This is a genomic window from Natronosporangium hydrolyticum, assembly GCF_016925615.1.
Classification (GTDB): Bacteria; Actinomycetota; Actinomycetes; order Mycobacteriales; family Micromonosporaceae; genus Natronosporangium; species Natronosporangium hydrolyticum.
Genome location: NZ_CP070499.1, coordinates 3,222,131 through 4,132,308, shown reverse-complemented (window position 1 = coordinate 4,132,308; position 910,178 = coordinate 3,222,131). Strand labels below are relative to the sequence as shown.

Genomic DNA, 910,178 nt, shown 5'->3' with positions numbered 1-910,178 from the left:
CGGCGGTGACCCGCCGGTTCAAGATCAACCTACCCCGATAGCCGGTGCCGGGCGTGGCCGGGTAGCCTGGTTGTTCGGCCTTTGACTGGTCGGAGTCTTACGATGCGTGATCATTCCAATGCTCAACCTAACCCTCGCTCGCCGCTGGTCCTCGACGCGAGGCAGCTTCCCCGTTCCCCTGGGGCGATGCGCCGGGAGGAGCGGGTGGTCGCCGCGCCGGAAGACCTCGGCATCGCGCTGATCGGCGTGCCGGCCGGCAGCGACCTGCAGCTGGATCTCCGGCTGGAGTCGGTGACCGAGGGCGTGCTCGTCTCGGGGACCGTGAGCGGTTCCGTCGAGGGGGAGTGCGCCCGCTGCCTGCGCCCGATCCGTGACCAGGTGGGGGTGGAGGTCCAGGAGTTGTTCGCCTACCCGGACAGCACCACGGACGCCACCACCGAGGAGGATGAGGTGGGCCGGCTACAGGACGAGTTGATCGACCTGGAGCCGGCCGTGCGGGACGCGGTGGTGCTGGCGCTGCCCACCAGCCCGCTCTGCCGGGGCGACTGTCCCGGGCTGTGCTCGCGGTGTGGGGCACACTGGGACGACCTGCCGGCGGATCATCGCCACGAGGACGAGATCGACCCTCGCTGGGCAGCACTGAAGAAGTTGACCTCGACGGAGGAGTAGGAGACCGTGGCCGTACCGAAGCGCAAGATGTCGCGCAGCAACACCCGTTCTCGCCGGGCGCAGTGGAAGGCCCGCCGGGTGCCGACCGCGCCGTGCCCGCAGTGCCGGGAGCCGAAGCTGCCGCACGCGGCATGCCAGGTCTGCGGCACCTACCATGGCCGGCAGGTCATCGAGCTGAGCTAGGCCGGCTGTCTGTGAGCCGGCCTCCTGAGGCGGTGCTGACGGCGGCGTTCGGGGTCTCCATCGACTCGTCGCTGCTGCAGCGTGCCCTCACTCACCGTTCGTACGCGTACGAGCACGGCGGACTGCCCACGAACGAGCGACTTGAGTTCCTGGGCGACGCCGTGCTCGGGCTAGTGATCACTACGGCGCTGTATCAGAACCATCCCGAGCTGGCCGAGGGGCAGCTCGCGAAGTTGCGCGCCAGTGTGGTCAACATGCGGGCGTTGGCCGAGGTGGCCCGGGGACTCGGCCCGGCCGGGCTGGGCCCGTACCTGCTGCTCGGTAAGGGTGAGGAGGCGACCGGCGGCCGGGACAAAGCCAGCATCCTGGCCGACACGATGGAGGCGCTGCTCGGCGCGATCTATCTGGAGCACGGGATGGACAGCGCCGCCCAGGTGATCCACAAACTCTTCGATCCGCTGTTGGCGGCGTCGGCCGCCCGCGGCGCCGGGCTGGACTGGAAGACCAGCCTGCAGGAGCTGACCGCAGAGCGGTCGCTCGGCGTCCCGGAGTACCGGGTAGAGGAGCACGGGCCCGACCATGCCAAGACCTTCACCTCCTGGGTGATCGTGGCCGGCACCCGGTATGGCGGCGCCACCGGCGCCAGCAAGAAGGAGGCCGAGCAGCGGGCCGCCGAGGCGGCCTGGCGGAAGTTGTCGGCCCACGCCGAGCAGGCTTCCGAGCTGTCGGCTCGCCATGCCTGAGCTGCCGGAGGTGGAGACCGTCCGGATCGGCCTGGCCGACCGGGTGGTCGGCCAGCGGATCAACGCCGTCGAGGTCCGCCACCCCCGGGCGGTGCGGCGGCACCTCGCTGGCGCCGACGACTTCGTGGCCGCGTTGACCGGCCAGACGCTCTGTGACGTCCACCGGCGCGGCAAGTATCTATGGCTGCCGCTGGACGGCGGCGATGCGCTCGTCGGGCATCTGGGCATGTCGGGGCAGCTGCTGCTGCCCGCTCCCGAACTGCCGGAGAGTCCCCACCTGCGGGTCCGGTTCAGCTTCGCCGGTGGTGGGCGCCCGCTGTGCTTCGTGGACCAGCGTACTTTCGGCGGGCTCTCGGTCTCGCCGTTCGGTCGGGCCGAGGTCCCGGACCAGATCGCCCACATCGCGCCGGACCCGCTGGATAAGGCCTTCAGCGACGATGGGTTCGTGGCGGCGCTGCGGCGCCGGCGGGTGGCGGTGAAGGCGGCCCTGCTCGACCAGAGCCTGATCTCCGGGGTGGGCAACATCTACGCCGACGAGGCGCTGTGGCGCAGCCGGCTCCACGGGCAACGCCGGTGCGACACCCTCACCGGTCCGGTGGTCCGGCGACTGCTGGGGCACGTCCGGGATGTGCTCGACGCGGCGGTGCGGGCCGGCGGCACCTCGTTCGACGCGCTCTACGTCAACGTCAACGGCGAGAGCGGCTGGTTCAGCCGGTCGCTCGACGCCTACGGCCGGGAGGGTCTGCCCTGCCACCGGTGCGGCGCCGCGATCCGCCGGGAGCCGTTCACCAACCGGTCGTCGTTCTCGTGTCCCCGTTGTCAACCACGGCCGCGGTCACCGCGGCTGTAGCCGCCGGGTCGCTGCCCCGACAACCATCCTGGCAGCCGCGTGTACGGGGCCGGGGGCGGCTGGTCGGTGAGCAGCCCGAAGCCGGCGCGCCGGCGCCGCAGCAGTGCCTGGGCCTGCGGCAGCGCGTCAGTGGGGACCGAGTGGACCAGGTGCCCGTCGCCCGGCTGGGAGCCGGCCGCGGACCAGCGCCGGTACTCCAACCAGGGGCCCTCGAAGGTGCAGATCGCGGCGCCGAGCTCCCGGTAGCACGGGTCGGTGGGCACCCCCGGGTTGAGCACCACCGTCGTCAGCCCGCAGCGGCGGGCGAGCCGTGCCGCCACCGCCACCGGCCCGAGGGCGAACGTGCTGGTGGGCGCGTGGTCCAGGAAGACCCCCGTGACCGGGCCGCCGGCCCAGCCGGTGACCTCGTCGAGCAGGTCCGCCAGCGGGCGGGCGGAGTATCCGGTGTCTACCCGCCCCAACACTCGTACCCCCGCGGCGGTCAGCTCCGCCAGCTGCTGCGGCGGCTCGGGCGTCGCCGCGACCACGGTGAGCGACCGGCCGAGCGCCGCCAGCGCGCGCCAGGTCGCCGGCTGTGCCGGAGGGTCGGGGTAGAACGGCAGCAGCACCTCGGTCACCGCCGTCTCCTCCCTGGCCGGAGGGTCCGGGCGGCGAGCGCCAGCCCGCCGGCGTACGCCGTGCCGAGCGCGAGCAGGGTGGTCGCCAGCGGTGGCTCGACGGTGCTCAACCACCCGTTGGTCAACGGCGACCCGGTGGTCAGCGGCGGCGACGCGCCGGTGAGCACGGCGGCGGCGAGCACCGGCGCCGCGGTTACGGCGGCGGCGCTGCCCGGGTAGCCGCGTTCGGCCAGCAGCCAGCCGAGCACTACCACGCCAGCGAGTAGCAGACCACCGGCGATGCTGAGCAGCACCACCGGTGGGTCCGGGTGGGCGGCGAGCGGGTGCGGAAGCTGGTGCGCGAGGCTGGCGAAGCCGGCGGCGGCGAGCAGCGGTATCAGCAGGCCGAGCAGGCTGCGCCAGGTCGGCCGGCGCAGGTGCCAGCCGAGCCACACCTGACCGGCGGGCAGCGCGATCAGCAGCGGCAGCAGGCTGGGCGGGAGGCCGCCGTTGCCGGGGGAGCCGGTGCGCCAGAGGAGGACCACCGCGGCCGCCTGCCCGAGGCCGAGCGCCGCGCCTGCGGCGGCGCGCCGGAGCGTGGGTAGGCCGAGCCGGCGCAGGTCGCGCCGACCACCGGCGAGGGTGGGGAGCAGCGGGAGGCCGCGCCGCGGTCCGGCCAGCCCCCAGCAGGCGATGCCGGCGGTCCGCGCCAGCGGCAGGGCGAGCGTCACCAGCAGCAATGCTGCGACGCTCGTCGGCGGGTCGGGCAGGGTGAGGGTGGCCGGCGGCGTCAGCAGGGCGACCACCGCGGGCCCAGCCAGCGCCCCGGTCGTGAGCAGCAGCAGCGGCGAACTCCAGCGCAGCAGGGTGAGTTCGGCGCCGGTGGCGGCACCGGTGGTGAGCACCGCGACATAGCCGAAGATCGCCGCGCCGACCAGCCACCCGAGCGGGCGGTCGGCGGCCGAAACCCCGGGGGCGAGGGCTACGCTGCCGGCCCAGCCGGCGAAGAGTAACAGCGTGGTCGCGAGGATGAGCCGGGTCGCCGCAGCTGCGCCGGCGCTGGCTGCGACTGCGCGTCCTGGCGGGGTCAGCCCCGACACCGCGGCCCAGCCGAGCGCGGCGGCGGTGACCGGAATCGGCCAGGGCAGCTGGGTGAGCGGTTCGGCGGCGGTGATCGCCGCTGCTGCCGCGGCCGCCAGCAGCGCCGCCCGCGACAGCGCCGGGGTCCACGACCGGCTGGTCGGGGCGGTCGAAACCCACCCGAGCTGGGTGATCGCGGCGGCCGGTAGCGCGGTCGGTGAACTCATGGCGGCGTCAGCGCTGGCCGGCGGCGACCAGCGCCCGGGCTGGTTGGCGGGGTCGACTGGTCGGCGGCGCTGGTGACGCCGGGCCGTTGGCGGCGACGTCGGCGTAGAGCAGCTCGTAGGCGCGGAGCATCCGGTCGGCGCGGTACTCGCGGTGGGCCCGTGCCCGGCCGGCGGCGGCGAGCGTGTGGCGGCGTGGTGCCTCCGTGAGTAGTGCGCCGAGAGCATGGGCGAGGGCGGCCGGGTCGCCCGGCGGCACCAGCAGGCCGGCGTCGCCGACCAGTTCGGCGGCGCCGCCGACGTCGACCGTGACCGTGGCCCGGCCGCTCAGCATGGCCTCCAGGACCGGGTACGGCTGCCCTTCGCAGCTGCTGCTCCGGACCACTACCTGGGCGTTGGCGTAGGCGTCGGCCGGGTCTGCCACCGGCCCGACGAAGGTGATCGCCTCCGCCAGCCCGAGCCGGCGGACGAGGGCACGGCAGCCGGCCTCGTACGTTGGATCGGTGGTGGGCCCGACCAGCCGCAGCCGGGCCGTGGGTAGGTCGCGGCGCAGCCGCCAGCAGGCGTGGATCAGGGTGTGGAGGTCGGCGCTGGGCGTGATCCGCCCGACTGAGACCAGGGTGGGGTGCTCGGGCTCCGGCCGCGGCGGGTACGCCGCCGGGTCGAGGCCGCCGGGGATCACCACTGAGCTGGCCGGGTGGGCGCCGTGACGCAGCTGCCAGCGTTGGTTGAACCGGCTCGCCGCCACCACCATCGCGGCTTCGGCGTAGCCGACGCGGGCGAGGCCGGCGAAGAACCGCAACATCACCGCGGTCACCGACTCGGGTAGCTGCCCGCCATAGTCGAGGTATCGCTCCCGCAGGTAGATGCCTTGTTCGGTGAGCAGGTACGGGATCCCGGCGCGCCACTTGGCGGCGAGCGCCACCAGCAGCGGCAGGCCGCTGGTGGTGGGGTGGCATACCTGGACTGGCGGCGCGGGCATCGCCAGTGGCCGCAGCGCGTGCTCCAGCAGCAGTGCGGCGGCGTGGGCGTTGCCCAGCGACAGCCGCGGGGTGGCGCCAGCGGCTCGCCAGGTGTCGGCGAGGATTTCGGCGGTCGGGACGCCGCCGAGCGGGTCGACGCCGTCGGTGGCGAGCGTGGCCAGTCGTCGCAGCGCGGCCCGGAAGGCGAGGGTTGGCTGGTCGTCGCCGCCCGCGAGGCCGCGGCAGAGCAGGATCGCCGCTTCGGTGGCGGCGCGTCGGTGCCGGCGGCGGGCCAACCAGCTATCGGGCGCGACCGGTGGCGACCAGACGGGTAGCTGGGTGAGCGTGGTGACGTTGGCGGGGAGCGGGTAGGCCAGGTCGGGCGGGTCGGTGGCGGGTCCGGTGAGGGCCACCAGGTGGTAACTGCAGCGGGGCAGCCCAGGTACGAGCGTGTGGCACCAGCTGCTGGTGCTGCTCGTGTGATACGGGTATCCACCCTCGGTGATCAGTGCCGCCCGCACCGCTCCTCCCGCCGTCGCCCTGGGGTGTGTCACCCGGGGTAACGACGCGCCGCGTTGATCCGGACGGGCGAATCAGCAATGGGCGCAGGAGTGTCCGAACGGTCGATTCGTCACCGGCCGAACACCTGGGTCCAGTAGGGGCGTCCGTTGCCGTCGAAGGCGAGCCCGACCCCGATCGTCTGGTGCGCGCAGTTCAGCAGGTTGCGCCGGTGCCCGTCGCTGTTCATCCAGCCGTCCATCACGTCGGCGGGGGAGCGGTACCCGTAGGCGATGTTCTCGCCGGCCGGGTTGGGGTACCCGGCGGCCCGCATCCGGTCGGAGGGCGAGCTGCCGTCGCGTCCGGTGTGGCTGAAGTAGTCGTGGGTGGCCATGTCCTGGCTGTGGTTGCGGGCGGCGGTGCGGAGTCGTTCGTCGGTGCCGACATCGCCACAGCCGGCGTTGCGCCGTTGCTCGTTCGTCAGCCGAGTTACTTCGTCTTCCAACGAGGTGACCTCGTCGGTCGCCTGGTTGTCGCCGCCGCTGTCGGTTCCGGCCGAGCCGTTGCCGTCGCCGGCCGGGGGCTCGCCGCCGTCGGCGGCGGCGTCGCTCGGCGGTTCGGGTTCGGGCGTCGGGGTGGGGGATGGGGCGGGTGGGGTCGCCGAGGGCGGTGCCGAGCCGGTGCCGGCGTGGAGCGTGTCGGCGGTGGGCGCCGCGCCCACCGCCGACACCTGCTCGGGGCCGTCGGCGCTCGGCGACGCACCGCCGCCAGCGGTCAGGCTGACTGCGGTGCCGGTACCCAATAGGAGAGTGAGGATCGCGAGCAGGCTGAGCAGCACCGGGCGGGCAGCCGAGATCGGCCGGCGATGCCGGCCGGCGGCGCCGGGAGACAGGGCGGTCGCGGCGTTCGGCGGGGCCATGGGGCTCCGCCGCGCCGCGCCGGCCGCCGCGTTGGGCCGCCTTGTGGTGCTCCTGCCCGACGGTCGGGTAGGTGAAACCTGCAGCTCTCTGCGTGTTCTCCGTGGCTTGGGCACGGCCGAAGGCTATGCCGTGGGCGGAGCAGAGCAAATTATGGCGGCCTTAAATGTTCCTTAGTCCTCGGCTGGGGCGTTGACTTGACTCCACAGCCTCGGCAGCGGACAATCAGGAGTGGCGCCAGTCGCGCCTGTTCCTGCCCGCCGGGGTTGTTCGGGCAGGGTTTTGTCGCGAATTCCACTAGGCGCGCGTGAGCCGGTGGTCCGGCAGCGCACTTACGAGGAGACGATATGGCGAAGGCCCTCTATGGCCACGTCGCGGCCGCGCCCGACCGGCGCATGCTCGACGAGGTCACCCGTTTGCGTGCCACGGTGCAGGCATTGGAGTTCGAGATCGCCCGGTTGCGGGCAGAGAACGACCGGCTGGCGGCCGCGGTCGCTGAGGCCGACGACGTGCTTCGGCTGGCCGAGCCGGCGCTGACGTAGCGCCGGGGCGGATTCCACCCGCTCGTCCCACCTGCATCCCGTACGCACCAAGTGCGCGCCGGCACGTCGTGGCGGCGCGCACGCTTTTTTGGGCCGAGCCGCCCGCGTTGAACGCTGCCGCTACGGTGACCCGGGGTGGCCTGCGCGCCTGAGCGCGTCACCCACTCAGCGGGGGTACGCTCCGGCTGAGCGCCCATGACCGCGCGCCCGTCCACGCTGGGCGCCGATTGACCACAGCCGGAGACTCGTGCATCTCAAGAGTTTGACGGTGAAGGGCTTCAAGTCCTTCGCCTCGCCCACCACGCTGGTGTTGGAGCCGGGGATCACCTGTGTGGTGGGCCCGAACGGCTCCGGTAAGTCCAACGTCGTCGACGCCATCGCCTGGGTCCTGGGTGAGCACAGCGCCAAGAGCCTGCGCGGCGGCAAGATGGAGGACGTCATCTTCGCCGGGACCACCGGGCGGGCGCCGCTGGGCCGGGCAGAGGTGACGCTCACCATCGACAATGGTGACGGGGCGCTGCCGATCGACTACACAGAGGTCTCGATCACTCGCCGGATGTTCCGGTCTGGCGAGAGCGAGTACGAGATCAACGGCTCCCAGTGCCGGCTGCTGGACATCCAGGAGCTGCTCTCCGACTCCGGGATCGGGCGGGAGATGCACGTGATCGTCGGGCAGGGCCGGCTCGACGCGGTGCTGCACGCCAAACCGGAGGAGCGCCGCGCCTTCATCGAGGAGGCGGCCGGGGTGCTCAAGCACCGCAAGCGTAAAGAGAAGGCGCTGCGCAAGCTGGACGCCATGGCCACCAACCTGAACCGGCTCACCGACCTCACCGCGGAGCTGCGGCGGCAGCTCAAACCGCTCGGCCGGCAGGCCGAGGTGGCCCGTCGCGCCGCCAGCATCCAGGCCGACCTGCGCGACGCCCGACTCCGGCTGCTCGCCGACGACCTGACCACGCTACGGAGCAACCTGGACCGGGAACTCGCCGACGAGGCCGCCGCCAAGCAGCGGCGTGAGCAGGTCGAACGTGAGCACACCGAGCTGAACGCGGCGCTGGCCGACGTGGAGGCAGCGTTGGCGGCCGACGCACCGGCCTACGCCGCCGCCCAGGACACCTGGTTCCAGCTCTCCACGTTGCAGGAACGGTTCCGGGGTACGGGTCAGCTCGCGGCCGAGCGGTTGCGGCACTTGACCGCCGATGACGAACCGGAGCAGGCCGGACGGGACCCGGAGGAGCTGATCGCCGAGGCGGAGCAGGTCCGGGTCGAAGAGGGCGAGTTGCGTGAGGTGCTGGAGGGCGAGACCGGCCGGCTTGAGGAGGCGGTCGCTGCCCGGGAGGAGCTGGAGCGGGCGCTCTCGGCCGCGGAGCGGCAGCTGGTCGCGGCCCAGAAGGCGATCGCGGACCGCAGGGAAGGGCTGGCCAAGCTGAGCGGCCAGGTCGAGGCGGCCCGCAGCCGGAGCACCGCCGCCGCCGACGAGTTGGAGCGGCTCGCCACCGCCGTCACCGAAGCGCAGCAGCGGGCGGAGGTCGCCCAGACCGCGTACGACGAGGCGGCCGCCGGCGCCACCGTGCAGGACCGCGACACCGCGGATCTCGACATCGCCCACGAAGCGGCGCAGGCCGAGGTCGAGGCGGCCCAGCAGACCGTGACCACCCTCAACGACGCCGAACGCCGCGCCGAGCGCGAGGTTACTCAGTGGCAGGCCCGCGAGGAGGCGCTGGCGTTGGGGCTTCGCCGCAAAGACGGAGCGGGGGCGCTGCTCGCCGCCGCCGACCGGGTCCCCGGGCTGGTCGGCAGCGTCGCGTCACTGCTCTCGGTCGAACCCGGCCACGAGGTGGCGCTCGCGGTCGCGCTGGGCGGGCTCGCCGACGCGGTCGCGGTGCAGGGGGTCGAGGACGCGGCCGAGGCGATCCGGGTGCTCAAGATCGAGGATGCCGGGCGGGTTTCGCTGCTGGTCGGAGGGGACCGGCTCGAGCCACCTCGGCCCGAGGCAGAGCTGCCCGAGGGCGGCCGGTGGGCGCGCGATGTCGTGACCTGCCCGGCGGAGCTGCGGCCGGCGGTCGCCTGGGCGCTGCACGACATCGCGCTGGTGCCTGACCTGGCCGGCGCGGCCGACCTGGTGAGTCGGGCGCCGCAGGTTCGCGCGGTCACCCGCGAGGGCGACTTGGTGGGTGCGCACGCCGCCGCTGGCGGCTCGGCCAAACAACCGTCGTACCTGGAGGTTCAGGCGGCGGTAGAGGAGGCGGCCGGCAACCGGGAACGGGCGCAGGCGCAGGTCTCCCAGTTGCAGGAGCAGCTAACCGAGGCCCGGGAGGCGCTCGCCGCGGCGAAAGAGCAGGTCCGGGTGTCGGCGGCGGCGAAGAAGGAGGCCGAGGGGCAGGCCAACGCCGCTGCCCGCCGGCTGGCCGAGTTGGGCGCCGCCGCCAGCTCCGCCCAGGCGGAGGTGCAGCGGCTCACGACCGCGCAGCAACGCGCCGCCGATGCCCGGGAACAGGGCGTGCAGCAGCTGGCCGAGCTGGCGGAGCGGCTGGAGCGGGCCGAGGAGACACCGGTGGACGAGGAGCCGGCCACTGAGGAGCGGGACCAGCTGGCGGCGGCGGTGCCGGCGGCGCGGCAGAACGAGTTGGAGATCCGGCTCGCGGTGCGTACCGCCGAGGAGCGGGTGAACTCGCTGGCAGGGCGCGCCGATCAGCTGTTGCGGCAGGCCGAGGCGCAGCGGGCCGCCCGGGAACGCGCGGCCGAGCGGCGGGCTGCCAAGCAGCGGGGTGCGGTGATCGCCCAAGCGGTGGTGACCGGTGCCGAAGCGGCGCTGCGGATGGTCAGTGACGCCTTGACGGTGGCGGCGCGGCAACGCGACGAGATCGCGGCGGCGCGGTCGGCCCGCGAGGCTGAGCTGACTCAACTGCGGGGCCAGGTCAGACAGCTGGAGCAGGAGCTGGGGCGGCTCACCGACGAGGTGCATCGGGACCAGGTGGCGCGGGCGGAGCAACGGCTGCGGATCGAGCAGCTGGAGGCCAAGGCGGCGGAGGACTTCGGGCTCGGGGTGGAGACGCTGGTCGCCGAGTACGCGCCGGATGTGCTGGTGCCCCCCACCGATGCGGCGGTGGCGTTGGCGGAGGCCGACGGCAAGCCGGTGCCCGAGCCCGCGCCGTATGACCGGGCGAGTCAGGAGAAGCGCGCCGCCAAGGCTGAGCGGGAACTGACTCTGCTGGGGAAGGTCAACCCGTTGGCCCTGGAGGAGTTCGCGGCCCTGGAGGAGCGGTACAAATTCCTCTCCGATCAGCTGGAGGACCTGAAGGCGACCCGGAAGGACCTGCTCACCGTCGTCGCCGACGTGGACGAGCGGATCCTGGACATCTTTACCTCGGCCTACCATGACACCGCGCGCGAGTTCGAGCAGGTGTTCGATGTGTTGTTCCCGGGCGGCGAAGGCCGGCTGGTCCTCACCGACCCCGACGACATGCTGACCACCGGAGTCGAGGTGGAGGCCCGGCCACCGGGCAAGAAGATCAAACGGTTGTCGTTGCTCTCCGGCGGCGAGCGGTCGTTGACCGCCGTGGCGATGCTGGTCGCGATCTTCCGGGCCCGGCCGAGCCCTTTCTACATCATGGACGAGGTCGAGGCCGCCCTCGACGACGTCAACCTGGGGCGGTTGATCGATCTGATGGAGCTGTTGAAGGGGCGTAGTCAGCTGATCATCATCACCCACCAGAAGCGGACCATGGAGGTCGCCGACGCGCTCTACGGCACCAGCATGCGCAACGGTGTCACGCAGGTGATCAGCCAGCGGATCCGGTCGGCGGAGCCGGCTGGATCCGCTGGCTGAGCGGCCCGCGGAGGGTTCGTCGAGCCGGCTACGGGTACGGAACCCCGGCCACTGCGTGGTCGGCGACGGTGCCGTAGCTGTGCCAGTAGGACTGGCCTGCGATCACCCCGACGGTGAGACCGCGGATGTGTACCGGGTACTGATTGCCCACTGAGAGGGTGTACCAGGGGGAGCCCGAGTCGCCGGGTTGTACCCGGGTGCCGTCGCTGACCACCAGGTCTTCGGTGCAGCCGAGCGGATCACAGAGCACACCGGTGGTGCTGACCGCGGTGTGGCCGCAGACCTCCCCGGATGTCTGGCCGCTGAAGCAGTAGTTGCTGAAGCCGATCACCGGATCACCGAAGCTGCTCACCGCCGCCCCCGCGGTGCTGTCCACTGCGCCGATGTAGATCGCGCCCTGGTAGCTGCTGCCGGCGATCACGGCCAGGTCCGGGTCCGGCAGGTTCGCGTGTGGGTGGAAGGTTCCCCACGTGTGCCCGCTGACGGTGGAGGTGACCGGCCGGCCGGAGCCGAAACAGTGTCCGGCGGTGAGCATGTAGCGGACGCCGCCGGTCTGGACCGTGAAACCACTGGAGCAGATGGCCCCACCACTGGTGATCGAGGCGCCGCCCCAGAACGGCGGGAAGTCACTGCCGCGGCCCCGGCCCGGGTCGTCGCCGAAGCGGAGCTCCAGCGGAGCGGGGTAGCGGGTGGCCAGCGGCCGCACCACCGCCGGTGGTGCGTTGGTGCCCAGCACCAGCACGTCCCGGGCCAGATCGAGATAGGCCCCGTACGCGTACCGGCCGGCGTCGGGGTGGAAGTCCCGGGCGGCCACATCCTCGGTGAACTGGGCGAGGGTGGGGGCCGTCAGGGAGCTATTCGCCACCTCGACCGGGAAGCCCGCCGCGGTCGCCGGTACCGGGCCAGCCGGTTGGTCTGCCGGAAGCAGGAGTACGAGGGCCGGTCGCGCCGGATCGTAGAAGGCACCGAGCGCGCCGGAGTCGGCGGCCAGGTCGGTCAGCCGGTCGGCGGCCTCGGCGAGCGATCGGTCAAGGGCTCGCGCAGCCACGAGATCGGCGCCCGCTGGCATTGGTGCTGTCTCCGCCGACGTCGACGGCAGCGCTGGCGCAGGGTGGTTCGGTGCGGCGTGGGCCGGCGTCGCTGCGGCGATCGCGAGCGTGAGCGCGGCGACCGCTCCGAGGGCGGTCCAGCTCCGGGTAGCGGTCACGGTCCCTCCCTCGTGGCTGGTGGGCAGCCGGGGCGGCTTGCCCGGTAGGACGGTAGACCTGGACCGGTCGGCGGGGAGCAGATCCGAGACAGCGTCGAACACGGTCGACCAGGGGTCACCCCACCGGGTTCGGTCGCCAGGCCAGACTCCGACGTGGTTCTTGATAGATAGTCGACAATGTGACGGTATCCGGCGGTTGTGGAACGTCGGTGTCTCCCGCTACAGTGCGGACGTAGTCTGCTGCACTGGGTAAGGGCGAAGATGAGCGATCCCACGGCAGAATCAGCCCTCGAACTCTCCGCCGCCGCCGAGGGCGTGCGAAGCATGGCGGAGCTGGCGGCGCTGCTGCGCCGATTGCGGCGCCGGGAGGCGCGGCGTCGCGGCGGCGCCGAACTCACCTATCGGCAGCTTGCGGCCCACGCAGGCTGGTCTCACGCGGTGGTGGCTGTCTATCTGACCGGCAAGACCCTGCCGCCCACCGACCGGTTCGACACCCTCGTCCAGTTACTCGGGGCGAGCCCGGCGGAGCAGAGTGCGCTGGCGACCGCGCGGGACCGGGTAGAGGAGGGCCGCCGGGCCGCGAGCGGCCCTGCCCGGGCTACTGCCTGGCAGCGGCCGCACCAGCTACCCGCCGATGTGCCGGGGTTCATCGGACGGGCGGCCGAGCTGGCCGAGCTGGACCGGGCGGCGGCGATCTCGACGCCGCGCGGGCGGGCCGGGGCCCGGACGCTCGCGATCGTCGGCTCGCCGGGCGCCGGTAAGACCGCGCTCGCGCTGCACTGGGCCCACCGGGTCAGGCACCGGTTTCCGCACGGCCAGCTCTACACCGACCTGCGCGGGTACGGGGCCGACCCGGCCGCCGACCCGGCCCGGATCCTCGACGGGTACCTCGCCGCGCTCGGCGTGCCGGCGGTCGATCGCCCGGCCGATCTGGACGCCAAAATCGGGCTGTACCGGTCCCTGCTCGACCGGCGTCGAGTCCTGGTGGTGTTGGATAACGCGGCGAACGCCCGGCAGGTGCGACCGCTGTTGCCGACCGCGCCGGGCAGCGCCGCGGTGGTTACGAGCCGTAGCGTGCTCACCGGGTTGGTCGCCAGCGACCGAGCACACCGGATAGTTGTGGACGTCTTGCCGCTCTCCGAAGCGGTGGCCCTGCTGGCCGGGTTTCTAGGCGAGGCCCGGGTCCGGGCCGAGCTGGCGGCGGTGCGCCAGCTCGCCCGGCTGTGCGGGTGCCTGCCGGTCGCCCTCTGCGCGTTGGGTGAACGGGCGGTAACCGGACCGTCGAGTTCGCTCACTGCGCTCGCAGATGAGCTAGCCACGGCGCGTAACCGGCTCGATCTGTTCGAGGCTGGCGACGATGGCCAGACCACGCTACGGACCATGTTCGGCTGGTCGTATCAACAGCTGCCAGCCGATGCCGCCCGGCTTTTCCGGGCGCTGGGCGCCCATCCTCGTCCCTGGGCCGATCGAGGCCTGCTCGCCGAGTTGTGCGGCGGCGACCCCCGCGAAGCGAGGCGGCTGGTGGAGGTGCTGGCCGCGGCGAATCTGCTGCACCGGGGACGGTGGGACCGCTACCGGCTCAGCGGGCTCCTGCGCTGGTACGCGGCTGAGTTGGCGATCGAGCACGGCGAGGCCGCCCCGGCCCGGCAACTACGAAGCCCGCAGCTGGGGGTCGAATCCCTTACCCGCCAATAGTGGGTCCACAGTAGCGGGTAACCGAAGATCCCGCCCCGGAGAAGCCCCCCGGCCCTGACTATCGGGTCGATCGACGGCTACCCTCATGATCCGAATCTCCGATTCCGGGACGTTTCTCCGGGCCGGCCGGCGCCCGGTGCCACTGTCGTAGCGATCCGCCGGCGACAGTGTCGGGCCACGCGATCGCGGGGTTCCTGACAGTGAGGGGGTGTCTCTGCCATGGCTGAGGAGCCAGTGGGGCCAGCGACCGATTCGTCGGCGGTCACCGCGCCGCGGCCCTGGCGGCCGAACTCGATCCTCTACCCGGCCTTCTTCGGCGGTCCGCTGGCCGCCACCGTACTCGGGGTCTGGAACGCCTGGCGGCTCTCGCTGCCGGGCCGGGCGCTGGCGCTGGTCCTCGCCGCCGGCGCCGGTGCGATCCTGGTCCGGTTCGGGCTGGCCAGCTTGTTGACCGAGCAGCAAGGAACGATGCTGCTGGTGGGCGGGGTCACCGGGGTGGCGGTCTGGGTGGTGATCGTGACCGGGCAGCGCGGGCCGTTCCGGGCGCAACACCCGGCCAACGAAGAGCCGGCCAGTCTGATCCGACCCGGAATCCTGGTAGCCGTGGGCTGCGGCCTGCTGGAGGCGGGGCTGCTCGGCCTGCTGGTGGGCTGAGCAGCCCCGGCTGCTCACTCGCCGGTGACCCCGTCGATGCGTTCCCGGAGCAGGTCCGCGTGCCCGTTGTGGCGGGCGTACTCCTCGATCATGTGGATGTAGACCCAGCGCAGACTGATCATGCCCCCCTTGCGGTACTCGAAGACCTCGTCGAGCGACCGGGTCGCTACGGCACGCCGCGACTGCTCGATCTCTTTGGTGAAGATCGCGAAGTCAGCCGCCGGATCGGCCGACGCGACCGCCTCGAAGTCGTAGTCCGGCTGGTCTTCGCGCCAGTAGAGCGGTTCGACCGGCTGGTCGCCGAAGCGGTGGCTGAACCAGTTTCGCTCCACCTCCGCCATGTGCCGCACCAGCCCGAGCAGGGTGAGGTTCGAGGGCGGACAGGCGGCCTGAATGAGTTGCTCGTCGGTGAGGCCGGCGCACTTGTGCAGCAGCGTGGCGCGGTGAAACTCCAGCCAACCCACAAGCATCTCGCGCTCGTCGGCGACGTACGGCGGATCATGGCGGGGAATCGTCGGAATTGTCATCCGGTTAGTAGATGCCCGAGAGTTATGGGGTCGCAAGCCCATTCCGGCGGGTGACAACCGTCGCGCCGCCCTGCCGCGCTGCTGCCGAGTGGCCCGCGTCTGACAGGATCGTTGCATGGAACCGGTTGTCGTCGTGCTGCTCGTGGTGGGACTGCTGCTGCTGTTGCTCGGCGCGGCTCTGCTCGCGCCGAGGTTGCGGCGCCGGCAGGCGCCGCCGCCCGAGGCGCCGCCACCGGCTACGCCGCCACAGCCGCCGCCGCAGGCGCCACCAGCGGCGGGGCCCACAGCTGAGCCGACCACAGCTGAGCCGCCGGTCGCGCCACCGGTCGAGCAGCCGGAACCGACCGCCGGGCGCCTGGTCCGGCTCCGGGCCAGGCTGGCGCGGTCCGAGAACGCCTTGGGTCGAGGGCTGCTGGGGCTGCTGTCGCGGGACCGGCTCGACGAGGACGCCTGGGAAGAGGTCGAGGAGACGCTGCTCGGCGCCGACGTCGGGGTCGCCGCGACCACCGACCTGGTGGCGCGACTGCGGGAGCGGACCCGGGTGCTCGGCACCCGCAGCGCCGACGAGCTGCGGGCCATGCTCAGCGAGGAGCTGGTCGCCGTGCTGGCGCCGGAGCTGGACCGGACCCTCGCCGCCCACCGGGTCGACGGCGCCCCCGGGGTGCTGTTGATGGTCGGCGTCAACGGTTCGGGCAAGACCACCACCTGTGGCAAGGTCGCCCGAGTGTTGGTGGCGGACGGTCACAGCGTGGTGCTGGGGGCTGCCGACACGTTCCGGGCCGCCGCCGCTGACCAGCTCGCCACCTGGGCCGGCCGGGTGGGCGCCGAGGTCGTTCGCGGTGCCGAGGGCGCCGACCCGGCCAGCGTCGCCTTCGACGCGGTCCGGCGCGGGGCCGAGGCCGGAGTCGAGACGGTAGTGATCGACACCGCTGGCCGACTACAGAACAAAGTCGGACTCATGGATGAGCTGGGCAAAGTCAAGCGGGTGATCGAGAAGCGGACCCGGGTGACCGAGACACTGTTGGTGATCGACGCCACCACCGGGCAGAATGCACTCACCCAGGCAAAGGTCTTCACCGAAGCGGTGGATGTCACCGGGGTCGTGTTGACCAAGCTCGACGGCAGCGCCAAAGGGGGCATCGTGATCGGTGTGCAGCGGCAGCTCGGCATTCCGGTCAAGCTGGTTGGCCTCGGCGAAGGGCCGGACGATCTCGCGCCGTTCGATCCGAAACAGTTCGTCGCCGCCCTGCTCGGCGGCGCCCCGTGACCCAGACCAACTCCGCCGCCGAGATTCCGCTTCGCGGCGGCAACGTCAGCACCGTCGTCAAGGTCGCGGGCACGGTCCGTCGCAATACCGGCCCCTGGACCCCATCTGTGCACGCGCTGCTACGGCACCTGGAGAAGGTCGGGTTCACCGGAGCACCGCGCGTGCACGGCATCGACGAGTACGGCCGCGAGGTGCTCACCTACCTGGAGGGCGAGTGTGGCGAGTACCCACTCGCCGAGCACTGGGCCACCGACGAGGCGCTGGTGACGGTCGCCACCATGCTGCGGATGTTCCACGACGCGCAGCAAGGCTTCCAACCGCCGCCCGGGGGGGTCTGGCGCTCGTTCGGACCGCCCCCACCGGACGCCGAGGTGGTCTGCCATCACGACGCCGCGCCACACAATGTGATCTGGCGGCCCGACGGCACCCTGGCGCTGATCGATTTCGACCTCGCCTCGCCCGGGTCGCGCCTCTACGACGTGGCGTACGCGGCCTGGACCTGGGTGCCGCTCTTCAGCGACCGGGATTCGGTCACGCTCGGCTGGCAACGGCCGGACCGGCCCCGCCGGCTGCGGCTGTTCGCCGACGCGTACGGCCTGATCCCGCGGGACCGGCACCGGTTCGTCCGGACCATCCGCCGCCGGATCGTCGACCACGTCGAGGGCATCCGGCGGATGGCGGCGGCCGGAGACCCGGCCTTCGTCCGCATCGTCCGAAAGGGTCATCTCCGTCGACCCGCGCGTGACCTGCGACTACTCGATTATGAGCGGCACACGCTCGAATACGCGATGCGCTGACGGCCGAACGGTCAGCCCCGATCGGCCAGCGGGCCGACGTGCACCTTTCTGGTGACGATTGTCACAGGGGTGAAACAACCCGTCACTGCCTCGAAACTTAGCGACGCCGAGTCTCGAAACAGGGTCCCTGAATAGTTCCGCGCAGCCGACGCGGCAGCGCAGCCAATCGTCGGAACCAAGCGTGCAACTGACCCTGGTGCGGTGCGGTGGGTCGCACCGCGCCCAATGAGAGGAGGCAGCGTGCCGGAGATCGATTCCGGGCACACCGCCTGGATCCTGACCTCGAGTGCCTTGGTGCTGTTGATGACTCCCGGGCTGGCGTTGTTCTACGGCGGCATGACCCGTTCCAAGGGCGTCCTCAACATGCTGATGATGTGCTTCGGCGCGATCGGCGTCGTCAGCCTGCTGTGGATCTTCTACGGCTTCAGCCTGGCGTTCAGCGAAGAGGTCGGCGGTAGCTCCATCGGTGGGCTCTTCAGCGACCTGTCCGCCGCCGGTATGCGGGGACTGTTCGAGACCGGTGAGGAGGGGGGCCTGCCGATCCTCGCGTTCGCGGGCTTCCAGATGATGTTCGCCGTCATCACTACCGCCCTGATCGCCGGCGCCATCGCCGATCGGGCCAAGTTCGGCTCCTGGCTGATCTTCGCCGTGATCTGGGCGACGCTGGTCTACTTCCCGGTGGCCCACTGGGTGTGGGGCGCCGGCGGCTGGCTCGGCGAAGGCATGGGCGTACTCGACTTCGCGGGCGGGACCGCGGTCCACATCAACGCCGGTGCCGCGGCCTTGGCGCTGGCGCTGGTGCTCGGAAAGCGGGTGGGCTGGCCTAAAGAGAAGATGAAGCCGCACAACCTGCCGCTAGTGTTGCTCGGCGCCGGTCTGCTGTGGTTCGGCTGGTTCGGGTTCAACGCCGGCTCCGAGCTGGCCGCCAACGGCATCTCCGCGGTGGCGCTGGTCAACACCCAGGTCGCGACCGCGGCGGCGGTGCTCGGCTGGATCTTCGTCGAGTGGATCCGGTTTGGTAAGCCGACCACCCTCGGGGCCGCCTCCGGCGCGATCGCCGGCCTGGTGGCGATCACCCCGGCCTGCGCCTTCGTGGAGCCGCTCGGGGCGATCGCGATCGGTGCCATCGCCGGTGTGGTCTGCTCGCTCTGCGTCAGCCTGAAGTACAAGCTCGGCTACGACGACTCGCTCGACGTGGTCGCCGTGCACTTCGTCGGCGGCGTCATCGGTTCGGTCCTGATCGGTCTGCTCGCGGTCGAGGTGCTCGCCGACGAGAACGGCCTGCTCTACGGCGGCGGTGTCGGCCTGCTCGGGATCCAGACGCTCGGCGTCGTGGTGGTCGCCGTGTACTCGTTCGTGATGGCCTGGCTGATCGCGTTCGCGATCGAGAAGACCATCGGCTTCCGGGTCAAGCCGGAGGATGAGGTCGAAGGTATCGACCTGACCGAGCACGCCGAGGCCGGGTACGACTTCACCAGCACCGGTCCGTCGCTGGTCGGCTCCGCCCCCGCGCGGCCAGCCGCCGCGCCGGCCGCGCCGGAGTCGGCGTCCTCCGAGAAGGTCGCTGGCTGAGCCAGCCGACACCCACGACACAGATGGAGGGATTGGCTATGAAGCTGGTGACCGGGGTCATCAAGCCCCACCAGCTAGACGCGGTGAAGGACGCGCTGCACGCGCTCGGCGTCGCAGGGCTCACCGTCAGTGAGGTCCAGGGGTACGGCCGGCAGAAGGGCCACACCGAGGTCTACCGGGGCGCCGAGTACACGGTCGAGTTCCTGCCGAAGGTAAAGGTGGAGGTGGTCACCGACGAGCTCGACGTCGAGAAGGTCGTCGACGCGGTCGCCACCGCCGCCCGTACCGGCAAGATCGGCGACGGCAAGGTCTGGGTGACCCCGGTCGAGGAGGTGGTTCGGGTACGCACCGGCGAGCGCGGCGTGGAAGCGCTCTGAGGTGAAACTCGATACCGACCAGGTTGGCGCCGCCGCCCGCGATGCGCGGGCGGCGGCGCTCGACCGCTTCCTCGCCGAGCTGATGCCCACCCCCGTGCCCCGTGGGGTGGCGCTGGTCGCGGTCGGTGGCCTCGGCCGCCGGGAGTGCGCCCCGCACAGCGACCTGGACCTGCTCCTGCTGCATCAGGCAGCACCGGGGATCGGAGACCTCGCCACCCAGCTGTGGTATCCGATCTGGGACCGCAGGTACGCCCTGGACCATTCGACGCGAACCCTGGCAGAGGCGCTCGCGGTCGCGCAGGAGGACCTCGCGGTGGCGCTGGGGCTGCTCGACGCCCGGCACGTCGCAGGTGATCCGGCGCTCACCGCGGAGCTGGTGGCGGCGGCCCGGGACCAGTGGCGGCGTACCGCGGCCAGCGGCCTGCCGCGGTTGCGGGCGGCGGTCGAGCAGCGGCACGACCGCCACGGCGAGCTTGCGTTCCTGCTCGAAGGCGACGTGAAGGAGAGCCGCGGCGGCCTGCGGGATGTCGGGATCCTCCGGAGCATCGGGTACGCCGGGGTGGCGGACACGATGCTGCCGCCGGTGCGCGCCGCGTGCACCCGGCTGCTGGACGTGCGGGACGCGTTGCACCTCTCGATGGGTCGGCGGGTCGACCGGCTGCTCGCTCAGGAAGCCGCGGCGGTGGCGGCGAGCGTCGGGCTTCCCGACCGGGACGCGTTGCTGCGCCGGGTGGCAACGGACGCTCGTACCGTCGCGCACGCGCTCGATGACGGGTGGCGTTCGGTCACCCGGTGGCGGGAGAGCCGGCGCCGCGGCGCCCCGGCGAGCCGGCCGCAGCGCCGGCCCCTCGCCCGTGACGTGGTGGAGTACGACGGTGAGGCGGTGCTGGCGCGTACCGCCATCGCCGCCCGCCCCGACCCGACGTTGTCGCTGCGGGTGGCGGCGGCCGCCGCCACGGCTGGGCTGCCGATCGCCCGAGCGACCTGCGAGTGGCTGGCGAGCTACTGCCCTCCGCTGCCCCGGCCCTGGCCAGCGCCGGCCAGGGATGCCCTGCTGACGTTGCTGGGCGCCGGCCCAGCGCTGGTCGCCACCTGGGAGACCTGCGACCGATACGGCCTAGTGGCCGGGTGGTTGCCGGAGTGGCATCGGCTCCGCAGCGCGCCGCAGCACCACCCAGTCCACCTATACACGTTGGATAGGCATCTGGTGCAGGCGGCGGCGGAGGCCGCCCGGTTCGCCCGGGAGGTCGAGCGTCCCGACCTGCTGCTGCTCGGGGCGCTGCTGCACGACGTCGGCAAGGGCCTACCCGGTGACCATTCGGAGGCCGGGGCGCCGGTCGCGGAGGCGATCGCTACCCGGATCGGCCTGCCCGCCGCCGACGTCGCGGTCTTGAGGCAGCTGGTGCGGCTGCACCTGCTGCTGCCTGAGACCGCCACCCGACGGGACCTGTCCGACCCGGTCACCATCCGCACCGTCGCCGACGCCGTGGCCGACCTGAGCACCCTGGAGTTGTTGCACGCGCTCGCCCGGGCCGACGCGGCCGCCACCGGTCCGGCGGCGTGGTCGCAGTGGAAGGAGCGGCTCATCGGCGACCTAGTCGCCAGCGTGGCGGCGGCGCTGCGCGACGGCGGTCTACCCACCCCGCCGGAGCCTGACCCGGCGCTGGTGGCCGGGCCGCTGCCGGCGGTACACCTCGACGGTGACCGGGTGGCGGTCGCCGCGGCCGACCGGAGCGGGCTGCTCGGCAGCGTCGCCGGCTGTCTGGCGATGCATCGGCTGGGGGTGCTCTCCGCCGACACCGCCACCGTCGACGGCCGGGCGCTGGTCGAGTTCGTGGTGGAGCCCCGGTTCGGCCAGTGGCCGGACCCGTCCCGGCTCGCGGTGGACCTGCGCCGGGTGGCCGAGGGCGACATCTCAGTGACCCAGCGCCTCCGGCGCGGCGGGCACCGTCGAGGCGGCGGTGCGCCACCCCGGGTGGTGTGGCACCGGGGCGCCGCCTCGGATGCGGTGATTCTGGAGCTACGCGCGGCCGACTCGCCAGGGCTGCTGTTCCGGGTGGCGAGCGCGCTCGACGAGGTTGGCGCCGAGGTACGAGCCGCCCGGATCTCCACCCTCGGGGCCGATGCTGTGGACGCGTTCTACCTCACCGGATCCTGGGCGGACGAGGGCGACCGGAAGCGGGTCGAGACTGCGGTGCTCGCGGTGGCTTAGCCACCTACTCAGCGCCCACCTGACCAAACGACCGGTGTTTTGGCTCGCTGGACGACCAAACGACCGGTGTTTTGGCTCGCTGGACGACCAAACGACCGGTGTTTTGGCTCGATTGCTCGACTTCAACCGGGTAGCCTGCAGGGTGTGCGGGATGATGTGCTGAGAGAGCTCATACGAGAACAGAACCCGTGGTGGCGAGCGGCGGCCGTCGGCGAGGATCCACTCGGCTGGACGGTTACTGACCGCACGCTTCGCGCTCGGCAGAGTTATGACCTGGGCTACCGCTCGGATGTGTTGGACGACGTCGGCCGCGCGCCGCTCGGCAGCAGCCTTCACCTGCTCCGGGGCCCGCGCAGGGTCGGGAAGTCTGTGGTGCTCAAGGATTTCATCGCCCGGCTCTGCAGTCGGCCGGACGTTGACCCATGGCAGATCATCTACCTTCCGGCCGATACTCTCTCTGCCCAGGATCTCCGGCGGGCGGTTGTGCTGGCGACTGAGATTACGCGCGTCGCTGGCGACGCCGTACGGGTGTGGGTCATTGACGAGATCACCGCGGTCGAGGGGTGGACAGCCGAGCTCAAGAGCCTTCGGGACAACACCAGGTTCGGTGATGACACGGTGATCCTCACCGGCTCCTCGGCGGCAGGTGCTGCACAAGCCGTCCGCGACCTCGGCGCAGGGCGTACGGGCGAAGCGCGGCACCCCTTCCGGTTGGTGCTGCCGATGACGTTTCGGCAGTACCTATCAGCCGTGGAGCCCGAGCTTCCCACTCCGGGTCCGTTCCCGCCGTGGGCGGTCCAGACCCCGGAGGCGGCAGACGCTGCCGGCCTTCTTGAAACGTTCACGAATGAACTCGACCTGGCGTGGCAGCGGTACTTGGAAGCGGGCGGTTTTCCTCGCGCCGTGTTTGAACACCACCGCCACGGATCGGTGTCAACGGTCTTCCTGCGGGAGCTTGAGTCGTGGCTCACCGCGGATGTTGACCCTTCCGCACCGCAAGAGTCGGTGGCGCTCTTGCTGGGCGAAGTGCAGCAGCGAAGCTCCTCGCCGTTGAATGTGCGGAGCCTAGCCGAGACGCTCGGGCTTTCCCGTAGCTACCTGGCGACCCGGCTCAACCGAATCGTGTCGACCTTCGCCGGTCTGTGGTGTCACCAGGTTGATGAGCAGGGGCGCCGGGTCGGCGGGGCCCAGTCCAAGCTCTACCTGGTCGACCCGCTGCTCGCGTGGCTGGGACATTACCTCCGCGCCGGCCTGCCGGTGCCTGACTTCACTCACCTGACCGAGGCGTCGCTCGCCGTGACCGTCGCGCGGGTGGTGGAGGCGCACAGCCCAGGCCGGTGGCTCGCCGGGGACACTGTTGGGTACGCCCGTACCGCCAGCGGAGCCGAGGTCGACGTTGCGGCGGTCCCGATCAACGGTCCGGCCGGTGGCGAACAGACCCCTCCGCTGGAGGTGAAGTGGGTCCCCTCCGGGTGGCGACCGGCAGCCGCGGGACTGGCCCGCAAATGCGGCCGTGGGATCGTCGCGACGAAGACCGCGACCGACTACTCAGGCCCAGTCTGGGCGCTCCCGGCCCCAGTGGTGAGCCTCTTACTCAGCTAGCCGCTGGCGGTGAAGGCTCAGGTGCGTCGTCCTCCGCGGCAGGGTCGACGTCGGGCTGCAGTTGGGTGGCGAGGAAGAGCCCGGTCTGCATGATCGGCAGGACGGCGAGCGCGCCGGCCCCCTCGCCAAGCTCTAGCCGTAGGTCGAAGAGTGGCTTCAGGCCGAGGGTGTCCTGGACCCGGGTGACCAGCGGGTGCGCGCCTGCGTCGGGCAGCAGCCACCAGTGCCGGGCGGCCGCAGCCAGATTCCGCGCGACCAGCCCCGCCGCCGCCCCCACCGGGCCGTCCAACAGCACCGGTGTCCGCCGGGCGGCGGCGCCCAACAACAGCCCGGTGGCGATCGCCAGGTCCGCTCCGCCGAGCTGGGCCAGCAACGGACGGCCGACAGTACGTCCGCCGCCGCGGGTCCGGTGCACCGCGTCGCGTACCGTGGCGCAGCGCAACATCCACGCCTCGTCGTCGATCAGGCCCTGCTCGCTGCGGACCCGGGCCAACAACGCCGCAGGCTCGGTGCTGGGCGCCAGGATCGCGGTGACCGCGGCGGCGGCGCTCTCGGCGCCATCCCCGATCGATGCCAGCACCAGCACATCCACGCCGTCGTCGGCGGCCCGTTCGGCCAGCTCCCAACCGCGCGCGAGCGCCTGCTCCACCTGCGGCTCGGGCATCGCCGGCCCGTCCTCAATCGGCTCGGCGGCGGCCGCGTCGACGAGTTGGACGCTGGCGGCGACCGGGGCCGCCAGCCGCGCCAACGGGTCGGTGCCCGCCCGAAGCGCAGCGGCTCGCTGGGCTGCCCAGGTCGGGCCGGCGCTGGCGCCGCCTTGATGCGCTCCGTTCAATACCAGCACCCGGGCACGCTGCCACGGGGTCGGGTCGGCCGTGCCCTGGGCGCCAGCCGCGAACTGGACCACCCGGACGAGTTCGCCGAGTGCGATCGGGCCGAGGGCGGCGAGCCGGTCCCCGGCCGCCGCCTTGGCCTCGGCGTCCGGTGCGGGCAGCGCGGCCAGCTGGGACAACCCGGCAGCGGAGGCGGCGGTGGCCGTCGCAGTCGCGGGCGGGGCGGCGGTCGCGGTCGGCGCGCCAGCGGTCACACTGGTCGCGCCAGCCGTGCGCCAGCCGGCTTCGGGCACTGTGCCGCCCTTCAACCAGCTGGGCTGCCCGGCCACCACCAGCACTACCGCATCGGCGGCGGCGGCGAGCGCCTGGTTCACCTCGCCTAACAGCTGCGCCAGCCGGCGGTTCGCGGCGGTGGTGGGCGGCGTCGACAACCCCACCTCGGCGCTGACCAGCACCAGTTGTCCCGGGCCCGGGCCGATCGCCGCCACCAACTCGGTCAGCTCAGCCGAGTCGAGCTTGGCGGACCCGCCCGGGAGCCAGCTGGTCAGGTCGCTGACCAGCAGGTTCTCACCCGGCTCGGCCTGGGCGATCTGGGCCGCTAACGCGGCCAGACCGTCGCCGCTGGTCGGCGTCGGACGCCGAACCGGAGCAGCCTGGTCGAGCTGGGACTCGGCGAAAGCTTCGCGGCCGGAGCCGGCACCACCGAGGACGAGGAGCGTGCGCCAAGACATGCCGATACCCTATGGCCCGATCGTTAATGCTCGCGACGGGACCGGACGAGGAGCGTGACTCATGGCGTGGAGCTGGCGGTACGAGGCGGCGGACGGGACAACGGTCACAGGGCCGGCTGAGACGTTCGGCAGCCAGGCCGACGCCGAGTCGTGGCTCGGCCAGACTTGGCGGCAGCTCGCCGAGCAGGGGGTGAACACGGTGGTGCTGCTCGAAGGCGAGCGGGTGGAGTATCGGATGAGCCTACTCAACGAGTAGTGACCAGGGCGGGTCGGTTGGTCGTCGCGGGCAGGCCTCCACGGCGACCAACCGACCCGCCAGCGGTGGTTACCGGGTCGGCGGACGTTCCGGCGACTGGGTCCGGGCCGGGTCGGTCACCACGACCGCCCCCAGGGCTTCGTCGATCGCCTTCAGCAGGCTCGCGTCGAGCTTCACCCCGACCGCTTTGATCGTCTCGGTGAGCTGCGCAGGCCGGGTGGCGCCGACGATCGCCGAGGCGACGTTGGGGTTCTGCAGCACCCAGGCGATCGCCAGCTGCGCCATGGTCAACCCGGCCTGCTCCGCGAGCGGCTTCAGCCGCTGCACCGCGGTGAGGATCTCCTCGGTGAGTAGGTGGCCGATGAACCGGGAGCCGGAAGCGTCGGTGGCGCGGGAGTCGGCCGGCGGCGCGTCGCCGGGGGAGTACTTACCGGTCAGCACGCCCTGGGCAAGCGGGGAGAAGACGACCTGGCTCAGTCCGAGCTCCTCGCAGGTCGGCACGACCTCGGGCTCGATCACCCGCCACAGCATCGAATACTGGGGCTGGTTCGAGACCAGCGGAATGCGCAGGTCGCGCGCGATCGGGTACGCCTCACGAATCTGTTCGGCCCGCCACTCGGAGACCCCGATGTAGTGGGCTTTGCCGGCCCGGACGATGTCGGCGAAGGCCGTCAGCGTCTCCTCCAGGGGAGTGCTGTAGTCGAAGCGGTGCGCCTGGTAGAGGTCGACGTAGTCGGTCTGGAGGCGGCGGAGGGAGCCGTTGATGGACTCCATGATGTGTTTGCGGGACAGGCCGCTGTCGTTGGGGCCCTCACCGGTCGGCCAGTAGACCTTGGTGAAGATCTCCAGGCTTTCGCGGCGTTGACCCTGCAGCGCCCGTCCGAGCACCGCTTCGGCCTTGGTGCCCGCGTAGACGTCCGCAGTGTCGAATGTGGTCACTCCCAGGTCGAGCGCGGTACGGACACACGCCGTCGCCGCCTCCTCCTCAACCTGCGAACCGTGCGTGATCCAGTTGCCGTACGAGATCTCGCTGACCAGCAGTCCGGACTTGCCAAGGTGTCGAAATTCCATGTCCGCAAACCTACCTGCCCAGGTAAGCGGCGACATCCTATGACCGCGGGCGGCTCAGAGCACAGGTTTGGTGTCGGCGAGTAGTCGGTCGATCTCCTCCATTACCGCTAGCCGGCTCGGATGGTTGGGCTCGATCAACGGGCGTCCCCGGCGGTCCAGCGCTCCCCAGGCACCGGTCGGGCTGCTCACCAGGAACGCCACCGGGTGGATCACCAGGTTGGGGTGGCTCGGTGGCACGATGACCCGCCCGGCCCGATCCACCACGCCCTTCCGGCCACCGCCAGCATCTACAATAGCCAGACCTTCGTCGGTAAACCCGTCGATGTAACGACCGTCGGTCATCGCCGTGGCGTACCCGGCGTACTGACATGGCACCAGGAGCCGGCCGCCGCTGTCGACCGCGCCCCACCCGCCGCGCCGTACCGGCGCCACCCCCCGGCGGAACGGGCGGACATCTTCGTACCCGGTCGAGATGACGACCCGGTTCTGCTTGTCGATCGCTACCCAGGCGCCATATCCGTCACGCGACACCCACGCCAGACCCTCGGAGAACGACCCCACGCCGAGCCAACCGGCGCTGGCGTCGATCAGCTGCTGGCCGGATTCGTCGATCAGCTCCCAAGTCTCCGAACCGGGCCGGCGCACCCACGCTACCGAGTCCCGGAACGGCTGGACATCAGCGTAGCCAACGCCGATCACCACGGCACCGTGCTGATCCGCGTACCCCCAGGCGTCGGCCTGCTCGTCGAAGACCGGGGTCGGCGGGGTATGCAGCTGGAGGATCTCCTCCTTGCTCCGTGGGTACGGTCCGATCCCATTCTCGGCGATCTTGCGGGCGACCGCGTCCAACGCCTGGTCGGTACGGGCGATCAGCTCCGGGTCGTCGACCTTGCGAAGCTCCAGCGCCTGGTCGAAGTGGTTGCAGGCCTCGATGTAGCGGCCCTGGTCGTAGCAGGAGCGGCCGGCATGCTCGTGCATGGTGGCCCGCAACCGGTCGGGCAGTTCCGGCGAGTTCGCCAGCGCGAACAACCGGTCCGCCTCGGCGAAGTCGCCGCGCCACTGGTGGACGTGGGCCAGTCGAGCCTGGGCGATCGCGATCCGGCGCAACTGGCTGGTCGCCTCCGCGTGGGCGAGCGCGAGCTTACCGTCGGCCAGCGCCTTGTTGAGGTCGCCCAGGATCCGCGAGACCACTGCCCGCAGGCTCAGCAGGCGGGCTCGGGTGGGATTGTCGCTGGCCGGCTCGAGCTTCACCGTGAGCTGGTCGCGCAGCCGGCGCAGCTCCTCCGGGTCGGCCACGATCTCGCGCAGCGTCTCGTGGTGGAAACGCCAGTCATAGGTGGCGAGCACCTGCTCCGGGTCATGGGTGTCGGACTCCGGGGCGGGCTCGGCGGAGATCGGTTCCTCCGGCTGGGACTCGCTGGCGTCGGGCGCCTCGGTGGCGTCGTCGGGCTCCGTGGCTTCGCCGGGTGTGGCACCGGGACGTTGGCCGGGCACCACCACCGGGGCGAGCATCGTCGGCGCGCTCAACGCGGTGGCGGCGCCGGCGGCCGGCCCAGAGGCCGGCCGGACCGTGTCGACGCTCGACGCGTGCGATGGTCCGTCCTCGAAGGATGGTGGCGACCCAGCTGCGGCGGCCGGCTGGGCCGGCGAACTTACCGGCCGACCACTGGTCGGCTGACTGCTCACGGGGTAGCTACTCACGGGCTGGCTGCTCACGGGCTGGCTGCTCACTGGTTGGCTACTCACGGGTTGGGGGTTGTTGCTGACGGCCGAGCTCGGGTACTGATACTCGATCTGGTCGCCGCGAAACGGGCGGGGGGTGGGGTCACTGCTGACCGGCGCTGCCGGAGCAGGGCTGGTCAGGTGCTCCTCGAAACCGGCGGCGGCGGCCTGCGGTGGCCGTGGGCGATTGGCGTTGGCGAGCCACCCTACCGTGGACGGTTCGGTCGTGACTGGGGCACTGACCGGGTCGTCGCCGGTTGCCGGAGCTTCGCTGGTCGGGGCGGTCGGACCGTTGCCGGTGACGGGTGCCGCGCTGACGGGTGGGGCGGCGACGGGTTCCGCGTCGTGCGGGGACACCGTCGGTGATGGCTCCGTCCACGGTGCCGGTGCCGGTGCCGGTGCCGGTGCCGGTGCCGGTGCCGGTGGCGGGGCAGCGGGCAGCGCCGGCCGGGCCGGCTGCTGCCGTGGCGGCTGCTGCGGCGGGTACGGCTGTGACTGGTACGGCTGGGGCTGGGGGGACCGCGGCCGCACAACCGGCTGTGCCGAGGTCGGATGGTCGTAACTCGGCTGGGTCGAGACCGGGTACTCCGACGTCGGGTGGTCGTAGGTAGGGCGAGCCGGTCCCGGCCGGGGTGGGGCCATCGGATAGCCCGAGGCAGGGTGTGCCGAGGTAGGCCGGGCCGGCTGCCCCGGCGCTGGCCGGTAGGGCTGGGGCGGCGGCCCGCGGTATACCGCGCCCGGTGGTGCGGGCACCCCCGACCTAGCCGGTGGTGCGGGCGCTGCTGACCGTGGGGGTCCCGGCGGCGGCCCGCCGGGCGGTGCTGGGGGCCGCTCCGCCGGATGCGGCCGAGCAGGCGGGTGGTATGGCGGCTCCCCCGGGTACGGCGGTGCGGAACGGGCGCCGGGTGGTGGCCCCGAGTGGGCGGGTGGTGGCCCCGGGCGGGCGCCGGGTGGTGGGCCGGGCTGGGCGCCCGGCCGTGGCGTCGGGCGGCCACCCGGCGGTGGGCCGGGCTGGGCGCCCGGAGGGCCGGAGCGGGTCGGCCCTGGTGGGTCACCGGCCCGGTACGGGGCTCGTGGTCGGCCGTCCGGCGGTGGACCTGCCGCCGGCCGGGGCGGTCCGCCGCCCGGCGGGGCGGCAGCCGGCGCCGGCCCCGGAGGCCGGCCAGCCGCTGGCGGTCGCGGCGCACCCGGACCGGGCGGGCGGGGCGTCGGCCCGGGGCCGTGGTGCGGCGGCCCACCACCGGCCGGACCCGGGCCCGGTGGTGGGCCAGGGGCACGGCGACCGCCCTGCGGTGGGTTCCGGGGTGGCGGGGCGCGTCGCGGCTCCGGTGCCGCCCCCGGGGGGTAGGGCCCGGGGGGATAAGGCCCGGGCGGAGGCGGCCCCGGATCGCGCGGGTACGCGGCCGCCCCACCTGGTGGTCGCCCTGGGTGGGGCGGTGGGCCGGGGCGTTCGGGGTATTCGGGGTAACGGTCGGGGTGTCGCGGTGGCGGGCCCGCTGCGGATTGGCCGGGGGCCGCTGAACCGGGTCGGTACTGACCAGGTGGGGGTGAGCCGGGCTGGGGTGAGCCTGGAGGGGGTGAGCCGGGCGGCGGGCCGGCGGCCGGGTGACCGGGCAGGTACGGTGGGCGCGGTCCAGCCGGCGGCGGCGCCGATTGGCGGGGCGGGCCGCTCTGGTGGGGCGGCGGAGCGCCCCGGCCGGGTGGCGGCTCCGGCGATTGCGGGGCCGGCGCAGGTTGACCGGACACCGGCGAGCCGGGTGGCGGGGGGCCGTCCGGCGGCGGTGTCGGGGGCGTCAGCCGGACCCGGCCCGCTGATCTCGTTGGTGTGGCATCGGGGGGTGCGGTCTTGCGCCGGCGTCGGCCACCGTCGTGGTCGTTAGCCACGCAGAGCCACCTCCCCTCCGAGAACCAGCCGCACGTACCGCCGGGCCGGCGGTCGATCGCCCGGCAGGCTCGGAAAATTGTGCGCGACGCAACCAGGCTACCGCCGTCACCGGGGTGACCAACACCTCCCCGCGGCAGCTCGATCATGGACATCCCTCGGTACGGCCGGGCCGCGGCTGGTTGCCAGCGACGCCGAACGCCCGGTTAGCCGGGGTGCTCCATCATCAGCACCGCCCAGGTGCCTGGCGCGAGCGCCTGGTAGTGGTGCGGTGTGTCGCCGGGGAAGGTGGCGTAGTCACCGGGGCCGAGGTCGACCGGGGCGTCCACCGGGCCCGCCCGGAGCTTGCCGGCGGCGACCACGAGGTGTTCGACGCTGCCGGGGATGTGGGCGTCGGCTGCCCGACCGTTGCCCTCGGCTAGTTCGATGATGTAGAGGTCCCGCCGGCTCCGGGATCCGGCGGAGAGTAGAGCGCCCGCGAAGTCGGCCTGTTCAGAGCGGTGCCAGGCACCGGCACCGGCGCGGACCACCTGAACCCTGGGCGGTGGCGGGGGTGACACCAGTTGGCTAAACGGCACATCGAGCGCGACCGCCAGCGCCCACAGCGTCTCTACGCTGGGGTTGCCGGCGCCTGACTCGAGTTGCGAGAGGGTGGACTTGGCGACGTTGGCCCGGCGGGCCAACTCGCTGAGGGTCAAGCCTGCGCGTTCCCGCTCCTGGCGGACCGCAGCGGCGATGACGGCGTGAGGCGGGGCACTCGTCATGGCGTTCATCATATCGGTCGAAGAATTCGGTTTGACGAACGAGCTGGCTCTGTTCAGAATATCGAACTATGAGATCGGTATGGCGAACTGCCGGCCGTGGGCTGCTGCGCGACATCGCCGCGCTGGCGGTGGCCGCGCTAGCCATTGGAGTGTCATTCGGCGCGATCGCGGTCGCCGCCGGGGTGCCAGGCTGGCTGGCGGTGACCATGTCGTTGCTGGTCTTCGCCGGCGGTTCGCAGTTTCTCGCGGTCGGACTACTCGCCGCGGGGAGCCCCGCGGGCGCGCTCCTCGGTGGGCTGTTGCTGAACGCGCGGCACCTGCCATTCGGACTCGCCCTGGCCGAGCGCGGAGGCGACGATGAGCCGAACCGCCCAGTACCCCGGCAGTCCGACGGCACCAGCCAGGCGGCGACGCCCGCCGTAATCGGCACCGGATGGTTGAGCCGGCTTGTCGGCAGTCACCTGCTCATCGACGAGTCGGTGGCGTTCGCGTTGGCGCAGGCCGATCCGCGTCAGCGCCGCGCCGCGTTCTGGCTCACTGGTCTCGCGTTGTTCACGGTATGGAACCTCGGCACCCTCGCCGGGGTGGTGCTCGGTGGCGCCGTCGCCGACCCGGCAGCGCTCGGGCTCGACGCGGCGTTCCCGGCCGGCCTGCTCGCGCTGTTGTGGCCGAGCCTGCGCGACCCGGCGGCCCGGCGAGTCGCCACAGTCGGGGTAGCGGTCGCGCTGCTCACCACCCCGGTGCTGCCGGCCGGGATGCCGGTACTACTGGCGCTCACCGGCCTGGTGGCGGTGAAACTTCCGCTGCCGAGGCGGCGAACCCAGCCGGAGGTGCGGCGGTGAGCACCGCGGCGATGCTGGCGGTAGTGCTGGCGCTCGCGCTGGGGACGTACGCTTTCCGGCTGGCCGGAGTGCTGCTCGCGGACCGGTTGACCTTGCCGGAGTCGGTCCGTCGGCTGCTGCCGCTGGCGGCGGTGGCGCTGCTGACCGCGTTGGCGGTGACTGCGGCGCTCACCGAGGCCGGCAGCCCGGCCGGAGTGGCCCGACCCGGCGGAGTCCTGGTCGGGCTGATCCTGGCGTGGCGCCGGTTGCCCTTCGCGGTGGTGGTAGTCGCCGCGGCCGCGACCGCGGCCGGGCTGCGCCTGCTCGGCCTGCCCTGACCCGGGCGGAGTGCTCAGATCTTTTCGCCGATCCGCCGACCGGGATGCGGAATCCGGAGCTTCCGGAAGGTCAGCGCCCTCATGATCACGTAGAAGTAGAGCGCGCCCATCCGCTCGGTCGAGTCCGGGTGCCGCTGCCGCACCAACCGCTTGGTCTTGCGGCACAACAGCCACGAGTCGGTGATCACGGCGATCGCCAGCACCGCCCAGGCCAGGTTCGCGATCAGGCGTACCTCGTCCGGCATGGCGGCACCAGAGAAGAGCAGTACGAACAACGCACCGGCGAAGAACCAGGTGCCGACCGTGCGCCGGGAGTCGACCACATCCCGAGCGATCTTGCGCTCCGGACCTTTGTCCCGCGCGGTCAGGTACCGCTCGTCACCGCGCTTCATGCCCTCGGTGACCTCTTGCCGCCGGCGCCGCCGCTCCTCCTTGAGCTCCTGCCGCTCCTCCTTGGTCAGCTTTTTGCCAGACGCGGAGGTCGGAACCGTGCCCGGGCGCCGCAGGTGCGCATGCGGACGCTTCGGGGTGGAGATCCCCCGTTCTTTCTTACTGGGGGTGTAGCCCCTACGGGCGGACGGGTCCTCGTCGGCCTCCTCGACCTCTTCGGTCACCTCTTCGGTCACCTCGTCGGTGACCTCGGTGGCCGGCTCGGTCTCTTCGACGAGTTGGCTGGATCTACGGCGAAACAACGACGGCACGCGGTAAGGGTAACCGACGCCGCGGTTGCGGTCTCGCCGCTCACCCCACCTCGATCCGCCACGCCCGCCGGGGCGGGTCAGAGTTCGACGTGCGCACCCAAGGCGGTCAGCTTGGCCAGGAAATCCTCGTAGCCGCGATGGATCAGCTTGACGCCGTGGACCCGGGAGATGCCTTCCGCGGCGAGGGCGGCGATCAGGTGGCTGAAGCCGGCGCGCAGATCGGGGATCCGCAGGTCGGCGCCGTTGAGCTTCGACGGTCCGGCGATCACCGCAGAGTGGATGAAGTTGCGGCGACCGAACCGGCAGGGGGTACCACCGAGGCAGTTGCGGTAGACCTGGATGGTGGCGCCCATCTGGTTGAGCGCCGAGGTGTAACCGAGCCGCTGCTCATACACCGTTTCGTGGACGATCGACAAGCCGCTGGCCTGGGTCAACGCCACCACCAGCGGCTGCTGCCAGTCGGTCATGAACCCGGGGTGCACTCCGGTCTCCAGCGCCGTCGCTTTCAGGTCGCCGCCGGGGTGCCAGAACCGGATGCCGCCGCCGGGGGTGTCATCGACGGTGTACGCCCCACCGACCGACCGGAAGATGTTCAGGAAGGTCATCATGTCGACCTGGCGGGCCCCGTGCACGGTGACGTCGCCGCCGGTCGAAAGCGCGGCCGCGGCCCAGCTGGCGACCTCGATCCGGTCGGGGATCGGCCGGTGGGCATAGCCGCTGAGCCGGTCTACCCCCTCGATCTCGATCACCCGGTCGGTGTGCACGCTGATGATCGCGCCCATCTTCTGCAGGAGACAGATCAGATCGATGATCTCGGGCTCGACGGCGGCGTTCCGAAGCTCGGTGACCCCATCGGCCATCACCGCGGTCAGCAGCACCTGTTCGGTGGCGCCGACGCTGGGGAAGGGCAGCTCAAGCTTGGTGCCGCGCAGCCCGTGTGGCGCGGTCAGCAGCAGGCCCTCGTCGGTCTTCTCCACCATCGCGCCGAACTCGCGCAGCGCCTGCAGGTGGAAGTCGATCGGCCGGGGACCGATGTGGCAGCCGCCCAGGTCGGGGATGATCGCCTGGCCGAGGCGGTGCAGCAGCGGCCCGCAGAACAGGATCGGGATCCGGCTCGAACCGGCATGCACGTTGATCTCTTCGACCCCGGCCCGTTCCACGTTGGCCGGGTCGAGCAGCAGCGCGTCGCCGTCGTCGTAGACCCGCACACCGTGCAGCTCCAGCAGGTCGCGCACGACCTCGACGTCCCGGATCCGGGGGACGTCGAACAGCCGGCTGGGCGCGTCGCCCAGCAGGGCCGCCACCATCGCTTTGGAGACCAGATTCTTCGCGCCACGCACCCGGATCTCCCCCTGGAGCGGGGTGCCGCCGTGGACCGTGAGCAGGTCGTCGGTCAGTGGCGCATTCATCGAGCAACCTCCAGATATGCACCGCGAGCGGGGCGCCGTCGCCAGTTCCGCTCGGTGAGCATAGTCCCTGGGCAGCGGGGACAGTGTGCACAGCCGGCGTGGCGTGGCACGTTGGGGTGAAGTACTACCAACTGCACGCAGAAGACCACGAGTTGTGCTACTAGTGCTGCCGCGGGATTGCGGGCCGAGTCGTCGCTGGCGAGGGCGTACCTCTCAGGGACAGGGACAAACTAATCGCGCAATAGGGTAGAACGGTCGCAACCGGGCAACGCACGCGGGGCACGGCCGGTGCGTCATGGGATTCTCAGGGCAGGGCGAGCATCTGGTCAAGAGCACTGCGGGCATAGCGCGCGGTGTCGGCCTCGACGGTGATCCGGTTGGGGACCCGCCCGGCCACCAGCTCCTCCAGCGCCCACACCAGATGCGGCAGGTCGATGCGGTTCATGGTGGAGCAGTAACAGACGGTCTTGTCGAGGAACATGACCTGTTTGTCGGGGTGTTGGTGCGCTAGTCGCCGGACCAGATTCAGCTCCGTGCCGACCGCCCAGGCCGAGCCGGCGGGCGCCTCCGAGAGCACCTTGATGATCTTTTCGGTGGAGCCGACCTCGTCGGCGGCGGTCACCACCTCGTGCCGGCACTCCGGGTGGACCAGCACGTTGACGCCCGGCACCCGGTCGCGCACCTCCTGGACGGAGTCGAGTGTGAACCGCCCGTGCACCGAGCAGTGACCCCGCCAGAGAATGATCCTTGCCTGCCGCAGCTGTGCCTCGGTAAGCCCGCCCTGCGGCTTGTGGGGGTCCCACAGGACACACTCGTCGAGGGTGAAGCCCAGCTCCAACACCGCGGTGTTGCGTCCCAGGTGCTGATCGGGGAGGAACAGCACCTTCTCGCCGCGCTCGTACGCCCAGTCGAGAGCTCGCCGGGCATTGGAGGAAGTGCAGACCACGCCACCGTTGCGGCCGACGAACCCCTTGATGTCGGCCGAGGAGTTCATGTAGGTGACGGGCACGGTCTGGCCGGCGACGCCCGCCTCCGTGAGCTGCTGCCACGCCGTCTCCACCTGCGGCAACGCCGCCATATCCGCCATCGAACAGCCGGCGGCGAGGTCCGGGAGCACCACCTGCTGATGGTCCGCGGTGAGGATGTCGGCCGACTCGGCCATGAAGTGCACGCCACAGAAGACGATCCACTCCGCGTCGGGGCGGGCCGCGGCCCGCTGCGCGAGCTTGAACGAGTCACCGGTGACGTCAGCGAACTGGATCACCTCGTCGCGTTGGTAGTGATGGCCGAGCACGAAGACCCGGTCACCCAGCGTTGCCTTGGCCGCTCGAGCGCGGGCGACCAGGTCGGGATCGCTCGGAGCCGGCAGCTCGCCGGGGCAGTCCACCCCCCGCTCGGAGTCGGCATCACTGCCGCGGCCGAGCAGGAGCAGTGCGGTGGCGGTGCCGGATGGTTCGACCCACGTAGCGCTCACGCCACGATTGTCCCACGCCGGCTTTGCCGGGTCACTGTGAGCTGAGAGACTGTTCGGTCATGCGGGTGCTCATCTGTCCGGACAAGTTCGCCGGTACCCTCACCGCCGTCGCGGCGGCGTCGGCGTTGGCCGAGGGGTGGCGGGAAGCGTCCCCCGCCGACCAGATCGACCAGCGGCCGTTGGCTGATGGTGGCCCGGGCTTCCTCGACGTGCTCGCCGCCGCGGCCGGCCCCGCCGCCGAGTGGGTGCCGGTGCGCACCGTCGACCCGTTGGGGCGGCCGGTCCCGGGGTGGCTGCTGGTCCTCGGCGACACCGGCTATGTGGAGAGCGCCCAGGCCTGTGGCCTGCATCTGCTGGCGGAGTCCGAACGCGACCCGACGGTGACCACCTCGTACGGGCTGGGGTTGCTGATCGGCTCCGCCGTAGCTGGTGGGGTGCGGCGGGTGGTGGTCGGACTCGGCGGCTCGGCGGTCAACGATGGCGGCGCGGGCATGCTCGCCGCGCTGGGGGCGGGGCCGGTGGACCGTGCCGGCTACGCCCTGCCGCCGGGTGGGGCGGCGGTGGCGGCGGCGTCGGGCCTGGCGGGCCAGCCACAGCTGTACGGGGCGGAGCTGGTGGCCGCGACCGATGTGGATAACCCGCTGCTGGGCCCGGCCGGGGCCAGCGCCGTCTTCGGTCCGCAGAAGGGTGCGGGCGAGGCGGAGGTGGCGCTGCTCGACGCGGCGTTGGCGCAGTGGGCGACGGTGTTGGAGCAGCAGTTGCCGGGCTGCCCGGCCGGGCTGGCGACGCTGCCCGGTGGCGGCGCGGCGGGCGGGTTGGGTGCGGCGCTGCTCGCCCTGGGGGGCCGGGTCGAGGCCGGGATGGCGCTGGTGAGGCGCCTGACCGGGCTGGATCACGCGATCGCCGAGGCGGATCTGGTGATCACCGGTGAGGGGTCGTTCGACAGCCAGTCGCTGCGAGGCAAGGTGGCGGCGGCGGTGGCCGGGGCGGCGCGGGCGCGAGGGGTCCCCTGCCTGGTGGTGGCGGGCCGGGCGACCGTGCCGGTGACGGAGGCCACAGCCGCCGGGGTGACCGGGGTGTTCTCGCTGGTGGAGCACTTCGGTGGAGATGCGGCGCGAGCGATGGCCGAACCCGCCGCCGGCCTCAAGGAGCTAGCCGCCCAGATCGCGACAGACCCCCCCAGCCGCCGATCATGAGCTTTTTTACCCGACACGCCGGGCGTGTCTGCTGCATAGCTCATGATCGGCGCGGCTCGTTGGGGTTCCGGTTCAGGAATATCGCCATCGTCAGCTAGCGTTGGTGCTGGACGAATACTGACTGGCGTTCCAGGGAGCAGCAACGTGACCACACCGACCGAGACCCAGGCCGAGCCGCAGGAGTCCCGCAACGTCGTCCTGACCGACATTGCGGCCTCCAAGGTCAAGACGCTGCTGGAGCAGGAAGGCCGCGACGACCTGCGGCTGCGCATCGCGGTGCAGCCGGGAGGCTGCTCCGGCCTGCGTTACCAGCTCTTCTTCGACGAGCGGTCGCTCGACGGCGACATCGTCAACGACTTCGACGGGGTCGAGGTGGTGGTCGACCGGATGAGCGCTCCGTATCTGACCGGCGCCACCATCGACTTCGCCGACAAGATCGACGCGCAGGGCTTCACCATCGACAACCCCAACGCGCAGGGCTCCTGCGCCTGCGGGGACTCGTTCCACTGAGCCGTCGGCGACTCCCGGTGAGCCGTCAACGAGTCAGCTGAGCTTTCGACGACGCGGCGCCCCACCGAACTCGGTGGGGCGCCGCGTTGCGTCGGTGGCGGCGAACCGCCTCCCCCGTCAGGGCAGGTAGGGCCGCACCTCGGTGGCGGCCACGTCGCCGTACGACTCGGCGAAGCGCTTGATGAAGCCGTCGCTCTCCACCGCGTACTCCTGGGTGCCGGTGGTCTCCAGCACATGCGCTGCGACCAGCGACCCCACCTGAGCCGACCGCTCCAGGCTCAACCCCCAGGAGATGCCGGCGAAGAAGCCGGCCCGGAAGCCGTCGCCGACCCCGGTCGGGTCCGCTGGGTCGACGCCCCGGACCACCGGTACGTGGATGGTCTCCTCACCCTTGGCGGTGATCTGGACCCCGTCCTTGCCGAGTGTGGTGACGTGGATCTGGACCTGGTCGCGGATCTCGGCCTCGCTCAGGCCGGTTTTGGACTCCAGTAGGGACTTCTCGTAGTCGTTGGTGAGCAGATACTGCGCGCCGGAGATCAGCCGCAGCGCATCCTCACCGGACATCCGCGCCAACTGCTGCGACGGGTCGGCGGCGAAGGCGAAGCCCCGCTGCCGGCACTCCTCCGAGTGCCGCAGCATCGCGTCCGGGTCGTTGGCGCTGACCAGGACGAGGTCCAGGCCGCCCAACCGGTCGGCGACCGGGGCCAGCTCGATGTTGCGCGCCTCGCTCATCGCTCCGGCGTAGAAGGTCGCGATCTGGTTCAGGTCGTCATCGGTGGTGCAGACGAACCGGGCGGTGTGGGCGGTCGTAGAGATGTGCACCGAGGCGCAGTCGACCCCGTGCCGCTCCAACCACGCCTGGTAGTCGGCGAAGTCGGCGCCGACCGCGCCGAGCAGGATCGGGCGCAGCCCGAGCTGGCCCATGCCGTACGCGATGTTCGGCGCGATCCCACCCCGGCGCATCACCAGGTCGTCGACGAGGAACGACAAGGAAACCTTGTGTAGTTGGTCGGCTACGAGCTGGTCGGCGAAGCGCCCGGGAAAGTGCATCAGATGGTCGGTGGCGATGGAACCAGTAACGGCGATCTTCATGTCTGCCTTAGGGGGTAGGGGTCATCGGCCGCACCTCAGCTTACCGAAGTGACCGGCGCGACCTGCTGGCGTCTTCGTCGAGGCCGCTCTGACCTGCGGTGATTCCGAGAAGTAGGGCCCCAGCCGGCCGGCGGGAGGTTACCGTGACCGGATGGGCCGCCGGACCGTACCGGGCGCCGTTGACGTCCGGGTGGAAGCGTGGGCGCCGACGCGCGAGGAGTGCGTCGCCGAGGCGGTGGCGGCCGTCGTGGAGAGCTTCGCCGACCGGGGCGACCTAACCGATATGTCCGCGAAATCCAGGGCCACGGAGGTCGTATTCCAGGCGGACCCGGGTAGCGACGAGGATCTGTTGGTGGATGTGCTCGAAGAAGTCATCTATCTGGTGGAGGTGGCCGGTCAGGTGCCGCTAGCCACCGAGGTGGTCGCCGCCGGAAACGGGCTGCAGGTGCGGTTCCAGGTCACTGACGCTGGACTCGCTGACCCGTTGGGCCAGGTGCCGAAGGTGGTCTCGTTCCACGGGCTGCGGATCGGCCCGGGCGAGTCGGGTTGGTCCTGTGCGGTAACTCTGAACCGGTGAACCAGCGCCCGCTCACCCGCCTGTCCACCACGGTGCCCGCACGCCGTCTGGCGCCACTGCACGCAGTGGCGCCAGACGACCCGGCTCGGCGACAGGATCAGCCGGTGGTGCAGGTCGTGCCGTTGAGGGCGAACCCGCCCGGGGCGGGGTTGTTGCCGGCGCTGGCGGCGGCGGCGTTGTACCCGAAGGAGGTGGACTGGCCGGGGGCCAGGGTGCCGTTCCAGCCGGCGTTGGCAGCGGTGACGCTGCTGCCGGACTGGCTGACGGTGGCGTTCCAGCCGGGTGGTTCGACGGTCTGGCCGGCGGAGTAGTCGTAGGTCAGGCTCCAGCCGTTGATGGTGCTGCTGCTGTTGTTGGTGATGGTGACGTTGGCGGTGTAGCCAGGGCTGCCACCCCAGTTGTTGGCCTCGTAGGCCACCGCGCAGTCACCGGAGCCCGGCGGCGGGGTCGTCGGCGGGGTTGTGGGCGGCGTGGTCGGCGGCGTGGTGGGCGGCGTGGTCGGCGGGGTCGAGCCACCGAGCTGCTGCAGCACCGCGTCGTACGCCGGCTTCGTGTTGAAGTTGTCGTCCCACATCAACGGGGCGCCCTCACCGGGGAAGTGGTCCGGAACCCAGGACTGGGCGTCGTGCAAGCCCCAGACCGTGACCCCGGCGCAGGCCGAGACGTTCTGGCAGATCTGGAAGACCTCGGCGTAGTCGCTCGCCTGCTGCTGCAGGCTCTGCTGGGTCGGCGGCATGCTCATCCGGATGTCCAGCTCGGTGATCCAGATCTCCAGCCCCAGGTCGGCGAAGCGCTGCAGGTTCTGCTGCATGTTGCCGGGGACCTGACCCACGATCAGGTGGGCCTGGAAGCCCATGCAGTCGATCGGGGTGCCCCGCGACTGCATGCCCTGCACCAGGTCGTAGTACGCGGTGCTCTTGGTGTTGATGCCGTCGATGCTGTAGTCGTTCAAACACAGCGTGGTGCTGGGACTCGCCTGCCGCGCGTACTGGAACGCCTGGTCGATGTAGCCCTCGCCCATGCCCTGCAGCCAGAACGAGTTCCGGAGCTGGCCGCCATTGTCGTCGATCACCTCGTTGGCGACGTCCCACCGGGGCACCGAGCTGCCGAAGTGGTTCATGACCGTGTCGATGTGGGTCTGCATCGCCTGGTCAAGGGCGCTGCCGCTGAGGTTCTGCAGCCAGCTCGGCGCCTGCGAGTGCCAGACCAGAGTGTGCCCATACACCTGCTGGTTGTTCTGCTGCGCGAAGTTGACGATCTGGTCGGCCGGGCCGAAGTTGAAGTTGCCCTGGGACGGCTGGATGGTCTCCCACTTCATGTGGTTCTCGGCCGTAAGGGAGCTGAACTCGGAGGCGGCGAGGTTGCCGTAGGTGGAGTTGTTGAGCAGGTCGGGGGTGACCGCCACGCCGACGAGCATGTCGCCGGCGGCGTTGCGCAGGCCACCCTGGGCCTGGGCAGGGGGACTGACGACAACCGCGCCGACCGCGGCTATGAGAGGTACGACGAGCCATCCGGCGGCCCGGCGTAGGAAAGCGTTTTCCATTGGCCGGTCTCTCCTTCGGGGGAATAATCGGAACCGATGCATCGATGGAAGCGCTTCCACATTCTCGGCTGGTCACGCCCGCAGTGTCAACCGTTGTTGCCGGTAAATTTCCGAAAGTTTCGATATCGGTACCGGTAATCTCACGGACTGATCAGCCGCTCCGCCGCACCTCGTACGCGTGCGTGGCTGGCGAGCCGAGGTACTCCTGCTCGCGCAGCCGGCACCAGGCCGGGATGTCGTTGGCCGCCGCCGGATCGTCGGCGAGCACCCGCACCACCGCGCCGACCGGCAGCTCGGGCAACCGTCGCGCCAAGTGGATGACGGGTAGCGGACACCGCTGCCCCCGGCAGTCGAGCACCTCGACCGGACCGGTCATACCCCGATCTCCGCCCGCAGCCGCGCGACCACCTCGGGCAGCTCCGCCAAGAACCGGTCCACCTCCGCAGCGGTGGTCTCCCGGTGGAGTGAGAGCCGGATGTTGCCGTGCGACAGCACCCCCATCGCCGCCAGCACATGGCTCGGCCGCAGCGTCTCGGCGGTGCACGACGAGCCGGACGAGACCGCGAAGCCGCGCCGATCCAACTCGTGGAGCAACGCCTCGCCGTCCACATAGAGGCAGGAGAAGGTGACCACATTCGGCAACCGCGCCACCGGGTCGCCGACGATCTCGACCTCGGGCACGGTCGCCGCCACCCGCTCCCGGATCCGGTCCACCAGCGGGGCCAACCGCGCCGCCTCGGCCGAAGCCTCCGCCGCCGCCGCCCGCAGCGCCGCAGCGGCGGCGACCACGGTGGGTAGCGCGGCGCCGACCGCGCCGCTGGGCGGCGCCGTCCACCGGGTGCCCTTCCGGACCACCAGCAGACCGACGCCGGGCGGCCCGCCCCATTTGCGGGCTGAGCCGGTCAGCAGCGACCAGCCCGCGGGCACCGGGATCCGGCCTAGCGACTGCGCCGCGTCGACCAGCACCGGCACCCCGCTCGCGTCGGCCGCGGCGAGCGCCGCCGGGAGCGGCTGCACCGTCCCCACCTCGTGACTGGCGCTGATCAGTACCCCGAGCCGGACCCCCGGGGTAGCGATCGCTCGCCGCCAACGGTCGAGGTCGAGCCGCCCGAGCAGGTCCACCGGTACCGGCTCGGCGGCGGCGTCGCCGGCGGCCGCGAACACCGACGAGTGCTCGATCGCCGAGTGCACCACCGACCCGGGCGGCGCCGGCCGACCGTCGACGGCGAAGACGCCGTGGATCGCGGCCGCCACCGCTGCGGTCCCGCTGCCGGTGAAGATCACCTCATCCGGGCGTACCTGGAGGGTTGCGGCGACCGCTTCGGTCGCCGCGTCGAGCAGCTGGCGGGCGCGGCGAGCGGCGCTGTAGAGCTTGCCCGGGTCGGCCCAGCCGTCGTCGAGTGCGGCCAGCAACGCCTGCCGGGCCACCGGGTGCGGCGGGGCGGCGGTAGCGGCGTCGAAGTACACCGGGGCCGGGTGGTTCGCGGCGGCTGGGCGCTCGGATGTGCTCACCTCTCGACTGTAGGACCGCCCGCCCCACGCCCGGCACGCCTGCCGGGGTCCGGTACTCTGCCTGCGTCGGGCAGCCGTAAGGAGGCATGAGCTGGTGGGCACGAAAGCGTCGCGGGGCAGGGTCGCCGTACGCGCGAGCGGGCTCGCGGTCGGCGGTGCGGCGTTGATCACGCTGCTGAGCGGCTGCCTTCAGGAGGTCGGCGAGGTCTTCGACGGCTTCGGCTGGCCGCAGGGCGGGATCACCGACCAGTCCCAGCGGATGTACGACATGTGGATCGGCTCCGTGCTCGCGGCGCTGCTCGTGGGCTTCCTGGTCTGGGGTCTGATCTTCTGGTGCCTGATCCGGTACCGCAAGCGCAGCGATGAGCTGCCCACCCAGACCCGGTTCAACCTCCCGATGGAGGTGCTCTACACGATCACGCCGTTCCTGGTGATCGCGGTGCTCTTCTACCACACCGTGGTGATCCAGGACGAGGTCGAGGCGACCACCCCGGATCCGGATGTGACCGTCGAGGTCGTCGCGTTCAAGTGGAACTGGCAGTTCAACTACCGCGACGAGCCCGGCGAGGAGGCGAACACCATCGCCTCGACGGTCGGGACCAGCGACCAGATCCCGATCCTGGTGGTGCCGACCGGTCAGACGATCCGGTTCGAGCTCACCGCCGAGGATGTCATCCACTCGTTCTGGGTGCCAGAGCTGCTGTTCAAGCGCGATGTCTTCCCGGGCCTGGTGCGCAACGAGTTCGAGGTGACTATCCAGGTCGACCGGGAGGGCCACTACGTTGGCCGGTGCGCCGAGTTCTGCGGCACCTACCACTCGATGATGAACTTCGAGCTGCGGGCGGTGTCGCCGGAGGTCTACCAGGACTACCTCGGGGCGCTGCAGGCCGGGCTGTCGCAGCCAGAGGCGCTGCAGTCGGTGGGCGAGGCGCCGCTGGCGACCACCACTGAGCCGTTCGACACCCGGCGTACGTTTGACGGTGAGGATCCGCAGGGCGCATCCGAGCTGTCGGGCGTCCCGGAGCTGCCGGCCGACGCCGAGTCTGAGGGAGTGCGTTGACGTGAAGACCGAGTGGCGGATCTTCGGCGGGATCGCCGCCTTCCTGCTGGCCACCTCCGGGGTCTACGGCTGGTGGACCTGGTACAGCCTCGGCTACATCGAGTGGATCGGCACCATCGCGCTACTCCTGTCGTTCTTCCTGAGCATCATGGTCGGCACCTACTTCCTGGTGATCGCCCGTCGGATCGACCTGCGGCCGGAGGACCGGCCGGAGGCGGAGATCTCCGAGGGCGCTGGCGAGGTCGGCTTCTTCAGCCCCGGTAGCTACTACCCGATGGGGATCGCGCTCGCCGCTTCGGTCACCGGGATCGGCGTCGCGTTCTGGATGTGGTGGCTGATGGTCGCCGGCGGGATCGCGGTGATCGTCGCCACCAGCGGAATGCTCTTCGAATACCAGACTGGTTCGCGCCGCACCGCCGTCGAGTAACTCACGCGGCCGCTACGCTTGCGGGCGGGGCGCCAACCCAAACTCGACCACGGGAAGTGTGCAGTGTTTGCCACCTTGAGTGACCGGCTGACCGGGATCCTCACCAAGCTCCGCAGCAAGGGGCGACTCACCGACGCCGACATCGACGCCGCCGCCCGGGAGATCCGGCTCGCGCTGCTGGAGGCCGATGTCGCGCTACCGGTGGTCCGGGTGTTCATCAATGCGGTCAAGGAACGGGCGCGCGGCGCGGAGGTCTCGCAGGCGCTCAACCCGGGCCAACAGGTCATCAAGATCGTCCACGAAGAGCTGATCGGCATCCTCGGCGGGGAGGCGCGGCGGCTCCAGTTCGCCAAGCAGCCCCCCACCGTGATCATGCTGGCCGGCCTGCAGGGCTCCGGTAAGACGACCCTCGCCGGCAAGCTCGGCCGCTGGCTGCGGGAGCAGGGGCACCAGCCGTTGCTGGTCGCCGCGGACCTGCAACGGCCGAACGCCGTGAACCAGCTGCAGGTGCTGGGAGAGCGAGCAAACCTTGAGGTGTATGCGCCACAGCCCGGCAATGGCGTCGGCGACCCGGTGCAGGTCGCCCGGGATGCCCTCGACCACGCCCGGCGGCAGGCCCGCGACATTGTGATCGTCGACACGGCCGGCCGGCTCGGTGTCGACGCGGAGATGATGGCGCAGGCCGCCGCGATCCGGGACGCCACCTCGCCCGACGAAACCCTCTTCGTCATCGACGCGATGGTCGGGCAGGACGCGGTGACCACCGCCGAGGCGTTCCGGGATGGGGTCGGGATCACCGGTGTGGTGCTCGCGAAGCTCGACGGTGACGCCCGCGGCGGCGCGGCGCTCTCGGTTCGGCACGTCACCGGGCAGCCGATCTTGTTCGCCTCCACCGGCGAGAAGCTTGACGATTTCGACGTGTTCCACCCCGACCGGCTGGCGGGTCGGATTCTCGGCATGGGTGACCAGCTGACCCTGATCGAGAAGGCTGAGCAGGCGTTCGAGGAGGACCAAAAAGAGCGGATGAGCGCCAAGCTGTTCGGCGGCGAACAGCTGACGCTCGACGACTTCCTTGAGCAACTGCAGGCGGTCCGCAAGATGGGGCCGATCGCCAACGTGCTCGGCATGGTGCCGGGCATGGCCCAGATGAAGGACCAGCTGGCGGAGGTCGACGACTCCCAGCTGGACCGGGTCACCGCTATGATCCGCTCGATGACCCCGGCGGAGCGCGCCAACCCTAAGATCATCAATGGTTCGCGGCGGGCTCGGATCGCTGCCGGCTCCGGGCGGACGGTCACCGAGCTCAACCAGCTGCTGAGTCGATTCGCCGACGCCCAGAAGATGATGAAGCAGATGGGCGGCATGTTCGGCATGCCCGGCATGGGCGGCCGGAAGGCGACCAAGTCCCCGAAGAACAAACGCAAGCAGAAGCAGCAGAAGGGCGGCGGCCGGAGCAAGGTCGGCGGCGCCCGCGGCGGTGGCGCCCCCCGGGGCGCCGGCGGCACACCCCAGCTGCCCCCGGGGATGCCCCCGGGCGGGGCGTCCGGCGGCGACGACTTCACTCCGCCGAAGCTGGACTTCAACAAGCTCGGCAAGGGCAAGCCCGAACAGCGCGGCGGCTGACCGCCCGCTCGGGCTTCGCCGTCGACGATACTCAGGCCGACGATAGTATCGTCAGCCTGAGTATCGTCAGCCTGAGTATCGTCAGCCGGAGCCGCCATGCCGACCGCCGACTATCGCAGCCACGTCGCCGGGTTCTTCGATTCCGAGGTGCCGAAGCACTCGTTGGGGCTGGTCTACGGTCGCCGCCGGATCGGGAAGTCCACCCTGCTGGAGGGGCTCGCACACGATCGTGGTGGCTTCGTCTGGGAGGCCACCCGGACCGAGTCGGCGATCCAGCTCACCCGGCTCGGTGAGCAGCTCGGTTCCCATCTCGGAGTGGGCCGGCTGGCGCTGGAGAACTGGGAGGAGGCGTTCCGGCAATTGCTGGCCCTCGGGCGGGACCGTTCGGTGCCGGTGGTGCTGGATGAGTTCGGGCATGTACTGGAGGCCGACCCTTCGGTGGACTCGATCGTCGCTGCCGCCCTCGGCCCCGCTGGCCAGCGCAGCAATGCTGGCCGCTCCCGGTTGGTCCTGTGCGGCTCCGCGATCGCGATGATGTCTGCGTTGACGGCGGGTGAGGCGCCGCTGCGGGGTCGGGCGGGGATGGAGCTCGTGATGCAGCCGCACGATTTCCGGGCCGCCGCCGAGTGGCTGGGGTCGGCATCCGCCCCGGATCTCGCCGCCGGGGTCTACGCCGTCATCGGGGGTGTGATCGGTTACGCCACTGACATGGTCGACTTCGATCTGCCTGATTCGCGAGCCGACTTTACGCGGTGGGTGGCGGCTCGGGTGCTCTCTCCCGCAGCGACTCTGCATCATGAAGCGACCACTCTGTTGGCTGAGGACCCGACGCTCGCCGGCGCCAGTCCGGTTCTCCATCACGGCATCCTGGGGGCGATCGCGAATGGGGCAGTCAGCGCTGGCAAGATCGCAAAGAAGCTGGGGCGGTCGGTCTCCAATCTCGACCCGGCGCTGCGTCGGCTGATCGCCGCCGGTTTCGTGATTCGGCACACTGACCCGATCCGGGCGCAACGGCCCACGTACACCTTGGCCGACCCGTTCTTGCAGTTCCACTACGCGGTGCTGGAGCCCCACGGTCCCTTGCTGCGGGAGCGGGATCCCCACGAGGCGTGGGAGGAGCGACTCAGCGCGGTCTTCGGCTCGCGGGTCCGCGGCCCGGTCTTCGAGGAACAGGCGAGGTCCTGGGTGCGTCGTTACGCCGACCCGGCCGTGCTGGGCGGGTTCGCCGACCACGTCGGGCCGTCGACTGCGGTGGTCGACGGCGTGGAGCGGCAGTTGGACGTGGTCGTCGCCGCGGATGGGGCCGGCGCGCTACCCAGCGAACGGAGCGTGCTCGCCCTCGGTGAAGCGAAGGCGGGCGAGACGGTCGGGACCGGTCGGTTGACCGAGTTGGAGCGGGCCCGCGCGGCGCTCGGCGGCCGCGCCGCCCATGCCCGGCTCCTGCTCTTCGCGCCCGCCTTCACCGATGAGCTGCGGGCGGCCGCGGGCCGGCGCGCCGACGTCGAACTGGTCGACCTGGCCCGGCTCTATCAGGGCGACTGACCGGGGCAGAGGTTCACCCTCGGCTTCTCGTAGGGTCGTGGGCATGGCGCTGCACGTACGCGGGGTGCTGCTCCCCGAGGACGAGGTGACCGACCTGTGGCTGGTCGGTGACCGGGTCAGCCGGGAGCCGGTGCCCGGGGCCGAGACTGTGTTGGACGGCGGGTTCATCCTGCCGGGGCTGGTCGACGCCCACTGCCACATCGGCATCGCCCGCGGCGCCCGGCCGATCACCAGCCTGGCCGAGGCGCGGGAGTTGGCGTTGCAGGACCGGGATGCCGGAGTGCTCGCGTTGCGCGACGCCGGCTCCCCGCTGCCGTATCCGGAGCTGGATGACGATCCGGAGTTGCCGCGGCTGGCCCGGGCCGGCCGCCACGTCGCTCCGATCAAGCGGTACCTGCGCGACGTGGGGGTCGAGGTGCCGGCCGAACAGGTGGCGGCGGCCGTGACCGAGCAGGCGGCGGCCGGCAACGGCTGGGTGAAGCTGGTCGGCGACTGGATCGACCGGGACCGCGGCGATCTGGCGCCGGGGTGGGACGAGGAGACGCTGGCCGGGGCGGTCGCCGCCGCCCACGCCGCCGGGGTGCGGATCACCGCGCACACCTTCTCGGAGGAGGCGGTGGCGACGCTGGTCCGGGCCGGGATCGACTGCATCGAGCACGGAACCGGCCTCTCCGAGGACCTGATCGATGAGATGGCCCGGCGGGGGACCGCACTGGTTCCAACGATGATCAACATCGAGACCTTCGAGTCGATCGCCGCCACGGCGGAGTCGAAGTTCCCCGGGTACGCGGCGCACATGCGGGCGTTGCAGCAACGGTTCCCGGCGGTGGTGCGCGCCGCCGTCGCGGCCGGGGTGCCGGTCTACGCCGGCACCGACGCTGGCGGCGGCATCTCCCACGGGCTGATCGCCGAGGAGCTGCTGCGGTTGCACCAGCGGGCGGGGATGCCGGCGGAGCAGGTGCTGCGGGCGGCCTCATGGGGGGCCCGCGAGTGGCTCGGGTTCCCGGGTCTGCGCCACGGCGGCCTGGCGGATCTGGTCGGCTACGAGGCGGATCCGCGTACCGATCTGGCGGTGGTGCGGCAGCCACGCCGGATCATCCTGCGCGGTCGCGTGGTTCGCTGAGGGTTGCACTACGATGTGCCGCTATGGCACGTGTGCTCACTCCCCGCACCGAGGATTACCCGCGCTGGTATCAGGACGTGATCGCCAAGGCGCAGCTGGCCGAGAACGGCCCGGTACGCGGCACGATGGTGATCCGACCGACCGGCTATGCGCTCTGGGAACGGATGCAGGCAGAGCTCGACTCCCGGATCAAGGCGGCCGGCGCCGAGAACGCCTACTTCCCACTCTTCATCCCGGAGGCGTACCTGACCCGGGAGGCGGAGCACGTCGAGGGTTTCTCGCCGGAGTTGGCGGTGGTCACCCACGCCGGCGGCAAGCAGCTCGCCGAGCCGGTGGTGGTCCGCCCCACCAGCGAGACCGTGATCGGCGAGTCGATGGCGAAGTGGGTCAGCTCCTATCGGGACCTGCCGCTGCTGCTCAACCAGTGGGCCAATGTGGTGCGCTGGGAGCTGCGACCGCGGGTGTTCCTGCGGACCAGCGAGTTCCTGTGGCAGGAGGGGCACACCGCCCACGCTACCGAGGCCGACGCCCGCGCGTACGCCCGGAAGATCCTGCACGAGACGTACGAGGACTTTATGGTCAACGTGCTGGCGATCCCGGTGGTGGTCGGGCGCAAGACCGCCGCGGAGCGCTTCGCCGGGGGCACCAACACGCTCACGCTGGAGGCGATGACCGGCGACGGCAAGGCCTTGCAGATGGGCACCTCGCATGAGCTGGGGCAGAACTTCGCCCGCGCGTTCGACATCAGCTACTCGTCGGCGGCCGGCACGGTGGAGCACGCGTGGACCACCTCGTGGGGGGTCTCCACCCGGATGCTCGGTGGGTTGATCATGTGCCACGGCGACGACCAGGGGTTGCGGGTGCCGCCGCGGTTGGCCCCCATCCAGGCGTACGTGATGGTGGTCAAGGACGGCGACGGCGTGCGGGAGGCGGCGACCAAGCTGCGCGACGCGCTCCGCGACGCCGGGGTGCGGGTGGCGCTCGATGATCGGGTGGAGACCCCGTTCGGCCGGCGGGCGGTCGACGCCGAGCTGAAGGGTTACCCGGTGCGGGTCGAGGTCGGTCCGCGGGATCTGGCCGACGGTAACGCGGTGGTGGTGCGGCGGCGTGATGGCGGCAAGACCCCGACCCCGGTAGCGGACGTGGTGGGCGCGGTCCGGGCCGCGCTCGACGCTGATCAGCAGGCGCTCTACGACGAGGCGACTGCGTTCCGGGAGTCGCGCACCACCGAGGTCGCCACCCTGGCCGAGGCGATCGAGGCGGCGGCCGAGGGCTGGGTGCGGGTGCCGTGGTCGGCCGTGGGCGAGGCCGGCGAGGCGAAGGCCAACCAGTCCGCGGTGAGCGTCCGGTGTCTGCTGCGCGCGGATGGTTCGGTGCCCGACGCCGAGGACGAGCCCGACCTCTACGCCATCCTCGCCCGCTCCTACTAAACCGCGAGTTGATCATGAACCTAGGTACATGACCGGGGCCAGAATCGGTCCCAAACTCCATGGTCAACGCGGGAGGGTGGCGTGTTGAAGCCCGGCGAACCGGTGATCCGGCGGTACCACAAGCGCGGCGAGCAGCTCTCGGTGGTGAAGTTCTGCCGGGTGGTGAGCGACGACGAGCGAGGGCTGCTGCTCTGGCTGGCGGAGGGCAGCCCGCTGCGCTGGCTACGGGCCGCCGACGGGCGCGGCCTGCGGGATATGCCGTTCGCTGAGTGGCTCACCGTGCCGAAGCAGCTGGTGGCCCGCCGGTGGACCGACACCGGGGTGCTCATCCTGCTGCCGCCGGACGCCGCGCACTCGGTCTGGTGGTTCTACCGCGGCCCCGGCGGCGGCTTCTCACAGTGGTACATCAACCTGGAGCAGCCAGCGGTACGGTGGTCCGACGGCGAGCTGGTCGGGGTGGACACGGTCGACTATGACCTGGACATCGTGGTGATGTCGGACCGGAGCTGGTGCTGGAAAGATGAGCACGAGCTGGCGGAGCGGATCGCCTTTCCGGAGCACTACTGGGTCTCCGATCCGGTGGCGGTGCGGGCGGAGGGGGAGCGGCTCGCCGCCCTAGCGGAGGCTGGTGGCTTCCCCTTCGACGGGACCTTCTGCGACTTTCGTCCCGACCCGGGCTGGTCGGTGCCGGCCGAGCTGCCCGCCGGGTGGGACCGGCCAAGGGCCTGGTCGTAGCGGCGCGCGGGTGCGCTACGGGCTGCTGCGGGGCGACTGGTGTGGTCTGGCACAATAGGGGGCTGGTAACCGGCGCGTGACCGGCGCCCTCTACCCGGTCACGCGGCCAGTCCGCGAGGCCTCCGGCGCCCATGCCCCACGTGGGTCCGGCCGGTGTCCCACCCGCGCATCACCGATCAGCCCCGGTGGTGCCGAACTCATACAGGAGCGAACACACGTGGCCGTACGAATCCGGCTTCTGCGGATGGGTAAGATCCGCAACCCGCAGTACCGCATCGTCGTGGCGGACTCGCGCGTCAAGCGCGACGGCAAGGCGATCGAGAACATCGGCATCTATCACCCGAAGGAGCACCCGTCGCGGATCGAGGTCAACTCGGAGCGGGTGCAGTACTGGCTCTCGGTGGGTGCTCAGCCCAGCGAGCCGGTCCAGGCGATCCTGCGCAAGACCGGCGACTGGCAGAAGTTCAAGGGCGAGCCGCCGCCGGAGCAGCCGCTGCTGGTAGCCGCCCCGAAGGTGGACCGCCAGGCGATCTACGAGGCCGAGGCGAAGGCTGCGGCCGGCCTGGCCGAGCAGCCGGGCAAGGGCGAGGCCACCACGGCGGCGAAGAAGTCCGCTAAGAAGGGCGCCAAGAAGGCCGAACCGAAGGCCGAGGGCGGCGAGTCCGCCAGCGCCGAAGCGTCGACCGAGACCGCTGGTGCGGAGCCGGCGGAGAAGGCGGAAGCGAGTGCGAAGGCAGCCGAGGCAGACTCCGGTGAGCAGGGCTGAGGTGGCGCTGAAGCCTGCGTTGGAGCATTTGGTCAAAGGCATCGTGGAGAATCCAGACGATGTCCGGGTTCGGATGGTGGACAACCGGCGCGGCAAGCGCCTGGAGGTCCGGGTCCACCCGTCCGACCTGGGTACGGTGATCGGGCGTAACGGCCGTACCGCCAAGGCCCTCCGCCAGGTGATCTCGTCGGTCGGCGGCAAGGCGGTACGGGTCGAGATCATCGACTCCTACTGATGCTGTTGACGATCGGTCGGATCGTCCGGCCGCATGGGGTGCGGGGCGAGGTGGTGGTCGAGGTGGCCACCGACGAGCCCACCCAGCGGTACGCAGTCGGGGCGGTGCTGGGCGCCAAGCCCCCTACTGACACTGTCGTTGCCCCGGCCACCCTCCGGGTGGCTGGGGCGCGCCCGCATCAGGGTCGGCTGATCGTGGCCTTCGAGGGGGTCGCCGACCGCGATGCGGCCGAGCGGCTGCGGGGCGTGTTGCTGCGGGTGGAGAGCGGCGAGCTGCCCGCTCCGGTGGACCCGGAGGAGTTCCTCGATCATCAGCTGGAAGGTCTGGCGGTGGTGACGGTGGCGGGCGAGTCGGTAGGCACGGTGCTTCGGGTGGACCATGCTCCCGCCGCCGACCTGCTGGTGGTATCCCGCCCTGCCGGCGGCACGGCGTTGGTGCCGTTCGTGACCGCAATCGTGCCCGAGGTGGATCTGGACGGCGGGCGGCTGGTGGTGGACCCACCGGCTGGCCTGCTGGAGCTGTGACCGGGCCACACTATGCGGATCGACATTGTCAGCATATTTCCTGACTACCTGGCTCCGTTGGGGCTGTCGTTGGTTGGTCGGGCGCAGCAGAGCGGTGCGGTCACCGTCGCCGTTCATGATCTTCGGCAGTGGACTCATGATGTCCATCGCACGGTGGACGACTCCCCGTACGGCGGCGGACCGGGCATGGTGATGCGACCGGAGCCGTGGGGTGAGGCGCTGGACGCGCTCGCGGAGCCGGGCAGCCGCCTGTTGGTGCCCACTCCGGCCGGGGAGCGGTTCAGCCAGCGCATGGCGCAGCGGTTGGCGGGTGAGGAGCGGCTGATCGTTGCCTGCGGCCGCTACGAAGGGATCGATCAGCGGGTGATCGACCATGCGGCCGGCCGGATGTCGGTGACCGAAGTCTCGCTGGGCGACTATGTGCTCTTCGGCGGCGAGGTGGCGGCGTTGGTGATCCTGGAGGCGGTGGTCCGACTGCTGCCCGGGGTGCTCGGCAACGCCGACTCGCTGGTTGAGGAGTCTCACAGCAGCGGTCTGCTTGAGGCGCCGCTGTACACTAAACCGGCGAGCTGGCGGGGCTTGGCCGTGCCAGAGGTGCTGCGCAGCGGGGATCATGCCCGGATTGCCCGGTGGCGGCGTGAGCAGGCGCTGTTGCGGACGGCTACTCACCGGCCGGATCTGCTTGCGGAGCTACCGGCGGATGCGCTCGATCCGCGGGACCGGGAAGTGCTCGCGGGGGCCGGCGTGACGCCGCCCCACAGCGGTATGGCAGAGTAGAAGGGTTGCCGGGTTTTCGACCTGGGTGACCGGACCAACATCCACCCGCGCACCGGGTCGTGGTGCGCGCCGAGGCTTGAGGATTTGAGCGATGAACACGTTGGACGCGCTGGACGCCCAGTCGCAGCGAGCTGACATCCCGGAATTCCGCGCCGGTGACACGCTCAAGGTGCACGCGCGGGTGGTCGAGGGGAACCGGTCCCGGATCCAGGTCTTCCAGGGCGTGGTGATCCGCCGGCAGGGCTCGGGCATTCGGGAGACCTTCACCATCCGGAAGATCAGCTTCGGGGTCGGTGTGGAGCGGACCTACCCGGTGCACAGCCCGGTGCTGGACCGGATCGAGATGGTTACCCGGGGTGATGTCCGCCGGGCGAAGCTCTACTACCTGCGGGAGCTGCGCGGCAAGAAGGCGAAGATCAAGGAGCTGCGCGAGAAGCAGCCGGCCTGAGCATGATCGACCGGCGGCGAGGTGATGGCCCGATGTGGGGCTGCACATTGCCGCCGGCCGGCGCCGGACAAACCTTTCGCTTGCGGCTAAGCTTGCGCCGGTGACGGCCGGTGAGCGCAATGGTCGCGGCTATCCTCGCGACCACGATGGATACTCTCCGTATGGTGCGGAGGTCGGGGGCTACCCCGACTGGCGGGATGATGAGCTGCCTGCGACGCGGAACGAGTTCTCCGACCAGCGCGGCTATCCGGACCCGCCGAGTGCCGCCTATGGCCCTGGTTACGCCGCCGCCGCCGACTACCCGCCGGAGACCGGCTACCACCCGGCGAGGTATGGCTACCCCGAGTCCCGCGAGCAGCCGTACCCTCCTCACGGGTACGACGACGGCGGCGGTTACCTGCCGGCCGGCTACCCGCCGCCGGAGCCACCGCCGGTCCGGGGCGGCTACCCGCCGCCGGGTTACCAGGCCAGCCACTATCCTGAGCAGCACTATCCTGAGCAGCACTATCCCGCCGACTACGCCGACCCGGGCTATCGGTCCCCGGCATACCCCGACCCTGGCCCGCCGGGTTATTCGCCGGCCGGCTACCCGCCGGGTGGTCCGGAGGGTTATCCGGCGCCCGGGTACGCCGACGACGGCTACCGGGCCGGTTACACCGACCCGCACCCGGCCGATGCCGCCACCGCATACCAGCCTGGGGTGAGGGGTGGTGCGGCCCGTCCCGACGCCTGGGCGCAGCAGTGGCCTGACGACGCCAGGCCGCTGCGGGGCCCCGGCGATGAGCCGGAGGACCCCGGCTGGACCCGGGTGGTGCCGGAGCAGGCCGGACCCGAGCCGGCGCGGACGCGGGAGGCGCGCCGGGGGAGCGATCCGAGGTCGCCCCGGCGGCGTCCGGGCGACGGGCGGGGTGCCGGCAGCGGTGCTGCGCCCCGGCCACGTAAGCGCCGCGGCCTGCCGCTCTGGCAGGAGCTGCCGCTGTTACTGGTGATCGCCCTGTGCCTGGCCGTCCTGGTCCGCACCTTCCTCTTGCAGGCGTTCTACATCCCCTCCGGCTCGATGGAGGAGACCCTGGTCGCGGGCGACCGGGTGCTGGTCAACAAGGTCGTCTACCACTTCCGGGAGCCGGCGCGGGGGGAGGTGGTGGTGTTCCAGGGCACCGACGCCTGGGAGCCGATCGGCGGTCAGGACGACGACATCGGGCTTTTCGCTCGGGGGAGCCGTGCGATCGGTGACCTGGTGGGGGTAACTCGCCCCGGGGCCAGCGACTACATCAAGCGCGTCATCGGCCTGCCCGGTGACACGGTGTCCTGCTGCGACGTGGACGGGCGGGTCTTTGTCAACGGGCAACCCCTCAATGAGGAGTACGTGATCCGGGACTCGCCGCTCGACGACGTACCGCTGGGTGACTGTCGGGGGCGACGCTTCGATGAGGTGGTGGTGCAGCCCGGTCACATGTTCGTGATGGGTGACCATCGGCAGGTTTCGCAGGACTCCCGCTGTCAGGGCCAGATTCCACTGGACAATGTGATCGGTAGGGCGTTCATCATCGTGTGGCCGAGCGACCGGTGGACCGGGCTGTCGCAGCCGGACACCTTCGGGGCCGCGCCGGCCGCTCTGGGCACGACGACCGAGCCGTCGCCGGCCGCGGCCGATGCCGGCGCCGGAGCCCAGCCGGCGGCGCAGGCGCTCGGCGTGGCCGGGTTGCTCGGCGCGTCGATGCCGGTGTTCCGTCGCTCTTTTCGGGGGGACTCGCCGAGTTTGCGGCGCCGTGTCCGGCCGATTCGACGTAGGCTCGCGGCGTGATAGACGAACAGCCGACTGAGGAGCAGCCGCAGCAGCGGCGAGGTTCGTTCTGGCGGGAGCTGCCGATCCTGCTCGGTGTGGCGATCGTGGTGGCGATCCTGGTCCGAGCGTTCGTGCTGCAGACCTTCTACATTCCCTCCGGGTCGATGCAGAACACGCTGGATCTCTACGACCGGGTGCTCGTCAATAAGCTCGTCTACCACGTGCGTGACCCTGCCCGCGGGGAGATCGTGGTCTTCCGTGCGCCGACGCAGTGGAGCCCGAGCGGTGACGACTTCATCAAGCGCGTGATCGCGGTCGGCGGCGACGAGGTTGTCTGCTGCGACGACCAGCAACGCCTGATCATCAACGGTCACTCGCTCGACGAACCGTACCTGTACTCTCGCGATGGCGTCACCGACGCCGCGGCGATCCCGGAGTTCTCGGTGGTCGTCCCGGAGGGCAGACTGTGGTTGCTGGGTGACCATCGCAGCTCCTCCGGCGACTCGATGGACCACTATCAGCGCTCCGGGGGCGATGCGATGGTGGCGACGGTCAGTGAGGATGCCGTGGTCGGGCGGGCATTTGTGCTCTTCTGGCCGTTCGATCGAGCCGAGTGGCTGTCGGTGCCGGATACCTTTGAACCGGTCCCCGGCAGCGGCTGAGCCGGCCGTCACCGCGACGGCCGGGATCACCTGGGGAGGTGTGATGCTGCCGCCACCACGGACCGTCGTGCGTACCGAGGGCGGGATCTACGCCCTTGAGCGGGCGCTGCGGCGGCGCGGCTTCGCGCGGGTCGCTGGGGCGGATGAGGCCGGCCGGGGGGCCTGCGCCGGCCCGCTGGTGGCCGCGGCCGCGGTGCTACCGCCGGGGCGGCGCGGCGAGATCGCCGAACTCGCCGATTCCAAGCAGTTGACCGCGGCCGCGCGGGAGCGGGTCTACGCCCAGGTGGTTGACCGGGCGCTGGCGTATTCGACGGTGGTGGTTCCCCCGGCGGAGGTGGACGCGCGAGGGTTGCAGGTGTGCAATCTCGCGGCGCTGCGGCGGGCGCTGGCCGCGCTCGCGGTCCGCCCGGACTACGTCTTGACCGACGGATTTCCGGTGGACGGGTTGGACGTGCCAGGCTTGGCGGTGTGGAAGGGCGACCAGGTTGCGGCCTGTGTGGCGGCGGCGGGGGTGCTGGCGAAGGTCACCCGGGACCGGCTCATGGTCGAGCTGGCCCAGCAGTTCCCCGATTACGGCTTCGCCGAGCACAAGGGGTACGCGACGGCAGAGCACACGGCGGCGTTGTCCAGGTATGGTCCCAGCGCTGTGCACCGGTTCTCGTACGCGAACGTGGCGCTGCGGCAGCCTGCTCTGGTGGTGAGCGGTGGTGGAGATGAAGCTGCCGGTGTCGACGTCCGGGGTGAGGAGTAACCTCGGCGTGGCATCTGGTGAGCGGATGTGGGTGGGCGAAGATGGAGATGGGCAGCCGGAGGGGGAGTGAGATGAGCGCGGAAGATCTCGAAAAGTACGAGACCGACATGGAGCTCCAGCTCTACCGGGAGTATCGCGACATCGTCCGCCAGTTCTCGTATGTGGTCGAGACCGAGCGCCGGTTTTATCTGGCGAACCAGGTCGACCTGCACGTGCGTAACTCGGATGGTGAGGTCTACTTCGAGGTCGAGATGCAGGACGCCTGGGTGTGGGACATGTACCGCCCAGCGCGGTTTGTCAAGAACGTCCGGGTTATGACGTTCAAGGACGTGAACGTGGAGGAGTTGGAGAAGCCGGACATTTCGCTACCTTCGGACTCCGGCTTCGGCGGCTGATACCCGCACGTCCGTCCGGGGCGTCGTCCCCGTCAGGGCATCGTGTCGCGGGAGCCGGGCAGGCGCCCCTCGCCTGCCCGGCCCGCGCTTGTTGCTCGTGGACCCGGTGCCTGTCGGCCTGGGCCGTCGTGGGTCTCAGCGCGGCAACTGCCGGCGATCGCCGCCGCTGCCCACCGAACGCCGGACCGCCCCGATCACTAGCAGCGACACCCCGGCTATCGCCGCGATGATCAACGTGGCGACCAGAATGTTCCACAGCGCGCCGATGATCCAGCCCAGGATCTGGCCAGCCACGATGATGCCGACGACGCCGATCACCACCCAGAGCACGATCTTGCCGAACCCACCGCTCCGCTCCGTCATGACCTCTCCTCGCCAGGTGGCTCGTCAGCTCCGGCCGGCGGGCGCCGCCCGGGCCTAACCTGTCGCTCCTATGCTGCCACCCGGTCGCACTGGGTGCGAGTCGCCGACCCGGTTCTCCGGGAGAGCTCCGGGTGATCCCCGATGTCTGGACCGAGCAGCCGCGCGAGCCGCCGCCCCGCTGGGTGCGCCAGCCACGTTTTCCACAGCCAGCCGCTACGGTGCGGTTGTCCACAGCTTTGCCCGTCGGCGACTTGCCACCGCCGAGGCGGTACGCGCAGGCTGCCGGCATGGGGTGGTCGGGATCGACGCGGCGGGACCGCAGGCGGCTGGTTGTCTCAGCCTTTCTCCTCTTGGCAATAACCGGGCTGCTGGCAGCCGGCGGAGTTACCGCGGCGGCGAGTCGGGCCGCGGGAGCATCGCCTCCTGCGCCAGCGGCTTCGTCCGCCGACGCCGCCACCGCCGCCCGCGGCGAGTATCGATGGCCGCTGCCCGGCCCACCGCCGGTGACCCGACAGTTCATCCCGCCAGCCGCCCCGTGGCTCGCTGGGCACCGGGGCGTCGACCTCGCGGCGCCGCCCGGGGCAGTGGTTTTCGCGGCCGGCGCCGGCGTGGTCTTCTTCGCCGGGCCGGTAGCGGGCCGACCAGTGGTGAGCGTGGCGCACCCCGATGGGCTACGCACCACCTACGAGCCGGTCGTCGCCACTGTCGCGGTAGGCGAGCCGGTCGCGGCCGGTGCCCCGATCGGGGTGCTCGAGGCCGGCCATCCGGGCTGCTCCACCAGCGCCTGCCTGCACTGGGGAGTGCGCCAGGGCGAGGTCTACCTCGACCCGCTCAGCCTGTTGGGTTGGGGGCGGGTGCGGCTGCTGCCGCGGCCGGCGGTGACGTAGCGTCGGTGACCATGACCTCGACCCGCTGGACCAGGTTGTTGGTGAATCCGCCGCGGTTCCAGGATTGGTCCACCGGCTGGGTGCGTCCCGCCGCGTCGGTGGCGCGCGCCTGCAGCCGGTAGTGACCAGGCGTCGCCTGCCAGTCGTACCACCAACGGCGCCAGACCCACGCCGGCGCGTCACTGGGCTCCAGCGCAGCTGGTGTCCAGTGCTCTCCACCGTCGATGGAGACCTCCACCCCGGTCACCTCCGCGTCACCGGCCCACGCCCGCCCGGTCAGTCGGCACGGCCCGGCGGCAAGGCCGCGTACCCGGGACATGAAGTCGGGGTAACCCGGTGGTTGCAGCAACGCCCGCGGCAGCATCCGGGTGACCGGCTCACCCGGCTCGTCGGGGTGCTGCCGGAGCCGGTAGGCGCTGGTGTTCTGGTAGCCGTCGAACGGGGTATCCCGAACCGTGATCTGCCGCAGCCACTTGACGTGCGCCATGCCGTACCACCCGGGGACCACCAGCCGCAGCGGCGCACCGTGCTGCGGTGGCAGCGGCACCCCATTCATCTCGTAGGCGAGCAGCACCTCGTCGCGCAGCGCCTCGGCGACCGGCAGACTGCGCTGGTAGTCCTGGGTGACTCCGCGCTCCACACCGTGGTCAGCGCCGGCGAAGACCACCTCGACCGCGTCGTCGGCGAGCCCCGCCTCGCGTAGCACCGGCGCCAGTGGGGTGCCGGTCCACTCCGCGGTGCCGACCGCGCCGGTGAGCCACGGCTGGCTCACCGGTCGGGGATTGAGGAGCGCCCGCCCGTTTCCGGCGCACTCCATGGTGACCCGGGTCGTCACCCGCGGCCGCGCTCGCAGCGCCGGCAGGTCGAGTCGCACCGGCCGGGTCACCCGGCCAGCGATGGTCACAGTGAACTCAGCCGGGTCGAGCTCCGGGATGTCGTAGTGGGTCAACAGGTAGTGCAGCCCGATCGGGGTGACGTCATAGCGCAACGCCTCCAGCGGCAGCGCGTGGTTACGCGCCGCCAACGCCAGCTCTTCGAAGGAGATCTGTTCGTCGGGTTCGGCCACCCGCGCGGGGCTGCTCCACGGCTGCGCCATCACCCCAGCATAGGCCGGGAGCCATAACAGATCCATTCACTGCGTTGCGGGTTGTCCACAAGACGCTGGTTATCCACAGTCTGCGAGCCAGACCGTAGCGGCAGCCGCGCGGGCGCTGCCATCGTCTCGCCCATGACAAAAGCGAGGCAGGCGGTGGGTGCGTACGGCGAGCGGCTGGCGGCCCAGCATCTGGTGGCGGCGGGGCTGGTGGTGCTGGACCGGAATTGGCGCTCCGGCACCGGCGAGATCGACATCATCGCCCGTGACGGGGACGTGCTGGTCCTCTGCGAGGTGAAGACCCGCCGGGGTCCGGAGTTCGGGACCCCGGCGGAGGCGGTCGGTCGCCGCAAGGTGGCGCGGATGCGGCGGCTCGCCGGGGAGTGGCTGGCCCTGGCTGGGGTCCGCCCCCGGGAGGTGCGCTTCGACGTGGTGGAGGTGGTGTCGCCGCCGCGGGGGGCCGCCCAGGTCCGTCACCTCAAGGGAGCGTTCTGATGAGCTACGCCATGGTGCGGTCGGTGGGTCTGGTGGGGGTGGCGGGGCATCTGGTCGAGGTGGAGGCCGACCTGGCGAACGGGCTGCCGGCGGTGGCGCTCTCGGGTTTGCCGGACACCGCCCTACACGAGGCCCGGGACCGGGTGCGGGCGGCGATCGTCAACTCCGGGCAGGTCTGGCCCAACCGTCGCATCACCGTCAACCTGCTCCCTGCCTCGCTGCCCAAGTTCGGGTCCAGCTTCGACGCCGCGATCGCCTGCGCTGTGCTGGCGGCCGCCGGGGAGCTGCCACTGGCCGGGCTGGCCGGCGCGGCCGTCATCGGTGAGCTGGGGCTCGACGGCAGCCTGCGGCCGGTGCGTGGGGTGCTGCCGATGGTGCTCGCTGCGGCCCGCGCCGAGGTGGGCTCGGTGATTGTGCCGGTGGCGAATGCGACCGAGGCGGCGCTGGTGCCCGGGGTGATGGTCTGGGGCGCAGATACGTTGGGGATGCTGGTGCGCGCGATTCGCGGTGAGGGCCCGCTGTCGCCGCCGCCAGCGCCGAGCCCGCTGCCTACCGCCTCGGCCGCTCCCGACCTCGCGGAGGTGGTGGGTCAGGCGACCGGCCGGTGGGCGATGGAGGTCGCTGCGGCCGGCGGCCACCATCTGGCGATGGTCGGACCGCCGGGGGCGGGCAAGACACTGCTGGCTCAGCGGCTTCCGACGATCCTGCCGGAGCTCGATGATGAGGCGGCGTTGGAGGTGACCGCGCTGCACTCGGTCGCCGGGGCGCTGCCGACCGGCGCCGGGCTGGTGCGGCGCCCGCCGTTCCAGGCCCCACACCACTCCGCCAGCATGCCGGCGCTGGTCGGAGGTGGGGCGGGTCTGGCCCGGCCGGGGGCGATCAGTCTGGCTCACCGCGGGGTGCTCTTTCTGGACGAGGCCCCCGAGTATTCGCGGCGGGCGCTGGACGCCCTGCGGCAGCCGCTGGAGGAGGGCATGGTGCGGCTGCGTCGATCGGCGGGGGAGACCACTTATCCGGCCCGGGTCCAGCTGGTGCTGGCGGCCAATCCGTGCCCGTGTGCCCGGCCGTCCGGCGACGCTGATTGCGAGTGCACCGCCCTGGTGCGTCGCCGCTATCTCGGCCGGCTCTCCGGGCCGCTGCTGGATCGCATCGACGTCCAGCTCGGCCTGGAACCGGTGTCGGGGGCAGCGTTGTTCGATGCCGAGGCGGTCGCGGAGTCGTCGGCAACCGTCGGTGCGCGGGTGGCCGTTGCCCGGGCCGCCGCAGTGGCCCGCTGGAGCGCTCACGGGTGGCGCAGCAACGCGGAGGTCCCCGGCTCGGTGCTGCACGCTCGGCGGTGGCGGCCGCCGCCGGCGGTGATGGCACCGGCTCGACGGCTACTTGACCTGGGCGAGTTGTCTGCGCGGGGCTTTCACCGAGTGTTGCGAATGGCGTGGACGCTCTGCGACTTGGCGGGGAGATCAAGGCCAGACCGGGGCGACCTGGCCGCAGCGACCGAACTTCGGCGGGGGGAGCGTTGGTGAGCGAGTTGGAGCAGGTGCGCACGGCCCGGGTGGCGCTGAGCGGGGTTGCCGAACCCGGCAACCTCGCGCTGTGGCGGCGGGTGTCGAGCTATGGCCCGGTGGCGGTGTTGGAGGGCCTGGTCGCACAGGGCGCGGCGGGGGCGCCGTCGCTCTTCGCTACTGGCGATGCGGCGGAGTCGATTGATCCGGGGCGGCGCGCGGCGGAGAGCTTAGCGCTGACGCAGCGGCTCGGGGCCAGGGTGGTGATCCCGGAAGATGACGAGTGGCCGGCGCAGCTGGATGACCTGCTCAAGATCTGCGGTAAGGGTGGGGGCGATCCGGTCGACCGGGACGCCGCACCGCCGCTGTGCCTATGGGTTCGCGGGCAGCAGCGGCTGGACGAAGCCCTGGCTCGGTCCGTCGCGGTGGTGGGGGCCCGGGCCGCCAGCGGGTATGGCGGGCACGTGGCGCGTGAGATCGGCTACGGCTTGGCCGACGCCGGCTGGTTTGTGGTTTCGGGCGGAGCCTTCGGGATCGACGCGCACGCACATCGGGGAGCGCTCGCGGCTGGCGGGGGGACGGCGGCGGTGTTGGCGTGCGGCGTCGAGCGGGCCTACCCGTTGGCGCACGCCAATCTCTTCGACCAGATCACCGAGCAGGGCTTGCTGGTGAGCGAATGGGCGCCGGGCGCCGACCCGTTCCGGCATCGGTTCCTGATCCGCAACCGGGTGATCGCGGCGGCGACGGTCGGGACCGTCTTGGTGGAGGCTGGCGCGCGCAGTGGGGCGAGACAGACGCTACGTCGCGCGCGGGAGCTAGGCAGGCGACAGCTGGTGGTGCCGGGACCGGTGACCTCAGCGATGTCGGTGGGGAACCATGAGGAGCTACGCCAGCCCTACGATCCGCCGGCCCGGTTGGTGACCGGGGTGGCGCAGATCCTGGAAGAGGTCGGCCGCATCGGCAGTGACCTGGCACCACCGGTGCGAGGCCCGGACCAGCCGCGGGACCGGTTGGGTACCACCGAGCGGCGGCTCGTCGAGGCGCTGCGCCGGCGCGCCCCGCTAACCGCGGAGCAGGCCGCGGCTCGCGCGGGGGTGCCGCTGGCCGACGCGGTGCGGATCCTGCCGGTGCTGGTCCTCTCCGGCCACGCGGAGCGCCACGGCGATGGCTTCGTCGCGGCTCGGCGACCAGGCGGGGCAGGCTCGCCGGCGGGTGCTTGACAGCCGGTCCGAGGGCTCGGAAGGTCGGACCATGAGAAGCGAGCAGACCCGCGAGGAGTTACCGCCGGAGCTGGCGGCGGTCGTCGACGCCTTCGCGAGGCATCTCGGCAACGTCGCCGGCCGCTCGCCCCACACGGTGCGGGCTTACGTGGCCGACGTGGTGTCGCTGTGCGAGCACGCGGTCCGGATGGGGGCCCGGGAGCTTTCCGAGCTCGATCTCACCGCCGTGCGAAGTTGGCTTGCCCGGCAACGTACGCTCGGCTCGGCCCGGGCCACGCTGGCCCGCCGGGCCGCCGCCGCCCGCACCTTCAGCGCCTGGGCGCACCAGCATGGCCACCTAGCCACCGACGTGGCGGCGCCACTGGCGAGCCCCAAGCCGCACCGCGAGCTGCCGGTGGTGCTCCGCCCGGAGCAGGCCGCAGCGGTACTGGACGGCGCGGCCTCCGCAGCCCTGGAGCCTTCGGCTCACCCAGCGCCGGCCGCCATCCCCGGCCCTGATCCGGCTGCTCGGGCGCGGGCGCTGGCGCTTCGCGACCATGCGGCGTTGGAGCTGCTTTACGCCACTGGGGTGCGAGTCAGCGAGCTGTGCGGAGTCGACCTGCCGGACCTCGACCTGACCCGTGGCGTGGTCCGGGTGCTTGGCAAGGGCGGCAGGGAGCGGGCGGTCCCGTTCGGCCGGCCGGCGGCGGCGGCGGTGAGGCGGTGGCTGGCCGACGGTCGACCGCTGCTCAGCCACTCGGACAGCGTCGCGGCGTTGCTGCTTGGGGCCCGTGGTGGCCGGGTGCACCCGACCGTGGTCCGCCGGCTGGTTCGTCGCAGCTGTCAGCAGGCGGCCACGCCGACCATCTCACCCCATGGCCTACGTCACAGTGCCGCCACTCATCTGCTGGAGGGCGGGGCGGACCTGCGCAGTGTGCAGGAGCTGTTGGGCCACTCTTCCCTGGCCAGTACGCAGATTTACACGCATGTCTCGGTGGCGCGGCTGCGGTCGGCGTATCGGCAGGCTCATCCTCGCGCGTGAGCGGGGGCGCTGGCGTCGAGGTGGTCTTCTGGCTTAGCGTGACAGCTCGTGGAGGGATATCGCAGCTACCCGGAGGGCCGGCAGCCCTATTCGGAGAAACCATACCCGGATACCCCATATGCGGATAAGACATACGCGGGGGGGACGTACGGTGAGAGCGCGTCGCCTGAGGGCGACTATCCGGCGAGCCCAAGTTGGTACGGGGAGCGGCCACCGCGCGAATCGGAGCGCTACGAGCCGGACCGATACGACGACCGGGCCCGTGACCTCGACCGGGGCCGCGACGCTGACCGGTACGACGAGCCCCGGCGGGAGTACGACGAGCCCCGCCGCGAACTGCCTCGGCCGGCCTCGGCCGAACCGGCCCGGGCCAGCGCCCCGCCGCCTCGCTCGGCACCCCCGCCGCCCGAGGAACCACCAGCACCCGCGGTCGCTCGCCGGCCACCACCAGCGGCTCCCGGCTCCCCGGGGCCGGTGGGGGACGGGGTCTACCGGAGCAAGCGTCCGGGCACCGCGGTGCTGATCGGAGCACCGGCGGTGGCGTTGGAACTACCGGCGTTGCTGCTGCTGATCGACTCCGCCTTCGGCGATCCGGTATCTCCCTCCGGGGTGGTGTCGGCGGTCTGCCTGATCCTGGCGTTGCCCCTGCTGGCGTTGGGTCTGTACGCGGTCGCCACGGGCGCGGTGCGGGCTGCCGGTCCGAACAGTCTGCAGGCGTGGCTGCGGCCGCCGGTCGGGTACCTGACCGTGGCGTTGGTGCTCTTCGTCGCGGCGGGGCTCGCCGGCTGACCGTGGGGTTTCGCCCGCGCTGGGGGTGGCTCACGTCCGCGCGGGGGTCGGGGCCCCGCCCCGATGGTGGAGCAGCGGGTGGTCCGGGTAGGGTCCCGCGACTCGGCGCCGCCCGGGGCGTAGACTCGACACAGCAGCCGTGTACGCGGCTGACTTCGCGCGTCCTCCGTGGGGCGGATTCCGCCCGCGGCGACGGCCGCCCTGGTCCCGGTTATGCAGCCGGGCCCAATCGGCCGGCGTCCGGACGCCAGGCTGACAACCAGGGATGAGGAGCAACCACATGGCCGTAGTGACCATGCGTCAACTGCTGGAGAGCGGCGTCCACTTCGGGCACCAGACCCGGCGGTGGAACCCGAAGATGAAGCGCTACATCTTCACCGAGCGCAACGGCATCTACATCATCGACCTTCGGCAGACGCTCGACTACATCGCCAAGGCGTACGACTACATCAAGCACACCGTTGCCGAGGGCGGTTCGATCCTGTTCGTCGGGACGAAGAAGCAGGCCCAGGAGGCGGTGGCGGAGCAGGCCGCCCGGGTGGGTATGCCCTACGTCAACCACCGCTGGCTGGGCGGCATGCTCACTAACTTCCAGACGGTGCACAAGCGGCTGCTGCGGATGAAGGAGCTGGAGGCGCTCGACCTCACCGGCACCGCCGAGGGTTACACCAAGAAGGAGACGCTTCACCTGTCGCGGGAGAAGACGAAGCTGACCCGTACCCTTGGTGGGCTGCGGGATATGCAGAAGCTGCCTGCGGCGATCTGGGTGGTGGACACCAAGAAGGAGCACATCGCCGTCGACGAGGCCCGGAAGCTGGGCATCCCGGTGATCGCGATCCTGGACACCAACTGTGACCCCGATGAGGTCGACTTCCCGATCCCGGGTAACGACGACGCGATCCGCTCCGCCGAGCTGCTGACCAAGGTCGTCGCCGCGGCGGTGGCGGATGGCCTGATCGCCCGGTCCGGCAAGCACCGCGGCGAGGACAAGCCCGAGCCGGGTGTGGTCGGCGCCGATGAGCCGCTCGCCGAGTGGGAGCGCGAGCTGCTGGGCGCGAGTGACCAGCCGGCTGGTTCCGGGCACCCGGCGCCCAGCGCTGACCCGGCCGCCGCGCAGCCGGTGGAGCAGCCGCTCGCCGGGCAGGCCGCCGCGCATGAGACCGAGGCGGGCGAGACCCGGTTGGAGCAGCCCGCGTCCACCCCTGCCGCCGAGTGATCGCACCGGCATAGACCACATCCGTACGTACGAGCGAAGAGAGAACAATGGCAGAGTTCACGGCCGCGGACGTCAAGAAGCTCCGCGATCTCACCGGCGCCGGCATGCTGGACTGCAAGAACGCGCTCACCGAGGTGGGGGGCGATGTCGAGCAGGCGGTCGAGGTTTTGCGGATCAAGGGCGCCAAGGACATCGGTAAGCGGGCTGGCCGGACCGCCGCCAACGGGCTAGTCGCCCACGCCGGCAACTCCCTGCTCGAGCTCAACTGCGAGACCGACTTCGTCGCCAAGAACGAGGAGTTTGTCGCGCTCGGGCAGCAGCTGGTGGAGCAGGTCGAGGCGGCTGCGCCGGCCGATGTGCCGGCGTTGCTGGACTCGACTCTGCCGTCCGGGCGCAGCGTGGGCGAGACGGTCAGTGAGGCCGCCGCCAAGATTGGCGAGAAGCTGGTGGTAAACCGGTTCCAGACGCTGACCGGCGACACCGTCGTCTACCTGCACCGTAAGAGCCCGGATCTGCCGCCGCAGGTCGGCGTGCTGGTGTCGTACACCGGCGCGGGGGAGGCTGCCGAGTCGGACGCCCGGGCGGTGGCGATGCAGGTCGCCGCGATGCGCCCTCGCTACCTGACCCGGGACGAGGTGCCGGCCGACGTGGTCGAGTCCGAGCGGCGGATCGCCGAGCAGACCGCTCGGGAGGAAGGTAAGCCGGAGGCCGCCCTGCCCAAGATCATCGAGGGTCGGGTGAACGCTTTCTTCAAGGACTCGGTCCTGCTTGAGCAGGCTTCGGTGGTGGAGCAGAAGAAGACCGTTACGCAGGTGATCGGTGAGGCCGGACTCACTGTCACCGGGTTCGTACGCTTCGAGGTCGGCCAGTCCTGACCTGAAGCTAGCCGGACAGACGACGAATAGAGCGGTGAGGGTGGCCCCATGACGCAGGTGGTAGCCGAGAAACAAGGCGGAGCCGAGTCGGCGGGGCCACCCGCTGCTTTTCGGCGAGTGGTGTTGAAGCTCTCCGGCGAGGTCTTCGGCGGTGGTGAGATCGGCGTCGACCCGGATGTGGTCCAGTCGCTGGCTCGGCAGATCGCCACCGTCGTTCAGCAGGGCGTGCAGGTAGCCGTCGTGGTCGGCGGCGGTAACTTCTTCCGGGGTTCGGAGCTGCAGCAGCGGGGGATGGACCGGCCCCGGGCGGATTACATGGGCATGCTCGGCACGGTGATGAACTGCCTGGCGTTGCAGGATTTCCTGGAGCGCCAGGGGATCGACACCAGGGTGCAGACTGCGATCACCATGGCGCAGGTCGCCGAGCCGTACATTCCGCGTCGGGCGATCCGGCATCTGGAGAAGGGCCGGGTGGTGATCTTCGGTGCCGGCGCCGGCATGCCGTACTTCTCCACCGATACGGTCTCGGCGCAGCGGGCGTTGGAGATTCACGCCGACGCGGTGCTGATGAGCAAGAACGGTGTCGACGGTGTGTATACCGCCGATCCTCGTACCGATCCGACCGCCCGGAAGCTGGACACGGTCACCTTCGCCGAGGCGCTCCGGCAAGGGCTGCGGGTGGTCGACGCCGCCGCGTTCAGCCTGTGCATGGAGAACAGCCTGCCGATGCTGGTCTTCGGCGCGGAAGGCACCGACACGATCATCAAGGCGGTCAGCGGTGATCGACGTACCGGCACGCTCCTGACCGCGGGCTAGGCGGTCGGCTCGGTCGCGGCGGCGGCCGGTGTCTGGCCAGGCCGGCGAGCCGTTGACCGGCGTCGCAACGGGGGAACCCAGGGTGACGCGCCCACGAGTATCGTAAGGCGCAGGCGGCAGCATGGAGGAGAGAACGTGATCGACGAGGCACTCTTCGAGGCTGAGGAGAAGATGGAGCGCGCGATCGCGCACGCCAAGGAGGAGTTCGGTGCGATCCGGACCGGCCGGGCGAGCGCGGCGATCTTCGCAAAGATCATGATCGACTACTACGGATCGCCGACCCCGCTGCCGCAGCTGGCGTCGATCGGCACTCCCGAACCGCGAATGGCGATCATCAAGCCCTACGACACCTCCCAGATCGCGGCGGTGGAGAAGGCCATCCGGGATTCCGACCTCGGTGTCAATCCCAGCAACGAGGGCGCCCAGTTGCGGGTGGTGCTGCCGCAGATGACTGAGGAACGCCGGCGCGAGATGATCAAGAAAGCGCGCGGCAAGGCAGAGGACGCCAAGATCTCTATCCGCAACATTCGCCGGAAGGCCAAGGAGGAGATCGACCGCCTGGTCAAGGAGGGTGAGGTCGGCGAGGACGAGGGCCGGCGCGCGGAGCGGGAGCTGGAGGAGATCACCCATCGGCAGGTGGGGCACGTCGACGAGATCCTCAAGCACAAGGAAGCCGAGCTGCTCGAGGTCTGATGGGCGACCTCTCTGGGGCGTCCGCGGGCGGAGCGCCGCTGCCACCGCAGTCTGGATCCGACCCGCTGCCGAAAGCTCCCCCCTCCGCACCCCACGCTGCTGATGCTCCGCCGAGCGGCGGTGGCTCGGACCAACCATCGCCGGCCCAGCCGCGCGCCGGACGTAACCTCCCCGCGGCGTTCGCGGTCGGCGGCGCACTCGCGGTAGCGGTCCTCGCGTCGCTGCTGGTGTGGCGGCCCGCGTTCCTGGTCGTGGTCGTGGCCGCGGTAGCGGTCGGCACCTGGGAGACGACGCGGGCGGTGCAGACTACGGGGGCGAGGCCGCCGCTGGTGCCGCTGCTCGTCGGCGGCGCGGTGATGTCGGCCGTGGGTTGGTTCATCGGCCCCGCCGGTTTGACGCTCGGACTACTCCTGACCGCTGCGGGCATCTTCGCCTGGCGGCTGGCCGCCGGCCCCGACAACTACCTACGGGATGTCGGCTCGGCCTTCATGATCGCGGTCTATGTCCCCTTCCTCGCCGGCTTCGCCGCCCTGCTGGGGGCGGCAGACGACGGCCACTGGCGGGTGCTGGTGACGCTGGCGGTGGTGGTGCTGTGCGACACCGGTGGCTACGTCGCCGGGGTGTTCTTCGGACGGCACCCGCTCGCCCCCCGGGTCAGCCCGAAGAAGTCTTGGGAAGGGTTGGTCGGGTCACTTTTGGCGGCGGCGACTGGGGGAGCGGTCGGTCTGTGGCTAGCCTTCGGAGTCGGCTGGTGGTGGGGCGCTCTGTTCGGCTTGCTCGTCGCGGGCGCCGCGGTGCTCGGCGACCTGACCGAGTCGGTGCTGAAGCGTGACTTGAAGGTGAAAGACATGAGTGGCCTGCTGCCCGGACATGGTGGCCTGATGGACCGGCTCGATTCGATCCTCTTCGCCGCGCCCGCTGCATACCTGCTACTGAGTGTTGTGGCCCACTAAGCTGCCCGAGCATTGCCATGCGAGACTGGATAACGCCATGAACTCCCTCCCTGTCGTCGCGCTACCCACCGAGCCGGTCGAGGTCACCGGCTCGGGGTCGCCGGTTGCCCGGTCGAGCCCTGCTCCGAGACAGGTCCCCCGGCACCTGGCAGATCTTGCGATGCCGGAGCGTCGGGCCGCCGCAGCGGCGCTGGGGGAGCCCGGCTTCCGGGCCGGTCAGGTGTCGCACCATTACTTCGGGCGGTTGGTGCGGGATCCGGCCGAGATGACCGACCTGCCTGCCTCGGCCCGCGACCGGCTCGTCGAGCACCTGTTGCCCTCGCTGCTCACCCCGGCCCGGGAGCTGGCCTGCGACGGCGGCACCACCCGCAAGACGCTGTGGCGGCTGGTCGACGGCGCGATGGTGGAGAGCGTGTTGATGGCGTACCCGGACCGGGTGACCGCCTGCGTCTCCAGCCAGGCCGGCTGTGGCATGGCCTGCCCCTTCTGCGCGACCGGTCAGGCTGGCCTTACCCGTAATCTGACCACCGCCGAGATCGTGGACCAGGTGGTCTCGTTGGCGGGGAGCGCCGCCAGGGAGCTGTCCCAGCGCCTCTCGCACGTGGTCTTCATGGGGATGGGTGAGCCGCTGGCGAACTACTCCCGGCTGGTGGCGGCGCTGCGTCGGCTCGCAGCGCCCCCGCCGGAGGGGCTCGGCCTGTCACATCGGCATCTGACCGTCTCGACCGTGGGGTTGGTGCCGGCGATGCGCAGACTCGCCGCCGAAGACCTGCCGGTGACGCTTGCGATCTCACTGCATGCCCCCGATGATGAGCTACGTGATGAGCTGGTGCCGGTCAACCGGCGGTGGCGGGTCGCCGAGGTGCTGGATGCCGGCTTCGACTATGCGGCTCGCAGCGGGCGACGCCTCTCCATCGAGTACGCAATGATCCGGGACGTCAACGATCAACCCTGGCGAGCCACCCGGCTCGGTGAGCTGCTCGCCGGCCGGCTGGCGCACGTCAATCTGATTCCGCTCAACCCCACTCCGGGTAGCCGGTGGGACGCCAGTTCGAAGCCGGTGGAGCGGGAGTTCGTACGCCGGCTGCGGTCGGCCGGGGTGGCGACGACGGTGCGCGACACCCGCGGTCGCGAGATCGACGGCGCTTGCGGCCAATTGGCGGCGACGTCCGGAGACCAAGCAGGTGTGGAGACACGGGGGGACTCGGCGGGGGTGGCGACGCATGGAGAGGTTTGATCAGTGACCAGTCACGGACAACGGTTCCGGCGGCGGGCGCTGCGCCGCGGATACAAGGTCGATGAGGTCGATGCCTTCCTCGATCGGGTGGAGGACACCCTCGAGGGTGAGCCGGTCGAGGCGCCGGTCAGCGCGCAGGAAGTCCACGATGTCGTCTTCCGGGTTCGGTTCGGCGGCTATGACGAGTGGCAGGTGGATCTGCACCTGGACCGCGTCGAGCGGCAACTAGCGGAGTTCGAGGAAGGGGCCGAGCCAGAGCCGGACGGTCCGTACGGCCCGGATCCGCGCATGGTCGGCGGCCCGGACCGGATGGGTCCACCCGACTCGGGTCCGCCTGACCGCATGGGCTCGCCTGACCGCTTGGGCCCGCCGGATCGGATGGGGCGGCCAGAACACGCGGGCCACCCTGCCGAGCACATGGGCGGTCCGCCGGATCGGGTCGGTCCGCCGGAGCAGCGGATGCCGATGCCCGGTGGCCCGCCGCACTCGCCGGCCCCGAGACCTGGCCCACATGGGCCCGGCGGACCCGGCGGACCTCCCAGTCATGCGGGCGGACCGCCGAGCCACGGCGGCCAGGGCGGCTTCGGCGGACCTGGCGGGCGCGGGCCGCAGGGGCAGGGCCCTCAGGGCCATGGCGGCCCGCCGGGGCATGGTGGCCCACACGGCCAGGGCCCACAGGGTCAGGGCGGCCCGCCGGGGCATGGTGGCCCGCCGGGACATGGCCCACAGGGGCATGGTGGGCCCCCACCCGGCCGCGGCGGTTACCCCGAGCCCGAGCCGTACGGCCAGTACGACGAGCCGACCACCTTCGGGGGTGGGTTCGAACCGCGTACCCCCGGCCGGCACGCTCCGCCGCCCGGGCAGATGGACGACATGACCAGCGAGATGCGCTTTGACGAGCCGCCGGGCGGGCCGGCCGGGCGGTCGGGAATCCCGGGGCACAGCTCCGGCCCGCCTGCCGGTCGGCCATCCGGTGGCCGTCCCCCCGCGCACGGCTCGGGTGGGCCGCCCAGCTCCGCGCCACCACCGATGACTCCTCGCAGCCCGGGGCCGATGGGAGCCGCTCCGATGGGCGGCGGCGGCCACGATGGGCCGCCGGTCTCCGGGCCGGCCTCCGCTGATCTGCGACGCCTCGACGAGCTGCGGCGGGGGTTCCAACCTCGGCGGTTCGGCAGCGGCTATGACCGGGGCCAGGTGGACAGCATCTTCGAGCAGGCGATGGCTGGTGTCTCCGGGCAGGCGCCGATGCCGCCAGTTGACCAGTTGCCCGACTCCCGCCAGCTGGACCTGGTGCCCGGTGGGTATTTCGAGGGTGAGGTCGAGACCGCGCTGGAGGAGTTGCGGGAGATCCTGCGCCGGCACTGAGCGCTGACGAGGTAGGGGCGGCGCTGGCGGATGTCCGCCAGCGCCGGCTGTCGCTAGGGGCGGAGTCCGACCCGTCGCAACACGACATCCCCGATCAGCATCGCGGCGATGATCGCCGCGGTGAGCAGCAGCCAGAAGTCGTCGGCGACGCTGACGTGGTTGTTGAACGGCTGGGCCATCGACAGCAGCGCGATGATCGAAGCGATGCCCCCGATCCGGGCCAGCTTCAGGTTCGTCGGCTTGTGCTGATCGGGTGCGGTGACCTCCTGCTCGGCCACGGTCCATCCCCTCCGTCGGGTCTTGTGATTCTGCCTGGTTCAGTCTGGCATGGCCGTGGACACCTGATAGCGTCGGGCGGTCAGCGTTGAAGAAGGAGGCTCACGACAGTGCGGCTGACCGGGACTGGCCACGCCAGCATGCGGATCGACACCGATGCCGGCAGCATCCTCTGCGACCCCTGGGTCAATCCGGCATTCTTTGCCTCGTGGTTCCCATTCCCCGACAACTCCCAGCTGGATTGGGAGACGCTCGGGGATGTCGACTATCTCTACGTCTCGCATCTCCACCGGGACCACTTCGACGCCGACCACCTGCGCCGGTTCATCTCCAAGCGCGCCACCGTGCTGCTGCCGGAGTACCCGACCAGCGAACTCGAGGACGAGCTGCGAGAGCTTGGGTTCACCCAGTTCATCCGCACCCGCTCCAACGAGCCGGTCGAGCTTGACGGCGGGCTCACCGTGATGATTCAGGCGTTGACCTCCCCGACCGACGGCCCGATCGGCGACTCGTCGCTCTGGGTGGAGCACAACGGCGTACGCTTCCTGAACCAGAACGACGCCCGCCCGACCGATCTGAGCGAGTTCGCGAAGCTGGGCCACGTGCACGCCCACCTGCTGCAGTTCTCCGGCGCGATCTGGTACCCGATGGTCTACGAGCTGCCGGTCACCGCGCGGACCGCGTTCGGCAAGCAGAAGCGGGAGCGGCAGCTTGACCGCACGATCCGCTACATTGACGATCTGAAGGCTTCGTGGGTCTTTCCGATCGCGGGCCCGCCCTGCTTCCTCGACGACGAGCTGTGGCAGTTCAACGACCTCGGCCAGGACGAGGGCAACATCTTCCCCGACCAGCAGCACTTCGTCGACCACTACGCCGGCCTCGGGTATGACAACGGCGTGATTCTGCTGCCGGGCACGGTCGCCGAGGTGACCGCCGACGACTGCCAGGTCACCCACCCGGTCTCCGATGTGCGGCAGTTCTTCGCTGACAAGGAGCAGCACCTCCGCGCGTACCAGGAGCGCCAGCGGCCGGTGATCGAGGCGGCCAAGGCCTCCTGGGCGCATCCGGAGGTGGATGTGCTGGCGGAGCTGAAGCGCCGGGTCGAGCCGCTGCTGGAAGAGTCGATCTACATGGCGAAGGGGGTCGGCGGCCCGGTCCGGTTCGACCTGACCGACATGGCCGGCGCCGAGGTGGTGGAGTCTATTGTGGTGGACTTCCCGGCGAAGCAGGTCCGGCCGTACGCCGACGAGAAGGTGCGGTACCGGTTCAAGACCCGCCGGGCCCTGGTCGAGAACCTGCTACATAGCGGTGAGGTCGACTGGGTGAACTCGCTGTTCCTGTCGTGCCGCTTCTCGGCGGCGCGGATCGGGCAGTACAACGAGTTCGTCTACTCGTTCTTCAAGTGCCTCTCGGAGGAGCGGCTGCAGTACGCCGAGGGTTGGTACGACGAGCACGAAAAGGCGGTCGACGCGGAGGATATCCAGCTCGGCGACTGGCTGGTGCAGCGCCGCTGCCCCCATCTGAAGGCGGACCTTTCCCGGTTCGGGATCATCGAGGGCGAGACCCTCACCTGCCAGCTGCACGGCTGGAAGTTCGACCTGAAGTCGGGCCGCTGCCTGACCAGCGTTGGCCACCAGATCCGGTCGCAACCCGCCGACTCCTAACCGGCCAGAGACGTTCAGGTGGGCGCCGCCCATCTCCATGGGGCGGAGCGATGACACTGGTGGTGAGGGCGCAGCGGGCGTTGATCGGTCTGGTGCTGGTGGCGTTGTTGGCGGGCGGTTGCTGGGGCGGCGACGAGGGGCAGTCGATCGAGTTCGCCTCGGTTGACGGGGAGAAGTGGCCGTTGCGTGGCAGTCTCGCGGAGGATGCAGAGCTGCGCGCGGAGGTCGCGGAGGTGGTCGCCGGGTGGCGGACTCCGGAGGGCTCGGGGGCGGATGAGCGGAGCACTGTGGTGTTCTGGCTGGGTGAGGTTGATGGTGTGGTGTTGGGGATGGTCAACTTCCAGGCCGCCGAGGACGGCGGCAGATGGTCGTTGGAGGTGACCGGGCAGCCAGGCGAATTGACGGTCAGCGACGCCCGCTCTCATCCCTTCGGCGTATACACCACGGACGTGCTATCGGTGCGTTCTCCTGCCGTGGGCCCGCGGTACCTGACTTCTGCCAAGATCGCGACGCTCACCGTGCGAGGTGAGGTCGCTCCGGTCGATAGTGAGGGCCTGACCGCGGTGATGGCGGTACCAGAGTGTCGGCTGAGTTCTCTGGCCAGCTCGGGCGAGACCTTCGAGCACTATCAGCTTGATCTCGGACTCGGTATCAGCGAGCCGTTCTATCCGTTGATTCGAGGCCGGGAGCAGAGTGCGGAACTCTTGGCGGATGTGGATATGTGCGCGGAGCTGACGGCGGATGGTTGGCTGGCGAGCGGGGAGTCGGAGTCGTCGCCGGCTGGTCTGCGAGGGGAACACCCGGATGTGTCGGAGTTGGCCGCATCGGCGGCGGTCGTCTCTGGTCCGGAGGGGTTGCCTGGCTCACTGGCTGAGGTCCAGGCGCACTACGCCGACACGCTGGGGCAGGTTCGGATGGCGTCCTGGCTGGTCTGGACCTATCCGGATGAGGTTACTGAAGTGATGGCGCCGATCGGGGCCGAAGTGATCACGGATGAGCCGGGGCTGTTCGTGATGCGCAAGCCAAGACCGCAGGAGGAGCCGATTGATTTCAGCTTCCGGGAGGGCGACCAGGAACACGACGTCAGTGTCATCCCACCGGGTGGCTGAGACCGCTCAGCCGGTGGTGGGGAGCCCGAGGTCGCGGAGGATGCGTTGGGCCGCGTTGTGGCCGGCCGCGCCGATGACGCTGCCGGCCGGGTGGCAGCCGGCCGAGCCCGCGTAGAGACCCGGCGCCCCGGTCGCGTACGGCATCCGGTCGGTGAACGAGACCGTGTTGTCGATGTGGTGGATGTGCCCGCCGGTGATCCCGAAGTGGGCTTCGATCCCCGGCGGCGGCAGCGGCATCGTGTCGGCCACCAGCGCCGAGGTGCCGGGGGCGTACCGGTCGCAGATCTCCAGTAACCGGTCCACGTAGCCGGGCAGCTCCGCCTCCCAGCTGGACCCGGTGATCTGGTACGGCACCGACTGCACGAACAGCGCTGAGGAGTGGTGGCCAGCCTCGTCCTGCAGGGATGGGTCCACCGTGGTGTGCAGGTACCACTCGATGGTCGGGTCGGCCGGGAGCTGCCCAGCCTGGACCTCCCGCCACATCTGCCGGAGGCCGGCCATCGGAGTGAGGTCACCGGCGGCGCCGGGGAGCAGGTGGATCGTGGCGCCGAACGGGCTGGGCGAGGTGGCGGGTAGGCACCGGAACTCGGGCAGGTCGCGGAGGGCGAGGTTGAGCTTCAAGGTTGTTCCGGTGCGTCGAACCGCCGCCATCCGGGCGGGCAGTTCGGGCGGCACCAGCCCGGCGGGGGTCAACGACAGGAGCTGGTACGGGTCGCAGGCGCCGAGCACCACCCGGGCGGCCAGCTCCGTGCCGTCCGCGAGCGCGACCCCGCTGACCGCCCCTTGCTCGGTCTGGACCGCCGTCACCTGCGCGCCGGTGACCACGATCGCGCCCGCGGCGCGGGCGGTGTCGGCGAGCATGCGGGTGACGGTGCCCATGCCGCCTTCCACGATCAGCCAGGTGCCGTCGGCCTCCGGCAGCCGGCACATGTTGTGGACCAGGAAGTTGTGGCCGGTGCCAGGGTCGTCCGGTCCGGCGTTCACCCCGGAGAGACCATCGGTCACCGCGTACATGGCGGTGAGGAGTTCACTGCGGAATTCGAACCGGGCGAGATAGTCGGCGACCGAGCCGCGTACCAGGTCGATGAAGCTCTGCTGGAGCGCCGGCCGCACGTACCGGTCGGCGGTCTGCTCGACCGGTAGGGGTTCGGCCAACCAGGCGGGGGCGAGGTCTTCGCGGAGCGCGGCTAGCTCGGCGGCGAGCGCGTCGTCGGCGGCGAGGTCGGCCGGCGAGAACATCTCTCGCAGCTGCGCCCGGGAGGCTTCCCGGTCGGCGCCGGCCAGCAGGTATGGCGACCCGACCGGGCCGGCGGTGGGCAGGAAGTAGTGGGGGTCCCGCCGTCGAGTGGGAAACCGGAGGTCGAGGGTGGCGGCGAGCTCCGGCGGCAGCAGACCGAGCAGGTACGCGCCGGTGGAGTGGCCCAGACCCGGCACTGCGGCGAAGGGGTGTTCGGTGCGGGCCGCGCCGCCGATCGTGCCGGTGGCTTCAAGCACGGTGACGGTGAGGCCGGCGCGGGCCAGCAGCGTAGCCGCGACCAGGCCGTTGTGGCCGGCTCCGATGATCAGCACATCACTGCGGCGGGGGAGATCACTGGTGGCGGACATGTCGCCGAGCCTACGCGGCGGCCTCCCGCAACCGCTCGGCTCGACGGCTCGGCTCGCGGGCTCGGTCGGTGGTGGATCGCCCGGGCCTGGCGCCGGATTTCCAGGTGGTGAAGCGAACCTTAGGTTTCTCTCAAGTGTCGCATTCGGTCGATCGTCCCGCGCGGCTGTCCCGTACTGCCAGGTGACGCCGATCGATGATCCGCGTCGGTGACCGAGGGTCAGCCATTGAGCTGCCAGATGACCGGTCGGGCCGGTGCCCGGCCAGGAGGCGAGGAGACAGCGATGTATTCCGGGCTACGGAGGCGGTACGCCGACCGGCGGGTCGTGGTGGGTTTGGTGGTGGCGCTGACGGTGCTCGCGACCGTGGTCGCCGGTGTGATCACGAGCAGCCGCAGTGGTCAGGCGCTGGCCGAGACCACCGGCCCAGCGCCCGAGTCTGCCCCGGTGGTGGCGTGTCCGACGGTGGCCGACCAGCTGCCGGATGTCCCGGATGCGGCGCTGGACGAGGTGCTGCGGGATCTGGACGCGTTGCAGGCGCAGATCGGGGAGGCGAACCGGCGGTTGGCGACGTCGCAGGGTGAGGGTGGTCCGAACTTTGCCGAGAACGCGGTGTTGGGTCCGTTGGAGGCGCGTCGGGTGGCGACGTTGGAGCGGATCGAGATCGCGATCGGTCGGCATGCGGATCGGCCGGATCTGCAGGCGCTGGCCGGGTGTGACCTCGCTGACGGTGCCGCCGACGATGCGGACGCGGGCGATGACGCGGACGCGGGCGGCGAGCATGGCGCTGGCGATGACGCGGGCGCTGGCGATGACGCGGGTGCCGGCGACGGCGCCGCCGACCAGCCCGGGGACAACGCCGGCGGTGGCGTCGGCGATGACCAGGGTGGCGGGGCCGACGAGGGCGCCGGGACGGCGCCGGTGGTCAGTTGCCCGAGCGTGGTGGACCAGTTGCCGGCGGTGCCGCAGGCCGCGTCGGAGGAGGTCGCCCGCGACCTGAGCGCGCTGGAGTCGCAGATCGGGGCGGCGAACGAGCGGTTGGCGACCTCGCAGGGTGAGGGTGGTCCGAACTTTGTCGACAATGCGGTGTTGGGTCCGTTGGAGGCGCGTCGGGTGGCGACGTTGGAGCGGATCGAGATCGCGATCGGTCGGCATGCGGATCGGCCGGATCTGCAGCCGCTCGCCGAGTGCACCGTGCAGAATCCCTGAGCACGAACGATCCTGAGCACGAACGCTGACTTTCCACCTTCCCCCACGCCCGGGGGCCGGTTGATCATGAGCTTAAGCTCATGATCAACCGGCCCCCGGGCCACTCTTCGTACCCGTGGCTGGCGAGCCGTCTACCCTTTCGGCTGGAGGCGGTACGTCACGGATGAGGCGAGGTGTCCATGTTCGGGTGGTGGGGACGCGTCGTGGTTCGGGCGCGTTGGACGGTACTGGCCGCCGCGTTAGCGCTACTGGTGGTCGGCGCGACCTGGGGCACGGGCGTGTTCTCCCAGCTCACCGGCGGCGGCTTCGCCGACCCGGAGAGCGAATCCGCGCAGGCGCTGGAGCGGATCGGCGACGAGGTAGGTGATCAGGACACCGACCTGGTGGTGCTCTACACCAGCGAGTCCTTGCCGATCGACGACCCCGCCGTCGCGGAGCCGATCATCCAGACGCTGGACCGGCTGCGGGCACACCCGCTCGTCTCCAGTGTGGCGAGCTACTACGATTCCGGCGCACCACAGCTGCTCTCCCAGGATCGGCAGTCCACCTACGCCGCGGTCATCCTGACCCCACGGGACGAGGATGCGCTGCTCGACGCGTACCGCGAGCTCCAGCCATTGGTCGCCGCGCCGGGGGTGGTGACTGAGACCGGCGGTCTGGTCGCCTTCTTCGAGCAGTCGAGCGAGCAGACCGAGCACGACATCGTACGGGCAGAGTTGATCTCGTTCCCGATCCTGCTGATTCTGCTGGTGTTGATCTTCCGGGGCGTGGTGGCGGCGGTCGCGCCACTGGTGATCGGTGCCCTGGCGATTCTGGGTGCGTTCGTCGCTACCCGGCTGTTGACCCTCGGTTACGAGGTGTCGATCTTCGCGATCAACATCATCACGGTCATCGGCCTGGGGATGGCGATCGATTACGGGTTGTTGGTGGTGAACCGGTTCCGGGAGGAGTTGGCCGCCGGTCGGGGGCCAGCCGACGCGGTGGGGCGGACGCTGCGGACCGCGGGCCGGGCTGTGATGATCTCCGGACTGACGACCATGTTGGCGCTGGCGAGCATGTTCATCTTTCCGCATGTCTTCCTGCGGTCGCTGGCGGCGGGTGGCATCGCGGCGATCGCGGTAGCGATGCTGGCGGCGTTGACGGTGCTGCCGGCGCTGCTGGTGGTACTCGGTCCCAAGATCAATGCCGGTCGGGTACGCCTACCGTGGCGGCGGCGACCCGCGGCTGGCCTAACCGACCGCGCCGACGTGCCCGGCGCCAACCAGGGCGGTTGGGCGCGGCTGAGCCGCAGCGTCATGCGCCGCCCGGTCATCTACCTGGTCGGAGTTCTGGCGGTGTTGGCGCTGCTGGCAAGCCCCGCGCTGCGGCTGGAGTTCGGCGGCTTCGACGAGCGGGTGTTGCCGGAGGGAGCCGAGGCGAGAGTGGTCGCCGAGCGGATCGCCCAAGAGTTCCCACCGGGTAACGGTGAGCCGATCCAGGTCCTGCTCTCGGGGGCGTCGCCGGCGCAGGCCGAGGGGTTCGCCGCCGAGGTGGCGGCGCTGCCGGAGGTGACCGAGGTTGCGCCCGCCGCCCAGGAAGGTGGGTCCACCCTGTTGGCCGCGGGCTACGCCGGGGCGCCCACCGGCGAGCAGGCGTGGCAGGCGGTCCGGGCGATCCGGGAGCTGCCCGCCCCGGCCGGCGCTGAGGTGTTGGTCGGTGGGCGGACCGCGGCGGACCTGGACCTGGTGGACGAGCTGTTGGCGGGCCTGCCGTGGATGTTGCTGTTGATGGCCGGCGCGATCATGGTGGTGCTCTTCCTCGCCTTCGGTTCACTGGTGCTGCCGCTGGCGACGGTGGGGCTGAACCTGCTCTCGATCGGGGCGGCGATCGGGGTGGTGGTCTGGGGATTCCAGGATGGCCGGCTCGCCGGGCTGCTGAACTTCACCGATGTGGGTTTCGTCCAGCCGGCGATGCTGTTGTTGATGTTGGCTGTCCTGTTCGGCATCTCCACCGACTACCAGGTGTTTCTACTTTCGCGGGTGCGGGAGGAGTGGGATGCGACCGGCGACAATCAGGCGTCGGTGGCGTACGGACTGCAGCGTACCGGGCGGATCATCACCGCCGCGGCGCTGTTGTTGATCGTGGTGGTGGGCGGCTTCGCCACCGGCGAGATGGCCTTCGTCAAGCTGCTCGGGATCGGGATGATCGTCGCGATCGCGGTCGACGCCACGCTGGTGCGGGCGCTGCTGATGCCGGCGCTGATGCGGCTCTTCGGCCGGGCCAATTGGTGGCTCCCCGGCCCGCTGGACCGGGTCTACCGCCGCTACGGCATCAACCCCGAGTAGAACCCGCGCCCCACCCCGTACCCCGCGCCGACCCTGAGCTTGTTTGCTACCGGGAGGTGAAACTCAGGCCTACCAGGTAGTTGCCGGCTCCCTCGCTCGCGACCACGCCGACCCGGTAGAAGCCGGCATCGCCGTCGAACGTGAGCTGTTCCTCGGCGTCGGGTCCGGCCGACGAAGCCACCGTCTGCCAACGTTGGCCGTCCCAGTGTTGCAGTGCCAGGTCGAAGTTTGCGTCGGCCGGGCCGGCTAGGCAGACGGTGTGGGTGCCGGCGGTCAGCGCCCGGTAGAACCGTCCGTTCGGCTGTACCTGGACGGTGCGCTGTTCGCCGAGTTGGCCACGGAGCACATGGTCGGACTCGTCGCACCCGGCGGTCGCGGGCGGCTGGTCGGCGCCGGCATCACCCGAGTCGGCACCACCGGCATCGTCGGGCCGGTGGTACGCCGATGTCGTCACCATCGGTGGTGACCAGGGTGAGGTCGTTGATCTCCAGTACCTCGTTGAGCGGCTGGAAGAAGGTGACCCCGCCGGTGGTGCAGTCGCCCGACCCACCGGAGGTGATGCCCTGGGCCTGGTCGCCGGAGAGCCACGCACCGCCGGAGTCGCCCGGCTCGGCGCAGGCGTCGGTCCGGGTCATCCCGGTGACCGTACCTTCTGGATAGTTTACAGTGGCGTCTTTGGCCTGGATGATGCCGCAGGAAACGCCGGTGGTGGAGCCGTATTTGCATACCGAGGCTCCTACCGGGGCCTCATCCGAGCCGGCGACCGGCAGGGTGCCGTCGGCGAAGTCGTTCACCACCGGCTGCGGGACCCAGTCCTGATTCACCGCTACGACGCCCCAGTCGTCCGGGCCGCCGACTCCGACGCCGGGGAAGGACGCGGCGACGAACTCGCCCTGCGGTACGCCGTTGAATCCGGTGGTGGCCGCGCCGCCCAGGGCACAGTGGCCGGCAGTGACGAAGCCGCCGGCCACCGAGAAGCCGACCGAGCACCGGGCGGCGTCGTTGATGAAGTAGGCGTCGCCGCCGCGGATGTCGTTGAGCAGCCGTGGTTCCTCGTCGGTGTGTTCGACCCGGACCCCGCCGCGGGCTACCCCGCTGTCGTCCACGAAGGCCCAGGCTGCCGGCTCCGCCCAGTCCGGCGTAAGCACCACCAGGGCGTTGTCCGAGGCGCTGACGTACCAGCCGGCGATCGGCGCGGCGGCCTGATCCGAGTGCTGGTCCAGGGTCGCCTTTGCGCTGGCCAGCTGCTGCTCGGTGCGGTCGACCAGCTTTGGTTCGGCGCCCGCGGCCCGGACCTGGTCGGCCGCGGCAGCGTCAGTCACCCCGATCATGAGATCTTCGGCGCCCTCGTTGAGCCAGGCTCCGGCGTAACGCTCGCCCAGCTGCTCACGCAGCGCCGCCGAGGTCTGGCTGGCCCACGCCTCGGTACGCAGTCGTTCCAGCGCCTGCGCTTCGCTGAGGCCGAGATCACGTCGCAGCCCGTCCAGTAGCTCCGGCGCGATCTCGTCCCCGATGCCCGGCGGGGCGGCCTCCGCTCCGGGCCCGGCGTCCAGCTCCGGCCCCGACCGGTCGGGATCGGTGCTGGCCAGGGCCGGGAGGGTGACCGCGACTAACGCGCCAGCGGTGGCGGTGACCGCGATCGAGGTGACGAGGTGTCTGCGCCGCATGGCGACTCCTGAGATTTGGGGGACAGGGGTCAGCGATCAATACGAATCGCGGTCGCAGAAGGTTGAATCCACCGGGTGGCCGATCATGATTGCCACCGGGTGGCCGATCATGAGCGGGTAAGCAGACACGCCCGGCGTGTCCGTCAACACGCTCATGATCGGCCAGAAGGCCGGGAGCGGCCAGAAGAGCGGGCGGTCAGATCATGATGATCCGGCGCCCCACCACCCGGTAGCCGACCCGGTCGAACGCCGCCGCCATCGGCGCGTTGCCCACGTCGGTGGCGTCGTTCACCACCGGCTCCCCGGCCGCAGCGAAGATGTGCAGCGCCTCGGCGACCAAATCGTCGCTGTAGCCGCGACCCCGCTGTTCGGGGACCACCCCGAGGTAGCCGATCGTCGCCGAGCTGGGGTTGCGGGTCGGCAGCACCAGCCCGACCAGCGCCCCCTCGGTGTCGTAGGCGAGTCGCCACCAGCCCCGGCCGCCGGGCATCTCGGCGAGATCGGCGATCGTGTACTCGGCCGCGACGACCGGGTCGCCGAGCCGGGCCAGATCCTGTCGGGCGTACGCGTCGAGGGCGCCGTCGCTGACCCGGGCCAGCGCGTCGACGAGCGGCCCGTCATCCGGGATGGGGACGAACCGCAGCCGGGTGGATCTCGGCGGTAGCCCATCGGTGGGCTCCCAGCGCAGGTTCAGCCGCTCCACGAAGTGGGTCAGCCCGGCCTGCTCCGCCGCGGCGATCCGGTCGGTCGCCTCGGCGTACGCGGCCGGGTGGTCGCGCCAGTCCGCCGGTAGGAACAGGTGGTAGTCCGGGCGGCCACCGTCCGGCTGCGGCGGGGTGCGGTAATCGGCCGGGACCAGCTGCTGGTACGCGGCGCGAAGCAACGCCGCCCCGACCTCGACCCGATCCGGACCGTTGCCGGGATCGAAAAGATCGACCGACCACGGCAGCGGTGCGTCCGGCGGTGCCCAGAAGGCGACCCGGGCGACCAGCTCGTCACCGCGTAGCGCCACCCAGCACCACTCCGGACGGTAGCCGCCGGCGGCGACCTCCTCGTCGAAGGTACGGCTGCGCCGGCCCACCCCGGAGGTGGGCGGGTTGCGATAGTCATGGAAACGAAGGGGGAATTCGTCCGCCCGCAACGGGCGGAACGTGATCTGCTGCAAGAGAGCTCCTTGGTTCGGCGCTCCCTGGCCGGGCTTAACGAAGCCGGGGCCCAGGTGCGGAGCGCGCGACGAATGTGCCGAACATCGACTCCTCACCTCCCTTCGTAGGCCGTGCCCGGACACCGTACCAGCCGCGGTGGGCGACGGTGGAGAATTACCGGGTGACCACACCCCGCGAGATCATCCTGCTCGGCTCCACCGGCTCGATCGGCACCCAGGCGGTGGACCTGGTGCAGCGCAACCCGGACCGGTTCCGGGTGGTCGGGATCGGGGCCGGCGGCGGCAACGTCGAGCTGCTCGCGGCCCAGGCCCTGCAGTTGGGGGTGGCGGTGGTGGCGGTGGCCCACTCCTCGACCGTGCAGGACCTGCAGCTGGCCTTCTACGCCGAGGCCAGCCGTCGCGGGTACGCCACCGGCGACTTTCCGATCCCGAAGATCCTGGCCGGCCCGGAGGCGATCAGCGAGCTCGCTACCTACCCGGCCGACGTGGTACTCAACGGGGTGGACGGGTCCCGCGGTCTGGCGCCGACGCTCGCCGCGCTGCGGGCTGGCCGGACCGTCGCGCTGGCCAACAAAGAGTCGCTGGTCGCCGGCGGCCCGCTGGTGCGGGCGGCGGCGGCGCCCGGCCAGCTGCTGCCGGTCGACTCCGAGCACACCGCACTGGCCCAGTGCCTGCGGGCCGGCGCCACCGATGAGGTACGCCGGCTGGTGGTGACCGCCAGCGGTGGCCCGTTCCGGGGCCGGTCCCGGGCTGAGCTCGCCGACGTTACCCCGGAGCAGGCGCTGGCCCACCCCACCTGGCAGATGGGGCCGGTGATCACCATCAATTCGGCGACCCTGGTCAACAAGGGGCTGGAGGTGATCGAAGCCCACGAGCTGTATCAGCTGCCGTACGACCGGATCGAGGTGGTGGTGCACCCGCAGTCGGTGCTGCATTCGATGGTGGAGTTCGTGGACGGCTCGACCATCGCCCAGGCCAGTCCGCCGGATATGCGGTTGCCGATCGCGCTGGCGCTGGGTTGGCCGCAGCGGGTGGCGGACGCCACCCCGGCGGTCGACTGGCGAACGGCCCACCGGTGGGAGCTGGCGCCGCTGGATGAGGAGGCGTTCCCGGCGGTCGCGCTCGCGAAGGCGGCCGGGGTCGCCGGGCGGTGCCGGCCGGCCATCTACAATGCCGCCAACGAAGAATGCGTCGCCGCGTTCATCGCGCGCCGCCTGCCGTACCTGGGCATCGTCGACACGATCGCCCGGGTGCTCGACGAAGCTCCGCAGTTGTCAGAGCCGGGTACGGTCGAGGACGTGCACGCGGCCGAAGGGTGGGCACGGCGACGCGCGCAGGAGATCATCGCCGCGGGCGCCGGCCCGGCACCGGCAACGGACGAGGAGTAAGCGGGTAGATGGGTTACGCAATCGGGGTGATCGTCTTCGCCCTCGGCATCGTGATCTCCATCGCACTCCACGAGTACGGTCACGCCGGCACCGCGCGCGCCTTCGGCATGAAGGTCACCCGGTTCTTCATCGGGTTCGGGCCGACCATTTTCTCGTTTCGGCGGGGTGAGACCGAGTATGGGCTCAAGAGCATCCCGGCCGGTGCGTTCGTCAAGATCGTCGGGATGACGCCGCAGGACGACGACGTCAAGCCGGAGGACGAACACCGGGCGATGTGGCGGTTCCCGTTGTGGAAGCGCACGGTGGTGATGGGCGCCGGCTCGGCGGTGCACTTCATTCTGGGGTTCGCGCTGCTCTGGGGGGTCTTCGCGGTCGTCCCGGTGCCGGACATGGAGCGGCTCGACGCCGCCGCGCCCAGGGTCGCCGCCGTCGCCGAGTGCACCGCCCTGGAGTGGGAAATCGATCCGCAGACCGGCGGGGTCCGCCAGTGCGTGCCGGGAGAAGATCCGCCGAGCGTCGCCGCCGAGATCGGGCTCCAGCAGGGTGACGTGGTCACCGCGCTGAACGGGCGGCCGGTCACCGAATGGGCGGACCTGACCGAACGGATCCGCGCCGCCGGTGGCAGCACCGTTGACGTGACCTTCGAACGAGACGGGCAGAGCCAGACCGTCGCCGCGGAGCTGCCGCTCGCCGAACGGGTCCGGCAGGACATCCCGCCGGAGACGCCGGTGGACGAGGTAACCGAGCAGGATCTGGAGCGGGTCGGGGTGCTCGGCATCGAGCCGGTGATCCCGGAAGTCAGGCTGGGCCCGATCGGCGCGGTCGGCGAGGCGGCCGACCGGACGGTCTTCATGTTCCGGGGCACGGTGGAGGCGCTGAGCCGGCTGCCGGAGCGGGTGCCACAGCTGTGGACCGCGGTCTTCGGTGGCGAGCGGGATCCGGAGACCCCGATGAGCGTGGTGGGCGCGAGCCGGATCGGGGGCGAGCTGTGGGACCGCGGTGAGGTGCCCACGTTCATCCTGTTGCTGGCCGCGCTGAACTTCTTCGTCGGCATCTTCAATCTGCTGCCGCTGTTGCCGCTCGACGGCGGGCATATCGCGATCGCCTGGTTCGAACGCGCCCGGTCGTGGCTGTACGCGAAGTTCGGCAAGCCCGATCCGGGCCGGGTCGACTACTACAAAATGATGCCGGTCACGTACATCGTGATTTTTATCATGGCAGGATTCTTCTTGTTGACGATCGCCGCCGACATCGTGAATCCGATCCGGCTACCGTTCTAACCGAGTCCGCGTTCCGTAGGAGAGGTCTGTCGTGAGCACAGTCGCGCTGGGTATGCCGACCGCCCCGCCGCCGCCGTTGGCGAAGCGGCGGCACAGCCGCCAGCTGATGGTGGGGCCGGTGCCGGTCGGCGGTGACGCGCCGGTGTCGGTGCAGTCGATGACCACCACCCCCACCACCGACATCGACCGGACCCTGCAGCAGATCGCGGAGCTGACCGCCGCTGGGTGCCAGATCGTGCGGGTGGCGGTGCCGTCGGCCGACGACGCGGCGGCGCTGCCGGCGATCGCGGCCAAGTCGCAGATCCCGGTGATCGCCGACATCCACTTCCAGCCGAAGTATGTCTTCGCGGCGATCGACGCCGGCTGCGCCGCGGTACGGGTCAACCCGGGCAACATCAAGAAGTTCGACGACAAGGTTGGCGAGATCGCCAGGGCGGCGCAGGCCGCCGGCACCCCGATCCGGATCGGGGTCAACGCCGGCTCGCTCGACCCGCGGCTGCTGGAAAAGTACGGCAAGGCCACCGCCGAGGCGCTGGTCGAGTCGGCGCTGTGGGAGTGCTCGCTCTTCGAGGAGCACGGCTTCGGCGACATCAAGATTTCGGTGAAGCACCACGACCCGGTGGTGATGATCGCCGCGTACCGGCAGTTGGCGGAGCAGTGCGACTACCCGCTGCACCTGGGGGTGACCGAGGCCGGCCCCGCCTTCCAGGGCACGGTGAAGTCGGCGGTCGCGTTCGGCGCGCTGCTCGCCGAGGGGATCGGCGACACCATCCGGGTGTCGCTCTCCGCTCCGCCGGTCGAGGAGGTCAAGGTCGGCACCGCCATCCTGGAGTCGCTGGGGCTGCGGGAGCGCGGCCTGGAGATCGTCTCCTGCCCGTCGTGTGGTCGGGCGCAGGTCGACGTCTACCAGTTGGCCGAGGAGGTCACCGCGGGCCTGGCGGATCTGCCGGTGCCGCTGCGGGTGGCGGTGATGGGGTGCGTCGTCAACGGGCCGGGTGAGGCCCGGGAGGCCGACCTCGGCGTCGCCTCCGGCAACGGCAAGGGCCAGATCTTCGTCCGCGGCGAGGTGATCAAGACGGTGCCCGAGTCGCAGATCGTGGAGACCTTGATCGAGGAGGCGCTCAAGCTCGCCGACGAGCTGGGGGCGGAGCTGCCGGAGGAGCTGCGGGAGCTGGTCGCCGAGGCCAGGCCCACGGTCACCGTCCACTGACGTTCGGGCGCTCTCCTGAGTGTGCCGGGGACGTCATGGTTACCCTGGGCGTATGAGCGTCAGTCTGCGTGCCCCGATCAAGCCCGGTGAGATCTCCCCGACGCGGAAGGTCCCGTCGCAGATTCCCCGCCCGGAGTATGTCGGCAGACCGGGGCCCAAGCCGTTCACCGGTCCGCATGTGCAGACCCCGGAGACGATCGAGAAGATGCGGGTAGTCGGGCGGCTCGCGGCGCAGGCGCTGCAGCTCGCCGGTGAGCAGTGCAAGGTGGGGGTGACCACTGACGAGATCGACGCGGTGGTGCATGAGTTCCTCTGCGACCACGGCGCCTACCCGTCGCCGCTGGGCTACAAGGGCTTTCCGAAGTCGGTCTGCACCTCACTCAACGAGGTGATCTGTCACGGCATCCCGGACTCTACGGTGCTGCAGGACGGCGACATCATCAACGTCGATGTGACCGCCTTCCTCGACGGGGTGCACGGTGACACCGACGCCACCTTCCTGGTCGGCGACGTCGATGAGGAGGCGCGGCTGCTGGTGGAGCGCACCCGGACGGCGATGCTGCGGGGGATCAAGGCGATCGCCCCGGGCCGGCAGCTCAACGTGATCGGCCGGGTCATCCAGGCGTACGCGCGGCGGTTCGGCTACGGCGTGGTGCGGGACTTCACCGGCCACGGCATCGGGGAGGCGTTCCACAGCGGGCTCTATGTGCCTCACTACGACCACCCGGAGTTGGCGGTGGTGATCGAGCCGGGGATGACCTTCACCGTGGAGCCGATGATCACGTTGGGGACCCATGAGCACGACATGTGGCCCGACGGCTGGACCGCGGTGACCAAGGACCGGCGCTGGACCGCCCAGTTCGAGCACACCGTGCTGGTGACCGACGACGGCTACGAGATCCTCACGCTGCCGTAGGAGTACGCTTCTTAGAAGTATAGTTATAATAAGCTTACTTCTCAGTAGTCCGGTCTCCAGGAGGTACGGTGGCGCTGATCAAGCCTGCCCACATCTTCGACCGTGACGCGGAGTGGGCCTCGCTCGCTGCGTTCGCCGCGCACCAGAGCCCGGATGTGCGGCTGGGGGTGGTCAGCGGCCGTCGACGGCAGGGGAAGACGTACCTCCTGACTTCGCTGGCCGACAGCGTGGAGGCTCTCTACTTCGCCGCGAGCGAGGCCACCGAGGCAGATTCGTTGCGGCAGTTCGGGGAGGCGCTGGGCAGGTATGCCGGGGCCGCGGCGGCGTACCAGCTTCCTACCTGGGAGGACGCGCTCTCCGCGCTACTCGCCACCGCAGGCGACCGACTGGTGATCATAGACGAGTTCCCGTATCTGATCCGAGCGAGCCCGAGCCTTCCGTCGCTGCTTCAGCGGTTGCTCGACCCTGGCGGGTCGGTACGTCGGCAGGGTATGACCCGACTGATCCTCTGCGGCTCCGCGATGGCGGTGATGGGCGACCTGCTCTCGGGCACTGCGCCGTTGCGCGGTCGGGCCAGCATGGAGCTGATCGTGCCGCCGCTCGGTTACCGCGATGCGGCCGCCTTCTGGGGGATCGTCGATCCGCGGCTGGCGGTGCTGGTCAATGCCGTGGTCGGTGGAACCCCAGCGTATCGGCGGGAATTTACCGCCGGCGATGCGCCGGCTGGGATCGACGATTTTGACGAATGGGTACTGCGGACGGTGCTCAGCCCGGAAAGCCCGCTGTTTCGGGAGGCGAGGTACCTGCTGGCGGAAGAGAGCGAGATCCGAGACACCGCGCTCTACCATGCGGTGCTCGGTGCGATCGCAGTCGGCAACAGCAGTCGAGGTGGAATCGCGAACTATATCGGGCGTCGCTCCACCGACATTGCGCATCCGCTCACAGTGCTGGAAGATTGTCAGCTCATCACTCGAGAACCAGACGCCTTCCGCAGCGGACGGGGTCGGTACCGAATCGTCGAACCATTGATTACTTTCTATGAAGCGGTGATGCGGCCGGCCTGGACCCGGTTGGAGCGCCGGCAGGCACGCCGCGCCTGGGCCGAGGCGAAACCACGATTCCAGGCACAGGTGGTCGGTCCGCATTTCGAGGCGCTCTGTCGCGAGCACGCGCTCGATGCCCCGGACGACCTGTTCGGCGGGCTCTCCGGGGAGGTGATGTCGGGGACCGTGGCTGATCCTGCGCACCGGACCCAGATCGAACTCGATGTGGTGGTCTTTGGACTCCCCGACCAGGCAGGTGCACGCCGGATCCTCGCCATCGGCGAGGCGAAGTGGGGCGAGCGGGTGACCACCCGGCATGTCGAGCGGCTGCGGCGGGCTCGGGCGCTGCTCGTCGCTAAAGGCTATGACGCGGTAGGGGCGCGGCTAGTGTGCTACGGGGCAGGCGGGTTCGACGACGATGTGGTTCGGGCAGCCGGGGGCGGGGGAGGCGAGATCGTGCTGCGCGGGCTCGCCGACCTTTTCTGACCGGCCCGCGGGATTCAGGTTCGGCGGCGCTCCAGCGGCAGGCCGGAGCGGGTGAGCAGGCCGGCGCCGAGCATCGCCACCAGCGGCACCGCCAGCAGCAGCGCCAGCTCCGCCCAGGGCACCGTCAGCGGGTACGGGTGGACCACCGGCCAGATCGTGTGGTCGCGCTGGTTGAGCGCGGTGATGACGGCGACTGCGGCGCCGAGGCCGGCGAGCGCTCCGATCACCGTGCCGAGTCCGGCTATGACCCCGGCGTGGGTGAGCGAGAGCAGCCGCCGTACGCCGGGGCTGGCCCCGAGCGCCGCGAGCGTCAGCAGATCGTTCCGGCGGTCCGCGGCGGCGAGTCCGGTGGCGATCGCCGCCGCGCCGAGCGCCACCACCGCGGCGGTCGCCGCCAGGACCAGCACCTCCGGGCTGGCGCCGGTGCGGGTCAGGTCCCGCTCGACATAGAGCGACAGGTCGCGGTGGATCTGCCGGAGGGCGGCCCGCGCTGCCTCCTCCTCGGCGTTGGTCGGCGCGGTCTGGGTGTGGGCCACTACCCCGACTACGGCAGGGTCGAGCTCAGTGGCGCGCAGCGCAGCGGGGGAGAGGAAGGTCGTCCCTTGCCCGATCGCGGTGGTGATCGCGTAACCGGGCAGCGTGACTGTGGTGGGTAGGTCGGTTTCGTCGGTGATCGGGTTTGAACCGTAGCGATCCAGCCGCACCGCGGTGACGTCGACCGTGACCTCGCCGTCGACCACCAGCCGGGGGTCGGTGACGACCACTCCGCCCGCGCGCAGCGTCGCCCGGGCGGGGGCGATCTCGGCGGGGTCGGCCTGGGTGAGCACCGGCAGCAGCGTCCCGTCGTCGACCACGGTGTCGGCGATGGACATTCGCATGAAACCGTCGCCGCCGCGGCATCGTGGGTCTGCTACCGCTTCCTGCTGCTGCGACCGGGTCAGCTCGCGGGGGTGATCCCAGTACGGGCACTCCTGGCCGGGCGGGACCGGGATCTGCACCTGGCAGCGGTCGGCCTCGACGCCGCTGGGGCAGTCGGGCGCGGTGAGCTGGTAGAGGTCGGCCGAGGGGAGTTCGGCGGCGAGTACGGCCGCTACCTCCGGATGTTGCTCGCGGGGGAGCAGCTGCCGGGCCGGCGGGTCGTAGGGGGAGTACGTCCACAGCTCGTACGAGACGACTGCGCTGCCGTCCGGGACCGCTGGGAGGTAGCCGACGGCGTCCCGCTCCTGCTGGCTTATCGCGAAGCTGCCCAGCGCCACGCAGGCTGCGACGGCGGCCATCACCGCGCTGATCGCAGGGGCGGCCGCGGCCCGGTTGCGCGCCGTGTCGCGCAGCGTCATCCGAAGCGTGACCGGCGCCCACCGGCCCAGCCGGGCGATCAGCCCGACCACCGCCGGGGTGCAGAGCACCAGGCCCAGCTCCGCGATCAGCACCCCGGTGAGGAGCAGCACGGTGGTGGCCAGCCAGGCTCCGACGCTGGTGACCGCGACGCCCAGGGTCACCAGCAGCAGCCCCAGCATCAGCCAGCGCCGGCGGATCTGACCGGCGCCCCGGTGGCCCGCCAGCGACCGCACCACCGACTGCCGGCCGGCGATGACCGCCGGGGTCGCCGCGGCGGCGACCCCGACCACCACCGCCAGGCCGGCCGCGGCCAACAGCACGGGTGGGAAGAAGCGGACCCCGCCGGGGTGGCTGTGCCAGAGGTACTGCGCCAGCAGCGGTCGAGCGGCCAGGGCCAGCCCGGTGCCGAGGACGAGGCCGGCGACGGCGCCGAGCGTGCCCAGGACCAGGCCATCGGCGAGCACGATCCGGCGCTGGTGGGCGGGGGCGCCACCGGCGACCGCGACCAGCGCCAGCTCGCGTTGCCGGCGTCGGGCGCCGACCGCGAACGCTGGCCCGGCGAGCAGCATCACCTGCAGCACCGCCAGCGCAACGACGAGCGACCCGGTGGCGATCGGTTGCTGTGCGGCGTTCGCCTGGCGCTCCGCCACCGCCGGTGGCAGGTCTGCGGCCGCGGGCGGGTCCAGCAGCACCGCCCGGGAGGTGACTACCACCCCATGGCGGTTCAGCGCCCTCACCTGTGCCCAGTCGATCGGCGCCGGAGTATCGACGAGCCAGCTCAGGTCCGCGTGCCAGGACAACCCGGGGTGCACCTCGGGCGGGATGACCACGACCGGGCGCAGATAACGCGGATACTCGACCTCCCCGACCACGGTGAAGGTGTACCTCCGGTCGACGGCGGTGACCTCGTCGCCGATCTCCGCTTCGAGCAGCCGCATCGCGGCGGCGTTCAACGCCACCTCGTGGTCGGTGGCCGGGGCCCGGCCCGCCCGCAGCTCGGCGAGCCCGGCCAGCATCGGGTCGGTCAGGTCGACCTGGCGGGTACCGATCGTCTTGACCCCGTCCGGGGCTAGCCACTCAAGGTAGCCCGAGGTCATCGGCGTGGCCCGGCTCCCGGCCGGTAGCAGCGCCTCGACCTGCGCCACGGTGGGCGGAGCCGTGCGCGGCTGGTCGCCGGAGAGGTATCCGCCCCCCAGATCCTGAGTGACCGGCCCGGTGAACTGCCATCGCAGCGAGGCGTCGGCGGCGCCGAGCTGGCTCTCGACCGTCTGCTCGGGGGTGAGTTGGAAGCTGTCGTAGCTGACCGCGGCGAAGGCGATCGCCGCCACCGGCAGGCCGATGAGCGCCACCACCAACGCGGAGCGACCCTTGGCCCGGCGGATCTCCCGGCGGGCGATCCGGATCGCGGTGAGCCAGCTCGACCAGCTCGCCAGCTTCACCGGGTCGGCTCCAGCAGGTCCTCCGGCTCCAGCAGCGGGGCCGAAGCGTCGACGATCCGGCCGTCGCGAAGGAAGATCACCCGGTCGGCCCAGGCGGCGTGGCGCGCTTCGTGGGTGACCAGAATCCCCGCCGCGCCGGCGTCGACCCGGTTCCGCAGGAGCCGTAGCACCGTCTCACCGGTCACGCTGTCCAGGGCGCCGGTCGGTTCGTCGGCGAGCACCAGCCGCCGCTGGCCGATCAGCGCCCGGGCGATCGCCACCCGCTGTTGCTGACCGCCGGAGAGCTCGTCCGGAAAGCGGAGCGCGACGTCGGCCAGCTCCACGTCGGCGAGCGCCGCCTGGGCTGCCCGCCGGGCCCGCCGTACCCCGTGCCCATCCAGCTCCAGCGGCAGCCCGACGTTCTCTACCGCGGTCAGGCTCGGCAGCAGGTTCAGCTCCTGGAAGACGTAGCCGACCCAGCGGCGGCGGAGCTTCGCCAACGCGGTCCGGTTGAGCTGGTTCAGGACGGTGCCGGCGATCGAGACCGTGCCGGTGGTGGGGGTGTCCAGGCCACCGGCGATGTTGAGCAGTGTGGACTTACCGGAGCCGGATGGGCCCATCACCGCGACCAGTTCGCCAGGCTCCACCGTGAGCGAGACGTCGCGCAGGGCCGGCACCGAGGTCTCGCCGCCGCCGTGGATGCGGGTGACCTCACGCAGCGCCAGCAGTGGGCCGGTCATTGGGGAGTCGCCCGTGGCGGCTGGCCGGCCGGGGCGCCGGCTGGGGTTGCCTGCGTGGCGGTGGGGGTTGCGGGCGTGGGGGTTGCGGGTGGAGGCTCGGCGGGGGCGCCGGTCGGCGGCCGGTGCCGGACCAAGCTGGCCTCGCAGTGGTCGAGCCACCGGACCTCGGCCTCTGCTTGGAAGATCATCGAGTCGAGCACGAGTCGCCAGGACAGGTCGAGCGGCTCGGGGGACCGGGTCTTCAGGCGGGTGTACTCCTGGAGGGTCCGGACGGTGGCGGTGCGCTGGCTCTGGACCACAGCGCGAACGTCGACGCCGGGGGTCGTTAGCGCCAGCGCCAGCTTGATCGCCAGCTCATCGCGCGGCCGGTCGGTGCGGGCGACCGGGGTGTTGAACCAGCGACTCACCTCGGCCCGGCCGGCGTCGGTCAGCTCGTACGGCCGTTGCCCGCCCTCCTCTTCCGGCAGGGGCTGCACCAGGCCGTCGCGCTCCAGCCGGGCCAGCGTGGTGTAGACCTGGCCGATATTCAGTGGCCAGGTGGCGCCGGTGGAGTGCTCGAAGGCGGCTCGGAGCTGGTAGCCGTACCGGGGGCCGGGTTCGAGCAATGCCAGCAGGCCGTGTCTGATCGACATAACTACTCAGTATGTATCTCGCCGAGGCGGCTCGACAAGGGGCCTAGCTGCTATGGGGCGCCGGGGAACGGGACCACCGCCGGGGTCACCCCGGCGCTCTGGCGCCACCCGGTCGCCCGCACCGCCGCATCGATCAGCGCGGTGACCGCGAGTTCCCGATCGGCGGGGGCGAGCTGCGGCAGCGCCGCCCGCCACACACCCGCGACCCGCTCCTCGACCAGCAACGCCAGCTCTCGGGCGGAATCTTCATCGGTGACCGGGAACGGCAGTTCGTAACCGGGCTCGGGGGTCGGCGCCGGCACGTCACGTTCAGCCAACGTGAGCAGCAGCAGGTCGCGACGGGCCCGGTGGGCCTCCTCCGCGTCCCGGGCAGTCTCGGCGTCATCCTCGGCCAACCAGGCGCCGACCGGCCCGTACGCGAAGACTGCCGCGTGCTCAGCGACGAGCGCGTCGGCCAGCCCGCCGCCGTCGCTCTCCCCCTCCCGGAAAACCTGCCCGGCCCAGGGAACCAGCCCGGTCATGCCAGCACCGCCGCGTGGGTAGCCCGGGCCGCCGCGATTGAGCCCAGCAGCGCGGCTCGCTCCGGGGTCCCGGTCAGACAGGCTGCGACCGCTTCGGCCTGGCCGTCGACCTCGGCGTCGCGCAGCAACTCCCGGGTCGTGTCCGGGTCCGCCGGCGCCGGGTCCGCGGCCGGCGACTCGCTGCCAGGCGACGCACTTTCTGCGGCGCCGGGGTGCTCCGGGGTAGCGCCCGGCGGCGGGGTGGCCAGCTCCGGCCGGCCGATCAGGGTCAGCAGCGCCCCCTCGTGCTCCCGGTGGGCCTGCTGGATCGGGCTCAGCAGCTCGGCGAGTTCGGGATGGACGGCGATGGCGTCGTCGTACCGGGCGGCGAGTGATCGGGTCTGGGCGAGAAATGGCTCCAATGGATCCGGTGGCGGTGGCTCCGGCTCATCCCACCAGGAGCATCCGGTCACCGCCCCGGTGGCGCCGAGCGCCGCCGCACCCATGACGCCGAGCATGGCTCGTCGCGACCACCCACCTTGCACGGCAATAGTGAACACCATCCGGAGCGGTGGCGGTCGGCAGGGCGGGGGTGAGTCGTCGCATCCGCCCGGTCCGGAGCGTGCGAGCGGGGCTCGACCGAAACCGGTGCGGCGGGGCCACGGCCCTGGCGGGTCCGCGCTACGCTCAGCGCAGCCGCCCGAATGGCCCGGGCCGGGCGGCAATGGCGCATGCCGGTGATTTCGGGCTACGGCGCGGGCGAGCGTGCGCTGTCATGTCGAGGGCTAGGGGGTGGAGTCGATGCCGCGTGGACGCGGTGACGAGCAGACCGGGCGGGCGGCCGCGCCGCCTCCTCGTACCGGCCCCAGGGCGCTGCCGGCTCGGGTGACCGCGCTGATCGCGCCGGTGGTCGAGGCGGCGGGTTTCGACCTGGAACGGGTCGGGGTCTCCCGGATCGGGCGGCGGCACAGCGTGCAGGTCGTGGTGGACCGGGACGGCGGCGTGGGGCTGGACGCGATCGCCGAGGTTTCGCGGAGCGTCTCCAGCGCCCTGGACGCCGCGGAGGAGGCCGGCGAGTCGGTGATCCCCGGCGAGTATGTGCTGGAGGTCACGTCGCCCGGCGTGGACCGGCCGTTGACCGAGCCCCGGCACTGGCGGCGCAACGTGGGCCGGCTGGTGAGCGTGCCCGGGCCGGGGGGAGCACGGTTGACCGGCCGGGTGCTGGAGACGAACCCGGAGACAGTGGTGTTGGAGTTGGCTACCGGCCCGCGTGAGCTGCGCTATGACGAGCTGGGCCCGGGGCGGGTGCAGGTGGAATTGCGTTCGATCGAGGAGCAGACTGACGAGCTGGCCGATCCGGACGGCGACGAAGACGGGGAGAGTGAAAGCAGGTGAACATCGATCTCGCGGCGCTGCGGGCGCTGGAGCGGGAGCGCGAGATCCCCTACGAGACGATCCTGGCCGCGATCGAATCAGCACTGCTGACCGCATATCGGCACACGGGCGGTTCGCAGCAGTTCGCGCGGGTGGAGATCGACCGGACCACCGGGGAGGCCTCGGTCTGGGCGCAGGAGCGTGACGAGGCCGGCGAGGTGGTGCGGGAGTGGGACGACACCCCCCATGACTTCGGTCGGATCGCGGCGATGACCGCGAAGCAGGTGATCCTGCAGCGGCTCCGGGAGGCCACCGACGAGGTCCACTTCGGTGAATACTCCGGACGCGACGGTGACCTGGTCACCGGTGTCGTCCAGGCCCACGGAGCCCGCTCGGAGCGGGGGATCGTCTCGGTCGACCTGGGCAAGTTGGAGGCTATGCTGCCCGCCGCCGAGCAGGTGCCGGGTGAACTCTACCAGCACGGGTCGCGGATCAAGTGCGTGGTGGTGCACGTGGTGAAGAGCGTGCGGGGCCCGCAGATCACGGTGTCCCGGTCGCATCCGAGCCTGGTGAAGAAGCTCTTCGCACTGGAGGTGCCGGAGATCGCCGACGGCACCGTGGAGATCGCGGCGGTGGCGCGGGAGGCCGGACACCGGACGAAGATCGCGGTTCGCTCGCAGGTGCCGACTGTCAATCCGAAGGGCGCGTGCATCGGCCCGATGGGGCAGCGGGTACGCGCGGTCATGAGCGAACTCCACGGGGAGAAGATCGACATCATCGACTGGTCGGAGGACCCGGCCGAGTTCGTCGGCAATGCGCTGTCGCCCGCGAAGGCGTTGCGGGTCGAGGTGGTCGACGCGGCGGCCCGCGCGGCTCGCGTGACCGTGCCGGACTACCAGCTCTCGCTGGCGATCGGTCGGGAGGGGCAGAATGCCCGCCTCGCGGCCCGGCTGACCGGGTGGCGGATCGACATCCGGTCAGATGCCGAGCCGGAACGCTCCGCCGCTGGTGGCGATCCAGCGGGTGAGGACCCCGCGCGACGGGCGGCGGGCGGCGGGGCCGCTACCCCTACCGGTTCGGACAACGCGGGGGCCGCGGCCGCCAGCTGAGCTGGTCGTCGCGCATCCTTCTGGGGGAGGGGTGCTCACCGCCGCCCGTTCGGGCTAAACTGGCGCGTGACAGATCGCGCGATGCCGGCTGCGCGGGCGCAGAAAGCACCTTGGGTGCGGACCTGTGTCGGCTGCCGGAAACGTGCACCAGCGTCGGAGCTTCTCCGGGTGGTGGCAGAGATGGACCCGGCCGGTGGCCGGTTCTGGCTTGTGCCGGACCCTACTCGGAGCAGACCGGGGCGGGGTGCCCATCTACACCCTGACCCGGCTTGTCTGGCGCTGGCGCAGCGGCGCCGCGCCTTCGGGCGGGCGTTGCGTCTCTCCAGCGTCCCCGACGCCGGAGCGGTGGTCGAGTGGCTCGAGTCAGCTCGGGCGCCTCGACCAGACAGTGGAGAGAAGGACAGGACGATCGACATGAGCACGCGATGAAGTCGCTGAAATGACCAGGCTTCAAGTGGACGAGTGAGGTCGGCGCGGGTACTGCCCGTGCGGCCTCGGATTGAGGAGTGCAGTGGCAGGAAAGGCCCGCGTACACGAGCTTGCGAAGGAACTCGGCGTACAAAGCAAGACCGTGCTCGCCAAGCTGAAAGAGATGGGCGAGTTCGTCAAGTCGGCGTCGAGCACCGTCGAAGCACCTGTCGCCCGGCGGCTGCGGGACGAGATGGCGCGCGCAGCGTCGTCGGCGTCGTCCCCCGCCAAGCCGGCCGCGAAGGAGCCGGCGACCCGGGCGGTCCCGACTCCACCCAGGAAGGCAACCCCGGCGCCGCCGCCGCCGAAGCCGGCACCGGCGCGGAAGGGTCCGGTGCCGGGCCCACCGCCGAGCATGGCGAAGCCCGCGAGCGCGCACGACATTGAGGTGGCCGCCGCCGAGGCGCGCGCCGCCGCGCTCAAGGCTGAGCAGGAGGCCGCAGTGCAGGCTGCCCGGCAGGCGCAGCAGCAACAGCGGCAGCAACAGCAGCAGCAACAACAACAGCGGCGGCAGACGCCGCCGGAGGGCGGCAGCGGCACCAGCCCCACCGCCTCCGGCCCCGGCACCGAGCAGCCCACCCGGCAGCCCGGTCGCAGTGGCGGCAACAACCCGTACGGCATCACACCGGCCGGTCCACGGCCGTCGCCGGCGTCGATGCCGCCACGGCCGTCGCCGGCGTCGATGCCGCCACGGCCCTCACCCGCATCCATGCCCAGCCAGCGGCCCCGTCCCGGCGGTGGTCCGGGCTCCGGCGGCCCCGGCGGTCGTGGTGGCGGTGGCGGGCCGCGTCCAGGCGGTGGCGCTGGCGGCGGTGGCCGGGGTGGCCCGGGCGCCGGTCGTGGCGGCCCGGGCGGTCCGGGCGGCGCTGGCGGTGGCCGGGGCGGTCCCGGCGGCGGCGGTGGCGGCGGCACCGGCACCGCACCGGCGTACCGTGGCGGCCCACCCGGCGGTGGCCGCACCGGCGGTGGCGGCCGTGGTCGCGGCGGCGCGGCCGGCGCGTTCGGTCGGCCTGGCGGTCGGCCGCAGCGGGGTCGTAAGTCGCGCAAGCAGCGGCGGCAAGAGTTCGACAACCTCACCGCCCCGACCATGGGTTCGGGCGCGCCGCGCGGGAACGGGCAGGCGGTCCGGCTGCCGCGGGGGGCGTCGCTCTCCGACTTCGCGGACCGGATCAACGCCAACCCGGGTTCGCTGGTGCAGGAGCTGTTCGGCCTCGGCGAGATGGTGACCGCGACCCAGTCGTGTACCGACGAGACGCTACTGCTGCTCGGCGAGCACCTCGGGTTCGATGTCCAGATCGTCAGCCCGGAAGACGAGGATCGCGAACTGCTGGCGCAGTTCAACATCGACCTCGACGCCGAGGTGAGCGCGGACCGGTTGGTCAGCCGGCCACCGGTGGTGACCGTGATGGGCCACGTCGACCACGGTAAGACCAAACTGTTGGACGCGATCCGGCGTTCCAACGTGGTCGCCGGGGAGGCCGGTGGGATTACCCAGCACATCGGTGCCTACCAGGCGCATGTCGCGCATGATGGCCAGGACCGGGCGATCACCTTCATCGACACGCCAGGTCATGAGGCGTTCACCGCGATGCGAGCCCGGGGTGCCCAGGTCACCGACATCGTGATCCTGGTGGTCGCGGCCGACGATGGGGTGATGCCGCAGACCGTCGAGGCGCTCAACCACGCCAAGGCGGCCGAGGTGCCGATCGTGGTCGCGGTCAACAAGACCGACAAGCCGGAGGCGAACCCGGAGCGGGTGCGCCAACAGCTCACCGAGTACGGCCTGCTCGCGGAGGACTACGGCGGCGACACCATGTTCGTCAACGTGGCCGCCAAGCCCGGGATCGGCATCGACCAGCTGCTTGAGGCGGTGCTGCTGACCGCCGATGCCGCGCTGGAGATGACCGCGCCGACCGATGGGCCGGCCCAGGGTGTGGCGATCGAGGCGCACCTGGACCGGGGCCGGGGGGCGGTCGCGACCGTGCTGGTGCAGAAGGGCACCCTGCGGGCTGGCGATTCGATCGTGGCCGGTGGTGCGCATGGTCGGGTCCGGGCGATGCTCGACGAGCACGGCCGACAGGTCGCCGAGGCGGGGCCGTCGCGTCCGGTGCTGGTGCTGGGGTTGACCGCGGTGCCGGGCGCCGGCGACACGATTCTCGCCGGCAACGACGACCGGACCGTGCGGCAGATCGCCGAGCAGCGGCAGGCCCGTCGGCGGGCCGCGCAGATGGCCACCTCGCGGGGTCGGGCGACGCTTGAGACGCTCATGGAGCAGATCAAGGAGGGCGAGAAGAGCACCCTCAACCTCATCCTCAAGGGCGACGTCTCCGGTTCGGTGGAGGCGCTGGAGGATGCGCTGTTCAAGCTGGATATTCCGGACGAGATCCAGCTGAAGGTGATCGACCGCGGGGTCGGTGCGATCACCGAGAGCAATGTCATGCTCGCCAGCGCCTCGGAGGCGATCATCATCGGCTTCAACGTGCGGACCTCTACCGCGACGGTGAAGCAGTTGGCCGACCGGGAAGGCGTGGAGATCCGGTATTACACCGTGATCTACCAGGCGATCGAAGAGGTCGAGGCGGCCCTCAAGGGCATGCTGCGGCCGGAGTACGAAGAGGTCAGCCTGGGCTCGGCGGAGATCCGCGCGATCTTCAGGTCGAGCCGCGCCGGCAACATCGCCGGGTGTATGGTCCGCTCCGGTATCATCCGCCGCAACGCGAAGGCGCGGCTGGTCCGCGACGGTTCGGTGGTGGCCGAGAATCTCTCGATCGCTTCGCTGCGGCGGGAGAAGGACGACGCCACCGAAGTCCGGGAAGGCTTCGAGTGCGGGTTGACCCTCAGCCGGTACAACGACATCCGGGTGGATGACGTGATCGAAACCTACGAGCTGCGGGAGAAACCCCGCGCGTAGCGGCCAGTTCGTGCCAGCGCAGAGCCCAGCCCGACCGCGGTCGGGCTGGGCTCTGCGCTCGCGCTCACCGATCCAGGAGAGTTCATCGTGCGGTATCTGCTATTGATCGCGCCGTCGAGTAACCGGGTCTACGCCGGGGAGGCGCTGCGGTTAGCCGAACGGGAGCTGGCCGCGTTCGGTGAGACCGTCCTGCGCGACGCTGGTCTGCGGGACGTGTCCCGGGAGGAGGTGGCCGGCGTGGAGTATCTCGGCTTCACCGCCGAGCCGCCGCTCACCGACGACCAGCTGGGTTTCGTCTCCAATCTGTCCGGTGCCTACGTGCTCTTCGGGTGGGAGGGGCCGGAGTCGCTGCGGCCGGTGCGGCTCACCCCGACCGCCTACTACGACGACGATCTGCTCACGATTCTGAAGTACCCCGGCAAGACCAACGAGCAGTTCACCCGGCTGCTGCTGAACCTGACCGTGGCCGCTTCCCAGCGCTCGGCCGAGTTGCGCGGTGGCGAGCGGCCGGAACCGTCCTCCCGGCTGGTGGTGTGCGATCCGTTGTGTGGCCGGGGCACCACCCTCAACCAGGCGCTCCGATACGGGTACGACGCGGTGGGGATCGAGGCCGACAACGCGCATGTGGACGCCTACGCCGCCTTCCTGCGTACCTGGTTGCGCCGTAAGCGGCTCAAGCACCGGGTGGAGATCCATCCGGTACGGCACGAACGGCAGCGGGTGGCACGGCGGTTGACCGCTAGCGTGGCCCCGAGCAAGGCCGCTCATGATGCCGGCGCGGATCAGCGGGTGACGGTGGTGCACGCCGACACGCTACGGGCCCGGGAGTTTCTGAAGGGGCGCTCCTGCGACGTGATCGTCACCGACGCACCGTACGGCGTGGTGCACGGCAGCCGGGCCGCTGGCCGCTCGGCGCGGGACCGCCGTCCGCAGGAGTTGCTGGACGCGGCGCTGCCGGGGTGGGTGGCGCTGCTGCGGCCCGGTGGGGCGCTCGGGCTGTCCTTCAATACCCATCTGGCCAGCCGGGAGGAGATCGCCGAGCTACTCACCCGGCACGACCTGTCGGTGGTCGACAGCCCGGGTTACCAGGGGTTCGACCACTGGGTGGACCAGGGCATCACCCGGGATCTGCTGGTCGCCACCATGCCTTCGGCTCCCCGCCCGGCCGGGCACGAGTGACCGCCCGGGCCCGACCGGTATCGGTGGGGCCGTGCCGAGGTCGTACTCTGTGGGGTCGTGTATACCGGTACGGCAGTCTTCGACGTGCTTCTGCCCAGCGACTCCCGTTCGTTGAAGGTCAAGCGTTCCTATGTCCGCCCGGTGGTGGCGGCTCTGCGTCGGTTCGAGGTCGCCGCCGCCGAGGTCGGTGCGCTGGACCGCTACGGACGGGCGGAGCTGGGGGTGGCGGTGGTGGCCGCGGACCCCGGGCACGTCAACAGTGTGTTGGACAGCTGCGAGCAGTTGGTAGCGGGGCGTCCCGAACTCGAGCTGTTGGCGGTTCGGCGCCGGCTGCACGGCGAGGACGACTGAACGGATGGGCGGAACCGCGGATGACCCAGACGCCACAACGGTCCCGGCCCGGTAGGGTCGGAAGCGTCAGGTGATCGGAGCCCGACCAGCGGAGGTGAGGACATGACGGACCCGGCCCGGGTGCGCCGGCATGCGGAACGCGTGCGGGAGCTGGTGGCTCAGGTGGTGCGTACCCAGATCAAGGACCCTCGCCTCGGGATGATCACCATCACCGATGCTCGGATCACGCCGGATCTGCGAGAGGCGACGGTCTTCTACACCGTGCTCGGGGACACCGCCGACCGGGCCGCCACCGCCGCGGCGTTGGATAGCGCCAACGGCCTGCTCCGCAGCACCGTCGGTAAGGCGTTGGGGCTGCGGCATTCGCCGACGTTGGCGTTTATCTTGGACGAGGTGCCGGAGCAGGCCAAGCACATCAACGAGCTACTTGACGCGGCCCGGGTGGCCGACGCGGAGGTGCAGCGGCGCGCCGCCGGCGCCCGTTACGCCGGTGACTCGCAGCCCTACCGGCTCGACGACGAGGACGAGGACAGCGCTGACGCCACCGAGTTGGGTGACGACGCGACCGCGTCGGTGCCGGAGTCGGGGGAGCTGCGATGACCCCCGAGTCGCCGGGGGGCGTCGCCGCCGAGCTTGATCTGTTTACGACGGCGGCGGTGGCCCCGGCGGATTGGGAGGCGGCGGTCTCGGCGGTGCAGAAGCTGGCGCCGGACGCTTCCATCCTGCTCGCCTGTCACATGAACCCAGACGGCGACGCCCTGGGCAGCATGCTCGCCCTGGGGCTGGGGCTCCGAGCGCTCGGGTTCAGCCGGGTGCAGGCGACCTTCCCGGGGCCGCTGGAGGTGCCGGAGCCGTTCGTCACGATGCCGGGGCTGGAGCTGCTGGTGCCGGCGGCGCAGGCCGAGCCGGCGCCGGAGTTGATGATGTGCTTCGACGCCGCCAGCATCTCCCGGCTGGGGGAGGTGGCCGGGCAGGTCGATACCGCCGGCGTGACCGTGGTGCTGGATCATCACGCCTCTTACACGGGTTTCGGCACGGTGCACCTGGTCGACGTGACCGCTGCCGCCACCGGGGTGGTCGCCGACGAGCTGTTGGGTCGGCTCGGGGTGGAGCTCGACCGGGCGATCGCCGAGTGCCTCTATGTCGCGGTGGCGACCGACACGGTGTCGTTCAAGTCGAGCATGACGACCCCGGCGGTGCATGAGTTGGCGGCCCGGTTGTTGGCGACCGGCATCGACCCGGCCGACATCGCGCGGCGGGTCTTCGACACCCGACCGTACGGCGCGGTGCGTCTCTACGGCGACGTGCTGTCGCGTGCTCAGTTGGAGCCGGCGGCGGCCGGCGGTCGGGGTCTGGTCTGGACCTACGCGACGCTGGCGGACCTTGCCCAGCACGGGCAGAAACCGTATGTCCTGGAGCCGCTGATCGACGCGGTCCGCTGCACCGCCGAGGCGGATGTTTCCTGTGTGGTTAAACAGCTTGCGGAGCGGGAGTGGGCGGTTTCGATGCGCAGCAAGGGCGGCAGCGACATCAGCGCGGTCGCGGTTGCGCTCGGCGGCGGCGGTCACCGGCTGGCCGCGGGCTTCACGGGGCGTGGTGAGCTGCGAGAGGTCGTCGACTCGATCGTGGCGGCGCTGGGCGACTGACCGCCGGCGCCCAACCAGGCTGGGTTACCCGTGCTGGGTCACACGTTTGGGGGTGACCCAGCTCACCGATCTCTCATGATTCGGGAAAGCCGTGCGTCGCGCCGAGCTTAACGATAGCTTGGACGTCAATGCGCACCGTACTCTTCCTTCGTCGCCGCGGCGGGTTTCGCTTCTAGAGGCCAACACCCCGCCGCGGAGTTCGGCGTTGGCCCACCCGGCAGGAGCGCAGACGGTGCCCCATCAACCACGGTCCCACGTCAGGGTCTACCGACCCGGGCTCCTCGCCGACGTCGAGCACCACTCCGGTGATCCCGGAGGGCCGCCCCGGCGAAGACTCAGACCCACCACATCCGTCGGCATCGCCGGCCGTGATTTCTGGTAGCCCTGGGAGGACACGCCATGAAGAAGACCCGGTCAGAATCGGCCGAGGAGGCGCGTGAGCAAGCCCGCCGCGCGCTGCAGACCTCGCTCGACACTCGCCAGTAGCAACAGCCGATCACCCGATCCTTCGCGGACGGCCGGGCCCCCACGGTGTGGGGCCCGGCCGTCTGACGTCTGTGTCCCGACGCGGCCCCGCTGTGCATTCGGCGAAGTGTCGGCGCGGGATGGGAGAATGGGGCTAGGCGCGTGGGTATTGGTGGGAGGTTCACGTGCGGCTGCCTGGTGGAGGAACGCGAGCCGGACCCGGAAGTTTACGAAGCGTCCTCGCGTTGTCCGCGGTCCTGTTGATTACCGCCGGGACGCAAGTGGTCCCCTCGCTCGACCTGCCAACGGTGACTCCGGTCTCGCCGGCCGCCGTCCTGCCCGGTGCGCCGTTCGATGCTCGCATCGAGGCGAACCTCGACCGGGTGCGGAGCGCGTTGTCGGACGCCGCGGCCGAGCCGGCCCGCACCTACCAACGGATCCTCGACCAGGGTCGGCAACTGCTCCACTTCGACCCTGACGCCAACCTCGGCCGTGGCTCCTGGGCGGAGCTGGTCGGGGAGTTCGGCGAGCACACCGAGACCGTAGGCATCCTGGTGCCGGGCAGCACCGCGTACATCCTGGACCACAATTTCGACAAGTATTACCAACGGGCCAGCCACCTGGTGGAGGAGAGCAACGGTCGGCTCGCGCTGGTGGTTTGGGCCGACGGGACCTACCCCAAGGGCTGGTTGCGCGGTGCGATGTCGCGCTATCACGAGCCGTTGGGCGAAGCGCTGGCACGGTTCTCACACGACCTGCGTCGGGAGATCTCCGACCAGCTCGGGCCCGGCCACGGCGTGAGCCTGCTGGTGGCCGGGCACTCGTTCGGTGGCGCGGTGGTGGGCGCCGCCGAACGGTACGGTCTGGAGGCCGACGCGGTGCTGCATATCGCCTCCGCCGGGGTGGGCCACGTCCGTGACCCGTACGACTACCCGGATCCGACCCGCCCCCGCTACTCCATGACCGCGCCCGGGGATCTGATCAGCTTCGTGCAGGGGTTACCGACCCCGCCGGGGCTAGGGCATGGCCCCAGCCCGGACAGCTTCCGCTGTGTGGTCACGCTGCCCACCGGGCGGCTGCCGAGCAATCCCGACTACCTCGACGAGAGCGGTGACGCGCTGGGCGACCGGGCTGGTGAGCGGATCGGCGGGGTCTCTTCCCACAGCGAGGTCTTCATCCACCGGTCGGACGCGTGGCGGCAGATCTACCGCTTCTTCATCGGCTCTGCGCCGCCCCCGCCGAGGTGCCCCGAACCGGGCGAGTCGGCACCGGTGAAGGCGCGGGTGTTGCCGTTGGCGGTGCCCCGGGTGGTCACCGCCTACCAGTGTCGTGCCGGGGGTGGGCTCCGACCCGCCGGTCGGCACCGGTGGGTCGGAGCCTGACTGCCGGATGCTGGCTCAGCAGGTGTCGGCGAACTCGAGCGAGCCCTCTGGGTCGTAGATCTCGTCGTCTCCGGGGCCACCGACGCCGAAGTGTTGTTCGGTCTGCGGGCCGATCAGACTCTGGTCGAAGGCGTCACAGTCGATGCCCCAGGCGTACGCCTCGCCGGACCACAGCCACAGACCCGCGGATGAGTCGCGGACGTCGTCGTCGTGCGGCACCTGCCAGACCACCTCGTCGCGGATCACCACGATGCCGTCCAGCTCCGGGTCGTCGTTCGGGATCTCGAACGCATAAGCCCAGACGAACGCGGTGACTACCTCGATTACCCGGATGCCGTCGTCGTCGGTGGTGGCATCGAAGGTGACCTCGCCCTCGACCCGGGGGTCCGGCTCCGCCAACACCGCACCGTCGGCGATCTGGGTGGCGAAGTAGCCGAAGTTGCCGCCGGCGAAGTCGTCCTCTAGCAGGTCGCGGTTGTCCTCGGACATCAGCTGGATGAGGCCGCCCGGGTCGCGCTGCTCCACCATCCGCGGGTCGATCCGGGCGGCGATCAGTGCCTCCTGAACCAGGTCGAGGGTCTGTTCGACCGCTTCTTCGCTGAAGTCGCCGACCGAGCGGGGCGCGGGTAGCTCGATCCCGGCGTCGCCGACTGCGAAGTTGGCCGCGGGGGAGTTCGCGAACGGGTCGGCGTCCGGGTCGGTCGGCTCCTCGGTCGGCCCGGTCGGGTCCTGCGGCTCCGGGGACTGCGCGGTCACCGTTTCCGAGTCGTCATCGAGCACGGCGGCGACCACCAGCAGGCCCAGGCCACCGAGGCAGAGCAGCGCGGTGAGCCCGCCCGCGACCAGGCCGATGATCAGGCCGGTGCGCCGACGGGGTGGGGTCGGGGCCGCCGGTGGCGGCCAACTGCCGGGTGTGCCCTGCCCGAACCCGCTCGGCGGCGGCCCGAAAGCTCCACCGGACGCCGGCCCGGCCGGGGGGAACGGGCCGGGTGGGCCGCTTTCGGGCGGCTGACCGTAGGGGGTGCCGCTCGGTGGCGCGCTGCCGGGCGGTGGCCCGCCCTGGGGATACTGCACCGGGACCGTCGGCGGCTCGGGCGGCTGCTGCCCGCCTGGCGGGCCGGACGAGGGGAACTGCGGCGGCTGCTGCCACGGGTCAGGCTGTTGGCGGTACGGGTCGTGCGTCATCTGAGGGCCTTAAGGTTAGGTGAGGGTCATCCGCGTCGAGTCATTCTGCCAACCCGGCGCAACCACCGACCGCTCGCCCACTCGAACGACCCGAAGACCGCCACCAGGATGACCAGCACGATCGCGGGGGCGAGGACCCAGAGTGGGCGTTCGAGCCACCACTGCAGGGTCGGTTCGGTCCGCAGCGGCACCCCGAGCCCGCGCAGCGTCGCCAACCCCGCCAGCAACGCGGTCATGTGCCACAAGAAGACCGTCAGGATCACCGCGTTGGCTGCGACGACGACCTTCCACACCCGGGGCCGCCGCAGCCACCGGCTGACCGGTGCCCGGATCAGCAGCATCACCCCGACCTGCAATACCGCCACCACCGCGATCGGCAGGGTGGTAGGCAGGATGTTGCTGTACTCCTGGCCGACCGTGGCCACCATGGATCGGGGGTAGCCGGCGAGCTCGGTCAGTCCGACCAGCGCCGCGACCGCCGCCACCACCAGCCCGGCGGCCCCCAGCCGGCCGAGCCGGTCCAAGGTGCCGTCCCGGAAGAAATACCCCAGCTGATGGGCGAAGACCCAGACCAGGGCGCTGTTCACCCAGCCGAGTTCGGACCAGCCGGCGGCGAATCGGCCAAGGTCGGCGGCGGCGATCACGGCCGCGAGCCCGAACAGCGTGAGCCACTTGTGGCGTTCGTGGAGCGTGGCGGTGACCGGGACCAGCAGCACCACCCACAGATACGCGCCGATGAACCAGAGCGGGGTGAACAGGATCTGGCCGTAGTTCAGCACGCCGGTGTAGCCGGGCACCAGCAGGAGCAGCGCGAGGTCGAAGACCGCCCAGACCGCCAGGAACACCGCCACCGGGACCAGCAGCCGCTGGAACCGGGCCCGGTAGAAGCTGGCGACCCCAGCGCCGCCCTGCTGTGCTGCCCACCAGGCGGCGCCGTTGGCGTAGCCGCCGACCACGAAGAAGACGGTGACGATCTGCAGCAGCCAGGTCGCTGCCCACCCGCCGGGCACCTCGTGGATCGGGTTGGGCATCACCCACCGGTGTTGCGCCTCCGACCAGTAGTGGATGGAGAGCGCCCAGTGCCACAGCACCACCACCCCGATCGCGAAGACTCGCAGGAAGTCGACGTAGCGTTCGCGGCGGGCGGGGGTGTTGGTCACGAGCTCGTCGAGAGTGCGGTTGGCCGCGCGCAAGGCATCCGCCGGGTTCACCGTCAACGCTCCCTCCGACCCCACCAACGACCCGCTATGCCAACCTAATTGGTGCACCGGGGGACGGCGACCGTGCCCCGGGCGGTAGCCCATACGGCGGACAGGAGGCGGGTACGGCGGTGACGCAGCGCGAGCAGGTCCCAGACGGGCTGGTGGTGGTGGCCAAGCCAGCGGGGATGACCTCGCATGACGTGGTCGCGCGGGTGCGCCGGCTAGGTCGGGTGAAGCGGGTCGGCCACGCGGGGACGCTGGATCCGATGGCCACCGGCGTGCTGGTCCTCGGGGTCGGCCGGGCGACCCGGCTGCTCGGCTACCTGACCGGCGCCGGCAAGGAGTATTCGGCGACGATCCGGCTCGGGCAACGGACGGTCACCGATGACGCCGAGGGAGAGCTGGTTGCGACGGTGCCGGCCGGCGCGGTGACCGAGCCGGCGGTCCGCGCCGAGCTGGTCGGGTTCACCGGTGAGATCGCCCAGGTCCCCAGCGCGGTAAGCGCGGTGAAGGTCCAGGGCCGGCGGGCCTATCAGCGGGTACGCGACGGGGAGCAGGTCGAGCTGGCCGCCCGTACCGTGGTGGTGTCGAAGCTGGCGCTGTTGGCGGTGCGGCGGCCCACGCCGGAGTTGCTCGATCTCGATGTGGAGTTGGCGTGTTCTTCCGGCACGTATGTCCGGGCGATCGCCCGCGACCTGGGCGCCGCGCTGGGGGTGGGTGGGCACTTGACCGCACTGCGGCGGACCGCCGTCGGCGACTTCTCACTCGCCGAAGCGGTCTCGCTGGAGCAGCTGGAGCAGCGGGCCCCGGCGGTGGTGACGTTGCCGCTGGCAGCCGCGGCGCGACGGGCCTTCCCGGTGCGGGAGTTGACCGCCGAGCAGGCGCGGGTGCTGGCCCACGGCGGTTTCCTGGACCCGATCGGGCAAGCTGGGCCGTACGCCGCCTTCGACCCGGCGGGCCGGGTGGTGGCGTTGGTGGCCGAGCGGCAGGGGCAGGCCCGGCCGGAAGCGGTGTTGGCGCCGGCGGGCTGAGCGCTGCGGCGCAACGTCGGCCTACGATGATCACTGCGATTGGATGGAGGCAGCACGGATGCAGCGGTGGCGGGGGTACGACGCGGTGCCGGGTGGCTGGGGACGGTCGGTGGTGACGATCGGGGTCTTCGATGGGGTCCACCGCGGCCACCAGGAGATCATCGGGCACGCGGTGAAGCAGGCACGGGAGCAGGGGCTGCAGTCGGTGGTGACGACCTTCGACCCGCACCCCGCGGAGGTGGTGCGGCCCGGGTCGCACCCGCCGGTGCTGACCGAGCCGCCGCGACAGGCCGAGTTGATCGAGGCGCTGGGGGTCGACGGGCTCTGCGTGGTGCCGTTCACCCCGGAGTTTTCGCGGCTCACCCCGGAGGTGTTCGTCCACGATGTCCTGGTGGCGAACCTGCACGCGGCGCTGATCGTGGTCGGGGAGAACTTCCGGTTCGGACACCGGGCCGCCGGCGATGTGGCGTTGCTGACCGAACTCGGCCACCGGTTCGGGTTCGGCGTCACCAGCGCGCCGCTGGTCAGCGCCGAAGGCACCGTCTTTTCGTCCACGTACATCCGGGCGTGTGTGGCTGGTGGGGATGTGGCGGCCGCGGCGGCCGCCCTGGGCCGGCCGCACCGGCTGGGCGGGGTGGTGGTCCGCGGCGACGGTCGCGGTCGGGAGCTGGGCTTCCCCACCGCCAACCTGCTCCACGGGCGGTACGCGGCGGTGCCGGCCGACGGCATCTATGCCGGCTGGTGCCGGCACCGGGGGGCCGACTATCCGGCGGCGATCTCGATCGGCACCAACTCGACCTTCGCCGGTCGGGACCGGCGGGTGGAGGCGTACCTGCTCGATTTCGACGGCGACCTGTACGGCGAGCAGGTGGCGCTGGACTTCGTGGCGCACCTGCGGGAGCAGCGGACCTACCCGTCGGCGGAGGCGCTGGTGACCCAGATCGACCGGGACGTCGTGCACACCCGGGAGGCGCTCGGTGCCGGCCGGTGAGCTGCCGTGACCGGCTGGACTGGTAGGGTAGGTGGTCGTCGGTAGTTGCCGACCAGTGCGCACCTGCCCGACGCCGCGGGTGCGACACGCAGGTCCGGACGGCTCATGCCCCGGACCCCACCACCCGACAGGACAGGGAGATCATGGCGCTCGAGCAAGCCAGGAAGACGCAGATCATGCAGGAGTACGCGACCCACGAGGGGGACACTGGTTCCCCGGAGGTGCAGGTCGCGGTCCTCACTGAACGGATCAAGGACCTCACCGAGCATCTGAAGGTCCACAAGCACGACCACCACAGCCGCCGCGGCCTGTTGCTGCTGGTCGGCCGCCGCCGCCGGCTGATGGGATACTTGCAGAAGGTCGACGTCGGCCGGTACCGCACCCTGCGCGACCGGCTCGGACTTCGGCGATGACCAGACGGGGAGCGGCCTGGGGCTGCTCCCCGACTCATATCTGAACGGGTGGGGCGACCACGAGGAGCCGATCGGCGCACCGGTCCTCGGTAGTGGCTCCCGGGCCGGCGGCGTCGCCGCCGACTCCCGGGCGCTTCAATCGAAGACCGGACGCCCGGCTCCGCGGTCGTCGACCCGACGAGCAAGGAGCTTCGAACCAAATGAATGAAAAACTAAGCCCGCATCACGCCACGGCGGTGATCGACAACGGCGCCTTCGGCACCCGGGAGATCGTCTTCTCGACCGGGCGGCTCGCCCGGCAGGCCGGCGGCTCGGCCACGGTGACCCTGGGCGACACGGTGGTGCTCTCCGCCACCACGCTAAGCAAGTCGCCGCGAGAGCATCTTGACTTCTTCCCGCTCACTGTCGACGTCGAAGAGCGGATGTACGCCGCGGGCCGGATCCCCGGCTCGTTCTTCCGACGGGAGGGCCGACCCAGCGAGGACGCGATCCTCACCTGCCGGCTCACCGACCGGCCGCTGCGCCCGAGCTTCGCCCACGGGCTGCGTAACGAGGTGCAGGTCGTCGCCACCATCCTGGCGCTCGACCCCGCCCACCCGTACGACGTGGTCGCGATCAACGGCGCCTCGATGTCGACCAAGCTCTCAGGGGCGCCGTTCTCCGGGCCGATCGGCGCTACCCGGATGGGCCACATCGATGGGCAGTGGGTGGCGTTCCCGACCCGCGAGGAGCTGGAGCGCGCCACCTTCGACATCGTGGTGGCCGGGCGGACGCTGCCCGACGGCGACGTGGCGATCATGATGGTGGAGGCCGAGGCGACCGAGCACTCGGTCGGGCTGATCGCCGCCGGGGCGCCGAAGCCGACCGAGGAGGTCGTCGCCGGTGGCCTGGAGGCGGCCAAGCCCGCGATCCGCGAACTGTGCCGGGCCCAGAGCGAGCTGGCGGAGGTCGCCGCCAAGCCGGTCGGCGACTTCCCGATCTTCCTCGACTACAGCGACGAGGTCTATGAGGCGGTCGCCTCGGCGGCCCGTGGTCGGCTCGCGGAGGCGCTGCGGATCGCCGGCAAGAGCGAGCGCGAGGAGGCGCTCGACCGACTCAAGGAAGAGACCCTCGCCGCTCTCGCCGAGCAGTTCGAGGGGCGCGAAAAGGAGGTCAGCGCGGCGTTCCGGTCGCTGACCAAGTCCGAGGTCCGGGCCCGGGTGCTGCGCGACGAGGTGCGCATCGACGGCCGTGGGCCGCGGGACATCCGGCCGCTCACCGCCGAGGTCGGGGTGCTGCCGCAGCGGGTGCACGGCTCGGCCCTCTTCGAGCGGGGCGAGACCCAGATCCTCGGCGTTAGCACCCTCAACATGCTCCGGCTGGAGCAGACCATCGACACCCTCGCGCCCAACAACACCAAGCGCTACATGCACCACTACAACTTCCCGCCGTACTCGACCGGGGAGACGGGCCGGGTCGGCTCGCCGAAGCGGCGGGAGATCGGCCACGGTGCGCTGGCAGAGCGGGCGGTGATCCCGGTGCTGCCCAGCCGGGAGGAGTTCCCGTACGCGATCCGGCAGGTCTCCGAGGCGATGGGCTCCAACGGCTCCACCTCGATGGGCTCGGTCTGCGCCTCGTCGATGGCGCTGATGCATGCTGGGGTGCCGCTGAAGGCGCCGGTCGCCGGCATCGCGATGGGGCTGATCTCGGATGAGGTCGACGGGAAGACCGCCTACGTCACCCTCACCGACATCCTCGGCGCCGAGGATGCCTTCGGTGACATGGACTTCAAGGTCGCCGGCACCCGCGAGTTCGTGACCGCGTTGCAGCTCGACACCAAGCTCGACGGGATCCCGTCGGATGTGCTCGCCAGCGCGCTGGCGCAGGCGTACGACGCCCGGCTGACCATCCTGGACGTCATGGCCGGCGCGATCGCCGAGCCGGCGCCGATGTCGGACTACGCGCCGCGGGTCACCACGGTCCGGATTCCCGTCGACAAGATCGGTATGGTGATCGGGCCCAAGGGCCAGACCATCAACGCCATCCAGGACGAGACCGGCGCCGACATCTCCATCGAGGACGACGGCACCATCTACGTCGGGGCTACCGACGGGCCCTCCGCGGACGCCGCGGTCGAGCAGATCAACGCCATCGCCAACCCGACCTTGCCGAAGGTGGGCGACCGGTTCCTGGGCACGGTCGTGAAGACCGCCGCCTTCGGCGCCTTCATCTCGCTGCTGCCCGGCCGGGACGGCCTGCTGCACATCTCCAAGGTCGGCGAAGGTAAGCGGGTAGAGCGGGTCGAGGACTTCCTCAACGTCGGCGACAAGGTCGAGGTCCAGATCGCCGACATCGACGGCCGCGGCAAGATCTACCTGGACAAAGTCGGCGCCGAGACGACCGAGGCGCCGGCGAGCAACGGGCAGCCCGCCCCCGCCGGCAACGGTTCGGGCGGCGAGCGGCCCGCCGGGCGCGACGATTCGGACCGTGGCCCCCGTGGCCGTGGCGAGAAAGACAGCGGCGACCGCGGCCCGCGGCGGGACGCCGCCGAAACCGGCGACAGCGGCGGCGACAGCGGCAGCGACGGCGACGAGGACGGCGAGCGCCGTCGGCGGCGTCGCCGGCGCTGACCCGCGCCGATGACTGACACATCTGCGCGCCGACCGCCCCGGCGGGCGGCGCGCACCGAAACCCTCACCGACGACCCGCTCGGGGGCACGATCTGCCGGACCGTGTTGCCCAGCGGGTTGCGGATCCTGACCGAGGCGGTCCCCGCCACCCGCAGCGTCGCCTTCGGGGTGTGGGTGGCGGTGGGTTCCCGGGACGAAACGCCCCGCCTGTCCGGGGTCTCCCACTTCCTCGAACACCTGCTCTTCAAGGGCACCCGCCGCCGCAGCGCGCTGCAGATCTCGGCGGCGATCGAGGCGGTGGGCGGCGAAACCAACGCCTTCACCACCAAGGAGTACACCTGCTTCCACGCGCGGGTGCTCGACAAGCACCTGCCGTTGGCGATCGACGTCATCTGTGACCTGATCACCGACTCGGTGCTGGCCGCGCCGGACGTGGAGACCGAGCGTGGGGTGATCCTCGAAGAGATCGCCATGCACGACGACGAACCCAGCGAAGAGGTGCACGAACTTTTCACCGAGCAGCTCTACGGTGAAACTCCGCTCGGGCGCCGGATCGCCGGCACCACCGAGACCATCGGGGCGATGAGCCGCCGGCAGATCCAAGGGTTCTACCGGCGCCGCTACCTCGCCCCGTCGATCGTCGTCGCGGCCGCCGGCAACCTCTCCCACCAGCAGGTGGTGCGGCTGGTCCGCAAGGCGGTGGCCGGCACCGTGTTGGACGGCGCCGCGAGTAACCCGGCGCCGGTCCGGGCCAGCCACCCGAGCCCGCCAGTCGGGCAACCCGGCACCGTTGCCCGGCACAAGGACACCGAACAGGCGCACCTGCTACTCGGCCGACCCACCATGCACCGCAGCGACGAGCGCAGGTTCGCCCTCGGCGTGCTGAACAATGTGCTCGGCGGCGGCATGTCCAGCCGGCTCTTCCAACGCATCCGGGAGGAGCGCGGCCTGGCGTACGCGATCTACTCCTTCACCGGGCTACTCGCCGACAGCGGCACCTTCGGTGTCTACGCCGGATGCGCGCCGGGCAAGGTCGACGAGGTGCTCGACCTGGTGCGGGCGGAGCTCGCGCAGACCGCCCGGCACGGCATCACCGCCGAGGAGTTGGCCCGAGGTAAAGGCATGCTCGCCGGCAGCGTGGTCCTCGACCTGGAAGACACCGGCAGCCGGATGAGCCGGCTCGGCAAGGGGGAGCTGCTTTACGAGCGGCCGCTGCCGGTTGACGAGCTCCTCGCCAGAGTGGACGGTGTCACCCGGGCCGAGGTGAACGAGCTTGCCGAGCAGCTGCTCGCCGGCGACTTCTCGGTCGCCACCATCGGCCCGCACTGAGTTCTGGCCGCGCCACCCTCCCGGGACTTGCCGCCATCGTCTACCATCGAAGTCCAGTACGGATAGAGGGGGCTGGCTGGGGATGCCTGCCGGCTGGGTGTGGGGGCAGCGATGGCTTCTCGCGAGCAGATTGGACCGATCGAGCGCCATCCTGCGAGTTCGACTGCGCTGGAAGCTCGCGCGCAGGCGTTTGAACGGCTCGCAGGACAGGCGACCGATCATGAGCAGATGACCGATCGAGCCTTCGGCCCGGCCAACCGCCATTGGGAGGGCATGGGCGCCGCCGAGCTGGTCTCCGCGCCATTGCCACTCAAACGGCGAATCCAGGAAGCGAGCGAGGCGCTCATGTGGGCGGCGTTGGCGGTCCGCTACTGGGCAGGCAGGGTCGAGGAGTTCAACAGGAGAGTCGCCGACCTGGAAGGTCGGTGGCCGGGGACTGAACCGGGCTCGTGGATGGTCCGGACCGGTCCCTCATGGGTGCCGTTCGACCCCAACAATGCCACGCACGCCATGGAATTGAAACGGGAACGGGAACGGCTGCAGCTCGAGTGGCGCTCGGATTATCAACTCTACATCGACCAGGGTGAAGATGAGGCGGTCGCGATGCTGCGCCGTGGCCCGACCGCCGAGAACCTGCAGCTGGCGCGCGAGGCGGGGCTGATTCCAGCGACCGGGGTGTGGGGGTTCTTCGCCGCCAGATGGGACGCGATCGTCGCACCCGAGATCGCGGCGGAGCTGGCCGCGGCGCTTGCCGACCCCACCCAGGTGCCCACCATAGAGCAGGTGGAGGAGTTTGCGGAGCTGCTCGAGCATCACGCGGACGATCCAGCGTTCGCAGCGTTTCTCAGCACTCTCACCCCGGCTGAGTTTCTGCAGATCCGTGCAAACCTGTCGGTCATGACCCGGGACGGTCGGCAACTCCCGGCTGAGCAGGAGCGGTGGGAGACTGCGCTGGCCAAGATTCAGGAGGGCCTCGGAGTTGCGCTCGCCACCGCTACCACTCACCGAGGCAGCTACGACCAGGCCGGTTCTTACACTCCCGGCCCGCACGAACTAGTGTCTCGTGATCCTGTTAGCGTTATCTTGATGTGTCGTTGACTCGGTTGTGATGTCGGTGGTCGATGCTGGTGGGGTGGAGTTGACGCAGGAACAGACCGCCGAGCTTCGGGCTGTGATCAACAGCCGGGACGTGTCCGGAGCGGTCGCGACCCGGGCTCGGATCGTGTTGTGGATGGCCGAGGGAAGAAGGCGCAAGGACGTGGCGGCGTTGGCTGGCGTGTCGCTGCCTACTGTGGATCGCTGGGTGGGTCGGTACGAGGCCGAAGGGCTGGCGGGTCTGGAGGAGCAAAAGCGGGGCGGGCCCAGGCAACAGGTGCCCGCCCGGGTGCGTGCCCGGATCCTGGCGCTGAGCCGGACCAGTCCACCGGCCGAAACCGGGCTGTCGCACTGGTCGAGTCGTCAGATGGCCGGCTACATCAGGCGGACTGAGGGTGTGCCGGTGTCCTGGCACTACGTGGCCCGGCTGTGGCGTGAGCATGACCTCAAGCCGCACCTGCAGGGCACGTTCAAGCTGTCGAAGGATCCACGGTTCGCCGAGAAGGTCGCCGACGTGGTCGGGCTGTATCTGGACCCGCCGGCCGGAGCGGTCGTCCTGTCGATCGACGAGAAGACGCAGGTCCAGGCGCTCGACCGTACCCAGCCGATGCTGCCGATCGACTTCGGGCTGACCGAGAAACGCACCCACGACTACGTCCGGCACGGCACCACGAACCTGTTCGCCGCACTCGATGTCGGCACGGGGCAGGTGACCGCCGGCTGCTACCCGCGCCGCACCGGCGAGGCGTTCCTGGCGTTCCTGCGCAAGGCGGTCAAGCCGCACGCTGGCAAGCAGATCCACGTCGTGCTGGACAACCTGTCCACCCACACCACCCCCGAGGTGAAGGCATGGCTGGAGCGCAACCCGAACGTCACCCTGCACTTCACCCCGGTCGGATCGAGTTGGATCAACCAGATCGAGACCTGGTTCGGGCTCATCACCAGGCAGGCCATCCGGCGGGGCACGTTCACCTCGGTCAACGCCCTGATCGCCCGTATCCGCGCCTACGTCGAACACTGGAACACCGACGCCAAGCCGTTTGTATGGACCGCCACCGCCGGCCAGATCCTCGCCAAGGTCCGCTGGACCGAGACCAACGTCAAGCAACTCGTAGCGGACAACTCAAAGTAACGCAAACAGGATCACGGAACACTAGGATTCCGAGACAGGGTCAACTTATGAATGGCTGTATATTCTGCGAGATTGCGATGGGTGAACGTCAGGCGAAGATGATTTGGCGTTCCGCGAATTACGTGGCCTTTCTCTCCATCTATCCCAACACTCCAGGAGCAACTGTCGTCATTCCAATCGAACACTACACCAGCTACGTGGCAACAGCGCCCGCCGAAGTGTCCGCTGGGCTCCAACTCGCCGCCGTTGAGGTAGCCCAGCTACTCGACACGGCGTTCCCCGATGTAGCACGGACAGCAATAGTCTACGAGGGATACGGAGTCGACCATTTGCACGCAAAGCTATTTCCACTACACGGAACAGCGGAGCTTAAGGATCGTTGGAGGCCGATTCATTCGAATGTCAAAACGACCTTCGACACCTACCAAGGCTACGTATCTTCTCATGACGGCCCTCCTGCGAGTGATGACGAGCTAAGTGAGATTGCTGAGCAGATTCGCGCGACAAACCAATAGGAATCCACTTCAGTGCACACAGAACAGAATGATAGAGTTGGCCGAGAGGCATCGGCCTCGCTTCTTAGAAATAGGCCATTCGGCATATACTTTCTAGCTTGGGCGGTTAGCAAGGCCGGCACTCAGGTCGGTTACATTGCAATACCTCTTGTGGCTGTTCTCACATTGCAGGCATCGCCCATAGAAGCTGGATTGGTGGGGGTAGCTGCGACAGTTTCCACGTTGATAATGAGCCTTCCGGCCGGGGTGATGGCTGATCGCTTACACAGGCGCCGTCTTATGATCGGCGCCGAGTTTACTCGTGGCGCTGCATTGCTCTATATAGCAGTGGCTGGGTGGTACGGGTGGCTTTCCATAAGCTGGATGCTGGTAGTTGTCTTTGTGTTCGGTGTTGCAACGGTACTCTTCGACGTCTCGGCCCAGAGTTTCCTTCCTGAGCTGGTTGACCGACGTTTCTTAGTGTCTGCGAACTCGAAACTGGCTAGCTGGGAAGCGGGGGCAAGCGTTACTGGCCCGGCAGCGGGTGGTGCTTTGGTTCAGCTAGTAACTGCACCGGCGACAGTTCTCCTAACAGCCTTTAGCCACGTGGCGTCTGGCTTACTGTTGCTCAGAGTTAGGGGAGATGGACGCGGGCCATCAGCGGCGAAGAAGGAAAGCATTTTCCAGCAGGTGAGAGACGGGGTCACCTTCGTAATAGCCAATAGCTATCTGCGTGTCATGGTGGCTATGGGCACTCTGTTGAACTTTGCGACATATATGCTTATTATCATAATGCCAGTCGTCTTTCGCGAGTATGGCTTAAGTAGCGTTGAACTAGGGTTTCTGTTGGCAGCCGGAGGTGCGGGAGGGCTGGCCGGAGCTGCGACCGCTCGGCGATTGGTTGATGTCGTTGGGTTTGGCCGAGCGCTATGGATGGTCGGCGGAATTGCCGGACCGGCCGCCTTTCTTGTCCCCTTCGTGTCTCCGGGCCTCATGCACCTGGTTGCCTCTTCGGCGTGGTTTATTCTGGGATATCGCGTAGGATTGACTAATGTCCTTATGGTCACGCTGCGTCAGACCGTAACACCAAATCGTCTACTGGGTCGTGTCACTGCCAGTACAAGGATGCTGATCGTTGGGTCGCTTTCCGGAGGGGCCGCGCTGGCGGGATTCATTGGAGAGTACGCTGGCCTCGGAGCTGCTCTGTGGCTGGGAGCAACCGGAGTAGCCATAGCAGCATTTCCGATCTACTTTTCAAAGCTTCGCACGTTAAGAGAACCTCCTGCTGCTCAGATGGATTGAGTTGGGGGAGATCGTGGACGCGTGCGTACGGATGCTGGTGAGCAGCGTACCTACTAGTGTCTCGTGATCCTGTTAGCGTTATCTTGATGTGTCGTTGACTCGGTTGTGATGTCGGTGGTCGATGCTGGTGGGGTGGAGTTGACGCAGGAACAGACCGCCGAGCTTCGGGCTGTGATCAACAGCCGGGACGTGTCCGGAGCGGTCGCGACCCGGGCTCGGATCGTGTTGTGGATGGCCGAGGGAAGAAGGCGCAAGGACGTGGCGGCGTTGGCTGGCGTGTCGCTGCCTACTGTGGATCGCTGGGTGGGTCGGTACGAGGCCGAAGGGCTGGCGGGTCTGGAGGAGCAAAAGCGGGGCGGGCCCAGGCAACAGGTGCCCGCCCGGGTGCGTGCCCGGATCCTGGCGCTGAGCCGGACCAGTCCACCGGCCGAAACCGGGCTGTCGCACTGGTCGAGTCGTCAGATGGCCGGCTACATCAGGCGGACTGAGGGTGTGCCGGTGTCCTGGCACTACGTGGCCCGGCTGTGGCGTGAGCATGACCTCAAGCCGCACCTGCAGGGCACGTTCAAGCTGTCGAAGGATCCACGGTTCGCCGAGAAGGTCGCCGACGTGGTCGGGCTGTATCTGGACCCGCCGGCCGGAGCGGTCGTCCTGTCGATCGACGAGAAGACGCAGGTCCAGGCGCTCGACCGTACCCAGCCGATGCTGCCGATCGACTTCGGGCTGACCGAGAAACGCACCCACGACTACGTCCGGCACGGCACCACGAACCTGTTCGCCGCACTCGATGTCGGCACGGGGCAGGTGACCGCCGGCTGCTACCCGCGCCGCACCGGCGAGGCGTTCCTGGCGTTCCTGCGCAAGGCGGTCAAGCCGCACGCTGGCAAGCAGATCCACGTCGTGCTGGACAACCTGTCCACCCACACCACCCCCGAGGTGAAGGCATGGCTGGAGCGCAACCCGAACGTCACCCTGCACTTCACCCCGGTCGGATCGAGTTGGATCAACCAGATCGAGACCTGGTTCGGGCTCATCACCAGGCAGGCCATCCGGCGGGGCACGTTCACCTCGGTCAACGCCCTGATCGCCCGTATCCGCGCCTACGTCGAACACTGGAACACCGACGCCAAGCCGTTTGTATGGACCGCCACCGCCGGCCAGATCCTCGCCAAGGTCCGCTGGACCGAGACCAACGTCAAGCAACTCGTAGCGGACAACTCAAAGTAACGCAAACAGGATCACGGAACACTAGGCCCTGACTGGATCGATGGGCTGCAGGAAGCAGGCAAAGCTACCTTCGAATTGGGCGGTGAGTGGGCGAACGGCGTGCCGGAGGTCTACGGCTACCAATTGCTGGGTCCATTGCTGCACCACGGCGACTACGATCAGCACTTCCTAGACCGGATCGGCAGTGACATGATCGAGTTCGAGATGGCGCATGGCGGCAGCGGGGTCTGGACCAGCATCCACGACCTCGCCGGGCTCGATCCGTTCCTGGGCACCGACACCAATCACTGGGTCCGGCTGGACTGGAGCGGTGAGTGGGACGATCCGCAAGCGATCGCCGGCTTCGACCCGATGCACGGGCTCATGAGTGCGTTAGAACGCAATCCCGAGGCTGCCAAGACTGTCCTGACCGGAACCTATGAAGGCGGAGACGCGTTCGCCTTGCTCACCGACGACGAGGGGAACCCAATCCTCGATCGGGACGGTAACGAAATCTACGAGCAGCGCCTACCGCGGCTGCAACACCTGCTCACGGAGCGCGAGTGGTTCGCCGACTTCGGCGACCCCTTCGCGTTGCGTGACCCGAGTGGGTGGGCCAACGACTGGAGTGAGCACAACCCGGGCCACGCCGCCCTGGGTCGGATGTTGGAGGCCTCCGTTGTCGGGGACCCATCCGATGAACGCGCCGTCCTGATTGCTGAGCAGATCGTCTATGGGCTAAACGCCGTCGACCCGAGGCCGGGCGGTGACCTGATGCCCTCGGCAATCAGAGAGCCGGTCGCGGCCATCATCGCCACCTACATCGAAGACGTAAATGAGAATGTCTTTGTGGACGAGCCGGGAACTGCCGGAGCTTGGGGCATTGATGCCACCTATCCGGTCGAGGCCCGGCAGGAGATCATCACGCGCCATAAGACCGACCTTGAACTCCTCCTGAAGGATCTTGGCCGAGATGAGGTGGCGCAACACACAGTGAGAGCCGCACAGTACGAATACACGTTCGACATGTATGAGTATTACCTTGCTGGTGAGGATGACGCGACATCCACCCTCGAATCTCGCCTCAGCCGGGTGGACGAACTCGCGCATAGATCCGGTGAGGTGATCGGCGCGCTTGACAATGGTCTCCTGGATAATGAGCGTCTCGAACTGGAGGAGCGACTGGCGTTAGTGGAGGCGAGGTTGATGAGCGAACGCGCGATGAGCGAAGTCCTCCTCCTTGCCCCACACCCAGGACTTCGGGCTGCGGGGTTGGCTGCTGCGCTCGTACTGAACCCCGAGGGGTCATTCGAGAGTGAGCGGGAGATGTCTGAGGCGGAGCTGGAGCGGCGGTTCGTGGAAGTGCGGCGTGGGAGCCAAGTAACCGCTGAGGTGCTGGCGGCTGAGGCGATCAGGCGAAACGCGCCATTGGACCTTCCCCAAGAGCTGCTCGTGCCAGAGACCGGCGAGCCTATCCCCAGTAATGAGTGGGGGTCGGCCGAGCGGGAAGCCTGGCAGGAGTATCTCAAGACCGAGGAAGGGCGTGCGGTCAGTGCTGCCGTTACTGCGGCGGGCAAAGAATACGTAGCGGCATTCTCGAGTATGAGGAGCTAGTGTTCCGTGATCCTGTTTGCGTTACTTTGAGTTGTCCGCTACGAGTTGCTTGACGTTGGTCTCGGTCCAGCGGACCTTGGCGAGGATCTGGCCGGCGGTGGCGGTCCATACGAACGGCTTGGCGTCGGTGTTCCAGTGTTCGACGTAGGCGCGGATACGGGCGATCAGGGCGTTGACCGAGGTGAACGTGCCCCGCCGGATGGCCTGCCTGGTGATGAGCCCGAACCAGGTCTCGATCTGGTTGATCCAACTCGATCCGACCGGGGTGAAGTGCAGGGTGACGTTCGGGTTGCGCTCCAGCCATGCCTTCACCTCGGGGGTGGTGTGGGTGGACAGGTTGTCCAGCACGACGTGGATCTGCTTGCCAGCGTGCGGCTTGACCGCCTTGCGCAGGAACGCCAGGAACGCCTCGCCGGTGCGGCGCGGGTAGCAGCCGGCGGTCACCTGCCCCGTGCCGACATCGAGTGCGGCGAACAGGTTCGTGGTGCCGTGCCGGACGTAGTCGTGGGTGCGTTTCTCGGTCAGCCCGAAGTCGATCGGCAGCATCGGCTGGGTACGGTCGAGCGCCTGGACCTGCGTCTTCTCGTCGATCGACAGGACGACCGCTCCGGCCGGCGGGTCCAGATACAGCCCGACCACGTCGGCGACCTTCTCGGCGAACCGTGGATCCTTCGACAGCTTGAACGTGCCCTGCAGGTGCGGCTTGAGGTCATGCTCACGCCACAGCCGGGCCACGTAGTGCCAGGACACCGGCACACCCTCAGTCCGCCTGATGTAGCCGGCCATCTGACGACTCGACCAGTGCGACAGCCCGGTTTCGGCCGGTGGACTGGTACGGCTCAGCGCCAGGATCCGGGCACGTACCCGGGCGGGCACCTGTTGCCTGGGCCCGCCCCGCTTTTGCTCCTCCAGACCCGCCAGCCCTTCGGCCTCGTACCGACCCACCCAGCGATCCACAGTAGGCAGCGACACGCCAGCCAACGCCGCCACGTCCTTGCGCCTTCTTCCCTCGGCCATCCACAACACGATCCGAGCCCGGGTCGCGACCGCTCCGGACACGTCCCGGCTGTTGATCACAGCCCGAAGCTCGGCTGTCTGTTCCTGCGTCAACTCCACCCCACCAGCATCGACCACCGACATCACAACCGAGTCAACGACACATCAAGATAACGCTAACAGGATCACGAGACACTAGCAAATGAGTGTGATCGCGGGTCAGTGGAGCAGAAGGCGGTAGTTTTGTGGACGTCGATTCAGAGCACGTCATCCGTCAGGCGGCTAAGCGGAAGTCGACGAGACGTCGCTTCCGAGCATGGGTGGTAGTAACCGCGCTCACTGTCGGGCTCGCGGTGGGGTACGGGAGCGCGGTAGTTTCTGCCAATGCTGGCCAGGAGGACAGCTTGTCGGGATGCGACCGTGAGCAGCAGGAGTTGGTACGCGAGATCCGATATACCGGGCGAGGGATCAGTGCACAACTGGCACGGGACCTCCTGATCGATCATGCGGATTTGGACCTGCCACCGGAGCTTCTCGACGCGGAGACCGGTGACCCTCTTGATCCAGCGGGCTGGTCCGGGGAACAACTTGAGGCGTGGTTGGGTTACCTCGAAACGGGGGAGGGTGCCGTGATCCGGGGCATTATCTACCGATCCGGCACGGAGTTTTTCCGCCGATTCGACCCAGGGCTATTGCGTTCTCGTTCTGCTGGTCACGGCGTCGATGAGGTCGTGGGGACGTCGGCTGGCTCGTCTGGTGGCGCGGGCGATGTTGGGCTCGCCGTTGCTGCGGTGGAAGCCGATGGCGGTGTTGCGTAGCACCGCAGCCACGGCGGGGCCGTTGCCGGTACGTGCCTGGTGAGCATCCTCGCCGAAGGTCACGTCCCTCACCCAATGAAGACGGTTTTCGATGTGCCAGGCGCGGCGGGACCAGTCGGCAAGGTCAGCTGGCTGGGCGTCTGCGGCGGGCAGGCTGACCACCAGGTAGGCCGTCTGGCGAGTCGTCTTGCCGCCGAGGGTGCGTGTGCGGGTGATCCGCACCGCCTGGGCCGCATGCGGGAACTGCAACCCATCCGGCGTGGCCACGGTGACCGCCTTGACGGTGCGGGTCTCGCGGCGGCCGTGAGCGCGGCTGCGGGTGCGGTGCCCGACCGGCACCTGCGCCCACGGCAGCGTACGTAGTTGCTCCAGCAGTGTGGGCCGGTTGGCCTTCACCGTGACCATCAGATACCCACCGTGGGCGGCCACCGTGTGGGCGTGGCCCACCTGGGCGTGCAGCGCGTCGGCAACGATGATCGTGCCGGCAAGCGAGCCCAGCCGTGCCTGGCCCTGATCCAGCAACGGAGCGAACGCCGGATTCTCGTTCGACTTCGCCTCGACGGCGACCTGGGCCAGCACGATGCCGGTGGCGACCTCGTAGGCCGCCAGCAGGTGCACCTGCCGACCGGCGGGTAGCCGGGCACCGCGTAGCAGTTTGCCGTCGACCGCGATCACCGCCCGAGCTCTGCGACCTGGTTCGGCAGGCCGAGTCGGCATGCGGCGGCGTAGCCAGCCGGTCAGTACCGCCTGCAACACTGTCGCATCCACCCGGACCAGGAAGCGCCACACCGTACTACCGGCCGGTATCCGCCCCAGCAACCCCAACCGGCGCCTGGCCGGTGGATCCAGATCAGCAGCCCAGTCCGCGATCGCGGCGAACGTGGACGCTCCGGCCAGCACCGCACAGACTGCCACCGCCAGCAGGCTGGCCAGCCGGTAGCGAACCCCGCGGCGCTGCCGTGGGTCGGGAACCTCGGCCAGGGCGTACAGCAGGTCCCGCTGCACGTCGGCGTCGAGACAATCGGGAGTGTCCAGGTCAGTGGGCAGGTGGGGGCGGACAGCGTCGATCAGCGAAGATGACATCAGCAGGTGCGGTCCTTCTGGGAGTCGTGAGGGCTTCAGCAACTCCATGATCACCGCGCGGACCGCACCTGCCCCAAGCGCACCAGCCGTCCACATCAGCCCAGGTCAGCCCGCCCAATCAACGACTACGCAACGGCCCTGCGATTCGACCAGTGTGGAAATCCGGTTCGCGCGGAGTCAGTCGAGGTCGATTAGCAGGAGGCCGGACATGGAAGCTGCGCAAGAGTTCATCACAGTCGATCCGGATGCGGTCGGGCAGGCAGGTCGCAGCACAGCGGCGACCACCGGAGCTTGGCGTTCCTGGGGCAATCGCACCCGCAGCCAGTTCGACGTTACCACCGAGCAGGTCGTGAACAGCCGGCTGGCGCGGGCGTTCGGGGACTACGCGGCGCAGTGGCAACCGAAGATTCAGGTTATCGCTGAAGAGGTGGTGGCGCTTGGGGTGGGGACCACCTCGGCGGCGAACACGGTCGATAATGGGGACGTCGACTCCGCGGCACAACTCGGAACTCAGACCGCCCTCGCCAGCGAGCAGGGGTCTCTGCTGAGTCGACCAATCAACGGCTCTTCGGCCGCGGTGTAGGGAAGCACTCGGTCAGCGCAGGCCACGCTCTGTAGCTCGGCGTCCGCGAGGTTGCATTGGGAAGGGCCGGGCGGCCGGCTTCCGGTGGGCCCGCCAACCGGGCCGAGGGGTCCGACCCGCCCCAGCGGGATGGGATAGGTTGAACCCGTGACGGAACTCCGCGAATCGTCGGACCAGGACGAGACGGCCGAGCCGGTCCGGGTCGGTGTGCTCGGTGCCCGGGGGCGGATGGGCACCGAGGTGTGCCGTGCCGTGGACGCCGCCGCCGACCTCGACCTGGTTGCGATGATCGACCAAGGTGACTGGCTCTTCAACGCCTCCGACGCCGGTGCGCAGGTGGTGGTCGACTTCACCACGCCCGACGTGGTGATGGACAACCTGCACTGGTGCATCGACCAGGGGATCAGCGTGGTGGTGGGGACCAGCGGCTTCACCGAGCAGCGGCTGAGCCGGGTGCGCTCCTGGCTGGAGCACAAGCCCGAGGTGGGGGTGGTGATCGCCCCCAACTTCGCGATCGGCGCGGTGTTGATGATGGAGTTCGCCGCTCGGGCCAGTCGACTCTTCGACTCGGTCGAGATCATCGAGCAACACCATCCTGACAAAGTGGACGCTCCGAGCGGCACCGCACTGCGCACCGCCGAAGTGGTCGCGCAGGCGCGGGCTGCGGCAGGGGTGGGGCCGATGCCCGACGCCACCACCAGCGAGCAGGCCGGTGCCCGGGGCGCCGAGGTGGCGGGGGTGCGGGTCCACTCGGTCCGCGCCCGGGGGCTCGTCGCCCATCAGGAGGTGCTCTTCGGCACCCACGGTGAGACGTTGACGATCCGGCACGACTCGTACGATCGCGGTTCCTTCATGCCGGGTGTGCTGCTGGCGGTGCGGTCGGTGGTGCAGCGGCCGGGCCTGACCATCGGGCTGGGTCCGCTGCTCGACTCCTGACCTCAACCCGGCCCGTCGGGCTCGGGTTGTTCCGGCGCCAGGCTGGTGTGCAGGCGCAGCTGCGGGACGAGCAGGTCATCGACGTCGAGGGTGCGGCGGAGGCCGTCGGGCTCCCAGCCCGCCGAGATGAGAAAGCGGCGGGTCGCCGGATCCTCTTCGAACGCCCACGCCACCGCGGTCTGGAAGCCGTCGTCGCGCCAGTGGGTCACCCCGGCCGAGAGTAGCCGGCTGCCGTGGCCGCGCCGACCCCACCGTGGACTGACCAGCAGGTCGGTGATCGCAACAGTCGTGGTCGGGTCGGGCGGGGTCGGCTCGTCTGGGGCGGCCGCCTCCTCGTCGGCCGGGCCGGCGGCGAGGAACCCGACCGTCTGAGTCTGGCCGCCCTGCTCCACCGCGAGCAACACCCGGTGCCGCGAGGTCGGCGGCGACTCGATCGCACTGCGCCACCGCTCGGTCAGGAACTCCCGATCCAACTCGTCGAGGATGCTGGCGGGCAGGAGCCGCCGGTACGCGACGCGCCACGTTGTCAGCTGGATCTCGACGATCTCGCCGGCCTCCGCCGGTACGGCGGGCCGGACATACCCCAGGGCCACAGCCCCCAGGCTACGGCAGTGGGGTGTCGGTGGCGTCAGCTAGCCTGCCGGCGATGACCGTACCGGAGAGTCTCTCGCTGTCGGCGGCCCGGCGGGTGGCGTTGGCCGCCCAGGGGTTCGCCGATCCGCCGCCCCGGACCACCCCCGGCCGTCGGCACCTGCGCCGGCTCTTCGACCGGGTCGGCCTGCTACAGCTCGATTCGATCAACGTGCTGCAGCGTGCCCACTACTTGCCGGCCTTCAGCCGGCTCGGGGCGTATTCGACAGAGCTGCTGGACCGCGCCTCCTACCGGGCCCCGCGGATGCTCTTCGAGTATTGGGGGCACGAGGCGTCGCTGCTGCCGGTGGAGCTGCACCCGGCGCTGCGGTGGCGGATGGCGCAGGCCCACCAGACCGCTTGGGGTGGGATGCGCCGGGTCGCCGTCGAGCAGCCGGAGCTGGTCCGGTGGGTCCGCAGCGAGGTCGCTGACCGGGGCCCGGTGACCGCCGCCGAGATCGAAGCGGACCTGCCCCGCCAGCGGACCGACCACTGGGGGTGGAACTGGTCGGAGACGAAGACCGCGCTGGAGTGGCTGTTCTGGTCGGGGGAGGTGACCGCAGCCCGTCGCAACGGCTCCTGGGCACGGGTCTATGACCTGCCCGAGCGGGTGTTGCCGGCGGCGGTGTCGGCCGCTCCCACCTTGGCGCCGGCGGACGCGAAGCGGCGGCTGGTCAGCCTGGCGGCGGCGGCCCTGGGGGTAGCCGCGGCGCCGGAGCTGCGCGACTACTTCCGGCTGCCGGTGGCGGGGTTCCAGCAGGCGATCGACGAGCTGGTCGAGGCGGGTGAGCTGATTCCGGTCTCGGTGGCCGGGTGGCGCCGGCACGCCTGGCGGCACCGGGACGCCCGGTTGCCTCGCCAGGTGGGTGGGGCGAGCCTGGTGGGCCCGTTCGACCCGCTGCTGTGGCAGCGGGAGCGGGTCGAACGGCTGTTCGGCTTCCACTTCCGGCTGGAGATCTACGTGCCGGCCCCGAAGCGGGTGTACGGCTACTACGTGCTGCCGTTTCGGCTCGGCGAGGAGCTGGTCGCCCGGGTGGACCTGAAGGCGGACCGGCGCGCCGGGGTGTTGCGGGTGCCGGCGGCGTGGCGGGAGCCGGCTGCCCCGCCGGAGACGGCCGCCGCGCTCGCCACCGAGCTGCGGCGGCTCGCCGACTGGCTGGGACTGCCACAGGTCGCGGCGCCCGAGCGGGGAGACTTGAGCGGGCCGCTCGCCGCCGCCCTACGAGCGGACGTTCGGTACGGTGAGAGGTGACGTTCCCGTACAGCATGGTCGTGAAGGTGGTCCGGTGACCCACCCGCCAGATTCTCAGCTGCACCAGGTGCCGCATGCGCATGATGCGCACCCTCCGCCCGAGCCGCAGTGGGGGGCGCGGCAGATGACCTATGCGCAGCCGCCGCCGGGCCGCTTCGCCCGGCTGTTGCTGCGGATGTGGGACAAATCCCCGACCTGGCTGGCGCCGGCCGCGATTCTGGTCTGCTTCGCTGGTGCGGTCGGCTATGTGCTGGCGCGGGAGCCGATCGACGGGGCCGGCGACGAGACCACCTGCCTGGTGAAGATGACCACGGGTTTCGCCTGCCCGGGCTGCGGCGGCACCCGGGCCTTCTTCTATCTGGTGCAGGCCGATCTGCCGGCGGCGGCCCGCCACCATCTGATCTTCGTGTTTGCGGTCCCGTTCCTCTTCTACGCCTACCTCGCCTGGGCCGGCAACAAGGTCTTCCGCTGGCGGTTGCCGCAGCTGCGCCCATCGCCGTGGATGATCGGAGCGTTCCTGGGCGCGGCGGGCGTCTTCACGGTGCTGCGCAATCTGCCGATCTCCCCGTTCACCTGGTTCTACGTTTAGCCGTCGGCGCTCGTCGGTCGGAGCGGTCGTCAGGGCACCGCCGGGGTGACCCGGTGGACCATGATGTCGCCGCTGACCGCGCGGGCCTGGATGGTGAGTTCGTGGCCGGTCGGCTCGCTCTGCTCGCCGTTCATACTGAGGTCGCTGCGGGTGTTACCGGAGAGGCTGTTGAGGTCGAGCCACACCCCGGTGCCCGACACCACGCCGATGGAGACATCACCCGAGACCGCGGTGGTACGCAACGTGCCCTGCCGAGCGGCGGCGACCCGGGTGTCGCCAGAGGCGCTCTTGACGACCACATCGGACTCTGCGGTTTCGATATAGACATCGCCGCTGGCGGTCTTCACCTCGACCGGCCCGCCGGTGGTCCGGGCGGAGACATCGCCGGAGGCGCTGTGCACGGTCAGCTGCCCGCCGACGTGGCCGACGCGTAGGTCGCCGCTGGCGGTGTTGATGGTCAGGCCGTTCGTCACCTGCTCGATGTCGGCGTTGCCGGTTGCGGTGCCGACGTAGAGTTCCCGCCACTCGCCCCGGCAGGTCAGGTCGGTGGCGGCGAGCTTGAATCGGCCCTCGCTGCCGGTGGGGGCTTTGATCGTGACGCGGAGTTTCGGGCTGCGCCAACGGATGGCGAAACCCCGGGAGTCCGGCGCGACGATGGTGAGCGTGTCGCCGTGGAACTCGACCTGGGTTTCGTCGGCGGCCTGGCGGGAGGCGTCGCTGTCGTCGTACGGTTCAACCGCCACGACGGTGGTCTCGCGCTCTTCCGCGGTGACGGTCAACGCGCCGCTCGCTAGGCGGGCATCGACGGTGATCGGGTGTGGGCTGGGGTATTCGGGCATGGCTCCTCCTCGTCAGGCTTGGGCGTAGCCGGTGACCCGGCGGCCGAAGCTGGCTCGTCCGGGGGGAAACGGCGGGTTGGGTGGCGTCGGCGGAGTGGGAGGACCGGGGAATCCGGGCGGGCTTGCGACCGCCGCGGTGATCGCCCGGACCAGCCAGGCGTTGACCGAGATGCCGTCGCGGCTGGCGACGCGCTCGACCGATTCCTTGAGGTTCTCCGGCAGGCGTAGCGTGATCCGTGCCACCTCGCCCGAGGGCTCGGCGGTCGCGGCAGGTTCTTCGGGGGTGGGTGGCGCGGTCGGCGGCGCCGGCTCCGGTGCTTCCGGCGGTAGCTCCGTGACCACCAGATCGGCATCGCGGCCGTGGAGCCGGACCTCGACGGTGGCGGTGCTGAGCTTGCTCGTGACCTCGTCGGCGGCGTCCGCGAGCGCCTCCATGAGGCATAGTCGAGCCGCTGGTGTCAGGGAGCCGCCGAGCAGCTCGGCTGCCCGTTGCACCTCCTCGCTGCCGGTCGCGGCGGCGGCCGAGAGGTCGCGGCGGAGACCTTCCAGATACGGCGACAAATCCATGACGTCATCATGACACTATCGATGGCGTCATGCAAGCCCCAGCTTGATGCCTTCGCGGCGTCCAGCTGATGCGGCCACGGTCGAGTCTGCCCCCGGCATCCTCGGTGATGAGAAGGGCGTGTGGGCCGGGTATCGTCCCCGCGGCCCGGGATATTGTCGCTGCGAGGAGAGGAGCAATCTGTGCCGCAGACCGTGTCGCCGCAGGTGAAGCTGATCGCCTGGACCCACTTCGATCCGCCCGAGGAGGTCGAGTGGCAGACCGACGCCGACGGCGGCCAGGCGCTGGCGGAGTTCGCTGGTCGGGCCTGCTACCAATCCTGGAGCAAGCCGAACCCGGCCACCGCCAGCAACGCCGGATACCTGCGGCACATTCTGGAGGTGGGCCACCTCTCGGTGCTGGAGCACGGCTCGGTCACGTTCTACCTCACCGGTGTGTCCCGGTCGCTCACTCACGAGCTGATCCGACACCGGCACTTCTCCTACTCGCAGCTGTCGCAGCGCTACGTCCCGGAGCATGACGCGGCGATGGTGGCGCCGCCGGCGATCGCCGACGACCCGGAGCTGCAGAAGCGGTTCAACGAGGCGACCGAGGCGAGCCAGCGCGCATACCAGGAACTACTCAGCGCGCTGGAGCAGAAGTTCGCCGACGCGCCCAGCGCCACGCTGCGACGCAAACAGGCGCGGCAGGCAGCTCGGGCGGTGCTGCCCAACGCCACCGAAACCCGGATCGTGGTCACCGGCAATTACCGGGCCTGGCGGCACTTCATCACCATCCGGGCCACCGAGCACGCCGACCTGGAGATCCGCGCCGTCGCCGTGGCCTGCCTGCGGGAGTTGCAGCGGGTTGCGCCGAACGTGTTCGGGGACTTCACCATCTCCACGTTGGCCGACGGATCTGAGATCGCCGCCAGCCCGCTTACTTGGGAGAGTTAGGGTTTAGGTTTATGACGCAGGACACATCGCGGCCGTTTGGTCGCCTGCTCACCGCGATGGTGACCCCGTTCACGTCGGAGGGCGCGCTCGATCTCGACGGCGCCGCCCGGCTCGCCACCTACCTGGTGGATGAGCAGGCCAACGACGCGCTCGTGATCAACGGGACCACCGGCGAATCGCCCACCACCACCGACGCCGAGAAGGAAAATCTGCTGCGGGCGGTGGTCGAAGCGGTCGGGGACCGGGCGCGGGTGGTCGCTGGGGTGGGCACCAACGACACCCGCCACACCATCGAACTCGCGCACCAGGCGGAGAAGGCCGGCGCGCACGGGCTGCTGGTGGTGACCCCCTACTACAACAAGCCGCCGCAGCCGGGGCTGGTGCGCCACTTCACCGCCGTCGCCGACGCCGCCGGCCTGCCGATCCTGCTCTACGACATCCCTCACCGCTCCGGCGTACCGATCAGCACCGAAACGCTGTGCCGGGTGGCCGAACACGAGCGGGTGGTCGGGGTGAAGGACGCCAAGGGGGACCTGGCCGCGACCGCCTGGGTGCTCCGGCGGACCGAGCTGGCGTACTACTCCGGCGAGGACGCGCTCACGCTGCCGATGCTCTCGATCGGTGGGGTCGGGGTGGTGGGCACCTCTAGCCACCTCACCGGGGTCGGCACCAAGCAGCTGATCGAAGCGTACGAGCGGGGGGAGGTGGCCGAGGCTCGCCGGCTACATCACCAACTGTTGCCGCTGTTCACCGGGATCTTCCGGACCCAGGGCACGATCCTGGTCAAGGCCGCGATGTCCGCGCTCGGGCTGCCGGCCGGCCCGGTCCGGCCACCGTTGGTCGACGCCACCGAGGCGGAGCTGGCGCAGCTGCGCGCCGACTGCGTCGACGCCGGGTTGCCGCTGCCCGCGGGAGCGGCATGACCGCGCCGCTGGAGGCGGTCGCCGCCGCGCCGATCCGGGCCTCGCGCGCCGACCTGGGCCCGCCACCACCGTTGGCGCAGCAGGCCCTCCGGGTGATTCCGCTGGGTGGCCTCGGGGCCATCGGGCGCAACATGACCGTCTTCGAGTACGACGGCCGACTGCTGATCGTCGATTGTGGAGTTTTGTTCCCCGATACGGAACAGCCCGGGGTGGATCTGATCCTGCCCGACTTCGCCCCGATCCTGGACCGGCTCGACGATGTCGAGGCGATCGTGCTCACCCACGGGCACGAGGACCACATCGGCGCCGTGCCGTACCTGTTGGCCCACAAGCCCGACATCCCGCTGGTCGGCTCCCAGTTCACGTTGGCGCTGGTCGAGGCGAAGCTCGCCGAGCGCCGGCTCGAGCCGTACACGTTGACCGTCACGGCGGGCCAGCGGGAGCGGATGGGGCCGTTCGAGTGCGAGTTCTTCGCGGTGAACCACTCCATCCCGGACGCGCTGGCGGTGGCGATCCGCACCGAGGCCGGGCTGGTCCTGCACACCGGCGATTTCAAGATGGATCAGCTGCCGCTGGATGGCCGGATCACCGACCTGGCCGGGTTCGCCCGGCTCGGCAGCGAGGGGGTCGACCTGCTGCTGTCGGACTCCACCAACGCCGAGTTCCCGGGGTTTGTGACCTCCGAGCGGGAGATCGGCCCGGTGCTCGACGCGATCTTCGCCAAGGCGCAGGGTCGGATCATCGTGGCGAGCTTCGCCTCCCACGTCCACCGGGTCCAGCAGGTGTTGGATTCGGCACAGGAGCACGGCCGCAAGGTCGCCCTGGTGGGCCGGTCGATGGTGCGCAACATGGGGATCGCCCGCGACCTCGGGCTGCTGCGGATCCCCGGTGATCTGGTCATCAGCATGGACACCGCTACTGAGCTGCCGGCGAACGAAGTGGTGCTGATGAGCACCGGTTCGCAGGGCGAGCCGATGAGCGCGCTGGGTCGGATGGCCACCGGCGACCACCGGCACATCACGATCGAAGCCGGCGACACCGTGGTGCTCGCGAGTTCGTTGGTGCCCGGCAACGAGACCGCGGTCTACCGGGTGATCAACGGACTGGCCCGTTCCGGCGCCACCGTGATCCACAAGGATGTGGCGAAGGTGCACGTCAGCGGCCACGCCCCCGCGGGTGAGCTGCTGTACCTGCTGAACGTGGTCCGGCCGCGGAACCTGCTACCGGTGCATGGAGAGTGGCGTCACCTGCGGGCCCATGCCCAGCTCGGGGTGGAGTCGGGGCTGGACCCCCGACGGATCATCCTGGCCGAGGACGGCGACGTGGTGGACCTGCATCAGGGTGAGGCCGCTCTGGTCGGTCACGTCAAGAGCCGGTACGTCTACGTGGACGGGCTGGCCGTCGGCGATGTCGGCGAGAGCCTGCTCACCGAGCGGCGGATCCTGGGCGACGGTGGATTCATCTCGGCCACGGTGGTGGTCGACTCGGTGACCGGCAAGGTGGTGGGCGGCCCCACGGTCTCGGGCAAGGGGTTCTCCGAGGATCCGGCGATCTCCGACGCGGTGTTGCCGCTGATCACCGAGGCGTTGAACCGGGCGGCCGAGGACGGTGTGACCGATCCGCACCAGCTGCAGCAGATCGTCCGTCGTACGGTGGGACGGTGGGTGAACGAGACCTACCGCCGCCGACCGATGATCATCCCGATCGTGGTGGAGGTCTGACCGAGGGCTCACCACGATTGTCGACTGTCGGGCACGGCGCCCGGCCCATCGCCGGCTGATCGCCGACGCCGCGACGCTGCGCGGGGCGACCGTGACCCACCTGCTGGAGGTAGGCCGCCGGCAGCCGCACCGGCTCTCCAGCACCGTACGCCGGGGCGCCGACGGCTGGCCGGTCTACGACGTCGCCGACACACTTCCGGCCTCGGGTTAGGTGCCAGGCGTCCGTTTCGGCAGGGTTGGCGGCCCGGGGCTGGCGACACGGGGTGGATGGGCGTGGAAACGTCGCGGCCAGGGGTTAACGTGTCATTATGGCGCCCCGTACCTCCAAGTCGACCACTCGGCGTCGTACCACCCCGGCGCGTCCCAAAAAGTCAGCTCCGGCCCCAAAGTCTGCGCCAAAGTCTGCGCCGAAGCCGCGTCGTGGCGGGGTTGCGGCGCCGTGGTTCGGGCTGGCCGGCGGGGTTGGCTGGGTGGTGCGGGCGATCGGCCGGCAGGCCGCCACCGCCAAAGAGATCGAGCCGGAGCACCGGCGCGACGGGGCGGGCTTGTTGGTGCTCAGTGTGGCGATCCTGCTGGCGATGGCGGTCTGGTTCGACCTTGCGGGCCCGGCGGGCGACTTCGTGGCGACGGTGGTGCGGCGGGCGGTGGGTGCGGTCGCCACGCTGCTGCCGCTGGTGCTGCTGGGGACCAGCGTCAAGCTGATGCGGGCACCCGCCACTGGTCGACACAAGGGTCGCGCGTTGGTCGGCTGGACCGCCCTGGCGGTGTCGGTGACCGGGCTGCTCGACCTGATGTGGCGGCCGGAGACGCTGACCGAACGAGAGTGGGCCGGCGGGCTCCTCGGCGGGCTCGGCGGGTTGTTGTCGCAGGCGGTGACGGCCTGGGTCGCCACTCCGATGCTGTTGTTGTTGGCCTTCTTCGGGCTGCTGGTGGTGACCGCCACCCCGATCGCCCGGGTGCCCGCCCGGCTCGCCGGCATCCGTGACTTCCTGCTTGGCCGCCCAGCTGGTGAGGCGGAGTCGGAGGAGGACGAGTCCGCGGCCGAGAGCGAGTCGCCGGCCGGGCGGCGCGGCGCGTCCCGGCGCCGGCAGGGCGTCTACGCCAAAGACCTCACTCCGGCGATCGATGGCGATGAGGGCGCCGGCGACGGTGAGGCGGCGGCCGACGAGGCGACGGAGGCGCCGGCCGCGGGTGGCAAGGCAGCGGCCGGGTCGGGTCGCCGGGGCGCCGCCGGCCGGCGGGGCGCTGAGCCCGCGGCGGAGGCGCCGGCTCGGCCGGCGCCGGTGCACACTCCGGCGCCGAGCCGGGCCGAACAGCCGGCGCTGACCGGGTTGGGCGGTGACTACACGCTGCCGCCATCGAATCTGCTGCGCCCAGGGGCGGCGGGCAAGAGCCGCAGCAAGGTCAATGACCAGGTGATCGAGGCGCTGCAGAACGTCTTCGAGCAGTTCAACATCGACGCCGCGGTCACCGGTTTCACCCGCGGCCCCACGGTCACCCGGTACGAAGTGGAGCTCGGCTCAGGGATCAAGGTAGAGCGGATCACCCAGCTGTCCCGCAACATCGCCTACGCCGTCAAGTCACCTGATATCCGGATTCTCAGCCCGATCCCGGGCAAGAGCGCGGTGGGGGTGGAGATCCCCAACGCCGACCCGGAGACGGTGTCGCTCGGCGACGTGCTGCGTTCCCGGGTGGCGACCGCCGACCATCATCCGATGGTGGTCGGGCTCGGTAAGGACATCGAGGGCGGCTATGTGGTGGCGAACCTCGCGAAGATGCCGCACATTCTGATCGCGGGCGCCACCGGCGCCGGCAAATCGAGCTGCCTGAACTCGTTGCTCTCGTCGATCCTGATGCGCGCCACCCCGGACATGGTGCGGCTGCTGCTGATCGACCCGAAGCGGGTGGAGCTCACCAGCTATGAGGGGGTCCCTCACCTAGTCCACCCGATCGTCACCAACCCTAAGAAGGCGGCGGACGCGCTGGACTGGGTGGTGCGCGAGATGGATATGCGCTACGACGACCTCGCCGCCGCCGGGGTGCGGCATGTGGACGAGTTCAACCGGAAGGTCCGGGCCGGCGAGGTGAAGGCCCCACCGGGCAGCGAACGCGAGATCCGACCCCACCCGTACCTGCTGGTGATCGTCGATGAGTTGGCCGACCTGATGATGGTGGCGCCGCGGGACGTGGAGGACTCGGTGGTGCGGATCACGCAGCTGGCCCGGGCCGCCGGCATCCATCTGGTGCTGGCGACCCAACGGCCGTCGGTGGACGTGGTCACCGGTCTGATCAAGGCCAACGTGCCGTCCCGGTTGGCGTTCGCCACCTCCTCGCTCGCCGACTCTCGGGTGATCCTCGATCAGCCGGGGGCGGAGAAGCTACTCGGCCGGGGCGACGGGCTGTTCCTGCCGATGGGGGCGTCGAAACCGCAGCGGCTGCAGGGTGCCTGGGTGACCGAGGCGGAGATCGCCGACGTCGTGGCGCACTGCAAGCAGCAGCGGGAGCCGGAGTTCCGGGAGGAGGTGACGGCGCCGCCACCGGAGAAGCAGAAGCAGATCGACGACGACATCGGGGACGATCTGCAGCTGCTACGCCAGGCGGTGGAGCTAGTCGTGACCTCGCAGTTCGGCTCCACCTCGATGCTGCAGCGCAAGCTGCGGGTCGGGTTCGCCAAAGCCGGGCGGTTGATGGACCTGATGGAGACCCGTGGGGTGGTGGGTCCGTCGGAGGGTTCGAAGGCTCGGGAGGTGCTGATCAAGCCGGATGAGCTACCCGAGGTGCTGGAGTCGCTGGGCGGCGACTGAGCGCGGGCCGCGCCGGCGCGGCGGCTATTGTTAGCCTAGCTAAATGCCTTCCCCGATCTTTCAACTGTGCGATCAGCACGTGCAGCGATCCTGCGCGCTGGACCCGGTCGCCGCCACTTTCCGTGGCGTCGCCGGCGAGATCGCGGCCGAGACCGACTACCGCCCGGAGGGCTACGCTGCCCGGGCCGACCAGGCCCGGGACACGCTGCGCCAGCTCGGGCAGCTGAGCCCGGCCGACTCCGCCGACCGGGTCGCCGCCGACCATCTGCGGGAGCGGCTCGAGGCCGAGGTCGCCTGGCACGACAGCGGGGAGCCGTTGCGGCTGCTGCGGGCCCCGTTCGGGATGTTGCAGACGCTTCGAACCAGCATCGACCTGATGCCCCGGGACAGCGAGGAGCAGTGGCGGGCGGTCGCTGCCCGGCTGGACGCGATGCCGCGGATGCTCGCCGGCTGGCGGGAGTCGCTCGCGGCCGGGGCCAGCCAGGGGCTGCTCGCGGCGCGCCGGCAGGCGGTCGCTGCCGCCGCCCAGGCCGAGCGGTACGCCGACACCAAGACCTTCGACTCGGTGGTGGCCGGGTACGGCGACGGGCCGTGCCACGCCGAGCTGGCGGCCGGGGCGCGGGCGGCGCACGCCGGGTTCGCGGAGACGGCTGCCTGGCTGCGGCAGGAGTACGCGCCGCGGGCCGGTGCGACGGACGCGGTGGGCCCGGAACGGTACGCCATCAACAGCCGGCTCTCCCTCGGCGCCGACATCGATCTCCGCGAGGCGTACGAGTGGGCCTGGCAGGAGCTGCACCGGTTGGAGGCTGAGCTGGCGGCTGAGGCGCAGCGGGTCCGGCCGGGCGCCACCATCGCCGAGGCGATCGCCCACCTGGACGCCACCGAGTTCGTGGTGGGGCTCGACGCGTACCGGGGTTGGCTGCAGGAGCGTCACGATCAGGCGATCGCCGCGCTCGACGGCGTCCACTTCGACATCGCCGCGCCGCTGCGCCGGGTCGAGGTGGTGACCCAGGAGAATTCCGCCGCGGGTTCGGCGTCGTACACCCCGCCGAGCGAGGATCTGAGTCGGCCGGGGCGGACCTGGTGGCCGGTGGCGGGTCGGGAACGGTTCGGGGTCTGGGCGGAGCTGACCACGGTCTTCCATGAGGGCGTACCCGGGCACCATCTGCAGCTCGGGCACGTGCTGGTGGCCGCGGCCGGGTTGTCGCGGTTCGCCCGGGTGTCCCGGGTGAGCGCGCACAGCGAGGGCTGGGCGCTCTACGCCGAGCGGTTGGCCGACGAACTCGGCTGGTACGCCACGCCCGGGCAGCGTCTGGGGATGCTGAAGGCCTCGGCGCTGCGGGCGGCCCGAGTGGTGATCGATATCGGCCTGCACCTGGACTTGCCGCTGCCGCCGGCGGAGGCGAAGCGGCACGGTGACCGGTGGAGCTTCGAGACCGCAACCGAGGTGCTGCGGGACCGGGGTCGGATCGCACCGCACCGGCTGCATCCGGAGGTGGTCCGGTACTGCGGCTGGCCGGGGCAGGCGAGCTCGTACAAGCTGGGCGAGCGGGCGTGGCTGGCGGCCCGGGCGGAGGCCCGCTCCCGGCTGGGTGGGGCGTTCGACCTGAAACGGTGGCATACCCAGGCGTTGGCGCTGGGGCCGGTGGGGCTGGCCACGCTCACGGATGCGCTGCGGGCGGCGAGCGACTGACCGCCGACCCGCTGGACGCGCCTTCCCGGTACCCTCGGTGGGTGTCTGAAGCTACCTCGTCACCCGGCCACGATCGGCGAGTCGCGCTGGTGACGCTCGGCTGTGCCCGCAACGAGGTGGACTCCGAGGAGTTGGCCGGCCGGCTCGCCAGCGAAGGCTGGCGGGTCACCACCGACAGCGACGACGCGGATGTGGTCCTCGTCAACACCTGCGGCTTCGTCGCCCAGGCCAAGCAGGATTCGGTCGATACGCTGCTGGCCGCCGCCGACGGCGGGGCCGCGGTGGTGGCGGCCGGGTGCCTGGCCGAGCGGTACGGTGAGCAGCTCGCCGGCGCTCTGCCGGAGGCGGCGGCGGTGCTCAGCTTCGACGACTATCCGGACATCTCCGACCGACTCTCGGCGGTGCTGGCGGGTGAGCAGCTGCCTGCCCACGCTCCCCGGGACCGCCGTAAGTTGTTGCCGCTGACCCCCGCCGACCGGGCGGAGGCCCGGACCGGGGTGCGACTGCCCGGCCATGCCCAACCCGGTTCGTCCGAGCCGGATCAGGCCACCCCGGCGCATCTGCGGCCGGTGTTGCGGCGCCGGCTGGACCGTAGCCCGGTGGCGCCGCTGAAACTGGCCAGTGGCTGCGACCGGCGGTGCACCTTCTGTGCGATTCCGCAGTTCCGGGGGGCGTTCGTCTCCCGGCCGCCGGAGGAGCTGCTCGCCGAGGCGGAGTGGCTCGCCGACTCCGGCGTCCGGGAGTTGCTGTTGGTCAGCGAGAACTCCACCTCCTACGGCAAGGATCTGGGCGACCCGCGGCTGCTGGAGCAGCTGTTGCCGCAGTTGGCGGCGGTGACCGGCATCGCCCGGGTGCGGGTCAGCTACCTGCAGCCGGCCGAGATGCGCCCGAGCCTGGTCGAGGCGATCGCGACCACCCCGGGGGTGGCTCCTTACTTCGATCTGTCGTTCCAGCACGCCAGCGAGCCGGTGCTGCGCCGGATGCGCCGGTTCGGCTCCACCGAACGCTTCCTCAGCCTGTTGCAGGAGGTCCGGAGGTTGGCTCCGGAGGCCGGTGCCCGCAGCAACGTGATCGTGGGCTTCCCCGGCGAGACCCGACCGGACGTAGCGGAGTTGGCGCGGTTCCTGGAGGCGGCGAGCCTGGACGCGATCGGGGTCTTCCGGTATAGCGACGAGGATGGCACCGAGGCGGCGGAGTTGCCCGGGAAGGTGAGCGACGCCGCCATCGCCCGTCGCTATGACCGGTTGCTGGCGCTCGCCGAGGAGTTGTGCGCGCAGCGGGCCGCCGAGCGGGTGGGCAGCACCGTGGAGGTGCTGGTCGACAGCGTCGAGGAGGGCGTCGTGGAGGGCCGGGCGGCGCACCAGGCGCCGGAGGTCGATGGCTGCACCACCCTGGTCGGCCAGGTGGCCGGGCTGGTCCCGGGCGACCTGGTCACGGCGAAGGTGTGCGACAGCGATGGGGTGGACCTGGTGGCGGAGCCGTTGCAGTCGGCGCCGGTCGCGGCCGAGGACCGGCAGACCGCGGGTCGGTGACGGTGGTGAGTCAGGCGGCGCCGCGACCTGTTCCGGTGCTGAACGCGGCGAACGTGATCACCGCGGTGCGGCTGGCGCTGATTCCGGTCTTCGTGGCGCTGGTAGTGGTCTCGGGGATGACCCACTCGGGCTGGCTCGCCGCAGCCTGTCTGGTCTTCTTGGCCGCCTCGCTGACTGACTTCCTGGATGGCTGGATCGCCCGTCGGTACGGCCTGGTGACCTCCTTCGGCAAGGTCGCCGACCCGATCGCCGACAAGGCACTCACCGGCACCGCGCTGCTGCTGCTCTCCTGGTACGGGGAGTTGTGGTGGCTGGTGACGTTGGTGATTCTGGGGCGTGAGTTCGCGGTGACCGGGCTGCGGTTCTGGGTGATCCGGCGGGGGGTGATTCCGGCGAGCCGTGGCGGCAAGCTGAAGACGGCCCTGCAGATCGCCGCGATCGCCTGGTATCTGTGGCCGTTCCCGGCCGGGTTGGCGGCGGTGGGGCCGTGGTTGATGGGCGCCGCAGTGGTGGTGACGGTGGCGACCGGGGTCGACTACGCTTTCCGGGCGTGGCGACTGCGGCGATCCGGCTGAGTCGACGATGCCTGCGACCGCGGCGGAGGTGTTGCGCCGGCTCGGCGGGCGGGGGGAGACCCTGGCGGTGGTGGAGTCGCTCACCGGCGGGCTATTGGCGGCCGAGTTCGTCGCGGTGCCGGGGGCGAGCACGGTGTTCCGGGGCGGCCTGGTCGTCTACGCCACGGATCTGAAGCGGTCGCTGGCGGGGGTGCCGGCCGAGCTGTTGGCGGCGCGGGGGCCGGTCGATCCGGCCGTGGCGGCGGCGTTGGCCCGGGGCGGGCGGCGTCGGTGCGGCGCGGATTGGGCGTTGGCGACTACCGGGGTGGCCGGCCCCGGCGCGCAGGACGGCGTCGCCGCCGGGACGGCGTACGTGGCCGTGGCCGGCCCGCCGGTGGCGCTGGCTGGCCCGGTGGCCGCCGGCGAGCGGGCCGATCTGCGCGGCGACGGGCAGGTATGGACCCGAGAGCTGCGGATCTCCGGGGACCGGGCAACGGTACGGGCGGCTGCCGTGACCGCGGCGGTGGCGTTGCTGGCGGCACACTGTTGAGGTCTGTGCGGGGTAGAGGTGCCGCCGGGCCAGGTACCGGGTACCGTTGCGGGCAAGGGTCCCACGCGCTAGGAGGTGCCCCGGTGCTGCTTCGTCGGGTGATCGGTGATGCCCTGCGCGCCCGGCGCCAGGGTCAGCACCGGACGCTGCGCGAGATCTCCACGGCGGCGAATGTGTCGCTCGGGTACCTCTCGGAGATTGAGCGCGGCCAGAAGGAAGCCTCCAGCGAGCTGCTGGCGTCGATCTGTGAGGCGCTGGGCTCCCAACTCTCCGAGGTGCTGCGGGAGGCGAGTGATTCGCTGGCCCGAGCCGAGCACCCGGGCGCCCTCGTCGGCGCGGAGCCGGCCGGCCTGCCGGAGATTCCGGCCGCCCGGGGCGAGAGCGCCGCGGACGAAGCGCCCAAGGCGCCGGCGACCCGCGCGATCGAGGCGCCGTTGCCGCCGCCGATGGCGGATCGGGGTGTGCCGATTCCCGCGGGCGAGGTGTCGGTGTCGGTGCGGCGGGACGGACCGCTGCGGACTACGCTGCACGCTGTGCGGACCCGCCCCGGTCGCCGGGTCGCTCAGCACCGCTGATCCTCCTGCCGCGGGGTATGGTCGGATAGACGGCCTCGGTCGACGTCAGAACTGGCCAGGTGGTGGCTGACGGGGCTATCGCACGCCTGAGACCATAGGAGCCTGACAACTCGGCCGCTACCCCGCAGAGAGGACCGCGAAGAGATGGCGAACCCGTTCGTCAAGGGCTGGAGATACCTGATGGCGCTGTTTGGCGCCAAGATCGACGAGTACGCCGATCCGAAGGTACAGATCCAGCAGGCGATCGACGAGGCTAAGGTCCAACACCAGGCGCTGGTGAAGCAGGCCGCCGCGGTGATCGGTAATCAGCGTCAGTTGGAGATGCGCCTGTCCCGCCACATGAGCGAGGTGGAGAAGTGGCAGGGGATGGCTCGGCAAGGGTTGGTGCTCGCCGACCGGGCCCGTGGCGAGGGCGAAGAGGAGAAAGCCCAGGAGTATGAGCGGGCGGCCCAGTCCGCGGCCAACCAGCTGGTCAGCGCCGAGCAGGCGGTCGAGGATCTGAAGACCTTGCATGATCAGGCGCTGAGCGCCGCCGCGCAGGCCCGCAAGGCGGTGGAGAACAACAAGATGGTGCTGGAGGAGAAGCTCGCCGAGCGCACCAAGCTGCTCAGCCAATTGGAGCAGGCCAAGATGCAGGAGACCGTCGCCAGCTCGCTCGAGTCCATGTCGGCGCTCGCCGCGCCCGGTAACACCCCGTCGTTGGACGAGGTTCGGGACAAGATCGAGAGTCGGTACGCGTCGGCGATGGGGCGGGCGGAGTTGGCGTCCAACTCGGTCGAGGGCCGGATGCTGGAGATGCAGCGTTCCACTCTCGATATCGCGGGTCAGTCCCGGTTGGACCAGATCCGGGCGAGCATGTCCGGTAACCAGCTCGCGGGCGGTGCCGAGCAGCCGGCAGTGGAGGGTGCTCAGCAGAGCGAGACACCGCAGCAGTCCGGCGACAACACCGCAACTCGGCTCGACGAGATCCGGGCCAGCTTGGAACAGGAAAACCAGAAGGGGGACGCGGCGCCCGCGTCCTGACCCGGTCCGCAGGAGGGGGTCGAGATGGTGGTCGACGAACGCGCCCGCTACTTCCGTCGGCTGCGCCGGTTGCGCAACTCGGCGCGGCGGTGGACGGTGGCCGCGGGCGGTTTCGGCGGCGTTACCGCCGTGCTCGTCCCGTACCAGGGGCTAGGCCCGATGGATGCGGTCTGGGCCGGGTTGACCGGTGCCTCGGCGGTGTTGGCGCTGTGGCGGTGGCGGGATACCCGCGAGTTGGCCGCCCAACCGGTGCCGGATCCGCCCGACCCGGCGTTGGCGGGCGACCGGTGGTTGGCGGCGCTCTCCCAGGTGCCGGGCGGGCATTCGCTCGCCGAGGGGATTCGGCGGCAACGGACCCGGGGCGCGCTGCGGGGTTCGGGCGCGGCCGGCTCGTGGGAGCGGCTGGACCGCGCTGCCCGCACCATGCATGAACTGAAGGACCGGCTGCGGGGGGCCGATCCGGAGGCGTGGCAGGAAGCGGTGACGGTCGAGGGCCAGCTGCGGGAGCTGACCAACCGGGTAGCGAGCCTGGAGCAGGCGCTGCGGCTGGCCCCGACCGAGGCGCACCCGCCGTTGCAGGAGCTGCGGGCCGAGCACATTGCCCACCTGGAGCAGGGAGTCGCGGCGTACGAGCAGTTTGTGGTGGCCGCGGCCGGGTTCGTCTCCGAGTCGGCCCGTACCGGCGGCTCGGCCAGCCCGGCGTTGGCTGGGTTGACCGACGCGACCGAGCGGCTGCGTGGGGTGACCGATGGGCTCTCCGAGTTGCGTGACCTCCACGGGGATCTGCACGGCGAGTTGCGGGCTCCCGGCTAGCTGGGCTCCCGGTCAGGGTTCGGGCTGGCAGTGGGGGCACCAGTAGGTGACCCGTTCGCCCTGGTCGTCGCGCCGGATCAGGGTGCCGCAGCGGCGGCATGGCGCGCCCGCCCGGCCATAGACGTAGCTGTCCTGGCCACGGCGCATGACTCCGGTGGTGGTGCGCATCGGCCGGGTCCGGTTCGCTTCCAGTAACCGTTTCGCGAGTGTCACAAGCGCGGACAGGTCGGTGACCTGTGGCACCGGAGTCCACGGCCACAGGCCGCGCAGGAAGAGCAGCTCGGCGCAGTAGACGTTGCCGATGCCGGCGAGGTTGCGCTGGTCCCGGAGCGCGTCGGCGATGGTGCCGGTGCGGCGCGAGAGCCGGCGTACCGCCTCGGCTGGGTCCCAGTCGGCGCCGAGTAGATCGGGGCCCAGGTGGGCGGTGAGATGCTTCTCGTCCTCGGTGGCCACCAGCATGACCTGTTGCAGCTCGTACCCGACTGCGACTGCGTCGGCGGTGCGCAGGACCACCCGGATCAAATGCCGGGACCGGGCCCGCCACCGTTCGCCGACCGCGTACACCCGCCAGGATCCGTCCATGCCGAGGTGGGAGTGCAGGCTCATCGCCCGGCCGTCCGCGGGCAGCTGTAGCCGCAGGAGCAGGTGTTTGCCGCGGCTGACCGATTCGACCACCATCGCCCCGGTGAGGTCCGTGGTGGCCAGCTGCGGCAGCCGCAGGTCGCTGGCGGTGAGCTGGCGACCGGCGAACGCCCGGTGCAGGTTCCGGGCGGTTCGGAAGACCGTGTCTCCCTCGGGCATACCTCCTATCGTGCCCCGGGGAGCGGGGGGTCCGGCGTAACGAGCGCCTGAATATGCGGCGACCGTCGGTTGAATCTCGGGTGCGGCGCGGGACGCCGGTCGGCGACATAGGGTCGAAGGCATGCCAGGGTTCGGATGGATCAGTTTCACCACCGATTACGGTCTCGCCGATGGGTTCGTCGGCGCGTGCCACGGGGTGATCGCCAGGTTGGCGCCGCATGTCCGGGTGATCGATGTGACGCACCAGGTGCCGGCGGGGGACGTGCGGCACGGGGCGCTGGTGCTGGCGCAGACGTTGCCGTATCTGCCTGCGGCGGTGCATGTCGCGGTGGTCGACCCGGGGGTGGGTACGGCGCGCCGCCCGGTGGCGTTGGTGACGCCGGGTGGGGTGCTGGTGGGCCCGGATAATGGGCTGCTGCCGTGGGCCGGGGACGCGTTGGGTGGGGTCACGACCGCGGTGGTGTTGACCAATCCGCGCTGGTTCGCCGACTCGGTCTCGCACACCTTCCACGGCCGGGACATCTTCGCCCCGGTCGCGGCGGAGCTCGCGACCGCTACTGCGCTGGCTGGGGTGGGCCCGGTCGCGGGCGGTGCCACGGTGCCGGTCACCGAGGTCGCGGCGGTGCTCAGCGAGGCGGGGGCGCCGGTTGACCCGGCGGAGCTGGTGCGGCTACCGGAGCCGGTGGTGCGGGACGGGGAGGGCTGGCTGGAGGCCGAGGTGCTCGGCGTCGACCATTTCGGCAACGTGCAGTTGGCGGCGCCCGGGGCGCGGCTGGCGGCGTTGCCGCAGCGGCTGCGGGTGGGTGAGCACCCGGCGGTTCGCGGGGAGACGTTCGGTGACGTCCCGGAGGGGGAGCTGGTGGTGTTGGTCGACTCGGCCGGGCAGGTGGCGGTCGCGGCCCACCGGGGACGGGCGGCGGAGCTGCTCTCGGTGACCGCCGGAGCCCTGCTGCGAATCGACTCGCACCGCTAGTTCTGGCCTCGCGCCTTCCTGGTGGGTGCTGAGAAACGCTCGGTAGCCGCTGGCAGAAAGGGTGCGAGCAGATGTCGGTAGTGATCGATCATGTGGGGATTCCGGCGTACGACAAGCAGCGGACCATGGAGTGGACCGCGCACATTCTCGGGTTGCCGCCCGGCCCGGTGGCGGAGCCGTTCGCGGTGCTCGACCTCGATGGGGCGAACCTCGACTACTTCGACCATGGCGAGGGCGAGCTGCCTGAGTACCACGTCGCGCTGCGGGTTACCGAGGCCGAGCTGGATGAGATCTACGGCAGGGTGGTGGCGGCCGGCGTGACCACCTACGGTCTGCCGACCATGACCGACCAGGAGCGGGACACGATCTACTACTCCGACGGCGGGCGTGGGTTCTACTTCCTGGACCCGAACCGGCATGTGTTGGAGGTGAAGACGGTGCGGGACCGGTTCGACGCCGACGCGCTCGCGGACATGCGGGTGGCGCCGTTCACTCCGGCGACGCGGTAGTGGGCCGGGCGGCGGAGCTGGTCGGTGGTGGCGCGGGGAGGGCCCCGGCTGGCAGGGTTACGGGCATGCGTTTGTCGGTATTCCTCGAACCTCAGCAGGGCGCCAGCTACGACGATCAGCTTCGCGTCGCCCGGTGCGCAGAGCAAGCCGGATTTGACGGCTTCTTCCGATCCGACCACTATCTGGTGATGGGCGACCGGGACGGGCTGCCGGGCCCGACCGATGCCTGGACCACGCTGGCCGGCCTTGCCCGGGAGACCACGAAGATCCGGCTGGGGACGATGGTGACCGCCGGCACCTTCCGGCTGCCCGGCCCGCTGGCGATCACCGTCGCGCAGGTGGACGCGATGAGCGGTGGCCGGGTCGAGCTCGGCCTCGGCGCCGGCTGGTATGAGGCCGAGCATCGCGCGTACGGGGTGCCGTTCCCGGAGCTCGGGGAGCGGTTCGGCCGGCTGGCCGAGCAGTTGGAGATCATCACCGGACTGTGGTCGACCCCGCTCGGGGAGACCTTCGCGTTCGCTGGCGAGCACTACCAGGTGGCTGACTCGCCGGCGCTGCCGAAGCCGGTGCAGCAGCCGCATCCGCCGGTGATCGTGGGTGGCCACGGCCCCCGGCGGACGCCGCGGCTAGCGGCCCGGTTCGCCACCGAGTTCAATGTCGGCTTCGCCGGCCCGGACGTGGTGAAGGCCAAGGCGCTCGCGGTGGCCACGGCGTGTGAGGAGTTGGGGCGGCAGGAGCCACCGATCACCTCGGTCGCGGTGCCGATCTGTTGCGGCCGCGACGACGCCGAGGTCGCACGGCGGGCGGACGCGATCGGGCGCAGCCTGGATTCGCTGCGCGAGGCGGGTGGGCTGGTCGGCACTCCGGAGCAGGTGGTGGAGCAGCTGCGGCAGTATCAGGCGGTCGGCGTCTCCCGGGCCCATCTGCAGGTGCTCGACCTGACCGACCTGGCCCAGCTGGAGTTGGTGGCCGAGCAGGTGGCCCCGGCGCTGTAGCGCGCTACGCCGGGGCCGGGCCGGCCCCGGCTAGGCCGGCGGGGGCTGATCGGCGGTGGTGTGCGGCGTCCGCTCGGCCGGGATGCTGCCCAGCCGGCCCGCCTGATGGTCCTCGAAGGCCTGGATCAGCTCGGCCTTGGTGTTCATGACGAACGGTCCGTAGTGGGCCACCGGCTCCCGGATCGGCTCCCCACCCATGAAGTAGAGCTCGAGCGCCGGGGTACGGGACTCCTGCGCGGCGTCGGCGGTGACCCGCAACGCGTCGCCGGGGCCGTGGACGGCGAGCTGGCCCAGCCGGATCGGTTGCTGGTGGGTGCCGACGGTGCCGGCGCCGGCGAGCACGTAGACCAGCGCGTTGTAGTCCGGCCGCCACGGCAGGTCGAGCTGCGCCCCGGGCTGCAGAGTCACGTGAGCAATCGTAATCGGGGTGTGGGTCGAGCCCGGCCCGTGATGGCCCGCGATCTCACCGGCGATGAGCCGGATCAGCGCGCCGCCGTCCGGGGTGGTCAGCAGGGTCGCCGCCCGGCCCCGGATGTCCTGGTAGCGCGGCGGCGAGAGTTTCTTGCTGCGGGGCAGGTTGACCCACAACTGCAGGCCGTGGAAGAGGCCACCGCTCATCACCAGCTGCTCCGGTGGCTTCTCGATATGCAGGATGCCGGCGCCCGCGGTCATCCACTGGGTGTCACCGTTGGTGATCGACCCGCCGCCACCGTTGGAGTCCTGGTGGTCGAAGATGCCGTCGATCATGTACGTCACGGTCTCGAAGCCGCGGTGAGGGTGCCAGGGGGTGCCCTTGGGCTCACCGGGGGCGTACTCCACCTCACCCATCTGGTCGAGGTGGATGAACGGATCGAGTTCGGTGAGCGGCACTCCGGCGAATGCCCGGCGTACCGGGAACCCCTCACCCTCGTACCCGCCGGGCGCGGTGGTCAGCCGGCGGACGTCACGGTAGGTGGTGGTGGGGTCGAGTATCGGGAGTCGGGGTAGGACCAGCACATCATCGACGGTGATCGCGGGCATCGGGGTCGCCTCCTCGGAACGCAAGTATTTGTCACAGCAACAACTGCCCGTGGCGGGTTATTCCCTTCGAGTGGCGGAGCTCCGTCCCTGATCACGCCGCTAGGTAGTCGCCCGGTTGTCGCCGGTAAAGGGGTGATTCGGTGTGCCTACGGCCGATGTCCGCGCTGGGGCTGTGAAGTATGGTGTGACGATCATTGGCGTGTGCGGCCATGATGGTGACACCGATGAGGGGAGCGGCCGGTGCGGATCAGAGGTTACGCCCCTGCTACACCGTGTTGGGCAGAGCTTACCAGTAGCGACCCGGCGGCGTCGATCGCGTTCTACAGTGGGCTTTTCGGCTGGCGGACCACCGAGACCGAGGTCGGTTCCACAGTATTCACTCTGCGTGATCTGGCCGCCGCCGGAATCGTGCCGACGCTGACTGACGGCCAGCCCTCGGCCTGGCTGAGCTACATCTCCACAGAGGAGATAGACGCCACCGTCGAACAGGTCGGCAACGCCGGCGGTACGATCCTGCAACCGGCTACGGAGATCGGCGGCCGCGGCACGATGGCGATGCTCGCCGACCCGGCGGGCGCCACCTTCGGGCTATGGCAGCGCGGGACCTTCGGCGGCGCCCAGGTGGCGACCGAGGCCAACGCGGTCTGCTGGACCGACCTCGCGGTGCGCGACGTGCCCGGGGCGGCGGCCTTCTACGGGAAGGTCTTCGGCTGGCGTGACGAGGAGGGCTCACTGCCCACCGGGTACGACTATCGAGAGTGGTGGGTCAACAACCGGGTGGTAGCCGGCGTCACGATCATCGGCGACGAATGGCCGGCGGAGGTCCCCGCCCACTGGCGCACCACCATCGAGGTCGACGACTGCGCCGCGACCGCCGCCCGCTGCCGCGATCTCGGCGGCCAGGTGGTGCTCGGCCCGATCGACGTGAACGTCGGGACCTACGCGCAGCTGATCGACCCGCTGGGCGCCTCGTTCGGGATCATCTCGCTGATCCCGGACCTCCGCCTCACCCCGTAGCGGCGAGCCGGCGCCGCAGGCCCGCCAGGCACCGCCGAATCCCCCCGGCGGGGGAGGCGAACCCCCCGCGTACGGGAGGTGGGCGGCAGGACATCCGGCGACCGTAGGGGTATGCGTACTTCTGCCCTCCAAACGCCCCAGCCCGCTTCGAACACGCCACCCCCGCCCGAACCGCCGCCGGTAGGCCACCGCCGACTGCGACTGGCGCTCGGCTGGGGCGCGGTCGCGCTACTCGCCGGCCACGCCAGCTACCAAGGCGGCCTCGCTTTCGACCTGATGACCGCCGTGATGTGGGCGGTCAGCGTGGTCACCGACGCCGCCGGGGTCCCGTTCCACCTCGACTGGTTCGGGATGAGCCACCGCCTCGCCGCGGTGGCGCTCGGCGCCGGCATCGCCGTCGCGACCCTGCGGTATCAGCGCCGCAGCCGTGGTGCCTGCCCCCGGTGCGGGCGGCACGGCCACGCCGCCCGTCGTGACCTGACCTGGTTGATCCGGCCGGCGAGCATCGTCGCGGCGGTACCGGCGATCGGCTATCTCGCGCTGAAGCTGCACTGGGGATTCGGCGGCACGCTCGGCCTGAGGGACCCGGCGGTGTTCGCTGGCGTGAAGCCATGGAGCCCCGGCATGGGCGACACCGCGGTGATGGCGTTGATCGGAGTGCTGGTGACCTTCGCGATGGCCTACCAGCGGCCCCGGCTGCCCCGCTGGCTGCTGCTCGCCCCGGCGCTGATCGGCTGCCTGCTGTTGCTGCCCGTCGGCGGCATCAGTACCGGTTACCTGTTGCTGGTGTGGCTCTCCGGGGACCATTCGGCGTTCCACGGCGACCTGGCGGCCTGGGTGGTCATCGCGGTCTACCCGAGCTTCCTGATCTGGGGGGTAGGCCTGGCGGTAGTGACCGTGGGTTTCTATTTCCAGACCCGCCGCTCCTGCCGCCGCTGCGGGCGGGGCTGAGCGATGTGTCACGATCACCGCATGCGGGTGCCGGCAGCACTTCGGCCGCTGATCAGCCGGGCCACCTATCAAGGGTGGGGCTGGCTGATCCTGGGCGGCGCGGTGGTCATGCCGTACATCATGGCCGGCGAGGTGGTGGCGGTCGCGAGTGGGCGCGGCGGCGTCGACGCCGCGGTCACTGTCTTCGCCCCGCAGACCTTCCTGTGGGTGCTGCCGTTCGTGCTGCTGACCGGATTGGTCCTGCCGATCCGCCCGGTGTTGCTGCTGACCGCCCGTAACCTGCTCCGGGCGGAGATCGAGCCGGCCGGGAGAACCGGGCAGGATTGGCGTACCCGGTGGCGTACCGCCGGGTGGTACACGATCCAGCTGGCGGTCGGCGGCCTGCTCAGCGGCGTTACCCTCGCCCTGCTCCCGATGCTGGCGATCCTCATGGTGATGCCGGTGCTGCCAGAGCGGGCGCTGGGTCCCGCCGGCGCGATCGCACCGGAGTGGAGTGCCTGGTGGGGGCCGGCCGTGGCGGTGGTCGCGCTGATTGCGCTGATCTATCTGGTGGCCGGGATGACCGCCGGGCTTCGCCGGCTGGCGCCGGTGCTCCTCGGCCCCAGCGCCACCGAACGGCTCCTCGTGCTGCGGCAGCAGGCCGCCCAGCTCGCCGCCCGCAACCAGCTTGCCCGGGAGTTGCACGACTCGGTCGGACACGCCCTGTCGGTCGTGATGTGGCAGTCGGCGGCGGCGAACCGGCTGCTGGCGCAGGACCCGGCGGCGGTACGCCGGGCGCTCGCGGCGGTGGAGGAGACCGCCCGCCGGGCGCTCGCCGATCTCGACCACGCGTTGGGCGTCCTGCGCGACGATCCGGCCCCGGACCCGGCGGTGTCGCAGCCGTGGGAGCAGCCCTCACCACCCGGGTTGGCGCAGCTACCCGCGCTCTTCGCCGACTGCGGCCTACCGGTCGAGGCCGACCTCCTCGTCGAGGCGGCCGAGTTGCCCGCCGAGCCGTCCCGGGAGGCGTACCGGATCATCCAGGAGTCGCTGACCAACGCGCTCCGCCACGGCGAGCGCTCGACGGTGACGGTTCGGGTCGCCCGTGAGGACGACGAGCTGGTGGTGGCGGTGACCAACCCGGTGGCGGCAGGACAACCGGAGCTGGCCGGTGGCGGGCGGGGCATCACCGGCATGCGCGAACGGGTACTCACGCTCGGCGGTAGCCTGCAGGCTGGACCGGACGGGCCGTGGTGGCGGGTGACGGCCCGGCTGCCGGTTAGGCAGGAGGGAGCGGCGTGACCGAGGCGCAACTGTCGATTGTGATCGCCGACGATGAGGACCTGGTGCGCGCCGGGCTCGCCACCATCATCGACAGCGAGCCGGACCTCACCGTGGTCGGCGAAGCGGCCGACGGCGTCGACGCGGTCGCCCAGGTCCGCCGGGCGCAGCCCGATGTGGCGTTGCTCGACGTCCGGATGCCACGCACCGACGGCATCGAGGCGACCCGGGAGATTCTGCGTTCGATGCCGCGTCCGCCCAAGATTCTCGTAGTCACCACATTCGACAATGACGAGTATGTCTACCGGGCGCTCCGCGCCGGCGCCGACGGCTTCCTGCTCAAGCGCACCAGGCCGGCGGAGCTGGTGGCGGCGGTGCGGCTGGTCGCCCGTACCGAGGCGTTGCTGTTCCCGACCGCGCTGCGGGACCTGGCGAGGCGCCACCGGGCCGGCAACGACGACCGGGTGAGCGGGGCCGGACTGACCGAACGCGAGCTGGAGGTGCTGCGGTTGGTGGCGCGCGGCCTCACCAACGCCGAGATCGCTGCCGAGCTCGTGATCGGGGTGGAGACGGTGAAGACGCATGTGGCGAGCGTGCTGGCGAAGCTGCGGGTGCGGGACCGCACGCAGGCGGTGATCGCCGCCTACGAATCCGGCACGGTATGAGCTGACCGGTTGCCAGCTCAGGAGGGGCGCAGCCGCAGCCCGCGCGGCGTGACCCGGAATCCGGCGGCGGTGAGCGCATCCGCCAGCGGCGAATTGCGGACCGCGCCACCATCGGCGCGCTCCACCGACATGGCACCCAGCGCACCGCCGTGCACCGCGTCAGCGAGCGCCTTCGCCGCCACCGCGAGCGGCTCCGGCTCGGCGGTGTAGGAGAGCAGGGTGCGCCCACCGCGCTCGACGTAGAGGACCAGGTCGGCGCCGACGAGCACCACCAGCGCACCGGCTTTGCGGCCAGCGCGGTGGCCTCGGCCCGAGCTGTCACCACCGGTGGCGTCGTCGGCGGGCCGCTCCGGCCAGGTCAGCGCGGCGCCGTACGGGTTCGCCGGGTCGGTGGCGGCGAGCACCAACGGCTCGGGGCGGCCCCGAGAGCGGGTGCCCACGCCACCGGGGTCGGTGGTGGTCGGGTCGGTGAGCGAGCGCAGCCGGTCGACCGCGCCCGGCACCGCGAACTGCGCCGCCCCCAGACCATCCACAAAGTAGCCACGGCGGGCCGCGCCGCGCTCCTCCATGCCGGCCAACACCGGGTAGACGCCGGCGAAACCGCCCGGCGGCCCCTCCGCGGCGACCGCGCCGCGGGTCACCACGCCGTGCCGCTCCAGCAGCGTCTCGGCGATCGCGGCGGCCCGCCGGGTCGGGTCGGTCTCCCGCGGCGGAGGGCGGTACCACCGGCCGGCGGCGGCCGGCGGCCCAGAACGGCTGCGGGCCGCCCCGCTGACCGCCCGCCGCCAGCTGCCGCGGCCAGCCCCCCGACCGCCGGTGTGGTAGCGGGAGCTGGCGGGGGTGGGGCGTTGCCGGTGCGCACCGGACCCGCCGCTGAGCAGTGCCCGGACCGGCGCCAGCGTGTCGTTGGCCAGCTGGCCCGCCCACACCAGCTCCCACACGACCGCCAGCAGCGCGGCGTCCTCGACCGGCGCCCCGGTGTCGCCCTCCGCCCCGCTCAGCCGGTCGGCCAGCTGCCGGAAGAAGAGCGCCTGCCCGTCCGCCAGCGCCGCCAGCACCGCATCGTGCAGCGGGGTCATGGTCAGCTCCGCGGCCGGCGGTGGCAGCAGCAGCGGGGCGGCGTCGGCGAAGGCGAAGGCGAGCCAGCCGTCGCCGGCGCCGATCGAGCCGGCGCCGGTCCACAGCACCTCGCCGCTGGCGCACAGCTCATCTAGGTAGGACGGACGGTAGTCGGCGACCCGGGCGGGCAGCACCAGCCGTTCCAGCGCCGAGGCCGGGATCGGGGCACCCTGCAGCTGCTCGATCGCCGCCGCCACCGCCGCCACCCCGGTGGCGGAGCCGTCGACCTGCTGCCACCGGGGCAGAAACAGCGCGAGCGTGCGCGGCGGCACCGGCTCGATCTCCCGGCGCAGCGCCGCCAGCGACCGGCGCCGCAGCATCCGCAGCACCCCGGCGTCACACCACTGGGGACCGGCGGCCTCCGGGCTGAACTCGCCCGCCAGCACGGTGCCGGCGGCCGCCAGCCGCCGCAGCGGCGGGTCGACCACCGCCACCCCCAGCCCGAACCGGGCGGCGACATCGACGGTCTGGAACGGGCCACGGGTACGGGCGTACCGGGCGAGCAGATCGGTAAGCGGGTCGTCCAGCGCCGCCAGGTACGCCGAGGGGACCCCCACCGGCAGCGCGACCCCGAGCGCCTGCGCGTACCGGCCGGCGTCCTCGACCACGATCCAGCGGCGCTCGCCAGCGATCCGGACCTCGAGCACCCGCCGGGCGGCGGCCAGCTCCGGCAGCCATTGTGGCGCGACCCCCCGGTCCGCGCACTCGGCCTCGGTAAGGTCACCGAGCACCCGCAGCAGCTCCACAGTGTCTTCCGGGTCGCGGACCCGGGTGTTGCCGGCGGCGGTCGGCGCCAACCACTGCAGCTGTCGCTGGGTCTCGGCGACCACCTGAGGGTCCAGCAGCTCTCGTAGGTCGACCCGCCCCAACAACTCGCCGAGCAGCGTACTGTCCAGCGCCAGCGCGGCGGCCCGCCGCTCGGCCAGTGGCGCGTCGCCCTCATACAGGAAGGCGCCGACATAGCCGAACAGCAGCGAGCGGGCGAACGGCGACGGCTGTGGCGTCGCAACCTCCACCAGCCGGAGCTTCCGGCCGGCGAGCTGGCGCATCAGCTCGACCAGGCCGGCCAGGTCGAAGACATCCCGCAGGCACTCCCGCGCCGCCTCCAGGGTGATCGGGAAGTCGGCGTACTCCCGCGCCACGTCCAGCAGTTGGGCCGCCCGCTGCCGTTGCTGCCACAGCGGTTGCCGGCGGCGCGGGTCCCGCCGGGGCAGCAGTAGCGCCCGGGCGGCGCACTCCCGGAACCGGGACGCGAACAGCGCCGAACCGCCGACCGCCTGCTCGACCAGCTCGCCGATCTCGTCCGGGTCGAACGCGACGAGCTCGGCGCCGGGTGGCTCATCGGCGGTGTCCGGCAACCGGACCACGATGCCGTCATCGGAGGGGAGCACCTGCGCGTCGGTGCCGTACCGCTGCTGCAACCGGTGCCCGATCGCCAGCGCCCACGGCGCGTTCACCTTCGCGCCTAGCACACTATGGACGGTCAATCGCCAGTCGCCCAGCTCGTCCCGGAACCGCTCCACCACCACCGTCCGGTCGTCCGGCAGCGCCCGGGTCGCCTCCCGCTGCTCGGTGAGGTAACGCAGCAGGTTGGTGGCGGCCCACTCGTCCAGCCCAGCGTCGCGTAGCTGCTCGGCGGCGCGCGCCGGCTCCAACCGGGCCAGCTGCCGCAGCTGCGCCCCGATCGCCCGGCCCAGCTCCAGCGGCCGGCCCGGCGCGTCGCCCTTCCAGAACGGCATCCGGGCCGCCTCGCCCGGCGCCGGGGTGACCAGCACCCGGTCCGGAGTGATCTCCTCGATCCGCCACGAGCTGGAGCCCAGCAGGAAGACATCGCCCACCCGGGACTCGTAGACCATCTCCTCGTCCAGCTCACCGACGCGTACCGGCTTCTCGGCACCGGCCAGGAAGACCCCGAACAGGCCGCGGTCGGGGATGGTGCCGGCGCTGGTGACCGCCAGATGCTGGGCGCCGCGCCGGCCACTGAGCTGGTCGGTGTCGCGGTCCCAGGCCAGCCGCGGCCGTAGCTCCGCGAAGGCGGTGGACGGGTAGCGCCCGGAGAGCATGTCCAGCACCGCGTGCAGCGCGGAGTCGGGCAGTTCGGCGTAGGGGGCGGCCCGGCGGACCAGCGCGGCCAGGTCGGTGAGCTGCCAGGTGTCCAGCGCCACCATCGCCACCACCTGCTGCGCGAGCACGTCCAGCGGGTTGCGGGGGTAGTGCAGCTCCTCGATCTGCCCGGCGACCATCCGCTGTGCCACCACCGCACATGAGAGCAGGTCGCCCCGGTGCTTCGGGAAGACCACCCCGGCCGAGACCGCCCCGACCTGGTGACCGGCCCGGCCGATCCGCTGCAGCCCGGCCGCGACCGACGGCGGCGACTCGACCTGCACCACCAGGTCGACCGCGCCCATGTCGATGCCGAGCTCCAGCGAGCTGGTGGCGACCACCGCCGGCAGTTCGCCCGCCTTGAGCGCCTCCTCGATCTGTTTGCGCTCCTCTTTGGAGACACTGCCGTGGTGGGCCCGGGCGGCGACCGCCACGGCGCCGCTGGCGGCACCGGACTGCGCCATCACCTCGGCCGGCACCGACTCCGGTGGCCCGGCGTCGGTCGCCAGCTCGTTGAGGCGGGCGCAGAGCCGCTCCGCGCCGCGGCGGGCGTTGGTGAAGACGATCGTCGACCGGTGCGCCTGGATCAGCTCGAAGACCCGCTGCTCCACCGCCGGCCAGATGGAGCGTTGCCGGGGCCCTTCGTCCGGATCGTCGGTCGCCTCCGCCGCGAGCTCGGTCATGTCCTCGACCGGCACCTGCACGCTGACCTGGAGCGTCTTCGACGATGGCGGTTGCACCACGGTGACCGGTGCGGCGCCGCCGAGGAACCGGGCGATCTCGTCGACCGGCCGGACCGTCGCCGAGAGGCCGATCCGTTGCGCCGGCCGGGGGAGGAGCGCATCCAGCCGCTCCAGCGACAGCGCCAGATGCGCGCCGCGCTTGCCGCCGGCGACGGCGTGCACCTCGTCGATGATCACTGTCTCGACTCCCCGGAGGGACTCCCGGGCGGCGGAAGTGAGCAGCAGAAAGAGCGACTCCGGGGTGGTGATCAGGATGTCCGGCGGCCGGCGGGCGAAGCCTCGCCGCTGGTCGGCGGGCGTGTCCCCGGTGCGCATGCCGACGCTGACCGCTGGTTCGGGCTCGCCGAGCCGGGCGGCGGCGTGCCGGATCCCGGTCAGCGGGGCCTGCAGGTTGCGCTCGACGTCGACCGCGAGCGCCTTCAGCGGGCTGACGTAGAGCACCCGGCATCGGTGTTGCGGATCGGCCGGCGGCGGTGCGCTGGCGAGCCGGTCGAGCGACCACAGGAACGCCGCCAGGGTCTTGCCGGAGCCGGTGGGCGCGACCACCAACGCGTGCCGGCCGGCGCTGATCGCCTCCCAGGCGCCGGCCTGAGCCGCGGTCGGCTCGGCGAACGCGGCGGTGAACCACTCGCGCGTCGCTGGACTGAACTTCCCGAGCACCACCCCACCATGGTGCCTCGGCCCCCCGACCGAATCGGGTTGACCATGGGGTACGGGGCTGGGAAACCCGCCGATCCGGTACCTAGGTCCATGATCGGCCGAGGTTTACGCCGGTCCGCTGAGCAGCGGCGGCGGCAGCACTACCCCGGGCGCCGGTTCGGGTCGGCCGAGGGTGGTGGACACCGGCACGACTCCGGCCCAGTGCGGCAGGTCCAGGTCAGCCTCGTCGTCGACGACCCCACCGGTGCGGGCGCGCAGCGACGCCTCGGCCAGCGGCAACCCGAGTACGGCGGTGGCGGCGAGTTCGGCGTCGGTCGGTGGCCGGCTGTCCTGGCTGCGGCCGGTGGCGATCCGTTCCAGCAGCGCGTCGAGGACTCGCCGCTTGGTGGCCGGGTCGGCCACGAGCCGGGCGGTGCCGTGCGCGACCACCGAACGGTAGTTGGCGCTGTGGTGAACCTGGCTGCGGGCGAGAATCAGCGCGTCCAGGTGGGTAATAGCGACGCTGACCGGCAGCCCGTCGCCGCGGGCGGCGAGCATCAGATAGCTGCCGGTCGAACCGTGCAGATACAGCGTCTCGCCGACCCGGATGTGCAGGGTGGGAAGCAGCCGCGGCTCGCCGTCGACGACGAAGGCGAGGTGGCAGTGGTACGCCTCGTCAATCACCGCGTGAATGGCGGCTCGGTCGTAGCTCATCCGGTCGCGGGCCCGGGTGGCGGTGGAACGGTCGGTGCGGGGGTAGGCGGTGGCTGGCATCCGGGGTCCCTCCTCGGTTGAATTTTTGTAGTAGTACAATCCTTAAACTGTGGCAGAACAATATCACCCCACTGGTCGCACCGCCGCCGAGATTGCGGCCAGCATCGAGGCCGGAGTACGCGACGGCGCGCTCGCCAGCGGCGCGAGCCTGCCGCCGGTCCGCGGACTCGCGGCCGACCTCGGCGTGAGCCCGGCGACCGTCGCCGCCGCCTACCGGAGCCTGCGGCAGCGCGGCGTGGTCGAGACCGCCGGCCGGCACGGCACCCGGGTCCGCCCGCGCCCCCCGGTGGTCGGCGACCGGGCGGCCCGCCGGCTCCCGGTGCCGCCCGGCGCCTGGGACCTCTCCTCGGGCGGACCGGACGGGCGGCTGCTGCCCGACCTGTCCGGCCCATTGAGCCGGCTGGCCGCCCGGCCCGGCCCGGCCGGCTCGTACCCGGAGGCGGGCACCGTGCCGGAGCTGGCCGACCTGGCCCGGCAGCGACTCGCCGCGGACGGGGTGCCGTTGACCGGCGCCGACCTGATCATCACGGGTGGGGCGCTGGACGGCATCGAACGGCTGCTCACCGCCCATCTCAACGCCGGCGACCGGGTGGCGGTCGAAGACCCCGGCTGGGCCAACCTGCTCGACCTGGTCGCCGCCCTCGGGCTGGTAGCGGTGCCGCTGCCGATGGACAACCACGGCCCGACCGGGCCGGGACTGCAGCGGGCACTGGCCGCCGGCGCGCGGGCGGTAATCGTCACCACCCGCGCACACAACCCGACCGGGGTCGCGGTGACCCAGGATCGGGCGGCCGAACTTCGCCCGCTGCTCGCGAACCACCCGGAGGTGTTGCTGGTCGAGGATGACCACGCCGCGGAGCTCGCGGGAGTGCCGCTGCACCCGTTGGCCGGGGCGGCGCCCCGGTGGGCGTTCGTCCGGTCAACCTCCAAACCGTACGGTCCGGACCTGCGGCTGGCGGTGGTCGCCGGCGATGCGGCGACGGTCGGCCGGGTCGCCGGCCGGATCCGGGCCGGGGCTGGCTGGGTCTCCACTGTGCTGCAACGATTGGTGGTGGAGCTGTGGCGAGACCCGGATGTGGCGCAGCTGATCGCCGGCGCGGAGCAGACCTACCGTCGCCGCCGCGAAGCCCTGTGCCGGGCGCTGACCGAACACGGGCTGGCCGGGCACGGCGACACCGGCATCAACGTCTGGGCGCCGGTGACCGACGAGACCCGGACCGTGACCGCGCTCCGGGAGGCCGGGTACGCGGTGGCGCCGGGGGCGCTGTTTCGGCAGGCCGCCGGCCCAGGCATCCGGATCACCGTCAGCTCGCTGCCGGAGGCGCAGATCCCGGCGCTGGCCCGCGCGGTCGCGGCGGCCGAGGAGCGCACCGTGGGGAGGGGCCACAGTGTCTGAACCGGCCGGCAGGGGTAAAAAGACACGGTGAACGCTGACCAGAACGACACGGGTGACATGGCCGGGGCGCAGCAGTTCGTACCGGCGGCGGCGGACATCGCCGGACTACGGGCAGCCGCCGCCGACTGCCGCGGCTGCGACCTGTTCCGGGACACCACTCAGACCGTCTTCGGGCGCGGCGACGAGTCGGCTCGGATCGTGCTGGTCGGGGAGCAGCCGGGGGATGTGGAGGACCGCAAGGGGTTGCCGTTCGTCGGTCCGGCCGGGCATCTGTTGCGCCGGGCGGTCGACGACGCCGGGCTGCACCCCGGTGAGCTCTACATCACCAACGCGGTGAAGCATTTCAAACATCGGGCCACCGGTCCGGGCAAGCGTCGCATCCACCAGACCCCGACCCGGGTCGAGGTCCAGGCCTGCCGGCCGTGGCTGGTCGCCGAGTTCTCCCGGCTGCGCCCGGCCGCGGTGGTGGCGCTCGGCGCGACCGCGGCGCAGGCGCTGCTCGGCCCCGACTTCCGGATCACCCGGTCCCGCGGGAAGGTGTTCGACTGGCCGGCCAGCGCCGAGGTCCCGGCGGAGTTCCCGGCGCACGACCATGCCTTTGTGGTGGCGACGGCGCACCCGTCGGCGGTGCTGCGGGCCGACAACCGGGAGATCGCCTACGCCGCGCTCGTCGACGATCTGCGGGTGGTGAAGCGGGAACTCGACCTGGCGTAAGTCGCGTGCACACCTTTGGCATGAGTGATCTGGTCGTAGATCGGAACTTGAGCCGGCAGCGTCCCTGCGTGAGACTCGGCGGGTGGACATCACAACGGCAGAGCGTCGCCTGCACGACCGCGGTCGGTTGGCCTTCGCCGCTGCCGCGTCGGCGGGACTGCCAGGGTACTTTCGTGCCTTCGAGGTCAATGGCCTGCTCGGGTTGCTAACCACCTCACCGGGTCTGGAGTTTCTCAACTCGGTGTCGGGGGTCACCGAAGATTCTCTCGACGCGGTGCCCGACGTCCTGGCGGCCTTCGCATCAGCCGGCGCACCGTCACCGGTGCTGACCGTCGTTGAGCCGACGGCGGCGCTGGGCGAACAGCTTCGTCGGTTGGGTTTCGTGCCCTCGGGTCCACGGCCGGCCGCGGTTGCCGACCTGTCCGCACGCCACGGTGGGACCATGCGCGGCGGCGGTGAGCTTCGGGTCAGTGAAGCAAAGGGCAACGACGAACTGCAGCTCTTCCTCGATATCCTCACGGCCGGCTACGCCGCCCCTGCCTCACTCACCAAATACCTGGTGATCGAGCACTCCGCCGCTGAACTGCGACGATTCCTTGCGTGGCAGGGGGACGAGCCGGTGGCTGCCGCGGCCATGTCGCTGCACGGCGATGTGGCGGTGCTCGGCGGGGCCGCGACGCTACCCGCCGCGCGCGGTACGGGCGCGCAGCTCGCACTGCTGCACCATCGACTCCACCGTGCGGCCCATGCCGGATACACCGCCGCCACGGCGAGCGCTGCCCCAGACTCGCCAAGTTTTCGCAACCTCATCCGGGCAGGTTTTGCCAGCTGGTCCCGAGTTGGCTGGCGCAGCCTACCGGCCGAGCGGGTACGGGCCAACTGATCTCGTCCTCGCAGCTCCCGGAATCGATCTGTCCAGGATCTAGGATGGTCTCGATGACCGTTCCCGAAACGCGACCCGATGACATCCCCACCGACGCAGCTCGGGTCAACGAGGCCCTGCGGCTACTCTCCGGCGAGCCGATCGGCCTCGATGTCACCGCCAAACGGCTCAGCCGCGGCAGCGGTGTCTACGCCTTCTGGGCTGATCCGTCGATCCTTCCCGACCTCCCCGGGCCGCCGAATAAGTCCGTCCCGTCGCTACGGCTGCTGTACCTCGGAAAGGCGACCAGCCTGCGGGGCCGGATCCTGCGCAACCATCTGCGGCGTTCGGGCAGCTCGACGCTGCGCCGTACATTGGCCGGACTGCTTGTCTCCGAGGGTTACCGGACGACCTGGACCGACCGGGTTGTCCTGGTCGCCGAGGATGAGGCGCGCCTGACCGCCTGGATGTCCGCGCACCTGCGCCTGACCTGGGCGGAGGACGCGGAGCCGGCGACTATCGAGGCCGAACTTGTCCGGCGTGTGCACCCGCCGTTGAACGTGCACGGCGTAGATCCCGAGCACATCCAGGCGGCCGTGGTCGCCGCCAAGAACTCGTACAACGCCAGCAGCCACCCCGTCGAGCCTTCGCGGACGCCGTAACCGGTTGCCTGCCCCGCCGGGCGCAGCCGCTACTACATGGCGCACCACCCGGCCGGAGGCGCTTGACCTCAACTCGGGTTGAAGTTGCAGGGTTCAGCGGTGATCGCCACCCCTCTGCTCACCACTGAATCCCGAACGCCGGCATGAGCGCGCTCGGTCGCCGCTACTGGCTGGTATGGAGCGCCGCCATACAATCCAATCTGGCCGACGGGATCTTCCTGATTGCGTTGCCACTACTCGCGGCCCGCTATACCGACTCGCCAGCGCTGATCGCCGGGGTAGCCCTCGCCGGCCGCCTGCCGTGGTTGCTGTTCGCGTTACACGCGGGTGCCTTGGTGGATCGCATCGACCGCCGGTCGACCATGCGGAACGTCAACCTAGTGCGGAGCGTGACGCTCGGGGTGCTCGGCGTCGCCGTGTTTACCGGCGCCGTGACGCTTCCGCTGCTGTTCGCGGTCGCCTTCGTCCTCGGCGTGGCGGAGACCTTGTTCGACACCTCGGCGCAGTCGCTCGTTCCTCGCCTGGTCGCCCCGGACCAGTTGCAGCGGGCCAACGGCCGCCTCTACGCCGGGGAGGTCACGGCCAACGGGTTCGCCGGGCCGTCCCTGGGCGGTCTCCTCGCTGGCCTGTCGGTCGCGGTCGCGTTCGCGGTCAGCGGCCTCGCCTACGCGGGTGCCGCGGCGGCGCTGTCGCTGGTGAAAGGCCGGTTCCGGCCGTACCGTGAGCGACGGACCGGGCTGCACCGAGACATCCGCGAGGGTTTGTCCTATCTGGCTGGTCACCGGGTGCTCCGGACCCTGGCGGTCGTCGGTGGCCTGACCAACATGGCCTGGTTCGCCTGGCAATCGGTGCTGGTGCTGTACGCCGTCGACCCCGGCCCGATGGGCCTGAGCGAGTTCGGCTACGGCCTACTGCTGACGGCCGGTGCCGCCGGCAGCGTCCTTGGATCCTTCTTCGTTGACCGGATGACGAGGCTCTTCGGGCGTGCCCGGCTGCTGCAGCTGTGCCTGGTCGGGTGGGCGGTGTGGCTGGGCGGGCCGGCGCTGTCGACCAACCCCTGGTTGGTCGGAGCGCTGGTGGTCGTGGGATCGGCGGCCGGGATGTGGTGGAACATCATCTCGGTCTCCTACCGGCAGCGGGTGGTGCCGGACGCGATGCTGGGCCGGGTGAACGCGGCGTACCGGTTATTTGCCTGGGGGGCGATGCCGGTGGGTGCGGCGCTCGGCGGTCTGCTCGGTGAGCTGTTCGGGCTCCGGGCCTTGTTCTCCGTCACCGCGCTGGGGACACTGGTGCTGGTGGTGCCGCTGCGTCTGATCGTCACCGAACGGTCGCTCCAGAACTGAGCGACCGTCGCGACGCCAGGCCGAGCCCGCGCCGGCGGCAAAACGCTAGCAGCGGGGGTAGAATGCTTGCATGGGGTCGATTCACGTACGCGACGTCTCGGACGAGACCCTGCTGACGCTCAAGTTGAGAGCCACCCGGTCCGGCCAGTCCCTGCAGGCGTTCATCCGGCAATTGCTTGATCAGGAAGCGGTGACGCTGACCACGGAGGAAGCGGCTCACCAAGCGCGGGCCATCGCTGCCCGGTCGTCGGTGACCGCCGACGATGTGGCGGCGGTGATCGCGGAGATGCGTGAGCGGCCGGTGTGATCGTCCTTGACACGTCGGCGCTGGTCGAGTTCCTGGTAGGGGCAGATCAACTCGCCGAGGTGGTCCGATCCGTCGCCGCCGGTGAGGTGCTTGCCGCGCCCCACGCGGCCGACCTTGAGATCGCTTCGGCCCTTCGCGGGTTGGTCCACGAAAACAAGCTTCCTGCGAATGAGGCTCAGCGAGCCCTGGAGCTTTTTGCGGCCATGGGCGTACGGCGATATGAGCATCTCTCGCTGTTCCCGCGGATCTGGGAACTGCGACACAACATGTGGCCATACGACGCCGCCTACGTGGCGCTCGCCGAGTCGCTCAAGGTCACACTGGTCACGGTAGACGTGAAATTCGTCGGCGCTCCCGGGATGAGGTGCCCACTGCGGAACCTGAGAGAGGCATAGCGCAGTGCTGACCGAGTCACCTGGGCCCTGGACAACCGATGCCCCTCCGTGCCCGCCGCAAGCAGCTCGGCTTGAGGAAGATCGCCGAAACCGCCGGGGCGCGTCGGTGGCTGGGAACTAGTGGCTGAGACTGGAGTAGCGAGCATTGCCATCGGTCCAGCGGCACTGATAAATTCGCAACCATTGTCCCGTTCAATCATCGGGAGGTTGCCGTGTCCGCTACCAGCCAATTGTCCAGTCCGGTGCGCAGCTACCCGTTCAACCCGCCCGACCGGTTGCGGCTGGACCCGCTCTACGCCGAGCTGCGCCGCAGCGAACCGCTGGCCCGGGTGCGGTTGCCGTTCGGGGAGCAGGCATGGCTGGCGACCCGGCATCAGGACGTGAAGGTTGTCCTCGGCGACGCCCGGTTCAGTCGGGCAGCGGTGCTGGGGCGCGACGAGCCGCGGGTCACCCCGCAACCATCCGCGCCGGGGTTGCTGGCGATGGATCCGCCAGAGCACAGCCGGCTGCGCGGGCTGGTCGCCCGGGCGTTCACCGCCCGCCGGGTGGCGGAGCTGCGCCCGCGTACCCGGGAGATCGCCGACACCCTGCTGGACCGGATGGTCGAGACCGGGCCACCCGCGGATCTGGTGGCGGCGTTCGCCGACCCGCTGCCGACCACCGTGATCTCTGAGCTGCTGGGTGTCCCGGAGCCGGACCGGGCCCAGTTCGGCCGCTGGACCGAGGCGATCGTCTCCACCACCTCGCTGACGCCGGAGCAGATCCAGGAATATATCGGCAACATGCACGCCTACATCGCCGAGCTGGTCGCGCAGAAGCGGCAGCAGCCGACCGATGACCTGCTCAGCGCGATGATCCAGGCCCGGGACGAACGCAGCGACCGGCTCACCGAGCAGGAGATGGTGGAGCTCGCCGCCGGCCTGCTCGCCGCTGGGCAGGAGACCACGATCACCCAGATCCCTAACTTCGTCTATGTCCTGCTGACCCACCCCGAGCGGTGGCGGCAGCTGTGTGCCGACCCCACCCTGGTGCCGGCCGCCGTCGAGGAGCTGTTGCGGTTCGTCCCGCTCGGTGTCACCGCGGCCTTCCCCCGGTACGCCACCGAGGATGTCGAGCTCGGCGGGGTGCTGGTGCGCGCGGGGGAGCCGGTGTTGGCGGCGCTCCACTCCGCCAACCGGGACCAGGAGGTCTATGACCGTCCAGATGAGATCGACTTTTCCCGGGAGGGGCCGTCGCACTTCGGGTTCGGCCACGGCGCACATCACTGCCTGGGCGCGCAGTTGGCGAGGCTAGAGCTCCAGGCGGCCCTGGAGGCGCTGGTCCGCCGGGTGCCCGAGCTGCGGTTCGCGGTCCCGGAGGGGGAGCTGTCGTGGAAGTCGGGGATGCTGGTGCGCGGCCTGCGGTCGTTGCCGGTGGCGTGGTGAGGGGGCGGTCGTGACCGACTGGCGGATCAGCGTCGACCCGCAGCGCTGCCTCGGCTCGGGGTCGTGCGCCGCCGCTGCCCCGGGCCACTTCAGCCTGGTCGGCGACCGGGCGACCGCCACCGGGACCCTGGTCGCACCGGACGACGCGGTGATCGAGGCGGCGGAGCTGTGCCCGGTGGAGGCGATCCAGGTCCACGACGCGGGCACCGGTGACCAGCTCGCACCGCCCCCCGACAACAACGGGTAGTTGCCAGCCACCTGGTGGGCGCTTCCAGCTATGTAGCCACGCCAGCTAGATAGCGGTATCATCTAGTGATGGCAGCTGCGGAGGAGCGGCGCGCCCAGTGGTTGCGCGGCGCGCTGGATCTCTGTGTGCTCGCCGCGCTGGTGGACCGGGAGCGTTATGGCTACGAGCTGAGTCAGCGGCTGGCGGCGGCCGGGCTCGGCCAGGTCAAGGGCGGCACCCTCTACCCACTGCTGGCGCGGCTGGAAACGGCCGGGCTGGTGACCTCCCGATGGCAGCCAGGTGAGCAAGGGCCCGGCCGGAAGTACTACCGATTGACCGCGGCGGGGCAGGAGCAGTTGGCGACCCAGGCTGCCGCCTGGAGTGACTTCGCCGGCAGCGTCGGCGCGCTGTTGGGCTCGACGGGAGAGTTCGATGGACCATGACGAGTACCTTCGCGAGCTGCGGCACCGGTTACGGTTTCGGGGCGCGTCCCGGAAGCGGGTCGACGACATCGTCGGCGAGGTGGACAGTCATCTCCGGGACTCCGGTGAGGACCCGGTGGCGGCATTCGGCCTACCCGACAAGTACGCCGCCAGTCTGTTGCACAGCTGGTGGCACTCGGTGCGGTTCATGCTGGCGGTCATAGCGCTGACGCTTGCTGGCGCGATCGTGGCTAACGCCGCCCCGGCCGTTGCGGACGGGTTCGGCCCGGCGCTCGCCGGTGACCGTCCGCCGATCGAGCTGTCCGGGCGGCAGCTCCTGCACCTGCTGCCGTTCCTGCTGATCGCTGGCGTGACGCAGCTGCCGGTGGCACATTCGCGGCTGTCCCAGAGGGGTCGGCTGGGCGCCGGGATCGTCACCGGGGTCGGCGGTGGTGTCGTCGTAGTCCTGTTGGGGGATCGGGGGCTCGCCCCCGCGCTGGTGCTGACCATCTCCCCGACGGTCGCACTGGCGGCGGTCGTAGGCTTGGTGAGCGCGGGAGCGCTGCTGATGCTCGAACCCCAGTTGCGGCGGTGGTTGCCGCGCGCCGGCGGCTCGGAGCGCCGCCGCGAGCCAGCCGGATGAGCGAGAGAGACACGGGGCCTGGACGTGGGTGCTGATTTACCGGAGGCCGATCGCGAACAGGTCGAGCGGGCAGCCGAGGTGCTGCGCGCCGGCGGGCTGGTCGGGTTCCCCACCGAGACCGTCTATGGGCTAGGCGCCGATGCCGAGAACCCTGCCGCGGTCGCGCGGATCTTCGAGGCGAAGGGGCGGCCGACCAACCACCCGTTGATCGTGCACCTCGGCCACCCGGAGCAGCTGGCGGATTGGGCGCAGCAACCGTCACCGGCCGCCGTACGGCTGGCGGAGCAGTTCTGGCCGGGGCCGCTGACCCTGGTCCTGCGGCGCCACCCCCGCGTGCCGCTGGCGGTCACCGGCGGGCTGGCGACGGTCGGGGTACGGGTGCCGGCCCATCCGGTGGCGCGTTCGCTGCTGGCGGTCTTCGGTGGAGGGATCGCGGCGCCGTCAGCGAACCGGTTCGGCTCGGTCAGCCCCACCACGGCCGGCCACGTCCGCGACGAGTTGGGCGACGCCGTCGACTTCGTACTCGACGGGGGCCCGTGCCGGGTGGGCGTGGAGTCGACCATCGTCGATGTTAGCGGGGGCGCGCCGGCCATCCTGCGGCCCGGTGGCGTGTCCCACGAGGACCTCGAACGGGTGCTGGGGCACTCGGTGCCGGCGCCGACCGCGAGCACCGTCCGGGTGCCGGGGCAGCACCCGTCCCACTACTCTCCGCGGGCGAGCGTGGTCCTGGTCGCGCCCGACCAGGTCGTCGCCGAGGCCCGGCGCCTGCGGGCACAGGGCCGCCGGGTGGGGGTGCTCCTGCCGGGCACCGCCGCGGCGGACCCGGCGGACATGGCGGAGGTGGTGATCACCGTCCCGGAGTCGTCGGCCGAGTACGCCCACCACCTCTACGAGTTCCTGCGCAGCTTCGACCGGCGCGGCTGCGAGGTGGTGGTGGCCTCGCTGCCGGAGCCGGGCGGCATCGGTCAGGCGCTGCGGGACCGGCTCCGCCGCGCCGCCGGCTCACCGGACGCTCCCGGATCCGGCTGACGGACCGGTTACGCCGGTGGCGAAACCTCCACCCGGCCCGGCCAGGGAGCCGTTATGGTGACCCGTATCCACGAAAGGAGCCGCGATGCCGGGACGGGTAACCACTGGGAGCCTGCCCGCGCGCCCGCGGGAGCGGACACCAGCTCCCAGACCGCTGCTGCGCAGCGTCCTCGGTTGGCAGCTGCGCCGGACCCGGCAGGAGCAGGAGCGGACTTTGGCCGAGGTGGCGGCGGCGGCGCGGGTCTCGATGGCGTATCTCTCCGAGGTGGAGCGCGGACGCAAGGAGGCCTCCTCTGAGGTGCTGGCGGCGGTCTGCGATGCGCTGGATGTCGATCTCGCAGATCTGCTGACTGAGGTCGGCCGTGGTCTCGCCACCGCCCGCAACACCCACGTCGCGGGCGAGTCCCAGGCTCGCCTCGGTGCGACCCCGCAGGCCCGGCTGGGCGCGGGCCGCTCCGGCACCGTGGTGCGGCTGGACGACTTCCGCGGCCGGCGCGCCCGGCAGGTCCCGCTGCCCCGGGGCCGGCGGTTGCGCGGCCCGGGCGAAGTGGAACTGCTGCGGGCCGCCTAGCCGAAGCCCGTGGCAGCGGCCGCGACCAACTGGGGTTCGCCGCGGTCTGCCAGCTTGCGGCTGGGAATGATGTGATCTGCTAATCCATAGTCGACCGCCTGCCGGGCGCCGAGAGTCATACTCCGGTCGGTGTCGCTTCTGATCTTGTCCACCGGGTGGCCGGTGTGGCGGCTGAGGATCTCATCCATCTCTGAGCGCACCCGCTTCACCTCCTCGGCCTCCACGGCGAGGTCGGGCAGCGTGCCCCGAGCCTGGCTGAACGGCTGGTGTAGGACCACTTTGGCGTGCGGGAGCACCGACCGTTTACCCGGGGTGCCGGCGGCGAGTAGCACCGCCCCGGCGGACGCCGCCCGTCCCATGCAGATGGTGGCGATGTCCGGCCGGACGAACTGCATGGTGTCGTAGATCGCGTTCAGGGCGCTGAAGGTGCCGCCGGGGGAGTTGATGTAGAGCCCGATCTCCCGGTCCGGGCTGGTGAACTCCAGGTGGAGCAGCTGCGCCATCACCACGTTGGCGACGCCGTCGTCGATCTCGGTGCCGATGAAGATAATCCGCTCGGAGAGCAGGTGAGAGTAGACGTCGTACGCGCGTTCGCCGGCGGGGGTCTTCTCGATGACCGTGGGGATCGGGTACTGGCCCATGGCTACAGCCCCATCGCCGGTCGGGTGTTCACCGGGCGCACGTCATCGACCCGGTCGACGACTTGGTCGATGAGTCCGTAGCCGAGCGCTTCCTCGGCGCTGAACCAGCGGTCGCGCTGACTGTCGTGCTCGATCCGCTCCACCGGCTGCCCGGTGTGGTGCGCGATCAGCCGGGTCATCACGGTGCTGGTCCGCTCCAGCTGGGCGGCGTAGATCTCGATGTCCGCCGCGGAGCCGCCGAAGCCGGCCGAGCCCTGGTGCATCAGCACCTGTGCGTGCGGCAGGCTGAACCGCTTCCCAGCCGTCCCCGCGCAGAGCAGAAACTGCCCCATGCTGGCGGCGAACCCCATCGCCAACGTGCTGACATCGTTGGGGATCAACCGCATGGTGTCGTAGATGGCCAGGCCGGCGCTGACCGAGCCGCCCGGCGAGTTGATGTAGAGGCTGATGTCGGTGCGGCGGTCCTCCGCGGAGAGCAGGAGCAGCTGGGCGCAGAGCCGGTTGGCGACCTGGTCGTCGACCTCGCTGCCCAGCACGATGATCCGCTGCTGGAGCAGCCGGGTGGCCAGCAGCGCATCCAGGTTGCCCGAGCCCACCGAGGGCTCCACGAGTGTGGTCGGCAATGGTCCTCCCAGGTTGGTTCCGGTGTCCCGACCGATAGTGGTCGCCGGTCCGGCGCTGGGAAAGTGGACTCTGCCGGTGGCAGAACTCCTTCGCCGTCAGCAGATTTCAGGGCGCCGGCGGTGGGTAGCGGTACGAACGCTCAACCTGGGCAATGTGGACGCTGAACATGTCGTACCAGCGCCGGCGGCCGGTCTCCTGTATCGGCAGATGGGCGGCGTGTGTCCGCCAGGCCTCGATCGATGCTCGGTCGCGCCAGTAGGAGACGGTGATACCCAGCCCGTCGGCGCCCCGCGCCGAGTCGACGCCGAGGAATCCGGGCTGCTCGGTGGCGAGCGCCAGCATCCGTTTCGCCGCGGCTGCGTAGGCCTCGTGGTCGTCGTCGTGCCGAACCGAGGTGAAGATGACCGCGTAGTACGGCGGCTCATAGGGCGGGACCGGTGTGGCCACGGACACGTGGGGTCTCCTTCCGGCGTGGCGGTGGTAGCGCCAGGATAGAGGGCCTGTCCGTCACTTCAGGGAGCGCTCGTGGAGAACCCGACCGTCGCCTCGGCCACACCGTCACCGGCCCGGGTCGCCACCGTTCAGCGACGCACGCTCGGGCTGCTCTTCACCACCCAGACTCTCGGCGGGGTCGGGGTGGCGATCGGCCTTTCGGTGGGGGCGCTGCTGGCGGTGGAGCTGGCCGGGGTGGGCGTCTCGGGGCTCGCCACCAGCGCGGCGGTGGTGGGGGCGGCGCTGCTGGCGGTGCCGGTCACCTGGGTGATGCGACAGTACGGTCGACGCCCGGGTCTGGCGGCGGCGTACCTGGTGGCCGCGGTGGGCGGGGCGGCGGTCGTCGTCGCCGCGGTGATCGGGGCGCCGTTGTTGTTGTTCGTCGGGTTGTTCCTGTTCGGGGGCGGCACCACCGCCGGGAACCTGGCCCGTTACACCGCCGTCGATCTGGCGCCGCCGGCCCACCGGGGCCGGCACCTGTCGTTGGTGGTGTGGGCGACCACGGTGGGGGCGGTGGCTGGGCCGAATCTGGCGCCCGCCGCGGGGCGGCTCCTCGACGGGTACGGCATCCCCACCCTCGCCGCGCCGTTTCTCTTCTCGGCGGTGCTCTTCGGGTTGGCGGCGCTGGTCCTGCTGGCGCTGTTGCGGCCGGATCCGTTGCAGCTGGCCCGGCGAATGCACGGCGAACCGCCGAGCCCAGCCGGCAAGGTGGGCGTGCGGCCGGCGTGGGCGGCGGTGGTGGCGCAGCCGGCGGCGCGGTTGGGGGTCGCCGCGATGGCGGTGGGCCATCTGGTGATGGTCGCGGTGATGGCGATGACGCCGGTGCACATCCTCGACGCTGGCCACGACGACGCGCACACCTTGCGGATCGTGGGGGTGGTGCTGAGCGTGCACATCGCCGGGATGTTCGCCTTCGCGCCGGTGACCGGTTGGCTCACCGACCGGTACGGGCGGCGGCGGGTGATTCTGGGCGGGATCGGGGTGTTGCTGGCAGCCTGTGCGGTGGCCGGCACCGCCGGGCATCATTCGGCGCAGTTGACGGTCGGGTTGTTCCTGCTGGGGCTGGGCTGGTCCGGCACGATGGTGGCGGGCTCGACGCTGCTCAGCGAGTCGGTGGGCGACGATCTCCGCCCGTCTGCGCAGGGCCTCTCCGACCTGGTGATGGGCCTGGCCGGCGCCGCGGGTGGGGCGCTCTCCGGGCTGGTAGTGGCCTGGGCGGGCTACCCCACGCTGGCGCTGTTGGCGGCGATCGCCGCGGTGCCGTCGCTGGCGCTGGCGCTGCGCCCGGTGCGTGAGAGGCTGTACGGGTGAGGGTGAGCGATTTCTGGCACCGTTTGGAGCAGGTCTTCGGCCCCGGTTACGCGGCGAGCGTGGCCAGTGATCAGGTGTTGTCGCAGCTCGGCGGCCGGACCATCACCGAGGCGCTGGGCGCCGGGGTGGCGGCCGGCGAGGTGTGGCGGGCGGTGGTGGCGGCCTATCCCGATCGGGTGCCCTCGAAGCTTCGCTGAGTGACCCGACTCCTGCTCGCTGGTCGGCGCGTCGCCGCGCTATCGTACGCACGTTCGGCTATTGTCCACAGGTCGGCCCATCCACGGTCGGCCCATCCACAGGCTGCGGCCGGTTGCCTGTCGTTTGTCGGACCAACCGCTTACGGTGTCCGGGTGGCGAAGAAACCGAAGAGTGATCAGAGTGGGGCAGGAGCGGGGACGATGGCAGCAGTGCCCGACAAGGAAAAGGCGTTAGAGCTCGCGCTCGCGCAGATCGACAAGCAGTATGGCAAGGGCTCGGTCATGCGACTGGGTGAGCGACCGGTGGTCGAGATGGCGGTGATCCCGACCGGGTCGATCGCGCTCGACGTGGCGCTCGGCGTCGGTGGCCTGCCCCGTGGCCGGGTGGTCGAGATCTACGGTCCGGAGGCCGGCGGTAAGACCACGCTGGCGCTCCACGCGGTGGCGAGCGCCCAGCGTTCCGGGGGTAACGCCGCGTTCATCGACGCGGAGCACGCTCTCGACCCTGATTATGCGAAGGCGATCGGGGTGGACACCGACTCGTTGCTGGTTTCCCAGCCCGACACCGGTGAGCAGGCGCTGGAGATCGCCGACATGCTGATCCGTTCCGGGGCGTTGGACGTGATCGTGATCGACTCGGTCGCGGCGCTGGTGCCGCGGGCCGAGATCGAGGGCGAGATGGGAGACAGCCACGTCGGGTTGCAGGCCCGGTTGATGAGCCAGGCGCTGCGCAAGCTCACCGGGGCGTTGAACAACTCCGGCACCACCGCGATCTTCATCAACCAGCTCCGGGAGAAGGTCGGCGTCATGTTCGGGTCGCCGGAGACCACCTCTGGTGGCCGGGCGTTGAAGTTCTACGCTTCGGTACGGCTGGATGTGCGGCGGATCGAGAGCCTGAAGGACGGCACCGACGTCGTCGGCAACCGGACCCGGGTCAAGGTTGTGAAAAATAAGGTCTCCGCGCCGTTCAAGCAGGCGGAGATGGATATTCTCTACGGTCGCGGGATCTCTCGCGAAGGCTCGCTGATCGATGTCGGGGTGGAGCAGTCGATCATCCGGAAGTCCGGCGCCTGGTATACCTACGACGGCGACCAGCTCGGGCAGGGCAAGGAAAATGCCCGGAAGTTCCTGGCGGAGAATCCAGACGTCGCCGCGGAGATCGAGAAGCGGATCCTGGAGAAGCTCGGCGTCGGCAAGGTCGCGGACGAGACGGGTGGCCAGCCGTTGCCGCCGGTCGACTTCTGATCCGGTGACCGGGAAGCGTCGCGGGCGCACGGGGCGTGGCTGGGATGCGGCGCCGCCCCGTGCCCGGCGTCCTCGCGCGGCTGCGGAGCAGCAGCCGTCGTCGACTGATCCGCCGGAGGTCCGTGATCCGCCGGAGGTCCGTGATCCGGCGGAGCGGGCCCGGGAGATCTGCCTCCGCCAGCTGGCGGTGCGACCCCGCACCCGGGCCGAGCTGGCTCAGACGCTGCAGCGCCAGGGCATCCCGGACGAGGTCGCGTCGGAGGTGCTGGCGCGGTATAGCGAGGTCGGCATGATCGACGACGCCGCCTTCGCTCGAGCCTGGGTGAGTAGCCGCCATCACAGCCGTGGCCTAGCCAGTCGGGCGCTCGGGCAGGAGCTACGGCGGCGCGGGGTCGACTCCGAGACGGCTGGTGAGGCGTTGGCGGAGCTGGACTCCGAAACCGAGCTGGCGACGGCGCGGGAGTTGGTGGCGCGCAAGCTTCGCACCGCCCGCGGCGAGCCGCAGGCGTTGCTGCGGCGGCTGGTCGGGATGCTTGCCCGCAAGGGCTACCCTCCCGGTTTGGCGTTCCGGGTGGTGAAAGAGGCGCTCGCCGCCGACGAGCGGACCGCGGAGGTGGCCGACCACCTCGACCCCGACGCGTGGGCAGCCGACGTCGGTGACCCGCATGAGAGCGTCGATCGGGAGCCGGAGACCCCGGCGTAGTAGGTGCCCGTCACCGGGGTCCACATACACACCCGTGGCCACCCTCTCCGAAGGGCAACACTTTCGACACTCACCGTAAAAATACTCGGCAGTTTGCCCTGGTTTGCGAGTCGAGCGATGTAGGTCGATCCCTTCGGCCCCTTGACCAAATCGTTATCTGGGCCTAGCCTCGCCAGTACAGGAATGTGGCAGACCATAGCGGAGCTAACCGCGCAAGATTGACCGGATAACAGTCGAGCAACACTTCTGAGAGGTGCCGCGCAACACATCGACAACTGTCGGATGATGCGTCGGCCTCGTCCCGCCCGCGACTCGGCGGTCGGGAGGGGCGCCGTCGATATCGTTAGACATCAGTGTACCGAAGCGCCGTCGCCGGCCGAGCCGAGCCGACGACGGCGTTGTGTACCCATGATCCGGGTGAGCGCGATCGACGGGCGCCTCGGCGCCCCGCCGATCGTGTAGTTCGCGCTGGTCAGGGGCCCGGTCCACTGCCGGTCAGCTTCGCGGCGACGCAGGTCTCGTCACCTTCCACGGCGGCGGCGGCGCCTAACGGTGCCGCCACGGGCGAAGGGAGACCGCCATGACCGCGGTCGAGTTGACGTTGGTGACGATGGTGATAGCGCTCAGCGCCACCGTCGTAACGGCACTTGGCTGGGGGGTCCGGTACGTCCGGCGCCTCGACACCCGGCTGGCGAGCCCGCGGGGGCGCAGCGACGCCGTGGCGACCGCACCTTCGGCGACCCGCTCGGCGACCGCCAGCGCCGACGCCGCCGCCCAGGCCCAGGCCCAGGCCCAGGCCGAGGCCGAGGAGCTACTGGCCCGCGCCCACCGCCAGGCTGAACGCGAAGCGGAGCAGCTGCGGGAGGCGGCCCGGCGCAGCGCCGAACGCGAGGTCGCCGCCCTCACCACCGAGGCGCAGGAACGCCTCACCGGGCTCAAGGAGCGGGCCGCCGAGCTGGAACGCCGGTCGACCCGGCTGGACGAGCGGGAACGCCGCCACGCCGACGAGGCGACCCGGCTGGCCGAGCGGGAGAAGCGGCTCGCCACCGCCGAAGCGGAGCTGGCCCGGCACACCAGCGCGCTCGCCGACGAACAAGCCGTGCTCGCCGCCGCCCACCAGACCGTCCACGCCGAACTGGAACGGATCGCGGGCCTGACCGCGGACGCCGCCCGTGCTGAGCTCGTCGCCGGCATCGAAGAGCAGGCCAAGCGGGAAGCGGCGGTGCTTGTCCGCGATCTGGAGGCCGAGGCGCGGCGGACTGGCGAGGCGCGGGCCCGTCACCTGGTCGCCGAGGCGATTCAACGGGTCGCCAGCGACCAGACCACGGAGAGCACCGTCAGCGTCCTGCACCTGCCCAGTGACGACATGAAGGGGCGGATCATCGGCCGGGAAGGCCGCAACATCCGGGCCTTCGAATCAGTCACCGGCGTCAACCTGATCGTCGACGACACTCCCGAGGCGGTGCTGCTCTCCTGCTTCGACCCGGTGCGGCGCGAAGTGGCCCGAGTGACGATGGAACGGCTGGTCGCCGACGGCCGGATCCATCCACACCGGATCGAGGAGGTCGCCGCCGCCGCCCAGCAGGACGTCGCGGAGCTGTGTCAACGGGCGGCAGAGGAGGCGCTGCTGGAGGTGGGCATCACCGATCTGCATCCCGAGCTGGTGACCCTGCTCGGCCGGCTACGTTACCGCACCAGCTACGGGCAGAACGTGCTCCGGCACCTGGTCGAGACCGCGCACATCGCCGGTCTGCTCGCCAGCGAGCTGCGGTTGGAGCCGGCCCAGGCGCGGGCGGCGAAGCGGGCGGCCTTCCTGCACGACATCGGCAAGGCGCTCACCCACGAAGTGGAGGGGTCGCACGCCAAGGTCGGCGCTGACGTCGCCCGGCGCTACGGGGAGTCCGACGAGGTGGTGCACGCCATCGAAGCCCATCACAACGAGATCACACCGCAGACCGTCGAGGCGGTCCTGACCCAGGCCGCCGACGCCTGCTCCGGTGCCCGTCCGGGGGCCCGGCGGGAAGGACTGTCCGCGTACATCAGCCGGTTGGAGCGGATCGAGGAGATCGCCGTCGGCAAGCCCGGGGTCGAGAAGGTCTACGCCATGCAGGCCGGCCGCGAGGTCCGGGTGATGGTCCACCCCGAGCAGGTCGACGATATCGGTGCGGCGGTGCTGGCTCGCGACGTGGCAAAGCAGATCGAGGAGGAGCTCACCTACCCGGGGCAGGTGCGGGTGACCGTGGTCCGGGAGTTGCGCGCCACCGAGACCGCCCGCTGACCCCTCACGGTATCCTCGGCGCACGGTATCGTACGGCGAGGCCGGATCGGGGAGGGTGTGAGTGGAGGACGGGCCACTGCGGGTCGCGCTGCTCACCTACCGGGGCAACCCTTTCTGCGGCGGTCAGGGTGTCTACGTTCGGCAGCTGAGTCGGGCCCTGAGCGACCTGGGCCACCACGTCGAGGTCTTCGCCGGCCAGCCCTATCCGGAGCTGGTTGACGCGGTGACTCTCACCCCGGTGCCGAGCCTCGACCTCTACCGGGAACCCGACCCGTTCCGGTGGCCCGCGCTGCGGGAGTACCGCGACCTGGTGGATGTGCTGGAGACCGCCACCATGGTGACCGGGGGTTTCCCGGAGCCATTGACCTTCTCGCTGCGAGCGCGCCGGCTGCTGGCGGCGCACCGGCATCGGTTCGATGTGGTCCACGACAACCAGACGCTCGGCTACGGCCTGCTCGGCCTCGGCCGGCTCGGGTTGCCGCTGGTGACCACCATTCACCATCCGATCCAGATCGACCGGCAGCTGGAGCTGGCGGCCGCCACCGGTCTGCGGCGTTGGTCGAAACGCCGCTGGTACGCCTTCACCCGGATGCAGCGGCGGGTGGCCCGCCGGCTGCCTCGGGTGGTGACCGTGTCCGAAGCGTCGCGACAACAGATCACCACCCACCTGAGCGTGCCCCCGGACCGGATCGACGTGGTTCCGATCGGGGTCGACACCGACCGGTTCCGGGCTGACCCCGCGACGCCCCGGGTGCCCGGCCGGCTGGTCACCACCGCCAGCGCGGACGTCCCGCTCAAAGGGTTGGTGCCGCTGCTGGAGGCGGTGGCGAAGCTGCGCACCGAGCGGCAGGTCGAGCTGGTGGTGGTCGGCTCCACCCGGCCCGGCGGTGCGGTCGCCGCGGCGATGCGCCGCTACGACCTCGGCGGGGCGGTCCGGTTCACCGGCCGGCTCAGCGAGACCGCGCTGATCGGCGAGCTGGCCAGCGCCGAGGTGGCGGTGGTGCCGTCGCTCTTCGAAGGATTCTCGTTGCCGGTGGTGGAGGCCATGGCCTGCGCCACCCCGGTGGTGGCGACCACCGCTGGGGCGCTGCCGGAGGTCGCCGGCCCGGACGGGGAGGCGGCGCTGCTGGTGCCCCCCGGTGACGGGTCGGCGCTCGCCGCCGCCATCGGTCGCCTGCTCGACGACCCGCCGTTGCGGCAACGGCTGGGCGCTGCCGGCCGCGCCCGGGTCACCGCCTCGTTCAGCTGGCGCGCCGCCGCCGCCCGGACGGTGAGCAGCTACCGGCGGGTGCGCGCCGGCCGGGAGGTGGCCGGGTGCTGACGATCGACCCGGCCCGGCTGGCCGGCACCCCGGGCGGTCGGGCCCTCGACATCGGCTGCGGCCAGGGCCGTCACGCGTTCGCGCTGGTCCGGCAGGGGCTGCCGGTGGTCGCCCTGGACTGGGACACCGACGCGCTGGCCGAGGTCAGCGACATGGTGGCGGCGATGCGCCAGGCCGGCGAGGTGCCGGCCGGCGCCGGGGCGCTGGCGGTCCGCGGCGATGTCCGGCGGCTGCCGTTCCCGGACGAGTCGTTCGACGTGGTGGTCGCCGCCGAGGTGCTGGAGCACGTACCCGACGACGAGATGGCGATGGCGGAGCTGGCCCGGGTGCTTCGGCCGGGCGGTGTGGCGGCGGTGACCGTGCCCCGGTGGTGGCCGGAGCGGATCTGCTGGGCGCTCTCCACCGAGTACCACCAGGTCCCCGGCGGCCACGTCCGGATCTACCGGGGGCGGCAGCTGCGGGCCCGGCTGCGGCGGGTCGGGCTCGTCCCGGAACACACCCACCACGCCCACGCGCTCCACTCGCCGTACTGGTGGCTGCGTTGCCTGTTCGGTGACCGGGCCGACCGGGCGTGGCCGGTGCGGGCATACCATCGACTGCTCGTCCACGACATCCTGCGTGGTCCATGGTGGACGAGGCGGACGGAGCGGCTGCTCAACCCGGTGCTCGGCAAGAGTCTGGTGGTGTACGCGCACAAGGAGCCCGGGTGAGCACCGGCGGCGTGCTCGACCAGAGCATGATCATCCAGACCGCGGCGTACATCGCGGGCCTGCAGCGGCCGGACGGGCAGATCCCGTGGGAGGCGGGCGGAGAGACCGACCCGTGGGACCACGTCGAGGCGGCGATGGCGCTGGATGTGGCGGGCCGGCCAGCGGCGGCCGCCGCCGCGTACGAATGGTTGGTGGCCACCCAGAACCCGGACGGCTCGTGGTGCCGCGGCTACCGCGACGATCGGGTGACCGACCCGGTCCGGGATGCCAACTTCACCGCGTACCTCGGGGTGGGGATGTGGCACCACTACCTGTCCACCGGCGACCGGCGGTGGCTGGCGCGGCTTTGGCCGACGTTGGGTGCCGCCGTCGAGTTTGTCCTGGGGCTGCAGGCCAGCGGCGGCGAGGTGGACTGGGCCCGGGGTGTCGACGGCGACCCGGCCGGTGAGGCGCTGCTCTCCGGATCGGCGAGCATCCACCACAGTCTCCGGTGCGCCGCGGCGATCGGGCGGCTGCTGAACCAGCCCCGACCCGAGTGGGAGCTGGCCGCGGCCACGCTGCGGCACGCCATCCTCGCCCACCCGGAGCGGTTCTCGCCGCGTACCCGGTACTCGATGGACTGGTATTACCCGGTGCTCGGCGGTGCGCTGCGGGGTGAGCCGGCGCGGACCCGGCTCGCCGCCGGCTGGGAGGGTTTCGTGGTGGCGGAGTGGGGTGCCCGCTGCGTCGCCGACCGGCCCTGGGTGACCGTCGCCGAGACCTGCGAGTTGGCGCTGTCGCTGTGGGCGGTGGGGCGCTCCGGTCCGGCTCGCCGGCTGCTCCGGCAGGTGCAGCGGCTGCGCTGCGGTGACGGCTCGTACTGGACCGGCTATGTGGTGCCGGACCGGGCGGTGTGGCCGGAGGAACGAACCTCCTGGACCGCCGGTGCGGTGCTGCTCGCCGACGCGGCGCTGGCCGGTGAGCCGGCGACCCGGGCGGTCTTCGACGGTGGCGAGCTGCCGGCCGGGCCGACCGCCGCCGAGTTGGCGGGGGTGCCCGACTGCACGGTCTCGCCGCGCTGCAGCACCCGCAGTGAGCCGGTAGCCGCGACCTGATGGAAACCGTCGCGGTCCAGGGCGGTGCGGAAGATCCGGTACGGCGCCTGGCCGCCGTCGGCCGGGTCCTCGAACACGTCGTGGATGACGAGCAGGCCGCCGGGGCGCAGGTGTGGCGCCCAGCCGTGGTAGTCGGCCTGGGCGGCGGCGTCGGTGTGGCCGCCGTCGATGAATAGTAGCGCCAGCGGGGTGGCCCAGATCGCGGCTACGGTGGCGGAGTCCCCGACGATGACGGTGACGGTGTCTTCGACGCCGGCGGTGGCGAGCACCCGGCGCAGCACCGGCAGGGTGTCGATCCGGCCGGTGACCGGGTCGACCAGGTCGGGATCGTGATACTCCCAACCGGGCTGGTGCTCCTCCGAGCCCCGGTGGTGGTCAAGGGTGATCACCGGGGCGGCGGTGTCTCGGGTACTGGCGGCTCGGGTACTGGCGGCTCGGGTACTGGCGGCTCGGGCCGCCGCGGCGAGGTAGATCGTCGACTTGCCGCAGTAGCTGCCGATCTCCAGCAGCGGGCCGCTGGTTGCGGCGGCTTGCACCGCGGCCTGGTAGAGGGCGAGCCCTTCGTGCGGCGGCATGAAACCGGGCGCCGTCTCGGCGGCGGACCGCAACGCTGCCTCCACGCCCGCTCTCCTCTCGTGAGTTGACCATGGGGTTGGGGACGGAAACTGGCCCGAATCATGTACCTAGGTCCATGATCAGCCCGAGTGGGGGCGGGGGTGGGGGCGGGGGCCGTGGTCGGGTCAGGATAGCCGGTAGCCTGGACACCCGAGATGAGTTGGACAACCGAGATGAGCACCGTCACCACCGCCGAACCCCGCTCGTACGAGGTCCGCACGTACGGCTGCCAGATGAACGTGCACGACTCCGAGCGGATCTCCGGCATGCTCGAGTCCGCCGGATATGTCCGGCATGTCGGGGATGAGCCGGCGGATATCGTCGTCTTCAACACCTGCGCGGTCCGGGAAAATGCCGACAACCGGCTCTACGGCAACCTCGGCCACCTGCGGCCGGTCAAGCAACGCCACCCTGGCATGCAGATCGCGGTCGGCGGCTGCCTGGCGCAGAAGGACCGGGGCGAGATCGTCAAGCGGGCGCCCTGGGTCGACGTGGTCTTCGGCACCCACAACCTGGGCGCGCTGCCGGTGCTGCTGGAGCGGGCCCGGCACAACCAGGCCGCCGAGGTGGAGATCCTGGAGGCGCTGGAGACCTTCCCGTCGACCCTGCCGACCCGGCGCGAATCCACCTACGCCGGCTGGGTGTCGATCTCTGTCGGGTGCAACAACACCTGCAGCTTCTGCATCGTGCCCAGCCTGCGCGGCAAGGAGCGCGACCGCCGGCCGGGGGAGATCCTCGCCGAGGTCGAGGCGCTGGTCGCCGAAGGGGTGCTGGAGGTGACCCTGCTCGGCCAGAACGTCAACTCCTACGGCGTCGAGTTCGGTGATCGGCTCGCGTTCGGCAAGCTGCTGCGCGCCTGCGGCGGCATCGACGGGCTGGAGCGGGTCCGGTTCACCAGCCCGCACCCGAAAGACTTCACCGACGACGTGATCGCGGCCATGGCCGAGACCCCGAACGTCTGCCACCAGCTGCACATGCCGCTGCAGTCCGGCTCCGACCGGGTGTTGAAGGCGATGCGGCGCTCCTACCGCTCCCAGCGCTACCTGTCGATCCTGGAGAAGGTCCGGGCGGCGATGCCGGACGCGGCGATCACCACCGACATCATTGTCGGGTTCCCGGGCGAGACCGAGGAGGATTTCCAGGCGACGCTGGATGTGGTGCGGGAGTCGCGGTTCGCCGGCGCGTTCACGTTCCAGTATTCGAAGCGGCCGGGTACGCCCGCCGCCGAGCTGCCCGACCAGCTGCCCAAGGCGGTCGTCCAGGAGCGGTACGAGCGGCTGGTGGCGCTGGTGGAGGAGATCACCTTCGCCGACCACCAACGGCAGATCGGCCGGGAGGTGGAGGTGTTGGTCGCGGTCGGGGAGGGACGTAAGGACGAGGCCACCGGCCGGCTCTCCGGCCGGGCCCGCGACGGCCGCCTGGTCCACTTCGCCGCCGACTCCGACTCCGACTCCGGTATCCGGCCCGGGGATGTCGTCTACACCACGGTCACCTCGGCGGCGCCGCACTACCTGATCGCCGACGCGCCGGTGAGCGCCCACCGCCGGACTCGCGCCGGTGACGCGTACGAGGCGGGTCACGCTCCCCGGACCGCCGGCGCCCCCGGCGTCATGCTCGGCATGCCCCGCCTCGCCAGCCGATCATGAACCTAGGTACCTGGTCGGCGGGTATTGCCGCCCCGAACCCCATGGTCAACTACGGCAGGGTTGCCTGACCGGTAGGGACGGGGCCGCCCGAGCTAAGGGCGTAGTGATCTTCGTACATGCGTGCTAATATGGCGTTGTGGATGAACGGTGTGACGGCGGGAGCCCTGGTGGGCTCCCCGATGGGCTCCCCGATGGGCTCCCTGGTGGGCTCCCCGATGAGCTCGAGGCGATGCCGGCCGGGGTCGGGCTCGCTGAGGCGCTGGCGTCGGTTGACCGTTCTACTCTGGACACGGACGGCCTGCTGCGGCTAGCGGCGGCGCGGAGCCGGCTGTTGGCGCAGGTGCAGGCGCAGCTGTTGGCCGACCTGCATGCGGTGGCGCACGCCGACCCCTCCGCCGGGGCAGGCCCGCCCGGTAGCACCGGCTGGGCAGACACAGAGACGGCGTTCGCACTGACGTGGACCAGCTCACGGGCTGCCGGCGAGATCGGTTTCGCGGAGGCGTTGATCGACCGGCTGCCGATGGTCTTCGCCGCGCTCGCAGCCGGGGTGATCGATCGACCCAAGGCGTACGTGTTCGCGCAGGTCCTCGCGGCGGCGGAGGAGCCGGTTGCCCGGGCGGTGGCCAGCCAGGTGATCGAGGCCGCGCCCGAGCTGACCACCGCCGAGATCGGGGCGCGGCTGCGCCGGCTGCTGCTCGCCGCCGACCCGCAGGCCTCGGCGAAACGCGCCCGCGAAGACAGCCGTTCCCGGCGGGTGGGGGTCTACCTCAACGACAACAATCTGGCCGGCTTGGCCGGGTACGAGTTGGCTCCGCATCGGGTGGCGGCGGCGTGGGAGCGGTTGTCGGCGATCGCCCGGGCGGCGAAGGCAGCCGGTGACCAGCGGCGGGTCGACCAGTTGCGGGCGGATGCGTTGCTGGATCTTCTGGTCGGTGACGGGGTCGCGGCCGGTGGGCCGATCACCGACGGTGGTCTCGGCGGCGGGGGTGTGCGCACCGGTGACAGGGGTGTGCGCGCCGGCGACGGGGCGGGGGAGGCGGTGGCGCCGGGGAGGGGGACCCCGTGGCCCACAGCTCCGGCCGATCCCACGCTGCTCGACCCGGCCAGTGACCCCACCATCACCGTGCCGTCGGACGCGCCGCCTTCGGCGGCGATCCCGCCGGACGCAGTGCTTGAGCCGCCCGCTCTCGCGGCGGGCGGTGACGAGCCGGAGGAGATCGAGCACGAGGTGCTGCGGCCGTTGTGGGCGGCGGGCTTCGCCGGTCTGCCCTCGACCCGACCTGGCGCGGCCGCGGGTCCGGCCGCGGGTCCGGCCGCGGGTCCGATGCCGGGGCCGCGCAAGGGTGTGGTGGAGATCCAGGTTCCGTTCGCCACGCTCACCGGGCAGGCGGAGCTACCGGGCGAGATCGCCGGGTTCGGGCCGGTGCTGGCGGACATCGCCCGGCAGGTGGCGTCCCAGCAGGCCAAGGATACCTGGCGGTTTTCTGTCTATGATGGAGCTGAACGGCTGCTCTACCACGGCATCACCCGGCACCGTCCGCGGCCGGTCGCCACCAGACGACCTGACGCGGAGACGCTCGCATTGGTCCGAGCGCGGGACCGCACGTGCGTGGCTCCTGGATGTCGTCACCCGGCCTGGTCGGCCGATATCGACCATATCCACGAGTGGGCCCGCGGCGGAGACCACCATCCGGCCAACCTGGCCGTCCTGTGCCGGCGGCATCACATGTTCAAGCATGCCACCGGCACCGAGCTGGTCCAGCCCGCACCGGGAGCGTTCATCTGGACCACGCCCGCCGGCCGGCGGTACACCACCCGTCCGAGCCCGTCGTTCGCCGTACCTGAGCTCGCCGTACCTGAGCTCGCCGTACCTGAGCTCGTCTCACCTGGGTGAGCCACCGAGCATCAGCCGGTGGCGTCCTCGGTCGGGGCCGGGCTCTCCGGTGCCTCCGGGGGCCCGGGCGGGGCGTCGATCGGGAGCTCGTCGCTGAAGAAGTCGGCGATCGCCTCCAGGTTGGTCAGCAGCAGGAACGCCAGCGCGGCCCCGATCGCGAAGATCAGGACCTGCTTCACTCCGCCCTTGGCCAGGACCAGGATGCCGGTGAGGACCGCGACCACGATGAAGATCATCGGTAGGTTGTCGGAGAGCCAGGCCAGCCAGTTGCTCAGCCAGTTCTGGAACGGTGTCTCCTGCGCCAGCACGGTCTCCGGTGCGACGGTAGGGGGAATCCCGAGCACTGGATCGTCTCCTTAGGGTCGCGAAAGGAGCAAGCGGCTCAGGCGTGTGCCGACCCGCCCTTGTGGTCACTAATGGTACGTCAGCGCGTAGCCGGGACGGCGGGTCAGCGTAGCCCAGCCGGCGGTAGGTCAGCCGGCGGTGGCTCAGGTGGCGCGTTCGGCGAGCGCCAGCAGTTGCCGTTTGCTCGCCAGCGCATCCTCGGCCTCGGCGATCCGCTTCTGGTCCCCCGCGGTCCGGGCACGTTCCAGCCGCTCCTCCGCCTCAGTGACCTGCGACCGCATCTGATCCAGCAGCGGGTTCGCCGCCGGGTCGGGGCGCCGCCACGCGGTGTCCATCGCCTTGCGGACCTTGTCCTCGACCGCCCGCAGCCGGCGCTCCAGCGGGGCGGCCGCCTCCCGGCGTACCCGGCCGGTCTGGCCCCACTCGGTGAGGATCTCGCGCATCGCGCTCTGCGCGCCACGCGGGTCCGCCTCAAGGTCCAGCGCCTCCGCCCGGGCGACGAGCTCCTGCCGCCGGGCCAGGTTGTCCTTCTGCTCGGCGTCGCGGGCGGAGAAGACCTCGGAGCGGCGGCTGAAGAAGGTGTCCTGGGCGGCCCGGAACTGGGCCCAGAGCCGCTGCTCAGCGTCCTTGCTGGCGCGCGGCGCCGCCTTCCACTGGTTCATCAGCTCCTTGAGCTGGTTGGCGGTCTCGGTCCAGTCGGTCGAGTCGGCGAGCGCCTCGGCCTGTGCGACCAGCTCTTCCTTGGCGCCCTGGGCCTGTTTGCGGGAGGCGTCCAACGAGGCGAAGTGGGCGCCGCGGCGGCGGGCGAACCCGTCGCGGGCGGCAGCGTACCGCTTCCACAGTTCGCCGTCGGTCTTCTTGTCGACGCCGCGGATGGCGCGCCACTCGTCGAGGATTTCCCGCAGCCGGTCGCCCGAGACCTTCCAGGCGGTCGACTCGGTGGCGATCTGCTCCGCCTCCTCGACCAGCGTAGTCTTGCGGGCCACCGCCTCGGCCCGGGCGGCGTCGCGTTCCGCCCGCTGCTGCACCGCTTTCTCGTCGGCGAGGCTGGCGAGCTTGTCGAGCCGGGCCGCGAGGCCGTCGACGTCGCCGACGACGTGCGCCTCGGCCAGACTCTCCCGGAGCCGGCGGATGCTGGTGGCCGAGCGGGCGGGGTCGGCGGCCCCGGTGGAGAGCCGGGCCTCGATCAGATCCACCTCGGTGACCAGGTCGGCGAAGCGCCGGGCGAAGTGGGCCAGCCCCTCTTCGGGGGTGCCAGCCTGCCACGAGCCGACCGCCCGTTCCCCCTCGGCTGTCTTCACGTACACCGTGCCGTCCGCGTCGATCCGGCCGAAGCTGGTCCACTCGCTCATCTACTCGTCCCGTCTACCCCGGGCGTCACCGCCGGCCCGTTACGGACCGGTCGGCCGCTGCCGCACGCCGCCGCCCGGTTGGGCGACGACCCCTACGTAGGCATTCTCACAGGTGCCCCCCGGGGCCCGTCGAGGCCCCGTGGCAGACCGTGACCATTTGGTGTCCTTTCAGACCGTATCCGGTTGCATGCGGGGGGACCACGCCACCACTGACATCCGGGCGCATTAGGGTCGTGCGGGTGGACCAGCTGGTGGTGGCGGTGGTGGGACCTACCGCGACGGGCAAGTCGGAGCTTGGGATCGAGCTCGCCCGAGCGCTCGGTGGGGAGGTGGTCAACGCCGACTCGATGCAGCTCTACCGGGGGATGGACATCGGCACCGCGAAGGTGCCGCCGGCGGAGCGGGGCGGCGTGCCGCACCACCTGCTGGACATCTGGGAGGTGACCGAAACCGCCAGCGTCGCCGAATATCAACGGCTGGCGCGGGCGGCGGTGGCGGAGATCCTCGGCCGCGGCCGGGTGCCGGTGTTGGTGGGCGGCTCCGGGTTGTACGTGCGGGCGGTCCTGGACGAACTGGAGTTCCCTGGCACCGACCCGCTGATCCGGGGAAAGCTTGAGTCAGAGCTGGCCGAGTACGGTCCGGAGGCGCTGCATCAGCGGCTGCGGGAAGTCGACCCGGTGGCGGCGGGGGCGATCTTGCCCAGCAACGGTCGCCGGATCGTCCGCGCGCTGGAGGTGATCAGTTTGACCGGTCGCCCGTTCGTCGCCCGGCTGCCCGAGCAGCCCCGGCCCGCGTACCGGTCGGTGCAGGTGGCGCTGGATCGTGACGGCCCGGAGTTGGACGAGCGGGTGGCGACCCGGGTGGGGCAGATGTGGCGAGCTGGGCTGGTGGCGGAGGTGCGCGGGTTGGCGGAGCGAGGGCTGCGGCAGGGGCGGACCGCCCGTGCCGCGCTGGGCTACCAGCAGGTGCTGTCGTTCCTGGCCGGGGAGGTGAGCGAGGACGCCGCGTACGCCGAGACGATCCGCGCCACCCGGCGTTACGTGCGGCGGCAACGGTCGTGGTTCCGGCGCGACCCGCGACCGGTGTGGCTCGGTGCGGACCGCGCGGATCTGACCGAGGCGGCGCTCGCCGCAGTCGCGCAGGCGGAGCTGGCGCAGCCGGGAGGGGAGCGGTGATGGAGCCGATCGAGTTCACCAAGGGGCAGGGCACCGGCAACGATTTCGTGATCATCCCGGATCCGGAGGGGGCGTTGATCCTGACTCCGGAGCTGGTGACGGGCCTGTGCGACCGGCGGTTCGGCATCGGCGCGGACGGGGTGTTGCGGGTGGTGCGTACCGCCGCCGATCCAGAGTTGGCGGCGGATCCGCAGCGGTACGGCGGAGCGGAGTGGTTCATGGATTACCGCAACGCCGACGGCTCGATCGCGGAGATGTGCGGCAACGGGGTGCGGGTGTTCGCCCGGTATCTGGTCGCCCGTGAACTCGTCGCTACCAGCGAGTTCCTGGTGGGGACCCGCAGCGGGCAGGTGGCGGTGGTGGTGTCGGAGGAGGCGGTCAGCGCCACCATGGGGCATCCGCGGCTGCTCGGCGAGACCACCGCGCGGCTCGGCGGGCAGGTCTTCACCGGTACCGCGGTCGACTGCGGCAACCCGCACCTAGTGTGTCCGTTGCCGCGGTCGGTGCGGTTGACGGAGCTGGAACTGACCGCTGCCCCGGTGGTCGATCCGGGGCTGTTTCCCGACGGCGTGAACGTGGAGTTCACCGAGCCGGTGACCGGCGAGCCGGCGGGGCCGGACCATGTCCGGATGCGGGTGTACGAGCGGGGGGTGGGCGAGACCCTTTCGTGCGGTTCCGGGGCCTGCGCCGCTGCCGCGGTGACGCTCCACCGCAGTGGGCAGGCCGCCGGCTTGGCGACCGTGGATGTGCCGGGTGGCCGGTTGACGGTGGCGATCACCGCGGAGGAGTGTGCGCTGACCGGGGCGGCGGTGCTGGTGGCGCAGGGCACGGTGTTCCGCGACGCGTTGGCGGCACCGACGGTGTGATCGGGCGCGGCACCGGTCAGCTGGTGCCGCCGTTGGGGCTGCGCTGGGCCGGGGCCTCGTCCACCATGCCTTCGCTGATCAGGTGTTGCGAGACCTCCTCGGTGAGTTCCTCGGTGTAGCGGCGCCGGTCGGCGCGGCGGCGGGCGAGCAACTCGGCGCGGAGCTGTTTCCAGATCGCGACACACATCAGAATCATGATCACGCTGACCGGCAGCGCCGCCATGATCGCGGCGATCTGGAGCGCCTCCAGGCCCTCCTCGCCCGCGGCTAGCACCAGCAGCGCGATCGCGATCGCCCCCTCCAGCGCTGCCCAGAACACCCGGCTCCAGACCGGCGGGTCCGGCTCCCCGCCGGAGGCGAGCATGTCCACCACCAGCGACCCGGAGTCCGAGGAGGTGATGAAGAACAGCGCGATCAGCACCAGCACCCCGACCGTGACCAGGGTTCCCGCCGGCAACCCGGAGAGCAGGCCGAAGAGCGGGAACTCCTCGCCCTCGGCGAGCGAGTCGGCGAGCCCGCCAGCGTCGAAGATCTCCTGATGGATCGCGGCGCCACCGAGCACCGAGAACCACAAGAACGACACCAACGTGGGTACCAGCAGCACACCGGCGACGAACTCGCGGACGGTGCGGCCGCGGGAGATCCGGGCGATGAAGATCCCGACGAACGGCGCCCAGGACATCCACCAGCCCCAGTAGAAAGTCGTCCAGCCGGCGGCCCAGGTCTCGCCCGCCTCGCCCTGTTCGGCGCCGACGTCGAAGCTGAGCCGGAACAGGTTCTGGATGTACAACCCGGTGGACTGGATGAACTCCCGGAACAGGAACAGCGTCGGCCCGGTGACCAGGATGAACACCAGCAGGACCGCCATCAGCGAGACGTTGAGCTGGGAGAGCCATTTGATGCCGCGGTGCAGCCCGGTGGCGACCGAGGAGATCGCCACCAGCGTGATCGCGATGATCAGCAGCACCTGGACCAGCGTCCCGGGCGTCACGTCGGAGACGACGCCGATGCCGCCGGCGATCTGCAGCGCCCCCAGCCCGAGCGAGGTGGCGACGCCGAACAGGGTGCCGACGATCGCCACGATGTCGATCACGTCGCCGAGCCAGCCGCGGACATACTTACCGAGCACCGGCTCCAGCGCCCACCGGATCGAGATCGGCCGGCCCCGCCGGTGCACCGCGTACGCGATGGCCAGGCCGACGATGGCGTAGACCGCCCACGGGTGGAGGCCCCAGTGCAGGAAGGTCTGGATCAGTGACTCCTGCCCGGCAGCGGCCGCCGGGCCCTGCAACGCGTCCGGTTGGTACCAGGGGTCGGCGCCGCTCTCCGCGGCAGGTCCGGCACCGACCGTACCCGGCCGGGGATCGACCAGATGGGAGATGGGTTCGGCGACCCCCCAGAAGATCAGCCCGATCCCCATGCCGGCGGCGAACAGCATCGCCAGCCAAGACTGAAGCTTGAACTCTGGGTCGTCGGTGTCGCGGCCGAGTTTGATGTCACCGAGCCGGCTGGCGCCCACCACCACGATGAAGATCACGAAGGCCGCGACGATCAGGACGTAGTACCAGCCGAACGTGGTGACCACGTTTTCGTGGAGGGTGTTGACGACGCTGATGGCGCTGTCGGTGAAGAGCCAGGCGTAGAGCACGAACCCCACCACCACCGCCGCCGCGGGCAGGAAGACCCGCAGCATCGCGGCGCGTCGGCTCGGTGGGCGGGTCCGCCGCTCCGGTGCCCCGTTTACCTCGGAACGCCCTGGCTCGGAACGCCCTGGCCTGGGCCCCGAAGCCGCTGGTGTCGCCATGCGGTGCCCCCTCCCCGTACCCCTTCGGGTGGTTACCCCGGGTCGGCCGTCGGGCAAACCACCACCGCGCGGGGGAACCAATCGCGACCGGTGAAGCGACAGACAAAACCGGGCGGCGCCGCAGCGCCGCCCGGTTCTTGGTACGGAGGTGAAGAACCGCCCGATCAGGCCCGGGTAGGTCCGGTCTCCGCCTTGTCGGTGGCGGCCTCGCCGCCGTTGCCGTTCGGCTCGATCAACCCGTCGTCGATCATCGACTGGGTGACGTGGGCGGTGAGTTCCTTAGTTCGGCGCTCTCGCTCCAGCCGCTGCCACTCCCGGCGTTCTTCGCCGAACTGCTTCCAGATCGACACGCACATCGCCAGCATCACCAGGCTGAACGGCAGCGCCGCGATGATCGCCGCGGTCTGCAACGCCTCCAGCCCGCCCTGCTCGCCGGTGATCAGGACCAGCAGCGCGATCGCTACCAGCCCTTCCAGGACCGCCCAGAACACCCGGCTCCAGGTGGGCGGGTCGGGGTCGCCACCGGAGGCGAGCATGTCCACCACGAACGAGCCCGAGTCCGACGAGGTGACGAAGAAGGTCGCGATCAAGATGATCACCATGATGCTGATCAGCGTGATCAGGATACCGGCGACCGGCAGGCCATCGAGCATCTGGAAGAGCGCCCCGACGGTGCTCGGCCCGTCCGCCGGGTCGACCAGCCCGCCGTCACCGAAGACTTCGGAGTAGATCGCGGTGCCGCCGAGCGCGGAGAACCAGAGGAAGGAGACCACGGTCGGCACCAGCAGCACCCCGGTGATGAACTCCCGCACCGTCCGCCCGCGGGAGATCCGGGCGATGAAGATCCCGACGAACGGTGCCCAGGAGATCCACCAGCCCCAGTAGAACGTCGTCCACGCCGACTGCCAGGCCTCGCCGGACTCGCCGTGCTCGGCGCCAACATCGAAGCTGAGCTGGAAGAACTGCTGCAGGTACTGGCCGCTGGACTGGATGTACTCCCGGAAGATGAAGACCGTCGGTCCGGCGATCAACACGAAGATCAGTAGCACCCCGGCCATCGAGACGTTGATCTGCGACAGCCACTTGATGCCACGCTTGAGCCCGGTCATCACCGAGAGCGTCGCCACCAGGGTGATGCTGCCGATCAGCAGCACGGTGACCAGGTCACCAGGCTCGTCGACCCAGCCGAGGAACTCCATGCCGGCGCCGATCTGCAGCGCCCCGAGCCCGAGCGAGGTCGCGACCCCGAAGATGGTGCCGACGATGGCGAGGATGTCCACCAGGTCGCCGAGCCAGCCGCGGACGTACTTGCCGAGGACCGGCTCCAGCGCCCACCGGATCGAGACTGGTCGACCCTTCCGGAACACCGCGTACGCGATCGCCAGCCCGACGATCACGTAGATCGCCCAGGCGTGCACCCCCCAGTGGATGAAGGTCTGCGGCAGCGCCTGCGAGGCGGCTTCGGCGGCGGCGCCCTCGGCGCCCTCGGCCTGGTACCAGTTGGGGTCGTAGTCGGGGGCCTGGGAGCCGGTGGCGCCCGGACGCGGGTCTGCCAGGTGCCACAGCGGTTCGGCGACGCCCCAGAAGACCAGCCCGATCCCCATCCCGGCGGAGAAGAGCATCGCCAGCCAGGTGCCGAGCTTGAACTCGGCGGGCTCGTCGTCGCGGCCGAGCTTGATGTTGCCGAACCGGCTGACCGCCAGAACAATCGAGAAGACGACGAAGCCGGCCACGAGCAGGATGTAGTACCAGCCGACCGAGTCGATGATCCCTGCTTGCAGCCAGTTGATCGCCTCTTCGGTCCGGCTCGGGAGGAGCACGGTCAACAGCACGAAGCCGATGACGAAGGCGGCGGCGGGGATGAAGACCCGCGGCGCCATCAGGAACCGTTTTCGGGGCGACCGCTCCGGCGGTGGCTCGGGTGGAGCCTCAGTCGGGGGTGCGGTTGACATGATCCGATCTCCTTGCCTCGGTAGTCGATCATGGGCTGTGAACATCCTTGTCCCTCTGTATCGATCTCGCAACTCGCCCCTTAGCCCTTCTCGCCGGTCTTACCAGCTGGATCTTGCAGCGTCGCGGCGGCCGACCACGCGTACCGGGGGCCCGCCGCCCCCGGTGCGCGGCGAAACTGTGCTGCGGTGCCGGGGCTCGACGTGTCACGATTGAGCGGTAAGCGCCGCGACCCGCAGACGAGGTGACAGATTTGCCCGAGCCGAACGAGCTAGCCGAGTCGACCCTGGTGGTTGACGACCCATCAACCGGGGAGCTTGAGCTGGCTGACCGGCAGGCGCTGCGGCGGGTCGCCGGGCTCTCCACGGAGCTCGCCGACGTCACCGAGGTGGAGTACCGGCAGCTCCGGTTGGAACGAGTGGTGCTGGTCGGAGTCTGGGCCGACGGGACCGTCGACGACGCCGAGAACTCCCTCACCGAACTCGCGGCGCTGGCGAGCACCGCCGGCTCCACCATCCTGGAAGGGCTCATCCAACGGCGAAACCGGCCCGACCCGGCCACCTACGTCGGCCGTGGCAAGGTCGGTGAGCTGCGGGACATGGTGGCGGCGGTCGGCGCCGACACCGTCATCTGCGACGGCGAACTCTCCCCCAGCCAGCTGCGTAACCTGGAGCAGGAGACCAAGGTCAAGGTCATCGACCGGACCGCGTTGATTCTGGACATCTTCGCCCAGCACGCGCGCAGCCGGGAGGGCAAGGCCCAGGTCGAGCTGGCGCAGCTGCAATATCTCGTGCCCCGGCTGCGCGGCTGGGGTGAGGCGCTCTCCCGGCAGGCCGGCGGCCGCGCCGGCGGTGCCAGTGGCGGGGTCGGGCTGCGCGGCCCCGGTGAGACCAAACTGGAGACCGACCGCCGCCGGATCCGCACCCGGATCGCGAAGCTCAAGCGGGAGATCACCGGCATGCGCACCACCCGCGACGTGCAGCGCGCCAGCCGACACCGGCGGCAGGTGCCGAGCGTGGCGATCGCCGGCTACACCAACGCCGGCAAGTCCAGCCTGCTCAACCAGCTCACCGGCGCGGGAGTCATGGTGGAGGATGCGCTCTTCGCCACCCTCGATCCCACCACCCGCAAGGCGCAGACCTCCGAAGGCCGCACCTACACGCTCTCGGACACGGTCGGATTCGTCCGGCACCTGCCACACGAGCTGGTCGAGGCGTTCCGCTCCACTCTGGAAGAGATCGCCGACGCAGACCTGATCGTGCACGTGGTCGACGGCGCCCACCCCGACCCGCAGGCGCAGGTCAGCGCGGTCCGCGAGGTGCTCGCCGAGGTCGGCGCCGACCAGGTCCCGGAGCTGCTGGCGATCAACAAGATCGACGCGGCCGGCGAGGCGGAGCTGCTACTGCTCAAGCGGGAGTGGCCGCAGGCCAACTTCGTGTCGGCGCACACCGGCACCGGCGTCGCGGAGCTGCGGGCCGCGGTCGAGGCCGCGCTGCCCCGACCGGCGATCGACCTGGAAGCGGTCGTCCCGTACGACCGCGGCGACCTCATCGCCCAGGTGCACGAACGCGGCCAGGTCAAGCATGTCGCGCACGAACCGGACGGCACCCGGGTCTCCGCCCGGGTCGACCCGGACCTCGCCGCAGCCCTCGACCCGTACCGGAGCGAGCCGCCGCACCCCGACGCTGCGCCAGACTGATCTCCGGCCCTGCGGCGCGCCGGGCCGGCATGGGAAACTAGCGCGATGCGTCGACTGACAGCGGTGGCGGTGGCTTGCCTGCTCCCGGTCAGCGCGGGTCTGGCCCCGGCCGGGCCCGCGCTTGCGCAACCCAGCCCCACCGCCCCGCCCACCGAGGAAGAGCCGGACGAGCCGGAGATCTTCGTGCCCGAACCAGTGCCGGGCGAGGAACAATGCTCGATCGCCGATCCTCGGCTCAACCAGCTCTCGGGTCTGGTCGCGGTCGACGACGGCTACTACGTGATCAACGACGGCAGCGGTGAGCAGGGCGTCTTCGTGCTCGACCAGGCGTGCCAGGTGACCGAGCAGCTCTTCTACGCCGATCCGGGCTCACGGGACCCGGAAGACCTGGAACTCGACCGGGCCGACAACATCCTGTGGGTCGGCGACATCGGCGACAACCAGGCCGCCGGCACCGCCGCCGGGGACCCCCGCGATACGGTCGCGCTGTGGCGCACTGACCTCAACGGTGACCGCATCCCGACGCTGCACCGGTTCGTGTACGAAGACGGCCAACCGCGCGATGCCGAGGCTTTGATCCTCGACGGCGACGGGGTGCCGGTCATCGTCACCAAAGAGATCGGCGGCACCGCAGAGATCTTCAAACCGGTCGATCTGGTGCCGAACAACCCGGCCGAGCAGGCGGTCACCCTGGAGCGGGTGGGGGAGTTCAGGCCTCCGGACACCGGTAGCGAGCATGACGTGTTCCCCTCGGCGGTGGCCCGGCGCACCGTCACCGGCGGCGCCACCGCCCCCGACTTCGAGACCGTCGTGCTGCGGACCTACACCGACGCGTTCGAGTTCGATGTGACCGACGGCGATGTGGTGGGCGCGATCAACGACGCGCAGCCTCGGGTGACGCCGCTGCCGGGCGAACCGCAAGGCGAAGCGATCACCTATACCCCCGACGGCGCGCACTTCCTCACCGTGTCGGAGATCCCGGAAGAACAGGCCAACTTCGTCCCGGCGATTCTGCAGTACGAGCCGGGGCCGCCACCCCCGGAGCCGGAGCCCGACGAGACTGAGGAGGCGGCGGCAGCGCCGGAGGGCCGAGGGTTCTCGTTAATCAACGACGTGCGGGACATCCTCAACGTGATCGCGGTGGTCGGTGTGATCGGGCTGCTGCTAGTCGTCGCCGGCATCGTCGGCATCGTGCGTGGCCGGCGCCGCGCCGCTCAGGAAGATGCGGATGCCTCCGAAGCGGACGATGACGATCCGGAGGCCGACGCGCCGGCGACCGCCCGGGCTCGTCCCCGCGGCCCCCGGGGTGCTACAGCCGTGGGCGGTGCTACAGCCGTGGGCGGTGCCGCAGCCGTGGGCGGTGCGGCGGCCGCCGCGGGCGGCGTCTACGGGTCAAGCGCCCGCCCCGACGCGTCGCCGGAACCGGAGGAGTACGGCGGTGCCCAGTACGGCGGGACCCAGTACGGCGGGACTCAGTATGGCGGGACTCAGTACGGGGGTGCCCAGTACGGCGAGGGTCAGTACGGCGAGGGCCAGTATGACAGGGCTGAGTATGACGAAGGTCAGTATGGCGGTGCTCAGTACGGCGGGACTCAGTATGGCGGGACTCAGTACGGGGGTGCTCAGTACGGCGAGGGTCAGTACGGCGAGGGTCAGTACGGCGGGGGCGCGTATGACCAGGGGTATGAGCCGGGCTACGGGGGCCAGTATGGCGGGGCGGAGTACGGGGGCCAGTACGGTGGGGGCCAGTATGGGAACGATCCTGGCGGCCACTATGCGGAGCCGGGATACCCGGCCGGGTACGGCGATGCCGGGCATGCCCACTATGACCAGGGTTACCAGGATTGGCCTGGGGAGCAGGTCGACGGCTACGGCTACGGTGAGTCGGACGGCGGGGCAAACCGGGGTGGTGGTCAGCAGCCCCATCCGCCCGACTATTACTCAGACGACCCCGACTACCCGTACGAGTTTCGGGACCCGAATCGTTGGTAGCTGCGCTGGCGGGTCAGACCCGACGTAGGACGGTCACCACTCGCCCCATGATGGTCGCCTGCTCACCCGGGATCGGCTCGTAGGCAGGGTTTCGCGGCATCAGCCACACCCGTCCTTCGCGCCGCTGGTAGGTCTTGACCGTCGCCTCGCCGTCGATCAGCGCCGCCACGATCTGCCCGTTCTCTGCCTCCGGCTGTTGCCGGACCGCCACGAGGTCACCGTCGCAGATCGCGGCGTCCACCATGGAGTCACCCTTGACCTGGAGCAGGAAGAGCGTGCCCTCACCGACCAGCTCCCGGGGGAGCGGGAAGACGTCCTCGATCAGCTCCTCGGCGAGGATCGGCCCACCTGCGGCGATCCGGCCGAGCATGGGCACGTAGGCGGGGGCGGGTCGGAGGGGTTCGGCACCGTTCTCCTCGGCCACCTCGTGGGCGGGGCGCACGTCGACCGCGCGCGGCCGGTTCGGGTCGCGGCGCAGATAGCCTTTGCGCTCGAGCGCCTTGAGTTGATAGGCGACGCTGCTGGGCGAGACCAGGCCCACCGCCTCACCGATCTCCCGGACGCTCGGCGGGTAGCCGTGCTCCTGACCCCAGTTGCGGAGGAACTCCATGATCCGTCGCTGGCGGGGGGTGAGGTCCGCGGCGAAGACTTCCGGCATGGCGCTTACCACCTCCGAGACGGCGCGCAGCTCGGCGCCGTCGCCGTGCTGTCGGACCCGGGCGCGGGCCTGGGCCACCTCCTGCTTTTTGGGCTGCCCGCTCATGTCGTCCCGTCCCTCCTGATGTGACTGCTCCGCCGACGTTATCGCACAGGTGGGTCATTTTCCCATACATCCGTTCGACTCGCTGGCGTGTCGGGGGCGTGGAGCTCTCGACAGGATCAGCCCGCTCTGCTAGAAGTGTAGAACATACGTACATCGAACGGCTGTACGGGGAGGGGGCGCGTGATGGACGGTTCTGTCCGTTCTGGGCGGCGGGCCAGGGTCCGGTTGACCCGGCGAGGGCGCATCGTGATGGTCGCGGCGGCGTTCTTCTTGGCGGGGGTGCTGGTGCTGCTGGCGGCGCCCGCGGTCACCGCCGCCGCGATTCCCGACCCGGCCGGAGCTGCGCCCGCGCCCGCGGAGTCGTCGGGGGTGGTGGCGGTGGTGCTGCCGGGAGACACGTTATGGTCGGTGGCTGCGCGACATCTGCCGAGCCATGATGCTCCCGGGGTTGTCGCTGAGATCCGTCGCCTGAACGACCTGTCCGGGACGACGATCCATCCGGGGCAACGGCTGCGGCTGCCGGCGCGGTGACGGGCCGCAGGCCCTGTCGAAAAGGTCACACCGGCGGGTGGTGCGGGGTGGCGAGCTTGCGCGCGGCTAGGCGGCGGACTAATCTCGACCCCTAGATCTAGTAGTGACATGGGTGTAAGTCGGCTACAACTTGGGGTTCGGAGGTGCGAGAGTGCGTTGCCCGTACTGTCGCCATTCGGATTCCCGCGTGGTCGACACCCGCGACGCCGACGACGGAGCCTTGATCCGTCGGCGCCGTCACTGCTCCGAGTGCGGCAAGCGCTTTACGACAGTCGAGGAGGCGGTGCTGGCGGTGGTCAAGCGCAGCGGCGTCACCGAGCCGTTCAGCCGACCGAAGATCGTCAGCGGGGTCCGTAAGGCCTGCCAGGGTCGGCCGGTTGACGAGGACGACATCGCGCTGCTCGCCCAGCGGGTGGAGGAGACCATCCGGGCGCGAGGCGCCGCCGAGATCCCCAGCAATGAGGTCGGGCTCGCGATCCTGGGCCCGCTGCGGGAGCTGGACGAGGTCGCCTACCTGCGTTTCGCCAGCGTCTACCGGTCGTTCGAGTCGCTGGGCGACTTCGAAGCCGAGATCGCCGCCCTCCGGGCGGAGCGGCCCACCACTGGGCAGGCCGAGTCGGGAGCTCCTCCCGACCAGCGGGTGCAGCCCGCCGCGTCGGCTTACCGCGGCTGACCAGCACCACTGCTGACCAGCACCACCTGAGACAGCTAACTGCGACATTGATCACCGTGCGGCGTGACGCCGCAGCGACCCGAGGGGGCGATGAGATGGCGGGGGAGCGCAAGCCGGGCAAGACGGAGCTGGCTGGCCGCAACGGCAGCAAATCCAGCGGCAGGGCCACCGGTGGCGAGCCGGGTAACGAAGGCCCGGCGGGCAGCCCCGGCGGGCTCGGGATCGAACGGGTGTGGACCTCACCGGGGGTGCATCCGTATGACGAGGTGAGCTGGGAACGCCGCGACGTGGTGATGACCAACTGGCGGGATGGCTCGGTCAACTTCGAGCAGCGGGGCGTCGAGTTCCCCGACTTCTGGAGCATGAACGCCACCAGCATCGTGACGAGCAAGTATTTCCGCGGCGCGGTCGGCACGCCTGCCCGGGAGTGGTCGCTCAAGCAGTTGATCGACCGGGTGGTGGAGCAGTACCGGCAGGCCGGGTTGGCACACGGCTACTTCCGCTCCGACTCCGACGCCGAGATCTTCGGCCATGAGCTGACCTACCTGCTGCTGCACCAGTACTTCAGCTTCAACTCCCCGGTGTGGTTCAACGTCGGCACACCGTCGCCCCAGCAGGTCTCCGCCTGCCTGCCCTACGACGCGCTGGTGAGCACCCCGGCCGGGCTGGTGCCCATCGGTGAGCTGGTCGAGCGGGACGCGGTCGGGGGCAAGGTCTTCGACGCCGCCGGCGTCACCCAGATCGTCGCCACCAAGGCCAACGGCGTCCGGGACGTCATCAAGCTTCACACCACCGCCGGCTACACCCTCTCGGTCACCCCGGACCACCAGGTCTGGCGCGCCACCGCCACCGGCGGCGAGTTCGTCGAGGCAGGTGAGCTGCGCCCCGGGGATCACCTCGAGTGGCACCGCCGCGACGCGTACGGCGAACGGGAGCTGGACCTGCGGGAGGTGGCCGAGGCCGGGCTCGCCGGCTGGGTGCAGTTGGCCGGCTCGGTCGACGAGCAGGACGACACCCTCCGGCTGGCCGCGACCACCCGCAACGAGCACGAGCGCGACTGGGTGGTCGACGCGATGGACACGGTGCTGCCCGACGCCCACCGGGGCGAGCGGCGTACCGTCACCGCCGACGAAGCGGTCGATCACCGGCACATCTCCCTCTACGACCCGGCCCTCGCCGAGCTGGTGCATGGCTGGGGCCTACTGGAGCCAGGCGACCGGGCAACCGTGCCGGCGGGGCTGTTCACCGCCCCGCTGCCGGTGGTCGTGGCCTACCTGCGCAGCCTGTTCCAGACCGGTGGGTCCGAGGCGGCGGGATCGGTCTCGCTGACCACCGACTCCGGGCCGTTGGCCCATGGGGTGCAGAGCCTGCTGCTGCGGTTCGGGATCTTCGCGGAGGTGGTCGCCGCCGAGTCGGGGCAGGGGTGGCGGCTGCACCTGCCCGACCCCGCCGACCAGGTGATCTTTGCGGAGGAGGTCGGCTACGTCGACCCGGCCCGGACGTTCGCGCTGCGCGAGCGGCTCGCCGGGGCAGACCGGGCCGACCAGCGGACCCGCCGGTTGGAGATCACCCGGGTCGAGTCGGTCGGCCAGCAGCCGGTCTACGACATCCAGACCGAGTCCGGTGAGTTCCTCGCCGGCAACCTGCGGGTGCACAACTGCTTCATCCTCTCCGTCGACGACTCGATGGACTCCATCCTGGATTGGTACAAAGAAGAGGGCCTGATCTTCAAGGGCGGCTCCGGGGCCGGGGTCAATCTTTCCCGGATCCGTTCCTCCAAGGAGCTACTCTCCTCGGGCGGCACCGCCTCGGGGCCGGTGAGCTTCATGCGCGGCGCCGACGCCTCGGCCGGCACCATCAAGTCCGGTGGCGCCACCCGGCGGGCGGCGAAGATGGTGATCCTCGACGTCGACCACCCGGACATCGAAGAGTTCGTCGAGACCAAGGCGCGCGAGGAAGACAAGATCCGGGCGCTGCGCGACGCCGGCTTCGACATGGACCTCGGCGGCTCCGACATCGTCAGCGTCCAATACCAGAACGCCAACAACTCGGTCCGGGTCTCCGACGAGTTCATGCGCGCGGTCGAGCAGGGCGGGTCGTTCGACCTGCGGGGGCGGATGGACGGCTCGGTGGTCGACACGGTCGACGCCAAGGGGCTGTTCCGCAAGATCGCCCAGGCGGCGTGGGAGTGTGCCGACCCCGGCATGCAGTACGACGACACCATCAACGACTGGCACACCAACCCGGAGACCGGCCGGATCACCGCCAGTAATCCATGCAGTGAGTACATGTCTCTCGACAACTCGTCGTGCAACCTCGCCTCGCTGAACCTGATGAAGTTCCTGCGGGACGAGGACGGCTCGTTCGAGGTGGAGCAGTTCGTCAAGACGGTCGAGTTCGTGATTACCGCGATGGATATCTCGATCAGCTTCGCGGACTTCCCGACCGACAAGATCGGCGAGACCACCCGCGCGTACCGGCAACTCGGGATCGGGTACGCCAACCTCGGTGCGCTGCTGATGGCGTGCGGCCTGCCGTACGACTCGGACGCCGGCCGGGCGCTGACCGGCGCGATCACCTCGCTGATGACCGGGGTCTCCTACCGGCGGTCGGCGGAGCTGGCCGGGGTGGTCGGCCCGTACCAGGGGTATGCCCGCAACGCCGAGGCGCACCAGCGGGTGATGCGCAAGCACGCGGCGGCCAACGACGAGATCAAGCCGAAGAGCCCGAACGCAGTGGCGGTGAGCCGGGCCGCGGCCGAACAGTGGCGGATCGGCAACGAGCTGGGTGCGGTGAACGGGTGGCGCAACGCCCAGGCGAGCGTTATCGCGCCGACCGGCACGATCAGCTTCATGCTCGACTGCGACACTACCGGGATCGAGCCGGATCTCGCGCTGGTCAAGTTCAAGAAGCTGGTCGGCGGCGGGTCGATGCAGATCGTCAACCAGACCGTGCCGCGGGCGCTGTCCAACCTCGGTTACCAGCCCGAGCAGGTGGAGGCGATCGTCGAGTACATCGCCGAGCACGGGCATGTGGTCGACGCGCCGGGGCTGCGGCCGGACCACTACCCGGTCTTCGACTGCGCGCTGGGGGAGCGGGCGATCTCGCCGATGGGCCATGTCCGGATGATGGCGGCGGCACAGCCGTTCCTGAGCGGTTCGGTGAGCAAGACCGTCAACATGCCGGAGAACGCCACCATCGCCGACATCGAGCAGATCTACTTCGAGGGCTGGCGGCTCGGCCTGAAGGCGATCGCCATCTATCGGGACAACTGCAAGGTGGGCCAGCCGCTCTCCAGCGGAAAGGGCGCCAAGCAGGTTGCCGAGCCGGAGAAGGTCATCGAGTACCGCCCGGTGCGCCGGCGGCTGCCGAAGAAGCGGCCGTCGCAGACCGTGTCGTTCGCGGTCGGCGACGCCGAGGGCTACCTGACCGCCTCCTCCTACCCGGACGACGGGCTGGGCGAGATCTTCCTGAAGTTCGGCAAACAGGGCTCGACCCTCGCCGGGGTGATGGACGCCTTCTCCATCGCCGTCTCGGTGGCGCTGCAGTACGGCGTGCCGCTGGAGCGGTATCTGGAGAAGTTCATGAACATGCGGTTCGAACCGGCCGGGATGACCGACGACCCGGACATCCGGATGGCGACCTCGGTGATGGACTACGTGGCCCGGCGGCTGGCGCTGGACTACCTGCCCTACGAGAAGCGCTCCGAGCTGGGCATCTTCACCGCCGAGGAGCGGGCCGCCGCGGTCCGTGCCGAGGCGGGCGACGACGACGGCGAGGTCGACCTTGCCGGGCTCGCTACCGCGCCGGTCTCGGCGAAGCCGGCGGCCCGTCCTGTGCTGGCGGCGGGTGACGAGTCGGCGACCTCGACCGAGTCGGTCGGCTCCTCCACCGAGCTGCTGGAGTCGGTGATCGGTAAGGCTGCCGATGCGCCGCTGTGCCTGACCTGCGGCACAAAGATGCGGCCGGCCGGCAGTTGTTACGTCTGCGAAGGTTGCGGCTCCACCTCCGGCTGCAGCTAGCAACCGAGCTTCGTTCCGGCGGCCCAGCCCGACCCCGTCCAAGGGTCATTGGTGCTGGGCCGCCGGAACGAACCGAGGCGCAAGTACGCTAGATCAGCTGCGGGACTGGCTGGTCGGATCCGGCCAATGAGACGGACCCAGCATCTGGAGCCACATCCTTCGAGATCAGCTTCAGAGTTCTGAGCAGGAGTTCTGGCGTTGCGTTCGGGACGGGGTCAAACCTGATCGAGGGATGCCCGAGCCGCTTTCTGACCCGCAGCCTGCCGATCTTGTCCACATGCTGATCAATCGGGTGGGCTTACGCGAATCGGAGGTGGCGGCGATGAGCAAGGTCGAAGCAGTCGAGCGGCTCAACCGCTACGGGATCGACGGCACGTGATTGAGCGGAATAGCCGACCATGCCGGTGGGTAGGTCTAGCGTCGGAGGGTCACACGGTTGCTTAGCCTAAGGAGCCGACGATGACGTCACAACTCAACCCGTACCTCACCTTCGACGGCAACGCCCGCGAGGCGATGGAGTTCTATCAGGCGGTCTTCGGCGGCGAGCTGCGGATCAGCACCTTCGGCGAGTTCGGCGGCACCGATCCCGCCATCATCGACAAGGTGATGCACGCGTCGCTCACCACCGATCAGGGCTACACGCTGATGGCCTCGGACAATGCACCCGGAATGCCATTCACCCCGGGCAACACCATCACCTGCAGCCTCAGCGGCGATCCGGGCGACGGCCTGGAGCAGATGTGGGAGCAGCTGGCCGACGGCGGCACGGTCACCATGCCGTTCGAGAAGCAGATCTGGGGCGATCTCTACGGTCTGTGCGTCGACCGGTTCGGCGTCCCCTGGATGGTCGACGTCTCCCAGCCGGAGTGAGCGCCCGCCCGGCTCAGCGGCAATGGGTCATCGCCTCCTCGGGGACGGTCACCACCTCGCCCGAGCCGAAGCTCACGTCGTAGCCGGCCGGCCCCGCGACGGCGGCCTCGATCGTCGCCGGCTCGCCCGGGTCGGCGACCGGGTAGGTGGTGCCGCACAGGGTCAGCGGCCGGGTGTCGATCACCACTGAGCGGCCGGCGAAGAGGGTGTAGCGCTCCCGGAGCCCGAAGAACGACCATCGGCGATGGAGCACCACCTCAGCCGGGCCCGCCCCCTCGACCGGGGCCGGCTGCGGCGTCACCTGCGTCTGGGCGACCACCTCGGTGCGTGGCCAGGCGGAGAACCCGGCCACGAGGGCCACCCCGCCCAGCGCACCGGCGGAGAGCAGCGCTGCCCCGACTTTCACCCACCCACGCGGTATCTTCACCGGCTCATGCTAGGCACCGCCCGCAAGCGCGTCGGCGATCATGCGGTGGCCCTGGGCCTCAAAGCGCTCATCGCCGACCTGGTAGGCCCAGGCCGCGGTGCCGATCGCCTCACGGACCAGCGTGCGGCGCCACGCGTCGGGCTGGCGTGGGTCGGCCCGGCGCGGGTCGGCGCCGTATCCCGCCAGGAACGCCTGCTCCAGCGCTGGGTCGCGGCGGAAATCCTGGACCGCCAGCCGCGCGAAATCCGTATCTGGCAGCCGCAGCGCCGCCCGGCCGAAGTCGATGACGCTCACGACGCCGTCGTGGATGAGCCAGTTTCTGGGCTGCCAGTCCCCGTGCGTGGGCACCAGCGCCGCCGGCGGAGTCGGCCAGGTCGCGATCTCGGCCCGCAGCCGCCGCACCACGGCCGCCTCGATCCGGTGCGGCCCGTCGAGCCATCGCAGCGACCGGTCGTTCATCCGCTGCTCGTACTCGTCGTCGATGATGGCCAGCTGCGTGTGCAGCAGCGCGAGCAGCTCGCCGGCCTGCCGGTAGATGGCGGGGTCGTCGGCGTGCTCGCCGCCGAGCACCAACTCGCCTGGCAGGTATTGGGTGACGATGAGCTTGGCCTCGGCATCGCCGTGCGCCAGGGCCGGCGCGCGGCCCACGCCTGTCCACGGGCGCAACCAGTGTCGGTGGGCGTGCAGCTCACGCTCGATGTGGTGGTCGTCGTCGCCGCCGGCCTTGACGATGAATCGAGCCCCGGCGTGCGTCACCTCCAGCACGGTGGTCGCCACCAGCCCCCAGCTGTGGTCCCGCGCTACGGTCGCGCCCGGAAGCCACTGCGCCAACCGCTCCTGCTGCTGCCGACTGAGGCTCGTGAGGGCAGAAGACACGACGTGATTCTAGGGGCCGGCGAGCACCGTCAGCCCGCTACCGGCGCGGTTGAGCCTACCGATGCTAGTATTACGTAGTACACGTGACCCGAGATACCAGGAGACCTGATGAGGTTGAACAGCAAGGGTCAGGTGACCATTCCAGCGCCGCTGCGAGCCAAGCACGGCCTTCACGCGGGCGACGAGGTCGAGGTGGTCGAGGAGGGAGCTACCCTGCGGATTGTGCGGGTGGCGGGCTCCCCCACCAGAGGTCAGCGGCTCGTTGAGCACCTACGCGGCCGGGGGACCGCGCGGGAGACCGACGGCATGTCCACCGACCAGCTCATGGATCTGCTTCGGGGTGAGTGACTTCCTCCGGCCGGTTCCCGATCGCCGTCCGGACGAGCTGGCCACGCTCGTGGATTCGAATATCCTGCTCGACGTGCTGACGGAAGACCCGACCTGGTCGATGTGGTCGAGCGCCCAACTCGCCGCTGCCCGGGACCTGGGAGTCCTCGTTGTCAACCCGATCGTCTATGCGGAGGTCTCGGTGCGTTTCGCGCGCATCGAGGACCTTGACGAGGCCCTACCAGCGGGGGACTTTCTACGTGAAGAACTGCCCTATAGCGCGGGCTTCCTCGCCGGCAAAGCTTACTTGCGGTATCGCCGGCAGGGTGGCGTAAAGCAATCGCCGATCGCGGACTTCTACATCGGCGCCCACGCAGCGGTATGTGGATATCGGTTGCTGACCCGTGACGCCGCCCGCTTTCGTACCTACTTCCCCAAGCTGACGCTGGTCGCGCCCGACGACGAAGCCGCGGGAGCAGAATCAGGTTGAGCGTCCCGCTTCCAGCGAATAACCTCGCCACGATGACGTCGACCGCGGGAGCTTCCGAGTGGCGCGCCGCCAACCGTGCCAACTGGGACGAGCGGGTCCCGATCCACGCCGCCGGGTCCTACTACGACCTGCCCGGCTTCGTGGCGGGCAACGAAACCCTACGCAGCTTCGAACGCGCCGAGGTCGGCGACGTCAAAGGCAAGACGCTGCTGCATCTGCAGTGCCACATTGGGCTCGACACGCTGTCGTGGGCCCGGCACGGCGCCACCGTCACCGGTCTCGACTTCTCCGCGCCGGCCATGGCGGTCGCCGCCGAGCTCGCGCAGCAGATCGGTGTCACCGCCCGGTTCGTCCCGGCGGACCTGTACGACGCACCTGGAGCCCTCGACGGGCAGACCTTCGACATCGTCTACACCGGAATCGGCGCGCTGTGCTGGCTTCCGGACGTCGCGGAGTGGGCGCGGACGGTGGCCGCCCTGCTCGCCCCGGGCGGGTTTCTCTATCTGGTGGAGTTCCATCCGGTCGCCGATGTGCTGGCCGACGACGGCCGCACGGTCGAGGAGGACTACTTCTCCCGGGAGCCCATGGTGGTCGACGACCCCCTCACCTACGCCGATCCCGATGCGCGGCTCACCGCGTCGTTGACGGTCGAGTGGCGGCACGGCCTCGGCGAGGTGGTGAGCGCCCTCGCCGACGCAGGGCTCCACCTGCAGTTTCTGCACGAGCACGACCACGGTCACTTTCGCTTCCCGCCGGGGCAGCCGGTTCCGCAGCTCTACTCGCTGCGGGCGGTGAAGCCGGCGGCTCCTGTTGGCCGACACCTGGAGGGTCCATGATCACACAGCTGAACCCGGACGTGCTGCCCGAGGCGACCGGGACCTACACCCACGGCACCCTGGTCACGGGCGCCACCCGGACGGTCTTCGTCAGCGGCCAGGTGCCGTGGGACGAGCCGGTCCCGGCGGACTTCGACACCCAGTGCCGCATCGTCTGGCGCAACGTCCTCGCGGTGCTGGGTGAAGCGGGGATGGGAGTCCAGCACCTTGCCAAAGTGACGGTCTATCTTTCGGATCGCCGGTACCGCGCCGCGAACGGTCGCATCCGGCAGGAATTTCTCGGCGACCACCGGCCCGCGTTGACGGTCATCATCGCCGACATCTACGCCCCGGAGTGGCTGCTGGAGATCGAAGCGATCGCCATGGCCTGAACCCTGGAGCTACGGCGTCTCCACCGCGTACGCCTCGATCTCCACCCGGGCCCCACCGAGCAGGCCGGTGACCTCGACCAACGTGGCCGCCGGCCGGATGTCGCCGAAGATCTCGCGATGCGCGCGGGCGACGAGTTCGGCGTCGTCGATCTCCGTGACGTAGGTGACCGTACGGACCACCGCGGCAAGCGTTGACCCGACGTCCTGCAGGGCGTTCTCAATGATCGCGAGCGCCGCCCGGGCCTGGCGGTAGGCATCGCCATCCAGATCCGGCGGGCGCGCCGTGGTGCCCGAGACATGGATCTGGTCGCCCACCCGCACCACGCGGCTGTACCCGTACATGTCTTCGTACGGCCCTCCTGAGGAGACCTGCTGGCGCATCGCGCTCCCTCCGGTTACGTGGCGGTACGGCCAAGGTAGAGCAGGTGACCGGCGGTGCCGAGAATGCTGGGCTCGGTGGCCGTACGGGTGAGTAGATCCAGTGCTGCATCGTAGGTGGCGGGATCGTTGGCGCGCAGTTCGTCAAGGGGCCGCTCGAGACCGGTGGCGAAACCGTGGGTAGATGCCAGCAGAATCTGCCGTAGCCCCGCGCTGGCGAACGTTTCCGCCACCTGACCGGGGTCGACGCCGTAACCGGATGGGAAACGGCCATTATGCGGGTTGGTGTACTCCCCTCGCGACAGCAGCGCGGCAACAAACGCGGGATCGGCCAGGCGGGCCCGCTCATCGGGGACGGACAGCGTGCGCTGCAAAAATGCCCATCGCGGCATCAGCGCGATGGCGACCAGCCCGTCGGGGGCGGTGACCCGGACAATTTCGGCCAACGCTCGGTGCCGGTCCTGGGCGTCCGGCAGATGGTAGAACGGTCCCAACGCCAATGTAATGGCGAAGGTGCCGTCGGGCCAGCGGCGGAGGTCTCGCACATCAGCCTCGACGATCTCCTCTACACCTGTGGTGCCAGACTCGGCGATCAACTCGCGGGCCAAATCCAACAAGCTGGGTGACAGGTCAGCCAGAGTCACTGTAAGCCCCTGGCCGGCAAGCCAGCACGCGTACCGACCGGGACCCCCACCGATGTCCAGAACCCGCCCGGCTGCCGGCAGATGTGGCCGAATAAGACGCTTGGTGAGCGCGAACTCCACGCGGCCTTCCGGGGTGAGCAGCCGGTCCGATTCGCGGCGGTGAAACGAGGCGTAGTAGCCGCGTACAGCGTCGATACCCTGCTCCGTCAAAGTCCGGCTCCCCGCTACGATCGGCGCGCTCGCCGCCGGTAGCCTACCCTCCGTCGACGGTCAGGCGAATGGTTACGTCGTCCCCGACCTCGATGCCCTCCGCCTTTCGAACGGTGGCTTTGATCGGCACGATGTAGCCGCCATATTTTGGGAAGAGCGTGGTCGTCCAGGTGGTGTCACCGATCCGCGCACCTACGGGGACCATGCCCCAGCCGTAACTCACCTCACCGGCAACCTCCGCCAGGTCGTCGCAGTGGGGCTCGGGCACGGTCACGAAGTGGAACGGCGGCGGGCCGCGCCAGAACCACACCTCACCGGTGAACTCCATGTCCATCGGGGCACCGTACCCTCCGGCGAGGGTTCTCGCCTCAGCAAGCTATCGGTGCCGGCCACCGTCATCCTCGACGGAGGCCACCCCGCGGTGTCGTAGGGGAGTGGCACGATCGGCACCATGACGACAAAGATCGGCACGCTGAAGACTGTCGCGTTCGACGCGCCGGATCATCAGGCGCTGGCCCGATTCTATGTGGCGCTGACCGGCGGCGAGGTGCACGACCGCGAGGATGACTGGGTGACCGCGTTCACCGGTGACGGCTGGCGGTTGGGGTTCCAGGCTGCGCCGGGCCACATCGCGCCCCGGTGGCCCGATCCGGAGCACCCGCAGCAGATGCATCTGGATTTCCAGGTGGCGGAGCTGGCCACGGCCACTGCGGCGGCCGAGCGGCTCGGTGCCCGCAAGCTCGGCGGCGGCGAGGGACGGAACGTCATGGCTGACCCGGCCGGACACCCCTTCTGCCTGTGCATCAACGAGCAGTCCGAACCCATCAGGACGTTCGCGGTCAACGTCGACTGCCCGGATGGGGAGCCGCTGTCGGCCTTTTACGCCGCCATCTTCGGCTACCAGCTCAAGTATTTGCGGCACCGGATGGCGTGGATCGGTGCCGAGGAGTCGACCCCCATGGGTGAAGTCCTGTTCCAACCGGTGGCCGACTACAGACCGCCACGGTGGCCGGAACCGGCGTATCCGCAACAGGTGCACCTTGACATTCACGTCGAAGACATCGAGCTGGCCGAGCGGCAGGTGCTTGCGCTCGGCGCCCGCCGGCTGCCGGGCGAAGGGGTGGACTGGCGGGTGTACGCGGACCCCGACGGTCACCCCTTCTGCCTGCTCTGGAAGGTCTGATCGGGCAGCCCCAGCGATGCTGGCGGGCTTGCGGCCCAACCCCAGTGATGCCGGTGCGCGTCGACCGACCACGCGGAGACGGCGGCCCAGTCGGGCTGGGCGGGCAACGGCGTACGGCCGTCGGCCAGCCGGGTTTCGATCTCCCGCTGTACAGCGTCGATCTCCTCCAACACGTCGGTCATGACCGGCACGTCGCCGCGTTTGACCCGCAGCACCCGCTCCCGCTCCCGCTCGGGCATCGGCAGGGTCAGCCGGCCGTCCCGGACGATCTCCAAGCCCTGATACGCCAGCCGCAGCGCGTGCGAGGCGTACTTGACGTCGTAGCCATACCTCGCCACCAGCTCTGGTCGATTCGGTACCCGGCCCTGCTTGCCCTGCCCCAGCAGCCGCTGGCGCTGTGAACCCAGGTAGCCGACGAACCGGTGGACCGCCCTGCGTGACAGCAGGGCCGGCGCCAACTCCCGCAACTGTCGGCCGAGCGGCTGGCAGACCAGTACCGATTCGGGCGGCGCGTACAGCAGCAGCAGAACCGTCGGATTGCCCTTGGCCGCCAGACGCAGATACTTGCGCAGCTAGTACATCACCAGGTCGACATCGCCCGGCCCGGACCGGGCTCCCTCCGGCTGCGTCCGGTAAACGTAATGATCCACGGGTGGGCGCACGCCGATGACCGCCTCCGGTGGCTCCACGAAGACCCCCATCTCGTCGTGGTCGTCGGTGCCGGCGATCGCGATGCCGTGCACGCCGGAACCCACCACCGTGCGGAGGATCTCTCCACCCAGTGCGATTTCCCGATCGCCGTGTTCGGTGTACTGCCGTCGTTCGATCACCGGGCGATCATGGCATGACCCTCGCGTTTGATCAGCCCCATTACTGCCCTCGGTCGAGCGCCGGCCCGCTTCCACCGCCGCCATCCGCCGGCGAAGTTCCCGGCCGTTGGCGCCACGGGACAGGTACTCGGTCTCCCGCCATGCGTCGTCCTCGCTCTTGAACATCATGGTCGCCTCCGACTGGTCGTACGTGGTACGTACACCTGCGGCCCGTGGTCGGCCATAAGGTGGTGCAGTCTGTGAGCTCACCGCCGGCCGCCCCGGCTGCGTCGGTGGTCCCTTCGGTCGCCCCGTGGCTTGGACGCAACATCCGCCGTCTTGTACGTGACCAGGGGGACCGTCGTCGCGACGGGGGTGGCCAGGTCGTGGCTGACCAGGTCGGCGATCACCTGCTCGATGCGTTTGTACGCCCCAGGCGCCTCTTCGAAGAGCAGCTGCCGGTCGCCGCAGACCACCAGCGAGCCCACCGGTGTGCGCCGCAGCTCGGCGACGGTGTGCTTGGCCCGGCCTCGGCGCAGGGCGTCGGCGCGGGACATCTTGCGGCCCGCGCCGTGTGCCACCGAAAAGTTGGCCTCCGGGCCGGCGTGACCGGCGACGAGGTAGGAAGGGGTGCCGCGGGTGCCGGCGATGAGCACGTCCTGGCCATTACCCGGCGCCGCCCCCTTGCGGTGCAGGTAGACCCCATCGCGGACCTCGACCAGGTTGTGGCACTGGTCGACGATCGGTTCGGTGGGTTCGGCGCCCAGGGCGTGGGCGACCCGGGCGGCCATCAGCCGCCGGTTGAGCGACCCCCAGCGTACGGCGTGATCATGCATGGTGAGGTAGGCGGCGGGATCCGGCGCCGGCCCGGCACTGTGGACCTCGGTGTGCGCCCGCAGGATCCGCTCGCCCAACCCGCGGGATCCGCTGTGGACGATGAGTACGAGGTCGCCGGCGGCGATGCCAAGCCGGTCCGCGTGGTCCGGTTCGAAGGCCGTGTCGATCCGCGCCAGCTCAACGAAGTGGTTGCCCCGGCCGACTGTCCCAAGGCCCTCGACATGCCCGGTGGGGATGTCGCTGTCCACCACCTCCCAGGCCGGGTCGTCGGCGTCCCGCTCGGGGTCGAGCGCCCGGTCGAGGTCGGGGAACCGGGCGGCCAGCCTCTCCGGCACGGCGCGCTTGAGTTGGATGGGGAACACCGCGATGCCGCAACCGATGTCGGAGCCCACCAGGGAGGGGTACAGCACGGTCGAGGTCATGGCGGCGCCGATGGGGGCGCCCTTGCCGGGGTGCAGATCCGGCATGGCGGCAACATGGATCATGCCGTCGAAGCCGGCCACCTGGTGGCATTGGGCGACGGCATCGGACTCGATCCAGCTGGTGGAGGCGGCGAACACGGTGACGGTTGCCGAATCGGTGGCCGGGGTGGAGTGCGGCAGCGACTGCTGCTGCCGGGAGTGCAACTGAGACACGACGCTCTCTTATGGTGAAAGAAGGATAACGGGCAGCCGCAGCACTGCGCAGGTCGGCGCGGTGGCGGATTCGAAGCGAGTGGGCACTGCCGTCAGAACGTCATGGAGACCAGGGTCTCGCAATACCCGGTGCGCGACAAGCAATTTTTGGCGGGACGGCCCAGCCTCGCGCGGGCCCTTCAATGGCCTACTTTTCTTGCCGGCGCGGGGACCCGAGGGCGTAGCCGACCGTCTCCCAGACGGCCCGTTTGAGCTGCTTCCGCTGGTCACGTTCGGGATCACGATGGAAGCCGGCTCGTTCGGCGACCCGCCGGGAGGCTACGTTGTCGGCATGTGTCCACAGCCGGAGCTGGTCGAGACCGAGCTGGTCGAAAGACAGCTGGCATACCAGCCGAAGGGCTCGAAGGGCGAGCCCTCGCCCACGGGCCGCGGCGGCCAGCCAGCTTGGCTATCGCGCCGGACATCCTCGGGGAGCACCTGGTCATCGAGGGACATCGAGACTCCTTGGGTTCGCGGAGCGTTGTCGGCAGAATGGCCGGATGACCGAGGCTATCGGCACCGCGCCGGATGACTACGACGCCACCCACACCGCGCTCCACGATGGCGCACTGATGCGGCTTCTGTACGCCGAAGGGATGGGCGACCAGTACCCCGCGGAGGTTGAGCCATTCAGCTCATGTACCTGGTGGCTGCTGGGCCAGCTCGTCTCGACGCTACGGCTGCAGCCAGATGACCTGCTGGTCGACCTGGGTTGCGGCCGCGGCGGACCGGGTCTGTGGTTGGCCCGGGCGCTGTCGCTGCGGCTGATCGGGGTCGACTTCAGCCCGGCCGCAGTGGAGCTTGCGAAGCGGCGGGTGGCGGCCTTCGTCCCACCGGGTCGGGCTGAGTTCCGGGTGGCCACGTTCGACCAGACCGGCCTGCCAGACGGCAGCGCCGCCGGGGTGGTCAGCATCGATGCGCTGCCGATCGCCGAGGACCGGCCGGCCGCGCTGCGTGAGGTGCACCGGATCCTGGCGGCGGGCGGACGGTGCGCGCTGACGGTACGCAGCCGGCCGGGTGTCGTCGGCAAGGACTGGCAAGCCATGGCGCTGGCCGCGGGCCTCGTGGTGGAGGACGCGCTGCCGAACCCGTATCACGACCAGCACTGGCAGCGGCTCTACGCGATCTGGTTGGCGAACGCCGACGAGCTGCGCAGCGAGTTGGGCGACCGTGCCGCCGACAACCTGCTGGCCGAGGCGCGCGCCGGTCAAAGGCGGCGGTGGGACGGTCTTCCGCCGCCGTTGTTGCTGGTCCTGCGCCGCCCGGAGTAGGGCTGCGAAGGTCAAGGGAGGAGACCACGTGACCGCCGCGCGGTTGGGCAGAGTGCTGGACCCGGCCACACGTGCCTGGTGGCGACTGGTCGGCCGCCGGGTGAGTCTCGCCGGCGACCATCGATGGCTAGCCGCGCCGGTGTGCGGACCTGGCCCGGTGGGGGCCTCGTGGCTCGCTGCTGAGGCTGCGCGGACCGGTGGTGCCGTGCGTGAGGACGTCCCCACCGGTGGGCTGTTGTCGTCGATGTCGGTGCTGGACGGCGCGACGTTTCGTGCCAACGATCTGGACCCGGGGGTTCGGGACTTCTACGAGCAGACCGCATGCTGGCGGATGGAGGTCTGGGCGCAGTGGTCGACCCTGTTCCAGCCGGGCGGGGAGCTGGTAGGTCGGTGCTTCGGGCGTCGTGTCCAGCAGCTCGCGCTGCCCACCCGTCCCCTCGACGTCGCGCACGGCATGGACTCGCGCGTCGTGCATGTGGTCGACGCGAACGGCGATCAGCTCTCCGCCGGCTGGCTGCGAACCTTGTCCGCCACCGGCGAGTTCGTCTACAGCGGCTGCTACTCAGCGCGGCTGTTGCCGGGTTCCGACCAGCCCTCGGTGCACGTCACGTTCCCGTTGCAATCCGGCAACGTGCAGGTCTTCCTCCGGCCCAGTGTCCAGGCCGACGGCTCGTTGGTGCTGTCGTCGCCGGCCGGGGCCTTCGGCAGCGAGGGAGCCTATGTCGTGGTTCAGGGCTCCCGGTTGGCCTACGCCGCCCGGGTCCCCATCCATGAGCGCTTCCACGTCTACCGAGATGGCCATGGCGTGCTGCGCACCGACCACGAGCTGCGGCTCTATCGGGCGCTCGTGCTGCGCCTGCATTATCGGCTGGAGCCGGCACCGGCGATGTCGGCGCCCTCCCGAGTCGATCGTCCGACTCCAATGGCCGGGCCAGCGAAGATCAGTGGCGATCAAGTTGCTCGCGGGTGCCGGCCTTGCGAAGCTCCCAGCATGTCTTCCCTGCCAGCCGTCTCCGCCGAAGACGTCATCGGCCAGTCGCCACGAGCCCAGTTCGAAGCCTTCCTCGACCAGCATCGGCGGGCGCTTCATGACTGTGTGGCCGGGCTGACCGAGGAACAGGCTCGTCGCTCCCTGGTCTCCTCCCGGACGCTGCTCGGTCTGGTCAAGCACGCCACGTTTGTTGAGAAGGTCTGGTTCGACGAGGCAATCACGTGCCGGCCGCGGGCCGAGAACGGCATCCCCGAGACACCCGAAGAGTCCTTCATCCTGGGGGACGACGACACCATCGCCACCGTCCAGCAAGCGTACCGGGAAGCGTGCGAGGCTTCCCGGATCCTGACCGCATCGCTCGAACTGGACGACATGGTCCACGGCAACCGGCGTGGCCCGCTCCCGCTGCACTGGGTGTATCTGCACGTGTTGCGGGAGCTCGCTCAGCACTGCGGGCACGCGGACATCCTGCGGGAACAGCTGCTGGATCCGTAGGGCCAACGTTGCTGCCGGTATACGCATTGTGGAGCGCACCACGAGCACGCTCGACGGTTTTCTTCCGCTCGATGCTCGAGCGCGGTGACCTGACCGCCCTCCATGAACCGTTCAGCAACCTGGCGGACTACGGCGAAACAGATCTCGACGGCCGGACCTTCGAGTCGCCCGCGTCGCTGCTCACCTGGCTGGCCGGACAGCCGCCTGAGGTTGGCCTGTTTCTGCCGTTCATCCCGCAGGCGCTCAGTTGGGAACCTGGTGAGCGCCCTGAGTGGCGACGGTCAGCACGCTGGCACACCGACGTCAACGCCAGCTCCGGATTCCAGCACCGCGACCGCAGGTACCCGCACACCACAGAGAACTCCGACCAGCTGGCGCGGTTCGCCGCCCGTCACCGGCCCTTCTACGAACAACTCCATTCCCAGCGGCTCATCGTGGCCCCCCGGGAACCCATGACCGGCCCCTGACGAGGGCAACCGACCACGGCGCTGCCGCGAAGCGGGCTATCGGTGGGCGTCGGCCGCCGCGAGCCCGGCGCGGATTGCCTCCTGTACGCCGGGCTCCCACGGCCCGGAGGAGGCCAGCGGGATCTCGGTCAGAAACCGGCTCATCCGCGGGTGCCTCCGTCGGTAGTGACTCGGCGAGCATGACAGCCGGCGCGCGGCGGCGGTAAGGGTTTTCTCATGTGGCCCTCATCGGGGCGGCATGCCGGTCGGTGATGCTCTCCGGATGAGTGCGCAGAAGGTGGCCACCGCCGTCGCACTGGCCGCGCTCGCCGCGCTGTTTCTGAGCGTGGGGATCCCTACGCTGGTGCCGCCGGCGCCGGTGGGGGAGATCTCGCTGTCGACGGGAGAGGACGATGAGTCGACCGGAACCCCCGACCCGGTGCCCCGGGGACGACCCGAGCCCGGCACCGTCGGCACCCCCGGCGACCCGGATGACAGCCCCGACAGCCCCGACAGCAGCGACAGTGAGGGGGATCACGACAGCCCCGATACCAGCGCAGACGTGAGTCCGGACGACGATGGGGTGGATGACGACGACTGACCGCCACCAGCGGTGGCGCCCGGTGGTGAGCCTGCGGCTGCGGCTGCTCGGCTGGGCGCTGCTGCTGCTCGCGGTCGCCAGCCTGGGGTCCGTGGTCGTCGTCCGGCAGGTGCTGCTCAACCAGCTGGAGAACCGGACCACCGCCGACCTGCAACAGGAGGTGTCCGAGTTTCGGCTGCTCGCCGGTGGGCGGGATCCGACCACCGGTGAGCCGTTCGGGACCGATCTCGGCCGGATCGCCGACACCTACCTGGAACGGAACGAGCCACAGGAGGGTGAGGCGGTCTTCATCTTCGTCAACGGTGCCTTCTACGGCGCCAGCCCGGACCCCCCGTTCGACCTGACCACCGACCCGGCGCTGACCAACTCTTGGACGTCGCTGCGCAGCAGCCAGTACGGCGAGATTGAGCAGAGCCCGGCGGGCGGGGCCCGCTGGCTGGCGGTGCCGGTGACGATCGAGGACGAGTTGCAGGGACACGTGGTGGTGGTCCAGTTCACCGCCGAGCGCCGGGCCGAGATCGACCGGGCGGTGCAGCTGATGGCCTTCGCCTGCCTGCTGGTGATCGTGGTGGTTGCGGCCGGCGGCTATCTCGCGATGGGGCGGGCGTTGCGGCCGCTGCGGACGGTGACCGAGGCGGCCCGGGAGATCGAGGAGAGCGACCTTTCCCGGCGGATCGAGGTCAGCGGCTCGGATGAGGTGGCGCATCTGGGCCGGACCTTCAACGGGATGTTGGGGCGGCTGGAGCGTGCGTTCGCCGCCCAGCAGGACTTCCTGAGCGATGTCGGGCACGAGCTGCGCACCCCGATCACCATCGTCCGGGGGCATCTGGAGGTGATGGGCGACGACCCGCAGGAGCGCCGGGAGACGGTGGCACTGGTCACCGACGAGCTGGACCGGATGAACCGGATGGTCGACGATCTGCTGATGCTCGCCCGGGCGGAGCGGCCCGACTTCCTCCAGCTTGCCCAGGTTGATGTGGCCGCCGTGCTCTCCGAGGTCTACACCAAGGCGACCGCGTTGGGCGACCGCGACTGGCAGCTCGGCCGGGTCGACGCGGTGGTGACGCTCGCCGACCGGCATCGGCTGACCCAGGCGCTGATGCAGCTGGTGCAGAATGCGGTCCAGTTCACCGAGGCCGGGGACCGGATTACGCTCGCCGCCGAGGCGTATTACGGCGAGTTGGCGCTGTCGGTCTCGGACACCGGCATCGGCATCTCCCCGGCGGACCGGGAGATGATCTTCGAGCGGTTCGGTCGGGCGGACTCGTCCGGTATCCGCGGTGGTCGGGGCGCCGACGGGGTCGGGCTGGGGCTGGCGATCGTGACCGCGATCGCGACCGCCCACCGGGGTAGCGTCACGGTGGCGAGCGAGCTGGGAGTGGGCTCCACCTTCACCTTGCTGTTACCGCTGACCCGGCCACCTGGGCCGGATGAGATGGGGGCGTGACGTGAACCGGGTGCTGATCGCCGAGGACGAACCGCGGATCGCGGCGTTCCTCGAAAAGGGGCTCCGCGCCGCCGGGTACGTCACCACGGTGGTGACCAGCGGGGTGGACGCCGCCGGTTACGCCCGCAGCGACGACTTCGACCTGATGATTCTGGACCTGGGCCTGCCCGGGCAGGACGGGTTGGCGGTGCTGACCCAGGTCCGGGCGCGCGGTGAAAGGTTGCCGGTGATCGTGCTCACCGCCCGGGACGGGGTCCGGGATCGGGTGGCCGGGCTCGACCAGGGCGCCGACGACTACCTGACCAAGCCGTTCAGCTTCGAGGAGCTGCTCGCCCGGGTCCGTGCCCGGCTACGCGACCAGGGCCAGGCCGCCACCACCACGCTGGCGGTGGGCCCGATCCAGCTCGACCTGGTCCGCCGTACGGTGAGCGTCGACGGTACGGAGGTGGAGCTGACCGCCCGGGAGTTCCTGCTCGCCGAGACCCTCGCCCGGCACCCGGGGCAGGTGCTCAGCCGGGAGCAGCTGCTCGACCGGGTCTGGGGCTTGGGCCACGACCCAGGCTCCAACGTGGTCGATGTATACATCGGCTATCTGCGGCGCAAGCTCGGCGCCGACGTGATCCAGACGGTCCGCGGGATGGGTTACCGCTTCGCCGCCTAAGCTCGATCCGCGTACGCAGGCCAGATGAGAAGATTCTCAGGTACGGCTTACCGTGCGCTCATCTGCCTCCGACAGACTCGGCCGCATGCCCGTGACCGCAGCACCGCAAGCCCCCGGGCAGCCCTGGCGTGAGCTGCTGACCGGCCCCGACGCGGGGGACATTCTGCAGACCGCGTTGGTCGGGGTCGGTGGGCACCTGCTCTCCTGGCGCGCCCACCAGGTGGAGCACCGCCGCAACGGCAGCACCGCCGCGTACCGGGTCCAGGTCCGGTGGCCGACCGGCGAGGAGACCGAGGAGCGCTTCGGCGCCTGGGCCGGCGCCGGTCCGCCCCCACCCGACACGTTGGTGATCGGCGACGGGACCGACCGGGTGGCGGTGTGGCGGTTCCCGCACGACCCGTACCTGCCGGGGTTGGCCACCGCCTACGACCCGGCGGCGGTGGCCGGCCTACTGCGCTCGTTCGACCTGGCGAGGGCCGGGGATGAGCCACCCCGGCTGCGGGTGCGCGCCTACCGGCCGCACCGGCGCGCGGTGATCGAGGCGATCGGCGCCACCGGCCACCGGCTGTTCCTCAAGGTCGTCCCGCCGGCGCAGGCAGCGACGCTGCACCGGCAGCACACCAGGTTCACCGACGCCGGCGTGCCGGTGCCGCCGAGCCTCGGCCACAGCGCCGACGGGGTGGTGGCGCTCGCCGCGCTGCCCGGCCACTCGCTGCGGCAGGAGCTGCGGGCGGAGGCAGCGGAGCTGCCGACCGGCGCCGCCATCCTGGCGCTGTTGGACCGGCTGCCGGCCGGGTTGGCCGACGCGCCGGTACGCCGTTCGTGGCGGGATCGGGCCGGCCACTACGCCACGGCCGTGGCCTCGGTGCTGCCCCGGGAGGCAGAGCGGGTGCGGGAGCTGGCCGCGGCGATCTACGCCGAGGGCGGCACCGGTCCGATTGTGCCGGTGCACGGCGACTTCTACGAGAATCAGGTGTGGGTGGCGGGTGGTCGGATCACCGGGCTCCTCGATCTGGACACCGCCGGGGCCGGGGACCGGCTCGACGACCTGGCCTGCCTGCTGGGCCACCTGTCGGTGTTGACGCAGCTCAATCCGGCGCAGGCGGCGACGGTGAGCCGGGCGGGGGCGCGCTACCTGGCCGCCTTCGAGCAGCGGGTGGACCCGGCGGATCTGCGCTACCGGGTGGCGGCGGTGGTGTTGTCGCTGGCCACCGGGCCCTATCGGGTGCAGGAGTCGGGCTGGCAGCGCAGCACCAGGTACCGGGTCGAGTTGGCGGAGCGCTGGCTGACCAGTGCCCGGGCAGTAAGGCGGGGATGAGGCCACTCTCATGCCGACCTCAGCCGCTCCTCATGGCGGTTGGCGAAGCTGGATCCCACGCACCGCGAACGGTCGCGGAGCGATTGAGGAGGGAACAACGATGGCTATGCGTAGATCCTGGCGGGTGATCGCGGGCGCCGGCACTGCGGCGGCGATCGTCGGGTTGGGGGCGACCGCTGCCCTCGCTGACGGGATCCCCCTGCAGGACCGGTCGGAGCCGGGTCAGGTCGAGAACGTCAACCTGACCGGCGTGGACGACTCGGCCAACTCGGTCGACTCACCAGATTCGCCGGATTCCCCGGACTCGCCGGATTCCCCGGACTCGCCGAATAGTCCGGATTCGCCATTCGACTCGCCCGATTCTCCGGACTCGCCTGACTCGCCGGACAGTCCGGATTCCCCGGATTCGCCCGACAGCCCAGACTCGGTCGACTGACCCAGCCCTACGGTCGATCATGAGCGGATGAACCCGACACACCCGGCGTGTCGGTTCACAGGCTCATGATCGGCCGGTGGGTCGGCCGGTGGGTCGGCCGGGGGAAGCGGGGACCGGTAGCAGCACCGAGGGCAGGTCGCACTCCGGATGCAGCCGCAGCAGCTGGTAGGCGACACCACCCTCGCCGGCTAGCAGCCCGGGCGCGAAAGCGTCCCGAGCCATGCCGCTCATCGGGCCGTGTTCCTCCAGAGTGGTCAACAGTCGGGCGGCCACCAGCTCCGCGGTGACGCCGGGTGGGCCGAGCCCTCGCGCCGACGCGCGGGCCAGCAACTCCCACGCCCCGAGGTCGCCGTGGCAGAGCGTGTGGGTCCAGCCGAAGCCGTCGGCCCAGGCGTGCGCGGCGGCGTGCCGGAGCACCCCTTCCCACCGGCCGGAGCCCCGCCGACCCAGCAGGTCATCGGCGGCGATGCCGATCCCCACCGAACCGTGGCACCACGCCGCGCCGTGCCGTTTGCCCTCCCGGGCGTCCCGCCACGCACCCTCGTCGGGGTCGAAGTAGGACGCTTCCCGGGTGAACGCCGCTTCGGCGAGCTCGGCGAACTCGGCCCGCCCGGTCGCGTCGGCGAGCCGGCGCAGCGCCCAACCGATGCCGGTGGCACCGTGCGACAGACCACCGATGCCGTCCGGGTACGCGTCGGTGGGCCAGCCGGCACCGGCGCCGGCCCGGCTGGCCGAAGCCTGCAGCCGGTCGCCCAGTTGGCCGGCGAGCGCCCGCAGCCGCGGACCGGAGTCGCTATCGGTGCCGGCTCCGGCGTCGGCGGGAGCCGCGTCAACCTGGTCGGCCAGCGCCAGCAGCGGCACGATCGCCCCGGCCGAACCGGTCACCAGGTCATGTTCCCGATCGGCGGCGGCCGCCGCCGGCAGCAGCTCCGCCAACCCGCTGGCCCGCCGCCGCGCCTCGTCGCCCGGCACCACGCCGAGCTGGTGCAGCAGTAGCCAGCCCCAGATGCGGGAGCCGATGCCGAGGTACCCGCCGGGCGGGTCGGGGCGGATCCGGATGTCGAGCGCCGCCGCGTCGGCCTGCTGTCGCCGCTGCTGGTCTTCGGCGAGGCGGATGGTGTGGACCACGGCGGCGAGCAGTTCGGTGAGCCCGGGCACCGGGTCGGCCCGGCTCTGGGAAACTTCCCGTAGATAGCCGGCGAGCACCACCGCCACCCCGAACCCGCCCCCGTACAGGTCGGTGGGCAGTGGTTGGACCGCCCAGCCGGCGCTGGAGCGTACCGGGGCCACCCAGGTGACCGAGCCGTCGCGACCCCAGATCGCCTCCGTGGCGATCCTCGCCACGATCGTGGCCGCCTGCTCCCGTCGTCGCCGGTCCAACCCGTCGGCGCGGGGCGTGACCGACGGGAGCCGGTCCTGGCCGGGGCGCCAGCCGTCGTTCAGGTAGGCCCCGACCATCGCGGCCCGGATCACCCGGCGTTCCGCCTCGGGTCGCATCTGCCGCCATCGGTGCAGCGTCTCGGCGACCAGATCGCGGGGTTCCCCGAAGGTGGTGCCCCGGGGGCCGGTGAGTACCCCGGTGCCCGGTGTGGTGGTGAAGACCGGCACATCACCGTCGAGCAGCTCGTCGATCTCCGCTTCGACCACCGCCGCCGCGTCGGGGGCGCCCGGCCGGTTCTCCGCGTGTTGGACCAGTAGTTCGGCCGCCCGGCGGCGGGCCGGCGGCGGGTCGTGCAGCGAGGCCGGGTGCCACAGCATCCGACCCAGTTCGGTGTACGCGGTGGTGTCCCGCACCACCACCCGGACCGGACAGTCGGCGAACTCGGCCAGCAGTGGTGCCAGCTCCCCGTGTGCGTCGCGGGCGTGCAGCACCTCCGTGAGTTCGCTGAATCCACCCACTACCGCCTGCCAGTACCCGCCCAGGTCCGGTTCCGGGCTGGGCAGGTTGGCGCTCGCCGGCAGTTCCCCAGTGGTGAGCGTGAGCCGGGCCCGGTCAGTGCCCGGGTCGGCGATGGTGGGGACCTGCACCGTGGGTTGTTCGCTGGGGAGGAACCCGGCCGCCGAGGGGTCCACGCCCCGCCAACCCAGCAACGCCTGCCGTCCCGGCAGCAGCCCGGTGCGCAGCAGCGACTGTCGGGTCTGGGCGGCGGCCAGGTCAAGGGCCTCGCCGAACCCGGAGGGGCGGGAGGTGTCCGGCGGGGTGAAGAGCGTCTCGCAGTCCACCACGACCGGCACCGGGCCGCACGCTACGACGTTCTCGTTGTGCAGGTCGCTGCCGGCCAACGCCCGCATCACCGCCAACCAGTGGCCAAGGTTGCGGTAGAAGGTGCCCAGCTGCTCCTGGTCGGCACAGTAGACGTGGGGGACGTACTCGGCCCAGCCGTACCGATCCTCGGGGCTGGGCAGCACCGCCGGCACTCGGATCCGGCTCGGTTCGGGCTCGTCGGGGAGGACCTGCCGGAGGAACCGGTCGAGCGCCGCGTCCACCCGGACCGAACGTGGCTTGTAGACAACACTGCCGCCGGTGCAGCGGAGGATGGTGACCGACTCGCCACCGCGGTGGCTGTCGCCGGCGTCGGTGGAGATCGCCTGCAGCTCGCCGAGGGCGCCGCCGACCAGCTGCCCGAGCCGTCCGCGGTCGCGCCCGAACCGGTCGGCCATCCGCAGCGCGGCGGCGCACCGGTTGCCGATCAGCGTCCACAGCTGCGGCAGCAGCGGCGGGTACGGCGCGGCGACGCGTTCCCACCCGTCGGGTTCAGCGAGCCGGGCCACCCACTCCCGCCAGCGGCCGTCGGCGTCGTCGGCGGTGAGCTGGCCGGTCACCCGGGCGGCGTTGAGCTCCAGCAGCACCACCCGGCTGACTCGGCGCCAGGCCACCTGGGTCAGGCCATCCCGGACCCCGGCGATGAGCACCTGCTGCTCGGGTTCGCTCAGGGTGCCCAACGACCGGAGCTGGGCCGCCAGGGTCGCCAGCGGCGGCTCCACCAGGCGGCTCAGCATCCGGTCGACATCGCCCCGCAGGGCCACCTCGACCGCGTCGGTCGTCATCGTCAGCAGCAGGCGGTGCAGATGCCCCCGGTGCAGAGACTGCCCATGGTGGCGGGGTCGTTGGTCTGACCACCGGTGAGGGTGATCTCCGATTCGGTGTAGTCACCGAGGAACCGGGGCCCGGCCGGGTTCTCCCAGCTGTCGTCGAGGCCGCGCCGCCAGGCGTCGACCGTCTCTGCCGCGGTGCGTTCCGGAGCCAGCGTGCTCATCTCTACCACTCCCTTCAGGTCCTGAGGGGTTCCCTCACTGTGGCCGGGGGTGTCCGGCCGCCCTCTGACTATCACCCGGTGCTGGACGGCGACTGGACGACCTGGCCAGGCGGGTCAGGGGCCGAGCAGCGTCAGGGGCCGAGCACCCGGGCCAGGTACGGGTTGCCGAAGACCCGACCGGGGTCGAGCCGATCCCTTACCGCCAGGAAGTCGGCGAAGCGCGGGTAGGCGGTGGCGAGCGATTCCGCGTCGCGCCAGTGCAGCTTGCCCCAGTGGGGCCGGCCGTCGAGCCCGGCACAGGCGCGCTCCACCGCCTGAAAATAGCCCTGGTACGGGGCGCCGACATACTGGTGGATCGCCAGGTACGCGCAGTTGCGCTGGTAGGCCGGCGACAGCCAGCTGTCGTCGCCCGCCCCGACCCGCACCTCCACCGGCAACAGCACCCGCTGCGGCGACCGGGCCACGATCCGCCGCAGCTCGGCGAAGGCCGCTGGCAGCGCTGCCCGCGGCAGGGCGTACTCAAGTTCGACGAAGCGGACCCGGCGGGGCGTGGTGAAGATCCGGTCCGAGCGGTTGGTGTAGCTGACCGGGGTGAAGGCCCGCGCCATCAGCCGGGCCAGCGCCGGGGCGGCCGCTGGCACCGCCCGCCCCGCTTTGCACACTCCGCCCAGCGCGACGTTCTGCAGGACGTCGTTCTCCCACCACGCCCGGAGCCGGGTCATCGGCCGGCTGTCGGTGGCGGCGCGGTTGTTCCGCTTGACCAGCGTCGCCTCTGTGTAGGGCAGCCAGTAGAACTCGACGTGCTCGTTGTCGGCGCAGTACTCGTCGAACTCGGCCAGCGTCTGCGCCAGCGGCACCGGCCGTTCGTCGGCGTGCAGCACGAACGCGGCCACGCAGCGCAGCGTCACCTCGGTCACCACGCCCAGGGCGCCGAGCCCGACCGTGGCGGCGGCGAACAGGTCCGGCTGCTCGGTGGCCGAGCAGCGCCGCACCTCACCATCGGCACCGACCAGGGTCAGCTCGACCACTTGGCTGGCGAGCCCGCCGAACCGGGCGCCGGTGCCGTGGGTGCCGGTGGCGATCGCGCCGCCGACCGTCTGGGCGTCGATGTCGCCGAGGTTCGGCAGCGCGAGCTGGTGGGCGGCGAGCCAGCGGTTGAGCTGGCGCAGGGTGGTGCCGGCGGGCACCCGCACCGTCCGGGGGGTCGGCCCGCGGGTGATGGCACCGGCCATCCCCGACAGTGCTATTTGGATGTCGGCGCCGCGAGCGATGCTAGTGAACGAGTGGCCGCTGCCGACCACCGTCACCTGCCGGCCCGCCGCACCCGCGTACCGGAGCAGTGCGGCCAGCTCCGCCACTGTCCGGGGCCGGGCCAGCTCGCCGGCGGTGCGCTGGTTGCCGGCCCAGTTGCGCCAGCGGCGCCGGGTCAGCGGCGGGAGGCTCATCCGAACGCAGCCCCCTCACCGCGGTAGGTCTCGACCGTCTCGACGATCTCGTCGCCGTCGATCAGGTGCAGCGCGGTGACGTGCTCGCAGAGCTCCCCGGCCTTGGCGTGCCGGAACCAGACCCGGTCGCCGGGGGCGAGCCCGGCAGCCGCCGCGCCGGTCACCGGCGTCTGCACCTCCCCGGCGCCTTCGGTGCCGAGCAGCCGGAGCCCGGCCGGCAGCCACGGCAACGGTTGCCGGCTGCGGCCGGTTGCCCCGGAACCGATCCAGCCGCCACCGGCGACGGTCGCGATCCGCGGCGAAGGCCGGCGCACCACCGGCAGCGCGAACAGCGCCGCCGGCGTCGGCCGCCAGGCCCGGTAGCCGTCGAAGAGCGCCGGCCCGTAGAGCCCGGAGCCGGCGGTGACCTCGGTGACCGCCGGATCGGCGACGGTCCGGGCCAGGCTGCCGGTGCCGCCGCCGTTGACGAACCGGAGCTGGGCGTGCCGGCGTACCTCAGCGACCACCGCGCCCCGACGGGCCCGCAGTTCCCGGTCGGAGCGGCGCTGCATCAGCCGGACCGCGGCCGCCCGCGGACTGGCCCCGGCGTCCGGCACCCCGGCGATCTGTGCTTCATAGGCCATGACGCCGGTGAGTACGTAGCCGGGGCGGGCAGCGATGGCCGCGGCGAGCGCGCCCGCCTGCGCCGGGGTGTGGAGCGGGGAGCGGCGCACCCCGACGTGCAGCCGGCGCAGTGGCCGCCAGGAGGCGTCCAGGTCGAGGCAGAGCCGGACCGGCGCGGCCCGGGTGGCGGGCGGGGCCAGCGCATCGATCAGGTCGAGCTGGGCCTGGTCGTCGATCATGAGCGTGACCGTCGCCAGTGCAGCTGGGTCGCCGACCAGGTCGACCAGCGAGCCGTGGTCTGCGCTCGGGTAGCCGACCAGCACGTCGTCGCTGACCCCGGTGCGGCTCAGCCACAGCGCTTCGGCGAGCGTGTACGCGAGCACGCCCCGCCAGCCGGGGCGGGACAGCACCCGGCGCAGCAGCGCCCGGCACCGGACCGACTTGCTCGCCACCCGGATCGGAGTACCGGCGGCGGCGCTGGTGAGCGCGTCGGCGTTGGCATCGAAGGCGGCCAGGTCGACCACCGCGAACGGGGGGTCGAGGGCAGCGGTGGCACGGTCCAGCCGCCGCCGCAGCGCCTGGTCCGTCGACCGGGACATGCCCGTACTGTACTGCCGGCGTACCCGCCGCGCACCCCACGAACTCGGCGGGGCGGGAGTGGCGGAGCCCCGGCGCGCCGGTGGTGCTAGCTTCGGCCGCCGCGGGTCAGCTGGTGCTCATTCGCGACCCCCTCGGTCTCGGTGAGGCAGGCGAAGTCGGGGTGCGGCTCGACCGTTGGTGGGGTGGGGTCCGGTCCGGCGGTGAGATCCAGCAGGATCCAGCCGGGTTCGTTGCTCAACCCGTCCTCGCCCAGGGTCCACGCGTCCACGATTCGCCCGCGCTGGGCGAGCTGCGCCGCCACTCGTACCGTGTGGTCGGCCGGCTCGGAGCCGGGCGGGGCGCCGTGCAGATACCAGGCCCGAGATGCGCCCGCCAGCAGGGCGTCAACCGAGTCAGGGCGGCACAACTGCGGATCCTCGGCCGGCGCCATCCGCACCAGACCCGCGACCTCCAGCCCGTACCAGCGCCCCAGCTGTTCGGCGAACCAGTTGGCGATCACCACATCGCCCGGGCGCACCCGGCCGGCGAGGTCGGCTAGCACCTCGCGGCCGCGGTCCCGGTCGGGTGGCGCCAGCATCTGCTGTACCCCGTCGCCGACCGGCGGCCCGGGCATCACCACAGCAACGGCCGCCACCACCGCCGCCGCGGTGCCGGCGGCGGTGGCGGGCACCAGCTGGATCTGCCTGGCGACCCAGCGGACCCCTCGAGCGACGCCGTCGACGCCGGCCACGACCAGCAAGATCACCGGTGTCACCAGGTAGAGGGCGACCCGGTCGGCGAGGGGGTAGCCACGCAGCACCGCCGCCACCATCGCCATCGCCAGCACTCCGGCCGCCATCGCCGCCCAGTGTCCCCGACCCCGTCGCAGCAGCGCGACCAGCCCGATCGCCACCAGCCCGAGAGTCCACCAGCCACTTCGCCAGCCCAGCGGCGACGCGACGAAACCGGTCCAGGTCTGCGGCAGCCAGGCTACGACGTCGCCCACGCCGGCTCCCGGCACTGGCATGCCGTGCGCAAACCAGGTGTCCTGATTGGGGGCCAGCGGGTATAGCCGTCGGTACCACGCCAGCCCAACGCCGAGCGCCGCGGCCGGCGCCGCGGCCAGGAACAGCACTGCCATGGCCGGCCACTGCCGCCGCGCCGCAAAGATCGCAGCCAGCCCTGCGGTGACCCCGGCCAGCACAATCAGTGCGCTGTAGCTCAATGTCACCGCCACCGCAACCAGCCCAGCACCGGCGGCCAAGACCGGCCACCGCCAGCCGTTCTCCTGCTCCGCGCCCTGCCGGCGCTGCGGGTCCCGCCGAAGCAACTCGTCGCCGAGGAGTAGGAGACCGAGCGCGACCGCCGTCTCCACGGCATACTGCTTGAGCTCACCTGAGTAGTACAGCAGCGTAGGTGAGAAACCCACCAAACCCACCGCCACGGCCGACGCCCACTCACCTACCGCCCGCCGTGCGATCACCATGGTAAGGACGAGCAGCGCTACCCCTGCCACCAGCGACGGCAGTCGTAGCACGACCTCTGCCTCGCCCACCCACTCTCGCAACGCCTTGGTGACCGCCAACCAACCCACCGGGGCAACCTGGTAGTACTCCAGCCCGCCGGGTAGCTCCGACCACGCCCGCTCGCGCAGGTTGATGGCGACCGACAACTCGTCGAGCCAGAAGCCCCGATCGGAGGACCAGACCCGAACCTGGCCAACGGCGGCCGCCAGCAAGAGCGTCCAAGCGACCAGGCGTGCCGGGCGTGGCCAGCTCATCAGCTTATCTGCGCCAACACCAGGTGACGTTATACCCGCTCAAGAAGCAGCAGACGGTACTCCAGCCAACGCCGCGACAACCCCTGCTGCAACGCCGAGCCGCCGATCATGTTGGCCCAAAATGGAATGTCGACCACGCGATCGCGAACCCTCGGCAGGGCCCGAACGGCGCCCAGTGCCACATTGACTAGGCGGTCGCGTGGCCGCCCCAGGCGCAGGTACGAGGTGAGGTCCAAGTCCTCACGCAGGCGTAGGCCGGCGCGCTCGGCCAGACCGGCGAACTCCGCCACCGTGTGCAGGCTACCGATGCGCCAACCGGCCCGGAACTGTGCCAAGCAACGTTCCCGAGCCGCCACGCCACGGTCCTTGTCGGTCGCCCAGTCGTCGCACAGGATAAGGCGGCCGCCCGGGTGAAGACGCGAGGCCAGGGTCATAACTAGATCGGCCACCGACGGTGAGTGCACGATTGATTCAATGCCCACCATGGCGTGGTAGCGAGGCTCGGTGGGCAGCTCGGCAAAGTCCAGGCAGATGATCTCGCAGCGATCAGCCACCCCAGCAGTCGCCAACCGCTTCTCGCCGACCTCGGCCTGAACGCGGCTGATCGTCACCCCCGTCACCTGCGCCTGCGTCGCCTGCGCCAAGCGGACCATGGTCGCGCCCACGCCGCAGCCGAGGTCGAGCAACCGCCCTCCGTCCGGCGGCAGGTGACCCTGCAAGCGTTCTAGCACCAGGCGATTGACGGTGTCCGCAGCTTCGTCGGGGGTTGGCCGCATCCGGGGTCCACACGCAGCGGTGAATAGCGCCGGCATCCGACTCATTGACAAGTAGGAACCTTCGAGTATTGGCGTCGTAATAGTCGGCTACCCGATCGACATGCCCGGCCCTTGCGTCCTCCGGGGAGGGAGAATTCATTGACGCATGCTACATCATGGAGCGACGGTCGGTTGAAGATCCTGGTGTAAGGCTCGAGGATCGTGAATGGCCTGGGAGGGTAGCGGCCGGCACTCACATCACGGTGTCCGGCTACCGGGTCCGGGCTCGGCTCACCAGCGCTGGCGACACCGGCCATGTTCTTGACGACTACTGCTGGGTGGGCATGACAGACTAGACCATAGAAAGCTCCGGGGTGAGGCGATTCTGTGGGAGGACCCTTGCTATATCGGAGCTTCGTGTCACTCCCATACGCAAGGATTGATCAAACCGTAACCTGCCACCAGTAGCACATCGTGATCTCGAACAGTCGTGCGGACCACCGTGACCGGGAGTGTGACCATGAGTAGCGACATCACCGTGAGTGACCTGACCGGCTGGCTGACCGAGTTCGGCCGGTTGATCAAGGCGCATAAGGAGGAGCTGACCGCGCTCGACGCCGCTATCGGCGACGCCGACCACGGCACGAACATGGACCGCGGCATGACCGCGGTGGCGGAGGCGCTCGCCGCCGACCCGCCGCAGACCCCGGCGGGGCTGGGTAAGCAGGTGGGGATGACGCTGGTCAGCAAGGTCGGCGGCGCCTCCGGCCCGCTCTTCGGCACCTTCTTCCTGCGGCTCGGGGCGGCGCTGGGCGAGGCGACCGAGGTGACGCCGGACCAGTTCGCCGCGGGCCTCTCCGCCGGGTTGGCAGGGGTGGTGGCCCGGGGCAAGGCCGAACCCGGCGACAAGACCATGGTCGACGCGCTCACGCCCGCGGTGGCGGCGCTGGAGTCGGCGGTGGGGCAGGACCAGCCGCTCGCTGACGGGTTGGCGGCAGCGGCGCAGGCCGCCGCCGACGGCCGGGACGCGACCGTGCCGATGTTGGCGCGCAAGGGTCGGGCGAGCTACCTGGGTGAACGGAGCATCGGACACCAGGATCCGGGGGCCACCACCGTGGCCCTGCTGCTGGCCGCCGCGGCGACGGCCATGAGCTGACGCGGCAGCCACGAACGGGGGGAGTGGGGCATGGTCGGCATCGTGGTGGTCGCCCACAGCTATCCGCTGGCGCAGGCGGCGGTGGGGTTGGCCCGGGAGATGGCACCGGGCGACGAGGTGGCGATCGCGGTCGCGGCCGGATTGGACGAGACTACGCTCGGCACCGACGCCACGCAGATCCAGGCTGCGATCGAATCGGTTGCCGGGCCAGCCGGGGTGCTGGTGCTGATGGACCTGGGCAGCGCGGTGCTCAGCGCCGAGCTGGCCCTGGAGCTGCTCGACCCAGAGGTACGCGAGCAGGTGCTGCTCTGCCCGGCGCCGCTGGTCGAGGGGCTGGTGGTGGCGGTGGTGGCGGCCGCGGGCGGGGCGGCGCTGGCGGAGGTGGCCGCGGAGGCGACCGGGGCGCTGGCTGGCAAGCAGGAGCATCTGGCCGGGCCGGCGCCGGCAGCTGGGGAGCAGAGGGCTGAGGAGCCGGCGGTGGTCGAGACGTTCACCGTGACCAACCCGCATGGTCTGCATGCCCGGCCGGCGGCTCGGCTGGTGGCGGAGCTGCGGGACGTGGCGGCGCAGGTGACCCTGCGCAACCTCACCACCGGCGCCGGGCCGGTGCCGGCGAACAGCCTGAGCCGGGTCTCGACGCTGGGGGCGCTGCCCGACCATGAGGTGGAGGTGGCGGCGAGCGGTCCGGAGGCGCCCACGGCGGTCGAGCGGGTGTTGGCCCTGGCCGCTCGAGGCTTCGACGATCCGGCCCCGCCGGCGCCACCAGCGGGGGCGACCGAACCCGTTGCCGAGCCTGCTGCGGCCGGGCCGTCGGCGGCCGAGCCAGCTGCCGCCGAACCGCTGACGGCGGGCAGCGGTGGGCCGCTGCCCGCCTCGCCAGGGATCGGCATCGGTCCGATCTGGACGCCCGAGCCGCCGCCGCTGACGCTGCCCGACCGGCCGGCCGGCGACCCGGCATCCGAGGCCGACCGGCTGCGGGAAGCGGTCGGGCAGGTCCGCCGGGAAACCCAGGAGGTACGCGACCGTACCGCCCGCGAGCTGGGGGAGCAGGACGCGGCGATCTTCGATGCGCACGTGGCCCTGCTCGACGACGCGGAGCTGCTCGACCAGGTCCGCGAGCAGATCGAGGCCGGGGCGCCCGTCGAACGGGCGTGGGCCGAGGTGCTCGGCGGGTTGGCGGAGCAGTTCGCCGCCCTGCCCGACCCGTACCAGCGGGCCCGCGCCGCCGACGTGCAGGCGGTCACCGAGCAGGTGCTGCGCGCCCTGCTCGGGGTGGCGAGCGGGTTCGTGTCGCACGACGGGGTGTTGGTCGCCGCCGACCTCACCCCGGGCGAGGTGAGCCAGCTCGACGCCGATCTGGTCGCCGGGATTGTGCTCGCCCACGGCAGCCCGACCGCCCACAGCGCCATCCTCGCCCGCAGCCGGAGGATTCCGATGCTGGTCGCGGTCGGCGCGGGCGTGCTCGACCTGCCGGTCCGGACGGTGGTAGCGCTGGACGGGCAGCGCGGGGAGCTGGTGGTCGACCCGGACCCGGCCACCCGGGAACGGTTCGCCGGCCGGGCACGGGAGTGGGCGGAGCGGGAGGCCACGGCTCGGGCCGCCGCCGGGGCCCCGGCCAACACCCGCGACGGTGTGACCATTGAGGTCGCCGCCAACCTCGGTACGGTGACTGACGCGGCCGAGGCCGCTGCGGCGGGTGCCGACGCTGCTGGGCTGGTGCGCACCGAGTTCCTCTTCGTCAACCGGGCCGAGCCGCCGAGCGTGTCCGAACAGGAGCGGGCATACCGGGAGCTCGCCGAAGGCTTGGGCCACCGTCCACTGACCCTGCGCACCCTGGACGTGGGCGGGGACAAACCGGTGCCCTTCCTGCCCACCGGGCAAGAGGCCAACCCGTTCCTCGGGCTACGGGGTATCCGGCTCTCGCTGGCCCGGCCGGAGATTCTGCGCGACCAGCTGGTCGCGGCCTGTCGGGTGGCGCACGACTCGCCGGTGCGGCTGATGTTCCCGATGGTCGCCACCCGGGATGAGGTGACCGCCGCACTGGCGCTCCTCGACGAGGCGATCACCGTAGTCGGTGCCGGTCGGCCGGCCGGGCTCGAGGTCGGGATCATGGTGGAGGTGCCGGCCGCGGCGCTGCGGGTGGCGGCCTTCGCGCCGCTGGTCGACTTCGTCAGCATCGGTACCAATGACCTGACCCAGTACACGCTCGCGGCCGAACGGGGCAACCCTTCGGTGGCCGCGCTCGCCGATCCGTTGGACCCGGCGGTGTTGCGGCTCATCGACGAGGTGTGCCGAGCGGCCCCGTCGTCGGTCCGGGTGGCGGTCTGCGGCGAACTCGCCGCCGACGAGGTCGCGGTGCCGGTGCTGGTCGGGCTGGGGGTGCGAGAGTTGAGCGTGGTCCCGGCCGCGGTGCCGATGGTGAAGCAGGCGGTACGGCAGGTCGACCTGGCCGCGGCCGTCCCGCTCGCCGCCCGGGCGGTAACCCTGCCCAGCGCTGCCGAGGTCCGGACACTGCTCGCCGGAGACTAGACGGGGCTCGGTGCGGAGAGCCCTCCTTACCCGGCTTGGTGGGCTGAGTGGCGCCCGACTTGCCAGGTATGACCCGTTACAGCGTCCTAGTGGATCACCACTCAACCCACCAAGGGCCGGCGGGCGCGCCGTGGCGCTACCGAGACTGCTCCGTTTGTGCTAGCAGTTCTCGTAGGCCACGTAGCGGACCTCGGTTGACCTGCCCGGGAGGGAGCAAGCCCTCCCGGGCACTCAGCGAGTTCAGGCGCTCAGGCGGATGGTGTTCCAGGAGAGCGGGGGGAGGGTGGCGCGGAGTGTGCCGCCCTCGATCACTGCGCCGGAGAGCTGCCGGGGGGTCACCCGGTCCGGCTCTGCGCTGGTGTTGCGGGCGTGCCGGTCCGGGTCGGCCAGCGCCGAGTGGTGCGCCGGGCCGTCAGGGGGCGCCAGCTCCCGCAGGTCCACCACCAGCTTCAGCGGCCGGTCGGTGTCCCGGTTGACCGCGAACAGCGTGGTCACCCCGTCCTCGCCGGTGACCGCGGTGGCGTGCAGCACCGGCACCGTACCGTGCTTGGCGGTGTCATACGTCGGGCTGTCGATCGCCAGCCGCAGCACCTGGCCGCGTCCATACCGGGCCGCCTGCGCGAACGGGTAGAAGGTGGTCTGCCGCCACGCCGGCCCGCCCGGCTCGGTCATGATCGGCGCGATCACGTTCACCAGCTGCGCCAGGCAGGCGGCGGTGACCCGGTCGCAGTGGCGCAGCATCGCAATCAGCAGGCTGCCGAAGACCACCGCGTCGGTGACCGAGTAGACATCCTCCAGCAGCCGCGGCGCCTCCGTCCACGGCTCCGGTGTTGGGTGCGGCGAGTCATGCATATACCAGACGTTCCATTCATCAAAGGAGATCTGGATGCTCTTTGACGACTTGCGCTTCGCCTTGACGTAGTCGCAGGTGGCGACCGTACCTTCGATGAACGACTCCATGTCCGCCGCGGAGGCGAGGAAGCTGTCGACGTCGCCGTCGAACTCCTGGTAGTAGGAGTGGCAGGAGATGAAGTCGACCGCGTCGTAGGTGTGCTCCAGGACGGTCGCCTCCCACTCGCCGAAGGTGGGCATGCTCCGCCCCGAGCTGCCACAGGCGACCAGCTGCAGGTCGGGGTCGATCATCCGCATCGCTCGGGCGGTCTGGCCGGCGAGCCGGCCGTACTCCTGGGCGGTCTTGTCACCGATCTGCCAGGGGCCGTCCATCTCGTTGCCCAGACACCATAGCCGGATCCCGTACGGGTCGGGGTCGCCGTGGGCGCGGCGGAGGTCGGACAGCGCGGTGCCGCCCGGATGGTTGCTGTACTCCAGTAGGTCGCAGGCGGCCTCGATGCCGCGCGTACCGAGGTTGACCGCCATCATCGGCTCCAGCCCGGCCACCTGGGTGAACCGCATGAACTCGCCGAGGCCGAAGGTGTTCGGCTCCACCGACCGCCACGCCAGGTCCAGCCGGCGGGGACGGTCCTCGCGCGGCCCGACCCCGTCCTCCCACCGGTAGCCGGAGACGAAGTTGCCGCCCGGGTAGCGCACCATCGTCGTGCCGAGCTCTCGCACCAGCGCCAACACATCGGTGCGCAGCCCGTCCGCGTCGGCGGCGGGGTGGCCGGGTTCAAACACTCCGGTGTAGACCGCCCGCCCCAGGTGCTCCAGGAACGAGCCGTACAACCGCGGATCAACCTCGCCCACGGGCAGGTGGTTGCTGAGGGTGACCCGCGCCTGCCGGGTCTTTCCGGAATCCGCCATGCTGCTAGACCTCCAAACCGATCCGCTCGGCGGCGGCACGCCACCGGGCTTGGTCTCCCGTTGGTTCGTAGCGGCGCAGCGGCTCACTGCGCCGGACCAGCGCCCGCAGCGCGGCCAGGTCCCCGTCGATCACCCCGACCGCGCGGGCCTGGACCAGCGCGTTGCCGAGGGCGGTCGCCTCCACCGGCCCGGCTACCACCGGCAGCCCGCAGGCGTCAGCGGTGAGCTGGCACAGCAGCTCGTTCCGGGAACCACCACCGACCATGTGTACCACCTCGACCGATCGGCCGGAGAGCCGCTGCGCCTGCCGCACCGTCCGCCAGTGGGCGAGCGCCAAGCTGTCCAGAATGCATCGCACCAGCTCCGCCGGTCGCTGGGGCACCCGCTGCCCGGTCTCGGCGCAGGCTCGGGCGAGCCGGGCCGGCATGTCCCCGGGCGGCAGGTAGCCCGGGTCGGCGGCGTCCACCACCGAGACCAGGCCGGGGACGGCCGCCGCGGCCGGCAGCACCTCGGCCAGCTCCACCGGGGTGCCCGCCGCCGCCCAGCTGCGTAGCGACTCCTGCAACAGCCACAGCCCCATCACATTGCGCAGGTAGCGGACGGTGCCGTCGACCCCGGCCTCGTTGGTGAAGTTCGCCAGCCGGCTCGCCTCGGTGAGCACCGGCCTGGGCAGCTCCACCCCGACCAGCGACCAGGTGCCGCAGGAGATGAACGCCGCGTGTTCGGTCTCGGCCGGCACCGCCACCACCGCCGACGCGGTGTCGTGGGAGCCGACCACGGTCACCGGGACCGGGCCGGCGCCGACCTGCTCGCGGAGCCGGCCGGCGTTCGCGCCGGGGGCGCGTAGCGGCCCGAACAGCTCACGCCGGATCCCGGCCCGGGCCAGCAGCTCGTCGGACCACTCGCCGGTCTCCACATTGAGCAGTTGGGTGGTGGAGGCGTTGGTGACTTCCCAACCGGGTTCGCCGGTGAGCCAGTAGCAGAGCAGGTCCGGCAGGAGCAGTAGCCGGTGCGCCGCCGCCAGCTGGGCGTCGTCGGCCGCGCCGGCCAGCTGGAACAGCGTGTTGAACGGGAGCAGCTGCAGCCCGGTGGTTTGGTACAGCCACGGCGCGCCCAGCTGCTCGACCACCCGGTCCATGACCCCGTCGGTACGGGTATCCCGGTAGTGCACCGGATTGCCGAGCAGCGCGCCGTCGCGGTCCAGCAGTCCATAATCGACTGCCCAGGAGTCGACGCCGACACTGTGCAGCGCCGGCACCGCCGCCGCGGCGGCCCGCAGGCCCACCGTGGTCTCGTGGTAGAGCCGCAGGATGTCCCAGTGCAGCCGGCCGCCGGCCGAGACCGGCTGGTTGCCGAACCGGTGCACCTCGGTCAGCTCGATCCGCTCCGGGCTCACCGCCGCCAGGATCACCCGACCGCTGTCGGCGCCGAGGTCGACCGCGGCCAGCGCGGCCGAGGCTGGTGCCGGCCGGCTCATCGGCCGAATGCGGCGGCCACGCCAGCGTCGACCGGGATCAGCAGCCCGGTGGTGTGGGTCAGCTCCGGCCCCACCAGGACGAAGACCGCGTTCGCCACATGCTCCGGCAGCACCTCCCGCTTCAGCAGGGTACGCCCGGCGTAGAACTCGCCCAGCCGCTCCACCGGCACCCCGTACGAGTCGGCGCGCTGCTGCGCCCACTCGCCGGTGAAGATCCCCGAACCACGGACCACGCCGTCGGGGTTCACCCCGTTGACCCGGATCTGGTGTGCGCCGAGCTCGGTGGCGAGTAACCGGACCTGGTGCGCCTGGTCGGCCTTGGCCGCCCCGTACGCGACGTTGTTGGTGCCGGCGACCACCGCGTTCTTGCTGACGATGTAGACGATGTCGCCGCCGATCCCCTGCTCGACCAGCAGCCGGGCGGCGGCCCGGGAGACCAGGAACGACCCCTTCGCGAGGACGCTGTGCAGCCGGTCCCAGTCCGCCTCGGTGGTCTCGGTCAACGGCGCCGAGAGCGCCATCCCGGCGTTGTTGACGACCAGATCGAGGCCGCCGAAGGCCAGCGCGGTGGCGTCGACCGCGGCGTCGACCGCGGCAGCGTCGGTGACATCGACGGTGACCGGGACCGCCACATCGGTGCTGCCCAACTCCTTGGCGACCGCGGCGGCGGCGTTGGCGTCCCGGTCGGCGACCACCACACAGGCGCCTTCGGCGGCGAGCCGGCGGGCGATCGCCGCCCCGATCCCGGAGCCGGCGCCGGTGACCAGCGCGACCCTTGAGGCCAGCGGCTTCGGCGCCGGCCGGCGGCGCAGCTTCGCCTCCTCCAGCGCCCAATACTCGATCCGGTACTTCTCGGACTCGTCGATCGGCTGGTACCGGGAGACCGACTCGGCGCCGCGCATCGCGTTGATGGCGTTGACAAAATACTCGCCGGCGACCCGGGCGGTCTGGGCGTCGCCGCCGTAGGAGAACATCCCCACCCCGGGGATGAGCACGATCGCCGGGTCGGCGCCGCGCATCGCCGGGTCGCCCGGCCGCGCGTACCGCTGGTAGTAGGCGGTGTAGTCGGCGCGGTACGCCGCGTGCAGCTCCCGCAACCGCGCCAGCTGGGTCGTCAGCGGCGCGTCGGCCGGGGTGTCCAGCACCAGTGGGCGCACCTTGGTCCGCAGGAAGTGGTCGGGGCAGGAGGTGCCGAGCGCGGCGAGCCGTGGATGCTCGCTGCCGGCGAGGAATTCCAGCACTTCGGCGCGGTCGGTGAAGCAGCCGACCTGGCGCGCGTCGGTGGCGACCAGCCCGCGCAGCACCGGCGCCAGCGCCGCCGCCCGGGCCCGGCGGTCGGCCACTGGCAACGGTCGCCACTGGGGCGCGGCCGGCCCGAACGGCTCAGGGCGGCCGTGTTGGTCCAGGTACGCCTGGGCGGTCTGGATGATCTCCAGCGAGTTGGCCTCGCACTCCTCGGAGGTGGCGCCCCAGGCGGTGATGCCGTGCCCGCCGAGGATCACCCCGATCGCGGCCGGGTGCTCCCGCCGGACCGCGGCGATGTCGAGCCCCAGCTGGAAACCGGGCCGCCGCCACGGCACCCACACCACCCGGTCACCGAAGCACTGCTCGGTCAGGTGGGGGCCGTCGGCGGCGGTGGCGAACGCGATCCCGGCGTCCGGGTGCAGGTGGTCCACGTGGGCGGCGTCGACCAGGCCGTGCATGGCGGTGTCGATCGACGGGGCGGCGCCGCCGGGCCCGTGCCGGCAGTGGTCGAACATCGCGACCATCTCGTCTTCCCGCTCCGGCCCCGGGTAGACCTCGGTCAGTGCCCGCAACCGGTCCAGCCGCAGCGCCGACAGCCCGGCTTCGGTGAGCGTGCCGAGGTCACCGCCGGAGCCCTTGACCCACAACAGGTCGACCGCGGACCCGGTGACCGGGTCCTGCTCGACGCCCTTGGCGGAGGTGTTGCCGCCCGCATAGTTGGTGTTGCGCGGGTCGGCCCCGAGCCGGTTGCTCCGGCTGAGCAGCTCGTCGACGACGCTCATGTCAGGCCCCCCAGCCGGCGGCCTGGCCGTCGGCGCGGTCGGCGCGGATCTGGTCGGCGTACCCGCTGCGGTGGTAGGCGGCGACCGGATCCGGGTCCAAGCCGTCCTCGCTGCGCAGCTCGGCCAGCAGCGGCCGGACATCGGTGTTGTAGGCGTCCATCAGGGCGGCGTTGGCCCCGAGTACGTCACCGGCCTGCTGCGCCTGGCGCAGCGCCGCCCGGTCGACCAGCAGCGCCTTGGCCGTGGCCTCCTGCACATTCATCACCGAGCGGATCATCGCCGGGATCTTCGGCTCGATGTTGTGGCACTGGTCGAGCATGAAGGCGATGCCACCGGCCGGCCCGACCACGCCGGCCTGGACGATCTCGTGCATGATCCGGAACAGCCCGAACGGGTCGGCCGCCCCGACCATCAGGTCGTCGTCGGCGTAGAAGCGCGAGTTGAAGTCGAACCCACCCAGCTTGCCGGCGCGCAGCAGCACCGCCACGATGAACTCGATGTTTGTGCCGGGCGCGTGGTGGCCGGTGTCGATGACCACCTGGGCGCGTTCGCCGAGCCGCAGGCAGTGGCTGAAGGCGGTGCCCCAGTCTGGGACATCGGTCAGGTAGAACGCCGGCTCGAAGAATTTGTACTCCAGCAGCATCCGTTGCTCGCTGCCCAGCCGGTCGTACACTTCGGACAGGGCGGCAGCGAGGCGGTCCTGCCGGGCGGTGATGTCGTCCTGCCCGGGGTAGTTGGTGCCGTCAGAGAACCACAGCTTGAGGTCCCGGGAGCCGGTGGCGTCCATGATGTCGACGCACGCCAGCAGATGGTCGGTGGCCTTGCGGCGGACCCGCGGGTCGGGGTGGGTGACGCTGCCCAGCATGTAGTCGGGGTCCTGGAAGACGTTGGAGTTGATGGTCCCGAGCCCGACGCCGACCTCTCGGGCGTAGCTCGCGAGCTTCTGGTAGTCATCCACTGTGTCCCACGGGATATGCAGCGCCACGGTCGGGGCCACGCCGGTGAAGCGGTGCACCGTGGCCGCGTCGGCGACCTTCTCGTACGGGTCCCGCGGCACCCCCTGCTGGGGAAAGACCTTGAACCGGGTGCCGGAGTTGGCGTACCCCCAGGATGGCGTCTCGATCCGTTGCGTCCGCAGGACCTGTTTGACGTCGGTCACGGTTGGTGCCTCTCTGGCTCGTTGGTGAGCTGGTCTGCCAGGTTGAAAATCTCTTCGAGCACCTCGAAACCCTGGTCGGGCCGGCGGCCGTCGAGAGACTCGAAGAACGGCGCCATCTCGGCCTGCCAACGCTGGTTGACCTCGGTCTGCTCCATCGCGGCCAGGGCCGCGGTCAGGTCGGGGGTGCGGAAGTAACCCACCAGCAACCCGTCGTCGTGGAGAAAGAGCGAGTAGTCGTGCCAGCCGGCGTCGCGCAGCGCGGCCAGCATCTCCGGCCAGACGGCGGCGTGGCGGCGTTTGTACTCGGCGAGGCGCTCCGGCTTGACCCGGAGTCGGAAACAGACGCGTTGCATTGCCTGGCGACACCCCGTTGCGGAAGGAGATGAACCGTTTCAACTGCCGCTTAGCCTACGGGCGGCGGCGAGCGACTGTCAACCGGTCGGAGTTTCCGGAAACTCCTGCCCGGAGCGGGAATCAGCCGCCCGGGTACTCCACCGGATCGGGCTGGCTGGACTCGCGGACCACCAGCTCCGGCTCGAACACCACCTGTCGGTGCTGGTGGGTGTCGGGCTGATTCGCCTCGTCCATCAACAGCTCCGCCGCGACCCGGCCGAGCCGTTGGCGCGGCTGGCGTACCGACGAGATCGGCACCGCCGCAGCCGCCGCGAAGTCGATGTCGTCGTAGCCCACGATCGCGATGTCGGACGGCACCCGGACCCGTTGCCGGGTCAGGCCCTGCAACACCCCGAGCGCGAGCAGATCGTTGGCGCAGAAGACCGCGGTCGCGCGCTGCTCGCGGGGCAGGCCCAACAGCCGGCCCGCGGCGTCCCGGCCGGCCGGCACGGTGGTCGCCGGAGTCTCCAACACCCGCAGCTCTTCGTCAGCCATCCCGGCGGCCCGGATCGCCCGCAACGCCCCTTCATAACGGTCGCGTACCTGCTGCAGCCGCAGCGGACCACCGATGAACGCGATCCGGCGGTGCCCCACCTCCAGCAGGTGGCGCATCGCCAGCTCGCCACCGTGCTCGTCGTCGACCGACACGCTGCACAGGTCGGGTCGGCGGGCCATCCGGTCCAGCAACACCACCAGGATGCCGCGGTCGCGCAGCTCCAGGAACCGCTCGTTGGCGTCGTCGATCGGGGTGATCAGCACCCCCTGCACCCGCTGCTCCTCCAGCAGGTCCAGATAGGCCGCCTCCCGGGTGGCGCTGCCGTTGCTGTTGCAGAAGATGACCGCCATGCCGGCGTCGCTGGTCGCTTCATCGACACCGCGGGCGACGTCGGTGAAGAACGGGTTCGCGACGTCGAGCACCACCAGGCCCAGCGCCCGCCCGCGGCCCCGGCGCAGCTGCCGCGCCGACGCGTTCGGGACGAACCCGAGCTCGGTGATGGCCTGCCGAACCCGGGCCCGGGTGGAGGGCGCCACGATCTCCGGTCGGTTGAGCACGTTCGAGACCGTCCCGACCGATACTCCGGCCTGGCTCGCCACCTCCCGAATACTCACCATCGGGGTCGCCACCGTGTGCCTCCGCTCTCCACCCGCCGTTAAAACGTCCCAAGCGTAGGCGGTGCCCTCAGGCCTTCAGGCCGGTGGTGGCGATCCCTTCGGTGAGCCGGCGCTGTAGCAGCAGGAAGATCACGAAGATCGGTACCAGCGCCAGCGTGGACATCGCCAGCAGCTCCGGCCAGTTCGAGCGCCCGGTGGAGTCCAGGAAGGCCTGCAACGCCAACGGTACGGTGTAGTTGCGGGGCGAATTGAGGAAGATCAGCTGGGCGAAAAAGTTGTCCCAGCTCCAGATGAACGTGAAGATCGCCGTGGTGACCAGCGCGGGCTTCATCAGCGGCAGGATGATCCGGAGGAAGATCTGCACGTGCCCGCACCCGTCGATGCGCGCCGCGTCGTCCAGCTCGACCGGGATGCCCCGGATGAACTGGACCATCAGGAAGATGAAGAAGGCGTCGACCGCCAGCAGATGTGGCACCGTCAGCGGCAGGATGCTGTCGATCCAGCCCAGCCGGTGGAAGATCACGTACTGCGGCACGATCAGGACGTGAATCGGCAGCATCAGCGTTATTAGCATGATCGCGAACCACATCCCCCGGAGCCGGAACCGGATCCGGGCGAACGCGTACGCCGCCATCGAGCAGGCCGCCAGGTTCCCGAACACCGCCAGCGTCGAGATCAGCAGCGAGTTGATGTAGAAGCGGCTGAAGTCGAAGGTGAGCGCCGTCCACCCGTTGAGATAATTCTCGAACCGGGGATTCCACGGGATCAGCCCGGTCTCCCGGAAGACCTCCTCCGGGCCCCGCAGCGAACTGGCCACCAGCCACAACAGCGGGTAGATCATCACCAGCGCGCCGGCGATCAACAGCGTGTGGACCACCAGCCGGGGGAGCACCTTGCCGCGCGGCCGGCGCGGCGTCGACGCCACCGTCGCGGTCGTCACCGGAGGTACGCTCATCGGACTTTCACCTGATCCCCGTAGTAGACCCAGTACCGGGCGGTGAAGAACATCCCGGCGGTGAACAGCGCGATCGCCGCCAGCAGCACCCAGGCCATGGCCGAGGCCCGGCTCATGTCGAAGTATTCGAAGCCCACCCGGTAGAGATACAGCGTGTAGAAGAGCGTGCCGTCGGAGGGCCCGCCGGTCCCGCCGCTGATGATGTACGCCGGGGTGAACGCCTTGAACGCGTTGATCGTCCCCAGCACCAGGTTGAAGAAGATCAGCGGCGAGAGCAGCGGCACCGTGACCCGCCAGAATCGGGCGACCCGGCCGGCGCCGTCCACCTCCGCGGCCTCCAACAGATCCTGCGGGATCTGCTTGATGCCGGCGAGGAAGATCACCATGGGGGCGCCGAACTGCCAGATGTTCAACACGATCAGGGTGTAGATGGCGTAGTCCGGATTGGAGATCCAGACCGTGCCGGCCGGGATGCCGAACCACTCCAGCACCTGATCCAGCCGGGAGGCGGCCAGCAGCTGATTGACCAGCCCGTCCGACCCGAAGATCTGCCGCCACAACACGGCCACCGCGACGCTGCCGCCCAGCAGCGAGGGCAGATAGTAGGTCGACCGGTAGAGGCCGATGCCGCGCCGCTTACCGCTCAGCATCACCGCCACCAGCAGGGCGGCCAGGGTCGCCAGCGGCACCGAGACCAGCACATAGATCAGCGTGACTCGGACCGCGTTGCGGTAGTGACGATCGTCGGCGAGGTTCTGGTAGTGCTCCAGCCCCACCCACTCGGCCTCCCCGATCCCGCGCAGCAACTGGAAATCGGTGAACGACAGGTAGAGCGACGCGACGATCGGACCGAGCGTCAGTCCAAATAGGCCAATGAACCAGGGCGCCAGGAACAGCAGCACCGCACGGTTGCTGCGGCGCCGGGCGCTGGCCGCACGCCGGCTTCGGGCCGCCGCGTCGGCGGCCTCGCCACCGGTGCCGGAGTCGGCACCGGTGGCGGAGGTCGTCGGCGGCGGCGTGGCGGTCACCATGTGTCTGCCTCCACGCGTTCAGGAACTGCCGGGCGCGTCGCTCAGCCGAGGATGTTTGTGGCTTCCTGGAAGTAGGCGTCGACCGCGTCCGGGATCGACATCCGCCCGAAGCCGGCCTCCTCCGCGAAGAAGATCAGCTGGTCGTCGAGGCGACCGGCCGCCTCCGGTGGTGGTGGCGGCACCTCGCCGACCTTGTCCTCGACGAACTCGACATACTCCAGCGAAGCCAGCTCCTCGTCGCTGGCGTCCGGCCGAAGCACCTCGCGGACCTCCTCCGAGGAGGGGACGCCCCGTTCGAAGCCCAGCTCCGCGGCGATCTCGGCGTCCAGCACCAGCGCCTGCAACAGCTCGGCGGCGGCGTCCGGGTCGTCGGCCGCGCTGGGGATCGACAGCAGCATCGACGCCTTGTAATACTGCCCCGGCTGCGCTCCGGCGCCGTCGCCCTGCGGGTACATCCCGATCCCGATCTCGTCGGCGCTCACGTCGACAAAGGCCGGGTAGATGTTGGACCAGTGGAAGTTGAACGCGCCCCGGCCCGACGGCACCTCCCAGTCCGAGAGGTCCGGCAGCGCCTCGGAGGTGGTCTCCATATCCACCGCGCCCCCGGTCTCCGCCAGCTCCTGCCAGAACTCGAACCACTCCTCCAGGTCCGCCGGGTCGTAGCCCAGCTGGCCGTCGGCGGTGAACAACGCCTTGCCGCGCTGGTGCAGCCAGCACTCCAGGGTCTCCTTCGACCCCATGGCGTTCTGGGTGCCGAACACGCCGCTGGGGGTGTTATTGCCGATCTCCCGGCACAGCTCCGCGAACTCGCTCCAGGTGAGGGTGTGATCCGGCTCGTCGACCCCGGCGTCCCGGATCACCTGCAGGTTCTTCATCATCGCGAAGGTGTTGTAGCCCATGGTGATGCCGTAGAGGGTGCCGCCGATCCGGCCATTCTCGACCGCCTCCTCCGGCACCGCGGAGAGGTCGAGCGGGTCGGGCACGTAGTCGTCGAGCTCCAACAGGGCGCCCCGGCCGGCGTACTCGGCGATGTACTGGTAATCCATCTGCATCAGGTCGGGCGGGTTGCCGCCGGAGATCTGGGTGGCCAGCCGGCTCCAGTAGTCGTCCCAGTTGCTCGGCTCGGTGTCGACACCACGGTCGGCGCGGGCGACGAACTGGTCGACCGCGGCCTGGGTACGCCGGTCCCGGTCCGGGTTACCCCACCAGGCGAAGCGAAGGTTGCTGCCGGAACCGGAGCCGGAGCCGCCGCCGTTGCCGCAGGCGGTGAGGCTGGTGAGGCCGGTGGCGCCGGCCCCGAGGAGTACTGCACCGCCGAGAAGCCGGCGTCGGCTGATTCTGCGCATTGTGGGGGGTCTCCTTTGATGAGTGTCGTGGGGGTTCACGGGCGAACCGCGGTTGCTGGGGTTGCTAATGCAGTCGCCCGGGTTGGGGCGGTTTCCGGCCTGCGTGTGCCGGCCGGGAACCGGTTGAGCGCGCCTCGGTAGAGGCGGTGGAGCAGCGCAGCGGTAACGCTGGGGACGATCACCAGGCTCAGTGGTATCAGCCAGACCACCCCGATGGCGGCGGCGAGCGTCCCCAGCCCGAGTATCGCCCGACCCGGAGCGAGTAGGACAGTGAGGGTTGTGAGTCGGACCAGCCGCAGCGGTGTGGTATCGAAGGTGATGGCGGCCGCCGGCAGGGCGGCAGTGATCAGGGCATAGCCGAGCAGCAGCGCGAGCAGCGCCACGAGCAGGATGTCGCCGGTCGGTGGGCCGATCTGGACGGCGATGAACACGTCGAGCACCAGTAGGCAGCCGAGCGCCGCCCAGCCGATGCCGAGGGCCAGGCTGCCGACGAAGTGTCGGCGGAACGCGGCGAGGAAGGCGCCGCCGGTGCCCGGGTCGGCGCCGGCCGCGCGTTGCGCCGCCACCTGGCTGAGCGCCAGGGTGCCGGCGGGTGCGGTAATGATGCCGAGGCAGCTGACCAGCCACAGCAGACTCAGTGCGAGATGGTCGACGATCAAGGCGAGAGTGAATCGATTCAATCCATTGGACCGCACTACGCCTCCCTCCGCTGACCTTGGCTGGCCGGTTAGTTTACCGACGTGTAACGCCCCTGGCTAGACCCAGATTCTGGGCCCCGCCTGGCAGGCCCACCCGGCCCGCCAGCCTCGCCGCCGGCTTGGTCGCCACACCCGCCACCCCCGCCCCGTCGCCCACCATCACGTCATCGAGCTGGGTAGAGTGGCCGGATGAGCGGCGGGGACGTGCTTCTGCTGCTCGGCGTCTTCCTCGGCGGCGCAGCCCCGTGGCTCGAGGCGATCGTGGTGATCCCGATCGGCATCGTCGCCGGACTGAACCCGATCCTCGTGGTGCTAGTCGGCGTCGCCGGCAACCTGCTCACCGTCTGGGTCGCCGCCTTCTACGGCGAGCGGATCCGCACCTGGTGGCAGGCGCGGCGGGCCCGGCGGCGGGCGGAGCGGGGAGAGACTGTGCCGCACCATCGGCAGCGGCGCCGGGAACGGATCGAGCGCCTACTCCGGCGGTGGGGGATGCCCGCCCTGGCGGCGCTCGGCCCGATCGGCCTCGGCACCCAGGTGTCGGCGCTGGTGGCGGTGGGCCTCGGAGTCAGCGCCCGAGCCTCGTTCGTCTGGATCGGCGCCGGCACCGTTGTCTGGAGCATCGTAGCGGCGGTCGCCGCCGTCACCGGCCTCTCGATCGCCGGCGTCGGTGCCTGACCCAGCAACCCCGCCCCACCGGCGCCCCACCCCACCCGCCCACCCCGCCGCACCCCACCCCGCCGCGCTCGCCATGATCAAGGTGACTGAGTGGCTGCCCCGCCAACCAGCCAATCACCTTGATCTCGGAAGGGGAGGTCATGGCGGAGGTGAGAACCCGACCTGACGACGCCTGACTCCGATTTGCCAGCACTTCGCCGGAGCACCTGTCGACCCCTGACTCATAGGAGGGCTCAGCCAACTCGGCACCGGCGGGAGGTGACTTCCGCGGTCTCCCGCAAGATCGACTCAAGCGGGTTCGCCGCTCGCCGATCGGAACGGGGTCACCTCCCGCCTCCGCCGTACCCCGGCCACCGGGCACATTCTTCCGCCACCGCAAGCGGCTCCTCGCGAGTGCGCTGACTCCCACCCGGAAGGTATTGGCACGCGCCACATCCATCACCGTCCGCGCAGAGCGTCGTCCCTGGAGTCCCTCGGTACGCCGTCCGGTGTCCCTCCGGCACGGTCGCATAATGCACCACTATGCCCGGGTCGTTCCGCCGGCCAGTGCCCCGGCGAGCGCTTGTCACCTGCGCCTCCGTCGGCGGACGGCCCAAGAGCGGGATCCAGGCAATTGGGCGGCCGTCTCATGGCTGGCTATCGACCCAGCCACGCTCAGCACCGCGGCACGGAGTTCGTTCAGCTCCGCCGGGTCGGCCGGAGTGGATCACCACCCAGAGCACCACGTGCGTGGCGGCGCGGGGCGGCGCGCCCCGCGGGGCTAGTCCTCGCCGGTGGCCTGCGCCAGCGCGGTACGGACCGCCTCGGTGAACACGTCGACGCTCTGGGCGCCCGCGACCGCGTACTCACCGCCGAGCACGGTGAAGGGAACCCCGCTGATGCCCAGCTCGCGGCCAGCGGCCAGCTCCTTTCGCACGGAGTCCGCGTACGCGTCACCGGTAAGCATCGAGCCGGTGGCGGCGGCGGGCACGTCGGCGTGCGCTGCCGCGCCGACCAGCACGTCGTGGTCGAACGGGTTCAGCTCGCCGGCGAAGTAGCCACCTTGGAGCGTCCAGAACACCTCGTTGGCCACGCCGTAGTCGCGCGCCAAGTGGAGCAGTCGATGCACGTCGAAGGAGTTGGCGAGCTGCCGGTCCGACGTGTACGGCAGACCCTCGGCGCGAGCCAGGGCGGCGACCTGGCCGTCGATCTGCTCGGCGCGCTCGACGGTGCCGGCGAACTTGGCCGCAAGATACTCCGTGACCGCGACCGGCTCGGTCGACATGCCCGGGTTCAGCTCGAACGAACGCAGCACGATCTCCACCCCGCCGCCGGGGCTGGCGGCGTCGACCGCCGTCGCCAGCCGGTGCCGCCCTAGATAGCACCATGGACAGCTGATGTCGAGCCACAGCTCCACCGTCAGGGACGATTCACCGCTCGCCCGAGGGAACGTTTCTGTCATCGGCGAGTTTCACCCGCTTTCATCACATTTTCCCGGCTCGGTCCGATCGGCCTAGGCGCCCAGGTGTCGGCGCTGGTGGCGGTGGGCCTCGGAGTCAGCGCCCGGGCCTCGTTCGGCTGGATCGGCGCGGGCACCGTGGTGTGGAGCATCGTAGCGGCGGTCGCCGCCGTCACTGGCCTCTCGATCGCCGGCGTCGGCGCCTAACCCAGCCCCCCACCGCGTCCCATGGTGATGGTGACTGCGTGGCTGCCCCGCGAGGGCTACAGCAAATCCAGGACCATCGCTGGTCCGCACCTGCCCCCAAGCGCACCGCCCGTCCACACCAGCCAGGTTAGCCCGCCCATCAACGACGACCTAACCGGCCCCGCTCAATTGATTGACCACGATCACGGGGCGGTGTTAGCGTCACCCCATCGACGATGTCGTGCCCGATAGCGACAGACCAACATGGACCCGTCCTGTATTGGCAGGCGAAAGTGGACGCTAACTTTTACTTAGGATTCGATGCCTCGTGCGCTCGTTGCAGTGGCTTAGCGGAAAGTGTCAGTCATGAGGTGGGGCATCTCGTGACCGTGATGCCCTTAAGCTCGCCAGACATGAGACGTTGGCGCCAACAGGCACTCGGTCGGGATGCGCCGTGGGGTCCCACTCTAGTCAGGAGCCGTGGCGGCAAGGCGGAAGCCTGGGTCGGGTGGCGTATCGCCCCCGTGTTGGCGCAGCGGATTGGGCCGCGTGCGACTTGGCGGTTGCTTGGCGTACTTGGCAACGAAGCGCTGGACGGCAAGCAAGCTGGACCACTGACTTCCCGCAGAGCATTCTTCAGGGTCGGCTTCGGGGCTGTGGCTGGACTCGGCCTCCTCGCCAGCACACCCCAGCCGGCTGCGGCCGCGAGTGCCCGACCAGAAAACGCCGCTTCACCACAAGACGTACGTGATATTTCAGACGAGCGGCTCATCGAAGTCGCGATGAGTCATTTACACGGTGATGATACTCGCAACGTCGTCGACCTAGATTCGCTAGGTTCGACAACTAATGGTGCAACGAGTGGGACAATCTCCCGCGAAGCATTAAAGATTGCAGATGGGAACACCGGCGAAGGTGCAGCTGCTGGTCTGCTCGAGGTTGCAGGCAAAGAAGTGAAGCATGCCGACGGTACCAGCGAGACGATTATCTTCTTCCATCAGTACGAGCAGCGTACTGTACTTATCTCGACCAGAACAAGCGTACTCGTCGACCGAGCCCGAAAGATCAGTGAGATTGGGACCGAAGTTCACCGGCTACACGTAGATCACGAAGCTTCGAACGGTCCCGTTCTGAGGACTGTTTCGAGAAGTGTAAATGGTGCTGTTCCTACGCCCGTACCCAACACTGACTTGGGATTGCTGTCTGAGAATCCATGTGGCGGCTGCTGCACCTGCTGCGGTCCCCGGCCTGGTCGGCTTAGTAGTGACTGCAATTGGGAGTGGAGTGTAGACTGCGTTCTTAGTTCTGTGGGTTGCGCAGTGTGCCTTCCTTGTTCATTTTGGTGGCAGTGCCTTTTGTGCGTCGCCGCCAGCTGCGGAGGTGCACTGGTTTCTTGCTGTAGCTCGTTCAGCGACGTATGTCGCCGCTGTCAGCGCTGTTCCACATGATGGGAGAAGATGTGCGAGCCGACAAGCGCAGACTCTATATGATTCTTCCTGGCATTGTCGTAGTCGTGGCTGGGGCTACGATCGCTCTTCGACACCTGCTATGGGGATCGACCATGCTGGCCATCGGCGTCTTACTCATAAGCAGTGGAGTCGTACACGCGGCGCTTCTTGCGCGCGATCGTAGGCGGACACGCGACTAGTATGTTTATTGCGAGTTAGTTTCTAATGTTAGAGTTCGACGAACTGCCGTTGCATCGGGATTCTCCCGACATTTTCGTTGGCGCGCGGGCTACTGAGAAACTTCGTAATATTCCGGCTTGCCGCTCGGGCGACGTTCTCGTTGTCACCGACGAGCACATCGCGATCATAGGTAGTAGTCTTCGTCGAGTGCAAGAGGTGCTCAGTCAGGCCGGAATGGTAACGACCGTACACCGGATTCCCATAGGCCATCTTGGAACCTTGATGTCGGCCTCAAGGATCGCTGATGGTATCCGAGCTAGTCGGCCCACATTGTGTGTTGCTCTAGGCGGCGGAGCTGTGATTGATGCTACAAAGCTGGCCCGGGCAGCTCAGCGCGAACCTTGGCTCCTGGACCAGAGCATCTGGAGCAGTGCACGCGGGCTTCTCAACCCGCCCATCTCACGTACTCTAGAGGGCGAATCGGCTTTAGTTGCAGTTTCCACGAGACCTGGTAGTGCGGCTCACGTATCGGACAGAGTTTGTCTTTCAGCTCGTTCCGGTCATACGCGGCGGCTGGTCGCCGGCCGGACGCTACTGCCAACGGCCGTGATTGCGGATCCCGAGCATGGATTGACGTTGGGGTGTCGGATACTAGCGGAGACGATCTGTGAGGTCCTCTCTCGAGGAATCGAACCATACTTGGTAACTGAGCGGAGCTCAAGAAAAGCGGACCGGGTGGGAGGTTGGATAGTAGTCCGTACTCTTAAGCTCGGTGAGAGCCTGATGTTAGGTAACGACCTTTCGTCTACGGATCGCGTTTCGCTCGAGTGGCTCACGATTGCGACGATGGCTGGGGCACATATCGACGAATGGGAGCCATCTGCCCACCCATGGTGGTGTATCCAGAATACGATTGCTGCCAGTGTTCCACGCTCAAAGGGATCGTTGACTGCCCAGGCGTTACCTTCGATTCTCGAGAGAGTTTGGAATGGTGATGAACGATTCGGTCGTATGAGTAGATGGAAGCTGCTGGAGCGGCACACAGGGTTAAAATCAAGTCTGGGCGGACGAGTTTTACGGTTTCTTGCCGATGTCCGCCAACAAGGCAGCGGCGATGGCACACCTCATCGGGATCAATTGATTGATCAGTGGTCGCATGAGGCAGTGTCGCTATGGGCGGGCCTGGTTCCATGGATCGGTAGAACCTTGAAGGCGAAGGATATTAGCTACTTTCTGCGGGACGCGGGTTTCTAATACGGCAGCGCATCGGGTCCGCACACACCGACATTGACCTGGAGCTGTGGCGCGGCAGCGGCTAGCCGCGGGGCGAGACGAGCTGGATCTTCGTCTGCCCAGGTGTTCGACCGATTTGTTGCCTGGGTGCTGCCGCCGCGGTAGCAGCCGGCTGCGCCTTCGTCCCCTCGTCGTTACCCGCGCCGGGTGGCTCGCCAGGTCGGTATGTCCCACGGACGCGTGAGCAAGGTGGAGAGTGGGGAGCAAGGTCGCCCAATCACCCCGGCCGGTCCGCGTACGAGAAGGTGACCGGGGTGTCGCTGGCCGACGTCGCCGCTGCCGTGGCCGAACATCGTGAGGGCGTGGTCGCCCGAAAGGGCCGCACCTGGCAACAGGGCCCAGTTGACCGACATGCGCCGGTTGGCGTTCAACGCGGCGGTCGGCGCGGTCGCGATCGGTGGCCAGATTGGGGAGCTGTTCGACGCTACCGGCCGGCCGCTGCCGCCGATCCCCCGGATGGGGGTGATGTAACCCAGTTTCGATCGATGGGTGAGCTGCTGACCAGACTGGATCTGCGGTTCGCTGGGGCGTCGATGACGAGGCTCATCGACGGTCGGCGTCCCGATGCCCGAGGATCGCCTCCGGGGAGAGTTGGCTGCCGGTGCGCTGCTTGCGTTCACGGATCCGCGCCACAAACGCCTCCGCGTCCGGGCGGCGGGCCAGTTCGATCAACTGAGCGCGGAGGTACTCCTGGAGCGAGCGGCCACTCAGTGCGGCCCGCGAGGCAAGCTCGTCACGAGCCTCGTCGGGCACATCCCGGATGGTGATCGCAGCCATCGCTTCATTATGCAGCCGAGCCAACCCGCCAGGAGTCTGCCTACGGTGGATGACTTTTGGCACCGCTTGGTGTGGTGGGTAGGGAATGCGGTTTGGTCAGGCGGCGACGACGAAGACCCGCGAGGCCACCTCGCGGGGGAGTCGCACATGCTCGCCGCCGCGGTCGATGGTCACCGAGTCCCGCTCCTGCGCCACCGTCACCTTGACGCCCGGATCCACCCCGGCCGAGTGCAGCTGGTGGATCACCTCCGGGTCGGAGTGCACGCTCTCGCAGATCCGGCGAACCACCACCGGGCCGGCCAGCCCGGGGAAGGCCAGGTTGCGTTCGCTGCCGTCGTCCGGCGGAGCGGTGGCTACCGGCGCCTTCGCCGACTGGCCGAACTCCTCCAGCCCCGGGATCGGGTTGCCGTACGGCGACCGGGTCGGTCGGCCGAGCAGCTGGAAGACGCGGCGTTCCACGTCGTCGCTCATCACATGCTCCCAGCGGCACGCCTCCTCGTGGGCGTGCTCATACGGCATGCCGATGACGTTGACCAGCAGCAGCTCGGCGAGTCGGTGTTTGCGCATCACCGACACCGCATACCCGCGGCCCTCGTCGGTCAGGTGCAACTGCCGGTCGCCCTCGACGGTGAGCAGGCCGTCGCGCTCCATCCGGGCGACGGTCTGGCTGACCGTGGGCCCGCTCTGGTGCAGCCGTTCGGCGATTCGGGCACGCAGCGGTGTGACGCCCTCTTCTTCAAGTTCGAGGATCGTCTTGAGATACATCTCGGTGGTGTCGACCAGGTCATTCACGTAAAGCCCCTCCGCACGTGATGGTACCCCGCCCGGGGCAGCTACTGGCGCCGGCGAGCGGCGACCATACTTGGGGGCGTGGCCGATCCATTGCTCGATCCCGCCCGTCTCGCCGCACTGGTCACTGGCGCCTCGCCGCCCACCCTGCTGGATGTGCGGTGGCGGTTGGCCAGCCCGGCCGCTGGCGCCGAGGAGTATGCCGCGGGCCACCTGCCCGGGGCAGTGTTCCTCGATCTTGACACGCAGCTGTGCGGTCCGCCGGGTCGCGGGGGTCGACACCCGTTGCCCGACCCGCACCGGCTGGAGGCGGTGCTGCGGGCGGCCGGGGTCCGCGACGGCGCATCCGTGGTGGTCTACGACGCGGGCGGTGACGAGCCGGGGCGGCAGTCGGCTGCCCGGGCGTGGTGGACCCTGCGGTGGGCCGGGCTGACCGAGGTCTCCGTGCTCGACGGCGGGTACGCCGGCTGGGTCGCGGCCGGTCACCCGACCAGCACCGGCACGCCCGTCCCGGAGGTCGGTGACGTGCGGGTCCGGCCCGGCGGGTTGCCGACGCTCGACGCCGACCAGGCCGCCGCGCTCGCCGCTCGGGGGCGGCTGCTCGATGTCCGGGCCGCCGCCCGTTACCGGGGCGAGTCCGAGCCGGTCGACCCGGTCGCCGGGCACATTCCGGGGGCGGTGAACCTGCCCGCGTCGCCGCAGCTGCTCGGCGGGGCGTCGGCGCCGGCGGAGATTCGGGCCGCGGTCGGGGAGGTGCTGGCTGATCCGGATCCGGCCCAGCCGCTGGGGGTGTATTGCGGCTCCGGGGTCAGCGCCGCGCACACGCTGCTGGCGTTGCACCGGGCCGGGTTCTCGCAGGCCGCCTTGTACGTCGGCTCCTGGAGTCACTGGATCACCGACCCGGATCGTCCGGTCGCGAAGGGAGAGGAGGCAGCCGCGTGAGCGCTGATCTCGGCACGCTGATCGCCTGGGACGATGCCCTGCTCGGGTACGACCTGGGGGATCATCCGCTCGATCCGGTACGGGTCGAGCTGACCATCGCCCTGGCCCGCGGCCTGGGCCTGCTGGAACGGCCGGGGGTACGGGTGGTGGCGCCGCCGCCGGCCAACGACGATCTGCTGCAGTTGGTGCACCAGCCGGAGTATCTGTCGGCCGTGAAGAGCGCCCCGGATGATCCGTTCTTCAGCGGGTGGGGGCTCGGCACCGCCGACAATCCGATCTTCGAGGGGATGCACGCGGTGAGCGCGTTGGTCGCCGGCGCCACCGTGACCGCCGCGGAGGCGGTGTGGCGGGGGGAGGCGACCCGGGCGGTGAGCATCGCCGGCGGGCTGCATCACGCGATGCCCGCCCGTGCCGCCGGGTTCTGCGTCTACAACGATCCGGCGGTGGCGATCGCCCGGCTGCGGCAGCTCGGCGCGGCCCGGGTCGCCTACGTCGACATCGATGTGCACCACGGCGACGGGGTGCAGGAGATGTTCTGGGACGATCCGGGTGTGCTCACCGTCAGCTTGCACGAGTCTCCGTTGAGTCTCTTTCCCGGCACCGGCTTCCCCGCCGAGACCGGGGGCGAGGCGGCGCCGGGTTCGGCGGTGAACGTGGCGCTGCCGGCCGGGACCAACGATGCCGGCTGGCTGCGCGCGTTCCATGCGGTGGTGCCGCCGGTGCTGCGGGCCTTCCAGCCGGAGGTGCTGGTCACCCAGTGCGGCGCCGACACCCATCTGCTGGATCCGTTAGCGAACCTGCGGTTGACCGTCGATGGCCAGCGGGCGGCCTACCTCGCGCTGCGGGAACTCGCCGACGAGCTGTGCGGCGGCCGGTGGGTGGCGACCGGGGGCGGCGGTTACGCCCTGGTCGCCGCGGTGCCCCGGGCGTGGACGCACCTGCTGGCGGTGGCGACCGGGGAGCCGCTGGACCCGGTCACGCCGACGCCGGCGGCGTGGCGGGCGTTGGCGGCGGCGCGCCGGCCCGGGGCGGATGTGCCGGTGCGGCTTACCGACGAGGCGGATACCGGCTATCAGCCGTGGCAGCCGGCCGGGGGCGGGGAGGATCAGGACCCGCTGGACCGGGCGATCGCCGCCGCCCGCCGGGAGGTGTTCCCGCTGCACGGCCTGGATCCGCACGACCCGCGGGACTGACGTGACCCGCCAGGCGGACGTGCTGCTTGCGGACGGCACCACCGTCCAGCTTCGATCGGTGGGGCCGGCGGACGAGTCGGCGCTGGCGCAGCTGCACGCGCAGCTGTCGGATCGTTCCCGCTATCTGCGCTACTTTTCGCCGTACCCGAGGATTCCCCGGGCCGATCTGCGCCGGTTGGTCACTGTGGACCATTATGACCGGGAGGCGCTGGCGGTGTGGGCCGGCGATCAGCTGATCGCGGTCGGCCGGTACGACCGGTGGGGCGCCGGCGCCGAGTTGGCCGAGGTGGCGTTTACGGTGGCCGACGCGTACCAGAGCCGGGGGATCGGCTCGGTGCTGCTGGAGCATCTGGCGGCCGCCGCGGCGGAGGCCGGGATCACCCGGTTCGTCGCCGAGGTGTTGCCGGAGAACGGCGCCATGCAGCGGGTCTTCGCCGACGCCGGGTACGAGGTGGCGCGCCGGTTCGAGGAGGGGGTGGTGCACCTGACTTTCCCGATCGCGCCCACCGAACGGTCGCGGGAGGTGCAGTGGGCGCGGGAGCAGCGGGCCGAGGCGGCGTCGATCCGGCCGCTGCTCGCCCCGCGCGGGGTGCTGGTCTACGGGGTGCGGCGGGATCAGACCGGGCTGGGGGCGGTGCTGCTGGGCAATCTGCGCGACGCCGGCTTCCCGGGCCCGGTCGCGGTGGTGCATCCGGCGCCGCCGGACGGTCGTCGCGACTGGTACCCGGCGGCGGCGGAGGCGGTCGCCACCGGTGATCCGTTCGATCTGGCGGTGGTGGCGGTGCCGGCGGCGGCGGTGCCGGCGGCGGTGGCCGACGCGGCGGCGGCCGGGGTGCGGGCGATGGTGGTGGTGTCGGCGGGCTTCAGCGAGACCGGTCCGGCCGGCGGCCGGGCCGAGGCGCAGCTGCTGCGGGCGGCCCGCGGCCACGGGATCCGGCTGGTGGGCCCGAACTGCTTCGGCGTGGCGAACACCGACCCGGCGGCCCGGCTCAACGCCACGTTGGCGCCGCATCTGCCGGAGCCGGGGCGGGTCGCGTTGTTCAGTCAGTCCGGCGGGTTCGCGGTGGCGTTGCTGGCCGAGGCGGACCGGCGGCGGGTCGGCTTGTCGAGCTTCGTCGCCGCCGGCAACCGTGCCGATGTCTCCGGTAATGATCTGTTGCAGTATTGGCGGGACGACCCCGGTACCGATGTGATCCTGCTCTATCTGGAGACCTTCGGCAATCCGCGGAAGTTCGCCCGGCTGGCGCGGGCGGTCGGCCGGCACAAGCCGCTGGTGGCGGTGGCCCCGATGGTGCAGGGGGTGGCCGGCCAGTCGGCCCCGGGCGAGGCGGCGAAGGCGGCGCTGTTCGCGCATTCCGGGGTGATCCGGGTGCACACAGTCTCCGAACTCTTCGATGTTGCGGCGCTGCTGGCGCACCAGCCGTTGCCGGCGGGTAACCGGACCGCGGTGATCTGCAATTCGTCGGCGTTGGGGAGCCTGGCCGCAGCGGCCTGCCCGCCCGCCGGGCTGCGGCTCGCCCCGGGGTATCCGCGGGATCTCGGACCGGGCGCCGACCGGCAGCGGCTGGCGGCGGCGCTGGACCGGGCGGTGGCCGACGACATGGTCGACGCCGTCGTCGTACTGGTGACCCCGCCGGCCCCGCCGGCGACGGGGGAGCCGCTCGCGGCGGCGGTGGAGCGGGCCGCGGCGGCCGGGGAGAAGCCGGTGGTAGCTACGTTCCTGGCGGGTGAGTTGCCGCCGCAGGTGCCGGCGTACCGGTCGGTGGAGGAGGCGGTGCAGGCGTTGGCGCGGGTCGCCGGGTACGCCGGCTGGCGGCGGGAACCGGCGGGGGTGGTGCCGGCGGTGACCGGGGTCGACTCGGCCGCGGCGGCCGCGGCGGCGGCGGCGTTGGCGGCCGGGGAGCCAGCGGCGGCGCTCGGTCACTACGGGGTGGATGTGGTGCCGCGGCGGCGGGTGCGCTCGGCGCCGGAGGCGGTGGCGGCCGCCGCGGAGCTGGGGTACCCGGTGGCGTTGACGGCGGCGGGGGATCCGCAGTGGCGGCACCGTTCCGATCTGGGCGCGGTCTGGCTCGACCTCGCCGACCGGGCTGCGGTGCGCCGCGCCTACCGGCAGTTGGCCGGGCGGTTCGGCGCCGAGGTGGCGGTGCAGCCGATGGTGGCGCCCGGGGTGGCGTGTGTGGTGGAGGTGGCGCAGGATCCGGCGTTCGGGCCGGTGGTCGGGTTCGGCCTCGGGGGCGTAGCGACCGAGCTGCTAGGCGACCGGGCGTGGCGGCTGGCGCCGTTGACCGACCGGGACGCAGCGGCGTTGGTCGCGGCGCCCCGGGCCGCTCCGCTGCTTGGGGGTTGGCGGGGCGCCGCCGAGGTCGACCGAGCGGCGTTGGCGGAGTTGCTGGTGCGGGTGGGGCGGCTCGCCGACGAGCAGCCGCACCTGCGATCGATGGTGTTGAATCCGGTGCTGGCTCGCCCCGACGGGTGGTCGGTGCTGCACGCGGAAGTGACGGTCGGCGAGCCGACGGCGAGGCCCGATAGCGGGCCCCGCCGTCTCAATCCAGCCAACGGGAGGGGTCAGCCGGCGTAGGGAGCGAGCTGCTGCGACCGCTCAGGGTGCCGGAGCTTGAGTAGGCTGCCCTTCTCGATCTGCCGGATCCGCTCGCGGGAGAGCCCGCACTCCTGCCCGACCTCGTCGAGGGTTCGCACCCGCCCGTCGTCGAGCCCGAACCGGAGCCGGATGACGGCCTGCTCCCGCTGCGACAGGGTGGCCAGCACGATCTCGACCTCGTCGCGCAGCTGCCCCTGGGAGGCGGGGGCGGCGTGCTCTCGCTGGGGGGCGGCGATGAAGTCGCCGAGCTCCGACTCGCCGTCGTCGCCGACGGTCTGGTCCAGACTGACCGGCTCCCGGTCGTAGGAGAGCAGCTCGATCACCTCGAACTCGGTGACCTGAAGCTCAGTGGCGATCTCGTTGATGTTCGGCTCTCGGCTGAGCGTGGCGGCGAGATCCCGGCGCACCCGCAGCATCCGGTTCACCCGCTCGACCATATGCACCGGCAGCCGGATGGTGCGGGCCTGGTCGGCGAGGGCGCGGCTGATCGCCTGCCGGATCCACCAGGTGGCGTAGGTGGAGAATTTGTAGCCCTTGGTGTAGTCGAACTTCTCGACCGCCCGGATCAGGCCCAGGTTGCCCTCCTGGATCAGGTCGAGGAAGGCCATCCCCCGGCCGAGATAACGCTTGGCGATGCTTACCACCAGCCGGAGGTTAGCCTCCAGCAGGTGGTCGCGGGCGCTGCGCCCATCGGCGGCGACCGCGGCAAGCTCCCCCCGGAGGTCCGCGCCGCACGTGTCGCGCTCCAGTCGGTACTCGGCGTACAGGCCGGCCTCGATCCGCTTGGCGAGGTCCACCTCCTGCTCGGCGGTGAGCAGCTGGCGACGCCCGATCCCGTTGAGGTAGGCCCGCACCAGGTCGCCTGACCGTTCCTCGATCGCCTCGAGCTCTGCCGTGGCTGTCACGTCTCCCCCTCTGTCGTCCGCTCTGTGCCGGCGGTTGTTGCCGACGTATGCCAGAGTGGCGGAGGAGGCGTGAAACGGCGGTGAGCCGGATGTGTGATCGGTGTGAAGTTTGACCGGTGGTGGGGCGGGCTACAACTCCAGCTGCACCGTGCGTGGTCCGACGTTGACGCTCTCGACCAGCATGTGGGCGCCGAAGACGCCGGTGGCCACGGTCGCGCCGCGGGCGCGGAGTTCGGCCACGAACGCGTCCACCAGCGGCTCGGCGACCGGCCCCGGGGCGGCGGCGGACCAGCTCGGCCGGCGGCCCTTGCGGGCGTCACCGTAGAGCGTGAACTGGCTCACCACCAGCACCGGCGCCGCCAGGTCCGAGGCCGACCGCTGATCGTCCAGAATGCGCAGTTCGTAGACCTTCCGCGCCATCGCCGCCGCGATGTCGCTGTCGTCGGAGTGGGTCACTCCCAGCAGCACCAGCAGCCCGTCCCCGATCGCGCCGACCACCTCGTCGTCGACGGTGACGCTCGCCCGGCTCACCGTCTGGACCACTGCCCGCATCGCTACCCGCCCATCATGTCTGCCAGCACCGCCCGCGCCACCAGAAAGTAGATGACCAGCCCGGTAGCGTCCACTGTGGTGGTGATGAACGGGGCGCTGACCACCGCCGGATCGATCCCGATCCGCTTGGCCAGCATCGGCATCAACGCCCCGGCGCTCGCCGCCAGGGTGCAGATGCCGATCAGACTCAGCGCCAGCACCGAGGCGACCCGGGCGGCATCGGCCCACTCCTCGCCGCGCAGCGCCAGGAACGCGGTGCCGGCGGCGAACGCGACCACCGCCAGCATCGCGCCGAGCAGCACCCCGACCCGGGCCTCCCGGGCGAGCACCTGCCCCAGATCCCGGAATCTGACCTCGCCGACCGCGATCGCCCGGGTGACGGTGGTGGCGGCCTGGGCCCCGGCGTTGCCGCCGGTGCCGATCAGCAGCGGCACGAACAGCGCGAGCACCACCACCGCCTCCAGCTCCGCCTCGAAGGTGTTGAGCACCAACACCGTCAGCGCGGCGGCGCCCATCAACACCAGCAGCCACATCGCCCGGGTACGCGCAATCTGGAGCACGCCGGCGACCAGGTACGGGCGCCGCAGTGGCTCCGCGCCACCGGCGCGCGCCGCGTCCTCGGTGTCGGCGCCCTCCAACACCTCCATCGCGTCGTCGACGGTGAAGACGCCGACCAGCCGGTCCTCGGCGTCGACCACCGGCAACGCCAGCAGGTCGGCCTCTTGCAGCAGCCGGGCCGCGGTCTCCCGGTCAGTGAGCGCGCTGGCGGAGATGGGTTCACTCATCAGCTGCGAGACCGGGGTCTGCGGGTCGGCCAGCACCACCTGCCGCAGGCTGGTCATGCCGAGCAGGGTGCGGTCCGGGCCGATCACCGGTAGCGAGTACACCGTCTCGGCGGCGCCGCCGACCGCCCGTACCCGGTCCAGCGCTTCGCCGGCGGTCATGGACTGCCGGAGGGCGACGTACTCCGGGCTCATCATCCGACCGACCGCCTCGGCCGGGTAGCCGAGCAGCCCGGTGGTCAGCCGGCGCTCGTGCGGGCTCAGGTCGGCGAGCAGCTTGTTGACCACCTTCGCCGGCAACTCGTCAAGCAGCTCCACCCGGTCGTCCGGGTCGAGGTTGGCCAGCAGCTCCCGGACCGCCTCGTCCCGCAACCCGTTCAGCAGGTCCTTCTGCACCGGTGGGTCGAGCGCCTCGAAGACCGCCAGCGCCAGGTCCTTCGGCAGTAGCCGGAAGGCGACCGCCCGCTGCTGGTCGTCGAGGCGGGTCAGCTCGGCGGCGAGGTCGAATGGCCGGGTCTGGGTGAGGTCGCGGCGGATCGCGTCCCACGCCCCCTCCCGCAGCAGCCGCTCCAGATCTTCCATGCCGCCAATCTGCCAGATCGCGACTGCGGCGCTCCGGCGCCGGTCCGGCCGGCCGGTCTGGCAGGCTGGCGGGTATGGCTACCGTGTATCTGGCTACCGAGCCGGACGCCGACGAGTTGCTGGCGCAGGACCCGTTGGCGTTGTTGTTGGGCATGCTGCTGGACCAGCAGGTGCCGATGGAGTGGGCCTTCGTGGCGCCCTACCGGCTGGCGCAGCGGCTCGGGGTGACCCGGCTCGACGCTGCGGCGATCGCCGAGCACGACCCCGAGGGGTTGATTGAGATTTTTGCCACACCTCCCTCGCTGCACCGGTTCCCGAAGGCGATGGCCGAGCGTACCCAGCGGTTGTGTCAGACATTGGTGGCAGACTATGCCGGTGACCCGGCGGCGGTGTGGCAGGGCGCCGAGAGCGGCGCGGCGCTGATCAAACGACTGACTGGATTGCCGGGTTTCGGGCCCCAGAAGGCGAAAATCTTCGCGGCGCTGCTCGGTAAACAGTTCGCGGTACGGCCGCCGGGGTGGCGCGAGGCCGCGGGCCCGTACGGTGAGGATGGGGTCTTCCGGTCGGCGGCGGACATCACCGACGCCGAGAGTCTGGCTCAGGTCCGGGACTACAAGAAGCAACAAAAGGCCGCCGCGAAGGCGGGGTAGTCAGCCCGCGGTGGCAGGATAGGAGCCGTGAAGCGCCGAGACGACCGGCCGACCCTGATCACCAACGCGGCGCGCAGTCAAGAAGACCAACTGCGCACCCGTGAGTTCCGCTATGTCGTGCTCATGACCTTCCGGGTGCTCTGCCTGGTCGCGGCCGCGGTGGTGGCCGCCGCGCAGCCGCCACTGTGGTGGCTGTGGCTGGCGTTGTGCGCCGCCGGGATGGCCTTCCTGCCATGGATCGCGGTGGTGTTGGCCAATGGCCCGCTGCCGAAGGAGAAGCATCGGCTGCGCGGGTTCCGGCTGGGATCGCGGCGGTCACTGCCGCCGGCTCCGGCGGACACCCGCCCGGTCCGTACCGTCGATCATGAGTAGCGGAGCGGTAATCGGACAGTTGATCAAAACTGTGTCCTAATCGTATTGAAGTTGCGTCTCTTCTCTTTTCTGGGCATTCTTGAGCCGTGACTGATGTCGGAGAGGTTTCGACGACTAGATCCAGATTGCGGGTGGCGCGCCGAGTCGTCGGAGTGGTGTTCCTCGCGGCGGGGATCGTCGCGGCGGTGTTGTTCGGGCTCGGCGCCTGGAACCCATGGCGGTCGGTGCTGTTGGAGTATCAGTTCGGCAATCCGATGCTCGGCCTGTTGGTGGTGCCGACGCTGCTGCTGGTCGGGTCGTGGCTGGGCCTGCCGATCCGCAACGAGACCCGGCAGCGTGGCCGGATCGCCCTGCGCTGGGTCTCCGGCGCGGTGGCGTTCGTGGGGCTCTTCGGCTGGGGGGTGTTCGGCGACCACTTCACCTTCGAGGCCGAGGAGCTGGCCCGCTCCGCCGACGGCGAGTTCGCCGCTGCCCTGGTCCGGGACCGCGACACCACCCCCACCCTGACCGTGCACATCTGGCAGGGGTCAGGCCTGGCGGCGCGCGAGGTCGGGGAGGTCGGGCGGGTGTGCGGCGCGGTCTCCGCCGAGTTCCTGGCGGCCGACCGGTTGCTGCTGAGCACCAGTTACGGCGACTGGGAGATCACACTCGACCCGGCGGACGGCTCACCCCAGCAGGTGCTGGGCGACGGCTGCGGTGACGGTCCGGAGCCGGTCGGATGACCACCGCTAACCGGGTAGTCTCGTTGTCCGTTCTGCTCCCGACCTGCCACACTAGGGGCATGACGACGCCAACGATGCCCGACACCGATATCACTCGCGAAGAGAGCGTCGACTATCGGTTCGACGCCGGCGATCAAGAGCGCTTCTCGCATTATGTGCCAAAGGGGAAGCTGATGGCCGCGATGATCGAGGGCACCCCGGTGCGGGCGTTGTGTGGCAAGCTGTGGGTTCCCTCCCGGGACCCGCAGCGGTTCCCGGTCTGCCCGCAGTGCAAGGAGATCCACGAGTCGCTGCCGGATGAGTAGGGTCGACCGCCTGGCGGTCGACCCGGAGTCCTGTGGCCCGCTGCGGGCGTGGCAGCGGCGCGCGCTGGTGGAGTATTTGCGCCGCCGCAAGACCGACTTCCTCGCGGTGGCGACACCGGGCGCCGGTAAGACCACCTTCGCGCTACGGATCGCGGCGGAGCTGCTCGCTGACCGGACGGTCTCGGCCGTGACCGTGGTGGCCCCCACCGAGCACCTGAAACACCAGTGGGCGGCGGCCGCGGCCCGGGTCGGCATCCAGCTCGACGCCTCGTTCCGGAACTCCGACGTCCACTCGACCGCCGACTTCCACGGTGCGGTGCTCACCTACGCACAGGTGGGGGCAGCGCCGCAGGTGCACCGGCGGCGGACCCTCGCCCGCCCCACCCTGGTCATCCTGGACGAGATCCACCACGCCGGCGACTCCCGCAGCTGGGGCGACGGGGTCGCCAACGCCTTCGAGCCCGCGACCCGCCGGCTGCTGCTGACCGGCACCCCGTTCCGTTCCGACGCCAACCCGATCCCGTTCGTGAGCTACGAGCCGGAAGGGGAGTCGCTGCTGCGCTCCCGCGCCGACTCCTCCTACGGGTACGCCGAGGCGCTCACCGACGGCGTGGTCCGGCCGGTGATCTTCCTGGCCTACTCCGGCGAGACCCGGTGGCGCACCAGCGCGGGCGACGAGCTCGCGGCGCGGCTCGGGGAGCCGATGACCAAAGACGTGGTGGCAGCCGCCTGGCGGACCGCGCTCGACCCGGCCGGTCAGTGGATGCCGCAGGTGCTGCGGGCCGCGGACGCCCGGCTGCGGGTGCTGCGGGAGGGCGGGATGCCCGACGCCGCCGGCCTGGTCATCGCCTCCGACCAGACCGCCGCCCGGGCATACGGCCGGCTGCTCACCCAGATGACCGGCGAGCCGGCGACGGTGGTGGTCTCCGACGACGACGACGCCTCGGAGAAGATCGCCGCCTTCACCCACTCGCAGCAGCGGTGGCTGGTCGCGGTCCGGATGGTCTCCGAGGGGGTGGACATCCCCCGGCTGGCGGTCGGGGTCTACGCCACCAGCGCGGCCACACCGCTCTACTTCGCGCAGGCGGTGGGCCGGTTCGTCCGGGCCCGGCGCCCGGGGGAGACCAGCACCATCTTCCTGCCCAGCGTGCCGGTGCTGCTGAGCCTCGCCGCTGAGCTGGAGGCGCAGCGTGACCACGTGCTGGGCAAGGCGAAGGACGACCCGGACGGGCTCGACGACGCGGCCCTGGAACGCGCTCAACAGAGCGAGCGGGCCACCGACGAGCTGGCCCGCCAATTCGAGGCGGTCTCGGCCACCGCCGAACTCCACCAGGTGATCTACGACGGCGCGTCGTTCGGTGCGCCGGTGGTCGCCGGCACCCCGGAGGAGCAGGAGTACCTCGGCCTACCCGGGCTACTCACCCCGGAGCAGGTGTCGCAGCTGCTGCAGCGGCGGCAGGCGGAGCAGCGGGCGGCCCAACCGCCGGCCAGCACCACCACGACCACGGTCGAGCGGCCGGCGGAGCCGGATCTAACCTCCGGCCAGCGGCGGATCGCGCTGCGGCGGCAGCTCAACGGGCTGGTCGCGGCCCACCATCACCGGACCGGCCTACCCCACGGGAAGATCCACGCGGAGCTGCGGCGGCGCTGTGGCGGCCCGCCGAGCGCGCAAGCGACGATCGCCCAGCTCGAAGAGCGGATTGCCGCGATCCGGAGCCTCTAGGCCGGCCGATCCGCCTAGCCTGGCCGGCCGCCTAGCTTGGCCGATCATGAGCCTGTTGACAGACTCGCCGGGCGTGTCGGCTAACAGGCTCATGATCGACCCGGCAGGGCCCGGGGCCGGCCCGGGCCGGGCACTGCCGGGCCGGGTGGACGGGTATGAAAAACGGCGGTACGGCGACCCCGTGGGGCTGCCGTACCGCCGTCATGTCCATGACGACCGGCGGAGGTCAGGAGAGTAGCTCTTCCCCCCGCCAGGTGAAGTCTGGGTCGGTCGCATACCGAACGGTGATCTTTACTAGGTCATCCGCGTAGCGGTTGGCATGGTGCCCGCAGAACACCAGCTCCCGGTCGCCGGTGATGGTGATCCGGAGCTTGCCGGCCGCATTACACCGGTCGCACCGGTCATCCGCTCCCAGCGGAGCCAGTGTCTCCGGAGGCGGTGTGAGGGTCGTGGTCATCGCGATCCTCCTCTGATCGTCACCGGCTTCGCACTGTCCATACATCGTCCAACATACCCGGCAGCCATTGCCTTCCCGGCCCGCCGGCGGGGGACCAAGGTCACACCAGTCTGCCCGACATCGCGCATCTCCCGTCAACGCTGCCCAGCGGAGGCCCGCTGAACCGGACTGATCGGGTGACGAATACTACCCGAAACCAGCCGGTGCGGGTGACCGTTCGGTCCCCCGGAGCTGGGCCGGCCCATCGGATCAGTCCAGGTAGTCGCGGAGCACCTGGGATCGGGACGGGTGGCGCAGCTTCGACATGGTCTTGGATTCGATCTGCCGGATCCGTTCCCGGGTCACACCGTAGACCTGGCCGATCTCGTCCAGGGTGCGGGGCTGGCCGTCGGTGAGGCCGAACCGTAGCCGAACCACCCCCGCCTCCCGCTCCGAGAGCGTCTGTAGCACCTGCTGCAGCTGGTCCTGGAGGAGGGAGAAGGAGACCGCGTCGACCGCGACCACCGCCTCGGAATCCTCGATGAAGTCGCCGAGTTGGCTGTCGCCCTCGTCGCCGATGGTCTGGTCCAACGAGATCGGTTCCCGAGCGTACTGCTGGATCTCCAGCACCTTCTCGGGGCTGATGTCCATCTCCTTGGCGAGCTCCTCAGGGGTGGGCTCGCGGCCCAGGTCCTGCAGCAGCTCCCGCTGGATCCGGCCCAGCTTGTTGATCACCTCGACCATGTGCACCGGGATCCGGATGGTGCGGGCCTGGTCGGCCATGGCGCGGGTGATCGCCTGCCGGATCCACCAGGTGGCGTAGGTGGAGAATTTGTAGCCCTTGGTGTAGTCGAACTTCTCGACCGCCCGGATCAGGCCCAGGTTGCCCTCCTGGATCAGGTCGAGGAAGGCCATGCCGCGGCCGGTATACCGTTTCGCCAGCGACACCACCAGTCGAAGGTTGGCTTCGAGGAGGTGGTTCTTGGCCCGGTCGCCGTCGCGGGTGATCCAGAGCAGGTCCCGGCGCATCGGGGTGGCGAGCTCCTCGCCCTCTTCTTCGACCAGCCGTAGCCGCTCGGTGGCGTAGAGCCCGGCCTCGATCCGTTTGGCGAGCTCCACCTCCTGCTCGGCGTTGAGCAGCGGCACCTTTCCGATCTGCTTGAGGTACGCGCGGACCGAGTCGGCGCTGGCGGTGAGCTCGGCGTCCCGGCGGGCCTGCTTGAGCGCCTCCGACTCCTCGTCGTCCCAGTCGAAGTCGTCGTCGGCCTCGGCGTCGGCCTTCGCCTTGGCCGCCATCCCGACGGGCTCTTCGAGCACCACATCGTCGACCGCGGCGGCGAGGGCGGCGGCCTCCTCCTCGTTCAGGGAGATCCCGGCACCGGGGGGAGACTGGCCATCGACGGGTGGGTCGCCGGGGGTGGCCTGCGCCGGCGCTGTGGCCGGGGCGGCGTCCGCCGTGGTCGCCTTGGTCGACTTGCGGGTGGTCTTCACCGGCTTGGGGGCTGGCTCGCTGGCGGCCGGCCGCACCGGCGGGCTGGGGGGCTGCTGGTTCGCCGCCGCACCCGCGGCCGGGGTGGCCGCTTTGGCGGTGCGGGCGGTGGTCGCTTTCGACGCGGACGTAGCGGACCGGGCGGCGACCGCGCGTCGCCGAGTGCTCACAGAACCGTCCACCACGACCGTTACCCCGGCGTCAGAGAGTGCCCGGAGCACCTTCTTGGCCTGCATCGGAGTCACCGCTGCCGACTCGACCGCGTGGGCGACCTCGGCGGAGGCGATCCGACCGCCGGCTTGCTGCGCCTGTGCGATCAGAGTGTGGGTGAGCGAGCGTACGTCGGCGCCGGTCTGGCGGGCTTCTGACACGGACGACCTTCCGGAGGCAACGATTCGGTTACGTACGATCATGGCACACCAGCCATCGCACAATGGTCGACAACCTGGGCCGGTGCGCGATAGCGGCGTAAACGTTGAAATTGTAGCGCTGTCCTCGCCGGCCATCGTAGCTCGCGCGCCGGCAGGAGCGAGTGAGTCGGCGGCGACGATGGGTGGATGACGATGAACGAGGACCGGGCGACCCCGGCGCAGCTGCTGGCCATCGCCGAAGCGGTGGTCGCCCCGGCGGCCGCACAGGTCGCGGAGTTGCGGGCGGGGGCGGCCCGCGAGGTATCGACGAAGAGTACTGAGACAGACGTCGTGACCGCCGCCGACCGGGCGGTCGAGCGGCAGCTCGTGGCGGAGCTGCGCCGCCGCCGGCCCACCGACGCGGTCTTCGGCGAGGAGTACGGCGCCGGCGGCGACCCGGCCGGCGCCGGTGGATCGGGGGTGCGGTGGCTGCTCGATCCGATCGACGGAACCGTCAACTACCTCTATGGGATCCCCTGGTACGCGGTCTCGATCGCCGCCGAGGTCGACGGCGAGGTGGTGGCTGGAGTGGTCCGGAACGCCGCGACCGGTGACCAGTGGTCGGCGTCGGCCGGCCACGGCGCCTGGCGGGAGGGGCGGCGGCTGCGGGGGTCTACCGAGACCCGGCTCGGCCACGCGCTGGTGGCGACCGGGTTCGGCTATCAGCCGGCCCGTCGGGCGTACCAGGCGGAGGTGTTGGCGCGGCTGCTGCCGCAGGTGCGCGACGTACGCCGGCTGGGGGCGGCGGCGCTGGACCTGTGCCTGGCGGCCGAGGGGACGGTGGACGTCTTCTACGAGCGCGGGCTGCAGCCCTGGGACCACGCGGCGGGCGGACTGATCGCGGCCGAGGCGGGGCTGACCGTCGCCGGCCTGGACGGGGCGCCGGGAGACGGGGAGATGTTCATCGCGGCCCCGCCAGCGCTCTTCGGCCCGTTGCACGACCGGCTCCGCGAGTTGGCGGCGGCGGCCGGGCCCTGAGCGCGGGCCCGGACCCGGCGGTGGCTAGGTGGCGACGCAGGTGCCCGGCGGCGGCACCGGGCTGCCGAGGGCGGCGATCGAGAGCCGTACCTCGGTCGGGGTGGCGAGCTGCCGGTAGCCGTTGCCGAGGACCACGTCGACGACGTCGTCCTCCCGTTCCAGGTCGAACTCGAAGGTGGCGGTGTTGAGGAAGTACGCCTGCAGCACGTGCGCCGCGCCCACCGCTTGTGGGCCGTAGCGCAGCACCGCCACCCCGGCGCCGTCGGTGTCGCGTGGGTCCTCGCCCTGCTCGACCACCTCGAAGTCTCGGTTGGCGAACGCTTCACCGACCTGCGAGGCGAGCCCGGACTGGTCGGTGGCGTTGTAGACGTTGATCCGGATCTCGCGGGGGTCGGCGAGCTCCAGGTTCGCCACCACCCCGTCGTCCGGGCAGCTGGTGTGGTCGGCGGTCACCAACCCGTCGTCCCGGGTCAGCGCCACGAGCACCGCGATCAGCGCCCCCAGGACCAGGACCGCGATGATCGCCAGCGCTCGTACCCGCGCAAAAGTCAACATGGTGGGCAGCTCCCCGGGACGGTAGTCTTCGTGCAGAACAGCGGCGACGACCAGCATGAGCGGTTCGTGGTCGGTGCGGGCTGTCAGTCAATTATGCCGGTGCGGTCGCGGGTGTTGGTGGCGAACCGGTCGCTGGCTGCCGGTTGACCGGGTGCGGGCTGCGCTGGCGGGACCAGTGACAACCTCCGGCGCGCCGCGCCGTGCCGTTTGCGCGTGTGCCCGCTACTCTCGTCGCGAGTCCAGCGAGGCACTCAAAGTGATGCAATTCACAAGATTGCGCATCGTGCTGGGCGGATGCACCGGTATTGTGCGAGCCCGGTAACGTACCCGGCTCGACAGGGCCGTTTCGGGGAACGAGCCGCCGCGATCAGGTGTTATCACAGGGACGTCGCGCAGCCGACCGGCTGCCGCGGCAGGACGGGACAACGTACGGGAGTGTGACGAGTCCGATGGCCACCGACTACGACGCGCCGCGTCGCGACGACGCGGAAATCGGGGAGGACAGCCTCGAAGAATTGAAAGCGCGGCGGGTCGATACGCAGTCCGCGACTGTCGACGTGGACGAGGCGGACGCCGCCGAGAGTTTCGAGCTGCCCGGCGCCGACCTGGCAGAGCTCGCCGATGAGGACGCGCCGGTTCGCGTGCTGCCCATGCAGGGCGACGAGTTCCGGTGTTCCCGCTGCTTCCTGGTGCATCACCGGAGCCAGCTGGCCCGGGAGCAGCAGGGGGAGCTGATCTGCCGGGAGTGCGCATAAACGCCGCCCGCGGCGGTGTGTGGACCTGCCCGAGCCGGACGGCAGCGCCGCCCCCGGCTGGGCACGGTCAGCGTGACAAGGCGGCGGCCAGCGCGGCTGGTCGCCGGGAACTGATCAACCAGTAGGGCGTCGGATCCGCCGGGTCGTCCAGCACCACCTGGACCGCCCCCGGCAGCCACGGTCGCTGCACCACGAAGGCGAGCGGGTCCGCGCCCGGGCCGAGCAGCTCCTGCCGGCCGGTGGCGTCCAGCGGGATCGCCTGCGAGACATAGCGCACCGGCAACCGGGCATCGTCGACCAGCAGTTCGTCGTCGACCACCGCCACCCGCACCCGGCCCAACCACCACAGGCCGGCGATGGTGCCACCGATCAGCATTACCGGGGCCGCGTAGCCGATCGGGCCGGCGACCGGGCCCCAGACGAATGGGCTGGCGAGCACCGCCGCGATCGCAATCGCGGGCAGCCACCAACGCCACGGCACGCGGAGCCGCTCCTGATACCCGATAGTGCCGGTCGGCTGGGCCATGCTGGTGAGGGTACGGTAACGACTCGGAGGTGGATACGTTGGCCGAGCCGGTCCGGGTGGCGCTGCGTGCGCTCGCCCCTGATCTTCCGCTGCCCAGGTACGCCCATCCGGGCGACGCGGGCGCGGATCTGGTCGCCGCCTGCGACGTGGAGCTGGCGCCAGGGCAGCGGGCCACCGTGCCGACCGGGGTGGCGCTGGCGCTGCCGCCAGGATATGTCGGGCTGGTCCATCCGCGGAGCGGGCTGGCGGCCCGGCTCGGGGTGACGGTGCTGAACGCGCCGGGGACGGTCGACGCCGGCTACCGCGGCGAGATCATGGTGATTCTGATCAACCATGATCGTGAGCAGCCGGTCAAGATCTCCCGGGGCGACCGAATCGCCCAGCTTGTGGTGCAGCGGGTGGAGCAGGCAGACTTTCAGCTCGTCGCGGAGCTTCCGGACTCGCGCCGCGGCAGCGACGGCCACGGCTCGACCGGTGGCCACGCCAGCCTGGGCGAGTAGCGCTCCGCGGTGAGCGACATGGTGATGGGCGAGGAGATGTCTGATGTTTTCGCGAGGTAGCCGCAGCCAGGGCCGGCATGCCCGGGACGGTAAGGCCGGGCGGGGGCGGGCCGAGCCGCCAGCCGCCGAGTCGACAACTGAGCCGAGCGGTGAGCCGGGTAGCGAGCTGGGCGGCGCCACCGCGCCGCCGGCCGCTGGTCCCTACGACAGCGCGGAGGCGCCCGAGGACGGTCGGCTGCTGGATCTCGGCAGCCTCAGGATTCCCTCGGTGTCGGGGGTCGAGGTGCGGGTGCAGGCCAACAAGGAGGGCGTCGTCCAGCAGGTCTTCCTGGTGCACGGCGAATCCATGCTGCAGTTGGGCGTCTTCGCCGCACCGCGTACCGAGCAGATCTGGGACGAGGTCCGGGCGGAGATCAAACAGACGCTCGCCAAAGACGGGGTCGCCGCGGAGGAGTTCGCTGGCGACTACGGCACCGAGTTGACCGCCCGGGTCCGCACCCAGCAGGGGCCCAAGGATCTCCGGTTCGTCGGGGTGAGCGGCCCCCGCTGGCTGGTGCGGGCGGTCTATCAGGGGCCTGCCGCGGTCGATCCGGCCGCGGCCGCACCGCTGGTGCAGTGCCTGCGGGGGCTGGTGGTCGATCGGGGCAGCGACGCCCGGCCGGCGAAGGAGCCGCTGCCGCTGCGGTTGACCGAGGAGATGGCCGCGCAGGTGCAGAGCCGGGCGGCCGCGAACGCGGGGGCCGCCCCCGGCACCACCGGCGGCGGGGCCGGGGCGGCCCCGAACGGCGCCGCCGCGAGCCGCCGGTCGGCGGCGGGCCCGCCCCCCGGCTGACGGGCCGATCATGGCAGGCCAGGTACGCACGGGTTCCCGCTGGCGGCGACTGCTCGGCCGGTGGGCCGCCAGCGACGAGCAGCGCGACGCGGAACAGCTCCGCTCCGACTCGGTGCGTTCCGGATGCGCATTCGCCGGTGAGGTGAACCGCGGCGACCTGGTCGTGGTGACCGGTCGGCTGCGGACGGTGGTCTACACCCCGCGCACCAACCTGCCCACGCTGGAGGCCGAACTCTACGACGGCAGCGGCACCGTGACCCTGGTCTGGCTGGGGCGACGCCGGATCGTCGGAGTGGAGCCGGGGCGGACGGTGACCGTGCGGGGACGGGTCGCGCAGCGAGCAGGCCGATGCGTGATTTACAACCCGTACTATGAACTCGTGCCCGGCTGTTGACGTGCGGCCCAGGGCTCCCCGGACGGAAGGCGATGGCGTGACGGTTGACGAGCGGAAGTCCCGGCCGGCCGGAGACGACCCGGCACAGTTGCCGAGCTTCCCCGAGCAGCTCTCCACGCAGCTGGGCGGCTGGCGGGGGATGGTCGAGTCGGCGATCCCGATCACCATCTTCGTCGTCGCGAACCTGATCTGGGGCCTGCAGCCCGCCCTGATCGGCTCGATCGGGGTGGCGGTGGTGATCGCGGTGGTGCGGCTGGCGCAGCGCCGGCCGATAAGATACGCGGTCAACGGCCTGTTCGGTATCGCGCTCGGCGCGGTCATCGCGTGGCGCAGCGGCGAGGCCCGTGACTTCTACCTGCCCGGGATTCTGGTCAGCTACGGGTACGCCGCCGGCATGCTGCTGTCGGTCGCGATCCGGCACCCGCTGGTCGGGTGGCTGTGGTCGGTGCTTTTCACCCAGGGGCGCTCCGACTGGCGCAAGGACCGGGTGCTCATGCGAACCTTCATCTGGCTGACTCTGCTCTGGGCCGCAGTCTGGATCGTGAAGGTCAGCATCCAGGCGGCGCTCTACCTCGCCAATGAAGAGCACCTGCTGGGGATCGCCCGGCTGCTCCTCGGCGCACCGCCGTACGCCCTGCTCTTGGTCTTCACGATCTGGGTGGTCCGGCGGGTGCAGCGCCGGCAAGCCGAGTCAGCGTCCGAGTCCGAGCCCGAGTCCGGCTCGCCGGGCCTGGCCGCCGCTGGCTAGTCCGCCGCTGGCTAATCCTCCGGGATCCGTTCGAAGTCCGGGACGTCCCTGGTGCGCGGGGCGCGGACCATCCGGTCGGTCGGCCCCTTGCGGGAGCTGGAGGCGAGCTGCCACGGCACGCTGGTGACCATCACCCCCGACTCGAAGTGCAGCCGCCCCTTGAGCCGCAGCGCGCTCTGGTTGTGCAGCAGGTTCTCCCACCAGCGCCCCACCACGTACTCCGGGATGAAGACGGTGACCACGTCCCGGGGTGATTCCCGGCGGATCGACTTCACGTACTCGATGATCGGGCGGGTGATCTCGCGGTACGGCGAGTCGATGACGGTCAGCGGCACCTCCAGGCCGCGCCCTTCCCACTCGGCCATCAGCATCCGGGTGTCGTCCGGATCGACCCGGACGGTTACCGCGGTCAACGTGTCGGGCCGGGTCGCCCGGGCGTAGGCGAGCGCCCGCATCGTCGGCATGTGTACCTTGCTGACCAGCACCACCGCGTGGTTGCGGGCGGGCAGCACCGGCTTGATGTCGGTAGGGGTCAGCTCCCGTGCCACCGTGTCGTAGTGGCTTCGGATCGCCCGCATCAGCAGGTACAGGATCGCCATCACCGCAATCGAGATCCAGGCCCCGCGGTTGAACTTCGCCACCAGCACCACCACCAGCACCGCCCCGGTCAACGAGGCGCCGAACGCCTGCAACGCCCGGGCCCGCTGGTAGTGGCGGCGGGTCGCCGGGTCGCGCTCGTCGCGCAGCAGCCGGGTCCAGTGCCGCACCATCCCGGCCTGGGAGAGGGTGAACGCGGTGAAGACCCCGACGATGTAGAGGTGGATCAACGAGACCACGTCAGCTCGGAAAGCCAGCACCAGCAGGCCAGCGCCCGCCCCGAGCAGCAGGATGCCGTTGGAGAAGGCCAGCCGGTCGCCGCGGGTGTGCAGCTGCCGAGGCAGGTAGCGGTCGGAGGCGAGGCGGGCCCCCAGCAACGGGAATCCGTCGAAGGTTGTGTTCGCGGCGAAGAAGAGCACCAGCGCGGTGGCGGCCACCACCAGCATCGCGACCACCGGGGCGTGGCCGAAGATGGTCTCCGCGAGCTGCGCGGTCACCGGCGGCTGGACGTAGTCGTCGCTGGCGCCGGTGATCTGGCCGCTGGGGTCCTCGACGTACTGCAGCCCGGTGAGCCGGGCCAGCGTGACGATGGCCGCCAGCAACAGGATCGAGATGATCCCGACCGTGAGCATAGCCAGCGCGGCGTTGCGGGGCTTCGGGGCTTTGAAGGCGGGGACCTGATTGGCCAGTGTCTGCATCCCGGTGAGCGTCACCGAGCCGGAGGCGAACGCCCGCAGTAGGAGGAAGATCAGCGCGACGCCGGCCACCCCGCCGCCGGTGGCCAGCCCGGCTACCTCCAGGTCGGCGCTGGGGGCCGCGAGGTCGTCGCCGCGGCCGAGGATGCGCCACAACCCCCACCCCACCAGGGCGACCATCCCAGCGAGGAAAGCGTAGGTGGGGATGGCGAAGAGCACCTGGTGCTGGCGTACTCCCCGCAGGTTGATCGCGACCAGTAGCGCCACCGCGGCCAGCGCGAAGGCGGTCCGGTGGGAGGTGACCACCGGGACGATCGCCCCGAGGTGGTCGATGGCGGCCGCGACCGATACGGCGACGGTCAGCATGTAGTCGACGAACAGGGCGCTGGCGACGGTGAGGCCCCCCACCGGGCCGAGGTTGGTGGCGGCGACCTCGTAGTCGCCGCCGCCGGACGGGTATGCCCGCACCGTCTGCCGGTAGCTCGCCACCACCACGACCAACACCAGCGCCACCCCGGCCGCCACCCACGGGGCGTAGACGAACGCGGCGGCGCCACCGGCCGAGAGCGCCATCAGCATCTGCGCCGGCGCGTACGCCGCGCTGGAGAGCGGGTCGGCGGCGAAGACCGGCAGCGCCACCCGTTTCGGTAGCGAGGTCGGCTCGGTGGGGGACTGGTCGGAGCGGAAGGGGCGACCGACGACGAGCCGCTTCAGGAGGGAGGTGGAGCTGGCCACAACGGGTAAGCGTAACGACGACCGCAAACCGGCCTGCGGTACGGTGCACCTCGTGCACTACGTCATCATGGGGTGTGGTCGCGTGGGGTCCACCCTGGCGATGCACCTGGCGGAGCGGGGCCATAGCGTGGCGGTGATCGATCACAACCCGGACGCCTTCCGGCGGCTCTCGCCCGACTTCGACGGCCGGACCATCGCCGGCATGGGCTTCGACCATGGCGTGCTGATCGAGGCCGGGGCGGAGCGGGCGGACGGGTTCGCGGCGGTCTCCAGCGGCGACAACTCCAACATCATCTCGGCCCGGCTGGCCCGGGAGACCTTCGGCGTCAACAAGGTCGTGGCGCGGATCTACGACGCCAAGCGGGCCGAGGTCTATGAGCGGCTCGGCATCCCCACGGTGGCGACGGTCAGGTGGACCTCGGACCGGATCATGCGGCACCTGGCGCCGGAGGGGCCGGCGGAGCTGTGGCGGGATCCGACCGGCCTGGTGGCGATCCTCGACGTGGTGGTGCACCAAGCGTGGGTCGGCCGGTCGCTGGCCGAGTTGGAGCAGGCCACCGGCGCGCGAGTGGCGTACCTGATGCGGTTCGGGATCGGCACCCTGACCACCCCGACCACCGTCATCCAAGACGGGGATCAGATCTTCTTCCTGGTCACCGACGAGATCGTGGAGCAGGTGGCGGCGGTGGCCGGCGACGCTCCGAAGGGTCAGTGAGATGCGGGTCGCGATCGCGGGCGCCGGCAACGTGGGTCGGTCCATCGCCCAGGAGCTGGTGGACAACGGCCATCAGGTGATGCTGATCGAGCGGTACCCGCGGATGCTGCGCCCGGAGCGGGTGCCCGGGGCGGAGTGGGTGCTGGCAGACGCCTGCGAGCTGTCCAGCCTGCACGAGGCGCGGCTACAGCACTGCGACGTGGTGGTGGCGGCGACCGGCGACGACAAGGTCAACCTGGTGGTGTCGCTGCTAGCGAAGACCGAGTTCGCGGTGCCGCGGGTGGTGGCCCGGGTCAACCGAGCCGAAAATGAGTGGCTCTTCACCGAGCAGTGGGGCGTGGACGTGCCGGTCAGCAAGCCGCGGATGATGGCGGCGCTGGTCGAGGAGGCGGTCACCGTCGGTGACCTGGTGCGGCTGATGACCTTCCGGCAGGGCGAGGCGAACCTGGTGGAGATCACCCTGCCGGAGAATGTCGAGTTCGTGGGGCAACCGTTGCGGCAGGTGCCGCTACCGCGCGACGTTGCGCTGGTGGCGATCGTGCGGGGCAAGCGGGTGCTGGTGCCGAGCCCGGACGACACCCTGGAGGCCGGCGACGAGCTGGTCTTCGTCTGCACCGCGGAGATGGAGCCGCAGGTCCGCGAGGTGCTGCTCGGTTGAGGACGGGCTCGGTCGGGTGGCTGTGCCACATGCGGCGCGGGTGATGGATGGGCGGGGTTAGACTCGGCGGTCATGAGTGAAGCCGAGGGCGCCGGGCAAGCCGGCGGAGCGGGCGGTCTGCTGCCCACCATCGCCGGGCCATCGGATCTGCGCGCGCTGACCGCCGAGCAGCTGGCGGCGCTCGCCGCCGAGATCCGCGAGTTCATGGTGGCCAAGGTCTCGCGCACCGGCGGCCACCTGGGGCCGAATCTGGGGGTGGTGGAGCTCACCCTGGCGCTGCACCGGGTCTTCGATTCGCCGCACGACAGTGTGCTCTTCGACACCGGCCACCAGTCGTACGTCCACAAGTTGGTGACCGGCCGGCAGGACGGCTTCGACCGGCTCCGGCAACGGGGCGGGTTGACCGGCTACCCGAGCCAGGCCGAGAGCGAGCACGACCTGGTGGAGAATTCCCACGCCTCCACCGCCCTGTCGTACGCCGATGGCCTGGCCAAGGCGTACGCGCTGCGGGGGCAGCGGCGGCACGTGGTGGCGGTGGTCGGCGACGGCGCCCTGACCGGTGGCATGTGCTGGGAGGCGCTGAACAACATCGCCGCCGCCCGCAACCCGTTGGTGATCGTGGTCAACGACAACGGTCGCTCCTACGCCCCCACCATCGGCGGGCTCGCCGACCACCTCGCGACGCTGCGGCTCAACCCCGGCTACGAGAAGGTGCTCGACCTGGCTAGGGAGGCGCTGGAGCACACCCCACTGGTGGGTCGGCCGCTCTACGAGGCGCTGCACGCGGTCAAGAAGGGGGTCAAGGACGCGGTCGCCCCGCAGGCGATGTTCGAGGATCTCGGCATCAAATATGTGGGCCCGGTCGACGGCCATGACCTGGCCGCGGTCGAGTCGGCGTTGGAGCGGGCAAAGGGCTTCGGCGGGCCGGTGATCGTGCACGCGGTGACCCGCAAGGGCTACGGCTACCAGCCGGCCGAGGACGACCTCGAGGACTGTTTCCACTCGCCGAGCGCGTTCGATGTCGAGACCGGCCGGCCGGTCGGCGGGCCGGGCCAGAAGTGGACCCAGGTCTTCGCCGAGGAGCTGATCGCGGTCGCCGATGAGCGGCCGGACGTGGTCGGGATCACCGCCGCGATGCCCGGGCCGACCGGCATGGCGAAGCTCGCCGCGAAACACCCGGATCGGGTCTACGACGTCGGCATCGCCGAACAACACGCGGTCACCTCCGCGGCCGGGCTGGCGATGGGGGGCCTGCACCCGGTGGTGGCGATCTACGCCACCTTCCTCAACCGCGCCTTCGACCAGCTGCTGCTCGATGTCGCCATGCACCGGCTGCCGGTGACGTTCGTGCTGGACCGGGCCGGGATCACCGGGCCGGACGGGCCTAGCCACTACGGCATCTGGGACCTGTCGATCCTGGGCGTGGTGCCGGGGCTGCGGCTCGCCGCGCCCCGCGACGCCGAGACGCTGCGCCAGCAGCTGCGGGAAGCGGTGGCGGTGACCGACGGGCCGACCGTGGTCCGATTCCCGACCGGGACGGTCCCGGCCGAGCTGCCGGCGCTGCGCCGGGTCGGTCCCGTCGACATTCTGGCGGAGGGCGAGTCCCGCGACGTCCTGCTGGTCGCGGTCGGCGCCTTCGGGCACCTGGGGGTCACGGTCGCCGAGCAGTTGGCGGCCCGCGGGATCGGGGTGACCGTGGTGGATCCGCGGTGGGTGCGCCCGATCCCTGCTGAGCTGACCGCGCTCGCAGCCGAGCACCGCCTGGTGGTGACCGTGGAGGACGGAGTCCGCGCGGGCGGGATCGGGGACGCGTTCGCGGCGGCGCTGCGGGACGCCGACGTCACCACCCCGCTGCGGGACCTGGGGGTGGAGCGAGGGTGGCATCCGCACGGCAGCCGCACCGAGCTGCTCGCCGACCTGGGCCTGACCGCCCCCGAGGTCGCCGACCGGGTTGCCGGCTGGCTGCCCGCCAGCTGAGCTGACTGCCCCGACCTCGGCCGGCGGCGGCAACCGGTGCGGTGCTCGCTGCATACCGTGGCGTCGCTGCGGGTAGGGGACTGCGGGTAAGCACATGCGCAGAATTTGGGGGTAGCGCTATGGCTGACCGGCTGGCACAACTTCCGGTGGCGTTTCTGGCCGCGGGTGAGGGCACCGAGCGGGTGGAGCTCACCGAACCGTGGGAGGCGGTGCGCGCCGAGGGGGGTCGTCCGGTACTCATCTCGACCAAACCCGGTGAGGTGACGCTCTTCAACCATCTCGACGCCGACGGCAGCTGGCCGGTCGACACCACCGTTGACCAGGCCCGGGTGACCGAGTACGCCGGCCTGGTGCTGCCCGGCGGGGTGGCCAACCCCGACCAGCTCCGGATGGATGCCCGGGCGGTCGGATTCGTCCGCAGCGTGGTCGACAGCGGTCGGCCGGTGGCGGTGATCTGCCACGGGCCGTGGACCCTGGTCGAGGCGGACGTGTTGCGGGGGCGGACCCTCACCTCGTACCCGAGCCTGCGTACCGACATCATCAACGCCGGCGGCACCTGGGTGGACGAAGAGGTCATGGTCGACGACCACGGACCGAACGTGATCATCAGCAGCCGTAACCCGGACGATCTGCCCGCCTTCTGCTCGACGTTGGTCGAGCAGTTCAGCCGGCAGGCCGCCGGTACCCGGTAGCGGCGGCCTGCCGGCCGCCCTTCCCGTACGGAGTCGGTTATGGACAGACCACGCATCGTGGTAGTCGGCGGTGGCTTCGGTGGGTTCCACGCCGCCCGGCGATTGCGCCAGCGGCTGGGCCGGGTCGCGGAGATCACCATCATCAGCACCACCAACTACTTTCTCTACCTGCCGCTGCTGCCGCAGATCGCGGGCGGGGTGCTGGACCCGCGTCGGGTCGCGGTGTCGCTGACCAGCCGACTGCCCGGGGTCCGGCTGGTGCCGGGGGAGGTGCAGAGCGTCGACTTCGAGCGTCGGCGGCTGCGGTATGTAGACATCGAGGAACGGCACCGGGAGCTCGGCTACGACCAGTTGGTGCTCGCGACCGGCAGCATCCACAAGCTGTTGCCGGTCCCGGGGGCGGCCGAGCATGCGCACGGTTTCCGAGGGGTGCCGGAGGCGCTGTACCTGCGGGACGAGCTGATCCGGCAGATGGAGCTGGCCGGGGCCAGCGCCGACCCGGCCGAGCGGGCCGCGCGTACCACCTTCGTGGTGGTGGGGGCGGGCTACACCGGTACCGAGGTGGCCGCACATGGTCAGCTGCTGACCCGGGCGGTCGCCAAGCGGCATCCGGGTCTGCGGGAGCTGACGCCGCGCTGGTTGCTGGTCGACATCGCCGACCGGATCCTGCCGGAGCTGGACGAACGGTTGGCCCGGACCGCGACCCGGGTGCTGGCCCGCCGGGGGGTCGAGATCCGGACCGAAACCTCGGTCACCGAGGCGACCGAGGCCGGGCTGGTGCTCTCCGACGGCGAGCAGGTCCCGACCCGTACCCTCGCCTGGTGCGTCGGGGTCCGGCCGGACCCGCTGGTGGAGGCGCTGGGGCTCGCCACCGAGCAGGGGCGGGTGGTGGTCGACGAGTACCTCACCGTCCCCGGCCGGCCGGAGGTCTCGGCGGTCGGCGACACGGCCGCGGTGCCCGACCTCACCCGACCCGGGAAGATCACCCCGATGACCGCCCAGCATGCGGTGCGCCAGGGCAGGCAGGTGGCGAACAACATCGCCGCCGACTATGGGCGGGGGGTCCGTAAGCCGTACCGGCACCACGACCGTGGCTTCGTAGTGGATCTGGGCGGGATCCAGGCGGCGGCCAACCCGTTCGGGGCGGCGTTGGGCGGCCCGCTGGCGGCGCTGGTGACGCACGGCTACCACCTCTACTCGATCCCGGCGAACCGGCTGCGGATCGCGTTGGATTGGCTGTTGGCGGGCCTGATGCGGCGGCAGACCGTCCAGCTGGGGCTGGTCCACGGCCATGACGTTCCACTAGAGACAGCCTCGCCGGAGCTGGCCACCCACCGGCACCGGTAACTGCCGTGGTGAACCCGGTGGAGACCGCCGACGCGGTGGTCGTCGGCGCCGGCCCGAACGGGCTGGTCGCGGCCAACCTGCTCGCCGACGCCGGCTGGGAGGTCCTGGTCCTGGAGGCGGCCGCGACGCCGGGGGGTGCCGCCCGCTCCGCCGAACTCGCCGCCCCAGGGTTCCTGACCGAGCTGGGCAGCGCCTTCCACCCGCTGGGGGTGGCCTCACCGGTGTTGCGGCGGCTGGACCTGGCGGCGGAGGGGCTGCGCTGGCGCCACGCCCCGGCGGTGCTCGGGCACGGCTTCGCCGACGGTCGGGCGGTGGTGCAGTACCGGGACCCGGCGACCACCGCCGAGTCGGTTGGCCGGTTCGCCGCCGCCGACGCCGACCGGTGGCTGGCCGCCTATCAGCGGTGGCGCTCGATCAGCCCACGGCTGCTCGACGCGCTCTTCACCCCCTTCCCGCCGGTACGGGCGGGTGGCTCGCTGCTTCGGCAGGTGGGTGCCGGCGACGCGCTGCGGTTGACCCGGCAACTGCTGCTGTCGGCGCGCCGGCTCGGTGAGGAGTTGTTCGACGGCGAGGGGGCCCGGGCGCTGCTCGCCGGCTGCGCGCTGCACACCGATCTGACGCTTTCGGAGCCGGGCGGCGGCGGGTACGGCTGGCTGCTCGCGATGCTCGGCCAGGAGTACGGGTTTCCGGTGCCCGCTGGCGGCGCGCAGCGCCTCACCGCCGCGCTGACCGGCCGGCTGCGGTCGCGGGGCGGCCGGTTGCTGTGCGGGGTTTCGGTGGACCGGATCGCCGTCGCCGGTGGTCGGGCGCTCGGCGTCCGGTCGGCCACCGGCGAGTGGTGGCGGGCCCGGCGCGCGGTGGTGGCCGATGTACCGGCGCCGGTGCTCTACGCCGACCTGGTGGGCTGGGAGAAGCTGCCAGCGCGGTTGCGGGCGGATCTGGCCGGGTTCCAGTGGGACCAGCCCACACTCAAGATCGACTGGGCGTTGACCGCGCCGGTGCCGTGGCGGGCCCCGGAGCTGTCCGCCGCGGGGGTGGTCCACCTGGGTGGCGGCCTCGATGACCTGAGTCGGTACGCGGCGAGCCTCGCCCGCGGCGAACCGCCGGCGACCCCCTTCTTGGTGGCGGGGCAGCTGACCACCGCCGACCCGGCGCGGTCACCGGCCGGTACCGAGTCGTTCTGGTGCTACACGCATCTGCCGCGGGCGGCCGCCCGCGGTTCGTCGGCAGGGGGTTCGTCGGCCGCGGGTTCGTCGGCCGCGGGTGAGCTGGTGCGCGAGCAGTTGGCGCGGGTGGAGGCGCTGCTTGAGCAGCAGGCGCCGGGCTTCGGCCGGCTGGTGGCGGGCCGCCAGGTGTCGGGCCCGGCGGAGCTGGCCCGACAGAATCCGAGCCTGGTCGGCGGCGCGCTCGGCGGCGGTACCGCGGCGCTCTACCAGCAGCTGGTGCTGCGGCCGGTGCCGGGTCTGGGCCGGTCGGACACCCCGATCGACCGGTTGTACCTGGCGAGCAGCTCCGCCCATCCGGGGCCCGGGGTGCATGGCGGGCCGGGAGCGAACGCCGCGCGGGCGGCGTTGGCGCGCAGCCGGCCCGGTGTGGGTGCCCTGTACGGCGCTGGAGTGCGCGCCGCCCACCGCACCCTCTACCCCCGCTAACCCCGGCACCCCCGGAAGCCGGCCGATCATGGACCTAGGTACCTGTTGAATCGTTTTCCCAGCCCCTTAAGTACATGATCGGCCGGCTTCTGGTGGGTGGGGGGTCAGTGGGGTGGGGCGTCGGGGCCGACCACGGCCACCGGGCATTCGGAGTGGTGGACCAGCGCCTGGCTCACCGAACCCAGCAGCAGCCCGCGGAAGCCGCCGATACCGCGGGCGCCGACCACCACCAGCCGGGCGTTCCGAGACGCGGCCACGAGCGTCTCGTGGGTGGCCTGGCCACGGCGTACCACCGGGGTGACCGACAGCTCCGGGTGGCGCTCGGTCAACTCGACGACCAGCTCGGTGACGCTTTCGGGGACCGCTGGTGGCGGCTCCCCGGCCTGCGCCTGCGCGGGCGCCCAACCGGGGTCGTGCGGCCAGGCGTAGAGCACCGTCAGCGACGCCCCGTACCAGACCGCGGTCTCCGCGGCGAACTCGGCCGCCCGGTGGGAACCATCGGAGCCGTCCACCCCGACGACTACCGGTCCGGCCGCCGTGGCCGAACCCCGGACCACGATCACCGGGCAGGTGGCATGGTTGACCACCTGGATGCTGACCGACCCGACCAGGAGTTCGGTGAAGCCGCCTAGTCCGCGGTGCCCCAGCACCAGCAGGCTTGCGTGATGCGAGGCGTCGGTGAGCACCTCCGCCGGGGCGCCATCGTGGCGTCGACTGATCATGGCAAGGGCAGGGTGCCGGCGCCGGACTCGCTCGGCCGCCTCGTGCAGCAACTCTTCGGCGCGTTCCCGCAGCGCCGGTTCGGTGAGATCCGCCGACGGCCCCACCGGCGGCAGGTCTGGTGGCGCACCGCCGACGCTCGCCAGCACCGGCGGGTTGAAGGCGTGCACCACTTCCAACGGCGCCCGGCGCAGCGCCGCCTCGTCCGCGGCGAGGTCGACCGCGGCGAGGCTAGGGTCAGAACCGTCGACACCGACGATCACGGGCCGGCGCGCGGGGGTCTTCGAGGTTTCCGCTACATCGTCCACGCCGGTCCCGTACCCCGTAGTCTGTCCGGTTATGCAGGCGGCTGCGGGTCGGGTAGTGGGCGGTGAGTGAGGCGCGAGGGGTCCTGCCGCAGAATCTCGGCGAGTTGCGCGGCGGCCGCCGGCTGCGCGTCGGCCGAGGGGTAGCCGCCCGCCGATGGGTAGCCGGCCGGCGGCGGTGCGCCGGCGCCTGGCGGATGGCCGTAGATCGGGTGCGGCGGTGGCCCCGGCGCCGACCCGCTCGCTGAGCTGCCACCAGCGGCAGGGTGGGTGCCCCCGGGGTGCTCGGGGTGGCCCCCGCTCGCCGCGGCCCCGCTCGCCGCTGCCTCGCTCACCGGGGTGGGGACGGTGATCGACGCTTGGCCGTCGGCCCAACTGACCACCGCCGAGAGCGCGCCCGCCGGCGTCTGCACGGTGAGGCTCACCGTTGCCTCAGGACGTTGCTCGACCAGTCGGCGGGCCGCTTCGGCCAGCTCAGCCAGGATCGGCACCGGGCTGCTCGGCGGCGGGCGATCCACGGTGCTGTGATCCGCCAGGCGTTGCCGTAGCGCATTCCATCGGGCCATGCGGGCCAGTGGATCTTCGGGTCCGGGTGTCATCAGCTAAGACGGTAGCGCGCCGGTCGCGCGGCTCAACGCCAGTTCCAACAGGACCAGTAACATGTCCCGCACCGAGTGGCGATGCCGGGCGTCGAAGGCCACGACCGGGATGTGCTCGGAGAGGGCGAGCGCCCAGCGCACCGTCTCCAGATCATGGGCCAACCGGCCATCGAAGGCGTTGACCGCCACGATGAACGGCAACTGGGCCCGCTCGAAGTAGTCGACCGCCGGATGACAGTCGTCCAGGCGGCTGCTGTCGACCACCACCACGCCGCCCAGCGCTCCCCGGATCAGGTCGTCCCACATGAAGACGAAACGGTCCTGCCCCGGGGTGCCGAACAGGTAGAGCTTGAGGCTCTCGTCGATGGTGACGCTGCCGAAGTCGAGGGCCACCGTGGTGGTGGTCTTGTGCGGCAGGGCGCCGGGGTCGTCGATGCCGAGGGATGCCTCGGTCATCTCCGCCTCGGTGGTCAGCGGCATGATCTCAGAGATCGCGCCGACCGTGGTGGTCTTGCCGGCGGCGAATCCGCCGGCGACGACGATCTTGACGGGTACGGGTGGCTGGGGCCGGAGAGTAGCGGCCGGACGGTTAGGCGATCGCTCGTAGTCCACGGATGACTCGCAGAATGAGGTCGGGGTCGTGAGGGTCGGCGACATCCTGGGCATGGATGTCGAGGTGGCCGGTGGCGCGGAGATCGCTCACCAGCACTTTTGTCACCCCCAGGTGCAGGGGTACCTGGGCGGAGATCTCGGCTACCGACAGCGGTTCGGTACACAGGCTGAGGATGGCCTGTAGTTCGGGCGCGAGGGTAGCTACGGGCGCGGCCCACGGTGGCAGGGTACGCACCGCGGTGACCTGGGTTTCGATACCGAGCTCGGGGTCGATGGTGGGGACCCGGCCGCCGGTGAGGACGAACGGACGGAGCCGTGGCAACTGTGCGTCGGGCACCTGCGTCGGGGCCGCTGGCTCGTCCCGCGGCGCTGGCGGCGCCTCCTCCGCGTCGCCGCCCGGGTCGAGGTAGGGCCGAATCCGCGCCCGCTCTGGCGGGTCGTATCGGGTCACGACTGCACGGCGCGCTTGAGCTCGGCGATCAGCGCCGGGGTGAGCGCGCTGCCGGCGCGGCTACCGAACAGGGTCATCTCGTACGCCACCGTGCCGAGGTTGGCGGTACGGTCGGCGATCGCACCGAGCACCGAGCCGCTGCTGATCGAGGTGACGAGCAGGTACCCGTCGGTCATGTCGACGATCACCCGATTAAGGTCGCCGAGCGAATACCAGGTGGAGACGCCGCTGGAGAGGCTGGTCAGCCCCGAGACCATCGCGGCCAGTCGTTCGGCGTTGGCCTGGTCATTGATCGCCGAGACCGCCATCAGTAACCCGTCGGAGGAGACCGCGATCGCCTCCCGGACCCCGGCGGTGTTGGTGGTGAATGAGTCCAACAGCCAGTTGAAGGTCTTCGCCTCTTGGCTGAGCTGGGCCGAACTAGCGGTCATGCTGCGTCTCCTCCGTACCGCTGTGAGAGCGGATCTCGCTATGGGCTCGGGCAACGCCGTCCTGGAGCTGCTCGATCAACGCTCGGGCCTCCTCCGGGGCCGCGCCCTGCACCGGGCCCGCCCGGTGCGGGGTACGCCGCGGGATCGGCCCGGTGTCGGTGAGCGTCGCGCCGGGAACTCGCCGGCGCAGCGTGGTCGGTCGGCCGTTGGCATCGGTGGGTTCGGCGGGGGCCTCGGGCGAGCCGGGGGCCTCGGGCTCGCCGGGGGTGGCGGGCGGGGCGCTCGCCGGGCGGGGAGCCGCACCGTTCGGGTGGGCCCCGCCGGGGGTTGCGGCCGGCGGCGGTACCGCCGCGGTCCCGGTCGCCGTCCTGGCCGAGGGCTGGGGGGCGGACTCGTCCGAGTCGGTCGGAGCGGTCGGAGCGGTCGTGGCGACCGCGAAAGCGTTCCAGCGCTGTGCCGCCGCCAGCGCCTGGTTGGCCTTGCTCAGCGCCGCTACGTCCACCAGCGTCGGCGCCGGCTGCGAGCGCGGGTCGGCCTCGGCGGACTCTGGCGCCGCTGGCAGCGGCGCGGCGGGCGACGTTTCTGCGCCAGCGGAGACCGGGGCGGCGGGGTGAGCCGGGGCGGCGGGCGAGGTCGGGGAGGCGGTGCCCACCGAACGCGGTGGTGAGGTTGCTTCGGCGAGCAGCGTTCGGGCGATTTCGACCACCGCGGTTACCCCACCGCCGGCAGTCTCCAGCAGCCGCACCCGTAGCCCGTGGCGTCGGCTGAGCCGTCCCACCACGAACAGGCCGAGCACCTCGGTCGGCGCGAGGTCGAGCCGTTCCCGCCGGGAGAGCCGGGAGTTCTCCTCGGCCAGCCGGTCCGGCTCCATGCCGATCCCGTGGTCGATGATGGTGACCGTGGCGCCGGCCTCGCCGCTGACCGCCGTAACCGTCACGCGGGTGTGGGGCGGGGAGAAGGTGGTGGCGTTCTCCATCAGCTCCGCCAACAGCAGCACCAGGTCGCCCCCGAGCGCGGGCACCACCTGCAGGTTCGCCGGCACCTGGACATCGACCCGGCGGTAGTCCTCGATCTCGCCGAGGGCGAGCCGGACCGCGTTGGCCAGCGGCAGCGGCGCCACGTATTCGTCGGCGCCGACGGTGCCCGACAGCGCGGCCAGGCTGCCGGCGTTGCGGCGCAGCCGGCTGGAGATGTGGTCCAGCCGGTAGAGGTCGGCTAGCCGGGCCGGATCGGTTTCGTTGTTCTCCAGTTGGTCGATGAGGGAGATCTGCCGGCTGACCAGGTTTTCGGTCCGGCGACCGAGATAGCCGAACATCAGCCCGACGTTGCGGCGGCTGGCGACCTGCCGTTCGACTAGTTGCACGGCGGTGGTCTGGACCCGGTCGAACGCTCGGGCCAGATCGCCGATCTCGTCGGAGCCGGTGGTCGGGATCGGCTCCATCCGGATCGGTTCATCGGATTCGTGCTCATCGTCGGCGACCCGCGCCAGCTCCGCCTCGGCGACCTGGGCGACCCGGTGGGCGGAGCCGGTGAGGTTCAGCAGCGGCCGGACCACCGCCCGCGCCAGCAGGACCGTGACCGCGATCACCAGCAGCACCAACAGGGTTGCGCCGAACCCGACCAGGTACGCGGTCCGCAGCGCCGCCTGCTGTTGTGCGTCCACATCGGCCAATGCGTCGGCGACCACCTGTGCCTCGACGTACTGACCGAGGTGGCTCAGTGACTCCAGCGGGCGGAACATGCTGTTGGCGGTCCGGTCGCCGACCGCCTCCCACGGGTCCTCGGTAAAGGCTACGCCCTCGCCGGTCTCCGGCTGCGCGACGAACGCCTCCGACATGATCTCGAGCTGTTCGAGCTGCGCCGGGGTCGCGTACCGGTTGAACCGTTCGGTGTACTCGGCGAGGATCCGCAGGTTGCTGAGGTACTGGATGGCCGCGGCCTCGCTGCCGGTGCCGGCGATGATCAGCAGTGCGTCGGTGCCCTGGCCGGCGGCTTCACTGAGCCGGAGCGCGGCGTCGAGCGCCGCCAGCTGCCGGGCGCCCGGCGCGGTCAGGTCGAGCCGGTCCATCAAATCCAACGAGTCGACCAACGCGGTGTTGATCTCCGAATATGCGGCCACGACCTGCTCTGCGGGCAGCGCCCGCTCCACCACCGCCTCCCGCAGGCCGGCCAGGTCGGCGGTGTCGGGCACCGCCGCCGCGACCGCCGCCGGCACCCCACCGTCGGTGGATCCGGCCTGCTCCGTCAGCGCGGCGACCTGCTCGTCGACCCGGGCACGTTGGGATATCAACCGGGACAGCGCCGAGGCCTCCACCACGAAGCCTACGGACAGGAGTCGTTCCTGGCGGATCTCTCCGGCCAGCCCGGCGACCTGGTTGGCCAGGGCAGCGTCTGCCCGCAGCTCCTCGGCGCGCTGCGCCCGCTCCAGGGCGCCGGTGACGATTGGCACGGTCAGCGCCGCGACCGCCAGCAACGGTAGCGCTACCACCAGTCCGAGTTTGGCGCGGATGCGCAGCCGGTCGAAGCCCGGAATCCCGGCCGGGAAACGGTTGCGGAGGCTAGCGAACACCGGCGGGCTCCGACTCGGCCAGCGCCGGGGTAGGCCCAGCGTGGGCGCTGGTGGGTAGCACCGTCAGGGACCCGGGCTGCGAGTCCTCGCGGAGTCCACACCAGCCATTGTGCTGTGCGGGCGCGGTCATGACTGTCCTCTCCAGCGGGAGCCGGCCTTGATCCTATAGCCTGCCGGGCGCGGGACGGGCGGCCACAAGCTATGCGCAAGCGAACCTAACGCCCACGGCGGGAGGCCGGTGGCGGTCAGACGTACAAGATATTCCTGTCCGAACGGTTACCTGGTCATTACGACATTGCTCCTGGCTGCCGGATCTGTTGCTCGGCGCCGGAAATGTCGCCGGGGCGGTGACTTTCCGTCATCGAAGGACTCCGGATTCGGTGCCTGGTAGGTCAATCGGAGGCCGGGAACTCCGCCGCCGAGGTGGCCGGTGGCTCCCAGTTCGGCCGCAGTGGCGCATGCGAACGGCCTCGCCGGTCAGGCTTCGCGCAGAGCACCTGATGCAGTTGGATCTGGTTGCGTTCGAACCCGAGCCGCGACCCGGCTAGATAGAGCCGCCAGGTGCGCGCCCGGCCCGGACCCACCTCGGCGCACGCCGCCGACCAGTTCGCCTCCAGGTTCGCCGACCATTCGCCCAGCGTCCGGGCATAGTGTTCACGCAGGTTTTCTTCGTGGCGGATCTCAAACCCGGTGTCGTGCATGACCGAGGCCAGATGGCCGACTCCGGTCAGCTCACCATCTGGGAAGATGTACCGGTTGATGAAGTGCCGGCGCCGCATCGCAGGGTCCAGGTTATTCGGCCGGGTGATGCAGTGGTTCAGGAACCGGCCGCCCGGCGCCAACCGGCGGTAGAGAAACCCAAAGTAGTCGGGCAGCTGCGCCTTGCCGATGTGTTCGGTGAGGCCGATCGAGCTGATCGCGTCGAACTCCGACTCCGGCACATCGCGGTAGTCCAGGTGGCGGACTTCGGCGCGGCCGGTGAGACCGGCCTCGGCGATCCGCTTCTGTGCCCACTCCGCCTGCTGCCGCGACAGCGTCACGCCGAGCGCTTGTACTCCGTAGTGGGCGGCTGCGTGCAGCACCATGCCGCCCCAGCCGCAGCCAACGTCGAGCAGCCGCTGCCCGGGCTGGAGCCCCAGCTTGCGGGCGACCAGGTCGTGTTTGGCGAACTGCGCCGCCTCCAGGGTGGTCGACTCGGCGGGGAAGACGGCACAGGTGTAGGTCATGGAGGGGCCGAGGAGCCACTGGTAGAAGCGGTTAGAGACGTCGTAGTGGTGGGAGATCGCGGCGGCGTCCCGGCGACGGGAGTGCCGCCTGCCGCGAAGCCGAATCTCCTGCGCCGGTCGGGGCGGGCGGCGCAGCAGCCTCACCCCGCCGAGGTCCCGGAACGCCTGCCACCGGGCCGGCCAGCTGATGTCCAGCTCTAACCTGGCCAGCTGGGACATGGCGGTGTAGAGGTCACCTTGCACCTCTAGATCCCCCATGATGTAAGCGCGGGCGAGCCCGACATCGCCCGGCGCGGTCGCCAGGTACGACAGGGCTCGCTGCGAACGGATCTCCACCGCCACCTCGGCCTCTGCCGGGCCGCTGCGGCTGCCGTCGTAGGCTTGGAACCGCACCGGGGCCTTGCCTCCGGTGACCAACTGGAAAACTTCCGCGAGCTGCATGGCGCCCCCTGGTCGCGCTCTGCTAGGTGAGCCGGACGCACTTGTCGTAGAGGTCGGGCAGCCGGGCGTCCGGATCATACGACTGCTTGACCACCGCGTAAGCGTCGCCGTTATAGCGCCGCCAGAACTCTTCCGCCGGGTAGTGCACTGTGGAGTAGAGGGACTTGTGTCCGCCCAGCCGCGCCACCGCCCGTTCGATGCGGCGGTTATGAAACCCCTCGATGCGCCCCGGCGGCAACGGGACCGTCGACCAGAACCCCGCGTTGACGTAGAGCCGGCCGGGCTCCAATGGATACAGTGGCCATCGCCGGTCGCCGCGTAGCCGCAACGGGCACAGCCAGATCGGCGCGATCCCCACCTCCCGATGAAAGAAGTCCAGGAACGCCGGGGTCTGGTCGACCGGCACCTCCACGTCCTGGACCACCGCCTCGCGCGCCGGCCGGCCCCGCAGCCGTTCCCACCGGGCCGACACCCGGTGGCGCCGGTCGGCGGCGACCAACGACCGGTAGACATCGGAGCGGCGCCACCGCCGCGGCCACATCCGGCGTACCCACGGATGCTGTACGCCGAACGCCCGGGAACACCAGAACCAGTCGGTGTCCCAGCGCCACAGATAGTCGGCGACCCGGAGGTGGTCGACGCTTCGATGCTGGATCGACCGGTAGTAGATCTGCTGGCCGGTGTAGTCGCTGACCGTCGGCGCCGCCGGCACGAACTGCGCCAGGGTGAGATAGAGCTCGTCGCGGCCGAAGACGGTGCCGTCGACGAAGTCGACCGGCTCGCCGTCGTGCTCGGCCCGGTCGCAGATTTGGGTCAGCGTCCGGGTGAGACTCTCGGCGTCGTCGAAGCGCAGGTGCCGCAGCCGGACGTAGGGCGAAACCGGGGTCAGCTCGATCCGTAGCCGCAGCGCATAGCCCAGCGTGCCGTACGAGTTGGGCAACGAGGCGAACAGGTCGGCGTGCTCGTTGTCGGGCTCCGCACGCACCACCCGGCCGTCGCCGGTGAGGATCTCCGCGGCGAGCACCGACTCGTGCGGCAACCCGTGTCGGAACGACGACGACTCGATCCCCAGCCCGACCACCGCGCCGCCGATCGTGATCGTCTTCAGCTGCGGCACCACCAACGGCATCAGGCCGTGTCGCAGCGTGGCCGCCACCAGCCGCTCGTAGCTGACCATGCCCTGCACGTCGGCGGTACGGGCGACCGGGTCGACCGAGAGCACCTGGTCGAACGGGGCGGCGTCGAGCACCGGCCCGGCGGTGGCCGGTCGAAACCGGAACAGATTAGAGGTCGGCTTCGCCAGCCGGACCGGCGCACCGGCCGGCAGCGCTGCGAACTGTTCGCGCAGCGCCGCCACCGCCGCCGCGTGCTGGGCCTCGGCCATATTCGTACGGTACCGCCCCTAACGGGGTCTCCGATGCGGTACGCGAGAGTGCTCCGTCCCAAGAACGGTAGCGGCCGGTGCCGGCGGCTTCACGAAGGGTTCACCCGACCGTCGCCCACCACCGATGGATGCCCGCCGGGTCGAGCTCTACAGTAGGAGTGGCTCGCGGGGGCGACTCAACCATGAGAGGTGCGGTGTCCATGCGTAGGGCTCGGTCCCGGAGCCTGGTGGCGGCGGCTAGCGCCGCCACCCTGCTCGTCACTCTCGCCGCGTCCGCGGCCTCCGCCCAGGAACCAGCGCCTTCGGCGGAGGTGGCCTGCCCCACCTCCCCGGTGCCCGGCTTCGATCTCAGCACCACCGAGAGCTATCCGGCGCAGCGCGAGGTCACTGCCACCAGCCCGGAGTCGGCCGTCACCGACCTGCAGCTGACCGTTTCACCGCCCCCGGAGTCGGGCGAGATCACGCTCACCGAGGTGATTCCCGCGGAGGGCCCCGGCGGCACCGCCGCCGCGACGCTGTCGGTCACCGGCGAGGTGAGCGCCGGCACCTACACCGCTACCATCACCGCGGTCACCGACGACGACCCCGCGGCGGGTGACTGCGTCGCCGCGATCGAGGTGATGCCGCTGGTGCCGATCGGGGCGGTGCAGGGCAGCATCGCCGACGACCAGACCAACTTCACCTCGCCGCTGCTGGGGGAGCGGGTCGCGGTGCGCGGCGTGGTCACCCAGGTGACCATGGAGGGCAACGGCGCCCACGGCTTCTTCCTGCAGGAGCGGGCCGGCGAGACCGATGGTGACCCGCAATCCAGCGATGGCGTCTTCATCTACAACGGAGACTTCACCACCCTGCGTACGGAGGTCGAAGGCCCGGCGCGTGACCAGGTCGGCGCGGACTGGCAGGTGGCGATCGGCGACGAGATCGTGCTCCGGGGCGAGGTCGGCCAGTACTTCGGCATGACCCAGTTCGGCGGGGGTGGCAGCTTCGTCTGGGAGGTCACCGACACCGGGCTGGACGTGCCTTCGACGGTCGCGATCGCGGAGGTCGACCCGCCCGACGACGCGGCGGACGCGCTGCGCTACTTCCGGCGCCACCTCGGGATGCAGCTGACCGTGCCGGCCGGCGCCCAGGTGGTCAACGGCCGGGACGTCTTCTCCGGCACCGACGCCGAAGTGTGGGCGATCCGCGGCGACCACCCGGTCGCGCAGCGCGAAGAGCCCTATTCCCAGCGGGTCTTCCGGGACGCCCACCCGCTGGACAACCAGCCGGAGACGGCCTTCGACGACGGCAACGGCTACCGCTTCGTGCTGGGCAGCTTCGGCGTCAAGGGCAGCACCGGCGACCCGGACGCAGTGCTGGCGCCGGCCCGAACCTTCGACACCATCACCGAAGCCAACCGCGGCGGAGTGTACCTCTCCTTCGGCAAGTACACCGTGAACGTGGTCGACCAGTTGGCGCTCGACACCAGCGGTCCGGACCCGGCCGCGAACCATCCGGTCGAGCCGGCCGACCGGGAGCGGGAGTTCGACATCGCCGCGTACAACGTGGAGAACCTCTACGACTACCGGGACAACCCGAACTCGGGCTGCGACTTCCCGGGGAACCCCGGCTGCTTCGACGAGCACGGCGGCTCGGTCACCGGCCCGTTCGACTACGTGCCCGACAGCGACGCGGAGTATCAAGCCCGGCTGCAGCGGATGGCCGAGCAGATTCGACTCGACCTGCACAGCCCGGACATCGTCATGATCCAGGAGACCGAGGCGCAGGACGTCTGCACCGTCGCGGCGGCGTGGACCCCGGAGACCGGCGCGGAGCTCGGCGCGGACCGGTTGGAGTGCGACCTGACCAACCCGGGCGAGGCGAACACCCGCAGCGATGGCCGCCCCGACAGCCTGCTGGAGCTGGCGCTGGTCATCGCCGAGCAGGGCGGTCCGGAGTACCAGGCCACCTTCAACCTCGACAGCGGGGACCTGCGCGGCATCACCACCGCGTATCTTTACCGCACCGACCGGGTGGAGCTGCTGCCGGCGGCCGCCGCCGACCCGGTGCTCGGCGCCGACCCGCAGGTGGCGTACGACGCCGAGCCACTGCCGTACAACACCGACGTGACCAACCCGAAGGCGCTCAACACCCGGCTGCCGGACCACGTCGCCGATGCCTGCACCGGCTCCGGCCCGACCCAGTGCGACGGTGTGAATGTGTTCAGCCGGGCACCGCAGGTGGCGCTGTTCCGGGTGTGGCGTGGCGAACCCGGGCTCGCCAGCTGGACCGACCTCTACCTGGTCAACAACCACCAGAGCGCCGGGCCGGACCGGCGGGTGTTGCAGCGCACCGAACAGGCCACCTACAACGCCCGGATCGCCGAAGCGGTGCTCGCCGCCGACCCGGCGGCGCGGGTGGTGGTCGGCGGGGACCTCAACGTCTTCCCGCGACCGGACGACCCGTTTGCTCCCGGCACCGCCATCCCCGGGGTGGGGGAGGGGCCGAGCGACCAGCTTGCCGCGCTCTACGACTCACCCCTGACCAACCTGTACGACACCATGGTGGCCGAGTACCCGGCCATCGCCTACACCTTCGGGTTCCAGGGGCAGGCGCAGACCCTGGACCACCTATGGGTGAGCCCGACCCTGCTGGCGGAGCTCCTCGACGCCCGGTCCGCGAAGATCAACGTGGACTGGCCGGCGGACGCCCGAGGGGAGGATCCGGCGTACGGCCGATTCGGAGTCAGCGACCACGATCCGGAGTCGGCCCGGTTCACCGCCGAGCCCACCTTCACCTCGGTACGGGCGCTGCTGTCCCTGCTGGTCACCGAGGAGTCGGTGCCGCCCTCGGTGTCGTCGCCGGTCTCCACCCTGCTGACCAACGCTGAGCGGCTGTCTCAGCGGGGGCAGAGCGCGGCCGCCGGCACCCTGCTGGAGACCGCGGCGGAGCTGGTAGACCGGCACGGTCGGCTGGGCACCATCGACCCGGAGGTGGCGGCGGCCCTGCGCGAGGAGCTGGCCCTGCTGTCGCCGTGACCTGGTTCGCCGCCACGGGCGTCGATAGCGCGGCGGTTATGCTGGCGCGATGACGGAGAACCCGTTCCTGCGCGCCAGCGAACTGCCTTACCAGCTGCCCCCGTTCGACCAGATCACCGAGGAGCACTACCTGCCGGCGATCGAGCAGGGGTTGGTTGAACACCGCCGCGAGATCGACGCGATCGCCGCCGACCCGGCGCCGCCGACGGTCGGCAATACGCTGGTGGCGCTGGAGCGCTCCGGCGAGCTGCTCCGGCGGGTCCGGCCGGTCTTCCACAACGCCACCGCCGCGACCTCGACTCCGGCGCTCGCCGCGCTCGAGCAGCAGATCGCGCCGAAGCTCGCAGCCCACCACGACGCGATCTTCCTCGATGCTCAGCTGTACGAACGGGTTCGGGCGCTCTACGACGCGCGCGACCAGCTGGAGCGAGACGACGAGACCGAGTGGCTGCTGGAGCGGTACCACACCGACTTCGTCCGGGCCGGCGCGCTGCTGCCGGCGGCGGAGCAGGCTCGGCTGCGGGAGATCAACCAGGAGACCGCCGGGCTGATGGCGGAGTTCACCGACCGGGTGCGCTCGGACGGCAACGACCTGGCGGTCGAGGTGACCGACCCGGCTGAGCTGGTGGGGCTCTCCGAGGGGGCGCTCGCGACCGCCGCCGAGGCCGGCCGCGAGCGGGGGGTGGACGCGCACCTGCTCACCCTGCTGCTGCCCACCTCCCAGCCGGCGCTCGCCTCGCTGCAGGACCGGTCATTGCGGGCGCGCCTGCACGCCGCCTCGGTCAGCCGGGGCGGCCGGGGCAACCAGCACGACACCCGGGAGCTGGTGCGGCGGCTGGTGACGCTGCGCGCCGAACGCGCCGCCCTGCTCGGCTACCCGCACCACGCCGCGTACCAGATCGCCGACCGTACCGCCGGGTCGGTGGCGGCGGTGACCGAGATGCTGGCCCGGCTCACTCCGGCGGCGGTGGCCAACGCGGAGGCCGAGGCGCAGCAGCTGCAGAAGCTGGCCGACGAGTCCGGTGACGGTACCCCGATCGGGCCGGGGGACTGGCCGTTCTACGCCGAGCGGGTCCGGGAGCGGGACTTCGAGGTCGACTACGCGGCGCTGCGGGAGTACTTCCCGCTGGAGCAGGTGTTGCGGGACGGCGTCTTCTACGCCGCCAGCCAGCTCTACGGCATCAGCTTCGCCGAACGCGACGACCTGCCCACCTACCACCCGCAGGTGCGGGTCTTCGAGGTCTTCGATGTGGACGGCTCGCCGTTGGGACTGTTCCTGGCGGACCTGTTCACCCGGGACGCAAAGCGGGGCGGCGCGTGGCAGAGCACCTTCGTCGGGCAGTCGAGGCTGCGGGACACCAAGCCGGTCTGTCTGGTCAACATGAACATCAGCCGGCCGCCGGCGGGCGAGCCGGCGCTGCTCACGGTGGATGAGGTCAAGACCCTCTTCCACGAGTTCGGGCACGCCCTGCACAGCCTCTTCTCCGACGTCACCTACCCGCGATTCGCGGGCACCTCGGTGCCGCGCGACTTCGTGGAGTACCCGTCGCAGGTCAACGAGGTGTGGATGCTGTGGCCGGAGGTGGTGGCGAACTACGCCCGGCATCACCGCACCGGCGAGCAGCTGCCCACCGACGCGGTGGAGCGGCTGCGCACCGCGCGCCGGTTCAACATGGGCTTCGAGACCACCGAGTATCTCGCCGCCTCGCTGCTGGACCTGGCCTGGCACCAGCTCTCGACCGAGCAGGCGGCGGCGGTCACCGATGTGGTTGAGTTCGAGGCCGCGGCGCTGGCGGCGGCCGGGGTGGCGCTGCCGCTGGTCCCGCCGCGGTACCGCAGCACCTACTTCGCGCACATCTTCGCCACCGAGGGGTACAGCGCCGGGTACTACTCCTACATCTGGAGCGAGGTGCTCGACGCGGACACCGTCGAGTGGTTCGTGGAGAATGGTGGTCTGCGCCGGGAAAACGGCGACTGGTTCCGGCAGCGGTTGCTGGCGCGGGCCGGGGGAATCGACTCGATGCGGGCGTTCCGCGACTTCCGTGGCCGGGACCCGCGGATCGAGCCGCTGCTGGAGCGGCGCGGTCTGAGGTAGCTCGCAACATCAGATGCCCTGGAGCTGTACGACCCGCCGCGGGTCACACAGCTCCAGGGCATCTGATCACTCGTCGGGTGATCGACGCGTGGGGGTGGTTCAGGCGCTAGTCGGGTTCGATGACCCATTCACCGTCGGCCACGATCTCCAGCGCCACCGCCTCCCGGACCAGCGACTCCTGGGACTCACCGCTGAAGACGCCGATCTCGTTGAAGAGCAGGTTGTAACCCTGGTCGTTGGCCTGGTGGCCCACCACGATGAAGTTCGAGCTGCCGTCGTGTTCGCCGGCCATGCCGACGCCCTCGTCGAGCGCGTCCCAGTCGATCCGGAGCACCGAGTCGCCTTCGCCGGTTGTCTCCGAGGGCCAGGCGGGCACGTCGTCCAGGTTGTGGAGCTCCAGCTCCCACTCGCCTTCCGAGTCCTCGATGTCGACGGCGGTCGGGCTGCCCCCGAAGTGGCCGAGCTCGACCAGGTAGGTGCCGGAGTGGGCGCCGAAGCTGATCGCGAGCGCGCCGCCGACCTGTTCGCCGGAGTCGTCGATGAGTTTGGCGGTGAACATGCCGTCGCCCGGGTAGGTGACGGTGATGGCGTGGAGCGAGTCTGGATCCAGGTTCAACGAGACGATAGTCGGCCCTTCCCCGGTACGGGTCTCGCCGGCGCTCAACCCGGAGCCGCCGGGGTCCGATGGTGGTTCGGGTTCGCCGGTGGGGTCGCCCGGGCCGTCAGTCGGTGCGCTGGTCGGTGGACCCGGATTGGTGGTGGTCTCGCCATCCTCCGAGTGGGTGATCATCGCGATGCCGCTGCCGGCGACGCAGCCGGCGAGCAGCAGTGCTGACGCGGCGGCACCAAAGACCCACCAGCGATGATGCCAGGGCTTGTCGGCGGCGGGTGCGGAGCCCGCGCCTGAATACGGAGATCCGGGCGGGCCGGTCTGATACGGAGCGGCGCCCTGATATGGCACGCCCTGCTGCGGGGCGCCCTGCTGCGGGGCGGTCTGGTACGGGGGACCCTGCTGCTGCGGCACCTGCTGCTGGGGCGGGCTGCTCTGCTGCTGGTACGGCGAACCGGGCGGGCCCGACTGCTGCGGGACCGATGCCTGGAACGGTTGCTGCGCCGGTGTCGTCCCGCCCGCCGGCGTCGCCGCGCCCGGGACGGTGGCCGCCGGCTGGTCGCCCGCGTCAGCGCTGGCCGGCACCCAGAACTGCCAGCCCGCTGGCGCCGCTGGCCAGCTCGGGTCCGGCGTCCAACCCGGTGGCGGTTGCCAGCCCTCGGGTTGCTGCGGCCATCCCGGCGGCGGGTTGAACTTCCAGCTCATCTTCTTGCCTTTCCGGGTCTCAGCAGTGTGCGTCGTTGAAGGCGAAGTAGGCGTCCACCGCCTTCTCGAAGGAGGCGTCGATCTCGTCGATGTCGCGCCGGTTGTCGTCCAACTGTTGGGCGGCGTCGTCGAGCTCGTCGGCGAGCGTGTCCAGCCCGTCCCGCTCGTCGGAGTCGTCAGTCGCCACGTCCCGCAGCTCCGCGGCGGCGTCGCGGCGGGCTTCGACCACCCCGTCGAGGTACTCGTCGAGGTCGTCGACCTCTTCCATGCCGGCGGCGGTCACGCCGAGGAAGATGACCGCCACCTCACCGCAGACCTCGCTCATGCCGCCGGTATCGCTGGGCGGCTCGATCGGGGGCTCGCTCGGCACGAACGGTAGGTCGGTCGGCGACGGCTCGGGTGCGGCGGTCGGGGTCTGCTCGCTGCCGCTGGCGGTCGGCTCGGTGGTCGACTCTTCCGCGGCTAGATCCAGCGCGACCCGGGTGCCGCCGAAACCGGCGGCCAGGCCGAGCACCAGCAGCACCGCCAGCACCAGGATCGCCCACCAGTGGGCGAACCAGGCCTTGCCCTGGTCGCCGGCCGGCTGGTGGGGCGTGGCGCCGGCGAAGGCCGGCTGGCCGCTGCTGAACGCGGGACCGCCGCCCCCGAACCCCGACTGCGAGGTATATGCGGGGGTCCCGGTGGCGGAAGGCTGGACCGGAACGGAGCCGGGAAAACCGGTCGGCTGCCCCGCCCCGCTGCTGGGTTGGGCGGGGGTCGGCGGCGCCCCCGGAGTGTCCGCACCCTGCCCCGCACCGCTGCTCGGTGGGGAGCCGGCACCGGGAGCAGCGGCCGGCGGGGTGCTGGCCGGCGCGTTGCCGGCCGGCGGCGCACTGGTCGGCCCGGCGCTGGCTGGCACCCAGAACTGCCAGCCGGCCGGTGGTGCGGGCCAGCTCGGGTCCGGCGTCCAACCCGGCGGGGGCACCCAGCCCTCCGGCTGCTGAGGCCACCCTGGGGGCGGGTTGAACTTCCAGCTCATCGAAGGTCTCCTAGCGCAAGGGGGACGGCGGGGCCGGGGGTATCGGGTGCAAGCGGCACCCACCGCAAGGTACCTGATCCTCGCAACCGGTGCGCAGGCGGCGAGACCCGCCGCAGGGTTACGACGAGGGCCGGTGCTGCCCGCAGGCAACACCGGCCCCGTTGGCTTCAGCCCTGGTCAGTAGCCCTGGTCAGTAGCCCTGGTCACGGGCGGCCGGTCATCGTGAGTTGCCGGAGATCGTCCGGCAGCGAAACTCCGTACCTTGTTACGCCGCCGCTTCCGGGTCGTCGGCGAGCTTGAGCAGCCGGGTGGTCACGTCGGCGGGGGAGGGCGCCCCGGTGAGTTCGGTCCGGACCTCGGCGGCCGCGGCGGCGAGGGAATCCTCACCGACCAGCCGGCGCAGCAGTGTGGGGGTGATGTTGCGGCGGGCGCCGACCAGCCCGACCCCCCGCGTGTAGACCAGCCCGGCGTTGTGCCGGCGCTCGCCGGCGTCGGGGACGACCAGCTGCGGAACGCCGTGGACCAGCGCGGTGAGCACCATGGACGCGCCCCCGTGGTGTACCACTCCCCGAGCGGTCGGCAGCAGCCGGCTCAGCGGGGTCCACTCCACCACCCGGACGTTCTCCGGCAGCGGTGGCCCCATCCCCAGGTCGGGTCGGACCAGCACGAACTCGGCGTCCACATGCGGGGCGGCCCGGAGCACCGCGCGCATCAACGCCGGGTCGGTATCGGCCGGATGGCTCGCCACCACCACGATGCGAGGTCGGCGAGGGGGCTCGTCCAACCAGCCAGCCGTGACCAGGCCACCGTCGTAGGGGACATACCGCATCCGCCACCCTGGCCGGTCGCCGACCATGCTCGGCGGCGCCAGCCGGATCACCGCGCTCGGCGGCGCCGGCGCTGGGACGCTGTGCCGGCCGCAGGCGTAGCTCAGGTGCCCGGTGGCGGCGAAGCTGAGGTGGTGGCCGTCGTAGAAGGTGGGGTCGCAGAGCACCGCGGGCACGCCGCGGCGGGCCGCCACCAGCGCGCCGACCGGCGCCAGCGCATCGTGGATGACCAGCTCCGGCCGCCACTCGTCGCCTACCGCCACGGCGCCATCGGCGAGTTCGTCGTTGATCTCCCCGAAGAGGGTGATGACGCCCCGGGGCCCGGCCCGGCCAGTCTGCACTGCCCGGGCGAGTAACGGATTGCGCAGCGTCATTCGACGCCGGGCCCGGGCAAGGTCGAAGCTGCGGGCGATGTTGGCCACCGGCAGGCCCGAATCGGCGACCCGGACCGCCTCCCCTGCCGTCGCCAGTAGCACCTCGTGACCGGCCGTCCGTAGCTCCCAGGCCAACGGTACGAGCGGGTACGCGTGCCCCAGCAGCGGCGCGGTGACCACCAGAACCCGCATCGGCACACCCTCCTTCCGAGTATCGATGTGTCATCGCTGTCGCAACGTCCTCGCCAGTAACATTACGGCGCCCTCCGGCAGTTGTGACATCGCGCTAAGCTCCGACGCAGAAGTGGCGTGCCCCGTTGTGCAGGTGGTGTCGCCTGGGGGAGGACCCGCGGCGTGAGTAACGACGAGTGGCCGGTCGGCGTAATGATCGACCAACCTGGCTCGACAGACCGCGATGATGCGGTGTGGGTGGTCCGGGCCGGTGACCGGTGGCGGGTGTCGGTCTTCGTCGCCGATGTCGCCAAGGTGGTCCGGCTCGGCAGCCCCGCCGATGTGGCGGCGCTGCGGCGGATTCGCACCGTCTACACCGGGGACCGGACCATCCCGATGCTACCCCCAGAGGAGTTGGCGCAGGCCACGCTGCGGACCGGCCGGCCGGCGCCGGTGTGCCGGTTCGAGATCACCGTGACCTCGACCGGCGAGCCAGTCGAGACGGTGATCAGTCGTGGGGTGTTGACCGAGCCGGTGGCCACCACCTATCAGGAGGCGGCCGCGGCGCTCGCCGACCCCGCGCACCGGCTGCATTCCATGCTGGTCGACGCCTATGAGCTGGCCCAGGTGCTGTTGGCGCGCCGCCGGGCGGCTGGTGCGCTCGCCGTCTACGATCTGCACCGCGGGTGGGCCACTGACGAGGATGGTCGGCTCGTCAGCCTGGCGGCGGCGCAGCGCAACGCGGGTTACCTGATCGTCCAGGAGTTGATGATCGCGGCGAACGAGGCGGCGGCGCGGTGGGCGGTCGCCCGTGAGGTGCCATTGTTGTTCCGCAATCACCGGCCCGGCGCCGCCAGTCGGGAGGAGGTTTCGGAACAGCTGTCCGAGGTGACCACCGCGACGCCCGGGGCGCAGCTGCTCCCGGCCGCGCAGCAGCTGGCCTCGATGCTCCGGCCAGCCGTCTACGAGCCGTGGGCCGGTGGCCACTTTGGGCTGAACCTGCCGGCCTACACGCATGCGACCAGCCCCCTGCGCCGCTATCCGGATCTGGTTACACAACGGATGCTCTTCGCCGCGGTGGCCGGTGCCCCGGCGCCGTACCAACTGGACACCGTGGCGGAGATGGCCGCCACGCTGAATCTGAGGTTCGAGGCCCAGCGGGTACGGCGCTCGGCGTACCACCGGGCGGCGGCGCAGGCGACCACCCGGGCGCAGCTGGTCACGGATGACTACCGGCAGCTCGACGACGGCACCTTCGGCAAAGTGGTAAAGCTCGCGGTGACCGAGGGGCGGTTCAATCCGGAGTTGGGGGCGGAGCTGCAGCGGCGGGCCGACGCCGGCCAGTTGCTGCCGCGGGACGCCGCCATGATGCTGTTCGCCGGGCACGAGCCGAGGTGGCGGCCGGTGCGGGACGGGCTGCTGCGGTGGCTGGCCCGGGAGCCCGCCCACGCGGTCACCGTCCTCTCCCTCTACGGCCAGCGTGAGTTCGGCGAGGAGGTCCGGTGGCAGGAGGAGTCCGTGGGGAGTCCGAGCTGGCCACGCTTCCAGGTTCGGGCGCAGTTGGGGGAGCATCGCTCCCCGGCGCGGTCGGCGTCGTCGAAGCGGGCGGCGCGACAGCAGGCGGCCCTGGCGCTCGTCGCCGGGTTGGCCGAGCTGCCGGATGTTTCGGCCGATGTGGCGGCGCCGGCGGCGCCTGGCCCGCCAGCGCGGATCATCCCTCCGGAGCATCCGCCAGCGATGGCGATCAACGAGTTGGCACAGTTGGGTGAGCTCACGGCGGTGTGTTGGTCGTTCACGGCGGCCGGGGCGGCCCATGAACCGGTGCACCGGTGTCAGGTCACCGCGGAGCGCCCAATAACCGGTGAGCAGTTGGTCGGTGCTGGTGAGGGGGCCACCAAGGCGGCGGCGAAGGCCGCGGCAGCCGCCGACCTCTGGGCGAGACTGGGCTCCGGCGAGCTTAGCTGAAGATCGATATGCGGCGATTGTCCGGGTCTCGAACCCAAGCATGGCGGCGGCCCCACGGCTGATCAGCGGGTGCGGTGTCCGCCGGCACCCCGGCGGCGATCAGGGCCTGATAGGTGTCGTCGACATCGGCGACCTGGACCGCGATCTCCAGTGCGTTCGGCGGTCCCGGGTCGCCCTGTTCGATGCCGAGGTGGAAGCCGTCACGGCCGCCCACCCGGAGATATCCGGCGGCCTCCTCGTGCAGGACCAGTAACCCGAGCTGGTCGACCCAGAAGGTGCGGGCGGCCGGCAGGTCCGCCACTCGCATGAACAAGTGGCTCAGCGATGCGGTCATGCGAGTGATTGTCGCAGTCGGGTTGTTGACAGCGACTCTCTGTCGCCGCAACGGTGCGTGGGATGATATGACCATGGTGGCGGTGGTGCGCGAGTCCGGTCCCGCACCGGGCGACTTCCGTCACCGGCATCGATTCGTGGGGTGAGCGGCGGCGTGAGCAGCGTACGACAGGCGTTAGTGGTTCGGGGCGGTTGGGACGGTCACGCCCCGGTCGAGTGCACTGAGCGGTTCCTGCCCTTTCTGCGGGAACACAACTTCGAGGTGTCGATCTGTGAGGATCTCTCGGTCTACGCCGACCCGGGTCGGCTCGCGGCGACCGATCTCGTGGTGCAGTGCTGGTCGATGGGCGAGATCACCGAGAAGCAGGCCCAGGGGCTGGCGGCGGCGGTCCGGGCTGGTACCGGCTTCGCCGGGTGGCACGGCGGGATCGTCGCGTCCTTCGATTCGGAGCCTTATCAACAGCTGACCGGCGGGCGGTTCGTTTATCACCCGCCCGGGTTCGTCGAGCACGACCTGACCGTGGTGCCGGGCCGGCAGCATCACCCGATCGTGACCGGGATCGAGACGGTGCCGTTGCACACGGAAAAGTACTGGGTGCTCACCGATGCGTTGTGTGACGTGCTGGCGACGGTCACGTTTCCGCCGGACCAGCCGGGCGATGATCCGGACGGGGAGACCCCGTGGCGTCGGGAGGTCGTGATGCCGGCGGTCTGGACCCGTCAGTGGGGAGCGGGCCGAGTCTTCGTCTCCACGGTGGGTCATCGACCGGCGGATCTGGCGGTGCCGGCGGTGCGGCAGTTGACCGAGCGAGGTCTGTTGTGGGCGGCCAGAGAGTGATGTTCGTCACCACCATTGCCCGAACGGAGGGTTCTCGGTCAGCCGTTCAGCCGGCTAGCATGGCCGGTGCCGGAGGGCGAGGGTTCGATAACTGAGGTTCACGCGACAGTTCGCGTAACCACTTGGCAGAAGTCTGCGACAGGGCATACGCTCAGTTGCGGCCCTAATACCGGTAAGTCCGAACGGGCGGGCGGAGGTGCTGGCGTGAGTCTGTCGATCGGGACGACCAAGTCGTTCACTGGAGAAGTGGAGATCAGCCCACGCGGAGAGATCGACGTTGACACAGCGCACGAGGTGCGAGAAGCAGTGGCTGCGGTGATGAAGGACAACCCGCCCACGCAGATCAACTTGAACCTCCGGCATGTCAGCTTCATCGACTCGGTCGGGATCAGCGCGTTGGTGGCGGGCTTCCAGGCAGCCAAGGTCGGCGGGGTGAAGCTCATCGTGACCGAGCCCAGCCGGTTCGTGCATCGGCAGCTCTGGGTGACCGGGCTACTCGGTCTCTTCGGGGCGCCGGAGCCGGCGGATGGGCCCGGCCCAGCCGAGCCGGCGATGATCCGGGAGCCGGCGCCGGTCCGGGAGCCGGCCGGCTTCGGCGAACCGGTGGTGCTCCGAGAGCCCGCCGGGGTCGCTGACGGCCTGGGCTGACCTAACGCCCGCTGACCAGACGCTGATTGATCCGGTCACCACTCCGGCTGACAGTCGGAGTCCTGTGCCGGTTCGACCTGCAGGGTGGCGTGCTCGATTCCGTATTTTTCGCGTAGCGCGGTCCGGGCGTCGGCGAGGACCTGGCCGAGTTGGTCGGCGTCGGCGATGGTGAGGTGGGCGGAGGCGACATCCATCCCCGAGGTCAGCGTCCAGACGTGCAGGTCGTGGACGTCCCGCACGCCGGGCACCTGCCCGAGGGCGGCGGACACCTCGGCCACCGGCAGGTGTCGGGGTGCGGCTTGTACCAGCACCCGGATGGCGGCCCGGGCCAGCAGCGCGGTGCGGGGGATGATAAACAACGCCACCGCGACGGCGAGTAACGGGTCTGCATACCACCAGTCCGTCAGCAGGATGATCACCGCGGCGATCAGCACCCCGACCGAGCTGAGCAGGTCGCCGAGGACCTCAAGGTAGGCCCCCCGGACGTTCAGGCTTTCGCTGGCGCCAGCCCGGAGCAGGCTGAGCGCGATCAGGTTGGCGACCAGCGCCCCGGCGGCGACGAGCAACATCGGCCCGGCCAGGATCTCGGGCGGATCGCCGAGTCGGCGCGCCGCCTCGAAGAGCACGAAGCCGGCTACTCCGAAGAGCAGCACGGCGTTGCCGAGCGCGGCGAGCACCTCCAGTCGGTAAAGGCCGAAGGTGCGGTGCGGGGCGGTGCTGGTGCCGGCTCGAGCGGCCCGGGCGGCGGCGTGGATCGCGGCGAGCGCCATGCCGATCCCGAGCACGTCGGTGGCGAGATGGCCGGCGTCGGAGAGCAGGGCCAGCGACCCGGTCCACCAGGCGGCCAGCCCCTCCACCACCATGAAGCTGGCGAGCAGGGCAAACGCTATCCAGAGCCGGTTGCGGTGGCGCAGTCCGCTGTGCCCGGCCGCTAACCCGCCGCCGTGGTGATGATGCCCACCTTGTTGCTGGCCACCATGCTGGTGCCCCACGCCGGCCTCCTCCAGCTCACCCAGGTACGGCGGCCAGCGTAGCCGACTCATGCTGACATTGCAATATGTTCACTATTGGTGGGCGGGCTCACTCCCGCCACGGTTCGGTGGCCACCACCGTCAGCCGCTGGGTGGCCCGCGACAGCGCCACATACAGCGTGCGGACACCGCTCTGGGCGCTGATCGTGTGCGGCTCCACCAGGACCACCGCGTCGTACTCCATACCCTTGGCCTCCAGGCTCGTCACCACCTGGACCCGGCCGTCGCTGGCCGGGCGCTCGGCGAGCCCGTCCGCGACCCGTTCTCGCGACCCGAGCGGGGTGATCACGCCGACCGTGCCCTCGACCTGCTCGAGCAGGGCGTCGACCGCCGTGGCGATGGTCGCGTCGAGCGAGGCGGGTGAGGTCAGCAGCTCCTCCGGCGGCACCCCGGTGCTGCGGACCGGCGTGGGCAGCGGCGCGGTCGGCGCCACCGTCCGGATGACCCCGGCCGCCAGTTCGAAGATCTCCTTCGAGTTGCGGTAGTTGGTGGTAAGCGTGTGCTCGTCTCGGCGGCCCCGCAGCGCACCGTCGCGGGCGCGGGCCAACTCGGCCTCGTCGCCGTTCCAGGCGGTCTGCGCCGGGTCGCCCACCACCGTCCAGGACGCCGAGCGGCCACGCCGCCCCAGCATCCGCCACTGCATCGGCGAGACATCCTGGGCTTCGTCCACCACCACGTGGGCGTAGTCGCGATAATCCGCCGGACGTTCCCGCTCTGCGGTTCTGGCCGCCGCGCGCCGGTCGGCGTAGGTGGTCACCTCCGAGACGCCCGGCGCCACCTGATACGGGTCGCGTCGGCGCCGCTTCGGCCGGGGCGGTTGGCCGAGCAGTTGGTCCAGCTCGTCGAGGAGCGCCACGTCGGCCACGGTGGGGCCCCGCTCCGCCAGCTCGCCGAACGACTCGGCCAGCGCCGTCACCTCCGCCGAGCTGAGCACGCCGGAGCCGAGGCGGGCCAGCCGCCGCCGGTCCGCGAGCGAGCCCAACACCTGTGCCGGGCGCAGCAGCGGCCACCAGGCGCGCAGAAAGTCCCGGAAGTCAGAACGGTCGCTGAGCTCCTCCTCGAACTCGGGCCGGGGCCGATCCGGTGCGGGCTGCTGGTCGAGCAGGTCCTGCCAGAGCGCGTCGAAGACGCCGTCGAACGCGGCCCGGCGGACCTCGTTCCGGCGGCGCCCCCGGGGCAGCGCCCGGCGGCGGATCCGCTCCAGCATCGCCGCGTCGACTCGCAGCAACCTGCCCCGCCAAGTCAGCCGCAGCTCGGTCGGCGCGTCCGGGAGCTGCTCCCGGGCCGCCCGGCGGAGCACCGTCAACATCCGCAGCGAGCCCTTTACCGTCGCCACTGGTGCCGGGTCCAGCCGGCCGGCGCTCACCCCCGGCACCAGGTCGCCGAGCGACTTGAGGGTGGCGCTGTGCTCACCCAGCGACGGCAGCACCGTGGCGATGTAGCCGATGAAGACCGGCGACGGCCCGACCACCAGGATCCCGCCGCCAGCGAACCGGGACCGGTCGCGATAGAGCAGGTACGCGGCGCGGTGCAGCGCGACCGCCGTCTTGCCGGTACCGGGGCCGCCCTCTACCAGGGTGACGCCGGAGGCGGGGGAGCGGATCGCGGCATCCTGCTCTCGTTGGATGGTGGCGACGATGTCGCGCATGCCGGTGGCGGTGGCCCGGTTGAGGCTGGCGAGCAGGGCACCGTCGCCGACCACCGGCACATCGGCGGAGGGGTCGAGCAGGTCGTCGTCGACGCCGGTGACGGTCTCGCCGCGGGAACGGATCATCCGGCGCCGGACCACGTCGCGGGGGTCGGCGGCGGTGGCCTGATAGAAGTCGGCCGCGGCCGGGGCGCGCCAGTCGATCACCAGCGGGGTGGTGTCGTGGTCCCGGATGCCGAGCCGGCCGACGTACTGCACGCTGCCGTCGCGACGGTCGAGCCGACCGAAGACCAACCCTTCGTGTTCGGCGTCGAGCGCCGCCCGGCGCTTGGCGGCGTGGAAGACCATCGCGTCTCGTTCTACCAACGCGCCGTAGTTGCCGACCCCAGCCAACCGGTAACCATCCCGCTCGGCGCCTTCGGCGGCGGCCCGCAGCTGGGCGAGTCGTGCGTACACCCGGTCCAGATAGCGCTGTTCGGTAGCGATCTCTCTGCTCAGGGTGGTCTGGCTGGTCACGGTGGGGGCCTCCCGGTCGAACCCTCGGGGACAGCGGTGGTGGCGCGCGTGGCGGCGGCGAACCTCAGCGAGCGTACGCCGGGCGGACCCGGCGGAGATCGATAGCGGGGCGGAGGTGCGATCGCTGGCTCTCGGCTATTCTCTCGTTATGGGCATCGGCGTGACCGCATCGGCGTGGCTGGGCCTCCCCGCATCTCACTAGCGACTCCGGCCCCCGGCCCGCGATGTTGCATTTTCAGTAGGTTGGGTGCATATTCTTCCAAGCTTGCGGTGAGTGGCCGTCGGCTCTCCCCCCTATCACCGGTCGTAAGCGGGGTGGTACAGGGGGGCCGGCGGCGGTGCTCGGCGATGACCTCCGGCGCTTCTTCCAGTAGCGTGCTGCGGGGACAGCTCCCGCCGCACCGCGCCTCCACTATAGATTGATTCCGCCGAGCGGCTGGGCCAGACAGGACGGTGACGCCGCATGAAGGGGATACTCCTCGCCGGGGGCACCGGCACCCGGATGTACCCGCTGACGATCGCGACCTCCAAGCAGCTGCTGTCGGTATACAACAAGCCGATGGTCTATTACCCGCTCTCCATCCTAATGTTGGCCGGGCTGCGGGAGATACTGGTGATCTCCACCCCGGCGAGCCTCCCGTCGCTGCGAGCGCTGCTGGCCGACGGCTCACAGCTGGGCATCAGCATCTCCTACGCGCCACAGCCTGAGCCGCGGGGGATCGCCGAGGCCCTGCTGATCGGCGCCGACCATATCGGTGGTGACGCGACTGCGCTCATTCTCGGCGACAACATCTTCCACGGCGCGGGTTTCCCGCAGCTGCTGCGCGACTCCGTGGCCCAGTTGGCCGGCTGCACGCTCTTCGGCTACCCGGTGTCGGACCCGGAACGCTACGGCATCGGCGAACTGAACCACCAGGGCGAGCTCGTGTCGATCGAGGAGAAGCCGCATCGGCCGCGTTCCCACAACGCGATCACCGGGCTCTACCTCTACGACTCCGAGGCCGTCGAGATCGCCCGCGGGCTGACCCCTTCCGCGCGTGGCGAGCTGGAGATCACCGATGTCAACCGGTCCTACCTGCACCAGGGCCGGGCTCAGCTCACCCAGCTCGGGCGCGGCTTCACCTGGTTCGACACCGGCACCCCCGACTCGCTCCACGCCGCCAGCCAGTATGTGCAGGTGATCGAGGCCCGGCAAGGCATCCGGGTGGCCTGTCTGGAGGAGATCGCGCTCCGGATGGGGTACATAGACCAGGACGCTTGCTATCAACTCGGCGCCGAGATGCGGAACTCGGAGTACGGTCGCTACCTCATGGAGATCGCCCACTCACTGGGTTAGCGAGCGTAGTGGCTCCCACCAGCGGCGATGGTCGTGGTACCAGCGGACGGTCGCGGCGAGCCCGTCCGGGAAGGCGGTCCGCGGCCGGTATCCGAGCTCGGAGCAGGCTTTCGTGGTGTCCAACGAGTAACGGCGGTCATGACCCTTGCGGTCGTCGACGTGTCGCACCATGTCCCACCCGGCGCCGCAGGCGTCGAGCAGGTGGCCGGTGAGTTCCTTGTTGGTCAGCTCCACCCCGCCGCCGATGTGGTAAAGCTCCCCGGGTTGTCCCCGCTGGGCCGCCAGTGCGATGCCGGTGCAGTGGTCGTCCACATGCAACCAGTCGCGGACGTTGCCGCCGTCGCCGTAGAGCGGCACCGGCCGGCCATCGAGGAGGTTGGTGATGAATAGCGGAATGACCTTCTCCGGGTACTGGTACGGCCCGTAGTTGTTGGAACACCGGGTGACTAGCGCCGGCAGGCCGTGGGTGTGGTGATAGGACAGGGCCAGTAGATCGGAGCCAGCCTTGCTCGCCGAGTAGGGTGAACGCGGCGCGACTGGTTGGTCTTCCCGCCATGAGCCGATGTCGATCGAGCCGTAGACCTCGTCGGTGGAGACATGGACGAACCTGCTTACCCGGTGCCGCAGCGCCGCATCCAGCAACACCTGGGTCCCCACCAGGTTGGCGCGGACAAACGGTTCAGCGCTGGCGATCGAGCGGTCGACATGCGACTCAGCCGCGAAGTGGACCACCAGCTCGCGGCCGGCCGTCGCCTCGTCGGCCGCCGCCGGGTCGCAGATGTCGCCGGTCAGGAACCGTAGCCGCCGGCTGCCCGCGACCGGGTCGAGGTTGGCGCGGTTTCCCGAGTATGTGAGCCGGTCCAGCACGGTCACCTCGGCACCTTCGAACGCCGGGTAGGCGTCGGTGAGGAGTTGGCGCACGAAGTGTGACCCGATGAAGCCGGCGCCGCCGGTGACCAGGATCTTCACGTCGGTACGTCTCCTTCTCCGCGGGCTCGTGGGGCAGCGGACATAGCGGAGGCTAGCGCCCGGTGGCCGCCCGGCGTGGTGCCGAGAGCGGGGTGAGGGGACGGCTAAGGGAGGTTAGGGGTCGGTGTCGCCCCCGGGTTGACAGCGAGGGGCGGGGGTGTCATTCTGAGGGCCAAGCTGTCAACCCAGGGGTGACACAATGGCAATGATCGAGGTTCACCACCTCCGTAAGACCTTCGGCTCCACCGTGGCCGTCGCCGATGTGAGCTTCTCCGTCGAGGAGGGCGAGATTCTCGGCGTGCTCGGCCCCAACGGCGCCGGAAAGACCACCACCGTCGAGTGCATAACCGCTGCGGAGCCATACAACGCCGGGCAGATCCGGATCCTCGGCCGGGCCCCCCGCGAGCACGGCCGGCGACTCTTCGGGCTGGTCGGCTACCAGTTGCAGACGCTGGCGCTGCCGCGGACCTTGCGGGTACACGAGGCGGTGACGATGTTCGCCTCCTTCTACCCGGAGCCGCGGGACGGTGGCGAGTTGCTCGAGGTGGTCGGTCTCACCCGGCAACGGAAGACCGCGTTCGGGAAGCTCTCCGGGGGCCAGAAGCAACGCCTCTCCATCGCGCTGGCGCTGGTGGGGAACCCGCGGGTCGCCGTGCTCGACGAGCTCACCACCGGCCTGGACCCGGAAGGGCGGCGGGACACCTGGGGCCTCATCCGGGAGATCCGCGACTCGGGGGTGACCATCGTGCTGGTTACCCACTTTCTCGACGAGGCCCACAAGCTCGCCGACCGGGTCACCATCATCGACCACGGTCACACCGTCGCCACCGCCGCCCCGGCGGAGCTGATCGCCGCCACCGGTGCGGACAACCTCGAAGAGGCATACCTGCACACGCTCGATCGCCATCGGGCCGCCGTGAAGGGAGAGGAACCATCAGCGCGCTAGGCACGATGACCCGGATCGAGGTCACACTATTCGCCCGCAACCCGACGAGCATCTTCATGGCGCTGATCTTCCCGACCGCGCTGCTGATGCTGCAAGGGTTCGTCATTCCAGGCACCGACTCGATGATCGAGGACGCCGGTCCTGACTTCGCCGGTCTGCGGGTCATCGACCTGTTCGTACCCATAGCGCTGACGGTCGCGATGGCCAGCGTCAGCCTGACCAACTTCCCATCAGCGATCTGCGGCTACCGCGAGACCGGGGTGCTCCGGCGCCTCGGCGCCACGCCGGTCGGTGCCCACCGGGTCCTGCTCGCGCAGTTGACGGTCAGTGCGGTCACCCTGACCGCTGGGGCCGCGGTCGCGATCGCCACGGCCGTACTCCTGCTGGGAGCGACCACCCCCAGCAATCTGTTCCTGGTCTGCCTGGCCTTCCTGCTGGGCACCGTCCAGTTGCTGGCGTTCGGCGCGGTCATCGCCGCCCGGATCCGCAGTGGCCAGGCCGCCAACGGGCTCGGCGTGCTGCTGTTCACCGGCTCGATGTTCACCGCTGGCGTGTGGACGCCGGGCCCGATGATGCCCGAGATGCTCCGGCTGATCTCTGGCTACACCCCGCTGGGCGCCGCGTCGCAGGCGTTGACCGCCGCCTGGTACGGCCAGCCGATGCCGTGGCTCCAGGTGGCGGTGCTGGTCGGGTACGCAGGGCTGTTCGCGCTGGTGGCCGCGCGCATCTTCCGGTGGAAGTGAGCCGGTGTGAGTTCGTGGAGGCAGCGGTTTGTCTCGTCGCCGGCGGTACAGCGGCGCGGCGCGGTGACGGCTAGCCTCTATCGGCTGGGCGGCTGCGCTGGCGAACACCGCGCTGACCCGCACCGACCGCCGCGGCGGTGCCGGCCATCGCGGCCGCCCCCCACAGCAGCAACGTGACATCGGCGTCACCGTCGAACCACATCGAGTACGCCAGGATCGTCGCACCGGCCACCACCGCGGCACCGGGCAGCCGGGCAGCGGCCTGGCGCCGGCGGGCCGGCCGGAGCAGGCCGCCCACTGCCTGCGCGACCACCAGCAGCGCGACCACCACACACATCCCGAAGGTGAAGGCGCGGACATCGGCGGGTACGTCGTCGCGCCCGAGCCGGAACACGACAAGCACCAGGGCCGCCCCCAGCAGCAGAGCGAGAATGCTGGCGGATGCGATCTCCCACAGCGGGGGCAGCGGGCGGTCGCGGTCCTGGCGGCGACGCGGGATGTAATCCCAGGCGCGGCTGGTGAGCCAGCGGCTGGCTAGGGCACCAACGCCGACCAGGACGACGAAGACGATGACCGGGACCGCGATGGTGCGGCCGGTGTACCCGACGATCGCGGCGAGCAGCGCGGCCACCGGCACGCTGGTCACCGCACCGACCAGCCATCCGGTACGGAACAGTGGTCGCGCCTCGGGCAGGTCGAGCGGGTGGACCAGTGGCGTGGTGTCGGGGTCGGGCAGGGCTACGGTCTCTTCCATGTCGGTCACGGCATCCTCCAGGGCACGCGGTCGATGAAGTCTTTGGTGGTGTCGGCACGGGCGATGTCGTAGACCTTCTGTCGGGAGACACCGAGCCGGCCGGCCACGGCCACCGCGCTGAAGTCGTCGAGAAGATTCTCGACGGCCAGGGCACGGACCTGCGAACTACGCGACGTCAGGTGAGCGGTGAGCGCGCCCACCTCGGCGGCGAGCAGGGCCACGGCCAACAGCCCGCCGTACGGCGTGGCCCAGTCGGCGGTGCCGCTGCTGGACGCCTGGTGGAGCCGGTCTCCGCCGTCCTCGAGCACCTCTTGGACCTGTGCCGGGGTGACGCCGACGGACTCGAACCGCTCGCGGACCGGCCCCCGGGTTTCGGGTGGCCGGTGCGCGAGCACGTCGTCCCAGCTGGGGCCGCTGGCCATGGAACTACTCTTCACCTGACCCAGGATCTGTCAACCCGGGGGTGACTGTCAACGCCCGGCGCTCAACCCAGGGGGAGAATGCCAGCGGGGCGAAGGCGCGACGAAAGGACCGAGCCGCTCTGGCGCCGGTGTGCTGCCGCCGCGCGCTCCGTGCCCGCGAGGATCAGACCACCGTCGTGACGGCGGTCTGTGTCGATCACTGAGCCTCGAAGGCCCCGGCCTCGACCAGCCGCTTCTCGGTGGTGTCCCAACCGTGCGCCGGGTGCGACTCGGCGAGTGCGGTGATTTCGGCGCGGATCTTGGCGGCGTGCCCGGCCTGGCTCAGCGCCCGGATCTCGGTGACGAACGCCTCCGAGTCGGTGGCCAGGTGGGTGGTCTTGCCGTTGGTGAGGTTGCGCACATAGGCGTGCTTGCCCCGGTTGAGCGGGATCAGGTACTTGAATTCGCCGAGCACGCTCAGGGCACCGTTCTGGCCGGCCTGCCCGGCCCGGACCGATGCGCGCGCGGTCTTCGAAGTGTTGCTCGCCACGGAAACTCCTGAGTAAACGCGAGGTCTGGGGACTCGGCGTGGAGGACGCCGTCGCCATCGTACCCGACCCGACAAGCGTCGTCCCGGCGCCGCCGTAGGGCAGATCCTCCGATCGGGGGTCACCTCGCGGGACCCGTTCGGTCGGAATTTTCAGTCGGCTCGGCGCGGTTGGCTAGCGCTGCCCGCCCGGCTACGTCATCATGGTCCTCCGGGCACTGGACCGACCAACCAGTGAGACGCGCAGGCCGTAGGGGAAGGCGCACCTGTCGTCTCCGGGAGGTCATCCGTGCCCACACATGGCATCGTGTTCGTGCACTCGACCCCGCTCGCCGTCTGTCCGCACGTCGAGTGGGCAATCGCCCGTGCGCTGGCGGCCCCAGTGAGCCTGCAATGGAATCCGCAGCCACTTGATCCCAGCGCCCGACGGGCCGAGTGCAGCTGGACCGGGCGCCCCGGCACCGGGGCGCGGCTCGCCGCTGAGCTGAAACAGTGGAAGATGATCCGCTTCGAGATCACCGAGGAACCGAGCCCGGGGTCGGACGGGGAGCGGTTCATGCATGTCCCCGGTCGTGGGCTGTTTCGGGCCGCAACCGGCGCCGCCGGCGGCATCCAGGTGGGCGAGGATCAGCTGCGCGCGCTGATGGCGGCGGCCCGCGGGCCGGAGGCGCTGGCGCACGCGCTGGATACTGCGCTCGGCACCGACTGGGACGACGACCTGGAGCCCTACCGGCACGCCGCCGACGGCGCCCCGGTCCCACTGACCCGGGTCGGCTGACCATCGACTCGGCGGCCCGGCCGTGACCCGGGCGGTGGTCGCGACCGGTGGTCGCCGCCGTCAGAGCGGAATGTTGCCGTGGGCGCCGCGGGCGGCCGGGGCCGCCGCGATCGCGTCCGCGAGCCGGCGGCGGGTCTTGCCCGGCTCGATCACCTCGTCCACCACGCCGATCTCCAGCGCGCGGTTCACTCCGCCAGCGACCCGGGTCTGCTCCTCGATCAGCTCGGTGCGGAGCGACTCCCGCTCCTCCGGGGCGGCCGCCGCCAGCTTCTTACGGTGTAGCACGTTCACGGCGGCGCTAGCACCCATCACCGCCACCTCGGCGCCCGGCCAGGCGAAGACGGCGGTCGCGCCGAGCGCCCGCGAGTTCATGGCGATGTACGCCCCGCCGTACGCCTTGCGGGTGACCAGCGTGACCCGCGGCACCACCGCCTCGGCGAAGGCGTGCAGCAGCTTCGCGCCGCGGCGCACCACCCCGTCCCACTCCTGCCCCAGGCCGGGGAGGTAGCCGGGGACATCGACCAGCACCACCAGCGGCACCCCGAGCGAGTCGCACATCCGTACGAACCGGGCCGCCTTCTCGGCGCTGGCCGAGTCCAGGCAGCCGCCGAGCCGCATCGGATTGTTGGCGATCACCCCGACGGTCCGGCCGGCCAGCCGGCCCAGGGTGGTGACGACGTTCGGCGCCCACTTGGCGTGCAGCTCCACACCAGGTGCGTCGAGCAGGTTCTTCACCACGGGCTTGACGTCGTACGCCCGGTTGGCGACCGGTGGCAGCAACGACCCCAGGTCGGTGTCGTCGGTGACATCGGCGGGCGAGAGCCGGCCCTGCTGGCCGAGCAGCGCCGCCAGCTGCCGCGCGGTGCTGATCGCTGATTCGTCGTCCTTCGTGGTGACGTGGGCGACTCCGGAGCGGCGGCCGTGCGCCTCCGGGCCGCCGAGCCGTTCCATGTCGACCTGTTCGCCGGTGACCGAGCGGACCACTTCCGGGCCGGTGACGAAGATCCGGCCGGTCCCGCTCATGATCACGATGTCGGTCAGCGCCGGGCCGTACGCCCCGCCCCCGGCGGCCGGGCCGAGCACCACCGATAGCTGCGGCACCCGGCCGGAGGCGCGCACCATCGCCGCGAACACCTGACCCACCCCGTCCAGCGCGACCACCCCTTCGGGCATCCGCGCCCCGCCGGAGTGCCACAGCCCGAGCACCGGAATCCGCTCCCGGACCGCGGTGTCGATGGCGTCGACGATGTGCCGGCACCCCTCGTACCCCATGGCACCGCCCATTTTGGTGGCATCGGTGGCGTACGCGATCGCCGGCACCCCGTCGATCTCCCCCCGGGCGTACAGGACGCCCGAAGTGTCCCGGGGGATCAGCAGCCGGAGGGTGCCGGGGTCGAAGAGCGTCCGGAGCCGGAGCTCAGGGTCGCGGTGATCAACCGACGGGGTGGTGTCGGACGGAGCGGAGACGGTGGTCATGGCGTCCTCACAGGGCAAGGGTCAGGCGCGGGTGAATAGCAGGGCCACGTTGTGACCGCCGAAGCCGAACGAGTTATCCAGCACGGCCGGGATGTCCATGTGTCGTGGCTTGTGCGCGGCCACGTCGATGTTCAGGGACTCGTCCGGGTGGTCGAGGTTGATGGTCGGGGGCACGATGCTGTCCCGGATGGCGAGCACGCTGGCGATCGCCTCCAACGCCCCGGCGGCGCCGAGCAGGTGCCCGGTCATGGACTTGGTGGCGGTCAGCACCGGATGGTCCCCGAGCGCCGCGTGCAGCGCGGCGACCTCCGCGAGGTCGCCGACCGGAGTAGAGGTGGCGTGCGCGTTGACGTGCCGGACGTCGGTGGCGGCGATGTCGGCGTCGCGCAGTGCGGTGGCGATGGCGCGGGCGGCGCCGGTACCAGCCGGATCGGGCTGCACGATGTCGTAACCGTCGGAGGTGAGGCCGGCGCCGGCGAACCGGGCGTAGACCCGGGCTCCCCGGGCGGCGGCGTGGTCGGCCCGCTCCAGCACCATGATCGCCGCGCCCTCGCCGAGCACGAAGCCGTCCCGGTCCTTGTCCCACGGGCGAGAAGCCCGCTCCGGGTCGTCGTTACGGGTGGACATGGCGCGCATCGCGGCGAACCCGGCCAGCGGCAACTGGTGCACCACGGCTTCGGTGCCGCCGGCCACCACCACATCCGCCCGACCGGCGCGGATGATGTCCAGCCCCAGCGCGAGCGCCTCCGCCCCGGTAGCGCAGGCGCTGGCGACCGAGTGCACACCGGCCTTGGCGCCGAGCTCCAGCCCTACCCAGGCGGCCGGCCCGTTCGGCATGAGCATCGGCACCGTGTGGGGTGAGACCCGGCGAGGGCCGGAAGCCTCCAGGATGTCGTCCTGCGCGAGCAGGGTGAGGGCGCCGCCGATGCCGGAGCCGACGCTGACCGCCAGCCGCTCCGGATCCACCCCGGCCGAGTCGGTGCGGGCCTCACCGAAGCCGGCGTCGGCCCACGCCTCACCGGCGGCGATCAGTGCGATCGCCTCGGATCGGTCCAGCCGCCGCATTTTGACCCGGTCGATCTTCTCCTTCGGGTCGACGGCGAGCTGCGCGGCGATCCGCACCGGCAGCTGCGCCGCCCACTCTTCAGTGAGCTGGCCGGCCCCGGAGTGGCCGGCCAGCATGGCCTCCCACGTACCGGGCGCGTCCCCGGCCAGCGGGGTGGTGGCGCCGATCCCGGTAACCACGACGTCGGTACGACTCATCTGGCACTCCCGACCAGTCGGTGCGGTCCTCGCAAGCTGCGGTCACTCGTTGCCGCGTGATGGGGCGTTCGCCCGTGGGCCTCGCTCACGCTTCCGAATTGGTCTCGATGTAGCCGATGGCGTCGCCGACGGTGCGCAGGTTCTGCACCTCGTTGTCGGGGATCTTCACGCCGAACTTCTCCTCGGCCGCCACCACGACCTCCACCATGGAGAGCGAGTCCACGTCCAGGTCGTCGGTGAACGACTTCTCCGGGGCCACGTCGTCGGGGCTAACCCCGGCGACCTCTTCTAGGATTTCGGCGAGGCCGGCGGTGATTTCGTCACGGGTCATGGGTGGTTCCTTCCTCTATCGGGGTGACTGCGGCAGTGAGCCACAGGACAGTTGTGAAGTCGTGCTCAGGGGCACCGGACGACTTGGCCGGCGTAGGTGAGGCCACCGCCGAACCCGAACAGCAGCACCGGTGCGCCGGTCGGGATCTCACGGCGCTCCACCAGCTTCGACCACGCCAGCGGGACGCTGGCGGCGGAGGTGTTGCCGGACTCGACGATGTCCTTGGCGACGACCGCCTGGTCACCGCCGAGCCGGCGGGCGAGCGGTTCGATGATCCGCAGGTTGGCCTGGTGCGGGACGAAAGCGGCGAGCTCCGACGGGGAGATCCCGGCCTTCTCGCAGGCCTGCCGGGCCAGGTCCGGCAGCACCGTGGTCGCCCAGCGGAACACGGTCTGGCCCTCCTGGGAGACGTACGGCCGCCAACCTTCGATCACCACAACCTCGCCGCGCTCGGGAACCGACCCCCACAGCACCGGACCGATCCCCGGCTCCTCGCCGTCGCGGGTGGCGGTGACCACCGCCGCCCCGGCGGCGTCAGCGAACAGGATGCAGGTCTTGCGGTCGGTCCAGTCGGTGAAGTCGGTGAGCTTCTCCGCCCCGATCACGATCGCGGTGGTGGCGGCCCCGGCGCGGATCGCGTGGTCGGCGGTGGCGAGCGCGTAGGAGAAACCGGAGCAGGCCGTGTTGACGTCGTAGGCGGCGGGGGAGGCGACCCCGAGCTTCGCCGCGACGCGGGTGGCGACGTTGGGACAGCGGTCGACCGAGGTGCAGGTGGCGACCACCACGAGGTCCACGTCGGCGGCGGTGAACCCGGAGCTGGCGAGCGCCTTCTCGGCTGCGGCGGCGGCCATGTCGGCGACCGTCTCGTCGCCGGCGACCCGGCGCTCGGCGATCCCTACCCGGCTGCGGATCCACTCGTCGTTGGTGTCGACGATCTGGGCGAGTTGGTCGTTGGTGATGACCTGGCTGGGTTGGTAATGGCCGAGCGAGACAATGCGACTACCGGTGATCGTCACTGGTGTCCTCCGATCCGGGCGAGCGGCTGGCCCGGAGCCACCGGGTCGTCGTGGTGGGCAAGCCACTCGACCAGGACACCGGCGTCGTGGGCGGTGACATCGACCGGGCCTTGTCGGGTGGCGACGTGCCCGATCACCTGGCCGGCGCGGAGCTCGTCGCCCTCGGCCAGCCCGGCGGCGGGCTCGAAGGTGCCGGCGGCGGCGGCGACCGATACCCGAAACTGCGGGCTCGGCTCATGGCTGGGGGCGCCGCCGTGGCGGGCGATCAGGTCCCGGGCGGCGGGCAGGTCGTCCGGCGTCTTGATCGCGACGATCTCCGGGCAGCCGTGCTCCTTCAGCTCCCGTTTGAGCAGCCCGGCCAGGGTGCCGGCGGGCGGCAGCTCGATCACCCCGGTAACGCCGAGCTCGACCAACGTCCGCATGCAGGTGTCCCAGCGGACCGGGGCGGTGACCTGGGTGACCAGGCGGCGCAGGAACTCTTGGCCATCGTCGACCGAGGCGCCGTCGAGGTTCGACAGCAGAATCCGGCTGGGGTCGGCCGGGGTGATGCCGCCGGCGGCGCTGGCGAGCGCCTGCTCGGCCGGGGCCATGTACGGGGTGTGGAACGCGCCGGCTACCGGGAGCGGCCGGACCCGGGCTCCTTCCGGCGGCGAGGCGGCGAGCTTCTCCAGGCCTTCGACGGTGCCGGCGGCGACCATCTGCCCGGCCCCGTTGCGGTTCGCCGGGTGGACTCCGGCCGCCTCGATGCCGGCGAGCACGTCGGACTCTTCGCCGCCGAGGACCGCCACCATCCCGGTAGGTTCGAGGGCGCAGGCGGCGGCCATCTCCCGGCCGCGCAACCCGGCCAGGGCGATCGCCGTCTCGGCGGGGAGCACCCCAGCGAGGGCTGCGGCGGCGAGCTCGCCGACGCTGTGCCCGCCGACCACGGAGACCTCGTCGATCCGTTCGGCGGTGGGGGCGCCCACCCCCGGCAGGCACTCGGCGGTGAGCAGCGCGGCGGCGACCAATAGCGGCTGGGTCTTGGCGGTGTCCTTGATCTCATCCGCGTCGGCGGTAGTGCCGAGCGTGACCAGGTCTACTCCGGCCAGCACCGACCACCAGCGCAGTCGCGCCTCGGCGGTGGGGATGGCCTGCAGCCACGGGTCCAGGAAGCCCGGCTTCTGAGCGCCCTGGCCGGGTGAGAGGAGAGCAAGCACGGTTACGACTGTCCTCGGTCAGGGCGGGTAGAACCGCTGCCGACAGCCACCAATCTCCACCAAGAATCTTGTAGAGATCCTCCAAGCGGCGGCCGGGTGGAGTCGGACAGTGCGCCGGCGTCACACAGAGTGTTCCACTGCGTTCTGTATGCGGAGTCGGATCGCGCTGACCACGACCCCTCCGAACGCGGTCCCGAACACGACGCCGAGCGCGAATGCGCGGGTCGGTCGGGCGATCGTCAGTAGTCCGCCAACGAGAAACAGCGAAGGCGTCGCCACGGCGGCCAGTATCAGGTATGAGAGAGCCGCCTGCCAGCCTCGCTCCGGCGAGACCGTCAGCCCTTCGGCCGCGGCGCCGTGCAGGCTTCCGAGCAGGATTCCCACGTACGCCGCGACCGCGGCGCTGGCGCCAGCCAAACCCCACGCCAGCGCTCTGCGGGCCCGGGGCCGGGTCCCGTCGGACCCGACGCGACCCGACGCGACCCGACTCCGCCCGTGCTGGCGGTAACTGTGGCATGGTCGAAACTCTACCGTCCGTAGTCGAGCTTCCCGTCGCTCCATCGCCGATGGCGGCTCCTTTGGCAATCTTGGATCGACCATGGGTGGGTCGACTCAGGTCCAGCTGCCTGGCCTACGAGAGCTGCGAGCGTAGACGGAGCAGTTCGGCCGCCTATCCGGTGGACGGGCCGTGGCATCTTGGTGGGTTGAATGGTGGTCTACTAAGGTCCCGAACCTGGGTCGACCTGGCAGGTCGGGTGCCCCTAACCCGCCAATCGGTCACCCCGGCCGCGAGGGAGCCGGTCGCGGCCGAGGGCGAGCTCCCTCCGCTCTGCACCGTCTGTGCTCGCAGCTCTCGTAGGCCGCGTAGCGGGTGCCAGCCGGCCCGCTCATACTCCCACTCCAAGATCGACAATCGCATGGGAAGAGCTGCTCCGAGCTGCATTGTCGCTTAGCTGTGGTCCGCGAACTCCTCCAGGCCGACCACCTTGAGCAACTGCAACGCCTGGGCGGACGGGCTGTCAGGCGCGGCGGTGAACAGCATCAGCCGCTGCTCCTCGCCCGGAACTTGCAGCGTCTGCACGTCCAGGGTCAGCTCGCCGACCAGCGGATGGCGCAGCCGCTTGCTGGTGTCGCGCCGGACCGCCACCTCGTGCGTGGCCCACAGTTGGCGGAAGGCGGGGCTGCGGGCGGACAAGTCGGCCACCAGCTGCGCCAGTGCCGGGTCGGTCGGGTGGCGGGCGGTCGCCGCCCGCAGGTCGGCGACCACGTCTCGGGCGTGCTCGGCCGGGCAGCCGGCACCGTCTTCGCTGAAGAATCCGTGCAGCGCGCTACGCTGCTCCGCCGGCAGGGTAGCCGGGTCGGTGCCGGTCAGTGCGGCCCACATCGGGTTCCAGGCGAGCAGAACGTAGCCGGGGTCCACCACGATCGCAGGGGTGTCATCGAGCCGTTCCAGTAGTTGCCGGATCCCGACCGGCACCTCGCGGTGTGCCCCGGCGGTCGGCAGCGGCGCGGTGCCGACCAGATGGAACAGGTGGGCGCGCTCGTCGCCGGAGAGTCGCAACGCCCGGGCGAGCGCCTCCAGCACCTGTGTCGACGGGTGGGGTCCGCGGGCCTGCTCCAACCGGATGTAGTAGTCCACAGAGATCCCGGCGAGCTGCGCCACCTCCTGCCGACGCAGACCCGGCGTGCGCCGACCCGGCCCGGCCGCCAACCCCACCTGCTGGGGGAGCACCCGCTCGCGCCGCGTGCGCAGGAAGCTCGCTAGCTCGGTCCGTTCCATCCGCCAATTATGCCGTTGGGCTTGTGCCGATGGCCGCCGTTGTGACTGGTACCGGCGGTACCAGTCTCAGCCGTCCGCTCCCCGCCCGGCTCCGGACGGGGCAGTCTCGCAGTTGGCCCGCCGACCGGCGGGCCGAGACCTTACCGAGGAGCAACTATGGACCTGGGACTAGCTGGCCGGACCGTCATCGTCACCGGCGCGACCGGTGGCATCGGACGACACATCGCCAGCGGGTTCGCCGCCGAGGGGGCGAACGTGGTGCTGACCTACCATCAACGCGGTGGCGAGGCGAAGGAGCTGGCGGCGGAGTTTGATGGTCGGGCCCTGGCGACCCAGTACGTGCTGGGCGACTCCGACTCGGCCGCCGACCTGGTGGCCGCGGCCCGCGACTGGACCGGCCGGATCGATGTGCTCATCAATAATGCGGTCCACTGGGGCGGTGACGCGCCCGATCCTGGCCGACCCTTCGAGGCGGTGCCCGAGCCGACCTGGTCGATGGGGCTACGAACCAACGTCGAAGGAGCGGTGCAGCTCAGCCGGGCGGTGGCACCGCTGATGCGCGAACGCGGTTGGGGCCGGCTGGTGCACTTGTCATCCAGTATCGCGGTGGCCGGTATGGCGGGTGCCGAGTATTACGCCGCCGCCAAGGCGGCGCTGCACGGGTTCAGCCGGGCGGTGGCGTTCAGTCTCGGCCGCAGCGGCGACATTCTCTCCAACGTGGTCATGCCGGGCCTCACCCGCACCGAGACCAACGCACACATCATCACCGAGCCGATCGAGCAGCAGTTCAGCGCCCTAGCGCCGATCGGCCGGCTGCTCACCGCGGCCGAGGTCGCCGGCCCGGTGGTGTACCTGGGGTCGGCCGCCAACACCGGGATCACCGGACAGGTGATCCCGGTGACCGGCGGAGCCTGACCCGAACGGTATGGAGCACGGCCACCCGAGGGCATCCCGTCACAAGGCGGCCGAGTTCACCCCGTCCGGCGGGTCCAGCCGGCCGACGCTGAGCGCCAACCGCAGTGCGTACGCGTCGCGGGCGTTGGTGGGGGCTAGCCCGGTCACGTCGGTGATCCGCCGCAGTCGATACCGAACCGTGTTCGGGTGGACGTAGAGCGAGCGGGCGGCGCTCTCCAACACCCCGCCAGCGGCGAAGAAGGCGTCCAACGTGTCCAGCAGTTCACCGCCGGCGCGGGTCAGCCCGCCGTACACCTGTTGCCGCAGGGCCCGGCGGGCCTCGGAGTCGCCGGTGAGTAGCCGCTCCGGCAGCAGCTCCGCCGCGGCCACCGGGCGGGGGGCCTGCGGCCAGGCGGCGGCCGCGCGGAAGCCCGACAGCGCCGCCCGCGCGGATTCGGTGGCCTCGTCCAGGCTGGGCATCGATGGGCCGACCACCACCGGGCCGTCGCCGAAGCCGGGCAGCAGCTTACCGGCGGCCGAGAGCGGTTCGGTGGCGCCGCCGATCACCACCACCAACCGGTCACCGTGGACGCCGCCGATCGCCTCCACGCTGATCCGCCGGGCCGCCCGGTACAGCTCATGCAGCACCGCCGCGCTCTCGCCGCCCGGGCTGCGCCCCACCGCCACCGCCACCGGCGGCGCGTCCACCCAACCGAGCGCGGCGGCCCGGCTGGCCAACACATCGGACGAATCGCCCCGGAGCAGCGCGTCGACCAGCAGCGCCTGCAGCCGCGCGTCCCACGCGCCGCGGGACTCGGCGGCGCGGGCATAGACCAGCGCGGCCGCGAACGCCACCTCCCGGGAGAACCGGAGCACCGCGTTACGCAGGGCCTCCTCCTCCCCGGGGGCGGCGAGGCTCGGCACATGCTCCTCGGCGACGTCGATCGTCGCCTGGATCAGCGCGACCGTCTGCTGCAGGGTGATCGAGCGGGCGAGCGCCCGCGGGGCGGCGTTGAAGATGCCGTCGGAGACCCGGTTGCCTTCCCGCCCGCCGTGGCGCAGCCACTCGACCATCGACTGCACGCCGGCCTGCGCCACCAGCATCACCCAGGAGCGCTGGTCGGCGGGGAGGCTGCGGAACCAGGGCAGGGTCTCGTCCATCCGGGCGACGCTGGCGGTGGCGAGGGTGCCAGCGGCCCGCTCGATCCGGGGCAGGGTGGCGGTCAGCCCGTTGGGCGGTGGCCCGGCCGCCGGGTCACCGGCCCCATCGGGTGCGGCGCCGCTCATCACCCCAGCCTGCCAGCAGTACGCCGAGGGTGCGCCCCCGGGTGGCGGCCGGTCCGGAGCGTGCCACACTGCCCGGTATGGCCGACACCAGGACCGCGCTGTTGCTGCCGGGCGGTGGCTACCCCAGCCACGGCCCGTTGCTCTACTTTCTGCAAGCGGCGCTGCGCCGGCGGGGGATCACGGTCCGCTCGCTGGACTGGTCTCCGCCGGAGCAGATCCGCCGGGACGACTGGCCGGCCGCGGCCGAGTGGGTCGCCGAACAGGTGGGCCCGCAGCTAGCGGCGGCGGGCCGGATCGACCTGGTGGTGGGTAAGTCGCTGGGAAGCTTCGCCGCGCCGCTGGTGGCGGGGGCCGGTCTGCCGGCGGTCTGGTTCACCCCGGTGCTGGTCGCCGAGGCGGTGACCGATGGGCTGGCCGCGGCCACCGCGCCGGCGTTGCTGATCGGGGGGACCGCCGACCCGTACTGGGACGGCGACCGGGCCCGGTCGTTGAGCCGGCACGTCCATGAGGTGCCCGGAGCTGATCATTCGTTGATGCTGCCCGGGTTGGCGGACTCGGCTCGGCTGCTGGGCGAGGTGACGATCGTCGCGGACGAGTTCGTGGCCCGCATGCTGTGACCCGATCCGGGTCAGCGATCCCGGCGCAGCAGCAGCGAGACGCTGGCCAGCCCGGCCAGCACCGCGACGGCCAGCGCCATGGTGAGCAGCATGCCCTCGCGCCACTCGTCGAGGAAGCCGAGCGGTCCGGTCGCCTCCTCGGTGGCCACCGGTTCCTCCCCGGCGACGCCGCCGTTGGTGGGCGCGTCGGTCAGCGGTATGCCGAGTTCCGTGAGGGTCTCCGGCAGGCTGAGCCGGGCCAGGAACCACGCCTCATCGAGGTCACTATCGCCGGGTTGGTCGGCGGGCCGGAACACCCTGGGGCCGCCGCCAGCGAGCGGATACAGTTCGAACCGGTGTTGCTCCTCGCCCGCGATGAACAACTGCAGCGCGTACTGCGGCCCCAGCTCGTCGGGGTCCGGCTCGGAGCCGTCGCCTTCGCGGTTGAACAGCCAGATGACCTCCCGGCGCAGGGTGGCGTAGTGGTCGGGGTGGTCGTCGGCGGTCACGGTGAGTGGGTTGGCGAGGTTGTCGCCGCTGACCGTGGCGTAGTCGTGTCCGTCGGCGAGCGCCGGTGTCGCCACCACCCCGGTGGCAACCACTGTGGCCGTTGCGATCACGGCCACCGCGAACCGGGCCCTGATGCCCGCCAGCGGCCGCCGGGGGGTCCCGCGACTCATCCGCTATCTCCCTCCCGGGAACTACTCCCGGCCGCTACCCGACCACCTATCCGGACAGGTGTCGTGATCGGCATCCTAACGTTGAGAACCCGTTCGTGGGGAGGACAGCCACGTGAGTAAGGGCAGAAACCTACTTTTGGTGTTGGCGGTGTCGCTGTGGGTGATTGTGGGGGGTGCGGCCCCCGCGATGGCCCACAACGTGCTCACCGACAGCGACCCCGCCGACGGCGCCACCATGGCGCAGGGTCCGGACGAGGTGACCCTGAGCTTCCTGTCCAGCCTCGACCCCGACAATGCCGATCTCCAGGTCACCGGTCCGGACGGGGCGTCGGTCGTCGCCGGTGACCCGGACTTCGACGGCGGCCAGGTGCAGGTCCCGATCGACGCCGCGCTAGCCGGCGAGTACGAGATCAGCTACGACGTGCTCTCCAACGACGGCCACTGGGTCGACGGCACGATCGAGTTCACCGTCACCGAAGGTACCCAGCCATCGCCCACCCCGGCGCCGCCCGCGACCACCGCCCCGCCCGCGCAGACCGAGCAACCCGCCACCGCGGAGCCGGCGGCGCAGGCCACCGACTCTGCTGGCGTACCCGGCTGGACCTGGCTGTTGCTCGCGCTAGCGGTCGCCGCCGCCGGTGCCGCCGCCGTGGTGCTGGTGCGGCGTCGCCGGACTGGCTGACCGACCGAGGGCGGGAGCTGCGGCACTCAGCTCAGCCGGGACCGGGCGGCGCGCAACCGCGCCAGGGTCCGTTCCCGGCCGAGCACCGCCATCGACTCGAAGAGCGGCAGCCCGACCGTCCGGCCGGTCACCGCGACCCGAATCGGCGCCTGCGCCTTACCGAGCTTCAGCCCACGCGCGGCCCCGACCTGCTCGGTGGTGGCCTTCAGCTCCTCCGCCCGCCACGGCGACAGCTCCTGGTACGCCTCGATCGCGTCGTCGAGCAGCTCCGCCGAGCCCGCCTTCATCGCCTTCGACCAGGAACCCTCGTCGGTGACCGGCTCGGCCAGGAAGAGGAAGTCCACGTTCGGCACGATCTCGGCGAGCACCGCCACCCGGCTCTGCGCCAACGGCGCCACCTCCGCGAACGCCGCCGGGTCGAAGTCTGCCGGCTGCCACGGCGGCGCCGGGATGGTCTCGGTGCCGACCAGCCACGGCTGGCAGGCGGCGACGAACTGCTCCACTGGCAGCGCCCGCAGATATTCGCCGTTGAAAGCTCGCAGCTTCTGCAGGTCGAAGAAGGCGGGGGAGGGGTTGACGTCCTCGATCCGGAACTCCTCCTCGATCACCGACCACGGCACGATCTCCCGGTCACCGGAGGGCGCCCACCCCAGCAGCATCAGATAGTTGCGCATGGTCTCGGGGAGGTACCCCTCATCCCGGTAGCTCTCCAGCGCCACCTTGTCGCGGCGCTTGGACAGCTTGCGCCGCTGCTCGTTCACGATCAGCGGCAGGTGCGCCCAGACCGGCGGCTCGTACCCGAGCGCCTGCCACAGCAGCTGCTGCTTCGGGGTGTTGGAGAGGTGGTCCTCGCCCCGGATCACATGGGTGATCCCCATGCTGGCGTCATCGACCACATTGGCGAGCAGGAAGACCGCCGAGCCGTCGGCGCGGGCGATGACGAAGTCTTCCATCAGCGCGTTGTCGAACGCCGGCTCACCGCGGATCAGGTCCACGATTCGGGTCTCGCCGCTGTCCGGGGTGCGGAACCGCAGCGCCCGGCCGGGGCCGGCGGTCAATCCCCGCTGCCGGCAGAACCCGTCGTACCCCTGATGCTGGCTGCCGGTGCGGGCCTGCACCATATCCCGGGTGCAGTCGCAGAAGTAGGTCTGCCCGGAGGCGGCGAGCTTCTCGGTGGCGGCGTGGTGCTCGGCGGCGTACGACGACTGCAGGTACGGCCCCTCGTACTGGTCGGGGGTGATCCCGAGCCAGGACATCGCCGAGTAGATGGCGTCGACCCACTCGGGCTGGTTGCGGCTGGCGTCGGTGTCCTCCACCCGCAGCACCAGCACCCCGCCGTGCTGCTTCGCGAAGATCCAGTTTTGTAGCGCGATCCGGGCGGTGCCGACATGGAACAGGCCAGTGGGAGATGGGGCAACTCGTACGCGTACCGTCACACCCTCCAGGGTACGAGGCGGCCCCGGTCACTCCACCGGCGGTGGCGCCAGCTCGGGCGACTCCGGCATCACCCGGTTGCGGCCGGCGCGCTTGGCCCGGTAGAGCTCCACGTCGGCCAACTCCGAGAGCTGCCCCACCCGGCCCTGCTGGCCGGGGATCATCGCGGCCACTCCCACGCTGACCGTCACCACCCGCTCGCTGACCAGTGGGTTCGGCTCGGCCAGCGCCACCATCGCCGCCCGTAGCCGCTCCGCGGCATGCAGCGCCGGTTCCAGGTCGGTGCCGGGCATCACCACCGCGAACTCCTCGCCCCCGTACCGGGCCACCAGGTCGGCCCCGCGGAGCTGGCGGCGCAGCAGGGTGGCGACCCGCTGCAGGCACCGGTCGCCGGCGGCGTGCCCGAAGTGGTCGTTGTAAAGTTTGAAGTGGTCGATGTCTACCATCGCCAGCGCCAGCGGCCGCTCCGCCCGGCGGGCCCGGTCCCACTCCCCGGCGAGCACCTCCTCCAGGCGCCGCCGGTTGGCCAGCCCGGTCAACGCGTCGGTCACGCTCAGCCGCTCCAGCCGGGTGTTCGCCAACGCCAGCTCCTCGGTGCGTTCGGCGACCTTACGCTCCAGCGAGGAGTACACCAGGGCGTTGCGTAGGGATACCGCCAGCTGGCCGGCGATCAGCAACACCCCGTCGAGCCGGTCGGCAGTGAACGCGCCGCGGAGCAGCCGGTTCTCCAACAGAAGCAGCGCCTGCAGCTCGCCCCGGCTGCGGATCGGCACCGCCAGCAGCGAGCAGGCGTCCAGCTGCGCCAGGTAGGGGTCCCGGGCGAACCGGTCGTCGCGGGTGGCGTCGGCGACCACCAGCGGCTCGCCGGTGCGTTCGGCGTACCGGACCACCGAGACCGGCACCAGCTCCTCCCGGCCCGCCTCAGCCAGCGGCAGCGGCCGGCCGCCCGGGCTGCCGGGCTCGGTCAGCAGCCAGCCCTGCTCCTCCTCGCCCCAGATCAGCAGCCGGACCGCGGTGGCGCCGGTCATCGCGCTGAGCACCTCGGCGACTCGCTCCCGGAGGCCGTCGACGTTGGTCTCCGAGCTGAGCGCCTGCGAGGCGGCGAGAATCCCCAGCAGATCGATGGTGCCCGGCATGATGCTGGAACGGTGGGAGCTCAGATCCGGCAACCCCCCCGGCGGCGGCAGCCACTCGGTGTTCGGCATGGTCAGGGTGTGCTGCAGCGCCGGGTACGCCCAGTCCAGCTGCTGCACCTTGGCCTCGGCGCCCCAGTCGACGTAAGACTGGCGGGCCTGGGCCAGCAACGACTGCCCGGCGTGCTCCAGGCCGTAGGAGAGCTGGAACCGGGCCGCCTGCTCGCGGATCAGCGCTTGATGCCACGGTCGCTGCCGGGAGGCGGCCTCCCGGGTCGCGAGGTCGAACGCGTAACTGGCGGTCCGGAAATCATCGGTCGCCCAGGCCCGCTCGCCCTCCAACAGTCGCAGCAGGTGCAGGAAGTTCTCCGGCGCGTCGGCGGCGCGCGCCGCCACCCACTCGATCAGCTGGTCCAGGTCGGCGAGCAGCGCCGGCCGCTCCGCCGCCGGCGCGGTCCGGGCCTGCTCGGCCAGCGCCAGCGCCCGCAGGATCACCGCAATCGCCGCCGAGTAGGTGTTGGTCACTCTCGGAATCAGCTCCAGCAGCGGCGCGGTGTGCCGATCCAGCTCCTCCGCCTCTCCGAACAGCGCCGCCAGGATCGCCCGCACCAGGTGGTGGGGGACCAAAAGGCTCTGGTTGTTGGTGTACGGCTCGGTGAGGCTGGGGCTCATAGTCTCGGCCGGCTCCGGCTCGCCCCGCAGCGTCGCGACCAGCCGCCGGTAGATCGAGAAAGTCTCGGTCGACAGATCGTTACCGGTCCGGCGGGTGAAGGCCATCGCCGCCTCGACTTCGCCCAGATAACTGGTGAGCGTGGGTGCGCTGTCGAGCAGGTTGCAGACGGTGACGACGTAGCTGAAGCCGGCGTTCTGCAGGTCGCCACCGCGTAGCAGCCCTTCGCGGGCCTGCGCGGCCTGCCGGGCGCACTCTTCGATCGGCTCCCGGCTCCACGCCCCGAGTGCGTGGAGAAACTTGGCGTGTGAGGTCGCCGGCTCCCAGCCCCGCCCATCGGAGCCGGTCAGGATGTGCTGCGACAGCTGGTAGGCGAACCGGTAGTCGTCGCGGCGCAGCACCAGCACGTACGGCAGGTGACTGATCGGCCCTACCAGGTTAGCGCTGGGGCCGCGCTCGCTCCAGAGCCGGCCGGCGAGCAGCGCCAGCCACGAGAAGACCGCCTGGTCGCTGAAGTACGCCGGGGGCATCATCCGGTTGAGCACCCCGCCGACCGCGAGCAGGGTCGGGTCGGTGATCTCCGGTGCGGTGTCTGCCGCCGGGTCGGGTTCGGCGAACCATTGATAGAGCAGGTCCAGGCCCTGCTCGATCTCGCTCTCCAGCTGTTCCGGCGCTGGCAGCGGATGGTCGAGCCGGGCGAGCAGTTCCTGCCCGAGGGCGAGCGCGCGGTGCGGCCGGTTCCGGTTGGTGAGGCTGCTGATCTGGTTCATCGTCACCGGGGCGACCGCCACCGGGTCGGGCGTGAGTTCGACCACCGCCCGGTACGCCTGATCGGCCTCGTCCAGCCGGCCCAGGCTGTACAGGGCCGTATGCCGACCGGTGTGGATCTCCACCAGGGCGTCGGTGTCGGCCGGGTCGACCAGCCGGGCCGCCGCCGCCAGGCAGCGCTCGACGAGCAGGTAGTTCGAGAGCAGCATGGCCTGGTCGGCGGCGCGGCGCAGCAGGTCGACCACCTGATGCCGCTCCGGTTCCTCTTCGACCGCGTCGGTGACGGTCAGGTACTGCTCGGCGGCGACCGCGAACAGACCGGGCCGGGAGGCGAGCCGGCGGGCCAGCCGCAGCCGCAGTGCGCGTTCCCGCCGGGGCCGCAGCCGGCGCAGGATGTCCTGCTGGACCCGGTCGTGGCGGAACCGGACGGTGTCCTGGTGGCCCGGCTCCATCACCAGTAACCCGTCGTCGATCGCGGGCTCCAGTTGCCGCTCGACCGCCTGCACAGTCAGCCCGGTGGCGACCCGCAGCACCCCCAGCTCGGCTCGCCCGCCCAGACACGCCATCGCCTGTAGCAGTGCCCGGGTCGCTGGCGGCATCGTCTCGACCCGATCGCCCACCAGGTCGGAGACGGCCGCGCCGGCCAACCGGTGCCGCATCGCCGGGGTGTCCCAGCGCCATCCTTGATCGCCCGGGACGAGCAGCCCTTCCCGGCGCAGCGAGTTGAGCAGCTCCACCGTGTCGAACGGGTTGCCGCCGGTGTACGGGCGCAGCAGCGCACTCAGCTCCCGGGCCTGGGCCGGGCTGGCGCGGAGGACGTCGGCGAGTAGTTCGGCGACCTCGCCGGTGGGTAGGTTCCGCAGGTGCAGCTCCGCCGGCGGCGCAGGCTGCCGGCGCCACCGGTCGAGTAGGCCGGTGAGCGGGTGGGCGACATCGACCCCGTCGGAGCGGTAGGCGGCGACGACCAGCAGCCCCGGGACTGACTCCTGGGTCAGCAGCGTGTCCAGGAAGGACAGCGTGATCCGGGTAGACCACTGCAGGTCGTCCACCACATACACCACCGGCCGCGCCGGCGAGGCGATTTCGCGTAGCAACTCCACCCCCATCCGCTGCAGCCGGGCGGAGGTGGCGAGCGGATCCTCTACGTTCGGGTCCGGGGAGACGTTGAGCAGTGTGGCGAACTCCGGATGCAGCGCCGCCAACAGCCCAGCGTTCGGCCCCATCGCGGTCAGCAGCCGCGGCCGCAGGTCGGCGAGGGTCTCCTCGGACTCCGCCAACAGCAACCGGCCGAGCTGCCGGAACGCCTGCCAGGACGCCTCGAACTCCTGGTCGCGACGGTACGGGTCGAACTTGCCGGCGACGAACCAGCCGTTGTGGGCGGTGACCACCGGGCGCAGTTCGTCGATGAGCGAACTCTTGCCGACGCCGGGAACACCGTCGATGAGCACGCTACGTGGGGAGCCGGCGATGGTCTCCCGCAGCGCCTTGGCCAGGCTGTCGAGTTCTGCTTCCCGCCCGACCAGTCGGGACGGTGGCCGGATCCGCAGTGGATAGTCGCGCTCTCCGATGCGCAGCGGCCCGGGGTGGCCGTCGGTGAGCTGAACCAGGTCATGCACCAACCCATCGGCGGTTTGGTACCGATTGTCTGGCTCCTTCTCCAGCAAGTGCATGATCACGCCGGAGAGGTCCGCCGAGACCGCCGGATTGACCTCCCGCGGCGGCGTCGGCACCTTAGCCAGGTGGTCGTGGCTGAGCCGGAGCGGATCGCCGGAGCCGAAGGGGGGCGAGCCGGTCGCCAACTCGTAGAGGGTGGCGCCCAGTGCGTAGAGGTCGGCTCGCTGATCGACCGGGCGACCGGCCCGACCGGTCTGCTCCGGCGCCAGGTAGGGCAGGGTGCCGATGATCTCGTTGAGGTGGGTGAACGCGGGCCGCACCTCCGAGGCGGTGGTGGCCAGCGTGAAGTCGATCAGACTCGGGGCGGGGTCGCCGCCGGTGGCGGCGGACTCCCCGAGCACGATGTTGGCCGGATTGATGTCCCGGTGCACCACCCCGGCCCGGTGCAGGGCGGCGACCGCCCGCGCGAGCGCGAGCGCGAGCCGGCCCAGCCCCACCGGCTCCATCGGGGTGGCGACCGCGGCGAGCACTTGGGCGCCGGCGTCGGTGAGCAGCAGCGACCCCGGGTACGGCTGGCTGGGGGCGAGGTGGGCGACCCCGGCCACGTCGTCGAGCCGACTCAGGATCGCCTGTTCGTGGCGGAGGCGATCGCCGGCCCCTGGCCCGCGGGGCTCCTTCCGGATCAGCCGCCGCGGCGCCGTGCCGTCCGGTGGCAGGTGCAGCCGGGTGACCCGGGTGCGCTCGCTCTCGTGGAGCACCTCCACCCGGACCGGTCGGATGGGCGGAGCCTGGGTCGCCGGCCCGCCGTCAGTAGTCATCCTCTACGCTCCGCCGCCTCCCCGATACTTTCCGCTATACCTGTCTACACCAGTTGCCGGATGAATGCGAGCGAACTTCGGCCGGCGACCCGCGATCGGCGAGAGGGCGGGATGGCTGTGGTTGCCAGCGCCACCACGCCCATCCCCAAACCGTTCGGATCAGTCGGCGAGGTAGTCAGCCGGGGAGATACCGGTCGAGGAAGTCGTTCCGGAACTTGCCCGCCGGGTCGAACTCACGGGCGAGCGCCGCGAACTCCGGCAGTCGCGGATAGCGCCCCCGCAGCGTCGCGGGGGGCATGCCGAAGACCTTCCCCCAGTGCGGGCGGGCCGCGAACGGCGCCAGCTGCTCCTCGACCGCGGCCACCACCGGTGTCACTGCCTCGGTGTCGGCGATCCAGGTGAAGTGGCAGGCGACGCTGTCGCGCCGATAACACGGGCTGAGCCACAGCTCATCGGCGGCGATCGTGCGAACCTCGCTGATCTGCAGCACCGGTGCGATCCGGTCGGAGATCCGCTCGAGCGCCGCCAGCGCCTCGGGTGCCCGCTGGCGGGCGACGAAATACTCCGACTGCAGCTCCTGGCCGCTGCTGGGGGTGAAATCCAGCCGGAAATGTGGCAGCCGCAGGTGCCACGGGCCGGGCTCGCCCAGTTGGTCGGTGCAGTGCACCGGCGACGCCCCGGGCACCGGGTGCCGGGGACCGTCGGCGAGCCGGGCACCGAGCCACTCCGGGGCCGCAGCGGCCGCCGGCGCATCGTCGGGGTCGGGCAGCCGGTGCTTGTGCCACACCTGCCGGGCGTGCGGCCCGTCCCAGCCGGTGAAGACGCTGACGCTGTACGCGGCCCGGAACACTTCGTCGAACCGGTCGGCGAGCGTCTGGTGGGGCAGCTGTTCGTAGACGTACTGCCGGATCTGGAAGGTCGGGACCAGGTCCAGCGTGAGGCTGGTGACCACCCCGAGCGCACCCAGCCCGACCACGGCGGCCGAGAACCGGTCCCCGTCGACGTCGCGGCGCAACTCGACCAGTTCGCCGTCGGCGGTGACCAGCTCCAGCGCGGAGACCAGGGTGGCCAGGTTGCCGATACCGTCGCCGGAACCGTGGGTGCCGGTGGCGCAGGCCCCCGCGACCGAGATGTGCGGCAGCGAGGCGAGGCTCGGCAGCGCGAACCCGGCCTGGTGCAGCTCCGCCACCAGCTCGCCGTAGCGGACCCCGGCCGCGACCGTGACTGCTGCCCGCTCCCGGTCGATCTCGATCGTGGCCGGCAACCCGGCGACCGAGACCAGGTCGCCGGTGGTGTCGGCGATCCGGTTGAACGAGTGTCCGGTGCCGAGGGCGCGGACCCGGTCGGCACCGGCGACCAGCCGCCGCAGCTCACCGACGGTCGCCGGCCGGTGGACCCGGCCGGCGCCGAAGGTGACGTTGCCCGCCCAGTTGCTGACGCTCACTCGGACGAGCCGGCGGTCTCCCCGACCGGGGCGGCGGTGACATCGCCGATGGCGTACTTCGCCGCCGCTTCGGCCGCCACCGTCGCCGGCACCTCACCCGCGAGGGCCAGCTGGCGCAGGGTCGCCACCACCACCGACTCGGCGTCGACGTGGAAGTGGCGGCGCAGCGCCCCGCGGGTGTCGGAGAGCCCGAAGCCGTCGGTGCCCAGCGAGGTGTAGGAACCCGGCACCCAGCGGGCGATCAGGTCCGGCACCGCCTGCATGAAGTCCGAGACCGCCACCTTCGGGCCCGGCGCGTCGGACAGCGCCCGGGTCACATACGGGGTGCGGGCCTCGGCGTCCGGGTGCAGCAGGTTGTGCTCCTCGCAGTCGACCGCCTCCCGGCGCAGCTCGGTCCACGAGGTGGCCGACCAGACGTCGGCGGCGACTCCCCAGTCCTGCGCTAGCAGCTCCTGCGCCCGCAGTGCCCACTGCATGCCGGTGCCCGAGGCGAGCAGCTGCGCCCGCGGTCCGGAGACCTCGGCGGGGCGGCACTTGTAGAGGCCCTGCAGCAGCCCGGCGACGTCGAGGTCGTCCGGCTGCGGGGGCTGCGGCACCGGCTCGTTGTAGACGGTGAGGTAGTAGAAGATGTTCTCCTGCTCCTCGCCGTACATCCGGCGCAGGCCGTCCTCGACGATGTGAGCGATCTCGTAGGAGAAGGCGGGGTCGTAGGTGACCACCGCCGGGTTGGTCGCCGCCAGCAGCAGCGAATGCCCGTCCTCGTGCTGCAGCCCCTCACCGTTGAGCGTGGTGCGTCCCGCGGTGGCGCCGAGCATGAACCCGCGGACGAGCTGGTCGGCGGCGGCCCACAGGGCGTCGGCGGTGCGCTGGAACCCGAACATCGAGTAGAAGATGTACATCGGGATCATCGGCTCGCCGTGGGTGGCGTACGCGGAACCGGCGGCGGTGAACGACGCCACCGACCCGGCTTCGGTGATCCCCTCGTGGAGAATCTGCCCGGCGGTCGCCTCCTTGTAGGACAGGAACAGCTCCCGGTCGACCGGGGTGTAGTTCTGCCCGTGCGGGGAGTAGATCTTGGCGGTCGGGAAGAGCGAGTCCATCCCGAAGGTCCGGGCCTCGTCGGGGATGATCGGCACCCAGCGGGCGCCGATGTTCTTGTCCTTCATCAGCTCCTTGAGCAGCCGGACGAAGGCCATCGTGGTGGCGACCGACTGCTTACCGGAGCCGCCCTTGATCGAGTCGTACGGCTTCGGGCCGGGCAGCGACAGCGGGATCGTGGTGGTGTTGCGGGTGGGCACCGAGCCGCCCAGCGCGTCCCGCCGCTCTTTGAGGTAGGCGAGCTCGTCGGAGCCCTCCTCCGGCCGGTAGTACGGCGGGAGGTACGGGTTGTCTTCCAGCGCCGAGTCGGGGATGTCCAGGTAGAGCCGGTCCCGGAAGGTCTTCAGATCATCCAGGGTCAGCTTCTTCATCTGGTGGGTGGCGTTGCGCCCCTCGAACTGCGAGCCGAGCGTCCACCCCTTGATGGTCTTGGCGAGGATCACCGTCGGCTGCCCGGTGTGGTTGACCGCCGCCTGGTACGCCGCGTACAGCTTGCGGTAGTCGTGACCACCCCGCTTGAGGCCCCAGATCTCGTCGTCGGTCATGTCCTCGACCATCTTGCGGGTGCGCTGGTCGCGACCGAAGAAGTGCTCCCGTACATAGGCGCCGGACTCGGCCTTGTAGGTCTGGTAGTCGCCGTCGGGGGTTTTGTTCATCAGGTTGACCAGGGCGCCGTCGACATCGGCGGCGAGCAGCGGGTCCCACTCCCGACCCCAGATCACCTTGATCACGTTCCAGCCGGCGCCGCGGAAGAACGACTCCAGCTCCTGGATGACCTTGCCGTTGCCGCGCACTGGGCCGTCGAGGCGCTGCAGGTTGCAGTTGATGACGAAGGTCAGGTTGTCGAGCTCCTCGCGGGCGGCCATGGCGACCGCGCCGAGCGACTCCGGCTCGTCCATCTCGCCGTCGCCGAGGAAGGCCCATACCTGCTGGTCAGAGGTGTCCTTGACGCCCCGGTGGTGCAGGTAGCGGTTGAACCGGGCCTGGTAGACCGCGTTGATCGCGCCCAGCCCCATCGAGACCGTGGGGAACTCCCAGAAGTCGGGCATCAGCCGCGGGTGCGGGTAGCTGGACAGGCCACCGCCCGGGTGGGACAGCTCCTGCCGGAACCCGTCGAGCTTCTGCTCCGAGAGCCGCCCCTCCAGGAACGCCCGGGCGTAGATGCCGGGGGAGGCGTGGCCCTGGAAGAAGATCTGGTCACCGCCGCCGGCGTGCTGCTTGCCGCGGAAGAAGTGGTTGAACCCGACCTCGTAGAGGGCGGCGGCCGACGCATAGGTGGAGATGTGACCTCCGACACCCACGTCCGGCCGCTGCGCCCGGTGCACCATCATCGCGGCGTTCCACCGGATGTACGCCCGGATGCGGCGTTCGGTGTGCTCATCGCCGGGGAACCATGGCTCCCGCTCGGGCGGGATCGAGTTGAGGTAGTCGGTGGTGGTCAGCGGCGGCACTCCGACCTGACGCTCCCGCGCCCGCTCCAACAGCCGCAACATCACGTAACGGGCGCGCTTGGGGCCGCCAGCGTCGATCACGCCGTCGAGCGATTCGACCCATTCACCGGTCTCTTCCGGGTCGATATCCGGCAGCTGGCTGGGTAGGCCATCGCTGATGACCGGCCGGCGCGGGGTGGCACGGGTGGGTTCAGTGGCCACGGGAACTCCTCAGTCGTCATGGGTCGCACTTCTATCCTGCCAAGCCCGACCACCGCGCGTCACCTCACCCTGCTGTGAACCGTTGAACTGCGCCGGGGCACACTCGGGGTATGCGCACTGAGGTGATCACCGTGCAGACCGGGTCGGCCGAGACGGTGCGCGACATCACCGCCGAGGCGCAGCAGTTCGTGGCCGGCGAGGGGGATGGGCTGCTGCACGTCTTCGTGCCGCACGCCACCGCCGGCCTGGCGGTGATCGAGACCGGGTCGGGCACCGAGCCGGACCTACTGGCGGCGTTGCAGGAGGTGCTGCCCAGCGACGACCGCTGGCGGCACCGGCACGGATCGACCGGCCACGGCCGCGATCATGTGCTGCCGGCGCTGGTCCCGCCGTACGCCAGTTTCCCGGTCCGGGACGGGCAGCTCCTGCTCGGCACTTGGCAGTCGATCTGCCTGGTCGACACCAACCGGGACAACGCCACCCGGCAGGTGCGCTTCTCGTTCCTCGCCGGCTAAGTCATCGTCCGCCGGGCCGCGGCGGGCGCGAGGCCCAGCCCGGCGAGGAGCCGGTCGATCCGGCTGGTCGGGTCCGTGGGTTCGGCGAGCGCCAGCTGATGCAAGATCAACCCGTCGAGATACTCCAGCAGCAGCCGAGCGGTCTGTGCCGGTTCGGCGATGTCCAGCTGCGCTAACCACCCGGTGGCCCAATTGTGGACCTCGGTCCATCCGGCAATCAGCGGCTCGCGTAACCGCAGATCGTGGGCGGCCTCGACGAACAGCGCATGCCGGGCCAGGGTCAGCTGCCGCTGGGCGCCGGTGGCGGCGGCGACCACCTGGCTGAGCTGGGCGGCGAGCTGGTCCGGCTGCGGCGGGCCGGCGTCGGTGAGCTGGCGCCACTGGGCCTGTTCCAGCTCGCCGATCCGGGCCACGATCGCCCGGATCATCGCCTCCCGGGTACGCAGATAGTTGGAGGTCGACCCGGCCGGCAGTCCGGCCTCGGCGTCGACCGCGCGGTGGGTGAGCTGGCGTAGGCCGCGGCCGCCGAGCACCCGGATCGCCGCGTCCACGACCTGCTCCCGGCGTTCGCTCATGGTCCGGAGCCTATCGGTCTCACTACACCTGTAGTAGGCTCGTGGGTATGAACCTACGAGTGGGGATCATCGGCGGCGGTATCGGCGGGCTCGCCGCCGCGGTGGGGGCCGCTCGCGGCGGCGCCGAGGTGACCGTCCTGGAGCGGGAACCCGGCCCGGCCGGAGCCGGCACCGCCCTCGGGCTGTGGCCCGCCGCGCTGGCCGCGCTCGACGAACTCGACCTGGGCCGGGCGGTGCGTGCCCAGGCAGCACGGCAGCGCAGCGGCGCCTTCCTGCGCGCCGACGGAGCCCGGATCGCCGCCATCGACACCGTGGCGCTCGAGCGGCGTACCGGTGACCCGGTCTACCTGCTGTCCCGCCCGGCCCTGCTGGACCTGCTCCTGGCCGCGTTACCTGAAGGCACGGTGCGGTTCGGCCACCGGGCCGAGCTGGCCGCCCTCACCGACGCGTACGACGTGGTCATCGCCGCCGACGGGATCTTTAGCGCGACCCGCCGAGCCCTGTTCGGGCCCGCCTACCGGGCCCGCCACCTCGGCACCACCGCATGGCGTGGCGTGCTCGACACGCCGACCGACACCTTCACCGAGACCTGGGGTGAAGGGATGCGGTTCGGGATCACCCCGCAGGAGGGCGGGCGTACCAACTGGTTCGCCGCCGCCCCCGCACCCGCCGGCCAGGTGTTCCCGGAGGGCGACCTGGCGGCGCTGCGTGCCCGGTTCGGCGACTGGCACGCTGCCGTCGGGCAGGTGCTGGCCCAGCTCGACGACGCCAGCCTGCTCCGCCACGACCTGTACGAGCTGGCTCCGCGCCTGCCGTCGTACGTGCGAGGGCGGGTGGCGCTGATCGGCGATGCCGCCCACGCGATGAGCCCGGACCTGGGTCGCGGCGCCTGCGAGGCGCTGATCGACGCGGTCACCCTCACCCGCCAGCTCGGCGCCGGCGGCGACCCGGCGGCCGCCCTCGCCGAGTACGACCGGCTGCGCCGCCGCCCCACCCAACGGCTGGCGGCGATGTCCCGCCGGGTGGGTCGACTCGCCCACGCCCGCCAGCTGACCCGGTTGCGGGACACGGCGGTCCGGGTGGCGCTGCGGGTCGGTGGTCCACCAAACTGACCGGGTATCTACGCTCGGCCGGATAGGTGAGTGGGGTGGCTCCGCTGGTCGTGGTCCACGTGAGAAGCTAGCCTCAACAGTCCCAGCGAAGGAGGCAGCACACCGTGAGCGCGACCGCAGGTCAGGCCGCCGAGGGCCAGCGCCACCCGGCGGACCGGTTCGGCTTGACGTCCGGGATGGTCGTGATGGAGATGGGCTTCGACGAAGATGTCGAGCACGACCTGCGTGAACTCCTGATCGAAAAGTGCGGCGAGCTAGTCGACGAGGACACCGACGAGGTGGTCGACGCGGTCCTGGTGTGGTACCGCGACGGCGACGGTGACCTGGTTGATCTGCTCGTGGACGCCCTCGGCCCGCTCGCCGACAGCGGCGTGGTGTGGCTACTGACCCCCAAGGCGGGGCGAGAGGGCCACGTCGAGCCGGGAGAGATCACCGAGGCGGCACCCACCGCCGGTCTCCAGCAGACCTCCACTATCAGCGCCGGCAAAGACTGGAGCGGTGCCCGCCTGGTCGCCCCCAAGTCCCGCGGTAAGCGCTGACCCAGTGATCGCCGGCCGGGGCGACCTGCGCGCACCCGGCCCGGCGAGCTCGTGGGGTAAGCTGGCGGCGCGCTGCGGGCTTCCTGGGGCGCGTGTGATTGCGGGCGCGTAGCTCAGCGGGAGAGCACCCGCCTTACAAGCGGGGGGTCGCAGGTTCGAAACCTGCCGCGCCCACCAGGAGAGCGTGCTGATGTCCCCATGCGAACGGGACCTAACTAAGACTGAGCTGTCGCCGGGGCGGGGCGACGTGGCGGGCGGCGCTGCGTTCACGCCAGGGTGGCGGAGTGCTTCACGCCGCCCGAGTATGGACATTGAGCGTCCAGCCGGCGTCGGAGCCGGGCGGCGTCGGCGCCGACCGCGGTGGTGACGACGGCCGGGCCGGCGAGCGGCATGGTGACCGCCTCCGGACCGTGGTGCTCCGGCGGGGGCGCACCGGTCAGCCAGGCCGGGTCGACCCGTAGCAGCGATCCGGTGGCGCGGGCGCCGGCCAGCACCGCCGGGCCGGCCCAGCCCGGTGCGTCCGGGCCGACCGCCAGCTCCTGGTCGTAGAGCGGCAGGTCGTCGTAGCTGACGGTCAGCCTGGTGCTGGCGTCGCCGGGCTGCTCGCCGTGGCGGCCGCAGATGAGCTCCTCCCGCCAGCACAGCGAAGCCCCGGCGGCCAGGCGTACCCGGGCGGTGGCGCGGTGGCGGCAGCCGCGACCGGCGATCAGCGGTTCCGGCAGCCAGTCCAGGTGGCCGCCGGCGGCGACCGTGACCTCGACCGCCATCCCGGAGGCGGCGCCGGAGGCTCCGGGCAGTGCGAGCGCCGCCGCCGCCGTCCGCAGGCACAACCGGGCGCCGGGTCCGACCTCGACACTGAGCCGCAGGTCGTCCCCGCCGAGTGGGCCGGCCGCCCCGCCGACCAGGTGCACCTCGGCAGCGCGGCCGTCGCCGCCGGGCGGCCCGGTCCGGCGCAGCAGCAGCGGCGACTCGCTGCGCAGCACCGACAGGCGGGTGGCGCCGCCGGGGCCGCGCTCGGCCACCACCCGGGCCCGGGCCCGCATCAGTCGACCAGGCAGCCGCGTACCCAGTCGACCACCTTGGCGGCGGCGGGGTCGTCGGTGAGCGAGAGGAAGATTGTGGCGGCGTCGCCCCGGCGAGCGGCGGCGTCGCGGGCCATCACTTCCAGGTCGGCGCCGACCTGCGGGGCCAGGTCAGTTTTGTTGATCACCAGCAGGTCGGCGGAGGTGACGCCGGGGCCGCCCTTGCGGGGGACCTTGTCGCCGCCGGCCACGTCCACCACGAAGATCTGCCGGTCCACCAGGCCGCGGCTGAAGGTAGCGGTCAGGTTGTCCCCGCCGCTCTCCACAAGCACCAGCGCCAGCGGGCCGAGCCGGTGCTCGAGCTCCTCGATGGCGTCGAGGTTGGCGGAGATGTCGTCCCGGATCGCGGTGTGCGGGCAGCAGCCGGTCTCCACCGCGACGATCCGCTCGTCCGGCAGGACCGCGTTGCGGCGCAGGAAGTCGGCGTCCTCGGTGGTGTAGATGTCGTTGGTCACGACCGCCAGCGGCAACTCGGCCCGCAGCTGCCGGCACAGCGCCGCCACCAGGGCGGTCTTGCCGGAGCCGACCGGCCCGCCGATGCCGATCCGGACCGCCCGGCGGGCGGCCGGAAGCGGCTCGTGCGGGTCGCTGTGCGGGTGCGGATGCGTGTGGTCGTCGGGGTCAAGAGTGTCAGGAAGCAAAGAGACGAACCTCCCAGTCGGCGTGGAGCTCGGCGGACAGGTCGAGCAGCGGGGCGCTGCCGGCCGGTAGATCGGCCACCGGGGCGTCGGCGTCGGCGGCTGCCTCGGCGGCGACCGCATCGCACTCCGGCGCCAGGGCGGCGAGCAGGCCGTGGACCCCGTACGGATCGAGGCCCAGCAGCCGCACCGCGGCGCTGGCCGGGCCGGAGACCGCGCCGTACGCGGCGATCGCGGCGGCCTGCCCCGGCGGTAGCCCGGCCGCGGCGGCGACCAGTCCGACCGCCACCGGATGGTGATGGGGAGGCGGCGTGGTCAGGCCCGGATACAGCGCCCGGCCGGCCCGGAGCAGGGCCCGGCCCTGGGCGTAGGAGGCCCGGCGCTGCGCCGGCGAGGGGGTACGGGCGTCGAGTCCCCGATTGAGCGCGGTGGCCCGGCCGGGGTGGGCGCAGCCGGCGGCGGCGAATGCGGCCTGGATCCGGCCGGCGGTCGCTAGCCGGCCCCGGAGAAACCCGGCCAGGCTCGGCAGGTCAGTCACCCGGCCGGCCGCCACCGCCGGCTCCAGACCGCCGGAGTGGGCGTGGCCGCCCGCCGGTAGCCGGGAGTCCGCGAGCACTAGCAGCGTGGTGAGCGGGTCGGTCGGTGGCACGGGCATGACGCTAGAACAAGAAGTAGCGCTGGGCCATCGGCAGCGTGTCGACCGGGGCCGGTTCAATGGTCTCGCCGTTGACGGTGACTGTGAAGGTGTCGGGCGCCACCTCGATCCGTGGCAGGGCGTCATTGCCCGGCAGGTCGGCCTTGCCGCGCCGGCGGACGTCGGCGACCGGGACCAGCGGCCGGTTGACGGCCAGCCGGTCGGCCAGCCCGTCCTCGACCGCGGCCGGGGCGACGAAGGCGACGCTCGTCGCCGCCGGGGCCGCCCCGTAGGCGCCGAACATCGGCCGCGGCAGCACCGGCTGTGGGGTCGGGATGGAGGCGTTGGCGTCGCCCATCGCCGCCCAGGCGATCATGCCGCCCTTGAGTACCGCGTGCGGCCGGACGCCGAAGAAGGCCGGCTCCCAGAGCACCAGGTCGGCGAGTTTGCCCGGTTCGACCGAACCGATCTCTCGCTCCAGCCCGTGCGCGACCGCCGGGCAGATGGTGTACTTCGCGATGTACCGCCGGGCCCGGTGGTTGTCGGCGGCGCCGTCACCCGGCAGCGACCCGCGCCGGGCCTTCATCACGTGCGCGGTCTGCCAGGTCCGCAGCACCACCTCGCCGATCCGGCCCATCGCCTGGGAGTCGGAGCCGATGATGGAGATCGCGCCCAGGTCCTGCAGCACGTCCTCGGCGGCCATGGTGGAGGGCCGGATGCGGCTCTCGGCGAAGGCCAGGTCCTCCGGCACGCTCGGGTTGAGGTGGTGGCACACCATCAACATGTCGAGGTGCTCCTCGAGCGTGTTGCGGGTGTGTGGGCGGGTGGGGTTGGTGGAGGAGGGCAGCACGTGCGGCAGGCCGGCGACGGTGATGATGTCCGGCGCGTGCCCACCGCCGGCACCCTCGGTGTGGTACGTGTGGATGGTGCGCCCGGCGATCGCGGCGAGTGTGCTCTCCACATAGCCGGCCTCGTTGAGGGTGTCGGTGTGGATCGCCACCTGGACCCCGGATGCGTCGGCGACCCTCAGGCAGGCGTCGATCGCGGCCGGGGTGGTGCCCCAGTCCTCGTGCAGCTTGAAACCGGCGGCCCCGCCCCGCAACTGTTCCCAGAGCGCCTCGGTGGAGACGGTGTTGCCCTTGCCGAGCAGGAGCACGTTTACCGGCCACGGGTCGAGCGCCTCGAGCATCCGGGCAAGGTGCCAGGCGCCGGGAGTGACGGTGGTGGCCTTGCTGCCCTCGGCCGGTCCGGTGCCGCCGCCGGCGATGGTGGTGATGCCGGAGGCGAGCGCCTCCTCCAGTAGCTGCGGGCAGATCAGGTGGACGTGGGTGTCGACCGCCCCGGCGGTGAGAATCCGGCCGTTACCGGCGATGATCTCGGTGCTCGGACCGATCACCAGGTCGGGGTGGACACCGTCCATAGTGTCCGGGTTACCGGCCTTGCCGAGCGCGGTGATCCGGCCGTCCCGGATCCCGACGTCGGCCTTCACGACGCCCCAGTGGTCCAGCACGACCGCGCCGGTGATGACGGTGTCGGCGGCGCCCTGCTCCCGGGTGGCGCGGGACTGCCCCATCGACTCCCGGATCACCTTGCCGCCGCCGAAGACCGCCTCGTCGCCGTAGCCGCAGTGGTCGGCCTCGACCTCGATGAACAGGTTGGTGTCGGCGAGCCGGATCCGGTCACCGGTGGTGGGACCGAACAGCGCCGCGTACCTCCGGCGCTCCAGCCGACCCTCGGCGTCGCTCACGCCGGACGGTCCAGCGGCCCGGCGCACTCCCCGCGGAGCCCGGCGACCACCCGGGCGCCGCCCAACGGCACCAGGGTCACGTCTCGGACGATGCCCGGCTCGAACCGCACCGCGGTGCCCGCCGGAACCGCCAGCCGGTGCCCCCAGGCGAGCCGGCGGTCGAACTCCAGGGCGGGGTTCGCCTCGGCGAAGTGGTAGTGCGAGCCGACCTGGACCGGCCGGTCGCCGGTGTTGGTGACGGTGACCGTCGCGGTGGGCAGGCCGGGGTGTAACGGCACCGGGTCGGCGGCCGGCAGCAGCTCGCCGGGGATCATCGGGGCTCCTTGCGGTGGTGGGAGAGGCGGGCGTGGCGGAGCCGGGTCATGGGATCGGGTCGTGCACGGTCACCAGCTTCGTCCCGTCCGGAAACGTCGCCTCGACCTGCACCTGCGGCAGCATCTCCGGGACGCCCTCCAGCACATCGTCGCGGGCCAGCACCCGACGCCCGGTCTCCATCAGCTCGGCGACCGAGTTGCCGTCCCGGGCGCCCTCGAGCAGGAACGCGGTGATCACCGCGACGGCCTCCGGGTAGTTGAGCTTGAGCCCCCGCTCGTGCCGTCGCCAGGCGACGTCGGCGGCGACGTGGACCATCAGCCGTTCCTGTTCGTGCTGCGTGAGAAGCACCCCGACCTCCCTGTCGTCAACGGGTGGCTGGCCGGAGTATGGCAGCGGCAGGTTTCTGTTCCGTTACGCAGGCGGGGTGTAGACAGCGGGCGACGCCGGTCGGCCCGGCATGTTCACCCCCGGCGGCGAATCGGCACCCTGGCGAGATCCTCTGATCTCTGGCGCAGCAGCGTCAGGCGTGACCGGCGGCCGACCGGTCAGTTCTGCGCGAGCAGTCTGCGGAGATAAGGGGCGGTGGGGCCGGTGCCGGCGGCCGCCTGCGCAGGGGTGCCGGCGTTAATGATCCGGCCCCCGGCGGCTCCGGCGCCGGGCCCGAGATCGAGGATCCAGTCCGAGCTGGCGGCGGCGTGGAGGTCGTGTTCGGCGATGACGATCGTGTGCCCGCGCGCGAGCAGCAGGTCGAGGGTGGAGAGTAGTCGCTGGGCGTCGTCAGGGTGCAGGCCGGTGATCGGCTCATCGAGGATGAGCAGCCCGGCCGGGCGGCCCCGGCGGCCCCGCAGCGTCGCCCTGGCGAGCTTGATCCGCTGGGCTTCGCCGCCGGAGAGTGCGGTGCCGCTCTCGCCGAGCGTCAGGTAGCCCAGCCCGATAGCCTCCAGTGCGGTCAACAGGGCGGCCAGCGGGTCGGGTTCCTCGAAGAGGCGGGCGGCCTCGCTCACGGTGAGTGCCAGCACTTCGTCGATGGCCAGCCCTCGGTAGGTCACCGCCAACACGTCGGGCTGGTAGCGGCGGCCATCGCAGGACCCGCAGGTCAGGTAGGTGTCGCCCAGGAAGTGCAGGTCGAGCTTGACCTGGCCGAGGCCCTGGCAGTTCTCGCAGCGGCCGCCGGAGGAGTTGAAGGAGAAGACCGAGGCGCTCAGCCCACGGGCGCGAGCGGCGCCGGTGGCGGCGAAGAGCTTGCGAATCTGGTCGAAGGCTTTGGTGTATGTGGCGGGATTGGAGCGTGGCGACCGGCCGATGGGGCTCTGGTCGACAACGCTGACCCAGCCGAGTCCGTCCACTCCGGTCAGCTCTTCTACCGCGGGGTGAGGTCGTTTCGCCAGCGCGGCTGATACCGAGTCGGCGAGAATCTGGTTGAGCAGGGTGCTCTTGCCGCTGCCGCTGACGCCGGTCAGACAGGTGAGCCGATGCAACGGAATGCGCACCTCGCGCGCGGTGACGTTGTGCGCGGCGGCGTGCCGCAGGGTCAGCCATCCGGTGCGGTCGTCCGGCGGCCGCTGCGCGCGCTTGAACAGGTAGTGCTGCTGGTTCAGATAGCGGCCGGTGACTGATTCAGGATGTGCGGCGATCGCGCCGGGAGCGCCGGCGGCGAGGATCCGGCCGCCAGCACTGCCGCCGCCCGGTCCCAGGTCGATGACCCACTCGGCGTGCGCGATCAGGTCTGGATCGTGCTCGACGATCAGCACGCTGTTGCCCGCGTCCCGCAGCTCACGCAGGATGTCGAGCACGTGGTGCTTGTCGGCCGGGTGCAGGCCGGCGCCCGGCTCGTCGAAGACGTAGGTCAGCCCGGTCAGTGCGGTGCCGATCTGGGCCGATAGTCGTGCTCGCTGCAGCTCACCACCGGAGAGTGTCGGCGCGGTCCGGCACAGTTCGATGTGTCCGAGGCCGAGCCGGATCAGTAGGTCGAGGCGGCCGCGGAGCTCGGGGACGAGGACGGCGCCGACGCTTCGCTGCGCTTGGTTCAGGTCGGCTTCGATCATGTCGAGCCAGGCTCGGACCCGCCTGACCTGGGCTTCGGTGACGTCACGAAAGGTCTCTTCGCCGAGCGTGACGGTTCGCGCGATCTCTCCGAGGCCGGTGCCGTCGCAGGCGGGGCACTGCTGTCGAGTGAGGAAGGGATGGTAGCGCGCCTTGGCCTGCTCGGTCTCGGCCGCAGCGTATGCACGCTCGATCTCGGCGACGGCGCCGACGAGGGCCCGCGTGGTCTTGTAGGTGACCTCGGTTCCTCGCTTGTGGTCGCTGCTGGTGAGGACGATCTCGATCGCCTCGTCGCCGGTGCCGTGCAGTGCGGCCAGCCGGAAGGCTTCGGGCTGCGCCTGCCAGGGACGGGTCAGGTCGGTGCCGTGGTGCTCGGCGAGCGAGGGGAGGAAGGTCGCCTCACCGGAGAGTTGCGGGTCGAACCAGGCCGAGGCGCCAGAGGTCAGCGGCAGTTCCGGGCGGGTCACGATCAGGTCTGGTTCGGCGTGGGCGAGCTCGCGGGCGCCGAGGCAGGTGTGGCAGATGCCGTCGCGGGTCCAGGGGTCGAAGTGCGCCGGATGCAGCGAGGCGGGCCAAGTGCTCCCGGTCGTCAGCGGCGCCAGGCGGGCGAAGACCAGTCCCAGGTATGCGTCGACGCCGGTGAGCGTGCCCAGGGTGGAGTTCGGGTTCCGGTTGGCGTTGCGCTGGTCGACGGCGAGCGTCGGGGTGAGGCCACGGACTCGGTCTACCTGGGGCGGGTCCCGCGGGGTGAGAAATGAACGAACATAGGGGTCGAACCCCTCGACGAATCGCAGCTGGGCCTCGGCGTGCAGGGTGTCCATTACCAGGGAGCTCTTGCCGCTCCCGCTCACCCCGGTGAACGCGACGATCCGGCCGTGCGGGATCCGGAGATCGATGTCGCGCAGGTTGTGGGTGCGCACGCCGGAGAGCTCGATCCAGGATGCGGTCTCAGACATGGCTGGCTCCAGTGTTCGTATACGACTAGTCGTATACGAATGTAGCATGGGGCCATGCCACTCCGCGCCACTGACAACCCGCTCGTGCTGCCCCTGCTCGGGCTGCTGCTGGAGCAGCCCCGGCACCAGTACGCCCTGCTCACCGACTTACGCGCCCGATATGGTCGGCGGGTGCGGACCGGCTCGGTCTACACGCTGGTCGGCTCGCTCCGGGAGGCCGGCTGGATCCAACCGGTCGAGGAGGAGTCGACCGGAGAGCAGCCCGGGCCCACTGCCTTCCAGGTCACCCCCGCCGGAAGGGCGGAGTTCCAGCGCCGGGTCGTCGCCGATCTGACCGACCCCGACCCGACCAACGCCACCAGGTTCATCACCGCCCTCGCCTACGTGGGCATCCTGGACCGGGCCACCGCCATCGCGACGCTGCGGGCCCGCATCGACGCGCTCACCCGCCGCGCGGAGGAGTGGGAGCGCTCGGTCGAGACCTCAGGGCTCGCGCCGATCTTCATGGTCGAGGCCGAGTTCGTCGCGTCCCAGACCCGCCACGACATCTCCTGGCTGGAACGGTTCATCGGGCAGGTCACCGACCCCGGCTACCCCTGGCCGACCGACGACGGCTGAACGCCCGGTCGGTAGATCTGGAGTGCTGGCGGCGGTGAGCCGGCCGGTGAGGAGGATCCACAGGGCGATGGCGGCCATCGGTGCCAAGGTGAGCAGGTCCGAGATCGAGGAGTCGAGGCCGCCGTCCTCGACGAAGAGGGCGTACGCGCCCACCCCGAGGATCATGTTGTTGCCGGCGTGGGCGAGGCAGGCTACCCAGACACTGCCTGACCGCAGGAACAGCCATGCCAGGATGATCGCCACCGGGAACACCAGGAGTGTCCAGGTAACGATCCCTAGGAGTGGGTCGGCGTAGTCGACGTAGTCGGTGAACACGAGCGGGTAGTGCCAGACCATCCACACCACCGCGGTGATGAGCGTGGCGGTGACCGGGCGACGGCTGATGCGTTGTTGAAGGTAGCTACGCCAGCCGAACTCCTCCCCCCAGAAGACCGGCACCAGTAGCAGCGGCAGCCCGAGGAATAGGAGCAGGGCGGCGGGTACGGGGAACTCGGTGCCGAGCGACCCGCGCAGTGCCGCGAGGTCCGGCCGGTACAGCCCGGTGACTACGCCGAGCGCGACCGCCGCGCCGAGCACCAGCACGGGACCCAGCCACGCCAGCAGGTAGTACCGCCGGGCGGGCCCTAGGCGGGGAGCGAGCCCCGCGTCGCGGAAACCCTCCCGAGTGATGAAGGCGCGGACGATGACCGCGGCGATCGCTGGCGTGAACGCTATCGGGAGTTGCACGAGCGGATTAGCCAGGGACAGGCCCAGCGCCTGCGCACCGAAGATGCCGCCCCACGCCAACCCGAAGGCGAGGAGCAGGAAGACCGGTACACCGGCGGTCCGTGGTCGCATGATCAATCCTCCCGAGGATTCGGTCGCAGGAGCTAAGCGGACCACGCGAGCGGGCGTCGGGTCGCTGGGTCCAGGCCCCGTATCCGAGGTAGGGATAAGCCCACCGCCGTCTCCTGTGGCCGGCCTCCACCAAAGGTCGTAAGCGAACTTCCGACCCGCGGCAGGCGCGGGCGCTCCCGGTGCCAGCGGAGCATTGCCGTAGCCGATCGGGCATCGACCTGGTCGCGTATCCGTCGAACCGGAGCACAAGGAGTAGACATGACCCACGTCAACGTCGTCGCGCCGCGGCGACGACCGCGCCGGGCCGCGGCGAAGCTGGCCGCCACCGCCGCGGCAACGGCCTTTGCGCTGGCCGGCGCTGGCTGCGCCGGAGCCGCCGGAGCAGCCGGCGAGGCGGCCACCGTGCCGCCGGTCGCCGCGCCGCAGCCCGGCGTGTTGACCGCGGCCGACGTGGAAAGCTGGCTGGACGGGCTGCTACCGGCCGCGCTAAACCGGGCGGGAATCGCCGGCGCGACCGTGGCGGTGGTCCACGACGGCGACGTTCTCACCACCCGTGGGTACGGGTACGCCGACACCGGCCACGGGGGAGCCGAACCGGTCGAGGTGGACGGTGAGCAGACGCTGTTCCGGATCGGCTCAGTATCCAAAGTGGTGACCGCGGCGGCGGCGATGCAGCTGGTCGAGGCGGGCCAGCTCGACCTCGACGCCGACATCGACCATAACCTCGACTTCGACCTGCCGCGTCGCTACGACGCCGACATCACCATGCGGCATTTGCTGGCGCACACCGCGGGGTTCGAGGAGCAGCTGGCCGGCATCATCGGCACCGGCGACGAGCCGGTCGACCTGCGCGCCGCGGTGGTGAACGACCCGCCGGAGCAGATCTACGAACCGGGTACCACCCCGGCGTACTCGAACTACGGCTATGCGTTGGCCGGCTACCTCGTGGAGCGGGTCAGCGGCATGCCGTTCGACGACTACCTGGACCGGCACGTCTTCGAGCCGCTGGAGATGACATCGTCGACCTTCCGGCAACCGCTGCCCGACCCGCTGCGGCAGCGCATGTCCCACGGCTACCGGACCGCCTCGGATCCGCCGGAGGAGTTCGAACGGGTAGGGGTACCACCGGCAGGGTCGCTCACCACGTCAGCGGCGGACATGGCCCGGTACATGCTCGCTCAGCTGGGGGAGGAACCCTTCGGCCCAGCGTTGCTCGATGACGGTACCCGCGACCTGATGTTCACTCCGGCGTTCGGCGAAGACACCCTCGGGGCGCTGGCGGACGCGCCGCGGATGTCCCTCGGGCTGTTCGACGAGAGCCGTAACGGGCAACGGATCCTGGGCCACGGTGGCGACACCCGCCACTTCCACTCGCACATGCAGCTCTACCCGGATGAAGGAGCCGGCGTCTTCGTCTCGCTGAACAGCACCGGCGAGGTGCCGTACGACACGTTGGCCCTTCGGGAAACGTTGCTCGAGGGATTCACCGACCGCTATTTCCCGGCGACCACACCGCCGGCCGGTACGGTGGCTGAGGCGACGATGCGGGAGAACGCCGACCTGATCGCCGGCAGCTACGTGAGTTCGCGCAATTTCCACAGCACCTTCCTGTCGGTGTACGCGCTCGCCGACCAGACCCGGGTGACCGCATTGGACGATGGTCGGCTGCTGTTCGAACCCGGCCCGCAGAGCTACCAGCCGGCGGTGTACGAGCAGGTGTCGGAGTCGGTGTGGCGGGAGGTGCACGGCGATCAGACGATCGCGGTACGGACCGCCGACGGGGAGGTGACCGCGATCGGGCACGACTCTGCGCTCGCCCTGCTGCCGGCCGGTCCGGCCCACCGGCTGGGGCTGCCGGTGCTGATCGGCTCGGTGGTGGTGCTGGTGGTCGGACTCGTCGCCTGGCCGGTCGGGGCGGTGTTGCGCCGCCGCCGCGGCCGTCCCCTCCCGGCTGCGCCGGCCCGGATCCTGCGGCGGCTGGCCCTGGTCGGTGCGGCCTGCGCGGTGGTCGCGCTGGGCGGCTGGGCGACGGTCCTCGCCGCCGTGATCGACTTCCAGGCGGTGCCGCCGGCTGGGCTGCGGTTCTTGCAGGCTCTGCAGCTGCTCGGGGTGGCCGGGTTGGTGCCGGCGGCGATGTGGCTGGCAGGCGCGGTCCGCCACCGCGCGGGTTGGCGGCCGATCGCCGCCGGCGGGTTGCTCCTGCTCGCGCTGTCGGGCGTGGCCTGGTTCGCGCTGGCCTTCCAACTGTTGGCACCGAGCATCTCCTACTGACCCGACTGCCGCATGCTGGTGACGGTGGCCCAGCCACCGTCACCAGCGCACCGAGACCGGTAAGGATTGGCCCATGATCGACCATGACCCCGGCCGGGTGGCGCTGGCGCCGCAGCGGCTCCAGCGCTGGCTCGACCGGCGGCTCACCCAGTGCGGTGTAGCCGGCAGGTTCGGCCGGGACGTGGTGCTGGCGGCGGCGGTGACCGTGGCCAGCCTCGCCGTACTCGGTGTGTTCCTGCCGTTGCTCTCGCACGAGCTGCGGGTGCCGTTGGCGAGCGCCCAGGTCTGGTGGCTGATCGCCGCCGCGACCGGCCAGTCGCTGGCGCTGTGTCTGCGGCGGGTGCGGCCGCTGCTGTGCCTGGCCGTTGTGGTGGCCTGCCAAGTCGGCATCATCGTCGCGGTCCCGGGCGACAGCGTCCGGCTGCTCGCCCCGCTGGTCGCGGCGTACACGATCGCCACGCTGACGACGGTACGGCGGACCACGGCGGTGATCGGTGCGGCGGTGCTGGTGGAGACCCTGGCCGCGGCGGTGGTGGCGATGCCGCCGTCGACCGGGACGCTGGCCGGGGCCGCCGGCCAGGTCGCCTCCAGCGCCCTGAGCTACCTGGTCGCCGCGTTCATCGGGGTGTTCGTGGCCACCCGGCGTCGCTACCGGCAGCTGGTGCGGGCGCAGGCGGCCGAAGCCGAGCGGGCCCAGCGGGCGCGGCTGTCGGCCGCGGTCACCGCGGAACGGTCCCAGATCGCCCGGGAGCTGCACGACGTCGCCGCCCACCACCTGTCCGGCATGGTGGTCCAGGCGGCTGCGGTAGAACGGCTGGTAGAGCGCGACCCGGCGGCGGCCCGTGCCGGTGCGGCCTGGCTGCGGCGGCAGGGCAAGGAGACGCTCGACAATCTCCGGCAGGTGGTGGGGCTATTACGGGACCGGGCGGGCACCCCTGGACCCACCGCAGGGGCGGACGCCGCCGACCATGCCCCGGTGCCGGGCCTGGCCGCGCTCGGGCAGCTGGTCGAGACCGCCCGGGCGCTCGGCGCCGAGGTCGATCTCCGGCAGCAGGGCAGCGCGACGCCGCTGCCGCCGCTGGCGGACATCTCGTGCTACCGGATCGCGCAGCAGTCGCTGACCAACGCCCGGCAGCATGCCCCGGGTGCACCGGTGCGGATCGAGCTGACCTACGGCGTCCGCCGGGTCACCCTCGAGGTCGAGAACGGGCCCGCGGCTGCGAGGCCCGGGCCGGCCGAGACATCTCCCGGCGGCACCGGGCTCGCCGGCATGCGGGAACGAGCAGACCTGGTCGGGGCCGAGCTGGTCGCCGGCCCCACCGACGCTGGTGGCTGGCGGGTTACCCTCGAGCTGCCGGTCAGCAACGTCGGCCGGGATGACGACCGGCCGGGCGCCGCGGCCACGACCGGAGGTGGCAACCGGTGATCACAGTGCTGCTCGTGGACGACCAGGCGGTGGTCCGCGCCGGATTTCAGGTCCTGCTAGCGGAGGCGGGAGACATCGAGGTCGTGGGGGAGGCGTCCACCGGCCCCGCGGCGGTGGCGGCGGCGCGCCGGCTCCGGCCGGATGTGGTCTGCATGGATGTCCGGATGCCGGGCGGCGACGGGATCGCCGCAACCCGGGAGATCGTCGCCGACCCGGCCGGGCACCCCCCAGCCATCCTGGTGGTGACCACCTTCAACCTCGACGACTACGTGTTCGGCGCGCTGGAGGCGGGCGCGAGCGGGTTCATCCTGAAAGACTGCGACCCGGAGGAGCTGATCGGGGCGATCCGGAAGCTCGCCGCCGGTCACGGCTTGGTCGACCAATCGGTGACCAGGCGGGTCATCGCCGAATTTGCCCGGCGGCGGCGGGCCCCGGACCCGGCGGCCGGGGCGGCGCAGCTACTCACCGCCCGGGAGAGCGAGATCGTGCGGCTGCTGGCCCAGGGCATGTCCAACGCCGAGATCGCCCGGGAGCTCTTCGTGGAGACCAGCACCGTGAAATCACACCTCGGCCGGGTGATGTCCAAATTGGGAACGCGGGACCGGGTGCAGACCGTCATCTGGGCCTACCAACACGGACTCGCTTTCCCCGGCCGATCATGAGCGTGTTAGCCGACACGCCCGGCGTGTCTGTAAACACGCTCATGATCGGCGGCGAATTCGTGGAAGTCCTCGAAGGCTGGCTCGGTGAGGGCGTCGGGTAGCCGGAAGGCCCGACAGCGCGGGACCGGCTCGGCCTGTGGGTCACCGCCGATCGGCGTCGTGCTGCCGGTGGCGAAGGCGTCGGGGAGCGCCGTCCACCCCAGATTGAGTTCGAAGTAGCGGACCGCGGTGCGTACCGACGGTGTCCAATGGTCATCGAGGACGACCAGGCCACCGGGTCGGACGGTCTTACGGAGGAAGTAGAGGTCCACGAAGACTTCGTGGAACCGGTGGCTGCCGTCGACGAAGGCCGCGTCGGCGACCAGCCCGTCGGTGACCAGTTGCGGCAGCGCGATCGATGACCAGGCCGGCATCAGCGTGGTGATCGGGTCCAGTCCGGCATCGCAGATCAGGCCCCAGCCGACATTGCCGAAGGCGCGTTCCTGGTACGGGTCGATGATGACGTGCCGCGGCCGGGGTGGGTCGGTGGTAACAAGTGCTTCGCCGATGGCGAGCGCGGAGCTGGCGTAGGCGAGGCCGATCTCCACTACGGTCTCGGCGCGTTCGGCGATCAACAGGTCGCGGAGCAGGTCGCAGTCGTGCTCAGGCATGGCGACCGTCTCGAAGTCCCGCTCGTAGTCTCGGGTCCACGGTGGCCCTTCGGCGGCCAGTCGCCTGCGCACTGACCGGACTGTCGTCTCTCGTTCTGCTGAGTTCACTACGTCAGTGTCGAGGAGCGTGCAGCGTCGAACAAGTCTTGTATTTCGCTACCGGGCCGTGTTTTTCTGGAGCAGGAAGAGTTAGGCGCTGTGGCGGCCGAAGGCTGGGAGTATCGACTCACCGGCTAGCCCGCCTGCTCAGTCGGCGACCGCGCCGCTGGTGAGGTTCACCGCGGTCGCGGTGATCGACCGGGCATGATCGGAGGCGAGGAAGGCCGCGGTGGCTCCCGCCTCCGCCAGCGAGGGGAGCCGTTTGAGCATGGTCTCCTGCTCGATGCCGGCCAGGTCAGCTTCGGCGGTGTCGCCGCTGAGCCGGGAGAGCGGCACCAGGTCGCCGTCGCTGAACATGAACAACGAGTCGTACGCCGCGGCGCCCAGCACCGATTCCCGGAACCCGCCCGTGCGTAGCCAGCAGACTCGCACCCCGTGGGGGCCGAGTTCGGCGGCCCACTGCCGGTAGAGACCTTCGACCGCGTGCCAGGTGATGGCGGTGCTACCGAGTTCGGGGAAGGGCGGCCCGTATCCGGTCACCGTCATCACCGCGCCCGAGCCCTGCTGGACGATGTGGCGGGCGCAGGCCCGAACGGTGTAGAGGTGGGTCCGGAGGGCGTAGTCGACCGGGCCGAGCACATGCTCAGGCGGCAGTTCAGACAGCGGCGCGCCCTGGACATCGCCGTAGGAGATGGCGTTGAAGGTGATGTCGAGGCCACCGGCGTCGGCGGCGAGCGCCGCCACCTGTTGGTCCACCGCCGATTCATCCGTCGCGTCGACGGCGACCGCCGTGGCGTCGCCGCCGGCGTCGGTGATGTCGTCGGCTACCCGTTGGAGCTTCTCGATGGTACGGCCACCGAGGTAGACCTTCGCGCCTTCCTGTGCGAACGACCGGGCGACCGCGCTCCCGACGAAGCCGCCGGCGCCGAAGACCACCGCGACCTTGCCCTTGAGGATCATGCCTGGGCCGCCTTCTCGCCGAGGCTCGCCCGTCGGACGCCGAGCCGCTGGCCGAAAGACCGAACCAGCAGCCGCAGGATGCTCCGGATCCCCATACCACTCGCGATGACGAAGTCATCGTGGACATACACGCCCGGCTTGGCCTCGGCCGCGCGGGCCGCGTCTCGAACCGTGCGTAGCTGCGCCATCGTCATCTGCAGCGGCGGCTCGTCGGGTTGGTACTTTGTGCCGAGCGGATAGTCCCGACCGGGCATGCGCGACATTTCGATGTGGCAGCCCATGACATGGGTGACCGGGCGTGCCTCGGCGAATTCGACCAGCCGGTCCAGGCTCGCCACGAATGCTGGCATGTCGAACCCGTACAGCCGGCCCGGATAGACCGAATCGCCAGTGAGCAGAAAACCCGTCCACGGGTCGAAGAACGCCAGCGAGGTCGGGTGATGGCCGGGAGCGCCGACGAGGTCGAGGACGCGTCCGCCAAGATCGAAGCTGACCACCTGCTCCGGCCAGTCAGCTATGCCGAAGAACGACTGCACTGAGTCCAGGTCCGAGGGCACCACTGTGGTGAGCGGGCGGTCCGCGAACTGCTCATCACCGGCGATGTGGTCGCCGTGTGCGTGCGTGTGGGCCACCACCAGCGCGTAGTCGGCTCGGGGGTGGCTGGCCAGCCAAGCCGAGACCAGCTCGTCGACGGTCGCGCGTAAGGGGAAGGTCGCCGGGTCTTTCGTCGCACCGGTATCGAGCAGGAGCACGCGGTCGTTACCGAAGAGCAGATACAGGAACGGTGCCTCATGGCTGACGGTCATGCTCTGCCGCAGGATGTATGTGTGCTCGTCGTACCGGTGGACCTGAAGCAACGGATCGGCACTGTCTGCCTTCGACCGCGACCCGTGGATCCACCGTACGTCGAGATCTCCGGCGACCGGGCCACCACTGAAGTCCACCATCGCGCTACGTTACCGCGATTCTCCGGGCCTGGCTACGGCACGGGCCTGATTACGGCACCGGGCCTGCTACGGCAACGGTGCGAGGATGAGGCGGAGCCGGTGCGGGCCGGGGCCGAGCCGGTATCGTTCGCCCACCGAGGGTCCACAAGACCCGCTGCCGAGCCCGGTGTGCCCGACATCGAGGTTCAGATAGACGACGTCGTCTGCCACCAGGTCGGTGGTGTGCTGGGCGGCGGTGAGCAGCTCACTGGTCCAGCGCCGGGCAGTCAGCTGGTAGGTGTCCGGGCTGGACACGCGAAACCCGCCGCCGTGCTCGTCGCGGAGCTCGGCCCACCGTACGCTCATCCGGCCGCCGTTCTCCTGCGGGAAGATATAGGGGGTCTGCCACTCGTCGACCGTCCGGGTGAAGCGTCCGACCCGGGCGGCCTGCCGCGAGTCGGCGTACGCCTCGCCCGGACCGAGTCCGAACCACTCTACGGTGGATAGTGTGCCCGGCACCGCCAGCCGGACCCCGACGCGGGGCAGCGGAAAGGGAAACTCGCCGTCGGGAGTTACCGACAGCTCCAGGGCGACCGCCTGCTGGTCGGCGGTCCAGCGGTAGGTCGCCCAGAACCCGTTCCGCTGCTGGGCCGCGGCGACCCGGGTGGTGACCACGATGGCGTCGTCGTCGCGGCGCAGGTCGACGAGCCGGTGCTGCAGCCGGTCCAACCCGGCGTCGCGCCAGGCCTGGGCCAGCTTGCGGTCGCCGTAGTAGCCCTCGTCGTTGTCGGTGGGTGCCCGCCACACGTCCAGCCGCGGACCGTCGACGGCCATCCCGGCTAGGGCGCGAAGCGTCCCCCGCGCCGGGTCGAACTCGGCCGGCCCCAGGGTGTCACCGCGGCGTTTCGTGCCGGTGGGCAGCCGTCGCGGGGTGGCCGGCCGCACCATGACCTGGCCCTGACCGAGTTCGTGCCCGGCCGCCGCCCACGGCTGGTCGACGGTGAGCCGCGCGGAGATGGTCAGCCAGCTCTCCGCGCTAGTGGCGGGGAGCCTCGGCAGCGCCACCTCGACCTCCTCATCCGGCGCCAGCGGCGGGACTGGCAGCGTGCCTTCGGCTGCCGGGAGCCCTTCTTCCTCGATCACCCAGTGGTAGGTGACCTGGTCGAGGGCGGCGAAGTCGTACCGGTTGCGGATCCGGACCGAGTCGGCGTCGGTCGCCGCGATCGTCACCGGCGCGTAGACGGCGGCGAGCTCCCGCAGGCCGGGCGACGGGGTCCGGTCGGGCGAGACCAGGCCGTCGATGACGAAGTGACCGTCGTGCAACGGTTCGCCGAAGTCGCCGCCGTAGCCGAAATACTCCTGCCCGTCGGCGCTGCGGCGCCGGAGGCCGTGGTCGATCCACTCCCAGACGAAGCCGCCCTGGCAGCGGGGGTAGCGCTCGAACAGGTCCTGGTAGTCCCGCAGGCCCCCCGGGCCGTTGCCCATGGCGTGCGCGTACTCGCAGAGGATGAACGGCTTGTCGCGCCGCAGCTCGTCGGCGGCCTGCTCGTACCGGCCGACCGCGTCGACGGTCGCCAGCGGTGGGTACATCGCGCTGTACACGTCGACGTAGCGGCACTCGTGGTCGCCCTCGTAGTGCAGCGGCCGGCCGGGGTCGCGCTCCCGTGTCCACTGTGCCATCACCCGGTGGTTGTCGCCGATGCCGGCTTCGTTGCCTAGCGACCACATGATGACGCTGGGATGGTTCTTGTCCCGTTCGACCATCCGGCGCATCCGGTCCAGGTACGCCCCCTGCCACTGTGGGTCGTCGCTGGGGTTGCCGGGCCACCCTTGCCAGTCTTCCAGCCCGAACCCGTGGGTCTCGATGTCACATTCGTCGATTACCCAGAACCCGAGTTCGTCGCAGAGCTCCAGCATCGCCGGGTGGGGTGGGTAGTGGCTGGTCCGGATGGCGTTGATGTGATGGCGTTTCATCAGTAGCAACTCGTCGCGGACCACGTCCATCGGCACCGCGCGGCCGTGGTCGGGGTGGAACTCGTGCCGGTTGACACCCCGGAACAGGATCCGCCGGCCGTTGACGGTCAACAGCCCGTCGGTGATCCGGACGGTCCGGAACCCGATCCACAGCGGCACCGTCTCGGCGTCGGTGGCGAGCGTCGCCTGATACCGGTACGGCGTCTCGGCGTTCCACGGTCGTACCTGGCCGACGGCGTGGTCGGTGTTGGTGGCGGCGTCGAGCAGCCCGAGTTCGGGCACGCTGATCCGCGCCGGTGCCGCGGTCTCCACCCGCAGCGTGCCTCGCCCGGTGAGGTGGTCGTAGTCGGCGTGAACGAAGTAGTCGTCGATCCCGCCGGCCGGTCGAGCCAGCAGGGTGACGTCCCGGAAAATCCCGGAGAGCCACCACATGTCCTGGTCTTCCACGTAGCTGCCGGCCGACCATTGGTGTACCCGGACGGCGAGCAGGTTGCGCCCGCCGGGGATCAGCGCGGCGGTAGCGTCGAACTCGCTCGGCAGCCGGCTGCCGGAGGTCACCCCCAGTTCGTGGCCGTTGAGCCAGACCCGCGCGCACGAGTCGATCCCCTCGAAGCGGAGCACCGCCGGGGTGCCGGCCCAGGCGGCCGGCGCGTCGAAGTCGGTGCGGTAGTCGCCGGTCGGATTCTCGGTGGGTACGTGCGGCGGGTCGATCGGGAACGGGTAGACCACGTTGGTGTACGCGGGCTCGCCGTGGCCGTGCAGCTGCCAGTGCGCCGGCACCGGCAGGTCGTGCCAGCCGGTGTCGTCGAAGTCGACCTGCCAGAAGTCGGCCGGGGCCTCGGCGACCGTCGGCGAGAGGTGGAACCGCCAGGTGCCGTTGAGGTCGATGGCCGCTGCGTCGGATCGGAAGGCGGCGCGGGCCGGCAGGCGACCGGCGCCGGGGTCGGGCTGCGCGAGGTACGGCGTGGTCATGATCAGCAGGCTACCCATTACGAGCTGATCATGGACCTAGGTACCTGATCGGAGCCGTTCTCGGTGCCTAACCCCATGATCGCGGCGGCGGGGGAGGGCTCTGTGGTCGGCGCCGCTATGGTGGCGGGCATGGCGGAGCAGCTGGTCGACATCTTCACCGATGGCGCGTGCAGCGGCAATCCCGGCCCGGGCGGCTGGGGGGCGTTGCTGCGGTACGGCGACCACGAGCGGGAGATCTTCGGTGGCGAGTCCGGGGCGACCACCAACAACCGGATGGAGCTGTTGGCGCCGATCATGGCCTTGGAGAGCCTGACCCGGCCGGCCCAGGTCCGGGTCCACACCGACAGCACGTACGTGCGTAACGGCATCACCTCGTGGCTGCCCCGTTGGCAGCGCAACGGCTGGCAGACGGCTGGCCGGCAGCCGGTCAAGAACGCTGACCTCTGGCGTCGGCTGGCGGCCGCGGCGAGCCAGCACGAGGTGACCTGGCACTGGGTGAAGGGCCACGCCGGGCACGTCGAGAACGAACGCGCCGACCAGCTCGCCGCGAAAGGCTTGCACGAGGCACGGGGCTAGCGCGAACTGATCACGTTCGCCGCCATCGCGGTGCTCGACCTGCCCCGACCCCGGCCGCGGGGCGGCCCCGTGCGCCCTCTACCTGCCATGACAGTGATTCGACAGCGATCGGAGAGTCGGCTGCGGCATCGTCTGAACGGATCGGACTTCACCTGGGAGGGTAGCGATGCGGGTGCCGGGCGGGACCATGGCGGAGGCGCTGGCGGCCAACGGGGGACACTCGGCGGGTGGGCCCAGGGTGGTGGAGTTGGCGCTGGATTCGCTGGTGTCGACCGGCTCGCCGCGATCGGCGGGGGAGGATGCGGCGCATGTGGCGCTGCTGGCGGAGCAGCCGGGGGTCTCGCTGCCGCCGATCCTGGTGCATCGTCCGACGAACCGGGTGATCGATGGTGCGCACCGGGTCCGGGCGGCGCAGTGGCGAGGGGATCGGACGATTCGGGCGGTCTACTTTGAGGGCAGCGACGACGACGCGTTCGTGGTGGCGGTGCGCGCCAACAATGCCCACGGGCTGCCGTTGCCGGATCGGCGGGCGGCCGCGCGGCGGATCCTCATGAACTTTCCCGCTTGGTCGGACCGGGCGGTGGCGGCGGTGACCGGGTTGGCGCCGGGGACGGTGCAGTCGGTGCGGGCGCAGGGCGGTCACCAGCCGCCGGTGGCCGCCCGGGTGGGGCGGGATGGCCGGGTCCGGCCGTTGGATCCGGCGCAGGGGCGGCGACTCGCCGCGTCGGTGATCACTTCGCGGCCGGATGCCTCGCTTCGGGAGGTCGCCCGGCTCGCGGGGGTTTCGGTGGGGACAGCCCGTGATGTCCGGCGGCGGCTCCGCGACGGCGAAGAGGTGGTGCCGCGCGGCGCCCGTTCAGCCGCGGCGCCATCGGTCGCCGAGGTCCGTACGGTGTCCCTGGGCCGCGGCGGATCCGAGGCCCGGGCCGGGCGTTCGGTGACGCATCACGCCGCGGCGGCGGCCAAGGGGCGGCATGATGGCGCGCCAGCGGCGGGTCGGCACGGCGCCCCGTCGGTGGGGAACGATGAGCGCGGAGTGTTCTCGGTAATGCAGGTGCTGCAGCAGGACCCGGCGCTGCGCTACTCGGAACGCGGCCGGCAGGTGCTGCGGTGGCTCGGTGCGCACTTTGTCGATCCGGCCGATTGCCGCCAGGTGGCGGCAGAGGTGCCGCTGCACAGCAGTTACTCGATCATCGAGGTGGCGCAGGCGTACGCGGCGGCGTGGCAGTCGCTCGCCGATGAGCTGACCGGGCGGGTACGGGCGGGGTCAGGGGAACGAGAAGCCGCGTTCGAATGAGGTGATCACCTGGTCGACGAGCGCGGGCAATGGCTGCCGGAAGTCGATTGTGTACCAGTAGCGCATCACCCCGATGATCGCCCCTACGAAGCCGTGGGCGAAGACGTGGAGTTCCAGGTCGTTCGGATCGCGGCCGAGCTGTTCGGCGAACCGGCCGATGATCATTGTGGCCACTTCGTGGGCCTGGACGGCGGTGGCGGCGGCGATCGCCGGTTCCTGCATCATGTGGTGGATCCGGCGCCGCACGCGTTGCTCGTCGACCCGCATCATCTCGCCGATGGTCTCGTCCATTACTCGCCGGACGGCTTCGATCGGGGGTTGGCTGAGCAGTTCGCTGGCGATGCGTTCGATCGCGATCGGGTCGTACTCGTCCCAAAGCACGATCTGCTCCTTGGTGCCGAAGTAGCGGTAGACCGAGCTGGGGGAGACCTCGGCGGCGTCGGCGATGCGCTCGATCGGGACCTGCTGGTAGCCGTACAGGTCGAACAGCTCCAGCGCCACCTCCTGGATGCGGCGCATCGCGGCGAGGCGTTTGCGCTCTCGTAGGCCCATCTCACGATCCACGCCGCCAGCATAGCGCCCTGAAAGCCACTGTCGCTTGACAGTTACTTTCAAAAGGTGTCTACTGGATCTGGGAGTTACTTTCAGTTTGTGCGGGCGCTGCGTCCGCCGTCACCAGTACGGGAGCGTTGTCGTGAGTCAGGCGATCATGATCGACGGCCTGCGTAAGCGGTTCGGAGCCACCCAGGCCCTCGACGGGGTGGACCTGCGCGTCACCACCGGCGAAGTCCACGGCTTCCTCGGCCCGAACGGGGCTGGCAAGTCCACCACTATCCGGATCCTGCTCGGGTTGCTCCGCGGCGACGCCGGCCGGGTTACGGTGCTGGGAGGCGACCCGTGGCGGGACGCGGTGGCGCTGCATCGTCGGCTCGCCTATGTCCCCGGAGATGTGCGGCTCTGGCCGAACCTGTCGGGAGGGGAGGCGATCGACCTGTTCGGCGACTTGCGCGGGGGGATCGGCCGCCGCCGCCGCGACGAGCTGATCGAGCGGTACCAGCTCGATCCGACCAAGCGGTGTGCCAGCTACTCCAAGGGCAACCGGCAGAAGGTGGCGCTGGTCGCCGCGCTCGCGTCCGGTGTGGAGCTACTCGTCCTCGACGAGCCCACCTCGGGCCTCGACCCGTTGATGGAGACGGTCTTTCAGGAGACGGTCCGGGAGCAGGTCGCGGCCGGTGGCACCGTGCTGCTCTCCAGCCATGTGCTCGCCGAGGCAGAGAGCCTGTGTGACCGGCTCAGCATCATCCGCTCCGGGCGGATCGTCGAGTCGGGCAGCCTCGCCGAACTGCGCCACCTGACCCGTACCACCATCCGGGTGGTGACCGCGCGCCCGGTGACCGGCCTATCCGACCTGCCCGGGGTCCACGACCCGCAGGTACGCGGGAGCGAGCTGGTCTGCGAGGTGGCGAGCGACGCGATGGACCCGGTGCTGCGGCACCTGCTGCCGTTCGAGGTGCAAAGCTTGACGGCGACTCCGCCGACCCTCGCCGAGTTGTTTCTGCGGCACTATGGGGACGAGTTGGCGCAGCTCGGCACCGCCGACCTCACCACCACCGGCGGTGCGGCATGACTCACCTCACCGGCACGGGCCGACTGTTCCGGCTGGCGGTCCGGCGCGATCGGGTGTTGTTGCCGGTTTGGCTGGTCGCCATCAGCGGGCTCGCGGTCGCGGTCGTCTCCAGCGTGTCCGCCCTCTACACCAGCGCCGAGGAGCGCAGCCAGGCGGCGGCGTTCAGCGCCGCGAACGTCGCGGCGCGGATCTTCGACGGCCCGGCGTCGGGCAGCTCGCTCGGCGCCATGACCATGGTCGAGTCGTACTGGCTGCTCGCTGTGCTAGCGGCGATCATGAGCGCCCAGGCGGTGGTCCGCCACACTCGGCAGGACGAAGAGACCGGTCGGGCTGAGCTGCTCGGCGCCGCCGCGATCGGCCGGTACGCCCGGCTGGCCGCCGCGCTGCTGCTCGCGCTGGTGGCCAATCTGCTGCTGACCGGGGCGGTCGCGGGCGCGCTGATCGCCAACGACCTGCCGGTCGCGGGGTCGTTCGCGGGCGGGGCCGCGGTCGCGGCGACCGGGCTCACCTTCGCCGGGGTAGCCGCGGTCACCGCCCAGCTCTCGACCACTCAGCGGGGCGCGAACGGGTTGGCGATGGCGGTGCTCGGGGCGGCTTTCCTGCTGCGGGCGGTGGGTGACGCCGCCGGCGAGGTCGCGGCGAACCAGGTCGAGCTGGTCAGCGCCTGGCCCTCCTGGTTGTCGCCGATCGGCTGGGGCCAGCAGCTGCGCCCGTTCTACCAGGACAACTGGGAGGTGCTGGGGCTCTTCGGCGGGCTGTTTGCGATCCTGGTCGCGGTGGCTTTCGCGCTGACCAGCCGGCGCGACCTCGGCTCCGGGCTGCTGGCGGATCGCCGCGGCCCGGCCACAGCGCCGGCCGCACTGCTCAGCCCGCTCGGGTTGGCGTGGCGGCTACAGCGGGGCATCCTGCTGGCGTGGCTGGTCGGGTTGGTCATCGTCGGGGCCGCCTTCGGCGCGGTCGGCGACAGCGTCGACGACTTCGTCGGGATCAGCGACCAGTTCGAGCAGTTGATCGTCGCGCAGGCGGCCGGGGCGGACCTGGTCGATCTCTTCTTCGGCTTCCTCACCGGCTTCCTGGGGATCGCGGCGGCCGGCTACACGGTGCAGGCGTTGCTGCGGATGCGGGCTGAGGAGGCGGCCGGGCACCTGGAGTCGGTGCTTGCCACCGCGGTCAGCCGGGCGACCTGGCTCGGCAGCCACGCGCTGATCGCCGGCGCCGGGACGCTGCTGCTGCTGGTTGCGACCGGCGTCAGCGGCGCGGTCGGGTACGCGTTCGCCGCCGGTGATCTGGCGACCGGCCTGGGCATGCTGCAGGCCAGTCTGGGGCAGCTGCCGGCCGTGTTGGCGGTCGGCGGGTTCGTTGTCGCGGTCTTCGGCCTGGTGCCGCGGTTCGCGGTGGCGTTGTCCTGGGCGGCGTTGGCGGTCAGCCTGGTGATGGGCCAGTTGGGGGAGCTGCTGGAGCTGCCGCGGCCGGTGTTGAACGTCTCCCCGTTCACCCATCTGCCGCCGGTTCCGGCCGAGTCGTACGCCTGGCTGCCAGCGATGATCATGGTGGCGGTGGCGGCGGTGCTGGCGGTCGGCGGGTTGGTCTCATTCCGGCGACGTGACCTGGCGCTGGGTGCATGATCATGAGCAGGTGCCCCGGCCGGCGGGCTGCTGACGCGTGGTAGCGTCCGTTAGCCTGGATCGGTCCGTTCCGGGGTGCTTGCCCTGATCCTCCGCTTTTTCGGGAGCATGGCTGATGACGACGCTCGAGGCGATCGTGCTCGGCATCATTCAAGGGCTATTCATGTTCGTGCCGGTCAGCTCGACCAGCCACCTGGCGCTCAGCCAGCACTGGTTCGCCGCGGCCGGTTCGGAGATGCCGCCACCGGACTCCCCGGAGATGATCCTCTTCGATATCGTGGTGCACGTCGGCACCCTGGTGTCGATCGTGGTGGTGATGCGGGCCGGGCTGGCCAAGCTCCTCACCGGCGTCGGCGCGGACCTGCGGCAGGTTGCCGGCCGGCAAGGCGGCCGGCACCGGCGCCGCCGGTTCGGGGTCGCCGAGGCCACGCCGGTCGCCGCCGCGGTGCTCTCCCCGCCCCGGCCGGACTACCTCTACCTGCGGTTGGCGGCGTTGGGCATGGTCACCGTCGCGACCACCGGGGTGCTCGGACTGGTGATCCGGGCGGTCGGGACGGGTATCTTCGCGCTGCCGGCGCTGATCGCGGTCGCGTTGATCATCACCGGCGGCATTCTGTGGTGGACCGACTCGGCCGGCCCACAGTGGCGGGGCGCCCGCCAGCTGACCGTCTGGGTGGCGATCGGCATCGGCGTCGCCCAGGCCGCGGCGCTCGTTCCCGGGTTCAGTCGCAGCGGGTTGACGATCGCGGCGGCGCTGCTCTTCGGCCTATACCGGCCGCTCGCCGCCCAGTTCAGCTTCTTCGTGGCGATTCCGACGATTCTGGCCGCGATGGTGGTACAGACGGCCGATGTGCTCCGCAGCCCCGAGGAGCTCACCATCGGCCTGCCCGCGTACGCGGCCGGGTTCGTGGTGGCCGCGGTGGTGGGCGCCTTCGCGCTCGCGCTCGTGCTCAAGCTGCTCTACAAGGCGAAGTTCCGGTACTTCGCGGTCTACGTCTGGCTGCTGGCGCTCGCGGTCCTGTTCATCCAGCCACCCCACCTGGGGTGAGAACGGCGCCGCTGCGCCGGCTGCCGCAGCAGGTCCGACAGGATGTCCTGGACCGGTGCGCTGGCCGGCAGTCGCCAGCCGACCTCGGTCGGGGAGACCAGCCAGCGGACCGGCCCTTCGACCAGCCGGGTGGGCGGCGCCGGCACCCAGGAACCGCGGCCATGCCGGACCACACTGAGCTCGCCGGCGAGCTGGTCGCAGAGCGGCTCGCCGGGCGTGACCAGGAACATCCAGCGTCCAGTCGGGATGGTCGCGACCGGCCCCCGCCGCGGACCGGACCAGCGGCGGGACTCCCGCAGCAACGCCCCGAGCGGAGCGGCGATCTCCAGCACGTCGAAGGCGACGCCGGTGGGCAGCAGGACGCTATGCGGGGCGTACCGCCACCATTCGATTAATCGGGCCCGATCGACGCTGGCCGCCGGCTCCCAGTGCTCCAGCACCGGGTGGCAGGCGGTGGTGGGGCAGCCGGGCCGGCCACAGTCGAAGCGCCGGGCGCGCAGGCTGGCGCCGGGCGTGATCGGCCAGCCATTACTGGCCATCCGCAGCGCCGCGCGCCGCAGCCGTTGTCGCGTGAGAACCATGTCTTTCCCCCCAAATCAGACGCTAGCGTCCTAGCAGAGTGGCTTCTGCGTTACCGAGAGAACACGCGGTCGTTTCTCCGGAAGAGGGACACAGTTGCAACCCACACTGAGAAGTACGAGGATCGGACGAGTACCCGACGCACACCGTGTGCGACCGGCAAAGCACAGATGAAGGACAGGCCAACGACCCGAGGCGCGCCTGCCACCGAAGGAAGGTGAGTAGACGTGGAAGAGCTGCCGATCGGGCGCCGGGTAGCCTACTGGCGCAACCGGCGCCGGATGTCGCAGCAGGTCTTCGCGGACCGGTTGGGCAAGAGTAAGAGCTGGGTGGACAAGGTCGAGCGGGGTGTGCGCCGGCTGGACAAATTCTCCCTTATCCACGACATCGCCGATGTCCTGCAGGTCGAGACGAAGCTGTTGCTCGGCAGCGAACCGGACCGTCGGGACGACCGCCGGGAGGAGACCCACCTGATCGCCCGCTCCGAAGTGGTCGAAATCCGGGCCGCTCTCGAACGCTACGACCAGGTCAATCTCTTCTACCCGCCGCCCACGCCACCGCCGGCGCTCAGCGAACTGGGCAAGTCCGTCCGGCACGCCTGGCTGACCTATCAGCACGCCAAGGGCCAGACGTTGGCGAGGCTGTTACCGGACCTGCTCCGCCAAGCGCAGACCGCCGACCTGTTCTACCAGCGCACTGACCAGGCCGCCCGGGCGGCACACCTGCTCGGGCAGGTCTACCAGATCGCCTCCTCGTCACTGCGTAACCTCGGCGAGTTCGAGCTGGCCTGGCTCGCGGCCGATCGGGCGGTCGCGGTCGCCCAGCGCGCCAAGGATGAGCTGCTGGCCGGGGTGGCGACCTTCCGGGTCGGGATGGCGCTGTTGGCGATGGGGCGGGCCAGACCCGCGCTGGAGATCAACATCAGCGTGGCGAACCGGCTCGCGCCGCCGTACGGGCGGGACTCCACACCCCAGCAGCTCTCGGTCTACGGGATGCTGCTGCTGCAGGGAGCGATGGCGGCGGCCAAGATCCGGGACGGCTCGACCGCTTCCGACCTGCTCCGCGCCGCCGACGAGGCCGCCCAGTGGCTCGGCGCCGACCACAACCACTACTGGAGCTGTTTCGGCCCGACCAACGTGCTGCTGCACCGGGCGGCCGCCGCGGTGGAGATGGGGGAGGGGAAGTACGCGGTCGCCACCCACGAGCAGATCGGGGCGGACGGGTTCGCGGCGCTGGTGCCGGAGCGTCGGGTGCACTTCCTGCTCGACCTGGCCCGCGGCTGGGCGCAGGTCGGCGACGTGCAGCGGGCCGGCGAGATGCTGGTAGCCGGCGACCGGCTGGCCCCGGCCGAGCTGCGGTCCCGGCCGATCGTGCGGGAGATCCTCGGTGACGTGATGCGGCGAAGTCAGGGCACACCACCTCCGGCGGTCTGCGAACTCGCCGCACAGACGGGGGTGGGCGGGTGAACCGTCCCCGCAACGACAGCTCGGTCAGCACGCCACCGGTGCTGTACGCGGTCGCGTGTGGCTCGCCCCCCGCCGGTCACCTCGGCCACCTGGTGGCGATGGCGCAGCACGCCGGCTGGCAGGTCTGCGTGATCGCCACCCCGGACGGTCGCAAGTTCATCGACGCCGAGGCGCTGGCGGCGCAGACCGGCTACCCGGTCCGGTGCCACTACAAGCACCCGGGCGACCGCGACCTGTTGCCGCGTCCAGACGCGATAGTGGTGGCCCCGGCGACCGTCAACACCGTCAATAAATGGTCCTGCGGGATCGCCGACACGCTGGCCTTGGGCGTGCTCGTGGAGGGGTACGGCCTCGGCCTGCCGATCGTCGTGATGCCCTACACCAACACCGCGATGGCCGCACATCCGGCCTTTCATGAGAGCCTCCGCCGACTGCGGGCATGGGGGGTACGGGTCCTGTTCGGAGACGACGTGCTGCCGATGCCCGCCCCCGGCACTGGTTCCCGGCAGGCGGCGCACTTTCCGTGGCGACTGGTGCTGGCCGCGGTTGGCCCGCCGCAGCGTCGCCCCGCCAACACCGCCCGAGGGGTCGCCACCCCGACCTCCGGCCCCGCCGCGCTGCGGAACCGCAGCCACCGCGCCGGCCCGGACGGGCGGACGCTGCTGGCGCCGCCGGCGGCTCCGCGTCCGGCGCCGGCGCTGCGCCGGGGCGAACCGCTGGCTGAGCGGGCCGGCTGACCAATCGAGTGGCCGGGTCAGCCACCGGTCTGGCAGGTCAAGAATCTCGCCAGGTCGATCAGCCGGTGGGCGTATCCCCACTCGTTGTCGTACCAGCCGACCACGCGTACCAGATCGTCGAGCACTGTCGTGAGTTCGGCATCGACCACACAGGACGCGGTGGAGCCGAGTAGGTCGGTGGAGACCAACGGTGCGTGACTCACCGCCAGGTAGTCCTTCAGAATGCTCAACGACGCCTGCGTCAGCGTATGGTTTATGTCATCTGCGTTCGCTGGAGCCTGCAACCGCAGGGTGAGGGTCGCGGCGGAGACGGCGGTGACCGGAACCCGGATCGCGGTCGCCGCGACCTGGCCGGCCAGCTCTGGCAGCACCCGGTCGAGCGCGTGCCGGACGCCGGGGACGTTGGCCGGCACCAGATTGGTCGCGTTGGCTCGGGCCATCCGGAGATTGTGGTGGACACCGTCGAGCAACGGGCCGGGTCGGCTGCCGTGCGAGTAGGCGATCGAAGCGCTGGCCTTCCCCACCCCGTACGCCTGATGGAGGGGACTGAGCATTGTGGCCATGCAATAAGTGGTGCAGCAGGAGTTCGACACCACCCGGTGTTGACCGGGGTCGAAGTCGTGCTCGTTGAGCCCCATCATCAGTGAGACATCGGCGTCGGGTGAGGCGGTGGAGATGACCACCAGCGGCGCCCCGGCGATCAGGTGGCCCCGGGCGCTGTCGCCGCGGGTAAATTGTCCGGTCGCCTCGATCGCCAGGTCCACATCGTAGCTTCGCCAGTCGAGCTGGTCGGGGCGAGGCAGGTGGGTGAGCGCTACGGTCGTGTCGTCGACCCGGATCGCGCCGCGGCCGGCGCGAACCTCGCCCGGGAACGGCCCCCGGATCGAGTCGTACCGCAGCAGGTGCGCCACGGTGTCGAGGTCGGCGGTGTCGTTGGCGACGACGACGTCGACGTCGGGGACGCTGGTGTGGATGATCCGCCACAGGTTGCGGCCGATGCGCCCGACGCCGTTCAGGCCGATCCGGATAGTCATCTGTCCTCCCCGTATGGTGCGCCCACCACTTCGAACGCTGGCGATAGTACGCGCGGTAAGCAGTGGTCGCACCCTGAGTTTATGAGACGTGAGCTTTGCTATACAACCGATAAATCATTGCAAAACTCACGAATATGGACATGTTTTCCTGACTCCGGTGGGTGGGGTGGTGCCGGTAGGACCAGCCGCGGTATTCGGCCACACCCGAGCCGAACCGACCCGACATCGTGGTCGGCCGATCCGGTCGATGCCCTGCCGGCCCGGCGGTGGTGTGCCCGGCAGTGATCCGCAGCTAGGCTACATGCCGTCCGGTCACCGCCAGTGGGACCACCCGCGCTGCGCACCGGGCCACCGCCACCCCGCTCCCGCCCCCGGAGGCCCCTGCGACATGACCCGTTACCGGGCCGTACTCTTCGACTTTTTCGGCACCCTCAGCCACGCGGTCACCCGCGGCCCCTGGCACGACCTCGCCGCGCGGCACCTCGGTTGTGACCCGACCGCCCTACTCGACATGCTCGACCGCACCTTCAGCGTCCGGGCAACCGGCGCGTTCGGCGACGCCGAATCCACTCTCCGATGGGTGTGTGACCTGCTCGACCTGCACCCGCCGGCCGCGCGGATCCAGGCGGCGGTGCGAGCCAAGGAAGCCGCCGTGCACGCGGACACCCGCCTGAGACCCGACGCGGTCGACACCCTCGCCGCGCTCCGGGCCCGAGGGCTACGCACCGCCGTGGTCAGCGACTGCGGCTACGAGCTGCCGCGGTTCCTGCCGGCGTTGCCGATCGCGCCGCTCCTCGACACCTGCGTCTACTCGGTCGAGGTGGGGCGCCGCAAACCCCACCCGCGGCTCTACCAAACCGCCTGCCGCCGGCTCGGCGTCGCCCCCGACCAGTGCCTCTACGTCGGAGACGGCGGCAGCCAGGAGCTGACCGGGGCCCGGGCCGCCGGCATGACCGCCCTCCAGCTCGCCGCCCCCGATCTGCACGAACACCTGGTCTTCGACCAGGAAGCCAGCTTCGACGGGCCGCGGATCGGGACGCTCGCGGAGCTGCTCGACTGGTTCGACATCCCGACGGCTCGCCCCAGATGTCCGGTGGTGTCCACCGGTGACCGGCCGGCTGCGGTAACCTCGCCGCCGTGACCCAACCAACCCCGACCGTGGCCGACGTCGCGGCCACCCTGGCCCGCCACTACCCACCCGACTGGGCCGCCGACTGGGACCAGGTCGGGCTGGTGCTCGGCGAGCCCGAAGCCCCGGTGCGCCGCGTCCTGTGCGTCGTCGACTGCGTCCCCGAAACCGTCGCCGAGGCGGTCGACGCCGGCGTGGACCTGATCGTCGCCCACCATCCGCTGCTGCTGCGGCCGGTCTCCACGGTGGCGCCCACGACCTACAAAGGCCGGATCATCCACGACCTGATCCGCGCCGGCATCGCCCTCTACGTCGCCCACACCAACGCCGACGTCGCCGACCCCGGCGTCTCCGACGCCCTCGCCGCCCGGCTCGGGTTGCGCGACCTCCGCCCGCTGCGGCCGCTCGCCGCCGACCTGGCCGCGATCGGCCCCGGCAGCCAGCTCGGCGCCGGCCGGATCGGGGTGCTGCCGACGCCTGCGACCCTCGCCGAGTTGGTCCAGCAGGCGGCCGAGGCGCTGCCGCGTACCGCCTGGGGGGTCCGGGCCGCCGGCGACCCGCAGCGGCGCATCTACACCATGGCGGTCTGCGGTGGCGCCGGCGATAGCTACCTCGCCGACGCCACCGCCGCCGGCGTCGACGCCTACCTCACCGCCGACCTGCGGCACCACCCAGTCAGCGAACACCTCGCCGCCGGCGGGCCGGCGCTGCTCGACGCCGCCCACTGGGCGACCGAACGGCCCTGGCTGGATGAACTGGCCCGGTTGCTGCGTGACACGCTGAGAGTGGAGCCGGTGGTCTCAGACCTCGACACCGACCCGTGGACCGCGCACGCGAAGGAGCCGCTGTGAAGGCCGACCCGAACGCCCAGAAACTGCTGCTCGACCTGCAGGGCATCGACACCACCCGGCAACAGCTGGCGCACCGCCGTACCCACCTGCCCGAGCTGGCCCAGCTCACCGAACTCACCCGGGAGCTGTCCACTCTCGATGGCGACCGGGTGAGGGCGCAGGTGGAGGTCGACGACCTCGACCGGGACATAACCCGGCTGGAGCGCGACACCGAGCAGGTGCGGGCCCGCAAGGACCGCGACGCCGCCCGGCTCGCCGCCGGTGTCGGGCCGGCCCGGGAACTCGAAGCCCTGCAACACGAGATCGAGTCGCTCGACCGGCGGCAGCGGGAGCTGGAAGACGCGGAACTCGAACTGATGGAACGGCGCGAAACCGCCCAGAGCACCCTGACCGAGGCGCAACGGCGGCTCGCCGATTGCGAACGGCGCCGCGCCGAAGCCGAGGCCAGCCGCGACGCCGCCCTCGCCGAGATCAGCGAACAGGAGGCGGCGCAGACCGAGGCGCGCAAACCGCTGGTCACCCAGCTGCCGGCCGACCTGGTCACGCTCTACGAACGGATCCGCGACGACGCTGGCGGGCTCGGCGCGGCCCCGGTCCGGGGCGGCCGGTGCGGCGGCTGCCGGCTCGAACTCTCCGGCAGCGAACGTGCCCGGGTCAAAGCCGCCCCACCGGACGAGGTCGTACGCTGCGACGAGTGCCGCCGGATCATGGTGCGGACCGCCGAGTCCGGGCTATGAGCCGACGCGTCATCGTCGAAGCAGACGGCGGCGCCCGCGGCAACCCCGGCCCCGCCGGGTGGGGCACGGTCGTGCGCGACGCCGAGACCGGTGACGTGCTCGCCGAGCGCTCCGAAGCGATCGGCATCGCCACCAACAACGTCGCCGAGTACCGCGGCGTCATCGCGGGACTCGCCGCCGCCGCCGAGCTGGGCGCCGAAACGGTCGAGGCCCGGATGGACTCCAAACTGGTGGTCGAACAGATGACCGGCCGCTGGCGGATCAAGAACCCGGGGCTGCGGCCACTGGCGGCGGAGGCGGCCGCGCTGGTCCGCCGGTTCGACAACGTCGACTGGCGATGGGTGCCCCGGGAACGCAACCGGGACGCCGACCGGCTGGCAAACCAGGCGATGGACGCGGCGGCCCGCGGCGACACCGGCCCACCGGCCGCGGCGGCCGCCTCCGGCCCACCGGAGGCGGCGGCCCCCCGGCTCCGCGGCGCCTGGGAGGCCCCGGACACCGCGCCGCTGCGACTGCTGCTCACCCGGCACGGCGAGACCGAGCTCAACCTCCAACACCGCTACTCCGGCCGCCACGACGTCGCCCTCACCGACCGCGGTCAGGCCCAGGCCCAGGCGCTCGCCGCCCGGATCGCCCAGTCGCTGCCGCAGCTCGACGCGGTGGTCAGCTCGCCGCTGCAGCGCTGCACCGGCACCGCCGAGGCGATCGCCGCCGCCACCGGCGACCCGCCGGTCACCGTCGACCCGGACCTGATCGAGTGCGACTTCGGCGACTGGGAAGGACGCACCTTCCAAGAGGTACGCGACGAGTGGCCGGACCAGCTCGACGCCTGGCACCGCAGCCCGGCGGTCGCCGCCCCCGGCGGGGAGTCGCTGGACCAGGTCGACACCCGGGTACGGCGGGCGGTGGTCGCGCTCCGGCAGGCGTACCCGGAAGGTGGCACGGTCGCGGTGGTCTCCCACGTCTGGCCGGTGAAGCTGATGCTCCGGGATGCGCTCGGCGCTGGCGACACCTTCTTGCAGCGGCTGCTGCTGGCGGCGGCCGGGCTCTCGGTGGTCGACACCTACCCCGATGGCACGGTCGCGGTGCACGTCATCAACGACACTTCGCATCTTGATTCGCCGGAGTGGTCGACCCGGTAGCTCGGCCCAGAGCGTTGGGTAGCGCCCGGCGCGGAATCGGGGCAGAGTCGAAGGATGATGAGCAGTAACGGATACTACTGGTGCACCAAGCACAATCGGGTCGAATGGGGCGACAGCATGTGCCGGGCCAAACACCGGCTCGGCCCGTTCGACACCCCGAACGAAGCCGAACGCGCCCTCGAACGCGTCCAGGAACGCAACGAAGCCTGGGATGATCAGGACGAAGACTGGGGCCAGCCAGACGCCAAACCCGCCGGCCGCTGAGCCGCCCGCTCAGGCGTACGCCTGCACCAGCAGCACCAGCCCGATGCTGAAACCAAACAGGGTGATCACCAGTTTCCACAGCCGGTCGGGCAGCCGCCGGGCGAACCGCGCCCCGCCGTACCCGCCGACGATCGCGGCCGGGGCCAGGATCGCCACCGCCACCCAGTGCACCGGCCCGAATATCGCGAAGATCAGCACGGTCACCAGCCCCACCACCGCGGAGGCGACGTTCTTGAGCGCGCTGACCCGGGCCAAGGTCTCGTTGACCACCAGCGCCAACAACGCCACCAGCGCCACCCCCAACGCGGCCCCGAAGTAGCCCCCGTAGATCGCGGCCAACCCCACCATGAGGTGCAGCGACACCAACGACCGCCGCGGCGAGATCGTGGGCGGAGGGCCAGGCGGGGCGTCGCCGCGAGGCCGACCGTGGCCATTCACCAGCCGCCGCAGCCGATCCTGAAACGCCAAGGCGGCGGTCGCCGCCAACACCAGAAACGGCACCACCATCCGGAAGGTTTCCTCCGGGGTCAGCAGCAGCAGCGCGCAGCCGATCGCGCTGCCCACCGCCGCGGTGACGATCAAATGGCGGACCCGACGACCCTGCCCCACCAGATCCTGCCGACTGCCGGCCACGGCGCCTAGATACCCCGGGGAGACCGCGATCGAGTTGGTAACGTTCGCCGAGATCGGGGAGAGCCCGACCGCGAGCAGCGTGGGATAGGTCACCAGCGAACCGCCGCCGGCCACCGCGTTGATGGTCCCCGCGGCGAGGCCGGCGGCGAGAAGTAAGAAAATTTCACCTAACCCCATGGTGGCGACAGCGTACCGGGGGCGAGCGGGCAGCGGCCGGAGGCCTGGCAGCGATGTCGGCCACGCCGCCCAGGTGTCGTAGACTGGAAGCCGGCGGACGAGCCGGCCGGGCGGTCGCGTCAGCAGCTCCGGCTGTTGCCGAGGAACGTCCGGACTCCGTAGGGCAGGGTGGTTGTTAACGGCAACCCGGGGCGACCCGCGGGACAGTGCCACAGAAAACAAACCGCCGGCCGAGCCTGGCCGGTAAGGGTGAAACGGTGGGGTAAAAGCCCACCAGCATCCCGGGTGACCGGGGTGGCTTGGTAAACCCCACCCGGAGCAAGGCCAAGAGGGTCGCCGCAGCAATTCGGCGACCTGCGCAGGCGCCTGAGGACGGCCCGTCCGATGCCTGCGGGTAGGCCGCTAGAGCCCGTCGGCGACGGCGGGCCGAGAGGGATGGCCGCCGGTCACCCTTCGGGTGACCACAGAATCCGGCGTACAGGCCGACTCGTCCGCCACCACCCCCTCTGATCTGGGAAAACAGCCCGCTAAATGATCTTGTGGTCACACAACTGGTCACAGAGATCAGTCATCTCAACACCGGCGTCATGGCAGGGCGCCAGAACTCGCGGTAGCCGTTGTCCCGGCGCAGAAGCTCCTCGTGGCTGTCCTCGGCAACGATCCGGCCATCCACCACGAAGGCGACGCGGTCCGCGCGCTGGACGGTTCGCAGGCGATGCGTCACCATGACCACCGTCCGGCTGGTCATCAGGCGTTCGATGCCTTCGTGGACGGCCGCCTCGTTCACCGAGTCGAGCGCGGAGGTCACCTCGTCGAGCAGCACGACCGGTGCGTCCTTCAGCAACGCCCGCGCGATCGCGACCCGCTGCCGCTCACCACCCGACAGCCGAGCACCGCCCTCACCAACGCTGGTCTCCCATCCGCTCGGCAACCGTACGATGACTTCGTCCAGCCCGGCGGCGCTGGCCGCCTGGCGTACCTCGGCGACGCTGGCCTCGGGGCGGCCGAGTCGTACGTTCTCCTCGATGGTCCCGTCGAAGAGGTAGACCTCCTGGAAGACGAAGCCGATCTGGGCCATCAGCGTCTCGGTGTTGATCGACCGCACGTCCACGCCCCCGATTCGGACCGCACCCGCGTCTACGTCATGGAAGCGCGCGACCAGCTGCAACAAGGTGGTCTTGCCGGCCCCCGAGGGGCCGACGATGGCCAGCCGTTGTCCCGCAGGCACGGACAAACACAGGTCGTTGAGCACGCGCCGGCCGCCGCGCCGGAACGTGACCGACTCGAACTCCAGGTCATGCCCCCGCGGCTGGACCGGTTCCCGCGGTTCCGGCAGCGGCTCGGTGCGCAACAGGCGGTCGAGCCTCGCCAGCTCCGACCGGGCGTTGCGCAGCTGGCCGCCGAGATCCGCCAGCGAGAGCAGCGGATCCGCGCAGCGGGCGGCGAGCACCAGGATCGCCAGCAGCTCCGCCGCGCCCACGTTGCCGCCGAGTGCGAGGTAGGCGCCGAGGACCAGCAGCCCTGTGAACCCGGCCTGGACGGCGAGAGTCAACCCCACGGCACCCGGCAGTACCGACAGTGTCATCCGCCGGGAGGCGCTCGCCACGTGCGCCAGCGAGTCGTCGAGTAGTCGGAACCGTTCAGCTGCCCGGCCACCGGTTCGTAGCACGGGCTGGGCCTGCAGATACTCGATCACTCGGCCGGCAGCCTGGTGGTCGCGAGCGGCGCGGTCGGCGTCGTTGGCGGCCACCGCGCGTCCCGTCCAGACCTGCGCCGCCGCCACGAGTGGCACCGCGACCAGCGCGGCCACGCCGAGTTGCCAGTTGACCGCGAGCATCACGACGACGATCGTCAGCGGCGTCACACTGGCGAAGATGAACGGTGCCAGCAGATGTGCGATCAACCCCATCGTCTGGAGCACGCCCTGGCTGGCCAACACGGAGACCTCCCCGACCCGGCCGGCGGTGTACCAGCCGATCGGCAACCGGGCAAGGTGGTCGCCGATCCGGTGGTACATGCCCCGCAACAGCGTCGTTCCGACCCGGAAGCCGGACAGATCACTGCTGTAGCGCAACGCCGCGTAGCCGGCGACCGCAGCACCGAACGCGCCCACCTGGGCGGCCCGCACCACCTCGTCGGCGTCGGCGTGAGGCACCGCCAGCGCGATGTTCTCTGCGACCGATTCGCGTAGCAGCGAGGTCTCCTGAAAGACGAAGGAGACCCGCCGGTAGAGGTCCTGGCTTCGGATCTCGCGCAGATCGACGCCCCCGAGGCGTACCGAACCACCGGTCGGATCGAAGAACCTCGGCAACAGCTGCACCAGTGTGGACTTTCCGCTGCCCGATGGGCCCACCAGCGCGGTTACCGTGCCGGGTGCCAGCACCAGGTTGATCCCGCACAGCACCTCGTGGTCGCTGTGGTAACCGAATCGAACCTCACGCAGCTCCACCCGATGGCCGGCCGGTGCCGCCGGTTGCGCCGGCTCTGGCAGCGGTGGCACCGCCAGCACCTCCCGGATTCGCCCCACCGCTCGCCGGGCGGCCTGCACATCCTCGAAGCTGTGGTTGACCAGCGCCGACACCGGCGCGGTGAGTCCCAGCCCGAGCAGCAGGAAGGGTAGAACATCAGCCGGGGCCAGCCCACCGGTCGTGACCAGCGCCGTGCCACCGAGCAGCACGACGAGGATCACGAACGGCGGGGAGAGCGCCAGCTGCATCCCGGCCGCGACCCCGGACAGGCCGCGTACCTTCCGGCCGAGAGCGTCGACGAAATCGTTTGTGGCGGTGCGGAACCGGCGATGGGCGCGTTCGCCGCCACCGAACGCCTTCACTACCGCGATGCCCTGGACGAACTCCACGACGGAGTCCGCGACTCGTCCCATCGCCGCGTCGAATTCTCTCTCCTCCCGCAGCCGGCTGGGCAGCATCAGCAGCGGCACTAGCAGCATCGCCAGCAGCACCGGGATCAGCGTGATCAGCGTGAGCCGCCAGTCGATGGTGAACAGGTAGCCAAGCGAGACCAGTGGCACAACCAAAGCCGAGACCAGCGCGCCCGGGGTGTGGGCGATGAACGGGTGCACCGCGCTCACGTCATCCCCGACCACCTTCGCCAGCTCGCCGGTGCGGCGTCCGGCGAGCCACCCGATCGGTACCCGGCCCAAACTCGCGGCCAGTTGCCGCCGCAGTGAAAGCTGTACCCGGGCGTCGAGCAGGTGCCCGATCCCGGAGGAGGCTGCGGTGAACAGCAGCTGGACGACTAGCCCGAGCGCGCCCACGGCGACGACAGTCCACACGTGGCGGTGGTCGACCGGGTCGGGCAACAACAGGGTACGGCCCAGTTCGACCACCGCCAGCAACGGCGCGAGACCAGCGACCGCACCGATGGCCTGCAGCAGCACCACCATTGCGAAACCGCCCCGCTCGGCAGTGGCCATCGCGCTCACCCGGCCAAGGCTCGGCGCAGGACCTCACCCAGCTCGGCGATCTGTCGCCGGGACACCTCGGCGGAGAGGATCGCCTGGGACCCGTGGAAGGTGCCGGCCCACTGGTGCAGCTCGACCGGCACGCCCGCCTGCAGCAGTCGGAGCGCGTACTCGATGTCTTCGTCTCGGTCTGGGCAGAACTCCGCGCTGGCGATGTAGGCCGGCGGCAGACCGGAGAGGTCGGCTGCCCGCGCCGGGGCGGCATACGGTGCGGCAGGCTCGGCGCCCAGGTAGTTCCGCCACGCCGCCGCGATCATCTCCCGATTGGCCCAGGGCGTATCGGTGAAGTTCCGCGCCGACCAGGTCTGCTGCCGATCGTCGAGGGCAGGCTGGTTGAGCAGCTGGAACCGGATCGGCGGCCCCTGCTCGTCCCGCGCCCGCAACGCCACCGCGGCCGCGAGGTTCCCGCCGGAGCTGTGCCCTCCCACCGCGATCCGCTCCGGATCGAGGCCAAGCTCAGCCGCGTTCGCCGCAGCCCAGCGCAGCACGGCGTACGCGTCGTCGAGGGCGGCCGGGAAGGGGTCTTCGGGGGCTAGGCGGCAACCCACCGAAATCACCACCGCGTTGGAGCCGAGCGCCAGCCGGATAGCCCACGGGTGTTCGGTATCGAGATCGCCCATGACCCAGCCGCCCCCGTGTAGCCAGATAATGGCACCCCGCGCGTCATGCTGGCGGTAGATCCGCACCGGGACGTCGGGGTCAGCGGGCACCGTGCGGTCCTCGATCGCCAGGTCTGTGGTTTCGGGTACCGGCGCAGTGGCGGCGGCCGCGGCGAAGGCCCTACGGGCAGCCACCGGGTCGTTCAGGTCGACGTGCGGGAGCAACGGGACAAATGCTTCCAGTTCAGGATCCATGCCGGCTATCCTCGCCGCTCGCGTGATCAGCGGCATCCGCCAGCCGTCGCGCACTCCGACCCGACGATGCGACGGTCGGCGTATCCTCGCTCCCATGGAGGCACTGGCCGAACGGCTTTCGCAGCTCGATACCGAAGCGGCGGGCGTCGTCCGCGTGGTCATGTTCTACGACACACTGATGCGCAGGCGGGTAGATCTCCCTGCGCTCGCCCGTGCCTCAGCGGCGCTGGCCGAGTGTGTCGCCGGGATCCGCCTACACGGCACCGGCCGGGCGACCCGCTATTCGCCCGCCGGCGAACAGAGCGCCGCCCCGCCGCCGCCGGCCTCTACCATCGCAACGATCACCCTCGATGAGGAGGAGATCGGTACGGTGTGGTTGGAGCGGCCGGGCCCGCCCCACTCGCTCGACGAGCTACTCCTGGACCGGCTGGCCATAGCCGCCGCGGCGGTCGTCGAGCGGTACGGCCCGGCCAACACCACTATGGCCGATCCCGCCCTCGTCGAGCTGGTGATCAGCGCCGACAGTGATGAACCGGCGCGAGAGCGGGCGCTGCGGCTGCTGGGGTTCGCCCCCGACCTGCCGGTGCGGGTAGCGGCGGTGCGGTCACGGCTCCCGCTCGACCAGGTCGCCGCAGCGATCTGCCCGGGGCGCCCGGTGAAAGCGGCGCCGATCGGGGGGTTGGGGGTCATCCTCGCAACCACTGTGGATTTTTGCGGCTTCCCCGCAAACGTACGCGCTGGTGTCGGTGGTACCACCCGCCCTGACCAGTGCTGGCGACAAGCCCGGACCGCGCTCCGCTTCAGCACCGTCCGCGAGCCGGTCGTCCACTACAGCGACTTGGGGGCGATCGCGCTGCTGGCCCACGTGCCCGAGGAAGTAACGCGACACAACGTCGATGTGGCCGCGATCGGCCGGATCGCCGACAACCCAGGGGACCTGGAGACACTGGACGCCTACTGCGCCACCGGATCCGTACGCCAGGCGGCTGCCTGTCTCCACATGCACCACAGCAGCGTCGCCCGTCGCCTCGAACAGCTTAGCAAGGTCGCCGAGATCGAACTCACCACGCCTACGGGGCTGGCCAGGGCACGGCTCGCCATCACCGCGTGGCGCCTGCTCGCCGATTGAGGGGCCTTCGGCCGCCCGGCCGGCCGGGGGTAAGCTGAGGAGGTGAGACCCCATCAACGTGATAAGTGGTCGGGCTCCCTTCCTCGCTCGCGTGGCCTGAGGGCGTGCCTGCCGAGCTATCCCGAAAGGCTTGGAAGGTCTTGCGATTTATCTCCGAGACGTCTGACAGCGATGTCTCCGAAATTTTGTTCACCCTTGACGATGTGCCCGGCGTGCTGTGGAGATCGGAAGGTTCCGTTGGGCCTCGTCCCCTGATCCTGATGGGACACGGCGGAGGGCAGCACAAGACGGCCCCGGGCATTGCCGGCCGCGCCCGCCGCTTCGTGACTGAGGGCGGTTTCGCGGTAGTGGCGGTCGACGTACCTGGCCATGGCGAGCGCCCGAAGCACGAGGAGTATAACCGGATCGCGACGGAAAACCGGGCTCGTGTCGACGCCGGCGAAGAGATGGCTCCGCTGATGGCTCGATTCCAGGCGTTCGTCGCGCACCAGACAGTTCCGGAGTGGCGGGCGGTCCTGGACGCGGTCCAAGAGCTTGAGCACGTCGGCGCTGGTCCGGTGGGCTACTGGGGGATCTCGTTGGGTTGTGGGCTCGGAGTTCCGTTCGTCGCCGCCGAGCCGCGGGTCCGGGCAGCGGTGCTGGGCTTGGGCGGGGCGTTGGCAGCCGCCGAGGCCGCAGCACGAATCACGTGCCCGGTGGAGTTCCTGATGCAATGGGACGACGAGCGTGTGCCGCGGCCTCATAGTTTGGCGCTCTTCGAGGCCTTCGGGTCGGCTGAGAAGACATTGCACGCCAACCCCGGCAAGCATGCGGAGCTCCCGGAGTTTGAACTGGACAGCGCGCTTCGGTTCTTTGGTAGGCATCTGGTCTAGTGCTGTGTCCTGGTCTCGTCAGCCTCGTTTGCTCTGGTCTTGAGATGAGTGATCGGATCAGCGCGGAGGAGACGGCCAGGTCGCGGGCGAACAGCTCGTCTGGCGCGACGAACACCATGGCTCGTTACTCGCCGAGTACCACGTCCTCCTGTCGGGTTCGTAGCGGCAGGCCGTGCCGCCGCGTTACCCTGTGCCAGGTGGCCCGAAAGAATCAGCTCGGACAGCCGGTTGGTGACCCGGTTAGCGATTGGCACGCGCGTCGCTTTCCTCGGCCGGTGCCGCTGCGAGGGGGCTTCGGTTCCGTGCGGCCGTTGCGGGCCTCCGATTCACCGTCGCTCTTTGAGGCGCTTCATTCCGATTCCAGCGGCGCCGAATGGACCTATATGGCCTTCGGTCCGTTCGGCAGCGAAGGGGAGTTCGCGGCGTTCATCGACGGGCTGCTCGGTGACGGGTCGCTGGCGATGTTCGCGTTGACCGATGAGACGGAGACAGCCGCAGGGATGGCGGGCTTCTCGAGGATAGATCTGGCAGCGGGTTCTCTAGAAGTCGGCGGGGTCATGATGGGCGCCACCCTCCAACGGACCGTGGCAGCGACGGAGACGATGTTCCTGTTGGGCCGATACGTCTTCGACGAGCTGTGTTACCGCCGGTACGAATGGAAGTGTGACGCTTTGAACGCCCGTTCCCGTGCCGCGGCCCAACGGCTCGGCTTTCGATTCGAGGGGATATCCCGGAAGGCAACAATCTACAAGGGGCGTAGCCGGGACACCGCCTGGTATGCGATGACCGACGACGACTGGCGCAGGTTGCGGCCAGTCGTCGAGTCCTGGCTTGACCCCTCCAACTTCGAAGCTGGGGTCCAGCGGACCCGCCTCTCCGAGGCAGTGCGGCACCAGGCCACGCCTTAGGGAGTGGTATGCAGTAACGCGCTCTTCGGTAGCATGAGGACCATGCTGCGGCCGGTGATATTCGATCTCTTCCACACTTTGCTACACGGCGTTGATGATGAGCGGGACCGGGTCGTCGGGGAGATGGCGTTACTGGTCGGCGCGGATCCGGCGGAGCTGGTGGCCGCGTACCACGCCTCGTGGCGGGAGCGGTTGGTTCGCTGGGATGTGGAGGAGACCGTTGAGGTGCTCGCCCGTCGGCTCGGAGTCACCCCGACTGCGGAGCAGCTGGCGCAGGCGGGGGCGTTGCGGCGGGCTTTCGCGGCTGGGCTGTTGGCGACGGTCTCGGCGGGCACCTTGGAGGTGCTGGACAGCGTGCGGGCCAGCGGGCATCCGATGGCGTTGATCAGTAACGCGACCGCGGAGGCCGCGGCAGCCTGGTCGCAGTGCAACCTGGCCAGCCGGTTCGACGTCGCGGTCTTCTCCTGCGAGGTGGGTCTGGCCAAGCCTGACCCGAAGATCTACCGGGTGGCGGCCGAGCGGCTGGGTGCCGATCCGGCGGAGTGCGTCTTCGTCGGAGATGGCGCGGATGACGAGTTGGCCGGGGCGGCGGCGGTCGGCATGACGGTGGTCCGCACCACCGAGTATCAGGACACCGACCCTAGTTGGGACGGCCCGGCGATCAGTTCTCTTGGCGCCCTGCCTGCCCTGCTGCGCAACCCCTGATGGATCAGGGCGGAGCAGATGAGGTGCCGTTGCGGGGCGGTCGGTTCACCCCTGGGGTGGTGCGGGTGGGGGAAACCGTCCGCCGACCAGCGTCGTCGGCATCCGGTCTGGTCGCCCGGCTGCTGACCCATCTCGGGGCGCAAGGCTTCACCGGCTGCCCGCGACACCTCGGGCGGGACGAGTCCGGGCGGGACGTGTTGTCCTACATCGCTGGTGACGTACCAGCCCGGTGGCGCCGGTTCGACGATGACCAGATAGCGGTGGCCGCGTCGATGCTGCGACGGCTGCATGACGCGAGTCGCGAACTCGCGGTCGAGCTGGGTGGTCAGGTGGTGTGCCACCACGATCCGGGCCCACACAACACGGTCTTCCGGGACGGTCGGCCGGTGGCCTTCATCGACTTCGATTTCGCGGCCGCCGGCGACCGGTTGGAGGATGTTGCGTATCTGTCCTGGTCCTGGTGCATCTCGTCGCGGCCGGACCGCGAGCCGGTGGCAGGGCAGGCCAGCCAGGTCAGGCTGGTTGCCCACGCGTACGGGTTGGGTGATGAGGAGCGGCGTGCGTTGCCGGCAGCGATCGATGCCCGACTGTGTCGTAATGAGACTTTCTGGGCCGAGATCCGGGACAACCCTCAGGCGCCGAGGGTCGCCCGTGACCGTGCCGAAGAGGTGATCGAATGGACCCGCCGCGAGTTGGCCTACATCCGGGCGCATCGGGAGGTGTTCGCTGCGGCGCTCGAGTAACGGATCGCCGCGTACCCTGACAGGATGTTCCCACCGAGGCGGGCGGTTGGTCGGGGCCGCGCCTGGTATCGAGGCGACTGCCACGTCCATTCGCACTACTCAAAGAATGCCGACTTGACGCCGGAGCAGGTGGCTGCCGCCGCCCGCGCGGCCGGGCTTGACTTCATCGCGACCACCGAACACAACCGGGTCGACACCCATGGCAGCTGGGCCCCGTACGCCGGCGAGGACCTGCTGGTGATCCCGGGGCAGGAGGTGGTGACACCGAATGGGCACTGGTTGGCGGTGGGCATCGAACCGGGCCAGCTGGTCGACTGGCGTTATCGGGTGCGCGACGATGCCATCGATCGTCAGATCGATCGGGTGCGCCGGGTGGGTGGGCTGTGTGTCGCTGCCCATCCGCACGCGCCTTACCCGTCCGGCGCGTTCATGTACCCGTACCACAGCTTCGATGTGGTGGAGGTGTGGAATGGGTTGTGGGCATCGGACCGGCCATGGAACGCCGATAACGAGGCGGCGCTCGCCGAGTGGGGGCGCGGTCTGGCCGCCGGTATCCACGAGGGCCGCTGGCGGCCGGCGATCGGAGGCAGCGACGCCCACCTGGCGGGTCAACTGGGGACACCGCACACGGTGGTGTTTGCCGAGGAGTTGAGCACCGAGGCGGTGCTCGCCGGGATCCGGGCGGGCCGCAGTTGGATCGCCGAATCGGCGGCCGTCACATTGTCGTTCAACGTTGTCGCTGGCGACCGGCGGGCAGGGATCGGGGAGCGCCTGGCGACCGGAGGCGAGCCGGCTGCGGTCCAGGTTGTGGTCGGCGGGGTGCCGTCGGGCGTGGTCAGTCTCCGCACTGACCGGGGCACGGTCCACCGCGAGTCGCTTACCATGGATGGGGCAGCTGCTTTGGAGTGGCACACCAGTGCGGACGAATCCGCGTTCGTACGGGTGGAGGTACGTCATCCGAAAGGGCACATGGCGGCCCTGAGCAACCCGGTGATCCTCATCTGAGATCGGGCCAGGTGGATCCGCATACCCGGATCCATGCGAGACGTCTTTGCGTTCTGTAGTTAGACTGCTCTGGTCAGGTAATCGGTCGGCCGGCGCCGTCGACCCACGACACAAGGGGAGGACCGGTGTCCCACCGCACCCGACGCTCGTACCGCACCATGATCGCGCTGGCGGCCGCCGCGACGGTGGTTCTCGCCGCCGCCGCAGCCTGCGGAGACGAGGATCTGGACCTGCCGCCACCGCCGGCCTCACCGGCGCCGACCACCGACAACACACCCGAGAGCAACCTCGACCCGGCCGACGCCGCTGACGCGGAGGAGATCCTCGCCGCGTTCGACAGCTACATGGAGGGCTACGTCGAGCTCACCCAGGAGGGCGTGCTCGGCGGCACCGACGAGACGATGGACAGGCTCGAAGAGATCCACGTCGCGGCCGAGGCCTTCGACGAACTCGCCTTCGAGATCTTGACGCCAAATGCGCAGGCCGGGCACGCCACCTCGGGCACCCTCGGCTGGGAGGCGCAGGTCCGGGAGATCGATTGGGAGCACAGCTTCGAGTACTCGGACGACGTCATCCCCCGTGCCATCATCGACGCTTGCATCGACGAGACCGACTGGACGACGATCGAGGTCGACAGCGGCGAGGTCGTCGACGGCCCGGGCAGCCGCTACACCTCGGAGATCTGGGTCACGTGGTGGGAGGCGGATGAGTACTCTGAGCAGGAAGATCGCTGGCACGTCTCCTTCCGATACGACGACGACGCGCCGTGCTAACCACTGCACCATCCCGGATCCATCTCGCGACCATCCTCGCGGTCGCTATCGGCGTCGGCCCGCTGATCGTGACGATCCTCGCCTCCGAGGCGGTTGCCAATCCCGCTGGTCGGTTCGACTGCCTGGACGACACCCCGGCCGACCGTGAGTCGTGCACGACCGGCATAACCAGCCACACCAACTCCGAAGGGCAGGTGGTGGTGGAGCTTGCGACCGGCGGCGGAGTCACCATGACCCGGTGCCGCCGCCAGCACTTGCCGGTCGCGGACGCCAACGACGGCCCTGAGTGGGTCGACTGCTTCGGTGGCGCCCGTGCGGGCTGGTACAACGCCCGCTACGACTGCCATTTCGTGCAGACGGAGCACTCGCGGAACATGGACCCGCTCGACCCAAGGGTCGTCTACCCGGAAGGGGTCTCCAGAGGCGACGAGGGTACCGTCTATCGCGCCCGCTGTTACTTCGAGCACTACACGGTGGCCGATGGTTGGGTGAACCAGGATTACTGGTTCCTGCCGCCGGGGGAGGAGCCCGGGCCCACTATCGACCCGACCGCTCAGCTGATCGCCGACGCCCTCGACAGTCTGGAGCTTTACGCCGCTGATATCGGTACCGCCCCACCGACGGACGGCGTCGGTCTGGTCCGACTTCCGGTGTGGCTGTGGAACAACACCGATGACAGTAACTGGGGCACCAACACCGCCTCGGTCAGCGAGGCCGGAATCACCGTCTCCGCATCCGCGACCGCGACCGAAACGGTCTGGGACACCGGCGACGGTGAGGAAGTCACCTGCGACGAAGGTGAGCCGTGGGTGTCCGGGGTCGATACGCTCGCGCCGCCGTGCGGCCATCGCTACCTTCAGACCAGCCGCGACCAGCCGGGCGGGACCTACACGATCACCGCGGTCACCACCTGGGAGGTGGAGTGGTCGGTCAGCGGCGGGCCGAGCGCCGGGTCGGGCACCCTCACCCTGCACCCGGAGGCGAGCGTCGAGTTGGAGATCGGGGAGGTTCAGGTGCTCAGCCGCTAAGGGCTGCACCACGGATCAGCCGCGTCTCCTCCGGCGGTCGGAGCTAGGCTGGAATCCGGCGCTTCGGCTGGATCACCCCGGGGGTGCGGGTGGAGATCACGCTGTGGGGGTGGGGTCTGACGATCCTGGTGATCGTCGCCCTGCTCGGCCTCGATCTCACCCGGGCGCTGCGGCCACACCACGTCGGTTTCCGCGAGGCCGCCCTGTGGTCGGCGTTCTATATCGGGGTGGCGCTCGTCTTCGGGCTGGTCTTCGCGCGTCTGGTCGGGTGGGAACTCGGGGTTGAATACTTCGCCGGGTATCTGGTGGAGAAGAGCCTCTCCGTCGACAACCTGTTCGTCTTCGTCGTCATCATCGCCACCTTCGCCGTGCCCGACGAGTATCGACACAAGGTGTTGATCTTCGGTATTATCCTGGCGCTGCTGCTGCGGGCGATCTTCATCGCGGTGGGGGCCACGCTGATCTCCCTGTTCGCCTTCATGTTTCTCGTCTTCGGCCTGCTGCTGATCTGGACCGCTGTGCAGCTGTACCGGCACCGTAATCAGGACCCGGACATCGAGCGCAACTTTCTCGTCCGTACCACCCGGCGGGTGCTGCCGGTCACCGACGAGTACGTTGGCGGGCGGCTGGTTACCCGGGTGCAGGGGCGGCGGATGGTGACCCCGCTGTTGATTGTGTTGATCGCGATCGGCGGCACCGACCTGCTGTTCGCGCTCGACTCGATCCCGGCGGTGTTCGGCGTAACCCAGGAGCCCTACATCGTCTTCACCGCCAACGCTTTCGCCCTGCTCGGCCTGCGCGCGCTCTTCTTCCTGGTCACCGGGTTGTTGGATCGGCTGGTCTACCTTTCTACCGGGCTGGCGGTGATCCTCGGCTTCATCGGGGTCAAGCTGATCCTGCACTGGGCCCATGGGCTGGACGAGCGGATCCCGGAGGTCACCACGCCGGTGTCGTTGGTCGTCATCGCCGTCATCCTCGCCGTCACCACCGCGGCGAGCCTGATCAAGTCTCGCCGGGACCCCTCGGCACGGGCCCACGCAGGCGCCGTACTGGGCACGCCGACGGTTTCGCCCGACCACGACCAGCGCGACGCTGGCTGACCTGGCCGTGGCCGGAATTGCCTTGACGTCGGGTTACGACCAGGGCGATCGTGGCCGGTGTGCAACAGGAAGAGATCTGGGACGCGGAGGCCGCGGCTGGCTATGACACACCGGGCGCCGGCATGTTCGCCCCCGAGCTCCTCGGGCCGACGGTGGACCGACTTGCCGAGCTCGCCGGTGACGGGCGCGCGCTGGAGTTCGCCGTCGGCACCGGCCGGGTAGCGGTGCCGCTCGCGGCGCGAGGGGTGCCGGTCAACGGCATCGAGCTGTCACCGTCGATGGTCGAGCAACTGCGGACGAAGGCCGATGAAGCGACGATCCCCGTGGTCGTGGGGGACATGGCGACCGAGACCGCACCAGGACAGTACACATTGGTCTATCTCGTCTACAACACGATTTCTAATCTGCTCACCCAGGCCGAGCAGGTGGCATGTTTCCGCAACGCCGCCCGGCATCTTCTGCCCGGTGGCCGCTTCGTCATCGAGCTCGGGGTGCCAGAGTTGCGTAAGCTCCCGCCGGGGCAGCAGGCAGTGGTCTTCGGCTCGGCACCCGGCTATATCGGCCTGGACACCTACGATGTGTTGCGCCAGCACCTTGTCTCGCACCATTTCCGGCTCGACGAGAGCCGTCGGGCCCGGCTGTTCCGTAGCCGGCACCGTTATGTCTGGCCGGCCGAGCTTGATCTGATGGCACAGCTGGCCGGGTTCGAGCTGGAGCGCCGGGACGCGGACTGGGCCGGTGCGGAGTTCACCGCCGAGTCGCCCTCGCACGTGTCGATCTACCGGCTGCCGTCAGCCCGCTGACGAACTCGTTCGCGCAGGCTGCGGGAGCCACCGGCGCGGTTCCGGTTGCGTGGAGTCGGCGGCTGATGTCGGACCCGGCGCCTAGCCTCAGGTTATGACGATTCAGCGGATGGATAACGTCGGCATCGTGGTCGCCGACCTGAGGGCGGCGATCGCGTTCTTCACCGAGCTCGGCATGGAGCTGGAAGGTGAGGCGTTGGTCGAAGGGCAGTGGGTGGGCCGCGTGGTTGGACTGGACGATGTCCAGGTCGACATCGCGATGATGCGGACCCCGGACGGCCACAGCCGGCTGGAGCTGATGACCTTCCGGACCCCGGCGGCGGTAAGCACGGAGCCGGCGAACGCGCCAGCGAACGCCCTCGGGATCCGACGGATCATGTTCGCCGTCGACGACATCGACGATGTCCTCGCCCGGCTGCGCGCCCGCGGGGCCGAGCTCGTTGGCGACCTGCAGCAGTATGAGGACAGCTACCGGCTGTGCTACATCCGCGGCCCCGAGGGCATCATCGTGGCGCTGGCGGAGCAGCTCAGCTAGGGCAGCTGCCGCGGCCGCCAGTAGCGGCGCTAGGGCGCGGTGACGCCGTCGAGCTGTTCCCGCAGAATGTCCGCGTGGCCGGCGTGCCGCGCGGTCTCTTCGATCAGGTGCACCAGGATCACCCGGAGCGAGTCACGCTGCGCTTCTCCTGGGTTCGGGATCGCCGCGCGGCTGCCGAGATCGAGGGTCGCGTGCACTATCTCGTCGCTGCGGTCACACATCTGTCGGTACGCGGCCACCACCTCATCGCGGGTAAGTTCGGCCGGCACGGTCATGGACTTGTCGGCGACCACCGGCTCGCCGAGAAAGACCCGTTGGAACCAGTGCTGTTCCACTCCGGTGAGATGGTGGATGATGCCGAGCAGGTTGGTGCCGGAGGCCACTCCGGGGCGGCGTAGGTCGGCTTCGGTCAACCCTTCCGAGGTCTGGATGACCGCTCGACGCATGACGTTCAGGTATCCGAGCAGCACGTGCCGCTCGGTGTACTTCGTGTCGTACTCGGTATCGCTCATCGGATCACGGTAGCGATCTGCCGGCGGGGAACCGGGCGGGGAACCGGGCGGGGAACCGGGGGAACTGGTCGCAGCATCCGGCCCAGCGGGCGGGTCGCCTGTTCGGATGCCCGCACCCGGCCATCACGGCGATATCGGCCCCCGGTATGCCGACGGCCGTCGTGCCGCCCGGGCCCGGTCTGAAACGTACCAATAGGGAGCATCGTTAGCCGCCCGACCGACTTCCGTAGCCTGCTACCTGCGCCGGAGCCCGAATTTCCGGCGGCTGGGCGGCGCCGGCCGAGGGTTTGAAGTCGGCTGTCCGCTATCGGTCTTCCGGAAAGTATCGGCCCGCATTTACTTGACGCACGCGACATGTGAGCTTACGGTTTCGTTCCGGTGATCAACGCAAGTACGGCGGTTCGCCGCCCGGCCAGCGCTGACAAACTCCCCCGGCGGGGTGTCTTTGACAGTGAGAGGGGTGCATCGTCGTGACGAGGACGATCGCGACCGCGGCCGTTGCGCCACATGCCCTGCGACCGCGCTGGCGTCCCCGGGGCAACATCGCCACGTTGCTCCGGTTGCTGGTTGCCGTGCCGTTGCTTGCCGTGGTCGGGTTCGCCGGCTTGACCTTCTCGAACAGCGTTCGGCAGGTCGCCGAGGCGGGGGAGATGCAGCAGCTCGCCGCGCTCTCCACCGACGCCGGGTCGCTGGCGCGAACGCTCCAGGCCGAACGGACCGCCGCCGCGGTCGCGTTGACCAGTGGTGACGCCTCCGCGATTCAGGAGTTCGACCGAGCCGCGCGGGACACCGACGACGCGATCGACGCGTTCGCGAGCCACGGTGCCCCCACCGACGCGGTGACCGGCACCCTGCGGCAGGTCGACACCGGCCTGGGCAACCTGGAGACGGTGCGCGGGCAGGTCGCCGCGAGTGAGTACGCCACGCTCTCCGCGGTTTCGTTCAGCTACCGGATTCTCATCGCCGACCTGTTGACGTTGCGGGAGGAGGCCGCCGCCGGTACGTCGAGTCTGTTGGTCGACGACGCCCGGGCCGCCGCGGCGCTCGCGGCCTCCGGGGAAGCCATCGGACAGCTGCAGATCGTGGTGCTCCGTAGCTTGGCGATGGCGGAGCTGACGCCGGCTGCCCAGCAGGAGAGCGCCAGCGCTCGGGCTCGGCTGGCGGATGCCAGTACCGACTTCCTTGATCTCGCCGACCCTTCGTGGGCGGCCCAGTGGGAGCAGGTCGGTACCGACGCGTCGGTGGTGACCGCGCAGCGGCTGCAGGATGAAGTGGGTCGGGCGTTGCCCGGCGAACGGCTCCGGCTCGACGCCACGGAGTGGACCGAGGCGACGAATGTCTGGATGGCGGAGCTCTACACGGTCCAGCGGGCGGTGGATGCCGAGTTTGCGGAACAGTTGGCGGCGGCCCGCGGAGTTCAGCTACGCAACGCAGCTGTGCAGGCGGCGGGAATCCTGCTGGTGGTGGCGCTGACGGCGGTGCTCACCAGCGTGGTCGCCCAGCGGATCACTAAACGGCTGCGCCGGCTGCAGGAGTCGGCCAACACCGCGGCGTACGAGCGGTTGCCGGCGGTGGTGCGGGAGTTGAGCGCCACCACCCAGCCGTTGTCCCCGAACGAGATCGCTGACCGCTCCGCCGCCGAGCTTGTGGTGGTGGGCGACGACGAGATCGCCGAGGTGGGCGCGGCGGTGCGGGCGTTGCACCGGGAGGCGGTTCGGACCGCCGGCGAGCAGGCGGTGCTGCGGGGGAAGGTCGCGGAGATGTTCGTGCACCTGTCCCGTCGGGAGCAGCGTCTGGTGGACTCGTTGCTGGTGCAGGTCGACCGGGTGGAGCGGGACGAGACCGACCCGGACCGGCTGCGTGAACTTTACGAGCTGGACCATCTCGCCACCCGGATGGCGCGGATCAACCAGAGCCTGTTGGTGTTGGGCGGGTCGGGTACTTCCCGGGTCCGCGGCAAGGCCGTGCCGATCGTCACGGTGGTGCAGGCGGGCCTGTCGCAGATCGAGCAGTACACCCGGGTGTGGATCGGCTCGTTCGACGACGGTCACTGTGTGGCTGGCGAGGCGGTCGATGAGCTGGCCCACCTGCTGGCCGAGCTGCTCGACAACGCTACCGCCTACTCTTCGCCGGAGACCGAGGTGTGGGTGGAGAGCCAGTCGTTGCCGGACGTGCTCGTGCTCCGGGTGATCGACCAGGGGGTCGGGCTGTCACATCAGCGGTGCGCGCAGATCAACGCGCAGCTGGCGGAGCCCGGCTCAGTCGAGATCGCCGGGGTACGGGCGATGGGCCTGATCGTGGTCGGCCAGCTCGCCGCCCGCTGGGACATCCAGGTCGCACTGCGCCCCGCTACCAGCGGTGGCACGGTCGCCGAGGTACGGATTCCGTGGCAGCTGATCTCCTGGGGGGCGCCGGAGCCGGCGGCGCCGCAGTGGGGCTCGGCGGCTCCGCAGTCTGCTGCGCCGCAGCCGGCCGCGGCCCGGTCCGAGTTCCCGCCGCCGCAGCAGCATGCGGTGACGCAGCCGATGCCGGTCGCCACCGCGTCGCGGGCGACTCACGCCGTGATGCCGGCACCGACGGCGGAGCCGCCGCAGGCCCGGCCGGCGCCGGCGCCGCCGCCGGCGGCACCGCTGTTCCAGCCTGCGTCGACGCCATTGGCCGGGGCCGCGCCGTCGGTGGTCGCGCCGTCGGTCGCCGGCCCGCCGACGATCAACGGCTGGTTCGAGACCGTTGTCGAGGGGACGGATGCGGTCGTCGCCTGGCCGGACGGCGGCGGCCAACAATGGGCGGCGGCGATGGAACGCGCGGTGGCTATCGCCTCGTCCGGGTCCTCCGGATCCTCCGGCCCCGCCGGGCTCTCGGGGTCCGCCGGATCTGCCGGGGCGCCCGGGCCCACCGGCCCTGCCGGGTCACCCGGTTCGCCCGCGCCCGCCAACGGCGAGTTGCCGCGGCGGGTGCCGCAACAGCACCTGATGCCGGCCGCGCCGACGCCGACCGAGGGCGGGGGTAACCGGCTCGACCCGTCCAGTATCGCGGCGGCGATGTCCGCCTACGCCCGGGGCGTGGCGGGCCATCGCCCGCCGTCGTCCGTCCCATCCACCCGCCTGGAGCAGCCGTCGTGACAAGCTCGAATGACCTGAACTGGCTACTACAGAACTTCGTCCAGCGTACGCAGGATGTCAGCCACGCGCTCGCGATCTCGACCGACGGGATGGTGCTGGCGCATAACGAGGGCCTGCCGAGGGACCGGGCGGATCAGCTCGCCGCCACCGGAAGCGGCCTGGTGGCGCTGCTGACCGGGGCGGCCCGATTCTTCGAGGCGGGCGCGATGATCTCCAATGTGACCCAGCTGGAGGGCGGGTTCATGTTCTGCATCGCGTTCAGCCAGGGTGCTTCGCTGCTGGTGCTGGCAGCCCCGACCTGCGATGTCGGCAAGGTCTCGTATGAGATGACCGATCTGGCCATCCGGATGGGTGAGGCGCTCACCCCCGCGCCCCGGGCGACGCTGGCGTAACGAGAGGTGGCTGGGATGGGCACTGTGCGACGGGTCGCCACCAGCGCCGTGGCAACGGCGCTGGTGGTCGCGGCGACCGCCTGCGGCGGCACCTCGGGCGAGTCGGCGGAGACTATCCGGATCGGGTTGATCGCCAACCTTGACGGTCCGTTCGAGGAGCCGGGTTCGGAGCTGCGGGACGGGTTCCAGCTCTATCTCGACATGCGCGACGGCATGCTCGGAGGCCACCCGGTGGAGCTGCTCTTCGCCGACGAGGGGTACGAGTCGGAGGTCGCGGTCGAGTCGGCGGTGACGATGCTGGAGCAGGACGGTGTCTCGGCGATCACCGGCATCATCAACGGGGGTAACGTGACCGCCCTGTTGCCGCTGCTCACCGAGCATCGGGTGCCGTTGGTCGGGTCGTTGGGGCGGCCCGAGCTGGACGATGTGACCTGGGTGTGGAACACCAACCTGTTGTCGGTGGAGCCGGGTATCGCGATGGCGCCGTTCGTGCACGATCAGGTCGACGGGGAGGTGTATGCGATCGGGCCCGACTTCCAGGGTGGCCGGGACGAGCTGCGTGGCTTCACCGAGACGTTCTTGGAGCTCGGCGGTGAACTGGCCAATCCGGACGGCGAGACGGCGACCTTCACCCCGTTCCCGGACACCACCGACTTCACCCCGTACCTTGCCGAGATCGCCGCAACCGACGCGGTAGCGGTCTATTGTTTCTGGGGCGCCGGGAATTCGGTCGACTTCGTCACCCAGTACGCCGAGTCTCCGATCTCCCACCTGCCGCTGTACGCGGCCGGGTTCGTCACCGACGGCGAAATCCTCAAGCAGCAGGGGGATACCGCGGCCGGTATCTACAATGCACTCAACTACTCTCCGGACCTGGACAACGCCGCCAACCGGGAGTTCGTCGCCGCCTGGTACGCCGAGTACCCGGACCGGGTGCCGAACTCGATCGTGATGGCCTCGTACGACGCGGCGGCGGTGCTGGACCGGGCGATCGCGGCGGCGGGCACCAACCCCACCCCGGAGGAGATCAACGAAGCGATCGACCAGTTGGGGCAGATCGACAGCCCGCGCGGGCCGTGGCGGTTCGCCGAGCACACCCATGCGCCGATCCAGAAGTGGTATCTGCGGCAGGTCCGCACCGACGGCCGGGCGCTGGCGAACGTGGTGGTGTCGGAGCTGACGACGCTCGGAGACTGAGCCGGGCGGCCCGACTTACGGCGAGGATAAGAGCTACCCGGCGGCGCCGGTGTAGGCCGCCAGGTGCTCACCGGTGAGGGTGGAGCGGGCGGCGACCAGGTCGGCGGGGGTGCCCTCGAAGACGATCCGGCCGCCGTCGTGGCCGGCGCCCGGGCCGAGGTCGACGATCCAGTCGGCGTGCGCCATGACCGCCTGGTGGTGCTCGATCACCAGCACCGACTTGCCGCCGTCGACCAGCCGGTCGAGCAGCCCGAGGAGCTGTTCGACGTCGGCGAGGTGCAGCCCGGTGGTCGGCTCGTCGAGGATGTAGATGCCGCCGGTGGCACCCATGTGGGTGGCGAGCTTGAGCCGTTGCCGTTCCCCGCCGGAGAGGGTGGTGAGCGGCTGGCCGAGGCGCAGATAGCCGAGGCCGACATCGGCGAGCCGGTCCAGGATCGTGTGCGCGGCCGGGGTTCGGGCGTCACCGTCGGCGAAGAACGCCGCCGCTTCGGCCACCGACATCGCCAGCACCTCGGCGATATTTTGACCGCCCAGTGTGTACTCAAGCACCGCCGCCTGGAACCGTTGCCCGTCGCATTCCTCGCACGTCGACTCGACGGTGGCCATGACCCCCAGGTCGGTGTAGATGACGCCGGCGCCGTTGCAGACCGGGCAGGCGCCTTCCGAGTTGGCGCTGAACAGCGCTGGCTTGACCCCGTTTGCTTTGGCGAACGCCTTGCGGATCGGGTCGAGCAGGCCGGTGTAGGTGGCGGGGTTGCTCCGCCGGGAGCCGCGGATGGCGCCCTGGTCGATGACGACCACGCCGTCCCGGTCGGCGACTGACCCGGAGATCAGGGAGCTCTTGCCCGACCCGGCCACCCCGGTGACCACGCAGAGCACGCCGAGTGGAAGGTCGACATCGACGTCGCGCAGGTTGTGGGTGGCCGCGCCGCGGATCGGCAGCTGGCCGGTGGGGGTCCGCACGGCCGGTTTGAGGGTGGCGCGGTCGTCGAGGTGGCGGCCGGTGATGGTGTCGCTCTTGCGCAGCCGGTCGGTGGTGCCCTCGAAACAGATGCTGCCGCCGGCGGTGCCGGCGCCGGGGCCGAGGTCGACCACGTGGTCGGCGATCGCGATCGTCTCCGGCTTGTGTTCGACCACGAGCACGGTGTTGCCTTTGTCCCGCAGTTGCAGCAGCAGCCGGTTCATCCGCTCGATGTCGTGGGGGTGCAGGCCGATGGTGGGCTCGTCGAAGACGTAGGTGACGTCGGTCAATGAGGAGCCGAGGTGGCGGATCATCTTGGTTCGTTGCGCCTCACCACCGGAGAGGGTGCCCGCCGGCCGGTCCAGCGAAAGGTATCCCAGCCCGATCTCCGCGAACGAGTCCAGCAGCCGTTGCAGCCCCTGCAACAGCGGCGCCACCGACGGCTCGGCCAGCGCGCGGACCCACTCGGCGAGGTCGGTGAGTTGCATCGCGCAGACTTCGGCGATGCTCTTGCCGTTGATCTTCGACGACCGGGCCGCCTGGCTCAGCCGGGTGCCGTCGCAGTCGGGGCAGGTCGTGAAGGTCACCGCCCGCTCCACGAAGGCGCGGATGTGCGGCTGCATCGCGTCGACATCCTTGGCGAGGAAGGACTTCTGGATCTGTGGGATCAGCCCGGCGTACGTCAGGTTGATCCCGTCGATCTTGAGCTTGGTCGGCTCCCGGTAGAGCAGGTCGTGCAGCTCCTTCTTGGTGTACTTGCGGATTGGTTTGTCCGGGTCGAAGTAGCCGCAGCCGCGGAAGATCCGGCCGTACCAGCCGTCCATACTGTAGCCAGGAATGGTGAGCGCACCCTCGTTGAGGGAGAGGCTGTCGTCGTAGAGCGCGGCGAGGTTGAAGTCGTTGACCGCGCCCTTACCTTCGCAGCGCGGACACATGCCGCCGAGCCGGTTGAAGGTGGCCTTCTCGGTCTTGGTCTTGCCACCGCGTTCGACCGTGATCGCCCCGCTGGCCGAGACCGACGGGACGTTGAACGAGTAAGCGTTGGGCGAGCCGATGTGGGGCTCGCCGAGGCGGCTGAACAGGATCCGCAGCATCGCGTTGGCGTCGGTGACGGTGCCGACCGTCGAGCGGGGGTTGGCCCCCATCCGCTCCTGGTCGACGATGATCGCGGTGGTGAGGCCGTCGAGCAGGTCGACGTCGGGACGGGCCAGCGTCGGCATAAACCCCTGCACGAAGGCGCTGTAGGTCTCGTTGATCATCCGCTGCGACTCGGCGGCGATGGTGGCGAAGACCAGCGAACTCTTGCCCGAACCCGAGACGCCGGTGAAGACCGTCAACCGGCGCTTCGGGATCTCGACATCGACGTCCTTGAGGTTGTTTGCCCGCGCCCCCTGGACCCGGATCAGGTCGTGACCGTCGGCCACGTGCGACCCCGACGATTGCTCGCCGACTCTCGACGCGATGCTCATCGGCCCTCCCCTCAGCCTCGTTGCTGGATGCGGACCGTGTTGCCGGCGGGGTCGCGGAAGGCGCAGTCCCGCGTTCCCCACGGCTGGTCGGTCGGCTCCTGCATGACCTCGGCGCCGCTGGCCTGCACCCGCTCGAAGAGTCCGTCGAGGTCGCTGGTGGCCAGCATGATGCTGGCGTAGGTGCCTTTGGCCATCATCTCGACGATGGTTTGGCGTTCCGCATCGGTGACGCCCGGGTCCGCGCCCGGCGGGTAGAGCACGATGTTGACGTCGGGCTGCTTCGCGGGCCCGACGGTGTTCCAGTGCATGTCGCCATACTCGACCTGGTTACGGACCTCGAAGCCGAGGGCGTCGCGGTAGAAGGCCAGGGACGACTCCGGGTCGCTGTGCGGCAAGAACGTGGTGTGAATGATGATGTCCATAGCGCTTACGCTAGCTGCGTCTCCGCGGCCCGTGCTTCTCGATTCCTGATCGGTCTGGTGACTTGTTTAGCCACGCACGACGGGATCCCGTCGGTGGGGCGGTCCGCTGCCCGGGCCCGGTAGGCGCTCGGCGGCACCCCCACCAGCTCGGTGAATCTGGTGCTGAATGTGCCCAGCGACGAACAGCCGACCGCGAAACAGACATCGGTGACGGTCAGGTCGCCGCGGAGCAGCAGCGCCATCGCGCGTTCGATCCGCCGGGTCATCAGGTAGGAGTACGGCGATTCGCCGTACGCGAGTCGGAACTGGCGGCTGAGGTGCCCGGCGGACATGTTGGCCCCGCGGGCGAGCGCCTCGACGTTCAGCGGCTGCGCGTACTCCCGGTCGATCCGGTCGCGGACCCGGCGCAGCCGCGCGAGGTCACGCAGCTGCTGCGTCGGCGAGTTAGTGCTGCTCACCTGATGAATAGTGCCACGGGCCACCGACGGTCGCGGGTGGGCGCGCCTACCGGTCGGGTTCGGGGCGGAAGGCGCCACCGGCCAGGCCGGTGGCGAGCAGCTTCGCCAGCTGTTCGGCGTCGGCGCCGGCCGCCTCGAGTAGCGCGGTGAACGCCGCGAGGCGCTGGAACAGCTCGCCGTACCGGCTCTGGTCGGAGCGCGGGATCCGAGGAATTTGCGCCCGCCGGAGGTCGTACCGTTGGATCGACCCGGCCGACGCCGCCCGGTGCGCATTGCCGTCGTGGCACAGGAACCCGGCGAGGAACCATGCGTCCAGCAGGTCCGGATCGGGTCGGAGTAGCTGCACATTGGGCCCCAGCACCGCGCCGGCCTCGGCGTCGGTGACGACCTTTGCGATCAACTGGTGGGCGACCACCGGCGAGACCACGTCCCCGGTAGTGACCCGGGGCGCGTCGGACGGCACCTGGTCGGCGCTCAGCCGACCGGCCGGGCCGCGGCCGGCCACTAGATCGCGTGCCCGCCACACGGGTACGGCCGGGGCGTCGCTGAGCGTCCCCGAGTCAGCGTCGGGGTCGGGGCGGTGCTGGCCCCGGGCGGTTGCGGTGATCGCGCCGGCGCGGACCAGGTCGCCGACGGAGATCATGGGCAACGCGGCGGGGCGGTCGACCACGCCGAAGCCGGGTAGCGCCGCCGGCAGCTGCGCCAGCGTGTCGGCGAGCCGTTGCCGGAGGGCGCTCGCCTGGTACGGGTCGATCGTGCTCGGGTCGGCGTGGACGCGGCGGGCGGGGCCGAGGTCGACGGCGTCGTCCAGCAGCTCGATGACGCGTACGGTGCGGGCGGCGAGCGACAGCTCCGCCTGGGGCTGGCCCGCGTCGAGCGCGGTCAGCGCCGCCGCGAGCTGGGCAGTCCAGTATGGCCAGTCGTGGTCCCGGTCCGGTTCGCCCGTCAGCTCCGCGAACAGCACCTGGTCAGCGTGCTCACCGGAGCGGGGGCGGCGCAGCACCCACAGGTGGAGCCCGAGGTGGTGCGGGGCGGCCGCGCCGGCTGGTAGGCCGATCACCGCCCGCACCGCGGCCCGGCGCAGCAGTTCGGCGCGGACCCGCCGCCCGGCCGGCCGGGCGGCGGCGGCCGGCGGGAGCAGCAGCACCGCCCGCCCGCCCGGGGATAGCTGCGCTAGCACGTGCTGCACCCAGGCGAGTTCGGGCTCGGTACGGGGTGGGACGCCATACTCCCAGCGGGGGTCGTAGGCGAGGTCGTCGGCGGCCCATTCGCGGTCGGCGTAGACCGGTGCGCCGACCGCGGCCGCGGCCTCCAGCGGGGCTTGCCGTGGCTGCTGGAGGTTGGCGGGTCGCAGGTCGGCGTCGGTGGCGCCGTGGCTGGCCAGCCGCAACGCAGCCAGGCCGACCAGCGTGGGGTCGCAGTCATCGCCGTGGAGCCGCAGGCTGGGGAGGCGGCTGAGGGCGGCGGCGAGTAGACCGCCGGTGCCGCAGGCGGGATCGTAGAGGCTAGTCGGCTCCTCGGTTGCGAGCAGCCCGGTCATCAACCCGGCAACCTCCGGCGGGACGCGGGGGAGTCGGGTGGCTTCGTGGAGCCGGCGCAGCAGCTGGTCGAGGGCGGCTGCGGAGCCCGCTTCGGCGGCGAGTTCCGCCAGCGGCTCGGCGACGCTCGGCGGAAGCGGCTCAGCCGCGCTCGCGGGCAACGCCGCCGCGAACTGTCCGGGAGCACCGATGGCCAGGACTCGGCCCGCCCGGAGCAGCGCCGCCGGCAGGTCGTGATCGGAGGAGGCGGCACGGAGCTCCTGCCAGACGCGTTCCGCGGCGGATAGCTCCGAGATTTTGCCTTGCCGACGCAGCCACGCCGCCACCTCGGTGAGCGCGAACCGAGGGCTGGTGGCGGTGCCGCTGACGGGTTTGGGGAAGTCGTCGAAGCGTCGGCGCCAGTTGCTGACCGCAGCGCGGCCCACCCCGGCCAGCCGCGCGATCTCGACTGGTGTGACCTCGGACTCACCCACGGCTCCTCCTCGCAGCGTACGGGACGTACGTTACCAGCCTCGAGGTCGTGTTAACCCACAGGTTCGACGAATCTTTGTTGACAACGTACACAGCGCTTGGCATTCTTGGCTCGTCCACAGCGGCCGGCCCTGGGTGGCCGACTCGTTGCCTGGGCGCCTACGAACCCGAACCCGATGGGAGTAACCCGATGCGCACCAAGAAGCAGCTGGCCACAGTGGCCGGCCTCCTCGTCGCCGCGGTCGTCGGTGCCGCCTGCGGCCTCGGCGGCAGCGCCGACGGCGACGGCGCCACCCTGGCCGATAGCGACACCGACACCGACAACGGGGCCGAGCAGGTCGATGACTCGGATGACGCGCCGGGCACTCGCCAGAACCCGCTCGCGCCGGGCACCGCGTTCGAGGTGGGTGACTGGACCGTCGAGCTCGCCGCAACCGACACCGACGCGGACGAGATCGTGGCGGCTGAAAACCAGTTCAACGACCCGCCCGCCGATGGTCGCCAGTTCGTCATGGTCGAGGTGACCGTCACCTACACCGGCGACGACTCCGGCGACCCATGGCTCGACCTGAGCATCAACTTCAACGGCTCCGGCGGCAACACCTTCGGCAGCAGCATGGACGACTACTGCGGGGTGATCCCGGACCCGTTGGACGAGCACGGCGAGATGTTCCCCGACGCCACCGCCACCGGCAATGTCTGCGCCTCGGTGCCGGCCGACCAGCTCGACGACGGAGCGTCCTGGATCGTCGAGGACACCTGGTCGGTGCAGAGCGACCGCACCTTCGTCGCGATCGGATAGCAGCCCTCCGCCGGCCGGGCATGGGGAGGCTCCGGGCCGATCGGTATGGCAAGCTAGCGCGCATGCGCCCGCCAGCCGCCCCGTCACACCCGCCGCGCGACGTCGAGGCGGGTGTGAACCTGTGCGCTATCTGGGCGCTGCCGCTGGCGGTCGGGTTCTCGATCGCTGGCGTGGTGCTGGGGCACGTGGCCCGACACGAGATCCGGCGCACCGGGGAGCGGGGCGACGGCCTCGCCAAGGCCGCGCTGGCGATCGGCTACCCGGTAACCGCCCTCTGGCTCACCTGCTGGGTCCCGATGATCCTGTCGGTGACGCTGGCGGAGTGACCGGTGGCCGCAGTTCGGCCAGCGCGGCCCCGCCAACCGCGCGCAGCCGGCGCAGCGGGTCGGGGATCGCCGTGACATCAGGCAAACTGCTCGCCACCCGAATCGGCCGACCGCCGTACCGGGCGCTGATCGGGGGGTAGTTCACCTCCAGCGTGCCGCCGACCAACGCCAGAATCATGCCGCCGTGCGGATAGGTCGCCTGATAACGTGCCGTGAACGCCTGCCGGATCTCCTCGATCCGCTGGTCCACCTCGGTGGGCCACCGGGGCCACAAGTGGCCGTACCAAGCAAACGCCCACTGTGGTGGGATTGGTCGCCCCTCGGCGGCCAGCCGGCACAGCCCGACCCGCAACGAGGCGGGTAGCTCGCCGGTCGGCGCCGCGAGCGGCACCACCGGTGGCTCGGTGATCGCAGCGGCTGGCATGCGCAGTGGGGCCAGCGCCGCGACCACCGCCCGGAGCCCCACCGCGTGCGGCCCCAAGGTCGGGTCGGCGCCGTGCCGGCTGACCAGCTCGGCGGTCTGCTGCGCCAGCCGTTGCCAGGGCGCCGCCGCCGGCGTTTCCAACAGCGCCAACACCTCTCGTTCCAACGCCTGCAGCTGCAGCAGCGCCGCCCCGGCAGCTCCGCCGGCCGCCGGCGGCGGCGCAGCCAGCGGTGCCGGCGCCACCGGCGGCGCTGCCGGGCCGGGCGCGAATCGGGTCGCGGGCACGGTCGGCGGCGGCCGGGTCGGCGGCGGCACAGTCATCGGTGGCACGGTCGTTGGCGGCGCGGCGGTCGAAGTCGGCCGCGCCGACCGTGGTCGCGAACGATGCCGCCAATGCATCGCGGCCACCGCCACCGTCGCCGGTAGCCCGGCGAGATAGACCAGCAGCAGCAGCAAGATCGCGACCGCGGCGATCGTGTCATAGGGCTCGGCGTACTCGGTCACCTCGGCCTGCGCCAACGATGCCAACAGGGTCACCGGCCGGTCCCTTCGAGTCGTGCGAGCTCTGCCCGCAGCTCCCGCACCTGCGAATCCGCCGGGCCGACCTGTTGCACCCGGGCCGCCACCAGTTCCCGCAGCTCGGCCCGGGCGCGGGCATGGTCACCAATCGCGCTCTGACACTCGGCGATACTCCGCCTGGTGCCCCACACCAGACTGTGCTCCTCCCCGTAATGCCGCGCCAGGTCAGGCAGTAGCTCCTGCTGGACCGCCAGCGCCCGCCGATGGTCGCCGGCGAGCAGGTACACCCGGGCCAGCGCCAGCCGGGCATCGACCACCTCCGCGGCGCTCGGCCCGAGCGAGGCCGCGGCGGCCCGTACCGCCTCCGCCAACACCTCCCCGGCCTCGGTCACCCGCCCTTCACCGACCAGCTCGACCACATCCTGTTGCTGACGCTGCAGCGCCTGCGCCGCCGCGCCGCCACCGGCGGGTACGGGCTGGGGCGCCGGCGACGGGCCGGACGGTGGCTTGGGCGCAGCGCGCAACACCGGCAACGGGCCGAGCGGGTAGTGGTAGGGGCGGGTCGGGCCCTGGGCCACGGCGGACCCGCCGGTGCGCTCGGCGCCCTCGGCGACGTGCGGCAGCAGGCGTAGATACACCTCCCCGGCGTGTGCTGGGCGCTCCGGTGCCGACTTCGCGAGCAACTGTCCCACCAGCTCAGCCAGTGCGGCCGGCAGGTCCGGCCGGACCGGCGCCAGCGCCGGAGGCGCCTGCTGCTGGTGTCGGCGCATCAGCTGGAATGGATGGTCGGCGCCGAACGGCGGCTGACCAGCAAGCAACTCATAGAGCACACACCCGAGCGCGTACAGGTCGGTCGCCGGTCCGAGCTCCTCCCCGGTGAACTGCTCCGGGGCCATATAAGCGGGAGTCCCGAGCAGCTGCCCGGTGGTGGTCAACCGGGTTAGGTCGACCGCGTCCAGCAACGCGGCGATGCCGAAGTCGAGCACCTTCACCGAGCCGTCCGGGCAGAGCATCAGGTTGCTGGGTTTCAGGTCGCGGTGGATCATCGACCCGGCGTGGGCGGTGGCGAGCACCGAGCAGACCTGGGCGCCGATCGCGGCAGCCCAGGCACCGGGCAGCGGCCCCTGCTCGGCGATCACGTCCTTGAGCGTGCGCCCAATCACCAGCTGCATCGCCAGGTAGGTTTCGCCGTCGTGCGAACCAAGGTCGAAGACCGTCGGTACGCCGGGGTGTTCCAGCTTGGCGGTGACCCGTGCCTCCCGGGCGAACCGGCGTACCGCCTGTTCGTAGTCGACCTCGCCGAGCAGCCCGGTACGCCGGATGAACTTGACCGCCACCCGGCGGTCGAGCCGCCGGTCATACCCCTCCCAGACCTCTCCCATCCCGCCCGGGCCGATCGCCGCCGTTACCTCATAGCGGTCTGCGATAAGCATCCCTTCGCGCACCGTGACAGTGTGGCGCAAGGCTCCTCGGTTGTCACAACGTGCGGTCTGTCACGCTCCCGACACCTCCCGCTTGGTCAGGCAGGGAGAGCTCTCCGACATGCTGACCATGGAACACCTCGCCGGTCGGCCGGAAGCCGAGCCGCCGGTAGAACTGCTCCGGGCCGTGCTCTCCCGGTACCCATAGGACGGTCAGCCGACCCTGGCCGCGGCGCCGGGCCTCGGCCGCCACCACGCTCACCGCGTACCGTCCGTAGCCGCGGCGTTGTTGGTCGGCGGCGACGTTCAGCCGCCAGATGCCGCACCGGAAGAAGTCGAGCGGGGAGTCCGGGTCGAAGCCGGCCATCACGAAGGCGACCAGCTGCTGGCCGTCGTAGAGCAGCCGGGGCCAGGCAGTCTCCTGGTTGGCGTACGCCTCGGCGAGCGAAACCGCCACCGGCGCGACGTACGCCTCCTGCTGCGGGGCCACGGTGAGCCGGCAGGCGGCCGTGACGTTCTCGGCAGTCACCTCTTCGATGCGCAACGCGTTGCTGGTCACCTATTCTCCGTCCGTCATTGTGAGGGTGGTGACCTGACCGTAGGCGCCTATGCGGTCAGCAACGGTCCGCGTGGCTGGCGAGGCTGCGGTAGGGTGACGGCGACCAATCGGAGTGAACAGAGGTAACTATCGTGACTGAGCCGATCGAGACCCGCGGTGAGCAGCTCAATGACCTGGTAACCGCCGACACTCGGGGGGACGGGAAGACCGACGTCTGGGTGAGCGACACCGACGGCGACGGGGTGCCCGACCTCTACCAGTTCGACACCACCGGTGATGGCCAGGCCGACCTCACGATGGTCGACCTGAACCAGGACGGCAAGCCGGACCAGATCCACCAGGGCCCAGTCGCGTGATCATGGACCTAGGTGCATGATTCCCGTGATCATGGGTGCCTAGCCCCATGATCACGGGGTCAGAGATGTAGCGCCTGGACGAAGACGAGGACCGCCAGCAGGGCCAGCCCCCGCAACAGCTGTCCCATGATGTCGACCGGCATCAGCCCCGCTGGCGTGTCCACCACCGCCCCGCTGTAACTGACCAACCGCCGGGTAGCGAACCGATAGACCGCGACGACCACCCCGAGCAGCAGGACCCCGTCGAGCCAGCCAACCGACAACGGTACGGCCGGCAGCGAGAGCAGGAACCACCCTGCCGTGCCGAGCGCCGGCACCACAAAGTGGACCAGCCGAAGCTCGGTCTCACTGCCGCCCAGCACCCGGCGCAGACCGGCCGAGCGGCTGACCGTGCGCAGACCCCCGGCGAGCCGGTCACCGGCGAGAAAAGCAAGCAGAATCTGCGCAATCGGCGCCGCCGACGGCAGCGCCGCCCCCACCGCGTACATCGCCAGCAGCAGCATGCCCCACGCCGCCAGCGCACCCGGCCGCCGACCGAGCCGGCGCAACTCAGCCTGCAACAACACCAGTAACCGTGGCGCCGGCCGGAAGGCGCGGTGCCGCACCCGCCCGATCCGGAGCCAACGCCGCTGCGCCAACACCTCGGTCAGCGCCGACGGGTCGAGCAGCACCGCCGCGGTCGTGACCCCGCCGAACAGCTGCGTACCGGCGCTGAGGCTGGCCCGATCCACCCACGCCAGGCTGCGGCGCGCCCGGAGACTGGCGGCGACCGCTAGCGGCAGCGCACCCAGGCCGACCACCGCCACCACAACCTGGCCGGCGACCGGTGGCCCAACTATCGGCAGGGCCAGATGATGCGCCAATACCAGCGCGGACGCCACCGCGCCGCCGGTGCCGAGAAACACCGTGCCGGCTCGCCGGGCCCACCACAGTGAAGACCCGGCCCCCTGGGCCGCGACGCTGATCGCAACCACCGCACCACCGCAGCTCGCCCCAGCGAAGCTCCACCAACCGAGCTGCGCCGGGTCACCGACCGATCCGCTGAGCGCCGCGCCGAGGCCGAGCAACGCCCCCACCGACGCCGCACCGACCAGCAGCCACCGCAACTGGGGCAGCAACCAGGCACGTCGGTCCACCGGAGCACTGACCACCCAGGTCGGAGTCGCCGGACTCACCAACAACGGCCCTAAACTGCGGAGCCCGTGCCAGGCGAGCCCGGCGGCGACCAGCCCCGCAGCCACCGCGAGCCACCAACGCCGGGCAGGGTCCGACTGCTGCACCCCCGGAGACCCCAGAAAATCGCTGAACCCACCCACCAAACTCAACCCGATGGTGCCGACCACCAGCACCACAATGTACATATCGGTGAGCTTCTCAGACAGTGAAGTGGTGTGATGCTGCCTGCGCAGCTGCCGCAACCGGGTCCGAAGCTCGCCCGCCGCTGGCGCCACCGGGTCCGTCCCAGCCGCGACCAGCACGTCAGACCTCGACCTGGATGGTGGTGTCAGCGGTCGCGTCCACCAGGCTGCGGTCATGCGAGGCCAGCAGCACGGCCGTGCCCGCCGCCTGCTCCTGGCGCAGCCGCTCGCGCAGCCACTCCCGCCCGGCGGAGTCGAGGCGCTGCTCCGGCTCGTCCAGGATGAGCAACCGTCGGGGTCGCACGAAACCGGAGGCGAGGGCGAGGCGCCGGCGCTGACCGCTGGAGAGCGTGACCGGTAGCTGGTCCCGCACCGCGGCCAGACCCAGCTCGGTGACGACCTCGTCGACCGACCCGGCCGGTCCGCCGTGGGCGTACGCCAGCACCTGCAGGTGCTCGGCGACTGACAAATCGGGAAAGAAGTCGATGTCGTCGAGCACGGCGGCGGCGATCGCCCGGAACCAGGCGTCGGTCTCGCGGTAACGCCGTCCGTCGATGGTGAGCACTCCGGCGTCGGGCCGATCCGCCCCGGCGACACAGCGCAGCAGCGTGGTCTTGCCGGAGCCGTTCGGCCCTACTACCGCCGCGATCTGGCCAGCGTGGAGCGTGAAGCTCACCCCATCCAGGACCACCAGCTCGCCGTACCGGCGACTCAGCTCCTCCACCTTGAGTGTTCGCACGGCCGACATTCTGGCATATCGCCCGGCAGGTGGCCGGCTAGTGCAGGCCGCTAGTGATTGACCGACCGATTCAGCGCGGTGCCCTGGCCAGCCACTGATCCAGCCTGCTGATGCAGCACCGCTTCGGCGTCGCCGTCGCCGTCGGCCACCGTTCCGCCGGCACAGGAGGTGTGCGCGCCAAGATTGGCGACCTGCTGCCCGACCCGGGTCGCGTCGGAGCCCAGGCCCTCGGCGTATGTCTTGACGTGTTCGAAGAGGGCGGCGCTACCGAGGCTGCTGTCGGCTCCTTTTTGCTACTTGGAGGAAGTGGTGGTGAAGGTCAGGGGCAGGGAAGACTATTGGGTCGCCACGCAAGGTATGACTCCCAACTCCTGCGTTGCCCGTCTTCCCACTCTGAACTCGGGACGAAGTCTCCGGCCTGAGGGTGTCCGTCTGGGTAAAACAATGCTGTTACCTCATCCTCGGCGCTTGGGTGCACCCGGGATCGGAATTCGACGGGGGAGACCTCCTCGATCATTCGGTCGTAAGTTACTTTGAACAATGGTGCGCGGTTGCCGGGGTACGTAATATACTTCTCCCATCCAGCCCGTTGTTCGGGTTGCCAGTCCCTAAACGGAATAAGTTCTCCGGCGCGTGGATGATCTTCCGGGTAGATGAGCGCCGAGGCTTGTTCTACATCGTTCTCATGCACGTTCTCCAGTAGCTCCTCGGCGGTCAGCACATCGTGGGCGATTTGTGCCGGCGCGTACATCCAGCATCGCATGTCTCGTTCCTGCCGAGGGCTCGGCAACGGTTCTTCGGGGCCTGGCCCGCTCTCATTGGATCCAATGCACCCACTTAATAAGGCGGAGCTGAGAGCGGCGGCTGCAGCGCCTTGAAGCGATCGCGTGACATTCAGAGTGTACATTGGTCAAATTTCCTCTTCTGTCGGAGAGGCTCCAAGCTTGGCTAGGACTCGTGATTTTGCAAATCATCCTGTATTCCTAAGAATCCCAGATCGTAACCCGCCCTGGCATCGTCGGCTCCTTCCAGCATGGTTCGGATGGGGCTGCCCAGGTCCGCCACAGCGACTCGGTGTTTGCAGTGGCGTGCCCGGCCCGGATCACCGCGTCCGGATAGACCTCAACAAAGTCGGGATTGGTCATCTCGGCTCCTTCGAAAATCCAGGTGGAAGCGCATCGGTCAGCCCGGCAGTCATGGGCAGGGCAGGTCGTCCGGTCGCAACGTCAAAAATGACGTCCAGTCTCCCAACTGTCCGTCTTGCCACTCTGCACTCGGGATGAATTCGCCGGCCTGGGGATGCCCGGCCGGGTAGAAGAGGCTCGTAACGCGTTCCTCAGCGTGAGGGTGGACTCTGGATCGAAACTCCTCGGGCGATACTTCCTCGATCATCCGGTCGTACGTCCGCTCGTAGATTGGTACTTCGTTGTCCCGAAAGCTGACAAACCTCTCCCAGCCAGCACGTTGTTCTCGCTCCCATTCTTCAAGCGGAATGATTTCGCCGGCGCGTGGATGGTCGTCAGGGTAGATGAGTGCGGACGCATGCTCGATGTCGTCCTCGTAAACGTTCTCCAGTAGCTCTTCGCCGCTCATGATCTCGTGGGCGACCTTCGCCGGGGCGTACATCCAGCACACCATGTCGCGTTCCTGTAGGGTGGTCGGGGGCGGGGCCTGCGAGCTAGGTTCGTTTCCGTCGGACCCGGCGCATCCGCTGAGTATGACGACGGCGAGCATGACAGCGAGCCCTCCGGCTAACGGCGGAGAGATCCAGCGATGGTAAGAGCACGGTGCGACCGGGTGCTCGGGATCGGACACATTCGCTCCCTTCTACTATCTCTGGAGGAACAGCGGTGCAATCCTAGGGGCAGGGCAGGTTAGCGGGTCTTCTCGACAAATAGAATTCCCACGCCTTGAAGTGTTTGTCTTCCCACTCTGAACTCGGAATGAACTCTCCCGCCTCGGCATGCCCGCGCGGATAGAATAGCTCGGCGACCGAGTCCTCGGCGCTTGAATGGACCCGGGAGCGGAAGTCCTCAGGGGGGACCACTTTGGTCATGCGGTCGTACGTTGTTTCCAGGATCGGTCCGCGGTTGCTCTGAAGGCTGATGTATTTTTCCCAACCAGCACGTTGTTCTGGCCCCCAGTCCTGAAACGGGATGATCTCGCCGGCGCGTGGGTGATCTTCGGGGTAGATGAGCGCGGAGGCTTGCTCGACGTCGTTCTCGTGAACGTTCTCCAGTAGCTCCTCGGCGGTCAGCACCTCGTGAGCGATCTGGGCCGGAGCGTACATCCAGCATCGCATGTCGCGGGCTGGGGTAGATGTTGGAGGCGAGTGCTCCGAGTCCGGCTCCTGCTGGTCGGAGCCAACGCACCCGCTCAGCACAACAGAGGCGAGCGCAACAGCCAGAGTCAGGCGAAACGGGCGCGTACTCGTCGGAGCAAACATTGGTTAAGCAATCCTTTCAGCCTGACGGAATTCAGCGCCTTAGGGGCTGCGGTTCTCGAGATCGTCCTGGAGGCCTAAGAATCCGAGGCGATAGCCCTTCCTAGCGTCGGAAATAGCGCCCGGCAACCCTGGATGTTGTCGAAGGGGTCAGTCGACTCCACATCGCCTCCCCAGCGTTCCCGAAGCACGTTCGATCGAACGGATTAAGGGTAACAATGGGTGTCCTGTCGCCTCCCCAAGGTGCTGGTCGACGATGCGGGACCGCCGGGAGCCGCTCCGGTCGACCGGAGCGGCTCCCGGCGGCTGCGCAAGCCGTCGCAGCTCAGCGGGCGTGGGCTCGCAGCGCGGCGATGAACCAATCGAAGGCGGGGACGACCGGCGTGAACGCCGGCCAGCCGTTGAGGATCCCCAGCAGGCGCCAGTACCGCTCCACTCGTTCGTCGGTGAAGGTCTCGGTGCGTTCCGCCAGCCGCAGCCGCTCATCGGCGGGCAGCTCCGGGTCGATGATTCGCTCCAGCACGCCGCGCGCTTCGGCCGCGTCTGGTGCCAGCCCCGCCGCCACAGCTTCGCCCGCGTGCTGCTTGACCATCTCGATGTCGAACGGCTGCTGCTCCGGCACCGTCTGTGCGCCGGTCACCGCCATCTGTCGTACCCGGTGCCGGAAGCTCTCGTCGCCGATCAGTTCGGCCAGCTCCACCCAGGCGTTGACCTGTTCGGTCGTCGGTTCGTCGGGTAGCTCCGCCGGCAGTGTCCGTAGGCCCTGGGCGATGGTGGCGCCGGGGGCGTCCGGATCGATCCCTTCGAAAGCGTGGGCGACGAAATCATCGATCAGCCGTTGCCGCTCCTGGGCGTTGAGGCGGGCTAGTTGGTGCACGATTCTCATCTCCTCTGGGTTGTCTGCTCGTTCCGCGACCGATCGAAGGACCGCCCGCCGCAGGCGCAGCGTGCGGATCTCGGCATCCAGCGCCTCGGCGTGCAGCCGGGCGACGTCGGCGACGCTGACCTGTCGCGCCAGTACCCGACTGACCGTGTCGAGGTCCAGTCCTAGCTCGCGCAGGGTCCGGGTCAGGTCGAGGCGGGCTACCGCCGTCGGGTCGTAGAGCCGGTACCCACTTGGGGAGCGGGCGGCCGGCGGGACAATGCCGCTGTCTGACCAGAACCGGATGGTCCGTACCGGCACCCCGGTACGTCGGGCGAGCTGCCCGATGGTCAACAGTTCGGTGCGGTCGTTCATGACCCCAGCATCGACTCTCCAGCCGCTGGAGAGTCAACCCGCCACGACCACCACCGCCGTGATCATGGACCTAGGTCCATGATGAGCCGCTCACTTCGTACCTAGGTCCATGATCAACGGGGGCGGGGGAGGCGTGGCGGAGGCGGGCGAACGGGGCGAACCGGGAGAATCGTCCGGTACGCGGTGGCGTACGAGGTCGGGTTCGCAAACTTCGGGTGGTGATGGTGGCGGCACCAAACTTGCGCTTCGTGCCGACCCTGGTCGAGGCAGGGCGGCTGTGGCGCCGCCACCTCCGGTCGTTCGCCGTCATCGCGGTGGTGCTGGTGCCGCCGCTGGCGGTGGTCGAGGTGCTGAGCCACGAGCTGGATCTCGCCCCCAACCTCGGGCTGGTGGTGACGTTCGGGCTCGCCGGCCTGGTCGTGACCGTGGTCGCGGAGGCGTTCTGTGCCGGGCTCGCCGACCACGTGCTCTACTACGACCGGATCGGGCATCGGCGGCAGTCACTGTGGCGACACGCCCGGGCGCTGCCGCTGCTCACGCTGGTCGTGCTGGCGTTGCTGATCGGGCTCGCGGTGACGATCGGGGCGCTGCTGCTGTTGCTGCCCGGCCTGGTGATATACGCCTGGCTGGCGGTGGCGCCGCCAGCGGCGAGCTTCGAGCGCACCGGCGTGGCCGGGTCGCTGCGGCGCAGCGTCGCGCTGGTCCGCGGCCGGTTCTGGCGGGTGGCCGCACTGGTGTTGGTGCCTTCGATCCCGGTGCTGCTCATCGACGCCCTCGGCGATGCGCTGCGTGCCTGGCACAGTCCGCACTGGTTACTCGTCCTGGTGGAGGCGGTGTGCGAGGCGATCGTGATCGGGTTTACCGCTGCGGTGGTGGTTGTGGTCTACCACACCCTGCGGGGTCATCCCGGTACCGACCGCCTACCCGCTGGTCCATAATGGTCGCCGGATGGTGGGTAATCCGGATCCCGGGTTACGGTGTTCGGCACGGCATACTAGGTTGACCGGATGAAACGTGTCCTCCTGACCGGGATGTCCGGCACCGGCAAGTCAACCCTGGTCGCCGAGTTGGTGGCCCGTGGCTATCGCGCCGTCGACGTGGATCACCCCGACTTTTCGCAGTCGGTGAGCGCGCCGCGGGAGGAGCTGACCGGGCTGGGGCGCGGGCAGGACTGGGTGTGGCGGGAGGACCGCGTCGGTGAGCTGCTGGCCGCCGCCGGCTCCGGGCCGCTCTTCATCGCCGGGTGCGCCCCGAACCAGGTCAAGTTCTACCCGCAGTTCGACCACATCGTGCTGCTTACGGCGCCGGCGGAGGTCATGGTGGAGCGGCTGACGACCCGGACCAACAACTCCTTCGGCAAAGATCCGGATCAGCTGAGCCACACGCTGGCGCTGAAGGAAGCGATCGAACCGCTGCTGCGCCGCGGGGCGGGGCTGGTCATCGACACCGCGCGCCCGCTCGAACAGATAGTCACCGAGTTGCTCCACCACACCGAGGCGGTGGGACGCCCCGCCCGGCACCGAGCCCACAACGGCTGAGACCTCCGGTCACGGCAGCGGCTCCGGTCACGGCAGCGGCTCCGGCCGGTATGAAGCGAGCCACTGTGACAGTAGCGCTACCCGTCCCTGGTTGGTTTCGCTGCCGACGACCACCGGCGCCTGGTTGTACGGCAACGTATCGGAGGTACGCCGGAGTTTGATGTAGAGACTGGAGGCGCCGACCGCGTAGCGTTCCATGTCGTCCTGGAGCGCACCGACCACGCTGATCGCCCGATCCCGGCCGATGTTTTCGAACAGGGCGACCGCGTCGCGGCGGTGGGCGGCGCCGAGGTTGCGGCCGAGCTCGTCGAGGACCAGCAGCAGCGGCCGGTCGGCGCTGCCGGCGAGCGCCGCGGCGCAGACCAGCTTCACGGCCTTGTCGTCCATCTGGGCGGTGTTGCCCCGCAGCCGGTACGACGACAGTGGTTTGCCCTCGCCGCGCCGCCACTTCGGGGTGACCGACCATCGCCACGGCTTCTCCGGGTCGGCCGGTGGCTCCGGCTCCGGGTAGTCGAGGGCGCCGCCGTAACCGCCGTACGCTTTGTCGATCCGGTCGAACTCTTGCGACACCTGTTTCAGTTTGGCCTTGATGGCGCTGGCGATGGTGCCGCGGAGCGCCTGGGTTGCCTGTTGCGCCTCGGCGAGGTGGGATTCGGCGCTGTGCAGGGTGGCGGCCTTCTCCGCCCGCTGCCGGGTGATCTCTGTCTGCTGTTGCTGGTCGACCTGGGCGTACTGCTCCAGATAAGTGCCCAGGATGCGCAGCAGCGTGGGGATCAGCGAAATCCGGTCGGCGCCGCGGCGGGAGCGGCGTTGCTCATCGAGCAGCCGCAGCTCTTCGGGGAGTTCCTCGGCCGGGGTGCCGGGCGGGAAGCATGCGTGCCGGGCACTGTCGCTGAGGGTTTCGGCCAGCTCGTCCCACTCACTCAGCGGCTGGGTCTGTTCCCGTTCGCTGAGTTGGAGGAGGTGCTGCTCCGCCTCGGCCACGGTGCCGCCCCAGGCGGTGTGCCGGGCCGGCAGGTCGAGGTCGTCGCGCCGGATGGCGTTGTCCCGCCACCGCAGGGTGGCCGCCTGGGCCTCCCGTTCCAGCGCGGCGCGGCGTTCCTTGACGTGGGCGAGTTGGCCGTCGCGGGAACGCTGCTCCGCCTTCGCCTCGTCGAAGTCGTGTTGGGCGGTCGCCAGCGGGCCCGCCAGTTGCCGCAGCTCGTCCTGTTGGCGTTCGACTTCGGCGCGGATCTGTTCGATCTGTTCGGCTAGGTTTTCGGCTTGCCAGCCCGCCTCGGCGGCGGCCTGCCGCCGCCGGGCCCGGTCGCGGCCCGCCTGGGCGGCGGCGAGGTCGTCGTCGGCGAGCTGCGCGGCCTGCGCGGCGGTGTCGAGCGCCGCCTGGGCCTGCTGGATCCGGCCGGTGCGGCCGGTCACCGGCTCCGGGAAGCCGCTCACCGCGGCGACTCCGGCGACGGTGTCTACGGCGGACGGCTCCGCCCCGGCCCGGTCGGCGAGGGCGGTGAGGAACCGGTGGAGCGGCAGCTCGGGTTCGGCGCTGCCGGGCAGGTCGCAGGCCGGGCCGGTCGGCCGGTGCCCGGCCGGGTCGGCGTGCACCAGCAGTGATCCGGGCTGGTCGGCGAGGAGTTCACCGGCGCGGGCCGCCGCCTCCGCCGGCACCACTACCGCTGCCCGGTAGGGCAGCAGGCGCGCCTCCCACACCGACCGTTGCGCGTCGGTCAACGTCACCACGTCGACCAGCGGCGCCGCCAGGATCTCTGCGGACCGGAGCCGGTGGACCTGGGCGGCGGCGATGTCCTCGCCGCGTTCGGCCGCGGCGAGCCGTCGCTTCGCGTCGGTGTGCGCGGCGGCGGCGATGCCCTTGGCCTGCTGCGCCTCGTCGACGGCCTGGTCGGCTTTGGCGACGGCGGCGGTCGCCTCGTCGAGGGTCAGCCCGTCGGCCTCCTCGGCCTGCGTCATCAGCCGCCGTTGCTGTGTCCGCAGCGGTTCGATGCTGCCCAGCGCCTGGTTGACGGTGGTGGTCAGGTTTTCTTCCTGCGATTTGAGCTGATGGTACGCGTCGATCCGCTGTTGGCAGCTGCGTTGGAAGGTCTCGTCGTCGGTGAGTCGGGCCAGTTCGGTGCCGAGCGCGGCGATCTGTTCGTCGAGGCCCGCGATGGTCTGCTCCAGCATGGCCTGGTCTGCGGCGAGGTTCTCGGTTTCGGCGACTCCGTCGACCAGCCATCGGGCGCAGCGGCTGCGCCACCGCTGCTGCGCCTCGTCCAGCGCCGAGCGGGCTCGTTCCCGCGCCTGGATGCCCGCCTCGACAGTGCTCATCCGAGCGCCCCAGCTTTCGAAGTCTTCGCGGGCCCGTTCGGCGTCGGTGGCCTGCCGGTGCTCTTCGGCCCGGGCTTTCTGCTCCTGTTCGACCTCCCCGGTCAGCCCGGTGAGCGCGCCGATCGCGTCGAAGATCCGCTCCGGGGTGAGTTCGTTGAGTGGCTGGGCCAGCAGGTTGGCGGTCAGGCTGGCCCGGACCGAGGTAGACAGGAACGAGACACAGCGGACGGTCTCGCCGTACAGGGTCCGGCTGAGCCGGTTGGCGCGCAGGTCGGTGCGGCCATTGCTGCGCGGTAGCGCCTCCCACAGCTGGTCGGCGCCGGCGGCGCGTTCGTTCTCGGTCTCGCCGTACGCGAGATGCAGCCGGTTCGCCCACCGTAGCTCCAGGTGAGGGCTCTGCCGGTTGATCCGTAGCCAGATCGTGAGCACCGCGTCCGCCAGGTCGGCCGGGTCCTCGACCTCGGGCGGCGCGAAGACCCCGATCAGGTAACCCCGGTCGGCGTTGGCGTGCATCGATTCGTGGCCGGCCAGCTCGGCGGTGAAGAGTAGCTCCGCCGCGGCCTGTGCCCCGGACTGCAGCCGCCACTGGTCGTCGGCGTGGAGCAGGCTCAGCCCGGCGATGAACGACGACTTCCCGGCGCCGTTGGAGTCGGTGGGCCCCTGCCCGGCGACGGTGATCAGGCCACGGGTGGTGATCGGCACCGGGTGGGTGGAGAGCCGGGAGATGTTGACCATCTGGACCCCGATGAGGACCCGGTTGCCGACGATGTCGTACGGCTCCTCGCCTTCGGCGGACTGGGTTGCGGAAGCGGGCACCTGGGGTCAGCCTTTCGGGAGCTGGCGTCGCCGGTCGCGGATCGCGGCGGCGAGCGGATGGTCGGGGGCGGCGCACAGGATCAGCTGGTCTTGCAGTCGTTCCCGAGCGGCCGGGGTGAGTCGCAGCAGCTGCGGGCCGGGAACGTAGCCGCCGTCGGTGTCGCCGCCCCGCGCCAGCTTGATCAGCCCGGTCGCGGTGAGCCGACTGAGCGCGGCTTTCGCTTCCGTGGTGGGAAGTTTGCTGCGGCGTAGAATCTCGGCGGTCGGCGTCGGGTACGGGCTCAGCCAGGCGTCGGCGGCGAGCTGTTCCTCGCTGCGCGGAATCGCCACTGAGTGGACGAGCACCAGCACCAGCACCGCTCGGTCGATCTCGGGTAAGGGCTGCCAGCCGGCCTCGGTCAGCTCGGCGACGACCGCGTCGTCGTACCCGGATGTCCAGTGTAGACCGCCGTCCACCGCGACCAGGGTGCGACCGGTGCGGCGCAGCAGCTCCGCGAGCCCGGCCCGCGCGTTGGCGTCCTCGAGCGCCGGTAGGTGCTGCCGATGTACCGGTTCGTTACTGTGCTCCAGCAGCGCGAAGGCCGCCTCGACCTGCTCCCGATGCCGGTCGCTGAGCTGGCCGAGCACCTGGTCGAAGAGCGGATGCCGGCTCACCGGGCGGCTCCTGCCGATGGTTGCTGCCCGGTGGCCGCCGGGATCATCCGCCACAGTTCCCGCAACGTGCTCAGCTCCAGCGGGCTCCAGGCGGCCACTCGCGGCCCCAGCCGCACCGTCCGGGTCCGTTCGTCGAAACGTAGCCAGCCAGCGGCGGCCAGCCGCCGGATCCCGCCGAGCAACGTCCGGTGCCGGGTCGGCTGGTCCCGGCCCGGGGTCAGCTGGGCGAAGACCGCCGCCACCTCCGGCAGCGGCGCCGGCACGCCCGGCCAGATCTCGTCGCCGGGGTCGACCCAGCAGCAGCGAAGACAGGCCGCGAGCGCCCGCAACGATCCTCTGGGGTCGGTCAGGGCGTTGCCGGGCAGGCCGTACTCGGCCAGCACCGCCGGACCGGCCGACTCCGGAAGCTCCGGCAGCAGCCAGGCGGCCTGCGCGTCCTCCGTCACCAGCCGCCGCACCCCGAGCGGGGTCTGGCCGCCGGGCGGCACCCGCTGCGGACCGCCCGAGCGCACCTTGGCCCACGCCTGCGCAGTCTCCCGTTCGGTCACCGGTCGTCACCTCCCGCCGCCGGTTCGACCCGGCCGAACCAGCCGTCGCTCACCCAGGTCCGCGCCCCCTCCGGATCGATCCGCAGCCCGTCGCCCCAAGTCAGCGCGTACGGAAGTTCGTCGCGGTGATGGATCGCGGTCAGCTGCGAGAGCACCCGGCGGGCGGCTGGCCAGCCACCGGCATTGTCCAGCAGCGGCGCCACCGCGACCCGGTGGGAGCCGGCGAGCAGCTCCTCGGCGATCGCGGTCAGGCGCGCCCGCTCGGAGTCGCCGCCGTCCGGCGTCGCCGGGCCCGGGCCGTCGTCGATCCGGGGCCGCGGCGGCGGCAGCCGGCTGCCTTCGGTCTGCAGCCCTTCCTCGACCGCGTCCAACAACTCCTCCACCCCGACCAACGGTGTCGGGGCGTCGAAGAGCAGACCATCCAGCGCCCCGGCGAGGGTGGCAGCGTCGCTGTGCCGGGCGAAGCTGCGCCACCGCTCGGGCGGCAGCAGCCCCAGCGCCCGGGTCTTGCCGGCGTGGGTCAGCAGCCGCCGCGCCGCGGCGCTGACCGCGTCCCGGTAGGCCGCCAGCGCCATCCGCAGCTGTCCGCAGAGCGGCAGCAGGTTCGGCCATCGCTGCGCCCCGGCATCGTGGTACTCCTGCGCCTGGGTCAGCAACTCGTTGTTGCCCAACAGCGGCCGCGCCTGCTCCCGCAGCTCCTCGATCGCCGCCGACGTGGCCAGCTGCATCAGCGGATTCGCCAGCAGCCGGAACACGTTGGTGATCTCGGTCAGGTGAGAACGGGCGTCTGCCTCGGTCGCCTGCGGGTCGTCCAGCGACATCCGCGCCAGCGACAACAGCCGGTGCAGCTCGGCCTGCCCGCCGGAGTCACGGATCCGGCGCAGGAACAGCAACATCACGTACGGGGCGAAGGTGGCGCGATAGTAGAGCTCGTGTGGCCGATCGTTGGCCTTCTCGACCGCCCGGTACGAGCGCAGGACGGCGAACCGGCGGCGTACCTGGGCCGGGCTGAACCGGGAACACGCCGCGACGACCTGGTCGACCGCCAGCCCGGTGGGGCCGGCTTCGGCGAACGCCCCCAGGATCGCCTCGTCGATCGCGACCGAGTCGGCGGACTCCACCATTGCGTGGGATTCGCGCGCCAGCACAGCGAAGACCCGCTGGTAGACGCCGAGGACCGAAGCGTCGGCGGCGTAGTCGTCCAAGGTCGTCGGGGGAGGGTCAGCCACAACTAACCGAGGATAGTGCAGCGAAGGTCGGGGTGGTCGGGTACCTAGCGTCAGCGGTCGGGTGGTGGCGCTGACGGTGGTGGCGAAGAATGCTCGGTTCTACCCATAGCTACGGCCGGCGCAATTTCGCATGCTGAGCAGTCAGAGCCGTGGCTATTGGGCCGCGTCGGGCAGCGCGGCGGTGGTGGCGACCAGGGAACGAGAGGGGATGGTCGTGTTCAGGAGAGGTATCACGGCGTCGAGGCTCGCAGGCCTGGCCGCGCTGGTGGTCGCGGTCCCGCTCACCGCGTTGGCAGCGGCCCCGGCCGCCGCCAACGGTCTGGGCGCCGACGGTTTGGGCGCCGACGGTCTGGGCGCCGACGGTCTGGGCTCGCCGGCCGCCCCGGTGGAGACCAAACTGACCGCGGCCGACGGGGCACAGGGTGACCTGTTCGGCCGGGCGGTGGCGCTCGACGGTGACACCGCCCTGGTGGGCGCGCCCGAGGTCAACGTCGCCGGGGTCCAGAACCACGGGGCCGTGTACGCGTTCGCGCGTACCGATGCCGGCTGGGTCGAGCAGCAGCGGCTGCTCCCGGAAGACGGCGTCGCGCAGGGGCGGTTCGGGCTGGCGGTGGCGCTCGCCGGCGACACCGCGCTGATCGGTGACGAGTCGCACCGCGGTGCCTACGTGTTCACCCGGGGCGCCGACGGCTGGCAAGAGCAGACGAAGCTGGCGCCGGCCGAGGCCGGCAACGACTACGTCGGCACCTCGTTGGCGCTCTCGGCCGATGGCCAGACCGCTGTGGTCGCGGCGGAGGCCGCCGAGGTGGGCGGCGCCGTGCGGCAGGGCCGGGTGTACGTCTACACCCGGCAAGGCGGGGAGTGGACCGAGTCGGCGCAGTTGACCGCCAGCGACGGGCACTCCTGGGGATTGTTCGGCTCCGATGTGGCGCTCAGCGCGGACGGGCAGACGCTGGTGGTGGGCGGCGAGTTCGCGCACGTTGGTGACATCGACTACCAGGGCCAGGCGTACATCTTCAGCCGGGAAGGCGACGAGTGGGTCGAGCGGACGATCCTCCGCGCCGCCGACGGCGGCGCGATGCACCGGTTCGGCAACACGGTTGCGATCGCCGGGGACACCATCCTGGTCGGGGCCTACGACGCGCCGGACGGTGGTGCGGTGTATGTCTTCACCCCGGACGGCGATGGCTGGACGGAGCGGACCGCCCTGCGCGGGTCGGCCACGGGCACCGGTAGTGAGTTCGGTCGGGCGTTGACGCTATCCGCCGCGGGGGACACCGCGGTGATCGGCGACGCCCGCGCCAACGAACTCCACGGCGTGGTGTACGTCTTCGTGGCCGGCGAGGGAGAGTGGCAGGAGGAGACGACGCTCACCGCCAGCGACGCCGAGTGGAACCACCAACTTGGGTTTTCGGTGGCGCTCGACGGTGACACCGTGCTCGCGGGCGCCTGGACCTCCCGGGTGGCGGGAGTGACCAACCAGGGGTCGGCCTACGCGTTCCAGTTGCCGGGCACCGGACCGGAGGATCCGGCACCGGTGGTGTGCGATCGGACCGTCGCCGGGCTGCACGCCGGCCCGTTGTCGGTCGACGAAGGGGTGACCTGCCTGGCGGCCGGCGCGCAGATCCTCGGCGAGGTGAATGTCGCCAGCGGCGCCGGACTGGTAGCCACCGCGGCGGTGGTGCAGGGCCCGGTCTCGGCGCTCGGCGCGACCGTGCTGGATCTGTCGCTCACCCAGGTTACCGGCGCGATCGTGGGTTCGGGGGTGACGCAGCAGGTGACGCTGCTCGGCAGCCAGGTGACCGGCTCGGTGAGCGTGGTCGGCAGCGGCACCGCCGATCAGCCGGTGGTGGTCGCCGGCAACACCATCATCGGCACCTTGACCTGTCTGGACAACGACCCGGCGCCGACCTCGCAGGGGTTGCCGAACACCGCCACCGGGGGCGGGTACGGGCAGTGCGAGGGTCTCTGACCGGGAGCTGGACTTGATCTGGGGAGGAAGCAGCGCCCGGCGGATGTTGGTCCGCCGGGCGCTGCGGTGTCTGCGCTCTCCGCCGAGCTTCAGCTCTCCCGGATGAAGGTGAACAGCTGCTCGCCCGCCACGAGCGGTCGGGGCTCACCGGTGAAACGATGCACACCGACCCCGTACCCCGCGTCGGGCGCCGAGAGCCAGCGCTGCTCAAAGCTCCGCTCGCCGAGCCAGTCGCAGATCTGCGGCACCAGGTCCGGAGCATCCCGGTGGCGGGTCCACACCAGGGTGCCGCCGGCGGCGCAGAGCTGGTCGCAGAAGTCGACCGTCCGGCGGACATCTGCATCGGAGATATTTCCCAGCACGCCACACAGGAGTACCAAGTCGGCGGGGGCTGCTCCCCGGTAGGCGTCGGTCCGGCCGCCATCGCCGACCACCACCTCGACCCCGGTCAGGTTCGCCGCTTCGGCGCTGCGGCGGGCCACCGCCGCGTTCTCCGGGTCGAGTTCGACCAACCGCGCCGCGACCTCGTCGCGTCGGGGATGGGTGGCGAGCACCGGCAACAAGTCACGCCCCTGCCCGGAGCAGACACTGATCACCCGGATCGGCCCGGCCGGGGCCGCGTCCAGCGCCGCGCCGATCTGTTGCTGCACGACCTTGAGTCGTTGCCGCAGCGAGGAGCCGGGCGCCTCATACGCTTCATGCCACCGGTGCCAATCCATTCGCCGGAGCGTACTCTACCGGCGCGTGCCGGCTAGTCGAGGTCGGTGAAGTGTTCGACCACCGGCGGTGTGGCGAAGTAGGGCCCGATCAGCGCACGCCACTGCGGGTACCGGTCGCTGTCCCGGAAGTTCTGCAGGTGCGCCTCGACGGAGTCCCACTCGATCAGGAGCACGAACCGGGAGGGAGATTCGACCCCCTGGGTCATGCGTACCGTGCGGCAGCCAGGGGTGGTCGCCACGAGCTCCCGGGCCTTCGCGTACGCGGCCGCGAACTCTGCCTCCTGGCCGGGGACGACCTCGATCAGCGCGACTTCAAGCACCATGGCCCCTAGCCTGCCACACCTGCCGGCCGGTCACGCCACCCGGCGGTGAACGGCGCAGCCCCGCCGCTGGGTGCTGTAGCGCTTACGTAGCGTACTGACGCCTTGCTGCAACACATCTGCATATCGACACTGTTGACGGTGTTGCGGCCGGCTCCTAGCTTGGGATTACCGGGAGATCGCGAACCCGTTTCGCAGAAACGCTATAGCCGGCGCCGGCGTGGCTACACGACTTAGGAGTGCAGCATGAGTAATCCCCACCCCTCCGGCCGGCGCCGGGCCACGGCGCTCGCGTGCGCGACCGTGCTCGCCGCCGCCGGTGCCCTGACAGCCGCGCCACCAGCGGCAGCCCTTGATCACTCGGCGGCGACCGTAGCGTTCGACACCGAGCTAGTCGCCGAACAGGTGCGGGACCTGCGGCCGCCGACGGTGCCGGCGTTGGAGACCCCGATCGGTTATGCGTCGATGAACGGCGGCACCACCGGCGGGTTCGGAGCGGCCAGTTACGAGGAGTATGTGCTCAGCGAGTACTGGCCGACCAGTGGATACGACGAGCCGGGTGAGGCGATGTATCAACTGTTGCGGGAGCACCGCCACAATGAGGACGATGGCCTGGTCATCTACGTTGATGTGACGATCAACGAAGATGACTTCGGTCGGAGCAAAATGGATGTGACCGACAACTTCAACGTGTCGATCCTGGGCGTGGGCGACCAGGGGCGGCTAACCGGGGTCGGCACGACGGTGCGGCGATCCCACAACATCGTGTTCCGGAACCTGACGATCCATCATGTCAGCCAGGGGGAGGGGACGGCGATCGAGGTGACCGATGACAGCAGCAACATCTGGATCGATCACAATGAGTTCTACAGCGAGCTGGACAATGAGCCCGACAAGGACTATTACGACGGTCTGGTGGACATCAAGCGGAACGCAGCGTATGTGACCGTGTCGTGGAACTACTTCCACGACCATTGGAAGACCATGTTGCTCGGGCACAACGACAACGAGAGCCTCGCTCCCGATCGGATCACCTACCATCACAACTGGTTCCGCAACGTCAACACCCGCCTGCCGCTGGCGCGATTCGCCGACGTTCACATGCTTAACAACTTTTTCCAAGACGTGACCGGTAGCGCGATCAACGCCCGGATGGGTGCGCAGATCCTGGTCGAGGGCAATTACTTCCTCCGGGCCGGCTCAGGGGAGATCGACACCCACGCCGATCAGATCCAAGGTCCGGTGGGTTGGTGGTACGGCAGCAACGAGACCGGTTACTGGAACCTGCGGGACAACATCTTCGTCGACAGCCCGCATGAGCATCTCTCCTCGACCACCGACTTCACCGTGCCGTATGCGTACACCGCAGACGACCCGGCGACCGCGCGGGGCCTGGTCGAGCAGTACGCCGGGGTTGGTGTCGTCGAGGTAGACCCGTAGGCTGCCCCGACCCGACCGGGCGCGCAGCGGCGAACCGCTGCGCGCCCGGCTGAGACCCGGTTCACAGTCACTGGACATGAAGCCCACTTGAGGTAGCAGGCTTCTCAAGGTAAGCGTCCCGTTGACCGGAGAGGTGTTAAGTGCCTGACGAACCAGGTTTCTACTCGATCATCGACTACACAGTAGATGGAGCTCGGACCCAGCAGGAGCTGGTGGCGGCGTTCGCGGAGATCCAGGAACAGTGGGTCCGGTTCTACCCCGGCTACCGGTCCGCCAGGTTCTTCGCCAGCGTCGACGGCGCGCGGGTCTACAACCTGATCCACTGGGCCAGCGAGGCCGACTACCGGCACTTCGAGGAGGTCTCGGACACCGAGGGGCGGATGGCGGCTATCCAACAGGCGCTGGCGGGGCTCTCGGGCACCGCCGAGCCGCGGATGACCAACGAACCCCGGTACGTGATGGTGCGGCAGGTCGAGCCCGGCCCGCAGCGGACCGGGGAGACGGCCGGCTAAGTCAGCTGGGTAGCCGCCACCAGGCGAGCAGGCCGGCGACGGCGGTGGCGGCGACCAGCGCGGCCACCGCCGCCCAACCGAGCTGGGCGTACGCGGCGGCGGCGAGTGCGGAGCCGGTGACGCCACCGATGAAGTAGCTGGTCATGTAGGCGGTGGTGATCCGGCTGCGGGCGTCGGGGTCGAGCCGGTAGATCGTACTCTGGTTGAACAGGTGGACGCACTGGGCGCCGAAGGTCACCAGCATCGCCCCGAGCGCGAGCGCCCACAGCTGGCCGCCGCCGATCACCGCCAGGCCCGCGCCGGCGAGGATCAGGCCGAAGCTGCCGGCTGTCCCGGGCCGGCCCAGGCCACGGTCGGCGAGCCAGCCGACCGGTCCGGCGGTGAACGCCAGCGGCACCGCGATCAGCGCGAACAGGCCGATCGCCGCCTCCGAGAACCGGTACGGCGGCCGGGCGAGTACGAACGCGAGCGGGGTCCAGAGCGCGTTGAACGCGACGAATGAGAGCGCGCCGTAGAGTGCCCGGCGGCGCAGCACCCTTTCCCGCCGGACCAGCTGCCACACCGAGCCGAGTAGCCGGGCGTAGTGCTGGTCGGTGGTGGGCGGCAGGTCCGGCAGGTAGCGGTAGAGCAGCACCGTTAGCACCGTGATCAGAGCGGCGGCCAGCAGATACATGCCGCGCCAGCTAGTGACCTCGGCGACGAGGCCGGCGGTGGTCCGCGACAACAGGGTGCCCAGGAGCAGCCCGGTCATGACATAGCCGACTACTCGACCACGTTCGTGCTCGGCGGCGACGGTGGCTGCGAACGGGACCAGCACCTGGGCCACGACCGAGGTGAGGCCGACCACCACGATCGCGGCCCCGAGCACGCCGAAGCCGGGGGCGGCGGCGACGAGGATCAGCGCCGCCACCGAGACCGCCAGCATGGTGGTGACCAGCCGGCGTCGCGGAAGCAGGTCACCGAGCGGGACCAGCAGGATCAGGCCGAGGACATACCCGAGTTGGCCGAGCGTGACCACCAGCCCGGCGGTGCCGCTGCCGAGGTTGAGGTCCCGGGCGATCGCGTCGAGCAGCGGCTGGGAGTAGTAGGTGTTAGCAACGGTGAGCCCGGTGGCGGCCGCCAATAGCACCACCAGTGAGCGGCTGACCGGTCGGTGGGTGGCGCTGACGGGCTGGGCGGGCGGGGGCGTGCTGGGCGGGGTCGGGGCGGCGGTGGACACGCCCCCAGCGTGCTCGACCGTGGCCATCGCGACAACAGAAAAATTAGATAACATTTATCGCTGGGGGTGATGAATGGAGCTCCGGCAGCTAACCCACTTCATCGCGGTGGCGGAGACGCAGCACTTCACCAACGCCGCCCGGCGGTTGCACCTCGCCCAGTCCGGCCTCTCCGCTTCTGTCCAGGGCCTGGAGCGTGAGCTGGGGGCGGAGCTGTTCATCCGCACCACCCGCCGAGTAACCCTGACCGAGGCGGGTCGGGCGTTGCTGCCGGAGGCGCGTCGGGTGCTCGCTGCCGCCGCCGGTGCCCGGGAGGCGGTCGAGGCGGTCCAGGGCATGCGGCGAGGCCGGCTCCGGATCGGGATCATGCAGAGCATGCGAGGGATCCGGCTCGCGGAGGTGCTGGCCGAGTTCCACCAGGAGTACCCCGGGGTAGAAATCGAACTGAGCCAGGCCGCCTCGTCCGTCCTCGCCGAGCAGGTCCGGGATGCCCGGCTGGACCTCGCCTTCGTGGCGCTCTCCCAACCTCCGGAGGGCGTCACACTGACCCGGTTGACGTCGGTGCCGATGGCGGTGGTCTGCCCGGCGGAACACCAGTTTGCACGGCGGGCGGCCGGTGCCGGCGGTGTAGATGAGGCCGAAATCACACTGGCCGAACTCGACCAGGCCGATTTTGTGGACTTCCCCGCAGGCTGGGGTGGGCGGATGCGGATCGACGCCGCCTTCGACGCCGCCGCCTGCCGGCGGCGGGTGCGATTCGAAGTGGGGGACGTGGCCGCGCTGCTCGACCTCGTCGCCGCCGGCCTGGGCGTCGCCATCCTGCCCACCCACATTCCCCTCCCTGAACAGCTGCGATACGTGCCGCTGCGGGAGCCGGAGCTGCAGTTCACGATCTCCGCCGCGGTGCCTGCCGGGCCGGTGACGGTGGCCGCGCGGGCGGTGCTGAAGCTGGTGACCGCCGGGCTGACGGCGGCCGGGTCGACCGGGTAGACTAGACGTCATTAGGTCGATAGTTTCTGTGTTCGTGGTTCACTCGTCGTGCCTGGCGCCCCGGCGCGAGGCACGCTGCTGTCTTGGTCGAGATGGTGTTGACCGCCGCGGTTACAAAACGACCACCGGGCCCACAATCCCGTTGGGTCCGGCATCCGCTCCCATCTCAGACAGGAGACAGGCATGGCACAGGGGACTGTGAAGTGGTTCAACGACGACAAGGGCTACGGCTTCATCGCCCAGGAGAACGGTGAGGACGTGTTCGTCCACTTCTCCGCGATCAAGGCGACTGGTTTCCGCAGCCTGAGCGAGAACCAGCGGGTCGAGTTCGACATCACGCAGGGCCCGAAGGGCCCGCAGGCGGAGAACGTCACCATCCGCTGACCCCCGTTCCCCACGGCGGGTCACCGCGGTGGGGTCACGGCATCCGCGCTCCCGTAACGCGCTCACCGTAGCGCGACCACGGCAACGCGATCACGGCGGCGAGTCGTCCCGGCCCAGGCCGGGCGGCTCGCCGCCGTTGTCTGTTGCGCCGTTGTCTGTTGCGCCGTTGTCTGTTGCGCCGTTGTCTGTTGCGCCGTGGTCTGTCGCGCTGCTGTCGGTTGGGTCGCTGTTGGTCGGGCTTGCTGGGTCCGTAACAGCTGGGTCCGTACCAGCTGAGTCTCGGCCGCCGCTGGCAGCGGCGAGGCCGGAGGGCTCTGGGCTGGCGGTGCCCCGGCTGCGCGGCGGCGGCCGTAGATAGGTCACGTAGTAGGCCAACGCCACCATGAGACTGCCGCCGAAGATGTTGCCAAGCGTGACGAAGAAGACGCTGAACAATCCGCCGGCCACGGTCACCTCGACCCCCTCCGGGACCAGCTCCGGGTTGAGCCACTGCAGCAACAGCCCACGCGGGATCAGATAAAGGCTGGCCACCACATGCTCGAGCCCCAGCGCCCCGAGCGCGGACAATGGCAGGATGGTGCCGACGACCTTGTCGGTGACCGACCGGCCGGCCATCGACACCCACACCGCCAGGCAGACGAAGAGGTTGCCCAGCACACCCAGCCCGAACGCGTGCATCGCGCCTAGCGATGAACTGTGCGCCGCCAGCGCGACGGCACGTTCTCCGACCGCGCCATCCTCGGCCAGCGGCAGGCCAGAGATCAGAAAGATGACGGCGAGGCCGACGGCGCCTACCGCGTTGGCGCACAGCACGATGCTCCAGTTCCGCAGCACCCGCCAGCTGCTCACCTTCCGGGAAGCCCACGCCATCGCAAGCAGGTTGTTGCTGGTGAACACCTCAGCTCCGGCGAGGATCGCCAGCATGTAACCGGTCGAGAGCACCAGCCCGCCGGCGAGCCGTTGCCAGCCACCGTCGCCGACGGTCATGAAGGTGTAGTAGAGCCCGCCCAGCCCGATGAAGCCTCCGGCGAGCATCCCCAGCATGAACGTCTGCCACCAGGGTGCGGCGCTCTTGGCGACCCCGAACGCCTCCACCCGCTGGGCGATCTCCGGCGGTGAGTAGGCGTCCAGACCCGAGGAGACTTCTCTCATACTCAGGTTGACGATATCGCGCCGGTCACTCCTCGGCGGTGGCTCCCGCGTACTGGCTGATCGTGAAGCTTGCGCCGTGCGGGTCGGCGAGCACCGCGACCACCGTGCCGCCGGCCGTGAAGGGCGGCACACGTACCTGGCCACCCAGCGGTTTCGCCTGGTCGGCGGTTGCGACCGCGTCCGCGACCGCGAAGGTCACGCTCCAATACGCTGCGTCGTCGTCGCCCGCCCCCAGCGGCTGGAGCCAGGCGATCGCATCAGTGAAGTTGGGCGGGGCACCGCCGGTCTCATGTCGTTGTCGGATCCCCGGGTCGATGATCTCAAGGAAGGCACCGTAGCCGGGCAACCGCACCATGATCGTCTGCTCGCCGCCGAGGTCGAGGGTGTCACACTGCCACCCGAAGACCGCCTCGTAGAAGCGCGCCGCCGGCTCCGGGTCGGGTACGTTCAGCTCGCTCCAGTTCCACGTCGCAGGCTTGTTGACCTCGCCGGCGCCGGGCATCCCGGCCGGCTGCCACAGGCCGAACGCCGCCCCTTGCGGGTCGCGGCAGAACGCCACCCGGGCCAGGCCGGGCAACGGCATCGGCTCCGTAATCACCGTGCCGCCAGCGTCGGTGACGTCGTTTGCGGTCTCCGCCACGTCGGCCACCGCGACGTAGGTCCGCCACCGCGAAGTCGGGTCGGCGACCGCCTGCACCCCGGCGACCTCGGCATCACCCAGCCGGGCGAGGGAGTAGCCGGCGGTCTCCGCGGACTCCGCGGGGGTGATCTCCCAGCCGAACAGTCCGCGGTAGAACGCGGCCGCTGCCAATGGGTCTGGTGTGGTGAGGTCGACCCAGCAGGGCACGCCGGCCGGGTACATCTCGCGGCTGCGCATGGCACCCTCAGCTCTGGCTCGTCACGGGGCGCAGGCCGAGGCGTACGCCTAGTCAGTATCGACGATCCTACCTAGAGTAGTGGTCTGGGCCGGAGTGACACTCCGGGGCTTCACGACCCGCGCGGGCCGCCGGGTCGCTCCCGGCCGTGGGCCAGGCGCAGCACCTCCGCCACCGACCAGGCCTGGAACGGGCAGCCGGTGCCGGCGTGCGGCGGGTCACCGTCGGCGGTCTCGCTCACCGAACCCAGCCCGTACTCGCCCAGGTGGGCGACGAACCCAGCCAGCAGGTCCTCGGTAGATAGACCTGCCCGGGCGGCTGCGTCCGCGTACGGGCCGAGCAGCCACGGCCACACCGTGCCCTGGTGATAGGCCCGGTCCCGCTCCGCCGGCCCGCCCCGGTGGCGGCCGAGATAACCCGGCTCGTCCGGAGCCAGGCTGCGCAGCCCGATCGGGGTCAACAGCCTCGCCGCCACCCGCTGCAGCTGCGCCGGCTCCGGGGTCAGTGGCGCGTACGGCAACGAGTAGGCCAACAGTTGGTTCGGGCGGCAACGGGCAGGCTCCCCAGCGACATCCGCGAGATCGCCGGTGGGGGTCGGGAAGCTGCGCTGGAACGCCGCCACGGTCTGCTGCCGCAGCCGGTGCCAGGAATCCGCCTCCTCGCCCGCGCCCGCCGCGCTGGCCAGCGCCGCCAATGAACCGATCGCGTTGACCCACAACGCGTTGAGTTCGACCGCCTTACCCACCCGCGGGGTGACCGGCACCCCATCGATGCGCGCGTCCATCCAGGTCAGCGCCTCGCCATCGGCGCCCTGTGTGAGCAGCCCGTCGGCCGGGTCGACCCGGATGCCGTACCTGGTGCCGGTCTGGTGGGCCTCGACCACCGCCCGCAGCTGCGGCAGCAGCGACGCCGCCAGGTCGGTGTCGCCGGTGACCGCGACATGCCGGGCCACCGCATGCAGGAACCACAGGGTGGCGTCGGCGGTGTTGTAGGTCAACGAGCCGGTGTCGGCGGTGTTGGCGAGCATCCCCTCCGAGAGCGTCGCCGCGTAGGTCGTCAGCAACTCCCGGCCGAGATCGGTCCGGCCGGTGGCGAGGAACAGCCCCTCGTACGAGATCATGGTGTCCCTGGACCAGGCGCCGAACCACGGGTAGCCGGCGATCACATCCGGCCCCGACGGGGTGGTCACGACGAAGGTGTCCGCCGCCGGCCGCAGCGCCGCCGTCAGCGTGTCCTGGCCGACCGCCAGCTGCTGATGTCGCCGCCGCGCCGCCGCCACCGCGTCAGCCGCCGGCGGGAGGTCGGCGGCGAGGTCACCGGCCCACGCGACGATCTCCAGGTCGGCGCCGGGAGTGAGCTCGGCCTGGAACTCCCCGGCGAACCACAGATCCTCGGTGGCGGCCAGGCCGCGGGCCGCCTCCTCCCGGTGGTGGACATCACGCCACCACACCCCGGTCGGGCGCCAGCCCGGCCCGGCCAGCCGGTAGCTCTCCTCGACCACCACCCCGTCGGCGGTCGCGGTCATCACCGGCGGTGGCCCGTCCGCGCTCCGCTCGCCGTGGGCGTCCCGCCAGGTGCCCAACGCCTGCACCGCCACCGCCACCGGACCGCCGGCCAGCAGCCGGTCAACCACCGCCAGGTACGGCCGTCCAGGAATATTGGCCAACTCACGTTGGTAGACCACGTCACCGACCCGCCACCGCCAACGCGGCAACCCGTCGGTCAGGTCGAACTCCGACAGCAGCGTGTGGCCGGCCGGGGCGATCGCGCCCGAGGCCCACTCGTGGCACCCGAGCCGTACCTGCCCGCCGCCGGGCAGCGTGAGCACCGGGTCCAACGCGGCCAGCGCCACCCGACGCTGCGCCGGTGGATCGCCAGCGACCACCAGCAAACCGTGGTAACGGCGGGTACGCAGGCCGCTGACGGTCCCCATGGCGTACCCGCCGCAGCCGTCGGCGAGCAGCCATTCGCGCTGCCCGCCCGCGTCGAGGTCACCGCAGACCTGAGGGCCGAACCGTACCTGGAACATCCGCCCATGATGCTCCCCACCGCGTCCGTCTGGAACACCGCCCTGCACACTGCCCGAGGTCGGGTCGTAGCAGCTGGCGGGCCAAGGCGGGCTAACGGCGGGCAACCGGCTGCCGCAAGATGGTCCGCAGCTTCGCCGGCTCGGTCCGCCGCGGATCGCGTAGGTAAACCTCGTGGTGCGGTCCGTTGAAGGTGAGGCCGTTGGCCGGCATGAACTCCTGGTGGAGGCGTTCCAGCACCGGCCCCTCATCATCGTACGAGCCGATGTGCAGCACCTGCGCGGACAGCCCATCGACGTAGCCTTCGAACCGGAGCCGCGCCAGCGCCGGCAGGTCCCGCTTGGTCGCGGCCCGTTGGACCGCGTCGTCGACCATCGCCGCGGTGATCCACTCCGGCTGGGTGATCATCATGGTCCACTGCCACGTCTCCTTCTCCCGGGTCACGAAGACGGCCGGGTCGTCGGCTGACCACAGACCCTCCAGCGGTGCGACGACGTAGTCCCGGTCGAGCTGCTGCTTGCTCGCGAACTTCACTGCGTACGACACGGCGTACAGCGTCGTCACAGCCTCTTGATAGGACGCTGAGGTGTTGGGGTCGCCAGCGCCGTCGACCATCAGAAACGGCAGCTCGGGCACCGTAACAAGCTGAAAACCGTCGGAGCGGGGAGCGTAGAGGTCGCGGCGGTCGCGCTTGATGTCCGACTTGGGCATGGGCTGATCCAGCTTCCTTATCGTCGAGTCGAGCCACTCCTGCTCGGCGCGTAGTTGGGTACCGCTGTAATCGAAGATGACGGCGACGAACTCTGCCACCGGCTCCTGGGCGGCCCGGGTCGACTGGACCGCGGCGAGCTGTGCCGCCAGCCTGGTGCGGCGTTCGTGCAGGGCATCGACGACCTCCGGCCCTGGCAGGCTCGGGCTGTTGGCCAGGCCGACCAGCAGCACTGGAATAATACTCGGTGGTGACCGTGTGTTATAGTCGAACACGTGATCGAATCGACGGCGGCCGCCGACCAGCCCGAGCAGCCAGATCTGCCGGCGCGGTCTCGGCTGCCGGAAGAGCTGGAAGAGCTCCCGGCCGGGTTGGAGCTGGCGCAGCTCGTCGCCGGCTTCGATCGCCGGGCACTATCCGAACCGGATCGAGTGCGGCTGCTGCGGGCACGGCAACGGCTGGTGTGCCACCTACAGGCTGAGCTGATGGCCGACCTCTGTGCGGTGACCTGGGAAGACGAGCCAGAGCCGGACGGCTCAGGTCGGTATGCGTGGGCCGAGGCCGAGATCGCCTGCGCGTTGCGGTGGAGCACGATGGCGGCCGGTCGGAGACTGGCGCAGGCGCGCGAGATCATCGAAGAGTTCCCGGCGGTGGGAGCGGCGCTGTCTCGCGGATGGATCGACCTACCCCGGGCGTTGGTCATCACCGAATTGGTGGAGCCGTTGCCCGACCGGCAACTCGCCGCCTCGGTGGTGGACTCGATCCTGGAGCGGGCGGGGGAGTGGACCACCGGCCAGCTGCGGGCCCGGCTGCGGCGGACCCTCATCGCGGCAGATCCAGAGTGGGCCGGGCGGCGAGCAGCGGCGGCGATCAGGGGCCGGCGGGTCGAGCTACACAACAATGAGGACGGCAGTGGCGAGCTGTGGGGACGCAGCCTCCCTCCCCGGGACGTCGCGATGGTCTGGGAACGGCTGAGCGCGATCGCGCAGGCGGCGAAGTCGGCCGGTGATGGCCGGACTTTCGACCAGTTACGAGCCGATGCCATGGTGGATCTGCTCGCTGGCGAGGGAGTGGCGGTCGGCGGCGCGGTGGGTCGGCACACCGGCGGACTCTCGGTGCCGGACGGCGATCCTGGGTCGCTGACCTCAAGGCGGACGTCGCCCGATCCGGAGGCGTCGGCGGCTGCCGGGCGCCCGAGTCCAGCCTCCGAGCCTGCTGTGCCCGCAGATACTGTTGTGCCCGGAGACACTGTTGTGCCCGGAGACACTGCTGTGTCCGGCTCGGGCAGCGGCGGTGCCGGGGGTTCTGGCGCGGCAGCCCTGCCCGGTCCGCGACGCGGGGTGGTGGAGCTGCAGGTGCCGCTGACGACGCTGCTGAGCCTGTCGGAGTCACCGGGAGAACTCCGGGGGTTCGGGCCGGTGGTGGCGGACATCGCCAGGCAGGTCGCCGCCGAGCAGTTGCGCGGGTCGTGGCGGTATTCAGTCCTGAACGAGCTGGGCGAAGTGGTGTGTCACGGCCCGGTGCGCGCCCGCCCTACTGCTGCCGGCTCCGCTGCGGTTACCCCGGCCGCCACCGCTCGGCGTCCGAGCGCAGGGGTGGCGGCGTTCGTGCGGGCCAGGAACCCTACCTGCGTGGCACCGGGCTGCCGCCGGCCCGCGCGCGGCTGCGACCTGGACCATACCGTCGATTGGGCTGAGGGTGGAGCGAGCACCGCGGACAACCTCGGCCCGCTGTGCCGGCGGCATCACCGGTTCAAACATGAGGGCGGAGCAGAGATCATCCAGCCGACGCCGGGTGTGTTCGGGTGGACCACACCCCGCGGTATGCAGTATGTGACCACGCCCGAACCGGTGCTGGATCCTGCACCGGAAACGGCGCCGCCGCCGGCAGCGATCCCGCCGCCGCGGGCAGCGATCCCGCCGCCTATTCGAGACGCAGACCCTCCATAGTCCGCGCGATACTCCGCGCGACAGTTCGCGCGCGGGCGGCATCCGGGGCAGCCAGGGCAGCCTCCGCCGCCCGCTGGCAGTCCGCGAGCTGGTGATTGGCGAGCGAGTCCCGGACCGCCGGGATCGCCGCCGGAGCCATCGACAGGCTGTTGACCCCGAGGCCGGCTAGCACCACCGCCAGTGCCGGGTCGGCGGCGGCCTCGCCGCACACCCCAACGGGGATGCCGGCGACACGGCCAGCCTCCGTGCAGGCGCCGATCAGCCCGAGCAGCGCCGGCTGCCACGGGTCGAGTAGGTCAGCCAAGTCTGCGCACTCCCGGTCGGCGGCGAACGCGTACTGGCTCAGATCGTTCGTGCCGATACTGAGAAAGTCCACTTCGGCAGCGATCGCGCGGGCCTGCAACGCCGCCGCCGGTACCTCGATCATCACCCCGGTACGGGTGACTCCGTGCGCCCGGCAGTCCGCGGCGAACTCCGCGGCCTCGGCGGGGGTGGCGATCATGGGGGCCATCACCCACACCTGGGCGCCGGTCGTCTGCGCGGCTACGCCGATCGCCTTGAGTTGGCTGGCCAGCACCTCCGGCCCTCGACGCCGCAGCCGGTAGCCTCGGACTCCGAGCGCCGGGTTGGGTTCTGTCGTGCCGGTGGTGTCGTTCGCGAGGAACGGCAGCGGCTTGTCCGCCCCGGCATCGAGCGTGCGTACCACCACCCGACCGTCGCCGGCCCGAGTGAACAGCTCTGTATACATGGCGATCTGTTCGTCGAGGCTCGGTGGCGTGGGCCGGTCGAGGTAAAGCAGTTCGGTTCGGAAGAGTCCTACCCCCTCGGCTCCGGCGGCGTGGGCGGCGGCCAGCTCCGCGGGTTGGCCGAGGTTCGCCAGTAGACCGACCGGTTGACCGTCGGCGGTGCGGCCCGGGCCGGAGGTGGCGGCGAGCCGTCGGCGGCGGGCCTGTTCGCGTTTGGTGAGCGCGGCGACTGTGGCCGGCTCCGGGGCGATCGTCACCTCACCGGTAGTACCGTCGACCGCCAGTACCGTGCCGTCCGGCACCTTCCGGACTTGGCGGCAGCCCACCACCGCGGGCAGGCCGAGCGATCGGGCGAGGATCGCCGTGTGGCTGGTCGGCCCACCCGATTCGGTGACCACCGCCAGCACCTGGGTCGGGTCGAGCCCTGCCGTGTCGGCCGGCGCCAGATCGGCGGCGACCAGCACGAAGGGGCACCCTGGGTCGGGGATCCCCGGCATCGGCAGGTCGAGGCAGGCGGCGACCGCCCGGTCCCGTAGATCGTCCAGGTCGGTCACCCGGTCGGCGAGGTAGCCGCCGGCGGCGAGGAAGGCGCGCCGGTGTTCAGCGAGCGCGCTGTCGATGGCGTGCGGGGCGTCGGCGCCGGCGGTCACTGCCGCCGCGACCGCGTCCCGCAGCACCGGGTCGTCGGCCATGAGCGCCTGGGCGCGCAGGATCTCGGCGGCGTCGGCGAGGGGGGTATGTTCGGCGCGGCGGGTCAGCTCGGCGGCGACCGCGGCCAGCGCGGTGTTCGCGCGGGGGAGCTCCGTCGCCGGGTCGCTGCCGCCGGTCGGCGAGGGTAGTTGGGGGGCGGGCGCCAATGCGTACGCGGGGCCTGCCGCCGCACCCGGGCTGACCCCGATGCCCCGCAGTTGCTTAGCCATCCCGGGCTGCGCTCTCAGTCCCGGGTTCCTCAGCCCTGGGTTCCTCAGCCCTGGGTTCCTCAGCCCTGGGTTCCCCAGCCCTGGGCTCCTCAGTCCTGGGCTCCTCAGTCCTCGGTTCCTCAGTCCTCGGTTCCTCGGCGTCGAGGTCCCTGGCGACCAACTCGGCGAGCGTGTCGAGCGCGTCGTCGGCACCGTCCCCGGTCGCTTCCAGGGTCACCTGGGTACCGCAGGTGGCACCGAGCGAGAGGACAGAGAGGAGACTGCGGGCCGGTACCGGTGGTTTCCCGTCGGTGCCGATCGTCACCGGGACTGGTTGGGCCGACGCCGCCGCGACGAAGATCGCCGCCGGTCGGGCGTGCAGGCCGGTGCGGGAACCCACAATGGCCGTACGAGTGGGCATGGCTCCTCCGATCCGGATCCGCTGGTCTGAGATCCGCCAGCTGGAGATCCGTTAGCTGGGGATGCGTTGATTCAGGGTTCGATGGTGACCTTGATGCCGGCGCCCCGGGCGACCAGGTCGAACGCGTCCAGGGTTTGGCTGAGCTCCAGCCGGTGGGTGATCAGGTCTGCGACCGGCACCGCGCCGGTGGCGATCAGGTCGAGCGCCTCGGCGTTGTGTGCCGGGCTGGATCCGTTGGCGCCGACGATCGTCAGCTCCCGGTAGTGGACCAGGTTGGCGTCACAGGAGATGAGCGGATCATTCTTGGGGAGGCCGCCGAAGAAACTGATCCGGCCGCTGCGGGCCGCCATCGACAGGGCCTGTTCCTGCGCTCGTCCGGACGCGGCGGCGGTGATGATGACATCGGCGCCGCGGCCGTCGGTGAGTCGCTGGATCTCAGCGACCGGGTCGACATCGGCGGCGCAGACCGCTGCGTCCGGAGCTACCAGGTCGGCGGAGATGGCTAGCCGGTCGGGGTTGAGTTCGACCAGGAAGACTCGGGCCGCGCCGCGGGCGCGGGCGAGCCGGACATGCAGGCAGCCGATCGGTCCAGCCCCCATGATCACCACGTCGTCGCCGGGGCCGACCTGGGCCAGCTGCTGGCCGTTGAGGACGCAGGCGAGCGGTTCGGCGACCGTTGCCTCGGGGTAGCCGACCGGGTCGGGGATCCGGTTGACCCCGTCGACCGCCAGCACTTTCGCGGGCACCACCAGATACTCGGCGAAGCCTCCCTCGTAGTGGTATCCCATCGACTCCTGGTTCGGGCAGACGGTACGTCGGCCGGTGCGGCATTCTCGGCACTGGCCACAGGGGATGGCCGCGATCACCTGGACCCGGTCGCCAGCGGCGAACCCGGTCACCCCGTCACCTGCCGTTACTCCGTCACCTATCGCTACCACCTCGCCGGCGATCTCGTGACCCAGGATGCGCGGCGGCACCAGGTGGTGGTGGCCGTGTCGCCAGATTTTGACGTCGGTGCCGCAGGTGGAACAGTTGCGTACCCGGAGCTTCAGCTCGCCCGGGCCGACGGTCGGCTCCGGCGCCGACTCGATCCGGACGTCGCCGGGGGCGTGGAATCGGACGACCTTCACGTCGTACCTCCCGTTCGGAGTGGGCTTAGCAGCGCGCGTACCTGGGCTGGGTCGGTGGCTTCCCGCAGCGCCACGGCCTGAGCCGGGTCCAGCAGCAGTTCGGCGAGTTGGGCGAGTATGGCGGTGTGGCCGTCGCCGCGGGCGGCGATCGCCACGCAGACGGTGACCTGCTCCCCGCCCCAGTCGACGCCGTCCGGGAAACGCAGCACCGCCAACGCGTCCCGGTGTACCGCGTCTTTGCCGGCGAGGGTGCCGTGCGGGATCGCCACCCCTTCGCCCACGTACGTGGAGATACTGCGTTCCCGGGCTAGCATCGTCGGCAGGTACGCCGCGGTGACCGCCCCGTTCTCGATCAGCACCTGTCCGCATTGGATGATGGCGTGGTCGCGGTCGGTGGCGAACTCGGCGAGCCGGATCGCCGACGGCGCCAGCAGCGACGCGAGGTGGCCAGTGCCCGACGGCGCCGCCGGAGTACCCGGGTGTTGCGGCGGGGGAGGGTCAGCCATGCACATCGCCACCTTTGGTGACCGCCGTGACCAGCGCGGTCACCGCGGGGTCGCCGAGGAATACCTGCACCGGCACGATGACCGTGTCCGGTGCGCTGGCGCGGGCCCGTTCGGCGAGGCCACCGTGGACTACCACCACGTCGGCGTCACCGGGGATGGCGTCGACCGGGGTGTGTGCTACCTCGACCGAGTGCTGCTTGAGCTGCTTGCGGAGCTGGCTGGCGAGCATGACGCTGCTGCCCATGCCGGCGTCGCAGGCGACGACGACCTTGCGGACCTGACTGCCGTTGATGGTGGGCATACTGGTTACTCCTTTCCGGCGTTGCTGGCAGCGGTGTCAGCGACCGCGCTGCTGGTGGGCTGGGCGGTGCTGGCGGTGCCGGTCGACCCGGTCGAGGCGGGTTCGACCGCGGGTTCCGGGTCGGGGTCCCGCTTCTCGAGTTTCCCGAAGCCGAGCAGGGCGGCGGCGACGACGAAGCTGACCGCGGCGGAGACGATGATCCCGAGTAGCACCCAGACGTGGCCGCCGCGGGGGGTGACCGCCATGTAGGCGAAGATGCTGCCGGGGGAGGGGGTGGCGACCAGACCGGCGCCGGTGATCAGGAAGGTCAGTACGCCGGAGGCGCCGCCGGCGATCACTGCGAGGATCAGCCGCGGCTTCATCAGTACGTACGGGAAGTAGATTTCGTGGATGCCGCCGAGGAAGTGGACTACGGCCGCCGCCGGGACGGTGGGCCGCAGCGCGTGCGGGCCGAAGAACATGAACGCCATCAGCAGGCCCAGCCCCGGCCCAGGATTCGACTCGATCATGAACAGGATCGACTGGCCATCTTCGGCTGACTGGGCCACTCCGAGCGGCCCCAGCACACCGTGGTTGATGGCGTTGTTGAGAAACAGCACCTTGGCCGGCTCGACCAGCACCGACGCGACCGGCAGCAGGTTGTTGGCGATCAGCCAGTCCACTCCGTTGCCGGCGGCGGTGGTGATGGCGCGGGCGACCGGCCCGACGCCCCACAGCGCGAAGAGCGCCATCGCACCGCCGATGATGCCGGCCGAGAAGTTGTCGATGAGCATCTCGAAGCCGGGCTTGACCCGGTCCTGGATCAGCCGGTCGAACTGCTTGAGTAGGAACGCCGCCGCCGGGCCGATGATCATCGCGCCGAGGAACATCGGCGCGTCGGAGCCGACCACGACGCCGACGGTGGCGACCGCGCCGACCACCGCACCGCGTTGCCCGTGGACTATCCGGCCACCGGTGTAGCCGATCAGGACCGGCAGCAGGATCATGATCATTGGGTCGACGAGCTGTGCCATGGTTTCGTTCGGCCACCACCCGGTGGGGATGAACATCGCGGTGATCAGCCCCCAGGCGATGAAGGCGGCGATGTTCGGCATCACCATGCCGGCGAGGAAGCCGCCGAAGCGCTGGATCGTGGCGCGTAAGCCGGTGCCGGTCACCGGTGGGGTGTAGTGAGTGGCCATCGTGGACTCCTAGACAGGTGGGGGTGGGGTGGCCGCCGGCCGGGCCGGCGGGGAGAGCCGGACCTGCTCCCGGCGGAGATCGGCCGGGCCCGGCATCCGGCTGCCGGGTAGGCTGACCGCCGCCGCGCCCCAGGCCAGCGCCTCGGCAAGGGCGTCTGGGCCGCGGGCGCCGGCGGCGAGGAAGCCAGCGAGGAGGGCGTCGCCGGCGCCGACCGCGCTGCGCGGCCGGGGTACCGGGGCGTCGCCACGGGTGATGCCGTCGTCGTCGATCAGGATGGCGCCGTCGGCGCCGAGGCTGGCTAGCACCGCGCCAGCGCCCCAGCTGCGCAGCTGTTGGGCGGCGGCGACGACATCGGGGATGGTGGGAAGCGCCGCCCCGACCACCTCCGCCAGCTCTTCGCGGTTGGGTTTGACCAGCGCGACGCCCGCGTCGGCGGCCGCTCGCAGCCCTGGGCCGCTGGTGTCTACTGCGACCCGGACGCCGCCGTCGACCAGTGACCGGCACAGGTGGGGAAACGCCGCTTGGGGCAGGCCAGGCGGCAGGCTGCCGCACGCCACCACCCAGTCGGCGCCGGCCGCGGCGGCTAACAGCTCGTTGGTGACGGCTACGAACTCCGCCGGCGACAGCTCCGGCCCAGTCTCGTTGATCTTGGTTACGGTGCCGTCCGGTTCCACGAGCGAGATGTTGGATCGGGTGTGGCCGGCGATGGGGACCGCGAGCAGGTCGACGCCCTCGTCGTGCAGCAGCCGCACCAGATGCTGGCCTTCGTCGCCGCCGCAGGGCAGCACCGCCCGGGAGGCGTGCCCGTTCGCCAGCAGCGCCCGGGAGACGTTGACCCCTTTTCCTCCTGGGTCGACCCGGTTGCGCGCGGCGCGGATCACCTCGCCGCGTTCCAGCTCGCCGATCTCGACCGTACGGTCGAGGCTCGGGTTCAGGGTGAGGGTGAGGATCATGCGCGTCGCACCTGTACGCCGGCGCTCTCGACCTCGTCCGCGAGTTCGTCGGCGAGGCCGGTGTCGGTGATCAGCAGGTCGATGTCGGCGAGCGACCCGAATCGGGCGAGATAGTCCTGCCCGATCTTGGTGTGGTCGGCGAGCAGCACCGAGCGGCGGGCCGCGGCGATCATTGCCCGCTTGACCGCCGCCTCGGCCGGGTCGGGGGTGGTCAGGCCCCGCTCGACCGACGCACCGTTGGTGCCGAGGAAGGCGACATCTACGTACAGGTCGGCTAGCGGGCGGAGGGCCCAGTCGTCCACCGTGGCCAGCGTCTTCCCGCGGACCCGGCCGCCGAGCAGCAGGACCTGCAGGTTCGCCCGGACGCCGAGCGCGGCCGCCAGGACCGGGGAGTTCACCACCACGGTGAGTTCGCGGTCGGTCGGGAGAGCCTGGGCGAGCCGGGCGGTGGTGGTGCCGGCGTCGAGGATAACCGCGCCGTCGGCGGGTAGCTCGTTGAGCGACGCCTTGGCGATCCGCTCCTTTTCGGCGGTGAGCACCGCGTCCCGGGTGGCCAGGGCGGGCTCGAAGGCGATCCGTTCCACCGGGATCGCCCCGCCGTGGACCCGGCGTAGCGCGCCCGCGCGCTCCAGAGTGGTCAGGTCGCGCCGGACCGTCTCGGCGGTCACCTCGAACTGCTCCGCGAGCGTGGTCACATCCACCCGGCCGCTCGCTTGGGCGAGCCGGAGGATCTCCTGCTGCCGCTCCTCGGCGTACATGTGGTTTCACCGCCGTTTCGAAGTTGGTTCTTGTCTGTTTACGCCTGAACGTGTGGGAAGTCAAGAGTCAGGGCGCAGCCAACTTGCGGCCGATCATGAGCTGGACAGCAGAAACGCCCGGCGAGTCTGCTAAGAAGCTCATGATCGGCCGCGAAGGCGGCGGGGAAGCGCGGCGGGGAAGCTAAGCCGGCGGCGGGGGGAACTCGGCCGGCGGGGTGTAGCGGGCCGCTCGTTCGGCGAGCAGCTGCCCGAACACTCCGTTGGGCCGGCCGCAGTCCTGGCACAGGAAGTTGTCGTCGAGCCGGCGACCGTTGCAGTGTTCGCAGCGGCCCCGGTCGCGCGGATCGTGGTAGGCGCGCAGCGCCGCCACCAACGCGCGTGCGACCGGAGCCCGCAGCGTCAGCTCAGCTTCCTGCCCGGCTAGCCGGAGCGCCAACTCGCCCTGCGACGGGGCGTCCGGGTCGAAGGCGTCGATCCGGTCGACGAACTCGCGCACCGCAGCCAGCACATCATCAGGTCCTGCGGGCGGAAGCGGCATGGAGCGACTGTACGGCAGCCGGGCCGATCATGAGTCTGCGAACCGAAACGCCCGGCGTTTCTGTAAACCAGCTCATGATGGGCCGACACCCGCCGGCCGGCATGGCATGCTGCTAACGGTGACGGTCGTATCAGTGATCAACTACAAGGGTGGGGTCGGCAAGACGACCCTGACCGCCAACCTCGGCGCCGAACTCGCCTACCGCGGCCGGCGGGTGCTCATGATCGACCTCGACCCGCAGGCCAGCCTGACCTTCTCGTTCTATCCGCCCCGGGTCTGGGAACAGCAGCTCGCCGACGACCACACGATCCTGCAATGGTTCGGTACCGTCCTCGATCCGAAACCGGCGGCGCCGCTGCGGCCGTACGCGTTGACACCCACCGCCGTCAACGAGCAGATCAGTCGGCACGGTGGCCGGCTCGACCTGATCGCTTCCCACCTGGGGCTGGTCGACGCCGACCTCGACTTCGCCGCCGAACTCGGCGGGTCCCGGTTCCAGCACGGCAGCCCCCGCTACCTGGAGCTGCATCGATCCCTGGCGGATGCGTTGGCCGGGCCCGAATTTACCGAGTACGACCTGGTGCTGATCGACTGCCCGCCCAACTTCACGATGGTCACCCGGACCGCGATCGTCGCCAGCGACCGGCTGGTAGTCCCGGCTAAGCCCGACCATCTGTCGACCCTGGGCATCGGGTATCTGCAGCGGAAACTCTCCGAACTAGTCACCGAGTTCAACCGGGTGGCCGGGCCGGGGCATGATCAGATCAACCCCACCATCGCCGGTGTGGTCTTCACGATGGTCCAGTACGCTAGCGCCGGTCCGATCCTCGCCTCGCGGAACTTCTTCTCGCTCCCCAGCCAGCTGGAGCTGCCCGAGTTCCACCAGAAGATCAGGGAGAGCAAGACCCTGTTCGCCACCGCGGGGCAGGACGGGGTGCCGGCGGTGCTGGTCAGCGACGGCAACCCGACGGTGCAGTATGAGCTACAGCAGCTCGCCAGCGAGCTGCTCGCCAAGCTGCGGGACTAGCTGGCCCCGGGCCCGGAAGATCGTGATGAGGAGGCGTCGTGGCCGAATCGGCCGAGCTGAGCCACCAGGTGCTCCTGCGGGTGGCGGATTTCCTGCGGAAACTCCCGGCGGATCAGCTGACAGAGCTGGCCGCGGGCGAGGCCAAACTGGAGGTGGTCCCCAAGGGAGGCCGGCGCGCCGCCGCGACCACCCGGCCGGCCCGGCCGGCGCCGGTGACCGCCGAGCAGATCCGTGCCGAGCTGACCACGCTCGCCGATCCGGTGGCGGGCCGGCGGTGGCTGCTCGACCAGCGGCTGACCGTGGCGCAGCTGGTCACCGCCGCCCGGGAGCTTGGTGTCGCGGTACGCGCCAAGCCCCGCAAGGATGAGGTGCTCGACCAGATCGTCCAGTCGGTGATCGGCCGGCGGCTCGACTTCCAGGCGCTCAGTCGCCCGGGGAGTTGAGCTCCGCCGGCGGACTGGACTCCGCCGCGTTGAGTTCATCGCCGAGCAGTTCGAGCACCTGCGGCCACGCCGCCGGCGGTGCCGCGCTGCGCAGCCGCTCCGCCAGGTGGCCGGCGAGCTGGCGGGCTTCGCGGGCGCTGAACGTCGGCGGCTCGGCCGGTTGGACCGTCCCGGTTGGGTCGGTGCCCGCAGGCATGCCCAGCGGCAGTGGCTCCCCGACGCTGACGACGTCGAGGTAGCGGGTGGTGCGGGTGAGGGCGACGTAGAGCAGCCGGTGCCCGTGGGCGTCGCCGGCGACGATCTGCTCCGGCTCGACCACCACCACCGCGTCGAACTCCAACCCCTTCGCCTCGTACGGGTCGATGAGGTTGATCGCCCGACCCAGCTCCCCTTCGGCCCCGCTGGCCCACTGTGCCCCGGCGGCTGACAGTGCCTCCGCCACCTCTCGGCGGCACCTGGGCGGGCACACCACGCCGACGAACTGGCCGTCGTCGGCCCGTGCGGTGGCGACCGCCGCCACCGTGGCGGCTCGCCGCGCGAGCTCCACTCGATGGATGGCGTAGTCGGCCGGGCCATCCCGGACCACCTCCGGGGCGACCACGCCGGGGGCGGCGACCGGCAGCAGTCGCGCCGCGAACCTGTACGCCTGGCGGGGGACCCGGTAGCCGTACCGCAGTGGGGTGACCTGCATGGGGTGGGTGTTCGGCAGGTGTTCGGCCACGGCTTCCCAGGATTGCTGGGCCCACCCGCCGGTGGCCTGGGCGAGGTCGCCCACGACCGTCATCGACCCGGTCGCCGACCGGCGGGCGACGCTGCGCAGCTGCATCGGGGAGAGGTCCTGGGCCTCGTCGACCACGATGTGGGCGTACTGCTGCGGTGGGCCGTTGATCAGTTGTTCGGCCTCGTCGAGCAGTGGCAGGTCCGCCAGCGACCAGGACTCGGCGGAGACTCGGTCGGCGCCGCGGCGGTAGAGGAGTCCGCGCTCGTCGTCGGTGAGTTCGTCGGCGGCGATCTCCAGCCGGCGCCGGGAACCGAAGAGGTCTCGCAGCAGGCCGGCGGCGGACTGCGCCGGCCAGAGGCGTTCGAGCAGGTTGTCGAGCGGTTCCCGGCCGGCCGCCGGGTCGGCGCCCAGTTCGGTGACGAGCTGGGTGAGCCGGGCCCGCAGCTGCTGCCGCTGCGCGGCGTAGGGCAGGTCGGCGGCGTTGCTCGCCGCGACGGCCTCGGCCACGGTGGCCCCGGGCAGGGTGTGGAACCGGCCGTTGATCAGCAGCCGTTCGGCGGGTTCTGGTTGCCCGATCCGGGCCGCCAGCGCGCGCTTGAGTACCTGGGCCAGCCGCGGGTCGCCCTTGATCCGGCTGACCGCTGGCGGCTCGGCCCGGTCAATGCGGACCGGCGGGCCGAGCTGCGCCAGGGTGCGCATCGCGACACCGTCGTCGCCCAGGCCCGGCAGCACCTCGGCCAGGTAGCGGATGAAGGTGGGGTGTGGACCGACCACCAGCACCTGCTCCGGGGTCATCCGTTCGCGGTGCTGGAACAACAGGTACGACACCCGGTGCAGCGCGACCGCCGTCTTGCCGGTGCCCGGGCCGCCTTCGATGATCAGGAGCTGCTCCTGCGGGGCGCGGATCACGTCGTACTGGGCGGCCTGGATGGTGGCGACGATGTCGCGCATGCTGCCGGTGCGGCCGCGGCCGAGTTCGTTCAGCAGCGCCTGGTCGACCGGCGAGGGGTGGTCGTCGGCGAGCGCGTCGGCGAGTTCGGCGAACCTGACGTCGGTGAAGTGCTGAATCACGTTGCCGTCGCAGGTGAAGGCGCGGCGGAGGACCAGGCCGGCGGGGTCGGCGTGGCTGGCCTCGAAGTAGGGGGCGGCGGCTGGTGACTGCCAGTTGACCACCAGCACCTCGGCGTCGTCGTCCCGGATCAGGTGGCGCCCGATGTAGAGAGACTCGCCGCCGTCGTTGTTGATCCTGCCGAACGCTACCGCGGTGCCAGCCGCGCCGAGCGCGTCGGCGGCTGCTTGGGCGTGCTGTCGTAGCTGCGCCGCGGCGCTGGCGTGCGCGCCGGCGCGGGCGGAGTCGCCGAGCGCGTCCCGGCGTCGTTCCCGGTGGATCGCGGCGGTGTCGAAGTACGCCTGCTCTCGGGCCAACTCAGCGGCCCGGTCATCGGGGTCATCCACTATGGTCTCCGTGGTGGGCGAGGGGGCCCAGCGCCGCGAGGATGATGCCGGCGAGGGCGTCGATCGCCTGGTCGCGGGTGAGGGCGCCGTGGTGGGCGGCGCGGGCGAGCGCTTCGGCGGAGCCTACCAGTCCGGTGAGGACAGCGTCGCCGGCTGCGCCGTCCAGGGCGACGAACGGGGTGAAGATCTGCCGGTACTCTTCGACGAAGTAGTCGCGGGACTCTTGTAGATAGTCCTTGGTTTCTTCGTAGGCGAGCAGCGCCGCTGAGACCTCTTCGAACTCGGGGCCGGTGGCGAGCAGGCAGTCCACGTAGCCGGCGGCGACGATCCGGCTGGCGGCCGGCAGCGAATCGCCGGCGTCGGCCAGCGCCCGCCGGAGCTGCTGGTTCTGGCGTTCCTCGTGGTGCCGGTAGAGCGCCGCCAACAGCCCGGGCCGGGTCCCGAAGTGGTCGTAGGCGACGGGTTTGCTCACCGCTGCGCGTTCCGCGAGCCGCGCCAGCGTCAGCGCATCGGTGCCCTCGTCGCGGACGAGGTCGTAGGCGACGTCGAGCAGCTGCGCCCGGCGATCTTCGCGGGCGAGTCGTTGTTTCATCGTCGCGCCTCCGGCGAGGTCGGGTTGGCCGGGTGTGCCCCGCCCATGTAACCTACCAAAAGTAAGTTACGAAAAGTAGGTAAAGGAGCTGCGGTATGGGTACTAGTCAACGCGGGATGGCCGGGCACCCCTATGACGGTAAGCGAGCCGTCGTGGTCGGTGGCACCCACGGCATCGGTCTGGCGATCGCCGAACGGTTGGTGCAGGGCGGGGCACGGGTCGTCGTGACCGGGCGCAATCCCGACAATGTCCGCGAAGCGGCCGGGTTGCTCGGGCCCAACGCCACCGCGGTGGTCAGCGACGTCGCCAACTCGGCCGACATCCAGGCGCTCGGCGATCAGGTTCGGGACTCGCTGCAGACGATCGACGCGCTCTTCAGCAACGTCGGCGTGGCCGAGTTCGAGCCGATCGACCAGGTCTCCGAAGCATCCTGGGACCGGCAGTTCGCCGTCAACGCCAAGGGAGCGTTCTTCACCGCACAGCGGCTCATCCCGCTGGTCGCCGCCGGCGGCGGGATCGTGTTCACCACCGTCACCGCCGCCACCGCCTCCCCAGCGATGGGTGTCTACAACGCCACCAAGGCCGCGGTCCGCGCATTCGCCCACACCATGGCCGCCGAACTGGTCGGCCAGAACATCCGGGTCAACACGCTCGCGCCCGGCTTCATCGACACCCCGACGCTTGGAGTGGCGGGTGCCACCGCCGCCGAGCGCGCCGAACTACACCAGGTCGGCGACGCGGTCACCCCGATGAAGCGCCACGGTACGCCGGCCGAGGTGGCCGAGGCGGCGCTGTTCCTCGCCCTCCACGCCACGTTTACCACCGGCACCGAGTTGCAGGTCGACGGCGGGATCTCCGGCATCGAGTCACCGTAACTCGAAGGTCCACGGGCCGACCTGCTAGGAAGGACTGATGCCACCGACCGGGCCACTGCACCATGTCGAAGTGTGGGTGCCAGATCTGGCGCGCGCCAGCCACAGCTGGGGATGGCTACTGGGGCGGCTGGGCTACGTACCGTTTCAGAGTTGGTCGGGCGGGCGGAGTTGGCGGTTGGCCGGCACCTACCTGGTGTTCGAGCAGTCGCCGGACCTCGCGGCCGAGGCGCACGACCGGCGTCGGCCCGGCTTGAACCATCTCGCCTTTCATGTGGCCACGGCGGCGATGGTCGACGAGTTGGTCACCGAGGCTGCCGGGTACGGGTGGTCGTTGCTCTTCGCCGACCGCCACCCGTACGCCGGCGGGCCCGCCCACTACGCCGCGTATCTGGTTGATGCCGATGGGTTCGAGGTCGAGCTGGTCGCGTCGGCGTGACCGTCACGGTGAGTGATGATCACTGTGAGGGTTCGGGGGCGTCCGGGCAGTCGATCTCGGGGTTGAGTCCGACATAGTTGAGCGGTCCGGCGACGATGGTGACCAGTGTGGTGCCGATCGTGGCGCAGTCGTGGTTGGAGACGTTGTAGTAGCCGCGCTGGCCGGCGGCGACTGCGCCGACGACCAGCCAGATTACTAGCAGTAACGGTATCCCTACTCTGCCCACTGTGTGCTCCTTGGTAGCTCGGGGGGTCGCCGATGTGGCGGCAACGGTTCCCCGGTTCAGGCATGGCTAAACATGGCCGCAGTGGACAGTCTGGTAACGATGCGGTAACCGCGGATGCGGTGGGCTAGGATACCTACGGTGCCTACCGGGCGACCGGAATCTCTGAAGCAGTGGTTTAGATCGGCCCACGGCGGGGAATCCGACAAGGCCTTTCGGGACTTGGAGACTCGCTGGAGATATGAACATGGATGACCGCGCACTACGGAGCCGGCTCGCCGACACCATCGGCGACGAGCGTGACCGCATCGTCGACAGTTGGGTGCAGGCGCAGGTTGAGCAGGGCGCGATCCGGGCCGGCTTCTCGGAGGACGATGTCCGTCAGGAGGCCTACCCGGTGATCGCCGGGTTGGCCGAGGCGCTCGCCGCGGACGGGCCGGTGCGGCAGGCGGTCTCCGAGGCGGCAGCGCTGCGCAGTGCGTTGTCCCAGCTGTCGTTGACGCGGGCGCAGGCGGGTGCCTCGTCGAGCGCCACCGCGTCGGCGGTGCTGGCGTTGAAGGAGGTCATGCTGCCGCTGCTGCGGGAGCGGGCGGGTGACGATCGGGATCTACTCCTCGATCTGTCGCTGACCTTGAGTCGGGTGGTCGATGCGGCCGGGTTGGTGGTGTTCCAGTCCTATCTGCAGGGGCGGGAGGAGATCATCCGCCGGCAGACGCAGGAGATTCAGGAGCTCTCCACTCCGGTGGTGCAGTTGTGGCGGCAGATCCTGGCGGTCCCGCTGATCGGTACGCTCGATAGCGCCCGGGTGCAGGTGGTCATGGAGAATCTGCTGCACGGGATCAAAGAACACGAGGCGAAGATCGCCATTCTGGACATTACGGGTGTCCCGACCGTCGATACGGTCGTCGCCCAGCACCTGATGCAGACCGTGGCCGCCGCCCGGCTGATGGGCGCCGACTGCATCATTAGCGGCATCCGGCCGCAGATCGCCCAGACCATCGCCCAGCTCGGGATCGACCTCTCCACGATCATGACGCGGGCGACCCTGGCGGACGCGCTTACCGGGGCGATCTCGGTGGTGACCGAGGGGGCGGGCGGCGAGACTCCGGGTGAGCTGGTGGCGCTTGCGCGATGAGTCAGACCCAGATCCCGATTCTGCGCATTGGTCAGCTGCTGCTGGCCGGCCTGCCGAACGAGCTCGACGACCTGACCACCGCCCAGTTCGGCGAGGAGTTAGCGGAACGGCTGGTCTCTGACGGTGCCCGCGGGGTGCTGCTGGACATCTCCAAACTCGAGATCATGGATTCCTACGCCGCTCGGATGCTTACCGAGATCGCCGCTACCGCGCGGCTGCTCGGCGCCCGGGTGGTCGTCGCCGGCATGCAGCCGGCGGTGGCGATCACGCTGGTCGAGCTCGGGCTGCAACTACCCGGCGTGGGCACCGCGATGAGTACCGAGCATGCGCTGGACCTGCTCACCAACGACCGGTCGACGACCGGCGGGGAGGCGGGGCACCGTGTCCATCCAGGGTAGGGCCATGGTCAGTGATGACGCGGCGACGCCGGTCGGCGCGCCGCTGATCGTGCCGATCACCGTCGAGGAGCACCTACGCACCGCCCGGCACGCGGTGCGGGCGGCGGCACAGCGACTCAAGCTACGGCTGGTGGATCAGACCAAGCTGGTCACCGCCGCCAGCGAGCTCGCCCGCAACTGTTACATCCACGCCGGTGGCGGCGAGCTGACCATCGAAGAGGTCGTCCGGGACGACCACTGCCGGGGCATCCGCCTGACCTTCGAGGACTCCGGGCCGGGGATCCCCGATCCCGAAGCGGCGCTGCTCGACGGGTTCTCCACCGGGGGCGGGCTGGGCCATGGCCTGGGCGGCGCCCGCCGGCTGATGGACGAGTTCACGATCACCACCAGCGTCACCCCGCCGACCGGTACGGCGATCGTCGCGACTCGTTGGGTGCGATGACGGCGCCCGTGACGATCCCCGAGTATCAAACCCTGTCGGTGCCGATCGACCACGAGAGCGCCGTCGCGTACGCCAGTGGGCTCGCGCGGGAACGGGCCGCCGACTACCAGCTCTCGGGTGGGCTGATCGAGCAGGCGGCGGTGGTCGCCTCCGAGCTGGCCAGCAACATCTACAAGCACGCCGCCGGCGGTTTCCTGCTGCTCGGTCCGGCGGCGCCCGGGGCCGGGTTGCACATCTGGGCGCTGGACACCGGCCCGGGCATGGCCGACCTGCAGCAGTGTCTGGTCGACGGATACTCCACCACCGGCACGCTCGGCGCCGGGCTCGGGGCGGTGCGGCGGATGGCGACCGACGCCGCGATCTGGTCCCGCCCCGCACAGGGCACGGTGATCTCCGCCCGGCTCCACGCTGGTCGGGGAGGGCCCGCCACCTTGCCGGGGATCGACGCCGCCGCGTTCTGCCTCGCCGCCGACCTGGGCCGGGACCTGAGCGGGGACGACATGGTGCCCGGTGACGCGTACGCGTTCGCGGAGCCGCCGGCCGGTGCCACGCTGCTGGTCGTCGACGGGCTCGGGCACGGCCCGGACGCCGCCGCCGCGGCGAGCGCCGCGGTCACCGCCTTCGGCGCCCAGGCGGACCAGCCGTTGCCCGGTCTCCTGACCTACCTGCACCGGGCGCTGCGGGGCACCCGCGGCGCCGCCGCGACGGTGCTGCGGATCCACCCCGACCGGATCGACTCCTGCGGGGTCGGCAACATCAGCGGGGTGATCCTGCGCGCCGGCCGGCCGGGCCAGCAGCTGGTCGGGCAGCCGGGCACGTTGGGCGTGCGGATTCCGGCGCCGCAGGTACGCCCGTACCAGCTGCGAGCCGGGGACACCCTCGTCCTGTTCAGCGACGGGATCACCAGCCACTGGTGGCGTGAGGCCGACGGCGAGGTGCTGTACCAGCCCCCCGGCACGCTGCTGGGTTACTTGGCCGGCTGGCACCGGTGCCGCCACGACGACGCGACCGCGGTCGCGCTCCGACCCACCCGGCTCCGTCATGCAGCCGACTGAGATCACCCTGACCGACCCGGAGCAGCTACCCGAGGTGCTCGCCTGGGTCCGTGCGGTCGCCAATCAGGCGGGGGTCTCGCCGCTGGCGCGGGGGCGGTTGGTGCTCGCGGTGACCGACCTGATCCGGGAAGCTGACCGCGGCCGGTATGAGGTACGGCTGACGGCCGCGCTGCTGCCGGGAGCCGGGGGCCGGCGGCAGTTGGAGATCTGCGCCGGCACCGACGACGGGGCGCCGGCGCCCCGGCTCAGCGAGCACGCCGAGCCCGCGGCGCTGGACAACCAGGGCCGGCTACTGTGGCGGATCCCCACCCAACCGATACCGGCGACCGCCGACCAGCGCGACGAACGCGCCCACGAGCAGGAGCTCCGCGCCGCGCTGAACGATGCCCGCCGCAAGGAGGACGAGCTCAGCCGGTTGGAGGCGGAGCTCGCCGAGACCAACCGCGGGGTGGTCGCCCTCTACATCGAGCTGGAGGAGCGGGACGAGCAGCTGCGCACCGCGCACCGGGACATCTTCCGGAGCCTGGAGGACGCGCTCCGGCCGCCATCGCCGGCGCTGCCCGGGTTCGAGTTCGGGGTGTACTACGCGGCGGCCGAGGCGGACGCTCCCACCGGCGGTGACCTCTACGACTGGACCCTGCTACCCAACGGCGATCTGCAGATCAGCGTGGTCGACGTGGTCGGGCACGGCGTCGACAGCACCCGCGACGCTCTGGATATCTGCCACGCGTTGCGGATCCTCGGCCTGCAGGGGGAGGCGCTGCCGACGCTTATCGAACGAACCTCCGACATGCTGGTGCCCACGTTCCCGGATCTGATGGCCACGGTGCTGGTTGCCCGACTGGCGGTGGCCACCGGCGAGCTGCTGCTCGCCGGGGGAGGCCACCCGCCGTTGTTGCTGGCCCAGCCGGGTGAGGCACCGACCTACCTGCACTCTCCCGGGCGGGGCGTCGGCTATCCGTTGCCGGGTACGGAGGCGATGGCGCAGACACGGCTGCAGCCCGGTGCGACCGCGCTGCTCTACACCGACGGGCTGATCGAGGCGACCGGTGACATCCACTGGGGGATGACCCGCTTGGTCGAGAGCACAGTGGCGCATCTGGAGCTGCCGCCGCCCGAGCTGGCCGCGGCGGTCGCCGCCGATCTGCACCAGCGGGTTCGCCACACCGACGACACGATGCTGCTGGTCGTCCGCTGGCACGGTCACTGACCCGCCAGCCTGCCCGGGCGGCGGCCCTGCCTAGCTGGTCAACTCTGGCCGTACTTTTTGCGGAACTTCTCCACCCGGCCCTCACTGTCGAGGAGTCGCCGCCGGCCGGTCCAGAATGGGTGGCTGGCGGCCGAGATGTCGACGTCGATGACCGGGTAGGTGTTGCCGTCGTGCCATTCGATCGTGGTGTCGCTGGTCGCGGTGGACCGGGTCAGGAACGCGAACTCGGCGCTCCGGTCCCGGTAGACGACGTAGTCGTACCGCGGGTGGATGTCCGGCTTCATGCGAATCAGCTCCTCGTCGCTGTCTCGGTGTCGGTGTCGGTGTCGGTGTCGGTCTCGGTGTCGGTGGTGCTGTCGGCGTCGAAGCAACCGGCGAAGGGGTCCGGGAAGTCTCGCCACGCCTGCTCGCCGAGCGCGAGTTCGTCGTCGGTGACCAGGCAGGACTCCAGTGTGGAGTGGAGGGCTGCCGGGTCGAGATCCAGACCGATGAAGGCGAGCAGGCTGCTGCGGTCGCCGTAGTAGGGGTCCCAGTCGACGGTGGCGGTGAGCCGCCGCAGCGCGGACGCCTCCCCCCACTGGTCGGTCGGCACCGTGGCCAACCATTGGCCGAGCGATCCCATGCTGATCCCGCCGCCGGCCGACTCCCAGCCGATGACCAGCTCGGGCTGGCTGGCCAGCCACAGGTGGCCGCGGCTGCGCAGCGCGTCGCCGGTCACCTGCTCCAGCGCGTCGTGGAGGCGCTGCGGGTGGAACGGGCGGCGGGTGCGGAACACCGTGGCGACCACCCCGCAGTCGGGGGCGGGCTCGTGCCGGCCGACCCGGTAACCCTCAAGGCCCCGGGCGAGGACGCCGGGCGTGTCCGGGTCGTGCCGCCGAGGCAGCCGCAGCCGGGCTAGCAGCGACTCGCCGGGCGAGTCGGCGGCGGCCAACTGCTCGGCCCACGGCACCAGTCGCTCCAGCAACACTGCCAGTCGGGCGGTCTCGAAGCGGCCCTCGGGCGCCTCGCCCCACAGCAGCACCGTGTCCGCGTACTCGAGCTGGCGGCAGACGACGTCGGCGACCGACCGACGATCGTCCGGGGCGGCGTGCAGATTCCGGTGGATCAGGTCGTCGCTGCTGGTGAGGTCCGCCATCAGCCGTTGCGCGTCAACCACCGTCAGGTAGGAGTCGAAACGGACAGCGTCGGCGACCGGGGCACCGTCTACCAGGCACCAGCCGGCGGCGACCGCGACCGCCTCCGGCTCCAGCGCCGACGGCAGCAGCAGCACCTGGTCCCGGTCGGGGTGCTCGCGGGCCAGCCGGACCAGGGTCGGCAGCACATCTTCCCGCAGCGTGCAGGAGAGGCAGCCGTGTACCAGCTCGACTCGCTCGTCTTCGCGTACTCCCGCGTGGTCGCGGACGGTCCGGCGGACGGTGCCCGCGCAGACCTGGGAGATGTCGTGGCTGACCAGCAGCAGCCGTTGGTCATGGGCGAGCAGCGCGGTGGCGACGGCGGCTGCGGCGTCGGCTGAGAAGCCGGATAGCACGGTGACCGCTGGGCGCAGGTCGGCGGCGGCCGCGGTGGGTGTCGCGGTTGGGGCGACCGGGCGGGGCATGGCACTCCCTTCGACAGTTGAAAACGGTTGTCATTATACTCATGCTGAAGGAGGTAATCGCATGTCCCGACGCTGTGACGTCACCGGCGCCGAACCGAGCTTCGGCAACCGGGTGTCGCACTCTCATCGCCGCACCCGCCGTACCTGGGTGCCGAACCTGCACCGTCGCCGGTTCTGGCTGCCCTCGGAGCGGCGGTGGATCACCTTGAAGGTCACCACCAAGGCCCTGCGCACCATCGACCGCGACGGCATCGAAAAGGTCGTCGCCAGGATGCGCGCGGCCGGAAAGAAGGTCTGATGGCCCGCGCCACCGACATCCGCCCCATCGTCAAACTGCGCAGCACCGCCGGTACCGGCTACACCTACGTAACCCGCAAGAACCGGCGCAACGACCCGGACCGGTTGGTGCTGCGCAAGTACGACCCGGTGGTACGCCGGCACGTCGAGTTCCGGGAGGAGCGCTGATGGCCCGCCGTAGTCTCCGCAGCCGGCAGGCCCGCCGCGAGGAGCTGGTCGCCCAGTACGCGGCCCGGCGCACCGAGCTGAAAGAAACCATCCGGAGTCCGCAGACCGATCCGGCGGACCGCGCCGCGGCGGTGCGCCGGCTGTCCCGGCTACCGCGAGACTCCAGCCCAGTTCGGCTGCGCTCCCGGGACGTAGTCGACGGGCGCCCACGCGGGGTACTCACCCGGTTCGGGCTGTCCCGGATCCGGTTCCGTGACGCGGCGCTACGGGGGCAACTCCCCGGTATCCGCAAGGCATCCTGGTAGCTCGCGCCGGGCGGGGACCGCTGGCCGGTAAAGACGGGACCTTCGGCACTGCCCACCAGGGTCCGGCAACCGGGTTAATGGGGGTCTGCCGCGGCGACTCGGTCGCGGCCGACTCCCCACCCGTGCTGACCAGAGGATGATCCCGCGTGACCACCGTCGAGCCCGAACCCCGTGCCATGCGGCAGCTCAGCCGCCAGGAAGCGTTGCGGCGGCTGGGTAGCGCCCCGATGGGGCGGCTGGTCTTCACCGATCGCGCGCTGCCGGCGATCCGCCCGGTCAACCATCTGCTCGACGGCGAGCAGGTGATCATCCGGAGCCAGGCCGGGGCCGCGATCAGCGTCGCCGCCGAACGTGGGGTGGTGGTCGCCTACCAGGCGGACGCGATCGACCCGGTGGCGCACCTGGGCTGGAGCGTGGTGGTGACTGGAGTCGCCCGGATCGTCGCCGACCCGGTCGCCGCCGGGCACTACCGGAGCCGGCTACGCCCCTGGGTGGACCGGGAGATGGATCGCGTGATCACGGTCGGCGCGGATCTGGTAACCGGCTTCGTACTCGAGGCCGCGGCCGATGACTGGGCGCGGGGCTCGGTGGAGCGGTCCAACGGCTCCGCCCCGGGCTGAGCTATCCGACTCTGCCGGCTAAGTGGCTCGATCGGCCAGCAGAGTCGCGCCGCAGCCTCGACTGCCCGGCAAGGAAGGCGGGCGGTCAGGCGAGCGAGAGGAACAACTTCTCCAGCTGGTCGAGGTCGGCGGTGCGGGCGCGTGGCGCACCGTCGCCGGCCGTCCCGCCCGCCACTGCCTCGCCGTCGGTCTCGTCGGCGGCCAGGCACTGTTGCAGCCCACTCGCGATGATCTTGAAGCCGGCCCGGTCGAGCGCCCGGGAGACCGCGGCGAGCTGGGTGACCACCTCCGCGCAGTCGCGGCCTTCTTCGATCATGCCGATCACTCCGCGCAGCTGCCCTTCGGCGCGGCGTAGGCGCCGGATGACGTCACCCGCGGCCTGCTCCTCGACCTGCATCGTCGGCTCCTTCGCGTCGTCGTAGCCCGGTCCGAGTTGACAGTCTACACCCCGGGGGGTATACGATCGAGCCAGAGAAATTACCCCCGGGGGTATGCGTTCGGTGTCCTTCCCGGGGGCGACGAGGAGGAGTCAGATGGAGCTGATGTCGTTCCGCACCCCCGGGTTGGGGGACCAGACCTACCTGTTGATCCATGACGGCCAAGCCGTCCTCATCGACCCGCAGCGGGACATCGACCGGTTCCTGGCCGCCGCGGCCGCCCGCGATGTCGAGCTGCGGTTCGTCCTCGAAACCCACCTGCACAACGACTACGTCTCCGGCGGCGAGCACGCGGCCCGGCGAACCGGCGCCGAACTGGTGCTGCCGGCAGCGGCCGCGGCGGTCTACCCCCACACGCCGGCGTTCCATCACGAGGAGATCAAGAGTGGCGGGTTGACCATCAAGCCGATCCACACGCCGGGCCACACCCCGGAACACACCAGCTACCTCGTCTCGATCGAGGGCGAGCCGGTCGCCGTCTTCTCCGGCGGCAGCCTGCTGGTCGCCGCCGCCGGCCGGCCCGACCTGCTCGGCCCGGCCCGCGCCCGGACGCTGGCGCGGCTGCAGCACGGTTCCCTGCACCGGCTCGCCGCGCTGCCCCGGCAGGTCGGTCTCTACCCCACTCACGGCGAAGGGTCGTTCTGCACCACCACCGGCGCCGGCCGCTTCACCTCCACCATCGGCGACGAACTCGACCAGAACCCGCTGCTCGCCATCGGCGAGATGGAACGCTTCGCCGATCAACTGCTCGCCGCGCCGCAGCCGATCCCCGCCTTCTACCAGTACATGGGCCCGACCAACCTGCACGGCGCGCCACCGATGCCCGCGACCACCGTGCCTGAGCTGGCCGTGGCCGATCTCGCCGACCTCCCCGCCGAAACCCGGGTGGTCGACATCCGCCCGGTCGCCGCGCAGGCGACCGGTGTCCTGCCGGAGTCGGTGACGATCAGCATGGGCGACGACTTCGGCAGCTGGGTCGGCTGGCTGCTGCCCTACCAGGCGCCGCTGGTGCTGGTCGCGGAGCCGGAGCAGGACACCGCCGAGGCGGTGACGCAGCTGGCGCAGCTCGGCATCGACACCGTCCAGGGGGTGGTCCGCGACCTGACCGGCGCTACCACCACGCCGGTCGCCACCGTCGATGTCGCCGGTGCCCGCCGGCACCGCGCCGAACCGGACAGCCAGACCCTCGATGTCCGGATGCCCGCCGAACGGGCCCAGCTGCCGTTGCCCGGTGCGGTCGAACGGTTCCTGCCCGACCTGGCCGAAGCCGGGATCCCGAAACAGCTGGACCCGGCTCGCCCGGTGCTGGTGGTGTGCGGCAGCGGCCGCCGCGCCGCGATCGGGGCGAGCCTGTTGCGGCGGGCGGGATACCACCCGGTGGTCCTGACCGGAGCCGGAGCCGAGGAGGTGGCGGCGTGATGGATGTCGTGACCGCGCGGGCGCTGCTCGAAGCGAACCCGGACACCTTGGTCGTCGATGTGCGTACTCCGGCGGAGTTCGAGACCGCGCACATAGCCGGCGCGATCAACCTGCCGCTGGACCAGGTCGACGACCACCTACAGCAGATCGTCACCGACGCCGGCGGGCAGCTGGTGCTGGTCTGTCACTCCGGCAGCCGGGCAGACCAGGCGTGCCGCAAACTGACCGAGGCCGGGCACGGCGGTGCCGAGGTGATGGCTGGGGGCATGGCTTCCTGGGTCGCCGCCGGCGCCCCGGTGGTCCGCGGGAAACCCAGGTGGGCGCTGGAACGGCAGGTGCGGCTGGTCGCCGGCGGAATCGTGCTGGCGGCGATCGTCGCCAGCGTGTGGCTGCCGCCGCTGCGCTACCTGGCCGGGCTGGTCGGCGCCGGCCTGGTGGTGGCCGCGCTCACCAACACCTGCGCGATGGGGGCGCTGCTGGCGAAGCTCCCCTACAACCGGCGCGGCGGTGACGGGGGCAGCGCCGCGACCCAGCTACGCGCCCGGACCCGGGCCGGCGACGACTCCCGCACCAGTGACCGGTGATCAGTGACCAGTGACTATCCGCAGCCGGCCCGGTCCGGGCTGGCGCGGCTGGTGCCGCTGGCCGCGTGGCTGCCGGGGTACCACCGCGGCACCCTGCGGCACGACCTGGTCGCCGGACTCACCGTCGCGGTGATGCTGGTGCCACAGAGCATGGCGTACGCGGTCCTGGCCGGCTTGCCGCCACAGGCCGGGTTGTACGCGTCGGTGGTGCCGCTGCTGGTCTACGCGCTGCTCGGCAGCTCCGGTTCGTTGGCGGTCGGCCCGGTGGCGATCACCGCGCTGCTGACTGGGGCGGCGTTGGCGCCGCTGGCCGACGGCGACCCGGTCCGTTACGCCGGGCTGGCCGCTGCGCTGGCGCTACTGGTCGGCGCGGTGCAGCTGCTGCTGGGGCTGCTACGGCTGGGTGCGTTGGTGAGCCTGCTCTCCCATTCGGTGCTGGTCGGGTTCACCGGCGCCGCCGCAGTCGTGATCGCGGTCAGCCAGCTGCCCGCGCTGCTCGGGGTGACCGCCGGCCGGTCGGACTCGCTGCCCGGGGCGGTGCGGTCGCTGGCGCCGTCGCTGTCCGGGCTCCACTGGCCAACCCTGGCCGTGGCGGTGGGCAGCCTCGGCGCGCTGCTGGTGCTGCGCCGGGTCGCTCGGCGGCTGCCGGGCCCGTTGATCGTGGTGGCGGCGGTGACCGCGATCAGCGCCGGGTGGGGGCTGGCCGGGGCCGGAGTTTCGGTGTTGGGGCCGGTGCCGGCCGGACTGCCCGCCCCGGAGCTGCCCCGGCTCGGGGCCGAGGACCTGGTGGCGTTGCTGCCCGCGGCGGTGGCGATCGGCCTGATCTCCTACCTGGAGGGGATTGCTGTCGCCAAGGCGCTGGCGGCGAAGGCTGGCCAGCCGATCCGGCCCACCCAGGAGCTGATCGCCGTGGGGGCGGCGAACCTGTCGGCCGGGGTGTGGCAGGCGTTCCCGGTGGCGGGCGGCTTCTCCCGCAGTGCGGTGAACTTCGCCGCCGGGTCCCGGACCCCCTGGGCGGGCGTGGTGGCGGCGCTGCTGGTCGCGTTGACCGCCGTGCTGCTCACCCCGGCCTTCGCCCAGTTGCCGCAGGCGGTGCTGGCGGCGATCGTGGTGGTGGCCGTCGCCGGGCTGATCGATTACCGGGAGGCGGGCCGGGTGTGGCGGACCCGGCGGCTGGACGGCATCACGGTGGCCCTGACCTTTGTGGTGACTCTGGGCTTCGGAGTGGAGCCGGGCCTCGCCGTGGGGGTGCTGTTCAGCCTGGCGGTGTTCGTGGCCCGGTCGGCTCGACCGCACATCGCAGAGCTCGGCCGGCGGGCGGGCACCACCAGCTACCGCAACACCGCCCGCTACCCCGACCTGGTGACCGACCCGGAGGTGCTGGTGGTCCGGGTGGATGGGCCGCTCTACTTCGCCAACGCGGAGCTGGTCACGAGCCAGGTGCAGCAGCTGGCGCAGGCACGGCCGGAGCTGCGTTCGGTGGTGCTCGACGCCAGCGGGATCGGAGACATCGACGCGGACGGGGTCGACGCGCTGCGCCGGTTGCGGTACCGGTTGGCCGACCGCTCGGTGACGCTCCGGCTGGCGACCGTCCGCGGACCGGTCCGGGATGTGCTCGATCGGGCCGGGCTGTGGCGGGAACTCACAACGGCCGGCGCGATCCATCCGGAGATCGCGGCAGCGGTGACCGCGGGGGAGGGCACGGCCGCCGAACCCTAGCGGGGTACTGACCACTCCAGCACGGTGCCGCGGGGTGTCCCCTGGCCGACCGAGAAGGCGCCGCCGTGGCGCTGTGCCCGCTCCCGCAGGTTGACCAGGCCGCTGCGCTCCGCGATGTCGGCTGCGCCGACCCCGTCGTCGTGTACCGACACCTCGATCTGGGTCGGCGCCACCGTCACCGCCACCGTGACCTGCGTCGCCTGGGCATGGCGGACCACGTTCGACAGCGCCTCCTGGACCACGGCCAGCAGGTCCGGACGAACCTCGTCGGCGACCGCCGCGTCGACCGGCCCGGTCACCTCGATCATCGGCCGGAACCCGAGCATCTCCGCCGCGGCCTCCACAGTGGCGTGCAACTCGCTGCGTAGTGTCGCCACCGCTGGCGTACGAAGTTCGAAGATGGCGGTGCGGATGTCGCGGATGGTGGTGTCCAGGTCGTTGACCGCGGTGGTGACCCGGTCGACCACCTCCGGCTTGTGGGAGATCCGGGCCGCGGTCTGCAGCTGCAACCCGGTGGCGAAGAGCCGCTGAATCACCACATCGTGCAGGTCCCGGGCGATCCGCTCGCGGTCCTCCAGCACCAGCAGCGTCTCCCGTTCCTCCAGCGCCTGCGCCCGCTCCAGCGCGAGCGCGGCCTGACCGGCGAAGGTGGTGAGCATCGGCAGTTCGTCGCCGGTGCGCCACTGGGTGCCCGCATGGTGGGCGATCGCCAGCACCCCGTGCATGGTCTCGCCCGCGGCCAGCGGCACCAGCAGCGACGGCCCGGCCGGGGCCGGCGCCGGCCAGCTCGCGGCCTTGCCCAGGTTCTCCAAAACCTGGTGCTGTCGCTCGATCACGACCGGGGTGAATGCGGAATCGGTAACCGAGACCTCGGCGCCGATAAACGCCTCGGCGCCGTCCCCGGCGGCCACCTCCACGGTGAGCGAGCGGCTCTCTTCGTCGAAGAGCAGCACCAGCGCCAGCTCCGCCTCCCCGACCTGCTGCGCCCGGTCGGCGATCAGCTGCAGGGCGGTGGTGCGGTGGACCGCGCCGAGCAACATCGTGGTGATCTCGGAGGAGGCGGCGAGCCAGCGTTCCCGGCGGGTCGCCACCTCGTATAGCCGGGCGTTCTCGATCGCCACCCCGGCGGCGGCCGCCAGCGCCACCGCGATCGCCTCGTCGTCCTCGCTGAACTCGGCCGCGCCCTTCTTCTCGGCCAGGTAAAGATTGCCGAAGACCTGGTCGCGGATATGGATCGGGACGCCTAGGAAACTGCGCATCGGTGGGTGGTGCGGCGGGAACCCGTACGACTGGGGGTGTTGGGTGATGTCGGCCATCCGCACCGGCACCGGCTCCTCGATCAGCAACCCCAGCACCCCCCGGCCGGCCGGCAGGTCACCGATGGCGGCGTGCTCCTCCGGGGAGATGCCGTAGGTGATGAAGTCGACCAGCCGCCGGTCGGCCCCGATCACCCCGAGCGCGCCGTACTTCGCCCCGACCAGATGGCAGGCGGCTTCGGCGATCCGCTCCAGGGTGTTGTGCAGGTCCAGGTCCTGGGTGATGCCGACGACCGCGTCGAGGAGCGCCCGGATCCGTTCCCGGCTGTCCAGCACATCGCCGACCCGGTCGAGCAACTCGGCGAGCAACTCGTCCAGGCGCACTCGGGAGAGCGGCCCGAGGCCGAGCGACGGATGTTCGGGCATGCCCCGATGGTATCGGCTGCGATCGCTCAGCGCCGGGCCGCCGCGGTGGGAGCCTCCGGCAGCTCCGGGCCGTCCGGATGCCGCATCGGGATCACCACCACCGGGCAGACCGACCGCCGGATGCACTCCTCGGCGACCGAGCCGAGCACCGTGTGCCACACCCGGCTATGGCCGTGGCTACCCAGCACCAGCAGATCCGCGCCCCGCGCCGCCGCGCTGAGCACCTCGCCCGGGCGCCCCTCCTGCACCTGGGTACGCACCGTCACCACCGGCTGCACCCGGTTCACCTCTTGCGCGATCAGCTCGGCGGCGGCGCGGCTGGGCTCCTCCTCCGCGGTGGCCGAGGTAGTGGGCAGCCCGCCACCGGGCAGATCCCACCGCCACGCGATGATCGCGGTGACCTCACCGGCGCGTTCGGCGGCCTGCTGGGCGGCCCAGCGCAGCGCCCGGCGACCGCCCTCCGACCCGTCGACGCCGGTGACGATCTGGTAGCTGGCTGGCCGGTCGATGGCGTCCATACCGACAGCATCTCTCCCGGAACCGGCCCGCCGCTACGAAACCGGTGAGTCGGCGGTGGGCAGCAGCGACCGGGCCTGGCTGGCGATCTCCCGCTCCTCGTCGGTGGGGACCACGCAGACCTGCACCGGCGCGTCGTCCGGGGAGATCAGCCGAGCGTGCGTGCTGACGGCGGCGTTGCGGGCCGGATCGACGATGATCCCCAACCGGTGGAGGTTGGCCAGCGCGGCCTCGCGTACCGGCGCCGCGTGCTCACCCACCCCGGCGGTGAAGGTCACCGCGTCGAGCCGGCCCAGTTGGGCGTAGTACGCCCCCACATAGGAGGTGATCCGGTGGCAGTAGACATCGAACGCGAGCTGGGCTGCGGGGTCGCCGTCGGCCCGGGCCGCCAGCAGCGCCCGCATGTCGTTGTGCCCGCTGAGTCCGCGCAGCCCGCTGCGCTGGTTGAGCAGCTCGTCGATCTCGGCCACCGACATTCCGGCGGTCCGGTGCAGCTGCGCCACCACCGCCGGGTCGACATCACCGCTGCGGGTCCCCATCACCAGGCCCTCCAGCGGCGTCAGCCCCATCGAGGTGGCCACGCTGCGGCCACCGGCGACCGCGCAGGCGCTTGCTCCGTTGCCGAGGTGCAGCGTGATCAGGTTCAGCTCGGCCAGTGGCCGGCCCAGCAGCGCGGCGGTGCCGCGGGCGACGTAGGCGTGCGAGGTGCCGTGGAACCCGTACCGGTGGATGCCGTAGCGCCGCGCCACCTCGGTGTCGATCGCGTAGGTCGCGGCCGCTGGCGGCAAGGTCCGGTGGAAGGCGGTGTCGAAGACCGCGACCTGCGGCACCGCTGGCAGCAGGGCCCGGGTGGCGGCGATCCCGGCGAGGTTCGCCGGATTGTGCAACGGGGCCAGCGGCACCAACTCCTCGATGCCGGCGACCACCTCGTCGTCGATCACGATGGGTTCGCTGAACCGAAGCCCGCCGTGGACCACCCGATGGCCGACCACCGCCAGGTCGGTCAGGTCGAGCTGGTCGAGGAGGTGTGCCAGCGCCTGCTGGTGGTCGGCGGCGTCGCCGCCGGGCTCGCCGATGCGTTCGACGAGCCCGGTGGCGACCGGGTCGTCGCCGGTGAAGAGTCGGTACTTCACCGACGACGACCCGCTGTTGATGACCAGGGCTCGGCTCACGAGGGCCAGACCCAGTCGCGGACCCGGGGGTGGTCCTCGCCGTGCCGCCGGGTGTATTCGCGGCACTCGTGCCGGGCGTCGACCATCGCCTGCCGCAGCCCGGCGGCGGCCGGCCCCAGCCCGGGCACCCGGTCGATGACGTCGATCACCAGGTGGAACCGGTCCAGATCGTTGAGCATCACCATGTCGAACGGCGTGGTGGTGGTGCCCTCCTCCTTGTAGCCACGGACGTGCAGGTTGTCGTGGTTGGTCCGGCGGTAGGTGAGCCGGTGGATCAGCCACGGGTAGCCGTGGAACGCGAAGATGATCGGCCGGTCGGTGGTGAAGACGGTGTCGAACTGGGCGTCCGGCAGCCCGTGCGGGTGTTCGCTCTCCGGCTGCAACCGCATCAGGTTCACCACGTTCACCACCCGCACCTTCAGCTGCGGCAGGTGCTGGCGCAGCAGGTCGACTGCGGCGAGCGTCTCCATCGTCGGCACGTCACCGGCGCAGGCGAGCACCACATCCGGCTGTCCACCGTCGTCGCTGCTGGCCCACTCCCAGATCCCCAGACCCCGCTGGCAGTGCCGCACCGCGGTGTCCATGTCCAGCCAGGTGGGCTGTTCGTTCTTGCCGGCGACCACCACGTTGACGTACTGCCGGCTGCGTAGACAGTGGTCCATCACCGACAGCAGGGTGTTGGCGTCCGGCGGCAGGTAGACCCGCACCACCTCGGCCTTCTTGTTGATGACGTGATCGATGAAGCCCGGGTCCTGGTGCGAGAAGCCATTGTGGTCCTGCCGCCAGACGTGGCTGGAGAGCAGGTAGGTCAACGACGCGATCGGCGCCCGCCACGGGATGTGGTTGGTGACCTTCAACCACTTGGCGTGCTGGTTGAACATCGAGTCGACGATGTGGATGAACGCCTCGTAGCTGGTGAAGAGCCCGTGCCGGCCGGTGAGCAGGTAACCCTCGAGTAGGCCCTGACACAGGTGTTCGGAGAGCACCTCCACCACCCGGCCGTGCGTGGCCAGGTGCTCGTCGGTCTCCTCGATGCTGGCGGTGAACGCCCGGTCGGTCACCTCGAACGCGGCCCCCAGCCGGTTCGAGGCCACCTCGTCCGGGCCGAACAGCCGGAACCGGTCCGGGTTGGCGCGGATGACGTCGCGGACCCATTCGCCGAGCACCCGGGTGGCCTCGGCGAGCCCACCCCCGTGCCGGGTGACCCCGACTCCGTAATCCCGGAAGTCCGGCAGCACCAGGTCGCGGCGCAGCACCCCGCCGTTGGCGTGCGGGTTGGCGCTCATCCGCCGCTCGCCGGTCGGCGGCAGGTCGCGCAGCTCGGCGACGGGGGCGCCGGTCGCGTCGAACAGCTCCTCCGGCCGGTAGGAGCGCAGCCACCGCTCGAGCTCGGCGAGCTGCTCCGGGTCGGTGCGCACCTTGCCCAGCGGCACCTGGTGGGAGCGCCAGGTGTCCTCGACCTGGAGCCCGTCGACCTCCCGCGGGCCGGTCCACCCCTTCGGCGTACGCAGGATGATCATGGGCCAGCGGGGCCGGGCGTGGGCGCCGGTGGCCCGGGCCGCCCGCTGGATCTCGGTGATCTCCGCCAGCGACTGCTCCAGCACCGCAGCCAGCCGCTGGTGCACCTCGACCGGGTCGTCACCCGCGACCACGTACGGTTCGTAGCCGTACCCCCGCATCATCGCCAGCAGGTCGTCCTCGGGGATCCGGGCCAGCACCGTCGGGTTGGCGATCTTGTAGCCGTTGAGGTGCAGGATCGGCAGCACCGCCCCGTCCCGGACCGGGCTGAGGAAGGTGTTCGCCAACCAGCTGCCGGCTAGCGGACCGGTCTCCGCCTCACCGTCGCCGACCACGCAGGCGACGATCAGGTCCGGATTGTCGAAGGCGGCACCGTACGCGTGCGACAGCGAATACCCCAGCTCGCCGCCCTCGTGGATGGAGCCGGGCACCTCGGGTGCGACGTGGCTGGGAATGCCGCCGGGGAAGGAGAACTGCCGGAACAGCTGGGCCATACCGGCCTCGTCCAGGCTCACCGACGGGTACAGCTCGCTGTAGGTCCCCTCGAGCCAGGTGTTCGCCACCAACGCCGGCCCGCCGTGCCCCGGGCCGGTTACGTAGATCATGTCCAGATCGTGGGCGACGATGGCCCGGTTGAGGTGGGCGTAGATCAAGTTGAGGCCCGGGCTGGTGCCCCAGTGCCCCAACAGCCGGGGCTTGATGTCCGACGGTTGCAGCGGCTGTCGCAGCAGTGGGTTGTCCAGCAGGTAGATCTGGCCGACCGTCAGATAATTGGCGGCCCGCCAATACGCGTCGATCGCCTGCAGCTCAGCCTCGGTCAGCGGTTTGGTTGCGGTCTCCATGTCGGTCAGTCTCCCCGATGCCAGTGCGGCCAACCATGGACTTAGGTCCCGGTTCGGGCCACCCACCTTATCCGGTGACACCGCGTAGGGTAGGAAAACCGTTCTCGGACCGACCGGAACACGGAGGACACCCGATGCCCGAGCCCCGTGCCGACACCGGCTACCTGCGGACCCCCACCATCGCCGGCGAGCACATCGTGTTCAGCTGCGACGACGACCTGTGGCTGGCGTCGACCGGCGGCGGGCGGGCATGGCGGCTGACCAGCGGCGTGGCCGAGGCGTCCGGGCCGAGGCTGAGCCAGGACGGGCAGCTGCTCGCCTTCGTCGGTCGGGACGAGGGGACCCCGGATGTCTACGTGATGCCGGCCGCCGGCGGCGTGGCTGAACGCGTCACCCACCAGGGTGGCCAGTTGAGCGTCGCCGGGTTCGACCCGGCCGACGGCGCGGTCCTCTACGCCACCGACGGCAACCTGCCGTTCCGGCGGGAGCGGTGGCTGCACCGGGTGGACCCGGCGGGTGGGCTGCCGCGGCGGCTGCCGCTCGGGCCGGCGTCGGCGATCAGCCACGGCCCGGCCGGCGGGGTGGTGATCGGCCGGCACGTCGACGACCCGGCCCGGTGGAAGCGGTACCGCGGCGGCCAGGTGGGCGACCTGTGGGTCGACCCGGCCGGCAGCGGCGAGTTCCAGCGGCTGCTGCGGCTACCCGGCAACCTCGCGGACCCGTGCTGGGTGGGGGACCGGATCTACTTCCTCGCCGACCACGAAGGGGTGGGCAACGTCTACTCCTGCACCCCGGCAGGGGAGGACCTGCGCCGGCACACCGACCACACCGACTACTACGCCCGCGGCCTCAGCGGCGACGGCGACCGGCTGGTCTACACCGCCGGGGCCCGGCTGTACCTGCTCGACCCGGCCGCCGGCGGCCGGGAGCTACCGGTCACGCTGGCCAGCTCCCGGACCCAGCGGAACCGGCAGTTCGTGGCGGCTCGGGAGCACCTCGACACGGTGACCCTGGCCGCCGACGGGTCACAGGTGGCGATCACCACTCGGGGTAAGGCGTTCACCTTCGGCCCCTTCGCCGGCCCGGTGCATCAGCACGGTGAACGGGACGGGGTGCGCTACCGGCTGCTCACCCACCTCGCCGATGGCGAACGGTTGGTGGCGGCCGCCAGCGACCAGTCCGACCAGGAGTCGCTCGTGGTCTTCGCCGCCGCCGAGGCCGCCGCCGCCACGGCGCAGCCGCTGACCGGACTCGACATCGGCCGGGCGCGGGAGCTAGCGGCCTCGCCCACCGAGGCGCTGATCGCGATCGCCAACCACCGGCACGAGCTGTTGCTGGTGGATCTGCGGCCGGAGCCGGCGACCGTCACCACGGTCGACCACAGCCGGTACGGCACGATCGAGGACCTGGCCTGGTCACCGGATGGTGGGTGGCTCGCCTACACCTACGCCACCGGCCCGCGTACCACAGCAATCAAACTGGCCCGCCCGGGTGAGGAGCCGGTGCTGGCGACCCAGCCGGTCCTGCGCGACTACCGGCCGGCCTTCGACCCGGCCGGGCGGTACCTCTACTTCATCGGCAAACGCACCTTCAACCCCACCTACGACGAGCTCCAGTTCGACCTGGGGTTCCCGATGGGCTCCCGGCCGTACGCGATCACGCTGCGGGCCGACGCACCCCCGCCGTTCCTGCCCCGGGTGGAGCCGCTGGCCGGGGCGGGCGCCGCAGCCGGCGGCGACCCGGACTCCGCCGACAGCTCCGACGCGCCCCCGCAGGTCCGGATCGACCTGGCCGGGATCGACCGGCGAGTGGTGCCCGTTCCCGTGCCCGAAGGTCGGTACGAGCGGGTGGCCGGCACCCGGGAGAAGGTGCTCTTCTCGTCCCGGCCGGTGGTCGGAGTGGCGGACCGCAGCGTGCTCGCCGGACCGGAGGCCGAGCAGACGCTGGAGATGTACGACCTGACCACAGGGGAGCGAGATCGACTCGCTGGCGGGCTTTCCGACTTCTGGCTCAGCCCCGACGGCAAGACCCTGCTCTACCGCGCCGACGACCGGCTGCGCGTGGTCAAAGCAGGCACCAAACTGGAGGAGGCCGACCGGGCCGCCGAGACCGACGGGCCGGGGCGGCGCAGCGGCTGGGTCGACCTGGACCGGGTAAAGGTGTCGGTGCGGCCCGGCGCCGAGTGGCGGCAGATGTTCCGGGAGGCGTGGCGGCTGCAGCGGGAGAACTTCTGGGACGAGGACATGAGCGGCGTCGACTGGGAAGCGGTCTACCAACGCTATCTGCCGCTGGTAGACCAGGTCGCCACCCGGTCGGAATTCTCCGACCTGCTGTGGGAGCTGCAGGGCGAACTCGGCACCTCCCACGCGTACGAGTTCGGCGGCGCCTACCGGCCGAGTCCGCAGTGGCGGCAGGGCTACCTGGGGGTGGACTGGGCGCCGGCCGGACCTGGCGCCGGCTACCGGATCGACCGGCTGCTGGCGGGTGACCCGTGGGAAGCCGACCGGACCAGCGCGTTCCACCGACCCGGCGTGGACGTCCGCCCCGGCGACGAGGTGTTGGCGATCAACGGCACCCCGGTGAGCGCCGAGCTGACTCCGGCCCGGCTGCTGGTCAACCAGGCCGAACAAGAGGTCGAGGTGACGCTGCGTCGAGGCGACGACCCGCCCTGGCGGGCCACGGTGCGGGCGCTGCCCGACGAGCGGCCACCCCGCTACCGGGACTGGGTGGCGGCCAACCGTCAGTGGGTCCACGAGCAGACCGATGGCCGGGTCGGCTACCTGCACGTACCGGACATGAGCGCGGTCGGCTACGCGGAGTTCCACCGGGGGTTCTTGACGGAGCTGGACCGGGAGGCGCTGTTGGTGGATGTCCGCAACAACGGTGGTGGACACGTCTCCGGGCTGCTGCTGCAGAAGCTCGCCCGGCGCCGGCTGGCGTACAACTTCTCCCGGTGGGGGGAGCCGTCGCCCTACCCGGACGAGTCCCCCCGCGGGCCGCTGGTTGCGGTGACCAATGAGGATGCGGGCTCCGATGGCGACATCTTCAGCCACGCGTTCAAACAGCTCGGGCTCGGGCCGCTGGTAGGCAAGCGTACCTGGGGTGGGGTGGTCGGGATCTGGCCGCGGCACCTGCTCGCCGACGGCACGATGACCACCCAGCCGGAGTTCTCGTTCGCCTTCGACGACGTTGGCTGGCGGGTCGAGAACTACGGCACTGACCCGGACATCGAGGTGGAGATCACACCGCAGGACTATGTGGCGGGTCGGGACCCGCAATTGTCCCGGGCGATCCAGTGTGCGCTGGAGGCGTTGGCGGTCACCCCGGCCCACACGCCGAACCCGGCGGCCCGACCACACCTGGGGTAACCAACCCCCCTTGCGTCGATCATGGACCTAGGGTGGGTTTCGGCCGCCTGGGCAGTCCCTAGGTCCATGATCGACGCGTGGGGAGCCGGGTCAGGACACGTGGACCATGGTGCTACCTGACATGCAGCCGAACTCGTCGGGGATCGCGGTGACGCTGGCCGAGCCCGGCGGGCTGTCGGCCGCCACCGTTACCGTGACCTCGTGGTATGAGTCGCCCGCGGGTGCGGTCGGCGGGGACACCGTCACCTTCGCCTCACCGCCTGCCTCGAAGGTCATGGCAGGGGTGCCAGCGCAGGCGGCCTGGAAGCTGACCACGGCCTGCTCGCCCGGGGCCAGTGAATAGTTCGGCGTACACGCGACCACCATCAGCGCCGGTGGGATCGCTGCGAGCTGGAAGGTCGCGGGTGCAGAAGCGGTGCCGCCGCCGGGCCCCACCGCCTTGGCGGCCGCGGTGTTCGGCCCGACATGATCCACCGCCGGGTGGCTACTGGGCACCAGCATCCGGTAGGGGGCGGTCTCGACGCTGCCTACCCACTCCTGATTGAGATAGAAATCGACCTGGTCGAGCTCGCCGGAGCCGGCTACCGGCTCGGCGGTGAACGTCACCGGGCAGGGGCCCGGAATGCTCTGGCCATCGGTGGGGCTGGTGAGCGTGACTTCGGCGGCAGCCTCACCACCACCACACGGCTCCCCGTTGATCAAGCACGCCACCGGGTCCTGCGGTGCGTGCAGCCAGGTGCCTACGAAACCGATGGTGATGCCGGTGTCCGGCTGCAGCACCCGGTTCCATTGCAGATCGGTGGCGGTGAGCTCTTCGCCGACCGACTCCCAGTGCGCGTTCCATCCCTGCTGGAGGGTGTGGCCCGGGGCGAGGGTGAGCCCGAGGGTCCAGCCGTCGATCGGGTCACCGCAGGTGTTGGTGATCGTGATGGTGGTGTAGACGCCGCCGGCGTCCGGCGCGTCCTGCCAGCTCACCGACTCGTACTCGACCAGCACACAGCCGGTGCCGGGCGGGCCGGTGCTGGCCGTCGCGGGCCCGGCGGGGGCGAGGCCGACCGCGGCGCCGACGAGGGCGACGGTCGCGGCGAGAGCGAGGGACCGGCGACGCTGAGCCGGTCGGCCGCCGATGGGTAATGTGATCATGAGAGGGTCTCCTTAGCCGCACAGCCTGGATCGTCCGGTGTGGCTGCCGGCTCCCACGATGGAGTTATCGTGGCAGGCTTCACTCCCGCTGACAAGGTTGCGGCGGGGTCACCGGCAGTTCCAGCGACCACTGGGCGGCCACCAGCCGGGCGTACTCGGGGCAGTCCCGGAGCAGGTCGGGATGGGTCCCGTCGCCCACCACCCGCCCCCGGTCCAGCACCACCACCCGGTCGGCGCGCAGGATGGTGGAGAGCCGGTGCGCGACCACCACCACGGTCCGATCGCTCCGGGCGGCGTCCAGGGCGTCGCGGAGTCGACGTTCACTGATCGTGTCCAACTGGGAGACCGGCTCATCCAGGACCAGCACCGGAGTCTCCCGCAGCAGTGCCCGGGCCACCGCCAACCGTTGCCGCTCACCACCGGAGAGCCGAGCGCCTCGTTCGCCGACCAGCGTGTCGGTTCCGTCCGGAAGTTCCGCTACCACCTCGGCGGCCTGGGCCGCGGCGAGGGCGGCGTGGACCGCCGCCGGATCGGCATCAGGCCGGCCCAGGGTGACGTTCCACCACACCGATTCCTGGAACAGGAAGACATCCTGGGGCACGAACGCGACCAGCTCGTGCAGCCGCTGTTGGGTCAGCTCCCGCAGGTCGTGGCCGCCGAGCGTGAGCTGACCCCGGGTGGGGTCGAAGAAACGCAGCAACAGATGCGCCAGAGTGGACTTCCCGGCGCCGGAGTGCCCGACCAACGCCACCAGCTCACCCGGCCGCAGGCTCAGATCGACCTCCCGCAACGCCCACGGACCGTCCTCGTCGTAGCGGAACCATACGTCGTGCAGTTCATAGCCGCCGGCGGCCCTGGTCGGGCTCAGGGTGCCGGTGTCCGGGGTCGCCGCTGGCTCGGCGACCAGCGAGAACACCCGCTCTGCCGAGGCGGTCGTGATGCCCCAGACCTTGGTCGCCTCGAAGAGGGTCACCACCGGCGCGGTGGCGCCCGCCGCGAGCATGGCCGCCACCGGCAACCACCGAGCCTCCAGCTGCCCGCCGCTGACCAGGAAGGCGGCGGTGATTAGCGTCGCCAACAAGGTCGCAGCCACCAACACCTGGTTGCTGGCTGACTCCAGGCCGGCGCGGACCCCCTGCCGAAGGTGCGCCGCCGCCAGCTGGGAGGTGGCCGCCCGGACCCGCTCCCGGTGCCGACCTTCCCGGTCGAGCACTACGATCTCGCGCAGGCCGCCGACCACGTCGGAGACCTGGTTTCCCACCTCGGCGACCTGGGCGCGGACCGCGGCGCCGTGCCGGAAGTTGACCCGGCGCAGCGCGAACGGGGCGCTGCACAGCAGCGCCAACGGCACCGCCGCCGCGACCGCCAGCGCCGGGTGCAGCACCGCCAGCGCGACCAGCGGCAGCGGAGTCAACACCACCGCCACCACCAGATAGATCAGGGTGTGGGCGTAGAACATCTCCAAGCCCTCACTGTCCGCCATCGCCCGGGTGACCAGGTCGCCGGAGCGGCGGCGGAGCAGCTTGCCGGGGGCGAGCCGGACGAACGCCCGGTACAACCAGCCCCGAACCTGGGCGAGCACGAAGAAGGCGAGCGCGTGCGACACGTACGCCTCCCACCAGGAGGCCAGCCCACGCAGCGCCACCAGCCCCAGGACCAGCCCGCCCAGCAGCCACAGCTGGGCCGGGTCGGCGCCGGTGACCGCCGCCGCCACCAGGTACGCGCCGAGGACGGTCGCGGCGATCTGTAGCCCCTGGTTGGCGAGGCCGCAGGCGCAGGAGAGCAGGAACGGGCGCAGCTGGGTGCGCAGCACGACGGCGAGTGCCCGCACCCCGCCGGCCGCCGGGCCGTCCGGCATGACCTCGGAACGGTGCAGACTCATCGGGCCACCTCTCCGGAGTGGGTGAGTTCGCCGTGCTGGGCGGCGGCGAGTTCGGCGAAGGCGCCCGGCCGGGCGAGCAGCTCTGCCGGCGGACCTTGCTCTACTACCCGCCCGCGCTGCAGCACCACAAGCTGATCCGCGCCCGCCACTGTCGACAGGCGGTGCGCGATCACGATCGTGGTACGGCCGACGCGGAGGCGGTCCAGCGCCTGCTGGATGAGCGCTTCGGCGGCGGCGTCGACGCTCGCGGTGGCCTCGTCGAGGATCAGGATCGGTGCGTCGGCCAGCAACGCCCGGGCGATCGCCACCCGCTGTCGCTGCCCGCCGGAGAGCCGCGCCCCGCGCTCACCCACGGTCGTCTGATAGCCGGCGGGGAGCTCGGTGATGAACTCGTGCGCGTGCGCGTCCCGGGCGGCCGACACCAGCTCATCGTCGCTGGCGGCGGGTCTGGCCAGCCGGAGATTATCAGCGATGCTGCCGTGGAAGAGGTAGACATCCTGCGACACCACCGACACCAGCCCGCGGGCGCTGGCGAGAGTCAGCTCCCGCAGGTCCACCCCGTCGACCCGGATCGCGCCGCTGGTCGGGTCGTCGAAGCGTTGCAGCAGCGAGGTGAGGGTGGTCTTGCCGGAGCCGGAGCGACCCACCAACCCGACCGTGCTGCCTGCCGCGACCGTGACCGACACCTCACGTACGGCTGGTTCGGCGGCGCCGGGATATGCGTAGCTGACCTGGTCGAACACCACCTCGGGGGCCTGGGTGACCGGCAGCGTGCGGTGGCCATCCCGGACCCGGGGTTCGGCATCGAGGATCGCGAACATCCCGGATGCCGCGGCGATGCCGTGGAACCCTTGGTGCCAGTAGTTCTGCAGCTCCAGTAGCGGCCGGAAACATTCGGCGGCCAACACCAGGACGATCAGGAGCGCCGCGAGTTCGAGGGCGCCGTAGGAGAAGCGCAGCGCGGCGACCGCGACCGCGAGCGCGGTGCCGACCCCGAACGCCACGGTGACCAGGGTGTAGACGCCCATCGAGGCCTTCAGGTTCCCGACCGCCGCGTGGCGTACCTGTTCGGCCTCGGCCCGGACCGTCTGCTCGTACCGGTCGGCGGCGTTGTGGAGCTTGAGCGTGCTCATGCCCTGCAGCGCTTCCAGCACGCGGGCGCCGAAGGCGGCGTACGCCCGCCAGAAGGCGGTGCCCCGGTCCCCGAGCAGCCGCCGCCACAGGGGGCGGGCGATCGGCACCACCGCGGCGGCGACCGCCACCGTCAACCCCACCACCGGGTCGATCCAGATCATGACGCCGACCAGGGCGGCCGGTGCGACCAGCGCCACCGCCGCCTGCGGCAGGTAGTAGCCGACGTAGGCCTGCAACGACTCCACCCCGTCGGCGAGCGTGGTCTGCACGTCACCCGCTCGGCGTTGTGCGGTCCACCCCGGCCCGAGCGCCACCACCTTGCCGTAGAGCTGGTCACGCATGCGGGTCTTTACCCTCGCGGCGGTGTAGGCGAAGGCGATGTCGCGCAGCCAGAGCAGCGCGGCCCGGGCGAGGCCGGCGGCGACTGCCCAGAGCACCGGCGCGTGGATGTCCTCGACGCCGCCGTCGGTGAGTAGCCGCCGGAGCACGTCGGCGACGGCGACGGCCTGGCCGACGGCGCACCCGATCGCAGCGAGGGAGGCGAGCACCGCGGTGCCCGCGGCCAGCGGTGCGAGCCGGACGAGCCCGAGCAGCCGCCGTTGCAGCATCACGGCGCGATCACCTCCGAGTACCCGAACCTGAAAACGATTGTCGTACTCTATAGCACCCGCGCGGTGATCATGGACCTAGGTGCCTGGTCAGCGGGTTAGCATGGACCTAGGTCCATGATCAACGCGATAGGGCGCGGCGGATCTGGGTCAGCGCCTGGGTCGGCGGCGGCGGCTCGCCGCGGCTAATCAGCTCACCATCGACCAGGATGGCCCCGGGTGCGGTGCCGGTCACCAGCGACCGCGCCAGGGTGCGCCACGATCGTCCCCGGCGGCGGGCATCCCGGACGATGGCGGGCAGGAGGAACACGGTGTTGCGAGGGTCGACGACCTCGACCGCCACCGTGGCGGGCAGTCCGGCGCGGACCGCCGAGTAGAGCGCGGCGAAGTCGAACTGCTCGGAACCCGCGGGGTGGTCGGCCGGCCGGCGCGTGGCCCGACCACCTGGCGGGGTTAGCAGGTCGGCCGGGTCCCCGGCGCAGCAGCCACCGGGGTGGCCGCCGCGCCAGGGGCGCACCAGCAGTACCCGCTGCCGTGCTCCGGTCACCTCGGGGACCGGTCAGGTGTGAGTATCGGGCGGCGGCGGGTCAGCGCGTTCGGGATCGGCGGCGTCGGGGGTGCCGGGTTCGGCTTCGGCGTGGCCTCTGGGCCGCGGCAGCGCGCCGGTCGCGCCGGCCCCGGTGGCCGGGCTCGGCTCCGGTCCGGGCTCCGGTCCGGGCTCCGCTGAGTCCGGCTCCGGTAGCGTGCCGTCGCGCCGTTGCCGATAGGTGCGGGTCAGGACGATCGCCGCCTCCACGACCAGCCACAGTGCCAGCACCAGGATGATCGCGTCCAGCGGTGCCAACACCCATTCGCCCGCCTCGACGAACTCTCGTAGTTGCAGGATCAGCGCCCAGGTGGTCATCGGCACCAGGAACGCCAACGGTAGTAAGACCGCGATCGGGTTCCGGCGGCGCCGCAGCACCCAGACCGCGATCACCGAGAGCGCCAGCCCGGCGGTGAGCTGGTTGGTAGTGCCGAACAGTCGCCACAGGACACCGAAGGTGTAGCCGGCGTCGCCGCCCCCTGGGAGCAGGGCCAGCGCCAGCGGGACCACTACCGCGATCGCTCCGGCGAGGGTCAGGTTGCGGGCGAGTCGCCGCCAACGCAAAAGTTCGGCGATCTCCTGCACGATGTAGCGTTGCAGCCGGATGCCGGTGTCCATCGTGGTGGCCGCGAAGGAGACCACCACGACCGCCGCGAAGACCGTCGCCAGCTGGAACTCGATCCCGAGGTTGCTGGCGAAGGCGGCGATCCCGTTGACGAAATTGCCGACCGCGCCACCGGAGGCGGTGGCGTGGTCGACGTAGAGGGCGTCCCATTCGGCGCGGGTGGCGGCCACTCCGGCGCTGACTGCGACGACCGCCCCGAGCGCCAGGCTGCCCTCGCCGACCGCGCCGAGGTAGCCGACGTGCCGGGCGTCGGTCTCCCGATCGAGCTGCTTCGCGGTGGTGCCGGAGGAGACCAGCGAGTGGAAGCCGGAGATGGCGCCACAGGCGACGGTGATGAACAGGAACGGGAAGATGCTCGGGGAGCCATCGGGCACCTCGTTGACCAGCGGCGCCACGATCCGATCCATCCCCACCAGCACCCCGACGAAGATCACGGCGAGGGCGATGAAGAGCTGATGGGAGTTTATGTAGTCCCGCGGCTGGAGTAGCAGCCAGACCGGCAGCCGGGAGGCGATGAACGTGTAGGTGAAGATGATGATCACCCACAGGTCGCGCGGCTGTGCCAGGCCGAGCGAGTCGGCGAGCCCAGTAAGTTCGACCGGTACGTGGTGGCCGACCCAGATCATGACGTATAGCAGGATCACCCCGATGATCGAGGGCACCAGGGCTGGGCTGCGGGTGCGGTAGATGTACTGTCCGATCGCGATCGCGATCGGGATCTGCGCGAAGATCGGGATCACCGCGCCTGGGTAGCTCACCAGGAGGTTGCCGATGACTACCGCGAAGACGGCGTTGACCAGCGTGAGCAGGAAGAAGATGATCAGCAGGAACAGGGTACGGGCCCGGCGGCTGATCACGTCCGCCGCGAGGGTTCCGATGTTGCGTGCCCGGTGCCGTACCGATACGACGAGGGAGCCGAAGTCGTGCACGCCGGCGGCGAAGATGGTGCCGAGGACGATCCAAGCCAGCGCCGGCCCCCAACCCCAGAAGACGGCGATCGCCGGGCCGACGATCGGCGCCGCGCCGGCGATCGAGGTGAAGTGATGACCAAACAGGACATGCTTGTTGGTCGGGACGAAGTCGACCCCGTCCCGGTAGCGGTGCGCCGGGGTAACGTACCCGGGGTCGAGCCCATACACCCGCTGCGCCAGATAGCGCGAGTAGTAACGGTAGCCCATCGCGAACAACGCCATGACCGCGGCGATGACGACAATAGCTGGCATGGCTGCCTCCCTGCAGTCCGTGCCTGTCGCGCGAGAGCGCGTGTTGCGGTACGGTAACTCGGTAATATAAGTGGGTCAATAGTCAAATTAATTGGATGTCACGTGGAGCTGGGTCGGGCGATCCACGCCGCCGCCGTCGCGGAGTTGGTGTGGTTGGGGGCCCCGGGGGAGGCGCCGCCGGCGATTCCGGTCACCCCGTTGCTGTTCAAAGGTGAGCCCGCAGTGGCGTTCCCGTACGCCGATCTGGCCCGGGCTCGTCGGGTGGCGGGCGCGGCGCAGGCGGCGTTGGTGCTCTCGGACGATCGGATGACCGGCAGTGGCTGGTGGCCGTTGACCGTGTGCGGTCGGCCGCGGTTGGTCGAGGATCCAGCGGGTGAGGTCTTCGCCGACGAGCTGCTCGACCAGGAGCTGCGGAAGTACCCGCCGGCCCGGGTGCTGATCGATTCGCCGTTGCTGCGGCGCGAGCACTGGTGGTATATGCCCCGGCTGATCGTGGTGCTCGGGGAACCGGTAGTCCGGTCGGTGGGGGTGCGCGCGGGCGGCGCCGGCGAAGTGTTCGCGGTTGCGGGGCCGGGCGGGCTCCGGGTCGACACGGTGCGGCGCCTCACCGACGAGGCGGGGGAACTCGACCTGCTGAGCCTCGCGGGTACGGGGGTGCCCGGCGGGCGGGGCGCTGGTGCCGGGCCGGCGGTGCTGCTGGGACACGACTTCTCGGTGCCGGATCTGGAGCGGTGGACCCCGTGGCTCACCAGCGGTTGGTGGAGCGGGGAGTTGATGCGGGTGGAGCGACGTCCGGAGCAGGTCGAGCTGGCGCCGGCGCCAGGGATCTGGGCGCGATGGCGACGGCAGCGGCGGCTCGAACGCGCCTGCCGGGCCAGCCTCCCCCCAATCGGTTGATCATGAACCTAGGGGCCCGATCGGCGGCGTTTCGTGTCCCTAACCTCATGATCGGCAGGGGGAGGGCGGCGGGCAGATAGGGTGGCGCGGTGACTGTGAGCGACCCGGCGGAGCCGCCTACCTCGGTCCGGACCGACCGCACCGGCCGGGTCTCGCCGACCGGGCCGAGGCGACGCCGCTTCGGCGACCGGGTTGGCTCGATGGAGATCCTGGTCGGGCTGTTGATCCTGCTCGTGATCTTCCGGGCCCCGATCGCGGACGCGGTCGACCATCCGATGGTGCAGACCTGGACGACCGTCTTCGTGGCGATCATGGTTCAGGCGCTGCCGTTCCTGGTCGGAGGGGTCGCGGTCGCGGCCGCGATCGCGGTCTACGTTCCCCGGTCGTTCTGGCAGAAGGCCCTGCCCAACCACCCGGCGTTGGCGGTGCCGGTGGCGAGCTGTTCCGGCGCGATGATGCCCGGCTGCGAGTGTGGGTCGGTGCCGATCGCCGGGTCGCTGGTCCGGCGGGGAGTCAGCCAGGCGGCGGCGCTCGCGTTCCTGCTCGCCGCGCCAGCGGTCAATCCGATCGTGCTGGTCTCCACGGCGGTGGCGTTCCCGAACAACCCGGAGATGGTGCTGGCCCGCGGGCTGGCGAGTATGGCCGTGGCGTTGATCGTCGGCTGGTTGTGGATCCGGTTGGGCAAGGTCGATCTGCTGCGGTTGCCGCCCCGCCCGGAGCTGGACGACGCTTCCAAGCACCGGGCATTCTGGCAGGCGCTCCGCCATGATGTGGTGCTGGCCGGCGGGTTCCTGGTGATCGGGGCCGCAGCGGCCGCCACCATCAACGTCGTCGTGCCGGATCAGTGGGTGCAGGCGGTGGCGGAGAATCCGTGGTTGGCGGTGCTGGTGCTAGCGGCGCTCGCGATCCTGCTGTCGATCTGCTCCGAGGCGGATGCCTTCGTGGCCGCCTCGTTGACCCAGTTTTCGTTGACCGCCCGGCTGGTCTTCCTGGTGGTGGGCCCGGTGGTGGATCTGAAGCTGATCGCGATGCAGGCCGGCGTCTTCGGTCGCCGGTTCGCCGCGACCTTCGCCCCGCTTACCCTGGTGGTGGCGGTTGCGATGGCGTTGTTCTTCGGCTGGCTGCTGCTGTGAATCGGAGGGTGCGGTGAATCGGCTGGCGCAGGGCGTGGTGATGTTGCTGTTCGGCGGTGCGGTGTTGCGCGCCAGCCTTACCGACATGTATTTGCGCTATGTCAAGGACACATTGCAGCCGTTCCTGATCGTGGCTAGCGGGTTGCTGATCGTGGCCGGCGGGATGACTTTGTGGTATGAGCTCCGCCGCGACCGCCGGGAGCCCCCACCGGACGATGGCCATGGCCACGGCCACCGGGAGCCGCGGGTCGCTTGGCTGCTGGTGGCGCCGGTGCTGGGGCTGCTGCTGGTCTCGCCGCCGGCGTTGGGCTCCTACTCGGCCGGCACCACCGGCACCGCGCTCTCGATCGATCAGCGGCCGGCAGACTTTCCCCCGTTGCCGGAGGTGAGCCTGGTGGAGCTGCCGGTGTTGGACTACGCCTCGCGGGCGGTCTGGGACGAGGGCCGGTCGTTGGCCGACCGTCGGATTCAGCTCACCGGTTTCCTCACCAGTGACCGGCGGGGCGGGGCGGACGAGGGGGAGCAGGAGCAGTTCTTGGCTCGGCTGGTGCTCTCGTGTTGCGCCGCGGACGCTCGGCCGATCAAGGTCGGGATGGTGGGGGCGGAGGCTCCGGTGGGGTTGGCCGACGATACCTGGGTGGCGGTGATCGGGACGTACGTCGAGCAGACCACGGTGGATCCGATCAACGAGGCGACCATTCCCTACATTGAGGTGGAGACGTGGGAAGTGGTGCCGCCGCCGGACCGGCCATATGAGTGACCGGGGTGACCCTCGGTTGTCGAGTGAGGTCAGAGCGCATTGGCATAGAGCTTTACAGATAAATACCGGGGAAAATCTTTCATAGTGGTCTAGACATATGTCGCGCGGATGGCTTAGCGTCCCGCGTGTGAGGTCTAGCCCACCCCGTTAGCCCCCCACCCCCCGGGAGCCCCTGTGCCCAGCCCCCTCCGCGCCTCGCGCGCCCCCGCCCTCACTGGACGGATCATCGCGGTCGCCGCATTGCTGCTGGTCAGCGGCGCGGTCAGCGTCAGCTCCGCCGGTGCCGTCACCACCGACCCGGCCGATGTGGCCGACCCGGCCGCAGCCGACGCTGGTAGCTCCCAGTGTGCCACCGATCCGGCGCTGCCGAAACGGCAACTGCGCGCGATGTGGATCGCGAGCGTGGCTAATCTCGACTGGCCGAGTAGCTCCGGGCTCAGCGCCGCGCAACAACAGGCGGAGTACCGGGCGCAGCTCGATCTCGCCGAGGAACACCAGCTCAACACGGTCATCGTCCAGGTTCGCCCGACCGCCGACGCGTTCTGGCCCTCGCCGTACGAGCCGTGGTCGCACTGGTTGACCGGGAGTCAGGGCAGCGACCCCGGGTACGACCCGCTGGAGTTCATGATCGACGAGACGCACGCTCGTGGCCTGGAGTTTCACGCTTGGTTCAACCCGTACCGGGTGGCGACCCATGACGACCTGAGTCAGCTCCACCCGGAGCACCCGGCCCGGCAGCACGACGACTGGGTTTTCTCGTACGGGGGCCAGCTGTATTACGACCCCGGCGTGCCGGCCGTGCGTGAGCACGTCACAGCCGCCATGATGCATGCTGTGAGTAATTATGATCTCGACGGAGTGCATTGGGATGACTACTTCTACCCGTACCCGTCGGGCAGCACGCCGATCCCTGATCAGGACACCTTCGCCGAGTACGGCGGCGACTTCACCGACATCGACGACTGGCGTCGCGACAATGTGGACCAATTGGTCGCGGAGATGGGCGCCCAGATCAGCGCGGAGAAGTCGCACGTCAAGTTCGGGGTGAGCCCATTCGGGATCTGGCGTAACCAGTCCACCGACCCGCTCGGCTCGGCCACCAACGGACTCCAGTCGTACGACGCCATCTACGCCGACACCCGCCGCTGGGTCGTCGAAGAGTGGGTCGACTACGTCGTACCCCAGATCTACTGGCCGATCGGGTTCGCCGCGGCGGACTACTCGGTGCTCGTACCCTGGTGGTCCGACGTGGTCGCCGGCACCCAGGTGCAGCTGTTCATCGGCCAGGCGACCTACCGGGCCGGTGCCGCTGGCGAGGACCCGGCCTGGCAACAGCCGTCGGTCCTGTCGGATCTGCTGGCGTTCAACCGGGACCACCCCGAGGTGCTGGGTGACGTCCACTTCAGCGCCAAGGACGTGCAGGCGGATCGGATCGGCGCGATGAGTCAGCTCGTCGCCGACCACTATGCCCGGCCCGCCCTGGTCCCGGTCGCACCCCACCTCGGCGGCGCCGCGCCGGCTGCGCCGAGCGGCCTGACCGCCACCACCGCCGGCGGCGACATCGAGGTGAGTTGGCAGGCGGTCAGCGGGGCCAGCTCGTACGCCGTCTATCGGCTCGACGGCGCGGCCAGCGGAGTGGATCCGTGCGACTTCGCCGACGCCCGGCATCTGCTCGGCACCACCACCGACACCTCGTTCGCCGACGCCACCGCCGCCGGCGCCACGTACACCTACCACGTCGCCGCCCTGGATCGGCTGCATCACGAGAGCGACCCCAGCGCGGGTGTGGTGGTCGACGGCGAGAACGGCGGCGGTGACTTCCAAACCATTATAGACAGTACGAGCGACCGGTTCCACGCCAGCAGCGACTGGGGGTCCTCCTCCTACTCACCTCAGGCATATGGGGACACATACCGGTTTGCCGAGCCGGTAGCCGCCAGCGATCCGGCCTGGTACCAGATCGACGTGCCCGGCACCGGCGACTACCGCGTCGAGGTCTGGTATCCAGCCGACCCTGGCTACCACGGTGCCACCCCTTACCTGGTTAGCACCGTCGATGGGCTCCAGACCGTACCGGTCGACCAGCGGATCGACGGCGGCCAGTGGGTAGAGCTCGGCACCTTCACCCTCGCCGAGGGCGACTACGACGTGATCGGCGTCAGTCGGTGGGCCAACGGCTCCGGCTACGTCATCGCCGATGCGGTTCGCATCACCCAGGTCTAGCCGGCGGCCACACCGACCGGCCTGACCACACCCCCCCCACCCCCCTTATCGGCTTCATGCTCGAGAGGAGACCCCCACGATGCACGCACCCGATGATTATTGCGACGGTGCCCCACCCGGGGTAGGACGCCGGTCGCTATTGCGCGGCGCGGTGTTACTCGGCGTCGGCGCAGCCGCCGGCGCCACCGCCCTGACCACTGCGGCTCCGGCGCTGGCGCAGGTCAGCGCGCCGACCATCCACAACCGGGCGGCGTGGAACGCCCGGCCGCCCAGCTCGGCGGTGACTATCCGGAACCACCGCCCGAACAAGATCGTCATTCACCACACCGCTACCGCGAACCAGGCCGACACCTCACTCGCGCGCGCCTTCTCGCTCTCCCGTGGCATCCAGAACCATCACATGGACACCAACGGTTGGATCGACGCGGGTCAGCAGTTCACGATCAGCCGTGGTGGCCACATCATGGAGGCTCGGCATCAGAGCCTGCCGACGCTGCAGGGCGGCACCAGCTTCCCGCACGGTGCGCACGCCGGGGTCCAGAACAGCGAGTCGATCGGCATCGAGAACGAGGGCACCTACACTTCGGTCGCCCCGCCAGCGGCGCTCTACGACGCGTTGGTGCATTTCTGTGCCTACACCTGCCAGCAGTATCAGATCCCGCCGAGTCAGATCTTCGGGCACCGGGACTTCAGCGCGACCGCCTGCCCAGGCAACGTGTTCTACGGCATGCTCTCGCAGCTGCGTAACGATGTCGCCGACGCGATCGACGGCGGCGGCAACGGCGGCGGTGGGGACTTCGAGGCGATCGTCGACTCCACCTCCGGCAACTTCACTGCCAGCGGAAACTGGGGGACCTCGTCCTGGTCGAGCCAGGCCTACGCAACGCCGTACCACTTTGCGGAGCCGGTGCTCAGCAGCGACGCGGCGTGGTTCCGGGCGAACATTCCGAGCGCCGGCACGTACCAGGTGGACGCCTGGTGGCCGGCGGATCCCGGTTACAACAACAACACGCCGTTCGTGGTGGCGGCGAGCGGCGGTAGCGAGACGGTGCATGTGAACCAGCGCACCAACGGCGGCCGTTGGGTGAGTCTCGGTTCCTTCTCGCTGTCGGCCGGCACCTACAACGTGGTCGGGGTGAGCCGGTGGACCACCGGCAGCGGGTACGTCCTCGCCGACGCGGTGCGGATCCGCAACTGATCGCGCCAGCTACAGCTGGCTGGGTGCGCCGGCGATGGCCTCGGCCATCGCCGGCGCGTCCGGTCACCGCGTGCTAGTTTCCGGTAGAGGGGGTGGCCCGGATGAGCTTCACGCGGATGGTCGAAGACTTCGTCTGTGAGCACTGTGCCACCCGGAATGTCGGAAACGGCTACACCAACCACTGCGCTCACTGCCTGCACTCCAAGCACGTAGATGTAGATCCGGGTGACCGCGCCGCCGACTGTCAGGGGCTGATGGTGCCGGTCGGGGTCGATACGGCCGGTGGCGGCACCTCGCTGCTGCACCGCTGCGACCGGTGCGGGGCAGAGCGCCGCTGCAAGACCGCGCCGGAGGACGACCAGGACGCCATCGTCGCGGTCGCAACCCAACCGCCGCCGCCGATACCGCGACAGCGTCCCCGCCGACGCAGGCATCCGTAACACCCCCCCGCGACGTACGCATACGTAGTGGGCCCGGCGCCGCCCGGGTACGTCGGGTGGCCGGTGAAGATACGCCGCCGGTACCGATGCCGTGCCAACCGGGCCGGCGAAGCATTGACCCCGTGAGCTGGCACCAGCTTCGAGGAGGGGCAATGTTCACCCACCCAGAGATGATCTTCATGATGGCGACTGAGGCACGGCACGGGATCGTCCACGAGGTCGAGGATCACCGGGCGCGACGGCGGCACCGGCGGGCCGGGCTGGGGACCCGGCTGCGGGCCCGGCTGCGGGCCGGTGGCCGGCGTGCGACGGCCCAGTCGGGGTCCGGGAGTAGCCTGGCCGCGTGCGTACCAGCCGGGCCGAGAGCCCGCTCATGATCGGACGCGACCAAGAGCTGCGCCGGCTGCGGGAGTTGGCCGCCGTCGGCGCGTCCCGGGTCGCGCTGCTCGCTGGCGAGCCCGGCATCGGCAAGACCCGGTTGGTGCAGGAGCTGCTGGGCGGGCTGCCGGCCGCCACGCAGGTGCTGCTCGGGCACGCCGAGCCGGAGTCGCTGGCCCGACCCTACGAGGTGTTGCTGGACGCCTTGGGGGCCGGGCCCGGCGCGTTTCCGGCAGACGACCCGGAGCTGTTGGTGGTGACCGACCAGGCCGCGGCGCCGGTGGAGCGGCTGCATGCCGGGCTGGCGGTGGTGGAGCGGCTACTCGGGGACGTTCCGGCGGTGATCGTCTTCGAGGATCTGCACTGGATCGACTCGGAGAGCGCCGCGCTCTTCGAGCGGCTCGCTGACCGGGACGCGCCACAGTTGCTGGTCGGCACCTACCGGCCGGATGAGATCACAAATCGGCACCCGCTCGCCGGGTTGCTGGCCCGGCTGGAGCGTCGGCATGCGGTGACCCATCTTCGGTTGTCCGGGTTGCACCAGGCCGACACCGCCGCGCTGCTGGCCAGCGTCGCCGGCCGGCCGGTGCCACACCGCAGCGCGGCGGTCCTCTATGACCGCACCGGCGGCAACCCGTTCTTTCTGGAGGAGTTGCTGCGGGGGTGCGAGGGCGGCGATCCGGCACGGCTGGGCGAGCAGCCGTTGCCGTGGAGCCTCGCCGAGGTGTTGCGCCGGCAGGTGGACGAGCTGCCACCGGTGGGCCGTCGGGTCGCCGAGGCGGCTGCTGTGCTCGGTCACCGGGTTCCGTTCGACCTGTTCACCGCGGTCACCGGTACCGATGAATCCGCGCTGGTGGAGGCGCTGCGCGAGCTGGTCGAGCGAGGCTTGCTGGTGGAGAGCGGCCCCGACGAGTTCGCTTTCCGGCATGCGCTGGTCAGGGAGGCGTTGACCAGCCGGATGCTCGGCCGGGAGCGGCGGCGGTTGCACGAGACCGCGCTGGAGGCGTTGCTGGCTAGCGGCGACCCGGACCCGGCGCTGGTGGCGCACCATGCCCACGGCGCCGGCCGCTACCAGGAGCTGGTCGACGCGGCCCGCCGGGGCGCCCCGCGCTATCTGGAGATGGGGTCGGCCTACCAGGCGCTGCAGCTGGCGGAGCTGGGGCTGGCCGAGGCCGGCGATGATCTGGCACTGCTGGCGGCGGCGACCCGCTCGGCCTGGTTGGCCGGCCTGGGTGAGGAGGCCGTCGAGTATGCCCGGCAGTGGCGCCGGCTGGCGACCGCGCCGGCGGAGCGGGTGGACGCACTTACGGTGGCTCTCCGGCTGGCGTGGGAGGCCGACGAGGTCGCGGAGATGGTCGAGCTCACCGAGCAGCTCGCCCAGTTGTTGCCGGACCTTCCGGCGGGGCCGGAGCGAGCCCGCGCCCTGACCGCGTTGGCGGAGTCGTCGATGTTGCGCGGCTCGACCGAGGCCGCGGTGGCGTGGGCGGACGCGGCGCTGGAGTTGGCGGCGTCCTTCGAGTTGCCGAGGGTCCGGTTGGCGGCCTCGGTCGAGAAGGGCTGTGCGCTGATGATGCAGCCGCATACGCGGCGCCGTTCGCGCGAGCTGTTGACCGCCGTTGCCGCGGAGTCCGAGCACCGCCGGGAGTGGACGCTGGCGGCCCGGGCCTGTTATGCGCTGCTGCAACTGGGGCCGGACCCGGCGGCCGGCGACGAACAGGCGGCCCTGACCGGGCAGGCCGGGATCCTGGCCCGGATGGGGGTGGCCGCCGAGCGCGCCAACTTTGAATCGCTTCTGGACACCGCTTTCTTTCAGGCTAGGGCGCAGGTGGCGATCCGGGAGGGAGATCTGCCGGCAGCGATCGCGGCGTTGCAGGAAGGGCGGTCGCGCGACCGTGGCTACCAGGTACGGGGGCGGCGGGCGCACGATTATGCGGTGTTTCTGGCCGGCCTCTATCTGGAGGCGGGTGAGCTGGACCGGGTGGCGGAGCTGGCCGCGCCGTTGGCGACCAGTGCGGCCCGGGACCGGCCCGCGTTGCCGGGTATCGACTTCCATCTCGCCTGTCGCCGCGGCGACCTGGCGGCGGCGGAGCGCTACCTGGACGAGCTATTGGCGTTGCGGGGGCGCGGCGTCACGTTCTGGGGGCAGCTGGCGCACGATCTGGTCTCCGCCGGGTTGGCGGTGGGAGTGGCGCTGCCGCGGCTGCGTCAGCTGGTCGGCGGCGGTGATAGCCAGGAGGATCAGCGTCGGTTGATGACCCTGGTCGAGGCTCAGCTTGCGGAGGCGGCGGGGGAACCGGCGACGGCGCTGGCCGGGTTCCGGGCGGTAGCCGAGTTGCCGACGGGGCCGCCGCCGGTGCGTGGTGTGGCGCACACCGGCGCCGCCCGCTGCCTGCTCGTGCTGGGCGAGAAGGAGGCCGCGCTCGGGCACGCCGAGGCGGCGACCACCGCGTTGGCCCGGTGGGGTGGTTGGCGGGTGGCCCAGTTGGCGCAGCTCCGGGCGCAGTTGGGGATGATGCCGTCGGCGGGGCCGGCGGCGCCGACCGGCCCGGCCGCGTTGACCGCCCGGGAGCGGGAGGTGGCGGTGCTGGTCGCGGACGGGCTGACCAACGCCGAGCTGGCACGCCGGCTCTACATCTCGCCGCGCACCGCCGCGGTGCACGTCTCGCACATCCTGCGCAAGCTTGAGGTGGGGTCGCGTACCGAGGTCGCGGCGGTGTTGCGGCCAGGCTGAGGGGCTGACCGATCGCCCGCAAGTGTGCTGCATGCTGGCTTACTCGCTAGTAACCTGGGTGGGAGAGCCACGAGGCGACTAAGGGGTGCATCGTGACGACGACACAGCGCACACCAGAGACCGAGGCCCCGAAGCCGGCGGCCGGCCAGGGCGCTGGCGCCGCCGGGGCGAGTGGTCCGGCACAGGTCAGCGAGGCGCAAGCCAGAGCAGTCGCGGAGTCCGCGCGGGAAACCACCTGGCGGCGACCGAGCTTCGGCAAGGAACTGTTCAGCGGTCGGCTCCGGCTCGACCTGCTCCACCCGTGGCCGACCGAGGACCCGGCCGCCGCCGAGCGGTATGAGACCTTCGCCGGCCGACTACACGAATTCCTCACCACCCAGGTGGATGGCGCCCAGATCGAGCGGGATGCCCAGATTCCTGATCAGGTGTTCCAAGGGCTCGCCGAGCTCGGCGCCTTCGGGATGAAGATCGACGAGAAGTACGGCGGCGTGGGTTTGAGTCACCTGCACTACGCCCGCGCGCTCACCCTGGTGGGGTCGGCGAACCCGGCGGTCGGGGCGCTGCTGAGCGCCCACCAGTCGATCGGGGTGCCGCAGCCGCTAAAACTGTTCGGCACCGACGAGCAGCGGCAGACCTTCCTACCCCGGCTGGCCGCGGGGGAGGTGTCAGCGTTCCTGCTCACCGAGCCGGACGTCGGCTCCGACCCGGCGCGGCTCTCCACCACCGCCCAGCCTCTGCCCGACGGCTCCGGCTATCTGCTAAACGGGGTGAAGCTGTGGGCCACCAACGGCACCGTGGCGACCCTGCTGGTGGTGATGGCGCAGGTGCCGCCCGGTGAGGGTAACCGGGGCGGTATCTCCGCGTTCGTGGTCGAGGGCGATGCGGCGGGCATCACGGTGGAGCGGCGCAACGCCTTCATGGGCCTGCGCGGCCTGGAAAACAGCGTCACCCGGTTCCACGATGTCTTCGTCCCGAAAGAAAACCTGATCGGTGGGGAGGGGCAGGGCCTACGGATCGCCCTGACCACCCTCAACACCGGCCGGCTCTCGCTACCGGCGCACTGTGTGGGCGCCGGCAAGTACAGCCTGGCGGTGGCCCGGCAGTGGGCGCAAGAACGGGTGCAGTGGGGACGGCCGGTGGCCGAGCACGAGGCGATCGGCAAGAAGCTCGCCTTCATCGCGGCCAGCACCTACGGCATGTCGGCGATGCTCGACCTGAGCTGCCTACTCGCCGACGATGACCACAACGACATCCGGATCGAAGCGGCCCTGGTCAAGCTCTACTCCTCCGAGCTGGCCTGGCAGGTCGGCGACGAACTGGTGCAGGTACGCGGTGGGCGGGGCTACGAGACCGCAGATTCGCTGGCTGCCCGCGGCGAACGGCCGATCGCGACCGAGCAGCTGCTGCGGGATCTGCGGATCAACCGCATCTTTGAAGGTTCCACCGAGATCATGCATCTGTTGATCGCCCGGGAGGCGGTCGACGTGCACCTCTCGGTCGCCGGGGACCTGATCGATCCCAAGGCCGGGCTGGGGCGGAAGGCCCGGGCAGCCGGACGGGCAGCGCTGTTCTACGCCCGTTGGCTGCCGGGGCTGCTGGTGGGCCGGGGGCAGCTCCCCGGCGGGTACGCCGAGTTCGGTCCGCTCGCCCGGCATCTGCGCTGGGCGGAGCGCCGCAGCCGGCGGCTGGCCCGGGCCACCTTCCGGGGGATGGCGCGCTGGCAGGGCCGGCTGGAGCGCAAGCAGGCGTTCCTGGCCCGGCTGGTGGAGATCGGTGCCGAGCTGTATGCGGTCACCGCCGCCTGTGTCCGGGCCCGCGCCGAGCGGGAGACCCGACCGGAGTCGACGGCGCTGGCGGACACGTTCTGCTGGCAGGCGCGCCGCCGCACCGATGCCCACTTCGCCGCGCTGTGGCGCAACACCGACGCGTCCGACCGGGAGCTGGCCCGGGCGGTCACCGAAGGCCGGTTCGAGTTCCTGGAGGCCGGCATCCTTCCGCCAGCCGGGGATGGCGCCTGGGTGGCGGGCTGGGAACCCGGCGAGGCGGTGGTCGACGATCTTCGCCGCCGGCCGTTGCCCGCGGCGGCTGACCGAGCCAGCGACTGAGGGGGCACGGCTTACCCGACCGGGCAGCCCATCCGACCCGGCCAGCCAGTCGGACTGGCCGGGTCGGGCCCGGTGTCCAGTCGTCATCCAGCAGTTGTCCAATGCGAGTCGGCAATCTCGTACGTGTCCCAGACACCCAGAAGGGAGCACGTGGATGCCGACTCTCACCATCGAACAGGTCGACGAGATCATCGACGGCTGGCGCAACGGCGAGGAGCAGGACGGGCTGGAGAACCCCGCCGGCCCGCTCTTCAGCAGCAGCGGGTACGCGGAATCGGAGATTACGCTCACGGGCACCGGCTACCCGGGCCTGAGCTGCGGTACCGGCTGCAGCGGGTCCTACGACCCGGCCACCGGCATGCACTACTTCTGCTGCTGAGCCGATGACTGCTGGGATCTCCGAGGTCGACGCCTCGGTCACCATGGACGACGCTGACACCCCGGAGAGCCCGTCCCGGCGGACCGCGGACATCGACCGGATGCTCGACGCAGTGGTGGGGCCGGCGCGCTCCCGCCTCGCCGTTGAGCTCCGGTCGGTGCCCGGCCTGTCAACGGCCGACGGCGAGTCGCTGCTCGCCAGCGCCACGCTCTCGCTGCGGGACGTCGGCTGGCGGCGGGTCAGCCGGGTGCTGCTGCTGGAGCTGCACGCGGCGCGGCTGGCGGGCCGGCTCACCGCGGCCGATGAAGCGGGCCGCTGGGCCGAGTGGGTCGAGACTGTGCACCGGCCCGATTTCTGGGAGACGCTCACCGAGCACTATCCACCGTTGCTGACCCGGCTGCGTACCGTCATCGACCATCGTCGGGCGGCCGCCCTGCGGCTGGCTCGTCGGTTCGCCCGGGACCGGGCGATGCTGTCGGCGCTGGCCGGGCACGAACTCGGCGCCCTGCAGGGGATCCGGTTCGGCGCCGGCGACAGCCACTGCGGCGGCGAGACGGTCGCGGCGCTGCACTGTGAGTCCGGGAAGATGCTCTACAAACCACGGTCGCTGGCGGTGGACGCAGTGCTGGGTCGGGTGTTGCCGGCGCTGCTGCCGGCGTCGGCCGCACCGCACCCGATCCGGGTGCCGCGGGTGCTTGAACGGTCCGACCGTGACGGCACCTACGGTTGGTGCGACTATGTGGCCCACCGCTACTGCGCCGACCAGGGCGAGTTGGCGACCTTCTACCGCAACCTCGGCCACTGGCTGGCGGTGATGCGGTTGCTCGGCGGCAGCGATCTGCACGCGGAGAACGTCATCGCGGCCGGCCCGGTGCCGGTGGTGGTGGACTGCGAGACGCTGTTTACGCCGCACTTCCCGACCCGGCCCAGCGGGTACGGCGCCGCCACCGACCTCGCCGCTGACCTGCTCAACGACTCCGTGATGCGCACCGGGCTGCTGCCGGGGCGCGGCGGTGGGCTGGGGTTCCGGGGCATCGACCCGTCGGCCGCCGGAGCCCTGCCTGGCCAGCAGGCGACGGTCTCGGTGCCGGTGATCGTGGACGAAGGCACCGACCGGGCCCGAGTCGGCAGCGCCGACCTGCCGCCCCCGCCGACCGTCAACCATCCCAGCCCGGAGCCGGAGCTGGGCCGGCACTGGCCGCAGGTGGTGGCGGGCTTCGCCGAGCTCACCGAACACCTGCACAGGTTGGATCAGCGAGGAGAGCTGGCCCCCCGGCTGGCCGAGTTCGCCGACTGCCCCACCCGGGTGGTGCTGCGGGACACTATCGTCTACTCCGAACTGGGCCGGATGCTGTGGCACCCCAGTTCGTTGCATCGGCCGGACCGCGCCGCCGAGCGCGCCGCCGATCTGCTGGCCCGGCACGCCGACCGCCGGCCGGGTGCGCCGAGCGACCGGGCGGTGATCGAGGCGGAGGTGGCAGCGCTGCAGGAGGGCGACGTCCCGATCTTCACCACGACGCCCGGCCGCGGCGAGCTGACCGGCCCCGGGGGCACTCGGTGCGGCGAGCCGCTCGACCTGGTCGACGACGCCGTACGGCGGTGGCGTGCGCTGGATCCGGCGACCGATCAGCGGGTGGTCCAGGCGGCGCTGGTCGGCGCGTACCTGAACGATGGTTGGCTGCCGCCGCCGCAGCGGCTGCCGGTTACCGGCCCACGCCTTGACGACCTTGACCGCCAGCGCCGCGAGCAGGCCGCCGCGATCATGAGAGATCTGGTGGCGTACGCGATCACCGGTCCGGATGAGACCGCCACCTGGGTGGCGCCGGTGCTCAACGCCACTGGCTGGTCGGTGCAGCCGCTGCCGGCTGACCTCTACGGCGGCGTCGCCGGGGTAGCGGTGCTGCTCGCCGCCTACCAGCGCGAGGTGGCGGCGGGGCGCGCCGAGGAGGTCGCCGGGGCGGCGGAGCTGCTGCCGGCGACGTTGGCGACGCTGCGGGCGGCGGAGGCTGCCCACGCTGCCGACCTCGCGGATGCGCGGGAGCGCGGTGTGGCGGTGCGGCCGGAGGCTTGTGGTGGATACATCGGACTAGGTTCGCGGATCTGGAGCTGGCTGCTGCTGTGGCAACTAGGGGCGGTGCCGGGCGACCAGGCACTGGCGCACGCCACCGCGCTGGCGGCCGAGTTGCCGGCCGCCGTGGCGGCCGACGAGTCGCACGATCTGCTCCTCGGCGCGGCCGGCTCGATCGTGCCGCTACTGCGGTTGGCGGAGGCGAGCGGTGAAGCGCGGTGGCAGGAGACGGCGGTGCAGATCGGCCACCGGTTGGCGGCGCACGCCGAACCTGCCAACGAGGGCCACGGTGGTCTCCGCTGGCTGACGCCGCTCTTCCCGGCGGGCGTGGGCGGGCTCTCCCACGGCAGCACCGGCATCGGTTGGGCGTTGGCCCGGTTGGCGGTGGCTACCGCGGAACCCTCCTTCGCCGGCCTAGCGGAGGAAGCGTTCGACTTTGAATCGTCCCTCTACGACCCGGCGCTGGGTGGCTGGCGGGATCTGCGTTCTCCAGAGCCGACCACCGCCGCAGCGTGGTGCCACGGCGCGGTCGGGATCGGCATCGCCGCCGCCGACCTGCGTCACCGCGCCCAGCCGGAGCGCTGGCGCGAGGTGCTCGCCCAGGCAGCGGCGGTCGCCTGGCCGGGCGGAGTCGGCTGGAACCACACCCTGTGTCACGGCGACTTCGGCGCCTGGGAGCTGTTTGAACACGCGTGGGCGGCGAAGGTGGGGTCGACATTGCCGGCCCGGGAGGAGGTGCTGGCTGCGCTGCTGGGCAGTCTGGCCGAGCACGGCGCCGTCAGCGGGTTGGCGAGAGACGTCTTCGCTCCGGGCCTGTTGCCGGGCCAGGGCGGTATCGTCTACCAGCTGCTGCGGATGCATCCCGAGGCAGAGCTACCCTCGGTGTCGCTGCCCGACCCTGGTCCGCCACCCGCGGGCCCGCTTCCCTCCAGACAGGACGATCCCGCTACGATCCCGGGCAGCGGCAGCACCGGCTGAGACCGCGGGCACTCTGGAGGATCACGATGGAGATCAGCACCACCGCGGTAACTGCACTGGCGCAGCGGATGCGCGGCGACGTGGTGCTGCCGGACGCACCGGAGTTCCCTCGGCTGCGGAAGCCGTTCGCGTGCGGGTTGGGTGAGGTGACACCGCAGGCGGTGGTCCGCTGCGCGGGCGTCGCCGATGTCGCCGAAGCGGTAGCCTTCGCCCGCGCCCAACGGTTGCCGTTCGCGCTGCGCAGTGGTGGTCACAGCTTCGCCGACCTCAGCACCAGCGACGGGCTCGTGATCGACCTGGCGGGGCTGCGGTCGATCGAGGTCGGCCCGGAGACCGTGACGGTCGGGCCCGGGGTACGGCTCGGGGAGCTGGCCGATCGACTCGCCGAGGTGGGCCGGGTGGTGGCGGTCGGCTGGAACCCGACGGTCGCGGTCGGCGGTGCGGTGCTCGGGGGCGGCTACGGCATGCTCGGCCGCTACTTCGGCCTCGGGTGCGACCAGCTGCTCGCAGCCCAGGTGGTGCTCGCCGACGGCCGACAGGTCACCGTGGACGAACACCGTGAGCCGGAGCTGTTCTGGGCGTTACGCGGTGCCGGTTGGGCCGGGTTCGGCGCAGTCACCTCGTTGACGCTCCGCACCCACCCGGCCCCTCGGGTGAGCACCTTCGTCCACTGCTGGCCGTGGGAGCAGGCGGCGGCGGTGATCGACGCGTGGCAGCACTGGGCGCCGGTCGCACCCGAGGAGGTCAACGGCGAGCTGGTGCTGCAGTCGGCGACCCCGACCGGCAGCGGCCCGCGGCTGGTGCTCTTCGGAGCGGTGGTGGGAGGCGCGAACGACGCCCGGCCGCTCGTGGAGGAGTTCCTAGCGGAGGTGGATCTCTCGGCCGAGCTGGGGGAGCTGGCCGAGCTGTCCCCGGTGGTGGCGGCCCGGCGCCACACCTACGCCGGGATGCCGGTGTCGACTGTCGCCCAGCCGGGTCCGCCGGCCGGGCAACGCCCCTGGCTGCGGGCGGTGAAGTCAGACTTCTTCGACGCGCCGATGCCGGCCGAGGTGATCGACGCGCTGCTGGCGGCGTTCGACCCGGAGCCGCCCGCGGGGCAGTACCGGGAGGTGGAGCTGGTGCCGTGGGGCGGCGCCTACGCCCGGGTGGCGCCAGCGGAGACCGCGTTCGTCCACCGCCGGGCTCAGTTCCTGATCGGACACCACGGCACCGCGCTGCCGCACCTCGACGACGTCGCCCGCAAAGCGGCGACCGATTGGGTCCAGCAGTCATGGCGGGCGGTACGGCCGGCGGCGAGCGGGGCGGTCTACCCGAACTACCCCGATGCCGAGCTGCCGGAGTGGGCGTCGGCGTACTTCGGTGTAAACCTGCCGCGGCTCCGGCAGGTCAAGGCCCGGTACGACCCAGCGGAGGTCTTCCGGTTCGGACAGTCGTTGGCGCCGGCTTGAGCTCCGGGGGCACAGCGCGCGACCAGGGGCGCTGGTCACGGAGGAGTTCACCGAAGGCGCCGGTGAGCTCCGGGCCGGGGTCGAGTCCGAGTTCGTCATGCAGTCGGCGGCGGCAGCTCTGAAACACCCGAACCGCCTCACTGCGTTGGCCAGCGGCGTGGTAGAGCCGGATCAGCTGGGCGTGGAGCGGTTCGTCGAAGGGCCGTCCGGTGGCGGCTTGGGCGACCACCGGCACCGCTTCCCCGGGGGCGCCGGTGACCAGGCTGGCCTGGGCGTACCAGCGCACCACCGCGCCGTACTCCTCGACGACCGCGCGTACCCGATGGTGCTGGGCGAGCGCCGGCAGGTCGGCGCCGGGCGGGCCGTGCCACTGCCGCAGCGCGTCGGCGAGCAGTGTGGTGACGCGACGGTGGTCGCCGATGCGGTGTAGCTCCCGGGCGCGGCCGAGCAACCCTCGGAAGCGCCACAGGTCGACCGCCTCGGGCTCCGCCCGCAGCGCGTAACCACCGTGGCGGGCCGGGAGCAGAGTGCTGGCGCTGCGTGGGGGTCGCTCGGGCTCCAGGATCCGGCGGAGCCGTTTCAGATATGTCTGGACGACGTTGACGGCGCTGCGCGGCGGCTGGGAATCCCACAGCGCTTCGACGATCTCGCGGGTGGTGATCGGCTGGCCGCCGACCACGGCCAGTAGCGCCAGGACGCTGCGTTGCTGCGGCGGTCCAAGGGGGAGTTCCTGGTCGTCACGCCAGGCCTGAACCGGCCCGAGCACGGTGATGCCGACGGTGGGCATGATCCTCCTGTCGGGGTTGGACGCAGCTCGGAGCGTCGTGCCGGAACAGTCAACTAGTTGACTAACTCCGTCAACAGAACTCGCTACGAGTGGTCACAGGAGTGTGTGAATCGGGCGATTGTCGCGTGTCGACTAATCTACGCAGCAGGTGGCTCCGCCCATTGATAAATTCTCCGCACCGAAACCGGGAGTTGCGGCTGAAATAGCAACGCCGCCAGCAATGACCGGCGCGATCGCCAAGCTGAGGGTGAGCAGAGCGGCGGCGGTCAGGGACGAGAATTTCATCATTGTCTCCCCTTGCATAGATCGGCGTGGGTATTCTAGTGTAGATTGTAGAGCGGGGGATTACTATGAGTCAACCGAGTCAACATGAGTTTGCTAGCCGGCTTCGAGGTTGGCGGCGGGCGCGTGGTCTGACCCAGCGGGAGCTGGCCGGCGACGCGCTGTCGGTCAGCTACGTCTCGCTGCTCGAAGCGGGCCGCCGCACCCCCACCCCGGAGACGGTGCGCAGCCTCGCCGCAGCGCTTGGCTGCGCCCCGGAAGAGCTGTGGGCCGGGGCTGCCGGTGAGGTTGCCCGGCCGGCCGCGCTCACCCTCAAGTTTGGCCAGCTCGCGCTGGAGGCCGGCAAGGTCGCCGAGGCGCACGCGCTGTTCGAGAGCGTCCTCGCCGCGGCCGAAGTGGAGCCCCTGGTGCAGGTCGAGGCCCGGACGGGGATCGCCCAGGCGCTGGCGGCCCAGGGTCGGCTACGCGAAGCCGCCACCGCCTATGAGGCGTTGGTGCAGGAGGCGATCCGGTCGCCCCGTTACCTCTCGTCGTTGAGCGTGGTCATCCGATGGTGCCGGTGCCTGTATGAGCTGGGGGAGCTCTCCCGGGTGGTGGAGGTGGGCACCGGGGCGATGCGTGAACTCGACCGGCTCGACGCCTGGCAGTCGGAGACGGCGATCCGGTTGCTGGCGACGGTCGCCGCCGCCCACTTCGAACTCGGGGAGGTCACCCAGGCCGAGCGGCTGCTCCGGGAAGGCCTGCGCCGCGCCGAAGAGCTCCAATCACCACCGGCGCGGGCGACGGTGCTCTGGAACGCAAGCCACTTGGCCAGTGAGGACGGACGGCATCGGGAAGCGTTGGAGCTGGCCGAGGAGGCGCTCACCTACTTTCGGCGCAGCGGCCAGCAGCGGCAGGTCGGCCGGCTGCTCAGCCAGTACGGGCTGCTGCTACTGCGACAGGAACCGCCCCGGGTGGACGAAGCCCAACAGCTGCTGGAAGAAGGCCTGCACCTGCTCCATCAGGTGGGCCACGGCTACGACCGGGGTTACCTGCTCACCGAACTGGCCCGCGCCCACCTGCTGAAGGGCGAGCCGCAGGCCGCCTCGGAGCTGGCCGATCGGGCGTTGGCCGAGTTGGGCCCGGAGGCTGCCCTGGAGCGCGCCCGCGCCGATACGGTGCTCGCCGCCGCGCTGGCCGCCGCTGGCGAGTGGGAGCGAGCGGTGACCGGCTTCGACCGGGCCGCCGGGGCGCTCCGGCAACTGGGCGCCTCCCGGCAGGCCGCCCGGGCCTGGGTCGAGCTCGGAAACCTGCTGGACCAGGCCGGTGACAGCGCCCGCGCGGTGCGCGCGTTCCGGGAGGCGGCCGCCGCGGTGAATCTGGTGCCCACCGCGGGCTCCGCCGAGCCGCTCAGCTCCCGACCTGGCTGACCAGCTCCGCGGGGCTCTCCGCCGGTCCAACGCGCCTGACCATCATGCGTCCCCGCAGGTCAGGTGGTGCCGCAGGAGCGCTTGCCTGACCGCGCCGCCGAAGCTTGAGCAGTTGTTGCGGCGGGAACAGCAATATTTGCACATACTTCGTGGCAGAGTTCGGTGTGGACTAGTCACAGTGCTCGGCTTGGTGGGTTGGGTGGCGCCTGGTTTGCCAGTATGAACCTGGTTTGTCGCCTTAGTGGATCACCACTCAACCCACCAAGGCAGCTCGCCGGGCTAGCTCAGGTGGGCTAGCTCAGGAGGGCTAGGTCACGCGGCGACCCGCAGGCGGCGCCGGGCGCCTTCCTACCGTGGCGCCCTCGCCGCTGCTCCGTCTGTGCCGGCAGCTCTCGTAGGCTCTGGGCGCAGCGGCTTTGGCGCAGCGGCTTGGCGCGGGTCCTCGGCAGCTACGCTCAAGGTCATCAAGCGGCGATCAGGAAGGGGCCCCTCCCTGTCGCCGGCTGTCACACCGTCGGCCGCTTGGTCGGTTGAGTGGTGATCCACTACGGCGACAAACCAGGTTCATATTGGCAAACCAGGCGCCACTCGACCCACCAAGTCGGGTGAGACGATCTGCCCGCCGATCTTGCAGCCCGACCGCCCGGCCGATGGCGTTACGTACGCAGAGCAAACACTCCCGCAGCACCACCCTAGGCTGCGGCGGGGAAGATGATCACGTCTCGCCAGGTGTGCGCCACGAAAACGACGGCGCCACGAAAACGACGGCGCCGCCGCTAGCCGGCGCAGGCCGGGCAGGTGCCGAAGATCTCCAGTGTGTGGCTCACCTCGGTGAACCCGTTGCTCGCCGCGACCTTGCTCGCCCAGGTCTCGACCGCGGGCCCTTCGACCTCGACGGTACGGCCGCAGGCGCGGCACACCAGATGGTGGTGATGGCCCTCGCTGCACCGGCGGTAGAGGTGCTCACCGCCGGGCGGGCGCATGACGTCCACCTCGCCGCCGTCAGCCAACCCCTGCAGGGTGCGGTAGACGGTGGTCAGGCCTACCCGCTCGCCCCGTTCTCGCAGCATCGCGTGCAGCTCCTGAGCGGAGTGGAAACCCTCGACCTCGTTGAGCAGAGTGCTGACCGCAGCGCGCTGGCGGGTGTGGCGTACGCCTGGGGTGTCGGTGGTCGCCGTCATGGCGCCCTAACCTCCCTTGCCATCTCGACAGTGGGGACCTCGCCGGGACGTTGCTCACCAGCGTGGCTGATGGCGTCGGCGACGATGTGGGCGATGTGCTCGTCGACCAGTGTGTACGCGATCTCCCGCCCGCGGCGGGCGCCTTTGACCACCCCGGCCCCCCGGAGCACCCGCAGGTGTTGGCTCACCAACGGCTGCGCCACCCCGAGTGCGTCGACCAGCTCGTGCACACAGCGTTGGCCGTCGGCCAACTCGGTGACGATGGCGATTCGGATCGGTGCGGCGAGCGCACGCAGAAGTTCACCGGCCGCCTCGTACGCTTCGTTTCCGCCCACGTCCTAACCGTAGCCTCTAGCGGGCCAACGTTACCTCGGGCGGCGGCACTACCGGCTCACCGGGTCGCCGGTCGCGCCCCCGGCGGAGCCACCGCCACCCGGCCGTGACCACGGTGACGACCGCGAACCCGGCGATCGCCAGCAGCACGATGGTGGCGCCGGGCGCGGTGTCGTAGACCCCGGCGAACCAGATGCCGGCCGCCGCGGCGGCCACTCCGATCGCCATCGCCAACAGCTGGGTGGCCCGGAAACCGCGGGCGACCAGCTGCGCGGTCGCCACCGGGACCACCATCAGGGCGCTGACCAGCAGCAGCCCGACCGCCCGCATCGCCACCGTGATCGTCACCGCGGTGGTCACCGCCAGCAGCAGGTTCAGTGCCCGCACCGGCAACCCGCTGACCCGGGCGTGCTCCTCGTCGTGGCAGATCGCGAACAGCCACGGCCGCAGCCCCAGCGTCACCAGCAGCACCGCGCCGCCGAGTATCGCCATAATCCGCAGGTCGGCAGGGGAGGTGGTGAGCGGTGAACCGAACAGGTACGCCATCAGGTTGGCGTTGGTGTGGCTGGCCGAGAGGTTGACCAGGAACACACCGCCGGCGATGCCGCCGTAGAACAGGACCGCTAGCGCCACATCGCCGGAGGTCTTTCCGCGCTCGCGGACCAGCTCGATGGCGATCGCGCCGGCGGCGGCCACCACCATGGCGGTGATCACCGGGGACTGCGCCAACAGCAGCCCGACCGCGACACCGGTCAACGCGACGTGGCCGATCCCGTCGCCGATCAATGCCAGCCGGCGCTGCACCAGGTAGGTGCCGAGCGCCGGCGCGACCAGCCCGGTGATCAGCGCGCCGATCAGGGCGTACTGCATGAACGGCAGCGAGAAGATGCTCACCGGGGCAGCTCCTGGATGAGCGAGGGCTGCCACCCGACCGGGGAGGGCGCCGGCGGCTCGTCGTGGTGGCCCGTGCCGGGGTCCGAGGCGGTGGTCGAGTCGGTAGCGACGGCCGCCCCGGCGGTGTCCTGCACCACCCGACCCTCGTGCAACACCACGGTCCGGGTGATCAGCGGCGCTAGTGGGCCCAGCTCGTGGGCGACCAGCACCACCGTCCCGCCGGCGTCGACGAAGTGCCGCAGCGCGCCGGCGAAGGCGACCTGGCTGGCCGCGTCCACGCCGGCGGTCGGTTCGTCGAGCACCAGCAGCTCTGGTTCGCAGGCCAGGGCCCGGGCGATCAGGGCGCGCTGCTGCTGGCCGCCGGAGAGCGTGCCCACCGGCTCCCGCCGCTTCTCGGTCAGCCCGACCACGGCGATCGCGTGCGTCACCGCCGCCCGGTCGGCCGACCAGCGCGGCCACGGCAGCCGGCGGCGCGGCAGCCGGCCCGCGCTGACCAACTCGGTGACGGTGGCCGGCACGCCGCTGCCGGCCCCGGCGCGCTGCGGCACGTAGCCGAGCCGGTAGCGCTGCCGGAACCGCCCCAGCGGGGTGTCGAAGAGCCGGGCTGAGCCGGCGGTCAGGGGCAGCAGGCCCAGCGCCGCCTTGATCAGGGTGGACTTGCCGGAGCCGTTGGCGCCCAGGATCGCCACCACCTCACCGGCGTTGACCCGCAGGGAGACGCCCGGCAGCACGGGGCGGCCGTGGTAGCCGACCACCCCGTGCGCGAGTTCCAGGACCGGGGTGCTCACGTGCAGTCCAGTGCTCCCCGGAGTGTGTCGAGGTTGGCGCGCATAAGGGAAAAGTAATCCTCCTCGCTGCCGGGCGCGAGCCCTTCGATCGGGTCCAGCACCGCGGTCTCGGCACCGACCTCGGTGGCGATCACCTCCGCTACCGCCGGGCTCACCAGCACCTCGAAGAAGATGGTGGTGGCACCGTGCGCCTCCGCCTCCCGGATGACCTCCGCGAGCCGTTGCGGGCTGGGCTCGTCCTCGGGAGAGAGCCCGCTGATGGCGATCTGCCGGAGATCATACCGGTCCGACAGGTAGCCGAAGGCGGCGTGGCTGACCACGATCTCACGCCGTTCGCACTGGGCCAACCCGTCGGCGTACTCCTGGTCGAGCGTGTCCAGCTCCTCCCGCAGCGCTGCGGCGTTGGCGGCGTACTCGTCGGCGTAGTCGGCGTCGAGTGCGCCCAGCTCCACGGCGAGTTCGTCGGCGATGGTGGCTAGCCGGTCCGGGTCCTGCCACACGTGCGGGTCCTGGTCGCCGTGGTCATGTCCGTGGTCGTCGTCGCCGTGCTCGTCGTCCTCCTCGTGCCCGTCTTCGTCGTCCTCGTGGCCGTGGTCGTCGTCGTGCCCGTGGTCGTCGTCATCGTGGTCATGATCATCATCATGGTCGTGATCATGGTCATGATCGTGGTCGTCTTCGCGGGCATCCTCGTCATCGTGGCTGTGTCCGTGGTCGTGGTCGTGGCCGTCCGGATTGTCCAGCAGCGGCACCACCTCGGCGACGTCGAAGCCGCGGTCGTCGGCGTGCTCGGCCACCGCAGCGTCGACCGCCGGCTGGAAGTCGGTGAGGAAGACCACCAGGTCGGACTGGCTGATCTCGGCGACCTGGGACGGTGTCAGCTCCAGGTCGTGCGCCTCGACGCCGGGCGGAGCCAGCCCGGTCACCGAGACCCGTTCGCCGCCGACCCGGTCAGCGACGAACTCCAGTGGGTAGAAGGCCGCCACCACGTCCACCGCAGCTTCGTCACTGCCTTCCTCGGCGTCGGCGGCACAGGCGGTCGCGGCGCCCAGCAGTAGCCCGGTGCTGGCGTAGGCCAGGGATCGTCTCAGCATGAGGACCACCCTGCCGGTTAACGACAATCATTGCCAACTCTGCATGGGTCGGCCCGGGCTGCCGGGTCAGGTGGTGAGCTTGAGCAGCGCTACCAGCAGCAGTAGCGCGATCACCGCCAGTCGGATCCCCCGGGCCGCCGGGGTCAGCACCGGCCAGGTCCGGCTCAGCAACCAGCCCAGCGCGCCGACCAGCACCAGCACCAGCAGCGCCCCCCACAGGTCGGGGAGGAAGAGGATCCCGAGAAAGATCGCCAGCGCGCCGAAGACCACTAGCGTCGGATTGGCTCGATTGAGCCGGGCCAGAAGGTCGGAGGTCGCCGGCCGGTCGTCGTCAGGGTTCGGTGTCATTCTGCTTCACTCGCCACGGTTCGTTAGGCTCGTTCCAGACTGGGGTCGACACATCCCGGCAGTCGCAGTAGGGAGGCTCGCGGTGCTCGCGCTCAACCGGTTTGTGGTACCGCCTGAGCGTACCGCCGAGTTCACCGCCCAAGCGCAGCAGGCGCTGGCGGTCTTCGCCGCTCGCCCCGGCTACCAGGGCGGCGAACTCACGCGGGCGCTCGACGATCCAGCTCATTGGTGCCTGCTCACCCGGTGGGCCTCGGTCGGGGCATACCGGCGGGCGCTCGGTCACTTCGACGTCAAGATGTACGCGACCCCGCTGCTCGCCAGCGCCGAGCCGGACCCGGCCGGGTTTGAAGTGCTCGCCGAGGCCGCCCCCGAGGGCCCGGTGACCCGCTACGACAGTGATCGGGCCGAGCATGACCACGCCGCCTGACCGGCCTGGTCCGCCGCCTGGGCCTGGCGTTCAGCCACCGTTCGTCGCCGCTCCGATCGAGGGTCGACGATTGCGGATCGGCGTTGGTCTGGGCGTGGCGGGGGCGCTGGTCGCGGCGTGCTGCGGGGTCGGGGCGGTCGCCGGCGGTGGGCTGCTGGTGCTAGGTCAGCAGGTGATCAACGAGCAGGCGCAGCGGCCGGTGGGCGAGTTCGTCGGTGCGCTCGCCGACCAGGATTGGGAGACCGCCTACGACCAGCGGTGTGCGGCCGACCGCAACACGGAGCCGCTGAGCCAGTTCAGCAGCCGGATGCAGGCCCTGCCGGCCATCGACGACTACCAGGTCGGTGACCTGGAGATTGAGCCCGGCGACGACGTCTTCGGCACCGGTGACATGCGGGTGCCGGTCGACGTGGCGTACGTCGACGGGACTGATACGGTGCTCGACATCCCGGTGGAGCAGAACGTGGAGACCGGGGAGTTCGAAGTGTGCGGCACCTTCACGCCGGAGTAGGGCAGCCCTCAGGTCACGACGCGGACGCCCGCGCCGGAAAACCAGGCTGCGACCGCCCCGGCGCCGGCCGTACGCTGGACGTACCAAACCTTGAGGGGCTGACTTCAAGGTGCCCAATCTTGACGCCGCGCCGGCAGCCAGCCGGCCGCCTGTGACTGAAGGAGCCAGTGTGGCTGCAGATCGGATCGACGCCGTCGTCGGCCTCGCCAAGCGGCGGGGCTTCGTGTACCCCTCCAGCGAGATTTACGGGGGGAGTCGATCCGCCTGGGACTACGGTCCGCTCGGCGTGGAGCTGAAGGAAAACGTCCGCCGGCAGTGGTGGAGCACGATGGTCCAGCAGCGCGATGATGTGGTCGGCCTGGACTCCGCCGTGGTGCTGAACCGGGACGTGTGGGTCGCCTCCGGCCATGTCGACGCCTTCGTCGATCCGCTCACCGAGTGCCAGTCGTGCCACCGGCGGTTCCGCTCCGACCAGCTGGAGGAGGCGTTCGAGGCCAAGCACGGCCGCGCCCCGGCCGGCCTGTCGGAGATCAACTGCCCGCACTGCGGCAACAAGGGCCAGTTCACCGAACCGCGGATGTTCAACGGCCTGCTCAAGACCTATCTGGGTCCGATCGAGGACGAGGACGGCCTGCACTACCTGCGGCCGGAGACCGCCCAGGGCATCTTCATCAACTTTCTGAACGTGATGACCTCGTCGCGGCGCAAACCCCCGTTCGGCATCGCCCAGGTGGGCAAGTCGTTCCGGAATGAGATCACCCCGGGCAACTTCATCTTCCGGACCCGCGAGTTCGAACAGATGGAGATGGAGTTCTTCGTCGAACCCGGCACCGACGAAGAGTGGCTGGAGTATTGGCTGCAGCAGCGCTGGGACTGGTACGTCGACCTCGGCCTCTCCCCGGATAATCTGCGCCGCTTCGAGCACCCGCCGGAGAAGCTCTCCCACTACTCGAAGCGGACCGTCGACATCGAGTACCGGTTCCAACTCGGCGGCACCGAGTTCGCCGAGCTGGAGGGGGTGGCCAACCGGACCGACTTCGATCTGACCACCCACGCCAAGCACTCCGGAGTGGACCTGTCCTACTTCGACCAGACCAAGCAGGAGCGCTGGGTGCCGTACGTGATCGAGCCGGCGGCCGGTCTCACCCGGTCGGTGCTCGCCTTCATGCTGGAGGCCTACGACGTCGACGAGGCGCCGAACACCAAGGGCGGAGTAGACAAGCGGACGGTGATGCGGTTCGACAAGCGGATCGCGCCGATCAAGGCGGCGGTGCTGCCGCTCTCCCGCAACACCGACCTGTCGCCCAAGGCCCGCGACCTCGCCGCCCAGCTGCGTAAGCGGTGGTCGGTCGACTTCGACGATTCGCAGGCGATCGGTCGGCGCTACCGGCGCCAGGACGAGATCGGTACGCCGTTCTGCATCACCGTCGACTTCGACACCCTCACCGACGACGCGGTGACGGTCCGGGAACGCGACACCATGTCGCAGGAGCGGGTCTCCCTCGACGCGGTCGAGCGGTACCTGCTCGAACGACTGCCGTAGGCGGGCGCCGTGCGGGAGGGCCTGATCGCGCTCGACGCGCGGGAACGGATGGTGCCGACCGATCGGGACGGGTTGGCGCAGGAGGTGGCCCGGCTGCTCGCCAGCGAGCCGACGGTCTCCACCCTGCGACAGGCCGGTATCGGGCTGGTCGTGCTCGGCGAGTTCGACCGGGCCGAGCAGGTGCTCACTGACGCGTTGACGAGGGCCGAGGCGGCCGAGGCGGCCGGTGAGCCGTGGCCGCGGATCGCGGTGCGGATCAACCTGGGCGACGCCTACCGGTATCGCGGGGCGTTGGCGCCGGCCGAGGCGCAGTATCAGGACGCGGTACGGCTGGCCCGCGCGCACCGGCCGGACCGGGTGGACTTCGCGCTGCAACACCTCGGCAAGTGCCGGCTCGACCAGCGGCGGTTCAACGCGGCCGCGCAGTGTCTGCGGGAGGCGTTGGCGCTGCGGCAGCAGCGGGGGGATCCCGAGCTGGTCGCCTCCAGCGAGCGCACGATGGGGTTGTTGCCGGCCGAGCCGGCCGTCGACGGGTACGTGATCTGCGGGACGCCCCGGACCGGCAGCACTCTGCTGTGCAGCCTGCTGCGGTCGACCGGGGTGGCGGGTCGACCCGAGTCGTACTTCCGGCGGCCGGACGCCGAGTCGTTGGCGCGGCGCTGGGAGCTGCCGCGCGGTGACGACGGCGGGTGGCGGTTTCCGGACTTCCTCGCGGCGGCGATCGCCGCCGGGTCGACTCCGAACGGCATCTTCGGGGTACGGATCATGTGGGGAACCCTGGACGAACTGGTCGCCCAGCTGCGGGCGGCCGCCCCGGTGGCCGGGGCGGCCGATGTAGAGCTGTTGCGGCAGGCCTTCGGCCGGCTGCGCTTCGTCTACGTCGAGCGCGCGGACACGGTGGCGCAGGCGGTGTCGTGGGCGCGGGCCGAACAGACGAAGCGCTGGCAGGTAGGTGACGCCCCGTCGCAGGAGCCGCCCCGTTACGACCGGTCGCGGATCGCCCAGCTGGTCGAGACGATCGAGCAGCAGCGGGCGGCGTGGCGGCGCTGGTTCGCCGAGCAACACGTCGAGCCGTACGAGGTGAGCTACGAGGAGTTGGCGGCCGACCCGACCGGGGTGACCGAGGGGGTGCTGGACTCGCTGGAGTTGGTGCTGCCACCGGGGGCAGCGATCCGCTCACGGGTGCCCCGGCAGGCCGACGAACTCAACGCTGACTGGATCGCCCGGTTTCGGGCCGTGGCGTAGCGAACGGGTGGCTACTCCTTCAGCTCGAAGGTGGGCCGGATGACCGCCCGCGCCAGGGTGTGGAAGGCCAGGTTGAACCCGACGTACGCGGGTGGCGAGTCCGGGGTTACCTCGAGCCGGTCGACGTCGACCGCGTGGACCACGAAGATGTAGCGGTGCGGGCGGTCGCCTACTGGCGGGGCCGGGCCACCGTAGTCGCGGTCACCGAAATCATTGCGCACGCAGAAACTGCCGGCGGGCAGTTCGGCGCGAGTGGCGAGTTCGGTGACTGACACTGGGAGATTGACCACCATCCAATGCCAGAACCCGCTGCCGGTGGGGGCGTCGGGGTCCAGGCAGCTCACCGTGAAGCTGCGGGCCTGCTCAGGAAAGGCCGTCCAGGACAGGTGGGGGGAGATATTCTGGCCGCCCGCGCTGCCGTGGGCGTGGCGCTCGTCGATCGGCTGCCCATCCGATATGTCGTTGCTCGTGAGCACGAAGGTGGGGACCACCGGCAGCAGCGCGTACGGATCCGGTGCGGCGGGACGATCAAGATTCATCAGGTGATGGTCGCATACCCGGGTGGCGAGTGCACGTGGCACCGGCTAATACCACCCCCAAAGGGGATTTCGCAGCGGTATTAGTTGAATTAAATCAAAGCCTCGAAAAACCATGAGACGCCTTAATGTCGTCCTTAAGTCGTGAAAAAGACTCGCGGTCTAGGGGCGGAAGATGAGGACGGGCAGTGTCGTAACGAACATCGCCGCCACGGCCGGGCTCGGCCCGGCCGCGCCGCCCCGGCGAGCGCTGACTCTGCTCGCGGTGGTGCTGGTGACGGCGCTAGGGGCCGCCGGGTTGCTGCTGCGGTCCGAGGGGACCGCCGGACCGTCGGGTCCCGTCCCGGTCGAAGCAGCCACCCAACCGGCGCCGTACGGCGGTGTGGTCGACCAGGATGGTGTAGTCGACCCGGAAATGGTCGGGCTCGGCCGTGCCGTACCGACCCGGCTGCGCATCCCGGCGATCGAGGTGGACGCCCGGATCGCCCCGCTCGGGCTCGGCGACGACGGGCTCAGCGGCGCGCCGGCCCGCCAGCTGGTGGGCTGGTACCGGGATGGCACCAGCCCTGGAGAGCTCGGCAGCGCGGTGCTGATGGGGCAGCTGGACGCCCCCCGTGCCGGGATGGGTCGCTCGGCCGGTGCCCCGGTCGCGCCCGCCTTCGCCGGCCTGGCTCAGCTCGGACCCGGTGACCAGATCGAGGTGCTGCGCGCCGACGGGCTGGTCGCCACCTTCCAGGTCGCAGCGGTCGACCCGTACACGCCGGACCGGGCCGCGGCCAGCGTCTCGGGCCAAGCTCAGCTGCGGCTGGTGGGCGCCCGCGGTGCTGGGTCGCAGTGGCGCCCGCAGCTCGTCGTCTTCGCCACGCTGGTGCCGTGACCGGCGCCCGCTGGGTACCAACCGGGAGGAGAACCCATGGGGACACGGCTCGTCGCACGATTGGCGCTGGTCGCGGCGGGAGCGGCCGCGCTGCTATTCACCGTGCCGGGGGTGGCGCACGCCAGCTCGGTAGCGGTCTCACCGAAGAGCGTGGCGCCGGGCGAACGGATCACCGTCCGGGTGGTCTGCAAGGGCGCCGGCAACCAGTCGGTGAAGGTGTTCTGGGGCCGCGACCGAGACCACACCGTGGAGACCAAGGAGATCAACCTGCACAGCGGCAGCGGCGTCGCCCCGTTCACCATCCCCCGCAACACCGAACCCGGCCCGTACGTGGCCGGTGTCTACTGTCCCTCGTCGAGCCACGCCCTCACCGACCGGTTCAATGTCGCCCCCCATGGGGCCCCGCAGGCCGGCGTCGGGCCGATCGGGGAGGGCACCGGTCCGGCGCTGGTCGCCGGCGCGGGGGTGCTGGCGGCGGCGGTCACCGGCGCGTTCCTGTTGTTGCGTCGCCGAGCCGGCGGCCCGTCCTGGTGACCGGATCAGCTGGCCGGAGCTTCGCAGCAGCGACGGGGAGGAGACGACAGCGATGGGCAGTGACAACCGTACTCACGAATACCGCAGCCAGGACTACCGCAGCCACGGAATCCGCACCGCCGGCGGCGGATCGCCGCAGTCCGGCCGGCGGGTGGCCGCGTACTGCCTGGTGGCCTTCTTGGCCGCTGGCGGCAGTGGGCTTATGCTCGCCGGCCTGACCGTAGGCTCGTCGCCGCGGCCACCGCAGCCGGACCCCGACGTCGCGCCAGCCGCGTACGGGCTCACCACGACCAGCGGCGAGGCCGGTGAGCCCGACCAGACCGGCGAGGCCATCGGGCTGGCGCGGGCAGAGCCGGTGCGGGTGACCATCCCGCGCATCGACGTCGACAGCGAACTGCTCCGGCTCGGCGTCGATGACGACGGTGAGGTGGAGGTGCCGCCGCTGCGCCGCGCCCACCAGGCCGGCTGGTACGAGCGGGGGGTCACGCCGGGGGAGGTCGGCAGCGCGGTGATCATCGGGCACGTCGATTCCCGGGCCGGCGGCCCGGCGGTCTTCTTCGAACTCGGGCGGCTGCGGCCCGGTGACCAGATCGACGTGCTGCGCGCCGATCGGAGCGTCGCGACCTTCCACGTAGACGGAGTGGCCGCGTACCCGAAGGACGACTTCCCGGCCGAACTCGTCTACGGTCCGTCGGCGCAGCCGACCCTGCGCCTGATCACCTGCGGCGGAGAGTTCGACGAACGGAGCCGGGACTACCTCGACAACGTCGTCGTCTTCGCCACGCTCGCGGGCGCGGACTGACCGACGCCGACATCCGGCCGGCGTCGGCGACCACCACGAAGAAAGAGGGAACAGCATGCGCACACGCAAGCGGAAGCAGGGCCGAACCATCGTGCCGGACTTCGATGTCTCACTGTGGGGGTACGACCGTCACCAGGTCGAGCGGTGCCTGCACGATCTGACCCGCCGGCTGGATGACGCGCTGACCCGGCTGGACTCGGTGGGGGTGCTGCAGCGGGAGCTCTGCGACGCCCAGATCGAGCTCGACCAGCTCCGGCAGCAGATGGCCCGGGAGCCCCACTGGTCGTACCGGTTGACCGAGATCATGCACACCGCCGAGCAGCTGCGGGAAGCGGCCGAGCGGGCCGAGTACCCGCGGGAGGGGGAGCAGCCGGCCGCCGATGATCATCGACGATCACCGGCGGGCGCATCCGCAACGTGAGACACGGCAGGGACCACGGAGCGTCGGCGGGGCCCTCGACTAGAGTTGGCGCGAAACGTTAGAAGGTAATCCGTACCGCGGCGGAGCCGGTCAGCGCGTCCAGCGATCGAGGCGGAGCCGCGTCCCCAGCAACCGTGGGAGGCTGCAGCATGACGAAGTACGTGTACGACTTCGCCGAGGGCGACCGGAGTCAGAAAGATCTACTCGGCGGCAAAGGTGCCAACCTCGCCGAGATGACCAAGCTGGGGCTGCCGGTGCCTCCCGGGTTCACCATCACCACCGAGGCGTGCCGCGCCTACCTGACCAACGGTGCCGAGCCGGCCGAGCTGTCCAGCCAGATCAGCGACGCGATGGCGGCGGTGGAGCAGGCGATGGGCAAGCAGCTGGGCGACCCGGCGGACCCGCTGCTGGTCTCGGTGCGCTCCGGTGCGAAGTTCTCGATGCCGGGGATGATGGAGACCGTCCTCAACATCGGCCTCAACGACCAGAGCGTGGCCGGCCTGACCGCGCAGAGCGGCGACGACCGGTTCGCCTGGGACTCCTACCGCCGGCTGATCCAGATGTTCGGCAAGACCGTCTCCGAGGTGCCGGGCGAGGCCTTCGAGCACGCGCTGGACGGGGCCAAGGCCGCCAAGGGCACCAAGAACGACCTCGACCTGGACGCCGCCGACCTGCGGGCGATCGTCGACGCGTACAAGAAGATCTACTCCGAGCACGTCGGCCACGACTTCCCGCAGGATCCGCGGGAGCAGCTGGAGATGGCGGTGCGTGCGGTCTTCAACTCCTGGAACGCCGAGCGGGCGGTGCTCTACCGCCGGCAGGAGCGGATCCCGGCCGAGCTGGGCACCGCGGTCAATGTGCAGACCATGGTCTTCGGCAACCTGGGGGCCGACTCCGGCACCGGGGTGGCGTTCACCCGGGACCCGGGCACCGGTGCCCAGGGCGTCTACGGCGACTACCTGTCCAACGCCCAGGGCGAGGATGTGGTGGCCGGGATCCGCAACACCGTGCCGCTGCAGGACCTGGAGCAGCTCGACAAGGCCTCCTACGACCAACTGATGTCGATCATGGCCAAGCTGGAGGGTCACTACCAGGACCTCTGCGACATCGAGTTCACCATCGAGCGCGGCAAGCTGTGGATGCTGCAGACCCGGGTCGGCAAGCGCACCGCCGCCGCCGCTTTCATCATCGCCACCCAGCTGGTCGACGAGGGCGTCATCGACCTCGACGAGGCGCTGCAGCGGGTCAACGGGGCCCAGTTGGCGCAGCTGATGTTCCCCCACTTCGACCTCTCGGGTAACCCCACCCACCTGGCCAACGGCCTCTCCGCCTCGCCCGGTGCCGCGGTCGGCAAGGCGGTCTTCGACTCCGGCCGGGCCACCGAGCAGGCCGCCGCCGGGCAGAAGGTGATCCTGGTCCGCAAGGAGACCACTCCGGACGACCTGCCCGGCATGATCGCCGCGGAGGGGATCCTCACCAGCCGGGGCGGTAAGACCAGCCACGCCGCGGTGGTGGCCCGGGGCATGGGCAAGACCTGTGTCTGCGGCGCCGAGGCGCTCGACGTGGACATCGCCGGCCAGAAGTTCACCACCGATGGCCAGACCATCAACGAGGGCGACGTCATCTCGATCGACGGCTCGACCGGCAAGGTCTACCTGGGCGAGATTCCGGTCCAGCCCTCGCCGGTGGTTCAGTATTTCGAAGGCACCGTCGCCGCGGACGCCGACACCTTGGTCGCCGCCGTGCACCGGTTGATCTCCCACGCCGACGGCGCCCGCAAGCTGGGTGTGCGCACCAACGCCGACACCGGCGAGGACGCCAGCCGGGCCCGGCGCTTCGGTGCCGAGGGGATCGGCCTGTGCCGCACCGAGCACATGTTCCTCGGCGACCGGCGCGAGCTGGTGGAGCGACTGATCCTCGCCGACACCGAGCAGGAGCAGGAGCAGGCGCTGGCCGCGCTGCTGCCGCTGCAGCGGGGCGACTTCGTGGAGATCTTCGAGGCGATGGACGGCCAGCCGGTGACGGTCCGGCTGATCGACCCGCCACTGCACGAGTTCCTCCCGCCGTTGGAGGAGCTGGCGGTTCGGGTGGCGCTCGCGCAGGAGCGGGGCCAGGACCCGGGGCGGGACAAAACCCTGCTCGCCGCCGTGCACCGGATGCATGAGCAGAACCCGATGCTGGGGCTGCGCGGGGTGCGGCTGGGCCTGGTCATCCCCGGCCTATTCGACATGCAGGTACGCGCGATCGCCGAGGCGGCGGTCGAGCGGATCAAGGCCGGCGGTGATCCGAAGGCGGAGATCATGGTCCCGCTGGTCGGCGCCGTGCAGGAGCTGGAGACGGTCCGGCAGGAGGCCGAGGCGGTGCTGAAGGACGTCGCCGAGCGTAGCGGCGTCGACGTGCCAGCCCTGATCGGCACCATGATCGAGGTGCCGCGGGCGGCGTTGACCGCCGGGCAGATCGCCGAGGCCGCCGAGTTCTTCTCCTTCGGCACCAACGACCTGACCCAGATGGGCTGGGGCTTCTCCCGCGACGATGTGGAGGGCGCCTTCTTCGGCCGCTACCTGGAGCAGGGCATCTTCGGGGTGTCGCCGTTCGAGACCATCGACGCCGACGGGATCGGCCGGATGGTGAAGATCGCGGTCGCCGAGGGGCGCGCCGCCCGGCCCGATCTCAAGATCGGTGTCTGCGGTGAGCACGGTGGCGACCCCGAGTCGGTGCACTTCTTCCACCACGCCGGGCTCGACTACGTCTCCTGCTCGCCGTTCCGGGTGCCGGTCGCCCGGCTGGAGGCCGGCCGCGCCGCCGGCGACGCCAGCGCCGCCGACAGCCGCTGAGCTACAGCTCGCTGCTGACGTGACAGATCGGCCCGGCCGGGGTGGGCTCGTCCCACCTCGGCCGGGCCGTTCTGGTCGGAGCTGGCTACCGCAGGTGCGCCCACCGAGGGGCTCGTGGCCCCGGCCGGCCGGTTCGACGCAGGTAGGCTCACCCGCGTGGTGAGCAGTGACACGCAACGGTGGCGGCCCGAGCCGCCCAAGGACTCTGGTTCGCGCCCCGTGCCGTACCAACGAGGGCCTTACCAGCGCGACCGTGCCCGGGTGCTGCACTCTGCCGGATTCCGGCGGCTCGCCTCCAAGACCCAGGTCCACACCGCCGGCACCGGTTCGGACGCGTTCTTGCGGACCCGACTGACCCACTCGCTGGAGGTCGCGCAGATCGCCCGGGAGATGGGCGAACATCTGGGCTGCGACCCCGATGTGGTGGACACCGCCGGGCTGGCGCACGACCTTGGCCATCCGCCGTTCGGGCACAACGGCGAGCACGCGCTCAACCAGGTGGCGGCCGAGTGTGGCGGGTTCGAGGGCAACGCTCAGACCCTGCGGGTGCTGACCCGGCTGGAGGCGAAGATCCCCGGCGCTGGGCTCAATCTCACCCGCGCCAGCCTCGACGCCACCTGCAAATATCCGTGGTTCCGCCGCGACGGCGAACGCAAGTTCGGGGTCTACGCCGACGATGTCGAGGTCTTCGAATGGCTGCGGGCAGCCACCCCGCCGGCAGAGCCGGACCGCCGGTGCCTGGAGGCGCAGGTGATGGACTGGGCCGACGACGTCGCCTACTCGGTCCACGACGTGGAGGACGGTTTCCACAGTGGCTACGTGTCGCTAGGGCCGTTGCTCGCCGACGCCGACGAACGGGCCGCGCTCTGCGCCGATGTGGCCCGGGTCTACTCGCCGGAGTCCGCCGACGACCTGGCCGAGCCACTGGCGGAGCTGCTCGCCCACCCGGTGGTGGCGCCGCTCTCGGACTACGACGGCAGTCATGCTGCCCAGGCTGCGCTCAAGCGGTTCACCAGCGTGCTCACCGGCCGGTTCGTGGCCGCCGCGGTGGCGGCTACTCGGACCGAGTTCGGCACCGGCCCGCTGCGCCGCTACGACGCCGACGTGTTGGTGCCACGCCTGGTCCGGGCGCAGTGCGCGCTGCTTAAGGGGATCGCGCTGCGGTATGTGATGCGGCGGCGCAGCCTGGAGTCGTGGTATAGCGAGCAGCGGCAGCTGCTCACCGAGCTGGTGGCGGCGCTGCTGGATCGGGCGCCGGACCGGCTCGATCCGGTCTTCGCCGCGACGTGGAAAGCGGCGTCGGACGACGCGGCCCGGCTGCGGGTGGTGGTCGACCAGGTCGCGTCGCTGACCGACCCATCGGCGATCGCCTGGCACCGGGAGCTGTGTCAGCGCTGAGCGAGGCCGCTTGAACAACTCGCCGAGGCTCGACGGTCAACCACGGCCGCCGTACTAGGCTATCGATGTGAGTGCTGACGAGCGGACATTCGTGATTGTCGGGGCGTCGCTGGCCGGCGGTAAGGCCGCCGAGACGCTGCGCGCCGAGGGGTTCACCGGCCGGGTGGTGCTGATCGGGGAGGAGACCGAACCGCCGTACGAGCGGCCCCCGCTGTCCAAGGGCTACCTGCTCGGCAACGACCCCCGGGAGCAGGCGTTCCTCCACGAGCCGGACTGGTGGCAGCAGCAGGGGATCGAACTGCTGCTGGGGCGGCGGGCCACCATGCTGGACGCCGCCAGCCACACCGTCACCCTCGACGGAGTGGCGGAGCTGCGCTACGACAAGCTGCTGCTCGCCACCGGTTCCCGGGTGCGGGGGCTGCGGGTGCCAGGTCACGACCTGCACCACGTCCGCTACCTGCGTACTGTGGATGAATCGGATGCGCTGCTGGCGGATCTGCGCGGCGGCGGCAAGCGGGTGGTGGTGATCGGCGCCGGCTGGATCGGCATGGAGGTCGCCGCGGCTGCCCGGCACCACGGCGCCGAGGTCACGGTGGTGGAGCGGGAGCCGCTGCCGCTGCGGTCGGTGCTCGGCGATGAGGTGGCCGCGCTCTACCGCGACCTGCACGAGCACCACGGGGTGCGGTTCCGGTTCGGCTCGGGAGTGCGGGAGCTGCGCGGCGAGGGCCGGGAACTGACCACGGTGGTGCTCGACGACGGCACCGAGCTGCCCGCCGACATTGCGGTGGTGGCGATCGGAGTCGAGCCCGCCACCGAGCTGGCGGTCGCCGCCGACCTGACCGTCGCCAACGGGGTCGCGACCGACTCCACGCTGCGCACCTCCGACCCGGACATCTACGCCTGCGGTGACGTGGCGGCGGTTCCGAGCGCGTTGGCGGGCGGGCCGCTGCGGGTGGAGCACTGGGCCCGCGCCCACGACAGCGGGCCGGCCGCCGCCCGGTCGATGCTGGGGCAGCCGGTCGAGTTCGACGCGATGCCGTTCTTCTTCACCGACCAGTACGACCTGGGCATGGAGTTCTCCGGCTGGTTCCCGCCCGGGGGCTACGCCCAGGTGGTGTTCCGGGGCGACCCGGCGCTCAAGGACGGCAAGGTCCCGGAATACCTGGTCTTCTGGCTCGACGACCAGCGTCGGGTGCGGGCCGGGATGAACGTCAACGTGTGGGATGTCGCCGACCAGATCCAGGCGCTGATCCGGGCCGGTGTGGCGGTCGACCCGGCCCGGCTCGCCGACCCTTCGGTGCCGCTGACCGACCTGCTGCCGTAAGGCGACGGCCTCAGCTGGCCATGCTGTCGTCGGTCCGGGGCGGGTCCCCACCGTCCCGGACCGTCACCGCAGCTTCGAGCGCCGCCACCTGCGCGGCGTCGGGCGGCGCCGCGCCGCGCCGGGCGCAGATCGCGGCGGCGGTGGCGGTGGCGCGGCGCAGCGCCGCCTCGACCACCGCCCGGCCCGCCGCTGGCTTCGGCCCTCGCAGCGCACCCGCCTCGGCCAGGCTGGCGAGCAGGCCGGCGGTGAACGCGTCGCCGGCGCCGACGGTGTCCACCACCGGCACCGTCGGCGGCGTCGCCTCGATCACCGCGCCGGCGTACCAGGCCTGCGCCCCCGCCTCGCCGTCGGTCACCACCAGCAGCCACGGGCCGGAGGCGGCCCACCGGGCGGCGACCGACTCCGCGCGGGTACCCGCGTAGAGCGTGGTGAGGTCCTCGGCGCTCACTTTGACGATGTCCGCGGTCGCCACCAGCCTCGCCACCCGGTCCCGGGCGGCGGTCGGGTCCTGGATCAGCGACGCCCGGATGTTCGGGTCGTAGCAGACCGGCACTTCATTCTGGCGGGCGGCGGCCACGGTGCCGGCGACGGTATTGGCGCCCGGGTCGATCAGCGCCGCGAGCGAACCCGTGTGCAGGCAACTCACCCCGGTCAGGTCCGGTCTGGCACCCCACTCCCAGGCGAACCGGAAGTCGTAGCTGGCGACCCCCGCCGGGTCGAGCCGGGCGAAGGCGAGATTGGTAGCCGGACCGCCGGCCAGATCCTCGGTGCTCACGCCGGCCACCGCCAGCTCTTCCCGGGTCAGCTCGCCGAACAGGTCATCGCCCACCTCGCTGGCGAGCCGGACCGGCTGGCCAGCGGCGGCTAGCCCGCGCGCCACGTTCAGCGGACTGCCGCCGACGTTGGCCTCGAACCGCCAGCTGCCCGGCTCCCCGATCAGGTCGACTACGCTCTCACCCACCACCAGGAACATGCCCGGCACCATAGCTGAGGGAAGATAGGACGGCGGAGGAGGTGACCGGGTGGCGGGCAGGATTCGGGACGAGGACATCGTGACGGTCCGGGAACGGACGTCCATCGCGGATGTGGTCTCGGAACGGGTGACGCTGCGTTCAGGCGGTGCGCAGACCCTCAAAGGGCTCTGCCCGTTCCACGACGAGAAGACACCGTCGTTCACGGTCCGGGTGGACAAAGGAGTTTTCTACTGCCACGGCTGCGGCAAGGGCGGCGACGCCATCAGCTTCGTGATGGAGGTCGACCACCTGACCTTCCTGGAGGCGGTGGAGCATCTGGCGGGCAAGCTCGGCATCGCCCTGCGGTACGTCGAGACCGGGCCGAACCCGCAGCGGCAGCGGCCCAACCAGCGGCAGCGGCTGGTCGCCGCGCACGCCGCCGCCGCCGAGTTCTACGCCGAGCAGCTACTCACCCCGCCGGCTCGCAGCGCCCGCCAGTTCCTCGCCCAGCGCGGCTTCGACCGGGACACCGCCACCCGCTACGGGTGCGGGTACGCCCCGGCGGCGTGGGAGACGCTCACCCGGCACCTGCGCCATAGCGGCTTCACCGACGACGAGTTGGTGACCGCCGGGCTGTCCCGACCGGCCCGCTCGGGGTCACTGATCGACCGGTTCCGGGGCCGACTGCTGTGGCCGATCCGGGACATCTCCGGCGATGTGATCGGCTTCGGGGCCCGCAAGCTGGACGACGCCGAGGAGGGTCCGAAGTATCTGAACACCCCGGAGACCCCGATCTACAAAAAGTCGCAGGTGCTCTACGGCATCGACCAGGCCAAGCGGGAGATCGCCAAGCAGGGCCGGGTAGTGATCGTCGAGGGGTACACCGACGTGATGGCCTGCCACCTGGCCGGGGTACCGACGGCGGTCGCCAGCTGCGGCACCGCCTTCGGCAACGAGCACGTCGGCGTGTTGCGGCGGCTGCTGATGGACACCGACGCCTTCACCGGCGAGATCATCTTCACCTTCGACGGGGACCAGGCCGGTCAGCAGGCGGCGCTGCGGGCGTTCGAGTCTGACCAGAAGTTCGTCGGCCGTACCTTCATCGCGATCAGCCCGGACAGTCTGGACCCGTGCGACCTGCGGCTCACCAAGGGCGACGCCGCCGTCCGTGACCTGGTGGCGCGGCGGGAGCCGCTGGTCGACTTCGCGCTGCGGCAGCTGCTCTCCCGCTACGACCTGGACACCGTCGACGGCCGGGTGGACGCGATGCGGCGCGCGGCGCCGCTGGTGGCCAAACTGAAAGACCGCGAGAAGCGTCCCGAGTACGCGCGCAAGCTCGCCGGTGACCTCGGGTTGCCGGTGGAGCAGGTGAGCCGGGCGGTAGCGGCCGCGGTAAAGGGGGAGGAGCCGGCGCCGGCCCGCCGGACCGGCCCGCGGCCGGTGGTGAACCCGGCGACGCTGGTCGAACGGGAGGCGTTGAAGCTGGCGCTGCAGGAGCCGGTGCTGGCCGGGCCGATCTTCGATGCGCTCGATGCCGCCGCGTACCACAACCCACTGCACGCCGCGCTGCGCAGCGCGATCGCCGAGGCCGGCGGCTGTGCCGCCGCCGTGAGCGGCCCAGATTGGGTGCAGCGGGTCCGTGACGCCTGCCCGGACCTGGCCGCCAGCGCCCTCGCCAGCGAACTCGCGGTGGAACCACTGCGACTCGACGGCGATGTCGATCCCCACTATGTCGGGGTGACCTTGGCTAAGCTGGAGCTGGTCACGGTCGACGCGCAGGTGGCGGCGCTGAAGTCGCGGGCGCAGCGGGTCAACCCGGTGACCAACCAGACGGAGTATCTCTCGCTCGCCGCCGAGCTGTTCCCACTGGAACAGCGGGCACGGGCGTTGCGGGAACGGGCTGCGGGAGGGCTCTGACGTGATCTTCAAACGCCGGTTGCCGTCGGCGCTGCGGCCGCCGATGGGGCGCGACGAGCGGGTCGTTTCCTGGGCGCGGACCGCCGACGAGGAGGCGGTGGTCGCCAGCAATCTGGGGCTGTGGTTTCCGGGGCGGGTGGCCCGGCTCGGGTGGCACGAGATCCACAAGGCCAGCTGGACCGGCCGGGCGCTGGAGATCACCCCGGCGGAGGTGGTGGAGGAGCGGGACGGCTACTGGATCACCGCCGACCAGCCGCCGCTGCGGGTGACCGTCACCGAGCCGCGGGACCTGCCGCAGGTGGTCCGTACCCGAGTCACCCGTTCGGTGTCATTCTCGTCACATCACCCGGTGCCCGGCGGGGCGGTCCGGGTGGTGGCCCGCCGGGTGCCGGGCATCGACGGCCTCACCTGGGCCGTGCGCTATGACGAGGGCACCGACCCGGACGGCCCTGGGGTACGCGAGGCGACCGGCACCTTGGTGGCGGGGTTCGCCGCCGAGCACAGCCAGCCGGTCTGAGCGCCGGCAACCCGGAAAAGGACTGGCCGGGCTGTCCCACCATCGGGATACGGTCTTGCCATGCCTGACTTGACCTGCAGCCCACTTCAGCTACGAGGATCGGCCGCATGACCGAACCACAGACTCTGATCCGGGCCCGCGGGCTGGTCAAGCGCTTCGGCGACTTCGTCGCGGTCGACGGCATCGACGTCGAGGTGCCGGCGGGGGAGGCCTTCGGCTTCCTCGGTCCCAACGGGGCCGGCAAGAGCTCCACCATGCGCATGGTGGGCTGCGTCTCGCCACCGACCGGCGGCGAGCTGACCATCCTCGGTATGGACCCGCGACGCGACGGCCCGGCCATCCGCGGTCGGCTGGGGGTCTGCCCGCAGGAAGACAACCTCGACCCGGAGATGACCTGCCAGGAAAACCTGGTCACCTACGCCCGCTACTTCGGCATCCCGCGCGCCAAAGCCAAGGCCCGCGCCCGGGAGCTGCTGGAGTTCGTGCAGCTCTCGGAGCGGGCCGACAGCAAGGTGGAGCCGCTCTCCGGGGGCATGAAACGGCGGCTCACGATCGCCCGGGCGCTGGTCAACGAGCCCGACATCGTCCTGCTCGACGAGCCCACCACCGGCCTCGACCCGCAGGCCCGGCATCTGGTCTGGGAGCGGCTGTTCCGGCTCAAGCAGCGCGGCGTGACGCTGGTGCTCACCACCCACTACATGGACGAGGCCGAGCAGCTCTGCGATCGGCTGGTGGTGATGGACGGCGGCCGGATCGTCGCCGAAGGCTCGCCCCGGGCGCTGATCGAAGCTCACGCCACCCGCGAGGTGGTGGAGCTGCGCTTCGGCGTCGACCAGCACGAGTCGTACGCGAGCAAGCTCGACGGCATCGGCGAGCGGGTCGAGATCCTGCCCGACCGGCTGCTGCTCTACACCGACGACGGCGACGCCGCCGCCGCCGCGGTCGACGCCCGTGGCCTGCGCCCGGCCGGAGTGCTGGTCCGGCGCGCGAGTCTGGAGGATGTCTTCCTGCACCTGACCGGCCGGACGCTGGTGGAGGGGTGATGACCGGGCGATCCACGCTCGCGGTCTTCGAGTACCACCTCTCCGGCTACCGGCGGGTCTGGCGCGGCACCGTCTTCAGCTCGTTCGTGATGCCGGTGCTCTTCTTCCTCGGCATGGGCCTGATGGTGGGCGAGTATGTCGACCGCGGCGGCGCCCTCGACCTGCCCTACGCGCAGTTCATCGGTGCCGGGCTGCTCGCCTTCACCGGGGTGCAGGTGGCGATGATCGAGTCCGGGTTCCCGGTGCTCGGCAACTTCAAATGGCACAAGATCTACTACGGTATGGCGGCGGCGCCGCCCCGGGTCAGCGACATGATCGCCGGCCAGCTCGGCTACATCTCGCTGCGGGTGCTGGTCACCGCCACCGCCTTCCTATTAGTCATGATCCCGTTCGGGGCGGTCGCCTCGGCCGGCGCGGTGTTCGCGCCACTGATCGCGGTGCTGGTCGGCCTGGCGGTGGCGGCGCCGATGTTCGCCTACTCGGCCACCATCGACAGCCCCAACCTGATGGCGATCATGTTCCGGTTCGCGCAGCTGCCGATGATGCTCTTCTCCGGCGTCTTCTTCCCGATCGAGCAGCTGCCCGGCGGGTTGCAGCCGCTGGCCTACGCGCTGCCGCTCTACCACGGCGTGGAGCTGTGCCGGGCGGTAGTGCTCGGTGCCGCCTACGCCGGCAGCGCCTGGCCGATCGCCGCCCACCTCGGCTACCTGCTGCTCTGGGTGGTCGCCGGGTTCGCGCTGGCCACCGTCCGATTCCGTACCCGGCTGGCGAGGTGACCCGACGATGGTGACGACCATGCTGACCCGCGCCATCGCCGGCAGCGAGCTGTCGCCCCGGCGCGCCGGGGCGGTGACCGAACGCAACCTGGTCGCCTTCCGCGCCGGCGGCACCTACTGGTGGCTGGTGATCTCCGGCTTCGCCGAGCCGTTGCTCTACCTGTTCGCGATCGGCTGGGGAGTCGGCGCGTTGGTCGGCGACATGACCCTCGCCGACGGCACCACCGTGTCCTACCTGACCTTCCTCGCCCCGGCGTTGCTCGCCGCCGCCGCGATGAACGGCGCCATCGCCGAGTCGACCATGAACTTCTTCGCCAAGATGAAGTTCAGCAAGCTCTACGACTCGGTGCTCAACACCCCGGTCACCCCCGCCGAGATCGCCTTCGGCGAGCTGGGTTGGGCGATGCTGCGCGGCGCGATGTATACGGCGGCGTTCCTGGTGGTGATGGTGGCGATGGACATCACCAGCCCATTGCGGGCGCTGGCCGCGTTGCCGGCCGCGCTGCTGGTCGGCTTCGCCTTCGGCGGCCTCGGCATGGCGCTCGCCACGCTGATGCGCACCTGGCAAGACTTCGACTACGTCGGCATCCTGCAGTTCGGATTGTTCCTCTTCTCCGGCACCTTCGTGCCGGTGAGCAGCTACCCGGTGGCGCTGCAGGTGGTGGTGCAGGTGACCCCGCTCTACCACGGCGTCGAGCTGATCCGCGGGATCGCGCTCAACCAGCTCAGCTGGGCGGGCCTGGCCTGGCACACCGGCTACCTGCTACTCGCCACCATCCTCGGGCTGGCGATCGCCGCCCGCCGAATGACCCGCATGCTCTGCAAATAGCCCCGCCCCCGGAGTTGATCATGGACCTAGGTACATGGTCCGGGCGATTTTGCGTCCCAAACCCCATGGTCAACTCGGCTTGGCGGCCAAAAAAAGGCGTCAGTGTGGTGACCTCACCACACTGACGCCCTGGCAGGAGATCGGCGACCGCGCCGGGGTAGCCAGCCGACCGGTGCGGCTACTCAGAAAGTACCGCCCGGTTGCCGTCGATTGCCGGTGAGCGGATCCTGATCCGCGACATCCGCCAACGGATCGTCCTCACCGATCAGCCGCTCACCCAGCTTCGTCTGGCTCAGCCGGTCGCCGACGACGTCTTTACCCTCGACGTAGAGACGGTTGGCCTGAGCCTGCACCACCCCAGCCGCCTCCTGGACGGTCGGGTGATCCCACAACTGGCGAGCGGAGCTGACCAGCTGGTCGTAGCGCTCGCGACCGGCGCGGGCGCCGAGCACGAACCCGATCGCCACTCCGCCGAGAAACATCAGCTTGCCGCGCATAGTGACGGCTCCTTCCGCATTGCCTCGTCCCCCTGGCCCGACAGCACCATCTTCCTCCTGGAAGCCGGCCAGCCGCGACCCTGGGGCACAGCCTATCCGGCCGCCTCCCCACTGCGGCGTATCAGTGCACCCCGGCGTGCCTGCGCTGTACTGCCCCCGATGCCGGGTTTCTAAACCCTGTGGCGACGATCCGGTTGGCATCCGGTACGCTTGTCGGGTCCGGCCGGGCGTTGCCCGGCTGAACGTGCGGTCCCCCGTAGCTCAATTGGCAGAGCGCCCGGCTGTTAACCGGTAGGTTATAGGTTCGAGTCCTATCGGGGGAGCTTCCCACCGCGGCCGCGCCCGCGCCGCGGATAGCGGGCGGGGCGGTAGCTCAGCAGGTCAGAGCAGGGGACTCATAATCCTTTGGTCGCGGGTTCGAGCCCCGCCCGCCCCACCAACGCCCTGCCGCGCGACCCGGTGCGCGTCTCGTTCTCACGACTTAGGTTGGCGCCGCCGCAACTCCAGGCAGGTCACCGAATCGAGCTGCCGCGTCTCGGCTGACGATGAGACGGTCGGTCTCTGCGGCGTGCGCCGCGATCATCAGGTCGTGGGCGCTGCGAGGTGTGCCGGAGCGCCGTACGTACGCGATGAGTCGAGCATGATGCGCTGCCGTGGTCTCGGTGTAGTCGAGCACGTCGATTGCAGATGTGATCGCGACGAGCGCTCGGGCACGGCTGGCCGCGCGGGCCGCGGTGTCCGCGAGTTCGATACCAACGCGGTACTCCGCGATGGTAACTGCGGCCACGGCCAGCTCGTCGTTGTCGAGAGCGGCTCTGTCGATGGTGCCGCGTTCGTAGGCTATGAGGATGTTGGTGTCGAGGATCAGGCGGCGGCCCACGGATCGGTCCTGTCGGAGGTCAGTAGCGCTGTGGCCTCAGCGATGTCCGTTTCGAACCGCTCGTCTGGTGGGGTGGTTTCGGCAAGCGCCTCGCGAAGATCCTTTCCCGTTCGGCGATGTGCCGGCCGGATTTCGGCGATGGGACGGTTGCCGCGGGTAACCGTGACGCTCTCGCCCCGCTCGATCGCGTCAAGGAGATCGGAGAAGCGGCGGGACGCTTCAGTGGCTGTCATGGTCCGCATACCGCTAGCGTATCTGATTATCAGATCGTTCATCCCGCCATCGCCATGCCCCTGCCGTCACCAGGCTTTCCGGTACCGGTCAGCCTGCAACTTGCAGGTCCGATGAACGGTGAAGATCTGCTCTGCGCAACCGGGCTCGCGATCGAAGCGGCACTGAGTCACCCGACCCAGCGGCCCGAGAGGCAGGTGCACAACCAGCGGCAGCGGAGGAGAACGGGACAGCGGCGGTGATGCCTCCACGGTCCGCCGCCGGCTGCGGAGACGCGAAGCAGCGCACGCTTTTACTTACCGATGGCCGCCGCGAACGAAGGGGCCGACGGTGCTGTGCCGGGTAAGGGCGGCTGGCGGTGCCCCCGGGGCCAGGAGCCACTCGTCGCCGAGCGTGCCGATGGTCAGGTCGCCGGTGTCGAAGCGCAACACGAGGCCAGAGCTGCACTCGCCTTGATGGCCGACGATCACGGCACCGTCTGCAAGTCGGGCGTCGACGAACCGGGACAGCACATCTGGGTGTTGTGCTGGGCCTACCTCGGCTTGCCCGTGCGGCCCCATGTCGTAGGAGCCATAGGGATCTTCCTTGGCCAGCAGGAACTGGTCACCCCGGCCGTGTACGCCGATCGGGACTGCGTGGTCGAAGAACAGCCACGCGTGCAGCAGGCTCTCGGCGTCCGGTCCACGCTGTCCCGCGTGCCAGTGGCGGGCCTCGGTCACCTGGTCCAACCGCCGACCGACCATGTTCCTCAACCACTCGGTGACCATCCGCGGGTCGCTGAATCCCACGTACCGGCGCTGATGCTCGACCAGCAGGCTCTTCCACACGGCACGAGCCGTGGCCTCATACACATCGCCGACGCTGGTGTCGGCCTCAGTCACGACCACCTTAGTCACGGTCACCACGGTCGCCGGCTGGCTCCGCAGAGCCCACCAAGCGCCCAGCTCAGCCTCGTGCCGGAGCTCGTTGCCCACCACCGCCGCGACGTTCACCCCGGTCTGATCGGCGGTAGCGACCTCGACGGTGACGTGGGCGTATCGGGAGGACCGGTTGGTCTGCCGCATGAGCCGGAACGAGGCCATAATACCTACCCGGGCGGGCGCTTGGAAGCGGTCTGCACCAGCTCCACGACCTCCGCGACCAGTGCCGGCGGCGCGGCGAGCGTGGCGCTGGAGTCTGCGGTGTGTTCGGTTCCGTCCGCGTCAACCACGACTGCGCCGGCTTCCCGAGCGATGATGATCCCTGCAGCCATGTCCCATGGTTTGTTTGACAGCGTCACCACGGCGTTGGTGCGGCCGGCTGCGAGCCAGGCCAGGTCAAGGGCGGCTGAGCCGAGGATGCGAACGCGCAGGGCCTGGCTGGCCAGCGCGGCGGTCACCGCAAGTCGTGGCACGTTGCGTTCCTGTGCGCGATCGCCAATTGCGAAGTCGCCGATACTCACGATCGCGTCATGGAGACGGGACACCTCGCCGACGCGGATGGGCTCGCCGTTGAGGTAGGCGCCCTGGCCGCGTACCGCCGTGTAGCGCTCGCCGAGGAACGGCAGGTCAATCACACCGAGCACCGGTTGTTTGGCCTCCATCAGCGCCAGCGAGACGCCGCAGAGCGGTAGTCCGTGTGCGAAGTTCACCGTGCCGTCGACCGGGTCCAGGGTCCACTCTCGGGCGCTGCTGGCCCCGGAAGCGCCCTCCTCTTCGCCGAGGAGGCCAATGGACGGCGTGGCCCGTGCGAGGAAGGAGCGGAGTTCGCGTTCGACGGCGTAGTCGACTTCGGAAGCGTAGTCTCGGTCGCCTTTCGGCGTTAGGGTTCCCGCAGTCTGCTGGCGGATGAGTTCGCTCGCCATTGAGGCGGCTTCGATCGCGATCGCGAGCAGCGGATCAAGGTTGGTCACGGCTCGCTCCTTTGTGCCCAGGCCACGATCTGAACGTACCGGGGGTCTACCCGCCTCGTACAGGGACACACTTTGGCTTCCTCCTGCCGCATCTTTGCCGGCGCCGCCCCCGGGCGCGGGTCTCGGCGAACAGCAGCTGGTTGCCGGTCTCGGGCTGCTGCTCGAAACGAGCCTGGAGGTAGGGCTAGCGCCGTCGTCGCCAGAGGCACGTATGGGTCTGACCCGATTCGCGCCGACTAACCGTGCATCTGCTGACCGGAGCTCGTCACCGTAGGGCGCTGGCCAGGCAACCACCCAGGTTTTGGACCGGGTCAAGACGCGTCAGGGCGCAGGCCGTCGAGTACGAGGGTCAGGAGGTCGTCGGCGTGGGTCTGGCCGTCCGGGTGGTCGTAGGCCGTGCAGATGCCTTGCAGGGCCATGATGACGGCGCCGGCGCGCACGTCGTCACGAATGGCGCCGTCCGCGGCGGCAGCGGCCATCAGGTCCGTGATGGTCTCGCCCAACGCCTGGCTGCCCTCGCTCACGGCCCCCGAGTGCGTGGCCATGAACGCGGCGAGCGCACGGGCGAGGCCCTGATGGGTGTGCAGATAGCTCACCATGCTGCGCAGGAGGGTCGTCAACGCCTGTTCCGGGGGGAGGGTGGTCTGCAGTTCGCGGGCGCGGTCGCGCATCGCGTCGATCTCTTCGCGGTAGACCGCCTCGGCCAACGCCTCGCGGGTCGGGAAGTGGCGGTAGAGCGTGCCTGTGCCGACGCCGGCCAGCCGGGCGAAGTCGTCGAATCGCAGGTCGAAGTCGCCCGCGGCGAAGACCTCACGAGCCTTGGCGAGCAGGGCGGCGCGGTTTCGCCGGGCGTCGGCGCGTAGCGGTTTGGCAGTGGTCATGAGGGAGCCCCAGGTTGACAAACGGAAACTGTCTCCATATTTTCAAGTGGAAGCTATCTCCGATTATAGGCCATGGGGAGTCGTATGAAGATCTTGATGTTCGGCCGGGGCGTGATCGCCGCGACGTACGGATGGGCGCTGGAACGGGCGGGGCACGAGGTTGAGTTCTACGTCCGGCCCGGCCGCGCGGCGGCGTACGGGACTGCGATCGATCTTGAGCTGCTGGATGCGCGACGGCGGCTGCGGGGAGAACGTGTTACCGAAAGGTGGCAGGTGACCTACCGTGAGTCGCTGGAGCCGGACCACGACTTCGATCTGATCGTGGTAAGCGTGCAGCATTACAGCTTTCCAGACGCCGCGGCCTTCCTCGGGCCGCGCGTCGGCAACGCCACGGTACTCGTCTTCAACAACCTGTGGGTCGAGCCCCTGGCGGCGGTCGACCCCCTCCCCGCCGATCAGGTGGCCTGGGGGTTCCCCGGCGTCGGTGGCGGCTTCGGTGACGACGGCGTGCTGCGGGCGGCTCTCCTGCCGGTGGTCTTCTTCGGCACCCTCGACCAGCCGCCGACCGAGCGTGGCCGAGTCGTGCGCGAGGCATTCCGCCAGGCCGGGCTCAAGCTTCAGGAGAAGACGGACTTCCGCGGCTGGTTGTGGATCCACTTCGTACTGAATGCGGGTATGCACGTGCAGAGTCTGAAGCTGGGCTCGCCCGCCGGGTTGATCGGGGCGCCGCGCAACGTCCGCGAGATGTTGCTCGCCGTACGTGAACTGCTGCCGCTCGTCGAGGCCCGCGGCATCGACCTGCGGCGGCACCGAAGCGACGTGCTGCCCCTCAAGGCGCCCGTCTGCCTGACGGCACCTGCACTCGCCTGGCTGCTTGGACGTTTCGCGCCGGTGCGTCTGACGCTGGAGTCCCACGCCAACCCTGAGGAGCTGCGCGCGTTCGGCCGCGACACCTTGGCGGAAGCGCGCCGGTTGGGCGTTGCGGTACCGCGCCTAGCGGCAGCCGAGCCCTACTTCGCCGGCACCGCGGCAGGCTAGCCGCGGGCTCCGCCGACCGCCGGGTCGCCTCACCCTCCTTATCTCCTTCGGCCGCGCCTTCCTCGCCAATCCCGACCTCGTCGAGCGGCTGCGGGAGAGCTGATCTTGGCACAGGCTGACGAGGCCGGCGCTCGTGCGGTCGGTGGCCAGACACCGGACTCCCACGCCGCTGCGGCACGCGCGGTGGCTGGCGCGGTCGCTTCGCGCGGCGGTCGCATCGTAGGCGGGCGCGGGTCGTCGCTGCTCCTTACCAAGTCCCCGTAGTCGTCCCAGGCTGGCTAGAGACCGCGTTCGCCGGTGCTGCGCTCGACACAGAACTCGTTGCCCTCCGGATCGAGCAGCGTGACCCAGCCCAGCCCGTCGGCTCTGCGGTGGTCCTCGTGAAGCGTGGCGCCCAGCCCGATGATCCGCTCGACCTCGTCGTCACGGCTCCGCTCGGTGGGCATCCAGTCGAAGTGGATCCGGTTCTTTACGGTCTTATCCTCAGGCACCCGGATGAACAGCAGGCCGGGTACGGGTGAGGGTGCCTCGATGAGGGCCTCGGGGTCGCCAGGGTTGTCCTCGGCTGAGACCGGCCAGCCGGTCACTTCGCTCCAGAAGCTCGCAAGCCGGTACGGGTCGGCACAATCGATGGTGACGTGGCGAAGGATCATGTCGAAGCAGGGTAGTCAGGCGGAGACCCCATTGCATGCCTATTTCAACATGCGCGGATCTCAGAGAGAGCGCACTTGATGCTCCGGCCGGTGCCGATCAGTCGTCGGGTGCGGTCAGTGCACCGAAGTCGTGGACGAAGCGGGGCAGGAGGCGGGCCAGCGCCGCGCGGTCGTCGTCGCTCCAGTCGCTGGTCGCCTGGGCGATGGCGCGTCGGCGGAATTCGTGGATCTGGGCGAGCACGTCCTGGCCGCCGGCCGTGAGCACCAGCAACGAACGTCGCCCGTCGCGCTGGTCGGCTTCCCGCCGGACCAGCGAGGCCTCCCACGCGAGTCCCGCGAGCCGGCTGGCGCGTGGTTGGTCTACGTCGAGTTGAGCGGCCACCTCGGTGACCGTGAGGTTCTCGCCCTGTTCGGCGGCGGCTGCCAGCAGGTCGAGGAGTTCGAACACGGCGTCGGGTAGTGCCGCATGACTGCGGGCGCCTTCACCGGTGCGCCGAGACAGTCGCGCCAACGCGCGACGCTTCTGCGCCCGCCGCAGCGCCACGAGCGCGCCCTCAATGGTGGCGATCTGTGCGGTCTTGCCCATCCGGATCACTCCATGCATAATCAGAGACAAGTACTTGTCATGCTACAAGTAAAATGGCTCATGCTGATGGACACACCCAAGCCGCTCGGATACTGGCTCCAGCATCTTCACAACCTGCTCGAGACTCACTTCACCCTGGTTCTGGCCGATCTCGTGAGCAACCGCCGGGAGTGGCAGCTGCTCAGCACGTTGACCGGGGGCCCGCGCAGCCGCACCGACCTGGAGCGGGCACTCGCCCCGTTCTGGACCGGCGGTGGGCCCAGCCTGCGGCAGGTCTTGGCGAATTTGCGGCCCGCGGTTGGGTCGAAGAGCCGAACAGCACGGTCACCCTGACCGAGACCGGCCTGGCGGCGCACGCCGCGCTCGCCCCACGGGTCGACCAGACCCGGGCCGTCGTCCTGGGTGGCCTCACCTTGGACCAATATCAGGAGACCGTCCGCATCCTCTCGGTCATGGCCGGCAATGTCGAGGCTGCCCTCGCGTCCCGTACCACCGAGACGGCGGGCGACCCGTTCGGCGGGGGCCGTTGACAGTTGCGACCGTTGGTCAGTGTGCGCCGCCGGTGGCCGGGACAGCATGCTCGGCGGCCCGGCTGACCTGTTCCCAGCCTGCCCAGGTTTCCATTCGCCGGCGGGAGATGTCGAACGCGAGGTCGTAGACCATGCTTCCGAGCAGGAGTCGCAGCGGCGGGTCGTCGCTGTCGACCAGTTTCAGCAGTGCCGCAGCGGCTAGCCGAGGCTCGCTGTCGATCGAGCCTGCTGCCCATTGTCGCTCCAGTTCGGAGCGCAGCGTCGCGTACGCCTCGCTGGGGCTGGTGGAGGTCATGCTGGTGTAAAGGTCGGTCCAGTAGCCGCCGGGCTGCACGATGCTGACCTTGACGCCGAAGGCAGCCGCCTCCATCGCGAGGGCCTCGCTCATGCCTTCGAGCGCGAACTTGCTCGCGCTGTACATCCCGGTGCTCGGGAAGCCGCCGAGCGCGGCGATGCTGGAGATCTGCACGATGTGACCGGCGCCTCGGGCGCGTAGGTGCGGCAGCACGGCCTGGCTGACCCAGAGCGCTCCGAAGAGGTTGACCTCGAACTGGTTGCGGGCCTCGGCTTCGGTGAACTCTTCGATCATTCCCAGGGACATGGTGCCGGCGTTGTTGACAACGATGTCGAGTCGTCCGAAGTGCTCGATCGCCGTGGTGACGGCGGTGACGACCGCCGCCCGGTCGGTCACGTCGAGTGGCAGGGTCAGCAGCCGGTCACCGTGGCGCCCGGTGAGGTCGTCCGGGACGATGCTGCGGGCAGCGGCGACCACCTGGTCGCCGCGTTCGAGCGCGGCGGTGGTGAACGCGCGGCCCAGGCCCCGGCTGGCGCCGGTGATGAACCAGGTACGGGGGCTGTCGCTGGCTGGGGTGCGCATGACCGGGTACTCCCTCTGTAACGCGAGACGAGACGGACCGTCTCGCTTCTCGCCAACGTTAGGCCCCTCCCGGTCCGCATGTCAAGACGAGACGGTCCGTCTCGCTCTTGGTAGGCTAAGCAGATGACGGCACCGCGCAGAGCCTCGCCCAACACGGCCCGCCGAAAGGAAGCCTCCCGGCGGGCGATTCTCACCGCGGCCTTCGACCTGCTGCAGGAGGTTGGATACGCCAAGCTCAGCATCGAGGGGATCGCCGCGCGTGCCAGCGTCGGCAAGCAGACCATCTACCGCTGGTGGCCATCCAAGGGGATGGTCATCTTCGATGCCTTCCTGATGCTCAGCGAGGGCGCAGACGGTGGGCCCCCAGCGTTGCCCGACACCGGCGACCTGGCAGCCGACCTGACGGCGGTGCTCCGTGCCACGATTGCCGAGTTGAACGATCCCCGGTACGACCAGCCGATGCGCGCGCTGGCGACCGAGATCGCCCACGACCCCGAGCTCGCAGCCGCCTACGCGCAACGGCTGGAGGGGCCGTTGCAGCAGGCCAAGCGGCAACGGCTGGGCAGCGCTCAACGGGCCGGGCAACTCGCCGAGGACATCGACCTCGACGTGGCGGTGGAGATGGTCTGGGGGCCGGTGCTCAACCGTTGGCTGCTGCGCACCGGGCCGCTCACCGCCGAGTACGCCGACCGGGTCGTCACCACCGCGCTAAACGGCCTGCGCCCTCGCCAGCCTGGCCGCTGAGCCCAGAGTCACTACCGACACCGCGGCGCACATCCTCATCTCGCCTGCCGCGCCCTTGTGCGCCGGGCCGTGCTAGACATTTCAGCGTGGGTCTGAAAAAGGACGCGGCGCTGCAGGCCGCCCTGCACGAGGGCTGGACCAGCGCCTGCCAGCTGTACGAGCACCTGCACGCTGGCGGCGACCTCGCGGTCTTACCACCCGGCCCGGTCCGGCTCAACCCGGGCGAGGTGGCGTACGCCGACACCGTGCTCGGCTATGCCCGCTTCTACGGCATGAACGTGACCTACCAGCAGCACAGCACGCTGCTACTGGGCTCCGCGGGTTTCGTCGCCGCCGGGTTGACCGCGAACATGATCGCGAACTCGTCGGCCCGGCGTCGAGCCGAGGCGCAGGCCGCGGGCCAATGGCGAGACCACGCGCATGTCCGGACCATCCTCACCAACCATCGGCTGCTCTGCGACTACGGAGGCCAGTGGCTGAGCTTCTGGCACGAGGGCATCGTGGAGTTCCAAGGGGACCTGGCGCAGTGGTTGTTCGTCCTGCGCTACGAGGTGGGCGACCCGGTCCTGCTGCATGGCCCGGGGGCGCCGTGGTTTGCGGTAGCCGTCGCACACCTCGGGTATGGCCGCCCGGGCTTGCAGCTGCCGGGGCTCATGGTGCTCGCGAACGCGGTGGCTGATGCCGTCGCGCAGCGGCGGCGCGCCATCGAAGGCGAGGTCGTCGCCGGGACCGGCGGCGACGGCGCTCCGACTTAACGGAGGTACCATCCATTGTCTTCACATCCGACGCCGCCCGGCACCGCGGTGACCGCTGCCGCCGCAGGCACCTGGCGGATCGGCGATCTGACCGTCAACCGGCTCGGGTTCGGCGCCATGCGCCTGACCACGAACGCCGACGGCGGCTCCAGTGAGCGCGACCGGGCGATCAGCGTGCTGCGACACGCAGTCGACCTGGGCGTCAACCATATCGACACCGCGGCGTTCTACTTCTCCCCGCTGCGCTCTGCGAACGAGCTGATTAATCGGGCGCTCGCACCGTACCCAGACGACCTCCTGGTCGCCACCAAGGTGGGCCCGGGGCGGGATCCCGCCGGCGGCTGGTTGCCGTTGGCCCGGCCAGATCAGCTGCGCGGGCAGGTCGAAGAGAACCTTCGCCAGCTCGGGCGCGACTATCTTGACCTGGTCTACCTGCGCCAACACGGACTCGACTCGATCGCCGAGCACTTCGGCGCGCTAGCCGAGCTACGCGACGCTGGTCTGATCCGCCAGCTTGGGATCTCCAACGTCCGGCCCCAGCACCTCGCCCAAGCCCAGGCCATCGCGCCGGTGGCCGGCGTGCAGAACCCGTACGGCGTCGATTACCGGCGGGTGCAGGACGGGTTCGTGCGCAGCTGCGGCGAGCAGGGTGTGGCGTTCGTGCCGTTCTTTGCGATCGCTGGCGCTGGACGTGAGGCGGGGGTCAGCAGCGCCGAAGGCGAGGACATCGTCGCCGTCGCCCGCAACCACGGCGCGACGGCGGCGCAGGTCCGGCTGGCCTGGACGCTTCACCAGGGCCCGCATGTGCTCGCCATCCCGGGCACCGGCAACCCCGATCATCTGGTCGCCAACGTGGCCGCCGGCGCCCTTGCGCTCTCACCGGAGGAACTGGCCCTACTCGACGCCGCCGAGGGCGGCTGACGCCCCCGGCGACCAGTTTCTCGAGAAAGTCCGCGAGCCGGAGTCGGATCGGGGTAATGGTCTTCGTAGCAGTGGTGAGGCCGTCCACTGGCCGCGACCCACCCGCTCAACCCTTCTCACGGAGATGATCATGACCGCTAGCTACACCTTCGACGTCTTCTCCAGCCTCGACGGCTTCGGCGCCGCCGGCGGTGACTGGACCGGCTACTGGGGCAAGCAGGGCCCCGAGCTACTCAGCCACCGCCTCGCCCAGTACCGCCAGGAGCAGCGGATGGTCTTCGGGGCCACCACGTACCGGATGTTCACGCAGATGCTCGCCTCGAGCACCGAGGAGTCCGAGGTGCGTGACCCGTGGGTCACCCGGATGACGAACCTGCCGGCGACCGTGGTCTCGACCACGCTGCAGGGACCCCTCGACTGGCCGGAGGCGACCGTCGTGGCCGGCGACGCGGTGGACGTCGTCGCCCGGCTCAAGGAGGAGTCTGACGTGCCGCTGCGCTCGCACGGCAGCCTGTCGATGAACCGGGCGCTGATGGCCGCCGGTCTGGTCGACCGCGTCCAGGTGACGCTCTTTCCGGTAATCACCGGTCAGACCGGCCTGGAACGGATCTTCGAGGGAGCGGCCGACTTCGACCTCGACTTGGTCGAGAGCCGGACGCTCGACGGCAACATCCAGGAGCTCATCTACCGGCCCACTCTGCACAGCTGAGCCCGTACACCCGAATCATAGGAGTGACATTCACATGCATTACCTGGTCTCGGTGGTCGACGATTCGGCGGGCCTCGCCACGCCGGACGAGATGACTGCCATCAATGCTTTCAACGACCGGCTCAAGGCGCGGGGGCACTGGGTCTTCGCCGGCGGCCTCGCCGCGCCCGGCACGGCTACCGTCATCGACCATCGGGGTGCGGAGGCGATAGTCACCGATGGGCCGTTCGTCGAGACTAAGGAGCACCTGGCTGGCCTTTGGGTCATCGAGGCCGCGGACCTCGATGTGGCGCTCGAGTTGGCAGCCGAGGGGTCGAAGGCGTGCAACCGGAAGCTCGAAGTACGGCCGTTTCTCGGTGTCGCATCGGGGTAGCGGCGTTCGTTGGAGGGGTGAGGGCCTGCCCGAGTCTGCGGCCAGGCCATGAGAGGAGACGAGCTGAGATGACGGAGTACCTGATCGCGTTCGACGACGGCGACATGGTCATTCCTCCGGGGGAGTTGCCTGATGCGGCCAAGGCCGCCCACGCCGTGATCCAGGAGGCGAGGCAGGCGGGGGTGTGGGTCTTCGGCGCCGGGCTGGAGCACCACGACGTGGTGAGCGTGGTGGCCCCCGACGGGACGGTGACCGATGGCCCTTACCCGGAGACCAAGGAGCACATCGGCGGGTTCGCGGTCGTTGACGTGCCGTCGCACGAGGCGGCGCTGGAGTGGGCCGCAAAGCTAGCGGCGGCCTGCCGCTGCCCGCAGCAGGTCTTCCAGGTGCTACCCGACCCGACCGCCAGGTGAGGTGCAGGCAGCGGCGTGACCGACGTGCGGGAGGCGATCACCCGTGCCCACCACCAGGAGTGGGCGCGGGTGGTCGCCTCCTTGACCAGGCGGTTCGGTGACCTCGACATCGCCGAGGAGGCGGCGGCCGAGGCGTTCGCGACCGCCGTCGCCCGGTGGCCGGCCGACGGCGTCCCGCCCAATCCCGGCGCCTGGCTGACCACCACCGCCAACCGCAAGGCCATCGACCGGCTCCGGCGGGAGCACAAGCGCGACGACAAGCAGCGGGAGGCGCAGCTGTTGTACGACGACGCCCCGCCGGAGCCGCTCGGCCCCATCGACGACGACCGGCTCCGGTTGATCTTCACCTGCTGCCACCCGGCGCTCTCGACGGAGACCCGGGTGGCGCTGACTCTGCGCATGGTCGGCGGTCTGAGCGTGCCCGAGATCGCCCGCGCCTTCCTGGTGCAGGAGACCGCCATGGGGCGGCGGATCACCCGTGCGAAGGCCAAGATCAAGGCGGCGCGCATCCCGTACCGGGTGCCATCCGGGGACGATCTCCCGACCCGCCGGTCGGGCGTGCTCGCGGTGCTGTTCCTCGTCTTCAACGAGGGCTACCTGGCGACCGGCCCCGACCTCGATCCGGTACGTCCCGATCTGACCGCGGAGGCGATCCGGCTCACCCGGCTGCTCCGTACGCTCCTGCCGGACGACGGTGAGGTGGCCGGGCTGCTGGCGCTGATGCTGCTCACCGAGGCCCGCCGCACCGCCCGGATCTCGGCCAGTGGCGAGCTGGTCACGCTCGTTGAGCAGGACCGTGGGGCCTGGGATGCGGCGCTGGTCGCCGAGGGCCACCGGCTGGTGCGCGAGCGCCTGGCCACCGGAGCGGCGCCGGGTCGCTACCAGATCCTCGCCGCTATCAACGCCGTGCACACCTCCGCCCGCGACGCCCGCGACACCGACTGGTCCCAGGTCGTCGCCCTCTACGATCAGCTCGTCCACATCGACCCATCGCCGGTCGTCGCCCTCAACCGGGCCGTCGCGGTAGCCGAGGTCGACGGCCCGGACGTGGCGCTCGCGGCGGTCGACCGGCTCGGTAATGCGCTGGCCGGCTATCACGCCTACCACGCGACCCGCGCCGACCTGCTCCGCCGGCTGGGCCGCAGCCAGCAGTCGCGCGCGGCGTACGACCGCGCCATCGAGCTGGCGGGCAACACCGCCGAGACCGCCTACCTGACCCGCCGCCGCGACCAGCTGCGGTAGCAACGTACGCATTTGCCGGGCCCCCGCGCCCGCGGCTGTTCTGGCAGTATGGCTCCGGGCACCGACGCTAGGGGACGGGCGGTGCTCACGGTGGTCGTCCCGACCAGCAGGTCTGTGCCGGGACACCAGCGGGATCCCCAGCCGTCTCACCCCAGCGTGCTTTTCGCCGAGGAGGATCGACCATGAACGGGCTGCCCTGGCGCGAGCACTACCCGGCCGGGACCCAGCCGGATATCGGCGAACCACCCGCCCGCAACGTGCCGGAACTATTGCGGCCATCCGCCGCATTGGACGCCGACGCGGTCGCTTTCACCCAATGTATGCCGAACGGCATGAACGGTTCACTTCGGTACGGCGAGGTTGAGCGGCTCGCCGATGAGTTCGCGGTGTATCTGCGGGAGGTCGTCGGGCTCGACGCGGGCGACCGGGTCGCGGTGCAGCTGCCCAATTGCCTGAGCTACCCAGTGGTGGCCTTCGGCATCCTGAAGGCCGGCTGCGTGCTGGTCAACACCAACCCGCTCTACACAGCCTCCGAGATGACACACCAGTTCCGCGACTCCGGAGCGCGGGCGCTGGTCATCATCGACATGTTCGCCGACCGGCTGCCGCAGGTGCTGCCCGCCACGCGGATCGAGTCGGTGGTCACGGTGCGGATCTCCGACTTCTTCCCCGCGGTCGTCGCCGGCATCATCCGGGCCACGCAGCGCTACTGGAGCCGGACGATCCCGCCCATTACCGTCGAGCACACCCCGCTGCAAGCGGCGCTGGCGGCGGGACGCGACCGACTCGAACGTGGCGCGGAGGCCCAGGCTTATCTCGAGGGCATCGGGCTCGACTCGGTTGCCGCGCTGCAGTACACCGGAGGCACCACCGGCGTCTCCAAGGGAGCGATGTTGTCACACGGCAACCTCGTCGCCAACACCCTCCAGATGCTCGAGATGTGCGGGTCCCACCTGCGGCCGGGGAAGGAGACGGTGCTCACCGCGCTGCCGCTCTACCACGTGTTCGCCTTCACGGTGAACCTGATCGGCTTCTACTACCGCAGTGGACGCAACATCTTGATCCCGTCGCCCCGGCCGCCCAGCAACCTGCGGCGCGCCTTCGAGAACTACCCGATCACGTGGCTCTCCGGGGTCAACACGCTCTTCAACGCGCTGCTCAACGAGCGTTGGTTCCTGGAGTACCCGCCGCGGCACCTGCGGGCCTCGGTCGCCGGTGGCATGGCGCTGCACCAGTCCGTCGCCGAACACTGGCGAGACGTCACCGGTACGCCGATCGTCGAGGGTTACGGCCTGACCGAATCGTCCCCGGTGCTGACGTTCAATCCGCTCGGTGGCAGCGTCAAGGACGGCACCATCGGGATTCCGGTGCCCTCGACCGAGATCCGCTGCCTCGACGACGCCGGCAACCCGCTCCCGCCCGGCGAGCCGGGCGAGCTGGTGGCGCGGGGCCCACAGATCATGCAGGGCTACTGGCAGCGCCCCGAAGAGACCCAGCAGACGCTCGCCGACGGTTGGCTGCACACCGGCGACATTGCCGAGATGGACGAGGAGGGCTACTTCCGGATCGTCGACCGCAAAAAGGACATGGTCCTGGTCAGTGGCTTCAACGTGTACCCCAACGAGGTCGAGGAGTGCATCGCCGCCCTGCCGAACGTGCGGGAGGCGGGTGTCATCGGTGTGCCCGATCCCAAGACCGGTGAGGCGGTGCGCGCCTTCGTCGTCGCCGACGAGCCGGCACCGTCGCAAAGCGACATCATCGCGCACTGCCGCGAGTACCTGGCACCCTATAAGGTGCCACGAAGCGTCGAGTACCGCGACGAGCTGCCCAAGAGCCCGATCGGCAAGATTCTGCGTAAGGAGTTGCGCACGGAGGTCGGCGCTAAGCCGGCATCCGGGACGACGGGCTCCACGCCCGAGGCGACCACCGGGTCGCAGGAAGCGTAGCTATGTCGAATCCGTCAATACTCTCGCTCGCGTTCGAGCCGCCTCCCGCAGACCACCAGGTGGTCACGCAGTTCGAGCAGGTCATGCTCATCGCGCTGGTGTTCGTGATCATGTTCGGGCTCGGCGCCGGTCTGACCCCGCGCGACCTCGTCTCCGCCCTGCGTCGACCGTGGGGCCTGATCATCGCCTGGCTCACCCAGTTCGGGATCATGCCGCTGCTCGCCTTCCTGTTGGTGATCGGGCTGATCCTCCAGCTGCCGTCGGAGTTCGTCGCCCCGCTGGCGCTGGGCGCGTTGTTGATGGGGTCGGTGCCGGCCGGCACCACGTCGAACATCTTCACCTACTTCTCCAAGGGCAACCTTGGGCTCAGCGTCATGATGACGACCAACTCGACGCTGTGGGCGCTCGTGATGACCCCGCTGGTGCTGCACCTCTACGGCACCCGTTTCATGCCGGCGGGCATGGAGCTGCAGATCCCGATCGCCAACATCGTCGTCACGCTGGTGATCCTGCTGGTGCCGGTGGCGCTCGCGATGCTGGTCCGCCGCTACAGCCCCAACATCGGTGCGGTGATGGAGCTACTGGGCGGCTTCTTCGGGTTGTTCTTCATCGTCTTCCTGATGGTGACCTGGGTGCCGCGCAACTGGCAGTTGCTGGTGGGGACGCCGTGGCAGGTCTACCTGGTCGCCATCTGCCTCGGGCTCTTCGGCATCGCGGTGGCCTACTGGATCGCGCGCGCGATCAAGCTGCACCCGATGAACGCGCGAACGGTGGGGCTTGAGACCGGCATCCAGAACGGTCCACTCGCTATCGCCATCGTCCTGCTCAGCTTCCAGGGGCACCCGCAGTTGGGGTTGCTGTTGCTCGTGCCGGCGCTGTATTCGCTCTTCATCGTGATCGTGGCGACCTTCGTCACCCTGTACTTCCGGCGCGCGAACCTTGCTGCGGAGCAGAAGATTCCGAACCTCCTCTGAGGAGCGCCCTAGCGAGCCTCGGGGTCGCGGCCGCCGAACACTTGCCGTTCGACCGCGTCCGCGAGCAGTTCCCGCACCTCCCGGAGGCTGGTGGCCGGCTCCGGAGTCAGTAGTTGGAGGCACAGGCCGTCGATCAGCGCCAGTAGCACAGTGGCGTGCCGGGGGAGGTCTGCGGCCGGCAGGGCTCCTTCTTCGGCCAGGACCTCGAACCAGGCATCGACCCGGTGCCGGGCGTGGGCGGTGAAGGCCGACAGCAGTTGCCGGGCCTGGTCGGTCCGCTCTGGTCCAAGCGCGGCGGCGTAGAGCGCGAGCCACTGCTCCAGGCCCAACCGGTCGTGGTCAGTCGGTGGCAGGAACTGAGCCAGGCACTCGGTCAGCCGCTCCGCTGGCGGCACCGAGCGGTCGGTGATCCGCAGATCACTCAGCTGGGCGTTGAGGGTCAAGCCGGCGACGGCGTCGAGGAGCGCCCGCTGGGTCGGGAAGTAGTGCCGCAGGGTGCTCGCACCGATGCCGGCGCGGTCGGCCACCGCGCGCACGCTCAGCGCCGACATGCCGCGTTCGGTGGCGATCTCACCCGCCGCCCGCAGGATCTGCTCCCGTCGTCCGCTCATCGTCATCCTCACTGCTCAAGCCGCTAGTACGGCGTACTAGTACGCTGTGCTAGTCTGGCCGTCCGGGTGGTTTGGTACACCGTACTAGGGGAGGTGTCATGTCGGGCGATCTGGAGCCGCTGGTCGAGTACGGGATCGACATGGTCCGCCGCGCGCCGCACCTGTACGCGCTCACCGCGGCGTACTGGGGGCTGATTGCGACTGTGCTCGCGACCCGCTACCTCGCGCGCCGGCAACGGGCCAGTGAGGTCGCCATGCGGGCGGTGGTCGGGTTGGGGGCGGTCTCGCTGGTACTAGCCTTCGTCGATGTTGCGGTCCGCGGCCAGGAGTTGATCCAGATCTCGCTGGTGGCGTACTTCGCGACCCCGCTCGGGGTGGGGTATTACTTCATCCGCCGCTGGGACGGGCGGCCGGTCACCGGCTGGGGTGGGGTCGCGCTTCGGCAGATCACCTATGTCCTCGCGTTCCTGGCCTTCGTGGCGCTGAGCGTGGTCGACGGGGACCCGTGGTGGTTCAGCCGGCCGGAGATCGACCGCAGCGACCCGGTGACGATGCTCGAGACGACAAACTGGCTTCAGCTCATGGCGACGGTCTTCGGCCTGGTCGTGATCATCGAAGCGGTCAGCCCGGTGCTCGGTGGTTCCGACGAGAAGACCGGCCGGCGGGGGTGACCGGCGGATCGCCCGCCCGGCCGACTGTTTCCATCTCGTTACCGACGGAGCCTTGACCCTCTTCCGTCGCGTGCCCTACGTTACGGGAACCGGTTTCAGAAACCGGTTCCGGTGACGCTCGGTGATCCTGCGGGCGTCGCGATACAGGGCGGGGGGCGAGCGGGCATGTCAGTGGTGACCATTCACGACGTCGCCCGTCAGGCGGGTGTCGCGGTCGCCACCGTGTCTCGGGTCATGAACAACACCGGCCAGGTGCGGGCGGAGACCCGGCAGCGGGTCCTCTCAGCCGTGACCACACTCGGCTACCGGCCCAACCGCACCGCTCGGGGCATGGCCCGGGGGCGGCTCGCGACGGTCGCCGTGCTGGTGCCGTTCGTGACCCATCCCTCCGCCTTCGCCCGGGTGCAAGGGATGGTGGAGTCCTGCCGGGATCTCGGGCTGCCGGTCAGTCTGTTCGATGTGGAGTTGCCGGAGCACCAGGGCGAGCATCTCCGGGCGCTCGCCGGCGACCTGCGCCCGGAGGGCCTGGTGGTGGTCTCGCTGCAGCTCACCAGCGACGAGCGGGCCCGGCTGGATGAGGCCGGCCTGCGGCCGGTGCTGGTCGACACCGAGGCGGCCGGGCTCTCGACGGTCTGCATCGACGACGAGGCCGGCGGGGCGCTCGCCACCAACCACCTGCTCGAACTCGGGCATCAGCGGGTCGGGTTCATCGGCGACCTGGAACACGACCGGTTCGGCTTCACCGCCAGCGAGCGCCGGCACGCCGGTTATCTCCGTGCCCTTGCCGAGGCAGGGTTGCCGCAGCGAGCCGGGTATCAGCGGACCGGCCCGCACGGCCGGGAGACCGCCCGGGAGCACGCTCGGGCGCTGTTGGCGCTGGCGGAGCCACCGACCGCCATCTTCGCCGCCTCCGACACCCAGGCCCTCGGCGCGCTGGAAGCCGCCCGGGAACAGGGATTGACGGTCCCGGACGACCTGTCCGTGATCGGCTTCGACGACGTGGAGATCGCCGAGCATGCCGGCCTCACCACGATCCGGCAGCCGCTGGTCGACTCCGGACGGCAGGCCGCCCGGATCGTCGAGCAGGAGCGGGCCGACCCTGGCCGCGCCGCCGAACGGTGCGTGCTTGACATCACCCTGGTGGCGCGTCAGACCACCGCACCCCCACACCACAGCGCCGCCGCGGGCAGGCGGCGGCGCGCGGCTCGTCCAGTCGGCGGTTAGTCGACCGGAGCCGAGCCGTCCCACCAACCATACGAAGGAACCAAGAGAGGACGATACCCGATGAAACGTCCCGCAGCTACGGTGGCTGGCGCCACCGCCACGCTGCTCCTGCTGGCTACGGCCTGCGGGGGAGACGACGCCGAAGCCGCCACCGCGGCGTGCGACGGCACGGTCGACAGCGGCACCGTCACGATGTTCGCCCATGAAGGCTCGGAGGCTGATGCCTACCGCCAGGCCGTCGACGACTTCAACGCCACCCGGGGGCAGGAGCTCGACCTGACCGTCGAGCTAACCATGATCCCGGAGGGGCAGTACACCGATCAGGTAAACGCCGCCGCGGCCAGCGGCGACCTCCCGGACGTGCTCGACCTGGACGGCCCGAACATGGCCAACCTGGCCTGGGCGGGCACCATCACCTCGCTCGACGACTGCATCTCGGACGAGCAGCGGGAAAACCTGCTGCCGTCCATCATCGAGCAGGGCACCTACGCCGACCGGCTGTGGGCCGTCGGCAGCTTCGACTCCGGCCTCGGGCTCTTCGCCTGGCGGTCGGCGCTGGAAGAGGTGGACGCCCGCATCCCCACCTCGGCGGCGGATGCCTGGACCGCGGAGGAGACCGAGCAGGTGCTGCGGGACCTGCAGGATGCCGGCTACGACCACCCGCTGGACACCAAATTCTGGTACGGGTCGCAGGGGGAGTGGTTCAGCTACGCCTTCGCGCCGATCGTCTGGTCCGCCGGCGGTGACCTGATCGACCGCTCCGACTACCAGAGCGCGGACGGCGTACTCAACTCGCCGGCGGTGGTCGACGCCTTCACCACGTTCCAGCGGTGGGTGGCCGACGGCCTGATCGACGCCGACGCCGCCGACGACAACAACTTCCTAGCTAAGGACGCACCGCTGTCCTGGGTGGGCAACTGGATGTACCCCGCCTACTACGAAGCCGCCGGCGACGACCTGATCGTGTTGCCGCTGCCCGACTTCGGCACCGGCAGCAAGACCGGCATGGGGTCCTGGGCGTGGGGCATGACCTCGGCGGCCGAAGACCCGGATGCGGCCTGGGCGGTGATCGAGTTCCTCATCTCGGACCCGGTCATCGCAGAGATCACCAGCGCCAACACCGCAGTGCCCGCCACCCTCTCCGGGGTCGGCGACGCCGACCTCTACGGTCCGGGCGGAACCATGGAGCTCTTCGCCGATCAGCTGGCAGAGGCGCCAAACGTGGCGGTGCCGCGGCCGGTGACCCCGGCCTACCCGACCATGACCCAGACCATGACGGCCGCCATCGACGACATCGTCCAGGGCGCCGATGTCCAGCAGGTGCTGGACGGGGCGGTGGCGCGGATCGACGCCGACATCGAAGCCAACGAGGGCTACCCGGAGCCGGGTAATTCCTGAGTGACCTGTCCCGCCGGCCGACCGGCCCGGCCGCTGCCGGCTCCGGTCGGCCGGCGGGACAGGCGAGGAGCACTTCATGTCACGTACTCGGCGTAAGCGTCCCGGGCAGGCCGCCACCGCATGGGCCTTCTCTGCTCCGGGGTTGTTGTTACTGGCCGCTTTCATGGTCCTACCGTTCGCCTTGGCGCTCGGCTTCTCGTTCACCAACGAACGGCTCATCAGTCCACTGCCGACCCGCTTCGTCGGGCTCGACAACTACGTCTCCGTGCTCACCGACGCCACCTTCTGGCGAGCGCTGCGTAACAACGCGGTCTTCGTCCTGGTGGTGGTGCCGGTGCAGACCACCTTCGCGTTGTGGTTGGCGGTCCTGGTCAACCGCCGGCTCCGGGGCAGCATCTTCTTCCGAAGCGTCTTCTTCCTGCCGGTGATGACGGTGATGGCCGCCGCGGCGGTGGTCTGGACGCTGCTCTTCCACCCCCGCGGCCTGGTGAACGCGGTGATGGAGCTGGTCACGTTCGGTGCCTTCTCGCCGGACTGGCTCAACTCGACCACCTGGGCCCTGCCCGCCATCATGATCGTCTCGATCTGGCAGGGGGTCGGCTTCCAGATGATCGTGCTGCTGGCCGCGCTCCAGGATGTGCCGGATCAGCTGTACGAGGCGGCGGCGCTCGACGGCGCCACCGGATGGCAGCAGTTCACCAACGTGACCCTGCCGGGCATCCGGAACGGCCTCATCTTCGTGATCACGGTGACCACCATTATGGCGTTCCGGCTCTTCGACCAGGTCTGGATCATGCCGCGTACGCCGGGTGGCCCACTCAACTCCACCCGGACTGTGATGTTGGAGATGGTGGAGACCGGCTTCGGGCAGCAGCAGATCGGGCGGGGATCGGCGATCGCGGTCGTCTTCTTCCTGATCGTCCTGCTGGTGACCCTGGTTCAGCGGCTGTTCCTGCGCGAACGGAGGGAGGGATCGTGAGCCACGCTCGCGCGAACCAGAAAGGCCATATCGGACACTACGTGATCATGGTAGTGCTGGCGGCCTTCTTCCTCTTCCCACTGGCGTACATGTTCGCCTCAGCCTTCAAAGCCGACGACGCGGTGCTCGGCGGGAGCGACTCACTCGGCGCGTTTCTCCCGAGCCCTTGGGTGGGGTTGGACAACTTCCGCGACGCCGTGGAGCGGGCCTCTTTCCCGCGAGTCTTCCTCAACTCGGTGATCATCTCCGGCTCGATCGTCGCGCTCGGGCTGGTCGTGAACAGCCTGTTCGGCTATGCGCTCTCGCGGATGCGGTTCGCCGGCCAGCGACTGCTCGTGATCGGGGTAATCGCGCTGATTATCGTGCCGTTCGAGGCGCTGGCGGTGCCGCTGCTCTATCTGAGCGCCTCGCTGGGGTGGCTCGACACCTACCACGTACAGATCCTGCCGTTCGTGGCCAGCCCGCTGTTCATCTACCTCTTCTACAGCTTCTTCCTCAACATCCCGGTCTCGCTGGAAGAAGCAGCCAGAGTGGATGGTGCCGGCCCGGTGCGGATCTTCGTGTCAGTGGTGGCGCCGCTGGCCAAACCCGCCTACGCCACCGTGGCCATCCTCGGGTTCCTCTTCTCCTGGGGGCAGCTGCTCTGGCCGGTGATGGTAACCCGCGGGGTAGACGTGCGACCGCTGCCCCTCGGGATCGGTACCTTCATGACCACCCCGCCCGTCCAATGGGGAGACATCATGGCGTACGCGGCGATGATGACCGTCCCGCTCGTCATCATCTTCCTCATCTTCCAGCGGTACTTCGTCCGAGGCGTCGCCGCCACCGGAGTCAAGGGCTGACCGCGACGGCGCGGGCAACGCCTACCACCCAACGAAACGAGAGAACGGAACGGCATGGGGCTTCGACTCGCGGACCGCTGGATCTGGGACTTCTGGCTCGCCCAGGATGGCGCCGACCACCACCTCTTCTTTCTGCAGGCGCCCCGGTCGCTGGGCGACCCGGAGCTACGGCACTGGCACGTCTCGATCGGACACGCCGTCTCCACCGACCTGCGCGAATGGGAGCTGCTGCCCGATGTCCTCGCGCCCTCGCCCGAGCCGGCCTGGGACGACTACACCACCTGGACCGGCAGCGTGCTGCGGCACGATGGGCGGTGGTGGATGTTCTACACCGGCACCAGCCACCGGGAGGGGGGCAAGGTGCAGCGGGTCGGGCTCGCCACCTCCGATGACCTGGTCACCTGGCACCGGTACGGCCAGTCGCCGTTGATCGAGTCCGACCCCACCTGGTACGAGCAGCTCGACCTCGCGGCCTGGCCGGAGCTGGCCTGGCGGGACCCGTGGGTGCTGCAAGACCCGCAGACCGGCCGGTTCCACGCCTTCGTCACCGCCCGGGCGCGCAGCGGCGACCCGGCGGTCCGCGGCGTGATCGGGCATGCCACCTCCAGCGACCTGCTTGACTGGCAGGTCGGCCCGCCGGTCACCGCCCCCGGCGTCTTCGGCCACCTGGAGATCCCGCAGGTGGTCTGGGCCGGGGGCCGTTGGCAGCTGCTCTTCGCCACCCCACCGGCGCCGGCGGCGGTGGTCGCGCAGCGGCCGGCGGCCGGGATCCCGGGCACTCATCTGCTCTCCGCCGACAAGCTGCTCGGTCCGTACGAGTGGGAGACGCATCAGCTGGTGGACGGGGACCCGGCGGGGACCCGCTACGGGGGGCGGCTGGTGCGGACGGCCGCCGGTTGGCAGCTGCTCACCTGGCTGCACCACACCGAGGATGGTGGCTTCGTGGGTGAGCTCGCCGACCCCGTCCCCTGGCCCCCGACCGGGGCCACTGCGGCCACCGCGCCCCCCGGGGCCCCCGCGAGTTGACCATGGGGTTAGGGAGCGGAAATCGGCCGAATCATGTACCTAGGTCCATGATCGCCAGCTCTGGAGTTCGCGGAGCGCATAAGCTGCCTTAGCGCATCGCGAGGACCTCGAACGCCACGCCGTAGCGGCAACCCAGCTTGCTGCCGACCGGACGGGCGAAGGCCGCCAGCATCTCCTCCGGGTCCATAGTGTCGTCACCTAGCCCGCGAAGGTAGGCGTCGTGCGCCCGGAGCGATTCGACGCCGCGGTCGAACGTGCCGGTGACATCCACCCCGTGCCGGGACTGCGGCGAGTTGGCGGCCCAGACTTCGCGTACCCCGTCCCAAGGGTCGAGCCCTTCGTCCAGCTGCTCGGAGAACACCCACCGGTTGCCGGCGTCCCGGACCGCGTCCAGCACCGCCCGGCCGGTGGCGATGTGATCGGCCTGGTTCAGGAAGCTGCCGTCCCAGGTGTCCCGGAAGTTCGAGGTGATGACGATCTCCGGCTGGTGTCGGCGGACCACTCGCGCCAGTTCCCGGCGGAGCGGCACGCCGTACTCCAGGATGCCGTCGGCAAAGCCGAGGAACTCCACCGAGTCGACTCCGACCACCGCGGCTGAGGCGCGCTGTTCGGCTTCCCGTACCACCCGGGCCTGTTCTGGTGGCATTCCGTCGATACCGGCCTCGCCGCTGGTCAGCAGCGCGTACGCGAGCTGCTTGCCCTGGTCGGTCCAGCGGGCGATCGCGGCGGCGCCGCCGTACTCGATGTCGTCGGGGTGGGCCACGATCACCAGCCCGCGTTGCCAGTCCTCCGGGAGTAATTCCAAAGTGTCCGTCATGACGTCATCATGACAGTTCGCCGTTGCCGCGGGCAGCCGGAGCTTGTTGACCATGGGGTTTGGGACCCGAAACCCCGCCGATCAGGTACCTAGGTCCATGATCGGCCGGGGTTGGGGGTTAGGTGTAGAACCAGAGGACGAGCAGCGGGGCGGCGAGCGCCAGCAGGGTCGAGGCGACCCAACGCAGCCAGCGGAACCGGCCAGCCACCACCGGCACCGCCGGCCAGCGCCGCACCGCCTGCGCCAGCGCCACCACCGAGACCCCGACGCCGAGCGCCCACACCAGGGCCGGCACCGTCGACCAGGCGCCGTACTGGTACGCGATCGCCGGCAGCGCCATCGCCCAGGCACCATTGGAGACCAGCCGCAGCCGGTCGATCTCCGGTCGGGTAGCCAGGAAGAGTAGCGACAGCCCGCCCAAGCAGCTGACCACAAGGGTGACCACGATCGCGTACCAGCCGACACCGGCGCGGTCGACCGGGTCTCCGGCCTGGGTGAGCAGTTGCTGGCCCAGCGGCACGACGTCGCGGTCGGTGTTGCCCAGCACCACCACCCCCTGGCCGGTCGCCGGCTCGAACCCGACGTACGACCGGAAGCCGCCGCTGGCCCCGTTGTGCCAGGTGAGCTCGTCCCCGTTCACCAGGTCGGTGAACCAGCCGTAACCGACGTGCTCGTCCGGGCCGGCTTCGAACCGGGCGGTGGCGGCGTCGGCTCCCGGCGCGGTGCCGTCGGAGACGGCCGCGACCAGGGTGGCCAGGTCGTCGGCTGTGGACCACAGGCCGATGCCGGCGGCGGCGTAGCCGGAGCCCTGCCACGGGGCCATGGTCCGCCCGTCGGCGGTGCCGCCGGCTGCCCGGTGCGCCGGCAGGGGGTCGCCGTCGAGGTGGTAGCTGGTGGCCGACATGCCGAGCGGGTCGAGGATCCGCTGCCGCACCAGCTCCGGGTACGGCACCCCGGTGTGCTCGGCCAGCGCGTACCCGAGGAGCGCCATCCCGTAGTTGCTGTAGTCGACCGCCGGCTCGCCGGCGCTGACAGTGGCGCTGGGCAGCGTGGCGGCGAGCCAGTCGACATCCTGACCGGCGTACGGGTCGCCGCCGCGCAGCTGCCAGGTGAGCCCGTTGAGCACGGTGCGAAGCCCGGCCATCCGCAGCCGCGGTAGGCCGGACCGGTGGCTGGCGAGCTCGGCGAGGGTGATCTCGGCGACGGCCGGGTCGTCGAAGTCGACCGCCGGTAGCAGCTCGCCGAGCGGCTGGTCGGGGTCGACGACGCCGTCGGCCGCCAGGTCGGCCAGGAGCATGCCGGTCAGTACTTTGCCGATCGAGCCGACTTCGAACGCGGTGTCTGGCTCCACCGGCTCGCCGGCGGCGGCCTCGCCGAGTCCAGCGAAGCTGGTCTGGTCGGCGTCGGTCCGGGCGACCGCGAGCCCGTGGTAGCCGGTCGGGTCGGCTATCACCGCGCGGACCGACTCCGCGAGCGCCGGGTCACCCGTGGTGGTATCCGCCAGCCGTTGCGGAGTCGGGCCGAGTAGCCAGGCCACGGCGGTGGTTATGAGCCCCAGGGCCGCCAGGGCGGCCAACCATCGACGCATCTCTCGTCTCCTCGCTCAGCGGCGTGCGGCGGTCAGCACGACCAGCAGCGGCACCACCCGCTCGGGCGGCACGCTGTAGTGCCCCCGCCCGGTGGTGCGTAGCCAGCCGGCGCCCGACAGCGCACGGAGGTGGTGGTAGAGCTGACCAGTCGTGCCGAGCCCTTCTACTTCGGTGAGTTCGGCAGCGGTGCGGCGGCCCTGGAGGATCTCCCGCAACAGCAGTAGGCGGACCGAGTGGCCGAGCGCCGCCAGGGTCGCCGCCGCCGGCGACCAGTCGGTCTCGGTGAGGAGCTCGTCGGTGCTGGCGCCGTACTGCCACTCGAAGCGTTCGCCTGGGGCGGCCTCTACGACGCCGGTGTAGACGACGCCGCCGGTGCCTGCGGGCAGGCGTTGTCTGAGCGCATCGAGCGCCCAGAAGGTCTCCTCGGGCGCTGCTGGCGGTGCCGGTGTCTGGTCGAGGCGGGCGGTCAGCTCGGCGAGCTGTGTCTCCAGGGCCGCCACGCGCTCCTCAAGGGTGCCCATGAGCCGAGTATTACGTAATTACGTATCAACGTCAAATCGTCGAGTCGCCGCTAGGCTGACTTCGTCGCCGAGGGGGCGCCGCCGGAGCACTTGACCTTGACCCTTGGGTAAGCCCCACCGTGGTGGGCGCCGGTCGCCCGACCGGCACGAGGAGGATGGCCAGGTGGAGCTGCTGACGATCGGGGCGTTCGCCCGGGCGGCGGGGCTGACCCCGAAGGCGCTGCGGCTCTACGCCGAGCAGGGGTTGTTGCTCCCGGCCGCGGTCGATCCGGAGTCCGGGTATCGGCTCTACGACCCCGGCCAGCTCGCTCACGCCCGGCTGGTCGCCCAGCTGCGCGCGGTGGGCATGCCGCTGGTCGAGATTCGCACCGTCTGCGCTCTGGAGCCGGCGGCGGCGGCCGAGGCTGTCGCCGCCTACTGGCGCCGGGTCACCGTTGATGTCGCCGACCGCGCGCGGCAGGTGGCCCTCCTCGTCGAGCAGCTTTCCGAGAGGAACCCGAACATGCCCGACACCAACTCGGCCGTGATGATCCGTCATGCCGTCCGCTGCGACACCGGAGCCGTCCGCGAGAGCAACGAGGATGCGGCGTACGCCAGTGACCGGTTGCTGGCGGTCGCCGACGGTATGCGCGGGCCCGGCGGCGCCGCGGCCAGCACCACCGCCATCGACGCCCTGCGGTGGCTGGAGCTCGCCGACCTCTCGGCGGCCGATCTGATCACGTTGCTCGCCGGTGCGGTCGACGAGATCGACCGTACCGTCCGCTCGTCGGCGAGCAGCGAGCACCAGCCGGTCACCACGCTTACCGCGTTGCTGCGCGCCGGTTCCCAGCTGGCGATGGTGCACATCGGAGATACCCGGGCCTATCTGCTGCGCGGCGGCGAGCTGTCGCAGCTCACCCAGGACCACACCTGGGTGCAGAGCCAGGTCGAGCACGGCAAGCTCGACCCTCGGGAAGCCGCCGCCCACCCGCGACGCGCCCTACTGACCCGGGCGCTCGGCGCTGGTGGGTCACCGGTCGAGGTCGACCTGGCGCTGCGTACCGCGGTTGCGGGCGACCGCTACCTGCTCTGTTCGGACGGTCTCGCCGCGGTCGTCGACCGGAGCGCGCTGCACGCGGCGCTGGCGGCGGACGTCGATCCGGAGCCTACCGCGGCCCGGCTGGTGGAGCTGGCGTACGCCGCGGGCGCCCCGGACAACGTCGCCTGTGTCGTGGCCGACGTCGCGGCGGCGGCTTGACTTCGAGAGCGCTCGAAGTGGAAGCCTTGGGGGCGGCTGACTGGAGTCGATGGGAAGGAGTGTGGCGATGGAGCGGCGAACCCTGGGCAGCGTCGGGGAGGTCAGCGTCCTTACCTTGGGCGGTGGCGGGCTGGGGCAGGTCTGGGGCCCCACCACCCGCCAGGAGGCGGTCGCGACCGTCCGGGAGGCGGTCGACGCCGGCATTGATCTCATCGATGTCGCGCCTGGGTACGGTGACGGCGAGGCGGAGCGGGTGGTGGGGGAGGCGTTCGCCGGTAAGCTCCCCGCCGGGGTTCGGGTCTCCACCAAGTGTGGGCTCGGCAACCCCGATCCCTTCGATGTCCCCGCGTTCCTGGAGAAGTCGCTGGATGACAGCCTGACCCGGATGCGGATCTCTTTCGCCGACGTGTTCCTGCTGCACAACCATGTCACGGCGGAGGCGGAGCCGGGGGCGCCGTGGGCTACGCCGGTCAGCTTGTTCGTCGAGGCGGTGCGGCCGGCGCTGGAAGACCTGGTCCGGCGGGGTCGGATCGGGTCTTGGGGGATCACCGCGGTGGCGGATACGGCGGCGGTGACCGAGGTGCTCGGTGCGGCACCGACGCCCGCGGCCGCGCAGTGCGTGGCGAACCTGCTGGACTCCGCGGGTGAGCTGGCGCCGGCGCAGAGCGACACCCGGCCGGCGGAGACCCTGGCCGCCGCCCGCCGGCACGGGGTGGGAGTGATGGGGATCCGGGCGGTGCAGGCGGGTGCGCTCACCTACGGGATCGACCGGGAGCTGCCGCCGGAGCATCCGATCATGGCCGATTTCCATCGGGCGGAGCCGTTTCGGGCGCTGGCGCGCGAGTTCGGCGAGTCCGCGGCGTCGCTGGCGCACCGGTACGCCCTCTCGATGCCGGAGGTGGACACGGTGGTGCTCGGCGTCAAGGACCGGGCGGAGCTGCGCGAGTGTGTGGCGGCGGCGGCTGCCGGTCGGTTGCGCCCGGATGAGATGGCGACTATTCGGGCAGCGGTCGGGTCCGGCGGCTAGTGGGTCGGCGGCGTCGCGGTACGCTGCGGGCGGCACGAACTGATCGCGAGGTGCCCCGCTCGGCCTGAGTGGGGAGAATCGGGAAGCCGGTGTGACTCCGGCACGGGCCCGCCGCGGTGACCAGGGAGCTGCCGCCCATGCGTCGCGTGCGCAGCCACTGACCTTGCGGTTGGGAAGGCGGGCGGTGAGGTGACGATCTGGGAGTCCGAAGACCGGCCTCGCATTCGCCGCCCCGGCTAGCCGGGGCCCGAGCGCAGCGGGAGCCTGCCATGCCCAGTGAGTTCTATGATGTCATCCATCGCCGTCGCGACGTGCGCGGCCAGTTCACCGGTGCGCCGATCGCCGCCGAGGTGCTTGATCGGGTGCTGGCGGCGGCGCACGCGGCGCCCAGCGTGGGCCTTTCCCAGCCGTGGGACTTCATCGTGGTCCGCGACCGCCGGCTGCGTGCCGAGTTCCACGAGCATGTCCGGCACGAGCGGGAGGTGTACGCGGGGAGCCTCACCGGTGACGCGGCGGCCCGGTTCCGCCAGATCAAGATTGACGGGGTGCGGGAGTCCACGCTCTCGGTGGTGGTGACTTACGACCCGGAGCGGGGTGGGCCGGGCGTCCTCGGTCGGCACGCTATCGCCGACGCCGGCCTGTACTCAGTCTGCCTGGCGATCCAGAATCTGTGGCTCGCGGCGGCGGCGGAGCGGCTCGGGGTCGGCTGGGTCTCCTTCTACCGGGAGGAGTTTCTGCAGCGGTTGTTGGGGATCCCGGAGCGGATCCGCCCGGTGGCGTGGCTGTGCCTCGGCCCTGTGTCTTATGTGGAGGATGTGCCGGATCTGGAGCGGCACGGGTGGCGGCGCCGCCGGCCGTTGGTGGCCGCGGTCCACGCGGACCGCTGGCAGGGCAGCCGCGAACTGGCCTGACTCGCGCGGAGCCACGCGAACCGGAGTTACGGGTTGATTGCAGGGCAGGTCCAGACCATTGACCGATCACGGGGTAGACGTGTAGACCATCTTCATGTCGGCGGGCCTGGCGGCGATCGGTGACTACGTTGCCGGGCACGGCGTGGCGGTCGAGTCGCACCGGCAGGCGGACGGTTCCGGGTTGTCCCGCTGGAACCTCGTTCCGGCGGACCAGTTTGTGACGCTGCTCCGCGCGCTGCGTTCGGAGGAGTGGTTCGACGCGTGGCATGAGGCGCTGCCGGTCGCGGGTGATCCGGACCGGATGGTGGGCGGGACCCTCACGAGCCGGATGCGGGACACCGCGGCGGCCGGCAACGCGTACGCAAAGACCGGCACGTTGACGTCGGTCTCGGCCCTCTCCGGTTACGTCACCGACGGCGACGGCCGGCCGCTGGTCTTCGCGATCCTGCTCAACAACCACCTTGATGCAGTCAAGGTGATCGAGGACCGGATCGTGGTGGCGCTCGCCGAATTCAGCGTCGGCGGGGCGGGGACGCTGCCGACCAGTGTGCCGGAGCCGGCGACCCCGCCGCTGCCGGCTGACGTGGAGTGCAGTTGGCTCAAACCCGCCCGGTGCTGAGCCGGCCGCCGGCGCCGAGCCGCGCGGGATCGTCGGTGGCGCGCTGGCATGGTTACAGTGGTGATGTTGTTGGCGTCGATGGATGCCGGGTGGGGGGAACGCATGCGGGCAAGCACTCTGATGGCGCGGGCCGCGGTGGCCGGGCTCGTGATCGCGGCGGGCGCGTGCTCGGCGGCGGACGACCCGGTTGAGGAGCCGGCTCCGACCGGCACCGGCGCCGCCACCGCCCCCGCCGTCGCCGACACCGAGTTGGTGGTGGAGACCGTCGTCGACGGTCTGGACGGGCCGTGGGGGCTGGCCTTCCTGCCCGACGGCGAGCAGCTGCTGGTGACCCAGTCGGCCGGGATTCTGTCGGTGGTCGACTCGAGCACCGGCGAGATCGACGACATCTCCGGCGTTCCTGAGGTCGCCACCGGCGGTCAGGGCGGGCTGCTCGACGTCGCGCTGGACCCGGACTACCCCGAGGCGCCGTGGGTCTACCTCACCTACTCGGCGGCCGACGACAGCGGCGGCACCACCACCACCCACCTCGCCCGCGGCCAGCTCGACCTGGCCGAGCAGCAGCTCGACCAGGTCGAGGTGCTGTATGTGGCCGAGCCGTTCCTGCAGAGCACCGCCCACTACGGCTCGTCGATCGTCTTCGACGACGACGGCTACCTGTTCATGACCGTCGGCGACCGAGGCTACAAAAACTTCGACGACCACCCCGCGCAGGACCCGAGTACGCCGATCGGGACGACCTTGCGGCTGGAACCGGACGGGTCGGTGCCGGCCGACAACCCATTCGTCGACGATCCGGAGGTCGCCGACGAGATCTACTCCTACGGGCACCGCAACATTCAGGGGCTGACGGTGCATCCGGAGACCGGGGAGATCTGGGCCAGTGAGCACGGCGAGCAGGACGGCGACGAGATCAATGTGCTGGAGGCCGGCGGCAACTTCGGCTGGCCGGTGGCGACTACCGCCTGCGAATACGGCACCGACACGCCGCTCGGAGAGTGGCCCGACGAGGTCGAGGGCACCGTCGAGCCGGTCTTCTACTGGGAGTGCGGCAGCGGCGGTTTCCCGCCCGCTGGTCTGACCTTCTATACCGGTGACGAGTTCCCACAGTGGCAGGATGATCTGCTCGTCGGCGGCCTGGCCAGCGAGTATCTTGCCCGGCTGACGGTGGCGGGCGACCAGGTCGAGGAGGCCGAGCCGCTGCTCGCCGATGAGGGGTGGCGGATCCGGGACGTGGCGGTGGGGCCGCACGACGGTGCGATCTACGTCGCGGTCGACGGCTCGGACGCCCCGCTGCTGCGCCTGGTCAACGCCGACTAGCCCCCACAAGGTCCCGAGTTAGCGCCGCCCGTCCCCGCTTGGTGGGGCGGGTGGGGACCATGCGCCCCGTGATATCCCGACATTTCCGGTCACAAGATCCCGACTCGCCCCACCAGGCGGAGAAGGCTTTGCGCTTTGTTCTATGACAGATAGAATAACTACATGAAACCAACTCAGGGTCCGATGGCTGGTGTGCCGATCGAGGTGCAGCGGCTGACGAAGCGGTACCGAGGGGTGACTGCGGTCGAGGAGTTGAGCTTCTCGGTCCCACCCGGCCAGATCACCGGCTTCCTCGGCCCGAACGGAGCCGGCAAGACCACCACGCTGCGGATGATTCTCGGGCTGGTGCAGCCCACCAGCGGGGCCGTGGCGATCGGCGGACACCGCTACCGGGAGCTCGCCGCGCCGAACGCGGTGGTCGGGGCGGCGCTCGACGGCGCCTACGCCCACCCGGGGCACAGCGCCCGCAGCCACCTGCGGGTCCACTGCGCGCTAGCCGGCTATCCCGCCTGCCGCGTCGACGAGGTGCTCGCACAGCTGGAGATGACCGAGTACGCCGACCGGAGGTACCGGACCTACTCCACGGGCATGCGGCAACGACTCAACCTCGCCACCGCCCTGCTCGGCGACCCGCAAGTGCTGTTGCTCGACGAGCCGGTCAACGGTCTGGACCCGCAGGGCATCGCGTGGCTACGCCGGTTCCTGCGGGACTTCGCCGACCAGGGGCGCACCGTGCTGATCTCCAGTCATCTGCTCGCCGAGGTGCAGCAGAGCGTCGACCGGGCGGTCGTCATCCACCGGGGCCGGCTGCTCGCCAGCGGCACGCTCGCCGAACTCGACCCGACCCGTACCGGCCTGGAGTCGGTCTTCCTCAACCTCACCACGGAGGTCCTCACCACGGAGGCTGCTCGATGATCCGGATGCTCCACGCCGAGCTACGTAAACTACTCGGCACCCAACTGTGGCTGTGGCTGCTGCTGGCGACCGTCGGCGTCACCGCCGGCTCGGTGGCGGTGATCGCCGCCTTCGGGCCGGTCTCCGACCCGCCGCTGCCGCCGGTCGACACCGAGGCCGGAGTCCGGGCGGCGCTCTCGGTCGGTGGCCTAGTGGTGATCATCCCGGCGTTGCTGGGCGCGGCGGCCATGACCCAGGAGTACCGGCACCGGACGATCACCCAGTCGTTCCTGTTCGTACCCCGCCGTTACCCGGTGGTGCTGGCGAAGGTGGCGACCTATGCGGCGGTGGGGGTGGTCTTCGGCGTGGCCGCGGCGGTGGCCGCCGTGGCCGGGCTGGTGGCGGTGGCGGTCCCCGCCGGGCTGACGGTGGGGGCGGACCCGGGCACCATCGCCGGGTTGCAGCTCCGGCTGGTCGCCGCCACCGCGGTCTACACGATCCTGGGGGTGGGGGTCGGGGCCCTGATCCGCAACCAGCTCGCCACGTTGCTGGTGGTCGGTGGCTATCTGTACACGCTGGAGCCGATGCTGATCCTGATCCCGGGGGTGAACCACCTCTACCCGTACCTGCCGGGTGGGGCCACCGCGTCCCTCACCGAGTTCAGCATCCTCAACGAGGCGATGGCCGAGGAGTTCGGCAACCTGCCGACGCTGCTGCCGCCGGCCGCCGGCTGGCTGACGCTGCTCGGGTACGGCCTGGCCGCGGCGGCGGTCGCGATCGCGCTGCCGGTCCGGCGGGACGTGACCTGACCGGGACGAAGCCGCCGGCACCGGCCGTGCCGGCGGCGCTGGCCAGGATGGTGGGATGAGAGGTCCGGCCAGCGTTACCACGAGGAGCAGTCGTGATCCTGACGATCGATCTGAACACCGAGGTGCCGATCTATCAGCAGCTGCGGGATCAGATCGTGCGCGCGATCGCCGCCGGCGAGCTGCGGCAAGGGGATTCGCTGCCCGCCACTAGGCAACTCGGTGCCGATCTCGGGGTCAATTTCCACACCGTCAACAAGGCGTACGACCTGCTCCGCCGGGAAGGACTGCTGCGCCTGCACCGCAAGACCGGGGCGGTGGTCGCCCGCGGCCCCGGTTCCGGTCCGCCGCCGCCCGATTTCTACCCGGAGTGGGAGGGCCGACTGCGCGTCCTGCTCGCCGAGGCGGTCGCCCGTGGGGTGCCGGCGGCGGAGGTGCTCAGCCGGTGCGAGGCGCAGCTGCGCTCACTGACCGATATCGAGGAGAGGGAACACACATGACCGGGCCCATCCTGGGCGGGACGCTGGCGGCGATCGCACTGGTGACCGCGATCATGTGGATGGTGCCGGTGATCGACCGGGACACCATCTGGTTCGGGGTACGGGTGCCGGGTGACCGCGCCGATGATCCCGCGATCGTCGCCGCGCTGCGGCGGTACCGGCGTCACGTCGCCGGGTCCGGGGCGCTCGCCGCGGTGACCGCGGTAGCGCTGGGGCCGTGGATGCCGTTCGGGTTCTGGCTGGCCCTGACCGGCGGGGTGCTGGCGGCGGCGCTCATCGTGGCCTACGGGTACGCACATCGGACAGTCCGGTTCGCCAAGGTACGCGGTGACTGGTACGCCGGGAAGCGGGCGGGCGTTGCGGTCGACACCACCCTGCGTACCGAACCGGAGCCGGTGCCCTGGTGGGCGGCGCTGCCGTCATTGGCGATCATCGGCGCCGTCGCCGTGATCGGGGTAGTGAGCTATCCGAGCCTGCCCGACGAACTGGTTGTGGCGGTCAACTACCGGCCGGACGGCCTCGAGTATGTCACCGTCGAGACCACTGTGCTCAGCGCGTTCGGGCCGGTGATGATCCAGGCGGCGGTGACGGCGTTGCTGCTGCTGGTGCTCTGGGTGACGATGCGGGCTAGGGCCGAACTCGACCCGGCCCGGCCGCGCCGGAGCGGGCTGCGGCACCGCCGGTTCCTCCGTATCTGGTCGTACAGTCTGTTCGCGGTCATGCTGGCCCAGAATCTGGTGCTGGCGACGGTAGCGATGCTGATCTGGACCGGCTCGCTGCGGGACGCCGGACCGGTGATGATAGCGCTGGTCGTGTTGCCGGTAGTGGCGGTCAGCGGGCTGGTGTGGGCGGCGGCGCTGCGCTCCGGGCAGGGCGGTTGGCGGCTGCGTTCGGGCGGCGGCGAGCGCGACGAGCCGACCGACGTGGTGCCGCCCGATGATGACCGGCATTGGCGGGTCGGCGGTCTCGTCTACGTCAACCGGGAGGACCCGAGCGTGCTGGTGCAGAAGCGCGGCGGTTTCGGTTGGACCGTCAACTTCGGTCACCGGAGCGTGTTGCTGGGGGTCGCCGCCGTCGGCGTCATCGCTGTGGCGACTGTGGTGACGGCGCTGTCGGTCGGCTGACCGGTGCGCCGGACTCAATCGAGCGTGGCGGGCAACAGCATGCCGCGCTCGACCAGGTGGGCGAGGACGGCCGCGGTAACCTCGGCCAGCTCCGCCTCGGGGGTGTCGTAGGCGGCGGCGAGCAGCGCCAGCTGGTCGCGCATCGGCAGCTGGCCGTCGGCCCCGGCGACCAACGCGACTGCGAATGGATCGGTCTCCTCCGCCCAGCGCAGACCGGCCGGCAAAGTCAGCAGCTGCCGGTCGACCTCCCACCCCTGCTCGCCGATGCTCGCCTCCTGGCGCAGCCGCAGCCCGGGCGCAGCAACATAACGCTCCGCCAGCAGTTGCCGGAGGGTGCGCGCGCGGAGCCAGTCCTGCCGGTCGAACCAGGCCCCGATCTGAGGCCCCAATTGGTCGGCCAGCTGCTGGCGGAGCTCCTCCACCCGGATCGCCGGGTCGGCGCGGCCACTGTGCCGCACCGTGATCACCCCGAATCCGACCGCCTCGATGGCCTGCGCGTCGAACCAGTCCAGCCAGTCGCTCATGCGCTGCGGGTCGGCCCGCTCCCCGCTGTCGGCCAACCACATCCGCGCGTACCCGAGCGGGTCGCTGACCTCCCGCTGGATCGCCCACACATCGCAACCGGTGCCGGTGAACCAGCCGGCCACCCGCTCCCGCCAGTCCTCACCGGAGACGTGCGCCCAGTTGGCCAGGAACTGCATCACGCCGCCCTCGGTGAGCAGCGTGGGCGCCGAGCGGGCCAGGTCGGCGCTGACCGCGTCGCCCGGCCGGCCCGAGTCCCGGTAGGTGTGGCTGATCGACCCGGGGCCAACCACGAACGGCGGGTTGCTGACGACCAGATCGAAGCGTTCGCCGGCCACCGGCTCGGTGAGGTCACCGGCGCGCAGGTCCCAGCGCTGGCCGCTCAGCGCCGCGGTGGTGGCGGCGAACCGCAGCGCCCGCGGGCTGAGATCGGTGGCGGTCACCGAGTCGGCGTGGGTGGCAAGCTGCAGCGCCTGCACGCCACAGCCGGTGCCGAGGTCGAGCGCCCGCCCGACCGGCCGGCGGATCGTGGCGCCCGCCAGCGTGGTGGAGGCGCCGCCGATCCCGAGCACATGGTCGGCGGCGAGCGGCTGTCCGGTATGTGCCGCCGGGAGGTCGGCCACCACCCACCACCGGTCGCCGTACGGCTCCAGGTCCACTCCCCGGCGTACGCCGTCAATGTGCGGTACCACCAGGCCGGCGGCCTGGGCGGCGGCGAGTGGTAGCGGGGCCAACGCCGCGGCGACCACGTCGGCCGGTTCGCTCTGTCCACAGACGAAGAGTCGGATCAGGGTGGCGAGTGGATCCCGGTCGGCGGTGGCGCGCAGGGCCGCCCGATGATCCCCACGGCTCACGGCGGCGGTGGCGGCCGGGCCGAGCCGGTCGGAGATCCCGGCGCTGGTGTAGCCGGCGCTGGTCAGCGCCTCCCGAAGCTGGTCGATGCCGGCCGGGTCGAGCAGTGGCTGCGCTCGGTTCTCACTCACCGCCCCATCCTGCCAACCCGGCGGGAGCACCTGGCGGCGGGCACCGCCGCGCTGCCTCACCGCAGCGGCGGCAGCTGCTGCGTTTCATCACCGCAGCGGCGGCAGCTGCTGCGAGTGGTGGAGCACGTCACGGAACAGGTCTCCCCGGGCCGCGAGGCGGGGCAGGATGGTACGGATGGTGAAGGCGTCCGGGGTCAGCCCCGGTTCGTCGAGTTCGTCCCAGTCGATCGGGGCCGAAACCGGGGCGCCCGGGGCCGGTCGTGGGCTGTACGGGGCGACGAGCGTCTTGTTGACGGCGTTCTGGGTGTAGTCGAGCCGGGCCAGGCCACCGCGCTCGGAGACGCCCCACTCCCAGCTGACCAGCTCGGGCACGACCGCACCGATGGCGCGCGACAGCTGCTCGGCCCAGGCCCGGGTGGTGGCGAAGTCGGGGCCGCCGGTGACCGGTACCCAGATCTGGATACCGCGGCGCCCGGTGACCTTGGCGCGGGCCGCGACTCCCAGGTGAGCCAGGGCGGTGCGGTGCAACCGCGCCAGCACCAGCAGCTCCTGCCAGCTGGTGGTCTTACCCGGGTCCAGGTCGATCAGGGCGTACGTCGGCTGGTGCGGAGTCTCGACCGGTGAGGTCCAGGGGTGCCACTCCAGGGCGCCGAAGTTGGCGGCCCAGACCAGGGCGGCCGGCTCGTCCACCACGAGGTAGGTGCGGGTCTCGCCCGGGCCGGCTTCGGGGTTGGTCCACCGGGGCAGCCACCGCGGTGCGTGGTTGGGCAGCGCCTTGTGCCAGAACCCCTTCTCCTGCGCCCCGTCGGGGAACCGGTGCATGTTCAGCGCCCGCCCGGTCAGGTACGGCAGCACCACCGGGGCGATCTGCGCCGCGTACCGCAGCAGGTCTCGTTTGGTGACCGGCGGCTCGCCGGGCCGGGGCGGGAAGAGTACTTTGTCGAGGTTGGTGACCCGCAGCCGGCGGCCGAACACCTCCCAGGTCCCGGCGGAGCCCAAGTCGTCCAGGCGCCGCAGCTCATCGGCACCGGCACCGGCACCGGCGCCGGTGTCGGTGTCGGTGCCGTCGGCGGCGGCCGGTACCGCGACGGCGGCGCGGTCGGCAGGCAGATCGGACCGCCACAACCGTTCCGGGGCGGCCTTGACCTGTTCGTTCGTGCGGCCACTATGTACCGAGTAGGGGTGCGCCTCAGGCTCCCAACCCGGCACCGCGAACTCGTCCCGTTTGTGTAGCAGCAGCCACTGCTCGCGATCCGGGTCGCCGCGCCCGGTATTGACCAGCACGAACCGGCCGCGGAGCTTGCGGCCGTACAGGTCGAAGTGGAGTTCCCCGTGGGCGAGCGCAGCGGCCGGGTCGGGCTCAAGTGCTCGCCAGTCACCGGCGTCCCACACGATGACATCGCCGCCACCGTACTGGTCGGCGGGGATGACACCCTCGAAGTCGAGGTACTCGATCGGGTGGTCCTCGACCCGGAACGCCGCCCGTCGTACCGCCGGATCCAGGGTCGGGCCCTTGGGCACCGCCCAGCTGGCCAGCGCCCCACCGATCTCCAACCGGAGGTCGTAGTGCAACCGCCGCGCCCGGTGCCGCTGCACCACAAACCGCGGCTGCGATGCGGTGCCGGGGGAGGCGCCGGTCGGCTCCGGGGTCTGCGCGAAGTCCCGCTTCCGCCGGTAGCCGGCGAGCTGGTCGGCGGCGGAGCTAGCCGGGTCTGCCGTCATCCTCCTCCCGTACCCGCACCGGGTCGGCCCGTACCGTGCTGGCCTAGGGCGGTACCCCCGCTCGCCGGTACCGTCGAGGTATGCGGCAGCACTGGCGGTGGCTGACCTTCCTGCACTGGCGCTACCCGGCCGAGACGGTGCAGGCGCTGTTGCCGCCGGGCCTGCGGGTGCAGACCTACGACGGCTCGGCCTGGGTGGGCCTGATTCCATTCCTGATGGACCGGGTACGGCTGCTCGGCGGTCCGCCGTTGCCGGGGCTGTCCCGGTTTCCGGAGACCAACGTGCGCACGTACGTACACGGGCCGGATGGGCGCACCGGGATCTGGTTCTGCTCGCTCGACGCTGCCCGGCTGCCTGCGGTGGTCGCGGCGCGGGCCGCGTTCGGCCTGCCGTACTACTGGGCCGGCATGTCGGTGCGTCGAGCCGGCGCGGTGCTCAGCTACCGGTCCCGGCGCCGGTGGCCCGGCCGGGCGGGCGCCGGTTGCGAGCTGGTGGCAGAACTGGGGGAGGAGGTGCCACCCACCGAGGTGACTGAGCTGGATCACTTCCTGACCGCCCGGTTCAGGCTGTATTCGCTGTTCGCCGGAGGGTTGGCGACCGCCGATGCCGACCATCCCCCGTGGACGCTGCGCCGGGCGCGGGTGCGGCGGCTGCGGGAGAATCTGCTGGCCTCGGCCGGGCTGCCAGAGCCGGGGTCGGACCCGTTGTGCCACGCCTCGGCCGGGGTGCCGGTCGAGATCGGCGGGTGGCAGCGACCGCGGTCGTCACGGTGATGGGTTCTCGCCGAGCAGCGTGGTGACGATCCCGGTCGCGAATTCCCGCCGCTGTGCATCGGTCTCGGTGCCGCCGGCGTAGCTGAGTAGGAACCCGTGCTGGAAGCAGGCGCCGATCAGCAGATCGGCCGCGGCCTGCGGGTCGAGGTGCGCGGGTAGCCGGCCGCGGTCCCGCTCCACGCGCAGGTAGCCGGCGAGCCCGGCATTGACGTGTTGGGGCCCGGCTCCGAGCGCCGCGAGCCGTTCCCGGTGCTGGGCGAGCAGGGAAGGCTCGGCGAAGATCGACGCGGCCACCGGCACACCCTCGGTGTAGAAGGCCACCGCCTGGGCCGCGACCTCGATCAGGTTCTCGGCAACGCTGCGATCCTGGTCGGGGTCGCGCAGCGCGGCGAGCAACCCACCGAGATCGGGTAGCCGCTCCTGGAGCACCGCCAGGAAGAGCTCTTCCTTGCTCGGGAAGTGTTTGTAGAGGGTGGCCTCCGAGTAGCCCGCTGCGGCGGCGATCGCTTTGGTGGTGGCCCGGGCAAGGCCGAGGTCGCGCATCACCGCGGCGGCGGCGTCGACGATCCGGGTCCGGGTCTGGGTGGATGTGGTGCTGGCGGCGGCCATGTGTGCTCCTTCCGGTGCCGACCTTGCAGGTTAGTGGGTACTCGCCCACCATGGTAAGTTGGTGAGCACTTACTCACCTCTCGGAGGCGTCACGTGGAGACCTTGCGGTACATCCTGCTCATCACGCACTTCCTCGGCTTGGCTGCGCTGATCGGCGGGTGCCTGGTGCAACTCGGCGCGCCCGCGCTGCGGCGCGCCGCGACCACGATGCTGGCCGGTGCCCTGGTGCAGCTGGCAACCGGCTTCGGCCTCACCGCCAGCCGCGAGATCCAACACCTGCCGGTCGACTCAGCCAAGATCGCGGTCAAGCTCGGTCTCGCGGTGCTGGTTCTGGTGGCGGTCATACTGCACCGGCGTCGCCCCGATCACCGGTCCTGGCCGGTCGCGGTCGGGCTGTTGACCACGGCGAACGTGGCGGTCGCGGTGGCATGGTGAGCTGCGGCCCTGTGGGCCGGCCAGCTCACCCCTGCCCGAGGACCTGTTCGGCGACGTTCCGGGTCGCTTCGTCGAAGAGCACCAGCCGGACCAGGGTGACCGGATGCGCCGCCTCGGCGCGGATCGTGGTTACCGCGTGGGACACCGCGTCCGCGCGTGGCCAGCGGTAGACCCCCGCCGAGATCAGCGGAAACGCCACCGATGCCGCCCCCAGTTCCGCCGCGACCCGCAGCGAGTTCCGGTAGCAGTCCTGGAGCACGCTGGACCGGTCCTCGGACTCGTGCCAGACCGGGCCCACCGTATGCACCACCCACCGGGCGGGCAGGTTGCCCGCGGTGGTGGCGACCGCCTGCCCGGTCGGTAGGCCACCACCGTAGGCGCCGGCCCGCAGGTCCCGGCACGCCGCGAGGATCGCGGGGCCGCCCTTGCGGTGGATCGCCCCGTCCACCCCGCCGCCGCCGAGCAGGCTCGAATTGGCCGCGTTCACGATCGCATCCACGCGCTCGGTAGTGATGTCGCCGGTGACGAGCTCAAGCCTCATCTGCCCGACTCTACGACGAGGTCCGCCCGACTCTACGACGCCGTACGCCCGACGACCGAATAGCGGGCGCAGGTGAAAGCCTGGTTCCGGGCCACCTCCTCAAGCCGGAGGTCGAGTTTGCGTGGCAGCAGCGGCGCCCCCGCGCCCAGGGTCACCGGTGCGATGTAGACGATGATCTCATCGAGCAGGCCGGCGTCCGCGAACTGGCCGGCCAGCTCACCACCGCCGACCACCCACAGATCCTTCCCCGCTGCCGCGGCGGTCATCTCGGCGTGGACGGCTCGGACGTCGCCGCGGGCGAACCCGATATCTCCGTCGACCCTCGGCAGGTCCCGTGTGGTCATCACCCACACCGGCAGCTGGTACGGCCACTTGCCGCGCTCGTGCTTGAGAATCCACTCGTAGGTCGTGGAGCCCATCACCACGGCGCCGATGCGGGCGAAGAACTCGTCGTAGTTGAGCGGACCGGACTCGTCCAGGTCCTGGCGGAGCAACCACTCGAGCGATTGCTGTTCGTCCGCGATGAAGCCATCGAGGCTGGTGGCGGTGTAGTACGTGGTGACGCTCATCCGGTCTCTCCCCGTTGTGCTCGTAGCCATATGATCGGGTCGCCGTGGTCGGTCTCGCGGCCAGCGGCGGCCAACATCCGCCGTACCAGCTGGCGCCGGTGGGCGGAGTAGGTCAGTACGTGGGCGATGACGCTGCTGATCACGAAGCTCTCCGGCGGATCGCAGAGCGCGTCGATGAGCCGGTCGTTCCATGCCCCGCGGCGGTCGATGTCCCGTACCGTGGCCAGCCAGCGTGGTGCGACCGCGTCGTGCCGGTCGAGCAGACCGGCGGCGTCCGGCGGCCCCGCACGGTACGGCAGGTCGAGTCCTTCGATCGAGGCCAGCCAGACCTCCTTGGCTAAGACCTGGTGATCGAGCACGGCGGCGATCGACTCTTCCGGCCCGTCCCACGGCAACACGATCGTCCCGGGCTGGCAGATGGCGCGGAACTCAGCCACCGCCAGCCCCTTGGCCAACTCCAGCAGCGTCCGGGTGTCATCGAGGTCGTGGGCCACCAGTTGCTCAGTAAGCGGGTTCATCGGCCGTTCCTGCGCTTGCGCCCACAGCGACATGGGCGGGTGGAAGTGGATGCCGTTCGGGGCCGGCAGCCAGTGGCTCCCGCCGGCGGGGCTGGACGGCGAACGGCCGAACGCCCGCAGGAACGCGCGGCTGAATCCCTCGACCGACTCGTAGCCGGCCGCCCAGGCGGCCTGGGTGACCGACGTGCCGCGGGCGAGCTGCCAGGCGGAGCGCTCGAGCATCACCCGCCGGCGCATGGCGACCGGCGGCTCACCGGTGGCCCGGGAGAGCAGCCGGCTGAAGTGAAACGGCGAGCTGAAGGCGTCGTCGGCCATGTCCTCGAGCCGGCGGTGGACCCCATCCGCGGCGCCGTCGGTATCGAGCAGGACCGCGTCGAGCAGCTCCCGCAGGCGATCGCGTCCGTTCTCGGCCATGCCACCAGTGTTACCGGGACAGGGCCGGCGCGCCTGACCGTTCTTGCTGCCTACGCGTCGGTCGCCTGCCACGGGTCGACTAACTCGGCGCCCATCGGCCGAAAGTCGCCCACGTTGCGGGTGACGACCGCCAAGCCGTGGACCATGGCGGTGGCGGCTATAAGCGAGTCCCGGACCGGCCGCGGGTCAGGGACGTGGAGCATGGCGCTGCGTCTGGCAACGGCGGTATCGACCGGGATGATGCGCTCGGCGAATGCGGGCAGCACCTGCTTCGCCAGCCACTGGCGCAGGATGGCGCCTTGGGTCGGGTCACGCCGTTCGGCGAGAAGAACCCCGATCTCCAGCTCCTGGATGGTGATTACTGACACGAACATGCTTGCCGCGGATGCGCCGGCCGCCCATGCGGCGACGTGCTTGTCGGCGCGGCCGGCTCTGGCTTTTCGTAGCTCCGACACGACGTTCGTGTCGAGCAGGAACATCAGCTCAGGTCCGCTGGCTGGGCGAGGTCTCGCGGGCGAGGCGCCTCCAGCTCAGCGTCTTCCACACCCGCCGGCAAGCCCAGCAGGTCGACGATGTTGTCCTGACCGGTCAGTCGTTGGTAGTCCTCGAAGGTCAACAGCACATGCCCGGGACGACCGCGGTCGGTGATGAAGACCGGCCCGCTTCGTGCCGCGACCTTGGCGCGACCCGTATCTTGGTTGAACTCCCGGCTCGACAGCGTGGTGATAGCCACATGCATCACCTCCTTCTCGGTAGCAATGTTACTACGTTGCTGTTTATCCCGCTACCGCTTGTTCACGCCTTGCGGGTTGCCGGTCGAAGAGCGCCCGGCGGCTCCGATGTCTCTGTGAGAGCGTGAGCAGGAGCAGACGGGAGAGCGACGTGAAGTACATGCTGCTGATGATGGGGCCGGCCGCGAAGTGGCAAGAGTTCCTGCAGCTGAGGCCGGAGGAGCTGCGGGCCCACCACGAGTTCATGAACCGGCTCAACGACGAGTTGAGCGCTGCGGGGGAGCTGGTCGAGGCGCAGGGGCTGGCCTTCCCCGACCAGGCCAAGGTGGTAAGGACGCAACCGGGCGGCGAGGTGGTGGTCACCGACGGGCCCTTCCCGGAGACCAAGGAGTTCCTCGCCGGCTACTGGATCGTCGACGTGGCGGACGAGGCCCGGGCGCTGGCGGTCGCCCGCGCGGCCTCGGCCGCCCCCGGCGCCGGCGGCGCCCCGGTCGGCCAGCCGATCGAGGTACGCCAGGTGATGTCGGAGCCGGAGGTAGAGATGTGACCCGGCCCGCGGCCGCAACCGGCCACGGCTTCGAGGAGCTGCTGCGGGAGTTGGCCCCACAGGTGCTCGGCGCAGTGTGCCGGCGGTACGCCGACTTCGCTGCCGCCGAGGACGCGGTGCAGGAGGCGTTGCTGGCCGCGGCCGTCCAGTGGCCCGCGTCCGGGGTGCCGGAGTCGCCGCGCGGCTGGCTGATCCAGGTCGCCTTCCGGCGGCTCACCGACCAGACCCGCAGTGACCAGGCTCGCCGCCGGCGCGAGGAGCTGGTGACCACCCGGACGCCGGTGGACCAGCAGGTGACGCCGCCGGCCGACCACGACGACCAGGCCAGCGGCGATGATTCGCTGTCGCTGCTGTTCCTGTGCTGCCACCCGGCGCTGTCGCCGCCGGGCGCGATCGCGCTGACGCTGCGGGCGGTGGGCGGGCTGACCACTGCCGAGATTGCCCGCGCCTTTCTGATCCCGGAGCCGACCATGGCGCAGCGGATCACCCGGGCCAAGCAGCGGATCAAGGCCGCGGGCGCCCGGTTCGCGCCACCGGACGCGGAACAGTGGCCGGCGCGGCTCCGCGAAGTCCAGCACGTCCTCTACCTGATCTTCAACGAGGGGTACGCGGCCACCGCCGGAGAGGCGGTGCAGCGGACCGACCTGACCGCCGAGGCGATCCGGCTGACCCGGCTGCTGCACCGGCTCGCGCCGACCGAGCCGGAGGTGGCGGGACTGCTGGCGTTGATGCTGCTCACCGACGCCCGGCGAGCCGCCCGGACCGGCCCGGACCGGCTGCTGGTGCCGCTGACCGAGCAGCGGCGGGACCGGTGGGACAACGACCTGATCGCGGAGGGGACCGCGCTGCTGACCCGTACCCTCGGCACCGGCCCGGTAGGGCCCTACCAGCTGCAGGCGGCGATCGCAGCGGTGCACGACGAGGCCGAGAGCGTGGAGACTACCGACTGGCGGCAGATCCTCGCCCTCTACGAGGTGCTGGAGCGGGTCGCCCCGGGGCCGGTGGTGACCCTCAACCGGGCGGTCGCGGTGGCGATGGTGCACGGCCCGCGGGCCGGCCTGGCGCTACTCGGCACCCTCGACGCCGACGCCCGGATGACCCACAGCCACCGGCTTGCGGCGGCCCGCGGCCATCTGCTGGAACAGGCGGGGGAGATCGAAGCCGCGCAAGCGGCGTACCGGTCGGCGGCGACCATGACCGCCAGCCGCCCCGAGCAGCGTTACCTGACCATGCGCGCAGCCCGGCTCGGCGACTGAGCCGGTTCCAATCGGACCAGGGTCTCGGCTGGGTTCAGAGCTCCCACCGCCCGCAGGCCCGCGGCTGCGGCCAGGTCAGCAAGCCGGTCGTCGGGCACGTCCCGGGCCGAGAAGCGCTGCTCGGCCGCGTTCCCGTCGAACTCGTACCGGATCGTGGCGGTCAACTGGCCCTGGTCTCGGCTATGGACGGTCAGCCGGTAACGCACCCCGTCCCGCTCGTGGTCGGAGTCGGCGCAGCTGTGCACCCAGCCGGGGGCGTGGCGCTCCACCACGACGAAACCGGAGTCGGTGACGTGCCGGCGGGCGGTGGCCAACACCGCCGCGACGAACTCGTCGTCGGCGGTGTTGACCAGGTGGCTCATCGCCAGCACGGCGTCGAACCGGTCCGGCAGGTCAAGCGCGGTGATCTCGGCGCAGACTCCGGTGGCCCGGTCCAGCCCCGCGAGCATCGCCGGCTCGTTGTCCACCCCGGTGACCGGGTGACCGAGCGCGGCGAGCGGTTCGGCGAGCCGGCCAGCACCACAGCCGAGGTCGAGTACAGCCCCGCCCGCCGGCAGCAGGTCATGCAGGAGCTCGGCCTCCGATTGGCGCGCCGGCAGCCGGCGGTAGAGGTCGACCGGGCTACCGTCGGGGGCGATCCGCATGCGTGCATCATGCCGTACCCGGGCGGCCGGGGTTGACTGAGAGTGCGCTCGAACTCGTACCGTCGGTCGCAGCTGATGGCCGGAGCTTCCTCCGGCGTTTCGATGACAGGAGCGCACCATGCAGACCGTGACCCTTGGCCGCACCGGTGAGAAGGTCAGTCAGCTCTCCCTCGGGTGCATGCTGATGGGGACCAGGACCAGCGAGGCGGACTCCACCGAGATGCTCGACCGCTACCTCGCGGCCGGTGGCACCTTCCTCGACACCGCCAACTGCTACTGCTGGTGGCACGACCGAGGGAGCTATGGCGGCCACAGCGAGGAGCTGCTCGGTCGGTGGTTCGCCCGCAGCGGCCGTCGTGACGAGGTCTTTCTGGCCACCAAGGGTTCCGCGATCCCACGCGACGTCGACGCGGTGTTCAGCAGTGACGGGGAGCCCGACTGGGCCGAGGCCTACCGGACCTTCGAGGGTGCGGGTGCCGAGACCATTCGCCGGCATGTCGACGACAGCCTCCGGCGGCTGGGCACCGACCGGATCGACCTCTACTACGTGCATGTGGACGACCGGGCGACACCGCTGGTCGAAACTCTGGCAGCGCTCGCCGAGATGGTCCAGGCGGGCAAGGTGCGCTACCTCGGCTACTCCAATGTCCGCGCGTGGCGGTTGGCCGAGATTCGGCGGCTCTGCGCCGAGCACGGCTGGCCAGCGCCGGTGGCGGTGCAGCAGCAGCACTCCTATCTGCGGCCGCGGGCCGGGCTGGACCACGCCGGCATCGCCAACAGCGAGCACCTGGACCTGCTGCGCACCTATGAGGACATGTCACTGGTGGCGTACTCGCCAATTCTGATGGGGATCTACAACGATCCGGTCAAGCGGGAGAGCCACGGCAAGTTCATCGACTATCGGGGTCCGGACGCCGACATCCGGCTGGCGGTCCTGAGCGAGCTGGCGGCGGAGCTGTCGGTCACCCCGAACCAGCTGGTGCTCGCGTGGCTGATGCAGCAGCGGTCGCCGCAGGTGATCCCGATCATCGGTCCCCGCACGCTGGATCAGTACCAGGCGGCGCTGCCGGCGCTGGAGATCAAGCTGACCGAGGAACAGCTGGTCCGGCTGGACGCCGCCGGGGCCTGAGCTACCGGGCGGCCGCCAGCTGGCGGACCACCTGGCCGCACCGCCAGCAGCATCCCGGTCACGATCGTGAGATTGAGCAGAGTCGAGGTCACCAAGGCTCAGTCTAGTGCCGGTGGGCGCGTCGGCAGTGGCCGCTGTGAGCAGCGTCTACGGTGGCGGTATGGGAAGCAGCACGGCCGATCCGGAGATCTGGCAACCGGCTACCGCCCGCGGGCCGGCCGAGGTGGAGCTGACGCTGCCGGCCGGCGTACCCGTGGGCTGGTTGGCGCTGGGGCACGGCGCCGGCGGCAGTGTCGACGCCCCCGATCTGGCGGCGGTACGCGAGGCGGCGCTCGACGAAGGGCTGGCGGTGGCCCGGATCACCCAGCCGTACCGGGTCGCTGGCCGGCGGGCGCCGGCGCCCGCCGGCCAGCTCGACGCGGCGTGGATCGCGGTGATCGAGCAGCTGCGCGACGATCCGCGGCTGAGTGGCCGGCCGCTGGTGGTGGGGGGCCGGTCCAGCGGTGCCCGGGTCGCCGCGCGCACCGCCGCGACCGTGGCCGCGACCGCGGTGGTCGCGCTGGCGTTCCCGCTGCACCCGCCGGGTCGGCCGGAGCGGTCCCGCGCCGACGAACTGCGCGGCGATGTGCCGACGCTGGTGGTCAACGGCGACCGGGACCCGTTCGGGCTCCCCGAGCCGGGCCCCGGCGTGACCGTGGTGGTACGCCCGGGGGAGCGGCACGAGCTGCGCAAGGACCCGGCCGCGGTGGCCGAGGCGGTGCGAGAGTTCCTGCGCTACTTGCCGAGCGTCAGATAATGGTTGCGCTGCTCCGGTTCCAGCTTCTCGATGGCGTAGCGCAGCGCGACCCGCGGCAGGTCATGAGCGTGCTGGTCGAGGAAGCTCAGCAGTGCCTGCCGGTCGTGGTCACCGACGTAGCGCAGGGTCGTCCCGACCGCCTTGTTGATCAACTCTTCCTGGTCCTTCAGGAGGATCTCCGCGATCTCCAGGGCATCGGTGAAGTCGTCGTCGTAGAAGACGAAATACCAGGTCGCGACGATGGCGGTCCGCCGTCGCCAGATGTCCGTTGAGCGGGCTAGCTCGTAGAGGACGTTCCGTGGCTTGTCCACGAGGTAGCAGCCGACCACCCGTGGTGCCGACCGGTCGACCAGGTCCCAGTTGTTGATGCGGTCATGCTTGCCGAGGTAGATCTCATAGAGCGCCCTGCGGTCGGCGTCGGTGAGCTTGCGGCCGCGAGCTTTGAAGTCGAGGATGCTCACCGCGCCGACACGGCCCTCGTAGTATGGGCTGTCCAGCAGCTGCTCGACCTGATCCAACGGCATGTCTTTGGATCGTTTGGCGGTGTCGAAGATGTGTTTCATCCGGACACCGATGACCTCGTTGTCGGCCCCCGCGGCCTTGAAGTACCGGCGGATCTTCTGGCGCTCCTGATCGGACTGAAGACTCTTCATCGTCGCGATGAACTGCTCAGCGGTCAGGCTGCTCACGTACCCCGCTCCCTCCGGTCGCCAGCCTGGTCGCGGGGGTGCCGGGTGGCCGGTCGCCGCGACCGGACGGCTCCGCGGCCCGCCCGAACCAGCCACGCCACGCCACGCCTAAGCCATGCCTAAGCCACGGGCAAAGCGTACTTCGGGTCGGTCGCGGAAGGCCATGGTCGACACACTGGGCTCCAGCCGAGTCGCCGCTTGGCAGGCAGAGGCAGCTACGCCGTGGCCTACGAGAGCTGCGAGCACAGACGGAGCAGCAAGCAGGCCGCCCTCGCCATCGGCCGGGGGATCTGGCCGCTGGGCTGCCGGTCCAACCGCCGACTCGCGTATCGGCGCAGGTCGTTCCGGGCGCCATCCTGAGTTGATCAACTACCCGGGAGCTGTACGGCTCGCCGCGTGTCGTACAGCTCCCGGGCTTTGGATCTTCAGCTCGATACCCCCAACCCGGCCGTGAGACCGCGGGACGCATGCGACTCCGCTGGCTGGATCGGGTCACTTGATCATCAGGCATCGCCGCAGCTCAGGTGGTGCTGCGGGAGCGTTTGCGCTGCTTACGCATACGCCATCGGCTGGGCTGTTTCGGTAGGGATCGCCGCAAGGTCGGGTCCGGGCAGCTCGTCTCGCTCGACTTGGTGGGTTGAGTGGTGCCTGGTTTGCCAGTTTAAGGCGATTTGTCGCCGTAGTGGATCACCACTCAACCCACCAAGCGACCGACGGGCGCAAGCTGGCCTGCTACAAAGTCCGTGACCTGGGGCAAACTTCCGTCCCCGGCGGTCGCCGGCGGTCCCCGGCGGTGGTCAGGCGGCGGCAGGAGGCCGGAGCGGTCAGCCGGCGGGAGGGGAGGCAGCTCGGCGGCGCTCCCCGCGTATTCTCGCTGGCCCAGCCCTTCTCGAATGACCAGCGCTGGCGTATAGATGCGCAGAGCAAACGCTGCTGCCGCACCACCTGAGGTGCGGCGATGCATGATGATCAAGCGTCCCGATCAGCCAGCTGGCTGCTGGGTGGCGGGGTGCGTTGCGGACGGTGGAGGATCGGCGAGGACTTAGGCTGAGGGTTGGGGGAGGTCCGCTGGCCGGTGCGGGCTCCGACGTCCCTGATGAGGGCGCCGAGCACCGGCGCCCGGCAGGGAAGGAGACACCGATGAAGTACATGATCATGCTCTATGCCTCGCAGCAGGACTACGACGTGCTGGCGGGCCGGCCCACCCCTGGCAAGCCGGCGATGTCCGGTGAGGAGATCGCGGCGATGCACGAACACATGGGCAAGGCGAACCAGGGGCTGGTGGACTCCGGCGAGCACGTCGCGGCTCACGGCCTGACCGCGCCGGTGCATGCCCGACGGGTGGAGCTACGCGGCGGTACGCCGGTGGTGACCGACGGGCCGTACCCGGAGACCCAGGAGGTGCTCGCCGGTTTCAATATCGTCGAGTGTGACAGCTTCGACCGGGCCGCGGAGATCGCCGTGCAGTTCATCAACCCGGCCGCCGAGGGCGAGTACGTGGACATCCGGCCGGTGCTGGAGGGCGTGGAGGAGCTGTCGGTGCCGTGACCGACGCCGGCTTCGAGGACCTGCTGCGTACCCTCGCGCCGCAGGTCCTCGGCGCGGTCGTACGCCGGTATGGACACTTCGACACCGCCGAGGACGCGGTGCAGGAGGCGCTGATCGCCGCAGCCCGGCAGTGGCCGACCGAGGGCCTGCCGGATAACCCGCGGGCCTGGCTGATCACCGTTGCGGGGCGCCGGTTGACCGACCTGCTCCGCAGCGAGCAGGCCCGGCGCCGGCGGGAGGAGACGGTCACCCAATGGGCGCTGCCGGAGCAGGGGCAGGCCCCGCCGGCCGACCGGACCGCGACCGCGGCCGACGACACGCTGGTCCTGCTCTTCCTGTGTTGTCACCCGGCGCTGCCGCCGGCCGGCCAGATCGCGCTCACGCTGCGGGCCGTCGGCGGCCTGTCCACCGCCGAGGTTGCCCGGGCGTTCCTGGTGCCGGAACCGACCATGACCCGCCGGATCAGCCGGGCCAAACAGCGGATCCGAGCCAGCGGCGTTCCGTTCCGGATGCCGCCGCCGGCGCAGCGCGAGGAGCGGCTCGCCGCGGTCCTACATGTGCTCTACCTGATCTTCAACGAGGGGTACGCCACCACGTACGGGCCGGGTCTGCACCGTGCTGAGCTGTCGGCCGAGGCGATCCGGCTGACCCGGCTGCTGCACCGGCTGCAGCCGGAGGACGGCGAGGTGACCGGCCTGCTTGCGCTGATGCTGCTCACCGATGCCCGCCGGCCGGCGCGGCTGGGCCCGGAGGGGGCGCTCGTCCCGATGGCTGAGCAGGACCGCAGCCAGTGGGACCGGGGGATGATCGCCGAGGGCGTGGCGCTGATCAGCCAGGCGTTGCCGCGTGGCCCCACCGGCCCTTACCAACTGCAGGCGGCGATCGCCGCGGTGCACGACGAGGCGCCCAGCGCCGAGGCGACCGACTGGCCGCAGCTCGTGGCCCTCTACGAACTGCTGCGGCAGCTGTCGGAGAACCCGATGGTGGCGCTGAACCACGCGGTCGCGGCGGCGATGGCGCGCGGGCCCGCCGCCGGGCTGGAGCTGGTCGGCGAGCTGCAGGCCGACGAGCGGATCGCCGACCACCACCGGCTGTACGCGGTCCGGGCGCACCTGCTGGAGCTGGCGGGGGAGCCGCAGGCCGCCCGGGTCGCTTACGAGGCGGCCGCCCAGCGGGCGACCAGCCCGCCGATGCAGCGTTACCTCTACGGGCGGGCGGGTCGCCTGCCGGCGGGCTAGTGCTGCTGGTCCTGCCCCGGGTCGGCCCCGGAACGGTAGACCTCGGCCAGGTCGTCCCGGTGGGTGGTCGACACCATCGGCGCGCCCGTCCGGTAGCCCGCGCGCCCCACCGCGTAGCCGGCGATCGGGGCGGTGAACAGCTGCGCGGCGATCGCCAGCAGCAGGATCAGGATCGTCGTGGGGCTGGGCATCAGCACCCCCACCCCGGCGAGGATGCACGAGACCCCCAACGCGGCCGCTTTCGCCACCGCGTTGGTCCGGTTGTAGAGATCGGGCAGCCGGATGATGCCGACAGTGGCACCGAAGATCAACCCGGCACCGATCAAAATCAGGGCGTGCCCGACGATGGTCTGGACGGTGCTCATCGCCGCCCCCTCTCCACCAGCTTCGCCACCGCCACGGTGCCGAGGAAACCGACCAGGGTCGCGGCCAGCACCAGGTCCAGCAGCGCGGGTTCGTCGACCCGGACCGCTAGGACCGCGATCGCGGCCACGAAGGCGGCGAAGCCGAGGTCGATCGCGAGCGCGCGGTCGGCGTTGGTCGGCCCGACCACGGTCCGGACGGTCACCACCAGCATCGCGACGGCCAAAACTACGAGCACTCCGTCGAGCACAGTCATCACGGCCTCCGCTCGATGGGGGCGGCGACGCCGGCCCGGCGGGAGCGCTCGCCCCGTGCGGCCAGGCCAGCCGGGTCCGGCTCCTGCGCTACCGGCCGCATCGCGGCGAGTAGTTGGTCCTCCATGGTGTGCAGGCCGGCGACGAACTCCGCCGGGTCGGCGGCGAACATGCCGTGCACGTAGAGCGTGGGTGGCTCCGGCTGCACCTCGATGGTGAGGGTGCCGGGCGTGAGCGAGATCAGGCTGGCCAGCGAGACCATCTCTACCTGCCGGGTGCTGCGCAGCGGCACGGTCAGCAGCGCCGGGCGCGCCCGCGACCGGAACCGGAAGATCTCGACCAGCACCATCGCGTTGGAGCGCAGGAACTCCACTGAGTAATAGCCGAGGAAGCCGAGGATCCGGCCGGCCCGGGTGACTGCCCGGCTGCCGGCGCCAGTGGAGTTGTTCGTGGTCGTCATCGCATCGTCACCGCCGTCACGTAGGCCGTGATATCGGTCAGACCTTCGGCCGCCACAGTGGTCGCCGCCAGCAACGGCTCCGCCCCGATGCCGAAGATCAACGAGAAGGAGGCGAGCACCACCGCCGGTGCAACCAGCGACGGCTTGATCACCCGAGTGGTCGCGCTGCTCCGTTCACCCTCCTCGTCCCAGGTGGCCTCGCCGTTGTGGCCCCAGAACGCGCCGTTCCAAATTTTGATCATAGAAAGCAGGGTGAGGAGCCCGACCAGCACCGCTACCACCGCGGCGAGGTAGTGGGCCTCCAGGATCGCGGCCCGGACGATCGCCAGCTTGGCGATGAACCCGGACATGGGTGGCATGCCGGCCAGCGACAGGGCGGCGACCATGAACGCGGCGGCCAGCCAGGGGGCACGGTTGACCAACCCGCCCAGGCGGTCCAACCGGCCGGTGCCGTAGGTGACCTCCACCGCCCCGGCGCAGATCAGCAACGCAGCCTTCACCAGCACATGATGGATGATGTAGAAGATGCCGGCGGCCAACGCCACCGTGGTGAAGAGCGCCGGGCCGATGATCATGTAGCCGATCTGGCTGATCATGTGGAACGCGAGGATCGCCCGCATGGTCTTCTCGCCGACCGCGCCGAGTACCCCGACCACCATGCTCAGCAGCGCCGCGAGCATCACCACCCACGCGTACTGCGGATCCCCTTCGTACATCACCGCGTAGAGCCGGAAGATCACGTAGACGCCGACCTTGGTGAGCAGGCCGGAGAAGAGCGCCGCCACCGCGGGGGCGGCGTGCAGGTAGGCCCGGGGTAGCCAACCATGCACCGGCACCAGCGCCGCCTTGACCCCCATCGCGATCAGGATCAGCGAGCCGGCGACCGCCATCGCGGGGGAGCCGCTGGCGCTCCCGGCGAGCTGCCCGAGGTTGACCGTGCCGGCCAAGCCGTAGACCAGGCCGATGCCGGCGAGGAAGATCGTCGAGGCGAGCAGGCTCACCGTCAGATACAGCCGGCCGGCGGCGACCCGCTTCCGGCCACCGGCGAGCACCAGCAACACGTACGACGGCGCGAGCATGACCTCGACGAAGACGAACAGGTTGAACAGGTCGGCGGTGAGGTAGGCGCCGTAGACCCCGGCCGCCATCACCAGCGCCATCGGCGCGAAGAGCCGATGGGCGGCGTCGCCGGTGGCGAACGCGAAGCCCAAGCAGACCATCACCAGCAGGGCGGTGACGCAGAGCATCAACGCGCTGAAGGCGTCGCCGGCGAACATGATCGGGATGCCGACCTGGGTCCAGCCGCTCAGGTTCTCGCTGATCACCGACCCGTCGTAGGTGCGGGCCAGCAACACCGCGCCGAGTACCAGCACCGCGCCGTTGGCGGCGATGCTCAGCAGCCGCTGCAGCGCGACCGAGTTGGGGGTGAAGACCAGCACGGCGGCCGCGAAGAGCGGCACCGCCACCGGCAGCGTCAGCAGCCAGCCGTTCATCGTTTCTCAGCCCGCTCGTCGGTGATGTGGGAGACGTCCTCGTCCCACTCGGGGGTGTCGCTGCCGTGGCCCAGATCCGCTCGTCGGTCCGGATCGACGTCGTCTTCGCCGTCGGGTTCGTCCGGGGTGTCCGGGTCGAGCGCGTCGTCGCCCGGGTCCTCCTCACCGCCGCCGCGCGCGAGGGCGAGCAGGTAGACCGTGATCCCGAAGGTGATCACAATGGCGGTCAGCACGAACGCCTGCGGCAACGGGTCGGCCATCTCCTCGGCCGGGCCGTGGCCGAGCAGGGGCGCGCTCCGCAGGCTCATCCCGCCCGCCGCCACCACGATGATGTTGGCGGCGTGGCCCAGCATCACAAACCCGATCGTGATCCGGATCAGGCCCCGCTGGAAGATGAGGTACGTCCCGGTGGCGGCGAGGATGCCGACGGCGATCGCTGCGGTCATGCGTCACCTCCTGGGCGAGGGGTCCCAGCCGGGTCGGGGGTGGGCGCGGCGGCGTCGGCCGGCTCTGGGGGCGGCTCCCGTCGGGCGCCGCCCAGCCGGTCGATCGCGGCCACCACCATGCCGAGCACGAACAGGTAGATGCCGACGTCAAAGAGCAACGAGGAGGTCAGCTTGAAGTCGCCGAACTCCAGATGCAGCGGGGTGAGGAACGGCTCGCCGCCGATGGCGGCGGCGCCGCCGACCAGGACACTGAGGCCCAGGCCGAGCGCGATCAACGGCTCGGGCTTTAGTGCCCGCAGCACCGGCACGGTGCCGCCGGTGATCCCCTGGGCGAGGTAGCCGAAGGCGATCGCGATCCCGGCGACCAGCGCGGCGATGAACCCGCCGCCCGGCTCGTAGTGCCCCCGCAGGAAGAGGTACGCCGAGAGCAACAACAGGCCGGGCGCCAGCACCCAGTTGGTCACCTGGAACAAGATCGGGCTGCTGAGCTGCGGCGCTGGCGCCGCGTTCGGGTCGCTCGCCGGTCGGGTGACGCGGAACCGGCCCAGCAGGTAGATCGCCCCGAGCGCCGCGACGCCCAGCACGGTCGCCTCACCCAGGGTGTCCAGCGCGCGGTAGTCGACCAGGATGGTGTTGACCACGTTGCGTCCGCCGGTCTGCTCCTCGGCGTTGGACAGGAAGTAGTCACCCAGCTCGGAGCGGTCCCGGTGGCCGGTGAAGGCGAGCGTCGCCGCCATCGCCAGCACCCCGGTGGCGATCGCCACCACCGCAGCCGGCAGTTGCCGCAGCTTCGGCACCCGCCGGAACTTCGGCGGCAGCGTCCGCAGCACCAGCACCGCCACCACCGCGGTGAGCACCTCCACCAGCAGGAGGGTGAGCGCCACGTCCGGGGCACCGGCGAGCATGAACCAGATCGAGACCAGGAAGCCGATCACGCCGAGTAGCGCGATCGCGGCGAGCGTGTTCCGCATCGCCACCAGCGCCGCGGACGCCACGGCGAGCAGCGCGATCAACGGCCAGTCGTACGGGGTGGTGGTGCCCGGTGGATCGGTGGGCCACGAACCGTAGGCGAAGAGGGCGCCCGCGCCTAGGACCAGCACCACCACCATCGGCCAGATCAGGAACGCGGCCGGCGAGTTGCTGCGGTTGGGGGCGCCGACCCACCAGCCGAACTTCAAGGTCGCGTTGTAGCCGTAGTCGAACAGCTCACCCTCGGGCGGTGTCTTGATCCGGTTGAGGAACCGGTCCACCGGTTCCCGGGCGAAGAAGAGCACCATCCCCAGCGCGATCGTGATCGCCGAGAGCCACAGCTCGATGCTGAAGCCGTGCCAGAACTCGAGCACCGGCGCGACGGCGCCCGGGTCCATGTTCGCCACCGCGCTCTGGGTCAGCGGGTTCAGCAGGCCGACTCCCGGGCCGAGGACCACCCCGGCGACCGCCGGGACCGCCGCCGGCAGCAGGAACTGCCACGACGGCTCGTACAGGTTGCGTTGGGTGGTCGGGCCGGCGAAGGCGCCGTGGAAGATCCGGACCCCGTAGGCGAAGGTCAGGACGGAGGCGGTGACGCCGAGCCCGGCGGCGACCGGGCCGGCCCACGGGGCGAAGTGCGCCTCCGAGAGCGCCTCGAAGATCGTCTCCTTGCTGACAAAGCCGATCATGGGTGGGACGCCGGCCATGGAGAGTCCGGCGATGCCAGTCAGGGCCGCGGTCACCGGCATCACCCGGCGCAGCCCACCCAGCTCCCGGACATCGCGGCTGCCGGCCTCCCGGTCGATGATCCCGACCAGCATGAACAGGGTCGCTTTGAAGAGCGCGTGGGCGACGGTGTGCAGCACCGCGGCGGCGAAGCCGATGGAGGTGCCGATGCCGGTGACCGCAACCAGCAGCCCGAGCTGGCTCACGGTGGAGTAGGCCAGGAGCGCCTTGAGGTCGTGTTGTCGCAGCGCCAGCGCCGCCCCGACGATCGCGGTGATCAACCCGACGCTGACCAGGGTGGCCTGCCAGGCAGCCTGGTCACCGTAGACGGGGGAGAAGCGCATCAGCAGGTAGATGCCGGCCTTGACCATGGTCGCCGCGTGCAGATAGGCGCTCACGGGAGTGATCGCGACCATCGCGCCGGGCAGCCAAGACTGGAACGGCAGCTGGGCGGACTTGGTGAAGGCGGCGAGGATCACCAGCGCACCGACCGACCAGCCGTAGGGTGATTCGAGCAGCCACTCGGGATTATCCAGCACCGCCGGCAGGTAGGTGGTGCCGGTCTCGGCCCAGATCATGATCACTGCGACCAGCAGCGCCAACCCGCCGGCCGCGGTGATGATCAGCGCCCGCATCGCCGGCTTCGCCGACTTCGGACCGGTGCCACCGATCAGGAAGAACGACGAGATCGTCGTCAATTCCCAGAAGACGAAGAGCAGCACCAGGTCGGCCGAGAGCACCAGCCCGAGCATGGAGGCGGCGAACAGGGTCAGCAGGATGTACGTGCGGGCGTGGTGGTCGCCGTGGAGGTAGCGCGGGCAGTAGGCCAGGATCAGCGCGCCGACCAGGATGATCAGCAGCGTGAACAGCGACGCCAGCCCGTCCAGCCGCAGCGTCGCCTGCACCCCGAGCGCGGGGATCCACGGCAGCGACTCCTCGACGTAACCGCCGCCGAGCGCCTCCAGGATCGATGGCGTCAGCAACGCTCCAAGGAGGAGGAAGGCGGCGGCGAGGAAGTAGCCGGTGTCCCGGCCGAACCGGCGGGAGATCGGCGCCACAAGTAGCGCCAGCCCCATCATGCCGGCCAGCACGATGAACAGGATCATCGCCGGAGCCCGGTTGCCCGTGGGCCGGTCGACATGGGCCGTCCCTCCCTCCGTCGAACGTCACCGCGGCTGCCGGCGTCACGCCGCAGCCGCGGTTACACAAAACGCCCGGCTGGATACGCCCAGCGCGGGCTCAGGTCATGATATCCAACGCCGCCCGCTGGCCAGTTGCCTGGTCGGTGATCTTGCCCGAGGCTGCCAGGATGGTGATCAGCGCAGGCTGGTGAGCAGGTGCTCGAGGTACTGCCGGTGGTCGCCAGGGGCGGGGAGCACCTGCGGCACCGCGTGCCGCAGCTGGGTGTGGCCGAGCCAGGCGGTGTAGGCCAGCAGCGCCTGCCGGCGGGCCCGATCCGGATCGGACCCGAGCTGTCTGAACAGCTCCGACACGTAGCTGATCCGGCGTTCGGTGACCCGAGTCAGCGCCGCCGCGACCGCCGGGTCACTCGCCGAGGCGAGCAGGGCTACCTCGATCCGGTTCTCCGTTCGGGGATGGGTGTGCTCGGTGATCAAACTCAGGAGCCGGTGGAGCCGGTCCGCCGGGTCGGGGAACTGCTCCATCGCGGCAATGATGACGTCCGTTTGCTGCTGCTCCCAGCGGTCCAGCGCGGCACGCACCAAAGCGTCCCGATTGCGGAAGTGCCAGTAGAAGCTGCCCTTGGTGGTCCCGAGCTGGGTCGCCAGCCGCTCCACCGCGACGGCGGCGAGGCCGCCCTCGGCGATCGCGGTCAACGCGGTCGCCGCCCAGTCGTCCACGCTCAGTCGCTGCCGTGCCGGTGTCTCACCCATTCGCCGTACGGTATCGTATGGTTAACCATACGGGGGCGTATGGAGAAAGTAGGCTGACATGGCGAACGTCCGCAATGTCCATGAGCGCCGCATCGAGGCGCCTGCTCCGGTGGTCGGCGCCCTGCTCGACCGGCTGGGCGGCGACGACGACCCACTCTGGCCCACCCCGGCCTGGGCACCGCTGGTGCTGGACCGGCCGTTGGCCCTCGGCGCCGACGGCGGGCACGGCCCGGTGCGCTACTTCGTCAGCGGGTACGACCCGGGGCGGCGGATCCGGTTCACCTTCCACCCCAATCTCGGGCTCGACGGCTACCACGAACTGACGGTCACCGCCGACGGGCCGGCCGCCTGCCGGATGCGACACGAGGTGGTGATCGGGCCCCGCGGCCAGGCCCGGCTACTTTGGCCGGCGGTGATCCGCTGGTTGCACGACGCGCTGCTGGAGGACCTGCTCGACAACGCCGAGCGGGTGGCGACCGGCCGGGTCGCACAGCCCGCCCGGTGGAGCTGGTGGGTCCGGCGCTGGCGCGGGCTGGAGTTCCCCCGGCCGCGCGCGGTGGCGATCCCAGCGGAGGCGACCCTGCTCACCGACTTCGGCCCGGCCGACTTCGCCGACGCCTGGCAGGTGCCGTGGCTGCCCGGGATGAGCACCGACCCGGCAGACTGGGCGCGCCGGGTCTTCGGCGACCCACCCCGCTGGGTGGCCACGCTACTGGTCGCCCGCAACGCGCTGGTCCGGCTGGTGGGTGTGCCGCCCGCCTCCCGCCGGGTCTTCGACGTGCACGCCGCCTCCGAGCGGGAGGCGTTGCTCGGGGTCGACGACGAGCATCTCGACTTCCGGGTGTCGGTGCTGGTCGACCCGGCCGGCCGGCGGGTGACCCTGTCGACGGTCACCCGGGCGCACAACCGGCGCGGCAGGTTCTACCTGGCGGTGGTGCGCCGGCTCCACCCCCTGGTGGTCCGGGCGATGCTCCGCCGCGCACTGCACCGGTTCGCCCTACACTCTGCGGGGCCCCATGGGAGCCGAGGCGAGCGAGCCGCAGCCCCCCGACCCTCGTGACGGTTCAGGGCTGCTCCGGAATGATGACGGAGACCACCGCATCGAGCTTCTGAAGGGCTGATCGTGTCCAGCGAGGTCGGAATTGAGGGTGCCCTCGACAGCACCGCGATGCGGGTCGTGCTCGCGTCAATGGGGGCTGAGGAGTTCGGGTTGCTGCACCGCGCCTGTGCGGCCGCCGGGCACCAGCCGGTTGCGTACGCCTACTCCCGGTCGATGCGCCCCCGGCAGCCCGCCGACGCCTACGCGGTGTCGAAGCTGACCGGGGTCATTGAGGCGCTGCCCACCGATGTGGATCTCCTGCTGCCGGCGGATCAGGCCGGCCTGGCCGACAGTCTGGCCGGGCACCGACCGGACCTACTGGTGCTCTACGGATTCAACTGGATACTTCCGCGCGAGGTCTACCAGCTGCCGACCTTCGGTACCGTCAACATCCACCCGTCGCTGCTGCCGCGCTACCGGGGGCCGGCACCGGTGCACTGGGCGATCCGCAACGGCGACCCGGAGACCGGGGTGACGGTGCACCGGGTCGACGACGGTGTCGACACCGGGCCGATCCTCGCGCAGCGCGGCGGCGTACCGCTCGGGGAGGATGTCCATCGGGAGCAGGTGCACGCGCGGCTGGCGCCGGCGGTCGCGGATGCGCTCACCACCGCGTTGGCGCGGATCGCCGCCGGCGAGCCGGGGGAGCCGCAACCGGCCGTGACCGGACCCCGGGCCGGGTTCCTGGAGCCGGAGTTCTCACAGGTGGACTGGTCACACCCTGCCCGACAGATCCACAACCAGGTACGGGTGTTCAGGTACATCGGCAGCGACACTGCGCCAATGGCGCGGGTCGGCGACAAGTGGGTGCGGCTGGTCCGCACCAGCCTCACACCAGCCGATGGACTCCGGGTCGAATGCGGCGACGGGCCGATCTGGATCGTCGAATCCGCCCCGGCCGAGCCACCAGCTACCGATCCTCGCTGAGCCGCTGCCGCAGCGCCGCCGCGACCGGATCGTCGAAACTGCCCAGCAAGGCCGTCGCCTCCCGCCGGCAGCTTCGTGCCTCGTCCGGTTCCGCCAGGTGATCGAGGGCGGTGGCGAGGTTCGCTAGCGAGTTTGCCAGTTGCCAAGGGTCGTTAAACTCCCGATGGACGGCGGCAGCGCGGCGATGGAACTTCGCCGCCTCGTCGTGACGATCCAGGTGTTGATACGCCTGGCCGGTGAGATCGATGGCGATCGCCTCCCGGCTGCGGTCGCCGAGGCGTCGCTGGATCACGGCGGAGCGCTGGCTGCTGACCAGCGCCTCGCCCGGCTCGTCCTGAGCCAGCTCGATGCGCGCCAACTCAGCCAGCCAATGCGCCAGGCGCATGTCGATGTCATCGGAGGTGGCGATCTCGATCGCCAGGTCGATGGCCGACCGAGCCTCCGCTGGGCGGCCCACCGCACGGAGAGCCCACGCGAGTAGATACTGCGCATTGCCCAGGCCATAGCGGTCTCCGACGTCTCGCAGCACCGCTAGGGCACCGTGGAGGAGATCAGTCGCCTCGGGGTAGTCGCCACGTTCGCACAGCGTCTCGGCACGATTGGCCCGCAGCAGCGCGACCCACCGGCGCTCACCCAGCTCGTTGAAGACGGCTTCGCCTTGCGCAAAGTAGCTTGCGGCCGCTGTCAGGCGCCGCTGGCGCAGCTCCCACAGGCCGAGAGCGTTCAACGACACGGCCACACCGAACCGGTCGCCCAGGTCACGGCGGATTCCCAGCGCGCGGCGGTGGCACGCTCCCGCCTCGGCCAACACCCGAGACTGGAACAGCGCCTTGCCGAGGCTATCGAGCGCCTCGGCCTCGCCGGCCAGTTCTCCAAGGACAGCAGCGGACTCGGCGCCGATCCGGGCAGTTGTGATCCACTCGTCGAAGGCATTCTGGTGCATCTGGATCGCCCGCATAACCGCTGACAGCCGCCATGTGATGCCATGTTCTCCAGCAGCGGCCGCAGCACGAACCGCCGCCACCAGGTTGCCTGATTCGGTCCGGTACCAGCTCAAAGCGGCGTGGTAGCTATCGAAGCGTGCCGGTGCGAGTGTGCCAGAGCTCGGCAGGTCGAGCTGGTAACACTCGAAGGGCGAGATCTGCTGCTGTGCAGCATCGGCGCTGTGTAAGTACCAAGTCAGCACTCGCCGTCGCGCCTCGGTGCGCTCGTGCTCGCTCTCCAGCACCGTGAGCTGGTCGTTCGCGTAGGCCCGCAACAGGTCGTGGAACTGATATCTATCGTGGCCGCAATCTTCGACCAGATGGGCACCGACCAGCGCATCGAGGTCGCGGCGAGCCTGCCAGGTGGAGCTGCCGGCGAGTGCGGCGGCGACGGGAGAGCTGAACTCGTCCCCCGGAAACAGGCCCAGGAACCGGAACATCCGGGCGGCCGACTCCGGCAGCGCCCGGTATGACCAGGCGAACACAGTCCGGACCGCGTCCGCTTCGGCGTCGTCACGATCGGTGCTTAACGCGTCCCAGAGGCCGGACTCGTCGCGGAGGTCGGCGATAAGCTCAGCCAGCGGCATCAGCGGCCGGCTCGCCGCCCGCTCACCCGCGATCCGCAACGCCAACGGCAGCCGTGCGCACAATCTCGCCAACTCCACCTGCTCGGCGCGTTCGTCGGCGGTGCGGTAGCCAGCGACCACCCGGCCAAGGAGCTCGACGGCGTCGTCTTCGCTCAGCAGATCGAGCTGCAGCCGGCGAGCTCCCTCCCGTGCCACCAGCCCGGACAGCCGGCTGCGACTGGTCACCACCGTGAGGCAGCCCGCGGCGCCGGGCAACAGAGGCCGTAGCTGACCGGCGGTCGCGGCGTTGTCCAGCAGGACCAGCACTCTGCGGTCGGCGAGGATCGAGCGGTAAAGCGCCGCGCGGTCGTCCACCCCGGAAGGGAGGGCACGGGCTGGCACGCCGAGCGCGCGGAGAAAGCCGCCTAGGACGTGGTCTGGCGTGGCAGGCGTGCCCGGATCGTAGCCGCGCAGATTGGTATAGAGCTGGCCGTCGGGGAACTGACTGCGCACGGTGTGGGCCCAGCGCAGCGCGAGCGAGGTCTTGCCGACTCCGGCCGTCCCGGCGATGATCACCAGCCGCGGCGCGCCGGCTTCATCGACGGCTACCTTAGCCAGCTGAATCAGCTCGGATTGCCGGTTGACGAACCCGTGCGGCGGGCCGGGGAGCTGCCGCGGCGTCACCGGGAACGGCGGCAGTGACTGGTGGAAGTGCACACCACCGTGAACGTCCCGCGCCTGCACGACGTCACCGGCTCCACCATCGGTCTCCAACCGGTTGAGGTGCTCCACCGATGGCTCTGGCTCGGTCTGGTCGTCAGCGGGCATGAACGATCAGGGCGGTCAGCTGACCTGCGGCACGGCTGGAGCGGGTAGGTCGGCGACCCGCCGGGCAAAATAGTCCGCCAGCGGCTCACCGTCGGCGTAGAGGTCGGCGGTCAGCTGCTGCCACTGCCGGATCAGCTCGGGGTCGGTGTAACGCCGGCCGCCGTCGAGGATGCCATGATCGTTGTAGACGATCTCATACATTACCGAGCTGCCGAGCGTGCAGATCTCCGGCAGCGGCCCGCTCGACTCGAACCGCGCCACCTGTTCCGGGGTCACCACCCGGACCCCGGTGCCGCACTGCTCCCGCAGCCGCAGCAGGTGCAGCTCCCACTGCACGTACGGGATGATCGGCTCCTCGACCACCCGGACCCGGCGGACCGAGAAGCCGAGCTGCGAAATTCGTCGGTGCTCGTCCTCCAGCTCCGCCCGGCGAGCAGCCAGCAGTCGCAGCGATTCCTCCCAGTTGCCATCGGCGAACGCTTCCCAGCTGTCGTCGCCCGGCTCCTGAAAGTACTGTTGGCGCTCCAGCTTCCAGACCCCGAGCGCGTCAACCCGCCAGAAGTGGTCTCGAAACTCGGCTCGGTAGGCGGTGACCTCCAGCCGCTCGTCGGCAGCACCCACCAGTGACTCACGCATCTGGGATGTCCGCCTTCGCCGCCAGGAGCGTCGCGCGTGGGATGACGACCAGCCGCTCGCTTGGCACTATGCTTGCACCCTCGGGGAGCCGCGCTTGATGAGCGGCGGTCAGGTCGCGGCCGATGACGGCGAAGTCGCCGTTGCTCAGCTCCCAGATGTCCGGGCAGCCGTCAGTGCCGCCGGTGGCGCCGAGCTCCTCAGGGGACTTGCCGAGTCGGCGCACCAAATCGGCGGATGGATCAGGACGCCAGCCAGTAGACATGCTGCCCCTTAGAAGCCCATAACGGATACTGCCCGTGATGGTAGCAATGCCGGTCGTCGACTGACAATCGAAAGTGGATCAGTTGATCATAGTCTTTCATGCTGGCCGCGTATCACCATGATCGTCGCGGTCGGAACCGAAAGAAATTCCACCTTGTACGTCGCGAGCCTGAACAACGTTGCCGCTCACGTCACCGGCGATGGTGTTGCGGACGCTGCCGGCTGCGGCGGTCAGGTGCGGTTGCAACTCGCGCCAGCGGGTGCGCAACTCGGCGTCGAACTGCGGGTCGTCGGCCGCCAGCCGGGCCAGCGCCGCCCGCAGTTCGACGAGCCGTTCGTGATCGGAGGGGTCCGCCTCGGCCGCGGCCAGTACGCCCTCGGCTGCCTGGTCGGCCTGGAATCGGCCGCGGACAAACCGCACCAACCGCTGGTAGGCCGCCCGGCCCGCCTCGGACAGACCGTGCGCCACCTTGCCGGCGAGAGCCGTCGCCAGCGCGGTCAGGAACTCCTCATCCACCACTTGGGCCTCCGGCCAATTCCTATGCCGCTGTCTTGCTAGATACCGGGAACTCTATCCAGTGATGGGGGTATAGGCACAGGAGTGCCCCGGCCGTCCGCTGAATCGCGATGAGAGGGCCTTGAATCTGCCGGATGTCGTGAGTGGGGAGCCGCGAAGCGGGGGACCTAGGAACCGGGGCCGCTCAGACGTAGCCGCGGAGGCGGACCGCGTTGACCACGCGTTCCAGCGCGATCGCGTAGGCGGCCAGCCGGTACGGGCAGCCCCGCTGCTCGGCGGCGTCGGCGACCGCGTCGTACGCGCGCTCCAACCGGCCCCGGAGCTCCTCATTGAAGCGCTCCTCCGGCCACTGGAATTGTTGGATGTTCTGGGTCCACTCGAAGTAGGAGCCGGTCACCCCGCCACCGTTGGCGAGAATGTCGGGGATCACCGGGATACCCCGGTCGGCGAGGATCGCGTCGGCCGCCGGGGTGACCGGATGGTTCGCACCCTCCACGATCAGCGAGGCCCGGATCTGGTCGGCGTTGCCGGCGGTGATGCAGTTGCCGAGCGCCGCCGGCACCAGCACGTCGCACTCCATAGTGAGCAGCTCCGCCGGGTCCAGCTTGTCGTGCGGGGTGTCGGCGTCGACTACCGAGCCGCCGGCCCGTGCCGCGGCCACCAGCGCCGCAACGTCCAGTCCGGCGTCGTGGGTGACCGCGCCGCCGACATCTCCCACCGCCACCACCCGGGCGCCCAGCTCGGCGAGTTCGCGGGCGACCCAGGATCCGACGTTGCCGAAGCCCTGGATCGCCACCCGCTTACCGGCCAGCTCCCAGCCGCCTCGCCGGGCCGTCGCCGACAGGATGTAGACCAGGCCGCGGCCGGTCGCCGCCTCCCGACCCGGGGCCCCGCCCAGGTCGACCGGCTTGCCGGTGACCACCCCGGGCGAGTAGCCGTTGCGGCTGCTGTAGGCGTCCATGAACCACGCCATCACCTGCCCGTTGGTGCCGACGTCCGGCGCCGGGATGTCCCGGTAGACCCCGACCAGGTGGCTCAGCGACAGCGCGAACCGGCGGGTCAGCGCCTGCAGTTCGGTGGGCGTCAGCTCGGCCGGGTCGATCTGCAGGCCACCCTTGGCGCCGCCGAACGGCAGATCCAGCAGCGCCGTCTTCCAGGTCATCAGCGAGGCCAACGCGCGGACCTCGGACAGGTCGGCCGCCGGGTGGTAGCGCAACCCGCCTTTGTACGGCCCGCGGGCGCCGTTGTGCTGGACCCGGTAGCCGCGCGCCACCAGCAGGCTGCCGTCCTCCCGCCGCAGCGGCACCTGCACGCTGATCTCGCGGTAGCTCGACTCCAGCACCTCGGCGACGTCGGGTTCCAGCCCGACCAGTCGGGCTGCGGCGTCGACGTAGCGGCGGACCGCGGCGTCGGGGGTCAGCTCGTCGGTGGCGGCGGGCGGCATCGGCAGCTCCCTGGGTCGGCGTCGACCGGCCCAGGATAGGTCACCCGCCGTCGGCGGTGCCGTCGGCGTTCTCGTCCGGAGATGTCGACTCGGCGCCGGTGAGCGCCGCGTCGGCGTCCCGGGCGGCCTGGGCGCGGGCGGTCAGCTCGGCGGCGAGCCGGCGCGCCTCACCGAGCTCCCGGTGTGAGCCGACCGCGGTCAGCGAACCGGCGGTGTCGGCGTACACATTGGCCAGCCCCAGCAGGCGCTGGATCGGCCCCTGGGTCAACCGGACACTCTGGATCCGCAGGTACGGCACGACCACCAGCTCCCGGGTGATCCGGCCGTCGCGGGAGACGAACACCTCGTCGGTCATCGCGATGCCCAGCACCGGCTGCCGCCACGGCGCTAGCCAGCGGGCTCGTCGGGGTGGCCGGCGCAGTCGCAGGTCGGTCAGGTCGATCCCCGGCAGCACCACTGAGGTCAGCCGGCGGGCGGTAGCCAGGTCGCCGACCGGCAGCAGCCGGTCCGAGCCGGCACCTTCGCCCACGCCGTAGCCGGCGACGTCGAGCCGGCTGCGCAACCACTGCCGGCGCCGCCACAGGAACGGCCAGGTCACGCCGATCGCCTGCACCCGGTTCAGCGGGACGGTCTGACTGCGGGTTTCGGTGAGCCCGCTGCGGATGCGCAGGCCGGGGTGGCGTTTACCCGGAGGCGGATCCTGGACCGCCATCCGGAAGTTCCAGTCAGACATGATCCGGCGGACCGGTTGTTGGATCACTCCGATGACCGCCGCCGCCATGCTCGCCAGCACTACCAGCGACCAGGCGCGGGCGCCGAACCAGTACTGGGTGACGACCAGCGCGATCGCGATCGGTAGGAAGATCACCTGGGGGGTGAGGATCTGGCTGATCAACACGTCCCGGTTGACCACCGAGTGGAGGTGCCGCTCGGCGAGCGGGGCAGGAGCGGCCGGGGCGGGGGCCGCGGGGTAGCCCGGCGGTGGGTAGCCCGGCGGCGGGTAGCCCGGGTACCCCTGGGCTGGGTACCCGGGGGCGGGGTACCCCGGGTGTACCGGCGGCACCGGCTGGTCGGGGGGTGCCGGATGCGCCGGCGGCACCGGCTGGTCCGGCGGCTCCGGGTGTGCCGGGGGGATCTCCCCGGTGGGGGGTGGCGGCGGGACAGCGGACGGCGCGGCGCCGGGTGCGGCGGCGCCGGCCAGCGGTGCCGCCTGGCCACCCGGCGCGGCGGCGGGAGCACCGACCCGGACCGCCAGCGCCAGCAGCCGGTTCCGCAGCGCGGTGGCGTCGGCGACGGTCAGGAACGCCAGCGGCGCCTCGGTCTTGCCGCCCCCCACCACCTCCAGCCGCAGCTCGGCCAGGCCGGTGGCGCGGGCCATCAACGGGCGGACCAGCTCCACCGCCTGGAGCCGCTCCAGCGGGATCGCCCGGGTACGCCGGACCAGCACCCCGTCGTAGATCCGCAGCTCCCGGCCGACCACGTGGTAGCCGGTGACCAGCCAGGTCACCGCCGAGTACGCCATCACCAACACCGTCGCGATGACGACCGTGCCGAGGAACCCCGCCAGCCCGAGCTGCGCCGCTCCGTTGATCGAGATCGCCGCGATCAGCAGCGCCAGCATCTTGGCGCTGTGCAGCAGCGGGCTGAGCGGGTGCAGCCGCTGCCGCGGCTCGGGGACCGGTGGCAGCTGATAACCCCATGGCGGCGGCCATACGGGCGGGCCGGGCACCGGTCCGGTGTCAGGCGGCGGCCATGCCCCGGCGGGTGGCCCCGCCGGTGGCTCAGCGCCCGGCTCGGCCGGTGGCCCCACCGGCCCCGGCGGGCCGGCCGGTGGCCCCGCCGGCCCCGGTGGTCCGGTCGGTGGTCCGGGTGGTGGCCCCGGGGGTGGGCCGCTCGTCGTCACAGCCCTTCTCCCAGGTCCTCGCCGAGCGCGGCGAGCCGGTCGCGCAGCCGGGACGCCTCGTCCGGGGGCAGCCCTGGAACCCGGGCGTCGGTGGCCGCGGCAGCGGTGTGCAGCTGCACCGTCGCCAGGTTGAACAGCCGCTCCAGCGGGCCCGCGGTGACGTCCACGAATTGCATCCGGGCGTACGGCACGATCGACAACCGGCGCAGCAGCAGCCCGTGCCGGACCAGCAGGTCGCGTTCCCGTTCGGCGTAGCCCCAGGCGAAGACGGCCCGGACGATCGCGGTGCCGCGCAGCAGCGTGTAGGCCGCCAGCACCCAGAAGGTGGCGGCGACGAACGGCCAGCCGAAGGTGCCGGCGAGCAGCACCATCAGCACCAGGAAGGTGACCCAGACCGCGAACCGGAGCAGTTCGACCACGATCAGGCGGCGGGACACCGGGCGCCACACCACCGTGTTCGGCCAGGGGTCGAGCGGGCTCAGCCGCGGGTGAGGTGCCCGGGTGGGCGGCTGGTCGGCGGGCGGCGCGGTCGATTCGGTCACGGTTCGAGCCTATTCGTTCACTCGAGCGCCGCCACATCGCGGAGGAATCCGCGGGCGTCGAGAAAGTCGCTCAGATACTGCCGGTGTTCGTCGCAGGCCAGCCAGGTCTTTCGCCGGTCGGGGGTGTGCAGTTTCGGGTTGTGCCACCGCAGCGCCCAGATCGCCGGCCGGCGGCACCCCTTGGCTGAGCAGACGAGCTGGTCCGGACCGTCCTGCGGCGTGCTCGGATCTAGCATCATCACCCGCACGACCAGCTGTTTTCTGTTACCCGATTAATCGGTATGAGTAGCGCCGGGCGGCCACGGGGGAAGCCGCCCGGCGACGCTCGAATCGTACCCACCTGACCTCCAGCAATGTCTACCCGCCAACTGTGTCCGTTTGGCTGGTTCCGGCCGTACGTTCGGGTTAGGTTGACCAGTTGAGTATCGCAGGTCGCTGTTTGGTTAATCCCGGCCAGCCCAACCGGCAGCCGGCGCCGACATGTCAGGCTTAGAAAGAACACCGGTCGCCGGCTTCCGGCCGGCGTACGCCCCTTACCCAGCGGAGGACGCATGAGTAGCACCCCGGCCCAGGATGCCACCCTGCTGGAGCGGGCGCTCTTCGAGGTGAAGCGGGTCATCGTCGGTCAAGACCAGTTGATCGAGCGGCTCTTCGTCGCGCTGTTGGCCCGTGGCCACTGCCTACTGGAGGGCGTGCCCGGGGTGGCGAAGACGCTGGCCGCGCAGACCGCGGCGACGGTGGTGGGCGGCAGCTTCGCCCGGGTGCAGTTCACCCCCGACCTGATGCCTTCCGACCTGGTCGGCACCCGGATCTATCGGCAGGGCAGCGAGAAGTTCGACGTCGAGCTAGGGCCGGTCTTCGTCAACTTCCTCCTCGCCGACGAGATCAACCGGTCGCCGGCGAAGGTGCAGTCGGCGTTGCTGGAGGTGATGGCCGAGCGGCAGGTCTCGATCGGCGGCGAGAGCCATCCGGTGCCGGACCCGTTCCTGGTGATGGCCACCCAGAACCCGATCGAACAGGAGGGCGTCTACCCGCTACCCGAGGCGCAGCGGGACCGGTTCCTGCTGAAGGTGGTGGTCGGCTACCCGACCGACCTGGAGGAGCGAGAGATCGTCTACCGGATGGGGGTGTCCCCGCCCGAACCGGAGGTGATCTTCGCCCCGGAGGACCTGCTCGCGCTGCAGCGCAAGGCGGACCAGGTGTTCATCCACAACGCGCTGGTCGACTACGCGGTCCGGGTGGTGATGGCCACCCGCAGCCCGGCCGAGCACGGCGTACCCGATGTGGCGAACCTGGTCCAGTACGGCGCCAGCCCGCGCGCCTCGCTCGGTATCGTCCGGGCCACCCGGGCGCTGGCGCTGCTGCGGGGCCGGGATTACGCGCTGCCCGGAGATGTCCTCGACATCGCCCCCGACGTGCTGCGGCACCGGCTGGTGCTCAGCTACGACGCGCTCGCCGACGACGTGCCGGCCGACCATGTCGTCAACCGGGTGTTGCAGACCGTGCCGATGCCGGCGGTCGCCCCCCGCCAGCACGCCACCGTGGTGCCGCCGCCCCCGCCCGCGATCGGGACCGGCGGGTGAGTATGCCGCCACCCGTCGGCGGTACCGCCGCCCCAGCCGTGCTGGCCCGGCTGCAACTGCTCATCACCCGCCGGCTCGACGGCCTGCTGCAGGGGGAGTACCTCGGCCTGCTGCCTGGCCCCGGCAGCGAAGCCGGCGAGTCCCGCGCGTACCACCCCGGCGACGACGTACGCCGGATGGACTGGCCGGTCACCGCCCGCACCACCGTGCCGCATGTTCGGCTTACCGAGGCCGACCGGGAGCTGGAGACCTGGCTGGCGGTGGACCTGTCGGCGAGCCTGGAGTTCGGCACCGCCCAGTGCCTCAAGCGGGACCTGGCGCTCGCCGCCGCCGCGGCCGTGACCCACCTGACCGTCCGCGGCGGCAATCGGGTCGGCGCGGTGGTGGCGCGCGGGTCCGGGCCGCCGCGCCGGCTGCCGGCCCGCCCTGGGCGCCGGTCGGCGCAGGGGTTGCTGCGGACCATCGCCTCCCCGGACACCCCGCCCGGGGAGGTCGACCTGGCGGCGCTGATCGACAGCCTGCACCGGCCCCCGCGGCGCCGCGGCCTCGCGGTGGTGATCTCAGACTTCCTCGCCCCGGCCGAGCAGTGGCGCCGTCCGCTGCGCAAGCTGGCGGCCCGGCACGACGTGCTGGCGATCGAGGTGCTCGACCCGCGGGAACTCTCGCTGCCCGACGTCGGGGTGCTGGAGCTGCTCGACCCGGAGAGCGGCGCCACGGTGGAGGTGCAGACCGCCGACCCGCGGCTGCGGGAGCGGTACGCCGCCGCGGCCGCCGCGCAACGCGGTGAGATCGAGGCGGCGCTGCGCCGGGCCGGCGCAGCCCACCTCCGGCTGCGTACCGACTCGGACTGGCTGGCCGATATCGTACGGTTCGTCGCCGCCCGGCGGCACGCCCGCAGCAGCGGGGCCGCGCGAGGCGCTGGGCTCGACCGGGAGGTGACATGATCCGGTTTCTGCAACCGTGGTGGCTGCTGGCGCTGTTGCCGGTCGCGCTGGTCGCCGGTGCGTACCTGTGGCGGCAGTGGCGGCGGCGCAGCCACGCGGTCCGGTTCAGCAACGTCGCACTGCTGCAACAGCTCGCGCCGGCCGGGTTGGGCTGGCGTCGGCACCTGGCCGCGGCGGCGTTCCTGCTCGCGCTGGTGGCGCTGGCCACCGGCATGGCGCGGCCGGCGGTGGACCGGGAGGAGCCGGTCGAACGGGCCACGGTGATCCTGGCGATCGACGTCTCCCTCTCGATGGAGGCGACCGACGTGGCCCCCACCCGGCTCGCCGCCGCGCAACAGGCCGCGATCGAGTTCACCGATCAGCTGCCCGAGAGCCACAATCTGGGGTTGGTCTCGTTCGCGCGTACGGCGAATGTGCTGGTGCCGGCAGGGTCCGACCGGCCGGCGGTGATCCGCGGCATCCAAGAGCTGACTCTCGCCGAGGCGACCGCCACCGGGGAGGCGGTCTTCACCAGCCTCGAGGCGATCCAGCAGGTGCCCCCCGACGGCGCGGACGGGCCGCCGCCGGCCCGAATTCTGCTGCTCACCGACGGGTACCGCACCTACGGCCGGACGGTGGAGGAGGCGGCCGCCGCGGCCTCCGAGGCGAACGTGCCGGTCTCCACCGTCGCCTTCGGTACCGACGACGGGGTGGTGGACATCGGTGGCCAGCTCTACCGGGTGCCGGTGGACCGGGAGGAGATGGCCTTCCTCGCTGAAGCCACCGGCGGTGAATTCTACGAGGCGGCGAGCGCGGCCGAGCTGGCGGCGGTCTACGAGGACATGGGCAGCTCGATCGGCCACCGGACCGTACCGCAGGAGATCACCCAGTGGTATCTGGCCGGGGCGCTGCTGCTGGCGCTCGCCGCTGGTGGGCTCAGCCTGTTGTGGACGCCCCGGCTGCCGTAGCCGCCGCGCTGCTCTCCGTCGGATCCGGTCGCTGCCACCGGAGGGTCACCAGTCCGGAATGCGACATGTGGCCGACTTCGAGTACCCGTACCGGGGGTATAACAGGCGCCCTTTCGTGATCATTTTCGGACCCGAGGGCGCGGCCGGTAACCCGGTGCCCCGTAGGATCCGGGCAAGGGCGGTGGGCTACGACACCGGCCCACCCGACAACGACCGGCGCTAAGGAGGCGTGATGGCGCGCACCGTGCTCGTCACCGGGGGCAACCGGGGGATCGGCCTGGCGATCGCGGAGGCGTTCGTCGCACAGGGTGACCAGGTGGCGGTGACCCACCGCGGGTCCGAAGCCCCCGCGGGCACCTTCGGGGTGACCTGCGACGTGACCGACCCGGCCGCGGTCGACGCCGCCTTCAAGACCGTGGAGGGTGAGCTCGGCCCGGTGGAGGTGCTCATCGCCAACGCCGGCGTCACCGACGACACGCTGCTGATGCGGATGAGCGAAGACCAGTTCACCCGGGTGGTCGACACCAACCTCACCGGCGCCTGGCGGTGCGCCAAACGCGCCGCCACCCGGATGGTCCGCGGCCGCTGGGGTCGGATGGTCTTCATTTCGTCCGTGGTCGGCCTCTACGGCAGCCCCGGCCAGGTCAATTATGCCGCTAGTAAGGCCGGGTTGGTGGGTATGGCCCGTTCCATCACCCGGGAGCTCGGCAGCCGCAACATCACCGCGAACGTGGTGGCGCCCGGGTTCATCGACACCGAAATGACCGCCGCGCTGCCGCCAGAGCGGCAGGAAGAGTACAAGAAGGCCACCCCGGCCGGGCGGTTCGCCGCCCCGGCCGAGGTCGCGGGCGTGGTCACCTGGCTCGCCAGCGACGCGGCCGGCTACATAACCGGCGCGGTGATCCCGGTCGACGGTGGTCTGGGGATGGGGCACTGATCGTCGGGTGAGAAGATCGCAGGCGATTCGCTGACTCCAGGAGGGACCCCACGTGTCTGCACTGTTGGCCGGTAAGCGGCTACTGATTACCGGTGTGCTCACTGAGCAGTCGATCGCGTTCGCGACCGCCCGGCTCGCCCAGGAGCATGGGGCACAGATCGTGCTCACCGGCTATGGGCGGATGTCGCTGGTGGAGCGGATCGCCAAGCGACTGCCGCAGCCGGCGCCGGTGGTGGAGCTGGACGTCACCGACCCGGAGCACCTCGACAGCCTGGTCGAGCGGCTGCAGCCGCACCTGAGTGAGCTGGACGGTGTGGTGCACTCGATCGCCTACGGCCCGCCCAGCACGCTCGGGGGCAACTTCCTCGAAGCGCCGTGGGAGGACGTGGCCACCGCGGTCCACGTCTCCGCGTACTCGTACCGGTCGTTGGCGATGGCGGCGCTGCCGATGCTGCGCCCCGGCGCCGGCCTGGTCGGGCTCACCTTCGACGCCAGCCAGGCCTGGCCGGTCTACGACTGGATGGGCGTGGCCAAGGCCGGGTTGGAGTCGACCTCCCGCTACCTCGCCCGCTACCTGGGCCCCAAGGGCATCCGCAGCAACCTGGTGGCGGCCGGCCCGCTGCGGACGATGGCGGCCAAGTCGATCCCCGGCTTCCAGCAGTTCGAGGAGAGCTGGGTGCAGCGGGCGCCGCTGGGTTGGGAGCTGGCCGACCCGGAGCCGGCCGGCCGGGCGATCCTGGCGCTGCTCTCCGACTGGTTCCCGGCGACCACCGGTGAGATCATTCACGTCGACGGGGGCTACCACGCGGTGGGCGGCTGAGCAGCAGAATCTGGCACCATAGCTCGTGTGGGCTACGACGCTGTCTTGCTGCTGTCGTTCGGCGGGCCGGAGCGGCCCGAGGACGTGCTGCCGTTTCTGCAGAATGTGACTCGGGGCCGCCGGGTGCCGCCGGAGCGGCTCGCCGAGGTTGCCGAGCATTACCAGCACTTCGGCGGGGTGTCGCCGATCAACGATCAGTGCCGGGCGCTGCTCGCCGCGATGCGGGCAGAGTTCGATCGGCACCAGCTCGACACCCCGGTGTATTGGGGCAACCGCAACTGGCATCCTATGCTCGCGGATACGCTCGCCCAGGCCCGCGACGACGGGGTCGAGTCGGCGGTCGCGTTCGTGACCAGCCCGTACGGGTCGTACTCGTCCTGCCGGCAATATCTGGAAGACATCGCGGCGGCCCGGGCGGCGGTGGGTCCGCGCGCCCCGGTGGTGCACAAGCTGCGGCACTACCACGACCATCCGGGCCTGGTCGAGCCGTTCGCCGACGGGGTCCGGCAGGCGTTGGCCAGCCTCGCGCCAGCCCCGCGGGAGGCGACCCGGCTGGTCTTCACAGCCCATTCGATCCCGGTGGAGATGGCCGAGTGCGCCGGTCCCGAGGGCGGGCGCTACGAAGCCCAGTTGGCCGAGACGGCGGCGTTGGTGGCCGCGGCCGCCGCCCCCGATCTGCCGTATGACCTGGTGTGGCAGAGCCGCTCCGGCCCGCCGCAGGTGCCATGGCTGGAGCCGGACATCAACGACCACCTGGGCACCCTCGCCGAGCAGGGGGTCGGCGCGGTGGCGGTCAGCCCGATCGGCTTCATCTCCGACCACCTGGAGGTGATGTGGGACCTCGACACCGAGGCCGCCGACACCGCCAAGCAGCTGGGGCTGGAGTACGCGCGGGCCGCCACCCCGGGCACCGACCCCCGGTTCGTCGCGATGATCCGCGAACTCGTACAGGAACGGATGGTGCCGGAGGGTGACCATCCGGCCCGTCGGATGGGTACGCTGCCGGTGTGGGATACCTGTCTCAGCCACTGCTGTCAGAGCCGGTCCGCGCCCCGCGGCTGAGCGGCGGAGCCGGCGATGGCCGGTGACCGCAAACCGGTCGCGGCCTGGCTGACCGACATGGACGGGGTGCTGGTCCACGAGGGTCAGCCGATCCCCGGGGCGCCCGAGTTCGTCGGCCGGCTGCGCGAGTCCGGTAAGCCGTTCCTAGTGCTCACGAACAACTCGATCTACACTCCGCGGGATCTGGTCGCCCGGTTGAGCCGGGTCGGCTTCCACGTTCCGGAGGAGTCGATCTGGACCTCGGCGCTGGCGACGGCGCAGTTCCTCTACGACCAGCGACCCAACGGCACCGCGTACGTGTTGGGTGAGGCCGGCTTGACGACCGCGCTGCACGAGTCGGGCTATGTGCTCACCGATCACGATCCGGATTATGTGGTGGTGGGGGAGACCCGTACCTACAGTTTCGAGGCGATCACCCGGGCGGTTCGTCTGATCAACAATGGGGCGCGGTTCATCTGCACCAACCCGGACGCCACGGGCCCGTCCAGCGAAGGGGCGTTGCCGGCGACCGGAGCGGTGGCGGCGATGATCTCGAAGGCGACCGGGGTGGAGCCCTACTTCATCGGCAAGCCCAATCCGATGATGATGCGCTCGGCGCTGAACCGGATCGAGGCGCACTCGGAGACCACCGCGATGATCGGCGACCGGATGGACACCGATGTGCTCTGCGGGCTGGAGGCCGGTCTGGACACCATCCTGGTGTTGACCGGGATCAGCAACCGCGCCGATGTCGACCGCTTCCCGTACCGGCCCAGCCGGGTGGTGGAGTCGGTCGTCGATCTCATCGAGGAGGTCTGACCGGGTGAACCGGACTAGCGGCTAAGCAGCGCGCCGCTGCGAATGCGCTGCGGGCCGGCGTTGGTGGCGAGCTCCGCCCGCGCCTCGCGGCGGGTCCGGTAGTACTCCAGCGCATGGTAGGCCAGCACCGGGTCGACCGGGAAGAGATAGATGGACAGCTCCACCACAGGGGTCAGGTCGGTCGGTCCGCCGGGCTTGCGTCCGATGGACAAAGAGCTGGTGGCCTCCCACTGCAGCCGCCCGGGGGCCACCATCACGAGGATCACCGGCAAGCCACGGCGGCTGACCGCCGCGACCCCGAACACATCCTCCCAGGCGACGAACTCCTTGTGGATCATTCCGCGGTGGTGGATACCCCTCGGCGTCAGCAGGACCTCTCCGCGGGTCACCCCGCCGCGCAGCACCTCGAAGCCGAACCAGAGGGCGAATGGCAGTGATACAACTCCGATCAGGGCCATGACCACCTGTGGAGACTGATACTCGCCACCACCCACGAACAGGTACAGAGCCAGCGCACCGGGCCCCGCGCCGAGGCTCGCGATCAGCACCAGCACCCACGTGTACCACCAGGCCGAGTAGCGTAACCGCACCCCGGCCTCGCCGAGCGCGGCGGTGCCGGCATCGATGGCACCGACCGCGCGCCGGCTGACCCGGTGCAGGGGAACGACGCCGGCCGTGACGAGAACGACCAGCGTGGTCATACCGAGGAATACCGCCGCGACCTGGGTGGCGCCGGTGGCCAGCATCCCCGCGGCCATAGCGGCGAGGAAGACTGTGAGCACCCCAAGGAACACGAGGTCACCAACCATTGACCGGCCCGGGCGCTCCGGCCACTCCGCTGGCCGGGGCAATTCGGGCCGGGGCGGTTGCGGCGGGCCGGTGGCCGCAGCACCATGGATCATGTCGTTTCCTTGCCTCGTCCTCGGTCGGCGGCTGCCCGTCGGTGCCAGTTGCTCCCCAATACCACTCCTCGACACATCTAGGGTGACGAATCAAGAACACTCTAGCCTGGAAGAGCAACCATCGATTGTTTCATGATCGACCCGTCGGCCACGGCGCAACCGCCCGGCTCCTGTCGAGGACAGTACTGTGGACGGAGATGCTTCGCGGCTTCGCGAACGGGCGGTGTCGAGCGCCGCTAGTGCTCTGCTTCCTCGCGCCGGTGGCGCTGATTCTTTTCGAGGTGGGCTCGGGCAGCTCCTGCCAGCCCGGGTGAGGCTGAGGGTGCTGGACGGTCGCAGGCCCGGCCGTCGCCCCGACGATTACGAGAGGGGGGCGTTGCAGGCGGCGACCAGGGCGCGCCGGCAGGCGGCCGCCAGCGGTCGCAGCGCGGCGTCGCGCTGCTGCGCCTCCAGCGCGTTGACCGCGCCGCCCGGCGCGGTGTCGCCAGCCAGCGCGAGCACCCGGTCCAGCAGGCTGGCGCGGGCGTAGAGCCGTCGAGCCCGCGGCTCGAAGACCGGCGGCAGCTCGCCCTCGCTGTCGTGGCGGCGCAGATTCGCCAGCGCACCAGCGAGCTCGGGCCGCCACTGGGCGATGTCCAGATCGGTGAGTGCGGTGGTGGCCTCGACCAACGCGCCGGTGAGCTCGGCCTCGGCCTCGGCCGCGGTGGCGCTGTGCGGCGCCGCGACCACATCCGCCGGCAGCGGGAAGGCGCGCCACACCACGTTGCGGAAGCTGACCCCGGAGCCGGAGGTGTGGTGTCGCTCGGCCGGCACCAGGCCGACCTCGCCAGCGAGCACCCCCTCCCCGGTGGTCAACGCCTCCCCGGTGAAGGCCGTCTGCGGGCCCGGCAACCCGCGCGGGTCGCCGGGTGCCGGCAGCACGAGCTGGATCTGGTCGGGGTGCAGGGACGAGAAGGTCGCCAGCGCCTCCCGCAACGGTCGCTCGTCCCCCTCGGCGGTGGCGTCGGCGAGCAGGTGATCCTCGGTCGCCTCGATCTCGTCGACGACATCGTCGTACGGGATGAAGCCCGCCCGCCACGCCCTCACCCAGGCGACGAACCGCGCCGAGCGCCGGGTGGCGTGGGCCGTTTCGCTGGTTGCCGGCGTCATCCGATAAGCCTACGTGCTCGGCCGCCGAGGTGGGTCAACCATGGTCGGTCGGGGCGCGGTGGAAGCGCAGGGTGGCGACCTCCAGACCCACCACCCCGCCGTGGTCCGGGTCCCGCAGGACCCGCAGGATCTCGCCGTCGTCCGGGCCCGCGACGCCGCGCCACCGGTCGAAGCCGGCCCCGTCGCTGTCAGGTCGGAACCGGGTGGCGCCGCCCGGCACGGTCACCGACGACATCACCAGTTCGTCGGCGTCGCCGTGCCAGCTCAAGGTGAACTCCCGGCCCATCCACCACCAGCCGCCGCAGAGTTCGGCGATCTCCGGCGGCGGCGCGTGCGCCGCGGGGCGCCACGGCGGCGGTGCCGGCGGTTCCCGGTCGAGCACCGTGGTCAGCGTGCCGATCGCCAGCTCGCTGAGCCCGCCGCCGGTCACCGTGTAGGCGTCGGCGGCGGCCACCACCGCCGTCCCGGTCGGCCGATCGACCACCACCACCGCCAGGTAGCCGGGCATTGATCCGGCGTGGCCGACGTAGACGCGTTCCCGATGCCGCCACAGCGCCAGACCGAGCCCGTGCCCTGCGGTCCAGGCGTGCGGGTCGCGGATCGCCACCGGGACACACATCTGGTCGAGGCTCGCCGCGGCTAGCACCGCCGGGTCCGGCCGGGCTAGGAAATCGGCCCATCGGGCGAGGTCGGACAGGGTCGACCAGAGCTGTCCGGCCGGTGCCATCGCCCCGCTGTCGTACCGTGGCTCCTCCCGGAGCGTGCCGTGCCATGGATGGACCACATAGCCGCGGGCGAACGGCTCCTGCGGGGAGTAGCTGGTGCGGTGGAGCCCGAGCGGGCCGAGCAACCGTTGCTCGGCCAGGGACCACCAGGTTTGCCCGCTGACCCGTTCGAGGACCGCCCCGAGCAGCCCGTAGGCGAGGTTGGAGTAGTGGTGGCCGTGGTACGGCGGCCGGGTGAGCTGCGCCGGGCCGACCGTCGCCAGCAGCGTCGACAGGTCCTGCCCGCTGGCGCGCTCCCACCACCGGCCGTCCGGCTCGCGCTGCAGGCCGGCGGCGTGTCCCAGCAGTTGCCGGATCGTCACTGCGCCGACCGGGAGCTCCGGCACGTACCGGGTGAGTGGATCGTCCAGTGCCACCTGACCCTGCTCGTGGAGCTGCAGCACCAGTGTCGCGGTCATCGTCTTGGTGATCGACCCGATCCGGAACTGGGTGTCGGCCTCGATCGGCTGGGCGCCGACTCGGCGGAGATGGATCAGCGAGCCGCCGCGGGCCACGCCGACGGCGAGCGTCGGCACCCGGCCGTCGGACTGTGCCTGTGCGACCAGCCGGCGGATCACCCGGACGGTCTCATCGAGCAGCTGGTCAGCGGATTCGGACACGAAACCATCTCCTGTCAGGCGATCTTCGCCGAGTTCCCGACCTTACCGGGCGTAACGTCCGATTCGTCGGCTCGCGCGGAATGCCCGGTCGTGTCAGGATCGAGTAGTGGCAGTGCTGTTGTGGATTGTGCTCGCGGTCGTGCTCGCGATCGCTGAAGTCTTTACGGCCACGCTCGTGCTGCTCATGCTCGCCGCGGGGGCAGGGGCGGCGGCGATCGCGGCGGCGCTGGGCCTGGGCGTGGTGGGGCAGGTCGTCACCTTCGCGGCGGTTTCGGCGTTGTCTCTGTTCGTGCTGCGTCCGATCATCCGCAAGCATGCGATGCCGGCGATCGCCGGGGCGGACGAGACCATCGGCATGAAGGCGTTGGAGGGGGCGCCGGGCAGCGTGCTGGAACAGGTCACCCAGGAGAGCGGGTTGGTGCGGATCGAGGGCGAGTTGTGGAACGCCCGGGTGTACGACGCCACCCAGATCCTCGAACCGGGGGAGCGGGTCCGGGTGATCGAGGTCAAGGGCACTACTGCGCTGGTGTGGCGGGACGAGTTTGGTGATGTGGTCGAAGACGACCGGGAGGGGACCCTCTGATGGAGGCAGTTGTACTTATAGTGGTGGCGGCGCTCGCGCTGCTGGCGGCGGTGACGCTGGGGAAGGCGGTGCGGATCGTTCCGCAGCAGCGGATGGATGTGGTGGAACGGTTCGGCCGGTACCGCCGGACGCTCGGCCCCGGCCTGAACGTGATCATGCCGTACGTGGACCGGATCCGCACTAAAGTGGACATGCGGGAGCAGGTCTGGAGTTCACCCCCGCAACCGGTGATCACCTCGGACAACCTGGTCGTCTCGATCGACACGGTGCTCTACTTCCGGGTGATCAACCCGAAGGACGCCACCTACGAGATCGCGAGCTTCCTGCAGGGCATCGAGCAGTTGACCGTCACCACGCTGCGGAACGTGATCGGGTCGATGGACCTGGAGAAGACGCTGACCAGCCGGGAGACGATCAACCGGCACTTGCAGGCGGAGCTGGACGAGACCACCGGCAAGTGGGGGGTCAAGGTGACCCGGGTGGAGATCAAGGCGATCGAGCCGCCGCCGAGTATCCGGGACGCGATGGAGAAGCAGATGCGTGCCGAGCGGGACCGCCGGGCGGCGATCCTGAACGCCGAGGGGGTCAAGCAGTCGCAGGTGCTGACCGCCGAGGGTGAGAAGCAGGCGGCGGTGCTGCGCGCCGACGGTGACCGGCAGGCCCGGATTCTGCAGGCGGAGGGGCAGGCGAAGGCGATCCGCACGGTCTTCGACGCGATCCATGTCGCCAACCCCGACTCCAAGGTCTTGGCCTACCAGTATCTGCAGGCGCTGCCGCAGATCGCGCAGGGTTCGGCCAACAAGGTCTGGGTGGTGCCGGCGGAGATGACCCGAGCCCTGGAGGGCATCGGGGGGGCGCTGGGCAACCTGGGCCAGCTCGCCGGCGGTGGCCCGATCGAGGCTGAGCAGGACGAGGCGGTGGCGGCCGTGGCCGAGGAGGCGCGGATCGCCGCCGAGGAGGCGGCCAAGGTGGCCGAGGATGTCCGGGAGGACGTCCGGCAGGCCGAGGAGAACGTGGGTGGCGGCGGTGCCCGCGGCAAGGAACTACCGGCGAACGCCCAGCCGGCCTCGGCCGAGCTCGCTGGCGAGCAGCGTCAGTCCGAGCAAGCTTGACCCGGACCGGTCTGGACGAGGCTGGAGATGCGGCCGCATCTCCAGCCTCCGCCGTCGGTGTGGTGCCGGTGACCGATCCGGACGACGCCCGGTTAGCGGACTATCGGGCGTTGACCGATGTGGCGCTGCGGACCCAGTGGGAACCGCCGCACGGGCTGTTCATCGCCGAAGGCGAGCTGGTGCTGCGGCGCGCGCTGCGGGCCGGGTTTGCGCCGCGGTCGTACCTGATCGAGCGGGACCGGGCCGCCGCGCTGGCACCGCAGCTGCCGGGCGCCCCGGTGTATGCGGCCTCCCCTGAGGTGCTGCAGCACACCACCGGCTTCCATGTCCACCGTGGCGTGCTGGCTTCGTTCCATCGCCGACCGCTGCCGGAGGTGGCGGAGCTGCTCGCTACCGCCCGCCGGGTGGTGGTCTGTGAAGACATCAACAACCACACCAACCTTGGGGCTATCTTCCGTAGCGTGGCCGGGCTGGGCGCCGACGCGGTGCTGCTGTCGCCGTCCTGCGCGGACCCGCTCTACCGCCGCAGTGTCCGGGTGAGCATGGGCGAGGTCTTCGCCGTTCCGTATGCGCGGCTCGAACCGTGGCCGGCGGGGCTGGCGCGGGTTGCGCAGGCCGGGTTCACCGTGTTGGCGCTGACCCCGGCCGCTGATGCGGTGCCGCTGGACCGGCTCACGACCGCCGACCGGGCTCGGCCGGCGCTGCTGCTCGGCGCGGAGGGGGCAGGGCTGTCCGCGGCGGCGTTGGCGGTGGCCGACCGCCGGGTGGCGATCCCGATGCAGGGCGGTGTCGACTCGCTGAACGTCGCCGCCGCGGCGGCGGTCGCCTGCTGGGAACTCGCCCGCAGTACCTAACCGCCGACCCTGAGCGGGCCCCGCCGATCATGAGCCAGTCAGCAGACTCGCCGAGAGTGTCGGTCAATTAGGTCATGATCGGCCGGTGGGGATCGTGTTGATAGCGGTCGCCGGCGACGGAGCCGGCGGTGGCTGGCTGCGCCCGCTCGATGCCCAGGGCGAGCCGGCCGGCCCGGCGCAACGGGTCGACGACCTCGCCGCCGCGGTCGCCGTCGCTGCGGCGCGGGAGCGGCCACGCTGGTTGTGGGCGGCGACCGAAACGACCTATCCGGCGTTGCTGCGCGCCGGGCTCCGGCTTGCCCGGTGCCACGATCTGCAGCTCACCGAGGCGCTGCTGGTCGGCTACGCGGGCCGGTGGGGCGAGCCTCGTTCGCTGGCGGCGCTGCTGGCGCGCCGGGCCGGGGCGCCGGTGCCGCCCGATCCGCCGCAGGCCGAGCCGCAGGCCCCCGGGCAGATCCAGGAGAGCCTGTTCGACCTCGCGCCGGTGGTGACCGACGATCCCACGCCGGAGCTGGCCGTCGGGTACCGCGACCAGCTCACCCGAATCGGGCAGACCGAGGCCCCGGAGCGGTTCCGGCTGCTGGTGGCAGCCGAGTCGGCTGGTGCGCTGGCCGCCGCCGAACTGGGACACGACGGCCTGCCGTGGTCGGGAGCGGTCCACGAGGAGGTGCTCGCGGAGCTGCTCGGACCCCGGTCCCGGGTGGGTGGGCTGCCGGGCCGGTTAGCGGAGCTGTCGTCGGCGATCGCGGCTGCCCTGCACAGCCCTGGGCTGCACCCCGAGTCACCGGCGGAGCTGCGGCGGGCTTTCGCGCACGCCGGGTTCGCGCTGCCAGATACGCGGGCCTGGTCGCTGCGGCAGATCGATCATCCGGCCGTACCGTTGGTGCGGGAGTTCAAGGAGCGGTATCGGATCTGGACCGCCCACGGCTGGTCGTGGCGGGCCACGTGGGTGCGCGACGGCCGGTTCCGGCCGGAGTATGTGCCCGGTGGGGTGGTCTCCGGGCGGTGGGCCACGCGCGGTGGTGGCGCCCTGCAGATTCCCAAAGCGGTACGCCGTGCCGTGGTGGCCGACCCCGGTTGGCGACTGGTCGTGGCCGACGCCGGGCAGCTGGAACCCCGGATCCTGGCGGCCGTGTCGGAGGACGCCGGGCTGACCGCGGCCGCCGCCACCGGTGACCTGTACGCCGCGCTCGCCGCCGAATCGTTCGACCGGGATCGTGGGCAGGCCAAGCTGGCGCTGCTGGGCGCGATGTACGGGCAGACTGGGGGCGCGGCGCTGCCAGCGATCGCTGTACTACGGCAGCGGTATCCGCGGGCGTGGGACTTCGTCGAGCAGGCCGCGCAGACCGGGGAGGCCGGTGGGCTGGTCCGGTCCTGGCTCGGCCGTACCTGCCCGCCAGCCCGGCGTGAGGAGCTGGCGGCGGCGGCTGCCCGCGCCCGAGGCCGGTTCACCCGCAACTTCGTGATCCAGGCGACCGCCGCGGAGTGGGCGCTGGTGTTGCTGGTGACGCTCCGTACGGCGCTGGCGGATTCCCCAGCCCAGCTGGTCTTCTTCCAGCATGACGAGGTGGTCGTGCACTGCCCGGAGGCCGAGGTGCCGGCGGTGGTGGCGGCGGTGCAGGCGGCTGCGGTCGAGGCGGGTCGGTGGCTCTTCGGGGCCACCGAGGTCCGGTTCCCGCTCGACGTGGCGGCCGTCCGGTGTTATGCCGATGCCGACTGAACCGATAGGCTCCCGAAGGGTTCGCCGGTCGCCGGGTGCGGGCGCCCCGCCGGGCCGGCCCCGGGCCCTATCACCGCAGGTGGGAGGTTGGCGCTGAGCAGCAACACGTCGCAACTGGCGGGCGTGGCCGGGCTGGTGCTCGCCGGTGGCAGCGGTCGACGGCTGGGCCGCCCAAAAGCCTTGCTGCGCAGCGGCGACGGGCTGCTGGTGGAGCGGGCGCTGCGGACGATGCAGGCGGCCGGCTGTGCGCCGCTGGTGGTGGTGCTGGGCGCCGCCGCCGACCAGGTGCAGGCCGAGGCGGAGCTGAGCGACGCCACCGTGGTGGTCAACAAGGCCTGGAGCACCGGGATGGCCTCCTCGCTGCGGGTGGGGCTGCAGACCGTGGCCGACGCCGGCGCCGAGTCGGTGATCCTGGTGCCGGTGGACATGCCGGGGATTACCCCGGAGGCGGTTCAGCTGGTCGGCGCGGAGCCGTCCGCCGAGGCGCTGGTCTGCGGCACCTACGAGGGTCGGCGGAGCTACCCGGTGCTGCTGGGCCGGGCTCACTTCGCTGGTGTAGAGACCCTGGCCAGCGCCGATGTCGGGGTGCGGCCGTACTTGCTGGCCCGCGCCGCCCAGCTGGTGGATGTCGCCTGCGACCAGGTCGCAACCGGGGAGGACATCGACACCCCCGATGAGGCCAGCGCCTGCGGCATCGAGCTCACCCCTAACGCCGACTGAGCCCGGGCGATCCGCTCGCCGGAGCGTGGGGTGCGGTGGGCGTTACGGCCGGTCTCCGGCCCAGCCCCGGTGTCCCGCCCAGCCTTGGTGCCCCGCCCTGCCTTGGTGCCCCGCTCCCCGGTGCCCCGCCCAACCTCGGTGATGGCCCCAGCCCTGGCGGCCGGCCCACCGGGGGTGGGGATGGCCAGCTTCACCGCGGCTGCGAAGGTACGCGTACCAGCGGTGCTTGATGCCGACCAGGGCGAACACCCCGAGCAGGATGGCTAGCCAGCCTGGTCCGCCGCCGAGGACCGCCCAGCCGGTGGCCAGCCCGGCGAGGGCGGTGACCAGCAGGAGCGGGACAGTGCCGAGCTGCGGTCCGCAGCGCTGCGGACCGTCGGCGGAGGACCCGCCCGCAGCGCCAGCCGAGTGAGTGCCCGGTGGCGGGGTGTCGGACGCGCCGGCCCCGGGGGCGGCGGTCGGTCCGCCGCCGGCCCCGGAAGCGGGCCGGGTGGGCGGCAGGTCCTCGGTGAACGCCCCCAGCTCGTCCTGGTAGGTGGCCCCGTAGACGGCGGCCAGTCGCTCCTCGCCCTCGGCCAGGCTCAGCCGCCCTTCGGCCATCGCCTGCCGCACGTGCTCCGCCACCTGGTCGCGATCAGCGTCGGATGCCCGGAACCGGCGGTGTGGTTGTTCGCTCATCTCTCCTCCTCACGGTGGTCTCCAGCGTCTCGCTGAACCGGCCCCGGGCGCGTCGGGTAGGCGGCGGCTTCCTCGCTGCGTCCGCTGGCGGCCCGGCGCGGGCCGGACTGCGCCCGGGGGTGTAGCGGGCCGGCAGGGCTGCGCCCGGCGGCGTAACCGGCAAACCTCGACCGACCGACGTCGCCGGGGTCACGGGTGGCCTACGGTGCTGACATGGGCAGCGCATGCGCGGGCGGTTCGAAGCGCCCGGATCGGCCGGCGTGGCCGCCGTGGGCGGGCCGCAGCCATCGGTTGCCCGACGACCACGGGAAGCCCGGCGACCACGGGGTGCCCGACCGCCAGGCACACTGGGCGGGCCACTCCCACTGGGTGGGCCATGGACCGTGGCCGGGCTGGTGGGGCCGGGGACGGCGGCCAGCGTGGAGCCCCTTCGGCCTCGCGGTGGTCATCGCGGCGGTGCAGGTGGTCGGGTGCGTGCTGGCCGCCCGAAACCAGCCCACCGAACTGGACCCGGTCGGGTATGCGCTGCTGGTGGTGAGCGGACTGGTGTTGGCGCTGCGCTACCGGCAGCCGCTGGTGACCTTCGGGGTGGCCGGGGCGGCGACGTTGGCGTACTGGGTGGGCGAGTACCCGAACGGCCCCAGCTTCGTAGCCTTGATCATCGCCGGGGTGGCGGCGGTGAAGGCTGGTCGCCGCTATCCGGTGTGGGCGCTGACCGGGGTGGGTTACGCCGGGTGGGCGCTGTTGACCGGCCCGGGGCTGCGCCACGCGTTGGTGATCGCGGCCTGGACGGTGGGGCTCGCGGCAGCGGCCGAGTGGGCGCGGGCCGGCACGATGCACCGGGCGCGGGCCGTTCAAGTGCAGCAGGAACGGGCGCGGGCCGCGGCCGAGCAGCAGCGGCGGCACGCCAGTGAGGAGCGGCTGCGGATCGCCCAGGAGCTGCACGACGTGATCGGCCACCACCTGTCATTGATCAATGTTCAGGCCGGGGTCGGTCTGCACCTGATGGATAACCAACCGGAGCAGGCGCGGCGCGCGCTGGGCACGATCAAACAAGCGAGCGCGGAGGCGCTGCGGGAGGTCCGGTCGGTGCTCGCCACCCTCGGGGCGGAAAGCGACTCGGCGCCGCGTACCCCGGCGCCGGGGTTGGCCCGGTTGGCGGAACTGATCGAACCGGCGGGCATCGCGGTGGCCACGTCGATCACTGGCACCGTCCGTACGTTGCCGGCCGAGCTGGACCGGGCGGCGTACCGGATAGTGCAGGAAGCATTGACCAACGTGCGGCGGCACGCCGGATCGGCGGCGAGCGCGACGGTACGCATCGACTACCAGGAGGACGACGTGGTGTTGCGGATCGAGGACGACGGGGGTGCGAACCCGCCCCTCGCAGCGGTCACCGAGGGCAGCGGTATCAGCGGAATGCGGGAGCGGGCGGCGGCGTGGGGTGGGAGTCTGACCGCCCGGCCCCGCCCGGCCGGCGGCTTCGAGGTGGTGGCCCGGTTGCCGCTGCCGGCCGGGGGTGAGCGGTGATCCGGGTAGTGCTCGCCGACGATCAGGCGTTGGTTCGGGCCGGGTTCCGGGCGTTGCTGGACGCGGAGCCCGACATCGAGGTGGTGGGGGAGGCGGGCGACGGCGCGCAGGCGGTCCGGTTGACCAGCCAGACCCGGCCGGATCTGGTGTTGATGGACATTCGGATGCCGGGGGTGGATGGGTTGACCGCCACCCGGCAACTGGCGGCGGACCCGGCGTTGGCGCAGCTGCGGATCGTAATCCTGACCACTTTCGAACTGGATGAGTATGTCTTCGAGGCGCTCCGCTCCGGCGCGGCCGGTTTCTTGGTGAAGGACACCGAACCGGTGGAGCTGCTGCGGGGCGTGCGGGCGGTCGCGGCCGGTGATGCGCTGTTGTCGCCGAGCGTGACCCGGCGGGTGATCGAGCAGTTCGCGGCGCGCGCCGCCGCGCCCACGCCACCTCGGGAGGTGGCCGACCTGACCGACCGGGAACGGGAGGTGGTGGCGTTGGTGGGGGCGGGGTTGTCGAACCAGGAGATCGCGGAGCGGCTGGTGTTGAGTCCGGCGACCGCGAAGACGCATGTGTCGCGCGCGATGGGCAAGGTGGGGGCGCGGGATCGGGCGCAGTTGGTGGTGCTGGCCTACGAGGCGGGGCTGGTCCGCCCGGGGTGGGTGTGACGCCACCCGGTAGCGTCGTGGGTGGAGGTGAGCGATGCGCGTCGCAGTGTTCAGTACCAAACCCTATGATGAGGAGTTCCTGCGGTCGGCCAATCAGCAGGCCGGGCACGAGCTGGTGTTTCTGGAGCCGCGCTTGTCGGAGGAGACCGCGGCGTTGGCCGCGGGCAGCGCGGCGGTGTGCGCGTTCGTCAACGACGATCTGAGCGCCGGAGTGCTGGCCCGCCTCGCCGAGCAGGGGGTCCGGCTGGTGGCGCTGCGCTCGGCCGGGTTCAACCACGTCGACCTGGCGACCGCCGCGAAGCTGGGGATCACCGTGGCACGGGTGCCGGGCTACTCGCCGCACGCGGTGGCCGAGCACTGCGCCGGGCTGATCCTGGCGCTCAACCGCAAGATCCACCGTGCCTACAACCGGGTCCGGGAGGGCAACTTCGCGCTGAGCGGGCTGCTCGGCTTCGACCTGCACGGCCGTACGGTCGGGGTGATCGGCACCGGCAAGATCGGTGTCTGCTTCATCAAGATCATGGCGGGCTTCGGCTGCCGGGTCCTCGCCTATGACCCGTACCCAGGTGACGCGGCCCGGGAGGCCGGCGCGGAGTATGCACCGCTGGCGCAGGTCCTGGGGGAGTCGGATGTGGTGGCGCTGCACTGCCCGCTGACGCCGGAGACCCACCACCTGATCAACGCCGAGTCCATCGAGCAGATGCGTGACGGGGTCATGCTGATCAACACCAGCCGGGGTGCGTTGGTGGACACCGCCGCGGTGATCGAGGGGCTCAAGCGCGGCAAGATCGGCTTCCTCGGGCTGGATGTGTACGAAGAGGAGGCCGATCTGTTCTTCGAGGATCTCTCCGACCAGATGCTGCGGGACGACATCTTCTCCCGGCTCATAACCTTCCCGAACGTGCTGATCACCGGGCATCAGGCGTTCTTCACCGAGGAGGCGCTGGGCAACATCGCCGCGACCACAGTGGCCAACGTCACCGCGTTCGAGCGGGATGAGGGTGAACTGCACCGGGTGACCGCCGACGTGCTGGCCTAGCCAGGGACCGTTGGTGCAGGCGTTACTCGCGGCGCTGCCGATCGTGGCGGTGCTGGTGCTGATGCTGGTCGTCGGCTGGTCGGCGGCGCGGGCCGGCACGGTAGCGGCGATCGGCACGCTGTTGCTGGCGATCTTCGCCTTCCGGTTCGGCGGCCCCACCGACCCGTTCGGGGTCCCGGCCGGAGTGCTCGGGGTGCTCGCCGAGGCAGGGTTCGTCAGTCTGACCGTAATCGCGATCATCGGACCGGCGCTCGGCATCCACCATCTGCAACAGCGCACCGGTGCGACCGCGACGCTGCGGGCCGGGCTGGCGCGGATCACGCCCGATCCCCGGGTCGCAGCGTTGCTGATCGCCTGGTTCTTCTGCCTCTTCCTGGAGGGGGCGGCGGGTTTCGGCACGCCGGTGGCGCTGGCGGCACCGTTCCTGGTCGCGGCCGGCTTCCGGCCGGTAGCCGCGGTGGTCGCGGCGATGGTGGGACACGCCGCCGGAGTCTCCTTCGGCGCGGTCGGCACCCCGCTGCTCGCCCAGGTGACGATCACCGACTACAGCGGTGGGCAGCTCGCCTGGGCGACCGCGCCGTACCACCTGATCTTGGGTGGGCTCCTCGCTGCGGTGGTGGTGCTGGTGATCGGCCGGGCAGCCGAGGGTCGGCCACCGTGGTTGTGGGGCGCCGCCGCAGCGGTGCTGTTCTTCATCCCGTACGGGCTGATCGCCCGTTTCGTCGGCCCGGAGTTGCCCACCCTCGGCGGGGCGCTGCTTGGGGCGCTCGGCTTCGTCGGGTTGGTGGTGCTACTGCGCCGACGCGCGCCAGCGACCCCGGTCGCGGTCTCGGTGCCGGTCGGTGTTCCGCCCGGCCCGGCCGGTGGGGGCGGCGACCACGCCGACTCGGACGACGCCGACTCGGCGGACCGGGCCGGGGAGGGCCCGGGCGCCGGAGCGGCCGGGGACGACTCGTCGCCACCGGGGATGGGGGTGGTGCGGGCGGCCGCGCCGTATTTGATCCTGGTCGGGCTGGTGTTGCTGAGCCGGCTGGTGCCGCCGGTGCGGGACGCGCTGTACGGGGTGGAGGTGGAGTGGCGACTCTTCGACGCCTTCACCGGGCACGTGCGGCCGCTCTACCATCCGGCGGTGCTGCTCACCGTCGCCTTCCTACTCGGCGCCCTGGTGCAACGGGCGCCGCTGCGGCAGGTCCGCGGCGCCGCCGCCACCGCTACCGGCCAGCTCGGCTGGGTGCTGGTGGCGCTGGTGGCGATGGTGACCATCGCGTTCACCATGTCCCAGTCCGGGATGACCGCCCAGCTCGCCGAAGCCGCGGCTGGGGCCGGCCCGTGGTGGCCGTTGCTGGCCCCGGCGGTGGGCGCGCTCGGCACCTTCGTCACCGGCTCAGCGACCGCCTCGAATGTCCTCTTCACCGAGTTTCAGCAGAGCACCGCCGAGACCGCGGAGCTACCGGTGTTGCCGCTGCTGGGAGCGCAGGGGTTCGGTGCGGCCGTCGGCAACATCATCTGCCCGCACAACATTGTGGCGGCCGCGGCCACGGTCGGCCTCTCTGGGCAGGAGGGGCGGATCATGCGGGTGACGTTGCCGGTGGCGCTCGGATACGTGGCGCTGGGCGGGCTGCTGGCCTGGTGGTTCGTCCAGTAGCCGTCAGCGCTGGTCGTCGGAGTCAGCTGGCTGGTCATCGTGGTCCAGGGTGCGTAGGAAGCTGAGGATCCGGCCGACCAGTTCCAGGGTGGAGCCGCCGGCCGCGTACGCCTCCGGCGCCTGGCTGCCGGCCTGTGGGAGCCGCTGCGCCATGTCGTGGAAGAGCTCCTCGGCACGGCCCAGCGAGGCCCGGACCGGTTCGCTCAGCCGGCCGTCGGTGACCACCGGGTCATCGCCGAAGGTGTCGACTACTTCAGCCGCCGACTCCAACAGCGGCGCCAGGTCGTCGACGAGCGGCGGTACCTCGTCTCGCAGCTCGCGTTCACCATCGCCGGGGAGGTTGTCACGGAGGGTACGGGTCAGCGACCGTACCTCGATCGCGATGTGCCACAACGTGTCGACCGCCGGCTGGTAATGCTCGCTGGGACGGTCGTCGCGTCGCCGCCACGGGTTGTACCGTAGCCCTTCTCGGTTCCATGCCAGCGCCGTCTGGGCGGCTCGCGCCTCGTCGTCGAGGCGGTTGGCGCGCCGGTGCCAGCGGTCGGCCTCGTCGTGGTCCCAGTCAGAGCGGGCGCCGGCAGCGATGTCGCGCAGCACCTCCGCAGTGTGGGTGGCGAGGTCGCTGATGGCGGCGCGGGTGCTGCGCTGGTAGGCGGGCGGGAAGACGAACAGGTTGATCAGTGCGCCGGTGGCGGCGCCCAACAGGGTGTCGGTGACGTAGGCCAGCAGAAAGTTCTGGTCGGTGGCGACGCCGAAGGTGAGCAGGAGCACCGCGGTGATCGCGATGTACTCGCCCTGGGCTCCGATCCACCGGAGCCGGGCGCCGAGCAGGCTCAGCGGCACCACCAGCAGCAGCCCCAGCGCGCTGAGGCCGAGCAGGTTACCCACGGCGGCGGCTAGCACCACCCCGGCCGCCACCGCCACCACCCGTTTCATCCCTTCGGCCAACGAGCGGTACCCCGTGCTGTGGACCATCAGGACAGCAGTCACCGGGGCCAGCCAGGCGGCCTCGCTGCCGAGTAGCTCGCCGGCGATATACCAGGCCACGATCGCGGCCGCGGTAGCCTTGCTGATCTGGATCGCCGTGGTCCGGGTCCGGCTCTCGGGCTGGGCGAGTTCTCGTCCCGTTCGGGCGACGGCCGCCGGTAGCTGGCTCAGCCCCTCCCACTGCCGGGCGATCGCCTCGGTCACCTTGGTCATGGGCCAGTGGTACCCCGGATTCGAGCTGGGAACGCGCACCGTGGCGAAGATCCCACGCGGGGTCGAGTCAGTCGGCCAGGTCGGCGCTGACGCCGAAGTGGTCGGAGGCCCACACCTCTGGGTCGCCGGGCAGCGCCACCGGGGTGTCGCCGACCCGTTGGACCGACCGGACCCGGCCGCGGCCGGCGCGGGCGACGCCGACCAGGAGATAGTCGATCCGGGCGTCGGGGTAGGGGTCGTCGGCCAGGTACGGGTTGCGGTGGCTCCAGGTCGCGCCGGCGGCGTCGGTGGCGGCGAACCGCCAGGTGTCCAACAACACCACCCCGGGGGCGGCCGGTGCGGTGTGTACGCCGCCGAGCAGCCGGAGTTCGTCGGAGTCTGGCTCGGCGTTGAGGTCCCCGGTGACCACCGGTGGGTACGGGTCGTCGGGCCGGCTGTGGGTGGCGACGAAGCCGGCGACGGTGCGTGCTTGAGCTACCCGCTGCGCGGAGGCGCCGGCCGGGTGGCTGAAGTGGGTGGTGAAGAAGGGCAGCCGGCCGGCGGGGGCGGCGATCGCGCCGTGGAGGACGAGCCGTTGCTGCTGCCCCGCCGGCACCGGCAGCGGTGTCTGCGCCGGGTCGGTGATCGGCCAGCGGCTCAGGATCGCGTTGCCGAACCAGTACCCGGCGTCGTCGGCGCGCCCGGCCACCCGCGGCCGGCCGGCCCAGCACCAGTGCATGCCGAGCTGCTGCGCCAGGGCGGCGGCGAGGTTGTCGTCCGGGGGTTGGTCAGTGACGACCGCGGAGTCGCTGGGCTCGCCGGGGCCGGCGGGGGCCCGACCCCACACTTCCTGCAACCCGCAGATGTCCGGGGCCAACTGCGCCAACGCCGCCGCGATCGCTGGTTGCCGACGTCGCCAGGGGCCGTGCCGCCACCACAGATTCCAGGTCAGCACCCGCACAGGCTTATCCTGCCACAGTGGCCTGGTTGGACTCGTCGGGTGGCGAGGGCGGCGCCTCGGGGCGTGGTTGCCGCCACTCCGGCGCCAGCAGTGAATATTGCAGGGAGTCGTGGAAAGATCCGCCACGCACGGTGTGGTCCCGTAGCCGGCCCTCGAAGCTGAAGCCGAGCTTGCGCAGCACCCGCTCGGAGGAGGGATTGTCCGGTTCGCAGCTGGCCTGCACCCGGTGCAGTCGCAGCCGGCCATAGCCGAAGTCCAGCATCGCGGTCGCGATCTCGGTGGCGTAGCCCAGGCCCCATCGATCCCGCCGCACGATGTAGCCGAGGTCGCCGGCGCGGGGCCAGGCGAGGGTCAGCCGGACCATGCCGATGAGTTCGCCGGTGCCCTGCTCGACCGCGGCGAGGTAATACTCGACCCGGGGTTTGCTGCGGGCCTTGTCAAGGTGGGTCGCCAGCACCGCGGCCTGCTCTTCGCTGGTCGGGGTCTCGAAGCTGAGGGTCTTTGTCACCTCGGGGTCGCCGACGATCGCCATCGTGGCGTCGAGATCGCCGTCGTCGAATTCGCGTAGCCAGACTCGGGGGCCATCGATCATCACCGGGTACATGGACGAACGGTAGTCGCGGTGGTGCCCGCTGCGGTTGGCCCACTGTGGCTCCGCCGGTAGGGCAGTGCGTCCTCCCGATCGGAGGGTTGTCCCCAGCCGGTCACAGGATGTCCACAACGTTATCCACAAATTGTGGATCACCCTCGCGGTGTGTCACCGGTTCGGCACCGGCGCCGTGGCCTACTCCAGGTTGTGCCGGGCCGTCGCGGGCGGCCGTAGCCCGAGGATCGCCTCGGTCATTCGGACCGCCGCCACGGCGGGGGCGACCTCGTGGACCCGGACGATGCGGGCGCCGAGCATGACGCAGGCGACCACCGCCGCCAGCGTCCCCTCGCGCCGTTGGCCGGGTGGGGCGGCCAGGGTCTCGCCGATGAAGTCCTTGTTCGACACCGCCGCCAGGGTCGGGAACCCGAGCGCGGTGATCTCCGGCAGACGGCGGGTCAACTCCAGCGAGTGGTAGGTGTTCTTGTTCAGGTCATGTCCGGGGTCGACGATGATCCGGGCTGGGGGGACACCGTGTCGCAGCGCGGTATCCACCCGCTGCCGCAGCAGGTCGGCGACGTCTACTGCGACGTCGCGGTACTGCGGCTTGGGGTACGGGGTGCGGGGCCGGGCGAGGCTGTGCGTGATCACCAGGGTGGCGTCGCTGTCGGCGACGACCTCGGCGAGGGTCGGGTCGTGCAGCCCGCTGGTGTCGTTGATGATGCCCGCCCCGGCGGTGATGGCGGCGCGGGCCACCTCGGGGCGGTAGGTCTCGACCGAGATGACCACCGGGGTAGCGGCCCGGGTCGCTTCGATCACCGGCAACACCCGGGCGATCTCGTCGGCGACGCTGAGCTCCTCGCCGGGTGCGAATGGCTGGCCGCCGATGTCGACCCAGTCGGCGCCGGCTTCGGCTGCTTGTTTCGCCGCCGCTACCGCCGCCGGCAGTGCGAAGGTGCGCCCCTGGTCGTAGAAGGAGTCTGGGGTGCGATTGACGATCGCCATGATCGCCACCTGCCGGGCGAAGTCGAAGTCGTGGCCGCCGATCTGGCGGCGGGGGGCGGTGAGCGGCGGTAGGTCCACGATCTCGGACCCTAGACCACCGGCTGTGGGGTCGGGCCGGTAAGGAGGTAGGAGTCCGCCGGTTGACGAGATCCGTTGGGCCGTTCACGGGAGGGCCGTTATGCCTGGTGACGTGGTAAAATGCTTGGGAGCGCTCCCAAGGCGCCCATGTCGCAACCATCGGCGGTGAGGTCGGGTTGAAAGGCCCATCGGGTTGAACGCCCCTCGGGCTGAAAACCCTGCCGGTCGCCGGCTGGATGTGTGTCGTGGGGGCGGGGAGGGCGACCCCGCCCCCACGGTGGTACCGCACCGCAGTCGGACTGATGTCCGCTGTGGCGCATAAATCGCGCGGGAGCCATGGCCACGCGAGTGGTGGTGGTATCACCTCCCTAGGGGTGGTGCGACTGGCGGCGGTGTCCGGGCGAGGCCCGCCGCCGGTCGCTACTCCCGTCGATGGAAGCGCTCCCATCGACTTACTCGGGACTGTAGCGGCTGTGCGCCGCCAAGGGAAGGTCCTAACGTGATCGAAATCCTCGTCTCACCATCCGGTAACGAATCGGTGGTAATCGAGGTTGCCATGGAAGCGCTCCCATGGCAGAATCATGATGGTCATCACTCGCGTGACGGGAGCCACACCAGCCACGCACTGGTCTCCGCGGCCGGCCGCCGCTGACTCGGCGGCGCCGCGTCCACTCACATCTCGCGAGGAGAGCCTCAAGATGATCCGTTCAAGACGGCGTTGGACCGCGGTGCTCGCGGCCGGAGCGCTGTTGGCCGCCGGGCTGGCGGCCGCGCCGGCGACCCCGGCGCATGCGCAGAGCGCCTGCACGGTCGACTACACCAATGCGTGGGACGGTGGCGGCGGCTTCGGCGCCGACGTCACGATCAACAACCATGGCAGTGCGATCAACGGCTGGACGCTCACGTTCAGCTTCCCCGGCAACCAGCAGATCACCAACGGCTGGACCGCGGTCTGGTCGCAGTCTGGCTCCGAAGTCACCGCTACCAACGAATCGTGGAACGCGAACATCCCCGCCAACGGTTCGGTGACGCTCGGCTTCAACGGCAGCTACAGCGGCTCCAACCCGCCCCCCACCACGTTCTTCCTGAACGGCGTGGAGTGCACCGGTGAGCAGCAGACGGCTCCCCCGGAGGTGTCGATCAGTAGCCCGGCCGACGGAGCTTCCTTCACCGCCCCGGCGGACGTCACCGTCGAGGCGACCGCCAGCAGCGACGAAGGCAGCGTCGACCGGGTCGAGTTCTACATCAACGGCAACCTCGCCGGCAGCGACACCAGCGCCCCGTACAGCTTCACGCACGAGGGCCTGCCGGCCGGCAGCTACGTGCTCGGGGCCCGCGCCGTCGACGACCAGGACCAGGCCGCCACCGACGAGGTCACAGTGGTGGTCGACGCCAGCGCTGAGCCGACTGTGGTGACCAGCCTCAACACGGTCAACTTCACCGAGGGTGGCAGCGGCGGCTATGAGGTGAGCCTCTCCCACGAGCCGGCCGGCACGGTCACCGTGACCACCGAGCAGAGCTCGGGCGGGACCGGGTTCACCCTCGAGGAGGGCGCGCAGCTGACCTTCACCAGCGCCGACTGGGACCAGCCGCAGTCGGTGGTGGTCGCCGCGGCCGAGGGCACCGGCGGCAGCAGCGCCGAGTTCACCAGCAACGCCACCGGCCACATCGCCGCGACCGTCACCGTCAACTCGCTGACCAGCGGTGGCGACGACGAGGTGTGGGTGGACCGGTTCCTGGAGCAGTACGACAAGGTCAAGAACTCCGGCTACTTCAGCTCGCACGGGATTCCGTACCACTCGATCGAGACGCTGATCGTGGAGGCGCCCGACTACGGCCACGTCACCACCTCGGAGGCGTTCAGCTTCTGGCTGTGGATGGAGGCCTACTACGGAAAGCTCACTGAGGACTGGCAGCCGTTCAACGCGGCCTGGCAGACCATGGAGACCTACATCATCCCGGGCAGCGACGACCAGCCCAGCGCGGGCGCGGCCGGTGACGCCATCTACGCCGCCGAGCACCCGCAACCCAGCATGTACCCCAGCGTGCTAGACGACACCGTCCCGGTCGGCGACGACCCGCTGCGTTCGGAGCTGCAGTCCACCCACGGCACCGGTGAGATCTATGGCATGCACTGGCTGCTCGACGTGGACAACGCCTATGGGTACGGCCACTGCGGCGACGGCACCACCTCACCGTCGTACATCAACACCTTCCAGCGTGGTGAGCAGGAGTCGGTCTGGGAGACGGTCCCGCACCCGTCGTGTGAGACCTTCGACTTCGGTGGCTCGAACGGCTTCCTGCCGCTCTTCATCGACGACCCGGAGGGCGGCGCCGAGCAGTGGCGCTACACCAACGCCCCGGACGCCGACGCGCGCGCCATCCAGTCTGCATACTGGGCCTTGACCTGGGCCCGGGAGCAGGGCAACGAGTCGCAGGTCTCCGGCACTATTGACGACGCCGCCAAGATGGGCGACTACCTGCGGTACTCGCTGTTCGACAAGTACTTCAAGGAGATCGGCAACTGCGTCGGCGCCACGGAGTGCCCGGCGGGCAGCGGCCGGGATTCGGCACACTACCTGCTCTCCTGGTACTACTCCTGGGGCGGTTCGTACCCGAGTAACGACTGGTCCTGGCGGATCGGCTCCAGCCACAACCACTTCGGATACCAGAACCCGATGTCGGCGTACGCGATGGTGACCGAACCGGCGCTGCAGACCTCCTCGCCGACCTTCGTGTCGGACTGGGAGAACAGCCTGGAGCGCACCATCGAGTTCTACCTGTGGCTGCAGTCCTCCGAGGGCGGCATCGCCGGTGGCGCCACCAACAGCTGGGGTGGCCACTATGGCACCCCGCCGGCGGGTACGCCCACCTTCTACGGGATGTTCTACGACGAGCACCCCGTCTACAAGGACCCGGGCAGCAACGGCTGGTTCGGTATGCAGGTGTGGTCGCTGCAGCGGCTCGCCGAGTACCTCTACCTGACCGGCGACGAGCGCGCCGAGCAGGTGCTGGAGCGGTGGGCGCCGTGGGCGATCAGCGAGACCACCATCGGCGCCGACGGCGAGTACGCGGTGCCGGCGGAGATGGCGTGGAGCGGCGCACCCACCACCTGGGACCCGTCCGACCCGCTGGGCCACCAGAACCCGAACCTGAACGTCGAGGTGGTCGCGCACAACCAGGACGTCGGCGTCACCGCCGCGTACGCCCGGACCCTGCTGTGGTACGCCGCGGCGACCGGGGACACCGACGCCCAGGAGACCGCGCTCGGGCTGATCGAGGCGCTCTACGCCAACATGGGCGACCTCGGTGTCACGGTGACCGAGGAGCGGCCGGACTACGAGCGGTTCCTGGATGTTCACAATGACCCGCCGGGCTTCGAGGACGGGCCGTTCATCCCGTCCGGGTTCAGCGGTCAGATGGGCAACGGCGAGCTGGTCGAGCCCGGCGTGACCTTCTACGACCTGCGGTCGTTCTACGCCGACGACCCGAACATCGACCAGGTGCTGGCCTACGCCCAGGACCCGGACAACGCCCCGGTGCCGACCTTCGAGTACCACCGGAGCTGGGCGCAGATGGACGTGGCGATGGCCTTCGCCGACTACGCCCTGCTGTTCCCCAACGGCTGAGCTGCTGTCGCGACTCAGTAACAGTGCCCCGCCCCCGCCCATGCGGGGGCGGGGCACCCGCGGTTACGGCGGCTATGGTGGAGGTCACACAGCGTCGGGTGCCGGGGAGTGCGATGGTCGACAGGTTGCGGCGGCTGCTGCCGATCCTGCTGGTCGCCGTGGGCCTCGGCCTGGCCGGTGTCGCCGCGGCCGGCCCCGGGCTCACCGGTGGGCTGGCCCCGCCACCGGAAGAAGAGCCAGCCCTGGTCGAGTCGCCCGACGACGGGCAGGGTGAGCCGACCGGCGTGCCGGTCCGGTCGACCGAAGAGTTCGTCAGCACCGATTTCCCAGGCTGGCTCACCTGGCCGGTGACGCTGTTCGGGCTGCTGGTGGTCACCACCGCCGTGGGCACCGTGCTCTTCCTGCTGGTGCGTTACCTACTCACCGAACGGATCGTGCGCCGGCCGGTCCACCACCGCGCTGCCAGCCAGCCCGACGGGGCGTTGCGGGCCGAAGCCGTCCGAGACGCGGTCACCGCCGGCCTGGCTGACCTCGACGCCGGCGGCGACCCGCGCCGGGTGGTCATCGCCTGCTGGCTGCGACTTGAGCGGGTCGCCGCCGAGGCCGGCACCCCCCGGTACGCCGCCGACACCCCCGCCGACCTGGTGGCCCGGTTGCTCGCGGCGCACCAGGTCAGCGACGAGACCCTGGCCGAGCTCGCGGACGCCTACCGGTCAGCCCGCTACGCCCCCGACGCGGTTCGGGCGGAGCTGGTGACCCGCGCCCGCGCCGCGCTCGCCGACATCGCCGGCCAGCTCGGTGCCGACCAGCTCGGCACCGGTCAGCTCGGTGCCGGCCAACCCGCGGAGCGGATGCGGTGACCGGACGACTCGCCCGTCGGGCCGCCGGCGCCGCCGGGCTCGGCCTGCTCGCCAGCGCCTTCATCTACCTGGCGCTGGCCGTCGGCGGCCTGCACGCGCCGTACTGGCAACTCTGGCTGAGCTGCACCGCCCTGCTCGTGCTGTTCGCGCTGCTGGGCGCCCGGGGCGACCCGGCCGAACCGCTGCGCCCGGTGTCGCTGGCGGAACCGGAGACGCAGCAGCGGCCGTACCGGCAAATGGAACGCTGGGAGTGGCGGCTGGCCACCACCCACGGCGACCCGGCGTGGTATGCGCGGGTCGTCCACCCGCGGTTGGTCACCCTGGTCGGGCAGCGGCTGTGGCAGCGACACGGCGTCAGCCTTAGCCGCGACCCGGCCCGGGCCCGGGAGGTGCTCGGCGCCGACCTCGCCGACTTCCTCGCCGCCCCACCCGCCACCGCCACCCCGAGCCCTGCCGAGCTGAGCCGGCTCACCACGCGGATAGAGGAGATCTGACATGAGCGACGAACCGCTGCCGCTGCCCGAGGTGTCGCGTCACGCCCGGGCGGTGCTGGACCAGGTCGGCACCGTGATCGTCGGCAAGCGTGAGCCGCTGGAGCTGATCCTCGCCGGGGTGCTCGCCGGCGGGCACGTTCTGCTTGAAGACTATCCCGGGCTGGCCAAGACGCTGACCGCCCGATGCTTCGCACAGAGCCTGGGCATGGAGTTCCGGCGGCTGCAGTTCACTCCTGACTTGTTGCCCGCCGACGTCACCGGCGCGTTCTACTTTGACCAGCGAGAGCGTGAGTTCGAGTTTCGGGCCGGGCCGGTCTTCACCAACCTGCTGCTCGCCGACGAGATCAACCGGACGCCGCCGAAGACCCAGTCGGCGCTGCTGGAGGCGATGCAGGAGCAGCAGGTCAGCGTCGAAGGGCGGACCTACCCGCTGCCGGCGCCGTTCCACGTGCTCGCGACCGCCAACCCGATCGAGTACGAAGGCACCTATCCGCTGCCCGAGGCGCAGCTGGACCGGTTCCTGCTGCGGGTCTCCTTCGGGTACCCCGAGCGGGTGGAGGAGCGGGCAGTGCTGCAACGCCGGATGGCCCGCCGCCGCGAACAAGCCATACTGGAACCAGTCATCGACCTCACCACCCTGCGCCGGGCACAGCTGGCGATGGAGGATGTGGCGGTGGAGGATTCGGTCTGCGCGTACCTTGTGGACCTGGTCGCCGCGACCCGCGAACACCGCAGCGTCCAGGTCGGTGCCTCGCCCCGCGGTTCGCTGGCGCTGCTGCTGGTCGCCCGGGCCCGGGCAGCGATGGCCGGCCGCGGCTACGTCACCCCAGAGGACGTCAAGCACGTCGCACCAGCCGCGTTGGCGCACCGGATCACGCTCCGGCCGGAGATGTGGCTGCGGCAGCTCGACCCGGCCGAGGTGGTCGCCGAGATCTGCGACCAGGTGGCGGTCCCCGCCTCGGACTCCCTCCCGGTTTACCAGGGCACCGAAACGGGCGGTGGTGCCCCCGTGCCGGCGAGCCGGCCCGACCCCGACGATCCGGTGCACCGCTACCACCAGGGAGTCGGCCGGTGAGCACACCCGTCGCCGGCGCCGGCTGGCGGCCCACCCGGGCGCTCTACCGGGCCACCCTGGTCGTGGCGTTGACGCTGCTCACGGCGGCGTTACTGGGCACCCGGGAGCTGGTGCTGTTGGCGGTGCCGGTGGCGGTGGGGACCGCCCTGGCGCTGCGTCGCCGCCCCGGGCAGCCGCCGGCCGCGAAGCTGCTACTCGACGAGCCCACCAGCGTCGAGGGCGGCCCGGTGGTCGGCCGGGTCCGGGTCGACAACGACACCCCGTACCCGCTGCTGTGTGTGGTGCATGCGCAGCTGCCGCCGTGGATCACCCCCCGGCACGGGGTCGGGTACTACGCCGCCGCCCTCCCCGCCGGCACCACCACCGGCCTGCTGTTGCAGGGCACCGCGCGGCGGTGGGGGAGGTACCGGCTGGGGCCCGCGGTCGCGCGGACCGTCGCCTGTGACGGGTTGCTCGTAGCCGACGGCGAGCCGCTGCCGGCGCTGCCGCTGGCGGTGTACCCGGCGGCCGAGAGCTTCGACGCCGAGCAGGCCATGCCGCGCGCCGGTGGCATCGTCGGCCAGCACCGTTCCCGACGCCCCGGCGAGGGCGGGGAGCTGGCCGACGTCCGACTCTTTCAACCCGGTGACCGGCTGCGCCGGTTGAACTGGCGGGTCACCCAGCGCACCGGTCAGCCGCATGTCAACACCACCTTCGCCGAACGCGACGCCGAAGTGTTGCTGCTGCTGGATGTCCGGCTAGAGGCCGGAGTGCCGGGCGGTCTCGGCGGCGGCGACAGCGTGCTCGACCGGACGGTTCGCGCCGCTGCGGCGATCACCGAACACTTCGCCCACCAGGGCGACCGGGTGGCGCTGGTCGAGTACGGTCAGCGGCTGCGCCGGCTGCGCGCCGGCACCGGGCGCCGGCAGTACCTGTCCGCGCTGGAGTGGTTGGTGGCGACCGACCGCACCCCGACCGGCTTCGCCCCCAACACCCGGCTGCTGAGCAGCGGCCTCAAACCGCCCACCGCACTGGTGATCGTGCTGACGCCGTTGCTGGACCTGCAGAGTGCCCAGCTGCTCGCGACGCTGACCCGCACCGGCCGTTCCCTGGTCACCGTGGACACGCTGCCGGAGCAGGTACGCCCGCCGGTCGAGGGAGCGTGGACCTCGGTCGCGACCCGACTCTGGCAGGTAGAGCGGGCAAACACCATCGGCCGGCTCCGGGCCGCCGGAGTGCCGGTCGAACCCTGGCAGGGGGCCGGCAGCCTCGACCTGATGCTGCGGCATGTGGCCCGGCTCGCCACCACCGCGCGGGTGATGGCGCGATGAACCGTCGATCCGGCCTGCGCCATCCGCTGCTGGAACGGATGCTCCACTACGCGGCCCAGCTCCGGGCCTGGGCAGGTCGAACCACTCGGGCGGGCCTGGCCATGCGGTCGCTGGTGGGCCTCACCGGTGCGCTCACGGTGCTGTTCGCCGCACCGCCCAGCCGGCTCGGGGCGGCGCTGCCGCTCGCGGCGGGGCTCGCGCTGGTGGCCGCCGCCCGCCCGGGTGGACGGTGGCCACTGTTGCTGTCGCTGGTCTCGGTCGGACTGGTGGCGCTCCAGCTCTCCGATGGGGTGGGCAACCCCTTGCTGCTGGTGGCCCCGGTGGCGGTGCTGCTCTACCTGCACCACAGTGCGGCGGCGGTGGCGGCGCAGCTGCGACCCGAGACGGTCATCCCGAGGGCGGTGTTCCGCCAGTACGCGGTCCGGGCCGGCGCGGTGCTCGCGGTCGCCACCCCGGTGGGCTTGGCGGTGGTGGCGCTGCCGGCACCGGCGACCTGGTCGGCCACCGCCTTCCTGGCGCTGGGCATGGTGGCGGCAGTAGGTGTGACAGCGCTGCTACTCAGACTGGTCGACCGCCCCGCCCCCGACCGTCCCGCCCCCGACCACCCCACCCCCGACCGCCCTGCCCCTCGCCCGTGATCAACTTCCCTGGAGCTGTACGACACGCAGCGTGTCGTACAGCTCCAGGGAAGTTGACCTTGGCGGGTTAGCTGGGGCCTGATCGCTCTGTCCACCCGCAGGCCCGGTGGGCAGTTTTCCACAGTCGGGTCGCTATCCACATGTTGATCGTCAGGGGGTGGCGAATCGGTGACTGAGCTCGCCATCCTCGACCCGTGAATCCAGAGTTGGACATGTTGCTGGCTCGCAGCGGCGGGGTGCTGACCCGGGCACAGGCTAGCGAGGTGGTGCCGGGGTGGGTGCTCGACCACGCCAACCGGCTCGGTGAGCTGCGCCGAGTCTTGCCGGGGGTCTATCTCGACGGGCGAGGTCCCGACGGGCGGGCCCAGAGTCGTCGGGCGGGGGAGGGGCGGGCGCGCGATGGCCGTGCGCCGGCCGAACCGCGCCTGAACCTCCGGGCGGCGTTGGCGTGGCTCGACCAGCGAGGAGCGCTGAGCCACACCAGTGCGCTCGCGGTGTGGGGGCTGCACGAGCCGGTGTCCACCGAGCCGGTGCACGTGACCGTGCCGCCGTCGGTGCGGTTGCGATCGCAACCTGCGATCGTTGGGTTCCCGGGAGTCGAGGTGCATCGCCGTGGCGACTTCCGGGCACAGCCTCCGCATGTGCTGGAGCGCGACCAACACCTGGTGACGCCGCTCGACCGTTCGCTGGTGGACGCTTGGGCGGTGCTCCCGGTCGGCGAGCGACGCGGCCCCCTGATCAACGCGGTGGCCGACCGGCTTACCACTCCGGACCGGCTGCAAGCGGGGTTGGCGAGCAGGGTGCGGTTGCCGGGCCGCACCGAGTACGCGGAATTGGTCTCCCTGCTGGCCGCCGGCTGTCTGAGCCCATTGGAGATCTGGGGACACCAGCACGTCTTCACGGGTCCAGGCATGCCGCGGTTCCGTCGACAGGTGCGGCTGCCGGTTGGTCGTCGGAGCATCTATCTGGACGTATTTGCTGAGGCGGAGCAGGTCGACTTCGAGCTCGACGGTGCCGCGCACCATGGCGACCGGCGAGCGCGGGAACGCGACCTGCGTCGGGATGCGTTGCTCGCGACCCTCGGCATCCTGGTGGTGCGGTTCAGCCATCGGCGGCTCGTCACCGAGACCGAGTCGGTCCGCCAGGAGATCCGGGCGGTCCTGGCGAGCCGCCGAAACGTAGGCCGTTCGTGATCAACTTCCCTGGAGCTGTACGACACGCCGCGTGCCGTACAGCTCCAGGGAAGTTGATCACCGAGGCGAAGCGCGGGGTGATCGGAGACGAGACCCGACGGGACAGGACGGGACGGGACGGTCAGACGGGCTGCGACTCGCGACTCGGTTTGCTGGCGGCGGCCAACCGGGACTGCCAACAGCCGCGGGCCAGCCGCAGCACCCCGGCGCCGGCCAGGTAACCCAGCAACGCCCCGGTCGGGAGGCCGAAGAACCCGTCGTAGTCGCCCAGCTCCGCCATCGCGATCCCGAGCAGGCCACCCAGCGTCGCCGCATACCCGACGACGGTGATCACCAGTAGCCGACCGGGCGTGCCGGCGACCGCGTCCGCCACCGGTGTCGGGAGCAGCCGGGGCGGGCCGGACTCGGCCGCCTTGGCGCTAGGCATCGCCCGCGCCTCCACCCGGCCGAAGGCCAGCACCAGCCCGGCTAGCACCAGCGCCAGGATCAGCAGCCACGGCAGCTGCCACCACAGCCAGGCGGTGCTGTCGACCGGCGGGGTCGGTAACAGACCCAGGGCGTGCAGCCCGACAGAGGCGAAGACCACCGCGCTCATGTGCCAGAGGAACACGGTCAGGATTACCGCATTGACCGCGACTACCACGGTCCAGACCCGGGGTCGTTGCAGCCACCGCTCGGACGGATTGCGCAACAGCAGGATCAAGCCGAGTTGGGTGGCGGCCAGCGCCACCATGGCCAGGGTCGGCGGGGACGAGTTCTGCATCAGCTCGCCCGGTACCGTCACCATGCTGACCGGATACGGGCCGACCGTCGTGAGCAGCAGCAGCGTGGTGAAGCCGCCGAGCAGCAGCGGCAGCGACACCGACCGGCGGTTGGGTAGCTGACCATCGTGCCAGGCGAAGCCGATCTGGTGGATCGCCAGCCAGGCGAAGAGGAAGTTGCCGTAGCCGGGCTCCTCCGCACCGAGCTGGAAGCGGAGCACGTCGCCGAGCAGCACCGGCAACAGCAACAAGACCGGCACCAGCAGCCCCAACCGTTGATGCAGCGAGTACATCACCGGACTCAGCACGATCATGCCCAGGTACGCGACGAGGAACCAGAGCGGGATCGAGACCAGCCAGGTCGCCATCCCCACCTGTTCCGGGTCGGCCCCCAGCAGCCTCGCCGTGGCGGCCAGTGCCGCCACGACCACCAGCAGCACGGTGGTGGGGCGCACCAGCCGGGCGCTGCGGTCAAGCAGCCAGCCCGCGTCGCTGCCGCCGCGTCGCCGGTGGGCGGTGAGCGAGGCTGCGTTGGCGAAGCCACCGACCATGAAGAAGACCGGCATCACCTGGAACACCCAGGTGAGCGGGTGGCTCCAGGACAGCTCACCGAGCGCGCTGAACCCGGTCAGCTCACCCTGGCCGTCGTACTCGACCGCGATCATCAGCCAGTGGCCGGTGACCACCGCGCCGATGGCGACCGCGCGCAGCAGGTCGATATGGCGTTCTCGCCGCGAGGGAGTCTGTGCGGCGGCTTCTCGGATACTGGTCACGGTTCCCAGACTAAGAATCGGTGCCGGCGGTGGCCTGAGTATCCGCACCCACCGAGGTAGGCGGTCACACCCGGCGCTGGCCCGGCAGCGTGGTCACGGTCGGTTATGCCCGTATCGGTACCCGGGTGGACGGAGGGCTACACCGGCTCGGCCGGTGCGCACCGGTAGCGAGGGTCGGCTACGGTGACCTGGTCCGTGCCGAAGCTGTAGGGGGAGAGGTCCATGTCGGGTCCGGGAGATGTGCTCGGGCAACGGTACCGGTTGGATCAGCGGATCGGCGGCGGTGCCATGGGAGAGGTGTGGCGGGGCACCGATACCGCCCTGGACCGGACCGTCGCGGTCAAGATCGTGCGGCAGGAGCTGCTGGAGCTGCCCGAGTTTCGGGAGCGGTTCCTGGTGGAGGCCCGCACGATGGCCCGGATCAAGCACTCCGGGGTGGTGGGCGTCCACGACTATCACAGCGACCCCGAGCTGGCCTTTCTGGTCATGGAGTACATCGACGGCGAGTCGTTGTCGCAGCGGCTCTATCGGACCGGCCGCCTCGCACCGGCCGAGGCGATGTCGATGGTCGCGCAAGCGGCCGATGCGTTGCAGTCCGCGCACGACACCGGGGTGGTGCACCGGGATGTCAAGCCGGGCAATCTGCTGGTTGCCGACGGGACCCGAGTGGTGCTGACGGATTTCGGGATTGCCCGCACCGTGGCCTCGGCGCCGTTGACCGCCACCGGGGCGTTGATCGGCACGATGTCCTATTTGGCGCCGGAGCAGGTGCTGGGCAAGCCCGCCACCGCCCAGTCCGACGTGTATGCGCTGGGCGTGGTGGCCTACGAGTGCTTGACCGGGGACCGACCCTTCCCCGGCGAGAATCCCTTCGAGATCGCGATGAAGCGCACCGAAGGGCCGCCGCCGCCGTTGCCGCCGGAGATTCCGGGGCAGGTCCGGGACGTGGTGGAGCAGGCGTTGGCGGTCTCGCCGGAGGAGCGGTGGTCGTCGGCCGCGGCGTTTGCCCGAGCAGCCAGGAAGGCGGCGTCGGGTGGTGCCGCCGGCCGGGCGTCGGTGCCGGCGTCGGCGGGGCCGCCAGCCGGGCCGCAGTCTGGGCCGCCGGCTGCGACGGCCGCGCCGGTCTCCGCCGATGCCGCGCCAGGTGCGCCGGGTTTCTCGCCGTCCTCCGGCGGGTTCCAGGGTGCGCCCTCTTCTTCCGGCTACTCGCCGACCGGTGGGCCGGCACCGATGACCCCGCCGGCCGCGGGATTCCCGGCGACCGGGTATCCACCACCGGCCCAGGTTGGACCATCCTATCCAGCCCCGGGGCCGCCGCCGGGTTACGGTCCAGCGGGGTTCGGCCAACCAGGCGGTTACCCGCCCGCGCCGCCCTACCCCCACCAGCGTGGCCCGCAGAACACCTTCGGCCTGCTCGGCATGATCTTTGGCATTCTCGGTATCCCGTTCGGAGTGTGCTGTGGGCTATTCGGCCTACCGGTAGCCATCGCGGGTGTCGTGCTCGGTGTGATCGGTGTGCGCAAGGCCATGAACGGTGAAGCCACCAACCGCGGGATGGCGGTCGCCGGGGTGATCTGCGGCGCGGTGGGGATCCTGCTGGCTTTCCTCTTCGTCCTGCTCGGGCTGGCGCTCGACTTCGCGTGAGGCCGGCGCTCGCCGTACTGACCGCCCTCAGTTGACCATGAGGTTAGGGGTCGAAAATGGCTCCGATCATGTACCTAGGTCCATGATCATCGTGAGTTAGCCGAACCGGCGGGCCAGCTCTACTCGGGACCTGATGCCCAGCCGGTGGAAGATGTTGCGCAGGTGATGGTCCACCGTACGAGGGCTCAGGAAGAGTTGGGCGGCGACCTCCCGGTTGGTCGCGCCCCGAGCCACCAATTCGGCGATCCGGCGCTGCTGAGCGGTGAGCGCGGGCTCGGGGTCGGTGGCCGGGTGGGCGAACGCGTCAGCCGCCGGGACCGGATGGTTTGTACTATGGACGGTGACGGGCTCGCCCGCCGCCCGGAGCTCTGACCCCGCCCGCTGCGCCCAGCTTGGTAGGGAGAGCCGGGCGAAGATCTCCCACGCCTGGTGCAGATGCGCCCGCGCCTCCCGGGGTCGCCGGAGCCGCCGCAGCGCCTGACCGTAGAGCAGTTCGCACCGCGCCTGCTCGAACTCGCCGCCGTCGAGTTGGTGCAGCCGGCGCGCCTCGGCGAAGTGGCTGACCGCGGCCGGGCTGCCCGGCGGCGCCATCAGCGCCCGGGACCGGGCGGCGAGCGCCGAGGGTAGGTGGCCGACGGTGGCGCCGGCCCAGCGGGAGAAGACCGCCAGTACGCTGCGCGCCCGCTGCCGTTGTCGGCCGCCGGTTACCGCCGCCTCGACCAACCAGTGGGCGGCCATCAACTGGACCGTGACCTGGCCCCGACCCGACCCGGGGTCGCCGACCGCCGCTAGCCGGTCCGCGGCCGCGCCCGGCTGACCGGCGCCGAGCTCGAGCACCGCCAGCGCCCACTGGGCCAGGGCCGCCGGCCGGCTGCTGGGTCCGGCGCCGCGCGGGAGCGCGAGCTGGCCGAGCCAGTGACGGCACCCTGGTGCGTCGCCTCGCACTGCGGCGAGGACCGCGCGCAGCGCCAGATGGTCGGCGGCGTAGCCGGGTTGACCGCTGGCGTGGGCGGCGCGGAGACCGTCGCGGCAGCCGACCTCGGCAGCGTCGAAGTCGCCCAGGGCGAAGCGTGCCCGCGCCAGCAGTTCGAACGCCAGCGGCAGCGCCGCGACATCGCCGCGGTCCTGGCCGGTCGCCACCGCCCGGGTAGCGAGCCGTTGCACCGTGGGGTAGTCGGCGAGCAGCAGGCCCGCCCAGGCGGCGAGGGTCAACCCCGCCGGTTCGGGCAGCTGCTCGGCCAGGCTCACCACCTGCCGGAGCGCACCGACCGCGGCCTGCGGGCGGCCCTGGAAGGTCTCGGTGAAGCCCGCCAGGTAGGCGAGCATCTGCTGTTCGGCCACCGCGCCGGTCTCGGACGCGCCGGTCTCGGTAGGGCGCAACGCCCGGAGTTGGTCGGCGATCTCGGCGTAGGGCTGCTGGGCGCCGGTGAACCAGGCCGCCTCCACCGCCCACAGCAGCGCGCGGAGCGCCAGGTCGCGACGGTGCTCGGCGAGCACCGTCGCGGCTGGCAGGAGCGTCGCGAGGGCGTTGGCGGGTTCCCCGGCGCGGAGCTCGATCTCGCTGTGCAGGAGTCGTAGTTCGGCGGCGACCTTGCCGGTGGCGCCGGATCGGGCGCGGTGCAGTAGCCGGCGGGCGCGGCCCGGGTGGCCCCCGAGCCACGCGTACCGGGCTGCGAGGACCTGGCGGCGGGCGGCCTCGGCGGGCTGGCCGGTGAGGTTGGCGGCGCGGGCCAGTGCGCTGGCGGCCCGGCGGTGGTCGCCGGTGGTCGCGGCCGCCTCGCCGACGCAGACCAGGGCGCTGCCCCGCTGCGGCAGCGGCGCCGCCTCGGCGACCAGGGTGCGCACTAGCGGTCGGACGAACCGCACCACCTCGCCGCTGGTCTGGATCAGCCCAGCACGTTCGGCGGGGGCTAGGGCGGCGATGTCCACCCCAGAGCGGGCGGCTGCCGCGACCAGGCAGCGTACGGGCAACCGGCGCTCGGCGGCGATGAGTAGCAGCAACCACTGGGTGTCGGCCGGCAGTTGGCCGACGCGCTGCTGGTAGGTGCGGCGCAGGTGGCTCTCCGGCGGCAGGCTTGCCGGACCCGGCGCGTCGCCGGCGAGTTGGGCGGGGGAGAGCGCGCCGGCGAGGTCGCAGAGTGCTTGTGGGATACCACCGGCGAGCTGGAGCAGATGCCGGACGAGCGGCTCGGGGAGCGGGGCACCGGCCGGGCGGACACCGCGGGTCTGGTCGGCGAGCAGCGCCCGACCCGCCGCGGCGGGCAGCGGGGGTAGCCGGGTGGTCGGCACCCCGGCGAGGCTCGGGTTCGGGGCGGTCGCGATCAGGGCGATCCGGGTGCCGGCGAGCCGCCGGGCGACCAGCCCGAGCACATCCTGGGAGGCGGCGTCGAGCCGGTCGAGGTCGTCCACGCAGCACAGCAGGGGTCGGTCGCGGGTAGCGGTGTCGAGCAGGGTGAGCAGCGCGGTGCACCGGACGAGTTCCCCGGTGCCGAGCGGGGCGGGACCGCCGCCGAGCAGCTCAGACAAGGCGGTGAGCTGGGCGGCTGGCAGGGCCGGGGCCGGTTGGCACAGGGGCCGCACCAGCCGGTGCAGGGCGGCGTAGGGCAGCGACGCCTCGGCCGCCACTCCGGCGGTGGTGAGGGTGGTGAAGCCGGCGTGGCGGCCGGCGGTGGTGGCGTGGCCGAGCAGCACGCTCTTGCCGATGCCTGGCTCTCCTACCAGCTGCAACGCTGCGCCGTGCCCGGCGGCGGCGGCGGTTAGCAGCTCATCGATCGCCGCTTGCTGGTCGGCGCGGCCGGGTAGCCGGCCGGTCAGGGCTGGCGGGTCGCTGCGGCTGCGGGCGGTGTCCACGATCGCTATTGTTACCCGCGAGTATCATTGCTGTCGATCGCCGGTTACGCCGTCCCGGAGCGTGACCGCCCGGTGTCCGGGGCGCTGGCGATCGCCGGCACCCCGGACACCGGGGAGATGTGCGGGCTAGGTCGTGTGCGGACAGGTGTCCCGGTAGTCGGAGAAGTCGCTGAACAGCCCAGTCGCTGGCGGTGGGCACAGGAACTGCTCGTATCGGGTGTCGAAGTCGACGAACCGCTTCAACCAGGAGACGATCAGCTTGCCCACTGTCGCGTCCCGGGACAGCGGGAAGTAGTGGCCCTCGCCCCGCATCTCCGCGTACGCCTTCTGGGAGGAGCCGGGGATCGCCTCGTAGATCGGGATCGAGTGGGAGCGGACCGGGGCGACAGCGTCCCGCTGACCGCCGATCACCATGGTGGGAGTTTGGACCCCGCCCCAGAGCGACGATAGGTGCCACGGGGTGAGCGGCACGGAGGCCAGCAGCGAGGTGCGGGTCCGGGTGGCCTGGACCGCGCCACCGCCGCCCATCGAGTGGCCGGAGACCGCCAGCCGGTCCGGGTCTACCCGATGCCGCTCGGAACTCTGGTCGACGAGGTAGTCCAGGGCGTTGAGCAGCTGGGTGGAGCGCGAACCGGGCTGGTCGAAGCGGGAGTTCGTGTTGATGCCGATCACCACGAAACCGTGCGAGGCCAGGAACGGTCCGAGCCAGTCGATGGTGGACCAGCTGGCGGTGTACCCGGGCGAGATCGCGATCGCGCCGAAGGTGCCGTCGCTGGTGGTCACCGGGTAGTAGATCCGGCCGCCGCCGAAGCCACTGACCAGGGAGGAGACCCGGGTGGAGCTGGTGGTGTAGGGGCCGCTGGGAGCCTCCAGGGCGCTCTCGGTCGGGTTCGGCCCCCGCCAAAACTGTTCGTCGGCGAGTGCGCTCGGGGCGACCGCGGTGCTGCCGACGGTGAGCGCCACCGCGGTGGCGATGGTGGCGGCGGCGCGGGCGAGCCAGCGCCGACGGTGGCGTTGCGGGGTAAGGTCCGGCGGTCGGTCCGCCAGCTCTGAAGCGGAGAATCGGGGCATGACGCCTCCTTGCGGGAACGGGGTCGCCACCTCCCTGGTGGCGGGCCCCGGCGGATCGATGCCCACCATCGTCGCGAGCCTCGGTCCGCCGCCGCATCGGCGAAATCACCGGTCTATCAGCCGTCGCCGAGCCAATCCCGGTAGCGGGTCAACTCCGCCTGGTGGCGGTCGATGAAGGACTGCTCCAGCTCTAGCGTTACGGCGCGCCGAACCCCGAGGACATGTCGGCGCTGGCACTCGTAGTCGACCGGGGCGAGCGCCAGCTCGTACTCGCGGACCTCCGCCCGCCGGTCCGGGTCGGGAGAGTCGACGGGGCCCGGATCGAGCGTCGGATCGGCCGGCGGCACCCCGCCGGGCAACCGGTCGAAGACCGACTGCCGGGCGTCGCGTGGCTCGGTCAGGTCGGGGTGGCCGGCGTCGGCCATGCACTCCGCCCACTGGGCGTGCGCCGTAGCGAGCCGGGGGTCGGTGTCGATCTCCTGATATAGCTGGTTCATCTCTCCAGTCAGGTCGGCGAACTCGGTCCAGCCGGCTTCCCGGTCGGCGGGGTCGCCGTAAACCTGGCCGGAGGAGCGCAGGTAACAGCCCCCGCCCGCGGCCGGGTCTCCCCACAGCGCCTCGTCGTACTCCGTCTGTTCGGCCGGCAGGAGCTGGTCGCGGAGTTCGGTGTTGGGGTCCTGGTACGGCTCCACGTCGATGGTGGTCGCACCGTACCCGTACCGGTGGGCGAATTCCCGGGGCGGCAACTCGTAGGCGGCCAGCAGTTCGCTGCCGATCCGTTCGCTGATCGGCACCGCGACATACTCGAAGCCGGCGTCGAGCATGCACTCGGCCACCAGCTCCGTGACGAGATCCTGGCGGTCGCGCTCGGCCTGGTCGAGCTGGGGCAGGGTCAGCTGGTCGCGGGGTGGCGTGCCGAGGAACTCGGCTAGTGGGCTGGCGTTCGCGACCGGCTTGGCCACCATCGTCGCGCTGGCGGTGCAGCCGGTGAGGAGCAGGGCGGGTGCGGCTATCGCTGCGGCGCCGCGCCGCAACGCGCGTCGCCAGTGGGTCCGGGCGCTCGGCATGCCCCGCAGCGTACCTGGGTCATAGCCCGAGGTTGGCGCTGGTGATCCGGGCGGTGAGCGGGGCTGGCCCGGCGACGGTGACCTGGCTGTGGGTCTGCCGTCCGGAGAGGAAGATCACCAACTCGCCGGGATCGCCGGTGAGCTGGACCGGCTCCGGACCGGGCCGGCCGGTGCGGAGCTCGCCGTGGCCCTGCGAAACGACGACCACCGGCGCCGGGAAGCGCCGAAGCCGAAACCGTGCGATCGCCCGCACCCGCCGCCACAGGGTGTCGGCGAGGCTCTGCGGTAGCGGTCGGGGCTGCCACTGCGGTTGAGCGCGTCGGACATCTTCGTGATGGATGAACATCTCCATGCTGTTGATCGCTCCGTCGACCCAGCCCAGGCGGGTGGGTGCCCACCGAGGTGGTCGGCGCAGCTCGTCGACCAGCTCCGGAAAGGGGCGGCGGGCGATCTCGCCCTGGACCCGGTCGGCGTAGCTCGCCAGCCGGCTGAACGCGAACCCGCCAGCGGCGAGCGGGCGCCGCTCCCGGACCAGCAGGTGGGCGGCGAGATCCTGGGTCTGCCAGCCTGCGCAGAGCGTGGGCTGGTCGGGACCGAGTCGGGCCAGCAGGTCGCACAGCGCGGCCCGCTCCCGCCGGGAATCGGAACTGGTCACATGAGTAATAGTGCCACTACACCGGCGCGGGTGGGGAGGCGGCCGGCGTCGGTGCCGGCGCGGCCGGCGCAGCTGCGGCCAGTACGGCCGGCCGCTGCGCGCGGACGTGCGCCGCGAAGGCCAGCACCACCGCGAACATGCAGCAGACCGCGAACAGCTCCACCGACTCCTCGATCAGCCCGTCCACTACGAAGTAGTGGGCGCGTTCCTGGGTCTGGTCGGGCGCGGCCGGGAAGCGGCCGCCGAAGAAGACCCGGTCGATCCCGGCGCCGAGCGTGCTGTAGAGGTCGCCGAGGTGGCGAAGCCCGGAGCCGATCGACGCGAACGCGTACAACGTCACCGAGGTGACCAGGTACGGCCGGATCGGCGGGACCCGCCACACGTGGCGGCCGTGGCGCAGCACCGCGTAGAGCGGCAGCGCGGCCAGCGCCGCGAAGTAGGGGACGTCTGAGAAGACCTGGTACGGCAGGCCGGCGACGGTCTCTCCCAGGTGGAGCCGGACGGCGCCACTGATCGCGTGCCGGATGTCGCCGGACTCTTCGACGAGCATGAACCCGAGGCCGAGGCCGATCAGGAAGAAGAAGGTGGCGGCGCCGGCGTACCGGCCGCCGGCGAGCCGCCCCGCCAGGTATCCGGCGGCGAGGATGAGCACCGCGTACACGAACCACTGGCTTACTTCGACCAGGTGGTCGTTGAACAGGTATGTCCACATCGGCTTCGGCAGCTGGTCGCCGACTCCGCCGAGGTTGGCGATGTCGACCGCCAGGAAGACCGCCCAGGCGGTGATGACGAGCGTGGCGGCGGCGGCGATCACCCGGCGTGGGCGCAGCCGCAGCAGCGCCGGCCACGGCGCGTCGACCGTGGCCGGCGGGGCGCTGACCGGGGGGATCATGGCCGGGGCCGGGCTCACCGGCGCCGGAGTGGACTCGGTGGGAACCGACTCGGCGGCAGCGGAATCCGACGACGGGGCGGCGCTGTGGGTCATGGCTGGTGAGACTACCGGAGGGCGGTTCAGCCAGCGGGAACCAGCCGTTTACCCGATCGTCGGCACCGGTTGCGGGGCCGGCGGACCGGTGTAGCGTGCGGCTGGTCGGATGATCTTCGGATCCTGCGCCTGCTCCAGGATGTGCGCGCCCCAACCGATCACCCGGCTGCAGGCGAAGGTCGGGGTGAACAGGTCACGCGGCAGGCCGCACTGGTCCATCACCACCGCCGCGTAGAACTCCACGTTGGTGTGTAGTGGCCGGCCCGGCTTCAACTCGGCGAGCAGCGCCAGCACCCTTTCCTCCACTGTGATGGCGAACTCCGCCAGCTCGCCCCCGAGGGCGGTAGCGAGGTTGCGGAGCAGCACCGACCGCGGGTCGGCGGTGCGGTAGACCGGGTGGCCGAAGCCCATGATCCGTTCGCCGGTGGCGATCCGGCGCCGGATCTCGGCATCGATCCGGTCCGGGGTCCCGATCTCCTCCAGGGTCTCCAACGCCCGGCTGGGCGCGCCGCCGTGCAGCGGTCCGGAGAGCGCCCCGATCGCGCCGCAGAGGCAGGCGAACAGGTCGGCGCCGGTGGCCGCGATGACCCGGGCAGTGAAGGTGGAGGCGTTGAATCCATGCTCGATCGTCGAGATCAGGTACTGCTCGATGGCGCGGGCGTGGCGCGGGTCCGGCTCGACGCCGGTGAGCTGGTAGAGGTAGTTCGCGGCGTACGGCAGCTCCGGGTGGGGGTCGATCGGCTGTTGGCCGTGGCGCAGCCGGTGCAGCGCCGCCACGATGGTGGGGGTCACCGCACCGGCGAAGAGCGCGTCCATCCGGCGCTGCGCCGGGTTCAGGTCCCGTAGTGCCCGGGCGTTCCGCGCCGCTCCCGCGAGCGAGAGGGCGGTTCGTAGTCCGTCGAGTGGGCCGGCGGTGGTGGCGATCGCCGGCAGTAGTGGTCGCAGCGCGGGCGGCAGCGTGCGCAGCCGCGCCACCTCAGCGGCGAACGAGTCGCGGGCCGCCGGGCTCGGCAGCTCGCCGTCGAGCAGCAGCGCCCAGACCTCCTCCAGGCTGCACTGCTCGGCGAGGTCTACCGCGGAGTACTGCCGGTAGTGGTAGAAGCCCGCTTCCCCTTGGACATCGCTCAACTCGGTGTCGGTGACCACCACGCCGGCCAGGCCGCGGGGCACCTCGATTGTCTGACTCATGATCGCTCCCTTCTGCGGCCCCATCCTGCTCAGGTTGTCATGTATCGTCAACGTTGACGAATCAACGTAAGGACCTTCATGACCGGGTTGACCACGGCACAGGTCGCCGACCAGCTCGGCGTCAAGCCGGAGACGGTGTACGCGTACGTCAGCCGCGGCCTGCTCAGCCGCGCCCGGGCACCGGGCGGGAAGGGGAGCCGGTTCGACCCGGCGGAGGTGGCGCTGCTCGCCGCCCGCAACGGGCGCCGGGGCGGCCGGCCGATGGCGGCGGCGCCGGCGGTGCGGACCGCGCTGACCCTGATCGACCAGGGCCGGCTCGGCTACCGTGGCCGGGACGCGGTCGAGCTCGCCGCTGCCGAGTCGTTCGAGACGGTGGCGCACTGGCTGTGGACCGGGCAGCTGGACTCCGCCTGCTCGTTCACCGCACCCGCTGAGCTGGTCGAGCCGGCTCGCGCCGCGGCTGCCTCGCTGCCCACCGCGACCCGGCTGACGGACCGGATCAGGGTGCTGCTCACGCTGGCCTCGGCGGCCGACCCGATGCGGTTCCGAACCGACCCGGCGGCGGTGGTCGCCACCGGTTCGACGATGCTCGCCACCATGATCGACGCGTTGCCGCTGCGGGGCGCTGAACCGCAGGCCGGCCGACTCGCCGACCGGTTGTGGCCCCGACTGACCGGCGCTCCCACTGTGCCCGCCGGGGTGGAGGCGCTCAACGCGGCGCTGGTGCTCGTCGCCGACCACGACCTCGCCGCCTCGACCGTGGCCGCCCGGGTGGCCGCCTCGACCCGGGCCCACCCGTACGCGGTGGTGGCGGCCGGGCTGGCCGCGTTCGACGGGCCGTTGCACGGCGCTGCGGCCAACCACGCCCACCGGGTCCTCGCCGAGGCGATCGAGTCGGGCGATCCGGTGGGGGTCTTCTCCGAGCGGCTGCGCACTGACGGCCGGGTCGCCGGCTTCGACCCGCACGTCAACCGTGCCTATCCGGACGGCGACGTCCGGGCGGCGGCGTTGCTGGCGCGGTTGCCCGAGTTGCCGGCCGCGCCGGCGGTTCGGGCCGGGATCGACGGTCTGGTCGCCGCCGCTCGCGAACGGTCACCGAGCCCGCCGAATATCGAGTTTGCGCTCGCCGCGCTCGCACAGGTGGCGCAGATGCCCGCCGACGCCGGGGAGGCGATCTTCGCTATCGGCCGGACCGCCGGGTGGCTCGCCCACGCACTGGAGGAGTACCAGGAGCCGGGCCTGCGGTTCCGGCTCACCGGTAGCTACGTCGGGCCTCCGCTGGACTCCCTTACCGGGTAGGGGTTGACCGTCAGCCTACCGGCGGGCAGTCGGTCCGGCGGCCGCTATCCTTGGGGCATGCCCAGCGCGCCCACCCCGCCCACCCGTGGCTACACCGCCTCCAAGGAGCAGTTGCAGGCTCGACTGCGCCGGATCGAGGGTCAGGTACGCGGCATCGAGCGCATGGTCGACGAGGATCGCTACTGCATCGACGTGATCACACAGATCTCGGCGATCCAGGCGGCGCTCGACAAGGTGGCGTTGGGCCTGCTCGACGGTCACGTGCGGCACTGCATGCACGAAGGTGCGACCGATGGCCGCGCCGACGAGATGGCGACCGAGATGATGGGCGCGGTCGGCAGGTTGATGAAGCGGGGCTGACCGCACCCGTCGCCGCCTGCCGGTCAGGCGGTGACGACCTCGTACCCGGCCTCCTCGACGGCCTCGGCCACCGCCTGGTCGTCGACCGGGCCGGTGCTGGTCACCGTCACCTCACCCGCCTTGAGGTCGACGGTGACCTCGACGGCCCCGGCGACCTTGCTGACCTCCTCGGTCACCGAGCGAGCGCAGTGGTCGCAGGTCATGCCCTTGACGGTGTAGGTGTGCGACATCATCGCGGAGTCTCCTTCTGGTCCGGGGTGCGGATCGGTAACCGGTGGCGTGCGCCTACTATACCCCCTCCCGGTATAGGAGGCGGGGTGCCTACTGAGCGAGTCCCGTGACCAGGTCCGGTATCAGCTCGTCGACGGTGGCGCAGCCGAGCAGCGCCATCGCCTCCCACAGTTCGGCGTGGATCCCGTCGAGCAGCGAGCGAACTCCCGCCACCCCACCCGCCGCCAGTGCCCACGCCACCGGCCGGCCGAGGAAGGCGGCCCGCGCCCCGAGCGCGAGCGCCCGGGCCACGTCCCGGCCCGAGCGGACCCCGCCGTCAACGTAGACCTCGGCGCGGTCGGCCACGGCCGCGACCACCTCCGGCAGAGCGGTGGCGGTGGCGACCGCACCGTCGAGTTGCCGGCCGCCGTGGTTGGAGACCCAGATCGCCGCCGCGCCAGCGGCCAGGCACTCGCGGGCATCGTCGCCCCGGAGCACCCCCTTGACCACCACCGGTAGCCCGGAGATCTCCCGGAACCAGCCGATGTCGGCGAGGCTGAGGTCGGCGGCGACCCAGCACCGGGGGTCGTCCCAGCCTGGCTGGCCGGGCAGCAGCGCGTTCACCGGCAGGCCGGCGGGTGGTTCCGTGGGGCGGGCTTTCTCCCCGGCGTACGGGGTGTCCACGGTCAGCACCAGCGCCCGGGCGCCAGCGGCGACGGCTTGCCGGATCGTCTCGACGGTGAGCTGCCGGTCCTGGAGCCGGTACACCTGGCACCACCAGGGGCCAGCCACCGGGGTGAGCTGATCGAAACCGGTGGTCGCCCGCATCGACAGCACGAACAACGAGGCGGCGGCGCCCTTGGCGGTGGCCACCTCGCCGTCCGGGTGGAACCATCGCTGGAACCCGAGCGGCGCCACCCCGAGCGGTGCCGCGACCGGCGTACCCAGCAGCGAGGTTTCGGTGTCTACAGTGCTGACATCGCGGAGCACTCGAGGCCGCAGTGGCAGTCGCCAGCCGGCGAGATTCTCGGTCAGCGTGACCTCCTGGCCGGCGCCGGTGGCCAGGTAGTCATAGGCGTCGCGGTCCAGCGCCGCGCGCGCCTGTGCCGCGAGCAGGTCCGGGTTGGTCGAGGCGGCCATGTGGCCACCGTACCGCCGGCCAACCGGCAACCCGGGTACGGCGATGTCGGGTGATTGGAAGGTTGCGGAGCGCGATCGGGGTAGCGCCAGCGCCGGGCGTAACTGGTAGGTTCACACTGTGGAGGATTGTGGTTCTGGAGCCATGCCCAGGGCGGGGGCGTGGCGGGGAGGTGAGTCGTGAGTGACTACCTACCGCAGGTGATCCTCCTCGTCGTGCTGCTGTCACTGAACGCCGTCTTCGCCGGCAGCGAGATCGCGCTGATCTCGCTGCGGGAGGGTCAGCTCCGTCGGCTGGAGCGCGCTTCCACCAGCGGGGAAGTGCTGGCCAAACTGGCGCGGGACCCGAACCGGTTCCTCGCCACCATCCAGATCGGGATCACGCTCGCCGGGTTTCTCGCCTCCGCTACTGCCGCGGTGACCTTGGCACAGCTGATCCTGCCGGCGTACGAGCCGCTCGGGCCTGCGGCGCAGCCAGCGGCGGTGCTCACGATCACGCTCATGCTCACCTTCCTCATGCTGGTCTTCGGTGAGCTCACCCCGAAGCGGATCGCGATGCAGCACGCGGTGAGGTGGTCGCTGGTGGTGGCGCGGCCGCTGTATGTGGTCTCCACGATCGCCACCCCGGCGGTCTGGCTGCTCGGCCGGGCGACCAACGCCGCGGTTCGGCTCTTCGGCGGCGACCCCAGCAAACACCGGGACGAGATGACTCCGGCGGAGATCCGGGATCTGGTCTCCGCGCACCGGGGGTTCACCGCTGAGCAGCGCCTGATCATCGCCGGGGCGATCGAGATCACCGAACGGCGGCTGCGGCAGGTGCTGGTGCCCCGCCGTTCAGTGTTCACGCTCGATGCCGATACCAGCATCAAACAGGCGTGCGGCCAGTTGGCCGGCTCCGGCCACTCCCGAGCCCCGGTGGTGCGCAACGGCAACCTGGACGAAACGCTCGGGGTGGTGAACCTGCGGGACCTGGTCACCAGCGACCGCCGGCAGCTCACCGACCTGCTACGACCGGTGGTGCCGCTGCCGGACTCGCTGCACGCCGCCGAGGCGTTGCGCCGGTTCAAGGCCGATCGCCAGCAGTTCGCGTTGGTCGTCGACGAGCACGGCGCGGTCGCCGGCATCGTCACCCTGGAGGACCTGGTCGAAGAGGTGATCGGCGAGATCTACGACGAGACCGACCGGGATGTCCAAGCGGCCCGCCGGGACGAGGACGGCGCGCTGTTGTTGCCGGGCACCTTTCCGGTGCACGACCTACCCGATGTGGGAGTCGAGCTCGAACACCGGCCCAAGGGCGATTACACCACTGTGGCCGGCATGGTGATCACTGCGCTCGGGCACCTGCCGAGCCAAGCCGGTGAACGGGTCTCGATCGACCGTTGGACCGCGGAGATCGTCGCGATCGACCGGCACGCGATCACGCAGGTGCGGTTGTCGAGCGGCAAGCGCGCCGGGCCGGGGCGGCCGCCTACCCCGCGCTGAGCGTCGTCGCCCCGGACTTTCGACTCTGCCCCCAACCGCCGACGTTGCGCAGGATGATGGGTGAGTGACGCCGGCCGCGGCCGGCTGATCGGTGCCGGAGGTGACGATGGCGCAGCGCAGCCCGGACCAGCCGACCATTAGTTGGACGCTGCTGGCCTTAGTGGGCGCCCTGCTCGTCCTGGGCGGCGCCGGTTGGTTGGCCGGGGTGCCGACCGGCGCCGAGGTGTTGTGGGCGGCGGCGACGGTGGTGTCGCTGGTGCCCGCGTGCTACTGGGTGGTGCGGGCGCTTCGCCGCGGCCAGACCGGGGTGGACGCGATCGCGGTCCTCGCGCTCGCCGGCAGCCTCGCCGTGGGCGAGTATCTCGCTGGCGCGATCGTCGGCCTGATGCTCGCCACCGGCCGCACGCTGGAGGCGTACGCGGAGCGCCGAGCCGCCCGCGACCTGAGCGCGTTGGTCGCGCACGCCCCGCGCAGCGCGCGTCGGCGAACCGCCGAGGGCGCCGTCGAGGTGGTGCCGCTGGCGCAGGTGTCCGCCGGTGACCGGCTGCTGGTCGCCCCGGGTGAGGTAGCGCCGGTCGACGGGGTCGCGGAGGACCCGGCGGTGCTCGACGAATCGGTGCTCACCGGCGAGTCGAGGCCGGTCGAGCGGGCGGTGGGGGAGGCGGTCGCCAGCGGTGTGATCAACGCCGGGCCCGGGTTCGGGCTGCTCGCCACCGCCACGGCTGATCAGAGCACCTACGCCGGGATCGTCGAACTAGCGCGGGCGGCCACCGCCGAGACGGCGCCCGCGGTCCGGCTCGCCGACCGGTACGCGACCTGGTTTCTGCCAGCCTCGCTGCTCGTCGCCGGACTTGCCTGGTTGCTCTCGGGCGACCCGGTGCGGGCAGTCGCGGTGTTGGTGGTGGCTACCCCGTGCCCGCTGCTGTTGGCGGTGCCGATCGCGATCGTCGCCGGCATGTCCCGGGCCGCCCGACGGGGCGTGGTGGTGCGCGGCGGCGGAACCCTGGAACGGCTCGGCCGGGCGGAGACGCTGCTGCTGGACAAGACCGGCACGCTCACCGGCGGACGCCCGGAGTTGGCCGAGACGGTCCCGGCCCCCGGCGTCGATGGCGACCGGGTGCTCCGGGCCGCCGCGGCGTTGGAGCAGCTCTCGCCACATGTGCTCGCTACCGCGATCGTGCAGGCGGCGGTCGCACGGTCGTTGCCGCTGCCGGTGCCGACCGAGGTCACCGAGGAGCCCGGGGCGGGCATCCACGGGCTGGTCGACGGCGAACCGGTCCGGGTCGGGCAGCTCGATGGGCATCCACCGCCCTGGGCGGTGGCGCTGCGGCACCGGGCAGCGAGCGATGGCAGCGCGATCGCCTGGGTGAGCCTCGACGGTGGCCTGGCCGGTGGGCTGCGGCTGCGGGACCCGATCCGGCCGGACGCCGCCGCCACGGTCAACCGGCTGCGGGCAGCCGGGCTGCGACGGCTGATCATGGTGACCGGGGACCGGGAGCTGGTGGCGGAGCAGGTCGGGCGGTCCGTCGGAGTCGACGAGGTGGTGGCCGGTTGCACCCCGGCAGACAAGGTCGAACGGGTGCGACAGGAGACCCGCCGCGGGGTGACGGTCATGGTCGGCGACGGTGTGAACGACGCCCCGGCGCTGGCCACCGCCGACGTCGGGGTGGCGATGGGGGCGCGCGGCGCCACCGTGGCGGCCGAGGTAGCCGACGCGGTGATGACCGTGGACGAGCTGGAACGGCTCGCTGACACCGTCGCGATCGCCGCCCGTACCCGCCGGATCGCGACCCAGAGCGCGGCAGTGGGGATGGCGCTGTCACTGGCGGCGATGGCGGTTGCCGCGTTCGGGCAACTGCCGCCGGCGGTCGGCGCGGTGGTGCAGGAGGGGATCGACGTGGTGGTCATCCTCAATGCACTTCGGGCGCTCGGCGGTGGGTGGCGACCAGCGGCGTCCCGGGCCTGGCGACCGGGCGCGCCAGCACGGTCAGAGTAGGGTCGGCCGGAGGTCGATGGCGAGGATGCCGGCGGTCAACCCGAGCACCAGGATGCCGTCGGTGTACCGGCAGGCGAGGGCGGGATGGTAGACGGGGATCTGATGCCGGCAGGCGCCGCTGGCCGGCTCCCAGAGCCGCACCGTGCGGTCTTCGCTGGTGGAGGCGAGCAGCTGGTCGCCCTCGCCGATCTGGACCGGGCACAGGTCAGTTACCCGTCCAGAGTGGCCCGGCAAGGTGGCGACCCGGTCGCCGGTCTCCGGGTCCCAGACCAGGATGCCCCGGTCTTCGCTGGCCGAGGCGAGCAACTGCCGCCCGCCGGTGGTGACCGAGCACAGCGCGGTGGCGGCGGCGTGGTGCCCTCGAAGGCTGTGGAGCCGTTCTCCGCTGGCCGGGTCCCACAGCCGCACCACGCCGTCCTCGTCTGCGGTGGCGAGTAGCTGCTCGCCACCGGAGGTCGGCACGGCGCAGATCGCGGTCACCCGGCACAGGTGGTGAAGCACCAGCTCCAGGTTACGGGTCTCCAAGCGCCAAAGCCGGACCCATTCGTCATCGCTGGCGGCAGCGACTAGGTAGCCCGCTGGACCGGCCACGGCTGCGACGCCTGTGATCGGAGCGCCGGGACGACCTGCTGAGAGCATCCGGATCGAGCCGCTCTCCGGCTCCCATAGCTGGACAGCGCCATGGTCCGTACCGACCGCGAAGCTAGTAACTGAAGCTGGCAGGGGGCAGATGCTGGTGGCAGCGGCCGGGCCGGCGGCGAGCCGTCTCCCCGGACGACCGGTAACCAGATCGAAGAGGTGGACATCACCGTCCCCACCAGCGGCGGCGACTACTCTGGGGTGAGCAGCGGTCGACAGCGCCAACCGGGCCACCAGCCCAGCGCCGTCAAGCACCCGCTCAGCTGCCCCGGTGCTCGGATCCCACAGTCGAACGGTGCCGTCGTCGCCAGCGGAGGCGAGCAGTGATCGACCACCGGCCTTGACGGCGCAGACTCCCCTTACCTGGTCGGTGTGGCCAGCCAGTACCGGGCCCAGTCGGCCCGTGGCCGGGTCCCATAGCCTGACTAAGCGGTCTTCGCCCGCCGCTGCGAGCTGACTTCGCCCGCCGGGCGGTAGCGTGGCCAACGCAGCTACCGGAGCGTCGATCGCAGCCGCCAGTTGGCCGGGCTGACCGTTGCCGGGATCCCATAACCAGAGCCCGTTGCCGTATCCGGCACCGGCGAGCAGTTCCCGCTCCGCGACGGAGACTGCCGCCAGCGAGGTTAACCAGTAGGGCGGAGCGGCGAATTCGCCAACCCGCTCCCCGGTGCCCGGATCCCACAACGTAACCGGGAGATCGAGACCAGCAGTGGCGAGTAGCGTCGTGCCCGCTACCGTGACCGGGCAGACCGCCGTGACCCAGCCGGGGTGCGGCAGCTTGCCGAGCTGGTCACCGCTCATGGGGTCCCAGAGCCGGACCGTGTGGTCGTCGCTGGCCGAGGCGAGCAGCGGTCGCTCGGCTACGGTGATCGCGCACAGCCCACGGACCCAATCGGTGTGGCCGGCCATGACCGGCCCGGGCTCGCCCCTCACCACGTCCCAGACCCGTACGGTGTGGTCGGCGCCGGCCGAGGCGAGCGAGTAACCGAGGCAGCCGGGCAGCGCACAGAGGGCGTACACCTGGTCGGTGTGACCATCGAGCACGCGTTTGGGCTGGCCGGTCGCGGGGTCCCAGAGCCGGATCGTGCCATCGGCGCCGGCCGAGGCGAGCAGATCACCCTCGGGCCCTGGTACGGAGGAGACGGCGAGTACGGCGGTCGTGTGGCCCTCGAGCGATGTGTGCTCGCCGCGGGGGCGGGTGTGTGCCCAACGTCCTTGATACGGCGCACGACTCGCGGGCAAGCCGGTCGCTAGCTGGTCGATGAGGTCAGACACGGAGAACAACGCCGCACGGGTCATCGGTTCGGCGGTAACCGCTTGAGGTGTCCGGTGTAGCAACCGGGCGCGGCGTCGGCTAAGCCCCGAGCCCGCCGCCTGGGTCACTCGACTGATCGCCGCGAGGTCCGCATGCAGCAGGTAACTGTCGTCGCAGAGCAGTTCGTCCACCGCTCCCGCCTGTTCCGCGTGGACCGGCAACCGCCGCAGCAGGTAGTCGTAGGCGGTGGTCCAGCCAGTGCCACGGCCTTGTCGGAGCCACACGGCCAACAGACTGGCCTGGTCAGCAGCGTTGCTGACGCCGCTCGTCTCTCGGGCGCGCCGGAGCGCGTCGGCGAGCGCCTGGTGAAACAGTCGGTAACCCCGCACTGACGGACCAGAGTCGGTGCCTACGAGAAAGTTAGCCGCAGGCCCGTGAGCGAACTCCGCCAGCTGAAGCTCTTCGGCATCTCCGCCGAGCGCGGCGATCCCAGCGTGCCACATCGGCAGCGGAATCCCGGGCGACTCCGCATAGGCCAGCACCGTGAGCGCAAGTCTGGCTGAGCTGGTCCCGACCGGCGCCAGTCCGGCCAGGTACGACTCGAGGGCGGCATCGACGGTTGGTGAGAAGGAGACGTCGGCCGGGTCGACCGGCTCGGTGTCGTCCCGGGCATGGCCTCGTGCGATCAGTCCCGCGATCAGGAAGTTGCCGCCGGAGCACGCCGCGATTCGCTGGGCGACCGGCGCGGCTGCGGCCGCTGGTCGGTACGGGTGGTCGGCACGGTCTGCTCCCCACCGCTGGAGTACGGCGGTGGCGTAGGCGACCAGGTCAGCCTCGGCCATATAGGGATGTCGGTCGAGATCCATGACGACGGCGGAGTCGGCAAATGCCTCGAGCAGGTCACCCTGCTGATCGGCGCGGCGGGTAGCAACGACGACCTGGGCCGCCCCTGGACCAGGCTCGACCAGCAAGGGGAGCACCTGCTGGATGAGCCGCGGTTGGTCGGGTGAGGCCATCTCGTCGAGCGCGTCCAGGATCAGGGTGAACCGGCCCGGCTGAAGGCGTAGCCGGCGTCGCAGCACCGGCACCAGCTCCTCAGCACTTGCGGGAATGGCTACCGAGGCGGCGCGGGCGATTTCGGCGGCGACCTCGGTAGCGGTCTTTCCGCTGGCGTGCACCGCGCAGGTGACCGACCCGAGTGGCGCCCGGAGAGCGTCGTCCTGAGCGGGCAGTTGCGCCGACAACTCGGGATCTGAGGTGGTCACGATCCTGCCGAGTAGCGCCGACTTGCCTACCCCGGGCGAGCCGGTGACCACCAACAATCGCCCGTCGGGGAGCGCGTTCAGCCACTCCAGCAGGTCGGTCAGCGCCCGCCGTCTACCGTGGAAACCGCATCCCGGCTCCTCGCTGCTGAGCACCCCCTGGCTGCGTGGCGACCAGTGCCGTCCGAGTGCCGGATCGGGCCGGCGGCGCCACCCCCAGGCCGCCAGCGCCCGGTCGTCGGCCGCCTCGGCGCGCCAGCGTCCGATCCGGCGCAGCTCCAGATCGGGCAGTTCGTGGTCGATCCAGTCAAGGGTCAAGGCAAAGCCGTTGCCCTGGCCACGGCCGACCGCGGCAGCGGCGGTCACCAGTCCTACCACCGCAGCGTACTCCGAGGCCCAGACGCCGCTGCCGCTGAAGCCTTGATCAAGCAGGGAAGCCGGGTGGACCTCCAGCTGGACCGTGCCGTAGCTCAGCGTCGCGCCGACCCGGCCGTGCGCTTCGTTGCCGGCGCCCTGGTGGCTAGCTGGAAATCCGAACGTCCACCAGTCAAGGTTGCGGAGTTCGTCCGCGGGTACACAGCGTATTCGAGCCGGCAGTGCCGCTGCCGGGGCGGGGTGCACCAGCTCCAGCACGGCAAGGTCGAGATCGCGGGGATCCCCGATGAATCGGCAGTGGGCTTCCCGCCGTTCCTGGTAGGGCACGCCGGCCTTGGGGAAGGCGACCCAGACGCGATTGCGCCGCCCCTGTGCGGTTCGCAGTATGTGTGCGCTGGTCAGGACGCGGTGCTCGGCGATGACCACGCCGGTGCCGAGGATCCGGCAGTCGTCCGGGCCCGGGTGGACCGCGGCGGTCCACGAGTCCGGGGGCGAGGTGAGGCGGGTCGGCACCCGGTTAACCGTCCGAACTCCGTCGCCAGGTGAGGGCCACCTGGAAGGTTCCCTCGCTGGCGGTCTGCGCCACCAGCCAGTTGACCCGGCCCGCGACCTTTACCCCGAAGGTGACCGAGACCTCGTCGGGGGCCAGCTCCTGGGCTTGCGCCAACACGACGCCAGCAGCCCGGATCGATGGCGCTGCGGCCTGCTTGACCCACCCGACTACGTCTTCCCCCCTGCCCGCTGGCAGGTAGCCCTCTGCCAGGGCGGCCTCAATCTCCACTGTTGTCTGATCATCGACCTGATAGCTGACGATCTGGGTTGCCGCCACAATCGACCTCCGTTCAAACCTCGCCATCATAGGAGGCACCGCCCCCGCAGGCGGGTCGCATGATCGGCTCATCCTCATGCGACAATCAGCGACAAGCGGCCGATGTTTGAACGAAGCCTATCGAATGATCGTAGATTGATGTAGGACGATCGCGGGATATGCTCAGGGGGACGAGACCGGCCAACATTTCTGGGCTTGGGGCGGCGCCGCCCCGGACGTGAAGGGACTCGGGATGTCGGACGAGAAGCTGACCCTGGTGCAGCGCTCGGTATTGATGATCCTCATGGCGGAGGCTCGGGAGGTGGCGAACTCAGAACTCACCAACCACTTCCGGTGCGAGCTCAAGAAGAATTTCCGTGAGCGGCTGGTGACGGCGGAGTTGATCTCGGCCCGCCGAGAGGGCCAGCGGTATCACCTGGAGCTCACAGAGGCGGGGTGGCGGTGGGGTCGCCAGCAGGCCGAGGTCCCGGTCCCGCCGGGGCTCGGTGCCGGCGGGGGCGCGGCGTATGCACTGCTGGCCAATGTGCAGCGAGGGTTGGACCGGCTCGGCATCAGCCTACCCGAGTTCTTCTCCAGGGAGGATCCGCTGACCCACTCGCCAGCGAACACCTCGGAGTTGGCGGCCCGGGCCCGCAAGGCGTACCAAGAGCTCGTCGACCGGCCCGGCGGCTGGGTCCGGCTCGCGCAGCTGCGGCCGCTCCTAGGCGCCGCAGCCAGCGACGAGGTCGATGAAGCTCTGCTGGAGCTCAGTGACGATCCACAGGTCGCCCTGGCCCCAGCCTCTGACCAACTGGCCCTGACCGATGCGGACCGGGCGGCAGCGGTGTGGATCGGAAATCAGCAGAAGCATTTGATATCGATCGGTCCGGAATGAACGAGGCCGAACGCGACGCGTTGGAAGCGCTCAGCTTCAACTGGGCGCCCACCCCCGATGACGTTTGGCGTGCGACACCGTTCCATGTGGCGGGCTTGCACCTGCAAGCAGAGAGAACCATCCTCGCAGGCATCGCTGATGCCGTGCGTAGCGACGGATCCAGCCCGGTCGGGGTCGCGGTCCTAGGGCAACGCGGCTCCGGCAAGACGCATCTGCTGGGCTGGGTGCGCGAGCAGCTCCATCTGGCCGACGGTTACTTCTTCTTGATTGGCCTGCGGGACGCGAGCACCTTCTGGCGTAGCGCTGCGCTTTCGATGGTGGAGGATCTGCCGCGGGATGCGGGCGAGGGCAGCCAGCTTACCGGATTCCTACGCCGGCTGGCTGAGCTGGTTGGGGCCCCGCCGGCAGTGCGGCAGGCGGCGGTCGGGGAGGCTGAACTTTCCCGGGCGAGCCTGGACGCGTTCGTCGATCAGCTCCGCAAGGCCAGTCCGCAGGTCGGGATGGCCTGCCAGCACACGCTGCGGGCGTTGGTGTTGCTGGCCTCCGACGTTTTCGAACAGCAGGACATCGGCCATGCGTACCTCTGCGGCAACGACGAGGGCGAACACGGCGAGCGGGCGCGGTGGGGCATCCGGCGCAGCCGGCACACCTCCCAGGATGTGGTCCGAGAGCTCTCCCGCTTGCTCGCGCTGACCGGCCCGACCGTCATCGCGGTCGACCAGATCGATCTGCTTATCGCTCAGTCAGTGAAGTCGGCGGCCGGCAGCGAGACCGGGCTCGCGGGATCCCCGGAGGACCGCTTACGGCAAGCGCTTGTTTTGGAGCAGGTTGCGGGCGGGCTGATGGCGCTACGGGAAGCGACTCGGCGGACGCTCTCGATAGTCTCCTGTCTGCCGCAGGTCTGGGAGATGGTGCGCAACTACGCGACCGATACGGTGCAGGACCGGTTCAAGCCGACCGCGACCCTGTGGCGTATTCCGACTCCGGAGCTGGCCGAACAGCTCGTGGCGAGGAGGTTCACGGAACGATTCGCCGAGGTGGGCTTCACCCCGCCGTATCCGACCTGGCCGATCGCACCGGTCGCGTTCGCTCGCGCGAGGAAGTTCACCCCCCGCCAACTGCTGATAACCGTCGATACGCATGTGCGGGCGTGTCTACGGGACGGCGAGGTCCGGGAGCTCTCGGACCTGCGTGACACCCCTCAGCGCCCGGCCGGCCGCCCGGCGCGGCGCGCCACCGAGGCGGAGCTGGTCTCCTTGGACCAGGAGTTCGCCGAGCTGCGGGCGAGCGTCGATCCGACCCTTGCCCTGGCGCTTCGGAGTGAGGACACGCGGATGCCGGGGTTGCTGCACGCCGGCCTGACGATATGGATAGCGGAGGCGGACGCCGCGGGCGCGGGCTTCTATGTCGACCCTCCCCCGGGCCGGAGGCCGGCGTTGCATGCCCGCCTCCGGCGCAGCCTCGCCGAGCAGCGCGAGGACGAGGTCCACTGGTGCTTCCGGGCGGTCGCCCCGGCCCACGGCAACTCAGAGCTCAATCGGGTCCGAAACGCGATGACCGCGGCCGGGCTCACCGAGGGGGTACCGAAGCGACGGCTGTTCCTGCTCCGCAACGAAGATTGGAATCGCGGCCGGCGTACAGCTGAGACGCTGGAGACCTTCCACAAAGCTGGCGGGGAGGTGCTGCCGCTGCCGGACGACGACGTCCGAACCTTGACTGCGCTGCGGGAGTTGTTAGAGGCGCGCGGGATCGACGCGTTGCGGCCATGGCTGGCGGCCAGGCGACCGGCGCACGGCATTGCGCTGTTCCAGGCAGCCTTCCTCGACGTCGTCGAGGACCTTGCCCCGGGGCTCGACGACACGACGCCGGAGGGGTCCGGAACGATAGGCACGGAGCCCTTGCCACCCCACAAACCCGACAGCGAAGCGTCGACGGCACCCGCGGTCCTGGTTGGCAGAGCCAGGGAGGACGGCGAGCCGGTCGGCGTCGACTTGGCGGCGTTGCGCCGACACACCGTGATCTTCGCCGGCTCCGGGTCGGGTAAGACCGTTCTGATTCGACGGCTGGTCGAGGAGTGTGCCCGGCAGGGCGTCTCCGCGATCGTGCTGGACCCGAACAACGACCTGGCGCGGTTGGGCGACCCGTGGCCGGAGCCGCCCGCCGGTTGGTGGCCCGGCGACGAAGCCGCCGCCGCCGACTACCTCGCCCATACCGAGGTGGTGATCTGGACCCCGGGCACCCTCGCCGGCCGACCGTTGAGCTTCCAGCCGCTGCCCGATTTCGCCGAAGTCCGCGGCGATCCAGATGAGTTCGAGCAGGCCGTGGAGGCGGCGGTGGCGGCGCTGGCACCACGGGCCCGGGTGGAGGGCAAGACGCCGAAGGCGAGCCGCGGCCAGGCGGTGCTGCGGGAGGCGCTGCGCCACTATGGCAGGCAGGGCAGCAGCGAGCTGGCTGGGTTCATCGAGCTGCTCTCGGAGTTGCCGGAGGGCGTCAGCCAGCTCGACGAGGCGACAAAGCTCGCCAACGAACTCGCCCAGAATCTGCGGGCCGCGACGGTCAACGATCGACTCTTCGCCAGCGAGGTCGGCGCGCCAGTGGACCCGGGGGTGCTGCTGACCCCGGCGCCGGGCCGGCGCTCCCGGATCTCGGTGGTTAGCTTCGTCGGCTTGGCCTCCAACGAGAGCAAGCAGAGCTTCGTCAACCAGCTGCAGCTGGCGCTGTTCGCCTGGATCAAACAGCACCCGGCCGGCGACCGGCCGCTCGGCGGTCTCTTCGTCATGGATGAGGCGGCGACCCTGGCCCCGGCGCAGGGGATGACGCCGTGCACCCAGAGCACGATCGCGCTCACCGCCCAGGCCCGCAAGTACGGCCTGGGGTTGGTCTTCGCTACCCAGGCGCCGAAGAGCCTGCACAATCAGATCTCCGGCAACGCGTCGACGCAGTTCTTCGGACTGCTCAACGTGCCCGCGCAGATCGCCGCGGCGAAGGAGTTGGCGCGGGCCAAGGCGGGGGAGGTGCCGGACATCGGGCGGCTGGGCAAGGGTGAGTTCTACGCCGCGATCGAGGGTGCCGGCTTCCGCAAGCTGCAGGCGCCGTTGTGCCTGAGCCACCATCCCGCCAGCGCGCTCACTCCCGAAGAGGTGTTGGCGAAGATCACGTTGGATCATGAATAGGAATCGGGTTTGCGTGGGCCGGCTAACCTGCCGGACATGAAACGTACCCCCCGGATCGCGATCGCGGTCCTGCTGGCCACCGCTGTCACCGCCGCCGGCTGTAACGGAGTGACGGAGGAGCCGGCCGAGCCGGAGCCCACCCACGCTCCGGCGGCCTGGGATACCGACGTGGTGTGGGAACCGTGCCCGGAGCTGCCCCGGGAGGCGCTGTCGCAAGCGATGCCGGCCGGCGTGCTGCCCGGCATCGTCATGGATCTGATCACCGGGGTCGCCGCCAGCCTGTTGACCGCCGGTCGGACCTATGAGTGCACCACCTTGCCGGTGCCGCAGGACTGGGCCGAGCCCGACTCGGGTGACACCTTCGACCTGGCGTTGGTCCGGGTCCGCAAGGGTGACGATCCGGATCGGATCGGCTCGCTGGTGGTCAACCCGGGCGGTCCCGGTGCGTCGGGTGTGGACGCCGCAGTCTATCTCTCGTTGCAGCCGTTGCTGGGCGGTCTGCCGGATGCGGTGATGGACGATTTTGATCTGGTCGGCTTCGATCCCCGCGGGGTCGCCCGGTCGAGCCCGGTCTCCTGTTTCACCGATGCCGACCTGGACGAATCCTTCGGCGCCGACCCGGACCCGGTCAGCGACGCCGACTTCGACGCCGCCGTCGACGCGGCGCAGCAGCGGGTCGACAAGTGCGACGACGCGCACGGGGATGGCTTGAGCTACTACTCCACCCGGCAGACCGCGCACGACCTGGACGCGATCCGGGAGGCGGTCGGCGACGAGCAGTTGAGCTACCTGGGCTACTCCTACGGCACCCTGCTCGGCGCGGTCTACGCCCACCTCTACCCGGACAATGTGCGGGCGCTGGTTCTCGACGGTGCGGTCGACCCCAGCCGTGGGGTGGAAGGGGCCGCCGAGGGCGCCACGGAGGGCGGTCAGGCCGCTGGCTTCGAGCGGGCGTTCGACAACTTCGCCGCCTGGTGCGCGGCGACCCCGGGGCAGTGCCCGCTCGGTGACGATGCCCGCGCGGTGGTGACCGACGCGATCGAGCAGGCGCGGCAGGACCCGGTGCCGGGCCCGGGCGATCGGGACGCGACCGCCGGCTGGGTGTTCTACGCGGTGGTGTCGTCGCTCTACGTTGAGGAGTTGTGGCCACAGCTCGCCACCGCGATCCACGACCTGGGCCAGGGCGACCCGCGGGGTGTCTTCACCTTGGCGGACCTCTACAGTGGCCGCGACGGTAACGGCAGCTACCCCAACATGTTCGACGCGAACGCCGCGATCAACTGCGCCGACAGCGACTCCGAGCTGACCGTTGCGGAGGTTCGGACGCGGCAGGAGCAACAGCGGGAAGCGCATCCCCTCTTCGGAGCCCCGCTGGCGGTGATGGCACTGGAGTGTGTGTTGTGGCCCGGCGAGCCCGACCCGTACCCGTACGGGGAGGCAGAGGGGGCGCCGCCGATCCTGGTCATCGGCACCACCGGCGATCCGGCCACACCGTACGAGTCGACGCCCCGATTGGCGGACCTGCTCGGCACCGGCGTGGTGCTGACCTACGAGGGGGAGGGGCATACGGTCTACCCCCAGTCCGGCTGCGTCAACGACGCGGTCCACAGCTACCTGCTCGACGTGACCGCCCCAGAGGACGGCCTCACCTGCTCCACGGGTAGCTGACCGGCCCGCCCAGCCGGTCAGCCGGCGGCCGCGGTCGCTTAGCCCACAGCGACCGCGGCCGCCGCATTGCGTCGTCGGACGGGCGTTGGTGGCCCGTCGCCGCTCCGCCGCCGGGATGCCCGGCTCATCTCAGCGATCATCAATGTTCGCTTAATTCGATGGGTCGCCAAACTATTGACACCTGCAGTGGGGTGGTAGAAGCTCGACATAGGTCGGGTGACCTATGGCCGACAGGGCGCGTCGAGTGGCGTACATTCGACCGGGCTGAGGGGTCGCACTGGGTCCGGGCGACCTAACTCGATGCCGGCCCGGCGGACTTCGTCCTCTCCGGCGCCTCTGTGGCACCAGCTGACCAACGCCGCAGCGGGAACGAGTACAGCGCTGGTGGGGTGGCTGAACCAGCCACCCCACCAGCGGCACCCCCCGGCCAAGCTGCCTGACGTGTCATCCCCCCAGCTGGCCGCTGACCAAGAAATACCCGAGCGCTGCGCGGGCCAAACCTGACCATCGGGCTCCGCCGGTGAGCCGCGCCACAGCAGCAGTGGGCGGTTCCACGTTTCGGCTCGCCTGGCTCGGGAACAGATCTGCCAGCACCCGGCCCATCGGCAGGAGGCGGATCATGAAGATCGGCTACTTTCTCGCCACCGAGGAGTTCGGGCCGGCGCAGTTGCTGGCGCAGGCACAGGCCGCGGAGCGCGCCGGTTTCGAGGCGCTGTGGATCTCGGATCACTACCACCCCTGGACCGACACCCAGGGCGAGAGCCCGTTTGTCTGGTCGATGATCGGTGCGCTCAGCCAGGCCTGCCAGCTGCCGATCACTACCGCGGTGACCTGCCCGACCATGCGGATCCACCCCGCAGTACTGGCACAGGCCGCCGCCACCAGTTCGGTGCTCACCGGAGACCGGTTCGTGCTGGGGGTGGGTTCGGGTGAGGCCCTCAACGAACTCATCTTCGGTGACGCGTGGCCGAGCGCGAGCGTCCGGTTGGAGATGTTGGAGGAAGCGGTCACGGTGATGCGGGAGTTGTGGTCCGGCCGGATGGTCAACTTTCGGGGTCGCCATTACACCGTCTCCCAGGCCCGCCTCTACACGCTGCCGGATCGGCCGCCGCCGGTCTACGTGTCGGCCTTCGGGCCCAAGGCGGTGCAGCTCGCTGGCCGGATCGGCGACGGGTTCATCAGCGTGGCGCCACAGCCCGAGCCGGTGGCTGGGTTTCGGGAGCATGGTGGCGGCGGGAAGCCGGCGCAAGGGTCGTTCAAGGCCTGCTACGCGCCGGACGAGCAAGAGGCGGTCCAGCTAGCCCACCGGCTGTGGCCGAACGTGGGGTTACCCGGTGAACTCGCCCAGGTGCTGGCCACGCCGCGGCATGTGGAGCAGGCGGCCTCGTTGGTCACCGCCGAGCAGGTCCGTGACACCTTCGTCTGCGGCCCCGACCCCGAGGAGCACCGGCGCCGGATCCAGGCCTACACCGATGCCGGGTACGACGAGGTCTACGTGGCCAACAGCGGCCCATACCACGAAGGGTTCTTCGAGCTGTACGCCAAGGAGATCTTGCCGAGGCTCCACTGAACTAATGCAGCTGACACCAGAGGGAGGCGACATGAGCACATCACACCACCATGATTCGGGGAGGTCGGCGGAGGACGACGTCCCGGAGCAGGCGCCGGAACAGGTCGAACCTGCGGCGGAACCGCCGCCGCTCGGGGGTGACTTCGCCGAGGAGCATAGCGAGGTGACCTTCGCCGACCAGGATGCTGGCGGGCCGGAGGGGGAGAAGGAGCCGGAGGCGCCCAGCGGCTACGCCGGGATGGAGTCCCGCGGAGTGGCGAAACGGAAGCCGAAGGGCCAGCGCTGAGCGGTCAGCTCTGGCCGCTGAGATAGCCGCCGAGGAGCCGGCGGAATCTGGCGGCGTGCTGGTAGACGAGTTGAATCGAGAGCTCGGCGTCGGCGAGCAGCTCCACCAACCCGGCGTTGGCGGCCCGGACCGGGAGCTGCCCACGGCGGGCGGCGGCTCGTAGCCGCAGCAGCGCGTCCAGGTGGTTCTCGAAGAAGTGCTGATCGGGCAGTGGACCACCGAGCCAGTGCTGAGCCGATGCGGTCGAGGTCAGCTCCCAAACCACCGTGTCGGTGACCGCGTCGTCACGGGCGACCGTCACCAGGTGCGGGATCCGGACGACGCCCGAGGGGGTGACCGGCGGCGACCAGCTGGTGAGGCAGGCGCTGCTGAGCGCGTCGGACTCACGACCGGCGGCGAGGTGGACGGCGTACTCCAGGGCGAGGCGGACCCAGCGGGGGTCGCTGCGGGCCGGCACCAGCGTCATCGCCCGGACTCCGGGGTAGCGCAGCCGGGCGAGCGCCTGGGATTCGGGTTCGGCGCCGGTGGGGGCCCACACCACGAGGCGTTCATCTTCCCGAGCGAGTAGTCCGTCCGCCCAGGCGATTGATGCGGTGGGGGCGACGATCGCGGCGAGCCCGTCGGCGCCGGGGGGCTGCCACGGTGGCCAGACCAGCGGGAACTGGCGGGTTGTGCCCGGCGCGGGTTTCAGTATCATCGCTCACCTCCGGCGGGCTGTGCTTCCTCCCGGCGGACCAGGCACTCGGCGGGCACCGTGTCGACCACCGTGCCCCGCATACCTTGCCGCTGGTAGGTGACCATCACCGCGATCGGCGAGGCGCCCTCGACCGCTCCGGCGTGCCACTGGCCGTGGCGGTAGACCCAGACCGGTTCGCGTGATCGGTAGCCGACGGCGGGCTCGACGTGCGTGGGGTCGCGTTCCTCGGGGACGAACGGGGGGACCGGAGTCGTGCTCATGACCTCACCTCGCCGGTGCTTGCAGTAGCGGGGTGGATGGGGCGGTCACCGGTTGGCCGGTAATGCCTCGGGCCGGCGATGTCACCAGGGCGGCGGGCTGGGTGGAGCGGGCCTTGTGTCGATACATCGCCAGGTCCGCGGTGTGTAGCAGGTCGTTGAGCGCGGCGCCGGGGCGAACGGGGGTCACGCCGACCGCGGCGGTGACCCGTAGCCACCGGCCGTTGACCACCATCGGCGCGCCGAGCACGTCGGCGAGGTGGGCGCCCAACCGATCCGGGCGGCAGACGGCGGGCCGGTCTGGGTCGGCCGGGCCGCCGCGGCCATCGGTGAGCAGCGCCGCGAACTCGTCGCCGCCGAGGCGGGCGACCAGGTCCTGCTCGTTGGTGAGCCGGGCCAGCCGGCCGGCGAGCGTGACCAACACCTGATCGCCGGCGGAGTGCCCCAGGGTGTCGTTGACCTCTTTAAAGGAGTCGAGGTCGATCACCGCGCAGGCGGTGGCGGGGTGACCGGGGTCGGCGAGCAGCGCACTACCGCGCCGCTGGAAGGCCCGCCGGTTGGGCAGGCCGGTGAGCGGGTCGTGGTCGGCGGCGTGACGCTCGGCAGCGAGTTCGTTACGTAGGCGCGCCAAGTTTCCCTCGACCCGCTGCAGTCGATGGTGCAGCCGGAGCCCGGCGCCTAGCCCGAGGGCGGCTGCAGCGGCCGCGCCGGCGCCGACGGCGAAGCTGAGGGGTTCCACTGCGGAAGCTCCTTCGGGGGTGGTCTGGTGCGGACGTGCCGCCGTGGTGGGAGCTGAAAACACCACATTGGTCATCCGCTTTCGCGACTCCGCATCTGTGAAACACAGATTACGACCTTCGCGGGGCGCTGACAACCTCCGGGTTCGAGAATTAACAGCCCGGGACGGGGTGTGCTGCCATGGCAACTCGTTGTAAAGTGCCAGTCAAGCCTTGAGACAGGGCGAACACACGAAGGTCCCCCGGGGGGCGTGACCCCGGGGGACCTTCGCGGTTACCACCAGTCGTCAGTCGGAAGTGGACTGACTACAGGTCGTAGCTGCCCGCCTTCACGTCCGCGAGGAAGGCAGCGAAGTCGTGCCGATCCACGACGTGAGCGCCGATCGCCGGGCACTTACTGTCCCGGACCGCGATCACGCCGGGCAGGTTGTCGGCCACCTCAACGCAGGCCCCGTTGTTCTGGCCGCTGCGGGTGGACTTCCGCCAGGTTGCTTGAGACAGGTCGAACATGTTCTCTCCTAGTTTTCCCGTAATCTGGTCAACTCAGCCGTGGTAGTGGCGGGGTCTGCCGCCGCGTCCCGGATCCGGCTGAAGATCTCTTTGTACGCCCCGACCTCGGCTAGTCCATTCACCTCCTCAATCGCGAAGTCGGTCTCAAGGAAGACCGCTTGAGGTTCCCCACCGGGGAAGTCGAAGATGTTGATCGGGCCGCACATCCCCGGGTGCAGCCCGTCCTGGAACCGCAGCAGCCGGAGGTCCACCTTGGCGCGTTGGCTTAGCTCTATCAGTCGCGTGAAGAGGGCGTGCCGGTCCTCCCGGGTCCCCCACTGGTAGAGCAGCGACGCTTCGGTGACCACGACCTCCAGCCGGGGAGCGGTGCCGTCGTCACGGTCCAGGATCTCCTGGCGGCGTTGCCGGGCCTCCAGGGTCCGTTTGCGCCAGTCCGGAGACTGGGTCGCCACGTTCATCTGTGCCTCGGTGTAGGCGGGGGTCTGCAACAACCCGGGTAAGACCAGCGGCATGTAGAGGCAGACCCGAGTCGCGTCCGCCTCGAAGCCGGGGAACTCGGTGTCGCCGAAGACGTCGCCGTACTCGCGCCACCAGTCGCGGGCCCGAGCGCGGCGGGCGAGCTCTTCGAGCTCTCGCCGCTCCTCGTCGTTGACCTGATAGAAACGCAGCAGATCTCGGATGTCGCTGAGTTCCGGGCGTTTCCAGGTGTTTCCCTCAAATCGACCGAGCTTGCCGCGCCCCCACCCCAACTTGTCACAGACCTGGTTGGCGGTGAAGGTCGTGGCGCCCCGCAGCTCGGTGAGCCGGCGGGACAGCCGGCGTTTGGCGACCGTGGCGCCGTAGGCAACAGTCACCGGCTCACCTCCCTTAGCAGAGCCCTAGTAGTAGCATACAGGCTCCTAAGTTGTGAATCACAAGACGTGCAGCTGTCAAATTTCATGCTCAGGGCTTTCGGGCCACCCCCGCATAGCCCATCCGGGCACCGTCGCTATCGGCCGCTGGGAGGTCCTCCGCCCCCCAGAGCCCCACGAAGGTCACCGCAGGCGGCGCTCCGGGATGCGGCGGGACCAGCGCCAACCCCCGGAAGAACTGCTCAATCTCGGTCTTGGACCGATCGGTAGGCGGGTGTGCGGTATTCCGGTAGACCTGCTCGCTCAGGTCGCGCACCTGGTCGGAGAGTCGGTCGCCGACCGCGCTGTGGGACAGCGCCAGGTACGAGCCGGCGGGTACGGCGGCGAGGTAACGCGCGACCAGGCCCCACGGATCGTCATCGTCGTCGACGAAGTGGAGCACCGCCACCAGCAAGACTCCGACCGGCTGCGAGAAGTCGATCAACCGGCGGGTCTCCGGATGGTCGAGGATGGCGGCCGGGTCCCGGACGTCGGCCTGGACGGCGGTCGCGGTCGGCACCCCGTCGAGCAGGTCGGCGGCCTGCGCTACTACCGCCGGGTCCACGTCCACGTAGACCACCCGTCCGTCGGGGACCGACTCGGCGACCACATCGTGGGTGTTGCGTTGGGTCGGAAGCCCCGAGCCGAGATCGAGGAACTGGCGGATGCCGTACTCCGAGGCGAGGCGCCGGACCGCCCGCTGGAGGAACCCCCGGTTCGCCCAGGCGCCGTCCTGGACCGCCGGGATCAGCTGGACGATCTGCTCAGCCGCCGCTCGGTCGATCGGAGTGTGAGCAGCGCCGCCCAGGTAGTAGTCGTACATTCCCGCGGAGGTGGGCCGTTCGGGAATGCTCGTGTGGGTCATAGGGTGTCTCCAGGCAAGAGGGGTCGTGCTATCCGTGTGTAGGTACGTAGCAGTGTGACACTTGATACGCGAATCACAAACTACATCTACGGTGTGGCCAGGCACGACGCGTGCTGTGGGATCCCCAAAAGTGGTTACTCGCCGGTAGGATGCGGCTGACGGTCACTCCTCACCGGGCGGGAGATTACGCATGGCAACCGATCCACCCGCGGTCACCGCCGCCGACGTCCAGCAACGAGTGGCGGCCTTCCTGGCCGCGCATGATCCAGTGACGACACCGCGTGCTGACTTCCTCGCCGCGCGTTTCGATGCCGGGTTGGCGTGGGTCCACTACCCGGCCGGGCTCGGCGGGTTGGCCGCCCCGCGGCACCTGCAACCGGCGGTCGACGCGGCGTTTACCGCCGCGGGCGCGCCGGACAACCAACCCCGGCGGATCGGTATCGGTCTCGGGATGGCCGCGCCGACCATCCTGGCCCACGGCACCGACGCCCAACGACGACGCTTCCTCCGTCCGCTGTGGACCGGCGAGGAGGTGTGGTGCCAGCTCTTCAGCGAACCAGGCGCCGGCTCCGACCTCGCGGCGGTGGCGACCCGGGCAGTGCCGGACGGCGATGGTTGGCTGGTCACCGGGCAGAAGGTATGGACCTCGATCGCACACCAGGCCCGCTGGGGCATCCTGTTGGCGCGTACCGATCCGACGGTGCCGAAGCACAGTGGCCTCAGCTACTTCATCTGCGACCTGACCGCCCCGGGGGTCGAGGTCCGGCCGCTGCGGCAGCTCACCGGCGAGGCCGAATTCAACGAGGTCTTCCTGACCGAGGTCCGCATCCCGGATGAGCAGCGGCTCGGCGAGGTCGGGCAGGGGTGGCAGGTCGCGCGTACCACCCTGATGAACGAGCGGGTCTCGATCGGCGGTGGCGCCCAACCCCGGGAGGGCGGGGCGATCGGGCTGTTGGCCCAGACCTGGCGGCAGCGCCCGGAGCTGCGCACCAGCGGCGCCCACGATGCACTGTTGCGGCTGTGGGTTCGGGCCGAGGCGGCCCGGCTGACCTCGCAGCGGCTGCGGCAGGCCCTCGCCGCGGGGCAGCCCGGCCCCGAAGGTTCCGCGGTCAAGCTCAGCTTCGCCCAGCTCAACCAGGAAATCTCCAGTCTGGAGCTGGAGTTGCTCGGCGACGATGGGTTGCGCTACGACGACTGGACAATGCGCCGACCGGATCAGGTCGACTTCCTCGGCCGCAACCCGGGCTACCGCTACCTGCGGGCGAAGGGTAACTCGATCGAAGGCGGTACCTCCGAGATCCTGAAGAACGTCATCGCCGAGCGGGTGCTGGGGCTGCCGGCGGAACCCCGAGTAGACACCGACCGCGCCTGGAAGGACCTGCCCCGATGACTGACTCGCGCGCCACCGACCCGCCTGCGGCCACCGACCCGCCTGCGGCCACCGACCCGGCCACGGCCACCGCCCCGCCCGCCGTCGACCTGGTCGAGACCGAGACCGAGACCCAGCTCCGCGCCGCGGTGCGCGAGATGTTGACCCAGCTCAGCCCACCGGAGCAGGTGCTCGCCCGGTGCGAGTCGGCCGATCTTGATCCGGACCGACGACTGTGGCAGACCCTGGCGCGGGAGATGGGGCTGGCCGGGCTGGCGATCCCGGAGCGGTACGAGGGCGGCGGCGCCGGTTGGCGCGAGGTGTCGGTGGTGCTGACCGAGCTGGGCCGGGCGATCGCCCCCGTGCCGTACCTGGGCAGCGCGGTGCTGGCCACCGCCGCGCTGCTGGCCGCCCCGCCCGGACCCGCCCGCGACGAGCTGCTGCGGTCGCTGGCGGCGGGTGACGCGGTGGCGGCGTTGACGGTGCCGTTCGCCACCCCGCCAGGTCGGTGGGCGCCCACCGTCGTCGCCGACGAGGATCAGCTACTCACCGGCGCGGTGGTCGGGGTTGCCGATGCCGGCGCCGCGACGACGTTGCTGGTGCCGACCGAATCCGGTCTGTACGCGGTCCCGGCGACCGCCGCCGGAGTGACCGGTAACTCCGTGACCAGCTTCGATCTGACCCGCCCGCTGTGCGATTTGCGTCTGAGCCAGGCCGTCGGGCAGCGGTTGACCGACCCGCCGGCGGGCGCGGCAGCGGTGGCCACCGCGCTCACCACCGGGGCGGCGCTGCTCGCGGCCGAACAGGTCGGGGTGGCACAGTGGTGCCTGGATACCACTGTGGATTATGTTCGGACCCGGCATCAGTTCGGCCGGCCGGTGGGGTCGTTTCAGGCGGTGAAGCATCGGCTGGCCGATGTCTGGGTGGCGGTCAGCCAGGCCCGGGCGGTCGCCGACTACGCGGCGGCGGTGCTGGCGCAGGCCGAGTCGACCGAGGCCGGTGGCGCTGCCGGGGAGGCCGTGGTGGCGGCGGCCCTGGCCCAGTCGTTCTGCGCCCCGGTGGCGGTCGCCGCGGCCGAGGAGTGCGTGCAGCTGCACGGTGGGATCGGCTTCACCTGGGAGCACCCGGCCCACCTGTTTCTGAAGCGGGCCAAGTCCGCCGCGGTGGCGCTCGGCTCCGCCGACCGCCACCGCGGCGCCCTGGCCAGCGCGGTCAATCTGCCGGCTGCTTGACGACCGCGGGGTAGAGCGACTCGAACCCTTTGATCAGTGACTCGAGCCCGAGTTCGAAAGCGCCGTCGTCGACCTCGCTGCGGTGTTCGCTCAACCGGTGCGCGTCGGTCAGATGGGGATAGTTCTCGTCGTAGAGCGCCGGATCGGCGGGGAAGCCGAGCGCGAACGAGCCGAGCGCGGAGCCGGCGATGAAGAACCGCATGGTGGCCCCGATCCGGGTGGCGTACCGGGGTGGCCAGCCGGCGTCGACGAGCGCACCGTAGACCGCGTCGGCCAACCGGAGCGCCGCCGGCCGCCGGCCAGGGCCGTGGACCAGGAAGGGCACTACGTTCGGGTGCGCGGCGTAGGCCGCCCGGTAGGCGTGAGCCCAGCTACGCAGCGCGTCGGGCCACGCGTCCCGGCCGAACATCGACAGGTCCACGCCGGCGATGATCGCGTCGCCGACCGCGTCGAGGATCTCCTCTTTGGTGGCGAAGTGGTTGTAGAGCGAGGGGGCCTGGACCCGCAGTTCCCGGGCGAGCCGCCGGGTGGAGAGCGCGGGTAGGCCCTCGGTGTCGATGATCGTCGTCGCCGTCTCGATGATGCGTTGCCGGCTCAGGACTGGTCGGGCTGGCCGCGCCATCAGCAGCGGTCCTCTCGTTTCGGTTCCGGCGCCTCGTAGGTTAAGGTGAACCCGGAAACTAACAGTGATAGTTTACTGGTCATCGGGAGTGGCGTCGATGGATCTCGTGTTGTCGGAGGAGCAGGCGGCGGTGCGCCGGTTGGCAGCGGACTTCGTCGACCGCGAGATCGTGCCGCACGCGGCCGAGTGGGACCGGGCCGAGCAGGTCGACCCGACCGTCGTGCGGCGGTTGGGCCAGTTGGGCCTGCTCGGACTCACCATCCCGGAGGCCGACGGCGGGGTCGGCGGCGACCACTTGACGTACTGTCTGGTCACCGAGGAACTCGGCCGGGGCGACTCGTCGATCCGGGGCATCTTCTCGGTCTCGCTCGGCCTGGTCGGGCGGAGCATCGCCGGGTACGGCACCGACGACCAGCGCCAGCGCTGGCTGCCGGCGCTCTGCGCCGGCGAGGCACTTGGCTGTTTCGGGCTCACCGAACCGGAGGCCGGCTCCGACGCCGCCTCACTTACCACTCGGGCGGTCGCCGTCGGCGACCGATGGCGGTTGACCGGGTCCAAGACGTTCATCACCAACGGCAGCACCGCGAAGGTCGCATTGATCTTCGCCCGCACCGGCGAGGCCGGCCCCAAGGGGATTACCGCCTTTCTCGTCCCGACCGACTCGCCCGGCTTCGCCGCCACTGAGATCCACGGGAAGCTGGGCCTGCGGGGCCAGGCTACCGCCCAACTCACCCTCGACGAGGTGGAGGTGCCCGCCAGCGCCCAACTGGGGGAGCTGGGACAGGGCTTCACCATCGCGATGAACGCGCTCGCCAAGGGGCGGCTCTCGCTCGCCGCCGGCTGCGTTGGCATCCTGCAGGGATGCCTGACCGCGGCGGTCGAGTACGCCAAGGTCCGGCACCAGTTCGGGCGTCCGATCGCCGGCTTCCAGCTGGTGCAGCAACTGCTCGCGGAGATCGCGATGGCGACCGACGCCGCCCGGCTGCTGGTCTGGCGGGCCGCCGACCTCATCGACCGTGGTGAGCCGTTCGAGACCGAGGCGTCCATCGCCAAGCTCTACGCGAGTGAGGCCGCGGTGCGCGCCGCGAACTCCGCGCTACAGGTCTTCGGCGGGTACGGTTACGTGGATGAGTACCCGGTGGGCAAGTATCTGCGCGACGCCCGGGTCACCACCGTCTACGAAGGCACCAGCCAGATCCAGCAACTGATCATCGGTCGGGCGCTGACCGGGGTCAGCGCGTTCCGCTGAGACGGTACCCGGAGGTGCTATCTGTGATCACGCACGACACTCTCTACATTGGTGGAAGCTGGGCCTCGCCCAGCAGCGACGAGCGGCGGCCGGTGACCAATCCCGCCACTGGCGCCGTGATCGGCACCGTCCCCGACGCCGGGCCGGCCGACCTGGCCAGGGCGCTCAGCGCCGCCCGGGCTGCCTTCCCGGTCTGGGCGGCGACCAGCCTGCCGGAACGGGTCGCCGTCCTGCGGGCGATCCGGGACGGGCTCGCCGCCCGGCACGACGAACTCGCGGATCTGATCACCGCCGAGATGGGCGCCCCTCGGCGAGTCTCCCGGTCGCTGCAGGTCGGCCTGCCGCTGCAGGTGCTCGACGGTTACCTCAGCCTGCTGGCCGAGCCGGCGGCCGAGCCGGAGTTGATCGGCCACTCGCGGGTGTACCGGCAACCGGTCGGCGTGGTCGCCGCGATCACGCCCTGGAACTACCCGATCCACCAGGCGATCGCGAAGATCGCTCCGGCGCTCGCGGCCGGCTGCCCGGTGGTGCTCAAACCCAGCGAACTGACCCCGCTCTCGACCTACCTGCTCACTGAGATCATCGACGCCGCCGGCCTACCGCCGGGCGGGTTCAACCTGATCTGCGGTCCCGGCGCTGCGATCGGCGCGGAGCTCGTCGCCGACCCCACCGTGGACCTGGTCTCGTTCACCGGCTCCACCAGAGCCGGCCGGCAGGTCGCGGCAGCCGCAGCCGGGCAGCTCACCCGGGTGGCGTTGGAGCTGGGCGGCAAGTCGGCCAACATCCTGCTGCCCGACGCGGACCACCGCGTCGCGGTCAAGGTCGGCGTGGCCAACTGCTTTCTGAACACCGGGCAGACCTGCACGGCGCTTTCCCGGATGCTGGTGCACACCTCGGCGTACGAGGAGGCGGTGGAGCGCGCTGGCGAGTACGCCGCCGGCTTCACCGTCGGCGACCCCACCGACCCCGGCACCCGGCTCGGGCCGTTGGTCTCCGCGGCCCAACGAGATCGGGTCCAGTCGTTGGTGCAGCAGGGGATAGCCGCCGGAGCGCGGCTGGTGACCGGTGGACCGGCCGCCACCGGGCTGCCGGAGACCGGGCACTACGTCGCACCCACTGTGCTCGCCGACGTGCCGCCGGGCAGCGAACTGGCCCAGGAGGAGGTCTTCGGCCCGGTGCTGTCGATCCTGCCGTACCGGGACGTCGACGAGGCGGTTCGGATCGCCAACCACTCCCGGTACGGACTCACCGGTGGAGTCTGGTCGGCCGATCCAGAGCGCGCAGTGGCGGTCGCGCGCCGTCTGCGCACCGGGCAGGTCGACATCAACGGCGCGGCGTTCAACCCGGTGGCTCCATTCGGCGGGTACGGCGACTCCGGGCTCGGGCGCGAGCACGGCCGGTACGGGCTCGCGGAGTACCAGGAGCTCACCTCGGTGCAACTGCCGGAGCCGCGGTCATGAGCCGGACAGTGCCCGCAGCGGTGGTGTCCGGGGTCGGGCAGCCGCTCCGGATCGAGGAGATCACGCTGCCTGACCCCGGCCCGGGACAGGTACGGATCGAACTCCACGCTACCGGCGTCTGCCACTCCGACCGTTCCATCGCCGAGGGCACGCTCCGGCACCAGGTGCCGGTGGTGCTCGGCCACGAGGGCGCCGGCCGGGTGGCCGAGGTCGGTCCCGGGGTGACCGGGCTGGCGCCGGGCGACCCGGTGGTGCTCAACTGGGCCCCGGCCTGCCGGCAATGCTGGTGGTGTGATCGGGGCGAGCCATGGCTGTGCGCCCACGCCGACGACGACTGGTCCCGGCAGTACGCCGTCGATGCCGCCGGGCGGCCACTGCACCCCGGGCTCGGGATCGGAGCCTTCGCCACCGAGACCGTCGTCGCCGAGCAGGCCTGCATCCGGCTGCCGGAGGACATCCCGCTGCCCGAGGCGGCACTGCTGGGCTGCGCCGTACTCACCGGGGTGGGCGCGGTCCGTAATGCTGCCGGGGTCCGGCCCGGCGAGTCGGTGGTGGTGATCGGGCTCGGCGGGGTCGGGCTCGCCGCCCTGCAGGGGGCCCGGCTGGCCGGAGCAGACCCGATCATCGCGGTGGATCCGGTGCCGGGCAAGGCCGAGCTGGCTTACCGGCTGGGCGCCACCGAACTCTTGGCGCCCGGCCCCGACCTGGGCCGCCGGGTGCGGGCGTTGACCGGGGGCCGGGGGGCCGACCATGCCATCGAGTGCGTCGGGAAGGCCTCGACCATCCGGGCGGCGTGGTCGGCGACGCGCCGGGGTGGTCGCGCCACCGTAGTCGGACTCGGGTCCCGCACCGACGACCTCACCTTCAACGCACTCGAGATCGGCCACTTCGCCCGTACCCTGACGGCCAGCGTCTATGGCAGTACCGATCCCGTGGTCGAGGTGCCCAGGTTGCTCGATGAGTACCGGGCCGGCCAACTGGAGCTGTCTGCCCTGGTCACCGAGCGGATCCAGCTCGCGGAGGTGGGCGCCGCGCTGGCCGGTTTGGGCGCCGGCGCGCGTAGCGTCGTGATGTTTCGGTAAGGCCTGGCCGGTAGCCTGCGGGGATGGCTGACGGTAACCCGCTCCCGATCTCTACGGTCCTGTTCGACGCTGACGGTGTGCTGCAGCGGGCAGGCCCGCTGCACGCCCACTTCCAGGAGCGGTACGGCTGGCCCCGGGAGAAGCTTGACGCCTTCTTCCACCACCTGTTCCACGAACGGCTCTACCTCGACCAGGTGTTGCTCGGGGTGGGGGACCCGCGCACGGTCTTGGCGGCGGCGCTGGCGGACTGGGGCTGGCTGGCGGAGCCCGAGCGGTTCCTGGCGGACTGGTACGAGGTCGGCATCGTTCCGGACCCGGCGGCGCTGACTCTGGTGGACACGCTGCGGGAGGCGGGAATCCGCTGCGTACTAGCCTCCAATCAGGACATCGCGCGCGCGGAGTTCATGGACGACCAGCTCGGTTACCGGGTCCGGTTCGATCAGCGTTTCTACTCCGCCACGGTGGGCCACGCCAAGCCCGACCACGCCTACTTCGAAGCGGTGCTCGGGGCGCTGGCGGAGCCGGCCGGGCAGGTGCTCTTCATCGACGACAAGGCAGAGAATGTCAACGCGGCGAGGCAGTGCGGGTTGCGGGCCGAGGTGCTGCACCCCGGTGGCCGGCTCGCCGACCTGCTCGCCGGACACCGGTTGCCGGTGGTGCGGCCCGCCGGTCGCCCAGTCGGCGCTTCGGCCACGAGTTGAGCCGCCCTCCCGTCGGCATCATCGGGTCGGAGGACATGGCAGGATGCGGGATGTCGCTTTGGCCGGTACCCGCTAACGTGTGCGCATGCGACGGTTGACGTGGGGCTTGGCGGCATGGCTGCTGCTGCTGGTGGCTGCCCAGGTGGCAGCGTTCGAGCTGATCCGTCGCGTGTTTGTGGCCACGCGCCGTGGTCAGCTGCTCGACACCGTTGCGCTCAACGGCAACAGCATCGGCCAGGAACACATCGACGAAGTCGTCGATGTGGTGCTGAGCGCGATGACGGTGTTGTCGCTGGCGGCCGCCACCATCGTGATCGGTTTTATCGCGTTGATGCGGCGCCGGGTGGCGCTCGCGGCCGCCGCCACCCTGCTGATCATCGGGGCGAACCTCACCACCCAGGTGTTGAAGTACGCGATCGAGCGGCCGGAGTTCGGCGTCGACCTGGAGCGGGTGGGCGCCGGCAACAGCCTGCCCAGCGGCCACACCACCGTCGCCGCTTCCGTGGCGGTGGCGCTGGTGCTGGTCCTGCCGCCGGCGGTGCGGGGGGTGGCGGGCCTGATCGGCGGCGCGTACGCGGGGTTGGCCGGGGTGGCGACGCTCTCCGCCGGCTGGCACCGGCCCAGTGACGCGGTGGCATCATTCCTCGTGGTGGGGGTGTGGGCGGCGGTGGCCGGGCTGGTGCTGGCGATCGCGCACCACCAGGACCGGGCGGCCGGGCCCTCGCCGGGCCACCGGAAGCCGCTGTTGACGCTGCTGCTGGTGGGGCTGGTTCTGCTGGCCGGCGCAGGCGGGATGATGTTCCTGACCGCGCGGGAGTTGGCGGCGCAGCCCGCCTGGTATGACCAGCAGCTACTCTTCACCGCGTACGCGGGTGGGGCCGCCGGGATCGTCGGCGCGGCGAGTCTGATGATGGCGTTGGTGTTGGCCAGCGTCCACGTGGCGGTGCCGCCGCGCAACGGCTCGGTCAGTGTCCGGCAGGGGGCTCGGAGCGAGCCGCCGACAACTGAGTCAGCAGCGCACGAAGGGTCGCCGCGAGTTGCTTCCGTTGCGGCGCCGTAAGCGGCGCGAGCAGGGTCTCCTCGTGTCGTAGCAGCTCGTCCACGGTCCGTTCCACCAGCGCGTGGCCGGCGGCGGTGAGCGTGACCAGGACACCTCGGCCGTCGCCGCCGGCCGGCTGCCGCGCGACCAGGCCGCTCCGTTGCGCGCGGGCCACCCGCTGACTGACCGCTCCGGCGCTGACCAGGGCACGCTGCGCCAGTTGGCCGGGGGAGAGCTGGTATGGCGGGCCGGCGCGGCGCAGGGTGGCGAGCAGGTCCAGGGTGGCTGAGTCGATCCCGAGCTGGCCGAGCGTCCGCCGTCGGTCGTCGGCGAAGAGCTTCGCCAGCCGGGTGATTCGGGTGATCACCTGGATCGACTCCACCGGGGTAGCGGGTCGCTCCCGTCGCCAGGCCTCGGTGATCTCGTCCACCTGATCCGGGCTCGGCACAGGGTCGGTAGCGGTGCTGTCGTGCGCCATGCAGCTAGTTTAGGCCTTAAGGAATCTGCGCGAGCAGGAGTTTCCCCTGCACGCGCTGCCCTTGCTGGCTCGGGAGGCGACCTTGGTCGAACTGGCTGACGCGCCCTCGACCGTTCCGCCCATTTGTTGATCTTGTGGCGTTGGGCGGGAGGGGCGCGGACCCGGTTGCGTGGCCTACGAGAGCTGCTAGCCCAAACGGAGCAGCGCCCACCCGGTCAGCCGGCCGACTGTCGGCGCCGTGCCGGAGAACGATCGGGCAGGGCCCCACTGCTCGACGAGTTCTCTGCGCGGCGATTACCCCCGCCCCCAGGTGCAACGATGCCCAGATCGGGGAAAGCCCGGGCGGCGGTGGTCGCCCCGATATGGCCAGTCTGACCCCCGCCTAACCGTCCCCGGCGCGGTGGCGACAGCCGGCCGGCGCTGCTCCGTTTGTGCTAGCAGCTCTCGTAGGCCACGCAACCGGGTCTGCACCCCTCCCGCCCCAAGATCATCAAGTTGGGGTGGGGCGAGCCCGTCAAGACTGAACCGGCCGGCAGCGCCCCGAAGGGTTGCCGCGCGTTATAGTGAAATCACGCCAACTACTTTAGGTCTAAAGGAGTTTTCATGCGGCAGGTGGTGGTCACCGGCGGCGGCACCGGCATCGGGCTCGCGATCGCGCAGGCCTTCATCGCCAACGGCGACCGGGTCGCGATCACGGGCCGGCGGGAGTCTGTGCTGTCCGAGGCGGCGCAGCGGATCGGCGCGCAGGCGGTCAGCTTCGACGCGGCCGACCCGGTCGCGGTGCGGGCGAGCTTGCCGGAGCTGCCGGCCGAGGTCGACGTGCTGGTCAACAATGCGGGCGGCATCGTGGCGGCCGGGGAGCCGGCACCGTCGCCAGACGAGCTGGTGGCCCTGGCCGAGGGGTGGCGCCACCAGCTGGCAGCGAACCTGCTCACGGCGGTCCTGGTGACCGCCGCGTTGCAGCCTCGGCTGGTTGACCACGGGCGGGTCATCACCATCGGCTCGATCGCGGGCAGCCGCGGCGGTGGCGACTACGGTGCCGCCAAGGCCGCGGTGGTCGCCTGGAACGCCGACCTGGCGGCGAAACTGGGCCCGCGCGGCATCACCGCCAACGTGGTCGCCCCCGGGTTGGTGCTGGAGACCGAATTCTTCCAAGGGCGGCTCAGTGAGCAGCGGCGGCAGCGACTGGTCGCGGAGACCTCGGTTGGGCGCCCCGGCGCCCCCGCCGACGTCGCCGCGACCGTCGAGTTCGTCGCGTCGCCCGGCGCGCGTCACATCACCGGCCAGGTCATCCACGTCAACGGCGGCGCCTACCTGGGACGCTGACCGCCCCGCCCATCCCGCCCCGCCCCGCCCCGCCCCGCCCATCCCGCCCCGCCCATCCCGCCCCGCCCATCCCGCCCCGCCCCGCCCCGCCCCGCCCCGCGCCGCAAGATCATGGTGACCCAGCGGTTGCCAGGGCAGCCAGATATTCGCATTGATCTTCGCTACCGGGCTGCGCCGTGCTGGTCCTGAGGTGGCTGACTATCGATCGTTGCGGTTTGCGACTAGACTGCTCCACTGTGCCTACGGGTCCGCGACAGTAGCGTTGTTGATCCGCACCGGGTGTGTCGTTGCTGGTTAGGGGAGGGTCTTGCGGTGACTGCGAAAGCGGCTGGGCGGCGGTTCGTGGCGGTTCTCGGAGCGATGGCCCTGCTCGGTGCCGCCTGCGGGCAAGAGGAGTCGGATCTGCCGGATCCGCCGTCCGATGATCGGCCCGAGTTGTCGCAGCCGGTGGCGCCAGAGCTGACCGATGAGGAGCAGGCGGCCGTCGACGAGGTCACGGCCCTGGTCGACGAGTTCCTCGCCCTCTACCAGGAGATCCTCATTGAGGGCGAACCCGCGGTCAACTCCCGGCATTCGGAGCTTCCCGAGTTGGGCGGGCTTCTGTTGACGGGCACCTGGGACGAGATCGATGACAACGCCCGGAACGAATTGCGTGGAGACGGCGCCGTTACCTGGGAAATGGCGAAGGTCGTTGAGGTCGATCTTGATCGCTTCGCTAATGTAGGTGGCGAAGACCAGAACGTTCCGCTCGTTAACCTTCAATACTGCGTCGATGCGACTGATTGGCGGATCATCGATGGCTCGGGTGAGCCGGTCTCCTCGGATGAATCGGCTACGGTGTTTCACTCAGGAGTAAAGGAGTTGATTGCCGCCGAAGCAACGTTCTACGATCCCTCAAGTGTTGAACCTCGAGATAATCCGCAGTGGCGTCTCCGAGAGTGGGAGCCGATTGGTGGCGAGCCGTGCTGAAATTCGGAACTTCCTGGCGGTTTTCTGCGGCGGTCACGGTACCCACTCTAGTATTGACTACGGCGACGATTCTGCTGCCAGAACGATCTGTGGCGCAGCCTTCGGTTGATTGTCCAGCGGGAAGCCAACCCCAGATCGACGTCGCGACGTGCGGATTCAGCACCGGTGGAGGCGTGGATGAAGGGCCTTTCCAGTTCGACATTCCCGCGGGCCCGGCGGGTAATGGCTGTTCCCGGTCTGGTGTCCCAAACGACAGCCCGGCAGATTTACTGGACCGCCACGGGCCACAAGAGATTTCATGTGAATGGACTGGCGTTGGTGGGCCGGGCTCGAACGGACATTACCGCGGGTCCTATAGTTCGGACTGGGACTGCTACTTCAATGCCGAGGACGAGTCTCCCGTCCCTGGGATGGTTGGTTATAGCGAGGAGCTTGCCGAGGATGGGTTGGTTTACCTGGCGTCGTGTTTCCCGCCCCCACCACAGCGGACGGAGCAGGGTGACGCGGAGTCGCCTGCGGAGTTGGGGCACTGGAGCAGCGGGCCGTTCGGGGGCGAGCAGGATCCAGACGCGGCCCAGTGGGATGGCATAGGCGAGCTGGTGGTCCTGGAAGAGGCTCCGGACTTTGATGATCCGGAGCCCGGGTTGTTGGATGTGTGGGCCGAGGCGGTGGCCCAGCTGGAGATGCATGGGCCGACGATCGCTACCGCCCCACCGTCGCACGGCGGGTTGGTGCGGTTGCCGGTGTGGTTGTGGACCGAGGAGACCGACCTGACCTGGCCGGAGCCGCTGGAGGCGGTGGCGGAAGGTGGGCCCTGGTTGGTTGAGGCGTGGGCGGAGCCACAGCAGATCAGTTGGGACATGGGGGAGGGACGGCCGCCGGCCGTCTGTGACGGGCCGGGGGTGGCCTGGGAGTCGGGGATGGATTTCCTCAGCCCACCGGCGGACGCCTGCCGATACACCTACCAGCGGTCGAGCCGGCAGGAATCGGGCGGGGCGTTCCGGATGGTGGCGATGACGACGTGGCGGGTGTGGTGGCACATCAACGGGGAGTTCGACAACGATGTGCTCATCGAGGTCGGCAACAGCGGCGAATATGAGGTGTACGAGATCCAGGTGCTGACCGGCGGCTAATACGGCAGCCCGTGTTTGTTATGTAGGCGCTGCTCGATGTGTGAGCTGGCCTCGACGTCGGTAGTGGCTGGTCCGGGCGCGTTGCTGGTGCCGGCGTCGCCAGTGTGACCAGCCCAGCCAGTGGGCGATGGAATGGACAGTGTTGAGTGCCAGCCTGGCCAGTAGGCGCCGGATCTCGTTGATACTCAACGGAACCAGCGACTCGTCAGCGTCGGCCGGCCGGGCGCGTTCGTGGGCGGCGATCACGGCCAGCACCGCGTGGGCGAGCATCACCAAGGTCGTGTGCCGATACCAGGAGCCCCAGCGGCGGACCTGGTGCTCATCGAGCCCGAGCCCTTTGCCGGTCTGGAAGCAGGTCGCGATCGACCAGCGGCGCCCGGCCACAGCCACCAGCTCACGCAGGCTCACCGGCCGGGGTGACCAGCAGCGGTAGAACGCCAACTTCCCGTCCCGCCGGCCGCGACGTACCAGCAGGAAGTGGTGCCCGCCGTCCTCGTCTGGCGGTGGGTCGAGCCGCACCCAGGCCCAGTCGTACTCCCGCCAACCTTTCGACCCATCACCTGCCGAACGTCGGTTCCAACACCGCCGGGTCAACCCGGCCGCGACCCGGTCGGCCCGCGTGGGTCCCAGCGGGGTGCAGGTGGTTGACCCGGTGGCTCTTGGCCACCGCCAGCACGTAGCCCACACCGCGGGCCTGCAGATCCCGCCGCAGATGCCGGTCACCGCCGTAGAACTCGTCCGCGGTGGCCCACCCGGCCGGGACACCAGCCTGAAGGGTCCGGGTGAGCATCCGCCGCGCCAGCGTGATCTTGGTAGCGAACCGCACCTGCTCCGGACCCCAGCGGCGGCGCACCGCCGCGGCTGATCGGTCCAGGACCTGGGCAGGTAGATCTCCCGATCGATCAGCGTGTACCCACCGCCCGTGGTGGCGTAGCCCAGAAACACCGCCACCTGGCTGTTCTCGATCCGCCCGGCAGTGCCGGTGTACTGACGCTGCACCCCCACACTGTGTACACCCTTCTTAAGATCACCAGTGTCGTCGATGACCAGCACGGCCCGCGGATCGCCCAGCTCGTGCGCGACGTAGCTGCGCAGATCGTCACGTACCGCGTCGGGGTCCCAGACTGCCTCGGCGAGCAGCCGTTGCATGCCGTGCGGGGAGGTTTCACCGGCGTGCTCGGCCAGCTGCCAGCATGAGCGGGTCTCCACATCGGCGAGCAGCCCGAGCAGCCCGAGCAGGTAGGCCCGGGCGCGGCGTCGTGGCTCCACCCGGGTGAACCGGCCGGCGATTCGCGCGAAGGCGGCCTCGAAGTGTTCCATCCACCCGTGGGCGTCTACGCTGTGACCAGCGGCCGCCGTCGTTTGATCTTCACTTGGTCTCACAGCCGTGCATGATCAACCGGCGGCCGCGTTCACGCACGCCGACACGCCGAGACCGACCCCGGCCGCGCCAGCGCATCGTCAGACATCTACATAACGAAGTCGGGCTGCCGTACTAAGCGTCCGACGCCCGGCGGGAGAGTCACCCGGCAAAGGTGTTGCCGTGCCGGTCGCGTGCCTTCAGACGGGTGGTGGGCAGCGTCGGCGCCGGCAATGGGTCGCCCGGGTAGCCCTCGACCGTGCCGAACCGGCGGCCGGCCTGCCAATCTTCGCGGGCGGTCACAATCTCGTCGTGGCTTCGGCCGACGAAATTCCACCACATCACCAGCGGTTCCGCGAACGGTTCGCCGCCGAGTAGAAACAGCCGGGCGTCGCGGTCCGCTGCCAACGGGAGTTGGCCCCGGCCGTAGCCCAGATACAGCAAACTGCCCGGCGCCAGCGGAGCGCCGGCCACCTCCGCCTCGCCAGAGATCGAGAGCGCCGCGTACTCGAAGTCTGGTTCGAGCGGTAGCGCCGCGTCGGTGCCGGCGGCGACCGTGACGTCGGCCGCGAGCAGCGGCGAGTACGTCGTCGCCGGTGACCGGACCCCGCCGAGGTCGCCAACCACCACCGTGGTGGTCAAACCGCCGTCGGCGACCACCGGCATGTGCGGGTGGTGGTCGAAGGACGCTGCTCCGTGTCGGGCCGCCTCCGGCAACGCTACCCACAGCTGTAGGCCGTGCATAACCGGCGGATGCTCCGGTGGTGACTCCTCGGAGTGGGCGATGCCGTGACCCGAGGTCATCACATTCAGCTCGCCGGGCCGGACCGTGGCGAGGCTGCCGAGGCTGTCCCGGTGTCGGACCTCCCCGGCCATCAGCCAGGTTACCGTCTGCAGGCCGGTGTGCGGATGCGGCGGCACTTGCATGCCGGGGGTGCCGGCGACCTCGTCCGGGCCGAAGAGGTCGACGAAACACCAGGCGCCGACCATCCGGCGGGGCCGCTGCGGCAGCAGTCGCCGCACCGTCGTGTAACGGCCGAGCGGCACATCATGACCGGGCAGCAACACGCTTTCGGGCTCCGCCACCGTGGCCACCGCCGCGTCGTACCTGTCGGTTGCCTGACTCGGGTCAGCGCCTGCCATGGGTCGACTCTACGCTGGAGAAGGCGATGGAAGGGGAGGGCTATGGGCTCGGCGGGGATCCTGATCCCGTTGTTGGTGATCTTCATGGTCTTCGGGGGGATGGGGGCCATCATCAAGCTTGTGGAGGGCCGGCGTCAGCATCAGCTGGAGCTGAAACGGGAGGAGACCCGGCAGGCCGAGGCCAAGGCGAAAGAGCGGGAGATCGAGCAGCGCCGCGCCGAGCTGGAGTATCGCGAGGCGCTGCTGGAGTTGGAACGGTTCGACCGGCGCTCCGGCCAACCGCCCCGACCGGTGCCGCCCGAGCTGTATCCGCCTGGCACCGCAGCGCCGGACCGGCCCCGTCCCGAGCTGCCGGACGATCCGGCGGCGGAAGGGCCGGCACCTGCCTGACCACCGGGCGTAACGACCGGACGTAACCACCACTGGTCGCCGGTGGAGCTTAGCGCGCGGTGCCGGTGACTGGATCGCCGTGCTGCAGCTGGATCCGGTCGCGTTCGGCGCCGATCGCCGCGAAGAACGGCGGTGACCGGAACCCGCCCGCCCGGGCCACCAGGTTGCTCGGCACCGCTTGGACCGAGTTGCGTAGCGTCTGCGCCGCGCTGTTGTAGAACTGGCGGGCGTGGGTGACCCGGTCTTCGCTGTCGATGAGTTGCTCGTGTAGCTGTTGGAACGTCTGGTCGGCGCGTAGCTGCGGGTAAGCCTCGGCGCGGGCGAACAGCTGGCCGAGCGCGGAGCTGAGTTCGTGTTCGGGGTCGGCGCGGGGCTCCGGACCGCCGGCGCTGGCGTGCTGGGCGCGGGTGCGGGCGGTCACCACCGCGCTGAGCGCCGCCTGTTCGTGGCCGGCGTAGGCCTGCACCGTGGTGACCAGGCTGGGGATCAGGTCGTGCCGGCGTCGTAGCTCAACATCGATCTGTGCCCACGAGGCGTGCACCTGGTTGCGCTGCCGGACCAGCCGGTTATAGGTGTAGATCGCCCATCCGAGCACCAGCAGCAGCGGCGCTCCGCACGCCACGCCGACCAGGAGCGGGACGAGGACCGTGTACGCCGCGGCGGTCATGGCACCGCGACCGGTTCGATGACGCTTCGCCGCGGGCCGGGGCGGAGCACCCGGTAGCCGGTGATCCGGCGCGACCATGGGCGGACGGTCAGCTCGGCGATGTCGCCGGGGTGGAGGTCGTGGGCCCACTGGGCCGGCAGACCCCAGGCGGTGGTGGTGTCCACCCCGCCGGAGTCGACCGCGAGGTGGTAGAGGAGCGGCTCGCCCTGGCGGCCGTGCTTGCTCTTGCGGGTACGGGCGACTTTGCTCCACAGCACCTCGCCGGTGATGGTCCGGGGCTGGGCTAGTTCGATCACCCCCCGAGCCAGGGTGTAGAGGGCGTAACCCGCCAGCGCGGCGCTGATTACCAGTGCCCCCAGCCCGAACGTGTCGATTGGCGCGGGTGCTGGCCGGGAATCGGCGAGCCCGGCGGCGATCGAGCCGAACCGGCTGAGCACTGCGGCGATGAACAGCAACACCAGCAGCTGTAACAGCAGGCCGGGTAGGGAGCGGCCGTAGTGGGGGCGTAGCCGGGGGTACCGGATCCGGACCCGTCGCCAGTGCCCCTGGTAGGCGGACCAGACTCGCCGGTCATCCCCCATGCCCAGGTCGAGGACCGCGCTCGTGGTCCGGGTGACGCCGAGCGCCGCGCCGTAGGCGAGGTACCGCTGCCACAGGGTCACCGCCGCCGGCGGCAGCTGCGCGAACTCCTCATGGCCGCGGAGCCAGCTGCGTACGCCGAGCCAGCGACTGGCCGCGGCCCGCCCGGTGGGGGTGTCCCGTTCGCTGTTGGCGAGGCCGTTCATCGCGGTGGAGATCCCCACGGTGATGGCCATCGCCAGCACCAGCACCACCGGATTGATCGATCCCTGTAGCACCGCGGCGCCGAACGGTACGACCGCCGCCACTCCGGCGATGCTCGACAGGGCGGTCTGCACGGCGGGGCTGAACCGGCCGCGGGACAGTCCGCGTGCCCGCGCGTCCGCCACGATCTCGCGGTGCAGTTGGCGTTGCCAGGCGGCGGCTCGACGCGGGTCCCGGAAGGTGAGGGCGGTGACGGGGACGACTCCGGCCACGGCCAGTTGCCGGACCCGATCCAAAATTCGCGCTTCGAATGGCAGTATTGGTCCAGGATTGCCGGGCTGGCGCAGGTGCACAGTGGTGTTGCGGGGTTCGTGGCCGGTCTGGCGCAGCTCCAGCCAGCCGCGAGCGGCCAGGTCCAGCAGGGTCGCCTCGGCCGCGTCCGGGGTCAGCCGCCACCGGTTGACCAGCAGGTTGACCACGGCCGGCGGCTCGGGGCCGAGGTCTGGGGAGGCGGGTGCCGCGCGGACGCCCCGGGTGCGGGTGCCCAAGAAAAGCGCAAGGTACGCGACGAGCCACACCCCGGTCATGGTCGCCAGCAGCACGGTGAAGACGGTTACGGACATCGCCAACCAGCCTCGGCTCGGAACATGGTGGCCTCACCATATCCGGGCCGGGCAAGTCGCGGGTCGGGGAGCTGCCTGGTGCCGCGGCAGCTCCCCGACCGTGGCGGCGCGACCGCGACCGCGGCAGCGGCGGTGCAGACGCGAGCGGTGCGAGCGGGCTAGAACTGGGCGTGTTCAGTGGACCCGGACAACGCGACAGTGGTGGCGGTGGGCGCCACCGCGGTGGCCACCAGGTCGAAGTAGCCGGTGCCGACCTCCCGCTGGTGGCGGGTGGCGGTGTAGCCGAGCGGCTCGGCGGCGAACTCGGCCTGTTGCAGGGCCACATAGGCGCTCATGCCAGTGTCGGCGTAGTCGTGGGCGAGCGTGAACATGCCGTGGTTGAGCGAGTGGAACCCGGCCAGGGTGATGAATTGGAAGGCGTAGCCGAGCTGCCCCAGCTCCCGCTGGAACTTGGCGATCGTGTCGTCGTCGAGGTGCTTGCGCCAGTTGAACGACGGCGAGCAGTTGTAGGCCAGCAACTGGTCCGGGTATTGCGCCCGGATCGCCTCCGCGAACGCCCGGGCGGTGTCGAGATCCGGTGTGGAGGTCTCCATCCACAGCAGATCCGCGTACGGGGCGTACGCCAGCCCGCGGGCGATGCAGGCGGACAGCCCGTTGCGGACCCGGTAGAAACCTTCGCTGGTGCGTTCGCCGGTCAGGAACTGCTGATCCCGTTCGTCGACGTCGCTGGTGATCAGTGAAGCGGATTCGGCGTCGGTGCGGGCGACGACCACGGTGGGCACGCCGGCCACGTCGGCGGCGAGCCGGGCCGCGGTGAGCGTCTTGACGTGGGCCTCAGTCGGGATCAGCACCTTGCCGCCCAGGTGGCCGCACTTCTTCTCGCTGGCGAGCTGATCTTCCCAGTGCACGCCCGCCGCGCCGGCGGCGATCATGCCCTTCATCAGCTCGAAGGCGTTCAGGACTCCGCCGAAGCCGGCCTCGGCGTCGGCGATCACCGGGGCCAGCCAGTACGGCGACTGGTCGAGCCCTTCGGCCCAACAGATCTCGTCGGCCCGAAGCAGTGCGTTGTTGATCCGGCGGACCAGCTGCGGGACTGAGTTGGCCGGGTACAGGCTCTGGTCGGGGTAGGTGTGGCCGGCCTGGTTGGCGTCGGCGGCGACCTGCCAGCCGGAGACGTAGATCGCCTTCAACCCGGCCCGGATCTGCTGGACCGCTTGCCCGCCGGAGAGCGCGCCGAGCGCCGGGACGAAGTCCTCCTCGTGCAGCAGCCGCCAGAGGCGCTCCGCGCCGAGCCGGGCAAGTGTGTGTTCTTCCTGGATGCTGCCCCGAAGACGGACCACGTCCTCGGCGGAGTAGGTGCGGGTCACGCCCGCCCAGCGTGGGTTGTCCCGCCAGTCGGCCTGCAGCGCATCGATCGCCTGCTGCCGGCTGTCGACCGGCGCATTCGTGGCAACAGTCATGACTCGTACCTCCCGATCCGCGGTCACGGCGGTCCCGCCGGCCGCAACGCGTTCTGCAATACTGCGAGAATTACCCGTTGGTTGCTGGGTTACTACCCAGTAAGCCGGTGAAAATCGCTAGTTCTTTCGCTATGGTGAACAGGTGGCAGAGGTGACCGAGGGTTCTGCGGAGGCCGGCGGGGCGGGTGAGATCGACCTGGCCACATTCGGGCAGCGGCTACGGCACTACCGGCTAGCGCGAGGGCTGACGCTGGCGGAGCTCGGTCAGCGGGTCGGCCGGGCGCCGTCCGCACTCTCCGCGCTGGAGAATGGCCGGCGCGAGCCGAAGCTTTCGCTGCTGCAAGCGCTTGCCCGAGGGCTCGGGGTCAGCACCGAGCAGTTGTTGGAGCGGGAACCGCCCAACCGGCGGGCCCAGTTGGAGATCGCGATCGCCAACGCTGCGCAGGACCCGTCGCTCGCCGAGGTGGACCTGCCGGCGTTGAAAATCTCGAAGCGGGTCGGCACCGACGTGTTGGAGCACATCGTCGCGCTCTACGGCGAGCTTCGCCGCCGGGACGCGATGCGGGTGGCCACCCCGGAGGAGGCCCGGCGGGCCAACACCCAGCTCCGGCGGATCATGCGCGAGCGCGCCAACTACTTCCCGGAGATCGAGCAGGCGGCTGCGAAGACGCTCACCCCGGTCGGCCACCGTGACGGTGCGCTCTCGCAGGCGATGCTGCGGGGCATCCTGGCGCAGCACGGCTTCAGCCTGCACTACGCGGCGGACCTACCCTGGTCGGCGCGGTCCATCGCCGACCTGCGGCATCAGCGGATCTATGTCCGCCGGGAGCCGATGGGGATGCACACCGCCCCGACCATCGTGTTGCAGACGTTGGGGCATGTGGTGTTGGGGCACGCCCCACCGCGCAGCTACTTCGAATTCCTCCAGCAACGGGTGGAGGCGAACTACTTCGCCGCCGCGGTGCTGGTGCCAGAGCAGGCCGCGGTGGCGTTCCTGCGGGAGGCGAAGCAGCGCCGGGACATCGCGGTGGAGGATCTCCGTGACCGGTTCGCGGTCTCCTACGAGATGGCGTGCCACCGCTTCACCAACCTGATCACCGAGCACCTGGGGATCGTCTGCCACTTTATCCGCTGCGACGAGCGGGGCATCATCTACAAGGCGTACGAGAACGACGGGCTCGCCTTCCCGGTCGATCCGCTGGGCGCGATCGAGGGGCAGCGGATGTGTCGACAGTGGGCGGGGCGCCGGGTCTTCGGCGCCGGTGATCGCTACTCGATGTATTACCAGTACACCGATGCCCCAGACGGCACCCACTTCTGTATCGCCCACGTCGATCCTGGGCGGGAGCGGGACTTCGCGATCACCCTGGGGGTGCCGTACCTGGAGTCGCAGTGGTTCCGGGGGCAGGAGAGCGCCGCCCGGGCCCGGTCGCGTTGCCCGGACCCGGCTTGTTGCCGTCGCCCGCCGGCGGAGCTGACCCGTCGGTGGGAGGGGATGAGCTGGCCGTCGGCGCGGGCGCCATCGCATGTGTTGGCGACGCTGCCGCCGGGCAGTTTCCCTGGGGTGGACGACACCGAGGTCTACGCGTTCCTGGAACGTCACGCCCTCGATTCTTGACTCGTCCGGTACGCTCAGAACTTAACTTACTGGCCAGTAACTACGAGGGGTGCGTAGCGCATGCAGTTGCCTGAGGGCGTCGAGGTGCTCGGTCCGATCCATGAGCGGTACGAAGAGGTGCTCAGCGTCGAGGCGCTAGAGTTCCTCGCCGACCTACAGCGCCGGTTCGCCGCCGACCGGGGCGACCTGCTCGCGGCCCGCGCTCGCCGGCAGACGGAGTTGGACGCCGGCAGCCCGCTGGAGTTCTTGCCCGAGACCGAGTCGGTTCGGCAGGACCCGGACTGGCGGGTGGCGGAGCCGGCCCCCGGGCTGGTCGACCGGCGGGTCGAGATCACCGGGCCGACCGACCGCAAGATGACTATCAACGCCCTGAACAGTGGGGCGAAGGTGTGGCTGGCCGACTTCGAAGACGCCAACGCTCCACTGTGGGAGAATCAGGTCGGCGGCCAGCTCAACCTGATGGACGCGCTGGATCGGCGGATCGACTTCCGCGACGAGAAGGGCAAGGAGTACGCGCTGCGCCCCGCTGACGAGCTGGCGACGATCGTGGTGCGACCGCGCGGCTGGCACCTGCCCGAGAAGCACCTCCTGGTCGACGGGGAGCCGATCTCGGCCAGCCTGTTCGATTTCGGACTCTACTTCTTCCACTGTGCCAGGCGACAGCTCGATCGCGGCGCCGGGCCGTACTTCTACCTTCCGAAGCTGCAGCATCACCTGGAGGCCCGGCTCTGGAACGAGGTCTTCGTCCGGGCCCAGGAGCTCGTGGGCATCCCGCGGGGCACCATCCGGGCGACCGTGCTGATCGAGACGATCCCGGCCGCCTTCTGCATGGAGGAGATCCTCTACGAGCTTCGCGAGCACTCGGCCGGGCTGAACGCCGGCCGGTGGGACTATCTTTTCAGCGTCATCAAGACCTTCCGGACCCGCGGCCGTGACTTCGTGTTGCCCGAGCGCAACACCGTGACCATGACCGCGCCGTTCATGCGGGCCTACACCGAACTGCTGGTGAGCACCTGCCACCGCCGCGGCGCCCACGCGATCGGCGGCATGGCGGCCTTCATCCCGAGCCGCCGCGACCCGGCCGTCAACGAGCAGGCGCTGGCGAAGGTGCGGCAGGACAAGCGGCGGGAGGCGGGCGACGGCTTCGACGGCTCCTGGGTTGCCCACCCGGACCTGGTGCCGATCTGCCGGGAGGAGTTCGACGCGGTGCTCGGCGACCGGCCGAACCAGCTGGACCGGCTACGCGACGACGTCTCGGTCAGCGCCGCCGAGCTGCTCGACGTCGCCGCCACCCCGGGCGAGATCACCGAGGCCGGGCTGCGCAACAACATCAGCGTCGGCCTGCAGTATCTCGCCGCCTGGCTGGGCGGCAACGGTGCGGTCGCGATCTACAACCTGATGGAGGACGCCGCGACCGCCGAGATCTCGCGATCGCAGGTGTGGCAGTGGGTGCACAATGACATCCGCCTCGCCGACGGGCGGACGGTCACCGGCCATCTCGTCAACGACCTGATCGAGGAGGAGCTGGCGGCGATCGCGGACGCGGCCGGCGAGTCGTTCGACGCCGCCGGGTTCGCCCAGGCGGCGGCGTTGTTCCGGCAGGTGGCACTCGCCGAGCACTACGAGGAGTTCCTCACCCTTCCGGCGTACGACCAGCTGCGCTGACCGGCCGCTGCGGTCAGTCGGCACGGTAGGAATGGTCGGCTGTCACGGTAGCGTCGAGCGATGACACTCCGCTCCACTCTCGGTGATCTTGCGCTGGCAGTGGGCTGTGGAGCGCTGGTCGTCATCGGCAGTGGCCTGGCGGAGGCCAACCAGCCGGCGCGGGAACCGCTCGACCCGCTGGGGTGGGCCGCCATCGGCCTGGCCTGCGCAGCGCTGGTGCTCTGGCGCCGACGCCCGGTGCTGGCGTTCGCGGCAGTCCACGTCGCCCTCGTCGGTTACCTGATCGGCGGGTACGCGTACGGGCCGGTGCTGCTGCTGGCGGTGCCGGTGATGTATTCGGTCGCGGTACGCACGACCCGGCATTGCGCCGGTGGCCTCTTCCTGGCCGCGATGGTGGCGGTGCTCACCACCGTCGTCGTGGTCGAGCGGCCGGTCTCGGCCGAGGACGTCGTCACCTATGTCGCGGTGTGGAGCGTCACGCTGATCACGCCGCTGCTGGGAGGCCTGATCGTGCGGCTCCAGCAGGAGCAGGAGCAACGCGAGCGGAGCGAGGAGTTGGCCCGGCGAGCGTACGAGGTCCGGCTCCGGGTGGCCCGGGAGGTGCACGACGTGGTGGCGCACGGCCTCGCGGCCATCAGCATGCAGTCCGGCGGCGCCCTGCATGTGCTCGACCGGGACCCATCGGCTGCCCGGCGGTCGCTGGAGGCGATCCGGCAGACCAGCGGCGATGCCCTGGCGGATCTGCGAGGAACGCTCGGCTATCTGCGGGAGCCGCCGGATCAGCGGCCAGGGCTGGCCCAGCTCGACACCCTGGTGGCGCGCTGCGGGTTGGCGGTGGCGGTATGCCGGGACGGGGCACCGCGTCAGCTCCCGCCCGGGGTGGACCATGCCGCGTACCGGATCCTGCAGGAGTCGTTGACCAATGTGTTGCGGCACGCTGGTGTCGGTGCCGCTACCGTACGATTGAATTTCGCTTCGGACAGCTTGCTGGTCGAAGTGGTCGACGAGGGAGTCGGGAACCCTGCGGGCGCGGCGGCGGCAGCGCCGGCGCCTACCGGCGGGCACGGCATCGCGGGGATGCGGGAACGGGCCAGCGCGGTCGGAGGCGCGCTGACCGCGACTCCTCGATCTGAAGGAGGGTTCGTGGTGCGGGCGCGGCTTCCGATCCCGGTGCAGTCGTGATCTCTGTGGTCATCGCCGACGACCAGCCGCTGCTGCGCGGCGGGGTGCGGATGGTGCTGGACTCCGAACCGGACATCGTGGTGGTGGGCGAGGCGGCCGACGGGCACGCCGCCCTGGCGATGCTCCGGCGCCACGCTCCGACCGTACTCCTGCTGGATGTCCGGATGCCCGGGCTGGACGGTCTGGCGGTGCTGCGGCAGGTCGCGGCCGACCCCGGGCTGGCGGGGGTGCGGGTGGTGGTGTTGACCACCTTCGACCTCGACGAATACCTGTACGAGGCGCTGCGGCTGGGAGCCGCTGGCTTCTTGTTGAAGGACGCGGACCCGGCCGAGCTGCTCCGAGCCGTGCGAGTGGCGGCGGAGGGCGAGGCGGTCCTCGCCCCGTCGGCTACTCGTCGACTGGTCGAGACCTTCGTCGCCTCCGCCGTCGACGGGCCGTCAGCAGCGGCGTCTCCCGAGGCGGCGAACCTCACCCCGCGGGAGCAAGAGGTCGTCTCGCTGGTGGCGCAAGGGCTGACCAACGAGGAGATCGCCGCGCGATTGGTGCTGAGCCCGGCGACGGTGCGCACGCACGTCGGCCGCGCGATGTCCAAGGTGGCCGCCCGTGACCGTGCCCAACTGGTGGTCTTCGCCTACCAGTCCGGGTTGGTACGTTCCTCGACGTAGCTGCCCGGCCAAGTACAGCAGCGGACGTAGTCGCAATCGTCGTCGGTGAGCGGATGCCGGTGCGGACAGCGGTTAGGCAGAGTGTCATCGTGCGTAGCGCGCGGACCTCCAGACCTGCTCTACGGTGGAGCACCTGGGCGATCCTGGGCGGTTGGCTGGTGGTGCTGGCCGCCGTGGGGCCGCTGGCCGGACAGCTCGCCGGCGAGCAGGTCAACGACACCGCCGCCTACGCGCCACACGACGCCGAGTCGTCGCAGGTGCGCGAGCTGCTCGCGGAGTACGGAGCTGACACCGGGCTGCCGGCGGTGGTGGTGTACCACCGCGCCGGCGGCCTGAGCGGGCGCGACCAGGCAGTGGTGGCAGAGCAGCAGGAGCTGTTCGCTGCCGAGACGGTCGGCGTGGTCGGGGAGCCGGTGCCCACCCCGGACGGTGAAGCGGTCCTCATCGTGGTCGACTTCGACGACGAGGACGCCGGCTACCGGGGCGCGCAGCAGCTCCGGGAGCTCGCCGAGACGGACCTGCCGGCCGGCCTCGCGGTCTACGTCACCGGACCGGCCGGGTTCGTGGTCGACAGCGCCCGCGCGTTTCTCGACGTCGAGCTGACTCAGGTGCTGGCCACGGTGGCCGCGGTCGCGCTGCTGCTGCTGATCAGTTATCGCAGTCCGGTGCTGTGGCTGGTGCCGCTGGTCGGCATCCTGGTGGCGGTGGCCGCCGCCCAGGGCGTCGTCTACTTGCTGGTGGTCTGGCTCGACCTGACCATCAGCGGCATGACTCAGGGGATTCTGACCGCCCTGGTCTTCGGCGCGGGCACCGACTATGCGTTGCTGCTGACCGCCCGCTACCGGGAGGAGCTCCGGCGGCACGCCGACCGCTACGAAGCGGTGCTCGCCGCGGTCCGGCGCAGCGGGCCGGCGCTGCTTGCGTCGGGCGGCACTGTGGTGTTGGCCATGCTCTGCCTGCTGCTGGCCGAGATGACCACCAATCGGAGCATCGGCCCGGTCGGGGCGGCCGGCATCGTGGTGACCATGCTGGTGATGCTTACCCTGTTCCCGGCGATGCTGGCGTTGCTCGGCCGGTGGGTCTTCTGGCCGCGGGTGCCCCGCTACACACCATCGCCGGCAGCGCAGCCATCGGTGGATGAGCCACCCTCAGTCGAGGAGCCCCGATCGGTGTGGCACCGGGTGGCCCAACTGGTCGGTCGGGGCCCACGGCCGGTGTGGGTGGTGACCGCACTGGTGCTGGTGGCGATGTCGGCCGGGTTGCTGGGCGCCCGGGTCGGCGTGCCGATGTCCGATACCTTCACCCATGACCCCCCGGCGATCGCCGGTCAGCAGGTGCTGGCGGAGCATTACCCGGGCGGTTCGTCGTTGCCGGCCGATGTGGTGGTCGCGGCCGGGGCGAGCGAGCAGGTGGCGGAGCTGCTAGCCGGCGTCGCCGGGGTCGCCGAGGTGGGAGAACCCACCCGGTACGGTCCTTGGGAGCACCTGCCGGTGGTGCTGGCAGATCCGCCCGAGAGTGCGGCGGCCGAAGCCACTGTTGGGGCGATGCGGGCAGCGCTGGCGGATCGGGTCGATGGCGTCGCGCTAGTCGGCGGTGAGACCGCCACCAGCGTGGACACGGATGCGGCGACCGCCCGCGATGTCCGCCGGGTGATTCCGCTGGTGCTTGGACTGATCCTGCTGGTGCTGATCGTGCTGTTGCGGGCGATCGTGGCACCCGCGCTGTTGCTGGGTACGGTCATCCTGTCCAATGCCTCAGCGTTCGGACTCGCCTGGCTGTTGTTCGACCGGGTCCTGGGGCTACCGGGCTTCGACAACCAGGCGGTGTTGCTCGGCTTCGTGTTCCTGGTGGCGCTCGGGATCGACTACAACATCTTCCTGGTCAGTCGAGCCCGGGAGGAGGTGGCCCGGCATGGGCACCGGGCCGGGGTGCTCCGAGCGCTGACCAGTACCGGTGCGGTGATCACGTGCGCGGGGTTGATTCTGGCGGCCGCGTTCACCCTGCTCGGGGTGATCCCGGTGGTCCTGACCGTCCAGCTCGGGTTCATCGTTGCGGTCGGGGTCCTGATCGACACCTTCCTGGTCCGGTCGTTGTTGACGCCGGCCCTGCTGTTGGAGCTGGGCCGCGCATCGTGGTGGCCCGGAAACCCAGCCCGAGAGAGCTGCTAGCGGACCGGCGGGTTGCGGTTGCCGGGATCCGCTCGCCGGGGAGTTCCGGTCAGCGCGGTTCAGTGGAAGTGGTCGGCTGTCGATGGGGCGAAGAGGACACGGGCCACCTGCCGGGCGGCCGAGGCCGGGTCGTCGCCGAGATCTGGCGGGAAGGCGCCGGTGAGCCAGAGGTTGGCGAAGCCGTGCACCAGCGACCAGGCGGCCAACTCCTCGGTGCGGCCGGTGGTGCCGCTCGGAGCCTCCGGGAGGGTCCCGACCGCTGCGGCGAGCGCGTGGGTGCTCTGGCTACGGGCCGCCAGGAGTTCTGGCGCGGTGGGGTCGTAGAGGTCGGGCCGGAACATCACCTCGAAGTGGGCCCGGTGGGTCACCGCGAACTCGACGTACGCCACCCCCACCTCGAGCAATTCGCCGGTGTCCGCGAGCACCGCGGTTAGTCGGTCGGCCAGCAGCGTGAACCCCTCGGCGGCGACGGCGGTGAGCAGCCCTCGCTTGTCGCCGAAGTGATGAGCCGGGGCGGCGTGGGACACCCCGGCGCGGCGGGCCAGTGCCCGGAGGCTGACGTGAGTGGGGCCCACCTCGTCGATCATTGCTGCGGCGCGCCGGAGTAGCTCCCGCCGAAGGTCCCCGTGGTGGTACGGCCGCGACGTCATGCCTGCACCCTAACTGGCAATCTTGTCGCCGACAAGATAGGCTCGCCCCAGTCAGTCTTGACACTGGCAAGTTCGACGGAAGAGGTTCCATGGCCCCGCTCTTAGTCCTGCTCGGCGTGGCGTCCCTGACGCTGGTGACGATCGCCGCCGCCCCGCGGTGGTCGGTGCGCCGGCACTGGCCGGCGGCGATCCGGTTCGGCCTGGCCGCGATGTTCGCGGTCACCGGCGTGACCCACTTCGCGTTTCTGCGCGAGGACCTGATCGCGATGGTCCCGCCGGCACTGCCGGCACCTGGTCTGCTGGTCACCGTCACCGGTGTGCTGGAGTTGGCCGGAGCGGCCCTGTTGCTGTGGCGTCGCACGGCGGCCCTGGCAGCGGCCGGGTTGACGCTGCTGCTGTTGGCGATGTTCCCCGCCAACGTGTACGCGGCGGTCAACGAGGTCCAGTTGGCCGGGGAGCCGGCGACCCCGTTGCTGCCGCGGACCGTGCTGCAGGTGGTGTTTATCGCCGCCGCTGTCATCGTGTGGGCCACCCACCGCCAGCGCGGACCGGTCGGGATCGCGCTCCCGCCGGCCACCGGCGGGTCATGAGTGCGGGTTAGCCGGGCAGGCGAGGGCCGGCGGCGCGCTGGGCGGCGAGCCAGCTCTCGACCTCGTCGGCCTGGCGCGGCAGCCCGGCTGAGAGGTTCACCGCCCCTTCGGCGGTGCAGACCACGTCGTCTTCGATCCGGATGCCGATGCCCCGCAGCTCCGCCGGGACCAGCTCGTCCTCGGGCTGGAAGTAGAGGCCCGGCTCGATCGTGAACACGTAGCCCTCGTCGATCGCGCCTTTTCGGTAGTGCTCGGTGCGGGCGTGGGCGCAGTCGTGCACGTCGATGCCGAGCATGTGGCCGAAGCCGTGCAGGGTCCACCGGCGGTAGATCGTGGAATCCTTTTCCAGCGCCTCATCCACCGTGCCGGGCAACAGACCCAGCCCGGACAGGCCCTCGGCGAGCACCCGGTTGATGGTCAGCGCCAGGTCCTCCCACTTCAGCCCGGGCTTGACCGCGTCCAGCCCGGCCTGCTGCGCCGCGTAGACGAGGTCGTAGAGCTCACGCTGGGCCGGGGTGAACGTGCCGGAGACCGGCAGGGTGCGGGTGACGTCGGCGGTGTAGAGGTGGTGCCCCTCGACCCCCATGTCGGCGAGCAGCAGCTGGCCGGGGGTGATCTGGGCGTCGTTGCGGATCCAGTGCAGGATAGTGGCGTTGGCGCCGGAGCCGACGATCGAGGAGTAGCCGACGTCGTTGCCGTCGTGCCGGGCCCGCAGACCGAAGATGCCCTCGATCAGTCGTTCCGAGACCGGCCGGTCGGCCGGCAGCGCCCGGGCGCAGTCCTCGAAGCCGCGGATCGTCGCGTCGACCGCCGCCGCCAGTTGGGCGATCTCCCACTCATCTTTGACCAGCTTCAACTCCGAGATGGCCCAGGCCAGCTCGCGGTCGCGGGCGCCGGCCCGCTCCGCGTCGTAGCGCCGGACCGCGGCGTCGACCGACTCGTCCAGTCCGCGCAGCACCCGGGTCCGGGCCGGGGCGCAGTCGGCCAGCGCTCGCGGCAGCTCCGCCAGCGGGGCGGTCTCGATGCCCAGCTCGGCGGACTTCTCGGCCAGCGTGTGCCGGCGGCCGATCCACAGCTCGCCGTACTGCCGGTCGCGGAAGAATTCGTCGGCGGCGCCGCCCGCCGGGTCGCCGCCGCGGGGGGAGCGGGGGCGGACGTAGAGTGTGGCGTCGTGGCCGTCGCCGGTCGGCCGCAGCACCAGCACGCTGTCCGGGTCGTGTTCGCCGGTGAGCCAGACGAAGTCGCTGCCGGGCCGGAACCGGAAGTTGGTGTCGTTGGCGCGGACCCGCTCCGGACCGGAGGGGATCACCAGCGTCTCGCCGGGGAAGCCGGCGGCGACGGCGGCGCGGCGGGCCGCGTAACGGTCGGCCTCCGGCCGGCGGCTGACCGGTAGCTCCTGGTCGCGCCAGCCGGTGCGCATGAACTCGAGCAACCGGGGCGGGAAGTCCGGGTCGTGCGACTCGGTGCCGGTGGCAGGCGCCTGCTGCGCCGCCGACTGCCCCTCCGCGACCTGCTGTTGCGCCATGACGCACCCCTTCGTGCCGGTGTCTGGACTTCTCGACCGTACCGCGTGAAAAGATGACCTCCATGTGCGGACTGCTCGCCTTCTTCAGCTCGTCGGCCAACGCCGAATCACACCGGGACCAGCTCGCGGCTGCGCTCGAGTGCCTGCATCACCGGGGCCCGGACGAGACCGGGGTCGAGGTGATCAAATCCCCCGACGGCGCCGGCACCGACGCGGTCTTCGCACACAAACGGTTGTCGATCATCGACGTGGCCTCCAGCCACGAACCGCTGTCGTACGCTGACGGCCGCTACCTGCTGACCTTCAACGGCGAGATCTACAACTACGTTGAGTTGCGCCAACAGCTGGCGCGGGAGTACGGGGCACAGTTCGCGACCGCTGGCGACGGCGAGGTGATCGTGGCGGCGTACCACTATCTCGGTGAGGCGGCGGTGCACCTGCTGCGGGGCATGTTCTCGTTCGTCATCTGGGACCGGGAGCAGCGGCGGGCCTTCGGCGCCCGCGACCCGTACGGTATCAAGCCGTTGCACTACCTGCGTACCGACGACGGGGTCTATCTGGCTTCAGAGAAGAAGGCGCTGCTGCCGTTCGCGCCCTCGGCGGTCGCGGGCGACGCGGGGGTGGACACCGCGAACCTGTCGCATTACCTGACGCTGCAGTATGTGCCGGAGCCGCGCACCCTGCACCACGGGATCGAGCGGATCGGCTCGGGGGAGTGCCTGACCTGGAGCCCGGGCGGCGAGGTGACCGTCCGCCGCTGGTACCAGCCGGTGTTCCGGCCTGCGCCTGCGCCGGACCCGGAGGCGCTCTACGACCGGATCCGGGACGTGCTGCGGGAGAGCGTGCGGATGCACATGCGCGCCGATGTCCCGGTGGGCGCGTTTCTGTCCAGCGGGATCGACTCCACCGCGGTGGTGGCGCTGGCCCGGGAGTTCCACCCCAACATCCAGACCTTCACCGTCGGGTACGACGTCGAGGGCTACTCGGAGATCGACGTGGCCGTGGACTCGGCCAAGCACCTGGGGGTGGCGATCCACCCGACCAAGATCGGCCCGCAGGACATGATGGCGGCGTTGCCGAAGATCGTCTGGCAGTTGGACGACCCGGTCGCCGACCCGGCGCTGGTGCCGCTCTACTTCGTGGCGAAGAAGGCCGCCGAGCACGTCACCGTGGTGCTCTCCGGGGAGGGAGCCGACGAGTTCTTCGGCGGCTACACCATCTACCGGGAGCCGCTGTCGCTGGCGGGGGTGCAGTCCCTGCCGGACGGGGTGCAGCGGGGGTTGCGCGCGGTCTCGAAGGTGATGCCGGAAGGGGTCAAGGGCAAGAGTTTCCTGGAGCGCGGGACCACCCCGATCGAGGAGCGTTACTACGGCAATGCCCGGATCTTCACCGAGGAGCAGAAGCAGCGGCTGCTGCGCCGCTACGATCCGGCGGTGCGCTACACCGACGTGACCGCGCCGGTCTACGCCGAGGTGCCCGACCTCGACGAGGTCACGCAGATGCAGTATGTGGACCTCTACACCTGGCTACGCGGCGACATCCTGGTCAAGGCCGACCGGATGTCCATGGCCCACTCGCTGGAGGTGCGGGTGCCGTTCCTGGACAAGGAGGTGTTCGAGGTCGCCGCCACCATCCCGGTGGAGCTGAAGCTGCCGCCCCGCTCCCGGGACACCAAGTTCGCGCTGCGGCGGGCGCTGGCGCAGGTGGTGCCGCCGGCGATCGTGAACCGGCCGAAGCTGGGCTTCCCGACCCCGACCCGGGTGTGGTTGGCGGGGGAGATGGCCGACTGGGCGGACCACATCTTCGCCACCTCGGGCGCCGGCGATCTGCTCGACCTTGGATACGCCCGGGAGTTGTTGCGGGCCCACCGTAGCGGCGAGGCGGACCACTCCCGCAAAATCTGGACGGTGCTGGTCTTCTGTGTCTGGCATGCGATCTTCGTGGCCCGCACCCTGGACCCGGGCGTGGAGCGTAACCAGTCTGCCCTGCTTACGAAGCCGGTTGTGGGGTCGATGGTGTCCTGACCAACCCACCCCCTCTTGTCCGGATTACCCAAAACTCCCCCAGTCGTGGCTTTTGTCAGGCACTATGGGGACAACTGGAGAATAACTCACATTCCAGTTGGGGGGTCCGATGGCACGGGTCGTGGGCGGTTGGCGTGGTTGGGTTGCTCTCGCGGTGGTGGTGCCGCTGAATCTGGTGGCGTGCGGGCGCTCTGCGGCTCCGCCTACGCCGGACGGGGACCTGTTGAACGCCGACGGGTCACCCGTGCTTCGGATCACTCCCCCCACCGGCGCGGACGACGCTCCCCTGAGCACCGAGATCGGTACCGAGGTAACGGGCGGAGTGCTCAGCGAGGTGGCGCTGGTCGACGAGGACGGCGACCGGGTGGCGGGGCGGATGCGGGCCGACGGCACCGGGTGGGTGCCGAACCAGCCGTTGGCGCCCGAGACCACTTACCGCGCGACCGTCACCGCCGCCAACCGCGATGGGCAGCGCAGCACGGTCGAGACCAGCTTCACCACCATGACCGAGCCGGAACGGCGTACCGACACCGGGCTGTACCTCCAGGACGGCGCCGAGTATGGCGTGGCGATGCCGGTGGTGGTGGAGTTTCACCAGCCGGTGCCGCCGGAGGCCCGGGCCGAGGTGCAGCGCCGGATGTTCGTCAGCACCGACCCGCCGCAGCCGGGCGCCTGGAGCTGGGTGGCCGACGGTCGGCAGGCGTTCTACCGGGCGCCGGAACACTGGCAGCCCGGCACCACGATCAGCGCCCGGATCGCGCTCGACGGCCACCCCACCGGCGACGACCGCTACGGCGACGCCGACCGGAGCGCCACCGCGACCATCGGGCGGGCACTGTCGATCGAGGTCGACAACGCCACCAAACAGATGACCGTCGAAGGCGACGGCGTCGAGGCCCGGAGCATGCCGGTGAGTCTGGGCAAGCCGAGCACCCCCTCCTCGTCGGGCAACCTGGTGGTGATGTCGCGCAAGGCCAGCACTATCTTCGACACCTTCGCCGAGCTGGGTGACGCCGGATATCGGGTGGAGGTGGCCTACGCGATGCGGCTCAGCTGGCAGGGGGAGTTCATTCACGCCGCCCCGTGGTCGGTCGGCGACCAGGGAGTCCGCAACGTCTCCCATGGTTGTGTCAACCTCGCCACCGCCGACGCCCAGTGGCTCTACGAAGTGATCAAGGTGGGTGACCCGGTGACGGTCACCGGCACCGAGCGGCAGATCGAGCACGGCAACGGCTGGACCGCCTGGGAACTGTCGTGGGACGAGTTCATCGAGGGCAGCGCGCTGCCGGTCGCCGACGATCCGACGGAGCTGGCGCTCGCGACGGCGCTGCCCGCCAACTGACCCGGGGCGGGGTGGCCGGACCGCCCGGCCACGCCGGTTACTCGCCGAGCGCCTTGGCCAGGAACTTCTGGCGGTCGACCAGGGTGCGTTCGATCCGGCCCTCGGCGACCGGCTCGCCGCCCGCGGTGACCCGGAGCTCGAAGAGCAGCCGCCGCCCGTCGACCTTGGCGAGGGTGGCGACCGCGGTCACCACAGTGCCGATCGGACTCGCGGTGGTGTGCTCCAGCTCCACCTCGGTGCCCACGGTGGTCCAGCCGGGGACGAGCTTAGGTGCGGTCGCCGCGACGGTGGCGGCCTCGGCGAGCGCCAGCACCCGGGGAGTGCCCAATACCGGCACGTCGCCAGAGCCCAACGCCTGCGCGGTGTCTGCGTCGGTGACGGTCAGCTCGACCTGTGCGGTGAGCCCTGCGGTAAGAGTTGGCTGCTGCTCCATATCGTCAGGGTAGGCGCCCAGCGCGGGTCATAGCACCCATTACCAGCCGTGGCGACGGCCGCGATTTACTCGGCATTAAGCTGTTCGCGTGCCGACGGACGCCACCCAGACAGAGTCTCCCGCCAGTAGCCTCGCCCCCGAGCAGCTCCCACCCGTGATTGACCGCCGGCGTCGCCGGATCATCGGCATGACGATCTGGGGGCTCGCCTTCGTCGTCGGCTGGCTCACCATCGGGCTGCCCACCGAACCGGTCTACATGTTCGTGTGGTTGTGGACCGCCACCATCGCCTGGCGCAACTTCGAGCCGTGGCGGGTGCACCTGGGGTTCGTCCGGGACTGGGCGCCGGTGGTGGTGCTCCTGGTCATCTACAACCTCTCCCGCGGCTTCGCCGAGTCGACCGACCCGTACGTCACCGAGTTGATCAACGCCGACGTGTGGATGTTCGGCTGGCTCACCGGCGGTCAGGTCCCGACCACCTGGCTGCAGGAGCACCTGTACGACCCGGACCGGGTGCACTGGTGGGACATGCTCGCCAGCTGGGTGTACTTCTCGCACTTCGTGTTGGCGATCGGCGTGGCGCTGGTGCTGTGGCTGCGGAACCGGGCCAGGTGGGCGGCGTTCATCCGGCGGTTCCTGTTTCTGTGCGCGGCCGGGCTCGCCACCTACTTCATCTACCCGGCGGCCCCGCCGTGGTGGGCCTACGAGCACGGCTATCTCACCGAAGCGGTGGACCGGATCTCCACCCGCGGCTGGGCGGAGCTTGGCCTGCACGGCGCGTACAACGCGTTGAACACCGGCCAGCTCGCCTCCAACCCGGTCGCCGCCATGCCCTCCCTGCATACCGCCTGGGCGCTGCTAGTGGTGGTGTTCTTCCTGCCGCAGCTGCGCCGGCGGTGGTGGCCACTGCTGCTGACGTATCCGTTGGCGATGACCTTTACCCTGGTGTATGCGGGTGAGCACTACATCATCGACGTGTTGGCCGGGTGGGTGTACGTCGGCTTGACCTTCTTGGTGGTCGGATTGGCGGAAAAGTGGTGGTGGGCGTATCGCGCACGCCAGCGCGCCGCAGCCGACGCCGAGCGCGGGGCCGGGGAGGCAGCTGCCGAGCCGGAAGCCGACCCGGCAGATGCCGAGCCGCTACCCAGACAGCGAAACAGCGAGACCGATGAGTTCGCGGTGGCTGCGGTCTCGGAAAGGGACGATAACCCGGCGCCGGAGCAGCGGGCGGCGGGTTGATCAGCCGGCTCCGGTGGCTCGGGTTCGCTGGCGGGGTGCTCCTCGCGGCGGCGGCGGTGCTCGCCGGGGCCGGGCCTGGGCCAGCACCAGCGACCCAGGCTGAGGCGCTCTGGGGGCCGGACTGGTGGTTCCGGCTCGGACTGCTCAGCTACCTTGGCGGGCTGATCCTCGTCGGCGGTGCGTGGTGGCGGCTCGGCCGGGCGTGGCGCGACCCGGAGCGCGGACCTTCTTTGCGGTGGGTCCTGGTCACCGGAGCGTTGTGGGCGGCGCCGCTGCTGATCGCGCCGCCGCTCGGCAGCCGGGACCTGTACGCCTACGCCTGCCAGGGCGCCGGCTGGCTGGCCGGCTACGACCCGTACGCGGTGGGCGCCGCCGGGAGTGACTGCCCCTGGCTGGCGTCGGTGCCGCCGCTCTGGCAAGAAACCACCACGCCGTACGGTCCGGTGGCGCTGCTGGCGGCGGCCGCGGCGGTGGCGGTCGCGCAGGCGTTGGCCACCGATTCGTCCGCGCAGCTCTGGTTGGCGCTGGCCGGGCTGCGGCTCGGTGCGGTACTCGGCGCGGTGCTGCTCGCCGCCGCCCTGCCCCGGCTGGCGCGCGCCTGCGGAGTCGCCCCCGGTGCGGCGATCTGGCTGGGAGCGATCAGTCCGCTGATCGTCGTCCACGTCGTCAGCGGAGGCCACAACGACGCGTTGGTGGCCGGGCTGCTCGTGGCAGGGCTGGCGTTGGCGGCGTCGGCTGCGCCGTCAGCGCAGGGGGCGGCCGGACGCGGGCCGGAGCCGGGCGTCCGAGGGTCAGCGGTGGTGGTAGCCGCTGGGGCGGCCATCGGCCTGGCGGTGGCGGTTAAAGTGACAGCGCTGGCTGCGTTGCCGTTCGTGCTGCTGTTGGTGTTGCGCCGGGGATGGTGGGCGGTGGGGCTGGCGGCGCTCGCCGCGGGCGGGTCGTTCGCGGCCGTAAGTATCGTGACCGGGCTCGGCGTTGGCTGGTGGACGGCGTTGACCGACACCGGCACCCTAGTCCAGTGGAGCTCGCTGCCCAGCGCACTGGGCATGGCCGCCGGCTACCTGCTGTGGGGACTGGGCGCACCGGGCGCCTTCGACACCGTGGTGGCGGTGGCCCGGACCCTCGGGGTTGCGGCTCTCGCGGTGCTCGCGCTCGTGGCGTTCTGGCAGGCGTGGCAGCGGCGCGACCAGGTCCAGGCGGTGGTGCTCCGGGCCGGGGTGGTGCTCGCTGCGGTGGTGATACTCGGCCCGGTGGTCTACCCCTGGTACGCGGTGGCGGCGCTGGCGGTGCTCGCCGCCTCGGTACGGTCGCTCCGGGCCCGCTCCTGGCTGGCGATCGCAGCGGTTGGCTTGACCGTGCTCACCCTGCCGAGCGGACTCGGGGTGCCGGTGCTGACCAAGTTCCCGGGCTCGTTACTGGTCGCGGCGGCGTGTCTGGTGGGCGGCGGCTGGTGGCTCTGCCGTTGGCGTCGGCGCCGGCAACCCGGGCCGGCCCTGGCGGCGCCGACCGAATCGCTGTCCGCCTGACCGGGCGCGGCTCAGCCGGTCCACGGCAGGTCATTCCGGGGCACCATCCGGAGTTGCGGGGCATTTCGGACATGGTTGGGCAGGGAGGGATCTTGCGTACGGAAAAGTCGGACATTCCGGTGTGCAAGATCCCTCCCTGCCCAACCATGTCGGGGTAACCAAGAAGGGCATGCCAGCTGGTGCGGGTACCCGTAGGTGCCTGAAAGCGGGCATGGCAAACCTCTCGCTCCACGGTCATCAATCGCAGCGGCGTGAGCTGCCGGGCACCAGTGAGGTTGTCACAACGTGGCCGGGGTAGCAGGTGCTGGCTGGGTGGTGTCGGTCGACTCGGCGGGGCGGAAGCGACGGAACGCCGGGTGGGTGGCGGCGATTGCGGCGATCGCGACGACCGCCAGTAGGCCGCCGCTGACCAGCGCGATCGTCGATGAGGTGAGGCCGCCGACCAGGCCGCCCCGGAAGTTGCCGAGGTGCGGTCCGCCGGCTACGAGGACGTGCTCGACCGAGCTCGTGCGGCCGCGGTGCGAGTCCGGCGTGGCGAGCTGCACGATCGCCCCGCGCGAGATCATCGAGACGGTGTCGGCGGCGCCGGCGATCGCCAGGCACCCGAGCGCTAACCAGAGTGAATGCGCGAAGCCGAAGCCGGCGAGGCCGATGCCCCATACGGCCGCGGCGACCAGCACCACCCAGCCAGGGCGCCTGGCCCGGGTCACCGTGCCGGAGAGTAGGCCCGCGCCGATCCCGCCGACAGCGATCGCCGACAGGAACAGCCCCAGCACTCGCGGGTCGCCCCCGAACCGTTCCTCGTTGACCAGCGGGAAGAGTGCGATCGGCATCGCGAGCAGGGTGGCGGCCAGGTCGGTGAGGAAGGCGCCGCGCAGTACCCGGTTGCGCACGACCAGGAACCAGCCGCTGAGCAGCCGCTGGCCGGTCGGCGCCTCGCTGCTGGTGGTGGGGGGAATCGCCGGCAGCCGCGCGACGCTGTAGAGCGCGATTCCGGTTGCGGCAGCGTTGATCAGATAGCAGGCGGCGACGCCCCAGTGGGCCGCGATGATCCCGGCCGCCGCAGGTCCAACGAGCATCGCGATCTGGAAGCTGAGGTGGTGCAGCGCGATGCCGGCCGCTACCTGGTCGCGGGGCAACAGCCGGGGGAGTACGGCCCGTCGGGCTGGTGCCCCCAGGCCAGCGGCGGCGGCCTGGGCGCCGATCAGGCCGAGCACCAGCGGCAGCGAGCTGATTCCGGCGAGCGCCTGGGCAGCCAGGAGGGTTGAGATCACCACTGCTCCGGATTTTGCCCAGAGCAGCAGCACTCGGCGGTCGAGCCGATCGGCGAGCGAGCCGCCGAACAGACTGAACGCAATCATCGGGACGACGTGTGCGACCCCGATCGAACCCACCCAGAACGGGTCGCCGGTGAGGTGCCAAACCTGGAGCATCAGCGCCACGACGGCGAGCTGGTGGCCCAATCCGTCGGCGGTGAGTCCGAACCAGAGCCGCCGGAAGGCAGGCGCGGTGCGTAGTGGGCGGGTATCGAGCAGCAGATCGGTCTTGGCGAGCAGGCTCATTCGGCATCGGTGGACGGGTCGAGATGGGCCACGACCCGGTCGTAGAAGCTGCGGTGTGCCAACGCCTCGGCGAGGTCGGCGACGACCCGTGCCAATGGGTACGGGACCTGGGCATCGAGCTCAGCGAGCGCGGATTCGGTGGCGCGCCACTCCGCCTCCAGTAGCGGGACCAGTTCCCGGCCGAGCGCGGTCAGGGACACCAGCCGGGTGCGGGCGTCGTCTCCGGCGCCGGCGGAGACCAGCCCTTCCCGCCGCATCACGGTGATCGTCTGGCTCATCGCGGAGTGGCTCACATCGACTTCGTGGGCGAGCGCCCGGATGGTCATCGGCCCGAGATGGTGGAGCCGGATCAGCGCCATGCTGAAGCGGGGCCGGACGCCGACCACGCCCCGGTCGGCGTAGAGGCGGGCGATGTCGTCGTTCATGCTCTCCAGCAGTTGGCGCAGCGGCCGGAGTCGGCTGGTCCGAGTGGGGTCGGCGGAGATTGTCACAGCGTTAATATAACAGCGCTCATATAATCTTCCCGGCGGGCCCGGCTATCGCCGGCGTCGGGGATAGCGGTGCGCCGCTGGATACACTGTTGACGATGACTGTCGGAGTAACCGTGACGGCGGAAGGGGCAAGGCGCGCATGCTCTTCGGTGACGAACACGTCCGGGTCTATGAGGAGACCGATGGCGCGGAGGGTCACATCTGGCTCAACGGCGCCCCGGTGCTGATCCTCACCACTACCGGGCGAAAGAGCGGCCAGCAGCGAAAGACGCCGCTGATCTACCAGCAGGTCGACGGTGGCTATGTGGTCGTCGCCTCGGCCGGCGGCGCCGACCAGCACCCGGGCTGGTTCCTGAATCTGCAGGCAGATCCGGAGGTGCGGGTCCAGGTGGGGGCCGACAAGTTCCCTGCTCGGTCCCGGGTCGCCGACCCGCAGGAGCGGGCGGCATGGTGGCCGGCCATGGCCCGGGTGTGGCCGGATTACGACAAGTATCAGACCCAGACCGAGCGGGAGATCCCGTTGGTGCTGCTCGAGCCCGCGATCATGAGCTGATGCGTCAGCCGCGGTCCGGCAAGGGCGCCGGCGCGCGCAGCGTCAACAGCGTGATCTCGCTCGGCGCGAAGATCCGCAACGGCGGCCCCCAGAAGCCGGTGCCGCGGGTGGTGTAGAGCTGGGTGCGGTCGCCGTGCCGAGTCAGGCCCTGCAAGGTCGGCTGGTCCAGCCGGACCAGCAGGTGGAACGGCCAGATCTGCCCACCGTGAGTGTGCCCGGACAGCTGTAGGTCGACCCCGTGCGCGACCGCTTGCGGGAGCTGTTTGGGCTGGTGGGCCAGGAGCAGCACCGGTAGCGCGGGGTCCGCGCCGGCCAGGGCGGTCGCCGGGTCCGGCCGGTGGCCCGGTGCCGCCGAGCCACCGGCGGTCGCGTCGTCCACCCCGGCGACGATCAGCTCGGACTCGCCGCGCCGGAGCACCAGATGGCGGTTGTGCAAGGATTCCCAACCGAGCGTCTGCAGGTGGTCCAGCCAAGACTGCGCGTCGCCGAAGTATTCGTGGTTGCCGGTGACATACACCTTGGCCAGCTGGGCCCGCACCTCGCCGAGCGGGGCGGCCTGCTCCCGCCGGGCCTCGACGGTGCCGTCGGCGATGTCGCCGGTATGGCAGACCAGGTCCGGCTGGAGTTCGTTGACCACCGTGGTCACCCGGGCTGACCATTGCCTTCGATCGATCGGGCCATAGTGGGTGTCGCTGAGCAGCACCACCCGGAGGCCGTCCAGGCCGGTGCCGAGCCGGGAAAGGGTCACCTCTACCTGACGGATCCGCGGGACCCGCATCGCCTCCCGGTAGCCCCAGGCCACAAGCGTGACCGTGATTACCACAACCGCACCGGCGATCAGTCGCGAGCGCAACGGGTCGGCTAGCCCTGCCACCGCCAGCACCGGCCGGATCAGGTTGCCCAGGAGCGACCAGGCGAAGAGCACCCAGACCACGCCGAGCATGGTGTCGCCGGTCCGGGCAGCCCAGTCGACCTGGCGGCCGTGCCCGCGTAAAAGCAGCCACGGCAGCGCCCCGGCCGCGCCGGCGAACCCGACGGTAGAGAGCGCGATCATCCAGGGCGGCCATGCCGTACCGGCCAGCGTCAGCGTCCACCAGGGCACCCCGAACAGCAGCGTCACCACGGCCGTGACCAGGGCTGTGAATCGTAGCGCCCGCCCGCGGCGGCTGGTGGCCTTCGCCGGGGTGGCGGCAGCCTCGGTCGTCATTAGTTCAGCGTAGCTAGCCGATCAGTGGTGGAGTGCGTACCGGAGGAAGGCGACGCCGTTGTCGAACCGGCGCTCGTCGAGCAGGTCCAGCTCGACTCGCAGCCCGTCCGGTAGGAATCGGGTGCCGCCCCCGACGATCACCGGGGTGACGAACATGTGGCACTCATCGACCAGCCCGGCGTTGAGGGCGTGGCCGGCGAGGGTCGGCCCGGCGACGGTTACGTCCCCGGCAGACTCCGCTTTCAGCTTTCGCACCACGGCCGGGTCGAAGCCGCGGTGCAGCTGTGTCCGTTCGCTGGCCGGCGCCGTCAGGGTGGTGGAGTAGACGACCTTGTCGGCGGCCTGCCACAACCGGGCGAACTCCAGCTCAGCCGGGGTCTGGTCGGGGAGCGTGTGCGAGGTTTCCCAGTAGGTCATGAGCTGGTACATCCGGCGCCCGTAAAGGTAGGTGCTGACCGACCGTTCCTGTTCGTTGATGAAGCTGTGCACCTGTTCGTCCGGCTTGTTCCAGTCGAATTCGCCGTCCGGGTCGGCCACGTATCCGTCCACGGACATGAGCATTGAATAGATGAGCTTTCCCATGGTTCCCGCTCCCTCGATTTCTGGTTGCAACTTGCAATCGGTCTCTACGCTAATCTAACCTGGTTGCATGCCGCAAGTAGCCCCGGCCCAGTCCGGGCGAACCGACCCGCACCGGTCGGGGTGCCCGATCAACCTGTCGTTGGAGGTCATCGGTGACACCTGGAGTCTGCTGATTCTTCGGGACATGATCTTCGGTGGCCGCCGCCACTTCCGGGAGTTGCTCGCCGGGTCGGTCGAGGGGATCGCCTCGAATATTCTCGCCGCCCGGCTCCGAAAGCTCGTCGAGCTCGGCATGCTGACCCGGCGGCAGGACCCCAGCCACAAGCAAAAGGCGATCTACAGCCTCACCGAGGCGTCGATCGAGCTGCTGCCGGTGATGGCGGCGCTCGGCAGCTGGGGGAGTCGGTGGTTGCCGGTCAGCGAAGAGCTGTCGGTGCGGGCGCGGGTGCTCGCCGAGGGCGGACCGGAGCTGCTAGACCGGTTTATGGCTGAGCTCCGGCACGAGCAGCTGGGCGGCCCACCGCCGGTCCCGGCGGCTGACGGCCGGAGCGTCCGAGAGCATCTCCAGCAGGTGTACGAGGCCACGCGGGAAGCTCGATGATCCGTCACGTGTCGCGGCTCATGTAGTGCGGGTGGCGGGTCCGCCGCTAGCCTGAATTAATGACGGTCACGACGCCTGGTAGTAGGCTGCGCCCGGTCGATCTCGGTAAGCCGAGAATGCGCGGCTGGCTGCACGCATACGCGGCGTTGGTGGCTGCGGTCGGCGGGTTGGTGCTGTGCGCGGTCGCTGCTTCCCGGCCCGGCGGCGTCGCGCCGCTGGTCAGCTGCGCCATCTACAGCATCACCGTGGTGGCCCTTTTCGGCGTCAGCGCGCTCTACCACCGGCGGGTCTGGGGCAAGCGGGGGTTCCAGCTCATGCGCCGGCTCGACCACTCGATGATCTTCCTGTTGATCGCCGGGACGTACACCCCGTTCAGTGTGTTGCTGCTCTCGCCCGGTGCCGCCACCGCCGTGCTGGCGGTGGTCTGGGGTGGCGCCCTTTTCGGTGTGGTGACGAAGCTCGCCTGGCCGCACGCGCCCCGGTGGCTGTCGGTGCCGCTCTACATCGGGCTGGGTTGGGTCGCGGTCGCGGTGCTGCCGCAGATCGCCGCCGCCGGCGGAACCACGGCGCTGGTGCTGCTGCTGGCCGGCGGCGTCTTCTACACCGGCGGCGCGCTGTGTTACGCGCTGCGTCGCCCGAACCCGTGGCCGACCGTCTTCGGCCACCACGAGTTCTTTCACGCCTGCACGCTGGTCGCCGCGCTGTGCCACCACATCGCGGTCTACTTCGTGATCTTCTGATCCGGTCAGCGGGGGAGTCGCGCCAGCACCGTGACCTCGCCCCGGTTGTGGTGCAGCTGCCGGGCGAACTCGACGGTGTAGCGTTCCCGCAGCACCGACAGACAGTCGGGGACGGCCCGGTGCGGCGCCCGGGCACCGGTCTTCAGGGTGACGATAACCGCCGCCCCGGGCCGGAGCCGGGGGGCGAGGTCCCGCATGACTTGGCAGCTGCGGACCGGATCCATCCGCATGTCGTTCGCGGCGAGATCGAAGCGCAGGTCGGTCCGGCGGAAGAACTCCCCGGCGGTGGTCCGCACGTGGGTGACGCCTGGGTCGGCGGCGACCCGCGGGTCGAGGTCGCCCGGGTCGACCGCGTGCACGGTTAGCCCACGGCGCCGCAGAATCCGGGTCCAGCCACCCGGACTGGCCCCCAGATCCACCGCCCGGCCGGTGGTGGGCACCGCCGCCGGAACCAGCTGGCACAGCTCCTCCAGCTTGAACTCGGCCCGGGAGACCTGGTCGGGGCCGCGGGCCAGTCGGACCCGGCCGCCGGGCCAGTCCGCCAGGCTGTCGGCGAGCCGATTCACCCCGATCGAGACACCCTCGTCGCTGACGCAGCAGGAGAGCACGTGGGCCGCGCCGGAGCGGCGGACGCGGTAGCCGGCGGTGGTGAGCGCCTGGCTCACCCGCGAGCCCAGGTCACGGACGCCGTAGCCGACCCGCGGCTCGCCGCTGAACCACACCTGCACCGACACCTCATCACCGGCCGGCTGCTCGGCGCCTGCGGCTGCTTTGGTGGCCGCTGCTTCGGCGACCGCCGCCGCGGCGACCGCGTCGAGGTCGTGGCTGGCGGGCCCGGTCAGGCGGGCCCGCTCGACGCTGAGGTGCCGGACGCAGACCAACGGCCGGTCCCGGCAGGCGGCGGCGACCTGCTCGACGGTCGGGTCGGCGGCGGCGATCACCCCGAGGTCGGCGCCGAGCCGGGTGACCGGCAGCGCCGGGCCGAAGGCCGCGCGCAGCTCCGCGACTGCCGGGCGGAACGACTCGGCGGCCGCGGAGAACATCACCCGCCCGGTCCCCGGCATGCAGGCAGGCTACCCAACCGCGGCGTCTCGGCCGCGACGGCCCAGGACGCCGCGGACCGCGCGCGCCGGTGCCGGGTCACAGCACCCGGGTGACCTGCTCGCGGCGCTGCCGCTCGGCCAGTCGGGACCGGTCGAGGTTGGCGCAGACCACCACCGAGGCCCCGGCGAGCAGCGGCGCCAGCAACCAGACCACCGGTTGCTCATGCTCCGCCGCGTCCACCAACAGCCGGTCGCCCTCGGCGATACCGTGCCGGGCGGCGACCCCGTCGGCCACCGTGGCCCATTCGTGGAAGCTGGTGCCGTCGACGGTCGCCGGGTCGGTGCCGCGGATCAACCCGTACGCCGGCGGGGTCGGCGGATGCCGGAGCACCTCCGCCAGGTAGTCGCGGTAGCCCCCGGGCACCTGGGCCAGTTCGGCGGCGCCCGGTGCGAGACCTAGCACGAAACGGTGGTGGGCGTCGGGGACGTCCTCGAGCCAGTCGTCGAGCCGCGCAGCCGAGACGAAGGTGGCGTCGAGCGGCTCATCAGCGCCGGGTTCGAGCACCGGCAGCCCGGCGGTCGCGGCCGGCCGGAACGACACCGTCACCCCGGCCGACCAGGCGCCCAGCAGCACCGCGGCGGTTTGCCAGTGCGGCGGTAGCAGCACCGCGGCCCGGTCACCGGGGCCGAGACCGCAGCCGTCGCGAAGCAGCCCACTGGTGCGCGCCGCCCACGCCCCCAGCGCCCCGGCGGTCAGCTCGGTGCGCTCCCCGGTCGCGTCGTCGTAGTAGGTGAAGAGCGGCCGGTCATCAAGGCCGGTCAGCAGGGGCATGGCGGCAGGGGCGAGCGCAAGATCCATCGAACAACCTTCGGTCGGCGCGACAGTTCATCCACTTTACCGAGCCCACCGCGTACGATCGCGGAACCAGGGGGAGGGGATCATCATCGGAGCCGTCGACTCAGCCCAGCAACAAGCCCGCCGCGCCGCGCGGAGCAGCGTGCTCGACCGGTTAGCCCGCGTCGGGCTGGTTTTCCGGGGTGTACTTTATGCGTTGATCGGCATTCTGGCGGTGCAGATTTCGTTCGGCCAGCCGGCCGAGGACGCCGACGACAGCGGCGCGATCAGCACGATCGCCGCCCAGCCGTTCGGCACAGTGGTGCTGTCGCTGATGCTGGTCGGTTTCGTCGCGCTGGCGCTACTGCAACTGCTCGAGGTGCTCCTCGGGATGGGCAGCCCTGGTGCCCGGGTGGTCGCCGCCGCCCGTACCGTCCTTTATGGGATCCTGGTGGCGACCATCGCCACCTTGCTGTTCGCCGGCGACGACGGGGACTCCGGCAACGAACAGGCCCGCGACCTCACCGCCTGGGCGATGGGCCTGCCGGGCGGCCGGTTCCTGGTGGCGGTGGCCGGGTTGGTGGTGCTCGGCGTCGGGCTGCACTCGGCGTACCTGGGGCTGACCCGGAGGTTCCTGGCGGACCTGCGCACCCACCAGCTGTCGGGCCCGGCCCGGACCACCGTTGCGGCGCTCGGGGCGATCGGGTACCCAGCACGCGGGGTCATCATGATTTTCGCGGGTCTCTTTCTCGGGCAGGCGGCGGTCGAGTACGACCCGGATGAGGCCAAGGGAGTCGACGCGACGCTGCGTTCGTTCGCCGAGACCGGGGCCGGTCCGTGGCTGCTGACCGTGGTCGCGGTCGGCTTGCTGGTCTTCGCGGCCTACTGCTGCTTCGACGCGCGGTATCGGCGGCTCTGACCCTTACCGCTCGGCAGCGGTCGCCTGGTGCGCCCCGGCGGTCGGCTCGGTCGGGTCAGCCAACGGCCTCGCTGACCTGGTCCCGCCCGCCCCGTTTGGCCTGGTAGAGCGCGGCGTCGGCGAGCTCCATCAACATGGCGACCGGTGTCTCCGGTGGCGCCAGCAGCGCGGTGACGCCGATGCTGACGGTCACGAACTCGTTCGGGGCCAACGGATTCGGTTCGCGCATCGCGGCGACTGCGCCGCGGAGCCGCTCCGCCGCCGCCCGGGCGTCCGCTCCGGGTGTGTCCGGCAACACCACCGCGAACTCCTCGCCACCGAACCGGGCTACCAGGTCGCTGTCGCGGACCTGCTCGCGGAGCACCTGGGCGACTCGCCGCAGGCACCGGTCGCCGGCGCCGTGGCCGAAGTGGTCGTTGTAGAGTTTAAAGTGGTCGATGTCGACCATCGCCAGGCCGATCGGCACGTGGGACGTCTGGGCCCGTCCCCACTCGGCGTTGAGGACCTGCTCCAGACTTCGCCGGTTCGCCAGCCCGGTCAGTGGGTCGGTGGCGCTCAGGCGGGCCAGCCGGCGGTTAGCCAGGGCGAGCTCCTCGGTCCGTTCGGCGACCTTCCGCTCCAACGACGCGTAGACATCGGCGTTGTCTAGGGAGACCGCGAGCTGGCCGGCGATCAGCATCACCGCGTCCAGCCGGTCACTTGAGAACGCGCCCTGGATCAGCCGGTTCTCCAGCACGACCAGCGCCTGCAGCCGGCCCCGGACCATAATCGGCACCACCAGCAGTGCGCACCGGTCCAACCTGGCCAGGTACGGGTCGGCGGCGAACCGGTCGTCGCGGCTGGCATCGGAGACCACCAGTGGCTGCCGGGTGCGTTCGGCGTAGCGCACCGCTGTGACCGGGACGAGTCGGCGGCCGGCGGCACTGTCGAGCGGCACTTGACCATCCTCGGCCGGGACCGCCACCTGCCAGCCGGCGCCGCCGGCGCCGCCGACGAGCAGCTGCACGCCGGTCGCACCGGTCATCTCGCTGAGGACCTCGACCACCCGGGCCCGCAGCCCCACGATCTCGGTCTGGGAACTGAGCGCCTGCGACGCCGCCAGCACACCGAGCAGGTCGATGGTGCCGGGCAACAGGTCTGCGTCCGGCTGACCGGCGTGGCCGGTCGCCGCTGGCGCCGGTGCGGCGAGTTCGGGGTAGGCCTCGTCGAGCTGTGCGACCTTGGCGGTCGCCCCCCAACTGAGGTACGCCTGGCGCGCTTCTGTCTGTAGTTCGCGCGCCCCGCGCTGCGCTCCCTGCGCGCTGTAGAAGGCCGCTGCCCGCTCCGCGATCAGCGCGCGGTGCCATGGGCGGGTGCCGCCCGCGACCGTTTGCCGGGCCCGGTCGAAGTCACGAACGGCACCGGCGGAGTCACCAAGGGCCCAGGCCCGTTCGGCTCGGGCTAGCCAATGCAGGTGGTGGAAGTTCATCGGGGCGTCGTCGGCCCGGGCCGCGAACCAGTCCAGCTCGCTATCGAGCGCCGCCAACCAGCCGGGGTGTTCGTCCGCCGAGACCGTGGGGAGTTCGGCGGCGAGCGCCAGCACCCGCAGCAGGTGTCCGATCGTGGTCGGATAGATCGCCGGCACCGACGGCAGCAGCTCACCCAGCGCGGTACTGTGCCGGCGGAGGGCGACCGGGTCGCCGAAGAAGACCGCCGCCAGTCCGCGGCTGACGTGAAAATTGTGGGCGACGTTCAGGTTGCCCGGGGGAGGGTCGGCGGGGTCCGGGTCGGGCCCGGTCGCGGCGTCCCCCCGCAGCTTCGCTACCAACCACCGGAACATGGCGATGTTCTGTGCCGCCAGCAAGTTACCGGTCCGCTCGGCGAACGCCAGGCCGGCGTCTACTTCGGTGACGTAGCTGTCGAGCGATGGGTCGCTGTCGAAAAGGTCGTATGTGGAGACGAAGTAGGTGTGGCACGCCTTCTGCAGGTTGCCGCCTCGCAGCAGTCCTTCGCGGGCGTATTGGACCGGCGCCGCGTGCGCTTCCAGCGGTTCGAACCAGTGGCCCACCGCCACTTCGTACAGGAACAGCGCTTCCGAGGCGTCCGGTTCGTAGCCCCGGTCCCGAGCTACCGCGAGCACCCGTCGTAGCGCCTTATACCCGGCCTGGTAGTCCTGTCGCAGGCCGATGGTGACGAACGGGACATGCCCGAGCGGCGCGACCAGGGTGGCGCAGGGGCCGCCGTCGAACCACATTCGCACCGAGGCCAGCGTCAGCCACACCAACGCGGACAGATCAGAGAAGTACGCCGGCGCCATCAGTCGTGCGATCAGTGTGCCGGTGGCGACCAGCACCGGATCGGTGTTCTCCGGCCGTTGTCGATCGGTGCTCTCGTCCTGCTCCAACCAGCGGTACAACGGACCGAGGTCTGGTTCGTCGGGCGCGCCGCCGGCCTGGGGCCGCACCGGTGGGTCGTACCCGAACGAGCGGAGCCGATCGAGGCCGAGCGCTACCGCTTGGTCGCAGAGATTGCGGTTGCTCAGGCTGCAGACCTGGACCGACGTGGCGTTGAGCCACTGGGTGGGGGCCGGGTCGAGCGCTTCGATGCGGTCGAAGACGGCATCCGCCTCGTCCAGCCGGCCGAGGCTGTACAGGGCGGCGTGCCGGGCGACGTGAAGGTCGACCAGCACCGGGTGGTCGCTCTGGTCGGTCAGCCGGACGGCGGCGGCGAGCAGCACCTCGACCGCTGCGTGGTTACTCAGCAGCCGGGCTTCGTCGGCGGCGCGCCGAAGCAGCGACGCTGCATGCCGCGCCTCGGCGGGATCGTCGATCGCGTCGACCACCGGGAGGTACTGTTCGGCCGCCGCGGTCGCCAGCGCCGGTTGCCGGGCCAGCCGCCGGGCCAGCGACAACCGCAGCTGCCGTCGGCGTTCGGCGGTGACCCCAGCCAGCACCGCTTCCTGCACCCGGTCGTGGCGGAACTGCAGATACTCTTCGCCGCCGTGTTCCCGCTGCAGCAGGCCACCGGCGAACGCCGGCCCCAGCGCCGGCTCCAGCTCGGATGCTGCCACGCCCGCCGCGACCTGGAGCAGCGCCGGTCGTACCCGCCCGCCGAGGCAGGCCATGCTCTGCAGCAGCCGCTGCGTCGCTACCGGCAACGCCTCGGTCCGCTGGGTGGTCAGCAGCCCGATGTCGGTCCAGCCGAGCCGTCGGGCGATCGCCTCGGCGTCCCAACGCCAACCGGCCGCCTCCGGTTCCAGCAGGCGTTCCTGGCGCAGCCCGTGGAGCAGCTCCACCGTCTCGTAGGGGCTGCCGCCGGTGGCCGGGCCGATGAGCGCGGCCAGGTCGGTGGCCGATTCCGCAGGCAGGCGCAGCATCTCGCGCAGCAGGCTACTCAGCCCGGCGGGGGAGAGGTTGCGGAGCGGTACCTCCAGCACCGGGCTCTCGACCCGGCGCCAGCGTGGCAACAACTCGGCGAGCCGGCCATGCTTGGTGTCCTCGTCGTCCCGGTAGGCGCCGACCAGTAGCAGGCCGGCCATGGGCTGGTCATCGGTGAGGATGAGGTCGATGGCGTTGAGCGGGGTCGACGCGGCCCACTGTAGGTCGTCGACGAAGAAGACGACCGGTCGCTCCGGCGAGGCGATCTCCCGCAGCATCGACAGCGCGCTGCGCGCCAACCTGGCCGGCAGCGTGAGCGGATCCCCCACGATCGGCTGTGGCGCGATCCGCAGCAACGGGGCCAGCTCGGGGACCACCGCCGCGATCAGCCCGGCCTGCTCGCCGAGCGCTCGGCGCAACCGCCCCCGTAGGTCGGATAGTTGTTCCTCTGGCTCCGCCAGCAGCAATTCGGCGAGGGTGCGGAAGCACTGCCGGATCGCGTCGACGTCTGGGTCTTGGCGGTATCGGTCGAACTTGCCGGCGACGAACCGGCCGCCAGCGGCGGTGACCAGCGGACGTAGCTCGGTCACGAGGGACGTCTTGCCGACCCCGGAAGCGCCACTGACCAGCAGCCCTCGCAGCTCACCGGCGCGGGCCCGGGCCAGCGCCTGGCGCAGGGTAGCTAGCTCTTCCTCGCGGCCTACCGGTCGCAGCGGCGACACCAGCCCGGTGGGGTAGTCGTGGGTGCCGAGCGGGAGTGGGCCGCCGCCGGCCGGCTGGCCCACCTGGGACAGGTCGTATGCGACCCCTTCCGCGCTTTGGTAACGGTGGTCTGGCTCCTTGGCCAGTAGCCGCATGATGATCGCGGAGAGCGTGGCCGGCAGTGCGGGATCGCGCTGATCCGGCGGAGCGGGGGTCCGGGCGAGATGGTCGTGGCTTAGCCGTAGCGGATCTCCGGTGCCGAACGGGGGTCGACCCGTAGCCAGCTCGTATAGCAGGGCGCCGAGCGCGTAGAGATCTGCTCGCTGGTCCACCTCGCGGCCGGTGCGACCGGTCTCCTCCGGCGCGAGGTAAGGGAGGGTAGCTGCGAGGTCGTCGGAGTCTCGGTGGGCGGGGTGCTCCTGCGCCAACGGGGCCGCCAGCGAGAAGTCGACCAGCTGGGGCTGGTGCCCGGATTCGGCGACGACCACCGTGCTTCGGCTGAGCCCATGATGGATGACGCCCTGCTGGTGTACCGCCGCGATGACCCGGGCCAGCCCCGTCGATAGCGGGAGCAGCCGTTCGAGCGGTAGCGGCAGAGCGGCGCTAGCCAGCGATCCGCCGGGGGCCCCAGCGAGCACGATCGACCGGGGATAGGCCGCACCGTCCACCAGCTGCGGCACTCCGGGAACCCCGGCGAGCCGGCGAAGCAGATCCTGCTCGTGGCGGATCCGGCTGGCCCAGTCCGGGCCGAGCAGCTCCCGGCGCAGCAGCCCATCGGCTCGACCGGCCCCGGGCAGCCGCGTCAATCGGACCCGCGGGCTTTCAAAGAGCACAGGGAATTGCTCGCCATTACCAGCAGGCACCGCGAGGATGCCTACCGGATCGTGGACCGCCCCCCTGGTTGTCACTACATATCATTCCTACACCTTCACGCTGTGTATTTCCAGCGGGTGTCCGGCGGTTATCCGGATGCGGTCTCGGTCGGCGCCACCCGGCAAGCGCTGGACCGGGTCGAAGCACGACTCTTCGACGCCGCCCGGGCGCCTGCGTGACCGGTGGCCCCCACCGAGCTGGTGGGGACCACCGGTCACGCGGCCGGTTATGCGGAGTGGGGTGATGCCACTACTCGAAGCGGGGCCCCATGGTGTGACACACCTGCGACAGCGTCCAATCCTCGACCGTCACCTCACCGGCGGCGACCTCGGTCTGCCGGAATTGGGGCTGGTAGCCGTCCTTGGCGACGATCACATCGAGCGGACTGTGCCGGTGGTCTAGCCAGTAGGCGTAACCACCGTCCGCGTCGGTGTAGCGGGTCACCTCGCTCACCCAGGTGCTCAGGTGCACCGTGGCTGACGCCAGCGGCGCCTCGTCACCGGCGCAGCTGCGGGCGGTGACGGTCCCGGTCAGCTTGCCCCAGGTGTCCGGCGGGGTCACCGCCATCGTCACTGAGACCGGCTCCATCCGGTACGGCGAGTCCTGGGCCAGCAGCACCGTTGCGTGGTAGAAACCTGGCTGCGGCATCCCCGCGGTCAGCCCCAGTGTCACCTCCAGGGTCTCGCCGGGAGCCACCGTCGCCGTGCCCGGCTCGACCGAGAGCCACTCCGCCTCGGTGTCGGAGTCGCACTGGTCGAAGCCCGGCAGCAGCTCCACCTGGCTGCTCGGGTTCATCCCCGAGGGAGAGCCGCCGACCCGGTAGAGCCCGCAGGCGCTGCCGGCCCGGAAAATCGCCTGGTTGGCGTTGGGCAGCCGGCTCCAGGAGTCGGTGGCCGGATCGTAGGCGAAGCCCTCGTTGGTGATCCGGCCGTCGCTCGCCCCGCCGGAGACGAGCAGCTGACCGTCCGCGGTGTGGTAGGCCGATCCCCAGAGATCGACGGGCAGCTCCGCCACCGGGCTCCACTCGTCCTGCCACGGGTCGTACACGTACGCCGCGGTGGTCGGCTCCGGGTCCGCGGTGCCACCCGCGCAGTAGAGCAGTCCCTCGATCGCGCCGCAGGACGGGTAGGCGATCGCCATCGGGTAGCTGGCGAGCGTCTCCCAGGTGTCGGTGTTCGGGCTGTACCGCTGCACCTCGTCGGTGTACGGGGCACAGCTGTCGGTGGTGCAGCCGCCGACGACGTAGAGCTCGTCGTCGAGCACCGCCGAGCCACCGTTGGCGAAGGCCACCGGTGATGGGGCGACCGTGCTCCACTCATCGCTGGCCGGGTCGTAGCGCAACGTCGCGACGATCTCGGCGCCGTCGGAACCCCAGCCGCCGGCCAGGTAGACCATCCCGTCGATGACCCCTTCGGCGGCCGAGTGCCGAGGCGCCGGCATGTCGCCGAGCTGTTCCCACTCCTGCGCCACCGGGTCGTAACGGTATACATCATCGAGGGCACCACCGGTGGTGAGACCGGCGTAGCCACCGAAGGTGTAGACCTGCCCGGCCACCGTGACCGCGGCGTTGTCCATCATGTTCCGCGGCGTCGACGGCAGGTCCAACCACGGGCCCGCGGCCGGAGCTGCCTGCGTGGAGGCAGGCCCGGCGCCGCCGAGCACCGCGTCGGGCGCGATCCCGGCCAGCTCCGCCGTCGACCGGTAGGTGGGGATGTGCTGGGTCGGTGCCCCGGCCTCGGCCAGGATCTCCGAGCTGGGCACGGTGCTGCCGTCGGCCCGGAGTATCTCCGAGCCGCCGGTGCGCTGGCGGAACTCCAACTCCACCGGGGCGCCACCGGTGTTGGTGACGGTGAAGCCGGCGTTGCCGGATCCGCCGAGCGGCACCTCTGCGCTGACCTCCGCCGGCTCCACCAGCAGCTCCCCGGCGGGCAGCGCCAGGTCCTGCCGGACGACCCAGCCACTGTCCACCTCGACCTCGTGGGTCCGCTCGGCGTACGCCGGCGCGTGGGCGGTCACCTCCTGGCCACCGGGCGGGGAGACGAACAGCGCGTAGAACCCGTCGATCAGCGCCGGGTCGCCGGCGGTGTGGACCGACCGGGTGCCCTGCTGGGGATCCGCCGAGTTGTGGACACTGGCGTTCACCACGCCGTCGCCGGTGTTCTCATCGGTCACGAGCCCGGCGACCAGGCCACCGTCGACCGGGCCGCAGTTGAAGTCGCCCCGGCTGGACCAGTCGAGGGCATTCTCGAACACCTGCACCGAGTCGCTGTGCCAGAGATCGGGCGTGTTACCGAAGCTGGTCCCGTGCATCGACAGCAGCACGTGCCGGTTCTGGTCCCGCTCCTGCACGCCGATGCCGCCGCCCGTGATGCCGGTGTCGCTGTTGATCGCGTTGGCGATCACCATCCGGCCCTCGCCGCCGTAGTTCTGGAAGTAGCCGGTGTACTTTGTGTACTCGGTGGTGTTGTGGAACAGTTCCTGGCCGAGTTCGAAGCCGTCGAGCAGCGGGTGCTCCTGCACCACCTGGTAGCCGGTGTAGTCGATGTCGTAGAAGAGCGGAGCGCCGTGCTCGCTCGGGTTGTCGAGGTACATGTGCAGCAGCCGGATTCCGTTGCCCCCGGTGCGTCCGTCCCAAGTGTCCAGAAACACCACACCGGTGCCGGCGGCGTCGGTCTCGGCGAGGAAGTCCAGGAACATCTCCTCAGTCGGGTGGGAGGCCCGGTTGAGGACGATCACGTCGAAGGCGGACATGTCGTCATCCCAGTCGACCTGCTGGCCACCGATGCCGCGCCGCTGCAGGTGGTCGACGATCTCGTAGTCGCCGAGTACACCGACGTCGGCGGAGAACTGGTAGCCGGGCGCCGACGCGCAGACCTCCACCCGCGGTGACAGGTCCACTGTCTGGTTGCCGCTGCCGACCTCGACGGTCCGCTCCAGAGTCTCGTATCCCGCGTACTCCGGCGTGACCTCCAGGGTGTAGCTGGCATCCGCCGGCACCTGCAGCCGGTACCGTCCGGTGAACGGGTCCGAGTAGGTGGTCAGCTCATCCCGGCCCGCCACGCTCACCTGCGCGTAGAGTGGCCAGCCCTGGTCGGAGCCGTCCCGGACCAGCCCGCTGACGGCGACCAGCGGCGCAGTCGTCAGCGAAAAGTCCGCAGTGGTGGTCTCATTGGCGGCGATGGTCACGTCGGCCGTGCCGTCCAGGTGGCCGAAGTGTGTGGTGGTGATGGTGTAGTCGCCTTCGGAGAGCCGGAGCATGTAGCCGCCGTCTGGGTCGGTGACGGTCTCCCGCACCGGCTCGGAGTCGGTGGCCACGACCGCACCGGCGACCGGGTCGCCGGTCTCGGCGTCGGTCACCGTGCCGGTGAGGGTGCCGGCGAGGCCGACCGGCGCGGATCGCAGCAGCGCCAGCGCATCCAGCCGCCCCTCGCCGTAGACGTTGTTGCGCTCCGGGGTGCCGCCACACTGGAGGTCCTCGGTGTCGACGGCGGTCTGGTCGAGCAGCGCCCGGGTGGTGGCGGTGTCGCCGACCAGGGCCGGCGCCGCCGACCACAGCAGCGCCACCGCGCCGGAGACGTGCGGGGCCGCCATCGAGGTGCCGCCGATGGTGTCGTAGTCGTCCTCGGGGACGGAGGAGAAGATCCCGACCCCGGGGGCGGAGATGTTCGGCTTGACCGTGCCGTCCTGCCCGGGTCCACGGCTGGAACCGTCGGCGATCCGGTCGTTGACGTCGTAGGCGCCGACCGAGTACGTGAGGCTCCGGCTCCCGGGTGCGCCGCTGCTCTCGCAGCCGCGGACGCCGTGGTTGCCGTTGGAGAAGATGCTCAGGATGCCGGAGGCGTCCCAGGCCTCGATCACGTCCTCCATGAACGGATCCTCGGTGGTCGGATTCGTTGTGCCCCAGGAGTTGTTGATGAGGTGGGGGCGCATGCCGGCGTCCGGGTTCTCACCGTTGAGGTCGGTCGGCTCCAGCAGCCACTCGCCCGACGCGATCAGCGTCGCGTCGTTCGGGCAGCAGCCGTTGGTGGTGATCCAGGTGGCGCCGGGCGCGATCCCGAACCGGTGCTCGTCAGTGCTGCCGACCATGGTGCCCATGACGTGGGTGCCATGGTCGCGCCGGTCACACGGCCCGTCGGCGCAGTGCCCGTCGCTGTCGAACCAGTTGTAGTTGTGGTCGAAGGTGCCGTCGCCGAGGTTGCCACGGTACTTGTCGACCAGCGCCGGGTGGTCGTACTGCACCCCGGTGTCGATGTTGGCGACCACGATGCCTTCGCCCCGGGTGTTGAACTCGTCCCAGGCCTGGTCGGCGTTGATGTTCGTGACGCCCCACTCGACCGCCGGCGCGGCGCCGGCGTCGGTGCCCAGCTCGGGCTGGACCGCCTCGTACTCGACCGGCGCGTACAACCCCGCCACTTCGGTTCGCTCGGCGAACCGCTCCGCCAAGGCGGGGCTGCCGTCGTGCACATAGATGGCGTTGGTGGCCCAGAAGGAGCGGTACTCCAGACCGCTTTCATCCAGCACCCGGCGAACACCTGGCTGGCTCACCGCGGCCGTGTCGCGCAGCGCATCGGCCACCGCTTCACCCCGCGCCGCCCAGTCGTCGATCTGCTGAGCTTCGGACAGGTCGGCTTGGTCGGCGAAGCGGATCCAGAAGTCCGACACCCCGTCGGTGTCGAACGAGCGCTCCAGCTCGGGCTGGATCTTCTCGGCGGGCGGTGGGGCCTGGCCCTGATCGCCGCCCAAGGCCGGCTCGGCGTGCGCCGCCCCCGGTCCGGTTAAGATCATGCCGGCCGCTAACGCGGCCGACATCAATACTGCCGTTCGTTTCATCGAGTTCCTTTCAGAGGCTCGGCCAGACCGACGCGCGACCGCCGCGACTGTGCCGGGCTACGCGGCCAGGTGACTGGGCGGCTAGGCAGGTTGGTAGGGATCCCGGGGGGAGGGACGTGGGCGGGGTTCCTCGTCTTCGGTGGGCGGCTCGTCGCCGGGAGCGCCCGGTTCGCTACACATCGGATGGCCAGCAGACAACCTTCATGGCAGCTCATGCTCCTGCCACCGGTGCGGTCGTCGCTATCCAGCGGATGCGTTATTCAACGTGCGGCGACTACGCGGTGGACTCTGCGTCGCCCTCCTCGGCGAACACCCCCGCCGCCACCGCGCTGACCGCCAACGCGGTCCGGGACGACACTCCGAGCTTCCGCATGGCCGAACGAAGCTGCTGGTCAACCGTGGCCGGTGACTTGACCAGGATCCGGCCGATCTCCCGGTTGGTCTTGCCCGCGACCACCAGCCGAACCACCTCCAGCTCCCGGGGTGAGAGCCGGTCTCCGTACCCTTTGCGGCCGCCCCGCCACAGCCGTGGCACTACCGCGCCGTGCTCCCGCAGCCGCTGGGCCACCCGGTCGGAGTCCCCACGCGCGCCCAGCGTGGACAGCCGCTCGTAGACCTGAGAGAGCAGTTCGCGGCCCGACTCCGGGTGGCCGCCGGCGAACAGCGCCTCGGCCTGCCGCTCCCGGGTAAGCAGCGCCTCGTACGGGCGGGGAAGGGCCTCCCATGCCCGGGCCGCCCGGGCGAATCCGGCCACGGCCCGGGCGTGCTCGCCGGTGGCGGCGGCGAGCGCAGCCCGGCACACCGCCAGCGCCGCGCGGGGGCCGGGAGCATCCCGCTTGTGCAGTCCGCGGGCGAACTGCCGCACCAGCCGGGTCGCCGCATCGACGTCTCCGGCGGCTAGCAGGGCGGTCACCCGGGTTGGTGCGATATCCACCGCCCAGAGCCAGGTCCGCTTCGTGGCGACCGCCCGGATCGGCTCGTCGGTGATCCGCAACGCCCGGTCGACCTGCCCTTCGGCGAGCCGCAACCGGGCGAGCGCCGCGGCGGGCTCGACCGTGTCGTGGACTGCGCCGTGGCGGTTCGCCTCCGCTAGGACCTCCTGGAAGCGCTGCTCGGCGGTGCGCCACTGGCCCGCCGCGGCCGCGAGCCGGCCAGCGAGTCGGGCCGCCGCCAACGAGGTGCTCGGCCGGTCCCGGTCGGCCTGTGCCAGCTCGGATGCCCGCCGCGCCAGCCCGTCCCAGTGGCCGGTGAACCAGTCCAGATTGGCCAGCTCCAGCAGGATGTTGTAACGCAGTCGGACCAGGTCTTCGGCGTCGGCCAGGGCGAGCGCGGCGGTCAGGCGTTCCCGCGCCTCCCGGTACCGGCCCCAGATCAACGCGCCGGTGGCGATATTCGTGTTGATCCGGCACACGTCGTGCCGCTCGACCGAAGTCGCCGCGTCGGTGGGCAGGTCGGCGATCACCTGCCACGCCTCCTGTTCGCCGAGCATCAGCAGCGCCGCCGCCCGGTTGCCCGCCAGCGACCGGCGTTCGGCGGTCGTGCGCAGCCGGGGCAGCAGCTCGGCGGCGCGGTGCAACCAGCGCAGGTGGGTGCTGGCTGGCCACGGCCCCGCGTACGCCCATCCGAGCAGGGTCATCGCGCGGGCCGCCTCCATCGGGTCGCGGTCGAGGTAGGTCACCGCCTGCGCCAGCTCAGACAGCGCCGCCTCGGCTTCCCCCTGGTTGATCAGCAGCCGGCCGAGCGGGTTGCGAATCTCCGCCTGCTGCTGCGGGGTGAGGTCGGGGGAGTCGAGTGTGGCGCGCAGCGTTCGCACCAGCTCGTGGTGCAGCTCGTCGACCGGCTCCCGGCGGGCCAGCGTCGCCGAGGCCGCCGTGGCGGCGATTCGGGACCGGTCGGCCGGCGGCAGGGGGGCGCGGCGCAGCAGCTCGATGAGTAGCTCGACCGCGCCGGAGTGGTCGCCGGAGTCGATGGACCGGCCGGCGGCGAGTTCGGCGAAGTGGGCCCACCGGGCGGTCTCCCCGGCCGCCCGAAAGTGCCGGGCCAGCTGCGCGACCGGCGGTGGCTGGTGTCGTTCCAACGCCCGACCGGCCCGTAGGTGCAGGGCGGAGCGCTCCGCGCTCGGGATCGACTCGTACACCGCGCTGGCGGCGAGCCGGTGCCGGAACCGCCACCGGCCAGGGTCGGTCTCCGCGAGTAGCCCGCTGGCGGCTGCGGCCACGATCCCGGCCTGGCAGGATCGGGTGGCCAGGCCGGCGGTGGCGGCGAGGACCGACTCCGCGGCGGGTTCGGACACCACCGCGGCCGCGCGTAGAACCTGCTGCGCCACCGAGGACAACCGGCCGACCCGCTCTCGGGTGGAGTCCCGCACCGTGGGCGGAACCTGTAGTTCGTGCACGCTCAACCGCACCCACTGGCCGTCGCGGAGGACGAGATCCGCCCGGTCGTGCAGCAGCCGGACCGACTCTTCCAGGACGAGCGGCACACCCGCGGTCCGTTCATGCAGGTAGCGGGCGAACTCGTCGGAGATCGGTTCACTATCCAACATCGACGACACCAGTGCGGCGGTCGCGGGTTGGTCCAGCGGAGCCAGCGCCATCCGCAGCTGCGTGCTGCCGGCGGGTAGCCGGGACGACAGCCGCAGCAGCAGCGACTGGTCGGTCAGCTCCTCCGGCCGGTAGCTGACCAGCAGGCTGGGCGCGCCGGCTGGCTGCCGAGCGGCCAGGAAGAGCAGAAACTCCAACGTCACGTCGTCGGCCCAGTGCGCATCCTCAAGGACGACGAGCTCCACGCCCAGGGCGTCGACCAGCTCAGCCAGTGCTCGGAAGAGTCGATGCTGGGCGGCCCCGGCGTCGGGCAGCGGCTCCGGCGGTGGCGGCAGGGTCTGCGACCACTCTGGGAATAGCGGTCGGAGGGCGCCGGCCAGTGCGCTGAGTTCCAGCCCCTTGATCTGGACAGTGGCCTGGCGCAGGGCGTCGACTACCGGACCGAGGGTCAGTGAGTGCCGCAGCGGCGGGCTCACCGCCATCAACGTCGTCGACCGGGTCGCGGTCGCCGTGAGCACCTCGTCGAGCAGCCTGCTCTTGCCGATCCCCGGCTCGCCCTCGACCAGCACCACCGCAGGCGGTCGGGCCAGCGCATCGGAGAGCGCTGCGACCTCCCGACCTCGGCCGACGAAGCTCGGCGCGGCGAGCGTCGGCGGATCGTCCGCTGTTGCCAGTCTCTCGGCCACCGCACCTTCCCGCCCGCCGGGGACAGGGTCTGAGTCAGACACTGAGCTTAGGCCACGGGGGTTGCTCACGTCATCGTGGCGGCGAGGCGGCGGTCAGCTGGTCCTCGTTATCAGCAGCGGCACCGGACTGCGTTCGATCAGGTCCATGGTGACGCTGCCCAGCAGCATCCGGGCGACGCCGGTGCGGCCATGGGTGCCCACCACCGCGATGGTCTCCCGATCTTCGCTGAGCAGGCGGGCGACCTCGCCGGCCGGATCCTCGCCGGCGAGCAGCGTGGTGCCGACATCAACCCCGGCGGCGCGCAGGGTCCGCGCCGCCGCCGCCAGGTGCTCGTGTTCGCTCGGTGGCGCGGCCGGCTCATCGACCGAGTCGGTCACATGCACGAGATCGACGTGCAAACCGGCGTGGGCGGCGAAGCGCATCGCGGTCGGCACCGCCGCCGCCGCACGAGGTGAGCCGTCCAGGCACACCAGCAGCCGGTGGTAGTCCGACCGCGACGACTCGGGCCGGAACCCGGGCCCGACGATCAGCACCGGGCCGACACCGTTCTGGATGATGTGGGTGGAGACGCTGCCCAACATCAGCCGGTCGACCCGGTCGCGGTGCCGGGCGGCCAGGCACACCAGCGTGCCCGGATGCTCCCGGGTCAGGTCCACGATGACGTCACCGGGCCAGCCGCCGCTGACCACCTCCACCTCGACGTCGGCGTAGTCGGTAGCCTCCGCGAGACCATCGAGGTCGCGGGCCCACCGCTCATACACTGGGTCCTGCACGGTGACCAACTCCAGCGGCAGCCGTAACTGACGGGCGATCCGTGCGGCCGGTTGCAGCGCCCGCTGCGCGGTCGCGGTCCCGTCCAACGGCACTAGCACACGCGTCGGAACATCATCCACCGTAGTCACGTACCTTAGTGTCGTGCCTTGCCTGCTAGATCGACAGCCCGCCGCTAACCTCGCGAGATCCGCTGAGGTTGCCCAGTGAGTGTGCAGCTGCCTGCCGACTGGTGGATCCTACTCATCGCCTCGCTGTTGGTCGCCGGGGTCCTCGCCGCGGCCTTCGCGACCCGGGTGCGGCTGCCCGGGCTGTTGCTCTTCCTCGCCCTGGGGATGCTCGTCGCGGACGACGGGCTCGGCCTGGTCAGCCTGGCCGACCCCCGCATTGCACAGATTGGCGGCACCGTCGCGCTGCTGCTCATCCTCTACGAGGGCGGGCTGACCACGAAACCCGGCGACCTCAAACAGGCCGCCCTGCCCGGCAGCCTGCTGGCGACCGTCGGGGTGCTGATCACCGCTGCCGTGGTGGGTGGCGGCACCTACCTCCTGCTCGATGTCGAGCCGCTGACCGCGTTCCTGATCGGCGCCGTGGTCGCCTCCACCGACGCCGCCGCGGTCTTCGCGATGCTGCGCCGAGCGCCGTTACCCCGCAAGATGGCCTCGCTGCTGGAGGTCGAGTCCGGCGCCAACGACCCGATCGCGATCATGTTGACCATCGGGTTGCTGGAGACCTGGCGCGCGAATCCTGGCGCCGGCGACTGGGTAACCTTCGCCCTCGTCCAGCTGCTCGGCGGCGCGATCATCGGCGCCGCGCTCGGGGTGGCCGCGAGTTGGCTGCTCATGCGGGTCAACCTCGGCCCCGCGGGGGTCTACCCGGTCGCCGCGTTGGGCATCGCTGGCCTCGCCTACGGCACCGCCGCCGCGGTCGGCGCCTCCGGGTTCCTCGCCGTCTACGTCACCGGCCTGTTCGTCGGCGCCCGCGTCCCACTGCACCGCCGAGGCATCCGCACCTTCCATCAAGGTCTCTCCAGCACCGCCGAGGTCGGCCTGTTCCTGATGCTCGGCATGCTGGTCTTCCCCACCCAGCTGCCTTCCGTGATCGGGCCGGGCCTGGTGGTCTCTGCCATCCTGGTGCTGCTCGCCCGCCCCATCGCGGTGCTGCTCTGCCTGATCTGGCTGCGCTACCGGTGGCAGGAGTTGGCGTTCACGTCGTGGGTAGGCCTCCGCGGCGCGGTACCCATCGTGCTAGCGACCTTTCCGCTCGCGGCCGGCTACCCCGAGGGGCAGTTCATCTTCAACATGGTCTTCTTCGTCGTGCTGGTGTCCGCCGCGGTGCAGGGGAGCACGATCAGCGCGGTCGCCGGCTGGCTCGGGCTACGCGACAAGCGGCCACACGGCGTCGCAGTAGCCGAAGAGATCCCGATCAGCGACATCAACACGGAGCTGATCGAGGTCCACGTCACCGAGGATCTCCCGATCGTTGGCCGGCAGCTCGTCGAAATCCCCCCGCCCCACGGTTTGATCACCACGATCGTCCGGCGCCGACGTACCCTGATCCCCACGCCACGGACCCGGGTACGCAGTGGTGACCTGATCATCGTCGCCACCGCCCGCCGGCCCCACGCCAGCCGCACCATCACCGCCTGGGCCCGTGGCGAGACGGCGACCACCAAGGACCAGCTCGGCAGAGACCGGCAGCCAGATGGTTCCGCTGCGGACGGTGGGGTCTCCGGCACGGCCGAACGCCCACCGCCCACCGGGCGGCCCGACGGGCCGCGACCGGGCAGGCGGCGGCGGTGGCGGTCGTGGTGGACCCGCCGGTTCAGCGGGCGAGAAACTCGCCGATCGCGCGGTTGACCTCTTCGGCATGGGTCCACGGCAGACTGTGTGGGGCGCCTTCGAGTTCGATCAGCTCGACATCCGGCATCATGCCGGGCAGTCGTCGCCCCGTCGAGTCGATCGGCAGCACCCGGTCGACCGTGCCCTGGATCGCCAACACCGGCACATCGATGGCGCGTACGTCGTCTCGGAAGTCGGTAAGCCACGCGTCGACACATTGGTAGGTGCCGGTGGCCGAGGCGGTGATGCCGACGTTGAAGTGGGCGAGCCAGGCCTGGTCGCTCAGCCGCTTGCCGAGGGTTTCATCGACGTTGAAGAAGGTGTCGAAGAAGAGCTTGATGTAGAACGGGCGGTCCCGAGCGATGGTCTCCTGAAACTCGGTGAAGACGCTCCGGTCCACCCCCTCCGGGTTGTCGTCGGTCTTGAGTAGATACGGCGGCAGCGGGCTGAGCAGGACGGCCCGGCGCACTCGGTCAGAGCCGTAACGCCCGAGATAGCGGGTGATCTCGCCGGTGCCCATCGAGTGGCCGATCAACGTCGCGTTGGCGAGGTCCAGCTGCTCCATCAGCGCGGCGAAGTCGGCGGTGAAGGTGTCGTAGTCGTAGCCGATGGCGGGCTGGCTGGACTGTCCGAAGCCGCGCCGATCGTAGGTGATCACCCGGTAGCCGGCGTCGAGCAGCATCCGGGTCTGCTTCTCCCAGGAAGCGCCGTTGAGTGGGAATCCGTGGATGAGCACCACCGGGTCGCCTGACCCGTGGTCTTCGTAGAAGAGCTTGATGTCAGCCGTGTTCTCACGGCCCACGGTCACGTACGGCATAGTGGTCCCCCCCACACATTGGCGTACGGAGTCCTGTCGACCCTCCGAGGCTAGACCCAGACCAGGGTCGCCCGAGGTCGTTTCCCCACAATTGCTGACCCGTGGCTGAGGGAGGCTCATGGCTGATTTCTCCTCCCTCTCTACTTTATAGCGCGGATGGGGCCTTGCGGCAAGGCCGGGGTAATGCTGCAGAATTGCGAGGCCACGGCCAGGACCTGCAGAAATATTGGCGAGCAGGGGCCGGTGACCTCAGATCGGAGCCATTTTCGTGAACCACCTGACTACCAGCGTGTTCGATCTTCCCGACCGGCTTTCCGCCAAGGCCGACCCGGCGCTCACCTCCCGCGACGAGCAGCACTTCGCGGCCATCGCCGAACGCCTCGACCAGCTGTCCGCCGACCTGTCCGGCCAGCTGGACGCCGCACGTCGGGCGCCCGGCGGGATCGGCCAGCAGGCGATGGAACGGGACTCGGAGATCCGCCGGCTGACTGCCCGGCTGCGGGTGCTGCAGCGCTTCGGCCTGGACCTGTGCCTGGGACACATCGTCGACGCAGACGGCGCCGAACCGGTGTACGTCGGCCGGCTCGGCCTTACCGACAACGAGGGTCGCCGGCTGTTGCTCGACTGGCGCGCGCCGGCGGCGGAACCATTCTTCGCAGCGACCCACGCCCACCCGATGGGCCTGGTGAGCCGCCGCAGATACCGCTGGACCCGCGGCCGGATCAGCGACTACTGGGACGAGGTTTTCACCCCGGACGGGTTCGCCGGGCACGCCGCCGCGCTCGACGACCAGTCTGCCTTCATCGCCAGCCTGGGCAGCAGCCGCTCGGCCCAGATGCGGGACGTACTCAGCACCATCCAGGCCGACCAGGACGCGATCATCCGGGCGGGATCGCAGGGCGCGCTGGTCGTCGACGGCGGTCCAGGCACCGGAAAGACCGTGGTCGCGCTGCACCGCACCGCCTACCTGCTCTACTCCGACCCGCGCCTCGGGCACCGTCGAGGCGGGGTGCTCTTCGTCGGCCCACACCAGCCCTACCTGGCCTACGTCGCGGATGTCCTGCCCAGCCTCGGCGAGGAGGGAGTGCAGAGCTGCACCCTGCGGGATCTTGTCCCCGAGGGGGTGTCGGCGACCGACGAGACCGACCCGAAGGTGGCCAGGCTGAAGTCGTCGGCGGAGCTGGTGAAGGCGATCGAGCCGGCCGTCCGCTTCTACGAGGAGCCGCCCACCGACGGGATGACGGTCGCCGTCGGCGAGTCGGAGATTTGGCTGAGCGCCGACGACTGGGCCGACGCCTTCCGGGCAGCGGGCCCCGGCACCCCGCACAACGAGGCGCGTGAGCAGATCTGGGAGGAGCTGCTCACGATCCTGATCGACAAGTACGACGGCGACGAACCGGACCGTCTGCTGCGCCGGTCGCTGGCGCGGAACCGGGAGCTGCAGACGACGTTCAACCGGGCATGGCCGCTGCTGGTCGCGGCCGACCTGGTCGGCGACCTGTGGTCGGTCCCGGCGTACCTGCGCAAGTGTGCTCCCTGGCTCAGTCCGGACGAGGTGCGCAAGCTCCAGCGCGCTGACCCCCAGGCCTGGACGGTCTCCGACCTGCCGCTGCTGGACGCGGCGAGGCAGCGACTGGGCGACCCGGAGGCGGTGCGAGAGCAGCGACGGCATCGCGCCACCGTCGCCGCCGAACGCGAGCGTATGGCCGGGGTCGTCGATGATCTGATCGAAGCCGGAGACGACGAGTACGGCGGCGGGCTGGTGTCCATGTTGCGCGGTGAAGACTTCCAGGCTGCGCTAGTCGACGAGGCACCGCTGCTCGCCGCCGACCCGGACCGGCTCGCCGGCCCGTTCGCGCACATTGTGGTGGACGAAGCGCAGGAGCTGACCGACGCGCAGTGGCAGATGTTGCTGCTGCGCTGCCCGTCCCGGAGCTTCACCATCGTCGGGGACCGGGCCCAGGCCAGGCACGGCTTCCCGGAGGGTTGGCAGGAGCGGATCGAGCGGATCGGCCTGGAGCGGATCAACCTGGCCTCGCTGACCATCAACTACCGGACCCCGCAGGAGGTCATGACGGAGGCCGAGCCGGTCATCCGGGCCGTCCTCCCCGACGCCAACGTGCCGACCTCCATCCGCAGCGGCGGGCTCCCGGTCGGCCACGGGTCCGTCGCGGAGCTGGAGTCGATCCTCGACGCCTGGCTCGCCGACCACGCCGACGGGATCGCCTGCGTGATCGGCGACCCCACCTTCCAGGCGAGGCCACGGGTCCGGTCGCTCGCTCCGGAGCTGTCGAAAGGGTTGGAGTTCGATCTGGTCGTCCTCATCGACCCGGCCGGGTTCGGCGACGGCACCGCGGGCGCGGTCGACCGTTACGTCGCGATGACCAGGGCGACCCAGCAGCTGGTCATCCTCACCTGATCGGCACCGGCACCCGGGTGGCTCGCGTGGTGCCGGGCGAGGGTGGCGGCACGGCTACTCGGAGGGTCCGGCTACTCGGTGGGTCCGGTGGGCGGTGCCGCGCGGACGTGGACGCGTTCCCCCTGCCGGCCGATGAGGCTGAGACACTCGACCGGTCCGGAGCTGGTAGCTCCGAACCAGTGGGGGATGCGGGTGTCGAACTCGGCGGCCTCCCCGGGGTCGAGCCGGAGGTCCCGCTCGCCGAGGACCAGGCGCAGGGTGCCGTTGAGGACATAGACCCAGTCGTAGCCCTCATGGGTACGCAGATCCGGTTCCCGGTCGTCGACCCCGGCCGGTAGCACGAATTTGTAGGCCTGGATGCCGCCCGGTCGGCGGGTGAGCGGCAGGATGGTCGCCCCGTCGTCGCTGGTGATGGGGCGCAGGTTGACGCGGGGGTCGCCGGTCGGCGGCGCTCCGACCAACTCGTCGAGGGTGACGCCGTGGGCGCGGGCGAGTGGCAGAAGCTGCTCAAGGGTGGGTCGCCGCAAGCTCGTCTCGAGCCGAGAGAGGGTGCTCGCGGAGATGCCGGTCTCCGCCGCCAACTCGGCGAGGGTGAGGTCGCGGCGTTGCCGGAGGTGCTTCAGTCTCGTCCCTACCGCGTCGAGCGTGCGGTCTGACAACTCAGCCATGCTCCCAATATTGCCATTCGGCAAGAAGCTTTGCGAGTTCGTCGCATGGTGGGTCACAGTCGTCCTTAACCAGCTAGCTAGGACCAACTAACTAGGACGACAAAGGAGCCAGGCGTGATGGCGGAACAGGCGGAGATCGTGCGGGACGTCGTGGTCGTCGGCGGCGGCGCAGCGGGACTGAGCGCGGCGCTGACCCTGACCCGGGCCCGGCGCTCGGTAACGGTCGTGGACGCCGGCGCGCCCAGGAACGCGCCCGCAGCCGGCGTCCATGGCCTGCTGGCCCTCGACGGAGTCGACCCGGCGGAGCTGCTCGCGCGTGGTCGCGCGGAGGTCGTCGGCTACGGCGGGGAGATCATCGAGGGTGAGGTGAGCGACGCCTCCGGCACTGCGCCGGATTTCGTGGTGACCCGCCGCGGCGGGGGCCGACTTCGCGCGCGCCGGCTCCTGATCGCCACCGGGCTGGTCGATGAGCTGCCAGCGGTGCCCGGAGTGCGGGAGCAGTGGGGACGCGACGTACTCCACTGCCCCTACTGCCACGGGTGGGAGGTGCGCGACCACCGGGTCGGGGTGCTGGCGACCGGGCCGCTCTCGGTGCACCAGGCGCTGCTATTCCGGCAGTGGACCGACGATGTGCGCTTCTTCGCCCATGGTGGTGGGGTCGCTCCGGAGGACCGGGCGAAGTTCGACGCCCTCGGCATCGCCGTAATCACCGGTGAGGTCGTCGAGTTGGCGGTCGAGGGTGATCGACTGCGCGGTGTCCGGCTCGATGACGACCGGGTCGTAGCGGTCGACGCCGTGGTGGTGGCGCCGCGGATGGTCGCCCGGGTGGAGGTGTTCGCGGGCATCGGCATCCAACCGACCGAGCACCCGATGGGCTCCTACATCGCGGCGGACCCGACCGGGTTTACCGGAGTTCCCGGCGTGTGGGTCGCCGGCAACGCCGCCGATCTGTCCGCTCAGGTCAGTGCGGCGGCCGCGGACGGCGCCCGGGCCGGTGCGCACATCAACGCCGACCTGGTCACCGAAGACACCGACCGGGCGGTGGCCGACAGACTCTCGACGGAGCACCGAGTAGAACCCGCAATCACCGGCCACATCCCATGAGTCGTAGGCCACAACGGTGCGGATGCAGCCCCCGACCACAGTGCCGGCCCGCCCGCTGCGAATTCCGGGCTTTTCGGTGTGCCGCGGGTCCGGCGGCGGATACTGGTGGTGAGTCCGGTCCGCCGGCACCGGGCTCGCCGGCATCGCCGAGTACCTGCGGACCACGCTGGCCATCGAGTCGGCGCCCGCGAACCTCGCTGCCCACCCGAGCTGACCGGCTCGGGGAGCGGGGGTGGATCGGACGCCGCCGCCTCCGGGACCGCGACCCGGTGAGTTTCCTGTACGACTTCCGGGACCGGATCTACCATGTCGACTGCAAGGACACCAAGCTGCAGACCGGCAGTGGTCGCAACGGCCGGCTCGGTTCGCACCTGCCGTGGGCCGACCCGCGGCGGGGCTGGGACTTCGTCTCTACTGGCCACGGCGACGTGCCCTGGGAACGGTGCTTCCGCATGCTCCACACGATCGGCTACCAGGGACCCATCTCCATCGAGTGGGAGGACGCCGGCATGGACCGGCTCATAGGTGCCCCCGAGGCCCTTGAGTACGTCCGCCGGCTCGCCTTCGACCCACCGGCCGCCGCCTTCGACGCCGCCTTCAGCTCATCGTGACCGAGGGCACCGCGGCGCTCCTGGTCTCGATGCGCAGTGCGGCGACCAGGTCCCGGTAGAGCTGGGTCGACTCCAACAGCTCTTGGTGTGATCCGAGTGCGGTGACGCGGCCGGCGTCCATGACGACGATCTGGTCGGCGTCGATGACGGTGGATAGTCGATGGGCGATGGTGACCACCGTGCGGTGCTCGGAGATCTCGGTGATGGTCTCGTGGATCGCGGCTTCGGTGATGCCGTCGACCTGGGCGGTGGCCTCGTCCAGCAACAGGATCCGCGGATCGGCGAGCAGCGCCCGGGCTAGCGAGATGCGCTGGCGTTGCCCGCCGGAGACGCTGGTGTCGCTGAGTCTGCTGTCGAGCCCTTCTGGAAGGCTCTCGACCAGGTCGCTCAGGTGCAGCCGGCGCAGCACTTGGGCGAGCTCGTCGTCGGTAGCGTGCGGGTTGGCGAAGAGCAGGTTGTCGCGCACGGTGCCCGGGACCACCGGCGTCTCCTGTTCTACATAGGCGAAGGCCGACCGGATTCTCGCGTGACCCAATTCGGCGTACGGCACGCCGTTCAGTCGGATCTCGCCGCTCTCAGGCTCCAGGAAGCGCATCAGCAGCGAGAGCACGGTGGTCTTACCGGCTCCGGACGGGCCCACCAGCGCCACGTGCCCACGCCGGGAGATCGTGAGGTCGATCCCCGCCACCGCGGGGGCGGCATCGGGAGAGTAGCGCGCCGTGACCCCGGACAACTCCAGGATCGGCGAGGTGGCCGCGCGGTCAGCGTCGCGCCCAGCCTCGTCCGCCGGCCCCGACACTTCCCGCCGCTGCTCGGCAGTGCCCACGGAGTGGGTGGTGCGCGCCGGGGAGGTCACCGTCAGGTCGTCGGCCGGCTCCTCCACCGGGATGCGCTCGATCTGGCTGATCCGGCCGGCGGCGGCCATCCCCGACTGCAGCGTGGTCAGATTCTGGGTCAGCTCCATCATGGGCCCGGTCAACCCCCAGACATAGAGCAGGAAGGCCACGAGCGCGGAGATGGTCATCTGTCCGTCGGCCACCCGGTAGGCGCCCACGGCCAGGACCATGATGACCGCGCCGTCCAGTCCGATGCCGGCGATGGTCCACGCGCCGGCCTGGATGCGCACCGAACGCAGGCTGTGCTGCCGCGATTCACCGACGTGGCGCATCAGGCTGGCGAATCGCCGTGGCTGCGCTCCGGACGACTTCACGGTCTTGATCGCCCGGACCGTACCCTCCAGTTCGGATCCGAGGTCGCTCAAGCTGGCCTGGGCCTTCTCCTCCGCTACGGAGATCTGCGGCATCAGCACGCTGAACATGACGAAGACCACGATGACCGCGGCGAGGGCGGTCGACAGCAGTACGAGGTCGAGGTGGCCCATGAGCACCAGCGAGCCGATGATCATAATCGTGCCGTTGATCAGGCCGATGACCGACGATGACGCCGCCTGGTTCAGCAGGACGGTGTCCGAGGTGACCCGGGTAACCAGCTCACCCGGGCCACGCTTGAGCAGCTCGTAGACCCGGGCGCCGAGGTAGCGCAGGATCATGCGCTGGCGCGCGTCGTAGACGACGTCCTCGGCGAGCCTGCCGAGCATGACCCACTGGTACCAGCCGATCACCGCCCCGAGGATGAGCAGGGCGACGAGCACCAGGACCGGGTCGCGGAGCGAGCCGTCGACGGCGAGGGTGTCCAGGACCCATTTGGTGACCATCGGGCTGGCCAGGCCCATGGCGGAGACCGCCAGCGAGAGAACGAGACCAAGGGCCAGCACTCGCCAGTACGGCCGCGCGAAGGACCACAGGATCGCCAGCCGGGCCGCCGTCGACGCCGCGGGGGTCTCGCCGTCGGAGACTTCGACGGCCTGATCCGAGTATGCCATGACCGTTATTAGGACATACATGTCTCATTATTGTCAAGGTGTGGCCGATCATGGGGCGGCGCTCTCCGGTACGCTGAGGTGCATGTCCGAGCTCAGCAGCACTGCGGAGCGCACTCGCCGCGCCATCATGCTGGCCGGCATCGAGGTCCTCGCCGCCCACCCGAGTGCTCCGCTGGCGGAGATCGCCGCCAAGGCAGGCGTCTCCCGCAGCACCTTCCATCGCTACTTCGCCGACCGCGCGGCGCTCAAGGAAGCCATCGGCGCACTCGCCGAGCAGGAGTGGCAGCAGGCGGTTGCCCGGGCTCGGCTCGACGAAGGTAGCGGGCTCGATGCCTTCCGTCGCCTGTGCGGCGAACTCATGGGCAGCTTGGACATCCTCTTCTGGTGGAGCAACGAGATGGCCGCCGAGGAAGGGGAAGAGCGGAGCGAGGAAGACAACCGCATCGACGCCGCGCTCGCTCGGGGTCATGCCGATGGCAGCATCGACGCCACGCTGAGCACGGAGTGGATCACCACCCTGCTCTGGGCGGTGCTCTACAGCCTCCGCTACGTGACCGCGAAGGAGTCGCTCTCCGATTTCACCGCCCGCCAACAGGCCATGCGCACGCTCATGAAGGCGGTCGCAGCCGACCCAGCGCCGTGATCGAGCGGACTCTCGGCCGGACATTCCCGGCTTGGTGGGTTGAGTGGTGATCAGCGAGGGCGCCAAAGTGGGTCGATCCCAGCAAAATGGGCACCACTCAGCCCACCAAGCAGAGCGTGGGAGCCACGACCGCGCCAGCGCTGGGGAAGCGATGCCTGGCTGGTCGGCACCTGCGAGCACTCCGTGCTCGGCCCGCGGTGGGTGTACGACGCGTGCGCCGATCCTGTCTACGTCGCGGCGCTGGCCAACGCGATCGTCGGCGCCACCGGTCAGGCGGAGGAGTTTGTCGAGAACGATGGCCGGCTGGAGCGGAGAGCGCGGACTATGACCGTCACCGGCAGCGGCGTCCCCGGGGCCGAACCGCCCGCCGTCGGCACTGTTCGGCGCATCACGGACGGGGACCCCACGATCGTCGCCGTCGACGCGGGGAGTTCACCGTGGTGCGCGTCCTGGATGCGGACGCCCGCACGGCCGGACCTATGTTGACCGGGACCTGGGCCGGGCAGCCCACTCCGCTGCTGTTGGCCGGTGCGCAGCTGCGCTGAACCAGGTGACCACGTCACGGCAGGTATCCTCGGCTGGTGTTCTCGCCGCAGGGCCCGTCGTTACGTGAACTGTGCGTCCAAGCGTTCTCATCCGTCGAGCGCGGCTATGACCTGCTCGCTCCCAAGTTCGACCACACGCCGTTTCGCACTCCGGAACCCATTCTGGCGGCAACCACCCAGGCGCTCTCCAAACTCGGCCCGTTCCGCGACGGGCTGGATGTCTGCTGTGGCACCGGCGCGGGCATGCCGGTGCTGCAACGGCTGTGCCGAGGGCAGATCACGGGGATCGACTTCAGCGCCGGCATGCTCGCCCAGGCGCGCAGCGCGCATCCGGACGCCACCTGGGTGCGGGCCGACGTCCGGGCCATGCCGTTCGCCGGGGCCTTCGATCTGGCGGTCTCCTTCGGAGCGCTCGGGCACTTCCTGCCCGCCGAACGGCCGGCACTCTTCGAAGGTGTGTACCGTGCGCTGCGGCCCGGTGGGCTCTTCGCCTTCCCGATCGGCGCGTCCCCGCCGCGTACCTCGGTCTCGCACTGGGCCACGCTCGGCTTCGACCTGGCGATGCGGGCTCGCAATACCGTGTGGCGGCCGCCCTTCGTGATGTATTACCGCACCAGCCCGCTGCCCGCAGTCCACGACGACCTGACGGCGGCTGGCTTCACCCCGACCACCGTCGACCTGACGGCCCTGGGCCGGCACCGGGGCGGCGATCCCCGGTGCCGGCTCGTCCTCGCGCGTAGGCCGGCAGATTCCTGACGCCGACCGCCGGTTCACGCCTTCGATTGCATGCTTGAACGGGCAGGGTTGGCCTGCTGACCGGCCTTGGGATCCAGCTCTGCCTGCTTGTCTCGGACGCCGGCCTCGATCCGGTCGCCGAGATCCTTGTCGACGTTGTGCCAGTACTCGAACGCCCGCCGCAGGATCGGTTCGCTCACCCCGTTGAGCAGGTGACCGACGACGTTGTCGACCAGCCGATCCCGGGCGTCGTCGTCGAGCACCTCCCGGACCAGGGCGCCGGCCTGACCCCAGTCGTCGTCCTCGTCGTGCGGCGTGTAGGCCGCCCGGACCATCTCCCCGTCGGCATACCACAGGCCGCCGTCGTCGGTTCGTTCCGGCTGCGCCGCCGGGCCGCCGTACGAGTTCGGCGCGTACACCGGGTCGGTGACGTTGTGGACCCGCATGGAGCCATCCTTGGTGTAGCTGCGCACCGGCACCTTCGCTGCGTTGACCGGGATCTGCTTGTAGTTGACCCCGAGCCGGGCCCGGTGGGCGTCGGCGTAGCTGAACCCGCGGGCGAGCAGCATCTTGTCCGGGGATAGGCCGGTCCCGGGCACGGCATTGTTCGGTTCGAACGCCACCTGCTCCATCTCCGTGTGGTAGTCGGTGACGTTGCGATTCAGAACCAGCTTGCCCACCTCATGCAGCGGGTAGTCGGTGTGCGGCCAGACCTTGGTCAGGTCGAACGGGTTGAACCGGTAGGTCTTGGCGTCCTCGAACGGCATGATCTGCACCTGCAACGTCCAGGAAGGGAACTGCCCACCGGCGATGTGGTCGAAGAGGTCCCGCTGGTGATAGTCGGTGTCCGCTGACGCCATCTGGTCGGCTTCGTGCTGGGTGAAGAACTCGATCCCCTGGTCGGTCTTGAAATGGTACTTCACCCAGAAGCGCTCACCCTTGTCGTTGATCCACATGTACGTGTGGCTGCCGTACCCGTTCATGTGCCGCCAACTGCGCGGGATGCCCCGGTCGCCCATCAACCAGGTGACCTGATGCGCGGACTCCGGCGACAGGGTCCAGAAGTCCCACTGCATGTCGTGGTCGCGGAGGTTGTTGTCTGCCCGGCGCTTCTGGGACCTGATGAAGTGCTGGAACTTCATCGGGTCCTTGATGAAGAAGATCGGGGTGTTGTTGCCCACGATGTCGAGGTTGCCGTCGCTGGTGTAGAGCTTGACGGCGAACCCGCGCGGGTCGCGCCAGGTGTCCGGGCTGCCGCGCTCGCCGGCGACGGTGGAGAAGCGGACGATCGCCTCGGTCTCGGCGCCCGGCTGGAAGACCGCCGCCCGGGTGTAGGCGCTGACATCCTGGGTGACCGTGAAGGTGCCGAAGGCGCCGCCGCCCTTGGCGTGGGGTTGCCGCTCCGGGATGCGCTCCCGGTTGAAGTTGGCCATCTGTTCGATCAGGTAATGGTCCTGCAACAGCAGCGGGCCGTCCGGGCCGACCGTGAGCGAGTGTTCGTCGCTGGCGACCGGCGCTCCGGCGTCGGTGGTTGTCGGTGGGGGTTGCTGGTTATTCACGGAGAACTCCTTCATGCTCGGGTCACAACGTGCGCTCCGGTACCGGTACCCCACGACCTCCTCCTCATACACTCGAAGTGCCAGACGTTCCTGACCGGGCGCTGGTGGCATCGGGCACCGGTGACGTACGGTCGGTTGATGGGCGCGTTGAGGCCGTGGCATCTGCTCGTGTTGCTCTGTCTGCTGGTGGTCGGTGCCGCTGTGGTCGGCGCGGTGCTCCTCATCGCCGCCTTGCGCCGACGAAACAGGTAGCGCGAATCGAGGCGTCGCACTGCGCGGGGTTGAGCGGGTCGCGGCGTCGCCACCTGCGCCGGGACCGAAGGTGTTCAACCGACTTCGGCTGACTTGCCGGTGCCACCCTGGTACGGCAGGTTGTCGGCATGGATGAAATGGAGCCGTGGTGGGCCTGGGGACCGATACCGGGTCTGCTGACGCTTGCTGGCGCGGTGGTGTTTGTGGTCGTGGGCTACGTCGGCGAAGTGGTGAGCTGGCGACCCTGCACTGTGATTGATCCTTGCGTGTCCGAGCCGATCGGTTTCACCAGCTTAGGTCTGCTGCTGGCCACAGTGGTGGCCGCGTTCATCCATCGAACGACCGCCCGATGGTTGGTGATCGGTTTCGGGGCCGCGTTCGCGCTCGCCGGGTGGCTGGAGTTGCCGCAGGCCTGGTGGGTGAAGGCCGTCGCGGCGGGATTCGAGATCGCGTTGTGCTGGACCGTGCTGCGCTCCACCGGCGTCAAAAGCCCCAGCGCGAGGGCGTCCACTCGGAAGCAGTGGCGCATCGCTGCGGTCCTGTTCGCGCTGGTGGCGATCGCGGCCAGTGTGGCATATGTGCCATTACAGCGGGCGGGGGAGGCCCGGGTCGCCGCTGCCCTATCTGTCAGGCTCGGGTGGGACATGGGACAGGGTAATCTCCTGAACTGACCATCGAGCAGGGCGAGACAGGACCATCGAGAGCGATGACCATGAGTAATGCCGATCTGGAGCCGCGGGCTGAGCGTCCCAAGCGCAGGGTGTTCACCAACGAGTACAAGCTGGCGATCGTGGCTGAGTACGACGCGCTGACCGAGTCGGGTGCCCGCGGGGCACTGCTACGCCGCGAGGGCCTGTACCACTCCCATCTGATCGAGTGGCGCAAAGCGCGCGATGCCGGTGCGTTGTCCGGGCCGACGCCGAGGCCGGGACGCAAGCCCCAGCGCAGCCGGGAGCAGGTCGAACTGGAGCGGCTACGCCGTGACAACGAACGAATGGCCGCGGAGCTGGCGCGTACCAAAGCCGCGCTTGACGTGGTGGGAAAAGCACACGCGCTCTTGGGGATGCTCTCCGAGAGCGCGGAGCCGACGCGCGAAAACAGGTCGAGCAAGTGACCGAGGAAGCGTTTGTCGAGTTGGCGCCGGTCACCGGCATTCAGCAGGCATGTCGGCTGTTGGGTAAGCCGCGTTCCAGCCACTACCGCAGGTTACGGCCAGCGCCAGCGGGTCAGGCCCGGCCGCCGCGGCCGGCTCCGCCCAACGCGTTGAGCCGCGCTGAGCGGGATCAGGTGGCTGCGGTGCTGCACTCGGAGCGGTTCGCCGACAAGTCCCCGGCGCAGGTGTGGGCCACCCTGCTCGACGAAGGTGTCTACCTGTGTTCCGAGTCGACCATGTACCGCATCCTGCGCGAACGCGGCGAGGTACGGCAGCGGCGCCGCCAAGCCCAGCACCCGCCCAGGGTGCGCCCGGAGCTGGTCGCCCACGGGCCCAACGAAATTTGGTCCTGGGACATAACGAAACTGCACGGGCCGCATCGGGGTGTGTACTACGACCTGTACGTCATGATCGACATCTACTCCAGGTATGTGGTCGGGTGGCAGGTCGCCGCCCGCGAGTCCGGTGAGCTGGCTGAAGAATTCATCGCCGAGGCGATCGCCCGCATCGGTGTCGCGCCCAGGGCGGTGCACGCTGACCGCGGCACTGCCATGACCAGCAAACCGGTCGCCGCGCTGCTGGCCGACCTGAACATTGACCGTAGCCACTCCCGACCGAAGGTGTCGAACGACAATCCGTTTTCGGAGGCGCAGTTCAAGACTCTCAAGCATTGTCCGGCGTTCCCCGGCCGGTTTGGATCCATCGCTGACGCCCGCGCGTTCTGCGCCGAGTTCTTCACCTACTACAACCATGATCATCGACACCGCGGGATCGGGCTGCACACCCCCGCGTCGGTCCACTTCGGCACTGTCGAGAAGATCCGCGAGGAACGGGCCAAGGTCCTCGACGCCGCCTACGCCGCCAACCCGGACCGGTTCCGTAGCCGACCCACGCCACCGACCATCCCCGGAGCGGCATGGATCAACGAACCACCAGCGACCACACAGATATCGTGAGTAACTGGTGTCTCATCAAGCTTGACAGCTTCCGCTGCCGAGCTGGTTCGCACCGAGGTGGTCGACCACGGCGCGGCAGGCGTGTACGTCATCATCGACAGCGTGGTGGAGCGGGTGGCGGTGATTGAGACTTCAGACCACCCGGTCGGCTCGATCTTTCTGGTGCGGGTAGACGACCGCGGCCTGCGGCAACCGGAGAGCCAGGAGTACGACGCCGGCGGTTGGCTGGTCCTGGCGGCTTTCGCTGGCGGCGTCGCGGTGGCCTGTTACCGCCGGGCGTAGCGGCGGGGCGACGTCCCCGGCGGTGCCGGCTCGTCCTCGCGCATAACCGGCCGGCTTACAGGCTGTGCGCCAGGTCGCTGTCGAGCCGCTACCCGACGGGTACGGTGCCGGTGGTGGTGACCCCGCCCCCGCACGTGGCGGTGGGCCCTTCCAGCGAGGCGTTGACCCGCAACACCCGGATGAAGTCCGCGATCCGGGAGTCATCGGCGTCGTCAACCTGCAACTGGTAACCCCACGCCTGTAGCGAGATCGGCGCGTCCTGCTCGGGGAAGGGGCTCATGAACAGCTTCTCCGTCCCCTCGACGTGCCCGGCGAGGGTGGCGACCTGATCGGCCGGCAGATCGGGTCGGTATGTGATCCACACTGCACCGTGTTCCAGGCTGTGGACCGCGTGTTCGTTGGCGATCGGCGCGTCGTAGATGTCGCCTTGGCAGTTCTGCCAGGTGGGGTGATGCTGGCCGGCCACCGGGGGCAACACGTCATAGTCGACCGGCCCGGGGGAGTGGCGGCGTTCCTCGACCAGGTCCGGCCGGACGCTCCAGTAGTCGATGATGCCGTCGATCGCCGCGGCCTGCTCCTGCCAGGTGCCAGCGGCTTCATCAAAGCCGCCCGAAGCCTGGCCGGCCTCTTCAGAGCTACGCAGATAGAGGACGCTGGCGCCGCCGACCACCACCACCAACGCGCCGCACGCCAGCAGTGTCGCGCCCACGACGATCGCCACCACGACGCCGGTCCGCCGCCGCGGTGGCGTCGGCGGACTCGGCATCGGCGGCGGGGTTGCGGGCGGAGGCGGTTGGTAGACCATGGACCGGCATGCTACTGCCTCATGTGGTACCCAGCATCTCCAGGTAGTGCTGGTTGTACATGATGCCGAGGATGTTGCCGAACGGGTCGACCACCGAGGCGGTGACGAAACCGGGCCCCCTCGGGGTGGGCGGATCGTGTTCGGTGGCACCGAGGGCCAGCAGCCGCTGGAACGCGGAGTCCAGGTCGTCGACGTGCCAGTACGCGACCACTCCGGCCGGCCCGGGCATCGAGGCGTGCGGCACGTACCGGCGGTCGATGATGCCCAGCTCGTGCAGGTAGTCCCCGATCCGGAACTCCATGTACCCCACCTTGGACCGGTCGAAGTTGGGGTCGTCCGGGCCGACGATACGCCCCTCGTGCTCGGCGCGCTCGAAGTACGGTTCGGTGCCGAGTAGTTCGGAATACCACGTCCTGGCCGCCGCCATGTCGTCAGCGAAGTAATTGACGGTCGCAAGTCCTCGCAGCATCTGGCTGGTTCCCTTCGATGAGTCGATCATCTGTCACGGGTCAGCATCGCGGATAAAGTGCTCATCAACTGAGCACTTTCATTGCCAGAATCAACGTATGCGTGCCGACCGTCTCGTAGCCGCCCTGCTGGTGCTCCAAACACGGGGCCGGGTCACCGCGACCATCGAGGTGGTGGAGCCGGAGTCGGTCCGTGCCGAACTCGGCCGCATCGGTTCGGAGCTGGCGCAGCGCTGCACACCGTGAACCGGTACCGCCATGGCCGGGCCGACCGGCCAACGCCGCGCGGGCGCCCGCTCCTGCCGATCAGGTCGTCGCGGCCAGGAAATGGCCGTAGAAGATCGCCAACCCGATCGCGGCGGCCATCCCCGCGATGATCCAGAACCGGATCACCACGTTGACCTCACTCCACCCCTTGAGCTCGAAGTGGTGGTGCAGCGGGGAGTTCAGGAAGACCCGTTTCCTGGTGGTCTTGTACGAGATCCGCTGGATGACCAGCGACATCGTGATGATCACGAAGAGTCCGCCGATGATCGGCAGGAGCAGCACGGTGCGGGTCGCGATCGCCATCGCCGCGACTAGGCCACCGATCGCCATCGCGCCGGTGTCGCCCATGATGATCTTTGCTGGGGAGGCGTTCCACCAGAGGAAGCCCACCAGCGCTCCGGCCGCGGCCGCGGCGATCATGGCGATCTCGATCGGGTCCCGTACCTCGTAGCAGTACTGGGTGCCGCTGAAGTTGTAGCCCTCCGGCGCATTGTCGGCGCACCAGTGCCGGTACTGCCAGAACGCGACCAGCCCGTACGCCGCTAGCACCATGATCGAAACGCCGGTGGCGAGCCCGTCCAGCCCGTCGGTGAGGTTGACCGCGTTGGTGGTCGCCATTACTACCAGGACGAAGACCGCGACCGCGCCGTACGTGGTGAGGTTCAGCCAGTCGATGTCGCGCACGAACGACAGGGTGGTGCTGGCGACGGTCTGTCCGTTGGTGCTCTCGAAGGTGAGCGCCACGACGCCGAACGCCACCCGACCAGCAACTGGCCTACCAGCTTGCCCCGTTCGCTGAGGCCGACGCTGTTGCGCTCGCGGACCTTCAGGAAGTCGTCGATGAAGCCGATGGCGCCGCTGAAGACGAAGACACCCAGCAGCACCAGTGCGGTCATGGTCGGCCCGACCTGGGCGATCTGCGAGTCCGGCAGGGTGGTCAGGGCCAGGTGCCCGGCGACGTATGCGAGCAGCGTGGCCGCGATGAACACCACTCCACCCATGGTGGGGGTGCCCCGTTTGACCAGGTGGGTCTGTGGCCCGTCGATCCGGATCGGCTGGCCGAACTTCAGCCGGGTGAAACCCTTGATGGCCAGGGGGGTTGCCAGCAGCGAAACCAGAAAGGCCACCGCCGCCGCGATCACTACCGCTCTCACCTGGCAACCACCCCGTGCGGTACCCGCTCGGCGGTCACCAGATCGACGATCAGCACGGACTCTCCTCTCCAGCCCGGTGACATTGTATGGTCGCCGACGACGTCGCCCGTCGACCCCGGTCGTGGCTGACGCGTTGCCGGGTTGAGGCCCGTCGCCGAGGGATGAGCTCCGCCAGGCGGCGGGCCGGAGTACGCTCGTATTTAGCTAGCCGGGTGAGCCTATGTCGGGGGGCAGCACCATGGGCAACGCTGATGTGATCGTGGTGGGAGCGGGGATCGCTGGGCTGACCGCAGCCCGTGAGGTGACGGGCGCGGGCCGATCGGTGCAGGTGCTGGAGGCCAGGCACCGGGTGGGTGGCCGAACCACCGGCGACACTCTAGGCACCGGCGCGGTGGTGGAGATGGGCGGCCAATGGGTGGGGCCGCAGCAGACCGAGGTCCTCGCACTCCTCGACGAGCTGGGCCTGGCCACCTTCCCCACCTACGACGAGGGCCACCACCTCACCATCCGGGACGGCACGATCACCCGCTACCGGGACCAGACCTTCGGGATGCCGGAGGCGTCCCTGCCGGAGATCGCGCGGGTGGGGGAGGAGCTGGAGTCGCTGGCCGCGAGCGTGCCCCTCTCGGCGCCGTGGCTGACTCCCGATGCGCTGGCGCTGGACCGGCAGACCTTCGCCGCCTGGCTGGCCGCGACCACCGACGATCCGGAGGCGGCGCGCTTCTTCCACCTGCTGACCGAGGCCCTGTTCAGCGCCGAGCCGTGGGAGCTGGCGCTGCTGCACGTGCTGTTCTACGTCCGGTCGAACGGCAGCCTCGACAACCTGGCCGCCACCACCGGCGGCAACCAGGAGGCGCGGGTGGTGGGCGGGTCCCACCGGATCAGCGAGCGGCTCGCCGAGCAGTTACCTCCAGGCAGCCTTCAGCTGGACGCCGCGGTGTCGGTGGTCCGGCAGCGCGACGGCGGGGTGACGGTGACCTACGACCGGGGTGAGGTCTCCGCCGCGCGGGTCATCGTGGCGCTACCGCCCACCCTGGCCGGCCGCCTGCGGTACGACCCGCCGATGCCCGCCCCGCGGGACGGGCTTACCCAGCAGCTGCCGATGGGGTGCGTCATCAAGATCCAGGCCGGCTACCCGACCCCCTTCTGGCGCGAGGCTGGGCTGAGCGGACAGGTGCTCAGCTGTGACGACCTGCTGGGGTTCACCTTCGATAATTCGCCCCCGGACGGTTCCAGCGGGGTGCTCACCGGCTTCTTCGAAGGAGCGCACGCCCGGCAAGCCGCTGAGCTCACCGCTGACCGGCGCCGCGAGCTGGTGGTCGACAGCCTGGTGCGCTTCTTTGGCGACGCCGCCGCGGAGCCGATCGAGTACGTCGAGCTGGACTGGATGGCGGAGGAGCACACCCGCGGCTGCTACGGCGGCCGGCTCGGGGCCGGCGCCTGGACCGCGTACGGGGAGGCGCTCGCGGCGCCGGTGGGCCGCATCCATTGGGCCGGCGCCGAGACCGCCGAAGTCTCGAACGGCTATATGGACGGTGCTGTCCGGTCCGGCCGGCGGGCAGCTGCCGAGGTCCTCGCCGCCAACGCCTGAACGCTGAGCGCGTCACCCAGCCAGCGTGGCTCCACCCCTGGCCACCGGTCGGCGATCGTCCGGGCCGCCTCGGTCAGCATGCGTGGCCGCTGCTCGAAGAGCGGCCGGCCCAGGCTCGACAGCTCATCGAGGTCGACTCCGGGCAGCACCCGGCGCAGCGTCGACCACATCATTTCGTCAAACCGGCCAGTGGACCACCGACGAGCCGGCGACGACGCCGGCAGCCGGTAGCTCAGACCGATCGCAGGTACTGATTCGGGATGTGCGCGTCGGCGCCGAGCGCGCGGGCGGCGTGCCGCGGCCAGTAGGGGTTGCGCAGCAGCTCCCGGCCGAGCAGGACGGCGTCCGCCTCGCCGTTCGCGATGGTCTTCTCGGCCTGTTCGAACTCGGTGATTAGGCCGACGGCGGCGACCGGCAGCCCGGTCTCGACCCGGACCCGGGTGGCAAAGGGGACCTGGTAACCGGGGGCGACGGGGATGCGCGCGCGAGGTGCGTTGCCGCCGGTGGAGACGTCGAGTAGATCCACGCCGTGCGCCTTGAGTTCGTGGGCGAACCGTACGGTGTCGTCGGCGGTCCAACCGTCCCGCTCATCCTGCGGGTTCTCGGTGAGCCATTCGGTGGCCGAGATGCGGAAGAACAGCGGCAGCTCGTCCGGCCACACCGCCCGTACCGCATCGACCACCTCCAGCGCAAAGCGGATGCGGTTGGCGAAGGAGCCCCCGTACTGGTCGGTGCGGTGATTGCTGTGTGGAGAGAGGAACTGGTTGATCAGATAGCCGTGGGCGCCGTGTACCTCGATGACCTTGAAACCTGCCTCCCGGGCACGCTGCGCCGCGTCCGCGAACCGTGCGACCAGCTCACCGATCTGGTCCAGCGTCAGCTCGCCGGGCACCGGGTGGGCGTCGTCGAAGGGCAGTGGGCTGGCAGCGACCGGGGTCCACCCATGGGCCTCCGCGGGCAGCGGCGCACCGCCGAGCCACGGGCGGTCGGTCGATGCTTTCCGCCCGGCGTGGGCGAGCTGGATCCCCGGGACGGTGCCCTGCTCGGTGAGGAAACGGGTGATCCGGCGGAACCCGGCGACCTGCTGGTCGTTCCAGATGCCCAGGTCGTTGGGGCTGATGCGCCCCTCGGGGGTGACCGCGGTGGCCTCAGTCAGGATCAGGCCCACCCCGCCGACGGCGCGGGCGGCCAGGTGCGCGAAGTGCCAGTCGCCGGGTACGCCGGTCTCGGGGCCCGAGGCGGCGGCGCTGTACTGGCACATCGGGGCCATCCAGACCCGGTTGGGGATGGTCGACGATCGCAGCGTGTACGGCTGGAACAGGGTGCTCACGGCGCTCCTCAGGGTGTACCGGGACGGTCCGGCTCATACGATAGCCATCGCTCCATCGACCAGGACAGCACGAAAGCGAGGACCTGATGACGGCGGCCCACTACGACAGTTTCGCCGAGAGCTACGCGGCGGAGAATGAGTCCAGCCTGCTCAACGCCTACTATGAGCGACCGGCGATGATCGACCTTGCCGGGGACGTCGATGGCCGCCGCATCCTCGACGCCGGATGTGGCTCGGGGCCGCTGTCCGCTGCGCTGCGCGCGAAGGGTGCCATCATGGCCGGCTTCGATTCGAGCCCGGCGATGGTCGAGCTGGCGCGGCAGCGGCTGGGCAAGGACGCTGATCTGCGGGTGGCTGACCTCAGCCAGCCACTGCCCTTCGCCGACGGTGCGTTCGACGATGTCGTCGCATCTTTGGTGCTGCACTATCTACCAGACTGGACGGCACCCCTGGCTGAGCTGCGGCGCGTGCTGAAGCCCGGCGGCCGCCTCATCCTGTCGGTGAACCACCCCACCATCTACAAGTTGGTCAATCCCAGCGCCGACTATTTCGCCGTCACGGAGCATTCGGAGGAGTACACCTTCAACGGCCAGAACGCGGTGCTGACGTTCTGGCATCGACCGTTGCATGCCATGACGGACGCGTTCACCGCGGCGAGCTTCCGGCTCTCGGTCATCAGCGAACCACCGGTCTCCCCCGACGCGCCGCGAGAGCTGATGCCGCCCCACCTCAATGGCCGGGCGGCGTTTCTGTGCTTCATCTTCTTCGTCCTCGAAGCGAGCTGAGGTCAGCTCGCCGCGGCCCGAAAGGGCCGGCGCCCTGGTTGCGGGCAGCCGGGACGGCGGTAGCGGTCCTCGGCGTGCTCACCACCCTGATCATCAACGGGCCGTTCTCGCTGGCACGCAATCCGGTCTTCACTTCGTGGACCCGGATGGAGACGTCTAGCGATTCTGGAGGTCGCGACCGACAACCGTGATGCCGTGCTCGGTGTCAGCACCAATGCCCGCAGCTGAGTGACTCTGCTGGCCAATTCGGTTCTGCGAGGTTTCCCCACCCCGATTGATGATCTCGGGGTTGTCAAGGGCGGGTGTAGGCCCTGTTTCGTGGCCTACGAGAGCTGCTAGCACAAACGCAGCGGTGCCGGTCGGGTGGACGGCACCACGCCGCCGCCCGGGCCCTGCCTCGATCCGTTCGGGGGCCGCGGCGGCGTCGAGGGCGCCGCGATTGGCGACCAGGTCAGAAGCGTCCACCCGCCCGGTGGCCGGTGTTGGCCGGGTGCCGTTGTCCAGGGTTCGCCGCCGGAACCGCGCCGGCTTGGCGCTGCTCCGTTTGTGCTCGCAGGTCTCGTAGGCCACGGAGCGAGGTCCCAGACCACCCCGACCACAATCCAAGATCATCCCATCGGTGACGGCCGGAGGACACGACCGGAGCGGCGTGAGCTGCCGAGGCTGAATTGGCCAGCAGAGTCCTGAGTGGTCGCAAAGGATTGCGCCCGGGTCAGTTGTCCCCGGCGAGGACCGCACGCAGCCGGTTCGCGAAGGCCTCGGGCTGGCCGGCGTATCCGGACTCGTCGCCGAGGAATCCGCCATGGTGGCTGGGGAACACGCTCGGCTGCTGGCCGAGTAGTTCGGCGGTGGCCGCTGCGGTGCGTCCGGTGAAGATGTCCGTCGACTCCTCGCCGACGGCGATGACGATGCGGGTCGGTGCTGCGGCCAGTGCAGCCACGTCGGGCTGGTAGCTGCTGACCGGCCAGGACCGGTCGGACAGCAGCGGGTCGTCGCGGGAGCCGTCGTCCTCGTTCGGCATGCCGAACTGGCTGGGGTCCGGCGGGGGCTGGTTGAAGTAGTCGTCGGTGAACTCGCCTCGCCATGACGTCATGGCGATGAAGGCCGCCATGCCAGCGTTCGACCCGTTGGCTTCGTAGGTGGCGCGGACACCGCCGCGGGCGCGTTCGGCAGCCTGCGCATCGGGCAGCACCGGGATCAGCGGCGGCTCGTGGGCTACCAGGGTGGTCACGTCGTGGGGATAGGCGGCCACCAGTGCCAGCGCGGTCACCGCACCGCCACTGCTGGCGAACATCTCGACCGGTCCTGCGCCCAACGCCTGGATGATGGTGTGCACGTCGGCCGCCTGGACCGTGGGGACATGGTCGACCCGGCCGTCCTTGCGTCGGCTGCGGCCGAGCCCGCGCGGATCGTAGGTGACCACCGTGCGGTCCGGGAGGTAGGACGCCAAGGTGGCGAAGCCGCTGGCGTCCATCGGCTGGCCGATCAGGAAGAGTGGCGGACGTCTGTCGGCAGGGGGCAGCGGGCCGTGCACGTCATAGACGAGGTCGACCTCGGCGGTCTCGAGCATGTGCGTGTCCATGACGACAGTGTGGCCCGCTGGTGGTGAGATCTCACCAGGACTCGCCCACGCCAGCGGTGTGGGGAACCTGCGGGAAGCCGACCAGCGCCTGCGCCGTGGCGGCGGCCAGCGACTGCAGCTGCGCCACTTCCTTGTCGCTCGCCCGGCGGGGCCGGGCCCAGTAACCCCCGATGGCGCCGACCGGATCGGTCTGCGGGATGGGCACCATCACCAGCGCGCGTACGAAGGTGGGCCGGTACGCCTCTGATTACTTTCAGTGGTCGCGTCGCGTCACCAGTCTAGGTGCGGATCGGCCGATAGCAAACCCGTGACCAGGGGAGATGAAGTCAGGCCCGCCACCCAGGCGGGTGCCGTGGGGCGGCCATTCCGCTCCTGCCGGCGAGCGGCTATTTCGTCGCCGGCCGGTACCGTACGCTCACCTCGGCCGTCGGATCATCCGCGCCGACCCGGTGGAGGTAGATCGGGTCGCCACCGAGCTGCTCGTAGAGCCGGATGCCCTGCCCCAGCAGCACCGGCGCGATGTGCAGGTCGATCTCGTCGAGCAGCCCCCGCTGGAGCAGCTGGCGGCCGATGTCCGGCGACAGCACCTCCACGTTCTTGCCGCCGGCAGCCGCCAACGCGATCCGCACCGCCTCGGCCAGGTCGCAGTCGAGGAACGTGACGCGGTCGGCTGGTTCGGCGTCGTCCGGGTGGTGGGTCATCACGAAGACCGGCCCGGTGAAGGCCCCACCATAGATGCCCTCGGCGTCGGGGAACGCGTCCCAGCCGCGCCGGCCCCCGAGCACCGCCCCGGTGGTCGTTACGTACTGGTCGACCAGACCGGGCTGCATCGAGATGCCGGTCATCATCCAGCTCATATCATGGTCGGGCCCGGCCACGAAGCCGTCCAGGGACATCGTGAAGTGCCACAGGACCTTGCCCTCGGCGGTCTGTGGTTCGAAGTCGCTCATGCCGTCCTCCTCGCGGTGATTGCTTCTCTTATTCGTGTAGACGGCAACCACCGCGAAACCTCATCGGTCGGGACTCACGGGTCCAGCCCTATGGGTTCAGGTGTCTTATGGGTCCAGGTGCGGCGGCAGACCGAACGCCGGGAAGAGCTCCGGCTCGTGGAAGGCGACGATGTCGCTGATCCGACCGTCCCGCACCCGCAGCACCCCGATCCCGAACGGTTCGAAGACCTGCCCGCCGGGCGGCCGTCGGTAGCTCGCCGCGGCGAGCTGGCCGTTGGCGCTCGTTGCGACCAGCCGAAACGTTCCGATGTAGTCCGGCGAGGCTTCGTCCCAGGTGGCCGCCAGCGCCGCGAGGACCGACTCGCGGTCGGCGAACCACTCCGGGTAGGGCGGCATCGTCGCGCGTACGTCGGCCGCTAGTAGCTCAGCGACTCCGTCGAGGTCACCTCGTTCGACCGCGGCCATGTACCGGCGCAGCACCCGCCGATCCTCCTCGCTGGGCGGCGCGGGCGGCGCCCACTCGGCCCGGCCCGCCGGCAGGTGCTCGCGCAGCGTGGCCCGGGCTCGTTGCAGCGCGCTGTTGACCGACGCGACACTGCCGTCGAGGGCCTGCGCGGTCTGCCGGGGCGGCCAGCCGAGCACATCGCACAGGATCACCGCGGCGCGCTGCCGGGGTGGCAGGTGCTGCATCGCGACCAGGAACGCGAGCTCCAACGTCTCTCTGGCGACGACCATCGACTCGGGCTCGTCCGCGCTCGGCGCGGCTGGCTCCCACAGGTGGTCGGGGAACGGCTGCAGCCACGGACCGGCGTCACCATCGCCGGCGAGCTGCCCGGCCCCGGCCGGCGGCCCCGCCTGATCGGGCAGCAGCCGCCGTTTCCGGCCGTCGAGCGCGTCCAGGCAGGCGTTGGTGGCGATCCGGTAGAGCCAGGTGCGCAGCGATGACCGCCCGGCGAACCCGTCCCGCCCGCGCCATGCCCGCAGGAACACCTCCTGTACCAGGTCCTCGGCCTCGTCGAACGACCCGAGCATGCGGTAACAGTGCACCCGCAGCTCGCGCCGGTGCGCTTCGACCCGCTGGGCGAAGGTGTCGTCTTCGGTCACCGGACGACCGTACCCAGCTTCGGTCCTGCGCCGCGGGAGTTGCCGGGGTGGCGTCTCCATCATCATGGTCACCGCGGCACCGCCCGGAACCATCCCTGGCGATCGGCCGGGTCCGGTCCGCGTCGGCGGAGCGTCGGCGGGCGTTCGTCCGTCACCGGAGCGTAGTGGTCGAACCGGGTCACCAGGACGCCCTCACCGCCGGTCAGGTCCGGTAGGACCGCGGCGAGCCGCGGCAGCCGCGCCGAGGGCAAAGTGCCGACCAACCGCAGGTACGCCCCGTCGGCCGCGGCGTCGAGGATCGGCGCCCCGAGCCGGCCGAGCAGGGCGGCGACGGCGCTGTGAGCGGGGCGGGGGAGCTCCAATTCGAACCGGTTGACCGGGTGGCACACTCGGGTTCCCGCGCGCCGCAGCGCCGCGGCCACCACCACCGGGGCGAGGTTGCGGAAGTCGGCGGCGACGCTGGAGATGGACTTGTCGAACTTCTGGTGTGGCTTGCTCTGGCGGGGCCAGTACTGCGACGAGGTCATGGTCACCGTGCAGTCGGTGACCGGCCAGCCGTGCGGGCCCTGTCGCAGGGCCCGTCGTACTCCCTCCTCGGTGGCGGTGATGAATGCCACCGGCAGCCGGCCGCGTTCGATGCCGGGGGAGAAGGTCACACCGTGCTCCGCCGGGGCGGCTTCGATGCGCAGACCGATGCCGGCGAGGTAGGGGTTTCCGTCCTGTTTGATGAGTTCCGCACCGTCGCCGGCGCCGACCACCCGCTCGATGCAGGCGGTCATGGTCTGCGCGAACCGGGCGCGGATGCCGAATCGCTCGCTCAGTAGCGCGGCCACAACCTCTTTCTGAACCTCGCCGTGCAAGCTGATCAACGCTTCGCCAGCGTGCTGGTCGATCCGCAGGTCGACCAGTGGATCCTCGTCGGCGAGTTCGGCCAGCCCGGCGTACAGGGCGGTGCGTTGGGTCGGGTCCACCGGCTCGACCAGCGCCTGCATCGTCGCTGGCGGGAACCGGTGGGTGCGTCGCCGGGGTGGTTGCCCGACGGTGTGGCCGATCTGCGCCGAGGTGCCGCGCACCGCCACGATCTGGCCGGCCCGAGCCGTCGGGCTGACAACGCCACCGCCGGGCTCGCTCACTTCGAGTTGGGTGACCCGCTCCGGGCGGGCAGTTGCGGACGGAATCCGGTCTCGGACCCGCAGCTGGCCGGACCACAACCGGAGCCATGCTCGCCGGCCCACCTCGTCGCGGTCGACGGCGAACACTGTGCCCGCCAGCGGCCCGTCCTGCTCAACGGCGGGAGGCAACAGCTCGACCAGCGCCCGGCGAAGTTCCGGCACGCCGGCCCCGGTGACCGCCGAACCACACAGGACCGGTGTCGCCGCATTGCGGGGGACGCCGCGTCTGATCGCGCGTCGGACCCGCCGTCGGCTCACCCGCTCGCCCGCCAACCAGGCGGCGAGCACGCCGTCGTCCACATCGGCTACCGCCTCGATGACCGGATCGGAGTCCAGGGGGAGCTGACGTACGCGAGCGTTGCGTCGGCCGGCATCGGCGACCTCGGCCAGCATGACGGCGTGCGGGGTAAGTCGGGCCCGGACCTGGGCGAGCGTCCGGGCGACATCGGCCCCCGCCCGGTCGACCTTGTTGAGAAACAGCACCGTGGGCACGCCGATCCGGCGCAGCGCCCGCCAGATGACCACGGTCTGCGGCTGCACGCCCTCCACGCTCGACACTACGAGCACGGCCGCGTCCAATACGGCTAGCGAGCGTTCGACCTCGGCGATGAAGTCCGGATGGCCCGGCGTGTCGACCAGATTGACGACGAGACCGTCGATCGCGAACGAGGTGACCGCCGCCCGGATGGTGATGCCGCGCCGGCGCTCCAACTCCATCGAGTCGGTGTTGGTCGTACCGTCGTCGACCGAACCGGGCTCATCGAGCACCCCCGCCTCGAACAACAGGCGTTCGGTCAGGCTGGTCTTTCCTGCGTCAACATGGGCGACCACGCCCAGATTCAACAACGGCAACGCGCGCCTCCACGGTAGGACGGTCAAGGGTCCGGAGCGTGGAAGTTGCTCGCATTGGTGTGTCCTCTCGGCTCGGGTTCAGCGCCTGGCAACGAATTGTGGCAGCTCAATCGGGCGCCGGCCAGCGATTTCTGGCCGAGCACAGTGCATGGATGCCCTGCCTGCGGGCGGCCATCATCGGCACTTTGCCGATGGCGGGTGAGCAGCCAGCCGTGGCCTCAGCGCCACCGGTAGCGGGTCTGGGAGGATTCGCTACCCGTCGCGAAGGCGAACCCCTTCTCCGGCTGGACCCGGTAGAGCTGAACATCTCCGGTCCGGACGGCATCGCCCAGCTGATACCAGGTTCCGTCCTCGCGGGTGAGCTGCCAGCCATAGGCCTGTTCGAACGCGGTCGCGACGGCTTCCCGGACGGCGTAGTCGGTGACCAGGCTCGCCGTGCCTTCGATGATGTAGTCCACGCCGGTCAGGGTGTCGGTTCCGGCGGTGAGCGCGCAGTGCGGATTAGCGCTGAGATTCTTGGCTTTCTGCTCGTGCTCCCCGGTGGCGAACCACATCGCGCCGTGCGACCAGATCGCCAGCAACGGTGTCACGTGGGGTCGGCCGTCTCGGCGTACCGTGCACAACTGGAACTTCTGGATCCGGCGCAGTGCCCCTTCCGTGGCCTCCCACGGCGTCAGGGCGGCGCCTGGCGAGGAGAACGGACCGAGGCTGGCCTGCGGCGCGGTCGAGTCGTCGGCCATCTGAGCGGACATGATTCCTCCCTGCCATCGTGGGTCCGCGGCGCTGTCTCCGGCGTGGTCGGCCCTACTGGTTGTGGTTTGCAATCAGCACCGACGCTAGACGGTGTGGTGGCAGATTGCAACCACTATCGGGGAGGGCGGCGGCTGCGCGGGGCGCCGTGGTCGGAGCTTCAAAAAGGGTTGCTGATGCTGAGTCGAGGGTGGTGAGGTGAGCCGATGCCGGCCCTGATGACCGTTCCCGCCGCGACTGAGCTGCAGCGGCTCGCTGTTGATTTGAGCAATTGGCTGACTGACCGAAGGTCATTCGAACTTCACCCCGGTGACCTCGGTTGGCACTCAATGGTCGGAGCAACGAGGACAGCTGCGAACCTGCGAGTATGGTCCCGAAACGGGGAGATGGTCGCCCTGGGGTTACTGGACAAGCCGGATATTCTGCGCATGGCGATGGATCCAGCAGCGTACGACGATGACGAGCTGGCGCGGCAGATCGGCTCAGACATCAATGACCCTGACGCGGGAGTCCTGGCTGCCGGAGCAGCAGTAGTCGAAGTACGAGGTGCCCGCAGCCTTCGGAAATACTTGTCGGACGCAGGGTGGATCGCCGATGAGCTCTGGACACCATTTCACTGCGACTTGTCCCATCCGATCGGCACAGAGCGGATGGAGCAGAAGGAAATCCGAATCGAGACCAGCGGTCCTGACCAGGCGGAAGCCTGGGTCGCAGTGCACTGGTCTGCCTTCAAAGGCACCCCCTTCGGTGGCGAGGACAAGCGACGCCTCCTAGAGCGGTGGGGCACCTTGGCTGGAGGGCCGTTCTCTCATCTCGCGCGGCATCTGATCGCATTCGACAAAAATGACAACGCCGTTGCCGTCACCACGGTGTGGGGTGCTGGCAACGGCCGGCCCGGGCTCATCGAACCCATGGGTGTGCACCGCGACCACCGCGGGCGCGGATATGGAGTCGATATCACTATCGCGGGCGCGGCTGCCTTGAGGGACATGGGGTCGTCGAGCGCCGTCGTGGTCGCGGAGACCTCCAACGCCGGGGCCCTTGCGACCTATTCGGCGGCTGGTTTCACAGCCAGCGAACCCGTTGCTGACCTCAAGCGGCCTGCCTGAGATCTCCCACGACCAGCTAGCCTCGTCGCGGCTGACTGGCCCGCTCATCCCCGACCTGTGACGCGGGTCATAGCGACAGGGAAACCGTGCGGGAGGGGTGCGGCGTCTTGCGGGGTGTGAGTCGAAACCTGGAGACGCTCGACGAGGGCGAGTTGCTGCGCCGGGTCGCCCGGGGCGACCGGTCGGCCTTCGACGAGTTCTACCGGCGTACCGCGCCCTGGTTGACGGTTCGGCTGCGTCGGCGCTGCGCCGACGAGGACCTGGTCGCCGAGGTGCTCCAGGAGACCTACCTCGCAGTCTGGCGCTCCGGCGGCAGCGTCGCCCATGACGCTGCCCGGGGTAGCGCCGTGGGCTGGCTCTGGACCATCGCCGCCCGTCGGTTGGTGGACGCGTTCCGGCGGCGGGCCCGCCGCGAGCGGCTGCCGGCGGCGTTGGCCGTCGAGCCGGTCGCTCCGGCGGCCGAGGAGCAGGTGCTCGCCGACCGGATGGACGCGGACCTGGAGCAGGCGCTGTTGGCGCTGCCGGAGAACCTGCGCCAGGTGCTACGGGCGATGGTCCTCGACGGTCTGACCGTCCGGGAAACCTCGCTGCTGCTCGGCATGCCGGAAGGAACCGTCAAGACCTACGCCCGGCGGGCCCGGATCGCGCTGCGGGAGGCACTATCATGATCACCCACCCGTCCCCTGTTCTCATCGCCCGCTACGCCACCGGCGACGGTGCCCTCGACGAGGCCCGGGTCTGGGCGATCGAAGCCCACCTGGAGGAGTGCCCCGGCTGTCGGGCCCGGCTCGCCGACGCGGTGCCGTCGCCCACCCGGGAGCTGCTGGACCGGGTGGCCGTCGAGGTGGCGGCCGGGGTCGCCGCCGGTCCCGGCCCGGCCCGGCGGAGCCGGTTGCGGCGCACCGGCGTCGCCGCCCGGATCCTGCCCTGGTTCGCGACCGCGGCCGGACTGATCCTGCTGGCGGCTCTGTTCGACCTCGCCTTCCCCCGGATCCCGTCGCTGGTGCTGCTGCTGGCGCCGGTGGCGCCGCTGCTACCGGTGGCCGCCGCCTGGAGTCGGCGCGCCGATCCGGCCTGGGAGCTGCTGGCCAGCGTCCCCCGGACCGGGCTGGTGCTGCTGCTGCGCCGGACATTGGCGGTGCTGGCGGCGATCCTGCCGGCGCTCGCGGTCGCGGGTGGAGTGACCGGCCACTCCCCAGCGCTGTGGTTGCTGCCGTGCCTGGCCTTCACCGCCGCCGCCCTGGCGATAGGTGCGCTGGTGGGGGTGGAGCGGGCCGCGCTCGGGCTGGCGGTGGCCTGGTCCGCGGCGGTGGTGGTGCCGAGCCTGGTCGGCCAGCGGCTGCCGACCATTTTGGAACTCAGCAGCTGGCCCGGTTGGGCGGCGGTGCTGGCCGTGCTGGTGGCCGTGCTGCTCATCCGGGCGGGAGCCTACCGCCGGCTGCCGGTCAGCCGGTTCGACCTGTCTACCTGAAGCCGGTTCCCAGCCGTCTACCTGAACCCCGTTCCCGACCGAAACCGGAGTTGATGATGCGTGCCGTCAGCGCGGCGGAGACCGCACCCCCCACGTACACCTGGGCGGTGCAGGCCCAGGACCTGGTCGTCCGAGCCGGACGCCACCTCGCGGTCGACCGTCTGAGCCTGGCGCTCGGCACCGGCGTGCACGGCCTGCTCGGCCCCAACGGCGCCGGCAAGACCACGCTGATGCGGGCCCTGGCCACGGTGATCAAGCCGGCCGGAGGCCGGCTGACCCTGCTCGGGCAGGAGGTCACCGGCCGAGCCGACCTGCGCGGGGTACGCCGTCAGCTCGGCTACCTGCCACAGCACTTCGGCTACTATCCGCGGTTCACCGTGCGGGAGTTCGTCGAGTACCTGGCCTGGTTGAAGGAGCTGCCGAAAGCGGAGGTGCCGGGTGCGGTGCAGCGGGCGGTCGAGCGGGTCGGCCTGGCTGACCGGGCCGACTCCAAGCTGAAGACGCTCTCCGGCGGCATGCTGCGGCGGGCCGGCATCGCCCAGGCGATCGTCAACGACCCGGAGGTGCTGCTGCTCGACGAGCCGACCGTCGGGCTGGACCCGGAGCAGCGGATGAGCTTCCGGGACCTGCTCCGCGACCTCGGCCAGGACACCTGCGTGCTGGTCTCCACCCACCTGGTCGAGGACGTCGCGGCGGCCTGCACCGAGGTGGTGCTCGTCGACCAGGGTCGACTGGCGTGGCAGGGCGCCCCGGCGCAGTTGGCGGAGCAGGGCGGCCAGGGCGACGCCGGGGACAGCGCCATCGAGCGCGGCTACTCCGCGCTGCTGCGGGTGCACCGGGGGAGGGCGGCGGCATGACCGGGCTGATCATGGGCATCGAGGTACGCCGCTCGGCGATCATCGGCATCACCCTGGTGCTGCTGGTGGCTGGGCTGGGGCTGACGGCGACCGGCACGGACCTGTTCGCCGGCCGGTGGACCCAGTGGGCGTTCACCGGGCGGGCGGCGCTGGTGCTGCTCATTCCGGGGGCGTTGGCCGGCGGGGCGTGGCTCGGCCGCCGCGACCGGCGGCACCGGGTCAACGAGCTCTTCAGCACCGCGCCGCGGCCCCGCTGGCAGCGGCTCGCTCCGCTCGCCGTGGGCTTCGCGCTCGCCCTGACCGTCGGGTATCTGCTGATGCTCCTCCCCGGTGTGGCGCTGGTGGCGCCGATCGCCGGGTACTTCCCGGTCGGAGCGCTGCCGACGGTCGCGGTCGGCGTTCCGGCGTTGATCGCCGCCGGCTGGCTGGGGATGGCGGCCGGCCGGGCGGTACCCCGGATCGTGACCGCGCCGGTGCTGGCGGTGGTCGGGTTCGTCGTGACGGGAGTGCTGCCGCAGGTCGTAACGTCGATGAGCTACAACGACTACTTCGAGAAGGTCCGGCCCGAACCGGCGTCGATGCTGCTCAACCCGGTGACTATCGACGGCGTCGACGAGTTTCAGGTCATGCCGGTCGGGGTCAGCGCGCTGCAGACCGGATGGCTGGTGGCGGTCGCCGTGACCGGCTTCCTGCTGCTCGCCGCGGCCAGCCGCCGCGTGCTTGCGCTGGCGGTGCTGCCGGGGTTGTTGGCCGGCGCGGCGGTGGTGCCGCTGCTGCCGACCGACGGCTACAGCGGTGCGGCGCAGATCGACGCCACCGCCACCGAGCTGGTGTGCGACACCGATGGGCCGCCGGTGTGTGTGCGAAAGGTGCACGCCGCGCTGCTGCCCGACGTGGTGGCGCCGGCTCGGCAGACGCTGCGATTGATGGCGGAGAAACTCCCCAACCCGCCCAACCGGGCGGTGCAGAGCGCGGAGGTCGAGAACTGGGCGCTGCCGGTGGACGCCCCGCCGTCGGTCCGGAATCCAGCCGACGACCTGGTCTTCGACCGCCCGTTCTTTGACCGGACCGGGCGGGCCGATCTCCAGGCCGGCTACTTTGCCGGGGGCTGGGAGCACGACCTGCTCTCCGCCGGCTGGCGCCAGGCGTGCGGCGAAATCGGCACCTGGTACCGGATCGGGGCCGTCGCCGAGGAGGCTGCCGCCGCCTGGCTGACCGACCAACCGCCGACACCGCGGGGGTGGTTGGACGATGCCGCCGTCGCCGAGGCGAACGAGGTCTACCAGGAGCTGATCGCGTTGCCGGAGGCCGAACAGCAGCGGCGGATGGGAGCCGCTCGGGAGGCCGCACTGGACTGCCGGATGGACGACGCGGCGGCACTGATCACCGGGGAGCAGGCGCCGTGAGCGGGCTGCGGCTCCACCTGCGGGCCCGGCGGGTCCCGCTGGCGCTGGCGGTCACCATCGGCATGGTCGCACTGGTCTGGGGGGCCTGGTCCTATTTCTCCGATGCGGTGACCGTCAACCCGCGGATGATCAGCATCACTGTGCTGGTGGCAGTGGTCGCGTTCGGCGCCACCCTGGCCGGGGCGGACGACGCGTTGGAACGCACCGGGGCGGTCAACTGGCAGGTCCGCCGGGCTGGGCACCTGGCGCTGGCCACCGCGGTGATCGTCGGGATGTTGCTGCTCACCACCGTCACCGACGCCCGGTTCGAGCCGCTGACGCTGGTGGTGCGCAACACCGTCGGGCTGGTCGGGCTGGTCGCCCTGGGGGCGGCGCTGTTCGGTGCGGCGCTGTCCTGGCTGCCGCCGCTGGGCTGGACGCTGGTGGCGATCATGCCGTTCATGCAGCCGAGTGAGCGGCTCGGGACCCAGCTCCTGGCCTGGCTGATCCAGCCCACCGACGCCACCGCGGCCGCGGTCTGCGCCACCGCACTGGCCGTGGCCGGGCTGTTCGCGTACAGCCTTCGCGGGTGTCCACTGCGGCCGCCGGCGGAGACCGCAGCGGATCAGTAGCCCGCCCCGAGGGCCTACGAGACCTGTTAACACAAACGTCGCTGGGCCGCCAGGGTGGCCGCCGGAAAGGCCAGCGCAGCGAGTTCGCCAGATTCGATGGTATGATCGTGCCATGAGAACTGCCATCGACGCGGCCGGCCGCGTCGTGATCCCCAAAGCGCTCCGGGACGCGCTCGGTCTGGCGCCAGGGCAGCCTCTCGACATCGTCTTCCGAGACGGACGGTTGGAGATCGTGCCGGAGCCCACCCCGATGCGGTTAGTGGACGAGGGTGAGGGCGTGGTGGCTGTTGCGGACGTCGAGATGCCGCCCCTGACTGTGGACCTGGTGCGTGAAACTCTGGAGCAGGTCCGTCGATGATTGCGGTGGACTCCAGCGTCGCGATTGCGGGGTTCGCGAGTTGGCACGAGCAACACGCATCCGCCCGGAAGGTCCTCGCCCGGTCGCCTCGGCTGGTAGCCCACGCTGCGCTGGAAACCTATTCGGTTCTTACCCGGCTCCCACCACCTCACCGGGCACAGGCCGACCTGGTCCGGGCCTTCTTGACCAGTCGCTTCCCAGGTCACCTGCTCAGTCTGCCGGACAACCAGTACCGGGAGTTGCTCGACCTCCTCGCCGAGCGTCAGATCCTGGGTGGCCGGGTCTATGACGCGTTGATTGGAATGACAGCCGCTGCGCATGAAGCCACCCTTGTCAGCTTTGACCGTCGAGCGGCGCTCATGTATGAAGCCGTGGGCGTCAACGTCGAGCTACCCGATTGACCCCGTCTGTCGATCACGAGGCCACCGGAGGCTGCAGCTGCGGCCCATCGAGACGGCGACGGTACGAGGGTGGCGTAACCATCGGCCGTCGGACCGGCATGTGACGCTGGGCCGATGGTCATTGCCTTCGACGCTGAGCTGTGGTTCTGGGATGCGCGGCGGGCCGACACGTGGACCTTTGTCAGCCTGCCGGTCGAGGCCTCCGAGGAGATCCACGAGGTGGCCGGCGGAGCACGCCGCGGCTTCGGCGCGGTGCGGGTGCAGGTCACCATCGGAGGCAGCAAGTGGCGGACATCGATCTTCCCGGATGCCGCAAAGGGTTGCTACGTACTGCCGGTCAAGCGTGCCGTCCGAAAGGCGGAGGCGCTCGAGCCGGGCGATGTCGCGACCGTGACCGTCGAACTCGTCGACTGAGCGTCGCCGGGTGTGAGGCCACTACCGCCCGCCGTCAGCGGTCGGGACGGCCGGTTCGGTGTCGAACATCGCCACATTGCTGTGCTTGGACTGGCGATGTGGCGCCGGCTGCCGGACAGTGATCCGGTCCGGGTCATCCCGGGGATCCGGCTCGCCAGGTTCCTTGACCCTTCCCTGAGGGAAGACTGCAGGATGGCAGCCGTGGACGACGAGCAGCTGAGTATCGGACGCTTCGCGGCGCTAACCCGCCTTTCGCTGAAGGCGCTGCGTCTTTATGACGAGAACGGTCTGCTGCCCGCCGCCCACGTCGACCCGCACAGTGGATATCGATATTACTCACCACGCCAGTGCGAGCGTGCCGTCCTGATCGGCGCGCTACGCCGGATCGGAACCCCCCTCGCAACTATCCGCGACGTGCTCGACGCTGAACCTGACGACGGTCTGGCGATCTTCCACGAGTGGTGGGTGAGCGAACAGCGGGAGTTCCAGAACCGGCGGGGTCTAGCGCGTTATGTCACCGCCCGTCTCTCACCCAGAGGAGAACCGACCATGGAGATCCGTACCCGAGTCGTCCCTGAGCGCAAACTCGCTTTTATCGGGAAGGAAATGTTCCAGCCCGAGCTGGAGAAGTTCATCATGCGTAGCTTCACCACGATCTTCGACCATCTGATCGCGCTGGGACTGCGTACCAACGGCACCACTCCCGAGGAGCCGACCTACACCATCTTCCATGGGCCTGTGACACCGGATCAGTCATCGCTGGTCGAGGTGTGCGTGCCGTTCGTAGGCTCGGTTGAGCCGGCCGCCGACATCGCGATCCGGCTGGAGCCGGAACATCATGAGGCGTTCACTCCGCTGACCAACCGGGAGGCCCAGTTCCCGCAGATCCTGCACGCATACGACGCGGTCGCTCAGTGGGTCCACGCCAACGGCGAGCCGATCGCTACGATGCCCTGCCGCGAGGTCTATGTGACAAACGTGCCTGATGCCGACCTGGATGACCACGTGATGGATGTCGCGTTCCCCTACCTTCCCGAGGGCAGTTCCGCAGGGAAGAAGGTGTAGCCGCCCCCGGCCGGATCGGGCGTAACCGTCAGGGCTGGCGCGCCGCCTCGCCGAACAGGTGATCCGGGTCGTAGGCGGCTCGTATCCGCGCCAGCCGTTGCTCGCGGCCGCTCCAGCCGCAACCGAAGCAGTGACCGCGTGCGGTGCGCAAACTTCTTCGCGTACCCGCTCAGATCGGTCAACGGCGCACCCGATAGCGCAGGTGAAGCACCCGGGTGCCCTGAACCACCACGTCAGGATCCGCCAACAGGTGCTGCGCGTAGACCGGCCCGAAGTAGCGCTTGCCGGACCCGAACACGACGGGTACGACGTCCATGCGCACCTCGTCGACCAGGCCCGCGGCAAGCACTTGGCCACCGACGTCGCCAGCGGCGACCTCGACAATGCGGTCGCCCGCGAGCTCCTGCGCCTCGGCTACGGCTGCCTCGACGCCGTCGACAAAGTGAAACGGCGTCTCGGGGTCCCAGCCCTCGGGCGCCGGCCGGTGCGTCACGACGACCACGTGGTCGATCCCGCTCGGAGGCTCCCCGCCCCAGCCATCGGTCATGTCGAAGACGTGGCGGCCGACGATTGTCACCCCGATCTGGTCCCAGTACGGCCGGGTGTAGTCGTAGGACGTCTGCGACACCTTCAACGCGCCGCTGGAGTCCAACGGGACGTCACCGCTGGTCAACCAGTCGAACAGCGGTCCGGGCTGGTCGTTCCCGTCCGCGATGAAGCCGTCCACCGACACCGAGCTGTACATGACCACCTTGCCCACGGGCACTCTCCTCTGCTTCAGGGTGCCCTCAAACTATCGGGTCGTGAGCTGCGGCTCTTGTACGAAATCAATCGGCCGGCAGCGGCCAACTGTCCAGCACGTGGCCGGGATGCTCGCGCAGGAATCGCCGCCGGACTTCGACGTACCGGGTCGGCGTGAGCCCGGTGAACGCCCGGAACTCGTGACCGAAGTGGGCCTGGTCGAAGTAGCCCGCTTTGCCGGCGAGGTCGGCCCAGTCGATCGGTCCGGCGGGGTCGATCGCGAACACGGTGGCGGCGAAGCGGTAGGTGCGGGCCAGCCGCTTCGGCGTGATGCCAATGAGCTCCTTGAACCGCTGCGCCAGATGAGTGCTGCTGACACCAGCTGCCACCCGCAGGTCGCCGATCGCCACCGCCCCGCTGGTCGCCGCGATGACGCTGCTCGTATGGCGGATCAGCCCAAGGCCGGCGGTTTCGCGCAGCCGTCGCATCAGCTCCTCCTCGAGCAACGTCAGCATCTCGTGCGGTCCGGGCGCCGTGGCCAGCCGGTCTCGCAGCTCAGCACTGGCGGACCGGCCCCAAACCTGCTCCACCGTCACCGGCCGGTCACACAGCTCGGCCGCGGGCATCGGCAGGAACGGCGCCAGCCCCCACGGCTGGAAGTGCACGCCGACGGACCGGGTCCAGAGCGGGTAGCCGAACTCCCACGCGCGGGTGGGCATGGTGACCACGCAGCCGTCGGCGTACTCGGCCGGCTCGATGTCGGAGCCGGCGCGGATGCGGAACGGCGCCCCGAGGTTGACGATGAGCAACGCCGCCGGCGGCGGCAGGGTCAGCCGGGCGTACGGCGGCGCACCCTCCAGGTAGTAAAGGTCGTCGATCAGCCCGTCCAGCGGCGGTCGCGGCACTCTGGACACGTACTCCACGCCCACAGCATCGCCGACGCCCCGCCGGCGTCGCGCGCCGGGCGGCACGGCCGGCGCAGTGGCCACACGGCCAGCGGGGAGGCGCCAGGTTCGGGTAGGTGACTCACGAACCGCCTCCAGGCCGCCATGGGTCTATGCGGTGCTGAGATCGGTGACTGGTAGACCGGTCTCGCTTTCGACCAGTTGGAGGGCCAGTTCAGCCCTCGCGGCGAGTTTCAGCGGAGCCAGGTCTTCGGTGAACATAGCGTGCGCTAGGCGGTCGAGGCCGGCGCCGAGCAGCGGGGTGGCGGTGCGGAGCGCAGTAGGTAGGGCCGCGCCCGCGCCTCGGCGGAAGCCTGGCGAGAGCTGCCAAATGAAAGATCACGACTGACACCGGCCTGCGAGTTCGTCAGGACCAGAGAGAGGAGATCGGGGCGGCGACGATGCGGTCGCCGAGCGGCAGCAGCCGGGTACCCGTGTGCAGCACGATGCCGCCGACGAACCGGTCGCCGAGTTCGTCGCGGAGCCAGGACAGGTGGCGGCCGTCGGCGGACTTGGGGGCCGCGGTCGCCTTCGCCCCGCCTGTCGCGGTCCCACCGACAGTCAGTACTCGTGCCACCGCACCGTGCGACGGGTCTGAATGGCCGGTGGACCCGCGATGCGCCTGGGAACGAACCTGCACGCGTTGATCATGCAGTGATGGTGTGTGCTGCGAAGACGTCGAGGCTAACCAGAGGTCCGGCCATCGCGCTGACTACTACGCGTACTGGGCCGGACCGACTTCTGTTCCGTGTTCCGCGTAGATGGTGCGGTGTTGTTCGCGGGCTCGGAGGGCGAGGCGTAGGCGTCTTGCCAGTCGGTCCGGTAGGTGGTCGTCAAATTCCTGGGGCTCAACTAGCCGGATGTCGCTGATCTCCCCGTCGGGGAAGGTCGCGCTGCCGAGGGCGTCGCCTGGCAGGATGCCTCCGCCGAATACGAACAGGATCTTGTCCCCTTCGTGCCGGGCGGGTGCCCAGTCGACCACGAGTGGCTGCGGTCGTACCGGCCAGGTGCGGCCTAGCTCCTCCACCAACTCGCGGCGGCAGGCTGCTAGTGGCGACTCGCCGGGGGTGACGTACCCGCCGGGGATGTCCCACCCGCTCTTGTATGTGGGCTTGACCAGCAGCACTCGGCCGGCAGCGTCGGCAAATAGGGCGCCGGCGGCTACCCGTGGTGTGGCGATCTTGTCCGCGTTGTCCGTGGTCACCGGGTCAGGGTAGCCGGGTCAGGTCTGGACGTGGAGCCGTCTGGCTAGCGCCAGCAGCGCTGTGGAGGGTTTGCCACGGCTGCGTCGTAGCCAGGTGAGGGTGAGCTGCCGGCCGAGGTAGTGGTATCGGACCTGTTCGGGGGCGAGCCGTTCGGCGTCGAGCAGCGTTGTCAGGGCGTCGTCGAGGCGGTTCCACAGGCTGTATGCGCGGGCGACCTCCAGGGCGTGCCTGGCCCGACGTTCCATCGGCAGCGCTGTGGTGTCCACGCGTGGGCCGAGGTCGATCGCGACCTGGATATCACCAAGCTCGCCCGCGGTGGCGACACGGTGGATGTCGACGTTGGTGGGACCGAAGGCCGTCCACAGATGGTTCGCGTCCCGCCCCAGCTGGCCGGCGACGGTGTCGGCCTCGGCCAGGAAGGTTCGGGTGGTGGCACGGTCTTCGGCGCGGGCTGCGGCCATTGCTCCGGCGAGGAAGAGGGTGCCGTAAACCGAGGTGATCTCCGGGGTTGGTGTGGCCAGGTCGGGTCGTAGGAGGTCGGCGGTGTCGCCGGTGAGGCGGACGGCCTCGGCGTACTTGCCGACCGAGAGCAGGGCATGCACGACGCTACGCGCCAGGGAGCCGGTGACGGCGAGGTCGTCGCTGTGCTGGGCGGCGACCAAGCCGCGGTCGGCGGCGATCCACGCCAGCTCGGCCTCGCCGAGCTTGGTGAGCTGCACGGCGGCGAGCTGGTAGCTCAGGGCGAGTAGTTGCTGGCAAGCGGGCTGGTCGGGTCGTTGCTCGGCCGTCGCGTGTGCGCGGGCGAGCAGCCAGGGCAGGCGGGCGGTGACGTACCCGAATCGGGATGCCTGATATGCCTCCCACAGGTCTGCCACGTCGCGGGTCAGTTGCTCGACCGGTGGCGCTTCGACAGCCGGGCCGCCGCGGTCGAACAAGGCGATCCGCCGGTAGTCCAGGAGCGCGTCGCGAAGGGCCGGTACGGTCTGGTGGCCGCTGTCCGGAGTCCAGTCCACCAGCGACGGCTCTGCTAACAGGTCGCCCAACGACACATCCAACGCCTCGGCGACGGTCTTGATCACGGAGAGGCGATCGAGCGGAATCCGATCGTTTTCTACCTTGCTGAGCCAGTCGACGGTCCGTTCCACCAGGCCGGCCAGAACCTCCTGGGACATGCCACGCCGGCGCCGGTACCAGGCGATCCGCTCGCCGATGGTCAACGTGTTGGTCATCCCGCGCACGACACATCCTCCGCTCACCGCCAGCCTACGACCCCGGAAAGCTATTCCGGGGTCGCCGCCGGCGGCGAGGACAGACTGTCTTCATGAACGGACCGAGTGTCACCCCCAACCAAGGGGACCTTGCATGAGGATCGGTTATAGCTGCTGGGGTTTCCTGGGGCCGGGTGTTATGGACACTCCGGATGGTTCGCGTAGCTACCGCCGTTCGTTCATCGACGGTCTGATCGCAGCCGGGCAGGAGATCGTGCTGCTCCAGGCCAACCGTGACCTGGAAGAGGCGGGGCTAGACCTGCGGGACCGCTACCGGTGGGACGGTAAGCTGCCCGAGCTGGACGCGATCATCTTCGAGTGGCGGTGGCCGCTGCCGGGCCGGAACACGACGCCGTGCGGTTCGCCTGGTCACACCTGCGATCTTCACCGCCAGGACCAGCTGGTGGAGCACTACACCATTCGGTTTGGGCTCCCGACTCTGTTGTGGGACTTGGACCGGCAGCTCGCGGTCGATGATCCAATCCGTAGCTTGCCAAATGTGGCGGTGTGCGAGTTCGGAATCTCACCTGGGCCCGGGGTACACACCTTGCTATGCCCGGTGCCTGACGAGCTGCTCGACCGGGTCGACCCAGTGGCGCTGGCTCGGGCGGACCGGCCAGTGCCGCTGGTGTATGTCGGCAACCAGTACGACCGCGACGAGGCGTTCAACCAGTACTTTGCACCAGCGGCGGCGCGATTGTCGCACCGGGTGGCCGGGAAGTGGCCGCGTACCGAGCGGTGGCCGGGGTTGAACTTCACCGGCCGGGCGCCCTTCTCCGAGGTCGAGTCGATCCACCATGGCGCGGTGGCGACGGTGCTACTGCTGCCGGAGCGGTATGCGGCAGTCGGGCACATGAGTTCTCGGTGGTTTGAGGCGCTGCTGGCCGGGTGCTTGCCCATCACCCCGGCCGACATCGCCCATGCCGAGCGGTTCACGCCGCCTGCGCTGCATGTGCGGGACAGCGACGAAGTGGTCGAGCGGCTTGGCTGGTTCACCGGCGTCGCCGGCAGTAGGGAGCACGGCGAGTTGATCGCGTCCTGTTTGCCGTTCCTCGACCAGTCACGAACCTCACGGCAGGTCGCTAGAGCCTGCCAACTGCTGGAGAACCTCAGCAACCGCACCAGTTAGGACGTGAGACATGGTCCATGGGCCGACCTTCCACACCTTTCGGGCAGCCTACGTGGCCGTGCTGCGCCACATCGCCACCGCCCACCAGTACGAGACCGCGACTCGGGGCAAGCACGCCCTGGAGGTGGTCAACACCAGCTTCACGATCACCGATCCGGTCGCCCGCACGCCATACCTCGCCGCCCGGCGGACGAACGTGATCTTCAACCATGCCGAGGCGCTGTGGTATCTCACCGGCCGCGACGACATCGACATGATCGGCTACTACGCACCCAGGCTCCGGACCCTTGCCACAGCCGACGGGCGGCTGTCCGGTACCGCCTATGGGCCTCGCCTGTTCCGGCCGACTGGTCCTGACCGGTGCAGCCAGTTCGACCGAGTGATCGCGCTGTTGCGTGACGACCCGGACGCCAAGCGCGGAGCCATGATCATTATGCGGCCCGAGGAGCTAGTCGACCCCGCCAACCCGGATGTGGCCTGCACTTTGGGGTTGCAGCTGATGCGCCGCGGTGGGCGGCTGCACGCCACTGCGTACATGCGCGGCAACGACGCCGTGCTTGGGCTGCTGTGCGACACGTTCTCGTTCACGTTCATCCAGGAGTTCGCGGCCCGGCTGCTGGGTGTGGCGGTGGGCAGCTACGCCCACCACGTCGGGTCGATGCACATCAACAAAGCTGACCTGGCGAAGGTGACCGCGATCCTCGACGAGTCCGAACAGGCACCACATCAGACCGCGCGGTTCCCGGCCGCGCCGATGCCGCTGGACACCTCCTGGCGCACCGTCGAGGAGGTGCTGCGGTGGGAGGACGAGCTGCGCCACGACCGGCGGGCGCTGAGCCCGGCGGCGTTCGCAGGGCTGCCGTTGGCGGCCTACTGGCGCGAGGTGGCGATGCTGTTCGAGGTCTACCGGCAGATCACCCATCACCCCGACCAGCCGGTCGACCCGGCCACACTCGCGCTGCTACGCCCCGGGCACCGGTGGCTGGTCGAGCAGCGCTGGCCAGAGCGGATGCCAGCCACCGCTGGGAGCGGGCCATGATCATGCCGGAAGTGGACTGGTCGCGGTGGACCGTGATCCTACTCAAACCCGACTGCCTGGCCCGCGACCTCGTGAGACCGGTGCTCACCTGGGTCGGCCGCCACGTCCAGGTGACCGGGCTGCGGGTCATCGAACCCACCGAGCAACAGGTCTTCGCCCACTACGACGACATCCTCGACCTGTCCGCCGGCCTGGGCGTCGACGTACCCGGCGAACTGCGGCGCATCTACGTCGGCCAGCAGGCGGCGGTCGCGCTCGGCCACGGACCCGACGCCGCCGCCCGGGTCCGGGCGGTCCTCGGCGACACCGACCCGGCGCTCGCAGGTCCGAACACCATCCGGGGCCACTTCGGCGAAGACAGCCTCAGCGCTGCCCGCGCCCGAGGCCAACTGATCAACAACCTGATCCACACCTCCGACACCACCCAGGCCGTATCCCGCGACTTCGCCATCTGGTACGGCCCCGACCACGCCCACCTGCTCACCGCTCCGAGCCCTGCCCAGGCGGTGATACCAGAACCTCGCACCCCCGATCGACAACCAGGGAGGACACCGTGACCATCTCCACCGGACCCCGCACCCTGCCGCTGATGCCCGCCGCACAGATCGCCGGGCTCGACCCGTACATGTCCCTGATCGTCGGCTACCGCAAGTCCGGCCTTTCGCTCAACCACATCATCGGCTGCCCGCTGGACTGCGGCTACTGCGTCCGCCACTTCTGGGGCAACTTCGAGGTCAAGGTCCCGCAGCTCCTCTGCAGCACGGACGAGGCGGTCGAGAAGCTGACCGGGCATGCGGCGTTTCAACCGCACATCACCCCGATCCAGCTGTTCAACAAGGCCACCGACCCTTTCCTACCCGGGGTCAAGCCGCACCTGTTCCAAGTCCTGCGTGCGCTGGACGCCCGGGGCTACACCAACCACGTTCTCGTGATCACCCGGTTCACCGTCACCGAGGCAGACATGGACGAGCTGGAGAAGCTACGGCATCTGAAGGTGACGCTGCTGTTCACCTACTCCGGCATCACCGACCCCCGGGTGGAGCCAGTCGCCAAGAGCAGCATCACCCAGACCTCGGTCCGCACCGCCGCCGCCCACAAACGTCGCACCGGCGTCGTGCTGTACTGGCGGCCGATCGTGCCCGGCTGGAATGACGCCCCCGAAACCATGGCCCACGTACTCGACGTGGGCCGCGACGTGGACGCGATCGTGTTCACCGGCTATTACCACAAGTCCGAGAACGCCGGCTACCTACGCGGCCTCGGTGTCGATGTGCCCTACGGCGAGGACTTCCACCGCCGCAAGACCATGCCCGCCGACCTCGACGCGGCGGTAGTCGCCGCCTGGCGGGAGTCCGGCATCACCACGCCGCTGTTTCGCAAGACTTCCTGCGGCGTCGCCTACGCTCACGGCGTGCCCGACTACAACGGTCACTGGGGCGTACGAGAGCTGTGCGACATCTGCCCGAGCCTCCAGCGGCAGCGGTGCGCCGACGACCACACCACCCCCACTCCTGCCGCGATCGACCAAGTTCTCACCCACCTCGGCTACGAGACACCGTACGTGATCGAGGACGGGCACGTGTGGACCCACGGTCTCGGCGAACAACGCCGCTACGCCATCCAGCACACCCTCCGCCACCAAATCTGGGAACTCGACCAACCCCACTACCTACACGCCCACGGCCGCTCCCTCAACGGCCACCACCCCGACCCCGAACAAGCGGAACAGTTCGCGGCCCTGCGCGAACAGTTCGCCACCACCGCACGGTATGAAGAAGACGACTGACACCCGCCGCTGAAAGGCGACCGACTCATGACCGGCACACCCTGGTACGAGACCCCGCTCGTCGCGGTCGACCTGGAAGGCAGCGGCGCCCAGGACCGCGAAACCGAGGCGATCCTGGAGATCGCCGCCGTGCCGATCACCGGCGGCCAACCGGACATGGACAACGCCTACTGCACCCTGGTCAACCCGGGCCGACCCATCCCGAAACGGCCCTGGATCTCGCCCGGGTTGACCAACCACACTCTCCGCGACGCCCCCACCCTCGATGCGGTCGAACCCACGCTCGCCGCCCGCTTAAACGGCCGCTACCTCGTCGGCCACAACATCGGGGTCGACTGGCGAGTCCTGCACCGCCGATGCCCCACCATCCAGCCAGCCGGCTTGATCGACACCCTGCGTCTGGCCCGAAATCTCGGAACCACCGCCAGCAACGGTCTGGCCAAGCTCGTCACCGCCTATAACCTGACCACCAAGATCGACACGTTGGCGGTCGGTAGCCAACCCCACCGAGCCCTGTGGGACACCGTCGCCGCCGCAGTCCTGCTACTGCCGCTCATCCACCAGCGGTGGCCCGCCCCGCCCACCCTCGACGACCTGACCAACCTCGCCGGCCTGGCACTCGACAGCCCACCAACACCCGCGACCCGAGGCCAACCCAGCCTCTTCGACGGCTGAAGCCGAACCACTGGCTGATCAGCACGTTGTGGCGATCCGGCAATGGTGATCAACGACGTGCCGGGCCGGCCGCGTCACTGTGCATCCTGTAGCTCCGACCGCGGAGTCACGAAGGTCGTTGGCCCGTAGGGTGCCAAGTACCACCGACCGCCGCCTTGCGACTCGACCAGGGTTTGTCCCTGATCGTCGTGGTAGATCCAGCGCATCGTCACCGCTTGGTGCGAGCCGTTGACCTCCAGATCGGCCTCTACCTTGGCGACAGCCGCTGCTTCGATGCGGATGCGGTGGATCGTGAAGCTGGCGAGAGAGAACTCCTTGTAGAGATCCTTTACCTCGCCAGGTTTGCGGTGTGAACCCGAAGAACCGGGGAAGGCCAGGTGTTGCGCCATTCCTCCGTAGTTGCGCCTTTGCCACTGCGTCAGGAGCTCGGCACAGGCAGCATAGGCAGTCTCTAGCTCGAACCCCTCAGTTTCCGCTGACACCTCGCGCTTCTCCCATGCTGCGAGGGCCTTCTTGTCAAGACCAAGCTGGGCGGTCTTACGTAGCACATCGCCCCAGGTGGGCTCCGGTTCGGGCTCCTTGGCCGCTAGCTCACGTGCCTTGGCCCAATCCGCCACGGCGAACAGGTAGTTCCACGCCTTAGTAGCAACCACCACATTGGCGTAGCTCGTCAGGTTTCCGTGCACGACGCCGTGCCGGTAGAGGTCGAACACCTCGTCAGTAGAGAGCTTGTAGAAGGGCTTGCGGAACACGGTCTCGTGAACACGGGCCAGGCCCTTGTGATGACTGACCACACTGTCCCAGGCCGTCATGTCGTCACCATCCCGCGCATGAAGCCCTCTACGGCGTGCGGCATCGAGATCATTAACGAACCCATCCATAACGGATATAAGCACATGGATCATACCGGCGTAGCGATCGGCCTGGTAATCCTTCAGAGCAGTCTCTATCAGCGCCATCCGTTCACGCATCCCAGGGCGACTCCGCAGCCGCCGGAGCATGAACGACAGCGTGCCGGGCTCCCTGTAGAGAGCGATCAGCGCCTGCTCCTGCTCGTCAACCGAAGGAAGGTCACAGATGGCGTTGATCCGAGACACGTTGAAGTCGTCGGTGTAGATCCAGTTCCGGGTGCCGAGCCCGTCGTAGAAGCGATCGATCAGCGAAGCCAACCGGACCACCTCCGCTTCCAGCTCCCGCAGCTGGGGGCGAGTGCTGGGCTTAAGCAAACTGAGCGCCTTCATGCCCCGGATTTGCTGCCGAATCTCGATCACGGTCGGCAGGTCGAAGGCGGAGGCGTACCGGGTGTGCTCACGGCCGGGAGTAGGCATGAGCAGCATAGTAATCGAACAGACGTTCTTGGCCCTGCAAGTTTCAGGCTTGGCGGGGCAACGCTGACCTTCAACAGCCACAAGCGCCGTACTCCGGTGGCATGCGCCGCCGCCTGGACATCGCGATGAGTTTCATAGGGAGTCCACCGGTCATCTTCCTTGACGAGCCGACGGCCGGGCTGGACCCGCAGGCGCGTATCGAGGTGTGGCAGGCCGTCAAGAAGCTCGCCGAGGGCGGCACGACTGTGCTGCTCACCACCCAGTACCTGAACGAGGCCGAACAGCTTGCCGACCGGATCGCGATCCTTCACCAGGGTCGGATCATCGTCGACGGCACCCTGGCCGAGCTCAGACAGCTGCTGCCGCCCGCCACGGTCGAGTACGTCGAGAAGCAGCCGACCCTCGAAGACGTCTTCTTCGCCGTCGTCGGCGACGCCAACAAGGACCGCTACGCCGATGCGGCCGGCCTAGACCACAAGACCAGCTCGAACAAGAAGTAGGGAACAGCGATGACCACGTATTTCTGGGGCGACACCGCCGTGCTCACCGGACGATCCATCAAGCACGTCACGCGCAGCATGGACACCATCATCACGACCGCGATCACACCGATCGCCCTCATGCTGATGTTCGCTTTTGTGTTCGGCGGCGCGATCGACACCGGGACGGTCTCGTACGTGAACTACATGCTTCCCGGCATCCTGCTCATCACGATCGCGTCGGGCATCTCCTACACCGCCTACCGGCTCTTTACCGACATGCAGGGCGGGATCTTCGAGCGGTTCCAGTCCATGCCGATCGCCCGATCGGGCGTACTGTGGGCGCATGTGGTGACCTCGTTGGTCGCCAATGTGATCTCGCTCGTGCTCGTGTTCGGGGGCGCTCTGCTCATCGGTTTCCGCTCTGGCGCTGGGGTGTTGGCCTGGCTGGCGGTCGCCGGCATCCTCATCCTGTTCACGCTGGCGCTGACCTGGGTCGCTGTCATCCCCGGTCTCACCGCCAAGAGTGTGGAGGGCGCGGGCGCGTTCTCCTACCCGCTCATCTTCCTGCCGTTCATCAGCTCGGCCTTCGTGCCCACCGACACCATGCCCGGCCCGGTGCGGGCCTTCGCTGAACACCAGCCGGTGACCTCCATCGTCAACACGATCCGCGACCTGCTCATTCAGCAACCGGTCGGTACCGGCATCTGGACCGCCCTCGCCTGGTGCATCGGCATCCTCATCGTTGCCTACTTCTTCGCCAACTTCTCCTACCGTCGAAGGATCTCCTGAGCCGGCGACCAGGTCGAGCGGGTTGGGGCAGGATCAGGACATGCTGACGATCGGGCAACTCGCGGCGTACGCCGGCGTCACGGTGCGGGCGGTGCGGCACTATCACCAGGTCGGACTCCTGCCCGAGCCGGAGCGGGATGCGTCGGGTTACCGGCGGTATGGCGCAACGGCGGTCGTGTCCCTTATCAAGATCCGCACCCTCGCCAACGCTGGCGTGCCCTTGTCCCAGATCGCCCAGATGCTTGAAGCCGACGCAGCGACCTTTGCCGAAGCGGTCCAACGGATCGACAACCACCTGCGTGACGAGATCGAACGGCTTGAGACCAGCCGCAAGCAGATCGCACAGCTGGTTGCCGGGGACAGCCTGACGCTTCCACCGGAGGTGACCTGCTATCTCGACCGGCTTCGCGAAATGGGGGTGTCAGAGCGGATAGTGGCCGGTGAGCGAGACGGGTGGATCCTGGTCGCGGCCCGCTGGCCCGAGGGCATCCGCGAGGTCATGGCCGCGAAACACGCGCAACTCGATGACCCGCAACTGGTTGGGCTCTATCGGCTCCTGTCGGAGATCCTCGAAAGCGACGTTGCCGACGACGACCCACGTCTGGAGCAAGCCGCCGACATCATGGCCGGCCTGGCCGAGCAGGCGTACACCGCCAGCGGGATCGATCCCGGCGACGTGGCACATGACGAACTGCCGTTCGATCTGCTGGACGCACTCGTCGTCGAGTCCGACCCGCGGGCGCAGCGGATGCTGGAGCTGATGCGCGAGCGCGGCTGGGCCAGCTGGACCCGGACCCGGCCGCAGCGGCTGGCGCAGCCGCCCGACTAACCACCTGACGGGCGATGCGCAGCAAGATTGGCAGCCCGCAGTCTCGGTACGTGGCACCGAGTCGCCCGGGTCCAGGCCGAAGCCGACCACCTCACCAAGGCTCTCGGCTACCTACCCGCCCGCGCTGCCTCATGCCTGCTGCCCACCCCCGACGGCCAGCTGCGAGTCGTCGGCCTCTACGTCCCCTCCCGGGACGCCAGCGCCGAGAAGACCGAACGCAAACGTCGCTGGCTGGCCGAATTCGGCAAGGTGCTCGCCGACACCAACGAGGACCATCCCACGGTGTTCACCGGTGACCTCAACGTACTCGAACCCGACCACCGGCCCCGCTACCGCTTCTTCGCCGACTTCGAGTACGACTTTTACCGATCCCTCGCCGCACGACACGGGCTGGTCGACGCCTACCGCCACCAGCACCCCGACGCCACCGAGCACAGCTGGGTCGGCCGCACCGGCGACGGCTACCGCTACGACCACGCATTCTGCAGCAGCACCATCGCCGACCGCCTCACCGGCTGCGGCTACGACCACACCCCCCGCGTCGAAAAGCTATCCGACCACAGCGCACTCACGATGCGGCTTGACCTGACCGCCCCAACGGAACTGCCGGTTACTAACCCGGCCACCGCGACCGCCGAACCCACCCTGTTCTGATGAGCAGATCAGCCGACCGCCCGCAGCAGCGAATCGTAGGTCTCCTCCACCCGCGCCGCCTCCACCCCCAGCGCCGTCACCATGCCGACCAGCTCCGCCTGCGCCGCAAGCCCCGAGGTCCCCGGTGGCGCCAACCGCTCCAACTCCAGGAACACCCCGAGCCCGGCCACGTCATCCACGCACAGGTCGACCTCGCCCCACCGACCACGGCGGCGGGTCTTGACGATCCGCACCGTGGGCGCGAAACCCATCGCCACCACCGCCGCGTGCATCTGATCGCGGTCAGCCACCTCGGTCTCATGCTCCTCGCAGGACAACTCATTGTCGCCCGGGACCTTCACCGTAAACAGGTGCCGGCCGCCCTCGGTGCGCAGCCGGGCGAACGGAACCCCGATCTTCGAGTCCCCATACCGCCACGCGACCGGCGCAAACGCCTGATCATCCTGCACCGCCGGCGCCGCCAGCTCAACCCCGTGGGCTTTCAGCGCCACCACCAGCGACTCGACATCGGCGATCCGGAACTTGGCTTCTACCTCATGCACGCCGAAACGCTGCCACGCTGGCAGGCCCGGCGCAAGCCGCCGCACCTGTCCCACCGGGCATCACAGCTCCCCTATCGGTTCGGTCGGCTCGATCTCCGGAGCACTGTGTCGAACTCAGGCGCATGACCGATCCAGCGGGGTGCTGGGTGATCATCGGGCTGGGTGGTCACCCCACGGGGGAGTGTCCGATGACCGGTTACACCGTTTATCGGACAATCCCTCAGCTGTCGAACGATTACGATCCGCTGTTGCAGATCTTTGACGTGCCCCCGGTGGGATTCGAACCCACACTGTATGGATTTTGAGTCCACTGGCTCTGCCGTTGGCCTACAGGGGCGGGCGCCGCAGCCCCGCTGGGGGGCGGCTGCGTTCCCAGGGTACCTACTACGCTGGTCGCCACGGCATCCGGATAGGTGACTCCCGGGCTCGAGGGTGACGAACGGAAACATGCAGGTGAGGGGAGAGCAGTAGTGGGCGAGGCGCAGCAGTCCGAGCCGGTACGCCGGCGGGTGCTGATCGCGGAGGACGAGGCCTTGATCCGGCTCGACCTCGCCGAGATGCTGACCGAGGAGGGTTACGAGGTGGTCGGCGAGGCCGGGGACGGCGAGACCGCAGTCCGGCTCGCCCGTGAACTCCACCCTGACCTGGTGATCCTCGATATCAAGATGCCGATCATGGATGGGCTGGCGGCCGCCGAGCAGATCGCCGAGGAGCACATCGCGCCGGTGGTGATCTTGACCGCGTTCAGTCAGCGGGAGCTGGTCGAGCGGGCCCGGGCGGTGGGGGCGATGGCGTATCTGGTCAAGCCGTTTCAGAAGTCCGACCTGGTGCCGGCGATCGAGATCGCGGCGTCCCGGTTCGCTGAGGCGTCCGCGCTGGAGGCGGAGATCGCCGGGCTGACCGAGCGGTTGGAGACCCGCAAGCTGGTGGAGCGGGCCAAGGGTCAGCTGATGACCCGATATGGCATGACCGAACCGCAGGCTTTCAAGTGGATTCAACGGACTGCCATGGATCACCGGATGGGCATGCGGGATGTGGCCGAACGGATCATTACCGAGACCGGGGGTGCGGCCGGCGAGTGATGCTGGTGTGACCAGCGTGCTCGATGCGGTCATGATCCATAACGTTTTGATGACGACCTCGCGTTCGGCTGTGACACTCGCTATGATCCACCGGTCTTGCACTGAAAGATGGGTGGGTGCCGCCGGGGTTCTCATGACCGGCACCCGCCAAGCTGAGGAGCTTCTGTGCGCAGAGCAGTGATCATGCTGATCGCCCTCGTGGGCAGCGTGATCGGGTTGGTGGGTTTCGGCGCCGCCGGCGCGATGGCGCAGGTCGAGGGGGAGGGTCTGCAGACCACCCTGCAGGTCGACGGCGATCCGGTGGCGGGGGTCACGATCACCGTCTATACCGAGGATGGCGACCTGGTCGTGTCGGCCGAGACCGACGAGGACGGCTACTGGGTGGTCCCGGTGCCCGAGTCGGCCACCTACTTGGTTGAGCTGGATGAGAGCACGCTCCCCGACGGGGTGGCGCTCACCAGCGGCAACGTTCGGGAGCCGTTGGTGCGACCGGGCAACGTCGGCAACCTGCTATTCGGGTTGACCTCCGGTCCGGCGCCGCCGCCCAGCCAGCCCGGCGACTCCGACGATCCACCCGGCGAACCCGGCGAAGAGGTGCCAGAGGCTGACATTCCGGACGACCCGGAGGAAGAGCTGGAGGTGGTCGCCGGTCCGGGGCGGTGGGACCGGGTGGTCTCCCACCTCTACAGCGGCTTCCACTTCGGGCTGATCATCGCCCTCGCGGCGCTGGGCCTGTCGATGGTCTTCGGCACCATGGGCCTGATCAACTTCGCCCACGGTGAGCTGGTCACCTTCGGTGCCATCGCGGCCTTCTTCGTCAACGTCGTCGGCGTCACGATCTTCGACTTCAACATCACGCTGCACCTGATCTTCGCCGTGCCGGTGGCGGTCGCGCTGGGCATGCTCTTCGGGTATCTGCAAGACCGCTTCTTCTGGGGCTGGCTCCGAAAACGTGGCACCGGCCTGATCGCGATGATGATCATCTCGATCGGTGTGGCGCTGCTGCTGCGCCACGTCTACCTCTACTTCCTCGGCCCTGGCCGGCGGCCGTACGCGCAGTACACGGTCCAGGAGCCGGAGCGGTTCGGGCCGTTGGCGGTCCTGCCCAAGACGATGATCACCGACTCGATCGCGCTGGTGGTCCTGGTCGGGGTGGCGCTGGCGCTGGTGCTGACCCGGTTCGGCAAGGCGATCCGGGCGGTCGCCGACAACCCGTCGCTCGCCGCCGCCTCCGGCATCAACGTCGACCGGGTGATCCGGATCGTGTGGGCGATCGGTACCGGCCTCGCCGCGCTCGCCGGGGTGTTCCTGGCCATGCATGAGACGACGAACTATCTGATGGGCTTCCAGATGCTGTTGCTCATCTTTGCCGCGGTCGTCGTGGGCGGGCTGGGTACCGCCTTCGGGGCGATCGTGGGTGGTCTGATCGTCGGGGTGTTGATCCAGGTCTCCACGCTGTGGGTGCCGAACGAGTTCAAGTACGTGGTCGCGCTCGTCCTGCTGATCGCCGTACTGCTCGTGCGTCCACAGGGTCTGCTGGGCCGCCGGGCACGGATCGGGTAGGGGCGCGATGAACTGGGACTTTATCTTCAGCCAGACGCTCAGTCAGGCGCTCGGACCGGGCGTGGTGGTCTTCGCGCTCGCCGCCATCGGGCTGAATGTGCAGTTCGGCTACACCGGTCTGCTCAACTTCGGACAGGCCGCGTTCGCCGGGATCGGCGCGTACGGGCTGGCGATCGGCATGGCCACCCTCGACTGGCCGTTCTGGCCAAGCATCCTGCTCGGGTTGATCGGCGCGGTGCTGTTGGCGTTGCTGCTCGGCGTCGCCACGCTCCGGCTGCGCGCCGACTATCTGGCGATCGCGACGGTGGCGGCGGCGGAGGCCCTGCGTCGGGTGGTGCGCACCGTCGAGCTGCGGGAGTGGACCGGCGGCGCGGAGGGGCTGCGCGGCTTCACCGGCGACTTCCGGGAGTTCGGCCGCGACCTCGGGATCACCGAGAACCTGCGGATCGGCCCGTTCTTCTTCACCGCCAGCGACCTGTGGGTCATGATCGTCGGCTGGTCGCTGGTCGCGGTCTGCCTGCTGGTGGTGTGGTTGGCGATGCGCAGCCCGTGGGGTCGGGTCCTGAAGGCCATCCGGGAGGACGAGGACGCCGTCCGCAGCCTGGGCAAGAACGCCTTCAGCTACAAGCTCCAGTCGCTGATGCTCGGCGGCGTGATCGGTGCGCTCGCCGGCTTCATCCAGGCACTGCGCTTCGGCAACGTGGCGCCCGACCAGTACCACACCACCTTCACTTTCTACGTGTACGCGGTGCTGATCCTCGGTGGGGCCGCCCGCGTCTTCGGTCCGGTGGTCGGCGCGATGATCTTCTGGGGCCTCTACAACTTCCTCAACCAGTTCCTTCGGGGCGTAGCCGGCTCGGAGTGGATGCCGTCCGGGCTGCTCACTACCAGCCAGGTGGATCCGCTGGTCTTCGTCCTGCTCGGGGCGGGAATCATCGCGTTGCTGATCTTCCGGCCGCAGGGCATATTCGGCGACCGGAGGGAGATCTCACTCAATGTACGCTGATGATATGGGCACCGGTGGTCCGGCGGAGGCCGCCGTCGATCGGCCCGGTCGGCGCCGGGCGCAGGAGGCGCTGGTCGGGGTGGCGAGCGAGCCAGGTTCGGCCAAGCCCGACCCGATCCTGGTCGCTGACAACGTCACCCGCCGGTTCGGTGGTCTGACCGCGGTAAACGTGGATCATCTGGAGATCCCGCGGGGGGCGATCACTGCGGTGATCGGACCGAACGGGGCCGGCAAGACCACGATGTTCAATCTGCTCACCAAGTTCGACACGCCCCAGACCGGGAGTTGGACCTTCAACGGTCAGCCGGTGCAGGGCCGCCGTGCCCACCAGGTGGCCCGACTGGGCATGGTGCGAACCTTCCAGCTAACCAAGGCGCTGTCGCGGCTCACGGTGATCGAGAACATGCGGCTCGGTGCCACCGGGCAGCGGGGGGAGAAGTTCTGGGCCGGGCTGTTGCCGTTCCTGTGGGAGCAGCAGGAGCGGGAGATCACCGAACGGGCCGAAGAGCTGCTGCAGTGGTTCAAACTGGACAAGATGCGTGACGAGTTCGCCGGGAGTCTCTCCGGCGGCCAGCGCAAGTTGTTGGAGATGGCGCGGGCGCTGATGGTCCGGCCGGAGCTGGTGCTGCTCGACGAGCCGATGGCCGGAGTCAACCCGGCCCTGACCCAGTCGCTGCTGACCCACGTCAAGCAGCTGCGGGAAGACGGCATGACGGTGATGTTCGTCGAACACGACATGGACGCCGTCCACGACATCAGTGACTGGGTGGTCGTGATGGGGGAGGGGCGAGTGATCGCCGAGGGCACCCCGGATCAGATCATGGCCGACCAGCGGGTGATCGACGCGTACCTGGGGGCCCACCACGACGGCGCGGTCAAGACGGTGGCCGGCCACGATGTCGCCGCCGACGAGGTCGCCCCGCCCAAGCTCGACCGGGAGGCAGAATGAGCGGCGACGAGATCCGGGCCGAGCCCGCGGAGGTCGAGCCCGCGGACGTCGAGGCCGCGGCCGCCGACGACACCGCCGGGGTCGAGACGGTGGACCGCAGCGCCCACTTGGCCGCCGCGGAGGGGGCGCTGCTGCGCGCCGACGAGGTGGTCGCCGGGTATGTGCCGGGGGTGAACATCCTCAACGGCACCGACCTCTACGCGGCCGAGGGCGAGCTGGTCGGGATCATCGGGCCGAACGGTGCGGGCAAGTCGACCCTGGTCAAGGCGATCTTCGGGCTGGTGGGGATCCGCTCCGGCGCGGTCACCCTCGCCGGCGAGCCGATCACCAACGCCCCCACCCACGAGCTGGTCGCCCGCGGGTTGGGCTACGTCCCGCAGACCAACAACGTCTTCCCCCGGCTGACCATCGAGGAGAACCTCGAGATGGGCAGCTACCTACGCCCCAAGAAGTTCCGGGAGCGGTTCGCCTTCGTCGCCGAGCTCTTTCCCACCCTCGCCCAGCGCCGCCGGCAGCGGGCCGGGTCGCTCTCCGGTGGGGAACGGCAGATGGTGGCGATGGCCCGGGCGTTGATGATGGAGCCGCACGTGCTGCTGCTCGACGAGCCGTCCGCCGGACTCTCACCGATGCTGCAGGACGAAGTCTTCTTCCAGACCAAGCAGATCAACGCCGCCGGCGTGACGGTGGTGATGGTGGAGCAGAACGCCCGCCGCTGCCTGCAGATCTGCGATCGGGGCTACGTCCTGGACCAGGGCCGTAACGCCTACACCGCCCCCGGCCCGGAGCTGATCGAGGATCCGAAGGTGATCCAGCTCTACCTGGGGACGCTCGCTAAGGCTCGCTGAGGCGCGCTCAGCGGGAGCTGACCGACCTCGGTCAGCTCCGGAAGATGGCCAGATATACGAAAAGGCGGTGTCCGGATCACCGGACACCGCCTTTGTCGCTGCCTTACATCTGGCCCTGCACCTCTTCGATCTGCGAGAAGGTGTTGTCGTCGGCGTACTCGAAGATGCCGATGGTGGCCTCGGACGGGTCACCGCCATCGTTCCAGACGGTGTTGGTCGCGCCGCGGTAGGCGATGCTCTCGCCTTCCTCGAGCAGCTCCCGGCACTCGGCGAACGACGAGCACTCGTTGTCGCCGGTGGTGACGTTGACCATCTGGTCGCGGATCGCGTCCGCGTCGTCGCTGTTCGCGGCGACCGCGCCGAGCGCGACCAGGATCATCGCGTCGTACGCCTCCGGAACGTAAGCGGTCTCCGGCAGCGAGTCGCCGTGGTGCTCCTCGATCGCCGCGACCAGGTCGGCCGGGTCGCCGTCGCCGACCGGCTGGCTGGCGAGCACGCCCTCCAGCAGACCGTCGTCGTAGTCGCCGCTGTAGTCGAGCCGGTTACCGTCGACGAAGTACCACTGCTTGTCAGACGGGTTGAACCCGGCGCCGATCAGGCTGGGGATGATCTGCCGCGACTCGTCGTAGGAGACCAGTACGAAGGCGTCCGGGTCGGCGTCGACCAGCCCAGCGATCTCGGCTGAGTATTCGGTCTGGGCCAGGTCGTAGTACTCCTGGTAGACGACCTCGCCGCCGCCGGCCTCGTAGACCTCCGCGACCTGCTCCGCCAGGCCCTCACCGTAGGCGGTCTGCTGGGCGAGGATGCCCAGCGTCGGGTGCCCGTCGGCGATGATCCGGTCGCCCAGCGCGCTGCCCTGGATGATGTCGGACGGCGCGGTGCGGAAGTAGTACTCGCCGAACTCGTGGTCGGTGAAGTCCGGCCCGGTGTTCGACGGCGAGACCTGGATGACCTGCTGGTTGTAGAGCGACTCGATGATGTTCAGCGAGGAGGTGCTGGAGGCGGCGCCGATCACGGCGTTGACCTCCTGGGCGATCACCGCGCTGGCGGCGGCCGCGACCACCTCGGGCTCCTCGGCCGGGCCCTCATTCTCCTCGGTCAGCGAGACGTCGCTGCCCCAGACGCCGCCGCCCTCGTTGATCTCGGAGGCGGCGTACTCCACGGCGGCGATCATCCCGACCCCGTACGGCGCGAGGCCGCCGGTGGTCGGCAGGATCATGCCGACGTTGAGCGTGCCTGAGAACTCGTCTTCGGTGATGTCCTCGGGCTCATCGTCAGCGTCGCCGCAGGCGCCGAGCGCCAGCGCGGCGACCCCGAGCACGGCGACCGAACGCCATGCGAATCGTGGGCGGAACATGCCTAATCTCCTTCATTCCGATGTGCGAGCACGGCAACGCCGGGCCACATGGTGCTGCACCGAAAACCTAATGATCGGGATCGGGTCAACACCAGCGTTTGGCGATGCTGGGACCGGTCTGATGCAGAGTCGTAACCTTCCGTGCGGGTATGACGGTCCTCGTATGGACGTGCGCCACATCCGTCACGCGTTTCGGGCTCCTCGGCCCTGCGTCGCGCCGTTGTCGGACCGGCCGACTAGAGTCGCCAGGCGTGACCGACGATCGTCCCCGCCTGCTGCTGGTCGATGGCCATTCGATGGCCTACCGCGCCTTCTTCGCGTTGCCGGTTGAGAACTTCTCCACCACCACCGGCCAGGCCACCAATGCGGTCTACGGCTTCATCTCCATGCTGATCAACGTGCTGCGCGATGAGCAGCCGAGCCACGTGGCGGTCGCCTTCGACGTCTCCCGCCGGTCGTTCCGCACCGAGCAGTACGCCGACTATAAGGCCGGCCGGGCGGAGAGCCCGGCCGACTTCGCCGGCCAGGTGAGCCTGGTGCAGGAGGTGCTGCAGGCGCTGCGGATCCCGATCGTGAGCCTGCCTGACTATGAGGCCGACGACGTGATCGCCACGCTGGCCCGCCGCGGCCGGGACGCCGGCATGCGGGTGCTGGTCAGCACCGGTGACCGGGACACCTTCCAGCTGGTCGACGACGACATCACCGTGCTGTACGCGATCCGTGGCGTCTCCGAGCTGGCCCGGATGGACCCGGCCGCGGTGACCGCAAAATATGGGGTGTCCCCGGAGCGCTACCGTGACCTCGCCGCCCTGGTCGGTGAGCCCAGCGACAACCTTTCCGGGGTGCCGGGCGTGGGCCCGAAGACCGCGGCGAAGTGGCTGGGCCAGTACGGCTCGCTGGAGGGCATCGTCGAGCGGGTCGACCAGATCAAGGGCAAGGCCGGCGAGAGCCTGCGCGCCCACCTCGCCGACGTGCTGCGCAACCACGAGTTGAACCGGCTCGTCGACGACCTGGAGCTGCCGCTGACCGTCGCCGAGGCGGAGTGGCACGGGTGGGACCGGGAGGCGGTCCACCAGGTCTTCGACGCGCTCGAGTTCCGGGTGCTGCGGGACCGGCTCTACGCGTATCTGGCGCCAGTGGAGCCGGAGGCCGATGCCGGCTTCGAGATCGTGGGTGACGTGCTCGCCGCCGGGCAGGTGGCGCCGTGGCTGGCGACCAACGCCGCCGCCGGCACCCCGGTGGGGGTGGCGGTCGCGGGCAGCTTCGGCCGCGGCACCGGGTCGCTGACCGGGGTGGCGGTGGCGGCAGCGGAGGGGCCGGCGGCCTGGTTCGACCCGGCGCAGCTGGACGCGGCCGACGAGGCGGCGGTGGCGGCGTGGCTGGCCGACCCGGCCCGGTCGAAGGTGCTGCACGACGCCAAGCCGGCGCTACTGGCCGCCGCCGCGCACGGCTGGACGCTGGCCGGGGTCAGCGCCGATACCGCGCTCTCGGCCTACCTGGTCCGCCCCGACCAGCGCTCCTACGACCTGGTCGACCTGGCGCTGCGCTACCTGCACCGGGAGCTGCGGGTGGAGGGCGCTGACGCGCAGCAGCCGGCGCTGGCCGGGCTCGCCCCGGAGGGCGAGGAGGAGCAGGCGCTGATGCTGCGCGCCCGGGCCACCCTCGACCTGGCCGAGGCGCTCGCGACCGAGCTGGGCGAGGGCGGTCAACGCCTGCTGCGGGAGATCGAGCTGCCGCTGGTGGGGGTGTTGGCGGGGATGGAGCGGGCCGGCATCGCCGCCGACACCGACTACCTCTCCGAGTTGGAGTCCCACTTCGCCGCCGAGGTGAAGGCGGCGGCCCAAGCGGCTTATGAGGTGGTGGGTCGGGAGTTCAACCTGGGTTCGCCGAAGCAGCTGCAGGAGGTGCTCTTCGTCGAGCTGGAGCTGCCGAAGACCAAGCGGATCAAGACCGGCTACACCACCGACGCGGACGCGTTGCAGGGGTTGTACGCGCAGACTCAGCACCCGGTGCTGGCGCATCTGCTGCGCCACCGCGACGTCGCCCGGCTCAAGTCGACCGTGGATGGCCTACTGAAGTCGGTCAGCGAGGACGGCCGGATCCACACGACCTTCTTCCAGACCGTGGCCGCCACCGGCCGGCTCTCGTCGACCGATCCGAATCTGCAGAACGTGCCGATCCGCACCGAGGAGGGGCGGCGGATCCGCCGGGCGTTCATCGTGGGTCCGGAGTATGAGTCGCTGCTGACCGCCGACTACAGCCAGATCGAGATGCGGATCATGGCGCACCTCTCCGAAGACGAGACGCTGGTCGAGGCGTTCCTGGCCGGCCGCGACTTCCACGCGGTCACCGCCGCCTCGGTCTTCGGGGTGCCGGCCGAGGAGGTCACCGCCGACCAGCGGCGGAAGATCAAGGCGATGAACTTCGGCCTGGCGTACGGACTCTCGGCGTACGGGCTGTCGCAGCAGCTGCAGATTACCCCGGCCGAGGCGCGGGAGTTGATGGAGGAGTATTTCCGGATCTTCGGCAACGTGCGCGACTATCTGCAGCAGGTGGTGGGGGTGGCCCGCCGCGAGGGGTATACCGAGACGATGCTCGGCCGGCGGCGTTACCTGCCGGACCTGACCAGCGACAACCGGCAGCGGCGGGAGATGGCCGAGCGGATGGCGCTCAACGCCCCGATCCAGGGGTCGGCCGCCGACATCATCAAGCTCGCCATGTTGCGGGTGGACGCGGCGATCCGGGACGCCGGTCTGCGTTCCCGGATGCTGCTGCAGGTGCACGACGAGCTGGTCTTCGAGGTGGCCGCCGGCGAGGGCGAGCAGTTGGCGGAGCTGGTGCGGCGGGAGATGAGCGGGGCCCACCCGCTCTCGGTGCCGCTGGACGTCTCCACCGGTACCGGCCCCGACTGGCAGTCCGCCACCCACTAAACCCCGCAAGCAAACCCAGCGAGTTGATCATGGACCTAGGTGCCTGATGATCTGCATTTCGCGTCCCTAACCCCATGATCGCCCCGAAAGTGGCGGGCGGATGAAGGGGTCGTGAACCCTGAGCTGGCAGCTTGACCGCGGTTTCGACATCGGTCAAATTAGACGGGTGACTAACCAGCCGGCACCCCCAGCGGCCGAGTGCTACCCGTCGCTGACCTCCGCGCCGCTGCCGGCAGCCCCCGCAGCGGTCCTCGCGCCGATGTTCAAGGCGCTGGGTGATCCGGTCCGGCTGCGGCTGCTCTCGCTGCTCGCCTCCCAGCCGGAGCCGGTCTGCGTCTGCGACCTGACGGCCCCGTTCGAGCTCAGCGGTCCGACCATCTCCCACCACCTTCGGGTGCTCCGCGAAGCCGGCCTGATCGACGGCGAACGCCGCGGCAGCTGGATCTTCTACCGGGTGCTTCCGGCGGCTCTCGACCAACTGGCGGCGGTGCTGGCGACCGGGGCGGCTGTCGAGGCGGGCACCGGATCCGGGCCGTGGCCGGCGGCGAGCCTGCGCAGGCCGCGGTGAGCAGCCCCACCGTGTCCGGCGGTCAGGTGGCCCGGAGCGCCCAGGCGCCGCCGGTCGAGCAGGCGCCGCTGCCGGTGCCGAGCCGCGACCTGCCAGCTCGCCAGCTGCCCCGCTGGCGGCGGGCGTTCGCCGAGGCGGTCGGGAGCGGGCTGCTGGTCACCGCGATCGTCGGTTCGGGCGCGGCCGCGAGCCGGCTCACCCCCGATGACGTGGGGGCCCAGTTGGCGTACCACTCGATCGCGGTGGCGATCGCCCTGGCGGTGTTGATCGCCGTCTTCCTACCGGTCTCCGGGGCTCACCTCAACCCGGTGGTCACCGTGCTCGCCTGGTGGCGGGAGCGGCGCGCGCCGGGCGCCGCCGCCGACGCCGGGTGCTATCTCGCCGCGCAGTTCGCCGGCGGGTCCGCCGGTGCGGTCGTCGCGAACGTCATGTTCGAGCTGCCAACCGTGGCGCTCTCCAGCACCGCCCGGACCGGGGTCGGGCAGTGGGTCGGCGAGGTCGTCGCGACCGCGGGCCTGGTGCTGGTGATCGGCGCGCTGAGCCGCACCGGCCGTACTGGCGCGATCCCGTTGGCGGTCGGCGGCTGGATCGGTGCGGCGATCTGGTTCACGGCCTCCGCGGCCTTCGCCAACCCGGCGGTCACCGTGGGCAGAGTCTTCACCGACAGCTTCGCCGGTATCGCCCCGGCCGCCGCCCCGGCCTTCATCGCGGCGCAGTTCGGCGGTGCCCTGCTGGGCGCCGCTCTGGTCAGATTGTGGTGGCCGGACCGGTCATCATCGAGGAAGGAGCGGCATGTCCGAACCTGAGGTGCTCTTCGTCTGCGTCCACAACGCCGGTCGGTCCCAGATGGCCGCCGCGTTGCTGACGCACCACGCCGCCGGACGGGTCCGGGTCGCCTCGGCCGGTTCGGAGCCGGCCGAGACGGTCAACCCCGCGGTGGTCACGGCGCTCGCCGAGTGGGGTGTGGACATCTCGCAGGAGGTGCCGACAAAGCTGTCCTACGAGGCGGTTGCAGCCTCCGACGTGGTGATCACCATGGGTTGTGGGGATGCCTGTCCGGTCTTCCCCGGCAAGCGCTACCTGGACTGGCAGTTGCCCGACCCGGCCGGCAAGAGCGTGGCCGAGGTACGCCCGATCCGGGACGAGATCGACGCCCGGGTACGCCAGCTGTTGGCTGAGCTCGTGGGGCAGTGACCTGACGGTGCGGATTCGAGCCATGCTCGACGCGGACGCGGCGGCGGTGCTCGCCATCTACCAGGCCGGGATCGACACCGGCGAGGCTACCTTCGAGCCCGGGGCCCCAGACTGGGCCTCCTTCTGCGCCGGCAAGCTCGCCGAGCATCGGCTGGTCGCGGTGGCACCAGAGACCGGCCAGGTGCTCGGCTGGGCGGCGCTGTCGCCGGTCTCGCCGCGGCGGGTCTACGCCGGGGTGGCCGAGGACGCCATCTACATCGACCCGGCGGCGAGTGGCCGGGGGGTGGGGGAGGCGCTGCTGCGGGCCCTGGTGCACGGGGCCGAGGCCGCCGGAATCTGGACCATCCAGACCGGGATCTTCCCGGAGAACTCAGCCAGTCTCCGGCTGCACGAGAAGGTCGGGTTCCGGGTGGTGGGCCGTCGCGAGCGGATCGGCCGCCACCACGGTCGCTGGCGGGACGTGCTGTTGTTGGAGCGGCGCAGCCCGGTGATCCACTAACCGCCGCGGCTAAGAAGGGGTGAGGTGCGCGCAGTAGATGGCGGTGCCGGGGAAGATCCGGCCGCGGAGCGGGCTCCACTGGCCCCAGATCCGTTCGTGGCCGGCCGGCCACTCCGGCTCGATCAGGTCGGTGAGCACGAACCCGGCGGCCACCAGCTCCCGTACCCGGTCGCCGACGGTCCGGTGCTGCTCGACGTAGCTGGGCTCGCCGGCCTCGTCGTACTCCGCGTACGGGGTCCGGTCGAAGTACGACCGGACCGCGACCAGTCCATGTTCGGTCGGGTCGTCCAGGAAGATCCACCGCATCGGGTGGGTGACCGCGAAGACCCAGCGGCCGCCGGGGCGCAGCACCCGCGCCACCTCTCGGTGCAGCGCCGCCGAGTCGGTCACGAACGGCACCGCCCCGAACGCGGTGAAGACCAGGTCGAAGCAGCCGTCGGGGAAGGGCAGGGCGAGCGCGTCCGCCTGCACCAGCGGCACCGTCACCCCGGTACGGTCGGCGGCGGCTCGGGCGTGCCGGAGCATCCCGGCGGAGAGGTCGAGCGCCACCACCTCGGCGCCAGCACGGGCGAGCCAGCGGGCCCCGCTGGCGGCGCCGCACCCGAGTTCCAGCGCCCGCACCCCCGCGACGTCGCCGAGCAGGTTCGCGTCGGCCTCCCGGAGCCCTTCCGGGCACCAGACCAGCTCCGCGTCGCCGAGGAACTCGCCGTGGGTGGCCTGGTAGTCGTCCGCGTCCGCGTCCCACCAGCGGCGGTTGGCGGTGCGGGCGGCGGCGTCGCTGAGGTCGCTGTGGGCGACCCGGAGTTGGTCCACCCGGAAACCTTATCCAGGGCAATCTCGGGGAGGACTTGCACGGCATGCTGTCGCGCACGGTAAGCTGTTCGATGCGTTCACGAGCTGCGTGCCCCGGTAGGGAGCGGGTTCGCGAGCCGCGGCAAATGTCGGGTTATTCCTAGGACGATCGGGCTGTGCCGTGGCGAGCTGGTGGGCGGGCCGGCGGTCCCCGCCGGGCAGTGCAGACGTCACTACGACAACCGTCCGTTCGGAGCATCAATCCACATGACGAGCAGCATCGAGGCCTCCTCGAGCGCCACCATCGGCAACGCCAGCGACGTTGCCAGGCAGGTCACCGTCGACGAATTCGGCAGTGAGGAAGCATTCCTCGCCGCGATCGACGAGACGATCAAGTATTTCAATGACGGCGACATCGTCGAGGGCACCGTCGTCAAGGTCGACCGGGACGAAGTCCTGCTCGACATCGGCTACAAGACCGAGGGGGTCATCCCGTCTCGGGAACTGTCGATCAAACACGACGTCGACCCGGCGGAGGTCGTCTCGGTCGGTGACCGGGTCGAAGCTCTGGTCCTCCAAAAGGAGGACAAGGAGGGCCGGCTGATCCTCTCGAAGAAGCGCGCCCAGTACGAGCGCGCCTGGGGCACCATCGAGAAGATCAAGGAGGAGGACGGGGTCGTGCGCGGCTCGGTCATCGAGGTCGTCAAGGGCGGTCTCATCCTCGACATCGGGCTGCGCGGCTTCCTGCCGGCGTCACTGGTGGAGATGCGCCGGGTGCGCGACCTCCAGCCGTACGTCAACCGGGAGCTTGAGGCGAAGATCATCGAGCTGGACAAGAACCGCAACAACGTGGTTCTGTCCCGCCGCGCCTGGCTGGAGCAGACTCAGTCCGAGGTCCGCACCGAGTTCCTCAACAAGCTGGCCAAGGGTCAGGTCCGCAAGGGCGTGGTCTCCTCGATCGTCAACTTCGGCGCCTTCGTCGATCTGGGCGGCGTGGACGGCCTGGTGCACGTCTCCGAGCTCTCCTGGAAGCACATCGACCACCCGTCCGAGGTGGTCGAGGTGGGCCAGGAGGTCGAGGTCGAGGTCCTGGACGTGGATCTGGACCGGGAGCGGGTCTCGCTGTCGCTGAAGGCGACGCAGGAGGACCCGTGGCGCCAGTTCGCCCGCACTCACGCGATCCAGCAGATCGTGCCGGGCAAGGTCACCAAGCTGGTGCCGTTCGGTGCGTTCGTGCGAGTCGAGGACGGCATCGAGGGCCTGGTGCACATCTCGGAGCTCGCCGAGAAGCACGTGGAGATCCCCGAGCAGGTGGTGCAGGTCGGCTCCGAGGTGCTGGTCAAGGTCATCGACATCGACCTGGAGCGGCGCCGGATCTCGCTCTCGCTGAAGCAGGCGAACGAGGGCTTCGTGGAGGGCGAGGAGCACTTCGACCCGACCATGTACGGCATGGCCGCCGAGTACGACTCCGAGGGCAACTACAAGTACCCCGAGGGCTTCGACGCCGAGACTGGCGAGTGGCTCGAAGGGTACGAGTCCCAGCGCGACGAGTGGGAGCGGCAGTACGCCGAGGCCCGGGCGCGCTGGGAGGCCCACACCAAGCAGGTGCAGACCGCCCGGGCGATGCCGGCGGAGCCGGCCACCGGTAACGGCGGCGGCACCAGCGGCGGTGGCGGTAACGGCGGCGGTGGCGGCGGTGGCGGTGGCGGTGGCCAGTCGCAGTCCGGCCGCTCCGCGGGTGAGCAGGGCGGTGGCCGGCAGGCCGCCGAGCCGTCGGGCACCCTCGCGACCGACGAGGCGCTCGCCGCGCTGAAGGAGAAGCTCGCCGGTTCCTGATCCGACGGGCGGATAGTCGATCCGGTCCCGGAGCCGCGCTGCGGCTCCGGGACCGGTCTTCGTTACGGGTGGATGATCTGCGCGAAGGCGGTCGCCCCGGCGACCGAGTACCAGGCGCTGGCGGCGAAGCTGCCGGCGAGGACCAGCACCACGGCGTAGCGGGCGGTGTGGGCCAGCTGGTTGAGCCGCTCGCCCCAGCGGGGGGCGGGCCGGTGGTGCCGGCCGCGGCCGGCGCGGTCATGGCGGGCGGGTGCGCGGTGGCAGCGGGGGGTGGTGCCGGGGGTGCCCAGCCGGTGCCGGCCACCGGTGGTGCGCCACCAGCGGCGGGGGCGGGTAGGCCGGCGGGGTGCCGCGCCGGGCAGGCTGGTCACGATCAGGTATTCCGATTGCCGGGTCGGCATCTTGTGTTTCTCCCCCAGGACTCCGGTCGCCACAAATCAGCGACTTTCGTATAAATCCGGCATTACAGGGTATATCGGTTCGCCTGGTGGTGGGTGGGGCCCCGCTCCGCGTGTCGGCACCGGCTCCGGTTAACTGGGCCGATGCTACGGATCGGGCTGACCGGCGGCATCGGTGCCGGAAAGAGTGAGGTGGCCACCCGACTGGCCGGGCACGGTGCGGTGGTGATCGACGCAGACCAGCTCGCCCGGGCAGTGGTCGCCCCGGGTACCGACGGCTTCGCCGAGCTCACCGCCGCCTTCGGCGATGGGCTGGTAGACGAGCACGGCGCGCTCGACCGGGCGGCCCTCGCCGAGCGGGTCTTCGCCGACGAGGCCGCCCGCCGTACCTTGGAGGGGATCATCCACCCCCGGGTCCGCGCCCGGACCGCCGAGCTCACCGCCGCCGCGGCCCCGGACGCCGTCGTCGTCAACGACGTGCCGCTGCTGGTGGAGACCGGCCTCGCCGCCACGTACCACCTGGTAATCGTGGTCGCCGCCGCCGAGCCGACCCGGGTGGTGCGGCTGACCCGCCACCGGGGGATGGCCGAAGCGCAAGCCCGGGCGCGGATCCGGTCCCAGGCCAGCGACGAGCAGCGGCGGCTCGCCGCCGACGTGGTGTTCCGCAACGACGCCGACCTCGCCGAACTGCACGGCGCGGTGGACGCGGTGTGGCGCGACCGGTTGGTGCCGTACGAGGAGAACCTCCGGCTGCGCCGTGCGGCGCCGGTGGGGGAGCAGCTGTCCGTGCGCCCCTACGATCCCACCTGGCCCGAGCAGTTCGCGCGGCTCGCGGGGCGGATCCGGCGGGTCGCGGGGGAGCTGCCGGTCCACCACATCGGCTCCACCGCCATCCCCGGGCTCGCCGCCAAGGACGTGATCGATGTGCAGCTGACCGTGCCGGATCTGGCCGCCGCCGATGCGCTGGCCGACCAGCTTGCCGAGGCCGGCTTCCCGCCGTTGCCCGGCGACTGGGTGGACACTCCCAAGCCGGATGCCCCGCAGGAGTCGGCGTGGCGCAAGCGGGTACACGGGTCGGCCGATCCGGGCCGGGTGGTCAACCTGCATGTCCGCCCGGCCGGCTCGCCCGGCCAGCGGTTGAGCCTGCTGCTGCGCGACTGGCTCCGGGCCGATCCGGCGGCTCGGGACGAGTACGCCGAGCGTAAGCGGGTCCTCGCCGAGGCCCATCGGCGTACCAGCGAGTACGCGGCGGCCAAGGAGCCCTGGTTTACCGAGGTCTGGTCCCGGGCGCAGCAGTGGGCGGCGCAGAGCGGCTGGCAGCCGCCAGCGCAGTAGTCACAGCGGCACCGGCCCGGGGGAGAGGTCGAGTTGGCCGAAGCCGCCAGCGCGGGTGCGCAGTTCCAGCCGCAGCAGCACACCGGCCTGTTCGTCGACCCAGTACCGGAGCCGGCCGGTACCCGCCGGAGCCTCGGCCTCGGCCGGGCGGCGCAGCTCGTAGACCGTCACCGGGGTCCCGGCGAGGGTGTCGTCGCGCAGCCACCGGGCCCGTTCCGCCACGGTGGCGACCGGGTCGGGGTACCAACCCGCTAGCGACAGCATCTCTTGCAGCAGCAGGTCCAGGTCGTACCCGCCCTGGTCGTCGCCGCGTTCGGACCAGGGCTGCCAGCGCCAGCCGCCGTCGCTCGGTGGCGCCGGCAGCGGCGGCATCCCCGCCTGGGGCGGTTGGTCCAACCGGTGGGCGACGCCCGCCGGGTCGGCCCAGACGAGGCCGTCGGGTGCGCCGTCGCGGTAAGTCGCCAGGTACGCGACGTTGCGATGCCAGTCCAACCAACCGGTGGCGCGGCGTTCCGCGCCGGGGCCGGGCAGGGTGATGGTGAGTTCTCCGCCACCGATCTGCTGGTGGCGGACGGGGAGCAGGGACAGGGTCTGCGCCTCGGACGGCGTGACCGGCCGGGGGTCGAGGGCGGCGCCGCCGAGCATGTGGAGGACCGGTGGCGCGGTCTGGTCGTGTCGGTTCAGCTCGACGTCGACTACCGTCTGCCCGGTCAGCAGCGCCGACAGCCGGTGTAGCCGGGCATCCTCGTCCAACCAGTACTGCACCGAGCCGCTGGCCGCCGTCGCCGGCTGGCCATCGTGGTCGGTCGCGGGCAGCAGCGCCGGGCCGAGCAGGACGTCGACCTCTGCCTCGCCGAGCCGGTCGCGGCGCAGCCACGCCGAGTCGCCCGCGGTCAGCTGCGGCACCGAGTCGGCCCCCGGCGCGGCGAGCGAGAGCAACAGGGCTAGCAGCGTGTCGAGGGTGCCGGGGTCGGCGGGCTCGCCGGCCGGGTCAGCAGTGCCGGGCCGGCGTAGCCGCCATCCGTCGCTCGGCGGGGTGGTGGGGACCTGCGGCAGCCGGTCGGTGACGGTGCTGGCTGGGCGGTGTGCGACCAGTCCCGGAACGGCCTGCAGGAGTTCGGTGATCTGGTCACTGCCGGGCTCGGTACGACCGACGTAGACCATCGGGTGTTGCCAGTCCAGCCAGCCGGTGAGCCGGATCGCGCCGGTCGGGCTGGCGACGCGGGCGTCGATGCCGCTCCAGCGGTGTTCCCAGTTGCGTTGCCGCATGTTCGCCAGCCGCTGGGCCTCGGCCTCGGAGAGCGGCCGAACCTGCGCGTTCTCCGACGACGCCCCGCGGCTCCACAGCTCTGGTTCGACCGCCACGGTGATGCCGAGCGCGACGCTGACCGCGAGGGCGCTTCCGAGGAGCCATCGGTACGGGCGCCGGGTGGGACGGCGATGGTTGCCGCGCCATCGCCGGGGCCGAGCCGGCGCGGTGGGCTCGCCGGTTACGGTGGCGTGGGCAGGCGTCGTCACAGCCATCGCGGGACCCCCATGGCGAGAAGAACGCTTCACCACTCGGTGAGGTGACGGCTTGGCCGCGATCCGCTCGTTGTCGACTCGGGCCAGCGGCAGCAGGGCTAGCGGCGGTTGGGCAAGCGCCAGCGGCGGAGAGCTGGTCACGGGCTAGACCGCTCGCGGCTGGTCGATCGCGCCGCCGCGCTGATGTTGCGCGCGGCACGACCACACCTGGTGCGCTCGCCGACACGAATGCCGGGGCAGCTACCGGTGCACCGGTCGATCCGGCCGGTGTGGAGGGCCGGTGTGCCGGTGGACCGCCACGAGCGGCCTACGGATACGACGGTAGCGCGGTGAGCTTGTTCACACAACAAGCTTTCCGGTGGAGGCGATCACCGTCACCGGCGCGGTGGTCTGTACCTGCGGTTCCCCGGCCGCGTCGACCGTCACGGTGAGCGGCTCGCCGGCCAGCCGTAGCCCGCTGATCCGCAACGGGAACCAGGCCGCCAGCTCCGGACACGGGCTGACGGTGAGTCGCTGGTTGGGGACATCGACCCGCAGTCCCAGGGCGGTCCGGAGCAGGCTGATCGTGGCCGCGGCCGACCATGCCTGCGGACGGCAGGCTGCCGGGTAGGCGAGGACGGGTTCGCCGGCGGCCGCGTCGGTGCCGGCGTAGAGCTCTGGCAGCCGGTGCGCGAAGACAGGCGCGGCCCGCAGCAGCCCGGTCGCGAAAGAGGCCGCGATCGCTGGCTGCCCGGCCATGATCAACCCGCGGACAGCGATCGCGGTGTCGTGGGGCCAGACCGTGCCGGCGTGGTAGCCGAACGGGTTGAAACCGGTCGCATCCGCGCTGAGGGTACGCAGCCCGTAGCCGCAGTCCAGATCTGGTTGGCGGAGCCGGGCGGCGACCAACTCCTCCTCGGTCGGGTCGAGCAGCCCGGTGCCCAGCAGATGCCCGAGGTTGGAGGCGGCGGTCGGCACCGGCCGCTTCGCACCCTCCAACGCCATCGCCGGGAACCGGCCCCGGGCGTCGTCGACCCAGAAGGTCTCCCGGAACCGGTCGGCCAGCCGGGCCGCCCATCGCCGGGCGTCGGCGGCGCCGGGCAGATCGAAGGCGGAGAGCAGCGCCGCCCCGGACATCGCCGCCTCGTACGCGTACGCCTGCGCCTCGCTGAGCGCGATCGGCGGCTCGGCGATGGTGCCGTCGGGGAACTGGATGGCGTCCCCGGAGTCCTTCCATCCCTGGTTGACCAGGCCACGCCCGGAGTGGTCGAAGTAGTCGAGAAACCCGTCCCCGTCGTCGTCGGCCGAGACCACCAGCCAGTTCAGCGCCGCTTGCAGCGGCTGCAGCAAGCTCGCCACCTCCCCGGTCGGCATCCCCCATCGCCAGGCGTCGTGCAACAGGCAGATCCACAACGCGGTGGCGTCCACTGTGCCGTAGTAGACCGGCGGGAGACCCCCCACGCCGCCGACGCCGCCGCGGATCTCATGCGGGATCTTTCCCGGTTCCTCGGCGGTGGCCGGGTCATGCCGGGTGCCCTGTCGCCGGGCCAGCGCGCGTAGCGTGCCGGCCGCCAGGTCGGTGCCGAGCGGCAGCGTCAACCGGGCGGTCCACAGCGAGTCCCGGCCGAACAGGGTCAGGAACCAGGGGCTGCCGGCGGCGGCGAACGCGTCGGCCGGCGCCGCCGGGTCGGCCAGGGTCAGCGCCGCCAGGTCGGAGACGCTGCGCTCCACCAGCTGCACCAGGTCGTACGGGCCGGTCACCCGGATCGGCCAGAATCCGGGCGTGGTGGCGGCCGGCGCGAAGGCGGCCGGGTTCGAGTCGACGGAGCTGGTGGTGATCGTGAGCGTGGCGCTCCATCGTTGGTGCGCCGGCACGGTTACTCGCCAGTGCAGGAGGACCCGCTCGCTGCCGGGCACCCATTCCGGCTCTCCGGTGGCGTGCATCGTCGAGGTGGCGCTGCCGTGTTCCCACCGCACCTGCGCCTCGCCGGCCAGTTGGGGGGTGGCGATCGCGGTGGGCTCGCCGTGTTTGACCGCGCCGAGGGTGGCGAAGTCCACCCCGGCGGTGACCCGGACGGTGGTAGTGACGGCTTCCCTGGCGTCGTTGATCAGCAGTAGCCGTTCGCACATGCCGTCCGCGAGCAGCCGGCGGTCCCGCTCCAGCCGGACGGTCGGGTCGGCGCCGGGGTCGCCGAGGTGCCGAACGACCGACACGAACCGGCCGGTCGCGGCGTCGGGTTGGTGGTGCCCGACCGCCACCGGCGGTTGGCCGTCGAGGTCGACCAGGAGTTCGGAGAGGATCCGCCGGTCGCGGTGGAAGAGCCCTTCGGCGCCGCCCGTCCGGATCTGGCCGTCGGGATCCGAGAGGGCGAGCGTGGGCGCCTGCACGCAGGTGACCAACTCATGCAGGTACGGCTGGGCGAGCGGCGCCGGCATCTGAGCTCTCCTGCGGTCGGGCGGACAATAGTGGCTTTACTGTACATTTATCCGGATCCGTCGGGTTGTTCGATCGGGCGACCGCCGCACCCGCGCCGAGCCGCGGCCGACCTGGGAAGCGATGTCGGGGGCAGCGCGTAGCGTGGAGCCCATGAGCAGCGACGTCCCCGGGAGCCAGATCCCCCGGCTGGAGGGCCACTTCGAGGTGGTCAGCGACTACCAGCCCGCCGGTGACCAGCCCGACGCGATCGCCGGCCTGGAGAAACGGGTCCGGGCTGGTGAGCGCCACGTGGTGCTCCTCGGCGCCACCGGCACCGGCAAGAGCGCCACCGCTGCCTGGCTCATTGAGCGGGTGCAGCGTCCGACGTTGGTGATGGCGCCGAACAAAACCCTCGCCGCGCAGCTCGCCAAGGAGTTCCGCGAGCTGCTGCCGCACAATGCGGTGGAGTATTTCGTCTCCTACTACGACTACTACCAGCCCGAGGCCTACATCCCGCAGACCGACACCTACATCGAGAAGGACTCCTCGCTCAACGAGGAGGTGGAGCGGCTGCGCCACTCGACCACCATGTCGCTGCTGACCCGCCGGGATGTGGTGGTGGTGGCGACCGTCTCGGCCATCTACGGGTTGGGCACGCCCTCCGAATATCTCGCCCGGGCGGTGCGGCTGACCGCTGGCGAGGAGACCGACCGGGACGCGCTGCTGCGCCGGCTGGTCGACATCCAGTATTCGCGCAACGATCTGTCGTTCCAGCGGGGCACGTTCCGGGTGCGCGGCGACACCTTGGAGATCATCCCGGCCTATGAGGAGCTGGCGATCCGGGTCGAGATGTTCGGCGACGAGGTGGAGAAGCTCTATTACCTGCATCCGCTCACCGGCGAGGTGGTGCGCGAGACCGACCAGCTGCTGATCTTCCCGGCCACCCACTACACCGCCGGCCCGGAGCGGATGGAGCGGGCACTGCGCGACATCGAGGCGGAGCTGGCCGACCGGTTGGCCGAGCTGGAGGGGGCCGGCAAGTTGCTGGAGGCGCAGCGGCTGCGGATGCGCTCCAGCTACGACATCGAGATGATGCGCCAGGTCGGCTTCTGCTCCGGCATCGAGAATTACTCGCTGCACATCGACGGCCGGCAGCGCGGCGAGCCGCCGTACTGTCTGCTCGACTACTTCCCGGACGACTTCCTGACCATCATCGACGAGTCACATGTGACCGTGCCCCAGATCGGCGGCATGTTCGAAGGTGACGCCTCCCGCAAGCGGGTGCTGGTGGAACACGGGTTCCGGCTGCCCAGCGCTCAAGACAACCGGCCGCTGCGATTCGACGAGTTTCTGGAGCGGGTGGGGCAGCTGGTCTTCCTGTCGGCCACCCCCGGCCCGTGGGAGCTGGAGCAGTCCGGCGGTGAGGTGGTCGAGCAGGTGATCCGGCCGACCGGTCTGGTCGACCCGGAGGTGGTGGTCAAACCCACCAAGGGGCAGATCGACGATCTGATGCACGAGATTCAGCAGCGCACCGACCGCGACGAGCGGGTGCTGGTGACCACGCTGACCAAGAAGATGGCCGAGGATCTGACCGACTACCTGCTCGAGCACGGCATCCGGGTGCGTTATCTGCACTCCGAGGTGGACACCCTGCGGCGGGTGGAGCTGCTGCGCGAGCTGCGGCAGGGCGAATATGACGTGCTGGTCGGGATCAACCTGCTCCGCGAGGGGCTGGATCTGCCCGAGGTGTCGCTAGTGTCGATCCTGGACGCCGACAAGGAAGGCTTCCTCCGCAGCGGCCGGTCCTTGATCCAGACCATTGGTCGGGCCGCCCGTAACGTCTCCGGCCAGGTCCACATGTACGCCGACACGGTCACCCCGTCGATGGCGGCGGCGATCGAGGAGACCGACCGGCGTCGGATCAAACAGGTGGCGTATAACGAAGCGCACGGCCGGTCGCCGGAGCCGCTACGGAAGAAGATCCACGACATCCTCGATGACATCTACCGGGAGGCCGAGGACACCGAGGGCGCGCTCGCCGGGCACGGTCCGGGCGGCGCGGTGGTCGGCGGTGGTGGCCGTCAGGTTTCCCGGGGTAAGGGTCCGGTGCCGGAGACCCGGTCTCGACATCGGGCGGTGGTGGCCGAGACCGAGGGCATGGCTCGCGCGGAGTTGGCGAAGCTGATGCAGGAACTCAACGAGCAGATGCTCGCAGCCGCCCGGGAGCTGCAGTTCGAGGTGGCGGCCCGGATCCGGGACGAGATCGCCGAGCTGAAGAAGGAGCTGCGGGCGATGGACGCCGCGGCCTGACCTCGGCTCGGTGGCCGGCCGCTATGCCTGGTCGGGGCTGACCGGGCGGGGGCGCTCACTCAGCGAGGTGATCATCGGGGGGAGGGGGCAGTGGAGCATGGCGCAGATGGTGCGCAGCAGCTCCGCCTCGGCGACGGTGAGTGCGCCGTCGTGGCTCACCACGTCGACCATCGCCTGCACCAGGAGCTCCTTGTCGGCGGGGTTGAGCCCGTCGAGCGCCGGCCACACCGACTCGAGCGACCGCACGCCCTCCTGGGGCGGGGCGTAGGGGAGCCGCTGACCCGGAAATAGCCGCTCCGCCCCGGCCTGGAATGCCCGCTGCGCGGCTGCCGGATCTTCGTGGCCGGCCTGGGCGAGGGTTGCGAGCATGGTCGCCGATCCGGTGCGGCTGGCCGAGAGCGAGTAGCGCCGCCGCCCCCAGGACGGCTGCCGGTGCGCCGCCTCGTAGAGCTCCTCGTGGAGCAGCCGGGAGAGGCAGTACTCGGAGACGCTGAGCCGCCCGTCGGCCTGGATCAGCGCTTCCACGCTGCCGGTAATGACCTGCTGCTCCTGCGGGTTACGGTGCCGCAGCGCCGGGAAGGCCACCTGGGCCAGCGGCAGCCGCAGCATCGGGTGCAGCGACGTCAGCGAGCTGCCGGCCTGCCACGCCGCGTCGGCGAGCTGCTGGCCGTGCCGGGCGACCAGCGCCGAGTGCTGGTTGACCCGGACCTCGTGCTGGCTCGACATCAGCAGGCCGAAGACGAGTGGCACGACCTGGGCCGAGTCGTGCGCCTGGGTCAGGAACTCGGCCGGGATCTGTTGCAGGATGGTGCCGGCCTGCGCGTAGGAGTTTTCGGTGGGCGTGCCGACCGACGCCGACACCGCCTGGGGCGCGGTCTTCATCGTGCTCTCGGCCGGGGGCAGGCTGCCGCCGCCGGTCAGGCCCATCGCCCGGTCTTCCTGTGCCCCGGAGGGCGGGGCCTGGGCGTACCGCTGCCGGAGCTGGGCCAGCTCCTGCTCGGTGATGGTGGGGTCGAGCGCCTGGATGCGTTTCAGGATCGGCGGGTGGGTGGCGAGCATGCCAGATAGCCCTTTGCCGGAGCCGAAGAGCATGTGGCTGACGTCCTCGGACTTGGCGTTGCGCAGGTTCGAACCGGCGGGAATCCCGGCGATCTTTTTCAGTGCGCCGGTCAGCCCGGCGGTCTGCCGGGTGAACTGCACCGCCGAGGCGTCGGCCAGATACTCCCGCTGCCGGGAGACCGCAGCCTTGATGATCCGGCCGATGAACAGGCCGATGAACCCCACCGCGAGCATCGCCAGGCCGATCAGCGGCACCGGGTTGCGCTGGCCGCCGCGCACGTGCAGCAGGATCCGGCCGACGAAGGCCAGCACCAGGATGCCGAAGAGCAGCCCCATCAGCCGGATGTTGAGCCGCATGTCGCCGTTGACGACGTGGCTGAACTCGTGGCCGATGACGCCCTGAAGCTCGTCCCGGTTGAGCTGCTCCAGCGCCCCCCGGGTGACCGCCACCGCCGCGTCCGACGGCGACCACCCGGCGGCGAAGGCGTTGATGCCGGGCTCGCCCTCCATGACGAACAGCTCCGGCACCGGCACCCCGGAGGCGATGGCGATCTCCTCCACCACGTTGCGGTACCGGCGTAGCTGCGGGTCGCGGGTGTCCTCCGGGACCGGTTTGGCCCCGAGCGACCGGGCCACGTGGGCGCCGCCGCCGCTGCGCAGGCTGAGCATCTTGAACAGCGAGGCGCCGGCGATCAGCGCGAGCACCAGCAGGCTGACGGTCACCACGATGCCGATGATGTCGCCGGCGGGTTGGTCGAAGCCGCCGAAGAGCATCAGCGCGACCAGGTTGATGGTGGCGACGATGCCGACCACGGCAAGGGCGAACAGCAGGACCAGCCGCCCGGACATCCGCTTGACCTGCTGCTGGCGCTCGAAGAAGTTCATGCTCTGGCGCGACCTTTCGGCACGGAGTTCAGCGTGGGAAGCGTGGGATCAGAACGAGACCCGCGGGACCTGCCGCTGCTCCGGCTCGTCGATCTCGAACAGCGCCGCCGGCTGGAACCCGAACATGCCGGCGACCAGGTTGGCCGGGAAGACCTCGCGCTTGTTGTTGTACTGCATCACCGAGTCGTTGAAGTGTTGCCGGGCGAAGGCGACCCGGTTCTCGGTGGAGGTGAGCTCCTCCGAGAGCTGCATCATGTTCTGGTTGGCCTTCAGGTCCGGGTAATTCTCGGAGAGCGCGAAGAGCCGGCCCAGTGTCTGGGTCAGCATGTTCTCGGCGCCGGCGAGTTGCTGCATCGCATTCGGGTCGCCGGGGTTCGCCGCGGCGTTGGCCTGGGCGTTGACGGCGCCGGAGCGGGCCGCGATGACCGACTCGAGGGTCTCCCGCTCGTGCTTCATGTAACCCTTGGCGACCTCGACCAGGTTGGGGATCAGGTCGTGCCGCCGGGTGAGCTGCACGTCGATCTGCGCGAACGCGTTTTTGTAGGCGTTTCTGGCGCGGACCAGCCCGTTGTAGACCGAGACCAACCACAGCGCGATGACGGCGATGAGGACCACCCCGACGCAGCCCACCGCGAGAACCGCAATATCCATGACCCGCTCCCTTACTTCACGTCCGCGACAAGCGTACGCAGTTGGCGCAACCGGTGGCCAAGCCGGGTGATCAAGCCGGGTGGTCGTGGTGCGCTGGGCGGCCGGTCGCAATGTGGCTGGGACCCGCGGTTGCGCCCAGGTCGGTCGTAGGAGATCATTAGCGCCGAGGAGGGGAGTATTCCCTAGCGGCGGCGTCGTCAACACGGACCTGGGCAGCTCATGCCAGACCCGGCGCCGCCGGTTGCGGTGTGTGTCGTCGCACCGCGGCGGGAGAGACCTCCGGGCCTGGTGCTGCGTCCGGAAGGTCAATCCGTCACATGGATGTGTCGTACGGGGTGTGGGCGATTACCCTCACCGCGCTCATCGCTGTCCTCATCATCGATCTCGCGCTGGTGGTCCGCCGCCCCCATGAGCCCTCGCTGCGCGAGTCAGCGTCCTGGGCGATCTTTTACATCGCGTTGGCCGGCGTGTTCGGCCTGTGGGTGTGGGCAGGCTATGGCGCGACCCCCGCCGCCGAGTTCTACACCGGGTTCGTCATCGAGAAGAGCCTTTCGGTGGACAACCTCTTCATCTTCATGTTGATCATGAGCAGGTTTGCGGTGCCGCGGCAGTATCAGCAGAAGGTGCTGATGGTCGGCATCATCCTGGCGCTGTTGATGCGGGGTGTCTTCATCGCCGCCGGAGCGGTGCTGGTCAGCAACTTCATGTGGGTCTTTTACCTGTTCGGACTGTTTCTCATCTATACCGGCGTGAAGCTCGCCCGAAGCCACAACGACGATCCGGCGAATTTCAAGGAGAACGCGCTGGTCCGGTTCAGTCGCCGGGTGCTGCCGATGAGTTCCGGCTACGCCGAGGGCCGGTTGACGACGATGCAGGCCGGCCGGCGGCTGGTCACACCGATGCTGATCGTCATGATCGCGATCGGCACCACTGACCTGATCTTCGCCGTCGACTCGATCCCGGCGATCTTCGGTGTGACTCGTGAGCCCTACCTGGTCTTCACCGCTAACGTCTTCGCCCTGATGGGGCTCCGGCAACTCTACTTTCTGATCGGTGGTCTGGTCAGCCGGCTGGTCTACCTCTCCACCGGGTTGGCGGTGGTGTTGGTCTTCATCGGGGTCAAGATGGTGTTCGAGGCGCTCGCTGAAAACACGCTGCCGTTCATCAACAACGGTGAGCACGTCAGCTGGGCGCCGCACCTGCCGATCTGGCTGTCGCTGCTGGTCATCATCGGGATTCTGGGGGTGACGGCGGGTGCCAGCCTGGTCAAGTCGGCGCGGGACCGGCGCCGCGCGCTGACCCCGCAAGGCTGAGTGGTCTAGACGTATCGGCCGTCCTGCCCTATCTTCACGGGAGCAAGGCTGAAGCAAGGTCTAGTCCACTTCACCCCCGCAGGAGGCTCCTTGTGATACGACGGAGACTGACCGTCGGCCTGGCCGCGTGCGCGCTGCTGGCTTCGAGCGTCGGCGTTGCCGGCGTCGGGCCGGCGACCGCCGCACCGGCCGGTGACGACCCCGCGCAGCAGTGGCGCGGATACTGGGTGGACGCCTTCAACGAAGGCATCTACCAGCCGGCCGAGGTCACCAAGCTGGTTGAGGACGCGCTCGACCTCAACGCGAATGTGCTCATCGTGCAGACCGCCCGCCGCTACGACTGTTTCTGCAACCGGGCGCTGTATCCGCGTACCGACGCCGGCATCGACCCGGCGCCGTACGACCCGTTGGACGAGGTGATCACTCAGGCGCACGCCGCCGGGCTCGAGGTCCACGCCTGGGTGAATGTGAACACGTTGTGGAACCAGGCCACTCCACCGAGTTCTCCGGAGCATGTCTTCAATCAGCATGGGCCGGACGCGGCGGGCGCCGACCGGTGGTTGAACCAGCGGGTCGACGGCGAAGAGTTCATGGGCGACAACGTCTACATCGACCCGGCCAACCCGGCAGCGGTGAACTACATCGTCGAAGCGGTGCAGAGCATCGTGCGCGAGTACGACGTGGACGGCGTCAACCTCGACTACGTCCGTTACCCCGACTTCAACTCCAGCACCGAGTACAGCGACTGGGGCTACAGCGAGGTCTCGATCTCACGCTTCCAGCAGGCCACCGGGCGGAGCGATATTCCGGAGCCGAGCGACGCGGAGTTCAGCGACTGGCGGCGTGACCAGATGACCAACCTGGTCCGCAAGATCTACCTGGGGATGTGGGAGGTCGACCCGCAGGCCCGGCTGTCGATGGATGCGGTCACCTACGCGTACGGTCCGCAGACCATGGGCTCCTGGGAGCAGACCCGGCCGTACGCCGAGGTGCTGCAGGACTGGAAGGGCTGGCTCGACGGCGGCTTCATGGATACCGCAGTGGCGATGAACTACAAGCGCAACTGGATGCCCGAGCAGGCCCAGATGTACGACGAATGGAGCGAGGTGCTCGCCGACTGGCAGGGGGATCGGCAGACGGTCAACGGGCCGGCCCTCTACCTGAACTCGATCGAGGACAGCGTCGTCCAGGCCGAGTTGGCGCTCACCCCGACCGACGCCGGCAACACGGTGGCCGGGTGGGCGGGCTACTCCTACGCCAACCCCAGCATGGAGTACGTCGACGGCCCGATCGAGTCGCGCGACGCCGAACGGGAGGCGCTCGCGGCGGCGTTGACCAGCGGTGATGACGCATTGTTCGGCGAACCGGCGGCGGTGCCGGAGATGCCCTGGAAGGCAGATCCGACCGAGGGGCACGTCGTCGGAGAGCTTACGCTGCGGGATGGCTCGCCACTGGCGAACGTGGCCGTGACCTTGTCGCCGATCGTGGGCGGTGGTGAGCCGCAGACGCTGCGCACCGACGGCGACGGCTGGTTCGGTTTCGTGCACGCCGAACCCGGCCGGTATCTGGTCACGCTCGACCTGCCCAATGGCGTGGTCGGGCCGCCGCTGCGAGTCGTCAACGTCACCGCTGGCGAGATCGCCGAGGCGCAGTTCCGGCCGCTGCAGACGCGGCCCTGACGACCGGCGGGCGCCGGGTCGCCGACCACACCGGTCGGTGTGACCCGGCGCCCGCGCCGGCCCGCCTGGCATGCTTGCGCGGTGACCAGTGTCCTGAACGTGTTGGAGCAGCTGCCCGCCGTGGTGGTGCTGACGCTTGCAGTGATCTTGGTGCTGGGGGAGACCGGGTTCATCTTTGGACTGCTGTTTCCGGTCGAGATTCCGCTCATGTTCGTCGGCTTCCTCGCCTACCTCGGCGAGGTGCCGTTGGCGGTCGCGTTCGGCCTGATGCTCGGCGCGGCGATGATCGGCGACGCGCTGGCGTTGCGGAGCGGCCGCAAGTATGGCCCCCGGGTACGGGGGAGTTGGCTCGGTGTCCGGGTCGGGGAGCACCGGTGGCAGCGGGCCGACCGGATGCTGCACCGGATGGGCGGTCGCAGCGCCTTTGTGGCGCGCTGGGTGCCGTGGGTCCGGACGCTGTTGCCCCGACTCGCGGGCAGCGCCGGTATGCGCTACCGGGAGTTTGTGCTCTGGAACGCCGCCGGGGTGTTGACCGCGGTCGGCTCCTCGGTCGCCCTGGGCTACCTCGCCGGCGCCTCCTACCAGGCAATGGCGGAGGTGTTCGGCCGAGCCACCACCGCGCTGCTGCTACTGCTGCTGGTGATCGTCGGGATCGTGCTGGCCGGCCGGTGGTTGGGTCGGCACCCGGATCCGGTCCGGGCGCTGCTGAGCTGGCTGGATGCCACCGTTGTCGCCCAGTACCTACGGCGGCGCACCGGCGCGCTGGCCGCCCGGTGGGGGGCCGGCTGGGCCCTGGTGGTGAACCTCATCGTGGGGATGGGGGCGCTCCTCGGGCTAGGGCTGCTGCTCTCCTGGGTGGTCCAGCTGACCGTCGACCACAGTGGCTTGTGGCGGGCGGACGCGGCGGTCGACCAGTGGTTCGCTGATCGGCGGGTTGCACCGCTAGTGACCGCCACTGAGCTGGTCACCACCGTGCTGCGGGGGTCGGTGCTCGTGTTGCTGGTGGCGGTGGTCGCAGTGACGCTGGCGCTGCGACGTCGGGCGCGGCTGTATCGGGATCTGATCGGGGTGTTGGGATCGGCGGGAGCGTTCCTGCCGCTGGTGCTGCTCGCGCTCGCCGCCGATCTGACCGGCGGTGACCCGCCCGCCCGCCCGGTCGTACCAGGGGGGATGTTCGCCACGGAGGTGGCGGTTTCTACCGCGGCGGTGTGCACGCTGACCTGGCTGGCGACCCGGCACGCCCGCTGGCCATGGGCGGTGGCGGGGTGGACAGCGGGGGTGATCGCGGTGGTGATCCTCGCCACGGCCCGGCTCTACCCCGGTTGGCACACGGCGAGCGAGACGGTGACGGCGGTGCTGCTCGGTGCGCTCTGGACCTCGGTGTTCATGATCGCGTGGGCGACCCGGGCCCGGGTCGACGCCACGCCCGAGCCGGCGAGCCCCTTGTCTCCGGTGGCCGAGGTCCGGTAGGGATGGGCTGTAGCTGCAAGGCGGGGCACCCGGCCAGGAGGTGGTGTGGTGGGCGTCCAGCGACTCGCTGGGCTGGCGGCGGCGCTGCTATTGGCGGCGCCGATGTTGACCGGCTGCGCCGATCCGGATGCCGAGACCGGGAGCCTGGCGGCTGAGTCGGTGTCGGCCGCGCCGTCGCCGACCGACCGGCCGTTGAGCTGGGGGCTAGGGCGAGGGCCGGCGCCGAGCGAGCCGGTCACCCCCGCACCGGAGTCGGCCGCCGCCGAGTCCGAGCCGGAGCCGGCGCCGGCGCCACCGCCCGCGGAGCCAGCGCCGCCAGCGCCGCCGCCCCGGCACGAGGGCGAGTGCATCGCCTCCCGGGATGGTGAACCGGCTAGTCAGTCGGCGGTGGCGACCGCGTTGGCCGAGGCCGCGGGGCGGACCTACTGGCCGGTCTCGGCGCCAGAGATCAGCGTCCCGGCAGAGCTGGTGCGGGCGATCGCCTGGCAGGAGAGCGGGTGGCAGTCCGACATCATCGCCTGCGACGGCGGGATCGGGGTGATGCAGGTGATGCCGGACACCGCCGACTTCGTCAACCAACGCTTCGAGGTCTCCCACGACCCGCACACCCTCGAAGGCAACACCACTCTCGGGGTGAACTACCTCGCCTGGTTGATCAAATACTTCGGCGATGTCCACTTCGAGGGGTCATACCGACTGGCCGGTGCGGACTGCGCCGACCACCTGGACCCGTGCCTGCTCAACGCGGTGATCGCCGGATACAACTTCGGTCCGGCGGCGGTGGAGAGCGGCGACGGGCTGGCGGTCCCCAATCCCCGTTATGTGGAGAACGTCCGGGCATTGTTGACCGACTGCCCGTGCCACGGCAGCTGAGTCCGGCTCGGCGACGGTCCCGCCGCCGGCCCGCTCAGGCGGGCAGCGCGATGGTGTCGCCGTCGACCACGATCCCTACCTCCGCCAGCGGGTCCTGGGTCTCCGGCGTGAGCCCGGACCCCTGCGCAGCCTGAACCACCGACCCGTCCTCGATCGAGAACCGGCTGTCGTGGCACCGGCAGACGATGACGTCGTCGTCGATCTCGGTGACCGGGCAGCCTTGATGGGTGCAGGCGGAGCTGAACGCCCGGAACTCGCCGGCGACCGGCTGCGTGATCACCACGCTGTGCTCCTCGTTGATCAGCCCACCCCCGACCGGTACCTCCTCGGTGCCGGCGAGCGGGGTACCCGCCGACTGCTCGCCAGCTTGACTGGGGTCGGCAGCCGGCGGCGGCGGCGCTGGCGCGGCGGGTTGGCCGCCATAGACGGTGCAGCCGGTGACGGCGCTGACGGCGCCGACACCACCGGCGATCAGCACCGCTCGCCGCGCCGTACCACCCGGCGCTGGTTGCTCTGACATCATCGCTCCTGTGAGGGGGGATCGGGCTAGATGGGGGAGCCGAAGTTTTCGAAGAACCGGATCGCGGTCGTCCACCACACCGCGACCAGGCCGGTGAAGAGGCTGCCGCCCAGCACCGGCAGGAACCATCCCGGCATGCCGTCCTTGCGTAGACCGAGCATCTTCACCGTGAACGCGCCGAAGAAGAGGCACCCCACCAGCGAGTGGAGGAAGATCCGGCCGTCGTAGCTCTGGAACCCGGCGGCGTAGAGACAGTGGATGCCCACCGGAACGGCGCAGAGGAAGGCCAGCCGCCCGGACCACCGGTGCGCGGTGCCCGACCAGTCCGCTGCCGCCACCCCCGGCACCTTGCCGTACATGATCAGCGCGGTGAGGATTTGCAGTACGGCGAAGCCGAGCGCGCCGGTGCTCAGGGTGACCTTCACCGCCGAGGTCGGCGCCGGATGATTCTGGAAGCCGGCGAGGTTTACCGCCACCCCGGTGCCGTCATGGACATTGCCGTACACCCCGAGGGTCAGCGCGACCAATCCGCCGACCAGCATCGGAATGAGTAGCAGCTGCCACGCGGGCCGCTCCGGCGGCGGCTCGATCCGTTCCGGCGGCGGCGACGGGAGTCGGGGGTGGTGGTCACGGTAACGGCCGGTCATGGTCGGGTCAGCCACCGAGCCGCCCGGCGACCACCAGCCGCCCGTCGATGGTGACCTGTCCGGTGCCGGGGTCCAACGCCGGCGCCGGCTGGGTCACCCCGTCGACGGTCAGTAGCCCCACCTGGGTGCCATCTGGCAGCACGATCCAGCCGCCGTCGACCTCAGCGCCGCTGATCGTCGCCGCTACCTGGTAGAGCCCTTCCGGCGCGTCGACCCGTTCGATGGTGAAGTCGTAGTCGAAGCCGGCGGCGGTGGTCTCGCCCTCGGCCTGATCCTGGTCGTAGCCGCCGGTCAGGACGTCGCCGTCGTCGGCGGTCAGGTTCAGGGCGCCGTCGCTGGCGTCGCCCCGCAGCCACACCTCCACGGCGTCGCCGTCACAGACGTACGCGGTAGCCTCGTCGCCCTCGACGATGATCGCGACCGTAGCCTCGTCATCGTCGGTCCACCCGACATAGGTCACCGCCTCCTCCTCGTCGACCACCCCGGCGCCGGGGTCGGCGCTGGGATCCGGCTCCGGGGTGCCGTCCGGAGTCGCCTCGCCGGTGGCGTCGGGGGTCGCCGGCGTCTGCTCCGCCGCGCCGCCGGCCAGTGCCGGGTCGCTGCTCGGTGGCTCGTCGTTGCTGGCGTTGATGCTGGTGACCAGGAGAACCGCGGCGAGCGCGCCGCCTCCCAGCAGTGTGAACAGCGGTCCGTTGCGACTCATTCTCGTCCCTCCGCAGGTGGCCTGCCGGATGGTACGGCCCAGCAACCTGGAGGGTTCGATCGGCGTATTCACGAAAGCGGCGATGTCGTCGCCCGATGTGCACAAAGTTATCGTCGCGACACTGGTCAGGGCGGGGTGTAGTAGGAGAGATACGATGATGGGTCGGAGCGCTAACCGTGGTGTGGCGCCGGCCGCGAGCCGCACAGGAAGGGTGGACCCGTGAGCGACGGATCGCCGAGCTCGCTGGCCGGCGAGGAGACCTCCGGCGGCAGTGAACTCGTGGTAGTCACTGGCCTCTCCGGCGGTGGTCGCAGCACGGTCGCCCGCGCGCTGGAAAATGTCGGCTTCTATGTCGTCGACAACCTGCCGCAGGCGCTGCTGCTCGACCTGGCCGAGCTGGCCAGCCGGGCCGGCGGTGCGGTTCGTCGCACCGCCATGGTGCTGGATGTCCGCAGCCGGGTGTTCTCCACCGATCTGGCTGGTGCGATCCGGGCGCTGGCCGAGCGGGGCTACCCGGCGCAGGTGGTCTTCGTCGACGCCGAGGACGACGTGTTGATCCGGCGGTTTGAGAGTGTCCGGCGGTCGCATCCGTTGCAGGGCGAGGGGCGGCTCGCCGACGGCATCGCCGCCGAGCGCAAGCTGTTGCAGGAGGCCCGCGAGTCGGCCGATGTCATCATCGACACCACCCACCTCAATCCGAACCAGCTGCGGGCGAGGGTGGAGGAGCTCTTCGGTGAGGAGGACACCCGCCGGTTGCGGGTGACCGTGCTCTCGTTCGGCTTCAAGTATGGCCTGCCGCCCGACGCGGATTTCGTGCTCGATGCCCGGTTCCTGCCCAATCCGCACTGGGTGCCCTCGTTGCGCGAGCGCACCGGCCGGGATGCCGACGTCAGCACCTACGTTCTGGGGCGCCGGGGGGCGCGCACCTTTGTGGAGACCTGCACTCGGTTGGTCAACGCCACCGCGCCGGGTTTTGAACGAGAAGGCAAGCGGTATATGACAGTGGCGGTGGGTTGTACCGGAGGCAAGCATCGCAGTGTGGCGATCGCCGAGGAGATGGCCCGGCGGCTGCGCCAGCTGCGGCTCGCCGCCCACGCTCACCACCGGGACCTCGGGCGGGAGTGACCTTGGGTGGGGGTCTGGTCGAGGTGAGTGGAGCCGGATGAAGCTGGTTGCGTTCGGGGGCGGGCACGGACTCGGAGCGTCGCTGCGGGCGCTGCGACGCTGCCGACCCGCGCTGGGGCTGCAGTTGACCGCGGTGGTGACGGTCGGTGACGACGGGGGCTCCAGCGGTCGGATCCGGGCGCAGCGGGGCATCGTCCCGCCTGGCGACCTGCGGCAGGCGTTGGCGGCGCTGGCCGATGACGCGGCGCCGAGCGCGGTCACGGCGCAGCTGTTCCAGTACCGGTTCGCGCGCAGCCCGGTCGCCGGTGACGACGACAATCTCGCCGGCCACCCGGTCGGTAATCTGGTGCTGTGCGGCCTGATGGAGCTGCTCGGTGATCCCGTCGCCGCGCTCGACCACGCCGCCGCCATGGTCCACGCGGCCGGCCGGGTGCTGCCGATGTCGCGGGAGCCGGTGGCGATCGAGGCGCAGGCCCGAGGGGGTGACCCAACGCGCCCCGACGAGCTGGTCACCGTCCGGGGGCAGCACGAGGTTGCGATCAACACTGGTCGGGTGGAGGGGCTGCGGCTGTTGCCGGCGGAGCCGGCGGCCTGCCGGGAGGCGGTGGCGGCGGTCCGGGAGGCCGACTGGCTCGTCTTCGGTCCCGGCAGCTGGTATACGAGCGTCATCCCGCATCTGTTGGTGCCGGAGTTGGCGGCTGCGATCCGCGCCAGCGCCGCGCAACGACTGGTCTTGCTCAACCTGTCGGTGGAGCAGGAGACCGCCGGCCTGACCGTGCCGGAACACCTCACCGCGCTATCCGCGTACGGCGGCGGGCTGACCGTGGATGTGGTGCTGGGCGACAGTAGCTCAGTCGACGACCCGGAGCCGCTGCGGCAGGCGGCGCGCAGCGTCGGCGCGAAGCTGTTGCTGGCCCCCGTCGCCGCCGCCGACCAGCCGCATCGTCACGACCCGGTCGGGTTGGCCGATGCGCTGTTGCCGGTGCTGGCCGCCGTTCGTTAAGCAGATACAACCAACCGCGCGCGAGGTGAGACGATGGCGATGACCGCAGCGGTCAAGGACGAGCTGAGCCGCGTTGACGTGGCCAAGCCCTGCTGCCGGCGGGCGGAGATGAGCGCGATGCTGCGCTTCGCCGGGGGGCTGCACATCGTGGCAGGCAAGGTGGTGGTCGAGGCGGAGCTGGACACCGGGGCGGTGGCGCGCCGGTTACGCCGGGAGATCGCCGAGGTGTACGGCTATTCCAGCGAGATCCACGTGCTCGCCTCCGGCGGCCTGCGCAAGGCCAGCCACTACATCGTCCGGGTGGTCAAGGACGGGGAGTCGCTGGCCCGCCAGACCGGCCTGCTGGATGTCCGCGGCCGGCCGGTGCGGGGGCTGCCGCCGCACGTGGTCGCCGGCGGGGTCTGCTGCGCGGTGGCGGCCTGGCGGGGCGCTTTCGTGGCCCACGGATCGCTGACTGAGCCGGGCCGCTCCTGTGCGATGGAGATCACCTGTCCCGGTCCGGAGTCGGCGCTGGCGCTGGTCGGCGCGGCGCGGCGGATCGGGCTGACCGCCAAGGCGCGGGAGGTCCGCGCCGCCGAACGAGTCGTGGTCAAGGACGGCGACGCGATCGCCGCGCTGCTGACCCGACTCGGGGCCCACGGCAGCGTGCTCACCTGGGAGGAGCGGCGGGTACGCCGGGAGGTGCGGGCGACCGCGAACCGGCTGGCGAACTTCGACGACGCGAACCTGCGCCGGTCCGCCCGAGCCGCGGTCGCCGCCGCCGCCCGGGTCACCCGCGCGCTGGAGATCCTCGGCGAGGACGCCCCGGATCACCTCACCAGCGCCGGCCGGCTACGGCTGGCCAACCGGCAGGCCTCACTCGAGGAACTGGGGGCGCTGGCCGACCCGCCGTTGACCAAGGACGCGATCGCCGGGCGGATCCGTCGACTGTTGGCATTGGCGGACAAACGGGCCGCCGAACTCGGAATTCCCGACACGGACGCATCGGTCACCCCGGAGATGCTCCACGCCTGAGATTGGATAGGGTCGCCAGTGGCGGCGACGGGGCCGAAGGTGTGAGTCCTCGACGATGACGAGGGACTAACTGCGCCGGAGTCGGGGAACCGGCGAAGGTGAGAGGGCCGGCCCGGAGCGGTGGCCGGCGACCAGAGTGCAAGGAGACGAGACCTGTGACCATCCGGGTTGGTATCAACGGGCTTGGCCGCATCGGCCGCAACTTCTTCCGGGCGGTGCTGGCGACCAACGCCGACATCGAACTGGTGGCGTTCAACGACCTGGGTGACGCCGCCACTATCGCGCATCTACTCAAGTACGACAGCATCCTGGGGCGGCTGCCGCAGGAGGTCAAGGTCAACGGCGACGAGCTGGTTGTCGGGGGCAAGAGCATCAAGGCCTTCGCCGAGAAGGACCCGGCCAAGCTCCCCTGGGGTGAGGTCGGCGCCGACGTGGTGATCGAGTCGACCGGCTTCTTCACCAACGGCGAGAAGGCCAAGGCGCACCTGGCCGGCGGCGCCAAGAAGGTGATCATCTCCGCTCCGGCGACGAACGAGGACGTCACCGTCGTGCTCGGGGTCAACGACGGCGCCTACGACCCGGCGCAGCACAACGTCATCTCGATGGCCTCGTGCACCACCAACTGTCTGGCCCCGATGGCGAAGGCGATCAACGACGCGGTCGGCATCGAGCGTGGTCTGATGACCACCATCCACGCCTACACGCAGGACCAGAACCTGCAGGACGGCCCGCACAAGGACCTGCGTCGGGCCCGGGCCGCGGCGCTGAACATCGTGCCGACCTCTACCGGTGCTGCCAAGGCGATCGGCCTGGTGCTCCCGGAGCTGAAGGGCAAGCTGGACGGCTTCGCCCTGCGGGTGCCGATCCCGACCGGTTCGGCTACCGACCTCACCGTCACCACCAGCCGCGGGTCCAGCGTGGACGAGATCAACGCCGCGGTGAAGGCCGCCGCCGAAGGGCCGCTCGCCGGGGTGCTGCGTTACACCGAGGACCCGATCGTGTCGGCCGACATCGTCACCGACCCGGCCTCCTGCATCTTCGATGCCGGGATGACCCGGGTGATCGGCGACCAGGTGAAGGTCGTCGGCTGGTACGACAACGAGTGGGGCTTCTCCAACCGGCTCGTCGACCTGGTCAAGCTCGTGGGGTCCAACTGACCATGAGGACCCTCGACGACCTGCTCGCCGAGGGGGTGTCGGGTCGGCGGGTGCTGCTGCGCGCCGACCTGAACGTCCCCCTGGACGGCGATCGGATCACCGACGACGGCCGGATCCGGGCGGTGCTGCCGACCCTGACTGCGTTGCGCGACGCCGGTGCGTCCGTGGTGGTCTGCTCGCATCTCGGCCGACCGAAGGGCGCCCCGGACCCGAAGTACACCCTGGCGCCGGTGGCCCGCCGGCTGGGGGAGCTGCTCGAGTCGCCGGTCGCGTTCGCCACCGACACGGTGGGGGAGGCGGCCCAGACCACCGTCGCCGGGCTCACCGGCGGCCAGGTGGCGCTGCTGGAGAATCTCCGGTTCCAGCCCGGCGAGACGAGCAAGGACCCGGCCGAGCGGGGCGAGTTCGCCGCCGCGCTCGCCGGCCTCGGTGATGTCTACGTCAACGACGCGTTCGGCGCCGTGCACCGGGCCCACGCCAGCGTCGTCGATGTCGCCGCCCAACTGCCCGCGTACGCCGGGTGGCTGGTCCGCGACGAGCTGACGGTGCTGCGGCAGCTCACCGAGTCGCCGGCGCAGCCGTACGTGGTGGTGCTCGGTGGCGCGAAGGTCTCCGACAAGCTGGCGGTGATCGAGGCGCTGCTGCCCAAGGTGGACCGGCTGCTGGTCGGCGGCGGCATGTGCTTCACGTTCCTCGCCGCCCAGGGGCACGAAGTCGGTTCGTCGCTGTTGGAGCGGGAGATGATCGACACCTGCCGGGAGCTGATCGCCCGCGGTGGCGACCGGCTGCTGCTGCCGGTGGACGTGGTCGCCGCTACCGCGTTCGCGGCCGACGCCGACCATGCGACGGTTCCGGTGTCGCAGATCCCGGGCGACCGGCTTGGCTTGGACATCGGTCCGGAGACGGTGGCCCGGTTCGCGCAGGCGATCGGTCAGGCGAAGACGGTCTTCTGGAACGGCCCGATGGGCGTGTTCGAGCTGGCCCCGTTCGCCGCCGGCACCCGCGGGGTGGCCGAGGCGATCGCGGGCGTGGACGGGCTCACCGTGGTCGGCGGCGGCGATTCGGCCGCGGCGGTCCGAGTGCTCGGCCTGCCCGAGTCCGGGTTCAGTCACATCTCCACCGGGGGCGGCGCGTCCCTGGAGTATCTGGAGGGCAAGCCCCTCCCCGGTCTCGCCGCCCTGGAGGCATGATGGCCAAGCCGACCCGCCGGCCGTTGATGGCCGGCAACTGGAAGATGAACGTCAACCACCTCGACGCGATCGCGCTGGTGCAGAAGTTGGCGTTCAGCCTCTCCGAGCAGGAGCTCGAAGCGGTCGAAGTGGTGGTGTTGCCGGCCTTCACCAGCCTGCGCAGTGTCCAGACGTTGATCGACGGTGACAAGCTGAAGCTCGGCTACGGTGCCCAGGACCTCTCCCCGCACAAGCCCGGCGCGTACACCGGCGACATCGCCGGCAGCATGCTCGCCAAGCTCGGCTGCCAGTACGTGGTGGTCGGCCACTCGGAGCGGCGGGCGTACCACGCCGAGGACGACACCGTGGTGGCGGCGAAGGTGAAGGCGGCGCTCGACAACGAGCTCACCCCGATCCTGTGTGTCGGGGAGGGGCTGGAGGTCCGGGAGGCCGGCGAGCACGTGGCCCACACCGTGGCCCAGCTCGATGGCGCGCTCGCGGGCCGGTCGGCCGACGAGGTCGGGAAGGTGGTGGTCGCCTACGAGCCGGTGTGGGCGATCGGCACCGGCAAGACCGCCACCCCGGCCGATGCGCAGGAGGTGATCGGTGCCCTCCGGGCCCGGTTGCGGGAGTCGTTCGGCGACTCGGTCGCCGACGCCGCCCGGATCCTCTACGGCGGCTCGGTCAAGCCCAACAACACCGCCGAGATCATGGCCGAGCCGGATATCGACGGTGCGCTGGTGGGCGGGGCGAGCCTGGTCGCGGACGACTTCGTCGCGATCTGCCGCTACCAGCAGCACCAGAAGTAAGCCCGATCGGGTCGATCATGAGCATAGGGGACGACACGCCGGGCGAGTCTGCTTCTAAGTTCATGATCGACCCGGCGGTGGGGGCGCAGCCAGCGCTTGGGGACCAGCCAGTAGTGGGGGAGCGGATCACCCTCTCGGTCGGCGCGCCCGCGCACGGCGGCCACTGCATATCCCGAGTGGACGGCCGGGTGATCTTCGTCCGGCACGCGCTCCCCGGGGAGCAGGTCGTCGCTGAGATCACCGAGGTCCGGCGGGGCTACCTGCGGGCCGACGCGGTCGAGGTGTTGATCGGTTCCGCGGAGCGAGTCACCCCACCCTGCCCGTACGCCCACCCCGGTGGCTGCGGCGGCTGCGACCTGCAACACGCCAGCCAGGCCGCGCAGCTCGACTGGAAAGCTGCGGTGGTGGCCGAGCAGCTACAGCGGCTCGGCGGGCTCACCGAGTCCGAGGTGGCCGCGATCGGCCTCGATATCGCCCCGCTGCCGGGTGGGCTGCTCGGCTGGCGTACCCGGCTCCGGCTCGCCGTCGACAACGACGGGCAGGCCGGGCTGATGGCGCACCGCTCGCACGAAGTCGTGCCGGTCGACCGCTGCCGGATCTCCCACCCACACATCCAACTGCGCCAACTGACCGCCCAGCCGTGGCCAGACGCGGGGGAGGTGGCGGCGACCGCCGGCGCGACCGGTGAGGTCACCGTCCGGAGCATCAGTCCGGCCGGCACCAGCCTGGTCTCCGGACCGGAGCAGATCACCGAGACGGCGGCCGGCCGGCGCTGGGAATTGCCACCGGAGGTCTTCTGGCAGGGCCATCCCGCCGCCGCGGACGCGCTCGTCGCGACGGTCCAGGAGCTGCTCGCTCCGCAGCCGGGCGAGTCCGGCTGGGACCTCTACGGTGGGGCCGGCCTGTTCGCGGCCGCGCTGGCCGAGTCCGGAGTGGCTCCCGTGACCCTGGTGGAGTCGCACGCCGCGGCGGTGGCGGCGGCCGGTGACAACCTGTCAGACCTGCCCCAGGTCACGGTCCGCCGGGATCGGGTGGAGCGGGCGCTGCAGCGCCGTCAGCTGCCGACCCCGGTCGACCTGGTGGTCCTCGACCCGCCGCGGGCCGGGGCGGGATCCGCCGTCACCAAAGCGATCATGGCTGCCCGGCCACGGGCGGTCGCCTACGTCGCCTGCGACCCGGCGGCGCTCGCCCGCGACCTGCGTACTTTCCGGGAGCATGGCTGGCGGCTGGCGTCGCTGCGCGGGCTGGACTGCTTCCCGATGACTCACCACATCGAACTCGTGGCGTTGCTGCTGCCGGCCTGACCCGGGATCATCGGGCCAACCAGCCGCCGTCGACCGGCAGCAGGATCCCGTTGACGTAGTTGGAGCCAGCGGTGGCGAGGAAGACGGTGGCGGCGGCCAGATCGTCCGGTCGCCCCCACCGCCCGGCCGGGATGCGGTCCAGAATCGCCTGGTTGCGGGCCTGGTCGTCCTGGAGCGCCCGGGTGTTGTCGGTGGCGATGTAGCCCGGGACGATGGCGTTGACGTTGACGCCGTGGGGCGCCCACTCATTCGCCAGCGCCCTGGTCAGCCCCGCCAAGCCGGACTTCGCCGCGGTGTAGGCCGCCACATTGATCCCACCCTGGAAGCTCAGCAGCGACGCGGTCAGCACCACCTTCCCGTAGCCGCGGGCCACCATCTCCCGCCCGATCCGTCGGGTCAGCACGAACTGGCTGGACAGGTCCACGGCCAGGACCTCGTCCCAGAGCTCGTCGGAGTACTCCAGCGCCGGCGCGCGGGCGATCGTTCCGGCGTTGTTGACCAGGATGTCCACTGGCCGTTCTAGCCCGCACAGCTGCTCGGCCAGCCCCGTGACCGCTGCCCGATCGGCGAAGTCGCACCGGTACCCGGTGAATCTCCGGCCGGCGTCGGTCACCGCTTGCTCCACCTGGCTTCCGTGCTCCGCCAGGTGCGCTGAGACGCCGATGATGTCGGCGCCGGCCCGCGCCAGCGCCTGGGCCATCGCCAGACCGATCCCCCGCCGAGCCCCGGTTACCACCGCGAGCCTGCCCGACAGGTCGAACAACTGATCCGTCACCATCACTCCTCACCGCGCCCGACGTCCGGCCCGCCTGGTTCCTGGCCGGCGCAGTCGACCAGTACCTTCATCACGTCACCGCCAGACTCCAGCGCGGCGAATGCCGCCGCCGCGCAGGTGAGCGGCTCCACTCGGGTCACCAGCCGGCTCGCCGGGATGGTTCCGTCGGCGATCAGCTGGACCGCCCGTTCGAAGTCCGACCGCTCGTAGACCCGCGCGCCGAGCAGGGTCAGCTCGCGCAGGAACACCCGGTGCAGGTCGACCGTTCGCGGTTCGGAGTGGATGCCCACCACCACCAGCCGCCCGCGCACGGCCAGCACTGACAGCGCCGTCGCCAACCCGGGCGCGCTGCCGGAGACCTCGAACGCGACCGCCGCCCCCGCGCCCCCGGTGCGCTCCCGGATCTCGGCCTCGATTTCTTGCCCACCCGGCGCCCCGCCGGGGTCCAGCACGCTGAGCCCCAGCTGCTGGGCGATCCGTCGCCGGTGCGGGTCCGGTTCGACGACCACCACCTCCGCACCCACCGAGCGGGCCACGCAGGCGATCAGCACGCCCACCGGGCCGCCACCGATCACCACCGCCGACTCGCCGGCCAGCAGGCCCGCCCGGGTCACGTCGTGTACGGCGACCGCGGTCGGCTCCACGAGTGCGGCATCGCGCAGCGGCACCCCATCCGGCACCCGGACCAGGAGCTCGGACGGCACCGTCCATCGTTGCTGCATCGCGCCCGGCGAGTCGATGCCGAGGAAGTCGAGCCGGTGGCAGATATGCCGGTGGCCGGCGAGGCAGGCGGGGCAGGACCCGCACCACCGCAGCGGCATCACGGTCACCGGGTCGCCGACTCGCCAGCCGGACACTCCCGGGCCGAGGGCGGTGATCCGCCCCGACATTTCGTGGCCGAGCACCGCCGGCACGCGTACCCGGCCGTCCATCGCCCCATGTCTAATGTGCAGGTCGGTACCGCAGATGCCGGTGAACTCGACGCCTATCTGCACCTGCGTCGGTCCTGGCGGTACCGGCTCCAGCTCGGCCACGGCGATCGCCGCGTCACCGAGGTAGCGTGCCGCATGCATCAGTGTGTGCTCCTTCCCGATGGTCGCTCAACCCAACCGTTGCCCGGCCCGCTCTGGTCGGACATGCGGCCCGGCGGGCTGGTCGCGTGAGCGATGGTGGCTGCTGGCGGCGATCGCGGCTGCATCGACCTCGATGCCCAGACCGGCCGAGTCGCCGAGGATGAACGCGCCGTCCTCGACTTCGACATCGGTAGTGACGCCGATCGGTGGCTGCAGGTCCTGTAGCTCGCTGACGAGGTGGTTGGGCACCGAGGTCGTCGCGTGCAGCAGCCCGACCGGAGTGTTGCCGACCGCGCTGACCGGCAGGTCGTGCGCGTGGGCCACGGTGGCCACTCGCAAGAAGTGGGTGACCCCCCAGACGGCCGCCGTCTGGACGATGTCTATCGCTCCGGCGGCGAGCAGCGGACGGTACTGCTCCAGCCCGGTGAGGTTCTCACCGCTGGCGACCGAGGCCCGGATGCCCCGTCCGACGGTGGCCAGGCCTTCGGCGTCCCAGCGCCGGACCGGCTCCTCCACCCAGCTGAGGTCTAGTGTCCGTTCCAGCTCGCACACGTGGCGGACCGCCTGCTTGCGGCTCCAGGACTCGTTCGCGTCGAGCATCAGCCCGGGCCGCGCTCCGTCGCCGGCCTTCGTCAGCAGCTCACGCACCAGCGTCAGCCGGCGCCGGTCCCGTTCCACATCGAGACCGCCCTTCAGCTTGGCCGCCCGTAGGCCCCGCTCGGCGTAGGTCTGGTAGACCGCGACCAGTTCGTCGTCGGTCAGGTCGATGTCGAGACCCGACGCGTAGGCGGGAACCCGCCGGTCCCGGCCGCCAAGCAGGCGCCACAGCGGCTCTCCGGCGGCCTTCGCTTTGATGTCCCACAGGGCGGTGTCGAGCGCCCCGATGGTACCGAAGACTGCTCCGGTGTGGCCGGCTTTGAAGGTCTGCCGGAGCATGCGGTCGTACAGGGCGGTGACCCCACGGGGGTCCTCACCCACGATCGCTTCGAAGACGACCTCCAGCAGTACGTGCGGGCCCAGCCCGACCCCGGTGATCCCGACGTCGGTCTCGACCAGCACGATCGGCACCAGCACGACGCCGTCGGCGAAGACGCCGTTGGCGTCGCCGACCGGCCGGTCCCATTCCTGCAGGGTGGTCAGGGCGCGAAACCCGGTGATCCGCATGTCAGCCTTTCGTGGCACCGGCGGTGATCGCGTCGACGATCCGGCGCTGGAAGAAGAGGTAGATGGCGAGCACGGGTACCGCGGCGATCAGTACGCCGGCAGCGAAGGTGGGGATGTTGTCGGAGTACTGCCCGCGCAGCGTCGTGACTCCGATCATGAGGGTGCGCTGGTCGGCCGACCGCATCACCAACAGCGCGATGAGTACGTCGTTCCAGCAGAACAAGGCGTTGAGGATGCCCACGGAGAGCAGCGCCGGTTTGCCCAGTGGCAGCATGATCCGGCGGTAGACACCGTAGAAGGTGTTGCCGTCGACCCGGGCCGCATCCACCAACTCCCGCGGGATGCCGCTGAAGTAGCTGGTCATCAGGTAGATCGTGAACGGAAGAAACTGCGCCACGTAGGCGAGGATCAGCCCGGCGTAGGTGTCCAGCAGGCCAACGTCGGCCATGGTCCGGGCGAGCGGGACCATGATGACCTGGAAAGGGACGAACAAGGCGGCTAGGAAGCCCAGGAACAGCACCCGCGAGCCGCGGAACCGGAGGTGGCTCAACGCGAAGCCGGCCATCGAGCCGAGCAGCAACAGCAGCGCCACGGCGATCGACACCACGACCACCGAGTTGACGAAGTAGCGGGCCATGCCCGCGGTGGTCCAGGCGGCGACGAAGCTGTCCCAACGGATCGACTCGGCGAGGGCGAACCGGTCGAGGACGTACTCCCGGCGGGTCTTCATGGCGACGTTCGCGGTGAACACCAGCGGATAGATCGTGGCCACGGCGAGCGCCGCCATCGGGATGGCGAGGAGCCAGCCGGTCCTGCGAGCGCTTCGCATCAGTCTTCCCTCCCTGCGCGACGGAGGATCGCCACCTGTACCAGGCCAACCACCAGCATGATGAAGAAGAGCACCGTCGAAGCGGCCGACGCGAGAGCGGGCCGGTTCATCTGACCCATCTGGACCCAGATGTAGTACTCGGGCAGGTAGGTGGCTCCGCCGGGCCCTCCGCTGGTCATGACGTAGAGCAGCGCGAACATGGAGGTGAGTAGGCCGATCATGGTGGTGACGACGACAAACTGGATGGTCCGGGACAGGCCGGGCAGGATCACGTGCCAGATCACCTGGGGGAGTGAGGCGCCATCCACCCGGGCGGCGTCCAGCAGGGCGTGGTCCAGGGTGGCGAACCCGGCCAGGAAGATCACCAGGGCCATCCCGAACGTTGCCCAGATGTGCACCCCGACCACCGTGAACATGGCGAGCTTCGGATCGCCGAGCCAGTCGATCGGGCCGAGCCCGACCGTCCCGATCAGCCGGTTCAGCGGACCGTTGTAGGCCAGCAGCAGGTTGAAGATGGCGCCCGCGATGACCGGCGAGAGCACGGCCGGGAAGAAGTAGACACTGCGGTAGAACCGATGTCCGGGCACCCGCAGGAAGATGAAGGTCGCGAGGGCACCCGGAATCGCCACCGCCACCGGCAGCAGCAGCACCAGCAGCCCGACATTGCGCAGCGCGATCTGAAACAGCGGGTCCCGGAACAGTTCAATGTAGTTGGCCAGGCCGACCGGCTGCCCGTCCCGGTCGAGGTCGCCGGTGAACGAGAAGTTGATGCCGAGCGCCAACGGCCACAACCGGAACGCGACGATGATGAGCACCGCCGGAGCAACCAGGATGTACGGGGCCAGCCGGTCACTGGTGAGCCGGCGGCGGTTGCGCGGCGGGCCCGACCGAGTGCCCGGATCGGGTCGGCGGCTCCGGCGGTCGCTCGCCCGGCCGTTGTCGGTCCGGCCGGCCCCGGCCGGCCGGACCGACAACGGTGTCCCTTCAACCGCCACGGGGTCACTCCGCCTGATCGGAGGCGGCCAGCTGTTCCAACGCCTCGTCGACGGTGACCGAGTCGGAGAGGAGCTGCTGCGAGAGCCGGCCCATCAGCTCCTGGGTGGCCGACGAGAGCGCCACGTGCAGGGCGGGCTTACCGGTCTCGAGCTGCGCCACGAGGGTGCCGGCGGCGGCGCCGCTGCCCGAGGTGTCGATCGAGGTGTCGGAGGCGATCGCGCCGGACTCGAGGTAGAAGGCGGTCAGCGCGTCGGTCGAGGTCAGCGATCGGACCAGGTCGGCCGCGAGCGCCGGATCGGCGGTCCACCGCGCAACCCCGTACCCGATCCCACCGTCATAGGGCAGCAGCGGCGCCGCGCCGTCGGTGACGATCGGCGGGTCCATGACCCCGACCGCGTCCTCGCCGAGGAACTCGTTGAAGTCCTTCCAGTGGCCGATGTCCGACATCAGCCCGATGACGTGCGCGGCCTCGCCGGCCTCGAAGATCGCGAACATGTCGGTGAACATGGTGGTCGAGTTGACGCCCGGGTTGTTCAGGCCGGTTGTCTCGACCTCCGTCCAGAGCTCGAAGATCTGCCGCACATTGGGCGCCTGCCAGTCCCGCTCACCCTCGATCCAGGCGTCGTACTCGGCCGGCGTGAGGATGCTCGGGCCCATGCCGGACATGAAGAACTGGATCCCGCTGCCCTCTTGGTTGCCCATCGCGAAGCAGTGGGCTCCGGTCGCGTCCTCGATGGTCGCGCAGTTGTCGAGGAACTCGTCCCAGGTCGCCGCCGGCTGCTCCGGGTCGAGCCCCGCCTGCTCGTAGAGGCCCTTGTTGTAGTAGACGGGGTGACCTTGCAACGTCACCGGTGCTGCGTAGATCTCACCGTCGTCGCTGAAGGCCTCCCAGCCCGCGAGCCGTTGCTGGTCGTCGGCGACGTAGTCGTCCAGCGGGACCAGCGCGCCGGTCCGGTCCCGGAGCTGCCCGCCGCCGTTGAACATGATGACATCCGGCCCTTCGCCCGCCTGGATAGCGGCGCCGAGCAGGGTGTAGTACTGGTCGAACGGCTGCGCGACGAACTCGACCGTGGTGTCCGGGTGCTGCTCGGCGAAGTCGGCTCTCGCTTGCTCGAGGTAAGCCGCCGCGGAGGCATCGCCGGATTTCCAGTCCCAGACCACGAGCGTGTCGGTTGCGCCGCCCGAGCTGGTTCCAGATCCGGTGGCGCTTCCGCAACTTGTCAGGGCCAGCGCCGCCACCAGGACAACCGGTCCGTAAATCTTCTGCCTCATCGGCGATCACTCTCCAGATATGGTCGTACGGCTAGCCGACCTTTGCCGAGATTGGCGCCGAACGTAACTCGTATGACGTCACATGTCAACATCGCAGACGTACACTGAATTCGACCCGCACGTCAGGCCACGTGCTGTAAGCCGCCGCTCCGGAGGGGATAATGACCGCATCGCAGCAGTCGACCGCGAGCGCTTCACCGCCTTCGGTTTGGGCGCGCCGGCCGGCGAACCTTACCCGTGCGGTCACCGCTGAGCTGGTGGAGCGCATTGTCCGGGGCGTCCACCCGCCGGGCACCCTGTTGCCGGCCGAACCCGCCCTCTGCGAGACCTTCTCGGTGAGCCGGACCGTCGTCCGGGAAGCAGTGAAAATGCTGCAGGAAAAGGGGCTGGTGCAGGTCCGTCACGGCACCGGCACCATGGTCAGCGCGCCGCCCATGTGGGACATGCTCGACGAGCTGGTCCTGGCGGCGAGCATCGCACAGGACGACAGCCTGGCGATCCTCGACGATGTCGTGGTCACCCGGCGGTTGTTGGAGTCGGACATGGCCAACGTCGCCGCCCGGCTCGCCAGCCCCGACATCATCGAACAGCTGCGGGGGCTGGTCGATCGGATGGATGAGCTCGTCGACGACCCGGTCACCTACGCCGAGCACGATCGTGCCTTTCACGACCTGGTGATGCAGGCGTCCGGAAACCGCATCGCCCGGGCCGTGGTGCGGGCGCTGGAGAGCCAGGTCATCAACACCGCCCGCTACATGGGCCAGCACCAACGCAGCCTGTGCGTGGCGTCCAACCGCGGGCACCGGCGCATCTACGAACGGATCGCCGCGCACGATCCCGACGGTGCGGCGGATGCGACGTTCGCCCATATCACCGAGGCCTGGCTGGTCCGCCGTACCGCCCCCGGCGAGCCGGTGCGGCTGCACCGCTGAGGCGAGAGCGCGGGCGGCCCACCGAGCGGGCGGCCCACGGCGCGGGCCGCCCGCTCGGTGCCGGTGGTAACGAGATCAGCCTCGCTGCCACAGTTGATTGGTGTCGCCGTGACAGGTCCAGAGGTGCACCAGGCCGCCGTTCTCGGTGGCGAAGCCGCTGACGTCCAGACAGAGGTCCGACGCTGCGTTGGTGATGGTGCCGTCGGGGTGCAGGTCCCACTGCTGGTTCAGCCCGCCGTGGCAGGTCCAGATGATCGCCGCGGTGCCGTTCTCGACGCCGCCTCCTTCGGCGTCCAGGCAGCGCCGTGAGCCCCCCGAGTAGACGGTGAGTTCACCGGCGGCGGTGTAGGTCCACTGCTGGTTGGCGCCGCCCCAACAGTCCCAGATCTGCACCTGGGTGCCGTTGTCGGTGGTCTCGCCGGGGACGTCGAGGCACTTGTCGGACCCGACCCCGCGCAGCTCCCCGGCCGGAGCACCATCGGTGGGCCCGGCGTTCGCCATGATCTCGGCGGCTGCCGCTGGCGGATTGTTGGCTGCGAAGACGGTGTTGCCCTGGACGATGTTGCCCCGCTCACCGTGGGGTATGCCGGTGATATCGGAGCTGGTGGAGAAATTGCCGGTCAGGGTCAGGTCGCCGGTGTTGTGGCCACCCTGGATGTTGGCGTGCGCCCACTGGCCAGCGGTGTTCATGAGGACATTGTCGGTCGCCGTGAAGTAGCGGGAGCCCTCATCGAAGTAGAGGCCGAGCTGGCCGGTGTTTTCGCAGAAGTTGCCTGCGACGCTGCTGTTGGGGTGCGCCGACAGGGCGTAGATGCAGCCGGCGTCCCAGAGCGTCTGGACGGTGTTCCGGAGGTAGTTACCGACGATGTGGACGTCGGTGTGGGTGGTGGGGGTGTCGTAGATCGGCTGGAAGTCGTAGAGCCCACGGTCGACGTACTCCTGGGCGCCGCCCTCGTCGTTGGCGCCCCACCCGTACCCGACGGCGATGCCGCTGTAGGGCATGTCGGCGATGTAGTTGTGCTCGATGTCGAGTCTGGTGACATAGGTGGCGAGGATCGCTACCGTGTCCAAGTATTCGCGTACCGTGTCGTAGATCTGGTTGTTGCTGATGACGATGTCGCGGTTGACCATGCGCGGATCGGACGGGTGGTGCGCGTCCGGGCGGACGCCGCCGACCGCGATGGCGCCGGCGGCGCTCTCGGTGAAGGTGTTGCCGACGACCGTGACGTCGTGGGCGCCCAGCCCGACCCCGGTGGCGTGGGCGTTGTCATCGTTGCCGATCCCGAGCCCGATTGAGCCGAGGTTCACGAAGGTGTTGTTCTCGAAGGTGATCCCGTCGGCGGCTGAAACCTGCACCGCCCCGGGCATCTGCGACCAACTGTTACGGGCGCCCTCGAACCCGTAGCAGCCGCGCGAGCACGACTCGAAGGCGTCCGCGGGTCGATGGGGCTGGACCCCGGTGATGAACGTGCCGGTCTGCTGGTTCGCGTACCCATCGGATGAGCCGGGGTGGAGCCAGCTGGTGCCGGCGAAGGTGAGGCCGGCGAAGTGGAGGGCCTCGGCCGGCTGGTCATAGGAGCCACCGACCTGGATCAGCGACTCCAGCCGGGGGAGTTCGACCTCGGCGGTGGCCAGGTCCTGGCCGGGCAAGGGTTGGTAGTAGAGGGATCCGGCCTCGGTGTCGAGATACCACTCACCGGGCTCGTCGAGGAACGCTCGGTTGTTGACCAGGAAGTACCTCGGTCCCAGGTACGGGTTCTGGACCGTGTCCCACCCGTAGGTGTTGTTGTCCCAGGCGGGTTGCTGCATGGTGACCGTGCTCCCGGAGATGCTCTCCACCGGGGAGAACCGGTTGGTCCAGGTCAACTTGGTCTGGAACTCGATGCTCTGCTGGTGCGGCAGCGACGACAGATAGTCGAGGTCCGAGTTGTGGATGGTGAACCCGGTCGAGTTGAGCTCGACGTCGGCTGGGGACAGGCTGATCCGGGCCCGCTGTGCCGGGACCCCGTCGACGTAGAGCTGGCGGGCGTCGACCCCGGTGCCGACGTCGGCCCGGTAGACGCCGGTAGCCGGGTCGTCGAGCTGCCAGCCGGTGACCGGTTGCGCTCCGGTCAGGACGGGCTCTGCTCCCGGTGCTGCCTGCCAGGTTACGGTGTGCCCATTGCGGCCAGAGTCGGCGGCGTCGAACCGCAGCGGCGTGCTGAGCCGGTAGGTGCCGTCCAGGAGGTTGACAGCGACGTCACCATCGCCCGCAGCCGCGGCCTGCTGGGCGCGCTGCTGAGCTTCGGCGAGCGTCGCCAGCGGCTGGTCGGCGGTCCCCGGGCCGTTGTCGTCGGCGTTGCCGGTGCCGGGAGCTGCGACGAAGATCGGGTAGGTGGCCGGTTGCTGGGCGTGGGCCGGGGTTGTCGCCAGCCCGGCCAGGCTACCGGTGGCGAGAATGACGGCGAGCCCCAACGCGGTTGCCTGCCGGCGTAGCGGGGGTGAACGGTGCATGGTTCTTCCCTTCCCTGCGTGCGGGTTTCAGGTTGTGGGCAGGGCCGGACGTGCCGCGCGTTCCGCCGACTGTGTCCGGCCCTGCCGGTCACCGAATGGTCAGTCGAAAGTCCATTGCTGGTTGCTGCCACCGGAGCAGCTCCAGAGCTGGAGCTGTGCGCCGTTGGCGCTCGAGACACCCACGACATCGAGGCACAGCGCCGAGTTCGCCGCCGTTATCGAGCCGTCCCCGTGGTGCTGCCATTGTTGGTTGGAACCACCGTGGCAGGTCCAGACGATGACCGGGGTGCCGTCGGTCGTGCCGGCTCCGGATGCGTCAAGGCACAGCTGCGATGCTCCGGAGTAGACGGTGAGCTGGCCGGAGCCGGTGTGGGTCCATTGCTGGTTCGCGCCGCCCCAGCAGTCCCAGATCTGCACCGCGGTGCCGGGCTCAGTCGACTGTTCCGGCACATCCAGACAGCGGTCAGAGCCAACTCCCCGGAGCTGACCAGAATCGCCGCCAGGGTCAGCGCCGTTCAGGGCGGCGAGGACGGCGTGGTAAGCCGGCTTCTTCTGGTAGTTGGCGTCGAACAACAGCGGGGTGTCGTTGGGGCGCCAGGTGTGCTGGTCGGTGATGCCCCAGGTGGTGATGCCGGTGCAGCGGGCGACCGCCAGGCACGCCTCGGTCACCTGCTGGTACACGGCGGCCTGCGCGGAGCCGGAGCCGCCGACGTCCAGTTCGGTGATCTCGACATCTATGCCGAGGTCGGCGAAGCGCTGCAGGTTCGCTTGGTAGCTGCTGAGGTCGGAGTCCCAGCTCAGATGAGACTGGATTCCGACACAGTCGATCGGCACGCCGCGGGCCTGGAAGTCGATGACCATGTTGTAGATCGCGGTGCTCTTGAGGTTGATCCCGTCGATGCTGTAGTCGTTGTAACAGAGCTTGGCGTTCGGGTCGGCCGCCCGGGCGGCGTGGAACGCCTCTTCGATCCAGCCCTGGCCGAGCTGCTGCTGCAGGTTCGACTGCCGGCGGGTGCCGTCCCATTCGAAGGCCTCGTTGACCACGTCCCAGGCGTAGATGTCGCCGCTCCAGTGACCGGCGACGCCGTTGATGTGGTCGATCATGGCTTGGCGCAGGTCGTTTCCGCTGAGGCCCTGGACCCAGCCGGGCTGCTGAGCATGCCAGACCAGGGTGTGGCCGCGCACCAGCATGCCGCGGCTACGAGCGTGTTCGACGAGTTGGTCACCGGCGCTGAAGTTGAACTGGCCGCGGCTCGGCTCGGTGGCATCCCACTTCATCACGTTTTCGGCGACGATCGCGTTGAACTCGCGGTCGAGTGTGGTCACATAATTGGTATCGTTGAGGAGTTCTGGCACCACGGCGGCGCCGAAGTAACGGCCGCTCTGGGCGGCGGCATCGCCGAGTGTCTCGGCGGCCTGGGCGGTTCCCGGTGACCCGACCACCGCAGTGGTGGTTGCCAGGCCGGCGATCGCCACGGTGGCGAGGGCGGACCGAAACCGGTGGCGCCATCGTTCGGACGAGCTACGGATCATGTTGGCTCCCTCTTCGGAGTGGGGGTGCGGTCGTGCCGACGACGACCGGCAGCGACCGATGCCCGTACCACCGCCCGGCGGGTAGGGGCTCTTGACTGCGTGGCTCAGGCTCCGGTTGAGTAGGCCGAGGGTACTGACATCAGACGTATGATGTCAACGGATTGACGGGCATTCCTGCCCAACGGCTGCGGGGGCCCGGCCGAAGCCGGACCCCCGCAGCTCAGGGCGCGGTCGCGTCAACCGCGCCAGTTGTCCTGGAAGGAGCAGCCGGGCCCGGCCGTGCCGGACCGGTTATCGCCGCTCTCCCACTCCACGCCACCGTCGGGATTGCGCTTTATGTACTTGTACTCGAAGCTGGCCCCGGTCGGGAGCGCCACCTCGGTACGCCAGATCGGGTAGTCCGCCGAGGACATCGCTGGCCCGTTCGCCGGCTGCCAACCACCGAGCGCCGCCAGGTCACCGACGACGTGGACCTGCTGGCCCCACCAGGTCTCGGCGGTCACCGCGAATTCGCAGCCGGCCGGCGGCTCCGGATCGTCGCCGTTTCCGGGGTCACCGGACCCGGTCTCACCGCGGTGCAACGCGATCACCGAGTCGCCACCCAGATTCGCCTGGAAGCTCCCGTCGGCAGCCACCTGGTACGCGGCACCGGTGCAACCGCCGTCGCCGTCGCTGCGGCTGCCGCTGGCCACGTTGCAGTAGCTGCCAGCGGGCAGGCCGGTCTGGAAGGTCTGGCCATTGAGGACGCCGCCGCGGTTGAAGACCGCATATCCGAGGTCACCGCGGCTGAACCCGGCGGCGGCGCCGCCGTTGCCGGTCCACACGTCGGCAATCGGCGCGTCGCCGACCTGGTTGCGGAAGCCGACGAGGCCGGCGACCGCCGGGTTGCGGTGCTCGCAGAACCAATCGCCGGAGCCGCAGTCGGTGGCCGCGGTCAGCTCACCCGCCGGGTTGCCCGGGGCGGTGCCGGTGCTCGGCGGACCCTGGATGGTACTGGTGAACGGGTAGCTCGACATCACCTTCGGGGTGCCGTACGGGTGAGCCAGCATGAAGGCCTGGGCCACGTCGTGTGCCGACCCCATCCCCTGGTAGCTGATGGACGGGTCCTCGCGTTGGGTGTCGTGGTTGTCGATGAAGACCACCGCCTGGTGAGCCGGCAGCGACATCTGTCCCGGCAGGGCGTTGAGCGCCCCGCTGAGCTGGCCGTCCCGCAGCTGGGCGCCGACCTGCCGGTGGTAGCGGAACTCGGTTACGTCACCCAGGCCCGCGTACGCCGGTGGTCGCAGTGAGTCCGGCCCGCCGCCCTCGATCACTTCCTGGAAGATGTACGGCTGCTCGCCGGTGCCCGGGACGGGGTCGAGCATGCCGTAGATCGCCGCGAGGTCGGCCGGCGGCATGTGCTTGGCGGCGTCGACCCGGAAGCCGGCCACCCCGATCGCGATCATGTCGTTCAGGAAGTCGGCGAGCTGTTGCTGGACGTGCGCTGTGCTGGTCCGGAGATCGGAGAGGGCGAGCAGTTCGCAGTGCCAGACCTCATCCGGGTCGTCCCAGTTCGCGATGTCGCGACGGCAGTCGCTGAAGTCGCTGTCGGAGTACGGCACCTCCGGGTACTCGTACTTGCTGAACTGGCCGCCAGCGCTGCCGGGGCCGCTGCCGATCGAGCCGGTGCCGGTCATGTGGTTGATCACCGCGTCCACGTAGATCTGGACGCCGTGGTCGCGGCAGGTCTCCACCATGTCGATGAAGTCGGCCCGGGTGCCACGCCGGGTGTTGTCGAGCCGGTAGGAGACCGGTTGGTAATCCTGCCACCAGGGGTGGTTCTCATCCGGGAGCACCACGTGCTCCTGCGGCGGTGACACCTGTACGGCGTGGTAGCCGGCCGGGCCGAGGACATCGGCGCACTCCTGGGCCACCGACTCCCAGCGCCACTGGAAGAGGTGGACGATCGTGCCGCCCACCGAGGAGTCGGCAGCGGTGGCGGTTTGGCTGGCGGCTGGGGTCGCGGCCGCGAGGACCGGGCCGGCCGTCGGCGGGAGCGTCGCCGCGGCCGTGGTCACCGCCAGCGCTGCGCCGGCGGCGAGGAACCTTCGTAATCTCATGCGAGACCTCCTTCGCCCGGCGGTGGGGACCGCCGGGACGCACGCAAGCCGACTCGCGCCGGCGCGTCGACGGTCGCCGGTGGAGCGGAATGCAATCTCTTGGAAAGTTGCAGAAAGATTACCAGGTGATTTCTGTCTCGCAAGAGGTTGGTGTCGATTCTGTGGACCCGTCTACGGGGGAAAGCAAGCCCTGCCGGTCATTCCGAAAGAAGTTGCAGAGTTGCTGTCGGGACTTTCCGGGCTTCTTCCGGTCGACTGGTACCGTCCGCAGCCGCGTGGGTCGGTTGCCGTCAGCTGCTTCGCGGGTGACCTGGGACGCGGCCCCCCTGCCGTCGAGCCCGGTCAGGCTCTAGAGTATGCGGTTGTGAACCCCCCGCTTCCCGTTTCTCCTCGGGCCCGCTGGTCCGCCGGCCGGACCCGTACCCGGGCGGTCGCGGCGGCCACCGCGGTCGCGTTGCTGGCGACCACCGCCTGCAACGGCGGCGAGGGCGACGACGCGCAGGAGGCGCCGCAGACCGGTGGCACCCTCTATGTCGATGTGCTCGCGTTGCCCAACTACCTTGATCCGCAGCTCGTGCAGACCGGGGTCGAGGCCAACATCAGCAACCTGCTTGGGCGCACGCTGACCGGCTACCGGTCGGCGCCGGGCGCCGCCGGCAGCGAACTGGTCCCGGATCTGGCCACCGACACTGGCCGGCCCAGCGAAAACAACACCGTCTGGGAGTTCACCCTCCGCGAGGGAGTCCGCTGGGAAGACGGCGAGCCGGTCACCTGCCAACACGTCAAGTACGGCGTGGAGCGGCGGTTCTCCGAGCTCTCCGACCGGCAGACCGGGGCGGTCTACCCGCTCACCTACCTGCGGGACAACGAGCCGGCCGGCGACGACGAGCCGGAAGGTCGGGTCTATCGGGGCCCCTGGGTCGACAACAACAACGACGGCGCGGGGCTCGAGTCGATCGAGTGTGTCGACCAGCGGGTGATCAGGTTCCACCTGGTGCAGCCCCGCAGCGACTTCAACTACACTGTCTCGTTGCCGGTGTTCGGGGCCGTCCCACCCGGCGCCGACGACGACCGGGACGGCTACAACGAGCAACCGCTCTCCAACGGTCCATACCAGATCGCCAGCCACGAGCCGGGCGAGCAGCTGGTGCTGGAGCGCAACCCACATTGGGACGCCGCCACCGATCCGCAGCGCGGCGCGTACCCGGACCAGTTGGTGATCGAGGCGCTGGGCGACGCCGCGGTCGCCACCAATGACCTGGTCAACGACGCCGGCGGGGACCGTTCCCGGGTGATGCTGGACATGGACGTCGCGCCGACCTTCCTGCAACAGGTGATGACCGATCCGGTGCTCGCCACCCGGGTGGCGACCGGTCCGCGGGGGGCGGTGCGTTATCTGGCGGTCAACACCGCGCTGGTGGCGGATGAGCGATGCCGGCAGGCCCTGTCTTACGCGATGAACAAGCGGAAACTCCGGTCGGTCTTCGGTGGGTCGCTGCTCGGTGACCTGGCGACCACGATGATTCCGCCGAACCTGCTGGCGCACCAGGAGTTCGACCATTACGACACGATCGGCCAACCGGATGGGCAGCCCGATCGCGCGGCGGAGCTGCGGGAGCAGGCGGCAGCCGACGGCGCCGACTGCCCGGATGAGATCACCTTCGCTTTCCCGGACAACGCCGAGCTGCGCCGGATGGCGAATGTCGTGGTGGAGTCGTACCAGCGGATCGGGGTGCAGGTGGCGCTGGAGCCGATCGACCTGCAGGAGTACTTCGTGCAGGTGCTGGGGGAGCGGCGGGGGGAGTTCCACCTGACCTGGATCGTCTGGACCCCGGACTGGCCCAACGGCTCCTCGGTGATCCCGCCGCTCTTCGACGGGCGGGAACCCACCTACAATCTGTCACAGCTCAACGACGACCAGATCCACGATCTGATCGACGAGGCGTTCGCCGAGCCCGACCCAGAGCGGCAGTACCGGCTGTGGGGCGAGCTGGACAGCTTGGTGCTGGAGACCGGGGCGGCGATCCCATTGATGTATAGCGACGCGCTGCGGATGTACGGATCGAACGTGCGGGGGGTGTTCATCCACCCGATGGCGGGTATGCCGGATTTGGCCTCGATCGGGTTGGCCGACCCTGCGTTGTCCGAGGCATCGGATGGGTAGCTATCCTAGAGCGGCGGAACGGCGAGCAACCGACCTTAAGGACTGACCTCACGATGCCCACCTGGTTCCCGTACATGTTGATCCTGCTGCTCATCATCACTAGCGTGGTGTTGACGGCGCTGGTGTTGCTGCACAAGGGCAAGGGCGGCGGACTGTCGAGCATGTTCGGCGGTGGGGTCACGTCGAATTTGTCTGGTTCGTCGGTTGCCGAGAAGAACCTCGACCGTTACACGATCCTGGTCGGCCTGGTGTGGTTCGCGTGCATCGTGGCGTTCGGTCTCTGGCTGCGCACCGTCGTCACGATCTGATCGGTCTGGCCGCCAGCCACGATCCATCCCGCCGCCGGCCGGCCCCGCCTAGTGCGGTGTCCGGACCCCCGGGTTGATGCCGGCTGCCGCCGCCCGGTCGAGCAACCACAGCGTCCGCTCCACCCCACCCACGCCAGCCGCGGGGATCTGGTCCGGGCCGGCGCCACTGAACGCCGCCTCGATCGCGTCGGCCTTCTCCGCCCCGCCAGCGATCAGCCATATCTGGGCGGCGGAGTTGATGGCCGCCTTCGTCAGCGTGATCCGGGTCGGTGGTGGCTTCGGCGCCCCCCGGACCGCGCACGCCGTCCGGATTTCGTAGCCGGCCGGGTGCTCCGGGAAGATCGACGCCACGTGCCCGTCCTCGCCGACGCCGAGCAGCAGCACGTCGAAGTGGGGGAGTTCGGCGGGGGCGCCGACATCCGCGAGCTGCCTGGCGTAGCGGGCCGCGGCCGCGTCCGGGTCGGCGCCGGCCGGGCCGTCGGTGGCGGGCATCGGGAGCACCGTCGCCTCGTCGAACAGCGACCCGAACGCCTCCCGCGCCTGGGTCTCGTTGCGCTCGGGATCCCCAGCGGGCAGGAACCGCTCGTCGCCCCACCAGAACGTCACCCGGGACCAGTCGACGGTGTGCCGGGCGGGACTGGCAGCCACTGCCCGGTAGACCGCGGCCGCCACCCCGCCGCCGGTGAGTACCACCGAGGCCGAGCCGCGGGCCGACTGGGCGTCGACCAGCGAGACCAGCAGGCGGGCCGCCACGGTGTGGGCCAGCAGCTCTCGGTCCGGGTGTATGACCACATCGGTGTTCATGCGGACTCCTCTTCGTCGCCGGTCGGAATCACGTCACCGGCCGGGTCGACCCGGGTGTCCTCGGTGGCCGCTGGCGCCCCAGTCTGGGCGGCCGCCCCGATCGCCGCTGCCGCTGCCGCTGCCGCTTCGGCCTCAGCGGCATCGGCCGGGTCCACCCAGGTAAAGACCCGGCCCGCGGGTCGCTCCCACAAGCCGGCGACTCCGGTGGCCGCGGCGAGCGCGGCGGCGTACGGCTGGTCGGCGTCGAGCCGGCGTAGCTCCTCCGCGAGCTCTTCGCCGAGGGTGCGTTGCAGCAGGGGCAGCCGACGGTCCTCTTGACCGGAGCGTCGCAGCACCGCTGACCCGTCGTGGCGGCTGAGGCTGATCTCATTTCCGCCCGGGAACCGGAGCTCCACCGCGGCCAGCGTCGGAGCGTCAGTCGGGATCAGGGTGACGGCGAGCCCGAGCCGGTCGCCGAGCCAGCCGGCGAGCAGCTGGGCGCTGACGTCGTCGCCGGGCGCCCGGATGGTAGCGGCGACCGGGTCCACTCCGCTACCGGCCGGGGCGTCCAGCGCGCCAGCGACCAGGGTGCGCCAGCCGGTTAGCCGGGTCCAGGCGAGATCGGTGTCGCCGGCGGCGTAGTCGATGGCCCGCTGCCGCAACGCCAGCTGCGGGTCGTCGGCCTGGGAACAGTCGGTGATCCGGCGTTCCGCTACCACCCCGAGCGGATCGGTGCTGATCTGCGCCGGTGGCGCACCGTGCCACCAGGTCACCACCGGCACATCCGGGGCGAGCAGCGGCATCACCACCGACTCGGCATGCAGCGCCAACCGGCCCTGCATCCGCATGATCACAGCTTCGCAGGGCCCGAGCCGGCCGCCGACCACGATCTCGGCGTCCAGCCGGTCCGGGGTGGAGCTGGCCCCGACTGGCGTGCGGGTCACTACCAGAATCCGGCACGGGTGCATCGAGGCGGCGACGGTGGCGGCGTCTTCGACCACCTTCACCGGGGTGCTGCGGGTCCCCGGCCGCTCGTCGACCACCGCGACCAGGGTCAGCGCCAGGCCACTGGTCATGCCGTCGCTGCGGCGGGCCGCAGCGAGTTCGCGCACGACCTCGTTGCCGGTCGTATCCCACAGTGCGGTCACGCCCGCCTCCAGCTCCGGCCCTCCCGGGCCAGCAGTTCGTCGGCGCCGCGGGGGCCCCACTCACCGGCCCGGTACGGCTCTGGTTTGGTCCCTTCCCAGGCGTCTTCCAGCGGGTCGATCACCCGCCAGCTCTGCTCCACCTCGTCGGCGTGGGGGAACAGGGTGCTGTCGCCGATCAGCACGTCGAGCACCAGCCGCTCGTACGCCTCGGGGCTGGACTCGGTGAACGCCTCGCCGTACTGGAAATCCATGGCGATGTCGCGGACCTCCATGGCGGTGCCCGGCACTTTGGAACCGAACTTGAGCGCTACCCCCTCCTCGGGCTGGACCCGGATCACCAGCTGGTTGTGGCCGAGCATGCGAACATCCGCCGGTTGGAACGGCAGGTGCGGAGCCTGTTTGAACAGCACCGCCAACTCGGTCACCCGGCGCGGCATCCGCTTACCGGTGCGGACGTAGAAGGGGACGCCCGCCCAGCGCCGGTTCTGGATGCCGAGCCGGACCGCGACATAGGTCTCGGTGGTGGAGTCGGCGGGAACTCCTGGCTCGTCGAGGTACCCCGGGACCCGCTGCCCGTACACCCAACCCTGTTGGTACTGGCCGCGGACGGTGCCGGTGGCGATGTCGTCGGGCAGCGCCGCGGCCCGCAACACCTTGAGCTTCTCGGTGCGGATCTCCTCCGCGTCGAAGCTGGTGGGCTCCTCCATCGCGACCAGTGCCAGTAGCTGCAGCAGGTGATTTTGAAGGACGTCCCGGGCGGCGCCAGCGGCGTCGTAGAAGCCGGCCCGGGTGCTGATACCGACATCTTCGGCCATGGTCAGCTGCACCGAGTCGACGTACCGGTTGTTCCAGACCGGGTCGAACAGCGTGTTCGAGAACCGCAGGGCGAGGATGTTCTGTACCGTTTCTTTGCCCAGATAGTGGTCGATCCGGAACACATCCGCCGCTCCGAACACCTCATCGACCAGGCTGTTGAGCTCCGCGGCCGAGCCGAGGTCGTGGCCGAACGGCTTCTCGACCACTACCCGCCGCCAGCCGCCGGCGCGATGGTTGTCGGCCATACCGGTCCGGGCGAGCTGCTTGAGCACCGCCGGGAACGCCGGGGGCGGGATGGAGAGGTAGAACGCGGCGTTGCCGTTGATGCCGTGACTGTCGCGCAGCCCGTCGAGCGTGTCGGCGAGGTTGTCGAAGGCGGCGTCGTCGTCGAACGAGCCGCCGACGAACCGCATGCTGCCGCCGAGCCGCGCCCATACCTCTTCCCGCCAGGGGGTACGGGCGTGTTGCTGGGCGGCTTCCCGTGCGAGCTGCTCGAAGACGGCGTCGTCCCAGTCCCGGCGGGCGAACCCGACCACCACGAACCCGGGGGGCAGTAGCCCCCGGTTCGCCAGGTCGTAGATCCCCGGGAGGAGCTTCTTCCGGGCCAGGTCCCCGGTGACACCGAAGATCACCAGGGCGCATGGCTCCGGAATCCGGGGTAGCCGCCGATCTTGCGGGTCCCGCAGCGGATTCATCAGGACTCCTGCGTGAGCTGTTCGGCGGCGCGCCGCAGCTGACGCAGCCCGGCCGCCCGGTCGGTCAGATGCAACCGCAGCACCGGCCGGTCCCGTTCGGCCAGCGCCCGCCGGTCCCCGGCGGCCTGGGCGGTCTGGAGCTCGCCGAAGGTGTAGGGCTGCGCCGGCACCGCCAGGTCGGCCGTGGTCGCGCCGGTGATCTGGAGAAACGAACCCACCTGCGGACCGCCCTTGTGGTACTGCCCGGTGGAGTGGAGGAACCTCGGCCCCCAGCCGAAGGTGACCGGTCGGCCGGTGGCCGTGGCCAGCAGCGGTCGCAGCTGCGCGGCGGCGGCGTCACCGAACCGGTCCAGGTAGGCCATGATCGCTAGATAGCCGGTGTCGCCCAAGCCAGCGGTGAACTCTGCGAGCGCCTCGACGACCGTGCCGGCGTCGGTGCCGTACAGCTCGACCGCGCCGTCGACCGCGGCCGGCGCCTCCGGCGGTGCCCCGCCGGCCAGGATGGCGTTGGTGTTGTCTTTCGACTCGGTGACGTTGGGCTGGTCGAACGGGTTGATCTCGAGCACCCGGCCGGCGATCGCGGTGGCGTACTCCCAGGCGAGGAACTGGGCTCCGAGCGGGCCATTGACGGCCAGGTGCGGGCGAACCCCGCCGCCGGGCCAGGCACCCGCCGGCAGCGAGCCGCCGATCGTCACCGTCAGCACGTCGTCGCCGGTGGCGCCGGCCGCCGTCGGAGCCTCGACGACCACCGGCAGCAGCCCGCGGCCCTGCTTCCCGGTCGACTCGGCGATCAACTGCTCGGCCCAGTCGCCGATGCCGACGATGCCGGTGCCGTCCTCGACCAGCGCGAGCTTGTCGCGTACCGGGGCGCCGCCGGCGCCGAGCGCGGCGGCGCCGAGCGCCGCCCCGAGCGCCAACGCGGGGTTGTCCGATTCGCGGGCGAGCGACGGCAGCAGCGCCTCGGCCGCGTCGAGCAGCTCGGCCACGTCGACCCCGGCCAGCGTCGCCGGCACCAACCCGAAGGCGGTCAGCGCGGAGTAACGTCCGCCGACGTCGGGGTCGGCCAGGATCACGACCGAGCCCTGCTGCTCCCCGGTGGTGGCCAGCGACGAGCCGGGGTCGGTGACGATCACCATCCGCCGGGCGGTCTCCGCCTCCGTGAAGCCGGCTTCCCGGAACGCCTGCCAGTAGGCCCGGCGTTGGCTGTCGGTCTCCACGGTCCCGCCGGACTTGCTGGAGACCACCACCACGGTGGTGGCCAACCGGTCCGCCAACGCAGCCCGGACCTGCTGCGGGTCGGTGGTGTCCAGGACGGTCAGCGGCCGGTCCAGGGTCCGGCAGATCACCTCCGGCGCCAGCGATGAGCCACCCATCCCGGCCAACACCACGTGATCCAGGTCGGCGAGTTCGGTGCGTAGCTCGGCTAGCTGCGGCAGCAGCTCGCGACTGCGGGCGATGGTGTCGATCCACCCCAGCCGGATCCGCGCTTCTGGTTCGGCGTCCGGGCCCCACAGGCTCGGGTCCTTCGCCGCCAACGCGGCGGGCACGCCGCTGGCGGCGAGCGTGGCCCGGACGTCAGCGGCGCCGGGCACCGTGTCGGCGCCCCAGACGGCGAGCCCAGCCGCCGCCTCGGTGCGTCCTTCCAGGGTCTCGGTCACCGGGCCGCCCCCAGCTGGGTCTCGACGGTCTTGAGTAGCTCCTGCCAGCTCGCCTCGAACTTCTCCACGCCTTCGCGTTCCAGCGTAGCCACCACGTCGTCGTAGTCGATGCCCTGTTCGGCGAGCTGGTCGAGGACGCGCTGGGCGGCGTCGTACGCGCCGGTCACCGCGTCGGGCCGGGTCTCACCATGGTCGGCGAAGGCCCGCAGCGTCTCCTCGGGCATGGTGTTGACCACTCCCGGGGCGACCAGCTTCTCGACGTAGGCGGTGTCCCGGTAGGCGGGGTCTTTCACCGAGGTGGAGGCCCACAGCGGCCGCTGCGGCCGGGCACCGGCCGCCGCCAGCGCCCGCCACCGGTCGCTGTCGAAGGTGCGCTCGTAGCGCTGGTACGCCAGTTGTGCGTTGGCGATGGCGGCCTTGCCCAGCAGCGCCTCGGCGGCCGGGCCGCCGATCGCCTGCAGCCGCTTGTCGACCTCGGTATCGACCCGGGAGACGAAGAAGGAGGCGACCGAGGCGATCGTCGACAGGTCGTGCCCGGCTTCTCGGGCCTGCTCCAGACCGGTCAGGAAGGCCTCCATGACCTGCTGGTATCGCTGCAGCGAGAAGATCAATGTCACGTTGACGCTCAACCCGGCGGCGAGCGCCGCAGTGATCGCCGGCAGGCCGGCCTCGGTCGCTGGGATCTTGATGTACAGGTTGGGCCGGTCCACCAGCCACCACAGCGCTTTGGCCTCGGCTTCGGTCGGCTCGGCCCGGTAGGCGAGCCGGGGGTCCACCTCGATCGAGACCCGGCCGTCGAGCCCGCCGGTCGCCTCGTACGCGGGCTGCATCACATCGCAGGCCCACCGCACGTCGTACGTGGTGATCATGCGGGCCGCCTCGTCGACGCTGACCCCGCGCACCGCCAACTCCCGCAGCGGCGCGTGATAGAGCTCCGAGCTGGACAGGGCCTTGGCGAAGATGGTCGGGTTGGTGGTCACCCCTACCAGGTGCTGCTCCGCCCGGAGCTGCTCCAACTCACCCGAGGCGAGTCGCTCCCGGGAAAGGTCATCGAGCCACACCGCCACGCCGGCGTCGCTGAGTTCACCCAATCGGTCCGTCATCCCTGGTCGCCCCTTTCTGCGACGCGCTCGAGCGAACGCCGGGCGGCCGCCACGACCCGCTCCGCAGTCAGCCCGAACTGCTGGTAAATCTCCTGGAACGGGGCGCTGGCGCCGAAGTGTTCCAGGCTCACGCACTCGCCGGCGTCGCCGACCAGATCCCGCCACGACATCGCGATCGCCGCCTCGACGCTGACCCGCGCCGGCACCCCGCTCGGCAGCACCTGTTCCCGGTACCCGGCGTCCTGCTCGCGGAACCATTCTTGACACGGCATCGCCACCACCCGGGTCGGCACCCCGTCGGCCTCCAACTGCTCCCGGGCGGCCAGGCACAGCTGCACCTCGGACCCGGTGCCCAGCAGGATCACCGCGGGCGCGTCGCCGCTCGCCTCGGCGAGCACGTAGCCGCCGCGGGCGAAGCCGTCGGCGCTGGCCAGCGCGGTGCGGTCGAGGGTCGGCACCGGCTGGCGGGTGAGGCACAGCGCGGTCGGCCGGTCGGTGTGGGTGAGCGCCATCCGCCACGCCCACACCGTCTCGTTGGCGTCGCTCGGCCGGACCACATCCAGCCCTGGGATCGCGCGCAGCGCGCTGAGGTGCTCCACCGGCTGGTGGGTGGGGCCGTCCTCACCGAGGCCGATGGAGTCGTGGGTCCAGACGTAGATCACCGGTAGCTGCATCAGCGCGGCCAGCCGCACCGCCGGCCGCATGTAGTCACTGAAGATCAGGAACGTGCCACCGTACGGTCGGGTGCCGCCGTGCAGCGCGATCCCGTTGCAGATCGCGCCCATCGCGTGCTCCCGCACCCCGAAGTGCAGCGTCCGCCCGTACGGGTGGCCGGGGAAGGCGCCGGTCGCGCGGTCGGCCGGCACGAACGAGGGCTCGCCCGCCATGGTGGTGTTGTTGCTCTCGGCCAGGTCGGCCGAGCCGCCCCACAGCTCGGGCAGCGCGTCGGCGAGCGCGGCCAAGACCTTGCCGGAGGCGGCACGGGTGGCGATGCCCTTGGGGTCGGCCTCGAAGCTGGGGAGGGCGTCGGTCCAGCCGGCCGGCAGCCGCCGCTGCGCCATCCGCTCGAACAGCTCTCGGCGCTCCGGGGCGGCCTGTGCCCACCGGTCGAACTCGTCCTGCCACGCGGCCCGCAGCGATTTGCCCTGTTCCAGCGCCCCCCGGGCGTGGCTGAGCACCTCGTCGTCGACCGGGAAGTCGGCCTCGGGGTCGAAGCCCAGCTCTCGCTTGGTGGCGGCGGCCTCCTCCGCGCCGAGCGCCGACCCGTGGATCTTGCCGGTGTTGCGCTTCTTCGGCGCCGGCCAACCGATGATCGTCCGCAGCGAGATCAGCGACGGCCGGTCGGTCTCCGCCTTGGCCGCCTGTAGCGCCTGGTACAGGGCGGGCACATCCTCCTGGTAGCCGCCCTCGGCAGCGGTCGCCGCCGAGCGGCCGGCCCGCCAATCGACGGTCTGCACATGCCAGCCGTACGCGGCGTATCGCGCGCTGACGTCCTCGCTCAGCGCGATCCGGGTGTCGTCCTCGATGGAGATCTCGTTGTCGTCGTAGATCACCACCAGGTTGCCGAGCCGTTGATGGCCGGCGAGCGCGCTCGCCTCGTGGCTGATCCCTTCCTGGATGTCGCCGTCGGAGGCGATGACGTAGATGTGGTGGTCGAACGGGCTCTGACCGGCGGCGGTGTCCGGGTCGAACAGGCCGCGTTCCCGGCGGGCGGCCATCGCCATCCCCACCCCGTTGGCGATGCCCTGCCCGAGCGGGCCGGTGGTGGTCTCGACCCCGGGAGTGTGGCCGTACTCAGGGTGGCCGGGGGTGGCCGAGCCCCATTGCCGCAGCGCCTTCAGGTCGTCCAGGCTCAACTCGTAGCCGGCTAGGTAGAGCTGGATGTAGAGGGTCAGGCTGGAGTGGCCCGCCGACAGCACGAACCGGTCCCGACCCGGCCAACGGGGATCCGCCGGGTCGTGCCGCATCACCCGCTGAAACAGCAGGTACGCGGCGGGGGCCAGGCTCATGGCGGTGCCGGGGTGGCCGTTGCCCGCCCGCTGCACGGCATCGACGGCCAGCACCCGGGCGGTGTCGACGGCGCGCTGATCGAGATCGGTCCAGGACAGCGGCGGGTTGGTGGAGATATCGGTCACGGTGCGCGCCCCCGACGGTGATAGATGAGGTATGTGCAGTCCAACAGAGCCTATCGTCGGGCCTTCCCGGATCGAGGGACGCCTGGGCATGGTCCCGACCACACTGCGGGAAGCCCGCAGCTCCTGGCCGGATCAGGCTCGCGTACCCTGTGCCGGGTGAGCGCCACGAGGACCGCAGCCTGCCCTGATGTTCGGCGAGCGCGAACGGTCCGACGGTGAGTAGCGTGACCGTGACGCCGACCACAGTTCCCGCCGCCCGGGTCGGAGCGGCGGACCCGCCGACCCCGCAGCAGCCGGTGCCGGTGCCGGTAACCCCCCGGCCGTCGGTCGGCACGTTGGCCCGCGCCTACCTCGCCTTGACCAAACCACGCATCGTGGAGCTGCTGCTCGTCACCACGCTGCCCACGATGATTCTGGCGGCGGGTGGCCTGCCGCCGATCGGGCTGGCGGTCGCGGTGCTGGTCGCCGGGGCGTTGGCGGCGGGCGCCGCCAACGCCATCAACTGCTACATCGACCGCGACATCGACCAGCTCATGCGCCGGACCGCCCGGCGGCCGCTGCCCACCCACACCCTGCAACCGGCGAACGTGCTCGGCTTCGGGCTGGTGCTGGCGGTGGTCTCGGTCGGCCTGATGGCGGTCTTCGCGAATCTGCTCGCCGCCGCGCTGACGCTCGGCGCGATCGTCTACTACGACCTGATCTACACCCGCTGGCTGAAGCGCACCACCCCGCACAACACGATGCTCGGGGGGGTCAGCGGGGCGGCGCCGGTGCTGATCGGCTGGGCGGCGGTCACTGGATCGCTGGCCGCCCCCGCGTGGTTGCTGTTCGCGGTGGTGTTCCTGTGGCAGCCGCCGCACTTCTACGCGCTCGCGCTGCGGTTCAAGGATGACTACGCGCGGGCCGGGGTGCCGATGCTGCCGGTGGTGGCCTCCGCCCGGCGGGTCAGTGTGGAGTCGGTCGGCTACGTCTGGCTGACGGTCGCGGCGTCGGTGGCGCTGTGGCCGCTGGGGATGGGCCCGGTGTATGGCGTGGCGGCGCTGGTCGTCGGCGCGGTGTTCGTGGTGGAGGCACACCGGCTGGACCGCCGTTGCCGCCAACTGCCCGCCAGCGAGCTGCGCCCGATGCGGTTGTTCCACGTCTCGACGACCTATCTGACCGTGCTCTTCGTCGCGGTCGCGGTCGACGCCTTCCTGTTCAGCTGAGCGGCGCGGCCTGCCGGCGCGGTGGTCGGTCGGCTGGTTCGTGCGGTGGTCGGCGGGGTCCGGAAGTGCCAGATTAACTGGCTAAAAGCGGCATTTCGCCCCGCGGGCGGCGGGTACTGTTCCGTAATACCCGTCACATTAGGGGGAGGAAATCCCAAGTTTTGTGGCGGGCTGTGCCTAGGCTTCGGGCATGGCTGATGGTGATACCACGCTCCTCGCGGAGCGTCCCGAGGCCGGCGGCTCGCTCCCGGGCGGGCTCGTCGACCGGTTGCAGTCTTTCGCCGCCGACCACGAAGGTGCGAAGGCGGTCATCGAGTACGTCGGCCGCCGGGGGGCCCGCATCGTGCTCGTCGGAAACGACGGCTCATGGGGGGACCACTTCGCCCCGGGCACGGATGTCGCCCGGCAGGCGTGTGCCACCGCTGGCGTGGAGTTGGAGAACACCTGGGAGCGAGAGCTCGTGTCGCAGATGGGGCCGGCGAACCACCGGTGGCGCGCCATGGGCCGACGTTTCCTGGCTCGATAATGTAGATATATGTCACTGCCCGAAAATTCAACCGCGACCCGGGAGGCCACCGCCACCCGGGTCGCGCTCGTTACCTGCGCGGAGCTGCCGTCCCTACCCGAGGACGACCGGCCGCTAGTCGAGCAGTTGCGGGCCGGCGGGATCATCGCGGAGCCGGCGGTGTGGGACGACCCCACCGTTGACTGGGCCGGCTACCACCTGGCTGTGCTCCGCTCCACCTGGGACTACCTCGCCCGCCGGGAGGAGTTCGTGGCCTGGGCGGCCACCGTGCCGAGGCTGGCCAACCCGGCGCAACTGGTCGCCTGGAACACCGACAAGCGGTATCTGGTCGAGCTGGACATGGTCGGGGTGCCGGTCATCCCGACCAGTTGGTTCGCGCCCGACGACTACTGGCAGCCGCCGGTCACGGGGCAATGGGTGGTCAAGCCCGCGGTCGGGGCCGGCAGCAGAGACTGCGGGCGATATCAGCTCTCCGACCCCGAGCACCGCCGGTTGGCGGTGGCGCACGTGGCTCGGCTACAGCGCGCGGACCGGTTGGTGATGGTCCAGCCGTACCTCCCGGCGGTCGACGGGTACGGCGAGACCGCGCTGATCTTCTTCGCCGACCCCGACAAGGGTCACCTGACCTATAGCCACGCGATCCGGAAAGGGCCGATGCTCACTGGCCCGGACCACCCCGACGACGACCTTCACCGCCCCGAGGTGATCACCGCCCGGGTGCCGTCGGCGGCGGAGTTGGCGGTGGCGCGCCGGGCAGTCGCAGCGATCCCGGCGCAGCCCTCGCGCCTGCTCTACGCCCGGGTCGACCTGATCCCGGGCCCGGATGGCCGGCCGTTGCTGGTGGAGCTGGAGCTAACCGAGCCCTCGCTGTTCCTGAGCACCGACACCGGGGCTGCCCGCCGGCTCAGCGCGGCGATTGTGGCCAGCGCTGCCGCCCGGGCGGTCGCTGGCGACCGGTTCGTGGACCAATAGCGGGGACGCCACCGGCGGTGTCCGATTCGTTCAAGACTCGGCGGGGCGCGGGCCGTACGGTCATGGGCATGGCACTTGAACTTCGAATGGATCTGATCGGTATCGCGGTCACCGACGCGACCATCAGCTCGTTCTACCCGGATTATCGACCCCCCGCCGGCAACGGCGTCGATCTCTTCGCCGATCACGGGGTGGGGTGACGCTGAACCGGAGCGGTTGGCGCGGTTGGCGGTGTTCCGCGGTCGGTGATAGGTCGGAGAGTGGTTCCGACCCGTCGCACCACCCACTCTGGCCATTTTGGACGCAATGGCTGGCTAGCGTATAGGGCATGCCATCGACGTTGCATGAGGTGTTGATCGAGTTGTTCCGGCATCGGCCGCCGTTGGCGGCTGAGCTGTTGACCGACCCGTTCGACCTCAAGCTGCCGGCGTGGGAGCAGGCGAGCCTGCTCTCTAGTGATCTGTCGGCCTTGTTGCCGACCGAGTTTCGGGCTGATCTGGTGGCGCTGTTCTCGGATGCGGCCGGGGTGCCGGTGCAGGCGGTGGTGTTGGAGGTGCAGCTGGGGCGGGATACGGACAAGCGTCGCAGCTGGCCGGCGTATGTGGCGAATCTGTATGCGCGGTTGGGCTGCCCGACGGTGCTGTTGGTGCTGTGTCCGAGTCGTCCGATCGCGGGGTGGGCGGCGGCGCCGATCGAGCTGGGAGTGGGGTCGGTGGTGACGCCGTTGGTGTTGGGTCCGGACCGGGTGCCGGTGGTGACCGAGCCGGCGCAGGCGGCGGCGTGTCCGGAGCTGGCGGTGTTGTCGGCGGTGGCGCACAGCGCTGGCCCGCGGCGTTCGGGGGTATTTGAGGCGTTGTGGTGTGCGTTGGAGAGCGTCGATATCGAACGGGCGACGCTCTACGCTGGCATGGTGCTTGCGGCGCTGCCAGCGGCGATTCGATCGGAGCTGGAGGCTGGGATGACTACCGCTACTGGAGAATATCGGGACTATCTGAGCCCGTTCGTGAACCGGTTCGTCGATCAGGGGCGGGCCGAGGGCGAGGCGATCGGCGAGGCCCGTGGTGAGGCCCGTGGCGAGGCTCGCGGTGAGGCCCGTGGTGAGGCTCGCGGTGAGGCGAAGGCCTTGCTGACAATGCTCGCTGCCCGTGGCATCAAAGTCACCACACCGGCGAGGCGCCGGATCACCGAGTGCACCGACCTGGAGCAGCTTGACCGCTGGGTCCGGCGGGCCGCCACCGCGAGGTCGGTAAGCGAACTGTTCGCCGAGCCGGAGTAGTCGTCACGCCCGGTGGCGATCCGATGTCGCAGTGGCGGCTTACCATCAGGGCATGACGACACGGGCTCAGTTGCGCAAGACAGCATTGACCTTTCAGGAGGTCGAAGAGGTCACCGCTGACGGGGTGGTGACCTACTCCGTGCGGGGTAAGGAGTTCGCCTCGGTCACCAAAGACGGCGTGGTGCGGTTGCGACTGCCTGAGGCCGAGGTGGAGCGTGCCGTGGCGGCCTACCCCCGGGCCGGTGGGCTCACCCATGCGGGCCGGCAGATCGGGTTCCAGGCGCCGTTGACCGATGTCGGCGGCCAACACCTGTGGGCGCTGGTGATGGAGGCGTGGAAACACCGCGCGCCGAAGCAGTTGGCGGCGAGGTTGACCGCCATCGTGGACTCGCCCACCCAGCCTGGCAGTGATCTCCCGGCGAGCATTGGTAAACCCGCGACTCGGGCGCTGGCCAATGCCGGATTGACCACGCTGGACCAGGTCGCGACCCGCACCAGGGCCGAGCTGCTTGCGCTGCACGGGGTGGGGCCGAAGGCGGTGCGGATCCTCGCCGACACGCTGACGGAGCAGGGCATGTCGCTCCGCTGACTCCGCGGTGCTGTGGCCGGCGGCTAGTGGAGGAGGTCGCGGAGTGGGGCGCCGGCGAGTGAGCGCCCTAGGTGCTCGCTCCTGGTACACACCAGCAGCATGCCAGCCGGCTCCGACGGGTCGGCGTTGCTAGGTCAGTTTGCCGACGATCCGGTCGAAATCGTCAGCGCTGAACGCTCGCAGCGTGGAGCTGCGGACGTTTCCTTGCGAGCACAGCGCCAGGAGGAAGGCGGTGCTGCTCTCGTCGTCCGGGAAGTCGCCGACGGCGACCAGGTCGTACTGGCCCATGGTCCAGTAGATGTCGGTCATCTCGCCGCCGAGTCGTTGGGCGAGGTCGCCCGCGGCGGCGGCCCGTGTGGTGGTCTCGGCATAGCTGCGGATGCCCTGGTCGGTCCAGTTCACCAGGCTGATGTATTTCGGCATGATTTCACCCCTCACCGGTCTGACCTTACGGTACGGCACGATGAGTCCATATAATGAGGAAAAGTCAGATTCAGCGTTGTCGGCGGGCCGGGGCGCTCTTCAGATCGGCCTCGATCGCGGCGGTGGTGGCCAGCAGCGGCGGCAGCAGGTCGCGCCGCATCGCTTCCAGGGTTCGGGTGGTGGGCGCCGAGACGTTCACCGCCGCCACCACCCGGCCGGCCGGGTCGTGCACCGGGGCGGCGATCGCCCGCAGCCCTTCTTCGAGCTCCTGGTTGACCAGCGACCATCCCTGCGTGCGGATCCTGGTCAGCTCTTGGCGTAGCGCTTCGACCGAGCCGACGGTGCGGCTGGTGTGCTTGGTCAGTGGTAGTTGGGGCAGCAGTTCGGTCAGCTGCTGCTCGGAGAGCCCGGCGAGGATTACCCGACCCATCGAGGTGGCGTGGGCGGGGAAGCGGGTGCCGACGCTGATCGCCACGGTCATGATCCGGCTGACCGGCACCCGGGCGACGTAGACGATGTCGGCACCGTCGAGTACCGACATCGACGACGACTCGTGCACCTGTGCCACCAGCGCCTCCAGATGCGGCTCAGCGACCTGCGGCAGCGACAGACTGGACAGGTAGGCGTAGCCGAGCTCCAGCACCCGGGCGGTGAGTGAGAAGTAGCGGCCGTCGCTGCGGACGTAACCGAGCTCGGCCAGGGTGAGCAGGAACCGCCGGGCGGCGGCCCGGGTGACGCCGGTGGCGGCGGCGACCTCGCTGAGGGTCAGCTGCGGATGTTCGGCGTCGAACGCTCGGATGACGGTCAGGCCCCGCTCCAGCGACTGGACAAAGTCCGGTCCGCGGCTGCTCACAGCTCGATGCCCTGCTCGGCGAGGACCCTGGCGGCGGTCGCGAACGCGGCGTTGCCGGCAGGAGCGCCAGCGTAGACGGTGGTGTGCAGCAGGACCTCCCGGATCTCCTCGACCGTCACCCCGAGCCGGAGCGCGGCGGCCACGTGCATCGCGAGCTCCTCTTCGCAACGCAGCGCGGCCAGCACTGCGAGCGTAAGGCAGCTGCGGGTCCGGAGGTCGAGCCCGGGTCGGGCCCAGGCCGCCGCCCAGGCGCAGGTCGTCACATACTCCTGAAACGGTGCGGTGAACGAGGTGGTGGCGGCCTGCGCGGCGTCCACATGGGCGTCGCCGAGCACAGTACGGCGGACCGCCTCACCGGCCTGCGCCGGGCTGGTTGGCTGCTGCCGGTCGGTCATGATCTGGCCTCCCCATCGGTGGGTGCGGTGTCGGCGAGTGCGCGGTCCACCAGCGCGGCTGCGGCGGCGGTATGGGCTTCGGCCGGTTCCCGCAGCGCCACCGTCGTCAGCATCGAAGCCAGGTTGGCCGCCAGCGCCGCGTCGTTGACCTGCAAACCGGCCAGGCAGGAGTCGAGCCAACTCACCGCCGAACCGGTACATATGAGCAACTCTCGCAGCGGTCGCCACTCGGTGTGCCAGCCGCCGGCGGCCCGTTCGTGTTCCTGCGTCATCGCGGCGTAGATCGTTGCGGCGAGACCGGGGGCCGACCCGGCCGCGGCGAGCGCCGAGACTGCGGCGACCGGATTGCGTTTGTGCGGCATCGCCGAGGAGGGGCCGCCGGCCGCCTCAGCGACCTCCGCGACCTCGGACTGGGCGAGCAGGGTGATGTCTCGGGCGATCTTGGCGGCGGCGCCGGCGGTGGTGGCGAGGGCGCCGGCCAGTTCGGCGACCCGGGTGCGGTCGGTGTGCCAGGGCAGCACCGGCTCGGCCAGGCCGAGCTCGGCGGCGTAGGCGTGCAGCAGCGCGGGCCCTGCCTCCTGGTAGCCGGCCAGGGTGCCGGCGGCGCCGCCAAGCTGGACCGCCAGCCCGGTGCTCGCCACCCGGTCGAGGCTTGCGAGCGCGGTCCGCAGCGCGACCAGCCAGCCGGCGGCCTTGCGCCCGAAAGTGGTTGGTTCGGCCTGTTGCAGCAGGGTACGGCCGGCCATCGCGGTGTTCCGGTGCCGGCGGGCGAGCGTGGCGGTGTGCCCGGCGGCGGTTTCCAGGTCGCGGCGGATCACAGCGAGCGCCGACCGGCTGACCAGCATCGCCGCCGTGTCGAGAATGTCCTGGCTGGTGGCGCGGTAGTGGACGTACTCGCGCAGCGCCGGATCGATGCGCTGCCGCAGCGCGGTCACCAACGGCAGCACCGGGGTGCCCGAGCCGGCGGCGTCGACGGCGAGCGAGCCGACGTCGTACTGTGCCGGCTGCGCCGCCGCGGCGATCGCGGTCGCGGCGGCCGGCGGGATCATGCCCAGCCCGGCCTGCGCCTGGGCCAACCCCGCCTCGGCGGTGAGTAGCGCCGCGAGCCAGGCCCGGTCGTCGACCGCGGCGCGCACCGGGCCGCGGGCGAGCACCTCGTCGAAGAGCCCCGGCGGCGGTGACCCAGCCGGTTCAGCCGGTTCAGCTGGTTCAGCTGGTGAAGAAGACGGTCTCATGCTCTCCCTGCAACCGGATGTCGAAGGCGTATCCGTCCTCAGTCTGCCGGGCGAGCAGGGTGGCGCGCTGCGGCTCCGGCAGCTGGTTCAACAGGGGATCGGCGGCGTTAGCTGCCGGCTCGTCCGGGAAGTAGACCCTGGTGTACAGGTGCCGCAGCAGACCCCGGGCGAAGAGGGTGACCGCCAGGTACGGCGCGTGCCGCAGCCCGTCCGCGCCTACCACCGGGCCGGGTTTGACGGTATGGAGGGCGAAGTCGCCGGCCTCGTCGGTGGGGCAGCGGCCGAAGCCCCGGAAGCCGGCCGAGTGGTCGAGCCGGCCGGCCGGGTCGGCCTGCCAGATCTCGATCAACGCGTCGGGCACCGGCTCGCCAGCGCCGTCGCACACCCGCCCGCGAAGCCACCAACCGGCCGGGTCGTCCGCCCCGACCAGGTACGGGCCGGCGGAGTAGGGCAGCGCGTGGCCGAAGAACGGCCCGATCGTCTGCGACGGCGTGAGCGTCATTCGCCCTCCTCGAACGGGGTGGCAGCGTCGCCGCCGAGTACGATGTCGAACCGGTAGCCCAGTGCCCACTCGGGCACGGTTGCCGAGAGGTCGAACGCGGAGATCAGCGCCGGTCGCGCCGACTCCGGCACCGAGTTCAGGATCGGGTCCTGGCCGAAGAGCGGGTCGCCGGGAAAATACATCTGGGTGATGAGCCGCTGGGTGAAGGCCCGTCCGAACAGCGAGAAGTGGATGTGCGCGGGCCGCCAGGCGTTGTCGTGGTTGCGCCAGGGGTAGGCGCCGGGTTTGATGGTGACGAACCGGTACCGGCCCGCCGCGTCGGTCAGGCAGCGGCCGACCCCGGTGAAGTTCGGGTCGTGCGGCGCCGGATGCCGGTCGGCGTGGTGGGGGTAGCGGCCAGCGGAGTTGGTCTGCCAGATCTCCACCAGGCTGTGCGGCACCGGCCGTCCCTGCCGGTCGCGGACCTGCCCGTGGACGATGATCCGTTCGCCCAGCGGCTCGCCGTCGTGTTGCCGGGTCAGGTCGTAGTCCCGCTCGCCGAGCGGGTGATCGCCCAGGATCGCGGAGGTGGCCGGGCCGGTCTCCTCCACCAGCGCCGGCGGCAGCCCGACCAGCCTCCGTTGCGGGGCGCGTAATCCGGTCGAGCCGTACGCCGGCCAGTGTAGTGGCGGGTGGACCCCGGTGTCGCCTGGCTCCGGCAGCGGCTGCTCAATCGTCGACATCGGTGGCTCCGGTCAGCTCACGCAGCAGCCGCAGCTCCTGCTCGGTGGGCGGGTCGGTCTCGGTCACGTCGTCGCCGGCGGCCAGCGGCCAACCGGTCGCCGCCTGCACTTCGGGGAGGCTGACGCCCGGGTGCAGCTGGTCGAGGCGGAGCTCGCAACTGTCCGGGTCGGGGGTGAGCACCGCCAGGTCGGTGATGACTCGAACCGGTCCGCGGCCGCGCAGGCCCAGTCGTTCCCGGGCGCCGGGGCCGTCGCCGTACCCCACCGAGGTTACGAAGTCGACCTGCGGCACGAAGGTACGCCGGCCGTGCTTGACCATGATGAAGACCTCGCGGCAGGAGGCGGCGATCTCGGGGGCGCCGCCAGCGCCGGGCAGCCGGACCGCAGGGCGCCGGTAGTCGTCACCGATCACCGTGGAGTTGAGGTTGGCGTACCGGTCGATCTGCGCGGCGCCGAGGAAGCCGACGTCGATCCGTCCGGCCTGCAACCAGTAGTTGAAGACCTCTGGCACGCTTACCACGGTATCGGCGGTGGCCGCCAGCTCACCATCGCCGATGGAGAGCGGCAGGGTGCTGGGGCGGGCGCCGATGGTGCCCGATTCGTAGATCAGCACCAGCTCGGGCGCGTGCAGCCGGCGGGCCAGGTTCGCCGCGGTGCTCGGAGCGCCGATGCCGACAAAGCAGGTGGTCGCCTCGGCCAGCGCCCGGGCGGCGACGACCGTCATCATCTCGGTCGGGGTCCAGCTCGGCTCGGCGCTCATGCTCCGACCTCCGCCGGAGCCGGGGCGCCGAGCTGCTCCCGGAGCCAGTCGCAGAACACCTGCCGGTCCCGGCTGATCGGCTCCCACCGTTGATAGTATGAATTGTCCCGTTCGTAGTAGCCCTGCGCGTACGACGGCCGGGCGCCGCCCGGGACTTCCGCGACGGCGGTTACGGTCCAAGCCGGCAACACGATCGCGCCGGGCACCGGATCGAGGGTTTCGACCACCTCTTCGACGGTGACCAGGGACCGGGCTGCGGCGAAGACGGCCTCCTTCTGGACGCCGGTGATTCCCCAGAGCTGAACGTTGCCGCGACGGTCGGCGCGCTGAGCGTGGATCACGCTTACGTCCGGGCGCAGGGCCGCCACCGCCGTCAACTGTTCCCCGGTGAACGGGCAGGTGACCGGTGCGAGGGTGGCGGTGTGGTGGACCAGGTCGGTGCCGGCGTAGCCGCGCAGGACCGCGAAGGGCAGGCCGGCGGCGCCGGCCGCGTACCGGTTGGCCATGCCGGCGTGACTGTGCTCCTCGATCTCCAGCGGGACTGGCCAGCCGCGTTCGACCGCGTCGCGGAGCCGGTGCAGCGAGCCGACACCAGGGTTGCCGCCCCAGGAGAAGACCAGCCGGCGGGCGCAACCGGCGCCGATCAGCTGGTCGTAGACGAGGTCCGGGGTCATCCGGACCAGCTCCAGATCGCGTCGGCCGGCCCGGATGATCTCGTGGCCGGCGGCGACCGGGATGAGATGGGTGAAACCCTCCAGGGCGACCGTGTCGCCGTCCCGAACGAGTTCGCGGACCGCCTCGGCCAACGGCAGTAGCTCCGCCATCACACCTCCGTCGTTCGCGTAGCGCACATATGTTCTTCCTCCGAACCTTACGTACGAGCTCGACCAGCAGTCAAGGTCTTGACGGCGCCGGGGGTCGCGGCCTACGTTCACCAGGAGAACAAGCGTGCGTATGACGAACACCTCGGCCGGTCGGCCCACGGGTGCCTCCGCATCGACGGCGGGCGCTCGGCGAGGGTGGCGTTCGTCGGTGCGCCCTTCCCCGCGATGGAGGCGGCGCTAGAAATGCCGCGTTGGAGGAGGAAGTGTCATGAGTCTGCTCGATCCAGCGGCGATCGCGAACACGATCTACAGCGGTGGCTGGCGACCGGCGAGCGGCGGTGAGCTGCCGGTCGTCGCGCCGGCCACCGGCGAGCGGTTAGCCACCGTAGGCGCCGCCGGCCCCGCCGATGTCGCCGAGGCGGCCGCAGTGGCGGCCGCCGCCCAGCCCGAGTGGGCTGGCGCCAGCTTCACCGAGCGCGCGGCGGTGCTCCGGCGGGCCGGGGTGTTGATCGAACAGCACGCCGACGAGCTGCACCAGTTAATGATCAAGGAGACCGGGTCGGTGCCCGGTATGGCCGGCTTCGCCACCCACGTCGCTAGCCAGGAGTGCTATGAGGCGGCCGCGCTCACCGGCCGGCCGGTGGGGGAGGTACTCCCTAGCGAGCAGCCGCGGCTGAGCCTGCTGCGACGTACGCCGGTCGGGATAGTGGGGGTGATCTCCCCGTTCAACGCTCCATTGATTCTCTCCAGCCGTTCAGTGGCGCCGGCGCTGGCGCTCGGCAACGCGGTGCTGCTGAAGCCGGACCCCCGTACTCCGCTCGCGGGTGGCCTGTTGCTGGCCCGGATCTTCGAGGAAGCCGGCCTGCCCGAGGGGTTACTGCACGTGTTGCCGGGCGGGGCCGACACCGGCGAGGCGTTGGTCGCCGAACCGCGGGTGCGGGTGGTCTCGTTCACCGGGTCAACCGCCGCTGGCCGCGCGGTGGCGGCGCTTGGGGCCCAGCATCTCAAGCGGGTGCACCTGGAGCTGGGCGGCAACTCGGCGCTAGTGGTGCTCGACGACGTCGATGTCGAACAGGTGGTCTCCGCCGGCGCCTGGGGCTCGTTCCTGCATCAGGGTCAGATCTGCATGACCACCGGCCGGCACATCGTCCCGGAGTCGATCGCCGACGAGTACGTGGCGGCGCTGGCCAGCCACGCCGAACAGTTGCCGGTCGGCGACCCAGCCACCGGCAAAGTGGCGCTCGGGCCGATCATCGACGAACAGCAGCGGGACAAGGTGCACCGGCTGGTCACCGACAGCCTCGCGGCGGGCGCCCGGCTAGCCGCCGGTGGCAGCTACGAACAGCTCTTCTACCAGGCCACCGTCCTCGACGCGGTCCGGCCGGACACCCCCGCCTACCAGCGGGAGGTCTTCGGGCCGGTGGCGCCGGTGCTGCGCTACTCCTCCGAGGCCGAGGCGGTGGCACTCGCCGCCGACTCCAGCTACGGGCTCTCGTTGGGCATCCTCACCGGCGACCCGATGCGGGGCCTGGCGCTCGCCGACCAGATACCCACCGGCATCGTCCACATCAACGACCAGACCGTGAACGACGAAGCGGTGGCGCCCTTCGGCGGCGTCCTCGACTCCGGCACCGGCGCCCGGTTCGGCGGCCAGGCGAACCTCGACGCCTTCACCGACCAGCGTTGGATCACCGTCCGCGGTGACGTCCCGGCGTACCCGTTCTGAGCCGCGATGCGTACCCAGGTTGCGATAATCGGTGCCGGCCCGGCCGGCTTGTTACTGTCCCACCTGCTCGCCCGCGCGGGTATCGACTCAGTGGTGTTGGAGCGTTCGTCCCGGGATCATGTCGAACGGCGGATCCGGGCCGGCGTGTTGGAGCATGGCACCGTCGCGTTGCTGCGTCGGCTCGGGTTAGCTGACCGGCTCGACCAGGAGGGGATGCCGCACCACGGCGTGGAGTTGCTCTTCGACGGGCAGGGCCACCGGCTCGACCTGACTGCGCTAGCTGGCCGGCAGATCACCATCTACGGGCAGCATGAGCTGGTGAAGGACCTGATCCGGGCGCGGTTCGACACCGGTGCGCCGCTGCTGTTCGAGGCGCCGGTGCAGCAGGTGGTGGACCCGACCGGTGACCAGCCGGTGGTCCACTTCCAGCACGAGGGTCGAACTCACGAGCTGCGGGCGGACGTGGTGGCCGGCTGCGACGGATTCCACGGGGTCAGTCGGGCGACGATCCCCAGCAGCATCCTCTCGGTCCATCGGCACGACTACCCGTACGCCTGGTTGGGGGTGTTGGCGCAGGCACCGCCGTCGGCCGAGGAGCTGATCTACGCGTACCACCAGCGCGGGTTCGCGCTGCACAGCATGCGCAACCCGGAGCTGACCCGGCTCTACCTGCAGGTGCCGCCCGGCACCGAGTCGGCCGACTGGCCGGCTGAGCGGGTATGGGCGGAGCTGTCGACCAGGTTGGCCCGCGACGACCCGGGATGGTCGCTGACCCGTGGGCCGATCGTGGAGCAGAGCGTCGTCGACCTGCGCAGTGTGGTCGCCGAACCGATGCGGTACGGGCGGCTGTTCCTGGCCGGGGACGCCGCCCACATCGTGCCGGCGACCGGTGCGAAAGGGCTGAATCTCGCCGTCGCCGACGTGCTGAACCTCGCGGCCGGGCTGACCCGGTGGTACGCCGACGGCAGCGAGACCCTGCTCGACGCGTACTCGGCGACCTGCCTGGAACGGGTCTGGCGGGTCCAGCACTTCTCCTGGTGGATGACCTCGATGCTGCACCGGGAGCCGGACCAGGACCCGTTCACCACCGGCCTGCAGCTCTCACAGCTGCGATATCTGACCCGCTCGACCGCGGCGGCGACGTCGTTCGCAGAGAACTACGCCGGCCTACCGCTCACCTCAGGAGGCGACGATGACCTTGCGTGACACCCCACCGTTCCGGGCCGACCACGTCGGCAGCCTGCTCCGTCCGCCGGAGCTGCTGGCGGCGCGGGCCAAGGCGGCCGCCGGCGAGTTGCCGCCGGAGCGGCTGCGGGAGTTCGAGGACGAGGCGATCCGCGACGTGGTCGCGGCGCAGCGCTCGGCGGGGCTGAGTTCGGCGACCGACGGCGAGTTCCGCCGTGCCTCCTGGCACATGGACTTCATCTACCGGTTGGGCGGAATCCGCGCGTCCGACGAGCGGATCAGCGTGCATTTCCACAACCAGCAGGGCGACCTGGAGTTCGACGCCGCCGCGCTGGTGGTGGACGGGCGGATCAACCTACCGGAGACGATCTTCGCCGAGGACTTCCGGTTCCTCCAGTCGGTGGCGGGGCCCGACGTGACCCCGAAACTGACCATCCCGTCGCCGAGCATGGTCCATTACCGGGGCGGTCGGGCGGCGATCGACCCGGCGGTCTACCCGGACGAGGAGGAGTTCTGGGCCGACCTGTCGGCCGCCTACGCCCAGCAGATCCGGGGGGTGGCCGAGCTGGGCTGCAAGTATCTGCAGCTCGACGACACCTCGCTGGCCTACCTCAACGACCCGGCGCAGCGGCAGCTGCTCTCGGCCCGCGGGGACGACGCCGACCACCAGCACCTCCGCTACATCCGGCAGCTGAACGCGGCGCTGGCGGGCCGGCCGGCCGGGCTGGCGGTCACCACCCACATGTGCCGGGGGAACTTCCGGTCGAGCTGGGCGGCGGAGGGCGGTTACGACTTCGTGGCCGAGGCGCTCTTCTCGGAGCTGGACGTGGACGGTTTCTTCCTGGAGTTCGACGATGCCCGTTCCGGCGGCTTCGCGCCGTTGCGGTTCGTGCCACCGGGCAAGCAGGTGGTGTTGGGCCTGGTCACGACGAAGAACGGGGAGCTGGAGTCGAAGGATGACCTGAAGCGCCGGATCGACGAGGCCGCTCGGTACGTCCCGCTGGAGCAGCTCTGCCTGTCGCCCCAGTGCGGATTCTCGTCGACGGTCGAGGGGAACTCGTTGACGCTGGCGCAACAGCACGCCAAGCTCAGTCTGATCGTCGAGACGGCGGCGGAGGTGTGGGGCTAGCTCTCGTCCCCGTCGCGGGGTACACAGGTGTGGCCGGAAGAGTCGGTTGGCCGACTCTTCCGGCCGTTGTGTTTTCGGATATCGATATCCGACAGTGTGGGGTAGGAGCAGGTCGTCCGGGACTTCGTAACGACTCGACAACGGGCGTTGACCCTCCTGAAGCGCCGTTGTAACCTGTGGTGACCCCGAAATTATCGGCAAAACCCTGAAAGTTTCGGAAACCCCCGGGCGGAAGCCTCATCGGTAACGGTGCTCGCGACGTGCGGTTCGCGGGAGAGGAAGATGATGAGAACAAGATCCTGGTATCGGACTACGGTAGCGAGCGCGGCGACGGCCAGCCTGCTGCTGGCGGTCACCGCCTGCGGCAACGGCTCCGGCAGCGACGGTGGTTCGGCCGACTGGTGGCACATCCAGACCGGCGAGCAGGCGCTGGTGGACCTGTTCCCGCAACTTGCGGAGGAGTTCAACGAAGCGAACGACGTCGACGTCAACCCGGAGCCGATCTCGAACGACGACTTCAAACCGGCGCTGACGACGATCATGCAGGCCGGCGACCCGCCGGACCTGTTCCACAGCTGGGGCGGCGGCGTGCTTGAGCAGTACGTCCAGGCCGGCCTAGTCCGCGACATCACCGACGAAGTGGCCGATGTGGCCGCTACCCTGTCGCCTGGGGCGATGGAGCCGTACACGGTCAACGACCGGATCTACGGCCTCCCGTTCGACATGGGCATGGTCGGTATGTGGTACAGCCGGGACCTCTTCGAGGAGGCCGGCCTGGACCCGGACAGCCCGCCCGCCACCTGGGGTGAGCTGCTCGACGCGGTGGAGACGCTGCAGGACGCCGACATCACCCCGATCGCAGTGGCCGGCGCGGCGCCGTGGACCCAGCACTACTGGTTCTCGTACCTGGCCATCCGGATCATGGGGGTCGACGGGTACACCGCCGCGCGGGACCAGCGGTCCTTCGACGAGCCTGGGTTCGTCCAGGCCGCCGAGATGTGGCAAGAGCTGGTGGACATGCAGCCGTTCCAGAGCGGCTACCTGCAGCAGGGGTACGGCGACGAGGGCAGCGCCCCAGCGGTCTTCGGCTCCGGCGACGCTGCAATGCATCTGATGGGCCAGTGGGATGTGGCTGTGCAGGAGTCCGCTGCCGGCCAGACCGCGCCGGGCCTTGGCTGGTTCCCGTTCCCAGAGGTTGAGGGCGGCGCCGGCTCGATCGACGAGGTCTACGGCGGTGGCAACGGCCACGTGGTGGGGATCAACGCCCCGGACTACGTCGTGGACTTCCTGATCTACCTCACCACCGAGGCCTACGACCGGATCCTGGAAGAGGACCCGGGCCTGATCCCGGTGACCGCGGAGCCTTCGTTCTCGGATCCAGAGGGCCATTCAGCGCTGCTCCACTCGACGGTGCAGGGAGCCTCCCAGTTCCAGCTCTACTTCGACCAGGATCTGCCGCCAGCAGTGGGCGACCAGGTCAACAACAGCGTTGGTGCGATCACCGACGGGTCCATGACCCCGGCGGAGGCGGTAGCGGCCATGCACGACACCTTCCAGGCCGAGCCCGAATTCTCGGTGGAAGACTGAGTTCCCGGTGACTGGAATCAACCAGCGCACGGCGTCGAGCGCCACCGCCCGCGACAGCGCGGCGGTGGCCTCGGGCCCCGGCCTTCCGCCCGATGGCGCGTCTACGCGCCACCGGGCGGTTGGCCCGCCCAAACGACGCGGCCCGAGCGCAATGACGATTTTTCTGTTCCTGCTGCCTGGGCTAGCACTGTTCGGGCTGCTGGTGGTGGTGCCGGTGGTCAGCGCCGGCTACTTCAGCCTGTTCCAGTGGAACGGGCTCGGTGGTTTTCCGCCGAACTCGCCGACCTCCGGGTTCGTGGGGCTGGACAACTACACCCGAGCACTGACCGACAGCACGTTCCAGGGAGACCTGCGGCGCGGCGGTATCCTGCTGGTGCTGTCGCTGACGATCCAGTTGCCGCTAGCGCTGGCGCTGGCCCTGCTGCTGCATCAGAAGTTCCCGGGGCGGACCGTGTTCCGGCTGCTCTTCTTCGCCCCGTTCGTGATCTCCGAGGTCATCACCGGGGTGCTCTTCACCGCCCTGCTCCGGCAGGACTACGGGCTGGTGAATGAACTTCTCCGGGTGTTCGGGCTGAGCGCGCTCATTCCGGACAACGGGTGGCTCGGCACCAGATCGATTCTGCTCTACGTCGCGTTCTTCGTGATCACGTGGAAGTACTTCGGCTTTCACATGATCATTTACATGGCGGGGCGGCAGAACATCCCGCAGGAGCTGATCGAAGCAGCGGTCACCGACGGCGCCACCCCGTGGCAGGTGTTCCGACACGTGACCCTGCCGCTGCTGGGGCCGACCATCCGGGTCACCGTCTTCCTATCGGTGATCGGCGTGATCCAGCTGTTCGACATGATCTTCGTCCTCACCGGGCCGAACTTCGGCGGACCAGGGAACGCCGCCTCGACCATGGCGATCACCATGTACCGGCACGGGTTCCAACGGTTCGAGGTCGGGTACGCCAGCGCCATCAGCGTGTTGATGTTCCTGATCTGCCTGATCTTCGCGCTCGGCTACATCCGGTTCGTCATGCGCCGTGACATCCAGGGCGCGGTCACCACCGCGGGAGGTCGGTAATGAGCGAGCGACCGGAGAATCGGATGGCGCCGGGGGCTGGCTCGGTGGAGCGCGGCGGGGCGCAGGCGACGCTCCCACGCCAGGGAACCCTCACAGCCCCGCTGCCGAGCCCGCGCCGCAGCCGCCGGGAGCGGATCCGCCGCGGGGCGCTGTTCACCATCGCGTTGGTGGTCGGGCTGGGGATCGTGGTCCCGATCCTGTTCGGTGTGATCAGCGGGTTCAAGGATCCGGCGCAGATGCAGAGCAATCCGTTGGGTCTGCCGTCGCCCTGGAACTTCTCCAACTACACCGACATCCTCGGTGGCTGGAGCTTCTGGCGCAGCACCTTCAACAGTTTGTTCATCGCGGCGGCCACAGTGATCCTGGTGGTGGGATCGGCGGCCCTGGCGGCGTTCATCTTCGCCCGATACGCGTTCCGCGGGCGCGAGGTGCTGTTCATGTTCTTCGCGGCCGGGCTGATGTTCCCGCCAGCGGTGGCGGTGCTGCCGCTGTTCGTGCTGCTGCGGCAGCTCGGGCTACTTGGCAGCCCGTGGGGGGTGATCCTGCCCCAGGCGGCGTTCGGGCTACCGCTGACGATCATCATCCTGCGGACCTTCTTCCGAAGCATTCCGCCGGAGATCGAAGAGTCGGCGATCCTGGACGGCTGCACCACGTTCGGCGTGTTCTGGCGGGTCATGCTGCCGATGGCCAAGCCGGCGCTAGCCGTGGTCGGGGTGCTGGCGCTAGTGACCAGCTGGAACAACTTCCTGCTGCCGCTACTGGTGTTGATCGGCGAACGAGATTGGTGGACGCTGCCACTAGGCGTGAACCAGTTCTCCGGCCAGTTCGGGCAGGATACAGCGAGGGTGCTCGCCTACACCATGTTGGCGATGGTGCCGGCGTTGGCGTTCTTCTTCGTGGCGGAACGGCAGATCGTCGCCGGTATCGCGCCCACTGCAGGCTCCAAGGGCTGATCGAGCGAGACCGGAGTTCAGCAGCTGGCCGGGTCGCCCCTGCGGGGGTGACCCGGCCAGCTGCGTCCGGCGTAGCGGCCGATTCCAGCCTGCCGCCCCGCCTCACAGCTCGCCCGGGTGGGGACCCAGGCCCGTTGCCTGGCCTACGAGAGCTGCCGTGAACTATGCCTCCTGCAACCGGGAGGAGTTGGTGGGGTGCGGCGCCGGCTTCGGGCAGTCGTCGTAGAGCCGACGGAACCGGCGCGACACCAGCCACTGTCCGGCGCCGGTCGCCACCGCGGCGGCGATGGTGATGTTCACCAGGAAGTGCATGGCGGTGTAGTAACCGAGAAACCAGACCCCTCGGCGGGCGGCGACGAACCGGTACATCCCCAGGTCGGCGACGACCGACCCGGCGAGCAGCGCGGCCGGCACCACCAGCCACACCGCCCCCAGCGCTGCCGGTAGCGCCAGCGCGACGACCCCGAGCAGGGCCACCACGCTCGCCATGGCCCGGGGACCGGTCTCGAAGCCGCTCGCGAACTGGCGGACCTGGGCGTAGAGGGGCACCCGGACCCGGCCGCGGTGAAACAGCTTGCGCAGCATGCCGCCGAGGGTGGCGTCCGGGTCGTGCCGGCCCCGCACCGCGGTGGTGATGAAGATCCGGTACCGGCGGGTGATCCGGTGTCCGTACTCGAACTCCTCCGACCACCGCAGCCGGGGGTCGAAGGGTCCCAGCTCGGCGAAGGTGGCTGCTCGGATGGCGAACATGGCCGAGAAGAGTACGGGCACGTCTCCGTCCGGTAGCGACCAGTAGTGGTACTGGAGTGCGCGGTACTCTTTGATCTTGCGGTCCGGGATCAGCGGCTCCGGGTCGTTTACTCCGCATACTGCGCCGATCGTCGGGTCCGATCGGAGTAGGCTCACCGCATTCGCCACTGCCTCCGGGTCGAGGATCAGGTCGGAGTCCACAAAGAAGAGGAATTCGCCACGGGCGTGGGCGGCGCCGAGATTGCGGGTTACCGCCTGGCCGCTGTTTTCCCGGGTACTGACCACCCGGGCCCCGGCGGCACGCGCGATGCTGACCGAACGGTCGGTGCTGCAGTCGTCGGCGACGATCACCTCCAGCCGCGGGTAGGTCTGCGCCTGCACCGCCTGTAGGCACGGGCCGAGCGTCTCGGCATAGTTGTAGTTCGGGACGACCACGGACACCAGTGGGGCGTCGGGACTACTGTTCACGGGTTGACCTCCTCCGGGTTGAGCGCGTCGAGTTGCGGGCGGCCCGGCGCCCGAAACCGCCATCCGGCGGCCTGCCACCGAGCCGGGTCCAGCGTGTTGCGGCCGTCGACGATCCGGCGTTCGGCGGCCACCGCTGCGAACTCGGCCGGGTCGGCCCCAGCGAACTCGGGCCACTCGGTCAGGTGCAGCAGTACGTGCGCTCCCCGGGCCGCGTCGACGGCGCTGAGCGCGATGTCCATCGTGGGGAAGTGCTTGCGGGCATTGTCGTTGGCCTGCGGGTCGTAGACGGCGATCTCGGCACCGGCCGCCTGGATCGCGGCGGCGACGGCCAGCGCCGGGGAGTCCCGAATGTCATCGGAGTTGGGCTTGAAAGCGGCGCCCAGCACCCCCACGCGACGGCCGGCGAAGCTGCCGCCGCACTCCTGCCGGGCGAGGTCGACCACCCGCCGTCGGGCGCGCAGATTGGTCCGGTCGGCGTCGTCCAGAAATCGCAGGGCGCTGCCCACGCCGAGTTCGTTCGCCCGGGCCAGTAGGGCACGAATGTCCTTGGGCAGGCAGCCGCCGCCGAAACCCACGCCGGGGGAGAGGAACCGATCGCCGATGCGGGGGTCGTACCGGAGGGCCTCCGCTAGCTTCACCACGTCGGCCCCGGCGGCCTCGCAGAGTTCTGCGATCGCGTTGATGAACGAGATCTTCGTGGCCAGGAAGCTGTTCGCGGAGGCCTTGATCAGCTCGGCGGTACGGACATCGGTGGTCACTACCGGCGTACCTTCGGCGAGCAAGCTCGCGTAGACATCGCGCAGGGCACGTTCCCCGCCCGGAGATTGGACACCGAAGACGAGCCGGTCCGGCGCCAGAGTGTCGGCCACCGCGTAGCCCTCGCGCAGGAACTCGGGGTTCCAGGCCACCTCGACCCCCGTACCGGCCGGAGCGGCTGCCTGGATGCGGCGAGTGAGCGCGTCCGCGGTGCCGACCGGCACGGTGGACTTGCCGACCACCAGGCATGGCCGCTGCAGCCCCGGGGCGAGCCGGTCCGCCGCGGCGTTCAGGTAGCTAAGGTCGGCGCCGTCGGTGTTGGGCTGCTGTGGGGTGCCGACGCACAGGAAGTGGACGTCACCGACCTCGGCGGCGTGCTCGTAGGAGTCGGTGAACGACAATCGACCCGAGGCTACGTGCCGGGCTACCAGCTCCGCCAGTTCGGGCTCGTAGAACGGCAGCTCGCCGGCGGCGAGCTTGGCCAGCTTCTGCTGGTCGACATCCACGCCGAGCACTCGGAAGCCAAGCTCCGCCATGCAGGCGGCGTGGGTCGCCCCGAGGTAGCCGGTGCCGATCACGGTGATGTACGGGGACATGGGGCCTCTCCCTTCAAGGGGTGCGACGGGCGCCGCACCGGAGGTGGGGTGGTTGTCGAGGGGGTCATGCCAGCGCGGTGAGGGCGGGCGCCGAGGAGCCGTGGAGCGCGCCCGAGTCGCGCAGCCAGGCGATCGTCCGACGCATCCCTTCCCGGAGCGGCAGCTGCGGCTGCCAGCCCAGCAGCGACTGGGCAGTGGTTATCTCCGGCCGACGCCGGGTGGGGTCGTCGACCATCGCCGGTAGGTAGGTGAGCGGGGAGGTGGCGCCGATCAGTTCTTTGATCATCAACGCGATCTCGGTAACGGTCAGCTCCTCCGGGTTACCGAGATTGACCGGGCCCAGGTGGCTGCTGCGAAGCATTCGAACCAGGCCCTCGACAAGGTCGTCGACGTAGCAGAGCGACCGGGTCTGCTGACCGTCGCCGTAGATGGTCAGCGGCCGGCCGGTCAGCGCCTGGGAGGCGAAGGTCGGCACGATCCGGCCGTCGCCGGGGCGCATTCCGGGCCCGAAGGTGTTGAAGATCCGGACGATGCCGACGTCGACCCGGTGCACCTGGTGGTATGCGACGGCGGTCGCTTCAGCGAATCGTTTGCTCTCGTCGTAGACGGAGCGCGGCCCGATCGGGTTGACGTTGCCCCAGTACGACTCGGGCTGCGGATGCTGCTCAGGGTCGCCGTAGACCTCGCTGGTGGAGGTGAGTAGGAGCCGGGCTCCCTTCTGCCGCGCGAGTTCCAGGGCGTTGACGGTCCCGTGCGAGCCCAGCCGTAGCGAGGCCAGCGGGTGGTCCAGATAGTCCCGTGGGCTGGCGAGTGCGGCCAGGTGGGCGACGGCCCGCACCGGCCCGGCCACCGCGAATGGTTCGGTCACATCGCACACCTGTAGCTCGAAGCGGGGGTCGGCGCGCAGGTGGGCGACGCTGTCGGGGTAGCTGGCGCTGAGGTTGTCCAGACAGAGCACCTGGTGGCCGTCGGCGAGGAGCCGGGCGCACAGGTGGGCTCCGAGGAACCCGGCGCCGCCGGTGACGACGACCCGGCCCGGATCGGTGACGGTTGCTGGTTTCATCGGTTTCTCCTTCGATGCTGGACCCGATGGTCCGGGTACATTTCAGGTAGCCGTGGCGGCGGTCGGGGTAGCCGAATGCTGGTAGAGGCGGCGGAAGGAAGGGCTCGCGGCGTAACGGAGCAGCCCGACCGCGGCCGCCACGCCCACGGTGACATTCAAAACGAAGTGGACAGTGAGGAAGAACGGGATGAATCTCAGACCGGCTTCCCGGCGGACGAATCGCACCATCCGTGGCTCGGCACAGGCGAAGGCGACGAGCGAGGCCAGCGCCCCCAGCAGCAGCCACGTCGACAGTGGGGCGAGAACGAGCAGGCCGAGTGTGAGCCCGGCGGTGACCACTTCCCGCGGCCGGTGCGCCATCTCGCCGGTTGTGCCACGGCCCCGCTCGGCGAGCACCAGCGGCACCACCGAGGAGACCCGGCGGTAGAACTTCCGCATGATCGGCAGCAGCCGGTCGTCGTCGTCGTGGTGGCCACGGATGCCGGTGGTCAGCAGCATCGGGTGCCGCTGGGCGATCCGGTAGCCGTACTCGGTGTCCTCGTTGAAGTTCGCGGGCAGGTGGTCGTCGAACCCGCCGACCTCCGCGATCACTTCCCGCCGGAACGCGCCCAACGAGAAGTACCCGGCCTTTACCAGGCCCGCGTTTCGGGCGCGCCAGTAGTGGGCGTGCAGCACCTGGTAACGCTCTACCGGCCCGTCGTCGAAGAGCGGGGTGGTGCTGTAGACGCCGGATGCGCCGGCGAGCTCTGGCCGGTCCTGCAGGATCCGGACCGCGGTGGCGACCGCGTCCGGGGCCAGCGCCACATCGGCGTCGAGAAAGAACAGGATCTCTCCCCGGCTGGCGGCGATCCCGCGGTTGCGGGCTACCGCCGGACCGGAGTTCTCCGGCAGGTTCACCAGTGTGCAGTCGAAGCCGGCGGCGATCTCCCGGGAACGGTCGGTGCTGGCGTCGTCGATGACGATGACCTCTAGCGCCGGGTAGGTCTGGGCGGCGACCGCCGCGAGGCACGCGGCGAGCGTCTTCTCGCCGTTGTAGTTGGGGACCACTACCGAGACGAGCGGATTCATCGGGCTGCTCCTTCGGGGAGTCGGGGCGAGGGGAGGGCCGGTTGGCGTGGCCGCGCCACCACCCCGGCGAGTAGAAAGCCGCCGGCGGCGACCGCGTCAGCGACCGTGTGGACCAGTCGACTGGCCGCGGCCGCCACCAGGGCCGCTGGCGCCGGCAGGACGGCGGTGAGCGCGAGCACCAGGATGAGTTCACGCGGGCCCAACCCGCCCGGCGCGAACGGTACGAAACTGCCGGCGAGAATCGCCAGCGCCATGCCGCCGAGGCAGGCGGGCAGGCTGGCCCAGGCCGGCGCGCCGAGGGCGACCGCCAGTAGCCACAGCTGTAGCCCGTTGCAGAGCCAGCTCACCAGCGACAACGCGAACGCGTGCCGGGTTCGGGCCGGCGAGAGCTCGGTCACCGTCTCTGGCCGGCGAGTCACCCGGAACAGCCACCCGACCAGTCGCCGCAGCAGCTCCGGCCAGACTAGACACACGATGACGAATCCGGCCGGGGCCAGCAGCCACCACGCGTGTCCGCTGAGCAGGCTGGGCGCGGCGACCAGGCCCGCGGTGAGGCCGGTGCCGGTCAAGACCGCCATCGCCAACAGGAACGCGGCGACGGTATGACGGGGCGGCACCGCCAGCCGCCTGCCCAGGTGCAGCTGGATCACCAGCGGCCAACCGGTGCCGGGCAGGTAATGGCCGAGCTGGCCGGTGAAGAAGACCCGCCCGGCCTGCCGGATCGGCAACGGCGAACCCAGCCCGGTGAGCAGTGTCCGCCAGGCCTGCATCGCCGCCACCAGCGAGAGCAGGACCAGCAGCAACGCGCCGGCGACCGCTGGGGCGTGTAGCTGGGTCAGGGCGACCGCGACCTCCTCGCCCTGTTCCCGCAGCGATGCGCCGAACCCGACGCCAGCGGCGACCAGGAAGCTCAGTGAGAGCACCCAGTGGGTTACTTTGGCTGCGAAGACCCGGCGCAGCGTGGTGAGGACGGCGGCCACGGTCACTCGGATCCGGGGTCCGCGCAGTCGCCGACCGCCGTCGAGCCGGCCTCGTCCAGCGAGAGCACCAGCCGCTGGGCGGCGTGGTCGGAGAGCCCTTCCTGGTCGAGGAATTCGTACTCGTGGACCGTTACCTCATCGGTCGTGTACGCATGGTCGAGCCGCCAGAGCCGCAGCCCGTTCTCCGGGACCGCGAAGGTCACCGGATACCAGCTCCGGTTGGCCGAGATCGCATCGGTCAGCCGCGAGTCCAGGGTCGGAACCTGCTGCATGACCGGGGTGGTGTTGAAGTCGCCGGCGACGACCATCGGGTGACAGTTGTCGGCCACATCGGCGGCGAGCGCGTCGAAGACGTCGGCCCGCCACTCGTGGGCGTCCCGGATGTACTGGTAGAACCGGCCGGCGAACGGGCCGGCCTCGACGTCGATCGGAGTCGGGGCGTGGATGTTGTAGAACGACAGCAGCCCGGTGCCGACCTCGATGTCGGTACGCTGCGCCTTCACCTGCCAGTAGTCGTCCCAGTCGCTGTACTGGGCCGCGGGGCGCGAGGGCAGCCGGATGGCGTGCTCGGCCACGATCGGATAGCGCGAGATCGTCACCAGCTCTCCCACGATCGCGATCTCGTAGTCAGGGAACTCCTGCTCCAGCCGTTCCAACTCGTCGATCTGCTGTGGTCCGTCATCGACCCAGTACAGATACTCCTGCAGCAGGTAGATGTCGGCCTGCTGGCTGTGCAGATAGGCGTAGACGTCGTCGGTCGCGACCCGCTGGTCCCAGTATTCGACGTTCCAGGCGAGCACCTGCAGCGCGTCCGGCGGTGCCGGAGACGTGCGGTCCGGTGCCAACGCGTGCGGGTTGATTCCCGACATCCCGCCGCCAAGGAGCAACGACACCACCGCGGTCGCCGCCACCCACCAGACGGCTCGGGCCGGCATCCGGATCCGGACCAGCCGCAGCACTGCCGGCGCGGCGAGGATCAGCAGTGGCACCACTGCGAAGATCAGCGGTGGGGCAAGGTCCACGAAGGTCCATCCCCACCAGCGGCCACTGATCAGTAGATGCAGGCAGACGAGCCCGAGCCAGGTGGCGGCGAGCGCGACGGCGACCCAGGTGCCGCGGCACCAGCGCCGTCGTGGGGTGGCGGCATCGTCGACAGTGGTTTCGTCGGCAGTGGTGTCCGGCGTCGAGGCGTCGGCGACCGTGTCGAGTCCGCCTTCAGGCTGTGTCACGCTGGTTCTCCTTTCGAATGTGCAGGGTTGGTCGGCGTCACCTAGGGCGATTCCTAGGGCGATGGTGGAGCGGCCAGGGCGGGCTCGGGCAGGGTGACGATCGTCGCCACCGCGGCGATCCAGAGCAACGCGGTGACCAGGATGACCGGATCCCGCAGCAGTCGTACCGGATCGCCGCCGTCGCTGCGGACCACCACCAGTTGCAGGTATCGGGCGAGACCAAAGATGGCCAGCGGCACCGACAGCAGCAGCACGGCGTCGGCGTGCGGCGGGGCGGCCGAGGCATCGCTGAGGTAGAGCAGGCCGGCGGTGACAGTGACCGCGCCGCACAGGATCATCAGGTACTCCAGGAACTGCGGGGAGTACCCGGCCAGCGACGGCCGATGGCTGGTCCCGGCAGCCCCGACCTCGTGCCGTCGTTTACCGAGGATGAGTAGCAGGCAGATCGCGAAGACCGCGATCAGCAGCCAGCTTGAGGCGGTGGTGTCGACCGCCACGTGGCCCTGGATCAGGCGAAGCCCGAATCCGGCGGCGACCACGAACATGTCCAGTAGCGGCACCTGCTTGAGCCCGCGGCTATACGCGATGTTCAGGCCTAGGTAGACCAGGAGCGGCCACCAGCCGAAGCTCGGCCCGAGGAGCATCACCAGCAGCAGCGCGGCGGTCAGGGTCACGGCGAAGCCGCCAGCCGCGAACGGGTGGACCCGGCCGGCCGCCACCGGCCGGTGCCGCTTCACCGGATGTGCCCGGTCCCGGTGCCGGTCGGCGATGTCGTTCCACACGTATACCGCGGACGATGCCAGGCAGAAGGCGAGCACCGCCCACCCGAGCCGGGCCAGCTCAGCTGCGGTCGGTCCGGCCAACGACAGCAGCGCCAGCGGGATGACGACCAGGTTCTTGACCCAGTGGGTTGGCCGGGCGAGCCGGACGAGGTCGGAGAGCAACGCCCCAACCTGGCGCCATCGGCCAGCCGGTGGGGTTCGAGACATCAGCGGCGGCGTCGACGCAGTCGAGGGCAGGGGAGGGTCGGTCACCGCGGTACTCGCTCGCGGTGACCCGGAGATCGGGTCCATCGAATCTCTCCTCGGGGGATGAGAGCGTCAGAAGAAGGCCTTTGCTAGCCCGAGCACGCCTTGGCGCCACGGCTCCCGGCTGGTGCGGCCGGTGCCACCGGCGCCCGCCAGCGCCGGCCGCTGCTCGCGCCACCATTGGTAGGTGTGCGCGATAGCGTCGCTGTTGGACAGGCGGGGGGAGAATCCCAGCCGGTCACGCGCCTTGTCGATGCTGACGTACGAGTCGGCGAGTAGCTTGTGCAGCAGCCGGCCGTAGACCGGCGACAACCGGCTCCACTGCAGTACGCGGAGCACCGCGACTGCTGGTCGTGCCGGGATCGAGACGACCCGTTTGCCGTGGCCGGCTGCGTCCAGCACCCGCTGGAACTCTTCGCGTAGCGAGCCGAACTCGGCGGCGGCCAGGTTGTAGGTGTCGTTCGCGACGTCGGCGGGCGCCGACATGGTGGTGAGGACCGCATCGACCAGGTCCTCGACGCCGAGCATCTGGATCCGGACGTCACCGCTGCCCAGGACCGGGAAGTTTCGCCCCTCCTCGGCCCACTCGAACAACATCGCGAACAGCCCCATGCGGCCGGGGCCGAGGAAGGTCTTCGGCCGGAGGATGGGCACGCACCGCCCGTCGGCGCGGAACCGTTCACAGACCAGCTCCGCTTCGGCCTTGGCCCCGCTGTAGGTGTCGACCGGTTCCCGCGGGTACTCCTCGGTGGTGGGCACGATGGTGGGTAGCCCGTAGACGGCGGTCGAGGAAATGTGGACGACCCGGTCGACGCCGGCCCGGGCGGCGGCCGACAGGGTGCTCTCGGTGCCACCCACGATCACCGAGCGGATCTCGTCACTCGGGTAGCTGGGCAGCGCGGCAGCGGTGTGAATCACGATGTCGACATCGGCCATGGCGGCAGCCATCCGGTCGGTGTCGCGGACATCAGCGGTGTGGTAGACCACCCCGGGCACCGGCTCGACCGGTTCCCGGAGATCGACACCGGTCACCTCGTGGCCTGCTTGCTGCAGCCGCTGGACCAGATTGCCGCCCAGCATGCCGCTGCTTCCGGTCACCAGGGCGCGTCTTACCATAGCGAGGACACCTTTCCTTGCACGAATCTGGTGAGCAGCCGAGGCATACCGACCGCCAGGGTGGCCTCGAGCGCGTCGAGGAAATAGTCCACATCGTCGTCGGTGGCGACCAGCGGTGGTCCCACAACGAGTGGGTTGCGACCGTTGAGCGTGTAATATGCGAATACGTCGTGCTCGCGGTAGAGCGTATCGATCACCGCGCAGGTCGCCAGCTTGACACCGAACTGGGGGTCCTTGGCGAACCCGCCCGGAGCCAGCTTCACCGCGAGGTCGAACCAGCTTGCCTGGGGCTGGAGCGATAGCCCCCACAGTGCCCCGCTGCCCTGCACATCAGCGATGATCTCCGGGTGTTGCTTGCGCATCCGCTGCAGCGCCGGGGAGAGCAGCTCCCCGATCCGCCTGGCCCGGGCGGGAAAGTCGTCCTCGATCGCGATGTTGATCGCCTCGATCGCGGTGGCGGCTTCCTCCCCGAAGCCGTAGTAGGTGCTGCTGGTGCTCTGTAGGAGCGCATCGGTAGGGCTGTCGTACGCTCTCCGGAAGATCGGCTCGCGTGCGATATAGGCGGAGATGGAGGCCTTGCCGCCGCCGAAAGCCTTCGAGGTGGTCAGCACGTCCGGCACCAGGTCGGGGTAGCGCATAAAATAGAACAGGCTGCCGGTCTTGCCCCAGCCGGTGTAGATCTCATCAAAGATCAGCACGATGTCTTCGTCGGTGCACAGCTTTCGCAGCCCGCGCAGAAACTCCTCGCTGCATTCCCGCATAGTGGACGCACTGAATGGTTCGATCAGGATCGCGTACACATCACAGCCACCGCCGGCCCGGCGAGCAGCGTCCACCGCGGCCTGTAGCCCCGCCAGGTCCCCGTACGGGTAGCGGTGGACGCCCGGGATTCCTGGGAACGCGAAATGGTTCTGGGAGCCGCCGGTCAGGCTGCCTGAGCCGAGCAGCTTCCCGTGGAAGCTGATGTCCGCGTGCAGGATGGTGTTCCGCTTGCCCTGGTGGTATTTGTAGGCGAGCTTGACCGCGCCCTCTACCGCCTCCGCCCCGGAGTTGGGCAGGAACGACATATTGAGGTCGCCGGGCAGGACCGCGGCCAGGTTGTGGCTGAGCGCTGCCAGGTAGGGGGAGAAGTAAGTCTTGTGGACCTCCATCCGGCGGCTCGCCGCGAAGCGTTGCCGGGCAGCGAGGATCCGGGGGTGGTTATGACCGTGGTGTAACACCCCGACCCCGCCCGTGAAGTCCAGGATCCGGCGACCGTCGCGGGTGTAGATGTAGGCGCCCTCCGCCCGGTCGACCAGCTCGCGTCCGAATCCGAACGAGGTCATCAGGCGGGTCTGGCTCTTGTTGACGTGCCGGGCGTACAGCTTGTGGACCTCTTTGGTGCTCAGCTGCTCGGCATCGTCGATCGTCATCAGCTTGCTCATCGGCCTGCTCCCTTCCGTTCGGTTGCCTAGTCCCAGTTGGTGTGGGACGGCGCGATCGGCGCGGTGGCCTCGGTCTGAGCGTCGTCGGTCGGTTGATACCTGGTCGGTTGATACATGACGTGTGCCTCCCGCGTGGTAGTTCAGTTACGCCACACGGTTACGCCCGCCGGCATCCGCTGACTATCCGACCGCTATCGAGGCCGTAGCGGCGTCGTTACTACCTCCACTGCCGCGGCGTGCCGGCGCAGCTGCTCGCTGCGTTGTTGCCAAGTGGGGGTGCCCAGGCCGCGGAAGACCGCGTCGGCGCGGTCGAGCGTCTGGTGGGCCGACACCTGGTCGTCTCGTTGCAGGTATGCCTCGGCGAGGGCGAGCAGCGCCTGGCCTTCGACCAGCCGACTGCCGCCGTTCCGGGCCGCCCGCAGCGCCTCGGTGAGCACGGTGCCGGCCAGGTCGTACTCTTCGGCAGCGAGGTGGACGGTGCCGAGCCCGAGCAGCGCGTTGGCCCGCCCCACGGTGTCGCGGCTCTCCTCCGCCGCGGCGAGGACCTCCCGGAACGACCCCTCCGCGGCGACGAGCTCTTTGCGGATCAGCAGCACCTGCCCGAGCCGGTACCGGACCTGGGTCTCGATCCGGCGGGCCGTCAGCGCGGAGCAGATCGCCAACGCCTCCCGGAGCGTCGCCTCGGCCTCGGTCGGGCGGCCCTGGTCCATCTCGATCTGCGCCAGGCCGCGTAGCACATGTGCTTCGGCTACCCGATCACCGGCGTTGCGAACGTAGGCCAACGCACCATTGCCGCGCTGCCGGGCTCGCTGGTATCGGCCTTGTAGCCGGTCTACGGAGGCGAGGTCTCGCAGCGCCAGCCCGCGGCCGTGCACATCGCCCACCTCCGCGAACCAGGACAGTGCCCGGGTGAGGTCCCGCTGGGCGTCGGTCAGGCGCAGCTGGGCGAGCGCCATCCCGCCGAGCGAATACCACAAGGCTGCCTGCCCGCGGCGGTTGCCGCTAGCTTGCACCGCCGCCATCGCCACCTCATGGGTCTGGAGCCAGGCGTCGTGGTATGAGCGGTTCTCGAACAGCGTGACCGAGGTTACCGCCAGATCCCAGCAGATGTCGTCACACCCCAGCTGGGCCGCGATGGTCACTGCGGCGAGGAGGTTTTCGTACTCGGTCTGGAACCAGTGCAACGGCTCGACCAGCAGGTTGGCTACCAGCTTCGGCGGCAACGGCCAGTGTGGCACCGCGGAGTGCAGCACCGTGTGGTCACCGCCGTACTCTCGCTGGTGGGCCGCCGTAGCCAGATGCAGCCAGCAGCGCAGCAGCCGTCGCTGTGCCTCGATGCGTTCGGGGGCCGGTACCTCATCGGCCAGCCGCTCCCGGGCGAAGATCCGGGTGAGGTCGTGGAGCCGGTACCGGGCCTGATAGCCAGCGCCGCCCCGGACCTCGACGAGCCGCCCGGCGACCAGGTGGTCCAGCGCCTCGGTGGCGTCGGAGACCGTGGCGTCGAGCAGCGGGGCGGCGACCCAGCCGGCGAAGTCGGTGGCGCCGAGGGCGGAGAGTAGGGCGAGCAGCCGCGCGGCAGCCTCCGGCAGGGCCTGGTAGGAGATGGTGAGACTGGGTCGGACTCCCACGTCGTCAAGGGTGAGCTCGTCCAGCCGGCGGCGTTCGTCGTGCAGCCGGTCGACCAGCTGGGCCACCTGCCAGTGGGGCATCACGGCGAGTTTGGCGGCGGCGATCTGCAAGGCGAGCGGTAGGTGGTCGCACAGCTCGGCGAGTTCGGCGGTGGCCGTGGGTTCCTGCTCGGCCCGCTCGGCGCCGATGACCTGCCGCAGCAGCTCCCGGCCCGCCTCCGGTGCCAGCACACCTAACGCGATGTGCCGGGCCCCACCGAGCCGGGGCATCGCGTGCCGGCTGGTGACGATCAGCGCTGAGCCGGGGTCGCCGGGCGCCAGGTGCCGGACCTGCGCTTCGTCGGTGGCGTCGTCCAGCAGAATCAGGATTCGTCGCCCGGCCAGCCAGGTGCGGTACTGTGCCGCCAGCTCGGCAAGATCGGTCGGCAAGGTCTCCGGAGGTGCCCCGAGCGCCCGCAAGAACTGGTTGAGGACCTGTTCGGGGCGGACCGGCATGGTGTCGGTGCCGCGAAGATGCGCGTAGAGCTGCCCGTCGGGGAAGGCCGCCTGCACCTGGTGGGCGACCTGGATGGCCAGGGCGCTCTTGCCGATGCCCGGAGCACCGCTGACGAAGGCCAACCGCATTGCCTGGTCGGTGGCGGCGTGGTCACCGGCCGGGTCGACCGCTGGTGCCAGATACGCCAGCAGCGTGGAGACCTCGTCGGCTCTCCCGCCGAAGTCCTGCGGCGGCGCCGGTAGTTGCCGGGGGACGGGGGCGGCCGAGCCGTTCGTCGGCAGCTCCAGCGTCGGGTCGTTGTCGAGGATGGCCCGCTCCAGCGCCCGAAGCTCGGCCCCGGGATCGATGCCGTGCTCGGTGGCGAGCACCCGGCGTGCCTGCCGGCACGCGGACAACGCCTCCGCCTGCCGCCCGGCGCGGTAGAGCGCCAGCGCCAACTGGGCGTGGAGCCGTTCCCGCAACGGGTACGCCTCGACCAGCTCCCGCAGTTCACCGATGTGCTCGTGGTGCCGGCCGAGGGCGAACTCCAGGTCGAGCCACTCGTGCAAGGCGGTCAACCGCTCCTCGGCGAGGCGGACGGCGGCCGCGCTCACTACTCGGCTGTCGACGCCGGAGCCGACCTCGCCCCGCCACAGGTCCAGTGCGGCCCGCAGCTCACTGGCGGCGACGGCTTGGTCGCCCTCCTGCGCCAAGGCTCGGGCCCTGCTCACCAGCGCACGGAACCGGACCATGTCGACGGTTTCGTCGGGCACCTGCAGGTAGTAGCCCGCGGCGTGGGTCCGGATCAGCTCCGAACCGGTGGCGGTGGCGAGCAGGCTGCGTAGTTGCGACACACAGATCTGCACCTGGGTAGCGGCGGTCTTGGGCGGCGCGTCGTCCCAGATGGCCTGGACGAGCCGGTCGCCGGTGATGACTCGGCCGGGTTCGAGGAGCAGCAGCAGGAGCACTACCCGCCGGCGGTGGCCGCGAATGGCGATCAGCTCACCCGCGGCACGGACCTCCAAGGGTCCCAATATTTGAAACTTAAGATTCGGTCCCTGGTGGTCGGTGGCGGCTGGTCCCGCCTCCGGAGGGCGCGAATCGTCCCCCGGCGAGGCGCTTCCCACACTGTCACCTCCGTCGGTGGGCTGTCCGCTGGCACCTACTCATTTCCACGGGTAAGAATATGCCGGGCAGTCAGGGAACGGTAGCGGTGTGAGATATCGCGCAGGCTCGATGGGGAGGTGAGCGGGTTGAGGCCCGCTAGTTTTGGGACGATCGGGCCGGCGGGCGATCATCCGAAAGCACGATGTGGTGGTCGCACGAGGTGGGAGTGATCATCATCAGGAAGCGGATCTGCTGCCCGCAGTGGAAGACTCGGAAGGCCACCTCGATATGCGACTGGAACGGAGCGACCCCGAGCCCGGCGAAGTAAGGGTCCAGGTCGATTCGCAGCCGATACATCCCGCGTTCGAGCGCGGATCTGGTGCCGGACCCGTCCGGCGTGGGAGGTCTGATCGCCTGCTGCTGGCCAGCTCTGGCGACCTGCCCCTTCGCCAGCTCTTGCCAGTCGGTCTCCTTGCGCCACAGCACGAAGCTTGCGCCGATCGCTGAGCGGCCGGTGGCGGAGTCGATCACCTCTATCGAAATGCCCATCAGCTGACCCCTTCCGTGTTTGCTGCCCTCCGGTGGCTGCGGCCGCCGGCTGTCCAGGAGGTGACCGCAGAGCGAACAGAGATACCCGATCGGGCTATCGAGACGCTATCGTCGGTTGACTTTGAGTCCACTCCAACTCGTACGGTCGAGCTATGGAGCAAGAATTTCTTGGCCGCACCGGCCTGAAAGTTAGTCAGTTGTGTCTGGGCACCATGTCGTTCGGCGGCTCGACCGACGAGCAGACGGCGCATTCGATGTTGGACCGGTTTGTCGACGCCGGGGGCACCTTCATCGACAGCGCTGACGTCTACGGCGCCGGACGCTCGGAGGAGATCGTCGGGCGCTGGCTGGCGCGGCGATCGCGCGATGAGCTGGTCGTCGCGACCAAGGCGTACGGCGACATGGGGTCGGGTCCGAACGATGCCGGCGCCGGCCGTAAACACCTGCTGAGTGCGGCGGAGGCGAGCCTGCGTCGACTGCAGACCGACTATATCGATCTCTATCAGATTCATGTCTTCGATGACGCTACCCCGATCGAGGAGACCCTCGCGACCCTGGACGGTCTGGTCCGCAGCGGCAAGGTCCGCTTCCTGGGCGCCAGCAACTACGCCGGCTGGCAACTGCAGAAGTCGATCGACCTGGCACGATACCGCGGCTGGGAGCCGTTCGCCTGCCTACAACCGCTCTATAACCTGCTGGACCGCGAGACCGAGTGGGACCTGCTTCCGATCTGCCGTAATGAGGGCGTCGGGCTGATCCCGTGGAGCCCGCTGCGGGGTGGTTGGCTCGCCGGCCGGTATCGACGCGGGATGACCGAGCCGCCGGCGGGGAGTCGGGTGGACGCCGACCCGGACGCTGGGGGCTGGCCCGAGGCCTGGCGGACCTACGCCAACGACCGCACCTGGGACGTGATCGACACCCTGGTGGAGGTGGCGGAGAAGACCGGCCGGAGCCCCGCTCAGGTGGCCCTGCGTTGGTTGATCCAGCAGCCCGGCGTTACCGCGCCGATCATCGGTGCCCGTACTCCGGAGCAGCTCGAGGACAACCTGGCCGCCGCCGACGGGTCGCTTCCGGAGGAGTACATCGAGCGGCTCACCGCGGTCAGCGACCGCCGCGCGCCCTACCCGTTCGGGCTGCTGGAGCGGTTCCGTCGCCGCTGACCTGACCATCCGTACCGGGCGAGATGTCGGCCAGGTCCGGGTCGTCATCGGCCGGCGGTCGTGGTCGCTGGCAAGACCTCGACAAGGAACGCTCCCGTAGCCTCGTTGCCGTGCAAGAACAACAAGCGCAGTCTGCCCGATCCCGGCCGGACACAGATCTCGACCCAGCCCCATCGCCGCCGGCTCACCGGCGGTGGGGCTGGGGCACCCGGCTGGCTGTGGTGGCGTGCGCATCCTGGCTAGGGTTTGTGGTGCTCCACCGGATTCTGAGCGGCCGGACCTACTGGTGGGGCCCGCTCGAACTGGAGCCGCCGTTGCTGCTTGCGGTGGTGCCGGTGGTGCTGGCTGGGCTGGCCCTGCTCGCTCGGCCGATCCGGTGGCGACTGAGCCTCGTGCCGCTGCTCGCGCTCGTGCTCAGCGCGCAGTACACCGGGATCAACCTGGCGTCGCTCTGGCATACCCCGCCGCCGGCGCCGGCCGACGCGCTCACCGTGGTCTCGTGGAACACTATGTACTGGGACCAGGATCTGATCCGCGACGGGGAGCTGACCACCGCCGACTTCTACGAGTTCCTGCAGGATCTCGACGCCGACGTGTACCTGCTGCAGGAGTACGCGCACACTGACTTCGATCACCCGGACATATACGCGCAGGTGCAGGTCATCGACCACCTGCCGGAGCTGGCAGAGGCGTTTCCCGAGCATGAGGTCGCGGTCGTGGGCAGGAACATAACGCTGTCTAGGTTCCCGATCACGCAGGCCTACGGCCTCGATTCGACGCCTTGGTTGCCGCGCGACATGCGAGAGGTCCCGCCAGCCCAACAGAGCCATCCGGAGTTCTACAACGTCCAGACCATCCGCGCCGACATCCGGGTGATGGGCAGGACCATGTCTTTCTACAACCCGCACCTATACCATCCGCCGTCGCAGCCGTTCTCGCTGGAGCCGTGGCCGGGCATGAGCGCCCGTGAGGTCTACCGCTTCACCGACGCCATGCGTCACGCTGGCTATACGGCTATCCGGAGCGACATCGAGGAGAACCCCCACCCGGTCGTGCTCGCTGGCGATCTGAACACCTCACCCGCGATGGGGATCCTGCGAGAGTTGCCCGACCACCTGGTGGACCATACCCGGGCGCTGTCGTCGCTCTATCCCACCAGTTGGTCGGTCGGGGGCCCCAACGAGGAGCGCGAGATCTCGATCGAGCTCTGGCGACTCGACTGGCTCTTCACCACCGCCGACATCGCGGTACACCGCTACGAGCTGCGTGATCCGGCTGACCTGTCCGACCATCGGGTGCAGTTTGTGGAGCTTTCGGTAGCTGACTGACCTGGTCCGGACCGCTCAGGGCAGCTGATACCGGCGCCGGAAGGTCGGGTCGACGAGGTAGCGCAGGCTTCCGTACAGGGCGGCAACCGAAATCCCCAGGCTGTAGAGGTACCCGAGCGACACACACGGGGCCAGCAACCGCCATCCGGCGGTCTGCCGCACGAATGCCAGCATGCGCAGGTCAGCGACGATAAAGGCGGCGGCGAACCCGAGCGGCGCTACCGCTAGATACCAGGAGAAGGCCGGCAGCGGCAGGGTGGCGGTGGCCAGAAATGCCGCGGCGATCTCCGGCGGCCGGTGCGTCGCCTCCCGCCCGGGTCGCAGGCCCCGGCGGGTAATGAACAGCGGCACCAGCGACGCCGCCCGCCGAAGGTACTTTCGCAGGATCGCCGACACCTGGTGATCATCGTCGTGGTAACCGATTACGGTGTCGGTGCGCACCATCGGGAAGTGGTCGGCGATCCGCAGGCCGTACTCGGTGTCCTCATTGTAGTTTGCGGACAGTCGCTCGTCGAACCCGCCGAGCCGGTCGATCACCACCCGCCGCACCGCACCGCCGGCGAAGTGACCGATGCTGGTGGGTCCGAGCTTGCGGCGCTGCCGATAGTGGGCGCGCAGCACCTGCACCCGCTCGACCAGACCGTCGTCGACCAGCGGCCGCGCCCCGTAGATCCCCCAGACTGCCCCGTAGGAAGGGTTCTCGGTTAGCACCCGGACGGCGTTCTCGACGGCGTCCGGGGCTAGCGCTACGTCGGAGTCGAGAAAGAAGACGATCTCGCCGCTGCTCGCGGCGATGCCCCGGTTTCGGCTCACCGCGGGGCCTTGGTTGCGCGACCGCCGAATCACCAGGCAGCCGTAGCGCTCGGCGATCTCCGCTGTCGCGTCGGTGCTCGCGTCGTCGACCACCACCACTTCAATGTCGGGGTAGGTCTGCGCCAGCACCGACTCGAGGCACAGGCCGATGGTTCGTGCGGTATTGAAGCTCGGGATCACCACTGAAACCAGTGCCGAACCGGATCCGGTCATCACTGCTCCCTCTCGTCGTAGCTCTCACTTAGCCGTAACCGCCCCGCAGGCAGCGGCTGCCGCCAGGACCGGGACCCGCGCCGGCGATGGACCTCAGTCACCAGCAGGCCCGCGCCCGCGGCGGCGACCTCGCTGAGCATCGTCACCAGCCTGCTCGCCAGCACGACCACGCCCGCCGCGGGCAGCGGCAGGATGACCCCGAGGGCGGCCAGGAGCACCACCTCCCGGAAGCCGATCCCCTCCGGGGCGAAGACCGCCAGCATCCCAGCGACCGTCGCGAGGCTGAAGCCGCCGATGCAGAGCAGTAGCGACCGGGCGGGTGGCACACCCATCACCAGCGCGAGCAGCCAGAGTTGCACCCCACCGAGCAGCCAGGCCGCGAGTTGCGCAACCACCGCGCGGCGGATCCCGCGGCCGGAGCCGGTCGTGGCCGGTGCGGGGCGTCGCAGCAGGTGAGCGGCGGACGCCGCGGCCAGATCGATGAGGTGGGGCCGGATGAGGACGGCCATCACCGGCAGCACCGCCAGCACGAGCCAGCCGGTCGAAGCTCCGAGGAGTTCGGGCCCCGCCGCTATGCCGACGGTGGCGCCGGTCAACAGGATCACGACCACCGTGAGCAGGTAGGCCGACATCATCCGACTCGGGGACACGCCGATGGACCTGCCCATCTGGACGCTGATCACTAGTCCGAGCACCTTGCCGGGGACGAACTTGGCGAACTGGCCCACAAAGAAGATCCGGGCGGCGGCGATCCTGCCGACCGGTTCGCCGAGACCGGAGAGCATGGCCCGCCAGGCGGTCATCGCCAGCAGCATCGCCAGCGCGTTGGCGAGGAAGGCCCCACCGACGAGCAGGACGAAGAAGATCGGTTCGCGCCCTTCGGTCGCGGCCGCTAGCACTGACCAGTCCTGCCCGCGGAGCGCGAGCGTGACTGCGACCGCGATCACCAGCAGCACAGTGATCATGAGCGTCCGGCGGGCGGCGGTTCGCCAGTCGCGCTGCCTGACCGGTGGTTCCGGTACCGTCACCCCGCACCGACTCCGTTGATTGATGGCTGCAGATAGTGGGAAACTCAGCCGAGGCTACCGTGGTGGTCTTGCCGAATCCTTGATCCGTCGGGAGGTCGAGCCAACTGCCTCGTCGCTGCCCAGCCCGGGCCCGCGAACAAGTGCAAAGCAAGAATTCGTCGCCGCACCCTACGTAGCATCTGTCTAATGTCAAGAGATGCTGGCGACTACGGCGACCGGCCGGCCGGCACCCGTTCCACGGTGTCGGTCATCATTCCCAGCCAGGACAGCATCCGGACGATTCGGCACTGCCTGGCGGCGCTAGCGCAGCAGTCCTACGCCCCATTCGAGATCATCGTCGTCGATGATGGCAGCATCGATGAGTCTCCCCGAGTGGCTGCGGCTATGGGGGCGGTGGTCCGGTACACCGGTGTGGCCAGTGGCCAGTCCGTGGCCCGTAACCTCGGCGCCCAGCATGCGCGCGGGGAGATCCTCTTCTTCCTCGACTCGGACGTCGCGCTCGCGCCGGACGCGATCGCGCTCGCGGTCGAGGGTCTGCGGGGCGATGCCGAGCTCGGCGCGATCTGCGGGGTCTACGACCACGAGCCGCTGCTGCCGACCACTGCGGCGGGACACTTCCGGACCGTCCAGCAGTACGTCTGGTTCAACGAGGTCGACGGCACGGTGCCTGGGCTCCACACCGCAATGTTCGCGGTTAGAGCTGAGGTGTTCCGGGAGATCGGACCGTTCGACACCGGACTCCGGTACGCAGAAGATCAGGAGTACGGCTACCGGCTGCACCAGCGATACGACGTTCGGGCGAGCCTGGCTATTCGAGGGAAGCACGATCATGACGCCGCGCTGAGCACGATCCTCCGTAAGGTGTATCACCGTACCCGGCAGGGCATGCCACTGTGGCTTCGCTACCGGACGCTGCCCGGCGGTGCGGGGAGTGGCCCACGAGCCCTGGCTAGCGCGGTGCTGCTCGCGGGGGTCGTTACGGTGCCGCTGCCGTTGCTGCTCGGCCCGGCCGGTGCGGTGGTGGCGCCGACGCTGGTCGCGGTCGGGGTGATGTTGGACCTTCCAATGTACCGGTACGCGGTACGTAGCCGCGGAGTTCGGTTCGGGATCTATTTCGGAGCCGTTCAACTGTTGGTCAATGTCGTCGCCGCAACAGCCGCGGGAATCGGCGTACTTCAGTACCTAGCGGCGCTTCGCCGCCGTCTGGACCCGGGTGCTGCTGGGAACGAGCGGCCAGCGTCTTCCCCGGGGAACTGGGCCGTGCCGGATGACCCTCCAAGGGAGGCGAGTCCCGGCTGAGCAGCTGCCGATATTGGCCGTTGCTCCGAGGGCCCGTCGGTGGTTCGGCGGTGGCCGTGCAACTAGCCAGCTGTTGCCGGCTGACGGCTCGCCTTGAATCATTCACTGCTGTAGATTGCTACGGCGAATGAGGAGAATCCATGGAACGCGGTCGGCCCGGTGGGGCTAGGGGATCAGCATGAAGTTCCGGGTGTTGGGATCGATCGAGGTCGAGTCGGCCGGGCAGGTCCTGGAGATCGGCCCACGCCAGCGACGGGCGGTGCTCGCCGCGTTGGTGGTGGACGCCGGTAGTCCGGTCACGGTACAGCGGCTCACCGAGCGGGTCTGGGGCGACGCTCCGCCGGATGCCGCGCGTAGCTCGCTCTACGCCCATGTGGCTCGGCTACGGCAGACCCTCGGCCAGCAGGCGCCGGCCGAGGAGGCGCCGGTCAACCTCGGCCGCAGTGGGGACGGTTACCTGTTGTCGGTGCCGCGCGACCGGGTCGACCTGCACCGGTTCGTCTCCCTGCTGGATGCCGCCCGGGACACCTCGGCTCCGGCTTCGGAGCGGGTCGTGCTGTTGCGGGAAGCGATGGAGCTGTGGCGAGGGACGCCGTTCTCCCCGTTGCTGGGCGAGTGGGCGGCGGAGGTCCGCCGGAGCATGGAGCTGCGGTTTGTGGGGGCCGCGACGGCGTGGGCCGCCGCTGAGCTCGAGCTGGGCAACGCGGAGCTGGTGGCGGACCGGCTTGTACAGACGGTCGAGGCCCACCCGTTGGCGGAGCCGTTGGTGGCCATGTTGATGCGTGCGCTCGGCCAGGTCGGCCGGACAGCGGAGGCGCTGGAGTGCTTCGCTGAGTTGCGGGCCCGGCTCGCCGACCAGCTCGGCACCGAGCCGGGCCCGGAGCTGCGGCAGGTGCACGTGAGCATCCTGCGAGGCGAGAGCCGGCAGCCGGAGGTGGTGGTAAAGGTCGGAGCCGATCCGGCGCCGCCACCGCGGCAACTTCCGGTCGGTGCGTCCCGGTTCGTCGGCCACTCCGCCGAGCTGACTGCGCTCGTGGACTGGTTCGCCGCCGGGCAACGGCGCCGGACCGCGTCGGCCGTCCTCCTCTACGGCCCTGCCGGAGTAGGGAAGTCGGCGCTGGCGGTGCAGGCCGCGCACCGGGTCGCCGGGGGCTATCCGGACGGACAGCTCTATCTCGACCTCCGGGGGAGCGGACCAGATCGGCGGCCACTCGGCCCGGCCGAAGCCTTGAGTCGACTACTGCGGTCCCTGGGAGTGGCCCCGGTTGCGGTCCCGGCCGGCATCGACGATGCTGCGGCGCTCTTCCGCACGATGGTCGCCGGCCGGCGGTTGCTGGTGCTGCTCGACAACGCCACCGAGGCGGGACAGGTGCGCCCACTGCTCGCCAGCGGCGCCGGCTGCGCCACGATCGTGACCAGTTGCCGACCATTGGGTGGTCTCGGCGAGTTGCGCCAGGCACGCATCGGTCCCTTATCGACGACCGAATCGGTCGAGTTGCTTAGCTGGTGGGCCGGTCGAGCCCGGGTTGCTGCCGAGCCCGCAGCCGCCGCTGAGATCGCGCGCTGGTGTGAGCGTACGCCGCTGGCGTTGGGCGTCGCCGGGGTGAGGCTGGCGGCTCGCCCCCACTGGCCGCTAGCCGAACTGGCGCACCGGCTCGGCGATGAGCGGCGCAGACTGGACAACCTGGCGTTCGATGGGGTGAGCATCCGGGCCAGCCTGGCCGCGTTCTACCAACCACTGCAGCGCAGCGCGGAGCCGGCGGACCGGGCCACCGCCTGCACCTTTGAGCAGCTGGCCACCTCCGTTTCGGCAGAGTTCGGGCCCCCCGAGGCGGCCCAGCTGCTGCGATCTTCGCGGGCGGAGGCCGAACGAGCGTTGGAGAACCTGGTGGATGCCCAGCTGGTGGACACCCCCCGGCCTGGGCGGTACCGGATGAGTGATCTACTTCGGCTCTACGCCCGGGAGCAACGGAGCCGACGCCGCCGGGATGAGGCCCGACCGGTGATCAAACTCGCCGGTGTGATGTGTTGAGTAGCCTCCGGTTTGGATGGTGCTGTCGCAGCAGTAGCCGCGAGGTAGGTCTCGATGTCGACAAGCTCAGGGCAAGATGGCGGAGATTCTCGAGCCGTACGCTGATCTCAAGTTGACTCACGGCCTTCGGCTGTGCTCGCGGGCAGGAGTCGCTGAGCGACTCGACACAAAGTGGAGGGTGAGGTCATTGTCCCGGTTGATAACGCTCGACGAGTCCGAGAACCTAGAGCTCGACCAGGTCCAGGACCTGTACCGGAAGTACGTCAGCCGGTCCCAGGTGTCGTTGATGACATCGTTCGGCTTCGGGCGGGAGCTCGTGGATCGGGCCGAGGGCGCGTGGGTGTATATGCGTGATGGCACCCGGGTGCTCGACCTGTCTGGCGGGGTCGGCGTGCTGAACCATGGGCACAACCATCCCCGCATCCTGGCCGCGCGGCGGCGGTTCGCCGAGGCTCAGCGGATGGAGGTCCATAAGGCCTTCTTCTCGCCCTACCTGGCGGCGCTGAGTCACAACGTTGCCGAGCTACTTCCGGGAGACCTGTCCATCTCCTACTTTCCGAACTCGGGTGCGGAGGCCAACGAGGGCGCCGTCAAGATGGCTTACAAATACCATGGTGGGAAGCGGAACACGATCCTGCGCGCCGATATCAGCTTCCACGGCAAGACGTTGGGCGCGGGGAGCCTTACCGGCTCGGCCGAGAACAACTTCCGGTTTCCCGGGCTACCGAACATTGTGGTCTACCCGTATGGGGACATCGCGGCCCTCCGCGCGGCGGTCGCCGCTGCCCGGCGCGAGGACGGCGGCTGCGATGTCTACGCCATCATGGTGGAGCCGTATAGCGCATCGAGCCTGCGGTGCTGGTCCGAGACTGCGCTGCGGGAGCTGCGGGAGCTCTGTACGGCCGAGGACATCGTGCTGATCTACGACGAGGTCTACACCGGGTGGGGCAAGACCGGCACACTTTTCTACTTCATGCGACACGAGGGCGTGACACCGGACATTTTGACCTACTCGAAGTCGCTGGGGGGCGGTAAGGCGTCGATCTCTGGCTACACCGCCCGGGAGCGGCTGTTCCGCGACTCCTATGACCGGCTGTCCGACGTCATCCTGCACAGCACCACCTACTATGGCTTCGGCGAGGAGACCGCGACCGCGATTGAAGCCGTAAACGTCGTTGTGGAGGAGGACTTCCCCGGCCGGGCACGGGACATCGAACGCGTGTTGGCGCCGGGGTTGGAACGAATCCGGCAACGCCACCCGGACGTGGTGCGAGAGGTGGCCGGCGTCGGCTCGCTGCATGGTCTGTTGCTGGGCGGTGGCCCTAAGATCCTGGACCTGGCGGCCAAACTGGTTCCCGGCTTCTCCGGTGACCGGCAGTTCCGGACCAAGCTGGTCACGCTTTCGGTGATCGCGCACCTCTACCGGCAGCACCGAATCATGACCTACTACAGTCCGAACGCCGAGAATCCGCTGATGGTCGCGCCCACCTTGATGATCCAGAAGGAAGAGCTGGAGCATTTTCTGGAGGCGCTCGACGCCACGCTGGCGAAGGGGCTGCGGCGGTTGCTGACCTCCTTCGTCCGGGAGAAGGTCGCGTCGTGATCGCGCTGCCCGTAGTGACCGGGGCGACCCAGGTCGCGAAGGTGACCTGCTAGAGGGAGGTTTGCGCCCCGTGCGTCCGATCCGGACCATCTCCCGACCCGCCAGCCGGGTGGCGGACCCGCGTCGTCCCCGGACCGGCCCCGCTGGCCCCGGTCGACTCGGCCGCGATCTGGTAACGCTGGTGCGCCCCGGTCAGTGGGCGAAGAACCTGATCGTGGTGCCGGTGCCACTGATCGATCAGGAGAGCTGGCGGCTCGCCAGCATCTGGCAGGTCGGTTGGGCAGTCCTCACGTTCACCGTCGCAGCCACCATGGTCTACATAGTCAACGACATCTTCGATCGGCATCGGGACCGCGGCCACCCCACAAAGCGACATCGACCGATCGCTGCTGGCCAGGTCTCGGTGGCCGCGGCGCTGGTGCTGGTGGTGGCGCTGGGCGGCCTGTTGCTGGGCCTGGTGAGTCTGCAACCGTGGAGCTGGTCCTGGCCGATCGCCGCGTATCTGCTGCTCAGCTTCGCCTACTCCATGGGCCTCAAGCATGTGCCACCGATCGACGTGTTCGTGGTCGCGTCCGGGTTCGCGCTGCGCCTGGCGTTGGGGTATGTCGCGGCCCAGACGGAGATCTCCGGATGGCTGTTGACCTGTGTGTTCAGTCTCTGCCTGCTGTTGACGGTCGGCAAACGCCGGCAGGAGCTGGCTGCTACCAGAGGCGAGCACCGGCCGGCGTTGCGCGGCTACACGATCGCTCTGGCCGACCAGTTGATGGTGCTCAGCGCGGTGATCACCGCCGGCACGTACTTGCTCTATCTGCGTACCGAGGCGCCGTTGGGTGCTTACGGCCTGGCCGCCGCGGTGCTCTCCGCGCCGTTGGCGCTGTTCGGGCTCTTCCGGTATCTGCAGCTGATTTCGGTTCACCACAGCGGTGAGAACCCGGTACGGACGTTGCTCCGAGACCCACCGTTGGTGGTCAACTCGTTGGTCTGGATGGTGGTGTCGGGCAGCTTCCTGCTCGCGTCGCACATCTCCCAGACCTGACCAAGGACCTGCTTCACGAGAGAGGAGTTTGCAGGCAGATGGCGAAGCAGTATGACCTCACCGTCGCACTTACCTATTACGAGCCCTATATCAGCGGGTTGACCCACACTGCCCGTTGCGTCGCCGAGGGAATGGTGCAACGCGGCTGGCGGGTAGCGGTGGTCGCCGCGCAGCACGACCGGACGCTGCCGCGCCGCGAGACTATCGCCGGAGTCGATGTCTACCGGTGCCCGATTCTGCTCCGGCTGAACCGGGCGTTCATCGCACCCTCGTATCCGGTGATCGCGGCGAAGCTAGCGCGCCGGTCATCGGTGCTGCACCTTAATCTGCCGATGGCCGAGGCGGCGTTGGTGGCGCGGCTGCGCGGCCGCACCCCGATCCTCAGTACGCTCCATATCGACCTGTACCTACCCCCTGGCAGGTTCAGCAAGGCGATCGTGCGGGCGTCGGACCACACCTCGCGGGCGGCCATCCGCCGTTCTTCCGCGGTGGTGGCCTACAGCGAGGACCAGGCGCACGCCTCGCAGTTCTGGCCATTGATGGCGGAGCGCACCTTCGCCCCGGTCGCCGCGCCCTGCCTGGACCGGCGCGGCGGTCAGCCGAACTATCGGCGTACCGGAGGGCTGCACGTCGGTTTCCTCGGCCGGATCGTCGAGGACAAGGGCATCGAATATCTGGTGCGGGCGTTCCGGCAGATCACCGACCCGGACGCGCGGCTGCTCCTGGCTGGTAACTACGCCACCGTCGCCGGCGGCAGCAACCTCGCCGAACTAAGCCGCGAGATCGCGGACGACGCGCGAATTCAGCTGCTGGGCGAGCTGCGGGGCACGGAGGTGGACGACTTCTACGCCTCGATCGATGTCTTCGCCCTGCCGTCGGTGGCGGAGTCGTTCGGCATCGTCCAGGCCGAGGCGATGATGGCGGGGGTCCCCTCGGTCACCACCGACCTGCCGGGCGGCAGACACCCGGTGGTCGCTACCGGGTTCGGTCGGGTGGTTCCGCCGCGGGATCCGCAGGCGTTGGCGCAGGCGATCCGAGAGCTGGCGGCGACGACGCCGAGTTGGCGGGAGAGCAAGGCGGAGCAGGCGCGGCAGCGGTTCTCGGTGGCAGCCTGTCTGGATGCCTACGAGAAGCTGTTCACATCGTTGGCGGAGCAGCGTCGACGGGTGGCCGGCTGATCGGAGGCTCAGCGTAGTCCTGCGGCAACCGGGGCTTCGGGCGCCGCGGCGCGCTCACCGGTCGACGGTTCGGGCGCCGGGGTCGGCCCGGCCCGGCCGCCGAGCGCGTAGCGCAGGTCAAGGGCGGCGACCCAGGTGAGGCAGGAGCCGAGCAGGTGTAGCCCGACGAGCACCTCGGGCAGGCCGGTGTAGTACTGCACCAGCCCTACCGTGCCCTGGGCGACGATCACCGCCACCAACAGCCCTGCCGCCCGCCTGGCGTGCTGGCCCACGTCGACGGCGCGTACCGCGAGCCAGGCCGCACCGGCCAGGCCGAGTAGCAGGTACGACAGGTTGGCGTGAAGATGCGAGAGGGTCTCCGGATCGAGCCCGTTGCGATCGACGTTTGCGTCGCCCGCGTGCGGGCCGCTGCCGGTCACCACCGTCCCGACGGTCAGCAGCACCAGCGTGGCCACGATGATCACCGAGGCGAGGGTCCGCAGCGGCGCCGACGTGACCGGCGCCGCCGGCCGATGCTCACGCGCCCGGCGCCAGAAGGTGTAGGCGATCGCGATGATCACGATCGAGACCATGAAGTGGGTGCCGACGATCCACGGGTTGAGGTCGGTGAGCACCGTGATGCCCCCGATGACCCCCTGGATCGCCACGCCGAGGAGCACCGCTGCGGCCGGCCAGAGCAGCCGCGGCTGCCGCGGGCGGAGCCGCCAGGCGGCGATCAGGCCGCCGATCGCCAGCGCGCTGAGCACGAAGGTGAGCAGCCGATTGCCGAACTCCACCGCGCCGTGGATGCCCATCTCTGCGGTAGAGGTCCAGGAGTCGTCGGTGCAGCGGGGCCAGGTCGGGCAGCCGAGCCCGGAGCCGGTCAGCCGGACCGCGCCGCCGGTGATCACGATCCCGATATTGGCGAGCAGGGAGCCGAAGGCTAGCCGCCGAACCAGCGCGAGCGAAACCGTCACAGCCAGATCGTACGTGGGGGCGATCGCGGCCTGATGCCCGCGCTGGCCGTCGTGACCTCGGCAACTAACATGATCGCCGGGGTATCGGCCGGAGGCGGCGAGCGGCGCGCAGGGGTGATCGGCGCAGCTGTGTGCTGGATCACTGAGGGGCGGTTTGCGCGGCTCCGGCGAAATACGCAACACTTATGTAGTGAAAACAGCCGAGGGTGCCGCTGCGGTGGGAGATCCCACCGCGCCTAGCCAGGCCGTCGCCGGTCTGGCTGGCGACCGGCGCACCCGCGATCGGGTGGCCCGGTTGCTGCTCGTCAACGGCACCGCTACCGCCGCTGACCTCGGGGCTGAGCTGGGTCTTAGCCCGGCCGGCATCCGGCGGCACCTAGACGCCATGCTCGGCGACGGCGACGTCGACGTGGTGAGCCGGCACGGGTCGGCCACCGGCCGCCGGGGGCGGCCAGCGAAGCTGTTCCAGCTCACCGAGCAGGGGCGGCTGCGCTGCGGCACTCACACGTATGACGACATCGCCGCCGCCGCCCTGCGCTGGATTCACCGGCGCGGCGGGGACGCGGCGATCGCAGCCTTCGCCGCGGAGCAGGTGGCCGGGCTGGAACAGCGCTGCCGGGCGGCGCTCGCGGAGGCCGCGGACGATCCGCTCGCTCGGGCTGAGGCGCTGGCGAGAGCGCTTACCGAGGAGGGTTACGCTGCCAACGCGTCGGCGATCGCCTCGGGGGGCCAGCTCTGCCAGCACCACTGCCCGGTGGCGCACGTCGCCGCCGAGTTTCCGCAGCTGTGCGAGGTCGAGACCGAGGTGATCTCCCGCCTGGTCGGCACGCACGTGCAACGACTCGCCACCATCGCCCACGGTGATGGGGTGTGCACCACGCACATCCCAAATCCGCGGCGTACCTTGACCACCGCGTCACCGGCGACCACCGCCGTCACCGGCGCGACCGACCGTCAGCCGACCGTAGGGACAGGATGAGGACGACGACATGACAGACCAGCTCGCACCAGCGGTACCCACCCAGGAGGAGCATCTGGCCGCCCTGGGCAAGTACCAGTACGGCTGGGCCGACTCGGACACCGCCGGGGCTTCGGCGCAGCGGGGTCTCAACGAGGCCGTCGTGCGCGACATCTCGGGTAAGAAGGACGAGCCCGAGTGGATGCGCGACCTACGCCTGAAGGGGCTCCGGCTGTTCGACCGCAAGCCGATGCCGACGTGGGGCGCCGATCTGTCCACCATCGACTTCGACAACATCAAGTACTTCGTCCGGTCCACCGAGAAGCAGGCGACCAGCTGGGATGAGCTGCCGGCGGAGATCAAGAATACGTACGACAAGCTCGGCATCCCGGAGGCGGAGAAGCAGCGGCTGATCGCCGGGGTAGCAGCCCAGTACGAGAGCGAAGTGGTGTACCACAAGATCCGCGACGACCTGGAGCAGCAGGGCGTGATCTTCCTGGACACCGACACCGCGCTGCGGGAGCACGAAGAGCTCTTCAAGGAGTATTTCGGCACCGTCATCCCGGTCGGGGACAACAAGTTCGCGGCGCTCAACACCGCGGTGTGGAGCGGCGGGTCGTTCATCTACGTGCCGCCGGGCGTGCACGTCGAGATCCCGCTGCAGGCGTACTTCCGGATCAACACCGAAAACATGGGCCAGTTCGAGCGGACCCTGATCATCGTGGACGAGGGAGCCTACGTCCACTACGTGGAGGGCTGCACCGCCCCGATCTACTCCTCTGACTCGCTGCACAGCGCGGTGGTGGAGATCATCGTGAAGAAGAACGCCCGGTGCCGCTACACCACCATCCAGAACTGGTCGAACAACGTCTACAACCTGGTCACCAAGCGGGCCGTCGCCCAGGAGGGCGCGACCATGGAGTGGATCGACGGCAACATCGGTTCGAAGATCACCATGAAGTACCCGGCCGTCTACATGGTCGGCGAGCACGCCAAGGGCGAGGTGCTCTCGGTGGCGATGGCCGGTGAAGGTCAGCACCAGGACGCCGGGGCGAAGATGACCCACGCGGCCCCGCACACCTCCAGCCAGATCGTCTCCAAGTCGATCGCCCGCGGTGGCGGCCGCACCTCGTACCGCGGCCTGGTCCAGGTGCAGGAAGGGTCACACAGCAGCAAGTCCACCGTGAAGTGCGACGCGCTGCTGGTCGACACCATCTCTCGCAGCGACACCTACCCGTACGTCGACATCCGCGAGGACGACGTGCAGATGGGCCACGAGGCGACCGTCTCGAAGATCAGCGAAGACCAGCTCTTCTACCTGATGAGCCGAGGCCTGTCCGAGGACGAAGCGATGGCGATGATCGTTCGCGGGTTCATCGAACCGATCGCCAAGGAGCTCCCGATGGAGTATGCGCTGGAGCTGAACCGCCTGATCGAGCTGCAGATGGAAGGAGCCGTCGGCTGATGGCAGCCCAAACCCCAACGCCGGCGGATGCCCCGGTGCCGGCTCCAACGCCGGCGGATGCCCCGGTGCCGGCTCCAACGCCGGCGGATGCCCCGGTGCCGGCTCCAACGCCGGCGAAAACCCGGGCGCAGGCGTTGCGCTCCTACGATGTAGCCGACTTCCCGGCGCTGACCGGCCGGGAAGAGGAGTGGCGGTTCACTCCGCTGAAGCGGCTGCGTGGGCTGGCGACCATCGACGGCGAGGCACCGACCGGCCGGGGCGTGCGGTATGAGCACGACGCCCTGCCGGCGGGGGTCACCGCCACCACCGGAGCGCACGAACGCGGCCCGCTGGTGCCGTTCGACCGGATCAGCGCCTACGCGTACGCGCGGGTGGAGCAGGCCCTCCGGGTCGAGGTGGCCGCCGAGGCGGTGCTCGACGAGCCGGCGTACGTGCGGGTGGTCGGCGACTCCACCGACGGCGTCAGCGTCGGCCACGTGTTGATCACAGTGGGTCGGTTCGCGCAGGCCACGCTGGTCCTGGAGCAGGTCGGCTCGGTCACCCTCGCCGACAACGTCGAGGTGGTGGTCGCCGACGGCGCCCAGCTGACCCTGATCACGCTCACCGACTGGGCACCCGACGCGGTGCAGGCGCAACACGTGCACATCCGTACCGGCCGCGACGCCAAGGTCAGCCACATCCAGGTCACCCTCGGCGGCGATCTGGTCCGGCAGTACGTCAGCGTCGAGTACGGCGGGCGTGGCGGTGAGGTCGAGGCGTACGGGCTCTACTACGCCGACGCGCCGCAGCACCTGGAGCACCGGCTGCTGGTCGACCACGGGGTCCCCGACTGCCGCAGCTACGTCGCGTACCGGGGCGGTCTGCAGGGCGACGGCGCGCACACGGTGTGGGTCGGCGACGTGCTGATCCAGGCCGAGGCGACCGGCACCGACACCTACGAGATCAACCGCAATCTGGTGCTCTCCGACGGCGCCCGAGCCGACTCGGTGCCGAACCTGGAGATCGAGACCGGGGAAGTGACCGGCGCCGGCCACGCCAGCGCCACCGTGCGGTTCGACGATGAGCAGCTGTTCTACCTGATGTCGCGGGGCATCGAGGCCGAAACGGCGCGCCGGCTGGTGGTACGCGGCTTCTTCGCCGAGGCGCTGCAGAAGATCCCGGTCGAGGCGCTGCGGGAACGGCTCGGGGAGGCGATCGAGGCCCGGCTCGTCAAGGGCGGGGTGGTCTGAGCATGATCCGGATCTGCTCAACTGAGGAGGTGCCGAAGGGCAGCGTCGTCAGCGCCGCCCTCGGTGACCTGCAGGTCGCCATGGTGCACGCCGAGGATGACCAGTTCTACGCCATCTTCGACGAGTGCTCGCACGCCGCGATCCCGCTCTCGGAGGGCGAAGTAGAAGGCTGCACCCTCGAGTGCTGGCTGCATGGTTCCCGGTTCGATCTGCGCACCGGCGAACCGACCGGCCTACCGGCCACCGAATCCGTTCCCGTCTACCCCGTCGAGGTCCACGACGGTGCCGTCTACGTCGACATTGGAGAAGTAAAGTGAGTGTCCTGGAGATCCGTGACCTACAGGTTTCGGTGCGGCTGCCGGATGGGGAGGCGCACCCGATCCTGTTCGGCGTGAACCTGACCATCCGGTCGGGCGAGACCCACGCCATCATGGGTCCGAACGGTTCCGGCAAGTCCACGCTGGCCTACTCGATCGCCGGCCACCCGAAGTACGAGGTCACCGGGGGTTCGGTGACCCTCGACGGGGAAGACGTCCTGTCGATGTCGGTCGACGAGCGGGCCCGGGCCGGGCTGTTCCTGGCGATGCAGTACCCGGTGGAGGTGCCCGGCGTCAGCGTCGCCAACTTCCTGCGTACCTCGAAGACCGCGCTCGACGGCGAGGCTCCCAAGCTGCGGACCTGGGCCGGTGAGCTCAAGGGCGCGATGGAGCGGCTCGGGATGGACCCGGCCTTCGCGCAGCGCAACGTCAACGACGGCTTCTCCGGCGGCGAGAAGAAGCGCCACGAGATCGTCCAGCTGGAGCTGCTCAAGCCCGCCATCGCGGTGCTCGACGAGACCGACTCCGGCCTCGACATCGACGCGCTGAAGGTGGTAAGCCAGGGCATCAACCGGGTACGGGAGACCGGGGAGACCGGCCTGCTGCTGATCACCCACTACACCCGGATCCTGCGGTACGTGAAGCCGGACTTTGTCCACGTCTTCGTCGCCGGCAAGATCGCCGAAGAGGGCGGGCCGGAGCTGGCGGAACGGCTGGAGGAAGAGGGCTACGAGCGTTACCAGGTGGGCGCCGGCACGGCCGCCGCCTGAGACGGGAGCTGGCATGGGCACCATTACCGCGACGAGCGCAGCGCCGCCGCTGGATGTGGCGGCGTTGCGGGAGGACTTCCCGATCCTCTCGCGGCTGGTCAACGGGCACCCGCTGGTGTATCTCGATTCGGCCAACACTTCACAGAAGCCCCGTCAGGTGCTGGACGTGATCAACACCCACTACGCCCAGCACAACGGCAACGTCTCCCGCTCGGTGCACACCGTGGGCACCGAGGCGACCGAGGCGTACGAAGCCGCGCGGCAGAAGCTGGCCGGCTTCATCGGCGCCGGTGACCCGGCCGAGGTGGTTTTCACCAAGAATTCCACCGAGGCGATCAACCTGGTCGCCTACGCCTTCCTCGGCACCGCCACCGGCGGCGGCGATCCGCGGTTCCAGCTCGGGCCCGGCGACGAAGTGTTGATCTCCCAGATGGAGCACCACTCCAACATCGTGCCGTGGCAGCTGCTCTGCGAACGCACCGGCGCCACGCTGCGCTGGCTCGGGCTCACCGACGACGGGCAGCTCGACCTGTCCACCCTCAACGAGCTGCTGAACGAGCGGACCAAGCTGGTCTCGTTCGTACACATGTCGAACATCCTCGGCACCATCAACCCGGTAGCGCCGGTGCTGGCCCGGGCCCGCGAGGTGGGGGCGTTGGTGATGCTCGACTGTTCGCAGTCGGTGCCGCACGCCCCGCTCGACGTCGTTGACCTCGGCGTCGACTTCATCGTCTTCACCGGGCACAAGATGTGCGGACCGACCGGCATCGGGGCGTTGTGGGGGCGCGGCGAGCTGCTGTCGGCGATGCCCCCCTTCCTTGGCGGCGGCTCCATGATCGAAACGGTGGAGATGACCAACTCCACCTATGCGGCGGCACCGGCGAAGTTCGAGGCCGGCACCCCGCCGATCGCCGAAGCGGTCGGGCTCGGGGCGGCGGTGGACTACCTCTCCGAGCTGGGGATGCCCGCGATCCGTGCCCACGAGCAGCGGCTCACCGAGTACGCGCTGGCGGCGCTGCCGACCGTGCCGGGGCTGCGGTTGTTCGGCCCCACCGAGCCGGCCGATCGCGGCGGCATCATCTCCTTCGAGTTGACCGGGGTGCACCCGCACGATGTCGGGCAGGTGCTCGACGCGCAGGGGGTCGAGGTACGGGTCGGCCACCACTGCGCCCGCCCCACGTGTCGCCGGTTCGGGGTGAGTTCCATGACCCGAGCCTCGTTGTACCTCTACAACACGCAGGATGAGGTGGACGCGCTGGTGGCCGGGTTGGCGCGGGCGCGGAAGATGTTCGGGTGACGACGATGCAACTCGACGAGCTTTACCAGGAGATAATCCTGGATCACTGGAAACACCCCCGCGGCCGAGGCTTGCGGGAACCCTTCGGCGCGGAGTCGCACCAGGTCAACCCGACCTGCGGTGACGAGGTGACGCTGCGGGTGCGGCTCGACGGCGGCACCGTGGCCGACGTCTCGTACGAGGGGGATGGTTGTTCGATCAGCCAGGCCTCCACCAGTGTCCTGCACGAGCTGGTGCAGGGGCGGCCGTTGGCCGAAGTGCTACGGGTGCATGAGGCGTTCGCGGAGCTGATGGGCGGGCGAGGCCAGATCGAGCCCGACGAAGACGTGCTCGGCGACGCGGTCGCCTTCGCCGGCGTGGCGCAGTATCCTGCCCGGATCAAGTGCGCGCTGCTGGCGTGGGTGGCGTTCAAGGACGCGACGGCCCGTGCTCAGGCAGGTACCGTCGAGACGACAGGAGGTGCGCAATGACCGAACCAGCGACCACGACCCCCGGCCAGGCCGACGACACGGTGAACGAGTCGACTCAGGCACCGGCGAGCGCCGCTACCGGGGCGGCCACGGCGCTGGCCTCGAGCGCTGAGGTCGAGGAGGCGATGAAGGACGTCGTCGACCCCGAGCTCGGGATCAACGTCGTCGACCTCGGCCTGCTCTACGGTGTCCACGTGGACCAGGACAACGTGGCGACCCTGGATCTGACCCTCACCTCGGCGGCGTGCCCGCTGACCGACGTGATCGAGGACCAGACCCGGTCGGCGCTGACCGGCGGCCCCGGTGGCGGAGTCGTCTCCGACTACCGGATCAACTGGGTGTGGATGCCCCCGTGGGGCCCCGACAAGATCACCGACGACGGCCGGGAACAGCTGCGGGCCCTCGGCTTCAACGTCTGACCCAATCCCGGCCCACCCGGCCCACCCGGCCCACCCGGCCGATCATGGACTTAGGTACATGGTCCGGGCTGTTTCCGGTCCCTAACCCCATGATCACGCCCCATGATCACGCCCAGTGGGGGAGGGCACGGGCTTGGTGGGTTGGGTGGCGCGTGATTTGCCAGCACCGGCCATTTAGTCGTCCTGGTGGATCACCACTCAACCCACCAAGATGGCCGACGGAGCCCCACGGGTTGACCCGAGCCCGGCTGCGGTGCGCGTCAGGTGGCGGCAGGAGAGCAGAGCGGCGGCCCGATCGACTGCTGCGTCTGCTCCCGGCGGTCAGCCCAGCTCGAAGGTCACCAGCGAGTCGAGGTGGCGGCGAAACTCCTCGGCCATGTCGAGCGAGTCGCGGTCGAGTAGCCACTGAAGCTGGAGCCCGTCCATCACCGCGATAGTGGAGCGGGCCGCGCTCTCCGGGCTGACCCCGGGGTGCAGGCTACCCTGCTGTTGCAGGAGCTGAAACGTGCGGGACAGTCGCTTCCGGACCCAGGCATACCGCTCGACGAAGTACGAGTGCGCGGGGTGGTCGGGAGTGGTGGCCTCGGCCGACAAGACACAGTAGAGCTCGACCACGCCGGGGCGCGAGGCGTTGTAGGCGGCGAGTTCCACCAGGCCCTTGAGGGCGGCGACCGGGTCGTCGTCCTCCACCGGGACGATCGACATCGTGTGCTCGTCGCGGCGACGGAGCACGGCCGAGAGCAGCGCGCTCTTGTTGGGGAAGTGATGAAGCAGCCCGGCTTCGCTCATCCCGACGCGCTCGGCGACTTCTCGCAGTGAGCCGGCTCGATAGCCCGATTTGGCGAACACCTCCAACGCGCTGTCCAGGATCTCACGCCTCTTCTGTTCCGTCTTGGCGTACGGGCCTCGACGCCGGTTGCGGCGGGGGCCCGGCGCCTCCTCGACGGTGTCCATGCGGCTCCTGTCTACGCGTGACGGTGGTGGATGCGCTCCCACCGTATAGCGGTGCTGTGGCGGGACGCGATCGGGAGAGTCGGTCACTCATGGTTACATTACGATTTGATTAAAACCTAGTGCCTCCTCGGTTTTCCGGGCTTATGCTACCGCCCAGAGTCGGGTTGCCCAGACAGTTCCGCTCCGTACAGCGAAAGGTCTACCCCATGTTAGGTAAGAGATCCACCGTCTCCCTCGCGGTCGCCGGGCTGCTGGTCGCCGCGGGCTGCGGCGGAGACACCGAGGCATCCGAGGGTGGCGGTGGCACGCTCACCCTCGGCGCGATCGTAGCCCCCGCGACGTTTGACCCATCCGGCAGCGAGTGGGGCAACCGTGCCCCCTACTACCAGGCCGTCTTCGACACTCTTCTGCTCGCCGGTTCGTCCGGGGAGATCGAGCCCTTCCTCGCCACCGACTGGTCGTACAACGACGACGGCACGGAGCTGACCCTCACCCTGCGTGAGGATGTCGAGTTCACCGACGGTTCGGCGCTGACCGCCGAGGTCGTCAAGCAGAACCTTGAGCGGTTCCAGACTGGAGACTCACCCGACGCCGGCTACCTCGCCGGGGTCGAGGAGATCGAGGCCGTGGCAGAACACACCGTGGAGATCCGCATGGCGGCCCCGGACCCGGCCTTCCTGAACTACCTCACCCGCGACGCCGGTCTGGTGGCCAGCGCCGAGTCCTTCGACAGCCCGGACATCGACACCCACCCGATCGGTTCCGGCCCCTACCTGCTCGACCCTGGCGCGACCGTCACCGGCACGAGCTACGTCTACACCCGGAACCCTGACTACTGGAACCCCGATGTCCAGCACTACGACGAACTCATCATCCGGGTCTTCGAGGAGCCGACGGCTGCGCTCAACGCGCTGCGGGCGGGCGAGGCGAACGGCGTCAAGCTGGTCAACAACGACAACCTGGCCGAGGTTGAGGCGGCGGGCTGGACGATCGAGGCCAACGAGCTCGACTTCCACGGACTCCTTCTGCTGGACCGCGAGGGGACGATGAACGAGGCGCTCGGCGACGTCCGGGTGCGGCAGGCGCTCAACTACGCCTTCGATCGGGAGGCGATGCTAACGGCGCTGCAGGACGGCAACGGCAACATCACCACGCAGGTGTTCCCGCCCGCCTCCGAGGCGTTCGACCCGGAGCTGGACAGCGCCTACCCCTACGACCCGGAGCGGGCCCGCGAACTGCTCGACGAGGCGGGTTACGCCGATGGGCTCACCCTGTCGATGCCGACTTCGGCGGTGCTGGGATCGACCACTTTCACCCTGGTGGAGCAGCAGCTCACCGACATCGGGGTCACCGTGGAGTACACCGACCCGGGCTCCGACTACATCGCCGAGCTGCTGGCGCCGAACTTCCCACTGGCGTACATGGCGCTGGAGCAGAACCCCGACTGGCAGCTTGCCCAGTTCATGATCGCGCCGAGCGCGGTCTTCAACCCGTTCGGGGCCGAGGACCCCGCCATCGACTCGTTCCTTGAGCGGATCCAGTTCGGCGACGAGCAGGAGCAGGCGGTCGCTGCTCGGGAGCTCAACGCTTACCTGGTCGAACAGGCCTGGTTCGCGCCGCTCTACCGGGTCCAGGGCAGCTACGCCGTCGACCCGGACACGACCGTGGAGATGCTGCCGACCAACGCGTACCCCTCGATCTACGACATCCGGCCGAACAGCTAACCACCCCCCGGTCCGCCCGTTTCCCCTGGCGGGCGGACCGGGCCCGGATCCTCATCCCGAGGAGGGCCATCCCTTGTTCCGATTCATCCTGCGCCGGTTAGTCGCGGGCGCCGTCCTGCTCTTCGTCATCACCACCGTGGCGTACACCCTGCTCTACGCTGGCGGTGGGGACATCGCCCGCCGGCTGCTCGGCCAGAACGCCACCCAGGAACAGGTCGAACGCAGAGCCGCCGACCTGGGCCTGGACCGGCCACTGTGGGAGCAGTACGCCGACTGGCTCGCCGGAGCGGCCTCCGGCGACCTGGGCCGATCCTGGTTCACCGGCCAACTGGTCGCCACCGGCGTCACCAGTAGGCTGGCGGTCACCCTTTCGCTCGTTCTCGGGGCGACGTTGATCGCGGCGGTGCTGGCGGTCGTGCTCGGTGTCCTGGCGGCGGTACGGGGCGGCTGGGTCGACCGGTTCGTGCAGTTCTTCTCCGTACTCGGGTTCGCGATCCCGGGCTTCCTGATCGCACTCGGCCTGGTCCTGGTCTTCGCGATCAATCTGGGCCTGTTCCGGGCGACCGGCTACGTACCCCTGTCGAGCTCGGTCACCGGCTGGCTGGCCTCGGTCACGCTGCCGGTGATCGCGCTGTCGATCAGCGCCATCGCGGCGGTGGCGCAACAGGTCCGGGGTTCGGTCCTCGACGCGCTGCGCCGCGACTACGTCCGGACCCTGCGTAGCCGCGGGCTCAGCTTCCGTCGCGTGGTCTACAAGCACGTGCTGCGCAACGCTGGCGGACCCGCGCTGTCGGTGCTCGCGGTCCAGTTCATCGGCCTGCTGGGCGGCGCGGTGATCGTGGAGCAGGTCTTCGCGATTCCCGGGCTGGGTCAGCTCGCGGTCTCGGCGACGACCGCCGGTGACATTCCCGTCGTCATGGGGGTGGTGCTGGCCAGCGCGATCATCGTGGTCGCCGTCAACCTGGCGATCGACCTCCTGCAGGCGTTCCTCAACCCGAAGGTGAGGCTGTCGTGAGCAGCGCCGATCCGAGTGTGGTCAACCCACCGGCCGCCGCCCCGATCGTCCGGGGGTCGCTGCTGCGCCGGCTGGTCGGCAATCCGACGGCGGTGATCGCGCTCGGGTTCCTCGCGGTGGTCGCGGTGGTGGCGGTCCTCGGCGCCCGACTGGCACCGTACGACCCTAACCACGCGTCGTTGCAGCGGATCCTGCGCTCGCCGGGCGGGGAGCACCTGCTCGGCACCGACGGCTCCGGCCGTGATGTCTTCTCCCGGCTGCTCGCCGCTACCCAGATCAGCGTGGCTGCGGCGCTGCTCGCGCTCGGGGTCGCGCTGGTCCTCGGCGTCGCGGGCGGCCTGCTCGCCGGCTACTACGGAGGCTGGTTCGACACCGTCTCGTCCTGGCTCACCAGCCTGATCATGGCGCTGCCGGGGATTGTCATCCTGCTCGCCGCGCGGGCGGTGGTGGGACCGTCGGTGTGGATGGCGATGGCGATCTTCGGAGTGCTGCTCTCGCCGGCCTTCTTCCGGTTGGTGTACGCCGCGGTCACGGCGGTGCGCAACGAGCTGTACGTGGACGCCGCCCGCGTCTCCGGGCTCAGCGACGCCCGCATCATCGGCCGGCACATCCTGGTCGTCGTCCGGGCGCCGATCATCATCCAGTCCGCGATCGTCACCGGCATCGCGATCGCGATCCAGTCCGGACTGGAGTTCCTGGGCCTCGGGGACCTCTCGGTGCCGACCTGGGGCAGCATGCTCAACGAGGGTTTCCAGAACATCTATCGGGAACCGATGCTGATGCTGTGGCCGTCGCTGGCCATCGGCCTGACCACGATCGCGCTGGCGCTGCTGGCAAACGCTATGCGCGACGCGCTCGAACGGGTCGGTGTCCGTCCGCAGCGTCGCCGGTCCCCGGCGGCGACCGCGGCTCCGGCAGCGGCTGCGACTCCGGTGGCGGCGGGTGAAGCGCCGGTGGCGCATCCGGCGGACCCGGCGGAGCGGGAACCTGGCACCCCGCCGCTGCTGCGGATCACCGGGCTGCGGATCGGCTACGACCAGCCGGACGGCAGCGTGGTCGAGGTCCTCCACGGGATCGACCTGGAGGTCGGCCGCGGTGAGGTGCACGGCCTGGTCGGCGAGTCGGGGTCGGGCAAGACCCAGACCGCCTTCGGCGTGCTCGGCCTGCTCTCCGACGGCGGCCGGGTGCTCGATGGGTCGATCCAGCTAGACGGGGTCGAGCTGGCCGGCGCCGGGGAGCGGGAGTACGTCCGGGTCCGTGGCCGCACGATCGCCTACGTACCGCAGGAGCCCATGAGCAACCTCGACCCGGGCTTCACCATCGGCAGCCAGTTGGTGGAGCCGCTTCGGGTGACTCTGGGGATGTCGAAGCGGGCGGCCACTGCCCACGCGCTGGAGCTGCTCCACCGGGTCGGGATTCCGGAGCCGCGGCGCACCTTCGCGGCGTACGCGCACGAGATCTCCGGTGGGATGGCCCAGCGGGTGCTCATCGCCGGCGCTGTCGCCACGGATCCACAGCTGCTCATCGCCGACGAACCAACCACCGCGCTCGACGTCACGGTGCAGGCCGAGGTGCTCGACCTGCTGCGGGACCTGCAGGCCGAACGGCAGATGGCGATGCTGCTGGTGACCCACAACTTCGGCGTGGTGGCAGACCTCTGCGACCAGGTCTCGGTGATGCAGGCGGGCCAGATCGTGGAGACCGGACCGGTGCGGGCGATCTTCCACGAGGCCGCGCACCCCTACACCAGCTCGCTGCTGGCGGCGATCCTGGACGGCGGCGAGGCGCGTGGCCCGCTGGCCGCCACCGACCCGAAGGACGGTGCCCGATGACCGAGCCCCTGCTCGACATCCGCGATCTCACGGTCGCGTACCCCGGTAAGGGGTTCCGGGCCCCCGGCATCAGAATCCTTGATGGAGTGTCGCTCGACATCCGGGCGGGTGAGACCGTCGCGCTGGTCGGCGAGTCAGGCTCGGGAAAGACCACCCTGGGCCGCGCGGTGCTGGGGCTGGCGCCGGTCACCGGTGGGCAGATCGAGTACCGCGGGCGGGACATTGTCCACCTGTCCCGCCGGCAGCGGCGGTCACTGAGCAGTGAGATCCAGGTGGTCTTCCAGGACCCTTACAGTTCCCTGAATCCGGCGATGACCGTCACCCAGATCCTCACCGAGCCACTTACTGCCCGTGGGGTCGCCCGGGACACGGCCCGCGGCCGGGTGGCGGAGCTGCTCGACCAGGTGCATCTGCCCGCCGACGCCGGCCGGCGCCTGCCGCGGGAGTTCAGCGGCGGGCAGCGGCAGCGCATCGCCATCGCCCGGGCGCTCGCGCTGGACCCGGCGCTGATCGTCTGCGACGAACCGGTCTCCGCGCTGGACCTGTCCACCCAGGCCCGGGTGCTCGACCTGCTGATCGAGATCCAGCAGCGCACCGGCGTGGCGTACCTGTTCATCTCGCACGATCTCGCGGTGGTGCGGCACATCAGTCACCGGGTAGCGGTCATGTACCGGGGCGAGATCGTCGAGTGGGGAGACGGGGACCAGGTGACGTCCGAGCCCGAGCACCCCTACACCCAGCGGCTGTTCATGGCGATCCCGGTGCCGGACCCGGACGAGCAGGCACAGCGCCGCGCCGACCGGCACCGGCTGGTGGCCGTGCAGGCGGAGGCGGACGAGCAGGCCGGCGCCGGTTTCGGGGTCACCGACCAGTGGGAGTATTCATGACCGACAACGATGGAGCGCGGCTGCCGGCCGGGTTCGTGTGGGGGGTGGCAACCGCCGCCTACCAGATCGAGGGCGCGGTGGCCGAGGGTGGTCGTGGCCCCAGTATCTGGGACACCTTTGTGCGCCAACCGGACGCCATTTTTCACGGCGACGACGCCGACCGCGCCTGCGACCACTACCACCGCTGGGAGTCCGATCTGGACTTGATGGCCGAGCTTGGTATCCCGGCGTACCGGCTGTCGCTGTCCTGGGCACGGTTGCAGCCGGCCGGGTCGGGTCCGCTGAACCCCGAGGGCGTCGAGTTCTACCGGACACTGATCGCCGGCTGCCGGGCCCGCGGCATCGAGCCCTACGTCACGCTCTACCACTGGGACCTGCCGCAGCCACTGCAGGACGCCGGCGGCTGGCCGGATCGGGCTACCGCACAGCGATTCGGCGAGTACGCCGCGCTCGTCGCCGACGAGCTCGGCGACCTCGCCGAATACTGGATCACCATCAACGAGCCCTGGTGCGCAGCCTTCCTCGGCCACGCCTGGGGGATGCAGGCGCCCGGACATGCCGATGAGACTGAGGCGGTCCGGGCGGCGCACCATCTGCTGCTGGCGCACGGGCTGGCGCTGGCGGGCTTCCGTCAGCGGCGGCCTGCGGCCAAGGTCGGTATTACCAACATCGTCAGTAACCTGGCGCCGGTCACCGACTCGCCCGCGGATGTCCGGGCCACCGCCACCGTTGACGTCCGGATGAACCGGCTGTTTCTCGAACCGGTCTACCGTGGCCGGTACGGCGCGGAGGTGGTGGCGGAATTCGGTGGCCACGGGCTCACCGACGACGAGACCGGCGACGGGCTGGTCCGCCCCGGTGACCTCGCGCTGATCGCCGCCCCCACCGACTTCGTCGGGATCAACCATTACACCAACACCCGGATCCAGCACGACCCGGCGGTGGCCGGTGGGGTCCGGATGATCCAGGTCGCGCCGACACCGACCACTTTCGGCTGGTCGGACACGCCCGACGCGCTGCGGGAGGTGCTGCTGCGGGTCGCCCGCGACTACTCCCCGCTGCCGATCTACGTCACCGAGAACGGCGCCACCTTCGCCGACTACCCGACCCCCGACGGCGAGGTCCGCGACCCGGAACGGGTCCGTTATCTCGCCGGCTACACCGCCGCGGTCGCCGAGGCGGTGGCCGCTGGCGCGGATGTCCGCGGCTACTTCGCCTGGTCGTTCCTGGACAACTTTGAATGGTCGCACGGTTATTCGAAGCGGTTCGGCCTGGTCTACGTCGACTATCCCAGCCAGCGGCGGATCCCGAAACAGAGCGCCTACTGGTATCGCGACTTCATCGCCCACCACCGGACTGGAAGGAACCCATGACTCCGCTATCGACCCGCCTGACCGACCTGCTCGCCCAGCTGAGCCTCGAGGAGAAGGTGCAGCTCGTCTCCGGGGCGGACTTCTGGTCGACCGTCCCGATCGAACGGATCGGGCTGCGGGCCATGGTGCTCTCCGACGGGCCCGCGGGCGTCCGCGGCGCCCGGTGGGACGAGCGGGAGCCGTCGCTCAACCTGCCCTCGGCCACCGCCCTAGCCTCCTCATGGGACATCGAGCTGACCCGCCGGTACGGGGCGGTGGCGGCGGCGGAGGCCCGGCGCAAGGGCGTCGACGTGGTGCTCGGTCCGACGATCAATCTGCACCGCTCCCCGCTGGGCGGCCGGCACTTCGAGGCGTTCAGCGAGGATCCGGGGCTGACCGGCGAGCTCGCCGCGGCGTACGTGAGCGGGCTGCAGGCGGGCGGCGTCGCCGCCACCCCGAAGCACTACGTCGGCAACGATTCGGAGACCGACCGGCTCACGGTCGACGTACGGGTAGACGACCGGACCCTGCGGGAGGTCTACCTGGCGCCGTTCGAGCTGGCGGTCAAGGCCGGCGCATGGGCGATCATGAGTGCCTACAACTCGGTCAACGGGGTTACGATGACCGAGCACGACCTGCTCAGCTCTCCACTGGGTGACGAGTGGGGCTTCGACGGAGTCGTGGTCAGCGACTGGACCGCGGTGCGCAGCCTCGCCGCCGCCTCCGCCGCGCAGGATCTCGCCATGCCCGGGCCCGCGGGGGCGTGGAGCGAGAAGCTGCTGGCGGCGGTCCGGGAGGGCCAGGTATCAGAGTCCGATCTGGACCGCAAGGTGCTGCGGCTGCTCACGCTGGCGCACCGGGTGGGCGCGCTCGACGGTTCGGCTCCGGCGCAGCCGGCGCGGTTCGACGGCGTCGCCTTCGCCCGGCAGGCCGCGGTCGACGGCAGCGTGCTGCTGCGCAACCGCGACGAGCTGCCGTGGGACGCCGAGCGGCTGCGCCGGGTTGCGGTGATCGGGCACAACGCGGAGGTGGCGCGCACCCAGGGTGGAGGCAGCGCGACCGTGGTGCCGGAACGGGTGATCACCCCGCTGGACGGGATCCGGGCGGCCCTGCCCGACGCCGATGTGGCGTACGCGATCGGGGCGATCGTGCAGGAGGGGGTCGCTGAGTTGCCGCTCTCCCAGCTGCGTGACCCGGAGACCGGTGAGCCGGGACTGCTGGTGAGCTTCCTGGACGTCGAGGGCAACGAACTACTCCGGGAGCACCGCCGGTCGAGCGCGCTGGTCTGGCTCGGTGGCGACGCCCCGATCGGCGAGTCCCGCCGACTGGTGCTGCGGACCACCTATCTGCCGGAGACGACCGAGGAGGTCCGGCTCGGGTTCGCCAGCGCTCGCAGCGGCCGGGTGTACCTCGACGGCGAGCTGCGGCTGGCGGAGACCCCGCAGGTCGACGGAACCGATCTGGGCGCGGCGCTGCTCTCGCCGCCGTCGGAGACGGTGCCGGTCTCGTTCACCGCGGACGTCCCGGTGGAGATCACGGCAGAATTCGATCTGACCGGGAGCGGCTCGCTGCTGGACCGCGCGCTGTCGGTGACTCTCGGGCTAGCGCCGCCGTCGACCGACCCGGACGCGCTCATCGCCGAGGCGGTGGCGGCCGCCGCGGCCGCCGAGGTGGCGGTGGTGGTGGTCGGCACCAACTCCCGGGTGGAGTCGGAGGGCTACGACCGCAGTGACCTTTCGCTGCCGGGGCGCCAGGACGACCTGGTACGGGCGGTGGCCGCCGCCAACCCGCGAACGGTCGTGGTGGTGAACGCTGGAGCACCGGTGCTGCTGCCGTGGCGGAATCAGGTGGCGGCGATCCTGGTCACCTACTTCGGCGGGCAGGAGTGTGGCACGGCGCTGGCGGACCTGTTGCTCGGAGCCGCCGAGCCAGGCGGTCGGCTGCCCACCACCTGGCCCGCCACGATGGCGGACGTGCCGGTCCTGAACGTCACCCCGCGCGACGGTGCGCTCGACTACACCGAAGGCATCCACATCGGATATCGCGCCTGGCTCCGGTCGGGCATCGAACCGGCGTACCCGTTCGGTTTCGGGTTGGGCTACACCGGCTGGCGGTTCGAGACCGCGCAGGTCGAGGGTGATCCGTCGACCGGTGACGCGGTGGTCCGGGTGGTGGTGACCAACACCGGCCAGCGGGCGGGCAAGCAGGTGGTGCAGGTGTACGCCGAGCGGGCGGACTCGGCGGTCGACCGGCCGGTGCGCTGGCTGGTCGGGTTCGCGCCGGTCTGGGCGGCGGGCGGTGCGGCGACCGAGGTGGCGATCCCGCTGCCGGCGCGCGCCTTCGCGCACTGGGACGGTGGCTGGCGCCACGAGCCCGGAGAGTTCCGGCTACGGATCGGCAGCTCGGTGGTGGAGCTGCCGCTGGAGACGACGATCGAGGTGAAGCCGTGACCGGATTCCACAATCCGGCGGTCGCCGGCTTCCATCCCGACCCCAGCGTGTGCCGGGCGGGCGACGACTACTACCTCGCCTGCTCCAGCTTCGAGTACTTTCCCGGCATCCCGATCTTCCACAGTCGAGACCTGGTGCGCTGGGAGTTGATCGGACACGTCGTTGACCGGCCCGGTCAGCTCGCCCTGGCGATGGTGCCGACCCTGGGCGGTGCCTGGGCGCCGACCCTCCGGTTCCATGCGGGACGGTTCTGGGTGGTGGTCACCGACGCGATGGGCCGGGGGAGCCTGCTCTTCACCGCCGATGACCCGGCGGGTCCGTGGACGGACGGCGTGCTGCTGCCGGAGGTCGTCGGCATCGACCCGGATCTTGCCTGGGATGCCGAGGGCAGCTGCTACGTCACCTTCTCGGGCCTGCAGCTGGACACCGGCGAACACCACGGAATTCTGCAGGTGCGGATCGACCCGGTCACCGGCCGGGCGCTGACGGAGCCCCGGCGGCTGTGGTCGGGAACCGGTTTGATGTTCCCGGAAGCACCACACCTGTATGAGATCGACGGCACCTGGTATCTGCTGATCGCCGAGGGCGGAACCGAGCGGGGCCACGCGGTCAGCGTGGCCCGCGCGCCCCACCCGGCCGGCCCGTTCGAGGGTTGCCCGACCAACCCGGTGCTGAGCGCCCGCAGCACCGACCGGCCGGTGCAGAACACCGGCCACGGCGACCTGATCCGCACCCCCGACGGCAGCTGGGCACTGTTGCTGCTCGGCATGCGACCTCGGGGGCTGACCCGGGCGTTCTCGCCGATGGGCCGGGAGACGTTCATCACCGGCGTGACGTGGGTCGACGGGTGGCCGTTGCCGGAGCCGGTGGTGCTCGCCCCCCACCCCGACCCGGTGCTGCTCCGCGATGACTTCGACCGGCCGCGGCTGGCGCCGGAGTGGGTGTCGGTCCGCACTCCGGCCGCGGACTGGTCGTCATTGTCGGCCCGTCCGGGTTGGCTGGTGCTCACCGGTGACGGGTCTACCATGGATGATCCGAGGCCGCGGTTCGTGGGCCGGCGACAGCAGCACCCGGTCGCACGATTCTCGGCCCGGGTGGACGCCGGCGCCGGCGCCGGCGGGCTCAGCCTCCGCATCGACGAAGATCACCACTACGATATCGAGGTGGCCGCGGGCACTGTCCGGGCGCAGGCCCGGGTCGGGCCGCTGCACCAGACCTGGCAACGAATGGTCCCGCCGGGGCCGGTGCTGCTCCAGATCGAGGTCGGCCCGCCCCCCAGGCGTGCCCTCGGGCCCGACGTGGTGCGGCTGAGCGTGGATCCGGGCACCGGCATCCAGGAGGTGGCGGCGCTGGACGGCCGGTACGTCTCGGCGGAGACCGCCGCCGCCTTCACCGGCCGGGTGGTGGGGATGTACGCGAGCGAGGGCGAGGTCGGGTTCGACTGGTTTCACTACGAGGGGAGCGACACGTGACCACGCCGAGGTGCCGGGTCATCAGCGACAACGACTACGCCGGCGACCCGGACGGGTTGGTGCAGTTGGCGCATCTTCTCCTGTCGCCGTCGGCGCAGGTCCGGGCGGTGATCGGCTCCCATCTTGCGGTCGACGATCCGTTCGGCTCGAACGCAGGGGACTCGGCGGCCCGCGCCTATCAGCGGGTGCAGGAGGTGCTCGACCTGGTGGGGATGGCCGGCCAGGTGCCCACCTACCAGGGGACCGAGCTGCCGCTGGTGGACACCGACACGCCGCGGGAGTCGGCGGCCGCGGACGCGATCATCGAGGAGGCGATGCGCACCGACACCGACCTGCCGCTGTTTGCGACCTTCGGCGGCGGGCTGACTGAGCTGGCGAGCGCCTACCTGCGCGAGCCGCGGATCGCCGACCGGATGACCGCGATCTGGATCGGCGGCCCGGAGTACCCGGAGCTGGCGGTCCCGCCGCCCGGGGCGCTGCACCCCGAGTACAACCTGAACATCGACGTCGCGGCGGCGCAGGTCGTGTTCGACTCGCCGATTCCGCTGTGGCAGGTGCCGCGGGACGCTTACCGGCAGGTGCTGGTCGGGATGGCGGAGCTGCGCGCCGGTGTCGCTCCGGCGGGTCGACTCGGCCGGTACCTCTTCGACCGGATCAACGACGCGGTCGCCAAGGTCGAGGCGCACGGCCACCGGATGGGGGAGACCTTCGTGCTCGGCGACAACCCGCTGGTGTTGCTGACCGCTTTGCAGTCCGCGTTCGAACCCGACCCTTCCTCCAGCCAGTACGTGCTCCGGCCGGCGCCCCGGATCACCGACGACGGCAGCTACGAGCACCGCGACGACGGGCGAACCATTCGGGTCTACACCCGGCTCGACCTGCGTCTACTGGTCGGCGATCTGTTCGCCAAGCTCTCGCTTCAGTAAGGCGGCCCGTGCAACGGGCGGTCGAGCTGTCCATCGTCGCCCCTGCCCCGCTTGGCGCAAGTCCATGCGGCGCTGAATGGACATGCGTCCGCGGGTCGGCTAGCATCATCCGCACCGTGAACGCACGGTCATTTGACTCTGAATGGATATGCCCTTGCTTCGTCCCGACCCGCCAGCCATCAGCGAGTGGCGCGCTGCCCGCGAGCGCATCCGGTCCGCCCCCGCGGATCACGCCGAGGCGCTCCTGCGCGACCACGCCCGGGCCGCCCGGGCCTCGGTGGTCCGCATGATCGACCGCGCCGGCGCCGGCCACGTCGGCGGCGACCTCTCGGTCACCGACATCCTGACCACCCTGTACTTCGCCGTCCTCGACATCGACCCGGCCGCGCCGGCCGACCCGGAGCGCGACTGCTTCGTCCTCAGCAAGGGGCACTCTGCCGCCGCTCTCTACTCGACGCTCGCCGCGGCCGGATACTTCCCCCGACGCGAGCTCGACACGTTCATGGCCCCCGGCTCCGCGCTCAACGGTCACCCCGCCCGGCAGAAGGTCCCCGGCGTGGTGACCAGCACCGGTCCGCTCGGCCACGGCCTGCCGGTGGCGGTCGGGACCGCGATCGCGGCGAAGCTCCGGCGGTCACCGGCGCGCACCTACGTCGTCACCGGCGACGGCGAACTGCAGGAGGGGAGCAACTGGGAGGCGGCCATGTCCGCCGCACACGCCGGCCTCGACAACCTCGCCCTCATCGTCGACCGCAACCGCCTGCAACAGGGCGCCCGTACCGAGCAGACCAACCGGCTCGACCCGCTGGACGAGAAGTTCACGAGCTTCGGCTGGGAGGTGCGGACGGTGGACGGCCACCATTACGGCCAGCTCCGCGACGCCTGCACCGCGCCCTCGGCGCGGCCGGTGGCCATCATCGCCGACACCGTCAAAGGTAAGGGTGTCTCCTTCATGGAGGACCGGGTGGAGTGGCACCACAAGGTGCCCGACGTCGACCAGGTACGCCAGGCGCTCGCCGAGCTGGCGGGGGTCCGCGCATGAGCGGCTCGACGGTGGTCTCACCCGCCCCGGTCTTCGACAACCGGGTCGCCTTCGCCGAGACGCTGCTGGAGCTCGCCGCCTCCGACGACCGGATCGTCGCCGTCTGCAACGACTCGGTCGGCTCCAGCAACCTCGGCGGTTTCCGCTCCGCCTACCCCGACCGTTTGATCAACGTCGGCATCGCCGAGCAGAACATGGTGGGCGTGGGGGCGGGCCTCGCCGCCCGGGGGCTGATCCCGTTCGTCTGCGGCGCCTCGCCGTTCCTGACCGGCCGCGCGCTCGAACAGATCAAAGCGGACGTGGTGTACAGCGGCCACAACGTGATCCTGTGCGGGATGAGCCCGGGCATGGCCTACGGGGAGCTGGGCCCCACCCACCACTCGGTGGAGGACCTGAGCTGGCTGCGGGCGCTGCCTGGCCTCGACATCGTCGTCCCGGCCGACGCCGGACAGACCCGGCTCGCGGTGCGGCAGGCGGCCGGGCAGCCGCGACCCACCTTCATCCGGGTCGGCCGGCACAAGGTCCCGGACGTGTCGGCCGGCGCCCCGGTACTCGAACGCGGCCGCTTCTCGGTGGCGCGCGACGGTGAGGACCTCACCGTGATCGCCACCGGCACCCTGGTCTCCCGGGCGGTCGCCGCCGCCGACGCCCTGCACCACCAGGGCCTGTCGGTGCGGGTACTCAACGCCGCCTACATCGCACCGCTCGACGTGGCCGCGATCGCCTCGGCCGCGCGGGAGACCAACGGGATAATCACCGCCGAGGAGGCGAACGTGTCTGGGGGCCTCGGCGCGGCCGTCGCCGCCGTGACCGCACAGCTCGACACCGGCTCACGGGTGCCGATGCGCATTCTCGGCCTGCGCGAGTTCGCACCGACCGGGGGGACCGACTACCTGCTCGACCACTTCGGACTAAACCGCGACGGCATCATCGCCGCGGCCCGGGAGCTGGTCTCGGGATGATCCCGAGCACCGGCCACGTGCTCGCCGTCGACCAGGGCACGAGTTCGACCAAGGCGATCGCGCTCGACGCGCAGGGCCGGGTCGTCGCCCGGGAGTCGGTGCCGGTCGCCCAGCGCTACCCGCGCCCCGGCTGGGTGGAGCAGGACCCGGTCGAGATCGCCGACGGCGTACGCACGGTGCTCGCCCGGCTCGCCGCCCGGCTACCCGGGCCGGTGGCGGGGGTAGGGCTCAGCACCCAGCGCGAGTCGGTCACCCTGTGGGAGACCGCCGGCCACACCGCGGTCGCGCCGCTGCTGAGCTGGCAGGACCGCCGGACCGCCGGGGCCGCGGCCACGCTCGCCCGGTACGCCGACGAGGTGCGCTCGGTGACCGGGCTGCCGCTGGACCCGATGTTCTCCGCCCTCAAACTCCGCTGGCTGCTCGACGCGGCCGACCGGTCCCGGCCGCTCACCGCCGGCACCGTCGACGCGTGGCTGCTCGCCCAGCTCACCGGCGCGCGCCGGGTGGAGCTGGGCAACGCCAGCCGGACCCAGCTGCTCGATATCGAGTCGGCGGCGTGGAGCGGGCGGATGCTCGAGATCTTCGGCATCCCGGCCGAGGTGTTGCCGGAGGTGGTGGTCTCGACCGCGCACTCCGACCCGATCCGGCAGCTCCCGGGGCTCGAAGGGGTGCCGGTCACCGCGGTGCTCGCGGACTCCCACGCCTCCCTGTTCGCCCACGGGCCGGGCCGGTCGCCGGCGGTGAAGGTCACCTACGGCACCGGGTCCAGTGTGATCGGCACCGGAGCGGGCGAGGACCGCTCCGGCCCGCTGGTGCGCACCATCGCCTGGGCCGCGCCGGACCCGCTGCATGCATTCGAGGGGAACATCCTCTCCTCGGGGAGCACCCTGACCTGGCTCGCCCGGCTGCTGAACCTGACGCCGGCCGACCTGGCGGCGCGGGCCCGGCCCTCGGCGGAGCCCGGTGGGCCCGACCTCGTACCCGCCTTCGCGGGCCTGGGCGCACCATGGTGGGACCCTGCCGCGACCGGGACCATCTCCGGGCTCACCCTGGACACCGACGTCGCCCAGCTCGCCTGGGCGGCTCTGGAGTCGATCGCGCTGCAGGTGGAGGACGTGCTCCGGGCCGCCGCGCTGCCGACTGACCTGCCGATCCTGGCCGACGGCGGCGGGGCGGCCAACCCCCGACTGATGCAGTTGCAGGCGGACCTGAGCCAGCGCACCGTGTGGCGCAGCGACACCGCGGAGCTCTCCGCGGTCGGCGCGGCACACCTGGCCGGGCTGTCCGCCGGGGTGTGGGACGACGAGCAGCTGCTCCGGCTCCCGCGCCCGCACACCCCCTTCCATCCAAAGCGCAGCGCCGAGGCGGCCGCGGCGCGGATCGCCCGGTGGCACGACGCCCTCGCGCGAGCGCGACTTCGGCCGCCCGATCGTCACGGACCAGAGGAGCAGTAGATGAGCGAGCAGATCTTCGGAGCCGGGATCTGGCACTTCGCCACGTACGTCGACCGCTACGCGACGGACGGCTACGGCGAGCCCCGCACAGTGCTCGACGCCATCCGGCTCGCCGGCCAGGTGCGCGATCTGTCGGTCGTCGACCTCAACTACCCGTTCTTCGGCGGGGACTTCAGCACCGCCGATGTCCGGGCCGAACTCGACCGGGCCGGCCTCGGCGTCATCGGGATCACCCCCGAGATCTACACCCGGGTGTTCCGGAAGGGCTCCTTCACCAACCCCGACCCCGGCGTACGGGCGCTCGCCCATGAGCTCGTCACCGAGGCCGCGGGTGTGGTGCGCGAGTTCGGCGCCGACTATGTGAAGCTCTGGCCGGGGCAGGACGGCTGGGACTACCCCTTCCAGGTGGACCACGGCGCGTTGTGGAAGTTGTCGCTCGACGGCGTCGGGCAGCTCGCCAGTGAGCACCCCGATCTGCGGTTCGTCATCGAGTACAAGCCGCGCGAGCCGCGGGTCCACATGAGCTTCGACTCGGTGGCGCGGACCCTGCTCGGCATCGAGCGGATCGGTCTGCCCAACGTCGGCATCCTGCTCGACTTCGGCCACGCGCTGTTCGGTGGCGAGTCACCGGCCGACGCCGCCCAGCTCGCCATCGACTATGGCCGGCTCTTCGGCATGGACGTCAACGACAATCTGCGGGGCTGGGACGACGACATGGTCGCCGGTACGATCCACCCCACGGAGCTGTTCGAGTTCTTCTGGGTGCTGGAGAAGAACGGCTGGCACGGGGCGTGGCAACTCGACCAGTTCCCGTTCCGGGAGGACAGCGTCGAGGCGGCAAACCTCGCGATCGACTTCCTGAAGCGGGTCCAGGCCGGGCTCTCCCGCCTGGACCGCGCGGCGCTCGCCGAGGCGCAGGCGAATCACGACGCTCTCACCGCGCTCGCCATCGCGCAGGCCGCACTCTACGGATAGCTAGACTGTCCGGCGCAGGGGTGTTCACCGAAGGGCGGGCGTGTGGTCGACAATCAGTCCCATCGTCCACCGGCGGTCGAGCGCCTCGGCATGCTGGCGAAGGTGGCGCGCATGTATCACGAGCACGGCCTGCGCCAGCCGGAGATCGCGGCGCGGCTGCACCTGTCGCAGTCGCGGGTCTCGAGGATGCTCAAGCAGGCGACCGAGGTCGGGATCGTGCGGACGGTGGTGGTCCCGCCGCTCGGTGTCCACGTCGACCTCGAGGACGCGATCCAGGAGCGTTACGGACTCACCGACGTGGTCATCGTCGAGGTGCCCGGGGAGGGCGACGCCGCCCTGCTGGCCGCCCTCGGCAGGGCCGGCGGGAGCTATCTGGAGGCCACCCTCACCGGCTCCGACCGGATCGGGATCTCGTCCTGGTCGGCCACCCTGCTCTCGACCGTCGACTCGATGCAGCCCCGCAGCGTGCGCAGCGCGGTCGAGGTGGTGCAGTTGATCGGCGGCGTGGGGTCGGCCAACGTCCAGGTCCAGGCCACCCACCTCGCCGACCGGCTCGCCCAGGTCACCGGCGCCGACGTGAAGTTCCTCCCGACTCCCGGGGTGGTGGCGTCCACACAGATCCGCGACGCGCTGCTCGCGGACCCGGCCATCGCCGACGTCGCCAGCCGGTGGGACACGCTCACGGTCGGCCTGGTCGGGGTCGGCAGCCTGGAGCCGTCGCCGCTGCTCGAATCCTCCGGCAACGTGGCGCCGCGCGCCGACCGCGACGCGCTGCGCGCGGTCGGCGCGGTCGGCGACGTGTGCCTGAGATTCTTCGACGCCGACGGGGGGCTCGTCGACGCGGGCCTGCACGACCGGGTCGTCGGCATCGGCAGCGAGGCGCTGCGCCGGATCCCCCGCATCGTCGCCATCGCCGGTGGAGCGCGCAAGCTGACTGCGATCCGCGCGGCCGCGGCCGGCGGCTGGATCCATGTGCTCGTCACCGATCTCGCGACCGGGCGGGCACTGCTGGAGCCGCCGCCGGCGGGGTAGCGCCGGACGTGCCCGCGGCGGGTTCGGCGGGATCCGCTACGCCGCGGGGGCATCCTCACCCTCGGCGGAGCCCAGCAGCTGCCCCAGGCAGTCCCGCAGCGCCTCACCGCCGGGTCGCCCGCCACCCCAGGTCAGCGCCGCGACCGCGGCCTCGGCCGGCCGGTCGAGGTAGCGGCCCAGGGCAGCCGCGACTCCGGGCTCGTCGGTCGCCACCCCGGCGGCCACCGCGGCGGCGACGAACTGGGTCCAGCCCGGTTCATGGTCCATCAGGTCCCGGACGGTCGCTGCGGAGGACAGCGCGGGCGCCGCCGGGGTCGGATCGGCCACCCGCCACTCGTGCGCACCATGCCCCACCCGGACCGGGTCCGGTGCGCCGGGGACGTGGACGGTGGCGTGCGTGCCGACCGGCACCCGTACCCGCAACGTCAGCTGGCCGTCGCCGCGCTCCCAGTCGACCGCCGCCTCCCCGTACGGGGTGAGATGGCGCGCACCGGCCGACTGGAGCCATCGTCCGGGGACCGGCCGGACCAGCAGCTCCCGGTAGCCGGACGCGGCCGGGGCCAACCCCGCCACCCGCCGGTGTAGCCAGTCGGCGACCGCGCCGAGAGCATAGTGGTTGAACGAGGTCATCTCGCCCGGGTTGATGCTCCCGTCGGGCAGCATGCTGTCCCACCGTTCCCACACCGTGGTGGCCCCCATGGTCACCGGATACAGCCAGGACGGGCACCCGGTCTGGGCCAGCAACCGGTACGCCACGTCCACGTGCCCGGTGTCGGTCAGCGCATCGGCCACCAGCGGAGTACCGACGAACCCGGTGCTGATCCGGAAGCCGGCCCGGCGCACCAGGTCGGCCAGGCGGGCGCCGGCACGCGCCCGCAACGCCTGCGGCATCAGGTCCCAGACCAGCGCCAGTGCGTATGCGGTCGGGGTGTCGCTGAGGACCCGGCCGCCCGGGGTCAGGTACTCGGCAACGAACGCTTCCCGTACCTCCGCCGCCAGCTCGGCGTACCGGGCGGCGACATCGGGCTCGCCGAGCAGCTCGGCGGCCTCGGCGACGATCGAGGCGGAGCGCGCCAGGTGGGCGGTGGCGATCACGTCCGGGTCGGTGCGGGCCTGGAACGGCGCGTCCGGCGGGGCGGTGGGATCGAGCCAGTCACCGAACTGGAATCCGCCGGCCCAGACCCGTCGCGGGCCGGCCAGGGCAGCGACCCGGTCCACCCAGGCACGCATACTCGGCAGCTGCCGGGCGAGTAAGCCCAGGTCGCCGGTGCGTTGGTAGAGCTGCCACGGCACGATGGTGGCGGCGTCGCCCCAGGCCGCCGCCGGCTGGCTGAAGGGGAGGATATCCGGCACCACGAACGGCACGGTGCCGTCCGGGTACTGGTCCGCGGCGAGGTCGGCCAGCCACGACGACAGGAATCCGGCCGCGTCGAAGAGAAAACTGGCGCTGGGGGAGAAGACCTGGATGTCGCCGGTCCACCCCAGCCGTTCGTCCCGCTGTGGACAGTCGGTGGGCAGGTCGAGGAAGTTGCCGCGTGCGCTCCACACCACGTTCTCGTGGAACCGGTCGAGCAGCGGCTCGGACGATTCGAACCAGCCGGTCCGGCGCAGGTCGCTACCGAGGACCACCGCGGTGATGTCGTCAGCGGAGAGCTCGGTCACCCCGATCACCTCGGCGTACCGGAAGCCGTGGCAGGTCAGGGTCGGCTCCAGCACCACCTCGTCCGGGCCGGCGAGGAGATAGCTGTCGGTGGCCCGGGCGGTCCGTAGCGGACGTACCCCCAGCTCGCCGTCCTCGAGTACCTCCGCGTGCCGGACCACGATCTCGTGCCCCGATTGGTGGCCGCGGACCCGCAGCCGGACCCAGCCGACCAGATTCTGTCCGAAGTCGACAAGGGTGGCCCCGGACGGCGACCGGAACACCTGCTCGGCCGGCAAGGTCTGGGTGACCCGGACCGGCGGCCCTTCCGGCGCCACCAGCGCATCGAGGTCGCCCGGCACCTCCTCGACCGGACCTTCCGGGGCGGTGCGCGTGGCTAGCCGCAGGTCGGTGCGCTGCCCGTCATAGAGATCGTCGGCGAGCACCTCGCTCTCGTAGGCGGTCCAGGAGCCGTCGGTGGCGAGCACGTGGACGGCGCCGTCGGCGGTGGTCACCTCCAGCTGGGCGAGCAGCGCGAGCCGGTCACCGTAGCGGGCGCGCTCGCCGAGGAAGCCCAACCGGCCGCGGTGCCAGCCGTTGCCCAGCAGCACCGCCAGCTGGTTGTCGCCCGGCCGGAGCAGGCCGGTCACGTCGTAGGTCTGGTACCGCAGCCGGTGCCGGTAGCTGGTCCAGCCCGGCGCCAGCACCTCGTCGGTCACCGGCTGGCCGTTGAGCTCGGCCCGGTAACAGCCGTGGGCGGTGGCGTAGAGCCGTGCCCGTACCACCTCGGCGGGGACGGTCAGGGTGCCGCGCAGGATCGGAGCCGGCCGGTCCAGGCCGCCGATGCCCTGGGGGCTCACGAATCGGGCCCGCCAGTCGGCCGGTGCGAGCAGCCCGGTCTCTACTGTGGCCGGGTCGCTCCAGTCGGTCCAGGTCTCGCCGCTGCGTACCCGTACCCGGACGGTGGCCGACTCGCGGGAGGTCAGCGGCGGCCCGGGCCACGGTACGAGCACCTGGTCGGGGGAGTCGACCCGGAACCGTTGCGGCGACTGGCCGGCCCGGGTCATCTCGATCTCGTACCCGTCCTGCCGGAAGTCGGGTGGGAGCTCCGCCGATTCGGTGGGTGAGAGCTGCCACGACAGCCGGGGCGCGCGGGCGCCGGTGCCGAGCACCGGCCCGGCGCCGGTGTGGTGCTCGAACCGGGGCGGGGTGGGGGTGGCTGCGGTCAGTGGCATGGATGTCCCTCACTCGCGGGTATGAAACGTTTCAAGCATACCCTGGCGAGCGCCGTGGCCAGGTCAGTGGGACCACCGATCCTGGTCACCGACCTGGATCCGGCTCGGACCGCCCGTCGGGTTACAGCGCGGCCGAGAGCGCCTTCACCGGCATCTTCAGATCTGTCAGCAGCTCCAGATCCTGGGTGGCGGGGCGGCCGAGCGTGGTGAGGTAGTTCCCGACGATCACGGCGTTGACGCCGCCCAGCAGGCCGTCCCGGGTGCCCAGGTCGCCCAGGGTGATCTCCCGGCCGCCGGCGTACCGCAGGATGGTGCGGGGCAGCGCCAGCCGGAAGGCGGCGATCGCCCGCAAGGCGTCCTTCGGGTCCAGCACCGGCTGCTCCGAGAGCGGCGTGCCGGGGCGGGGGTTGAGGAAGTTCAGCGGCACCTCATGCGGGTCGAGTTCGGCCAGCTGGGCGGCGAACTCCGCCCGCTGCTCGACGCTCTCGCCGAGGCCGAGGATGCCGCCGCAGCAGACCTCCATACCCGACTCCCGGACCATCCGCAGGGTGTCCCACCGCTCCTCCCAGCTGTGGGTGGTGACCACCTCGGGGAAGTGGGAGCGGGCGGTTTCCAGGTTGTGGTTGTACCGGTGGACGCCGATCGCCACCAGCTCGTCGACCTGGTCCTGGGTGAGCATGCCGACCGAGGCGGCCACCTGGATGTCCACCGCGTCATGGATCGCCTTCACGCCGTCGCGTAGCTGCGCCATCAGCCGGTCGTCCGGCCCGCGGACAGCGGCGACGATGCAGAACTCGGTGGCGCCGGTGGCCGCGGTCTGCTTCGCCGCCTCGACCAGCGACGGGATGTCCAGCCACACTGCCCGGACCGGGGAGCTGAACAGGCCGGACTGGGAACAGAAATGGCAATCTTCTGGGCAGCCACCGGTCTTGAGGGAGATGATCCCTTCGACCTCGACCTCCGGGCCGCACCAGCGCATCCGGACCTCGTGGGCCAGTTCCAGCGCCGCCGGCACCCGATCATCGGGGAGCCGCAACACCTCCAGCACCGAGGCCTCGTCCAGCCCGGTGCCCTGCTCCAGGACCTGCGTACGCGCGTGATCAAGGACGTCTGGCATGCCCGCAGCCTACCGGCCGCCCGCCGGGTGGGCACACCACCACCGAGGTCGGGCGGTCAAGTAACGTACGTAGCGCCCCGTACCCGACGCCGGCGCGCGATGAGGAGTGGAGATGACCTCGGCTTTCCCCGCCCGCCGTAGCCGCCGGTGGTGGTTGCGGTGACGATCTGGCTGCAGCGACTGGAGCGGCGGGCCACGCTGCGAGCCCGGGCCGGGCTGACCCGGCATCTGCGCCCCCGGCGCTCGGCCGAGGAGGTCATCGACCTGGCCGGCAACGATTACCTGGGGCTGTCGCGGCACCCGGAGGTGGTGGCGGCGGCGATCGACGGGCTCACCGGGTACGGGTTGGGCGCCACCGGCTCCCGGTTGGTACGCGGAACCACTGAGCTGCACACCGCGCTGGAGGCGGACCTGGCCGGTTGGCTCGGGGCCGAACAGGCGCTGGTCTACTCGTCGGGATATCTGGCGAACCTGGGGGCCTTGACGGCGTTGGCTCAGCCCAAGGCGGTCTTCATCCTTGATCAACACGCGCACGCCTCGCTGGTGGACGGCTGCCGGTTGGCCGGCGCCGAGACGGTGGTGACGCCGCACTGCGACCTGGCCGCGGTGGTGACGGCGCTGGCGGAGGCGGCCGGGCGGCCCACCGTGGTGGTGACCGAGTCGGTCTTCTCGGTCGATGGTGACGCCGCGCCGTTGTCCGCGCTGCACCAGGCGGCCCGCGAGCACGGGGCGCTGCTGCTGATCGACGACGCGCATGGGCTGGGGGTGCTGGGCCCGGCCGGAGCGGGCGGTGCGGCGGCGGCTGGGCTGGCCGGTGAACGCGACGTGGTCGTGACCGCCACCCTGTCGAAGGCGTTGGGCGCCGCCGGGGGCGTGGTGGCCGGGCCGGCGGCGTGGATCCGGCACCTGATCGAGACCGGCCGGACCTTCATCTACGACACCGCGCTGGCACCCCCGGTGGTGGCCGGTGCCCGTACCGCCCTGCGGTTGGCCCGGAAGGACGACGCCCGGCGGGACGAATTGCGGCAGCGGGCGGGGCACGCCGCCGAGCGGCTGCGCGGCGCCGGGTTGCCGACCACGGTGCCCGCCGCCGGGGTGGTGTCGGTCGAGGCCGCGGACGCCGAGTCGGCCTCGGCCTGGGCGGCGGCCTGCCGGGAGCGCGGCGTGTCGGTGGGATGTTTCCGGCCGCCCTCCACACCCGATCACCGGTCGCGGCTGCGGCTGACCGTGAACGCGAGCCTCTCGGCGGCGGAGTTCGACGCCGCCCTCGATGTGATTGTGGCGTGCGCCCCGTGAGCCGGGACGACCCGGTGTGGAGCGACCCGGCCTGGGCCGATCTGCACGGGCCGGTGCTGGTCACCGGCACCGACACCGGGGTCGGCAAGACGGTGGTGACCGCGGCGATCGCCGCCGCCGCCACCGCGGCAGGCCGCCGGGTGGCGGTCGTCAAACCGGCCGAGAGCGGCGTCGAGGACGGCGCCCCCGGCGACATCGCCGAGGTGGTGCGGCTCGCCGCCCCGGCCACTGCGCTTACCCTCACCGAGTACCCGGATCCGTTGGCGCCGTTGATCGCCGCCCGGGTGGCGCAGGCGGCCCCGCTGGCTCTCTACGACGTCGTCGACTCGATCCGAACTCAGGTCAAGCAGCATGACCTGGTGCTGGTGGAGGGCGCGGGTGGGTTGTTGGTGCCGATGGGGGTACGCCCGTCGGGGGAGCCGTGGACGGTGGCCGATCTGGGGTTGCTGCTGGGGGCGAGCGCGGTGGTGGTGACCAGGGCGGGGCTCGGCACGCTGAACCACACCGCGTTGACCATGGAGGCGCTGGAGCGGCGAGCATTGCCGGCATGTGCGGTGATCGGGGCGTGGCCGGCCCAGCCGGAGGCGGTGCACTGGACCAACCTGTCGGAGCTGCGGCCCCGGCTGGCCGGGGTGGTGCCGGAGGGGTCGAGCCGGCTTGCCCCCGGCGTCTTTCAGCGCTCGGCGCCGGGCTGGCTCACGCCCCAGCTGTTCGGGGTGCTCGACGACTGGCGAGTCTGGATCGAAGAGATCGACTGACATCGCCTACCGTCCACCGTGTCAGCTGGTGATCTTGGACGGCGGACGGGGCATACTGGGCCCCCGATACATGGCCTACGAGACCTGCGAGCGCAAACGGAGCAGTTGGAGCCGGCGACAGGCCGTTCGCGCTGGCACTCCTGTCACCGCCAGACGCGCGCGGCAGCTGGTCTCGGCGGGCCGGGACTTGCCCAAGAGATCGCGCCCTGACGGGAGTTCACCCAGGTCACGGGGTTGTCCAACGCGCCAAGCGGGCGGGCGGCCGGCAACAATCAGCGGAGCGTCGGGGGCCATATCGGTTCCGATTGTCGGCGCCGTCGAGCCGCCAACACTGCTCCGTTTGTGCTCGCAGGTCTCGTAGGCCACGTAACAGGGCCTGCGTCCGCCGCTCCCACTTAGTCGGGCACCAGAGCGGCGTCCACTAGGCACCTCCCACCAGCAGCGTGTCCGGCATCCGGAACGAGAGGTTGTCCGGGCACCAGGGGGAACGGTGGACTCGTACCCGGCGCAGCAACGGCGCGGTCTCGGCCACCACCACCGTCGCCTCCATCCGGGCCAACTGGGCGCCGAGGCAGCGGTGGGCGCCGGCGCCGAACGCCAGGTGGCGACGGGAGCCGCGCTGACCGGGGAGGAACTGCTCCGGCTTCTCGGTTACCGCCGGGTCGCGACCGGCCGCGGCGAGCCACAGCACCACGCTGGCGCCGGCCGGTATCGTCACCCCGGCGAGTTCGGTGTCGTGGGCGGCGACCCGCCGCCAGGTCACGATCGGCGGCTCTAGGCGCAGACCCTCCTCCACCACCTCGGCGGCGGCCAGGTCGCCGGCGACCAGCTTCCGCAGCACCGCCGGCTCCTGGGCGAGCCGGTCGAGCAGCAGGGTCAGGAACTGGGAGGTGGTCTCCTGGCCGGCGACGAGCAGGAAGAACAACGCCCCGACGGTGGTGTCCGGGCTGAGCCCTTCGGCGCGGGCGTGGTCGCGCAGCCGTCCGACCATGCCGCCAGCGCTCGCGGCGCACTCCCGCAGTAGCTCGTGGTAACGGCCGACCACCTCGGCGAGCGCGACCTGCCGGTCGGCCGAGAGCGGCGCCCAGAACAGCTCCAACGCTGCCCGGGAGAAGTCCTTGACCACGGTGGTCTGGGAGTCGGGTAGCGCCACCAGCCGGGCCAGCACCAGCAGCGGCAGGTCGGCGGCGAGTTCGGCGTACAGGTCGAGCTGGTCGCCGGCGCGCAGCCGGCGGGTCAGCTCGGCCACCCGTCGCCGGACCACGCCGGTCAGCCAGGGCTGCTGCTCGGCGACCCGGGCCGGGTGCAGCGCGTCGGCCACGATCGCCCGGATGCCGGGATGGCTGGGCAGGCCGTTGTTGGCCAGGGTGGGCGGTAGCCGGAAGCCGTGTCGGGCGAGGATCCGCAGCGCCGCCACCGGGATCGGAGTGATCGCGTCGAGCGCGTTGTCGGGCCGGAACGTCACCGGGTCGGCGAGCACGGCACGCACCAGCTCGTGCCCGGCGACCACCACCTGGTCACGGCCGGTGTGATCGACGGTGACCGCCACCGCGGGCCGCGGTGCCGGCACCTCCCAGCTGCGGAACAGCACGACGGTACGGTACGCGGTCCGGCCCGGGCGGTGGTCGGTGGACCCGGCCGGACGCGGCCGGACGCGGTCTGGGAGCGGTCCCGGCGGTCGGTAGGGTCGGTAGGCATGACGGACGCCCCTCTTGATCTTGACGCGCTGGTGGCGAAGCTCACCCTGGAACAGAAGGTCCGCCTGCTCAGCGGGGCGGACTGGTGGACCCTGGCCCCGGAGCCGGCGGTCGGGCTGCGGGCGATGGCGCTCTCCGACGGCCCGGTCGGGGTGCGCGGCACCCGGCACGACGAGACCGACCCGTCGGCGAACGCCCCCTCGGCGAGCGCGATCGCCGCCAGCTGGGACGTCGACCTGGTCGCCGACCTGGCCCGGTTGTTGGCCGCCGAGGCCCGCCGCAAAGAGGTCGACGTGGTGTTGGGGCCCACCATCAATCTGCACCGTAGCCCGCTGGGCGGCCGGCACTTCGAGTGCTACTCAGAGGACCCGTGGCTCACCTCGGTGCTCGGCACCGCGTACGTGGTGGCGTTGCAGGCGTGCGGGGTGGGCGCGACGCCGAAGCACTACGTCGCCAACGACTCCGAGACCGACCGGTTCACCGTGGACGTCCGGGTCGACGAGCGGACCCTCCGGGAGGTCTATCTACGACCATTCGAGGAGATGGTCTGCCGCGGCGGCGCTTGGCTGGTGATGGCCGCGTACAACAGCGTCAACGGCACCACCATGACCGAGCATCCGCTGCTGGCGGAGCCGCTGAAGGGGGAGTGGGGCTTCGACGGCGTGGTTGTCTCGGACTGGTTCGCCGCGCGTACCACGGTGGCGGCCGGCAACGGTGGGCTGGACCTGGCGATGCCGGCGGACAACTCACCGTGGGGCGACGAGCTGGTGGCGGCGGTGCGCGCGGGCACGGTCGACGAGCGGGCGGTCGACGACAAGGTGCGGCGGCTGTTGCGGTTGGCCAGCCGGGTCGGGGCGTTGGCCGGGGCGCCGGCGGCGCTGGCACCGCCGCGGGTCGAGGCCGCGCCGTTGCTGCGTCGGCTGGCCAGCGCCGGGTCGGTGCTGCTGACCAACCGGGATGAGCTGCTGCCGCTGCGGGCCGAGCAGCTGTCCCGGGTGGCGGTGCTCGGCCCGCATGCGGCGGCGGCCCGGACCCAGGGCGGCGGCAGCTCGGAGGTGCACCCGGGGTATGTGGTCTCGCCGTTGGCCGGGGTGCGGGCGGCGCTGGCCGGCGTCGCGGAGGTGACTCATGTGGCCGGCACCCGGCTCGCCGAAGGGCTGGAACCGGTGGCGCCGCCGCTGGTGTCCATCCCGACCACCGGCGAGCCGGGGCTGTTGGTGGAGCTGCTCGCCGCCGACGGCACGGTGCTCAAGACCGAGCACCGGCGGGCGGGGCGGCTTCGCTACACCTCCGGAGATCTGCCCGACGGGGTGGCGCGGCTGCGGGCCAGCACCCGGCTGTGCGCCGACGAGCCGGGGCAGTGGCGGTTCGGCTTCCGGGGGGTCGGCGAGTTTACGCTGGCGGTGGCCGGCGAGACCGTCTTCGACGAGGGCGCCTATCCAGCGGATCTGAACCTGGTGGACGCCTTCCACGAGCCGCCGGAGCGGGCGGTCAGCAGGACCCTCGACGACGGTGAGACGGTCGAGCTGACGCTCACCTACGAGATCCCGGTCGGCGCCCCCGCCACCCTGTGCATGCTCGGCTTCGAACGGCCGCCGTACGACCCGGCCGCCGAGCAGGCCCGGGCGGTCGCGGCGGCGGCGCAGTCCGACGTGGCGGTGGTCGTGGTGGGCACCACCGAACAGGTCGAGAGCGAGGGCGCTGATCGCCGTTCGCTGCGGCTGCCGGGCGACCAGGACGCACTGGTCCGGGCGGTGGCGGAGGCGAACCCTCGTACCGTGGTGGTGGTCTGCGCCGGCAGCCCAGTGGAGCTGCCGTGGCGCGACCAGGTCGGGGCGGTGCTGCTGACCTGGTTCGGTGGTCAGGAGTTGGGCGACGCGGTGGCGGATCTGCTGCTGGGGGTGGCCGAGCCAGGTGGCCGGTTGCCGACCAGCTGGCCGGCGACCGAGGCGGATGTGCCGGTGCTGACCACCACCCCGGAGCAGGGTCAGCTGCCCTACCCCGAGGGCATCCACATCGGATATCGGGCGTGGCTGCGGTCCGGCCGCGAGCCGGCCTTCCCGTTCGGGTACGGCCTGGGCTACACCAGTTGGGAGTATGAGTCGTTGCGGGTGGTGGGCACGACGGCGGTGGTGACGCTGCGCAACACCGGCCGGCGCGCCGGCAAGGAAGTCGTCCAGGCGTATCTGTCCCGTCCAGATAGTTCGGTGGAGCGGCCGGTCCGCTGGCTCGCCGGGTTCGCGGTGGCGAACGCCGAGCCGGGTCAGCAGGTCTCGGTGGAGGTGCCGCTGGACCCGTACGGCTTCGGCTACTGGTCAGTGGCGCAGCATCGGTGGGTGACCGAGCCGGGTGAGTTCACATTGTCGGTCGGCCGCAACGTAGGGGACACCCCGCTGACGTCGACGGTGAGCGCACCAGTGTCGGGTAGCTGACCCGCCAGGCTGGGGTGGTGGCTGCGAGTAGATATTGTGTTCTATCGTTCGGCGGTGGTGTCTACACACGGTGAAACGGCCCGGGCGTGATCTCGATCGCCCTGTTGGGGCCGGTGGCGGTGCACGACGGCGAGCGTGACCTCACCCCTGGCCCCGCGAAGCACCGAGCGTTGTTGGCCGGGCTGGCGCTCAACGTCGGGTCACTGACGACTGTGGAGCGTCTGGTGGCAGTGATCTGGGGCGACGCTCCGCCGCGCTCGGCCGAGTCGGTGCTCCGGGTGTATGTCAGCGCGCTGCGCCGGCTGCTCGGCGCGGATCTGATCAAGACGGTGCCCGGCGGCTATCAGCTACTGGCCGACCCGGAGCAGGTCGACGTGTGGCGGTTCGAACAGCTGCTAGGCCAGGCGCGCCAGTGCGCCCCCGACCAGCCGGCGGCGGCGAGTGCGCTGCTGGCCGACGCGCTGGCGCTGTGGCGCGGCGAGCCGGTGGCCGATCTCGACTCCGACGAGCTGCGCCGCGGCGATGCGGCGCGCCTGACCGAGCTGCGGCTCGCGGCCATCGCCGAGCGGATCGACCTCGACCTGCGGATCGGGCGCCACCAGGAGCTCACCGGTGAGCTGCGCCGGCTGGTCGCCGAGCAGCCGCTGCGGGAGCGGGCGTGGGCGCAGTTGGTGATCGCCCTGCACCGGTCGGGTCGGCGTTCCGAGGCGTTGGCCACTTACCAGCAGGCCCGGCAGACCCTCGTCACCGAGCTGGGGTTGGAGCCGGGCGTGGAGCTGCGGCAGGCGCACGACCAGGTGCTCGCCGACACCGGCGAGCAGGCGGCGCCGGCGGCCCCGGAGCAACCTGAGCTCCGGGTGCCGCGGGAGCTTCCGCCCGACATCAACGACTTCACGGGTCGGGGCCAGGCGCTGGCCTGGGTGGCCGGGGCCCTCGCCACGGCCGAAACGGCGCCGGTGCATCTGGTGTTGCACGGTCCCGGCGGTGTCGGCAAGTCCACCGTGGCGATCCGGGCGGCCCGGTCGCTCGCCGACCGGTTCCCGGGCGGGGCGCTCTACGTCGACCTGCTCGGGGGCGGGGACGGTCCGCTGCCGCCGGCGAGCGCGCTGGCGAGCCTGCTGCGATCGCTGCTCGGCCCGCACGCCACCCTGCCGGACGAATTGGCCGACCGGGCCCAGCTGTTCCGGACCCTGCTGGATGGCCGTCGGGCCCTGGTGCTGCTGGACCAGGCTCACGACGAGACCCAGGTCCGGCCGCTGCTGGCCGCAGCTCCTGGCTGCGCCACGCTGATCACCAGCCGGTCCGGCCTGGCCGGGCTCGCCGCCGCAGCCGCCTACCAGCTGGACACCCTGCCCACCAAGGAGTCGATGACCCTGCTGGCGCAGGTAGCCGGGGCGCAGCGGGTGGCGGCGGAGCCGGCGGCGGCCGAGCAGATCGTCGAACTCTGCGGCGGCCTGCCGCTCGCGGTGCGGATAGCCGGTGCCCGGCTGGCCCGCCGGGCGGGCTGGAGCCTGGGTTACCTGGCCGGCCGGCTAGCCGATGAGCATCGCCGGCTCGACGAGCTGGCAGCCGGCGACCTCGCGGTCCGCGGCAGCATCGCGCTCGGCTATCACGGTCTCGCCGAGCCGGAGCAGCAGCTGTTCCGCCGGCTGGGGCTGCTCAGCGCGCCCGATCTCGCCCCCTGGACCGCCGCGGTCCTGCTCGCCGGTGCCGAGCCCACGCCAGCCGTCGAGACGCGCGCCGAACAGATCCTGGAGACGCTGGTCGACTCCGGGCTGCTGCAGCCGCTCGGGGTCGACGTGGCCGGGCAGCCCCGGTACCGCTGTCACGACCTGACCCGCTTGTTCGCCCGGGAACAGTCCACCGACGAGCCGGCGGACCCGTTGTGGCGGGCGTTGTCCCGGCGGGTGTTGCGGCTTAGTCGCCGGGCCCGGGCCCAGCTGCTGCCCGCCGAACCCGGCAGCGGCGAGACCACCCGGCTCGCCGAACCGGCGCTGCAGGTCGGCAGCCGGCAGATCCGGGAGGCCGCGGACTGGCTGACCGCAGAGCGGGGGCTGCTGGTGGCCACCGTGGCCGACCTGCATCAGGCGGGGTGGCACGAGGCGGCCTGGCGGCTGGCGTTCTACCTGGCGCCGTACCTCGCCTCCCGGTCGCAGCTGGAGGAGTGGCGGCGCACCCATGAGCTGGGGTTGGCGGCTGCCCGGGCGGCGGAGCACCGCCGGGGGATGGCGCTGATGCTGCGCGGCATCGGCGACCTGCACCGGGTCGAGCGGCGGCTGCCGGAGGCGGCCGACGCGCTGCGGGAGAGCCTGCACCGGTTGACTGAGCTCGGCGACCGGGCAGAGGAGGCGCGCACCCGGTGCCGGCTGGGGTGGGCCGAGCTGGCCGCCGCCGAGCTGGTCGGCGCTGAGGTGTGCTTCGAGGGCGCGGTGGAGACCTTCGTCCGCCACAACGACCTCCGCGGCTGCGCCGATGCCTGGCGAGGCCTGGCGGAGGTGCAGCGGCGCCGGCGGCAACTGTGGGAAGCGGCCGACTTCCTGCAGCGCAGTGTCGACGGCTACCGGCAGCTGGGGGATCCCCGGGGGGAGGCCGAGACGCTGCGGGAACTCGCCGATGTGCAGCTCGAGCAGGGGTCGCCGGGGCAGGCGCGGGTCAGTGTGGAGCGCGCGGCGGCCACGTTGCGCCGGCTCGGCGACCCGCTCGCCGAGGCCCGCGTGGCGGTGACCCGCGCCCGGCTCTGCCTCGCCGAGAGCGACGCCGAGGCCGCCCGGGTCGCGGCCGGTCACGCCCGGCAGATCTTCGCCGACCACAGTGACCAGGCTGGGCTGGCCGCGGTGGCGGAGCTCGGCCTCGTCGACGCCACCGCTCCCGGCGGTGCGCAGGAGCAGCAGCTCGCGGCGCCGGACTGATAAGGTCGGCGACTGTGCGCCTCTGGTATGAGCAGCCGGCCACCGACTGGGAGCGGGAGGCGCTGCCGATCGGCAACGGCGCGCTCGGCGCGATGGTCTTCGGTGGCGTAGCTGCCGAACGGCTGCAGCTCAACGAGAAGACACTGTGGACCGGCGGCCCCGGTTCGGCCGAGGGTTATCAGCACGGCGACTGGCCGCCGCCCGGGCGGCCAGGGGTGCTCCCCGAGCTCCGCCGCCGCCTCGACGAGGTGGGTGAGCTCCCGCCGGACGAGGTCGCCGAACTGCTCGGCCAGCCCCGCCTCGGCTACGGCGCCTACCAGCCCCTCGCCGACCTGTGGCTCCACTTCCCCGAGCCGGCCGGGCAGGTCACCGGCTACCGGCGCGAGCTGGACCTCACCGACGCGGTGGCCCGGGTCCGGTATACCGCCGATGGGGTCACCCACCATCGGGAGTATCTCGCCAGCCACCCCGCCGGGGTGATCGCCGGCCGGGTCTGGGCCGACCAGCCAGGGTCGGTGACCCTGACCGTGCGGCTCGCCGCGGGGCCGCTCGGCGCCGCCACCACCGTCGGCCAACGGGGCATCCGGCTGCGGGGGGAACTCCCCGACAACCGGCTCCGGTACGAAGCACAGCTGCGCCTGCACGTGGTCGGCGGCGCGGTCACCGAGGCGGCGGGCGAGATCCGGGTCAGCGGAGCCGACGAGGTGATCCTGTGGTTGGCCGCCGGCACCGACTACGCGGCCACCTACCCCGACTATCGGGGCGAGGATCCGGCCCCCCGGGTCGGCCGGACGATCGAGGCCGCCGCCGGGCAGCCGTACCCGACGCTGCGCGGCGCCCATCTCGCCGACTACCAGCAGCTCGCCGGCCGGGTCAGCCTCGACCTCGACGCGCCGCCGCCCAACCTGCCCACCGACGAGCTGGTGCGGCGGCACGGCGACCACACCGCCGACCCGGCGGCCGAGCGGGCGCTCGCCGCTCTCCACTTCGCGTACGGCCGCTACCTGTTGATCTCGTCGTCGCGTGTCGGCTCGCTGCCGGCGAACCTGCAGGGGGTGTGGAACGACTCCGCCACCCCCGCCTGGAGCGCCGACTACCACCTCAACATCAACCTGCAGATGTGTTACTGGCCGGCCGAGGTCACGAACCTCGCGGAGACCGCGCCGCCGCTGCACGAGTTCATCGACGCGCTGCGGGCGCCGGGCCGGGTCACCGCCCGGGAGATGTTCGACAGCGACGGCTGGGTGGTGCACGACGAGACCACCCCGTGGGGCTTCACCGGAGTCCACGACTGGCCCACCGCGTTCTGGTTCCCGGAGGCGGGGGCGTGGCTGTGCCGGCACCTGTGGGAGCACTATCTGTTTACTCACGACAGTGAGTTCCTCCGGCACCGGGCCTGGCCGGTGCTGGCTGAGACAGTGGAGTTCTGGCTCGCCAACCTCCACATCGACGCCACCACCGACACCCTGCTCGTCTCGCCCAGCTACTCTCCCGAACACGGCCCGTACACCGCCGGGGCGGCGATGTCGCAGCAGCTGGTGGCCGATCTGTTCCGGGCCACGCTGGCGGCCGCCGCCGAGTTGGCGATCGACCCGCCGGCCGGCCTCGCGGACGCTGCCGGCCGGCTGGCGCCGGGTCTGCGGATCGGCGCCTGGGGTCAGCTGCAAGAGTGGCGGGCCGACCGGGACGACCCGGCCGACGAGCATCGGCACGTCTCCCACCTTTACGCGCTCCACCCGGCCGACCAGATCTCCCCGCTGGCCGAGCCGGAGCTGGCGCGGGCGGCGGAGGTGTCGCTCGACGCCCGCGGGGACGGCGGGACCGGCTGGAGCAAGGCCTGGAAGATCAGCTTCTGGGCCCGGTTGCGCGACGGCGACCGGGCGCACCGGATGCTCACCGCGCTGCTCCGCGAGTGCACCCTGCCCAACCTGTTCGACATCCACCCGCCCTACCAGCTCGACGGCAACCTCGGCGCGGTGGCGGGCGTCGCCGAACAGCTGCTACAGAGCCACCGGGGAGTGCTGGACATCCTGCCGGCGCTGCCGACGGCGTGGCCGGCCGGTCGGGTCACCGGGCTCCGCGCCCGGGGTGGGGTAACTGTAGACATCGCCTGGCGCGACGGCGCGCCGACCGAGGTGACGTTGCTGCCCGACCGGACCGGGGCGCTGACCATCCGCTGCCCGCTCCTGCCGGAGCAGCCGCTGCGGCGGCTCGACACCGGTGAGCAGGTGCCCCTTCGGCCGGGCGAGCTGGGTGGCTGGCGGGGCACGGTCGAGGCGGGGCGCCGCTACCGGATCGGTGGCCCGGCCACGCCGCCACCGGCCGATCAGGCGCCCGCGGCGAGGTAGTCGGCGAAGCGGGTCGGCGGCCGCCCGGTGACCCGGGCGACATCGTCGGCGAGCAGATCCAGCTCACCAGCGGCGATCGCGGCGTACGAGGTGACCCAACCGGTCACCTCCCACTCCGGTGCCCCGAAGCGGGCCCGTGACTCGTACGCCTCCGGCAGGGTCTCCGGGTGGTAGCTGATGTCCCGGCCGGTCGCCCGGGACAGCTCCGCGGCGACCGCAGCCATGGTCAGCAGCTCCGGCCCGGTCAGGTCATAGCTCTGGCCGTCGTGCCGGCCGTCGCCGGCGAGTAGCACCGTCGCCGCGACCGCGGCGACATCGTCGCGCGCCACCGGCGCGAACCGGCCATCCCCGGCCGGGCCCCGGATCACCCCGGCCCGGTCCGGGAAGTACGGCAGGACATCCTGGTAAAGACTGTCGCGCAGAAAGGTGCAGGGCAGGCCGGTGCCGCGCAGATACTGCTCGGTATGCCAGTGGTCGCGGGCGAAGGTGAAGGTCGCGTCCGCGGCGGCGGCGAGGAAGGAAAGGTAGACCACCCGGGTCACCCCGGTGACGACCGCGGCGTCGACCGCGGTGCGGTGCAGCGCCACCCGGTCCGGGTGCTCGCTCGCGCTGACCAGCAGCAGGGTGTCGACCTCGGCCAACGCCTGCCGCATCCCCGGCAGATCTTCGTAGCTGGCCTGCACCGCCTCGGCCCCCGGCAGGTCGGGGGCGCGGGTCAGGTCCCGGACCACCAGCCGCTGCCGGGCCCCGGCGGCGGCCAACCGGCGGGCCACCCGGCCCCCGACCCCACCGGTGGCGCCGGTCACCCCGATCAGCCCGGGGTCAGGCGTCGGCTCCGCCAGGTTCATCCCGCCACCCTATCGGCCGCCGCTCCCGCAGCGGTTGCGGCGCGTTGGCGCTGCTGGCGCTCGGCGGCGGTCTCTTCCTGGTGGCGCGGCGCCGGCGGGTGAGCTTCACCGCCTGACCTGACGCTCCACGCCAACGGTAGGGCCGCCAGCCGACCAGGCTGGCGGCCCTACGCAACGGCGGCGCCCAGGGGGATACCTCGGTCCGGCAACGGCAGGTCACGGAGGTGACGAATGGGGCGGGCGTCGGAGTCGCGAGGAAACGCCGGGAAAGCGACCCCGGGTTGGCGTCTCGGATGGAACTGGGCTAGAGTTCTCTCTCGGCACCGGGGAACAGCCGGAGTCATGCGGGCGTAGCGCAGTTGGTAGCGCGTCACCTTGCCAAGGTGAAGGTCGCGGGTTCGAGCCCCGTCGCCCGCTCGGAGAGTCTGCCGAGGCTACCGAGGCCTCACCTCGGTGGGGTGGCCGAGAGGCGAGGCAACGGCCTGCAAAGCCGTGTACGCGGGTTCAAATCCCGTCCCCACCTCGGTAACAGGGTTCATCCCTTGGGCGATTGGCGCAGCGGGAGCGCGCTTCCTTGACACGGAAGAGGTCACTGGTTCGATCCCAGTATCGCCCACCATAGTTTTCGGTCAGAGGCCATATCCCATCGGTGGATATGGCCTCCTTGCATCCCTGCGTGTCCAACTGAGTGACTACGCCTTCCCGGCCGGTAGCTCGGCAAAGATCCGATCCATCACGGTGGCCGCACCCAGGAGTACCGGGCGGCGTAGCCGGGCAAGCTCGTCGGCCGGGACCGGCGACGAGGTCGATACGATCGCCACGGTTTCGCAGGGCCGGAGCGCCGGTGGCCGGACAAGTGGTGTTCGCATGGGCGGGCAATCCTCCTCACGGCTCACTGGTCTCGTCCAGCGGGATCACCTCGCCCCGGGTAGGCGGCTCGGCTAGCGAGATTACGTGCCGTAGCAGGGTTTGGGTGTGGGCAGTGGCCAACGCATCGGACCGTCCTGGTCGTCGATCCACGCGTACTGGTCGCCGTCGACCTGTGCGGTGATCCCGATCCGGGTGCGGTCCGGTCGGCCGTGCTGCTGCCAGGTGACCCATGCTGCCTCGACCGTGTCCCACACCCGCTCGCTGTCCTGCGTAACCGGCCAGTCTCCGCTGGCTCCTGCGGTGTAGTCGACTGTTGCCCGGCCGGTTGCGGTGTACACGCCGCTGGCGTAGTAGCCGCCGGCATCATCCAGCCAGAGCGAGGTCTGCATCCCGGGCCGGTGTAAACCCAGCCACAGCTGAAAGTTGGGGTCGGCCCAGGCTTGGGGCTCAACGCACGTCGTTGTGTGGTGCTCGAGCCGCGTGTTGGGGATGTCGGCGACCCAGCCGTCGGGCATGTGTTGCCCGGCTGGCCGCAGCGGCATGAAACCTACGGGCTGCGCATCTACCCGGCCAGACACCGTCCCCAGGCTGGTCTTATGCAGCACCACCAGCATCCCGCCGACGGCGAGTGGAGCGACGATGATCCCGCCATCGGCGAGCTGGTCGATCCACGCCGACGGGATGCGGTCGGCAGCGCAGGTGGCAATGATCCGGTCATACGGGGCCCGTGCTGGGTGACCGGCCGCGCCGTCGCCGACGACAAGCGCCGGCCGGAGCCCGGCGGTGTGGAGGTGTTCGGCGGCCTCGGCGGCGGTCTCTGGTTCAACCTCGATGCTCGTGACATGTTCATCACCGAGTCGGTTCGCGAGCAGCGCGGCGTTGTAGCCGGTGCCGGTGCCGATCTCCAGCACCCGCTGCCCAACCTGGACTGTGAGGCGGTCGAGCATCGTGGCGACGATGCTCGGCATGGAGGCGGAGCTGGTCGCGGTACGGATTTCCTGCCCGTCGGGCATCTTCCCGTCAAGCACTTGATAGTGGGTGACGAGGACCTGATCGCTGTAGATCGTCTCCAGCGGGCGATCCTGCTCAACGGAGTCTGCGCTGTCGACGAGCGTCCGGGGCTGGTTGAACTCGTCCATCTGGTAGAAGCGTGGTACGAACACATGTCGGGGGGTGGCGGCGAACGTCACCGCCCAGTCCGGGTCGCGGATCGCGCCTATGTCGGTGAGGTCCTTGGCGAGGTTCGCCGCGTGCGGCTGCCAGTTGATGTCGTCCAAGGTTGGCCTCTCTGGAGTCGGTACAGGCGATGTGGAACGCCGTCCGTGGTCGGCTGGATGATGGCTGTCGGCGGAGCAGACATTGGCTGGTGGATACACCGGCTGGAACCAGGGCAGTCGTCACGAAGTGGCTCGGTTTGTAAGGGCGCTGCGCGCTGGCAGCGTCGCTGCTATCTGGTTTCCGTGACCCGGGCCGGCCAGCAGCGTTCCTGCTTGGTCGAGGGCGGCGGTGATGTCGCCGAGTGAATCGGCGGGGATCGCGCCGGCGTCGAGCCCGCATGCACCCACCACGTCGGTGAGAGCTTGAAGTTGCTGGCCGGTGGCGATGCTGCGGCATAGAGGATGGTTCAGCAGGTCGCGTGCGGCATATCCGTCGGTGACGGCATGGCGGAGCAGGCCGGCGGCGATGTAGGGGACGGCCGAGAGTGCGTTGGACGGCAGTGCATCGAGTAGGCACAGGCCCAGGCGGGTGTGGAAGACCACCAGTTCCGCCGGTGGCGGTTCGAGCTGCTGCCTGACAGTGCGTAGATCGGCGGGGCCGGCGCTGCTGGGTCGGCACAGCATGGTTAGGCAAGTGGTGACCGCGGCCTCCCAGGCTTCCCCGCGCTCAGTGTCTTCCAGAAGTGTGAGCGCGGTGTCGTGGTCGCCTGCGACCGCGTGAGCGAGGACAGCGATTTGGCGGCCGTCGAGCATGCGCCTTCCGACGCCTCGGTGTTGTTCGAGCCGCCGGTGGGCCTCAGCCCATCGGCCGGCCAGGGTGAGGGCACGGCCGCCGTCTGCGAGCAGCACCGTCCAAAGCCAGGTGGACAGTTCCCGGTGCAAGTCGGGGGTCCGGGTGAGGCAGGCTGCGGGAATGTGGATGCCGTCGATGTTGATGTCGGTGCGGGTGGTGATGGCTTGGTGCAGGGTTTCCAGCAGCGACCATGCGCCGGGCCCGTCGCCGGCGCGGGTGCGTAACCTGGCGAGGTTCACGATGGGTTCGAGGCTAGCGATGGCTTGCTTGGGATTCTGCGGCGGTCGGCGAAGCAGCATGTGGGCAAGGTGTTGGCACCACCGGTACGCCAGGGCTGGTTGCCCGCAGTCTGAGGCTAGAAGCGCGGAGAGGTTGAACACCACGGTCGCCGCGGTGCGGTCCTGCTGGTCAACCGCGGCGGCGGCTCGGTGGCGCAGGTCGCGGACCCTTCGAATTAGGGGTTGGCACGCCGGCCGGGGCCGGGCGACGATCGGGAACCTGCGGGCGGTCGGCCCGGTTGGGTCGATCACGACAACCCTGCCGAAGCCGACCGGGGATGCTGTGGCTGCGGCGGGTCGTCGAAGAACACTTCGGAGGCGGTTGCGGCGAGGACGGCTTGTGTGGCGGCGGGCAGGCCGATCCGGTTGAATGCGAACACGATGTGGTGGGCGAGAACGTGGCGTAGGCCGCGTTCAAGGAACCCTCCGGCGTTGAGCCGGGCGAGGTTGCGGCCGGCGTCGGCGTAGGCGGCCGTCCAGTCAGCAAGCCCTGCGGTGGCCCTGCTGGATCGGGTGAGATCGTCTGTGTCGACGGTCAAGAGGCGTCGCATCGTCGCTGTGAGGTTGGGACGGTCGCCGACAGCGGCCGGTGGGCGGCTGCGGGCGACTCTCGCCCAGACGTCGCCCTGCTCGTACCAGTCGAGGCCGGCGGCGCGCAGCATCGTGCTGTACAGCAGCAGCGGCAGTTCCCGGCGGTGGCGTGCGGGTTCGTCGGTGGTTGCGGCGAGGTGGGCCAGTAGGTTTCGGCTGTCGCGGTGCCACAGCTGGTGGGCGACGGCCATCGCTTCAGGGCCGCCGAATGCGCGGGTTTCGGGTTCGTAGATGACCTCGGTTGCCCGGGTGATGTGTTGTGCCTGCTGGAGGCGGCCGAGAGCGGCGCGAAGGTGTTCCTGAATGGTTGGGGGGTTGTCGGTGGGCAGGTAGCGCATCCGCCAGCACGGTCGTTTGCGGATGAACCACCATCCGTCGATCAGCCCGTCTGCTTCGGTGGTGGTGAGAAGCGGGGCCAGGTGGGTGACGGCGGCGGGTTCGGCGCGGCTGTAGTCGGGGAATTCGATGTCGAACTGGCGCCACAGGGGTGGGGTCACGGTCGCTCCGAAGGGGTGTTAGGTCAGCAGGAGGAATGTGTCCCAGCCGGAGGATGGGCCGGTTCCGGTGCCGATGGTGTGCAGGGCTAAGGCGGCGCCGGTGGTGCCGTCCATGAGGTCGGGGTCGTCGACCTGGCCCGACAGTTGGGTGATGAGTTCGTCGGTGAGACTGCCGAGTGTGGTGGCGAGGTGAGGGTCTTCGGCGTCGGCGGCCATACGCCATCCGGCCTGGAGGAGGCCAGCTTTTCCGTGGCACAGCCCGATTTCGGGAAGCTGGGCCAGCTGATGCGGGTCACGCAGCGTGGCCAGCATCGCCGCCTCGGCCAGGTGCTGGCGTGTGGTGTCGGCCATAGCCATGCCGGCCAGTTGCTGCGCGCGGGCGGTGCCGGCGATGCCGTAGCACCACGACGGCCGGGGCCGGGCCGGCGGCTGGGAGCCGTGGACCTGGCTGGTCGTCACAAAGCCGGGCCACCAGGGGGCGGTTTCACTGTCCTGGCACCACCGGTCGATCCAACCGCACAGGTCGGCGAGCGCCTGCCGAGCGCCGGGTACCGGCAGCCCACGCAGGATTGCCAGGGAGAGCAGGGCGACGACCGCGCTGATGCCGTGCGCGACGCCGAGGTTGCCGTGCCCCTGCGGATACGCCTGCGGATCCGGGTTGCCGTTGAGGCCGCTGGCCAGCCACCACGCAGGGAGATCGTCGCCGCCGGGTTTGCGTGCCGTTGCCGAGGGCTGGGTGATCCGGACGAGGTATGTGAGCACTTCGCGGGTGACGGGGTGGTCGGGGTGTTGGGCCAGGTGGTAGGCGCCGAGTCCGGTGAGACCGTGGACAAGGTCGAACTCACGCATCGGGAGCCGGTCGCCGCGGTTGATGCGGGAGCGGGCGGCGGCCAGGCGGCCTCGGGTGATGGCAATGGTCTTGTCGTCGAGTGCTGCGAGGGTGCGGTGGTACCGGCCGCTGAGGGCCGCGGCGACGTGGAGGGCGAACGCGAGGGCCGGGGCGCCGTGGAACAGGTTCGCGTTGTCGCCCGCGCTCACGGGTTCGGCGGCGGCGTGGGACAACCAAGTGTGTGCGGTGGTCTCGTCGCCGTGGCCGGAGCATAGGCGTTCGAGGTGTAGCAGGGCGATGCCGACCGCGCCGCCGGCAAGCGACTGCGGCCGTGCCCGGCCGCTGGTGGTGAGGTAGCGGACGTGGCGGGGTTGGGCGAAGGCGTCGGCGACTTGTTCGGCTGCGGCTAGCGCGGCCGGGTTAGGTGGGGTCATGGCCGTTGCTGCTTCGGATGGTCCAGCTCAGCGCGGCGGCGCGTACCAGGTGCAGGCAGCGGCGTTCGGCTTCCAGGTCGGGGCCTGCCATTCGGGTGTGGTGCAGGTGCAGCAGATCCGGCAACAGCACTTCGGGAGGGAAGGCGCCGCAGGTCCGCAGCCTGTCGCGGTAGGCGGTCAGCGCCCGCCGCCGCTGCTGCCAGCTCGCCAGAACGCGTGCACCTCCGGGAAACCCGGCGAGTTCGGCTTGGTTGTGGGGGTTGGCCAGCAGAACTGCCTGGTCGTAGACAGCTCGCGGCGGCGCCGGCCGGTGCGCCCGCGTGTGGTCGATAGCCCACCGCATCGCCTCGGTACCGTCGCCGATGAAGGCGATGATGAGGTCGAGCAAGCTCGCTGCCGTCAACGCCGCAGCATCAGGGCCCTGCCGGTTGTCGGCGGCCGTCAGCTGGGCGATCGCGGCGGCGGAGTCGGCGGCGAAGACCTCCTCAGCTGCGGCGAGGGCGTCGGTGCCGCCGAACCGGGCGGTTTCGGGGTAGTCGGTGTCGAACACGACCCGGCTCGCGAGACCGGCGCGGCGCAACCGCTGCGCCCAGGCCCCGACCGTGGCCGGGTCGGCAGGGCCGGTTACCCGTAGTCGCAGGTGGGGTTCCGGGTCGCCATAGCGCAGGAACCACCACCGGCAGCCGCCGCCGAGCTGGTCGAGCAGCAACGGCAGGTACTCGGTGAGGATGGTGGTCTGCCGGTCGGGGTGACCGTAGAGCTTGGCGTAGACGCGGCCGCCGCAGCCGGGCAGATGCCCGTGGTCGCGGACGGTCACCGGCTCGATCGGGTCCGCAAGCTGCGGCGGCGGCGTCGGCTCGACGTCAACCACCAGGGGGATGACGATCTCGTGCGGACGCCCGCCGATCCACCCAGCAGCATCCTCGGCCGGGGCGGCCCGAAACGCCGCGGTGCCGTGACGAGCCAGGTGGTCGCGTAGCAGCGCCTGGTGCGCTGGTTCGGCCAGGTCCAGCCGGATGCGCTGGTCCCCGTCGCCGAGGTACACCGTGGCCGGGCAGGTTGTCTCCGCCCGCCAGGCGGCCAGCGAGCGGCTCCACTCCTGCCACGTCCCGCCCGGGGCGGGCAGCGCGGCTGCCGGTAGGAGCCACCGGGCCGGGGACAGGATCGTTCGCCCATGCCGCAGCCCGGGCAGGAACGGCAACCTCGCAGCAGCCGGGCCCCAGTCGAACGCGACACACGGGGTGGACACTGCGGTGGGGATCTCGACCAGGAACCGCACAATCGGCAGGGTGTGATGCACCAGCTCGACCGCGTTGAGCACGACCGGTTCGACAACCCGACGGCGCGACATCGACACCAGGTAGAGACGCTGCTCGTCGGCGGTGACCGCGAGGTCATCCAACGCGATGATGTCGCCCCGGTTGTCGTGGTACTCGCCAACCGGGATCAGGTGCGACATCACCTGCGGGGCGCGGGCAACGTCCTCGGTGACCGTGTACGGGGTCGCGGCCGAGACCTGTGCCAGCAGCGCGCCGCGGGTGAGCGTCGGCAGCGCCGAATACTGGTCGGCGATCCGCTCACGGTCGCCCGTCTCGAGCATGTCCAGGAACCGGCCTGTGGTGGTGCCCGCTCGGCGGGACACTCCCACGATCGCCAGCCGAAACTCGCCCTGCTCCACCGCCCGGATCGTGGGGGCGTGTATGCCGACGGTCAGTTCGGTGCTGGGCTGGATCGAGGTCACCGGCTTCGCCCCGGCGAGTTCGCCGATGGTGGTCTCGTCCAACTCGATCTCGTGCCGGCCGGTGAGGGCGGCCTGCTGTGCGATCGCCAGCAGGACGCGGTCCCGGTCGGTCACAGTGGCCGCCGGCACGGGCGGGGTGCCGTGGTAGCCGGCCGGGTAGCCGAGTCCGGTATCGGGGTCGACCGCCTGCAGAACGGGGACGACCCCGCGAGGGCCGTAGCGCTCGAGGAACCGGCCATGCCAATCAACCCAGCCGGCAGTGGTGGGGCGGGCGAGGCGGACCAGCAGCCCCGCCGCACGAGCTGCCTCATCCATCACGGTGTGCGGCACCGCCACGGTGGCGTCCAGCCGCAGGTCAACCGCTACGGATGCCTCGCTGGCCGGGTTCACCGTGTTGAGCGCATCGACGACCTGCCGCCGCCGAGAATTTGCCCAGCTCACCGACGTCTCACGGTGGGAAACCTGGTCTGCGGCAGTGCCCAGCCCGTCCATGAGATCCCTGGCCGGCGCCGCGGTGCTTGAAGCCGCGTCAGCCAGCAGTTTCTCCACCTCGGCGGTGATCCAACCTAGCGGATCGGTGACCGTCATCGGCGGCCTCAGACTGGTCACCAGCAGACGGTGCCGAACCATCTGAGCCAGCAGGTCTCCGGCGGTGGTAGCGGCCACCTCGAACTCGTCAACGAGCTTGCCCACCAGCTCATACACAACCCTCGGATTGTGGGCGAGCTGCAACGCCGCCCGGACCGGGCCAGTGGCGCGCACCAGCTGCTGGGTCGGTACTCGGTCCGGGGTTTGCCCCGCCGGGTTCGCCAGCACAAACCGGCCGCCGCGTTCGGCCAGCAGGTTGTTGGCGCGCACCCGCAACAGCGGCTGCAGATCAGGGTCGGCCTCCAGCCGGTCGATCAGTGCAGCCATCCATTCGGCACGCACACGCACAACCGCACGGTGACCGTGGCCAACGTGCGCTACCCCGCTGGCAGCCACCGCCCCGGGGGCCACCCCGGCAAACAGGCCGTATGGGGTCGCTCGGCCGCTGGCGCGTAGCAGGTAACGCATGACCGAAAACACCACGCGGCGGGTGCCCCGGTCAGACAGCGGACCGCCGGCACTCACCGCCCGTGCCCGAGCAGCGAGCACCGGGCTGGCGTGCTCCAGCGCCGCTGAGAATTCGGGCTGCGCCAGGACCTGCCGAAGCCACTGCGGCCACGCTGTCAATCCTTGCTGCCCGGTCAGGTCAGGCCAGTGGGGTAGCTGGCGACCAGTCGGGCCCACCGCGCAGCGAACAACCAACGCGTCGAGGTACCGATACACCACCGCTCCTTCCCCTGCTGGGGCGCCTGGGCGGTAGCCGCCGTCCAGGCACCCCAGCCCGCATCGTCCTTCCTAAGACGGGCAGGTGTTAGTGCAGGCCGACTGGCAGGTCGTGCCGCACTGATCGTTGGTCATGTAGATGAGGTGTTTGACAGCATCGCCTGCTTCGATGAACTTGATGTCAAGCTCCCAGTCGTCGGCTCCAGCTTGCTCGCCGTCCCTGGCGGGATGACTCTTCGTGGTATCTGTCTGGTCGAGCGCATTCGACATGACTACCTCCTCAAGGCAGACGGGATCACGAACGTCGTTATTAGATGGTTAGGGCCAGTTGACGGTGACGGTGCCGTGCTTCTTGTTGGTCCGCCACCCGTTGACGTGGCCGACGTCTGAGCTGTTGGGGTGATACTCGATGCGTGCGGCGCAGCGGCGCCGGTAGTCTCGCGCCCAGCGGCGCAGCAGCTGCAGGTACTGGTCTGCGACCGTCTCCGCGTTGGGGCCGTAGGCGACCACTCCGCTTTCGAACCCAGCGGTCTGCTCCTCGTAACGCCTGCCGCCGCCGGAGCCGGGGGCGGCCCCGATCTGGTTGTTCGTGCGCTTGCTGCGGTAGCCGAAGCTTCCACCATCGACCAGCGTGGGCGCACCCCGTAGGGCCGCGGGAGTGAAAACCTCCTGCTCCACCAGGCTCTCGCCTGCGTACAGCACATACATCGGAATCTCCGGCTCACAGGTGAGCAGGAACAGGTCGAGTTCGTCCGGGAAGTCGAATGCGGTCCCGGACCAGCGGGCGATCCTCGGCGTATGAACTGCCTTGCGCAGCGCAGCCACATCGAGTGTTTCCGCCGTCGCGGCCTGGTCCACCCGGAGCGTCACAGCACCGTTGATCGGTACCAGGTGCTCATCCTGGGCGCCGTCGCCCTGCATCGGCACGAAGCTGCCGAGCCGGTAGCTTCGGCTAATCAGCCCGCCTGCGCCGTTGTGGTCGAAGGCGACCAGGCGGGTGATCCCGGCGAATTGCAGTGGCACCACCATCCTGCCTTCCGGGTGCAGCTGGTGGATCCAGGCTGGCGGAAGGTCCGCCGCGCCGACGGTGACGATGATGCGGTCGTAGGGTGCCCGTTCGGGTACGCCATGCTCCGCGTCCGCTTGTAGCACCCGCACGTGCCGGTACCCGGCGATGTCGAGCCGGGACCGTGCCAGTTCGCAGATCTCCGGATCAATGTCAACGGTGGTTACAGCCCCGTTTGGGCCGACCAGTTCGGCCAGCAACGCCGCGTTGTAGCCGCCGCTTCCGACCTCAAGAACGTTCATTCCAGGCTTGATCTGCGCCTGCTCCAGCATTGCTGCCTGGATGTGCGGTGCCGAGATCACGCTGAGCTTCGTACCGTCGGGCGCGAGTTTCGGCGCCAGTGTGGCGTTCACATCGTGCACCGTCTCGGGCGGCTCGCCGGCGGCGAACAGGTGCCGGGGGACGGCAAGCAGCGCCGCGGCAACCGGTTCGGTGGTGACCATCTCCAGTTCGCGGAGGTCGTCAACCATCGATGCTCTCAGTGCGGAGAAGTCCTCCGTCTGTCGAGTGTGGTTTGCGCTCATCTGTGCTCCATTGGGTCGAAGGTGCGGGAGGCTACTCATCGGGGCTCCCGGTTCTTAACGAGGCGACAACCTACGGGTCCGTCTCACCCAGGTTGCGGGGCCCTTCTCTCGGACTCCTGCCGAGGGCGAACAACGACCCGCGAGTGCCGCTTCTCAACGGTCATGAGCGCGTCGGCGACCTCGCCCCGGCCGGGTGGGTGGATCTCGATGCGCACCCCGGCGATCGCTTCGCGGGTCCGCCTCCACCGGTCAACCCGCTCGGTCAACTGGTCGAGCATTGATGCGGCGGCTGGCCCGTAGGCGCAAACGCCCAGCTCATCCAGGTACTGATTATCGAGACTGGTGCGTTTCGTCAGGTACCCCAGCGCCTGTCTGGTGGCGGCGCCCATGCTTCCCCAGCCGGCCACTGGTTCGATCAATCCGCGTTCTGTCACCGATGCTGAAGCGAGCACGCGGCAGAAACCGTCCAGCTCGGCCAGGTAAAGGTCCAGCAGATCAAGCGGGCGGTCTATGAGGACTCGTGACCACCTGACCTCGCCTGGAGGAGAGGCAACCCGCCGTAGCTCGTCCGCATCCACGTCCTGGCCGTCATCGAAACGGACCGTCAGGTCCTCCGCGAGGCGGATGTTGCGTTCGGGCATCGCGCCGCGGCCGCGGATCGGCATGAACCCGCAGTTGAGGGCGCTGTGGCTGCGCCACACCCCGGACGGGTCGCGGGTCAGCGCCACCGATCGGGTCAACCCCTTGATCCGCAGCGGCGCGACCAGGACACCACCTTCGGCGAGCTGATCTCCCCATGATTGGGGCAGCTCCCACGCTCCGGCTGTGGCGATGATCCGGTCATAAGGCGCGTTCGGCCGGTGGCCGTACTCGCCATCCCCGCAGACAATCTCCGCGTTGGTCACACCAGCCGCGGTGAGGGCTGCGCGAGCATCGTCGGCCACCTCGGGCGTGATCTCCACGGCGGTCACGTGACCGGCCGGGCCGACCAACGCGGCCAGCAGGGCGGCGTTGTAGCCGGTCCCGGCGCCGATCTCCAGCACCGGCATGCCCGGCCGCAGCTGGAGCTGGTCCAGCATCGCCCCCATCAATCCGGGACCGGTTGACGAGCTGGTGGCGATCCCGTCCTGGTCACGGCGCGTGACCACGGTGCTGTTGGAGTAGGCCTCCTCAAGAGAGGCGTCGGGGACGAACAGGTGTCGCGGGACTTGACGCATCGCAGCAGCAACCGGCTCCGACAGCGGCTGCCAAGAGTTAATCCCGTCGACCATGGCATGACGCAACCGCTCGGCGTCGCCGCCCGGACGGGTGGATGGTTCGTTGACGGTGGTGATCGGTCTCGCCCTTTCGTGTCTGGGAGGATCCTGGGCGCCTGCGCTCCGCGGACTTGGTTACAAGGGGGGCGGTGTCTTGGCGGTCGGCGCTGGGCAGCCAGATAGGCCTGCGTCAAAGCATACGAGCCGTAACCCTCTGATCGCTAGACGTGTTCTGTCCGCTGCTGCGACGGACAGATCCCGGACACTGCGGAACGCACTCTGGACCACCTCTTCATGGCGCCACCACCGCACCACCCGGCGCCAGCCCGCAGCATGCGGGGCGACCCGACACCATCGTTGCGACAGTTGAACAAGTGACGGCCACAATGGGCGACATCAGCTACGGTCAACTTATCGGTGGGCCGGCCGGACCTGACGGACGGCCGGTTCCACCGCCCTGACCGTCAGCAGGGAGGCAAGATGCCACGCCGGACCTTCACCGACCCTCGATTCCCAGCCATGCTGCGTGAGATTCGACAGCAACGCGGCATGTCGCTGAGGGACCTCTACAACGCTAGCTACGTGGGCCGCTCGACGATTAGTCAGCTGGAGACCGGCAAGACCCAACCGACCCCCAGCACAGTGCGCGCGCTTGACTCGGCCCTCGAGGCAAAGGGACAGCTGATGGCACTCGTCTCCGAAAGAGAGGAGACTGAGCCGGCTACTGGTCTGTGGGAAACCGCCGAGCTGATGAACCGCCTCCGCGCCTCCGACGTGTCGCCCGCTGTGGTGGAAGGGATACACGCCACCGTCTACGCCATGTGCTGCGACTACGGCTGGCAGGACGCCCAACAGCTACGGGCAGAAGGGCTGCGGTGGCTGCGGGAGGTAGATCGACTTCTCCGCAGCCCGGTGGGGCTTCGGGCACACCGAGAGTTGCTGGTGGCTGCAGGCTGGCTGGCATTGCTGGTCGGCTGCATCGAGTACGACCTGCAGATGCGCGCCTCGGCGGAAGCCACCCGGACGGCTGCCTTGGAGTTGGCCACTGAGGTCGGCCATGGCGAGATCGCCGCGTGGGCGTGGGAGATGTCTTCCTGGTTCGCGCTGACGCAGGGACGCTACCGGGACGTGGTCACCGCCGCCGACGCGGGTATGGGGGCAGCCGGGGAACACACCGCCGCGGTGCAGCTGGCCGGGCAAGCGGCCAAGGCACATGCACGGATGGGCGACCCGGCCGCGGTTGAGCAGGCGCTGACGGTCGGACGGCAACTCCTGGACCGGCACCAGCCCCCATCAAGGCCCGATCACCATTTCGTCGTGGACCCCGACAAGTGGGACTTCTACGCGATGGACGCCTACCGGCTGGTGCGCCGCGACGACCTGGCCGCACACCACGCTCTGCGGGTCATCGAACTGGGAACCGCAGCGGACGGCACCGAGAAGGCACCTATGCGGATGGCTGAGGCCAGACTCACCCTTAGCACCGTGGCCGCCCGAGCCGGTGAGCTGGAGCAGGCGGTCGCGGTCGGGTTGGAGGCATTTCAGTCCCGGCGGCGGTCGATGCCCACGCTGTTAATGGTCGCTCAGGAGGTTGGTCAGGAACTGCAGCGGCAACACCGAGAAGGTCGGCCGGTGCAGGATTTCCGAGCTGCGCTACGCGACCTGTCAAACAGCTGACATGCCTGTCCGTCGCCAACGGACGCAGTGGCGGACATCCACCGGACGGCGAACCTCTTCCAATCATCGACCCTTGCGGGTGAAGCTCAGGCATGGGTCGTTCGCCGCCTCCACAAGGGGCGCCGTACGACCCAACCCTCCCCGGGGGCGCGGTTAGCGACAGGCACCGCTCGCCGCGGCTCCGGTCCCAAGCCGGAGGGGCGCGGCCCCTCCCCCCGGAACCGGGGTAGCGGGCGAAAGGCTCTCGCTTCCCCCACCCTCAACCGTGCGGAGGCAGCGATGTGGTGGCCCTGGCGACGCCCAGACCCAGACCGGCCGATGGAAACGAACCACCTGCGCCCGGTGCCCGACGGCGACCAGGTCCTCGCTCCCGGGGTGCCGCACTGGTCGGACCTGCTCCGCCCCGGGGCGGCAGCTATCGACCCGCCCACCCAGCAGCTGCCGGCGCTGGCGCCGCTGCTCACCCGCGCCGCTCGGCACCGTTCACGACAGGTAGGCAATCCGTGACCGACCCCAAGTCAAACGTGATCGGTGAGCCGGTCAACCTCGCCCGACACCCCCTCAGACCGGAGGGGTGCGACGGAAGCCGGATCGGGTCTCCGGCGATCGCTCGTCCGATCGATCCCGCCGCACCCCTCCACCCAACCCCCGGCAAGGCAGCGACAGCGCGGTGGCCGCGGCGCCGCCCAGGCCGGCCAATGCGGTCAAGGCAGGCTAGATCATGAACGACCACCCGATGCATGAACTGGTGGCGCTCGCCCGCGAGAGCAGCACCTCAGGGCTGGCCGCGGCGATCCACGAGCAGCAGCTGACCGACCCGCAGAGCATCGCCGAGATTACGGTCGCCGCATTGGTGACGCTGGCAGGCGCACCGAGGATTGACACTCCGGAGCTGCTGGCTCACCTTGACCGTATTGGCCCGCGACAACGAGTCGTTGGACGGGCAGGTCCGCGTTTATCGGGCAACCCTCGACGATGGGATAGATCCGGCGCGGCTTGTCGACCAAATGGCCCGGATCTATCTGCTGTCCCCGAGTTTCGCCGCTGCTATCGCGGCGCACGCTGTGCTGAAGTTGGCCCGCCAGTGATCGACCTGCGCGAACACCTCGGCAACCATATGCCCCGCCAGCCGGACTGGCACTGCGAGTCCGACGGCTTCGACTGGCCATGCCCGCTTGCCCGCTACCGCCTCGCCCAAGCATTCGACCACGCCCCCGGCGATCTCGCCGCGGAGATGACCCTATGGATGGAGGCGGCGATCGTCGCCCGGCTCACTGACGACCCCGAGCAACTGTGGGACAGGTTTCTGGCCTGGACGCCCGGTACCGACCGGAGGCAGCGCGCCGCCCCCTAGACCGCCTGCCGTCGCCGTTGCTGAACCCCCTCCAGCGGCGGCGGTAGGTGTACAAGCCCGGGCCCGGGACGCCCGCCTCCATGTACTGCCCGGGCCCAGCCCCCACCATTGTGAGGAATGGACTTCATATGCTGCGTGTAGCCCGATGAGTCAGCTCGCAGGGCTGGTGTGGAGCGTGGTCCGGGCGACCTGGCCGATACCGTTGCCCCTCGACGTCCGCCGTGCAGCCGCCAGCGAGGCGATCCAGGCGATGCTGACGGCCGGTCACCCGCCAGCATCGCCCAGTGAGCTGGTATCCGTCGGCATCCGCGGGGTAGCCCTAGCGCAGCGGCGACACACACCGAGCCCTGCGCTTTTGGTGCCGTCAGATCTGGCCAACTGGGCGCTCTCGTCGGCAGCTCCCGACACCTCCGAGCAGCGTCTAGTGGACCTGATCACCCTCGCCCAGGTATGGGCGATGCTGCCAGAGGCCGACCAGGAGGCGGTGGCCGCGGTGGTGGAGCACCGAGAGCTGCCGCCTGCGGCAGAGGCCCTCGGCGTCGATGTACCGGAGCTGCAGCGGCGCCTCAGCCAGGCCCGGCGCCGGTTCGCGACGCTGCTGGGCCAGTAGGCGGCCCGCCGAGCAATGCCCGCCAAGACCACCTGCTGCCGCCGTTGCTGTGCTCCCGCATCGTCGACGGCAGGTGCACAACCGGGCCCGGGGCGCCCGCCTCCACGTGCTGCCCCGGGCCCGACCCACCCCGAACAACCATGAGGAAGGTGCTTTCTATGCTGCCTCCACAGCGACGCCTACCGCGCCGCACCGTGCTCGCCGCCGGGATGGCCGCTGCTGCCGCCGCCCCCGCTGGGGCGCTACTCAGCGCCTGCGGCAGCGGGCAGACCAGCGTCACCCGAACCATCCGGGACGAGATCACCTACTTGGACGGCGTTGGACCGTTCGGCCGCGAAGCCTATGTCCACCTGACGGTCGAGCGTGGATACTTCGCCGACGAGGGCTTGGTCGTTAACGTCGAACCCGGCGGGGCCGGGGCGAACGCGGCCACGTTGCTCGCTGGCGGGCGGGTTCAGTTCGCCGCTGTTGACGCGGCCGGGGTAATCATCCGCCACGGGCTGGGTGAGGACACCGACACCGTGATCGTGTCTGCCGTCCAGCAGCAGACAACCGCCGCGATACTGTCACTGACCGCCGACCGCCCTCGCGACCTTGAGGGCGCCACGATCGGCGGTCTGGAGGGAAGCGTGATCGAGACGCTTTTTCCCACCTACGCTGAGCTGTCAGATGTTCGGCACGGTGCATGTGACCACCCGCGATATCGCTTTGCAGGAGCCCGACCTGGTTCGGCGCTTCAACGCGGCGATCATGCGTGGGCTGGCGGAGGCGACCACCGAGCCGGCGGCGGCTGCTGATTCGTTGGCCGTGTATAACCCACCGACTGATGTTGACATCGCAGCCGCCGAGTTGGAGCTGATGGCTCCCTACGTCGGCCCAGCGCCCATCGGGGGCCTTGAGCGGCAACGGGTGGCGCAAATGATCGCCACTCTGGAAGGTGCTGGCGCGGTGCCGCCGGGGGTTACCCCGGGGGACGTGGTGGCGTTCGACCTGCTGCCCGGCGCGTAGTGGACAGCCCGCTGCAGACATGGATCACCGGATGGCTGGCCTTCCTTGAACTGGCCCTGCCGCTGGCCTTCGCCGTGGTGGTGTTGGCCCACGGCTGCTACCGGGTAGTCATGCGACGCGGCGGCTGGCCCTGGAAAACGATGGTCTTCGGGCTGGGGGCCGCGTTGGTGTTCCTACTGCTGACTAACGTCGTCTCGGTGGCCGATTGGTTCGTCGAGGAGCTTCCGATCAACTGACGCGTGCCTGGGCCGTGACGATCACGGCTCCTGGTGCATCGCTGTGGAAAGTCCCCGGGTGATCTTACGAGTCTTCCACCAGACCCGGACCCGCCCCACCGGAGTTACACGCCGGGTGGTCTCCGATATCCAGCTGATCATCGACGGGGAGGACCTGACTGAACAGGTCGCGGGTCAGCTCGACCGCGCATTGGGGTTGATGAGCCCTGTGTTCGCCCAGTCTCCTCCGCCGCCGGCCGCACCGCCGCCTCGACAGGTACCGACCGGGCCCAGCAACGCGGTGCGGGAGCGACGGCATTCGGTAATCCGGCAGTGATACGCAGCAAACCAACCACAAAAGCACTCCTCGCGAATCGACAAGCATGGGATTGCCCTCCAGGCAGGGCAGATGTCGGCTGTTTAAACAGTGTCGCGCGGCGACGCAAACGCAAGATCATCTCAGTGAGCGCGTCGTCGACCGACTCCGGACGGCCCCAACCGTGACCGCCGAACGGGAGTCCGGTTCGTATTCTGGCAAGTTCGGCCCACCATAGTTTTCGGTCCGAGGACCATGTCTGGATGCGGGATCCGGAAGGCAACGGCTTCTGCGTCGTCAACGGCGATCACTGAGGCCCCGACCATGTGGCAGCGGACATGCTCGGGGCCGACGAAGATCCCGGACAGCATCGAGCACCGCAGCGTAGTTACGGAACTTCGAACGGTGGCCGCAGGTCGGCGAACATCGGGAAGTGCCGCACGTTCAGGGTGGCGAGCTGTTGTCCATGCAGCTCCGCAGTGGCGGCGATCAGGTAGTCGGCGATGCCGATACCGTTGTGGCTGCGACGATACTGGCGCATGAACTCGCCCGCACGCCGGGCAACCAACTCGGTGACCGGCTCCGCGCGAAGTGCTCCGAGCAAGGCAAACACCTCCCGCCGTTCGGCCGACCGCATACCGCCAGTGAGTTCGGCGATCGAGACGACACTAACCGCGAGCGGTCCGGTGGTCCGGGCCTTCCGGAGCCAGTCACGTGCCGGCTCGACTCCTCGAAGGTGGGCGATGAGCACATCGCTGTCGATCAGGATCACGCGGCTACCTGCCACATGCGCGACAGGTGCGCCTCCCGATCGCTGGCGCCGCGGGCCGGCACATCCAGCTCGCCGAGGGCGCCGAATGACTCGTCGATGGCAGCCAAGTCCGCGGTGAGATCATCGTCGCGGCCGGCCAGCGCTCGATCGATCAGCCGGCGGATGACCTCGGCACGGGACACACCTTCCTCGCCAGCGATCCGGTCAAGAATCGCGGTCTGCCGCTCCTCGAGGTAGATGTTGGTGCGCGTCATACACCACATCATACACCGGCGGGCACGAACTAGGCCGAGCTAACTGCCGCCTACCGACCCCGCCCTTGGGCCGTAGCCCCGACGATGCCGGTCACGACCGGCCCGCGTGCTATCTGTGCGCGATTCGGATTGTGGATAGTTCGGCCCACTTTCTCTACCTACTCGAACCATGGCGGTAGCCAGTCAGCGACCTGGTTGATGAGCAGCGGCGGTGATCGGCTACCTGGACACCTCCGCCTACGTGCCACTGTTGATCGACGAGCCGACCAGCGAGGTGTGCCGGCGCTTCTGGGACGACCCCGACGAGGTGGTGTCGAGTCGGCTTCTGTACGTGGAGACCGCTGCCGCTCTGGCCCAGGCCCGGCGACTGGGCCGGCTCACCGACCCGGCGCACCGGCGGAGCCTGCAGTTGTTGGACCAGATGTGGTCGGAGATCGACGTGGCTGAGGTCGATGAGCTGGTTGTCGGCCGGGCCGCGTCGCTGGCAGACCGGCTTGAGCTGCGCGGCTACGATGCCGTGCACTGTGCGTCGGCAGAGCAGCTCAGAAGCGATGACCTCGTGGCAGCCTCGGGCGATCGACGATTACTCGCCGCCTGGACTGAACTCGGCCTCGCTACCTACGACTCAAACCGCCAGCATTAGCCCATCCGGCGAGGCGCCCTCACCTGGGGCGGTCGCCTGGCGTGCGATTGCACGGGCCGAGGAGGGCGAGCGGGATGACGGCGGCGTCCATCCACCTGACCATCCGCGCGCTGCACGAAAGGTCGGCGTCGTGGTCGTTGTTGCGGCGCGGAGGTGAGCCACCAGCGCCCCAGCCGCCTCGGCGTAGGTGCGGACGCTAAGCGCCGCGAGGTACGCGAACAGCGCGAGTCCAGGCCACACCAGCGGTGTTGCGGCTCGTATGTCCGTGGCAGTATGACCGGATATATGAAGACCATGATCGACCTGAACGACGACGCCCTCGCGCTGGCCGCGAAGGAGCTGGGTACCACCACCAAGAAAGACACGGTGAACGCCGCGCTCGAATTCGTGGCCAAGCGTCGCCGCCGCATCGAGCAACTGCTCGATGACCCGTATGCCCTCGGGGTCGGCCCGGACATCGCGGACTCGGAGGTCATGCGGCAGGCTCGCCGGTGACCGCACCGGTCTGCCCCGGGCAGCTCTACCTGATCGACACCTCTGCGCACGCTCGGATCGACAACCCGGCGGTGCAGCTGCGGATGGCCGCTCGGGGTCATCATCGCGCCGCCGGCGTGAGCTTCGGGCGGCGACGCCGCAGACGATCAACGACTACGTGCCGGCTGGACCGTTCCGATCGCGGGACCACGGACACCCGGCATATGGTTCGGATTCTGGATAGTTCGACCTGGCCCTGACGACGTTGGCGGGCGCAGCGCGGTTGAGCAGTGCTATCATTGTCGCGAAATGACATCACAAGACTGAGGGAGGGCTGCCGTGGCTGCGATCACTATCCGCAACTTGTCCGACGCGACCCATCGCGCACTGAAGGCCCGCGCGGCCGCGAGCCGCCGCAGCACTGAGGCTGAGGTGCGCGCGATCCTCGATGCTGCGGTGTCGTCCCCGGACCGGGTCAAGGTAGGTTCCCTGCTGGCGTCCATCGGCCAGGGGGCGGGGGGCATAGAGCTGGCGGTCACGCGCGAGAAGACCAGCCGCGAGCCACTGGACCTTGCGTGATCATCCTTGACACGAACGTCATTTCCGAACCACTGCGTCCCCGGCCGGCCGCGGGTGTCGTCACCTGGCTGGACGCTCAGGCGGTCGAGACCCTCTACCTCACGACGATCAGCCTGGCCGAGGTGCG

The 910,178-nt window shown here is 70.5% G+C and carries 831 protein-coding genes, 7 tRNA genes, 1 other RNA gene, 17 pseudogenes and 1 riboswitch (1 of these 857 cut by a window edge); of the genes and pseudogenes, 494 read left to right on the top strand and 362 right to left on the bottom strand.

Going from position 1 to position 910,178, the window contains the following annotated elements:
• The first annotated feature begins 102 nt into the window (after positions 1-102).
• The 4 genes from JQS43_RS18535 to mutM are packed head-to-tail and all read left to right on the top strand — an operon-like array spanning position 103 to position 2,445.
• Positions 103-669 (top strand): YceD family protein, encoded by a 567-nt coding sequence (locus JQS43_RS18535; protein WP_239675656.1) that lies wholly within the window; start codon positions 103-105, stop codon positions 667-669.
• 6 nt (positions 670-675) lie between these two features.
• Positions 676-852, top strand: a complete 177-nt coding sequence (gene rpmF, locus JQS43_RS18530; RefSeq protein WP_239675655.1) for a 50S ribosomal protein L32 — start codon at positions 676-678, stop codon at positions 850-852.
• A gap of 11 nt (positions 853-863) precedes the next feature.
• Positions 864-1,595, top strand: a complete 732-nt coding sequence (gene rnc, locus JQS43_RS18525; protein WP_239675654.1) for a ribonuclease III — start codon at positions 864-866, stop codon at positions 1,593-1,595.
• Complete coding sequence (gene mutM / locus JQS43_RS18520) at positions 1,588-2,445, top strand: bifunctional DNA-formamidopyrimidine glycosylase/DNA-(apurinic or apyrimidinic site) lyase (RefSeq protein WP_239675653.1); 858 nt, start codon at positions 1,588-1,590, stop codon at positions 2,443-2,445. The genes rnc and mutM overlap by 8 nt, the downstream gene beginning before the upstream one ends.
• Here the strand turns inward: mutM and JQS43_RS18515 are convergent.
• The 4 genes from JQS43_RS18515 to JQS43_RS18500 all read right to left on the bottom strand — a co-directional run bounded on the left by JQS43_RS18515 (position 2,415) and on the right by JQS43_RS18500 (position 6,724).
• Positions 2,415-3,062: a spherulation-specific family 4 protein gene (locus JQS43_RS18515; RefSeq protein ID WP_239675652.1), complete on the bottom strand. Its 648-nt coding sequence runs from the start codon at positions 3,060-3,062 to the stop codon at positions 2,415-2,417. The genes mutM and JQS43_RS18515 overlap by 31 nt on opposite strands.
• Positions 3,059-4,348 carry a hypothetical protein gene (locus tag JQS43_RS18510; RefSeq protein WP_239675651.1) on the bottom strand — a complete coding sequence of 430 codons (1,290 nt, stop codon included), beginning with the start codon at positions 4,346-4,348 and terminating at the stop codon, positions 3,059-3,061. Before JQS43_RS18510 ends, JQS43_RS18515 begins: the two co-directional genes overlap by 4 nt.
• 7 nt (positions 4,349-4,355) lie before the next feature.
• Positions 4,356-5,828, bottom strand: a complete 1,473-nt coding sequence (pelF, locus tag JQS43_RS18505) for a GT4 family glycosyltransferase PelF (RefSeq protein ID WP_239675650.1) — start codon at positions 5,826-5,828, stop codon at positions 4,356-4,358.
• Positions 5,829-5,938: 110 nt separating this feature from the next.
• Entirely contained in the window at positions 5,939-6,724 is a 786-nt protein-coding gene (locus JQS43_RS18500) for a CAP domain-containing protein (RefSeq protein ID WP_239675649.1), read from the bottom strand.
• A 345-nt stretch (positions 6,725-7,069) separates the two neighbouring features.
• On the opposite strand from JQS43_RS18500, the gene JQS43_RS18495 reads away from it, so the two are divergent.
• Positions 7,070-7,264, top strand: a complete 195-nt coding sequence (locus JQS43_RS18495) for a hypothetical protein (RefSeq protein WP_239675648.1) — start codon at positions 7,070-7,072, stop codon at positions 7,262-7,264.
• Between the two features lie 247 nt (positions 7,265-7,511).
• On the top strand, positions 7,512-11,090 hold the full coding sequence (gene smc / locus JQS43_RS18490; protein ID WP_239675647.1) for a chromosome segregation protein SMC: 3,579 nt from the start codon (positions 7,512-7,514) through the stop codon (positions 11,088-11,090).
• Between the two features lie 28 nt (positions 11,091-11,118).
• Here smc and JQS43_RS18485 read toward each other — a convergent pair whose 3' ends face one another.
• A complete protein-coding gene (locus JQS43_RS18485; RefSeq protein WP_239675646.1) occupies positions 11,119-12,297 on the bottom strand; it encodes a chymotrypsin family serine protease in 1,179 nt (392 codons plus the stop codon).
• Between the two features lie 261 nt (positions 12,298-12,558).
• On the opposite strand from JQS43_RS18485, the gene JQS43_RS18480 reads away from it, so the two are divergent.
• Both JQS43_RS18480 and JQS43_RS18475 read left to right on the top strand, forming a co-directional pair.
• A complete protein-coding gene (locus JQS43_RS18480) occupies positions 12,559-13,992 on the top strand; it encodes a helix-turn-helix domain-containing protein (protein WP_239675645.1) in 1,434 nt (477 codons plus the stop codon).
• Positions 13,993-14,211: 219 nt separating this feature from the next.
• Entirely contained in the window at positions 14,212-14,646 is a 435-nt protein-coding gene (locus JQS43_RS18475) for a hypothetical protein (protein WP_239675644.1), read from the top strand.
• A 14-nt stretch (positions 14,647-14,660) separates the two neighbouring features.
• Here JQS43_RS18475 and JQS43_RS18470 read toward each other — a convergent pair whose 3' ends face one another.
• On the bottom strand, positions 14,661-15,173 hold the full coding sequence (locus JQS43_RS18470) for a DinB family protein (RefSeq protein WP_239675643.1): 513 nt from the start codon (positions 15,171-15,173) through the stop codon (positions 14,661-14,663).
• A 115-nt stretch (positions 15,174-15,288) separates the two neighbouring features.
• On the opposite strand from JQS43_RS18470, the gene ftsY reads away from it, so the two are divergent.
• From ftsY to JQS43_RS18440, 6 genes are all read left to right on the top strand, one after another.
• Complete coding sequence (gene ftsY / locus JQS43_RS18465) at positions 15,289-16,440, top strand: signal recognition particle-docking protein FtsY (RefSeq protein ID WP_239675642.1); 1,152 nt, start codon at positions 15,289-15,291, stop codon at positions 16,438-16,440.
• Positions 16,437-17,237: a phosphotransferase gene (locus tag JQS43_RS18460; protein WP_239675641.1), complete on the top strand. Its 801-nt coding sequence runs from the start codon at positions 16,437-16,439 to the stop codon at positions 17,235-17,237. The genes ftsY and JQS43_RS18460 overlap by 4 nt, the downstream gene beginning before the upstream one ends.
• A 240-nt stretch (positions 17,238-17,477) precedes the next feature.
• On the top strand, positions 17,478-18,809 hold the full coding sequence (locus tag JQS43_RS18455; protein WP_420847598.1) for an ammonium transporter: 1,332 nt from the start codon (positions 17,478-17,480) through the stop codon (positions 18,807-18,809).
• Positions 18,810-18,847: 38 nt separating this feature from the next.
• Positions 18,848-19,186, top strand: coding sequence for a P-II family nitrogen regulator (locus JQS43_RS18450; RefSeq protein ID WP_239675640.1), 339 nt, complete (start codon positions 18,848-18,850; stop codon positions 19,184-19,186).
• Position 19,187: 1 nt separating this feature from the next.
• Complete coding sequence (locus tag JQS43_RS18445; RefSeq protein ID WP_239675639.1) at positions 19,188-21,398, top strand: [protein-PII] uridylyltransferase; 2,211 nt, start codon at positions 19,188-19,190, stop codon at positions 21,396-21,398.
• Positions 21,399-21,542: 144 nt separating this feature from the next.
• The gene (locus JQS43_RS18440; protein WP_239675638.1) at positions 21,543-23,000 is read left to right on the top strand and encodes an AAA family ATPase; all 1,458 of its coding nucleotides are present in this window, start codon (positions 21,543-21,545) and stop codon (positions 22,998-23,000) included.
• Here the strand turns inward: JQS43_RS18440 and JQS43_RS18435 are convergent.
• The gene (locus JQS43_RS18435; protein ID WP_239675637.1) at positions 22,993-24,564 is read right to left on the bottom strand and encodes a bifunctional adenosylcobinamide kinase/adenosylcobinamide-phosphate guanylyltransferase; all 1,572 of its coding nucleotides are present in this window, start codon (positions 24,562-24,564) and stop codon (positions 22,993-22,995) included. The genes JQS43_RS18440 and JQS43_RS18435 overlap by 8 nt on opposite strands.
• Before the next feature lie 61 nt (positions 24,565-24,625).
• Between JQS43_RS18435 and JQS43_RS18430 the strand changes: the two genes are divergently transcribed.
• Positions 24,626-24,820 (top strand): hypothetical protein, encoded by a 195-nt coding sequence (locus JQS43_RS18430; protein ID WP_239675636.1) that lies wholly within the window; start codon positions 24,626-24,628, stop codon positions 24,818-24,820.
• Between the two features lie 69 nt (positions 24,821-24,889).
• Here JQS43_RS18430 and JQS43_RS18425 read toward each other — a convergent pair whose 3' ends face one another.
• Together JQS43_RS18425 and JQS43_RS18420 are read right to left on the bottom strand one after the other, a co-directional pair.
• Positions 24,890-25,891 carry an aldo/keto reductase family protein gene (locus JQS43_RS18425; protein ID WP_239675635.1) on the bottom strand — a complete coding sequence of 334 codons (1,002 nt, stop codon included), beginning with the start codon at positions 25,889-25,891 and terminating at the stop codon, positions 24,890-24,892.
• Between the two features lie 54 nt (positions 25,892-25,945).
• Positions 25,946-27,592, bottom strand: coding sequence for a WG repeat-containing protein (locus tag JQS43_RS18420; RefSeq protein WP_239675634.1), 1,647 nt, complete (start codon positions 27,590-27,592; stop codon positions 25,946-25,948).
• Positions 27,593-28,383: 791 nt separating this feature from the next.
• Between JQS43_RS18420 and JQS43_RS26090 the strand changes: the two genes are divergently transcribed.
• A complete protein-coding gene (locus JQS43_RS26090) occupies positions 28,384-29,493 on the top strand; it encodes a hypothetical protein (protein ID WP_275580921.1) in 1,110 nt (369 codons plus the stop codon).
• Between the two features lie 208 nt (positions 29,494-29,701).
• Here the strand turns inward: JQS43_RS26090 and JQS43_RS18410 are convergent, their stop codons facing one another.
• Positions 29,702-30,259: a helix-turn-helix domain-containing protein gene (locus JQS43_RS18410; protein WP_239675633.1), complete on the bottom strand. Its 558-nt coding sequence runs from the start codon at positions 30,257-30,259 to the stop codon at positions 29,702-29,704.
• A gap of 68 nt (positions 30,260-30,327) precedes the next feature.
• Between JQS43_RS18410 and JQS43_RS18405 the strand changes: the two genes are divergently transcribed.
• Both JQS43_RS18405 and JQS43_RS18400 read left to right on the top strand, forming a co-directional pair.
• Positions 30,328-31,101, top strand: a complete 774-nt coding sequence (locus JQS43_RS18405; RefSeq protein WP_239675632.1) for an AzlC family ABC transporter permease — start codon at positions 30,328-30,330, stop codon at positions 31,099-31,101.
• Entirely contained in the window at positions 31,098-31,418 is a 321-nt protein-coding gene (locus JQS43_RS18400) for an AzlD domain-containing protein (RefSeq protein WP_420847597.1), read from the top strand. The genes JQS43_RS18405 and JQS43_RS18400 overlap by 4 nt, the downstream gene beginning before the upstream one ends.
• Positions 31,419-31,432: 14 nt before the next feature.
• Here JQS43_RS18400 and JQS43_RS18395 read toward each other — a convergent pair whose 3' ends face one another.
• The 3 genes from JQS43_RS18395 to nadA form a co-directional block, all read right to left on the bottom strand.
• The gene (locus JQS43_RS18395) at positions 31,433-32,119 is read right to left on the bottom strand and encodes a DUF3043 domain-containing protein (protein WP_420847596.1); all 687 of its coding nucleotides are present in this window, start codon (positions 32,117-32,119) and stop codon (positions 31,433-31,435) included.
• A gap of 77 nt (positions 32,120-32,196) precedes the next feature.
• A complete protein-coding gene (murA, locus tag JQS43_RS18390; protein WP_239675631.1) occupies positions 32,197-33,528 on the bottom strand; it encodes a UDP-N-acetylglucosamine 1-carboxyvinyltransferase in 1,332 nt (443 codons plus the stop codon).
• A 304-nt stretch (positions 33,529-33,832) separates the two neighbouring features.
• Positions 33,833-35,002, bottom strand: coding sequence for a quinolinate synthase NadA (nadA, locus tag JQS43_RS18385; protein WP_239675630.1), 1,170 nt, complete (start codon positions 35,000-35,002; stop codon positions 33,833-33,835).
• Between the two features lie 59 nt (positions 35,003-35,061).
• Here nadA and JQS43_RS18380 point away from each other — a divergent pair, with 59 nt between their 5' ends.
• Both JQS43_RS18380 and erpA read left to right on the top strand, forming a co-directional pair.
• Positions 35,062-36,198, top strand: coding sequence for a glycerate kinase family protein (locus JQS43_RS18380; RefSeq protein WP_239675629.1), 1,137 nt, complete (start codon positions 35,062-35,064; stop codon positions 36,196-36,198).
• Between the two features lie 144 nt (positions 36,199-36,342).
• A complete protein-coding gene (gene erpA / locus JQS43_RS18375; protein ID WP_239675628.1) occupies positions 36,343-36,708 on the top strand; it encodes an iron-sulfur cluster insertion protein ErpA in 366 nt (121 codons plus the stop codon).
• A 117-nt stretch (positions 36,709-36,825) separates the two neighbouring features.
• Here erpA and JQS43_RS18370 read toward each other — a convergent pair whose 3' ends face one another.
• Complete coding sequence (locus tag JQS43_RS18370; RefSeq protein WP_239675627.1) at positions 36,826-37,800, bottom strand: carbohydrate kinase family protein; 975 nt, start codon at positions 37,798-37,800, stop codon at positions 36,826-36,828.
• A 151-nt stretch (positions 37,801-37,951) separates the two neighbouring features.
• Here JQS43_RS18370 and JQS43_RS18365 point away from each other — a divergent pair, with 151 nt between their 5' ends.
• Complete coding sequence (locus JQS43_RS18365; RefSeq protein WP_239675626.1) at positions 37,952-38,377, top strand: archease; 426 nt, start codon at positions 37,952-37,954, stop codon at positions 38,375-38,377.
• 97 nt (positions 38,378-38,474) lie between these two features.
• On the opposite strand, the gene JQS43_RS18360 is transcribed toward JQS43_RS18365, so the two are convergent.
• The 3 genes from JQS43_RS18360 to JQS43_RS18350 form a co-directional block, all read right to left on the bottom strand.
• Positions 38,475-39,920, bottom strand: coding sequence for an endo-1,4-beta-xylanase (locus tag JQS43_RS18360; protein ID WP_239675625.1), 1,446 nt, complete (start codon positions 39,918-39,920; stop codon positions 38,475-38,477).
• 151 nt (positions 39,921-40,071) lie between these two features.
• Positions 40,072-40,296: a sulfurtransferase TusA family protein gene (locus JQS43_RS18355; RefSeq protein ID WP_239675624.1), complete on the bottom strand. Its 225-nt coding sequence runs from the start codon at positions 40,294-40,296 to the stop codon at positions 40,072-40,074.
• Positions 40,293-41,432 carry a cysteine desulfurase family protein gene (locus JQS43_RS18350; RefSeq protein WP_239675623.1) on the bottom strand — a complete coding sequence of 380 codons (1,140 nt, stop codon included), beginning with the start codon at positions 41,430-41,432 and terminating at the stop codon, positions 40,293-40,295. Before JQS43_RS18350 ends, JQS43_RS18355 begins: the two co-directional genes overlap by 4 nt.
• 94 nt (positions 41,433-41,526) lie before the next feature.
• On the opposite strand from JQS43_RS18350, the gene ctaC reads away from it, so the two are divergent.
• The 16 genes and pseudogenes from ctaC (at position 41,527) to JQS43_RS18270 (ending at position 55,716) form a co-directional block, all read left to right on the top strand.
• Complete coding sequence (gene ctaC / locus JQS43_RS18345) at positions 41,527-42,492, top strand: aa3-type cytochrome oxidase subunit II (protein WP_239675622.1); 966 nt, start codon at positions 41,527-41,529, stop codon at positions 42,490-42,492.
• 1 nt (position 42,493) lies between these two features.
• Entirely contained in the window at positions 42,494-42,919 is a 426-nt protein-coding gene (locus JQS43_RS18340; protein WP_239675621.1) for a cytochrome c oxidase subunit 4, read from the top strand.
• A 63-nt stretch (positions 42,920-42,982) separates the two neighbouring features.
• Positions 42,983-44,542 carry a signal recognition particle protein gene (ffh, locus tag JQS43_RS18335; protein WP_239675620.1) on the top strand — a complete coding sequence of 520 codons (1,560 nt, stop codon included), beginning with the start codon at positions 42,983-42,985 and terminating at the stop codon, positions 44,540-44,542.
• A gap of 96 nt (positions 44,543-44,638) precedes the next feature.
• Positions 44,639-46,084 carry an AAA family ATPase gene (locus JQS43_RS18330; RefSeq protein ID WP_239675619.1) on the top strand — a complete coding sequence of 482 codons (1,446 nt, stop codon included), beginning with the start codon at positions 44,639-44,641 and terminating at the stop codon, positions 46,082-46,084.
• A gap of 43 nt (positions 46,085-46,127) precedes the next feature.
• Complete coding sequence (locus JQS43_RS18325) at positions 46,128-47,207, top strand: amidohydrolase family protein (protein ID WP_239675618.1); 1,080 nt, start codon at positions 46,128-46,130, stop codon at positions 47,205-47,207.
• A gap of 23 nt (positions 47,208-47,230) precedes the next feature.
• Positions 47,231-48,637 carry a proline--tRNA ligase gene (gene proS, locus JQS43_RS18320; RefSeq protein ID WP_239675617.1) on the top strand — a complete coding sequence of 469 codons (1,407 nt, stop codon included), beginning with the start codon at positions 47,231-47,233 and terminating at the stop codon, positions 48,635-48,637.
• 81 nt (positions 48,638-48,718) lie between these two features.
• Positions 48,719-49,372 carry a ribonuclease FAU-1 family protein gene (locus JQS43_RS18315; protein ID WP_239675616.1) on the top strand — a complete coding sequence of 218 codons (654 nt, stop codon included), beginning with the start codon at positions 48,719-48,721 and terminating at the stop codon, positions 49,370-49,372.
• 217 nt (positions 49,373-49,589) lie between these two features.
• Positions 49,590-50,138, top strand: a complete 549-nt coding sequence (gene rpsP, locus JQS43_RS18310) for a 30S ribosomal protein S16 (RefSeq protein ID WP_239675615.1) — start codon at positions 49,590-49,592, stop codon at positions 50,136-50,138.
• Between the two features lies 1 nt (position 50,139).
• Positions 50,140-50,373 (top strand): RNA-binding protein, encoded by a 234-nt coding sequence (locus JQS43_RS18305; RefSeq protein WP_239679488.1) that lies wholly within the window; start codon positions 50,140-50,142, stop codon positions 50,371-50,373.
• Between the two features lie 2 nt (positions 50,374-50,375).
• Positions 50,376-50,897, top strand: a complete 522-nt coding sequence (rimM, locus tag JQS43_RS18300; RefSeq protein ID WP_239679487.1) for a ribosome maturation factor RimM — start codon at positions 50,376-50,378, stop codon at positions 50,895-50,897.
• A gap of 12 nt (positions 50,898-50,909) precedes the next feature.
• Complete coding sequence (trmD, locus tag JQS43_RS18295; protein WP_239675614.1) at positions 50,910-51,674, top strand: tRNA (guanosine(37)-N1)-methyltransferase TrmD; 765 nt, start codon at positions 50,910-50,912, stop codon at positions 51,672-51,674.
• Between the two features lie 91 nt (positions 51,675-51,765).
• The gene (gene rplS, locus JQS43_RS18290) at positions 51,766-52,122 is read left to right on the top strand and encodes a 50S ribosomal protein L19 (RefSeq protein WP_239675613.1); all 357 of its coding nucleotides are present in this window, start codon (positions 51,766-51,768) and stop codon (positions 52,120-52,122) included.
• Positions 52,123-53,074: 952 nt separating this feature from the next.
• A complete protein-coding gene (gene lepB, locus JQS43_RS18285) occupies positions 53,075-53,926 on the top strand; it encodes a signal peptidase I (RefSeq protein WP_239679486.1) in 852 nt (283 codons plus the stop codon).
• Entirely contained in the window at positions 53,926-54,570 is a 645-nt protein-coding gene (lepB, locus tag JQS43_RS18280) for a signal peptidase I (protein WP_239679485.1), read from the top strand. The genes lepB (JQS43_RS18285) and lepB (JQS43_RS18280) overlap by 1 nt, the downstream gene beginning before the upstream one ends.
• Before the next feature lie 43 nt (positions 54,571-54,613).
• Positions 54,614-55,391, top strand: a pseudogene (locus JQS43_RS18275) (ribonuclease HII).
• A 1-nt stretch (position 55,392) separates the two neighbouring features.
• Positions 55,393-55,716 (top strand): DUF2469 domain-containing protein, encoded by a 324-nt coding sequence (locus tag JQS43_RS18270; RefSeq protein ID WP_239675612.1) that lies wholly within the window; start codon positions 55,393-55,395, stop codon positions 55,714-55,716.
• A 135-nt stretch (positions 55,717-55,851) separates the two neighbouring features.
• Here the strand turns inward: JQS43_RS18270 and JQS43_RS18265 are convergent, their stop codons facing one another.
• Positions 55,852-56,079, bottom strand: coding sequence for a hypothetical protein (locus JQS43_RS18265; RefSeq protein ID WP_239675611.1), 228 nt, complete (start codon positions 56,077-56,079; stop codon positions 55,852-55,854).
• A 350-nt stretch (positions 56,080-56,429) separates the two neighbouring features.
• Between JQS43_RS18265 and JQS43_RS18260 the strand changes: the two genes are divergently transcribed.
• The gene (locus JQS43_RS18260) at positions 56,430-56,966 is read left to right on the top strand and encodes a M23 family metallopeptidase (protein WP_239675610.1); all 537 of its coding nucleotides are present in this window, start codon (positions 56,430-56,432) and stop codon (positions 56,964-56,966) included.
• Here JQS43_RS18260 and JQS43_RS18255 read toward each other — a convergent pair.
• Positions 56,911-58,062, bottom strand: a complete 1,152-nt coding sequence (locus tag JQS43_RS18255) for a sulfite oxidase (protein WP_239675609.1) — start codon at positions 58,060-58,062, stop codon at positions 56,911-56,913. The two genes, JQS43_RS18260 and JQS43_RS18255, sit on opposite strands and share 56 nt — an antisense overlap.
• A gap of 132 nt (positions 58,063-58,194) precedes the next feature.
• Between JQS43_RS18255 and JQS43_RS18250 the strand changes: the two genes are divergently transcribed.
• The 12 genes from JQS43_RS18250 (at position 58,195) to JQS43_RS18195 (ending at position 70,241) form a co-directional block, all read left to right on the top strand.
• Positions 58,195-58,554, top strand: a complete 360-nt coding sequence (locus JQS43_RS18250) for a YraN family protein (protein WP_239675608.1) — start codon at positions 58,195-58,197, stop codon at positions 58,552-58,554.
• Positions 58,554-60,077, top strand: coding sequence for a YifB family Mg chelatase-like AAA ATPase (locus JQS43_RS18245; protein WP_239675607.1), 1,524 nt, complete (start codon positions 58,554-58,556; stop codon positions 60,075-60,077). The genes JQS43_RS18250 and JQS43_RS18245 overlap by 1 nt, the downstream gene beginning before the upstream one ends.
• Complete coding sequence (locus tag JQS43_RS18240; protein WP_239675606.1) at positions 60,074-61,276, top strand: DNA-processing protein DprA; 1,203 nt, start codon at positions 60,074-60,076, stop codon at positions 61,274-61,276. The genes JQS43_RS18245 and JQS43_RS18240 overlap by 4 nt, the downstream gene beginning before the upstream one ends.
• Before the next feature lie 31 nt (positions 61,277-61,307).
• On the top strand, positions 61,308-62,297 hold the full coding sequence (locus JQS43_RS18235) for a tyrosine recombinase XerC (protein WP_239675605.1): 990 nt from the start codon (positions 61,308-61,310) through the stop codon (positions 62,295-62,297).
• Positions 62,298-62,345: 48 nt separating this feature from the next.
• Positions 62,346-63,086: a hypothetical protein gene (locus JQS43_RS18230; protein ID WP_239675604.1), complete on the top strand. Its 741-nt coding sequence runs from the start codon at positions 62,346-62,348 to the stop codon at positions 63,084-63,086.
• A gap of 280 nt (positions 63,087-63,366) precedes the next feature.
• Positions 63,367-64,302, top strand: coding sequence for a 30S ribosomal protein S2 (gene rpsB, locus JQS43_RS18225; RefSeq protein WP_239675603.1), 936 nt, complete (start codon positions 63,367-63,369; stop codon positions 64,300-64,302).
• A 47-nt stretch (positions 64,303-64,349) separates the two neighbouring features.
• Positions 64,350-65,177, top strand: a complete 828-nt coding sequence (gene tsf / locus JQS43_RS18220; RefSeq protein WP_239675602.1) for a translation elongation factor Ts — start codon at positions 64,350-64,352, stop codon at positions 65,175-65,177.
• A 48-nt stretch (positions 65,178-65,225) separates the two neighbouring features.
• Entirely contained in the window at positions 65,226-65,993 is a 768-nt protein-coding gene (gene pyrH / locus JQS43_RS18215) for a UMP kinase (protein WP_239675601.1), read from the top strand.
• Positions 65,994-66,128: 135 nt separating this feature from the next.
• Positions 66,129-66,686, top strand: a complete 558-nt coding sequence (frr, locus tag JQS43_RS18210; protein ID WP_239675600.1) for a ribosome recycling factor — start codon at positions 66,129-66,131, stop codon at positions 66,684-66,686.
• Entirely contained in the window at positions 66,686-67,639 is a 954-nt protein-coding gene (locus JQS43_RS18205) for a phosphatidate cytidylyltransferase (protein ID WP_239675599.1), read from the top strand. The genes frr and JQS43_RS18205 overlap by 1 nt, the downstream gene beginning before the upstream one ends.
• Before the next feature lie 37 nt (positions 67,640-67,676).
• A complete protein-coding gene (rlmN, locus tag JQS43_RS18200; protein ID WP_275580920.1) occupies positions 67,677-68,876 on the top strand; it encodes a dual-specificity RNA methyltransferase RlmN in 1,200 nt (399 codons plus the stop codon).
• Between the two features lie 3 nt (positions 68,877-68,879).
• On the top strand, positions 68,880-70,241 hold the full coding sequence (locus JQS43_RS18195) for a DivIVA domain-containing protein (RefSeq protein WP_239675598.1): 1,362 nt from the start codon (positions 68,880-68,882) through the stop codon (positions 70,239-70,241).
• Between the two features lie 53 nt (positions 70,242-70,294).
• Here the strand turns inward: JQS43_RS18195 and JQS43_RS18190 are convergent, their stop codons facing one another.
• Entirely contained in the window at positions 70,295-70,519 is a 225-nt protein-coding gene (locus tag JQS43_RS18190) for a hypothetical protein (protein WP_239675597.1), read from the bottom strand.
• Between the two features lie 108 nt (positions 70,520-70,627).
• On the opposite strand from JQS43_RS18190, the gene JQS43_RS18185 reads away from it, so the two are divergent.
• The gene (locus JQS43_RS18185) at positions 70,628-72,181 is read left to right on the top strand and encodes a Rieske 2Fe-2S domain-containing protein (protein WP_239675596.1); all 1,554 of its coding nucleotides are present in this window, start codon (positions 70,628-70,630) and stop codon (positions 72,179-72,181) included.
• A 50-nt stretch (positions 72,182-72,231) separates the two neighbouring features.
• Complete coding sequence (locus tag JQS43_RS18180; RefSeq protein WP_239675595.1) at positions 72,232-73,290, top strand: hypothetical protein; 1,059 nt, start codon at positions 72,232-72,234, stop codon at positions 73,288-73,290.
• 6 nt (positions 73,291-73,296) lie between these two features.
• On the opposite strand, the gene JQS43_RS18175 is transcribed toward JQS43_RS18180, so the two are convergent.
• Complete coding sequence (locus JQS43_RS18175) at positions 73,297-74,895, bottom strand: phytoene desaturase family protein (protein WP_239675594.1); 1,599 nt, start codon at positions 74,893-74,895, stop codon at positions 73,297-73,299.
• A 207-nt stretch (positions 74,896-75,102) separates the two neighbouring features.
• On the opposite strand from JQS43_RS18175, the gene JQS43_RS18170 reads away from it, so the two are divergent.
• Both JQS43_RS18170 and JQS43_RS18165 read left to right on the top strand, forming a co-directional pair.
• Positions 75,103-76,101 carry a hypothetical protein gene (locus tag JQS43_RS18170; protein WP_239675593.1) on the top strand — a complete coding sequence of 333 codons (999 nt, stop codon included), beginning with the start codon at positions 75,103-75,105 and terminating at the stop codon, positions 76,099-76,101.
• Between the two features lie 203 nt (positions 76,102-76,304).
• Positions 76,305-78,425: an MMPL family transporter gene (locus tag JQS43_RS18165; RefSeq protein ID WP_239675592.1), complete on the top strand. Its 2,121-nt coding sequence runs from the start codon at positions 76,305-76,307 to the stop codon at positions 78,423-78,425.
• Between the two features lie 46 nt (positions 78,426-78,471).
• Here JQS43_RS18165 and JQS43_RS18160 read toward each other — a convergent pair whose 3' ends face one another.
• The 3 genes from JQS43_RS18160 to JQS43_RS18150 form a co-directional block, all read right to left on the bottom strand.
• The gene (locus JQS43_RS18160) at positions 78,472-78,882 is read right to left on the bottom strand and encodes a hypothetical protein (protein WP_239675591.1); all 411 of its coding nucleotides are present in this window, start codon (positions 78,880-78,882) and stop codon (positions 78,472-78,474) included.
• Positions 78,824-80,092 (bottom strand): S1 family peptidase, encoded by a 1,269-nt coding sequence (locus JQS43_RS18155; protein WP_239675590.1) that lies wholly within the window; start codon positions 80,090-80,092, stop codon positions 78,824-78,826. Before JQS43_RS18155 ends, JQS43_RS18160 begins: the two co-directional genes overlap by 59 nt.
• Before the next feature lie 196 nt (positions 80,093-80,288).
• The gene (locus JQS43_RS18150; protein WP_239675589.1) at positions 80,289-81,257 is read right to left on the bottom strand and encodes a GNAT family N-acetyltransferase; all 969 of its coding nucleotides are present in this window, start codon (positions 81,255-81,257) and stop codon (positions 80,289-80,291) included.
• A gap of 161 nt (positions 81,258-81,418) precedes the next feature.
• Here JQS43_RS18150 and dxr point away from each other — a divergent pair, with 161 nt between their 5' ends.
• The 5 genes from dxr (at position 81,419) to JQS43_RS18125 (ending at position 87,580) form a co-directional block, all read left to right on the top strand.
• Positions 81,419-82,645: a 1-deoxy-D-xylulose-5-phosphate reductoisomerase gene (gene dxr / locus JQS43_RS18145; RefSeq protein ID WP_239675588.1), complete on the top strand. Its 1,227-nt coding sequence runs from the start codon at positions 81,419-81,421 to the stop codon at positions 82,643-82,645.
• Positions 82,646-82,653: 8 nt separating this feature from the next.
• A complete protein-coding gene (locus tag JQS43_RS18140) occupies positions 82,654-83,925 on the top strand; it encodes a M50 family metallopeptidase (RefSeq protein ID WP_239675587.1) in 1,272 nt (423 codons plus the stop codon).
• A gap of 31 nt (positions 83,926-83,956) precedes the next feature.
• Complete coding sequence (gene ispG / locus JQS43_RS18135; RefSeq protein WP_239675586.1) at positions 83,957-85,135, top strand: flavodoxin-dependent (E)-4-hydroxy-3-methylbut-2-enyl-diphosphate synthase; 1,179 nt, start codon at positions 83,957-83,959, stop codon at positions 85,133-85,135.
• Positions 85,136-85,187: 52 nt separating this feature from the next.
• Complete coding sequence (gene map / locus JQS43_RS18130; RefSeq protein WP_239675585.1) at positions 85,188-86,051, top strand: type I methionyl aminopeptidase; 864 nt, start codon at positions 85,188-85,190, stop codon at positions 86,049-86,051.
• A 68-nt stretch (positions 86,052-86,119) separates the two neighbouring features.
• Positions 86,120-87,580 (top strand): AAA family ATPase, encoded by a 1,461-nt coding sequence (locus tag JQS43_RS18125; protein WP_239675584.1) that lies wholly within the window; start codon positions 86,120-86,122, stop codon positions 87,578-87,580.
• 14 nt (positions 87,581-87,594) lie between these two features.
• On the opposite strand, the gene JQS43_RS18120 is transcribed toward JQS43_RS18125, so the two are convergent.
• Genes JQS43_RS18120 through JQS43_RS18100 form a run of 5 tightly spaced genes read right to left on the bottom strand, consistent with a single transcriptional unit; the run spans position 87,595 to position 92,714 of the window.
• Positions 87,595-90,357, bottom strand: coding sequence for an FtsX-like permease family protein (locus tag JQS43_RS18120; protein ID WP_239675583.1), 2,763 nt, complete (start codon positions 90,355-90,357; stop codon positions 87,595-87,597).
• Positions 90,354-91,076, bottom strand: coding sequence for an ABC transporter ATP-binding protein (locus JQS43_RS18115; protein ID WP_239675582.1), 723 nt, complete (start codon positions 91,074-91,076; stop codon positions 90,354-90,356). The genes JQS43_RS18120 and JQS43_RS18115 overlap by 4 nt, the downstream gene beginning before the upstream one ends.
• A complete protein-coding gene (locus JQS43_RS18110; protein ID WP_239675581.1) occupies positions 91,073-91,708 on the bottom strand; it encodes a PadR family transcriptional regulator in 636 nt (211 codons plus the stop codon). Before JQS43_RS18110 ends, JQS43_RS18115 begins: the two co-directional genes overlap by 4 nt.
• A 50-nt stretch (positions 91,709-91,758) precedes the next feature.
• Positions 91,759-92,229 carry a ferritin-like domain-containing protein gene (locus tag JQS43_RS18105; protein WP_239675580.1) on the bottom strand — a complete coding sequence of 157 codons (471 nt, stop codon included), beginning with the start codon at positions 92,227-92,229 and terminating at the stop codon, positions 91,759-91,761.
• On the bottom strand, positions 92,226-92,714 hold the full coding sequence (locus JQS43_RS18100; RefSeq protein ID WP_239675579.1) for a hypothetical protein: 489 nt from the start codon (positions 92,712-92,714) through the stop codon (positions 92,226-92,228). The genes JQS43_RS18105 and JQS43_RS18100 overlap by 4 nt, the downstream gene beginning before the upstream one ends.
• A gap of 295 nt (positions 92,715-93,009) precedes the next feature.
• Between JQS43_RS18100 and rimP the strand changes: the two genes are divergently transcribed.
• The 10 genes and pseudogenes from rimP to JQS43_RS18055 all read left to right on the top strand — a co-directional run bounded on the left by rimP (position 93,010) and on the right by JQS43_RS18055 (position 103,093).
• Positions 93,010-93,603 (top strand): ribosome maturation factor RimP, encoded by a 594-nt coding sequence (gene rimP, locus JQS43_RS18095; RefSeq protein WP_239675578.1) that lies wholly within the window; start codon positions 93,010-93,012, stop codon positions 93,601-93,603.
• Positions 93,600-94,691 carry a transcription termination factor NusA gene (nusA, locus tag JQS43_RS18090; protein WP_239675577.1) on the top strand — a complete coding sequence of 364 codons (1,092 nt, stop codon included), beginning with the start codon at positions 93,600-93,602 and terminating at the stop codon, positions 94,689-94,691. Before rimP ends, nusA begins: the two co-directional genes overlap by 4 nt.
• An 81-nt stretch (positions 94,692-94,772) precedes the next feature.
• Positions 94,773-95,120, top strand: coding sequence for a YlxR family protein (locus JQS43_RS18085; protein ID WP_239675576.1), 348 nt, complete (start codon positions 94,773-94,775; stop codon positions 95,118-95,120).
• 82 nt (positions 95,121-95,202) lie between these two features.
• Positions 95,203-95,641 (top strand): annotated as a pseudogene (locus JQS43_RS26350) (translation initiation factor IF-2 N-terminal domain-containing protein); the annotation flags it as partial.
• Positions 95,642-95,739: 98 nt separating this feature from the next.
• Positions 95,740-98,070 (top strand): annotated as a pseudogene (infB, locus tag JQS43_RS18080) (translation initiation factor IF-2); the annotation flags it as partial.
• Positions 98,071-98,157: 87 nt separating this feature from the next.
• On the top strand, positions 98,158-99,249 hold the full coding sequence (locus JQS43_RS18075) for a TRM11 family SAM-dependent methyltransferase (RefSeq protein ID WP_338037127.1): 1,092 nt from the start codon (positions 98,158-98,160) through the stop codon (positions 99,247-99,249).
• Between the two features lie 57 nt (positions 99,250-99,306).
• Positions 99,307-99,600 (top strand): DUF503 domain-containing protein, encoded by a 294-nt coding sequence (locus JQS43_RS18070; RefSeq protein WP_239675574.1) that lies wholly within the window; start codon positions 99,307-99,309, stop codon positions 99,598-99,600.
• Between the two features lie 102 nt (positions 99,601-99,702).
• Positions 99,703-100,200: a 30S ribosome-binding factor RbfA gene (gene rbfA, locus JQS43_RS18065; RefSeq protein WP_239675573.1), complete on the top strand. Its 498-nt coding sequence runs from the start codon at positions 99,703-99,705 to the stop codon at positions 100,198-100,200.
• Complete coding sequence (locus JQS43_RS18060; protein WP_239675572.1) at positions 100,197-101,246, top strand: DHH family phosphoesterase; 1,050 nt, start codon at positions 100,197-100,199, stop codon at positions 101,244-101,246. The genes rbfA and JQS43_RS18060 overlap by 4 nt, the downstream gene beginning before the upstream one ends.
• 710 nt (positions 101,247-101,956) lie before the next feature.
• Positions 101,957-103,093: a hypothetical protein gene (locus tag JQS43_RS18055; protein ID WP_239675571.1), complete on the top strand. Its 1,137-nt coding sequence runs from the start codon at positions 101,957-101,959 to the stop codon at positions 103,091-103,093.
• A 15-nt stretch (positions 103,094-103,108) separates the two neighbouring features.
• On the opposite strand, the gene JQS43_RS18050 is transcribed toward JQS43_RS18055, so the two are convergent.
• Both JQS43_RS18050 and JQS43_RS18045 read right to left on the bottom strand, forming a co-directional pair.
• Positions 103,109-104,278 carry a hypothetical protein gene (locus JQS43_RS18050; RefSeq protein WP_239675570.1) on the bottom strand — a complete coding sequence of 390 codons (1,170 nt, stop codon included), beginning with the start codon at positions 104,276-104,278 and terminating at the stop codon, positions 103,109-103,111.
• Between the two features lie 26 nt (positions 104,279-104,304).
• Entirely contained in the window at positions 104,305-105,489 is a 1,185-nt protein-coding gene (locus JQS43_RS18045) for an acyltransferase family protein (RefSeq protein WP_239675569.1), read from the bottom strand.
• 119 nt (positions 105,490-105,608) lie between these two features.
• Between JQS43_RS18045 and truB the strand changes: the two genes are divergently transcribed.
• The 11 genes from truB (at position 105,609) to JQS43_RS17990 (ending at position 118,696) form a co-directional block, all read left to right on the top strand.
• On the top strand, positions 105,609-106,511 hold the full coding sequence (truB, locus tag JQS43_RS18040; RefSeq protein ID WP_275580919.1) for a tRNA pseudouridine(55) synthase TruB: 903 nt from the start codon (positions 105,609-105,611) through the stop codon (positions 106,509-106,511).
• Between the two features lie 58 nt (positions 106,512-106,569).
• Positions 106,570-107,502, top strand: coding sequence for a bifunctional riboflavin kinase/FAD synthetase (locus JQS43_RS18035; protein WP_239675568.1), 933 nt, complete (start codon positions 106,570-106,572; stop codon positions 107,500-107,502).
• A 143-nt stretch (positions 107,503-107,645) separates the two neighbouring features.
• Complete coding sequence (rpsO, locus tag JQS43_RS18030; protein WP_239675567.1) at positions 107,646-107,915, top strand: 30S ribosomal protein S15; 270 nt, start codon at positions 107,646-107,648, stop codon at positions 107,913-107,915.
• Positions 107,916-108,115: 200 nt separating this feature from the next.
• Complete coding sequence (locus JQS43_RS18025) at positions 108,116-110,524, top strand: polyribonucleotide nucleotidyltransferase (RefSeq protein WP_239675566.1); 2,409 nt, start codon at positions 108,116-108,118, stop codon at positions 110,522-110,524.
• A 9-nt stretch (positions 110,525-110,533) separates the two neighbouring features.
• Positions 110,534-111,853, top strand: a complete 1,320-nt coding sequence (locus JQS43_RS18020) for a M16 family metallopeptidase (protein WP_239675565.1) — start codon at positions 110,534-110,536, stop codon at positions 111,851-111,853.
• A 228-nt stretch (positions 111,854-112,081) separates the two neighbouring features.
• Positions 112,082-112,951 carry a hypothetical protein gene (locus JQS43_RS18015; protein ID WP_239675564.1) on the top strand — a complete coding sequence of 290 codons (870 nt, stop codon included), beginning with the start codon at positions 112,082-112,084 and terminating at the stop codon, positions 112,949-112,951.
• Positions 112,952-112,985: 34 nt separating this feature from the next.
• Entirely contained in the window at positions 112,986-114,080 is a 1,095-nt protein-coding gene (locus tag JQS43_RS18010) for an IS630 family transposase (protein ID WP_338037191.1), read from the top strand.
• Between the two features lie 77 nt (positions 114,081-114,157).
• Positions 114,158-114,595 carry an HIT family protein gene (locus JQS43_RS18005; protein WP_239675563.1) on the top strand — a complete coding sequence of 146 codons (438 nt, stop codon included), beginning with the start codon at positions 114,158-114,160 and terminating at the stop codon, positions 114,593-114,595.
• A 12-nt stretch (positions 114,596-114,607) separates the two neighbouring features.
• Positions 114,608-115,876 (top strand): MFS transporter, encoded by a 1,269-nt coding sequence (locus JQS43_RS18000; RefSeq protein WP_239675562.1) that lies wholly within the window; start codon positions 114,608-114,610, stop codon positions 115,874-115,876.
• Positions 115,877-116,008: 132 nt separating this feature from the next.
• Positions 116,009-117,103, top strand: a complete 1,095-nt coding sequence (locus JQS43_RS17995; RefSeq protein WP_338037191.1) for an IS630 family transposase — start codon at positions 116,009-116,011, stop codon at positions 117,101-117,103.
• 99 nt (positions 117,104-117,202) lie between these two features.
• Entirely contained in the window at positions 117,203-118,696 is a 1,494-nt protein-coding gene (locus tag JQS43_RS17990; RefSeq protein ID WP_239675561.1) for a hypothetical protein, read from the top strand.
• Between the two features lie 21 nt (positions 118,697-118,717).
• On the opposite strand, the gene JQS43_RS17985 is transcribed toward JQS43_RS17990, so the two are convergent.
• Both JQS43_RS17985 and JQS43_RS17980 read right to left on the bottom strand, forming a co-directional pair.
• A complete protein-coding gene (locus JQS43_RS17985; protein WP_338037191.1) occupies positions 118,718-119,812 on the bottom strand; it encodes an IS630 family transposase in 1,095 nt (364 codons plus the stop codon).
• A gap of 569 nt (positions 119,813-120,381) precedes the next feature.
• The gene (locus JQS43_RS17980; protein ID WP_239675559.1) at positions 120,382-121,593 is read right to left on the bottom strand and encodes an ISAs1 family transposase; all 1,212 of its coding nucleotides are present in this window, start codon (positions 121,591-121,593) and stop codon (positions 120,382-120,384) included.
• A gap of 208 nt (positions 121,594-121,801) precedes the next feature.
• On the opposite strand from JQS43_RS17980, the gene JQS43_RS17975 reads away from it, so the two are divergent.
• Together JQS43_RS17975 and dapB are read left to right on the top strand one after the other, a co-directional pair.
• On the top strand, positions 121,802-122,176 hold the full coding sequence (locus JQS43_RS17975) for a hypothetical protein (protein WP_239675558.1): 375 nt from the start codon (positions 121,802-121,804) through the stop codon (positions 122,174-122,176).
• A 147-nt stretch (positions 122,177-122,323) separates the two neighbouring features.
• On the top strand, positions 122,324-123,112 hold the full coding sequence (gene dapB, locus JQS43_RS17970; protein WP_275580918.1) for a 4-hydroxy-tetrahydrodipicolinate reductase: 789 nt from the start codon (positions 122,324-122,326) through the stop codon (positions 123,110-123,112).
• A 2-nt stretch (positions 123,113-123,114) separates the two neighbouring features.
• On the opposite strand, the gene JQS43_RS17965 is transcribed toward dapB, so the two are convergent.
• The gene (locus tag JQS43_RS17965; RefSeq protein ID WP_239675557.1) at positions 123,115-123,705 is read right to left on the bottom strand and encodes a GNAT family N-acetyltransferase; all 591 of its coding nucleotides are present in this window, start codon (positions 123,703-123,705) and stop codon (positions 123,115-123,117) included.
• Positions 123,706-123,758: 53 nt separating this feature from the next.
• On the opposite strand from JQS43_RS17965, the gene JQS43_RS17960 reads away from it, so the two are divergent.
• Positions 123,759-124,994: a winged helix-turn-helix domain-containing protein gene (locus tag JQS43_RS17960; RefSeq protein WP_239675556.1), complete on the top strand. Its 1,236-nt coding sequence runs from the start codon at positions 123,759-123,761 to the stop codon at positions 124,992-124,994.
• Between the two features lie 34 nt (positions 124,995-125,028).
• On the top strand, positions 125,029-125,583 hold the full coding sequence (locus tag JQS43_RS17955; protein ID WP_239675555.1) for a DUF2752 domain-containing protein: 555 nt from the start codon (positions 125,029-125,031) through the stop codon (positions 125,581-125,583).
• A gap of 29 nt (positions 125,584-125,612) precedes the next feature.
• Here the strand turns inward: JQS43_RS17955 and JQS43_RS17950 are convergent, their stop codons facing one another.
• Both JQS43_RS17950 and JQS43_RS17945 read right to left on the bottom strand, forming a co-directional pair.
• On the bottom strand, positions 125,613-126,422 hold the full coding sequence (locus tag JQS43_RS17950; protein ID WP_239675554.1) for a DUF4097 family beta strand repeat-containing protein: 810 nt from the start codon (positions 126,420-126,422) through the stop codon (positions 125,613-125,615).
• Between the two features lie 12 nt (positions 126,423-126,434).
• Complete coding sequence (locus tag JQS43_RS17945) at positions 126,435-126,989, bottom strand: hypothetical protein (RefSeq protein ID WP_239675553.1); 555 nt, start codon at positions 126,987-126,989, stop codon at positions 126,435-126,437.
• Between the two features lie 180 nt (positions 126,990-127,169).
• Between JQS43_RS17945 and thyX the strand changes: the two genes are divergently transcribed.
• The 11 genes from thyX (at position 127,170) to pspM (ending at position 140,110) form a co-directional block, all read left to right on the top strand.
• Positions 127,170-127,922: an FAD-dependent thymidylate synthase gene (gene thyX / locus JQS43_RS17940; RefSeq protein WP_239675552.1), complete on the top strand. Its 753-nt coding sequence runs from the start codon at positions 127,170-127,172 to the stop codon at positions 127,920-127,922.
• Between the two features lie 11 nt (positions 127,923-127,933).
• Positions 127,934-128,845: a 4-hydroxy-tetrahydrodipicolinate synthase gene (gene dapA / locus JQS43_RS17935; RefSeq protein ID WP_239675551.1), complete on the top strand. Its 912-nt coding sequence runs from the start codon at positions 127,934-127,936 to the stop codon at positions 128,843-128,845.
• Entirely contained in the window at positions 128,842-130,566 is a 1,725-nt protein-coding gene (locus JQS43_RS17930; RefSeq protein WP_239675550.1) for a ribonuclease J, read from the top strand. The genes dapA and JQS43_RS17930 overlap by 4 nt, the downstream gene beginning before the upstream one ends.
• Positions 130,567-130,874: 308 nt before the next feature.
• Positions 130,875-133,370, top strand: a complete 2,496-nt coding sequence (locus JQS43_RS17925; protein ID WP_239675549.1) for a DNA translocase FtsK — start codon at positions 130,875-130,877, stop codon at positions 133,368-133,370.
• Between the two features lie 43 nt (positions 133,371-133,413).
• A complete protein-coding gene (locus tag JQS43_RS17920) occupies positions 133,414-135,063 on the top strand; it encodes a DUF885 domain-containing protein (protein WP_239675548.1) in 1,650 nt (549 codons plus the stop codon).
• Between the two features lie 41 nt (positions 135,064-135,104).
• Positions 135,105-136,595, top strand: a complete 1,491-nt coding sequence (gene rimO, locus JQS43_RS17915; RefSeq protein WP_239675547.1) for a 30S ribosomal protein S12 methylthiotransferase RimO — start codon at positions 135,105-135,107, stop codon at positions 136,593-136,595.
• Positions 136,592-137,170 carry a CDP-diacylglycerol--glycerol-3-phosphate 3-phosphatidyltransferase gene (gene pgsA / locus JQS43_RS17910; RefSeq protein WP_239675546.1) on the top strand — a complete coding sequence of 193 codons (579 nt, stop codon included), beginning with the start codon at positions 136,592-136,594 and terminating at the stop codon, positions 137,168-137,170. Before rimO ends, pgsA begins: the two co-directional genes overlap by 4 nt.
• 7 nt (positions 137,171-137,177) lie before the next feature.
• Positions 137,178-137,699, top strand: a complete 522-nt coding sequence (locus tag JQS43_RS17905) for a CinA family protein (RefSeq protein ID WP_239675545.1) — start codon at positions 137,178-137,180, stop codon at positions 137,697-137,699.
• Positions 137,700-137,782: 83 nt separating this feature from the next.
• Positions 137,783-138,274 (top strand): helix-turn-helix domain-containing protein, encoded by a 492-nt coding sequence (locus tag JQS43_RS17900; protein WP_239675544.1) that lies wholly within the window; start codon positions 137,783-137,785, stop codon positions 138,272-138,274.
• Between the two features lie 144 nt (positions 138,275-138,418).
• Positions 138,419-139,297, top strand: coding sequence for a PspA/IM30 family protein (locus JQS43_RS17895; RefSeq protein ID WP_239675543.1), 879 nt, complete (start codon positions 138,419-138,421; stop codon positions 139,295-139,297).
• Between the two features lie 27 nt (positions 139,298-139,324).
• Positions 139,325-140,110 (top strand): phage shock envelope stress response protein PspM, encoded by a 786-nt coding sequence (gene pspM / locus JQS43_RS17890; RefSeq protein WP_338037190.1) that lies wholly within the window; start codon positions 139,325-139,327, stop codon positions 140,108-140,110.
• Positions 140,111-140,122: 12 nt separating this feature from the next.
• On the opposite strand, the gene JQS43_RS17885 is transcribed toward pspM, so the two are convergent.
• A complete protein-coding gene (locus JQS43_RS17885) occupies positions 140,123-140,911 on the bottom strand; it encodes a DNA-formamidopyrimidine glycosylase family protein (RefSeq protein WP_239675541.1) in 789 nt (262 codons plus the stop codon).
• A 121-nt stretch (positions 140,912-141,032) separates the two neighbouring features.
• On the opposite strand from JQS43_RS17885, the gene JQS43_RS17880 reads away from it, so the two are divergent.
• From JQS43_RS17880 to JQS43_RS17870, 3 genes are all read left to right on the top strand, one after another.
• Positions 141,033-141,884, top strand: coding sequence for an SAM hydrolase/SAM-dependent halogenase family protein (locus tag JQS43_RS17880; protein WP_239675540.1), 852 nt, complete (start codon positions 141,033-141,035; stop codon positions 141,882-141,884).
• Between the two features lie 71 nt (positions 141,885-141,955).
• Complete coding sequence (locus JQS43_RS17875) at positions 141,956-142,393, top strand: VOC family protein (RefSeq protein WP_239675539.1); 438 nt, start codon at positions 141,956-141,958, stop codon at positions 142,391-142,393.
• A 65-nt stretch (positions 142,394-142,458) separates the two neighbouring features.
• Entirely contained in the window at positions 142,459-143,388 is a 930-nt protein-coding gene (locus tag JQS43_RS17870) for an LLM class F420-dependent oxidoreductase (protein ID WP_239675538.1), read from the top strand.
• 30 nt (positions 143,389-143,418) lie between these two features.
• Here JQS43_RS17870 and JQS43_RS17865 read toward each other — a convergent pair whose 3' ends face one another.
• Positions 143,419-144,408, bottom strand: coding sequence for a pirin family protein (locus JQS43_RS17865; RefSeq protein ID WP_239675537.1), 990 nt, complete (start codon positions 144,406-144,408; stop codon positions 143,419-143,421).
• 240 nt (positions 144,409-144,648) lie between these two features.
• On the opposite strand from JQS43_RS17865, the gene JQS43_RS17860 reads away from it, so the two are divergent.
• The 4 genes from JQS43_RS17860 (at position 144,649) to JQS43_RS17845 (ending at position 148,301) form a co-directional block, all read left to right on the top strand.
• Positions 144,649-145,425: a VOC family protein gene (locus tag JQS43_RS17860; RefSeq protein WP_239675536.1), complete on the top strand. Its 777-nt coding sequence runs from the start codon at positions 144,649-144,651 to the stop codon at positions 145,423-145,425.
• Between the two features lie 111 nt (positions 145,426-145,536).
• A complete protein-coding gene (locus JQS43_RS17855; protein ID WP_239675535.1) occupies positions 145,537-146,376 on the top strand; it encodes a hypothetical protein in 840 nt (279 codons plus the stop codon).
• 21 nt (positions 146,377-146,397) lie between these two features.
• Complete coding sequence (locus JQS43_RS17850; RefSeq protein ID WP_239675534.1) at positions 146,398-147,657, top strand: sensor histidine kinase; 1,260 nt, start codon at positions 146,398-146,400, stop codon at positions 147,655-147,657.
• Positions 147,654-148,301 carry a response regulator transcription factor gene (locus JQS43_RS17845; protein ID WP_239675533.1) on the top strand — a complete coding sequence of 216 codons (648 nt, stop codon included), beginning with the start codon at positions 147,654-147,656 and terminating at the stop codon, positions 148,299-148,301. Before JQS43_RS17850 ends, JQS43_RS17845 begins: the two co-directional genes overlap by 4 nt.
• A gap of 17 nt (positions 148,302-148,318) precedes the next feature.
• Here JQS43_RS17845 and JQS43_RS17840 read toward each other — a convergent pair whose 3' ends face one another.
• Positions 148,319-152,926: an ATP-dependent helicase gene (locus JQS43_RS17840; RefSeq protein ID WP_239679480.1), complete on the bottom strand. Its 4,608-nt coding sequence runs from the start codon at positions 152,924-152,926 to the stop codon at positions 148,319-148,321.
• A 105-nt stretch (positions 152,927-153,031) separates the two neighbouring features.
• Positions 153,032-153,679 carry a pyridoxamine 5'-phosphate oxidase family protein gene (locus JQS43_RS17835; RefSeq protein ID WP_338037126.1) on the bottom strand — a complete coding sequence of 216 codons (648 nt, stop codon included), beginning with the start codon at positions 153,677-153,679 and terminating at the stop codon, positions 153,032-153,034.
• Between the two features lie 49 nt (positions 153,680-153,728).
• Here JQS43_RS17835 and JQS43_RS17830 point away from each other — a divergent pair, with 49 nt between their 5' ends.
• The 13 genes from JQS43_RS17830 to JQS43_RS17770 all read left to right on the top strand — a co-directional run bounded on the left by JQS43_RS17830 (position 153,729) and on the right by JQS43_RS17770 (position 163,673).
• Positions 153,729-155,075: an aminotransferase class I/II-fold pyridoxal phosphate-dependent enzyme gene (locus JQS43_RS17830; RefSeq protein ID WP_239675532.1), complete on the top strand. Its 1,347-nt coding sequence runs from the start codon at positions 153,729-153,731 to the stop codon at positions 155,073-155,075.
• 57 nt (positions 155,076-155,132) lie between these two features.
• On the top strand, positions 155,133-155,789 hold the full coding sequence (locus JQS43_RS17825) for a UdgX family uracil-DNA binding protein (protein WP_239679479.1): 657 nt from the start codon (positions 155,133-155,135) through the stop codon (positions 155,787-155,789).
• A gap of 82 nt (positions 155,790-155,871) precedes the next feature.
• Positions 155,872-156,672, top strand: a complete 801-nt coding sequence (locus JQS43_RS17820; protein ID WP_239675531.1) for a GNAT family N-acetyltransferase — start codon at positions 155,872-155,874, stop codon at positions 156,670-156,672.
• Positions 156,673-156,725: 53 nt separating this feature from the next.
• On the top strand, positions 156,726-157,313 hold the full coding sequence (locus tag JQS43_RS17815; RefSeq protein ID WP_239675530.1) for a GIY-YIG nuclease family protein: 588 nt from the start codon (positions 156,726-156,728) through the stop codon (positions 157,311-157,313).
• Between the two features lie 143 nt (positions 157,314-157,456).
• Positions 157,457-158,656, top strand: coding sequence for an MFS transporter (locus JQS43_RS17810; protein WP_239675529.1), 1,200 nt, complete (start codon positions 157,457-157,459; stop codon positions 158,654-158,656).
• 70 nt (positions 158,657-158,726) lie between these two features.
• On the top strand, positions 158,727-158,963 hold the full coding sequence (locus JQS43_RS17805) for a FitA-like ribbon-helix-helix domain-containing protein (protein ID WP_239675528.1): 237 nt from the start codon (positions 158,727-158,729) through the stop codon (positions 158,961-158,963).
• Positions 158,960-159,358: a type II toxin-antitoxin system VapC family toxin gene (locus tag JQS43_RS17800; RefSeq protein WP_239675527.1), complete on the top strand. Its 399-nt coding sequence runs from the start codon at positions 158,960-158,962 to the stop codon at positions 159,356-159,358. The genes JQS43_RS17805 and JQS43_RS17800 overlap by 4 nt, the downstream gene beginning before the upstream one ends.
• A gap of 212 nt (positions 159,359-159,570) precedes the next feature.
• Positions 159,571-160,782, top strand: coding sequence for a cytochrome P450 (locus JQS43_RS17795; RefSeq protein ID WP_239675526.1), 1,212 nt, complete (start codon positions 159,571-159,573; stop codon positions 160,780-160,782).
• Between the two features lie 10 nt (positions 160,783-160,792).
• The gene (locus tag JQS43_RS17790; protein WP_239675525.1) at positions 160,793-161,029 is read left to right on the top strand and encodes a ferredoxin; all 237 of its coding nucleotides are present in this window, start codon (positions 160,793-160,795) and stop codon (positions 161,027-161,029) included.
• A 68-nt stretch (positions 161,030-161,097) separates the two neighbouring features.
• Positions 161,098-161,451 (top strand): PadR family transcriptional regulator, encoded by a 354-nt coding sequence (locus JQS43_RS17785; RefSeq protein ID WP_239675524.1) that lies wholly within the window; start codon positions 161,098-161,100, stop codon positions 161,449-161,451.
• The gene (locus JQS43_RS17780; protein WP_239675523.1) at positions 161,441-162,073 is read left to right on the top strand and encodes an HAAS signaling domain-containing protein; all 633 of its coding nucleotides are present in this window, start codon (positions 161,441-161,443) and stop codon (positions 162,071-162,073) included. The genes JQS43_RS17785 and JQS43_RS17780 overlap by 11 nt, the downstream gene beginning before the upstream one ends.
• A gap of 24 nt (positions 162,074-162,097) precedes the next feature.
• Positions 162,098-163,102, top strand: a complete 1,005-nt coding sequence (locus JQS43_RS17775) for an L-threonylcarbamoyladenylate synthase (RefSeq protein ID WP_239675522.1) — start codon at positions 162,098-162,100, stop codon at positions 163,100-163,102.
• A gap of 85 nt (positions 163,103-163,187) precedes the next feature.
• Positions 163,188-163,673 (top strand): helix-turn-helix domain-containing protein, encoded by a 486-nt coding sequence (locus JQS43_RS17770; protein ID WP_239675521.1) that lies wholly within the window; start codon positions 163,188-163,190, stop codon positions 163,671-163,673.
• Here the strand turns inward: JQS43_RS17770 and JQS43_RS17765 are convergent.
• From JQS43_RS17765 to JQS43_RS17755, 3 genes are all read right to left on the bottom strand, one after another.
• Complete coding sequence (locus JQS43_RS17765) at positions 163,670-164,314, bottom strand: ClpP family protease (protein ID WP_239675520.1); 645 nt, start codon at positions 164,312-164,314, stop codon at positions 163,670-163,672. The genes JQS43_RS17770 and JQS43_RS17765 overlap by 4 nt on opposite strands.
• 2 nt (positions 164,315-164,316) lie before the next feature.
• Complete coding sequence (locus JQS43_RS17760; RefSeq protein ID WP_275580916.1) at positions 164,317-164,937, bottom strand: ClpP family protease; 621 nt, start codon at positions 164,935-164,937, stop codon at positions 164,317-164,319.
• A gap of 106 nt (positions 164,938-165,043) precedes the next feature.
• Positions 165,044-165,391 (bottom strand): antibiotic biosynthesis monooxygenase family protein, encoded by a 348-nt coding sequence (locus tag JQS43_RS17755; RefSeq protein WP_239675519.1) that lies wholly within the window; start codon positions 165,389-165,391, stop codon positions 165,044-165,046.
• Between the two features lie 72 nt (positions 165,392-165,463).
• Here JQS43_RS17755 and JQS43_RS17750 point away from each other — a divergent pair, with 72 nt between their 5' ends.
• The 8 genes from JQS43_RS17750 to JQS43_RS26345 all read left to right on the top strand — a co-directional run bounded on the left by JQS43_RS17750 (position 165,464) and on the right by JQS43_RS26345 (position 174,289).
• A complete protein-coding gene (locus JQS43_RS17750; protein WP_239675518.1) occupies positions 165,464-166,741 on the top strand; it encodes an MFS transporter in 1,278 nt (425 codons plus the stop codon).
• Positions 166,738-166,938, top strand: coding sequence for a DUF3046 domain-containing protein (locus JQS43_RS17745; protein WP_239675517.1), 201 nt, complete (start codon positions 166,738-166,740; stop codon positions 166,936-166,938). Before JQS43_RS17750 ends, JQS43_RS17745 begins: the two co-directional genes overlap by 4 nt.
• A gap of 201 nt (positions 166,939-167,139) precedes the next feature.
• Positions 167,140-168,183, top strand: coding sequence for a recombinase RecA (recA, locus tag JQS43_RS17740; protein WP_239675516.1), 1,044 nt, complete (start codon positions 167,140-167,142; stop codon positions 168,181-168,183).
• Positions 168,184-168,187: 4 nt separating this feature from the next.
• Positions 168,188-168,886 carry a regulatory protein RecX gene (locus JQS43_RS17735; RefSeq protein ID WP_239675515.1) on the top strand — a complete coding sequence of 233 codons (699 nt, stop codon included), beginning with the start codon at positions 168,188-168,190 and terminating at the stop codon, positions 168,884-168,886.
• A 580-nt stretch (positions 168,887-169,466) separates the two neighbouring features.
• Positions 169,467-171,164 carry a ribonuclease Y gene (rny, locus tag JQS43_RS17730; protein WP_239675514.1) on the top strand — a complete coding sequence of 566 codons (1,698 nt, stop codon included), beginning with the start codon at positions 169,467-169,469 and terminating at the stop codon, positions 171,162-171,164.
• Positions 171,165-171,225: 61 nt separating this feature from the next.
• Positions 171,226-172,485, top strand: a complete 1,260-nt coding sequence (locus tag JQS43_RS17725) for a glycosyltransferase family 4 protein (RefSeq protein ID WP_239675513.1) — start codon at positions 171,226-171,228, stop codon at positions 172,483-172,485.
• Positions 172,479-173,195 (top strand): class I SAM-dependent methyltransferase, encoded by a 717-nt coding sequence (locus tag JQS43_RS17720; RefSeq protein ID WP_239675512.1) that lies wholly within the window; start codon positions 172,479-172,481, stop codon positions 173,193-173,195. Before JQS43_RS17725 ends, JQS43_RS17720 begins: the two co-directional genes overlap by 7 nt.
• Positions 173,192-174,289, top strand: coding sequence for a prenyltransferase/squalene oxidase repeat-containing protein (locus JQS43_RS26345; RefSeq protein ID WP_420847595.1), 1,098 nt, complete (start codon positions 173,192-173,194; stop codon positions 174,287-174,289). Before JQS43_RS17720 ends, JQS43_RS26345 begins: the two co-directional genes overlap by 4 nt.
• Before the next feature lie 86 nt (positions 174,290-174,375).
• On the opposite strand, the pseudogene JQS43_RS26340 reads toward JQS43_RS26345, so the two are convergent.
• Positions 174,376-174,864 (bottom strand): annotated as a pseudogene (locus tag JQS43_RS26340) (class I SAM-dependent methyltransferase); the annotation flags it as partial.
• Positions 174,865-175,077: 213 nt separating this feature from the next.
• On the opposite strand from JQS43_RS26340, the gene miaB reads away from it, so the two are divergent.
• The gene (miaB, locus tag JQS43_RS17710) at positions 175,078-176,550 is read left to right on the top strand and encodes a tRNA (N6-isopentenyl adenosine(37)-C2)-methylthiotransferase MiaB (protein ID WP_239679477.1); all 1,473 of its coding nucleotides are present in this window, start codon (positions 175,078-175,080) and stop codon (positions 176,548-176,550) included.
• A 136-nt stretch (positions 176,551-176,686) separates the two neighbouring features.
• Positions 176,687-178,444 carry an HNH endonuclease signature motif containing protein gene (locus tag JQS43_RS17705; RefSeq protein WP_239675510.1) on the top strand — a complete coding sequence of 586 codons (1,758 nt, stop codon included), beginning with the start codon at positions 176,687-176,689 and terminating at the stop codon, positions 178,442-178,444.
• A gap of 11 nt (positions 178,445-178,455) precedes the next feature.
• On the opposite strand, the gene JQS43_RS17700 is transcribed toward JQS43_RS17705, so the two are convergent.
• Both JQS43_RS17700 and JQS43_RS17695 read right to left on the bottom strand, forming a co-directional pair.
• On the bottom strand, positions 178,456-178,788 hold the full coding sequence (locus JQS43_RS17700) for a hypothetical protein (RefSeq protein WP_239675509.1): 333 nt from the start codon (positions 178,786-178,788) through the stop codon (positions 178,456-178,458).
• Between the two features lie 144 nt (positions 178,789-178,932).
• Positions 178,933-180,141, bottom strand: a complete 1,209-nt coding sequence (locus JQS43_RS17695) for a DUF349 domain-containing protein (RefSeq protein WP_239675508.1) — start codon at positions 180,139-180,141, stop codon at positions 178,933-178,935.
• A 239-nt stretch (positions 180,142-180,380) separates the two neighbouring features.
• Here JQS43_RS17695 and miaA point away from each other — a divergent pair, with 239 nt between their 5' ends.
• Positions 180,381-181,316, top strand: coding sequence for a tRNA (adenosine(37)-N6)-dimethylallyltransferase MiaA (miaA, locus tag JQS43_RS17690; protein WP_239675507.1), 936 nt, complete (start codon positions 180,381-180,383; stop codon positions 181,314-181,316).
• 8 nt (positions 181,317-181,324) lie between these two features.
• Positions 181,325-182,182 carry a diaminopimelate epimerase gene (dapF, locus tag JQS43_RS17685; RefSeq protein WP_239679476.1) on the top strand — a complete coding sequence of 286 codons (858 nt, stop codon included), beginning with the start codon at positions 181,325-181,327 and terminating at the stop codon, positions 182,180-182,182.
• 16 nt (positions 182,183-182,198) lie between these two features.
• Here dapF and JQS43_RS17680 read toward each other — a convergent pair whose 3' ends face one another.
• Entirely contained in the window at positions 182,199-183,986 is a 1,788-nt protein-coding gene (locus JQS43_RS17680; RefSeq protein ID WP_239675506.1) for a BCCT family transporter, read from the bottom strand.
• Positions 183,987-184,150: 164 nt separating this feature from the next.
• Positions 184,151-185,938 carry a BCCT family transporter gene (locus tag JQS43_RS17675; RefSeq protein WP_239675505.1) on the bottom strand — a complete coding sequence of 596 codons (1,788 nt, stop codon included), beginning with the start codon at positions 185,936-185,938 and terminating at the stop codon, positions 184,151-184,153.
• Between the two features lie 251 nt (positions 185,939-186,189).
• Between JQS43_RS17675 and hflX the strand changes: the two genes are divergently transcribed.
• The gene (gene hflX / locus JQS43_RS17670; RefSeq protein WP_239675504.1) at positions 186,190-187,635 is read left to right on the top strand and encodes a GTPase HflX; all 1,446 of its coding nucleotides are present in this window, start codon (positions 186,190-186,192) and stop codon (positions 187,633-187,635) included.
• Positions 187,636-187,680: 45 nt separating this feature from the next.
• Positions 187,681-189,627: a hypothetical protein gene (locus tag JQS43_RS17665; RefSeq protein WP_239675503.1), complete on the top strand. Its 1,947-nt coding sequence runs from the start codon at positions 187,681-187,683 to the stop codon at positions 189,625-189,627.
• 13 nt (positions 189,628-189,640) lie between these two features.
• On the opposite strand, the gene lexA is transcribed toward JQS43_RS17665, so the two are convergent.
• The gene (lexA, locus tag JQS43_RS17660) at positions 189,641-190,390 is read right to left on the bottom strand and encodes a transcriptional repressor LexA (protein ID WP_239675502.1); all 750 of its coding nucleotides are present in this window, start codon (positions 190,388-190,390) and stop codon (positions 189,641-189,643) included.
• Between the two features lie 183 nt (positions 190,391-190,573).
• Between lexA and JQS43_RS17655 the strand changes: the two genes are divergently transcribed.
• From JQS43_RS17655 to JQS43_RS17635, 7 genes and pseudogenes are all read left to right on the top strand, one after another.
• On the top strand, positions 190,574-190,921 hold the full coding sequence (locus JQS43_RS17655; protein WP_239675501.1) for a LysM peptidoglycan-binding domain-containing protein: 348 nt from the start codon (positions 190,574-190,576) through the stop codon (positions 190,919-190,921).
• A gap of 151 nt (positions 190,922-191,072) precedes the next feature.
• The gene (nrdR, locus tag JQS43_RS17650; protein WP_239675500.1) at positions 191,073-191,594 is read left to right on the top strand and encodes a transcriptional regulator NrdR; all 522 of its coding nucleotides are present in this window, start codon (positions 191,073-191,075) and stop codon (positions 191,592-191,594) included.
• Between the two features lie 221 nt (positions 191,595-191,815).
• Positions 191,816-192,223 (top strand): annotated as a pseudogene (locus JQS43_RS26200) (vitamin B12-dependent ribonucleotide reductase); the annotation flags it as partial.
• A pseudogene (locus JQS43_RS26335) lies at positions 192,224-192,415 on the top strand (hypothetical protein); the annotation flags it as partial.
• A 252-nt stretch (positions 192,416-192,667) separates the two neighbouring features.
• Positions 192,668-195,616 carry a vitamin B12-dependent ribonucleotide reductase gene (locus JQS43_RS26190; protein WP_420847712.1) on the top strand — a complete coding sequence of 983 codons (2,949 nt, stop codon included), beginning with the start codon at positions 192,668-192,670 and terminating at the stop codon, positions 195,614-195,616.
• Between the two features lie 232 nt (positions 195,617-195,848).
• Positions 195,849-195,995, top strand: a complete 147-nt coding sequence (locus JQS43_RS17640; RefSeq protein WP_239675499.1) for a hypothetical protein — start codon at positions 195,849-195,851, stop codon at positions 195,993-195,995.
• 80 nt (positions 195,996-196,075) lie between these two features.
• On the top strand, positions 196,076-196,486 hold the full coding sequence (locus tag JQS43_RS17635) for a VOC family protein (RefSeq protein ID WP_239675498.1): 411 nt from the start codon (positions 196,076-196,078) through the stop codon (positions 196,484-196,486).
• 13 nt (positions 196,487-196,499) lie between these two features.
• Here JQS43_RS17635 and JQS43_RS17630 read toward each other — a convergent pair whose 3' ends face one another.
• Together JQS43_RS17630 and JQS43_RS17625 are read right to left on the bottom strand one after the other, a co-directional pair.
• A complete protein-coding gene (locus tag JQS43_RS17630; RefSeq protein WP_239675497.1) occupies positions 196,500-196,913 on the bottom strand; it encodes a hypothetical protein in 414 nt (137 codons plus the stop codon).
• A gap of 9 nt (positions 196,914-196,922) precedes the next feature.
• Entirely contained in the window at positions 196,923-197,789 is an 867-nt protein-coding gene (locus tag JQS43_RS17625) for a phosphotransferase (protein WP_239675496.1), read from the bottom strand.
• Between the two features lie 108 nt (positions 197,790-197,897).
• Between JQS43_RS17625 and JQS43_RS17620 the strand changes: the two genes are divergently transcribed.
• The 4 genes from JQS43_RS17620 to JQS43_RS17605 are packed head-to-tail and all read left to right on the top strand — an operon-like array spanning position 197,898 to position 199,813.
• Positions 197,898-198,137 carry an AbrB/MazE/SpoVT family DNA-binding domain-containing protein gene (locus JQS43_RS17620; RefSeq protein WP_239675495.1) on the top strand — a complete coding sequence of 80 codons (240 nt, stop codon included), beginning with the start codon at positions 197,898-197,900 and terminating at the stop codon, positions 198,135-198,137.
• The gene (locus JQS43_RS17615; protein WP_239675494.1) at positions 198,130-198,606 is read left to right on the top strand and encodes a type II toxin-antitoxin system VapC family toxin; all 477 of its coding nucleotides are present in this window, start codon (positions 198,130-198,132) and stop codon (positions 198,604-198,606) included. The genes JQS43_RS17620 and JQS43_RS17615 overlap by 8 nt, the downstream gene beginning before the upstream one ends.
• A gap of 32 nt (positions 198,607-198,638) precedes the next feature.
• Positions 198,639-199,442, top strand: a complete 804-nt coding sequence (locus JQS43_RS17610; RefSeq protein WP_239675493.1) for a class I SAM-dependent methyltransferase — start codon at positions 198,639-198,641, stop codon at positions 199,440-199,442.
• A complete protein-coding gene (locus JQS43_RS17605) occupies positions 199,439-199,813 on the top strand; it encodes a RidA family protein (RefSeq protein WP_239675492.1) in 375 nt (124 codons plus the stop codon). Before JQS43_RS17610 ends, JQS43_RS17605 begins: the two co-directional genes overlap by 4 nt.
• A 9-nt stretch (positions 199,814-199,822) precedes the next feature.
• Here the strand turns inward: JQS43_RS17605 and JQS43_RS17600 are convergent, their stop codons facing one another.
• From JQS43_RS17600 to JQS43_RS17590, 3 genes are read right to left on the bottom strand one after another with little or no spacing between them, the layout of a single operon-like run.
• A complete protein-coding gene (locus JQS43_RS17600) occupies positions 199,823-200,194 on the bottom strand; it encodes a RidA family protein (protein WP_239675491.1) in 372 nt (123 codons plus the stop codon).
• 14 nt (positions 200,195-200,208) lie between these two features.
• Positions 200,209-201,045: a class I SAM-dependent methyltransferase gene (locus JQS43_RS17595; protein WP_239675490.1), complete on the bottom strand. Its 837-nt coding sequence runs from the start codon at positions 201,043-201,045 to the stop codon at positions 200,209-200,211.
• Between the two features lie 43 nt (positions 201,046-201,088).
• Positions 201,089-201,379, bottom strand: a complete 291-nt coding sequence (locus JQS43_RS17590) for a DUF1905 domain-containing protein (RefSeq protein ID WP_239675489.1) — start codon at positions 201,377-201,379, stop codon at positions 201,089-201,091.
• A 117-nt stretch (positions 201,380-201,496) separates the two neighbouring features.
• Here JQS43_RS17590 and JQS43_RS17585 point away from each other — a divergent pair, with 117 nt between their 5' ends.
• Positions 201,497-202,228, top strand: coding sequence for a VOC family protein (locus JQS43_RS17585; RefSeq protein WP_239675488.1), 732 nt, complete (start codon positions 201,497-201,499; stop codon positions 202,226-202,228).
• Here the strand turns inward: JQS43_RS17585 and JQS43_RS26185 are convergent.
• From JQS43_RS26185 to JQS43_RS26330, 3 genes and pseudogenes are all read right to left on the bottom strand, one after another.
• Positions 202,198-202,986 (bottom strand): annotated as a pseudogene (locus tag JQS43_RS26185) (nucleotidyltransferase domain-containing protein). The gene JQS43_RS17585 and the pseudogene JQS43_RS26185 overlap by 31 nt on opposite strands.
• A gap of 317 nt (positions 202,987-203,303) precedes the next feature.
• Positions 203,304-204,500 carry an RNA ligase RtcB family protein gene (locus tag JQS43_RS17575; RefSeq protein ID WP_239679474.1) on the bottom strand — a complete coding sequence of 399 codons (1,197 nt, stop codon included), beginning with the start codon at positions 204,498-204,500 and terminating at the stop codon, positions 203,304-203,306.
• Positions 204,501-204,696: 196 nt separating this feature from the next.
• Positions 204,697-204,948: a GNAT family N-acetyltransferase gene (locus JQS43_RS26330; RefSeq protein ID WP_420847711.1), complete on the bottom strand. Its 252-nt coding sequence runs from the start codon at positions 204,946-204,948 to the stop codon at positions 204,697-204,699.
• 100 nt (positions 204,949-205,048) lie between these two features.
• On the opposite strand from JQS43_RS26330, the gene JQS43_RS17570 reads away from it, so the two are divergent.
• From JQS43_RS17570 to JQS43_RS17535, 8 genes are all read left to right on the top strand, one after another.
• Entirely contained in the window at positions 205,049-205,819 is a 771-nt protein-coding gene (locus JQS43_RS17570; protein WP_239675487.1) for a class I SAM-dependent methyltransferase, read from the top strand.
• Between the two features lie 28 nt (positions 205,820-205,847).
• The gene (locus tag JQS43_RS17565) at positions 205,848-207,305 is read left to right on the top strand and encodes a DinB family protein (RefSeq protein WP_239675486.1); all 1,458 of its coding nucleotides are present in this window, start codon (positions 205,848-205,850) and stop codon (positions 207,303-207,305) included.
• A 71-nt stretch (positions 207,306-207,376) separates the two neighbouring features.
• The gene (locus tag JQS43_RS17560) at positions 207,377-207,772 is read left to right on the top strand and encodes a hypothetical protein (RefSeq protein WP_239675485.1); all 396 of its coding nucleotides are present in this window, start codon (positions 207,377-207,379) and stop codon (positions 207,770-207,772) included.
• A 262-nt stretch (positions 207,773-208,034) separates the two neighbouring features.
• Entirely contained in the window at positions 208,035-208,352 is a 318-nt protein-coding gene (locus tag JQS43_RS17555) for a hypothetical protein (protein ID WP_239675484.1), read from the top strand.
• Positions 208,339-209,799 (top strand): sensor histidine kinase, encoded by a 1,461-nt coding sequence (locus tag JQS43_RS17550; protein WP_239675483.1) that lies wholly within the window; start codon positions 208,339-208,341, stop codon positions 209,797-209,799. Before JQS43_RS17555 ends, JQS43_RS17550 begins: the two co-directional genes overlap by 14 nt.
• The gene (locus tag JQS43_RS17545) at positions 209,783-210,460 is read left to right on the top strand and encodes a response regulator transcription factor (RefSeq protein ID WP_239675482.1); all 678 of its coding nucleotides are present in this window, start codon (positions 209,783-209,785) and stop codon (positions 210,458-210,460) included. The genes JQS43_RS17550 and JQS43_RS17545 overlap by 17 nt, the downstream gene beginning before the upstream one ends.
• Before the next feature lie 85 nt (positions 210,461-210,545).
• Positions 210,546-211,778, top strand: coding sequence for a phosphotransferase (locus JQS43_RS17540; RefSeq protein ID WP_239675481.1), 1,233 nt, complete (start codon positions 210,546-210,548; stop codon positions 211,776-211,778).
• A gap of 100 nt (positions 211,779-211,878) precedes the next feature.
• Positions 211,879-212,214, top strand: coding sequence for a hypothetical protein (locus JQS43_RS17535; protein WP_239675480.1), 336 nt, complete (start codon positions 211,879-211,881; stop codon positions 212,212-212,214).
• A 63-nt stretch (positions 212,215-212,277) separates the two neighbouring features.
• Here the strand turns inward: JQS43_RS17535 and JQS43_RS17530 are convergent, their stop codons facing one another.
• The 6 genes from JQS43_RS17530 to JQS43_RS17505 all read right to left on the bottom strand — a co-directional run bounded on the left by JQS43_RS17530 (position 212,278) and on the right by JQS43_RS17505 (position 220,654).
• Entirely contained in the window at positions 212,278-215,262 is a 2,985-nt protein-coding gene (locus JQS43_RS17530; RefSeq protein WP_239675479.1) for a type 2 lanthipeptide synthetase LanM family protein, read from the bottom strand.
• A 2-nt stretch (positions 215,263-215,264) separates the two neighbouring features.
• On the bottom strand, positions 215,265-215,471 hold the full coding sequence (locus tag JQS43_RS17525) for a DUF6229 family protein (protein ID WP_239675478.1): 207 nt from the start codon (positions 215,469-215,471) through the stop codon (positions 215,265-215,267).
• 131 nt (positions 215,472-215,602) lie between these two features.
• A complete protein-coding gene (locus JQS43_RS17520; RefSeq protein WP_239675477.1) occupies positions 215,603-216,916 on the bottom strand; it encodes a D-arabinono-1,4-lactone oxidase in 1,314 nt (437 codons plus the stop codon).
• Complete coding sequence (locus JQS43_RS17515) at positions 216,913-218,118, bottom strand: amino acid deaminase/aldolase (RefSeq protein WP_239675476.1); 1,206 nt, start codon at positions 218,116-218,118, stop codon at positions 216,913-216,915. Before JQS43_RS17515 ends, JQS43_RS17520 begins: the two co-directional genes overlap by 4 nt.
• Positions 218,119-218,204: 86 nt before the next feature.
• On the bottom strand, positions 218,205-219,878 hold the full coding sequence (locus tag JQS43_RS17510) for a DUF6541 family protein (RefSeq protein WP_239675475.1): 1,674 nt from the start codon (positions 219,876-219,878) through the stop codon (positions 218,205-218,207).
• 29 nt (positions 219,879-219,907) lie between these two features.
• Positions 219,908-220,654 (bottom strand): SAM-dependent methyltransferase, encoded by a 747-nt coding sequence (locus tag JQS43_RS17505; protein ID WP_239675474.1) that lies wholly within the window; start codon positions 220,652-220,654, stop codon positions 219,908-219,910.
• 499 nt (positions 220,655-221,153) lie between these two features.
• On the opposite strand from JQS43_RS17505, the gene dhaL reads away from it, so the two are divergent.
• Positions 221,154-221,789, top strand: a complete 636-nt coding sequence (gene dhaL / locus JQS43_RS17500; protein WP_239675473.1) for a dihydroxyacetone kinase subunit DhaL — start codon at positions 221,154-221,156, stop codon at positions 221,787-221,789.
• 30 nt (positions 221,790-221,819) lie between these two features.
• Positions 221,820-224,318 (top strand): phosphoenolpyruvate--protein phosphotransferase, encoded by a 2,499-nt coding sequence (ptsP, locus tag JQS43_RS17495; RefSeq protein ID WP_239675472.1) that lies wholly within the window; start codon positions 221,820-221,822, stop codon positions 224,316-224,318.
• A gap of 240 nt (positions 224,319-224,558) precedes the next feature.
• Here the strand turns inward: ptsP (JQS43_RS17495) and arfA are convergent, their stop codons facing one another.
• The 10 genes from arfA to JQS43_RS17445 all read right to left on the bottom strand — a co-directional run bounded on the left by arfA (position 224,559) and on the right by JQS43_RS17445 (position 236,239).
• Positions 224,559-226,079 carry an arabinosylfuranosidase ArfA gene (gene arfA, locus JQS43_RS17490; protein WP_239675471.1) on the bottom strand — a complete coding sequence of 507 codons (1,521 nt, stop codon included), beginning with the start codon at positions 226,077-226,079 and terminating at the stop codon, positions 224,559-224,561.
• A 4-nt stretch (positions 226,080-226,083) separates the two neighbouring features.
• The gene (locus tag JQS43_RS17485; RefSeq protein ID WP_239675470.1) at positions 226,084-227,556 is read right to left on the bottom strand and encodes a rhamnulokinase; all 1,473 of its coding nucleotides are present in this window, start codon (positions 227,554-227,556) and stop codon (positions 226,084-226,086) included.
• Entirely contained in the window at positions 227,553-229,583 is a 2,031-nt protein-coding gene (locus tag JQS43_RS17480) for a bifunctional aldolase/short-chain dehydrogenase (protein ID WP_239675469.1), read from the bottom strand. Before JQS43_RS17480 ends, JQS43_RS17485 begins: the two co-directional genes overlap by 4 nt.
• 1 nt (position 229,584) lies before the next feature.
• The gene (gene rhaI / locus JQS43_RS17475; protein ID WP_239675468.1) at positions 229,585-230,742 is read right to left on the bottom strand and encodes an L-rhamnose isomerase; all 1,158 of its coding nucleotides are present in this window, start codon (positions 230,740-230,742) and stop codon (positions 229,585-229,587) included.
• Positions 230,739-231,095, bottom strand: a complete 357-nt coding sequence (locus JQS43_RS17470) for an L-rhamnose mutarotase (RefSeq protein ID WP_239675467.1) — start codon at positions 231,093-231,095, stop codon at positions 230,739-230,741. Before JQS43_RS17470 ends, rhaI begins: the two co-directional genes overlap by 4 nt.
• Before the next feature lie 121 nt (positions 231,096-231,216).
• Entirely contained in the window at positions 231,217-232,260 is a 1,044-nt protein-coding gene (locus JQS43_RS17465; protein WP_239675466.1) for a LacI family DNA-binding transcriptional regulator, read from the bottom strand.
• A 55-nt stretch (positions 232,261-232,315) separates the two neighbouring features.
• The gene (locus JQS43_RS17460) at positions 232,316-233,203 is read right to left on the bottom strand and encodes a carbohydrate ABC transporter permease (RefSeq protein WP_239675465.1); all 888 of its coding nucleotides are present in this window, start codon (positions 233,201-233,203) and stop codon (positions 232,316-232,318) included.
• Positions 233,200-234,234 (bottom strand): carbohydrate ABC transporter permease, encoded by a 1,035-nt coding sequence (locus tag JQS43_RS17455; protein ID WP_239675464.1) that lies wholly within the window; start codon positions 234,232-234,234, stop codon positions 233,200-233,202. The genes JQS43_RS17460 and JQS43_RS17455 overlap by 4 nt, the downstream gene beginning before the upstream one ends.
• A gap of 41 nt (positions 234,235-234,275) precedes the next feature.
• Entirely contained in the window at positions 234,276-235,580 is a 1,305-nt protein-coding gene (locus JQS43_RS17450) for an ABC transporter substrate-binding protein (protein ID WP_239675463.1), read from the bottom strand.
• A gap of 35 nt (positions 235,581-235,615) precedes the next feature.
• Positions 235,616-236,239 (bottom strand): DUF624 domain-containing protein, encoded by a 624-nt coding sequence (locus tag JQS43_RS17445; RefSeq protein WP_239675462.1) that lies wholly within the window; start codon positions 236,237-236,239, stop codon positions 235,616-235,618.
• Positions 236,240-236,467: 228 nt separating this feature from the next.
• Between JQS43_RS17445 and JQS43_RS17440 the strand changes: the two genes are divergently transcribed.
• Positions 236,468-236,953, top strand: a complete 486-nt coding sequence (locus tag JQS43_RS17440) for a small multi-drug export protein (protein WP_239675461.1) — start codon at positions 236,468-236,470, stop codon at positions 236,951-236,953.
• A gap of 760 nt (positions 236,954-237,713) precedes the next feature.
• Here JQS43_RS17440 and JQS43_RS17435 read toward each other — a convergent pair.
• A complete protein-coding gene (locus tag JQS43_RS17435; RefSeq protein ID WP_239675460.1) occupies positions 237,714-238,394 on the bottom strand; it encodes a DsbA family oxidoreductase in 681 nt (226 codons plus the stop codon).
• A 63-nt stretch (positions 238,395-238,457) separates the two neighbouring features.
• On the opposite strand from JQS43_RS17435, the gene JQS43_RS17430 reads away from it, so the two are divergent.
• The 3 genes from JQS43_RS17430 (at position 238,458) to JQS43_RS26085 (ending at position 241,969) form a co-directional block, all read left to right on the top strand.
• Entirely contained in the window at positions 238,458-238,598 is a 141-nt protein-coding gene (locus JQS43_RS17430; protein ID WP_239675459.1) for a hypothetical protein, read from the top strand.
• Positions 238,599-240,250: 1,652 nt separating this feature from the next.
• Positions 240,251-241,459 carry an iron-containing alcohol dehydrogenase gene (locus tag JQS43_RS26325; protein WP_420847594.1) on the top strand — a complete coding sequence of 403 codons (1,209 nt, stop codon included), beginning with the start codon at positions 240,251-240,253 and terminating at the stop codon, positions 241,457-241,459.
• A 381-nt stretch (positions 241,460-241,840) separates the two neighbouring features.
• A complete protein-coding gene (locus JQS43_RS26085) occupies positions 241,841-241,969 on the top strand; it encodes a hypothetical protein (RefSeq protein WP_275580913.1) in 129 nt (42 codons plus the stop codon).
• 72 nt (positions 241,970-242,041) lie between these two features.
• Here the strand turns inward: JQS43_RS26085 and JQS43_RS17425 are convergent, their stop codons facing one another.
• Both JQS43_RS17425 and JQS43_RS17420 read right to left on the bottom strand, forming a co-directional pair.
• Positions 242,042-242,275 (bottom strand): FitA-like ribbon-helix-helix domain-containing protein, encoded by a 234-nt coding sequence (locus JQS43_RS17425; RefSeq protein ID WP_239675458.1) that lies wholly within the window; start codon positions 242,273-242,275, stop codon positions 242,042-242,044.
• A gap of 96 nt (positions 242,276-242,371) precedes the next feature.
• Positions 242,372-243,067 carry an iron-dependent transcriptional repressor DtxR gene (locus JQS43_RS17420; protein ID WP_239675457.1) on the bottom strand — a complete coding sequence of 232 codons (696 nt, stop codon included), beginning with the start codon at positions 243,065-243,067 and terminating at the stop codon, positions 242,372-242,374.
• A 78-nt stretch (positions 243,068-243,145) separates the two neighbouring features.
• On the opposite strand from JQS43_RS17420, the gene JQS43_RS17415 reads away from it, so the two are divergent.
• Genes JQS43_RS17415 through JQS43_RS17405 form a run of 3 tightly spaced genes read left to right on the top strand, consistent with a single transcriptional unit; the run spans position 243,146 to position 247,777 of the window.
• Positions 243,146-244,006 (top strand): sulfurtransferase, encoded by an 861-nt coding sequence (locus JQS43_RS17415; RefSeq protein WP_239675456.1) that lies wholly within the window; start codon positions 243,146-243,148, stop codon positions 244,004-244,006.
• Positions 244,003-245,199, top strand: a complete 1,197-nt coding sequence (locus JQS43_RS17410; RefSeq protein ID WP_239675455.1) for an acetoin utilization protein AcuC — start codon at positions 244,003-244,005, stop codon at positions 245,197-245,199. Before JQS43_RS17415 ends, JQS43_RS17410 begins: the two co-directional genes overlap by 4 nt.
• A complete protein-coding gene (locus JQS43_RS17405; RefSeq protein WP_420847710.1) occupies positions 245,177-247,777 on the top strand; it encodes a GNAT family N-acetyltransferase in 2,601 nt (866 codons plus the stop codon). Before JQS43_RS17410 ends, JQS43_RS17405 begins: the two co-directional genes overlap by 23 nt.
• Here JQS43_RS17405 and sigB read toward each other — a convergent pair.
• The 3 genes from sigB to mgtE all read right to left on the bottom strand — a co-directional run bounded on the left by sigB (position 247,765) and on the right by mgtE (position 250,619).
• Positions 247,765-248,703: an RNA polymerase sigma factor SigB gene (gene sigB, locus JQS43_RS17400; RefSeq protein WP_239675453.1), complete on the bottom strand. Its 939-nt coding sequence runs from the start codon at positions 248,701-248,703 to the stop codon at positions 247,765-247,767. The two genes, JQS43_RS17405 and sigB, sit on opposite strands and share 13 nt — an antisense overlap.
• A gap of 129 nt (positions 248,704-248,832) precedes the next feature.
• The gene (gene dtd / locus JQS43_RS17395) at positions 248,833-249,255 is read right to left on the bottom strand and encodes a D-aminoacyl-tRNA deacylase (protein WP_239675452.1); all 423 of its coding nucleotides are present in this window, start codon (positions 249,253-249,255) and stop codon (positions 248,833-248,835) included.
• 2 nt (positions 249,256-249,257) lie between these two features.
• Positions 249,258-250,619, bottom strand: a complete 1,362-nt coding sequence (mgtE, locus tag JQS43_RS17390) for a magnesium transporter (protein ID WP_239675451.1) — start codon at positions 250,617-250,619, stop codon at positions 249,258-249,260.
• Positions 250,620-250,693: 74 nt separating this feature from the next.
• Between mgtE and JQS43_RS17385 the strand changes: the two genes are divergently transcribed.
• The 5 genes from JQS43_RS17385 to JQS43_RS17365 all read left to right on the top strand — a co-directional run bounded on the left by JQS43_RS17385 (position 250,694) and on the right by JQS43_RS17365 (position 254,391).
• Complete coding sequence (locus JQS43_RS17385; protein WP_239675450.1) at positions 250,694-251,269, top strand: HhH-GPD-type base excision DNA repair protein; 576 nt, start codon at positions 250,694-250,696, stop codon at positions 251,267-251,269.
• Positions 251,270-251,296: 27 nt separating this feature from the next.
• Entirely contained in the window at positions 251,297-251,641 is a 345-nt protein-coding gene (locus tag JQS43_RS17380) for a DUF3099 domain-containing protein (protein ID WP_239675449.1), read from the top strand.
• A gap of 86 nt (positions 251,642-251,727) precedes the next feature.
• Complete coding sequence (locus JQS43_RS17375; RefSeq protein WP_239675448.1) at positions 251,728-252,363, top strand: hypothetical protein; 636 nt, start codon at positions 251,728-251,730, stop codon at positions 252,361-252,363.
• A gap of 59 nt (positions 252,364-252,422) precedes the next feature.
• Positions 252,423-252,668 (top strand): DUF3039 domain-containing protein, encoded by a 246-nt coding sequence (locus JQS43_RS17370; RefSeq protein WP_239675447.1) that lies wholly within the window; start codon positions 252,423-252,425, stop codon positions 252,666-252,668.
• A complete protein-coding gene (locus JQS43_RS17365) occupies positions 252,661-254,391 on the top strand; it encodes a DEAD/DEAH box helicase (protein WP_239675446.1) in 1,731 nt (576 codons plus the stop codon). The genes JQS43_RS17370 and JQS43_RS17365 overlap by 8 nt, the downstream gene beginning before the upstream one ends.
• A gap of 226 nt (positions 254,392-254,617) precedes the next feature.
• On the opposite strand, the gene JQS43_RS17360 is transcribed toward JQS43_RS17365, so the two are convergent.
• Together JQS43_RS17360 and JQS43_RS17355 are read right to left on the bottom strand one after the other, a co-directional pair.
• Positions 254,618-254,848: a DUF7455 domain-containing protein gene (locus JQS43_RS17360; protein WP_239675445.1), complete on the bottom strand. Its 231-nt coding sequence runs from the start codon at positions 254,846-254,848 to the stop codon at positions 254,618-254,620.
• Positions 254,849-255,097: 249 nt separating this feature from the next.
• Complete coding sequence (locus JQS43_RS17355) at positions 255,098-256,687, bottom strand: RNA polymerase sigma factor (RefSeq protein WP_239675444.1); 1,590 nt, start codon at positions 256,685-256,687, stop codon at positions 255,098-255,100.
• Between the two features lie 192 nt (positions 256,688-256,879).
• On the opposite strand from JQS43_RS17355, the gene JQS43_RS17350 reads away from it, so the two are divergent.
• Complete coding sequence (locus JQS43_RS17350) at positions 256,880-257,704, top strand: inositol monophosphatase family protein (RefSeq protein ID WP_420847709.1); 825 nt, start codon at positions 256,880-256,882, stop codon at positions 257,702-257,704.
• 24 nt (positions 257,705-257,728) lie between these two features.
• Here JQS43_RS17350 and JQS43_RS17345 read toward each other — a convergent pair whose 3' ends face one another.
• Entirely contained in the window at positions 257,729-258,316 is a 588-nt protein-coding gene (locus tag JQS43_RS17345) for a LytR C-terminal domain-containing protein (protein WP_239675442.1), read from the bottom strand.
• Positions 258,317-258,708: 392 nt separating this feature from the next.
• Between JQS43_RS17345 and JQS43_RS17340 the strand changes: the two genes are divergently transcribed.
• Complete coding sequence (locus JQS43_RS17340; RefSeq protein ID WP_239679473.1) at positions 258,709-259,014, top strand: DUF4193 domain-containing protein; 306 nt, start codon at positions 258,709-258,711, stop codon at positions 259,012-259,014.
• Between the two features lie 67 nt (positions 259,015-259,081).
• Here JQS43_RS17340 and JQS43_RS17335 read toward each other — a convergent pair whose 3' ends face one another.
• Positions 259,082-259,540, bottom strand: a complete 459-nt coding sequence (locus tag JQS43_RS17335) for a DUF3093 domain-containing protein (RefSeq protein ID WP_239675441.1) — start codon at positions 259,538-259,540, stop codon at positions 259,082-259,084.
• A gap of 29 nt (positions 259,541-259,569) precedes the next feature.
• On the opposite strand from JQS43_RS17335, the gene dut reads away from it, so the two are divergent.
• From dut to JQS43_RS17315, 4 genes are read left to right on the top strand one after another with little or no spacing between them, the layout of a single operon-like run.
• Positions 259,570-260,040 carry a dUTP diphosphatase gene (gene dut, locus JQS43_RS17330; protein WP_420847593.1) on the top strand — a complete coding sequence of 157 codons (471 nt, stop codon included), beginning with the start codon at positions 259,570-259,572 and terminating at the stop codon, positions 260,038-260,040.
• 40 nt (positions 260,041-260,080) lie between these two features.
• Complete coding sequence (locus JQS43_RS17325) at positions 260,081-260,872, top strand: DUF3710 domain-containing protein (protein ID WP_239679471.1); 792 nt, start codon at positions 260,081-260,083, stop codon at positions 260,870-260,872.
• Positions 260,873-260,882: 10 nt separating this feature from the next.
• Positions 260,883-261,266 carry an OB-fold nucleic acid binding domain-containing protein gene (locus JQS43_RS17320; RefSeq protein WP_239675440.1) on the top strand — a complete coding sequence of 128 codons (384 nt, stop codon included), beginning with the start codon at positions 260,883-260,885 and terminating at the stop codon, positions 261,264-261,266.
• Positions 261,267-261,303: 37 nt separating this feature from the next.
• A complete protein-coding gene (locus JQS43_RS17315) occupies positions 261,304-262,014 on the top strand; it encodes a DUF3159 domain-containing protein (RefSeq protein ID WP_239675439.1) in 711 nt (236 codons plus the stop codon).
• Between the two features lie 11 nt (positions 262,015-262,025).
• Here JQS43_RS17315 and JQS43_RS17310 read toward each other — a convergent pair whose 3' ends face one another.
• The gene (locus JQS43_RS17310; protein ID WP_239675438.1) at positions 262,026-264,041 is read right to left on the bottom strand and encodes an APC family permease; all 2,016 of its coding nucleotides are present in this window, start codon (positions 264,039-264,041) and stop codon (positions 262,026-262,028) included.
• 52 nt (positions 264,042-264,093) lie between these two features.
• Between JQS43_RS17310 and JQS43_RS17305 the strand changes: the two genes are divergently transcribed.
• From JQS43_RS17305 to JQS43_RS17280, 6 genes are all read left to right on the top strand, one after another.
• Positions 264,094-264,756, top strand: a complete 663-nt coding sequence (locus JQS43_RS17305) for a potassium channel family protein (RefSeq protein WP_239679470.1) — start codon at positions 264,094-264,096, stop codon at positions 264,754-264,756.
• A gap of 1 nt (position 264,757) precedes the next feature.
• Positions 264,758-265,414 carry a potassium channel family protein gene (locus JQS43_RS17300; protein WP_239675437.1) on the top strand — a complete coding sequence of 219 codons (657 nt, stop codon included), beginning with the start codon at positions 264,758-264,760 and terminating at the stop codon, positions 265,412-265,414.
• A 72-nt stretch (positions 265,415-265,486) separates the two neighbouring features.
• Positions 265,487-267,391 carry a 1-deoxy-D-xylulose-5-phosphate synthase gene (dxs, locus tag JQS43_RS17295; RefSeq protein WP_239675436.1) on the top strand — a complete coding sequence of 635 codons (1,905 nt, stop codon included), beginning with the start codon at positions 265,487-265,489 and terminating at the stop codon, positions 267,389-267,391.
• Between the two features lie 119 nt (positions 267,392-267,510).
• The gene (locus JQS43_RS17290; protein ID WP_239675435.1) at positions 267,511-268,083 is read left to right on the top strand and encodes a type 1 glutamine amidotransferase domain-containing protein; all 573 of its coding nucleotides are present in this window, start codon (positions 267,511-267,513) and stop codon (positions 268,081-268,083) included.
• Positions 268,084-268,122: 39 nt separating this feature from the next.
• Positions 268,123-269,430, top strand: coding sequence for an NAD(P)/FAD-dependent oxidoreductase (locus JQS43_RS17285; protein ID WP_239675434.1), 1,308 nt, complete (start codon positions 268,123-268,125; stop codon positions 269,428-269,430).
• An 8-nt stretch (positions 269,431-269,438) separates the two neighbouring features.
• Positions 269,439-271,082 (top strand): phytoene desaturase family protein, encoded by a 1,644-nt coding sequence (locus tag JQS43_RS17280; RefSeq protein ID WP_420847708.1) that lies wholly within the window; start codon positions 269,439-269,441, stop codon positions 271,080-271,082.
• Positions 271,083-271,186: 104 nt separating this feature from the next.
• Here the strand turns inward: JQS43_RS17280 and JQS43_RS17275 are convergent, their stop codons facing one another.
• From JQS43_RS17275 to JQS43_RS17240, 8 genes are all read right to left on the bottom strand, one after another.
• On the bottom strand, positions 271,187-272,110 hold the full coding sequence (locus tag JQS43_RS17275) for a universal stress protein (protein WP_239675432.1): 924 nt from the start codon (positions 272,108-272,110) through the stop codon (positions 271,187-271,189).
• A gap of 29 nt (positions 272,111-272,139) precedes the next feature.
• Positions 272,140-272,706 (bottom strand): hypothetical protein, encoded by a 567-nt coding sequence (locus JQS43_RS26080; RefSeq protein WP_275580912.1) that lies wholly within the window; start codon positions 272,704-272,706, stop codon positions 272,140-272,142.
• Positions 272,707-272,709: 3 nt separating this feature from the next.
• A complete protein-coding gene (locus tag JQS43_RS17265) occupies positions 272,710-273,318 on the bottom strand; it encodes a GTP-binding protein (protein ID WP_239675431.1) in 609 nt (202 codons plus the stop codon).
• The gene (locus JQS43_RS17260; RefSeq protein WP_239675430.1) at positions 273,296-273,769 is read right to left on the bottom strand and encodes a DUF742 domain-containing protein; all 474 of its coding nucleotides are present in this window, start codon (positions 273,767-273,769) and stop codon (positions 273,296-273,298) included. The genes JQS43_RS17265 and JQS43_RS17260 overlap by 23 nt, the downstream gene beginning before the upstream one ends.
• Positions 273,766-274,200, bottom strand: coding sequence for a roadblock/LC7 domain-containing protein (locus JQS43_RS17255; RefSeq protein ID WP_239675429.1), 435 nt, complete (start codon positions 274,198-274,200; stop codon positions 273,766-273,768). Before JQS43_RS17255 ends, JQS43_RS17260 begins: the two co-directional genes overlap by 4 nt.
• Positions 274,190-276,769 (bottom strand): sensor histidine kinase, encoded by a 2,580-nt coding sequence (locus tag JQS43_RS17250; RefSeq protein WP_239675428.1) that lies wholly within the window; start codon positions 276,767-276,769, stop codon positions 274,190-274,192. The genes JQS43_RS17255 and JQS43_RS17250 overlap by 11 nt, the downstream gene beginning before the upstream one ends.
• A gap of 392 nt (positions 276,770-277,161) precedes the next feature.
• Entirely contained in the window at positions 277,162-278,514 is a 1,353-nt protein-coding gene (locus tag JQS43_RS17245) for a class I SAM-dependent methyltransferase (RefSeq protein WP_420847592.1), read from the bottom strand.
• A complete protein-coding gene (locus JQS43_RS17240; RefSeq protein WP_239675426.1) occupies positions 278,459-279,820 on the bottom strand; it encodes an FAD-binding oxidoreductase in 1,362 nt (453 codons plus the stop codon). Before JQS43_RS17240 ends, JQS43_RS17245 begins: the two co-directional genes overlap by 56 nt.
• A gap of 200 nt (positions 279,821-280,020) precedes the next feature.
• On the opposite strand from JQS43_RS17240, the gene JQS43_RS17235 reads away from it, so the two are divergent.
• Together JQS43_RS17235 and JQS43_RS17230 are read left to right on the top strand one after the other, a co-directional pair.
• Entirely contained in the window at positions 280,021-282,837 is a 2,817-nt protein-coding gene (locus JQS43_RS17235) for an endonuclease (protein ID WP_239675425.1), read from the top strand.
• Positions 282,838-282,886: 49 nt separating this feature from the next.
• Positions 282,887-284,932, top strand: coding sequence for a M3 family metallopeptidase (locus tag JQS43_RS17230; protein WP_239675424.1), 2,046 nt, complete (start codon positions 282,887-282,889; stop codon positions 284,930-284,932).
• Between the two features lie 106 nt (positions 284,933-285,038).
• Here the strand turns inward: JQS43_RS17230 and JQS43_RS17225 are convergent, their stop codons facing one another.
• The 3 genes from JQS43_RS17225 to JQS43_RS17215 form a co-directional block, all read right to left on the bottom strand.
• Positions 285,039-286,247 carry a hypothetical protein gene (locus tag JQS43_RS17225; RefSeq protein WP_239675423.1) on the bottom strand — a complete coding sequence of 403 codons (1,209 nt, stop codon included), beginning with the start codon at positions 286,245-286,247 and terminating at the stop codon, positions 285,039-285,041.
• A gap of 19 nt (positions 286,248-286,266) precedes the next feature.
• On the bottom strand, positions 286,267-287,265 hold the full coding sequence (locus JQS43_RS17220; protein WP_239675422.1) for a hypothetical protein: 999 nt from the start codon (positions 287,263-287,265) through the stop codon (positions 286,267-286,269).
• 265 nt (positions 287,266-287,530) lie between these two features.
• The gene (locus tag JQS43_RS17215) at positions 287,531-288,658 is read right to left on the bottom strand and encodes a nucleotide disphospho-sugar-binding domain-containing protein (protein ID WP_239675421.1); all 1,128 of its coding nucleotides are present in this window, start codon (positions 288,656-288,658) and stop codon (positions 287,531-287,533) included.
• Between the two features lie 162 nt (positions 288,659-288,820).
• Here JQS43_RS17215 and JQS43_RS17210 point away from each other — a divergent pair, with 162 nt between their 5' ends.
• Positions 288,821-290,602, top strand: a complete 1,782-nt coding sequence (locus tag JQS43_RS17210; protein ID WP_239675420.1) for an RNB domain-containing ribonuclease — start codon at positions 288,821-288,823, stop codon at positions 290,600-290,602.
• On the opposite strand, the gene JQS43_RS17205 is transcribed toward JQS43_RS17210, so the two are convergent.
• A complete protein-coding gene (locus tag JQS43_RS17205; RefSeq protein WP_239675419.1) occupies positions 290,595-290,936 on the bottom strand; it encodes a VOC family protein in 342 nt (113 codons plus the stop codon). The two genes, JQS43_RS17210 and JQS43_RS17205, sit on opposite strands and share 8 nt — an antisense overlap.
• Before the next feature lie 153 nt (positions 290,937-291,089).
• Between JQS43_RS17205 and JQS43_RS17200 the strand changes: the two genes are divergently transcribed.
• Entirely contained in the window at positions 291,090-291,773 is a 684-nt protein-coding gene (locus JQS43_RS17200) for a ThuA domain-containing protein (RefSeq protein ID WP_239675418.1), read from the top strand.
• Positions 291,774-291,977: 204 nt separating this feature from the next.
• Positions 291,978-292,295 (top strand): annotated as a pseudogene (locus JQS43_RS17195) (STAS domain-containing protein); the annotation flags it as partial.
• Between the two features lie 161 nt (positions 292,296-292,456).
• On the opposite strand, the gene JQS43_RS17190 reads toward JQS43_RS17195, so the two are convergent.
• A complete protein-coding gene (locus tag JQS43_RS17190; RefSeq protein ID WP_239675417.1) occupies positions 292,457-293,464 on the bottom strand; it encodes a cation diffusion facilitator family transporter in 1,008 nt (335 codons plus the stop codon).
• A 37-nt stretch (positions 293,465-293,501) separates the two neighbouring features.
• The gene (locus JQS43_RS17185) at positions 293,502-295,616 is read right to left on the bottom strand and encodes a HelD family protein (protein ID WP_239675416.1); all 2,115 of its coding nucleotides are present in this window, start codon (positions 295,614-295,616) and stop codon (positions 293,502-293,504) included.
• A 463-nt stretch (positions 295,617-296,079) separates the two neighbouring features.
• On the opposite strand from JQS43_RS17185, the gene rfbA reads away from it, so the two are divergent.
• Complete coding sequence (gene rfbA / locus JQS43_RS17180) at positions 296,080-296,952, top strand: glucose-1-phosphate thymidylyltransferase RfbA (protein ID WP_239675415.1); 873 nt, start codon at positions 296,080-296,082, stop codon at positions 296,950-296,952.
• Here rfbA and rfbB read toward each other — a convergent pair.
• Positions 296,941-297,921, bottom strand: coding sequence for a dTDP-glucose 4,6-dehydratase (gene rfbB / locus JQS43_RS17175; RefSeq protein ID WP_239675414.1), 981 nt, complete (start codon positions 297,919-297,921; stop codon positions 296,941-296,943). The two genes, rfbA and rfbB, sit on opposite strands and share 12 nt — an antisense overlap.
• Positions 297,922-298,120: 199 nt before the next feature.
• Between rfbB and JQS43_RS17170 the strand changes: the two genes are divergently transcribed.
• Both JQS43_RS17170 and JQS43_RS17165 read left to right on the top strand, forming a co-directional pair.
• Positions 298,121-298,867, top strand: a complete 747-nt coding sequence (locus JQS43_RS17170) for an ABC transporter ATP-binding protein (protein ID WP_239675413.1) — start codon at positions 298,121-298,123, stop codon at positions 298,865-298,867.
• A gap of 5 nt (positions 298,868-298,872) precedes the next feature.
• Positions 298,873-299,610 (top strand): ABC transporter permease, encoded by a 738-nt coding sequence (locus tag JQS43_RS17165; RefSeq protein ID WP_239675412.1) that lies wholly within the window; start codon positions 298,873-298,875, stop codon positions 299,608-299,610.
• A 70-nt stretch (positions 299,611-299,680) separates the two neighbouring features.
• Here JQS43_RS17165 and JQS43_RS17160 read toward each other — a convergent pair whose 3' ends face one another.
• The 3 genes from JQS43_RS17160 to JQS43_RS17150 all read right to left on the bottom strand — a co-directional run bounded on the left by JQS43_RS17160 (position 299,681) and on the right by JQS43_RS17150 (position 301,315).
• The gene (locus JQS43_RS17160; RefSeq protein WP_239675411.1) at positions 299,681-300,373 is read right to left on the bottom strand and encodes a hypothetical protein; all 693 of its coding nucleotides are present in this window, start codon (positions 300,371-300,373) and stop codon (positions 299,681-299,683) included.
• Positions 300,370-300,801, bottom strand: coding sequence for a hypothetical protein (locus JQS43_RS17155; protein ID WP_239675410.1), 432 nt, complete (start codon positions 300,799-300,801; stop codon positions 300,370-300,372). The genes JQS43_RS17160 and JQS43_RS17155 overlap by 4 nt, the downstream gene beginning before the upstream one ends.
• Before the next feature lie 181 nt (positions 300,802-300,982).
• A complete protein-coding gene (locus JQS43_RS17150) occupies positions 300,983-301,315 on the bottom strand; it encodes a hypothetical protein (protein WP_239675409.1) in 333 nt (110 codons plus the stop codon).
• Positions 301,316-301,601: 286 nt separating this feature from the next.
• On the opposite strand from JQS43_RS17150, the gene JQS43_RS17145 reads away from it, so the two are divergent.
• Positions 301,602-302,090, top strand: a complete 489-nt coding sequence (locus tag JQS43_RS17145) for a DUF3145 domain-containing protein (RefSeq protein WP_239675408.1) — start codon at positions 301,602-301,604, stop codon at positions 302,088-302,090.
• Positions 302,091-302,150: 60 nt separating this feature from the next.
• Here JQS43_RS17145 and JQS43_RS17140 read toward each other — a convergent pair whose 3' ends face one another.
• The 7 genes from JQS43_RS17140 to JQS43_RS17110 form a co-directional block, all read right to left on the bottom strand.
• On the bottom strand, positions 302,151-303,566 hold the full coding sequence (locus JQS43_RS17140) for an acyl-CoA carboxylase subunit beta (RefSeq protein ID WP_239675407.1): 1,416 nt from the start codon (positions 303,564-303,566) through the stop codon (positions 302,151-302,153).
• A 21-nt stretch (positions 303,567-303,587) separates the two neighbouring features.
• Positions 303,588-304,829 (bottom strand): beta-ketoacyl-[acyl-carrier-protein] synthase family protein, encoded by a 1,242-nt coding sequence (locus JQS43_RS17135; protein ID WP_239675406.1) that lies wholly within the window; start codon positions 304,827-304,829, stop codon positions 303,588-303,590.
• 85 nt (positions 304,830-304,914) lie between these two features.
• Complete coding sequence (locus JQS43_RS17130; protein ID WP_239675405.1) at positions 304,915-305,160, bottom strand: acyl carrier protein; 246 nt, start codon at positions 305,158-305,160, stop codon at positions 304,915-304,917.
• 65 nt (positions 305,161-305,225) lie between these two features.
• Positions 305,226-306,170: a beta-ketoacyl-ACP synthase III gene (locus tag JQS43_RS17125; protein WP_239679469.1), complete on the bottom strand. Its 945-nt coding sequence runs from the start codon at positions 306,168-306,170 to the stop codon at positions 305,226-305,228.
• Between the two features lie 2 nt (positions 306,171-306,172).
• A complete protein-coding gene (locus JQS43_RS17120) occupies positions 306,173-307,372 on the bottom strand; it encodes an acyltransferase domain-containing protein (protein ID WP_239675404.1) in 1,200 nt (399 codons plus the stop codon).
• A gap of 120 nt (positions 307,373-307,492) precedes the next feature.
• Positions 307,493-307,789, bottom strand: a complete 297-nt coding sequence (locus JQS43_RS17115) for a hypothetical protein (RefSeq protein ID WP_239675403.1) — start codon at positions 307,787-307,789, stop codon at positions 307,493-307,495.
• Positions 307,790-308,321: 532 nt separating this feature from the next.
• Complete coding sequence (locus JQS43_RS17110) at positions 308,322-309,152, bottom strand: helix-turn-helix transcriptional regulator (protein ID WP_239675402.1); 831 nt, start codon at positions 309,150-309,152, stop codon at positions 308,322-308,324.
• A 156-nt stretch (positions 309,153-309,308) separates the two neighbouring features.
• Between JQS43_RS17110 and JQS43_RS17105 the strand changes: the two genes are divergently transcribed.
• A complete protein-coding gene (locus tag JQS43_RS17105; protein WP_239675401.1) occupies positions 309,309-310,067 on the top strand; it encodes an SDR family NAD(P)-dependent oxidoreductase in 759 nt (252 codons plus the stop codon).
• Between the two features lie 39 nt (positions 310,068-310,106).
• On the opposite strand, the gene JQS43_RS17100 is transcribed toward JQS43_RS17105, so the two are convergent.
• The gene (locus JQS43_RS17100; RefSeq protein ID WP_239675400.1) at positions 310,107-311,333 is read right to left on the bottom strand and encodes a PucR family transcriptional regulator; all 1,227 of its coding nucleotides are present in this window, start codon (positions 311,331-311,333) and stop codon (positions 310,107-310,109) included.
• A gap of 77 nt (positions 311,334-311,410) precedes the next feature.
• On the opposite strand from JQS43_RS17100, the gene JQS43_RS17095 reads away from it, so the two are divergent.
• Positions 311,411-311,950 (top strand): alpha/beta hydrolase, encoded by a 540-nt coding sequence (locus tag JQS43_RS17095; protein ID WP_239675399.1) that lies wholly within the window; start codon positions 311,411-311,413, stop codon positions 311,948-311,950.
• 11 nt (positions 311,951-311,961) lie between these two features.
• Here the strand turns inward: JQS43_RS17095 and JQS43_RS17090 are convergent, their stop codons facing one another.
• The gene (locus tag JQS43_RS17090) at positions 311,962-312,609 is read right to left on the bottom strand and encodes a hypothetical protein (protein WP_239675398.1); all 648 of its coding nucleotides are present in this window, start codon (positions 312,607-312,609) and stop codon (positions 311,962-311,964) included.
• Between the two features lie 112 nt (positions 312,610-312,721).
• Here JQS43_RS17090 and JQS43_RS17085 point away from each other — a divergent pair, with 112 nt between their 5' ends.
• Positions 312,722-313,291, top strand: coding sequence for a copper resistance CopC family protein (locus tag JQS43_RS17085; RefSeq protein ID WP_239675397.1), 570 nt, complete (start codon positions 312,722-312,724; stop codon positions 313,289-313,291).
• A gap of 26 nt (positions 313,292-313,317) precedes the next feature.
• On the opposite strand, the gene gltX is transcribed toward JQS43_RS17085, so the two are convergent.
• The 4 genes from gltX to aceE form a co-directional block, all read right to left on the bottom strand.
• Positions 313,318-314,727, bottom strand: coding sequence for a glutamate--tRNA ligase (gltX, locus tag JQS43_RS17080; protein WP_239675396.1), 1,410 nt, complete (start codon positions 314,725-314,727; stop codon positions 313,318-313,320).
• A 27-nt stretch (positions 314,728-314,754) separates the two neighbouring features.
• Positions 314,755-319,728 (bottom strand): diguanylate cyclase, encoded by a 4,974-nt coding sequence (locus JQS43_RS17075; protein WP_239675395.1) that lies wholly within the window; start codon positions 319,726-319,728, stop codon positions 314,755-314,757.
• Between the two features lie 175 nt (positions 319,729-319,903).
• Positions 319,904-321,172, bottom strand: a complete 1,269-nt coding sequence (locus JQS43_RS17070; RefSeq protein ID WP_239675394.1) for an FAD-binding protein — start codon at positions 321,170-321,172, stop codon at positions 319,904-319,906.
• Complete coding sequence (aceE, locus tag JQS43_RS17065; RefSeq protein ID WP_338037123.1) at positions 321,169-323,922, bottom strand: pyruvate dehydrogenase (acetyl-transferring), homodimeric type; 2,754 nt, start codon at positions 323,920-323,922, stop codon at positions 321,169-321,171. The genes JQS43_RS17070 and aceE overlap by 4 nt, the downstream gene beginning before the upstream one ends.
• 110 nt (positions 323,923-324,032) lie before the next feature.
• On the opposite strand from aceE, the gene JQS43_RS17060 reads away from it, so the two are divergent.
• The gene (locus tag JQS43_RS17060) at positions 324,033-324,437 is read left to right on the top strand and encodes a YjbQ family protein (RefSeq protein ID WP_239675393.1); all 405 of its coding nucleotides are present in this window, start codon (positions 324,033-324,035) and stop codon (positions 324,435-324,437) included.
• On the opposite strand, the gene JQS43_RS17055 is transcribed toward JQS43_RS17060, so the two are convergent.
• Positions 324,434-325,012 carry a TetR/AcrR family transcriptional regulator gene (locus JQS43_RS17055; RefSeq protein ID WP_239675392.1) on the bottom strand — a complete coding sequence of 193 codons (579 nt, stop codon included), beginning with the start codon at positions 325,010-325,012 and terminating at the stop codon, positions 324,434-324,436. The genes JQS43_RS17060 and JQS43_RS17055 overlap by 4 nt on opposite strands.
• Positions 325,013-325,059: 47 nt before the next feature.
• Between JQS43_RS17055 and JQS43_RS17050 the strand changes: the two genes are divergently transcribed.
• From JQS43_RS17050 to JQS43_RS17040, 3 genes are all read left to right on the top strand, one after another.
• Entirely contained in the window at positions 325,060-326,124 is a 1,065-nt protein-coding gene (locus tag JQS43_RS17050; RefSeq protein WP_239675391.1) for an FAD-dependent monooxygenase, read from the top strand.
• A gap of 104 nt (positions 326,125-326,228) precedes the next feature.
• Positions 326,229-326,663: a DUF3052 domain-containing protein gene (locus JQS43_RS17045; RefSeq protein WP_239675390.1), complete on the top strand. Its 435-nt coding sequence runs from the start codon at positions 326,229-326,231 to the stop codon at positions 326,661-326,663.
• 102 nt (positions 326,664-326,765) lie between these two features.
• Positions 326,766-326,840 (top strand) — tRNA-Val (locus JQS43_RS17040).
• An 89-nt stretch (positions 326,841-326,929) separates the two neighbouring features.
• Here the strand turns inward: JQS43_RS17040 and JQS43_RS17035 are convergent.
• The 7 genes from JQS43_RS17035 to JQS43_RS17005 form a co-directional block, all read right to left on the bottom strand.
• The gene (locus JQS43_RS17035) at positions 326,930-327,706 is read right to left on the bottom strand and encodes an urease accessory protein UreD (RefSeq protein WP_239675389.1); all 777 of its coding nucleotides are present in this window, start codon (positions 327,704-327,706) and stop codon (positions 326,930-326,932) included.
• Positions 327,706-328,386, bottom strand: a complete 681-nt coding sequence (ureG, locus tag JQS43_RS17030; RefSeq protein ID WP_338037122.1) for an urease accessory protein UreG — start codon at positions 328,384-328,386, stop codon at positions 327,706-327,708. The genes JQS43_RS17035 and ureG overlap by 1 nt, the downstream gene beginning before the upstream one ends.
• Entirely contained in the window at positions 328,376-329,032 is a 657-nt protein-coding gene (locus JQS43_RS17025; protein ID WP_239675388.1) for an urease accessory protein UreF, read from the bottom strand. Before JQS43_RS17025 ends, ureG begins: the two co-directional genes overlap by 11 nt.
• Before the next feature lie 10 nt (positions 329,033-329,042).
• On the bottom strand, positions 329,043-330,764 hold the full coding sequence (locus tag JQS43_RS17020; protein ID WP_239675387.1) for an urease subunit alpha: 1,722 nt from the start codon (positions 330,762-330,764) through the stop codon (positions 329,043-329,045).
• On the bottom strand, positions 330,761-331,078 hold the full coding sequence (locus tag JQS43_RS17015; protein WP_239675386.1) for an urease subunit beta: 318 nt from the start codon (positions 331,076-331,078) through the stop codon (positions 330,761-330,763). Before JQS43_RS17015 ends, JQS43_RS17020 begins: the two co-directional genes overlap by 4 nt.
• Before the next feature lie 46 nt (positions 331,079-331,124).
• Positions 331,125-331,427: an urease subunit gamma gene (locus tag JQS43_RS17010; protein ID WP_239675385.1), complete on the bottom strand. Its 303-nt coding sequence runs from the start codon at positions 331,425-331,427 to the stop codon at positions 331,125-331,127.
• Positions 331,428-331,624: 197 nt separating this feature from the next.
• Positions 331,625-334,078, bottom strand: coding sequence for an excinuclease ABC subunit UvrA (locus JQS43_RS17005; RefSeq protein ID WP_239675384.1), 2,454 nt, complete (start codon positions 334,076-334,078; stop codon positions 331,625-331,627).
• Between the two features lie 54 nt (positions 334,079-334,132).
• On the opposite strand from JQS43_RS17005, the pseudogene JQS43_RS17000 reads away from it, so the two are divergent.
• A pseudogene (locus JQS43_RS17000) lies at positions 334,133-334,378 on the top strand (PadR family transcriptional regulator); the annotation flags it as partial.
• A gap of 183 nt (positions 334,379-334,561) precedes the next feature.
• On the opposite strand, the gene JQS43_RS16995 reads toward JQS43_RS17000, so the two are convergent.
• Complete coding sequence (locus JQS43_RS16995) at positions 334,562-335,533, bottom strand: CPBP family intramembrane glutamic endopeptidase (protein WP_239675383.1); 972 nt, start codon at positions 335,531-335,533, stop codon at positions 334,562-334,564.
• A gap of 258 nt (positions 335,534-335,791) precedes the next feature.
• Here JQS43_RS16995 and JQS43_RS16990 point away from each other — a divergent pair, with 258 nt between their 5' ends.
• From JQS43_RS16990 to JQS43_RS16980, 3 genes are all read left to right on the top strand, one after another.
• Complete coding sequence (locus tag JQS43_RS16990) at positions 335,792-337,804, top strand: serine hydrolase domain-containing protein (RefSeq protein ID WP_239675382.1); 2,013 nt, start codon at positions 335,792-335,794, stop codon at positions 337,802-337,804.
• A gap of 73 nt (positions 337,805-337,877) precedes the next feature.
• Positions 337,878-339,230: a sensor histidine kinase gene (locus tag JQS43_RS16985; RefSeq protein WP_239675381.1), complete on the top strand. Its 1,353-nt coding sequence runs from the start codon at positions 337,878-337,880 to the stop codon at positions 339,228-339,230.
• Positions 339,227-339,892 carry a response regulator gene (locus tag JQS43_RS16980; RefSeq protein ID WP_239675380.1) on the top strand — a complete coding sequence of 222 codons (666 nt, stop codon included), beginning with the start codon at positions 339,227-339,229 and terminating at the stop codon, positions 339,890-339,892. Before JQS43_RS16985 ends, JQS43_RS16980 begins: the two co-directional genes overlap by 4 nt.
• 5 nt (positions 339,893-339,897) lie before the next feature.
• Here JQS43_RS16980 and JQS43_RS16975 read toward each other — a convergent pair whose 3' ends face one another.
• From JQS43_RS16975 to JQS43_RS16960, 4 genes are all read right to left on the bottom strand, one after another.
• Positions 339,898-340,614, bottom strand: coding sequence for a class I SAM-dependent methyltransferase (locus tag JQS43_RS16975; protein ID WP_239675379.1), 717 nt, complete (start codon positions 340,612-340,614; stop codon positions 339,898-339,900).
• A gap of 174 nt (positions 340,615-340,788) precedes the next feature.
• A complete protein-coding gene (locus tag JQS43_RS16970; RefSeq protein WP_239675378.1) occupies positions 340,789-341,601 on the bottom strand; it encodes an SDR family NAD(P)-dependent oxidoreductase in 813 nt (270 codons plus the stop codon).
• Complete coding sequence (locus JQS43_RS16965) at positions 341,598-342,548, bottom strand: MBL fold metallo-hydrolase (RefSeq protein ID WP_239675377.1); 951 nt, start codon at positions 342,546-342,548, stop codon at positions 341,598-341,600. The genes JQS43_RS16970 and JQS43_RS16965 overlap by 4 nt, the downstream gene beginning before the upstream one ends.
• Before the next feature lie 66 nt (positions 342,549-342,614).
• A complete protein-coding gene (locus tag JQS43_RS16960; RefSeq protein WP_239675376.1) occupies positions 342,615-345,473 on the bottom strand; it encodes a glycoside hydrolase family 2 TIM barrel-domain containing protein in 2,859 nt (952 codons plus the stop codon).
• A gap of 129 nt (positions 345,474-345,602) precedes the next feature.
• On the opposite strand from JQS43_RS16960, the gene rnhA reads away from it, so the two are divergent.
• Together rnhA and JQS43_RS16950 are read left to right on the top strand one after the other, a co-directional pair.
• Entirely contained in the window at positions 345,603-346,049 is a 447-nt protein-coding gene (gene rnhA, locus JQS43_RS16955; protein WP_420847707.1) for a ribonuclease HI, read from the top strand.
• Positions 346,050-346,215: 166 nt separating this feature from the next.
• A complete protein-coding gene (locus JQS43_RS16950) occupies positions 346,216-347,346 on the top strand; it encodes a ParB/RepB/Spo0J family partition protein (RefSeq protein WP_239675375.1) in 1,131 nt (376 codons plus the stop codon).
• Here JQS43_RS16950 and JQS43_RS16945 read toward each other — a convergent pair.
• Entirely contained in the window at positions 347,317-347,910 is a 594-nt protein-coding gene (locus JQS43_RS16945; protein ID WP_239675374.1) for a TetR/AcrR family transcriptional regulator, read from the bottom strand. The genes JQS43_RS16950 and JQS43_RS16945 overlap by 30 nt on opposite strands.
• A 145-nt stretch (positions 347,911-348,055) precedes the next feature.
• Here JQS43_RS16945 and JQS43_RS16940 point away from each other — a divergent pair, with 145 nt between their 5' ends.
• The 3 genes from JQS43_RS16940 to JQS43_RS16930 all read left to right on the top strand — a co-directional run bounded on the left by JQS43_RS16940 (position 348,056) and on the right by JQS43_RS16930 (position 351,646).
• Positions 348,056-348,973, top strand: coding sequence for an ABC transporter ATP-binding protein (locus JQS43_RS16940; RefSeq protein WP_239679465.1), 918 nt, complete (start codon positions 348,056-348,058; stop codon positions 348,971-348,973).
• The gene (locus JQS43_RS16935) at positions 348,970-350,598 is read left to right on the top strand and encodes an ABC transporter permease (RefSeq protein WP_239675373.1); all 1,629 of its coding nucleotides are present in this window, start codon (positions 348,970-348,972) and stop codon (positions 350,596-350,598) included. The genes JQS43_RS16940 and JQS43_RS16935 overlap by 4 nt, the downstream gene beginning before the upstream one ends.
• Before the next feature lie 115 nt (positions 350,599-350,713).
• The gene (locus tag JQS43_RS16930) at positions 350,714-351,646 is read left to right on the top strand and encodes an undecaprenyl-diphosphate phosphatase (protein ID WP_239675372.1); all 933 of its coding nucleotides are present in this window, start codon (positions 350,714-350,716) and stop codon (positions 351,644-351,646) included.
• Here JQS43_RS16930 and JQS43_RS16925 read toward each other — a convergent pair.
• Positions 351,589-352,227, bottom strand: a complete 639-nt coding sequence (locus JQS43_RS16925) for a bifunctional DNA primase/polymerase (RefSeq protein WP_239675371.1) — start codon at positions 352,225-352,227, stop codon at positions 351,589-351,591. The two genes, JQS43_RS16930 and JQS43_RS16925, sit on opposite strands and share 58 nt — an antisense overlap.
• A gap of 225 nt (positions 352,228-352,452) precedes the next feature.
• On the opposite strand from JQS43_RS16925, the gene JQS43_RS16920 reads away from it, so the two are divergent.
• Positions 352,453-353,691: a helix-turn-helix domain-containing protein gene (locus tag JQS43_RS16920; RefSeq protein ID WP_239675370.1), complete on the top strand. Its 1,239-nt coding sequence runs from the start codon at positions 352,453-352,455 to the stop codon at positions 353,689-353,691.
• Positions 353,688-354,248 (top strand): annotated as a pseudogene (locus tag JQS43_RS16915) (flavoprotein); the annotation flags it as partial. The gene JQS43_RS16920 and the pseudogene JQS43_RS16915, both read left to right, overlap by 4 nt.
• Positions 354,249-354,445: 197 nt before the next feature.
• Here the strand turns inward: JQS43_RS16915 and JQS43_RS16910 are convergent.
• Positions 354,446-355,462, bottom strand: a complete 1,017-nt coding sequence (locus tag JQS43_RS16910) for a type I glyceraldehyde-3-phosphate dehydrogenase (protein WP_239675369.1) — start codon at positions 355,460-355,462, stop codon at positions 354,446-354,448.
• A 388-nt stretch (positions 355,463-355,850) separates the two neighbouring features.
• Here JQS43_RS16910 and JQS43_RS16905 point away from each other — a divergent pair, with 388 nt between their 5' ends.
• The 5 genes from JQS43_RS16905 to JQS43_RS16885 are packed head-to-tail and all read left to right on the top strand — an operon-like array spanning position 355,851 to position 359,585.
• On the top strand, positions 355,851-356,603 hold the full coding sequence (locus JQS43_RS16905; protein ID WP_239675368.1) for an HAD family hydrolase: 753 nt from the start codon (positions 355,851-355,853) through the stop codon (positions 356,601-356,603).
• Positions 356,600-357,442, top strand: a complete 843-nt coding sequence (locus JQS43_RS16900; protein WP_239675367.1) for a Nif3-like dinuclear metal center hexameric protein — start codon at positions 356,600-356,602, stop codon at positions 357,440-357,442. The genes JQS43_RS16905 and JQS43_RS16900 overlap by 4 nt, the downstream gene beginning before the upstream one ends.
• Entirely contained in the window at positions 357,439-358,179 is a 741-nt protein-coding gene (locus JQS43_RS16895; protein WP_239675366.1) for a zinc ribbon domain-containing protein, read from the top strand. Before JQS43_RS16900 ends, JQS43_RS16895 begins: the two co-directional genes overlap by 4 nt.
• On the top strand, positions 358,176-359,321 hold the full coding sequence (locus JQS43_RS16890) for a bifunctional RNase H/acid phosphatase (RefSeq protein ID WP_239675365.1): 1,146 nt from the start codon (positions 358,176-358,178) through the stop codon (positions 359,319-359,321). Before JQS43_RS16895 ends, JQS43_RS16890 begins: the two co-directional genes overlap by 4 nt.
• Before the next feature lie 57 nt (positions 359,322-359,378).
• The gene (locus JQS43_RS16885; RefSeq protein ID WP_239675364.1) at positions 359,379-359,585 is read left to right on the top strand and encodes a hypothetical protein; all 207 of its coding nucleotides are present in this window, start codon (positions 359,379-359,381) and stop codon (positions 359,583-359,585) included.
• A 9-nt stretch (positions 359,586-359,594) separates the two neighbouring features.
• Here JQS43_RS16885 and JQS43_RS16880 read toward each other — a convergent pair whose 3' ends face one another.
• Positions 359,595-360,395 (bottom strand): sulfite exporter TauE/SafE family protein, encoded by an 801-nt coding sequence (locus JQS43_RS16880; RefSeq protein ID WP_239675363.1) that lies wholly within the window; start codon positions 360,393-360,395, stop codon positions 359,595-359,597.
• 98 nt (positions 360,396-360,493) lie between these two features.
• On the opposite strand from JQS43_RS16880, the gene rnpB reads away from it, so the two are divergent.
• An RNA gene (rnpB, locus tag JQS43_RS16875) (RNase P RNA component class A) lies at positions 360,494-360,889 on the top strand.
• Positions 360,890-360,963: 74 nt separating this feature from the next.
• Here rnpB and JQS43_RS16870 read toward each other — a convergent pair.
• Together JQS43_RS16870 and JQS43_RS16865 are read right to left on the bottom strand one after the other, a co-directional pair.
• Positions 360,964-363,828, bottom strand: coding sequence for an ABC transporter ATP-binding protein (locus JQS43_RS16870; protein WP_239675362.1), 2,865 nt, complete (start codon positions 363,826-363,828; stop codon positions 360,964-360,966).
• Positions 363,829-363,833: 5 nt separating this feature from the next.
• Complete coding sequence (locus JQS43_RS16865; RefSeq protein WP_239675361.1) at positions 363,834-364,730, bottom strand: alpha/beta hydrolase; 897 nt, start codon at positions 364,728-364,730, stop codon at positions 363,834-363,836.
• Positions 364,731-364,824: 94 nt separating this feature from the next.
• Here JQS43_RS16865 and JQS43_RS16860 point away from each other — a divergent pair, with 94 nt between their 5' ends.
• The 11 genes from JQS43_RS16860 to JQS43_RS16810 all read left to right on the top strand — a co-directional run bounded on the left by JQS43_RS16860 (position 364,825) and on the right by JQS43_RS16810 (position 374,331).
• Positions 364,825-365,859 carry a helix-turn-helix domain-containing protein gene (locus JQS43_RS16860; protein ID WP_239675360.1) on the top strand — a complete coding sequence of 345 codons (1,035 nt, stop codon included), beginning with the start codon at positions 364,825-364,827 and terminating at the stop codon, positions 365,857-365,859.
• Positions 365,860-366,119: 260 nt separating this feature from the next.
• Positions 366,120-366,731: a dienelactone hydrolase family protein gene (locus JQS43_RS16855; RefSeq protein ID WP_239675359.1), complete on the top strand. Its 612-nt coding sequence runs from the start codon at positions 366,120-366,122 to the stop codon at positions 366,729-366,731.
• 275 nt (positions 366,732-367,006) lie between these two features.
• Entirely contained in the window at positions 367,007-367,639 is a 633-nt protein-coding gene (locus JQS43_RS16850) for a GNAT family N-acetyltransferase (protein ID WP_239675358.1), read from the top strand.
• 42 nt (positions 367,640-367,681) lie between these two features.
• A complete protein-coding gene (locus tag JQS43_RS16845) occupies positions 367,682-368,344 on the top strand; it encodes an HAD family hydrolase (protein ID WP_239675357.1) in 663 nt (220 codons plus the stop codon).
• A complete protein-coding gene (locus JQS43_RS16840; protein ID WP_239675356.1) occupies positions 368,344-369,087 on the top strand; it encodes a phosphotransferase family protein in 744 nt (247 codons plus the stop codon). Before JQS43_RS16845 ends, JQS43_RS16840 begins: the two co-directional genes overlap by 1 nt.
• Positions 369,088-369,111: 24 nt before the next feature.
• Entirely contained in the window at positions 369,112-370,092 is a 981-nt protein-coding gene (locus JQS43_RS16835) for a CehA/McbA family metallohydrolase (RefSeq protein WP_239675355.1), read from the top strand.
• A gap of 125 nt (positions 370,093-370,217) precedes the next feature.
• The gene (locus JQS43_RS16830; RefSeq protein WP_239675354.1) at positions 370,218-370,865 is read left to right on the top strand and encodes a hypothetical protein; all 648 of its coding nucleotides are present in this window, start codon (positions 370,218-370,220) and stop codon (positions 370,863-370,865) included.
• Complete coding sequence (locus JQS43_RS16825) at positions 370,859-371,893, top strand: hypothetical protein (protein WP_239675353.1); 1,035 nt, start codon at positions 370,859-370,861, stop codon at positions 371,891-371,893. Before JQS43_RS16830 ends, JQS43_RS16825 begins: the two co-directional genes overlap by 7 nt.
• A gap of 89 nt (positions 371,894-371,982) precedes the next feature.
• Complete coding sequence (locus JQS43_RS16820) at positions 371,983-372,993, top strand: TerC family protein (RefSeq protein WP_239675352.1); 1,011 nt, start codon at positions 371,983-371,985, stop codon at positions 372,991-372,993.
• Between the two features lie 59 nt (positions 372,994-373,052).
• On the top strand, positions 373,053-373,796 hold the full coding sequence (locus JQS43_RS16815; RefSeq protein WP_239675351.1) for a class I SAM-dependent DNA methyltransferase: 744 nt from the start codon (positions 373,053-373,055) through the stop codon (positions 373,794-373,796).
• A gap of 94 nt (positions 373,797-373,890) precedes the next feature.
• Positions 373,891-374,331: a VOC family protein gene (locus tag JQS43_RS16810; protein WP_239675350.1), complete on the top strand. Its 441-nt coding sequence runs from the start codon at positions 373,891-373,893 to the stop codon at positions 374,329-374,331.
• A 29-nt stretch (positions 374,332-374,360) separates the two neighbouring features.
• Here JQS43_RS16810 and JQS43_RS16805 read toward each other — a convergent pair whose 3' ends face one another.
• Positions 374,361-374,843, bottom strand: coding sequence for a DinB family protein (locus JQS43_RS16805; protein ID WP_239675349.1), 483 nt, complete (start codon positions 374,841-374,843; stop codon positions 374,361-374,363).
• A 470-nt stretch (positions 374,844-375,313) separates the two neighbouring features.
• On the opposite strand from JQS43_RS16805, the gene JQS43_RS26075 reads away from it, so the two are divergent.
• Genes JQS43_RS26075 through JQS43_RS16790 form a run of 3 tightly spaced genes read left to right on the top strand, consistent with a single transcriptional unit; the run spans position 375,314 to position 379,554 of the window.
• The gene (locus JQS43_RS26075) at positions 375,314-377,965 is read left to right on the top strand and encodes a nitrate- and nitrite sensing domain-containing protein (protein ID WP_275580909.1); all 2,652 of its coding nucleotides are present in this window, start codon (positions 375,314-375,316) and stop codon (positions 377,963-377,965) included.
• Positions 377,962-378,357, top strand: coding sequence for a roadblock/LC7 domain-containing protein (locus JQS43_RS16795; protein ID WP_239675348.1), 396 nt, complete (start codon positions 377,962-377,964; stop codon positions 378,355-378,357). The genes JQS43_RS26075 and JQS43_RS16795 overlap by 4 nt, the downstream gene beginning before the upstream one ends.
• 15 nt (positions 378,358-378,372) lie before the next feature.
• Positions 378,373-379,554, top strand: coding sequence for an ABC transporter substrate-binding protein (locus tag JQS43_RS16790; protein WP_239675347.1), 1,182 nt, complete (start codon positions 378,373-378,375; stop codon positions 379,552-379,554).
• A gap of 33 nt (positions 379,555-379,587) precedes the next feature.
• Here the strand turns inward: JQS43_RS16790 and JQS43_RS16785 are convergent, their stop codons facing one another.
• From JQS43_RS16785 to JQS43_RS16770, 4 genes are read right to left on the bottom strand one after another with little or no spacing between them, the layout of a single operon-like run.
• Positions 379,588-381,984, bottom strand: a complete 2,397-nt coding sequence (locus tag JQS43_RS16785) for an ATP-binding cassette domain-containing protein (RefSeq protein ID WP_239675346.1) — start codon at positions 381,982-381,984, stop codon at positions 379,588-379,590.
• 11 nt (positions 381,985-381,995) lie between these two features.
• The gene (locus JQS43_RS16780) at positions 381,996-382,406 is read right to left on the bottom strand and encodes a VOC family protein (RefSeq protein ID WP_239675345.1); all 411 of its coding nucleotides are present in this window, start codon (positions 382,404-382,406) and stop codon (positions 381,996-381,998) included.
• A gap of 5 nt (positions 382,407-382,411) precedes the next feature.
• Positions 382,412-382,864 (bottom strand): helix-turn-helix transcriptional regulator, encoded by a 453-nt coding sequence (locus tag JQS43_RS16775; protein ID WP_239675344.1) that lies wholly within the window; start codon positions 382,862-382,864, stop codon positions 382,412-382,414.
• Positions 382,865-382,910: 46 nt separating this feature from the next.
• Positions 382,911-384,875 carry an N-6 DNA methylase gene (locus JQS43_RS16770; RefSeq protein ID WP_239675343.1) on the bottom strand — a complete coding sequence of 655 codons (1,965 nt, stop codon included), beginning with the start codon at positions 384,873-384,875 and terminating at the stop codon, positions 382,911-382,913.
• Positions 384,876-385,063: 188 nt separating this feature from the next.
• On the opposite strand from JQS43_RS16770, the gene JQS43_RS16765 reads away from it, so the two are divergent.
• Together JQS43_RS16765 and JQS43_RS16760 are read left to right on the top strand one after the other, a co-directional pair.
• On the top strand, positions 385,064-385,675 hold the full coding sequence (locus JQS43_RS16765; protein WP_239675342.1) for a hypothetical protein: 612 nt from the start codon (positions 385,064-385,066) through the stop codon (positions 385,673-385,675).
• Positions 385,676-385,737: 62 nt separating this feature from the next.
• Entirely contained in the window at positions 385,738-386,001 is a 264-nt protein-coding gene (locus JQS43_RS16760; RefSeq protein WP_239675341.1) for a DUF4190 domain-containing protein, read from the top strand.
• Here the strand turns inward: JQS43_RS16760 and JQS43_RS16755 are convergent.
• From JQS43_RS16755 to JQS43_RS16745, 3 genes are read right to left on the bottom strand one after another with little or no spacing between them, the layout of a single operon-like run.
• Entirely contained in the window at positions 385,955-386,962 is a 1,008-nt protein-coding gene (locus JQS43_RS16755; protein WP_239675340.1) for a hypothetical protein, read from the bottom strand. The genes JQS43_RS16760 and JQS43_RS16755 overlap by 47 nt on opposite strands.
• A complete protein-coding gene (locus JQS43_RS16750) occupies positions 386,959-388,389 on the bottom strand; it encodes a serine/threonine-protein kinase (protein ID WP_239675339.1) in 1,431 nt (476 codons plus the stop codon). The genes JQS43_RS16755 and JQS43_RS16750 overlap by 4 nt, the downstream gene beginning before the upstream one ends.
• A 31-nt stretch (positions 388,390-388,420) precedes the next feature.
• Positions 388,421-388,924, bottom strand: coding sequence for a GNAT family N-acetyltransferase (locus tag JQS43_RS16745; RefSeq protein ID WP_239675338.1), 504 nt, complete (start codon positions 388,922-388,924; stop codon positions 388,421-388,423).
• Between the two features lie 131 nt (positions 388,925-389,055).
• Here JQS43_RS16745 and JQS43_RS16740 point away from each other — a divergent pair, with 131 nt between their 5' ends.
• Positions 389,056-389,280 (top strand): hypothetical protein, encoded by a 225-nt coding sequence (locus tag JQS43_RS16740; RefSeq protein ID WP_239675337.1) that lies wholly within the window; start codon positions 389,056-389,058, stop codon positions 389,278-389,280.
• A gap of 59 nt (positions 389,281-389,339) precedes the next feature.
• On the opposite strand, the gene JQS43_RS16735 is transcribed toward JQS43_RS16740, so the two are convergent.
• The 6 genes from JQS43_RS16735 to JQS43_RS16710 all read right to left on the bottom strand — a co-directional run bounded on the left by JQS43_RS16735 (position 389,340) and on the right by JQS43_RS16710 (position 395,057).
• Entirely contained in the window at positions 389,340-390,758 is a 1,419-nt protein-coding gene (locus tag JQS43_RS16735; protein WP_239675336.1) for a DUF6297 family protein, read from the bottom strand.
• 1 nt (position 390,759) lies between these two features.
• Complete coding sequence (gene ccmA / locus JQS43_RS16730) at positions 390,760-391,377, bottom strand: heme ABC exporter ATP-binding protein CcmA (protein ID WP_239675335.1); 618 nt, start codon at positions 391,375-391,377, stop codon at positions 390,760-390,762.
• Positions 391,378-392,360: 983 nt separating this feature from the next.
• A complete protein-coding gene (locus JQS43_RS16725; RefSeq protein WP_239675334.1) occupies positions 392,361-392,522 on the bottom strand; it encodes a hypothetical protein in 162 nt (53 codons plus the stop codon).
• Between the two features lie 49 nt (positions 392,523-392,571).
• On the bottom strand, positions 392,572-393,003 hold the full coding sequence (locus JQS43_RS16720; RefSeq protein ID WP_239675333.1) for a hypothetical protein: 432 nt from the start codon (positions 393,001-393,003) through the stop codon (positions 392,572-392,574).
• A 232-nt stretch (positions 393,004-393,235) separates the two neighbouring features.
• A complete protein-coding gene (locus tag JQS43_RS16715; RefSeq protein ID WP_239675332.1) occupies positions 393,236-393,667 on the bottom strand; it encodes a hypothetical protein in 432 nt (143 codons plus the stop codon).
• 478 nt (positions 393,668-394,145) lie between these two features.
• On the bottom strand, positions 394,146-395,057 hold the full coding sequence (locus JQS43_RS16710; RefSeq protein WP_239675331.1) for a helix-turn-helix domain-containing protein: 912 nt from the start codon (positions 395,055-395,057) through the stop codon (positions 394,146-394,148).
• A gap of 224 nt (positions 395,058-395,281) precedes the next feature.
• Between JQS43_RS16710 and JQS43_RS16705 the strand changes: the two genes are divergently transcribed.
• Positions 395,282-395,995: a hypothetical protein gene (locus JQS43_RS16705; protein WP_239675330.1), complete on the top strand. Its 714-nt coding sequence runs from the start codon at positions 395,282-395,284 to the stop codon at positions 395,993-395,995.
• 69 nt (positions 395,996-396,064) lie between these two features.
• Positions 396,065-396,595 (top strand): AAA family ATPase, encoded by a 531-nt coding sequence (locus JQS43_RS16700; protein WP_239675329.1) that lies wholly within the window; start codon positions 396,065-396,067, stop codon positions 396,593-396,595.
• 27 nt (positions 396,596-396,622) lie between these two features.
• Here the strand turns inward: JQS43_RS16700 and JQS43_RS16695 are convergent, their stop codons facing one another.
• The 4 genes from JQS43_RS16695 to JQS43_RS16680 are packed head-to-tail and all read right to left on the bottom strand — an operon-like array spanning position 396,623 to position 402,158.
• Positions 396,623-399,727 carry a coiled-coil domain-containing protein gene (locus JQS43_RS16695; protein WP_239675328.1) on the bottom strand — a complete coding sequence of 1,035 codons (3,105 nt, stop codon included), beginning with the start codon at positions 399,725-399,727 and terminating at the stop codon, positions 396,623-396,625.
• Between the two features lie 6 nt (positions 399,728-399,733).
• Entirely contained in the window at positions 399,734-400,381 is a 648-nt protein-coding gene (locus JQS43_RS16690) for a hypothetical protein (RefSeq protein WP_239675327.1), read from the bottom strand.
• A complete protein-coding gene (locus tag JQS43_RS16685; protein WP_239675326.1) occupies positions 400,378-400,929 on the bottom strand; it encodes a hypothetical protein in 552 nt (183 codons plus the stop codon). Before JQS43_RS16685 ends, JQS43_RS16690 begins: the two co-directional genes overlap by 4 nt.
• Positions 400,926-402,158: a hypothetical protein gene (locus JQS43_RS16680; protein WP_239675325.1), complete on the bottom strand. Its 1,233-nt coding sequence runs from the start codon at positions 402,156-402,158 to the stop codon at positions 400,926-400,928. The genes JQS43_RS16685 and JQS43_RS16680 overlap by 4 nt, the downstream gene beginning before the upstream one ends.
• Before the next feature lie 214 nt (positions 402,159-402,372).
• On the opposite strand from JQS43_RS16680, the gene JQS43_RS16675 reads away from it, so the two are divergent.
• Complete coding sequence (locus JQS43_RS16675) at positions 402,373-404,130, top strand: FG-GAP repeat protein (protein WP_239675324.1); 1,758 nt, start codon at positions 402,373-402,375, stop codon at positions 404,128-404,130.
• An 89-nt stretch (positions 404,131-404,219) separates the two neighbouring features.
• Here the strand turns inward: JQS43_RS16675 and JQS43_RS16670 are convergent, their stop codons facing one another.
• Positions 404,220-404,849: a class I SAM-dependent methyltransferase gene (locus JQS43_RS16670; RefSeq protein WP_239675323.1), complete on the bottom strand. Its 630-nt coding sequence runs from the start codon at positions 404,847-404,849 to the stop codon at positions 404,220-404,222.
• A gap of 32 nt (positions 404,850-404,881) precedes the next feature.
• Entirely contained in the window at positions 404,882-405,172 is a 291-nt protein-coding gene (locus JQS43_RS16665; RefSeq protein WP_239675322.1) for an antibiotic biosynthesis monooxygenase family protein, read from the bottom strand.
• A 243-nt stretch (positions 405,173-405,415) separates the two neighbouring features.
• On the opposite strand from JQS43_RS16665, the gene JQS43_RS16660 reads away from it, so the two are divergent.
• Both JQS43_RS16660 and JQS43_RS16655 read left to right on the top strand, forming a co-directional pair.
• Positions 405,416-406,609 carry a pectate lyase family protein gene (locus tag JQS43_RS16660; protein ID WP_239675321.1) on the top strand — a complete coding sequence of 398 codons (1,194 nt, stop codon included), beginning with the start codon at positions 405,416-405,418 and terminating at the stop codon, positions 406,607-406,609.
• 140 nt (positions 406,610-406,749) lie between these two features.
• Complete coding sequence (locus tag JQS43_RS16655) at positions 406,750-407,121, top strand: antibiotic biosynthesis monooxygenase (protein ID WP_239675320.1); 372 nt, start codon at positions 406,750-406,752, stop codon at positions 407,119-407,121.
• Position 407,122: 1 nt separating this feature from the next.
• Here JQS43_RS16655 and JQS43_RS16650 read toward each other — a convergent pair whose 3' ends face one another.
• The gene (locus tag JQS43_RS16650) at positions 407,123-408,340 is read right to left on the bottom strand and encodes an MFS transporter (RefSeq protein ID WP_239675319.1); all 1,218 of its coding nucleotides are present in this window, start codon (positions 408,338-408,340) and stop codon (positions 407,123-407,125) included.
• A gap of 73 nt (positions 408,341-408,413) precedes the next feature.
• On the opposite strand from JQS43_RS16650, the gene JQS43_RS16645 reads away from it, so the two are divergent.
• Both JQS43_RS16645 and JQS43_RS16640 read left to right on the top strand, forming a co-directional pair.
• Positions 408,414-409,328 carry a LysR family transcriptional regulator gene (locus JQS43_RS16645; protein ID WP_239675318.1) on the top strand — a complete coding sequence of 305 codons (915 nt, stop codon included), beginning with the start codon at positions 408,414-408,416 and terminating at the stop codon, positions 409,326-409,328.
• 183 nt (positions 409,329-409,511) lie between these two features.
• Positions 409,512-409,712: a cold-shock protein gene (locus JQS43_RS16640; RefSeq protein WP_239675317.1), complete on the top strand. Its 201-nt coding sequence runs from the start codon at positions 409,512-409,514 to the stop codon at positions 409,710-409,712.
• A 90-nt stretch (positions 409,713-409,802) separates the two neighbouring features.
• Here the strand turns inward: JQS43_RS16640 and JQS43_RS16635 are convergent, their stop codons facing one another.
• The 4 genes from JQS43_RS16635 to JQS43_RS16620 all read right to left on the bottom strand — a co-directional run bounded on the left by JQS43_RS16635 (position 409,803) and on the right by JQS43_RS16620 (position 414,708).
• Positions 409,803-410,864, bottom strand: coding sequence for a formate/nitrite transporter family protein (locus tag JQS43_RS16635; RefSeq protein ID WP_239675316.1), 1,062 nt, complete (start codon positions 410,862-410,864; stop codon positions 409,803-409,805).
• A gap of 25 nt (positions 410,865-410,889) precedes the next feature.
• Positions 410,890-411,741: a VOC family protein gene (locus JQS43_RS16630; RefSeq protein WP_239675315.1), complete on the bottom strand. Its 852-nt coding sequence runs from the start codon at positions 411,739-411,741 to the stop codon at positions 410,890-410,892.
• 110 nt (positions 411,742-411,851) lie between these two features.
• On the bottom strand, positions 411,852-413,768 hold the full coding sequence (locus JQS43_RS16625) for an amylo-alpha-1,6-glucosidase (protein WP_239675314.1): 1,917 nt from the start codon (positions 413,766-413,768) through the stop codon (positions 411,852-411,854).
• Between the two features lie 91 nt (positions 413,769-413,859).
• Positions 413,860-414,708, bottom strand: coding sequence for a GyrI-like domain-containing protein (locus JQS43_RS16620; RefSeq protein ID WP_239675313.1), 849 nt, complete (start codon positions 414,706-414,708; stop codon positions 413,860-413,862).
• Between the two features lie 42 nt (positions 414,709-414,750).
• On the opposite strand from JQS43_RS16620, the gene JQS43_RS16615 reads away from it, so the two are divergent.
• Complete coding sequence (locus JQS43_RS16615) at positions 414,751-416,424, top strand: HNH endonuclease signature motif containing protein (RefSeq protein ID WP_239675312.1); 1,674 nt, start codon at positions 414,751-414,753, stop codon at positions 416,422-416,424.
• On the opposite strand, the gene ptsP (JQS43_RS16610) is transcribed toward JQS43_RS16615, so the two are convergent.
• From ptsP (JQS43_RS16610) to JQS43_RS16570, 9 genes and pseudogenes are all read right to left on the bottom strand, one after another.
• Positions 416,399-418,090 (bottom strand): phosphoenolpyruvate--protein phosphotransferase, encoded by a 1,692-nt coding sequence (gene ptsP, locus JQS43_RS16610; RefSeq protein WP_239675311.1) that lies wholly within the window; start codon positions 418,088-418,090, stop codon positions 416,399-416,401. The two genes, JQS43_RS16615 and ptsP (JQS43_RS16610), sit on opposite strands and share 26 nt — an antisense overlap.
• A 130-nt stretch (positions 418,091-418,220) precedes the next feature.
• Positions 418,221-418,490 (bottom strand): annotated as a pseudogene (locus tag JQS43_RS16605) (HPr family phosphocarrier protein); the annotation flags it as partial.
• 71 nt (positions 418,491-418,561) lie between these two features.
• Positions 418,562-419,620 (bottom strand): zinc-dependent dehydrogenase, encoded by a 1,059-nt coding sequence (locus tag JQS43_RS16600; RefSeq protein ID WP_239675309.1) that lies wholly within the window; start codon positions 419,618-419,620, stop codon positions 418,562-418,564.
• Positions 419,617-420,126: a PTS mannitol transporter subunit IIA gene (locus tag JQS43_RS16595; protein WP_239675308.1), complete on the bottom strand. Its 510-nt coding sequence runs from the start codon at positions 420,124-420,126 to the stop codon at positions 419,617-419,619. Before JQS43_RS16595 ends, JQS43_RS16600 begins: the two co-directional genes overlap by 4 nt.
• Positions 420,119-420,427, bottom strand: coding sequence for a PTS sugar transporter subunit IIBC family protein (locus tag JQS43_RS16590; protein ID WP_239675307.1), 309 nt, complete (start codon positions 420,425-420,427; stop codon positions 420,119-420,121). The genes JQS43_RS16595 and JQS43_RS16590 overlap by 8 nt, the downstream gene beginning before the upstream one ends.
• Before the next feature lie 5 nt (positions 420,428-420,432).
• Positions 420,433-421,608, bottom strand: a complete 1,176-nt coding sequence (mtlA, locus tag JQS43_RS16585) for a mannitol-specific PTS transporter subunit IIC (protein WP_239675306.1) — start codon at positions 421,606-421,608, stop codon at positions 420,433-420,435.
• Positions 421,609-421,617: 9 nt separating this feature from the next.
• Positions 421,618-422,562 (bottom strand): 1-phosphofructokinase, encoded by a 945-nt coding sequence (gene pfkB / locus JQS43_RS16580; protein ID WP_239675305.1) that lies wholly within the window; start codon positions 422,560-422,562, stop codon positions 421,618-421,620.
• On the bottom strand, positions 422,559-423,320 hold the full coding sequence (locus JQS43_RS16575) for a DeoR/GlpR family DNA-binding transcription regulator (RefSeq protein ID WP_239675304.1): 762 nt from the start codon (positions 423,318-423,320) through the stop codon (positions 422,559-422,561). The genes pfkB and JQS43_RS16575 overlap by 4 nt, the downstream gene beginning before the upstream one ends.
• Positions 423,321-423,501: 181 nt before the next feature.
• Positions 423,502-423,858, bottom strand: coding sequence for a hypothetical protein (locus JQS43_RS16570; protein ID WP_239675303.1), 357 nt, complete (start codon positions 423,856-423,858; stop codon positions 423,502-423,504).
• A gap of 118 nt (positions 423,859-423,976) precedes the next feature.
• Between JQS43_RS16570 and JQS43_RS16565 the strand changes: the two genes are divergently transcribed.
• Positions 423,977-424,885 carry a ParA family protein gene (locus tag JQS43_RS16565; protein WP_239675302.1) on the top strand — a complete coding sequence of 303 codons (909 nt, stop codon included), beginning with the start codon at positions 423,977-423,979 and terminating at the stop codon, positions 424,883-424,885.
• A gap of 38 nt (positions 424,886-424,923) precedes the next feature.
• Entirely contained in the window at positions 424,924-425,328 is a 405-nt protein-coding gene (locus JQS43_RS16560; RefSeq protein ID WP_239675301.1) for a hypothetical protein, read from the top strand.
• Here JQS43_RS16560 and JQS43_RS16555 read toward each other — a convergent pair.
• Together JQS43_RS16555 and JQS43_RS16550 are read right to left on the bottom strand one after the other, a co-directional pair.
• Positions 425,309-427,504 carry a HelD family protein gene (locus JQS43_RS16555; RefSeq protein ID WP_239675300.1) on the bottom strand — a complete coding sequence of 732 codons (2,196 nt, stop codon included), beginning with the start codon at positions 427,502-427,504 and terminating at the stop codon, positions 425,309-425,311. The two genes, JQS43_RS16560 and JQS43_RS16555, sit on opposite strands and share 20 nt — an antisense overlap.
• Entirely contained in the window at positions 427,497-428,096 is a 600-nt protein-coding gene (locus JQS43_RS16550; protein WP_239675299.1) for a TetR/AcrR family transcriptional regulator, read from the bottom strand. The genes JQS43_RS16555 and JQS43_RS16550 overlap by 8 nt, the downstream gene beginning before the upstream one ends.
• A gap of 95 nt (positions 428,097-428,191) precedes the next feature.
• On the opposite strand from JQS43_RS16550, the gene JQS43_RS16545 reads away from it, so the two are divergent.
• Together JQS43_RS16545 and JQS43_RS16540 are read left to right on the top strand one after the other, a co-directional pair.
• On the top strand, positions 428,192-428,971 hold the full coding sequence (locus tag JQS43_RS16545) for an SDR family oxidoreductase (RefSeq protein ID WP_239675298.1): 780 nt from the start codon (positions 428,192-428,194) through the stop codon (positions 428,969-428,971).
• A 37-nt stretch (positions 428,972-429,008) separates the two neighbouring features.
• Positions 429,009-429,407 (top strand): VOC family protein, encoded by a 399-nt coding sequence (locus JQS43_RS16540; protein ID WP_239675297.1) that lies wholly within the window; start codon positions 429,009-429,011, stop codon positions 429,405-429,407.
• Between the two features lie 19 nt (positions 429,408-429,426).
• Here JQS43_RS16540 and JQS43_RS16535 read toward each other — a convergent pair whose 3' ends face one another.
• Positions 429,427-429,633 carry a hypothetical protein gene (locus tag JQS43_RS16535; protein WP_239675296.1) on the bottom strand — a complete coding sequence of 69 codons (207 nt, stop codon included), beginning with the start codon at positions 429,631-429,633 and terminating at the stop codon, positions 429,427-429,429.
• 244 nt (positions 429,634-429,877) lie between these two features.
• Between JQS43_RS16535 and JQS43_RS16530 the strand changes: the two genes are divergently transcribed.
• From JQS43_RS16530 to JQS43_RS16510, 5 genes are read left to right on the top strand one after another with little or no spacing between them, the layout of a single operon-like run.
• Complete coding sequence (locus tag JQS43_RS16530; protein ID WP_239675295.1) at positions 429,878-430,765, top strand: STAS domain-containing protein; 888 nt, start codon at positions 429,878-429,880, stop codon at positions 430,763-430,765.
• On the top strand, positions 430,762-431,163 hold the full coding sequence (locus tag JQS43_RS16525; RefSeq protein WP_239675294.1) for an STAS domain-containing protein: 402 nt from the start codon (positions 430,762-430,764) through the stop codon (positions 431,161-431,163). Before JQS43_RS16530 ends, JQS43_RS16525 begins: the two co-directional genes overlap by 4 nt.
• A gap of 4 nt (positions 431,164-431,167) precedes the next feature.
• Positions 431,168-431,605 carry an anti-sigma regulatory factor gene (locus JQS43_RS16520; RefSeq protein WP_239675293.1) on the top strand — a complete coding sequence of 146 codons (438 nt, stop codon included), beginning with the start codon at positions 431,168-431,170 and terminating at the stop codon, positions 431,603-431,605.
• Positions 431,602-432,660, top strand: a complete 1,059-nt coding sequence (locus JQS43_RS16515) for a SpoIIE family protein phosphatase (RefSeq protein WP_239675292.1) — start codon at positions 431,602-431,604, stop codon at positions 432,658-432,660. Before JQS43_RS16520 ends, JQS43_RS16515 begins: the two co-directional genes overlap by 4 nt.
• Entirely contained in the window at positions 432,647-433,870 is a 1,224-nt protein-coding gene (locus JQS43_RS16510; protein ID WP_239675291.1) for a PP2C family protein-serine/threonine phosphatase, read from the top strand. Before JQS43_RS16515 ends, JQS43_RS16510 begins: the two co-directional genes overlap by 14 nt.
• 38 nt (positions 433,871-433,908) lie before the next feature.
• Here JQS43_RS16510 and JQS43_RS16505 read toward each other — a convergent pair whose 3' ends face one another.
• Positions 433,909-434,154, bottom strand: coding sequence for a type B 50S ribosomal protein L31 (locus JQS43_RS16505; RefSeq protein WP_239675290.1), 246 nt, complete (start codon positions 434,152-434,154; stop codon positions 433,909-433,911).
• 5 nt (positions 434,155-434,159) lie between these two features.
• Complete coding sequence (locus JQS43_RS16500; RefSeq protein WP_239675289.1) at positions 434,160-435,467, bottom strand: CobW family GTP-binding protein; 1,308 nt, start codon at positions 435,465-435,467, stop codon at positions 434,160-434,162.
• Positions 435,468-435,528: 61 nt separating this feature from the next.
• Here JQS43_RS16500 and rpmB point away from each other — a divergent pair, with 61 nt between their 5' ends.
• The 4 genes from rpmB (at position 435,529) to JQS43_RS16480 (ending at position 436,857) form a co-directional block, all read left to right on the top strand.
• Positions 435,529-435,765, top strand: a complete 237-nt coding sequence (gene rpmB, locus JQS43_RS16495) for a 50S ribosomal protein L28 (RefSeq protein WP_239675288.1) — start codon at positions 435,529-435,531, stop codon at positions 435,763-435,765.
• Positions 435,765-435,932, top strand: a complete 168-nt coding sequence (gene rpmG / locus JQS43_RS16490) for a 50S ribosomal protein L33 (protein ID WP_239675287.1) — start codon at positions 435,765-435,767, stop codon at positions 435,930-435,932. Before rpmB ends, rpmG begins: the two co-directional genes overlap by 1 nt.
• Entirely contained in the window at positions 435,932-436,237 is a 306-nt protein-coding gene (gene rpsN / locus JQS43_RS16485; RefSeq protein WP_239675286.1) for a 30S ribosomal protein S14, read from the top strand. Before rpmG ends, rpsN begins: the two co-directional genes overlap by 1 nt.
• A 146-nt stretch (positions 436,238-436,383) precedes the next feature.
• Entirely contained in the window at positions 436,384-436,857 is a 474-nt protein-coding gene (locus JQS43_RS16480; RefSeq protein ID WP_239675285.1) for a pyridoxamine 5'-phosphate oxidase family protein, read from the top strand.
• 85 nt (positions 436,858-436,942) lie between these two features.
• Here JQS43_RS16480 and JQS43_RS16475 read toward each other — a convergent pair whose 3' ends face one another.
• Positions 436,943-437,254 carry a metal-sensitive transcriptional regulator gene (locus JQS43_RS16475; protein WP_239675284.1) on the bottom strand — a complete coding sequence of 104 codons (312 nt, stop codon included), beginning with the start codon at positions 437,252-437,254 and terminating at the stop codon, positions 436,943-436,945.
• Positions 437,255-437,390: 136 nt separating this feature from the next.
• Between JQS43_RS16475 and JQS43_RS16470 the strand changes: the two genes are divergently transcribed.
• The 3 genes from JQS43_RS16470 to JQS43_RS16460 are packed head-to-tail and all read left to right on the top strand — an operon-like array spanning position 437,391 to position 441,016.
• Positions 437,391-438,713, top strand: coding sequence for an MBL fold metallo-hydrolase (locus JQS43_RS16470; protein ID WP_239675283.1), 1,323 nt, complete (start codon positions 437,391-437,393; stop codon positions 438,711-438,713).
• Entirely contained in the window at positions 438,713-439,297 is a 585-nt protein-coding gene (locus tag JQS43_RS16465) for a rhodanese-like domain-containing protein (protein ID WP_239675282.1), read from the top strand. The genes JQS43_RS16470 and JQS43_RS16465 overlap by 1 nt, the downstream gene beginning before the upstream one ends.
• A gap of 3 nt (positions 439,298-439,300) precedes the next feature.
• Positions 439,301-441,016, top strand: coding sequence for a SulP family inorganic anion transporter (locus JQS43_RS16460; RefSeq protein ID WP_239675281.1), 1,716 nt, complete (start codon positions 439,301-439,303; stop codon positions 441,014-441,016).
• On the opposite strand, the gene JQS43_RS16455 is transcribed toward JQS43_RS16460, so the two are convergent.
• From JQS43_RS16455 to JQS43_RS16440, 4 genes are read right to left on the bottom strand one after another with little or no spacing between them, the layout of a single operon-like run.
• Positions 441,013-442,698, bottom strand: a complete 1,686-nt coding sequence (locus tag JQS43_RS16455) for a sensor histidine kinase (protein WP_239675280.1) — start codon at positions 442,696-442,698, stop codon at positions 441,013-441,015. The genes JQS43_RS16460 and JQS43_RS16455 overlap by 4 nt on opposite strands.
• 26 nt (positions 442,699-442,724) lie before the next feature.
• Entirely contained in the window at positions 442,725-443,216 is a 492-nt protein-coding gene (locus tag JQS43_RS16450; RefSeq protein ID WP_239675279.1) for a universal stress protein, read from the bottom strand.
• A gap of 33 nt (positions 443,217-443,249) precedes the next feature.
• On the bottom strand, positions 443,250-444,386 hold the full coding sequence (locus tag JQS43_RS16445; protein ID WP_239675278.1) for an acetate/propionate family kinase: 1,137 nt from the start codon (positions 444,384-444,386) through the stop codon (positions 443,250-443,252).
• The gene (locus JQS43_RS16440) at positions 444,383-446,746 is read right to left on the bottom strand and encodes a phosphoketolase family protein (protein WP_239675277.1); all 2,364 of its coding nucleotides are present in this window, start codon (positions 446,744-446,746) and stop codon (positions 444,383-444,385) included. Before JQS43_RS16440 ends, JQS43_RS16445 begins: the two co-directional genes overlap by 4 nt.
• Before the next feature lie 134 nt (positions 446,747-446,880).
• On the opposite strand from JQS43_RS16440, the gene JQS43_RS16435 reads away from it, so the two are divergent.
• Positions 446,881-450,114, top strand: coding sequence for a S41 family peptidase (locus JQS43_RS16435; RefSeq protein WP_239675276.1), 3,234 nt, complete (start codon positions 446,881-446,883; stop codon positions 450,112-450,114).
• 90 nt (positions 450,115-450,204) lie between these two features.
• Here JQS43_RS16435 and JQS43_RS16430 read toward each other — a convergent pair whose 3' ends face one another.
• The 5 genes from JQS43_RS16430 to JQS43_RS16410 all read right to left on the bottom strand — a co-directional run bounded on the left by JQS43_RS16430 (position 450,205) and on the right by JQS43_RS16410 (position 457,315).
• Positions 450,205-451,257: a cellulose binding domain-containing protein gene (locus JQS43_RS16430; RefSeq protein WP_239675275.1), complete on the bottom strand. Its 1,053-nt coding sequence runs from the start codon at positions 451,255-451,257 to the stop codon at positions 450,205-450,207.
• A 79-nt stretch (positions 451,258-451,336) separates the two neighbouring features.
• Complete coding sequence (locus JQS43_RS16425) at positions 451,337-453,139, bottom strand: ABC transporter ATP-binding protein (protein ID WP_239675274.1); 1,803 nt, start codon at positions 453,137-453,139, stop codon at positions 451,337-451,339.
• Positions 453,136-454,881 carry an ABC transporter ATP-binding protein gene (locus JQS43_RS16420; protein ID WP_239679464.1) on the bottom strand — a complete coding sequence of 582 codons (1,746 nt, stop codon included), beginning with the start codon at positions 454,879-454,881 and terminating at the stop codon, positions 453,136-453,138. The genes JQS43_RS16425 and JQS43_RS16420 overlap by 4 nt, the downstream gene beginning before the upstream one ends.
• 121 nt (positions 454,882-455,002) lie before the next feature.
• On the bottom strand, positions 455,003-455,428 hold the full coding sequence (locus JQS43_RS16415; protein ID WP_239675273.1) for a hypothetical protein: 426 nt from the start codon (positions 455,426-455,428) through the stop codon (positions 455,003-455,005).
• A gap of 12 nt (positions 455,429-455,440) precedes the next feature.
• Positions 455,441-457,315 carry a carbon starvation CstA family protein gene (locus JQS43_RS16410; RefSeq protein ID WP_239675272.1) on the bottom strand — a complete coding sequence of 625 codons (1,875 nt, stop codon included), beginning with the start codon at positions 457,313-457,315 and terminating at the stop codon, positions 455,441-455,443.
• A 102-nt stretch (positions 457,316-457,417) separates the two neighbouring features.
• Between JQS43_RS16410 and JQS43_RS16405 the strand changes: the two genes are divergently transcribed.
• The 12 genes from JQS43_RS16405 to JQS43_RS16350 all read left to right on the top strand — a co-directional run bounded on the left by JQS43_RS16405 (position 457,418) and on the right by JQS43_RS16350 (position 474,053).
• Positions 457,418-458,212 carry a pyridoxamine 5'-phosphate oxidase family protein gene (locus tag JQS43_RS16405; protein WP_239675271.1) on the top strand — a complete coding sequence of 265 codons (795 nt, stop codon included), beginning with the start codon at positions 457,418-457,420 and terminating at the stop codon, positions 458,210-458,212.
• A 200-nt stretch (positions 458,213-458,412) separates the two neighbouring features.
• Positions 458,413-459,345 carry a permease gene (locus JQS43_RS16400; protein ID WP_239679463.1) on the top strand — a complete coding sequence of 311 codons (933 nt, stop codon included), beginning with the start codon at positions 458,413-458,415 and terminating at the stop codon, positions 459,343-459,345.
• A gap of 13 nt (positions 459,346-459,358) precedes the next feature.
• A complete protein-coding gene (locus JQS43_RS16395) occupies positions 459,359-460,105 on the top strand; it encodes a TIGR03943 family putative permease subunit (protein WP_239675270.1) in 747 nt (248 codons plus the stop codon).
• 174 nt (positions 460,106-460,279) lie between these two features.
• A complete protein-coding gene (locus JQS43_RS16390; protein WP_239675269.1) occupies positions 460,280-462,328 on the top strand; it encodes a family 10 glycosylhydrolase in 2,049 nt (682 codons plus the stop codon).
• 79 nt (positions 462,329-462,407) lie between these two features.
• On the top strand, positions 462,408-463,526 hold the full coding sequence (locus JQS43_RS16385; protein WP_239675268.1) for a golvesin C-terminal-like domain-containing protein: 1,119 nt from the start codon (positions 462,408-462,410) through the stop codon (positions 463,524-463,526).
• A 101-nt stretch (positions 463,527-463,627) separates the two neighbouring features.
• A complete protein-coding gene (locus JQS43_RS16380; protein WP_239675267.1) occupies positions 463,628-463,966 on the top strand; it encodes an RNHCP domain-containing protein in 339 nt (112 codons plus the stop codon).
• Positions 463,967-464,118: 152 nt separating this feature from the next.
• Positions 464,119-464,343, top strand: a complete 225-nt coding sequence (locus JQS43_RS16375; RefSeq protein ID WP_239675266.1) for a hypothetical protein — start codon at positions 464,119-464,121, stop codon at positions 464,341-464,343.
• Positions 464,310-467,075: an ATP-binding protein gene (locus tag JQS43_RS16370; RefSeq protein WP_239675265.1), complete on the top strand. Its 2,766-nt coding sequence runs from the start codon at positions 464,310-464,312 to the stop codon at positions 467,073-467,075. The genes JQS43_RS16375 and JQS43_RS16370 overlap by 34 nt, the downstream gene beginning before the upstream one ends.
• Before the next feature lie 92 nt (positions 467,076-467,167).
• Positions 467,168-469,180 carry an acyl-CoA dehydrogenase family protein gene (locus tag JQS43_RS16365; RefSeq protein WP_239675264.1) on the top strand — a complete coding sequence of 671 codons (2,013 nt, stop codon included), beginning with the start codon at positions 467,168-467,170 and terminating at the stop codon, positions 469,178-469,180.
• Positions 469,181-469,334: 154 nt separating this feature from the next.
• Entirely contained in the window at positions 469,335-469,559 is a 225-nt protein-coding gene (locus JQS43_RS16360; RefSeq protein ID WP_239675263.1) for a DUF6229 family protein, read from the top strand.
• Between the two features lie 4 nt (positions 469,560-469,563).
• Positions 469,564-472,605: a type 2 lanthipeptide synthetase LanM family protein gene (locus JQS43_RS16355; RefSeq protein WP_338037121.1), complete on the top strand. Its 3,042-nt coding sequence runs from the start codon at positions 469,564-469,566 to the stop codon at positions 472,603-472,605.
• Positions 472,606-472,631: 26 nt separating this feature from the next.
• A complete protein-coding gene (locus tag JQS43_RS16350; protein ID WP_239675262.1) occupies positions 472,632-474,053 on the top strand; it encodes an FAD-binding oxidoreductase in 1,422 nt (473 codons plus the stop codon).
• Here JQS43_RS16350 and JQS43_RS16345 read toward each other — a convergent pair.
• On the bottom strand, positions 473,992-474,840 hold the full coding sequence (locus tag JQS43_RS16345; protein WP_239675261.1) for an AfsR/SARP family transcriptional regulator: 849 nt from the start codon (positions 474,838-474,840) through the stop codon (positions 473,992-473,994). The genes JQS43_RS16350 and JQS43_RS16345 overlap by 62 nt on opposite strands.
• A gap of 350 nt (positions 474,841-475,190) precedes the next feature.
• Between JQS43_RS16345 and JQS43_RS16340 the strand changes: the two genes are divergently transcribed.
• Positions 475,191-476,531: a helix-turn-helix domain-containing protein gene (locus JQS43_RS16340; protein WP_239675260.1), complete on the top strand. Its 1,341-nt coding sequence runs from the start codon at positions 475,191-475,193 to the stop codon at positions 476,529-476,531.
• A 776-nt stretch (positions 476,532-477,307) separates the two neighbouring features.
• On the opposite strand, the gene JQS43_RS16335 is transcribed toward JQS43_RS16340, so the two are convergent.
• From JQS43_RS16335 to JQS43_RS16310, 6 genes are all read right to left on the bottom strand, one after another.
• Entirely contained in the window at positions 477,308-477,712 is a 405-nt protein-coding gene (locus JQS43_RS16335) for a Fur family transcriptional regulator (RefSeq protein WP_239675259.1), read from the bottom strand.
• Positions 477,709-478,047, bottom strand: a complete 339-nt coding sequence (locus tag JQS43_RS16330) for an ArsR/SmtB family transcription factor (protein WP_239675258.1) — start codon at positions 478,045-478,047, stop codon at positions 477,709-477,711. The genes JQS43_RS16335 and JQS43_RS16330 overlap by 4 nt, the downstream gene beginning before the upstream one ends.
• Positions 478,048-478,063: 16 nt before the next feature.
• The gene (locus tag JQS43_RS16325; protein WP_239675257.1) at positions 478,064-478,939 is read right to left on the bottom strand and encodes a metal ABC transporter permease; all 876 of its coding nucleotides are present in this window, start codon (positions 478,937-478,939) and stop codon (positions 478,064-478,066) included.
• Positions 478,936-479,727 carry a metal ABC transporter ATP-binding protein gene (locus tag JQS43_RS16320; RefSeq protein ID WP_239675256.1) on the bottom strand — a complete coding sequence of 264 codons (792 nt, stop codon included), beginning with the start codon at positions 479,725-479,727 and terminating at the stop codon, positions 478,936-478,938. The genes JQS43_RS16325 and JQS43_RS16320 overlap by 4 nt, the downstream gene beginning before the upstream one ends.
• A complete protein-coding gene (locus tag JQS43_RS16315; protein WP_239675255.1) occupies positions 479,724-480,818 on the bottom strand; it encodes a metal ABC transporter substrate-binding protein in 1,095 nt (364 codons plus the stop codon). Before JQS43_RS16315 ends, JQS43_RS16320 begins: the two co-directional genes overlap by 4 nt.
• 66 nt (positions 480,819-480,884) lie before the next feature.
• The gene (locus JQS43_RS16310; RefSeq protein ID WP_239675254.1) at positions 480,885-481,166 is read right to left on the bottom strand and encodes a hypothetical protein; all 282 of its coding nucleotides are present in this window, start codon (positions 481,164-481,166) and stop codon (positions 480,885-480,887) included.
• An 82-nt stretch (positions 481,167-481,248) separates the two neighbouring features.
• Here JQS43_RS16310 and JQS43_RS16305 point away from each other — a divergent pair, with 82 nt between their 5' ends.
• The 4 genes from JQS43_RS16305 to JQS43_RS16290 all read left to right on the top strand — a co-directional run bounded on the left by JQS43_RS16305 (position 481,249) and on the right by JQS43_RS16290 (position 484,892).
• Positions 481,249-481,593, top strand: coding sequence for an antibiotic biosynthesis monooxygenase family protein (locus JQS43_RS16305; RefSeq protein ID WP_239675253.1), 345 nt, complete (start codon positions 481,249-481,251; stop codon positions 481,591-481,593).
• The gene (locus JQS43_RS16300; RefSeq protein ID WP_239675252.1) at positions 481,577-482,104 is read left to right on the top strand and encodes a hypothetical protein; all 528 of its coding nucleotides are present in this window, start codon (positions 481,577-481,579) and stop codon (positions 482,102-482,104) included. The genes JQS43_RS16305 and JQS43_RS16300 overlap by 17 nt, the downstream gene beginning before the upstream one ends.
• Positions 482,105-482,273: 169 nt before the next feature.
• Positions 482,274-483,647: a glycine--tRNA ligase gene (locus JQS43_RS16295; protein ID WP_239675251.1), complete on the top strand. Its 1,374-nt coding sequence runs from the start codon at positions 482,274-482,276 to the stop codon at positions 483,645-483,647.
• Between the two features lie 9 nt (positions 483,648-483,656).
• Complete coding sequence (locus tag JQS43_RS16290; protein WP_239675250.1) at positions 483,657-484,892, top strand: Stf0 family sulfotransferase; 1,236 nt, start codon at positions 483,657-483,659, stop codon at positions 484,890-484,892.
• A gap of 11 nt (positions 484,893-484,903) precedes the next feature.
• On the opposite strand, the gene JQS43_RS16285 is transcribed toward JQS43_RS16290, so the two are convergent.
• Positions 484,904-485,431 (bottom strand): YbhB/YbcL family Raf kinase inhibitor-like protein, encoded by a 528-nt coding sequence (locus JQS43_RS16285; RefSeq protein WP_239675249.1) that lies wholly within the window; start codon positions 485,429-485,431, stop codon positions 484,904-484,906.
• 172 nt (positions 485,432-485,603) lie between these two features.
• On the opposite strand from JQS43_RS16285, the gene JQS43_RS16280 reads away from it, so the two are divergent.
• From JQS43_RS16280 to JQS43_RS16250, 7 genes are all read left to right on the top strand, one after another.
• Positions 485,604-486,305 (top strand): sortase domain-containing protein, encoded by a 702-nt coding sequence (locus JQS43_RS16280; protein WP_239675248.1) that lies wholly within the window; start codon positions 485,604-485,606, stop codon positions 486,303-486,305.
• A gap of 36 nt (positions 486,306-486,341) precedes the next feature.
• Positions 486,342-486,839: a hypothetical protein gene (locus JQS43_RS16275; protein ID WP_239675247.1), complete on the top strand. Its 498-nt coding sequence runs from the start codon at positions 486,342-486,344 to the stop codon at positions 486,837-486,839.
• Positions 486,840-486,891: 52 nt separating this feature from the next.
• Positions 486,892-487,641: a class F sortase gene (locus JQS43_RS16270; protein ID WP_239675246.1), complete on the top strand. Its 750-nt coding sequence runs from the start codon at positions 486,892-486,894 to the stop codon at positions 487,639-487,641.
• Positions 487,642-487,696: 55 nt separating this feature from the next.
• Complete coding sequence (locus JQS43_RS16265; protein WP_239675245.1) at positions 487,697-488,062, top strand: hypothetical protein; 366 nt, start codon at positions 487,697-487,699, stop codon at positions 488,060-488,062.
• Between the two features lie 149 nt (positions 488,063-488,211).
• Positions 488,212-490,896 carry a pyruvate, phosphate dikinase gene (ppdK, locus tag JQS43_RS16260; protein ID WP_239675244.1) on the top strand — a complete coding sequence of 895 codons (2,685 nt, stop codon included), beginning with the start codon at positions 488,212-488,214 and terminating at the stop codon, positions 490,894-490,896.
• 156 nt (positions 490,897-491,052) lie between these two features.
• A complete protein-coding gene (locus JQS43_RS16255; RefSeq protein WP_239675243.1) occupies positions 491,053-492,294 on the top strand; it encodes a deoxyguanosinetriphosphate triphosphohydrolase in 1,242 nt (413 codons plus the stop codon).
• Positions 492,295-492,361: 67 nt separating this feature from the next.
• Positions 492,362-493,618 carry an NAD(P)/FAD-dependent oxidoreductase gene (locus JQS43_RS16250; RefSeq protein WP_239675242.1) on the top strand — a complete coding sequence of 419 codons (1,257 nt, stop codon included), beginning with the start codon at positions 492,362-492,364 and terminating at the stop codon, positions 493,616-493,618.
• Between the two features lie 10 nt (positions 493,619-493,628).
• On the opposite strand, the gene JQS43_RS16245 is transcribed toward JQS43_RS16250, so the two are convergent.
• The gene (locus JQS43_RS16245; RefSeq protein ID WP_239675241.1) at positions 493,629-494,591 is read right to left on the bottom strand and encodes a carbohydrate kinase family protein; all 963 of its coding nucleotides are present in this window, start codon (positions 494,589-494,591) and stop codon (positions 493,629-493,631) included.
• A gap of 49 nt (positions 494,592-494,640) precedes the next feature.
• Between JQS43_RS16245 and dnaG the strand changes: the two genes are divergently transcribed.
• The 5 genes from dnaG (at position 494,641) to JQS43_RS16220 (ending at position 499,653) form a co-directional block, all read left to right on the top strand.
• A complete protein-coding gene (gene dnaG, locus JQS43_RS16240) occupies positions 494,641-496,488 on the top strand; it encodes a DNA primase (RefSeq protein ID WP_239675240.1) in 1,848 nt (615 codons plus the stop codon).
• Positions 496,489-496,531: 43 nt separating this feature from the next.
• The gene (locus JQS43_RS16235; RefSeq protein WP_338037188.1) at positions 496,532-497,005 is read left to right on the top strand and encodes a hypothetical protein; all 474 of its coding nucleotides are present in this window, start codon (positions 496,532-496,534) and stop codon (positions 497,003-497,005) included.
• A 107-nt stretch (positions 497,006-497,112) separates the two neighbouring features.
• Complete coding sequence (locus tag JQS43_RS16230; protein WP_239675238.1) at positions 497,113-498,048, top strand: ABC transporter ATP-binding protein; 936 nt, start codon at positions 497,113-497,115, stop codon at positions 498,046-498,048.
• Positions 498,048-498,824, top strand: a complete 777-nt coding sequence (locus tag JQS43_RS16225; protein ID WP_239675237.1) for an ABC transporter permease — start codon at positions 498,048-498,050, stop codon at positions 498,822-498,824. Before JQS43_RS16230 ends, JQS43_RS16225 begins: the two co-directional genes overlap by 1 nt.
• Positions 498,825-498,831: 7 nt before the next feature.
• On the top strand, positions 498,832-499,653 hold the full coding sequence (locus JQS43_RS16220; RefSeq protein ID WP_239675236.1) for an ABC transporter permease: 822 nt from the start codon (positions 498,832-498,834) through the stop codon (positions 499,651-499,653).
• Positions 499,654-499,835: 182 nt separating this feature from the next.
• On the opposite strand, the gene JQS43_RS16215 is transcribed toward JQS43_RS16220, so the two are convergent.
• On the bottom strand, positions 499,836-500,150 hold the full coding sequence (locus JQS43_RS16215) for a hypothetical protein (RefSeq protein ID WP_239675235.1): 315 nt from the start codon (positions 500,148-500,150) through the stop codon (positions 499,836-499,838).
• 250 nt (positions 500,151-500,400) lie between these two features.
• On the opposite strand from JQS43_RS16215, the gene JQS43_RS16210 reads away from it, so the two are divergent.
• Positions 500,401-500,473 (top strand) — tRNA-Asn (locus tag JQS43_RS16210).
• Positions 500,474-500,512: 39 nt separating this feature from the next.
• Positions 500,513-500,589: transfer RNA gene (locus JQS43_RS16205), tRNA-Ile, on the top strand.
• 42 nt (positions 500,590-500,631) lie between these two features.
• Here the strand turns inward: JQS43_RS16205 and JQS43_RS16200 are convergent.
• From JQS43_RS16200 to JQS43_RS16180, 5 genes are all read right to left on the bottom strand, one after another.
• Positions 500,632-501,030: a type II toxin-antitoxin system VapC family toxin gene (locus tag JQS43_RS16200; protein ID WP_239675234.1), complete on the bottom strand. Its 399-nt coding sequence runs from the start codon at positions 501,028-501,030 to the stop codon at positions 500,632-500,634.
• The gene (locus tag JQS43_RS16195; RefSeq protein WP_239675233.1) at positions 501,015-501,305 is read right to left on the bottom strand and encodes a type II toxin-antitoxin system Phd/YefM family antitoxin; all 291 of its coding nucleotides are present in this window, start codon (positions 501,303-501,305) and stop codon (positions 501,015-501,017) included. Before JQS43_RS16195 ends, JQS43_RS16200 begins: the two co-directional genes overlap by 16 nt.
• 252 nt (positions 501,306-501,557) lie before the next feature.
• Entirely contained in the window at positions 501,558-502,343 is a 786-nt protein-coding gene (locus tag JQS43_RS16190; protein WP_239675232.1) for a hypothetical protein, read from the bottom strand.
• A gap of 5 nt (positions 502,344-502,348) precedes the next feature.
• Positions 502,349-503,152: an inositol monophosphatase family protein gene (locus JQS43_RS16185; protein WP_239675231.1), complete on the bottom strand. Its 804-nt coding sequence runs from the start codon at positions 503,150-503,152 to the stop codon at positions 502,349-502,351.
• Positions 503,153-503,463: 311 nt separating this feature from the next.
• Complete coding sequence (locus JQS43_RS16180) at positions 503,464-504,033, bottom strand: TetR/AcrR family transcriptional regulator (protein ID WP_239675230.1); 570 nt, start codon at positions 504,031-504,033, stop codon at positions 503,464-503,466.
• Positions 504,034-504,117: 84 nt separating this feature from the next.
• On the opposite strand from JQS43_RS16180, the gene JQS43_RS16175 reads away from it, so the two are divergent.
• On the top strand, positions 504,118-505,071 hold the full coding sequence (locus JQS43_RS16175) for a ketopantoate reductase family protein (protein WP_239675229.1): 954 nt from the start codon (positions 504,118-504,120) through the stop codon (positions 505,069-505,071).
• Positions 505,072-505,349: 278 nt separating this feature from the next.
• On the opposite strand, the gene JQS43_RS16170 is transcribed toward JQS43_RS16175, so the two are convergent.
• The gene (locus JQS43_RS16170; RefSeq protein ID WP_239675228.1) at positions 505,350-505,724 is read right to left on the bottom strand and encodes a VOC family protein; all 375 of its coding nucleotides are present in this window, start codon (positions 505,722-505,724) and stop codon (positions 505,350-505,352) included.
• 97 nt (positions 505,725-505,821) lie between these two features.
• A complete protein-coding gene (locus tag JQS43_RS16165; RefSeq protein ID WP_239675227.1) occupies positions 505,822-506,310 on the bottom strand; it encodes a MarR family winged helix-turn-helix transcriptional regulator in 489 nt (162 codons plus the stop codon).
• Positions 506,311-506,480: 170 nt separating this feature from the next.
• On the opposite strand from JQS43_RS16165, the gene JQS43_RS16160 reads away from it, so the two are divergent.
• On the top strand, positions 506,481-506,840 hold the full coding sequence (locus tag JQS43_RS16160; protein ID WP_239675226.1) for a hypothetical protein: 360 nt from the start codon (positions 506,481-506,483) through the stop codon (positions 506,838-506,840).
• Between the two features lie 16 nt (positions 506,841-506,856).
• Here JQS43_RS16160 and JQS43_RS16155 read toward each other — a convergent pair whose 3' ends face one another.
• Entirely contained in the window at positions 506,857-507,717 is an 861-nt protein-coding gene (locus JQS43_RS16155) for an SDR family oxidoreductase (RefSeq protein ID WP_239675225.1), read from the bottom strand.
• A 123-nt stretch (positions 507,718-507,840) separates the two neighbouring features.
• Between JQS43_RS16155 and JQS43_RS16150 the strand changes: the two genes are divergently transcribed.
• The 9 genes from JQS43_RS16150 to JQS43_RS16110 all read left to right on the top strand — a co-directional run bounded on the left by JQS43_RS16150 (position 507,841) and on the right by JQS43_RS16110 (position 515,794).
• A complete protein-coding gene (locus JQS43_RS16150; RefSeq protein ID WP_239675224.1) occupies positions 507,841-508,461 on the top strand; it encodes a TetR/AcrR family transcriptional regulator in 621 nt (206 codons plus the stop codon).
• Positions 508,462-508,547: 86 nt separating this feature from the next.
• Positions 508,548-509,216 carry a hypothetical protein gene (locus tag JQS43_RS16145; protein WP_239675223.1) on the top strand — a complete coding sequence of 223 codons (669 nt, stop codon included), beginning with the start codon at positions 508,548-508,550 and terminating at the stop codon, positions 509,214-509,216.
• A gap of 15 nt (positions 509,217-509,231) precedes the next feature.
• Complete coding sequence (locus JQS43_RS16140; protein ID WP_239675222.1) at positions 509,232-510,137, top strand: aldo/keto reductase; 906 nt, start codon at positions 509,232-509,234, stop codon at positions 510,135-510,137.
• Positions 510,138-510,267: 130 nt separating this feature from the next.
• Positions 510,268-510,846: a dihydrofolate reductase family protein gene (locus tag JQS43_RS16135; protein WP_239675221.1), complete on the top strand. Its 579-nt coding sequence runs from the start codon at positions 510,268-510,270 to the stop codon at positions 510,844-510,846.
• A 34-nt stretch (positions 510,847-510,880) separates the two neighbouring features.
• Positions 510,881-511,219, top strand: a complete 339-nt coding sequence (locus JQS43_RS16130) for a YciI family protein (RefSeq protein WP_239675220.1) — start codon at positions 510,881-510,883, stop codon at positions 511,217-511,219.
• Positions 511,220-511,287: 68 nt separating this feature from the next.
• On the top strand, positions 511,288-511,632 hold the full coding sequence (locus JQS43_RS16125) for a YciI family protein (RefSeq protein ID WP_239675219.1): 345 nt from the start codon (positions 511,288-511,290) through the stop codon (positions 511,630-511,632).
• A gap of 15 nt (positions 511,633-511,647) precedes the next feature.
• The gene (locus JQS43_RS16120) at positions 511,648-512,874 is read left to right on the top strand and encodes an RNA polymerase sigma factor (protein ID WP_239675218.1); all 1,227 of its coding nucleotides are present in this window, start codon (positions 511,648-511,650) and stop codon (positions 512,872-512,874) included.
• Between the two features lie 182 nt (positions 512,875-513,056).
• Positions 513,057-514,820: an AMP-binding protein gene (locus JQS43_RS16115; protein ID WP_239675217.1), complete on the top strand. Its 1,764-nt coding sequence runs from the start codon at positions 513,057-513,059 to the stop codon at positions 514,818-514,820.
• Between the two features lie 2 nt (positions 514,821-514,822).
• Positions 514,823-515,794, top strand: a complete 972-nt coding sequence (locus tag JQS43_RS16110; protein WP_239675216.1) for a bile acid:sodium symporter — start codon at positions 514,823-514,825, stop codon at positions 515,792-515,794.
• An 8-nt stretch (positions 515,795-515,802) separates the two neighbouring features.
• Here the strand turns inward: JQS43_RS16110 and JQS43_RS16105 are convergent, their stop codons facing one another.
• The gene (locus JQS43_RS16105) at positions 515,803-516,405 is read right to left on the bottom strand and encodes a TetR/AcrR family transcriptional regulator (RefSeq protein WP_239675215.1); all 603 of its coding nucleotides are present in this window, start codon (positions 516,403-516,405) and stop codon (positions 515,803-515,805) included.
• A 98-nt stretch (positions 516,406-516,503) separates the two neighbouring features.
• On the opposite strand from JQS43_RS16105, the gene JQS43_RS16100 reads away from it, so the two are divergent.
• From JQS43_RS16100 to JQS43_RS16075, 6 genes are all read left to right on the top strand, one after another.
• Entirely contained in the window at positions 516,504-517,076 is a 573-nt protein-coding gene (locus tag JQS43_RS16100; RefSeq protein WP_239675214.1) for a hypothetical protein, read from the top strand.
• 165 nt (positions 517,077-517,241) lie between these two features.
• Positions 517,242-518,300 (top strand): LacI family DNA-binding transcriptional regulator, encoded by a 1,059-nt coding sequence (locus JQS43_RS16095; RefSeq protein ID WP_239675213.1) that lies wholly within the window; start codon positions 517,242-517,244, stop codon positions 518,298-518,300.
• 60 nt (positions 518,301-518,360) lie between these two features.
• Entirely contained in the window at positions 518,361-519,698 is a 1,338-nt protein-coding gene (locus JQS43_RS16090; protein ID WP_239675212.1) for a sugar ABC transporter substrate-binding protein, read from the top strand.
• 76 nt (positions 519,699-519,774) lie between these two features.
• Positions 519,775-520,677, top strand: coding sequence for a carbohydrate ABC transporter permease (locus JQS43_RS16085; protein ID WP_239675211.1), 903 nt, complete (start codon positions 519,775-519,777; stop codon positions 520,675-520,677).
• A complete protein-coding gene (locus JQS43_RS16080; protein WP_239675210.1) occupies positions 520,674-521,519 on the top strand; it encodes a carbohydrate ABC transporter permease in 846 nt (281 codons plus the stop codon). The genes JQS43_RS16085 and JQS43_RS16080 overlap by 4 nt, the downstream gene beginning before the upstream one ends.
• Positions 521,520-521,573: 54 nt before the next feature.
• Positions 521,574-522,545 carry a family 43 glycosylhydrolase gene (locus JQS43_RS16075; RefSeq protein WP_239675209.1) on the top strand — a complete coding sequence of 324 codons (972 nt, stop codon included), beginning with the start codon at positions 521,574-521,576 and terminating at the stop codon, positions 522,543-522,545.
• Between the two features lie 88 nt (positions 522,546-522,633).
• On the opposite strand, the gene JQS43_RS16070 is transcribed toward JQS43_RS16075, so the two are convergent.
• The 3 genes from JQS43_RS16070 to JQS43_RS16060 all read right to left on the bottom strand — a co-directional run bounded on the left by JQS43_RS16070 (position 522,634) and on the right by JQS43_RS16060 (position 525,472).
• Positions 522,634-523,362 (bottom strand): PIG-L deacetylase family protein, encoded by a 729-nt coding sequence (locus JQS43_RS16070; protein WP_239675208.1) that lies wholly within the window; start codon positions 523,360-523,362, stop codon positions 522,634-522,636.
• Positions 523,363-523,480: 118 nt separating this feature from the next.
• A complete protein-coding gene (locus JQS43_RS16065; protein ID WP_239675207.1) occupies positions 523,481-524,950 on the bottom strand; it encodes a serine hydrolase domain-containing protein in 1,470 nt (489 codons plus the stop codon).
• Positions 524,951-524,965: 15 nt separating this feature from the next.
• Complete coding sequence (locus JQS43_RS16060) at positions 524,966-525,472, bottom strand: ArsR/SmtB family transcription factor (RefSeq protein ID WP_239675206.1); 507 nt, start codon at positions 525,470-525,472, stop codon at positions 524,966-524,968.
• Positions 525,473-525,635: 163 nt separating this feature from the next.
• Here JQS43_RS16060 and JQS43_RS16055 point away from each other — a divergent pair, with 163 nt between their 5' ends.
• The 9 genes from JQS43_RS16055 to JQS43_RS16015 all read left to right on the top strand — a co-directional run bounded on the left by JQS43_RS16055 (position 525,636) and on the right by JQS43_RS16015 (position 533,910).
• The gene (locus JQS43_RS16055; RefSeq protein ID WP_239675205.1) at positions 525,636-526,709 is read left to right on the top strand and encodes a MerR family transcriptional regulator; all 1,074 of its coding nucleotides are present in this window, start codon (positions 525,636-525,638) and stop codon (positions 526,707-526,709) included.
• 67 nt (positions 526,710-526,776) lie between these two features.
• The gene (locus JQS43_RS16050) at positions 526,777-527,736 is read left to right on the top strand and encodes an aldo/keto reductase (protein WP_239675204.1); all 960 of its coding nucleotides are present in this window, start codon (positions 526,777-526,779) and stop codon (positions 527,734-527,736) included.
• Positions 527,737-527,767: 31 nt separating this feature from the next.
• Positions 527,768-527,971, top strand: a riboswitch (cobalamin riboswitch).
• A gap of 34 nt (positions 527,972-528,005) precedes the next feature.
• Complete coding sequence (bluB, locus tag JQS43_RS16045; protein ID WP_239675203.1) at positions 528,006-528,647, top strand: 5,6-dimethylbenzimidazole synthase; 642 nt, start codon at positions 528,006-528,008, stop codon at positions 528,645-528,647.
• Positions 528,648-528,741: 94 nt separating this feature from the next.
• Positions 528,742-529,266: a D-alanyl-D-alanine carboxypeptidase gene (locus tag JQS43_RS16040; RefSeq protein ID WP_239675202.1), complete on the top strand. Its 525-nt coding sequence runs from the start codon at positions 528,742-528,744 to the stop codon at positions 529,264-529,266.
• A gap of 48 nt (positions 529,267-529,314) precedes the next feature.
• Positions 529,315-530,586 (top strand): PQQ-dependent sugar dehydrogenase, encoded by a 1,272-nt coding sequence (locus JQS43_RS16035; protein ID WP_239675201.1) that lies wholly within the window; start codon positions 529,315-529,317, stop codon positions 530,584-530,586.
• 162 nt (positions 530,587-530,748) lie between these two features.
• On the top strand, positions 530,749-531,501 hold the full coding sequence (locus tag JQS43_RS16030) for an ABC transporter ATP-binding protein (protein ID WP_239675200.1): 753 nt from the start codon (positions 530,749-530,751) through the stop codon (positions 531,499-531,501).
• On the top strand, positions 531,498-532,289 hold the full coding sequence (locus tag JQS43_RS16025; protein WP_239675199.1) for an ABC transporter permease: 792 nt from the start codon (positions 531,498-531,500) through the stop codon (positions 532,287-532,289). Before JQS43_RS16030 ends, JQS43_RS16025 begins: the two co-directional genes overlap by 4 nt.
• Positions 532,290-532,381: 92 nt before the next feature.
• Positions 532,382-532,786, top strand: a complete 405-nt coding sequence (locus tag JQS43_RS16020; RefSeq protein WP_239675198.1) for a GntR family transcriptional regulator — start codon at positions 532,382-532,384, stop codon at positions 532,784-532,786.
• A complete protein-coding gene (locus JQS43_RS16015) occupies positions 532,783-533,910 on the top strand; it encodes a DUF1648 domain-containing protein (protein WP_239675197.1) in 1,128 nt (375 codons plus the stop codon). The genes JQS43_RS16020 and JQS43_RS16015 overlap by 4 nt, the downstream gene beginning before the upstream one ends.
• Positions 533,911-533,924: 14 nt before the next feature.
• Here JQS43_RS16015 and JQS43_RS16010 read toward each other — a convergent pair whose 3' ends face one another.
• Positions 533,925-535,415: a DUF7782 domain-containing protein gene (locus JQS43_RS16010; RefSeq protein ID WP_239675196.1), complete on the bottom strand. Its 1,491-nt coding sequence runs from the start codon at positions 535,413-535,415 to the stop codon at positions 533,925-533,927.
• A gap of 87 nt (positions 535,416-535,502) precedes the next feature.
• On the bottom strand, positions 535,503-537,137 hold the full coding sequence (locus tag JQS43_RS16005; protein WP_239675195.1) for a non-homologous end-joining DNA ligase LigD: 1,635 nt from the start codon (positions 537,135-537,137) through the stop codon (positions 535,503-535,505).
• 80 nt (positions 537,138-537,217) lie between these two features.
• On the opposite strand from JQS43_RS16005, the gene JQS43_RS16000 reads away from it, so the two are divergent.
• Complete coding sequence (locus tag JQS43_RS16000; RefSeq protein ID WP_239675194.1) at positions 537,218-537,910, top strand: YqjF family protein; 693 nt, start codon at positions 537,218-537,220, stop codon at positions 537,908-537,910.
• On the opposite strand, the gene JQS43_RS15995 is transcribed toward JQS43_RS16000, so the two are convergent.
• Positions 537,902-538,519, bottom strand: coding sequence for a TetR/AcrR family transcriptional regulator (locus JQS43_RS15995; protein WP_239675193.1), 618 nt, complete (start codon positions 538,517-538,519; stop codon positions 537,902-537,904). The genes JQS43_RS16000 and JQS43_RS15995 overlap by 9 nt on opposite strands.
• 93 nt (positions 538,520-538,612) lie before the next feature.
• Between JQS43_RS15995 and JQS43_RS15990 the strand changes: the two genes are divergently transcribed.
• Complete coding sequence (locus JQS43_RS15990; protein ID WP_239675192.1) at positions 538,613-538,954, top strand: hypothetical protein; 342 nt, start codon at positions 538,613-538,615, stop codon at positions 538,952-538,954.
• A 25-nt stretch (positions 538,955-538,979) separates the two neighbouring features.
• Here the strand turns inward: JQS43_RS15990 and JQS43_RS15985 are convergent, their stop codons facing one another.
• Genes JQS43_RS15985 through JQS43_RS15965 form a run of 5 tightly spaced genes read right to left on the bottom strand, consistent with a single transcriptional unit; the run spans position 538,980 to position 541,729 of the window.
• Entirely contained in the window at positions 538,980-539,495 is a 516-nt protein-coding gene (locus tag JQS43_RS15985; protein ID WP_239675191.1) for an O-acetyl-ADP-ribose deacetylase, read from the bottom strand.
• A 32-nt stretch (positions 539,496-539,527) separates the two neighbouring features.
• Complete coding sequence (locus JQS43_RS15980) at positions 539,528-540,064, bottom strand: dihydrofolate reductase family protein (RefSeq protein WP_239675190.1); 537 nt, start codon at positions 540,062-540,064, stop codon at positions 539,528-539,530.
• A complete protein-coding gene (locus JQS43_RS15975; RefSeq protein ID WP_239675189.1) occupies positions 540,061-540,996 on the bottom strand; it encodes a helix-turn-helix domain-containing protein in 936 nt (311 codons plus the stop codon). The genes JQS43_RS15980 and JQS43_RS15975 overlap by 4 nt, the downstream gene beginning before the upstream one ends.
• Positions 540,997-541,046: 50 nt before the next feature.
• The gene (locus tag JQS43_RS15970) at positions 541,047-541,475 is read right to left on the bottom strand and encodes a type II toxin-antitoxin system VapC family toxin (RefSeq protein ID WP_239675188.1); all 429 of its coding nucleotides are present in this window, start codon (positions 541,473-541,475) and stop codon (positions 541,047-541,049) included.
• The gene (locus JQS43_RS15965) at positions 541,475-541,729 is read right to left on the bottom strand and encodes a type II toxin-antitoxin system Phd/YefM family antitoxin (RefSeq protein WP_239675187.1); all 255 of its coding nucleotides are present in this window, start codon (positions 541,727-541,729) and stop codon (positions 541,475-541,477) included. The genes JQS43_RS15970 and JQS43_RS15965 overlap by 1 nt, the downstream gene beginning before the upstream one ends.
• 122 nt (positions 541,730-541,851) lie before the next feature.
• Between JQS43_RS15965 and JQS43_RS15960 the strand changes: the two genes are divergently transcribed.
• Together JQS43_RS15960 and JQS43_RS15955 are read left to right on the top strand one after the other, a co-directional pair.
• The gene (locus tag JQS43_RS15960; RefSeq protein WP_239675186.1) at positions 541,852-542,274 is read left to right on the top strand and encodes a YciI family protein; all 423 of its coding nucleotides are present in this window, start codon (positions 541,852-541,854) and stop codon (positions 542,272-542,274) included.
• Positions 542,271-543,530 (top strand): RNA polymerase sigma factor, encoded by a 1,260-nt coding sequence (locus JQS43_RS15955; protein ID WP_239675185.1) that lies wholly within the window; start codon positions 542,271-542,273, stop codon positions 543,528-543,530. The genes JQS43_RS15960 and JQS43_RS15955 overlap by 4 nt, the downstream gene beginning before the upstream one ends.
• Here JQS43_RS15955 and JQS43_RS15950 read toward each other — a convergent pair.
• Complete coding sequence (locus JQS43_RS15950) at positions 543,494-544,174, bottom strand: class I SAM-dependent methyltransferase (RefSeq protein ID WP_239675184.1); 681 nt, start codon at positions 544,172-544,174, stop codon at positions 543,494-543,496. The two genes, JQS43_RS15955 and JQS43_RS15950, sit on opposite strands and share 37 nt — an antisense overlap.
• A 118-nt stretch (positions 544,175-544,292) precedes the next feature.
• Between JQS43_RS15950 and JQS43_RS15945 the strand changes: the two genes are divergently transcribed.
• Together JQS43_RS15945 and JQS43_RS15940 are read left to right on the top strand one after the other, a co-directional pair.
• Positions 544,293-545,303, top strand: a complete 1,011-nt coding sequence (locus tag JQS43_RS15945; protein WP_239675183.1) for an aldo/keto reductase — start codon at positions 544,293-544,295, stop codon at positions 545,301-545,303.
• Positions 545,304-545,463: 160 nt separating this feature from the next.
• Positions 545,464-546,099 carry an alpha/beta hydrolase family protein gene (locus tag JQS43_RS15940; protein ID WP_239675182.1) on the top strand — a complete coding sequence of 212 codons (636 nt, stop codon included), beginning with the start codon at positions 545,464-545,466 and terminating at the stop codon, positions 546,097-546,099.
• Here the strand turns inward: JQS43_RS15940 and JQS43_RS15935 are convergent.
• Positions 546,078-546,788 (bottom strand): DNA alkylation repair protein, encoded by a 711-nt coding sequence (locus JQS43_RS15935; protein WP_239675181.1) that lies wholly within the window; start codon positions 546,786-546,788, stop codon positions 546,078-546,080. The two genes, JQS43_RS15940 and JQS43_RS15935, sit on opposite strands and share 22 nt — an antisense overlap.
• Before the next feature lie 1,140 nt (positions 546,789-547,928).
• Between JQS43_RS15935 and JQS43_RS15930 the strand changes: the two genes are divergently transcribed.
• Positions 547,929-548,336: a YciI family protein gene (locus JQS43_RS15930; protein ID WP_239675180.1), complete on the top strand. Its 408-nt coding sequence runs from the start codon at positions 547,929-547,931 to the stop codon at positions 548,334-548,336.
• Positions 548,333-549,574 carry an RNA polymerase sigma factor gene (locus JQS43_RS15925; RefSeq protein WP_239675179.1) on the top strand — a complete coding sequence of 414 codons (1,242 nt, stop codon included), beginning with the start codon at positions 548,333-548,335 and terminating at the stop codon, positions 549,572-549,574. The genes JQS43_RS15930 and JQS43_RS15925 overlap by 4 nt, the downstream gene beginning before the upstream one ends.
• Here the strand turns inward: JQS43_RS15925 and JQS43_RS15920 are convergent.
• The 7 genes from JQS43_RS15920 to JQS43_RS15890 form a co-directional block, all read right to left on the bottom strand.
• The gene (locus tag JQS43_RS15920; RefSeq protein ID WP_239675178.1) at positions 549,571-549,939 is read right to left on the bottom strand and encodes a cation:proton antiporter; all 369 of its coding nucleotides are present in this window, start codon (positions 549,937-549,939) and stop codon (positions 549,571-549,573) included. The genes JQS43_RS15925 and JQS43_RS15920 overlap by 4 nt on opposite strands.
• Complete coding sequence (locus JQS43_RS15915) at positions 549,936-550,193, bottom strand: MrpF/PhaF family protein (RefSeq protein ID WP_239675177.1); 258 nt, start codon at positions 550,191-550,193, stop codon at positions 549,936-549,938. Before JQS43_RS15915 ends, JQS43_RS15920 begins: the two co-directional genes overlap by 4 nt.
• Entirely contained in the window at positions 550,193-550,651 is a 459-nt protein-coding gene (locus JQS43_RS15910) for a Na+/H+ antiporter subunit E (protein ID WP_239675176.1), read from the bottom strand. Before JQS43_RS15910 ends, JQS43_RS15915 begins: the two co-directional genes overlap by 1 nt.
• Positions 550,648-552,144 carry a monovalent cation/H+ antiporter subunit D family protein gene (locus JQS43_RS15905; protein WP_239675175.1) on the bottom strand — a complete coding sequence of 499 codons (1,497 nt, stop codon included), beginning with the start codon at positions 552,142-552,144 and terminating at the stop codon, positions 550,648-550,650. The genes JQS43_RS15910 and JQS43_RS15905 overlap by 4 nt, the downstream gene beginning before the upstream one ends.
• Positions 552,141-552,590 carry a sodium:proton antiporter gene (locus JQS43_RS15900; protein WP_239675174.1) on the bottom strand — a complete coding sequence of 150 codons (450 nt, stop codon included), beginning with the start codon at positions 552,588-552,590 and terminating at the stop codon, positions 552,141-552,143. Before JQS43_RS15900 ends, JQS43_RS15905 begins: the two co-directional genes overlap by 4 nt.
• The gene (mbhE, locus tag JQS43_RS15895; protein WP_239675173.1) at positions 552,587-555,391 is read right to left on the bottom strand and encodes a hydrogen gas-evolving membrane-bound hydrogenase subunit E; all 2,805 of its coding nucleotides are present in this window, start codon (positions 555,389-555,391) and stop codon (positions 552,587-552,589) included. Before mbhE ends, JQS43_RS15900 begins: the two co-directional genes overlap by 4 nt.
• 210 nt (positions 555,392-555,601) lie before the next feature.
• Entirely contained in the window at positions 555,602-556,177 is a 576-nt protein-coding gene (locus JQS43_RS15890; RefSeq protein ID WP_239675172.1) for a TetR/AcrR family transcriptional regulator, read from the bottom strand.
• A 58-nt stretch (positions 556,178-556,235) separates the two neighbouring features.
• Here JQS43_RS15890 and JQS43_RS15885 point away from each other — a divergent pair, with 58 nt between their 5' ends.
• Together JQS43_RS15885 and JQS43_RS15880 are read left to right on the top strand one after the other, a co-directional pair.
• Complete coding sequence (locus tag JQS43_RS15885) at positions 556,236-557,237, top strand: DUF2867 domain-containing protein (protein ID WP_239675171.1); 1,002 nt, start codon at positions 556,236-556,238, stop codon at positions 557,235-557,237.
• A gap of 63 nt (positions 557,238-557,300) precedes the next feature.
• Positions 557,301-558,203: a methionyl-tRNA formyltransferase gene (locus tag JQS43_RS15880; RefSeq protein ID WP_239675170.1), complete on the top strand. Its 903-nt coding sequence runs from the start codon at positions 557,301-557,303 to the stop codon at positions 558,201-558,203.
• On the opposite strand, the gene JQS43_RS15875 is transcribed toward JQS43_RS15880, so the two are convergent.
• The 8 genes from JQS43_RS15875 to JQS43_RS15840 all read right to left on the bottom strand — a co-directional run bounded on the left by JQS43_RS15875 (position 558,187) and on the right by JQS43_RS15840 (position 566,122).
• Entirely contained in the window at positions 558,187-560,580 is a 2,394-nt protein-coding gene (locus JQS43_RS15875) for an ATP-binding protein (RefSeq protein ID WP_239675169.1), read from the bottom strand. The genes JQS43_RS15880 and JQS43_RS15875 overlap by 17 nt on opposite strands.
• Before the next feature lie 15 nt (positions 560,581-560,595).
• The gene (locus tag JQS43_RS15870) at positions 560,596-561,216 is read right to left on the bottom strand and encodes a DUF6879 family protein (protein WP_239675168.1); all 621 of its coding nucleotides are present in this window, start codon (positions 561,214-561,216) and stop codon (positions 560,596-560,598) included.
• Complete coding sequence (locus tag JQS43_RS15865; RefSeq protein ID WP_239675167.1) at positions 561,209-561,478, bottom strand: hypothetical protein; 270 nt, start codon at positions 561,476-561,478, stop codon at positions 561,209-561,211. The genes JQS43_RS15870 and JQS43_RS15865 overlap by 8 nt, the downstream gene beginning before the upstream one ends.
• 96 nt (positions 561,479-561,574) lie before the next feature.
• The gene (locus tag JQS43_RS15860) at positions 561,575-561,997 is read right to left on the bottom strand and encodes a hypothetical protein (protein ID WP_239675166.1); all 423 of its coding nucleotides are present in this window, start codon (positions 561,995-561,997) and stop codon (positions 561,575-561,577) included.
• 181 nt (positions 561,998-562,178) lie between these two features.
• A complete protein-coding gene (locus JQS43_RS15855) occupies positions 562,179-563,438 on the bottom strand; it encodes a Glu/Leu/Phe/Val family dehydrogenase (RefSeq protein ID WP_239675165.1) in 1,260 nt (419 codons plus the stop codon).
• Between the two features lie 40 nt (positions 563,439-563,478).
• Positions 563,479-565,125 (bottom strand): PH domain-containing protein, encoded by a 1,647-nt coding sequence (locus JQS43_RS15850; protein ID WP_338037187.1) that lies wholly within the window; start codon positions 565,123-565,125, stop codon positions 563,479-563,481.
• Between the two features lie 212 nt (positions 565,126-565,337).
• A complete protein-coding gene (locus tag JQS43_RS15845) occupies positions 565,338-565,883 on the bottom strand; it encodes a PH domain-containing protein (RefSeq protein WP_239675164.1) in 546 nt (181 codons plus the stop codon).
• A gap of 17 nt (positions 565,884-565,900) precedes the next feature.
• Positions 565,901-566,122 (bottom strand): hypothetical protein, encoded by a 222-nt coding sequence (locus tag JQS43_RS15840; protein ID WP_420847590.1) that lies wholly within the window; start codon positions 566,120-566,122, stop codon positions 565,901-565,903.
• Between the two features lie 312 nt (positions 566,123-566,434).
• Here JQS43_RS15840 and JQS43_RS15835 point away from each other — a divergent pair, with 312 nt between their 5' ends.
• The 7 genes from JQS43_RS15835 to JQS43_RS15805 all read left to right on the top strand — a co-directional run bounded on the left by JQS43_RS15835 (position 566,435) and on the right by JQS43_RS15805 (position 572,974).
• Entirely contained in the window at positions 566,435-567,466 is a 1,032-nt protein-coding gene (locus JQS43_RS15835) for an AAA family ATPase (protein ID WP_239675163.1), read from the top strand.
• 2 nt (positions 567,467-567,468) lie between these two features.
• The gene (locus tag JQS43_RS15830) at positions 567,469-568,410 is read left to right on the top strand and encodes a DUF58 domain-containing protein (protein WP_239679459.1); all 942 of its coding nucleotides are present in this window, start codon (positions 567,469-567,471) and stop codon (positions 568,408-568,410) included.
• Entirely contained in the window at positions 568,407-569,357 is a 951-nt protein-coding gene (locus tag JQS43_RS15825; RefSeq protein WP_239675162.1) for a VWA domain-containing protein, read from the top strand. The genes JQS43_RS15830 and JQS43_RS15825 overlap by 4 nt, the downstream gene beginning before the upstream one ends.
• A gap of 232 nt (positions 569,358-569,589) precedes the next feature.
• Entirely contained in the window at positions 569,590-570,294 is a 705-nt protein-coding gene (gene fabG, locus JQS43_RS15820) for a 3-oxoacyl-ACP reductase FabG (protein WP_239675161.1), read from the top strand.
• A gap of 52 nt (positions 570,295-570,346) precedes the next feature.
• Positions 570,347-571,114, top strand: coding sequence for an enoyl-ACP reductase FabI (fabI, locus tag JQS43_RS15815; protein ID WP_239675160.1), 768 nt, complete (start codon positions 570,347-570,349; stop codon positions 571,112-571,114).
• A gap of 27 nt (positions 571,115-571,141) precedes the next feature.
• Entirely contained in the window at positions 571,142-572,176 is a 1,035-nt protein-coding gene (locus tag JQS43_RS15810; RefSeq protein WP_239675159.1) for a ferrochelatase, read from the top strand.
• 15 nt (positions 572,177-572,191) lie between these two features.
• The gene (locus JQS43_RS15805) at positions 572,192-572,974 is read left to right on the top strand and encodes an HAD-IIA family hydrolase (RefSeq protein WP_239675158.1); all 783 of its coding nucleotides are present in this window, start codon (positions 572,192-572,194) and stop codon (positions 572,972-572,974) included.
• 14 nt (positions 572,975-572,988) lie between these two features.
• Here the strand turns inward: JQS43_RS15805 and JQS43_RS15800 are convergent, their stop codons facing one another.
• The 3 genes from JQS43_RS15800 to JQS43_RS15790 all read right to left on the bottom strand — a co-directional run bounded on the left by JQS43_RS15800 (position 572,989) and on the right by JQS43_RS15790 (position 576,409).
• A complete protein-coding gene (locus JQS43_RS15800; RefSeq protein WP_239675157.1) occupies positions 572,989-573,876 on the bottom strand; it encodes a hypothetical protein in 888 nt (295 codons plus the stop codon).
• A gap of 360 nt (positions 573,877-574,236) precedes the next feature.
• Complete coding sequence (locus JQS43_RS15795) at positions 574,237-575,025, bottom strand: hypothetical protein (protein WP_239675156.1); 789 nt, start codon at positions 575,023-575,025, stop codon at positions 574,237-574,239.
• Positions 575,026-575,059: 34 nt separating this feature from the next.
• On the bottom strand, positions 575,060-576,409 hold the full coding sequence (locus tag JQS43_RS15790) for a serine hydrolase domain-containing protein (RefSeq protein ID WP_239675155.1): 1,350 nt from the start codon (positions 576,407-576,409) through the stop codon (positions 575,060-575,062).
• 106 nt (positions 576,410-576,515) lie between these two features.
• Between JQS43_RS15790 and JQS43_RS15785 the strand changes: the two genes are divergently transcribed.
• The 5 genes from JQS43_RS15785 (at position 576,516) to JQS43_RS15765 (ending at position 581,398) form a co-directional block, all read left to right on the top strand.
• The gene (locus tag JQS43_RS15785) at positions 576,516-576,992 is read left to right on the top strand and encodes an NfeD family protein (RefSeq protein ID WP_239675154.1); all 477 of its coding nucleotides are present in this window, start codon (positions 576,516-576,518) and stop codon (positions 576,990-576,992) included.
• Positions 576,992-578,104, top strand: coding sequence for an SPFH domain-containing protein (locus JQS43_RS15780; RefSeq protein WP_239675153.1), 1,113 nt, complete (start codon positions 576,992-576,994; stop codon positions 578,102-578,104). Before JQS43_RS15785 ends, JQS43_RS15780 begins: the two co-directional genes overlap by 1 nt.
• An 11-nt stretch (positions 578,105-578,115) precedes the next feature.
• Positions 578,116-578,958 carry a TrmH family RNA methyltransferase gene (locus tag JQS43_RS15775; RefSeq protein ID WP_239679458.1) on the top strand — a complete coding sequence of 281 codons (843 nt, stop codon included), beginning with the start codon at positions 578,116-578,118 and terminating at the stop codon, positions 578,956-578,958.
• A 94-nt stretch (positions 578,959-579,052) separates the two neighbouring features.
• Positions 579,053-580,678, top strand: a complete 1,626-nt coding sequence (locus JQS43_RS15770) for a bifunctional 3'-5' exonuclease/DNA polymerase (RefSeq protein ID WP_239679457.1) — start codon at positions 579,053-579,055, stop codon at positions 580,676-580,678.
• A gap of 132 nt (positions 580,679-580,810) precedes the next feature.
• On the top strand, positions 580,811-581,398 hold the full coding sequence (locus JQS43_RS15765; RefSeq protein WP_239679456.1) for a nucleotidyltransferase family protein: 588 nt from the start codon (positions 580,811-580,813) through the stop codon (positions 581,396-581,398).
• Between the two features lie 42 nt (positions 581,399-581,440).
• Here the strand turns inward: JQS43_RS15765 and JQS43_RS15760 are convergent, their stop codons facing one another.
• Positions 581,441-582,076 carry a DUF1707 SHOCT-like domain-containing protein gene (locus JQS43_RS15760; protein WP_239675152.1) on the bottom strand — a complete coding sequence of 212 codons (636 nt, stop codon included), beginning with the start codon at positions 582,074-582,076 and terminating at the stop codon, positions 581,441-581,443.
• 213 nt (positions 582,077-582,289) lie between these two features.
• Between JQS43_RS15760 and JQS43_RS15755 the strand changes: the two genes are divergently transcribed.
• From JQS43_RS15755 to JQS43_RS15740, 4 genes are read left to right on the top strand one after another with little or no spacing between them, the layout of a single operon-like run.
• Complete coding sequence (locus JQS43_RS15755) at positions 582,290-583,606, top strand: sensor histidine kinase (RefSeq protein WP_239675151.1); 1,317 nt, start codon at positions 582,290-582,292, stop codon at positions 583,604-583,606.
• Entirely contained in the window at positions 583,603-584,265 is a 663-nt protein-coding gene (locus JQS43_RS15750) for a response regulator transcription factor (protein ID WP_239675150.1), read from the top strand. Before JQS43_RS15755 ends, JQS43_RS15750 begins: the two co-directional genes overlap by 4 nt.
• A 34-nt stretch (positions 584,266-584,299) precedes the next feature.
• Positions 584,300-585,304, top strand: a complete 1,005-nt coding sequence (locus JQS43_RS15745; protein WP_239675149.1) for a 2-hydroxyacid dehydrogenase — start codon at positions 584,300-584,302, stop codon at positions 585,302-585,304.
• Between the two features lie 13 nt (positions 585,305-585,317).
• Positions 585,318-586,949 (top strand): L-lactate permease, encoded by a 1,632-nt coding sequence (locus JQS43_RS15740; RefSeq protein ID WP_239675148.1) that lies wholly within the window; start codon positions 585,318-585,320, stop codon positions 586,947-586,949.
• A gap of 3 nt (positions 586,950-586,952) precedes the next feature.
• On the opposite strand, the gene JQS43_RS15735 is transcribed toward JQS43_RS15740, so the two are convergent.
• The 4 genes from JQS43_RS15735 to folP all read right to left on the bottom strand — a co-directional run bounded on the left by JQS43_RS15735 (position 586,953) and on the right by folP (position 590,758).
• On the bottom strand, positions 586,953-588,149 hold the full coding sequence (locus JQS43_RS15735; RefSeq protein ID WP_239675147.1) for an FUSC family protein: 1,197 nt from the start codon (positions 588,147-588,149) through the stop codon (positions 586,953-586,955).
• Between the two features lie 67 nt (positions 588,150-588,216).
• Complete coding sequence (locus tag JQS43_RS15730; protein ID WP_239675146.1) at positions 588,217-589,089, bottom strand: endonuclease/exonuclease/phosphatase family protein; 873 nt, start codon at positions 589,087-589,089, stop codon at positions 588,217-588,219.
• Positions 589,090-589,093: 4 nt separating this feature from the next.
• Positions 589,094-589,693: a GNAT family N-acetyltransferase gene (locus tag JQS43_RS15725; protein ID WP_239675145.1), complete on the bottom strand. Its 600-nt coding sequence runs from the start codon at positions 589,691-589,693 to the stop codon at positions 589,094-589,096.
• Positions 589,694-589,873: 180 nt separating this feature from the next.
• On the bottom strand, positions 589,874-590,758 hold the full coding sequence (gene folP, locus JQS43_RS15720; protein WP_239675144.1) for a dihydropteroate synthase: 885 nt from the start codon (positions 590,756-590,758) through the stop codon (positions 589,874-589,876).
• Positions 590,759-591,456: 698 nt separating this feature from the next.
• Here folP and JQS43_RS15715 point away from each other — a divergent pair.
• The 7 genes from JQS43_RS15715 (at position 591,457) to JQS43_RS15685 (ending at position 599,957) form a co-directional block, all read left to right on the top strand.
• The gene (locus tag JQS43_RS15715; protein WP_239675143.1) at positions 591,457-594,387 is read left to right on the top strand and encodes a glycoside hydrolase family 48 protein; all 2,931 of its coding nucleotides are present in this window, start codon (positions 591,457-591,459) and stop codon (positions 594,385-594,387) included.
• A 113-nt stretch (positions 594,388-594,500) separates the two neighbouring features.
• Positions 594,501-595,247: a DUF4129 domain-containing protein gene (locus JQS43_RS15710; RefSeq protein WP_239675142.1), complete on the top strand. Its 747-nt coding sequence runs from the start codon at positions 594,501-594,503 to the stop codon at positions 595,245-595,247.
• Positions 595,244-595,741 (top strand): hypothetical protein, encoded by a 498-nt coding sequence (locus JQS43_RS15705; protein ID WP_239675141.1) that lies wholly within the window; start codon positions 595,244-595,246, stop codon positions 595,739-595,741. Before JQS43_RS15710 ends, JQS43_RS15705 begins: the two co-directional genes overlap by 4 nt.
• Position 595,742: 1 nt before the next feature.
• Complete coding sequence (locus tag JQS43_RS15700) at positions 595,743-596,816, top strand: AAA family ATPase (protein WP_239675140.1); 1,074 nt, start codon at positions 595,743-595,745, stop codon at positions 596,814-596,816.
• Positions 596,813-598,126 carry a DUF58 domain-containing protein gene (locus tag JQS43_RS15695; protein WP_239675139.1) on the top strand — a complete coding sequence of 438 codons (1,314 nt, stop codon included), beginning with the start codon at positions 596,813-596,815 and terminating at the stop codon, positions 598,124-598,126. The genes JQS43_RS15700 and JQS43_RS15695 overlap by 4 nt, the downstream gene beginning before the upstream one ends.
• Positions 598,123-598,764, top strand: coding sequence for a hypothetical protein (locus JQS43_RS15690; RefSeq protein ID WP_239675138.1), 642 nt, complete (start codon positions 598,123-598,125; stop codon positions 598,762-598,764). Before JQS43_RS15695 ends, JQS43_RS15690 begins: the two co-directional genes overlap by 4 nt.
• 194 nt (positions 598,765-598,958) lie before the next feature.
• A complete protein-coding gene (locus tag JQS43_RS15685; RefSeq protein WP_239675137.1) occupies positions 598,959-599,957 on the top strand; it encodes a DUF559 domain-containing protein in 999 nt (332 codons plus the stop codon).
• Between the two features lie 121 nt (positions 599,958-600,078).
• Here the strand turns inward: JQS43_RS15685 and JQS43_RS15680 are convergent, their stop codons facing one another.
• Entirely contained in the window at positions 600,079-601,491 is a 1,413-nt protein-coding gene (locus tag JQS43_RS15680; RefSeq protein ID WP_239675136.1) for an acyltransferase family protein, read from the bottom strand.
• A 222-nt stretch (positions 601,492-601,713) separates the two neighbouring features.
• On the opposite strand from JQS43_RS15680, the gene JQS43_RS15675 reads away from it, so the two are divergent.
• On the top strand, positions 601,714-603,135 hold the full coding sequence (locus JQS43_RS15675; protein ID WP_239675135.1) for a serine/threonine-protein kinase: 1,422 nt from the start codon (positions 601,714-601,716) through the stop codon (positions 603,133-603,135).
• Between the two features lie 96 nt (positions 603,136-603,231).
• Here the strand turns inward: JQS43_RS15675 and JQS43_RS15670 are convergent, their stop codons facing one another.
• The 6 genes from JQS43_RS15670 to JQS43_RS15645 form a co-directional block, all read right to left on the bottom strand.
• The gene (locus JQS43_RS15670; RefSeq protein WP_239675134.1) at positions 603,232-605,985 is read right to left on the bottom strand and encodes an AAA family ATPase; all 2,754 of its coding nucleotides are present in this window, start codon (positions 605,983-605,985) and stop codon (positions 603,232-603,234) included.
• Between the two features lie 126 nt (positions 605,986-606,111).
• Positions 606,112-607,056, bottom strand: a complete 945-nt coding sequence (locus tag JQS43_RS15665) for an alpha/beta hydrolase family protein (RefSeq protein WP_239675133.1) — start codon at positions 607,054-607,056, stop codon at positions 606,112-606,114.
• A gap of 116 nt (positions 607,057-607,172) precedes the next feature.
• The gene (locus JQS43_RS15660) at positions 607,173-608,123 is read right to left on the bottom strand and encodes a hypothetical protein (RefSeq protein ID WP_239675132.1); all 951 of its coding nucleotides are present in this window, start codon (positions 608,121-608,123) and stop codon (positions 607,173-607,175) included.
• A gap of 19 nt (positions 608,124-608,142) precedes the next feature.
• On the bottom strand, positions 608,143-608,778 hold the full coding sequence (locus JQS43_RS15655) for a TIGR03085 family metal-binding protein (RefSeq protein ID WP_239675131.1): 636 nt from the start codon (positions 608,776-608,778) through the stop codon (positions 608,143-608,145).
• A 16-nt stretch (positions 608,779-608,794) separates the two neighbouring features.
• The gene (locus JQS43_RS15650; protein ID WP_239675130.1) at positions 608,795-609,763 is read right to left on the bottom strand and encodes a hypothetical protein; all 969 of its coding nucleotides are present in this window, start codon (positions 609,761-609,763) and stop codon (positions 608,795-608,797) included.
• Between the two features lie 48 nt (positions 609,764-609,811).
• A complete protein-coding gene (locus JQS43_RS15645; protein ID WP_239675129.1) occupies positions 609,812-610,951 on the bottom strand; it encodes a citrate synthase in 1,140 nt (379 codons plus the stop codon).
• A 78-nt stretch (positions 610,952-611,029) separates the two neighbouring features.
• Here JQS43_RS15645 and JQS43_RS15640 point away from each other — a divergent pair, with 78 nt between their 5' ends.
• Both JQS43_RS15640 and JQS43_RS15635 read left to right on the top strand, forming a co-directional pair.
• Positions 611,030-612,250 carry a citrate synthase gene (locus JQS43_RS15640; protein WP_239675128.1) on the top strand — a complete coding sequence of 407 codons (1,221 nt, stop codon included), beginning with the start codon at positions 611,030-611,032 and terminating at the stop codon, positions 612,248-612,250.
• A 57-nt stretch (positions 612,251-612,307) separates the two neighbouring features.
• Positions 612,308-612,610 (top strand): metal-sensitive transcriptional regulator, encoded by a 303-nt coding sequence (locus tag JQS43_RS15635; RefSeq protein WP_239675127.1) that lies wholly within the window; start codon positions 612,308-612,310, stop codon positions 612,608-612,610.
• Positions 612,611-612,633: 23 nt separating this feature from the next.
• On the opposite strand, the gene JQS43_RS15630 is transcribed toward JQS43_RS15635, so the two are convergent.
• On the bottom strand, positions 612,634-612,843 hold the full coding sequence (locus JQS43_RS15630; protein WP_239675126.1) for a heavy-metal-associated domain-containing protein: 210 nt from the start codon (positions 612,841-612,843) through the stop codon (positions 612,634-612,636).
• An 88-nt stretch (positions 612,844-612,931) separates the two neighbouring features.
• Complete coding sequence (locus tag JQS43_RS15625; RefSeq protein WP_239675125.1) at positions 612,932-613,960, bottom strand: alpha-hydroxy acid oxidase; 1,029 nt, start codon at positions 613,958-613,960, stop codon at positions 612,932-612,934.
• 177 nt (positions 613,961-614,137) lie between these two features.
• Between JQS43_RS15625 and JQS43_RS15620 the strand changes: the two genes are divergently transcribed.
• Positions 614,138-615,439, top strand: coding sequence for a hemolysin family protein (locus tag JQS43_RS15620; protein WP_239675124.1), 1,302 nt, complete (start codon positions 614,138-614,140; stop codon positions 615,437-615,439).
• Between the two features lie 106 nt (positions 615,440-615,545).
• Positions 615,546-617,435 carry a heavy metal translocating P-type ATPase gene (locus tag JQS43_RS15615; RefSeq protein ID WP_239675123.1) on the top strand — a complete coding sequence of 630 codons (1,890 nt, stop codon included), beginning with the start codon at positions 615,546-615,548 and terminating at the stop codon, positions 617,433-617,435.
• On the opposite strand, the gene JQS43_RS15610 is transcribed toward JQS43_RS15615, so the two are convergent.
• Together JQS43_RS15610 and JQS43_RS15605 are read right to left on the bottom strand one after the other, a co-directional pair.
• Positions 617,427-621,479, bottom strand: a complete 4,053-nt coding sequence (locus JQS43_RS15610; RefSeq protein ID WP_239675122.1) for an AAA family ATPase — start codon at positions 621,477-621,479, stop codon at positions 617,427-617,429. The two genes, JQS43_RS15615 and JQS43_RS15610, sit on opposite strands and share 9 nt — an antisense overlap.
• Before the next feature lie 4 nt (positions 621,480-621,483).
• The gene (locus JQS43_RS15605) at positions 621,484-621,795 is read right to left on the bottom strand and encodes a CU044_2847 family protein (RefSeq protein WP_239675121.1); all 312 of its coding nucleotides are present in this window, start codon (positions 621,793-621,795) and stop codon (positions 621,484-621,486) included.
• Positions 621,796-622,027: 232 nt separating this feature from the next.
• Between JQS43_RS15605 and JQS43_RS15600 the strand changes: the two genes are divergently transcribed.
• The 5 genes from JQS43_RS15600 (at position 622,028) to JQS43_RS15580 (ending at position 629,366) form a co-directional block, all read left to right on the top strand.
• Positions 622,028-622,669 carry a hypothetical protein gene (locus tag JQS43_RS15600; protein WP_239675120.1) on the top strand — a complete coding sequence of 214 codons (642 nt, stop codon included), beginning with the start codon at positions 622,028-622,030 and terminating at the stop codon, positions 622,667-622,669.
• 143 nt (positions 622,670-622,812) lie between these two features.
• Complete coding sequence (locus JQS43_RS15595; protein WP_338037120.1) at positions 622,813-625,842, top strand: helicase HerA domain-containing protein; 3,030 nt, start codon at positions 622,813-622,815, stop codon at positions 625,840-625,842.
• Positions 625,843-625,878: 36 nt separating this feature from the next.
• Entirely contained in the window at positions 625,879-627,510 is a 1,632-nt protein-coding gene (locus tag JQS43_RS15590) for an alpha/beta hydrolase (RefSeq protein WP_239675118.1), read from the top strand.
• A 619-nt stretch (positions 627,511-628,129) separates the two neighbouring features.
• Entirely contained in the window at positions 628,130-629,080 is a 951-nt protein-coding gene (locus JQS43_RS15585; RefSeq protein ID WP_239675117.1) for a TIGR03557 family F420-dependent LLM class oxidoreductase, read from the top strand.
• Positions 629,081-629,111: 31 nt separating this feature from the next.
• On the top strand, positions 629,112-629,366 hold the full coding sequence (locus JQS43_RS15580) for a hypothetical protein (RefSeq protein ID WP_239675116.1): 255 nt from the start codon (positions 629,112-629,114) through the stop codon (positions 629,364-629,366).
• 4 nt (positions 629,367-629,370) lie between these two features.
• Here JQS43_RS15580 and JQS43_RS15575 read toward each other — a convergent pair whose 3' ends face one another.
• The 6 genes from JQS43_RS15575 to JQS43_RS15550 all read right to left on the bottom strand — a co-directional run bounded on the left by JQS43_RS15575 (position 629,371) and on the right by JQS43_RS15550 (position 633,322).
• Positions 629,371-630,063, bottom strand: coding sequence for a hypothetical protein (locus JQS43_RS15575; protein ID WP_239675115.1), 693 nt, complete (start codon positions 630,061-630,063; stop codon positions 629,371-629,373).
• Positions 630,060-630,323, bottom strand: a complete 264-nt coding sequence (locus JQS43_RS15570; protein WP_239675114.1) for a hypothetical protein — start codon at positions 630,321-630,323, stop codon at positions 630,060-630,062. Before JQS43_RS15570 ends, JQS43_RS15575 begins: the two co-directional genes overlap by 4 nt.
• Before the next feature lie 4 nt (positions 630,324-630,327).
• Entirely contained in the window at positions 630,328-631,059 is a 732-nt protein-coding gene (locus tag JQS43_RS15565) for a GGDEF domain-containing protein (RefSeq protein ID WP_239675113.1), read from the bottom strand.
• Positions 631,060-631,363: 304 nt separating this feature from the next.
• Positions 631,364-631,567, bottom strand: coding sequence for a DUF397 domain-containing protein (locus JQS43_RS15560; RefSeq protein WP_239675112.1), 204 nt, complete (start codon positions 631,565-631,567; stop codon positions 631,364-631,366).
• An 8-nt stretch (positions 631,568-631,575) separates the two neighbouring features.
• The gene (locus tag JQS43_RS15555; protein ID WP_239675111.1) at positions 631,576-632,421 is read right to left on the bottom strand and encodes a helix-turn-helix domain-containing protein; all 846 of its coding nucleotides are present in this window, start codon (positions 632,419-632,421) and stop codon (positions 631,576-631,578) included.
• An 88-nt stretch (positions 632,422-632,509) separates the two neighbouring features.
• On the bottom strand, positions 632,510-633,322 hold the full coding sequence (locus tag JQS43_RS15550; protein ID WP_239675110.1) for an SAM-dependent methyltransferase: 813 nt from the start codon (positions 633,320-633,322) through the stop codon (positions 632,510-632,512).
• 190 nt (positions 633,323-633,512) lie between these two features.
• Between JQS43_RS15550 and JQS43_RS15545 the strand changes: the two genes are divergently transcribed.
• Together JQS43_RS15545 and JQS43_RS15540 are read left to right on the top strand one after the other, a co-directional pair.
• On the top strand, positions 633,513-634,712 hold the full coding sequence (locus JQS43_RS15545; RefSeq protein ID WP_239675109.1) for an acyl-CoA dehydrogenase family protein: 1,200 nt from the start codon (positions 633,513-633,515) through the stop codon (positions 634,710-634,712).
• Positions 634,709-635,923 carry an acyl-CoA dehydrogenase family protein gene (locus JQS43_RS15540; RefSeq protein WP_239675108.1) on the top strand — a complete coding sequence of 405 codons (1,215 nt, stop codon included), beginning with the start codon at positions 634,709-634,711 and terminating at the stop codon, positions 635,921-635,923. The genes JQS43_RS15545 and JQS43_RS15540 overlap by 4 nt, the downstream gene beginning before the upstream one ends.
• On the opposite strand, the gene JQS43_RS15535 is transcribed toward JQS43_RS15540, so the two are convergent.
• Positions 635,904-636,545 carry a TetR/AcrR family transcriptional regulator gene (locus tag JQS43_RS15535; protein ID WP_239675107.1) on the bottom strand — a complete coding sequence of 214 codons (642 nt, stop codon included), beginning with the start codon at positions 636,543-636,545 and terminating at the stop codon, positions 635,904-635,906. The two genes, JQS43_RS15540 and JQS43_RS15535, sit on opposite strands and share 20 nt — an antisense overlap.
• A gap of 97 nt (positions 636,546-636,642) precedes the next feature.
• Between JQS43_RS15535 and JQS43_RS15530 the strand changes: the two genes are divergently transcribed.
• The 5 genes from JQS43_RS15530 to JQS43_RS15510 all read left to right on the top strand — a co-directional run bounded on the left by JQS43_RS15530 (position 636,643) and on the right by JQS43_RS15510 (position 642,097).
• The gene (locus JQS43_RS15530) at positions 636,643-637,794 is read left to right on the top strand and encodes an acyl-CoA dehydrogenase family protein (protein ID WP_239675106.1); all 1,152 of its coding nucleotides are present in this window, start codon (positions 636,643-636,645) and stop codon (positions 637,792-637,794) included.
• Between the two features lie 23 nt (positions 637,795-637,817).
• A complete protein-coding gene (locus JQS43_RS15525; RefSeq protein WP_338037119.1) occupies positions 637,818-639,254 on the top strand; it encodes an aldehyde dehydrogenase family protein in 1,437 nt (478 codons plus the stop codon).
• Positions 639,251-640,336: a zinc-binding dehydrogenase gene (locus JQS43_RS15520; protein WP_239675105.1), complete on the top strand. Its 1,086-nt coding sequence runs from the start codon at positions 639,251-639,253 to the stop codon at positions 640,334-640,336. Before JQS43_RS15525 ends, JQS43_RS15520 begins: the two co-directional genes overlap by 4 nt.
• 23 nt (positions 640,337-640,359) lie before the next feature.
• The gene (locus JQS43_RS15515; protein WP_239675104.1) at positions 640,360-641,037 is read left to right on the top strand and encodes an HAD family hydrolase; all 678 of its coding nucleotides are present in this window, start codon (positions 640,360-640,362) and stop codon (positions 641,035-641,037) included.
• Positions 641,038-641,122: 85 nt separating this feature from the next.
• Complete coding sequence (locus JQS43_RS15510) at positions 641,123-642,097, top strand: phosphatase PAP2 family protein (protein WP_239675103.1); 975 nt, start codon at positions 641,123-641,125, stop codon at positions 642,095-642,097.
• Here the strand turns inward: JQS43_RS15510 and JQS43_RS15505 are convergent.
• Complete coding sequence (locus JQS43_RS15505) at positions 642,003-642,554, bottom strand: MarR family winged helix-turn-helix transcriptional regulator (protein WP_239675102.1); 552 nt, start codon at positions 642,552-642,554, stop codon at positions 642,003-642,005. The two genes, JQS43_RS15510 and JQS43_RS15505, sit on opposite strands and share 95 nt — an antisense overlap.
• A 603-nt stretch (positions 642,555-643,157) precedes the next feature.
• Between JQS43_RS15505 and JQS43_RS15500 the strand changes: the two genes are divergently transcribed.
• From JQS43_RS15500 to JQS43_RS15490, 3 genes are all read left to right on the top strand, one after another.
• The gene (locus tag JQS43_RS15500) at positions 643,158-643,880 is read left to right on the top strand and encodes an SDR family oxidoreductase (RefSeq protein ID WP_239675101.1); all 723 of its coding nucleotides are present in this window, start codon (positions 643,158-643,160) and stop codon (positions 643,878-643,880) included.
• Positions 643,881-644,192: 312 nt separating this feature from the next.
• Entirely contained in the window at positions 644,193-644,849 is a 657-nt protein-coding gene (locus JQS43_RS15495) for a hypothetical protein (protein WP_239675100.1), read from the top strand.
• 410 nt (positions 644,850-645,259) lie between these two features.
• Complete coding sequence (locus tag JQS43_RS15490; protein ID WP_239675099.1) at positions 645,260-645,982, top strand: hypothetical protein; 723 nt, start codon at positions 645,260-645,262, stop codon at positions 645,980-645,982.
• 556 nt (positions 645,983-646,538) lie between these two features.
• Here the strand turns inward: JQS43_RS15490 and JQS43_RS26320 are convergent.
• From JQS43_RS26320 to JQS43_RS15480, 3 genes and pseudogenes are all read right to left on the bottom strand, one after another.
• Positions 646,539-646,862: pseudogene (locus JQS43_RS26320) on the bottom strand (transposase); the annotation flags it as partial.
• Positions 646,823-647,302: pseudogene (locus JQS43_RS26315) on the bottom strand (IS701 family transposase); the annotation flags it as partial. The pseudogenes JQS43_RS26320 and JQS43_RS26315, both read right to left, overlap by 40 nt.
• Positions 647,303-647,504: 202 nt before the next feature.
• Complete coding sequence (locus tag JQS43_RS15480; RefSeq protein WP_239675098.1) at positions 647,505-648,485, bottom strand: pirin family protein; 981 nt, start codon at positions 648,483-648,485, stop codon at positions 647,505-647,507.
• Between the two features lie 42 nt (positions 648,486-648,527).
• On the opposite strand from JQS43_RS15480, the gene JQS43_RS15475 reads away from it, so the two are divergent.
• Positions 648,528-648,875, top strand: coding sequence for a hypothetical protein (locus JQS43_RS15475; RefSeq protein ID WP_239675097.1), 348 nt, complete (start codon positions 648,528-648,530; stop codon positions 648,873-648,875).
• Positions 648,876-648,924: 49 nt separating this feature from the next.
• On the opposite strand, the gene JQS43_RS15470 is transcribed toward JQS43_RS15475, so the two are convergent.
• The 3 genes from JQS43_RS15470 to aceA all read right to left on the bottom strand — a co-directional run bounded on the left by JQS43_RS15470 (position 648,925) and on the right by aceA (position 652,408).
• The gene (locus tag JQS43_RS15470; protein WP_239675096.1) at positions 648,925-649,542 is read right to left on the bottom strand and encodes a LemA family protein; all 618 of its coding nucleotides are present in this window, start codon (positions 649,540-649,542) and stop codon (positions 648,925-648,927) included.
• The gene (locus JQS43_RS15465) at positions 649,539-650,948 is read right to left on the bottom strand and encodes a DUF2207 family protein (protein WP_239675095.1); all 1,410 of its coding nucleotides are present in this window, start codon (positions 650,946-650,948) and stop codon (positions 649,539-649,541) included. Before JQS43_RS15465 ends, JQS43_RS15470 begins: the two co-directional genes overlap by 4 nt.
• Positions 650,949-651,106: 158 nt before the next feature.
• The gene (gene aceA, locus JQS43_RS15460) at positions 651,107-652,408 is read right to left on the bottom strand and encodes an isocitrate lyase (RefSeq protein WP_239675094.1); all 1,302 of its coding nucleotides are present in this window, start codon (positions 652,406-652,408) and stop codon (positions 651,107-651,109) included.
• Positions 652,409-652,550: 142 nt separating this feature from the next.
• Here aceA and JQS43_RS15455 point away from each other — a divergent pair, with 142 nt between their 5' ends.
• The 5 genes from JQS43_RS15455 to JQS43_RS15435 all read left to right on the top strand — a co-directional run bounded on the left by JQS43_RS15455 (position 652,551) and on the right by JQS43_RS15435 (position 659,706).
• The gene (locus tag JQS43_RS15455) at positions 652,551-654,026 is read left to right on the top strand and encodes an XRE family transcriptional regulator (protein WP_239675093.1); all 1,476 of its coding nucleotides are present in this window, start codon (positions 652,551-652,553) and stop codon (positions 654,024-654,026) included.
• 60 nt (positions 654,027-654,086) lie between these two features.
• Complete coding sequence (aceB, locus tag JQS43_RS15450) at positions 654,087-655,691, top strand: malate synthase A (RefSeq protein WP_239675092.1); 1,605 nt, start codon at positions 654,087-654,089, stop codon at positions 655,689-655,691.
• Positions 655,692-655,751: 60 nt separating this feature from the next.
• Positions 655,752-656,873, top strand: coding sequence for a sensor histidine kinase (locus JQS43_RS15445; RefSeq protein WP_239675091.1), 1,122 nt, complete (start codon positions 655,752-655,754; stop codon positions 656,871-656,873).
• Entirely contained in the window at positions 656,870-657,538 is a 669-nt protein-coding gene (locus JQS43_RS15440; protein ID WP_239675090.1) for a response regulator, read from the top strand. Before JQS43_RS15445 ends, JQS43_RS15440 begins: the two co-directional genes overlap by 4 nt.
• 89 nt (positions 657,539-657,627) lie before the next feature.
• Positions 657,628-659,706 carry an MMPL family transporter gene (locus tag JQS43_RS15435; RefSeq protein ID WP_239675089.1) on the top strand — a complete coding sequence of 693 codons (2,079 nt, stop codon included), beginning with the start codon at positions 657,628-657,630 and terminating at the stop codon, positions 659,704-659,706.
• 59 nt (positions 659,707-659,765) lie between these two features.
• Here the strand turns inward: JQS43_RS15435 and JQS43_RS15430 are convergent, their stop codons facing one another.
• On the bottom strand, positions 659,766-660,356 hold the full coding sequence (locus tag JQS43_RS15430) for a TetR/AcrR family transcriptional regulator (RefSeq protein WP_239675088.1): 591 nt from the start codon (positions 660,354-660,356) through the stop codon (positions 659,766-659,768).
• A gap of 89 nt (positions 660,357-660,445) precedes the next feature.
• Here JQS43_RS15430 and JQS43_RS15425 point away from each other — a divergent pair, with 89 nt between their 5' ends.
• Entirely contained in the window at positions 660,446-660,946 is a 501-nt protein-coding gene (locus tag JQS43_RS15425; protein ID WP_239675087.1) for a DoxX family protein, read from the top strand.
• Positions 660,947-660,953: 7 nt separating this feature from the next.
• On the opposite strand, the gene JQS43_RS15420 is transcribed toward JQS43_RS15425, so the two are convergent.
• Entirely contained in the window at positions 660,954-662,471 is a 1,518-nt protein-coding gene (locus JQS43_RS15420) for an aminopeptidase P family protein (RefSeq protein ID WP_239675086.1), read from the bottom strand.
• A gap of 62 nt (positions 662,472-662,533) precedes the next feature.
• Here JQS43_RS15420 and asnB point away from each other — a divergent pair, with 62 nt between their 5' ends.
• The gene (gene asnB, locus JQS43_RS15415) at positions 662,534-664,495 is read left to right on the top strand and encodes an asparagine synthase (glutamine-hydrolyzing) (protein WP_239675085.1); all 1,962 of its coding nucleotides are present in this window, start codon (positions 662,534-662,536) and stop codon (positions 664,493-664,495) included.
• A gap of 109 nt (positions 664,496-664,604) precedes the next feature.
• On the top strand, positions 664,605-665,837 hold the full coding sequence (locus tag JQS43_RS15410; protein WP_239675084.1) for a L,D-transpeptidase: 1,233 nt from the start codon (positions 664,605-664,607) through the stop codon (positions 665,835-665,837).
• 37 nt (positions 665,838-665,874) lie between these two features.
• Here the strand turns inward: JQS43_RS15410 and JQS43_RS15405 are convergent, their stop codons facing one another.
• The gene (locus tag JQS43_RS15405) at positions 665,875-666,270 is read right to left on the bottom strand and encodes a thioesterase family protein (protein WP_239675083.1); all 396 of its coding nucleotides are present in this window, start codon (positions 666,268-666,270) and stop codon (positions 665,875-665,877) included.
• Between the two features lie 187 nt (positions 666,271-666,457).
• Between JQS43_RS15405 and JQS43_RS15400 the strand changes: the two genes are divergently transcribed.
• The gene (locus tag JQS43_RS15400; RefSeq protein ID WP_239679454.1) at positions 666,458-667,507 is read left to right on the top strand and encodes a phosphatase PAP2 family protein; all 1,050 of its coding nucleotides are present in this window, start codon (positions 666,458-666,460) and stop codon (positions 667,505-667,507) included.
• Positions 667,504-669,033, top strand: coding sequence for a polyprenol phosphomannose-dependent alpha 1,6 mannosyltransferase MptB (gene mptB, locus JQS43_RS15395; RefSeq protein WP_239675082.1), 1,530 nt, complete (start codon positions 667,504-667,506; stop codon positions 669,031-669,033). The genes JQS43_RS15400 and mptB overlap by 4 nt, the downstream gene beginning before the upstream one ends.
• Positions 669,034-669,311: 278 nt before the next feature.
• Here the strand turns inward: mptB and JQS43_RS15390 are convergent, their stop codons facing one another.
• Positions 669,312-670,595 (bottom strand): MFS transporter, encoded by a 1,284-nt coding sequence (locus JQS43_RS15390; RefSeq protein WP_239675081.1) that lies wholly within the window; start codon positions 670,593-670,595, stop codon positions 669,312-669,314.
• Positions 670,592-671,086 (bottom strand): MarR family winged helix-turn-helix transcriptional regulator, encoded by a 495-nt coding sequence (locus JQS43_RS15385; RefSeq protein ID WP_239675080.1) that lies wholly within the window; start codon positions 671,084-671,086, stop codon positions 670,592-670,594. Before JQS43_RS15385 ends, JQS43_RS15390 begins: the two co-directional genes overlap by 4 nt.
• Before the next feature lie 139 nt (positions 671,087-671,225).
• On the opposite strand from JQS43_RS15385, the gene JQS43_RS15380 reads away from it, so the two are divergent.
• Positions 671,226-671,639 carry a nitroreductase family deazaflavin-dependent oxidoreductase gene (locus JQS43_RS15380; RefSeq protein WP_239675079.1) on the top strand — a complete coding sequence of 138 codons (414 nt, stop codon included), beginning with the start codon at positions 671,226-671,228 and terminating at the stop codon, positions 671,637-671,639.
• Between the two features lie 4 nt (positions 671,640-671,643).
• Here JQS43_RS15380 and JQS43_RS15375 read toward each other — a convergent pair whose 3' ends face one another.
• Together JQS43_RS15375 and JQS43_RS15370 are read right to left on the bottom strand one after the other, a co-directional pair.
• Positions 671,644-672,846: a metallophosphoesterase gene (locus tag JQS43_RS15375; protein ID WP_239675078.1), complete on the bottom strand. Its 1,203-nt coding sequence runs from the start codon at positions 672,844-672,846 to the stop codon at positions 671,644-671,646.
• A 21-nt stretch (positions 672,847-672,867) separates the two neighbouring features.
• On the bottom strand, positions 672,868-673,428 hold the full coding sequence (locus JQS43_RS15370; RefSeq protein ID WP_239675077.1) for a dihydrofolate reductase family protein: 561 nt from the start codon (positions 673,426-673,428) through the stop codon (positions 672,868-672,870).
• A 67-nt stretch (positions 673,429-673,495) separates the two neighbouring features.
• Between JQS43_RS15370 and JQS43_RS15365 the strand changes: the two genes are divergently transcribed.
• Complete coding sequence (locus tag JQS43_RS15365) at positions 673,496-674,029, top strand: winged helix-turn-helix transcriptional regulator (protein WP_239675076.1); 534 nt, start codon at positions 673,496-673,498, stop codon at positions 674,027-674,029.
• Between the two features lie 59 nt (positions 674,030-674,088).
• Positions 674,089-674,769, top strand: coding sequence for a PAQR family membrane homeostasis protein TrhA (gene trhA, locus JQS43_RS15360; protein ID WP_239675075.1), 681 nt, complete (start codon positions 674,089-674,091; stop codon positions 674,767-674,769).
• A 5-nt stretch (positions 674,770-674,774) separates the two neighbouring features.
• Here the strand turns inward: trhA and JQS43_RS15355 are convergent, their stop codons facing one another.
• Both JQS43_RS15355 and JQS43_RS15350 read right to left on the bottom strand, forming a co-directional pair.
• Positions 674,775-675,833, bottom strand: coding sequence for an SAM-dependent methyltransferase (locus JQS43_RS15355; RefSeq protein ID WP_239675074.1), 1,059 nt, complete (start codon positions 675,831-675,833; stop codon positions 674,775-674,777).
• A gap of 76 nt (positions 675,834-675,909) precedes the next feature.
• Complete coding sequence (locus JQS43_RS15350) at positions 675,910-676,671, bottom strand: TIGR03089 family protein (RefSeq protein ID WP_239675073.1); 762 nt, start codon at positions 676,669-676,671, stop codon at positions 675,910-675,912.
• Between JQS43_RS15350 and JQS43_RS15345 the strand changes: the two genes are divergently transcribed.
• The gene (locus JQS43_RS15345) at positions 676,643-677,566 is read left to right on the top strand and encodes a DUF1206 domain-containing protein (protein ID WP_275580903.1); all 924 of its coding nucleotides are present in this window, start codon (positions 676,643-676,645) and stop codon (positions 677,564-677,566) included. The genes JQS43_RS15350 and JQS43_RS15345 overlap by 29 nt on opposite strands.
• 55 nt (positions 677,567-677,621) lie before the next feature.
• Here the strand turns inward: JQS43_RS15345 and JQS43_RS15340 are convergent, their stop codons facing one another.
• From JQS43_RS15340 to JQS43_RS15325, 4 genes are all read right to left on the bottom strand, one after another.
• Positions 677,622-682,457, bottom strand: coding sequence for a diguanylate cyclase (locus JQS43_RS15340; RefSeq protein WP_239675071.1), 4,836 nt, complete (start codon positions 682,455-682,457; stop codon positions 677,622-677,624).
• A gap of 289 nt (positions 682,458-682,746) precedes the next feature.
• Entirely contained in the window at positions 682,747-687,282 is a 4,536-nt protein-coding gene (locus JQS43_RS15335; RefSeq protein WP_239675070.1) for a S8 family serine peptidase, read from the bottom strand.
• 319 nt (positions 687,283-687,601) lie between these two features.
• Positions 687,602-690,556, bottom strand: coding sequence for a helix-turn-helix transcriptional regulator (locus JQS43_RS15330; RefSeq protein ID WP_239675069.1), 2,955 nt, complete (start codon positions 690,554-690,556; stop codon positions 687,602-687,604).
• A 93-nt stretch (positions 690,557-690,649) separates the two neighbouring features.
• Entirely contained in the window at positions 690,650-691,459 is an 810-nt protein-coding gene (locus JQS43_RS15325) for a universal stress protein (protein ID WP_239675068.1), read from the bottom strand.
• Between the two features lie 75 nt (positions 691,460-691,534).
• Here JQS43_RS15325 and JQS43_RS15320 point away from each other — a divergent pair, with 75 nt between their 5' ends.
• A complete protein-coding gene (locus JQS43_RS15320; protein ID WP_239675067.1) occupies positions 691,535-693,187 on the top strand; it encodes a potassium/proton antiporter in 1,653 nt (550 codons plus the stop codon).
• Here JQS43_RS15320 and JQS43_RS15315 read toward each other — a convergent pair.
• A complete protein-coding gene (locus JQS43_RS15315) occupies positions 693,153-693,986 on the bottom strand; it encodes an alpha/beta fold hydrolase (protein WP_239675066.1) in 834 nt (277 codons plus the stop codon). The genes JQS43_RS15320 and JQS43_RS15315 overlap by 35 nt on opposite strands.
• Before the next feature lie 277 nt (positions 693,987-694,263).
• Here JQS43_RS15315 and helR point away from each other — a divergent pair, with 277 nt between their 5' ends.
• Positions 694,264-696,405 carry an RNA polymerase recycling motor ATPase HelR gene (helR, locus tag JQS43_RS15310; RefSeq protein ID WP_239679453.1) on the top strand — a complete coding sequence of 714 codons (2,142 nt, stop codon included), beginning with the start codon at positions 694,264-694,266 and terminating at the stop codon, positions 696,403-696,405.
• A gap of 71 nt (positions 696,406-696,476) precedes the next feature.
• Here the strand turns inward: helR and JQS43_RS15305 are convergent, their stop codons facing one another.
• A complete protein-coding gene (locus JQS43_RS15305; RefSeq protein ID WP_239675065.1) occupies positions 696,477-697,073 on the bottom strand; it encodes a helix-turn-helix domain-containing protein in 597 nt (198 codons plus the stop codon).
• Positions 697,074-697,190: 117 nt separating this feature from the next.
• Here JQS43_RS15305 and JQS43_RS15300 point away from each other — a divergent pair, with 117 nt between their 5' ends.
• Entirely contained in the window at positions 697,191-698,177 is a 987-nt protein-coding gene (locus JQS43_RS15300; protein ID WP_239679452.1) for an NAD(P)/FAD-dependent oxidoreductase, read from the top strand.
• A gap of 254 nt (positions 698,178-698,431) precedes the next feature.
• Positions 698,432-698,788, top strand: a pseudogene (locus tag JQS43_RS15295) (sugar phosphate isomerase/epimerase family protein); the annotation flags it as partial.
• On the opposite strand, the gene JQS43_RS15290 reads toward JQS43_RS15295, so the two are convergent.
• A complete protein-coding gene (locus tag JQS43_RS15290; RefSeq protein ID WP_239675064.1) occupies positions 698,775-700,670 on the bottom strand; it encodes an ABC transporter ATP-binding protein in 1,896 nt (631 codons plus the stop codon). The pseudogene JQS43_RS15295 and the gene JQS43_RS15290 sit on opposite strands and share 14 nt — an antisense overlap.
• Positions 700,671-700,752: 82 nt before the next feature.
• On the opposite strand from JQS43_RS15290, the gene JQS43_RS15285 reads away from it, so the two are divergent.
• The 3 genes from JQS43_RS15285 to JQS43_RS15275 all read left to right on the top strand — a co-directional run bounded on the left by JQS43_RS15285 (position 700,753) and on the right by JQS43_RS15275 (position 702,614).
• Complete coding sequence (locus tag JQS43_RS15285; protein ID WP_239675063.1) at positions 700,753-701,313, top strand: TetR/AcrR family transcriptional regulator; 561 nt, start codon at positions 700,753-700,755, stop codon at positions 701,311-701,313.
• Between the two features lie 39 nt (positions 701,314-701,352).
• Positions 701,353-701,799 (top strand): maltokinase N-terminal cap-like domain-containing protein, encoded by a 447-nt coding sequence (locus JQS43_RS15280; RefSeq protein ID WP_239675062.1) that lies wholly within the window; start codon positions 701,353-701,355, stop codon positions 701,797-701,799.
• Between the two features lie 95 nt (positions 701,800-701,894).
• The gene (locus JQS43_RS15275) at positions 701,895-702,614 is read left to right on the top strand and encodes a class I SAM-dependent methyltransferase (RefSeq protein ID WP_239675061.1); all 720 of its coding nucleotides are present in this window, start codon (positions 701,895-701,897) and stop codon (positions 702,612-702,614) included.
• Between the two features lie 14 nt (positions 702,615-702,628).
• Here JQS43_RS15275 and JQS43_RS15270 read toward each other — a convergent pair whose 3' ends face one another.
• Entirely contained in the window at positions 702,629-704,152 is a 1,524-nt protein-coding gene (locus JQS43_RS15270; RefSeq protein WP_239675060.1) for a catalase, read from the bottom strand.
• 380 nt (positions 704,153-704,532) lie between these two features.
• On the opposite strand from JQS43_RS15270, the gene JQS43_RS15265 reads away from it, so the two are divergent.
• From JQS43_RS15265 to JQS43_RS15255, 3 genes are all read left to right on the top strand, one after another.
• Positions 704,533-705,075: a hypothetical protein gene (locus JQS43_RS15265; protein WP_239675059.1), complete on the top strand. Its 543-nt coding sequence runs from the start codon at positions 704,533-704,535 to the stop codon at positions 705,073-705,075.
• A 35-nt stretch (positions 705,076-705,110) separates the two neighbouring features.
• A protein-coding gene (locus tag JQS43_RS15260) for an IS3 family transposase (protein WP_239675058.1) occupies positions 705,111-706,513 on the top strand; the annotation gives its coding sequence in 2 pieces (ribosomal slippage) (positions 705,111-705,441 and positions 705,441-706,513; 1,404 coding nt in all).
• A 21-nt stretch (positions 706,514-706,534) separates the two neighbouring features.
• A complete protein-coding gene (locus JQS43_RS15255; RefSeq protein ID WP_239675057.1) occupies positions 706,535-706,795 on the top strand; it encodes a hypothetical protein in 261 nt (86 codons plus the stop codon).
• Between the two features lie 88 nt (positions 706,796-706,883).
• Here the strand turns inward: JQS43_RS15255 and JQS43_RS15250 are convergent, their stop codons facing one another.
• On the bottom strand, positions 706,884-707,600 hold the full coding sequence (locus JQS43_RS15250; RefSeq protein WP_239675056.1) for a DUF3105 domain-containing protein: 717 nt from the start codon (positions 707,598-707,600) through the stop codon (positions 706,884-706,886).
• Between the two features lie 19 nt (positions 707,601-707,619).
• Positions 707,620-708,069 carry a VOC family protein gene (locus JQS43_RS15245; RefSeq protein ID WP_239675055.1) on the bottom strand — a complete coding sequence of 150 codons (450 nt, stop codon included), beginning with the start codon at positions 708,067-708,069 and terminating at the stop codon, positions 707,620-707,622.
• 97 nt (positions 708,070-708,166) lie between these two features.
• On the opposite strand from JQS43_RS15245, the gene JQS43_RS15240 reads away from it, so the two are divergent.
• Positions 708,167-708,313 carry a hypothetical protein gene (locus tag JQS43_RS15240; RefSeq protein WP_239675054.1) on the top strand — a complete coding sequence of 49 codons (147 nt, stop codon included), beginning with the start codon at positions 708,167-708,169 and terminating at the stop codon, positions 708,311-708,313.
• A gap of 60 nt (positions 708,314-708,373) precedes the next feature.
• Here the strand turns inward: JQS43_RS15240 and mraY are convergent.
• Positions 708,374-709,488: pseudogene (gene mraY, locus JQS43_RS15235) on the bottom strand (phospho-N-acetylmuramoyl-pentapeptide-transferase).
• Positions 709,489-709,708: 220 nt separating this feature from the next.
• Here mraY and JQS43_RS15230 point away from each other — a divergent pair.
• A complete protein-coding gene (locus JQS43_RS15230; protein WP_239675053.1) occupies positions 709,709-711,079 on the top strand; it encodes a flavin monoamine oxidase family protein in 1,371 nt (456 codons plus the stop codon).
• On the opposite strand, the gene JQS43_RS15225 is transcribed toward JQS43_RS15230, so the two are convergent.
• Complete coding sequence (locus JQS43_RS15225; RefSeq protein ID WP_239675052.1) at positions 711,013-711,252, bottom strand: hypothetical protein; 240 nt, start codon at positions 711,250-711,252, stop codon at positions 711,013-711,015. The genes JQS43_RS15230 and JQS43_RS15225 overlap by 67 nt on opposite strands.
• A 59-nt stretch (positions 711,253-711,311) precedes the next feature.
• Positions 711,312-712,409, bottom strand: a complete 1,098-nt coding sequence (locus JQS43_RS15220) for an NADH:flavin oxidoreductase/NADH oxidase (RefSeq protein WP_239675051.1) — start codon at positions 712,407-712,409, stop codon at positions 711,312-711,314.
• Between the two features lie 176 nt (positions 712,410-712,585).
• Here JQS43_RS15220 and JQS43_RS15215 point away from each other — a divergent pair, with 176 nt between their 5' ends.
• Positions 712,586-713,194: a class I SAM-dependent methyltransferase gene (locus JQS43_RS15215; protein WP_338037118.1), complete on the top strand. Its 609-nt coding sequence runs from the start codon at positions 712,586-712,588 to the stop codon at positions 713,192-713,194.
• A 712-nt stretch (positions 713,195-713,906) separates the two neighbouring features.
• Here the strand turns inward: JQS43_RS15215 and JQS43_RS15210 are convergent.
• The 6 genes from JQS43_RS15210 to JQS43_RS15185 form a co-directional block, all read right to left on the bottom strand.
• Entirely contained in the window at positions 713,907-714,776 is an 870-nt protein-coding gene (locus tag JQS43_RS15210) for an alpha/beta fold hydrolase (RefSeq protein WP_239675049.1), read from the bottom strand.
• A gap of 31 nt (positions 714,777-714,807) precedes the next feature.
• On the bottom strand, positions 714,808-714,984 hold the full coding sequence (locus JQS43_RS15205; protein WP_239675048.1) for a hypothetical protein: 177 nt from the start codon (positions 714,982-714,984) through the stop codon (positions 714,808-714,810).
• A gap of 178 nt (positions 714,985-715,162) precedes the next feature.
• Complete coding sequence (locus JQS43_RS15200) at positions 715,163-715,726, bottom strand: dihydrofolate reductase family protein (protein WP_239675047.1); 564 nt, start codon at positions 715,724-715,726, stop codon at positions 715,163-715,165.
• A gap of 105 nt (positions 715,727-715,831) precedes the next feature.
• Positions 715,832-716,893, bottom strand: a complete 1,062-nt coding sequence (locus JQS43_RS15195; protein ID WP_420847706.1) for a sigma-70 family RNA polymerase sigma factor — start codon at positions 716,891-716,893, stop codon at positions 715,832-715,834.
• A gap of 5 nt (positions 716,894-716,898) precedes the next feature.
• On the bottom strand, positions 716,899-718,854 hold the full coding sequence (locus JQS43_RS15190; RefSeq protein ID WP_239675045.1) for an elongation factor G: 1,956 nt from the start codon (positions 718,852-718,854) through the stop codon (positions 716,899-716,901).
• 218 nt (positions 718,855-719,072) lie between these two features.
• Positions 719,073-719,606, bottom strand: a complete 534-nt coding sequence (locus JQS43_RS15185) for a pyridoxamine 5'-phosphate oxidase family protein (protein ID WP_239675044.1) — start codon at positions 719,604-719,606, stop codon at positions 719,073-719,075.
• 204 nt (positions 719,607-719,810) lie between these two features.
• On the opposite strand from JQS43_RS15185, the gene JQS43_RS15180 reads away from it, so the two are divergent.
• From JQS43_RS15180 to JQS43_RS15135, 10 genes are all read left to right on the top strand, one after another.
• The gene (locus JQS43_RS15180; protein WP_239675043.1) at positions 719,811-720,713 is read left to right on the top strand and encodes a GNAT family N-acetyltransferase; all 903 of its coding nucleotides are present in this window, start codon (positions 719,811-719,813) and stop codon (positions 720,711-720,713) included.
• A gap of 116 nt (positions 720,714-720,829) precedes the next feature.
• Entirely contained in the window at positions 720,830-721,381 is a 552-nt protein-coding gene (locus tag JQS43_RS15175) for an RNA polymerase sigma factor (protein WP_239675042.1), read from the top strand.
• Positions 721,378-722,184 carry a zf-HC2 domain-containing protein gene (locus JQS43_RS15170; RefSeq protein ID WP_239675041.1) on the top strand — a complete coding sequence of 269 codons (807 nt, stop codon included), beginning with the start codon at positions 721,378-721,380 and terminating at the stop codon, positions 722,182-722,184. Before JQS43_RS15175 ends, JQS43_RS15170 begins: the two co-directional genes overlap by 4 nt.
• Positions 722,185-722,237: 53 nt before the next feature.
• Positions 722,238-723,041, top strand: a complete 804-nt coding sequence (locus JQS43_RS15165) for an ABC transporter ATP-binding protein (RefSeq protein ID WP_239675040.1) — start codon at positions 722,238-722,240, stop codon at positions 723,039-723,041.
• A complete protein-coding gene (locus tag JQS43_RS15160) occupies positions 723,038-724,447 on the top strand; it encodes a hypothetical protein (RefSeq protein ID WP_239675039.1) in 1,410 nt (469 codons plus the stop codon). Before JQS43_RS15165 ends, JQS43_RS15160 begins: the two co-directional genes overlap by 4 nt.
• Positions 724,444-725,058 carry a hypothetical protein gene (locus tag JQS43_RS15155; RefSeq protein WP_239675038.1) on the top strand — a complete coding sequence of 205 codons (615 nt, stop codon included), beginning with the start codon at positions 724,444-724,446 and terminating at the stop codon, positions 725,056-725,058. Before JQS43_RS15160 ends, JQS43_RS15155 begins: the two co-directional genes overlap by 4 nt.
• A gap of 112 nt (positions 725,059-725,170) precedes the next feature.
• Positions 725,171-725,416 (top strand): AbrB/MazE/SpoVT family DNA-binding domain-containing protein, encoded by a 246-nt coding sequence (locus JQS43_RS15150; RefSeq protein WP_239675037.1) that lies wholly within the window; start codon positions 725,171-725,173, stop codon positions 725,414-725,416.
• Positions 725,413-725,817: a type II toxin-antitoxin system VapC family toxin gene (locus JQS43_RS15145; protein WP_239675036.1), complete on the top strand. Its 405-nt coding sequence runs from the start codon at positions 725,413-725,415 to the stop codon at positions 725,815-725,817. The genes JQS43_RS15150 and JQS43_RS15145 overlap by 4 nt, the downstream gene beginning before the upstream one ends.
• A gap of 114 nt (positions 725,818-725,931) precedes the next feature.
• Positions 725,932-726,231 carry a DUF1905 domain-containing protein gene (locus tag JQS43_RS15140; protein WP_239675035.1) on the top strand — a complete coding sequence of 100 codons (300 nt, stop codon included), beginning with the start codon at positions 725,932-725,934 and terminating at the stop codon, positions 726,229-726,231.
• Positions 726,232-726,432: 201 nt separating this feature from the next.
• A complete protein-coding gene (locus tag JQS43_RS15135; protein WP_239675034.1) occupies positions 726,433-727,296 on the top strand; it encodes a MerR family transcriptional regulator in 864 nt (287 codons plus the stop codon).
• A 178-nt stretch (positions 727,297-727,474) separates the two neighbouring features.
• On the opposite strand, the gene JQS43_RS15130 is transcribed toward JQS43_RS15135, so the two are convergent.
• The 5 genes from JQS43_RS15130 to JQS43_RS15110 form a co-directional block, all read right to left on the bottom strand.
• The gene (locus tag JQS43_RS15130; protein ID WP_239675033.1) at positions 727,475-728,056 is read right to left on the bottom strand and encodes a dihydrofolate reductase family protein; all 582 of its coding nucleotides are present in this window, start codon (positions 728,054-728,056) and stop codon (positions 727,475-727,477) included.
• Positions 728,057-728,123: 67 nt separating this feature from the next.
• A complete protein-coding gene (locus JQS43_RS15125; protein WP_239675032.1) occupies positions 728,124-728,960 on the bottom strand; it encodes a helix-turn-helix domain-containing protein in 837 nt (278 codons plus the stop codon).
• Positions 728,961-729,348: 388 nt separating this feature from the next.
• Positions 729,349-729,558: a hypothetical protein gene (locus JQS43_RS15120; RefSeq protein ID WP_239675031.1), complete on the bottom strand. Its 210-nt coding sequence runs from the start codon at positions 729,556-729,558 to the stop codon at positions 729,349-729,351.
• A gap of 138 nt (positions 729,559-729,696) precedes the next feature.
• Positions 729,697-730,185, bottom strand: coding sequence for an NUDIX domain-containing protein (locus JQS43_RS15115; protein ID WP_239675030.1), 489 nt, complete (start codon positions 730,183-730,185; stop codon positions 729,697-729,699).
• 18 nt (positions 730,186-730,203) lie between these two features.
• Positions 730,204-731,415 carry a helix-turn-helix domain-containing protein gene (locus JQS43_RS15110; RefSeq protein WP_239675029.1) on the bottom strand — a complete coding sequence of 404 codons (1,212 nt, stop codon included), beginning with the start codon at positions 731,413-731,415 and terminating at the stop codon, positions 730,204-730,206.
• A 133-nt stretch (positions 731,416-731,548) separates the two neighbouring features.
• Here JQS43_RS15110 and JQS43_RS15105 point away from each other — a divergent pair, with 133 nt between their 5' ends.
• Genes JQS43_RS15105 through JQS43_RS15085 form a run of 5 tightly spaced genes read left to right on the top strand, consistent with a single transcriptional unit; the run spans position 731,549 to position 736,083 of the window.
• On the top strand, positions 731,549-732,583 hold the full coding sequence (locus tag JQS43_RS15105; RefSeq protein WP_239675028.1) for a CgeB family protein: 1,035 nt from the start codon (positions 731,549-731,551) through the stop codon (positions 732,581-732,583).
• 10 nt (positions 732,584-732,593) lie between these two features.
• Complete coding sequence (locus JQS43_RS15100; RefSeq protein ID WP_239675027.1) at positions 732,594-733,622, top strand: thymidylate synthase; 1,029 nt, start codon at positions 732,594-732,596, stop codon at positions 733,620-733,622.
• Positions 733,619-734,179: a nucleoside-diphosphate kinase gene (locus JQS43_RS15095; RefSeq protein ID WP_239675026.1), complete on the top strand. Its 561-nt coding sequence runs from the start codon at positions 733,619-733,621 to the stop codon at positions 734,177-734,179. Before JQS43_RS15100 ends, JQS43_RS15095 begins: the two co-directional genes overlap by 4 nt.
• The gene (locus tag JQS43_RS15090) at positions 734,176-735,408 is read left to right on the top strand and encodes a radical SAM family protein (protein WP_239675025.1); all 1,233 of its coding nucleotides are present in this window, start codon (positions 734,176-734,178) and stop codon (positions 735,406-735,408) included. Before JQS43_RS15095 ends, JQS43_RS15090 begins: the two co-directional genes overlap by 4 nt.
• A 27-nt stretch (positions 735,409-735,435) precedes the next feature.
• Positions 735,436-736,083, top strand: coding sequence for a 3'-5' exonuclease (locus JQS43_RS15085; protein WP_239675024.1), 648 nt, complete (start codon positions 735,436-735,438; stop codon positions 736,081-736,083).
• 74 nt (positions 736,084-736,157) lie between these two features.
• Here JQS43_RS15085 and JQS43_RS15080 read toward each other — a convergent pair whose 3' ends face one another.
• Positions 736,158-737,411 (bottom strand): hypothetical protein, encoded by a 1,254-nt coding sequence (locus tag JQS43_RS15080; protein ID WP_239675023.1) that lies wholly within the window; start codon positions 737,409-737,411, stop codon positions 736,158-736,160.
• A gap of 83 nt (positions 737,412-737,494) precedes the next feature.
• Here JQS43_RS15080 and JQS43_RS15075 point away from each other — a divergent pair.
• From JQS43_RS15075 to JQS43_RS15060, 4 genes and pseudogenes are all read left to right on the top strand, one after another.
• Positions 737,495-737,911 (top strand): annotated as a pseudogene (locus tag JQS43_RS15075) (AAA family ATPase); the annotation flags it as partial.
• 9 nt (positions 737,912-737,920) lie between these two features.
• On the top strand, positions 737,921-738,682 hold the full coding sequence (locus JQS43_RS15070; RefSeq protein WP_239675022.1) for an ABC transporter permease: 762 nt from the start codon (positions 737,921-737,923) through the stop codon (positions 738,680-738,682).
• 40 nt (positions 738,683-738,722) lie between these two features.
• Positions 738,723-739,511 (top strand): MerR family transcriptional regulator, encoded by a 789-nt coding sequence (locus JQS43_RS15065; protein ID WP_239675021.1) that lies wholly within the window; start codon positions 738,723-738,725, stop codon positions 739,509-739,511.
• 27 nt (positions 739,512-739,538) lie between these two features.
• Positions 739,539-740,165, top strand: coding sequence for an endonuclease/exonuclease/phosphatase family protein (locus JQS43_RS15060; protein WP_239675020.1), 627 nt, complete (start codon positions 739,539-739,541; stop codon positions 740,163-740,165).
• Positions 740,166-740,173: 8 nt separating this feature from the next.
• Here the strand turns inward: JQS43_RS15060 and JQS43_RS15055 are convergent, their stop codons facing one another.
• Positions 740,174-740,707: a class IV adenylate cyclase gene (locus JQS43_RS15055; protein ID WP_239675019.1), complete on the bottom strand. Its 534-nt coding sequence runs from the start codon at positions 740,705-740,707 to the stop codon at positions 740,174-740,176.
• Between the two features lie 264 nt (positions 740,708-740,971).
• A tRNA-Leu gene (locus JQS43_RS15050) sits at positions 740,972-741,044 on the bottom strand.
• Positions 741,045-741,177: 133 nt separating this feature from the next.
• Between JQS43_RS15050 and JQS43_RS15045 the strand changes: the two genes are divergently transcribed.
• The 5 genes from JQS43_RS15045 to JQS43_RS15025 all read left to right on the top strand — a co-directional run bounded on the left by JQS43_RS15045 (position 741,178) and on the right by JQS43_RS15025 (position 746,152).
• On the top strand, positions 741,178-741,789 hold the full coding sequence (locus JQS43_RS15045; protein WP_239675018.1) for an ANTAR domain-containing response regulator: 612 nt from the start codon (positions 741,178-741,180) through the stop codon (positions 741,787-741,789).
• 165 nt (positions 741,790-741,954) lie between these two features.
• Positions 741,955-743,352: a branched-chain amino acid ABC transporter permease gene (locus JQS43_RS15040; RefSeq protein ID WP_239675017.1), complete on the top strand. Its 1,398-nt coding sequence runs from the start codon at positions 741,955-741,957 to the stop codon at positions 743,350-743,352.
• 7 nt (positions 743,353-743,359) lie between these two features.
• The gene (locus JQS43_RS15035) at positions 743,360-744,358 is read left to right on the top strand and encodes a branched-chain amino acid ABC transporter permease (protein WP_239675016.1); all 999 of its coding nucleotides are present in this window, start codon (positions 743,360-743,362) and stop codon (positions 744,356-744,358) included.
• A complete protein-coding gene (locus JQS43_RS15030) occupies positions 744,348-745,307 on the top strand; it encodes an ABC transporter ATP-binding protein (RefSeq protein WP_239675015.1) in 960 nt (319 codons plus the stop codon). The genes JQS43_RS15035 and JQS43_RS15030 overlap by 11 nt, the downstream gene beginning before the upstream one ends.
• Positions 745,304-746,152 carry an ABC transporter ATP-binding protein gene (locus tag JQS43_RS15025; protein WP_239675014.1) on the top strand — a complete coding sequence of 283 codons (849 nt, stop codon included), beginning with the start codon at positions 745,304-745,306 and terminating at the stop codon, positions 746,150-746,152. The genes JQS43_RS15030 and JQS43_RS15025 overlap by 4 nt, the downstream gene beginning before the upstream one ends.
• A 103-nt stretch (positions 746,153-746,255) precedes the next feature.
• Here the strand turns inward: JQS43_RS15025 and JQS43_RS15020 are convergent, their stop codons facing one another.
• Complete coding sequence (locus JQS43_RS15020; RefSeq protein ID WP_239675013.1) at positions 746,256-747,509, bottom strand: ABC transporter substrate-binding protein; 1,254 nt, start codon at positions 747,507-747,509, stop codon at positions 746,256-746,258.
• Positions 747,510-747,760: 251 nt separating this feature from the next.
• On the opposite strand from JQS43_RS15020, the gene polA reads away from it, so the two are divergent.
• The 5 genes from polA to JQS43_RS14995 all read left to right on the top strand — a co-directional run bounded on the left by polA (position 747,761) and on the right by JQS43_RS14995 (position 752,700).
• Positions 747,761-750,439, top strand: a complete 2,679-nt coding sequence (gene polA, locus JQS43_RS15015; RefSeq protein WP_239675012.1) for a DNA polymerase I — start codon at positions 747,761-747,763, stop codon at positions 750,437-750,439.
• A 166-nt stretch (positions 750,440-750,605) separates the two neighbouring features.
• Positions 750,606-751,007, top strand: a complete 402-nt coding sequence (locus tag JQS43_RS15010) for an ArsR/SmtB family transcription factor (RefSeq protein WP_239675011.1) — start codon at positions 750,606-750,608, stop codon at positions 751,005-751,007.
• Positions 751,004-751,813, top strand: coding sequence for an aquaporin (locus JQS43_RS15005; protein WP_239675010.1), 810 nt, complete (start codon positions 751,004-751,006; stop codon positions 751,811-751,813). Before JQS43_RS15010 ends, JQS43_RS15005 begins: the two co-directional genes overlap by 4 nt.
• Positions 751,800-752,201 carry an arsenate reductase ArsC gene (locus JQS43_RS15000; protein ID WP_239675009.1) on the top strand — a complete coding sequence of 134 codons (402 nt, stop codon included), beginning with the start codon at positions 751,800-751,802 and terminating at the stop codon, positions 752,199-752,201. Before JQS43_RS15005 ends, JQS43_RS15000 begins: the two co-directional genes overlap by 14 nt.
• A 22-nt stretch (positions 752,202-752,223) precedes the next feature.
• Complete coding sequence (locus tag JQS43_RS14995) at positions 752,224-752,700, top strand: GNAT family N-acetyltransferase (protein ID WP_239679451.1); 477 nt, start codon at positions 752,224-752,226, stop codon at positions 752,698-752,700.
• 9 nt (positions 752,701-752,709) lie between these two features.
• On the opposite strand, the gene JQS43_RS14990 is transcribed toward JQS43_RS14995, so the two are convergent.
• The gene (locus tag JQS43_RS14990; RefSeq protein WP_239675008.1) at positions 752,710-753,513 is read right to left on the bottom strand and encodes a class I SAM-dependent methyltransferase; all 804 of its coding nucleotides are present in this window, start codon (positions 753,511-753,513) and stop codon (positions 752,710-752,712) included.
• A gap of 246 nt (positions 753,514-753,759) precedes the next feature.
• On the opposite strand from JQS43_RS14990, the gene rpsA reads away from it, so the two are divergent.
• Positions 753,760-755,328 carry a 30S ribosomal protein S1 gene (gene rpsA / locus JQS43_RS14985; protein WP_239675007.1) on the top strand — a complete coding sequence of 523 codons (1,569 nt, stop codon included), beginning with the start codon at positions 753,760-753,762 and terminating at the stop codon, positions 755,326-755,328.
• A gap of 62 nt (positions 755,329-755,390) precedes the next feature.
• Here rpsA and JQS43_RS14980 read toward each other — a convergent pair whose 3' ends face one another.
• The gene (locus JQS43_RS14980) at positions 755,391-755,729 is read right to left on the bottom strand and encodes a hypothetical protein (protein WP_239675006.1); all 339 of its coding nucleotides are present in this window, start codon (positions 755,727-755,729) and stop codon (positions 755,391-755,393) included.
• Positions 755,730-755,870: 141 nt separating this feature from the next.
• Here JQS43_RS14980 and coaE point away from each other — a divergent pair, with 141 nt between their 5' ends.
• Positions 755,871-757,061 carry a dephospho-CoA kinase gene (gene coaE / locus JQS43_RS14975; RefSeq protein ID WP_239675005.1) on the top strand — a complete coding sequence of 397 codons (1,191 nt, stop codon included), beginning with the start codon at positions 755,871-755,873 and terminating at the stop codon, positions 757,059-757,061.
• Here the strand turns inward: coaE and JQS43_RS14970 are convergent, their stop codons facing one another.
• Positions 757,062-758,585 (bottom strand): hypothetical protein, encoded by a 1,524-nt coding sequence (locus tag JQS43_RS14970; RefSeq protein WP_239675004.1) that lies wholly within the window; start codon positions 758,583-758,585, stop codon positions 757,062-757,064.
• A gap of 339 nt (positions 758,586-758,924) precedes the next feature.
• On the bottom strand, positions 758,925-761,000 hold the full coding sequence (locus JQS43_RS14965; protein ID WP_239675003.1) for an amylo-alpha-1,6-glucosidase: 2,076 nt from the start codon (positions 760,998-761,000) through the stop codon (positions 758,925-758,927).
• 151 nt (positions 761,001-761,151) lie between these two features.
• On the opposite strand from JQS43_RS14965, the gene uvrB reads away from it, so the two are divergent.
• Positions 761,152-763,290 (top strand): excinuclease ABC subunit UvrB, encoded by a 2,139-nt coding sequence (gene uvrB, locus JQS43_RS14960; protein ID WP_239675002.1) that lies wholly within the window; start codon positions 761,152-761,154, stop codon positions 763,288-763,290.
• A 21-nt stretch (positions 763,291-763,311) separates the two neighbouring features.
• Here the strand turns inward: uvrB and JQS43_RS14955 are convergent, their stop codons facing one another.
• Both JQS43_RS14955 and JQS43_RS14950 read right to left on the bottom strand, forming a co-directional pair.
• A complete protein-coding gene (locus tag JQS43_RS14955) occupies positions 763,312-765,234 on the bottom strand; it encodes a M48 family metallopeptidase (RefSeq protein ID WP_239675001.1) in 1,923 nt (640 codons plus the stop codon).
• 48 nt (positions 765,235-765,282) lie between these two features.
• Positions 765,283-765,885 (bottom strand): LemA family protein, encoded by a 603-nt coding sequence (locus JQS43_RS14950; protein ID WP_239675000.1) that lies wholly within the window; start codon positions 765,883-765,885, stop codon positions 765,283-765,285.
• Positions 765,886-766,202: 317 nt separating this feature from the next.
• On the opposite strand from JQS43_RS14950, the gene JQS43_RS14945 reads away from it, so the two are divergent.
• The 4 genes from JQS43_RS14945 (at position 766,203) to JQS43_RS14930 (ending at position 771,220) form a co-directional block, all read left to right on the top strand.
• Positions 766,203-767,198: a TerC family protein gene (locus tag JQS43_RS14945; protein ID WP_239674999.1), complete on the top strand. Its 996-nt coding sequence runs from the start codon at positions 766,203-766,205 to the stop codon at positions 767,196-767,198.
• Between the two features lie 92 nt (positions 767,199-767,290).
• Positions 767,291-768,877, top strand: a complete 1,587-nt coding sequence (locus JQS43_RS14940) for a family 10 glycosylhydrolase (protein WP_239674998.1) — start codon at positions 767,291-767,293, stop codon at positions 768,875-768,877.
• Positions 768,878-768,958: 81 nt separating this feature from the next.
• Positions 768,959-770,347 carry a DedA family protein gene (locus JQS43_RS14935; RefSeq protein ID WP_239674997.1) on the top strand — a complete coding sequence of 463 codons (1,389 nt, stop codon included), beginning with the start codon at positions 768,959-768,961 and terminating at the stop codon, positions 770,345-770,347.
• A gap of 48 nt (positions 770,348-770,395) precedes the next feature.
• Positions 770,396-771,220 carry a lytic transglycosylase domain-containing protein gene (locus JQS43_RS14930; RefSeq protein ID WP_239674996.1) on the top strand — a complete coding sequence of 275 codons (825 nt, stop codon included), beginning with the start codon at positions 770,396-770,398 and terminating at the stop codon, positions 771,218-771,220.
• Positions 771,221-771,254: 34 nt separating this feature from the next.
• On the opposite strand, the gene JQS43_RS14925 is transcribed toward JQS43_RS14930, so the two are convergent.
• The 3 genes from JQS43_RS14925 to JQS43_RS14915 are packed head-to-tail and all read right to left on the bottom strand — an operon-like array spanning position 771,255 to position 773,090.
• The gene (locus JQS43_RS14925) at positions 771,255-771,740 is read right to left on the bottom strand and encodes a Rieske (2Fe-2S) protein (protein WP_239674995.1); all 486 of its coding nucleotides are present in this window, start codon (positions 771,738-771,740) and stop codon (positions 771,255-771,257) included.
• A gap of 26 nt (positions 771,741-771,766) precedes the next feature.
• Positions 771,767-772,402 carry a DUF6529 family protein gene (locus JQS43_RS14920; RefSeq protein ID WP_239674994.1) on the bottom strand — a complete coding sequence of 212 codons (636 nt, stop codon included), beginning with the start codon at positions 772,400-772,402 and terminating at the stop codon, positions 771,767-771,769.
• Positions 772,395-773,090, bottom strand: a complete 696-nt coding sequence (locus tag JQS43_RS14915) for a hypothetical protein (protein ID WP_239674993.1) — start codon at positions 773,088-773,090, stop codon at positions 772,395-772,397. Before JQS43_RS14915 ends, JQS43_RS14920 begins: the two co-directional genes overlap by 8 nt.
• Positions 773,091-773,309: 219 nt before the next feature.
• Here JQS43_RS14915 and rapZ point away from each other — a divergent pair, with 219 nt between their 5' ends.
• The 7 genes from rapZ (at position 773,310) to JQS43_RS14880 (ending at position 780,671) form a co-directional block, all read left to right on the top strand.
• Positions 773,310-774,215: an RNase adapter RapZ gene (gene rapZ, locus JQS43_RS14910; RefSeq protein ID WP_239674992.1), complete on the top strand. Its 906-nt coding sequence runs from the start codon at positions 773,310-773,312 to the stop codon at positions 774,213-774,215.
• Positions 774,216-774,252: 37 nt separating this feature from the next.
• Complete coding sequence (locus JQS43_RS14905) at positions 774,253-775,218, top strand: gluconeogenesis factor YvcK family protein (RefSeq protein ID WP_239674991.1); 966 nt, start codon at positions 774,253-774,255, stop codon at positions 775,216-775,218.
• 33 nt (positions 775,219-775,251) lie between these two features.
• The gene (whiA, locus tag JQS43_RS14900) at positions 775,252-776,232 is read left to right on the top strand and encodes a DNA-binding protein WhiA (protein ID WP_239674990.1); all 981 of its coding nucleotides are present in this window, start codon (positions 775,252-775,254) and stop codon (positions 776,230-776,232) included.
• A 155-nt stretch (positions 776,233-776,387) separates the two neighbouring features.
• A complete protein-coding gene (gap, locus tag JQS43_RS14895; RefSeq protein ID WP_239674989.1) occupies positions 776,388-777,389 on the top strand; it encodes a type I glyceraldehyde-3-phosphate dehydrogenase in 1,002 nt (333 codons plus the stop codon).
• Positions 777,386-778,579 (top strand): phosphoglycerate kinase, encoded by a 1,194-nt coding sequence (locus JQS43_RS14890; protein WP_239679450.1) that lies wholly within the window; start codon positions 777,386-777,388, stop codon positions 778,577-778,579. The genes gap and JQS43_RS14890 overlap by 4 nt, the downstream gene beginning before the upstream one ends.
• Entirely contained in the window at positions 778,579-779,367 is a 789-nt protein-coding gene (gene tpiA / locus JQS43_RS14885; protein WP_239674988.1) for a triose-phosphate isomerase, read from the top strand. The genes JQS43_RS14890 and tpiA overlap by 1 nt, the downstream gene beginning before the upstream one ends.
• Positions 779,368-779,429: 62 nt before the next feature.
• On the top strand, positions 779,430-780,671 hold the full coding sequence (locus JQS43_RS14880) for a class I SAM-dependent RNA methyltransferase (protein WP_239674987.1): 1,242 nt from the start codon (positions 779,430-779,432) through the stop codon (positions 780,669-780,671).
• Positions 780,672-780,678: 7 nt separating this feature from the next.
• On the opposite strand, the gene JQS43_RS14875 is transcribed toward JQS43_RS14880, so the two are convergent.
• Genes JQS43_RS14875 through JQS43_RS14850 form a run of 6 tightly spaced genes read right to left on the bottom strand, consistent with a single transcriptional unit; the run spans position 780,679 to position 786,780 of the window.
• Positions 780,679-781,449, bottom strand: coding sequence for an SDR family oxidoreductase (locus JQS43_RS14875; protein WP_239674986.1), 771 nt, complete (start codon positions 781,447-781,449; stop codon positions 780,679-780,681).
• On the bottom strand, positions 781,449-782,519 hold the full coding sequence (locus JQS43_RS14870; protein ID WP_239674985.1) for a zinc-dependent alcohol dehydrogenase: 1,071 nt from the start codon (positions 782,517-782,519) through the stop codon (positions 781,449-781,451). The genes JQS43_RS14875 and JQS43_RS14870 overlap by 1 nt, the downstream gene beginning before the upstream one ends.
• Positions 782,520-782,546: 27 nt before the next feature.
• The gene (locus tag JQS43_RS14865; protein ID WP_239674984.1) at positions 782,547-783,701 is read right to left on the bottom strand and encodes a mandelate racemase/muconate lactonizing enzyme family protein; all 1,155 of its coding nucleotides are present in this window, start codon (positions 783,699-783,701) and stop codon (positions 782,547-782,549) included.
• A complete protein-coding gene (locus tag JQS43_RS14860; RefSeq protein ID WP_239674983.1) occupies positions 783,685-784,512 on the bottom strand; it encodes a carbohydrate ABC transporter permease in 828 nt (275 codons plus the stop codon). Before JQS43_RS14860 ends, JQS43_RS14865 begins: the two co-directional genes overlap by 17 nt.
• The gene (locus JQS43_RS14855) at positions 784,512-785,507 is read right to left on the bottom strand and encodes a carbohydrate ABC transporter permease (protein ID WP_239674982.1); all 996 of its coding nucleotides are present in this window, start codon (positions 785,505-785,507) and stop codon (positions 784,512-784,514) included. Before JQS43_RS14855 ends, JQS43_RS14860 begins: the two co-directional genes overlap by 1 nt.
• A 4-nt stretch (positions 785,508-785,511) precedes the next feature.
• Positions 785,512-786,780, bottom strand: coding sequence for an ABC transporter substrate-binding protein (locus tag JQS43_RS14850; protein ID WP_239674981.1), 1,269 nt, complete (start codon positions 786,778-786,780; stop codon positions 785,512-785,514).
• 161 nt (positions 786,781-786,941) lie between these two features.
• On the opposite strand from JQS43_RS14850, the gene JQS43_RS14845 reads away from it, so the two are divergent.
• Entirely contained in the window at positions 786,942-787,712 is a 771-nt protein-coding gene (locus JQS43_RS14845; RefSeq protein ID WP_239674980.1) for a FadR/GntR family transcriptional regulator, read from the top strand.
• 75 nt (positions 787,713-787,787) lie between these two features.
• On the opposite strand, the gene JQS43_RS14840 is transcribed toward JQS43_RS14845, so the two are convergent.
• The 3 genes from JQS43_RS14840 to JQS43_RS14830 form a co-directional block, all read right to left on the bottom strand.
• Positions 787,788-790,205 carry a ricin-type beta-trefoil lectin domain protein gene (locus tag JQS43_RS14840; protein ID WP_239674979.1) on the bottom strand — a complete coding sequence of 806 codons (2,418 nt, stop codon included), beginning with the start codon at positions 790,203-790,205 and terminating at the stop codon, positions 787,788-787,790.
• Between the two features lie 99 nt (positions 790,206-790,304).
• Positions 790,305-791,738, bottom strand: coding sequence for an endo-1,4-beta-xylanase (locus JQS43_RS14835; RefSeq protein ID WP_239674978.1), 1,434 nt, complete (start codon positions 791,736-791,738; stop codon positions 790,305-790,307).
• 236 nt (positions 791,739-791,974) lie between these two features.
• Complete coding sequence (locus JQS43_RS14830) at positions 791,975-793,837, bottom strand: carbohydrate-binding module family 20 domain-containing protein (protein WP_239674977.1); 1,863 nt, start codon at positions 793,835-793,837, stop codon at positions 791,975-791,977.
• A gap of 364 nt (positions 793,838-794,201) precedes the next feature.
• Between JQS43_RS14830 and JQS43_RS14825 the strand changes: the two genes are divergently transcribed.
• Positions 794,202-796,001: an ABC transporter substrate-binding protein gene (locus JQS43_RS14825; protein WP_239674976.1), complete on the top strand. Its 1,800-nt coding sequence runs from the start codon at positions 794,202-794,204 to the stop codon at positions 795,999-796,001.
• A gap of 53 nt (positions 796,002-796,054) precedes the next feature.
• Positions 796,055-796,309, top strand: coding sequence for a preprotein translocase subunit SecG (gene secG / locus JQS43_RS14820; RefSeq protein ID WP_239674975.1), 255 nt, complete (start codon positions 796,055-796,057; stop codon positions 796,307-796,309).
• Between the two features lie 48 nt (positions 796,310-796,357).
• On the opposite strand, the gene pgl is transcribed toward secG, so the two are convergent.
• The 6 genes and pseudogenes from pgl to tkt all read right to left on the bottom strand — a co-directional run bounded on the left by pgl (position 796,358) and on the right by tkt (position 804,737).
• Positions 796,358-797,113 (bottom strand): 6-phosphogluconolactonase, encoded by a 756-nt coding sequence (gene pgl / locus JQS43_RS14815; protein WP_239674974.1) that lies wholly within the window; start codon positions 797,111-797,113, stop codon positions 796,358-796,360.
• Positions 797,114-797,202: 89 nt separating this feature from the next.
• A pseudogene (locus JQS43_RS14810) lies at positions 797,203-798,240 on the bottom strand (glucose-6-phosphate dehydrogenase assembly protein OpcA); the annotation flags it as partial.
• Complete coding sequence (gene zwf / locus JQS43_RS14805) at positions 798,237-799,754, bottom strand: glucose-6-phosphate dehydrogenase (RefSeq protein WP_338037184.1); 1,518 nt, start codon at positions 799,752-799,754, stop codon at positions 798,237-798,239. The pseudogene JQS43_RS14810 and the gene zwf, both read right to left, overlap by 4 nt.
• A complete protein-coding gene (locus JQS43_RS14800) occupies positions 799,751-801,409 on the bottom strand; it encodes a glucose-6-phosphate isomerase (protein ID WP_239674972.1) in 1,659 nt (552 codons plus the stop codon). Before JQS43_RS14800 ends, zwf begins: the two co-directional genes overlap by 4 nt.
• Entirely contained in the window at positions 801,406-802,512 is a 1,107-nt protein-coding gene (gene tal / locus JQS43_RS14795) for a transaldolase (protein ID WP_239674971.1), read from the bottom strand. The genes JQS43_RS14800 and tal overlap by 4 nt, the downstream gene beginning before the upstream one ends.
• Positions 802,509-804,737, bottom strand: a complete 2,229-nt coding sequence (tkt, locus tag JQS43_RS14790) for a transketolase (protein WP_420847589.1) — start codon at positions 804,735-804,737, stop codon at positions 802,509-802,511. The genes tal and tkt overlap by 4 nt, the downstream gene beginning before the upstream one ends.
• Before the next feature lie 125 nt (positions 804,738-804,862).
• Between tkt and JQS43_RS14785 the strand changes: the two genes are divergently transcribed.
• The 6 genes from JQS43_RS14785 (at position 804,863) to JQS43_RS14765 (ending at position 809,215) form a co-directional block, all read left to right on the top strand.
• Entirely contained in the window at positions 804,863-805,852 is a 990-nt protein-coding gene (locus JQS43_RS14785) for a heme o synthase (protein ID WP_239674969.1), read from the top strand.
• A 190-nt stretch (positions 805,853-806,042) separates the two neighbouring features.
• A complete protein-coding gene (locus JQS43_RS14780) occupies positions 806,043-806,378 on the top strand; it encodes a hypothetical protein (protein ID WP_239674968.1) in 336 nt (111 codons plus the stop codon).
• A 9-nt stretch (positions 806,379-806,387) separates the two neighbouring features.
• Positions 806,388-807,350: an ATP-grasp domain-containing protein gene (locus JQS43_RS14775; RefSeq protein ID WP_239674967.1), complete on the top strand. Its 963-nt coding sequence runs from the start codon at positions 806,388-806,390 to the stop codon at positions 807,348-807,350.
• 68 nt (positions 807,351-807,418) lie between these two features.
• Positions 807,419-807,550: a hypothetical protein gene (locus JQS43_RS26070; protein WP_275580901.1), complete on the top strand. Its 132-nt coding sequence runs from the start codon at positions 807,419-807,421 to the stop codon at positions 807,548-807,550.
• 128 nt (positions 807,551-807,678) lie between these two features.
• Positions 807,679-808,626, top strand: a complete 948-nt coding sequence (locus tag JQS43_RS14770) for a hypothetical protein (protein ID WP_239674966.1) — start codon at positions 807,679-807,681, stop codon at positions 808,624-808,626.
• Positions 808,627-808,678: 52 nt separating this feature from the next.
• On the top strand, positions 808,679-809,215 hold the full coding sequence (locus JQS43_RS14765) for a helix-hairpin-helix domain-containing protein (protein WP_239674965.1): 537 nt from the start codon (positions 808,679-808,681) through the stop codon (positions 809,213-809,215).
• 129 nt (positions 809,216-809,344) lie between these two features.
• Here the strand turns inward: JQS43_RS14765 and JQS43_RS14760 are convergent, their stop codons facing one another.
• The 8 genes from JQS43_RS14760 to JQS43_RS14725 form a co-directional block, all read right to left on the bottom strand.
• Positions 809,345-809,638, bottom strand: coding sequence for a GYD domain-containing protein (locus JQS43_RS14760; protein WP_239674964.1), 294 nt, complete (start codon positions 809,636-809,638; stop codon positions 809,345-809,347).
• 70 nt (positions 809,639-809,708) lie between these two features.
• The gene (locus tag JQS43_RS14755) at positions 809,709-810,491 is read right to left on the bottom strand and encodes an IclR family transcriptional regulator domain-containing protein (protein WP_239674963.1); all 783 of its coding nucleotides are present in this window, start codon (positions 810,489-810,491) and stop codon (positions 809,709-809,711) included.
• Complete coding sequence (locus JQS43_RS14750; RefSeq protein WP_239674962.1) at positions 810,488-810,886, bottom strand: carboxymuconolactone decarboxylase family protein; 399 nt, start codon at positions 810,884-810,886, stop codon at positions 810,488-810,490. The genes JQS43_RS14755 and JQS43_RS14750 overlap by 4 nt, the downstream gene beginning before the upstream one ends.
• Positions 810,883-812,121: a 3-carboxy-cis,cis-muconate cycloisomerase gene (gene pcaB / locus JQS43_RS14745; RefSeq protein WP_239674961.1), complete on the bottom strand. Its 1,239-nt coding sequence runs from the start codon at positions 812,119-812,121 to the stop codon at positions 810,883-810,885. Before pcaB ends, JQS43_RS14750 begins: the two co-directional genes overlap by 4 nt.
• A complete protein-coding gene (pcaG, locus tag JQS43_RS14740; protein ID WP_239674960.1) occupies positions 812,096-812,623 on the bottom strand; it encodes a protocatechuate 3,4-dioxygenase subunit alpha in 528 nt (175 codons plus the stop codon). Before pcaG ends, pcaB begins: the two co-directional genes overlap by 26 nt.
• Positions 812,620-813,345 carry a protocatechuate 3,4-dioxygenase subunit beta gene (pcaH, locus tag JQS43_RS14735; RefSeq protein WP_239674959.1) on the bottom strand — a complete coding sequence of 242 codons (726 nt, stop codon included), beginning with the start codon at positions 813,343-813,345 and terminating at the stop codon, positions 812,620-812,622. Before pcaH ends, pcaG begins: the two co-directional genes overlap by 4 nt.
• Positions 813,332-814,105: a CoA-transferase subunit beta gene (locus JQS43_RS14730; RefSeq protein ID WP_239674958.1), complete on the bottom strand. Its 774-nt coding sequence runs from the start codon at positions 814,103-814,105 to the stop codon at positions 813,332-813,334. Before JQS43_RS14730 ends, pcaH begins: the two co-directional genes overlap by 14 nt.
• Positions 814,102-814,929 carry a CoA transferase subunit A gene (locus tag JQS43_RS14725; protein WP_239674957.1) on the bottom strand — a complete coding sequence of 276 codons (828 nt, stop codon included), beginning with the start codon at positions 814,927-814,929 and terminating at the stop codon, positions 814,102-814,104. The genes JQS43_RS14730 and JQS43_RS14725 overlap by 4 nt, the downstream gene beginning before the upstream one ends.
• A 268-nt stretch (positions 814,930-815,197) precedes the next feature.
• On the opposite strand from JQS43_RS14725, the gene JQS43_RS14720 reads away from it, so the two are divergent.
• The 6 genes from JQS43_RS14720 (at position 815,198) to JQS43_RS14695 (ending at position 822,578) form a co-directional block, all read left to right on the top strand.
• Entirely contained in the window at positions 815,198-816,655 is a 1,458-nt protein-coding gene (locus tag JQS43_RS14720) for an aldehyde dehydrogenase family protein (protein ID WP_239674956.1), read from the top strand.
• 6 nt (positions 816,656-816,661) lie between these two features.
• Positions 816,662-817,861 carry a 4-hydroxybenzoate 3-monooxygenase gene (locus JQS43_RS14715; protein ID WP_239674955.1) on the top strand — a complete coding sequence of 400 codons (1,200 nt, stop codon included), beginning with the start codon at positions 816,662-816,664 and terminating at the stop codon, positions 817,859-817,861.
• Positions 817,848-818,969, top strand: coding sequence for a 5-methyltetrahydropteroyltriglutamate--homocysteine S-methyltransferase (locus tag JQS43_RS14710; protein WP_239674954.1), 1,122 nt, complete (start codon positions 817,848-817,850; stop codon positions 818,967-818,969). Before JQS43_RS14715 ends, JQS43_RS14710 begins: the two co-directional genes overlap by 14 nt.
• A gap of 282 nt (positions 818,970-819,251) precedes the next feature.
• Positions 819,252-820,556, top strand: a complete 1,305-nt coding sequence (locus JQS43_RS14705) for an extracellular solute-binding protein (protein ID WP_239674953.1) — start codon at positions 819,252-819,254, stop codon at positions 820,554-820,556.
• Between the two features lie 151 nt (positions 820,557-820,707).
• Positions 820,708-821,625: a carbohydrate ABC transporter permease gene (locus JQS43_RS14700; RefSeq protein WP_239674952.1), complete on the top strand. Its 918-nt coding sequence runs from the start codon at positions 820,708-820,710 to the stop codon at positions 821,623-821,625.
• On the top strand, positions 821,625-822,578 hold the full coding sequence (locus tag JQS43_RS14695; RefSeq protein ID WP_239674951.1) for a carbohydrate ABC transporter permease: 954 nt from the start codon (positions 821,625-821,627) through the stop codon (positions 822,576-822,578). The genes JQS43_RS14700 and JQS43_RS14695 overlap by 1 nt, the downstream gene beginning before the upstream one ends.
• 162 nt (positions 822,579-822,740) lie before the next feature.
• On the opposite strand, the gene JQS43_RS14690 is transcribed toward JQS43_RS14695, so the two are convergent.
• From JQS43_RS14690 to JQS43_RS14640, 11 genes are all read right to left on the bottom strand, one after another.
• Positions 822,741-823,796 (bottom strand): glycosyltransferase family 2 protein, encoded by a 1,056-nt coding sequence (locus JQS43_RS14690; RefSeq protein ID WP_239674950.1) that lies wholly within the window; start codon positions 823,794-823,796, stop codon positions 822,741-822,743.
• The gene (locus JQS43_RS14685) at positions 823,793-825,148 is read right to left on the bottom strand and encodes a UDP-glucose dehydrogenase family protein (RefSeq protein WP_420847588.1); all 1,356 of its coding nucleotides are present in this window, start codon (positions 825,146-825,148) and stop codon (positions 823,793-823,795) included. Before JQS43_RS14685 ends, JQS43_RS14690 begins: the two co-directional genes overlap by 4 nt.
• A gap of 64 nt (positions 825,149-825,212) precedes the next feature.
• Entirely contained in the window at positions 825,213-826,211 is a 999-nt protein-coding gene (locus JQS43_RS14680; RefSeq protein ID WP_239674949.1) for a UDP-glucuronic acid decarboxylase family protein, read from the bottom strand.
• A gap of 42 nt (positions 826,212-826,253) precedes the next feature.
• The gene (locus JQS43_RS14675; RefSeq protein WP_239674948.1) at positions 826,254-827,279 is read right to left on the bottom strand and encodes a glycosyltransferase family 2 protein; all 1,026 of its coding nucleotides are present in this window, start codon (positions 827,277-827,279) and stop codon (positions 826,254-826,256) included.
• Positions 827,276-828,265 carry a lysylphosphatidylglycerol synthase domain-containing protein gene (locus JQS43_RS14670; protein ID WP_239674947.1) on the bottom strand — a complete coding sequence of 330 codons (990 nt, stop codon included), beginning with the start codon at positions 828,263-828,265 and terminating at the stop codon, positions 827,276-827,278. The genes JQS43_RS14675 and JQS43_RS14670 overlap by 4 nt, the downstream gene beginning before the upstream one ends.
• Positions 828,262-829,488, bottom strand: coding sequence for an endonuclease/exonuclease/phosphatase family protein (locus JQS43_RS14665; RefSeq protein ID WP_239674946.1), 1,227 nt, complete (start codon positions 829,486-829,488; stop codon positions 828,262-828,264). Before JQS43_RS14665 ends, JQS43_RS14670 begins: the two co-directional genes overlap by 4 nt.
• Positions 829,489-829,541: 53 nt before the next feature.
• Positions 829,542-830,522: a UbiA prenyltransferase family protein gene (locus JQS43_RS14660; RefSeq protein WP_239674945.1), complete on the bottom strand. Its 981-nt coding sequence runs from the start codon at positions 830,520-830,522 to the stop codon at positions 829,542-829,544.
• 66 nt (positions 830,523-830,588) lie between these two features.
• Positions 830,589-831,632, bottom strand: coding sequence for an NAD-dependent epimerase/dehydratase family protein (locus JQS43_RS14655; RefSeq protein ID WP_239674944.1), 1,044 nt, complete (start codon positions 831,630-831,632; stop codon positions 830,589-830,591).
• Positions 831,626-832,957, bottom strand: a complete 1,332-nt coding sequence (locus tag JQS43_RS14650; RefSeq protein ID WP_239679448.1) for an aspartate aminotransferase family protein — start codon at positions 832,955-832,957, stop codon at positions 831,626-831,628. Before JQS43_RS14650 ends, JQS43_RS14655 begins: the two co-directional genes overlap by 7 nt.
• Positions 832,958-833,247: 290 nt before the next feature.
• Positions 833,248-836,193 (bottom strand): AfsR/SARP family transcriptional regulator, encoded by a 2,946-nt coding sequence (locus JQS43_RS14645; protein WP_239674943.1) that lies wholly within the window; start codon positions 836,191-836,193, stop codon positions 833,248-833,250.
• 229 nt (positions 836,194-836,422) lie between these two features.
• Complete coding sequence (locus tag JQS43_RS14640; RefSeq protein WP_239674942.1) at positions 836,423-836,815, bottom strand: hydroxyisourate hydrolase; 393 nt, start codon at positions 836,813-836,815, stop codon at positions 836,423-836,425.
• A 152-nt stretch (positions 836,816-836,967) separates the two neighbouring features.
• On the opposite strand from JQS43_RS14640, the gene JQS43_RS14635 reads away from it, so the two are divergent.
• Positions 836,968-837,975 (top strand): aldo/keto reductase, encoded by a 1,008-nt coding sequence (locus JQS43_RS14635; protein ID WP_239674941.1) that lies wholly within the window; start codon positions 836,968-836,970, stop codon positions 837,973-837,975.
• Between the two features lie 110 nt (positions 837,976-838,085).
• The gene (locus JQS43_RS14630) at positions 838,086-839,303 is read left to right on the top strand and encodes an endonuclease/exonuclease/phosphatase family protein (protein ID WP_239674940.1); all 1,218 of its coding nucleotides are present in this window, start codon (positions 838,086-838,088) and stop codon (positions 839,301-839,303) included.
• 15 nt (positions 839,304-839,318) lie between these two features.
• On the opposite strand, the gene JQS43_RS14625 is transcribed toward JQS43_RS14630, so the two are convergent.
• Positions 839,319-840,329: a glycosyltransferase family 2 protein gene (locus JQS43_RS14625; protein ID WP_239674939.1), complete on the bottom strand. Its 1,011-nt coding sequence runs from the start codon at positions 840,327-840,329 to the stop codon at positions 839,319-839,321.
• Positions 840,329-841,357, bottom strand: a complete 1,029-nt coding sequence (locus tag JQS43_RS14620; protein ID WP_239674938.1) for a lysylphosphatidylglycerol synthase domain-containing protein — start codon at positions 841,355-841,357, stop codon at positions 840,329-840,331. The genes JQS43_RS14625 and JQS43_RS14620 overlap by 1 nt, the downstream gene beginning before the upstream one ends.
• 186 nt (positions 841,358-841,543) lie before the next feature.
• On the opposite strand from JQS43_RS14620, the gene JQS43_RS14615 reads away from it, so the two are divergent.
• From JQS43_RS14615 to JQS43_RS14595, 5 genes are all read left to right on the top strand, one after another.
• Positions 841,544-842,656: a glycosyltransferase family 2 protein gene (locus JQS43_RS14615; RefSeq protein WP_239674937.1), complete on the top strand. Its 1,113-nt coding sequence runs from the start codon at positions 841,544-841,546 to the stop codon at positions 842,654-842,656.
• A gap of 178 nt (positions 842,657-842,834) precedes the next feature.
• Complete coding sequence (locus tag JQS43_RS14610) at positions 842,835-844,688, top strand: AfsR/SARP family transcriptional regulator (protein WP_239674936.1); 1,854 nt, start codon at positions 842,835-842,837, stop codon at positions 844,686-844,688.
• A gap of 286 nt (positions 844,689-844,974) precedes the next feature.
• Positions 844,975-846,291: an aspartate aminotransferase family protein gene (locus JQS43_RS14605; RefSeq protein WP_239679447.1), complete on the top strand. Its 1,317-nt coding sequence runs from the start codon at positions 844,975-844,977 to the stop codon at positions 846,289-846,291.
• 70 nt (positions 846,292-846,361) lie between these two features.
• Positions 846,362-847,327 (top strand): UbiA prenyltransferase family protein, encoded by a 966-nt coding sequence (locus JQS43_RS14600; RefSeq protein ID WP_239674935.1) that lies wholly within the window; start codon positions 846,362-846,364, stop codon positions 847,325-847,327.
• Between the two features lie 38 nt (positions 847,328-847,365).
• Positions 847,366-848,505, top strand: a complete 1,140-nt coding sequence (locus JQS43_RS14595) for a glycosyltransferase family 4 protein (RefSeq protein WP_239674934.1) — start codon at positions 847,366-847,368, stop codon at positions 848,503-848,505.
• Between the two features lie 8 nt (positions 848,506-848,513).
• Here the strand turns inward: JQS43_RS14595 and JQS43_RS14590 are convergent, their stop codons facing one another.
• Positions 848,514-849,461, bottom strand: a complete 948-nt coding sequence (locus JQS43_RS14590) for a COX15/CtaA family protein (protein ID WP_239674933.1) — start codon at positions 849,459-849,461, stop codon at positions 848,514-848,516.
• Positions 849,462-849,678: 217 nt separating this feature from the next.
• On the opposite strand from JQS43_RS14590, the gene JQS43_RS14585 reads away from it, so the two are divergent.
• From JQS43_RS14585 to JQS43_RS14550, 8 genes are all read left to right on the top strand, one after another.
• Positions 849,679-850,440 carry a helix-turn-helix transcriptional regulator gene (locus JQS43_RS14585; RefSeq protein ID WP_239679446.1) on the top strand — a complete coding sequence of 254 codons (762 nt, stop codon included), beginning with the start codon at positions 849,679-849,681 and terminating at the stop codon, positions 850,438-850,440.
• Positions 850,441-850,450: 10 nt separating this feature from the next.
• The gene (sufB, locus tag JQS43_RS14580) at positions 850,451-851,884 is read left to right on the top strand and encodes a Fe-S cluster assembly protein SufB (protein WP_239674932.1); all 1,434 of its coding nucleotides are present in this window, start codon (positions 850,451-850,453) and stop codon (positions 851,882-851,884) included.
• 95 nt (positions 851,885-851,979) lie between these two features.
• Positions 851,980-853,113, top strand: coding sequence for a Fe-S cluster assembly protein SufD (gene sufD, locus JQS43_RS14575; RefSeq protein ID WP_239674931.1), 1,134 nt, complete (start codon positions 851,980-851,982; stop codon positions 853,111-853,113).
• Between the two features lie 2 nt (positions 853,114-853,115).
• Complete coding sequence (locus JQS43_RS14570) at positions 853,116-853,430, top strand: non-heme iron oxygenase ferredoxin subunit (RefSeq protein ID WP_239674930.1); 315 nt, start codon at positions 853,116-853,118, stop codon at positions 853,428-853,430.
• A complete protein-coding gene (sufC, locus tag JQS43_RS14565; protein ID WP_239674929.1) occupies positions 853,427-854,200 on the top strand; it encodes a Fe-S cluster assembly ATPase SufC in 774 nt (257 codons plus the stop codon). Before JQS43_RS14570 ends, sufC begins: the two co-directional genes overlap by 4 nt.
• Positions 854,201-854,213: 13 nt before the next feature.
• A complete protein-coding gene (locus JQS43_RS14560; protein WP_239674928.1) occupies positions 854,214-855,497 on the top strand; it encodes a cysteine desulfurase in 1,284 nt (427 codons plus the stop codon).
• Positions 855,498-855,502: 5 nt separating this feature from the next.
• Positions 855,503-855,967: a Fe-S cluster assembly sulfur transfer protein SufU gene (gene sufU / locus JQS43_RS14555; RefSeq protein WP_239679445.1), complete on the top strand. Its 465-nt coding sequence runs from the start codon at positions 855,503-855,505 to the stop codon at positions 855,965-855,967.
• On the top strand, positions 855,964-856,386 hold the full coding sequence (locus tag JQS43_RS14550; protein WP_239674927.1) for a metal-sulfur cluster assembly factor: 423 nt from the start codon (positions 855,964-855,966) through the stop codon (positions 856,384-856,386). The genes sufU and JQS43_RS14550 overlap by 4 nt, the downstream gene beginning before the upstream one ends.
• A gap of 321 nt (positions 856,387-856,707) precedes the next feature.
• Here the strand turns inward: JQS43_RS14550 and JQS43_RS14545 are convergent, their stop codons facing one another.
• A complete protein-coding gene (locus JQS43_RS14545; protein ID WP_239674926.1) occupies positions 856,708-857,340 on the bottom strand; it encodes a TetR/AcrR family transcriptional regulator in 633 nt (210 codons plus the stop codon).
• Positions 857,341-857,546: 206 nt separating this feature from the next.
• Here JQS43_RS14545 and JQS43_RS14540 point away from each other — a divergent pair, with 206 nt between their 5' ends.
• From JQS43_RS14540 to JQS43_RS14480, 13 genes are all read left to right on the top strand, one after another.
• Positions 857,547-859,064 carry an ABC transporter substrate-binding protein gene (locus JQS43_RS14540; protein ID WP_239674925.1) on the top strand — a complete coding sequence of 506 codons (1,518 nt, stop codon included), beginning with the start codon at positions 857,547-857,549 and terminating at the stop codon, positions 859,062-859,064.
• Positions 859,065-859,137: 73 nt separating this feature from the next.
• Complete coding sequence (locus JQS43_RS14535; RefSeq protein WP_239674924.1) at positions 859,138-860,079, top strand: ABC transporter permease; 942 nt, start codon at positions 859,138-859,140, stop codon at positions 860,077-860,079.
• Complete coding sequence (locus tag JQS43_RS14530; RefSeq protein ID WP_239674923.1) at positions 860,076-861,911, top strand: dipeptide/oligopeptide/nickel ABC transporter permease/ATP-binding protein; 1,836 nt, start codon at positions 860,076-860,078, stop codon at positions 861,909-861,911. The genes JQS43_RS14535 and JQS43_RS14530 overlap by 4 nt, the downstream gene beginning before the upstream one ends.
• The gene (locus JQS43_RS14525) at positions 861,908-862,798 is read left to right on the top strand and encodes an ATP-binding cassette domain-containing protein (RefSeq protein WP_239674922.1); all 891 of its coding nucleotides are present in this window, start codon (positions 861,908-861,910) and stop codon (positions 862,796-862,798) included. Before JQS43_RS14530 ends, JQS43_RS14525 begins: the two co-directional genes overlap by 4 nt.
• Positions 862,795-864,171 carry a GH1 family beta-glucosidase gene (locus JQS43_RS14520; protein ID WP_239674921.1) on the top strand — a complete coding sequence of 459 codons (1,377 nt, stop codon included), beginning with the start codon at positions 862,795-862,797 and terminating at the stop codon, positions 864,169-864,171. Before JQS43_RS14525 ends, JQS43_RS14520 begins: the two co-directional genes overlap by 4 nt.
• Positions 864,168-866,600 (top strand): beta-glucosidase, encoded by a 2,433-nt coding sequence (locus tag JQS43_RS14515; RefSeq protein ID WP_239674920.1) that lies wholly within the window; start codon positions 864,168-864,170, stop codon positions 866,598-866,600. Before JQS43_RS14520 ends, JQS43_RS14515 begins: the two co-directional genes overlap by 4 nt.
• Positions 866,597-868,072 (top strand): glycoside hydrolase family 43 protein, encoded by a 1,476-nt coding sequence (locus tag JQS43_RS14510; protein ID WP_239674919.1) that lies wholly within the window; start codon positions 866,597-866,599, stop codon positions 868,070-868,072. The genes JQS43_RS14515 and JQS43_RS14510 overlap by 4 nt, the downstream gene beginning before the upstream one ends.
• Positions 868,069-868,998, top strand: a complete 930-nt coding sequence (locus tag JQS43_RS14505) for a nucleoside hydrolase (RefSeq protein WP_239674918.1) — start codon at positions 868,069-868,071, stop codon at positions 868,996-868,998. Before JQS43_RS14510 ends, JQS43_RS14505 begins: the two co-directional genes overlap by 4 nt.
• Before the next feature lie 148 nt (positions 868,999-869,146).
• Complete coding sequence (locus tag JQS43_RS14500) at positions 869,147-870,040, top strand: transketolase (RefSeq protein ID WP_239674917.1); 894 nt, start codon at positions 869,147-869,149, stop codon at positions 870,038-870,040.
• Positions 870,037-871,002 carry a transketolase family protein gene (locus JQS43_RS14495; RefSeq protein ID WP_239674916.1) on the top strand — a complete coding sequence of 322 codons (966 nt, stop codon included), beginning with the start codon at positions 870,037-870,039 and terminating at the stop codon, positions 871,000-871,002. Before JQS43_RS14500 ends, JQS43_RS14495 begins: the two co-directional genes overlap by 4 nt.
• Entirely contained in the window at positions 870,999-872,456 is a 1,458-nt protein-coding gene (locus JQS43_RS14490; RefSeq protein ID WP_239674915.1) for an FGGY family carbohydrate kinase, read from the top strand. Before JQS43_RS14495 ends, JQS43_RS14490 begins: the two co-directional genes overlap by 4 nt.
• Entirely contained in the window at positions 872,457-873,431 is a 975-nt protein-coding gene (locus JQS43_RS14485) for a sugar phosphate isomerase/epimerase family protein (RefSeq protein WP_239674914.1), read from the top strand.
• A gap of 111 nt (positions 873,432-873,542) precedes the next feature.
• Positions 873,543-874,463: a sugar-binding transcriptional regulator gene (locus JQS43_RS14480; RefSeq protein ID WP_239674913.1), complete on the top strand. Its 921-nt coding sequence runs from the start codon at positions 873,543-873,545 to the stop codon at positions 874,461-874,463.
• 36 nt (positions 874,464-874,499) lie between these two features.
• On the opposite strand, the gene JQS43_RS14475 is transcribed toward JQS43_RS14480, so the two are convergent.
• Both JQS43_RS14475 and bioB read right to left on the bottom strand, forming a co-directional pair.
• Entirely contained in the window at positions 874,500-877,337 is a 2,838-nt protein-coding gene (locus JQS43_RS14475; protein ID WP_239674912.1) for a glycoside hydrolase family 78 protein, read from the bottom strand.
• A 121-nt stretch (positions 877,338-877,458) separates the two neighbouring features.
• Positions 877,459-878,454, bottom strand: coding sequence for a biotin synthase BioB (gene bioB, locus JQS43_RS14470; protein WP_239674911.1), 996 nt, complete (start codon positions 878,452-878,454; stop codon positions 877,459-877,461).
• A 159-nt stretch (positions 878,455-878,613) separates the two neighbouring features.
• Between bioB and JQS43_RS14465 the strand changes: the two genes are divergently transcribed.
• Both JQS43_RS14465 and bioD read left to right on the top strand, forming a co-directional pair.
• The gene (locus tag JQS43_RS14465; RefSeq protein WP_239674910.1) at positions 878,614-879,750 is read left to right on the top strand and encodes an 8-amino-7-oxononanoate synthase; all 1,137 of its coding nucleotides are present in this window, start codon (positions 878,614-878,616) and stop codon (positions 879,748-879,750) included.
• Between the two features lie 53 nt (positions 879,751-879,803).
• The gene (gene bioD / locus JQS43_RS14460; protein ID WP_239679444.1) at positions 879,804-880,508 is read left to right on the top strand and encodes a dethiobiotin synthase; all 705 of its coding nucleotides are present in this window, start codon (positions 879,804-879,806) and stop codon (positions 880,506-880,508) included.
• 421 nt (positions 880,509-880,929) lie between these two features.
• Here the strand turns inward: bioD and JQS43_RS14455 are convergent, their stop codons facing one another.
• Positions 880,930-882,099, bottom strand: coding sequence for a cytochrome P450 (locus JQS43_RS14455; RefSeq protein ID WP_239674909.1), 1,170 nt, complete (start codon positions 882,097-882,099; stop codon positions 880,930-880,932).
• Positions 882,100-882,204: 105 nt separating this feature from the next.
• Between JQS43_RS14455 and JQS43_RS14450 the strand changes: the two genes are divergently transcribed.
• From JQS43_RS14450 to JQS43_RS14440, 3 genes are all read left to right on the top strand, one after another.
• Positions 882,205-884,637, top strand: a complete 2,433-nt coding sequence (locus tag JQS43_RS14450; protein WP_239674908.1) for a beta-glucosidase family protein — start codon at positions 882,205-882,207, stop codon at positions 884,635-884,637.
• Positions 884,638-884,723: 86 nt separating this feature from the next.
• A complete protein-coding gene (locus JQS43_RS14445) occupies positions 884,724-887,546 on the top strand; it encodes an AfsR/SARP family transcriptional regulator (RefSeq protein WP_239674907.1) in 2,823 nt (940 codons plus the stop codon).
• A 14-nt stretch (positions 887,547-887,560) separates the two neighbouring features.
• On the top strand, positions 887,561-889,894 hold the full coding sequence (locus JQS43_RS14440; RefSeq protein WP_239674906.1) for a glycoside hydrolase family 95 protein: 2,334 nt from the start codon (positions 887,561-887,563) through the stop codon (positions 889,892-889,894).
• Here the strand turns inward: JQS43_RS14440 and JQS43_RS14435 are convergent.
• Positions 889,873-890,742 carry an NAD(P)H-binding protein gene (locus tag JQS43_RS14435; RefSeq protein WP_239674905.1) on the bottom strand — a complete coding sequence of 290 codons (870 nt, stop codon included), beginning with the start codon at positions 890,740-890,742 and terminating at the stop codon, positions 889,873-889,875. The genes JQS43_RS14440 and JQS43_RS14435 overlap by 22 nt on opposite strands.
• A gap of 344 nt (positions 890,743-891,086) precedes the next feature.
• On the opposite strand from JQS43_RS14435, the gene JQS43_RS14430 reads away from it, so the two are divergent.
• From JQS43_RS14430 to JQS43_RS14420, 3 genes are all read left to right on the top strand, one after another.
• Positions 891,087-891,159 (top strand) — tRNA-Gly (locus JQS43_RS14430).
• A gap of 35 nt (positions 891,160-891,194) precedes the next feature.
• Positions 891,195-891,265 (top strand) — tRNA-Cys (locus JQS43_RS14425).
• Between the two features lie 21 nt (positions 891,266-891,286).
• Positions 891,287-891,361: transfer RNA gene (locus JQS43_RS14420), tRNA-Val, on the top strand.
• 73 nt (positions 891,362-891,434) lie between these two features.
• On the opposite strand, the gene JQS43_RS14415 is transcribed toward JQS43_RS14420, so the two are convergent.
• The 9 genes from JQS43_RS14415 to fxlM (JQS43_RS14375) form a co-directional block, all read right to left on the bottom strand.
• On the bottom strand, positions 891,435-891,611 hold the full coding sequence (locus tag JQS43_RS14415; protein WP_239674904.1) for a hypothetical protein: 177 nt from the start codon (positions 891,609-891,611) through the stop codon (positions 891,435-891,437).
• 81 nt (positions 891,612-891,692) lie between these two features.
• On the bottom strand, positions 891,693-892,889 hold the full coding sequence (locus tag JQS43_RS14410; protein ID WP_239674903.1) for a methyltransferase domain-containing protein: 1,197 nt from the start codon (positions 892,887-892,889) through the stop codon (positions 891,693-891,695).
• A gap of 120 nt (positions 892,890-893,009) precedes the next feature.
• Positions 893,010-893,921 carry a hypothetical protein gene (locus JQS43_RS14405; RefSeq protein WP_239674902.1) on the bottom strand — a complete coding sequence of 304 codons (912 nt, stop codon included), beginning with the start codon at positions 893,919-893,921 and terminating at the stop codon, positions 893,010-893,012.
• Between the two features lie 227 nt (positions 893,922-894,148).
• Entirely contained in the window at positions 894,149-894,988 is an 840-nt protein-coding gene (locus tag JQS43_RS14400; RefSeq protein WP_239674901.1) for a thiopeptide-type bacteriocin biosynthesis protein, read from the bottom strand.
• An 18-nt stretch (positions 894,989-895,006) separates the two neighbouring features.
• Positions 895,007-896,251 carry a lanthionine synthetase C family protein gene (locus tag JQS43_RS14395; RefSeq protein WP_239674900.1) on the bottom strand — a complete coding sequence of 415 codons (1,245 nt, stop codon included), beginning with the start codon at positions 896,249-896,251 and terminating at the stop codon, positions 895,007-895,009.
• On the bottom strand, positions 896,238-899,264 hold the full coding sequence (locus tag JQS43_RS14390; RefSeq protein WP_275581093.1) for a lantibiotic dehydratase: 3,027 nt from the start codon (positions 899,262-899,264) through the stop codon (positions 896,238-896,240). Before JQS43_RS14390 ends, JQS43_RS14395 begins: the two co-directional genes overlap by 14 nt.
• 111 nt (positions 899,265-899,375) lie before the next feature.
• The gene (locus JQS43_RS14385) at positions 899,376-899,573 is read right to left on the bottom strand and encodes an FxLD family lanthipeptide (RefSeq protein WP_239674899.1); all 198 of its coding nucleotides are present in this window, start codon (positions 899,571-899,573) and stop codon (positions 899,376-899,378) included.
• A 48-nt stretch (positions 899,574-899,621) separates the two neighbouring features.
• Complete coding sequence (gene fxlM, locus JQS43_RS14380; protein WP_275580900.1) at positions 899,622-900,893, bottom strand: methyltransferase, FxLD system; 1,272 nt, start codon at positions 900,891-900,893, stop codon at positions 899,622-899,624.
• A gap of 83 nt (positions 900,894-900,976) precedes the next feature.
• A complete protein-coding gene (gene fxlM, locus JQS43_RS14375) occupies positions 900,977-902,176 on the bottom strand; it encodes a methyltransferase, FxLD system (RefSeq protein WP_275580899.1) in 1,200 nt (399 codons plus the stop codon).
• Between the two features lie 453 nt (positions 902,177-902,629).
• On the opposite strand from fxlM (JQS43_RS14375), the gene JQS43_RS14370 reads away from it, so the two are divergent.
• The 8 genes from JQS43_RS14370 to JQS43_RS14335 all read left to right on the top strand — a co-directional run bounded on the left by JQS43_RS14370 (position 902,630) and on the right by JQS43_RS14335 (position 907,350).
• Positions 902,630-903,826, top strand: a complete 1,197-nt coding sequence (locus JQS43_RS14370) for a helix-turn-helix domain-containing protein (RefSeq protein WP_239674896.1) — start codon at positions 902,630-902,632, stop codon at positions 903,824-903,826.
• A 318-nt stretch (positions 903,827-904,144) separates the two neighbouring features.
• Entirely contained in the window at positions 904,145-904,333 is a 189-nt protein-coding gene (locus tag JQS43_RS14365) for a hypothetical protein (protein ID WP_239674895.1), read from the top strand.
• A 214-nt stretch (positions 904,334-904,547) separates the two neighbouring features.
• On the top strand, positions 904,548-905,180 hold the full coding sequence (locus tag JQS43_RS14360) for a hypothetical protein (RefSeq protein ID WP_239674894.1): 633 nt from the start codon (positions 904,548-904,550) through the stop codon (positions 905,178-905,180).
• Positions 905,181-905,325: 145 nt separating this feature from the next.
• Positions 905,326-905,790 (top strand): hypothetical protein, encoded by a 465-nt coding sequence (locus JQS43_RS14355; protein ID WP_239674893.1) that lies wholly within the window; start codon positions 905,326-905,328, stop codon positions 905,788-905,790.
• Between the two features lie 158 nt (positions 905,791-905,948).
• Positions 905,949-906,587 carry an ABC transporter substrate-binding protein gene (locus JQS43_RS14350; protein ID WP_239674892.1) on the top strand — a complete coding sequence of 213 codons (639 nt, stop codon included), beginning with the start codon at positions 905,949-905,951 and terminating at the stop codon, positions 906,585-906,587.
• Positions 906,541-906,798, top strand: a complete 258-nt coding sequence (locus JQS43_RS14345; protein WP_239674891.1) for a hypothetical protein — start codon at positions 906,541-906,543, stop codon at positions 906,796-906,798. Before JQS43_RS14350 ends, JQS43_RS14345 begins: the two co-directional genes overlap by 47 nt.
• Positions 906,798-907,034, top strand: a complete 237-nt coding sequence (locus tag JQS43_RS14340) for a hypothetical protein (protein WP_239674890.1) — start codon at positions 906,798-906,800, stop codon at positions 907,032-907,034. The genes JQS43_RS14345 and JQS43_RS14340 overlap by 1 nt, the downstream gene beginning before the upstream one ends.
• Before the next feature lie 58 nt (positions 907,035-907,092).
• Positions 907,093-907,350, top strand: a complete 258-nt coding sequence (locus JQS43_RS14335) for a hypothetical protein (RefSeq protein ID WP_239674889.1) — start codon at positions 907,093-907,095, stop codon at positions 907,348-907,350.
• 367 nt (positions 907,351-907,717) lie between these two features.
• Here the strand turns inward: JQS43_RS14335 and JQS43_RS14330 are convergent, their stop codons facing one another.
• Together JQS43_RS14330 and JQS43_RS14325 are read right to left on the bottom strand one after the other, a co-directional pair.
• Positions 907,718-908,101, bottom strand: coding sequence for a type II toxin-antitoxin system VapC family toxin (locus JQS43_RS14330; protein WP_239674888.1), 384 nt, complete (start codon positions 908,099-908,101; stop codon positions 907,718-907,720).
• Positions 908,098-908,355, bottom strand: coding sequence for a ribbon-helix-helix domain-containing protein (locus JQS43_RS14325; RefSeq protein WP_239674887.1), 258 nt, complete (start codon positions 908,353-908,355; stop codon positions 908,098-908,100). The genes JQS43_RS14330 and JQS43_RS14325 overlap by 4 nt, the downstream gene beginning before the upstream one ends.
• 211 nt (positions 908,356-908,566) lie before the next feature.
• Here JQS43_RS14325 and JQS43_RS14320 point away from each other — a divergent pair, with 211 nt between their 5' ends.
• The 4 genes from JQS43_RS14320 to JQS43_RS14305 all read left to right on the top strand — a co-directional run.
• A complete protein-coding gene (locus JQS43_RS14320) occupies positions 908,567-908,998 on the top strand; it encodes a type II toxin-antitoxin system VapC family toxin (protein WP_239674886.1) in 432 nt (143 codons plus the stop codon).
• A gap of 285 nt (positions 908,999-909,283) precedes the next feature.
• Complete coding sequence (locus tag JQS43_RS14315) at positions 909,284-909,493, top strand: type II toxin-antitoxin system VapB family antitoxin (protein ID WP_239674885.1); 210 nt, start codon at positions 909,284-909,286, stop codon at positions 909,491-909,493.
• 318 nt (positions 909,494-909,811) lie between these two features.
• Positions 909,812-910,051, top strand: a complete 240-nt coding sequence (locus tag JQS43_RS14310; protein WP_239674884.1) for a FitA-like ribbon-helix-helix domain-containing protein — start codon at positions 909,812-909,814, stop codon at positions 910,049-910,051.
• On the top strand, positions 910,048-910,178 hold the start of the coding sequence (locus tag JQS43_RS14305; protein WP_239674883.1) for a type II toxin-antitoxin system VapC family toxin. The gene runs 295 nt beyond the window's last position; the window shows 131 of its 426 coding nt (coding positions 1-131); its start codon is at positions 910,048-910,050; the stop codon falls past the right edge of the window. Before JQS43_RS14310 ends, JQS43_RS14305 begins: the two co-directional genes overlap by 4 nt.

Excerpts from the sequence above, each read along its gene's own strand:
- JQS43_RS18535 (WP_239675656.1), top strand. The coding sequence starts at position 103 with ATGCGTGATCATTCCAATGCTCAACCTAACCCTCGCTCGCCGCTGGTC.
- mutM (WP_239675653.1), top strand. The coding sequence starts at position 1,588 with ATGCCTGAGCTGCCGGAGGTGGAGACCGTCCGGATCGGCCTGGCCGAC.
- JQS43_RS18510 (WP_239675651.1), bottom strand. The coding sequence starts at position 4,348 with ATGAGTTCACCGACCGCGCTACCGGCCGCCGCGATCACCCAGCTCGGG.
- JQS43_RS18500 (WP_239675649.1), bottom strand. The coding sequence starts at position 6,724 with ATGGCCCCGCCGAACGCCGCGACCGCCCTGTCTCCCGGCGCCGCCGGC.
- JQS43_RS18495 (WP_239675648.1), top strand. The coding sequence starts at position 7,070 with ATGGCGAAGGCCCTCTATGGCCACGTCGCGGCCGCGCCCGACCGGCGC.
- JQS43_RS18480 (WP_239675645.1), top strand. The coding sequence starts at position 12,559 with ATGAGCGATCCCACGGCAGAATCAGCCCTCGAACTCTCCGCCGCCGCC.
- JQS43_RS18475 (WP_239675644.1), top strand. The coding sequence starts at position 14,212 with ATGGCTGAGGAGCCAGTGGGGCCAGCGACCGATTCGTCGGCGGTCACC.
- JQS43_RS18470 (WP_239675643.1), bottom strand. The coding sequence starts at position 15,173 with ATGACAATTCCGACGATTCCCCGCCATGATCCGCCGTACGTCGCCGAC.
- ftsY (WP_239675642.1), top strand. The coding sequence starts at position 15,289 with ATGGAACCGGTTGTCGTCGTGCTGCTCGTGGTGGGACTGCTGCTGCTG.
- JQS43_RS18450 (WP_239675640.1), top strand. The coding sequence starts at position 18,848 with ATGAAGCTGGTGACCGGGGTCATCAAGCCCCACCAGCTAGACGCGGTG.
- JQS43_RS18435 (WP_239675637.1), bottom strand. The coding sequence starts at position 24,564 with ATGTCTTGGCGCACGCTCCTCGTCCTCGGTGGTGCCGGCTCCGGCCGC.
- JQS43_RS18430 (WP_239675636.1), top strand. The coding sequence starts at position 24,626 with ATGGCGTGGAGCTGGCGGTACGAGGCGGCGGACGGGACAACGGTCACA.
- JQS43_RS18425 (WP_239675635.1), bottom strand. The coding sequence starts at position 25,891 with ATGGAATTTCGACACCTTGGCAAGTCCGGACTGCTGGTCAGCGAGATC.
- JQS43_RS18410 (WP_239675633.1), bottom strand. The coding sequence starts at position 30,259 with ATGACGAGTGCCCCGCCTCACGCCGTCATCGCCGCTGCGGTCCGCCAG.
- JQS43_RS18405 (WP_239675632.1), top strand. The coding sequence starts at position 30,328 with ATGAGATCGGTATGGCGAACTGCCGGCCGTGGGCTGCTGCGCGACATC.
- murA (WP_239675631.1), bottom strand. The coding sequence starts at position 33,528 with ATGAATGCGCCACTGACCGACGACCTGCTCACGGTCCACGGCGGCACC.
- JQS43_RS18380 (WP_239675629.1), top strand. The coding sequence starts at position 35,062 with ATGCGGGTGCTCATCTGTCCGGACAAGTTCGCCGGTACCCTCACCGCC.
- JQS43_RS18370 (WP_239675627.1), bottom strand. The coding sequence starts at position 37,800 with ATGAAGATCGCCGTTACTGGTTCCATCGCCACCGACCATCTGATGCAC.
- JQS43_RS18365 (WP_239675626.1), top strand. The coding sequence starts at position 37,952 with ATGGGCCGCCGGACCGTACCGGGCGCCGTTGACGTCCGGGTGGAAGCG.
- JQS43_RS18360 (WP_239675625.1), bottom strand. The coding sequence starts at position 39,920 with ATGGAAAACGCTTTCCTACGCCGGGCCGCCGGATGGCTCGTCGTACCT.
- JQS43_RS18355 (WP_239675624.1), bottom strand. The coding sequence starts at position 40,296 with ATGACCGGTCCGGTCGAGGTGCTCGACTGCCGGGGGCAGCGGTGTCCG.
- JQS43_RS18330 (WP_239675619.1), top strand. The coding sequence starts at position 44,639 with ATGCCGACCGCCGACTATCGCAGCCACGTCGCCGGGTTCTTCGATTCC.
- JQS43_RS18325 (WP_239675618.1), top strand. The coding sequence starts at position 46,128 with ATGGCGCTGCACGTACGCGGGGTGCTGCTCCCCGAGGACGAGGTGACC.
- proS (WP_239675617.1), top strand. The coding sequence starts at position 47,231 with ATGGCACGTGTGCTCACTCCCCGCACCGAGGATTACCCGCGCTGGTAT.
- trmD (WP_239675614.1), top strand. The coding sequence starts at position 50,910 with ATGCGGATCGACATTGTCAGCATATTTCCTGACTACCTGGCTCCGTTG.
- rplS (WP_239675613.1), top strand. The coding sequence starts at position 51,766 with ATGAACACGTTGGACGCGCTGGACGCCCAGTCGCAGCGAGCTGACATC.
- JQS43_RS18270 (WP_239675612.1), top strand. The coding sequence starts at position 55,393 with ATGAGCGCGGAAGATCTCGAAAAGTACGAGACCGACATGGAGCTCCAG.
- JQS43_RS18265 (WP_239675611.1), bottom strand. The coding sequence starts at position 56,079 with ATGACGGAGCGGAGCGGTGGGTTCGGCAAGATCGTGCTCTGGGTGGTG.
- JQS43_RS18255 (WP_239675609.1), bottom strand. The coding sequence starts at position 58,062 with ATGGCGCAGCCGTGGAGCAGCCCCGCGCGGGTGGCCGAACCCGACGAA.
- JQS43_RS18250 (WP_239675608.1), top strand. The coding sequence starts at position 58,195 with ATGACAAAAGCGAGGCAGGCGGTGGGTGCGTACGGCGAGCGGCTGGCG.
- JQS43_RS18245 (WP_239675607.1), top strand. The coding sequence starts at position 58,554 with ATGAGCTACGCCATGGTGCGGTCGGTGGGTCTGGTGGGGGTGGCGGGG.
- JQS43_RS18235 (WP_239675605.1), top strand. The coding sequence starts at position 61,308 with ATGAGAAGCGAGCAGACCCGCGAGGAGTTACCGCCGGAGCTGGCGGCG.
- rpsB (WP_239675603.1), top strand. The coding sequence starts at position 63,367 with ATGGCCGTAGTGACCATGCGTCAACTGCTGGAGAGCGGCGTCCACTTC.
- tsf (WP_239675602.1), top strand. The coding sequence starts at position 64,350 with ATGGCAGAGTTCACGGCCGCGGACGTCAAGAAGCTCCGCGATCTCACC.
- pyrH (WP_239675601.1), top strand. The coding sequence starts at position 65,226 with ATGACGCAGGTGGTAGCCGAGAAACAAGGCGGAGCCGAGTCGGCGGGG.
- JQS43_RS18205 (WP_239675599.1), top strand. The coding sequence starts at position 66,686 with ATGGGCGACCTCTCTGGGGCGTCCGCGGGCGGAGCGCCGCTGCCACCG.
- rlmN (WP_275580920.1), top strand. The coding sequence starts at position 67,677 with ATGAACTCCCTCCCTGTCGTCGCGCTACCCACCGAGCCGGTCGAGGTC.
- JQS43_RS18180 (WP_239675595.1), top strand. The coding sequence starts at position 72,232 with ATGACACTGGTGGTGAGGGCGCAGCGGGCGTTGATCGGTCTGGTGCTG.
- JQS43_RS18175 (WP_239675594.1), bottom strand. The coding sequence starts at position 74,895 with ATGTCCGCCACCAGTGATCTCCCCCGCCGCAGTGATGTGCTGATCATC.
- JQS43_RS18160 (WP_239675591.1), bottom strand. The coding sequence starts at position 78,882 with ATGGTGACGACATCGGCGTACCACCGGCCCGACGATGCCGGTGGTGCC.
- JQS43_RS18155 (WP_239675590.1), bottom strand. The coding sequence starts at position 80,092 with ATGCGGCGCAGACACCTCGTCACCTCGATCGCGGTCACCGCCACCGCT.
- JQS43_RS18140 (WP_239675587.1), top strand. The coding sequence starts at position 82,654 with ATGGGTTACGCAATCGGGGTGATCGTCTTCGCCCTCGGCATCGTGATC.
- map (WP_239675585.1), top strand. The coding sequence starts at position 85,188 with ATGAGCGTCAGTCTGCGTGCCCCGATCAAGCCCGGTGAGATCTCCCCG.
- JQS43_RS18115 (WP_239675582.1), bottom strand. The coding sequence starts at position 91,076 with ATGACCGGCCCACTGCTGGCGCTGCGTGAGGTCACCCGCATCCACGGC.
- JQS43_RS18110 (WP_239675581.1), bottom strand. The coding sequence starts at position 91,708 with ATGTCGATCAGACACGGCCTGCTGGCATTGCTCGAACCCGGCCCCCGG.
- JQS43_RS18105 (WP_239675580.1), bottom strand. The coding sequence starts at position 92,229 with ATGACCGGGCTGGTTCCCTGGGCCGGGCAGGTTTTCCGGGAGGGGGAG.
- JQS43_RS18100 (WP_239675579.1), bottom strand. The coding sequence starts at position 92,714 with ATGGGTGCGGCGGCGCTCGGCGCCACCGGGGCGGTGACCGGATGCTCC.
- rimP (WP_239675578.1), top strand. The coding sequence starts at position 93,010 with ATGCCGCGTGGACGCGGTGACGAGCAGACCGGGCGGGCGGCCGCGCCG.
- JQS43_RS18085 (WP_239675576.1), top strand. The coding sequence starts at position 94,773 with ATGCCGGCTGCGCGGGCGCAGAAAGCACCTTGGGTGCGGACCTGTGTC.
- rbfA (WP_239675573.1), top strand. The coding sequence starts at position 99,703 with ATGACGGACCCGGCCCGGGTGCGCCGGCATGCGGAACGCGTGCGGGAG.
- JQS43_RS18060 (WP_239675572.1), top strand. The coding sequence starts at position 100,197 with ATGACCCCCGAGTCGCCGGGGGGCGTCGCCGCCGAGCTTGATCTGTTT.
- JQS43_RS18050 (WP_239675570.1), bottom strand. The coding sequence starts at position 104,278 with ATGACGCACGACCCGTACCGCCAACAGCCTGACCCGTGGCAGCAGCCG.
- JQS43_RS18035 (WP_239675568.1), top strand. The coding sequence starts at position 106,570 with ATGCAGCGGTGGCGGGGGTACGACGCGGTGCCGGGTGGCTGGGGACGG.
- rpsO (WP_239675567.1), top strand. The coding sequence starts at position 107,646 with ATGGCGCTCGAGCAAGCCAGGAAGACGCAGATCATGCAGGAGTACGCG.
- JQS43_RS18025 (WP_239675566.1), top strand. The coding sequence starts at position 108,116 with ATGAATGAAAAACTAAGCCCGCATCACGCCACGGCGGTGATCGACAAC.
- JQS43_RS18020 (WP_239675565.1), top strand. The coding sequence starts at position 110,534 with ATGACTGACACATCTGCGCGCCGACCGCCCCGGCGGGCGGCGCGCACC.
- JQS43_RS18015 (WP_239675564.1), top strand. The coding sequence starts at position 112,082 with ATGACCGATCGAGCCTTCGGCCCGGCCAACCGCCATTGGGAGGGCATG.
- JQS43_RS18005 (WP_239675563.1), top strand. The coding sequence starts at position 114,158 with ATGGGTGAACGTCAGGCGAAGATGATTTGGCGTTCCGCGAATTACGTG.
- JQS43_RS17980 (WP_239675559.1), bottom strand. The coding sequence starts at position 121,593 with ATGTCATCTTCGCTGATCGACGCTGTCCGCCCCCACCTGCCCACTGAC.
- JQS43_RS17975 (WP_239675558.1), top strand. The coding sequence starts at position 121,802 with ATGGAAGCTGCGCAAGAGTTCATCACAGTCGATCCGGATGCGGTCGGG.
- JQS43_RS17960 (WP_239675556.1), top strand. The coding sequence starts at position 123,759 with ATGACCGTACCGGAGAGTCTCTCGCTGTCGGCGGCCCGGCGGGTGGCG.
- JQS43_RS17950 (WP_239675554.1), bottom strand. The coding sequence starts at position 126,422 with ATGCCCGAATACCCCAGCCCACACCCGATCACCGTCGATGCCCGCCTA.
- JQS43_RS17945 (WP_239675553.1), bottom strand. The coding sequence starts at position 126,989 with ATGGATTTGTCGCCGTATCTGGAAGGTCTCCGCCGCGACCTCTCGGCC.
- dapA (WP_239675551.1), top strand. The coding sequence starts at position 127,934 with ATGACGCAGGACACATCGCGGCCGTTTGGTCGCCTGCTCACCGCGATG.
- JQS43_RS17930 (WP_239675550.1), top strand. The coding sequence starts at position 128,842 with ATGACCGCGCCGCTGGAGGCGGTCGCCGCCGCGCCGATCCGGGCCTCG.
- JQS43_RS17925 (WP_239675549.1), top strand. The coding sequence starts at position 130,875 with ATGGCGCCCCGTACCTCCAAGTCGACCACTCGGCGTCGTACCACCCCG.
- JQS43_RS17920 (WP_239675548.1), top strand. The coding sequence starts at position 133,414 with ATGCCTTCCCCGATCTTTCAACTGTGCGATCAGCACGTGCAGCGATCC.
- JQS43_RS17905 (WP_239675545.1), top strand. The coding sequence starts at position 137,178 with ATGCCTGCGACCGCGGCGGAGGTGTTGCGCCGGCTCGGCGGGCGGGGG.
- JQS43_RS17895 (WP_239675543.1), top strand. The coding sequence starts at position 138,419 with ATGGCGAACCCGTTCGTCAAGGGCTGGAGATACCTGATGGCGCTGTTT.
- JQS43_RS17885 (WP_239675541.1), bottom strand. The coding sequence starts at position 140,911 with ATGCCCGAGGGAGACACGGTCTTCCGAACCGCCCGGAACCTGCACCGG.
- JQS43_RS17880 (WP_239675540.1), top strand. The coding sequence starts at position 141,033 with ATGCCAGGGTTCGGATGGATCAGTTTCACCACCGATTACGGTCTCGCC.
- JQS43_RS17875 (WP_239675539.1), top strand. The coding sequence starts at position 141,956 with ATGTCGGTAGTGATCGATCATGTGGGGATTCCGGCGTACGACAAGCAG.
- JQS43_RS17870 (WP_239675538.1), top strand. The coding sequence starts at position 142,459 with ATGCGTTTGTCGGTATTCCTCGAACCTCAGCAGGGCGCCAGCTACGAC.
- JQS43_RS17865 (WP_239675537.1), bottom strand. The coding sequence starts at position 144,408 with ATGCCCGCGATCACCGTCGATGATGTGCTGGTCCTACCCCGACTCCCG.
- JQS43_RS17855 (WP_239675535.1), top strand. The coding sequence starts at position 145,537 with ATGCGTACTTCTGCCCTCCAAACGCCCCAGCCCGCTTCGAACACGCCA.
- JQS43_RS17850 (WP_239675534.1), top strand. The coding sequence starts at position 146,398 with ATGCGGGTGCCGGCAGCACTTCGGCCGCTGATCAGCCGGGCCACCTAT.
- JQS43_RS17835 (WP_338037126.1), bottom strand. The coding sequence starts at position 153,679 with ATGCCAGCCACCGCCTACCCCCGCACCGACCGTTCCACCGCCACCCGG.
- JQS43_RS17825 (WP_239679479.1), top strand. The coding sequence starts at position 155,133 with ATGGCCGGGGCGCAGCAGTTCGTACCGGCGGCGGCGGACATCGCCGGA.
- JQS43_RS17815 (WP_239675530.1), top strand. The coding sequence starts at position 156,726 with ATGACCGTTCCCGAAACGCGACCCGATGACATCCCCACCGACGCAGCT.
- JQS43_RS17810 (WP_239675529.1), top strand. The coding sequence starts at position 157,457 with ATGAGCGCGCTCGGTCGCCGCTACTGGCTGGTATGGAGCGCCGCCATA.
- JQS43_RS17805 (WP_239675528.1), top strand. The coding sequence starts at position 158,727 with ATGGGGTCGATTCACGTACGCGACGTCTCGGACGAGACCCTGCTGACG.
- JQS43_RS17785 (WP_239675524.1), top strand. The coding sequence starts at position 161,098 with ATGGCAGCTGCGGAGGAGCGGCGCGCCCAGTGGTTGCGCGGCGCGCTG.
- JQS43_RS17780 (WP_239675523.1), top strand. The coding sequence starts at position 161,441 with ATGGACCATGACGAGTACCTTCGCGAGCTGCGGCACCGGTTACGGTTT.
- JQS43_RS17770 (WP_239675521.1), top strand. The coding sequence starts at position 163,188 with ATGCCGGGACGGGTAACCACTGGGAGCCTGCCCGCGCGCCCGCGGGAG.
- JQS43_RS17765 (WP_239675520.1), bottom strand. The coding sequence starts at position 164,314 with ATGGGCCAGTACCCGATCCCCACGGTCATCGAGAAGACCCCCGCCGGC.
- recA (WP_239675516.1), top strand. The coding sequence starts at position 167,140 with ATGGCAGCAGTGCCCGACAAGGAAAAGGCGTTAGAGCTCGCGCTCGCG.
- rny (WP_239675514.1), top strand. The coding sequence starts at position 169,467 with ATGACCGCGGTCGAGTTGACGTTGGTGACGATGGTGATAGCGCTCAGC.
- miaB (WP_239679477.1), top strand. The coding sequence starts at position 175,078 with ATGAGCACCGTCACCACCGCCGAACCCCGCTCGTACGAGGTCCGCACG.
- JQS43_RS17695 (WP_239675508.1), bottom strand. The coding sequence starts at position 180,141 with ATGAGCGAGTGGACCAGCTTCGGCCGGATCGACGCGGACGGCACGGTG.
- JQS43_RS17680 (WP_239675506.1), bottom strand. The coding sequence starts at position 183,986 with ATGGCGACACCAGCGGCTTCGGGGCCCAGGCCAGGGCGTTCCGAGCCA.
- JQS43_RS17675 (WP_239675505.1), bottom strand. The coding sequence starts at position 185,938 with ATGTCAACCGCACCCCCGACTGAGGCTCCACCCGAGCCACCGCCGGAG.
- JQS43_RS17665 (WP_239675503.1), top strand. The coding sequence starts at position 187,681 with ATGCGTCGACTGACAGCGGTGGCGGTGGCTTGCCTGCTCCCGGTCAGC.
- lexA (WP_239675502.1), bottom strand. The coding sequence starts at position 190,390 with ATGAGCGGGCAGCCCAAAAAGCAGGAGGTGGCCCAGGCCCGCGCCCGG.
- JQS43_RS17655 (WP_239675501.1), top strand. The coding sequence starts at position 190,574 with ATGGACGGTTCTGTCCGTTCTGGGCGGCGGGCCAGGGTCCGGTTGACC.
- JQS43_RS26190 (WP_420847712.1), top strand. The coding sequence starts at position 192,668 with ATGGACACGGTGCTGCCCGACGCCCACCGGGGCGAGCGGCGTACCGTC.
- JQS43_RS17640 (WP_239675499.1), top strand. The coding sequence starts at position 195,849 with ATGCCCGAGCCGCTTTCTGACCCGCAGCCTGCCGATCTTGTCCACATG.
- JQS43_RS17635 (WP_239675498.1), top strand. The coding sequence starts at position 196,076 with ATGACGTCACAACTCAACCCGTACCTCACCTTCGACGGCAACGCCCGC.
- JQS43_RS17620 (WP_239675495.1), top strand. The coding sequence starts at position 197,898 with ATGAGGTTGAACAGCAAGGGTCAGGTGACCATTCCAGCGCCGCTGCGA.
- JQS43_RS17610 (WP_239675493.1), top strand. The coding sequence starts at position 198,639 with ATGACGTCGACCGCGGGAGCTTCCGAGTGGCGCGCCGCCAACCGTGCC.
- JQS43_RS17605 (WP_239675492.1), top strand. The coding sequence starts at position 199,439 with ATGATCACACAGCTGAACCCGGACGTGCTGCCCGAGGCGACCGGGACC.
- JQS43_RS17600 (WP_239675491.1), bottom strand. The coding sequence starts at position 200,194 with ATGCGCCAGCAGGTCTCCTCAGGAGGGCCGTACGAAGACATGTACGGG.
- JQS43_RS17590 (WP_239675489.1), bottom strand. The coding sequence starts at position 201,379 with ATGGACATGGAGTTCACCGGTGAGGTGTGGTTCTGGCGCGGCCCGCCG.
- JQS43_RS17585 (WP_239675488.1), top strand. The coding sequence starts at position 201,497 with ATGACGACAAAGATCGGCACGCTGAAGACTGTCGCGTTCGACGCGCCG.
- JQS43_RS17570 (WP_239675487.1), top strand. The coding sequence starts at position 205,049 with ATGACCGAGGCTATCGGCACCGCGCCGGATGACTACGACGCCACCCAC.
- JQS43_RS17560 (WP_239675485.1), top strand. The coding sequence starts at position 207,377 with ATGCTCGAGCGCGGTGACCTGACCGCCCTCCATGAACCGTTCAGCAAC.
- JQS43_RS17555 (WP_239675484.1), top strand. The coding sequence starts at position 208,035 with ATGAGTGCGCAGAAGGTGGCCACCGCCGTCGCACTGGCCGCGCTCGCC.
- JQS43_RS17550 (WP_239675483.1), top strand. The coding sequence starts at position 208,339 with ATGACGACGACTGACCGCCACCAGCGGTGGCGCCCGGTGGTGAGCCTG.
- JQS43_RS17545 (WP_239675482.1), top strand. The coding sequence starts at position 209,783 with ATGAGATGGGGGCGTGACGTGAACCGGGTGCTGATCGCCGAGGACGAA.
- JQS43_RS17540 (WP_239675481.1), top strand. The coding sequence starts at position 210,546 with ATGCCCGTGACCGCAGCACCGCAAGCCCCCGGGCAGCCCTGGCGTGAG.
- JQS43_RS17535 (WP_239675480.1), top strand. The coding sequence starts at position 211,879 with ATGGCTATGCGTAGATCCTGGCGGGTGATCGCGGGCGCCGGCACTGCG.
- JQS43_RS17530 (WP_239675479.1), bottom strand. The coding sequence starts at position 215,262 with ATGACGACCGACGCGGTCGAGGTGGCCCTGCGGGGCGATGTCGACCGG.
- JQS43_RS17525 (WP_239675478.1), bottom strand. The coding sequence starts at position 215,471 with ATGAGCACGCTGGCTCCGGAACGCACCGCGGCAGAGACGGTCGACGCC.
- JQS43_RS17520 (WP_239675477.1), bottom strand. The coding sequence starts at position 216,916 with ATGAGCCTCCCGCCGCTGACCCGGCGCCGCTGGCGCAACTGGGCCGGC.
- JQS43_RS17515 (WP_239675476.1), bottom strand. The coding sequence starts at position 218,118 with ATGTCCCGGTCGACGGACCAGGCGCTGCGGCGGCGGCTGGACCGTGCC.
- JQS43_RS17510 (WP_239675475.1), bottom strand. The coding sequence starts at position 219,878 with ATGAGCTGGCCACGCCCGGCACGCCTGGTCGCTTGGACGCTCTTGCTG.
- JQS43_RS17505 (WP_239675474.1), bottom strand. The coding sequence starts at position 220,654 with ATGCGGCCAACCCCCGACGAAGCTGCGGACACCGTCAATCGCCTGGTG.
- dhaL (WP_239675473.1), top strand. The coding sequence starts at position 221,154 with ATGAGTAGCGACATCACCGTGAGTGACCTGACCGGCTGGCTGACCGAG.
- ptsP (WP_239675472.1), top strand. The coding sequence starts at position 221,820 with ATGGTCGGCATCGTGGTGGTCGCCCACAGCTATCCGCTGGCGCAGGCG.
- arfA (WP_239675471.1), bottom strand. The coding sequence starts at position 226,079 with ATGGCGGATTCCGGAAAGACCCGGCAGGCGCGGGTCACCCTCAGCAAC.
- JQS43_RS17485 (WP_239675470.1), bottom strand. The coding sequence starts at position 227,556 with ATGAGCCGGCCGGCACCAGCCTCGGCCGCGCTGGCCGCGGTCGACCTC.
- JQS43_RS17480 (WP_239675469.1), bottom strand. The coding sequence starts at position 229,583 with ATGAGCGTCGTCGACGAGCTGCTCAGCCGGAGCAACCGGCTCGGGGCC.
- JQS43_RS17470 (WP_239675467.1), bottom strand. The coding sequence starts at position 231,095 with ATGCAACGCGTCTGTTTCCGACTCCGGGTCAAGCCGGAGCGCCTCGCC.
- JQS43_RS17460 (WP_239675465.1), bottom strand. The coding sequence starts at position 233,203 with ATGAGCGTACCTCCGGTGACGACCGCGACGGTGGCGTCGACGCCGCGC.
- JQS43_RS17455 (WP_239675464.1), bottom strand. The coding sequence starts at position 234,234 with ATGGTGACCGCCACGCCGCCGCCGACGACCTCCGCCACCGGTGCCGAC.
- JQS43_RS17450 (WP_239675463.1), bottom strand. The coding sequence starts at position 235,580 with ATGCGCAGAATCAGCCGACGCCGGCTTCTCGGCGGTGCAGTACTCCTC.
- JQS43_RS17440 (WP_239675461.1), top strand. The coding sequence starts at position 236,468 with ATGAGCGGCGGGGACGTGCTTCTGCTGCTCGGCGTCTTCCTCGGCGGC.
- JQS43_RS17435 (WP_239675460.1), bottom strand. The coding sequence starts at position 238,394 with ATGACAGAAACGTTCCCTCGGGCGAGCGGTGAATCGTCCCTGACGGTG.
- JQS43_RS26325 (WP_420847594.1), top strand. The coding sequence starts at position 240,251 with ATGTTAGAGTTCGACGAACTGCCGTTGCATCGGGATTCTCCCGACATT.
- JQS43_RS17425 (WP_239675458.1), bottom strand. The coding sequence starts at position 242,275 with ATGGCTGCGATCACCATCCGGGATGTGCCCGACGAGGCTCGTGACGAG.
- dtd (WP_239675452.1), bottom strand. The coding sequence starts at position 249,255 with ATGCGGGCAGTGGTCCAGACGGTGAGCCGGGCGAGCGTCACCGTCGAC.
- mgtE (WP_239675451.1), bottom strand. The coding sequence starts at position 250,619 with ATGGAAGATCTGGAGCGGCTGCTGCGGGAGGGGGCGTGGGACGCGATC.
- JQS43_RS17385 (WP_239675450.1), top strand. The coding sequence starts at position 250,694 with ATGGCTACCGTGTATCTGGCTACCGAGCCGGACGCCGACGAGTTGCTG.
- JQS43_RS17370 (WP_239675447.1), top strand. The coding sequence starts at position 252,423 with ATGACGACGCCAACGATGCCCGACACCGATATCACTCGCGAAGAGAGC.
- JQS43_RS17365 (WP_239675446.1), top strand. The coding sequence starts at position 252,661 with ATGAGTAGGGTCGACCGCCTGGCGGTCGACCCGGAGTCCTGTGGCCCG.
- JQS43_RS17360 (WP_239675445.1), bottom strand. The coding sequence starts at position 254,848 with ATGACCACGACCCTCACACCGCCTCCGGAGACACTGGCTCCGCTGGGA.
- JQS43_RS17350 (WP_420847709.1), top strand. The coding sequence starts at position 256,880 with ATGAACGAGGACCGGGCGACCCCGGCGCAGCTGCTGGCCATCGCCGAA.
- JQS43_RS17345 (WP_239675442.1), bottom strand. The coding sequence starts at position 258,316 with ATGCTGGTCGTCGCCGCTGTTCTGCACGAAGACTACCGTCCCGGGGAG.
- JQS43_RS17340 (WP_239679473.1), top strand. The coding sequence starts at position 258,709 with ATGGCCACCGACTACGACGCGCCGCGTCGCGACGACGCGGAAATCGGG.
- JQS43_RS17335 (WP_239675441.1), bottom strand. The coding sequence starts at position 259,540 with ATGGCCCAGCCGACCGGCACTATCGGGTATCAGGAGCGGCTCCGCGTG.
- JQS43_RS17320 (WP_239675440.1), top strand. The coding sequence starts at position 260,883 with ATGGCAGGCCAGGTACGCACGGGTTCCCGCTGGCGGCGACTGCTCGGC.
- JQS43_RS17300 (WP_239675437.1), top strand. The coding sequence starts at position 264,758 with ATGCGGGTCGCGATCGCGGGCGCCGGCAACGTGGGTCGGTCCATCGCC.
- dxs (WP_239675436.1), top strand. The coding sequence starts at position 265,487 with ATGAGTGAAGCCGAGGGCGCCGGGCAAGCCGGCGGAGCGGGCGGTCTG.
- JQS43_RS17290 (WP_239675435.1), top strand. The coding sequence starts at position 267,511 with ATGGCTGACCGGCTGGCACAACTTCCGGTGGCGTTTCTGGCCGCGGGT.
- JQS43_RS17285 (WP_239675434.1), top strand. The coding sequence starts at position 268,123 with ATGGACAGACCACGCATCGTGGTAGTCGGCGGTGGCTTCGGTGGGTTC.
- JQS43_RS26080 (WP_275580912.1), bottom strand. The coding sequence starts at position 272,706 with ATGACACCCGGACCCGAAGATCCACTGGCCCGCATGGCCCGATGGAAT.
- JQS43_RS17255 (WP_239675429.1), bottom strand. The coding sequence starts at position 274,200 with ATGACCGCTAGTTCGGCCCAGCTCAGCCAAGAGGCGAAGACCTTCAAC.
- JQS43_RS17245 (WP_420847592.1), bottom strand. The coding sequence starts at position 278,514 with ATGATCCGGACGCCCGGCTGCCCGACCTCTACGACAAGTGCGTCCGGC.
- JQS43_RS17240 (WP_239675426.1), bottom strand. The coding sequence starts at position 279,820 with ATGGCCGAGGCCCAGCACGCGGCGGCGGTGGCGGCGCTGCGCGAACAG.
- JQS43_RS17235 (WP_239675425.1), top strand. The coding sequence starts at position 280,021 with ATGCGTAGGGCTCGGTCCCGGAGCCTGGTGGCGGCGGCTAGCGCCGCC.
- JQS43_RS17230 (WP_239675424.1), top strand. The coding sequence starts at position 282,887 with ATGACGGAGAACCCGTTCCTGCGCGCCAGCGAACTGCCTTACCAGCTG.
- JQS43_RS17225 (WP_239675423.1), bottom strand. The coding sequence starts at position 286,247 with ATGAGCTGGAAGTTCAACCCGCCGCCGGGATGGCCGCAGCAACCCGAG.
- JQS43_RS17220 (WP_239675422.1), bottom strand. The coding sequence starts at position 287,265 with ATGAGCTGGAAGTTCAACCCGCCCCCAGGGTGGCCTCAGCAGCCGGAG.
- JQS43_RS17215 (WP_239675421.1), bottom strand. The coding sequence starts at position 288,658 with ATGCGGGTTCTGGTGGTCACCGCGCCGCTGCTGGGGCACGCGTACCCG.
- JQS43_RS17205 (WP_239675419.1), bottom strand. The coding sequence starts at position 290,936 with ATGACCGCATCGCTGAGCCACTTGTTCATGCGAGTGGCGGACCTGCCG.
- JQS43_RS17190 (WP_239675417.1), bottom strand. The coding sequence starts at position 293,464 with ATGAGTCGGCTACGCTGGCCGCCGTACCTGGGTGAGCTGGAGGAGGCC.
- rfbA (WP_239675415.1), top strand. The coding sequence starts at position 296,080 with ATGAAGGGGATACTCCTCGCCGGGGGCACCGGCACCCGGATGTACCCG.
- JQS43_RS17170 (WP_239675413.1), top strand. The coding sequence starts at position 298,121 with ATGGCAATGATCGAGGTTCACCACCTCCGTAAGACCTTCGGCTCCACC.
- JQS43_RS17165 (WP_239675412.1), top strand. The coding sequence starts at position 298,873 with ATGACCCGGATCGAGGTCACACTATTCGCCCGCAACCCGACGAGCATC.
- JQS43_RS17140 (WP_239675407.1), bottom strand. The coding sequence starts at position 303,566 with ATGACCACCGTCTCCGCTCCGTCCGACACCACCCCGTCGGTTGATCAC.
- JQS43_RS17135 (WP_239675406.1), bottom strand. The coding sequence starts at position 304,829 with ATGAGTCGTACCGACGTCGTGGTTACCGGGATCGGCGCCACCACCCCG.
- JQS43_RS17130 (WP_239675405.1), bottom strand. The coding sequence starts at position 305,160 with ATGACCCGTGACGAAATCACCGCCGGCCTCGCCGAAATCCTAGAAGAG.
- JQS43_RS17110 (WP_239675402.1), bottom strand. The coding sequence starts at position 309,152 with ATGGAACGGACCGAGCTAGCGAGCTTCCTGCGCACGCGGCGCGAGCGG.
- JQS43_RS17105 (WP_239675401.1), top strand. The coding sequence starts at position 309,309 with ATGGACCTGGGACTAGCTGGCCGGACCGTCATCGTCACCGGCGCGACC.
- JQS43_RS17100 (WP_239675400.1), bottom strand. The coding sequence starts at position 311,333 with ATGAGCGGCGCCGCACCCGATGGGGCCGGTGACCCGGCGGCCGGGCCA.
- JQS43_RS17095 (WP_239675399.1), top strand. The coding sequence starts at position 311,411 with ATGGCCGACACCAGGACCGCGCTGTTGCTGCCGGGCGGTGGCTACCCC.
- JQS43_RS17090 (WP_239675398.1), bottom strand. The coding sequence starts at position 312,609 with ATGAGTCGCGGGACCCCCCGGCGGCCGCTGGCGGGCATCAGGGCCCGG.
- JQS43_RS17075 (WP_239675395.1), bottom strand. The coding sequence starts at position 319,728 with ATGACTACTGACGGCGGGCCGGCGACCCAGGCTCCGCCCATCCGACCG.
- JQS43_RS17060 (WP_239675393.1), top strand. The coding sequence starts at position 324,033 with ATGCGCACTGAGGTGATCACCGTGCAGACCGGGTCGGCCGAGACGGTG.
- JQS43_RS17055 (WP_239675392.1), bottom strand. The coding sequence starts at position 325,012 with ATGAGCGAACGCCGGGAGCAGGTCGTGGACGCGGCGATCCGGGTGCTC.
- JQS43_RS17050 (WP_239675391.1), top strand. The coding sequence starts at position 325,060 with ATGAACCTACGAGTGGGGATCATCGGCGGCGGTATCGGCGGGCTCGCC.
- JQS43_RS17035 (WP_239675389.1), bottom strand. The coding sequence starts at position 327,706 with ATGCGGGCCCGGGCCCGGGTGGTGGCCGAGCGCGGCCCCGGCGGCGCC.
- JQS43_RS17015 (WP_239675386.1), bottom strand. The coding sequence starts at position 331,078 with ATGATCCCCGGCGAGCTGCTGCCGGCCGCCGACCCGGTGCCGTTACAC.
- JQS43_RS17005 (WP_239675384.1), bottom strand. The coding sequence starts at position 334,078 with ATGTCTGAGACCGCATCCTGGATCGAGCTCTCCGGCGTGCGCACCCAC.
- JQS43_RS16995 (WP_239675383.1), bottom strand. The coding sequence starts at position 335,533 with ATGCGACCACGGACCGCCGGTGTACCGGTCTTCCTGCTCCTCGCCTTC.
- JQS43_RS16990 (WP_239675382.1), top strand. The coding sequence starts at position 335,792 with ATGACCCACGTCAACGTCGTCGCGCCGCGGCGACGACCGCGCCGGGCC.
- JQS43_RS16985 (WP_239675381.1), top strand. The coding sequence starts at position 337,878 with ATGATCGACCATGACCCCGGCCGGGTGGCGCTGGCGCCGCAGCGGCTC.
- JQS43_RS16970 (WP_239675378.1), bottom strand. The coding sequence starts at position 341,601 with ATGATCCTCAAGGGCAAGGTCGCGGTGGTCTTCGGCGCCGGCGGCTTC.
- JQS43_RS16965 (WP_239675377.1), bottom strand. The coding sequence starts at position 342,548 with ATGGTGGACTTCAGTGGTGGCCCGGTCGCCGGAGATCTCGACGTACGG.
- JQS43_RS16960 (WP_239675376.1), bottom strand. The coding sequence starts at position 345,473 with ATGACCACGCCGTACCTCGCGCAGCCCGACCCCGGCGCCGGTCGCCTG.
- rnhA (WP_420847707.1), top strand. The coding sequence starts at position 345,603 with ATGGCGGAGCAGCTGGTCGACATCTTCACCGATGGCGCGTGCAGCGGC.
- JQS43_RS16950 (WP_239675375.1), top strand. The coding sequence starts at position 346,216 with ATGCGGGTGCCGGGCGGGACCATGGCGGAGGCGCTGGCGGCCAACGGG.
- JQS43_RS16940 (WP_239679465.1), top strand. The coding sequence starts at position 348,056 with ATGATCGACGGCCTGCGTAAGCGGTTCGGAGCCACCCAGGCCCTCGAC.
- JQS43_RS16935 (WP_239675373.1), top strand. The coding sequence starts at position 348,970 with ATGACTCACCTCACCGGCACGGGCCGACTGTTCCGGCTGGCGGTCCGG.
- JQS43_RS16930 (WP_239675372.1), top strand. The coding sequence starts at position 350,714 with ATGACGACGCTCGAGGCGATCGTGCTCGGCATCATTCAAGGGCTATTC.
- JQS43_RS16925 (WP_239675371.1), bottom strand. The coding sequence starts at position 352,227 with ATGGTTCTCACGCGACAACGGCTGCGGCGCGCGGCGCTGCGGATGGCC.
- JQS43_RS16910 (WP_239675369.1), bottom strand. The coding sequence starts at position 355,462 with ATGACTATCCGGATCGGCCTGAACGGCGTCGGGCGCATCGGCCGCAAC.
- JQS43_RS16905 (WP_239675368.1), top strand. The coding sequence starts at position 355,851 with ATGACCCGTTACCGGGCCGTACTCTTCGACTTTTTCGGCACCCTCAGC.
- JQS43_RS16890 (WP_239675365.1), top strand. The coding sequence starts at position 358,176 with ATGAGCCGACGCGTCATCGTCGAAGCAGACGGCGGCGCCCGCGGCAAC.
- JQS43_RS16885 (WP_239675364.1), top strand. The coding sequence starts at position 359,379 with ATGAGCAGTAACGGATACTACTGGTGCACCAAGCACAATCGGGTCGAA.
- JQS43_RS16880 (WP_239675363.1), bottom strand. The coding sequence starts at position 360,395 with ATGGGGTTAGGTGAAATTTTCTTACTTCTCGCCGCCGGCCTCGCCGCG.
- JQS43_RS16870 (WP_239675362.1), bottom strand. The coding sequence starts at position 363,828 with ATGGCCACTGCCGAGCGGGGCGGTTTCGCAATGGTGGTGCTGCTGCAG.
- JQS43_RS16865 (WP_239675361.1), bottom strand. The coding sequence starts at position 364,730 with ATGGATCCTGAACTGGAAGCATTTGTCCCGTTGCTCCCGCACGTCGAC.
- JQS43_RS16860 (WP_239675360.1), top strand. The coding sequence starts at position 364,825 with ATGGAGGCACTGGCCGAACGGCTTTCGCAGCTCGATACCGAAGCGGCG.
- JQS43_RS16855 (WP_239675359.1), top strand. The coding sequence starts at position 366,120 with ATGGGACACGGCGGAGGGCAGCACAAGACGGCCCCGGGCATTGCCGGC.
- JQS43_RS16845 (WP_239675357.1), top strand. The coding sequence starts at position 367,682 with ATGCTGCGGCCGGTGATATTCGATCTCTTCCACACTTTGCTACACGGC.
- JQS43_RS16840 (WP_239675356.1), top strand. The coding sequence starts at position 368,344 with ATGGATCAGGGCGGAGCAGATGAGGTGCCGTTGCGGGGCGGTCGGTTC.
- JQS43_RS16835 (WP_239675355.1), top strand. The coding sequence starts at position 369,112 with ATGTTCCCACCGAGGCGGGCGGTTGGTCGGGGCCGCGCCTGGTATCGA.
- JQS43_RS16810 (WP_239675350.1), top strand. The coding sequence starts at position 373,891 with ATGACGATTCAGCGGATGGATAACGTCGGCATCGTGGTCGCCGACCTG.
- JQS43_RS16805 (WP_239675349.1), bottom strand. The coding sequence starts at position 374,843 with ATGAGCGATACCGAGTACGACACGAAGTACACCGAGCGGCACGTGCTG.
- JQS43_RS16790 (WP_239675347.1), top strand. The coding sequence starts at position 378,373 with ATGGGCACTGTGCGACGGGTCGCCACCAGCGCCGTGGCAACGGCGCTG.
- JQS43_RS16785 (WP_239675346.1), bottom strand. The coding sequence starts at position 381,984 with ATGAGCATCGCGTCGAGAGTCGGCGAGCAATCGTCGGGGTCGCACGTG.
- JQS43_RS16780 (WP_239675345.1), bottom strand. The coding sequence starts at position 382,406 with ATGGACATCATCATTCACACCACGTTCTTGCCGCACAGCGACCCGGAG.
- JQS43_RS16765 (WP_239675342.1), top strand. The coding sequence starts at position 385,064 with ATGCGCACCAAGAAGCAGCTGGCCACAGTGGCCGGCCTCCTCGTCGCC.
- JQS43_RS16760 (WP_239675341.1), top strand. The coding sequence starts at position 385,738 with ATGCGCCCGCCAGCCGCCCCGTCACACCCGCCGCGCGACGTCGAGGCG.
- JQS43_RS16725 (WP_239675334.1), bottom strand. The coding sequence starts at position 392,522 with ATGACCAATCCCGACTTTGTTGAGGTCTATCCGGACGCGGTGATCCGG.
- JQS43_RS16720 (WP_239675333.1), bottom strand. The coding sequence starts at position 393,003 with ATGTACGCCCCGGCGAAGGTCGCCCACGAGATCATGAGCGGCGAAGAG.
- JQS43_RS16715 (WP_239675332.1), bottom strand. The coding sequence starts at position 393,667 with ATGTACGCTCCGGCCCAGATCGCTCACGAGGTGCTGACCGCCGAGGAG.
- JQS43_RS16710 (WP_239675331.1), bottom strand. The coding sequence starts at position 395,057 with ATGAACGACCGCACCGAACTGTTGACCATCGGGCAGCTCGCCCGACGT.
- JQS43_RS16700 (WP_239675329.1), top strand. The coding sequence starts at position 396,065 with ATGAAACGTGTCCTCCTGACCGGGATGTCCGGCACCGGCAAGTCAACC.
- JQS43_RS16670 (WP_239675323.1), bottom strand. The coding sequence starts at position 404,849 with ATGGATTGGCACCGGTGGCATGAAGCGTATGAGGCGCCCGGCTCCTCG.
- JQS43_RS16665 (WP_239675322.1), bottom strand. The coding sequence starts at position 405,172 with ATGGTGCTTGAAGTCGCGCTGATCGAGGTCGTCCCCGGCCAGGAGGCA.
- JQS43_RS16660 (WP_239675321.1), top strand. The coding sequence starts at position 405,416 with ATGAGTAATCCCCACCCCTCCGGCCGGCGCCGGGCCACGGCGCTCGCG.
- JQS43_RS16645 (WP_239675318.1), top strand. The coding sequence starts at position 408,414 with ATGGAGCTCCGGCAGCTAACCCACTTCATCGCGGTGGCGGAGACGCAG.
- JQS43_RS16640 (WP_239675317.1), top strand. The coding sequence starts at position 409,512 with ATGGCACAGGGGACTGTGAAGTGGTTCAACGACGACAAGGGCTACGGC.
- JQS43_RS16635 (WP_239675316.1), bottom strand. The coding sequence starts at position 410,864 with ATGAGAGAAGTCTCCTCGGGTCTGGACGCCTACTCACCGCCGGAGATC.
- JQS43_RS16630 (WP_239675315.1), bottom strand. The coding sequence starts at position 411,741 with ATGCGCAGCCGCGAGATGTACCCGGCCGGCGTGCCCTGCTGGGTCGAC.
- JQS43_RS16625 (WP_239675314.1), bottom strand. The coding sequence starts at position 413,768 with ATGTTCCAGGTACGGTTCGGCCCTCAGGTCTGCGGTGACCTCGACGCG.
- ptsP (WP_239675311.1), bottom strand. The coding sequence starts at position 418,090 with ATGGCTAAGCAACTGCGGGGCATCGGGGTCAGCCCGGGTGCGGCGGCA.
- JQS43_RS16595 (WP_239675308.1), bottom strand. The coding sequence starts at position 420,126 with ATGGCTGACCCTCCCCCGCCGCAACACCCGGGTACTCCGGCGGCGCCG.
- JQS43_RS16590 (WP_239675307.1), bottom strand. The coding sequence starts at position 420,427 with ATGCCCACCATCAACGGCAGTCAGGTCCGCAAGGTCGTCGTCGCCTGC.
- mtlA (WP_239675306.1), bottom strand. The coding sequence starts at position 421,608 with ATGGCCACTCACTACACCCCACCGGTGACCGGCACCGGCTTACGCGCC.
- pfkB (WP_239675305.1), bottom strand. The coding sequence starts at position 422,562 with ATGATCCTCACCCTCACCCTGAACCCGAGCCTCGACCGTACGGTCGAG.
- JQS43_RS16575 (WP_239675304.1), bottom strand. The coding sequence starts at position 423,320 with ATGTACGCCGAGGAGCGGCAGCAGGAGATCCTCCGGCTCGCCCAAGCG.
- JQS43_RS16570 (WP_239675303.1), bottom strand. The coding sequence starts at position 423,858 with ATGCCGCTTCCGCCCGCAGGACCTGATGATGTGCTGGCTGCGGTGCGC.
- JQS43_RS16550 (WP_239675299.1), bottom strand. The coding sequence starts at position 428,096 with ATGAAACAACGACTCGCCCGCGAAGATCGCCGGGCGCAGCTGCTCGAC.
- JQS43_RS16545 (WP_239675298.1), top strand. The coding sequence starts at position 428,192 with ATGGGTACTAGTCAACGCGGGATGGCCGGGCACCCCTATGACGGTAAG.
- JQS43_RS16540 (WP_239675297.1), top strand. The coding sequence starts at position 429,009 with ATGCCACCGACCGGGCCACTGCACCATGTCGAAGTGTGGGTGCCAGAT.
- JQS43_RS16530 (WP_239675295.1), top strand. The coding sequence starts at position 429,878 with ATGGATGACCGCGCACTACGGAGCCGGCTCGCCGACACCATCGGCGAC.
- JQS43_RS16525 (WP_239675294.1), top strand. The coding sequence starts at position 430,762 with ATGAGTCAGACCCAGATCCCGATTCTGCGCATTGGTCAGCTGCTGCTG.
- JQS43_RS16520 (WP_239675293.1), top strand. The coding sequence starts at position 431,168 with ATGGTCAGTGATGACGCGGCGACGCCGGTCGGCGCGCCGCTGATCGTG.
- JQS43_RS16515 (WP_239675292.1), top strand. The coding sequence starts at position 431,602 with ATGACGGCGCCCGTGACGATCCCCGAGTATCAAACCCTGTCGGTGCCG.
- JQS43_RS16510 (WP_239675291.1), top strand. The coding sequence starts at position 432,647 with ATGCAGCCGACTGAGATCACCCTGACCGACCCGGAGCAGCTACCCGAG.
- JQS43_RS16505 (WP_239675290.1), bottom strand. The coding sequence starts at position 434,154 with ATGAAGCCGGACATCCACCCGCGGTACGACTACGTCGTCTACCGGGAC.
- JQS43_RS16500 (WP_239675289.1), bottom strand. The coding sequence starts at position 435,467 with ATGCCCCGCCCGGTCGCCCCAACCGCGACACCCACCGCGGCCGCCGCC.
- rpmB (WP_239675288.1), top strand. The coding sequence starts at position 435,529 with ATGTCCCGACGCTGTGACGTCACCGGCGCCGAACCGAGCTTCGGCAAC.
- rpmG (WP_239675287.1), top strand. The coding sequence starts at position 435,765 with ATGGCCCGCGCCACCGACATCCGCCCCATCGTCAAACTGCGCAGCACC.
- rpsN (WP_239675286.1), top strand. The coding sequence starts at position 435,932 with ATGGCCCGCCGTAGTCTCCGCAGCCGGCAGGCCCGCCGCGAGGAGCTG.
- JQS43_RS16475 (WP_239675284.1), bottom strand. The coding sequence starts at position 437,254 with ATGCAGGTCGAGGAGCAGGCCGCGGGTGACGTCATCCGGCGCCTACGC.
- JQS43_RS16470 (WP_239675283.1), top strand. The coding sequence starts at position 437,391 with ATGGAGCTGATGTCGTTCCGCACCCCCGGGTTGGGGGACCAGACCTAC.
- JQS43_RS16465 (WP_239675282.1), top strand. The coding sequence starts at position 438,713 with ATGGATGTCGTGACCGCGCGGGCGCTGCTCGAAGCGAACCCGGACACC.
- JQS43_RS16455 (WP_239675280.1), bottom strand. The coding sequence starts at position 442,698 with ATGCCCGAACATCCGTCGCTCGGCCTCGGGCCGCTCTCCCGAGTGCGC.
- JQS43_RS16450 (WP_239675279.1), bottom strand. The coding sequence starts at position 443,216 with ATGGACGCCATCGACCGGCCAGCCAGCTACCAGATCGTCACCGGCGTC.
- JQS43_RS16440 (WP_239675277.1), bottom strand. The coding sequence starts at position 446,746 with ATGGAGACCGCAACCAAACCGCTGACCGAGGCTGAGCTGCAGGCGATC.
- JQS43_RS16435 (WP_239675276.1), top strand. The coding sequence starts at position 446,881 with ATGCCCGAGCCCCGTGCCGACACCGGCTACCTGCGGACCCCCACCATC.
- JQS43_RS16430 (WP_239675275.1), bottom strand. The coding sequence starts at position 451,257 with ATGATCACATTACCCATCGGCGGCCGACCGGCTCAGCGTCGCCGGTCC.
- JQS43_RS16425 (WP_239675274.1), bottom strand. The coding sequence starts at position 453,139 with ATGAGTCTGCACCGTTCCGAGGTCATGCCGGACGGCCCGGCGGCCGGC.
- JQS43_RS16420 (WP_239679464.1), bottom strand. The coding sequence starts at position 454,881 with ATGCTGCAACGGCGGCTGCTCGGGCTCGTCCGGCTCGCACCGCTGGCC.
- JQS43_RS16410 (WP_239675272.1), bottom strand. The coding sequence starts at position 457,315 with ATGCCAGCTATTGTCGTCATCGCCGCGGTCATGGCGTTGTTCGCGATG.
- JQS43_RS16400 (WP_239679463.1), top strand. The coding sequence starts at position 458,413 with ATGGAGATCCTGGTCGGGCTGTTGATCCTGCTCGTGATCTTCCGGGCC.
- JQS43_RS16385 (WP_239675268.1), top strand. The coding sequence starts at position 462,408 with ATGCACGCACCCGATGATTATTGCGACGGTGCCCCACCCGGGGTAGGA.
- JQS43_RS16380 (WP_239675267.1), top strand. The coding sequence starts at position 463,628 with ATGAGCTTCACGCGGATGGTCGAAGACTTCGTCTGTGAGCACTGTGCC.
- JQS43_RS16375 (WP_239675266.1), top strand. The coding sequence starts at position 464,119 with ATGTTCACCCACCCAGAGATGATCTTCATGATGGCGACTGAGGCACGG.
- JQS43_RS16360 (WP_239675263.1), top strand. The coding sequence starts at position 469,335 with ATGCCGACTCTCACCATCGAACAGGTCGACGAGATCATCGACGGCTGG.
- JQS43_RS16355 (WP_338037121.1), top strand. The coding sequence starts at position 469,564 with ATGACTGCTGGGATCTCCGAGGTCGACGCCTCGGTCACCATGGACGAC.
- JQS43_RS16350 (WP_239675262.1), top strand. The coding sequence starts at position 472,632 with ATGGAGATCAGCACCACCGCGGTAACTGCACTGGCGCAGCGGATGCGC.
- JQS43_RS16345 (WP_239675261.1), bottom strand. The coding sequence starts at position 474,840 with ATGCCCACCGTCGGCATCACCGTGCTCGGGCCGGTTCAGGCCTGGCGT.
- JQS43_RS16340 (WP_239675260.1), top strand. The coding sequence starts at position 475,191 with ATGAGTCAACCGAGTCAACATGAGTTTGCTAGCCGGCTTCGAGGTTGG.
- JQS43_RS16335 (WP_239675259.1), bottom strand. The coding sequence starts at position 477,712 with ATGACGGCGACCACCGACACCCCAGGCGTACGCCACACCCGCCAGCGC.
- JQS43_RS16315 (WP_239675255.1), bottom strand. The coding sequence starts at position 480,818 with ATGCTGAGACGATCCCTGGCCTACGCCAGCACCGGGCTACTGCTGGGC.
- JQS43_RS16310 (WP_239675254.1), bottom strand. The coding sequence starts at position 481,166 with ATGACACCGAACCCTGACGACGACCGGCCGGCGACCTCCGACCTTCTG.
- JQS43_RS16300 (WP_239675252.1), top strand. The coding sequence starts at position 481,577 with ATGACCACGCCGCCTGACCGGCCTGGTCCGCCGCCTGGGCCTGGCGTT.
- JQS43_RS16285 (WP_239675249.1), bottom strand. The coding sequence starts at position 485,431 with ATGAATCTTGATCGTCCCGCCGCACCGGATCCGTACGCGCTGCTGCCG.
- JQS43_RS16280 (WP_239675248.1), top strand. The coding sequence starts at position 485,604 with ATGAGGACGGGCAGTGTCGTAACGAACATCGCCGCCACGGCCGGGCTC.
- JQS43_RS16275 (WP_239675247.1), top strand. The coding sequence starts at position 486,342 with ATGGGGACACGGCTCGTCGCACGATTGGCGCTGGTCGCGGCGGGAGCG.
- JQS43_RS16270 (WP_239675246.1), top strand. The coding sequence starts at position 486,892 with ATGGGCAGTGACAACCGTACTCACGAATACCGCAGCCAGGACTACCGC.
- JQS43_RS16265 (WP_239675245.1), top strand. The coding sequence starts at position 487,697 with ATGCGCACACGCAAGCGGAAGCAGGGCCGAACCATCGTGCCGGACTTC.
- ppdK (WP_239675244.1), top strand. The coding sequence starts at position 488,212 with ATGACGAAGTACGTGTACGACTTCGCCGAGGGCGACCGGAGTCAGAAA.
- JQS43_RS16245 (WP_239675241.1), bottom strand. The coding sequence starts at position 494,591 with ATGTTCCTGGTGGTGGGTGAGAGCGTAGTCGACCTGATCGGGGAGCCG.
- JQS43_RS16235 (WP_338037188.1), top strand. The coding sequence starts at position 496,532 with ATGGGGCGCGACGAGCGGGTCGTTTCCTGGGCGCGGACCGCCGACGAG.
- JQS43_RS16230 (WP_239675238.1), top strand. The coding sequence starts at position 497,113 with ATGACCGAACCACAGACTCTGATCCGGGCCCGCGGGCTGGTCAAGCGC.
- JQS43_RS16225 (WP_239675237.1), top strand. The coding sequence starts at position 498,048 with ATGACCGGGCGATCCACGCTCGCGGTCTTCGAGTACCACCTCTCCGGC.
- JQS43_RS16220 (WP_239675236.1), top strand. The coding sequence starts at position 498,832 with ATGGTGACGACCATGCTGACCCGCGCCATCGCCGGCAGCGAGCTGTCG.
- JQS43_RS16215 (WP_239675235.1), bottom strand. The coding sequence starts at position 500,150 with ATGCGCGGCAAGCTGATGTTTCTCGGCGGAGTGGCGATCGGGTTCGTG.
- JQS43_RS16195 (WP_239675233.1), bottom strand. The coding sequence starts at position 501,305 with ATGAACGATCTGATAATCAGATACGCTAGCGGTATGCGGACCATGACA.
- JQS43_RS16190 (WP_239675232.1), bottom strand. The coding sequence starts at position 502,343 with ATGGCCTCGTTCCGGCTCATGCGGCAGACCAACCGGTCCTCCCGATAC.
- JQS43_RS16180 (WP_239675230.1), bottom strand. The coding sequence starts at position 504,033 with ATGACCACTGCCAAACCGCTACGCGCCGACGCCCGGCGAAACCGCGCC.
- JQS43_RS16175 (WP_239675229.1), top strand. The coding sequence starts at position 504,118 with ATGAAGATCTTGATGTTCGGCCGGGGCGTGATCGCCGCGACGTACGGA.
- JQS43_RS16170 (WP_239675228.1), bottom strand. The coding sequence starts at position 505,724 with ATGATCCTTCGCCACGTCACCATCGATTGTGCCGACCCGTACCGGCTT.
- JQS43_RS16165 (WP_239675227.1), bottom strand. The coding sequence starts at position 506,310 with ATGGGCAAGACCGCACAGATCGCCACCATTGAGGGCGCGCTCGTGGCG.
- JQS43_RS16155 (WP_239675225.1), bottom strand. The coding sequence starts at position 507,717 with ATGCGCACCCCAGCCAGCGACAGCCCCCGTACCTGGTTCATCACCGGC.
- JQS43_RS16150 (WP_239675224.1), top strand. The coding sequence starts at position 507,841 with ATGACGGCACCGCGCAGAGCCTCGCCCAACACGGCCCGCCGAAAGGAA.
- JQS43_RS16135 (WP_239675221.1), top strand. The coding sequence starts at position 510,268 with ATGACCGCTAGCTACACCTTCGACGTCTTCTCCAGCCTCGACGGCTTC.
- JQS43_RS16130 (WP_239675220.1), top strand. The coding sequence starts at position 510,881 with ATGCATTACCTGGTCTCGGTGGTCGACGATTCGGCGGGCCTCGCCACG.
- JQS43_RS16125 (WP_239675219.1), top strand. The coding sequence starts at position 511,288 with ATGACGGAGTACCTGATCGCGTTCGACGACGGCGACATGGTCATTCCT.
- JQS43_RS16115 (WP_239675217.1), top strand. The coding sequence starts at position 513,057 with ATGAACGGGCTGCCCTGGCGCGAGCACTACCCGGCCGGGACCCAGCCG.
- JQS43_RS16110 (WP_239675216.1), top strand. The coding sequence starts at position 514,823 with ATGTCGAATCCGTCAATACTCTCGCTCGCGTTCGAGCCGCCTCCCGCA.
- JQS43_RS16105 (WP_239675215.1), bottom strand. The coding sequence starts at position 516,405 with ATGAGCGGACGACGGGAGCAGATCCTGCGGGCGGCGGGTGAGATCGCC.
- JQS43_RS16100 (WP_239675214.1), top strand. The coding sequence starts at position 516,504 with ATGTCGGGCGATCTGGAGCCGCTGGTCGAGTACGGGATCGACATGGTC.
- JQS43_RS16095 (WP_239675213.1), top strand. The coding sequence starts at position 517,242 with ATGTCAGTGGTGACCATTCACGACGTCGCCCGTCAGGCGGGTGTCGCG.
- JQS43_RS16090 (WP_239675212.1), top strand. The coding sequence starts at position 518,361 with ATGAAACGTCCCGCAGCTACGGTGGCTGGCGCCACCGCCACGCTGCTC.
- JQS43_RS16085 (WP_239675211.1), top strand. The coding sequence starts at position 519,775 with ATGTCACGTACTCGGCGTAAGCGTCCCGGGCAGGCCGCCACCGCATGG.
- JQS43_RS16075 (WP_239675209.1), top strand. The coding sequence starts at position 521,574 with ATGGGGCTTCGACTCGCGGACCGCTGGATCTGGGACTTCTGGCTCGCC.
- JQS43_RS16070 (WP_239675208.1), bottom strand. The coding sequence starts at position 523,362 with ATGACGGACACTTTGGAATTACTCCCGGAGGACTGGCAACGCGGGCTG.
- JQS43_RS16065 (WP_239675207.1), bottom strand. The coding sequence starts at position 524,950 with ATGCGTCGATGGTTGGCCGCCCTGGCGGCCCTGGGGCTCATAACCACC.
- JQS43_RS16060 (WP_239675206.1), bottom strand. The coding sequence starts at position 525,472 with ATGGGCACCCTTGAGGAGCGCGTGGCGGCCCTGGAGACACAGCTCGCC.
- JQS43_RS16050 (WP_239675204.1), top strand. The coding sequence starts at position 526,777 with ATGGAGCGGCGAACCCTGGGCAGCGTCGGGGAGGTCAGCGTCCTTACC.
- bluB (WP_239675203.1), top strand. The coding sequence starts at position 528,006 with ATGCCCAGTGAGTTCTATGATGTCATCCATCGCCGTCGCGACGTGCGC.
- JQS43_RS16040 (WP_239675202.1), top strand. The coding sequence starts at position 528,742 with ATGTCGGCGGGCCTGGCGGCGATCGGTGACTACGTTGCCGGGCACGGC.
- JQS43_RS16035 (WP_239675201.1), top strand. The coding sequence starts at position 529,315 with ATGGTTACAGTGGTGATGTTGTTGGCGTCGATGGATGCCGGGTGGGGG.
- JQS43_RS16030 (WP_239675200.1), top strand. The coding sequence starts at position 530,749 with ATGAAACCAACTCAGGGTCCGATGGCTGGTGTGCCGATCGAGGTGCAG.
- JQS43_RS16025 (WP_239675199.1), top strand. The coding sequence starts at position 531,498 with ATGATCCGGATGCTCCACGCCGAGCTACGTAAACTACTCGGCACCCAA.
- JQS43_RS16015 (WP_239675197.1), top strand. The coding sequence starts at position 532,783 with ATGACCGGGCCCATCCTGGGCGGGACGCTGGCGGCGATCGCACTGGTG.
- JQS43_RS16005 (WP_239675195.1), bottom strand. The coding sequence starts at position 537,137 with ATGACGGCAGACCCGGCTAGCTCCGCCGCCGACCAGCTCGCCGGCTAC.
- JQS43_RS16000 (WP_239675194.1), top strand. The coding sequence starts at position 537,218 with ATGCGGCAGCACTGGCGGTGGCTGACCTTCCTGCACTGGCGCTACCCG.
- JQS43_RS15995 (WP_239675193.1), bottom strand. The coding sequence starts at position 538,519 with ATGGCCGCCGCCAGCACCACATCCACCCAGACCCGGACCCGGATCGTC.
- JQS43_RS15985 (WP_239675191.1), bottom strand. The coding sequence starts at position 539,495 with ATGAGGCTTGAGCTCGTCACCGGCGACATCACTACCGAGCGCGTGGAT.
- JQS43_RS15980 (WP_239675190.1), bottom strand. The coding sequence starts at position 540,064 with ATGAGCGTCACCACGTACTACACCGCCACCAGCCTCGATGGCTTCATC.
- JQS43_RS15975 (WP_239675189.1), bottom strand. The coding sequence starts at position 540,996 with ATGGCCGAGAACGGACGCGATCGCCTGCGGGAGCTGCTCGACGCGGTC.
- JQS43_RS15970 (WP_239675188.1), bottom strand. The coding sequence starts at position 541,475 with ATGTTCCTGCTCGACACGAACGTCGTGTCGGAGCTACGAAAAGCCAGA.
- JQS43_RS15950 (WP_239675184.1), bottom strand. The coding sequence starts at position 544,174 with ATGCGGATCGCCCCCGACGGTAGCCCGGTCGACCTCTACCGCCGGCTG.
- JQS43_RS15945 (WP_239675183.1), top strand. The coding sequence starts at position 544,293 with ATGCAGACCGTGACCCTTGGCCGCACCGGTGAGAAGGTCAGTCAGCTC.
- JQS43_RS15940 (WP_239675182.1), top strand. The coding sequence starts at position 545,464 with ATGGGAAGCAGCACGGCCGATCCGGAGATCTGGCAACCGGCTACCGCC.
- JQS43_RS15930 (WP_239675180.1), top strand. The coding sequence starts at position 547,929 with ATGAAGTACATGATCATGCTCTATGCCTCGCAGCAGGACTACGACGTG.
- JQS43_RS15920 (WP_239675178.1), bottom strand. The coding sequence starts at position 549,939 with ATGAGCACCGTCCAGACCATCGTCGGGCACGCCCTGATTTTGATCGGT.
- JQS43_RS15915 (WP_239675177.1), bottom strand. The coding sequence starts at position 550,193 with ATGACTGTGCTCGACGGAGTGCTCGTAGTTTTGGCCGTCGCGATGCTG.
- JQS43_RS15910 (WP_239675176.1), bottom strand. The coding sequence starts at position 550,651 with ATGACGACCACGAACAACTCCACTGGCGCCGGCAGCCGGGCAGTCACC.
- JQS43_RS15905 (WP_239675175.1), bottom strand. The coding sequence starts at position 552,144 with ATGAACGGCTGGCTGCTGACGCTGCCGGTGGCGGTGCCGCTCTTCGCG.
- JQS43_RS15900 (WP_239675174.1), bottom strand. The coding sequence starts at position 552,590 with ATGACCGCAGCGATCGCCGTCGGCATCCTCGCCGCCACCGGGACGTAC.
- mbhE (WP_239675173.1), bottom strand. The coding sequence starts at position 555,391 with ATGATCCTGTTCATCGTGCTGGCCGGCATGATGGGGCTGGCGCTACTT.
- JQS43_RS15890 (WP_239675172.1), bottom strand. The coding sequence starts at position 556,177 with ATGGGTGAGACACCGGCACGGCAGCGACTGAGCGTGGACGACTGGGCG.
- JQS43_RS15885 (WP_239675171.1), top strand. The coding sequence starts at position 556,236 with ATGGCGAACGTCCGCAATGTCCATGAGCGCCGCATCGAGGCGCCTGCT.
- JQS43_RS15875 (WP_239675169.1), bottom strand. The coding sequence starts at position 560,580 with ATGCCCGCTGACGACCAGACCGAGCCAGAGCCATCGGTGGAGCACCTC.
- JQS43_RS15870 (WP_239675168.1), bottom strand. The coding sequence starts at position 561,216 with ATGCGTGAGTCACTGGTGGGTGCTGCCGACGAGCGGCTGGAGGTCACC.
- JQS43_RS15865 (WP_239675167.1), bottom strand. The coding sequence starts at position 561,478 with ATGTCTACTGGCTGGCGTCCTGATCCATCCGCCGATTTGGTGCGCCGA.
- JQS43_RS15855 (WP_239675165.1), bottom strand. The coding sequence starts at position 563,438 with ATGCCGCCCGCCGCCACCGACGAGCTGACCCCCGACGCCGCGGTCCGC.
- JQS43_RS15840 (WP_420847590.1), bottom strand. The coding sequence starts at position 566,122 with ATGATGCTAGATCCGAGCACGCCGCAGGACGGTCCGGACCAGCTCGTC.
- JQS43_RS15835 (WP_239675163.1), top strand. The coding sequence starts at position 566,435 with ATGAGTAGCACCCCGGCCCAGGATGCCACCCTGCTGGAGCGGGCGCTC.
- JQS43_RS15830 (WP_239679459.1), top strand. The coding sequence starts at position 567,469 with ATGCCGCCACCCGTCGGCGGTACCGCCGCCCCAGCCGTGCTGGCCCGG.
- JQS43_RS15825 (WP_239675162.1), top strand. The coding sequence starts at position 568,407 with ATGATCCGGTTTCTGCAACCGTGGTGGCTGCTGGCGCTGTTGCCGGTC.
- fabG (WP_239675161.1), top strand. The coding sequence starts at position 569,590 with ATGGCGCGCACCGTGCTCGTCACCGGGGGCAACCGGGGGATCGGCCTG.
- JQS43_RS15805 (WP_239675158.1), top strand. The coding sequence starts at position 572,192 with ATGGCCGGTGACCGCAAACCGGTCGCGGCCTGGCTGACCGACATGGAC.
- JQS43_RS15800 (WP_239675157.1), bottom strand. The coding sequence starts at position 573,876 with ATGATCCATGGTGCTGCGGCCACCGGCCCGCCGCAACCGCCCCGGCCC.
- JQS43_RS15795 (WP_239675156.1), bottom strand. The coding sequence starts at position 575,025 with ATGACGCCGGCAACCAGCGAAACGGCCCACGCCACCCGGCGCTCGGCG.
- JQS43_RS15780 (WP_239675153.1), top strand. The coding sequence starts at position 576,992 with ATGGAGGCAGTTGTACTTATAGTGGTGGCGGCGCTCGCGCTGCTGGCG.
- JQS43_RS15760 (WP_239675152.1), bottom strand. The coding sequence starts at position 582,076 with ATGAGCGAACAACCACACCGCCGGTTCCGGGCATCCGACGCTGATCGC.
- JQS43_RS15755 (WP_239675151.1), top strand. The coding sequence starts at position 582,290 with ATGGGCAGCGCATGCGCGGGCGGTTCGAAGCGCCCGGATCGGCCGGCG.
- JQS43_RS15745 (WP_239675149.1), top strand. The coding sequence starts at position 584,300 with ATGCGCGTCGCAGTGTTCAGTACCAAACCCTATGATGAGGAGTTCCTG.
- JQS43_RS15735 (WP_239675147.1), bottom strand. The coding sequence starts at position 588,149 with ATGACCAAGGTGACCGAGGCGATCGCCCGGCAGTGGGAGGGGCTGAGC.
- JQS43_RS15725 (WP_239675145.1), bottom strand. The coding sequence starts at position 589,693 with ATGTACCCGGTGATGATCGATGGCCCCCGAGTCTGGCTACGCGAATTC.
- JQS43_RS15715 (WP_239675143.1), top strand. The coding sequence starts at position 591,457 with ATGATCCGTTCAAGACGGCGTTGGACCGCGGTGCTCGCGGCCGGAGCG.
- JQS43_RS15710 (WP_239675142.1), top strand. The coding sequence starts at position 594,501 with ATGGTCGACAGGTTGCGGCGGCTGCTGCCGATCCTGCTGGTCGCCGTG.
- JQS43_RS15700 (WP_239675140.1), top strand. The coding sequence starts at position 595,743 with ATGAGCGACGAACCGCTGCCGCTGCCCGAGGTGTCGCGTCACGCCCGG.
- JQS43_RS15690 (WP_239675138.1), top strand. The coding sequence starts at position 598,123 with ATGAACCGTCGATCCGGCCTGCGCCATCCGCTGCTGGAACGGATGCTC.
- JQS43_RS15675 (WP_239675135.1), top strand. The coding sequence starts at position 601,714 with ATGTCGGGTCCGGGAGATGTGCTCGGGCAACGGTACCGGTTGGATCAG.
- JQS43_RS15665 (WP_239675133.1), bottom strand. The coding sequence starts at position 607,056 with ATGCCCCGATTCTCCGCTTCAGAGCTGGCGGACCGACCGCCGGACCTT.
- JQS43_RS15660 (WP_239675132.1), bottom strand. The coding sequence starts at position 608,123 with ATGCCGAGCGCCCGGACCCACTGGCGACGCGCGTTGCGGCGCGGCGCC.
- JQS43_RS15650 (WP_239675130.1), bottom strand. The coding sequence starts at position 609,763 with ATGACCCACAGCGCCGCCCCGTCGTCGGATTCCGCTGCCGCCGAGTCG.
- JQS43_RS15645 (WP_239675129.1), bottom strand. The coding sequence starts at position 610,951 with ATGAGTCAGACAATCGAGGTGCCCCGCGGCCTGGCCGGCGTGGTGGTC.
- JQS43_RS15640 (WP_239675128.1), top strand. The coding sequence starts at position 611,030 with ATGACCGGGTTGACCACGGCACAGGTCGCCGACCAGCTCGGCGTCAAG.
- JQS43_RS15635 (WP_239675127.1), top strand. The coding sequence starts at position 612,308 with ATGCCCAGCGCGCCCACCCCGCCCACCCGTGGCTACACCGCCTCCAAG.
- JQS43_RS15630 (WP_239675126.1), bottom strand. The coding sequence starts at position 612,843 with ATGATGTCGCACACCTACACCGTCAAGGGCATGACCTGCGACCACTGC.
- JQS43_RS15625 (WP_239675125.1), bottom strand. The coding sequence starts at position 613,960 with ATGGCCGCCTCGACCAACCCGGACCTGCTCGCGGCACAGGCGCGCGCG.
- JQS43_RS15615 (WP_239675123.1), top strand. The coding sequence starts at position 615,546 with ATGGCGCAGCGCAGCCCGGACCAGCCGACCATTAGTTGGACGCTGCTG.
- JQS43_RS15600 (WP_239675120.1), top strand. The coding sequence starts at position 622,028 with ATGTCGGACGAGAAGCTGACCCTGGTGCAGCGCTCGGTATTGATGATC.
- JQS43_RS15590 (WP_239675118.1), top strand. The coding sequence starts at position 625,879 with ATGAAACGTACCCCCCGGATCGCGATCGCGGTCCTGCTGGCCACCGCT.
- JQS43_RS15585 (WP_239675117.1), top strand. The coding sequence starts at position 628,130 with ATGAAGATCGGCTACTTTCTCGCCACCGAGGAGTTCGGGCCGGCGCAG.
- JQS43_RS15580 (WP_239675116.1), top strand. The coding sequence starts at position 629,112 with ATGAGCACATCACACCACCATGATTCGGGGAGGTCGGCGGAGGACGAC.
- JQS43_RS15575 (WP_239675115.1), bottom strand. The coding sequence starts at position 630,063 with ATGATACTGAAACCCGCGCCGGGCACAACCCGCCAGTTCCCGCTGGTC.
- JQS43_RS15570 (WP_239675114.1), bottom strand. The coding sequence starts at position 630,323 with ATGAGCACGACTCCGGTCCCCCCGTTCGTCCCCGAGGAACGCGACCCC.
- JQS43_RS15560 (WP_239675112.1), bottom strand. The coding sequence starts at position 631,567 with ATGTTCGACCTGTCTCAAGCAACCTGGCGGAAGTCCACCCGCAGCGGC.
- JQS43_RS15550 (WP_239675110.1), bottom strand. The coding sequence starts at position 633,322 with ATGACCCACACGAGCATTCCCGAACGGCCCACCTCCGCGGGAATGTAC.
- JQS43_RS15545 (WP_239675109.1), top strand. The coding sequence starts at position 633,513 with ATGGCAACCGATCCACCCGCGGTCACCGCCGCCGACGTCCAGCAACGA.
- JQS43_RS15540 (WP_239675108.1), top strand. The coding sequence starts at position 634,709 with ATGACTGACTCGCGCGCCACCGACCCGCCTGCGGCCACCGACCCGCCT.
- JQS43_RS15535 (WP_239675107.1), bottom strand. The coding sequence starts at position 636,545 with ATGGCGCGGCCAGCCCGACCAGTCCTGAGCCGGCAACGCATCATCGAG.
- JQS43_RS15530 (WP_239675106.1), top strand. The coding sequence starts at position 636,643 with ATGGATCTCGTGTTGTCGGAGGAGCAGGCGGCGGTGCGCCGGTTGGCA.
- JQS43_RS15520 (WP_239675105.1), top strand. The coding sequence starts at position 639,251 with ATGAGCCGGACAGTGCCCGCAGCGGTGGTGTCCGGGGTCGGGCAGCCG.
- JQS43_RS15515 (WP_239675104.1), top strand. The coding sequence starts at position 640,360 with ATGGCTGACGGTAACCCGCTCCCGATCTCTACGGTCCTGTTCGACGCT.
- JQS43_RS15510 (WP_239675103.1), top strand. The coding sequence starts at position 641,123 with ATGCGACGGTTGACGTGGGGCTTGGCGGCATGGCTGCTGCTGCTGGTG.
- JQS43_RS15505 (WP_239675102.1), bottom strand. The coding sequence starts at position 642,554 with ATGGCGCACGACAGCACCGCTACCGACCCTGTGCCGAGCCCGGATCAG.
- JQS43_RS15500 (WP_239675101.1), top strand. The coding sequence starts at position 643,158 with ATGCGGCAGGTGGTGGTCACCGGCGGCGGCACCGGCATCGGGCTCGCG.
- JQS43_RS15490 (WP_239675099.1), top strand. The coding sequence starts at position 645,260 with ATGGTTGGTTATAGCGAGGAGCTTGCCGAGGATGGGTTGGTTTACCTG.
- JQS43_RS15480 (WP_239675098.1), bottom strand. The coding sequence starts at position 648,485 with ATGGCAGGCGCTGACCCGAGTCAGGCAACCGACAGGTACGACGCGGCG.
- JQS43_RS15475 (WP_239675097.1), top strand. The coding sequence starts at position 648,528 with ATGGGCTCGGCGGGGATCCTGATCCCGTTGTTGGTGATCTTCATGGTC.
- JQS43_RS15470 (WP_239675096.1), bottom strand. The coding sequence starts at position 649,542 with ATGACCGCCGCGGCGTACACGGTCCTCGTCCCGCTCCTGGTCGGCGTG.
- JQS43_RS15465 (WP_239675095.1), bottom strand. The coding sequence starts at position 650,948 with ATGTCCGTAACCGTCTTCACCGTGCTGCTGGCGACCATGACCGGGGTG.
- aceA (WP_239675094.1), bottom strand. The coding sequence starts at position 652,408 with ATGACTGTTGCCACGAATGCGCCGGTCGACAGCCGGCAGCAGGCGATC.
- aceB (WP_239675092.1), top strand. The coding sequence starts at position 654,087 with ATGCAGTTGCCTGAGGGCGTCGAGGTGCTCGGTCCGATCCATGAGCGG.
- JQS43_RS15445 (WP_239675091.1), top strand. The coding sequence starts at position 655,752 with ATGACACTCCGCTCCACTCTCGGTGATCTTGCGCTGGCAGTGGGCTGT.
- JQS43_RS15430 (WP_239675088.1), bottom strand. The coding sequence starts at position 660,356 with ATGACGTCGCGGCCGTACCACCACGGGGACCTTCGGCGGGAGCTACTC.
- JQS43_RS15425 (WP_239675087.1), top strand. The coding sequence starts at position 660,446 with ATGGCCCCGCTCTTAGTCCTGCTCGGCGTGGCGTCCCTGACGCTGGTG.
- JQS43_RS15420 (WP_239675086.1), bottom strand. The coding sequence starts at position 662,471 with ATGGCGCAACAGCAGGTCGCGGAGGGGCAGTCGGCGGCGCAGCAGGCG.
- asnB (WP_239675085.1), top strand. The coding sequence starts at position 662,534 with ATGTGCGGACTGCTCGCCTTCTTCAGCTCGTCGGCCAACGCCGAATCA.
- JQS43_RS15410 (WP_239675084.1), top strand. The coding sequence starts at position 664,605 with ATGGCACGGGTCGTGGGCGGTTGGCGTGGTTGGGTTGCTCTCGCGGTG.
- JQS43_RS15405 (WP_239675083.1), bottom strand. The coding sequence starts at position 666,270 with ATGGAGCAGCAGCCAACTCTTACCGCAGGGCTCACCGCACAGGTCGAG.
- JQS43_RS15400 (WP_239679454.1), top strand. The coding sequence starts at position 666,458 with ATGACGATCTGGGGGCTCGCCTTCGTCGTCGGCTGGCTCACCATCGGG.
- JQS43_RS15390 (WP_239675081.1), bottom strand. The coding sequence starts at position 670,595 with ATGAGCCTGCTCGCCAAGACCGATCTGCTGCTCGATACCCGCCCACTA.
- JQS43_RS15380 (WP_239675079.1), top strand. The coding sequence starts at position 671,226 with ATGCTCTTCGGTGACGAACACGTCCGGGTCTATGAGGAGACCGATGGC.
- JQS43_RS15375 (WP_239675078.1), bottom strand. The coding sequence starts at position 672,846 with ATGACGACCGAGGCTGCCGCCACCCCGGCGAAGGCCACCAGCCGCCGC.
- JQS43_RS15370 (WP_239675077.1), bottom strand. The coding sequence starts at position 673,428 with ATGGGAAAGCTCATCTATTCAATGCTCATGTCCGTGGACGGATACGTG.
- JQS43_RS15365 (WP_239675076.1), top strand. The coding sequence starts at position 673,496 with ATGCCGCAAGTAGCCCCGGCCCAGTCCGGGCGAACCGACCCGCACCGG.
- trhA (WP_239675075.1), top strand. The coding sequence starts at position 674,089 with ATGACGGTCACGACGCCTGGTAGTAGGCTGCGCCCGGTCGATCTCGGT.
- JQS43_RS15355 (WP_239675074.1), bottom strand. The coding sequence starts at position 675,833 with ATGCCGGGGACCGGGCGGGTGATGTTCTCCGCGGCCGCCGAGTCGTTC.
- JQS43_RS15345 (WP_275580903.1), top strand. The coding sequence starts at position 676,643 with ATGGCGGCAGGGGCGAGCGCAAGATCCATCGAACAACCTTCGGTCGGC.
- JQS43_RS15350 (WP_239675073.1), bottom strand. The coding sequence starts at position 676,671 with ATGGATCTTGCGCTCGCCCCTGCCGCCATGCCCCTGCTGACCGGCCTT.
- JQS43_RS15335 (WP_239675070.1), bottom strand. The coding sequence starts at position 687,282 with ATGATCTTAACCGGACCGGGGGCGGCGCACGCCGAGCCGGCCTTGGGC.
- JQS43_RS15315 (WP_239675066.1), bottom strand. The coding sequence starts at position 693,986 with ATGCCGTACGTGACCGTGGGCCGTGAGAACACGGCTGACATCAAGCTC.
- JQS43_RS15305 (WP_239675065.1), bottom strand. The coding sequence starts at position 697,073 with ATGGCTGAGTTGTCAGACCGCACGCTCGACGCGGTAGGGACGAGACTG.
- JQS43_RS15300 (WP_239679452.1), top strand. The coding sequence starts at position 697,191 with ATGGCGGAACAGGCGGAGATCGTGCGGGACGTCGTGGTCGTCGGCGGC.
- JQS43_RS15290 (WP_239675064.1), bottom strand. The coding sequence starts at position 700,670 with ATGGCATACTCGGATCAGGCCGTCGAAGTCTCCGACGGCGAGACCCCC.
- JQS43_RS15285 (WP_239675063.1), top strand. The coding sequence starts at position 700,753 with ATGTCCGAGCTCAGCAGCACTGCGGAGCGCACTCGCCGCGCCATCATG.
- JQS43_RS15265 (WP_239675059.1), top strand. The coding sequence starts at position 704,533 with ATGGATGAAATGGAGCCGTGGTGGGCCTGGGGACCGATACCGGGTCTG.
- JQS43_RS15250 (WP_239675056.1), bottom strand. The coding sequence starts at position 707,600 with ATGGTCTACCAACCGCCTCCGCCCGCAACCCCGCCGCCGATGCCGAGT.
- JQS43_RS15245 (WP_239675055.1), bottom strand. The coding sequence starts at position 708,069 with ATGCTGCGAGGACTTGCGACCGTCAATTACTTCGCTGACGACATGGCG.
- JQS43_RS15240 (WP_239675054.1), top strand. The coding sequence starts at position 708,167 with ATGCGTGCCGACCGTCTCGTAGCCGCCCTGCTGGTGCTCCAAACACGG.
- JQS43_RS15230 (WP_239675053.1), top strand. The coding sequence starts at position 709,709 with ATGTCGGGGGGCAGCACCATGGGCAACGCTGATGTGATCGTGGTGGGA.
- JQS43_RS15225 (WP_239675052.1), bottom strand. The coding sequence starts at position 711,252 with ATGATGTGGTCGACGCTGCGCCGGGTGCTGCCCGGAGTCGACCTCGAT.
- JQS43_RS15215 (WP_338037118.1), top strand. The coding sequence starts at position 712,586 with ATGATCGACCTTGCCGGGGACGTCGATGGCCGCCGCATCCTCGACGCC.
- JQS43_RS15210 (WP_239675049.1), bottom strand. The coding sequence starts at position 714,776 with ATGGACACGCACATGCTCGAGACCGCCGAGGTCGACCTCGTCTATGAC.
- JQS43_RS15205 (WP_239675048.1), bottom strand. The coding sequence starts at position 714,984 with ATGGTGCCCATCCCGCAGACCGATCCGGTCGGCGCCATCGGGGGTTAC.
- JQS43_RS15200 (WP_239675047.1), bottom strand. The coding sequence starts at position 715,726 with ATGAGCGACTTCGAACCACAGACCGCCGAGGGCAAGGTCCTGTGGCAC.
- JQS43_RS15195 (WP_420847706.1), bottom strand. The coding sequence starts at position 716,893 with ATGATGGAGACGCCACCCCGGCAACTCCCGCGGCGCAGGACCGAAGCT.
- JQS43_RS15185 (WP_239675044.1), bottom strand. The coding sequence starts at position 719,606 with ATGTCCGCTCAGATGGCCGACGACTCGACCGCGCCGCAGGCCAGCCTC.
- JQS43_RS15180 (WP_239675043.1), top strand. The coding sequence starts at position 719,811 with ATGCCGGCCCTGATGACCGTTCCCGCCGCGACTGAGCTGCAGCGGCTC.
- JQS43_RS15170 (WP_239675041.1), top strand. The coding sequence starts at position 721,378 with ATGATCACCCACCCGTCCCCTGTTCTCATCGCCCGCTACGCCACCGGC.
- JQS43_RS15165 (WP_239675040.1), top strand. The coding sequence starts at position 722,238 with ATGATGCGTGCCGTCAGCGCGGCGGAGACCGCACCCCCCACGTACACC.
- JQS43_RS15160 (WP_239675039.1), top strand. The coding sequence starts at position 723,038 with ATGACCGGGCTGATCATGGGCATCGAGGTACGCCGCTCGGCGATCATC.
- JQS43_RS15150 (WP_239675037.1), top strand. The coding sequence starts at position 725,171 with ATGAGAACTGCCATCGACGCGGCCGGCCGCGTCGTGATCCCCAAAGCG.
- JQS43_RS15145 (WP_239675036.1), top strand. The coding sequence starts at position 725,413 with ATGATTGCGGTGGACTCCAGCGTCGCGATTGCGGGGTTCGCGAGTTGG.
- JQS43_RS15140 (WP_239675035.1), top strand. The coding sequence starts at position 725,932 with ATGGTCATTGCCTTCGACGCTGAGCTGTGGTTCTGGGATGCGCGGCGG.
- JQS43_RS15110 (WP_239675029.1), bottom strand. The coding sequence starts at position 731,415 with ATGACCAACACGTTGACCATCGGCGAGCGGATCGCCTGGTACCGGCGC.
- JQS43_RS15105 (WP_239675028.1), top strand. The coding sequence starts at position 731,549 with ATGAGGATCGGTTATAGCTGCTGGGGTTTCCTGGGGCCGGGTGTTATG.
- JQS43_RS15100 (WP_239675027.1), top strand. The coding sequence starts at position 732,594 with ATGGTCCATGGGCCGACCTTCCACACCTTTCGGGCAGCCTACGTGGCC.
- JQS43_RS15095 (WP_239675026.1), top strand. The coding sequence starts at position 733,619 with ATGATCATGCCGGAAGTGGACTGGTCGCGGTGGACCGTGATCCTACTC.
- JQS43_RS15085 (WP_239675024.1), top strand. The coding sequence starts at position 735,436 with ATGACCGGCACACCCTGGTACGAGACCCCGCTCGTCGCGGTCGACCTG.
- JQS43_RS15080 (WP_239675023.1), bottom strand. The coding sequence starts at position 737,411 with ATGCCTACTCCCGGCCGTGAGCACACCCGGTACGCCTCCGCCTTCGAC.
- JQS43_RS15070 (WP_239675022.1), top strand. The coding sequence starts at position 737,921 with ATGACCACGTATTTCTGGGGCGACACCGCCGTGCTCACCGGACGATCC.
- JQS43_RS15065 (WP_239675021.1), top strand. The coding sequence starts at position 738,723 with ATGCTGACGATCGGGCAACTCGCGGCGTACGCCGGCGTCACGGTGCGG.
- JQS43_RS15035 (WP_239675016.1), top strand. The coding sequence starts at position 743,360 with ATGAACTGGGACTTTATCTTCAGCCAGACGCTCAGTCAGGCGCTCGGA.
- JQS43_RS15030 (WP_239675015.1), top strand. The coding sequence starts at position 744,348 with ATGTACGCTGATGATATGGGCACCGGTGGTCCGGCGGAGGCCGCCGTC.
- JQS43_RS15025 (WP_239675014.1), top strand. The coding sequence starts at position 745,304 with ATGAGCGGCGACGAGATCCGGGCCGAGCCCGCGGAGGTCGAGCCCGCG.
- JQS43_RS15020 (WP_239675013.1), bottom strand. The coding sequence starts at position 747,509 with ATGTTCCGCCCACGATTCGCATGGCGTTCGGTCGCCGTGCTCGGGGTC.
- JQS43_RS15000 (WP_239675009.1), top strand. The coding sequence starts at position 751,800 with ATGTCCGAACCTGAGGTGCTCTTCGTCTGCGTCCACAACGCCGGTCGG.
- JQS43_RS14995 (WP_239679451.1), top strand. The coding sequence starts at position 752,224 with ATGCTCGACGCGGACGCGGCGGCGGTGCTCGCCATCTACCAGGCCGGG.
- rpsA (WP_239675007.1), top strand. The coding sequence starts at position 753,760 with ATGACGAGCAGCATCGAGGCCTCCTCGAGCGCCACCATCGGCAACGCC.
- JQS43_RS14980 (WP_239675006.1), bottom strand. The coding sequence starts at position 755,729 with ATGCCGACCCGGCAATCGGAATACCTGATCGTGACCAGCCTGCCCGGC.
- coaE (WP_239675005.1), top strand. The coding sequence starts at position 755,871 with ATGCTACGGATCGGGCTGACCGGCGGCATCGGTGCCGGAAAGAGTGAG.
- JQS43_RS14970 (WP_239675004.1), bottom strand. The coding sequence starts at position 758,585 with ATGGCTGTGACGACGCCTGCCCACGCCACCGTAACCGGCGAGCCCACC.
- JQS43_RS14965 (WP_239675003.1), bottom strand. The coding sequence starts at position 761,000 with ATGCCGGCGCCGCTCGCCCAGCCGTACCTGCATGAGTTGGTCACCTGC.
- uvrB (WP_239675002.1), top strand. The coding sequence starts at position 761,152 with ATGAGCAGCGACGTCCCCGGGAGCCAGATCCCCCGGCTGGAGGGCCAC.
- JQS43_RS14955 (WP_239675001.1), bottom strand. The coding sequence starts at position 765,234 with ATGAACTTCTTCGAGCGCCAGCAGCAGGTCAAGCGGATGTCCGGGCGG.
- JQS43_RS14950 (WP_239675000.1), bottom strand. The coding sequence starts at position 765,885 with ATGGATATTGCGGTTCTCGCGGTGGGCTGCGTCGGGGTGGTCCTCATC.
- JQS43_RS14945 (WP_239674999.1), top strand. The coding sequence starts at position 766,203 with ATGGATGTGTCGTACGGGGTGTGGGCGATTACCCTCACCGCGCTCATC.
- JQS43_RS14925 (WP_239674995.1), bottom strand. The coding sequence starts at position 771,740 with ATGTCAGAGCAACCAGCGCCGGGTGGTACGGCGCGGCGAGCGGTGCTG.
- JQS43_RS14915 (WP_239674993.1), bottom strand. The coding sequence starts at position 773,090 with ATGAGTCGCAACGGACCGCTGTTCACACTGCTGGGAGGCGGCGCGCTC.
- JQS43_RS14905 (WP_239674991.1), top strand. The coding sequence starts at position 774,253 with ATGAAGCTGGTTGCGTTCGGGGGCGGGCACGGACTCGGAGCGTCGCTG.
- whiA (WP_239674990.1), top strand. The coding sequence starts at position 775,252 with ATGGCGATGACCGCAGCGGTCAAGGACGAGCTGAGCCGCGTTGACGTG.
- tpiA (WP_239674988.1), top strand. The coding sequence starts at position 778,579 with ATGGCCAAGCCGACCCGCCGGCCGTTGATGGCCGGCAACTGGAAGATG.
- JQS43_RS14880 (WP_239674987.1), top strand. The coding sequence starts at position 779,430 with ATGATCGACCCGGCGGTGGGGGCGCAGCCAGCGCTTGGGGACCAGCCA.
- JQS43_RS14875 (WP_239674986.1), bottom strand. The coding sequence starts at position 781,449 with ATGGTGACGGATCAGTTGTTCGACCTGTCGGGCAGGCTCGCGGTGGTA.
- JQS43_RS14870 (WP_239674985.1), bottom strand. The coding sequence starts at position 782,519 with ATGCATGCGGCACGCTACCTCGGTGACGCGGCGATCGCCGTGGCCGAG.
- JQS43_RS14860 (WP_239674983.1), bottom strand. The coding sequence starts at position 784,512 with ATGCGAAGCGCTCGCAGGACCGGCTGGCTCCTCGCCATCCCGATGGCG.
- JQS43_RS14850 (WP_239674981.1), bottom strand. The coding sequence starts at position 786,780 with ATGAGGCAGAAGATTTACGGACCGGTTGTCCTGGTGGCGGCGCTGGCC.
- JQS43_RS14845 (WP_239674980.1), top strand. The coding sequence starts at position 786,942 with ATGACCGCATCGCAGCAGTCGACCGCGAGCGCTTCACCGCCTTCGGTT.
- JQS43_RS14840 (WP_239674979.1), bottom strand. The coding sequence starts at position 790,205 with ATGCACCGTTCACCCCCGCTACGCCGGCAGGCAACCGCGTTGGGGCTC.
- JQS43_RS14835 (WP_239674978.1), bottom strand. The coding sequence starts at position 791,738 with ATGATCCGTAGCTCGTCCGAACGATGGCGCCACCGGTTTCGGTCCGCC.
- JQS43_RS14830 (WP_239674977.1), bottom strand. The coding sequence starts at position 793,837 with ATGAGATTACGAAGGTTCCTCGCCGCCGGCGCAGCGCTGGCGGTGACC.
- secG (WP_239674975.1), top strand. The coding sequence starts at position 796,055 with ATGCCCACCTGGTTCCCGTACATGTTGATCCTGCTGCTCATCATCACT.
- pgl (WP_239674974.1), bottom strand. The coding sequence starts at position 797,113 with ATGAACACCGATGTGGTCATACACCCGGACCGAGAGCTGCTGGCCCAC.
- tal (WP_239674971.1), bottom strand. The coding sequence starts at position 802,512 with ATGACGGACCGATTGGGTGAACTCAGCGACGCCGGCGTGGCGGTGTGG.
- tkt (WP_420847589.1), bottom strand. The coding sequence starts at position 804,737 with ATGCCCAGGCGTCCCTCGATCCGGGAAGGCCCGACGATAGGCTCTGTT.
- JQS43_RS14780 (WP_239674968.1), top strand. The coding sequence starts at position 806,043 with ATGGCTGATGGTGATACCACGCTCCTCGCGGAGCGTCCCGAGGCCGGC.
- JQS43_RS14775 (WP_239674967.1), top strand. The coding sequence starts at position 806,388 with ATGTCACTGCCCGAAAATTCAACCGCGACCCGGGAGGCCACCGCCACC.
- JQS43_RS26070 (WP_275580901.1), top strand. The coding sequence starts at position 807,419 with ATGGCACTTGAACTTCGAATGGATCTGATCGGTATCGCGGTCACCGAC.
- JQS43_RS14770 (WP_239674966.1), top strand. The coding sequence starts at position 807,679 with ATGCCATCGACGTTGCATGAGGTGTTGATCGAGTTGTTCCGGCATCGG.
- JQS43_RS14765 (WP_239674965.1), top strand. The coding sequence starts at position 808,679 with ATGACGACACGGGCTCAGTTGCGCAAGACAGCATTGACCTTTCAGGAG.
- JQS43_RS14760 (WP_239674964.1), bottom strand. The coding sequence starts at position 809,638 with ATGCCGAAATACATCAGCCTGGTGAACTGGACCGACCAGGGCATCCGC.
- JQS43_RS14750 (WP_239674962.1), bottom strand. The coding sequence starts at position 810,886 with ATGACCGACCGGCAGCAGCCAACCAGCCCGGCGCAGGCCGGTGAGGCG.
- pcaB (WP_239674961.1), bottom strand. The coding sequence starts at position 812,121 with ATGAGACCGTCTTCTTCACCAGCTGAACCAGCTGAACCGGCTGAACCG.
- pcaG (WP_239674960.1), bottom strand. The coding sequence starts at position 812,623 with ATGACGCTCACGCCGTCGCAGACGATCGGGCCGTTCTTCGGCCACGCG.
- pcaH (WP_239674959.1), bottom strand. The coding sequence starts at position 813,345 with ATGTCGACGATTGAGCAGCCGCTGCCGGAGCCAGGCGACACCGGGGTC.
- JQS43_RS14730 (WP_239674958.1), bottom strand. The coding sequence starts at position 814,105 with ATGAGCGCCGAGCCGAGCTGGACCCCGACCGAGATGATGACGGTCGTC.
- JQS43_RS14725 (WP_239674957.1), bottom strand. The coding sequence starts at position 814,929 with ATGGCGGAGCTACTGCCGTTGGCCGAGGCGGTCCGCGAACTCGTTCGG.
- JQS43_RS14720 (WP_239674956.1), top strand. The coding sequence starts at position 815,198 with ATGAGTCTGCTCGATCCAGCGGCGATCGCGAACACGATCTACAGCGGT.
- JQS43_RS14715 (WP_239674955.1), top strand. The coding sequence starts at position 816,662 with ATGCGTACCCAGGTTGCGATAATCGGTGCCGGCCCGGCCGGCTTGTTA.
- JQS43_RS14710 (WP_239674954.1), top strand. The coding sequence starts at position 817,848 with ATGACCTTGCGTGACACCCCACCGTTCCGGGCCGACCACGTCGGCAGC.
- JQS43_RS14705 (WP_239674953.1), top strand. The coding sequence starts at position 819,252 with ATGATGAGAACAAGATCCTGGTATCGGACTACGGTAGCGAGCGCGGCG.
- JQS43_RS14700 (WP_239674952.1), top strand. The coding sequence starts at position 820,708 with ATGACGATTTTTCTGTTCCTGCTGCCTGGGCTAGCACTGTTCGGGCTG.
- JQS43_RS14695 (WP_239674951.1), top strand. The coding sequence starts at position 821,625 with ATGAGCGAGCGACCGGAGAATCGGATGGCGCCGGGGGCTGGCTCGGTG.
- JQS43_RS14685 (WP_420847588.1), bottom strand. The coding sequence starts at position 825,148 with ATGTCCCCGTACATCACCGTGATCGGCACCGGCTACCTCGGGGCGACC.
- JQS43_RS14680 (WP_239674949.1), bottom strand. The coding sequence starts at position 826,211 with ATGAAACCAGCAACCGTCACCGATCCGGGCCGGGTCGTCGTCACCGGC.
- JQS43_RS14675 (WP_239674948.1), bottom strand. The coding sequence starts at position 827,279 with ATGAATCCGCTCGTCTCGGTAGTGGTCCCCAACTACAACGGCGAGAAG.
- JQS43_RS14655 (WP_239674944.1), bottom strand. The coding sequence starts at position 831,632 with ATGGTAAGACGCGCCCTGGTGACCGGAAGCAGCGGCATGCTGGGCGGC.
- JQS43_RS14650 (WP_239679448.1), bottom strand. The coding sequence starts at position 832,957 with ATGACCTCGTTCGGATTCGGACGCGAGCTGGTCGACCGGGCGGAGGGC.
- JQS43_RS14640 (WP_239674942.1), bottom strand. The coding sequence starts at position 836,815 with ATGGGCATTTCGATAGAGGTGATCGACTCCGCCACCGGCCGCTCAGCG.
- JQS43_RS14635 (WP_239674941.1), top strand. The coding sequence starts at position 836,968 with ATGGAGCAAGAATTTCTTGGCCGCACCGGCCTGAAAGTTAGTCAGTTG.
- JQS43_RS14625 (WP_239674939.1), bottom strand. The coding sequence starts at position 840,329 with ATGACCGGATCCGGTTCGGCACTGGTTTCAGTGGTGATCCCGAGCTTC.
- JQS43_RS14615 (WP_239674937.1), top strand. The coding sequence starts at position 841,544 with ATGTCAAGAGATGCTGGCGACTACGGCGACCGGCCGGCCGGCACCCGT.
- JQS43_RS14610 (WP_239674936.1), top strand. The coding sequence starts at position 842,835 with ATGAAGTTCCGGGTGTTGGGATCGATCGAGGTCGAGTCGGCCGGGCAG.
- JQS43_RS14605 (WP_239679447.1), top strand. The coding sequence starts at position 844,975 with ATGACATCGTTCGGCTTCGGGCGGGAGCTCGTGGATCGGGCCGAGGGC.
- JQS43_RS14595 (WP_239674934.1), top strand. The coding sequence starts at position 847,366 with ATGGCGAAGCAGTATGACCTCACCGTCGCACTTACCTATTACGAGCCC.
- sufB (WP_239674932.1), top strand. The coding sequence starts at position 850,451 with ATGACAGACCAGCTCGCACCAGCGGTACCCACCCAGGAGGAGCATCTG.
- JQS43_RS14570 (WP_239674930.1), top strand. The coding sequence starts at position 853,116 with ATGATCCGGATCTGCTCAACTGAGGAGGTGCCGAAGGGCAGCGTCGTC.
- JQS43_RS14560 (WP_239674928.1), top strand. The coding sequence starts at position 854,214 with ATGGGCACCATTACCGCGACGAGCGCAGCGCCGCCGCTGGATGTGGCG.
- sufU (WP_239679445.1), top strand. The coding sequence starts at position 855,503 with ATGCAACTCGACGAGCTTTACCAGGAGATAATCCTGGATCACTGGAAA.
- JQS43_RS14550 (WP_239674927.1), top strand. The coding sequence starts at position 855,964 with ATGACCGAACCAGCGACCACGACCCCCGGCCAGGCCGACGACACGGTG.
- JQS43_RS14545 (WP_239674926.1), bottom strand. The coding sequence starts at position 857,340 with ATGGACACCGTCGAGGAGGCGCCGGGCCCCCGCCGCAACCGGCGTCGA.
- JQS43_RS14540 (WP_239674925.1), top strand. The coding sequence starts at position 857,547 with ATGTTAGGTAAGAGATCCACCGTCTCCCTCGCGGTCGCCGGGCTGCTG.
- JQS43_RS14525 (WP_239674922.1), top strand. The coding sequence starts at position 861,908 with ATGACCGAGCCCCTGCTCGACATCCGCGATCTCACGGTCGCGTACCCC.
- JQS43_RS14520 (WP_239674921.1), top strand. The coding sequence starts at position 862,795 with ATGACCGACAACGATGGAGCGCGGCTGCCGGCCGGGTTCGTGTGGGGG.
- JQS43_RS14515 (WP_239674920.1), top strand. The coding sequence starts at position 864,168 with ATGACTCCGCTATCGACCCGCCTGACCGACCTGCTCGCCCAGCTGAGC.
- JQS43_RS14500 (WP_239674917.1), top strand. The coding sequence starts at position 869,147 with ATGCCCTTGCTTCGTCCCGACCCGCCAGCCATCAGCGAGTGGCGCGCT.
- JQS43_RS14495 (WP_239674916.1), top strand. The coding sequence starts at position 870,037 with ATGAGCGGCTCGACGGTGGTCTCACCCGCCCCGGTCTTCGACAACCGG.
- JQS43_RS14490 (WP_239674915.1), top strand. The coding sequence starts at position 870,999 with ATGATCCCGAGCACCGGCCACGTGCTCGCCGTCGACCAGGGCACGAGT.
- JQS43_RS14485 (WP_239674914.1), top strand. The coding sequence starts at position 872,457 with ATGAGCGAGCAGATCTTCGGAGCCGGGATCTGGCACTTCGCCACGTAC.
- JQS43_RS14480 (WP_239674913.1), top strand. The coding sequence starts at position 873,543 with ATGTATCACGAGCACGGCCTGCGCCAGCCGGAGATCGCGGCGCGGCTG.
- JQS43_RS14475 (WP_239674912.1), bottom strand. The coding sequence starts at position 877,337 with ATGCCACTGACCGCAGCCACCCCCACCCCGCCCCGGTTCGAGCACCAC.
- bioB (WP_239674911.1), bottom strand. The coding sequence starts at position 878,454 with ATGCCAGACGTCCTTGATCACGCGCGTACGCAGGTCCTGGAGCAGGGC.
- JQS43_RS14450 (WP_239674908.1), top strand. The coding sequence starts at position 882,205 with ATGACGGACGCCCCTCTTGATCTTGACGCGCTGGTGGCGAAGCTCACC.
- JQS43_RS14435 (WP_239674905.1), bottom strand. The coding sequence starts at position 890,742 with ATGAACCTGGCGGAGCCGACGCCTGACCCCGGGCTGATCGGGGTGACC.
- JQS43_RS14415 (WP_239674904.1), bottom strand. The coding sequence starts at position 891,611 with ATGCGAACACCACTTGTCCGGCCACCGGCGCTCCGGCCCTGCGAAACC.
- JQS43_RS14405 (WP_239674902.1), bottom strand. The coding sequence starts at position 893,921 with ATGCTGCTTCGCCGACCGCCGCAGAATCCCAAGCAAGCCATCGCTAGC.
- JQS43_RS14395 (WP_239674900.1), bottom strand. The coding sequence starts at position 896,251 with ATGACCCCACCTAACCCGGCCGCGCTAGCCGCAGCCGAACAAGTCGCC.
- JQS43_RS14385 (WP_239674899.1), bottom strand. The coding sequence starts at position 899,573 with ATGTCGAATGCGCTCGACCAGACAGATACCACGAAGAGTCATCCCGCC.
- fxlM (WP_275580900.1), bottom strand. The coding sequence starts at position 900,893 with ATGAGCGCAAACCACACTCGACAGACGGAGGACTTCTCCGCACTGAGA.
- JQS43_RS14370 (WP_239674896.1), top strand. The coding sequence starts at position 902,630 with ATGCCACGCCGGACCTTCACCGACCCTCGATTCCCAGCCATGCTGCGT.
- JQS43_RS14365 (WP_239674895.1), top strand. The coding sequence starts at position 904,145 with ATGGAAACGAACCACCTGCGCCCGGTGCCCGACGGCGACCAGGTCCTC.
- JQS43_RS14360 (WP_239674894.1), top strand. The coding sequence starts at position 904,548 with ATGAACGACCACCCGATGCATGAACTGGTGGCGCTCGCCCGCGAGAGC.
- JQS43_RS14355 (WP_239674893.1), top strand. The coding sequence starts at position 905,326 with ATGAGTCAGCTCGCAGGGCTGGTGTGGAGCGTGGTCCGGGCGACCTGG.
- JQS43_RS14350 (WP_239674892.1), top strand. The coding sequence starts at position 905,949 with ATGCTGCCTCCACAGCGACGCCTACCGCGCCGCACCGTGCTCGCCGCC.
- JQS43_RS14345 (WP_239674891.1), top strand. The coding sequence starts at position 906,541 with ATGCGTGGGCTGGCGGAGGCGACCACCGAGCCGGCGGCGGCTGCTGAT.
- JQS43_RS14325 (WP_239674887.1), bottom strand. The coding sequence starts at position 908,355 with ATGACGCGCACCAACATCTACCTCGAGGAGCGGCAGACCGCGATTCTT.
- JQS43_RS14315 (WP_239674885.1), top strand. The coding sequence starts at position 909,284 with ATGAAGACCATGATCGACCTGAACGACGACGCCCTCGCGCTGGCCGCG.